Source organism: Rhodococcus sp. K11/5 (assembly GCF_055193735.1).
In genome coordinates this window covers 3,672,486-4,352,098 of record NZ_CM143721.1, presented here as the reverse complement: position 1 = coordinate 4,352,098, position 679,613 = coordinate 3,672,486, and the positions used below count along the sequence as shown (strand labels likewise).

General features: G+C 68.8%; 614 protein-coding genes, 4 tRNA genes, 5 pseudogenes and 1 riboswitch (1 of these 624 only partly in view). Of the genes and pseudogenes, 356 read left to right on the top strand and 267 right to left on the bottom strand.

Annotation, left to right across the window (positions count from 1 at the left end; translation table 11 throughout):
- Positions 1-432: 432 nt before the first annotated feature.
- The 9 genes from rpmH to ACY466_RS20245 all read left to right on the top strand — a co-directional run bounded on the left by rpmH (position 433) and on the right by ACY466_RS20245 (position 7,010).
- Entirely contained in the window at positions 433-576 is a 144-nt protein-coding gene (rpmH, locus tag ACY466_RS20285; protein WP_463252389.1) for a 50S ribosomal protein L34, read from the top strand.
- 29 nt (positions 577-605) lie between these two features.
- Complete coding sequence (gene rnpA, locus ACY466_RS20280; RefSeq protein WP_463248601.1) at positions 606-995, top strand: ribonuclease P protein component; 390 nt, start codon at positions 606-608, stop codon at positions 993-995.
- A complete protein-coding gene (yidD, locus tag ACY466_RS20275) occupies positions 992-1,291 on the top strand; it encodes a membrane protein insertion efficiency factor YidD (RefSeq protein WP_463248598.1) in 300 nt (99 codons plus the stop codon). Before rnpA ends, yidD begins: the two co-directional genes overlap by 4 nt.
- A 58-nt stretch (positions 1,292-1,349) precedes the next feature.
- A complete protein-coding gene (yidC, locus tag ACY466_RS20270) occupies positions 1,350-2,489 on the top strand; it encodes a membrane protein insertase YidC (protein WP_463248595.1) in 1,140 nt (379 codons plus the stop codon).
- A gap of 193 nt (positions 2,490-2,682) precedes the next feature.
- Entirely contained in the window at positions 2,683-3,177 is a 495-nt protein-coding gene (locus ACY466_RS20265; RefSeq protein ID WP_463252388.1) for a Jag family protein, read from the top strand.
- 137 nt (positions 3,178-3,314) lie between these two features.
- Positions 3,315-4,019 (top strand): 16S rRNA (guanine(527)-N(7))-methyltransferase RsmG, encoded by a 705-nt coding sequence (rsmG, locus tag ACY466_RS20260; RefSeq protein WP_463252387.1) that lies wholly within the window; start codon positions 3,315-3,317, stop codon positions 4,017-4,019.
- Positions 4,020-4,157: 138 nt separating this feature from the next.
- On the top strand, positions 4,158-5,054 hold the full coding sequence (locus ACY466_RS20255; RefSeq protein ID WP_463248593.1) for a ParA family protein: 897 nt from the start codon (positions 4,158-4,160) through the stop codon (positions 5,052-5,054).
- On the top strand, positions 5,051-6,043 hold the full coding sequence (locus ACY466_RS20250; RefSeq protein ID WP_463248590.1) for a ParB/RepB/Spo0J family partition protein: 993 nt from the start codon (positions 5,051-5,053) through the stop codon (positions 6,041-6,043). Before ACY466_RS20255 ends, ACY466_RS20250 begins: the two co-directional genes overlap by 4 nt.
- Before the next feature lie 211 nt (positions 6,044-6,254).
- Positions 6,255-7,010, top strand: a complete 756-nt coding sequence (locus ACY466_RS20245; RefSeq protein WP_463248586.1) for a GNAT family N-acetyltransferase — start codon at positions 6,255-6,257, stop codon at positions 7,008-7,010.
- Positions 7,011-7,053: 43 nt separating this feature from the next.
- On the opposite strand, the gene ACY466_RS20240 is transcribed toward ACY466_RS20245, so the two are convergent.
- The 8 genes from ACY466_RS20240 to ACY466_RS20205 all read right to left on the bottom strand — a co-directional run bounded on the left by ACY466_RS20240 (position 7,054) and on the right by ACY466_RS20205 (position 18,664).
- Positions 7,054-8,241: an N-acetylmuramoyl-L-alanine amidase gene (locus ACY466_RS20240; protein ID WP_463248582.1), complete on the bottom strand. Its 1,188-nt coding sequence runs from the start codon at positions 8,239-8,241 to the stop codon at positions 7,054-7,056.
- A 157-nt stretch (positions 8,242-8,398) separates the two neighbouring features.
- Entirely contained in the window at positions 8,399-8,731 is a 333-nt protein-coding gene (gene trxA / locus ACY466_RS20235) for a thioredoxin (RefSeq protein ID WP_463248579.1), read from the bottom strand.
- Positions 8,732-8,786: 55 nt separating this feature from the next.
- Positions 8,787-9,776 carry a thioredoxin-disulfide reductase gene (gene trxB / locus ACY466_RS20230; protein WP_463248575.1) on the bottom strand — a complete coding sequence of 330 codons (990 nt, stop codon included), beginning with the start codon at positions 9,774-9,776 and terminating at the stop codon, positions 8,787-8,789.
- Positions 9,777-9,916: 140 nt separating this feature from the next.
- Positions 9,917-10,741: a serine/threonine-protein kinase gene (locus ACY466_RS20225; RefSeq protein WP_463248571.1), complete on the bottom strand. Its 825-nt coding sequence runs from the start codon at positions 10,739-10,741 to the stop codon at positions 9,917-9,919.
- An 86-nt stretch (positions 10,742-10,827) separates the two neighbouring features.
- Positions 10,828-11,400: an RNA polymerase sigma factor SigM gene (gene sigM, locus ACY466_RS20220; protein WP_463248568.1), complete on the bottom strand. Its 573-nt coding sequence runs from the start codon at positions 11,398-11,400 to the stop codon at positions 10,828-10,830.
- 69 nt (positions 11,401-11,469) lie between these two features.
- A complete protein-coding gene (locus ACY466_RS20215) occupies positions 11,470-15,621 on the bottom strand; it encodes a murein biosynthesis integral membrane protein MurJ (RefSeq protein WP_463248566.1) in 4,152 nt (1,383 codons plus the stop codon).
- Between the two features lie 11 nt (positions 15,622-15,632).
- A complete protein-coding gene (locus ACY466_RS20210; RefSeq protein WP_463248563.1) occupies positions 15,633-18,035 on the bottom strand; it encodes a DUF6049 family protein in 2,403 nt (800 codons plus the stop codon).
- Complete coding sequence (locus tag ACY466_RS20205) at positions 18,032-18,664, bottom strand: NUDIX hydrolase (RefSeq protein WP_463248559.1); 633 nt, start codon at positions 18,662-18,664, stop codon at positions 18,032-18,034. The genes ACY466_RS20210 and ACY466_RS20205 overlap by 4 nt, the downstream gene beginning before the upstream one ends.
- Before the next feature lie 106 nt (positions 18,665-18,770).
- Between ACY466_RS20205 and ACY466_RS20200 the strand changes: the two genes are divergently transcribed.
- A complete protein-coding gene (locus tag ACY466_RS20200) occupies positions 18,771-20,258 on the top strand; it encodes a CCA tRNA nucleotidyltransferase (protein WP_463252386.1) in 1,488 nt (495 codons plus the stop codon).
- Here ACY466_RS20200 and ACY466_RS20195 read toward each other — a convergent pair whose 3' ends face one another.
- On the bottom strand, positions 20,259-21,521 hold the full coding sequence (locus tag ACY466_RS20195; RefSeq protein ID WP_463252385.1) for an MFS transporter: 1,263 nt from the start codon (positions 21,519-21,521) through the stop codon (positions 20,259-20,261). It abuts the gene before it with no gap.
- A 126-nt stretch (positions 21,522-21,647) separates the two neighbouring features.
- Between ACY466_RS20195 and ACY466_RS20190 the strand changes: the two genes are divergently transcribed.
- From ACY466_RS20190 to ACY466_RS20170, 5 genes are all read left to right on the top strand, one after another.
- The gene (locus ACY466_RS20190) at positions 21,648-22,253 is read left to right on the top strand and encodes a YqgE/AlgH family protein (RefSeq protein WP_463248555.1); all 606 of its coding nucleotides are present in this window, start codon (positions 21,648-21,650) and stop codon (positions 22,251-22,253) included.
- A 161-nt stretch (positions 22,254-22,414) separates the two neighbouring features.
- Positions 22,415-22,777, top strand: a complete 363-nt coding sequence (locus ACY466_RS20185; protein WP_463248552.1) for a GntR family transcriptional regulator — start codon at positions 22,415-22,417, stop codon at positions 22,775-22,777.
- Positions 22,774-23,754: a DUF1648 domain-containing protein gene (locus ACY466_RS20180; protein WP_463248548.1), complete on the top strand. Its 981-nt coding sequence runs from the start codon at positions 22,774-22,776 to the stop codon at positions 23,752-23,754. The genes ACY466_RS20185 and ACY466_RS20180 overlap by 4 nt, the downstream gene beginning before the upstream one ends.
- A 35-nt stretch (positions 23,755-23,789) precedes the next feature.
- Positions 23,790-24,698, top strand: coding sequence for an SDR family oxidoreductase (locus ACY466_RS20175; RefSeq protein WP_463248544.1), 909 nt, complete (start codon positions 23,790-23,792; stop codon positions 24,696-24,698).
- Positions 24,699-24,716: 18 nt separating this feature from the next.
- Positions 24,717-25,241, top strand: coding sequence for a hypothetical protein (locus ACY466_RS20170; RefSeq protein WP_463248541.1), 525 nt, complete (start codon positions 24,717-24,719; stop codon positions 25,239-25,241).
- 1 nt (position 25,242) lies between these two features.
- On the opposite strand, the gene ACY466_RS20165 is transcribed toward ACY466_RS20170, so the two are convergent.
- On the bottom strand, positions 25,243-25,653 hold the full coding sequence (locus tag ACY466_RS20165; RefSeq protein ID WP_463248538.1) for an SdpI family protein: 411 nt from the start codon (positions 25,651-25,653) through the stop codon (positions 25,243-25,245).
- A 65-nt stretch (positions 25,654-25,718) separates the two neighbouring features.
- On the opposite strand from ACY466_RS20165, the gene leuS reads away from it, so the two are divergent.
- Positions 25,719-28,574 carry a leucine--tRNA ligase gene (gene leuS / locus ACY466_RS20160; RefSeq protein ID WP_463248534.1) on the top strand — a complete coding sequence of 952 codons (2,856 nt, stop codon included), beginning with the start codon at positions 25,719-25,721 and terminating at the stop codon, positions 28,572-28,574.
- Between the two features lie 16 nt (positions 28,575-28,590).
- On the opposite strand, the gene ACY466_RS20155 is transcribed toward leuS, so the two are convergent.
- Positions 28,591-29,328 (bottom strand): pirin family protein, encoded by a 738-nt coding sequence (locus ACY466_RS20155; RefSeq protein WP_463248530.1) that lies wholly within the window; start codon positions 29,326-29,328, stop codon positions 28,591-28,593.
- A 131-nt stretch (positions 29,329-29,459) separates the two neighbouring features.
- On the opposite strand from ACY466_RS20155, the gene ACY466_RS20150 reads away from it, so the two are divergent.
- Positions 29,460-30,479 (top strand): Fic family protein, encoded by a 1,020-nt coding sequence (locus ACY466_RS20150; protein ID WP_463248526.1) that lies wholly within the window; start codon positions 29,460-29,462, stop codon positions 30,477-30,479.
- Between the two features lie 64 nt (positions 30,480-30,543).
- Here ACY466_RS20150 and ACY466_RS20145 read toward each other — a convergent pair whose 3' ends face one another.
- From ACY466_RS20145 to ACY466_RS20130, 4 genes are all read right to left on the bottom strand, one after another.
- Complete coding sequence (locus ACY466_RS20145; protein WP_463248523.1) at positions 30,544-31,335, bottom strand: DNA/RNA non-specific endonuclease; 792 nt, start codon at positions 31,333-31,335, stop codon at positions 30,544-30,546.
- Positions 31,336-31,476: 141 nt separating this feature from the next.
- Positions 31,477-32,982 carry a tripartite tricarboxylate transporter permease gene (locus tag ACY466_RS20140; RefSeq protein ID WP_463248521.1) on the bottom strand — a complete coding sequence of 502 codons (1,506 nt, stop codon included), beginning with the start codon at positions 32,980-32,982 and terminating at the stop codon, positions 31,477-31,479.
- The gene (locus ACY466_RS20135; RefSeq protein WP_463248519.1) at positions 32,982-33,530 is read right to left on the bottom strand and encodes a tripartite tricarboxylate transporter TctB family protein; all 549 of its coding nucleotides are present in this window, start codon (positions 33,528-33,530) and stop codon (positions 32,982-32,984) included. Before ACY466_RS20135 ends, ACY466_RS20140 begins: the two co-directional genes overlap by 1 nt.
- Positions 33,527-34,510, bottom strand: coding sequence for a Bug family tripartite tricarboxylate transporter substrate binding protein (locus tag ACY466_RS20130; protein ID WP_463248515.1), 984 nt, complete (start codon positions 34,508-34,510; stop codon positions 33,527-33,529). Before ACY466_RS20130 ends, ACY466_RS20135 begins: the two co-directional genes overlap by 4 nt.
- A gap of 182 nt (positions 34,511-34,692) precedes the next feature.
- On the opposite strand from ACY466_RS20130, the gene ACY466_RS20125 reads away from it, so the two are divergent.
- Positions 34,693-35,082 carry a universal stress protein gene (locus tag ACY466_RS20125; RefSeq protein ID WP_463248513.1) on the top strand — a complete coding sequence of 130 codons (390 nt, stop codon included), beginning with the start codon at positions 34,693-34,695 and terminating at the stop codon, positions 35,080-35,082.
- Between the two features lie 2 nt (positions 35,083-35,084).
- Here the strand turns inward: ACY466_RS20125 and ACY466_RS20120 are convergent, their stop codons facing one another.
- Both ACY466_RS20120 and ACY466_RS20115 read right to left on the bottom strand, forming a co-directional pair.
- Positions 35,085-35,759 carry an SDR family oxidoreductase gene (locus ACY466_RS20120; RefSeq protein WP_463248510.1) on the bottom strand — a complete coding sequence of 225 codons (675 nt, stop codon included), beginning with the start codon at positions 35,757-35,759 and terminating at the stop codon, positions 35,085-35,087.
- Between the two features lie 11 nt (positions 35,760-35,770).
- A complete protein-coding gene (locus ACY466_RS20115; protein ID WP_463248508.1) occupies positions 35,771-36,229 on the bottom strand; it encodes a MarR family winged helix-turn-helix transcriptional regulator in 459 nt (152 codons plus the stop codon).
- A 119-nt stretch (positions 36,230-36,348) separates the two neighbouring features.
- Here ACY466_RS20115 and ACY466_RS20110 point away from each other — a divergent pair, with 119 nt between their 5' ends.
- From ACY466_RS20110 to ACY466_RS20100, 3 genes are read left to right on the top strand one after another with little or no spacing between them, the layout of a single operon-like run.
- Positions 36,349-36,855 (top strand): VOC family protein, encoded by a 507-nt coding sequence (locus ACY466_RS20110; RefSeq protein WP_463252384.1) that lies wholly within the window; start codon positions 36,349-36,351, stop codon positions 36,853-36,855.
- A 39-nt stretch (positions 36,856-36,894) separates the two neighbouring features.
- Positions 36,895-37,494: an NAD(P)H:quinone oxidoreductase gene (wrbA, locus tag ACY466_RS20105; protein ID WP_463248504.1), complete on the top strand. Its 600-nt coding sequence runs from the start codon at positions 36,895-36,897 to the stop codon at positions 37,492-37,494.
- A gap of 42 nt (positions 37,495-37,536) precedes the next feature.
- A complete protein-coding gene (locus tag ACY466_RS20100; protein ID WP_463248502.1) occupies positions 37,537-38,298 on the top strand; it encodes a pirin family protein in 762 nt (253 codons plus the stop codon).
- Between the two features lie 33 nt (positions 38,299-38,331).
- On the opposite strand, the gene ACY466_RS20095 is transcribed toward ACY466_RS20100, so the two are convergent.
- A complete protein-coding gene (locus tag ACY466_RS20095) occupies positions 38,332-39,750 on the bottom strand; it encodes an amino acid permease (RefSeq protein WP_463248499.1) in 1,419 nt (472 codons plus the stop codon).
- Positions 39,751-39,834: 84 nt separating this feature from the next.
- Between ACY466_RS20095 and ggh the strand changes: the two genes are divergently transcribed.
- Positions 39,835-41,172, top strand: a complete 1,338-nt coding sequence (ggh, locus tag ACY466_RS20090) for a glucosylglycerate hydrolase (RefSeq protein ID WP_463248496.1) — start codon at positions 39,835-39,837, stop codon at positions 41,170-41,172.
- On the opposite strand, the gene ACY466_RS20085 is transcribed toward ggh, so the two are convergent.
- A complete protein-coding gene (locus tag ACY466_RS20085) occupies positions 41,173-43,227 on the bottom strand; it encodes a PhoX family protein (protein ID WP_463252383.1) in 2,055 nt (684 codons plus the stop codon).
- 154 nt (positions 43,228-43,381) lie between these two features.
- Here ACY466_RS20085 and ACY466_RS20080 point away from each other — a divergent pair, with 154 nt between their 5' ends.
- On the top strand, positions 43,382-44,215 hold the full coding sequence (locus ACY466_RS20080; protein ID WP_463248492.1) for an alpha/beta fold hydrolase: 834 nt from the start codon (positions 43,382-43,384) through the stop codon (positions 44,213-44,215).
- A gap of 107 nt (positions 44,216-44,322) precedes the next feature.
- Here the strand turns inward: ACY466_RS20080 and fdhA are convergent, their stop codons facing one another.
- Positions 44,323-45,543, bottom strand: a complete 1,221-nt coding sequence (fdhA, locus tag ACY466_RS20075; protein WP_463248489.1) for a formaldehyde dehydrogenase, glutathione-independent — start codon at positions 45,541-45,543, stop codon at positions 44,323-44,325.
- Positions 45,544-45,783: 240 nt separating this feature from the next.
- Between fdhA and ACY466_RS20070 the strand changes: the two genes are divergently transcribed.
- From ACY466_RS20070 to ACY466_RS20060, 3 genes are all read left to right on the top strand, one after another.
- Positions 45,784-46,650, top strand: a complete 867-nt coding sequence (locus ACY466_RS20070) for a helix-turn-helix transcriptional regulator (RefSeq protein ID WP_463248486.1) — start codon at positions 45,784-45,786, stop codon at positions 46,648-46,650.
- 144 nt (positions 46,651-46,794) lie between these two features.
- Positions 46,795-48,180 (top strand): MFS transporter, encoded by a 1,386-nt coding sequence (locus tag ACY466_RS20065; RefSeq protein ID WP_463248482.1) that lies wholly within the window; start codon positions 46,795-46,797, stop codon positions 48,178-48,180.
- 43 nt (positions 48,181-48,223) lie between these two features.
- Positions 48,224-49,852 (top strand): AMP-binding protein, encoded by a 1,629-nt coding sequence (locus ACY466_RS20060; protein ID WP_463248479.1) that lies wholly within the window; start codon positions 48,224-48,226, stop codon positions 49,850-49,852.
- A gap of 17 nt (positions 49,853-49,869) precedes the next feature.
- On the opposite strand, the gene ACY466_RS20055 is transcribed toward ACY466_RS20060, so the two are convergent.
- The 3 genes from ACY466_RS20055 to ACY466_RS20045 form a co-directional block, all read right to left on the bottom strand.
- Positions 49,870-50,619 carry an amino acid ABC transporter ATP-binding protein gene (locus ACY466_RS20055; protein ID WP_463248476.1) on the bottom strand — a complete coding sequence of 250 codons (750 nt, stop codon included), beginning with the start codon at positions 50,617-50,619 and terminating at the stop codon, positions 49,870-49,872.
- A gap of 1 nt (position 50,620) precedes the next feature.
- Positions 50,621-52,387 (bottom strand): ABC transporter substrate-binding protein/permease, encoded by a 1,767-nt coding sequence (locus ACY466_RS20050; protein ID WP_463252382.1) that lies wholly within the window; start codon positions 52,385-52,387, stop codon positions 50,621-50,623.
- A gap of 160 nt (positions 52,388-52,547) precedes the next feature.
- Positions 52,548-53,312 carry an LLM class F420-dependent oxidoreductase gene (locus tag ACY466_RS20045; RefSeq protein WP_463248473.1) on the bottom strand — a complete coding sequence of 255 codons (765 nt, stop codon included), beginning with the start codon at positions 53,310-53,312 and terminating at the stop codon, positions 52,548-52,550.
- Between the two features lie 350 nt (positions 53,313-53,662).
- Between ACY466_RS20045 and ACY466_RS20040 the strand changes: the two genes are divergently transcribed.
- Positions 53,663-54,376 (top strand): aquaporin, encoded by a 714-nt coding sequence (locus ACY466_RS20040; RefSeq protein ID WP_463248470.1) that lies wholly within the window; start codon positions 53,663-53,665, stop codon positions 54,374-54,376.
- 2 nt (positions 54,377-54,378) lie between these two features.
- Here the strand turns inward: ACY466_RS20040 and ACY466_RS20035 are convergent, their stop codons facing one another.
- Positions 54,379-54,885 (bottom strand): TIGR04338 family metallohydrolase, encoded by a 507-nt coding sequence (locus ACY466_RS20035; protein WP_463248468.1) that lies wholly within the window; start codon positions 54,883-54,885, stop codon positions 54,379-54,381.
- Complete coding sequence (locus ACY466_RS20030; RefSeq protein WP_463248465.1) at positions 54,882-55,697, bottom strand: DUF2786 domain-containing protein; 816 nt, start codon at positions 55,695-55,697, stop codon at positions 54,882-54,884. The genes ACY466_RS20035 and ACY466_RS20030 overlap by 4 nt, the downstream gene beginning before the upstream one ends.
- 162 nt (positions 55,698-55,859) lie before the next feature.
- Here ACY466_RS20030 and ACY466_RS20025 point away from each other — a divergent pair, with 162 nt between their 5' ends.
- The gene (locus ACY466_RS20025; protein ID WP_463248462.1) at positions 55,860-56,321 is read left to right on the top strand and encodes a hypothetical protein; all 462 of its coding nucleotides are present in this window, start codon (positions 55,860-55,862) and stop codon (positions 56,319-56,321) included.
- Here the strand turns inward: ACY466_RS20025 and ACY466_RS20020 are convergent, their stop codons facing one another.
- The 3 genes from ACY466_RS20020 to ACY466_RS20010 form a co-directional block, all read right to left on the bottom strand.
- A complete protein-coding gene (locus tag ACY466_RS20020; RefSeq protein WP_463248459.1) occupies positions 56,322-59,810 on the bottom strand; it encodes an ATP-binding protein in 3,489 nt (1,162 codons plus the stop codon).
- Between the two features lie 127 nt (positions 59,811-59,937).
- Entirely contained in the window at positions 59,938-61,029 is a 1,092-nt protein-coding gene (locus ACY466_RS20015; protein ID WP_463248457.1) for an inositol-3-phosphate synthase, read from the bottom strand.
- On the bottom strand, positions 61,022-61,648 hold the full coding sequence (locus tag ACY466_RS20010; RefSeq protein WP_463248454.1) for a PadR family transcriptional regulator: 627 nt from the start codon (positions 61,646-61,648) through the stop codon (positions 61,022-61,024). The genes ACY466_RS20015 and ACY466_RS20010 overlap by 8 nt, the downstream gene beginning before the upstream one ends.
- 191 nt (positions 61,649-61,839) lie before the next feature.
- Here ACY466_RS20010 and ACY466_RS20005 point away from each other — a divergent pair, with 191 nt between their 5' ends.
- The 3 genes from ACY466_RS20005 (at position 61,840) to ACY466_RS19995 (ending at position 66,651) form a co-directional block, all read left to right on the top strand.
- Entirely contained in the window at positions 61,840-62,259 is a 420-nt protein-coding gene (locus ACY466_RS20005) for a DUF5318 domain-containing protein (RefSeq protein WP_463248451.1), read from the top strand.
- A 592-nt stretch (positions 62,260-62,851) separates the two neighbouring features.
- Positions 62,852-65,023 (top strand): transglycosylase domain-containing protein, encoded by a 2,172-nt coding sequence (locus ACY466_RS20000; RefSeq protein WP_463252381.1) that lies wholly within the window; start codon positions 62,852-62,854, stop codon positions 65,021-65,023.
- A 104-nt stretch (positions 65,024-65,127) separates the two neighbouring features.
- Complete coding sequence (locus tag ACY466_RS19995) at positions 65,128-66,651, top strand: glycosyltransferase family 87 protein (protein ID WP_463252380.1); 1,524 nt, start codon at positions 65,128-65,130, stop codon at positions 66,649-66,651.
- Here ACY466_RS19995 and ACY466_RS19990 read toward each other — a convergent pair.
- From ACY466_RS19990 to ACY466_RS19965, 6 genes are read right to left on the bottom strand one after another with little or no spacing between them, the layout of a single operon-like run.
- Positions 66,596-67,810 (bottom strand): TerD family protein, encoded by a 1,215-nt coding sequence (locus ACY466_RS19990; protein WP_463248449.1) that lies wholly within the window; start codon positions 67,808-67,810, stop codon positions 66,596-66,598. The genes ACY466_RS19995 and ACY466_RS19990 overlap by 56 nt on opposite strands.
- A gap of 38 nt (positions 67,811-67,848) precedes the next feature.
- Positions 67,849-68,688, bottom strand: coding sequence for an HAD family hydrolase (locus tag ACY466_RS19985; RefSeq protein WP_463248446.1), 840 nt, complete (start codon positions 68,686-68,688; stop codon positions 67,849-67,851).
- Positions 68,685-69,794: a cysteine protease StiP family protein gene (locus tag ACY466_RS19980; protein WP_463248443.1), complete on the bottom strand. Its 1,110-nt coding sequence runs from the start codon at positions 69,792-69,794 to the stop codon at positions 68,685-68,687. Before ACY466_RS19980 ends, ACY466_RS19985 begins: the two co-directional genes overlap by 4 nt.
- A complete protein-coding gene (locus tag ACY466_RS19975) occupies positions 69,791-71,062 on the bottom strand; it encodes a phosphoribosyltransferase family protein (RefSeq protein WP_463248441.1) in 1,272 nt (423 codons plus the stop codon). Before ACY466_RS19975 ends, ACY466_RS19980 begins: the two co-directional genes overlap by 4 nt.
- Complete coding sequence (locus ACY466_RS19970) at positions 71,059-72,231, bottom strand: HpcH/HpaI aldolase/citrate lyase family protein (protein WP_463248438.1); 1,173 nt, start codon at positions 72,229-72,231, stop codon at positions 71,059-71,061. Before ACY466_RS19970 ends, ACY466_RS19975 begins: the two co-directional genes overlap by 4 nt.
- Before the next feature lie 17 nt (positions 72,232-72,248).
- Complete coding sequence (locus ACY466_RS19965; protein WP_463248435.1) at positions 72,249-73,454, bottom strand: hypothetical protein; 1,206 nt, start codon at positions 73,452-73,454, stop codon at positions 72,249-72,251.
- 165 nt (positions 73,455-73,619) lie between these two features.
- Between ACY466_RS19965 and ACY466_RS19960 the strand changes: the two genes are divergently transcribed.
- Together ACY466_RS19960 and ACY466_RS19955 are read left to right on the top strand one after the other, a co-directional pair.
- Positions 73,620-74,195: a TerD family protein gene (locus tag ACY466_RS19960; RefSeq protein ID WP_463248431.1), complete on the top strand. Its 576-nt coding sequence runs from the start codon at positions 73,620-73,622 to the stop codon at positions 74,193-74,195.
- 146 nt (positions 74,196-74,341) lie between these two features.
- Positions 74,342-75,445: a DUF475 domain-containing protein gene (locus ACY466_RS19955; RefSeq protein WP_463248428.1), complete on the top strand. Its 1,104-nt coding sequence runs from the start codon at positions 74,342-74,344 to the stop codon at positions 75,443-75,445.
- A 10-nt stretch (positions 75,446-75,455) separates the two neighbouring features.
- Here ACY466_RS19955 and ACY466_RS19950 read toward each other — a convergent pair whose 3' ends face one another.
- Together ACY466_RS19950 and ACY466_RS19945 are read right to left on the bottom strand one after the other, a co-directional pair.
- A complete protein-coding gene (locus tag ACY466_RS19950) occupies positions 75,456-75,905 on the bottom strand; it encodes a response regulator transcription factor (protein ID WP_463248426.1) in 450 nt (149 codons plus the stop codon).
- Positions 75,902-76,513, bottom strand: coding sequence for a GNAT family N-acetyltransferase (locus ACY466_RS19945; protein ID WP_463248424.1), 612 nt, complete (start codon positions 76,511-76,513; stop codon positions 75,902-75,904). Before ACY466_RS19945 ends, ACY466_RS19950 begins: the two co-directional genes overlap by 4 nt.
- A 154-nt stretch (positions 76,514-76,667) precedes the next feature.
- Between ACY466_RS19945 and rpsF the strand changes: the two genes are divergently transcribed.
- From rpsF to rplI, 4 genes are all read left to right on the top strand, one after another.
- Positions 76,668-76,955 carry a 30S ribosomal protein S6 gene (gene rpsF, locus ACY466_RS19940; protein WP_463248421.1) on the top strand — a complete coding sequence of 96 codons (288 nt, stop codon included), beginning with the start codon at positions 76,668-76,670 and terminating at the stop codon, positions 76,953-76,955.
- 83 nt (positions 76,956-77,038) lie between these two features.
- Positions 77,039-77,581, top strand: coding sequence for a single-stranded DNA-binding protein (locus ACY466_RS19935; protein WP_463248419.1), 543 nt, complete (start codon positions 77,039-77,041; stop codon positions 77,579-77,581).
- Positions 77,582-77,625: 44 nt separating this feature from the next.
- Positions 77,626-77,865 carry a 30S ribosomal protein S18 gene (rpsR, locus tag ACY466_RS19930; RefSeq protein WP_463248417.1) on the top strand — a complete coding sequence of 80 codons (240 nt, stop codon included), beginning with the start codon at positions 77,626-77,628 and terminating at the stop codon, positions 77,863-77,865.
- Positions 77,866-77,881: 16 nt separating this feature from the next.
- On the top strand, positions 77,882-78,340 hold the full coding sequence (gene rplI / locus ACY466_RS19925) for a 50S ribosomal protein L9 (protein WP_463248415.1): 459 nt from the start codon (positions 77,882-77,884) through the stop codon (positions 78,338-78,340).
- 101 nt (positions 78,341-78,441) lie between these two features.
- Here rplI and ACY466_RS19920 read toward each other — a convergent pair whose 3' ends face one another.
- From ACY466_RS19920 to ACY466_RS19910, 3 genes are read right to left on the bottom strand one after another with little or no spacing between them, the layout of a single operon-like run.
- The gene (locus ACY466_RS19920) at positions 78,442-80,037 is read right to left on the bottom strand and encodes an ABC transporter permease (protein ID WP_463248412.1); all 1,596 of its coding nucleotides are present in this window, start codon (positions 80,035-80,037) and stop codon (positions 78,442-78,444) included.
- Complete coding sequence (locus ACY466_RS19915; RefSeq protein ID WP_463248410.1) at positions 80,034-80,924, bottom strand: ABC transporter ATP-binding protein; 891 nt, start codon at positions 80,922-80,924, stop codon at positions 80,034-80,036. Before ACY466_RS19915 ends, ACY466_RS19920 begins: the two co-directional genes overlap by 4 nt.
- Positions 80,921-82,171, bottom strand: coding sequence for an MFS transporter (locus ACY466_RS19910; protein WP_463248408.1), 1,251 nt, complete (start codon positions 82,169-82,171; stop codon positions 80,921-80,923). The genes ACY466_RS19915 and ACY466_RS19910 overlap by 4 nt, the downstream gene beginning before the upstream one ends.
- Before the next feature lie 568 nt (positions 82,172-82,739).
- Between ACY466_RS19910 and dnaB the strand changes: the two genes are divergently transcribed.
- The 3 genes from dnaB (at position 82,740) to ACY466_RS19895 (ending at position 87,060) form a co-directional block, all read left to right on the top strand.
- The gene (dnaB, locus tag ACY466_RS19905; protein WP_463248406.1) at positions 82,740-85,379 is read left to right on the top strand and encodes a replicative DNA helicase; all 2,640 of its coding nucleotides are present in this window, start codon (positions 82,740-82,742) and stop codon (positions 85,377-85,379) included.
- 9 nt (positions 85,380-85,388) lie between these two features.
- Positions 85,389-85,874 carry a nucleoside deaminase gene (locus ACY466_RS19900; RefSeq protein WP_463248404.1) on the top strand — a complete coding sequence of 162 codons (486 nt, stop codon included), beginning with the start codon at positions 85,389-85,391 and terminating at the stop codon, positions 85,872-85,874.
- Between the two features lie 259 nt (positions 85,875-86,133).
- A complete protein-coding gene (locus ACY466_RS19895; RefSeq protein ID WP_463252379.1) occupies positions 86,134-87,060 on the top strand; it encodes a dioxygenase family protein in 927 nt (308 codons plus the stop codon).
- Here the strand turns inward: ACY466_RS19895 and ACY466_RS19890 are convergent, their stop codons facing one another.
- A complete protein-coding gene (locus ACY466_RS19890) occupies positions 87,061-88,491 on the bottom strand; it encodes a GGDEF domain-containing protein (RefSeq protein WP_463248402.1) in 1,431 nt (476 codons plus the stop codon).
- Between the two features lie 180 nt (positions 88,492-88,671).
- Between ACY466_RS19890 and yczE the strand changes: the two genes are divergently transcribed.
- Complete coding sequence (gene yczE / locus ACY466_RS19885; protein WP_463248399.1) at positions 88,672-89,352, top strand: membrane protein YczE; 681 nt, start codon at positions 88,672-88,674, stop codon at positions 89,350-89,352.
- Here yczE and ACY466_RS19880 read toward each other — a convergent pair.
- Together ACY466_RS19880 and ACY466_RS19875 are read right to left on the bottom strand one after the other, a co-directional pair.
- Complete coding sequence (locus ACY466_RS19880; protein WP_463248396.1) at positions 89,295-89,699, bottom strand: hypothetical protein; 405 nt, start codon at positions 89,697-89,699, stop codon at positions 89,295-89,297. The genes yczE and ACY466_RS19880 overlap by 58 nt on opposite strands.
- Positions 89,700-89,751: 52 nt before the next feature.
- Positions 89,752-90,273, bottom strand: coding sequence for a hypothetical protein (locus tag ACY466_RS19875; protein WP_463248393.1), 522 nt, complete (start codon positions 90,271-90,273; stop codon positions 89,752-89,754).
- A gap of 155 nt (positions 90,274-90,428) precedes the next feature.
- On the opposite strand from ACY466_RS19875, the gene ACY466_RS19870 reads away from it, so the two are divergent.
- A complete protein-coding gene (locus tag ACY466_RS19870; protein ID WP_463248391.1) occupies positions 90,429-91,130 on the top strand; it encodes a type 1 glutamine amidotransferase domain-containing protein in 702 nt (233 codons plus the stop codon).
- 6 nt (positions 91,131-91,136) lie between these two features.
- On the opposite strand, the gene nuoN is transcribed toward ACY466_RS19870, so the two are convergent.
- The 15 genes and pseudogenes from nuoN to ACY466_RS19795 all read right to left on the bottom strand — a co-directional run bounded on the left by nuoN (position 91,137) and on the right by ACY466_RS19795 (position 107,042).
- The gene (gene nuoN, locus ACY466_RS19865) at positions 91,137-92,678 is read right to left on the bottom strand and encodes an NADH-quinone oxidoreductase subunit NuoN (protein WP_463248389.1); all 1,542 of its coding nucleotides are present in this window, start codon (positions 92,676-92,678) and stop codon (positions 91,137-91,139) included.
- Positions 92,675-94,213, bottom strand: coding sequence for an NADH-quinone oxidoreductase subunit M (locus tag ACY466_RS19860; protein ID WP_463248386.1), 1,539 nt, complete (start codon positions 94,211-94,213; stop codon positions 92,675-92,677). The genes nuoN and ACY466_RS19860 overlap by 4 nt, the downstream gene beginning before the upstream one ends.
- A gap of 14 nt (positions 94,214-94,227) precedes the next feature.
- On the bottom strand, positions 94,228-96,105 hold the full coding sequence (gene nuoL / locus ACY466_RS19855) for an NADH-quinone oxidoreductase subunit L (protein WP_463248383.1): 1,878 nt from the start codon (positions 96,103-96,105) through the stop codon (positions 94,228-94,230).
- 1 nt (position 96,106) lies between these two features.
- Entirely contained in the window at positions 96,107-96,406 is a 300-nt protein-coding gene (gene nuoK, locus ACY466_RS19850) for an NADH-quinone oxidoreductase subunit NuoK (RefSeq protein WP_463248380.1), read from the bottom strand.
- Positions 96,403-97,140, bottom strand: coding sequence for an NADH-quinone oxidoreductase subunit J (locus ACY466_RS19845; protein ID WP_463248376.1), 738 nt, complete (start codon positions 97,138-97,140; stop codon positions 96,403-96,405). Before ACY466_RS19845 ends, nuoK begins: the two co-directional genes overlap by 4 nt.
- Positions 97,137-97,652 carry an NADH-quinone oxidoreductase subunit NuoI gene (gene nuoI, locus ACY466_RS19840; protein ID WP_463248373.1) on the bottom strand — a complete coding sequence of 172 codons (516 nt, stop codon included), beginning with the start codon at positions 97,650-97,652 and terminating at the stop codon, positions 97,137-97,139. Before nuoI ends, ACY466_RS19845 begins: the two co-directional genes overlap by 4 nt.
- Positions 97,645-98,907 carry an NADH-quinone oxidoreductase subunit NuoH gene (gene nuoH / locus ACY466_RS19835; protein WP_463248369.1) on the bottom strand — a complete coding sequence of 421 codons (1,263 nt, stop codon included), beginning with the start codon at positions 98,905-98,907 and terminating at the stop codon, positions 97,645-97,647. Before nuoH ends, nuoI begins: the two co-directional genes overlap by 8 nt.
- Positions 98,904-101,306 carry an NADH-quinone oxidoreductase subunit G gene (locus ACY466_RS19830; RefSeq protein WP_463248365.1) on the bottom strand — a complete coding sequence of 801 codons (2,403 nt, stop codon included), beginning with the start codon at positions 101,304-101,306 and terminating at the stop codon, positions 98,904-98,906. Before ACY466_RS19830 ends, nuoH begins: the two co-directional genes overlap by 4 nt.
- Positions 101,303-102,622, bottom strand: coding sequence for an NADH-quinone oxidoreductase subunit NuoF (gene nuoF / locus ACY466_RS19825; RefSeq protein WP_463248361.1), 1,320 nt, complete (start codon positions 102,620-102,622; stop codon positions 101,303-101,305). Before nuoF ends, ACY466_RS19830 begins: the two co-directional genes overlap by 4 nt.
- The gene (gene nuoE / locus ACY466_RS19820) at positions 102,619-103,509 is read right to left on the bottom strand and encodes an NADH-quinone oxidoreductase subunit NuoE (protein WP_463248357.1); all 891 of its coding nucleotides are present in this window, start codon (positions 103,507-103,509) and stop codon (positions 102,619-102,621) included. Before nuoE ends, nuoF begins: the two co-directional genes overlap by 4 nt.
- A complete protein-coding gene (nuoD, locus tag ACY466_RS19815; protein ID WP_463248353.1) occupies positions 103,506-104,801 on the bottom strand; it encodes an NADH dehydrogenase (quinone) subunit D in 1,296 nt (431 codons plus the stop codon). Before nuoD ends, nuoE begins: the two co-directional genes overlap by 4 nt.
- A pseudogene (locus tag ACY466_RS19810) lies at positions 104,801-105,439 on the bottom strand (NADH-quinone oxidoreductase subunit C); the annotation flags it as partial. The pseudogene ACY466_RS19810 and the gene nuoD, both read right to left, overlap by 1 nt.
- A 5-nt stretch (positions 105,440-105,444) precedes the next feature.
- Positions 105,445-105,999: a NuoB/complex I 20 kDa subunit family protein gene (locus ACY466_RS19805; RefSeq protein WP_463248350.1), complete on the bottom strand. Its 555-nt coding sequence runs from the start codon at positions 105,997-105,999 to the stop codon at positions 105,445-105,447.
- A gap of 58 nt (positions 106,000-106,057) precedes the next feature.
- On the bottom strand, positions 106,058-106,417 hold the full coding sequence (locus ACY466_RS19800) for an NADH-quinone oxidoreductase subunit A (protein ID WP_463248347.1): 360 nt from the start codon (positions 106,415-106,417) through the stop codon (positions 106,058-106,060).
- Between the two features lie 202 nt (positions 106,418-106,619).
- A complete protein-coding gene (locus ACY466_RS19795) occupies positions 106,620-107,042 on the bottom strand; it encodes an Rv3143 family two-component system response regulator (RefSeq protein ID WP_463252378.1) in 423 nt (140 codons plus the stop codon).
- Positions 107,043-107,177: 135 nt separating this feature from the next.
- Here ACY466_RS19795 and ACY466_RS19790 point away from each other — a divergent pair, with 135 nt between their 5' ends.
- Entirely contained in the window at positions 107,178-108,071 is an 894-nt protein-coding gene (locus tag ACY466_RS19790; protein ID WP_463248343.1) for a DUF5996 family protein, read from the top strand.
- Positions 108,072-108,075: 4 nt separating this feature from the next.
- Here the strand turns inward: ACY466_RS19790 and ACY466_RS19785 are convergent, their stop codons facing one another.
- Together ACY466_RS19785 and ACY466_RS19780 are read right to left on the bottom strand one after the other, a co-directional pair.
- Positions 108,076-108,510, bottom strand: coding sequence for a GNAT family N-acetyltransferase (locus tag ACY466_RS19785; protein ID WP_463248340.1), 435 nt, complete (start codon positions 108,508-108,510; stop codon positions 108,076-108,078).
- A 144-nt stretch (positions 108,511-108,654) separates the two neighbouring features.
- Positions 108,655-109,920, bottom strand: a complete 1,266-nt coding sequence (locus ACY466_RS19780; RefSeq protein ID WP_463248336.1) for a dihydrolipoamide acetyltransferase family protein — start codon at positions 109,918-109,920, stop codon at positions 108,655-108,657.
- A 222-nt stretch (positions 109,921-110,142) separates the two neighbouring features.
- Between ACY466_RS19780 and ACY466_RS19775 the strand changes: the two genes are divergently transcribed.
- On the top strand, positions 110,143-110,556 hold the full coding sequence (locus ACY466_RS19775) for a hypothetical protein (protein ID WP_463248333.1): 414 nt from the start codon (positions 110,143-110,145) through the stop codon (positions 110,554-110,556).
- Positions 110,557-110,595: 39 nt separating this feature from the next.
- Here the strand turns inward: ACY466_RS19775 and ACY466_RS19770 are convergent, their stop codons facing one another.
- Positions 110,596-111,675: a PLP-dependent cysteine synthase family protein gene (locus tag ACY466_RS19770; RefSeq protein ID WP_463248329.1), complete on the bottom strand. Its 1,080-nt coding sequence runs from the start codon at positions 111,673-111,675 to the stop codon at positions 110,596-110,598.
- Here ACY466_RS19770 and ACY466_RS19765 point away from each other — a divergent pair.
- Positions 111,589-112,578, top strand: a complete 990-nt coding sequence (locus ACY466_RS19765; protein ID WP_463248325.1) for a type III polyketide synthase — start codon at positions 111,589-111,591, stop codon at positions 112,576-112,578. The genes ACY466_RS19770 and ACY466_RS19765 overlap by 87 nt on opposite strands.
- 3 nt (positions 112,579-112,581) lie before the next feature.
- On the top strand, positions 112,582-112,827 hold the full coding sequence (locus ACY466_RS19760; protein WP_463248321.1) for a 3-oxoacyl-[acyl-carrier-protein] synthase III C-terminal domain-containing protein: 246 nt from the start codon (positions 112,582-112,584) through the stop codon (positions 112,825-112,827).
- A gap of 111 nt (positions 112,828-112,938) precedes the next feature.
- Here the strand turns inward: ACY466_RS19760 and ACY466_RS19755 are convergent, their stop codons facing one another.
- The gene (locus ACY466_RS19755) at positions 112,939-113,307 is read right to left on the bottom strand and encodes a histone-like nucleoid-structuring protein Lsr2 (protein WP_463248317.1); all 369 of its coding nucleotides are present in this window, start codon (positions 113,305-113,307) and stop codon (positions 112,939-112,941) included.
- A gap of 282 nt (positions 113,308-113,589) precedes the next feature.
- Here ACY466_RS19755 and ACY466_RS19750 point away from each other — a divergent pair, with 282 nt between their 5' ends.
- On the top strand, positions 113,590-114,579 hold the full coding sequence (locus ACY466_RS19750) for an LLM class flavin-dependent oxidoreductase (protein WP_463248314.1): 990 nt from the start codon (positions 113,590-113,592) through the stop codon (positions 114,577-114,579).
- Here the strand turns inward: ACY466_RS19750 and ACY466_RS19745 are convergent.
- The 3 genes from ACY466_RS19745 to ACY466_RS19735 all read right to left on the bottom strand — a co-directional run bounded on the left by ACY466_RS19745 (position 114,544) and on the right by ACY466_RS19735 (position 118,138).
- On the bottom strand, positions 114,544-115,554 hold the full coding sequence (locus ACY466_RS19745) for a sigma-70 family RNA polymerase sigma factor (RefSeq protein WP_463248310.1): 1,011 nt from the start codon (positions 115,552-115,554) through the stop codon (positions 114,544-114,546). The genes ACY466_RS19750 and ACY466_RS19745 overlap by 36 nt on opposite strands.
- Before the next feature lie 80 nt (positions 115,555-115,634).
- Positions 115,635-117,923 carry a heavy metal translocating P-type ATPase gene (locus tag ACY466_RS19740; protein ID WP_463248306.1) on the bottom strand — a complete coding sequence of 763 codons (2,289 nt, stop codon included), beginning with the start codon at positions 117,921-117,923 and terminating at the stop codon, positions 115,635-115,637.
- Positions 117,920-118,138 carry a heavy-metal-associated domain-containing protein gene (locus ACY466_RS19735; RefSeq protein WP_463248302.1) on the bottom strand — a complete coding sequence of 73 codons (219 nt, stop codon included), beginning with the start codon at positions 118,136-118,138 and terminating at the stop codon, positions 117,920-117,922. Before ACY466_RS19735 ends, ACY466_RS19740 begins: the two co-directional genes overlap by 4 nt.
- A 161-nt stretch (positions 118,139-118,299) precedes the next feature.
- Between ACY466_RS19735 and ACY466_RS19730 the strand changes: the two genes are divergently transcribed.
- Complete coding sequence (locus tag ACY466_RS19730) at positions 118,300-119,241, top strand: phosphodiesterase (protein ID WP_463248297.1); 942 nt, start codon at positions 118,300-118,302, stop codon at positions 119,239-119,241.
- A 24-nt stretch (positions 119,242-119,265) separates the two neighbouring features.
- Here the strand turns inward: ACY466_RS19730 and ACY466_RS19725 are convergent, their stop codons facing one another.
- On the bottom strand, positions 119,266-120,681 hold the full coding sequence (locus tag ACY466_RS19725) for a stealth family protein (protein WP_463252377.1): 1,416 nt from the start codon (positions 120,679-120,681) through the stop codon (positions 119,266-119,268).
- Positions 120,682-120,986: 305 nt separating this feature from the next.
- Positions 120,987-121,685, bottom strand: a complete 699-nt coding sequence (locus tag ACY466_RS19720; protein ID WP_463248292.1) for a FadR/GntR family transcriptional regulator — start codon at positions 121,683-121,685, stop codon at positions 120,987-120,989.
- A 152-nt stretch (positions 121,686-121,837) separates the two neighbouring features.
- Between ACY466_RS19720 and ACY466_RS19715 the strand changes: the two genes are divergently transcribed.
- The gene (locus ACY466_RS19715; protein ID WP_463248289.1) at positions 121,838-122,224 is read left to right on the top strand and encodes a YchJ family protein; all 387 of its coding nucleotides are present in this window, start codon (positions 121,838-121,840) and stop codon (positions 122,222-122,224) included.
- A 7-nt stretch (positions 122,225-122,231) separates the two neighbouring features.
- On the opposite strand, the gene ACY466_RS19710 is transcribed toward ACY466_RS19715, so the two are convergent.
- From ACY466_RS19710 to ACY466_RS19700, 3 genes are all read right to left on the bottom strand, one after another.
- A complete protein-coding gene (locus tag ACY466_RS19710) occupies positions 122,232-123,131 on the bottom strand; it encodes an alpha/beta fold hydrolase (RefSeq protein ID WP_463248285.1) in 900 nt (299 codons plus the stop codon).
- A gap of 62 nt (positions 123,132-123,193) precedes the next feature.
- Positions 123,194-124,261: a PDR/VanB family oxidoreductase gene (locus ACY466_RS19705; protein ID WP_463248282.1), complete on the bottom strand. Its 1,068-nt coding sequence runs from the start codon at positions 124,259-124,261 to the stop codon at positions 123,194-123,196.
- Positions 124,258-125,148, bottom strand: a complete 891-nt coding sequence (locus ACY466_RS19700) for a metal-dependent hydrolase (RefSeq protein ID WP_463248279.1) — start codon at positions 125,146-125,148, stop codon at positions 124,258-124,260. Before ACY466_RS19700 ends, ACY466_RS19705 begins: the two co-directional genes overlap by 4 nt.
- Before the next feature lie 188 nt (positions 125,149-125,336).
- Here ACY466_RS19700 and ACY466_RS19695 point away from each other — a divergent pair, with 188 nt between their 5' ends.
- Positions 125,337-125,930: an Rv1733c family protein gene (locus tag ACY466_RS19695; RefSeq protein WP_463248276.1), complete on the top strand. Its 594-nt coding sequence runs from the start codon at positions 125,337-125,339 to the stop codon at positions 125,928-125,930.
- Between the two features lie 39 nt (positions 125,931-125,969).
- Here the strand turns inward: ACY466_RS19695 and ACY466_RS19690 are convergent, their stop codons facing one another.
- A complete protein-coding gene (locus tag ACY466_RS19690) occupies positions 125,970-126,383 on the bottom strand; it encodes an alpha-isopropylmalate synthase regulatory domain-containing protein (RefSeq protein ID WP_463248272.1) in 414 nt (137 codons plus the stop codon).
- Between the two features lie 412 nt (positions 126,384-126,795).
- On the opposite strand from ACY466_RS19690, the gene ACY466_RS19685 reads away from it, so the two are divergent.
- On the top strand, positions 126,796-127,983 hold the full coding sequence (locus ACY466_RS19685) for an AAA family ATPase (RefSeq protein ID WP_463248269.1): 1,188 nt from the start codon (positions 126,796-126,798) through the stop codon (positions 127,981-127,983).
- 22 nt (positions 127,984-128,005) lie between these two features.
- On the opposite strand, the gene ACY466_RS19680 is transcribed toward ACY466_RS19685, so the two are convergent.
- The 3 genes from ACY466_RS19680 to ACY466_RS19670 all read right to left on the bottom strand — a co-directional run bounded on the left by ACY466_RS19680 (position 128,006) and on the right by ACY466_RS19670 (position 130,888).
- Positions 128,006-128,941 carry a calcium/sodium antiporter gene (locus ACY466_RS19680; RefSeq protein WP_463248266.1) on the bottom strand — a complete coding sequence of 312 codons (936 nt, stop codon included), beginning with the start codon at positions 128,939-128,941 and terminating at the stop codon, positions 128,006-128,008.
- 115 nt (positions 128,942-129,056) lie between these two features.
- Positions 129,057-130,259, bottom strand: a complete 1,203-nt coding sequence (locus tag ACY466_RS19675; protein ID WP_463248262.1) for an acetyl-CoA C-acetyltransferase — start codon at positions 130,257-130,259, stop codon at positions 129,057-129,059.
- Positions 130,256-130,888: a TetR/AcrR family transcriptional regulator gene (locus ACY466_RS19670; RefSeq protein ID WP_463248258.1), complete on the bottom strand. Its 633-nt coding sequence runs from the start codon at positions 130,886-130,888 to the stop codon at positions 130,256-130,258. Before ACY466_RS19670 ends, ACY466_RS19675 begins: the two co-directional genes overlap by 4 nt.
- A gap of 250 nt (positions 130,889-131,138) precedes the next feature.
- Here ACY466_RS19670 and ACY466_RS19665 point away from each other — a divergent pair, with 250 nt between their 5' ends.
- The 3 genes from ACY466_RS19665 (at position 131,139) to ACY466_RS19655 (ending at position 135,258) form a co-directional block, all read left to right on the top strand.
- On the top strand, positions 131,139-133,406 hold the full coding sequence (locus ACY466_RS19665) for a putative bifunctional diguanylate cyclase/phosphodiesterase (RefSeq protein WP_463248255.1): 2,268 nt from the start codon (positions 131,139-131,141) through the stop codon (positions 133,404-133,406).
- 91 nt (positions 133,407-133,497) lie between these two features.
- Positions 133,498-134,463, top strand: coding sequence for an NADPH:quinone oxidoreductase family protein (locus ACY466_RS19660; RefSeq protein WP_463248251.1), 966 nt, complete (start codon positions 133,498-133,500; stop codon positions 134,461-134,463).
- Positions 134,464-134,490: 27 nt separating this feature from the next.
- Positions 134,491-135,258: a deoxyribonuclease IV gene (locus ACY466_RS19655; protein ID WP_463248247.1), complete on the top strand. Its 768-nt coding sequence runs from the start codon at positions 134,491-134,493 to the stop codon at positions 135,256-135,258.
- 44 nt (positions 135,259-135,302) lie between these two features.
- Here ACY466_RS19655 and ACY466_RS19650 read toward each other — a convergent pair whose 3' ends face one another.
- The 5 genes from ACY466_RS19650 to ACY466_RS19630 form a co-directional block, all read right to left on the bottom strand.
- A complete protein-coding gene (locus ACY466_RS19650) occupies positions 135,303-136,547 on the bottom strand; it encodes a multidrug effflux MFS transporter (protein ID WP_463248243.1) in 1,245 nt (414 codons plus the stop codon).
- A 62-nt stretch (positions 136,548-136,609) separates the two neighbouring features.
- Positions 136,610-137,086: a DUF309 domain-containing protein gene (locus tag ACY466_RS19645; RefSeq protein WP_463248240.1), complete on the bottom strand. Its 477-nt coding sequence runs from the start codon at positions 137,084-137,086 to the stop codon at positions 136,610-136,612.
- A gap of 7 nt (positions 137,087-137,093) precedes the next feature.
- Positions 137,094-137,612: a VOC family protein gene (locus ACY466_RS19640; protein ID WP_463248237.1), complete on the bottom strand. Its 519-nt coding sequence runs from the start codon at positions 137,610-137,612 to the stop codon at positions 137,094-137,096.
- 57 nt (positions 137,613-137,669) lie between these two features.
- A complete protein-coding gene (locus tag ACY466_RS19635) occupies positions 137,670-138,587 on the bottom strand; it encodes a DNA-3-methyladenine glycosylase family protein (RefSeq protein ID WP_463248233.1) in 918 nt (305 codons plus the stop codon).
- On the bottom strand, positions 138,584-139,657 hold the full coding sequence (locus ACY466_RS19630; protein WP_463248229.1) for an acrylyl-CoA reductase family protein: 1,074 nt from the start codon (positions 139,655-139,657) through the stop codon (positions 138,584-138,586). The genes ACY466_RS19635 and ACY466_RS19630 overlap by 4 nt, the downstream gene beginning before the upstream one ends.
- Before the next feature lie 170 nt (positions 139,658-139,827).
- Between ACY466_RS19630 and ACY466_RS19625 the strand changes: the two genes are divergently transcribed.
- Positions 139,828-140,310: a ribonuclease H family protein gene (locus tag ACY466_RS19625; RefSeq protein WP_463248226.1), complete on the top strand. Its 483-nt coding sequence runs from the start codon at positions 139,828-139,830 to the stop codon at positions 140,308-140,310.
- 12 nt (positions 140,311-140,322) lie between these two features.
- Here ACY466_RS19625 and ACY466_RS19620 read toward each other — a convergent pair whose 3' ends face one another.
- On the bottom strand, positions 140,323-140,598 hold the full coding sequence (locus ACY466_RS19620) for a hypothetical protein (RefSeq protein WP_463248222.1): 276 nt from the start codon (positions 140,596-140,598) through the stop codon (positions 140,323-140,325).
- A gap of 56 nt (positions 140,599-140,654) precedes the next feature.
- Positions 140,655-141,353 (bottom strand): DUF4190 domain-containing protein, encoded by a 699-nt coding sequence (locus ACY466_RS19615; protein ID WP_463248218.1) that lies wholly within the window; start codon positions 141,351-141,353, stop codon positions 140,655-140,657.
- A gap of 157 nt (positions 141,354-141,510) precedes the next feature.
- Here ACY466_RS19615 and ACY466_RS19610 point away from each other — a divergent pair, with 157 nt between their 5' ends.
- From ACY466_RS19610 to ACY466_RS19590, 5 genes are all read left to right on the top strand, one after another.
- On the top strand, positions 141,511-142,338 hold the full coding sequence (locus ACY466_RS19610) for an alpha/beta fold hydrolase (RefSeq protein ID WP_463248214.1): 828 nt from the start codon (positions 141,511-141,513) through the stop codon (positions 142,336-142,338).
- A 55-nt stretch (positions 142,339-142,393) separates the two neighbouring features.
- Positions 142,394-142,789 carry an OsmC family protein gene (locus ACY466_RS19605; RefSeq protein ID WP_463248209.1) on the top strand — a complete coding sequence of 132 codons (396 nt, stop codon included), beginning with the start codon at positions 142,394-142,396 and terminating at the stop codon, positions 142,787-142,789.
- Positions 142,790-142,895: 106 nt separating this feature from the next.
- Complete coding sequence (locus ACY466_RS19600; RefSeq protein ID WP_463248206.1) at positions 142,896-143,930, top strand: iron ABC transporter substrate-binding protein; 1,035 nt, start codon at positions 142,896-142,898, stop codon at positions 143,928-143,930.
- Entirely contained in the window at positions 143,931-145,478 is a 1,548-nt protein-coding gene (locus tag ACY466_RS19595) for an ABC transporter permease (RefSeq protein WP_463248202.1), read from the top strand. It begins immediately after the preceding gene.
- Positions 145,475-146,608 (top strand): ABC transporter ATP-binding protein, encoded by a 1,134-nt coding sequence (locus tag ACY466_RS19590; protein ID WP_463248199.1) that lies wholly within the window; start codon positions 145,475-145,477, stop codon positions 146,606-146,608. The genes ACY466_RS19595 and ACY466_RS19590 overlap by 4 nt, the downstream gene beginning before the upstream one ends.
- Here ACY466_RS19590 and ACY466_RS19585 read toward each other — a convergent pair.
- Positions 146,574-147,017: a DUF2306 domain-containing protein gene (locus ACY466_RS19585; protein WP_463248197.1), complete on the bottom strand. Its 444-nt coding sequence runs from the start codon at positions 147,015-147,017 to the stop codon at positions 146,574-146,576. The genes ACY466_RS19590 and ACY466_RS19585 overlap by 35 nt on opposite strands.
- A gap of 130 nt (positions 147,018-147,147) precedes the next feature.
- Between ACY466_RS19585 and ACY466_RS19580 the strand changes: the two genes are divergently transcribed.
- Entirely contained in the window at positions 147,148-149,019 is a 1,872-nt protein-coding gene (locus tag ACY466_RS19580; RefSeq protein ID WP_463248194.1) for an ABC transporter ATP-binding protein, read from the top strand.
- 19 nt (positions 149,020-149,038) lie between these two features.
- On the opposite strand, the gene ACY466_RS19575 is transcribed toward ACY466_RS19580, so the two are convergent.
- Together ACY466_RS19575 and ACY466_RS19570 are read right to left on the bottom strand one after the other, a co-directional pair.
- Positions 149,039-150,241, bottom strand: a complete 1,203-nt coding sequence (locus tag ACY466_RS19575) for a lipase family protein (protein WP_463252376.1) — start codon at positions 150,239-150,241, stop codon at positions 149,039-149,041.
- Between the two features lie 202 nt (positions 150,242-150,443).
- Positions 150,444-152,723, bottom strand: a complete 2,280-nt coding sequence (locus tag ACY466_RS19570; protein ID WP_463248190.1) for an ATP-dependent DNA ligase — start codon at positions 152,721-152,723, stop codon at positions 150,444-150,446.
- Positions 152,724-152,820: 97 nt separating this feature from the next.
- On the opposite strand from ACY466_RS19570, the gene ACY466_RS19565 reads away from it, so the two are divergent.
- The gene (locus tag ACY466_RS19565; protein WP_463248188.1) at positions 152,821-153,249 is read left to right on the top strand and encodes a type II toxin-antitoxin system Rv0910 family toxin; all 429 of its coding nucleotides are present in this window, start codon (positions 152,821-152,823) and stop codon (positions 153,247-153,249) included.
- Here the strand turns inward: ACY466_RS19565 and ACY466_RS19560 are convergent.
- Both ACY466_RS19560 and ACY466_RS19555 read right to left on the bottom strand, forming a co-directional pair.
- The gene (locus ACY466_RS19560; RefSeq protein WP_463248185.1) at positions 153,246-153,668 is read right to left on the bottom strand and encodes a hypothetical protein; all 423 of its coding nucleotides are present in this window, start codon (positions 153,666-153,668) and stop codon (positions 153,246-153,248) included. The two genes, ACY466_RS19565 and ACY466_RS19560, sit on opposite strands and share 4 nt — an antisense overlap.
- Positions 153,661-154,041, bottom strand: a complete 381-nt coding sequence (locus ACY466_RS19555; protein WP_463248183.1) for a hypothetical protein — start codon at positions 154,039-154,041, stop codon at positions 153,661-153,663. The genes ACY466_RS19560 and ACY466_RS19555 overlap by 8 nt, the downstream gene beginning before the upstream one ends.
- A 125-nt stretch (positions 154,042-154,166) precedes the next feature.
- Here ACY466_RS19555 and ACY466_RS19550 point away from each other — a divergent pair, with 125 nt between their 5' ends.
- The 11 genes from ACY466_RS19550 (at position 154,167) to ACY466_RS19500 (ending at position 165,252) form a co-directional block, all read left to right on the top strand.
- Positions 154,167-155,774 (top strand): HNH endonuclease signature motif containing protein, encoded by a 1,608-nt coding sequence (locus ACY466_RS19550; RefSeq protein WP_463248181.1) that lies wholly within the window; start codon positions 154,167-154,169, stop codon positions 155,772-155,774.
- Positions 155,775-156,006: 232 nt separating this feature from the next.
- Positions 156,007-156,531, top strand: coding sequence for an MSMEG_0572/Sll0783 family nitrogen starvation response protein (locus tag ACY466_RS19545; RefSeq protein WP_463248178.1), 525 nt, complete (start codon positions 156,007-156,009; stop codon positions 156,529-156,531).
- A gap of 11 nt (positions 156,532-156,542) precedes the next feature.
- Positions 156,543-157,646: an MSMEG_0568 family radical SAM protein gene (locus ACY466_RS19540; protein ID WP_463248176.1), complete on the top strand. Its 1,104-nt coding sequence runs from the start codon at positions 156,543-156,545 to the stop codon at positions 157,644-157,646.
- Positions 157,647-157,650: 4 nt separating this feature from the next.
- Positions 157,651-159,078 (top strand): MSMEG_0567/sll0787 family protein, encoded by a 1,428-nt coding sequence (locus ACY466_RS19535; RefSeq protein ID WP_463248174.1) that lies wholly within the window; start codon positions 157,651-157,653, stop codon positions 159,076-159,078.
- Positions 159,075-159,983, top strand: coding sequence for a carbon-nitrogen hydrolase family protein (locus ACY466_RS19530; protein WP_463248171.1), 909 nt, complete (start codon positions 159,075-159,077; stop codon positions 159,981-159,983). Before ACY466_RS19535 ends, ACY466_RS19530 begins: the two co-directional genes overlap by 4 nt.
- Positions 159,976-160,260 (top strand): MSMEG_0570 family nitrogen starvation response protein, encoded by a 285-nt coding sequence (locus tag ACY466_RS19525; protein ID WP_463248167.1) that lies wholly within the window; start codon positions 159,976-159,978, stop codon positions 160,258-160,260. Before ACY466_RS19530 ends, ACY466_RS19525 begins: the two co-directional genes overlap by 8 nt.
- Positions 160,257-161,543 carry an MSMEG_0569 family flavin-dependent oxidoreductase gene (locus tag ACY466_RS19520; RefSeq protein WP_463248164.1) on the top strand — a complete coding sequence of 429 codons (1,287 nt, stop codon included), beginning with the start codon at positions 160,257-160,259 and terminating at the stop codon, positions 161,541-161,543. Before ACY466_RS19525 ends, ACY466_RS19520 begins: the two co-directional genes overlap by 4 nt.
- Before the next feature lie 2 nt (positions 161,544-161,545).
- A complete protein-coding gene (locus ACY466_RS19515; protein ID WP_463248160.1) occupies positions 161,546-162,415 on the top strand; it encodes a carbon-nitrogen hydrolase family protein in 870 nt (289 codons plus the stop codon).
- On the top strand, positions 162,416-163,492 hold the full coding sequence (locus ACY466_RS19510) for an MSMEG_0565 family glycosyltransferase (RefSeq protein WP_463248158.1): 1,077 nt from the start codon (positions 162,416-162,418) through the stop codon (positions 163,490-163,492).
- A 24-nt stretch (positions 163,493-163,516) separates the two neighbouring features.
- Entirely contained in the window at positions 163,517-163,933 is a 417-nt protein-coding gene (locus tag ACY466_RS19505) for a hypothetical protein (protein ID WP_463248155.1), read from the top strand.
- A 167-nt stretch (positions 163,934-164,100) separates the two neighbouring features.
- Positions 164,101-165,252: a GNAT family N-acetyltransferase gene (locus tag ACY466_RS19500; protein ID WP_463248152.1), complete on the top strand. Its 1,152-nt coding sequence runs from the start codon at positions 164,101-164,103 to the stop codon at positions 165,250-165,252.
- Between the two features lie 66 nt (positions 165,253-165,318).
- Here ACY466_RS19500 and ACY466_RS19495 read toward each other — a convergent pair whose 3' ends face one another.
- Both ACY466_RS19495 and ACY466_RS19490 read right to left on the bottom strand, forming a co-directional pair.
- Entirely contained in the window at positions 165,319-165,945 is a 627-nt protein-coding gene (locus ACY466_RS19495) for a lipocalin family protein (RefSeq protein ID WP_463248149.1), read from the bottom strand.
- A 70-nt stretch (positions 165,946-166,015) separates the two neighbouring features.
- The gene (locus ACY466_RS19490; RefSeq protein WP_463248147.1) at positions 166,016-168,115 is read right to left on the bottom strand and encodes an MMPL family transporter; all 2,100 of its coding nucleotides are present in this window, start codon (positions 168,113-168,115) and stop codon (positions 166,016-166,018) included.
- Positions 168,116-168,252: 137 nt separating this feature from the next.
- Between ACY466_RS19490 and ACY466_RS19485 the strand changes: the two genes are divergently transcribed.
- Positions 168,253-168,678: a MarR family winged helix-turn-helix transcriptional regulator gene (locus tag ACY466_RS19485; RefSeq protein ID WP_463252375.1), complete on the top strand. Its 426-nt coding sequence runs from the start codon at positions 168,253-168,255 to the stop codon at positions 168,676-168,678.
- Positions 168,679-168,685: 7 nt separating this feature from the next.
- On the opposite strand, the gene ACY466_RS19480 is transcribed toward ACY466_RS19485, so the two are convergent.
- The gene (locus ACY466_RS19480; RefSeq protein WP_463248144.1) at positions 168,686-169,810 is read right to left on the bottom strand and encodes a substrate-binding domain-containing protein; all 1,125 of its coding nucleotides are present in this window, start codon (positions 169,808-169,810) and stop codon (positions 168,686-168,688) included.
- A gap of 65 nt (positions 169,811-169,875) precedes the next feature.
- Here ACY466_RS19480 and ACY466_RS19475 point away from each other — a divergent pair, with 65 nt between their 5' ends.
- Positions 169,876-170,331: a MarR family transcriptional regulator gene (locus ACY466_RS19475; protein WP_463248141.1), complete on the top strand. Its 456-nt coding sequence runs from the start codon at positions 169,876-169,878 to the stop codon at positions 170,329-170,331.
- A gap of 399 nt (positions 170,332-170,730) precedes the next feature.
- The gene (fmdA, locus tag ACY466_RS19470) at positions 170,731-171,984 is read left to right on the top strand and encodes a formamidase (RefSeq protein ID WP_463248138.1); all 1,254 of its coding nucleotides are present in this window, start codon (positions 170,731-170,733) and stop codon (positions 171,982-171,984) included.
- 14 nt (positions 171,985-171,998) lie between these two features.
- Here the strand turns inward: fmdA and ACY466_RS19465 are convergent, their stop codons facing one another.
- The 5 genes from ACY466_RS19465 to ACY466_RS19445 are packed head-to-tail and all read right to left on the bottom strand — an operon-like array spanning position 171,999 to position 178,719.
- Complete coding sequence (locus ACY466_RS19465; RefSeq protein WP_463248135.1) at positions 171,999-172,814, bottom strand: DNA-formamidopyrimidine glycosylase family protein; 816 nt, start codon at positions 172,812-172,814, stop codon at positions 171,999-172,001.
- Between the two features lies 1 nt (position 172,815).
- Positions 172,816-173,907, bottom strand: a complete 1,092-nt coding sequence (locus ACY466_RS19460; protein WP_463248131.1) for a spore photoproduct lyase family protein — start codon at positions 173,905-173,907, stop codon at positions 172,816-172,818.
- A gap of 9 nt (positions 173,908-173,916) precedes the next feature.
- On the bottom strand, positions 173,917-174,957 hold the full coding sequence (locus ACY466_RS19455) for an adenylate/guanylate cyclase domain-containing protein (protein WP_463248128.1): 1,041 nt from the start codon (positions 174,955-174,957) through the stop codon (positions 173,917-173,919).
- Positions 174,947-176,395: an HAD-IB family hydrolase gene (locus ACY466_RS19450; RefSeq protein ID WP_463248126.1), complete on the bottom strand. Its 1,449-nt coding sequence runs from the start codon at positions 176,393-176,395 to the stop codon at positions 174,947-174,949. Before ACY466_RS19450 ends, ACY466_RS19455 begins: the two co-directional genes overlap by 11 nt.
- Positions 176,392-178,719, bottom strand: a complete 2,328-nt coding sequence (locus ACY466_RS19445; RefSeq protein WP_463248123.1) for a glycerol-3-phosphate 1-O-acyltransferase — start codon at positions 178,717-178,719, stop codon at positions 176,392-176,394. The genes ACY466_RS19450 and ACY466_RS19445 overlap by 4 nt, the downstream gene beginning before the upstream one ends.
- 174 nt (positions 178,720-178,893) lie before the next feature.
- Between ACY466_RS19445 and ACY466_RS19440 the strand changes: the two genes are divergently transcribed.
- Together ACY466_RS19440 and ACY466_RS19435 are read left to right on the top strand one after the other, a co-directional pair.
- Positions 178,894-179,658, top strand: a complete 765-nt coding sequence (locus ACY466_RS19440) for a DUF6319 family protein (protein WP_463248120.1) — start codon at positions 178,894-178,896, stop codon at positions 179,656-179,658.
- Positions 179,659-179,728: 70 nt separating this feature from the next.
- Positions 179,729-180,400: a chymotrypsin family serine protease gene (locus ACY466_RS19435; RefSeq protein ID WP_463248117.1), complete on the top strand. Its 672-nt coding sequence runs from the start codon at positions 179,729-179,731 to the stop codon at positions 180,398-180,400.
- A gap of 93 nt (positions 180,401-180,493) precedes the next feature.
- Here ACY466_RS19435 and ACY466_RS19430 read toward each other — a convergent pair whose 3' ends face one another.
- Together ACY466_RS19430 and ilvD are read right to left on the bottom strand one after the other, a co-directional pair.
- A complete protein-coding gene (locus ACY466_RS19430) occupies positions 180,494-180,988 on the bottom strand; it encodes a DUF6764 family protein (RefSeq protein ID WP_463248114.1) in 495 nt (164 codons plus the stop codon).
- A gap of 180 nt (positions 180,989-181,168) precedes the next feature.
- Entirely contained in the window at positions 181,169-182,968 is a 1,800-nt protein-coding gene (gene ilvD, locus ACY466_RS19425; protein WP_463248111.1) for a dihydroxy-acid dehydratase, read from the bottom strand.
- Positions 182,969-183,286: 318 nt separating this feature from the next.
- Between ilvD and ACY466_RS19420 the strand changes: the two genes are divergently transcribed.
- On the top strand, positions 183,287-183,823 hold the full coding sequence (locus tag ACY466_RS19420; protein ID WP_463252374.1) for a sigma-70 family RNA polymerase sigma factor: 537 nt from the start codon (positions 183,287-183,289) through the stop codon (positions 183,821-183,823).
- Between the two features lie 35 nt (positions 183,824-183,858).
- Here the strand turns inward: ACY466_RS19420 and ACY466_RS19415 are convergent, their stop codons facing one another.
- Positions 183,859-185,262 (bottom strand): MFS transporter, encoded by a 1,404-nt coding sequence (locus ACY466_RS19415; RefSeq protein ID WP_463248108.1) that lies wholly within the window; start codon positions 185,260-185,262, stop codon positions 183,859-183,861.
- 95 nt (positions 185,263-185,357) lie between these two features.
- On the opposite strand from ACY466_RS19415, the gene ACY466_RS19410 reads away from it, so the two are divergent.
- Together ACY466_RS19410 and ACY466_RS19405 are read left to right on the top strand one after the other, a co-directional pair.
- A complete protein-coding gene (locus ACY466_RS19410) occupies positions 185,358-186,410 on the top strand; it encodes an ATP-dependent DNA ligase (protein WP_463252373.1) in 1,053 nt (350 codons plus the stop codon).
- A gap of 2 nt (positions 186,411-186,412) precedes the next feature.
- Positions 186,413-187,507: a DNA polymerase domain-containing protein gene (locus ACY466_RS19405; protein WP_463248106.1), complete on the top strand. Its 1,095-nt coding sequence runs from the start codon at positions 186,413-186,415 to the stop codon at positions 187,505-187,507.
- Positions 187,508-187,631: 124 nt separating this feature from the next.
- Here the strand turns inward: ACY466_RS19405 and nhaA are convergent, their stop codons facing one another.
- A complete protein-coding gene (nhaA, locus tag ACY466_RS19400) occupies positions 187,632-189,542 on the bottom strand; it encodes a Na+/H+ antiporter NhaA (RefSeq protein WP_463248103.1) in 1,911 nt (636 codons plus the stop codon).
- A 137-nt stretch (positions 189,543-189,679) separates the two neighbouring features.
- Positions 189,680-190,237: a Dps family protein gene (locus tag ACY466_RS19395; RefSeq protein WP_463248100.1), complete on the bottom strand. Its 558-nt coding sequence runs from the start codon at positions 190,235-190,237 to the stop codon at positions 189,680-189,682.
- Positions 190,238-190,333: 96 nt separating this feature from the next.
- On the opposite strand from ACY466_RS19395, the gene ACY466_RS19390 reads away from it, so the two are divergent.
- Positions 190,334-191,350 (top strand): zinc-binding metallopeptidase family protein, encoded by a 1,017-nt coding sequence (locus ACY466_RS19390; protein ID WP_463248097.1) that lies wholly within the window; start codon positions 190,334-190,336, stop codon positions 191,348-191,350.
- Between the two features lie 173 nt (positions 191,351-191,523).
- Here the strand turns inward: ACY466_RS19390 and ACY466_RS19385 are convergent, their stop codons facing one another.
- Complete coding sequence (locus ACY466_RS19385; protein WP_463248094.1) at positions 191,524-192,933, bottom strand: EAL domain-containing protein; 1,410 nt, start codon at positions 192,931-192,933, stop codon at positions 191,524-191,526.
- A gap of 197 nt (positions 192,934-193,130) precedes the next feature.
- Between ACY466_RS19385 and ACY466_RS19380 the strand changes: the two genes are divergently transcribed.
- The 4 genes from ACY466_RS19380 to ACY466_RS19365 are packed head-to-tail and all read left to right on the top strand — an operon-like array spanning position 193,131 to position 197,219.
- Positions 193,131-194,093, top strand: a complete 963-nt coding sequence (locus tag ACY466_RS19380; protein WP_463248091.1) for a L,D-transpeptidase — start codon at positions 193,131-193,133, stop codon at positions 194,091-194,093.
- Between the two features lie 50 nt (positions 194,094-194,143).
- A complete protein-coding gene (locus ACY466_RS19375; protein WP_463248087.1) occupies positions 194,144-195,412 on the top strand; it encodes a glycosyltransferase family 4 protein in 1,269 nt (422 codons plus the stop codon).
- The gene (locus ACY466_RS19370) at positions 195,412-196,137 is read left to right on the top strand and encodes a class I SAM-dependent methyltransferase (protein ID WP_463248085.1); all 726 of its coding nucleotides are present in this window, start codon (positions 195,412-195,414) and stop codon (positions 196,135-196,137) included. The genes ACY466_RS19375 and ACY466_RS19370 overlap by 1 nt, the downstream gene beginning before the upstream one ends.
- Positions 196,134-197,219, top strand: a complete 1,086-nt coding sequence (locus ACY466_RS19365; RefSeq protein ID WP_463248083.1) for a prenyltransferase/squalene oxidase repeat-containing protein — start codon at positions 196,134-196,136, stop codon at positions 197,217-197,219. Before ACY466_RS19370 ends, ACY466_RS19365 begins: the two co-directional genes overlap by 4 nt.
- Here ACY466_RS19365 and ACY466_RS19360 read toward each other — a convergent pair.
- From ACY466_RS19360 to ACY466_RS19350, 3 genes are all read right to left on the bottom strand, one after another.
- Positions 197,197-198,264 (bottom strand): 2-oxoacid:ferredoxin oxidoreductase subunit beta, encoded by a 1,068-nt coding sequence (locus ACY466_RS19360; RefSeq protein WP_463248080.1) that lies wholly within the window; start codon positions 198,262-198,264, stop codon positions 197,197-197,199. The two genes, ACY466_RS19365 and ACY466_RS19360, sit on opposite strands and share 23 nt — an antisense overlap.
- Positions 198,261-200,195 carry a 2-oxoacid:acceptor oxidoreductase subunit alpha gene (locus tag ACY466_RS19355; protein WP_463248077.1) on the bottom strand — a complete coding sequence of 645 codons (1,935 nt, stop codon included), beginning with the start codon at positions 200,193-200,195 and terminating at the stop codon, positions 198,261-198,263. The genes ACY466_RS19360 and ACY466_RS19355 overlap by 4 nt, the downstream gene beginning before the upstream one ends.
- A gap of 79 nt (positions 200,196-200,274) precedes the next feature.
- A complete protein-coding gene (locus ACY466_RS19350) occupies positions 200,275-202,233 on the bottom strand; it encodes a M13 family metallopeptidase (protein ID WP_463248074.1) in 1,959 nt (652 codons plus the stop codon).
- 65 nt (positions 202,234-202,298) lie between these two features.
- Between ACY466_RS19350 and ACY466_RS19345 the strand changes: the two genes are divergently transcribed.
- Together ACY466_RS19345 and ACY466_RS19340 are read left to right on the top strand one after the other, a co-directional pair.
- On the top strand, positions 202,299-203,690 hold the full coding sequence (locus tag ACY466_RS19345; protein WP_463248071.1) for a maltokinase N-terminal cap-like domain-containing protein: 1,392 nt from the start codon (positions 202,299-202,301) through the stop codon (positions 203,688-203,690).
- Positions 203,691-203,692: 2 nt separating this feature from the next.
- On the top strand, positions 203,693-204,493 hold the full coding sequence (locus tag ACY466_RS19340) for a putative protein N(5)-glutamine methyltransferase (protein ID WP_463248068.1): 801 nt from the start codon (positions 203,693-203,695) through the stop codon (positions 204,491-204,493).
- Here the strand turns inward: ACY466_RS19340 and ACY466_RS19335 are convergent.
- The gene (locus ACY466_RS19335) at positions 204,472-204,726 is read right to left on the bottom strand and encodes a hypothetical protein (RefSeq protein WP_463248065.1); all 255 of its coding nucleotides are present in this window, start codon (positions 204,724-204,726) and stop codon (positions 204,472-204,474) included. The two genes, ACY466_RS19340 and ACY466_RS19335, sit on opposite strands and share 22 nt — an antisense overlap.
- Before the next feature lie 156 nt (positions 204,727-204,882).
- On the opposite strand from ACY466_RS19335, the gene ACY466_RS19330 reads away from it, so the two are divergent.
- The 4 genes from ACY466_RS19330 to ACY466_RS19315 all read left to right on the top strand — a co-directional run bounded on the left by ACY466_RS19330 (position 204,883) and on the right by ACY466_RS19315 (position 209,198).
- On the top strand, positions 204,883-205,821 hold the full coding sequence (locus ACY466_RS19330) for a carbohydrate ABC transporter permease (RefSeq protein ID WP_463248062.1): 939 nt from the start codon (positions 204,883-204,885) through the stop codon (positions 205,819-205,821).
- Positions 205,818-206,714 carry a carbohydrate ABC transporter permease gene (locus tag ACY466_RS19325; RefSeq protein ID WP_463248060.1) on the top strand — a complete coding sequence of 299 codons (897 nt, stop codon included), beginning with the start codon at positions 205,818-205,820 and terminating at the stop codon, positions 206,712-206,714. Before ACY466_RS19330 ends, ACY466_RS19325 begins: the two co-directional genes overlap by 4 nt.
- 63 nt (positions 206,715-206,777) lie before the next feature.
- Positions 206,778-208,100, top strand: coding sequence for an ABC transporter substrate-binding protein (locus ACY466_RS19320; RefSeq protein ID WP_463248057.1), 1,323 nt, complete (start codon positions 206,778-206,780; stop codon positions 208,098-208,100).
- A gap of 15 nt (positions 208,101-208,115) precedes the next feature.
- Positions 208,116-209,198 carry an ABC transporter ATP-binding protein gene (locus tag ACY466_RS19315; protein WP_463248053.1) on the top strand — a complete coding sequence of 361 codons (1,083 nt, stop codon included), beginning with the start codon at positions 208,116-208,118 and terminating at the stop codon, positions 209,196-209,198.
- Positions 209,199-209,211: 13 nt separating this feature from the next.
- Here the strand turns inward: ACY466_RS19315 and ACY466_RS19310 are convergent, their stop codons facing one another.
- Positions 209,212-210,141 carry a pirin family protein gene (locus ACY466_RS19310; RefSeq protein ID WP_463248049.1) on the bottom strand — a complete coding sequence of 310 codons (930 nt, stop codon included), beginning with the start codon at positions 210,139-210,141 and terminating at the stop codon, positions 209,212-209,214.
- A 97-nt stretch (positions 210,142-210,238) separates the two neighbouring features.
- Positions 210,239-210,949, bottom strand: a complete 711-nt coding sequence (locus ACY466_RS19305) for a dienelactone hydrolase family protein (RefSeq protein WP_463248047.1) — start codon at positions 210,947-210,949, stop codon at positions 210,239-210,241.
- 91 nt (positions 210,950-211,040) lie between these two features.
- Here ACY466_RS19305 and ACY466_RS19300 point away from each other — a divergent pair, with 91 nt between their 5' ends.
- Positions 211,041-211,343: a hypothetical protein gene (locus ACY466_RS19300; protein ID WP_463248045.1), complete on the top strand. Its 303-nt coding sequence runs from the start codon at positions 211,041-211,043 to the stop codon at positions 211,341-211,343.
- A gap of 21 nt (positions 211,344-211,364) precedes the next feature.
- Here the strand turns inward: ACY466_RS19300 and ACY466_RS19295 are convergent, their stop codons facing one another.
- Both ACY466_RS19295 and ACY466_RS19290 read right to left on the bottom strand, forming a co-directional pair.
- Positions 211,365-212,165 carry a UbiA family prenyltransferase gene (locus ACY466_RS19295; RefSeq protein WP_463248042.1) on the bottom strand — a complete coding sequence of 267 codons (801 nt, stop codon included), beginning with the start codon at positions 212,163-212,165 and terminating at the stop codon, positions 211,365-211,367.
- A 13-nt stretch (positions 212,166-212,178) separates the two neighbouring features.
- A complete protein-coding gene (locus tag ACY466_RS19290; RefSeq protein ID WP_463248038.1) occupies positions 212,179-213,558 on the bottom strand; it encodes an NAD(P)/FAD-dependent oxidoreductase in 1,380 nt (459 codons plus the stop codon).
- Between the two features lie 109 nt (positions 213,559-213,667).
- Here ACY466_RS19290 and ACY466_RS19285 point away from each other — a divergent pair, with 109 nt between their 5' ends.
- The gene (locus ACY466_RS19285; protein ID WP_463248034.1) at positions 213,668-214,405 is read left to right on the top strand and encodes a lysophospholipid acyltransferase family protein; all 738 of its coding nucleotides are present in this window, start codon (positions 213,668-213,670) and stop codon (positions 214,403-214,405) included.
- A gap of 25 nt (positions 214,406-214,430) precedes the next feature.
- Here the strand turns inward: ACY466_RS19285 and ACY466_RS19280 are convergent, their stop codons facing one another.
- Entirely contained in the window at positions 214,431-214,844 is a 414-nt protein-coding gene (locus ACY466_RS19280) for a VOC family protein (protein WP_463248030.1), read from the bottom strand.
- 136 nt (positions 214,845-214,980) lie between these two features.
- On the opposite strand from ACY466_RS19280, the gene ACY466_RS19275 reads away from it, so the two are divergent.
- The 3 genes from ACY466_RS19275 to ACY466_RS19265 are packed head-to-tail and all read left to right on the top strand — an operon-like array spanning position 214,981 to position 216,658.
- Positions 214,981-215,739: an SDR family oxidoreductase gene (locus ACY466_RS19275; RefSeq protein ID WP_463248026.1), complete on the top strand. Its 759-nt coding sequence runs from the start codon at positions 214,981-214,983 to the stop codon at positions 215,737-215,739.
- Between the two features lies 1 nt (position 215,740).
- Complete coding sequence (locus tag ACY466_RS19270; protein ID WP_463248023.1) at positions 215,741-216,232, top strand: metallophosphoesterase family protein; 492 nt, start codon at positions 215,741-215,743, stop codon at positions 216,230-216,232.
- 30 nt (positions 216,233-216,262) lie between these two features.
- Positions 216,263-216,658: an RNA-binding S4 domain-containing protein gene (locus ACY466_RS19265; protein ID WP_463248021.1), complete on the top strand. Its 396-nt coding sequence runs from the start codon at positions 216,263-216,265 to the stop codon at positions 216,656-216,658.
- A 153-nt stretch (positions 216,659-216,811) separates the two neighbouring features.
- Here ACY466_RS19265 and ACY466_RS19260 read toward each other — a convergent pair whose 3' ends face one another.
- A complete protein-coding gene (locus tag ACY466_RS19260; protein WP_463248018.1) occupies positions 216,812-217,969 on the bottom strand; it encodes an acyl-CoA dehydrogenase in 1,158 nt (385 codons plus the stop codon).
- 175 nt (positions 217,970-218,144) lie between these two features.
- Between ACY466_RS19260 and ACY466_RS19255 the strand changes: the two genes are divergently transcribed.
- Positions 218,145-220,184, top strand: a complete 2,040-nt coding sequence (locus ACY466_RS19255) for an acyltransferase family protein (RefSeq protein WP_463248015.1) — start codon at positions 218,145-218,147, stop codon at positions 220,182-220,184.
- 29 nt (positions 220,185-220,213) lie between these two features.
- Here the strand turns inward: ACY466_RS19255 and ACY466_RS19250 are convergent, their stop codons facing one another.
- Entirely contained in the window at positions 220,214-220,909 is a 696-nt protein-coding gene (locus ACY466_RS19250) for a TetR family transcriptional regulator (protein WP_463248011.1), read from the bottom strand.
- A 66-nt stretch (positions 220,910-220,975) separates the two neighbouring features.
- On the opposite strand from ACY466_RS19250, the gene xylB reads away from it, so the two are divergent.
- From xylB to ACY466_RS19235, 3 genes and pseudogenes are all read left to right on the top strand, one after another.
- A complete protein-coding gene (gene xylB / locus ACY466_RS19245) occupies positions 220,976-222,355 on the top strand; it encodes a xylulokinase (RefSeq protein ID WP_463252372.1) in 1,380 nt (459 codons plus the stop codon).
- Between the two features lie 81 nt (positions 222,356-222,436).
- Positions 222,437-222,694, top strand: a pseudogene (locus ACY466_RS19240) (TrkH family potassium uptake protein); the annotation flags it as partial.
- Between the two features lie 9 nt (positions 222,695-222,703).
- On the top strand, positions 222,704-223,291 hold the full coding sequence (locus ACY466_RS19235) for a potassium channel family protein (RefSeq protein ID WP_463252371.1): 588 nt from the start codon (positions 222,704-222,706) through the stop codon (positions 223,289-223,291).
- Between the two features lie 22 nt (positions 223,292-223,313).
- Here the strand turns inward: ACY466_RS19235 and ACY466_RS19230 are convergent, their stop codons facing one another.
- Both ACY466_RS19230 and ACY466_RS19225 read right to left on the bottom strand, forming a co-directional pair.
- Positions 223,314-224,792 carry a mannitol dehydrogenase family protein gene (locus ACY466_RS19230; RefSeq protein WP_463248008.1) on the bottom strand — a complete coding sequence of 493 codons (1,479 nt, stop codon included), beginning with the start codon at positions 224,790-224,792 and terminating at the stop codon, positions 223,314-223,316.
- Positions 224,789-225,811, bottom strand: a complete 1,023-nt coding sequence (locus tag ACY466_RS19225; RefSeq protein ID WP_463248004.1) for an NAD(P)-dependent alcohol dehydrogenase — start codon at positions 225,809-225,811, stop codon at positions 224,789-224,791. Before ACY466_RS19225 ends, ACY466_RS19230 begins: the two co-directional genes overlap by 4 nt.
- Positions 225,812-225,912: 101 nt before the next feature.
- Between ACY466_RS19225 and ACY466_RS19220 the strand changes: the two genes are divergently transcribed.
- From ACY466_RS19220 to ACY466_RS19200, 5 genes are read left to right on the top strand one after another with little or no spacing between them, the layout of a single operon-like run.
- Positions 225,913-226,875, top strand: coding sequence for a sugar-binding transcriptional regulator (locus tag ACY466_RS19220; RefSeq protein ID WP_463248001.1), 963 nt, complete (start codon positions 225,913-225,915; stop codon positions 226,873-226,875).
- 57 nt (positions 226,876-226,932) lie between these two features.
- Positions 226,933-228,279, top strand: coding sequence for an ABC transporter substrate-binding protein (locus ACY466_RS19215; RefSeq protein WP_463247997.1), 1,347 nt, complete (start codon positions 226,933-226,935; stop codon positions 228,277-228,279).
- A complete protein-coding gene (locus ACY466_RS19210; protein WP_463247994.1) occupies positions 228,279-229,226 on the top strand; it encodes a carbohydrate ABC transporter permease in 948 nt (315 codons plus the stop codon). The genes ACY466_RS19215 and ACY466_RS19210 overlap by 1 nt, the downstream gene beginning before the upstream one ends.
- Positions 229,226-230,110: a carbohydrate ABC transporter permease gene (locus ACY466_RS19205; RefSeq protein WP_463247991.1), complete on the top strand. Its 885-nt coding sequence runs from the start codon at positions 229,226-229,228 to the stop codon at positions 230,108-230,110. The genes ACY466_RS19210 and ACY466_RS19205 overlap by 1 nt, the downstream gene beginning before the upstream one ends.
- A gap of 11 nt (positions 230,111-230,121) precedes the next feature.
- A complete protein-coding gene (locus ACY466_RS19200) occupies positions 230,122-231,234 on the top strand; it encodes an ABC transporter ATP-binding protein (protein WP_463247989.1) in 1,113 nt (370 codons plus the stop codon).
- 30 nt (positions 231,235-231,264) lie between these two features.
- Here ACY466_RS19200 and ACY466_RS19195 read toward each other — a convergent pair whose 3' ends face one another.
- From ACY466_RS19195 to ACY466_RS19165, 7 genes are all read right to left on the bottom strand, one after another.
- On the bottom strand, positions 231,265-232,122 hold the full coding sequence (locus ACY466_RS19195) for an alpha/beta fold hydrolase (protein ID WP_463247984.1): 858 nt from the start codon (positions 232,120-232,122) through the stop codon (positions 231,265-231,267).
- On the bottom strand, positions 232,119-232,724 hold the full coding sequence (locus ACY466_RS19190) for a TetR/AcrR family transcriptional regulator (protein ID WP_463247980.1): 606 nt from the start codon (positions 232,722-232,724) through the stop codon (positions 232,119-232,121). The genes ACY466_RS19195 and ACY466_RS19190 overlap by 4 nt, the downstream gene beginning before the upstream one ends.
- A complete protein-coding gene (locus ACY466_RS19185) occupies positions 232,721-234,568 on the bottom strand; it encodes an N-acyl-D-amino-acid deacylase family protein (protein ID WP_463247979.1) in 1,848 nt (615 codons plus the stop codon). The genes ACY466_RS19190 and ACY466_RS19185 overlap by 4 nt, the downstream gene beginning before the upstream one ends.
- A gap of 62 nt (positions 234,569-234,630) precedes the next feature.
- Positions 234,631-236,847 (bottom strand): accessory Sec system translocase SecA2, encoded by a 2,217-nt coding sequence (secA2, locus tag ACY466_RS19180; RefSeq protein ID WP_463247976.1) that lies wholly within the window; start codon positions 236,845-236,847, stop codon positions 234,631-234,633.
- A gap of 10 nt (positions 236,848-236,857) precedes the next feature.
- Complete coding sequence (locus ACY466_RS19175) at positions 236,858-237,649, bottom strand: alpha/beta fold hydrolase (protein WP_463247974.1); 792 nt, start codon at positions 237,647-237,649, stop codon at positions 236,858-236,860.
- 12 nt (positions 237,650-237,661) lie between these two features.
- Positions 237,662-239,290, bottom strand: coding sequence for an ATP-binding cassette domain-containing protein (locus ACY466_RS19170; protein ID WP_463247972.1), 1,629 nt, complete (start codon positions 239,288-239,290; stop codon positions 237,662-237,664).
- 168 nt (positions 239,291-239,458) lie between these two features.
- A complete protein-coding gene (locus ACY466_RS19165; protein ID WP_463252370.1) occupies positions 239,459-240,025 on the bottom strand; it encodes a hypothetical protein in 567 nt (188 codons plus the stop codon).
- 156 nt (positions 240,026-240,181) lie between these two features.
- On the opposite strand from ACY466_RS19165, the gene ACY466_RS19160 reads away from it, so the two are divergent.
- From ACY466_RS19160 to ACY466_RS19145, 4 genes are all read left to right on the top strand, one after another.
- Complete coding sequence (locus tag ACY466_RS19160) at positions 240,182-242,077, top strand: penicillin-binding transpeptidase domain-containing protein (protein ID WP_463252369.1); 1,896 nt, start codon at positions 240,182-240,184, stop codon at positions 242,075-242,077.
- Between the two features lie 169 nt (positions 242,078-242,246).
- Complete coding sequence (locus ACY466_RS19155; RefSeq protein ID WP_463247968.1) at positions 242,247-243,068, top strand: DUF559 domain-containing protein; 822 nt, start codon at positions 242,247-242,249, stop codon at positions 243,066-243,068.
- Between the two features lie 158 nt (positions 243,069-243,226).
- A complete protein-coding gene (locus tag ACY466_RS19150) occupies positions 243,227-244,867 on the top strand; it encodes a penicillin-binding protein 2 (RefSeq protein WP_463247964.1) in 1,641 nt (546 codons plus the stop codon).
- Positions 244,868-244,901: 34 nt separating this feature from the next.
- Positions 244,902-245,639 carry a sulfite exporter TauE/SafE family protein gene (locus ACY466_RS19145; protein ID WP_463247961.1) on the top strand — a complete coding sequence of 246 codons (738 nt, stop codon included), beginning with the start codon at positions 244,902-244,904 and terminating at the stop codon, positions 245,637-245,639.
- Between the two features lie 9 nt (positions 245,640-245,648).
- On the opposite strand, the gene ACY466_RS19140 is transcribed toward ACY466_RS19145, so the two are convergent.
- From ACY466_RS19140 to ACY466_RS19125, 4 genes are all read right to left on the bottom strand, one after another.
- The gene (locus ACY466_RS19140; protein WP_463247957.1) at positions 245,649-246,047 is read right to left on the bottom strand and encodes a DUF3054 domain-containing protein; all 399 of its coding nucleotides are present in this window, start codon (positions 246,045-246,047) and stop codon (positions 245,649-245,651) included.
- A 60-nt stretch (positions 246,048-246,107) separates the two neighbouring features.
- Entirely contained in the window at positions 246,108-246,656 is a 549-nt protein-coding gene (locus ACY466_RS19135) for a YceI family protein (RefSeq protein ID WP_463247954.1), read from the bottom strand.
- A gap of 130 nt (positions 246,657-246,786) precedes the next feature.
- Positions 246,787-247,845: a lysylphosphatidylglycerol synthase transmembrane domain-containing protein gene (locus ACY466_RS19130; RefSeq protein ID WP_463247950.1), complete on the bottom strand. Its 1,059-nt coding sequence runs from the start codon at positions 247,843-247,845 to the stop codon at positions 246,787-246,789.
- A gap of 48 nt (positions 247,846-247,893) precedes the next feature.
- A complete protein-coding gene (locus ACY466_RS19125) occupies positions 247,894-249,345 on the bottom strand; it encodes an adenylate/guanylate cyclase domain-containing protein (RefSeq protein ID WP_463252368.1) in 1,452 nt (483 codons plus the stop codon).
- Between the two features lie 126 nt (positions 249,346-249,471).
- On the opposite strand from ACY466_RS19125, the gene ACY466_RS19120 reads away from it, so the two are divergent.
- Entirely contained in the window at positions 249,472-250,686 is a 1,215-nt protein-coding gene (locus ACY466_RS19120) for an AI-2E family transporter (RefSeq protein WP_463247947.1), read from the top strand.
- On the opposite strand, the gene atzF is transcribed toward ACY466_RS19120, so the two are convergent.
- The 8 genes from atzF to urtA all read right to left on the bottom strand — a co-directional run bounded on the left by atzF (position 250,674) and on the right by urtA (position 261,700).
- A complete protein-coding gene (gene atzF, locus ACY466_RS19115; protein ID WP_463247943.1) occupies positions 250,674-252,410 on the bottom strand; it encodes an allophanate hydrolase in 1,737 nt (578 codons plus the stop codon). The genes ACY466_RS19120 and atzF overlap by 13 nt on opposite strands.
- A complete protein-coding gene (gene uca, locus ACY466_RS19110; protein WP_463247940.1) occupies positions 252,407-256,084 on the bottom strand; it encodes an urea carboxylase in 3,678 nt (1,225 codons plus the stop codon). The genes atzF and uca overlap by 4 nt, the downstream gene beginning before the upstream one ends.
- A 36-nt stretch (positions 256,085-256,120) precedes the next feature.
- Positions 256,121-256,780, bottom strand: coding sequence for a GntR family transcriptional regulator (locus ACY466_RS19105; RefSeq protein WP_463252367.1), 660 nt, complete (start codon positions 256,778-256,780; stop codon positions 256,121-256,123).
- Positions 256,781-256,858: 78 nt separating this feature from the next.
- Positions 256,859-257,551, bottom strand: coding sequence for an urea ABC transporter ATP-binding subunit UrtE (gene urtE, locus ACY466_RS19100; protein ID WP_463247936.1), 693 nt, complete (start codon positions 257,549-257,551; stop codon positions 256,859-256,861).
- Positions 257,544-258,374, bottom strand: a complete 831-nt coding sequence (urtD, locus tag ACY466_RS19095; RefSeq protein WP_463247932.1) for an urea ABC transporter ATP-binding protein UrtD — start codon at positions 258,372-258,374, stop codon at positions 257,544-257,546. Before urtD ends, urtE begins: the two co-directional genes overlap by 8 nt.
- Positions 258,371-259,459 (bottom strand): urea ABC transporter permease subunit UrtC, encoded by a 1,089-nt coding sequence (gene urtC / locus ACY466_RS19090; protein ID WP_463247928.1) that lies wholly within the window; start codon positions 259,457-259,459, stop codon positions 258,371-258,373. Before urtC ends, urtD begins: the two co-directional genes overlap by 4 nt.
- Positions 259,456-260,340 carry an urea ABC transporter permease subunit UrtB gene (gene urtB, locus ACY466_RS19085; protein WP_463247925.1) on the bottom strand — a complete coding sequence of 295 codons (885 nt, stop codon included), beginning with the start codon at positions 260,338-260,340 and terminating at the stop codon, positions 259,456-259,458. Before urtB ends, urtC begins: the two co-directional genes overlap by 4 nt.
- A gap of 64 nt (positions 260,341-260,404) precedes the next feature.
- On the bottom strand, positions 260,405-261,700 hold the full coding sequence (gene urtA / locus ACY466_RS19080) for an urea ABC transporter substrate-binding protein (protein ID WP_463247921.1): 1,296 nt from the start codon (positions 261,698-261,700) through the stop codon (positions 260,405-260,407).
- Positions 261,701-261,938: 238 nt separating this feature from the next.
- On the opposite strand from urtA, the gene ACY466_RS19075 reads away from it, so the two are divergent.
- Positions 261,939-262,586: a DUF1707 SHOCT-like domain-containing protein gene (locus ACY466_RS19075; protein ID WP_463247918.1), complete on the top strand. Its 648-nt coding sequence runs from the start codon at positions 261,939-261,941 to the stop codon at positions 262,584-262,586.
- A gap of 114 nt (positions 262,587-262,700) precedes the next feature.
- Here the strand turns inward: ACY466_RS19075 and ACY466_RS19070 are convergent, their stop codons facing one another.
- The 3 genes from ACY466_RS19070 to trmB form a co-directional block, all read right to left on the bottom strand.
- Complete coding sequence (locus ACY466_RS19070) at positions 262,701-265,853, bottom strand: MMPL family transporter (RefSeq protein WP_463247914.1); 3,153 nt, start codon at positions 265,851-265,853, stop codon at positions 262,701-262,703.
- Positions 265,854-266,501: an NYN domain-containing protein gene (locus ACY466_RS19065; protein ID WP_463252366.1), complete on the bottom strand. Its 648-nt coding sequence runs from the start codon at positions 266,499-266,501 to the stop codon at positions 265,854-265,856.
- Between the two features lie 92 nt (positions 266,502-266,593).
- Positions 266,594-267,391, bottom strand: a complete 798-nt coding sequence (gene trmB / locus ACY466_RS19060; protein ID WP_463247911.1) for a tRNA (guanosine(46)-N7)-methyltransferase TrmB — start codon at positions 267,389-267,391, stop codon at positions 266,594-266,596.
- Between the two features lie 231 nt (positions 267,392-267,622).
- On the opposite strand from trmB, the gene ACY466_RS19055 reads away from it, so the two are divergent.
- The 4 genes from ACY466_RS19055 to ACY466_RS19040 all read left to right on the top strand — a co-directional run bounded on the left by ACY466_RS19055 (position 267,623) and on the right by ACY466_RS19040 (position 271,908).
- A complete protein-coding gene (locus ACY466_RS19055) occupies positions 267,623-268,174 on the top strand; it encodes a hypothetical protein (protein WP_463247907.1) in 552 nt (183 codons plus the stop codon).
- Complete coding sequence (locus ACY466_RS19050) at positions 268,171-269,451, top strand: hypothetical protein (RefSeq protein WP_463247903.1); 1,281 nt, start codon at positions 268,171-268,173, stop codon at positions 269,449-269,451. The genes ACY466_RS19055 and ACY466_RS19050 overlap by 4 nt, the downstream gene beginning before the upstream one ends.
- A 34-nt stretch (positions 269,452-269,485) precedes the next feature.
- The gene (locus ACY466_RS19045; RefSeq protein WP_463247900.1) at positions 269,486-269,836 is read left to right on the top strand and encodes a DUF6802 family protein; all 351 of its coding nucleotides are present in this window, start codon (positions 269,486-269,488) and stop codon (positions 269,834-269,836) included.
- 242 nt (positions 269,837-270,078) lie between these two features.
- A complete protein-coding gene (locus ACY466_RS19040; RefSeq protein ID WP_463247896.1) occupies positions 270,079-271,908 on the top strand; it encodes a phosphoenolpyruvate carboxykinase (GTP) in 1,830 nt (609 codons plus the stop codon).
- Between the two features lie 245 nt (positions 271,909-272,153).
- On the opposite strand, the gene ACY466_RS19035 is transcribed toward ACY466_RS19040, so the two are convergent.
- Positions 272,154-273,047: an ROK family protein gene (locus ACY466_RS19035; protein WP_463247892.1), complete on the bottom strand. Its 894-nt coding sequence runs from the start codon at positions 273,045-273,047 to the stop codon at positions 272,154-272,156.
- Between the two features lie 33 nt (positions 273,048-273,080).
- Positions 273,081-273,884 (bottom strand): class I SAM-dependent methyltransferase, encoded by an 804-nt coding sequence (locus ACY466_RS19030; protein ID WP_463247889.1) that lies wholly within the window; start codon positions 273,882-273,884, stop codon positions 273,081-273,083.
- 121 nt (positions 273,885-274,005) lie between these two features.
- Here ACY466_RS19030 and ACY466_RS19025 point away from each other — a divergent pair, with 121 nt between their 5' ends.
- Complete coding sequence (locus tag ACY466_RS19025; RefSeq protein ID WP_463252365.1) at positions 274,006-275,202, top strand: glycosyltransferase family 4 protein; 1,197 nt, start codon at positions 274,006-274,008, stop codon at positions 275,200-275,202.
- Here ACY466_RS19025 and ACY466_RS19020 read toward each other — a convergent pair.
- Positions 275,180-276,919 (bottom strand): hypothetical protein, encoded by a 1,740-nt coding sequence (locus tag ACY466_RS19020; RefSeq protein ID WP_463252364.1) that lies wholly within the window; start codon positions 276,917-276,919, stop codon positions 275,180-275,182. The two genes, ACY466_RS19025 and ACY466_RS19020, sit on opposite strands and share 23 nt — an antisense overlap.
- Positions 276,920-277,039: 120 nt before the next feature.
- Here ACY466_RS19020 and ACY466_RS19015 point away from each other — a divergent pair, with 120 nt between their 5' ends.
- Genes ACY466_RS19015 through ACY466_RS19005 form a run of 3 tightly spaced genes read left to right on the top strand, consistent with a single transcriptional unit; the run spans position 277,040 to position 280,220 of the window.
- Positions 277,040-278,164, top strand: a complete 1,125-nt coding sequence (locus tag ACY466_RS19015) for a polysaccharide biosynthesis protein (RefSeq protein WP_463252363.1) — start codon at positions 277,040-277,042, stop codon at positions 278,162-278,164.
- Between the two features lie 58 nt (positions 278,165-278,222).
- Positions 278,223-279,212, top strand: a complete 990-nt coding sequence (locus ACY466_RS19010; RefSeq protein WP_463247886.1) for a fumarylacetoacetate hydrolase family protein — start codon at positions 278,223-278,225, stop codon at positions 279,210-279,212.
- A 30-nt stretch (positions 279,213-279,242) separates the two neighbouring features.
- The gene (locus ACY466_RS19005; RefSeq protein ID WP_463247883.1) at positions 279,243-280,220 is read left to right on the top strand and encodes an alcohol dehydrogenase catalytic domain-containing protein; all 978 of its coding nucleotides are present in this window, start codon (positions 279,243-279,245) and stop codon (positions 280,218-280,220) included.
- Positions 280,221-280,329: 109 nt separating this feature from the next.
- Here ACY466_RS19005 and ACY466_RS19000 read toward each other — a convergent pair whose 3' ends face one another.
- On the bottom strand, positions 280,330-281,460 hold the full coding sequence (locus ACY466_RS19000) for a PorA family protein (protein WP_463247879.1): 1,131 nt from the start codon (positions 281,458-281,460) through the stop codon (positions 280,330-280,332).
- 91 nt (positions 281,461-281,551) lie between these two features.
- Here ACY466_RS19000 and ACY466_RS18995 point away from each other — a divergent pair.
- Positions 281,552-282,634: pseudogene (locus ACY466_RS18995) on the top strand (acyltransferase family protein); the annotation flags it as partial.
- A gap of 20 nt (positions 282,635-282,654) precedes the next feature.
- Here the strand turns inward: ACY466_RS18995 and ACY466_RS18990 are convergent.
- From ACY466_RS18990 to ACY466_RS18980, 3 genes are all read right to left on the bottom strand, one after another.
- A complete protein-coding gene (locus tag ACY466_RS18990) occupies positions 282,655-286,956 on the bottom strand; it encodes a DUF3367 domain-containing protein (RefSeq protein WP_463252362.1) in 4,302 nt (1,433 codons plus the stop codon).
- The gene (locus ACY466_RS18985; RefSeq protein WP_463252361.1) at positions 286,953-287,120 is read right to left on the bottom strand and encodes a DUF2613 domain-containing protein; all 168 of its coding nucleotides are present in this window, start codon (positions 287,118-287,120) and stop codon (positions 286,953-286,955) included. The genes ACY466_RS18990 and ACY466_RS18985 overlap by 4 nt, the downstream gene beginning before the upstream one ends.
- 106 nt (positions 287,121-287,226) lie before the next feature.
- Entirely contained in the window at positions 287,227-287,694 is a 468-nt protein-coding gene (locus ACY466_RS18980) for a universal stress protein (protein ID WP_463247875.1), read from the bottom strand.
- Positions 287,695-287,848: 154 nt separating this feature from the next.
- Between ACY466_RS18980 and ACY466_RS18975 the strand changes: the two genes are divergently transcribed.
- The gene (locus ACY466_RS18975; protein WP_463247871.1) at positions 287,849-289,048 is read left to right on the top strand and encodes a glycoside hydrolase family 3 N-terminal domain-containing protein; all 1,200 of its coding nucleotides are present in this window, start codon (positions 287,849-287,851) and stop codon (positions 289,046-289,048) included.
- A gap of 87 nt (positions 289,049-289,135) precedes the next feature.
- Positions 289,136-289,720 carry a TetR/AcrR family transcriptional regulator gene (locus ACY466_RS18970; protein WP_463247867.1) on the top strand — a complete coding sequence of 195 codons (585 nt, stop codon included), beginning with the start codon at positions 289,136-289,138 and terminating at the stop codon, positions 289,718-289,720.
- Between the two features lie 85 nt (positions 289,721-289,805).
- On the opposite strand, the gene ACY466_RS18965 is transcribed toward ACY466_RS18970, so the two are convergent.
- A complete protein-coding gene (locus ACY466_RS18965; protein WP_463247863.1) occupies positions 289,806-290,693 on the bottom strand; it encodes a MaoC/PaaZ C-terminal domain-containing protein in 888 nt (295 codons plus the stop codon).
- 1 nt (position 290,694) lies between these two features.
- Positions 290,695-292,041, bottom strand: a complete 1,347-nt coding sequence (locus tag ACY466_RS18960; protein ID WP_463247859.1) for a 3-oxoacyl-ACP reductase — start codon at positions 292,039-292,041, stop codon at positions 290,695-290,697.
- Between the two features lie 249 nt (positions 292,042-292,290).
- Between ACY466_RS18960 and ACY466_RS18955 the strand changes: the two genes are divergently transcribed.
- From ACY466_RS18955 to ACY466_RS18915, 9 genes are all read left to right on the top strand, one after another.
- Entirely contained in the window at positions 292,291-293,589 is a 1,299-nt protein-coding gene (locus ACY466_RS18955) for an acetyl-CoA C-acetyltransferase (protein ID WP_463247855.1), read from the top strand.
- A 365-nt stretch (positions 293,590-293,954) separates the two neighbouring features.
- Positions 293,955-295,283, top strand: coding sequence for a reverse transcriptase family protein (locus ACY466_RS18950; protein ID WP_463247850.1), 1,329 nt, complete (start codon positions 293,955-293,957; stop codon positions 295,281-295,283).
- Positions 295,284-295,542: 259 nt separating this feature from the next.
- Positions 295,543-297,273: a VanW family protein gene (locus ACY466_RS18945; protein WP_463247847.1), complete on the top strand. Its 1,731-nt coding sequence runs from the start codon at positions 295,543-295,545 to the stop codon at positions 297,271-297,273.
- A gap of 77 nt (positions 297,274-297,350) precedes the next feature.
- Entirely contained in the window at positions 297,351-297,851 is a 501-nt protein-coding gene (locus ACY466_RS18940; protein ID WP_463247843.1) for a flavin reductase family protein, read from the top strand.
- 133 nt (positions 297,852-297,984) lie between these two features.
- Positions 297,985-299,577 carry a carboxyl transferase domain-containing protein gene (locus ACY466_RS18935; RefSeq protein WP_463247839.1) on the top strand — a complete coding sequence of 531 codons (1,593 nt, stop codon included), beginning with the start codon at positions 297,985-297,987 and terminating at the stop codon, positions 299,575-299,577.
- Positions 299,578-299,582: 5 nt separating this feature from the next.
- Positions 299,583-301,580, top strand: coding sequence for an acetyl/propionyl/methylcrotonyl-CoA carboxylase subunit alpha (locus tag ACY466_RS18930; protein ID WP_463247835.1), 1,998 nt, complete (start codon positions 299,583-299,585; stop codon positions 301,578-301,580).
- A complete protein-coding gene (locus ACY466_RS18925; protein WP_463247832.1) occupies positions 301,577-302,740 on the top strand; it encodes an acyl-CoA dehydrogenase family protein in 1,164 nt (387 codons plus the stop codon). The genes ACY466_RS18930 and ACY466_RS18925 overlap by 4 nt, the downstream gene beginning before the upstream one ends.
- Positions 302,737-303,216 (top strand): MaoC family dehydratase, encoded by a 480-nt coding sequence (locus ACY466_RS18920; protein ID WP_463247829.1) that lies wholly within the window; start codon positions 302,737-302,739, stop codon positions 303,214-303,216. Before ACY466_RS18925 ends, ACY466_RS18920 begins: the two co-directional genes overlap by 4 nt.
- 65 nt (positions 303,217-303,281) lie before the next feature.
- Positions 303,282-304,088, top strand: coding sequence for an HpcH/HpaI aldolase/citrate lyase family protein (locus ACY466_RS18915; RefSeq protein ID WP_463252360.1), 807 nt, complete (start codon positions 303,282-303,284; stop codon positions 304,086-304,088).
- A gap of 18 nt (positions 304,089-304,106) precedes the next feature.
- Here the strand turns inward: ACY466_RS18915 and ACY466_RS18910 are convergent, their stop codons facing one another.
- The 4 genes from ACY466_RS18910 to ACY466_RS18895 all read right to left on the bottom strand — a co-directional run bounded on the left by ACY466_RS18910 (position 304,107) and on the right by ACY466_RS18895 (position 308,225).
- Positions 304,107-305,942, bottom strand: a complete 1,836-nt coding sequence (locus tag ACY466_RS18910; protein WP_463247816.1) for an acyl-CoA dehydrogenase — start codon at positions 305,940-305,942, stop codon at positions 304,107-304,109.
- A 133-nt stretch (positions 305,943-306,075) separates the two neighbouring features.
- Positions 306,076-306,699: a class I SAM-dependent methyltransferase gene (locus tag ACY466_RS18905; RefSeq protein ID WP_463247813.1), complete on the bottom strand. Its 624-nt coding sequence runs from the start codon at positions 306,697-306,699 to the stop codon at positions 306,076-306,078.
- Positions 306,700-306,758: 59 nt separating this feature from the next.
- Positions 306,759-307,841: a CaiB/BaiF CoA transferase family protein gene (locus tag ACY466_RS18900; protein WP_463247809.1), complete on the bottom strand. Its 1,083-nt coding sequence runs from the start codon at positions 307,839-307,841 to the stop codon at positions 306,759-306,761.
- Positions 307,842-307,925: 84 nt separating this feature from the next.
- Entirely contained in the window at positions 307,926-308,225 is a 300-nt protein-coding gene (locus ACY466_RS18895) for a mycothiol transferase (RefSeq protein ID WP_463247805.1), read from the bottom strand.
- An 18-nt stretch (positions 308,226-308,243) separates the two neighbouring features.
- Between ACY466_RS18895 and purT the strand changes: the two genes are divergently transcribed.
- Genes purT through ACY466_RS18880 form a run of 3 tightly spaced genes read left to right on the top strand, consistent with a single transcriptional unit; the run spans position 308,244 to position 310,274 of the window.
- Positions 308,244-309,461, top strand: coding sequence for a formate-dependent phosphoribosylglycinamide formyltransferase (gene purT / locus ACY466_RS18890; RefSeq protein WP_463247801.1), 1,218 nt, complete (start codon positions 308,244-308,246; stop codon positions 309,459-309,461).
- An 18-nt stretch (positions 309,462-309,479) separates the two neighbouring features.
- On the top strand, positions 309,480-309,962 hold the full coding sequence (locus ACY466_RS18885; RefSeq protein ID WP_463247797.1) for a DUF456 domain-containing protein: 483 nt from the start codon (positions 309,480-309,482) through the stop codon (positions 309,960-309,962).
- A 27-nt stretch (positions 309,963-309,989) separates the two neighbouring features.
- Positions 309,990-310,274, top strand: a complete 285-nt coding sequence (locus ACY466_RS18880) for a YrhK family protein (RefSeq protein ID WP_463247793.1) — start codon at positions 309,990-309,992, stop codon at positions 310,272-310,274.
- A gap of 14 nt (positions 310,275-310,288) precedes the next feature.
- On the opposite strand, the gene ACY466_RS18875 is transcribed toward ACY466_RS18880, so the two are convergent.
- Positions 310,289-311,020 (bottom strand): amidohydrolase family protein, encoded by a 732-nt coding sequence (locus tag ACY466_RS18875; protein ID WP_463252359.1) that lies wholly within the window; start codon positions 311,018-311,020, stop codon positions 310,289-310,291.
- Positions 311,021-311,099: 79 nt separating this feature from the next.
- Here ACY466_RS18875 and ACY466_RS18870 point away from each other — a divergent pair, with 79 nt between their 5' ends.
- Positions 311,100-311,984, top strand: a complete 885-nt coding sequence (locus tag ACY466_RS18870) for an SMP-30/gluconolactonase/LRE family protein (protein WP_463247789.1) — start codon at positions 311,100-311,102, stop codon at positions 311,982-311,984.
- A gap of 117 nt (positions 311,985-312,101) precedes the next feature.
- Here the strand turns inward: ACY466_RS18870 and ACY466_RS18865 are convergent, their stop codons facing one another.
- Entirely contained in the window at positions 312,102-313,481 is a 1,380-nt protein-coding gene (locus tag ACY466_RS18865; RefSeq protein WP_463247785.1) for an FAD-dependent oxidoreductase, read from the bottom strand.
- Between the two features lie 230 nt (positions 313,482-313,711).
- Here ACY466_RS18865 and ACY466_RS18860 point away from each other — a divergent pair, with 230 nt between their 5' ends.
- The gene (locus tag ACY466_RS18860; RefSeq protein ID WP_463247780.1) at positions 313,712-314,791 is read left to right on the top strand and encodes an alkene reductase; all 1,080 of its coding nucleotides are present in this window, start codon (positions 313,712-313,714) and stop codon (positions 314,789-314,791) included.
- 37 nt (positions 314,792-314,828) lie between these two features.
- A complete protein-coding gene (locus ACY466_RS18855; protein ID WP_463247777.1) occupies positions 314,829-315,230 on the top strand; it encodes an Rv0361 family membrane protein in 402 nt (133 codons plus the stop codon).
- A gap of 8 nt (positions 315,231-315,238) precedes the next feature.
- Here ACY466_RS18855 and ACY466_RS18850 read toward each other — a convergent pair whose 3' ends face one another.
- Complete coding sequence (locus tag ACY466_RS18850) at positions 315,239-316,930, bottom strand: MDR family MFS transporter (RefSeq protein WP_463247774.1); 1,692 nt, start codon at positions 316,928-316,930, stop codon at positions 315,239-315,241.
- A gap of 94 nt (positions 316,931-317,024) precedes the next feature.
- Here ACY466_RS18850 and ACY466_RS18845 point away from each other — a divergent pair, with 94 nt between their 5' ends.
- Positions 317,025-317,435 carry a rhodanese-like domain-containing protein gene (locus tag ACY466_RS18845; protein WP_463247771.1) on the top strand — a complete coding sequence of 137 codons (411 nt, stop codon included), beginning with the start codon at positions 317,025-317,027 and terminating at the stop codon, positions 317,433-317,435.
- A gap of 11 nt (positions 317,436-317,446) precedes the next feature.
- Entirely contained in the window at positions 317,447-318,652 is a 1,206-nt protein-coding gene (locus ACY466_RS18840; protein WP_463252358.1) for an O-succinylhomoserine sulfhydrylase, read from the top strand.
- Between the two features lie 19 nt (positions 318,653-318,671).
- Here the strand turns inward: ACY466_RS18840 and ACY466_RS18835 are convergent, their stop codons facing one another.
- Positions 318,672-319,760: an isochorismate synthase gene (locus ACY466_RS18835; protein WP_463247768.1), complete on the bottom strand. Its 1,089-nt coding sequence runs from the start codon at positions 319,758-319,760 to the stop codon at positions 318,672-318,674.
- Positions 319,757-320,572 carry an HAD-IIA family hydrolase gene (locus ACY466_RS18830; protein ID WP_463247765.1) on the bottom strand — a complete coding sequence of 272 codons (816 nt, stop codon included), beginning with the start codon at positions 320,570-320,572 and terminating at the stop codon, positions 319,757-319,759. The genes ACY466_RS18835 and ACY466_RS18830 overlap by 4 nt, the downstream gene beginning before the upstream one ends.
- A gap of 34 nt (positions 320,573-320,606) precedes the next feature.
- Here ACY466_RS18830 and ACY466_RS18825 point away from each other — a divergent pair, with 34 nt between their 5' ends.
- The gene (locus ACY466_RS18825) at positions 320,607-321,287 is read left to right on the top strand and encodes a GNAT family N-acetyltransferase (RefSeq protein WP_463247763.1); all 681 of its coding nucleotides are present in this window, start codon (positions 320,607-320,609) and stop codon (positions 321,285-321,287) included.
- Entirely contained in the window at positions 321,284-322,537 is a 1,254-nt protein-coding gene (locus tag ACY466_RS18820) for a GNAT family N-acetyltransferase (protein WP_463247759.1), read from the top strand. Before ACY466_RS18825 ends, ACY466_RS18820 begins: the two co-directional genes overlap by 4 nt.
- 7 nt (positions 322,538-322,544) lie before the next feature.
- Here the strand turns inward: ACY466_RS18820 and ACY466_RS18815 are convergent, their stop codons facing one another.
- The gene (locus tag ACY466_RS18815) at positions 322,545-323,201 is read right to left on the bottom strand and encodes a hypothetical protein (RefSeq protein WP_463247756.1); all 657 of its coding nucleotides are present in this window, start codon (positions 323,199-323,201) and stop codon (positions 322,545-322,547) included.
- A 110-nt stretch (positions 323,202-323,311) separates the two neighbouring features.
- Between ACY466_RS18815 and fgd the strand changes: the two genes are divergently transcribed.
- Positions 323,312-324,325: a glucose-6-phosphate dehydrogenase (coenzyme-F420) gene (fgd, locus tag ACY466_RS18810; protein WP_463247753.1), complete on the top strand. Its 1,014-nt coding sequence runs from the start codon at positions 323,312-323,314 to the stop codon at positions 324,323-324,325.
- A gap of 11 nt (positions 324,326-324,336) precedes the next feature.
- Here fgd and ACY466_RS18805 read toward each other — a convergent pair whose 3' ends face one another.
- Entirely contained in the window at positions 324,337-326,136 is a 1,800-nt protein-coding gene (locus tag ACY466_RS18805; RefSeq protein ID WP_463247751.1) for an HNH endonuclease signature motif containing protein, read from the bottom strand.
- Between the two features lie 113 nt (positions 326,137-326,249).
- On the opposite strand from ACY466_RS18805, the gene pta reads away from it, so the two are divergent.
- Both pta and ACY466_RS18795 read left to right on the top strand, forming a co-directional pair.
- Positions 326,250-328,379, top strand: a complete 2,130-nt coding sequence (pta, locus tag ACY466_RS18800; RefSeq protein ID WP_463247748.1) for a phosphate acetyltransferase — start codon at positions 326,250-326,252, stop codon at positions 328,377-328,379.
- Positions 328,376-329,572 carry an acetate kinase gene (locus ACY466_RS18795; protein WP_463247744.1) on the top strand — a complete coding sequence of 399 codons (1,197 nt, stop codon included), beginning with the start codon at positions 328,376-328,378 and terminating at the stop codon, positions 329,570-329,572. Before pta ends, ACY466_RS18795 begins: the two co-directional genes overlap by 4 nt.
- Positions 329,573-329,591: 19 nt before the next feature.
- Here ACY466_RS18795 and ACY466_RS18790 read toward each other — a convergent pair whose 3' ends face one another.
- From ACY466_RS18790 to ACY466_RS18780, 3 genes are read right to left on the bottom strand one after another with little or no spacing between them, the layout of a single operon-like run.
- Entirely contained in the window at positions 329,592-331,883 is a 2,292-nt protein-coding gene (locus ACY466_RS18790; protein WP_463247741.1) for a serine/threonine-protein kinase, read from the bottom strand.
- A 5-nt stretch (positions 331,884-331,888) separates the two neighbouring features.
- On the bottom strand, positions 331,889-332,851 hold the full coding sequence (locus ACY466_RS18785) for a transporter substrate-binding domain-containing protein (protein ID WP_463252357.1): 963 nt from the start codon (positions 332,849-332,851) through the stop codon (positions 331,889-331,891).
- A 14-nt stretch (positions 332,852-332,865) separates the two neighbouring features.
- Entirely contained in the window at positions 332,866-334,176 is a 1,311-nt protein-coding gene (locus ACY466_RS18780) for a hypothetical protein (RefSeq protein ID WP_463247737.1), read from the bottom strand.
- A gap of 157 nt (positions 334,177-334,333) precedes the next feature.
- Here ACY466_RS18780 and ACY466_RS18775 point away from each other — a divergent pair, with 157 nt between their 5' ends.
- Positions 334,334-335,020 (top strand): NUDIX hydrolase, encoded by a 687-nt coding sequence (locus ACY466_RS18775; RefSeq protein ID WP_463247733.1) that lies wholly within the window; start codon positions 334,334-334,336, stop codon positions 335,018-335,020.
- A gap of 21 nt (positions 335,021-335,041) precedes the next feature.
- On the opposite strand, the gene thiE is transcribed toward ACY466_RS18775, so the two are convergent.
- The gene (thiE, locus tag ACY466_RS18770; protein WP_463247728.1) at positions 335,042-335,728 is read right to left on the bottom strand and encodes a thiamine phosphate synthase; all 687 of its coding nucleotides are present in this window, start codon (positions 335,726-335,728) and stop codon (positions 335,042-335,044) included.
- Positions 335,729-335,757: 29 nt separating this feature from the next.
- Positions 335,758-335,864: riboswitch (TPP riboswitch) on the top strand.
- Here thiE and thiO point away from each other — a divergent pair.
- From thiO to ACY466_RS18735, 7 genes are all read left to right on the top strand, one after another.
- Positions 335,862-337,049 (top strand): glycine oxidase ThiO, encoded by a 1,188-nt coding sequence (gene thiO / locus ACY466_RS18765; protein WP_463247725.1) that lies wholly within the window; start codon positions 335,862-335,864, stop codon positions 337,047-337,049. Its footprint overlaps the riboswitch before it by 3 nt.
- On the top strand, positions 337,046-337,258 hold the full coding sequence (gene thiS, locus ACY466_RS18760; protein ID WP_463247722.1) for a sulfur carrier protein ThiS: 213 nt from the start codon (positions 337,046-337,048) through the stop codon (positions 337,256-337,258). The genes thiO and thiS overlap by 4 nt, the downstream gene beginning before the upstream one ends.
- Positions 337,251-338,033 (top strand): thiazole synthase, encoded by a 783-nt coding sequence (gene thiG, locus ACY466_RS18755; RefSeq protein ID WP_463247720.1) that lies wholly within the window; start codon positions 337,251-337,253, stop codon positions 338,031-338,033. Before thiS ends, thiG begins: the two co-directional genes overlap by 8 nt.
- A gap of 142 nt (positions 338,034-338,175) precedes the next feature.
- Positions 338,176-339,147 (top strand): ABC transporter ATP-binding protein, encoded by a 972-nt coding sequence (locus tag ACY466_RS18750; protein ID WP_463247717.1) that lies wholly within the window; start codon positions 338,176-338,178, stop codon positions 339,145-339,147.
- On the top strand, positions 339,144-339,929 hold the full coding sequence (locus ACY466_RS18745) for an ABC transporter permease (protein ID WP_463247713.1): 786 nt from the start codon (positions 339,144-339,146) through the stop codon (positions 339,927-339,929). The genes ACY466_RS18750 and ACY466_RS18745 overlap by 4 nt, the downstream gene beginning before the upstream one ends.
- Before the next feature lie 92 nt (positions 339,930-340,021).
- A complete protein-coding gene (locus tag ACY466_RS18740; protein ID WP_463247710.1) occupies positions 340,022-341,554 on the top strand; it encodes a M28 family peptidase in 1,533 nt (510 codons plus the stop codon).
- Between the two features lie 83 nt (positions 341,555-341,637).
- On the top strand, positions 341,638-342,432 hold the full coding sequence (locus tag ACY466_RS18735) for an adenylate/guanylate cyclase domain-containing protein (RefSeq protein ID WP_463252356.1): 795 nt from the start codon (positions 341,638-341,640) through the stop codon (positions 342,430-342,432).
- On the opposite strand, the gene thiD is transcribed toward ACY466_RS18735, so the two are convergent.
- A complete protein-coding gene (thiD, locus tag ACY466_RS18730; protein ID WP_463247707.1) occupies positions 342,394-343,248 on the bottom strand; it encodes a bifunctional hydroxymethylpyrimidine kinase/phosphomethylpyrimidine kinase in 855 nt (284 codons plus the stop codon). The genes ACY466_RS18735 and thiD overlap by 39 nt on opposite strands.
- Positions 343,249-343,437: 189 nt before the next feature.
- On the opposite strand from thiD, the gene ACY466_RS18725 reads away from it, so the two are divergent.
- The gene (locus ACY466_RS18725; protein ID WP_463247704.1) at positions 343,438-343,761 is read left to right on the top strand and encodes a GNAT family N-acetyltransferase; all 324 of its coding nucleotides are present in this window, start codon (positions 343,438-343,440) and stop codon (positions 343,759-343,761) included.
- A 91-nt stretch (positions 343,762-343,852) separates the two neighbouring features.
- Complete coding sequence (locus ACY466_RS18720; RefSeq protein WP_463247700.1) at positions 343,853-344,209, top strand: GNAT family N-acetyltransferase; 357 nt, start codon at positions 343,853-343,855, stop codon at positions 344,207-344,209.
- Here ACY466_RS18720 and ACY466_RS18715 read toward each other — a convergent pair.
- Genes ACY466_RS18715 through ACY466_RS18705 form a run of 3 tightly spaced genes read right to left on the bottom strand, consistent with a single transcriptional unit; the run spans position 344,179 to position 346,618 of the window.
- Complete coding sequence (locus ACY466_RS18715) at positions 344,179-345,012, bottom strand: exodeoxyribonuclease III (RefSeq protein WP_463247698.1); 834 nt, start codon at positions 345,010-345,012, stop codon at positions 344,179-344,181. The two genes, ACY466_RS18720 and ACY466_RS18715, sit on opposite strands and share 31 nt — an antisense overlap.
- A 9-nt stretch (positions 345,013-345,021) precedes the next feature.
- Positions 345,022-346,032, bottom strand: a complete 1,011-nt coding sequence (locus ACY466_RS18710; RefSeq protein ID WP_463247694.1) for an N-acetylglutamate synthase, CG3035 family — start codon at positions 346,030-346,032, stop codon at positions 345,022-345,024.
- The gene (locus tag ACY466_RS18705; RefSeq protein ID WP_463247691.1) at positions 346,019-346,618 is read right to left on the bottom strand and encodes a peptide deformylase; all 600 of its coding nucleotides are present in this window, start codon (positions 346,616-346,618) and stop codon (positions 346,019-346,021) included. Before ACY466_RS18705 ends, ACY466_RS18710 begins: the two co-directional genes overlap by 14 nt.
- Positions 346,619-346,838: 220 nt before the next feature.
- Here ACY466_RS18705 and ACY466_RS18700 point away from each other — a divergent pair, with 220 nt between their 5' ends.
- From ACY466_RS18700 to ACY466_RS18685, 4 genes are all read left to right on the top strand, one after another.
- Entirely contained in the window at positions 346,839-347,144 is a 306-nt protein-coding gene (locus ACY466_RS18700; RefSeq protein WP_463247688.1) for a DUF3263 domain-containing protein, read from the top strand.
- Between the two features lie 52 nt (positions 347,145-347,196).
- On the top strand, positions 347,197-347,745 hold the full coding sequence (locus ACY466_RS18695; RefSeq protein ID WP_463247685.1) for a LytR C-terminal domain-containing protein: 549 nt from the start codon (positions 347,197-347,199) through the stop codon (positions 347,743-347,745).
- Positions 347,746-347,857: 112 nt separating this feature from the next.
- Positions 347,858-348,553 (top strand): superoxide dismutase[Cu-Zn], encoded by a 696-nt coding sequence (sodC, locus tag ACY466_RS18690; protein ID WP_463247683.1) that lies wholly within the window; start codon positions 347,858-347,860, stop codon positions 348,551-348,553.
- Complete coding sequence (locus ACY466_RS18685) at positions 348,516-349,709, top strand: glutamate--cysteine ligase (protein ID WP_463252355.1); 1,194 nt, start codon at positions 348,516-348,518, stop codon at positions 349,707-349,709. Before sodC ends, ACY466_RS18685 begins: the two co-directional genes overlap by 38 nt.
- Before the next feature lie 4 nt (positions 349,710-349,713).
- Here the strand turns inward: ACY466_RS18685 and mnhG are convergent, their stop codons facing one another.
- The 7 genes and pseudogenes from mnhG to ACY466_RS18650 form a co-directional block, all read right to left on the bottom strand.
- A complete protein-coding gene (gene mnhG, locus ACY466_RS18680) occupies positions 349,714-350,097 on the bottom strand; it encodes a monovalent cation/H(+) antiporter subunit G (protein WP_463247681.1) in 384 nt (127 codons plus the stop codon).
- A gap of 83 nt (positions 350,098-350,180) precedes the next feature.
- Positions 350,181-350,432, bottom strand: a pseudogene (locus tag ACY466_RS18675) (monovalent cation/H+ antiporter complex subunit F); the annotation flags it as partial.
- Positions 350,429-351,052: a Na+/H+ antiporter subunit E gene (locus ACY466_RS18670; protein ID WP_463247677.1), complete on the bottom strand. Its 624-nt coding sequence runs from the start codon at positions 351,050-351,052 to the stop codon at positions 350,429-350,431. The gene ACY466_RS18670 and the pseudogene ACY466_RS18675, both read right to left, overlap by 4 nt.
- Positions 351,049-352,692 (bottom strand): Na+/H+ antiporter subunit D, encoded by a 1,644-nt coding sequence (locus tag ACY466_RS18665; RefSeq protein WP_463247674.1) that lies wholly within the window; start codon positions 352,690-352,692, stop codon positions 351,049-351,051. Before ACY466_RS18665 ends, ACY466_RS18670 begins: the two co-directional genes overlap by 4 nt.
- Positions 352,689-353,282, bottom strand: coding sequence for a Na(+)/H(+) antiporter subunit C (locus tag ACY466_RS18660; RefSeq protein WP_463247671.1), 594 nt, complete (start codon positions 353,280-353,282; stop codon positions 352,689-352,691). The genes ACY466_RS18665 and ACY466_RS18660 overlap by 4 nt, the downstream gene beginning before the upstream one ends.
- Positions 353,279-356,104 (bottom strand): Na+/H+ antiporter subunit A, encoded by a 2,826-nt coding sequence (locus tag ACY466_RS18655; RefSeq protein ID WP_463247668.1) that lies wholly within the window; start codon positions 356,102-356,104, stop codon positions 353,279-353,281. Before ACY466_RS18655 ends, ACY466_RS18660 begins: the two co-directional genes overlap by 4 nt.
- Positions 356,105-356,240: 136 nt before the next feature.
- Positions 356,241-357,638 carry a hypothetical protein gene (locus tag ACY466_RS18650; protein WP_463247664.1) on the bottom strand — a complete coding sequence of 466 codons (1,398 nt, stop codon included), beginning with the start codon at positions 357,636-357,638 and terminating at the stop codon, positions 356,241-356,243.
- Positions 357,639-357,787: 149 nt separating this feature from the next.
- On the opposite strand from ACY466_RS18650, the gene ACY466_RS18645 reads away from it, so the two are divergent.
- Entirely contained in the window at positions 357,788-358,540 is a 753-nt protein-coding gene (locus ACY466_RS18645; RefSeq protein ID WP_463247661.1) for an isocitrate lyase/PEP mutase family protein, read from the top strand.
- Between the two features lie 4 nt (positions 358,541-358,544).
- Here the strand turns inward: ACY466_RS18645 and ACY466_RS18640 are convergent, their stop codons facing one another.
- A complete protein-coding gene (locus tag ACY466_RS18640; protein WP_463247658.1) occupies positions 358,545-360,743 on the bottom strand; it encodes an AAA family ATPase in 2,199 nt (732 codons plus the stop codon).
- A gap of 58 nt (positions 360,744-360,801) precedes the next feature.
- Here ACY466_RS18640 and ACY466_RS18635 point away from each other — a divergent pair, with 58 nt between their 5' ends.
- Positions 360,802-361,530, top strand: a complete 729-nt coding sequence (locus ACY466_RS18635; RefSeq protein ID WP_463247655.1) for a type 1 glutamine amidotransferase — start codon at positions 360,802-360,804, stop codon at positions 361,528-361,530.
- On the opposite strand, the gene pssA is transcribed toward ACY466_RS18635, so the two are convergent.
- From pssA to ACY466_RS18600, 7 genes are all read right to left on the bottom strand, one after another.
- Positions 361,507-362,367, bottom strand: a complete 861-nt coding sequence (gene pssA, locus ACY466_RS18630; RefSeq protein WP_463247651.1) for a CDP-diacylglycerol--serine O-phosphatidyltransferase — start codon at positions 362,365-362,367, stop codon at positions 361,507-361,509. The genes ACY466_RS18635 and pssA overlap by 24 nt on opposite strands.
- Positions 362,364-363,077, bottom strand: a complete 714-nt coding sequence (locus ACY466_RS18625) for a phosphatidylserine decarboxylase (RefSeq protein ID WP_463247648.1) — start codon at positions 363,075-363,077, stop codon at positions 362,364-362,366. The genes pssA and ACY466_RS18625 overlap by 4 nt, the downstream gene beginning before the upstream one ends.
- 141 nt (positions 363,078-363,218) lie before the next feature.
- Positions 363,219-363,488, bottom strand: coding sequence for a GlsB/YeaQ/YmgE family stress response membrane protein (locus ACY466_RS18620; protein WP_463247644.1), 270 nt, complete (start codon positions 363,486-363,488; stop codon positions 363,219-363,221).
- A gap of 162 nt (positions 363,489-363,650) precedes the next feature.
- Positions 363,651-364,859, bottom strand: a complete 1,209-nt coding sequence (locus tag ACY466_RS18615; RefSeq protein ID WP_463247641.1) for a PQQ-dependent sugar dehydrogenase — start codon at positions 364,857-364,859, stop codon at positions 363,651-363,653.
- Complete coding sequence (locus ACY466_RS18610) at positions 364,856-365,323, bottom strand: SRPBCC family protein (protein WP_463247638.1); 468 nt, start codon at positions 365,321-365,323, stop codon at positions 364,856-364,858. The genes ACY466_RS18615 and ACY466_RS18610 overlap by 4 nt, the downstream gene beginning before the upstream one ends.
- 65 nt (positions 365,324-365,388) lie before the next feature.
- The gene (locus tag ACY466_RS18605) at positions 365,389-365,976 is read right to left on the bottom strand and encodes a hypothetical protein (RefSeq protein WP_463247635.1); all 588 of its coding nucleotides are present in this window, start codon (positions 365,974-365,976) and stop codon (positions 365,389-365,391) included.
- Positions 365,967-366,596, bottom strand: coding sequence for an RNA polymerase sigma factor (locus tag ACY466_RS18600; protein ID WP_463247633.1), 630 nt, complete (start codon positions 366,594-366,596; stop codon positions 365,967-365,969). Before ACY466_RS18600 ends, ACY466_RS18605 begins: the two co-directional genes overlap by 10 nt.
- A 119-nt stretch (positions 366,597-366,715) precedes the next feature.
- Between ACY466_RS18600 and ACY466_RS18595 the strand changes: the two genes are divergently transcribed.
- The 7 genes from ACY466_RS18595 to ACY466_RS18565 all read left to right on the top strand — a co-directional run bounded on the left by ACY466_RS18595 (position 366,716) and on the right by ACY466_RS18565 (position 370,188).
- Positions 366,716-367,213 (top strand): Asp23/Gls24 family envelope stress response protein, encoded by a 498-nt coding sequence (locus tag ACY466_RS18595; protein ID WP_463247631.1) that lies wholly within the window; start codon positions 366,716-366,718, stop codon positions 367,211-367,213.
- The gene (locus ACY466_RS18590; protein WP_463247628.1) at positions 367,210-367,569 is read left to right on the top strand and encodes a hypothetical protein; all 360 of its coding nucleotides are present in this window, start codon (positions 367,210-367,212) and stop codon (positions 367,567-367,569) included. The genes ACY466_RS18595 and ACY466_RS18590 overlap by 4 nt, the downstream gene beginning before the upstream one ends.
- Complete coding sequence (locus ACY466_RS18585) at positions 367,566-367,865, top strand: hypothetical protein (RefSeq protein ID WP_463247625.1); 300 nt, start codon at positions 367,566-367,568, stop codon at positions 367,863-367,865. Before ACY466_RS18590 ends, ACY466_RS18585 begins: the two co-directional genes overlap by 4 nt.
- A gap of 28 nt (positions 367,866-367,893) precedes the next feature.
- Positions 367,894-368,073 carry a hypothetical protein gene (locus tag ACY466_RS18580; protein ID WP_463247623.1) on the top strand — a complete coding sequence of 60 codons (180 nt, stop codon included), beginning with the start codon at positions 367,894-367,896 and terminating at the stop codon, positions 368,071-368,073.
- Positions 368,066-368,935: an Asp23/Gls24 family envelope stress response protein gene (locus ACY466_RS18575; RefSeq protein ID WP_463247620.1), complete on the top strand. Its 870-nt coding sequence runs from the start codon at positions 368,066-368,068 to the stop codon at positions 368,933-368,935. The genes ACY466_RS18580 and ACY466_RS18575 overlap by 8 nt, the downstream gene beginning before the upstream one ends.
- Entirely contained in the window at positions 368,935-369,504 is a 570-nt protein-coding gene (locus tag ACY466_RS18570) for an Asp23/Gls24 family envelope stress response protein (RefSeq protein ID WP_463247618.1), read from the top strand. The genes ACY466_RS18575 and ACY466_RS18570 overlap by 1 nt, the downstream gene beginning before the upstream one ends.
- Before the next feature lie 315 nt (positions 369,505-369,819).
- Positions 369,820-370,188 carry a hypothetical protein gene (locus ACY466_RS18565; protein WP_463247615.1) on the top strand — a complete coding sequence of 123 codons (369 nt, stop codon included), beginning with the start codon at positions 369,820-369,822 and terminating at the stop codon, positions 370,186-370,188.
- Between the two features lie 30 nt (positions 370,189-370,218).
- On the opposite strand, the gene ACY466_RS18560 is transcribed toward ACY466_RS18565, so the two are convergent.
- Positions 370,219-370,629, bottom strand: a complete 411-nt coding sequence (locus ACY466_RS18560) for a DUF5997 family protein (protein WP_463247612.1) — start codon at positions 370,627-370,629, stop codon at positions 370,219-370,221.
- Positions 370,630-370,651: 22 nt separating this feature from the next.
- Here ACY466_RS18560 and ACY466_RS18555 point away from each other — a divergent pair, with 22 nt between their 5' ends.
- The 4 genes from ACY466_RS18555 to groL all read left to right on the top strand — a co-directional run bounded on the left by ACY466_RS18555 (position 370,652) and on the right by groL (position 375,008).
- Positions 370,652-371,575, top strand: a complete 924-nt coding sequence (locus tag ACY466_RS18555; RefSeq protein WP_463247609.1) for a LysR family transcriptional regulator — start codon at positions 370,652-370,654, stop codon at positions 371,573-371,575.
- 228 nt (positions 371,576-371,803) lie between these two features.
- Positions 371,804-372,319, top strand: a complete 516-nt coding sequence (locus ACY466_RS18550; RefSeq protein WP_463247606.1) for a DUF6764 family protein — start codon at positions 371,804-371,806, stop codon at positions 372,317-372,319.
- A gap of 74 nt (positions 372,320-372,393) precedes the next feature.
- Positions 372,394-373,182, top strand: coding sequence for an HAD-IIA family hydrolase (locus ACY466_RS18545; RefSeq protein ID WP_463247604.1), 789 nt, complete (start codon positions 372,394-372,396; stop codon positions 373,180-373,182).
- A 200-nt stretch (positions 373,183-373,382) separates the two neighbouring features.
- On the top strand, positions 373,383-375,008 hold the full coding sequence (gene groL / locus ACY466_RS18540) for a chaperonin GroEL (RefSeq protein WP_463247601.1): 1,626 nt from the start codon (positions 373,383-373,385) through the stop codon (positions 375,006-375,008).
- A 153-nt stretch (positions 375,009-375,161) separates the two neighbouring features.
- On the opposite strand, the gene ACY466_RS18535 is transcribed toward groL, so the two are convergent.
- Positions 375,162-376,001: a DUF559 domain-containing protein gene (locus ACY466_RS18535; RefSeq protein WP_463247597.1), complete on the bottom strand. Its 840-nt coding sequence runs from the start codon at positions 375,999-376,001 to the stop codon at positions 375,162-375,164.
- A 418-nt stretch (positions 376,002-376,419) separates the two neighbouring features.
- On the opposite strand from ACY466_RS18535, the gene ACY466_RS18530 reads away from it, so the two are divergent.
- From ACY466_RS18530 to ACY466_RS18515, 4 genes are read left to right on the top strand one after another with little or no spacing between them, the layout of a single operon-like run.
- Positions 376,420-377,676, top strand: a complete 1,257-nt coding sequence (locus tag ACY466_RS18530; protein ID WP_463247595.1) for a class I SAM-dependent methyltransferase — start codon at positions 376,420-376,422, stop codon at positions 377,674-377,676.
- Positions 377,673-378,476: a glycosyltransferase family protein gene (locus tag ACY466_RS18525; RefSeq protein WP_463247592.1), complete on the top strand. Its 804-nt coding sequence runs from the start codon at positions 377,673-377,675 to the stop codon at positions 378,474-378,476. Before ACY466_RS18530 ends, ACY466_RS18525 begins: the two co-directional genes overlap by 4 nt.
- Complete coding sequence (locus ACY466_RS18520) at positions 378,473-379,126, top strand: PIG-L deacetylase family protein (protein WP_463247589.1); 654 nt, start codon at positions 378,473-378,475, stop codon at positions 379,124-379,126. Before ACY466_RS18525 ends, ACY466_RS18520 begins: the two co-directional genes overlap by 4 nt.
- Positions 379,127-379,128: 2 nt before the next feature.
- Positions 379,129-380,205 (top strand): NAD-dependent epimerase/dehydratase family protein, encoded by a 1,077-nt coding sequence (locus ACY466_RS18515; RefSeq protein ID WP_463252354.1) that lies wholly within the window; start codon positions 379,129-379,131, stop codon positions 380,203-380,205.
- Positions 380,206-380,212: 7 nt separating this feature from the next.
- On the opposite strand, the gene ACY466_RS18510 is transcribed toward ACY466_RS18515, so the two are convergent.
- Complete coding sequence (locus ACY466_RS18510) at positions 380,213-380,773, bottom strand: dTDP-4-dehydrorhamnose 3,5-epimerase family protein (protein WP_463247587.1); 561 nt, start codon at positions 380,771-380,773, stop codon at positions 380,213-380,215.
- A 29-nt stretch (positions 380,774-380,802) separates the two neighbouring features.
- On the opposite strand from ACY466_RS18510, the gene ACY466_RS18505 reads away from it, so the two are divergent.
- From ACY466_RS18505 to ligD, 5 genes and pseudogenes are all read left to right on the top strand, one after another.
- A complete protein-coding gene (locus ACY466_RS18505) occupies positions 380,803-381,951 on the top strand; it encodes a class I SAM-dependent methyltransferase (protein WP_463247585.1) in 1,149 nt (382 codons plus the stop codon).
- Between the two features lie 4 nt (positions 381,952-381,955).
- Positions 381,956-382,789, top strand: a complete 834-nt coding sequence (locus ACY466_RS18500) for a glycosyltransferase family 2 protein (protein WP_463247582.1) — start codon at positions 381,956-381,958, stop codon at positions 382,787-382,789.
- Positions 382,790-382,791: 2 nt separating this feature from the next.
- Complete coding sequence (locus ACY466_RS18495) at positions 382,792-384,108, top strand: oligosaccharide flippase family protein (protein WP_463247579.1); 1,317 nt, start codon at positions 382,792-382,794, stop codon at positions 384,106-384,108.
- A pseudogene (locus ACY466_RS18490) lies at positions 384,105-385,457 on the top strand (glutamate-1-semialdehyde 2,1-aminomutase). Before ACY466_RS18495 ends, ACY466_RS18490 begins: the two are co-directional and overlap by 4 nt.
- 79 nt (positions 385,458-385,536) lie before the next feature.
- Entirely contained in the window at positions 385,537-386,490 is a 954-nt protein-coding gene (gene ligD, locus ACY466_RS18485) for a non-homologous end-joining DNA ligase (RefSeq protein ID WP_463247576.1), read from the top strand.
- Here the strand turns inward: ligD and ACY466_RS18480 are convergent.
- Positions 386,435-387,832, bottom strand: a complete 1,398-nt coding sequence (locus ACY466_RS18480) for a flavin monoamine oxidase family protein (RefSeq protein WP_463247574.1) — start codon at positions 387,830-387,832, stop codon at positions 386,435-386,437. The genes ligD and ACY466_RS18480 overlap by 56 nt on opposite strands.
- Positions 387,833-387,990: 158 nt before the next feature.
- Here ACY466_RS18480 and ACY466_RS18475 point away from each other — a divergent pair, with 158 nt between their 5' ends.
- The 4 genes from ACY466_RS18475 to ACY466_RS18460 all read left to right on the top strand — a co-directional run bounded on the left by ACY466_RS18475 (position 387,991) and on the right by ACY466_RS18460 (position 390,966).
- Positions 387,991-388,380, top strand: coding sequence for a hypothetical protein (locus tag ACY466_RS18475; RefSeq protein ID WP_463247572.1), 390 nt, complete (start codon positions 387,991-387,993; stop codon positions 388,378-388,380).
- 249 nt (positions 388,381-388,629) lie between these two features.
- Positions 388,630-388,965: a hypothetical protein gene (locus ACY466_RS18470; RefSeq protein ID WP_463247568.1), complete on the top strand. Its 336-nt coding sequence runs from the start codon at positions 388,630-388,632 to the stop codon at positions 388,963-388,965.
- A complete protein-coding gene (locus ACY466_RS18465; protein ID WP_463247565.1) occupies positions 388,962-389,639 on the top strand; it encodes an ABC transporter ATP-binding protein in 678 nt (225 codons plus the stop codon). Before ACY466_RS18470 ends, ACY466_RS18465 begins: the two co-directional genes overlap by 4 nt.
- A 37-nt stretch (positions 389,640-389,676) precedes the next feature.
- Positions 389,677-390,966 carry a hypothetical protein gene (locus ACY466_RS18460; protein WP_463247563.1) on the top strand — a complete coding sequence of 430 codons (1,290 nt, stop codon included), beginning with the start codon at positions 389,677-389,679 and terminating at the stop codon, positions 390,964-390,966.
- 175 nt (positions 390,967-391,141) lie between these two features.
- Here ACY466_RS18460 and htpG read toward each other — a convergent pair whose 3' ends face one another.
- From htpG to ACY466_RS18405, 11 genes are all read right to left on the bottom strand, one after another.
- A complete protein-coding gene (gene htpG / locus ACY466_RS18455; protein WP_463247559.1) occupies positions 391,142-393,058 on the bottom strand; it encodes a molecular chaperone HtpG in 1,917 nt (638 codons plus the stop codon).
- A gap of 156 nt (positions 393,059-393,214) precedes the next feature.
- A complete protein-coding gene (locus ACY466_RS18450; protein WP_463247555.1) occupies positions 393,215-395,083 on the bottom strand; it encodes a glycoside hydrolase family 15 protein in 1,869 nt (622 codons plus the stop codon).
- A gap of 64 nt (positions 395,084-395,147) precedes the next feature.
- Positions 395,148-395,696, bottom strand: coding sequence for a Na+/H+ antiporter subunit E (locus ACY466_RS18445; RefSeq protein WP_463247552.1), 549 nt, complete (start codon positions 395,694-395,696; stop codon positions 395,148-395,150).
- A complete protein-coding gene (locus tag ACY466_RS18440) occupies positions 395,693-397,468 on the bottom strand; it encodes a proton-conducting transporter transmembrane domain-containing protein (RefSeq protein ID WP_463247548.1) in 1,776 nt (591 codons plus the stop codon). Before ACY466_RS18440 ends, ACY466_RS18445 begins: the two co-directional genes overlap by 4 nt.
- Entirely contained in the window at positions 397,465-398,958 is a 1,494-nt protein-coding gene (locus ACY466_RS18435) for a proton-conducting transporter transmembrane domain-containing protein (RefSeq protein ID WP_463247545.1), read from the bottom strand. The genes ACY466_RS18440 and ACY466_RS18435 overlap by 4 nt, the downstream gene beginning before the upstream one ends.
- Complete coding sequence (locus ACY466_RS18430; protein ID WP_463247541.1) at positions 398,955-400,433, bottom strand: complex I subunit 5 family protein; 1,479 nt, start codon at positions 400,431-400,433, stop codon at positions 398,955-398,957. Before ACY466_RS18430 ends, ACY466_RS18435 begins: the two co-directional genes overlap by 4 nt.
- Positions 400,430-400,753: an NADH-quinone oxidoreductase subunit K gene (locus ACY466_RS18425; protein WP_463247538.1), complete on the bottom strand. Its 324-nt coding sequence runs from the start codon at positions 400,751-400,753 to the stop codon at positions 400,430-400,432. The genes ACY466_RS18430 and ACY466_RS18425 overlap by 4 nt, the downstream gene beginning before the upstream one ends.
- A complete protein-coding gene (locus ACY466_RS18420) occupies positions 400,750-401,697 on the bottom strand; it encodes a Na(+)/H(+) antiporter subunit B (protein WP_463247536.1) in 948 nt (315 codons plus the stop codon). The genes ACY466_RS18425 and ACY466_RS18420 overlap by 4 nt, the downstream gene beginning before the upstream one ends.
- Entirely contained in the window at positions 401,694-401,966 is a 273-nt protein-coding gene (locus ACY466_RS18415; protein ID WP_463247532.1) for a cation:proton antiporter, read from the bottom strand. Before ACY466_RS18415 ends, ACY466_RS18420 begins: the two co-directional genes overlap by 4 nt.
- Positions 401,967-402,224 carry a hypothetical protein gene (locus ACY466_RS18410; RefSeq protein WP_463247528.1) on the bottom strand — a complete coding sequence of 86 codons (258 nt, stop codon included), beginning with the start codon at positions 402,222-402,224 and terminating at the stop codon, positions 401,967-401,969.
- Positions 402,225-402,404: 180 nt separating this feature from the next.
- Positions 402,405-403,007 (bottom strand): hypothetical protein, encoded by a 603-nt coding sequence (locus ACY466_RS18405; protein ID WP_463247524.1) that lies wholly within the window; start codon positions 403,005-403,007, stop codon positions 402,405-402,407.
- A gap of 71 nt (positions 403,008-403,078) precedes the next feature.
- Here ACY466_RS18405 and ACY466_RS18400 point away from each other — a divergent pair, with 71 nt between their 5' ends.
- A complete protein-coding gene (locus tag ACY466_RS18400; protein ID WP_463247521.1) occupies positions 403,079-404,524 on the top strand; it encodes a glucose-6-phosphate dehydrogenase in 1,446 nt (481 codons plus the stop codon).
- 15 nt (positions 404,525-404,539) lie between these two features.
- Here ACY466_RS18400 and ACY466_RS18395 read toward each other — a convergent pair whose 3' ends face one another.
- Positions 404,540-404,776, bottom strand: coding sequence for a PspC domain-containing protein (locus ACY466_RS18395; protein ID WP_463247518.1), 237 nt, complete (start codon positions 404,774-404,776; stop codon positions 404,540-404,542).
- A 185-nt stretch (positions 404,777-404,961) separates the two neighbouring features.
- Between ACY466_RS18395 and ppk2 the strand changes: the two genes are divergently transcribed.
- On the top strand, positions 404,962-405,882 hold the full coding sequence (gene ppk2, locus ACY466_RS18390; protein WP_463247515.1) for a polyphosphate kinase 2: 921 nt from the start codon (positions 404,962-404,964) through the stop codon (positions 405,880-405,882).
- A gap of 7 nt (positions 405,883-405,889) precedes the next feature.
- On the opposite strand, the gene ACY466_RS18385 is transcribed toward ppk2, so the two are convergent.
- On the bottom strand, positions 405,890-407,935 hold the full coding sequence (locus tag ACY466_RS18385) for a prolyl oligopeptidase family serine peptidase (RefSeq protein ID WP_463247511.1): 2,046 nt from the start codon (positions 407,933-407,935) through the stop codon (positions 405,890-405,892).
- A gap of 359 nt (positions 407,936-408,294) precedes the next feature.
- Between ACY466_RS18385 and ACY466_RS18380 the strand changes: the two genes are divergently transcribed.
- The 4 genes from ACY466_RS18380 (at position 408,295) to lpdA (ending at position 412,339) form a co-directional block, all read left to right on the top strand.
- The gene (locus ACY466_RS18380; RefSeq protein ID WP_463247508.1) at positions 408,295-408,879 is read left to right on the top strand and encodes a hypothetical protein; all 585 of its coding nucleotides are present in this window, start codon (positions 408,295-408,297) and stop codon (positions 408,877-408,879) included.
- On the top strand, positions 408,876-409,847 hold the full coding sequence (locus ACY466_RS18375; RefSeq protein WP_463247504.1) for a dipeptidase: 972 nt from the start codon (positions 408,876-408,878) through the stop codon (positions 409,845-409,847). Before ACY466_RS18380 ends, ACY466_RS18375 begins: the two co-directional genes overlap by 4 nt.
- A 126-nt stretch (positions 409,848-409,973) precedes the next feature.
- On the top strand, positions 409,974-410,822 hold the full coding sequence (locus tag ACY466_RS18370; RefSeq protein WP_463247500.1) for an aldo/keto reductase: 849 nt from the start codon (positions 409,974-409,976) through the stop codon (positions 410,820-410,822).
- A 101-nt stretch (positions 410,823-410,923) separates the two neighbouring features.
- Positions 410,924-412,339, top strand: a complete 1,416-nt coding sequence (gene lpdA, locus ACY466_RS18365) for a dihydrolipoyl dehydrogenase (RefSeq protein WP_463247496.1) — start codon at positions 410,924-410,926, stop codon at positions 412,337-412,339.
- 84 nt (positions 412,340-412,423) lie between these two features.
- Here the strand turns inward: lpdA and ACY466_RS18360 are convergent, their stop codons facing one another.
- The 4 genes from ACY466_RS18360 to ACY466_RS18345 all read right to left on the bottom strand — a co-directional run bounded on the left by ACY466_RS18360 (position 412,424) and on the right by ACY466_RS18345 (position 416,694).
- Positions 412,424-412,960 (bottom strand): carboxymuconolactone decarboxylase family protein, encoded by a 537-nt coding sequence (locus ACY466_RS18360; protein ID WP_463247492.1) that lies wholly within the window; start codon positions 412,958-412,960, stop codon positions 412,424-412,426.
- Positions 412,961-413,012: 52 nt separating this feature from the next.
- Positions 413,013-413,963 (bottom strand): YdcF family protein, encoded by a 951-nt coding sequence (locus ACY466_RS18355; RefSeq protein WP_463247488.1) that lies wholly within the window; start codon positions 413,961-413,963, stop codon positions 413,013-413,015.
- A 202-nt stretch (positions 413,964-414,165) separates the two neighbouring features.
- Positions 414,166-415,578, bottom strand: a complete 1,413-nt coding sequence (ramB, locus tag ACY466_RS18350; RefSeq protein ID WP_463247484.1) for an acetate metabolism transcriptional regulator RamB — start codon at positions 415,576-415,578, stop codon at positions 414,166-414,168.
- Between the two features lie 9 nt (positions 415,579-415,587).
- Positions 415,588-416,694: a GNAT family N-acetyltransferase gene (locus ACY466_RS18345; protein WP_463247477.1), complete on the bottom strand. Its 1,107-nt coding sequence runs from the start codon at positions 416,692-416,694 to the stop codon at positions 415,588-415,590.
- 424 nt (positions 416,695-417,118) lie between these two features.
- On the opposite strand from ACY466_RS18345, the gene aceA reads away from it, so the two are divergent.
- The 11 genes from aceA to ACY466_RS18290 all read left to right on the top strand — a co-directional run bounded on the left by aceA (position 417,119) and on the right by ACY466_RS18290 (position 428,202).
- Positions 417,119-418,408 (top strand): isocitrate lyase, encoded by a 1,290-nt coding sequence (gene aceA, locus ACY466_RS18340; protein WP_463247473.1) that lies wholly within the window; start codon positions 417,119-417,121, stop codon positions 418,406-418,408.
- Between the two features lie 161 nt (positions 418,409-418,569).
- A complete protein-coding gene (locus ACY466_RS18335) occupies positions 418,570-419,454 on the top strand; it encodes a 3-hydroxybutyryl-CoA dehydrogenase (RefSeq protein ID WP_463247470.1) in 885 nt (294 codons plus the stop codon).
- Positions 419,455-419,641: 187 nt separating this feature from the next.
- A complete protein-coding gene (locus tag ACY466_RS18330; protein ID WP_463247466.1) occupies positions 419,642-420,484 on the top strand; it encodes an MlaE family ABC transporter permease in 843 nt (280 codons plus the stop codon).
- A 4-nt stretch (positions 420,485-420,488) separates the two neighbouring features.
- A complete protein-coding gene (locus ACY466_RS18325; protein ID WP_463247463.1) occupies positions 420,489-421,358 on the top strand; it encodes an MlaE family ABC transporter permease in 870 nt (289 codons plus the stop codon).
- A gap of 4 nt (positions 421,359-421,362) precedes the next feature.
- A complete protein-coding gene (locus ACY466_RS18320; RefSeq protein ID WP_463247461.1) occupies positions 421,363-422,409 on the top strand; it encodes an MlaD family protein in 1,047 nt (348 codons plus the stop codon).
- Positions 422,406-423,431, top strand: coding sequence for an MCE family protein (locus tag ACY466_RS18315; protein ID WP_463247458.1), 1,026 nt, complete (start codon positions 422,406-422,408; stop codon positions 423,429-423,431). Before ACY466_RS18320 ends, ACY466_RS18315 begins: the two co-directional genes overlap by 4 nt.
- On the top strand, positions 423,428-424,408 hold the full coding sequence (locus ACY466_RS18310; RefSeq protein ID WP_463247454.1) for an MlaD family protein: 981 nt from the start codon (positions 423,428-423,430) through the stop codon (positions 424,406-424,408). Before ACY466_RS18315 ends, ACY466_RS18310 begins: the two co-directional genes overlap by 4 nt.
- Before the next feature lies 1 nt (position 424,409).
- Positions 424,410-425,474: an MCE family protein gene (locus ACY466_RS18305; RefSeq protein WP_463247451.1), complete on the top strand. Its 1,065-nt coding sequence runs from the start codon at positions 424,410-424,412 to the stop codon at positions 425,472-425,474.
- Positions 425,471-426,526, top strand: a complete 1,056-nt coding sequence (locus tag ACY466_RS18300) for an MCE family protein (RefSeq protein ID WP_463247447.1) — start codon at positions 425,471-425,473, stop codon at positions 426,524-426,526. The genes ACY466_RS18305 and ACY466_RS18300 overlap by 4 nt, the downstream gene beginning before the upstream one ends.
- Positions 426,523-427,470: an MlaD family protein gene (locus tag ACY466_RS18295; protein WP_463247444.1), complete on the top strand. Its 948-nt coding sequence runs from the start codon at positions 426,523-426,525 to the stop codon at positions 427,468-427,470. The genes ACY466_RS18300 and ACY466_RS18295 overlap by 4 nt, the downstream gene beginning before the upstream one ends.
- Positions 427,471-427,539: 69 nt before the next feature.
- The gene (locus tag ACY466_RS18290) at positions 427,540-428,202 is read left to right on the top strand and encodes a hypothetical protein (protein WP_463247441.1); all 663 of its coding nucleotides are present in this window, start codon (positions 427,540-427,542) and stop codon (positions 428,200-428,202) included.
- On the opposite strand, the gene ACY466_RS18285 is transcribed toward ACY466_RS18290, so the two are convergent.
- Positions 428,199-428,855 carry a class I SAM-dependent methyltransferase gene (locus ACY466_RS18285; RefSeq protein ID WP_463247437.1) on the bottom strand — a complete coding sequence of 219 codons (657 nt, stop codon included), beginning with the start codon at positions 428,853-428,855 and terminating at the stop codon, positions 428,199-428,201. The two genes, ACY466_RS18290 and ACY466_RS18285, sit on opposite strands and share 4 nt — an antisense overlap.
- Positions 428,856-428,995: 140 nt before the next feature.
- On the opposite strand from ACY466_RS18285, the gene ACY466_RS18280 reads away from it, so the two are divergent.
- Both ACY466_RS18280 and ACY466_RS18275 read left to right on the top strand, forming a co-directional pair.
- On the top strand, positions 428,996-429,253 hold the full coding sequence (locus tag ACY466_RS18280) for a hypothetical protein (protein WP_463247433.1): 258 nt from the start codon (positions 428,996-428,998) through the stop codon (positions 429,251-429,253).
- 157 nt (positions 429,254-429,410) lie between these two features.
- Entirely contained in the window at positions 429,411-430,451 is a 1,041-nt protein-coding gene (locus tag ACY466_RS18275) for an NAD(P)-dependent alcohol dehydrogenase (RefSeq protein WP_463247430.1), read from the top strand.
- Positions 430,452-430,523: 72 nt separating this feature from the next.
- Here ACY466_RS18275 and ACY466_RS18270 read toward each other — a convergent pair whose 3' ends face one another.
- The 3 genes from ACY466_RS18270 to ACY466_RS18260 are packed head-to-tail and all read right to left on the bottom strand — an operon-like array spanning position 430,524 to position 432,639.
- Positions 430,524-431,378 (bottom strand): PPK2 family polyphosphate kinase, encoded by an 855-nt coding sequence (locus ACY466_RS18270; RefSeq protein ID WP_463252353.1) that lies wholly within the window; start codon positions 431,376-431,378, stop codon positions 430,524-430,526.
- A gap of 44 nt (positions 431,379-431,422) precedes the next feature.
- Positions 431,423-432,214: a SigB/SigF/SigG family RNA polymerase sigma factor gene (locus tag ACY466_RS18265; RefSeq protein ID WP_463247427.1), complete on the bottom strand. Its 792-nt coding sequence runs from the start codon at positions 432,212-432,214 to the stop codon at positions 431,423-431,425.
- On the bottom strand, positions 432,211-432,639 hold the full coding sequence (locus ACY466_RS18260; protein WP_463247423.1) for an ATP-binding protein: 429 nt from the start codon (positions 432,637-432,639) through the stop codon (positions 432,211-432,213). Before ACY466_RS18260 ends, ACY466_RS18265 begins: the two co-directional genes overlap by 4 nt.
- Positions 432,640-432,929: 290 nt before the next feature.
- Between ACY466_RS18260 and ACY466_RS18255 the strand changes: the two genes are divergently transcribed.
- From ACY466_RS18255 to ACY466_RS18240, 4 genes are all read left to right on the top strand, one after another.
- On the top strand, positions 432,930-433,304 hold the full coding sequence (locus ACY466_RS18255) for an STAS domain-containing protein (protein ID WP_463247420.1): 375 nt from the start codon (positions 432,930-432,932) through the stop codon (positions 433,302-433,304).
- A 117-nt stretch (positions 433,305-433,421) separates the two neighbouring features.
- Positions 433,422-434,450: a PHP domain-containing protein gene (locus ACY466_RS18250; RefSeq protein WP_463247416.1), complete on the top strand. Its 1,029-nt coding sequence runs from the start codon at positions 433,422-433,424 to the stop codon at positions 434,448-434,450.
- 139 nt (positions 434,451-434,589) lie between these two features.
- Positions 434,590-436,851 (top strand): EAL domain-containing protein, encoded by a 2,262-nt coding sequence (locus ACY466_RS18245; protein WP_463247413.1) that lies wholly within the window; start codon positions 434,590-434,592, stop codon positions 436,849-436,851.
- The gene (locus ACY466_RS18240; RefSeq protein WP_463247410.1) at positions 436,851-437,339 is read left to right on the top strand and encodes a PPOX class F420-dependent oxidoreductase; all 489 of its coding nucleotides are present in this window, start codon (positions 436,851-436,853) and stop codon (positions 437,337-437,339) included. Before ACY466_RS18245 ends, ACY466_RS18240 begins: the two co-directional genes overlap by 1 nt.
- Before the next feature lie 13 nt (positions 437,340-437,352).
- Here the strand turns inward: ACY466_RS18240 and ACY466_RS18235 are convergent, their stop codons facing one another.
- Complete coding sequence (locus tag ACY466_RS18235; RefSeq protein ID WP_463247407.1) at positions 437,353-437,913, bottom strand: type 1 glutamine amidotransferase domain-containing protein; 561 nt, start codon at positions 437,911-437,913, stop codon at positions 437,353-437,355.
- Positions 437,914-438,073: 160 nt separating this feature from the next.
- On the opposite strand from ACY466_RS18235, the gene ACY466_RS18230 reads away from it, so the two are divergent.
- Positions 438,074-438,331 (top strand): hypothetical protein, encoded by a 258-nt coding sequence (locus tag ACY466_RS18230; RefSeq protein ID WP_463247405.1) that lies wholly within the window; start codon positions 438,074-438,076, stop codon positions 438,329-438,331.
- A gap of 7 nt (positions 438,332-438,338) precedes the next feature.
- Here ACY466_RS18230 and ACY466_RS18225 read toward each other — a convergent pair whose 3' ends face one another.
- Positions 438,339-439,226, bottom strand: coding sequence for a TetR/AcrR family transcriptional regulator (locus ACY466_RS18225; RefSeq protein ID WP_463247402.1), 888 nt, complete (start codon positions 439,224-439,226; stop codon positions 438,339-438,341).
- Between the two features lie 241 nt (positions 439,227-439,467).
- Between ACY466_RS18225 and ACY466_RS18220 the strand changes: the two genes are divergently transcribed.
- From ACY466_RS18220 to ACY466_RS18205, 4 genes are all read left to right on the top strand, one after another.
- A complete protein-coding gene (locus ACY466_RS18220) occupies positions 439,468-440,721 on the top strand; it encodes a DUF445 domain-containing protein (RefSeq protein ID WP_463252352.1) in 1,254 nt (417 codons plus the stop codon).
- 95 nt (positions 440,722-440,816) lie between these two features.
- On the top strand, positions 440,817-441,281 hold the full coding sequence (locus tag ACY466_RS18215) for a helix-turn-helix domain-containing protein (protein WP_463247400.1): 465 nt from the start codon (positions 440,817-440,819) through the stop codon (positions 441,279-441,281).
- Positions 441,278-442,123 (top strand): heparin-binding hemagglutinin, encoded by an 846-nt coding sequence (locus ACY466_RS18210; protein WP_463247397.1) that lies wholly within the window; start codon positions 441,278-441,280, stop codon positions 442,121-442,123. Before ACY466_RS18215 ends, ACY466_RS18210 begins: the two co-directional genes overlap by 4 nt.
- Before the next feature lie 84 nt (positions 442,124-442,207).
- The gene (locus tag ACY466_RS18205; RefSeq protein ID WP_463247394.1) at positions 442,208-442,501 is read left to right on the top strand and encodes a DUF2516 family protein; all 294 of its coding nucleotides are present in this window, start codon (positions 442,208-442,210) and stop codon (positions 442,499-442,501) included.
- Between the two features lie 12 nt (positions 442,502-442,513).
- On the opposite strand, the gene ACY466_RS18200 is transcribed toward ACY466_RS18205, so the two are convergent.
- Positions 442,514-443,770: an Nramp family divalent metal transporter gene (locus tag ACY466_RS18200; protein WP_463247391.1), complete on the bottom strand. Its 1,257-nt coding sequence runs from the start codon at positions 443,768-443,770 to the stop codon at positions 442,514-442,516.
- Between the two features lie 215 nt (positions 443,771-443,985).
- On the opposite strand from ACY466_RS18200, the gene ACY466_RS18195 reads away from it, so the two are divergent.
- Positions 443,986-444,996 (top strand): alpha/beta fold hydrolase, encoded by a 1,011-nt coding sequence (locus tag ACY466_RS18195; RefSeq protein ID WP_463252351.1) that lies wholly within the window; start codon positions 443,986-443,988, stop codon positions 444,994-444,996.
- 83 nt (positions 444,997-445,079) lie between these two features.
- Positions 445,080-445,685 carry a class I SAM-dependent methyltransferase gene (locus ACY466_RS18190; protein WP_463247388.1) on the top strand — a complete coding sequence of 202 codons (606 nt, stop codon included), beginning with the start codon at positions 445,080-445,082 and terminating at the stop codon, positions 445,683-445,685.
- A 22-nt stretch (positions 445,686-445,707) separates the two neighbouring features.
- Here ACY466_RS18190 and purU read toward each other — a convergent pair whose 3' ends face one another.
- The gene (purU, locus tag ACY466_RS18185) at positions 445,708-446,583 is read right to left on the bottom strand and encodes a formyltetrahydrofolate deformylase (protein ID WP_463247385.1); all 876 of its coding nucleotides are present in this window, start codon (positions 446,581-446,583) and stop codon (positions 445,708-445,710) included.
- A gap of 70 nt (positions 446,584-446,653) precedes the next feature.
- Between purU and deoC the strand changes: the two genes are divergently transcribed.
- The gene (gene deoC / locus ACY466_RS18180) at positions 446,654-447,337 is read left to right on the top strand and encodes a deoxyribose-phosphate aldolase (RefSeq protein ID WP_463247383.1); all 684 of its coding nucleotides are present in this window, start codon (positions 446,654-446,656) and stop codon (positions 447,335-447,337) included.
- A gap of 16 nt (positions 447,338-447,353) precedes the next feature.
- Here deoC and ACY466_RS18175 read toward each other — a convergent pair whose 3' ends face one another.
- The 5 genes from ACY466_RS18175 to ACY466_RS18155 all read right to left on the bottom strand — a co-directional run bounded on the left by ACY466_RS18175 (position 447,354) and on the right by ACY466_RS18155 (position 451,740).
- Positions 447,354-448,112, bottom strand: a complete 759-nt coding sequence (locus tag ACY466_RS18175) for an LmeA family phospholipid-binding protein (RefSeq protein WP_463247379.1) — start codon at positions 448,110-448,112, stop codon at positions 447,354-447,356.
- Positions 448,113-448,157: 45 nt separating this feature from the next.
- Positions 448,158-448,934: a class I SAM-dependent methyltransferase gene (locus ACY466_RS18170; RefSeq protein WP_463252350.1), complete on the bottom strand. Its 777-nt coding sequence runs from the start codon at positions 448,932-448,934 to the stop codon at positions 448,158-448,160.
- Positions 448,931-449,434: a DUF2505 domain-containing protein gene (locus ACY466_RS18165; protein WP_463247376.1), complete on the bottom strand. Its 504-nt coding sequence runs from the start codon at positions 449,432-449,434 to the stop codon at positions 448,931-448,933. Before ACY466_RS18165 ends, ACY466_RS18170 begins: the two co-directional genes overlap by 4 nt.
- Before the next feature lie 157 nt (positions 449,435-449,591).
- Complete coding sequence (locus ACY466_RS18160; protein ID WP_463247373.1) at positions 449,592-450,110, bottom strand: DUF2505 domain-containing protein; 519 nt, start codon at positions 450,108-450,110, stop codon at positions 449,592-449,594.
- A 79-nt stretch (positions 450,111-450,189) separates the two neighbouring features.
- Positions 450,190-451,740, bottom strand: coding sequence for a Rieske 2Fe-2S domain-containing protein (locus ACY466_RS18155; protein ID WP_463247370.1), 1,551 nt, complete (start codon positions 451,738-451,740; stop codon positions 450,190-450,192).
- 87 nt (positions 451,741-451,827) lie between these two features.
- Between ACY466_RS18155 and ACY466_RS18150 the strand changes: the two genes are divergently transcribed.
- The gene (locus ACY466_RS18150) at positions 451,828-452,871 is read left to right on the top strand and encodes a UDP-N-acetylmuramate dehydrogenase (RefSeq protein ID WP_463247367.1); all 1,044 of its coding nucleotides are present in this window, start codon (positions 451,828-451,830) and stop codon (positions 452,869-452,871) included.
- A 31-nt stretch (positions 452,872-452,902) separates the two neighbouring features.
- Positions 452,903-454,087 (top strand): L,D-transpeptidase, encoded by a 1,185-nt coding sequence (locus tag ACY466_RS18145; protein WP_463247363.1) that lies wholly within the window; start codon positions 452,903-452,905, stop codon positions 454,085-454,087.
- Between the two features lie 4 nt (positions 454,088-454,091).
- Here the strand turns inward: ACY466_RS18145 and ACY466_RS18140 are convergent, their stop codons facing one another.
- Together ACY466_RS18140 and ACY466_RS18135 are read right to left on the bottom strand one after the other, a co-directional pair.
- On the bottom strand, positions 454,092-454,838 hold the full coding sequence (locus ACY466_RS18140) for an SDR family oxidoreductase (RefSeq protein ID WP_463247359.1): 747 nt from the start codon (positions 454,836-454,838) through the stop codon (positions 454,092-454,094).
- A 65-nt stretch (positions 454,839-454,903) separates the two neighbouring features.
- Positions 454,904-455,791 (bottom strand): TauD/TfdA dioxygenase family protein, encoded by an 888-nt coding sequence (locus tag ACY466_RS18135; protein ID WP_463247356.1) that lies wholly within the window; start codon positions 455,789-455,791, stop codon positions 454,904-454,906.
- 297 nt (positions 455,792-456,088) lie between these two features.
- Between ACY466_RS18135 and ACY466_RS18130 the strand changes: the two genes are divergently transcribed.
- Positions 456,089-457,333, top strand: a complete 1,245-nt coding sequence (locus ACY466_RS18130) for an ROK family protein (protein ID WP_463247354.1) — start codon at positions 456,089-456,091, stop codon at positions 457,331-457,333.
- 37 nt (positions 457,334-457,370) lie between these two features.
- Positions 457,371-458,801 carry a radical SAM domain-containing protein gene (locus ACY466_RS18125; RefSeq protein WP_463247351.1) on the top strand — a complete coding sequence of 477 codons (1,431 nt, stop codon included), beginning with the start codon at positions 457,371-457,373 and terminating at the stop codon, positions 458,799-458,801.
- 47 nt (positions 458,802-458,848) lie between these two features.
- Here the strand turns inward: ACY466_RS18125 and ACY466_RS18120 are convergent, their stop codons facing one another.
- Genes ACY466_RS18120 through ACY466_RS18105 form a run of 4 tightly spaced genes read right to left on the bottom strand, consistent with a single transcriptional unit; the run spans position 458,849 to position 462,757 of the window.
- Positions 458,849-459,898 (bottom strand): ABC transporter ATP-binding protein, encoded by a 1,050-nt coding sequence (locus ACY466_RS18120; protein ID WP_463247349.1) that lies wholly within the window; start codon positions 459,896-459,898, stop codon positions 458,849-458,851.
- Positions 459,895-460,674, bottom strand: a complete 780-nt coding sequence (locus ACY466_RS18115) for an ABC transporter permease (RefSeq protein WP_463247346.1) — start codon at positions 460,672-460,674, stop codon at positions 459,895-459,897. The genes ACY466_RS18120 and ACY466_RS18115 overlap by 4 nt, the downstream gene beginning before the upstream one ends.
- Positions 460,671-461,519: an ABC transporter permease gene (locus ACY466_RS18110; RefSeq protein WP_463247343.1), complete on the bottom strand. Its 849-nt coding sequence runs from the start codon at positions 461,517-461,519 to the stop codon at positions 460,671-460,673. The genes ACY466_RS18115 and ACY466_RS18110 overlap by 4 nt, the downstream gene beginning before the upstream one ends.
- On the bottom strand, positions 461,516-462,757 hold the full coding sequence (locus ACY466_RS18105; protein WP_463247340.1) for an ABC transporter substrate-binding protein: 1,242 nt from the start codon (positions 462,755-462,757) through the stop codon (positions 461,516-461,518). The genes ACY466_RS18110 and ACY466_RS18105 overlap by 4 nt, the downstream gene beginning before the upstream one ends.
- A gap of 81 nt (positions 462,758-462,838) precedes the next feature.
- Between ACY466_RS18105 and ACY466_RS18100 the strand changes: the two genes are divergently transcribed.
- Together ACY466_RS18100 and ACY466_RS18095 are read left to right on the top strand one after the other, a co-directional pair.
- Positions 462,839-463,579 (top strand): TVP38/TMEM64 family protein, encoded by a 741-nt coding sequence (locus ACY466_RS18100; RefSeq protein WP_463247337.1) that lies wholly within the window; start codon positions 462,839-462,841, stop codon positions 463,577-463,579.
- Positions 463,576-464,193, top strand: a complete 618-nt coding sequence (locus ACY466_RS18095) for a CDP-alcohol phosphatidyltransferase family protein (protein WP_463247334.1) — start codon at positions 463,576-463,578, stop codon at positions 464,191-464,193. The genes ACY466_RS18100 and ACY466_RS18095 overlap by 4 nt, the downstream gene beginning before the upstream one ends.
- A 1-nt stretch (position 464,194) precedes the next feature.
- On the opposite strand, the gene ACY466_RS18090 is transcribed toward ACY466_RS18095, so the two are convergent.
- Positions 464,195-465,634, bottom strand: coding sequence for a dihydrolipoyl dehydrogenase family protein (locus ACY466_RS18090; protein WP_463247331.1), 1,440 nt, complete (start codon positions 465,632-465,634; stop codon positions 464,195-464,197).
- 133 nt (positions 465,635-465,767) lie between these two features.
- Here ACY466_RS18090 and ACY466_RS18085 point away from each other — a divergent pair, with 133 nt between their 5' ends.
- Positions 465,768-466,397 carry a class I SAM-dependent methyltransferase gene (locus ACY466_RS18085; protein ID WP_463247328.1) on the top strand — a complete coding sequence of 210 codons (630 nt, stop codon included), beginning with the start codon at positions 465,768-465,770 and terminating at the stop codon, positions 466,395-466,397.
- Here the strand turns inward: ACY466_RS18085 and ACY466_RS18080 are convergent.
- Positions 466,380-466,712 (bottom strand): glutaredoxin family protein, encoded by a 333-nt coding sequence (locus tag ACY466_RS18080; protein WP_463247325.1) that lies wholly within the window; start codon positions 466,710-466,712, stop codon positions 466,380-466,382. The two genes, ACY466_RS18085 and ACY466_RS18080, sit on opposite strands and share 18 nt — an antisense overlap.
- Before the next feature lie 149 nt (positions 466,713-466,861).
- On the opposite strand from ACY466_RS18080, the gene ACY466_RS18075 reads away from it, so the two are divergent.
- Complete coding sequence (locus tag ACY466_RS18075) at positions 466,862-467,605, top strand: mycothiol-dependent nitroreductase Rv2466c family protein (protein ID WP_463247321.1); 744 nt, start codon at positions 466,862-466,864, stop codon at positions 467,603-467,605.
- Positions 467,602-468,288, top strand: a complete 687-nt coding sequence (locus ACY466_RS18070) for an HAD-IA family hydrolase (protein WP_463247318.1) — start codon at positions 467,602-467,604, stop codon at positions 468,286-468,288. Before ACY466_RS18075 ends, ACY466_RS18070 begins: the two co-directional genes overlap by 4 nt.
- Here ACY466_RS18070 and ACY466_RS18065 read toward each other — a convergent pair.
- Entirely contained in the window at positions 468,285-469,517 is a 1,233-nt protein-coding gene (locus ACY466_RS18065; protein WP_463252349.1) for an alkane 1-monooxygenase, read from the bottom strand. The two genes, ACY466_RS18070 and ACY466_RS18065, sit on opposite strands and share 4 nt — an antisense overlap.
- Before the next feature lie 195 nt (positions 469,518-469,712).
- Between ACY466_RS18065 and ACY466_RS18060 the strand changes: the two genes are divergently transcribed.
- The 8 genes from ACY466_RS18060 (at position 469,713) to ACY466_RS18025 (ending at position 478,860) form a co-directional block, all read left to right on the top strand.
- A complete protein-coding gene (locus ACY466_RS18060) occupies positions 469,713-470,552 on the top strand; it encodes an alpha/beta fold hydrolase (protein WP_463247314.1) in 840 nt (279 codons plus the stop codon).
- Positions 470,553-470,586: 34 nt separating this feature from the next.
- The gene (gene mshA, locus ACY466_RS18055; RefSeq protein ID WP_463252348.1) at positions 470,587-471,960 is read left to right on the top strand and encodes a D-inositol-3-phosphate glycosyltransferase; all 1,374 of its coding nucleotides are present in this window, start codon (positions 470,587-470,589) and stop codon (positions 471,958-471,960) included.
- 68 nt (positions 471,961-472,028) lie between these two features.
- The gene (locus tag ACY466_RS18050) at positions 472,029-472,562 is read left to right on the top strand and encodes a type III secretion system chaperone family protein (RefSeq protein WP_463252347.1); all 534 of its coding nucleotides are present in this window, start codon (positions 472,029-472,031) and stop codon (positions 472,560-472,562) included.
- A 147-nt stretch (positions 472,563-472,709) separates the two neighbouring features.
- The gene (locus ACY466_RS18045) at positions 472,710-474,308 is read left to right on the top strand and encodes an AMP-binding protein (RefSeq protein ID WP_463247311.1); all 1,599 of its coding nucleotides are present in this window, start codon (positions 472,710-472,712) and stop codon (positions 474,306-474,308) included.
- 258 nt (positions 474,309-474,566) lie between these two features.
- Positions 474,567-476,039, top strand: coding sequence for a carboxylesterase/lipase family protein (locus tag ACY466_RS18040; protein WP_463247307.1), 1,473 nt, complete (start codon positions 474,567-474,569; stop codon positions 476,037-476,039).
- Positions 476,040-476,136: 97 nt separating this feature from the next.
- Positions 476,137-476,892, top strand: a complete 756-nt coding sequence (locus tag ACY466_RS18035) for a phosphoglyceromutase (RefSeq protein WP_463247304.1) — start codon at positions 476,137-476,139, stop codon at positions 476,890-476,892.
- Positions 476,893-476,996: 104 nt separating this feature from the next.
- On the top strand, positions 476,997-478,157 hold the full coding sequence (locus tag ACY466_RS18030) for a sensor histidine kinase (RefSeq protein ID WP_463247301.1): 1,161 nt from the start codon (positions 476,997-476,999) through the stop codon (positions 478,155-478,157).
- Between the two features lie 19 nt (positions 478,158-478,176).
- Positions 478,177-478,860: a winged helix-turn-helix domain-containing protein gene (locus ACY466_RS18025; RefSeq protein ID WP_463247298.1), complete on the top strand. Its 684-nt coding sequence runs from the start codon at positions 478,177-478,179 to the stop codon at positions 478,858-478,860.
- Position 478,861: 1 nt separating this feature from the next.
- Here the strand turns inward: ACY466_RS18025 and ACY466_RS18020 are convergent, their stop codons facing one another.
- Complete coding sequence (locus ACY466_RS18020) at positions 478,862-479,662, bottom strand: hypothetical protein (RefSeq protein ID WP_463252346.1); 801 nt, start codon at positions 479,660-479,662, stop codon at positions 478,862-478,864.
- Between the two features lie 79 nt (positions 479,663-479,741).
- On the opposite strand from ACY466_RS18020, the gene ACY466_RS18015 reads away from it, so the two are divergent.
- The 9 genes from ACY466_RS18015 (at position 479,742) to ACY466_RS17975 (ending at position 487,229) form a co-directional block, all read left to right on the top strand.
- Complete coding sequence (locus tag ACY466_RS18015) at positions 479,742-480,698, top strand: Ppx/GppA family phosphatase (protein WP_463247295.1); 957 nt, start codon at positions 479,742-479,744, stop codon at positions 480,696-480,698.
- Positions 480,695-481,708: a hypothetical protein gene (locus ACY466_RS18010; protein WP_463247293.1), complete on the top strand. Its 1,014-nt coding sequence runs from the start codon at positions 480,695-480,697 to the stop codon at positions 481,706-481,708. The genes ACY466_RS18015 and ACY466_RS18010 overlap by 4 nt, the downstream gene beginning before the upstream one ends.
- The gene (locus tag ACY466_RS18005; RefSeq protein WP_463247290.1) at positions 481,705-482,568 is read left to right on the top strand and encodes a sugar phosphate isomerase/epimerase family protein; all 864 of its coding nucleotides are present in this window, start codon (positions 481,705-481,707) and stop codon (positions 482,566-482,568) included. The genes ACY466_RS18010 and ACY466_RS18005 overlap by 4 nt, the downstream gene beginning before the upstream one ends.
- Positions 482,565-483,368 (top strand): thioesterase family protein, encoded by an 804-nt coding sequence (locus tag ACY466_RS18000; protein WP_463247286.1) that lies wholly within the window; start codon positions 482,565-482,567, stop codon positions 483,366-483,368. Before ACY466_RS18005 ends, ACY466_RS18000 begins: the two co-directional genes overlap by 4 nt.
- Before the next feature lie 25 nt (positions 483,369-483,393).
- Positions 483,394-484,209 (top strand): pyrroline-5-carboxylate reductase, encoded by an 816-nt coding sequence (gene proC, locus ACY466_RS17995; protein ID WP_463247282.1) that lies wholly within the window; start codon positions 483,394-483,396, stop codon positions 484,207-484,209.
- A 124-nt stretch (positions 484,210-484,333) separates the two neighbouring features.
- The gene (locus ACY466_RS17990; RefSeq protein ID WP_463247277.1) at positions 484,334-484,582 is read left to right on the top strand and encodes a helix-turn-helix domain-containing protein; all 249 of its coding nucleotides are present in this window, start codon (positions 484,334-484,336) and stop codon (positions 484,580-484,582) included.
- A 191-nt stretch (positions 484,583-484,773) separates the two neighbouring features.
- Entirely contained in the window at positions 484,774-484,875 is a 102-nt protein-coding gene (locus ACY466_RS17985) for a 30S ribosomal protein bS22 (RefSeq protein WP_003402602.1), read from the top strand.
- Positions 484,876-485,092: 217 nt separating this feature from the next.
- Positions 485,093-486,202: an NAD-dependent epimerase/dehydratase family protein gene (locus ACY466_RS17980; RefSeq protein WP_463247273.1), complete on the top strand. Its 1,110-nt coding sequence runs from the start codon at positions 485,093-485,095 to the stop codon at positions 486,200-486,202.
- Complete coding sequence (locus ACY466_RS17975; protein WP_463247270.1) at positions 486,195-487,229, top strand: lysophospholipid acyltransferase family protein; 1,035 nt, start codon at positions 486,195-486,197, stop codon at positions 487,227-487,229. Before ACY466_RS17980 ends, ACY466_RS17975 begins: the two co-directional genes overlap by 8 nt.
- A gap of 109 nt (positions 487,230-487,338) precedes the next feature.
- Here the strand turns inward: ACY466_RS17975 and ACY466_RS17970 are convergent, their stop codons facing one another.
- Both ACY466_RS17970 and ACY466_RS17965 read right to left on the bottom strand, forming a co-directional pair.
- A complete protein-coding gene (locus ACY466_RS17970; RefSeq protein WP_463247266.1) occupies positions 487,339-488,832 on the bottom strand; it encodes a phytoene desaturase family protein in 1,494 nt (497 codons plus the stop codon).
- Complete coding sequence (locus tag ACY466_RS17965; RefSeq protein WP_463252345.1) at positions 488,829-489,755, bottom strand: HAD family hydrolase; 927 nt, start codon at positions 489,753-489,755, stop codon at positions 488,829-488,831. Before ACY466_RS17965 ends, ACY466_RS17970 begins: the two co-directional genes overlap by 4 nt.
- A gap of 122 nt (positions 489,756-489,877) precedes the next feature.
- Here ACY466_RS17965 and ACY466_RS17960 point away from each other — a divergent pair, with 122 nt between their 5' ends.
- From ACY466_RS17960 to ACY466_RS17905, 12 genes are all read left to right on the top strand, one after another.
- Positions 489,878-490,177 carry a glutaredoxin family protein gene (locus ACY466_RS17960; RefSeq protein ID WP_463247262.1) on the top strand — a complete coding sequence of 100 codons (300 nt, stop codon included), beginning with the start codon at positions 489,878-489,880 and terminating at the stop codon, positions 490,175-490,177.
- A gap of 390 nt (positions 490,178-490,567) precedes the next feature.
- Positions 490,568-491,944: a glutamyl-tRNA reductase gene (locus tag ACY466_RS17955; RefSeq protein ID WP_463247257.1), complete on the top strand. Its 1,377-nt coding sequence runs from the start codon at positions 490,568-490,570 to the stop codon at positions 491,942-491,944.
- Complete coding sequence (gene hemC / locus ACY466_RS17950) at positions 491,941-492,963, top strand: hydroxymethylbilane synthase (protein ID WP_463247253.1); 1,023 nt, start codon at positions 491,941-491,943, stop codon at positions 492,961-492,963. The genes ACY466_RS17955 and hemC overlap by 4 nt, the downstream gene beginning before the upstream one ends.
- Before the next feature lie 192 nt (positions 492,964-493,155).
- Positions 493,156-494,718 carry a bifunctional uroporphyrinogen-III C-methyltransferase/uroporphyrinogen-III synthase gene (locus ACY466_RS17945; RefSeq protein WP_463247250.1) on the top strand — a complete coding sequence of 521 codons (1,563 nt, stop codon included), beginning with the start codon at positions 493,156-493,158 and terminating at the stop codon, positions 494,716-494,718.
- Between the two features lie 69 nt (positions 494,719-494,787).
- The gene (gene hemB, locus ACY466_RS17940; RefSeq protein ID WP_463247246.1) at positions 494,788-495,762 is read left to right on the top strand and encodes a porphobilinogen synthase; all 975 of its coding nucleotides are present in this window, start codon (positions 494,788-494,790) and stop codon (positions 495,760-495,762) included.
- The gene (locus tag ACY466_RS17935; RefSeq protein WP_463247242.1) at positions 495,759-496,505 is read left to right on the top strand and encodes a hypothetical protein; all 747 of its coding nucleotides are present in this window, start codon (positions 495,759-495,761) and stop codon (positions 496,503-496,505) included. The genes hemB and ACY466_RS17935 overlap by 4 nt, the downstream gene beginning before the upstream one ends.
- A 110-nt stretch (positions 496,506-496,615) precedes the next feature.
- The gene (locus tag ACY466_RS17930; RefSeq protein WP_463247239.1) at positions 496,616-496,738 is read left to right on the top strand and encodes a hypothetical protein; all 123 of its coding nucleotides are present in this window, start codon (positions 496,616-496,618) and stop codon (positions 496,736-496,738) included.
- A 102-nt stretch (positions 496,739-496,840) separates the two neighbouring features.
- Positions 496,841-497,047, top strand: coding sequence for a hypothetical protein (locus tag ACY466_RS17925; RefSeq protein WP_463247236.1), 207 nt, complete (start codon positions 496,841-496,843; stop codon positions 497,045-497,047).
- A 41-nt stretch (positions 497,048-497,088) separates the two neighbouring features.
- The gene (locus tag ACY466_RS17920) at positions 497,089-497,553 is read left to right on the top strand and encodes a hypothetical protein (protein ID WP_463247233.1); all 465 of its coding nucleotides are present in this window, start codon (positions 497,089-497,091) and stop codon (positions 497,551-497,553) included.
- A gap of 134 nt (positions 497,554-497,687) precedes the next feature.
- Positions 497,688-498,113: a hypothetical protein gene (locus tag ACY466_RS17915; protein WP_463252344.1), complete on the top strand. Its 426-nt coding sequence runs from the start codon at positions 497,688-497,690 to the stop codon at positions 498,111-498,113.
- Positions 498,110-498,367 carry a hypothetical protein gene (locus tag ACY466_RS17910; RefSeq protein WP_463247230.1) on the top strand — a complete coding sequence of 86 codons (258 nt, stop codon included), beginning with the start codon at positions 498,110-498,112 and terminating at the stop codon, positions 498,365-498,367. The genes ACY466_RS17915 and ACY466_RS17910 overlap by 4 nt, the downstream gene beginning before the upstream one ends.
- Before the next feature lie 4 nt (positions 498,368-498,371).
- Entirely contained in the window at positions 498,372-498,647 is a 276-nt protein-coding gene (locus tag ACY466_RS17905) for a metal-sensitive transcriptional regulator (RefSeq protein WP_463247226.1), read from the top strand.
- A 60-nt stretch (positions 498,648-498,707) separates the two neighbouring features.
- Here ACY466_RS17905 and ACY466_RS17900 read toward each other — a convergent pair whose 3' ends face one another.
- Positions 498,708-500,675: an acyl-CoA dehydrogenase family protein gene (locus ACY466_RS17900; RefSeq protein WP_463247222.1), complete on the bottom strand. Its 1,968-nt coding sequence runs from the start codon at positions 500,673-500,675 to the stop codon at positions 498,708-498,710.
- A 76-nt stretch (positions 500,676-500,751) separates the two neighbouring features.
- Complete coding sequence (locus ACY466_RS17895) at positions 500,752-500,976, bottom strand: hypothetical protein (protein WP_463247218.1); 225 nt, start codon at positions 500,974-500,976, stop codon at positions 500,752-500,754.
- Positions 500,977-501,119: 143 nt separating this feature from the next.
- Here ACY466_RS17895 and ACY466_RS17890 point away from each other — a divergent pair, with 143 nt between their 5' ends.
- From ACY466_RS17890 to ACY466_RS17850, 9 genes are read left to right on the top strand one after another with little or no spacing between them, the layout of a single operon-like run.
- Positions 501,120-502,592, top strand: a complete 1,473-nt coding sequence (locus ACY466_RS17890; RefSeq protein WP_463247215.1) for an amidase — start codon at positions 501,120-501,122, stop codon at positions 502,590-502,592.
- A gap of 31 nt (positions 502,593-502,623) precedes the next feature.
- The gene (locus tag ACY466_RS17885; protein WP_463247211.1) at positions 502,624-503,133 is read left to right on the top strand and encodes an N-acetyltransferase family protein; all 510 of its coding nucleotides are present in this window, start codon (positions 502,624-502,626) and stop codon (positions 503,131-503,133) included.
- A 31-nt stretch (positions 503,134-503,164) separates the two neighbouring features.
- Positions 503,165-504,505 (top strand): glutamate-1-semialdehyde 2,1-aminomutase, encoded by a 1,341-nt coding sequence (gene hemL, locus ACY466_RS17880; protein WP_463247207.1) that lies wholly within the window; start codon positions 503,165-503,167, stop codon positions 504,503-504,505.
- Positions 504,502-505,164, top strand: coding sequence for a histidine phosphatase family protein (locus tag ACY466_RS17875; protein WP_463247202.1), 663 nt, complete (start codon positions 504,502-504,504; stop codon positions 505,162-505,164). The genes hemL and ACY466_RS17875 overlap by 4 nt, the downstream gene beginning before the upstream one ends.
- A 39-nt stretch (positions 505,165-505,203) precedes the next feature.
- Complete coding sequence (locus ACY466_RS17870) at positions 505,204-505,782, top strand: TlpA disulfide reductase family protein (protein WP_463252343.1); 579 nt, start codon at positions 505,204-505,206, stop codon at positions 505,780-505,782.
- A gap of 41 nt (positions 505,783-505,823) precedes the next feature.
- Positions 505,824-506,636: a cytochrome c biogenesis CcdA family protein gene (locus ACY466_RS17865; protein ID WP_463247198.1), complete on the top strand. Its 813-nt coding sequence runs from the start codon at positions 505,824-505,826 to the stop codon at positions 506,634-506,636.
- 11 nt (positions 506,637-506,647) lie between these two features.
- Positions 506,648-508,297 (top strand): cytochrome c biogenesis protein ResB, encoded by a 1,650-nt coding sequence (gene resB / locus ACY466_RS17860; RefSeq protein WP_463247195.1) that lies wholly within the window; start codon positions 506,648-506,650, stop codon positions 508,295-508,297.
- Positions 508,297-509,268 (top strand): c-type cytochrome biogenesis protein CcsB, encoded by a 972-nt coding sequence (gene ccsB / locus ACY466_RS17855; protein WP_463247192.1) that lies wholly within the window; start codon positions 508,297-508,299, stop codon positions 509,266-509,268. The genes resB and ccsB overlap by 1 nt, the downstream gene beginning before the upstream one ends.
- A gap of 58 nt (positions 509,269-509,326) precedes the next feature.
- A complete protein-coding gene (locus tag ACY466_RS17850; RefSeq protein WP_463247189.1) occupies positions 509,327-510,436 on the top strand; it encodes a MinD/ParA family ATP-binding protein in 1,110 nt (369 codons plus the stop codon).
- A 107-nt stretch (positions 510,437-510,543) separates the two neighbouring features.
- On the opposite strand, the gene ACY466_RS17845 is transcribed toward ACY466_RS17850, so the two are convergent.
- On the bottom strand, positions 510,544-510,753 hold the full coding sequence (locus ACY466_RS17845) for a hypothetical protein (RefSeq protein WP_463247185.1): 210 nt from the start codon (positions 510,751-510,753) through the stop codon (positions 510,544-510,546).
- 136 nt (positions 510,754-510,889) lie between these two features.
- Positions 510,890-511,096 (bottom strand): BldC family transcriptional regulator, encoded by a 207-nt coding sequence (locus ACY466_RS17840; RefSeq protein WP_463247181.1) that lies wholly within the window; start codon positions 511,094-511,096, stop codon positions 510,890-510,892.
- A 201-nt stretch (positions 511,097-511,297) separates the two neighbouring features.
- On the opposite strand from ACY466_RS17840, the gene ACY466_RS17835 reads away from it, so the two are divergent.
- On the top strand, positions 511,298-511,606 hold the full coding sequence (locus ACY466_RS17835; protein ID WP_463247178.1) for a DUF4229 domain-containing protein: 309 nt from the start codon (positions 511,298-511,300) through the stop codon (positions 511,604-511,606).
- On the opposite strand, the gene pepN is transcribed toward ACY466_RS17835, so the two are convergent.
- Positions 511,597-514,083 carry an aminopeptidase N gene (gene pepN / locus ACY466_RS17830; RefSeq protein WP_463247174.1) on the bottom strand — a complete coding sequence of 829 codons (2,487 nt, stop codon included), beginning with the start codon at positions 514,081-514,083 and terminating at the stop codon, positions 511,597-511,599. The genes ACY466_RS17835 and pepN overlap by 10 nt on opposite strands.
- Before the next feature lie 62 nt (positions 514,084-514,145).
- On the opposite strand from pepN, the gene ACY466_RS17825 reads away from it, so the two are divergent.
- Entirely contained in the window at positions 514,146-514,529 is a 384-nt protein-coding gene (locus ACY466_RS17825; RefSeq protein ID WP_463252342.1) for a phage holin family protein, read from the top strand.
- Between the two features lie 26 nt (positions 514,530-514,555).
- Here ACY466_RS17825 and ACY466_RS17820 read toward each other — a convergent pair whose 3' ends face one another.
- The gene (locus ACY466_RS17820; protein ID WP_463247171.1) at positions 514,556-515,428 is read right to left on the bottom strand and encodes a 1,4-dihydroxy-2-naphthoate polyprenyltransferase; all 873 of its coding nucleotides are present in this window, start codon (positions 515,426-515,428) and stop codon (positions 514,556-514,558) included.
- Positions 515,429-515,618: 190 nt separating this feature from the next.
- Here ACY466_RS17820 and ACY466_RS17815 point away from each other — a divergent pair, with 190 nt between their 5' ends.
- Positions 515,619-515,807, top strand: a complete 189-nt coding sequence (locus ACY466_RS17815) for a hypothetical protein (protein WP_463247168.1) — start codon at positions 515,619-515,621, stop codon at positions 515,805-515,807.
- On the opposite strand, the gene ACY466_RS17810 is transcribed toward ACY466_RS17815, so the two are convergent.
- The 4 genes from ACY466_RS17810 to ACY466_RS17795 all read right to left on the bottom strand — a co-directional run bounded on the left by ACY466_RS17810 (position 515,804) and on the right by ACY466_RS17795 (position 519,432).
- Complete coding sequence (locus ACY466_RS17810; protein WP_463247164.1) at positions 515,804-516,910, bottom strand: GAF domain-containing protein; 1,107 nt, start codon at positions 516,908-516,910, stop codon at positions 515,804-515,806. The two genes, ACY466_RS17815 and ACY466_RS17810, sit on opposite strands and share 4 nt — an antisense overlap.
- A 71-nt stretch (positions 516,911-516,981) precedes the next feature.
- Positions 516,982-518,145 carry an o-succinylbenzoate--CoA ligase gene (gene menE / locus ACY466_RS17805; RefSeq protein WP_463247160.1) on the bottom strand — a complete coding sequence of 388 codons (1,164 nt, stop codon included), beginning with the start codon at positions 518,143-518,145 and terminating at the stop codon, positions 516,982-516,984.
- The gene (locus ACY466_RS17800; RefSeq protein ID WP_463247158.1) at positions 518,138-518,521 is read right to left on the bottom strand and encodes a VOC family protein; all 384 of its coding nucleotides are present in this window, start codon (positions 518,519-518,521) and stop codon (positions 518,138-518,140) included. Before ACY466_RS17800 ends, menE begins: the two co-directional genes overlap by 8 nt.
- A complete protein-coding gene (locus ACY466_RS17795) occupies positions 518,521-519,432 on the bottom strand; it encodes a 1,4-dihydroxy-2-naphthoyl-CoA synthase (RefSeq protein ID WP_463247155.1) in 912 nt (303 codons plus the stop codon). The genes ACY466_RS17800 and ACY466_RS17795 overlap by 1 nt, the downstream gene beginning before the upstream one ends.
- A 37-nt stretch (positions 519,433-519,469) precedes the next feature.
- Between ACY466_RS17795 and ACY466_RS17790 the strand changes: the two genes are divergently transcribed.
- The 4 genes from ACY466_RS17790 (at position 519,470) to ACY466_RS17775 (ending at position 524,041) form a co-directional block, all read left to right on the top strand.
- On the top strand, positions 519,470-520,114 hold the full coding sequence (locus tag ACY466_RS17790; protein ID WP_463247152.1) for a PaaI family thioesterase: 645 nt from the start codon (positions 519,470-519,472) through the stop codon (positions 520,112-520,114).
- Positions 520,115-520,247: 133 nt separating this feature from the next.
- Positions 520,248-521,270 (top strand): o-succinylbenzoate synthase, encoded by a 1,023-nt coding sequence (locus ACY466_RS17785; RefSeq protein ID WP_463247150.1) that lies wholly within the window; start codon positions 520,248-520,250, stop codon positions 521,268-521,270.
- 40 nt (positions 521,271-521,310) lie between these two features.
- A complete protein-coding gene (locus tag ACY466_RS17780; RefSeq protein ID WP_463247147.1) occupies positions 521,311-521,745 on the top strand; it encodes a DUF6918 family protein in 435 nt (144 codons plus the stop codon).
- Positions 521,746-521,839: 94 nt separating this feature from the next.
- A complete protein-coding gene (locus ACY466_RS17775) occupies positions 521,840-524,041 on the top strand; it encodes a beta-glucosidase (RefSeq protein ID WP_463247145.1) in 2,202 nt (733 codons plus the stop codon).
- On the opposite strand, the gene ACY466_RS17770 is transcribed toward ACY466_RS17775, so the two are convergent.
- Together ACY466_RS17770 and ACY466_RS17765 are read right to left on the bottom strand one after the other, a co-directional pair.
- On the bottom strand, positions 524,026-525,084 hold the full coding sequence (locus ACY466_RS17770; RefSeq protein WP_463247142.1) for an AbrB family transcriptional regulator: 1,059 nt from the start codon (positions 525,082-525,084) through the stop codon (positions 524,026-524,028). The genes ACY466_RS17775 and ACY466_RS17770 overlap by 16 nt on opposite strands.
- Positions 525,081-525,677, bottom strand: a complete 597-nt coding sequence (locus ACY466_RS17765) for a flavin reductase family protein (protein ID WP_463247140.1) — start codon at positions 525,675-525,677, stop codon at positions 525,081-525,083. The genes ACY466_RS17770 and ACY466_RS17765 overlap by 4 nt, the downstream gene beginning before the upstream one ends.
- 73 nt (positions 525,678-525,750) lie before the next feature.
- Here ACY466_RS17765 and menD point away from each other — a divergent pair, with 73 nt between their 5' ends.
- Entirely contained in the window at positions 525,751-527,361 is a 1,611-nt protein-coding gene (gene menD / locus ACY466_RS17760; protein ID WP_463247138.1) for a 2-succinyl-5-enolpyruvyl-6-hydroxy-3-cyclohexene-1-carboxylic-acid synthase, read from the top strand.
- Positions 527,362-527,364: 3 nt separating this feature from the next.
- Here menD and ACY466_RS17755 read toward each other — a convergent pair whose 3' ends face one another.
- Complete coding sequence (locus ACY466_RS17755; RefSeq protein WP_463247135.1) at positions 527,365-527,862, bottom strand: DUF2505 domain-containing protein; 498 nt, start codon at positions 527,860-527,862, stop codon at positions 527,365-527,367.
- Between the two features lie 65 nt (positions 527,863-527,927).
- On the opposite strand from ACY466_RS17755, the gene ACY466_RS17750 reads away from it, so the two are divergent.
- The 3 genes from ACY466_RS17750 to ACY466_RS17740 are packed head-to-tail and all read left to right on the top strand — an operon-like array spanning position 527,928 to position 530,323.
- Positions 527,928-528,392 (top strand): DUF3592 domain-containing protein, encoded by a 465-nt coding sequence (locus ACY466_RS17750; RefSeq protein WP_463247133.1) that lies wholly within the window; start codon positions 527,928-527,930, stop codon positions 528,390-528,392.
- Between the two features lie 46 nt (positions 528,393-528,438).
- Positions 528,439-529,584, top strand: coding sequence for a glycosyltransferase family 4 protein (locus ACY466_RS17745; RefSeq protein WP_463247130.1), 1,146 nt, complete (start codon positions 528,439-528,441; stop codon positions 529,582-529,584).
- Between the two features lie 25 nt (positions 529,585-529,609).
- Positions 529,610-530,323 carry a demethylmenaquinone methyltransferase gene (locus ACY466_RS17740; RefSeq protein ID WP_463247128.1) on the top strand — a complete coding sequence of 238 codons (714 nt, stop codon included), beginning with the start codon at positions 529,610-529,612 and terminating at the stop codon, positions 530,321-530,323.
- A 27-nt stretch (positions 530,324-530,350) separates the two neighbouring features.
- On the opposite strand, the gene ACY466_RS17735 is transcribed toward ACY466_RS17740, so the two are convergent.
- On the bottom strand, positions 530,351-530,710 hold the full coding sequence (locus ACY466_RS17735) for a hypothetical protein (protein ID WP_463247126.1): 360 nt from the start codon (positions 530,708-530,710) through the stop codon (positions 530,351-530,353).
- 153 nt (positions 530,711-530,863) lie between these two features.
- On the opposite strand from ACY466_RS17735, the gene ACY466_RS17730 reads away from it, so the two are divergent.
- A complete protein-coding gene (locus ACY466_RS17730; RefSeq protein ID WP_463247124.1) occupies positions 530,864-531,853 on the top strand; it encodes a hypothetical protein in 990 nt (329 codons plus the stop codon).
- A 34-nt stretch (positions 531,854-531,887) separates the two neighbouring features.
- On the opposite strand, the gene ACY466_RS17725 is transcribed toward ACY466_RS17730, so the two are convergent.
- The gene (locus tag ACY466_RS17725; RefSeq protein ID WP_463247121.1) at positions 531,888-533,192 is read right to left on the bottom strand and encodes a geranylgeranyl reductase family protein; all 1,305 of its coding nucleotides are present in this window, start codon (positions 533,190-533,192) and stop codon (positions 531,888-531,890) included.
- A gap of 86 nt (positions 533,193-533,278) precedes the next feature.
- Between ACY466_RS17725 and ACY466_RS17720 the strand changes: the two genes are divergently transcribed.
- Positions 533,279-534,304 carry a polyprenyl synthetase family protein gene (locus ACY466_RS17720; RefSeq protein ID WP_463247118.1) on the top strand — a complete coding sequence of 342 codons (1,026 nt, stop codon included), beginning with the start codon at positions 533,279-533,281 and terminating at the stop codon, positions 534,302-534,304.
- 74 nt (positions 534,305-534,378) lie between these two features.
- Positions 534,379-535,242: a zinc metalloprotease HtpX gene (gene htpX / locus ACY466_RS17715; protein ID WP_463247115.1), complete on the top strand. Its 864-nt coding sequence runs from the start codon at positions 534,379-534,381 to the stop codon at positions 535,240-535,242.
- A gap of 134 nt (positions 535,243-535,376) precedes the next feature.
- On the opposite strand, the gene ACY466_RS17710 is transcribed toward htpX, so the two are convergent.
- A complete protein-coding gene (locus ACY466_RS17710; RefSeq protein WP_463247113.1) occupies positions 535,377-535,868 on the bottom strand; it encodes a YajQ family cyclic di-GMP-binding protein in 492 nt (163 codons plus the stop codon).
- A gap of 213 nt (positions 535,869-536,081) precedes the next feature.
- Here ACY466_RS17710 and ACY466_RS17705 point away from each other — a divergent pair.
- The 11 genes from ACY466_RS17705 (at position 536,082) to rplA (ending at position 540,763) form a co-directional block, all read left to right on the top strand.
- Positions 536,082-536,164: transfer RNA gene (locus ACY466_RS17705), tRNA-Tyr, on the top strand.
- Between the two features lie 144 nt (positions 536,165-536,308).
- Positions 536,309-536,381, top strand: a tRNA-Thr gene (locus ACY466_RS17700).
- Positions 536,382-536,416: 35 nt separating this feature from the next.
- Positions 536,417-536,489: transfer RNA gene (locus ACY466_RS17695), tRNA-Met, on the top strand.
- Between the two features lie 96 nt (positions 536,490-536,585).
- Positions 536,586-536,753 (top strand): 50S ribosomal protein L33, encoded by a 168-nt coding sequence (gene rpmG, locus ACY466_RS17690; RefSeq protein WP_463247110.1) that lies wholly within the window; start codon positions 536,586-536,588, stop codon positions 536,751-536,753.
- A 178-nt stretch (positions 536,754-536,931) separates the two neighbouring features.
- Positions 536,932-537,414: a (3R)-hydroxyacyl-ACP dehydratase subunit HadA gene (gene hadA, locus ACY466_RS17685; RefSeq protein WP_463252341.1), complete on the top strand. Its 483-nt coding sequence runs from the start codon at positions 536,932-536,934 to the stop codon at positions 537,412-537,414.
- Positions 537,404-537,832, top strand: coding sequence for a (3R)-hydroxyacyl-ACP dehydratase subunit HadB (gene hadB, locus ACY466_RS17680; protein ID WP_463247107.1), 429 nt, complete (start codon positions 537,404-537,406; stop codon positions 537,830-537,832). The genes hadA and hadB overlap by 11 nt, the downstream gene beginning before the upstream one ends.
- Before the next feature lie 146 nt (positions 537,833-537,978).
- A tRNA-Trp gene (locus ACY466_RS17675) sits at positions 537,979-538,054 on the top strand.
- 58 nt (positions 538,055-538,112) lie between these two features.
- The gene (secE, locus tag ACY466_RS17670) at positions 538,113-538,547 is read left to right on the top strand and encodes a preprotein translocase subunit SecE (protein ID WP_463247105.1); all 435 of its coding nucleotides are present in this window, start codon (positions 538,113-538,115) and stop codon (positions 538,545-538,547) included.
- 67 nt (positions 538,548-538,614) lie between these two features.
- Complete coding sequence (gene nusG, locus ACY466_RS17665) at positions 538,615-539,466, top strand: transcription termination/antitermination protein NusG (RefSeq protein ID WP_463247102.1); 852 nt, start codon at positions 538,615-538,617, stop codon at positions 539,464-539,466.
- A gap of 73 nt (positions 539,467-539,539) precedes the next feature.
- A complete protein-coding gene (rplK, locus tag ACY466_RS17660; protein WP_463247099.1) occupies positions 539,540-539,974 on the top strand; it encodes a 50S ribosomal protein L11 in 435 nt (144 codons plus the stop codon).
- A gap of 69 nt (positions 539,975-540,043) precedes the next feature.
- A complete protein-coding gene (gene rplA, locus ACY466_RS17655) occupies positions 540,044-540,763 on the top strand; it encodes a 50S ribosomal protein L1 (protein ID WP_463247097.1) in 720 nt (239 codons plus the stop codon).
- A gap of 67 nt (positions 540,764-540,830) precedes the next feature.
- On the opposite strand, the gene ACY466_RS17650 is transcribed toward rplA, so the two are convergent.
- Entirely contained in the window at positions 540,831-541,745 is a 915-nt protein-coding gene (locus tag ACY466_RS17650) for an alpha/beta fold hydrolase (protein ID WP_463252340.1), read from the bottom strand.
- 157 nt (positions 541,746-541,902) lie between these two features.
- Here ACY466_RS17650 and ACY466_RS17645 point away from each other — a divergent pair, with 157 nt between their 5' ends.
- A complete protein-coding gene (locus ACY466_RS17645) occupies positions 541,903-543,108 on the top strand; it encodes a GGDEF domain-containing protein (RefSeq protein ID WP_463247095.1) in 1,206 nt (401 codons plus the stop codon).
- Positions 543,109-543,114: 6 nt separating this feature from the next.
- Here ACY466_RS17645 and ACY466_RS17640 read toward each other — a convergent pair whose 3' ends face one another.
- Both ACY466_RS17640 and ACY466_RS17635 read right to left on the bottom strand, forming a co-directional pair.
- Complete coding sequence (locus ACY466_RS17640; protein ID WP_463247092.1) at positions 543,115-545,082, bottom strand: CocE/NonD family hydrolase; 1,968 nt, start codon at positions 545,080-545,082, stop codon at positions 543,115-543,117.
- 127 nt (positions 545,083-545,209) lie between these two features.
- Complete coding sequence (locus ACY466_RS17635) at positions 545,210-545,407, bottom strand: hypothetical protein (RefSeq protein ID WP_463247090.1); 198 nt, start codon at positions 545,405-545,407, stop codon at positions 545,210-545,212.
- A gap of 326 nt (positions 545,408-545,733) precedes the next feature.
- On the opposite strand from ACY466_RS17635, the gene rplJ reads away from it, so the two are divergent.
- Positions 545,734-546,303 (top strand): 50S ribosomal protein L10, encoded by a 570-nt coding sequence (gene rplJ, locus ACY466_RS17630; RefSeq protein ID WP_463247088.1) that lies wholly within the window; start codon positions 545,734-545,736, stop codon positions 546,301-546,303.
- 111 nt (positions 546,304-546,414) lie between these two features.
- The gene (rplL, locus tag ACY466_RS17625) at positions 546,415-546,801 is read left to right on the top strand and encodes a 50S ribosomal protein L7/L12 (protein WP_188543368.1); all 387 of its coding nucleotides are present in this window, start codon (positions 546,415-546,417) and stop codon (positions 546,799-546,801) included.
- A gap of 201 nt (positions 546,802-547,002) precedes the next feature.
- Here the strand turns inward: rplL and ACY466_RS17620 are convergent, their stop codons facing one another.
- The 3 genes from ACY466_RS17620 to ACY466_RS17610 are packed head-to-tail and all read right to left on the bottom strand — an operon-like array spanning position 547,003 to position 548,216.
- Positions 547,003-547,659 (bottom strand): hypothetical protein, encoded by a 657-nt coding sequence (locus tag ACY466_RS17620; RefSeq protein WP_463247085.1) that lies wholly within the window; start codon positions 547,657-547,659, stop codon positions 547,003-547,005.
- Positions 547,656-547,973 carry a sigma factor-like helix-turn-helix DNA-binding protein gene (locus ACY466_RS17615; protein ID WP_463247083.1) on the bottom strand — a complete coding sequence of 106 codons (318 nt, stop codon included), beginning with the start codon at positions 547,971-547,973 and terminating at the stop codon, positions 547,656-547,658. The genes ACY466_RS17620 and ACY466_RS17615 overlap by 4 nt, the downstream gene beginning before the upstream one ends.
- Positions 547,974-547,985: 12 nt before the next feature.
- Positions 547,986-548,216, bottom strand: a complete 231-nt coding sequence (locus ACY466_RS17610; RefSeq protein ID WP_463247081.1) for an RNA polymerase sigma factor — start codon at positions 548,214-548,216, stop codon at positions 547,986-547,988.
- Positions 548,217-548,408: 192 nt separating this feature from the next.
- Between ACY466_RS17610 and ACY466_RS17605 the strand changes: the two genes are divergently transcribed.
- Both ACY466_RS17605 and ACY466_RS17600 read left to right on the top strand, forming a co-directional pair.
- Positions 548,409-549,131: a CHRD domain-containing protein gene (locus ACY466_RS17605; protein ID WP_463247079.1), complete on the top strand. Its 723-nt coding sequence runs from the start codon at positions 548,409-548,411 to the stop codon at positions 549,129-549,131.
- Positions 549,132-549,138: 7 nt separating this feature from the next.
- Positions 549,139-549,801 carry a class F sortase gene (locus tag ACY466_RS17600; protein WP_463247076.1) on the top strand — a complete coding sequence of 221 codons (663 nt, stop codon included), beginning with the start codon at positions 549,139-549,141 and terminating at the stop codon, positions 549,799-549,801.
- Here the strand turns inward: ACY466_RS17600 and ACY466_RS17595 are convergent.
- Positions 549,788-550,966, bottom strand: a complete 1,179-nt coding sequence (locus ACY466_RS17595; protein WP_463247074.1) for an acyl-CoA dehydrogenase family protein — start codon at positions 550,964-550,966, stop codon at positions 549,788-549,790. The two genes, ACY466_RS17600 and ACY466_RS17595, sit on opposite strands and share 14 nt — an antisense overlap.
- Positions 550,967-551,331: 365 nt before the next feature.
- Between ACY466_RS17595 and ACY466_RS17590 the strand changes: the two genes are divergently transcribed.
- Positions 551,332-552,603: an aminotransferase class I/II-fold pyridoxal phosphate-dependent enzyme gene (locus tag ACY466_RS17590; RefSeq protein WP_463247072.1), complete on the top strand. Its 1,272-nt coding sequence runs from the start codon at positions 551,332-551,334 to the stop codon at positions 552,601-552,603.
- 2 nt (positions 552,604-552,605) lie between these two features.
- Entirely contained in the window at positions 552,606-553,127 is a 522-nt protein-coding gene (locus ACY466_RS17585) for a DUF2505 domain-containing protein (protein ID WP_463247069.1), read from the top strand.
- Here the strand turns inward: ACY466_RS17585 and ACY466_RS17580 are convergent.
- From ACY466_RS17580 to ACY466_RS17570, 3 genes are read right to left on the bottom strand one after another with little or no spacing between them, the layout of a single operon-like run.
- The gene (locus ACY466_RS17580) at positions 553,099-554,754 is read right to left on the bottom strand and encodes an NAD-dependent epimerase/dehydratase family protein (protein WP_463247067.1); all 1,656 of its coding nucleotides are present in this window, start codon (positions 554,752-554,754) and stop codon (positions 553,099-553,101) included. The genes ACY466_RS17585 and ACY466_RS17580 overlap by 29 nt on opposite strands.
- Positions 554,751-556,349 carry an MFS transporter gene (locus ACY466_RS17575; RefSeq protein ID WP_463247064.1) on the bottom strand — a complete coding sequence of 533 codons (1,599 nt, stop codon included), beginning with the start codon at positions 556,347-556,349 and terminating at the stop codon, positions 554,751-554,753. The genes ACY466_RS17580 and ACY466_RS17575 overlap by 4 nt, the downstream gene beginning before the upstream one ends.
- A complete protein-coding gene (locus tag ACY466_RS17570) occupies positions 556,346-558,031 on the bottom strand; it encodes an MFS transporter (protein ID WP_463247062.1) in 1,686 nt (561 codons plus the stop codon). Before ACY466_RS17570 ends, ACY466_RS17575 begins: the two co-directional genes overlap by 4 nt.
- A gap of 439 nt (positions 558,032-558,470) precedes the next feature.
- Between ACY466_RS17570 and ACY466_RS17565 the strand changes: the two genes are divergently transcribed.
- The 13 genes from ACY466_RS17565 (at position 558,471) to ACY466_RS17505 (ending at position 578,180) form a co-directional block, all read left to right on the top strand.
- Complete coding sequence (locus ACY466_RS17565) at positions 558,471-559,673, top strand: ABC transporter ATP-binding protein (protein WP_463252339.1); 1,203 nt, start codon at positions 558,471-558,473, stop codon at positions 559,671-559,673.
- A gap of 8 nt (positions 559,674-559,681) precedes the next feature.
- On the top strand, positions 559,682-560,476 hold the full coding sequence (locus tag ACY466_RS17560; protein ID WP_463247060.1) for an MlaE family ABC transporter permease: 795 nt from the start codon (positions 559,682-559,684) through the stop codon (positions 560,474-560,476).
- A 3-nt stretch (positions 560,477-560,479) separates the two neighbouring features.
- Positions 560,480-561,340: an MlaE family ABC transporter permease gene (locus tag ACY466_RS17555; RefSeq protein WP_463247058.1), complete on the top strand. Its 861-nt coding sequence runs from the start codon at positions 560,480-560,482 to the stop codon at positions 561,338-561,340.
- Complete coding sequence (locus ACY466_RS17550; RefSeq protein WP_463247056.1) at positions 561,337-562,665, top strand: MCE family protein; 1,329 nt, start codon at positions 561,337-561,339, stop codon at positions 562,663-562,665. Before ACY466_RS17555 ends, ACY466_RS17550 begins: the two co-directional genes overlap by 4 nt.
- Positions 562,662-563,726, top strand: coding sequence for an MCE family protein (locus ACY466_RS17545; RefSeq protein ID WP_463247054.1), 1,065 nt, complete (start codon positions 562,662-562,664; stop codon positions 563,724-563,726). The genes ACY466_RS17550 and ACY466_RS17545 overlap by 4 nt, the downstream gene beginning before the upstream one ends.
- A complete protein-coding gene (locus ACY466_RS17540) occupies positions 563,723-564,745 on the top strand; it encodes an MCE family protein (RefSeq protein ID WP_463247052.1) in 1,023 nt (340 codons plus the stop codon). Before ACY466_RS17545 ends, ACY466_RS17540 begins: the two co-directional genes overlap by 4 nt.
- Before the next feature lie 38 nt (positions 564,746-564,783).
- Positions 564,784-566,031, top strand: a complete 1,248-nt coding sequence (locus tag ACY466_RS17535; RefSeq protein ID WP_463247049.1) for an MCE family protein — start codon at positions 564,784-564,786, stop codon at positions 566,029-566,031.
- A 5-nt stretch (positions 566,032-566,036) separates the two neighbouring features.
- Positions 566,037-567,311 carry an MCE family protein gene (locus ACY466_RS17530; RefSeq protein WP_463252338.1) on the top strand — a complete coding sequence of 425 codons (1,275 nt, stop codon included), beginning with the start codon at positions 566,037-566,039 and terminating at the stop codon, positions 567,309-567,311.
- On the top strand, positions 567,308-568,555 hold the full coding sequence (locus ACY466_RS17525) for an MCE family protein (protein ID WP_463247046.1): 1,248 nt from the start codon (positions 567,308-567,310) through the stop codon (positions 568,553-568,555). Before ACY466_RS17530 ends, ACY466_RS17525 begins: the two co-directional genes overlap by 4 nt.
- 54 nt (positions 568,556-568,609) lie before the next feature.
- Positions 568,610-569,323 (top strand): hypothetical protein, encoded by a 714-nt coding sequence (locus ACY466_RS17520; RefSeq protein WP_463247042.1) that lies wholly within the window; start codon positions 568,610-568,612, stop codon positions 569,321-569,323.
- An 89-nt stretch (positions 569,324-569,412) separates the two neighbouring features.
- Complete coding sequence (locus ACY466_RS17515) at positions 569,413-570,186, top strand: hypothetical protein (protein ID WP_463247039.1); 774 nt, start codon at positions 569,413-569,415, stop codon at positions 570,184-570,186.
- A gap of 422 nt (positions 570,187-570,608) precedes the next feature.
- Entirely contained in the window at positions 570,609-574,115 is a 3,507-nt protein-coding gene (rpoB, locus tag ACY466_RS17510; RefSeq protein WP_463247036.1) for a DNA-directed RNA polymerase subunit beta, read from the top strand.
- Between the two features lie 108 nt (positions 574,116-574,223).
- Positions 574,224-578,180: a DNA-directed RNA polymerase subunit beta' gene (locus tag ACY466_RS17505; RefSeq protein ID WP_463247033.1), complete on the top strand. Its 3,957-nt coding sequence runs from the start codon at positions 574,224-574,226 to the stop codon at positions 578,178-578,180.
- 192 nt (positions 578,181-578,372) lie between these two features.
- On the opposite strand, the gene ACY466_RS17500 is transcribed toward ACY466_RS17505, so the two are convergent.
- Both ACY466_RS17500 and ACY466_RS17495 read right to left on the bottom strand, forming a co-directional pair.
- Positions 578,373-578,729 (bottom strand): hypothetical protein, encoded by a 357-nt coding sequence (locus tag ACY466_RS17500; RefSeq protein ID WP_463247031.1) that lies wholly within the window; start codon positions 578,727-578,729, stop codon positions 578,373-578,375.
- A gap of 29 nt (positions 578,730-578,758) precedes the next feature.
- The gene (locus ACY466_RS17495; RefSeq protein ID WP_463247028.1) at positions 578,759-579,862 is read right to left on the bottom strand and encodes an endonuclease/exonuclease/phosphatase family protein; all 1,104 of its coding nucleotides are present in this window, start codon (positions 579,860-579,862) and stop codon (positions 578,759-578,761) included.
- 105 nt (positions 579,863-579,967) lie between these two features.
- On the opposite strand from ACY466_RS17495, the gene ACY466_RS17490 reads away from it, so the two are divergent.
- Positions 579,968-581,596, top strand: a complete 1,629-nt coding sequence (locus tag ACY466_RS17490; RefSeq protein WP_463247026.1) for an alkaline phosphatase D family protein — start codon at positions 579,968-579,970, stop codon at positions 581,594-581,596.
- An 87-nt stretch (positions 581,597-581,683) separates the two neighbouring features.
- Here ACY466_RS17490 and ACY466_RS17485 read toward each other — a convergent pair whose 3' ends face one another.
- Positions 581,684-583,306, bottom strand: a complete 1,623-nt coding sequence (locus tag ACY466_RS17485) for a GMC oxidoreductase (RefSeq protein ID WP_463247024.1) — start codon at positions 583,304-583,306, stop codon at positions 581,684-581,686.
- A 154-nt stretch (positions 583,307-583,460) separates the two neighbouring features.
- On the opposite strand from ACY466_RS17485, the gene ACY466_RS17480 reads away from it, so the two are divergent.
- Positions 583,461-584,423, top strand: a complete 963-nt coding sequence (locus ACY466_RS17480) for an MsnO8 family LLM class oxidoreductase (protein WP_463247021.1) — start codon at positions 583,461-583,463, stop codon at positions 584,421-584,423.
- 49 nt (positions 584,424-584,472) lie between these two features.
- On the opposite strand, the gene ACY466_RS17475 is transcribed toward ACY466_RS17480, so the two are convergent.
- The 6 genes from ACY466_RS17475 to ACY466_RS17450 all read right to left on the bottom strand — a co-directional run bounded on the left by ACY466_RS17475 (position 584,473) and on the right by ACY466_RS17450 (position 590,440).
- Positions 584,473-585,816, bottom strand: coding sequence for an MFS transporter (locus ACY466_RS17475; RefSeq protein WP_463247018.1), 1,344 nt, complete (start codon positions 585,814-585,816; stop codon positions 584,473-584,475).
- Between the two features lie 178 nt (positions 585,817-585,994).
- Entirely contained in the window at positions 585,995-586,486 is a 492-nt protein-coding gene (locus tag ACY466_RS17470) for a SixA phosphatase family protein (RefSeq protein ID WP_463247016.1), read from the bottom strand.
- A 27-nt stretch (positions 586,487-586,513) separates the two neighbouring features.
- A complete protein-coding gene (locus tag ACY466_RS17465; protein ID WP_463247014.1) occupies positions 586,514-587,302 on the bottom strand; it encodes a glycosyltransferase family 2 protein in 789 nt (262 codons plus the stop codon).
- The gene (locus ACY466_RS17460) at positions 587,299-588,273 is read right to left on the bottom strand and encodes a glycosyltransferase (protein ID WP_463247011.1); all 975 of its coding nucleotides are present in this window, start codon (positions 588,271-588,273) and stop codon (positions 587,299-587,301) included. The genes ACY466_RS17465 and ACY466_RS17460 overlap by 4 nt, the downstream gene beginning before the upstream one ends.
- Complete coding sequence (locus ACY466_RS17455; RefSeq protein WP_463247009.1) at positions 588,270-589,388, bottom strand: glycosyltransferase; 1,119 nt, start codon at positions 589,386-589,388, stop codon at positions 588,270-588,272. The genes ACY466_RS17460 and ACY466_RS17455 overlap by 4 nt, the downstream gene beginning before the upstream one ends.
- Entirely contained in the window at positions 589,385-590,440 is a 1,056-nt protein-coding gene (locus tag ACY466_RS17450; protein ID WP_463247006.1) for a glycosyltransferase family protein, read from the bottom strand. Before ACY466_RS17450 ends, ACY466_RS17455 begins: the two co-directional genes overlap by 4 nt.
- A 194-nt stretch (positions 590,441-590,634) precedes the next feature.
- Between ACY466_RS17450 and ACY466_RS17445 the strand changes: the two genes are divergently transcribed.
- The 3 genes from ACY466_RS17445 to ACY466_RS17435 are packed head-to-tail and all read left to right on the top strand — an operon-like array spanning position 590,635 to position 593,845.
- Entirely contained in the window at positions 590,635-591,558 is a 924-nt protein-coding gene (locus tag ACY466_RS17445; RefSeq protein WP_463247003.1) for a WcbI family polysaccharide biosynthesis putative acetyltransferase, read from the top strand.
- A complete protein-coding gene (locus tag ACY466_RS17440; RefSeq protein WP_463247002.1) occupies positions 591,555-592,529 on the top strand; it encodes a glycosyltransferase in 975 nt (324 codons plus the stop codon). The genes ACY466_RS17445 and ACY466_RS17440 overlap by 4 nt, the downstream gene beginning before the upstream one ends.
- Positions 592,526-593,845, top strand: coding sequence for a glycosyltransferase family 2 protein (locus ACY466_RS17435; protein WP_463246999.1), 1,320 nt, complete (start codon positions 592,526-592,528; stop codon positions 593,843-593,845). Before ACY466_RS17440 ends, ACY466_RS17435 begins: the two co-directional genes overlap by 4 nt.
- 2 nt (positions 593,846-593,847) lie before the next feature.
- On the opposite strand, the gene ACY466_RS17430 is transcribed toward ACY466_RS17435, so the two are convergent.
- Positions 593,848-594,627, bottom strand: coding sequence for an acyl-[acyl-carrier-protein] thioesterase (locus ACY466_RS17430; protein WP_463246997.1), 780 nt, complete (start codon positions 594,625-594,627; stop codon positions 593,848-593,850).
- Entirely contained in the window at positions 594,624-595,088 is a 465-nt protein-coding gene (gene aroQ / locus ACY466_RS17425) for a type II 3-dehydroquinate dehydratase (protein WP_463246995.1), read from the bottom strand. The genes ACY466_RS17430 and aroQ overlap by 4 nt, the downstream gene beginning before the upstream one ends.
- A gap of 19 nt (positions 595,089-595,107) precedes the next feature.
- Between aroQ and ACY466_RS17420 the strand changes: the two genes are divergently transcribed.
- The gene (locus ACY466_RS17420) at positions 595,108-596,385 is read left to right on the top strand and encodes an MFS transporter (protein WP_463252337.1); all 1,278 of its coding nucleotides are present in this window, start codon (positions 595,108-595,110) and stop codon (positions 596,383-596,385) included.
- On the opposite strand, the gene ACY466_RS17415 is transcribed toward ACY466_RS17420, so the two are convergent.
- Complete coding sequence (locus tag ACY466_RS17415; RefSeq protein ID WP_463246993.1) at positions 596,382-597,593, bottom strand: MFS transporter; 1,212 nt, start codon at positions 597,591-597,593, stop codon at positions 596,382-596,384. The two genes, ACY466_RS17420 and ACY466_RS17415, sit on opposite strands and share 4 nt — an antisense overlap.
- Before the next feature lie 34 nt (positions 597,594-597,627).
- Between ACY466_RS17415 and ACY466_RS17410 the strand changes: the two genes are divergently transcribed.
- Both ACY466_RS17410 and mgtE read left to right on the top strand, forming a co-directional pair.
- Entirely contained in the window at positions 597,628-598,677 is a 1,050-nt protein-coding gene (locus ACY466_RS17410) for a LacI family DNA-binding transcriptional regulator (protein WP_463246991.1), read from the top strand.
- The gene (gene mgtE, locus ACY466_RS17405; RefSeq protein ID WP_463246988.1) at positions 598,674-600,020 is read left to right on the top strand and encodes a magnesium transporter; all 1,347 of its coding nucleotides are present in this window, start codon (positions 598,674-598,676) and stop codon (positions 600,018-600,020) included. The genes ACY466_RS17410 and mgtE overlap by 4 nt, the downstream gene beginning before the upstream one ends.
- A gap of 5 nt (positions 600,021-600,025) precedes the next feature.
- Here the strand turns inward: mgtE and ACY466_RS17400 are convergent, their stop codons facing one another.
- Complete coding sequence (locus ACY466_RS17400) at positions 600,026-601,558, bottom strand: HNH endonuclease signature motif containing protein (RefSeq protein ID WP_463246986.1); 1,533 nt, start codon at positions 601,556-601,558, stop codon at positions 600,026-600,028.
- A 168-nt stretch (positions 601,559-601,726) separates the two neighbouring features.
- Between ACY466_RS17400 and ACY466_RS17395 the strand changes: the two genes are divergently transcribed.
- Together ACY466_RS17395 and ACY466_RS17390 are read left to right on the top strand one after the other, a co-directional pair.
- On the top strand, positions 601,727-602,662 hold the full coding sequence (locus ACY466_RS17395) for a lysophospholipid acyltransferase family protein (RefSeq protein WP_463246983.1): 936 nt from the start codon (positions 601,727-601,729) through the stop codon (positions 602,660-602,662).
- Positions 602,663-602,680: 18 nt separating this feature from the next.
- Complete coding sequence (locus ACY466_RS17390) at positions 602,681-603,676, top strand: aldo/keto reductase (protein WP_463246980.1); 996 nt, start codon at positions 602,681-602,683, stop codon at positions 603,674-603,676.
- Positions 603,677-603,686: 10 nt separating this feature from the next.
- Here ACY466_RS17390 and ACY466_RS17385 read toward each other — a convergent pair whose 3' ends face one another.
- On the bottom strand, positions 603,687-604,436 hold the full coding sequence (locus tag ACY466_RS17385) for a giguanylate cyclase (RefSeq protein WP_463246978.1): 750 nt from the start codon (positions 604,434-604,436) through the stop codon (positions 603,687-603,689).
- 236 nt (positions 604,437-604,672) lie between these two features.
- Here ACY466_RS17385 and ACY466_RS17380 point away from each other — a divergent pair, with 236 nt between their 5' ends.
- The 15 genes from ACY466_RS17380 to ACY466_RS17310 all read left to right on the top strand — a co-directional run bounded on the left by ACY466_RS17380 (position 604,673) and on the right by ACY466_RS17310 (position 621,575).
- Positions 604,673-605,479, top strand: coding sequence for a TIGR03084 family metal-binding protein (locus tag ACY466_RS17380; RefSeq protein ID WP_463246975.1), 807 nt, complete (start codon positions 604,673-604,675; stop codon positions 605,477-605,479).
- Positions 605,476-607,206, top strand: coding sequence for an acyclic terpene utilization AtuA family protein (locus ACY466_RS17375; RefSeq protein ID WP_463246973.1), 1,731 nt, complete (start codon positions 605,476-605,478; stop codon positions 607,204-607,206). Before ACY466_RS17380 ends, ACY466_RS17375 begins: the two co-directional genes overlap by 4 nt.
- Positions 607,203-608,348: an acyl-CoA dehydrogenase family protein gene (locus tag ACY466_RS17370; RefSeq protein ID WP_463246971.1), complete on the top strand. Its 1,146-nt coding sequence runs from the start codon at positions 607,203-607,205 to the stop codon at positions 608,346-608,348. Before ACY466_RS17375 ends, ACY466_RS17370 begins: the two co-directional genes overlap by 4 nt.
- On the top strand, positions 608,345-609,943 hold the full coding sequence (locus ACY466_RS17365) for an acyl-CoA carboxylase subunit beta (RefSeq protein ID WP_463246968.1): 1,599 nt from the start codon (positions 608,345-608,347) through the stop codon (positions 609,941-609,943). The genes ACY466_RS17370 and ACY466_RS17365 overlap by 4 nt, the downstream gene beginning before the upstream one ends.
- An 8-nt stretch (positions 609,944-609,951) precedes the next feature.
- Positions 609,952-611,928, top strand: a complete 1,977-nt coding sequence (locus ACY466_RS17360; RefSeq protein ID WP_463246966.1) for an acetyl/propionyl/methylcrotonyl-CoA carboxylase subunit alpha — start codon at positions 609,952-609,954, stop codon at positions 611,926-611,928.
- A complete protein-coding gene (locus ACY466_RS17355) occupies positions 611,925-613,085 on the top strand; it encodes an acyl-CoA dehydrogenase family protein (RefSeq protein WP_463246964.1) in 1,161 nt (386 codons plus the stop codon). Before ACY466_RS17360 ends, ACY466_RS17355 begins: the two co-directional genes overlap by 4 nt.
- Entirely contained in the window at positions 613,085-613,867 is a 783-nt protein-coding gene (locus tag ACY466_RS17350; protein ID WP_463246962.1) for an enoyl-CoA hydratase family protein, read from the top strand. The genes ACY466_RS17355 and ACY466_RS17350 overlap by 1 nt, the downstream gene beginning before the upstream one ends.
- 4 nt (positions 613,868-613,871) lie before the next feature.
- Positions 613,872-614,537, top strand: a complete 666-nt coding sequence (locus ACY466_RS17345; RefSeq protein WP_463246959.1) for a TetR/AcrR family transcriptional regulator — start codon at positions 613,872-613,874, stop codon at positions 614,535-614,537.
- A 29-nt stretch (positions 614,538-614,566) separates the two neighbouring features.
- Positions 614,567-615,103, top strand: a complete 537-nt coding sequence (locus tag ACY466_RS17340; protein WP_463246956.1) for a DUF3558 domain-containing protein — start codon at positions 614,567-614,569, stop codon at positions 615,101-615,103.
- A 17-nt stretch (positions 615,104-615,120) separates the two neighbouring features.
- Positions 615,121-615,624, top strand: a complete 504-nt coding sequence (locus tag ACY466_RS17335; RefSeq protein WP_463252336.1) for a DUF3558 domain-containing protein — start codon at positions 615,121-615,123, stop codon at positions 615,622-615,624.
- 291 nt (positions 615,625-615,915) lie between these two features.
- Positions 615,916-616,290, top strand: a complete 375-nt coding sequence (gene rpsL / locus ACY466_RS17330; protein WP_463246953.1) for a 30S ribosomal protein S12 — start codon at positions 615,916-615,918, stop codon at positions 616,288-616,290.
- 1 nt (position 616,291) lies between these two features.
- On the top strand, positions 616,292-616,762 hold the full coding sequence (gene rpsG / locus ACY466_RS17325; RefSeq protein ID WP_003941856.1) for a 30S ribosomal protein S7: 471 nt from the start codon (positions 616,292-616,294) through the stop codon (positions 616,760-616,762).
- 90 nt (positions 616,763-616,852) lie between these two features.
- A complete protein-coding gene (fusA, locus tag ACY466_RS17320) occupies positions 616,853-618,955 on the top strand; it encodes an elongation factor G (RefSeq protein WP_463246949.1) in 2,103 nt (700 codons plus the stop codon).
- 128 nt (positions 618,956-619,083) lie between these two features.
- Entirely contained in the window at positions 619,084-620,274 is a 1,191-nt protein-coding gene (tuf, locus tag ACY466_RS17315) for an elongation factor Tu (protein WP_463246947.1), read from the top strand.
- 83 nt (positions 620,275-620,357) lie between these two features.
- Complete coding sequence (locus ACY466_RS17310; protein WP_463246945.1) at positions 620,358-621,575, top strand: MFS transporter; 1,218 nt, start codon at positions 620,358-620,360, stop codon at positions 621,573-621,575.
- Between the two features lie 6 nt (positions 621,576-621,581).
- Here ACY466_RS17310 and ACY466_RS17305 read toward each other — a convergent pair whose 3' ends face one another.
- Positions 621,582-622,259: a single stranded DNA-binding domain-containing protein gene (locus tag ACY466_RS17305; protein WP_463246943.1), complete on the bottom strand. Its 678-nt coding sequence runs from the start codon at positions 622,257-622,259 to the stop codon at positions 621,582-621,584.
- 58 nt (positions 622,260-622,317) lie between these two features.
- On the opposite strand from ACY466_RS17305, the gene ACY466_RS17300 reads away from it, so the two are divergent.
- The 7 genes from ACY466_RS17300 to ACY466_RS17270 all read left to right on the top strand — a co-directional run bounded on the left by ACY466_RS17300 (position 622,318) and on the right by ACY466_RS17270 (position 630,354).
- Positions 622,318-623,082 (top strand): glutamate racemase, encoded by a 765-nt coding sequence (locus ACY466_RS17300; RefSeq protein WP_463246940.1) that lies wholly within the window; start codon positions 622,318-622,320, stop codon positions 623,080-623,082.
- A 146-nt stretch (positions 623,083-623,228) separates the two neighbouring features.
- Positions 623,229-624,500: an NDMA-dependent methanol dehydrogenase gene (gene mdo / locus ACY466_RS17295; RefSeq protein WP_463246938.1), complete on the top strand. Its 1,272-nt coding sequence runs from the start codon at positions 623,229-623,231 to the stop codon at positions 624,498-624,500.
- 41 nt (positions 624,501-624,541) lie between these two features.
- Positions 624,542-625,618 carry a MadB family AAA-type ATPase gene (locus ACY466_RS17290; protein ID WP_463246936.1) on the top strand — a complete coding sequence of 359 codons (1,077 nt, stop codon included), beginning with the start codon at positions 624,542-624,544 and terminating at the stop codon, positions 625,616-625,618.
- On the top strand, positions 625,615-627,144 hold the full coding sequence (gene madC / locus ACY466_RS17285) for a MadC family VWA domain-containing protein (RefSeq protein ID WP_463246933.1): 1,530 nt from the start codon (positions 625,615-625,617) through the stop codon (positions 627,142-627,144). The genes ACY466_RS17290 and madC overlap by 4 nt, the downstream gene beginning before the upstream one ends.
- A gap of 65 nt (positions 627,145-627,209) precedes the next feature.
- Positions 627,210-628,433: an iron-containing alcohol dehydrogenase gene (locus ACY466_RS17280; protein ID WP_463246930.1), complete on the top strand. Its 1,224-nt coding sequence runs from the start codon at positions 627,210-627,212 to the stop codon at positions 628,431-628,433.
- Positions 628,430-629,725, top strand: a complete 1,296-nt coding sequence (locus ACY466_RS17275) for a MadS family sensor histidine kinase (protein WP_463246928.1) — start codon at positions 628,430-628,432, stop codon at positions 629,723-629,725. The genes ACY466_RS17280 and ACY466_RS17275 overlap by 4 nt, the downstream gene beginning before the upstream one ends.
- Positions 629,722-630,354, top strand: coding sequence for a MadR family response regulator transcription factor (locus ACY466_RS17270; protein WP_463246925.1), 633 nt, complete (start codon positions 629,722-629,724; stop codon positions 630,352-630,354). The genes ACY466_RS17275 and ACY466_RS17270 overlap by 4 nt, the downstream gene beginning before the upstream one ends.
- 41 nt (positions 630,355-630,395) lie before the next feature.
- On the opposite strand, the gene mftM is transcribed toward ACY466_RS17270, so the two are convergent.
- Both mftM and mftR read right to left on the bottom strand, forming a co-directional pair.
- Positions 630,396-631,226: a mycofactocin oligosaccharide methyltransferase MftM gene (gene mftM, locus ACY466_RS17265; RefSeq protein ID WP_463246922.1), complete on the bottom strand. Its 831-nt coding sequence runs from the start codon at positions 631,224-631,226 to the stop codon at positions 630,396-630,398.
- A 25-nt stretch (positions 631,227-631,251) separates the two neighbouring features.
- Entirely contained in the window at positions 631,252-631,848 is a 597-nt protein-coding gene (gene mftR, locus ACY466_RS17260) for a mycofactocin system transcriptional regulator (RefSeq protein ID WP_463246918.1), read from the bottom strand.
- A gap of 109 nt (positions 631,849-631,957) precedes the next feature.
- Here mftR and mftA point away from each other — a divergent pair, with 109 nt between their 5' ends.
- The 11 genes from mftA (at position 631,958) to ACY466_RS17205 (ending at position 642,567) form a co-directional block, all read left to right on the top strand.
- Positions 631,958-632,062 carry a mycofactocin precursor MftA gene (mftA, locus tag ACY466_RS17255; RefSeq protein WP_463246915.1) on the top strand — a complete coding sequence of 35 codons (105 nt, stop codon included), beginning with the start codon at positions 631,958-631,960 and terminating at the stop codon, positions 632,060-632,062.
- Positions 632,063-632,070: 8 nt separating this feature from the next.
- Positions 632,071-632,373 carry a mycofactocin biosynthesis chaperone MftB gene (gene mftB / locus ACY466_RS17250; RefSeq protein WP_463246912.1) on the top strand — a complete coding sequence of 101 codons (303 nt, stop codon included), beginning with the start codon at positions 632,071-632,073 and terminating at the stop codon, positions 632,371-632,373.
- Entirely contained in the window at positions 632,370-633,626 is a 1,257-nt protein-coding gene (gene mftC / locus ACY466_RS17245; protein WP_463246909.1) for a mycofactocin radical SAM maturase, read from the top strand. Before mftB ends, mftC begins: the two co-directional genes overlap by 4 nt.
- Entirely contained in the window at positions 633,623-634,822 is a 1,200-nt protein-coding gene (gene mftD / locus ACY466_RS17240; RefSeq protein WP_463246906.1) for a pre-mycofactocin synthase MftD, read from the top strand. The genes mftC and mftD overlap by 4 nt, the downstream gene beginning before the upstream one ends.
- A gap of 29 nt (positions 634,823-634,851) precedes the next feature.
- Entirely contained in the window at positions 634,852-635,367 is a 516-nt protein-coding gene (locus tag ACY466_RS17235) for a GNAT family N-acetyltransferase (protein ID WP_463246904.1), read from the top strand.
- Positions 635,364-636,059 (top strand): mycofactocin biosynthesis peptidyl-dipeptidase MftE, encoded by a 696-nt coding sequence (mftE, locus tag ACY466_RS17230; protein ID WP_463246902.1) that lies wholly within the window; start codon positions 635,364-635,366, stop codon positions 636,057-636,059. The genes ACY466_RS17235 and mftE overlap by 4 nt, the downstream gene beginning before the upstream one ends.
- Positions 636,060-636,126: 67 nt before the next feature.
- On the top strand, positions 636,127-637,536 hold the full coding sequence (mftF, locus tag ACY466_RS17225) for a mycofactocin biosynthesis glycosyltransferase MftF (protein ID WP_463246900.1): 1,410 nt from the start codon (positions 636,127-636,129) through the stop codon (positions 637,534-637,536).
- 6 nt (positions 637,537-637,542) lie between these two features.
- Entirely contained in the window at positions 637,543-638,982 is a 1,440-nt protein-coding gene (gene mftG, locus ACY466_RS17220) for a mycofactocin dehydrogenase MftG (RefSeq protein ID WP_463246897.1), read from the top strand.
- A 100-nt stretch (positions 638,983-639,082) separates the two neighbouring features.
- Entirely contained in the window at positions 639,083-640,363 is a 1,281-nt protein-coding gene (locus tag ACY466_RS17215; protein WP_463246893.1) for a sigma-54-dependent transcriptional regulator family protein, read from the top strand.
- Positions 640,364-640,498: 135 nt separating this feature from the next.
- On the top strand, positions 640,499-642,022 hold the full coding sequence (adh, locus tag ACY466_RS17210; protein WP_463246891.1) for an aldehyde dehydrogenase: 1,524 nt from the start codon (positions 640,499-640,501) through the stop codon (positions 642,020-642,022).
- Positions 642,022-642,567, top strand: coding sequence for a DUF779 domain-containing protein (locus tag ACY466_RS17205; RefSeq protein ID WP_463246888.1), 546 nt, complete (start codon positions 642,022-642,024; stop codon positions 642,565-642,567). The genes adh and ACY466_RS17205 overlap by 1 nt, the downstream gene beginning before the upstream one ends.
- Before the next feature lie 38 nt (positions 642,568-642,605).
- Here ACY466_RS17205 and ACY466_RS17200 read toward each other — a convergent pair whose 3' ends face one another.
- Positions 642,606-643,460: a type IV toxin-antitoxin system AbiEi family antitoxin domain-containing protein gene (locus tag ACY466_RS17200; protein WP_463246886.1), complete on the bottom strand. Its 855-nt coding sequence runs from the start codon at positions 643,458-643,460 to the stop codon at positions 642,606-642,608.
- A gap of 196 nt (positions 643,461-643,656) precedes the next feature.
- On the opposite strand from ACY466_RS17200, the gene eat reads away from it, so the two are divergent.
- From eat to ACY466_RS17175, 5 genes are all read left to right on the top strand, one after another.
- Positions 643,657-645,081 carry an ethanolamine permease gene (gene eat, locus ACY466_RS17195; RefSeq protein WP_463246883.1) on the top strand — a complete coding sequence of 475 codons (1,425 nt, stop codon included), beginning with the start codon at positions 643,657-643,659 and terminating at the stop codon, positions 645,079-645,081.
- Complete coding sequence (locus ACY466_RS17190) at positions 645,078-646,490, top strand: ethanolamine ammonia-lyase subunit EutB (protein ID WP_463246881.1); 1,413 nt, start codon at positions 645,078-645,080, stop codon at positions 646,488-646,490. Before eat ends, ACY466_RS17190 begins: the two co-directional genes overlap by 4 nt.
- Positions 646,487-647,212 carry an ethanolamine ammonia-lyase subunit EutC gene (gene eutC, locus ACY466_RS17185; protein WP_463246879.1) on the top strand — a complete coding sequence of 242 codons (726 nt, stop codon included), beginning with the start codon at positions 646,487-646,489 and terminating at the stop codon, positions 647,210-647,212. The genes ACY466_RS17190 and eutC overlap by 4 nt, the downstream gene beginning before the upstream one ends.
- Before the next feature lie 57 nt (positions 647,213-647,269).
- A complete protein-coding gene (locus tag ACY466_RS17180) occupies positions 647,270-648,751 on the top strand; it encodes an amidohydrolase (protein WP_463246877.1) in 1,482 nt (493 codons plus the stop codon).
- 446 nt (positions 648,752-649,197) lie between these two features.
- On the top strand, positions 649,198-679,613 hold the 5' portion of the coding sequence (locus ACY466_RS17175; protein ID WP_463246874.1) for a non-ribosomal peptide synthase/polyketide synthase. It continues 3,457 nt past the right edge of the window; the window shows 30,416 of its 33,873 coding nt (coding positions 1-30,416); the start codon lies at positions 649,198-649,200; its stop codon lies off the right edge, out of view.

The window sequence follows — 679,613 nt, the reverse complement described above, 5'->3', positions numbered from 1 at the left end:
TCGACGCTTCGACCTGCGGTGGAAGCGATGATCGGGTGGTGGCGATACTGCGCGTGCTGTCCAGCGCCGGGTGACGAGCGATCGAATATCGCCGAATGGTGCCGATGGCGGCGCGTGAACCTGCCGCGTCCCGAAGAGGGAAGTTATCAGGCCCCGGGTTCGTCGACAAGGTGTGGCCCGTCGGCTGCCCGGAGGCGCGTTCGCCGCCGAGGCTCGGTCGGCGGTTTGACCTCGTCGTTCGGGGTCAGTAACCTCGAACGGTCACCCGATGGCGACGTGCGTGGGTTCCGCCTGCACACGGTTCACCTCCGGCGGCGCTCGGTCGACGGGCTCCGCGCAGACGGGTCGGCCACCGACTCGAGTTCGCCGAACTCGCGACATACAGCACACCGGGGCGTCGTGACGACGCCGATAGTCAAGAGGAGTTCCACCGTGGCCAAGGGCAAGCGGACGTTCCAGCCGAACAACCGTCGTCGTGCACGTGTGCACGGCTTCCGTCTGCGTATGCGGACGCGCGCCGGGCGGGCCATCGTGTCGTCGCGTCGCAACAAGGGTCGCGCCACGCTGACCGCCTGATTCGTGTAGTCCGGTAGTCGAGACCTCGGGTGTTACCTGAACCGCACCGATTGCACCGCACCGCGGATTTCTCCGCGACGGTGCGTCGTGGTCGCAGAACAGGTCGTCGCGACATCGTCGTGCACGCCCGGTCTCGAAACGACGAGCCCTCGCTGGTGAGCCCAGCGGGGGCTCGTTTCGGTCTGGTGGTGAGCAAGTCGGTCGGATCCGCCGTGGTGCGGCACCGCGTCGCTCGTCGCTTACGGCACGTGTGCGCGACGGTGTTGCCTCTCGTGGCGCCCGACACGGACGTGGTCCTGCGGGCCCTGCCCGGTGCCGCGACCGCCTCCTCCCCCGATCTGGAGCGTCAGATTCGATCGGGACTGACCAAGCTCGGAGTGACGATGCGTTCGGATCCGACCACCGTCGGCCGACCATGACGTGGTCGACGCGCGACGCCGTTCGTGGAGTGGTGTCCTTTCCCGCACGAGCCGCGATCTTCGCCATCGAGCTCTACCGTTCCTATGTTTCTCCCCTGCGTATGCCCACATGTCGGTTCACCCCGACGTGCAGCGAGTACGCGGTCGACGCGCTCCGTGAGCGCGGCATCGTCGTCGGGACCGTATTGGCGGTCGTGCGCCTGCTCAAGTGCGCACCCTGGCACCCTGGTGGGTGGGACCCGGTTCCACCACGTCGTCGTCCCCGGTCGGACGGCACGGATACCACGGTCGAATAAGCTTGCCCGCAGTCTGATTCCCCAACGAGGGTGAACGAACAGAGGAGTACATAGAGCCGTGCTCGATTTCATCTATTATCCGGTCTCCTGGATTCTCTGGTTCTGGCACAAGGTGTTCGGTGCCGTGCTGGGTGCCGACAACGGATTCGCCTGGGCACTCTCCGTGGTGTTCCTCGTGTTCACCCTGCGTCTGATCCTCTACAAGCCCTTCGTCAAGCAGGTGCGGACGACTCGGCAGATGCAGGAGCTGCAGCCGCAGATCAAGGCACTGCAGAAGAAGTACGGGAAGGACCGCCAGAAATTGGCGGTCGAGATGCAGAAGCTGCAGAAGGAACACGGCTTCAACCCGATCATGGGTTGCCTCCCGGTGCTGGCGCAGGCGCCGGTGTTCATCGGCCTGTTCCACGTGCTCCGATCCTTCAACCGCACCGGCACCACGTTCGGTCAGCTCGGCCTGACCCCCGAGGAAACCCGGTCGCTCCCCAACTACGCGTTCAGCGTGGCGGACGTGAACTCGTTCCTCGACGCGCGTCTGTTCGGTGCTCCGATCTCCGCCATGATCACCATTCCCAGCGAGCAGCTCGAGGCCTACGCGAACCCGGCACAGGGAGTCGGGATCCCGACGGCGTTCACCATCGCTCTCGTGGCCGTTCCGTTGATGATCATCGCCAGCATCGCCACGCACCTGAACTCGCGCGCGTCGGTGGCCCGTCAGTCGCCGGCAGCTGCGGCCAACCCGCAGTCCGCGATCATGAACAAGCTGGCCCTGTACGTCTTCCCGCTGGGTGTTCTGGTCGGTGGACCGTTCCTGCCGGTGGCCATCCTCCTGTACTGGGTGAGCAACAACGTCTGGACGTACGCGCAGCAGCATCTGGTCTTCGGCAAGATCGACAAGGAAGAGGCCGCGAAGAAGGAAGCGGCTCAGGAGCGTCGTAACGAATCCGCCCCCAAGCCGGGAGCACGACCCAAGAAGCCCGCTCCGGGAGCGAAGCCCAGCACGTCGAAGTCCAGCACGACGAAATCGACGGACGACGCCACCCCGAACCTGTCCAAGAACGGTTCTGCGGATGCGTCGGACGGCAACGAGGCAGCCTCGGTGAACGGCTCCTCCGCGAAGAACGGTGCGGCGACGACTCCGCCTCGCAAGAAGAAGACCCCGCCGGGCAAGGTCCGCCCCAAGCAGCAGCGCCGTCGATGATCGTCAGGACCGGACGCGGACGAGCGCACGACAACACGGAGCAGTTCTAGTGGAAACGGAAATGGATCAGAACGTGACGATCGAGTCGAACGCAACGCAGACGGACGAGACCGAGACGAACCCGACCCAGACGAACGAGACGACGATCGTCGCGAAGAACACGTCGTCGGACGGGTCCGTTTCGGACACCGTCGTGGAGACGGAGGACGACGCCGACGCTGACCCCGAGGATTATCTGGTGGAGGAAGGCGAGATCGCAGGCGACTACCTCGAACAGCTTCTCGACGTTCTCGACTTCGATGGCGACATCGATCTGGACGTCGAGGGTGACCGTGCGATCGTGAGCATCGACGGAGGGAAGGACCTGAACAAGCTCGTCGGTCGTCAGGGCGAGGTGCTGGATGCGTTGCAGGAACTGACTCGGCTGGCCGTGCAGCAGTCGACCGGCGAGCGCAGCAAGCTGATGTTGGACGTCGCCGGGTGGCGGGCCGGGCGACGCGAGGAACTGACGCGGATCGGCACGTCGGCCGCTGCGCGGGTCGTCGAGTCGGGTGAACCGGAGTCGTTGGATCCCATGACGCCGTTCGAGCGGAAGATCGTCCACGACGCGGTGGCCACGGTGGCCGGCGCGACCAGTGAGAGCGATGGCGTCGAACCGAATCGGCACGTGGTGGTCGTGAAGGAATGAGCTGACGCACTCGAGTCAGAGCTCCGAAGGGGACGCAGTCGTCATGACTGCGTCCCCTTTTTCGTGGCACTGCTGGCGACGAGGCGGGAGCGAATTACACACTTGTGGTTTGTTGGGTGTCGGACCCGTGCGCGATGATGTTTCACGTGGAACACGACGATGAGATCGAGAGTCGACCCGAGTGGATCGAAGATGCTGCGGAGCGCGTCTTCGGCGACCGCATCGACCTGGCGCGGCAGTACCACGACTCGTTGGCCACTCATGGTGTCGAGCGAGGTTTGATCGGACCCCGCGAGGTTCCGCGGTTGTGGGAGCGGCACATCCTGAACTGTGCGGTCCTCGGTGAACTCATCCCCGAGGGTGCGACCGTCGTCGATGTCGGTAGTGGCGCCGGGTTGCCGGGTATCCCCCTGGCCATCGCCCGTCCGGATCTCCGCGTGTCGCTCGTCGAACCGTTGCTCCGGCGCACCGTGTACCTCGCCGAGTTCGTGGACGCCCACGGGTTGTCGTTGTCGGTGGTCCGAGGGCGAGCAGAACAGGTCGGGGTCGTCAAAGAGGTCGGTGGGGCAGACATCGTCACGTCTCGTGCCGTAGCGCCACTCGAGAAGTTGGCGCGGTGGTCCATCCCGCTGATCCACGAGGGTGGCGTCATGCTTGCCATGAAGGGAAGCACAGCGCAGGAGGAGATCGACCGCGACGCCGCAGCTCTGTCACGTATCGGTGCACGCAACCTCGAGGTCCGTCGATGCGGGGTGGACGTGGTGCCGTCACCGACTATCGTGGTCCGTGCAGAGCGCGCCCAGCGTGGTGGTCGCTCCTCCCCCATCGTCGCGCCACGTTGATCCGGCCGCGCTCGCACACTGTCGAAGGAGTTGTTCATGCCGGGTGATTCTCGGTCGCGTGTTTCACGTGAAACTGAGCGAGACGGCGTTTCACGTGAAACACGTGATTCGACCAAAGACGAGTTCGGCTACTCCCCGATGGCGTCGGACGACACCCCGATCGGTGCCGCCGCGCAACGTGCCAGCCAGGTACTGCACCCCAACGGGGTGTCGCTGCCGAAGCCGGCTGTGCGACGGGTCATGACCATTGCCAACCAGAAGGGCGGCGTCGGCAAGACCACCACGGCAGTCAACGTGGCGGCGGCACTCGCGATCCAGGGGTTGTCGGTTCTCGTCGTCGACCTGGATCCTCAGGGGAACGCGTCGACTGCCCTCGGCGCGGTCCATACGTCGGGAACGCCGTCGAGCTACGAGTTGCTTCTGGGTGAAGTGACCGCACGTGAGGCGATCCAGCACAATCCCAAGAACGAGCGCCTGATGTGCATTCCGGCCACCATCGACCTGGCCGGGGCCGAGATCGAATTGGTGTCGATGGTGGCTCGCGAAGGCCGCTTGAAGACCGCGCTGGCGGATCCGACTCTCGACGAGCTGGGGATCGACTTCGTGCTCATCGATTGCCCACCGTCCCTCGGGCTCCTCACGGTGAACGCGATGGTGGCCGCCACCGAGGTTCTGATTCCCATCCAGTGCGAGTACTACGCCCTGGAAGGTGTCGGCCAGCTGCTCCGCAACATCGAACTCGTCCAGTCCCATCTGAATCCGTCCCTGCACGTGTCGACCGTGGTTCTCACGATGTACGACGGGCGAACCAAGCTCGCCGATCAAGTTGCGGACGAGGTTCGAAACCACTTCGGCACCGCGGTTCTGAAATCCGTGATCCCGCGCAGCGTGAAGGTGTCGGAGGCGCCCGGCTACGGAATGACCGTTCTCGAGTACGACCCGGGTTCACGTGGAGCCATGTCGTACCTCGACGCGGGTCGTGAGATGGCTGCCCGCAGCGCCGAAATGAACGCATCTCGGGGTGGAGCACAATGAGTCAGACGAGAAAGGGCGGTCTGGGTCGTGGTCTCGCCGCGCTCATCCCCACGTCCCCCGGCCCCGGATCGGGTCTCGGCTCGGCTGCCGCCGATGTCGTGATCGGTGGTGAGGCATCCCGTCCGGACACGCCGGCGCCTCCCGCCCCCGTCGTCACCGACGATGATCTGACTCCTGCGGGTGCCGTGTACCGGGAGATCGCTCCGAGCAAGATCGAACCGAATCCCAAGCAGCCACGCTCGGTGTTCGAGCAGGAAGCGCTGGACGAACTCGTTCACTCGATTCGCGAGTTCGGTCTCATGCAGCCCATCGTGGTGCGCAGCGTGGGCGACGACCGCTACCAACTCGTCATGGGCGAGCGCCGGTGGCGCGCCAGTCAGGAAGCCGGCCTCGAGGCGATCCCTGCCATCGTTCGCGAGACTGCAGACGACACGTTGCTGCGGGATGCGCTCCTCGAGAACATCCACCGCGTACAACTCAACCCGCTGGAAGAAGCTGCGGCGTACCAGCAACTGCTGGAAGAGTTCGACGTGACGCACGATCAACTCGCCACTCGATTGGGTCGATCGCGTCCGGTGATCACCAACATGATCCGGTTGCTTCGACTCCCGATCCCCGTCCAGCGTCGCGTCGCGGCCGGTGTTCTGTCGGCCGGGCACGCTCGTGCATTGCTCTCCCTCGACGCCGGCGCCGCCGCGCAGGAGGAATTGGCCGCGCGAATCGTCGCCGAAGGCATGTCGGTGCGTGCGACCGAGGAAGCGGTGACGTTGGCCAATCGGGAGGACGGAGCGACCACGCCGCCTGCCCCTCGGCGCAAGCCGCTGCAGATGCCGGGTCTGCAGGACGTGGCCGAACGGCTGTCCGAGTCGTTCGATACTCGGGTCACCGTGAGCCTCGGCAAGAGAAAAGGCAAGATCGTGGTCGAATTCGGGTCGGTCGATGACCTCGAGCGGATCGTCGAGATGATGGAACGCCAGAAGTCGTCATGACAGTGTCGGTTGCAGGTATGGACACCCGCGGTCGATACGTCACTGTGACGTAACTAGTCGTACCTACTCGAAAGATGTTGCGACCGTGGGTAATTGACGATCTCCACTCGGTACGTCGCCGAGTGGACCGGTATCCCCTATTGTGTAACCCGAACTACCGGCGCGGACGCCCCATCCACCGCGTCGTCGGGGTACGGAGGTTTTCGAACGCGTGACGATCCTGGTCTCCACACTTACTCTCGGCGGATTCGAGGCTCTGCCCGCCCATGATCGGCAGTGTGTGTTCTGGACCGTCGATCCGACGGTCGAGGCTCCGTCGTTCGTCGACACGGAGTTCGAGAAGGAAGCCTGGCTGTCGATGGTCATGCTCGAATGGGGTCCGTGTGGACAGGTCGCCACCACGATGCCGGATGTGCCGGATGTGCCGGACATCGATCACGTGTCCACGTCGTCGCACGCGGACGAAGAACCGGACGCCATCGAGTCCGTCGGGTGCGCGCTGTACGCCCCGCCCGGAGCCGTACCGCGCGTCCCGTCGTTCCCCACCGCCCCGGTCAGTCCCGACGCGATTCTGTTGACGTCGCTCTACTCCCCGAATCTCGTCGACGACGGTGACGATGTGCGCGCGGTACTGATGCAGGCGGCAGTCCGCAATCTGGTCAACCGCGGGGTGCGTGCCCTCGAGGCGTTCGGTGTTCGGCTGACCGAGCCCGAGGCGGAGACTCGATACCTCGGCGTCGGTCCGCGCGAGTGCGGCGAGGCGAACTGCATGATCGATGCGGAGTTCCTCGAGAAGTACGGATTCGAGGTCGTCGCCCCGCATCATCGGTTCCCGCGTCTACGTCTGGAACTCGATCGCGATCACGGGTGGAAGGAAGACGTCGAGTCCGCGTTGGATCGACTTCTCGAGGCGGCGGCACTGACGGTCGTGGAGGCAGACCCGAGGGTCGCGGTCGGCGCTCGTTGAACGAGCACCGACCTCTCCCGCCAGGAACGGTTTCCGGAAAGATCTACGTGCGTTCGGCCGCGGCCAACTCGTAGGCGAGAAGCTCGGCGAACGTGAACGTGCCGGTCGGCTGGTCGTCCTGGCCGAGCAGATACAGGCGTTTCACCGATACCAGGATGGCTTCCGCGATGATGTCGCGCTGACGAGGATCGGCAAGCACCGCGACGTCGTCGACGTTGCTCAGATATCCGAGTTCGAGCTGCACGGTGGGCATGTTGGTGAGTCGAAGGATGTCCCAGGTCCGGCCGTGGCTTCGGCAGTCCTGCAACGGTGTTCGCGCCACGATCTCGCGCTGGACGTAGCTGGTGAGCACCTGGCCGATGAGGGACGTCGATCCGTGCGAATTGCCGAAGTGGAAGCCGGCCACGCCGTTCGCGAGTGGGCTGCTGTGCGTACTGCAGCGCAGGGAGATCATGAGATCGGCACCGATCTCGTTCGCCGTCTCGGCGCGTTCGGCGTTGGTGGGATCGGTGGACCGGGCTCGGGACAGGTAGGTCTCCATGCCCGTCGCCGCCATACGTCCCTCGAGCCGACTCGCGAGGTCCCAGAGGATGGCCTCCTCGGTGACCGGGCCGTGGGGGGAATCGACGGTGACCCCGGTCGTGGCACCCCCGAGACCCGGATCGATGACGATGCGCTTGCCCGTCAGCTGCGGACCCGAGCTGCGCACCAGTTCTTCCTCACTGATCGCGTGCGGCGATCCGCCGGTCACCCGGGTGCCGAGCAGGTCGAGGGAGCGCAGAGTGGCGGGCCCGCAGATTCCGTCGGGTGCGAGCCCGATCTCACGTTGGAAAGAGGACAACCCCTCGTGAGTCTGGGATCCGAAGAACCCGTCGACACGGCCGTTGTAGAAGCCCAGGTCCTGCAATCGACGCTGCAGCGTGGCGACGTCGTCGCCGTACAGCGGAGCGGACAGCTGATAGATGAGCGTGCGGGCGCCGAGGCGGAACGACGCTTCCTTGATGCCGCGATATGTGGCGGTGTCGACCTCGCCGGTGACCAGGAGGCCGCGCTGCTGCTGGAAAGCGCGGACGGCGTCGGCGAGGTGCAGGTCGTACTGCACATCCGGTTCGGTCCAGGGGGAGTTCGCGTCGAGTGATCGATCATCCCCGGCCAGGAAGCCGAGACCGGTGAGAATGCCCCGAACCTCCGCGACGGCCGGTCCGCGATCACCGTGACGGAGTGGCTTCATTGTCGTCGCTGACCTTCCTGTTTCGTGCGTCCCGAGTACCCCTGATGGAGACGGTTCATCCGACGATTGTCTCAGAAGAACCGGGCTCCACGACCGAGGTGCCCGTCGGTGACAGGAACATCACCCACGGGCACCGGATCGATCGGGAGTGTTCAGATCAGGAGATTACGCCTTCGAGGTCGCGAAGCAGTGCAGCCTTGCCCTTCGCGCCGACGATCGTCTTCACGGGCTCACCGTTCTGGAACAGGATCATCGTGGGGATCGACATGACCTTGAAATCCCGCGCTGCCTGCGGATTGGCATCGATGTCGAGCTTCGCGACGGTCAGCTTGTCCGCGTGCTCGGCAGCGATCTCCTCGAGTACGGGCGCAACCATCTTGCACGGGCCGCACCAGGTGGCCCAGAAATCGACGAGAACGGGCTTGTCGCTGTTCAGAACGTCGGCGGCGAACGAATCGTCGCTGATGGTGACGGTGCTGTGATCGGACATGACGGCTCCTGGCGGTAGGGACGTGGAAGAAGGGGGACGGAGAAGGGAACTTGGATCAGGCGTTGACGACGTCGACGTCCTTGTCGGCGTTCTCGAGGGTGTTCTCGGAGATCTCGCCGCGCTCGGCCAACCAGCGCTCGGCGTCGATGGACGCGGAGCAGCCGGTGCCGGCCGCGGTGATGGCCTGCTGGTACACGTGGTCGACGAGGTCGCCGGCCGCGAAGACACCGTCGATGCTGGTGGAGGTGGTCGGGGTCTCGACGACGACATATCCTGCGTCGTCGAGGTCGACCTGTCCGCGGACCAGTTCGGAGCGCGGATCGTGTCCGATCGCGACGAAGACGCCGGTGACGTCGAGCACGCGCTCGTCGCCGGTGCGGGTGTCGCGGATCTTCAACCCGGTGACGCCGGAGTTGCCCTGGACCTCGACCACATCGGCGTCGGTCACGAAGGTGATCTTCTCGTTCTCCTTGGCGCGCTCGAGCATGATGCGCGACGCCCGGAACTCGCTGCGTCGGTGCACGATCGTGACGGACCGAGCGAAACGGGTGAGGAACGTGGCTTCCTCCATCGCGGAGTCGCCGCCGCCGATGACGGCGATGTCCTGGTCGCGGAAGAAGAAGCCGTCGCAGGTGGCGCAGGCGGACACCCCGCGACCCAGCAAGGTCTGCTCTCCCGGTACGCCCAGGTAGCGTGCGGCCGCACCCATGGCGAGGATGACGGCGCGCGCACGGTGGATCTCACCGTCGACGGTCACGGTCTTCACATCGCCCGTCAGCGACATCTCCTCGACGTCCTCGGTGCGGATGTCGGCGCCGAATCGCTTCGCCTGCTCACGCATCTGCTCCATCAGGTCCGGGCCCATGATGCCGTCGCGAAAGCCGGGGAAGTTCTCGACCTCGGTCGTGGTCATCAGAGCACCACCGAACTGCGTGCCTTCGAAGACCAGAGGCTTCAACTCGGCCCGTGCCGCGTAGACCGCCGCGGTGTATCCGGCGGGACCGGATCCGACGATGATCAGGTCGTGGACGTGTGAAGAAGTCATCTTCGCCTTCCGTGGTGAGGGGCGTCGCAAGGGTTCCTGCGCTCTTGCTCGTAATCCTGACAACAGTAGGTGAACAGACCTTGTTCCCGGGGCGCACAGTTCCCGGGGCGCACGGTTCCCGGGGCGCACTGTTCCCGCCGTCAGCCGATCTCGGCGCGCGACACCGTGTCCGCCGAGCCGGGTCCACACTCGGTACCCACGGCCAGCGCGACGAGGGCCCCCGGGCGTGAGCCGGGCACCACCACCAGCGTCGCGTCGGCACCGTCCACGGTCACCTCGCCGATACCCAGCACGGCGGACTCGGGATCGACGCCGTTGGCGGCCAGGCATCCGGCCAGCAGAGCCGGGTCGGCGTATCGGCCCCGATCGTCGGTGCCGACGGTGGCGGCGATCAGTCGAGCGTCCAACCCGGAGGCCTCGGTGCCGGGAGGCGACGGAGCGGGCGGATCGGTCGTCGGCGCGGCCACGGACGGCTCGGACTCGGTGCGTTCGTATCCCACGGCGATGCCGAGGCCCACCGCGCCGAGAGTCAGAACCGCAGCGGCCGCAGCGAGCAGGCGTCGACGCCGCGCCGCCGGCACCGAGTCGATGTGTGCGCTGCGGATCTCGCGTCGGGGCCCTGCTCCGCTGTCGGCTGCGACGTCGGTCCCGGATTCGCAGTCGGCCAGTGCGGCCTCGGCGAGAGCCGCGTCGATGCGTACGCGCACGGCCGGTGGAACGGCCAGCTCTGCGTCGAGGTCGGCGCCGCGGGTGCGCAGCGTGGCCACGACGTCGTCCAATGACTCCAGGTATGCGGCTGCCGCGGGATCGGCCCGGACGCGGGGCCAGACCGCGGCGGCGATGTCGTCGTCCACCACACCGGCGTGCAGGTCCGCGAGGAAGTCCCGGGCGAAGCCCTCACGGCCCCCGGACCGGCCGAATCGAGCACCGTTCATGCTGTTGCGCGCCTCGGGTCCACTGTCCACACGAGGATTGGACGCGCCGCTCCGGCGGTTGGTTCCGTTCAGAATTCAACTTGTTCGCGAGCGCCGACATCTCGGTCGCCGGCGTCTCACGCGCCGTCGGCTCGCAGGGTCTGCAGAACCGAGGCCAGTTTCTGCCGTCCGCGAGCACAGCGGCTCTTCACGGTCCCCACCGGGACGTCGAGGATCTTCGCCGCATCGGCCACCGAGTAGCCCTCCATGTCGACCGCCACCACCGCCGCACGTTGCTCCGGCGGCAGGGTGTCCAGGGCCTTCTCGACGACGAGCGAGAGATCGACGTCGGCGTAGCGATCGAAGGGATCGCGGGGTTCGCGGGCCTCCTCGCCGAGTGGCACCGTCGGACGAACCTTGTTTCGACGTAGCCGGTCCAGACAGGCGTTCACGACGATGCGATGCAGCCAGCTGCGCACGGCGGCGTCGGCGCGGAACGAGCCGGCGGTGCGATGAGCGGAGAGCAGTGCTTCCTGCAGGGAGTCCGCCGCATCCTCCGCCGAGTAACTGGCTCGGCGAGCCGTCAGCCACAGATGGGCTTCGTGTCGACGCACGAGTACGCCGAAAGCCGTTGGATCTCCCCCGATGTGCGCCGCCAGGAGCTCGCCGTCCGATGCGTCGTCCCCCGCGACCCCCCCGATAAGTCGCACGCGCGGATGTTAACCGAAAACAAACCGGACCGCCGGAACGGAAGCGGAACACACGCCGCGGGTGGTGCGTCAGGACGTGCGGAACCCGCCGATATCGGCGATGACGGACCGGTTTCCACCGTCTGCCGTGCTCAAATCGGTGATCCAGAACAACACGTACTCGGTGGGACCGTCCGGATTGACAGGAATGTCGTTGAGCCCGTCCTCCAGGGTCGCGGAGCCGATCAGCTGGGTGTCGTCGAGGTCCGGAGACGCGTCACCGGCGACGCGAATCTCGACCACAGTTCCCGGTGACGGCGAGTTCACGTACACGCTGTTCAACGTCGCGGGCTCGTCCAGCGAGACGAGGATGCCCACTCCGGGCTTGAGCGAGGGAAACGGATTGAAGTAGGTGTCGGTCTGCCACACGGTCCCGGGGTCGTTGTCGAGCACGTTGTCCACGGCTCCGGGGTTGTCCGCGCTTCCCTGCGGTGAGTACACCTCGGCCGAACCGAATCCGGCGGGAATCAACGGTGCGGCCTCGGGGGCAGGTTCTCCCGGTGCGGCCGGAGCTTCCGCGGTGGACGTCAGACCGAAGTTCTGCTCGGTCAACGGTTCGTCCGAACCTCCGCCGGACAGGAGGTTGGCCAACCACCAGCCCACCAGTCCGAGCACCACGACGGTCAGGATGCCGAGGCCCACCAGCACTGCGAGCATCGTGTTCGACTTGTCGGCCGGCTCGTCGTCGGGGTCGGCGAGCGCATGACCGGTGGCGCCCGGAGGACGTTGGCCGAGGCGGAGCGCGGGAATCATCTCGGTCTTCTCGTTGACCACCGCGGCCTGACCGAGGATGTGTTGCACGGTGGCCGCGGTGCGGATGCCGCTGTTCTGTTCCAGCGCCCGGACGGCGACCGCGGAGATCTCGAACGGAACGTCGGGTCGGATCTCGCGCGGCTCGACCGGTGCGCCGTTCGCACCGCGATCGGCGACACGCATGCCGCCCACGGTTCCGGAACCGTTCGCCGCGAGGGGCCAGCGTGCGGTGATAAGGGCGTAGAGCATGGCCCCGAGCCCGCGCACGTCCGACTGCGGATCGGCGTCACCGAGAGTGGCGGGGAAGGCCAGCACCGCGTCGCCCTTCACGCTGATGCGAATGCGATCCGGATGGTCGATGGACAGCGCGCCCCCACTGCGGTGGGCGGCTTCCGCGGCCGCGGCGAGCGACTTGATGGCGTTCGCAGCCCCGATGGGCGACGGATCGGTGTCGGCCATCTCCCGCAGGGACCGACCCCGGGTCCACTCGGCCACGACGATGCCGCCGGAGCTTCCCCGCACCACGTCGAGCACGCGAGCCAGGCCCGACGAATTGATGCGGCCGAGCCGCAGCGTCCGGGACAGGACCGCCTGCGGTCCGTCGGAGCGCTCGTCGACGACTCCGGTGGCCCGCTGCTCCGCGTCCACGAAGGTCAACGCGACCTCGCGGTCGAGCTTCACGTCGTGGGCCTGCCAGAACTCCAGACCGCGGGCGCCGCCGTGGGGGGCGAGGAGGCGGTAGCGCCCTCCGGCTACGGACGCGCCGGGGATGAGCTTGGGACCGCGCAGCCGTGCGCGGTCGGGGACGGCGTTCGGCGGCGGTACGGGCGGTCCGACGGGCGGCAGCGTGGGAGATCCGACCGGGATGACGCCGGTGTCGACGACCGCACGGTTCGTCCCGGCCGCAGACGCACCGGACGCGTCCGGAGCTCCGATCGTCTCGTCCGCGGGTGAAGAACCCGTGGCCGAAGAATCCGTGGGCGAGGCGTCGGTCGGTGAGGTCTCGGTGTCCGTGACGTCCGACTGCGGAACCGCTGCGGTGGAGCCGGCTGCATCCGATTCGGGCGTGTCCGATTCGGACGACGGGGTCGGCGTCGCGTCGGGTGTGGTGGCGTCGGGTGTGGTGGCGTCGGGTGTGGTGGTGTCGTCCGGACCGACCGGAGCGTCGGCCTCGACGGGACCCTCTCGACGAGCGTCGGCCTCGACGGGACCCTCTCGACGAGCGTCGGCCTCGACGGGACCCTCTCGACGAGCGTCGGTGGAGACGGCTCCGGAGTCGGTGGAGTCGTCCGTCCGGGACGACGAACGCCCACCGGCACCTTGGTCGTCGGTCACTGCCACTCCTTCGTCACGTCTCACTGTGTTCTCGTCCACGTACGCCGGGAACACGGTGGTCTCGGCCTCGTCCGCCGGAACCGTCATGGGGTGATCTCTCAGCGTTCGAGCGATCGGTCGGCGGGGGCCTTCTCGTCGGCTCCCAGGGTACGGGAGGGATTCGCCCCCGGGCGCACCGACGACGGAGCCCGACGGACGGTGTGTCTCGGGGTCCGCCGGCCCGCCGATGGCCGGAAGGAGCACTGTGTCCGCGAACATCGGATCGGTGGCGGGTGGTGTCTGCGTTACAGGCACCGGCGGGATGCGGCCGGCCTTCCGAAGCACGGCGACGCCGACGGCCTGGATTTCCGGAATCTTGGCCCAGTACAGGCCGATCGCGGTGACCAGCAGCATGACGGCACCGTTGAAAGCGACCCGAAGCAGTGATCCGACTCCGGAGTCCAACCGATCGAAGCCGAGCAGGCGGTCGAGCGCGAAGACGGCGATCATCGCGACGAGGGTCGCGGCAAGGGTCAGCGCGACGGTGCGTCGGACTCCGGAGAGCACGATGTCGCCGAGCGTGCGGCGCAGCAGCATCCAGCCGATGATCGCGCCCGTGATGTAACCGAGACCGTTCGCGGCACCGAGGAGGAGGACGACCTCGCGATCGGACGTGGCGATCAACGGGGCCAGCGCCGACAACCCGATCTTGACGCCGGTCACACCGAGCACGATCCAGGTGGGTGTCCAGGCCTGTTCGCGGGCGTAGAAGACGCGGAGATGAATCAGGACGAGCGAGTACGGGATGAGGGTGAAGGCGGACCAACTGACCGCTTCGCCCAACCGGGCGGCGTCGCCGGTTCCGAAGTTTCCGTACCCGTAGAGCGCGCGGCCCACCTGGGGGCCGGCGATGGTCAGGAAGCCGATGACGGGTATCAGCGCCAGCATCGTCAGGCGGGTGGCGATCGAGAGATCGTCGACGACGGCGGGCGTGTCCTTGCGGGCGGCGTTGCGGCTCAGCCGGGGCATGATCGCCGTGAGGACCGTGACGCCGAGAACGCCGTACGGCAATTGGAGCAGGATCCAGGCCTGGTTGTAGATGATCGGGCCGGCCTCGTCGACGCCCGACGAGATGCGCGTGGCGAACACCATGCCCGCCTGGCTGATGACGACGTACAGCACGATGGCGACGGCCATGCCGCCGAACTGCTTGAGCCGGTCGTCGAGTCCCCACAGAGGACGCAGATCGATGTCGTTGCGCCGCAGCGCCGGAATCAGGCTTCCGGCCTGCACCACGACACCGAGGGTGATGCCGAGCCCCAGCAGCAGCAGCTTCGGTTCGCTGATGCTCACGGGATCGAGAGTGATCTCGCCCGGCAGCACGAGGTACAGGACCAGAACACCGAGAACGACGACGTTGTTCAGAACCGGAGCCCACGCTCCCGGCTTGAAGTTCTGCCGGGTATTGAGGATCGCGGTGAACAGCGCGGACAGGCCGTAGAAGACGATGGCGGGCAGCAACAGAAACAGAAGCGTGGTGGTCAGCGCCGTGTTGACCTTGCCGTCCTCGCTCAGGAACACGTACCGCGTCAACAGCGGCGCCGCCGCCGTGGCCAGGGCCGCGGCGACGATCAGCATCGTCAGGGCCGCGGTGAACAACCGCCGCACGAAGGCGGTTCCGCCGTCCGCGTCCTCGCTCTCCGCCCGCACCAGAACCGGGACGACGATCGCAGTGAGGACGGCGCCGAGGACCAGCTCGGCGATCATGTTGGGAATCAGGCTGGCCACGGTGTACGAGCTGGCGATCGTCGCGCCGAGGACCGTCACCAGCATCAGTTGCTTGGCGAAGCCGGTGATGCGGCTGATCAACGTGGCGAAGGCGATCGCACCGGTCGCCGACATCAATCGCGAGTTCTTCTGCGAATCGTCCGGATCCGTCGAGGCCGCGGCGGCTGGGGCAGCGGGCGGTTCGGTGGCGGGCGGGGCGGAGACGGGAGGCGGACCCTGCGGCCGCGCGGGCGGGGTGGTGCTGATCGGGGAGGTTCGCTCCCAGGGCGCCCGAGGCGCTCGACCGGCCAGGCCGTCGGGTCCGCCGTGGGGAATGCTCCCGGTCATCTGAAGTCCTCTTACGTCTCGTCGGCCGGATCGGGTTGACCGCGGAACCGGTGCAGAAGTCGTCGGCCCGCCAGCAACAGGAGCAGTACGCCCGCGCCCGCTGTGATGATGGCCAGTGCACGACCGTACGCATTGGACCGAACGTTCACAGTCGCAGCATCCCCCAAGCGTGCGCCCTCCGCAGTGGTCAGTGCGAACTGCACCGTCATCTGCCGGGAGTCGGAGACGCGAGCGGGCACCTGCAGGGACCGGCTGCCGCGCGGCGGAAGCTGCTGGATCCCGACGTCCTCGATCTCCATGGCCGCCGGTGCGTCGACGGACAGCCGCACGGTGATGCCGATGGGCAGATCGTTCCGCGCGACCAGCAGCAACGGGCTCGCTTCGGAGGCCAGGGTGAAGACACCGCCCGGCGCGATGATGGTCGCGGAGCCGTACATGCGGTCGAGTCCGGTCCGTACGGCCGTCATGCGGTCGCGCGCATCGGAGAGTGCAGCGGACCGCCGCGGTCCGCGACGATCGGCACCGGTCATCGCCCGCAGGATGTCCTCGCGGAACGGGGCGGTGAACAGGTCCGGGGTCAGTGCGCTGCGCGGGTCCTGCACCAACGCCCCGCGCAGCGTGGTCACACGGCCGATCTGGTCACCGGCTGCGTTCACCACGTCGTCGGGAACGGAATCGGTGCGGCTGTCCGGCGGCGTCTGCAGTCCGCCGAGCGGCGCGTTCGCTGCGTCGGCGACGACGACGGACAGTGGCCGCGAGGTCGCGAGACCGGACCGCAACAGTCCGGCCACGGTGCCGAGAACGTCGGCGGCTTCGTCGCGATCGGGTCGCCAGGTCTGCGGGGGAACCACGGTGAGGGTCCGGGCGTCGGGGTCCTCGGGAGTCAGCGCCTTCCACAGGAGAGCGCCGATGGCGTCCTGGAGGCGGGCGGTACGCGAGTCGCCACCGAGGTCGTAGATCTGATCTCGCGGTGTGAAGCCGGGGGTCGAGGGTTCCTCGCCGACGCCGGCGAGTGCGGTGGCCACCGTCGGGTCGAACAACGCCGTGCGCAACGGCGGCGACGGTGGGGTGTCCGGAAGTTCGCCGCGCACACCCAGTGTGGCGGTGTCGCGAGGCTCGGCCGCCAGAATCGACGTGCTCGCCACGAGGGCTGTTGCACCCGGCACCGTCGTCTCGAGCATGCCGGCCGCGTCGGGCCCCAGAACACCGGACTCGGGCCACACGACGTCGCGTCGCGACGTCACTCCCAGGATGCCGTCGATCACGTCGGCCGGGGTGGTGACCGCCGCGGCCGTGAGCGTGGGATCCGCGACGTCGGCGACGGCGTCGAGATCGGCCTGAGCGAAGGGCACGGCGACGACGCACAGCGATCCGGCCAGCTCACGCAGACGGTCCAGCCAGGACTGTGCCGACGCGGAGCCGGCTCCGGGCCGGGTGGGACCCGTCGGGTCGGCGGGGTTCTCGAGAACGACGTATCCGCGGGCCATCCCGGCCACGGTGACCAACAGGTCGGGGTCGACGGCCAGACACGTGGCCGCGGCCAGCCGTCCCTCGGTGTCCACGGTGCCGCCCACCGCGAATTCCAGCGCCGAGAGCAGGCCCTCCAGTCGGCCGCTCGCCGCGAGCGAGACGGCGAGTTCGTCGTCCACCAGTCGGATCGGCTCGTCGACGGTGCCGGGGAGACCGGCCGCCAGGCGGGGGCGGTCGGCGAGCGGCCACAGGACGGTGGTGCCGAGCGGGCGGGTGATGTCCGGTGCCACGGGAGCGGCGGACGGGGACGACGCGTCGATGACGGACGCGTCGCGGGGCACACCGGAGACGGGAAGCAGGAACGACGCGTCGTCGAGGCGGGCTTCCTGTCCGAACTCGGGCGTTCCGTTGACGTTGACCAGCAACGGGTAGACACCGGGCTCGTCGATGCGCAGGGACGGGTCCGTGACCGAACGCAACGGAAGGGACAGGGAGAACGGCACCGAGTCGCCCTGCGGCAGGGTTCCGTCGGGGCGGGAATCGGTGAGGCTCTCGAACACCCCGACGGTGTCGAAGACGTCCTGATCGGCCGAGAGCGTGGTGCGCAGCGCGTCCGCGTTCGCGATCTGCGGGGCTCGCTGCAGGCGTACCGCGATGTCGGACACGTCCCGGTCTCCGACGTTGGTGACCGTTCCCGTGACGGTGGCCGTCGCGGTGCTGCTCGTGGTCACGATAGACGGGGTGACCTCGTCGACGGAGATCTGGAGGAAGCGCCCGTCCTCGGAGGTGTCGGGTGGTGTGCCGGGTTGCTGGGGCACGGGTTGCTGGGGCACGGGCTGGGCGGCGTTCGGATAAGCGAGGGCGATGCCGGGCGAGAAGGCCAGCAACGCGACGACGGCCACGATCGCGGCCAGCACTCGGGTGGTCGGGGTGGAGCGGGTCATCCGGCCGTCTGCGGGCCGGCGTCGGCGGCTCCCGGCCTGTCCGGGTTGTCCCGCATCGTCGGGTTCGTCGGTGTCGCAGGAATCTCGAGGGGCATGGCGGCGATCATCTCGCCGGCGCGCTCGGCGAGCTTGCGCTCGTCCGCGTAGGCGAGGCGGGTCCCGAGTTCGGTCAGGGGCACCCAGGCGACCTCGGTGACCTCGACGTCCTCGTCGGACAACTCACCGCCGAGGCTGCGCAGAAGGTAATGGTGCACGGTCTTGTGCACTCGGCGGCCCTCGGTGACGAACCAGTAGTCGATGCTCCCGAGCGGTGCCAGGACCGTGCCGGTGATGCCGGTTTCCTCGGCGACCTCCCGTTCGGCGGTCTGCTCGGGCGTTTCTCCGGTCTCGATGTGGCCTTTGGGAAGCGACCACAGGAGACGACCGCGGCGATCCGTACGGCCGATGAGTGCCGCGCACTGGTTCTCGCGGGGGCCGTCGAGGCCGTCGACCACCAGTCCGCCCGCCGAGGTTTCCCGAACCGTACGCAGGGCCGGCTTGTCGCCACCGCGGTGCGCGGCGTCGGCACCGGTGCGAGGACGCCGTCGCACACCGCGACGGTTTCTCTTGGCTCGCTCGGCACCGGACACCCGATCGATACTAGTTGGCCCCCGCCTCTCTTCCGGCCAAGCGCACCGACCGGCCGCAGGGACGACGAGATCGGCGCAGGTAGAGTTCGGCGGCGTGGCCGACGCTGTGGATTCCGATTCCGACCGAACCCCGGCCGCGCCCGACGCCGCCGCGAGTGCCGAATCGGAACGCCGCGCCCGGCTCCTGGCGTCCGCCGAGATCGCGCTCCGTGAGCACGGTGACATCCTGACTCCGCTCGGTGCCCTGTTCGCCGCCGCGGGTGGGGAGCTGTACCTGGTGGGGGGAAGCGTGCGCGACGCCCTGCTCGGCCGACTCAACACCGATCTGGACTTCACCACCGACCTCAGGCCGGATCGTGTTCAGCAGGTTCTCACCGGCTGGGCGGACCATCAATGGGACACGGGCATCGAGTTCGGCACCGTGAGTGCGGTCAAGAGCGGCCGCCAGATCGAGATCACCACCTACCGCACCGACCGATACGACCAGGTCAGCCGCAACCCCGTGGTGAAGTACGGGTCGTCTCTCGACGAGGACCTGGTGCGACGCGATTTCACCGTCAACGCGATGGCGGTTCGGGTGGGGGCGGATGCGTCCCACGAGTTCGTCGATCCCCTCGGCGGGTTGGACGCGTTGCTCGAAGGGGTGCTCGATACTCCCGGCACCCCGCAGGACTCGTTCGGCGACGATCCGCTGCGGATGCTCCGCGCGGCACGCTTCGTCTCGCAGCTCGGGTTCTCGATGCTGCCCCGCGTGCGATCGGCGATCGTGGACATGGCGGACCAGATCGACCGCATCACCGTCGAACGTGTCACCGCCGAACTGGACAAACTCATCCTCGGTGAGCACGCCGTCGACGGCGTCGATGCGCTGTGCGAGACCGGTATCGCGGCGCGCGTGTTGCCCGAGGTGCCCGCGATGAAGCTCGAGATCGACGAGCACCATCAGCACAAGGACGTCTACTGGCACTCGCTGACGGTGTTGCAGCAGGCCATCGACCTCGAGGACGGCGACCCCGATCTGGTGTTGCGCTGGGCGGCTCTGCTCCACGACATCGGCAAACCAGCCACCAAGCGGAACGAACCGGGAGGTGGCGTCAGCTTCCACCACCACGAGGTGGTGGGCGCCAAGATGGTGCGTAAACGGCTGCGGGCGTTGAAATTCCCCAAGAAGACCACGGACGAGATCGCGCAACTGGTGTTCCTGCACCTCCGTTTCCACGGCTACGGCAAGGGACAGTGGACCGATTCCGCCGTGCGCAGGTACGCGACCGACGCCGGCGAACTGCTGCCCCGACTGCACAAACTGGTGCGCGCCGACTGCACCACGCGCAACAAGCGTCGGGCCGCTGCGCTGCAGGCGACCTACGACGACCTGGAAGAGCGCATCACCCGGTTGGCCGAGCAGGAGGACCTCGCTCGCGTGCGACCCGATCTCGACGGCAACGCGATCATGGAACTGCTGGACATCCCCGCGGGTCCGCAGGTGGGTCGGGCGTGGAAGTTCCTCAAGGAGCTGCGCCTCGATCGGGGTCCGCTCGACCGCGACGAGGCGGAGCGCGAGTTGCTGGCCTGGTGGGCGCGGGTCGAGCACTGATCACCGGCGCGCGCGGACCACCGCCAGCGCGGCAAGCAGGTAGACCACTCCCCCGGCGACCACGCAGGCGAGCGCCGCATCGGAGGAGACCGTCGTCGAACGCGCCCCGATCACCATCGCTGCCGCGGCCACCGCGCCGACGAACGCCACGTTGAACACCGTGTCCTGCAGTGCGAAGACGCGTCCTCGACGGTCGTCGTCGATCAGCATCTGCATGGCCGCATCGGCGGTGAGTTTCACGGTCTGTCCGGCTGCGCCGAGGACGAAGGCGCCGAGCACCAGAAGGTCCGGAGTGAGCGTCGCGACCAGCCCGAACTGCGCGGCCGCGGCCAGAATCAGGGCGCCGGCGACGGTGCGAGCCCGGCCGAACCGCGGCAGCACGATCGGCGTCGTGACCGCCGCGACGAACATCCCCGCCGCCGCGGCACCGATGGTCAGACCGAATCCCGCGACGCCGCCGGGCAGTACGGATTCGGTGTTCCGACCGAGGATCAGCACCATCACCAGCGTGTCGATTCCGAACGCGATGCGATGCGCCCCGACGCCGGTGAGCGCGGATCGCACCGGTGGCGTGGTCCACACCGCGTGTGCCCCGGTCGCGAGTCCACGGACCACGTCGGCGATCACCGTGCGCGGGGCCGCTGTCTCGACGTCGGCTCCCGGTCCGAGTCGACCCGGTGCGAATCCCGCGGCTGCGACGGCACCCACGACGGACCCGACGACGGCGGTGGCCGTCGCGATCGCGGTCGACGAATCCGACGGTCCGAGTACACCGAGGACGGTCACGGCGACGGCAGCCCCGGCGGCGGACACACCGGCGCCGACGGTGACGAGCACGGAGTTGGTGGGCACCAACCAGGATTCGCGCACCACGTGCGGGAGCGAGGCGGACAACCCGGCCAGTACGAAACGGCTCACCCCCACGGCGGCGAGAGCGGTGACCAGAACCGCGGCGTTGCTCGAGCCCGAGGCCAATTGCGCTGTGGCACAGACGATCAACACACCACGCAGCACGCTGGCGACCATGAGTACCCGACGGCGGTCCCAGCGGTCGAGCAAAGCGCCGGCGAACGGGCCGACCAGCGAGTAGGGCAGCAGAAGTACGGCGAAGCCCGCGGCGACGGCGAGAGGATCGGCGCCGCGCTGCGGATCGAACAGGATCGCGCCGCCCAGAGCGGCTTGGAACATGCCGTCGCCGAACTGCGATGCGAAGCGAAGGATCACCAGTCGAACCGCGCCGGGCGACGCCAGCACCCGGCCGATCGGACCCCGGGGCGGAGGTGGGGCGTCCGCGGGGTGCACGGCTTCCGACCCTAGTGCGCACCCGGCCGGTCGACGTGCTCGGCCTTTCGCCCCCACGTCGGTCTCGTACGGTGCCATGATGGCGAGGTGGCACACGGAGACGAACCGGAGGACCGGACGGCGGCAGCGGCCCGGGTCGTTCGACCCGGAACCCTGCTGGTGTCCTCGACCGAGCTGACGGAGCCGACGTTTCGGCGCACCGTCATCTACGTCATCGAGCACAACGACGCGGGCAGTCTGGGCGTCGTCGTCAACCGGCCCAGCGAGATGGCCGTGCAGAACGTTCTTCCGCAGTGGTCGGATCTCACGGCCATGTCGACGACGCTCTTCGTGGGTGGACCGGTGAAACGCGATTCGGCGTTGTGTCTGGCCACTCTGCGCCGCGGTGTCTCGTCGGATCGGATCAAAGGACTTCGTCGGGTCGACGGTCGCGTGGTGATGGTGGATCTGGACTGCGCTCCGGCCACAATCGCTCCCCTGGTGGAGGGCATGCGCATCTTCGCCGGGTACTCCGGATGGACGATGGGGCAGCTGCAGAGCGAACTCGAACGCGAGGACTGGATGGTGGTGTCCGCGCTTCCCTCCGACGTGCTCGGCCCGCCGCGCACGGACCTGTGGGCGCGGGTGCTGCGCCGGCAACCGCTGCCGATGTCCCTGCTGGCGACGCATCCCATCGACGTGGCGCGGAACTGACGGACCGCTCCCGGCTCCGCCTCACCGCCCGCGCGCCCCCGCCCGTCCCGAGTGAGGGGCACCCTCGATCCGTCTGCGGCACCGAGGGTGCCCCTGACTCCGGATCGCCGCGCCCCACCACGAGGGTTGTTCTATTCGAACTAGAACAGTAGACTCGGCTCATGTTGATCCGGGTCGATTCCGCATCGCACCGACCGCTGTTCGGGCAGGTGGCCGACGCCGTGCGCTCCGCCGTACTCACCGGTGAGGCCGCCGCGGGCGAGCGCCTCCCGTCCGCCCGCGATCTCGCGGACTCGCTCGACATCAACGTGCACACCGTGTTGCACGCCTATCAGATGCTGCGGGACGAGGGCGTGATCGAGATGCGCCGAGGTCGCGGCGCCGTGATCGTCGCCGAACCCGATCATTGGTCGGCGTTGCATCGAGCCATGAAAACCGTTGCTGCCGAAGCGAAGACGCTGAAGCTCACACCGGACGCCGCCACCGCGCTGATGCGTTCGGTTCTCGAGAAGGAGACCTCATGACCGCCCTCGTTCGGACCGCAGCGCACGTGTTGGTGCCCGCCGTGGTGGGGGCCGCCGTCACGGGCGTGCTCGTGTCGCGGTGGCTCCCGGAGCTTCCCGATCCGGTTGCGTCGCATTGGAATGCGTCGGGTGCGGTGGACGGGACGTCGTCGCCGGTGACGTTCACGGCGGTCATGATCGGCGTGACGCTGGCGTTCGCCGCCGCGACCGCCGCCTTCGTCCTGCACGGCATTCGCGATTCCGGACCGACCACCGCGAATCGGACGCTCCGGGCGTCGGGTGCGGCGTTCGTCACGGGCATGGCCGTCTTCCTGTGCGGCCTGACGCTGGCCGCTCTCGAGGCGCAGCGCGGCCTTCCCGACGCGGCGGCGGCGCCGTCTGTCGAGGTGCTCGTTCTGGTGGTTGTTCCCGTGGCGGTGGCGGCAGCCGCGCTGATGTGGTTCGCCACGCCGGCCGGGGACACCGTCCGCGCCGAGGTGACCTCGCCGCCGGCCGACGCTCCTCGCGTCGACCTGGGGACGCACGAGCGCGCCGTGTGGACGAGGACGACGTCGTCGAGGGTGGGGCTTGTCGTTCTGGCCGTCGCGCTGCTGGTCACGGCGGTGGCCGCGTTGCTGACCGGCAGTGTCGTGGTGGTGTTGATCGGCGTCGTGACGGCGCTGATCGGAGTGGTGTTCGTGACCTGGCGGACCACCGTCGATCACCGCGGGGTCACGGCGTCGACCGTGGTGCGGTTTCCCCGCCTGCGGGTGCCGATGGATTCGATCGCGTACGCCGAGACGGCCACGGTGTCGCCGCTGAAGGAGTTCGGCGGCTACGGCATCCGAGTCGGCCGCGGTGGCGAGACCGGTGTCATCACGCGCGGTGGCGATGCCGTGCGTATCCACCGGACCGACGGCAGCTCGCTGGTCATCACGACGGACGACGCCGAGACGGCTGTCGCGTTGACGAACACCCTGGTGGAACGGACCCGATAGTTTGCAACCCCCCTAGACGCGGGCATGCATCGCCCATGGCCATCGGAACGGAAACAGATCAGTACACCTTCACCAACCCCGTGACGCAGTACCGGCAGGACGGGTTCCCGGAGCAGCACCAGGATCCGCCCGGTCTCGCATCCGATCTGGAACCGACGGCCGATCACGGTGAGAACAGCTACCGCGGTTCGGGCCGTCTGACCGGTCGGCGCGCACTGATCACGGGGGCGGACTCCGGAATCGGTCGGGCTGCCGCGATCGCGATCGCTCGGGAGGGCGCCGACGTGGTGCTCAACTACCTGCCGTCCGAGGAGAAGGACGCGCAGGAGGTCGCCGAGCTGATCCGCTCCGCCGGACGCTCCGCCGTTCTCGCCCCTGCCGATCTGACCGACGAGAAGGCCGCTCGCGGCATCGTCACCACCACCGTCGAGAAGCTGGGCGGGATCGATCTGCTGGTCAACGTCGCGGGCATGCAGCAGTTCGTCGAGGACATCGCCGATCTGACGTCGGAGCAGTTCGACGCGACCTTCAAGACCAACGTGTACTCGCTGTTCTGGATCATCCAGGAGGCCGTGCCGCACATGGCGCCGGGCTCGACCATCGTCAACACCAGCTCGATCCAGGCGTACACGCCGTCCCCCGGTCTGGTGGACTACGCGACCACCAAGATGGCGATCAACACGATGAGCAAGGCGTTGGCCCAGCAGCTCGCCCCCAAGGGCATCCGTGTCAACGTGGTCGCACCCGGACCGTTCTGGACGCCGTTGCAGGCCGCGGGCGGACAGCCCACCTCGGCACTGCCCGAGTTCGGCCTGGAGACGCCGCTCGGCCGCGCGGGCCAGCCGGCCGAGATCGCGGGCGCGTACGTCTACCTGTCCTCGGCGGAGTCCGGTTACGTCACCGGGGACACCCTGAACGTCAACGGCGGCATGCCGACGCCGTGACGTCCGTAGGCTGGAATCATGTCTGATTCTCTCGATTCCGCGGCCGTCGAGGTGCACCTGCAGACCCTCGACGACGGCGAACTGCTCGACGTGATCCTCGCCGCGACGCGGTCCCGGCCCGTCCTCGTGCCGGTCCGGGACGCGGCGTCGGCTCTGACCTCGACGACGCGAGCCGGGGACGCGGCAGCGTCCGAGACCACTGTCGACGACAGTGTCGTCGACGAGGCCGACGTCACGATCGAGCCCGATCCGCAGCCGGAACCAGAGCAGCCGGGATTCGGGCAGTCGGGTGTCGGGCAGCCGGGTCTCGCACAGCCGACGTCGATGCCCGGTCCCGACGCGTCCCGCGGCTTCACCGCCGACGGGACCCCCACGTTCGACGCGGTCCGCGACCGGCTCGAGGGCCGTGCGGCACGCGCGATGGGAACCACCGAACTCGACGCCGAGAGCGCGGCCGGGCGTACCGAACGGGAGAAGTTCGAGGAGCGCGAGCGCGCCGGCAAGGCGAAGCTCGAGGAGATCAGGCGGTCGATGAAGCCCTAGGTCAGCTCGGCTGGCAGGCGTCCTTCAGGCTGCACGAGATGCAGCTGTGGCCGCATCCACCCTGCTCGGGAACCTCGATCAGGGACGCCGCCTTCGAGCCCATGGCGCCGCCGTACGCCGCGGCGACCAGGGCCACCACCGTCGCTCCGATCGCCAACACCGCTCCGAGAACGCCTCCGGGGATGAGCGCGGCCACCGCGCCGATCACGAAGATCACCGCCGCTGCGCCCGTGGTGGGGGCCGCGACGCGATTGGCCAGGGTGAACGTCTCGTCCGAGCGCATGGAGGACTCGGTGCGCACGCCGGCGACGGCGTTGCGCGACAGTTTCCCGCGGAATCCGAGCACGGCGACCGTGCCCAGGGCGACGGCGCTGATCAGAAGAACCACGGACAAGACGACGGAAGCGATCACCACTCCAGTTTACGGGCCCGCGAGCGGGTGTCGGAACGCGAGTGGTCACGCTTTACGCTGGTCCGGTGACGCAACCCGGTGAAACGACCCCCGACACGACGCCCAGCAACCGCTACACGGCCGAGCTCGCGGGCCGCATCGAGTCGCGGTGGCAGGAGCGATGGGCCGCCGAAGGCACGTTCGCGGCGCCCAACCCCGTGGGTGACCTGAGCATCGGCGGGGACGTTCCCGCCGACAAGCTGTTCGTCCAGGACATGTTCCCGTACCCGTCGGGCAGCGGACTGCACGTCGGCCACCCGCTGGGGTACATCGCGACGGACGTGTTCGCGCGCTACCACCGCATGCGTGGCCGTAACGTGCTGCACACCCTCGGGTACGACGCCTTCGGCCTCCCCGCCGAGCAGTACGCCGTGCAGACCGGGACGCACCCTCGCACCACCACCGAGGCGAACATCACCAACATGCGTCGGCAGCTCGGGCGTCTGGGCCTCGGTCACGACACGCGTCGATCGCTGGCCACCACCGACGTCGATTTCTACCACTGGACGCAGTGGATCTTCCTGCAGATCTTCGACTCCTGGTACGACGCCGACGCGGGACGGGCACGTCCCATCGCCGAGCTCGAATCCGAGTTCGCCGCCGGAACCCGAGCGGTCCCGAGCGGACGGACCTGGGACGCACTCGATCGTGCGGAGCGCCGGGCGGTGCTCGACGATCACCGGCTGGTCTACGAGTCGAACTCGCTCGTCAACTGGTGCCCGGGCCTCGGCACGGTGCTGGCCAACGAGGAGGTCACCGCCGACGGCCGCAGTGACCGCGGAAACTTCCCGGTGTTCCGAAAGAACCTGCGGCAGTGGATGATGCGCATCACGGCGTATTCCGACCGCTTGATCGACGATCTGGAACTGCTGGATTGGCCCGAGAAGGTCAAGACCATGCAGCGCAACTGGATCGGTCGTTCGCGCGGCGCCGAGGTGACGTTCGTGGCCGACCTTCCGCACGCCAGTGGCACCGTGGGAATCGACGTGTTCACCACCCGGCCCGACACGCTGTTCGGCGCGACCTACGTGGTGCTCGCCCCGGAACACCGTCTGGTGGACGAGATCACGGCCGTCGCGTGGCCCGTCGACGTCGACGAGCGCTGGACCCTCGGCGAGGGCACTCCACTGCAGGCGATCGGTGCGTATCGCCGAGCCATCGCCGCGAAGTCCGACCTCGAGCGCCAGGAGAACAAGGAGAAGACCGGCGTCTTCACCGGCGCGTTCGCCGTCAACCCCGTGAACGGGGCGAAGGTGCCCGTGTTCGTGGCCGACTACGTCCTGACCGGCTACGGAACCGGCGCCATCATGGCCGTCCCCGGTCACGACCAGCGCGACTGGGAGTTCGCCTCGAAGTTCGGGTTGCCGATCCGCGAGGTCATCTCCGGTGGTGCCGTGAACGAGGCCGCGTACGTCGGTGAGGGTTCGCTCGTGAACTCGGAATTCCTCGACGGTCTCGACATCGACGCGGCCAAGGCCGCCGTGATCGCGCGACTGGAAGAGGCGGGCACGGGGAAGGGCACCATCCAGTACAAGCTGCGCGACTGGCTCTTCGCCCGCCAGCGGTACTGGGGCGAGCCGTTTCCCATCGTCTACGACGCGGACGGCAACGCGCACGCACTGCCGGACGACGCTCTGCCCGTGGAACTTCCGGAGGTCGAGGACTACGCCCCCGTCTCGTTCGATCCGAACGACGCGAACAGCGAGCCGTCCCCACCGCTGGCCAAGGCGACCGACTGGGTGAACGTGGAGCTCGATCTCGGCGACGGGCTGCAGACGTACCACCGCGACACGAACGTCATGCCGCAGTGGGCGGGAAGCTCGTGGTACCAGTTGCGCTACATCGACCCCACGAACTCCGAACAGATGTGTGCCCCCGAGAACGAGGCGTACTGGATGGGCCCGCGTCCGGAGATCCACGGGGAGAACGATCCCGGCGGTCTCGACCTCTACGTCGGCGGTGTCGAGCACGCGGTGCTGCACCTGCTGTACGCGCGGTTCTGGCACAAGGTGCTCTTCGATCTCGGTCACGTCAGCTCGAAGGAGCCGTACCGCCGCCTCTACAACCAGGGCTACATCCAGGCGTACGCGTTCACCGATGCGCGCGGGGTCTACGTCCCCGCGGACGAGGTGACCGAGGAGGGCGGCAGGTACTTCTTCGAGGGCGCGGAGGTGAACCGTGAGTACGGGAAGATGGGCAAGTCGCTGAAGAACTCGGTCTCCCCCGACGAGATCTTCGCGGAGTTCGGTGCCGACACCTTGCGCATGTACGAGATGTCGATGGGTCCGCTGGACACCTCCAGGCCGTGGGCGACCAAGGACGTCGTGGGGGCGCAACGGTTCCTGCAGCGGGTGTGGCGCCTGGTGGTGGACGAGGAGTCCGGCGCCGTGCGCGTCACCGACACCGATCCGAGCGACGACACTCTGAAGGTCCTGAACCGGACCATCGAGGGTGTGGACGCGGATTACGCGGCGCTGCGCGACAACACGGCCGGCGCCAAGCTCATCGAGTACACGAACCACCTCACCAAGGCCTATCCCGACGGTGCCCCCCGCGCCGCCGTCGAACCGGTGGTTCTGATGCTCGCGCCGCTGGCACCCCACATCGCCGAGGAGATGTGGAATCTGTTGGGGCACAGCGAGTCTCTCGCCCATGGTCCCTTCCCGTCGGTCGACGAGAAGTGGCTGGTCGACGACACCGTGGATTACCCGATCCAGGTCAACGGCAAGGTGCGCAGCCGCATCACGGTGGCGGCCGATGCGTCCCGCGAGGACGTTCAGGCCGTCGCGTTGACGGACGAGAAGATCGCCGCGCTGCTGAACGGATCGGCGCCGAAGAAGGTCATCGTGGTGCCGGGACGCATGGTGAACGTGGTGCTCTAGGCGCTCTCCGCGACGCTCACGACGTGGCGGCGGACGCGCACATCTCCCAGACGAGTATCTCGCACGCCGACGTCGCGCGGATGGTCTGTCCGCCACTGTCCGTGAGCCGGACGGCATCACCGCGCGCCACGGCGCCGATGCCGTCGACGTGGGCCTCACCGTCGGCGACGAAGACGTGACCGTACGGGGATACCGGTGCGGTGATCGACTGTCCCGGGGCAAGTCTCGCGACATGTAGCGCGGCGTCGCGGTTGCCGAGGGAGACGGCCGTGGAGTTCACGTCGCGCCCCAGTCCGGACGTGACGACGACGAGCTCGCCGCCGGCCAGCGCGTCGGAGACATCACGTTCCTCGTACGACGGTTCGGTGTCGTCGACACTCGGCGGCACCCACATCTGGACGACCCGGAGGGTGCGCCCGGAGGTGTACCCGCTCTCGTTGCGCTCGGAATGGAGAACGCCGGTGCCCGCGCTCATCCGCTGCACGACCCCCGGCCGGATGATGCCGGTGTTTCCGACCGAATCCCGATGCTCCAGAGCACCGTCGAGCACCCAGGTGACGATCTCCATGTTTCGGTGATGGTGCCGATCGAACCCCTCACCCGGCTGAACGGTGTCCTCGTTGTTCACCATCAGCACGCCGTGGGCATTGGCGGCGAGATCGAAGTTGCCGGTTGCGGGGAACGATTGCCACGAGTCCAGCGAAGCGTCCCACCAGTGCTTCCGATCGTTGCTGGGTACGAGCAGCGCGGTCATGATCGGTCAACTCTGCGCCGCCGTGGTGCATTCCCGGGAGGCGCCGGGCGTGCATCAGGAGGCTGGCGCCGCAAATTTGTTCTGTACATTTAGCCGCAGTTTCGGTGCGACAAATTCCAGGGAGGTCCGTTGTGCCACGTGGCAGGCCCAGTCGAAACACGATCTACAACCAGTTCGCGGAAGCACTGAGCGAACTGGAGCGGTTCGGTGGAATGCCCTTGCCGGCCGAAGCGACGGCGATCTGGGACGACATCTGGCACCTCGAAGCACACAACTCGACGGCGATCGAAGGAAATACCCTCGTACTGCGCGAAGTCGAAGCACTTCTCGATCGCCGCAAGGCGGTGGGGGCGAAGGATCTCAAGGACTACATGGAAGTTCTCGGTTATGGGGAGGCTGCCCAATGGGTGTACGCCCAAGCCACTGCTTTGGACGGTTACAGCGGCGACGGGCTGATCACGATCACCGAGGTACGATCCGTGCACCAGCAAGTCATGCAACGAGCGTGGGACGTCGCTCCACACCCGGAAGCGACTCGCGAAGAAGGACCCGGCGGGTTCCGTACACACGATATTCGGGCATTCGACGGCGGTATGCGTCCACCACCCTGGGTGGAGGTTCCCGAACGCTTGTCCACATGGGTAGACGAGATCGACGTCTTTGCAGCCCAACTGTCGTCGTTCGGTCCGGAAGCACTCGATCCACGGGACATCCCCGTTCGACTGGCAAGGATTCATTGCGATTTCGAACGGATTCACCCGTTTCTCGACGGTAACGGCCGCACCGGGCGCCTGCTACTGAATCTCATCCTCGTACGTCTCGGGTTTCCCCCCGCCATCGTGTTCAAGAGGGACCGCAGGAAATATCTGACTGCGCTCGACCGCGCCGACGGAGGAGAGTACGGCCCTCTGGCAGAACTGATCGCCCGGTCGGTCATAGACAACCTGCACAAGTTCGTTGTGCCGTCGATTGCGGGCCCTGCTCGACTCGTTCCACTTCAGTCGCTTGTAACGCCGGAGATCGGTTACAACGCCCTACGGCAGGCTGCTCGGCGTGGACGGCTGGAAGGACATCGAGGATCGGACGGGGTGTGGCGGTCGAGTAGGAACTTCGTGAACGAATATCTGCAACAAAGGTATTCGCGTGAGTAGTTGGTGAGTTGGCGCCCGCATGTCCGATACGGCGGCCCTGTTAGATGGCCGCTGCGACAGTGAATCAGAAGCGGAGATCGTCCGGTCCGGTGACCTCGATCCACTCGATCGGCCGGACCCCCGGGACGAGAGCGAGGCGGTCTGCCGCCACCAGCTCGGGCATGTCGAGCCCGGTGGCCTCGGCGATGTCGTCGACGGGTACCTGGTACGTCCGATACGCACCCAGCGGCGGGATGTCCCGGGCGAGCACGCCCTGCTCGAGGATCGGGGTCAGCGATTCCGATTGATCCAGCACGTACCCCGTTGTGGCGAGCACACCGTCCTGGCTCCACGCGGCGATCTTGAAGAACCGCCGGGGAATCGCGATCCCCCGGTAGACCGGATCGTCGGCCGCAAACATGCAGCCCGTGAACACCGAGAGCAACTCGCCGTACTGCCGCGCGTGTTCCAGCACATAGTCCTCGAGTCCCAGCCAGAGTGTCTTGGACTGATTCAGGGTCGCGGTCTGGGGAGCGCACACGGTGTAGTGGAACGTGTCCGAGTTCGCCTGTCGCGCCACCTCGGCCGGACCCCACACCGGATCGCGGCGCCGCACGAGGTGCCCGCGATCGAGGTCGTTGTTCGAGTACAGCTCGGGTCCGGCCTGGTCGAGCTCCGAGAGCCGATCGTCCAGGCGCCAGTCGTCGCCGCGGGGGACGTCGACGAGGCGTCCGCCGTCGATGTTCACGGCCGTGACGGCGGCGAGACGGCGGTCGGTGTCCATCGACACCGAGAAGTGCGTGTACTCCAGCACCGTCGACTCGGGGTGAGACGGGAGGTCGACGACCGGGCCGAGGAAGTTCGCGTCGTAGCTCATGGCCTCATTGAGCCAGAGGGGGGTGACATCGGGATGAACGACCCGCCTGCACGACACCGCCCGCACACGACACCGCCCACACACACGACAACGGCCACGGTGCGCGAAGCACCGTGGCCGTTGTGGGAGAGGGCTACCGGATCAGAAGTCCGCCTTGCTCCGCGACCGCACCTTGGTGACGATCGAGAACAGGACCGCGATGGTCATCAGGAGGTACAGGACCACCGTGATGCCACTGCCGACGAGGATGCCGAGATCGCCCTCGCTGACGGCCAGCGCACGTCGCAGCGAATCTTCGGCGAGCGGGCCGAGGATGACGGCGATGAGCACCGGAGCCAGCGGGATTCCGTAGCGGCGCAACATGAACCCGATGATGCCGAGGCCCAGCATGGCCACCAGATCGACGATCGAGGCGCTGACGGCGTACACGCCGAGTGCGGCGAACACGGTGATGCCGGCGTACAGGTAGTTCTTGGGGATTCTGAGCAGCTGCGCCCACAGGGGAGCGAACGGCAGGTTCAGGATCAGCAGGACCACCATGCCGACGAAGAGGCTGGCGAGCAGGGCCCAGACCACGTCACCGTTGCGTTCGAAGAGCAGCGGTCCGGGCTGGATGCCGTACTGCTGGAACGCCGCCAACAGGATCGCGGCGGTGGCCGACGTCGGAAGACCCAGGGCGAGAAGCGCACCCATGGCGGTACCGGCGGTCGAGTTGCCCGCGGCCTCCGGTCCGGCGACACCACGGATGGCGCCCTTGCCGAACATCGGATTCTTGCGGCGACGGTCCAGTCGACGTTCGGTGCCGTAGGCCAGGAAGCTCGGGACCTCGGCGCCGCCGGCGGGAATGACACCGAACGGAACACCGAACGCGGTGCCGCGCAGCCACGCCGGCGCGGCCTCGCGGAACTCGGCCTTGCTGAGGAACGGACGCCCCTTCGACGGGATCAGTGTGGTGTCGTCGGGCTTGCCGATCTTCGACGCGACGTGGATGACCTCGCCGAGTGCCAACATGGCGACGGTGATGACGACGACCGAGATGCCGTCGAACAGCGCTGGGACCTCGAACGTGAATCGTGATGCGCCCGAGGGTCCGTCGATACCGATCACGGCCAGTGTGAGACCGATCAGGAGGGCGCTCAATCCCTTCAGGACCGAGTCGGACACCACCGCGGAGGTCGCGATGAACGCGAACACGGCGAGAGCGAAGTACTCGGCGGGACCGAAGTTGGTGGCCAGATCGGCCAACGTCGGGGCGAAGAACACCACGAGGGTCGTGGCGATGATGCCACCGATGAACGCGCCGATGGCGGAGGTGGCCAGGGCTTGCGGCGCACGTCCGTTCTTCGCCATGCGGTGGCCCTCGAACGTCCCGGCGATCGCGGTGCTGTTGCCGGGGGTGTTCATCAGAATGCCGGAGATGGAGTCACCGAACAGACCACCGAAGTAGACACCGGCGAACATGATGAGCGCGGAGGTGGGCTCGAGGGTGAACGTCACCGGCAGCAGCAGGGCGACGGCCATGGCCGAACCGAGGCCGGGTAGAACGCCGACCGCGGTGCCGAGGAGCGCTCCGACGAAAACCCAGACCAGGTTCATCGGGGTGAGGGCGGTGCCGAAGCCCTCCATGAGGTTGCTCAGGGAATCCATCAGAACACCTGCGCCAGAACGCCGCCGGGGAGCGTGAGGCCCAAGCCGCCGGAGAAGGCGAGCTGGATGACCGAGGACACGAGGAGGGCAACGGCCGCGTCGAAGACGTAGCGCGTGCCGCCGAGACCGACGGACACCCCCCAGAACAGCAGCGCGCCCGCGAGGACCCATCCGAGCGGGTTCAGCAGTGCGATGAACAGCGCCACCGATCCGACGGTGATGCCGACGGACTTCCAGTTCGACAGGGTGCCGGTGTTGGGCCGGCCCTGCTCGTCGACGCCGAGATCGACGGTCTCCGGTGTGCGAACCAACTGCGCTGCCACGAGAATCGCGATGACGAAGCACAGGCCGGCGACGATGGCCGGGAACACCTGCGGCCCGGGTGCGGTCGCGGTGTCGGGCACCTCCATGGTCACCGTGCCGTAGACCAGGAACAGCCCCAGTACGACGAGCAGTGCGGCGACCACCAGTCCGCTCCGACCGTCACCGAAGGATCGGCGAGCATCGGGCACGGGGCCCGCCTCGACATTCGACACGCTGTTGCTCATACCAGTCTCAATTCTCGGAGGATGTCGGTGATGCGGGTTTGTTCGACTTCGAGGAACTCACCGAATTCGTCTCCGGTGAGGAACGATTCGCGCCACCGGTTGCGCTCGATGGCGGTGGCCCACTGGTCCGTGTCGTGCATCTCGGTGACGATGTCGATGAGGGTCTCGCGGTCGGCGTCGGAGAGTCCGGGCGGCGCGACGAAGCCTCGCCAGTTCACCAGGTCGACGTCGTAGCCCTGTTCGATGAAGGTGGGGGTGTCGATACCGGGGACGGACTCTTCCGCTGCGACGCCCAGGGCGCGGACGTTGCCGGCCTCGATCTGATCGCGGAAGTCGTTGTAGCCGCTGACCGCGACGCCGACGGTGTTCGACAGCAGTGCGGTGAGCACCTCGCCGCCGCCGGAATAGGCGATGTAGTTGATGGCGGCCGGGTCGATGTCCACCTGCTGCGCGAGCTGGCCGGAGACGATGTGGTCGATGCCTCCCAGCGAACCGCCGCCGATCGGCAGGCCACCGGGGTTGGCCTGCCAGGCCGCGATCATGTCCTCGAGGTTCTGGTACGGGGAGTCCCGCGGGACGACGAACACCTCGAAGTCCTCGGCCACCTTGGCGATGGGCACGGTGTCCTGCAGCGTGATGTCCGAGTCGTTGATCGCGATTCCGCCGAGCATCACGGTGCCGGTGACCATCATGGTGGTCGACTGGCCGGTGAGGTTCTCGAGCTGGCTGAGGCCGATCGTGCCGCCGGCGCCGGGAACGTTCACCACCTGGGCGTTGTTCACGATCGCGTCGGATCGGAGAGCTTGCTGGGCTTCGCGGGCCACGAGATCCCAACCGCCTCCGGCGGCGGCCGGGGCGATGAGGGTGAGCTTGGAGCGCGCGTCGGATCCGCTGGTGCTGTTACTGGCGTCGATGCCGGCGGCCGTGACGGCGGCGAGAACCGCCACCACCCCCACGGCGCGTTTCCAGAGGGCGGGCATCACAGGTCTCGTCTTCTCGTGGTCTGAGTCACACCGTGAGGTTAGAGAGCGGCTGTCGGCATAGTCCAGAGAATGCGACTTGTGTCCATAGTGTCCACGAACGTGCGCTGCGACTTCGCCTCGCGACCCCCCGGTTCGTGTTGAACTGACCACACCAGCCCACCGAAACACCTGGAGGAACCGTGACCGTAGCCGTCGTCATGAGCAGCACACCGGAAGGCCGAGAAGCGTTGCGGCGCGGCGCCGAAGAGTCGGCTCTGCGCGGACAGCCGCTCCTCGTCCTGTCCGTCGTCGACCGGGAGTCGGTGGACGAGGCCGTCCGCTCCACCGCGGAATCCGAAGCAGCTCAGACCTTGAACGACGTCGAGTTCTCGGTGCGCGTCGAACCCGACGGCGGCGACGCCGCGGGTGCACTCGTCGACCTCGTCGTCGACGTCGGTGCGTCCCTGGTGGTCATCGGTTCGCGACGTCGGAGTTCGGTGGGCAAGTTCCTGATGGGCAGCACCGTGCAGCGAGTGCTTCTCGACAGCCCGGTGCCGGTGCTCGTGGTCAAGGCTCCCGAGGGCAGCTGACCTCAGTTCGGTCGGAGGACCACCTCGGTCGGATGCGCGTCGACCGGGGTGTCGACGGCTGCCCGCACGGCGCCCGCGACGGAGTCGACCCGGAGGAACTTCGAACCGTCGTATTCGCCGCCCTCGCCGGCGACGATGTCGCGCTGCATGTCGGTGTCGATCCGGCCGGGGTGGATCGAGGTGACGCGGATCGACGTCTCCTCGTGTCGGAGCGAATCCCCGAAGGCCTTGAGGGCGAACTTGCTCGCGGCGTAGGGACCCCACCCCGGCTTGGCGTCGAGCCCGGCGCCGGAGTTGATCAGCACCACGTGGCCGCCCGCAGCCCGTAACGCGGGGAGCAGGAGGCGGGTCAACTCGACGACCGCGAAGAGGTTGGCTTCCAGGCTTTCTCGCCAGTCGGACAGCGGGGTGTCGGCGACGGTGCCGAGCCGCGCGATCCCCGCGTTGTGCACGAGGACGTCGAGCCGCTCGATGCCGGCGACCGCCTCGGCGACCGCATCGTGGTCGGTGAGATCGACCGGCCAGGGCGTCGCGGTGGGCAGTTCCTCGGAGATGGCGGTGAGCGACTCGGCCTTCGATCCCCCGAGCAGGACGTGGTGGTCCGGGGTGAGGGTGCGCGCGATCGCGGCGCCGAGACCGCGGCTCGCGCCGGTGACCAGTGCGGTACGTGTACTCATACCGTCCGACTCTAGGTGCCGTTCTTCTGGAGGTGAGTCCGCATCGCGGAGTACGCCGACCCGAAGGTCGCCACGTCGTCGTCACTGAGAACGTCGAACATCGTCCGACGCACGGCCTCCACGTGCCCCGGACTGGACTCCGCGAGTTTGTCGGACCCCGCCTCGGTGAGCTCGGCGAGCATGCCGCGACGATCGTCCTCGCATTCAGTGCGGACGACCCACCCGGCGTCGACGAGACGACTGATCGCTCGGGTCACACCGCTGCGGGTGGTGGTCACCGCGTCGGCGAGGTCGCGCATGCGCATGCGACGGTCGGGCGCCTCGGACAACACGACCAGCAGTTCGAAGTCGGTGAACGAGATACCGGAGTCCCGAGTGAGTTGCCGGTCCAGGGTCTGCATCAGCAACCTGGTCGCGTCGAGATACGCGCGCCACGCGGTTTGCTCGTCGTCGGTCAGCCAGCGGGTCATGTCCTGCATCCTAGCGCCAGTAGTTGACGATGCAATTATTTCGACTACGCTGTGGGGTAGTTGACAACGCAACGAGCTCGACACCATCACGCGACGACCACGAGGCGGCCACGATGACGATGACGGCAGCGGAGCAGCAACGATCCGACGAGTCGGAGCAGCAGCGCGAACGTCTGCGCGGGCTGCACCTCCAACCCGCCGACGTGCGGCCGACCTCGTCGGCCCGCGGTCTGCACCACACCGCTCTGATCAGCAGCGACGTCGAGCAGTCCATTCTGTTCTACCAGGGCGTCCTCGAGTTTCCGCTCACCGAGCTGATCGAGAACCGGGACTACCCCGGCTCGACTCACTTCTTCTTCGACATCGGCAACGGCAACCTCCTCGCGTTCTTCGACTTCCCCGGCCTCGACGTCGGCCCCTACCGCGAGGTTCTCGGCGGCCTGCACCACGTGGCGATCAGTGTCGAACCCGAGCGCTGGGAGCACCTGCGCAACAAACTGATCGACGCCGAGGTCGAACTCGTCGAGCACAGCGAGGTGTCCCTCTACTTCCGTGATCCCGACGGCGCACGACTCGAACTCATCGCCGATCCACTCGGTGAGATGTACGGCCAGCACGTTCTCTGACGGACCACCCCGATCCCCGACGCACCAAGGAGCCACACCATGACCAAGCTCGCGATCCTGTACTACTCCTCGACCGGCCACGGCACCACCATGGCGAAGGAACTCGCCAAGGCCGCCGAAGCCGCCGGCGCCGAGGTCCGCGTCCGCCACATCGCCGAGACCCGCGATCCGTCCACCTTCGCCGAGAACCCGGCCGCGACCGCCAACTACGAGGCGACGAAGGACGAGCCGACCGCCACCGGCGACGACATCGTGTGGGCCGACGGCGTCATCTTCGGATCCCCGACGCGTTTCGGCAGCGTGGCCGGACCGTTCCAGGCGTTCATGGACACCCTCGGCGGCCTCTGGGCGCAGGGCGCGCTGGCGAACAAGGCCTACGCAGCGTTCACCTCGAGCCAGACCGCGCACGGTGGCCAGGAGACGACCATCGTCAACCTGTACACCTCGATCATGCACTTCGGCGGCGTCCTGGTTCCCCCGGGCTACACCGACGGCGTCAAGTTCGCCGACGGCAACCCGTACGGCGTCGGTCACGTCACCGGACCGGAGAACCAGAACGAGCTCGACGGCCCCACCCGCGACGCACTCGAGCACCTCGCCAACCGCGTCGTCACCATCGCGGGCAAGCTCGCCCAGTAGCTCGTTCGGCTCCGGTACCACCCGAGAAGGATCGGATCACCCATGACCGCCTCCCCCACGCTCGACGTTCGTCGCTCCGCCGATCGCTCGGCGACGAACATCGGGTGGCTCGATTCGCACCACTCCTTCTCGTTCGGCCACCACTACGATCCCGCGAACACCCACCACGGGGTCCTCATGGTGAACAACGACGACATCGTCGACGCCGGAACGGGTTTCGACACGCACCCACACCGTGACATGGAGATCGTCACCTGGGTGCTGCAGGGATCACTGGTGCACCAGGACTCGATCGGGAACAACGGCATCATCTATCCCGGTCTGGCCCAACGGATGAGCGCGGGGACCGGAATCCTGCACTCGGAGAAGAACGACGCGTGGCGGCTGAAGCGATCGGTGCACGAGGAGAAGGTTCACTTCGTGCAGATGTGGGTGGTGCCCGACGAGGCCGGGGTCACGCCCGGATACGAGCAGCTCGAGATCGAGGACGAACTGTTGTCCGGCGGCCTGGTGCCGGTGGCGTCGGGAATGGATGCGTACAAGGATCATTCGGCCATCCGGATTCGCAACAAGTACGCGGCCATGCACGTCGCGCGGCTCCGCGCCGAGCACGTTCCGACGACACTGCCCGACGCACCCTTCCTGCACGTCTTCGTCGCCCGCGGCGAAGCATCGTTGGAAGGCGTGGGACTACTCGCCGAAGGTGACGCGGTCCGCGTCCGGGGCGGCGGCGGTCAGACCCTGACCACGGCGTCGGCGGCCGAGGTCATCGTGTGGGAGATGCACGCGACGATCGGCGGCTGACCCCACGGGCGGATTCCTCGACGGTCACACCTCTCACGGCATCGCGTCCGGCCTCAGCCGGGAGCGGTGCCGTGAGTACGTGAAGTACAGAATTGCCGTGGCGGACAACCAGATCGCGAACAGGATCCAGGTCTGGCGTTGCAGGGTGCTGATCAGATACACGCACGCGAGAATCGACGCGACGGGCAGAGCCGGGTAGAGCGGAACCCGGAATCCCCGCTCGAGATCGGGTTCGCGCCGCCGGAGGATGATCACCCCGGCCGACACCACGATGAACGCGACGAGAGTCCCCATCGACACCAGGTCGGCGAGAAAGTCCAGGGGGAGGAAGCCGGCCATCAGCGACACGCAGAACGCCGTGATCGCGGTGTTCTTGACCGGGGCGTTGCGACGCGAATCGACCGCGGAGAAGACCTTCGGAATCAATCCGTCGCGGCTCATCGCGAACAGAATGCGCGTCTGGCCGTACAGGGTCACCAGCGTCACCGAGAAGATGGACACCACCGCGCCCGCCGACAGCACGATCGACGGCCAACTCGATCCCGTGACCGCCTCCAGGATCGCCGCCAGTCCGGCCTCCTGCCCCTCGAACTCCGTGTATCGCTGCGCTCCCACGGCGGACAGGGTCACCAGCAGGTAGATGATCGTGACCACCACCAGCGCCGCGATCAGGGCGATCGGGAGGGTGCGCCTGGGGTCCTTCACCTCCTCACCCGCGGTGGAGACCGCGTCGAGACCGATGAACGTGAAGAAGATCAGACCCGACGCGGCCCCGATGCCCGCGACGCCGAACGGGGCGAAGGGCGCGAGGTTGTCCAGGCTGAACCCGGTGAAGCCGACGATCGCGAACATCGCCAGGATGCCGACCTTGACGATCACCATGATCGCGTTTGCCCGGGCGGACTCTCGGGTACCGCGGACCAGCAGGACGGCGCACAGGAACACGAGGACGACGGCCGGGAGGTTCACACCGAAGCCGAGCCCGCCGCCCGGGGCGTGGGACAGCACGTCGGGGATCTGCAGTCCGAAGAGCCGATCGGTGAGATCGTTCAGATACTGGCTCCACAGCACCGAGACGGCCGCCGTCGAGACGCCGTACTCGAGGATGAGGCAGGCGCCGACGAGAAGGGCGACGAACTCGCCGATCGTGGCGTACGTGTAGGTGTACGTGGAGCCCGAAGCCGGTATGGACGAGGCCAATTCGGCGTAACACAGCGCCGTGAGGCCCGCGGTGACCGCGGCGATGACGAACGAGAAGATCACCGCCGGGCCCGCCACCGGTACGGCCGCGGAGAAGATGAAGAAGATGCCGGTACCCACGGTGGAACCGATGCCGAGGCAGGTGAGTTGGAACGTCGTGATCGACCGCGTCAGTTCGGTGCCGCCGGACGCGGACTCGAGCGCGGTGATGTCGCCGATGGGCTTGCGTCGGGAGAGGCCGGTGGATCGCACGAGTAAGTATGCAACCGGGTTCGCGGCCGCGCACAGCGGGCCGTCCGCCGTGCACGATCGGTCCGCCCGACGGAAGATGGGGCCATGGCCGCCCCCGTGTTCACCTCGACCCAGCTCGCCGCTCGGGCTGCCTACCTGCTGCGCGGCAACGATCTAGGGACCATGACCAGTGCGGCCCCCAAGCTGTACCCGCACATGTGGAGCTGGGACGCGGCCTTCGTGGCGGTGGGCCTGGCGCCGCTCAGCGTCGAGCGCGCCGTGGTGGAACTGGATACGCTGCTCTCGGCGCAGTGGGGCAACGGGATGATCCCGCACATCGTGTTCGCGGGCGGTGTCGACGGGTATTTTCCCGGTCCCGCGCGCTGGGCCGTGCGGGATCTCGCCGAGTTCGCCCCGACCGGCGTGCACACCTCGGGGATCACGCAGCCGCCGGTGCACGCGATCGCCGTGCAGCGCATCCTCGACCACGCCCGACGCCGGGGCCGGACCACGCGACAGATGGCCGGTGAGTTCCTGGATCGGCGTTGGCCGGACCTGGTGCGCTGGCATCGGTGGTTGGCCCACTCGCGGGATCAGAGCGGCACGGGCCGGATCACGCTGCATCACGGGTGGGAGTCCGGGATGGACAACTCGCCACGATGGGACGCGGTGTACCGCAACGTGAAGCCGGGAGTCGTCCCGCCCTACGTACGCGAGGACACCACCGTCGTCACCGATTCCTCCCAGCGCCCGAGCGACGTCGAGTACGACCGGTACCTGTGGCTGCTCGAGGAGATGAAGGAGGCGAGGTACGACGACGTGACCATGGCGTCGTCGATGAGCTTCGCCGTGGAGGACGTGTTCGTCAGCGCGGTGTTCTCGGTGGCGTGCGAGGTGCTCGCGACGATCGGTGAGGACCACGGCAAGCCGCTGGCCGACATTCGTGACCTGCACTCGTGGGCCGACCACTTCCGGCAGGGCGTCGTCGCCACGACGGATTCGCGGACGGGCACTGCTCGCGATCGCGACGTTCGGACGGGCGAGTGGATCAAGACCGACACCATGGCGATGTTCGCACCGTTGCTGTGCGGCGGGCTTCCGCGGGACACCGAGCGGGCACTGCTCCGGCTGTTCGAGGGCCCGCGCTTCTGCGGCCACCCCGATTTCGCGTACGCCGTTCCGCCGTCGACGTCACCCATCTCCCGCGACTTCCGCGCTCGCGAGTACTGGCGTGGTCCGGTGTGGCCGGTGATCACGTGGCTGTTCTCGTGGGCGTTCGCTCGACGCGGGTGGTCGGAGCGATCGTCGATGCTGCGCGAGGAAGGGCTCCGTCAGGCGGGCGACGGCAGCTTCGCCGAGTACTACGAACCCTTCACCGGAGAACCGCTGGGCAGCATGCAGCAATCCTGGACTGCCGCAGCGGTTCTCGACTGGCTGGGGTGATCAGACCTTCCAGACCGCCACGACGGACGGACGCGGCTGCGAGTCGCCGCCGTCGGGCCAGTTCGAGGCCGGAGCGTCGGCGCTCGAGTCGTCCACCTCGCCGGGGTGCTGCACGCAGACCACGACGCGGTTCTCCTGGATGATCGGTCCGCAGGTCTCCGCGCCCTTGGGGACGGTGAGGAACTGCTTGGTCTGGCCGCGGCGGTCACCGTCGAGCACCACCGAGAACAGGCCGTCGTTGGACTCGAGGGCGTTGCCGTCTGTGGAGACCCACAGGTTGCCGTCCACGTCGAACGCCAGGTTGTCGGGGCACGAGATGGGGCTGACCTGGTCCTTGTCGAACCCACCGAAGTAGGTGTCGGCCGCCGCGGGATCGCCGCAGACCAGCAGGAGGTTCCAGGTGAACGAGGTGCCGGCGTGGTCGTCGTCGAGCTCGAGGACCTGACCGTTCTTGTTCTGCACGCGCGGGTTGGCCGCGTCGACGCCGGGGTTGTCGTCGACGCCGCGGTTGGTGTTGTTGGTCAGGGCGACGTAGACCTTGCCGGTGACCGGGTTGGGCTCGAAGTCCTCGGGGCGATCCATCTTGGTGGCGCCGACCTCGTCGCCCGCCTGCCGGGTGAACACGGCGACCTCCTCGGCCGACATTCCCTCGACGAGCGACTCGCCGCGACCGTCCTCTCCGGTGCGCAGCAACGGAATCCACTCGCCGGTACCCGTGAACTGGCCGGACTCCGGGAGCTCGCCCGAGCCGTCGACCTGATCGGGAGCGTCGCCGCTGAGCTTCGCGACGTACAGGGTGCCGGCGTCGAGGATGGTGAGGTTGCTGCGCATCGCGGCCTGGCCGCTGCCCGGCATCATCTTGCGTGAGGAGACGAACTTGTACATGTAGTCGAAGCGCTCGTCGTCGCCGCTGTAGGCGACGACCGTCCCGTCGTCGGTGACGTGGATGGTGGCGGCCTCGTGCTTGAAGCGGCCGAGCGCGGTGTGCTTGATCGGGGTGGAGGTGGGATCCCACGGATCGACCTCGACGATCCAGCCGAATCGGTTGATCTCGTTGGGCTCCTGTGCAACGTCGAACCGCTTGTCGAAGCGCTCCCACTTGCGATCGGTGGCCTCTTCCTCGACGCCGTAGCGATCGAGGCGCTCGCGGGCGACGGGGTCCGTCACCGAGGCGGCGTTGGCGAAGTACTGGTTGAAGTTCTCCTCACCGGAGAGCACGGTGCCCCAGGGGGTCACGCCGCCGGCGCAGTTGTTGAACGTGCCGAGTGGCCGGGTGCCGGTGGGGTCGGCCGAGGTCTTCAGCAGGTCGCTTCCGGCCGCGGGGCCGGTGAGCACGAACTCCGTGGTCCCGGTGATCCGCCGGTTGTATCGACCCATGGCTGGGGTCAGGCGGCCGGATCCGCTCTCGCCGTTGACCTGAACCACCGAGAGCCCGTGCGCGGCGAGCGCGATGGCGAACTGCTCGGCGGTGGGGTTGTCCTCGTCGTATCCCTTGAAGAGCGCCGGCTCGGTGGTGTACTCGTGGTTCGTCACCAGCAGGTACTCGTTGTTCGAGCCCTCGATGGGGAGCAGTCCCGCGAAGTCGTTGTTGAATCCGAACTGCTGCTCCTGCGCGGCGGCGGTCTGATTGTCGAAGTCGAACTCCGGTGCGCCCGGCAGAACCGGGTCGCCCCACCGGATCACGACGGCCTGGTCGTGGCCGTCGGGGATCACGACGGCGTCCTCGGTGTTGGGCGCGACCGCGGTGAAGTCGAGTCCGCGGGGCTCCGGCGGAAGGGCCGCCGGCGTGCTCGACGCGGCTGCGGGGGTGCCGGAATCGCCTGCGCCGCAGGCGGCGAGCGCACTGGTGGCTCCGACGGCGACCACGGCCATCGCGCTGCCCTTGAGGATGCCTCGACGCGACATCGCCGTCTTGACGATGTCACCGAAGTATTCGCCCTTGGACGTGTTGGGTACGGCGTGGAAGCACGCATCCCCACACTTGTACTTGCACGTGAGATTGGAGCGCGCGGAGCGCCCGTCGTGCTGGTGGACAACGGACAGGGGAAGCGGAATCGTGGTCACCCGGCGACGGTAGAAGTGCCGAGCAAAGGTGAAGAATCTCCCGGGTGAACGGCGGGCCAACACTGACGTGGGGGTAGAAACGCGTCGTTCTGGGTATTCGTTGACTGCGCAAGCACTGCGCGACCCGATCGTGAAGGAGAACATCGTGCCGACGTTGTCAGTAGGAGTCGAGAACGACACCCCCATCGACCTGCACTACCAGGACCGCGGAGAAGGCGCTCCCGTCGTGTTGATCCACGGCTGGCCCCTCAACGAGCGTTCCTGGGAACCGCAGATCGTGCCCCTGCTCGACGCCGGCTACCGCGTCGTCACGTACGACCGTCGTGGATTCGGAAGCTCGTCGCAGCCGGACGCGGGCTACGACTACGACACGTTGGCCTCGGACCTCTCCATCCTGCTCGAGACCCTGGACCTGAACGACGCGACCATCGTCGGATTCTCGATGGGCGGCGGTGAGGTGGTGCGCTACCTCGCGAAATACGGCTCGGCGCGGATCGCCAAGGCCGTGCTGGCCGGAGCGGTTCCCCCGTACCTCTACAAGTCCGACGACAACCCCGACGGCGGCCTGGACGACGCGACCATCGCCGAGTTCGAGAACGGCGTGAGGGACGATCGGAACGGTTTCCTCGACGGGTTCGCGACGAACTTCTACACCGCGAACGACACCCTGACGGTCTCCGAGGAGACGCGCCAGTACGCGATCGACATGGCGGCGGAGGCATCGCAGACCGCGATGTTCGCGTGCATCGGCGCCTTCGGACGCACCGATTTCCGCGACGACCTCCCGAAGGTCGACGTCCCGACCCTCGTCATCCACGGCGACGCCGACGGCATCGTGCCGTTCGAGGTCAGCGGCAAGCGCTCGCACGAGGCGATCGCGAACAGCGAGCTCGTGCTGGTCGAGGGTGCGCCGCACGGCTTCAACGCCTCGCATGTGGAGGAGTTCAACTCGGCGTTGCTGGAGTTCCTGGCGAAGTAGCACCGCTGCCTGATTCGCTCCGCTTTCGAATCCGCACCGCTTCTGTCACGCGAACACCCCCTGCAGTCCGCTGCAGGGGGTGTTCGCGTTGTGGAGGGTGTGCGGATCTACTTCGCGCCGATCATCCCGTGCGGATCGAGCACGAACTTCGTGGCCTCACCGGAGTCGAAGTCCGCGTACCCCTGCGGTGCCTGCTCGAGACCGATGGCCTTCGCGTTGACCGCCTTCGCGATCTGCACGCGGTCGTGCAGGATGGCCATCATCAACCCGCGGTGGTACTGCATGGTGGGGCACTGACCGGTGGCGAACGACAGCGATTTCGCCCACCCCGTGCCGAGGCTCAACGAGAGCGCGCCGACCTTGGCCGCCTCGTCCTTCGCACCCGGATCGCCCGTCACGTAGAGCCCGGGGATACCGATCGCACCGCCGGCCGTGGTGACGTCCATGAGCGAGTTCAGCACGGTGGCCGGGGCTTCGCTCGACGAGCCGTCGCCGTGCCCGCGGGCCTCGAACCCGACGGCGTCGACACCGCAGTCCACCTCGGGGGTGCCGAGCAGCTGCTCGATCTGGTCCTGCGGATCGCCCTTGCTGACGTCGACGGTCTCGCATCCGAAGCTGCGCGCCTGCGCCAGCCGATCCTGGTTGAGGTCACCGACGATCACCACGGCCGCGCCGAGGAGCTGGGCACTCGCGGCGGCGGCGAGCCCCACAGGTCCGGCACCGGCGATGTAGACCGTCGACCCGACGCCGACGCCCGCGGTGACGCAGCCGTGAAAACCGGTGGGGAAGATGTCCGAGAGCATCGTGAGGTCGAGGATCTTCTCCATCGCCTGATCGCGGTCGGGGAACTTCAGCAGGTTCCAGTCGGCGTACGGCACCATCACGTACTCGGCCTGTCCGCCGACCCAGCCGCCCATGTCGACGTAGCCGTAGGCCGCGCCGGGGCGATCGGGGTTCACGTTCAGGCAGATGCCGGTCTTGCGCTCCTTGCAGTTCTTGCATCGGCCGCACGCGATGTTGAAGGGGACGGAACACAGGTCGCCGGCCTTGATGAACTCGACGTCGCGGCCGACCTCGACCACCTCACCGGTGATCTCGTGGCCGAGAACCAGGCCCTCGGGTGCGGTGGTTCGGCCACGCACCATGTGCTGGTCGCTGCCACAGATGTTGGTGGACACCACCTTCAGGATCACGCCGTGGGGGCACTCGCGTCCCACGCTGGCGGGATTGACTCCGGGTCCGTCCTGAAGGGTGAAGCTGGGGTAGTCGATGTCGACGACCTCGACCTTGCCTGCACCTGCGTACACAACGGCTCTGTTGTCGGACATGAAACGCTCCGTTCCGGGGAATCGTGATTCTGGTCGGCCGACATTCACGGATGCGAATGTCGGCATCCGTACCGACAGTACGTGTCCCGATGTGGGAGCGGTCACAGATCGACGCGGATCGACGCCACCCCCTTTCGGGGGTGGTCACACGGTGATGCAGGTCATAGTGTGGGTAGGACCAGCGCGAAACCGGGCATTTCTGGCACGGATTCGCGCCTCCCGATCCGAAGGTGCCGAACCGTGACCGTCGATACGAACGACCTGCGCCTCCTGCGCCCGCGGGACGACGACGTGCTGCGTGCCGAACTGCGTGCCATCGCTCGGGCCTGGGCCTCTCCTGTCGTCGTGTTCGGAGGATCGGTGGCGGGTGGGACCCTGAAGATCTCCGAGACCATCGGCACGCGGACGGGGGCGCTGCGGGGTCTGCACATCTCGCCCCGGTCCGGGCTCGGTGGGGCGGCGATGGTCCAGTTCACTCCGCAGTGGGTCGACGACTACGCCTACGCACCGACCATCACGCACGAATACGATCGGCCCGTCCTCAGCGAGGGCCTTCGGTCCATCGTGGCGGTGCCGGTGGTGGTGGCCGGAGAGTCGCGCGCGGTCATCTACGCGGGCCTCCGCGAGTCCGCTCCGATCGGAGGGCGCACCTGCGACCTCCTCGTGCGCGCCGGGTCGAGGGTCGGGGCGGAGATCGCCCTCCGCGACGAGGTCGACCGTCGCCTGCGGCTCCTCGAGGCCGCGAACTCCGCAGCCCCACCCGACGCGGCGATCACCGAGGGAATCCGCGAGATCCACGGGGAGATGCGCAGTTTGGTGGAGAACGTGCCCGACGGTCCGTTGCGGCAATCGCTGCTCGACATGACCGCGAAGCTGGTGCAGCTGACCCAACCGGGGAGGCGGACCGAAGGCGGGCTGCTGTCGGCCCGCGAACTCGACGTGTTGACCTACGTGGCCCTGGGCTGTGGCAATCAGGCCGTGGCGCAACGACTGTCGCTCAAACCGGAGACGGTGAAGAGCTACCTGAGGTCGGCGATGAGCAAACTGGACGTGCACTCGCGGCACGAAGCCGTGGTGAAGGCCCGACGTCTCGGTCTGCTTCCCTGATCTCCAACGTGTTTGTGTGACAACGGTTCACAGATTCACGAACTTCTTCTCTTACCCCCATCCGGGGGTATTGCGGTATGGCCCTCGTCACATACGGTCACGATCACCAACCACGCCACCGGCACCCGACAGCCCTGGAGAGCCATGACATCGACCACGCCCGACGACGCGCCGGTGCAGCCGCCGCCGACGCCGGAGATCAAGACCACCACCAGTGTTCGCAAGGTCGCGTTCGCGAGCGGCATCGGTACCACCATCGAGTTCTACGACTTCTTCATCTACGGAACCGCGGCCGCGCTCGTGTTCCCGACGGTCTTCTTCCCCGCTCTGGGTGACGTCGCCGGCACCGTCGCGTCGTTCGCGACCTTCGCGGTGGCGTTCATCGCGCGTCCCGTCGGTGCGGTGCTGTTCGGGCACTTCGGTGACCGCATCGGCCGCAAGAAGACCCTCATCTCCACCCTCATCCTCATGGGCGTCTGCACGTTCGTCATCGGCCTTCTGCCCGGTGCGGACACCATCGGCGTCGCGGCGCCGATCATCCTGGTGCTCTTGCGATTCGGGCAGGGATTCGCCGTCGGCGGTGAGTGGGCCGGCGCGACGTTGCTGACCGCGGAGTACGCACCGCCGAAGAAGCGCGGCTTCTACGGCATGTTCCCGCAGCTCGGCCCGTCCGCCGCCTTCATCCTCTCGAGCGGCACCTTCCTGCTCACCGGTTGGCTCCTCGGCGACACCAACGAGGACTTCCTCAACTACGGCTGGCGCATCCCGTTCCTGCTCAGTGCGGTGCTGGTCCTGATCGGCCTGTACATGCGCCTGGCCATCGAGGAGACCCCGATCTTCCGGGCGAACCAGGCCGCGAACGAGGCCGCGAAGGCATCGGCGAAGGCGAACCCGCACGCACAGGCCGCCGTCGAGAAGCCCAAGGGTCTGCCGGTTCTCGAGGCCTGGCACGTGCAGAAGCGCGAAGTTCTTCTCGCGGCCGGCGCGCTCGCGTCGCTGTTCTCGCTCTTCTACATGGGCACCGCGTACCTCACGAGCTACGGCACCAGGAGCCTCGGCTTCGAGCGTCCGTTCGTGCTGTGGACCGGCATCATCGGCGCCGTCATCTTCGGTATCGCCATCGCGATCTCGGCGACGTACTCCGACCGGGTGGGTCGCCGACGCGTCATCATGTTCTCCTGCGGACTGGCCGTGCCGTGGACCCTGGTGCTGTTCCCGATCCTCGACACCGGATCTCCCGCCGCCTTCGTCTTCGCCATGTGCGTCACGCTGGGTATTTTCGGTATCGCTTACGGCCCCACCGGAGCACTGCTGCCCGAGCTGTTCCAGACGCGGTTCCGCTACACCGGCGCCGGACTGGGCTACAACCTCGCCGGCGTTCTCGGCGGCGCGATTCCACCGTTGCTCGCCGCGCCGCTCACCGCGCAGTTCGGCAGCATCTCCGTCGGCGTCATGCTCGCACTGCTCTCGGTGCTCAGCCTGTTCTGCACGAAGGCGATGGTCGAATCGCGCCACAACGACATGACGTGAGTCCTACCCTCACCAGTAGATCCGGACCGACCGAAAGATCGAGATGACACCCGACGGCACCCTCAGTTACGCGGCAGGCGAGACCGACGTCCCGATGTTGGACACCACCATCGGGGCGAACCTGGACCAGACCGTGGCGGCTCACGGCGGACGGGACGCTCTGGTGGAGGTGGCCACCGGTCGCCGCTGGACGTACACCGAGTTCCATCGGGAGGTGGAGGTGTTGGCCGCGGCGTTCCTCGCTCGCGGGATCGTCGTGGGTGACCGGGTGGCGATCTGGGCACCGAACTGCGCGGAATGGACGGTGACCCAGTACGCCACCGCCAAGATCGGCGCCATTCTGGTGAACGTCAATCCCGCGTATCGGGCGCACGAATTGCGGTACCTGCTGCAGCAGTCGGAGTCGCGACTGCTGGTGTCGGTGCCGTCGTTCAAGTCCGCCGACTACGCCGCGATGATCGCGGAGGTGGCCGGGGAATGCCCGGCTCTCGAGGACTCGATTCTCATCGGAACGCCGAGGTGGGACGAGTTCGTCGCGGGCGCCGACCGCGTCGACGTGGCCGACGTGCACCGGGTGCAGGCGACCACGCGGCCGGACGATCCGATCAACATCCAGTACACCTCGGGCACCACGGGGGCGCCGAAGGGAGCGACGCTCAGTCACCGCAACATCCTGAACAACGGGTACTTCATCGGTCAGCTGCTCGATTACACACCCGAGGACCGGGTCTGTATCCCGGTGCCCTTCTACCACTGCTTCGGCATGGTGATCGGCAACCTCGCGTGCACCACTCACGGTGCGGCCATGGTGATTCCGGGGTTGTCGTTCGACGCCGGCGACAGTCTGCGCGCGGTGGAGAAGGAGCGGTGCACATCGTTGTACGGCGTCCCGACCATGTTCATCGCCGAGCTCGAGCACCCCGATTTCGCGTCGGTCGAGCTGAACAGTCTGCGCACCGGCGTCATGGCGGGTTCGCCCTGCCCCATCGAGATCATGAAGCAGGTCATCGACCGGATGGGGATGAGCGAGGTGGGCATCTGTTACGGCATGACCGAGACCTCGCCGGTCTCGTTGCAGACTCGGCCGGACGACCCGATCGACAAGCGGGTCTCCACCGTCGGGCGGGTGGGCCCGCACCTCGAGGTGAAGATCGTCGACCCCGCTACCGGGAACACGGTGGCGCGGGGCGAGCCCGGAGAGCTGTGCACGCGGGGTTACTCGGTGATGATCGGGTACTGGAAGGCACCCGAGATGACGGCCGCCGCCATCGACGACGACGGCTGGATGCACACCGGTGATCTCGGGGTCATGGACGCCGAGGGGTACGTGGCGATCACCGGGCGGATCAAGGACATGGTGATCCGGGGTGGGGAGAACATCTACCCGCGCGAGATCGAGGAGTTCCTGTACTCGCACCCCGACATCGTCGACGCGCAGGTGGTCGGGGTACCGGACGCCAAGTACGGCGAGCAGTTGATCGCCTGCGTGCGGCTGCGGCCCGGGGTCGACGATCTGACCGCGGCCGAGCTACGCGACTTCTGCCGAGGCAAGTTGGCGCACTACAAGATTCCCGAGTACGTACGTGTGATGTCGGACTTCCCCATGACCGTGACGGGAAAGATCCGCAAGGTGGAACTGCGCGAGACGTCGCTGGAGTACGTGCGCGGGTAGAGCCGCACCCGTCCGGGTCAGAGCACCTCGGACAGGAACCGCTTCAGACGATCGGTCGCCGGATCGTCGAACAGCGCTGCGGGCGGACCGGTCTCGACCACGCTGCCGTGATCCATGAACAGCACCCGGTCCGACACCGACCGTGCGAACCCCATCTCGTGCGTCACCACCACCATGGTCATGCCGCCGGTCGCGAGGTCCGCCATGAGTGCGAGCACGCCTTTCACCAGTTCGGGGTCCAGTGCGGACGTCGCCTCGTCGAAGAACATCACCTGCGGCTCCATCGCGAGGGCGCGCGCGATGGCGACTCGCTGTTGCTGACCGCCCGAGAGGTTGCCGGGGCGGGACTGAGCCTTCTCCTTCAATCCGACCGAATCCAGTTGCGCCAGAGCCAACTCCGCCGCCGCGTCCTTGGACATGCCCTTGAGCTTCCACGGCCCGAGCGCCACGTTGTCGAGCACCGTGCGGTGCGGGAACAGATTGAACTGCTGGAACACCATGCCGATGCGCTGACGCAGCTCGTCGGGGTTGTCCTTCAGGACCGACCGGCCGTCGAGCAGGATGTCGCCCTGCTCGGGCTCGTGCAGTCGGTTCAGCACGCGCAGCAGCGTCGACTTCCCCGAGCCCGACGGTCCGATCACCGTGGTCGTCGTGCCTGCCGCGACGTCGATGTTCACCCCGCGCAGCACCGTGTTGGCGCCGAAGGACAGGTGAAGGTCCTTGCCGGCCAGCGATACTCCCTGGAGGGTGGTCTCCGGTGCACTCATGTCAGCCTCTTTCCACGACGACGGCCGTATCGACCGGGTCCATCGTCTTCTCGGCCTTGCCGGTGCGCAGGCGCGTGTCGATGTAGTTCACGAGGTGAGTCAGCGGCACCGTCAACACCAGGTAGAAGATTCCGGCCGCGACGAGCGGCGAGAGGTTTCCGGTCTGGGCGTTGAGGTCGCGGCCCACCGCGAACAGCTCGCGCTGGGTGGCGAGCAGTCCGAGGAAGTAGATCAGGGACGAGTCCTTGATCAGTGAGATGAACTGGTTCATCAGCGCCGGGAGCACGCGCCGAATACCCTGCGGCACCACGACGAGGTTCATCGAGCGGCGGTAGCTGAATCCCAGCGCCCGCGCCGCCTCGAGTTGCCCCTTCTCCACGCTCTGGATGCCGGAGCGGAAGATTTCGCCGATGTACGCGGACGCGAGCAGCGACAGCGCCGCCGCACCCAGCCAGTAGGGGTTGTTGCCGGTCAACCCGGACACCAGCGGTCCGACGCCGAGCCCGATGATCAGGATGATCACCACGGCCGGCAGCCCGCGGAAGATGTCGGTGTAGACCCGGGCCGGCCAGCGCAGCCACCGGGTTCGCGACAGCCCGGCCAACGCCAACAGCATGCCGAGGACGGTGCCGATGATGCCCGACGCCAGCGCCAGGATCAGGGTGTTGGGAAGTCCCGTCTTCAGCAGGTCCGGGAACGCCTGCTTGTAGAGCTCCCAGTCGAAGAACGTGTTCCGAAGCTGTTCGAGAGTCGAGGTGGGTGCAAGAGCCTGCGCTTCGGGTGCGGCGGCGTCGTTCTCGGCCGCGATCGCGGCGAAATCGGGGAGCACGGGATCGGGAGCGGACCGACTGCCCGGGGTGAAGCCGTCGGGCAGTTCGCGCGGGACCCAGTTCGAGTACAGCTCGGCCCAGGTGCCGTCGGCGATGACGGCGTCGAGCCCGGAGTTGAGGGCGTCGATCAGAGGCTGGTTGTTCCGGGCGACGGCCCACCCGACGAAGTTGTTCAGGCTGAACGTGTTCTGGGTGATCGCCGTGCCGTCGGCCGCGGTGACCAGTCCCTCGGCCTGCTGCGAGGGCGCCACCCACGCGTCGATCTGTCCGGTGCGCAGGTTGGCGTAGGCGGTGTTGTAATCGGGGTACTTCACCGGGTCGAGACCGAGGGTGTTCACCACGTAGTCGTCCTGGACCGTGCCCTGCACGACGCCGATGCGCGTGTCGGGGGTGAGGTCCTCGAACGCGGTGATCGGTCCGCCGACGGTCGCGACGAGGGAGAAGTAGCCGAAGTCGTAGCCGTTGGTGAAGCCGACGGTGTTGCGTCGCTCGTCCGTGGTGGTGATGGACGAGGACCCGACGTCGAATCGCTGGCCACCGACCTGGGCGAGCAGACCGGAGAACTCGGTTCCGGCGAAGTCGGTCTCGAGCCCCAGCTTCGCGGCCACGGCCTTCAGCAGCTCGTTGTCGTACCCGGTGTAGGTGCCCGTCGAGTCGACACAGATGCTCGGCGGTGCGTCGGACAGAGTGCCCACCGACAACCGTCCGGGGTTGATGAGACCTAGCTGCGAGGTGTCGATGCTCTCGAGCGGGACCACGGTCTCGGTCGTGTACCGGTCCTCGGTCGCCGCTGCGGCAGCGGCGTCGAAGTTGGTCGGTGTCGACGACGCACTCTCCACACCCGGGGGCGCGCAGAGATCCGTCGGTGCGGTGGCGGTGGTCGTCGAATCGGACGACGCTCCGCACGCGGCGACCGTGCCGAGAAGGGCAAGGGCCATCACGACGGCGGCCAGCACTCGGCCGGTCCGTCGACCGGACGTGGAACGGCGACTCGCCGCGCGGGAGGACTGCATCGGTCGAGCGTAAGCGGACGAACGACAGGATATGAAAACCGCGTTCGCGCAAGGGTTGCGCTCTGTGACGCGGTTCTCGTTTACCTCAGCGGTTCGCGTTCCTCCAGCTGATGGCGTCGGCCAACTCGGTCAGGTCGTACTCGGGACCGTTGACGCCGACGGTGAAGAGCGTGGCGCCCGTGTCGACGAAGGCCTGCGCGGAATCGGCGCCGGGCCACGCGACGGACCGCTCGATCTCGGACACGTCACGTCCGACGGTCTCTCCGTGCTCGGCCAGGATGCCCGACTTGCGCTCGAGCTCCGACAGATCGGCGAAGCTGTGCCAGATGTGGGCGTACTGGGCCACCATCTTGAGGGTCTTCTTCTCGCCGCCGCCTCCGATGAGAATGGGGATCTCGCGGGTGGGTGCGGGGTTGCCGACCTTCAGCCGCGCCGAGATCCGCGCGAGGTTCTCGCTCAGCAGCTTCAATCGTGAACCGGCCGTGCCGAATTCGTAACCGAAGTTGTCGTAGTCCTTCTGGTTCCACCCGCCGCCGATGCCCAGGATCAGCCGGCCGCCGCTGATGTGGTCGACCGTGCGCGCCATGTCCGCGAGCAGGTCCGGGTTGCGGTAGCCGCCGCCGGTGACCAGCGCACCGATCTCCACGTTCGACGTCTGTTCCGCCCAGGCGCCGAGCATGGTCCAGCACTCGAAGTGGGCACCGTCGAGGTCGCCGTACAGGGGATAGAAGTGATCCCAGTTGAAGACGATGTCGACGCCGGCGTCCTCCGCGCGCAACACCGCGTCGCGAATGAGGCCGTAATCGGGTGCGTGCTGAGGCTGGAGTTGGACGCCGATTCTGATGGTCATGATTCGCATTTTGCTCTTCTTCGGCGATTCTGCGATCGAAGTCGGTGATTGCGCCCGAAATATCGGGAGCAGATGACCGTTTTGCGCGCGAAATCCGCTCCGCCCAGCGCGAAATCCCTCGCATTCTGTGTCCCGAATCACGCTGCCCCGGATGTTCGGATTCGCGGGGTTCGTCCGACCAAGTACCTGTCAACGCCCGTAACACACGGGACGTCACAGCAACGGATCGAGGCACCGATGAGCACACGACGGGGCAAGGTCGCCCGCGCTTTCGAGGCGGTGGGCGAGATGACCCGGCAGCTGATCAGGCGCCGCTCCAACGATCGACGACTTCGAGAGACAGGACGGACATGAGCGACACGCATTCCCCCGTATCCATGTACGCGGCCGAGGGACTCGGCACGGCCCTTCTGGTGATCGGCGGTGTCGGCACCGCCGTGCTCGCCGGTGACACCGTGGGTACTCCGGGGATCGCGCTGGCGTTCGGTCTGACCCTGCTTTTCCTGGTGTACTCGATCGGACCGATCAGCGGGTGCCACGTCAACCCGGCCGTGACGCTGGGCGTCCTCATGACTCGTGGGATCTCGGCCGCACGCGCCGCCGGGTACGTCGTGGCGCAGCTCGTCGGTGCGCTTGCCGGTGCCGCCGTCGTTCTGGCCATCGCGTCGGGACGCCCCGGCTACGACCGCGCCGTCGACGGTCTCGGGACCAACGGTTACGGCGCCGAGTCGCCCGGTGAGTACAACCTGATGTCCGTCGCGCTCGTCGAGATCGTCGCCACCGCGATTCTGGTGTTCGTCGTTCTCTCCGTCACCTCGTCCCACGCCCCGAAGATCGCGGCGGGTGTGCCCATCGGCCTCACCCTGGTGGTGCTGCACCTGCTCGCTATCGGTATCGACTCGACGTCGGTGAACCCGGCGCGGTCGTTCGGACCGGCGGTCCTCGCAGGCGGCGCTTCGCTGAGCCAGCTGTGGGTGTTCATCGTGTTCCCGCTGATCGGCGGCGCGCTCGCCGCAGTGATCCACCGGGGACTCGACGTCGGTCGCCGCACCGCGACGGCCTGACGTCACCCCATCCGCACGTCGCACGCCGCCATCGTGGCCCGGAGCACGAAACCTGCTTCGGGCCCGATGATCTCGGTGACCAGGGACAGGTAAAGGTCGGCGAAGCCGGGCCCATGAGCGGGCTCGGCGTCGTTCGGCGAGAGATGGTGCGCGATCTCGTGCAGCACCACCATCTCCCGCAGTGCCCACGCCGTTCCGCGCTCGTGCAGTGGGACGGCAATGGTTGCCTCGGCCCTCTCGTAGTGCGCGGCGGCGGAGCCGGCGCGGGCTCTGACTCGCACGGGCGCCGACGCTCGGGGCCACGTCGCGCGCACCCAGCGCAGCGCGAGAACGGCGTCCACGTACGCCTGGACCGAGTCGATCGACGCGAATCGCCGCTCGACGGGCAGGGTGAGCGTGGATCCGTGCACCGTGATGGTGCGCAGACCCCGTTCGTCCGCGCGGTCGAGCATCGTGCGGACCTGCTGCTCCGCGTCGTAGACCCGGGCACGCTGTGCGTCACGGGTCATCGGTCCAACTGCCCACGGGCACCGTCGATCTCGGATGCGGTGCCCAGGCGTGCGCGTCGACCCGCGCGATCCCCCGCGCGCCGGGCCTCGGTGGACACCCCGCCCCCGCTGCTGCCGCGCCAGGTACCGCGGGCCGTCGACGTCGTTCGATAGAAGTCCCGAAGCTCGACCTCCTTGTCGCGCAACACCAGTGCCGTGCCGGCCTCGGGGGTCTCCGCGGCGACCGCGTCGGCCTCGGCCTCTTTCTTCACCGCGGCCAGTCGCTCGCCGATGCGGTGCGCGAACGCCGTCTGGAACTCGATGCGCGCGGTGACCCCGGCCAGCGGCTTGCGCTCGACCGCGCGGTATCGACGCCGCCCACGCGACACGGTCACCTCCTTGGTCACCGTCGCGCTGCGGTACGCCCCGCTGGAGATGTACGCGTCGCTGGCCTTCACCATCTGAACGATCAGGCTCGAGTACAGCGCCTCGCACATGTCGATGTCGCTGTCGAAGCCGTAGGCGAAGACCTGCGTGGAGGTGCGGGCGACGTCGCACTGAACGTCGTTCGCGCGGGCGATGGCGACGAACAACAGGACGTACGTCTTGAGACCGCGCTTGCCCGGCTCGCCGATGTCGACCACGCGCTGGCTGGGTGTCGCCCGCTTCTCCCGCGTCGCGGTGTGCGCGCGGGCGATGGCCAGGTCCACGGACGCGGCCGTGGCCAGGCGCTGGGCGGCCTCCATGAACGCTTCGGCCTCGTGCGGATTGTCCGTCGACTCGGCTTGCCGCAGGAGGCCTCCGATGCGGGCCAGCGTTCTGTCCTCGGTCACGGCGCGAGAGTACGTCGGACCTCGGACAGGGCCGTATCCGCAGCCATGTCTGAAATGTGAAGTCTCATGAAGATAAATTGCAAAACGTGTGCACCCTGCTGATGTACTCCTGACAACCGGGTGGAAACCGTCCACGCGGTCCGATTCATCACAGGAGTCCACATGCGCACATCTGTCACCCGTGCCGTCCTCGCCACCGCGGCCGTGGTGCCGCTCTGTCTCGCCGCTGCCGGTACGGCGTCGGCGGACCAGTCGAACACGCTCGGCCCATTTACCGTCGCCAGCGTCGGGGACACCATCACCATATCGAGCAATGAGGCGGCCGCCGGCGAGTGCTACATCGGGATCAGAGGGATCTCGACAGCGTTCAACGCTTACTACCAGCAGGTTGCGATCTCACCGACGCCCTTCACGCCCGAGGTGGAGTTCGCGGACGGCATCTATGGCGTCGATGTGCAGTGCTTCTCACCTGAGTACCGCTACGAGTACATTCCGATCACCGTCGGATCTCTCGCCCCCGAGGGCCCGCAGGGTCCTGCCGGTCCTGCCGGTCCTGCCGGTCCCGCGGGTCCCCAAGGTCCCCAAGGTCCTGCCGGCCCGTCCGGCGGATTCTTCGGTAGCTGATCAGCTCGATCGCGGACTCCTGCTGCTCGACAGCAGTGGGAGTCCCCGATCGGTCAGCGACGTGACGAAACCGTCGATACGTCGCCGGACAGCTGTCGCCCCGATCTCGTCGGCCCGTGCACGTGCAGCGGCCACGGCGGCCGGCGGGACGGAACCGGTCCGCGCGTGATCGATGCGGAGGCCGAGGTACCCGTCCTCCACGCTCCAGCCGACGTAACCCCGTCGACGGTGCAGTCGGCGTGCGGCACGGAGATGCCGGGCGGCGCGATCGGGGTGGCCGGTGGTCAACGAGACATCGGCGAGGTGGTGGTGAACCACCCCGAAGACGCTCGGCGCGATGGGTACGGTCTGATCCGCATACGGAGCCAGGCGGGTGTACACGTCGCCGCAGATCTCCGCATTACCGACGCTCGCTGCTGCTCTCGCGATGAACGCCATCGTCATCAGCCACATGTTGTCCATCGGCATCCCCGCCAGCCTCGCGTGGTCGAACCACGCCATCTCCTGGCGTGCGCCGTCCATGTCGCCCGTATCGGCGAGTGCCATCGCCACCACGGGCCGGAACGCCGGGACGACGTCGTACGCCGCCGTCATCTCCTCGCGCACCGAGACGAAATGTCCGAGATCGCCTCTCAGGGTGCGTAGTACCAGGATCGACGGTCGTTCCCGCCCGTACTCGCCGCCGACCACCGCGTCGGGAGTCCGGCGGATCCGGTCGAGCGAGCCCTCGGCACGCACCAATCGTCCGGCAGTCACATCGAGACCGAAACGGCAGCAGTCCATCGCCCACGCGACCTCGTCGTTCCCGGCGATCTCGTGCGGGGACACCGCATCTGCTGCTGCGAGGGCGCCGTCGAGATCTCCGAACCACTGCCGGCTCCGCATCAGGATGACGGCGGTCGTCGAATCCCGGCGAGGTGTGGGCAGTGCGATGGAGTCCAACCTGTCGAGAGCCTCGCGTTGCATGCCGTGGCACTCGGGAACCATGAGCGTGGAGAGCATCGCCAGGAGCGCACTTTCCAAGGCGTACCTGTCTCCCACGGCATGGGCGATCACGGCGGCGCGCTCGAGCAGGCAGCGGCGCTGCTTCCACTCGTCGGTCCAGGTCAGTTCGACGGCGAGTTGCACGAGAATTCGGGCAGCGGCGGCGGTGTCGCCGCGACCGTTGTCCTCCAACAGTTGTCGCGCCTCGTGGAGGATGACGAGACGATCCGGATCGGGCATGAAGTTCTGGAACAGGACGACACCGTCGGTGGTGTCGGCCAGTGTCGCGTCGATCTGAAGGTCCCTGTCCCCCAGTCTCCGGGCCATCGAGATCGCGTCGACGAGCGTGATCCGATAGTTGCGGTCGAGCGATCTGCGTTGCGCACGAGCGAGATCCATCAGTATCCGACACCGGTCGACGCTGTCACCGATCGGCAGCATCCGGCCCAGTGCGGAGCGGTAGTGCCGAGCTGCATCCTCGTAGGCGGACACGCGAAAGGCCGCGGCGCCGGCGAGCCGCGCATAGCGCGCGGCATCGTCACGGTCGGACTCCGGAGAATTACCGAAATGATGGGCGATACGGGCGAGTTCGTCGGCCGTGGATGCCGAGCCCACCTCGAGCAGCGCCCGGGCGATGGCGGCGTGCAGGCGGGCGCGCTCGAGTGTCGGAACCGAACTCAGCACCACCTCCTGAACTTGCGGGTGCTGCAGATCGAGTCCGTCATGGGTCGTCCCCGGCACGAGGAACGATGCGTCGATCAGTTCGGCCAGGGACACAGCGAAGCGCTCGTCGGTGTCGACGACGTCACCGGCGGCGGCGATGCGGGAGGCCGCGCGCAACACGGTCTTCGAGATCGGCCTGCCGACCACGGAACACAGCCGGAGAAGGGCAGCAGCGTCGGAGTTCAGTCGGCGTCCCCTGATGTCGACGGCCTCGGCGACGGTGACTGCCTCGGCGCGGCCCGGCTCGTACGCGTGGGCGGCGATCATGGCGTCGACCAGTAACGGGATACCGGCGGTGCGCTCGACGACCATCGCCGGATCCAGCGTGGCACCGGAACGCGCGATCATCGCCTCGACTGCGCCGATGGACACCCCGGCGAGGGGGATCTCGCAGAAGCCGGGAAGCCGGCTCAGTGCATCGAGGGTGGATACCACCTCGGGCGACATCGCCCCGTCGGTGCGAACGGATACGACGATGCACACCCGAAGATCCCGGCAGGCGGTGGAAAGGTGCTGCACCAGTGTGAGAGTGGCGCTCGACGCCCACTGCAGATCGTCGATGATCAGCATGACCGGTGACGTGCGAGCAGGTCCGGAGAGCCACTGCGCAACAGCCGATGTGGGCTCCGGAGCGCGGGCATCATGACGGCTCGGTACGAGATCGCCGAAGCGTCCGGCTACGCCGGGAAGGATATCGAGGATGTCGGCCCCGTTGCAGCGCAGCCACTCCCGTGCTCCCACGATGCCACGAGAATCGAGGTCCCGAGTTACTGCTTCGACGAACGGTTCGAAAGGCACGCCGGCATCGCTGCTGCAGCGCCCCACCGCGACATCCATTCCGCGGCGGCGGGTACGCTCCGCGATCGCGTCCGCCAGCGAGGTCTTCCCGATCCCCGACGCACCCGACAGCACCACGACGCGACCTCGGCCCGCCGCGGTCGCGTCGAGATGATGCTCCACGGTCCGGAGTTCGTCGTCACGCCCGATCACGCGGAGCGATCGGTGGTCCGGGGCGGATGCGATGGTTCGATCGTCGCGAAGAAGCTCTCGGTACAGGGCTTCCGTCTCCGGCGTCGGGTCGGCGCCCAGAGCGTCGGCCAGGGCGCGGCGGCAGCGGTCGGCGGCGGCCAGGGCATGACCGCGATCCCCGAGAGCCCGGAAGCCTCGCATGGCGACGCGGTAGGCCCGTTCGCGGAGAGGATCGGCGGCGATGAGTGCTTCGGCCGAGGACACGGCTCTCTCGTTCTCGCCGAGGTCGAGTGACGCGATCGCATCGATCTCGAGGAGCTCGAGTCGGTGGTCGTCGCACTCGCGGCGGATGTCCTCCGCCCAGGTATCGGACGCTCCGACGAGTGTCGTACCGGAGAGCAAGGCCAGGGCGTCCCTCGCGGAACGGGCGCGTTCGGCGGACGTGGCTCCGGGGTGAGCGCGCGCGTCACGGACGAGGTCCAGATCGACGTCGACGTCGTGAGGCAAGGCCAGGCGAACCCAACCGGCGCGGGAGCGAACCGACGCGCCGTCGATATCGGCGGCGTTCAGCGCGTCACGGACTTTCGACATCACCCCGCGTAGGGACGACTTCCATGAATCCGGGCGTGAGCGCGGCCACAGCAGGTGTGCCAGTTCGTCCAACGAGACCTCACGATGCCGGTGGACCGTGAGGAAGGCCAGGACGTCGACACAGCGACGACCGCCGATTATTCGGGGGTCCACGTCGTGGCCGTTGCGAGTGATCGCGACGGATCCTATGAGCCGTATCGCCGCCCGCCCGTCCCCCTGCACGTCGGGAAGCTTAGACAGCAGATGGGCTGCCCGTGATGACTCTTCACAAATGCCGGACTGAATGGTGTGGTGCGAACGACGAAGGGACGCGACCCTCGGATCGTGTCCCTTCGTCTTCGACCACGTACTACTGCTCGTCGGCTCCGATGATGAACTCCTCGAGCTGCGTGCGCGCGACGTCGTCGGCGAGCTGCTTCGGCGGGCTCTTCATCAGGTACGCCGAGGCGGGAACGACGGGTCCGCCGATGCCACGATCCTGGGCGATCTTCGCGGCGCGCACGGCGTCGATGATCACACCGGCCGAGTTGGGCGAGTCCCAGACCTCGAGCTTGTACTCGAGGTTGAGGGGAACGTCACCGAAGGCGCGGCCCTCGAGGCGGACGTAGGCCCACTTGCGGTCGTCGAGCCAGCCCACGTGGTCGGACGGTCCGATGTGGACGTCTTTCGTGTTGAACTCGCGCTGCAGGTTGGAGGTGACGGCCTGGGTCTTGGAGATCTTCTTCGACTCGAGGCGGGTGCGCTCGAGCATGTTGAGGAAGTCCATGTTGCCGCCGACGTTGAGCTGCATGGTGCGGTCGAGCTGCACGCCGCGATCCTCGAACAGCTTCGCCATCACGCGGTGAGTGATGGTCGCGCCGACCTGGCTCTTGATGTCGTCGCCCACGATGGGGACGCCGGCGTCGGTGAACTTCTTGGCCCACACGGGGTCCGAGGCGATGAAGACGGGGAGGGCGTTGACGAACGCCACCTTCGCGTCGATGCACGCCTGGGCGTAGAACTTGTCGGCCTCTTCGGATCCGACGGGCAGGTACGAGACGAGCACGTCGACCTTCGCGTCGCGGAGGGCCTGCGCCACGTCCACGGGCTCCGTGTCGGAGATCTCGATGGTCTCCGCGTAGTACTTGCCGATGCCGTCGAGGGTGGGTCCGCGCTGGACGCTCACATCCGTCGGGGGCACGTCGGCGATCTTGATGGTGTTGTTCTCGCTGGCGAAGATGGCCTCGGAGAGGTCGAACCCGACCTTCTTGGCGTCCACGTCGAACGCGGCGACGAACTCGACGTCGCGGACGTGGTACTTGCCGAACTTGACGTGCATGAGGCCGGGAACAGTGCTGTTCTCGTCGGCGTCCTTGTAGTACTGCACGCCCTGAACCAGGGACGACGCGCAGTTACCCACGCCCACAATGGCCACGCGCACCGCAGTGCTGTTGTCACTCATGGTCGGGTTCTCCTTCTGTTCCGTAGTGAGCCGACTTCTCGGCTGGTGCCGTCGACGAGGAATCGCCGGCGGTTGCGGGCCGCGGACTCTCCGAGCTGATCGCCATTGCCTCGGCAGCGATCAGTTCGTTGAGCCACCGCACTTCGCGTTCGCTCGACTCGAGGCCGAGCTGATGCAATCCGCGCGTGTACCTGTCCAGCGACCCGGTTGCTCGGCCGATGGCGTCTCGGAGCCCCTCGCGGCGCTCCTCGACCTGGCGTCGCCTGCCTTCGAGTATTCGCATCCGCGCCGCAGCGGGGGTGCGCCCGAAAAAGGCCAGGTGTACGCCGAATCCATCATCGGAAAAGTTCTGCGGACCGGTATCTGCGACCAGCTCGGCGAACCGAGCGCGGCCGGCCGGCGTGAGTTCGTACGTTCGACGCGCCCGACGCTTCACGATGCCTTCGGGACCCGCGTTCTCCACGATCAACCCGTCCGCCTGCATCCTGCGCAGAGCGGGGTAGAGCGAACCGTACGAGAACGCGCGGAAGGCACCGAGCAACCCGGTGAGCCGTTTACGCAACTCGTAGCCGTGCATGGGTGCCTCGAGGAGTAGTCCGAGGATTGCGAGTTCGAGCATGCGCGCTCCTCCCACGAGACACCGACAGAGTTGTTCCGCATCACGACGATGCGCCGCCAACTATAACCGCTACATGTATCGAGTCGATATATGGGGGTACACGTAACCTTCCGAGACGGACATCGCGTTCGGGAAGCGTGGCGCGGGGTTGATGGGTCCCCCGCCGCGGAGGCGCACGTACTCTGGTCACCGTGCGATCACAGAGGCAGGTGGTGGACTACGCGTTGCAGCGCAAGTCGCTGCTGGCCGAGGTGTACTCGGGCCGGACGGCGATGGCGCAGGTGTGCGACGCGGATCCCTACCTGCTGCGCGCGGCCAAGTTCCACGGCCGGCCGTCCACCGTGGCGTGCCCCATCTGTCGGAAAGAGCAGTTGACGTTGGTGTCCTGGGTGTTCGGCGACAAGCTGGGTACCATGAACGGTTCGGCCCGGACCTCCGACGAATTGGTGCGTCTGGCCGCGACCGAGGAGGAATTCTCGGTGCACGTCGTCGAGGTGTGTCGGACGTGCAGTTGGAATCACCTCGTCCAGTCCTATGTACTCGGTGCGGTTCCCGCGCCGAAGCGTCCGCGGACCCGGACCCCCGGCCGTCGACGCACGGCCAGCGAATGACCCGAACCAGTAGCGGAGATCGACAGTGAGCGACGACTTTCCCGAGGACAGCCGTGCCCCGCGCGGCCGCCACGAGCGGAGCGAACAGGGACCCCACGGCGGACCCGACGGCGAAGGGAACGAGTTCCCCCGTCGTCCGGAGCCGCCGCGGTACGACCGACCGGTCCCGCCGCGTCGACCGGACGAGCCGCCTCGCTACCGCCCGCAGGGCGAGCCGAACCGGTACCGCCCCGAGCCTCCCCAGTACCGCCCGCAGGGCGAACCTCCCCGGTACCGGCCGCAAGGTGAACCTCCCCGGTACCGCCCGGAGTTCGACCCCCGCGATCAGCGCCCGCAGTACCGGCCCGGTCCGGACACCACCGCCATTCCCCCGACGTCGGCGCCGCGATCGCGTGCGTTCTCCGAACCCCGGCCCGACGGCCCGACATCGGGCGGCGGCGGTCGACCGCCGGTTCCGCCCGTTCCCCCCGGCGCGTCCTACGGGCGCGGCGGAGATCCAGACGGGTTCGGTGGAGGCCCCACCGAACCGCCATCAGGAGGTAGTGCCACGAACACGAAGAAGAAGTCGAAGTGGAGGACCGCGCGGCGTTCGCTGTACGGCCTCGTCGCGCTCGGCTTGATCGTCCCCATTCTCGTGTTCATGGTCGCGTACGTGATCGAGGACGTCCCGCGTCCCGGTGACATCAGGACCAATCAGGTCGCGACGGTCTACGCGGCCGACGGCAACACCGTGCTGAGCACCGTCGTTCCCCCCGAGGGCAATCGCACGGACGTCGAGGTCGGCGAGATTCCCGAGCACGTACGCAACGCCGTGCTGTCCGCCGAGGACCGTGACTTCTACTCCAACCCCGGCTTCTCGGTGACCGGGTTCGCCCGCGCGGCCCGCGACAACGTCCTCAACCGCGACAGCGCCGGTGGCGGCTCGACCATCACCCAGCAGTACGTGAAGAACGCGCTCGTCGGTTCGGAACGATCGCTCACCCGCAAGATGCGCGAGCTCGTGATCTCCTCGAAGATGGCGCGCCAGTGGACGAAGGACGACATCCTCGCGGCCTACCTCAACACCATCTACTTCGGTCGCGGCGCGTACGGCGTCGCGGCGGCGTCGGAGGCGTACTTCGGCAAGCCGGTCGGTGAGCTCGGCATCGAGGAGGGCGCCGTCCTCGCGGCGGTCATCCAGCAGCCGTCGGGCCTCGATCCCGAGAACAACTTCGACGGCGCGCAGAACCGCTGGAACTACGTGCTCGACGGCATGGTCACCATGGGCGTTCTCGACCAGGCGCAGCGTGATCCGATGACCTTCCCGCAGTGGCGTCCCCTGGACACGCTCGGCAACGACGACGCCGCGGACGCCGGTCCGAACGGTCTGATCGAGAACCAGGTGCTGCAGGAACTGACCGCGTCCGGGATCAGCGAGCAGGATCTCAACACCGCCGGCCTGCAGATCACCACCACCATCGATCCGCAGGCGCAACAGTCCGCGATCGACGCGGTCGAGTCGAACATGGAGGGCGAGGACCCCGAGCTCCGGACGGCCTCGGTGTCCATCGATCCCCGCTCCGGTGCGGTGCGGTCGTACTACGGCGGCGCGGACGGGCGTGGCTTCGACTTCGCCCAGTCCGGCCTCCAGACCGGATCGTCGTTCAAGGTCTTCGGTCTCGCCGCGGCTCTCGACCAGGGCATCCCGCTGTCGCAGATGTACGACAGCTCGCCCCTGACCGTCAACGGCATCGAGATCGGCAACGTCGAGGGCGCGTCCTGCGGAACGTGCACCATCGCCGAGGCGCTGAAGCGATCGCTGAACACCAGCTTCTACCGGTTGCAGCTCTCGCTCGACGGTGGATCGCAGGCGATCGCCGACATGGCGCACCGACTCGGCATCCCCACCGAGGTACCGAACATCGGCCCGACGCTCACCGAGCCGAACGGTGCCGGTCCCAACAACGGCATCGTCCTCGGTCAGTATCAGTCCCGCGTCATCGACATGGCGTCCGCGTACGCGACTCTCGCCGCGTCGGGCACCTACCACACACCGCACTTCGTGCAGCGCGTCGTGACGGCGGACGGCACGGTCCTGCTGGACCGTGGGCCGGATGCCGGTGAGCGGCGCGTCGAGCCCGCCGTCGCGGACAACGCCACGTCCGCGATGCGGCCCATCGCGGGCTACTCCAACGGTCACAACCTGGCCGACGGTCGCCCGTCGGCGGCGAAGACCGGAACCGCGCAGCTCGGCGACACCGGCGACAACAAGGACGCCTGGATGGTCGGCTACACGCCGTCGCTGTCCACCGCCGTGTGGGTGGGCACCGAGCAGGGACTGCCCCTGACCAACAGCTTCGGTGGCCCCATCTACGGCTCGGGTCTGCCGTCGGACATCTGGAAGGACACCCTGGACGGTGCCCTCGAGGGCACCCCGGTCGAGTCGTTCCCCACACCGGCGCCCATCGCCGGCCAGGCCGGGGTTCCGCAGTACTCCGCACCGGCCGCGCCCGCGCGGACCGCGCCTCCGGTCACGTCGGAGGCACCGGCACCGGAACCGACGCCCGCGCCGGCTCCCGTGGTCGAGCCGCCGCCCGTGGTGGTTCCGTCCCAGGTGGAAATTCTGCCCGGCATCACGATCCCGGTCCCGGGCCTCGCTCCGGCGGGTACCGAACCGTCCGGCGAGACGACGACGGAGCCGGGCGACGGAGCAGGTACCGGCGGTGCGGGCACCGGTGGTGGTGAGGCCGGCACCGAAGAGGTCGCTCCCGCGCCGGGCGGGTAGCGGTGACGGAGGGCGACGACCGGTCGCTTCTGGCCAGTCCCGCCCCCCTCGCCTCGGATCGGCGCTCCGCTCGCGGGCGTGATCGTCCCTCGCGGACGGACGCCATGGTCGGTGAGCTGTCCGGGGTCATCGGGGGCCCGGTCGGCCGGCACGCGCTCGTGGGGCGTCAGAGGTTCTGGACGCCGCTGCGGGTCGTCCTCCTGTTCGCCGTGGTGTTCCTGGCGCTGGGGTGGTTCGGCAAGGCGGCCTGCATTCAACAGGCACCGATCGGACCGGAGGGCGCGTTGTCGCTCGATTGGAACGACAACCGCCAGTACGTCGCCATGTGCTACTCCGACATCGTTCCGCTGTACGGGGCCGAGCGCCTCGACCAGGGGGCGTTCCCGTACAAGGTGTCGTGGGAGGACACCGCCCCCGACGGTTCGATCGTGGTGCGGCACATGGAGTATCCCGTGGTCGCCGGGCTCTACCAGTACGTGTCCATGCAGGCCGCGCACGCGTGGTCGGCGGTGTCGGCGCTGCCGCAGGCACTCGACGTGGCGATCTACTTCAACGTCGTCGCCTTCGGGCTCGCGCTCGCGTGGTTGGTCACGGTGTGGGCGACGGTTCTGCTGGCCGGTCGACGCGTCTTCGACGCCGTCCTGGCCGCCTGTTCACCCCTGGTGATCGTGCACGTGTTCACCAACTTCGACGCTCTCGCAACGGCATTCGCGTCCGGTTCGCTGTTGGCGTGGGCGCGGCGTCGGCCGGTCCTCGCCGGGGTGCTGCTGGGCATCGGCGGAGCCACCAAGCTGTACCCCCTGTTCCTGCTCGGGCCGCTGCTCGCACTCTGCCTGCGCACCGGGCACATTCGCGACTGGACCCGTGCCGCCATCGCCGCGGCCGCCGCGTGGCTGGTGATCAACCTGCCGATCGCGGTGCTCTTTCCGCGCGGCTGGTCCGAGTTCTTCCGGCTGAACTCCGAACGCGGCGCCGATCCCGATTCGATCTACAACGTCATCGCGTCGTTCACGGGGTGGGCCGGATTCGACGGCCCGCTCGCGGTCGGCGAGACCCCGGTGCTCCTGAATCTGGTGACGGTGACGCTGTTCGCCGCGGTGTGTGCCGGAGTCGCCTACGTGGCACTCACCGCCCCCCGCCGTCCGCGTCTGGTGTCCCTCTGTTTCCTGCTGGTCGCGGGATTCCTGCTCACGAACAAGGTGTGGAGCCCGCAGTATTCGCTGTGGTTGGTGCCGCTGGCCGTGCTCGCGCTCCCACACCGCCGAATTCTGTTGGCCTGGATGACGATCGACGCGCTGGTCTGGGTTCCGCGGATGATGTTCTACCTGGGCGTGGAGAACAAGGGACTGCCCGAGCAGTGGTTCACCGGCACCGTCATCGTTCGCGACCTCGCCGTGCTGGGACTGTGCGCGATGATCCTGCGTCAGATCTACCGGCCCGAGGAGGATCTGGTGCGCGGCGGCGGGGTCGACGATCCGGTGGGCGGAGTGTTCGACGGCGCCCCCGACGCGCAGCCGGCGTGGTTGCCGGGGATCCTGCGGCCGCGGGCGGAGCGAGGCGCGTCGGAACGACCTACCGCAGGAACGGCTGCAGCTGCGGCAGCGCCTCCCCCGCGTGCTTGGCGTTGATCCCCTCGCCGATGGCCTGGAGCTTCCATTCGCTGCCCTCGCGGTAGACCCTCGCCATCACCAGCCCCGTGTACGGCATGCCGCCCTGCAGCGTGAAGCGTGCGAGCTCGGTGTTGATGGTGTTGTCCACCAGGCGCGTGAACGCGTTGGCGATCTGCTCGAACGTCTGTCCGCGGTAGGACGTCACGATGAACACGACCGAGGTGACCTGTGCGGGGATGCGGGTCAGGTCGACCACGATCACCTCGTCGTCGCCCTCGCCCTCACCGGTCAGGTTGTCGCCCTGGTGCACGATCGACCCGTCCTTGGACCGCAGCTGACCGAAGTACACGACGTCCGCGTGGCGGGTCCCGGCGAACATCACCGCGGACGCGTCGAGGTCGACGTCGGCGGTGCGACCCCCGCCGAAGAAACCGCCCGCCTTCTTGATCGGGTCCCAGCCCAGGCCCATGCGCACGGAGGTCAGCGCGACGCCGCCGTCCTTCTTGAGCGTCACCTTCTGCCCCTTGCTCAGGCTCACCGGGCGCGCCTTGGTCAACGACACCTCGGGCGGACCGGTGGGTGCCGGGGGCGGAGTGGGTGCCGGGGGCGGCGTGGGAGCGGGGGGCGGTGCGGGGGCACGAGTCGGCGCGGGGGGCGGAGTCGGCGCGGCGGCGGGGGCATCGTCGACGGACACGCCGTGGTCGCTCACCAGTGCCGCGAAACCGCCGGCGTACCCCTGCCCGACGGCGCGCACCTTCCAGCCGGTCCCACGCCGGTACAGCTCCAACGCGATGACGATGGACTCGCTGGTGAGCCCCTCGATGCGGTACGAGTAGGCCGGGGCACCGGAGGCGGCGTCGACCACGTGCGCGGTCGGTGCAGCCGAGCGCCCGAAGTTGCTCGACGCGTCGTCGAGGGTGGCGACGACGCGGATCTGCGCGATGTCGGCGGGCACGGCGGAGAGGGTCACCACCACCTGTCCTCCGGTCAACTGCACGCCGGGCCCGGAGGGTTGGTTGAAGAACACGAAGTCGGCGTCCGTGCGCACCTTCCCGCTGTCGGTGACGAGCAGCGCGGAGATGTCGGCGGGGGCGGTCAGCTCCAGACCGATGCGCACCGAGTCGACGTTCAGGGGTGCGTTCTGTCCCTTGCTGAGGGGCTGTGCAGTTGCAGACACGTGTGCTTCCTTCTGACGACAGGTCGGCCGATGTCAGCTTACGTCCGGGCCGCGGCGGCAGCCTCGGACGCGAGCCATTCGAGGATCTCCTCGGCCGCCGCCCCACCCGACGCGTCGGTGACCACCAGTCCGGGGGCCTGCCAACCGAGGAGTTCGAGTTCGCCGTGACGCGGCCGGACGGCGCGATCGGCGGCGCGCAGCATCTCCGCGTCCAGCGCCCCGTCACCGGCCGCGAGGACCGGAGCGAACTCGTCGACGGTGCCGTCCTCGATCAGGCGCCGCCGGACCTCGGCAACGGCGCGGGACTTGCACACCGCGTCGGGCATGCAGTAGATCTTGCGCCCCTGCTGCGAGACGCCCCACCCGCGCGCGACGCACCACGCGCCGAGCTCGGTCACGAAATCGGTCGGCAGCCGGTCGGTGTCGACGACGAGGTAGCAGAACAGCCCGTCCGCGGTGCGTTGCTTGAGTACCCAGGTCGGATCGCCGCGCTCGGTCAGCTCGGCCGTCACCTCCGCGAGCGAGGCGGCGGTGTCGGCGACGGCGCGATCGACGGACGCACGCCACGACGCGTCGGGGACGCCGTCGTGAAGGATGGTGCCGCCGTTGGTGGTCACGGCGTAGCGCCACGGAGCGCCGGGAAGGTCGATGCGGCGGAACTGCTCGACGGTCCGCGTGGTGGTGGGGACGACGGCCGTGGTGCGGGCCAACTCCGTCAGCAGATCGGCCGCGCGGGAGGTCATGTACGACAACGGCTCTCCCTCGTAGTGCTCGACGCACAGACGACGGGGATCGGCTGCGCCGAGCGCCAGCGCGGCCGCGCTGTAGATCATCGTGCGGTCCAGGTCCGTCGCGACGACGGCGGCCGACCGGGTCATCGGACGTCCTTGATCAGGCCCATGCACGCATAGGCGAGACCCGGCACCACCTCGACCGGGACCCCGCGAGACTCGGCCAACAGGCGGATGTGCCGGTGCTCGGGCGCATCGGCGTCGCGCACCAGGACGCGCCACGGAACGCGGCGCAGCAGGACCCGCGTGGTCTCCCCGACGCCCGGCTTCACGAAGTTGACGGTGGAGATCGCGTACTCCTGCCTCACCTTCTCCACCGACTCCCAGCCGCTCCAGGTGGGCGCGCGGTCGCTCGCGAGTACCTCGTCCACACCGGTGGACACCGCGCCGCGCACCGCATCGAATCGGTCGGAGACGGTGTCCAACAACGTGTTCGATCTGTCCGTGCCGGCGAGCTCGCGGTAGTACTTCGCACCGTGGAACTCGCCGGGCCCGATGAGATCGGCGTTCAGCACGGTGCGGGAGACCAGGCCCGAGACGGTGGAGTTCAGGCAGGCGGAGGCGATGAGGAAGTCGTCCCGCGTGCCGAACGTCGTGACGCAGTGTCCGGGGTCCGCCAGGACGGCCAGGCGATCGTCGAACGTCGGACCACCGGCCGCGCGGTACGCCTCGAGCGCGGCGGTGAGTTCCCGAGCGATCGCGCCCTTGCCGGTCCACCCGTCGACGAACACCACCGACGCGGGATCGTGTGCGGCCGCCAGAAAGTCGAGCGCCACGGGATCGATGCCGCGGTCCCGGACGATGGAGACGGCGTAGTGCGGCCACTCGGCGCCGTGCATGCGGGCGGCCCAGCGCCGGATCAGGATTCCGATGGGCGTGCCGGCCCGGGCGAGCGAGGCGAGCACCAGCTGCGGACCACGTTCGGCGACCAGCAGTTCGGTCACCACGCCCACTGCGGTGGCCAGGCGAGTCGCACTGTCGACCAACACGGTGTCGAACAGATCCCGATACACCGCGTCGGGTTGGTACTCGACCGGCAGCGACTCCGCGTAGTGCGCCTCCCCGGACTGGATGCGCCGCTCGCGGACCGATGTCTCCGCCTCGAGACCGACGTGCGAGAGGTCCTTCAGCAACCAGGTGACCTCCTCCGGCGCGTACGACCCGAACACCGGGCCCCGCAACGGAACACTCACCGCGGATCGGCTCGGTCGAGAACCGGGGCGGAGTGCACCACGCCGAGAATCACGTCGGATCCCGATCGGGTGAGCACGTCGATCAGCCCGCCCGGCCCGGTCAGGCGGTCGGTGTCGGCCGGCTCGTCCACCAGCACGACGAGTCGAGCGGGACCGGTGGCGTCGGGCCACCGGGCGTTGTACAGGTGGCGGCGCGTCTCCTGCCCCGGTTCCGGTGCCGTGAAGGCGAATCCGCGCCGGAGTGGATACCCGACCGCATCGAGCACGTAGGCCGGCGAGCGCGTGGTGGTCTGGAACAAGGTGGGGGTGCCGGCGTCGGCAAGCGACTGCGCCACGCGCAGTGGCAGATACATCGACTCCTCGTGGCCGATCACGATCGCCGGATCCTCCCCCACCGCATCCCGCAGAGTCGCGGCCACGGCGTCCACCGCGGCACCGAAGGGTGCGTAGTCGTCGCGCCGAAAACCGTGCCGGCCGCCGTCGGGAACGTCGCTCGGCCACGGAAGGTCCACTCGGACCACGGAACCCGGTCGATCGGTGACGGGATTGGACGGTGTTTCCGGGAGGGCGGCGACGTCGTCGACGAGACCCTCCGGCAGGTGCACGGTCCCGGTGGCCAGCGACACCGCGTCGATCAGCACCCCGAGTTCGGCGGCCACCTCGTCGCATGCCAGTCGGTGCTCCGCCGATCGCATGTCCACCAGCGACGCGACGATGTAGTGACCACGGGGAGATACCGCGTGCAGCGCCCGGATCGCCTCGAGCGCGGTGGCTCCGGTGGAGATCTCGTCGTCCACGAGGACCATCGGTACGTGCGGCGGGATCTCCGCGTCCGACGACGGCACGAGAAGGTGCGACGTGGCGTGGGAGTGTCCTTCCTCGAACGCGCCCCACACCGACGCCCCCGGCACGACGCGTCGAGTCGAGTGCAGGTAGACGGTGGCGTCGAGCCGTTCGGCGACGCAGTGCCCCAGACCCGTTGCCGTCTCGGCGAATCCGAGAACCACCACGTCGGATCCCTCGGCGGTGAGGACGTCCGCGCACAGGGAACCGAGCAGGCCACCGGCGCGGAGCACCTCGGTGGGCAGTTGCGGAATGTGCTTGCCCAGCACGGTCGACACCAGCAGGTGCGCCCGCTTGGGGTTCTTGCGCAACCCCGGCTGCACCAGATCACCCACGCGCGCGCCCACGGCGGAGGCACCGTGCTCGACGACCAGACCGAGTTCCGCCGTGGCCCAGGGGAGTCGGCGATCGACGATGCGGCTCATCGCGAGACCGGGGTGACGGCCAGGGCCCGCATGACGTCGACGAAGGTGATGCCGTCGTTGGTGACGCCGAAGACCTCGGCCCGTCGCAGCGTCTGCTCCGCCCAGGACCGGTGGGGGCCGAGTTCGTTCATCTTGTTGGCGTAACCGGACGCGCGCACGCCGCCGGCGTCGTCCGCGAACGCGATGGACTTCGCGTCGGCGTACTCCTCGCCGGTGACCACGGACAGTGCGTGAACGGGGGCGACGTGGCTGGGGTGGATCACGGTCTTGCCCTGCAGTCCGTTCGCCCGGTCCAGGGCGACCTCGCGCAGGAGGCCGTCGAGATCGCGGCTGACGAGTTGCTGCCGGAACGTCACGGCGTCGTTCTCGACGAACGGGGTCTGGCGCAGCATCGGCCGGAACAGGCGCTCGTGGTCGGCGAAGTACTCCCACACCGGGCCGGTGACCACGAAGCCGGTGCCGTCGGTGCGCGCGAGGTGGTTGACGATCGAGCCGATGGTGTCGGCGACCACCCGCACGTCGTAGATGGTCAGATCGCGGTCCCGGCGGATTGCGAAGGCGCCGCTCATGTCCGTCGCGCCGATCCGCACCGCCAGCACCTGGTCGCGGTACTCGTTCAACATCTCGCGTACGGCGACCAGCTCGGCGTCGCGCGTCTCGCGGTAGAGCACCTCGCGTGATTCCAGCACCGGCATGACCAGCAGGCGCCGGCCCCAGCGCCGGGACCGGTCGGCGACCGCGTCGAGGAACTCGCGGCCGGTGGCGGCGGTGAACTTCGGCACGACGTAACCGGTGAGTGCGGCCGAGCCGGCGCCCACCGCGTCGCACAACCGGGTGATGTCCGCGACCGTGCGGATCCGGACGAACACCGCGGCCTCGATCGGATCACCCTCGGCGAGCTCGTCGAGAGCCGCCGCGACGCAGGCGCGGGCGGCGTCCACCTCGTGGTCGGCGATCGCGTCCTCGAGGTCGAGAACCACGGCCCGCGTACCGTCCGCGACGCGTCGACGCACCGTGTCCGCCAGTGCGGTCCGCGTCGCCGGCACGTAGAGCGTGGCCCCCAGCGCCAGGGCGCGGACGGTCAGGTCGCTGTCCTCGCCCACGGGCTGCGGGAGGTGCGAGAAGAGCTCGGACCGCAGGGTGGGGTCGAGATACGAGAAGTGCTGCACCACATACCTTTCGGTACTCACTGATGTTTCTGCCGACCGCGGATGCGGTCGACCGTTCCGGCGATGAACTCGGTGATGGAATCGATCTCTCGCAGGTAGGCCCAATAGTTCGGCCGCCCGGTGCCCAGGGCCTCGGTGGCGCGATCGATGCGTGCGAGTTGAGCATCCAGTACCGACCCCCACTCGGCAACCAGACCACGATCCACCGCCAGCAGTTGCGCGTCGCGAAGCCGGAATCGCACCCGCTGCTCCACCGCGGACGCGTCGTCGCGGGCCTCGCGCAATCGCGCCAGTCGGCCGGTGACCGCGTCGATGTCCGATTCGGCGTCCGCGAGGTGCTCGCGCGCACGGGTGATGGCGGCCAGGGCTGCTTCGGGATCACCCGCGCGCTCGGCGGCGGCCGCGTCGTCGATGTCCTGTGCCGCGGCCACCATGTGGGCGCCGCAGTCCTCCCGCGCCGTCGCCAGATCCTCCGAGCTCGCGGCGACGAATTCGCGCAGCAGGGCCGAGAACGCGGGCGCGATGTACTCCGCCCTGGTCCCCACGGCCTGCAGCCGGGTTCGCACCGACGCGAGCGAACGACGCGCCGTCTCGGCCTTGGCGGGGGCGTCGGTGAGGGCCGTGCGAACGGTGTCGGTCGCATCGCGAACGCGGGCTGCGGCCTGCTGGACCGCGGTGCCGCTGCCCTCGGCGACGGCGCGATCCAGATCGGCCAGAAGCCTGTCCAGAATCGCGACGGCGTCGGTTACCGACCGGTAGCCGTGATGGGGAGCGGAACCGTCGATGCCGGAGGTCACCGCCCGCGCCGCCGATCGGGCGTCCGCGGCCAGCCGCGGAACGGCGGCGTATTCCTGCTGGGCGTGTTCGAGGCGCGCCCGGTGCGCCTCGTAGAAGCGGTCCACCGCGGCGCTCGCGGCCCCGAGCTCGCCGATCGCCGCCGCGAAGGCCTGGTAGGCCTGCTCGCTCGCGTCGCTCTCGGGCCGCTCCGTCGCCGCCAGATACGTGGCCCCCGCGGCGAAGCACTGCTCCTCGACCGGTCGCCACGCCTCCCGGAGTCGGTCGTCCGACCTGCCGAGCCGTTCGAGGGCGTCGACTCCGGACGACGCGATGGACTGCCGGGTGTCCATGTCGAGAAAGGTGCGCACGGTGTCGGCGCGGATTCGACCCACCGCGTCCGCGCGGCGGTCACCTCGGCTCAGTCGCCCCGGCCAGCGGTGTGTCACCCCACGAGGGTACTGATGGAACCGTTCGGCCGAGGGAACCGAGGTGGCCCCTCTACCGTTTGTCGTAGGAACGACCGTTTGTCCTCGGACCGACCGTTGTCCTCGGACCGACCCACCCCCACGAGCACGGGACACACCACACGTGCCGACCGAAAGGATCGAATCATGGGCGTCAGCCTGACCAAGGGCGGCAACGTCTCCCTGACCAAAGCCGCTCCGAACCTCACCGCCGTGTCCGTCGGCCTCGGATGGGACACCCGTTCCACCACGGGTGCCGACTTCGACCTCGATGCCAGCGCGCTCGCTCTCGACGCGTCGAAGCGGGTGGTGAGCGATCAGCACTTCGTCTTCTTCAACAACCTCAAGTCGCCCGACGGCTCCATCGAGCACACCGGGGACAACACCACCGGTGAGGGCGACGGGGACGACGAGGTCATCAACGTCGATCTCTCGGCCGTGCCGCCCACCATCGACACCATCAACTTCCCGGTGTCGATCTACGAGGCGGACTCGCGCTCGCAGTCCTTCGGTCAGGTCCGCAACGCGTACATCCGCGTCGTCGATCGGTCCACCGGATCCGAGCTCGCCCGCTACGACCTGAGCGAGGACGCCTCGACCGAGACGGCCATGGTCTTCGGCGAGCTGTACCGCAACGGCGCCGAGTGGAAGTTCCGCGCGGTCGGCCAGGGCTACGCCTCGGGGCTCGCGGGCATCGCACGTGACTTCGGAGTCAACGTGTAGCCGTTAACAGGAGTAATGTTCGAGCGTCGTCATCACGACACGACGCGTGCCGAAGATGTCACCGTCCTGCCCGGTCAGAGAACCGGACAACGGTGACATTTTTCTTTTCTGCGTCGACTTCGCTCCCATGAGAGAGGCCACGGATCGTGGTTCTTCGCATCTTCGGATGGTCCTTCGCCATCACCGCACTGGCCATCGCGGTGGCCTTCGTCTACGGCGGCTGGCAGGCGGTCGCGCTGGTGGTGATCCTCGGCATTCTCGAGGTGTCGCTGTCGTTCGACAACGCCGTCATCAACGCGACCGTCCTGAGACGGATGAGCGAGTTCTGGCAGAAGATCTTCCTCACCATCGGCATCGTCATCGCGGTCTTCGGCATGCGGTTGGTGTTTCCGCTGGTGATCGTGTGGGCGGCCTCCGGCCTCGGTCCGGTGGACGCCATGCGATTGGCGCTGAACCCGCCGGCCGACGGTGCCGCGTTCTTCCCCGACGGCAGCCCGTCCTACGAAACTCTGATCACCGACGCACACCCGCAGATCGCGGCGTTCGGCGGCATGTTCCTGCTGATGCTGTTCCTCGGCTTCGTGTTCGAGGAGCGGGAGCACACCTGGCTGACCTGGATCGAGCGTCCGCTCGCACGAGTCGGCCGGTTGGACATGGCCGCCGTCGTCGTCGCGGGAGTCTCGCTGGTGCTCGCGGCGGAGTTCCTGGCGGAGGACGATCGGATCTCCACGGTCATGGTCGCCGGGGTGCTCGGCATGGTCACCTACATCTCCGTCAACGGCCTCGGGAATCTGTTCCACGTGCCCGACGGTGGGGAGAGCAGCGGTCCTTCCGACTTGGCGAAGGCGACGGGCAAGGCCGGGTTCTTCCTGTTCCTGTACCTCGAGGTGCTGGACGCGTCGTTCAGCTTCGACGGTGTCATCGGCGCGTTCGCCATCACCGCCGACCCCATCGTCATCGCCCTCGGGCTGGGGTTCATCGGTGCGATGTTCGTCCGGTCCCTGACGGTGTTGCTCGTTCGCAAGGGGACCCTCGACGACTACGTGTACCTGGAGCACGGTGCGCACTGGGCGATCGGCGCGTTGGCGGCGATCCTGCTGGTGTCCATCGGGATCGAGATCAACGAGATCGTCACGGGCCTCGTCGGTGTGATTCTGATCGGACTGAGCTTCTTCTCGAGCGTGCGCCGCAACCGACGCCTCGCGGCCGAGGGTCGAGTCGACGAGATCGAGGTCGGACCGGATCGCTAGTCCGCGAGCGTCACAGCTCGCTGATGTCGATCAAGCCGTCCTGAAGGGCGCGGGCGACGAGCGAGGCCTTGGTGGGAGCCGCGCGGCCGACAGCTGCATACTTGGAGCGGATGCGCGTCAGGTGGGTGTTGACGGTTCCGAGGGACAGGTACAGATCGGACGCGACGGCGGTCTTGGAGTCGCAGTGCAACCAGCAGATGAGGACCTCGATCTCGCGAACCGTCAGGTTGGGACGCGCGAGCTCGGGCTGCTGAAAATCCGTTCTGTGCGGACCGGTGCTCTGTTGACCGGTGCTGCGCTGACCGGTGCTGCGGTGGGTGGTACTGCGGTGCCGTTCGACGGCCGGTGCGGACACGGAGACTCGCTTTCGACTGTGGGCGTGGAAACGCGCGAGCGAAGGAAATCCCGCGCGGTCCCCCGACCTGGGGAGATTATTGCACCACTCGGTCGGTTTGGTCATCCCCCGAGAACTGGGGGCCCGATTTCCGGGTTCAGACGCGACATCAGTTCGGCGCGGCACGAGGGCCAGTCGTCGTCCGTCATGGCGTAGAGCGCCGTCGTGCGGAACGACCCGTCCGGCCGTCGCCGATGCTTGCGGAGCAGACCCTCGAATTCGGCGCCGAGTTTGGCGATGGCCGCGCGCGAGCGTTCGTTGAGGGCGTCGGTGTGCCACTCGACGCGGACCGCTTCGAGAGCGACGAACGCGTGCTCGAGCAGCAGGAACTTCGATTCGGGGTTGACCGACGTCCCCCGAGCGGCGGTACCGAGCCAGGTGTAGCCGATGGCGAGACCGCGGTTCACCGGGTCGAGTCGGTAGTAGGAGGTGGACCCGACGCAGCGTCCGGAACGGCGGTCGCGTTGCAGGAACGGAACCCGGGCCGGATCGGCCAGCGCGACGTCGATGTAGCGCCGGGCCTGCTCGCGGTCGTGCAGGTCGGCACCGGTCCAGCGGGACATCGCCGGATCGTCCGCGGCGCCGGCCAACTCGTCGGCGTGCTCCGCCGTCAGCGGTTCCAATCGCACGACGCGTCCCTCCAGGGGGCCGATGCGGGTCCAGTCGTCCGTCATTCGCGTACCTCTCTCGCGGGGTTCTCGACCCGTTGCGCACGATTTCGCAGGTCAGTGGTCTCCCGTGTAGCCTGGGCGGGTTGCTGACGCAACGACCCTCCTGTCACGGATCGTCCGTGACCGTTTCACAGTCCATAGGAGGTGATGAGGTCTTATGCGTCATTACGAACTGATGGTCATCCTCGACCCCAATCTCGACGAGCGCACCGTCGCCCCGTCGCTCGACACGTTCCTCAACGTCATTCGCAAGGACGGCGGCAAGGTCGACAAGGTCGACGTGTGGGGAAAGCGCCGGTTGGCCTACGAGATCCTGAAGCACACCGAAGGCATCTACGCGGTGATCGACATCAACGCCGAGCCCGCCACGGTGTCCGAGCTGGATCGTCAGCTGAGCCTGAACGAGTCGGTGCTTCGCACCAAGGTTCTGCGCCGCGAGAAGTGACGATCCTTCTCTGTCACCGTGCGCCCCTAGGCTGACGGCAACCGAGAAGATCATGCACTGACGATGCACGAGAAAGAGGAACCATGGCAGGCGAAACCGTCATCACCGTCGTAGGAAACCTGACGGCCGATCCCGAACTGCGATTCACCCCCGCCGGTGCGGCGGTCGCGAACTTCACCGTCGCGTCCACTCCCCGCACCTTCGATCGCCAGACCAACGAATGGAAAGACGGCGACGCTCTTTTCATGCGGTGCAACATCTGGCGTGAAGCGGCGGAGAACGTCGCCGAGTCCCTGACTCGGGGCGCGCGAGTCGTGGTGACGGGCCGGTTGCGTCAACGGTCCTACGAGACACGTGAGGGCGAGAAGCGCACTGTCGTCGAGCTCGAAGTCGACGAGGTCGGCCCCTCCCTGCGTTACGCGACGGCCAAGGTGAACAAGGTCAGTCGAGGTAGCGGCGGTGGAGGCGGCGGCGGATTCGGTTCCTCCGGTGGATCGGGTGGCTCGCCCGCTCGCCAGTCCGGTGGCAACTCCGGAGGTGACGATCCGTGGGGCAGCGCTCCGCAGGCATCGGGCTCCTTCGGTGGTGGCTCCCGTGGTGGCAGCGACGACGAACCGCCCTTCTAGATCCGTACCACTGCACATGCTCCACAAGGATTCGGAGATCGACAATGCCTAAACCGCCGTTGCGCGACAAGGTGATCAAGAAGAAGGTCTGCGCCTTCTGCAAGGAAAAGACGTCCATCGACTACAAGGACACGACACTGCTGCGTAAGTACGTCAGTGATCGCGGCAAGATCCGCGCACGTCGTGTCACCGGCAACTGCGTCCAGCATCAGCGGGACATCGCTATCGCCGTCAAGAACTCGCGCGAGGTGGCTCTGCTTCCTTACGCGGCGACCGCGCGATAGCGCCGAAAGGATCATCATGAAGCTCATCCTCACCGCTGATGTGGACAACCTCGGAGCCCCCGGCGATACCGTCGAGGTCAAGGACGGTTACGGCCGCAACCTGCTCCTGCCCCGTGGATTGGCCATTCCGGCCACCCGCGGCGCGCAGAAGCAGGTCGAAGGCATCCGTCGCGCCCAGGAAGCTCGCGCCGTGCGTGGTCTCGACCACGCCAACGAGCTCAAGCAGGCCATCGAGAACATCGGTACCGTCGCGCTCTCGGTTCGCACCGCGGGTGACTCGGGCAAGCTGTTCGGCTCGGTCACCGCAGCCGACGTCGCCGCTGCTCTCAAGTCGGCCGGCGGCCCGATCGTCGACAAGCGCAGCGTCGAGCTGCCGAAGTCGCACGTCAAGTCCACCGGAAAGCACTCCATCTCCGTGGTGCTGCACCCCGATGTGACGGCCACGTTCACCCTGGAGGTCACCGCTTCGGCGTGATCTGCATGTTCGTCGACGGTCCCCGCCTCTCTCCTCGAGGCGGGGACCGTTGTTCGTGGGGGCGGATGTCCGCACGCTCGGTGATGTGTCGAGCGGGCCGCTCAGCGGTCGCGCACGTCGCGCCGCGCGAACGCGGCGGTACCCACACCTGCCGCGATCACCGCGATCAGAGTCAGGACCAGCAGGGGGAGCCAGGTGACGCTGCCTCCGGGGATGGCCGGTACGTGCGTGAACGGTGACAGGTTCAGGACCCACTGCGGCAGCCTCAGGATCACCCCGACCACCGTTGCTGCGGCGGCGAAAGCCATGATCGCCACCATGGCTCGCACCGCACCGGCCGCGAACCCGTGCAGCAGCACCCCGATCGCGGCGATCACCAGTACCGCCGGGACGTACACCACGGACCCGGTGAGCACGGGTCCCAGCAGGGGATTCCCGGTGGACAGCGTGGTCGCGACACCGACGGTGTGCCCGGCGACGACGAGCATGACCACCGCCGCGACCGCCGTCACGGTCACCGAGGACCACAACCACCGCGGCCGACTCACCCCGGTGGTGAGCACGGCGTCCGCGCGGCCGCCGGTCTCCTCACCCGACGCGCGGAGTGCCGACGCGACGACGAAGGCTCCGACCACGGCGGCGAGGAGCGAGACCACGGTGGCCGCGAAGGCGTCGACGAGGGAGCCTCCGTCCCCGACGAGCATCTCGGTGATGGTCGAGTCCTCCGGCAGAGCCTCCTCGGCCGCGCCGAGGACCGCGCCGAACGCGGTGCCGGCCAGGGCGATGCCCGTGGTCCAGCCGATGATCGACGCGCGCTGCAGTCGCCACGCCAACCCCAGTGGATTCGCGAGGCCGCGCGGGGCTCGGGGTGGTCCGGGCCGGGCCGCGAGAAATCCCGCGCCTACGTCGCGGCGCGAGGACAGTGCGAACGCCGCGGCGACGGCGGGAACGACGACCAGCGCGAACAGCGCGAGGGGCCACCACCGTGCATCGACGAACGGTCGGGTCTGCTGCGCCCAGGCGAACGGCGACACCCAGGATGCCGCGCTCCCGCCGGGCCGAGATGCGTCGCCCAGCGCGCGCAGCGCGAACGAGGCCGCGGCCAGCGCCAGGGCCGCGCCCGTCGCGGCCGAGGTGCTCTCCGTCAGCTGCGCGAGAGTGGCTGCGAGACAACCGCACGCGAAGGCGGTGAGCCCGATTCCGAGGGCGAGAACGAGGGACGGACCCGGCGCGAAACCGGCGACGGTGAGGGCGGCGGTGGTCGCCGCGACCACGAGTCCGCTCACCATCGCGGCGACCACGAGTGCCGCGGTCAGCATGGCCTGTGGTCCGATGACGTTGGTGCGCACCAGTTCCGCACGCCCACTCGCTTCCTCCCCGCGCGTGTGGCGCACCACGAGAGTCACCGTGAGAACGACGACGGCGACCAGCAGGTACTGCACCTGCTCGTTCTGGTACATCGCACCGATGGTGTAGTCGTCGAGCCCGTATCCCGGTCCGGCGAGCAGGGCCGCGGTGGGGGCCGAGATCAACTGCGCGCGTGCCTGCCGCTCTGCCGCGGACACGTACACCGAGTTCAGAGCCGCCGCGCCGGCCACCTGATAGAGGAACAGCAGCGTGATCCAGATAGCGAGTCGACGACGGTCGGCACGCAGTGCGAGCCGAGTGAGAGCGAGAGTGCCGGTGAGAGAGGTCATTCGGGCCGGTCGCCGTACTCGCGAAGGAACAGGTCCTCGAGGGACGGTGGGGTGCTGGTGAGTTCGAGAACTCCGAGATCGGCCGCGACGCGAATCACGCGCGGCACCGCGTCGGGATCGACGTCGAAGGTGGTCCGGGCGCCGTCGCGGTGGACGTCGTGCACGCCGGGGACCTCGGTGAGCGCGGTGGCGTCGCGCTCGGTGACGATGTCGAAGCGCGTCCGAGTCAGATGCCGCATCTCGCGCAGAGATCCCGATTGCACCGTCCGTCCCGCCCGCAGAATGGTGACCGTGTCACACAGTTTCTCGACCTCGGACAGGATGTGACTCGACAGCAGGACGGTGATGCCGCGTCGGGCTGCGGCCACCACTTCGTCTTGGAAGACGTTCTCCATCAACGGATCCAGGCCGGAGGTGGGTTCGTCCAGCACCAGCAGCTCCACGTCGGCCGCCAGCGCCGCGACCAGAGCGACCTTCTGCCGATTGCCCTTGGAGTAGGTGCGAGCCTTCTTGGTGGGATCGAGTTCGAAACGCTCCAGCAGTTCCGCGCGCCTGTCGGCGTCGATACCTCCGCGCATCCGGGCGAGGAGGTCGATGGTTTCGCCGCCGGTGAGCGTGGGCCACAGGCTGACGTCGCCGGGGACGTACGCGAGCCGTCGATGCAGGGCGACCGAGTCCCGCCACGGGTGATGTCCGAGAACGGTGACCGAACCGGAATCCGCCCGGAGCAGGCCGAGCAGCACCCGGATGGCCGTCGACTTCCCGGCTCCGTTGGGCCCGAGGAAACCGGCGATGGTGCCCGTCTCGACGCTCATGGTGAGGCCGTCGAGCGCGGCGGTGCGTCCGAATGTCTTGTGGAGATCGTCGATCTCGATCGCGAGCGTCACGACGGTCCACCGGTCGGGTGGTGTCGTCCCGTGGACCCACGCTGGACAGCGTGTGGGTGCGGTGGCCGTGCTTCCGTGGACGGGGCCGTGATGTCGCGGCGCACGCGGACGGCGAGGAGTGCGATGGCGACGCCGGCGACGACGACGGTCAGCAGAGCGATCCGGAACGACGCGATGTCGGCGACCGTTCCGACCAGCAGCGGTGCGACGAGAAATCCGACCCGCGAGACCAGTGCGACGGAGGCGATCCCGTGGCCGGACGCGACGCCGGGCAGGCGACCGGCCACGCTGAACGCGATGGGGAACACCGGCGCGGCCCCGAGGCCCACCACCGCGAAGGCGGCGATCATGCCGATCGGGGACGGCGCGGACAACCCGACGGCGAACGCCGCGGCCACGGTGACGCCGCCGCCGATGAGCACCGCCGTCGATCCGACACGATCGATGAGACGGTCGGCGATCAGGCGCCCGACCATCATCGCGGCCGAGAATGCGACGAAGGCCAGGCCCGCGAGTCCGGGGCCGGCGCTCAGCTCGGTGGACAGGTAGACCGCGCTCCACGACTGCGGGACGTCCTCGACGAAGGCGGCGAACAGCACGAGCAGCGAGACCAGAACGAGAGCGATCGTGGGGCGAGGCACTCGGCGATGCGGGCCGGCGGTCGTGGTCGGCGGTGTGTCCGCGGTCTCGTCGCGGACCAGGTGTCGGCCGGCCACGAGCGCGACGACGGTCAGCACGATCCCGACGAGGGCGAAGTGTGCGGCGACGGGTACGACCAGCGCGGCCGCGGCGGTGCCCATCAGTCCGCCCACGACGGCACCGAGGCTCCACGCGGCGTGGAAGCCGCTCATCAGCGACCGACCGTAATGACGCTCGACGACGACGCCCTGAGAGTTCATCGCGACGTCCATCACGGCGTCGGCACCGCCGAGCACCGCCAGTGCGATCAGCAGACTCCACCACGACCACGAGAGGGCGGGGAGCACGAGCATCAGGCTCATCACCGCGGCCGCCGCCATCACCACCACGCGACTGCCGAAGCGCTCTACCGCGAGCCCGGAGACCGCCGTGGCGAGAAGGCCGCCGATGCCCATACCGGTCAGCGCGATGCCGAGCGTCGCGGTGGTGAGCGACAGGTCGTCCTGGATGGTGGGGATGCGGGGGGCCCAGTTGGCGAGCACCGCACCGTTGACGAAGAACACGACGAGGACGGCGACACGCTCACGGTGCGCGGTGGCGGCGATCATGTGGGCCGAGCGGCGGCGAGCGGCATACGAGAAGTCAACCAGTTCGTGCCGACTCGACGCTCGGCGACGACCGTTCCGGGCGACCGGCGGAACGATTCACGATCGAAACCGAACGCACTCCCCGTTTCCGTGGCGTTTACCGAAGGTGTGAGCTGGACCATGTTGATAAATCACCGGTCGCCGAGCCAACACGCCCGACCTGTCAACTCGACAGGACACGCCGAACCGACATCTATGCACAGAAAAGAAATTCTGTGTACAGGGTCTGATCAGGCACAACGGCGTATGTGACGCTGTCTATCCCAAGGTTGTCCACAGCCGGTCAACACGGTCGTCCTGCACTATCCACAATCGATGCACAGGTTGTTCCACAAGCCCATTTTGCGCTTCCGTCCGGAGGACCTAACGTCCCTCCGGCACACCATCTGTTCACTCGGATGCCGCACTCCGGTACCGGGCCGCGTGCCCGTGTCGGTGGGCGGAGGTACAACGTCCGTGCGAGTTGTGGGCACGGAGAACACCGGGGGTACTGCGCCCCCGGGCACCAGTGAGAGGGCGGCGATTTTCGGTGGCGGTAGTGGACGATCGGGGCGCATCGAACTACCAGGAACCCCCCGAGGCACCGGGCGAGGACTTCGGTCGGCAGCCACCCCAGGACATGGCGGCCGAGCAGTCGGTCCTCGGCGGCATGCTCCTCAGCAAGGACGCCATCGCGGACGTTCTCGAGGTCCTGCGGCCCGGCGATTTCTACCGGCCCGCGCACCAGATGGTCTACGACGCGATCCTCGATCTGTACGGCCGCGGAGATCCGGCCGACCCCGTCACGGTGTCCGCGGAACTCGAGCGCCGCGGTGAGCTCAAGCGCATCGGTGGCCCCCCGTACCTGGTGACGCTGACCCAGACGGTTCCCACCGCGGCCAACGCGTCGTTCTACGCCGAGATCGTCGTCGAGAAGGCCATTCTGCGTCGATTGGTCGAGGCCGGTACGCGCATCGTGCAGTTCGGCTACGCGGGCGCCGACGGGCAGGACGTGTCGGAGGTCGTCGACCGTGCGCAGGCCGAGGTCTACGAGGTCACCGAGCGCCGCACCGCCGAGGATTTCGTGCAGCTCGAAGAGCTCCTGCAGCCCACGATGGACGAGATCGACTCCATCGCCAGCCGCGGCGGTATGTCCAACGGTGTGCCCACCGGTTTCACCGAGTTGGACGAGGTGACGAATGGTTTGCACCCCGGTCAGATGATCATCGTCGCGGCCCGGCCAGGCGTAGGGAAGGCGCTGGCGCTGGACACGCCCCTCCCCACCCCGACCGGCTGGACCACCATGGGCGAAGTCGAGGTCGGTGACCACCTCATGGATGCGTCGGGAAGGGCGACTCGCGTCGTCGCGGCCACCGATGTCATGGTCGGACGCCCCTGCTTCGAGGTGGAATTCTCGGACGGCACCGTCGTCGTGGCCGACGCCGAGCACCAGTGGTTGACGGAGACGCGCGCGTCTCGCAAGTCGGCTCAGGAAGCAGCGACCGGGTGGAACCGGTATCGGAACCAGAAGACGTTCGCCGAGGTGCGGACCACCGAACAGATCGCTGCCAGCGTCCGGTGCGCCACGAAGGATCGACGGCTCAACCACTCGGTGGTCAATGCGGCTGCGCTGCAGTTCCCCGACGCCGATCTGATGGTTCCGCCGTACACGCTCGGCGCGTGGCTCGGTGACGGAAGCAGTGCGTGCGCACAGATCACGTCCGACGATCCGGAGATCATCGCCAGGATCGAAGGCGAAGGGCTCGTAGCCGTGCGGTCCCCTGCGGCGGACCGGCGATACTCGATCCAATTGCCCCCGCCGCCGCCCATTCCCTCGCGTGCGTGCGCAGTGTGCGGAAAGACGTTCGTCCCCTTCACATCCCAGGTTCGTACGTGTGGACAGTCCTGTGGTGGCAAGGCGCGTTTCCTGAACGACACGCCGACGAAGCCCTTGTGCCCGCTGTGCGGAGAACTCTGCACGGGCCTGCGTATGTGCCAGCGATGCAGGGATACGCAGGGAACCGTGCAGGCACGTCTTCGCACCATCGGGGTTCTGAACAACAAGCACATACCGGTGCAGTATCTGCGTTCGTCCGAGGGCCAACGGCGTGCTCTGCTGGCCGGTTTGCTCGATACGGACGGAACTGTCACGAACGGCGGCAGCGCGCAGTTCTCCGTGACCCACGAACGGCTCGCTCGGGACGTCGAAGAGTTGATCGTGAGCCTGGGGTATCGCGTTCATCTGACGACCAAGCGGGTCCGAGGGCGCCGTGAGTCGTCCTCGGTTGCTTACACCCTGACGTTCTCGACCGAGGATCAGATCTTCGGTTTGCACCGAAAGGATCTTCTGCACAAAGAGCGTCGCGCCGCGTCGGGCACCGCTCGATCATCGAGTCGCTTCATCGTCGATGTGCGGCAGATCGACTCGGTGCCGGTTCGATGTGTCGAGGTGGACAACCCCGACCACCTGTACCTGGCCGGCCGCTCGATGGTGCCCACGCACAACTCCACGCTGGGAATGGATTTCATGCGCTCCTGCTCCATCAAGCATGGAATGGCGAGCGTCATGTTCTCCCTGGAAATGAGTCGCACGGAGATCGTCATGCGACTGCTGTCCGCGGAGGCGAAGATCAAACTCGGCGACATGCGCTCCGGCAAGATGACGGACGACGACTGGACACGCCTCGCCCGTCGCATGAGCGAGATCAGCGAAGCGCCCCTCTTCGTCGACGATTCGCCGAACCTGACGATGATGGAGATCCGGGCCAAGGCGCGTCGACTCAAGCAGCGCCACGATCTCAAGTTGATCGTGATCGACTATCTGCAGCTGATGTCGTCGGGCAAGAAGGTCGAGTCCCGCCAGCAGGAGGTCTCGGACTTCTCCCGCCAACTCAAGCTGTTGGCCAAGGAACTCATGGTGCCCGTGGTCGCGATCTGTCAGCTCAACCGTGGTCCCGAGCAGCGCACCGACAAGAAGCCGATGGTGTCGGACCTTCGTGAGTCGGGTTCGCTGGAGCAGGACGCCGACATGGTCATCCTGTTGTACCGGCCCGACGCCACCGAGCGCGACGACCCTCGTGGCGGTGAGGCGGACCTGATCCTGGGCAAGCACCGTAACGGTCCGACGGCCACCATCACCGTCGCGCACCAGCTGCACCTGTCGAGGTTCGTGGACATGGCTCGCGGGTAGAGAGAATTCATGACCGCGCTCACCGATGTCGACCTCACCCACCTGCGCCGCTGCGTCGATCTCGCCCGCGAGGCCGTGGACGCGGGAGACGAGCCGTTCGGCTCACTGCTGACGAGCGCGGACGGGGACGTGCTGTTCGAGGATCGCAATCGGGTGTCCGGCGGCGACCGCACCCGGCACCCCGAGCTGACGATCGTGGAGTGGGCGGTGCGCTCGCTCGATGCCGAGCAACGCGCGAGTGCCACGGTGTACACCTCCGGCGAGCACTGCCCCATGTGTTCGGCGGCGCACGCCTGGGTGGGGCTGGGAACCATCGTCTACGCATCGAGCAGTGACCAGCTCGCGCAGTGGCACCGCGAGTGGGGAGTGCAACCGGGACCGGTTGCGCCGCTGCCGATCTCGACGATCGCGCCGGGGGTCGAGCTCCGTGGACCGGCACCCGAGTTCGCCGACGAGCTGAGGCTCCTGCATCGACGGGTCGCCGAGCGCGACTGATCCGCACCCCGTGCAGTCCGTCCGCACCGGTTGCAGCATGCGGTGAGCGGTGCGGACGACGGCACCGTGTGCGGATCGCCCGGTCGAGCGCTCCCGGGTATCGCACAGGTCGTCCCCGGGTGCGCCCCGGGTGGCGGTGGTTGTGTGGGGTTCACGCACGCAGCTCGTGCCGAACCGATCCAGGAGGAATCCCGTGAACAGCCACCGCCACAACGCATCCGACGAAGTCCACGAACACGATCGTGGCCTCGCCCACGACATGGGGACCATGTTCTCCCGGCGCCGAGCGTTGTTCGTGTTCGGGGCGGCCGGTGCGTCGGTCCTCGCGGCGTGTTCGACCAGCGCGGGGACCGCCGCCTCCACCGCCACCGCCACCACCGCAGCCGCCGACTCGGCGACCGCCGAGGCCGTTTCGGGCACCTGCGTCACCGCCATTCCGCAGGAGACGGCAGGGCCGTACCCCGGCGACGGCACGAACGGGCCGAACGTGTTGATCGAGTCGGGCATCGTCCGTCAGGACATCACCACCAGCTTCGGTGCGTATTCCGGTGTGGCGGAGGGGGTTCCCACGACGATCGAACTCTCGTTGCAGGACCTGACGGCGAACTGCACCCCCGGCACCGGCATGGCCGTCTACCTGTGGCATTGCGATCGTGACGGCGAGTACTCCCTCTACAGCGACACCATCGCCGAGGAGAACTACCTGCGCGGCGTGCAGGTCGCGGACGCGGACGGCCGGGTGTCGTTCACGTCGATCTTTCCCGCGTGCTACGCCGGTCGGTGGCCGCACATCCACTTCGAGGTGTTCGACAGCCTCGAGGCGGCGGTGTCCGGATCCGACGCGCGGCTGACCTCCCAGATCGCGGTCCCGCAGGACGCGTGCGAATCGGTGTTCGCATACGACACCGGATACTCGCGCAGCGTCGGCAACCTCTCGCAGGTGTCGCTGGCATCCGACAACGTGTTCGGTGACGGCTGGGACGCCGAATTGGCCACCGTCACCGGTGATCCCGCGTCCGGTATGGCGCTGACCATCACCGTCGGCGTGGCCGCGAAGTCCGAGAACACCGCCTCGGCGCCCGCGGGTGGCACGGGAGGCGAGCCGCCGGCCGGGGGCATGGGTGGGCCGCCGCCCCGCAGCAACCAGTCTCCCGGCAATCAGTCCCCGGCAACCGGTCCCCGCTGACTAGTCCCCGGCAACCGGTGCATCCGGAAACTGTTCCACCCGGACCGTGACGATGGTGTTGCGCCCGTTTCGCTTGGCGTCGTACAGGGCGTGATCGGCCGAGATCAAGAGGTTCGACACCGAGTCCGGAATGGAACGGGTCCAGGCGATCCCGATGCTCACGGTCGTGGTGCGTTCGGAGAGTACGTGCAGCCGTTCGTGATCGCGGCGAATACGGGAGGCCACCTGTTCGGCGTCGACGCCGTCGGACAGGGGAAGGAACACGGCGAATTCCTCGCCCCCGATGCGGCCCGCGATGGCGTCGTCGGGCAACGCGTCCAGAATGCACGCGGCGCTGCGGACGAGGGCGATGTCACCGACGGCGTGTCCCAGGGTGTCGTTGATGGTCTTGAAGTGGTCGAGGTCGAGCATCATGAGCGCGATGCTGGTGTCCGCGCCGGACAGGTCGTCGAGATGTTGTTGGCTGCGTCGCATGAACGCCGAACGGGACAGCGTGCCGGTGAGACCGTCGAACTCGACGGCAGCGCGCAACCGGTTCTGCACGGTCGCGCGGTCTCTGGTGACCGCGGCGACGAGGAGAGGACCGAGCGCGAGCAACGCCACGGACAGCGTCGTCGCGGATCCGCCGTACGCGTCGGTGGTGATGCCACCCGCCGTGTTGGTGCCGGCGTGGCCGACCACCACCAGGGTCCATCCGGCCCAGATCGCGGTCAGCGCGGTGGTTCCGGCCATGGGCACCTTCGTCGCGCACCACAACAGCGCCGGTAGCGGGAGCGCCAGCAGCAAGGGGCCCCGGATCACCATGGCGGCGGACATCGCCAGCAACGCGGCGACGATCGGGATTCCGAACTCCGTGACCTCGCGCGGTAGCGACCGGTCGCGGCGTCGCGGCAGGGTCGGCGCCCGGAACGGGGAGAGCAGGACGGGCAGGACGATCAGGTAGCTCGTGGCTTCGGACCCGAACCAGTCGAGCGCCATCACCACCGGACCGGCGCCGTGGAGGTACGTGAGAATCACCGCCTTGGTGGTCGACAGCACGGACGCCACCGCCACCATCGCGGAGATCCGGCCGAGAGCACGCGACCCGGTGAGCCGCAGTGGACACCACCGCAGTCGGCGCGCGACGAGCGCCGCTCCGGTGACGCCGACGATGTTGGCGACGTTGAACGCGAGGGTGGTGGCCGTGTCCGTGCCGGACAGCAGATCCGCGCCGACGTAGGCGAGGAAGCAGAGTACGAGAGCGGGTACGGAGAAGAGCCGGGGCCAGCGGACGAACACTCCGAGCAGCACCGCGTTGGCGAGCCAGAGAGAGGCGGAGAGTCCGGGAGGTCGGGTATGCACCCCGACGAGGGCGGTGAGGAACACCACCAGAGCGAGACCGATGACGCGGACCGTGGCCGACTGATCGACGAGCGACCGAAACGGCGGCATGGGGTCCTTCGCGTGTCCGGGGCGCTGGAGGAAGTGGCGCTGTGACTTGTCAGTCGTATTCGGTTGGGTCGTTGTTACGACGACAAGTATCACCCGGGCGCGCGGTGTGGTGAGTCGAACGGTCCACTCGGCGCGAGTGGACCGCCCCGGGCACGGGGCACAGCGACGAGGATTGCTCCCATGTCATGGTCGAACCTGCGCGGACGCGCTCTGCCCCGCCGTCTGCTCGCGCTCTACGTGGGTCTGCTGCTGTACGGGTTCTCGATGGCGACGATGATCGTCGCCGGCCTCGGGTTGAACCCCTGGGACGTCTTCCACCAGGGTGTTCTGCAGCACGTGGCGTGGAGTTTCGGCACGGTCACCGCGGTCACGGGCGCGGCCGTCCTGCTGATGTGGATTCCGCTGCGACAACGGCCGGGGCTGGGCACCGTCTCGAACGTGGTGATCGTTGCCGTCGCGGTCGACCTCGGACTGGCGGTGCTGCCCGAGCTGCACGGTTACCCGCTGCGGGTCGGCGCCCTGATCGGCGGCGTCGTGCTCAACGGCTTCGCGACCGCGCTCTACATCTCGGCCGGACTCGGACCCGGCCCCCGCGACGGGCTGATGACCGGAATCGTCGCCCGTACGGGGTGGTCCGTGCGGCTGGTGCGGACGGGAATCGAGGCGTCCGTCCTGGCCGGTGGGTGGGTGCTCGGCGGAACCGTCGGCGTCGGGACGGTTCTCTACGCCGTGGCCATCGGACCGCTGGCGCAGCTCTTCATGCGTCTGCTGCCGCCGTTGGTCCCGACGCCGCCCGCTCTGCCTCAGTCCTCCGGGACGATGTCGGTGCCGGTCCCGAGGATGCCCACGGATACGCCGTAGGGCAGGAACCGCACCTTACGGGCGGGATCGACGTTGTCACGGTGTGCACGCAGCGCATCGAGCTCGGTCGCGAAGACCTGATCCACGCTCGCGGAACCATCGTCGGACACCGTGTAGACGACCCACACGCCGTCGCCCTTCTGGCCGGTGGTCTCCGGCTCGGGAGCCGGAGTGGGGGCTTGCTTGCTCATGGCTTCGCCGAAGAGTCCCGCCCACGGGGCCGCCGCACCGGACTGGCCGGACTTCTTCATCGCCTGGCCGAACATCTCGCGCAGACCCTCGCCGGCTTCACGCGCCACACGCTCGAAGTCCTCGGGATCGAATCCGAATTGGTTGTTGCCGCTCATGCGAGGTACCTCCGTAGTGAATTGCGCTCCTGTTCGAAAAAGAACGTCCTTGTCAGGAGAGAACGTCCGGGACGTCGTCTCCGTTCCCGTCGGCGTGCAGGGACTCCGGGAACAGCCGGTCCGGGTAGCGGTAGTCGCATCCCAGATCCGTGATCGGGGCGCTTCCCCAGTTGTCCCGCAACCACGTCACGCAGATGTCCGCGATCAGCGACGCGTCCCGGCTGAGGAGATAACCGTCGGTGCAGTCGTCGAAGTGAGCGTCGGTGAACCACCGGTCCAGTCCGACCCCGGACGCCGAGTGATTCTCGAGCAGAAGATGGCCCAGTTCGGTACGTGACCGGCGCACCAGCAGCACGCCGTCACCGAGGACGTGGACCTGGGCGCAGATGGTTTCCTCGTCGAGATCGGTGGGATCTTCGAGGAGGTCCTCGATCTCGTCGTCGTCACCGCCGACGGCGAAGGGATGAGCTCCCAGATCCAACACGAAGCCGGGCGGTTTTCCCGCCAGCGCTTCGGCGATCCACACGGCGAGGTGGTCCCAGCTGGACACGTTCGGGGAGAGCGAGTCGGTCACGGTCGCCTCCCGTTTCGGATGCGCACGGACCGATCTTACCGCCCGACGGCAGTGACCCGGGGTGCGCGGGGGCGGGTATGGGTGGACCGGGCGCCGATCGGGTAGGCAGAGGGAGTAAATCCAATCCACGCACATATCTCGAGGAGTCACTCAAGATGACCAACCTGCTTTTCGTGGTCACCGCGGCCGATCACTGGACGCTGTCCGACGGCACCGAGCACCCCACCGGATTCTGGGCGGAGGAACTCGTCGCGTCCCACCGCACCTTCGCCGAGGCCGGCTGGAACATCACGGTCGCGACGCCGGGCGGTGCCGCGCCCACCGTCGACCAGGGCTCGCTGGCCGTGGAGGCCAACGGCGGCGACGAGAAGACGGTCACCGAGCTCAAGGACTACCTCGCCAAGATCGGTACGGTCCTCTCGGCGCCGGAGAAGCTCGAGAACCAGAAGGTCGACGACTTCGACGCGGTCTTCGTCCCCGGTGGTCACGGCCCCATGGAGGACCTCGCGGTTTCTCGGGTCTTCGGCAGTCTGGTGACGGAGTTCCTCGACGCCGGCAAGGCCGTCTCGGCCGTGTGCCACGCACCCGCCGCGCTGCTCTCGGCCAAGCGCGACGACGGTTCGTGGCCCTTCGCCGGCTACGAGCTGACGGGCTTCACCAACGAGGAGGAAGAGCAGGCCGGGCTCGCCGAGAAGGCGCCGTGGCTGCTCGAGACCCGTTTGCGCGAGGGCGGCGCCACCTTCACCTCCGGCGAAGCCTGGGCGCCGAAGATCGTCGTCGACCGCACCGTCTATACCGGCCAGAACCCGGCGTCGACGGCGCCGCTGGCGAAGAAGCTGGTCGAAGCCCTGTCCTGACGACCGTCAGCGCAGAAGGGCTGCCGCGTCGGCCGCGAGGTCGAGGATCGGCTGCGGAAACACCCCCAGAACCACGGTGACCACGGTGGCGACACCGATGGTCACCGTGGTTCCTGCGCTCGCGGGTCCCACCCGAGCGGAGTTCGGGGCGTCGTCCGTGAAGAACATGATGACGACGACCCGCACGTAGAACGACGCGGCGACGGCGCTGCTCAGCACACCCACGATCACCAGCGGCGCCGCCCCGCCCTCCAGGGCCGCCTGGAACACTGCGAATTTGCTGGTGAACCCGCTGGTCAGCGGAATTCCGGCAAAGGCGAGAAGAAACAGCGCGAACGACGTCGCCACGAGCGGTGATCGGCGTCCGATCCCGGCCCACCGCGAGAGCTCGGTGACCTCGCCGTCGGCATCGCGGACGAGCGCGAGGACCGCGAAGGCTCCGAGCGTGCTGAACGCGTACGCCGCGAGATAGAACAGGACGGCCGCGACGCCCGCGTCGTTCGCCGCGACGATCCCGGTGAGGATGAAGCCGGCGTGGGCCACGGACGAGTAGGCCAGCATTCGTTTGACGTCGGTCTGGGTCACGGCCACCACGGCACCGACCACCATCGTCGCGAGCGCGATCACCATGAGCATCGGTCGCCACTCGTCCTGCAGCGACGGCACGGCGACGGTGAAGATGCGCAGAAGCGCCCCGAACGCCGCGACCTTGGTGGCCGACGCCATGAACGCGGTGACCGGGGTCGGAGCGCCCTGATAGACGTCGGGGGTCCAGGCGTGGAACGGCACCGCACCGACCTTGAACAGCAGGCCCACGGCGATCAGTCCGGTGCCGAGCACCGCGAGCGTGCGGTCGGCGGCCGGATCCGCAGCGGCCTCGGCGATACCGCCGAACTCGACCGTGCCGGCGAAACCGTAGAGCAGCGCCGTGCCGAAGAGGAAGAACGCGGACGAGAACGCCCCCAGCAGGAAATACTTGAGCGACGCCTCCTGCGACAGGAGCCGGCGGCGGCGGGCCAGGCCGCACAGCAGATAGAGCGGCAGGGACAGCACCTCCAGTGCGACGAACATGGTCAACAGATCGTTCGACGCCGGAAAGAGCATCATGCCGCCGACGGCGAACATGGCCAGGGGATAGATCTCGGTGCGTGTGACCTGCGCGGCACGTGCCTCGGCGACGCTCCCCGGAACGGTGGAGGCCTGGGGGGTGAAGGCGTCGACGTGGGAACTCGACCCGGACTCGGCGGACCGCTGGGCCATCAGCAGCACCGACGCGATCGAGACGAGCAGGATCACGCCCTGCAGGAACAGGGCGGGGCCGTCGATCACCACCGATCCGGCCACCGCGATCGACGAGGTACCCGCGAGCAGCACCACCGCGATCAGCGCGGCGACCATCGACCCGATGCTCAGCACGAGGTGCGCCGTGCGACGCGCGGCTGCCGGGGCGAAGGACTCGACCAGGACGCCCACCACCGCGGCGGCGAGCACGATGATCATCGGAGCGAGCAGCGAGAACTCGATGGACGGGGGTGCGAGCGTGGTCATGGTCGGGCCTCCCCGTACGAGATCTGTTCGACGACAGTGCGATCGACGGCGGGCGTGATCATGTCCAGCGCCGGTCTCGGGTAGATGCCGAGAACGACGATCAGCACGAGCAGCGGCGTGAGCACCGCGACCTCCCGCGGGACCAGGTCACGGATCCGCTCGTTGTCCGGCGCGACCGGCCCGGTCATGACGCGTTGATACAGCCACAGGATGTAGATCGCGGACAGCACGAGGGCGGAGGCGGCGATCACGGCGGCGACGCCGTACCGCTCGAATGTTCCGATCAGGACGAGGAATTCGCTGACGAACGGAGCGAGCCCGGGAAGCGAGAGCGTGGCCAGACCGGCGACGAGGAACGTGCCGGCGAGGACCGGGGCCACCTTCTGGACTCCACCGAAGTCGACGATCGCCGCGCTGCCGCGGCGCGAGACGAGGAATCCGGCGACCAGGAACAGTGCGGCCGTGGCGATTCCGTGGTTCACCATGTACAGAGCCGATCCCGCCTGCGACTGGCTGGTCATCGCGAAGATGCCCAGGATGATGAAGCCGAAGTGCGAGATCGAGGTGTAGGCGATCAGCCGCATCACGTCGGTGGACCCGATGGCGAGCACGGCCCCGTACACGATTCCCGTGACCGCGAGGGCGATGATCCACGGCGCGAACGTCGCCGAGGCTTCCGGGAAGAGCTGCAGGCAGTACCGCAGCATGCCGAACGTGCCGACCTTGTCCACCACGGCCATCATCAACACCGCCGTGGTGGGAGTGCTGGACACCGCCGCACCCGGCAGCCAGGTGTGCAGCGGCCAGAGCGGCGCCTTGACGGCGAACGCGACGAAGAAGCCGAGGAAGAGCAGGTTCTGCACGGTCGGGGACATCCCGAGATCAACGGCGTCCGTGATGGCGCGGATGTCGAAGGTTCCGGCGCCGAGGGAACTCACCGCGGTGACCACGAACAACCCGATCACCGCGGCGAGCATGATCAGGCCGCCCACCAGGTTGTAGAGCAGGAACTTCACCGCGGCACTCGATCGGTCGCGGTGCGTGCCGAAGCCCCCGATGAGGAAGTACATCGGGATCAACATGGCCTCGAAGAAGAGGTAGAACAGCAGGATGTCGAGCGAGACGAAGGAGACCAGGACCATCGACTCGACCACCAGGATCAGAGCGACGTAGGTGTGCGGGCGACGCGACGGCGTGGTGCTGTCGGTGTCGCGCCACCCCGCGACCAGAAGAATCGGCACGAGGACGGTCGTGAGCAGGATCAGGGCCAGGGCGATCCCGTCGATGCCCAGGGTGTACCCCGCGCCGAACGTCGGTATCCAGGAGGCGGATTCGACGAACTGGTACCCGTCGACACCCCCACCCGCGACGTCGAAGCTCAGGGCCACGGCGACGGCCACCACGAGGACGGCGAGCGAGACCACGACGCCGGCGACCCGGGCGGCGCCGGCGCGAGTGGGCGGCACGATCATGATCGCGATCGCGCCGACCAGGGGCAGCAACCACAGTGCGGTGAGAACCGGCAGGGTGTTCACGAAAGCCGAACCGTTCACAGGATCACCACCGTCATCGCGGCGATCACCAGGACCGCGCCCGCGAACATCGACAGGGCGTAGGAGCGGACGAAGCCGTTCTGCCACAATCGTGTTCGGCCCGACGCGCCGCGCACCGTCGATGCCACCGCACCCACCGCGCCGTCGACGGCCACCCGGTCGATGTCCACGACCGCAGTGGTGACGCGTTGCCCCGGCCGCATGAAGACTGCCTCGTTCACCGCGTCGCCGTAGAGGTCCGCACGAGCGGCACGGGTGAGGGCGGAGCCGGCCGGCGCGTCCAGGGGGACCTCGCGGCGCCCGTACTGCCGGACGGCGACGCCCACTCCGATCGCGACCACGGAGAGCACGATGGCGGTCACCGCCCACACCGGGATCACGTGTCGAGCCTCGTGTTCGCCCACGACCGGAGCCAGCCAACCCTCCAGGCGAGAGCCGATCGCGAGAAGTGCTCCGGCCCCGACGGATCCGACCGCGAGCACCACCATCGGGACGGTCATCGTGGCGGGGGACTCGTGGGGGTGCACGTCGTCGCGCCACCGGCGGGGACCGAAGAAGGTCAGGGCCATGACACGGGTCATGTAGTAGGCGGTGAGGCCGGCGCCGAGGATCGTGGCCGTTCCGAGAACCACTCCCGTCACCCCACCGGCGTCGAGAGCGGCCTCGATGATCGAGTCCTTGGAGTAGAAGCCCGCGAACGGCGGAACCCCGATGATGGCCAGGTAGCCCAGGCCGAACGTGACGAACGTGACCGGCATGACCGTGCGGAGTCCGCCGTAGCGGCGCATGTCCGTCTCGTCGTTCATGCCGTGCATCACCGATCCGGCGCCGAGGAACAGTCCGGCCTTGAAGAATCCGTGGGTGAGCAGATGCATGATCGCGAATGCGTACCCGGCGGGCCCGAGGCCGGCGGCGAGCACCATGTACCCGATCTGACTCATCGTGGACGCGGCGAGAGCCTTCTTGATGTCGTCCTTGGCGCAACCGATCACGGCTCCGAACAGCAGGGTGACGGCGCCGACAGTCACCACCAGGAGCTGGGCCGTCGGGGACGCCTCGAACACCGGCCCCGACCGGACGATGAGGTAGACCCCCGCGGTCACCATGGTGGCGGCATGGATGAGAGCCGAGACGGGAGTGGGTCCTTCCATCGCGTCGCCCAACCACGACTGCAACGGGACCTGCGCGGACTTGCCGCAGGCGGCGAGCAGGAGCATCAGGCCCAGAGCGGTCGCGGCGCCGTCGGACAGGGTGCCGACACCGGCGAACACGTCGTCGTAGGAGACGGAACCGACCGTGGCGAACATGATCATCATCGCGACGGCGAGCCCGATGTCTCCGACGCGATTGACCACGAACGCTTTTCGGGCCGCCGTGGCGGCAGCGGGCTTCGCCGACCAGAACCCGATGAGCAGGTACGACGCGAGCCCGACGCCCTCCCATCCGACGTAGAGACCGAGGAAGTTGTCGGCCAGGACGAGCAGGAGCATGGCCGCGACGAAAAGATTGAGGTACGCGAAGAACCGTCGACGATTCGGATCGTCCTTCATGTAACCGAGGGAGTAGACGTGGATCAGCGCGCCCACGCCGGCGATCAGCAGGACGAAGCACACGGACAGTTGGTCCAGGCGCAGGCCGAAGTCCACGTCGAGGGCGTCCACGGGCACCCACCGGAAGAGCGAGGTGCTCACGGCGCGGTCGGCGTCGGTGCGGCCGGCCATGCTCACGAACGCGGCGACCGCGAGAGCGAAGGAGCCGATGACCGTCGCGCACGCCAGCAGATGTCCCCACGGGTCGGTGCGTCGACCACCGAGGAGCAACAGTAATGCGCCGAGCAGCGGAAGTGCCGGTAGCAGAACGAGAGTCGTGGTCATGTCAGTACTTCAGGAGGTTGTCGTCGTCCACGGACACCGAGCGCCGTGATCGGAAGATGGCCATGATGATCGCGAGCCCCACCACCACCTCGGCGGCGGCCACGACCATCGTGAAGAACGCGAAGACCTGACCGTCGAGGTTGCCGTGCATGCGAGAGAACGTCACGAACGCGAGGTTGGTGGCGTTGAGCATCAGCTCGATGCACATGAAGACGACGATCGCGTTGCGTCGCAACAGCACACCGGCGGCGCCGATGGTGAAGAGGAGAGCGGCGAGGTACAGGTAGTTCTCCGGGTTCACCGCCCGTCCTCCCGCTCGGATACGTCCTCGTCGTCGGTCTCGGTGCGAAAGGCGCGGCTGACGGACAGTTCCGACGACGATCCGTCGGGAAGGAGGGCCCGCTGGTCGACGCCGTTGTGCCGGGCGAAGACACCGGGACTGGGAAGCGGGGTGACGCGCGCGCCGACCCGGAACCGGTCCTGCGACATCTCTTTCTGCGTGCGGGTTCGCCCGACGTCGTCACGGTGGGTCAACACCATCGCCCCGATCGTGGCGGTGATGAGCAGCGCACCGGTCAGCTGGAAGGCCCAGACGTAGCGGAGGAAGATCAGCTCGGCGATTCCCTCGACGTTGGCCCCGGCGACATCGGCCGTGAACCCCTGGAAGTCCGACAGCGACGCGTTGCCCAGGCCGCCGACGAGCAGGAGGCCGAACCCCAGTCCCACCACCGCGGCCGCGATGCGGTGTCCGGTCAACGATTCGGTGAGCGAATCGGAGGAATCGACACCGACCAGCATGAGGACGAACAGGAACAGCATCATGACGGCGCCGGTGTAGACCACGATCTGCACCACCCCGAGGAACACCGCTCCCTGCACCATGTAGAACACGGCGAGCATGATCATCGTGGAGGCGAGGAACAGGGCCGAATACACCGCTTTCGCCGACGCCACCACCCCCAGTGCCGCGATCACCGTGAGCGGAGCCAGGATCCAGAACGTGACGGCCTCGCCCGTGGTGGTCGCGGTGATCACGGCGTCGCTCCGGTGACGGTGCCGCGGTAGTAGTCCTCGTCCGTGGTGCCCTCGGCCATCGCGTGCGGGGGTGCGTGCATCCCGGTCTGCAGCTCGGCCAGGAGATCGTGCTTCTCGTAGATGAGATCGGCGCGGTTGTCGTCGGCCATCTCGTACTCGTTGGTCATGGTCAGGGCGCGCGTGGGGCAGGCTTCGATGCACAGTCCGCAGCCGATGCACCGCAGGTAGTTGATCTGGTAGACCCGGCCGTAACGCTCACCGGGAGAATACCGTTCGGTCTCCGTGTTGTCCGCTCCCTCGACGTAGATGGCGTCGGCGGGACAGGCCCACGCGCAGAGCTCGCACCCGATGCACTTCTCGAGTCCGTCCGCATACCGATTGAGCTGGTGGCGTCCGTGGTACCGCGTGGCCGTCGGCTTCTTCTCCTCCGGATAGGACTCGGTCTCCGGTTTCTTGAGCATCGTCGAGAACGTGACACCGAATCCGGCGATGGGTCCGAGGAACTCAGGCATGGGAACGCTCCTTGTCGGTGGCGCGGCGCGGCGGCATCGGGGGCACGGGGAATCCGCCGGCCGTGCCGCCCGGTTCGGGGGTCGGACCGTCGGGCTCGGGAACGGCCGCCGACGTGCGATCGAGTCGACTGCGCCGCAACAGAATCTTGAGGATCGCGACCAGTGCCGCGGTGTACAGCAGCGACGCGGCGACCGTGACGACGTTCAGGTTCGGCGAATCGGCGACGACGATGCGGACCGCGGCGATCACCATGATCCACAGCAGCGCCGCGGGAATGAGGACCTTCCAACCCAGATTCATGAACTGGTCGTAGCGCAGCCGCGGGAGGGTGCTGCGCAGCCACACGAAGACGAACAGGAATCCCCAGACCTTGACGGTGAACCAGAGCACGGGCCACCAGCCCTCGTTCGCGCCCTCCCACAGGCTGATCGGGAACGGTGCGCGCCATCCGCCGAGGAACAGGGTGGTCGCGAGGGCGGAGACGGTGACCATGTTGACGTACTCGGCGAGCATGAACATCGCGAAGCGCAGAGACGAGTACTCGGTGTGGAAGCCGCCGACGAGTTCGCCCTCGGCTTCGGGCAGGTCGAACGGCGCGCGGTTGGTCTCGCCGACCATGGAGACCACGTACACCAGGAACGACGGCAGCAGCATGGCCACGTACCAGAGGCGCTCCTGACCGCTCACGATTCCGGAGGTGGACATGGTGCCCGCGTAGAGGAAGACCGCCGCGAAACTGAGCCCCATCGCCACCTCGTACGAGATGACCTGCGCCGTCGAACGGAGTGCGCCCAGAAGCGGATACGTCGAACCCGATGACCAGCCGGCGAGCACGATGCCGTACACCCCGATCGACGTGACGGCCAGGATGTAGAGCACGGCCACCGGGAAGTCGGTGAGCTGCAACGGGGTGACCGTTCCGAAGATCGAGACCTCGGGACCGAACGGAATCACCGCGAAAGCCATGAACGCGGGCACCACCGAGATGATCGGTGCGAGCAGAAAGATCGGGCGGTCCACGCCCTTGGGGATGATGCCTTCCTTGAGCGCGAGCTTGATGCCGTCGGCGACGCTCTGCAGCATGCCCCACGGGCCGACCCGGTTCGGTCCTATGCGCATCTGCATCCACGCCATGACCTTTCGCTCGGCGTAGATCGCGACGAGCGGGGTGAGGACCAGGAATCCGAAGACGGCGAGCGCCTTGCCGAGCACCAACCACCAGGGGTCGACGCCGAACGCGGACAGGTCGGTCATCGCGGCGCTCCCGGTTCGAGGCGCACGGTCGACCCCAGCGGGACGCGGAGGTCGCGGTAGAGCTGCGACCCCGGCGAGTTCAGAGGAACCCACACGACGCGGTCGGGCATCTCGGTGATCACCAGCGGCAGAATGATGCGGCCGTGCTCGGACGACACGCGCACCTCGCCGCCGTCGACCGCCCCGATCTCCGCCGCGGTGGCCGCCGACAATCGGACGACGGGTCGGCGCGCGGTACCGGCGAGGGCGGGTTCGCCGTCCTGCAGGCGCCCGGAGTCGAGGAGCAGGCGCCACCCGGTGAGGACGGCGTGGCCGGCGTCGGGGGCACCCTGATGTCGCGAGACGGACCGAGGGTGCCCCTCACTCGGTGGGGTGCTGGAGTCAGGGGCACCCTGATGTCGCGAGACGGACCGAGGGTGCCCCTCACTCGGGGACGCGAGCGCCGCCATCTCCGCGCGCACGGTGGCCGCGTCGGGAACGCCGAGCGGTACGCCCATCTCGCGTGCCAACGCGTCGAGCACGCGGTGGTCGGGCATGACGGCGGGCACCGCGAACGCGGCATCGAAGGTGCGGGCGCGGCCTTCCCAATCGACGAAGGTGCCCGCCTTCTCGGCCACGGTGGCCACCGGGAACACCACGTCCGCACGCTCGGTCACCGCATTCGGTCGCTGCTCGAGGCTCACGACGAAGGCGGCGCGGTCGATGCGGTCGAGGATCGCGCGGGGATCGGGATGGTCGTCGGGGTCGACGCCCGCGATCACCAGGGCACCCGGATCCGCCGTGTCCCGGCCCGCGGCCGCCGGAAGATCCGGGACGTTCCACCGCGCGGCGACCTCGCGTCGGGCCTGCTCGTCGTCGACCGACCGTCCCCCCGGCAGCAGGGTCGGCAGCGCGCCGGCGTCGAGCGCACCCCGATCGCCGGCTCGACGCGGAATCCACGCCAGCCCGGCGCCGGTGGCGTCGGCGAGGCGGGCGACGGCGTCGAGAGTGCCCGGCGAGACCGCCGCACGCTCCCCCACCAGAATCACGGCGCCGTCGGCCCTCAAGCGCTCGTCGTCGTGGAGACCGTCGAGCGCTGCCGGTTCGGTTCCCGGCGCGACGCTGATGACGGAGGCACCCATCTTGCGCGACCCGGACGACGCGAAGGGGGCGATCGTGAGGACCGAGGTGTTACCGGCGCGCACGGCTTTGCGCAGACGGAGGAACACGATGGGACATTCGTCCTCGGGTTCGAGCGCGACCAGCAGGACGACGGGTGCCGATTCCAGGGCCGCATAGGTGACCCCGAGGCCGGATCCCGCGACGCGTCGGGTGAGGAACTCCGTTTCCTCGACCGAGTGGGCCCGAGATCGGAAGTCGATGTCGTTGCTGTGCAGCACCATTCGGGCGAACTTCTGATACGTGTAGGCGTCCTCGACCGTGAGTCGCCCCCCGATCGACACGCCGGCCCGGCCGCGCGCGGCCGCAAGACCACGCGCGGCGACCGCGAGCGCCTCGGACCAGGAGGCGGGGACCAGCGCCCCGGCGTCGTCGCGGATCAGCGGAGTGGTGAGTCGGTCGGGGAGCGTGCCGTAGGCGAACGCCCAGCGCCCCTTGTCGCAGTTCCATTCCTCGTTGACGTCCGGATCGTCACCGGCCAACCGGCGCAACACTTTTCCGCGCCGGTGGTCCGTCCGCTGGGCGCATCCGGCGGCGCAGTGCTCGCACGCGCTGGGGGTGGACACCAGATCGAACGGCCGGGCCCGGAATCGATAGGCGGTGTTGGTGAGCGCGCCGACGGGGCAGATCTGCACGGTGTTGCCGGAGAAGTAGGACTCGAAGGGTTCCGCCCCGTAGATCCCCACCTGCTGCAGCGCTCCACGTTCGAGCAGGTCGATGAACGGGTCGCCCGCGATCTGTTCCGAGAACCGAGTGCAGCGGGCACACAGCACGCATCGCTCCCGGTCGAGCAGCACCTCCGTGGACAGCGGAATGGGTTTGGGGTAGGTACGTTTCGTCTCGCCGAAGCGCGATTCGGTGCGACCGGTGGACATCGCCTGGTTCTGGAGCGGGCACTCGCCGCCCTTGTCGCAGACCGGGCAGTCGAGCGGGTGGTTGATCAACAGTAGTTCCATGACACCGCGCTGGGCCTTCTCGGCGATCTCCGACGTGGCCTGCGTCCGTACCACCATGTCTTCGGTGACCGTGGTGGTGCAGGAAGCCAGCGGTTTGCGCTGACCCTCGACGTCGACGAGGCACTGCCGGCACGCGCCGACCGGCGCGAGCAGGGGGTGGTCGCAGAACCGGGGGATCTGGACACCGATGGTCTCCGCAGCGCGAATCACCAACGTGCCCTTGGGAACCGTGATCCGGGCGCCGTCGATGGTCAGGGACACTTCGGAGGGCGTATCGGCGCTCATGCGAACTCCCCGGCCATGAGGGTGGACAGGTGCGGATCGAACGGGCAACCGGCCTGTTCGACGTGCGCGACGTACTCGTCGCGGAAGTGCGCGATCGACGAGACGATGGGGCTCGCCGCGCCGTCGCCGAGCGCGCAGAAACTCTTGCCGAGGATGCTGTCGGCGACGTCGAGAAGTTTCTGCAGATCGTCCGGCGTTCCCGTGCCCTCCTCGAGGCGGGCGAGAATCTGCACCAACCAGTACGTGCCCTCGCGGCAGGGTGTGCACTTGCCACAGGACTCGTGCGCGTAGAACTCGCTCCAGCGCAACACCGCTCGCACGACGCACGTGGTCTCGTCGAAGATCTGCAGGGCCTTGGTACCCAGCATGGATCCCGCCGCGGCGACACCCTCGTAGTCCAACGGGACGTCGAGGTGTTCGTCGGTGAACAGCGGAGTGGACGAGCCGCCGGGTGTCCAGAACTTCAGCCGATGGCCGGCTCGGACGCCGGCCGCCAGATCGAGCAACTCGCGCAACGTGATTCCCAGGGGCGCCTCGTACTGACCGGGGGTGGTGACGTGACCGGACAGCGAGTACAGGGTGAAGCCGGGTGACTTCTCCGAGCCCATCGAGCGAAACCACTCGATGCCGTGGGCCAGGACGGACGGGACGCTCGCGATGGATTCGACGTTGTTCACCACCGTCGGGCTCGCGTACAGGCCGGCCACCGCGGGAAAGGGCGGCCGCAGCCGGGGCTGACCGCGGCGCCCTTCCAGCGAGTCGAGCAATGCGGTCTCCTCGCCGCTGATGTACGCGCCGGCACCGGCGTGGATCACCAGATCCAGATCGAATCCGGACCCGCCGATGTCGCGGCCGAGGAGGCCCGCCGCGTAGGCCTCCGCCACCGCCGCGTGCAGTCGTCGCAGCACCGGCACCACCTCACCGCGCAGGTAGACGAACGCATGCGACGATCGGATGGCGTACGCGGCGATGATGATCCCCTCGACCAGGGCATGCGGTGTCGCCATCAGCAGCGGCATGTCCTTGCACGTACCGGGCTCGGACTCGTCGGCGTTGACCACCAGGTAGTGCGGCACGCTCTGATCGGCCGGAGTCGATCCGTCCTGCGGAATGAAGCTCCACTTCATGCCCGTGGGAAAGCCCGCTCCCCCACGTCCGCGCAGACCGGCATCCTTCACCAGGGCGATGACCGCGTCGGGCTCCATGGTCAGCGCGGTCCGCAGACCGTCGTACCCGCCGTGGCGTCGATACGTGTCGAGGGTCCACGACTGCGGTTCGTCCCAGTAGCGGCTGAGAACCGGGGTGAGACCGGTCATTCGGATGCCTTCCCGTCGGGTCCCGCACCGGGCACGTCCTGGTCCGGCGCAGGCGCCGGCTTGTCGGGGGTGGAGTCGGTGGGAGGTGGATCCTCGTGTGGCTGTGGCTGTGGCTGTGGCTGTGGCTGTGGCTGCGACCGTGCCGGTGTCTCGGGCGCCGCCATGCCCTCCCGACGAGCGATACGCAGTCCCGCGAGAGTCGCTTCGCCGGGCCCGGACGCCGTCACCGTGTCCGGACGGGGATCGGGAAAACCGGCCAGGATGCGGGAGGTCTCGCGAAAGCTGCGCAGCGGAGCACCACGGGTGGGGGTGACGGTGGCGCCGGACCTGAGCTCGTCGACCAGCGTGCGTGCGGATTCGGGCGTCTGGTGATCGAAGAATTCCCAATCGACCATCACCACGGGTGCGTAGTCGCAGGCCGCGTTGCACTCGATGTGTTCGAGCGTGATCGTCCCGTCCTCGGTGGTTCCCGTCACGCCGAGGTGCTCGATCAGTGCCTCGTACACGGCGTCTCCGCCCATCACCGCGCAGAGCGTGTTCGTGCAGACACCCACCAGGTGGTCGCCGGTGGGTTCGCGTCGGTACATCGAGTAGAACGTGGCCACGGCCGCGACCTCGGCGCCCGTGAGATCGAGAGTGTGCGAACAGAAGTCGATCGCGGCGGGGGTGAGGTACCCGTCCTCGGCCTGCAGGAGATGCAGGAGGGGGAGAATGGCGGAGCGCGGACGAGGGTAGCGAGCGACGATCGTGGCGGCGTCGGCGGTGAGCCGAGCGAGGACGTCCGCCGGGTAGGTGCGACGCGCGCCCGGTTGCACGAGTTGCACCTTCTCCTCGGGGCGAGGACCGAAGAGATCGTCGGTGGCGACGAAGACCGGGTCGGTGCTCATCGGTCCACCCCACCCATCACCGGATCGATGCTCGCGACGGCGGCGATCACGTCCGAGACCATGCCGCCCTCGCACATGGCCGCGACGGCCTGGAGATTCGTGAACGACGGGTCTCGAAAATGCACGCGGTAGGGCCGAGATCCACCGTCGGACACCAGGTGGACCCCGAGTTCACCGCGCGGCGATTCCACCGCGACGTACACCTGGCCGGCCGGGACCTTCATGCCCTCGGTGACCAGTTTGAAGTGATGGATCAACGACTCCATCGACCCGTCCATGATCTTCTGCACGTGCTCCGGCGAGTTGCCCAGGCCGTCGGGTCCACTGAGAAGGTCCGCGGGCCAGGCGATCTTGCGGTCGTCGACCATGACCGGTCCGGGCCGTAGCCGGTCGAGGCACTGTTCGACGATCTTGAGGGACTCCTTCATCTCGTCGACTCGGATGAGATAGCGCCCGTAGCAATCGGACTCCGACTCGGTGACGACGTCGAACTCGTAGTTCTCGTATCCGCAGTACGGCTCGGACCGTCGTACGTCGTGGGGAAGACCGGTCGCCCGCAGCACGGGGCCGGTGATGCCGAGGGCCATGCAGCCGGTCAGATCGAGAAAGCCGATTCCGCGGGTCCGAGCTCGCCAGATGGGGTTGTCGTCCAACATCTTCGACATGTCCTGCAGTCGGCCCGGCAGGACCTTCAGCAACTCGCGGATCTTGTCCTCCGCTCCGTCGGGCAGATCGGCCGCGAGTCCGCCGGGGCGGATGAACGCATGATTCATGCGCAGGCCGGTGATTTCCTCGAAGATGTCGAGGACGAGTTCGCGTTCGCGGAAACCGAACAGCATGGCGGTGACGGCCCCGAGCTCCATGCCGCCGGTGGCCAGGGCGACCAGGTGCGACGAGATGCGATTGAGTTCCATCAGCAGAACGCGGATCACCGTCGCCCGCTCGGGGACGTCGTCGGTGATGTCGAGCAATTTCTCCACACCCAGGCAGTACGCCGCTTCGTTGAAGAACGGCGAGAGGTAGTCCATGCGGGTCACGTAGGTGACGCCCTGCGTCCAGTTGCGGTACTCGAGGTTCTTCTCGATCCCGGTGTGCAGGTATCCGATTCCACACCGTGCCTCGGTGACGGTCTCCCCCTCGATCTCGAGGATGAGCCGGAGAACCCCGTGTGTGGACGGGTGCTGAGGTCCCATGTTGACCACGATGCGTTCTTCGCCGGCGCTCGAGGCGGCGTCGACGATCTCGTCCCAGTCCTGACCGCCGGCGACGTAGACGGTGCTGTCGGTGGTCATCAGTGGTACGACCTTCGCTGATCGGGAGGCGGAATGTGGGCGCCCTTGAATTCGACCGGGATGCCGCCGAGCGGGTAGTCCTTGCGTTGGGGGTGGCCGGTCCAGTCGTCCGGCATCGCGATGCGGGTGAGCGACGGGTGCCCGTCGAACACGATGCCGAAGAAGTCGTAGGTCTCGCGTTCGTGCCAGTCGGTGGTGGGATAGATGCCACACAGCGAGGGAATGTGCGGATCACTGTCCGGCACCGACACTTCGAGACGAAGGCGCCGACCGTGGGTGATGGACTGGAAGTGATGGACCGCGTGCAGTTCGCGGCCGTGGTGGTCCGGGAAGTGGACGCCGTTCACGCCGAGACACAGCTCGAAACGTAGATCCTCCCGGTCGCGGAGAGCGCGCGCGACGTCGAGCAGGTGCGTGCGTGCGACGTGCAGGGTCAGTTCACCCCGATGGACGACGGCGCGCTCGATCGCGTCGTCCCAGCGGTGTCCGGCGTCGGCGAGTGCGGATTCGAGTGCGTCGGCGACGGTGTCGAAGTAACCGCCGTAGGGACGAGATGCGCTGTCCGGCAGCGGGGTGGGTGCAACCAGCCGTCCGTATCCGGAGGTGTCGCCGCTGCCGCGAACGCCGAACATGCCACGCGCGGTCATCGGAGCAGGCCCTTCGCGTCGAACGTCGTCGGGGACGCCAACGCCGCTTTCTCCGCTGCCGCGACGGCTGTTTCTCGATCGACGCCCAGTGGCATGCTCGAAATGGAGCGGTGCAGTTCGATGATGGCGTTGATCAGCATCTCCGGTCGCGGCGGACAACCGGGGAGGTAGATGTCCACGGGCACCACGTGATCGACGCCCTGCACGATGGCGTAGTTGTTGAACATTCCTCCGGACGAGGCGCAGACACCCATGGCCAGAACCCATTTGGGCTCGGCCATCTGGTCGTACACCTGTCGGAGGACGGGTGCCATCTTCTGGCTGACCCGGCCGGCGACGATCATCAGATCCGCCTGCCGGGGTGATGCGCGGAAGGCCTCCATGCCGAAGCGGGCGAGGTCGAAGCGACCGGAGGTGGTCGACATCATCTCGATGGCGCAGCACGCCAGGCCGAACGTGGCGGGCCACAGCGACCCCTTGCGCGCGAATCCGGCCAGCCCCTCGACCGTCGTGAGCAGGAATCCGCTCGGCAGTTTCTCCTCCACACCCATGAATGTCGTCCCTCGTCCCTCGGTTGTGTGCCGATTCGACCGTTGTCTCGCGTGCGCCTCAGTCCCAGCTCAGGCCGCCACGTCGCCACTCGTAGGCATAGGCGACGGAGACGTTGACGATGAACAGCATCATCGCCATCAGTCCGAACATCCCGAGTGCGTCGTAGTGCACGGCCCACGGATAGAGAAAGACGATCTCGATGTCGAAGATGATGAAAAGCATTGCGGTGAGGTAGAACTTGACCGGAAATCGGCCGCCGCCGAGGCGTTGCCGCGTCGGTTCGATGCCGCACTCGTAGGCGTCGAGCTTGGCTCGGTTGTAGCGGGACGGGCCGACGTACGACGCGACCAGCACGGAGAAGACGGCGAAGGCGACGGCGATCGCGCCGAGAACCAGCACTGGCATATACGCATTCATGCCGACCGAACTCCTGCCCCGTGTCGTCGGACGGGTCCTCGTGAGACCCCGAGCGAGATCAAAAGTGAGCTATGCCACACACAGTAGGACGTTTGAAGCGCGGTGGTTCGGTTTTCGAAACTCGGGTATCAACTCGTGTCCGCTGTGCGGTCGGTGCGTGGTCGCTGTGCGCCGAGCGGAGTGAGGGTGCCGTTCGGTCCGTCTAGCGAGGTGAGGGGTCCCCCGACTCCGAGGGTGCCGCGCGCAGCAGCGCCGTCACCGCCGCGGAGAGCTCCAACGGGTCGATCGGGTGCGAGATCGCGGCGTCGGCGCGCGACCAGTTGGCCAGCCAGGCGTCGTCGGGCCTACCGGTGATGACGAGGATCGGCGGGCACGGGTCGATCTCGTCGCGCAGCTGCTTCGCCAGCCCCATTCCACCCGTCGGGGCGGCTTCGCCGTCGAGGACGACGAGATCGACGCCCCCGGCGTCCAGGTGGGAGATCACGACGGGCGCGGTGGCGACGTCGACGTAGTCGATGAGCGGGAGATCGGGGTGAGGGCGACGGCCGAGGGCCTGGTGGACGGCCTCGCGCGTGCGCGACGAACTGCTGTACACGAGCAGGCGAACGGTCGCATCGGCCACGATCGCGATGCTACAACCGGAGGCGGGAGCGACAGGGGCGATCGGCGCGATCGGCGCGCGGCCGGCCGGGGCGGGACACCTCGCGGATGTCGGACCGGGGGTGCACAATCGTCGACGTCGACGACGAAGGGACACACCGTGACCGAGAAGCGCGCGTTCACCGCCTGGCCACCGCTCGAAGTGAGCGAGTGGGAGGACACCCGAGACACCGTCCATCTGTGGACCCAGATCGTCGGCAAGGTACGGATGGCACTCGGGCCCGAGGTCAACCACTGGTGGGGCGTCACCCTGTACGTCGACGCGACCGGTCTGACCACGTCCTTGATGCCGTACCGGGACTTCGGGGTGGAGATCGCCTTCGATTTCGTCGAGCACCTCCTGATCGTGACCACGACGCGGGGTGATCGCCGAACGATCGAGCTGAAGCCCCGCACCGTCGCGGACTTTCATGCCGAGTTCTTCTCCGTCCTGTCCGACGTCGGGGTGGAGGTGTCCATCGTCGGCACCCCGGTCGAGGTGGTCGAGGCCATCCCCTTCGCGGAGGACACCGTCCACCGCAGTTACGACGCCGACGCGATGAGCCGATTCTGGATGTCTCTCGTGAGCGCGAACCGTGTCTTCGAGAGTTACCGGGGCGGTTTTCGGGGAAAGTCGAGCCCCTCCCACTTCTTCTGGGGTGCTTTCGATCTGGCGGTCACGCGCTTCTCGGGACGAGCGGCTCCGCAGCACGGGGGCGGTGTGCCCAACTGCCCCGACTGGGTGATGCACGAGGCCTACAGCGACGAGGTCGCGAGCTCGGGATACTGGCCGGGCGCAGCCTCCGAGGGCATCTTCTACGCGTATGCCTACCCGCTGCCCGACGGGTACGCCGAAAGCGCGGTGCTGCCGGATGCCGCGTACTACGACCATGCCCTCGGCGAGTTCGTCCTGCCCTACGAGGCCGTCCGCACCGCGGCCGACCCCGACGCGATGTTGCGCGAGTTCCTGGACTCCACCTTCGAGGCCGCCCGCCGTAGCGCCGAGTGGCCGTGAGGAATCAGGGGTGGGCGCGCACCATCGGTACGTGATCGATGCCGGCCTCCAGGTAGCTCGGGCCGGTTCGCACGAATCCGAAACGGGTGTACCAGGTTTCGAGGTAGGCCTGCGCGGAGATCTCCACGGTGTCGGCGATCTCCGCGAGCGCCGCGACGAGCAGCTGCGCAGCCAGGCCGCGACCCCGAGCGGTCTTCGCCGTGGCCACGCGCCCGATATGAGGGGGGCTGCCCCCGCCGAGCACCCGCAACGTGGAGACCACCTCTCCGTCCTCCTCGACCCACCACAGGGTCGTGGCCGGTTCGAGGTCGCGTCCGTCGAGTTCCTCCTCGTCCACGATGCGCTGCTCGTGCACGAAGACGTCGGTGCGCAGCCGCGCGATGCGGTAGACGGTGGTGGGCGGGGTATCGGCGAGCGCGGCGTGGTGCACGGTGATCACGCGGTCCAGTGTTCACCAGCGCGGAGTTCGGCGTCGTTCCGGGCGTGATCCGCACACCTTCCCTCCGGCGCACACCCCTTACCGCACGCTGGAGGGGGTGTTTGCGTGCGGTAAGGGGTGCGAATCGGAGGGTGGACCCCCGCGTCAGCCCAGCGCGACGAAACCGAGCGGGTCACTCAACAGGGTGGCCACGGTGGACAGGAACCGCGACCCCTGCTCGCCGTCGACCAGTCGGTGATCGAACGACAGGCTCAGCGTCGTGACCGAGCGCAACGCGATCTCGCCTCGGTACTCCCAGGGTTGACGACGCACCGCGCCGAAGCAGAGGATCGCGGCCTCGCCAGGGGTGAGAATGGGTGTGCCCGAATCGATTCCGAACACGCCGATGTTGGTGATGGTGATCGTGCCGTCGGCCAGGTCGGCGGGCCCGGTCTTGCCCTCCTTGGCCACGGCGGTCAGGGCGGTGAGCTGTTCGCACAGTTCGCGCAGGCCCAACGTGTGCGCGTTCTTGATGTTGGGAACCATCAGACCGCGCGGCGTGGCGGCGGCGATGCCGAGGTTGACGTACTTCTTGGTGACGATCTCCTGCGCGTCCTCGTCCCAGTGCGAATTCAGGCTGGGATTGCCTCGCAGCGCCGTGAGCACGGCCTTGGCCACGAGGGCCAGGGGCGTGATCCGCACACCGTCCATGAGCGCACTGCCGCGCAGCTGTTCGACGAGTTCCATCATCGGCGTCACGTCGACGGTGACGAACTCGGTGACGTGCGGGGCGGTGAACGCACTGCGCACCATGGCGTCGGCGGTGTGCTTGCGCACGCCCTTGATCGGCGACCGTTCCTCCTCCGGGTGCGGAGTCGCGACCATCGCGTCCAGATCGGCGACGGTCACCTCGCCGTGCCTGCCCGACGCGGTGACCTCGGACAGGTCGATTCCGCGGGTGCGCGCCTCGAGGCGGGTCTTGGGGGCGGCGAGCGGGCGCTGCGACTCGGCACCGGCGGACTTCGGCCGCGCGGGCGCGGCGGCGGGTGCCGTGGGACGGCGGCTCGTCGACTCCTCGGCCACGCCGTATCCGACGAGGACCGGGGTGCGGGCGGGTGCGGCCGCCTCCGGTGTGGGGGTCTCGGCCTCGGCGGTCGGCTCGGGTGCGGGTGCCGAGGCACCGTCCGGATCGGTGTCGATGTCGATGAAGGGAGACCCCACGTCGACGGTGTCGCCTTCCGCGGCGTGCCGGGCGACGACGACGCCGACGTACGGCGAAGGTAGTTCGACCGAGGCCTTCGCCGTCTCCACCTCGGCGATGGTCTGGTTCAGCGTGACGGTGTCGCCGACCTCGACGGTCCAGGTCAGCAGCTCGGCGTCGGCGAGACCCTCACCGAGGTCGGGCAGGGAAAACGTCTTGACGGTCGACATGTCGGAGGCTCCTTGTGGGTGCACCGGTGAAGCAGTGTGTGTCAGCTCACACAAGCACTGTGCCGCAGTCTGCACAAGAGTCGGCCATGAAAATGCGCACAATGCCTCCTTCGACGCCGGCTGCGAGGGACTTTCTGGGCGACGTGACCGGTCGGCGCCCGGGGGCGGGCCGCCCCCGGTCCTCGTCTTCCATACTCGAACCATGAGTCGACGGTGCGGCGGATGAACTCGGCCCTGGCGCTCCTCGCCGCCGGCGCACTGCACCTCGGTTTCCAGTTGGTGGTGACCCTGGTCGTGTATCCGGCGCTGTCGGACGTGCCGGACGACGGCTGGTCGCGCGCGCACGCTGCGCACTCGCGTCGAATCACCGCGATCGTCGCACCGGTCTACGGATTGCTCGCTGCCGCGTGTCTGTGGGTGCTGGTCGCAGGACCGTACGACGTTCCGATTCTGGTGAGCGTGGCCGGGGCCGCCACCTCCGCGATGGCCACGGCACTCGTGGCCGGTCCGGTCCACGGCCGACTCGGGCGTGAGGGGCGGAGCGCGGAACTCTTCGGCCGACTGCGCCGGGCCGACATCGTGAGACTGGGCGGCGCCGCGGTGTGCGCGATGGGCGCGTTCACCTCGTTGCTCTGACGCCAGGGCGCTCGGACCAGGGCGTTCGGACCAGGGCGCTCAGGCCGGGGCGTCCGACCACTCCCCCGTCGCCAGGAACCGATCGACGCGCACCCGCTCCGCCGCCGGGTCCATGCCGTGTTCGGTGACCCACGCGTCGTCGTAGTAGGTGTCCTCGTAGCGCTCACCGCCGTCGCACAGCAGCGTCACGATGCTTCCGGTCTCGCCGCGTCGCTTCATGTCGGCCGCCAGCCGGAACGCCCCGATCAGATTGGTCCCCGTGGATCCGCCGGCGTGCAGGCCGGTGACCTCGTCGAGCATGCGCACCGCCGCCACCGACGCGGCGTCGGGAATCTGCATCATGTGCTCGATCACCGCGGGGACGAACGACGGTTCGACGCGCGGTCGACCGATGCCCTCGATGCGTGATCCCGTGCCGGTCGCGTCGGGATTGCCCGCGTCCCACGCCTCGAAGAACGCCGACCCCTCGGGATCGACGACGCACACCTTGGTCGGGACGCGCTTGTAGCGGCAGTACCGACCGATGGTGGCGCTGGTGCCACCGGTGCCGGCACCCACCACGACCCAGGTGGGAACCGGAAACCGCTCGAGCGCCATCTGATCGAAGATCGAGCACGCGATGTTGTTGTTGCCGCGCCAGTCGGTGACGACGGAGGCATTGGTGAACTGGTCGAGGTAGAACCAATCACGTTGGGCACCCAGGGTTTCCGCAACTCGATACACGGCGCCGGGTGAATCGACCAGCCGACAGATGCCGCCGTACCGTTCGATCAACGCGATCTTCGCCGGGCTGGTGGCAGCGGGCATGACCGCCACGAATTCGAGACCCACGAGTCGGGCGAAGTAGGCCTCCGAGACGGCGGTGGACCCGCTCGACGCTTCGACGAGGGTGGTCCGCGGCCCGATGTCCCCGTTCGCGAGTCCGAACAGGAACAGCGACCGCGCGAGCCGATGCTTGAGCGAGCCGGTGGGGTGGACGGACTCGTCCTTGAGGTACAGGTCGATCCCCCACTGCGTCGGGAGTGGAAAGGGGTGCAGGTGGGTGTCCGCGCTTCTGTTCGCGTCGGCCTCGACGATGCGCAGCGCGTTCTCGACCCAGTCCCGATCCTCGATCATCATGCGCACATTCTGACGGGTAGTGGTTCACTGGTCTCTGCAGGGGGAACACCGACGAGACGACGATCTCGAGAGGCCACCGTGCTCACTGAACACCCGGCACCATCGCATCGACCGGCTACCGCGTACATCAACGCCATTTCCACGGCGGTACCCGAACACGACGTGCACGACGATTTCGTCGCGTACGCCGACTCCACCTTCGAGCTCCGCCGCAAGCAACTGCTGTTCCGTCGGATGGCCGACCGCGCCCAGATCTCGCACCGATGGTCCGCGTTCCCGTCCATCGCCAGCTTCTACGGCGACGATCCCAATGCCGTCGACACGCAAACGCGCATGCGGGAATTCGAGCGCACCGCACCGGATCTCGCGGTGCGCGCGGTCGACGGGTTGAACCTCGGTGCCAGGGCCGCGGACATCACGCACCTCATCGTGCTCACGTGCACCGGATTCTACACTCCGGGAATCGATTTCGAGATCATGAAGAGATGCGGGGTCCCGACGACGGTCGAGCGCACCCAGGTCGGATTCATGGGGTGCTTCGCCGGTATCAACGGGCTGAAGTTGGCGCACCACATCGTGCGGTCCGAGCCGTCCGCGCGCGTACTGGTGGTCAGCACCGAACTGTGCTCGCTGCACATGCAGAAGACGGACGACCTCGAGACGATGCTCTCGTTCCTGGTGTTCGGCGACGGCGCCGCGGCGGTCCTCGTCACCGGTGAGCCGAAAGGTCTGGCGATGGACTCGTTCCAGGCGCTGATGATCGAGGATTCACGCGATCTGATCACGTGGCGGATCGGCGGGATGGGCTTCGACATGGTGCTGTCCGGCAAGGTGCCGGGATCGTTGTCGCGGGCGCTGGACGAGACGACCATGAAGATCGTCCTCGGTGGTGCGGAGATGTAGACGGTGGACCTCTGGGCCATTCACCCGGGCGGGCGATCGATCCTCGACGCGGTCGAGGGCGCGTTGCACCTCGAATCCGACGCTCTGTCCGCATCGCGACACGTTCTGGACAATTACGGCAACATGTCCTCGGCGACAGTTCTGTTCGTTCTCGCGGAAATGATGGAACGCGGTGACACGGGAAACGGGTGTGCGATGGCGTTCGGCCCCGGCCTCACCGCGGAAACGATGTTGTTCCACGCAGCCTGAGTGCGCACCCACGCGAGTGAGGGGCCCCCTGATGTCGCGAGACGGACCCAACGGCACCCTCACTTCGATCGGGCGCCGCGCGACGGGTGCCGTGCACCCGCGCGCACACCCTCACGCGTGAGCGGAGTTGTACGCCTCCTCGACCTCGGAGGGGATCCGGCCACGACTCGAGACGGTGAATCCGTTGTTGTTGGCCCACTCCCGGATTGCCTTGGTCTGCAGCGGATCCCGCGCCGAACCGGCGCTCCCGTTCTCGGCGGACGTCATCTTCTTGGACGCCTTCTTGGCGCGGCCACCGACCCGGGTGGCGTGCTCGGACCAGTAGTCGAGCTGCTTGCGGAATTCCTTGGCATTCTTGGCACCGAGGTCGATCTCGAATTCCACGCCGTCGACCGCGAATCCGATGGTCTCGCCTTTGCCGGTCTTGATCGGCGATCCGTCGATATCGTCGACCAATTCGACGTAAACTTGCTTGGCCATGAAGGCGTCCTCTCGATATATCCCCGAATGAAGTCGTAACCATGGCCGTCCGACGCCGTCGGTGGTGAACCGAGAAAGAGTCGAGTGACTACAGCTGCGTACCACACCTTAAACAATTGAACGGATCGTAGGTAGAGGCGGGCCGGTGAATCCTTCGTTATCTCCACGATGGAAACCGTTCGGTTCGACGACGGTGTCGTGGGCCGCGGACGATCCTTACCCGAAATAACCGCGGCGTGGCCGGTGTTGCACGCAGGAGATCTCTATCGGAAGGTGACTGTCGTGGCTGTACCACTGTCGATCCTGGACCTCGCGCACATCGGTGCCGGGGGCACGGCTCGCACCACGTTCGACTCCAGCGTCGCGCTGGCTCGTCTCGCGGAACGCAAGGGCTACAAGCGAATCTGGTATGCCGAGCACCACAACATGGCCTCCATCGCCTCGTCGGCGACCTCGGTGCTCATCGCGCACGTCGCGGCACACACCGAGTCCATCCGATTGGGGTCCGGTGGTGTGATGCTGCCCAACCATTCGCCATTGACCATTGCTGAGCAATTCGGAACGCTCGCGACTTTGCACCCCGGACGTATCGATCTGGGGCTCGGTCGAGCGCCGGGTTCGGATCAGGTCACGATGCGAGCACTGCGGCGCGACCCGTCGTCGTCGGACTCGTTCCCGCGCGACGTCCAGGAATTGCAAGGATTTCTCGGGGCGAACTCCCTGGTTCCCGGAGTGAAGGCAGTGCCCGGTCACGGAACCGACGTCCCGCTGTACATTCTCGGATCGTCGCTGTTCGGTGCCCAGCTCGCCGCGCACCTGGGACTGCCGTACGCCAATGCCTCCCATTTCGCTCCGGACTCTCTCGAGGAAGCCGTCGAGGTCTACCGTGCGAACTTCCGCCCGTCGGACCAGCTCGACCGGCCGTACGTGATCGCCGGGGTCAACGCGGTCGTCGCGCCCACCACGGCCGAGGCGCAGGCGCTCAACGACGCCGGAGTCCGGGATCGCGTGGTGCAGATGGTCGGCCGCGGCCGGTCCTTCACTCCGGAGGAGGTGGACATGATCATGGAGTCCCCCGCCGGGATGCAGATCCAGCAGATGGTCAAGTACACCGCGGTCGGCACGCCCGAGGAGGCGTCGGACTACCTGGAGAAGTTCGCCGCGCACGCGGACGCCGACGAGGTCATCGTCGCCAGCATCATCGGCGACACCGACACCTGGCTGCGATCGTACGAGCTACTCGCCGACGCGCACCTCGGCGTCGGCGTCTGACCACACGGGCGGAAGCCCGAACCGGTCGAACAGCTGCACGTCGAAGAAGCACACCACGTGGGCGACGCCCGAGTCGGTGATCTCGAGGACGTGCAGCTGGAACGGCCGGTGCACGCCGTCTGCGCCCAGCATGTAGAGCCCGAACGCGGGCTGGCCGTTGGCCGTGGTGGCGATCATCCGCATCGACTCGGGCCCGGTGGCGGGGCACTTGGTGGAGATCAGTGCGCCGATGTCGGCCGCGCCCCGGTACCAGCCGGTGAACGGCGGCATCTCCCAGACGGCCTCGGCGGCGAACAGCTTCACGATGCCGTCGATGTCGTAGTTCTCGAACCCCTCGACGTACCGACGGAGAAGCTCGCGAGTCTCGGGTGACTCGGGTTCGGCGAGCGTTCCCTCCTCCGGCAGGATCGCGTCGATCTGGGCGCGGGCACGCTGGAGCAGGCTGTTCACGGCCGCCGTCGTGGTTCCCAGCAGTTCCGCCACCTCGGACGCGCGCCACTGGAGTACCTCACGCAACACCAGCACCGCGCGTTGGCGCGCCGAAAGGTGTTGCAGCGCAGCGACGAACGCGAGTCGCACCGACTCCCTCGACGTCACCGTCGTGGCCGGATCGTCGGGGGTGTCGTGCACCGCGTCGGGCAGCGGTTCCAGCCACGCGATCTCGTGCCGTTCGATCAGCTCGTCCGCTGGGTCCGAGGCCGCCGCGCCCAGGCCCGACGGCAGGGGCCGACGTCTGCGCCCCTCGAGCGAGGTGAGGCAGGTGTTGGTGGCGATGCGGTAGAGCCACGTGCGGAGCGACGAGTCGCCCTTGAAGTTTCCGTAACCCCGCCACGCCCGGACGAACGTGTCCTGGACCAGGTCCTCGGCGTCGTGGATCGACCCGGTCATGCGGTAGCAGTGGGCGGTCAGCTCCCGGCGGAACGGCTCCGCGAGCGACATGAAGTCCTGATCGAGCGCCGAACCGGTCGTCGTCATGGCGAGCAGAGTAATCCTCGGACGGGCCTTTCGCCGCCGGAAAGCACCGACGGAACTGCCCCCCGACAGCGCCGGACGTCCTACAGCCGGACGGCGGACCGGAACCGACGCAACCGAAGACTGTTCGTCACCACGAAGACCGACGACAGCGCCATCGCCGCGCCGGCGAGCATGGGATTCAACAGCCCGGCCGCGGCCACCGGAATGGCGGCGACGTTGTAGGCGAACGCCCAGAACAGGTTCACCCGGATGGTGTGCAGGGTCGCGCGCGCCAGGCGAATCGCGTCGACCGCTGCTCTCAGGTCACCGCGAACCAGCGTCAGGTCGCCCGCCTCGATCGCCGCGTCCGTACCGGTGCCCATGGAGAGTCCGAGGTCGGCGACGGCGAGCGCGGCGGCGTCGTTGACGCCGTCGCCCACCATGGCCACGACCCGGCCCGATTCCTGCAGCGACCGCACGGTGTCGACCTTCTGCTCGGGCAGCACTCCGGCGATGACCCGATCGACTCCCACGGCGTCGGCGACGGCGCGCGCGGCCGCCTCGTTGTCGCCGGTCAGGAGGACGGGGTCGAGTCCGAGTGCACGCAGTTCGGCGATGGCGACGGCGGACGTGGGCCGGACGGTGTCGGACACCGCGATCACGCCCCGCGGGGTGACGGCGGCAGCGGTGTCGGTGTCGGCGCCGGCAGAACCCCACCCGACGACGACGGCCGTCGATCCGCGGTTCTCGGCCTCGGTCATCGCGTCGCGCAGGTCCATCGGCAGTGGACCGTCGAACAGATCGGGCCGGCCCACGAGCACGCGTCGTCCGGACACGGTCGCCGCGACACCGCGACCGGGCGTGCTCGCGAAGTTCTCGGCCGGTTCGACGACGCCGTCGGCCTCGCCCGCGGTCACGATGGCCCGGGCCACGGGGTGTTCGGACCCGCGCTCGGCGGCCGCGGCGAGCGCCAGCACTTCGGCGGGAGAGGCAGACGGGGCCACCACGGACTGCACGCTCATCTCGCCGGTGGTGACGGTGCCGGTCTTGTCCACGACGACGGTGTCCACGCGCCGGGTCTGCTCGAGCACCTCGGGGCCCTTGATGAGCACCCCGAGTTGCGCGCCCCGGCCGGTGCCCACCATGAGCGCGGTGGGCGTGGCCAGGCCGAGGGCGCAGGGGCAGGCGATGATCAGCACCGCGACCGACGCGGTGAACGCCGTGCTCCAGCCGCCGCCCACGGCGAGCCAGACGCCGAAGGTCACGAGCGCGATGGCGATGACGACGGGGACGAACACCGACGAGATCCGGTCGGCGAGACGTTGGGCCTCGGCCTTCCCGTTCTGCGCCTCCTCGACGATCCGGGCCATCTGCGCGAGCTTGGTGTCGGACCCGACGCGGGTGATCCGGACGTCGAGGCGGCCGTCGGCCGCGACGGTACCCCCGGTCACGGCGTCGCCGACGGCCTTGTCGACGGGGATGGACTCGCCGGTGATCATCGACTGGTCCACCGCGGCGGCGCCGTCGATCACCTCGCCGTCGGCTGCGATCTTCTCGCCGGGGCGCACCAGGATCACGTCGTCGACCGCGAGATCGTCGACCGACACCTGGTGCTCGCGGCCGGAGCGGACGACGGTGGCGGTCTTGGCGCCGACCTCGAGCAGGGCGCGCAGCGCGGCGCCCGACGCCCGCTTGGATCGGGCCTCGAGATAGCGCCCGGCCAGCAGGAACGTGGTGACGCCGGCGGCGGCCTCGAGGTAGATGTTGGCGCTACCGGTGCCCTGTTCGGCCGTCAGCGCGAACGGGTGCCGCATACCGGGCATCCCGGCGGTGCCGAAGAACAGGGCGTACAGCGACCAGCCGAACGCGGCCAGGGTGCCCACCGAGATGAGCGTGTCCATGGTCGTCGCACGGTGTCGGAAATTGGTCGCCGCGGCGAGATGGAACTGCCAGCCGCCCCACACCACGACGGGGGCAGCGAGAGTCAGCGAGAGCCACTGCCAGTACTCGAACTGCAGTGCGGGCACCATCGCCATGGCGATGACCGGCACCGTCAGGGCGATGCAGATGAGCAACCGGCGTCGGGAGAGGTCGAGGGGCGACGGACCGTCCTCGGCCGCCGGATGCGCGGCCGGAGTGGGCACGGCCGCCGTGTAGCCCGTCTTCTCGACGGTGGCGACCAGCTGATCGACGGTGGCCGTGGAGGTGAGGACGCTCGCTCGCTCCGTGGCGTAGTTGACCGTGGCGCTGACGCCGTCGAGCTTGTTCAGCTTCTTCTCGATGCGGTTGGCGCACGACGCACAGGTCATACCGCCGATGTCGAGATCGATGCGCCGAGCGGTGTCGGCAGACGAGGCCGATGCCGCGGACTCGGCGGTGGGAACGGTCACGGTGTACCGAGATCGGCGATCTCGTAACCCGCCTCGTCCACCGCGGCGGCCAGGGCGGCGTCGTCGATCGGAGAATCGGAGTCGATGCGGACCTTCCCGGAGTCGAGCGTCACATCGACCGAGGTGACGCCGTCGAGTGCGCCGATCTCCTCGGACACCGCGCCGACGCAGTGGTTGCAGGTCATGCCGCTGACGGTGATGGTTCGAGTGGTCATGGAGTTACCATACCCCCCTACGGTATAGGCGCGCCAGGGTGCGCGGAGGACCCCGGTGTTCACCTACGAGGGCTACGCTGGGAACGGACCCACCCGCCCATCGTGAACCACACGAGTTCGACCACCACGAGTGACGCAGCAGCGAAAGCGAGAGCACACCGATGGAGCACTCGGAACCATCCTGGCGGAGTGCCGAGCACCCTCGCCCGGACCATTTCCTCGTCCACCTCAGCGATACCCACCTCGTCGGCGAGGGGGAACTCTACGACGCCGTCGACAGCGAAGAGCGAGTCCGGCAGATCTTCGCCGAACTCGCCGAATCGGGCGCGCGGCCCGAAGCGCTGGTGTTCACCGGCGATCTCGCCGATCGAGGCGAACCCGCCGCCTACGAGTCGCTGCGCGCACTCGTGCAACCCGCTGCGGATGCCGTCGGCGCCACCCTCGTGTGGGCGATGGGCAATCACGACGATCGGGCCGCGTTCCGCACCCGGTTGCTCGACGAGCCCCCGTCCACGGACCCGGTCGATCGAGTCGTCGAGATCGGTGGGTTGCGCGTCATCACGCTCGACTCGACCGTGCCCGGTCATCACCACGGCGAGCTCACCGATGACCAGTTGCAGTGGCTGGCAGCCGAACTCAGCGTTCCGGCTCCGCACGGCACCGTCCTCGCCATGCACCACCCACCGGTCCCATGCGTCCAGGATCTCGCGGTGCTGGTGGAACTGCGGGGCCAGCGTGCGCTCGCCGATGTGCTGCGCGGCACCGATGTCCGCGCCATCCTGGCGGGCCACCTGCACTACTCCACCAGCGCCGTCTTCGCGGGAATTCCGGTGTCCGTGGCGTCGGCCACCTGTTATACCCAGGACCTCAACGTCCCCGTCGGTGCGCAGCGCGGTCGCGACGCGGCGCAGGCCTACAACCTCATCCACGTCTACGGCGACGGCCGCGACGAGCGGGACACCGTCGTGCACTCGGTCGTCCCCATCAGCACCGGCGACACCGTGGGGACCTACGTGTCCGCGGACGAGACGGAACGACGGTTGGCCGAGGCGGGCGTCGTCATCGCCGACGCCTCGGCGAGCACCCTCACGTCCCAGCGCTGACCCGGGGCCCGAGGGGCGACGGCGCTACTTCTCCCAGGGGGCCGGGATGGGGAAGTACCGGGTGAGGAAGTCGGTGACCGCCGCTGCCCGCTCGTCGGCGTGGATCTCCGGGAAGCTGCCGTCGTTGAGGCAGAAGAAGTCCATCGAACGCTTCGCCAGCAGGCGCTCCATGTCCCGCAGCCCGGTGCGCATCGTGGTGTCGATGTACTTCACCGAGGCCGCCGTCTGGACCACCGCGCGGCCGGTGAGCAGCGAGTAGTAGTGGTACAGCGAGTTGGTCACGGAGATGTTGTCGCTGGCGCGGAACGCGCTGGCGGCGGTGGCGGCGAACTCCGCCGGGAACTCGCGTTCGAGCTCGAACATGACGCTGCGGCGCAACGGCGCCGGGGCGTGCTCGAGGTGGCGGGTGGTGATGCGGCCGAACCGCTCGTGCAGCAGTCGACGGTTCACGCGGGCCGCGTTCTCGAAGCCGCTGCGCTGCTCGTCGTTGCTGCCGAGCCCGATGCGCATCCCGGCCTCGACGAACATCGAGATTCCGCCGGGTGAGAAGAACATCTGTGGACCCACCGGACGGCCGAAGAACATGTCGTCGTTGGAGTACAGGAAGTGCTCGGCGAGCCCGTCGATGTGGTGCAGCTGGCACTCGACGGCCTGCGAGTTGTAGGTGGGCAGCACCGACGGATCGGCGAAGAACTCCTCGCTGCGCACGAAGGTCACGTCGGGGTGATCGGCGAGCCAAGCGGGCTTCGTGGAGTCGGTGACGACGAAGATGCGTCGGATCCACGGCGCGTACAGGTGAACCGATCGCAGGGCATACTGCAGTTCGTCGATCTGGCGGAAGCGTGCCTCGTGGTCGTCACCCTCGCCGACGACGACGGTGTTCATCCGCGCCGCGCGCTCGGCCTGCCACTCGAGGTCGGTGCCGTCCACCCACGAGAACACCAGGTCGATGTCGAAATCGATGTCCGACGCGTGGTCGGCGAACATGTTCTCGATGGTCGGCCAGTGCCGACCGAAGCGCTCGACCGTGCCCCGCACGGCTTCGTCGGGCCGGATGACGCGTCGGGTCAGGGAGTTCTCGACGGGCAGCACGATCTCGTCGTCGGAGATGTCCCACAACTCGATCTGCACCCCCGTCGCGGCACCGTACGAGAGCCGACTCGCCACGTGGACGCGGGGTCGGAAGAGGCGGAAGATCCGAGCCTGGTTCGACGACGCCAGCAGGCCGTCGGCGACCAGGAGCGTCTTGCCCTTCTTGGCGTCCATCGACCGGGAGTAGAACGGCTCGTCGGCGCAGCCCGCGACGAGAGCCTGGCGCAGTTCCCTGCGGCGCAGGCGATCGATGGCGACCACAGGCCGTTCGTCGTTGCCGCGGACCAGCAGATAGTCGATGCCGGCGCGATCGAGGATGTCGCGCAGGAACAGCAGGTCCTCGACCATGGCTTCGTGCGGCGTGGTCGTGGTGATCGCGAGGGCGAAGCGGTCCTTCACCTCGGCGATGTCGCTGCGTTCGGACAACCGAGCGCGCGATGCGGCCGACGCCCGGACTATGTCGTCGGCTCCGTCGCTCTCGGGCGGAACCAGGTAGACATCGGGCGTCTCGACGATCTGTGTGATGGTGTCCGTCCCTTGCTGCTCGATTCGGCCCCCTGCTTGCTCGATTCAGCTCAGTGTACGAGACCGCAGGGTGTGGTCCGGACCGGTTCGAGCGGTCACTGGAGCCTTCTCGAACGACCGAGTACCCGCTACTGCCCCCGCAGCAACCCCAGCGCTTCCTGGACGCGCGTGAGATGCCGGTCCATGGCGTCCGACGCGTCGGGACCGGAGCCGGACTCGATGGCGTCGACGATGCTCGCGTGCTCGGTGTTGGACCGCTCCCGACGGTCGGGCAGCAGGTTCACCATCTCGGACTGGCGAGAGAGGGCCTCGCGGATCTCGGCGAGGACGGCGATGAAGATCTCGTTGCCGCTGGCCTGGGCGATGAGCAGGTGGAACTCGGCGTCGAGCTCCACCCAGCGTCGAGGATCGGTCTCGGCGGTCATGGTCTCGAGCAGGGTGCGCAGCGCGTGCATCTGTTCCGGCGAGCGCCGCTCGGCGGCGAGTGCGGCGGCCGGCATCTCGATGTGCGGGCGTGCTTCGCGCAGCGACGCCGCCGAGTGCTTGCCGAACACCGCGTTGGTTTCCACCGACGACGAGACGACGAACGTCCCCTTGCCGGTGTGCGTCTCGGTCAGACCCAGCGCGGTGGTCGAGCGCAGCGCCTCGCGCACCACCGAGCGACTCACGCCGAAGCGCGTGGCCAGCGACGCCTCGGAGGGCAACCGCGTCCCCACCTCGAGCTCACCGCCCTCGATGGCGCTGCGGAGTTCGGCCAGGACGGCCTCGGCCGCGCCGACGCGCGTCACGATCGTCTGCTTGCTGGCCCAACTGTCGGACAGGGTCATGGCGACACTGTGAACGAGGACTCGGTGAGGGGCAAATCGGGCACCGCCGGCAGGGCGGTCGGACGTGTCGATCGGGTTGTCTTCGTTGTTCTTCTGTTTGCACTAGAAACCGTGATACTTACCGATCGACCGGCCGGCGTAGCGTCGCCCGCATGGACACGCCTTGCCCCTGCGGATCGAACGTCCCGTTCGGTCGCTGTTGCGAACCGGTGGTGACCGGGGACATCTCCGCTCCCACGGCCGAGCGGCTCATGCGCTCTCGCTACACGGCGTACCACCTGGGCGACGCCCGGCATGTCCTGCGCACGTGGCACCCCGACACTCGGCCGGCCTCGCTGGATCTCGACGACGACCGCGAGTGGACCGGGCTCGACGTCCTGGCCGTCACGGGCGGCGGCATGCTGCACACCTCCGGCACGGTGGACTTCGTCGCGCACTTCCGCGACCGCCGACGCGGCCGCTCCGGAGTCGGCGAGATGCGGGAGAACAGCCGATTCGAGCGGGTGAGCGGCGTGTGGATGTACGTCGAGGAGCTGTAACGGGAGCTCAGGCTTCCCGTGCCTCGATCTCGTCGACGAAGGCCGCGGTGATCCTCGCGAGCTCGGGCCCGTGCGAGAGCGGTGACCAGTGGCCGGCGGCGATGTCCGTGCGGCGAAGGTCGCGGACCCACCGGTGGGTGTCGTCGTAGTGGAACGGCCGCACGGCGATGTCCTCGGTGTTCACGATCAGCTGGACCGGAACGTCGACGAACTTTCGGCCGGGCCGGGTCAGGCGCGACACGAGGTTCGCCTGGTAGAGCCGCACGCCGTTGACGGCGTCGTCGTACAGCGTGTCCGACGGTGTCACCATCGACGGGTCGACGTTCGAGAACTCCTGGAGAAAGGTCCCCCAGCCGCGACCGTACTGACGGTCGATGCGCATGCGGGCGAGCCGGGTGCTCTGGAAGGTCACGGTGTACCAGGACGCGCGGAACTGCGCGAGGACCTGGCCGATGCCGCGAAGCGAGGGGCGGCGCAGACGAGCACGCACCCACTGCCCCAGGTGATCGAGGTTCGGCCCGGACACCGAGGTGTAGGACTTGATGCGCTGTGCCGCAGCGGGATCCGCGGCGGCCTCCCAGGTCTCGACGGCACCCCAGTCGTGTCCCAGGACGTGCACGGGCGTGCCGGGGCTCACCGCGTCGATCACGGCGCGCAGATCGTCCGCGAGTTCGGTGAGCAGGTAGCGGGCGTTGTCGGTGGGGACGGTCGATTCCCCGGCGCCGCGAGAGTCGTAGGTGACGACGCGGAAACGGTCGATCAGGTGGGGGCGCACGTGCTGCCACAGCACGTGGGTGTCGGGCCAGCCGTGCACCAGCACCAGCGTGGGGCCGTCGGGGTTGCCGGAGGTGAAGACGGCGAGCTCGATGTCGCCGTTGCGTACGGTGGAGCGGACTTCGTCGGTCATGGCGGCGCTCCTGTTCTGTTGCGGCACAGGGGTTGTGGGCACAGGGGTTGTGGGCTCGGCGGTCACAGGTCGAGCACCAACGGACCACGTTCGGCGCGGGAGACGCAGATGAGCATGTGGTCCTCGCGGTCGGTGGCGGTGAGTCGCTTCTCGCGGTGTTCGGGGGTGCCGGACAGCACCCGCACCTTGCACGTTCCGCAGAAGCCCTGCCGGCACGAGTACGCGACGGCCGGGAACTCGTCCTTGATGACGTCGAGTGCGGATCGGTCGGCCGGTACCTCGAGGGTGCGACCCTCCTTGGCGAGCACGACGCGGAACGGGTGACCGCCGATCACGGGAGGCGCGCCGAACCGCTCGAAGTGCAGCGACCGGGCGGCGCAGGACGCGAACGAGGTGCGCACGCCCTCGAGCATCGGGGTGGGGCCGCAGCAGTACACGGCGCCTCCCTCGGGAGCGCCGGCGAGAACGTCTGCCGCCGTGGCGATTCCGTGCTCGACGTCGGTTCGAACGGTCACCCGCTCCGATTCCCAGCTCTCGATCTCCGCCAGGAAGGGCATGCTGGCCCTCGAGCGTCCGCAGTAGACGAAGCTCCAGTCGAGACCCGCGGCGTGGGCCGCCTTCACCATCGGCAGGATCGGGGTGATCCCGATGCCACCCGCCACGAAGTGCACGCGGGATTCCTCCGCGAAGGGGAACGCGTTGCGAGGGCCGCGCACGGTGACCGTCGATCCGGGTGTGAGCCCGTGCATGATGGCCGAGCCGCGGCCGGACGGGATGCGGCGGACGGCGATGCGGTACCGCGATCGATCGGCCGGGTCGCCGCACAGCGAGTACTGCCGACGCAAGCCGGGGGTGAGGTGCACGTCGACGTGGCATCCGGGCCGCCACGCCGGCAGGATCGATCCGCCCGCGTCGACCAGATCGATCATCACGACCTCGCCGTCGTCGGTGGCGGGGACGACGGACTCGACGGTGAGCGTGGCCGCGGAGTCGGGCGTGCGTCCGGCGACCTCGGGGTTGTACCGCACGCGCGACATGGCCCCGAGGTAGTTGCCCACCAACAGGCCGAGGACGCCCAGCGCCCGGTCGCTGCGCGGGCGACCGCGCAGGTCGCGGGGCAGGCTCGTCACTGGGACGCTGCTCGCGCGGCCGGTGAGGAGGCCAGGTACGCGACGGCCTGGGACGTCGATCCCTCCTGGCTCGGGTGGTAGCTCGCCCGGAAGTACCGCATGAGCCGCACCGTCAGATCGACGGGACCGGGCACGGTGCCGCGCCGAGCGGCGCTGCGCCACTTGAGCGGCGTCGGGCGCCGACCCGAGGCGGGACCGTCGGCCAGCAGCGGATCGTTCATCATGAGGAAACGCGTGCCACGTACCCAGAGGTAGACGAGCAGGGGTGCGACGAGGACCTGGGTTCGCAGCCGACGCACCTCGCGGCGATCGAAGTACCGCAGTACGTCGTACGCCACGGAACGGTGTTCGACCTCCTCCGATCCGTGCCAGCGCAGCAGGTCGAGCATGGTCGGGTGCACGTTCGCGCGGTCCAGGCCCTCGGCGTTGAGCACCCAGTCGCCCAGGAACGCGGTGATGTGCTCGATCGCGGCGATGAGCGCGAGCCGCTCGACGAGGTGGTTCTGGGTCCGCCGACTGGTGACGGGGCGGGGACCGATGACCTTCGAGAAGACCCAGTTCATCTGGTCGGTGAACGGCGTCGGGTCCAGACCGCTGTCCTTCAGATGATCGAGGACGCCGGAGTGCGCGGACGAGTGCATGGCCTCCTGGCCGATGAACCCGATGACGTCCTCGCGCAGGTTCTCGTCCTCGATGTACGGCAGGGCTTGGGTGAACGTCGCCACGAACCACTCCTCGCCGGCCGGCAGCAGCAGGTGCAGGACGTTCAGCGCGTGGGTGGAGAACGGATCGCCCGGAATCCAGTGCATCGGCAGGCCGTCCCAGTCGAACTGCACATCGCGGGCATGGAGGACGAGGTTGTCCGGGTCGTGTCCTACTGCGGTCATGTACTCGTCCTTCCCTGTTCACGCATGTGCGTGGCTCAGATCACCGAATCTTACTATGACAGGGAGTAACGGTAAAGCCCGGGCAGTGTCGACGCCCACATGTGACGTGCGGCAGCGGTGTTGCCCGAGCCCCCTGGCCAGGAGGAATGTCGAAGAAGACGCGGGGCGAGACGAGAGGCGGAACGACGATGGCCGATTCTTCGGACAGGCCGACCGGAAAACAGCAGTCCGCATCCTCCCGCGTCGACGGCCCCCTCGTGCGACCCGTCGATCGGGCCGAGGGACGCACCTACCGCGTTCTGGTTCTCCTGTTCCTGCTGACGATCCCGTTCGCCGTGGTCGCGGGGGTGGGCGCGGCGAACGCGCAGGCCGACGCGGTGGCCGATCTCGCGGCGACCACCACCGAGGTGACGGCGACCACCACGGAGGCGTCCCGAATTCCGGCGTCCATGACCTCGGAGTACACGGCGACGCCGGCCGGGGCGATCGTGGGGACTCCGGCCGAGTGGACTCTGCGTGGGATCACCTACCGCGGCGAGGTGCTGGTGCCCGCCGACCGGCCGGCCGGTACCGCCACCACCATCACCGTGGGTGCCGACGGTCAGCGGACCGCGCCGATCCCCAACGGTGTGGACATCGTGGTTCTCGGGATCTTCGCCGGGGTGTCCACGCTCGCTGTGTCGGCCGTGACGCTGTCGGTGATCTGGGCGGCGTCGGTCCGCCGCTACGAGCGACTCCGCGACAGGGAGTGGGACGACGCGCTCACGCGGCTGTTGGCCTGAGCCATCGGGCTGGTGGCCTGAGCCATCGGGCTGGTTCGATCAGGCCGTCCGCTCACCCGTCCGGTCGGCGACGTGGAGCCGGTTCGCGGCCGCCACCAACGCCCTCGCCGTGGATTCGGTGGCGTCGGCGCCGACGCCCATCGCCCAGGCTTCGCGCGAATCCTGTTGCGCGTGAACGAAGGTCACCGTACCCGCCTCCGTCTGCTGCTGGTGGAACGAGAGAATCTCGAGGTGGATCCCGGCGTCGTAGAGCATCGACGTCATGGCCTCGGCGGGCCCGTGGCACAGGGCCGAGGCGCTGCGGATGCTGTCTCCCACGGCAAGCGTGGCGGTGAACTCGAAGCGCCCGGCTCCGCGAGGGGCGCACTCGGCCGAGCCGAGGCGAACGGGGCCGGACGTGGGGGCGTAGGTCTGCGCGTACTCGGCGGTCTGGGCGAACTCGGCGAACGACATGGTCTCAGCCTCGGCGAGCAGCGCCCGTGGCACAGGAGACGAACGGTGAACGGTTGCGTAATCGGCAGAAAAATCACGGGCCGAGAAATCGTGCGAGATGCTCATGGAAGCGGGTCTTTCCGTACGGAGGAAGGACCGACAAGGTAGTTCGAGACCCCGCAGCGAGGGGTCGGTCCGAATCAGACCCCGCTACGGCGGCGAACTACGAGCATGCGCGACATGACTCGAGAGTAGACCGACCGTGAACCGTCGGGCAAGGGTGGACGGAATTCTCGAACCGACGCCGTTCTTCTCGGTTCGACGCCGTTCTCGGTTCTGCGCTAGAGAGCAGTAGACGTCGACGACACCGAAACTCTCTAGGACACGCGCTAGAGAAGGCCAGAATGACCGGACGAGGCGATAGCGTGCGGTCATGGACCCCGTGCGCAATCCGTACGCCCCCGGCGCCGGACAACGACCCCCCGAACTCGCCGGTCGATCGAAGCAACTCGACGCCTTCGACGTGGTGCTCGAACGCATCGCCCGCGGCCGCCCCGAGCGCAGCGTGGTGCTCACCGGGCTGCGCGGCGTGGGAAAGACGGTGCTGCTCAACCACCTCCGCTCCGCGGCCATCTCGCGGCGGTGGGGCACCGGCAAGATCGAGGCGCGCCCGGACCAGGACCTGCGTCGGCCGCTGTCGTCCGCCCTGCACATGGCGGTCCGCGAGATCGCCGTCGCCCACCGCGATCCCGAGCGCGTCGTTCAGTTCCTCGGCGTCCTCAAGTCGTTCGCCCTCCGGGCGTCCGCCGACAAGGGGATGCGCGACAAGTGGCAGCCGGGGATCGACGCGCCCGCCCTCAAGGGCCGAGCCGACACCGGCGACATCGAGATCGACCTCGTGGAACTACTCCTCGATGCAGCGTCCCTCGCGCGCGACGTGGGTGTGGGTATCGCGATCTTCATCGACGAGATGCAGGATCTGGGGGCCGAGGACATCTCGGCGATCTGCGGGGCCTGCCACGAGCTGAGCCAGGACGCGGCCCCGCTGATCGTCGTCGGGGCGGGACTGCCGCACCTGCCGGCCGTGCTGTCCGCGTCGAAGAGTTACTCCGAGCGGTTGTTCAGTTACCACCGCATCGACCGGCTCGAGCGCGGCGCCGCCGATCTCGCGCTCATCGCCCCGGCCGAGCGCGAGGACGTCGAGTTCACCACCGAGGCCCTCGACGCTCTCTACGCCGCGGCCGACGGATACCCGTACTTCGTCCAGGCGTACGGCAAGGCGACCTGGGACCACGCCGCGGAGAGCCCCATCACCGAGGCCGACGTCCGAGTCGCCGCCCCCACCGCGGAGGACGAGCTGGCGGTGGGCTTCTTCGGCTCCCGGTACGAGCGCGCCACCCCGGCCGAGCGCGAGTACATGCGGGCGATGGCCGACCTGTCCGGTGACGACGGGCCGGTGGCGACGGCGAAGATCGCGTCGGAACTGGGACGGAAGCCGGCGTCGTTGTCCCCGGCCCGGGACGGATTGATCAAGAAGGGGTTGATCTACTCGGCCGAGCGCGGGTCCATCGGTTTCACGGTCCCTCACTTCGGCCGATACCTCCGAGCGCAGGCCGAGTGACGCTTCGCCGACCGCCCGGGGCTCACACCCCGGACAGGAGCAACACCCCGAGGTAGGCGGCGTAGGCCACGGTCAACCCGACGCCCCAGATGCGAGTGAGGTTCGCTCGGAAGAACACCAGCGGAATCATGACCAACGCGGCCCCGGCCATGACCCACAGGTCGAGGGTCAGGAACTGCGAGTCCACCGGGATGGGTCCGACGAGGGTCGCGATGCCGGTGATGGCCAGGATGTTGAACAGGTTCGAGCCGATGACGCTGCCCAGGGCGACGTCCGCGTGTCCGCGAATGGCCGCCATCACCGTGGTGGCGAGCTCGGGCAGAGAGGTCCCGACGGCCACCAGGGTCAGGCCGATGACGCCGTCGGACAGGCCGAAGTCGGAGGCGATCACGGTGGCTCCGTCGATCAGCAGGTTCGATCCGATGGGAAGCCCCACCAGGCCCAGGATCAGGTAGATCACGATGCGCGGCCACGGCATCGACGGGTCGGCGCCCTCGACGTCGGGCGTGATGTGGGCGCGGCGTGCGGTCACCACGGCGTGGGCGAGCATGGCGATCAGTCCGGCGAGCAGAATCAGGCCGCTGATCCAGGTGAGCGTGCCGAACGCGCACAGCACGATGAGCAGTGTCGTGGCCGCGAGCATCTGTAGATAGCTGCTGCGGACGTCGCGCTCTCCGGTGCGGATCACCGCGATCAGCGCGGGGATGCCGAGCACCAGCAGAACGTTGGCGGTGTTGGAGCCGACGACGTTGCCGAGCGCGAGGCCGGGGACGCCCTCGAGCACCGACTGGACGGAGATCAACAGCTCGGGAGCCGAGGTTCCGAACGCCACGATGGTCAGCGAGACGATCAGGGCGGGGACGCCGAGCCTCAGGGCCAGGTTGACCGCTCCACGGACCAGAATGTCGCCGGCGAAGATCAGCAGGATCAACCCGGCGGCAACGAGCAGCCATTCCATCTTCGAACACCATCGTTCACACAGGACTCCACCCGCCCCGGACCCGGAATCGGCGCGGAGCGGGTGGGTCGACGGACAGGGCCTCGACCGAGGCCGTGTTCGGTGTGAGCAGGCCTCAGTGTCGAGCGGGTACCCGAAGGATAAGCGCATCTCCCTGACCGCCGCCGCCACACAGCGCCGCCGCACCGGTGCCGCCGCCGCGTCGCTGCAGCTCGAGGGCCAGATGCAGGGCGATGCGAGCGCCGGACATTCCCAGCGGATGGCCGATGGAAATGGCGCCGCCGTTCACGTTCACCGTGTCCGGGTCCAGACCGAGCTCGCGGGTCGAGGCGATACCGACGGCAGCGAAGGCCTCGTTGATCTCGATCAGATCGAGGGACCCGGCGTCGATGCCGTCCTTCGCGCACGCCGCGGCGATGGCGTTCGCGGGCTGCTGCTGCAGCGTCGAGTCCGGTCCGGCGACCACTCCGTGCGCGCCGATCTCGGCAAGCCACTCCACGCCGAGTTCGCGGGCCTTGGCCTTGCTCATGACCACGACGGCGGCGGCGCCGTCGGAGATCTGGGAGGCGGATCCCGCGGTGACGGTGCCGTTCTTGTCGAACGCCGGCCGCAGCTTCGCGAGGGACTCGGCCGTGGTGTCGGCGCGGATGCCCTCGTCCTCGGACACCACCAGCGGATCACCCTTGCGCTGCGGGATGGTCACGGGCACCACCTCGTCGTCGTACACGCCGTTCTTCCACGCCGCGGCCGCGCGCTGGTGCGAGGTGGCGGCGAAAGCGTCCTGCTCCTCGCGGGTGATGGAGTCCGGGTTGGCGTCCTCGGTGAGTGCGCCCATCGCCTGATCGGTGAAGATGTCGTAGAGCCCGTCGAACGCGAGATGGTCGCGCATGGTGACGTCGCCGTACTTGAAGCCGGTGCGGCTCTTCTCGAGCATGTGCGGGGCCTGCGACATCGATTCCTGGCCGCCCGCGACGATCACGTCGAACTCCCCCGCGCGGATCAGCTGATCGGCCAACGCGATGGCGTCGATTCCCGAGAGGCACACCTTGTTGATCGTCAACGCGGGGACGGACATGGGGATGCCGCCGGCCACCGCGGCCTGGCGGGCCGGGATCTGTCCGGCGCCGGCGGTGAGGACCTGACCCATGATCACGTAGTCGACCTGGTCGCCGCGGATTCCGGCCTTCTCGAGGGCGCCGGCGATGGCGACACCGCCGAGGTCGGACCCGGACAGGGAGGACAGCGAGCCCATCAGTCGGCCGACCGGGGTGCGTGCCCCGGCGACGATCACGGACCGGGTGTCTTCGGATGCGGTCATGCGATTTCCTCACTGCTCGTGGTGTTGCCGGTGGTGTTCGGTGACGCGGTGGTGGTCGGTGACGCGGTGGTGTCGGCTACGTCGAGGGCGCTCAGCGCCATGGTCGACAGTCGGGATTCCAGCAGTGCGGCGGGGACGCGGCCCACCGAATGCGGGGTGGAGTTCAGGAGCCCGAAGGCCGCGTGGGCCTGGACGCGTGCCTCCTCCTCGGTGCGGTCCGCGTCGAGCTGCCGCAGGGTGCGGACCCAGATCTCGACGTACTTACGCTGCAGGAGCCGTACACGCCGACGCGCATCGTCGGGGAGGTTCGCCAGGTCTCGGAACTGGATCTCGATCAGGCGCGGCGAGGACAGCGCGAAATCGAGGTGGAAGGCGACCAGGGACCGCAGCGTCTCCAGTGGTGGGAGATCGCGACGCACCACCTCCTCGCCCCCGGAATGGAGAAATTCCGACACCCCCACGAGTAATTCGACGAGAACGGCTTCCTTGTTGGAGAAATGGCGGTAGACGGCCGGTCCACTGATCCCCACGGCGGCACCGAGGTCCTCGAGCCGAAGGCCGTGGTACCCGCGCTCGGCGACGATCACCGCGGCCGCATCGACGAGATTGCTCCGGCGTTCGGCTTTCATTCTCGACCGCTCGGTATGCGCTACCGCAGGTGCAGGGGTGGTCGAGGCCATCGTGCCCCCTCCTGTCGCCGCCGCCCGGTGGTCGGGCCTGTGGTCTGCGACTTTACCGCATTCGGTTAGCCCGCATTCACTTGACGGCAGGCGCCGACCGGGACGTCGGTTACTGTTCGGGCAGCAACAATGGCACGGGAACGGTGACATCCCGCGCCGATCTCTGGTGGACTCGTGTGATCGGTCGGGGACCCGGTGCGTGCAGAAGGGAGCGTTCGTGGCGCTGTCCTCGTCGTCGTCCCGGTTTCTGGTCGCCGGTGTCGCCGCCCTGATCGTCTACGCGCTGATCCCGTCCGTCGCCGCGCGCACCGTCGTCTACTGCCTGGTGGCGGCCCTCTCCGTGGCCGCCGTCGTGTACGGCATCCGGGTTCGGAACAAGATCAGTTCGCACTCGTGGTGGATCCTGGCGCTGGCGTTGTCGATCTGGGTCGCATCGGACGTGATCTACGGGATCGCCGAGAGCCGAGGACAGGAACCGGCGTCGCTGTCCGTGGCCGACGCCGGTTATGTCATGGGGTATCTGCTCATCTTCGTGGCCCTGGTCACGGCGCGCACCGAGAACCGCAGCCTGCTGGGACCGACGGATCTGCTCGAGGCCGCGATCGTGACCGCCGGCGTCGGCCTCGCCTCGTGGGTGCTGCTGTCCGATCCGGTCGGCGGCCCCACGTGGGACGCGTCGATGTGGTTCGGACTGTTCTACACCCAGTTCGACGACCTGCTGCTGGTGCTGGTGGTGCTGGTGGTCTTCGAGCGCCGCGCCGCATCCCCCACGCACTGGCTGCTCGGAGGTGCCATGGCACTCATGGTGGTCGCGGATTATTCGTCCTACGTGGTGCGGGCCGACGGGCCCCTCGCGGTCACGGTGCTCAATCTCTGTTGGCTCACCTCCTACGTGCTGTTCGCGGTCGCCGGCCTGCGGTTCGACGAACCCCCCAGGGTGGTGACGATCAGCCGGTCGAGGTCCGGTTCGATGCGCCTGGCCCTGCTCACCGTCGCCGTGTCCATGACGCCGCTCGCGATGGGCGTGCAGCTGGTCCGCGGCGTGCCGGTCACGTACTGGGGCCCCGCCGCCGTCACCGGCGCATCGGTGCTGGTGGTGTTGGCGTCGCTGCGGGCGTGGTCGTTCCTCACCGTCCTGCAGGGGCAGTCCGCCGCACTCCGTACCGCCGCCACCACCGACGGGGTGACGGGATTGGCGAACCGCAGCCATCTCGGTCGACGGCTGTCGTCGATCCTGGGATCGGAAGGCCGGGACGACGTCGCCCTGCTCCTGGTCGATCTGAACCGGTTCTCGGAGGTCAACCAGACCTTCGGCTACTCGGTGGGCGATCAGGTTCTGGTCGAGGTCGGGCGGCGCCTGGTGGCCACCGTCGCGCCCGGCAGCGTGGTCGGACGCCTCGGAGGGGACGAGTTCGCCGTGGTGCTCGCGGGCGGGGTGGACCGCGGCGAGGCCGAGGAGATCGCGCGGGCGGTGCAGCGCGCGGTCGGCTCGCCGCTGGCCGTGCGCGACATCCACGTGACCGTGGAGTGCGGCGTGGGAATCGCCCTCGCCGGTGTAGGGGTGCGGTCCGACGAACTGGTCCAGCGTGCGTACGCCGCCGTGGTGGAGGCAGCGAAACGTCAACCGCGGCTTGCGGTCTACGACGACTCGATGGACATCGATCGAGTGGACCAGCTGCGACGGATGGGCGAGCTCGACCACGCGATCGAATGCGGAGAACTGGAGTTGAGGTTCCAGCCGCGGCTGGACCTGGTGCACGGGCGCGTGACGGGACTGGAAGCCCTTCTGCGATGGCAACATCCGCGGGAGGGGCTCCTCCTGCCGGCTGCGTTCCTGCCCAGTGCCGAGCAGACCGGGATGCTGCCGGCCGTCACCGCGTACGTGCTGGACACGGCCATGGCCGCCTGTCGCCGATGGCGCCTCGCGGGTCTGGACGTGGACGTCGCGATCAACCTGTCCGTCCGTGACCTGGTGGACACCACCCTCGCGGGAGCGGTGTCCAGCGCGCTGGAACGGCACGGTCTTCCCGGCTCGGCCGTGGTCTTCGAGGTCACCGAGACCTCCGCGATGATGGATCCCGAGCGGTCCATCGACACGTTGAACACCCTTCGCGCGCTGGGTGTCTCGTTGTCCATCGACGATTTCGGCACCGGCTACAGCTCGCTGGCCTACCTCGGTTCGCTGCCGGTGCAGCAACTCAAGATCGACCGATCCTTCGTCACCTCGCTCACCACCGATCTCGCCAACCTCGCGATCGTGCAGTCCACGATCTCGCTGGCCCACACCATGGGGTTGCACATCATCGCCGAGGGAGTCGAGGACGAGCACACCCTGTTCACGCTGAACAACCTCGGCTGCGACGCGGTGCAGGGGTTCCACATCGCGCGGCCGGTCGCGGACGCCGACGTTCCCGCCACCGTGCGATCGGTCGAGGCGGCGGCGGGCGCCCTGACGGGAAGTGTGTGACCCGCCACAGTTGCGTCGGGTCCCGCTTGTAGCCTGAGGGCCGAGTCGACTCGTGCCACTCGGGCCTATGGTCGACCGGGAAGGACCATCCGTGCGCGCAGTTCAGGTGACCACCCTCGAGGGCCCCGACGCCCTCACCGTGACCGAGATCGACGAGCCCACCGGTGACGGAGTCGTCATCGACGTGCGAGCCGCAGGAGTCGCTTTTCCCGACGCGTTGCTCAGTCGTGGTCTGTACCAGTACAAGCCGGACCTGCCCTTCGTCCCGGGCAGCGAGGTGGCCGGCGTGGTGCGGTCCGCACCCGAGGGCTCGGGCTTCTCGGCCGGTGACCGGGTGGCGGCGCTGACCGGATTCGGCGGCGGTATGGCCGAGGTCGCCGTGGCGAACCCCGAGCTGGTCTTCGGACTGCCGGACTCCATCTCCTTCGAGGCGGGCGCCGGCATTCTCTTCAACGACCTCACGGTTCACTTCGCACTCCGACAGCGCGGTCGGTTGGCCGACGGCGAGACGGTCCTGGTGCACGGTGCCGCGGGCGGTATCGGTACCTCCGCGCTGCGGCTGGCCCCCGTTCTCGGCGCCTCGCGGACCATCGCCGTGGTCAGCACCGAGGAGAAGGCCGACGTGGCGCGCGCGAACGGTGCGACCGACGTGGTGCTCGTGGACGGATGGAAGGACGCCGTCAAGGAGCTCACCGGCGGGCGCGGAGTGGACATCGTCATCGACCCCGTCGGCGGAGACCGCTTCACGGACAGCATCCGATCGCTCGCGGCGTCCGGGCGCCTGGTGGTCATCGGCTTCACCGGCGGTGAGATCCCCACCGTGAAGGTGAATCGGTTGCTGCTCAACAACGTCGAGGTCGTCGGCGCCGGATGGGGCGCCTGGTGGATGACCCGTCCCGGCTACACCGCGACCCAGTGGGCCGAACTGGCGCCGCTCCTGGCGTCGGGCACGCTGTCGGCGCCCGAGCCCGCCGTCTACCCGCTGGACCGCGCCGGCGAGGCGATCGCATCCCTGGAGAACCGCACGGCCGTCGGCAAGGTCGTCGTCACGGTGTGATCCTCGAGCCCCGGGTAGGCTCGCCCCATGCGTATCGGTGCACACGTCCGGAACTCGGAGAACCCGCTCGGTGAGGCGGAGGAACTCGGAGTCGACCTCGTTCAGCTGTTCCTCACGGACCCGCAGAAGTGGAACAAGCCGACGGTCGGCGAGGGCCTGGAAGCGGTGCGCGACAGCGCGATCGACGTGGTGGTGCATTCCTCGTACGTCATCAACGTCGCCAGCCTGAACAACCGCATCCGGATCCCGTCTCGCAAGGCGGTCGCACAGCAGGCGGCGGTCGCGGGCGAGATCGGTGCGCTGGGCATGGTGGTGCACGGCGGCCACGTCCGCGACGGGGAGGACCCCGCCGAGGGCATTGCCAACTGGCGCAAGCTGTTCGAACGCCAGGCCGACGCCGGCGGCTTCGAGGTGCCGATCTGGATCGAGAACACCGCGGGCGGTGATTTCGCCATGGCCCGACGGTTCGACGCCATCGCTCGGTTGTGGGACGCGGTCGGCGAATTCGGAGCCGGGTTCTGCCTCGACACGTGCCACGCGTGGGCCGGCGGCGAGGATCTGGTGGACGCCGTGGAGCGCGTGAAGGCGATCACCGGTCGCATCGATCTGGTGCATCTCAACAACTCACGCGACGAGTTCGACTCCGCGCGCGACCGGCACGCGAACCTCCGCGCCGGCACCATCGACGCCGAGGTGCTGGCGGCGGTGGCGTCGGCCTCGGGTGCGCCCGTTCTGCTGGAGACTCCCGCCGAGGGCATGGCCGACGACGTGGAGTTCCTGCGCTCGACGAACTGACGGGCTCGACGAACTGGAGCGCTCGACGAACCGATCCGCTCGGGTCAGACGCGAGCGGCGGCCGGACTCCCGGTCTCGCTGTCGTCCGTGGAGACGGTGCCGACGGCGATCAGCGCGGCGAGTGCGATGCCGGCGCCGATGGTCATGGTGATCGCCATGGCGGGTCCGTCGTTGCCGAGCACGCCGACGATCGGAGCGACGACGGCTCCGAGGCCGAACTGCGCGGCACCGAGCAGGGCCGATGCGGTACCGGCCGCCTCACCGTGGCGGGACAGCGCGAGTGCGGGCGAGTTCGGCATGACGAAGCCCGCCGCGGCGAGCACGAAGAGCACGGGCACCATGAAGCCCCAGATGCCACCGAATTCCAGTGAGGTGGTGACGAAGAGCGTGGCGCCGGCCGCGGCCATGGCCATGAGCGCGACGATCACGATGCGCTGCGGGGTGAAGCGGTTCAGCGCGATCACGTTGAGCTGGGATGCACCGATCAGTGCGACGGCGCCGATGCCGAAGACCAGGGCGAACTGCTGCTCGTCGAGTCCGTACTGATCCTGCAGGACGAACGAGCTGCCGGCGATGTAGGAGAACAGCGCGGACATGCCCAGGGCGGCGACGAGCACCAGCACCACGAACTGCTTGTCGCGCAGCAGGAATCGGTAGGTGCTCAGTACCGGACGGATGGCCGCGGGGCGACGTCGTTCCTCGGGGAGCGTCTCCTTCAACAGGAAGATCGCGATCAGCATCAGCGCGGCGCCGAGGACGGCGAGCAGCGCGAACACCCAGCGCCACGACCCGTGGAGCAGCACCACTCCGCCGAGGCTCGGAGCGAGGATCGGCGCCACGCCCATGACGAGGACGAGCCGGGAGAGAACGGTGGCGGCACCGCGACCGGAGAACAGGTCACGCACGATGGCGAGCGCGATGACGGCCGTCGCGGCGGCGCCGAAGCCCTGCAGGGTGCGCAGCAGGCCGAGAACGGCCACGTTCGGGGCCATCATGCACAGGATCGACGCGACGATGTGGACGATCGTTCCCGCGATCAGCGGTCGACGGCGGCCGAGGGAATCGGACAGCGGACCCACGACGAGCTGGCCCACCGCCAGGCCGAGCAGCGTTCCGGTGAGGGTGAACTGCACGGCGGCCGTGGTGGAGTTCAGGTCCTCGGTGATCGCCGGAAGCGCAGGCAGGTAGGTGTCGATGGTCAGCGGCCCGAGGGCGACCAGCGCGCCGAGGACGAGGATGATGCGCAGCCGCGAGGACGCGGGGGCGGCGGTGGGGGGTGTCGTCGTCACAAGGGGGTGCAGCACCGTCGGGGCCCGATGTGTTCCCGACTCATCCGACGAGATCGTGAACTCTAGGCAACGAATGTCAGACGCGGCGTGACGGGTGGCTCGGCGACCCCGGCCTCGATGTCCGCGATCAGCGCGTCCGCCCAGCTCACGAGGCCGAGAACGTCGACGCCGTGGGGGCATCGGGGGTGGTAGTCCCAGATGCGGTCACGCCCCTGGGTCAGCAGCGAGACGGCACCCACGCTGTTCCCGCGCAGGCGATGGGTGAGCCCGACGGCCAGTTGCGCGAGTCCCTGCCACAGCCGACGTTCGTCGGCCACGCTGATCTTCCAGGTGCCCTCGAGAATCTCGTGCGCGTGGAACGGCATTCCGTCGTCGAGAAGTTGCTGTGCCCGCACCAGCGATTCGGCCGGGGGCAGCAGAACGTCGTCGGGTATGCGGGGCAGGCCGCCGTCGGCCCCGCGGGGGAGCGGTCGACCGAGCCCGTCGCGGGGTCGCGCGTTCTGCGGTCGACCGTCCGGGGTGCGTTCGCGATCGATCATCGTCGGCTCACGAGTGCACGGGGACGGAGACGCCGATGCCGCCCTCGGTGTCGAGGCCGAACCGCTCGATCTCCGCGTCGAGATCGAGCGGGAGAACGGAGCTGCGGCCGGCCAGCATCGCGTCGTCGATGCGGTCCAGGGGCACGAGCCACACGATCTCGAACTCGATGCCATCGGGATCGCGCCCGTAGAGGCTCTTGGACGTGGAGTGGTCCGACGCGCCGACGAGCGCGTCGGCCGCGGCGAGGTCGCGGCGGACGGTCCGCAGGTCGGCGAGGGTGCGAACCTCCCAGGCCAGGTGATACAGCCCGACGCTGGATCGGCCCGCGGGGCTGGCCGTCGCCGCGTCGCCGATGGAGAAGAGTCCGAGATCGTGATCGTTGTTGCTGTCGGTTGCCTGGACGAACACGGCGCGGTCGCCCATCCGGTTCACGACGCGGAAGCCGAGAACGTCGGAGTAGAAGGCCGCGCTGCGGGCGGCGTCGCGGACGTAGAGGACGGCGTGATTGAGGCGGGCGATGGCCATGGTGTGCTCCCGAGTTTGTATTGAAGCTTCAACTATAGCGGGCGGTGCGGCATCGCGTCAGTGTCGGCGGTGATCCGTCACCGCCGTCTTCGGTCCGAAGCTCGGCTTCACGGCCGTCCCGCTGACCTCGAGAAGACGTACCACGCGGTACCGGTGTGGACGCAGGGGTTCGAGGTACTCGACCATCTCCTCGTCGTTCATCTTCGCTCCGGTCAGCGACCAGCCGATCACCGCCGCGAGGTGGTAGTCGCCCACGGACAACGCGTCGGGATCACCCAGAGCCCGTTGGCGGATCTCCGCGGCCGTCCACTCGCCGATACCGGGGACGAGCCGCAATCGGCGCTCGGCGTCCTCGGGGGACATCGTGACGATCGCGTCGAGCTTGTCCGCGAACTGCGCGGCGCGCACGATCGTCTTCGACCGCTTCGGGTCGACGTTCGCGCGATGGAACTCCCACGACGGCACCCGCCGCCACACCTCGGCCGGGGGCGGCACCCGCATTCCGTCGGGGGCGGGCCCGGGGGCCGGTTCGCCGAAGTGCTGCAGCAGATACCGCCAGGCCGAGAAGGCGGCGATACCGTGCACCTTCTGCTCGAGGATCGCCGGCACCACGGCCTCGAACACCCGCCCCGACCGTCCGATGCGCAGATGCGGCAGACGTCGGTGCGCCTCGGCCAGGATGCGGTGTTCGGGGGCGAAGGAATCGGGATCGTCGTGCGCACCCACCAGACCCGGCGCCGATTCGGCGAACTCCGCGGCCCCCGGACCCCACACCTCGAACGACGCCTCGTTCCGCGACGGCTGGGTGATGCGATAGGTCACCGGCCCGCTCGCCGGGCGCGACGTCCGCCACAGACTGCCGTCCTTCGCGCGTCGGAACGTCGGATCGAAGCCGCCCCGACGGTGGGGGGAGAGAGTGTGTCGAACGCTCAGGCCCCGCTCACTGGTGACCGTGAGGTCCAGCGACCCGGTCACGGCTGCCGAACACGCACCAGGGCCCGGCCGGTGTACTTGCCGTCGCGGATCGAGTCGAGCACCGAGGTCACGTCGTCGACGCCGACTTCGGAGATCACGGACTGCAACCGGGACGGACGCAGGTCGCCGGCGAGCCGTGCCCACAGGGTCCGGCGCGCCTCGATGTCCAGCTGCACCGAGTCGATGCCGAGCAGCGCCACGCCGCGCAGGATGAAGGGAAGCACGGTGGTGTTCAGCTGGGGCCCACCCGTGAGTCCGCTGGCCGCGACCGCGCCGCCGTACTTCACCGTGCTGAGCACGTACGCGAGGGTCGCGCCGCCGACGCAATCGACGGCCGCCGCCCAGGTGGTCCTGCCGAGAGGCCGCGGTGTCGCGTCCGGATCCTCGGGGAGCCGTCCGATGATGGACGACGCACCGAGTTCGGTCAGCAGATCGTGGGCGTCCTTCTTTCCGGTCGAGGCCACCACCTCGAATCCCAGACCGGACAACAGGTCGACGCTCACCGAACCGACTCCGCCGCTGGCGCCCGTGACCAGTACCGGGCCGTCCTGCGGGGTCAGGCCGCGATCGAGCAGCGCCTGCACGCTCATCGCGGCCGTGAACCCGGCGGTACCGATCGCCGCGGCCTCCGCGGTGGTCAGTGCGGTGGTCACCGCGGCGTCGCCGCCACCCGTCGACCCCGCGTCGAGGTTCACCACCCACTCGGCCGGCAGTCGCGCGTATTCGGCGTACCCACCGTGTCGACCGGTGCCGATCTCGTAACCGTGAGCGAGGACCCGATCCCCGACCGCGACGTCGGCGCTGTCGGACGCGACGACCGTGCCGGACAGGTCGATGCCCGGAACGAGCGGGTACTCACGCGCGACGCCACCCTTCGGGGTCACCGCCAACGCATCCTTGAAGTTCACACTGGAGTACTCGACTCGGACGGTGACGTCACCGTCCGGCAGGAACGACGCATCGACGGTCTCGGGAGCGAGGTCGATGCGTCCGTCGTTCTCGCGCGCGACCCACGCCCGGAACGATTCGAGGCCCGTCGCGTCGGCCGTCGCGTGCGATTCGTTCACCATGTTCGGCTCCGTTTCTCGTCGTTCGTGTGTCGAGCAGTGCGTGTCGCGCAGTGCGTGCGTCGGCATCGGTTGTTTCCCACACTAGGAGTGCTCGAGGGTTCGCTGTCCGTCGGCTCGAGGTTCGGCGCGGGAGAGCCGGATTGTCGGTGCGCGGCCGTAGGGTTCGCGGAGTGATGATCGTGAGTACCGACGGCTCCTGCTTGAAGAACCCCGGCGGCGCCATCGGCTGGGCGTGGGTCAATCACCTGGGACCCAGCGCCTCCGGTGGTGAGGCGGTGGGGACCAACCAGATCGCCGAGCTCCGCGCGCTCCTCGAGGCCGTGCGGGCGCATCCCGGCCCGGAACCGCTGCTCATCGAGTCCGACAGTCAGTACGCCATCAAGTGCGCCTCCGAGTGGCTGCCCGGGTGGAAGCGCAAGGGATGGCGCACCTCGACGGGTGCCGCGGTGCGGAATCTGGAACTGGTGCGCGCCATCGACGCCGCCATCACCGAGCGCGAAGGCCCGGTTCGGTTCCGCTGGGTGCGCGGGCACGTGGGCAATCAGTTCAACGAAATGGCGGACGAGCTTGCGGGCGTCGCCGCTCGCGCCGTCCGAGACGGGGGCGCGGTGTCCGCGCCGGTCGGTGTTCAGGAGCCCGTCACGTTGTTCTGACCGCGGCCACCCTCACTCCTGGCGGGATGTCTGCTTCGAGTCCTTCTCGCCGGAGTGTTCCGCTTTGATGTCGTCGGCGTCCGGGTCGGGGAGGGTCTTGCCCTCGTCCACCTCGGTTTCGCTGCGATCCAGAGTCGGGGCAGGCTCCGATTCGGCGTGGTGATCGAACTCGTTCACCGCTTCGGTGCGCTCGCTCGAAGTCTGCGCGGTATCGGCGCCGGTTCCCTTCGATTCCTCGCGGGGGTCGAGGGCGATGCTGTCGATGGGCTGATCTGTCGAATCGGTCATGGTCACCCGAATGCCCCTTCCTCCCGGAGGTCAATCCCCCGGGAGGAAAGAGGCGGTCAGGGCTCCGGGGTGGGCAGCGGTGCCGTGACCGAGAAGCGGTCCTCGATGCTGTCGGAGAAGTCCTGGGTGCACTGGTCGATCGCGGCCTGATCGCTCCCGGCCTGAGACACGCAGTTGGCGTAGTCGGTGACTCCGGCCTCGTTGACGAACCACACCGTCAGCGCGAGAAAGGCGACCCCGGCCAGGATGCCGAGGATGCCGGTGATGATGCCGCCCATCGCCACACCGCCGTTGGTCGCGAGCCCCTTCTTGACCCGGCCGCGACCGATGAAGCCCAGGATGACGGCGATGATGCCGAGAACGATGCCGAATCCGAAGGTCCAGAACGCGAGGATCGAGAGAATGCCGACGATCAGCGCGGCGATGCCGAGGCCGTTCTTCGGTGGCCCCTGCGGCTCGGTGCCGTACTGCTGGCCCCCGTACTGCTGACCCCCGTACTGGGGCGCCCCGCCGTACTGCTGACCTCCGTTGTACGGGGGCGCCTCGCCGTATTGCTGACCGCCGCCGTACTGCTGGCCTGCGCCGTACTGGGGCGGCGGCGGGTACTCGCCGGGGTTCTGGCCCGACTGTGGGTTCTTGTCCAGTCGCGGAGGGGGCGGGTAGTCCCCGCCGCCGGGATTCTGGCCACCGGGATTCTGGCCGTATCGGGGGTTCTGCGGATCGTCGGGATTGCCTGGATAGCCGGGACCGGTCATGACTGTCGAACTCCTCACATCGGCGAAACCATGAATCGGGCGCGACCCTCTGCACCTCGACCCGAACTGTATCCACTCACACGCATCCGACACCGCGTCCGAACCCCACCCGTGACTGCACCGTTACCGAGTGCCGACCCGCGGGTACCCGCCTCGGATGAGCACCGTGACCGTCGGCGACGGGACCACCATCCACTACGAGGAGCAGGGCGACGGGCGACCGCTGGTGCTGGTGCACGGGTGGGGATTCAGCGGTCGGTTCTTCCACCGCAACGTCGCGCATCTGGCCGAGCACGCGCGGGTGATCACCGTCGACCTGCGCGCCCACGGTGATTCCGAGGATCCGGGCCACGGATATCGCGTGGCCCGGCTGTCGAAGGACCTGCGCGATCTCTTCGAGGCCCTGGATCTGACGGACGTCACCGTCCTCGGATGGTCACTGGGGTGCTCGGTGATCTGGAGTTACCAGGAGTTGTTCGGCAACGACCGTCTGGCGCAGGCGATCTACGTCTCGCAGACGCCGCGGCAGTACCGGGCGCCGAACTGGCGGTTGGCTCACTGGACCATCTACGACGACGCGTCCCTGGCGACCGTGCAGGGCCGCGTCGAGTTCGATCGCGAGAACTTCGACGCCGAGCAGATCGACGAGATCACCGCCGCGGACGTGCCCGCGGACGAGGCGTCGATGCTGATCGCCGAGATGGCCAAGATCTCGTCGACGGCCCGAAACGAGGTGATGGCCGATCACACCCGTCACGACTGGCGGGATCTGTTGCCCACGCTCGATCTGCCGTCGCTCGTGTTCGCCGGCCGGCACGACCGGGCGTATCCGTGGGAGGCCGTCGCCTACGTCGGCGACGCGATTCCGGGTGCGCGGACGGTGATGTTCGACGAGAGCAGTCACGCGGTGATGCTCGACGAGCCGCGGAAGTTCGAATCGGAGATCGTGGCCTTCCTCGGGGAGTATCGGACCCCCGCGGTGTGAGCAGGTTTGGAACCGATCGGGTTTGGGGTGCTCCGGTGCCGGACACCCGAGTTCCATGACCGAAACCTTGTACACCACCACTGCCACCGCGACCGACGGCTCCGTGACCACCGAAGACGGCGCCTTCTCGATCGACGTCCACGAGCCGAGCGATGTGGGTGGGCCCGGAAAGGGCACCACCCCGGAACAGTTGATGGCGGCGGCGTTGAGCTCCTGCTTCATCGAGTCGTTGCGTATCGCGGTCGGCACGTCGGGCGGATCCCTCGACGGAGCCTCGGTCGAGGCCGAGGTCTCGCTCTCCAATGCCGAGGGCGCCGGATACGACGCGGCCTACCGCCTCACCGTCTCGCTTCCCGGAGTCGACAACCCCGGCGACACTCTCGAGCAGGCTCGCAGCATCTGCCCGTTCGTGAAGACCGTCCAGGGCGTGGACGTGGCACTCGCGAGCTAGCTTCGATCACAGACGCGAGAGACACAGCCAAGGCTTGCCTAAATGAGGTACGGTTCAGCCGTATTGTCCGATTCCTCCGTTCGTGGAGGGTCCCTCAGGGAGTGCCGTGTCTTCTCGTCGCCGTCTCGCCGTGCTGTCCTGCACCGCGACTCTCGCGCTGTCCCTCGTCGCCTGTGGTTCCACGGACGACTCCGACACCGCGGTGGAGTCCACCGAGGAGAGTTCGGCTCTCGTCGTCTACTCGGGCCGGGACGAAGACCTCGTCGACCCGCTCATCGAGATGATCGGCGGCGACGTCGAGGTCGATTACTCGGGAAACACCAACGCCCAGGCCGCGAAGGTGCTCGAGGAGGGTGACCGCACACCCGCCGATGTCTTCTTCGGACAGGACGCCGGTGCGCTCGGTGCGCTCGACGGCGCGGGTGCCCTCGCCCCACTGCCCGAGGACGTGCTCGACCTCGTTCCCGAGCAGTACCGCGGCGCCGACGGCACCTGGGTGGCCACGTCCGCGCGGGCTCGGGTCCTCGCGTACAACTCCGACGCGGTCGAGGCCGGCGACCTGCCCGACGGTATCGACGGGCTGCTCGACCCGCGTTGGAGCGGCCAGATCGGCTACGCCCCCGCCAACGCGTCGTTCCAGGCGTTCGTCACCGCCCTGCGCGTCCAGCGCGGTGAGGGCGAGGCTCGGACCTGGCTCGAGGAGTTCCTGGCCAACGATCCCGTCGCCTTCGAGGGCAACGGCCCGCTGATGACGGCCGTCAACGACGGACAGGTCCAGGCCGGGCTCACCAACCACTACTACTGGTACCCGTTCCGCGAGGAGCTCGGCGACGATGCTCCCGTCGAGCTCCACTACTTCGAGCCCGGCGACCCCGGCGCCCTGATCAACGTCGCCGGCGCGGGCATTCTGGCCGCGTCCGACAACCAGCAGGCCGCGCAGGACTTCCTGCGCGACCTGCTGTCCTCGGAATCGCAGACGTATTTCGCCGACGAGACCGCCGAGTACCCGGTGATCGACGGCGTGACCTCGTCCTACGATCTTCCGCCGCTCACCGATCTCGGTGTGTCCGACATCGATCTGGGCGAGCTCTCCTCGCTGGAGGAGACGCAGGCCTTGCTGACCGAGGTCGGAATGATCTAGTTGCTGCTGCCCGTCCGCTCGCGCCGCGGTCGCCCCGTACTCGGGGCGGCCGCCGTCGGCGTGGGCGCTCTGGCTCTGACCCCGCTCGTCTACCTCGGGATCCGAGCGTTCGACGGCGGCGCCGAGCGGGTGCTGGGCCTGGTGTTCCGGCAGCGCACCCTCGACCTCCTGCTCCGCACGGTCTCCCTGACGGCCGCGGTCGCGGTGGGCTCGTTGATTCTCGGCATCACTCTCGCGTGGCTGATCGCCCGCACCGATCTTCCCGGACGCCGGTTCTTCTCGATCGCTCTCACGGCGCCGCTCGCGATCCCGTCGTACGTGGCGGGCTACCTCTGGATCGCCGAATTCCCTTCGCTCGCCGGTTTTTCCGGTGCCGCCCTGGTCCTGACGCTGTCCTGTTTCCCGCTGGTCATGTTGCCGGTCGCCGCCGGGTTGTCCACCGGCGATCCGTCCCTCGCCGAGGTCGCCCGCACTCTGGGCCGTGGTGCCGTCCGCACGGCGGTCACGGTGGAGATCCGCCGCGTCGTTCCCGCAGCGGCGGCCGGCGCACTGTTGGCCTCTCTCTACACGATCAGCGATTTCGGCGCGGTGGCGCTGATGCGGTACGACGCCTTCACGCTCGGGATCTACAGCGCCTACCGCGGCGGGCTGGACCGCACCGCCGCGGCAGTCTTCGGGCTGGTGCTGGTGTCGATGGCACTGATCCTCATCGCTCTGGAACGACGCGCCCGACGCGGTGCCACGGCCCGGGTGGGTGCGGGTACCGACCGCCGACCCGAACCGATTCCGCTGGGCCCGTATCGAATTCCGGCACTCCTCGTCGCGTCGGGCGTGCTGTTCGTCTCGGTCGTCGTCCCGATGCTCGCGCTGGCGAGGTGGCTGACGCGTTCGCTTCGGCTCACGGTCGACTGGGCCGACGTCCTCGCGACCACGGTGGCCACCGTCGAACTGTCCGCGCTCGCCGCGGTGGTGGTGGCGCTGTGTGCGTTCCCCGTGGCTCTCTTTGCGGCACGGTCGAATTCGAGGGCGTCGCGAGCCGCGGAGATCTCCACCTACATCGCCCACGGGCTTCCGGGAATCACCGTGGGACTCGCCGTGGTATTCCTGGGAATCCGTTTCCTCCCGTCGATCTACCAGACGACGACACTGCTCGTCCTCGCCTACGTCGTACTGCTGCTGCCGCTCGCGGTGGGCAGCATGCGCGCGGCGGTGGACGCCAGTCCCACTGTCCTGGAGGATGTCTCGCGCACCCTCGGGATGAGCCGAACGAGGACGGACCTGACCGTGACGGTACCCATCGTCTTCCCGGGCATCGCCGCGGGCGCCGCACTGGTGTTCCTCACCGCGGCGAAGGAGCTTCCGGCGACCCTCATGTTGCGTCCTCGTGGAGTCGCCACACTGGCCACCGAGCTGTGGTCGACGACCCAGGTGTTCAAGTACGGCGAGGCCGCGCCGTACGCCTTTGCGCTGATCCTCGTCTCCGCCGTCCCGGCGTTCGTCCTCGGCAACATCAATGCACGTTCGGTGCGGGGGGATGCAGACCGATGACCTTGACCGTGACCGATCTGACCGCGTCGTACGGCCCGCGTTCCGTCCTGCGCGATGTCGCCTTCGACCTGGGTGACGGCGAGATGCTCGCCGTGCTCGGGCCGTCGGGCTGCGGAAAGACCACGTTGCTGCGATCGATCGCGGGGTTGCATTCCATCGACCGCGGTGTGGTGGAACTCGACGGCCGTGTGCTCGAGTCACGGGCCGGCACGACGGGAGGGACGCACGTTCCCACCGAGCTTCGCGGTATCGGACTCATGCCTCAGGAGGGCGGATTGTTTCCGCACCTCGACGTGTTTCGGAACATCGAATTCGGATTGCGCGGCAAGGTGTCCCGGTCGGCGTTCCGGGGGCGGGCGGCGCGTCGGCGGCGGGTCGAGGAGATGGCGGAGCTCGTCGGCCTTCCCGACGCGTTGCGCACCCGTCCCGGTGACCTCTCCGGCGGACAGCAGCAGCGCATCGCGCTCGCCCGCGCTCTCGCCCCGAACCCGGCGTTGGTTCTGATGGACGAGCCGTTCGCCGCACTCGACGCCGGACTGCGGACCAGCGTCCGATCCGACGTGCGAGAGTTGCTGCGCATCAGCGGAACCGCGTCGATTCTGGTCACCCACGATCAGGTGGAGGCGCTGGGCACGGCCGATCGAGTGGCCGTCCTCCTGGACGGTCGGTGCGCGCAGATCGGCACGCCGCGCCAGGTCTACCTGACCCCGAGCGAGCGAGCCGTGGCTCAGTTCGTCGGCGACGGCGTCTTCCTGGACGTCACCGCGGGCGGGCTGGGATACGCGGACACGGTGTTCGGGCGCCTGACCATTCCGAAGACCGCCGCCCGCGGCAGTCACGTCCTCGTTCGCCCCGAACAGTTTCGGATTCTTCCGGAGATCGACGGCGACTTCACCGTGCTCGCCACCACGTTCGCGGGGGCCGAGACGTCGACCACCGTGCGACACGAGGGTTCGGGCCGGACCGTCACCGTGTCCGCGCGCGGCGGAGCGGATCACGTCGTGGGTCGACGGGTGTGCGTCGTCGTCGACGGTCAGGTCGCGGTGGTGCCGACGCCTCGTCGGGACACGTCCGTCGACGATCCCGATCGTTCCGTCACGTCGGCAGGGTTCGTGCCGTCCGCGCGATGACGACGAACCCCAGGACCAACGGAAGCTGGAGAAACACAACGGCATTGAGGGCCGGGCTCGGCAGGGGCAGTCGGTCGAAGAACTGCGCGATTCCGGTCACCACCAGCACCAGGTAGCTCAGCTGCACGGCGAACGCGTGCCGCCGCATCCAGTCCGAGCGTCGCCGCCGTCGGGTCTGTCCGAGCGCGTACGTGACGAGTACGACCTCGATCAGCGAGACCAGGTGGAACACGCTCGGGCCGCTGCGGATCTCGTAGACGGTGAACGACGACAGCACCATGACGCCGAGTGCGACGACGTAGGCCCGCCCCAGCCGTCGGTGCGTCGGGGTGCCCTTGGCCAGACCGAGCACGACGGCGCCGAGGATCACGGCGATCACCGCGGCGGCGGTGTGGATCCCGATAGTCATCGTCGTTCCCATTCAGCGGTGGACGGAAGGGTTCGCACGGTATCGGAAATAGAAGCCGACGGTGGCATGGTTGTCTCCGGTACCCGAGCAGTCGGACGTGCCGGCGCTCGGACCAAGAGGGGGATGCCGCGTGAGTATGGAGATGACCGCGTGGAACCAGATGTATCGGTCCATGAACACGAACGACAACAACCGCCCGTTCTCCAAGGTCACGGTGCGGCGCATCCTCGTGTTCGCGCAGCCGTTGCGCCGTCTGCTGATCGGCTTCCTGATCCTGAGCGTGATCTCGGCCGTGCTGGCCGTGGCGACCCCCGTGCTCGCCGGGCGGGTCGTCGACGCGATCGTCAACGGCCGCGAGATCGGCGTCGTGATCGTCCTGGCGCTGATCATCGCCGGTGTGGCTCTTCTCGAAGCGGGAACCGGGCTGGTCAACCGCTGGTTGTCCGCCCGCATCGGTGAGGATCTGATCCTCGATCTGCGCACCCGCGTGTTCGACCACGTCCAGAAGATGCCCATCGCGTTCTTCACCCGGACCCGGACCGGTGCGCTCGTCAGCCGACTGAACAACGATGTGATCGGGGCTCAGCGTGCGTTCAGCGGCACGCTCTCGGGCGTCGTCAGCAACCTGGTGACCCTGCTGTTGACCTTGGTCGTGATGCTCGGCATCTCCTGGCAGATCACGCTGCTGGCTCTGCTTCTGCTTCCCATCTTCGTGGTGCCGGCGCGCCGGATGGGCACCCGCCTCGCACGTCTGCAGCGCGAAGCGGCCGGGCACAACGCCTCGATGTCGACGCAGATGACCGAGCGGTTCTCAGCACCGGGCGCCACGCTGATCAAGTTGTTCGGACGGCCCGACCACGAGTCCGCCGAGTTCGCGGCGAGGGCGGGCCGCGTCCGAGACATCGGTGTGCGATCGGCGATGGTCCAGACGGTCTTCGTCACCGCCCTGACCCTGGTGTCGGCACTCGCGCTGGCCCTCGTCTACGGGTTGGGCGGGTTCTACGCACTGCGCGACCAGCTCGACGCGGGGTCCGTGGTGACCCTCGCGCTGCTTCTCACCCGCCTCTACGCACCCCTGACCGCTCTGGCCAGCGCCCGCGTGGACGTCATGAGCGCGGTGGTGAGCTTCGAGCGGGTGTTCGAGATCCTCGACGTCGAGCCGCTGATCACCGACAAGCCCGATGCTCGCACGGTGCCGTCCGGCCCGGTGGCCGTCGAGTTCGACGACGTCCGGTTCGGCTACCCCTCCGCGGACAAGGTCTCGCTCGCCTCCCTGGAGGACGTGACGGTGCTCGATTCCCGAGGCGGGGAGGAAGTGCTGCACGGGGTGTCGTTCCGGGCCGAACCGGGTCAGATGGTGGCGCTGGTCGGTTCCTCGGGCGCCGGAAAGTCCACGGTCGCGCAGTTGATCTCGCGGCTCTACGACGTCGATTCCGGTGCGGTGCGCCTCGCCGACGTCGACGTTCGAGACCTGACGGCCGAATCCATCCGCGCGACGGTGGGAATGGTGACCCAGGACGGTCACCTGTTCCACGAGACGCTACGGTCCAACCTCACGATCGCGAGGCCGGACGCGACGGACGATCAGGTGTGGAGCGCGCTGCGTCGGGCCCGTCTCGCGGACCTGGTTTCCTCCCTGCCCGACGGCCTCGAGACGGTGGTCGGCGAACGCGGCTACCGCTTCTCCGGTGGTGAACGTCAGCGCGTGACGATCGCCCGCCTGTTGCTGTCCGAGCCGCGCGTGGTGGTGCTGGACGAGGCGACGGCGTCGCTCGACTCGACCTCGGAGGCAGCCGTCCAGGAGGCGTTGGCCGAGGCGCTGTCCGGCCGCACCTCCATCGTCATCGCGCATCGACTGTCGACCATCCGTGCCGCCGACGCGATCCTGGTCATCGAGGACGGCCGCGTGCACGAGCGCGGAACGCACTCCGAGTTGATCGCACTCGGCGGTCGTTACGCGGAGTTGTACCGCACCCAGTTCGACGAGCCGGCGCGTACCTAGCCGGCCCTCGCGAACCCTCCTACGGGCAGTTGCTCGGCGCCGGCACGCCCCGGAATCGCGCGTCGAGCCAGTCCAGGGCGGCGGGTAGGCCCAGAACCGCGGCGGTCAGGTGGTCGGGAGTCGGCGTCAGCACCGATTCGACGCGTGCTCCCGCCGCGCAGTAACGGGCGTTGGTCTCGACGATCGCGTCGACGGGGACCAGGACGTCGGTGGGACTGTGCCATTCGAAGATCGGTGCCGTGGGGACGCCGGGGTAGAGCGCGACACTGTTCTCCTCGACGACGGCACGGGCGACCGGATCCTGGAACACCGAGCGGTTGGTGGTGATCTGAGCCGCGCTGCGATTCGCGCCCGTGGCGAGGATCTTGTTGGTGCACGCGTTGGCGACCTCGTTCATCAACGCGGTGCCCTCCGGAGTGAGGTTCTCGGCCACCAGCATCTGATCGGGGTACTCCCGGCCCAGGCCGATCGCGGCCGCGAGAACCAGACCGAACACCGGGTGCGGGGTGTTCTCACCGAGGTTGCTGGCCATCTTCACCAGGTCCATGGGAGTGCCGCCGTGTGCGGCGCCGACGATGTTCAGCTCGGGCGCGTAGGTGGGCGCCAATGCCGCAGCCCAGGCCGTGGCCATGGCTCCACCGGAGTAGCCGGCCATCGCGACCGGGCTGTTGCGCAGCTGGAGGGGTTCGAAGTTCTTCGCGGCGCGGGCGCCGTCGAGGGCGATCTGGCCGCCCATCTTTGCCGCGCCGTACGCGCTGTTGGGGCCGAGGTGGTCCGGCATGGACACCGACCACCCGCGGCTGAGTACGACGTTGAGGCCGGCGGCGTCACGGATCACCACGTCGGGATCGGTCGAGTAGAGCGCCTGCGACGGGGCGCACTGGAGTCCGAGCGCGTTGACGATCTGCTGGTAGGACAACAGTGGGCCGTCCGGGGCCTTGACCAGGGGGACGAAGACCGTGGTGACGCCGACGATGGGGTTGCCCTGCGAACCGGTGGTGCGGAAGGCGAGCTGCCACGTGCTGACGTTCACGAAGTTCGGCGGATTGGGCATCGGGCGGCTGGCCAGCACGGTCCCGGGAGCCACGTTCGAGATGTCTCCGCCGGCCGAGTAGAACGGATCCGCGTTGGGAATCGGCATCTGAGCCGAGGCCGAGGCGGTGGCGGGGAGTGCGGACGCGACGACGATCGCGGAGACGGCCGCGATCACGATCTTGCGCAGTGCTCCGGTGGAGGAACCCCCTGCCGGTGCTCGTCGCGGGAATCTGGACCTGATGGACGTTCGCACTGGCTCTCCCTACACACTGTTCGAAACTCGAACCAAACGCTAGCCATGCCCTGCGTGAAGGATCAACGCTGGACGAGATGCCTGGGAATCGACCTGTGAACGGGTGCAAAGTTTGGACGACGTCCTGTTCTCCGACTCACTCCCGGGTCACGTCGCCGGGATTCTTGTCCGATCGAAGCCCTCGCCAGCTCGGGTGCCGAAGCGAACCGCCCTCGGTCCACTCGAAGAATCGCACCTCGCCCACGAGGTCCGGTCGGACCCAGGTCGCGTCCTTGCGGTCGGCCGTCGGGAGCGGGGCGTCGAACGGGGACGACGCATCGACGAGCGGTCGCAGCACGTCCAGCAGCTCGTCTCGCTGTCGTTGGGTGAAGCCGGTTCCCACCCGCCCGATGTAGCGCAGACCGTCGGGACCGGGGAGGCCGAGAAGCAACGAGCCGAGGCCGCCCGCCCGCGAGCCCTTGCCCGCACGCCACCCGCCGATCACCACCTCCTGCGTGCGCCAGTTCTTCAGCTTGATCCACGATCGACTTCGTCGCCCCACCTCGTACGTCGCATCGCGTCGTTTCGCCACGATGCCCTCCCATCCACGGCGCTCGCTCTCGGCCACGGCCCCCGCCGCGGTGCCCGCGAGCAGCGGCGAGAGGGTGGCCGACTCGAGTCCGGACAGCAAGAGCTCCAGTATCTTTCGCCGGTCGGTGAACTTCTTCGTGGTCAGGTCCGTGCCGTCGAGGTAGAGGACGTCGAAACAGACGAACTCCACCGCGTCGGGTCCGGCTCCCTGCAATGCCTCGAAGCTCGTGACCCCGCGGTCGTCGTAGACCACCACCTCGCCGTCCAGGACGGCCGAGTGGTCGGCGAGATCGGCCGCGAGAGAGGCGATCCGAGAGAAGCGTCGGGTGAGTTCCTGCCCGGTTCGGCTCTCCAGCACCAGGTCGCCGTGGTCCAGGGTGGCGACGATGCGGATGCCGTCCCACTTGCCCTCGAACGACCATTGGTCGGCGTCGAGCCCGTCGATCGTGCCGGCGGTGGCGAGCATGGGCCGAAGGTGACGGGGCGGCGAGGTGGTGGTGGGAGGTTTTGGGGTGGCCGCGTCCTTCATTCGGTGTACCAGCCACTGCGTGCCGTCGGTACGGATCAACGCGAAACGCCCCTGCACCCGGCCGCCGTCGAGTTCCACGATCACCTCGTCGTCACGCCACTTCTCGGTGACGAACGTGCCGTGGTCCCAGACGGTCACGTCCCCGCCGCCGTACTCGCCGGACGGGATCGTGCCTTCGAAGGCCGCGTAGTCCAGGGGGTGGTCCTCGGTGTGGACGGCCAGGTGGTTCTTCTTCGGTGTGTCGGGCAGGTTCTTCGGGACGGCCCAGGACACGAGAACACCGTCGCGTTCGAGCCTGAAGTCGTAGTGCAGGCGTCGGGCGTGGTGTTCCTGGATCACGAAGATCGGTGCGGTGTCGGGATCACGGGTCGTGTCGGGGTCGGTCGGGACGGGTTCCGGGGTATGCGAGCTGGAGCGTTTTCCGCGGTAGGGACCCAGGCTGTCCGCCCGGTCCGCAGGCGCCGGATCGAGATCGGCGAGAAGGTCGCCGTCTTCTCGGTAACGACGGAGGACCTCGTCGAACGTGAGCTGGGCGAGCCCGCCCGAGGAGATCTCCTCCCACGTCCGCGGGGCGGCGACGGTGGGCCCGGCGCGTCCCCGGAGCGAGTACGGCGCGATGGTGGTCTTCTTGCCGTTGTTCTGACTCCAGTCGAGGAACACCTTGCCGGGCCGGACGGCCTTGGACATCGATGCCGTCACCAGGTCCGGAAACTTCCCCTCGAGAAGGGTCGCCACTCGTTTGGCCACGGTCGACGCCCCCGACGACGACACCGGCGTCTCCAGGGGGACATACAGGTGAATTCCCTTGCTGCCGCTGGTGACCGGATAGGCGGTCAGACCGATGTCGGTGACCATGGAACGCACCTCGCACGCAACTCGCGCGCACGTGTCGAGGTCGACGTCGTCGCCCGGATCGAGATCGAAGACGATGCGGGTGGCCTTTCCCTGCTGATCCCCGTCGAACCGCCATTGCGGCACATGCGCTTCGAGTGCCGCCTGTTGGCCGAGCCAGGCGACATCCGCCGCGGAGTGGAAGACGGGATAGACCACGACGCGGTCCGAGTGGTGGATGCGCCGACGGTCGAGCCAGTCCGGTGCCGACGCGGCCAGGTTCTTCTCGAAGAACGAGCCCTCCGCGACGCCGTTGGGCCAGCGCTTGCGAGTGACGGGGCGCTCGGCCAGATGCGCGAGCATGGCGGGAGCGATCTCGACGTAGTAGTCGATCACCTCGCCCTTGGTGGTGCCCGTCTCCGGGTACAGCACCTTGTCCAGGTTGGTCACCGCGATCCTGCGCCCTACGATGTCGATCGCCGCCATGGAGAAAGGATAGGTTGCGAGCAGGCAGTCATGGGTATGGGACGAACGGAGCCTGCGATCCGCGGGCCGAACATCGAAGAAGGAACGTGGTTCGACAGTGGCTGGAGTGAACGTGTCGGTGGAATCGACGATGACGCCGGACGAAGCGTGGGCGCGGGCCTCCGACCTCAGCAGCTTCGATCAGTGGATGACGATCTTCGGTGGCTGGAAGAGCCCGATTCCCGACCGCTTGACCGAGGGCGTGACCATCGACTCGCTCATCAAGGTCAAGGGGTTCCGCAACACCATCACCTGGACGATCACGGAGTACGACCAGCCCAAGCAGATCGCGTTGCTCGGTAAAGGGAAGGGCGGTATCAAGATTCAGATGAAGATGACGGTCGAGCCCAAGGACGCGGGATCGGTTTTCTCGCTGGACGCGAAGTTCGGTGGTGGTCTGCTGTCCGGACCGGTGGGGGGCTTCGTCGCGCGCGTGCTGGAATCGGACGTGCGGAACTCGGTGACCAACCTCGCGAAGCTGGGTTAACCGGCCGTTCTGCTCGGGTCGGTCTTGCGCAGCCACCACAGCGCAGCGATGGGCAGGATGACCGGGATGAACAGATAGCCGGATCCGAAGTGCGACCACACCGTGGGTTCCGGAAACTCCTGCGGCACCACGTAACTGGCGATCGATACGGCGATGACGCCGACGAGTTCGACGACGCACGAGATCGTGGCGATGCGTCTCGACACCGTCGACGCGCGCGCCAGGCAGACGGTGCCGACGATGTAGACCAGCGCCGCGAAGGCCGACAGCAGGAAGGCGACGGGCGCGACCTCGAACCGGGTGCCGATCTGAACGGCGGACCGGGACAACGCGGCCACCGAGAAGATCGCGTAGACCGCGATGAGCATGCGGCCGGGTCCGGACCGCGTGGTGTCGGCCAGTGTGTTCGTCTCAGGCATATCCGTCCCAGATCTGTGTCAGCCGCAGAACCATCGCTGCGAGCGTCAGCGTCACCACGATCAGTACCCCGGTACCGCCGCGACTGCGGTCCCCCAACGACCACCAGACGCCGATTGGCAACAGCAGTGCCAGACCGATGAGGTAGGCGCCGAACGTGAGCGCGTTCACGTCGCGATCCGTGGTGGCCAGCGCGACGAAACCCACCACGGCCTGCGCGATCACGAGGAGCTCGATGCCCACCAGGTATCGGAAGAACACCCGATCGCTCTTGTGGGCGAGCAGGAGCGGCTTGTTGCGGATCAGCTTGATCAGCGCCCACAGTGCCGCGAGCAGTGGGAGCACGTAGAGGCCGATGGTGATGGGAGTGAACATGGTGATTCGAGCTTATCCGTCCTCGTCACCGGCACTTCGATGCCCCGATTCGCCGGGATTGCACCCGTGTAGGTAGTTCGCTCGTATGTTCGATTCGTGTCGGTGGGGTCGGTTACCTTCTGATCATGCTTTCGGGGGACGGCACGGGGGACGGGGTCGGCGACATCGCCGGCGCCGTGATCACCGACGCCTCCGTCGAAACATTGATCGCGTCGCTGGAGAAGGGGATGGCGGAACTCGCATCGGTCGATGCGTCACGGTTGTCGAATCGGGATCGGTTGGCGTTGATCGCCCGCACCGAAACCGTCCGCCGCTCGCTGCTCGGCTCGTCGTACACCTGGCTCAACGACACCGTCCATCAGGGCGGGTTCGACGGTCTCGGCGGCTCCGCCCCCTTCTCCCTGGGCATGGTGTTGCGGATCACCGCCCGCGCCGCCGGGGACCGGTTGCGCACCGCCGCCGACGTCGGGAGGCGGCGGGCGTTCACGGGTAAGCCGATGCCGCCGGTGTATCCGCACACCGGCACCGCCGCCGTGCAGGGTGTGTTGGATCCGGCGCACGTGGCGGTGATCCGGAACATCGTCTCCCGCATCCCCGAGGCGGTCGGCCCGGAGGTGGCCGAGGAGGCGGAGAAGCAACTGGTGGCGCTGTGCGGTGAGCACGCTGCGGATGCGGTGCGCGCGGCCGGGGAGCGGATCCTCGCGCACCTCGACGAGGACGGAAACCCACCCTCGGAGGAGGAAGTGGCGGCGTCGTGTTTCATCCACTTCGACAAACAGGACTCCCACGGGCTCAGTCGGGGGAAGTTCCGGGTCGATGCGGAGTTCCGGGCGTTGCTCGAAGCGGTCACCGAGGCGATGGGCAAACCCGGAGCCAAGAAAGGACCGAAGAAAGGCGCTGCGAGTGGTGACGAGGGCGACGACGGTGCGTCCGGCGGCTCGGCAGACGGCGGAGCGGAAGGGAACGACTCCCCCACCGCCGATCCCGACGCCGACGCCGACGCCGGTGCGAGTGCCGATCCCGAGCTCGACCTCGGCCTCCCCACCCCCGACGCGGAGCCGGGTGCGGAGCCGGAGCGGGATCTGCGCAGCCGCGGCCAACGCATCCACGACGACCTCAAAGACGCCATCCGCCTGCTGCTGAGCTCGAACCTGCTCGGACACCACCGCGGCGTCGCCACCAAAGCCATCGTCACCATGACCCTGCACGACCTCGAAAACGCCACCGGACTCGCCCTCACCGGCACCGGAACCCACATCCCGATAAGGCAGGCCATACAGATGGCCGCCGCCGCCCACCCCTACCTGCTGCTCTTCGACGGCCACGGCCGCCCCCTGCACTTCGAACGCGGCCGCCGCCTCGCCACCGAAGACCAACGCCTCGTCCTGACCGCCTGGCACCGCGGCTGCACCTTCCCCGGCTGCACCCGACCCGCCACCCGCTGCCAAACCCACCACGTCACCGACTGGGCGGAATGCGGGCGCACGAACATCGACTGCCTCGCCCTGGCCTGCGATCGGCATCACCACCTCATCGGCGACGACCCGAACCTGCGCTGGTCCACCACCACCGCCGCAGACGATCACCCCTACCCCGGGCGCACCCTCTGGCACCCACCGACCTGGCTCGACGCGAGGCGCACCGGGCGCATCAACCACTACCACCACCCCGACGAATACCTCTACGACCCCGACCCACCCGACCCCGAACCACCGGAGCAAGAACCGGACTGACAATGCGGCCAAAACCGCTGCCGCCCAGCCTCACCCGACACACGGGGTGAGGCTGGACGTCGTTGCGACACCCTCCGAGCCACGGGTGGGCGTCTCGCTTTGTTGCGGCCAGATGTCGAAAGTGAGCATCACGAAACGTGACGTTGTTCTTCGCATGACCATTTCGACACGGACCGGGCTTGTACTGAACCTGCGAGCAAACGCTCCCTCACCTCGACTCCCGGAGGACCACGTGGCCAGCCTCGATCAGACCATCCTCGACAACATGTCCGCCTCGCTCGCCGAGATTCCGCACCCCTCGCTGCCGAAGGGCTCGAACATCTACGGCAGCACGAAGATCTTCCCCGACTACAAGGCCGAGGACGGGGAAACCTACTTCACGCTGGTGCACGGCATCGCCCACGAGTCCTCGGTGAGCTTCGTTGCCGTTCTGCAGGCGACCCGAGCCCTGCGCAAGGGCTTCGAGTCGGCCATGTACTTCTACGGACCGGGTGCCATCAACTGCCTGGCGACCCGCGGGTTCCCCACCACCGGTGACTCGGGCTTCCCGGGTGAGCAGAACATCAACGATTCGTTGGCCACGTTCATCGCCGAGGGCGGCACCGTGTTCTGCTGCCGTTTCGGTCTCGCGCTGCACGGCGGGCGTGAGGAGGATCTGATCGAGGGCGTCGTGCCCGCGCACCCGCTGGACGTCCAGGACGCGCTGATCCACTACGCCCGCAAGGGCGCGATCATCAACTCCACCTACATGGTCTAGGGCGGATCGACATGTCCGTCGTCCAGACCCAGCATCAGTCGCCCGGCGCAGCACGCTCGTCGACGCGAAATCATCGGGTGGACCTGGCCCTGCTCGGCATCCGGGGCGAGCCGCCGGTCCGTCGCACCGCCGGCGCCGGGCCCAGCGACGACGGACATGTCACCATCGACGGTCTGGGTGCCGCGCTCCCTCGAAACCCCGACAGCCCTTACCTTCTCGACGGTGACCGAGTGCTGTTCGACGGAGACGACATCGGGTTGGACGTCGCCGCCATCGAGCGCCCTCGTTTCTACGACCTGACCACCGCCGAGGGAGTGTCGTACGAGAAGATCGCCAAGCTTCACGGGCGGAGCGTTCTGGCGACCACGGTGGTGCAGACCTGCATCCGGTACGACGAGTCGACGCGGTGCCGGTTCTGCTCCATCGAGGAGTCGCTCCGAGCGAATGCCACGGTCGCGGTGAAGTCCCCGGCCCAGCTCGCGGAGGTGGCCGAGGCGGCGGTACGACTCGACGGGATCACCCAGATGGTGATGACGACGGGAACATCGGCTGCGAAGGACCGGGGTGCGCGACACCTCGCACGATGCGTACGCGCGGTGAAGGCGGCGGTGCCGTCGCTCGCCATTCAGGTACAGTGCGAACCTCCGGGCGACCTCGGTACTCTCACCGAACTCCGCGACGCCGGCGCGGCCTCGATCGGCATCCACGTCGAATCGCTCGACGACGACGTACGCCGTCGCTGGATGCCCGGCAAGGCCGAGGTTCCGCTGTCGGACTACCGCGCCGCGTGGGCCGAAGCCGTCCGGGTCTTCGGCCGCAATCAGGTGTCCACCTACCTCCTGGTGGGTCTGGGCGAAGATCCCGACGAGTTGGTCAGCGGTGCAGCCGAACTCGTCGAGATGGGGGTCTATCCGTTCGTCGTCCCGTTCCGCCCGCACGCCGGCACGCTGGCGGTGGACGTCGACGGAGCGACGGCACCGCCGTCGGAGGTCTTGGCCGACGTGAGCCGGCGGGTGGCGGACGTGCTTCGCGACGCCGGGATGCTGGGGTCCGAGCAGAAGGCCGGATGCGCCGCGTGCGGTGCGTGCAGCGTGCTCCAGAACATGGGCGGGTGACACCGTGCTCCACCAGTCGACCCGTGACCTGGCCATCCTCACCGGTGCGCCCCGTACATCGACTCCACCGGTCTTTCTCGTGCGACCGGCCGACGGCGCTGCCGACCTCGCCGCCTACCGCCGACTCCGGCGCGATGCCTTCGTCGTCGAGCAGGGTCTCTTCGACGGCACCGACGCGGACGACGTGGACGATGATCCGCGGACACACGTTCTGATCGCCGCCGCTCCCGACGGCACGGTGCTGGGAGGCGTTCGGGTGGCGCCCTGCACGCAACCCGACCTCGGCTGGTGGGCGGGAAGCCGACTGGTCGTCGCGCGGGACGCCCGCTCCCGCTCCGTCGGCCCTGCTCTGATCACCGCCGCGTGCGCGCTGGCCGAAACCCTGTCGGTGCTGCGCTTCGAGGCCACCGTCCAACCGCGGTACGAGCGCATGTTCACCGAACTGGGGTGGACGCGCGTCGGCGACGTCGTCGTGGCGGACACTCCGCACGTGGCGATGCGGTGGCCGATTCACACCGTTCAGAACCTGGTGTCGTCGACGAAGGCCATGCTCGGCGACGTCCTCGCACCCCTGGCGTCGCATCCGCTCGGGTTGGGAGCGAACGGAGTTTCCGGATCCGGATTTCTGGGCGACGACGGGGTTCCGCTGCCGGGGACGGACGTCATCGCCGCGTGCGACGCCATCGTTCCCTCGATGGTGGAGCGCGACCCGGAGTGGGCGGGATGGTGCGCGGTTCTGGTCAACCTGAACGACCTGTCGGCCATGGGAGCGACACCCGTGGGAATGCTCGATGCCGTGGGCGCGACGACACGATCGTTGTTGACCAGAGTGGTTCGCGGACTGGCGAAAGCGAGTGAGGCGTGGGGAGTTCCGGTGCTGGGCGGTCACACCCAGGTCGGGGTCCCCGCGTCGCTGTCGGTCACCGCCCTCGGGCGAACGGACTCACCCGTCCGCGCGGGCGGAGGACGCGTCGGCGACGAGCTGCGTCTCACCGCCGACCTGGGTGGCGGGTGGCGACCGGGATATCCGGGTAGTCAATGGGATTCGACGTCGAGGCGTCGAACCGACGAATTACGACACCTGGGGTCGTTCGTGGCCCGAAGCCGGCCGCGAGCGGCGAAGGACGTCAGCATGGCCGGCCTGGCCGGGACGGTCGGCATGCTCGCCGAGGCCGGCGGGACCGGTGCCGTACTCGACGTCGCGACGATCCCCCGACCGCACGATGTGTCGGTCGGCCAGTGGGTCACCTGTTTCCCCGGCTTCGCCATGATCACCGCCGATCGGCCCGACGCGTCGATTCCGAACCCCGGCCCGGCCACCTCGGCCGTGTGCGGACGCCTCACCGCCGAGCCCGGCGTGACGCTTCTCTGGCCCGACGGCGTCAGCACTCGCGCGGTACACACCACAGTCACAGGATTGGGACGAGCATGACCGAGATCGGAATCAGCGTCGCTGCAGCGGAATTCGGGCGCGACATGGAGAAGTCCTTCGAGACCATGGAGGTTCTGATCGCGGAGGCGACCCGGCGGGGCAGCGCCCTTCTGGTGCTCCCCGAGGCGTGCCTCGGCGGGTACCTGCCCAGCCTCGGCGGAGGAGACGAGACCGAGGAGACCCGTCGGCGACGCCTGGCGAATCTACCGCCGGCCTTGGAACTCGACGGTCCCGAGATCCGCCGGGTGGCCGAGATGGCGGGTGACCTGGTGGTGACCTTCGGCTTCTGCGAGGCCGACGGCGACGCTCGGTACAACGCGGCGGTGACCGTGCACGGTGACGGTGTCCTCGGGTCGTACCGCAAGGTGCACCAGCCGCTGGGGGAGAACCTCTGCTACTCGGCGGGGCAGGGGTACCGGGCGTTCGACACACCGATCGGCAGGATGGGCATGCAGATCTGTTACGACAAGGCCTTTCCCGAGGCCGCGCGTGAACTCGCGCTGGACGGAGCCGAGATCATCACCTCGCTCTCGGCGTGGCCGACCTCGCGCACCGGACGCGCGGAGAACATGGCGGACGATCGCTGGAAGCTACGGTTCGACATCTACGATCAGGCCCGCGCGTTGGAGAACCAGGTGGTGTGGGTCGCGTCGAACCAGGCCGGCTCGTTCGGTTCGTTGGACTTCGTGTGCAGCGCGAAGATCGTCGGACCGGGCGGCGAAGTCCTCGCGGACACGGGAGTGGAGCCGGGGCTGGCAACGGCGCGGATCGACGTTCGGAAGGCCAACGCCGCGGCGCGCGGCGGCGGGATGTACATGCTGCGCGATCGACGGCCCCACGTCTACGGGACCATCACGGACGCCGACAGCATGTCTCGCATCGAGAGGACGCTGACCCGTGCCTGAGATGACGTTCTCGGTGGTGTGGCCCAACGGCTGTCGGCAGGACTGCTACTCCCCGTCGCTGGTGATCAGAGACCATCTCGCGGTGGGGGAGAAGTACCCGATCGACGACTTCGTGACGCGCAGCCGTATCGCGCTCACCGAGGCCAGCGATCGAGTGAAGGCGAAGTACGGGTTCGCGTGCACCTCGGCGGCCGCGACCCTGCGCGACATCGAGATCACCGCCGCCGCTTTCGATTCGGGCACCGTTCGTGTCCTGCACCTGGGAGAACCGCAATGACCACACCGTCGTCACGCGAGCACCACACCGCCGTCGTGATCGGCGCCGGGCAGGCGGGGTTGTCCATCAGTTGGCACCTGACGCGCCGCGGTATCGACCACGTTCTGCTCGAGCGCGACACCGTTGCGCACGAATGGATCGACGGCCGGTGGGACAACTTCACCCTCGTCACCCCCAACTGGCAGTGCGTTCTTCCCGGCCGGGCGTACGACGGGGACGATCCCGACGGTTTCATGACCCGAGATCGGGTGTACGACTTCGTGCGCGGCTACGCCGACTCGTTCGGCGCACCGGTGCGCGAGCACACCGCGGTCACGTCGGTCCGGCGTCATCCGCAGGGCGGGTACACCGTACAGACGTCCTCGGGAACCATGACGGCGGACGAGGTGGTGGTGGCGACCGGCGGATATCACACTCCCTTCGTTCCCGAACTGGCTCAGCGAATTTCGCCGTCGATAGTCCAGATCCATTCGTCGCGGTACCGGAACGCCGAACAGCTGCCGAAGGGCGGTGTGATGGTGGTGGGTACCGGACAGTCGGGCGCTCAGATCGCCGAGGATCTCCACCTCGACGGGCGGCGGGTGCACCTGGTCGCGGGGTCCGCTCCGCGCGTCGCTCGCTTCTACCGAGGCCGCGATTGCGTCGCGTGGCTCCAGGACATGGGGGTCTACGACGTCTCGATCGCCGATCACGCGGGTGGGTTGTCCAAGCGGGAGAGCACGAATCACTACGTCACCGGTCGAGACGGCGGCCGCGACATCGATCTGCGAGCGTTCGCGCTCGACGGTATGGCGCTCTACGGGCGTCTGACCGACATCGAATCCACCACCGACGGAGCAGCTCTGACGTTCGCGCCCACTCTGGAACGCTCGCTGGACGCCGCCGACGCCGTCAGCGAGGGCATCAAGAACGACATCGACGCGTACATCGCCCGATGCGGGATCGATGCCCCGGTCGAGGAACGGTACGTCCCGGTGTGGCGTCCGGAGACCGAACCCACCTCGGTGGACCTCGCCGAGGCGGGAATCTCGTCCGTCGTCTGGGCGACCGGCTTCCGACGGAACTATCGCTGGCTCGAGGTCGGCGTGTTCGACGGCACCGGTCAGCCCACCCACACCCGTGGTGTGACGTCGGCGCCCGGGTTGTACTTCCTCGGACTGCCGTGGCAGAACAGTTGGGGCTCGGGACGATTCGCGGCCATCGCCCGCGACGCGGAGTTCCTCGCGGCACGGATGTCGGAGTATCTGGACGAAACCCGGTCCGCGGTCGAGGTCTCGGCCTGACGATGCCGCCCATTCGGATCGCCGCGCTCGCCGGGCATTTCGGTCGCGACGTCGATCGTGCCGTCGAGAAGGTGGTCGGCATCGTCGACCGCGCGGTCGAGGATCGGGTGGATCTGCTCGTACTTCCCGACGCGGCTCTGGGCGGTTACATCGGCGATCTCCGGTCGCCGCGACTCGACGAGCTCCCGCCGGCGGTGCGTCCGGACGGACCCGAGCTCGACGCGATCAGACGGGCGGCCCGGCACCTGACCGTCTGTATCGGGTACACCGAGGATGCGGGGGAGCACCGATACAACGCGGCGATGTGCCTGACCGGCAGCGGGATTCTGGGCAACCACCGGAAGGTGCACCAACCGGCGGGCGAATCGCTGGCCTACGCGGCGGGAGATGCGTTCCGCGCGTTCGACACCCCGGTCGGGCGCCTGGGGATGCTCATCGACTACGACAAGACGTTTCCCGAAGCGGCACGGACACTCGCTCTCGACGGGGCGCGCATCGTCGCCGCGCTGTCGGCGTGGCCCGCGAGTGTCACCGACCGGGCGTCGAAGTTGGCGAACGACAGGCAGTCTCGATTGTTCGACCTCTACGACGCCGCGCGCGCCGCGGAGAACCAGGTGGTGCTGGTGTCCTCGAATCAGACCGGGGTGATGGGGTCGCTGCGGTTTCTCGGTCAGGCCAAGGTGGTGGGACCCGGCGGTGAGGTCCTCACCCGAACGCGCGACAAGGGTGGGATGGCCAGTTGCGACATCGACGTCGACGCGGAGGTGTCGCGGGCTCGACGCACCCTGCGGCACCTGGAGGAACGGCGGCCGGACACCTACGACTTCGGGCCCCACCACGCCGGGACTCGTGCCTCGACGACGGGAACCTGAATGCGCGTCTCGCTGCTGACCTATTCGACCAAGCCGCGCGGCGGCGTGGTGCACACCGTCGAACTCGCGGAGGCACTGGCGCGCGCGGGTGCGGACGTCACCGTGTGGTCGCTCGCGCGGGGTGGCGACGAGGGTTTCTACCGGCCGATCGATCCCGCGGTGGCCGTGCGACTGGTCCCGTTTCCGGCCGTCGACGACGAATCCGTCGGTGACCGGATCCTGCGTTCGATCGCGCTGATGCGGAACGCTTTCGAGCGAGACGGGACCGACATCGTGCACGCGCAGGACTGCATCACGGCCAACGCGGTGGGACACTGCATTCGGACGATCCACCATCTGGAGCAGTTCACCACTCCCGAGCTCGCCGCGTGCCACGAACGTGCCGTGGTGGAGCCGTATGCGCGGATCTGTGTGTCCCGTGCAGTCGCGGAGGAAGTGCGGAACGGGTGGGGGTTCACTCCGACGGTGATCGCCAACGGGGTGGATCATCGGCGATTCGAGTCGGCACAGGGTGACGAGTGGCGGCAGCGACTCGGCCGCTACGTGCTGGCGGTCGGCGGGATCGAGCCCCGGAAGGGCAGTTTCGATCTGCTGGACGCGTATGCAGTTCTGCAGCAGAAAGATCCGGATGTGCGGCTGGTGTTCGCGGGTGGTGAGACGTTGTTCGACTACCGAGATTACCGCGACGACTTCGACAGGCGCGCCGCCGAGCTGCCGGTGGCACCCCTCGTGTTGGGCACCGTCGACAACGACGTCCTGCCGTCCGTCGTCGCGGGTGCCTCGGCGTTCGCGTTCCTGTCGACGAAGGAGGGCTTCGGGCTTGCCGCGATGGAAGCCCTCGCTGCGTCGATACCTGTGGTGGTGCGCGATCTTCCGGTGTTCCGCGAGGTGTTCGGTGATGCGGTGCGCTACGGGGGTGATGCCCGTGCGACGGCCGGTGCGCTTGCAGAGGCGATGGGGTCGCGGGATCGCACTGTCCTCGGTCGAGAGTTGGCGGCGTCGCACAGTTGGGACGACGCCGCGACGCAGCATCTGAGGTTCTACGAGGGTGTGCTGGGGTGCGGGGCGGATTCGTAGCCGTTCAGTAGGGTAATGATCGGTATGGAGTCATCCGATGAAGAACCAGAGGACTACGAGCCCTCGACGTTCGCGTTGGGGCTCACGATGAGCGTGGTGGTCCTGGCCGCGTCCTATTGGACGGCGACCATCGTGTTCGCGCTGATGGGACGGACTGGCATCCCGCTGTCACCGCTTCTCCTGATCGTTCCCGCGATCCCGGCGAACATGGCCGCCATGCGGTGGGACGAGAAGCTGTCGCCTGGTCGAGGCAAGAATCGGCTCACCACGGTGGCGATCTACCTCCCCGGGGTCCTCGCTCTGATTCTGGTGGTCGTGGCCCCGCTGCCCGTTCTCGTCGACACGATTCCGGTCGGCGGCGCCTTCGGGCTCACCGTGACGGCCTGCGTTCTCGCCGTCGTCCTGATCATCGCCAGGGTGCGACGGCGGAGCCGGGAGTGACGAATCGGGTGCAGCAGACGACGCTCCACCCCGTTTACTGCACCGGAGCGTTTACTGCACCGGAGCGCTGCTGATCGAACCGCCGCTGTGCCGAACCGCCGCTGTGTCGAACCCGTCACCCGACGCGATTGCAGGGTGCGGTGGCGACAGCCCAGACTTGGACGACCATGACCGACGACGAGCAGCGGGCGAATCCGCGTATGTTACGGCCGAAGCGCGCGGTGCCCGCGAAGGCGACTGTCCGGCACACCTCGGACGGAGTGCCTGTTCCCGAGCGCGACTTCTTCATCGAGGAGTTCCGCGGGGTCACGATCGTCGTCGCTCTGCCCGTGGTCGGCACTGCTGCGCTGGAGGCCGTGACCCGAACGGTGGACGAGTTCCGCACCGGTGACACTCGATTCGTCTTCGTGGTCCCGTCCGGCGACGTCCCGAGGATCGATGCGGCTGTCGGCGGCCCCGCCCTCGACGTGTCGACGGTGTGGGACGACGAGGCCGTCGCCGAACTCTGGCTCGCTGTCGCCGACTCGGGCTGCGTCGTGGTGGGGGCGGACGCTGCCGGAGTGACGCGTACGGCAGGCACCGTCTCTGCCGGCATCAGGGCGTCGAAGATGGTGCTCACCGATCCGGGCGGCGGATGGGGTCGGCCACCGCGCAGCTTCGCGGATATCGACGCTCATCGAGACGGGTTGACCGCTCATCTGGCCGAGCGCGGACTCGACGATGTGGTTCCCGCCGCGCAGAAGGCGCTCGGTGGTGGCGCATACAGTGTGAACCTCTGCTGCGCCGAGGATCTCGATGTCGAGCTGCTGACGTTCGAAGGCCGCGGAACCGTGCTGACCCAGGGCCGCTACCTCCATCTGGCCGAACTACAGGTGAACGATTTCCCTGCGATCGAGGCACTGGTCGCTCAGGGTGTCCGTGAAGGGGTTCTCAAGCAGCGCAGTCGGATCGAGATCGCGCGGATGGCCGTCGGTGGCATCGGCGCACGCGTCCTGCGCACCGGGCACCTCGCCGGGGTCGTGGGTCTCGAGGTGGAGACCTACGCGGGAACCGGGTTTGCCGAGGTATCGGGATTGATCACGGTCGCGGAGTTCTCCGGACTCGGCGCGGGCGGCCTGCTGATCGACGGGTTGGTGGAGATGTGCCGCGATCAGGGGATCCAGCACCTCTTCGCCGTGACCGTCAGCGCCGACGCAGCGGAGTTCTTCATCCGACGTGGATTCAGCGAGGTGGGGAGAGACAACGTGCCCGTAGCGAAGTGGAAAGGCTACGATCCCGACCGGCTCGAAGAGGCTCTGTGCTTTCTCCGCGTGGTGTAGCCGGGCCGGCCGGGATCGATGTCAGCCTCCGTGGGGTGAGATGACGGGAGCCGTCCGTTCCGACGGTCAGACGGTGCAGAGCGGGCGGATGTCCTGCGAACCGGCGGTGGTGGGCGAGGTGAGGACCAGGCACGCGTTGTACCCGCGGCTCTCGACCACGCGACGGATCTCCTGCCACCGCTCGATGCTCACCTCGGGCGAGCGCGAGAGCACGAAGCCGGACGAGCGGAACGGGTCGCCGACGAGGGCCCACGAGTAGTCGTCGGCGATGTACGTGACGATGTAGTTGGTGGGTCCCTCCGGGTTGCCCTGGGTGGGAACGCCCGGAAAGCTCACGCGCAGTTGGGCGTTGGTGACGGTGTCGTTGACCCGCGCATTGCCGATGATGTTGTTCTGCCCGCCGGTCCAGGTGGTGCAGGTGTTCTGGACGCGCACGTTCAGCGGGTCGATCAGCTGGTAATTCGCCTTGGTGTCGCGGGCGCAGTTCAGGTTGAAGAACTGGGGCACGGCGGCGAGCTGCCACCAGTCGCCCTGGTACCGCTCGACGTCGAGCGAGGGGACCGGCTGCAGCGGTTCGAAGGCGGGGAAGGCGGGGAAGTCGGACGACTGCGCGGTGGCGACTCCGCCGCCGGCGAACGCGGCGCCGGCGATGAGCGCGCCGGCCAGGGCGGTGCGAACGAGGGTGCGAATCATGACGGGGCTCCTTGTGTTGCGGTGCTGGGTGTGGCGGTGCTGGATGTGGCGGTGCTGGATCGTGCGGTGTTCATCGTGGGATGGGCTCTGGGGTGGATTCGGAGTGGGCGTCGATGCGCGACGGCCACCAGATCCGGGGTCCGACCAGGGTGAAGATCGCGGGAATGACGACGGTGCGCACCACGAAGGTGTCCAGCAGGATGCCGAGCCCCACGATGATGCCCAGCTGCGTCAGCAGGATCAGCGGGAGCACGCCGAGGACGGTGAACACCGCGGCGAGCACGATGCCGGCGCTGGTGATGACCGCACCGGTCGAGGCCACCGCGCGGACGATGCCGACGCGCGTGCCGTGTTCCGGGGTCTCCTCCCGCGCTCGAATGACCAGGAAGATGGTGTAGTCCACGCCCAGGGCCACGAGGAACAGGAAGCCGAACAGCGGAACGTTGTCGCCGAGCGCGGGGAATCCGAACAGATTCTGGCTCGCCCAGCTTCCGATGCCCAGGGCCGCGAGGGTGCTCAGCACCGTGGTGGCGACGAGGATCAGCGGTGCCGGAATCGAGCGCAGCAGCGCGAACAGCACGAGCAGGACGACGAGCAGGATCATCGGGATGATGACCAGCCGGTCTCGGGCCGCGGCGTCGGCGGTGTCGAGGGCTTGGGCGTCGCTTCCGCCCACCACCGCGTCGGCTCCGGGGACCGCCCCCACGGCCGCGCGAAGGTTCTCGACTGCGGCGAAGGCGGCGTCGGACGCGGGTTCGGCGTCGAGCACGACGGACCACTCGGTGAGGCCGGTGTCGGACGTCCGGGCTTCGGTGGCGGAGACGACACCGTCGGTCCCCTGCAGCGCCGCGTCGACCTCCGCGGCCGCGTCGGTGGAAGCGATCACCACCGACGGATCGGACTGGCCGGCCGGGAAGTGCTCGGCGAGGGTGTCGATGCCGGTGACGGACTCGGCGTCGACGCGGAACTGCTGGGTCTGGGACAGCCCGACGTCGGTGCCGATCAGGCCGAGCGCGCAGACCGCGAGTGCGGCGATCGAGATCACCGCGGTCCGTCCCGGACGGCGACCGACGGCGTTCGCGACGCGGAAGAACACGCCACGGTCCGTCGGCTCGGGGTCCCCGACGCGGGGAACGAACGGCCAGAACAGCTTCCTGCCGAACAGCGACAGGAACGGGGGCAGGACGAACAGTGCGAACACGGCGGCCACGATCAGTCCGGCGGCCGCCAGACCGCCGAGGCTGCGCGTGCTCGGCAGGGTCCCGAGCAGAAGGGTCAGCAGGGCGAGGACGACGGTCGAGTTGCTGGCGAGAATCGCCGGGGCCGCGCGCCGGACGGCCAGGTTCAGGGCGACGCGGTGGTCCTCGTGGCGCCGGAGTTCCTCGCGGTACCGGGAGATCAGCAGCAGGGCGTAGTTGGTGCCCGCGCCGAACACGAGCACGCTGGTGATGCCGGAGGTACTGCCGTCGAAGGAGAGTCCGGTCAGTTCCGACACCCCGGTCCCGACGCTCGACGCGACGCGGTCACCGAACGCGACGACGGCCAACGGCACCAGCCACAGCACCGGGGACCGGTAGGTGGCGATGAGAAGCAGCGCCACGACCAGGGCGGTGACGGCGAGCAGGGTGAAGTTGGCGCCGGAGAACGAGTCGGCGATGTCCGCTGCGAACGCCGGGCCACCGGTGATCTGGGCGTCGAGGTCGGCGGGCAGATCCGCAGTGGCGGCGGTACGGAGTTCGGTGACCAGGTCTGTGAGCGCGAATCCGGTGTCGGCGGTGGAGACCTCGACGGGGGCGATCGCGGCCTCGCCGTCGGGCGACGGCACGACGGGGGCGCCGGCGGCGTCGGTACCGCGGTCGACGGAGTTCATGCGTTGCTGAGCGGCGGCGATCGCGGCGAGATCGGGCTCGGCCAGGGGTGCGCCGTCGGTTCGGGTGACGACGAGGATGACGGATGCGATGTCCGCGTCGGGAAAGTCCTCGAGAAGCGCGTCGACGCGGGCGGACTCGGCGTCGGAGGGCAGGGAGGTCGGCGAGCTCTCCGCGGCGGAGTTGCTGCCGATCGCTCCGATGAAGCCTCCGGAGGCGAGCAGGATCAGGAGGGCCACGATCCAGGCGCGACGCCCGGTGACGGCGTCGACGATGCGGGCCCAGGGGGAGTTCTCGGTCACCGGTCGAGTCTCTCAGTTTCTTTATCGTTAATCAACTGAGACACTTGGACGGACGCGGCCGGGTACGCTGAGCGCCGAGTTCGAAGGAGCCATCAGTGAGCACACGCGAGGAACTCGAATCCGTGATCGCCTCGGACATGCGAGCGATGACCGCCGAGTCGGATCAGATCGGCCGCGTTTTCGGCGCGCAGCACTCGTTGAGTGCCAACGACTTTCGGGCACTGTTGCACATCATGATCGCCGACGTCGCGGGACGCCCCGTGTCTCCGGGGGAGCTGGGCACGGTTCTGGGGCTCTCGTCGGCCGCGATGACGTACCTCGTCGAGCGCATGATCACCTCCGGCCACATCCGCCGCGAACCCGACACGAAGGACCGGCGGCGCGTCAACCTGCGCTACGACGAACCGGGCATGGCCGTCGCGCGAGAGTTCTTCGGCCCACTCGGCGCGCACGTCCACACCGCGCTCGCGGATCTGCCGGACAGCGATCTCGACGCGGCGCACCGGGTGTTCGGGGCGCTGACCGGGGCGATGCGGACGTATCACGCGGAGTTGAAGGGATAGCGGTTCATCACGCCAACTGCGCCACCACGCTGAAGGCCCCGACGTCCGACTCCGCGAGGAACACCGGTTGGCGGGTGTGGCTGCCGCGCAGAGCGACCTCGCCCCGCGGACCCGAGTAGCCGACGGACCCGGAGGTCGACGCGATGTCGCCCACGCGCAGGCTGCGGGCCGTGTCCGCGAGTGCGCCGAGCAGCATGACGCCCTCGTAGCAGGACTCGCCGATGTTGTTGAGCGTCGGGCCCGACGCACCGACGGCGCCGAACCAGCGCGCCCCGAACGACAGGCTCGGCGAGGTGACGACGCTCTCGAAGAACCCGCTCGCGGTGAAGAGGCCGCGGGTGGCTTCGGGACCGCTCGCGTGGAGCACGTCCTCGCCGATCATCATGGCGAGGCGGAGGTGGTGCTCGTCGAGTCCGGCGCGAGCGAACGCGCGGTTGAACGCGGCGTTGTCGGAGCCGACCATGAGCACGAGTACGCCGTCGGGACCGGTGTCGCGGAGCATGTCCATCGCGGCACCGAAGTTCCTGCTGCGCAACGGAACATAGCTCTCGCCGAGGATGTCGAGGCCGTGTGCGCCCGCGAACTCCCGGGTGTGGGCGGCCGTGCGCCGCGGCCAGATGTAGTCGTTCCCCACGATCGACCACCGGCGTGCGCCGTGATGCTCACGGAGCCACGTCATCGCCGGAAACAGTTGCTGCCGTGGAGTTTCCCCCACCATGTAGACCCCGTCCGAGCTTTCGTCGCCCTCGTAGAACGTGGTGTAGACATACGGGACTCGGCCCGCGGTGTACGGGGTGATCGCGCGCCGGGCGTCGGACAGATGCCAGCCGACGACGGCGTCGATCGCGCCGGTGGAGACCAGTCGGTCGATGGTGGCGGACAGTTCCTCGAGCGGGGCACCCGCGTCGACGGGATGGATGCGCACGGGGCGGTCGAGCACCCCGCCCGCAGCGTTGATGTCCTGGACCGCGAGTTCGGCGCTCGCCTCGCACGAGGGACCGAACATGCCGGCCGGGCCGCTCAGGGGAACGACGAGGGCGACGTCGACGGCCGGGGCGGCCGATCTCGACCCGGACGTGATCGGCCAGCCGTCCGCCGGGAGCAGGCCGTCGGGTGTTCCGAAGTCCGTCACGGGTGCACTTTCGTCGGGTGCGGGCGCGAGCACTTCACGATAGTCGGCACGTAGGCTGTTCCACCATGAACGTCCCCGATCCGCTGCGTGCCGTGGAGGAGTTGACCCGGCTGCTCGCGAGCCTGGCGTCGGACCTCGAGGCGGCCGCCGTCGGTGACGCCATGCCTCCCGCCCACTGGCACGTGCTCACGGCGACACGCGGTGGCGTGGGGGTGACGATGTCGGCGCTGGCCGCCGTGACGTCGCTGCCGGCCCCGAGTCTGACCCGGTTGATCGACGCCATGGTCGACGACAATCTGGTGTTGCGACGCCCGGACGAGCGAGACCGCCGCCGAGTGCTCGTGTTCCAGACCCGCCGGGGCGCCGCCGCGTACGGCCGGTTGGCCGCGCGTCCTGCCACAGCGACTGCGCTGGAACAACTTCTGGCCGAACGAGCGCCACGTCTGGTGGACCTGCTGCTCGAGGTGACGCCGTCCGTCAGGGCCTCGGCAGCTTCCGGTGGAGCGGGTTCGAGGTCGTAGGCGTTCCGGCGCGACCGCGGCCGGGGAGCGACGAGACGACGGCCGGTGACTCGGCCGACGCTCGGGCGGCATCGTGCGCCTTCACGATCGAGCTGTTCCCGCGACCGAGCGCCGGCGAGGTGACCGTGCGCGTGGCCGGTTCGCCGCACGAGGTGCACGGGGCCGCGTCCGGCACGGTCGCCATGGGGTGGTGCTGCTCGAAGGTCCCGCCGGTGCGACACGAGGGCGAGGAGCAGCGGAAGACGTAGGTGGGCACGGTCCGAGCGTAACCGGCGCCGGACGCGTCGGCATCGGTCACACGGATGTCACACGGGCGACGCCGTACGGATATATCGTCGTAGTGCAATAGTTTCATCTGGAAGTGATCCGCTGCAGAAGTCGTCGTCACGGAGGTGTGCTGTGCCCGAACTGTTGTTCCCGCTCGACTCGTCGAAGAGCTTCACCGATCAGCAACTGGTCGGCCACAATCGATGGCACCCCGACATTCCGCCGGTGGTGACGGTCAAGCCGGGCACCACGTTTCGCGCGCACTGCCGGGAATGGTTCGACGGTGCGATCCACAACGACGACTCCGCCGAGGACATCCTGAACGCGCCGCTCGACACGGTGCACGCGCTCTCCGGGCCGTTTCACATCGAGGGTGCGGAACCGGGCGACCTTCTGATCGTGGACATCCTGGACCTCGGGCCCATTCCGCAGGAGGACTCCGGCCCCCTCGCCGGTCAGGGGTGGGGCTACACGGGCATCTTCGCCAAGCAGAACGGTGGCGGATTCCTCACCGATCAGTTCCCGGACGCGTACAAGGCGGTCTGGGACTTCTCGGGTCAGAGCGCCACGTCTCGCCACGTCCCGCACGTGAAGTACACCGGGATCACCCACCCCGGCCTGATGGGAACGGCTCCCTCGCAGAAACTGCTGAACTCGTGGAACGCGCGCGAAGGCGCCCTCATCGCCACCGACCCGTCCCGTGTGCCGCCGTTGGCACTTTCGCCCGAGCCGACGGGTGCGATCCTGGGTTCGCTTGCCGGAGAAGAGTTCTCCCGTGTCGCGAGCGAGGGAGCGCGCACGGCGCCGCCGCGGGAGAACGGTGGCAACCAGGACATCAAGAACTTCACGCGCGGGACGCGGGTCTTCTACCCCGTCTTCGTGCCCGGAGCGAACCTGTCGTTCGGCGATCTGCACTTCTCCCAGGGAGACGGCGAGATCACCTTCTGCGGCGCGATCGAGATGGGCGGTTTCATTGACCTGCACGTCGACCTGATCAAGGGCGGCATGGAGACGTACGGCGTGAGCGAGAACGCCATCTTCATGCCCGGCAACGTCGAGCCGAAGTACTCGGAATGGATTGCGTTCTCGGGTATTTCGGTCACGCTCGACGGTGAGCAGAAGTACCTGGACTCCGACCTGTCGTACCAACGTGCGTGTCTGCACGCGATCGAGTACCTCACGAAATTCGGGTACAGCCCCGAGCAGGCGTACCTGTTGCTGGGGTCCGCGCCGATCGAGGGTCGACTCTCGGGTGTGGTGGACATCCCCAACTCGTGTGCCACGGTGTACATTCCGACGGCCATCTTCGACTTCCCGGTCGCGCCGTCGGCGTCGGGTCCGCACCGCATCGACCCGGGGATGGGGGCTCCGCGGGCGAGTATGTGAGCCGAGCGGGCCGCTCAGCGGTCCGCGTCGCGTTCCGGCCCCGGCTGGCAGTGCGGACACCACCACGTTCGCCGCCGCTCCGCGTCGCCCGGCACCTCGGGCACCACGCGGATCGACGTGCCGCACCGCAGGCAGGGCTTCCCCGCCCGCCCGGCGACCCAGTGCTGTCGGCCGGGCCGGGTGTCGCCGGTGGTCACCTGCATCGCTCTCGGCACGGTGGCGGAGTGCCGCATGGCTTTACGGGTGAGCGCGACAAGGCGCACCGCGTCGACGTCGCCCGCCGGACGCCACGGGCCGAGCCCACGGAGGAAACAGAGCTCGTTCGCCCACAGGTTCCCGGGCCCGGCCATCACGCGTTGATCGAGCAGGGCAGCGACGATCGGCCGCGTCGGTCGGGCGGCGATGTTCGCGACCGCGAGCTCCGCGTCGAACTCGTCGTGCAACGGATCCGGTCCGAGGTGAGCGACGAACGCACGCGCGTCCGGCGTCGTCGCGAGATGCACGACGGGCAGCGTGATGCCGTAGGCGGTGGGGCCGTCGACGCAGTCGAGCAGTACCCGCACGTCCGGGTCGAGGCGGCGCGGCAACCGTCGACCGGGCCGGGTCACCGTCCACGAACCCGTCATCTTCAGATGGGTGTGCAGCGTGAGGTCGCCGTCGAAGTCCGTCAGCAGGTGTTTGCCGTGCGTGCGGTGCCGCAGCACGGTGTGACCGGAGAGATCCGCGGTGGCGTACGCGGGGACGTTCAGCCGCCCGGCAGCGAGGGTGCGCCCGTCGAGCGCCGCGCGCAGACGACGCGCCAACGCGAACACGGTGTCACCCTCGGGCACGTCAGGTCCAGTACAGCAGCTGGGCGTCGGGAAGCACGCGATCGAGCTCGTCGGTGAACCAGGTCCGCATCTCCGCCATCGTCTCGCGCGGGTAGACGTACTTGACGCCCCCGAACTTGTTGCGCTTCGCGGTGCGCGCGTCCTCGTCCATCTCGAGCTTGGTTCCCGGGTACCAGCTCAGCAACACGTCCTTGCTCGACGGCGTGAAGCGGTGCGTGATGATCTCTGCGGTGAGATCGAGATCGGGCACGTCCCGGACGGCGTCGGCGACGTCGGCCAGCAGGCGCCCGTACTGCTCCCGCCAACCGGGGATCGGCATGATCGGAGCGATGGTCAGCCCGACGCGGTACCCGGCGAGGGCGAGGGAGCGCAGCGCCGTCAACCGAGCGGGCATGCGGGCCGTACCGCCTTCGAAGCGATTCGCGACGTCCGCCGCATTGACGGACAGACGGACCCGGGTGCGTCGGCCGTGGTCGAGGGTCAGCAGCTCCGTGACATCGTCGAACTTGGTGGTGAATCGCAGCGAGACACCGTCGCCGTAGCGACCGGACCCCACGCGGGCGATCGCCTCGGCCAACGACCCGGTGACGTGCTCGATGCCGAGCGGATCGGTGTAACAGGACAGCTCGAACGTGGTGCCCTCGTGACCGCGCTCGGTGGTCCCGCTGGTGATGGTGCCGCGGCCGGCGTGGGTGCCGATTCCCGCGAGAACCTCGTCGAGGTTCGCGAACACGCGCGTCACGGGCGGTCCGGAGAGCGATCCGGCCAGATAGCAGTACTGGCAGTGCGCCGGGCACCCCTTGGCGAGGTCGATGCGCCAGTCGGCGCTGGGGGGAATGGGCTGGGGTTTCAGGGCACCGGCCGGGGCGGCGACCACGGCGAGCGTCGTCTTCGCGCGAGCGTAGGTCTGCCGCTCGGTCTCACCACGCAGTCCGGTGAGCCGGTCCCCGAACATCACGTCGATCTCGGTGACCCCCGCGGCTTCGCATCGGCGCACGATCTCGGCGGTGTGCGGCAGCGTCGACGCGGACTTGGTGATCAGCACGCGCGCAGGCGTCCAGATCTTGGTGGGGGCGGTGAGAGTGTCGTCCATTCCATCGTGTCAACGCTCGGAGTCGGCGGTTCCTTCCCGGTCCCGGTTCCAGCGCAGCGCGTACGTCCGAAGCTTGTGATAGCCGCGCACCTTGAGCGGCCGCAGCGACTTGAGATAGAACTCGTCCTCATCGGCCAGAGCATCGGCGGTCTCGCTGTCGACGAGCACGGTGCCCGGGTGCGCGCTGCTGGTCAGGCGGGCGGCGATGTTCACCACGGACCCGTAGACGTCCCCGAACCGGGCCAGAACGGGTCCGACGGCCACACCGACGCGCAGCTTCGGGATGTCCTCGCGATCGGCGAACGCCTCGTGCAGCTGCAACGCGATGCGGGCCGCGTCCACCGGGCTCGAGGCTCGGAACATCACCTCGTCGCCGACGTTCTTGACCACCGAACCGTGGCCGCGGGCGATCACGGTGGTGGTCACCGATTCGAACTCCTCCAGAAGACCGGTGAGCTCGCCGACGTCCAGTTGCCGCGTCAGCGAGGTGTAGCCCACCATGTCCGCGAAACCGACGGCGACCACGTCCGGTGCGGTGTCCGAGAAGTTCACCGCCAGCGCGCGTCCGCTGGCGGCCGCCAGGTGCCGACGCCACACGTAGTTCTGCAGGTGCTCGAGCGCCGGGATGGTGTTCTGCGACACCGCGCGTGCGTCCTCGCGAATCCGGTCCCGGTCGCCGGACCCCGCTTCCGACGCCTCCTCGGCGATTCGGGCGGCGATGTAGGAATTCACCACTCCCACCTGCCATTCCGCGAGCCGCGACATCGACTGCCCGAGTGTCCGGGCGACCGAGAGTTCCATCGACTTCTCGACCACGTTGTCCTGGACGAGGTCGGTGATCATCTTCAGGGCCTGGACGTCGGCGTCGGTGTACATCACGGCGTCGGGATCGGGGTCGGTGGGAAATCCCATCGCCACCCAGAGTTGCTGCGCACGTTCGAGTTCGACGCCGGCGAGCTGCGTCACCTCGTCGCGGTTGTAGCGTGCGGTACCCCCGAGGATCGAGTTCTCGATCTCCGACCGCGTCCGGCCGTCGGGTCTATCGGGCATTGCCCAGGGTGCGGTCGAAGAAGCCGCGGACCTCGGCGATGTGCTCGTCGAGGGTGTCGGCCGACCAGTCGCTGGTCGAGATCGGTTCGCCCACCGTCACTTTCACGTGGCCGGAGTGCGCCGTGAACGAGGACTTCCACATCACGTCCCCCGCGTTGTGAAGGACCACGGGGACGACGGGCACGCCCGCCTCCATCGCGAGATGGAACCCGCCCTTCTTGAAGCGGCCGAGGCGGGACGTCGGCATCCGGGTTCCCTCGGGCGCGATGGCCACCGAGATCCCGCTGTGCAACTTGTCGATCGCGGGTTTCATCGCGTCCCTGGCCAACGCGGTGTTGGACCGATCGACGTACGCGACGTCGAACAGGGCGCCCAGCGGAGCGAATCGCGGATCACGGCTCAGCTCCTTCTTGGCGATGGCGGTGATGTCGCGGCGGAGGATGCGGGCCACGATGATCATGTCCATCGTCGACTGGTGGTTGAACATGAACACCGCCGGCCGCTGCGACCAGACGTTCTCCTCGCCGTCGACCTCCACGGACACGCCGGTCAGGGCGAGCGCGACCTCGGGGGCGATCGAGTTGGTGATGTTCGCCCCCACCCGGCGGCTGCCGCTGAGAATTCCGAGCGTGGCGCCCAACCCGGCGCTGGCGAGCACGGAACCCAGGGCGGCCACGCTGCGCACCGTCGAGGTGAGATCGGCTCCGCGGGCCGGTTTGTCGAGGGTCACCCGCGGCCAGGCGCGGTCACGGGCGGTGCGATCGAGTCCGGCGTCGGGATTGAGTGCCACGGGGCGTCCGACCGTCTCGAGCATCGGCACGTCCTCGGCTCCGTTGGAGTAGCCGAAACACACCCCCGTGTCGACGCCGGCACGGCGGGCCCAGTCCTCGATGCCCTCGGCCTTGCGGGGACCCCACAGGGACTTCCCGACGAGCGCGCCGGTGAGGACTCCGTCGGCGTCCATCTCGGGCCGGGTGCAGACGAGGTCGTCGAACTGCAGATCCTCGACAACCGCTTGCGCCTGATACTGCGTCGCCGACGTCGACATCACCACCCGGTGACCCGCGCGATGGTGGGCGTTCACCAGCTCGCGCACCTGCGGGAAGATCTGGGACGCGAGTTCGGACCGGAAGAGGTCCGACGCCTGATCGAGCAGCTCGTCGTGCGTCTTGCCCGCGAGGGCGCGCACCGCCTTGTCCATGAGGTTGTCCACCGTGGTGCCGCGAACCTGCATCTCGACGACGGCGGTACTGATCTCCCAGAACTCGAAGAGGCTCACGTCGAACCGGCGCAGCCGTTCCTTGAACACCGCGGCGGCGGAGTACCCGTCGATCACCGTGCCGTCGAAGTCGAAGAACGCGACCACGTCCGGGCCGCGCGGGGCGTCGTCGATGTCGCGGAGCAGGTCCTCGAACGAGTGGGCCGGTCCTCGGGTCACCTGTCGCCTCCTGAGCGAGCCGGGCGTCCGGCCGGGTCGATGGTGTGTTCGGTGCGGTACGCCAGGCCGACGCCGTCGACGCGGTGCACGTTGTCGACCGCGTCCAGCGCGGAGTGCGCCATGCTGCGGATGTCCCGGCAGATTCTTCCCCACGCGGCGATCTCCGCCGCGAAGACCCGTCGCCGCTCGATCACGTGGCCGGGGTCCTCGCCCTCGGCGCTGTCGAGCAGTGCTCGGTTCTCCGCCAGCCGCAGCGCGGTGTCGAACAGCTCGTTCGAGATGGCGTCGCTGTGGTCGAGCTGCTGACGCAGGCGCCGCGACTGGGCTACCCCGAGGCAGTCCATGAGGAACGTCTCGCGGTCGAACGACACCCCCGGCGCCAGCGTCGTCAACTGATCCGCCACCACCAGGTAGGCCTCGAAGATGGGCTGCAGTACGCGGTGGGCGAGGTGCAGGGGCTGGCGTTCGAGCGAATCGACCGCGTACGACGGTTCGTCGAGGCGCGAGCGCCACTGCGGGTCGATGAGCTCGACCTCGGCCTCGAGGCGTTCACCGAATTCCTTCTTCTCGCCGAAGAAGAACTCGAACTTGAGCAGATCTCTCAACTCCAGCGCCGAGTTCCACAGGTCGTCGGCCGCGACGGTTCCCGACGGGCAGTCCTTCGTCCGCAGCACCACGAGTTCGCCGATGGCACGCATGACGAAGAAGTGGATGGCGTTGTTGCGGAAGAACGACGCGACGAGATGCTTGTCCTGCGCGAGACGGAACAGCGGCTCGGGGCCACCGTCGAACCGGATGACCACCCCGGCGGCGATCTGCTCGCGGACCGCGGCGGTCATGACGTCGACGTCCGCGAGTTCGATGTTTCCTGCGGTGGGCAATCCACGACGCCCGATGTAGTGGGTGAGCGGCTCGATGATCGACCACATCTCGGCGACGTTGAGGGCGCGATCCTCGATGCCGAGCATCGCCATCGCGACGAGGGCCGCCGGCGTGACCGGGGTGGACTCGTTGATCGCGTGGGACACGGCGAGCGCGGCCCGCTGGACGGCGACCCGCTTGTCGTCGTACTCGTCGAGGAAGGCGCGGGCGGACAACGGCTTGCCGAACCGCAGGTAGACGGTCCCGCGGATCTGACCCTGTGCGCGCACGTATCCGATGGCCATCCGGATGCCCTCGGCCTGCTTCTTCGCGCCGTGCGACTCGCGGGCCATGTCGCCGACCTCGTGCAGCCGGTCGTAGGTGATGGACGTGGGGATGAGGTACGCATCGGCGGCGGTGCTGGACTCGAGCGAATCGAACAGGTACGTGAGCAGACCGAACCGTGGGGGCCGAAGTTTGCCGGTGCGCGAGCGGCCGCCCTCGATGTACCACTCGAGGTTGAACTTCTTGCTCAGCAGGAAGCTCATGTACTGCCGCAGCGTCCATTTGTAGACGGCGTCGGAGAACTTGCGTTGGATGAGCACGACCCCGCTGCGCTTGGCGATCGGGCCGATCGGCCAGAACCCGACGTTGACGCCACCCATCACGTGGTTCAGCGGGAAGCCCTGCTCGAGCAGGGCCGGACGGAGCACCAGCGGGTCGAGATACGAGCGGTGATTGGGAAGAAAGACCAGCGGGAACGATTTGTCGAGTTCCCGGATCTCGGCGAGCCGATCGGTGTCGACCTCCACCCGGTACGCCCGCGAGAAGAACTTGCCCAGCTGCCCCCACAGCTCGACCGCCGACCTCTTCTCGGTGGCCACCATCTCGTCGAGGATGGCGTGGACGCGCTCGTCGACCGCCTCGACCGACTGGTCCACCGACTCGGCGAGTTCGGCGAGGTCCGCGCGGAACTGGGACCGTTCGGTGAGCTCCTCGACGACGAAGCGCGGCAACTTGTACTCTCTGCCGATCACCTCGCGCTCGGCGCGGTCGAGGGCCAGCGACGCCTGGCGGGCGATGTAGGAGGACAGGGACCGGCCCCCGGTCGAGGTGAACCGGGACCGCAGGTCCGAGACGGTGGCGGGTTCGCCGACCACCACGCGGGGAGCGCCGCGCCGGGTGGTGAGCCGCGAGATCATCGATCCGACGGCGCCGGGCGGGCGCTCCGGTTTGATCCGGATGACGCGCAGGGGGACCACCATGGGGTCGTTGCTCAGGTCTCGGGCGGTGAACTCGTCGAGCGCCCGGCCGGTCATGACCACGGTGTCGACGTCCCCCGCCGCGTCGTGCTCGTCGATCCATTCGGTGGCGACGTGAACGTCGAGGTCGGAGACCGCGTCGATCAAGTACACCTGCGCTCGACGGCTCGTGCCCGGCGGTCGAGAATCGAGCTGTGACATAGGCCTGCTGCCTCCCCCTGATGTGATGCCGCCACGCTACGCGGGAGGGCGGACACCCGGCGGCGGTTCGGACGCAACGCCTGGCCCGCCGGTCCCCGACGATGTCGAACGCATGTTCTACGATGGGGCCTCGATACAACTGCGCGCACGACCCATCGGTGAGAGGCCACGACCATGAGCGCGACCGTTCGGCGGCGAGCCGCCCGCACCCCCGGTGACGCCCTGACCCCCGCCGACCTCGAGACCCTGACCGCCGGGCTCGCGTCGGGCAAGCGGGTGACGGTGTATCTCCGGGAAGCGACGCCCTCGCTGGGACTCGAGGAGGGCGCGTCGGCTCGCGTGCTGTCGGTGGACGGGACCACCGTCACCGTCAGCCCCAAGGGGATCGACGACCAGTTGCCGTACGAGGCCGACGAGCTCCGGATGACGAGGGAAGCGCCGGCGAAGCCCGTGAGAAAGTCGTCGCCGCGGCCTCGGGTCGCGAGGACCGAGGGGGTCGCGCCGGCCGCGGTGTCGCCGGAGACACCGAAGGCGCCGCCGGCCGTGGAGACACCGAAGGCGCCGCCGGCCGTGGAGGCACCGAAGGCGCCGCGGGCCGCGGAGGCACCGAAGGCACCGCCCGCGTCCACTCCCGCCCCGACCCCCGCGAAGCGTCGGGCTCGCAGTCAGCCCGCCCCGGTGGTCGTCACGATCTCCTCCGGAGCCGACGACGTGTGGACGGTCTCCGTGGCCCACGGCGCGAAGAAGGTCGGTCGGCCCGCCGAGGTCACCGCCGATCGGGTGGTGCGCGCGGTGCGCGAACTGGGCGATCCGACCGTCACCGCCGCCGTCGACGAGGTCGTCGAGAACGCGCGCGCCGCGGCCCAACAACGGGTCGAAGCACTGAGTCGGGAGCTCGAGACGGCCCGGGCGGCCCTGGAAAGACTGAAGAACGGGTGACGTCACCGCGGACTTGCACCGAGGGGTCTCCTTCGATTGCTACAGTGCGCAGGACTTCCGGAGGGGAAACATGTTCAAGAAGATTCTCATCGCAGCCACTGCTGCCGTCGCCATCGTCGGGGGGCTCGGCGTGGGTACCGCGTCCGCGGCACCCGTTCCCGTCCTGGGTGGTGGATCGGGCATCCTGGTCGCCGACAGCGCCGGAAACGGCAAGTTCGACTGCACGCTGACCACCATCGGTGATGATGCCGCCGGTCGCCTGGTCGGCATCACCGCCGGTCACTGCGGCGTTCCCGGTGACCTGATCGGCGCCGAGTACCTCCCCGAGGCCGGTGCGGTCGGTCGGGTCGTGTCGTCCGTTCCGGGTCTGGACTACGCGGTGATCGAGTTCGATCGCGGACGCGTCGCGCCGACCAACCGCATCGGCAACGTCACGATCACCGGGGTGGGCGCACCGCTGTCGTTCCCCGGCATCATGTGCAAGGAGGGCCGCACGACGGGTAACACCTGCGGCATCTCCTACGGCGAGATCTTCCAGAACGATCGCACCTACACCCAGATCTGCGTGAACCAGGGCGATTCGGGTGGGCCCGTGGTGGCCGGCACGACGCTGGTCGGCATGGTGAACGCCTACCTCGGGGTTCCGTGCATCGGGCCTCAGGTCGGCACCAACATCCAGACCGTGTTCGACGACATCAACCGCGGCGGCGGCGTCGGGACCGGGTTCTCTCCCGTTCGCTGATCGCTCGACCCGTACGACGAAGGCCGTGACCCCTCGGGGGGTCACGGCCTTCGTCGTGTGCGGGTGGTGCCGTGTGCGGGTGGTGCCGATGGATCAGTTCGCGCGCAGGCAGGCCTGGAGCGTCGTCAGATCGCCCGCGAAGCTGGCGCCGTTGCAGGAGACGCCGCCGAGGGAGTCGACGGTGGCCGTGGCGCCCGGACCGGCGATGGCGATGGACAGTCCGGGGTTGAGGCCGAGAGCCGAGGCGATGCTGCCCGGTCCGAAGGCGATGGCGGCCGGTGCGGCTCCGCCGACGGCCGAGCTGTCCGCGACGCCGCCGTTGAGGCCGAGCGCGAGGGCGAGGGCGTTGACGTTGGCGGCGGCCGTGGCGTCACCGTAAGCGGCGGCCGCGCTGGTGGCGTCGCTCGTGGCCGAGCACAGGGCGCCGATGGCGTCCTGGCCCAACGGTGCCTGGCACACGGAGAGGGGCTGCGCGGGCGCCGGGGCAGCGGTTGCGGTGGCGGGAGCGAACGCGGCCACGCCGAGTGCGATGCCGAATGCTCCTGCGACGGCCTTGGTGGTGATCGACGCGGTGCGGGTGACGGTCATGAGGGTACGAACCTTTCGCTCGGTTCCGAAGACAGCGAGCGCCATCCCCGGCATCGGCTGCCGGTTCCCCCGACCGCCTACCCTCAGGGTGCCCCGGGATCGTGTAGTCCAGCGCACACCGTGGTCACGGAACGGTCACGTTGGGATCGCGCCCCGGTCACGGACCGGGACGCGACGGCGTCAGCTGCAGACCGCACCCTTCGACGCAGACCCCACCAATTTCGAGTATTTCGCCAGCACACCGCGGGTGTAGCGCGGGGGAAGCGGTTCCCACCCGGCTCGACGCTCGGACATCTCGGCGTCGTCGACCAGCAGATCCAGCGTGCCGTTGCCGACGTCGAGTCGGATGCGGTCACCGTCGTTCACGAAGGCGATGGGTCCGCCGTCGACCGCCTCGGGCGCGATGTGTCCGACACACAGACCCGTGGTGCCACCGGAGAACCGGCCGTCGGTCATGAGCAGGACGTCCTTGCCCAGTCCCGCACCCTTGATGGCGCCGGTGATGGCGAGCATCTCGCGCATACCGGGCCCGCCCTTGGGGCCCTCGTAACGGATGACGACGACGTCGCCGGCGGTGATGGTGCCGTCCTCCAGGGCGTCCATCGCGGCGCGCTCACGCTCGAACACCCGAGCCGTGCCCTCGAAGACGTCGGAGTCGAAGCCCGCGGACTTGACCACGGCGCCGCCCGGGGCGAGCGACCCCTTCAGGATCGTGATGCCGCCGGTGGGGTGGATCGGTTCGGTCATCGCGCGCAGCACCAGACCGTCGGGATCGGGGGGAGCGATGTCGGCGAGGTTCTCCGCGACGGTGCGGCCGGTGACCGTCATGCAGTCGCCGTGCAGGAGACCGGCGTCGAGCAGGGCCTTCATGATCACGGGAACGCCGCCGATGCGGTCGACGTCGGTCATGACGTGCTTGCCGAACGGCTTGACGTCGGCGAGGTGCGGAACCTTGGCGCCGACGCGGACGAAATCGTCCAGGGTCAGATCGACGCCGGCCTCGTAGGCGATGGCGAGGAGGTGCAGCACGGCGTTGGTGGATCCGCCGAACGCCATCACGACGGCGATGGCGTTCTCGAACGCCTCCTTCGTCATGATGTCGCGGGTGGTGATGCCGCGGCGCAGGAGTTCGACGACGGCCTCACCGCTGGCGCGGGCGAAACCGTCCCGACGCTTGTCGGGTGCGGGCGGGGCGGCGCTTCCGGGCAGCGACATTCCCATGGCCTCGGCGGCGCTGGCCATGGTGTTGGCGGTGTACATGCCGCCGCAGGCACCTTCGCCGGGACAGATGGCGCGCTCGATCGTGTCGACGTCCTCGCGCGACATGAGGCCACGCGAGCAGGCGCCCACCGCTTCGAAGGCGTCGATGATGGTCACCTGGTGCTCGCTGCCGTCCGACAGCGTCGCGAATCCGGGAAGGGTGGAACCCGCGTAGAGGAAGACGCTGGCGAGGTCCAGGCGGGCGGCGGCCATGAGCATGCCGGGCAGGGACTTGTCGCAACCGGCGAGAAGTACGGAACCGTCGAGGCGCTCGGCGCTGATCACGGTCTCGACGCTGTCGGCGATGACCTCGCGCGAAACCAGCGAGAAGTGCATACCCTCGTGCCCCATCGAGATGCCGTCGGAGACGGAGATCGTGCCGAACTCCAGCGGATATCCGCCGCCGGTGTGGACGCCTTCCTTGACGGCCTTCGCGAGGCGGTCCAGAGAGAGGTTGCACGGAGTGATCTCGTTCCAGGACGACGCGACACCGATCTGCGACTTGCCCCAGTCCTTGTCTCCCATGCCCACGGCGCGCAACATGCCGCGGGCCGCGGTCTTCTCGAGGCCGTCGGTGACGTCGCGACTGCGGGGTTTGACGTCCGGACTCGACTTCTCGGAGTTCGGGGACCCGGAGTTCGGGGTGCCGGAGTTCGGGGTGCCGGAGGCGTCGGTCGTGGGAGACTCGGTGGTGGACGCGTCGTCCGTGGTGCTGCTCATGAGGAAACGATAGACCGCAGGGCATTCGGTCCTGCAGGGGTGGTGGGCGACGTTTCGAACGTCCGTTACTGTTCCGTTATTCATAGGTGACCAAATCGCGACCTAGAGGTTGCGCTAACGCTCACTTCCGAGGGAATGCTCGGGGTAACAGAAAAACGCTCTCGGCGTTCTTCGGATGGGGTGAGCACCGTGGAATCAGTTCTGGCACAACCGAATGCAGCGATCTCGGAGCCGCCGCGGTCCTCCGACGCTTCGTCCGAAACCGATCGGTCTCGATCCACCACGACGCTCAAGGCGAGCGGACCGAGCCCGGCAGAGCTGTCCGTTCTGCTCCAGGCCATCGGTCGGGGTGACCGCGAGGCCTTCGCCCGGTTCTACGATGCGACGTCCTCGCGGGTCTACGGCGCCGTGCTCCGCGTGCTGCGTGATCGTGGCTTCAGCGAGGAGTGCGTGCAGGACGTCTACCTGGAGGTATGGCAGAAAGCGCCGAGTTTCTCGCCGAGTCAGGGCTCGCCCGCGGCCTGGCTGGTCACCATGGCGCACCGCCGCGCCATCGACCGGGTGCGTTCCGAACAGTCCCGCACCGATCGCGAGTCCAAGTACGCGATGCTCGACGCCGCACTCGGAGTGCCCAACACCTCGGATCGTTTCCTCGACCGTCGTCCGGTGATGGATGCTCTGGCCAATCTGTCCGGTCGGCAGCGCGAATGCCTGTTCATGGCGTTCTTCGAGGGCCTCACCTACGCCGAGGCCGCCGAGCGCATGAACGTACCGGTGTCGACGATGAAGTCACGCATCCGCAGCGCGCTCGCCAAACTGCGCGAGGATCCGGGCGTCGCCTGCCTGGTCAACTGATTCGGCGGAGCGTTCGAACGCCGGCCGGTCCGGGGTCATGCGGGTGATCCGGAACTCGGGCTCTCGGCGACCGTCGGGGTACGAACGAACAGAGCGGCGATCACCGCGCCGAGAACCAGAAGGCCCGAGCAGATCACCATCGCCGCATGGAATCCGCCCGAGAATGCGTCGGGCGTGAGGGCGCGATCGCCTCCGACACCCACCAGTCCGGGAATTGCCGCCACCGCCAGGAGTTGTGACGTGCGCGCCACCGCGTTGTTGACCGCGGACGCGCTTCCCGCATTGGCATCCGGAGCTGCCCCGATGGCCGTGGCGGTCAGGGGTGCCACCAACAGCGCCAGGCCGAGGCCGAAGATCACCACTGCCGGCAGCACGGTGGTGACGTAGCCGGCACCCGGATCGATGCGAACCATGGCCAGCAGACCGACGGCGGCGAGCAGCGGCCCGACGGTCATCGGTAGTCGGGGGCCGATCCGAGTGGAGAGCGCTCCCGCGCGCGACGACAGCAGCAGCATCGCGACGGTGATGGGAAGGGTGGCGGCCCCCGCGGCGAGCGGTGAGTAGCCCAGTCCGATCTGAAGTTCCAACACCAGCAGGAACAGCACCCCGCCGAGGGCGGCGTACACCGCGAGAGTCACCAGGTTCGTGGCGACGAAGATGCGGGAACGGAACAACGTCGGCGGAACCAGCGGATGTGGACTGCGGCGCTGCAGGAGAACGAAGGCCGCGGCAACACCGACGCCGACCAGGACCGGACCCCACCGGCCGTGGATTGCACCGAAGGTCACCAGCGCGAGCGCGAGCGCAACCGTCGCCGCCCCGGCGACGTCGAGACCCGGTGGGGAGTGTTCGTCACGGCTCTCGGGGACATGGCGCATCGACACCGCCACCACCGCGACCGCCACCGGAACGTTGATCAGGAACACCGACCGCCACCCGGCGATCTCCACCAGCCAGCCGCCGAGAAGGGGACCGACGGCCGCCGAGACGCCGCCGAGTCCCGACCACAATCCGATGGCGGCCGCCCGATCCTCGCGAGCGAGGGACGCCGAGATCAGTGCGAGCGAGCCCGGCGTCAGCAGAGCCGCGCCGACCCCCTGAATCACCCGTGCCGCGATCAACATCTCGATGTTCACCGCGAACCCGCATCCCACGGACGCCACGGCGAACCAGACGGTGCCGAGCACGAACATGCGTCGGCGCCCGAAGCGATCCCCGAGAGACCCTCCGAGGAGCACCAGGGCGGCGAGCGTGAGTGTGTATCCGGTGACGGTCCACTGCAGTCCCGCCACGTCGGCGCCCAGGTCCGCGCCGATGTCCGGGAGGGCGACGTTGACGACCGTGCCGTCGAGCATGGCCATCGACGATCCGAGGACGGTCGCGGCGACGATCCATCGACCACGCGAGCTGCCGAGGACGATGGAAGGTGCGGAGTTCATGGCGACACTGTAGGGCGATTCGCGCGGGACCTTTCGTCGTGAGTACGAGCGACAAGGAGCCTTCCGGTGAGTCGAAGACGTGGGAGGATGACGTGGTGGATCTTCCCGTGCTTCCGCCGTTGCAGCCCATGCTGGCCAAGGCCGCCAAGACGGTGCCCGTGCAGCCGGACTCCGGTGCGCCGACCTGGTCGTACGAGCCGAAGTGGGACGGGTTCCGCACCATCGTCTTTCGGGACGGCGACGACGTCGTGCTCGGGTCGCGCGGCGGCAAGGATCTCGCGAGGTACTTCCCCGAGATGGTCGACGCGGTCCGTGCCGAGTTGCCCGAACGATGCGTCGTCGACGGTGAACTGGTCGTCGCGCTCGAGACCGACGGTGCCTGGCGATTGGACTGGGATTCGCTGTCCGAGCGGATTCACCCGGCCGACAGCCGAGTTCGTATGTTGGCCGAGAAGACACCGGCGCAGTTCGTGGCGTTCGACCTCCTCGCCCTCGGCGACGAGGACCTCACGAGTGCACCGTTCGCGGAGCGACGCGCACGTCTGGAAGCGATCCTGGACCCCGAACTCGAGGCCCCGCGGTGCCACGTCACCCGCGTCAGCGCCGAGTCCTCCGTGGCCGAGGACTGGTTCGATCGATTCGAGGGTGCCGGACTCGACGGCGTCGTGGCCAAGCGCCTCGATTCGGTCTATCTGCCGAACAAGCGGGAGATGGTGAAGATCAAGCATGCGCGCACCGCCGACTGTGTGCTGATCGGGTACCGAATCCACAAGTCCGGCAACGGAATCGGATCGATGCTCCTGGGTCTGTACCGGGACGGCGAGCTGCAGATGATCGGAGGTGCGTCCGCGTTCACCGACAAGATGCGGCTCGAGCACCTCGCCGATCTCGAAACCCTGCGCGTGGGTGAGGACGTGGTGGCGGACGGGGAACAGACCCGGTGGCGGAACGGTGTGGACCGAACGTGGATCCCGGTGCGCCCCGAGCGTGTCCTCGAGGTGGCGTACGACCAGATGGAGAAGGACCGGTTGCGCCATGCGGCGCGGTTCCTGCGCTGGCGCCCGGACCGCGACCCGTCGAGCTGCACCTACGATCAGCTCGACAGTCCCCCGGACTACGACGTCGCCGACGTGCTGGACGGACGCTGACCATGGCCAAGAGCAGCGCGGCCACGGTGACGGTCGGCGAACGCGAGGTACGGGTGTCGAGTCCGGAACGCGTCGTTTTCGAGGCCACCGAGCGAACGCCCGAGATCACCAAACTCGATGTGTGCACCTACTTCTCGAGCGTCGGGAGCGGGTTGATGCACGCGCTGGGAGACCGACCCACGGCCATGGAACGGTGGCCCGACGGGTGGCGTGAGGGCATGCGGCTCGCCACCGGACCCACGGACAAGCAGGGTCAGGGTTTCTACCAGAAGCGATTGCCCAGGGGGGCACCCGATTACGTCGAGACGGTCGGGGTCACCTTCCCCAGCGGACGGACGGCGCAGGAGCTGTGCCCGACGGAGCCGGCGGCGCTGGTGTGGGCAGCGCAGATGGGCACCTTGACCTTTCATCCCTGGCCCGTACGACGGCCCGAGGTGGACAAGCCCGACGAGCTCAGACTCGACCTCGACCCGCAGCCGGGCACCACCTTCGCCGATGCCCGACGCGTCGCGGACCTCACCCGCGAACTGCTCGCCGAACTCGGACTGCGCGGATATCCCAAGACGAGTGGCAATCGCGGCATCCATGTCTATGTTCGGATCGAGCCGATCTACACCTTCGAACAGGTGCGGCACGCGGCGATCGGGTTGGGCCGCGAGCTGGAGCGCCGCGACTCCGGAGTCACCACCGCCTGGTGGAAAGAACAACGCGGAGAGCGCATCTTCCTCGACTACAACCAGAACAACCGCGATCGCACCATCGCCGGAGCCTGGAGTCTGCGCGCCCGCCCCGGTGCTCCGGTGAGCACGCCGATGACGTGGGAGATGCTGGCCGAGGTCACCGATCCGGCCGATTTCAATCTCACGACTGTGCCCGATCTCCTGGCGGACGGCGACCCGTGGGCGGACATGAACGACGTGGCCCATTCCCTCGAGCCGCTACTGAACCTGTGGGAGACGCTGCCGGGCGGCGAGCTCAACTTCCCACCGGACTACCCCAAGATGCCGGGGGAGCCGCCGCGGGTGCAGCCGTCGAAGAAGGTGGCCGAGCACTGGGACGAGGACGGGAACCGGGTGGAGGCGCCGCGGGGGGAGTGAGGGTGCCCAGTGGTGCGCACCCGTTCGGAGTGAGGGTGCCGTTGGGTCCGTCTCGGGAGGTCAGGGTGCCCCTGACTCCGGCACCCGTTCGGAGTGAGGGTGCCGTTGGGTCCGTCTCGGGTGGTCAGGGTGCCCCTGACTCCGGGGCGCGTGCCGCCGCGGACAGCGCTTCGAGTTCGCGGATCAACGTCGCCGCGTCGTGCGGGCCGTTGTGCCGCGAAGGAGGCGACCCGCGTACGCCCAGGTAGAACGTCGGCGTTCCCGGTAGTTCGCTGGTGAGTGCGTCGAGCTCGTCGTCCTCGACGCGAGAGACGAAGTCGCCGGTCCGCAGATCCTCCTCGAACCGCGCGAGGTCGAGCCCGACGGCGTCCGCGTAGGAGTCGATGTCGTCCCGCTCGAGGGCGTCGGAATGGAGGAAGAGTGTGTCGTGCATCTCCCAGAACTTCCCCTGTGCCGCAGCGGCTTCCGATGCCTGCGCGGCGTACCGGGCGTGCGGGTGATAGTCGTCGAGGGGGTAGTGGCGGAAGACGTAGCGCACCCGGTCCCCGAAATGATCGCGCACCTCTCGCGTGCTGCCGGTGGCCTTGCTGCAGAAGGGGCACTCGAAATCGCCGTACTCGACGATGGTCAGCGGCGCGTCCACCGGACCACGAATGTGATCGCGGGACGCCCGGACCGGTCGGAGAAGCGTCGGCGACGGTTCCGCCGGCGGCGGTGAGACCCGGTTGCCCACCGAGAACACGATCCATCCCAGCAGCACCGCGAGCACCGACGCCGCCAGCACGCCGACTCGGGCCTGATCCGCCAGTATCTCGTCGTCGAGCGCGAGGTCCACGATGAACAACGAAATCGTGAAGCCGACACCGGACAGCGCTGCGCCGCCGGCGATCTGCGGGGTGGTCAGCCCGGGCGTCGCGGACGCGGGCCGCAGCCTGGCGAACAACACGCTCGCGCCGGTGATGCCGAGGAATTTGCCGCCCACCAGTCCCAGGACGATGCCCCAGGTCAACGCCGAGGTCGCAGCGGCGCGCAGAGTCTCCGCGCTGAGCACCACGCCGGCGTTGGCGAGCGCGAAGATCGGCACGATGATGAACGCGGTGTACGGCTGATAGAGCCGCATCAGCCGCTCGTTGACGGAGACCGCGCGCTCGAGACCCAGGCGGGCGGCACGCGCGTATTCGGGGTTCGGGGACTGACGGAACGCTCGGGTCAGCGCCGCGGCGTGCTCCACCTCGCGTCGGCGCGGCGGATACACCGGCAGGATCAGCGCGATCATGACGCCGGCGATCGTGGGGTGCACCCCCGATTCGTACATCGCCACCCAGGTGAACATCGAGACCACGAAGTACCCCGCGCCGCGCCACACCCGCAGTCGGCGCATCGACGCGACGAGCACCAACCCGAGGACGGAGACGAGCAGCGGCGTGACGCGCAGTTCGTCGGTGTAGAAGACGGCGATGATCGCCAACGCGCCCACGTCGTCGGCAACGGCGAGGGTCAGCAGGAAGATGCGGAGGCGCACGGCGCGCGTCGGTCCGATGACGGCGAGCGTTCCGAGCAGGAACGCGGTGTCGGTGGAGATGACCACCCCCCACGCGGCCGACGCGGGTCCACTGGGGTTCAGCAGCAGGAACAGGGCTGCGGGGAGCGCGAGCCCGGCGACCGCCGCGACGATGGGTACGGCCGCGCGGGACCGATCGCGGAGTTCGCCCATCGCGAATTCACGCTTGACCTCGAGCCCCACGACGAAGAAGAACAGGGTCATCAATCCGTCGTTGACCCAGTGCTGGAGATCGAGTTCGATGCCGTGGTCACCGAAACGGATGGACAGCGGGGTGTGCCAGAACGACGTGTACGAGGCGCCCCACGGTGAGTTCGCCCAAGCCAACGCGGCAAGCGTGGCCACCAGGAGAAACACGGCGGCGATGGTCTCGCTGCTGTCACCGCGTCGGGCGTCGGCGATGCGGTCGACGATCCCTCGGAGTCGGTCGGTGGGGCGACTTCGTGCGTTCTGAGAGGTGGTCGGCTCCGCCATGATGAGAGAAAAGTACACCCCGCGGTGTGGGACGGCAGTGCGGTGTCCGACGGCAGTACGGGCGAACGCACGACGACGCCGCCTCCCCGTCAGGAGAAGCGGCGTCGTCGAAGTGTGCGGGTTCGAAACCCGAGGGTTTATCCCGCCTTGTCGGCGGCCTCGGTCTCGGACGACGCGCCTGCGGTCGAGAGCTGGCCGCCGGAGTTCTCCAGGTGTGCGCGAACGAACCAGTGGAACAGCTCCAGCTGGCCGCTGTGTCCGATGAGGAGGTCTTCGGTGACCGGATCGACCTTGCCGGACTCCTCGATGGCGTTGCGGTAGTCGGTGATGACGCCGGTGTAGACCAGATCGAGGGCACCGAGGTGCTCGATGGCCGGTGCGCGGCCGATGCTGTAGTCGTCCCACTTGCGCTCGGAGACGATGGTGCCGGGGGTGCCCTTCGCGGACGAGCCGAGCGTCGCGATGCGTTCCGCGACGTCGTCGGCGAAACCGCGAACGGCCTCGACCTGCGGGTCGAGCATTTCGTGGACGGAGATGAAGTTCGGTCCGACCACGTTCCAGTGGATGTGCTTGAGCGTGAGGTGGAGATCGTTGAGTGCGTTCAGACGATCCTGCAGAACGGCTGCCACCCGGGCGCCGTCGTCGGTGCTGAGGCCGGGAACTGTGTAAGCGGCTTTCTGGTTCGAGTCAGTCATACGTGTGGGATAGACAGAGCGACGACGTTCTAAACACCGGTTTCACCTGCGTAGGCTTGTCTGTTCCACCATCCCAAGAAGGGTCGAATCACCCCCATGCGAGTTTTCGTCTGCCGCAAGTGCGGCCAACAACTGTCGTTCGAGAACTCGCGATGCCTGAGCTGCGACAGTCTTCTCGGCTTCCATCTCCCGAGCAGGTCGATCCTCGTGCTCGACGACAACGCCTCCGTGCAGGTCGACGGCACCACCTGGACGCGGTGCGCGAACATCAAGCTTGCGCAGTGCAACTGGTTGGTCGACACGACGAACGGCGACACGCTGTGCCTGTCGTGCTCGCTGACCCGCACGCGGCCCGCGGACACCGACACCGAGGCGATGGTGGAGTTCGCCGCCGCCGAGACCGCGAAGCGCCGCGTGATCTTCGAACTCGACGAGCTGCACCTGCCGATCATCGGGCGCGACGAGAATCCCGACGGTGGCCTCGCGTTCGACCTGCTGTCGAGTCAGAATCGCAAGGTCATCACCGGTCACGCCAGCGGACTCATCACCCTCGACCTGGCCGAGAGCGACGACGTGCACCGCGAGCAGCTCCGCGTGTCCATGGACGAGCCGTACCGCACCCTGGTCGGTCACTTCCGGCACGAGATCGGGCACTTCTATCAGATGGTGCTGATCGGCAACGGTGAGCATCGCGCCGGGTTCGAGGAGCTCTTCGGCAACCCCGACGACAGCTACCAGGACGCGCTCGACCGCCACTACAGCGAGGGTGCACCCGAGGGCTGGAAGAAGAACTACGTCTCGTCCTACGCGACCATGCATCCCGCGGAGGACTGGGCCGAGACCTTCGCCCACTACCTGCACATCCGCGACACCCTCGACACCGCGGCGGCCTACGCGTTCGCGCCCGCGGGTTCGACGTTCGACGCGCCGCTCTCCGGTGACGTGGGCTTCGCGCGGATCAAGGACTGGTGGCTGCCGTTGACCTGGGCGCTCAACCAGATGAACCGCTCGATGGGGCACCAGGACCTGTACCCGTTCGTGTTGCCGGCACGGGTGCTGGACAAGATTCGGTTCGTGCACAACGTCGTGGTGCCGAGCGAGCTGAGCGCCTGAGTCCGACGGGCCCGCCCGGTCGGTCGGAGTGAGGGTGCCGTTCGCTCCGTCTCGGGAGGTGAGGGTGCCCCTGACTCCGGGTGGGCCGGGCGCCCGATCGGAGTGAGGGTGCCGTTCGGTCCGTCTCGGGAGGTGAGGGTGCCCCTGACTCCGGGTGGGGAGTCCGGCAGCAGTCAGTTCCCGGACCGCTCCGGAGGCAGTCGGCCGATCAACGACCGCGCACACGCGACGGTGAGCGACGTGTCGTGGGAGAGGACGTAATCGAACCGTCGCTCCATGTCGGGTCCGGTGTCACCGAGGTCCCGCGCGGCCAGGACCGCGGCGAAGTGCGGTGTCAGGACCACCACGTCCCACTCCTCGCGCACCGGGTCCGACGCGGACAGGCTCGCTCCACGGATCTTCGGTGCGGGCTCCGGGCCCATGCCTTCGCCCAGCGCGCCGACCAGAGCCGCGTTCATCGCCATCAGTTCCCAGCGCCGACCGGTGATCGGGGTGAACTGCCTGATGTGCTGGAACGATCCCAGCATCAACGCCGTCTGCTGGCTCTCCGTGGCCGCCGACTCGAGGTTCTTGCTGATCTCGATGAGGAGCCGCTTGCTGGCCCGGCGCACGTCGCGACCGCCCGCCGCCAGGTTGTACGGCGACGACATCGGTGTGGCCCCGCGCTCGGCGGACGCCTTGAACTCGAGCGGCGACCCGACGGGACGATCTTCGGCCCCCAGCCGACGGTCCTCGAGACGAGTGGTGGAGCCGAACAGCGACCCCTCCCCGACGCGGGCGCCCATGGCCTGCGCGGTGGTCGCGTCGCGATCGGTGGCGATGCCCTCGGCCATGACGATGGCGCCGGTCCGCTCGACTTGGGCGGCGACCGCGTTCACGACGCGAGCGGTGAAACGGTTGGGCCTGGTGGCGAGCAGCGTTCGGTCCAGCTTGATGACATCGGGTTCGAGCAGCGGCAACAACGCCAGCGACTCCGGGCGGATGCCGACGTGATCGACGGCGATCGCCCACCCGAGCCGTCGTACCTCGGCGACCACACGCATGAGGTGCGCGGGGCGGCGGATGAGTGCGGTCTCGTCGAACTGCAGAACCGCACCGCCGAGGTCGTGTTCACGCAGGTCGGGCAGATTCACGATGGAGTCGGGATCGACCGCGATGAACAGCGGCAGGTCGCGGGGCAGTTCGACGCGAGCGGCTTCGGCGAGGGCGCCGCTCCAGCGGGCCGCATCGAGATCGGGTGTCATTCCCATCGACCGGGCGGCCGACGCCAGGGCGATCGGATCCTCGAACGACGAATTCTCGGGTCCGGACACCACGGCCTCGTACCCCACGACGGCACCGGTCTGCAGATCGACGATGCGAAGGAAGTTCGTGCGCAGGCTGTCCGGGCCGAGGAGTGCGCTCAGGCCGTTGACCTCGGATGCGTTTCCGGAGAGGGGTCCGCCGGGGAGGTGGCCACCGGGGTGGGTGCTGCCGGCCGCGTGCGTATCGAGTGGCCGGGCGTCGACCGACGTACGGGAACGCGAGCGCCGACTGCGATTGTCGGAGGTGTCGTTCTTCACCACGAGTAGTCCCTTCGTCACGGGCACAGCGGTTCGTACGGTCGGTGGGACCGCCGACTACCGCCGTTGCTTGACGAAAGTCCTTCTCGAATGTCGGTGCGCGGACCCGCTTCGGTTGTTGCGATTCGCGTACACCACTAGCGTAACCGATCGGCAGTACAACCAGTGGTGCGTATCGATACTTCGACGCAACTCCTCGACCAGATCGGTTCGTTCGTATGGGTGCTCTTCGCACGACTTCGGCAGGACGACTCGGGCGCATCGCCGCCGTCGCCCTGATCGCCTCGGCAACCGCCGCGATCACGACGGTGCCCGCCACCGCGGCACCCCTGTGGCCGGGCGGCCCGGACATCACCGTCCCCGGCATCACCGTTCCGGACATCACCGTCCCCGGCATCATCGTTCCGGACATCACCGTCCCGGGCATCACCCCGCCCGCTCCCGTCGCACCGCCGGCCCCACCCGCCCCGGTCGCCAACTTCTCGACGCCGTCGCTGAACCCCTCGGCCGGCGAGGTCGTGGGTGTCGCGCAGCCGATCATCGTGCGTTTCGACGCCCCCATCGGTGACCGCGCCGTCGCCGAGAACGCGATCGACGTGACCACCTCCGTGGGCGACGTGCCCGGACGGTTCCACTGGTTCTCCGACAGTCAGGTGCGGTGGCGTCCGGACGTGTTCTGGCCGGCCAACACGTCGGTGACCGTCACGGCGGGCGATCTGACCTCGTCCTTCACCGTCGGTGACGCCATCGTCAGCACCGCCGACGACGCCACCAAGACCATCACCGTCACCCGCAACGGCGAGGTGATCCGGACGATGCCGACGTCGATGGGCAAGCCGGGCCACGAGACGCCGAACGGCACCTACATCGTGGGCGAACGCTTCCGCGACATGTACATGGACTCCTCCACCTACGGCGTTCCGGTCGACGCCCCGGAGGGATACCGCACCTACGTCGAGTACGCGACGCGCATGTCCAACAGCGGCATCTTCGTGCACGCCGCCCCGTGGTCCGTCGGCAGCCAGGGCGTGGAGAACGTCAGCCACGGGTGCCTGAACGTGAGCACCGAGGACGGCAAGTGGTTCTTCGAGACCGTGCAGAAGGGTGACCCGGTCATCGTGCAGAACACCGCTGGCGGCATTCTGAACGGGCGCGACGGACTGGGTGACTGGCAGCTCTAGACTTCCCGACGACTCGCGGAACGCGTGTCGTCGAAGGATCTGGGGGTCGGGTGCGGATCGCACTGTTGTCGTATCGGAGCAAGCCGCATGTCGGCGGTCAGGGCGTCTACGTCGAGCGGCTGAGCAGAGCTCTCGTCGAGCGGGGCCACGACGTCGAGGTGTTCTCCGGTCAGCCCTACCCGACGCTGGATCCGCGGGTGCGGCTCACCGAGGTGCCCAGTCTCGATCTCTATCGCGAACCGGACCCCTTCCGGACGCCGCGACCCCGCGAGATCCGGGACTGGATCGACGTGCTCGAGGTGGGCACCATGTGGACCGCGGGCTTCCCCGAGCCGCTGACGTTCACACTGCGAGTCGCTCGAATGCTGAAGCACCGTCGTGCGGATTTCGATGTGCTGCACGACAATCAGTCCCTGGGCCTGGGGCTTCTCACCCTGATGCGCGCCGGATTCCCGCTCGTGACGACCATCCATCACCCCATCACGCGCGACCGACGCCTCGACCTCGACGCCGCCGCGTGGTGGCGCAGGGTGACGGTGCGGCGGTGGTACGGATTCGTCCGGATGCAGAAGTTCGTCGCCCGACGCGTTCCGTTCGTCCTCACCGTCTCGTCCTCGTCGTCCGCCGACATCCAGGAGGCCTTCGGCGTGCGGGCCGACGCGATCTCCGTCGCACCGCTCGGAGTCGACACCGCGGTCTTCACCCCACCCGACGCGCCCAGGGTGTCCGGTCGCATCGTGGCCATCGCCAGCGCCGACGTGGCGTTGAAGGGGATCCGTCATCTGCTCGAAGCCGTCGCGAAGCTCCGCACCGAACGCGACGTCGACCTGCAGCTGGTCTCGCGCTTCGATCCGGCGGGCCCGACGCAACGCCTCATCGACGAACTCGCGCTGAACGACGTGGTCACCGCATCGTCCGGTCTGGAGGACGCCGAGCTCGCCGCGCTCCTCGGCTCGGCGCAGGTCGCGTGCGTGCCGTCGCTGTACGAGGGATTCTCGCTGCCCACGGTCGAGGCCATGGCGTGCGCGACTCCACTGGTGGTGAGCCGCACGGGCGCGATCCCCGAGGTCGTCGGTCCGGACGGACTGTGCGCCGAGCTGGTTCCACCGGGCGACAGCGAGGCCCTGGCCGTCGCGCTCGGTGCCTTGCTCGACGACCCCGAACGGCGGGTTCGGTTGGGTGAGAACGGGCGTCGCCGCGCCGTCGGTCGGTACAGCTGGGCCGCCGTCGCCGCCACCACCGACCACCTCTACGCAGCCGCCGTCGAGAAGGCCACCGCCACCCCGAACACCGAGAACCGCACGGAAAGAGAACGCTGATGCTGACCATGGACTTCGATCGTCTCGGGGTTCGCCCCGGCGACCGCGTGATCGACATCGGCTGCGGCGCGGGCCGCCATTCGTACGAGCTGTACCGACGCGGCGCACACGTCGTCGCGTTCGATCAGGATGCGGACGAACTGGCCGGCGTCGAGGAGATGTTCGGCGCACTCGCCGCCGAGGGCGAGGTGCCCGCCGATGCCACCGCGGAAGCCGTCGTCGGCGATGCGTTGGCTCTTCCCTACGGCGACGGGCACTTCGACGCGGTCGTGGTCTCCGAGATGCTCGAGCACATCCCGGACGACGAGGCTGCGATCGCGGAACTGGTGCGGGTGGTCAAGCCGGGCGGCACGGTGGCGGTCAGTGTCCCGCGCTGGCTGCCCGAGCGGATCTGCTGGGCCCTGTCGGACGAATACCACGCGAACATCGGTGGGCACGTCCGGATCTACCGCGCCTCCGAGCTCACGGGCAAGCTCGAACGAGCGGGCCTGACTCCCACGCATCGGCATCACGCGCACGCGCTGCACGCCCCGTTCTGGTGGCTCAAGTGCGCGGTCGGGGTGAACAACGAGGACAACCGACTGGTGCGCGGCTACCACTCGATGCTGGTGTGGGACATGATGAAAGCTCCCACGGTCACCCGTACGGCCGAGCGCGTGCTCGATCCGCTGATCGGCAAATCCGTCGTCCTGTACTTCACCAAGCCGACCACCCCCGCCCCGTGACCCCGCGGGCGCTTCCGCACGTTCCCGGCGTTCTCACGCCGGAGGCAGCGCGCGCCAGCGGGGAATCGATTGCTCGGCTGCAGCATTCGTCGGGCGCCATTCCCTGGTCGGAGGACGGGCACACCGACCCGTGGGACCACCTGGAATCGGCGATGGGCCTGACCGTCGCGGGCCTCGACGACGAGGCGCGGACGGCGTTCGAGTTCTCGCGCCGCACCCAGCGCGACGACGGATCCTGGCCGCTGCGGTGGCAGGGCGAGGTGATCGAGGATGCGAACTCCGACACCAACTTCTGTGCCTACGTCGCGGTCGGAGCGTGGCACTTCGTCCGGGTCACCGGGGACGAGGCGTTCGCGGAGACGATGTGGCCGACCGTGGAGCGTGCGATCGACTTCGTGCTGCGCTTCCAGACGGTCCGCGGAGACGTGGTGTGGGCCGCGGGACCGTCCGTGGTGGGTGTCGATTCACTGGTCACCGGTAACTCCAGCATCCACCACAGCCTGCAGTGTGCGATCGCCCTCGCCGAGCACCGCGGGGTGCATCGGCCCGACTGGGAGTTGGCGCTCGACCGGCTCGCGCACGCGCTCACCGTTCATCCCGAGGTGTTCGCCGACCACGACGAGTACTCCATGGACTGGTACTACCCGATTCTGGGCGGAGCCCTGCGCGGGCGCGAGGCGGACGCTCGATTGCGCAGCCGCTGGGACGATTTCGTGGTTCCCGGCCTCGGTATCCGATGCGTCGATCACCGCCCGTGGGTCACCGGTGCGGAGACGTGCGAGCTGGTGATGGCGCTCGCCGCCGTCGGGCGGATCGACGACGCACGAGAGCAGTTCGCGGCCATGCAGCATCTGCGCGAGACGGACGGTTCCTACTGGACCGGCCTGGTGTTCTCCGACGGCAAGCGTTGGCCGGTGGAACGCACGACGTGGACCACCGGGGCGATGCTGCTCGCGGCGGACGCCATCGACGGTGCGACGGCGGGAGCCGCGGTGTTCCGCGGCGACGAGCTCCCGGCGCCGCACGGGGTGCCGTGCGGGCCGGAGTGCACGGCGCTGCTCAGTCGACCGTCCACGACGTAGAGCCGGTGAGCAGGGCCTGCAGATCGCCGGGCCCGTCCTTCTGCGCGGCGTCGATCTGTTCGCGCGCCCCGTCGTCGTAGGTGGATCGGGAGACCGCCCGGAGCACGCCGGTCACCACGTGGCCGAGCCCCTGGTCCGAAAGTCGCGTGAGCGCGTAGACGTACTCGGGGTCGTCGGTGTGCGCATCGTGCACCACGATGTTCGCGGGGTCCACCGCCGCCGTCTCGGTCACCGCGAGCCCGAATCCTCGCTGCACGACGCAGAATTCACCGTCCGCTCCGAAGACGATGGGCTCGCCGTGTCGAACGTGGATCACGCGCGCGGGGGCGTCGTCCTTGCGCAACACGTCGAACGACCCGTCGTTGAAGATGGGGCAGTCCTGCAGGATCTCGACGAACGCGGCGCCGCGATGACGCGCCGCTGCGGACAGCACCTCCGTGAGCACGGGCCGGTCCGAATCCAGGGCGCGCGCGATGAACGAGCCCTCCGCGCCGAGCACGAGCGAGAGCGTGTTGAACGGCGCGTCGACCGAGCCCATCGGTGTGGACTTGGTGACCTTACCGACCTCGGACGTCGGTGAGTACTGCCCCTTGGTCAGGCCGTAGATCCGGTTGTTGAACATCAGGATTCGCATGCTCACGTTGCGACGCACCGCGTGGATGAGGTGGTTGCCGCCGATCGAGAGCGCGTCGCCGTCGCCCGTGACCACCCACACGGACAGGTCGGGTCGGGTGATCGCGAGGCCGGTGGCCAGCGTCGGTGCGCGCCCGTGAATCGAATGCACCCCGAAGGTGTTCAGGTAGTAGGGAAATCGGGACGAGCAGCCGATCCCGGAGATGAACACCAGATTCTCGCGCTTGAGACCCAGTGACGGCAGCATGGTCTTGACCGTCGCCAGGATGACGTAGTCGCCGCACCCGGGGCACCACCGCACCTCCTGATCGGATGCGAAGTCCTTCGCCTTGTGTGTCACGTCCGAGAGCGGAATGCCCTCCAGCGCAGAGGGTCCTGGGGGGTCGGCGCTCGGCTCGGCGGTTCGGGTCATCGTCGGGCTCCTGTCGGCTGTGCTGACGTCGTCGTAGCCGCGGCGGCGGCCGCGGGGGTCTTCGCGTTCTCCAGATCGCCGAGCGTGCCATCGAACTCGGCCCGCAGGAGATCGTGCAGTTCGTCGGACAGGTAGGCGAGGCCGGCGATCTTGGTGACCGGTTGAATGGTCCCCGGGGGAAGATCACCGGCGAACTTCGCCGCCAGAATCATCGACAACTGTCCCAGGTTCATCTCGGGGACGATCACGCGTCGATACCGAGCCAGCACGTCACCGACGTTGGCGGGCAACGGATGGAGGTGGCGCAGGTGGGCGCGGTCGATCGGCGTTCCGGCGCGCCGGAGCCGCCGCACGGCCTCGCCGATCGGGCCGTACGACGAGCCCCATCCCAGCACCAGTACCTCGGCGTCGGGATGCGGATCGTCGACCTCGAGGTCGGGAACGGTGATCCCGGCGATCTTCGCCTGGCGGATCCTGCTCATGGTCTCGTGGTTGTCCGGCGTGTACGAGATGTCGCCGGAGCCGTTCGCCTTCTCGAGGCCGCCGATGCGGTGTTCGAGTCCCGCGGTCCCGGGAATCGCCCACTCGCGGGCGAGGGTCCTTGGATCGCGTGCGTAGGGCGCGTACCCGTCGGGGTGATCGGCGGGATCGGCGAATCGCGGATCGATGGGCGCGAGGGTGGAGACGTCGGGGATGCGCCAGGGTTCGGATCCGTTGGCGATCGCACCGTCGGAGAGGAGCAGCACGGGGGTTCGGTAGGTGAGGGCGATGCGTGCGGCGTCCATCGCGACGTCGAAGCAGTCCGCAGGTGACGACGGGGCCAGCACGGCCACCGGGGATTCGCCGTTGCGGCCGAACATGCCCTGGAGCAGATCGGACTGCTCCGTCTTCGTCGGCAGTCCGGTGGACGGCCCACCGCGCTGGACGTCGATCACCACCAACGGCAACTCCGTCATCACGGCCAGTCCGATCGCCTCGGACTTGAGGGCGAGACCGGGACCGGAGGTGCTGGTGACGCCCAGCGATCCACCGTAGGAGGCGCCGATGGCCGCGCCGATCGAGGCGATCTCGTCCTCGGCCTGGAAGGTGATCACGCCGAACTTCTTGTGCTTGGCCAGCTCGTGCAGGATGTCCGACGCCGGGGTGATGGGGTAGGTACCGAGGAACACCGTCCGCCCCGACACCTGCCCGGCCGCGACCAGTCCGTAGGCGAGCGCCGTGTTCCCCGTGACCTGGCGATACGTGCCCGCGGGCAGCGTCGCGCGCGGCACGTCGAAGGTGGTGGCGAAGGCTTCGGTGGTCTCGCCGTAGTTGAAGCCGGCGCGCAGCGCGAGCACGTTCGCCTCGGCGATGTCGGTGCGCGCCGCGAACTTGCTGCGCAGGAACGTCTCGACGGGTTCGAGCGGCCGGCCGTACATCCAGGACAACACCCCGAGCGCGAACATGTTCTTGCTGCGCTCGGCGTCCTTCTTGCCCAGGCCCACCGACGCCACCGCGCCGAGGGTCAACGTCTCCATCGCGATCTCGTGCACCGTGAAGTTCTCGAGGGCCGGCGTCCCGAACGGGTTGGACTCGTAGCCGACCTTGGTGAGATTGCGCTTGGTGAACTCGTCGGTGTTGACGATGACGATCCCGCCGCGCGGTAGGTCGTCGAGGTTGGCCTTGAGCGCGGCGGGGTTCATCGCCACCAGTACGTCCGGGCGGTCCCCGGCCGTCAGGATGTCGTGGTCCGCGATCTGGATCTGAAAGCTGGACACGCCGGGGAGCGTGCCTTCTGGGGCCCGGATCTCGGCGGGGAAGTTGGGCTGCGTCGCGAGATCGTTGCCGAAGGCGGCCGCCTCGGCGGTGAAGCGATCACCGGCCAGCTGCATCCCGTCCCCGGAGTCCCCGGCGATTCGGATCACGACCTGCTCGACTGTCACCGACGTCATCGGCCCATAGTGCCCACATCGCCGACGCGGATGCAGCGAAACCGTCAGACGCCGTGGATCGTACAGTCTGCGCGGCCGATCACCAGATGCGGACCCGTTCCGCCGGGTCGAGGTACAGCGCGTCCGACTCGGTGACGTCGAAGGCGTCGTGGAAGCTGTCGAGGTTGCGCACCACGCCGTTGCAGCGGAACTCGGGCGGGGAGTGCGGGTCGATGGACAACCGCCGGATGGCCTCGGCGTCGCGGGCCTTGGTGCGCCAGACCTGGGCCCAGCCGAAGAACACCCGCTGCAGGCCGGTGAGACCGTCCAGCACGGGCGCGTCGGATCCTTCCAGCGAGATGCGGTAGGCCTCCACCGCGATGGACAGCCCGCCCAGGTCGCCGATGTTCTCGCCGATGGTGAACTTGCCGTTGACGTGGTGGCCGGGCAGCGCCTTGGGCTCGAAGGTGTCGTACTGCTCGATCAGTGCGGTGGTGCGCTTGCCGAATTCGGTGCGGTCGCTGTCGGTCCACCAGTCCACGAGGTTGCCGTCGCCGTCGTACTTCGCTCCCTGATCGTCGAAGCCGTGCCCGATCTCGTGGCCGATGACCGCACCGATACCGCCGTAGTTCGCGGCGTCGTCCGCGTCGGGATCGAAGAACGGGGGCTGGAGGATCGCCGCGGGGAAGACGATCTCGTTCATGCCCGGGTTGTAATAGGCGTTGACCGTCTGCGGGGTCATGAACCACTCGCCGCGGTCCACCGGCCCACCGAGCTTGTCCAGATCGCGCTGGTACTCGGTCTCGTAGCCGCGGCGGTAGTTGCCCACCAGGTCACCGACGTCGATGGTGAGTGCGGAGTAGTCCCGCCACGTGTCCGGGTAGCCGATCTTGGGTGTGAACTTGCCGAGCTTGTCCAACGCCTTCGTCCGGGTCTCCGGGCTCATCCACTCGAGGTCGGTGATGTTGCGGCGGTACGCCTCGACCAGGTTGGCCACGAGTTCCTGCATGCGGGCGCGAGAGTCGGACGGGAAGTGCTTGTCCACGTACAGCTTTCCGACGGCCTCGCCGAGGAGATCCTGTACCAGGGACACGCCGCGCTTCCACCGCTCCCGGTTGGACTCCGTACCGGTGAGGGTGCGGCCGTAGAAGTCGAAGTTCTCGTCGACGAGGTCGGACGACAGATACGGGGCGCGGGAGTGCAGGATGCGCCACGACGCCCACGCCTTCCACGCGTCGAGGTCGCGCTCGGCCCACAGCGCCGCGAAATCGGTGACGAAGCTCGGTTGCCGCACCACGACCTCCGCGAAGTCCTCGGCCGACGAGCCCAGGCCGTCGATCCACGCGTCCCAATCGAAGTCGGGGTTGTCCGAGCGCAACGACTCGAGAGTCGTCAGGTTGTAGGAAAGATCGGCGTCGCGGCGCTTCACCACGTCCCAGTGTCCGGCGGCGAGGGCGGTCTCGAGGTCCATGACCGTCGACGCCGAGAAGGGCAGACCGGCGAGGGAGAACATCTTCTCGATGTGCGCCACGTACTTCGTGCGGATCTCGGCGTGGTCGTCCTCGCGGTAGTAGGACTCGTCGGGCAGACCGATTCCGGACTGGGCGAAGTACATCACGTAGCGATCCGACTGCTTGGAGTCGGTGTTCACGTAGTGGCCGACGGCGCCGCCCACGCCGGTGCGCTGCAGCGATCCGAGCACCCGGGCGAGCGCGGACCGATCCGGGGCGTCGGCGACGACCGCGAGCTCGGACGCGATGGGATCGGTGCCCGCGGCGTCGGCCGCGTCGGAATCGAGGAAGCTCGAGTACAGGTCACCGATCTTGGCGGCGTCGGACCCGGGCTCGGGGTTCGAGGCGGCCGCGTCCTGGATGATCTCGCGCACGTGCTGCTCCGCACGGTCGTAGAGGGTGCGGAACGCGCCGTCCACCGCACGATCGGCAGGAATGTCGTATTCCGCCAACCAGCGGCCGTTGACGTGTTCGAAGAGATCGTCCTGAGCTCGCGTCGACTCGTCGACATAGGTGAGGTCGAGGCCGGAGTGTGCTGCGGAAGTCATGCACCCGATGGTAAGCGGCGCCCACGACACGCGTACTCACGGCGGTACGGGGTATAACGCAGGACATGGACACTCCCGACGCTTCCTCCGTCCACCCGTCCGTCACCGACGGTGCTCTCGGTGACGCCGCCCTCGCCGCGGCATTGGAGCCCTGGTTGCCGCAGCAGCGCTGGTTCTCCGCCAAGGGCACCGCGATCACCGGTGTTCGCGTCCTGTCCCGCGAGACGCTCGCCGCGTCCCCCGATCTGCGTGTCGACCACGTTCTGGTGTCCGTCGGACTCGAGGGCGCGCCCGAGCAGATCTACCAGGTCCCGCTCGGAATTCGCGACAGCGTCGGGCACGATCTCGAGGCGTGGGTGGTGCCCGGCTTCGACGGCGTCGTGGTGTACGACGGTCTGCGCGACCCGGAGGTCATCTCGGTGTACGCCGATCTGTTCGCGACCGGTGGCTCGGGGGACGTGCGCTTTCTCGCCGTTCCGGGCAGCGACATGCGGACCGGCCTGCGCGGCCGGGTACTGGGCGCCGAGCAGTCCAACACCTCCGTGATCCTGGGGGATGCGCTGCTGCTCAAAATTTTCCGTCGCGTGACGGTGGGCATCAATCCCGACGTCGAGCTGCACCGCGCGCTCGGCGAGGCCGACTGCCGGTACGTCGCACCCCTGCAGGGCTGGATGGAGATCGACATCGACGGCGTTCCGACGACGCTGTCCATGGCGCAGGACTTCGTGGCGGGATCGGCCGAGGGGTGGACCACGGCGCTGGAGACGGTGACGCGGGTGCTCGCATCGGGCGACGTGGAATCGGCCGACTTCGCGCCGGATTCCCGAGAGCTCGGCAAGGCCGTGGCCGAGGTGCACGCCGATCTCGCCCGCGTTCTGGGAACGTCGACGACGCCCGCCGCGCAGACCGTGACCGCGATCGGCGACCGGGTGGAGTCCGCGGTGTCCGTGGTCCCCGAGCTCGCGGATCACCTGGAGCGCATTCGGGCGTTGATCGGTACCGCTGCGGATTCCGGTGATGCCGTCGCCCAGCGCATCCACGGCGATCTGCACCTGGGGCAGGTGCTGCGGACGGACAGCGGGTGGGTGCTGATCGATTTCGAGGGCGAACCGTCGAAGTCGTTCGAGGACCGGCGGACCCCGGACAGCGCGTTGCGCGACGTCGCGGGCATGTTGCGGTCCTTCGACTACGCCGCGCGCAGTCAGGTCGTGGACATCGCCGATCCCGACGCGCGGGCGGCGGCGGAACCGGTGGCCCGCCAGTGGGTCGAGCGCAACGCCCGGGCCTTCCTGGAAGGGTACGCCGAGGTGGCCGGTGTCGATCCGCGGGACCACCCCGCGCTGCTGCAGGCGTACGAGCTGGACAAGGCGGTGTACGAAGCGGTGTACGAGGCGCGCAACCGCCCGGGGTGGTTGACGATCCCGATGCACGCGATCGAACGGCTGACGACGCGGTAACCGTGGAGTTTCCGGAGGTCGTCGCGGCACTCCGAGCGGCGGGCTGCGTCTACGCGGAGGACGAGGCGGCCCTGCTGTGCGACGAGGCCGCGTTGCTGTGCGACGAGGCGGGCGGCCCGGATCGCCTGCGGCGCTGGGTCACTCGCCGGGTGGCCGGTGAACCGCTCGAGGTGATCCTGGGGTGGGCCGAGTTCTACGGGCTGCGCATCGCGATCTCCCCGGGAGTATTCGTCCCGCGTCGGCGCACCGAGGCGATCGTCGACGTGGCCGCCGGCCTGGTGACACCGGGTGCGGTGATGCTCGATCTCTGTTGCGGATCGGGTGCCGTCGCGGCCGCCCTCGGTCACCGCATTCCGGGCCTGACGGTCCTGGCTTCGGACATCGACCCGGTGGCCGTGGCCTGCGCGACGCGGAACCTGCCGGGGCACAGCGTGTTCGAGAGCGATCTGTTCGACGCGGTGCCGGCGCGGTGGCGAGGGCGGCTGGACGTGATCACCGCGAACACCCCGTACGTACCGACATCGGCGTTGGCGACCATGCCGCCCGAGGCCCGCGACCACGAGCCACCGGTGACCCTCGACGGGGGCGGTGACGGCCTGGACATCCAGCGCCGGGTGGCCGCCGAGGTGGGGCAGTGGCTGCGCCCCGGCGGATCGCTGATCGTGGAGACATCCGCGGCGCAGGCGGACACGGCGGTGTCGGTGATGACCGACGCGGGTCTGGTGGCGCGGGTCGTGACCGACGACGAGCGGGATGCGACGGTGGTGGTGGGAACGGCCGGTCAGGGGCCGGTCAGGACGTAGACCGCGGTGGCGACGGCGGCGCTGCCCAGTACGGCGGCGGTGATCGACCTGCTCGTTCGGCAGCGACGTCCCGTGAGCAGCAGGGCCCCGGTCACGACGCCGATACCTGCGGCCACGGCGAACAGCAGGTTGAACGCCTGATCCAGGTCGAACGCGAATCGTCCGATGAACGCGACGACCACGACCGTGGCGGCGGGGACGAACACTCCCCATTCGGAAGCTCTGTCGGACACGACGGCACCCTCCCTCGACATTCGGTTCGCTCCTCCTGTGTAGCAAACCCTGTGTAGCAAACCCCGTGTACCGAACCCCGACTGCACACCGACCCGCTACGCCCGCGTCGCCGATCGTTCACCATCCGTCTTCCAGGGCTGGGCAGAGTGCCGTCGGTGAGACCCAGTCCCCAACGGACGCTGCCCGAACCGTCACCGGCGCAGCGCACCTTCCTCGGCCGACCGTGGCGCGACTACGCGCTGTTCGCGGTTCTCGTGGGACCGAACCTGATCCTTCTGGGTGTGTTCACCTACCGGCCGCTGGTGGACAACATCCGCATCTCGTTCTTCTCGTGGAACATCAGCTCCCCGACGTCGACGTTCATCGGTCTCGCGAACTACCGCGAGTGGTGGGGTCGGAGCGACACGTGGCAGATCGTGTCGAACACGGTGATCTTCACCGTGGCCGCCGTGGTCGGCAGCATGCTGCTCGGGTTGATCCTGGCGATGCTGTTGGACCGAAAACTCCGGGGCCGCAACCTGGTCCGATCGGCCGTGTTCGCGCCGTTCGTGATCTCGGGCGCGGCGATCGGCGTGGCCTTCCAGTTCGTCTTCGACCCGAACTTCGGGTTGATCCAGGATCTCGTGCGCCGCGTCGGGCTCGACGGCGTGCCCGATTTCTATCAGAGCCCCGGCTGGGCCCTGTTCATGATCACCACCACGTACCTGTGGAAGAACCTGGGGTACGCCTTCGTCATCTATCTCGCTGCGCTGCAGGGTCTTCGGCAGGACCTGACGGAAGCCGCCGCGATCGACGGCGCGAGCCGGTGGACCACGTTCCGCAAGGTCACCCTGCCGCAACTGCGGCCCACCACGTTCTTCCTGTCGATCACCGTCATGCTCAATTCGCTCCAGGTGTTCGACATCATCAACGTGATGACGCGCGGTGGGCCGTTGGGCACGGGCACCACGACCATGGTCTACCAGGTCTATCAGGAGTCGTTCCGCAATTTCCGGGCCGGCTACGGCGCCACCGTCGCCACCATCATGTTCCTGGTCCTGCTGGTGATCACGGTTCTGCAGGTGCGCGTGATGGACCGAGGAGACAACCGATGACCGCGCTGCAGACCCGGACCGCCACCGCCGAACCCGGCAAGGCACCCCTGACCGCGCGGGAGACCGCACGGCGCCGTCGACTGTCCACCGTGTTCGGCTACTGCGCGATGGCGGTGGTGATCGTGATGATCGGTCTGCCGCTGTTCTGGATCGTCCTGACCTCGTTCAAGGAACGCGGCGACATCTATCTGCAGCCGGCCGTCTGGTGGCCCGAGGTGTTCCGCCCGGAGAACTACGTCGACGCCACCAACACGGTCCCGTTCTTCTCCTACTTCCGGAACTCGGTGATCATCACCGGCATCCTGGCCGTCGTGAAGTTCTCGCTGGGGGTGTTCAGCGCGTACGGGCTGGTCTTCCTGCGGTTCCCCGGAAAGAACCTCGTGTTCCTGCTCATCATCGCCGCGCTGATGGTCCCCAACCAGATCACGGTGATCTCGAACTACGCCCTCATCGCCGAACTCGGGTGGCGCAACACCTACCAGGGCATCATCTTTCCCCTCGCCGGAGTGGCGTTCGGGACCTTCCTCATGCGCAACCACTTCCTGTCCATTCCTCGCGAGATCGTCGAAGCGGCGCGCATGGACGGCGCGGGTCACCTTCGCCTGCTGTTCCGCGTGGTGCTGCCGCTCTCGGGGCCCACGATGATCGCGTTCGCGACGATCACCGTGGTGAACGAATGGAACGAGTACCTGTGGCCGTTCCTCATGTCCGACGACGCGTCGGTCGCGCCCCTGCCCGTCGGTTTGACGCAGCTGCAGAACAACGACGGTGTGACCAACTGGGGGCCGGTCATGGCCGGAACCGTGATGACGATGCTGCCGATCCTCGTCGTCTTCCTGGTGCTGCAACGGCACATGATCAAGGGCTTGACCTCCGGCGCCGTCAAGGGCTGAACCCAGCGTTTCCCCGATCCATCGACCGCTTCGACCTCATCGACAACGACAAGGGAGCATCACATGTACTCGGTTTCTCGCCGCGGTTTTCTCGGAATCGGTGGCGCCCTCGCCGCCGGTGCGGCCCTGACCGCCTGCGCGGGAACGGGATCCGGTTCCGGAGGCGGTTCGCAGTCTTCCGCGGACGCGAACACCATCACCTTCTGGTCCTCACACCCGGGCAGCTCGCGCGATCAGGAGAACGAGCTCATCTCGCGCTTCCAGGCCGCGAACCCGGATCTGACCGTTCAACTGGTCAGCAGTGGTGCGAACTACGAGGAGGTCGCGCAGAAGTTCAACGCGTCCCTCTCGGGCGGTGAACTGCCCGACGTGGTGTTGTTGTCGGACGTCTGGTGGTTCAACTTCGCACTGCTGGGAGCGATCTCGCCGCTCGACGACCTGTTCTCCGAGGCAGGCGTCGACGTGAACGACTACGTGGATTCCCTCGTGCAGGACTACAACTGGAACGAGTCCACCTGGGCGCTTCCGTACGCCCGGTCGACGCCGCTGTTCTACTACAACAGGGAGAACTGGTCCGCCGCCGGACTCCCCGACCGCGGCCCGGCCACCTGGCAGGAGTTCGACGAGTGGGGTCCCGAGCTGCAACGCGTGGTGGGCAACGGCCGCCTCGCGCACGGCTGGGGTAACGCCACCGACTACCTGGGGTGGACGTACGAGGGACCGATCTGGACCTTCGGCGGAGCGTACTCCGACGAGTTCGACCTGAAGTTCACCGACGAACGCACCATCACCGCCGGAAACTTCCTGCGGGACATGATTCACACCAAGCGCTACGCGGCGGTGTCCAACGACATCGCCAACGATTTCGGGGCCGGTCTGCTCGCGTCGACCATCGCCTCCACCGGTGATCTCTCGGGTATCACCGCGGCGGCCCGATTCGACTTCGGAACGGCCTTCCTCCCGGCCGAGCCCGGGACGCCCGGATGTCCCACCGGTGGTGCGGGTCTCGCGATTCCGGCGAACATCGATGACGCTCGCAAGATCAATGCGCTCCGGTTCATCGATTTCGTCACCAACGCGGAGAACACGTCGTACTTCTCCCAGAACGTCGGCTACATGCCGGTACGCAAGTCCGCGCAGGCGGATCCGAGCCAGGTGGCGTTCCTCGAGGCGAACCCCAACGCGCGGACCGCGGTGGACCAGCTCTCGCGGACCCGGTCGCAGGACTACGCCCGCGTGTTCGTCCCCGGCGGCGACCAGATCATCGGAACCGGCCTGGAGCAGATCGCCCTCCAGAACGCCGATGTGGCCACCACGTTCGCGGGTGTGCAGGACCAGTTGCAGCAGATCATCGATCGTCAGATCACCCCGAACCTGCCCCAGTAAGGACGCGCGTACCTCATGGCCTCCGTCGATTTCGTCGGTATCACCCACCGCTATCCGGGTGCTCCCACCCCGTCCGTGACCTCGCTCGATCTCGAGATCGCGGACGGGGAGTTCCTGGTTCTCGTCGGCCCGTCCGGCTGTGGCAAGTCCACCAGTCTGCGCATGCTCGCGGGTCTCGAGGCGGTGGAGAGCGGTCACATCGCCATCGGGGGGAAGGACGTCACGGGCCTGGAACCGAAGGCGCGGGACGTGGCCATGGTGTTCCAGAACTACGCGCTGTATCCCAACATGACCGTGGCCGACAACATGGGGTTCGCACTGCGGAACGCGGGAATGAGCAAGGCGGACACCGCGGTCCGGGTGAAGGAAGCGGCTGCGATGCTCGAACTCGAACCACTTCTGGATCGCCGCCCGGGCAAGCTCTCCGGTGGCCAACGGCAGCGGGTGGCGATGGGACGGGCGATCGTGCGCCGACCCGAGGTGTTCTGCATGGACGAACCGCTGTCCAATCTCGATGCGAAGTTGCGGGTGAGCACCCGGTCGCAGATCGCCGGGCTGCAGCGGCGGCTCGGCACCACCACCGTCTACGTCACCCACGACCAGGTCGAGGCGATGACCATGGGTGACCGGGTGGCGGTGATGCTCGGCGGCGAGCTGCAGCAGGTCGCGACTCCCCGTGAGCTGTACGCGAATCCGATCAACGATTTCGTCGCGTCGTTCGTGGGCTCACCGGCGATGAACCTCCTCGAGACGGACGTGGTGGACGGTCACGCCGTTCTCGACGGGCTCCGGCTGCGTGTCCCGCGGGACCACACGGGACGGATCGTGGTCGGTATCCGGCCCGAGAGTTGGGAACTGGTGGGCGAATCCGAGCCCGACGCGGTGGAGCTGACGGCGGAGTTGGCCGAGGAACTGGGCGCCGAATCGTTCGTGTACTCGGTGGGGAACCCCACCGCCGGTTGGACCGCGCGCGGAGGTCGAGTGGTGGTGAGGGTCGATCGCCGCACCGTGGTCGAGAGTGGTCAGCGACTGCGGGTGCGGCCGGCCTCGGACGAAGTGTTCTTCTTCGACGCCGAGACCGGCCTGCGCCTGCGGTAGTGCGGCCAGGGGGTCAGATGCGGCCGAACCGGCCCCGCTGGTAGTCCTCGAATGCCTGCATGACCTCGGCCTTGGTGTTCATGACGAACGGACCGGCCATGGCGAGCGGTTCGCGGATGGGCTCGCCGCCGAGGACGAACATCTCGAGCGGCCTGCCGGAGTCGGCCGCGGCGAAGGTGACGGTGTCACCCTTGCCGTAGACGGTGGTCTGCCCCATCGTCACCGGCCGACGCTCGGCTCCTGCGGTGCCGCGACCGGCGAGGACGTACGCGATCGCGTTGTATCGCGGATTCCACGGCAGCGTCACCGACGCGCCCGGGGCCACGGTCACGTGCGAGAGCGTGATGGGGGTGTGCGTCGAGCCGGGGCCGGCGTGACCGGCCATCTCGCCGGCGATGATGCGCACCAGGGCGCCCCCGTCGGTGCTCGAGAGCAGCGCCACCTCGCCACCGGTGATGTCCTGGTAGCGCGGGGCGGCCATCTTGTTGTCGCGCGGCAGGTTGACCCACAGCTGCACACCGTGGAACAGCCCACCCGAGACCACGAGGTGCTCGGGAGGGGCCTCGATGTGCAGGATGCCGCTACCGGCCGTCATCCACTGGGTGTCGCCGCCGGTGATGGAACCACCGCCGCCGTGCGAGTCCTGGTGGTCCATGATGCCGTCGATCATGTAGGTGACGGTCTCGAACCCACGGTGCGGATGCCACGACGTGCCCTTGGGCTCGCCGGGCGCGTAGTCGACCTCGCCCATCTGGTCCATGTGGATGAACGGATCCAGGTGGGCCATGTCCACCCCGGCGAAGGCGCGTCGCACGGGAAACCCCTCGCCCTCATAGCCGGTGGGTGCGGTGGTGACGGATCGGATCGGACGGTCGATCGCGGACGCGTCGGGCGCGGCGATCCGGGGGAGGGCGAGAACGTTGTCGACGGTCACAGCGGGCATCGAGGACTCCTGGGGCCTGGTGGTCGAGGTATCGGGTAGTTGACGTATCAACTACCTGTCGGGCACAACCGTCGCGGAGACGCCGTTGTTCCCCGCGTCAGACCGGACGCGTCGCGCTCGCGCCGCCCACGGCGTCCACGTGCAGATCGAACCACTCGAGGGTCCGTGACCAGGCGTCGAACGCAGCCCGTTCGTTGTAGACGGCCGGCCTGTCGTTGCAGTGGAAGCCGTGGTCACCGTCCGGGTAGCGCGCGATCCGCGTGTCGACCTCGGCCTGCTGCACCGCGGCGAGGAGCGAGTCGACCTGATCCGTCGGGATTCCCTCGTCGAGGTCGCCGAAGAATCCGTGCCACGGGGTGCGAAGGTTCCGCGCACCCTCGAGCAGGGGTGGGTATCCGAACCGGCCCTCGGCGATCCCGCCGCCGTAGAACGTCGCCGCGGCGCCGACCGGTCGGCGCACCGCCGTCTGGAAGGCGACCGTGCCGCCCATGCAGAACCCCACGATCGCGCTCTGCGACGGACCGAAGCCGTAGCCGCCGAGTTCTTCGAAAGCCGCGTCGATGTCCTGATCGACCTCCTCGGCCTTCAGTTCACCGATGAGTTTCATGGCGGTCGGGAGATCGTCGTAGTCGACGACCGGGTCGCCGGACCGGTGGAAGAGGTGCGGAGCGGTCGCGATCCAGCCGGCCGAGGAGAAACGGCCACAGACCTCGGCGATGTGGTTCGTGACGCCGAACGCCTCCTGGACGACGACGACCCCGCCGCGAATCGGACCCTCGGGTACACGCGTGGTGAAGGAAACAGTCATGATTCATCACAGCACATGTGGCTGAGGGCCTGATGTGTGGAACAGCCCCGCGCGGGGAACAGAGCACCAGGGGATTTGCCAGGAGGCTGCAGTGACGACAACAGACGCGACATCCACCGGTTCGACGGTGGGAAGTTCCGCGGAACCGAAGGCGGGCGCGGCCGCACTCGAGGTGGGCGCCCGGGTGCGCACCAAGCACTCGCTGGACCGGTCGGCCGCGCCGGACGACATGGTCTGGGAGTCCGGTTCCATCGTCGAGGACTTCGCGAGCGAGCTCGACTCGTCGGAGATCGGCCGGGACTGGGGGCTCGCCCACCGCTGGGGCGTCGCTCTCGACAACGGCTGCCTGGTGTTCCGCGACTCGGACGACCTCGAGGCGCTCGGCTCGTCCTGACCGACGGCGCCCGGACGCGGGTCACGCCGAGGTCAACAGCACCAGAATGTTGATCGCGGCGATGCCGATGGCGGCGCGGAACGGCGTGCGCCCTCGTCCGACCACCGCGGCCGCCGCCAGCGCGAACACCATGGCCAGAGCGACCAGCGAGATCGCGTCCACGCCCCGTCCGCGGACGACCCCCACGACGGACGCGACGGTCATCGCGCCTGCGGCCGTGGGCGCGATGACGGATGCCGGCAGCCGATGTGCGAGCCCCCGAATACCCGTGGCGGCGTCGTCGGCCATGTCGGGAAGAACGTTGACCAGATGCGCCCCGAAGCCGAGCAGCGCGCCGACCAGCACCATCCACGGCGGCGGCAGCGCGCCTGACACCGTCAGCTGCACCACCACCGGCAGCGTGCCGAACGCCACCGAGTAGGGCAGCCACGACAGGACGGTCGACTTGAGGACCAGGTTGTAGGCGAGCGCGAACCCCACGCCCAGCACGAGGTGCAGGGTCCCCGGCAGCAGCCCGCACAGCATCGAGGCGATCACACAGACTGTCCCGGCGACCCCGACGCTTCGTCGCACCAGCGACGGGGAGAGTGCGCCGGTCGCGAGGGGCTTGTCGGTGCGTCCCGAGGCGCGATCGCGATGGCGGTCGAGAAGATCGTTCGTCCACCCCACCACCAGCTGACCGCTGAGCACCGCGACGGCGACGAGCACCACCGTCGGCGCCTCCACGGGGTCCGAGAAACGGACGGCGAGCGCGGTCGCGAAGGTGGTGACCGCCGCGGCGGGACCCGGATGGGACGCCGCGAGCAGCGATCGCACGGTCACCGGGCGCCGGCGATCAGCTCGCGCGGACTCGCTCGTCGTCCGCCCGGTTCTCGCGCTCGCGTCGCGCGTCTTCGAGGACCACGAGTTTGCCGAAGGTGGTGCGGGCGTGGGTCTGCTGGTGCGTGACCGTCAACTGGCTGCGGGACCGACCGACGAAGGTCCACATCCAGGAGAGCACCGTCGTCAGGCGGGACTTGAACCCCACGATGTAGACGAGGTGCACGGCCAGCCACATGAGCCAGGCGAGAAAACCGGTGAGCTCGACCGGACCCACCTGTGCGACGGCGGAGAACCGCGAGACCGTCGCCATGCTGCCCTTGTCCTTGTAGTGGAACGGCTTTCGGGTACGGGCCGGGTCGGAGAGTTCGGCCCGGATCTGCTTCGCGGCGTATCGGCCGCCCTGGATCGCGACCTGCGCTACTCCGGGAAGTGTGTCGAGGGCCATCATGTCGCCGACGACGAACACCTCGGGGTGCCCCGGCAGCGTCAGGTCAGGCTGGACCAGAACCCTTCCGGCGCGGTCGATCTCGGCTCCGGACTTCTCGGCGAGCAGAGCGGCGAGCGGGCTGGCGGCCACACCCGCGGACCACACCTTGCACGACGCCTCGATGCGCCGCTCGGTGCCGTCGGAGTCCTTCACCGAAAGGCCGTGGGCGTCGACGTCGATGACGGACGCGCCCAGCTGCACGTCGACCCCGAGGCGCTCGAGCGTGCGTCGTGCGTTCTCTCCGAGAGAATCGGCGAAGGGCGGCAACACCTTCGGGGCCGCATCGAGCAGCACGACGCGCGCGTCGCGGCTGTCGATCGTGCGGAAGGTGCCGGCCAGGGTGCGTCGGGACAGCTCGGCGATCTGGCCCGCCATCTCGACGCCGGTGGGTCCCGCGCCGACCACGACGAAGGTGAGGAGCCGGGCCCGCTCCACCGGGTCGGTGGTCAGCTCGGCCGCATCGAATGCGCTCATGATGCGACCGCGCAGCTCGAGCGCGTCGTCCAGGGTCTTCATGCCGGGGGCGAACTCGGCGAAACGATCGTTGCCGAAGTAGGACTGGCCGGCGCCGGCGGCGACGATCAGGCTGTCGTACGGCGTCACGGTGGTGCGGCCGCGGTGCACGGACACCAGGCTCTTCGCGTCGAGATCGACGTCGGTCACGTCACCGAGGACGACGGCCGCGTTGGCCTGGTCCTTGAGGATCAGCCGGGTCGACGGGGCGATCTCGCCCTCGGACAGGATGCCGGTCGCCACCTGGTAGAGCAGCGGCTGGAACAGGTGGTGCGCGGTCCTCGCCACCAGGGTGACGTCCACGTCCGCGCGGCGGAGGGCCTTGGCGGCGAAGAGGCCACCGAAACCCGAACCGACGACGACGACGCGGTGCGGTGTACGGGTCTCGTCCACTGTGCCTCGTTCCGTCCGATCGACAAGCTGTTGTGATTCAGACCATACACGGTGCGCGCCATTTGTCAGAACAAAGTTGGAGGTAGGTACCCCCGCTTACCATTCCCTCATGGAACGCCCCGCGGTCACGCTCGAGAACTACGACGACGTCTACGCCTACTACCAGCAGCACCAGCAGAATCGGCGGGTCGCGCGGTTGGCGTACAGCGTCCTCGCCACACGGTTCCGCCCGCGCGTGCGCTACGCCGAGGGGGCCCGCGAGAAGCTGCGCGAGCTGATCTACGACGACACCCGGTTGCTCATCGCGGTCAACCACGTCAGCCAGACCGATCCGTACACGGTGGCCGCCGCCGCCTGGAACAGCGCGCTGCGACCGGTCATCGGCCGTACCCGGGTTCTGGCCAAGGACGAACTCTTCGCCGACGCCAAGCAACGCCGGCGCATCGAGATGATGGGCGGCATTCCGGTGTTCCGCGGAAAGAACCACGGACTTCGCGCGGTCAGCGAAGCCGGCATGCGGATGATGGACGTGTGCGCCGACCGAGTGGCGGGCGGCGACGACATCGCGATCTTCCCCGAGGGAACCTGCAACGAGGGCGACCCCCGCACGCTCCAACACGTGGGCAGCGGCATCGGGCACATCGCGAAGCGGGCCCGAGCGAAGGGCATCGAGCCGCGGCTGGTGCTGATGGGCCTGAACTACGGACCGCCGCCGGGAAAGTACCGCGGGGCCAGCGTCTACCTCGACGTGTACGAGGGCGAACTGCCCGACAAGCCCATGGCCTACGCGCGCGTGGTGGCCGAACGACTCCAGGTGGCGGTGGATCGCGCCGTGCGCATGTACTGAGCCGGTCGGTTCGGGCGGCCGGGGCTCAGGTGCCGTCCGAGGCGTCGGCCATGTTCACCATCCAACCGACGCCGTAGCGGTCGGTGAGCATGCCGAACCAGTCTCCCCACGGTGCCTTGTCGAGTGGAACGACGACGGTGGCTCCGGCGGACAAGAGGTCCCAGTACCGGCGCAGTTCGCCGGAGTCGTCGCCGCTGAGCGAGACGGTCCCGTTGGCCTGGACCCCCATCGACGACGGAGTGTCGGCCCCCATGAGGAGGAGGTCGCCCGGTGCCTCGAGCTGCGAGTGCATGACCAGGTCGGCCTCGTCGGCGGTGCCCATCCCGGACTCGCCGAACGTGGAGACCGAGAGATCTCCGCCGAACACCGATCGGTAGAACTCCATCGATTCTCTGGCGGTGTCGCGGAACGACAGGTAGGGATTGAGTCGTGTCGGCATGGCGGGACGTCCTCTCGGTCTCGAGGCGTCGGGCCCGCTTGATACAAAGTGTGAGACCGACGGGGTGTGTGGGTCGGGCAGCTGCAGTGAACAACGCCACCACGTGTTCGTGGATCCAACGAGGAAGAGAGTAATCGTGAGCGATCAGGTCAGGACAGCAATCGTCACCGGAAGTGCGCGCGGAATCGGTGCGGCCGTGGCCAAGCGCCTCGCGGCCGACGGATTCGGCGTCGCCGTCGTCGACCTCGACGAGGCGGCGTGTGCCGGAACGGTCGACGCGATCACCGCGGCCGGAGGCCAGGCCATCGGCATCGGTGCGGACGTGTCCGACGAGGCGTCGGTGACCTCGGCGATCGAGCGCATCGCGACGGATTTCGGCCCCCCGACCGCCCTGGTGAACAACGCGGGCATCCTGCGAGACAACCTCCTGTTCAAGATGTCCGTCTCCGACTGGGATGCCGTCCTCGGGGTCCACCTTCGGGGCGCGTTCCTCATGTCCCGCGAATGCCAGAAGCACATGGTCGAGGCGAAGTGGGGACGCATCGTCAACCTGTCCAGCACCTCGGCGCTGGGCAACCGCGGCCAGGCGAACTACGCCGCGGCGAAGGCCGGTATGCAGGGCTTCACCAAGACGCTGGCCATCGAACTGGGTCGCTACAACGTCACCGTGAACGCGATCGCCCCCGGCTTCATCGAGACCGAGATGACGGCGGCCACGGCCGAGCGCGTCGGCGTTCCCTTCGAGGACTTCAAGAAGGGTGCCGCCTCGCAGATCCCCGTCAACCGCATCGGTCAGCCCGAGGACATCGCGCACACGGCGTCGTTCTTCTGCAGCGAGGGCGCCGGATTCGTCTCCGGTCAGGTCGTCTACGTCGCAGGTGGGCCGAGGGACTGACGTGAGAGTTCTCCTGCTCGCCGACACGCACGTCCCCACCCGCGCTCGGGACCTTCCCGACGCGGTGTGGGCGGCGGTGGATTCCGCAGACCTCGTCGTCCACGCCGGCGACTGGATGGATCCGTCGTTGCTGGACCGGCTGCAGGAGCGGTCCCGAGACCTGGTGGCCTGCTGGGGAAACAACGACGGACCGGAGCTGCGAGAGCGGTTGCCCGAGGTCGCGCGGCGCACGGTCGAGGGCGTGCGCGTCGCCGTGGTGCACGAGACCGGCGGCAAGGTCGGCCGGGAGAAGCGGATGGACGCGCAGTACCCGGACGTCGATCTCCTGGTGTTCGGGCACAGTCACATCCCGTGGGACACGGTGTCCGACAGGGGAATGCGGCTCCTGAATCCGGGATCGCCGACCGACCGTCGGCGGCAGCCGCACTGCACGTACATGACGACGACGGTGGTGGACGGCGAGGTCCGGGACGTGGAACTGGTGGAGCTGTGAAATCGGTGGAGCCGTGAAGTCGGTGGAGCCGTGACCCGGGTCGACGCGTGGGCCTGGTCGGTGCGGTTGTTCAAGACCCGCTCCGCCGCTGCCGCCGCCTGCCGGGGCGGACACGTGAAGATAAACGGCTCCGGGGCCAAGGCCGCCCAACACGTGGTGGTGGGCGACGAGGTGCGCGTGCGGTCCGGCGGGTTCGACAAGATCGTCGAGGTCACCAAGCTTGTGAACAAGCGGGTCGGGGCGCCGGTGGCCGCCGAGTGCTACATCGACCGGAGCCCACCCCCGCCACCGAAGGAACTGTTCGCCGCCGTGCCGGTGCGCGACCGGGGCGCCGGGCGACCGACGAAGCGCGATCGGCGTGAGCTCGACCGGCTCCGGGCGTCGGGAGCGCCGTTGCCGGAGCGGGAGTCCCCCAACGACGAGTGAGGGGCACCCTGACGTCGCGAGACGGATCGAGGGTGCCCCTCACTCGGATGGGTGCACTGTCGACCGTGAGTCAGGGGCACCCTGATGTCGCGAGACGGATCGAGGGTGCCCCTGACTCCGGCCGGGTGGGGCGGGCGCGGGGCGCCGCGCAGATCAGCGCAGCAGCGCCCGCGACATCACGACGCGCTGAATCTGGTTCGTGCCCTCGTAGATCTGCGTGATCTTCGCGTCGCGCATCATCCGCTCGACCGGGAAGTCACGGGTGTAGCCCGCGCCGCCGAAGAGTTGCACCGCGTCGGTGGTGACCTTCATGGCCACGTCGGACGCGAAGCACTTGGAGGCCGCGGTGATGAAGCCGAGGTTCGGCTCGCCGCGCTCGGCGCGAGCCGCCGCGCTGTAGACCATGAGGCGCGCGGCCTCGATCTGCATCGCCATGTCGGCGAGCATGAACTCGACGCCCTGGAACGTGCTGATCGCCTTGCCGAACTGCTTGCGATCCTTGGTGTACGCGATCGACGCGTCGAGCGCGCCCTGAGCGATGCCGACGGCCTGCGCACCGATGGTGGGACGCGTGTGGTCGAGGGTCTTCAGCGCGGTCTTGAAGCCGGTGCCGGGCTCGCCGATGATGCGGTCTCCGGGGATGCGGCAGTTCTCGAAGTACAGCTCACGGGTGGGGCTGCCCTTGATGCCGAGCTTGCGCTCCTTCTCGCCGACCGAGAATCCCTCGTCGTCCTGGTGAACCATGAACGCGGAGATGCCGTTGGCCTTCTTCTCCGGATCGGTCACGGCCATGACCGTGTACCAGGAGGACTTTCCGGCGTTGGTGATCCACGCCTTGGTGCCGTTGAGGATCCAGTCGTCGCCGTCGGCCTTCGCGCGGGTCTTCATGCTCGCCGCGTCGGATCCGGCTTCGCGCTCGGACAGGCCGTACGACGCCATGTCGCCCTCGGCGATGCCGGGCAGGACCTTCTGCTTGAGCTCGTCGCTGCCGCTGAGGATCAGGCCCATGGTGCCGAGCTTGTTCACCGCGGGGATCAACGAGGACGAACCGCAGACGCGGGCGACCTCTTCGATGACGATGCAGGCGGCGACGGAGTCGGCACCCTGTCCGCCGAACTCGTCGGGGATGTGGATGGCGTTGAAGCCCGACGCGTTGAGTGCCTTCAGGGCCTCGTCGGGGAAACGCTCCTGCTCGTCGACCTCGGCGGCATACGGCGCGATCTCCTTCTCGGAGAGGGAGCGGATGGCCTCGCGCAGTTCGTTGTGCTCGTCGGCGAGCTGGTAGAGATCAAAATCGGGGTTTCCGGCCATGTCTGCAGTCCATTCCTGGTGTGAGATCGGTTGTCGACCACCGCGGGGGTGGCACTCGGTGTCACGTCTGAGGGCGAGTCTACGGGACGGAGCCGGGCAATCCCAGACCCGGTTTGGCACTTGGTGCCAAGCGGGATGGCGTCGAGCACACCGTTCCGCCGACTAACCTCGACACGTGCACCACGACGTTTCCGGGCTTCGCTCGACGCCCGCCCGGGTACCGGGCGCGCGGCCGTCGGCTCCGTATCGCACCGATCTCGACGGCCTCCGGGGCCTCGCGATCGCGCTGGTGGTGGTCTTCCACATCTGGCTCGGCCGGGTGTCCGGTGGCGTCGACGTCTTCCTGGTGCTGTCCGGATTCTTCTTCACCACGATGGTGGTGCGCCGCGTCGAGGGCGGTGGCCCCCGAGCCGTCGGCCGCATCGCGGCTCGCACCGCGCGCCGCCTCTTCCCCGCGTACATCGTGGTTCTGGCCGCCGTCGCGGCGTGGACCGTCTACAGCAGCCCGTACACGGTGTGGGAGAACGTCAGCGGTCAACTGCTCGCGTCGCTGGGGTACGTGCAGAACTGGGAGCTCGCGCGCACCGCCTCGGACTACGCCGCCGCCGACGCGTCGGTGAGCAGTCTGCAGCATCTGTGGTCGATGTCGGTGCAGATGCAGTTCTACATCGGGATCGTCGTCGCCGTGCTGGCGCTGTCGGTCCTCGGATCGCGACGGCTGCTGATCGGCGTGCTCGCGATGGTCACCGTGCTCTCCTTCGTCTACGCGGCGCACACGAGCGCGACGCAGCAAGGATGGGCCTACTACGACACCGGCGCCCGTCTGTGGCAGCTCACCGCCGGGGCGCTGCTGGGTCTGACGATCCACCGTCTCGTGCTCCCGTTCTTCACGCGTCGCGCGCTCGGTGTCCTGGGTCTGATCGCCCTTCTCTCCTGCGGCCTGATTCTCGACGGGGCGGCGTCGTTCCCGGGCCCCGCCGCGCTGTTCCCGGTGGGTGCGGCCGTCGCGCTGATCCTCGCCGGCGCCGGCGGCCCCACGCCCGGCGTCTCGCGCCTGCTCTCGACCCGGCCGCTGCTGTTCCTCGGCGAGATCGCCTACCCGCTCTACCTCTGGCACTGGCCGGTGCTGATCTTCTATCTGGACTTCACCGACAGTCCCACCGTCGGTCTCGTCGACGGGCTGATCGTGGTGGCGATCTCCGTGGCGGCGACGATGGTGACGCGCGTCCTCGTCGAGAAGCCGATGCTGCGACCCTCCGGTTCCCCGCGGACCCTCGTCACGGCCCTCGGCACCGCACTCGTCGTGCTGGTGGCGAGCACCCTCACCTGGCAGGCGTACCTGGCCAGTCCGGCCACCGACGAACGAGCCCCGGACCAGCTCGACTCGGCTCGCTATCCCGGCGCCCTCGCCCTCACCGACGGTGTCCCCGTGCCCGACGCTGCGATGCGCCCGACGGTGTTCGAGGCGGAGCAGGATCTGCCGCGGACGAGTTTCGAGGGCTGCATCACCGACATGAACAGCCCCGACGTGGTGCGCTGCGAGTACGGCGATCCCGCGGGAACCCGGACCCTGGCGCTGGTCGGCGGCTCGCACGCCGAGCACTGGATCACCGCGGTGGACGCGATCGGTCAGCAGCGGGGGTTGAGGGTGGTCACCTTCCTGAAGATGGGGTGCCCGCTCGACATCGGTGAGCCGATGCTCTTCGAGACGCCCAACCCCAACTGCGCGTCCTGGTCGCGCGATGTTCTGGACCGGTTGGACGTCGAACGGCCCGACTGGATCATCACCAATTCCACGCGGCCGAGTCCGACCGAGTTCGGCGACATCACCCCGCAGGCGTACGTCGACGTGTGGGAACGGTTCGAGGAGATGGGCCTGAACGTCATCGCTCTGCGCGACACGCCGTGGCTGAGCGTCGAGGGCGTGCCCTACCGGGCCATCGACTGCCTCGCCGACGGCGGCGACGCGGACGGCTGCGGAATGCCCCGATCCGAGGTGCTGGCCCCGGTCGACCCCGGCTTCCTGGCGTCGATCCCGTACCGGTCGGTGGTGCCGGTCGATCTGTCCGACGCGGTGTGCGGCCCCGACCTGTGCTCGGTGGTGGTGGGCAACGTGTTGGTCTACCACGATTCGCACCACCTGTCGGCGTCGTACGTCCGTACGCTGGTTCCGGCCCTCGATCAGGCGATCGGCGACGTCACCCGCTGGTGGTGACGCCCGGTGGTGAAGCCCGGTGGTGAGTCTCAGACCGAGGTTCCGCCGAGGTGCCGACCGAGCAGGTTCGTCACGTCGGCGACCGAGGTGCCGGGGGGAAGGACCGCGACGACGGGTCCGTCCGCGGGGGCGTCCGCGGCGAAGCGGCGACGCACCCGGGTCAGGGCGGCCCGCACGTCGCTCACGTCCGTGGGAGCGCCGCGCAGCCAGGTGCGCAGCAGATAGTTGTGGGTCGCGGTGATCGCCGCGGCGAACTGCACCGAGTGCAGCGGATCGCCGTCGCGCCGCAGCACCTCGGCGAACACCCGCTCGTAGCGCAGCACCATGACGATCTCGCGTTCGCGCAGCGCCGGGACGGTCTGCACGACGCGGTACCGGCGACGGGTGGTCTCCGGCGTCCCGGCGAAGCGCGCATAGACGCGGGCCGCGGCCTCGCACACGGCAGCGTCCGCGTCGAGATCCGTCGACTCGAGGAACCGACGCACCTGCACCAGGGTCACGTCGTGGTCGACGAACACCACGTCCTCCTTGGCGCCGAACTGCCGGAAGAACGTGCGCCGCGACATCCCCGCGCTCTCGGCGATCTGGTCGACGGTCGTCGCCTCGTATCCCTTGTCCTCGAACAGCCGCAGCGCGGCGTCCATCACGTCGAGGCGGAATCCCTCGGACGGAGTCGACGGTGTCCACGCGTCCGCCGATTCGCGCGGTTCGTCGTGGGTGGGCATCGCATCACGGTAGCGTGAACTCCTCGCACGACGGCGATCGAGAGGACGTATGGCGTGGCTCCGGTGATGGGTGTCGATTCGTCGACCCAGTCCTGCAAGATCGTCGTTCGCGACGCCGATTCCGGTGAGCTGATCCGTGAGGGCCGTGCCTCGCATCCGGACGGCACCGAGGTCGACCCGCAGCACTGGTGGACGGCCTTCGAGCGCGCGCTCGACGATGCCGGCGGGATGGACGGAGTCGACGCGGTCGCGATCGGTGCGCAGCAACACGGGATGGTGTGCCTGGACGAATCCGGCGCGGTGGTCCGACCGGCGTTGCTGTGGAACGACACTCGCTCCGCGTCGTCCGCTCGTGATCTGATCGACGAGCTCGGTGGTGGCCGGGCCTGGGCCGACGCGGTGGGCGTGGTGCCCGTGGCGTCGATCACCGCGGCCAAGCTCCGATGGCTCGCCGACCACGAGCCGGAGAACGCCGATCGCACTGCGGCCGTGTGTCTTCCACACGACTGGTTGTCCTGGAAGCTCGGCGGCACGAACGATCTCGCCGCGCTCGCGACCGATCGTGGAGACGCCAGCGGCACCGGATACTTCTCCGCCGCGGACGGTCGGTATCGGACGGATCTGCTCGAGCTCGCCTTCCGGGGTCGCACTCCCCGGTTGCCGCGTGTCGCTCTGCCGTCCGAGTCCATCGGGACGACGGCCGGCGGCGCGTGCATCGGACCCGGAACCGGTGACAACGCCGCTGCCGCACTGGGTCTCGGTGCCGCGGCGGGCGATCTCGTGGTGTCCGTCGGCACGTCGGGTGTCGTCTCCGCGGTGACCGACGTCGCCGCGGCCGACGCGTCGGGTCTGGTGGCGGGTTTCGCCGATGCCACCGGACTGCACCTGCCCCTCGTCTGCACGTTGAACGCGGCGCGGGTGCTCGACGCCATGGCGTCGATGCTGGGTGTCGATCACGACGAACTGTCCCGGCTCGCCCTGTCCTCGACCAGCGACGGCCTGGTGCTGGTGCCGTACCTCGAGGGGGAGCGCACCCCCGACCGGCCCGAGGCATCCGGCGCGATTCACGGTCTACGACTGGCGAATTCGACGCCGGGGCACATCGCCCGCGCCGCGGTCGAGGGCCTGCTGTGCGGTCTGGCCGACGGCATCGACCACCTCCGCGAACAGGGGGTCGTGGGGCGCCGCGTCCTGCTGATCGGTGGCGGTGCCAAATCCGCCGCGTTGCGCGAGCTGGCGCCCGCGATCCTCGGTCTGCCGGTGGTGGTGCCCGAACCGGGCGAATACGTTGCCGACGGAGCTGCTCGGCAGGCCGCGTGGACACTGTCCGGCGCGGACTCCCCGCCGCAGTGGTCCCGGACGGCCGTCCGGACATACGAGGCGGATCCGACACCGGCAGTGCGCGAACGGTATCGCGAGGTACGAGACCTCACCGAAGGCATGTAGGACGCGCGTACGCTGCGTCGAGTGCCCACACAGGACGGGTCGCGCCGGGCCGCGATCTTCAGACTCACCCCGGTGCGGGTCATGGCGGCGGGGTTCGCGCTCGCCATCGTGATCGGCGCGGCGGTCCTCATGCTTCCGGTGGCGACGCTCCCCGGCCGCGACACCGACGTGCTGCAGGCGCTGTTCACCGCCGCGTCCGCGATCTCGCTGACCGGGCTGATCGTGGTGGACACGCCGAACCACTGGTCGGGCTTCGGCCAGTTCGTCATCCTCGCGGCCATCCAGATCGGCGGCTTCGGGATCATGACGATCGCGTCGTTGGTGGGCCTGGTGCTGGCCCTCGAGTTGATGTCGCAGGGAGCCGAGGTGCTCGGCATCGACACGAGCGAGGCGGTGGTGCAACGGGTGTCGAACCGGTTGACCCACGCCGCGGTGGCCGACACCACCGACGAGGAATCGCTGCGGCAGTTGTCGGTGCACGAGTACGACCGCGCCGTGGTGGGCATCGGCTCGGACCTCGAGGCGAGCCTGCTCACCGCGTCCGCGCTGATCAACCTCTCGGTGTCCAACGTGTGGGCGAAGGCGATCAGCAACGCGCACGCTCGCATCCTGACGCAGATCGGCGTGCAGCACGTCGTGCGGCCGGAGCACGACATGGGCAAGCGCGTGGCGCACCTGGTTCGCGGACGCATGATGGACTACATCGAGTTCGACGACGGCTTCGCGATGGTGAAGACATCCCCGCCGGCCGTGGTGATCGGCAAGCGGTTGGGCGACAGCATCATTCGTACCAAACACCACGTGACGGTCGTCGCGGTGAAGCGGCCGGGCGAGGGTTTCACCTACGCGACGGCGGACACGGTGATCGCGGCGGGGGACACGGTCATCGTGTCCGGACAGGTGCGGGACACGGAGCGATTCAGCGAACTGACCTGAGCCCCCCCGGCCGATCCCACGTTCAGCGCCCCAGCAACCCCTCGACCGTCGCGCGCGCCCCGACGGTGTGCAGCGAGGCCAGCACCTCGGTGTACGCGTCGACGAAGCGAGCGTCGTCGACGAGGTCCCCGAACACGGACCGATCGGTGAGGAACGCCGTCGGATTCTCGCGCTGCGTGCGTGCCAGTGGAGTCAGTGTGTCGCGCAGTCGATCGACCACGGTGATCTCCTCGCCGTGCTCGTCGACTCCCTCGGCGTAGCGAGCCCAGCTCGCCACGACGGCGGCGGACAGTGCGATCGGACCGTCGGACTGCAGGTTGGTACGCACGACGGGCAGGAGCCACTTGGGAATGCGGTCGGACGACTCCGCGCACAGGCGCGCGACGGTGTCGCGGATCTCGGGGTTGGAGAAGCGCTCGATCAGCGTGGCCTTGTAGTCGCCGAGGTCGATGCCGGGGACCGGGTGCAGCGTGGGCGTGGCCTCCTCGTCCATGTACCGGAGGAGGAACTCGGCGAAGAGCGGGTCGCGCGCGACGTCGTGCACCAGCCGGTAGCCGCTGAGATACCCGACGTAGCAGAGGGCCTGGTGGCTGGCGTTGAGCAGGCGGAGCTTCATGAGCTCGTACGGGGTGACGTCGTCCACCACCTGCACCCCGACGTCCTCGAACCGAGGACGGCCGAGGGTGAAGCGGTCCTCGAGCGCCCACTGGGTGAACGGTTCCGCCGCGACGGGCCACAGATCGTCGATGCCGTACCGGGACGCGATCTCGGTGGTGACCTCCTCGGTGGTGACCGGCGTGATGCGATCGACCATGGAGTTGGGGAACTGTGCCTCGTCCGAGATCCATTGCGCCAGCGCGGGATCCTTCAGAGCGGCGAAGGCGGTGAAGGTCTCGCGGGCGATGTGGCCGTTGCCCTCGATGTTGTCGCAGGACATGATGGTGAACGGGGCGAGCCCGCGCTCGCGGCGCCGGGCGAGGGCGGCGCACACCAACCCGAAGGTAGTGGCCGGAACGGCATCCGGCGCCAGATCGGCTTGCACGGCGGGGTTCTCGGCGTCGAACTCGCCGGTGTCCGCCGAGAAGTTGTACCCGCCCTCGGTGACGGTGAGCGAGACGATACGGGTGCCCGGGTGCGCCATCTTCTCGACGACGGCCTCGGGATCGTCGGGGGCCAGCAGGTATTCGGTGATCGATCCGATCACCGACGTCTCCCACGTGCCGTCGGAATGGCGGAGTGCGAGCGTGTAGAGGCCGTCCTGCGCGTCCATGACGTCCTTCATCCGTCGATCGCCCGGAAGGACGCCGACGCCGCAGATGCCCCACTGCGATGCGGACTCGAAGTCGCTGCGCAGCAGTCGATCCACGTACATGGCCTGGTGAGCGCGGTGGAATCCGCCCACGCCGAGGTGGACGATGCCCGTGGTGACGGCGGACCGATCGTAGGTGGGGACATCCACCTCGTCGGGCAGCGCGGACAGGGTGTCGGTGGACAGCTTCACGAACGATCTCCTTCGCTGGGGTGCACGACGACGACGGCCTTGATGCTGCCCTCGGTGCGGTCGTGGTTCAGGGCGTCCTCGGTGTGGTCGAGGTCGAATCGTGCGGTCACCATGCTGTCGAGGTCGACTCGTCCGGTGCGCACCAGTTCGATTGCGGTGGGCCAGGTGTCGGCGTATCGGAACACTCCGGTGATCCACAGTTCCCGGTTCTGGACCACGGAGACCGGGATGGGGTACTCGTCGCCGCCCATACCGACCAGGACGACGCGGCCGGCCGGACGCACCGCCCGGATCCCGTCCTGCACCGCGCGCGGTGCCCCGGACGCGTCGACGAACGCGTCGACGCCGAGTTCGTGCACGGATTCCGCCGTCGGGTCGATCACCCGGGTCGCGCCGTAGCGCATCGCGGCGGCGCGGCGACTCTCCGAGATGTCGGAGACCAGGATCTCGGTCGCACCGAAGGCCCGAGCGACCTGCGCGGTGAGGATGCCGACCGGGCCCGCGCCGGCGACCAGGACGCGGGAGCCCGCCGTGACCGCGGCCTTGCGCACGGTGGCGATGGCGACCGACAGCGGCTCGAAGAGCGCGGCCGCGTCGTCGGAGACGGAATCGGGTACGTCGTGCGCGAAGAGGCTTCCGATGGTCACGTATTCGCAGAGCGCGCCGTCGACGGGTGGGGTCGCGTAGAACTCCATGTGCGGACACAGGTTGTAGTGCCCGGTACGGGTCTCCCGGCTGGCGGGATCGGGCCGCTGCGGCTCGATCGACACGCGTGATCCCACGCGGTTCGGCGACACCCCGGCGCCGACGGCCTTGATGACTCCCGACGCCTCGTGCCCCAGGATCAGCGGTTCGTCGACCACGAAGTCCCCGATCCGCCCCTCGCGGTAGTAGTGCGCGTCGGACCCGCAGACCCCGACGGACGCGACGCGGACCAGCACGTCGCCCGCGCCGGGGGCGGGAACGGGTGCGGTCTGCATCTCGATCAGGCCCGGCCGCGTGAGAACTGCGGCACTCATCGAATCGACTGTTGTGTGGATCACATCTCGATGTTAGCGTAAATGAGCAGAAGAACAAGTGGTGAGCATCTGCTCACCCCACCGAGTCAGGAGCCAGTCCCGTGACCACCCCCGAGCCGACCCCCGACGAGCTCCGGCTCGCCCTGCGGGCCGCGACGATGTATCACGTCGAGGGTGCGACGCAGGCCGAGATCGCGACCAAGCTCGGCGTCTCTCGACCCACGGCGGGACGTCTGGTGGCCCGAGCTCGAGCGCACGGCCTCGTGCGGATCGAGATCCACGTGCCGGACGCGCTCAGTGGTTCCGTGCACACCGACCTCGAGCGGGAACTCGAACGCCGCTTCGGGCTCGACGAGGCCCTGGTGGTCACCACCGACGTCGACGAGAGCGACGTCCGGTACGACGCGTTGGGGAAGGTCGGGGCGTCGGTGCTGACCCGACGCCTGCAGCCGTCGCACACCATCGGTTTCACGTGGGGACCGGAGACGGTGGCGGTGGCGCGATCGCTCACCGGGCGCGGCGGTCGGTGCACGACCGTCGTGCAACTGGACGGCTCGATGACCACCGGTGACTACCAGACCGGCGTCGACTTCGTCCTGGGTCGCTGCGCGGAGCAGCTCTCGGCCAACCCGATACGCCTCAACGCGCCGCTCTACGCCGACCCCGCGACCGTCGTTGCGCTCCTCCAGGACTCGGTCATCTCCAGGACCATCGACGCCGGCCGCAACGCCGATCTGATGTTCTACGGACTCGGACCGGTGTCCACCTCGACCACGCTCTTCGAGGGCAGCTTCATCGACGCCGCCGTGCTCCGTGAGCTCGACGAGCTGGGGGCGGTGGGCGAGATCGGCGGACGGTTCTTCGACGAGAACGGCAAGGACGTTCCCGGTTCGCTGTCCGATCGCACGGTCTCGGTGCCGCTCTCCGACATACGGGCGTGCGCCAACACCATTCTGATTTCCGGCGGCCGTCGCAAACACGCCGCCATCAGGGCCGCCCTGCGCGGCGGGCTGGCCACCGTGCTGGTCACCGACATCGCCTGTGCCACCGAGCTTCTTCGGTAGCGCGAGCACCACGCTTTCGATCCCCCCGACCGTCCGACCAGGAACGAGGTCCATCCAGTGAAGAAACCGACCACGCTGATTGCGCTCGCCGCCACCACCGCGCTGGTGGCGAGCGGCTGCGCGGGCGCGGGCTCGTTCGGAGGTGGCGGCGACGGGACCACGATCACCGTCGCCATCGTGTCGAACTCGCAGATGTCCGACGCCATCTCGCTGGCCCCGGACTTCGAAGCCGAGAACCCCGGCATCGACCTGAGATTCGTCTCGCTGTCGGAGAACGAGGCCCGCGCGAAGATCACCGCCTCCGTCGCCACCGGGGGTGGTGAGTTCGACGTCGTCATGATCAGCAATTTCGAGACCCCGCAGTGGGCCGAGAACGGCTGGCTGACGAACCTGTCCGAGTACGCGGACGCGACGCCGGGGTACGACGAGGACGATTTCATCCCCACGCTGCGCGAATCGCTGTCCTACGAGGGGAGTATGTACTCGGTGCCGTTCTACGGCGAGTCCTCGTTCCTGATGTATCGCAAGGACCTGATGGAGCAGGCGGGGATCGACATGCCGGCCGAGCCCACCTGGCAGCAGGTCGCCGACGCCGCCGCCGCGCTCGACGGACCCGGCCTGTCCGGAATCTGCCTGCGCGGCAAGCCCGGCTGGGGCGAGGTGCTCGCGCCGCTCAACACCGTCATCAACGCGTTCGGCGGCCGGTGGTACGACGAGAACTGGAACGCCCAGCTGAACAGTCCCGAGGTGCGTGACGCCGTGCAGTTCTACGTCGACACCGTCCGCGAGAACGGTCAGGCCGGCGCGGCCACCAGTGGCTTCAGCGAGTGCGGAACCCAACTGTCGCAGGGTAATACCGCGATGTGGTACGACGCGACGTCGGCCGTGTCGGTCCTCGAGGACCCGGCGTCGAGCAACGTCGTCGGACAGATCGGGTACGCGAAGGCTCCGTCGGAGGCGAAGGGCGACAACGGCTGGCTGTACTCCTGGGCCCTGGGTATTCCGCAGACCAGCGAGGCGCCGGACGAGGCCTGGAAGTTCGTGTCCTGGATGACGAGCAAGGAGTACCTGAACAAGGTCGGCAACGAACTCGGCTGGGAGCGGGTGCCGCCCGGCAGTCGCCTCTCGACCTACGAGATCCCCGAGTACGCGGAGGCCTCGGCCGCCTACGGTCAGCTGACCCTCGACTCCATCGACAGTGCCGATCCGAACGATCCCACCGTGGATCCGGTGCCGTACACCGGCGTCCAGTTCCTGACCATCCCGGAGTTCCAGGACCTCGGAACGCGTGTCAGCCAACAGATCAGCGCCGCGATCGCAGGACAGATCAGCGTCCAGGACGCGCTCGACCAAGCGCAGCAGTACGCCGAAGTGGTCGGTAGGACCTATCAGGAGGATCAGTGATGACCACGACCGAAATCGATTCGCGTGGAGCGAATCAGAAGATCGTGCCACGGGAACGGGCGATCTCGAAGGCGGAGGGATGGCGCCGACGCGGGCCGCTGCTACCGGCGCTGGTGTTCGCCATCGTCGTCACGCAGATCCCCTTCCTCTTCACGCTGTACTACTCGACGCAGTCCTGGAACCTCGTGCGCCCCGGCTCGCGAGAGTTCAACGGCCTGAACAACTACATCGACGTGTTCCGGGACAGTCAGTTCCGCGAGGTCGCGATGAACACCGTGATCATGATCGTCGGCACCGTGATCATCTCGGTGATCCTGGGCCTGGCCCTCGCGTTGCTGCTCGATCGAAAGTTCATCGGTCGCAGCCTGATCCGCACGCTGCTGATCACGCCGTTCCTCGTCACCCCGGTCGCCGGTGCGTTGATCTGGAAGACCACGATGTTCGATCCGGTCTTCGGCCTGATCAACTTCGCGCTGAGCCCCTTCGGCGTCGGCGAGATCGACTGGGTCTCGCGGTTCCCGCTCGCCGCGGTCATGACCAACCTCGTGTGGCAGTGGACGCCGTTCATGATGCTGCTGATCCTCGCCGGCCTGCAGTCCATGCCCAAGGACATCGCCGAGGCGGCTCGGGTGGACGGTGCCGGACCGGTCAAGCTCTTCCGTGAGTTGACGCTGCCGCACCTGCGCCGGTTCATCGAGTTGGGCACCGTTCTCGGCGCGATCTACCTGGTGAACACGTTCGACGCCGTCTACATGATGACCTCGGGCGGACCGGGTGTCGCATCGGCCAACCTGCCGTTCTACATCTACCAGCGGGCGTTCCTCGGGTTCGACATCGGACAGGCCGCGGCCATGGGCGTGGTCACCGTGGTGGCCACCATCGTCGTCAGCACCCTGGCGCTGCGACTGATCTTCAAGAGCTTCAGTGGAAACGAGGAGGCGGCGTGATGAGTACTGCGACCAGCACCAAGAAGAAGACCGTCACCACGACCTCGTCCGGCGCCGAGATCCGCAAGAAGGGGAAGTGGGGACCCGGCACCGTCTGGTCCTTCGTCGCCTGGGTCGCCGGCATCGCCTTCTTCTTCCCGGTGCTCTGGATGGTGATCACCGGGTTCAAGCAGGAGGCCGACGCCTACTCGAACCCGCCGAAGATCGTGTTCACCCCGACGCTCGATCAGTACCGCGGTGTCCTCGAGAGCGGGATCGGGACCACGCTGCTCAACTCGGCGTTCGCGACCGTGGTGTCCACGGCTCTGGTTCTGCTGCTGGGAGTTCCGGCGGCGTTCGCCCTGTCGCTGCGACCGGTGAAGAAGACGCAGGACGTCCTGTTCTTCTTCATCTCCACCAAGATGCTTCCCGTCGTCGCGGTGATCGTGCCGCTGTACGTCATCGTCGGCGACATCGGGATGCTGGACAACATCTGGGCCCTGGTGGTCCTGTACACCGCGATGAACCTCCCGATCGCCGTCTGGATGATGCGCTCGTTCTTCCTCGAGGTGCCGAGCGAACTGCTCGAGGCCGCCAGCATGGACGGCGCGTCGCTGTGGACGTCGGTGCGCGAGGTGATCCTGCCGCTGGTTTCGCCCGGCATCGCCGCCACCGCGCTGATCTGCGTCATCTTCTCGTGGAACGAGTTCTTCTTCGCCGTCAACCTCACCGCCGTTCAGGCCCAGACCATTCCGGTCTACCTGGTCGGCTTCATCACCGGTCAGGGGCTGTACTGGGCCCAGCTGTCCGCCGCTGCGACGTTCGCAGCCCTCCCCGTCGTCCTCGCCGGATGGTTCGCGCAGAACAAGCTCGTGCGCGGACTGTCCTTCGGCGCAATCAAATAGGAGAAAAGACCATGGCTGCAATCGCGTACAAGCAGGCGTCGTGCATCTACGAGGGGGCCGATTCGTTGGCCGTCGATTCCCTCGATCTCGACATCCAGGACGGGGAATTCGTCGTCCTCGTCGGGCCGTCCGGCTCCGGCAAGTCCACCGCGCTGCGGATGCTCGCCGGCCTCGAGGAGATCGACGGCGGGGCCATCGAGATCGGTGGCAAGTCCATGGTGGGGGTGCCGTCCAAGGATCGCGACATCGCGATGGTGTTCCAGAACTACGCGCTCTACCCCAACAAGACCGTCGGGGAGAACATGGGCTTCGCACTCAAGATGCGCGGCGTCAGCCTGGAGAAGCGTCAGGCCCGCGTCGCGGAGGCGGCGCGGTTGCTCGACCTCACCGACTACCTGGACCGCAAGCCCGGCAAGCTCTCCGGCGGTCAGCGCCAGCGCGTGGCGATGGGACGCGCCATCGTGCGCGAGCCGCAGGTGTTCTGCATGGACGAGCCGCTGTCGAACCTCGACGCGAAGCTGCGTGTGCAGACCCGTACGCAGATCGCGGCGCTGCAGCGTCGCCTCGGCACCACCACCGTCTACGTCACGCACGACCAGGTCGAGGCCATGACCATGGGTGACCGGGTGGCCATCCTCAAGGACGGCAAGCTGCAGCAGTTCGCGGCTCCGACCGAGCTCTACGACCACCCGATCAACGCCTTCGTGGCCGGGTTCATCGGCTCGCCGGCCATGAACCTGTTCACCGCGCCGGTGGTGTCCGGAGGTCTGAAGGTCGGGGAGCGCACCATCGAACTCGAGCGCGATCAGCTCACGGCCATCGCGGCCGCCGGGCTGGACGAGGTGACGCTGGGTCTGCGCCCCGAACAGCTGGCCATCGGCGGACCCGACGACGACGGTCTGGCCGTCACCGTGGATCTGGTCGAGGAGCTGGGCAACGAGTCGTACCTCTACGCCCACTTCGGCGACGGCAGCATCCGGGCCCTCGACGGCTCGACGGCCACGGTGGTCGCTCGCTCACCGCGTCGCGCTCCGGCGAAGATCGGGGACCGCGTGACGCTGAAGAAGCAGGACGGACTGGTGTACCTGTTCCACCCGGTGACGGGGGACCGGCTCGGGCGGTAGCGCGCGGGTCCGGTGGTGTGAGCGGGCCGGTTATCCGGCCCGCTCCACCGCGTCCATCAGCACGTCCGCGGCGTCGCCCGCGTGGCTGTACGGCCACCAGTGCCGGGCGTCGACCTCGAGCACGGTGAGGTCGGCAGCCCAGTGCTCGACTCCTTCGATCAATACGGGCGACAGGAACCGATCCTTCATCGGCAGGACCACGGTGGTGGGAACGTCGCATCGCGGATCCGGTCCGGACACCATGCGCGGCAGGATGTTGGCGCGGTAGAGAAGAATTCCTCGCTGCTGGTTCGCCACCTCCGGCGCGGGGGCGGGATCGTCGGCCGCCGCGGCGACCATCAGGGCGGGCACCCGGGTGTGGACCACGGGAAGTTGGAAACCCCAGATGTACCAGGACCTCGCGAGTTGCCCCACCATCGATCCCCACCGCGTCGGCCGCACGGCGAACCGCCGAGACACCTGCCGCAGGTGGTCCAGGCTCGGCCCCGACACCGACGTGTACGACGCCACCACGTCCACCGCCCGCGACGAGCGCAGCGGTTCCCACATTTGCACCGAGCCCCAGTCGTGGGCGAAGACGTGCACCTTCCCGCGGCGATCGGGTATCGAGTCGACCACGCCGAAGAAGTCCTCGGCCAGCGTGTCGAGCGTGAACGACGCGGTGTCGGTGGGGTCGTCGACCATCGTCGCTCCGCCGCCGCGGGTGTCGTACGCGACGATGCGCACCCGGTCACCGAGCGCGTCGATCATGCGGTCGAACATCCGGTGATCGTCCGGGTAGCCGTGCACCAGAACCACGGTGTGCTCGGCCTCGGGGTTCCCGAACTCGAACACGGCGAGGGTGGCGCCGGTCGATCGCACGGTCCAGCGGCTGTGATGGGAGGTCATCCTGCCTCGCTTCGGGTGTAGAGGGACTCGCCGCGAAGGAGCCTCGCCACGAGCCGCAACCGTACGTCCTCCTGCTCGGGTTGGGGGTGTACGACGGCCGACAGGGCCTCACCGTCGAGAAGGTGAACGACGGTGAACAGCACGGTGTCCAGCTCGGCGGGCGGCACCGTGCCCGCGATGGGCAACGACCGACCGAGATCGACGATCTCGCGGTGGTAGCGAACGGTGAACGGCACCAGTCGGTCTCGCAGCGCCGTGTCACTGCGGGCGGCGATCAGCAACTCGTACCAGGCGCCGTTGATCGGGGCGCGGCAGGCGGCGCGCAGCAGGGTGAGGCAGTGCTCGACCGACGCGGAGCCGAAGCCGGAGAGACCGGTGCGGAACTCCTCGAACTGTCGTCGCCGCACCTCGTCCGCCGCGGCCACCACCAGATCGAGGCGCGTGGGGAAGTGCCGGAAGAGCGCGCCCGACGAGACCCCGGCCCGCGTCACCACCTCGTTGACCGTCGTTGCCGCGTAACCCTTCTCGGCCAGCGACGCGATGGTGGCGTCGAGGAGTTTGCCGATCGTGGCGGTGCGGCGCTGCTCCTGGGTTCGGGTCACACCCCGACCGTACTGCTCCCGACCACGACCGTCGCGTCCGACGACGTCGCCGCGGGGACGGGGCCGCGATCGGTGACGCCGGCGCGCAGGAACCGGCCGGCGCGCTCCGAGACTCCGAACCAGGAGGCGAAGCGCCCTCCGCGGTAGACGACGCGCCCACCGACCAGGGTGGCCGTCACGGCGTCGTCGTTCCGGTTGACCATGCGGCTCAGACCGCCGAACTCGGGCATCGACTCCTCGTTGTAGGCGTCCACCTCGTGCGTCAGTCCCGTCGGGTTCACCACGACGATGTCCGCACGGTCACCGAGCCGGATGTGGCCGGCGTCGACGCCGTAGAAATCGGCGAGTTCGCCGCTGAGCTTGTGCGCCGCCTGCGCCACGGTGAGGAAGGACTCGCGCGCGTCGTTCACCCGTCGCAGGAGCCGGATGCCGAAGTTGTAGAACGCCATGTTCCGCAGGTGGGCGCCCGCGTCGGAGAAGCCGACCGTGACGCCGGGACGGGTGATCAGCTTGTCCATCTGCTTCTGCCGGTGGTTCGCGATGGTGGTGTGCCACCGCAACTTCCGGCCGTGCTCGACGACGAGATCGAGGAAGGCGTCGACCACGTGGATGTCGCGCTCGCGCGCGACGTCGGCGACGGTACGGCCGACGATCGACGCATCGGGGCACTCGGTGACGATCACGTCGGCGAAGTCGCGGTGCCACACGCGGGAGGAGAACTTCTTCTCGAAGTCCGCGCGGAACCACCGTCGGTAGGCCTCGTCCTGCAGGAGTTCGTTGCGGCCCAGCTCTTCTCGCAGATGCAGGGCGGCGCGACCGGAGCCGAACTCCTCGAAGACCACGAGGTCGATGCCGTCGGAGTAGACGTCGAACGTGGTGGGCAGGTGCTGCCACCGGAACTGACCGCGGCCGGGTCCGTTCACCAGTGCGGCGAGCGGGCCGAAGATGTGGTGGATCCAGGGGGAGGCCTTGGCGTCGGCCGCGGCGAGCAACGACACCTTGAGGGCGGTGCGTCCGATTCCGGTGGCGGTGGCGAGGAAGAACGCCATGTCGTACTTGGTGTTGAGGTTCGGGATGCTCTGCAGGAGGCGTCCGCGGCGACGCAGGATCTTGTGCAGGCGGCGGAATTCGGACCACGAGGCGTACGACGACGGCAGCGAGCGAGACCGGTACCGGTCACCGTCCAGCTTGTCCCAGGGGTTGGTCATCGTCGACATACCGAGCAGCCCGGCGTCGAGAGCCTTCTCGAGCGCGTCGGCCATCTGGGCCGACTCCTCTTTCGTGGGCTTCTGCGTGCGATCCGTCGAGCGGTCGAGTCCCATGACGTGCGCGCGCAGATCCGAATGACCCACCAGTGCCGCGATGTTGGGTCCGAGGGGAAGGTTCTCGAGCGCCGCGATGTAGTCCTCGGGACCGGACCAGGTCTTGTGGGCGTCGACGGCCTTGAGGACGTGGTCGCGGGGCAGGGCCTCGACGCGGCTGAACAGATCGGCGATGTCGACTGGAGAGGAGTACAGCGTCGACAACGAGCAGTTGCCGAGCAGAACCGTCGTGACGCCGTGGCGGACGGATTCGGTGAGACCGGGGCCGACCAGCACCTCGGCGTCGTAGTGCGTGTGGACGTCGACGAAGCCCGGCATGACCCACTGGCCGTCCGCGTCGATGACCTCGGTGTCCGGGCCCGCGTCGAGAGGAGAGGAGGACAGGGCGTGCACGACGCCGTCGGTGATACCGACATCACGGCGCACCCCGGGTCCACCCGATCCGTCGAAGACCGTGCCGCCGCGGATGACGACGTCGAAGGGGGTGCCCGAGGGCGCCGTCGGGGAACCGGGTGTGCTCATGTGACCTCCATCACTTGGATGGTGTCACCATAACTTGGAGAGCGAGCACTCGCAATAGTCCGTCAGAAGGCGAGCGGCCGATGCGATTCGCGGACGTAGGTCCAGGTGGACGACGGGCGGACCAGGTCGGCGTCGAGCGTGTCGATGCCGTCGGCGGTGATCTCGGCGGACAGGAAGGTGCGATCGGACTCCTCGAGCGCGCGGGTCTGGACCTCCGCGAACGCGTCGATCGCGATGCGGTGGTACTCGTCGAGCGGGTTCTCGCGACCGAGGGCGCGCAGATGGATGCTCTCCCGCACGTCGTTCAGGTGGGCGAGGTAGTCGGACCACGCGCGGTCCAGGTGGTGGAGGACGATCTGCCGCGCCACCCGCACCAGAACGTCGTGATCGACGCGTTTCTCCAGCTCCGCCGCGCGCTCGGGCTGTCGGTCCGCCATCAGCGTCCACGCCTCGTCGGTGGTGAGCAGTGCGGTGCGCCGGACGTCGAGGATGTCCCGGTGCTGCGCCGTCAACTGGTTGTACCGCCACGTGGAGGAGTGGGTGGAGAGCATGACGCCCTCGGCGACGCGCTGCGCGTGGTCCACACGTTTCGCGGCGAGGTCGGTGGCGATGAACCCGGTCTCGTCGGGATGGCCCGACCGGTCGCTCTTCTCGAGGTACCGGGTGACGAGCGAATCGTCCCAACTGGCGAAGAAGACCGACCGGCCCGGGTCGCCCTGACGCCCGGCCCGGCCGCGCAACTGGTTGTCGAGGCGCTCGGTCACGTAGCGACCGGTTCCGATGACCAGCAGTCCGCCGAGCTCGGCGACGCCGTCACCGAGCCGGATATCCGTTCCGCGCCCGGCGATCTGGGTCGAGACGGTCACGGCGTTGCGCAGGCCGGCGCGGGCGACGATCTCGGCCTCCTCGGCGTCGTTCTTGGCGTTCAGGGCGATCGCGTCGACCCCGAGGTCACCCAGGCGTCGGGCCAGGTCCTCCGATTCCGCGACGTCGTGGGTGCCCACCAGCACCGGCTGCCCCGCGGCGTGGGCCGCCCGCACCTCGGCGATCACGGCGGCGTTCTTCTCCTCCGCGGTCGCGTACACGCGGTCCGGCTCGTCGAGTCGCACGTTCGGCTCGTTCGGCTCGATCAACGACACCCCGAGCCCGTAGAACGTCCGAAGCTGTTCTCCCGCAGCGAGAGCCGTTCCGGTCATGCCGCACACCCGGTCGTACCGACCCAGGAGGGCCTGGACGGTGATGGTGTCGAGCACCTGCCCGGTGTCGGTGCGGCTCAGCCCTTCCTTCGCCTCGACGGCGGCCTGCAGACCGTCGGGCCAGCGCTGCAGCTCGGCCACCCGGCCCCGCGAGGCGTTCACCAGCTGCACGCGGCCGTCGCGCACGATGTAATCGACGTCGCGTCGCGTCAGGACCTGCGCGTGCAGAGCCACGTTGATGCGGACCAGCGTGGTGCCGATGTGCTCCTCGGAGTACAGATCGATTCCGCCCAGGGCCTTTTCGACGGCCAGCGCGCCGTCCTCGGTGAGGAACACGTTGCGCTGATCGGTGTCCACGTCGAAGTGCGTGCCGCGTTCGAGGGTGCCGACCACCCGCAGTACGTCCTCGCCGGGGACCTCCTGATCCACCGACCCGGCGAGGACCAGCGGGACGAGTGCCTCGTCCACCATGACCGAATCGGCCTCGTCGACGATGGCGACGTCGGGCGCGGGGGAGACGAGATCGGCCGGATCGTCGACCAGGTGGTCACGGAGAACGTCGAACCCGATCTCGTTCACCGACGCGTACGTCACGCGGCAGGCGTACGCGTCCCGGCGCTCCTCGGCCGTGGACGACGCGTCGACGAACCCCACGGTCAGGCCCAGAGCCTCGAAGAAGGGCCCCATCCACTCCGCGTCGCGTCGGGCGAGGAAGTCGTTCACCGAGATGACGTGCACGTCGCGACCGCGCAGGGCGTAGCCGGCGGCGGCCACGGCGCCCGACAGGGTCTTGCCCTCGCCGGTCGCCATCTCGATGACGTCGCCCTCGAGCAACCGCACCGCGCCGTAGAGCTGAGTGTCGAAGGGACGCAACGACAGTGTGCGGTCCGCGGTCTCCCGCGCCAGGGCGAGGTACCGCGAGAGATCCTTCAGCTCGCTCGCCGCGAGTTCGGCTGCCGCGGTCTCGGCGTCGGCCTCGCGGGCCCAGTCGGCGAACCCGGCGGCCTTGTCGACCGTGTCGCGGGAGCGAGCGTGCCCCTTGGCGACCGAGCGGGAGAGCAGGGACCAGAACCGAGAAGCCATGCGGTCGAGATTACCGACGGTGGCGCGCCAGGGTGGCCGCCACCAGGTCCAGGGCCTCCGGGGCGGCGACGGTGGTGGCGTGGTCGTACCCCCGGAGCTCGTGCAACTCCGCGCCGGGGAGCAGGCTCGCGGTGCGACGCACGTCGTCGATGCGCTGGCGATCCTGCGACCCGACGAAGAACGTGGTGGCGGTGGTGACGGCCGCGACCGTCTCGTCGGGCAGGCCCGGGTCCGCGTCCGACGCCCGGAAGTACGACGCCAGGGCCTGCGGGTCGTTGCGCAGGAACGCGGCCCGGGTGCCCGAATCGACGGGGTAGCCGCGGCGAGCGCCCCACTCGTCGACGAACCCGGCCATCCCGCGCTCGGCGATCACGTCCGCACTGCCGGGGAAGAACAGACCGTCGAGCGCGCCCCGCTGCGGCGCCGACCCCGAGCCGCCGACGATCAGCGAGCGCAGTCGCTCCGGAGCCCGCGAGACGAGGTGCAGTCCCGATCTCCCGCCGAACGAGTATCCGACGTAGTGAGCCGTGTCCACTCCTGCCGCGTCGAGCACCGCCACCAGGTCCTCGCACACCCGGTCCATCGAGTACGACGCGACGTCGCGGGGTGCGTCGCTGCGTCCGTGCCCGCGCTGGTCGACCAGGACCAGCCGGTACCGATCCCGCAGCGCCCGAACGTATCCGAACGTGCGCCAGATCTGATGCGAGAGCAGGCTCCCGTGCACCAGGAGGACCGGCGGGCCGTCACCGGTGACGGTGTAGGCGATCCGGGTTCCGTCCACGGGGTTCGTCGCGAAGTCCACCGGTGCAGTCTTTCAGGTCGGCTCTGCTGCCGTGTCCACCCGTGCCAGCCCGGTGTCGGTGAGTTCGAGCCGCCTCGTGACGCCGATGTCGTCGAGAAACGGCTCGTCGTGGCTGACCACCACCAGCGCTCCGCGGAACGACCGGATCGCCGACGCGAGGTGCTCCTTCGACGCCACGTCCAGATTGTCGGTCGGTTCGTCGAGGACCAGCAGCTGCGGAGGGGGGTCCGCGAGCAGCGCCATGGCGAGGGCCGCGCGCACCCGTTCGCCGCCGGACAGGGTGCGCACCGTCGCGTCCGCCCGTCGGCCTCGAAACAGAAAGCGTGCGAGCCGTGTTCGGACCTCCGTGATCGGTGTTCCGGGTGCCGCGACGACGACGTTCTCCACGACCGTGGCGTCCTCGTCGAACACGGCGAGTCCCTGCGGCAGTCGCGCCGCCGGTACCTCGGACACGAGCGATCGGAGCAGCATCGTCTTGCCGATTCCGTTGTTCCCCACCAGTGCAACACGTTCCGGACCGATGATCGACAGACGGACGACGCGACCCGGGTGGCGTCCCCCGAGATCCAGGGTCACGTCGCCGGTGTCGGCCACCCGGCGGTGCGTGTGTACCGCGGTGTCCGGAAGGTCGACGACGATGTCGGCGTCGTCGCGGAGCGAGTCCCGCGCATCGTCGACCCGCTCCCGAGCCCGGGCGACGCGCCGATCGTGCCCCACCCGGTATGCGCCGGCCGATTCCTGAGCTGCGCTGCGCCGACCCCCGGCGACGATCTTCGGTACCCGTTTCTCGCGAGCAGCCTTCTCGCCCGCTCGGCGCCGGCGTGCGAGCGTGGTGTGGGCGTCCGCGAGTTCACGGCGCTGTCGGCGCAGATCCTGTTCCGCCGAGGTCACCGCGGTCCGGGCTGCGTCCTGCTCGGCATCGACGACCTCTCGGTAGTGCGAGAAGTTGCCACCGAACACCCGAACCTCGGCGGGAGCGTCATGGACGGAACGGATCTCGACGATCTGGTCCATGTCGTCCAGCAGCGCCGTGTCGTGGCTCGCGACGAGGACGGCGCCGGGGAACGTCTCGAGGGTTCGCCGAAGGGCCGCTCGCGCGGTCGCGTCGAGATTCTCCGTCGGTTCGTCGAGCAGCAGGACAGAGGGTTGCCGAACGAGTCGGGCGGCGAGCCCCAGGGCGGTCGCCTCGCCGCCGGACAGCGTTCCGACGGCGCGGTCGAGGTCGGTGGCGTCCGTGGCCAGAGAGGCGAGGCGGACCGACGCGAGGAGCGCGAGAGCACGCTCCTCGACATCCCAGTCCGCACCGACCGTGTCGACGTCACCGGGATCGGCGTCGCCTCGCTCGATGCGGTGCAGTGCGGACCGAACGGCGGTGATTCCGAGTCGGTCCGCCACCGTGTCCCGAGGATTCCCGGACTCGGTCTGCGGCAGGTACGCGAGCGAACCGTTCACGGAGACGGAACCGGAGGATGCCGCGTAGCGACCCGAGATCAGCTGCAGGAGAGTCGATTTACCGGACCCGTTGCTGCCGACGACGCCGGTGCGATGGGCGGCGAAGGACGAGTTCAGACCTCGGAAGACGACGCGGCCGTCGGGCCAGGAGAAGGAGAGATCCGTGACGACCACGGAGGGGGAAGACATACAGGTACCTCGTCGAGACGTGTCGAGCCACCGCGATGCGTCGTCGGTGGGATCCGCACTACGAGGAAGTGAACACCTGTCGAGGTCCGTTCGTCGGGAATGTTGCAGTTCTCACGGTACGACCGACCATCCGCGTTCGTCAACTGCGTTACCGAAACATGCTGCGACTCAGTCGAGATCGGGCCCGGAGGAGCGAAGGTCGTCCACCTTCTCCATCGCCGCCCGCAGTTCCGCGAGCCACGGATCGATGTGATCGCCCACCAGGCGTACCGACCACGCCAAGGCATCGGCGCGTGACCGCGCGACCCCCGCGTCGACGAGGGTGTCGAGCACCAGGCGTTCCGGTTGGCGGAGGCGGGTCATGACCGGGACCGCGAGGTGGGTGAACAACGTGGTGTCGCCGTCGACCGTGACACCCCACGCGACCTTGCGGCCGTAGCGAGCCTCGGCTTCGCGGGCTATCCGCATGCGGTCCTCGCGGGAGGACTCGCGGAACCGCGAGATCCGGCCGTCCGCCGCGGCGCTCGAGGAATCGGGAACAGGGAGGTCGCCCGTCACCACGATCTCCTCGCGGTCGACCGCGACGGCGGCGTCACCGTCGAACCACTCGTCGGGCAGGCGGCCGCGGAACCACTCGGCCGCGTCGGTGGCGTCGGGTAGGTCCTTCTGCTGCCACCCACCGGGCCGGCGGTGGGCGCGTCGGCCTCGTTCGTCGTGGTGATCGTGTCGGGTAATGGTGGATACCTCCGAGTGATTACTTGATTACGCAACGCTGATTACACAATTACACCGATCCGGGACGGTTGTCGATGCGTCGGCGCGGATCCGGTGGGGCACTATCTACCCGTGCACACCCTTCATCGGTCGAAATCCCTCCGCGCGAGCGTCGTCATGGTCGTGACCGCCCTGGTGGTCACCGCCTGCGGCACCACCGAGCCGCCGGAACCCCGAACCACCGCGGATCTGTTCGCCGAGGCACTGAGCACGCAGAACGTCGCCGCCGCCGCCGAACTCACGTCCGACCCCGCGGCGGCCACCGAGACCCTCACGCAGATGTACGACGGTCTGCGCGGCGGCGGCACCGTGGACGCGACACCCCGGTTCTCGGTGAGCGCGGCCGACGAGGAGGCGCAGACGTTCACGCTGTCCGCCTCGTGGTCGTTCACCCCGCCGGAGCCGGAGGCCGACGCGTCCGACACCTCCCCCGCGGAATCGACCGATCCCGAGACGGCGCAGTCCGAGACAGCGCAGTCCGAGACGTCCGATTCCGAGACCTCCGGTTCCGAGACGTCCGAGCCGGAGTCCGCGACCGATCCCGGTGCCGAGCGCGTCTGGACCTACGACACCGAGGGCTCGGCGACCGAGACCCCGGCGGGATGGCGCATCACCTGGAATCCCGCCACCGTGGTTCCCGGCCTCACCGCCGACACCTCCGTTCGCTACACACCGACCGGCGCCACCGCGGTGCCGAGCGTGCTCGATTCGTCCGGGTCGCCGCTGATGACCCAGCAGGTGGTCACGCTGGTGAACCTGGACACGACCGCGGACACCTCGGCCGTCGCCGCGCTGGTCTCCTCGGCCGCTCCCACGGTGACCGCCGAGTCGTTGCGCGAGAGCCTCGACGCGGCGTCCGGGGGAACGATCACCGCCGTCGCGCTGCGTGACTCCGACCTCGCGCCGATCGAGACACTGCTGACCGCGGTCCCCGGGGTCACCCTCGCTCCTCAGACCCGGCTGCTCACCGTCAACCCGGCGCTCGCCTCGCCCGCGCTGAACGACGTCGCGCAGGAGTGGCAGGACCAGCAGGACGAGAACGCAGGGTGGTCCGTTCAGCTGGTGAACGCCGACGGTGCGGTGGCCGAGCAGCTCGTCGGCGTCGACCCCACCGTCGGGTCCGACATCCAGGTCACGCTCGACTCGTTGCTCCAGCTCCGGGCCGAGAACGCACTGGCCGCAGTGCCGCAGAGCGCGGCGATCGTCGCGATCACCCCGTCGACGGGAGCGGTGGTGGCCGTCGCGCAGAACGGCCCCGCCGATTCGCAGGGTCCCATCGCGTTGACCGGGCTCTACCCGCCCGGCTCGACGTTCAAGACCGTCACCACCTCCGCCGCGCTGCAGGCCGGCGAGGTCACCCCCGAGACCGTGCTGCCGTGCCCGGCGTCCGCGAACATCGAGGGCCGCACGATTCCCAACGACGACGATTTCGCTCTCGGTGAGGTCCCGCTGACCGAGGCCTTCGCCCGCTCGTGCAACACGACCATGGCGCAGCTCGCCGCCGACCTGCCCCCCGAGGCACTGCCGGACGCCGCGCTGCAGTTCGGCCTCGGCGCGGACTTCGTCACCCCCGGACTCACCACGGTGACCGGTTCGGTGCCGCCCGCGACCACCCCGGCCGAGCGCGTCGAATCGGGCATCGGACAGGGCACGGTGACGGCCTCCCCGTTCGGGATGGCACTGGTCGCGGCGGCCATCGCCAACGGCGCCACGCCGACGCCCACCATGATCGCCGGACGTCCGGCCACCGCCGACACCGATCCCGAGCCGTTCCCGGCCGAGGTCGCCGAGCAGTTGCGCGCGATGATGGCGGAGACGGTGGCGAGCGGTACGGCGTCGTCGTTGCAGGACATCAGCGGTCTGCTCGGCAAGACCGGTACCGCCGAGGTGCAGGGCGGACCGTCGCACGGATGGTTCGTCGGCATCCGTGGGGACCTGGCGTTCGCGGTCTTCGTCGAGGGTGGGGACACGTCGGCGCCGGCGCTCGCGGCTGCGGGGGCGTTCCTGCGCTGAGTGCCGGTGCGGTCGGTGCGCACAGGCTGCACACAACCGTGCTCCACAGGGCCGGATGTGACGTCCCGGGCATGGTTGTGTGCAGCTGGTGCACGTGGGCTGTGGATGAACGCCGCGTCCTGTGGATACGGATGAGCAGATCGGCGGCCGACGAGGCAGCGTCGTCCCGGTGTCCGTTCACCGAAGGCGCGACCTCGTGGCCGACGGCGTCTCCCGCCGCGAGCTCGACGCCATGCACCGCGTGCTCCCGTCGATTCTGGCTACCAGCGAACCGTCGTACGTCGATCGGTGCCGGGCCGTCGCGTTGTGGAAACCGGCCGCGGTGCTCAGTCACGACACCGCGGCGTGGGCGTGGGGCCTGCTTCCCGAGGTGCCCGCGGCAGTCCACGCGACGGTGCCCGCCGGGGTGGGTGTGCACGGGCCGGAGTGGGTTCGACTCCATCGCCGAGCCGTGGGGACGGCGACCTCGTGGCGCGGGTTGGCGATGGTGCCGGTGGAGCGGGCGTTGTTCGACGTGGCCACGACGACGACGGGTGTGGACCTCGACCGCCTGTTCGACGCCGCTGTCGACACCCACGTCGATTGGCGTCGGGTCGCGGTGTTGTGTGCCGAGGCCCCGCGGTCGCACGGGGTGGTCGCGGTGCGGGAGCAGCTACGAACCTGCTGTCCGCGAACCAGGTCCGAGGTCGAGCGGATGGTGGCACGAGGGGTCACGGCCCGCGGCGTGCGACTCGAGATCAACGGGCGGGTGGGGAAGTACTACGGGGATCTGGTGTGTCGCCGCGGCCGGGTGGTGGTCGAGGTCGACGGCCGAGAGTTCCACTCGGCGGCGCGGGTGTTCAGTTCCGATCGGGTGCGGCAGAACGAGTTGATCGACGACGGGTGGCGCGTCCTGCGATACTCGGCCGCCACGGTGAGTGCGCATCTCGACGCGGTGGTGGACGACATCGTGCGGGTCGTGCGTAAGCGGCGCCGGTCCCGCCGGGGATGACGCGTGCACAGGTTGCACACAACCGGGCTCCACAGGGCCGGATGTGACGCCCCGGGCATGGTTGTGTGCAGCTGATGCACGGCTCACGCACCGAACCGACGCCGCTTCGTGACCGCTCCGTGCTGTGTTACTGGTGTTACTCGAGTGACTATTGGTGAATGGTCCTCCGTGTTCGGTACGTCGCTGCGCTGCTTGCTCTGTTCGTCGCGCTCGCGACCGTCGCGTCGTTCGTGGTGAGCAAGCCCCGCAGCGAGGCCGCCGTACTGGTGGACCGGTTCGTCACCGCACTCGAGCAGCGCGACGTGGCCGCGGCCGCCGCGCTGACGTCCTACCCCAACGCCGCGGCCCAAACGATGAACACCCTGTTCGACGCCATGGGACCGGGCACCTCGGTGCACCGCAAGTCCCAGTACATCGGCCTCGACGATTCCTCCGGGTTCTTCACCCTCGACTCCACCTGGACGTTCGGGGAGGCCCGCGGAGCCGACGACCGCCAGTGGCGAGTCAGCACCCAGGGATCGACCCGCAAGCTCGCCGTCGGCTGGCGCATCTCGTGGGACCCCAGCATCGTCGCGCCGGGACTGAGCGAGGGCGGAACCGTCGGGTACACCCGCACGGACGCGCCCGCCCCGCGCATCCTCGATGCGTCGGGCGCGGTGATGATGACCGAGCAGAACGTCGCCGCCGTACGCCTGGATCCGAACGCGACCGGGGACGTCGCGGACTCCGCCGCCCGCCTCGCGGACGTCATCGACGTCGTCGCGCCGCTCATCACGCAGGAGACGTTGCTGGACCAGCTCGCCGCGTCGTCGGGCGGGGAGATCACGGCCGTCAATCTGCGCGCCGACGACTACGCCGTACTCGAGGACGATCTGCGCGCCATCGACGGAGTGGTCCTCTACGCCGAACCCAAGTTGATTGCGGCCGATCGCCGCCTGAACTCGCCGCTCATCGAATCCCTCCGCACGGTGTGGCAGGACAGTCGCGACGCCACCGCGGGCTGGGCCGTGCGTCGCACCGACGCGGACGGGGACACCGAGCAGCTGGCCGGATTCCAGGGTCCGGGCGGCCCCGACATCCGATCGACCATGGACCCGGAACTGCAGCTGGCCGCTCTGAACGCGGCCGTCAGCGTCGGCACGCCCGCGTCGGTGCTGGTGATGAAGCCGTCCACCGGTGCCGTCGTTGCCGCGGCGCAGAACAGCTACGCCAACGACGAGGGAACTCCCGCATTCGACAAGCTCTACCCGGCCGGCACGCTGACCGATCTGGTGGCCGATTCCGCACGGACACAGGACATCCCCCTGCCCGACGCGGCCAGGCAGCTGGGCCTGGGTACGTCGTTCGACGTCCCGGGGGCCCACCTGGTCACCGCGTCCGTGCCCGGCGGGCAATCGGCCGTGGACCGCTTCCGTCCCGCCAGCACCGGCGACCTCGTCGACGAGATGGCGGTCACGCCGTTCGGGCTCGTGGAGATGGCGTCCGCGATCGAGCGGGGCAGTGCGCCGGCACCGATGATCGTCGAGGGCTCGCCCGCGTCGGTCACCTCCGACGGCGGACCGATCGACGCGTCCGTCCTCGCGGCCCTGCGGAACACGATGCGCACCGCTCCGGAGCAGGAGGGCATCGCCGACGCGTCGGTGTCGGGTCTCGCGGGCACCAACGGGGTCGATCGGTGGTTCGTCGGAACCCGCGGTGATCTGGCGTTCGCCGTCCTGATCGAGGACGCCGACGGCACCGACGCCGCCGCGCGCATGACGAATCGACTGCTGAGCGAGATCGACTCGCCGACGGAGTGATCGTCGCGTCGGCACTGCCGATACGCTTCCGCGAGTGACCGTCGCCCACTTCGTCCTGCTGATCGCGGCCGGGTTCGGGGCCGGTCTGATCGGATACATCACCGGGTTGGCGTCGCTGGTCTCCTATCCGGCGCTGCTCGCCGTGGGACTGCCGCCGGTCGCGGCCAACGTCACCAACACCGTCGCGCTCATCGGAGCGGGGGTGGGAGCGACTGCGTCGTCGACGAAGGAGCTTGCGAAGACCGGACGTTCGCTGGTGTGGCTCACCCTGTGGGCGGCGCTCGGCGGAATCGCCGGAGCCGTGGTGCTCCTGCGCGCTCCGGGCGAGACCTTCGAGGCTGTGGTGCCGGCGCTGATCGTGTTCGCGTCGGTGGCGATGCTGCTGCAGCCCCGAATTCGGTTGCTCGCGGGCACCCGCAAGTTCCCGGTGCTGTACCCGGTGGGGGTGCTGCTGGTCGCGGTGTACGGCGGGTACTTCGGTGCGGGCGCCGGAGTGATCTTCATGGCGCTGACGCTCATCTGCACCGCCGAACCCATCTGGCGCGCAGCGCTTCTCAAGAGTTACCTGCTGTCGATCGCGAACCTGGTGGCGGCGGTGCTCTTCGCGTTCTCGGGTCAGGTCGACTGGTTCGCGGCCTTCGCCATGGCCATCGGCACGGTGGTGGGAGGTGCCGTCGGTCCGCGGGTGGTGCGCCGACTTCCGCCCAACCCGCTGCGAATCGGGGTGGCGCTGTGCGGGTTCGGGCTGGCCGCGTGGTTGTGGCTGGGCTGAGCGGGACGTTCAGCTGGAGCCGGTACGCACGAGGGGACGCACGAACATCCGCGCCACCGCCCGCCACCCGATGAGGAAGAGCCCCAACACGATCGACGCGACCACGACGAAACCGAATTCCGTGCCCTGACCGCCCAGCACCCGGAACGTCATCCCGCCGGCGACGGTGAGCACCCACACGAGAACCCCGGTGGGGAGCACGAGCATCGGGTCGAACTTGTCGCGGTAGAGCGCGTAGGTGACGAGCCAGCCGACGACGAGCCCGCCGAGGAACGGCCAGGCGGTGTCGACGATGCCGCCGAGGCTCAGGCCCTCGGCGTGGCTGCGGCGGCCGATGATGCAGAAGATCACGACCAGAACGAGGTCGACGGCTGCCGCGATCGCGATGCGTCGGGTGCGAGTGGTCATGGCGCCATCATAGGAAACGGCCCGCACCGTGAGGGTGCGGGCCGTTTCCGTCGAGGGTGATCAGGCCTGGAGGCCGGCCTCGATCTCGAGGAGCAGGCTGATCTTGTCGCCCACCACGGCGCCGCCGCCCTCGAGGGGCATGTCGATGCTCAGCCCGAAGTCCTTGCGGTTGATGGTGGTGGTGGCCTCGAAGCCCGCGACCGGTCCGTTGCCCATACCCGCGTTGACCCCGTTGAACTCGACGTTCAGATCGATGGACTTGGTGACGCCGTGAAGGGTGAAGTCGCCGGTGAGCACGAAGTCGTCGCCCTTGGCCTGGACCGAGGTGGAGGTGAACGTGGCGGTCGGGTACTTCTCGACCTCGAAGAAATCGGCGGTCTTGAGGTGGCCGTCGCGCTGGGCGTTGTCGGTGGTGATCGAGGCGGTGGAGATCTCCGCGTCGATGCGGGGAGCACCGTTCTCGTCGACGGTGATGGTGCCGCTGAAGTCCTGGAAGCGTCCACGGACCTTGCTCACCATGAGGTGGCGCACGGTGAATCCGACGGTGGAGTGGGCGGCGTCGATGGCCCAGGTGCCGGCGGTGAGCTGGGGAACGGTGGCGGTGGTCATGGTGGTCTCCTGTGTTCGATCCGGGTAGTTGATGCTTCAAGCTACGGCCACCCTACACAACCGGACCACGGTCCGCATCATTCCCGGATCGCGAAGATTCAGGAACCCGAATATTCCGGAACCCGGAGCCTCACTGCACGACGTCGAGGTCCGAATCCCGGTGCCGGTGCCCCCGGAAGATCGACAGCAGCACGATCCACCCGGCTGCCGCCACCATGACGAAGCTGACGACGCGGTAGACCAACGCCGCCGCCACCGCCTGCGAGGCACTCATGCTCGCCGCGGTGGTGAGCGTCGCGATGAGCGTGGCGTCCACGAGCACCAATCCGCCCGGCGCGAGAGGGATGGACCCGACCGCCTTCGCCGCCGAGAACGTGATGAGCAGGCCCGCCCAGGTGGGGTCGGCGCCCACCGCGTAGCAGGCGGCGCCGAGGCACGCGACGTCGGCGAATCGGTAGACCGCGGAGAACGCGAACGCCGTCGCCCCGTCGCGCTTGCCCAGTTCGACGGATCGGATCTGGTCCACGACCTCGTCGAGGCGATCGCGGCCCGCGCCCGGTTCGCGATGCCGCACGGCGTTGTAGCGCCGCAGCCCCCAGCGACCGAGACGGACGAGGGAATCCGGGTGCGCGCGGACGTACCGGCCGGCGACCACGATGGCGATCACGGCCACGATCGGGGTCACGATGCGATGCGCGTCGGCGTTGCCTCCGACCAGGACCGCGCCGGTGATTCCCAGCACGGCGAGCCCCAGCGCCGCGAGGACGCCGGAGATCGCGAGCTGCCAGGACGCCACGACCGGGCCGGCTCCCCAGCGCCGCGTCTGCTTGTAGGTGAACGCGGTGGAGAAGACCTGACCGGCCGGGAGCGTGAGTGCCATGGCCGTGCTGCCGTAGATCACCGACAGCGATCGTCGTTGGCTGACCCGCACGCCGCCGGCCTGCAGCAACTGCTTCTGCACACGTCCGAACGCGGACAGTGAAAGTACCTGGGCCGCAACGCAGGCGGCGACGAAACCCCAGTGGATCTCGGTGAGCGCCTGCCACGATTCGTGCAGCCGAGGCCAGAGGATCACACCCTGCCCGACGAGCAGAGCCAGCAGCACCGTGATCCCGACCCACCGCAGCCACCGGCGTCGCCGTGGCCTGGCGGGCGCACCGGTCGGATGGTTCTGCTCCGGTTCCGCCACGCGCTCAGGGTAACGAACGTCCGGTGTGGTTCGTCGTTCTGCCGCGCGTCAGGACGAGTGGTGATCGACGGGCCAGGCGAGGTGCGTCGCGCGATTCCGGCCGCGCAGTTGCACCTGTTCTCCGAGTTCCCAGTACGACTGCTCGTCGCCGTCCGCGAAGTACAGGGCCGAGGTCGACGCCAGCACGCGGCTGGGTCGGAACTTCGCGAGCTCGGTCAGGCGCGACGCCTCGTTCACGGGATCACCGATCACCGTGTACTCGAAGCGTTCCGCCGCACCGATGTTCCCCGCGACGGCGAGCCCCGCCGACACGCCGATACCGACGTCGAGGCCCACGATGGAGTCGAGTTCGCGACGGAGTTCGCGCGCCGCGGAGAGGGCCGCGGTGGGGGCGTCGGGTCGGTCGAGCGGGGCGCCGAAGATGGCCAGGGCCGCGTCACCGACGAACTTGTTGACGAAACCGTGATGACGATCGACGACGTCCACCACCACGCGGAAGAACTCGTTGAGCAGGTCGACGACCTCGCTGGGGGGCCGTTCCGACGCGGCGGACGTCGACCCGACCATGTCCACGAAGAGGACCGCCACGAAGCGCGTCTCGCCGCCGAGCTCGGTCCCGAACTGCAGGGCGCGTCGGGCGACGTCCTCGCCGACGTGCTGGCCGAACAACTCCCGAAGCACCTTGCGCTCGGAGGACTCCTGCATCATCCGGTTGAAGCCGACCTGCAGGCGGCCGATCTCGCTGCCGTCGAACACCTCGACCTGAACCTCGGTGTCACCCCGCTGGACCCGCTCGATGGCCCGTCGAAGTTGGCGGATGGGGTCGGAGATCTGGCTGGCGGTGAGCATCGACAGGGAGAACGCCTGCACGATCGCCAGGACGCACAGCAGGGTGATGGCGATGGCGAACGCGTCGGGGGAGAAGACCAGATCGGTGGTCAGCTGCGTCGCGCACAGCAGCAGGATTCCGACGACGGGAATCAGGGTGCCGAGGCCCCACGTCATCGCCATCCGGGTCCCGACGCCCGGCGTCAGGGTTCGGTCGAATCGCCCGGTGCTCAGGGCCAACGCGGCGACGGGTCGAAGGATGCGCTCGCCCAGCATGTACGTGAAGCCGAAGGTGATGGCCGCGGCGAGGGCCACGGTGACCGCCACCGCGATCGCGAGCGACGGCATCTCGGAGACGGTGAGGAAGACGAAGAGGATTCCACCGACGAACCACAGCACCAGGTGCACGATCGCCTGACGCAGTGGGGCGTGCAGTGCGGCCATCTGCTCGGAGCGAGTGGGGGAACCACCGCGGAGTTGCCACCGCATGACCTTGCGCAGCATGAACGCGGCCATCACGGTGCTGACGACTCCGGCGAAGATCAGGTACGCGCCGAAGACCACGACGTTGCGCACGCGGTCGACGACGATGCCGGCGTTCTCGGAGATGGGGAGCCCGTACCGGACGAACGCGAACACCAGGACGGCGCCGAGGACGTTGGCCAACAGCATCGACGCGAGGTACAGCGGCCAACGGCTTCTCAGGGTCAGCGAGACCGCGCGAAGGAAGACCAGCACCCGGTCAACCTACCGTCGACGGTGGACGACGGGGGGGACGACCTCGCATACTCTCGGCTGGTGAAGCTGGATCCCGCGGACTCGGTCCATCCCACCGTGCGTGTCGGCGCCGCCTGGACGTGGCGCCTGCTGGTACTCGCGGCGGGCGTGGCGGTGCTCGGCGTGGTGCTGAAGCGGCTCGAGGTGGTGGTGGTTCCCGTCGCCCTCGCTCTGCTCGTGTCCGCGCTGCTCACGCCGCTCGTGAACTGGATGCATCGACGCCGGGTGCCGCGGGCGATCGCCGTCGTGCTCGCGATCGTCGTCGGCATCGCGGTGGTGGTGTCCATCCTCGCGTTCGTCGTCGAGCAGTTCGTCGCCGGGTTGCCCGCCCTCACGAGCCAGTTCACGGCGAGCATCGACGGCGCACAGGAGTGGTTGACCTCCGGCCCACTGCACTTCAGCGAGGCGCAGATTCGCAGCGCGGGCGACTCGGCGGTGAACGCGCTCGAATCCAATCAGGAAGCCATCACCAGCGGTGCGCTCACCACGGCGACGGTGCTCGCGGAGATCCTCACCGGCGCTCTGCTGATGCTGTTCACCCTCATCTTCTTCCTGTACGGCGGCCGGCAGATCTGGGAGTTCGTCACCCGCCTCGCCCCCACCGTGGCCCGACCCCGAATTCGAATCGCCGGTGATCAGGCCTTCGGATCGCTGGTGGGATACGTGCGGGCGACGGTGGTGGTGGCCGCGTCCGATGCCGTCGGGATAGGGATCGGACTGGCCCTGCTCGGGGTGCCCCTCGCGCTACCGCTCGCGTCGTTGGTGTTCGTCGGGGCCTTCGTCCCCGTCGTCGGCGCGGTGCTGACCGGATTCGTCGCGGTGCTGGTCGCGCTGGTGACCCAGGGCGTGGTCACCGCGCTCCTCGCCCTCGCGGTGGTGATCGCGGTGATGCAGATCGAGGGTCACGTGCTGCAACCGCTGCTCCTCGGTCGCGCCGTTCGGATCCACCCGCTCGCGGTGGTGCTGGCCATCGCCACCGGCATCATGCTGGCCGGGATCATCGGAGGTCTGCTGGCCGTGCCGCTGGTGGCGATGGCGAACACGGCCGTGCGCTCTCTGCTCGCCGACGATCCGCACGGGGTGGTCGAGGATCCCCTCGCGCCCGCCTACCCGGCGGCCCCGGACTCGGCGGACACACCCGACGGCCCGAAGTCGGATGCCTCGGATGCTCAGAACTCGGATGCTCCGAACTCGGATGCTCCGGACTCACCCGCCGCCGAGGATCAGCCCCGGTAGTTGCGCCACCCCCCGTGCTCGGTGATGTCCGTCCCCGCCTGCGCCGCGTCGTACGCGCAGGTGAAGCCGACGACCGTGCGCCCGTCGGCCAGTTCGACGCTGCCCAGGCCCATCGGTGCGGGCAGCCCGGCCAGGAACGTCCCGAGGTGCGCGGACGCCAGCCGATACAGCTCGCCGGCGATGGGGGCACCGCGGCCGCTTCCGTGCCGAACCAACCCGGGCTTGGGCGGCGTGGTGTTCAGATCGACCAGGCGGTAGGCGTCCGTGGTGGTGACCTCCCCGAGGAATCGGGCGCCGCGGTCGGTGAGCTGATGGTGGAGCGGGAATCCGCGCAGGTGGGCTCCGACCACCAGGACGTCGGTTCCGGCGTCGGTGACGAGAGCGTCGGTGACCGCGCCGGGTGACTCGACGAGGCGCGCGGCGATGTCGACTGCCACCTGATCGGCGAACGCGGGCACCGCGACCATGACGCCGAACGGATCGCCCGCCGCGGTGCGCTCGCCCGGCACGGCCACGGCGGCCATGTCGAGGAGGTTGCAGAAGTTGGTGAAGGTCCCCATCCGGCGGTTGATGCCCACCGGATCGGCCTGCACCGCGGCGATCGTCGGATGCTCGGTGGTGGTGGGCAGCAGGAGGCCGTCGAAACCGGTGAGCAGGTCCCGCACGAAGGCCTTGGTGGTGGTGATGAGGGACAGGTCGTCGACGTACCGATGCGCGGTGGGACGCTCGGCGCCCGCGACGATGGCCGCGACCGTGGGGTCGGCGTTCGCGGGTGCGGCGGCGAGGAACTCCCCGACGGCGGCGAACCTCTGCGCGACGATCGCCCCGTCGTAGAGCAGTGTCGCGACGGTCAGCAGCGGCGAGATGTCCACGACCTCGTGATCGATGCCGCGTTCGCCGAGTCGCGCGACGGTGCGGTCGAACGCGTCGGCGAAGTCCGCGCCCAGCGCCGTGAGGTCCTCGGCACGCGGAATCGCCACGCGGGGACGTTCCGACGCGGCGAGGGGGACCGCCGCCGGCCAGTCGCGGCTGCGGGGGTCGGCGGCGTCGGGTCCGATCATCCGACCGATGGTCTCCGCGGCGAGCGGCAGATCGGCGGCGAAGACCGTCACCGCGTCGTAGTCGATGCACGCGGGGACGACGCCCGTGTTCGGCACGAGCCCCAGCGTGGCCTTGATGCCGACGATCCCCTGGAACGACGCGGGGACGCGCCCGGACCCGGCCGTGTCGGTGCCCAGCGCGACGTCGACGAGCCCGAGTCCGACGGCCGCGGCCGATCCGGCGCTCGATCCACCCGACACCCGCTCGGGATCCCACGCGCACCGCACCGCCCCGTACGGACTGCGCGTCCCCACCAGCCCGGTAGCGAACTGATCGAGGTTGGTCTTGCCGAGAACCAGTGCGCCGCAGTCGATCAGGCGTTGGACCGCCGTCGCCGACGCATCGGGTGTGGTGGCGAACTCCGGGCACGCCGCCGTGGTGGGCAGTCCCGCGACGTCGATGTTGTCCTTGACCGCGACCAGCAGCCCGTACAGCGGGAGGTCGGCACCCTCCTCGCGGCGCCGACGCACCGCCGCGGCGTCGGCGAGCACGTCCGCCTCCGGACGCAGCGTGATCCAGATCTCCGGGCGGTCGACGTCGGCGATGCGCTTGTAGGCCGACACCACCCGCTGCTCGATGTCGAGGGCGGGATCGATGCGGTCGGTGAGGGTGAAGCCGGTCATGAGGCGGAAACTCCTACGGGTGCGGGGACGGTGACGAGCAGAGGTGTACCCGGTTCGACCCGAGCGCCGGGCTCGACCAGAATACGGGCCACGCGCATCGGTTCGCTTGCGGTGACGGGAAGCTCGAGCTTCATGGCCTCGAGGATCACCAGGGTGGTGCCGGCGTCGACGCTGGCGTCGTGCTCGACCTCGATGCGCCACACGCTGCCGACCATCGGTGCCTCCACCACCTGGGCGCCGTCGCCGAACTCCGCGAGGTCGAGTGCGGTGTCCGCGGGAGTCGGCGGTGCCTCGACCGGATCGAACTCCCCGGATGCTCGCCACGCCGTCTTCTCGGCCTCGAACGCGACTCCCTGCCGCTGCTCGAATTCCGCGATCGACGCGGCGTTCTCGTCCAGGAACCGTCGGTGCTCGGCGAGGGAGAACGTGCCGTGGGTGAGGTGGGGATCGAACGTGCCCATGGCCGCGTCGGCACGGGCCTGCGTCAGTTCCTCCGGGGTGACCGGGGTCCAGGAGATACGGTCGAAATAGCGGAACAGCCACGGCTTCCCCACTTCGAACGGAGCGTTCTGTCGATGACCGGACCAGATGGGCACCGTGCGACCGACCAACTGGTATCCGCCGGGGGACTCCATTCCGTAGACGCACAGGTACTTTCCACCGATCCCGACGGCGTCCGACGGGGTCCAGGTACGGGCGGGGTTGTACTTGGTGGTCACCAGCCGGTGCCGCGGATCGAGCGGAACCGCCAGGGGTGCACCGAGATACACGTCACCGAGTCCGAGCACCAGGTACTCCGCGTCGAACAGCACGCGTCGGACGTCGTCGACGCTGTCCAGCCCGTTGATCCGCCGGATGAACTCGGTGTTCGACGGCAACCAGGGTGCCTCGGGACGAACTCCGTTGCGGTAGCGGTCGATCGCCTCCAGGATCGACGGATCGTCGAACGACATCGGCAGCGTGATCGTGCGGCTGGGCACCACGAGATCGGCGGTGTCGGCGAGGTCGCCCTCGATCTCGTCGAGGATGCCGACGAGGGTGCGCTGCGGCAGCGTGTCCGGGTCGAAGTGCAGGTGCAGAGACCGGACCCCGGGGGTGATGTCGATCAGTCCGGGCAGGGCACGTTCGGTCAGGGCCACCGACAGGGCGTGGACCCGGATACGCAGGCCCAGATCGAGGGTCATCGGACCGTACTCGACCATGATGTTGTCGTCCCCGCCGCGCAGGTACCGCACCTCCGGGGTGGCGTCGGTGGCCTCGCGGCGCCCGAGTACTCCGTGATCGGTTTCCCTGCGGCCCAGTCGATCCGGAGCGGGTAGGTCGAGCACACGGTCGGTGAGCGTGGTGCGCAGCGTGGTCGCTCTCTCGTCGGAGACGGGGACGAACCGCACCTGGTCGCCGGGGCGGATCTGCCCCAGCTTCCACCGGTGCGCGCTGACCACGGTGAGAGGGCACGCGAAGCCGCCGAGGCTGGGGCCGTCGGGACCGAGAAGGATCGGGGTGTCGCCGGAGACGTTGACGGAGCCGACGCTGTACGGGCAGTCGTGCAGGTTCGACGGGTGAAGCCCCGCCTCGCCGCCGTCGGTCCGCGCCCAGATGGGCTTGGGTCCGTCGAGACGGATGCCGGTGCGGTTGGCGTGGGTCTGCACGGTCCAGGTGCTGTCGTAGAACTGCGCGATGTCCGCGTCGGTGAAGTAGTCCGGGGCCGGCTGCGGTCCCTCGCCGACCGCGAGGTGCCAGACGTGGCCGAACTGCGGTCGCTCGTCCTCGGGAATCGTGGTGGGGGACTCGGCGGGCCGTTCGGGTCGCAATCCGAGGACGTCGCCCGTCGCGACGGCGCGTCCGGTGGTGCCACCGAACCCGCCGAGCGTGAACGTGGCCGTGCTGCCGTGGTATTCGGGTGCATCGAGACCGCCCCGGACGGAGACGTAGGTGCGCAATCCCACCTCGGCCGGACTGCCGACGTCGAGAACACCACCGGCGGGAACGGTCACCGGGGTCCACTGCGGGACCGGCTCACCGTCGACGGTGACGCTTGCCGGGGCTCCGGTGATCGCCACCGTGGTGGAGACGGAGAAGCGCAATCTCGGCCCCAGCAGGGTGCATTCGAGTCCCGCGGCGCCGGCGTCGTTGCCCACCGCGCGGTTCGCCAGGCGCAGGGACAGATCGTCGAACGCGCCGGACGGCGGGATACCCACGTTCCACAGGCCGATGCGGCCCTGCACGTCCTGCACGGTGGTGGCCACCCCGGCGCGTTCGACGTCGATGCGAGGGCCGATGGCGGGCAGGGTGCTCAGGGTCGCGGTGGTGTGGCTCGCGTCCAGCATCGGTGTGCTGATCGAGGCGATGCGGAGTTGCGCCAGGTTGGTGGTGATGCCGTGGATCGTGGACCCGTCGAGCGCGTCGTGCAGCGCGTGCAGGGCGTCGGTTCGGTTGTCGCGGTGCACGATCACCTTGGCGAGCATGGGGTCGTAGTACGAGCTGACGCTCGCGCCGGTCTCGATGTGGGTCTCGATGCGCGCGTCGTCGGTGGGGAACACGACCTCGGTCAGCAGGCCCGCGCTGGGCCGATAGTCGCGGCCCGGATCCTCGGCGTAGACCCGCGCTTCGACGGCGTGCCCGACGATCTCGGGTCCGGTGTCGGGAAGGTCGGTCAGCATCGAGTCGTCGCCGCCCGCGAGCCGCAGCATCCACGCGACGAGATCGACGCCGGTGACCTCCTCGGTGACCGGGTGTTCGACCTGCAGGCGGGTGTTCACCTCGAGGAACGACGCTTCCTGCCGTTCGACGTCGTAGACGAACTCGACGGTTCCGGCGGAGCGGTACCCCAGCGACGCGGTCAGGGCGCGGGCGGACGAGAGCAGGTGCTCGGTCACCGCGTCGGGAAGGGCGGGAGCGGGAGCTTCCTCGATGACCTTCTGATTGCGCCGTTGCAGCGAGCAGTCGCGGGTACCCAGGCTCAGGGTGCGGCCGGCGCCATCCCCGAAGATCTGGACCTCCACGTGCCGGGCGTGCGCGACGAACCGCTCGAGGAACACCCCGGACGAGCCGAAGTTGTCCTCCGCCAACCGGATCACCCGGTCGTACGCCGAGCTCAGATCGTCCGGAGAGAAGCACGCCTGCATGCCGATTCCGCCGCCACCGCCGACGGCCTTGAGGATCACCGGGTAGCCGATCTCGGCGGCCGACTCGAGCGCGGCGTCGATCCCGGACAGCAGTGCGGTCCCGGCGACCAACGGAACGCCCGCGGCCTCCGCGGCCTGGCGTGCGGTGTGCTTGTTGCCGAACACCCGCAGCTGCTCGGCGGTGGGACCGACGAAGGCGAGGCCCGCCGCTTCGACCGCCGTCGCGAAATCGACGTTCTCCGAGAGGAACCCGTAACCGGGATGGATCGCGCCGGTGCCGGTCGCGAGCGCCGCCTGGATGACGGCCTCGCCGCGAAGGTACGACTGTGCGGCGGGCGCGGGGCCGAGCCGGACGGCCTCGTCGGCCATTCGCACGTGCCGGGCGTCGGCGTCGGCGTCGCTGTACACCGCGACGGTGCGCAGGCCGAGATCGCGGGCCGTGCGGAAGATCCGGCACGCGATCTCGCCGCGATTCGCGACCAGGATCGTGTCGAACGACAGGGGCCGGGTGGTGTTCGGCCGGGTGGTGTTCGGCTGGGTGGTGTTCATGGGGAGGGCGTTCCGTCCTGCAGTAGTGAGCGGGCGTCAATCCCGCACGGAAAGAGCGATTCTGGACATCGACAGCGCCTCGGCGGCGCGGGAGATCACGACGCGGCGCGACTCGTCGATGTGGGCACGCAGAGCCAGATCGGCCTGCGCCAGTTCGCCGGCCAGCACGAGCTCACCGACCTGGATGTGTTCGTCGATCGTGGCCGCGATTCGATCGGCGGTCAGGTAGTCGAACATGCGTACCGGCCGGATCCGGGCGTTCACCGCCGTCAGAGCGTCGGCGAGAGCGGCGTTGCCCGAGGACAGCAGCAGGGCCACGTGGAACTGCTCGTCCTGCGCGACGAAACCGGCGTCGGGGGCCGGCATCGCGGTGCGCAGGACCCGCCAGTGATCGACCACCGGGCCCAGCACGTCGTGATCGTGGACCGGGGGCTCGGCGTCGGGGGCCGGTTCGACGATGCGGGTGATCCCGCGCAGTTCCAACGTGATCCGGAGCTCGTACAACCCGGCCAGATCGTCGAACCGCGGCCGGTACGGGTACATCCCGGTGTCCTGCCGCTGGACGAGGCCGTCGGACTCGAGCCGGGCCAGCGCCTCGCGCACCGGGGTGCGCGAGACACCGTAGATCTCTCCCAGCCGCTCCTCGCGCAGTCGGGCCGTCGGGTCGAACACTCCGGACATGAGGTCCTGTCGCATTGCGACGTAGACCTGTTCGCGCAGCGGGCCGACGCCGCCGATGGCCGTGTGGGAGGTGTCCTGCGATCCGAGCACGGGTCAGATCGCCATCGCCGCACGGACATCGGCCTCGGACGACGATCCGCCCGGACCGGACGAGGTGATGCGACCGGACTCGATGATGTAGTACTTCTCGGCCGACTCGAGCGCGAACCCGATGTGCTGCTCCACCAACAGCACCCCCAACCCACCGCGTCGGGTCAGGTCGAGGATGGTGCGCTCGATCTCCGCCACCACCGAGGGCTGAATGCCCTCGGTCGGTTCGTCGAGAATGAGCAGTCGAGGTTCGGTGATGAGTGCCCGAGCGATGGCGAGCTGTTGGCGCTGCCCACCCGAGAGCAGCCCCGCGCGGCGACCGAGCAGTTCCCTCAGGGCCGGGAACATGTCGAGCGCCTCGTCGATCAGGGCCTTTCCGCGCCTGCGTCCGTCGGCGACCACTTGCAGGTTCTCGGCGGTCGTCAACTGCCCGAACGACTGTTGACCCTGCGGTACGTAGGCGAGCCCCCGCGACACCCGCGCGCTGGGACGCAGGGACGTGATGTCCTCCCCGTCGAACCGGACCGTGCCCGAGGTGACCTTCAGCAGACCGACGGCCGCGCGCAGAAGCGTGGTCTTGCCGGCGCCGTTGTGTCCCATCACCGCGGCCACGCCGTCGGCCGGGACCGTGAGGGTGGCACCGTGCACCACTTCGCTCCGGCCGTACCCGGTACGGACGTCGAGTAGTTCAAGCATGGTCGGGTCCTCCTTCCGCGATGGTGTCCAACTCGCCACCGGCGGCGGCGGTTCCGAGGTAGACCTCCTGGACCCTGGGGTCGGCCTGGACCTCGGCGACGGTGCCCTCCGCGAGCACCTTTCCGCCCGCGAGGACCATGACCGAGGTGGCGAACTGTCGCATGAAGTCCATGTCGTGCTCCACCACCACCACGGTCCGTTCGGACCCGATGCGCTGCAGCAACTGTCCCGTCTGCTCACGCTCGGAGTGGCTCATGCCCGCCACCGGCTCGTCGAGCAGGAGCACGTCGGCGTTCTGCACCAACAGCATTCCGATCTCGAGCCACTGCTTCTGCCCGTGGGCGAGGATTCCGGCAGGTTTGTCTCGCTCTCCGGTCAGACCGATGGTCTCGAGGGCCTCCTCGATCGCGGCGTCCACGGTCTTGCGTCGTCGCAGCATGGTGAGGACCGACCGACCCGAACCCGCCGCGATGTCGAGGTTCTGCAGCACCGTCAGTTGCTCGAAGATGCTGGCCGTCTGGAAGGTTCGCCCGATCCCCAGGCGGGCGATCTGATGCACCTTCTTGCCCAGCAGCTGCACCCCGGACTTGGTGATCGACCCGGTTGCCGGGACGAGCCCGGTGATGGCGTCGATCAGGGTCGTCTTGCCGGCGCCGTTCGGCCCGATGAGGAATCGGAGGTCTCCCTGCATGAGGGTGAGGTCGACGTCGGTGTTGGCCTTGAACCCGTCGAAACTCACGGTGAGACCGCGTACTTCGAGGTATTGGCTCGACATGCCGGCGTTTCCGCCGAACGTGGGCTGGTGGGAGTCGATGTGGATCATGAGACCGATTCCTTCTGGTCGATGGTGCGGTCGGCCTCGACGGCCGGTTCGGCGCGGCGCCGGCGAAGCGCGAAGAGTCCGGCCACCCCGGCGGGAAAGAAGCCGACGACGACGACGAACAGCAGGCCCTGCGCGTACGTCCACCCCGACGGGAACTGCTCGGACAGCGAGGTCTGCGCCCAGGCGACGCCGAGGGCACCCAGGACCGGCCCGAGCAGCGTCGTGCGGCCGCCGATCGCCACCCCGATGAGGAACGCGATGGACGGGACGATTCCGATGTCGGCGGGGGAGATGATCCCCACGATCGGGACGAACAGCGCTCCGGCCAGGCCGGCGAAGAAGGCCGCCACGACGTACGCGACGATCTTCACGTTCGCCGGGTCGTACCCCAGGAAGCGCACGCGCTCTTCCTGATCGCGCACCGCGACGAGGAGCTCGCCGTAGCGGGAGTACATCAGCTGGCGGGTGATCGCCACGGCGCCCAGCAGAACAGCGGCGGCGATGAAGAACAGCATCTGCCGGTTGACGGGATCGTTGAGATTGAACCCGAAGAACGTCCGGAAGCGGTTGAGTCCGTTGGATCCTCCGGTGCTCTGCTGCCCCACGAGCAGGATCGCGAACGCCGCCGCCAGGGCCTGGCTCAGGATCGCGAAGTACGCGCCCTTGACCCGGCGCTTGAAGACACCGAGACCCAGCAGGAGGGCGACCAGCGCGGGAACGAACACGATGCCCAGCACCGTGACGACCGGCGAGGTGAAGGGTCGCCAGTACGAGGGGAGTTCGCGGATGCCGGCGATGGACATGAAGTCCGGCACGTCGTCCCCGCGTATCTCCGCGTCCGCGATCTTGAGGTGCATCGCCATGATGTACGCGCCGAGACCGAAGAACACGCCCTGACCCAGGGTGAGCATCCCGCCGCGCCCCCAGGCCAAGCCGATCCCGACGGCGACGATCGCGAAGCAGATGAACTTGGCGAGAAGGTTGAGGCGGAAATCGCTCAGGGCGGCCGGAGCCACCGCGAACAACAGGAGGGCGGCGACGGCGAAGCCCAGCAGCCCACCACGTTTGGCCACGAAGGTGCTCATACCAGGCTCCTTGTCTTGACGGCGAACAGTCCCTGGGGTCGGGCCTGCAGGAAGACGACGATCAGGACGAACACGATGACCTTGGCGACGGACGCGGTGGTGCTGTACTCGATGAACGAGTTCAGGGTTCCGAGAACGAAGGCCGCGATGACCGCGCCCTTGATCTGACCGAGGCCGCCCACGACGACCACCAGGAACGCGTCGATCAGGTAGCTCTGTCCCACCGTGGAACTGGTGGACCCGATCAGGGTGAGAGCGACACCGGCGACACCGGCGAGACCCGATCCGATGAAGAACGTCGAGACATCGGTGCGGCGCGAGGAGATGCCGGAGGTCTCCGCGAGGTCGCGGTTCTGCACGACGGCCCGGATGCGACGACCCATAGCCGTCTTCTTCAGTGCGAGCGAGAGTGCCACCACGGCGACGACGGCGAGCACCAGGATGAAGATCCTGGTCTTGGGAACGACGGCGCCCAGGATGTCGACACCGCCCGAGAGCCACTGCGGGGACACCACATTGACGGCCGGCGCGCCGAAGATGTCGCGCGCCAACTGCTGAAGGATCAGCCCGACGCCGAACGTGACGAGCAGGGTGTCCAGCGGCCGGTGGTACATCCGCCGGATCAGGGTGACCTCGAGCAGGACTCCCATCAGTCCGCCGACGAGGAAACCGACGAACAGCGAGACGAACAGGGAGGCGCCGCCGGTGGAGGTGATCTGCTGGACGACGTACGCGGTGTACGAGCCGGCCATGATGAATTCGCCGTGGGCCATGTTGATCACGCCCATCTGACCGAAGGTCAGGGACAGGCCGAGGGCGGCGAGGAGAAGGATCGAACCGATGGACAGGCCGGTGAAGAGCTGTCCGATGACGACGTCCATATGTGCTCCTTGCAAAGCCTGTGCTCCTCGCGCCCGTCGGAGAGAGGGGCGCGAGGCACACGGGTCAGTTGAGGTCTGCGGCCCACTCGTAGTTGTCCAGGAACGGATCCGGTTCGATCGCCTCGGGCGACTCCCACACCGTGTAGATCAGTCCGTCGGGGCGGATCTCGCCGATGCGCGCGGTCTTGGTGATGTGGTGGTTGTCGCCGTCGATGACGACCTCGCCCTCGGGGGCCGCGAACCCGACGCCGTCCGCCGCGTCCCGAACATCGCCGACAGCAAACGAATTCGCCTTCTCGACGGTGTTCTTCCAGAGGTACACCGAGGTGTACGCCGCTTCCATCGGATCGCTGGTCGGCTTGTCCGCTCCGTACTTCGCCTTGTAGTCCTCGACGAACGTCGAGTTCTCCGGGCTGTCGACGGTCTGGTAGTAGTTCCACGCCGTCAGCTGTCCGGCGATGTTGGCGGCGCCGATACCGGCGACCTCTTCCTCGGCGATGGACACCGACAGCACCGGCATCTCGGCGGCATCGAGTCCGGCGTTGGTGTACTCCCGGAAGAACGCGACGTTGGAATCGCCGTTGAGCGTGTTGAACACGGCGTCCGCATCGGCGGAGCGGACCTTGTTGACGATGGTGGAGAAGTCGGTCGCACCGAGCGGGGTGTAGTCCTCACCGAGGATCTCGATGCCGTTGGCCTCGGCGTAGGCCTTGATCACGCGGTTGGCGGTCTGGGGGAAGACGTAGTCGCTTCCCACCAGGTACAGCGACGTCACGCCCTGCTCCTTCAGGTAGTCCAGGGCGGGGACGATCTGCTGATTGGTGGTGGCTCCGGTGTAGAAGATGTTGTCCGAGGCCTCGAGTCCCTCGTACTGGACCGGGTAGTAGAGCAGCGCGTCGTTGTCCTCGAACACGGGAAGCATCGCCTTGCGCGACGAGGACGTCCAGCCACCGAAAACCGCTGCGACACAATCACTGCTGATGAGTTTCTGCGCCTTCTCGGCGAACACGGTGGGTTCGGACGCGCCGTCCTCGGCGACGACGTCGATCTGTTTGCCGAGTACCCCGCCGTCGGCGTTGATCTGCTCGACGGCCAGCGCGATCGAATCTCGCACTGTCACTTCGCTGATGGCCATCGTTCCGGACAGCGAGTTCAGCGAACCGACCTTCACGCTGTCTCCGGAGGTGTCCACGCACGACGTGCCGCCGGCGCCGGCTCCGTCGGCCGCCTCGGTGTCCCCGGCCCGCGATCCGCACGAGCTCAACGCGAGTCCCAGAACGGCGAGCAGGGCGGGTGCGGCGAGTGCCCGCCTGGATCGGAAACTCGAACGACGTTGCGGCACAGATGATTCAGAAGGCATACGAAAGAGACCTTTCGGCAGTGGTGTTCTGGCGACGGATCGGACATCGATGTCCGGCGAGGGGAGCGTCGAGCGCGGTGTTCGTTGTATACAGCGCTGTATTCGAACGGAAGACTAGAGCACAGTTGTTGCGACAGAGTGACTGTTCGTCACGGCTCGATGTCCGACGTTTCGTCCCCGTTAACCTGTCCTCACACTGCGGGTTACGCCGTCGCGCGGTCGTCGCTAGGGTCGGTGCATGGACGACAGAGATCTCCGCGTGAGCGACGCGGAACGCGAACACGTGGGTCAACTGCTGCAGCGCGCCGTGGGCCAGGGCATGCTCTCGCTCGGCGAGTTCACGGAACGGATGGACACCGTGCTCGCGGCGAAGACCCGCGGAGAACTGAACGTGGTGCTCGTCGATCTGCCGGGAATCCGGATCGACGGACGCGACGTGGGCAACCCGCCCGCACAGGTGGCCGACCCTGTCACCCCGGTCCACGCGGAGGCGGCCGGCGACATCCGGTGCACCATGTCGTCCGTGACGCGATCGGGGGAGTGGTCCGTGCCGTCGCGGCTGCGGGTGACCACGCGGATGGCGTCGGTGACGCTCGACTTCACGTCGGCGGTGCTCAGCGGTGAGCACGTGCTGATCGAGGTCGACGACTACTGCAGTTCGCTGACCTTGGTGGTGGCCGAGGGCGCTTCGGTGAACACCGACGACGTCGCGGTGGTGGGTGGCAGCATCAGCAACAAGGTGCGCAGCAACCCGCCCGCTCGTGTCGACGGTGCGCGGCCCAGCGGACCGTCGAGCCTGCAGGTCACGGTCCGCGGACGCATTCGCCTCGGATCCGTCACCGCGAAACACCCGTTCGGGACGACCATCAAGCGCATGTTCGGCTGACGCCGGCGTTCCTGGTGTGTGCGGCTACCCGCACACACGACCTTTTTGCTCCCCTTGCGCTCGGATTCGGCGGGATCCCGCCGGTGCTCGACAGGAGGGGAGCAGAAATGTCGCCTACTGGCGGCGCTGGCGCGCGAGCAGCTCGCTCACACTGATCGCACCGGACTGGCCGTGGTGGCGGCCACTGCCGTTGGACTCGGTCCGGGCCCGTCGCTCGCTGCGCGTCTCGGACTCGGTGGACTCGCTCGCATCGGCGGAGTCCGCGTCCTGCGCGGCGCGGTCCGAGTCCGGCGCCGACCGCGGGGGATCGACCGGGGCGTCGGAGTCCGAGTCAGCGCGGTCGGGAACCACGTCGTCGAGCCACCAGTTCGGCCGCGGTGTGGGCCGTGGGCGTGCGGTGTCGGGTCGCGAGGTCTCGGTTCGCCCGGACTCGGCCCCGGCATCGTCCGTAGGGGCGTCGGTGTCGCGGGACGGCATGCGGAGGCTGGCGATCCAGGGATCGATGGCGGAGCCGTTGCCGTTCGACCCACCGCCGTTCGATCCGTTGCCGTTGCCGTTCGATCCGTTGCCGTTGGACCCGTTGCCGTTGCCGTTGCCGTTGGCCTTGCTTCCGTTGGCGCGGGGCAGCAGCGCATCGGCGTCCCGACGCGATGGACGGGAGTCGATGCCGTCGTGGCCGACCGATCCGTACGAGTACGAACGGGAGGTGCCGGCGTCCGCTGTCCGCGAGTCCTTGCTGGTGGAGGCGTCGCCAGCCCGGGCGTCGCGGGCGGTGTTCTTCGCGGGTGATCGCAGCTCGGCAAGCCAGCTCTCGATCGGCCGGGGGCTGCCGGTCTCGGGCGAGGAGGGCTCGGATTCGGCGGGCTCGGACACCGGGGGCTGGGAAACCGGGGGCTGGGACACCGGAGGCGGGGAGACCGGGGGCTGGGAAACCCGGGGCTCGGTCACCGTCGGCTCGGAAACCCGGGGCTCGGAAATCCGGGGCTCGGAAGCCCGGGGCCCGGACCGCGTCGCCGCCGTCGCTGTCCCGGCGGTGACGCGGGGGATGGGCAGGGTCAACGGGTCCCGCGTGCGCGGCGGAAGCGGAGCGGCGCCGATGGGCTGGACCTCGGGAACGTGTGCGGGCATGAGGTCGGCGTCGAGCAGCGGTTCGCCGAGTCCGAGCTTCTCCTGGGCGCGCTTCATCCACTGCGGTGCCCACCAGCAATCGTCGCCGAGCATCTTCATGATGCTGGGGACGAGGAACATGCGGATGAGGGTCGCGTCGATGATGAGCGCCGCGATCATGCCGTAGGCGATGTACTTCATCATCACGAGCTCGGAGAACGCGAAGGCCCCCGTCACCACGATGAGGATCAGCGCGGCTGCGGTGATGATGCGGCCGGTGTGGGAGGTGCCGATCCGGATGGCCTCGGACGTGCTCGCGCCGCGCTCCCTCGCCTCGACCATCCGAGAGAGGAGGAAGACTTCGTAGTCCGTGGACAGGCCGTAGATGATCGCGATGATCAGCACCAGGACGGGCGCCATGATGGGCCCCGGAGTGAAGTTCAGGAGTCCGGCACCGTTGCCCGCCACGAAGATGAAGGTCAGGATGCCCAGCGTCGCGCCCAGTCCCAGCATCGTCATGAGGACGGCCTTGATCGGAATCACCAGGGACCCGAACGTCAGGAACATGAGCACCGTGGTCACCAGGACCACGAGCGCCGCCATCAGCGGGAGTCGGTCCACCAGGGCCGCGATGCTGTCCTGCTCGATGGCGGGGGTGCCGCCGACGGACATCGTGACGCCGTCGGGCACGTCGATGGACCGAATGCTCTCGATCGCCGGCTCGGAGACGTTGCGGTCCTGCAGGCCGGCGCTGAGCACGGCGATGCCGCCCTCGTTGCGGTCGATCGAGAACGGCTCCACCAGCCCGGGAGCGGTGGACGCCTCGCGCAGGATCGCGCCGAGCTGCGGTCCCTCGGCGTCCTCGATGACGATCTTGAGCGGTTCGGTGCGGTACGTGGGAAAGTTGGCGTCGAACTCGGCCTGCGCGACGCGGGTCGGGTTGTCCGGGGGCAGATAGGTCTCGTTGATGCCGCCGAACTGGATCGCGCCGACGGGCAGGGTCAGGATCAGCAGGCCCAGGATGATCGGCACGGACGACTTCAGCGGGTTGCGCATGACCCAGCGGGTCAGCTTTCCCCAGGGCCCGTTCTCGATCTCCTCCGAGGACTTGGTCGTGCGCATCCGCTTGAGGCCGAACGCGTCGACACGTCGTCCGAGGATCGACAGCATCGCGGGCAGGATGGTGATGGAGGTCAGCGCAGCGAGCACGACGGTGGCGATGGCGCCGAACGCGACCGACTTCAGGAAGCCCTGCGGGAACAGCAGCAGACCGCCGAGGCTGGCGACGATCATGGTCGCCGAGAACACCACGGTGCGCCCGGCCGTCATGACCGAGCGTTGGACCGCCTGTTGCGTCGTGCGGCCGTCGCCGAGTTCCTCGCGGAATCGACTGACGATGAACAGGGCGTAGTCGATCGCCAGGCCGAGACCGATCAGCGAGACCACGGGCGCGACGAAGCTGTTGACCTCGACGACGTTGGTGAACAGACGCACCAGGCCGTTGGCGGCGACGACGGTCAGACCGCCGATGATGAGCGGCAACGCGGCGGCGACGAGGCCACCGAAGACGAAGAACAGCAGTACGCCCACCACCGGGATGGCGAGAATCTCCATGCGCTTGATGTCGCCGGCCATCGTGTCGTTGAGGGCGTTGGCGATGGGCTGCAGCCCCGCGAGCTGAACGTCGACGCCCTCGATCTGGAACGCGTCCCGCACCTCGCGGAAGTTGTTGGTGATCTCGGTGTCGTCGTCACCGACGATCGCGAACGTGGCGATGGCCGTCGTGCGGTCCGGGGTGGTCAGGGCGGGCAGCGGCTGTTGGAAGTAGCTGAGGTTGATCGCGGCGATCTGGTCGGGGTGCTCGGCGAGCATCTGCTCCTGAGCAGTGGCGACCGTGTCGGCGAAGGCGGGATCGTCGACCGTGGATCCCTCGGGCGCGGTGTAGAGCGCAACGACGTCACCGGTGCGATCACGCCCGAAGGCCGCGTCCGCGGTGCGCGCGGCGTACACGGCCTCGGAGCCCGGGTCGTCCCACCCGCTCTGCGACAGGTGATCGCTCAGGCTCGCGCCGTAGGCCGCGAGACCCAGGAGGAACGCGACCATGACACCGATGACGGTGAACCGAGACCGGTGGACCAGCGAGCCCCAACGTGAGAACACTTACGACACTCCCTGACGCCCGACGAGCAGCGCGGACAGCGGACGGAACGGCTGGAGCCAGGCGCCGGAGTCCGGCAGCGAGTCCAGGCTCACGCGCGGCAGAGGTTCGCGGAAGACGCCCGCGATGTCCTCGAGGTCGACGAACTCGAGGACGTCCGACGCCACCGCCCAGCTGGCGTGCTCGCGGAACCCCAGGATCTGGACGGGCACGCCCGTCGCCGCGATGGCCTCGAGCGGCTCGCGGAACGCCTGGCCGTCGGCCGAGGCCACCATGACTCCGGCGAGACCGCCGCCGCGGGCCCGACGCTCGATGTGCTCGAGCATGTCGGAGTCGACGTCGCTGTCCTCGTCGATCTTGGGCTTGGCGAACACCGCGAAACCGACGTTCCGCAGGGCCTCGACCCAGGGGCGCACGACGTCGGCGCTGCCCTGGGCGATGTTGGTGAAGACGGTGGCCTCGGGCTCGAGGTTGGCGGAGTGATTCGTCGACAGCTGGGCGGTGCGTCCGAGCAGCCAGCGGCCCAACGCGTCGAAGCGGGGTCGGTAGGCAGCGGTGGGACGTCCACCGAGGATCGCGCCGAGCCCCATGTCGAGGTTGGGCGCGTCCCAGACGAGCAACACGCGCTTGGTGCGCAGGTCGCTGCTCACCTCGTCGGCGTGACGCTCGTCGACGAGTTGTTCGCGGCGCGGGTCGGCACCGTTCTCGTCGCGCGGGTCCACGCTCGGATCACTGTCGTCGATCACGCGTTCTTCCCCCAGACGAATTCGGACACGGGTCTGCCCACGCGCTGTGCTTTGTCCTCGAATTTGGTGACCGGACGATCGAGCGCGATGGGCGACCCCTCGACGGTACGTCGTTCCGGGTCGAAGTCCAGTGCCACCAGACCGGGTTCGGCGTTCCCCACCTCGGCGATGTGCTCGGCGTAATCGGCGTGATCGGTCGCGACGTGCAGGACGCCGCCGGGTCGAAGTCGGTCCGCGATGAGCGCAAACGTGGGCGCCTGCAACAGACGTCGCTTGTGATGGCGAGCCTTGGGCCACGGATCGGGGAAGAACACCCGGACCCCGGTCAGGGACTGCGGTGTGACCATGCTCTCGAGCACGTCGGCGGCGTCCCCGCGCAGGATCCGCACGTTGGTCAGACCCTCGCGTTCGACGCCCTGGACGGTCTGTGCGATCCCGGGCCGGTAGACCTCGATGGCCACCAGGTTGACGTCGGGCTCGCGCGCGGCCATGGAGATGGTGGCGGTTCCGGTGCCGGAGCCGATCTCGAGGACCAGTGGCGCGGATCGACCGAACCAGGCGTCGGCGTCGAGAGGTTCGTCCGCGACGTCGCGCCCGACGGTCGACCAGGTGCGGTCCCAGGACGCCTGCTGCGGCTCGGTGAGCGCGCCGCGTCGAGACCGGAAGCTGGTCACTCGGGGATAGAGCCTCGACCCTCCGGAGGGAGTGCCCTCGGTGGTGACGGCGGCCGCTGTGCCTTCGACGTGCTGCGCATCGACGGCAGAGGAGTCCTTCATGCGGTCATTGTCTCTCATCCGGGCCCGCTGGGACAGTTGGGTCTGAAGTTGTACTTGAGACTTTATGTCTCGCACCTCCCCGACGTCGGGAAACACGGGAGCCCGACGTGTCAGAATCGGCGCCTACGGTGGCGATCGGGGGGTCGAATGTCCGGGGGGTCGAATGTCGGGGGGTCGAATGTCGGGAGCGGTAGGTCGGGGGCGCGGGTCACGGGGTGGTCCGATCTGGACGGTGCGGTCGACGCGCTGGTGCGCGGCGCGAAGTGCGACGAGATCGAGGCGGTGGTCTCCCGCTGGCGCGCACCGCTGACGGTCGGCGTGTCCGGACGGCCGGGGGTGGGGAAGTCCACGGTTCTGGCCGTGCTCGAGGATCCGCCCGTGCCGGAAGAACCGCCGGTGGAGGTCCACGGCGTCGACGATCCGGATCGCCCCTGGCCGCGACTGGATCACGACGTCCTCGTCCACGTGATCGTGCGCGCCCTGTACCCCGTGGATCGCCGGGTCCTGGCCGGGCGGGACGCATCGGGAACGGTGGTGGTGGTCAACCGGATCGAGCTGGTCCCGGATTCGGTGGCGACGGTGGCCGAGCTGGCCGACATGGTGGGAACGCCCGTCGTCGCGTTCGACGCCGAGCCGGTGCGAGCGGCGGTGGCCGCGGCGATCGCCCGTCGCCGACGGGTTCGCGACGCCGCTCTGCTGGGCGGGTTGGAGGCGGTGGCGGCCGCCGAACCGTCGGTGCGGTCGCCGGTCGAGAGCTTCCTGGCCGGAGCCCCCGCCGCTGCGGTGCGGCGAGCCCGGTGACCGAGGACGTCCGACCGGGGATCGCCGTGCTGGCTTCCCCCGGACTCGACGCCGGCGCGGCGCGCGACGTGGTCGTCGGCGTCGGCGGACGGGTGTGCGGGCCGGACCGCGCCCGCGTCGCGCTCGTCCTCCTCGACCCGGCGGTACCGATCGGCGCGTCGATGCTCGGGTCCGCGGCCGCCGTGCCGGATGCGGTGCCGCGGGTCTTCGTCACGGTGGGTACCGACGCCGTCGCCGGTTGGGACGTCGTCGCCGACCGCACGCGCGCGGTTCTGGGTCGGCACTCGGCGCGTTCGAGCGACACCTTTCTGTCGGTGGCCCGACCGTTCGGCGACAGCGCGGGGTGGTCGGCGGTCACGGACACGGTGCGCGAGGTGATCGAGACGGTGATCGAGACGACTGCCGAGGTTGCTCGGGCCGCGGCCGGGGATCGAAGTCCGTCCGAGGCGCGCACCGAACGCGAGGCCCTCGCCGAACTCGAGGCCATGCGGACGCGTCGGGCTCGGCTCGGTGCCCGACCGGTCGGGTCGGACCGGTCCGAGCAGGCCACCGCACTGCGCGTCGGGTTGGCGTCGGTGCGGGTGCAGGTGGTGCACGAGGTCGGCGCTCGACGTCGGGAGCTGTCGGCCCGCGTGGCTCATGCCCTGTCGCGTCCCGGCCGGGCCGGGCTCGCGCGGTTTCCGGCTGCTCTCGCGGCGGACCTCGACGCGGCGGGACGTGCGCTCTCGGCCGCGACGGCGGACGCGGTGGGGGACCTCGAGCGCCGGGTGCTCGGTGCGGAAGTCGCCGGATCGCCACCGATCACGATGGGGTCGGCCACCGATCAGCCGGTGCCTCCGCGGGCCCGGGCGTCGGCGGAGGACGTCCTGGGCATCGTGGTGGGTGGGTCGGCCGGAGCCGGCGTGGGCCGGGTGCTGGCGTGGGCGCTGTCGCTGGGAGGGCCGTGGTCGGTGGGGGTGTCGGCGGTGTGCGCGATCGTCATGGGGGCGGCCGTCTTTCGGGTCCGGCGCACGGCCGCCACGCGGTCCCGGCTGAGGCGATGGGGCGGTGAGGTGGTGGCCGACGCGGCGGCGTCGTGGGAGCGGGAGGTGGCGTCGTTGCTGGTCGACGTGGACGCTCGGCTCACCCGCGCGGCGCAGGCGCGGGCTCGCGGGAATGCCGTATCGAGGTCCGAGGCGGACGCGTGCGATCGGTCGATCGCCGCCGCCGCTCTGGAAGTTCGAGTGGAGGCCCGGCGACGGGATGTGCGCGGATGTGGGGAACCGGGAGGGCGGTGAGTGCGTCGAACCGTGGGAACGGGAGGGGGCGACGATGGCGGAGTGGGCGGGACCGGACTGGGTGTCGGGTGATCCGGGCGGGTTCGATGGAGGTGGAGTCGATGCTTCCGATGACGGCGACGCAGAGGGACGCGTCGGGTCGGGGTGGGGTGTTCTCGACTACCTCGATGCCGCCGGCGGAGACGGATTCGACACGAACGGGGACGGCTCGATCGACACCGTGGTGTTCGGCGGCTCCGCCGAGGACGGCGGGACGACGGTACTGGCCGACCTCGACGGCGATTCCGCGGCCGATCGGGTGACGATGATCGACGGGTCGGGGGACTTCATCGCGTGGGAGTCCGCGGACGATCGATGGGTGATGCGCGAGCGCGGGTCGTTGTGACGGTCGGAGCCCAAATGTTCTGACATAGTGCGGTTTACGGGACAAGTCCTGAATCGGTTCTGTGAGCGAACGGACATGCCCCGATTGCCTGATCCGATGATCACAGCGTTAACCTCTATTTTCAGGACACCCGTTGCCCGCCCACTGGGAACACACGGTTCGTCCACCCGGCTCGGCGCGACGAATTGGTCGAACCGCACCGGTGTAGACGAACCGGTTCCTGAAGCACTCCAGGAGACAAGATGACCGCGACCATTCCGGGTCTCGACGGAACCGACGGCACGCCGCCGACCACCCACGCCGATCTGCTGGCCTGGGTGAGCGAGGTTGCGGAGCTGACCCAGCCGGACCGCGTCGTGTTCGCCGACGGCTCGGACGAGGAATGGACCCGGCTGACGGATCAGCTCGTCGCGGCCGGCACCTTCACGCGACTGAACGCGGACAAGAAGCCGAACTCGTTTCTCGGCAACTCCGACCCGTCGGACGTCGCGCGCGTCGAATCCCGCACGTACATCTGCTCCGAGCGCGAGATCGACGCCGGGCCCACCAACAACTGGATGGACCCGGAGGAGATGCGCTCGACGATGCGCGACCTGTACCGCGGGTCGATGCGTGGTCGCACCATGTACGTCATCCCCTTCTGCATGGGCCCGCTCGACGCGGACGATCCCAAGCTGGGCGTCGAGCTCACCGACTCCGAGTACGTGGTCGTCTCCATGCGTGTCATGACCCGCATGGGTGCCGCCGTACTCGAGAAGCTCGGCAGCGACGGCTTCTTCGTCAAGGCACTGCACTCGCTCGGCGCGCCCTTGGCCGAGGGCCAGGCGGACGTCAAGTGGCCGTGCAACGACACCAAGTACATCTCGCACTTCCCCGAGACCCGCGAGATCTGGAGCTTCGGATCCGGCTACGGCGGCAACGCGCTCCTGGGCAAGAAGTGCTACTCGCTGCGGATCGCGTCGGCCATGGCCCACGACGAGGGCTGGCTCGCCGAGCACATGCTGATCCTCAAGCTGATCTCGCCGGAGGACAAGGCGTACTACATCGCCGCGGCCTTCCCGTCCGCGTGCGGCAAGACCAACCTCGCGATGATTCAGCCGACCATTCCGGGCTGGCGTGCCGAGACCATCGGTGACGACATCGCGTGGATGCGCTTCGGCAAGGACGGCCGTCTCTACGCGGTCAACCCCGAATTCGGCTTCTTCGGCGTCGCGCCGGGAACCAACTGGGACTCGAACCCCAACGCGATGCGCACCATCGAACAGGGCAACGCGGTGTTCACCAACGTCGCCGAGACCGACGACGGCGACGTGTGGTGGGAGGACCTCGAGGGCGACCCGCAGCACCTGATCGACTGGACAGGCAAGGACTGGACGCCCGAGTCCGACACCAAGGCCGCGCACCCCAACTCGCGGTACTGCGTGCCCATGTCGCAGTGCCCGTCGATGGCCGCAGAGTGGGACGACCCGCAGGGTGTGCCCATCTCCGCCATTCTGTTCGGTGGACGCCGCAAGACCACCGTCCCGCTGGTCACCGAGGCGCGCGACTGGCAGCACGGCGTGTTCATGGGCGCCACCGTCGGGTCCGAGCAGACCGCGGCCGCCGAGGGAACCGTCGGCACCATCCGACGCGACCCGATGGCCATGCTGCCGTTCCTCGGCTACAACGTGGGCGACTACTTCCAGCACTGGATCGACCTCGGCAAGAACGCCGACGAGTCCAAGCTGCCGAAGGTGTTCTACGTCAACTGGTTCCGTCGCGGCGAGGACAAGCGCTTCCTGTGGCCCGGATTCGGTGAGAACTCCCGCGTGCTCAAGTGGATCGTGGAGCGCATCGAGCACAAGGCCGCCGGTGTCGAGACGCCCGTGGGTGTCGTGCCGACCGCGGAGGCGCTCGACATCGAGGGGCTCGACGTGTCCACCGAGGACGTCGCCGAGGCGCTCGCGGTGAACGTCGACGAGTGGAAGCAGGAGATCCCGCTCATCGAGGAGTGGTTCGACTTCGTCGGCGAGAAGCTCCCCACCGGCATCAAGGACGAGTTCGAGGCGCTCAAGCAGCGGTTGAACTCGTAGGTAGTTCCGCCGCCGCACCCTGCGTTGGCCCGAGTGAGGGGCACCCTGATTCCGCCAGACGGAGCGAGGGTGCCCCTCACTCGTCGGTGGGGGTGAGGGCGGTGCGGGGGATCCGGGCGGAATCCGGGGCGGCGCCGTACTCGCGCACCCTGCAGCGAGACGCGCACGCTGCACGGTGCGCAGGTCGCTGGAGGGTGCGCGCGGGCCGGGCGCGGGCGGCGCGCTGAGCACGAGCGCCGGGGCCTTCAGCCGACCAGCGCCGCCGCCCCGGTGAGCGTCCCGAGTGCTCCGAGCTCGGCGGGGACCACCCGAAAGTCGTGCAGGAACCCGAGCCGCGCGTGCATCTCGACCGTCTCGTGGATGGGGTTCCACAGCGCCTCGCCGGCCGCGGAGAAGCCGCCGCCGAGCACCGCCATCTCCAGGTCCAGCAGCGCCGCGGCGGACGCGATGGCCTGACCGAGCGCGACGCCGGCGCGCTGGAGAGCGGCGATGGCGATGGGATCGTCGGCGCGCGCGGCGTCGGCCAGCTCGATTCCGTCGGTACCCGTCCACCCGTTGGCTTGCGCCCACCGGACCGAATTAGGTCCGCTCGCAACGGTTTCCACGCAGCCGACGCCGCCGCACGTACACGGTTCGACCGATCCGGGCACCACGATGTGGCCCGCGTGGCCGGCATTGCCGCTCCGCCCGCGGACGATACGGCCGTCGAGCAGGATCCCGCCGCCGATACCGGTGGAGACCACCATCCCCAGCAGATTGTCGACCCCGCGCGCGGCGCCGAAACGATGTTCGGCCAACGCCTCGCAGGCGCCGTCGAGGGCGAGGGTGACGGTGGCCGCCGGGAACAGGGTCCGCACGGCGTCGACCACGGCGAAGCCCTCGTACCACTCGGCGATGTTGATGGGGGCGACGGTTCCGGCGACGGTGTCGACAGGCCCGGCCGACGCGATGCCCACCGCCGTGACGTCGGCGGCGCTCACCCCGGCCGTCTCGACCACGCCCCGCAGGAGTTGCTCACAGGCCGCCCACACGTTCTCGGTGGGGGTCGCGGCGAGCGACGGGTTCGCCGGTCGCCCGTCCGGTCCCACGATCGCGGCGGAGAACTTGGTTCCCCCGATGTCCAGGGCGAGTGACGTCATCGGAACCACCCTATCGGCGCGAGCTGTGAGGTTTCACGTCGTCGACGGTCGGGCGGGTACGAGGACCAGCACCAGATTGCTCGTGGCGAGCTCGCGAAAGCCCGGCACCCGGACGCACCACCACGCCCACCACGGATGGTACCGAGGGAACGCGGCCATCAGCCGGGCGTCGGGAGTGCCTCTCGCCCAACGCAACCCGTGCGACGCCCGGATGGGGAACAGGGACGCACCGAAGTGGTTCTTGGGTTCGCGGCCGTGCACCCGGGCGTACCGGCGCGCGGCGCGTTCACCGCCGAAAATGTGCCAGGGCCCCGTCTCGTGTCCGCCGAACGGACCCCACCACATGGTGTACGACAGCACCACCATGCCGCCCGGACGGGTGACGCGCACCATCTCGTCGGCCATCGTCCACGGATCGCGCACGTGCTCGGCCACGTTGGAGGACAGACAGATGTCGACGCTGTCGCTCCGGAACGGCAGCGCGGTGCCGGACCCTCGGACGGACCCGCGGGCGTCGAGACCGGCGGCGTGCATCTCGGACGGATCGGGTTCGACGGAGACGTACTCGGCTCCGGCCGCGGTGAACGCATCGGCGAAGTACCCGGGTCCGCCGCCCACGTCGAGAACGGTGCACCCGGCGAGCGGGCGGCCGGTGACGTCGGCCCACAGGTCGTCGATCAGCCGCGAGGTGTCGCGCGCGAGAGCTCCGTAGAAGCGGGCCGGGTCGCTCTGCTCGAATCGGAACTCCGACACCAGCGACACCGACCGTCGAAGCGTGGCGCGCGCCGCGAGCCGCGCGGTGGGCCCGGTGGTCGCGGGTCGGGAGAACAGGGGCACGGGAGCCGACTCTAGAGGCCGACCGCTCCGCGACGGCGCGGTCACCGTCATACTGTGACCGACGACGAGTGCGTCGACCGGGGGACGAACGACACGGGTGAGGGAGCCACGGGTGGGTGAACTGCGAGAAGTCCTGCTGCTGTGCTGGCGGGACTCCGGTCATCCCCAGGGCGGTGGCAGCGAGCGCTACCTCGAACACGTGGGGGCCGGGTTGGCCGCGCGCGGAATGTCGGTGACCCTGCGCACCGCCCGATACCCGGGGGCGCCGCGTTCGGAGATCCGCGACGGGGTGCGCATCAGTCGCGGCGGTGGACGCCTCACCGTGTACCCCCGTGCGCTGGGAGCCCTTCTCGCGGCCCGCGTCGGGCTCGGTCCGCTGGCGGGTCTGCGGCCCGACGCCGTGATCGACACCCAGAACGGGATCCCCTTCTTCGCCACGGCGGTCACCAGAGCCCCGGTGACAGTGTTGGTGCACCACTGCCACCGTGAGCAGTGGCCGGTGGCCGGGCGCGTCATGGCCCGGGTGGGGTGGTGGATCGAATCCTGGCTGTCCCCGCGGGTCCATCGCTCGTCCCAGTACGTGACCGTGTCCCTGCCGTCGGCCGACGAACTCGTCTCGCTGGGAGTCGACCGATCCCGCGTCGCCGTCGTCCGGAACGGCGTCGACGACCTCCCCGGCCCGGCGGGAATTCCCGCGACGCGCGCCGCGCGGCCCACCCTGGCCGTGCTGTCGCGGTTGGTGCCGCACAAGCAGATCGAGGACGCGATCGACGCCGTCGCCGCACTGCGCGCGACCGTGCCGGACCTGCACCTCGACGTCATCGGCGGCGGATGGTGGGAGGAGAACCTGCGTACCTACGCGCGCGAACGCGGCGTCGACTCCGCCGTGACCTTTCACGGCCACGTCTCCGAGGAGCGCAAGCACCAGGTCCTGGCGCGCTCGTGGGTGCACCTGTTGCCGTCTCGCAAGGAGGGCTGGGGCCTCGCGGTCATCGAGGCGGCCCAGCACGGCGTCCCGACGGTCGGCTACCGCCATTCGCGCGGACTCACCGACTCCGTGATCGACGGCGTCACCGGGCTGCTGGTGGGCGACGAGTGGGTCACCCAGCCGGACCACCGGGACGTCGACGAGCTCACGGCCGCGACCGCGACGCTGCTCGGCGACCACGATCTGCGGCGCGAACTCGGCGAGAAGGCCCGCCAGCGCACGCGCGAGTTCTCGTGGTCGCGCTGCTCGCACGACGTCGAGTCGGTACTGCGGGCCGGGGTGGCCGGCCGCCCGGTGTCCGGACTGGTCAGCGACTCGCGGCGGTCCTGAACCGGCGTCGGGTGAAGCCCGCGATCGACACCGCGCCCGCCGACAGAATCGACAGCCCCCACGTCGCGTGCGCGGCGACGGCAGGTGCGCGATCGGGCCGGTCGGTCGGCGCCGGCTCGGGTATCGCGTAAAGCGCCAGATCGTCGTCGTCGTACACCGCGTCGAGCCCGGCGAGGGTGCGCGCCGACATCCCCGTCTCACCGGGGGAGGTCTTCTGCACCAGGACCCACCCGACGCCGCGTCGGGCGAGCTCCTCGGGGTCGGCGCCGTCGAGCAACGCCGTCTCGACCTCGCGAGCATCGTCGCCCTCACCGGCCACGGACGTACCGCCGACGGGCAGATCCCCTGTTTGCAGGACGTCCGCGTCGAACCAGCGCGGGGCCGGGTCGAGGACCGGCGCGTCCCCGACGAACGGAAAGACCCGGAACGTTCCCGACGGCACCACGGCGACCGTCGCGTCGGACTCGCCGACGAGGGTCGAGACCTCGGCCCACGCCGCCGGATAGACGACGGGCGTCAGCGCGCCGCGCACGCCCCACGCGAGGTCGGGCAGAACCACGATCACCGCCCCGACGCACAGCGCGGTCCGCGCCGGGGTGACATTCCGGACGGCCGCGGCGGCGCCCAGCGCGAGAGCGGGCATCCACAGCGCCACCCACTTCTGTCCGTCACGCGCGAGACCGGCGCCGGGGACGTGTTCGGCGGCCCACTCGCCGGCGGCGATGCCGACCCCGGTGGCGGCCAGGGCCACCGCGATCACCGACACGGCGCCGAGCGCCACGATCACGGTGAGGACGGGGGTCCGCCGGCGGTACAGGAAGGGTGCGCCCGCAGCCGCGAGCGCGAGCAGCACCACGGTGCCGACCAGCGCGAACAGGGTGGTGCGCGAATCCGGGACGGCCGCGGAATTCCAGATGCCGCCGAGACCGGCGACGGATCCGAGGGTGCCGAGACCCGGTTCCGCACGGGCCGAGAACGCGGCCACCCCGGCCGGGTCGGACACGGTTCCGGCGGCGGAGAGCGCGGTCGCCACCAGCCAGGGAGCCGACGCGACGGCGGCCGCGGCCACCCCGCCGACGACGCGTAGCGCTCGTTGCTTCCCTCCGGGTGCGGCGAGAACCGCCGTCGCGACCAGCGCGCACAGCAGTACGCCGGTGGGAGTCAGCCCGGCTACGCCCAGGCACAGGACCAGCGGGGCCCACCGACTCCGCTCGGTGCGATCGCGGATGAAGACGGCGGCGACGACGGTCCACGGCACCATCGCGTACCCCACGAGCAGACTCCAGTGCCCCTGCAGCAGCCGCTCGGCGACGTACGGATTCCAGATCGCGACCGTGGCCGCCGCGATCCGCGAGCCGGTCCCCGCACCGCCCGGGAGAAGACGCGTGACCATCGCCGCGGCGCCCCACCCGGCCGCGACCAGGGCGGCGAAGGTCAGCGCGACGACCAGCGCACCGCCGTCCACCACCGACGACGCGAGGGCGACGGCCGCGTCCTGGGGCACGGCGCGCGGGGCCGCGCCGCCGAGCCCGAGGGCGGAATCGGTGAGGAAGGACCGCGGGGTCGACACGGCGTCGCGCACCAGGAGGTAGCCGCCTCCGGGGACCAGGGCGCCCAGCAGCGGACCGAGGACGACGGCGGCCAGCACCGCGGACCACGCGGGGGCCCACGGGTCGGCACCACGCCTCGCGCGAACCTCGGCGCGCGTCGATGCCATCATGTGGGCATGATCCCCGCGCGCCCGAGCTCCCCGGACCCCGGGGTGACCGACCGGGGCACCGGCGAGGACGTGCGCCGATCGGTGGCCGCCGGTGTCGGACTGGTGACGGCCGGCTCGATGGTCGCGAACATCGCGTCCTACCTGCTGGCGGCCGCGGCCGCGATCCTGCTCGGACCCGGTCTGTACAGCGAGTTCGCATCGCTTCTGGCTGCTCAGCTCATCCTCGCCGTGCCGGCGCTGGCGTTGCAGACGGTGATCGCGCGCGACGCGGTCCACGGCCGCGGTCGAGCGGATCTGCGTCGGCTCGGTCAGCAGTGCGCCGCGGTGGTGACCGTGCTGGCCGTGGTGGCGACCCCGGTGGTCGCGTCCGTGCTGGACACGGCCGTGATCACCGCCGCGGCGGCGCTGCTGACCGCGCCGTTCCTGGTGTTGCTGGCAACGGAACAGGGCCTGCTGCAGGGACAGTCGCGATTCGGTGCGCTGGGTGCGGTGCTCGCCGGCAGCGGAGTGGCGAAGGTGGGGCCGGTGGTGCTCGCGTTGCTGCTCGGGGCGTCGACGGGTCCGGCCCTGGCGGCGGGGGCGGTGGGAACGGCGGTGATGGCGGTTCTCGCCCACTTCCAGGTCGATCGCGGCCCCGCGCACGTCGACACCGGTGAGGACCCGACGCGACGACGGTGGCTGGGGGTGCTCGGCGCGTCGCAGGTGCAGTTGGTGATCGTGGGGCTGTCCACGATGGACGTCGTGCTGGCGCGCGCGGTTCTCGGTGCCGACGACGCCGGGATCTACGCGCTCGGTGCGGTCGCGGCGAAGGCGGCGTTCTGGTTGCCGCAGTCGGTGGGCGTGGTGCTCTACCCCCGGATGGCGGACCCTCGGCAATCGGTGGCCGCCGTGCGGGCGGCGGTGACGATTCTGCTCGGTATCGGCGCGGTCGTGGTGGTGGGCGCCGCCCTCGCCGGACCGCTGGTTCCGCTGGTGTTCGAGGAGTACGCGCCGGTGCGCTCGCTGGTGTGGCTGTTCGCGTGTCAGGGTGCCGCGCTCGCGGTGATGCACTGCGCGCTGCTCGCGGCCGTCGCTCGGGGGCAGACGCGCACCGCGCTCGTCGCGTGGACGGCTCTCGTGGTCGAGATGATCGTCGTCGTCGTGTTCGTGAGCACTCCCACGCAGCTCGTCGTTGTGGCCGCGACCTGCGCCGCGGTCACGAGTGTTGTGGTCACGACCATCGCCTGGACCCGCCGCGTGTGATTGGATCGGTGGGCTGCTGAGCTGCTGGGCTGTTGTACTTCGGGGGAAGGCTTCGACGATGAGACTGCGCAGGGGGACCACCGGGACCGCGGTTCTGCACGAGCCGACGGGACGCTGGATCGATCTCGCCGAGGCGGTGAAGAACGCCGGCGGCGATCCGCTTCCCGAGACGATTCTGGAGTTCCTGGCCGGCGGTGAGCGGGTTCGTGAGACCGCGCGCGACGCCGTGGACCGGGCCGCGAGCGAGGGTGTGGCGGCGGCGTCGGACACGTACCGCTCGACGGCCTTCGATCCGGCGTCGCTGCGGTGCTTCTGCGGGTGGGACCGGCACTGGGAGCAGGCGGCGATGACGATGGTGCGCCGCAACCTGGCGGTGGCCGCCCCCTTCGTGTCCGCGTTCAAGCGGGTGACCGGCAAACCTTTCCCTGCCCTCACGCCGGGTGCCGCGTTCACCGAGCACCCGCTGTATTACACCGGCAACCACGTGACGGTCGTCGGCGACGGCGACGAGATGCCGTGGCCCGGATACACCGACCTGCTGGACTTCGAACTGGAGTACGGCGCGGTCGTCACCACGCCCGTCGAGGACGCGACCGTCGCGGAGGCGGAGGCCGCGCTGGGCGGCTTCGTGGTCTTCGACGATTTCAGTGCGCGGGACGTGCAGTGGGACGAGCAGCGCCGCGCCCCGTTCGGCCCCGTGATCAAGACCAAGACGTTCGGCAGCTCCATGAGCGCGGAGGTGGTGACCGCGGACGAGATCCTGCCGCACCTCGATTCGCTGCGGGGCACCGTCACGGTCGACGGTGAGGTGTGGTCCGCCACCTCGACCCGTGACGCGCGCTGGTCGATCGCCGAGGGCCTCGCCTACGCCAGTCGCGGGGAGCGCATCCTTCCCGGTGAACTCCTGACCTCGGGAACCCTGCCCAACGGGTGCGGGATGGAGCTCGATCGCTGGATCCGCACGGGAGACGTGGTGCGGCTCGACATCGAGCGCATCGGGTCCGTCACCAACACGGTCGGTGCCCGAAAGATCTCCGTGCTTCCCTGACGGTCCGCCGAGCCTGATAGATATGTGGCCATGCGTGCACTGGTCATCGACGAGTTCGGCCGTCCCGGCGAGATCCGCGACATCCCCCGTCCCGACGCGTCCGCGGACGGGGCCGTCGTCGAGGTGGCCGCCACCGGCGTCTGCCGCAGCGACTGGCACGCGTGGCAGGGGCACGACGACGGCGTCCGACTCCCCTTCGTGCCGGGGCACGAACTCGCGGGCACCGTGGTCTCGGTGGGCTCCGACGTGGGACGGGAATGGATCGGTCGCCGCGTCACGGTTCCCTTCGTCTGTGCGTGTGGAACGTGCGCGATGTGTGCGGCCGGTGAGCAGCAGGTCTGCGAACGGCAGGAGCAGCCGGGATTCACGCACGACGGCTCCTACGCCGAGTTCGTCGCGGTGCGGTACGCCGAGACCAACCTCGTCGCCCTTCCCGACGCCATCTCGTTCGACGTCGCGGCGACTCTCGGTTGCCGCTACGCGACGGCGTGGCGAGCGGTGCACCGACGCGCGAGGGTGACGGCCGGCGAGCAGGTCGCGGTCTACGGCTGCGGCGGACTGGGACTGTCGGCGGTGATCGTGGCGTCGGCCGCGGGGGCCGAGGTGACCGCGGTCGACCGTTCCCCGGCCGCTCGCGAGCTGGCGTCGGTGCTGGGCGCCACGAGGGTCGCGGACGCGGTGCCGCCGGGCATGCACGTGGCCCTCGAATGTTCGGGCCACCCCGGTCTGGCCGACGCCGCGCTCCGGGCGTTGCGGCGACGTGGTCGGCACGTCCAGATCGGACTGCTACCGGACGGCGCCCACGTGTCCATGGACGCGGTGATCGCCGGGGAACTCGACGTGCTGGGCAGCCACGGACTCGCTGCGCGGGAGTATCCGGAACTGCTGCGCACACTTCCGGTCGAGAGCCTCGAACGGATGATCGGGAGAATCCTGCCGTTGGACGACGCGCACGCGGCGTTGACGGCGCTCGGCGACGACGCGGGGGTCACGCTGCTGCGTCCCTGAACGGGCGGCGCCACCCGTGCACCATGATCCGATTTCGGCCCGAACCGACGGGAAACCGTCGATCCGGGCCGAAATCGGACCGTCGTGCACGCCGAGGGGCGCCCCGGCGTCAGTCCTTGCGCAGGTTGGTCCGCGGGATCTCTTCGGTCCGATCCTCGGTGCGGTCGTAGTCCGGATCGGTCCGCGGCTGGGCGGCGGTCGCGGCGGGTGCAGGTCCACGGTTCGGGGTGGTGGGACGTGCGGTGCCGCGACCCCGGCCGCCTCGCAGGGAGAGCAGCACTCCGGCCACCAGCGCGATGACGCCGAGGATGCCGGCGACGAGGGGCACGGTGCGGCCGATCAGGGCGAACTGGTCCTTGCCGTCCTGCGCGCGGGCCAGCTGGTTGTCGACGGTGTTCTGGTCGAAGCCGATGAGGGCGCGGACCACGTCGACCTCCGGGGTGCCGGCGCGACGGGCGTAGTACTGGTGCACGTCCTCCTCGCCGCGGACGATCACGCCGGTGACGGGCTCGACGTACACGTTGCGCACGTTCTCGTAGAACCGCGTCATGGTGATCGGGACGTCTCCACCCTCGACGCCCCAGGTGGAGGCGGGAAGGGCGAGCCGGTTGGCCGGGCTGTTCACGACGGTGGACAGGTCCACGGCCGGGATGGTCTGCGTGTAGTGGTAGACCGGGACACCCTGGATCTCGGTCTCCTCCACGAACGTCATGTCGAAGGACTCGCGGGCGACGACGTCGAAGAACGGGTAGGTCTGCTGCTGCGCGTCGAACGGGAACTTGTACTGCAGTCCGGTGTGCTCGACCTCCTGCGCGGGAGCGTCCGACGCGGTCTGGATGGACCCGATGGGCTCCACCGGCATCGACGAGGTGCGGTCGATGGTCACGCGGTCGACGTTGGCGGTGAGGAGGCCGGTGTCGCCCTGGCGGTCGGTGCGGCGCAGCGTCGAACCGGCCTGCAGCGTGATGCGGTCCGCGTCCGAGGGCTCCTCGGTGGTGACGAAGCGCTGCGAGATCAGCGGAACGTCCTCGTCGACCGTCGCGGACCCCGCGGTGAGCGACGCCGAGTCGAGGACCGAGCCGGTTCCGGTGGACACCGAGGTGATCTCGAGATCCAGCGGGGTCTTCTCCAATCGGCCCACCGCGTAGGTGGGGATGAGAAGCGCGATGACCAGGAGGAATGCTCCGAGGCCGATCAATACGAGCGGAAGTGCGCGCCCGAGCGAGGATCGGTTCGCCATGTGATCAATTCCCCCTGTGAGTGGTGAGTGCACCGAACCCTAACAGTCGAGACCGGCGTCGGATCGGTTGTCGTGGTGCAGACTCGACGTCGTGCGCAGGGCCGAGTCGACATCCGGGACGTCCGAGCGGGGTTTCGTCCCCGCGCTCGAGGGCATGCGTGGGCTCGCTGCCCTCGCAGTTCTCCTCACCCACACCGCATTTCAGACTGGCACGACCGAGCTACCCGTGATCGGACACCTTTTCGGCCGCCTGGATCTCGCTGTGGCCGTGTTCTTCTCGCTCTCCGGTTTCCTGCTGTGGCGCCCGCACGCAGCGGCGGCCCGCGGCCTGGCGCCCGCCCCGCCCGTGCGTCGGTACCTGCTCCACCGCGCCGCGCGCATCCTGCCTGCGTACTGGGTGGTGGTCACCGTCGTGTTGCTCCTGCTGCCCGAGGCGGGCGGCGGACTGCGAGTGTGGGTGGCGAACCTGACTCTGGTGCAGGTGTTCGTCCCGCTGACGCTGACCCAGGGCATGACCCAGATGTGGTCGCTGTCGGTGGAGATCGCCTTCTACCTGCTCCTTCCGTTCATCGGCCTGGCGATGGCCGGTCTGCGCGGACACCGAGCTCGATGGCGAGTCACGCTCGTGACGGTGGTGTGCGTGCTCTCGCTGGGGTGGACCTACCTGCCCGTCCCCACCGAGGACGGCGTCAACATCGAGAACTGGCTGCCCGGCTACCTGCCGTGGTTCGGGGTGGGCATGGTGATCGCGGAATGGGCGGTACAGACGAGCACGCAGGGGCGGGCGGTGAACCCACCCGGACGCCTCGCCGCTGCGGTGATCCGTACCGCCGACCACCGACGCCTTCTCCTGCTCGCGGCCGCGGTGTGCTTCGCGCTGTCCGCCACCGAACTCGCCGGGCCGCGGGGACTCGTCACACCCGAACCGTGGCAGTTCGCGGTGCGCATCGCCTTGGGGGCCGTGATCGCGTTCGCGCTGATCGCTCCGCTGGTGCTCGGGGCGGGAGTGCGGGCGCCGTGGCTGTCCTCGCCCCTCGCACTCACCCTGGGACGGTGGTCGTACGGACTCTTCATGTGGCATCTCGCCGTTCTCGCCGTCGTGTTCCCCGTCTTCGGGATCACGCCGTTCTCGGGCGGGTTCGTCGAGGTCACGCTGCTCACCCTCGTGCTGAGCATTCCGGTGGCCGCGGCGAGTTACGCCCTGATCGAAGAACCGGTGCGGTCCGCGGTGCGCCGCGTCGACAGCACCCGCCGCACGTCCGGAGACACGCATCCCCACGCCGCTGCGACGCCGACGGCCGACAACGACAGCAGCGCGAAGAGCTGAACCACGGCGGAGTGACCGATGTACCCGTCCGCGTCGCGCCAGGGTCCGGTGGACAGCAGGGCCGCCGCCACCGACATCCCGATCCCGCCGACGCCCACGAGCACGCGCCCGGCGACCCGAAGGCCGAACCGGTGAGCCACGGCTGCGGACGCCACCGTCAGGGCGACGAGCCACCCCAGCGCCGCGACACCGCCGATCGCCCAGATCGCCGCCGCGACGAGTGCGGCCGCCACGACGGGTGAACGCCGGGTGCGGGTGGGCGTGCTCGCGGGATCCGGTGCCCGACGCCATCGGAAGGCGACGAGCGTCAACGGAATCAGCAACAGCAGCCCCCCGACGATCGCGGCGCGGTACCCGGTGTCCGCCGGGTAGTCGAGCGTCACGGCGCCCGACGTTCCGGCCGGGATCACCCAGCCCTGTTGCCATCCGTTCACCACGATCGGGGTGAGAACCGTGCCGTCGGGCTCGGTGGCGCGCCAGCCGGAGTTGGTGCTCTCCGGCACCACGAGGATGCGGTCCTGCTGCGAACCCGGTACCAGGACTTCCCGATGGTTCTCCGTCCAGGCGTCGGTGGTCACCGGCGTCGGCGACGGGGGCGTCGGAGCGACGGCGGGAACGAGCCCGGCGCGCAGGTGCATGGACGAGACGACAAACGCGTTCCCCGGATCCACCGACACCTCCTGCGGCCCGACCGGCAACGGAATCGGATTCGACACGTTCGCCGAGACCGGAACGTCGCCCGCGCACAGTGTCGCGCGGATCGGGGCATCGGACGCGAGCGCACCCGCGGTGGTGTCGACGGCGGTGCGGACGAGTTGACCGGCGACGGTGATGGTCGGGCCCTGGCTGCAGTCCAGCGTCACCGGTCGGTCGGGGTCGAACGCCGCGACGGTGGACGCACCGGGCGACGAGACCGTCACCTCGGCGAGACCGGGAGCGCGATTCTGCGTGAAACCCAGTGCCGTGCGGTCGAGTACGTCGTCCCAGTCCACGATGGATAGCACGATGCGATCGGTCACGGCCGGCGTGAGCGACACGGCGGTCGACCCCTCGGCGTCGATGTCGCGCACCTGCGGGCCCGTCCCCAGGTTGACCGCCACGCGCGTGGGGTGGGCGGGCAGCGGACCGAGGGACTGGGTCAGCTCGAGGCCGTCGACGAGGGTGGGTTCGGGCAGCTCGAGGGTGACGGTGGGCGCGGTCCCGGCGCGCTGCTCGATGGAACTCTCGGTTGCGGTCCACGACGTGCGGGGGTCTCCGTCGGTCAGCGCGAACGCCGATCCGCGGACGTCGCCCACCTCGGCCGGGCCCCGTGCGCGCGGCCGATCGTCGGCCGATCCGGCGGCGAGCAGGTCCTCCAGAGCCGGGGATTGCCGTGCGCGCAGCCACAATTCGGGAGTGACCGCGGTACCGCGTGGGACGGACAGCGTGCGCTCGAAGGCGTCGAGTTCCTCTGGTTCGAGGGCCAGACCGCCCGAGCAGCGGACGCGATCACCGGTGTCGATGCATCCGGTCCGTCCCGGAAGTTCCTGCGCGAGACTCCACCCCGTGACCTCGACGCCGTCGGCGACCGGCGGGAGATCGGTGTGGTGACGAATCGAGACACCCACCGGGGCGTCGGGATCGGAGTAGTCGGCGACGGAGACGTCGGCCAGGCCGAACTGGGCGCCGGAGGAACCGTCCTCGGTCTGGGTGGCCGTGATGCGGATCGTGGACGTGGTGCCCGCGGGCAGCGAGACGACGACGGGTTCGCCGGGGGTGGTGATGCGCGCCGCCGCGGTACCGACCTCGGTCTCGACCTCCACCCATTTCACCGGGGAGCCGAGAGCGCCGGGGCTGGTACGGAATTGGAGCAGCCCCGACGTGATGGGGGTGTCGAGCTCGAGTTCGAGCCACTGGCCGAGGGACGCCTCGAGGCCGTTGCTGACCCAGCTGGTCGCGAGATCGCCGTCCACGGCGGCCGCGGCCGAGCTGCCGGGCGCCGCGCCACCGAGTTGGGTGGCGTCGCCCGCCGAGGACGACACGGTGACGCGTGCTCCGCTCCAGCGTCCCTGGACCAGGGGTGCGGCCGACACGGGGTAATCGGGCACCGCGTTGAGCGTGCGGCGCGGGTCGTTCGGGGCTCGGATGGCGGAGCTGTGATCGTCCACGGATCCGAAGTCCACCTCCCGATCCACGGGGGTGTCGGTGACCAGGACCTCGTCCGTGGTCAGGCCCGCGGCGCGGGCATCGCCGTCGAGCAGGACCGGTCCGGCGGGCGTCGGGTCGAGTCCGTCCCGTTCCCGGTGGTCGTCGAGTCGGGCGAGGACCTCCGGACCACCCTGGACGCGGGGGACGTCGTCGGCGAACACGGTGTACGGGCCGGCGACCCCGTCGCGCACCGCGTAGATCTCGATCGCCGGGTACGTCGGGCGCAGATCGGAGTCCACCACCACCCCCTCGACGGGCCGCGGTCCGAGGTCCTCGCCGAACGTCGCGACCCGCGTCAGGCCCGGCGACGAGTCGACGGCGCGGTGCGCCAGGGCGGTCCGGGTGGAGCGGGAGGTCTCGGGGTCGAGGTCGTTGCGCATGACGAGATACCCGATGTTCATGCCGCGCAGGGTGTCCGCGAGCCCGGCGGACGGTCGTCCGTTCGCGAGGAGGCGCTGGACGGAGTCGAGAGCTCGGATCGCGCCGGGCGGGACCAGGGGGACCGCGTCGCGCACGGCCCAGGGGGCTCGCGCCAGGGCCTGCAGCGGTTCGTCACGGGTCAGCCCCCACACCTGTGCGGCCAGGGGTGCACCGGGAATCACCAGGGCCCGCGACTGCTCCGGCGCGTCGCCCTGGTTCTCACCCAACCACGCGGCGGCCTCGTCCCAGTACGCGGGCACCTCGTCGTACGCGCCGCTGGGAGCGAGGCGGCCGGTCCACGCCAACGACGTCGACACGGTCAGGGCGACCAGGATCAGCGCGGCGAACGCCATGATCGGTTCGCGCTCGGGATGGGCGACCGCCCGACGCCAGCGAGGGCGCGGAACGGACCCGGGCAGCGGGACCTGCGCCAGCAGGTGCGCGAGTCCCAACACCAGCGGAAGACGCACCAGCGGTTCGAGTTTGTGCACGTTGCGCAGGGGAGCGCCGACGCCGTCGAGGAACACGCGCACCGATTCGGAGACGGGCGACGCCAGACCGCCCACGTAGCCGATGGACATGCCCACGACTCCGACGAACAGCACGAGCGCGAGACGCCCCCGCGCGGGCATGGCCTTCATGCACAGACCCGCCAGGCCCGCCGCGGCCACGACGCCGGTGGTGATCACGGCCGCCGGCTGGGTCACCACGACCGCGCCGGCGATGCGTTCCGGCGAGACGAACGGGGTCCAGCTGCTGGTCCCGCGCAGGATCTCCGTCAGCGAGGTCCACTGCGTGGTGGTGCCGGAGGACTCGATGTAGTCGAGGAACGGGGGACTCACGCCGCCCAGGATGAGGAGCGGGACGATCCACCACGCGGTGGCGAGGACGAGCGATCCGATCCACCACAGCGTGAACCGCCGCCACCGGCCGTCGGGTCGGTGCGCCAGCCACCACAGCACCGCGACCCCGGTGGCGGCCGCGGTGGCGACGGCGTTGACCGCACCCATCGCCGCCACCGCCACCGCGGACCGGGCCGCGGCGGCGGGGACGGACACCGATCGGCCGGAGAAGACGCGGACCAGGGGAAGCAGTACCCAGGGAGCCAGCATCATCGGCAGCGATTCCGAGCTGATCGATCCCAGGGTGGTGAGCACCCGCGGCGCCAACACGAAGGCGAGGCCGGCGACGACGCGTGATCCGCGGCTACCGACGTCGAGGGCCTCGCACAGCCGCACGATGCCCCAGAAGCCGAGGAAGAGCAGCAGTGCCCACCACAACCGCTGAGTGATCCACGGCGGCAACGAGATCAGGTCGCCCACTGCGAAGAACGCGCCGTGCGGGAAGAAGTACCCGTAGGCCTGGTTCTGCACCTGGCCCAGCGGCGCGGCGGTCGTCCACAGGTGCGAGGCCCGCGACAGGAAGCCGAGGGGGTTCTCGGTCAGGTCGTACTTGGTGTCCGCGACCACCAGGCCGGGTGCCTGGACGAACGCGAGGACCAGGGCAAGGGCGGCCGACCAGAGGCGCCACCGGTTGCCCAGGGGCGCTCGATCCGTTGTCAGCGGCTGCCGTACTCGACCTGGTTCAGCAGGGAGGAATCGGCGGTGCCGGAACGATCGATCTCGGGACGAGCGTTCGACGACGCGGCGGCGACTCCACCGAAGACGACGACGGCTCCGAGAACCGCGCCCGCGGCGGCACTGATGACGGCGGGAACTACGTTCATCGAAAATCTCCAGTCGACTGATCGGCGTGCGGACGCACACGGCGGACGAACGACGAACGCTCGCGCGCTACGAACCTATCACCACGAGCGTGCGGGCGAGGGCGGCTCAGCGTCCCGGCGGCACGATGAGCACCGGCCGATGGCTGTGCTTGAGCACGAGCTCGGCCACGGACGACTGCAGGAGGGATCGCAGCCCCGTTCGCCCGCGGGTGCCGGTGACGATGATGTCCGCGTTCACCTCGTCCGCGATGTCGACGATGGTGGTCCAGATGGCGGAGTGCGACTCGGCGCAGCGGCCGTCCGCGTTGATGCCTACGCGCTTGGCGAGTTCGAGTCCGTCGCTGTTGGTGGACTTGGCGTCGAGCATGGCGATGTCCTCGACCTGATCGTCCGGCAGCCATTCCGGGGCCATGACCCCGGAGAGTCCGGACATGCGAGCGGCCTGGCGCACCATCGGCTCCCAGGCGGTGACGACGATCGCGCGCTCGGCCTGCAGGAAACGCCCGGCATACTCCACCGCGCGCCGCGCGTTGTCGGAACCGTCGTACGCGATCAACATGACGTCGCAGGACATGGCGCTCTCCCCGGGGTAGGCGGGTGGTGCAGCAACAGTGCGGTTGGTGCAGCAATAGTAACGTCGGTCACGCCCTGGCGGCGGCGTCGAGCGATAACGATTCGGTTCCTCCCGCACCGGCAGGGGAAGGTTCGCCCCTGTACGGTGGGATGCCATGCCCTCGTCTTCCCGACACCCTTCTCGTTCCGTCATCGCGGTGGTCGTCGCCGCCTGTGCGGCGGTGACGGTCTCGTGCGGCTCGGCCGAACCCGAACCGACGTCGACGACGGCGTCCGCGCCCGCAACGGCGGGCACGCCCTCCTCCGCGCTGGCGCCGCCGCCGGCGCCCGCGCCCGCACCCGCCGTCGACGCGTGCGCGTCGTACCTGGCACCGATGTCCCTGCGAGCGAAGCTCGCTCAATTGCTCACCGTCGGCATCACCGGGACCGAGGACGCGCAGCAGATCGTCGCGGCGGAAGGGATCGGCGGCATCTTCGTCGGGAGCTGGACCGACGAGACGATGCTGACCGACGGCGGAGTCTCACGCGTACAGCAGAACTCGACCGTTCCCCTGATGGTCACCATCGACGAGGAGGGTGGCCGCGTCTCGCGCGTCGCGAACATACTCGGCGCCGACCCGTCGGCACGGGAAGCCGCCGCGACGATGACGGTGGACGAGGTCTACGCGATGGCCCTCGAACGAGGCCGCGGTCTCGCGGATCTCGGTATCACCGTCGACTTCGCCCCCGTGGTCGACGTGAGCAGCCAACCCGACGATTCCGTGATCGGCGATCGCTCCTTCTCCGACGATCCTCAGCGGGTCGTGGAGTACGCCGGCGCGTACGCGAACGGGCTTCGCGACGCGGGAATCCTGCCCGTGATCAAGCACTTCCCCGGTCACGGATCGGGCTCCGGTGACTCGCACACCGGAGCGGTCTCGACGCCCCCGCTCGACGCACTGCAGGAGCGCGACCTGGTTCCGTACCGGGCGCTCGTCACCAGTGGAGTCGGCGCGATGATGGGCCACCTGGATGTTCCCGGACTGACCACCGAGGGCGTCCCCGCCAGCATCAGTCCGGAGGCGATCGCTCTGCTGCGCAACGGAACCGGCTACGGCGCCCCCGCGTTCGACGGGCCGATCTTCACCGACGACCTGTCCGGTATGGAGGCCATCACCTCGCGTCTGGGCATCGAGCAGGCGGTGGAGGCCGCGCTCGTCGCCGGTGCGGACGTGGCCCTGTGGCTCACCACCGACGACGTCCCTCGCGTGCTCGACCACCTCGAGGGCGTCGTGGCGTCGGGCGAGCTTCCGGAAGCCGACGTGGACGACGCGGCCCGGACCGTGCTCCGCGCCAAGAACGTCGGCGGTTGCTGACCGCCCCGCTCCACGCGTCGGAGCAGGGTATTTCGGTTGTCGTACAGTTGATGGCGTCCGTGTTCGCTGCTGCCCCGGGAGGTGTCGATGGCCGGAGGTACCAAGAGGCTGCCTCGCGCCGTCCGTGAGCAGCAGATGCTCGACGCTGCCGTCGAGGTGTTCTCGGAGAACGGTTTTCACAACACCTCGATGGACTCGATCGCTGCCCGCGCGGCGATCTCCAAGCCGATGCTCTACCTCTACTACGGCAGCAAGGACGAACTGTTCGCCGCGTGCATCCACCGCGAGGGACTGAAGTTCGTCGAGGCGATGACCCCGGCCGGGGATCCCTCGCTCGCTCCCCGAGAACAACTGCGCCTCGCGTTGCACGGGTTCCTGACGTTCGTCGACGAGCACCGCTCGTCGTGGATGGTCATGTATCGCCAGGCCATGGGTCGGCAGGCGTTCGCGGGCCAGGTGCAGAGCAGCCGTGACCTGCTGATCGATCTCACCGCGTCGCTGCTCGAGACCAGCAGCAAGGATCCGCACACTTCGCAGGACTTCGCGCTGATGGCGGTCGCGCTCGTCGGGGCGGGCGAGGCCGTGGCCGACCGCGTCGCCGGCGGCGAGGTGAACGTGACCGACGCGGTGACGTTGCTGGAGAACCTGGCGTGGCGGGGTCTGCGGGCCTGACCCACTCGGTGCCGGGCCGTGAACCGGCGTGCGAACCGGCGCGCCCCCACCTGCTCGGGACGCGCCGGTTCGGCGATGTCGATGCCTAGCGCAGAGTCCCCGTCAGGTGCGGGTAACCCTTCTTCGGATGCTTCAGCGACAGATCCCATCCGGAATCGGCGTCGCTTCCGGCCCGCTCGGCGTACACGTTGACCGTCGACGGCAGCAGGATCGGCTTGCCGAACTTCACCGAGTAGGTGACGCGGTCGGCGATCTTTCCGTCGACCGCGGAGAGCGCGGCCGCGGCGGACCACATGCCGTGCGCGATGGTGCGGGGGAATCCGAACGCCTTCGCGCCCAACGACGAGACGTGGATCGGGTTACGGTCGCCGGACACCGCCGCGTACCGGGAGATGGTCTTCTCGTCAGCGCGCAGTGTGGAGGTCGGCGGCGGCGGTACCTCGTCGGCCGGCGCCGGCTCCTTCGGACCACCCGAGAGGGAGGTCTTCTGCAGGCCCAGGAACGTGGAGGTCTGGCGCCACACCAGTTCTCGCCCGACGTTGACCTCGCTGACCAGATCCACGAGGAGACCCTTGCGGTGCTCGCGAAGGTTCTCCGCGTGAACCGCGAAGTCGAGCGGTTCCGAGACCGAGATCGGCCGGAAGCTCTCGATCACGTTCTCCGCGTGCACCGATCCCATGGCGGGGTAGGGAAACGCCTTGTCCACCATCAGTGACATCACGGTCGGGAACAGCAACGTGAACGGGTAGGTGATGGGAAGCGTGTCGCCGAACCGCAACCCGGTCACCCGGGCGTACCGCGCGAGGTTCTCCCGATCGATGCGGTTGTTGCGGAGCGCCAGCGTGTGCCCGGGCACCGAGGTGCCGGACTTCTGCGCACCGATTCCGGGAATGGGCAACGAGCCCAGCGCGGCGCGGGTGTAGACGTCCCTGATCTTCGGCGGTGCGTCGAGAGTGACTGTGCGCGAGGCCATGTCAGGCCCCCAGCAAGGACTGGCCGCAGACCCGGACGACCTGTCCGGTCACGGCGTTGGACGCCGGTCCCGCGAAGTACGCGATGGTCTCGGCGACATCGACGGTCTCGCCACCCTGCAGCAGTGAGCTCATCCGGCGGCCGGCCTCGCGGGTGGCGAACGGGATGGCGGCCGTCATGGCGGTCTCGATGAAACCGGGGGCGACGGCGTTGATCGTGATGTTCTTCTTCGCCAGCACGGGTGCCTCGGCGTGAACCAGGCCGATCACTCCGGCCTTCGAGGTGCCGTAGTTGGTCTGCCCGCGGTTTCCGGCGATACCGGCGATCGAGGAGACGTCGACCACGCGTCCGCCCTCCTTCAGGGTGCCGGACTCCACGAGCGACGAGGTGATCCGGTGCGGTGCAGCGAGATTGACGGCGATGACCGAGTTCCACCGGGCGTCGTCCATGTTGGCGAGGGTCTTGTCCCGCGTGATGCCGGCGTTGTGGACGATGATGTCGAGCCCGCCGTGACGTTCCTTCACGTGCTTGGCGATGACGTCGGCGGCGTCGGGCGAGGTCACGTCGAGAGCGAGGGACGTTCCCCCGACCTTGTTGGCCGTGGCCGACAGCGCCTCGCCGGCGGCGGGGATGTCCGCACAGATGACATGCGCTCCGTCACGCGAGAGGACCTCGGCGATGGTGGCACCGATGCCGCGGGCCGCGCCGGTGACGACGGCGACCTTGCCCTCGAGCGGGCGGTCCCAGGATGCGGGGGGCGTCGAGGACTCGGATCCGACCGCGATGACCTGACCGCTCACGAACGCCGACTTCGCGGACAGCAGGAAGCGGAGGGTGGACTCGACTCCGGACAGGTCGGGCGCGGCATCGGGAGAGACGTAGACCAACTGTGCGGTCGCGCCGCGACGGACCTCCTTGCCGACGCTGCGGGTGAATCCTTCGAGCGCCCGCTGCGCGATGTGCTCGTCGACGCCGGAGGTCTCCTCGGGGGTGGTGCCGAGGACGACGACGCGAGCCGACGGGGCCAGCTTCTTGACGACGGGCTGGAAGAACGTGAACAGCTCCTCGAGCCCCTCGACGTTCGTGATGCCGGTGGCGTCGAAGACCAGGGCGCCGTACGAGTCGTCGTGCGGTTCGGCGGCCGGGTAGTCCGAGAGCAGGACGCGCAGCGGCTCGACCAGTCGGCCGGATCCGCCGATCAGCACCGGGCCGGGGAGCGCGGGCTCACCCGCCTTGTAGCGCCGCAGGTTCTCGGGCTTCGGCAGTCCCGCCTGTTTGGCGATGAACGCGCCGGGCGCGGACGAGAGGAACTGCGAGTAGATGTCGGGGGCTCCCTTGGAGGCTGCCATCTTCCTACCTTCTGCGATCGAGGATGCGTGCTGTCTGGTTGGTGCGCGCCGAGATCTCGTTCGTCGACGATCTCGACATCGGCGGTGACCCGAGGGGACAGCCGAGCGGTATCGACAAGTAACTTACTCGTGAGTAAGAATAGAGTCCACGACGAGGTGCCCCCTAGTGTTTCACCACGGGCCGGGCTCTCGCACGAACCAGCCCGACCCGCTCGACCCCATCCGACTGCGCCCAGGGAGAACATCGAAGTGACCAGCAATCAGAAGCGTCCCGTCGCGATTCTCGGTGGCAACCGGATCCCGTTCGCCAGGTCCAACAAGGTGTACGCCGACGCCTCGAACCAGGACATGCTCACCGCCGCCGTGGACGGGCTCGTGAGCCGGTTCAACCTGCAGGGCGAGCGACTCGGCCTCGTGGCCGGTGGCGCCGTTCTCAAGCACAGCCGCGACTTCAACCTCACCCGCGAGGTGGTTCTGGGCAGCGCGCTGAGTCCCTACACGCCGGCCTTCGACCTTCAGCAGGCGTGCGGAACGAGCATGCAGACCGTGATCGCCGTCGGCGACGCCATCGCGTCCGGGCGAATCGACGCGGGTATCGGCAGCGGCGTCGACACCACGTCCGATGCCCCCATCAGCGTCAACAACGAGCTGCGCGAGTTCCTCCTCACGCTCAACCGAGCGAAGAGCACGGCCGACCGGGTCAAGCTGCTCGCCAACGTGCGTCCGTCCATGCTGGGCATCGAGATCCCCCGCAACGGCGAGCCGCGCACCGGCAAGTCGATGGGTGATCACGCCGCCATCACGGCCAAGGAGTTCGGGGTCCGCCGTGAGGACCAGGACGCCCTGGCCGCCGCGAGCCACCAGAACATGGCCGCGGCCTACGACCGCGGGTTCTTCGACGACCTGGTGACTCCGTTCCTCGGCCTGACCCGTGACGACAACCTGCGTCCCGACTCCACCGCGGAGAAGCTCGCCAAGCTCAAGCCCGTCTTCGGCGTCTCCCTCGGCGACGCCACCATGACGGCCGGTAACTCCACCCCGCTCACGGACGGTGCCTCCGCGGTACTGCTGTCGTCGGACGAGTGGGCCTCGGAGCACAACCTGCCGGTGCTCGCGCACCTCGTGGACTCCGAGTTCGCCGCGGTCGACTACATCCACGGCAACGCGTCGTACAAGGACGGCCTGCTCATGGCGCCGACCTACGCCATCCCGCGCCTGCTCGAGCGCAACGGCCTGACGCTGCAGGATTTCGACTACTACGAGATCCACGAGGCGTTCGCCTCCGTCGTGTTGGCGACGCTGCAGGCCTTCGAGTCCGACGCGTACTGCAAGGAGCGGCTCGGCCTCGACGGCGCGTTGGGCGCGATCGACCGCAGCAAGCTCAATGTCAACGGCTCCTCCCTCGCGGCGGGTCACCCGTTCGCCGCGACCGGTGGTCGTGTCGTGGCCACGCTCGCGAAGATGCTGGCCGAGAAGGGTTCCGGCCGCGGCCTGATCTCCATCTGCGCGGCCGGTGGCCAGGGCATCACCGCCATCGTGGAGGCCTGAGCCGACCGTTCGACCAGGACACGAACTACGGGGGATCCGGCATCGAGGGGTTGCCGGGTCCCCCGGTTTTCGTCGGTTCCCGGGTTCCCGGGTCCGTGTCGGTTGCCGGGTTCCCGGGTCTTTGTCAGAGTGGCCGGATGCAGCGGTGTCGGGGCGAGAGCGGACCGATCGTTCTGCGATCGGACCACCTCGGGGGCAACCCCCGGGAGCGCAATCGGAATCGAGCACTGCGTCCGCCGCGCGTCTGCACGCTCCGCGTGCTCGTGCGCGACGAGAACGAGAGAATTCGGTCGCCCCGGCCCGCTGCTCTGGTCGCCGAAGCTGCTGTGGTCGACGACGCCGCACCGATTCCGACGGCCGTCTGAGTGCCGGAATCCTGGAACGCTCTGATCCCGCGGATCGCACCACGGTTGGTCGGTGCCGTCTGGACCCGCTCGGCATTGGAGGAGTTGCTCACTCCCTACGAGCGATCCGTCGACATCTACGCGCTGGCCGTGCGCCTCCTCGACGCGCTGCCGGTGCCGCCGTACCGCGAGGACGTCGCCCGACGCGTCCTCACCGACCTCGGCTTCCCGGGCGAGCCGTACGTTCCCCCGATCGTGGTGACCCCGCCCCCGCCCGAATCGTTCGCGTGGCGATTCGACGTACCCCGCATCGCCTCCGTTGCCGATCTCGCCGCCGCTCTGAACGTGACGGTCTCGGAACTCGACTGGTTCGCCGACCTCGGTGGATGGTTGCGCCGCACACTCCGGCAGCCCGCAACCCGGCGCCCCACGACCCCGCACCCTGCAACCCCGCGCCCCGGCCACCCCTCGACACCGCTGCGGCATTACCGCGCCGTGGAGGTTCCCAAGCGGCACGGAGTCCGGATCCTCGAGGTACCGAAGCCGCGTCTTCGCGAGATACAGCGCACCGTCGTCCGACGGATTCTCGACCGCATTCCCCCGCACGACGCGGCCCACGGATTCCGCCGCGGTCACAGCGCCGTCACGTTCGCCCGGCCGCACGAGCGGGCGGACGTGGTGGTGCGCATCGATCTCGCCGACTTCTTCCCCTCGATCACGCGCGCTCGCGTGACCGCGGTGTTCGCCGCGTGCGGCTACCCGCCGGCCGTGGCGGGTCTGCTCGCCGGGATCTCAACGACGGCGATGCCCGTCGACGAGTGCGCCCGCCTTCCGGTCGAGTCGGCGATGCTGCTGCGCACTCCGCACCTTCCGCAGGGAGCGCCCACGTCTCCGGCCCTGGCGAACCTCGTCGCGCGAGGCCTCGACCGCCGCGTCGCCGGGTACGCCCGAAGCCGCGGCGTCGTCTACACGCGGTACGCCGACGATCTCGCGCTGTCGGGACACGCATCGGTCGACGTGGCCCGGATGATCGCGGCGATCGGCCACATCGCCCGCGACGAGGGCTTCGCCGTGAACCACGACAAGACCCTGATCCGACGGTCGCACCGTCGCCAGTGTCTGGCGGGCCTCGTGGTCAACGAGTCCGCCGCGGTCCCGCGGGAGACGTACGACGCGCTGCGGGCCCTGCTGCACAACTGCGCCCGCACCGGAGCGTCTTCGCAGAACCGGGAGGGTCGCGAGAACTTTCGCGAGTACGTGTTCGGACTGATCGCGTGGGTCGGGGAATCGAGCGCGTCTCGGCGGCGGCAGTTGTGGGCGTTGGCTGCGGCCGTCGACTGGGACGCGTGACGGCCCGGAACAGATAACGATTTCCGAACATTCACCAACGACTTTCCTATTGGCTGTAACAACCACCAAAGGGCCGCGATACTCGGGGTGGCTCCACATCGCTGCCCGACCCCCGACCCGGCAGAGGTGTGGAGCCGCTCACGTTTCGCCCGCCGGTTCGGACCGTCGACGGCTGCCGTCATGCGCCGCCCTGCATGGGTCTCGGTAGGCTCGACCGGCAGACCATCGGATACGACGCATCAACACGCAGGGGGAATCGGTGACCGAGCACGATCCGCAGAGTGCTTCGAACGGAGCACCGCACGCGGAGGGCCGCGCGCGGCCGTGGCGCCCGGTGGCCATCGCGGTGGCGGCGATCCTCGCCGTCGGCGTGGTTCTCTACGCCGCCGACTGGTTCACCTCCTCCGATCGAGTGCCCCGTGGTGTCACCGTGGCCGGCGTCGCCGTCGGTGGTCAGACGTCCGGGGACGCCGAGGCGACGCTGCGTGAGGAGCTCGGTCCCCGCGCCGAGCAGCCGATCGCCGTGCGGGCCGACGACGCGTCGGCGGAGATCGTGCCGGCACAGGCCGGCCTGGGCATCGACTGGAGCGCGACGCTGGACCGCGCCGGTGCCCAGCCGTTGTCGCCGATCACTCGGCTGACCTCGTTCTTCGACACCCGCGAGATCGGCATCGTGTCCACCGTCGACGAGCCCGCGCTGACCGCGGCCGTGGACGGCCTTCGCCCGGTGGTGGACCGCGCACCCGTCGAGGGCGACGTCGTGATCGACGAGGCCGGGGCCCGGGCCGTGGAGCCTCTCGCCGGCCGGGACCTCGACGCCGAGGGGGCCGCGACCGCGCTCGAGCGCGACTGGGCGTCCGGAACCACCGTCGAACTGCCCTTCACCGAGATCCCGGTGACCGTGACCGGTGACGGCGTGCAGTCCGCCCTGACCGAGGTTGCCCAGCCCGCGGTGTCGGCGCCGGTGACCGTGACCGGGGACGACGGCGTCGCCGCGACCCTTCCACCCGAGCGGGTGGGCGAGGTGCTGCGCTTCGAGCCGGACGGGGACGGCGGCTTGCGTCCCGAGTACGACGTCGAGGTCGCGACCGCGATCCTCGGCCCCCAGCTCGAATCCACCGAGACCCGCTCGGTCGACGCTCGATTCGATTTCTCGTCGGGCTCGCCGACCGTTGTTCCCTCGGTGCCGGGCAACACGGTCCAGTGGCCCGAGACTCTGGAGACGTTGCCGGACCTTCTGCTGGCGACCGGTGACGCGCGGGCGGTCCCGGCGATCTACGGTTCGCAGCCGGCCGGGCTGACCACGGAGGACGCACAGGCACTCGGTATCCGCGAGGTCATCGGCGAGTTCACCTCGGGCGGCTTCGAGTACGCGTCGGGTGTGAACATCGGGTTGACCGCGGACATCGTGAACGGTGCCGTCGTGCGACCCGGCGAGACGTTCTCGCTGAACGGCTACACCGGCCCCCGCGGCACCTCCCGTGGATTCGTCGAGTCCGGGATCATCGACAACGGCCGTCCGGATCGGGCGGTCGGCGGCGGCATCAGCCAGTTCGCCACCACGCTCTACAACGCGGGCTACTTCGCCGGCATGGAAGACGTGGAGCACACCGAACACAGCTACTACATCAGCCGGTACCCCGAGGCTCGGGAGGCGACCGTCTTCGAGGGCGCGATCGACCTGAAGTTCCGCAACAACGCCGACACCGGAGTGGTCGTCCAGTCGTTCGCAGACTCGTCACAGGTGACGGTGCGCTTGTGGGGGACCAAGACGGTCGACGTGGAGTCGGTGACCGGCTCGCGCAGCAGGCCGACGCAGCCGGAGACCGTGCGGCTGCCGGAGGGTGATGACTGCATCGCCTCCAGCGGGGCGCCCGGGTTCACCACGAGTGACACCCGGATCATTCGTGATGCCCAGACGGGCGAGGAGATCTCACGCAACACCCGCACCGTCCGCTACGACCCGGTGCCCATCGTTCGGTGTGAGTGACGCCGGTCGAGATCCACGCCGGTCGCGATCCACACAGCCGGTGGCGGGGCTCCCGGCCGACGGCCTACCGTTGAGTCATGACTTCGACTCCGTCACCGCTCGACAGTGCCACCCTCCGCGAGGCGTACGGAACGTTCCCCAGCGGCGTCGTCGCCGTCGCGGCCAGGATCGACGGTGAGCGAGTGGGTCTGGCGGTGAGCAGTTTCGTCGCGGTCTCCATCGATCCACCGCTGGTCGCGTTCTGCATCCAGAACACGTCGTCGACGTGGCCGAAGTTCGCCGAGGTCACGAACATCGGGATCAGCGTGCTGGGTGAGGCCCACGACGTCGCCGCACGCTCGCTCGCCGCGAAGACCGGCGATCGGTTCGCCGGGTTGACCACCGAGACCACCGAGGGTGGCGCGGTCTTCATCGACGGTGCCTCGGCGTGGTTGGACACCAGCGTCCACCAGGAGATTCCCGCGGGAGATCACGCGCTGGTCCTGCTGAAGATCAACGCGCTGACCGTCCACACGGGCGTCGCGCCCATCGTCTTCCAGGGGAGCCGCTTCCGGCGGTTGTTGCAGGAAAACGCCTGACCCTCCCGTTTCCGACGCGTCGTCGGTGATCGTCGTCGGCCGTTCGTGGACTTTCGGTTAATCATCACTTACTGTTTTCGGTTAGTGGTGATTAACTCCACGGCGTGCAGGACGACGGACACGAGGTGGCGCGATGACGGAGACCGTGGCGGAGAAGGTTCCGACCGACAACCGAGAGCACCACCGGGCTCTCGTGGCCCGGCTGCGGACCGAACTGGACACCGCCGCCCGCGGTGGCAGCGAGGCCGCCCGTGACCGCCACGTCGCCCGCGGGAAGCTGTTGCCGCGCGAGCGCGTCGACGCCCTGCTCGACGACGGCAGCCCGTTCCTGGACATCGCCCCGCTCGCCGCCCACGGCATGTACGACGGAGCGTCGCCCGGCGCGGGCGTGATCGCCGGAATCGGCCGGGTCGCCGGACGCGAGGTTATGATCGTGGCCAACGACGCCACGGTCAAGGGCGGCACCTACTACCCGATGACGGTCAAGAAGCACCTGCGCGCGCAGGAGATCGCGCTGCAGAACCGGCTGCCCTGCATCTACCTCGTCGACTCGGGCGGGGCGTTCCTGCCCATGCAGGACGAGGTGTTCCCCGACCGCGATCACTTCGGCCGCATCTTCTTCAACCAGGCGACCATGAGCGCGAAGGGCATCGCCCAGATCGCCGCCGTGCTCGGCTCGTGCACCGCGGGTGGTGCCTACGTCCCGGCGATGAGCGACGAGGCCGTCATCGTCCGGAACCAGGGCACGATCTTCCTGGGCGGGCCTCCACTGGTGAAGGCCGCAACCGGTGAGGTGGTGAGCGCCGAGGACCTCGGTGGCGGTGATCTGCACTCCAAGGTCTCGGGCGTCACCGACCATCTCGCCTCCGACGATCGCGACGCCCTGCGTCGGGTCCGGGCCATCGTGGGCACGCTCGGCCCGCGGACCCCGCGGCCGTGGGACGTGGCACCGACCGAGCCCCCGCACGGGGAGGCGACCGAGTTGTACGACGTGGTTCCCACCGACCCTCGAATTCCGTACGACGTGCGCGGTGTCATCACCCGCCTCGTCGACGGCGGCCGGGTGGACGAGTTCAAATCCGAGTACGGCACCACCCTGGTCACGGCCTTCGCACACCTGCACGGCCACCCGGTGGGCATCGTGGCCAACAACGGCGTGCTCTTCGGTGAATCCGCCGTCAAGGGAGCGCATTTCATCGAACTGTGCGACAAGCGCAGCATCCCGCTGATCTTCCTGCAGAACATCACCGGCTTCATGGTCGGCCGCGAGTACGAGGCCGGGGGCATCGCCAAGCACGGCGCCAAGATGGTCACCGCCGTGGCGTGTGCGCGGGTTCCCAAGCTCACGGTGGTGATCGGCGGCTCGTACGGCGCCGGCAACTACAGCATGTGCGGACGCGCGTATTCGCCACGCTTCCTGTGGATGTGGCCGAACGCGCGCATCTCGGTCATGGGCGGCGAGCAGGCGGCCTCGGTGCTGGCCACCGTGCGCAGCGACCAGCTCGACGCCGGTGGTAACGAATGGTCGGACGAGGATCAGGAGTCGTTCAAGGAGCCCATCCGGCGCCAGTACGAGGAGCAGGGCAACCCCTACCACTCGACCGCTCGGCTGTGGGACGACGGCATCATCGATCCCGCCGACACCAGAACTGTTCTCGGACTGGCTCTCTCGGTGTGCGCGAACGCGCCGCTGGAGCCGGTTTCCTACGGCGTCTTCAGGATGTGACCGCAATGAACCAGATCCGTACCGTCCTCGTCGCCAACCGCGGCGAGATCGCCGTCCGCGTCATGCGCACCCTGCGGGAGGCGGGCATCCGTTCCGTGGCCGTCTACAGCGAGGCCGACCGCGACGCACTGCACGTGCGCTGCGCCGACACCGCGGTCCTCCTCGGACCCGCACCCGCTCGGGAGAGCTACCTCGACATCGGCAAGGTCGTCGACGCCGCCGTGCGCACCGGAGCCGACGCCATCCACCCCGGATACGGCTTCCTGTCGGAGAATTCGGAGTTCGCGGCCGCCTGCGCCGACGCGGGCATCACGTTCATCGGCCCACCCGTCGGGGCCATCGAGGTCATGGGCGACAAGATCACGGCGAAGGGCGCGGTGTCCGCGTTCGACGTTCCGGTGGTGCCCGGGATCGCGCGGCCCGGCCTGAGCGACGACGACCTCGCCGCGGCGGCGCCGGACATCGGGTTCCCGGTGTTGATCAAACCGTCCGCCGGCGGCGGCGGCAAGGGTATGCACCTCGTCCACGAGGAGAGCGAACTGCGTGCGGCGCTGACACGCGCGCGGCGCGAGGCGGCGTCGTCGTTCGGGGACGACACCCTGTTCCTCGAGCGATTCGTGTTGCGCCCCCGCCACATCGAGGTGCAGGTGCTCGCGGACACGCACGGCAACGTGATCCACCTCGGCGAGCGGGAATGCTCACTGCAGCGTCGTCACCAGAAGGTGATCGAGGAGGCGCCGTCGCCGCTGCTCGACGAGACGACCCGCGCTCGCATCGGCGCCGCGGCCTGTGCCACCGCGCGCAGTGTCGACTACGTAGGCGCCGGCACCGTCGAGTTCATCGTCTCCGCCGATGCGCCCGACGAGTTCTTCTTCATGGAGATGAACACTCGTCTGCAGGTCGAGCACCCCGTGACGGAGGAGGTCACCGGTCTCGACCTCGTCGCGTGGCAGATCCGTATCGCGGCGGGCGAGGAACTCACCGTCCGGCAGGAGGACGTCACGCTCACCGGCCACGCGATCGAGGCGCGGATCTACGCGGAGGATGCCGGACGCGGGTTCCTGCCCACGGGCGGCACCGTCGTCGGACTGCACGAGCCCACCGGGAAGGGCGTGCGGGTCGATTCGTCGCTGAGCGTCGGAACCGTGGTGGGGAGCAACTACGACCCGATGCTGTCCAAGGTGATCGCCCACGGCCGAGATCGGGCGGAAGCCCTGCGGCTGCTCGACCGCGCTCTGGGCGACACCTCGGTCCCGGGCGTCACCACCAACGTCGACTTCCTCCGGTTCCTGCTCGCGGACACGGACGTGATCGCCGGCCGGCTCGACACCGGATTGCTCGACCGTCGGGTGAACGACTTCGCCGCGCCGACCGTGTCGTCCGCCATCGCGGTCGCCGCGGCCGCTCATCGGTGGTCGCGCGCGTGGGCCGTACCCGCCGCCGACCCCTGGGACGTGCCCGACGGGTGGCGACTCGGCGGTCGGCGCGCCCCGGTCACCTATCGATTCGACGACACCGTCGACGTCGACTCCGTCGCGATCCACGGGTCGCCCGACGACGCGTACGTCGGCGTCGACGGCGGCGACCTTCGGAGCCTGCAGGTGACCTCGTCGGAGCACCACGTGGTGGTGACCGTCGACGGTGTGCGCACTCGGCACGACGTCGCCGAGGACGGCGACACCGTGTGGCTCGCCACCGAGTTCGGCAGCCGCGCGGTACTTCTCGTGCCCGAGGTCGCGATCGGCGCGGACGAGGACACCGAACCCGGCGCCGAGGTGCTCAGTCCCATGCCGGGCACCGTGATCGCGGTCGAGATCGCCTCCGGAGCGGAGGTCGACGCGGGCGCCGTCATGGTGGTCGTCGAGGCCATGAAGATGGAACACACGTTGACCGCACCCGTGGCCGGCGTTGCCGAGGTGCTCGTGCGCACCGGCGATCAGGTCGCCGTGAACCAGGTGCTCGCCCGCATCGTCACCGATACAGAAGCAGAGGACGCAGCATGACCGACTACCTGTCCACCGGCAACCTTCCCGACGACTACGCCCAGTTGGTGAAGACCGTCGCGGACTTCACCCGCTCCGTCGTGGCTCCGGTTGCGGCGCAACACGACCGCGACCACACGTTCCCCTACGAGGTGGTGCGGGGCATGGCCGACATGGGTCTGTTCGGCCTCCCGTTCCCCGAGGAGCACGGCGGCATGGGCGGCGACTACTTCGCCCTCTGCCTCGCGCTCGAGGAACTCGCGAAGGTCGATCAGAGCGTCGCCATCACGCTGGAGGCGGCGGTCTCCCTGGGCGCGATGCCGGTGTACCGCTTCGGCACCGACGCGCAGAAGCAGGAGTGGTTGCCGCGCTTGACGTCCGGCGAGGCGCTGGGGGCGTTCGGTCTCACCGAGCCGGGTGCCGGATCGGATGCGGGAGGAACCCGAACCACCGCGGTGCGCGACGGGGACGAATGGGTGATCAACGGGAACAAGCAGTTCATCACCAACTCGGGCACCGACATCACCGAACTGGTCACGGTCACCGCCGTCACGGGTACCGATGCGTCGGGCAAGAAGGAGATCTCGTCGATCCTCGTGCCCACGTCGACGCCCGGCTTCGAAGCCGGGCCGGCGTACGACAAGGTGGGATGGAACGCCTCGGACACGCACCCGCTCACGTTCACGGACGTGCGCGTGCCGGCGGAGAACCTGCTCGGCGAACAGGGTCGTGGCTACGCCGGGTTCCTGCGCATTCTCGACGAAGGCCGCATCGCGATCGCAGCGCTGGCCGTCGGGGCGGCGCAGGGGTGTGTCGACGAGAGCGTGAAGTACGCGCGGGAGCGCGAGGCGTTCGGTGTCGCGATCGGCCGCAACCAGGCCATCTCGTTCAAGATCGCCCGCATGGAGGCCCGAGCCCACGCCGCTCGCACGGCGTACTACGACGCGGCCGCACTCATGTTGTCGGGCAGGCCCTTCAAGAAGGAGGCCGCGATTGCCAAGCTGATCTCGTCCGAGGCGGCCATGGACAACGCCCGCGATGCGACGCAGATCCACGGCGGCTACGGCTTCATGAACGAGTACACCGTCGCCCGGCACTACCGGGACAGCAAGATTCTGGAGATCGGTGAGGGCACCACCGAGGTGCAGCTCATGCTGATTGCACGTCAGGTCGGGTTGTGAGAGAGCGCATCGTCCAGCGCGGCCTGTGGTTCGAGGAGATGGTGGAGGGCACGGTCTACGAGCACCGTCCCGGCCGCACCGTCACCGAGGCCGACAACGTGCTGTTCACGACGTTGACCATGAACACTCAGGCCCTGCACCTCGACGCGGCGTACAGCGCGGACACCACCTTCGGTGAGCGACTGGTGAATTCGATGTTCACCCTCTCGACCGTGGTGGGGCTGTCCGTGGCGCAGCTGACGCAGGGCACCATCGTGGCGAACCTCGGATTCTCGGACATCGCGTTTCCGAAGCCGCTGTTCCACGGGGACACGCTCTACGCCGAGACGACGATCGTGGAGAAGCGCGAATCGTCGTCGCGACCGGGGGAGGGCATCGTCACGTTCGCGCACACCGGTCGCAACCAGCGCGGCGAGGTCGTGGCCACCGCGACGCGAAAGACCCTGGTGCGCATGGCCCCGGCGGACGCATCGTGACGGACCGGGTCGTGACGGACCGGGTCGTGACGGACGGGGTTGCGGCGGAGGTCGGTCCGGTGTGGATGTTCTGCCCGGCGGACCGTCCGGAGCGGTACGCAAAAGCGGCCGCGGCGGCGGACGTGGTCATCCTGGATCTCGAGGACGCGGTGGCGCCGAAGGACAAGGCCGCGGCACGGCAGGCGTTGGTGAGCACTCCGCTCGACCCGTCGACGACCGTCGTGCGGGTGAACGCTCGGAGCACCGAGGAGTTCGCGCTGGACCTCGCCGCACTCGAACGCACCGAGTACCACCGCGTGATGGTGCCCAAATGCGAGTCCGCCGAGGACGTCTCGGCGCTCTCCCCGCGGTCCGTGGTCGCCCTGATCGAGACGCCGGCAGGCGTGGTGCGCGCCGCCGAGATCGCCGCAGCCTATGGGTGCGTGGCGGTGATGTGGGGTGCCGAGGACCTGATCGCCGCGCTCGGTGGCCGGTCGTCCCGGTGGCCGGACGGCCGATACCGCGATGTCGCGGTCCACGCGCGGTCCACGGCGCTGCTCGCGAGCAAGGCGGCCGGGCGACTCGCGCTCGATTCGGTCTACCTCGACATCGCCGACCTCGACGGGCTGCGGGCCGAGTCCGACGACGCGGTGGCCGTGGGTTTCGACGCGAAGGTGGCGCTTCACCCGTCCCAGGCCACGGTGATCAGGGAGTGCTTCACCCCGTCGGCCGAATCGGTCGCCTGGGCTCGCCGGGTGGTCGAGACGGCGGCCACGGAGCGGGGAGTGTTCACCGTGGACGGGAAAATGGTCGACGTGCCCGTCATCCGGCACGCGGAGCGGATCCTCGCCACGCAGAACGGCCCCACCGGAGCGGATCCGGTGGGGCCGTGAGCGGGATGGAACGGTGAATCAGAACGCGGCTTCGTCGAGCTCCATGACGTCGTTGTCCAGGTCTGCGAGGATCTGGCGGGTCGAGGTCAGGCGAGGCAGCACGTTCTTCGCGAAGAACGAACCGACGGCCACCTTGCCCTCGTAGAACGCCTTGTCCTTGTCGTTCGCACCGTTGTCGAGGGCGGCGATGGCCACCTCGGCCTGGCGCAGTAGCAGCCAGCCGATGAGCAGGTCACCGACGCTCATGAGCAGACGGACCGAGCCGAGGCCCACCTTGTACAGCTCGGTGGGCTGCTCCTGCGCACCCATGAGGTACTGGGTGAGCGTGCCGACCATTCCCTGTACGTCCTCGAGGGCGGTGTCGAGCAGCGCCCGCTCGGTTTTGAGGCGACCGTTGCCCGCCTCGCTGTCGATCCACTGCTTGACCTGCCCGGCCACGTGGGCCAGGGCGACGCCGCCGTCGCGAGCGATCTTGCGGAAGAAGAAGTCCTGCGCCTGGATGGCGGTGGTTCCCTCGTACAGCGAGTCGATCTTGGCGTCGCGGATGTACTGCTCGATGGGGTAGTCCTGCAGGAAGCCGGACCCACCGAGAGTCTGCAGGGACTGGGCGAGCTGCTCGTAGGCGATCTCGGATCCGACGCCCTTGACGATGGGCAGCAGCAGATCGTTGACGCGGAACGCGAGGTCCTTGTCGGCGCCCGAAACGTGCTGCGCCGCAGCCTCGTCCTGGTGCGCGGCGGTGAAGAGGTACACCGCGCGCAGGCCCTCGGCGTAGGCCTTCTGCGTCATGAGCGAGCGACGCACGTCGGGGTGGTGCGTGATGGTGACGCGCGGCGCCGCCTTGTTGGTCATCTCGGTGAGGTCCGCACCCTGTACGCGCTGCTTGGCGTAGTCGAGGGCGGTCAGGTAACCGGTCGAGAGCGTCGAGATCGCCTTGGTGCCCACCATCATTCGGGCGTGCTCGATGACGTCGAACATCTGCGCGATGCCGTTGTGGACGTCGCCCACCAGCCAGCCCTTGGCGGGAACGCCGTGGCCGCCGAGCGTGAGCTCGCACGTCGCCGACGCCTTGAGGCCCATCTTGTGCTCGACGTTGGTGACGAAGACGCCGTTGCGCTCGCCCAGTTCGCCGGTCTCGGAGTCGAAGTGGAACTTCGGGACGAAGAACAGCGACAGTCCCTTGGTGCCGGGCTTGCCGCCCTCGGGACGGGCGAGCACCAGGTGGAAGGTGTTCTCGAACAGGTCGTCCGCGTCGGCGGAGGTGATGAAGCGCTTCACGCCCTCGATGTGCCAGGTGCCGTCTGCCTGCTCGACGGCCTTGGTGCGGCCGGCGCCCACGTCGGATCCGGCGTCGGGCTCGGTGAGGACCATGGTGGCGCCCCAGTTGCGCTCGGCGGCGAACTGCGCCCAGCGCTTCTGCTCGTCGTTTCCGTTGTCGGAGAGGATCTGTGCGAAGCCGGGGCCGGCGGCGTACATGAACGCGGCGGGTTGCGATCCGAGCAGCATCTCGGCGACGGCCCAGAAGACCTGACGGGGAACGGGCAGTCCGCCGAGCTCCTCGTCGAGGCCGAGGTGGTCCCAGCCGCCCTCCTGCAGAGCCCGGTACGCCTTCTTGAACGGCTCCGGGATGGAGACGGTGTGGGTCTCGGGATCGAACGTGGGTGGGTTGCGGTCCGTCTCGGCGAAGGACTCGGCGAGGGGTCCCTCGGCCAAGCGGCGGACCTCTCCGAGAATCTCGCGGACGGAATCGACGTCGAGGTCACCGAACTGACCGGACGCAAGGGTCTTGTCCAACGCGAACAGCTCGAACAGGTTGAACTCGAGGTCTCGAACGTTGCTCTTGTAATGCCCCATGGTGACGCGCTCTCCGTATTCAGGTGGTGCGGTCCGACCGTCGGTACCGCCTCGTGGCTGTGCGGCGAGAGGCCCGTGGACGAGCGTCCGCGAACCTACTCACCGGTAACTTACAGCCATGCTACGCCCGAAATCACGCGGTGCCAACAGTAGGTCTACCGGCCGGTAACCGGGCCACGACGAGGGCGTCGAGAGCGACCGCGTCGTCGACGACCCGGGGGCGGGTCTCGGCCGTTTCGACGGCCAGCTCGTCGCTCAGTTCGGACACCAGATCCTCTGCGCTGTACAGGATCTCGACATCCTGCGGTCCGCCGACGCCGTGCTCGACGTTGTCGCGATGATGCCCGACGATGACGAGGATTCCCTCATGTTTCAGGGCTGTGTGGATGCGCGCCAGCAGTGCGGCCCGTTCGGGCGGCGACAGGTGAAGATAGGACAGGAGAACCAGGTCGTACTGCGGCTCGAGGGTGAGATCGGTCACGTCTGCATGGACCCACTGCAGGCGCTCGCGAATCGACGCCGTGGCTCCGCTCGCGACTCGAACCGCGGCCGTCAGCGCGACGGCGCTGAAGTCGACCGCGTCCACCCTCCACCCACGAGAGGCGAGCCACACCGCGTTCCGGCCCTCACCGCAGGCGAGGTCGAGAGCCCGGCCGGGCGGCAACGACGTCGCGAACTCCACGACCGCACCGTTGGGCGGTGCCCCCGCGGCCACGTCGCGACCGCGATACTTCTCGTCCCACGCCTGTGCGTCCATGTGACTATTCGACCATTCAACCCTTCGGCCCCGTGCGGGACGACCGGTGCCGGCCGGGTCTACCGCCAGACGGTGTCCACGTCGACGGCCTCGCGGGCCGGACCGTCGGGCGTGGTGGTGGACGTGCGCGAGAAGCGCGGCGCCGGTGCGTGTTGCGTGATCGAGTCGACCTCGATCAACGATCCCCGTGCCTCGACGTGCGGGTGCGTTCGAGCTTCCTCGAACGTGAGCACCGGGGTCACGCAGGCGTCGGTGCCGTCGAACACGGCCGCCCACTCGTCCCGAGTGCGCGAGGCGAAGGCCTCGGTGAATCGTTCGCGGAGCTCGGGCCATCGGCCCGTATCCATCTGCGCTGGAACGGATTCGGGATCGAGCCCGAGGCCCTCGAGGAACTTCGCGTAGAACTGCGGCTCGAGGGCACCCACCGCCATGTGCTTGCCGTCGGACGTGGCGTAGGTGTCGTAGAAGGGTGCGCCGGTGTCGAGCAGATTGGTTCCCCGTTCGTCGGACCACATTCCGATGCCGCGCCAGCCCCAGATCATGTGCGAGAGCGCCATCGTGCCGTCGACCATGGCCGCGTCGACCACCTGGCCTCGGCCGGACACCGACCGCTCCACGAGCGCCGCCAGGATCCCGGTCACCAGGAACATCGAGCCACCACCGAAGTCGCCGACCATGTTCATCGGCGGCACGGGCCGCTCGCCGGCGCGTCCGATGGCGTGCAGCACTCCGGTGACCGAGATGTAGTTGATGTCGTGCCCCGCGACGGAAGCCCAGGGACCGTCCTGTCCCCACCCGGTCATGCGTCCGTAGATCAGCCGCGGATTGCGCGCCGCGGTGTCCTCGGGGCCGAGGCCCATCCGCTCGGTCACGCCGGGGCGGAAGCCCTCGATGAGCACGTCCGCCCGTTCGACGAGACCCAGGACGCGCTCGAGATCCGCGGGATCCTTCAGGTTGGCCTCGACGATGCGGCGGTTGCGAATCAGGGGATCGCCGACGGAATCGCCGTGCGGCAGGGCGCCGGCACGCTGGACGCGCACCACGTCGGCGCCCATGTCGGCGAGCAGGGTCGCGGCGTGCGGACCCGGCCCGATTCCCGCGAGTTCGACGACCTTGATTCCGGCGAGGGGTCCAGTGCTCATGTCGCGAACCCTATCCAGCGGGTGGAGCGGCCGTAAATGACCGAAAGGTGCGCCGAACGGGACCCGACCCGGCCTCGGGCGGGTTCAGTCGGCGAGGAACGTACGGGCCGAATCGCGCACCTTGGTGCGTTGATCAGCCCACATGTCGGCGTTGGGATCCACCCGCGGATCCGACCACGGGATCTCCTCGGGGAACGGTCGGCCGAACGTCGCACCCAGATATCCGGACTCGACGGCCGCGAGGTGCTTGACGATGCCGAGCAGGTTGGTGCCGGTCGAGGTGAGGGGACGACGGATGTCGTATTCGGACGCTCCGTCGAGTTTCCACACCACCGCGTCGCGACCACGTTGGAGATAGGTGAGCAGGTCTTCCGTGTCCGCCATGGCCGTTAGCATCCTCTCGTGACGACAATTCGGCTAGGAACCCCGCTCGCTCCGTCGGCAACGAAGGTGATGCTCCTGGGGTCGGGTGAGCTCGGCAAAGAAGTGATCATCGCGTTCCAGCGACTCGGCGTGGAAGTCATCGCCGTCGATCGCTACGACAACGCTCCCGGCCACCAGGTGGCGCATCGGGCGCACACCGTCGACATGAGCGATCCCGACGCGTTGCTCGCCGTGATCGACGCCGAGGCGCCCCACTTCGTCGTCCCCGAGATCGAGGCCATCGCCACGGACGCGCTCTCCGCGGTGGAGGAGCGCGGTGTCACCACCGTCGTTCCCACCGCACGCGCGACCCAGCTGACGATGAACCGCGAGGGCATCCGCCGCCTCGCCGCCGAGGAGTTGGGGCTGCCGACCTCGCCCTACGCGTTCGCCGACAGCGTCGACGAGGTTCGGGCCGCCCTCGAGCGCACCGGGTTTCCGGCGGTGATCAAGCCGGTGATGTCGTCGTCGGGCAAGGGCCAGTCGGTGGTGAAGTCCGACGCGGACGTGCAGGCGGCGTGGGACCACGCGCAGGCCGGCGGACGCGTCGCGTTGGGACGCGTCATCGTGGAAGGGTTCGTGGACTTCGACTACGAGATCACCCAGCTGACCGTGCGCGGGCTCGACGAGCACGGTCATCCGGCCACCTACTTCTGCGAACCGATCGGGCACCTGCAGCAATCGGGCGACTACATCGAGTCGTGGCAGCCGCAGCCCATGTCACCGGTCGCGCTCGAGGCGTCGAGGGCGGTCGCCGAGACCATCACCTCCTCGCTCGGTGGCCGCGGCATCTTCGGCGTCGAACTGTTCGTCAAGGGCGACGACGTCTACTTCTCCGAGGTCAGCCCGCGTCCCCACGACACCGGTCTGGTCACGCTCGGCACCCAGCGACTGTCGGAGTTCGAGCTGCACGCGCGCGCGATCCTGGGACTGCCGATCGACACGACGCTGCTCTTCCCCGGCGCGTCCGCGGTGATCTACGGCGAGCTGGACGAGGTGGGGATCGCGTTCGAGGGTGTGGACGAGGCGATGCGCGTGCCGGAGACGGACGTACGCCTGTTCGGTAAGCCCGAGAGCTTCGCGCGACGGCGCATGGGTGTCGCGTACTCCACCGGCGCGGACGTGGAGGTCGCCCGCGCCCGAGCCCGCGAGGCGGCGGGAGCGGTGCGTCCGGTCGGAGGGGATTTCGCGAGCTGAGCCGGGCACACTGTCCGCATGGGCGGATTCGGAGTACTGATCGTCGGCCTCGCCATCGTGGTGGGGCTGGTGGGCATCGTGGTTCCGATCCTGCCCGGAGTGCTTCTGATCTTCGGGGCGATCGCGGTGTGGGCGTTCGTGGAGAACGACGCGACCGCGTGGACGGCGTTCGCGATCGCGACGGGGCTGCTCGTGGCGTCGGGCGTGGTCAAGTACCTGTGGCCGGGCCGGCGGCTGAAGGAGGCGGGCGTTCCGACGCGGACGATCGTGATCGGCGGCGTGGTGGGCATCGTCGGGTTCTTCGTGGTGCCCGTCGTCGGCCTCTTCCTCGGATTCCCGCTGGGCGTCTACCTCGCCGAACTGCCCCGGCAGCGCAACGGGGCCGAGGCGTGGCGATCGACCGTGCACGCCACGAAGGCCGTCGGCCTGTCCATTCTGGTCGAGCTGTTCGGTGCTCTCCTCGCCGCGGCGGTGTGGCTGGGCGCCGTGCTGTTCCTCTGACCTTTCCTCGAGATCGGGAGCACCCCCATGAGCAACCCCCTCACCGTCACCCTCGGGCACGAGGAACTGGTGATCCGCCAGCGCTGGGAAGTCGTCAGCATCGTCAACGACATCCTGGTCGCGCTGTGGTTCATCGCCGGCAGCATCCTGTTCTTCTTCGAGTCGACCACCACGCTGGGCACCTGGTTCTTCCTCGCCGGCAGTATCGAGCTGTTGATCCGGCCGCTGATCCGGCTGTCCCGACGCGTGCACCTGCAGCGGGTTCGCGGGTCGGCCGGCGCGTCGCCCACCGACTCCGGTGACGACTACTGATCCGACGCGGCGCGCTAACGCGCTCGGTACCAGTTCCGTGCGTTCTGGAACAGCACCGCCTGCAGGTCCCCGCCCACCGCGTCGGCGACGAGGTCGAGGTCGGCGGGCTCGAACGGGCGTCGGGCCCGGGTCCCCGGAAGGTCGGTACCGAACATCAGGGCCTCCGGATTGACGGCGTGGATGCGGCGCATGGTCTCGAGCGGATCCGCGTCGATGCGGCCGAACCCGGTGGCCTTCACTCGAACTCCGCGATCCACGAGGTTCAGCAGGTACGGCAGCGCCGGTGCCGCCATGCCCAGGTGGTCGATGCTCACGGCCGGAAGCTTGGCCATGATCGGTTCCAGGGAGCGCAGCAGGGCACCGTCGACGTAGAACTCCGAGTGCCAGCCCACCAGATCGTGGACGTGGAGAGCCTGCTCGGTGAGCGAGGAGATGTCGACGTGCCCGCGACGGAGATTGAAGCGCAGAGCGCGGACTCCGGCCCGGTCGAGGGCGACGATCTCGTCGTCGGTGGCGCCGTCGGGAAGCTGTGTGACGCCGACCCAGCCGGGCCCGAGCTCGTCGAGCGCAGCGAGTAGGTACGTCTGGTCGGTGCCCTGGAACGAGCCGGTCACCACGGCTCCGCCCGTGACGCCGAGCCCGTCCACCAGACTTTCGTAGTCGTCGACGGTGAACGGATCCGGGACGTAGCCGTGATCGGTGAGGGGGAAGCGCGGGTCGATGATATGGACGTGGCAGTCGAACACCCCCACAGGATGCCTCATGCTGTGATGTGATGCGGACAACACGAACTGTACCGATCCGTCCTACGCACAGGAGTGACCGATGAAGGCCGAACCGACCGTCGTCCTGGAGAACTACACCTACCTGGAGTGCCCTCGCTGGCACACCGACGAGAACGGCCACGGACGGATCTGGGTCTCGGATTTCTATACGCAGCAGGTGGTTTCGGTCGAGGCCGACGGCAGCGACGTGCGGGTCGAGGCGGAGGTGCCGGAGCAACCGTCCGGTCTCGGGTGGCTTCCCGACGGTCGACTGCTGGTGGTGTCGATGCGGGACAAGACCGTGTTGCGCCGCGAGAACGACGGTCGACTGGTGGTCCACGCGGACCTCTCCGACTACGCGACCGCCAATGCCAACGACATGCTGGTCGACGACCGGGGCCGTGCGTACGTCGGGAACTTCGGGTTCGATCTCATGAACCTCGCGCCGATCGAGACGGCCTCACTGGTGCGCGTCGATCCCGACGGCAGTGTGCACGAGGTCGCCACCGAACTGCGGTTCCCCAACGGGATGGCGATGACCGCGGGCGGCGACCTGCTCGTCGACGAGACCATCGGCAACCGCGTGAGCGCGTTCGCCGTCGCCGAGGACGGTTCGCTCGGTGAGCGTCGGGACTGGGCGACGTTCGGCGCCGTTCCGGTGGGCACCGACATGGCCGAGGGGATGAGCCAGGTGGTGGTGGCCGCCGACGGGTGCGCACTGGCTCCGGACGGAACCCTGTGGGTCGCAGACGCTCTCGGTCAGCGGCTCGTCGCGGTGCGCGAGGGCGAAGGTGTGGTGGACGAGTTGACGTTCGACACCGGTGTGTTCGCGTGCGGCTTCGGCGGGGGCGACGGGAAGACCCTGTTCGTCTGTGCCGCACCGGACTTCAACGAGCATGCGCGCAAGGACGAGCGCGAGGGACGGTTGTTGGCGGTCCGGGTGTAGTCCCGCTTCCCGCTGACCGAACCGTCGTCTGCTGACGCAACAGCGTCCGCGAACGGCAGTTCGATCAGCGGGAACGAGCCGGGGGCACCCGCTCCCACCCGCTCGGACCCCGCCCGCTCAGACCTTGTCCGGCTCCGAGGCCGCGAGCATGTCGTCGCGCTCGACGACCTTCACGCGCTCGCGTCCCTGGGGCTCACCGAGGCTGCGCTCGTGCGCATCGAGGCGGTACCAGCCGTCCCAGGTGGTGTACGGAACGTTCTTGTCCTCGAGGAACTTCACGATGGCGTCCTCGGCGGGCTCGGCCGCGTCGAGGAAGTCGGGCGCGTCGGCGATGAGGTTCGCGACCGTCTCGTTGGCGTCGCCCTTGGTGTGACCGATGAGGCCGACGGGTCCACGCTTGATCCAGCCGGTGACGTACGTGGCGGGTACGCGATCGCCCTCGAGGGTGTGCACGCGGCCGGCCTCGTTGGGGATGGTGCCGGCGAGCTCGTCGAAGGGCAGGTCGGCGATGTTCTGCGAGAGGTAGCCGACCGCGCGGTAGACGGCGGTGACGTCCCAGTCGGTGTACTTGCCGGTGCCCGTGACGTTGCCGGTTCCGTCGAGCTCGGTGCGCTCGGTACGCAGCCCGACGACCTTGCCGTCCTCGCCGAGAACCTCGTGGGGCGACTCGAAGAAGTGCAGGAACAGCTTGTGCGGGCGGCTGCCGACGTCGCGGATCGCCCAGTCCTGCAGGGTGTTCGCCACCATGTCGACCTGCTTGGACTCGCGACGGGCCTTCTCGGAGCCCTCGTCGTACTCGATGTCCTCGGGCGCGACGATCACCTCGATGTTGGGCGAGTGATCGAGCTCGCGCAGTTCGAGCGGCGTGAACTTGGCCTGCGCGGGTCCGCGACGACCGAAGACGTGCACCTCGGTGGCCTTGTTGGACTTGAGGCCCTCGTACACGTTGGCGGGGATCTCCGTGGGGAGCAGCTCGTCGCCGGTCTTGGCGAGCACGCGGGCGACGTCGAGCGCGACGTTGCCGACTCCGAGCACCGCGACCTTCTCGGCGTCGAGGGGCCAGGTGCGGGGGACGTCGGGGTGACCGTCGTACCAGGAGACGAAGTCGGCGGCCCCGTAGCTGCCGTCGAGATCGATGCCGGGGATCTTCAGCGCGCGGTCGGCGTTGGCGCCGGTGGAGAAGATGACGGCGTCGTAGAAGCGACGCAGCGTCTCGAGGTCGATGTCGGTGCCGTAGTCGATGTTGCCGAGCAGGCGGACCTGCGGCTTGTCGAGCACCTTGTGCAGGGCGGTGATGATGCCCTTGATGCGCGGGTGATCGGGGGCGACGCCGTAGCGGATCAGGCCGAAGGGAGCGGGCATCCGCTCGAAGAGGTCGATGCTCACACCGGGGCCGGAAACGTTGTGTTCGGACTTCATGAGGGCATCGGCGGCGTAGATGCCGGCGGGGCCGGCACCGACGATGGCCACGCGAAGTGGACGGTTCTGGTCACTCATCAGCAGCGGTCTTCCTGACATCTTCGACGGTCACGGACACCCCAGCATAAGTGAGGGGGACCTACCCCCGGGGCGACAGGGTTCGATCCGATGCTCGCTCGGAAGTGATCTGTCTCTCGAGTTGGTATGGGAGAGCGCGGTCGGGGTCGTTGTGGGGAACAAGTGATTGCAATCGAAACGATTCGGACATCCATGCCGAGTCGTCGACCGTCGACCCGAAAGGCACGCCCGTGACCGAGCTCAGCCCCGAATCCGCCCTCCTGAAGCCGATCGCCCTCGGTGACATCGAGGCCCGCAACCGGGTCTTCATGGCGCCGCTGACCCGCAGCCGCAGCGGTGACGACGGCGTCCCCGGAGACATCGTCGCCGAGTACTACGGCCAGCGCGCCGGGGCCGGACTGATCGTCTCCGAGGGAACCCAGCCGTCCGCCGTCGGCAAGGGCTACACCAACACCCCCGGACTGCACACCGACGAGCAGCAGGCCGGATGGGCGAAGATCGCCGACTCCGTGCACGGCAAGGGCGGCCGCATCGTCGTCCAGCTCATGCACGCCGGACGCGTCTCGCACCCGGACAACTCGGGCCTCGAGGCCGTCGCCCCCTCGGCGATCGCTCCCGGCATCGACATGTTCACCAAGGACGGCATGAAGGAGATCCCCGCTCCCCGTGCCCTCACCGAGGACGAGATCCCCGGCATCGTCGCCGAGTTCGTCGACGCCTCGAAGCGGGCCGTCGCGGCCGGACTCGACGGCGTCGAGTTGCACGCGGCCAACGGCTACCTGCTCCACCAGTTCCTGGCCGACGGCGCCAACACCCGCACCGACTCGTACGGCGGCAGCCCGGAGAACCGCGCCCGCCTCGTCGTCGAGGTCACCAAGGCCGTCGTGGACGCCATCGGCGCCGGCAAGGTGGGCATCCGCATCTCCCCGGGAAGCACCGCCAGCGGAATCTCCGAGGACGACTCCACCGGCGTCTACGAAGCGCTGCTCCCGCAGATCGACGGACTCGGTCTGGCCTACCTGCACGTGCTGATCGCCGCCGACGACCCGTTCACGAGCAAGCTGCGCTCGGCGTGGTCCGGCCCGTTCGTGCTCAACACCGGCTTCGAGAACGTGAGCACGCGCGACGAGATGGAGACGCTGATCGCCGACGGCCACGCCGATGCGGTCACCGTCGGGCGCCCGTTCATCGCGAATCCGGACCTGGTCACGCGCTGGACGCACGACACCGAGCTCAACACTCCGGACGAGTCCACCTTCTACGGTGGCGGCGCCGAGGGCTACATCGACTACCCGTCGCTGAACGGCTGAATCACCGCGCCGGAACCACGAGTGCCAAGATCGGGGTATGAGCACTCCTGACGACGAACCCCGCCGCGGCACCGCAGCGCCTCTGATCGCTGCGGTGTCCGTGGTGGTGGTCGTGGGCGCGATCATCGGAGTGCTGTCCGCCACGAGCTCGCCCGAGGAGAACCTCAGCGAGGGCCAACGTGTCGGCGGCCTGATGGTCGAATACATCGAGGCCGCGCGGTCCGACGACGCCGCGGCCGTGGCGGCCCTGCAGTGCACCGGCATCGAAAACGCCCCGCTGTCCGACGACGGCACGGCGGAGCTGAACAACATCACCGAGATCCGCGTCAACGGCGACGAGGCCGAAGCGGATCTCGAGGTCACCATCGGCGGGAGCGAGGCGAACGTCACCTGGAACGCCGTCCGCGAGGGCGACGAGTGGCGGGTCTGCAGTTCCTGAGCGGTCCGTCAGGCCCTGTCGGTCGTCACCTGCGCGCCCGCCTGACCCTCGGCCGCCTGCGCCGCCAGGCCACCCTGCGTGCGCAACGGGATCTCCTTGTGGAACAGGTTGACCACGAACGCCGCGAGCATCAGGAAGCCGGCCGCCAGGAACACCGAGTCCATGGCCTCCGAGAAGCCGATCTGGAACGGCGCCGCCAACGCGTCGGGCAGGGTCTGGATGAACGAGGTGTCGTCCAGGAAGCCGCCCGCGGCCGACCCCTCGCCCGACGCCAGCGAGCGGGCCAGTTCCGCGACCGCGGGGTCGTCGCTCTGCGCCGCCGACGCGGCCGCCGCGGCGAACTCGGGTGTGGCGGACGCGTCGCGCAGGGCCGAGGAGATCGTGTCGGATACCCGCGAGAACAGCAGCGACAGGAACACCGCGACACCGAGCGTGCCGCCGATCTGCCGGAAGAACGTGGCCGACGACGTCGAGACCCCCATGTCCCGCGGCGGCAACGCGTTCTGGATCGCGAGCGTGAGCGGCTGCATCAGGTTGCCCAGGCCGAACCCGAACCCGAACATCACGACCATGATCAGCCACAGCGGCGTGTCGTAGCGGATGAACGAGAACGCGAACATGCCCACCGTCATGAGCGTGGTCCCGATGACGGGGTACGGGCGATAGTGCCCGGTGCGCGAGATCATCTGTCCCGAGATGATCGACGCCACCATGATGCCGACCACCAGCGGAAGCATCTGGAATCCGGCCAGCGTCGGCGATGACCCCTTGACCACCTGCAGGTACTGCGGCAGCAGCGTGATGCCGCCGAACATCGCGGCGCCGGTGATGACCGACAGCACCAACCCGATGCTGAAGGTCCTGTTGCGGAAGAACTTCATCGGGATGAGGGCGTTGTCCTTCATTCGGATCTCGACGACGACGAACGAGACGATGCCGACCACCCCCAGGGCGTAGCAGACGTAGGCCCCGGTCGAGCCCCATCCCCAGGTGCGGCCCTGCTCGGCGATGATCAGCAGCGGGACCAGGCCGACGGCCAGCGCGGTCGCACCGAGCCAGTCCACGACGGCGCTGCCGTGGCGTCGGGGGAGGTCCAGCACCCGCCACACGACGAAGAGCGCGACGATGCCGATCGGGACGTTGACGAAGAAGACCCAGCGCCACCCGGTGATGCTCAGGATCTCCGACTGCCCGCTCAGGAGACCGCCGATAACCGGACCGAGCACGCTCGACGTACCGAACACGGCCAGGAAGTAGCCCTGGTACTTGGCGCGCTCACGCGGTGGGACGATGTCGCCGACGATGGTCAGGGCGAGGGAGAACAGGCCGCCGGCGCCGAGGCCCTGGAACGCGCGGAACGCCGCGAGCTGGTACATCGACGTGGCGAACCCGCACAGCGCCGACCCGATCACGAAGATGGTGATGGCCGTGAGGAAGAACTGTTTGCGGCCGTAGATGTCGGACAACTTGCCGTACAGCGGGGTCGAGAGCGTCGCCGTGATGAGGTACGCCGTGGTGACCCAGGCCTGGATCGAGAACCCCTGCAGGTCGTCGGCGATGGTGCGGATGGAGGTCGAGACGATCGTCTGGTCCAGCGCGGCCAGGAACATCCCGAGCATCAGCCCGGAGATGATCGTCATGATCTGACGGTGGGTGAAATCGCCGGTGTCGTTCGGCGACGCGGGTGCTGCTTCGGTCATCTCGACATACTGCCCCCACAACGCCGTACGCAGCGACTACGGGACAAATCGGACTGCCGCGGGACCTCGTCGTCGCTTGTGGAAAACTGGTGGCGTGACCTACGCCGGAGACATCACTCCCCAGCAGGCCTGGGAAATACTGCGCGACGATCCCGATGCCGTCCTGGTGGACGTGCGCACCCACGCGGAGTGGAGCTACGTCGGCGTCCCGGACATCTCCTCCCTGGACAAGCCGACCGCGTTCGTCGAGTGGAATCGATACCCCGACGGTGCGCGCAATCAGGGCTTCCTCGACGAACTGCGCGCTGCGGGGATATCGCAGGGGCCCGTGGTGTTCCTGTGCCGCTCGGGCCAGCGGTCCATCGGTGCCGCGGAGGCCGCGACCGAGGCGGGGATCGGCCCGTCCTACAACGTGCTCGACGGTTTCGAGGGCGCCACCGACGCCGACGGCCACCGTGGTCGGGTGGGCTGGCGCGCCGTCGGACTTCCCTGGCGTCAGGCATGACCGAGCGCAGGATGCCTCCGGGCGGCGGCTTCGCCAAACCCCTGCCCGACGGCGTCGGGCAGGGAACGCTCGGGGTGCGCGGCGGACTGAACCGCAGCGGCTTCGAGGAGAACGCGGAGGCGCTGTACCTGTCGTCCGGCTTCGTCTACGAGAGCGCGGAGGCCGCCGAGAAGGCGTTCACCGGCGACCTCGATCACTTCGTCTACTCCCGCTACGGCAACCCGACGGTCTCGATGTTCGAGGAGCGTCTGCGGCTCATCGACGGTGCCGAGGCCGCCTTCGGCACGTCGAGCGGGATGTCCGCGGTGTTCACGGCGCTGGGCGCGCTGCTGAAGGCCGGTGACCGTCTGGTCGCGGCGCGCAGCCTGTTCGGATCGTGCTTCGTGGTGTGCAACGAGATCCTGCCTCGCTGGGGAGTGGAGACCGTCTTCGTCGACGGCGAGGATCTCGATCAGTGGGAGCAGGCGCTGTCGGTGCCCACCACGGCCGTGTTCTTCGAGACTCCGTCGAACCCGATGCAATCCCTGGTGGACGTGGTGCGGGTGGTGGAACTCGCGCACGCCGCCGGCGCACAGGTGGTGCTGGACAACGTGTTCGCGACGCCGGTGCTGCAGAAGTCGTTCGATCTGGGCGCCGACGTCGTCGTGTACTCGGGCACCAAGCACATCGACGGGCAGGGCCGCGTGCTCGGCGGCGCCATCCTCGGTTCCGCGGAGTACATCGACGGACCCGTACAGACCCTGATGCGGCACACCGGTCCCGCGCTCAGCCCGTTCAACGCCTGGACGCTGCTCAAGGGGCTCGAGACGATGCCGCTGCGCGTGCGGCACATGAACTCCTCGGCGGAGGCGGTGGCTCGGTTCCTGGAGGATCAGCCCGGTGTGAACTGGGTTCGCTACCCCTTCCTGCGATCGCACCCGCAGTACGACCTGGCCGTGTCGCAGATGACCGGCGGCGGCACCGTCGTGACCTTCGAGCTCGACGGCGGCAAGGCGCGCGCCTTCGAGTTCCTGAACAAGCTGCGCATCGTCGACATCTCCAACAACCTGGGCGACGCCAAGTCGCTGGTCACCCACCCGGCCACCACCACGCATCGGGCCATGGGTCCGGAAGGTCGTGCGGCCGTGGGGATCACGGACGGCGTGGTGCGCATCTCCGTGGGGCTCGAGGACGTGGAGGATCTGATCGCGGATCTGGCGGGCGCGCTGGAGCGGTAGCCGTTCTTCCCGGCGCCCGTCACAACCCGAACGCGGACAGGATCGTCGCGAACTTCGCCGTCGTCTCGCCCAGCTCCTCCTCGGGGTCCGAGGCGGCCACGATCCCGCCGCCCGCGGTGGTGACGCCGCTCAGACCGTCGGCGGCGATGTCGATGCACCGGATCGCGACCATCCACTCGCCGTCGCCCGACGCGTCGCACCAGCCCACCATGCCGGCGTAGAAGTCGCGGCTGCGCCCGGATTCGATGAGGTCGATGGTGCGCAGCGCGAGTTCCGTCGGGCTGCCCGCGACTGCCGGGGTGGGGTGCAGCGCCAACGCGAGATCCAGTGCGGTGGTGGCGGAATCGCGCAGCGTGGCGGTGATGGGTGTCGCGAGATGCCACACCGCGGGGGTGCTGGTGAGGATCGGGGCATCGGGGACGGACACCTCCGAGCACAGGGGTGCCAGGGCGTCGGCGATGGCCTCGACCACGTAGCGGTGCTCGGCCAGATTCTTCGCACTCGTGAGCAGTGCTTCCCCGGCAGCGCGGTCCATATCAGGATCCGATTGTCGCGCAGCGGTTCCCGCGAAGGGTTGGCACATCACCTCGGTGCCGGTGCGCGAGACCAACAGTTCCGGACTCGACCCCACGAGGGAGCGCCCGAAGAACGGGCCCCCGGCCGCGGTCAGATCGACGGCGAACCCGTTGCGCAGGGGAGTCGATCCGATCAGTGTGTTCGCCAGCGCGATCGGCGACAGCGGCGCGTCGAAGACCAGGGTCATGGACCGTGCGAGCACCACCTTGCGCAGCGCCGAATCGGGGTGGTTCAGCACGGACAGGGCACGCCGTACGCGTTTCACGTGATTGTCCGGCGGCGGATTCCGGGAGGCGATCACCGCACCGGGCAGTGTGGGTACCTCGCCGATCTCGCGCGCGGTGTCGCGTCGTTCCACCGTGGCCGGCTCCACCAGGGCGCACAGGGTCGATGCGTCGAAACCGATGGCGCCCACCACCATCGAGACACCGCCCTCGGCCAGCTCCTCGCGAGCGTCGTCGATGTCGTCGAAGGAACGGCGGGCTCCGGAGGCGTCGATGCTGCGGTCGGGCCTCGAGTAGACGAACCTCATCCGAACGGGCTGCTGGTGTGCCCGATGAGATCGGCCACCGAGTCGATCACCCGCGTCGGGCGGAACGGGAACTGTTCGACGCTGGCCGGGGTCGAGATGCCGGTCAGAACCAGGATGGTCTGCAGCCCGGCCTCGAGGCCGGAGACGATGTCGGTGTCCATCCGGTCGCCGATCATCAGCGTGTTCTCCGAGTGGGCGCCGATCGCGCGCAGCGCCGATCGCATCATGAGGGCGTTGGGCTTGCCCACGTAGTACGGCTCGCGACCCGTGGCCCGGGTGATGAGCGCCGCGACCGAGCCCGTGGCCGGCAGCGATCCGTCGCGGGACGGGCCGGTGGCGTCGGGATTGGTGGCGATGAACCGCGCCCCACGCTCGATGAGTCGGATGGCGGTGGTGATCGCCTCGAACGAGTAGGTGCGGGTTTCGCCCAGCACCACGTAATCGGGATCGATGTCGGTGATGACGTACCCGATGTCGTGCAGCGCCGTCGTGAGCCCGGATTCGCCGACGACGTAGGCACTCCCGTTCGGTCGCTGGTTGCCCAGGAACGTGGCGGTGGCCAGTGCCGACGTCCAGATGGACTCCTCGGGGATCTCGAGCCCCGTGCGTCGGAGTCGGGCCTGCAGGTCCCGTCGGGTGCGAATGGAGTTGTTGGTGAGCACGATGAACGGTGTGTCGGTGTCCTGCAGTTCCTTCAGGAACCGATCGGCCCCGGGAACCAGGTGCTCCTCGTGGACGAGGACGCCGTCCATGTCCATCAGATAGGTCCAGGGAGGCGTCGGCTGCTCGTCGTTGTCGGTCACGGGGACCATTCTGCCCGCTGCGCCACCGCCTAGGGTGGTCCGCGTGCAGTACGAGCCCCTCGACGACCCGATCCGTTCGTCCCTCCTCGGAGCACACGCCCGTTTCGCCGTGTGGAAGGGGCGCATCGGTCGCTACATCCCCGAGGTGACCGGGTTCGTCGGACATCCGCCGGTTCTCGACGAGCAGGACTGGGCCGATCTCGCCGCGATCGTCGAACCGGGGGAGTCGGTGGCATTGCGGGGAGACGGCATCCGGCCGCCCGCGGGATGGACCGTCCTCGACACGATCGGCCTGCTGCAGTACGACGGTTCGACCCTCGACGTCGCGCCCGAGCCCACCGCGCGCGTGCTCACCGAGGCAGACGTTCCGGCCATGATCGACCTCGTCGAGCGCACGAGGCCCGGACCGTTCGGCCCGCGCACCATCGAACTGGGCACGTACCTCGGGGTGCACGACGGCGACCGGCTGATCGCCATGGCCGGCGAGCGCATGCACCCCAACGGATGGACCGAGATCAGTGCCGTGTGCACCGACCCCGACCACCGCGGCCACGGCCTGGGGTCGCGCCTCATCCGCGCCGTCGGGCACGGGATTCGCGAGCGCGGGGAAGTACCCTTCCTGCACACGAGTTCGACGAACACCGCCGCGATACGGTTGTACGACACACTGGGTTTCGTGCTGCGGCATCGAACCGTTCTGACGATCGTGGAGGTAGCTCGATGAACGAGCGCGTGCTGACCGGCGCCGCCGAACTGCTGGAACTGCGCCGGGTCTTCCGTGCCGCCATGGTCGGTCTGCCGGCCCTGACGGCGACGGAGGAGAACGTCGAGGGTCTGCACGAGCCGGGCCGGTCCTTCGGCGTCTTCGCGAGCGCTGGAGATGGTCCAGAACAGAATGGTTCGGAACAGAACGGTCCGGAAATGCTGGTTGGGACCACCGAGTCCACCCTCGGCACCCTGACGCTGCCCGGCGGCACCGCCGTCTCGCACGCCGCGGTCACGCACGTCGGGGTGCTCCCGACCCACACCCGACGCGGCATCGTCTCCACACTCCTGCGCCGTCAGCTACGCGAGGCGCGCGACGCCGGTGAGGTCGTCGCCTCGCTGCGCGCGTCCGAGGCCGTCATCTACGGCCGGTACGGCTACGGCGTCGCCACCTCGAGCACGTCCGCCGAGGTGATCACCGCACGCGCCTCGGTGCGCGACGAGGCGGCCACCTCCGGTGCGACCCGAATCATCGACAACGACGGCGCTTTCGATGCGTTCGCGGGCATCGTCGCGTCGCACCCGTCGGATCGGGCGGGCACCATCTCGCGGCCGGCCTCCTGGTGGAACGCGGCTCGGTTGCACGCGAAGGACGAGACCGGACCCGTGTGGAACGCGGTGCATTCCACGAACGGCGACGACGACGGCTTCGTCCGCTACCGCGCCGGCGATCCGTCGTCGTGGTGGTCCGGCGCGGACCGCAGGATCGAGGTCGAGGACTTCCACGCCCCGAACGACGCGGTGTTCGCCGACCTGGTGCGGTTCCTCCTGCGACTGGACCTCGTGGATCGCATCGCGTTCCCGGCGTTGCCCACCGACACGGTCCTGCCGCTGCTGGTGCAGGATCGGCGGTCCGTGCGGCTCGGGCGCGTCGAGGACGAGACGTGGTTGCGCATCCTCGACGTGCCCGCGGCCCTGGCCGCGCGGACCTACGCCGCCGGACCGGCCGTGACCATCGCGGTGCAGGACAAGGACCTCCCCGAGAACACCGGGACGTACCGCATCGCGTCGGACGGGGTGAGTGCGGTCGATGCCGATGCCGATGCCGATGCCGACCTCACGGTCGACGTTCGGGAGCTCGCGGCCGTTCTGCTCGGGGGAACGAGCTGGGCGGGGCTGGTGACGGCGGGGCTGGTGACGGGCACGCCCGACGCGGCGGACGTTCTGTTCCGCACCGCTCGCGCACCGTTCGCCGGGGTGGGTTTCTGACGCTGGTCTAGCGTCCGGGAAGCGCGGCCTGCTCTTCGAGCTCGGTCCCGCGCAGCTCGTACGACTTGATCGCCCAGTAACCGCCGAACGTCGCGACGGCCACGGCTTCCACGACCAGAACCGCCAACGCACCCTGCCTCAGCACGAGGACCAGCGCGAGCGCGGAGGCCGGGGCGACGACCACCACGACCGCGACGATCCGGTACACCGAGCGGTACCGACGGATGCGGCGCGGGGAGTCGCGGGAGGCGTGGAGGGTGTCGTCCGCGTTCCACCAGACCGACGCGGCGAACGCCAGGAAGAACCCGACGGCGGCCACGGCGTGGACGATCATCGACGGCCCGAACGACGGTTCGCCGGGCGCGGCCGTCGGGACCAGGGCGACGATCACCAGCAGGGCGCCGGCGAGATCGAGCAGTCGGTTCTCGAGCCGGCTGTACCCGCGGTAGCAGAGCAGGGTGATGCCCGTGCCGACGAGCACGCCGACGAAGACGTCACGCGCCGGGCTGTAGTAGTACTCGCTGAGCGAGCCGAGGACCGGGACGTCGGGTGCCAGCAGCGAGTACACGACGAGTCCCACGGGTAATCCGATCGCCAGCACGGACATCGCGGTACGCAGGGCGAAGTAGGTCCCGACGATCTGTTCGGCCAACCGTTCGCCCATGTCACGGACTGTACGGGCTTCCGCGCTCGCGGAAGCCGACCCCGGCGCTCCGGCCCGCGCGACGTACGGTGAAAATGCAGTGACGGGGGACGACACGACGGGAGTTCGGTGTGGCACAGGCATTGAAGCTGGGATACAAGGCATCGGCGGAGCAGTTCGGGCCGCGTGATCTGGTGGAACTCGGGGTGCTCGCGGAAGCCGCGGGTATGGACTCCGCGACCGTGAGCGATCACTTCCAGCCCTGGCGCCACGAGGGCGGTCATGCTCCGTTCTCCCTGGCGTGGCTCACCGCCGTCGGTGAACGCACGCAGCGTATTCAGCTCGGAACGTCGGTGATGACCCCGACCTTCCGCTACAACCCTGCCGTCATCGCTCAGGCGTTCGCCACGATGGCGTGCCTGTATCCGAACCGCATCATGCTGGGCGTGGGAACCGGCGAGGCGCTCAACGAGATCGCGACCGGATTCGACGGTGAGTGGCCCGAGTTCAAGGAACGGTTCGCTCGTCTGCGCGAGTCGGTGCGCCTCATGCGCGAACTCTGGCTGGGCGATCGCGTCGACTTCGAGGGCGAGTACTACACGACCAAGGGCGCCTCGATCTACGACGTGCCCGACGGAGGTGTCCCCGTGTACATCGCCGCGGGTGGACCCGTGGTGGCGCGGTACGCCGGGCGGAGCGGGGACGGATTCATCTGCACCTCCGGTAAGGGCATGGAGCTGTACACGGACAAGCTTCTTCCCGCCGTCGCCGAGGGTGCGGCGAAAGCGGAACGGTCGACCGACGCGATCGATCACATGATCGAGATCAAGATCTCGTACGACACCGACCCGGACGCCGCACTCGAGAACACCCGCTTCTGGGCGCCGCTGTCGTTGACGCCCGAGCAGAAGCATTCGATCGACGACCCCATCGAGATGGAGAAGGCCGCCGACGAACTGCCGATCGAGCAGGTGGCGAAGCGATGGATCGTCGCCTCCGATCCCGACGAGGCCGTCGAGAAGGTCAAGCCCTACGTCGATGCGGGTCTGAACCACCTCGTCTTCCATGCCCCGGGGCACGATCAGAAGCGGTTCCTGGACCTCTTCGCCCGCGATCTCGAGCCGCGGTTGCGCGCGCTGGCGTAACCCGGCCCGGTTCAGAACGGGCACGGTCGATCCCACTGTCGGGCGCGAACCGTCCGTAGGTGGGCGTGATATCGACGGCGGATCTCGGCCAACCGAGGGCGGGCACGGACGTCCGCCCGCAGGATGTCGGTGAGGGTCGGCCCGACGTCGCCGGGTGGGTGGTGGCGCTGCCACCACGTGGGCTCCGCGATCGGTGTCTCGTCGGGTGCTCCGAGGAGTCGGGGGGTCGGCGGCGGTGGGCGCCGGGACGCGGACGATGCCACCGGAGCGACGCCGGAGTCTCGAGGCGGCGCGGTCACGCGGAGCAGTCCCGACGACGACCGCCACGCGACCAGTCCGTTCCCGAGCGGGACCGCCTGCCACAGCCCCCAGGTCTTCAGCTGGTGGTGCACCGTGCACAGCGGGTGAAGGTTCTCCTCGACGGTCCACCCTCCCGACTGCGGATCCGAGTGCCGGAACGGGACGCAGTGGTCCAGTTCGCAGCGCGAGGCGGGCACCGAGCATCCTGGAAACGTGCACGTGGGGTTCACGAAACGGACGGCTGCGGCAACGCGGGCCGAGGGGCGGTAGGTGAGCGCACCGGCCGGCGGCTGCGAGTGGTCACCGTGGCCGATGGCGAGTTCGCAGAACAGGGCTGCGGGGTCGCGTCGAAGGAACCGAAGCCAGTGCGCTGCAGCCTGATCGACGATCGGAATCGACGGCGGCCGGGGCGTCGCCGCCGGGGTGGGTACGACGCCGCAGTCGGTGGTGCGGCCGACGAGGACGGTGCGGTGGGTCGGTTCGTCGGGCTGGGCTGGTTTGTCGGGCTGTGCCGGAGCATCGGCTTCCTGATCACCGTCGGATTCCGCGCCACCTCCCGTCCATCCCTGCGATTCGGCCAACCCGGCCATCTCGGTGAGCAGCCCCTGCCACCGAGCGTCGGTGGCGATGATGCGCGCGATGTCGGCGTCGACGACCGTGCCGTCCGCCAACCGGGCCGGTGAGGACGTGAGGCCCAGCAGGGTCTGCACGTCCATGACGATCTGGACGAGCGGGCGGCGTCGATCGGCGAGCGGATCCTCGAGAGCGGCGTAGTGGCACTCGCTGGTGCCGCACCGGCAGGCGACCCGCGCTTCCTGACGGAGGAACGCCATGAGGGCCGCGGACCGGCGCTGACCTGCCGACCGCGGATCACGAGCGCAGACGGTGGCCGCCATCTCGGTGATCACCGCGTCGGCCTCGGCGCCGTCGAGCGAACTCAGACGAGCGACGAGCTTCGCCGTGCCGTCACCTTCCTGGCGGACGTCCACCCGGCCCGCGGTCCGGGCGTTCGCCGCGCGGACCGCAGCCGCCTCGTCGGGTGCCGTGGCCATCCACAGTGACCAGATGCGTGCGGTCAGTGCTGCGGGCGACAGGCGCTCGGCGTGCCCCAACACCTGCCACTCGAGCGCGGCAACGGTGTCCGGACCGGCCTTGCCCAGCGTGGAGCAGATCGAACGCACCCGCGGAAGATCGATCACTCCGCACCAGAACCGCAGCGCGGTGCCGGGCAGGAGTTCGAGCGCGCTGCCCAGATCCAGGGTGCGGGAAGCGGCGCCGTGGGTGCTGCCCATCGCCACGGCAGTCTCGGCGACGGCGGCCTTGCGCGCCCGGACCTCGTCGGCGTCCCCGCCCGCGAGGAACAGCTCCATCTCCGCGTCGAGACGCGCCTCGTAGACATCCGCGACCGCGCCGACCTGGCGCGATGCGCACACGTTCTCGTAGAGCTGCCACGTGGGCAAGGCAGCGAGCGTTTCCGCCACCGCGCCGTCCACCGCCGACCGAACCGTCATCGAATCCCCCCGAAATCGAATGTACGAGCGAAGGTAACCGATCCCACCGACACGATCGATCGCTGGATTCCGGCACCACGGAAGGTCTCGGTGATGCCCACTACGCTGGGGTCATGGCCGACACCGATATCGACCCGCCCGCACCCGCCGAGCCGCCGAAGTACGCGGGGGTCTCGAGTGTCTACATCGCGTCCCCCGAGGGAGACACGGGCAAGTCGACCATCGCGTTGGGTCTGCTCCAGATGCTGTGCGCGTCGACGGCGCGCGTCGGGGTGTTCCGGCCCATCGCGCGGTCGTCCTCCGAGACGGACTACATCCTCGAGCTGATGGTCGACCACACGACGTCGGACACCACGTACGAGCAGTCGCTCGGAGTCACCTACGACGCGGTCCACGCGGATCCGGATGCCGCGCTCGCGGAGATCGTGCGTCGGTACCACGACGTGGCGTCCCAGTGCGACGCCGTGGTGATCATCGGTAGCGATTACACCGACGTCGCGAGCCCCAGCGAGCTGAGCTTCAACGCGCGGATCGCCGTGAACCTCGGTGCTCCGGTTCTGCTGGCCCTGCGCGGATCCGGTCGGTCACCGCAGGAGATCGCCCACCTCGCGGACCTCTCGCGATCCGAATTGACCACGCACCGTGCGCATCTGGCGGCGATCGTCGCCAACCGATGCGATCCCGAGCAGCTCGACGACATCATCGAGCTGCTCGACACCGACGACGTGCCGGCCTGGGCGCTGCCCGAGATTCCGCTCCTGATCGCACCGACGATGGCCGAGTTGCTCGAGTCCACGAACGGCGAACTCTTCAGCGGCGACGCCGGACTGCTGCAGCGCGAGGCGCTTCGAGTGATGGTGGGCGGCATGACCGCCGAGCACATTCTCGAGCGGCTCACCGACGGCGTCGTGGTGATCGCGCCCGCCGATCGATCCGACGTGCTGCTGGCGCTGGTCAATGCGCACGAGGCCGACGGTTTCCCGTCGTTGTCGGGCATCATCATGAACGGCGGTCTGACCCCGCACCCGATGATCGCGAAACTCATCGAGGGACTGCAGCCCCGGCTGCCGATCCTGACCACCGACCTCGGCACGTTCGACACCGCGAGTGCCGCGGCCGCGACGCGCGGGCGAGTGGCGGTGGGATCGCAGCGCAAGGTGGACACGGCGCTCGGAGTCATGGAGCAGCGCGTCGACTCCGCGCGACTGCTCGAGCGGTTGAAGGTGACGATGCCGTCGGTGGTGACGCCGCAGATGTTCGAGTACCGGCTCATCGACCGGGCTCGGGCGAACCGCAAGCACATCGTGCTGCCCGAGGGATCGGACGACCGAATCCTGCGCGCCGCGGGTCGACTGCTGCAGCGCCAGGTCGCGGACCTGACGATCCTCGGCGATCCGTCCGCCATCCATCGGCGAGCGGGCGAGCTGGGGGTGGACATCGCGGACGCGACGATTCTCGATCCGACGGACTCGGAGTACACGGACGATTTCGTGGCCGAGTACACCGAGCTCCGCAAGCACAAGGGAATGACGGAGGAGCGGGCCCGCGAGATCATGGCGGACATCTCGTACTTCGGAACGATGATGGTGCACAAGGGAATCGCCGACGGCATGGTGTCCGGTGCCGCGCACACCACCGCGCACACCATCCGCCCGTCGTTCGAGATCATCAAGACGATGGAGGGCGTGCAGACCGTGTCCAGCATCTTCCTGATGTGCCTGGCGGATCGGGTGTTGGCCTACGGCGACTGTGCCGTCGTTCCCGATCCCACCGCGGAACAGCTCGCGGACATCGCCATCTCGTCCGCGCAGACCGCGTCGATGTTCGGTATCGAACCTCGGATCGCGATGTTGTCCTACTCCACCGGTGATTCCGGCACGGGTGCCGACGTGGACAAGGTGCGATCGGCGACCGGCCTGATCCGCGAGCGGGAGCCGGATCTGTTGGTGGAGGGCCCTATTCAGTACGACGCGGCCATCGAGCCGTCCGTGGCGAAGTCCAAGCTTCCCGATTCGGACGTCGCGGGTCGCGCCACGGTCTTCGTGTTCCCGGACCTCAACACGGGCAACAACACCTACAAGGCGGTGCAGCGCAGCGCCAACGCGGTCGCGGTCGGTCCGGTGCTGCAGGGGCTGCGCAAGCCGGTCAACGACCTCTCGCGGGGAGCGCTCGTCCAGGACATCGTGAACACGGTGGCCATCACGGCCATTCAGGCGCAGGGAATGACGGGGTCGGACGCATGAGCACGGTTCTGGTGGTCAACTCGGGGTCCTCCTCGGTGAAGTTCCAACTGGTCGACCCGGACACCGGGGACACCGCCGCCGACGGCATCGTCGAGCGCATCGGTGAGCCCGAGGGCGCGATCACGCTGACGTACCGGAGCGAGAAGTCGACCCGAACCGTCGAGATCGCCGATCACGACGCCGGTCTGCGGATGGCCTTCGAGATGATGAGCGAGGCCGGACTGCACCTGGCCGAGGCCGAGGTGATCGCAGTCGGCCACCGAGTGGTGCACGGCGGCACCGTGTTTCACGAACCGACGCTGATCGACGACGAGGTGGTGAACACCATCGACGAGTTGAGTTCCCTGGCGCCGCTGCACAACCCGGCCAACCTGCGCGGGATCGAGGTCGCCCTGCGCGAACTCCCGGACGTGCCGCAGGTCGCGGTGTTCGACACGGCGTTCTTCCACACGCTTCCCGCAGCCGCGGCCACCTACGCGATCGACGCCGCCACGGCCGCCGAGCACGGCATCAAGCGCTACGGCATGCACGGAACCTCGCACCAGTACGTGAGTTCGGCGGTGGCGGAGTTTCTCGACCGCCCGGCCGACGAGCTGAACCAGATCGTGCTGCACCTCGGTAACGGGGCGTCGGCCTCGGCGGTGCGCGGGGGAGTCGCGGTGGACACCACCATGGGTCTGACGCCGCTCGAGGGTCTGGTGATGGGCACCCGCAGCGGTGACATCGATCCCGGCATCGTCATGCACCTGCGGCGGAGCGCGGGTATGGACGTCGACCAGATCGACACCCTGCTCAACCGACGCTCGGGAATCAAGGGTCTGAGCGGGGTCACCGACTTCCGGGAGCTTCGGTCGCGCATCGACGACGGCGACGCCGCGGCCGCGCTGGCGTTCGACGTCTACATCCACCGGCTGCGAAAGTACATCGGGGCGTACATGATCGAGCTCGGTCGGGTGGACGTGATCACCTTCACCGCCGGGGTGGGCGAGAACGCGGCGGAGGTGCGCGAGGCGGCGCTCGCGGGACTCGAGATGTACGGCATCGTCCTCGACCCGGCTCGCAACGGTGCCCGGGGTTCGGGTGCACGCGTGATCTCGGCGGACGACTCCGCGGTGACGGTACTGGTGGTGCCGACGGACGAGGAACTCGCCATCGCGCGAGCGTCGGCCTCGGTGGTGGCCCGAACGTCCTGACCTCGAGCGCAGACCGGCTCTAGAACAACGACTTCGGGCGTACCGCGTTGGCGAGATCCACCAGCGCGAACCGATGGGATCGGGTTCGTGCCGTTCGGGCGAGGGATCGCAATGCTGCTTCGGCACCCGTGCGCAACGAATCACGCGTGAACGGCGCGCCGAGCAGGGGGGCGGTGGATTCCGGCTCGTGGCCGGCCTCCATCCATTCGAGAGCGACGCCGAGCAACACCGTACGCAGTTGCAGCGCACGGGGTTCGCGTGCCGGCAGCGCTTCCACCCGCCGAGCCGCCTCGTAGAGCGCGCCCTCCTCGATCTCCGCGTCCGGACCCGACAGCAAGGACAGCACGCTGGTCATCCGCGCCATCGAGTAGTGCCGTGAGGTCGGGGGTACCTGGTCGAGCGTCTCGATCGCGTCGAGCAGGGCGCCGCGTTCGCACAGCCGCCGATCCAAGCCGAAGGCGGCGCTGACGACGGTGCGGTCCGTGTTCCAGATCGTGGTGTACAGCCGTTCGGCGGTCTCCGACCACTTCTCGTGCTGATCGTCCTCGGTGCGCTCGGCGAGCAGTTCCGCCGTCGCGGCCAGAGCGAGCTTCGGAGCGATCTCCCCGGGCATCGACGAGAGCACCCGGTCGAAGCACTCCGCGGCCCGTTCGGGCTCGCGGCGCAGCAGCGCGGTCATTCCCCGATGCCATTCGACGCGCCAGTGCGCCGTGGGTCCGTTGCCCGGCCGCGACGGGGGGAGTCGGTCGAGTACCTCGGCGGCGGCGTCACCCTCGCTCAGTTCGATGTACGCGCGGGCTTCGGTGAGGACGGCTTCGACCGAACCCAGAGCCTCGTCGGCGCCCACCACTCGCTCGATGCCGTTCTCGCGCGCCAACCGCAACGAATCGAGTGTCTGTTCCGGCTCGCTGTGGACGGCCGCGGCGATGAGATGCGCGCTGGGGTCCGTGGCGTCGATCAGCGGAATCGGAAGGGCGGCAACGATACCGCGCGGATCGAGACGGACCTTGCGTTCCCGCCCGTCGATGTAGACGTCCGTGGTCATGACGAGGTCGTCCGTACCGAAGGTCGTACGTTGCGGGCTGAACACGGACGACAGGGCGGGGTGTGCGCGACCCTTCTTCTGCGACAGGATCTCCCGCAGAACCCCGCTCAGTTGGCTGGACATCTCGTCGGCACTGCGGAACCGGACGTCGGGGTCGGGATCGATGGCGCGCTCGAGCAACCGGGCGAAGAACTCGTGTTCGGTGAGCACGGTCGAGTCCTCGGGGAGACCGTCGACGTACCGTCCGTGCTCCGAGGGGACGTCGAGCGTCAGCACGGCCAGGGTGCGCCCGACGGTGTAGACGTCGGACGCCACGGTCGGCCCGGTGCGTACGATCTCGGGCGCCTGGTACCCGGCCGTTCCGTAGAGGTAGCCGTAGTCCTCGATCGCACTGACCGCCCCGAGGTCGATCAGCTTGATCTGATCCGGGGTGACCATGATGTTCTCGGGCTTCAAGTCGTTGTACGCCAACCCGATCGAGTGCAGATAGGTGAGGGCGGGCATGACCTCGAGCAGGTACGCGATGGCTTCCTCGGCGGGAAGTTTGGTTCGAGCGGGATCGTCGGTCATGATCTGGCGCAGCGTCCGCCCACCGACGTACTCCATGACGATGTAGCCGGTGCGGCGCAACGGTTCGTCGGGCGTCGAACGAACGTCCTCCTGCTCGACGAAGTTGTAGATCTTGACGATTCCGGGGTGGGTGACCTCGGCGAGGAACTGCCGCTCGGCCATCGCGACGGCGTGCGCCTCCGCGTTTCCGAAGTGCAGGAGACCTTTCAGCACGACCCAGCGATCACTGACGTTGCGGTCGACCGCGAGATAGATCCAGCCGAGACCGCCGTGCGCGATGCACCCCTGCACCTCGTACTGCCCGGCGACCATGTCTCCCTTGGACAACAGCGGGGAGAAGTCGAAGTGCGTTCCGCAGCGATCGCAGTCCCCGGTGGGATCGGCGGGCCGACCGTCGACGCTGCGACCGACCGCGGCGTTGCACTTCCAGCAGAATCGTTTGCTCTCGGGCACTTTGGGATCCGACATGACGGCCGTCGCCGGGTCGACCTCCGGGATCCGCGGAATCTCCACCAGGCCGCCGCCGAGGCGACGCCGTGACCCCGTCGTGCGGGCCCGGGACGAACGAGCCCGACGCGACGGTGCCGACGGCCGTTCCCGCACCACCGCCATCGTGCCGGCGGCGTCCACCTCGGCGGGGCGCGTCCGGTCGTCGAGTTCCTCGCGCGGAGTGGCGCGGGTCGGTTCGTCGCTCATGTCGATCAGCGCTCGTAGATGGGGAACGGGGCGCCGAAGGACGGGCCGAGGACGGACAACCATTCGGCGTACAGACGGTTCCACGTGCCGTCGCGTCGGATGCGTTCGAGGGTGCGGTTGACGAACTGCACCACGTCGTCGTGACCCTTGGTGATCCCGATGCCGTACGGCTCGACGGCGATGCTGTCGCCGACGATCTCGAGGTACGGATCCTGCGCGGCGAGTCCGGCCAGGATGGCGTCGTCGGTGCTGACCGCGTCGACCACGCCCTGCTGCAGCACCACCAGGCAGTCCGCCCACGAGGGCACGCTGATGATCTCGGCGTCGGGCTGCACACGCTGCAGGCGTGCGATCGAGGTGGTGCCGGCGGCCGAGCACACCGGACGCCCCGCGAGATCCTCGACGCCGGTGATCCCCGAACCCTTCACGGCGAGCACCCGCTGATCGGCCTGGTAGTAGACGGTGGAGAACGTCACCTGCTCGCGGCGCGCGCACGTGATGGTCATCGTCTTCACCACCAGGTCGACGGCGTTGTTCTCGAGCGCCTCGAGCCGGTCGGCGGAGGACAGGATGCGGAACTCGAGGCGGTCCGGATCGCCGAACAGGTCTCGCGAGACCTCCCGCGCGATGTCGACGTCGAAGCCCACGATGTCGCCGCTCACGGGGTCGCGGAAGCTGAACAGGTTGCTCCCGGTGTCGAGGCCCACCACCAGCCGACCGCGCGCGCGGATGGCGTCGACGTTGGGGGCGGGGATCGGAGCCCCGTCGTCGGTCGCGGCGTCGGGTCGCACGCTGGCCCGCGGATCGCCGCAGTCCACCGGCGCGGGCGCCGGCGCCGTCGACGAGGTGACGCTCTCCGCACCGTCGGGGAGGGGTGCGGCGACGGTGGCCGCGTCCGGCTGCTCGGGGACCGGGGGCGCCGTGGTGCATCCGGTGACCACGGCGGTGGCGAGGGCGATCAGGGCCATCCCGGCACGACGGTTCACAGGTACTCCCGGATCCGGGCCCACAGGCCGCCGACCACGCCCAGCGCCGCCAGACCGCACACGATTCCCGCGCCGACGGTCAGCCCGTTCAGCACACCGGCCCCGCGCTGGACGCTGTTCCGCAGCTCGTTCCGCGAGGCCTCGATCTCGTCGACGAGTTGCGCGTCGAGCTGCGAGAAGACGTCCGTCGAGTCGCCCGGGGCGTCACCGGTGGCGATGGTCACCGCGGTGTCGAAGTCGCCGACGTCGAGGGCGGCGTTGATGCGCTGGTGGGCCGACGTCCACCGGGCGAGGAGTTCGCGGGTCTCGTCCAGTCGGTTGCCCTGCAGGTCGGCATCGCTCGCCATGGATTCCAGCGTCCCGTCGAGTTGCACGACGGCGTCGGCGTAGCTCTGCTCGTAGTTCTCGGTACCGCCGCGCCGGGTCATGCCGATGGTCTCGACCGCGCGTGCCTGCTGACCGAGAATGCGACTGGTGGTGAGCTGATCGAGCGGTTCGGCGCCGCGCACCAGTGCTCGATTGGTGGCCGTGGACGAGATCAACCCCGCCACCAGCATCCATCCGAGCAACACCACGATCAGGACCGTCGCGAGCGCGAATCCGGGATTGATGGTGCGGCGAGTGCGTCGGGCGAGGAAGAGCTGGGCGCCCACCAGAACCAGCCCCGCGAACACGATCATCAGGATCGCCGCCCACGGAGGCGTCGCGAACTGTCGCTGGGCGGCGGAGACGTCGCCGGACTTCTCCCGGTGCAGTTGCTCGGCCCAGGGCAGAATGGTGTTCTGCACCAGCGTGGATGCCTCGGCCAGGTATGCCGCACCCACCGGGTTCCCGACGCGGTTGTTCGTCCGGGCGATCTCCACGATCCCGGCGTAGAGCGGGAGGTTGGTGGAGATCGACGCGAGCAGGCGCCGGGAGGTCGCGTCGTCGGCGGCGAGTCCCGTGGACGCCCGGACCACCTCACCGGCGGCGGAGCCGAGGGACTCGGTGTATCGGTCGCGGACGTCGCCGGTGTCCAACCCGCCGAGCAGGAAGGCGGTGGCGGCCGCGGCGTCGGCGACGGACAGCTCGACGTACAGGTTCTGGGCGGCGTCGGACAGGGGTTCGCTGCGCGCGAGGAGGAGTTCGAGAGTCTGCTGTCGCTCGGACACCGACAGGGTGGTCACCAGGGCGGTGGCGATGATCGTGGCCACGACGAGAACGCCGACGGTGATGAGCCGAACGGGAGTCGACCTCAGGAACTCCGAACGCTCGGAGCGAGTCTCGAGCGGCGCCCGTGGAGCGAGCGCACTCGTGTCGACCGACACCTCGCCCCCTTCCTCGGCACGCGCCGTTTCGTCGGCTCGTTCCGGTTCGCGGCTTCGAGCATAGGCCCACCCGGGTCCGCGTACCCGGAGGATGGCCGGTGCCGGGGCTCGGACCTCGTACCGGACGAATAGGGTGAACCGATGTGGGAGTCGAATCGTGATCGGTGACGGTGACGGGTGGCTGTTCAGCAGCGACGGCACCCGGCACTGGGGTAGGCACGGGGCCGCAGGGTTGTTGCTTCGCGCCCCGCTGCGCACCGCGTCCGGCTCCTCGGCGCGCGTGCTTCTGCAGCACCGAGCCGCATGGAGTCATCAGGGCGGAACCTGGGCGCTGCCCGGCGGCGCCAAGGACAGTCACGAGAGCGCGGTCCGCGCCGCCGTCCGAGAAGCGGGCGAGGAGGCCGGAATCGCGGCCGCGCAGGTGATCGTCCGAGCGGAACGGGTCACCGCCGAGGCGGACTCCGGCTGGTCGTACACGACGGTGGTCGCCGACGCGGGCCACGAACTCGACACCGTGCCGAACGGCGAGAGCACCGAACTGCGCTGGGTCGCCGAGGACGAGGTCGGCTCACTTCCGCTGCACCCCGGATTCGCGTCGAGCTGGCCGATGCTGCGGGCCACCACGCTGCGTGCGGTGGTGATCGGCCGGACCGGCCCGGATCCCGGTGGGCGCACCGTCGAGCTTCCGTCGGGCGGATTCGGTTGGGTCGCGGCCGTCGTGTCGGTCGGCACCGAGGCCGACGCACGGGCGGCGGGCAGCGAACCCGACACCGTGGTCGTCAGCGCGGACACCTCCCTCGCGGGCGCCGGGATGACGGTGCTGCATCCCTCGCTCTTCGGCTGAGCGGGTGCGGGACTGCCGGGCTCAGGACAGTCCGGGTAGCGCGGCCTTGAGTTCACGTGCCGCGGCCTCGGGATCGCGCGCCGCGGTGATGGCGCGAACCACGCAGATGCGCGACGCCCCGACCTCGACCGTGCGATGCACGTTGCTCGCGTCGACACCGCCGATGACGAACCACGGGCGCTGCGGCAGCGATTCGGCCACCTCGCGCACCACGTCGAGTCCGGCGGCCGCCCGGTTGGGTTTGGTCGGCGTGGCCCAGACCGGTCCGGTGGCGAAGTAGTCGACTCCGTCCTCGATCTCGGCGAGCGCGGCCTGCGCACGATTCTGCGTCGAGCGGCCGATCACCACGTCGGGTCCGACGATGCGCCGCGCGTAGTGCACCGGCAGGTCGTTCTGGCCGAGGTGGAGCACATCGGCGCCCGCCGCCAGAGCCAGGTCGGCGCGGTCGTTCACCGCGAGCAGCGCCCCGTGGCGGCGGCACGCGGCGGAGAGTACGGCGAGGGCTGCGAGCTCGTCCTTCGCCTCGATGGGGCCGAACTTCTTCTCACCGGCCGACCCCTTGTCGCGGAGCTGAACGATGTCGACGCCGCCGGCCAGAGCCGCGTCGACGAACTTGGCCAGATCGCCGGTGTCGCGGCGGGCGTCGGTGCACAGATACAGGGAAGCGGTGGCGAGGCGCTCGCGCGGAGTGGGTCCCGTGGTCGTCACCTCGCCCACGGTAGTCTGGCTCGCACAGGAACGAACCGCACGGGAGCCCTTCGACGGGCTGAGAGTGGGCCGCGTGCCCAGACCGTAATCACCTGATCCGGGTAATGCCGGCGCAGGGAGGGATGTGTTGTCAGTGCCGGTTTCTTCGGAACAGGTGTCGTCCGCGTCGGGCTCGGTGGCGGTGGTCGGGGCCGGCGTCATCGGTCTGACCGTCGCCCGCGCCGCCGCACTCGCCGGGTGGTCCGTCCGCGTCGTCGACCGGGCCGCGCCGGGTCGCTCGACCGACGGGGCGTCGAGTTGGGTCGCGGGCGGAATGTTGGCCCCGCTGTCCGAGGGCTGGCCCGGTGAGGACGAACTTCTCGAACTCGGCGCCGCCTCGCTGCGCCGGTGGCACGCGCTCGCCGACGATCTGGGGCCGGGAATCGTCACCGCTCGGGGAACCGTGACCCTGGGCTTCGACTCCGCCGATGTCGCCGACCTGCGCACCGTCGCCGAATGGGTCGCCGCCCGCGGGCACGAGGTGGAGCTGTTGTCCCGCGCCGAGCTGCGTGCGTTCGAACCGGCCGTGTCGCCCGGCGCCAGGTCGGGGTTGCACTGCCCCGGGGAGATGTCGGTGGACAACCGTGCCCTTCTCGCCGCGCTCGATCGGTCCTGCCGCGACCTCGGCGTCCGGGTGGACGCGGAGAACGTGACCGACCTCGACGCTCTCGACGCCGATCGCGTCGTCGTCGCGGCCGGGTGGGCCAGTGCACGCCTGCTGCCGAACCTGCCCGTACGCCCGGTCAAGGGGGAGATCCTCCGGCTGCGGACTCGGGCCGGGTCCGCGGCGCCGCCGTCTCGCACGGTGCGGGCGACGGTGAACGGCCGCGCGGTGTACCTGGTTCCGCGTGCCGACGGCATCGTCGTCGGGGCGACGCAGTACGAGCACGGCGACGACACCGCGGTGACCGTCGGCGGCGTGCGAGACCTGTTGGCCGACGCCGAGCGCGTGTTCCCGGCCGTGGGCGACTTCGAGCTGGCCGAGACCGCCGCGGGTCTGCGGCCGGGAAGCCCGGACAACGTGCCACTGATCGGCCGTCTCGACGATCGCGTCGTTGTGGCCACGGGGCACGGTCGAAACGGGGTGCTGCTCGCACCCGTCACCGCCGACGCCGTCGTCGCCGAACTGGCGGGCGAGCCGCTGGCGGAGGCGCGGTGCGCCCTGCCGCAGCGGTTCGCGCAGTTCGCGCAGTGTGCGGCGGATGCTGCAGGAGCCGCGCCACACCGGGCGGGCCACCCGACGAGTACGCGAACCGCCACTATCGAAGGAGTGCGCACATGACCACCACCGGAATCGGTGTCACCGTCAACGGGGAGGACCGGCTGCTCGATCCCGGCACCACCGTGCGGGACCTCCTCGCCCAGCTGGGGCTGCCGGACACCGGCATCGCACTCGCCGTCGACGGCGTCGTGTTCCCGAAGTCGCGGTGGGACGAGGCCGTCGGGCGTGGGTGGACCGTCGAGATCCTGACTGCGGTGCAGGGTGGCTGACGCGGTGCCGGCGGAGGGCGACCGGCTGGTCATCGCGGGGCGCGAACTGTCGTCCCGGCTGGTGATGGGGACCGGTGGAGCCGCGAACCTCGCGGTGCTCGAGAGCGCCCTGGTGGCGTCGGGCACCGAGCTGACGACGGTGGCGATGCGGCGTGTCGACGCCGCGGGTGGCACCGGTGTGCTGGAGTTGTTGCAACGCTTGAAGATCGACGTGCTCCCCAACACGGCGGGGTGTCGCGGCGCCGCCGAGGCGGTGCTCACCGCACAGCTCGCACGCGAGGCGCTGGAGACGGACTGGGTCAAGCTCGAGGTCATCGCCGACGAGCGCACCCTGCTGCCCGACGCGATCGAACTCGTCCGCGCCGCAGAGGAACTCGTGGACGACGGGTTCACGGTGCTGCCGTACACCACCGACGACCCCGTGTTGGCGCGTCGGCTCGAGGACATCGGGTGCGCGGCGGTCATGCCGCTCGGCTCGCCCATCGGCACCGGACTGGGCATCGCGAACCCGCACAACATCGAGATGATCACGGCCGCTGCGGGAGTGCCCGTGATTCTCGACGCGGGCATCGGGACGGCGAGCGACGCCGCGCTGGCGATGGAACTCGGGTGCTCCGCCGTTCTGCTGGCCACGGCGGTGACACGGGCGCGCGATCCGGACACGATGGCGTTCGCGATGGCCGACGCGGTGCGCGCGGGCCGTCGGGCTCGGTTGGCGGGCCGGATTCCCAAGCGGTTCTGGGCGCAGGCCTCCTCGCCCGATCTCGACGACTGAACCGGCCGGGTCCGCTCGCCGTCGGTCCGGCCCTCCGGGTGTCGACTCGGGGTCGTCCGGGTCCGATGTCATCCCGGAGGATGACCCTCGTCGCGACCGCAGGGCGATGCCCGCCGGGCCGCGGTCGTGGATGCTGGTGTGCATGATCGAAGTGACAGGATTGACCAAAAGGTACGGCGCCAAGACCGCCGTCGACGACCTCACGTTCACCGTGCGCCCCGGTATCGTCACCGGATTCCTCGGGCCCAACGGTGCCGGCAAATCGACCACGATGCGCATGATCCTCGGTCTGGACCGCCCGACCTCGGGAACGGCACTGATCGACGGGAAGTCGTACTCCGACCTGAAGAACCCGCTGCGCGAGGTGGGCGCCCTCCTCGATGCGAAGTGGGTGCACCCCAACCGATCCGCGAAAGCTCACCTGCAGTGGATGGCCGCGTCCAACGGCATTCCGTCGTCTCGGGTGGACGAGGTGCTTCGCCTCGTGGGCCTGAGCGAGGTGGCCAAGCAGAAGGCCGGCGGGTTCTCGCTCGGCATGTCGCAGCGCCTGGGTCTGGCGGGCGCCCTGCTCGGTGATCCGAAGGTGCTCATGTTCGACGAGCCGGTCAACGGACTCGACCCCGAGGGAATCGTCTGGATTCGAAAGTTCATGCAGCGGTTGGCGTCCGAGGGTCGCACCGTTCTGGTCTCGTCCCACCTGCTCTCCGAGATGGCGGTCACCGCGGAGCATCTCGTGGTGATCGGCCGCGGCAAGCTCGTCTCGGATTCGTCCGTGCAGCACTTCGTCGACCAGGCGTCCGAATCGTCCGTACGGGTGCGCAGCCCGCAGCTGGATGCGCTGCGCAGCGCGCTCACCGCCGCGGGTCTGACCGTGAAGGAGCCGAGCCGGGTCGACGAGGTGCAGCCGGCCCTGGTGGTCGCGAACACCACCACGGAGGCCATCGGCGACATCGCCGGTCGGAACGGACTCGTGTTGCACGAGTTGGCTTCCCAGCACGGATCGCTCGAAGAGGCGTTCATGAAACTCACCGGCGACGACGTGCAGTACCACGGCGCGGACGGCGGTGCCCACGACAACGGCGCACAGAGCGCGATGGGGGGATCGCTCCGATGAGTGTTCTTGCTGCAGAACGAATCAAGCTGACCACGACCAAGTCGCCGTGGTGGTGCACCGCGATCATCGTGGTGCTGAGCCTGGGCTTCGCGGCCCTCATCGGGTGGACGTCGTCGGTGACGGCGGACGGTGACTTCGGCCCACCGGGACAACCCGGCTTCGAGGCTCCGCAGCTGATGGTCGGAGACGTCCTCACGGGCGTCAGCGGGTTCGGCGTCCTGGTGCTCATGATCCTGGCGGCTCTCGCGGTGACCAGCGAGTACCGCTTCGGCATCATCCGCACCACGTTCCAGGCCGTCACGTCCCGAGCGTCCGTGCTGTTCACCAAGGCCGCACTGATCGGCGTGTTCGGGGTCGTGCTGACCCTGGCGCTCTCGTTCGGGGCGTTCTTCATCGCTCGGGCCTTCGCCGGCGAGGAGGCCGGAGCCGCCCTGACTCTCGACAATGCGGACTCGTGGCGGGCCGTGTTCGGGGTGGCGATCTACGCCTTCCTGTGCGTGTTCCTCGCGGTGGGCGTCGGTGCGCTGCTGCGACAGTCGGCCGCCGCCATCGCGCTGCTCCTGCTGTGGCCGCTGCTGCTCGAATCGCTCTTCAACCTGTTCGGCAGCGTGGGACGGGACATCCTGCCGTTCCTGCCCTTCCAGAACGCGAACAACTTCCTCGGCACGCCCGGCGGGGTCGAGTTCCACTGGGGACCGTGGGGATCGCTGGCCTACTTCGCGGCGTTCGTCGCGATCGTGTTCGCATCCGCCGTCGTGGTCGTGAACAAGCGCGACGCGTGATCCACTGCCCAGCCTGATCCAGTGCGCAGCCTGATCCACCGGCCCGGTCGTTCGCCCGAACTCTGTCGGGCAGTGGGGTTATGGTGACCGGCATGACGATTCACCGGTCTCGCTACACCCTGCCGCTCGCCGTGTTCGCGGCGTCGACACTGGTCCTCGCCTCGTGCTCGGCCTCGGACACCGATTCGGCGTCCGGTTCCGAGTCGGGGCAGGTCGATTCCACCGAGAACGGGTCCGCCCAGCCGTCGCCGGGCGGGCCCGTTTCCGGTACCGCGCTCGCCGACGCGGTGTCGCTCGATGCGGTCGTCGCGCACCTGGAGGAACTGACGGCCATCGCCGACGCCAACGACGGCAACCGCGCGGCCGGCACGTCCGGTTACGACGCGAGCGTCGACTACGTGGCCGGGGCGCTGCGAGACGCGGGATTCGACGTGGAGACCCCGGAGTTCGACTTCGACAACTTCGAGGTGAACGCGGAGAGCCTGCGGGCGGGGGACCGGGACGTTCCGGTGAACACGTTCAGCTTCTCCCCGGCCACGCCACCCGACGGTCTGACCGCGCCGCTGGTCGTGGCGCAGGTGGACGAGACGCCGGGTTGCGAGGCAACCGATTACGACGGTCTTCCCGTCGCGGGCGCCGTGGCCCTGGTGGTCCGCGGATCGTGCTCCTTCGCCGAGAAGGGCCGGGTGGCGGCGGATCTCGGCGCGGTCGGGGTCATCGTGGCCAACAACGAGGACGGCCCGCTCGACGCCGGAACGCTCGGCAGCAGTGAGGACGCGCGGATCCCGTCGGTCGGGGTCTCGGCGGAGGACGGTGCCGCCCTCGCGGCCGCGCCCGGTGAGGTCACCCTGGTGGTCGACGCGACCACCGAGACCACGGTCAGCCGGAACATCATCGCGCAGACCACCACCGGGTCGACGGACGACGTCGTGATGGCCGGCGCGCACCTCGACTCGGTGCCCGAGGGCCCGGGAATCAACGACAACGGCACCGGCACGGCAGCCGTACTCGAATCCGCGCTCCAGATGGGTGGTGCACCCGAGGTGACCAACGCGGTGCGCTTCGCGTTCTGGGGCGCCGAGGAACTGGGTCTGGTCGGGTCGACCGAATACGTCGCGGGATTGTCCGACGAGGAACGGCAGCAGATCGCGCTGTACCTGAACTTCGACATGATCGGGTCCACCAACGCCGGCTACCTCACGTACGACGGTGACGATTCGGAGCAGACGGGAGCCCCTGCCGGCCCGCCCGGGTCCGACGCCATCGAGCGCGTCTTCGAGGAGACGCTGGAGATGCAGGGCATCGATGCGGACGGCACGGACTTCGACGGTCGATCGGACTACGGCCCGTTCATCGAGGCGCTCATCCCCGCCGGCGGTGTCTTCACCGGCGCGGACGACATCATGACCGAGGAGCAGGCCGCGAAGTGGGGCGGAACGCCGAACGAGGCGTTCGACCGGAATTACCACACGCCCGAGGACACGCTCGAGAACGTCGATCGCACGGCGCTCGAGGTGAAGTCCAAGGCCGTGGCCTACGGCATCGGCACCTACGCGGAATCCATCGACGGCCCCAACGGCGTGCCGTCGGGCGAGGATCGGGTCGCGGCGCGGCAACCGCAGTAGTCTCTGGATCGGGACGAGATAGCCGTTAACCGGGGTAACAGAGAGGTTATGATGGGGCGGTGAAACGAAGCGCGGGCGACGCGATGCGCAAGGTCGCCGAGACCACCCGGGCGGTGAACTCGGCGCCTCGTGTGGTCGATGCATTCCGCCGGGTCCGGAACGTGCTGCCCGGTGATCCGTCGTTCGGTGACCCTCTGTCCACCGCCGGCCCCGGGACTCCGCGTCTCGTGGCCCGAGTGACCGACCGCCTGCAGGGCGAGGCGCCGGGAGCCGCCCGCGAGGTGAGCCTGGGCGCGCTGCAGGTGTGGCAGGCACTGCTCGAGCGCACCGGCCGCGGTCGGGGCGAACGCGAGGTGACCATCGTGTTCACCGATCTCGTGGGCTTCTCCACCTGGTCGCTCGCGGCGGGAGACGCCGACACGTTGGTGCTGCTCCGTCGGGTCGCACGGGCGGTCGAGACGCCGATGCTCGATCACGGCGGCCACATCGTCAAACGTCTCGGCGACGGGGTGATGGCGGTGTTCCCGCGCGTGGACAACGCGATTGCAGCCGTCTTCGAGGCGCGCGCCCAACTCGCGACGGTCAGCCTGGACGGCTACTCACCGCGCATGCGCGTCGGGATCCACACCGGATGCCCCCGAGCGGTGGGTTCCGACTGGCTGGGGGTCGACGTCACCGTCGCGGCGCGAGTCATGCAAACGGGCGCGGACGGCAACGTGATGATCTCCGAGACCGCATTCGACCAGGTGTCCCCCGACCTGCTGGACGCCCGGTCGCTGACCACCAAGCCCTATCGGCGCGGACTGTTCACGCCGAAACCCAGCGGGGTCCCGGACGGCCTACGAATCCTGCGTCTCGAACAGTCGCCACAACGGTGACACTGGTCCGTGCCCGGCGCCCAGATCGTAGGACGCCGCCAGGGACCGCGTGACCCACTCCTTGGCGAACTCCACCGCGTCGGGCACGGTCCAGCCGTGCGCGAGGGCGCACGCGATGGCCGCCGCCAGGGTGTCGCCGCCGCCGTGATCGTTGCCGGTCGCGATGCGCGGCCGGGTGAACTCGATGATGCGGTCGCCGTCGTAGAGCAGATCGGTGCTGTCGGTGGAGGTGCGGAGGTGACCGCCCTTGACGATGGCCCACTGTGCGCCGAGCGCGTGCAGCGCCTCTGCGGCCGCGCGGGCCGTGCCGTCGTCGACGACGTCGATGCCGGTGAGCAACCGCACCTCGTCGAGGTTGGGCGTGACCACGGTGGCCAGTGGAATCAGTGTGTGCCGCACCGCATCCAGGGCGTCGGCGTGCAGCAGGGAGTCGCCGTGCATGGAAGCGGACACGGGGTCGACGACGAGAGGAATTCGGCCGGCCCGCCCGATTCCGGTCTCGCCGCACACGTCCGCCACCGCCTCGATGATGGCGGTGGAGGCGAGCATTCCGGTCTTCGCGGCGCCGATACCGATGTCGGACACGACGGTTCGGATCTGACCGGCCACCACGTCGGTGGGAATTTCGTGAAAACCTGTGACACCCAACGAGTTCTGCACGGTCACGGCGGCGACCGCCACACAGGCGTGCACTCCGCACATGGCCATGGTTCGTGAGTCGGCCTGGATTCCGGCGCCGCCGCCGGAGTCTGTGCCGGCGATCGTGAGGACGCGAACCGGGGTGGTGCCGGGCGCAGCGAGGGGAAGGAAGGTCACGCCCTGAACCATACCCGGGGTGTGATCTGGGACCGGCGGCCAATGTGTGCGCACCGACGTTGTCGATCCCCCCGAATTCCTCGCTTGCCGGGCGCATCGGAAGGAGCTGTGTAATAGTGGTGCATATCACAAAAGCGATCGGCCCGACGTCGCGCCGACTGCCCCCGGTCACAGAGAAGGAGATGAGCGATGCTGTCCGACGCACCCGTCACCGACGTGACCGACAACGCGCATCAGAACAGGTTCGAGCTTCGCCTGAACGGCGACCTCGTCGGCATCGTCGGCTACTTCCAGGTGGAGCCGGTGGGCCGAGGCCCGCGCCGCACCCCGGTGGTCAGCTTCATGCACGCGGTGATCACCGAGGATTTCGGCCACCGCGGCCTGGCCGGTGTGATGGTCCGCAAGTCGTTGGACGCGGCGCGTGGCTACGGATGGAAGGTCAAGCCGGTGTGCACCTACGTGCAGCGCTACGTGGCCGAGCATCCCGAGTACCGCGATCTGATGGCCGACTGACCGGTCTCGACGCGATGACGGCGCGGCTACGATTGCGCAACATTGGTCACTCCAGTCACACGAGTCACAACAACGGTGCTCGAATGTAGTGATGCACCCACAGTCCGGCGGAGTGGTCATCGACAACCCGGAGCACTCTCGCTTCGATCTTTTCGTCGACGACGACCACGTGGGAATTCTGGCGTACCGCGTGGTTCCCGGAACCACCGTCGTGTTGTTCCTGCACACGGTGGTGACCGAGGAGTTCGGTGACCACGGATGGGCGGCGGTGCTGGCGCGCGGCGCGCTCGACATCGTGCGCACCGGCAATCTGCAAATCTGGCCCGTCTGCTCCTACGTGCGCCGATTCATCGGGGCGAACACCGACTACCTCGATCTGGTAGCGGACGAAGAGCCCGTCGGCGCCGATCCGGAACTTCAGGTCAGGTCGACGATCACCGGGGCGTGATCGCTGGCGCCCTTGCCCTTGCGCTCCTCGCGGTCGATCGACGCGCCGGTCACCTGCTCCGCGAGGGCCGGTGACGCAAGGACGAAATCGATGCGCAGCCCTTCTTTGCGGGGGAATCGCAATTGTGTGTAGTCCCAATAGGTGTAGACGCCGGGGCCGGGGGTGAAGGGCCGCACGACATCGGTGAACCCGGCATCGACGACGGCGTCGAACGCGGCGCGCTCGCGCTCCGACGTATGCGTTCTCCCGACGAAGAGCGCCGGATCCCACACGTCGTCGTCGGTCGGAGCCACGTTCCAGTCACCGACCAGCGCGATCCGGGCCTGTGGGTCGGCGTCGAGCCAGGACCGGGCATCGGCGCGCAGCGTGTCGAGCCAGCGCAACTTGTACTCGTAGTGCGGGTCGTCCAGGCTGCGCCCGTTCGGCACGTACAGGCTCCAGATCCGGATCCCGCCGCAGGTGGCGCCGATGGCTCGCGCCTCCGCAGCCGGGGGAACCTCGGGGTCCTTGCTGAATCCGGGTTGATCCTCGAACTCCACCTGCACGTCCTCGAGGCCGACGCGGGAGACGATCGCGACGCCGTTCCACTGGCTGGTGCCGACGTGGGCGACCTCGTACCCGATGTCGGTGAACCGTTGGTACGGGAACTGGGCGTCCTTGCACTTGGTTTCCTGGATGGCCAGGACGTCGACATCGCTGCGCTCGAGCCAGGCGACGATGCGGTCGACGCGGGAGCGGACGGAGTTGACGTTCCAGGTGGCGATGCGGGTAGGCCGGAGGCCGGCCGGGTGTTCGGAAGGCATCGTCCGAGGCTAGTGGAGGGGTGTGACGGGGTCGTCGGGTGCGGGGACTGCGTACCGGTAGGCGTGGTGCGGGACGAATCCGAGCTGCTCGTACAGGCGTCGGGCGGGGTCGTTACCGCGTTCTACCTGCACGTACGCGCCGGTGGCGCCGCGCTCGGCGCCCCAGTTCACAGCGTCGACGCACAGGCGGGTGGCCAGCCCGCGCCGCCGGTGATCGTCCTCGACGCGAACCGCGGTGAGGCCGACCCACGTGCGTCCGTTCGGTGCGGTGGTCACGGCGGCTCGGGCGATGCCCGCTGCCGCGGACCCGGTCTGCGACAACCCGGTTTGCGACAACCCGGTCTGCAGAAAACCCGACTGCAAGAAACCCAGTGTGCCGTTCAGTACCGACGTGACGACCGAACGCGCATCGCCTCCGTGCCGGGCGAGCCAGGCGTCGTCGGGCTCGGCGTCGATGCGGACGATCGCGTCGGGATCGACGGCGGGTGAGGAGCCGGGATCGAGACCGGAGGCGGGTTCGAGGTCGAGTGTCAACACGTCGACGTCGGTTCCGGCGACCCATCCGGCCGGGGTGCGGTGGACGCGGTCCGGCAACGACAGGCGCGGGGTGAGCCCGCGTGCGACGTACCAGGCGACGACGGCCGGGAGGTCGGCGTCGAGGGCGGGCTCGGCGGGCAGAGCGGAGTTGGCGCGTCGGGTCACGCCGCCGCCGGCGCGGGCGAGCCAACCGCCGATCCACTCCTGCTCGGTGCCGGGCCACGCGTCGGCCGCCGCGCGTTCGAGCGCGCGGATCTCCGAGTTGCGGATCGGCCGCGGCGCGAGCGGCTTCGCGACGACGATCGTGTCCCGAGGAATGCGCACCTCGCCGCTCCGCTCGGATGTCATCGTGATCGACGCGTCGTCGACCGCCGTCAGGACCCCGATGACGTCGGTCAGGGGTCGCGCGGCGCCGACGGGCAGACGGTGTCGAACGACGAGACGGGACCCGAGAGGGACGTCGGGAAGGTCAGTCGTCGTCATCGTCGTGGCCGAAGGGATCGGCCACGGTGCCGGGCACCCAACTCAGACCGGGAACACCCCACCCGTGCTTCTTGATGGCCTTCTTCGCGGCGCGGGCGTTGCGGCCGACGAGGACATCGACGTAGACGAACCCGTCGAGGTGGCCCACCTCGTGCTGAAGCATGCGGGCGAAGAAGCCGTGGCCGGAGATGTCGACGGGCTCGCCCGACGCGTCGGTCCCGGTCACGCGGGCCCAGTCGGCGCGTCCGGTGGGGTACTGCTCGCCGGGGACGGAGAGGCAACCCTCGTCGTCGTCGTCCGGATCCGGCATGGTCTCGGGGATCTCGGAGGTCTCGAGCACGGGGTTGATCACCTCACCGCGGCGGCGGGTGACCGTGCCGTCCTCGGCGTGATCGGGGCAGTCGTAGATGAACAGGCGCAACGGCTCGCCGACCTGGTTGGCGGCCAGTCCGACGCCGCGGGCGGCTTCGAGCGTCTCGTACATGTCCGCGAGCAGTGTGGCGAGCTCGTCGGGCGACGCCGTCACCGGTTGCGTGGGGGTGTGCAGAACCGGATCGCCGAAGATCCGGATGGGAAGAATTGCCATGGTCGAGAAGGATACTGGGCGCCGAGGTGCGATCGACGCGCCGCGATGCGCAACCGTCCGGTGGCAGCGTCGGACGTGGTTGAATAACGTGCGAACGACACCGATGTGATTCACGGTCGCCGGACGGCGGCGGTGTTCGCGTCGGTAGCGCTGGAGCACCCGGGGACACGCGCGCACGCATTCCGGCTTTCGCAGCGAGAACGCAGATGACAGGAGAACGATGGACAGCGCTGCAGCGCGGAGCCACGACAAGGCCGATGCCGAGGAGCCGAACGACGGGCTCACTCGACGGGAACACGACATCCTGTCCTTCGAACGTCAGTGGTGGAAGTACGCCGGCGCCAAGGAAGAGGCCATCAAGGAACTCTTCGACATGTCCGCCACGCGGTACTACCAGGTGCTGAACGCCCTGGTCGATCGCCCGGAAGCCCTGGCCGCCGACCCCATGTTGGTCAAGCGGCTGCGGCGTCTGCGCGCCAGTCGGCAGAAGGCCCGCGCGGCGCGCCGGCTGGGGTTCGACGTCTGAACCGGTCCTGCCGTGTGCCGAGCCGGTCGATCGAGTCGCTAGGGTCGCAGGTGTGAGCAACCCGAACCCGGAATCGTCCGGCCCGCCGTTGCGCGCGCTGGCCATGGTTCTGATCTCTCTCGCGGTGGTGTTCGCCGGTGTGGGTTTCCTGTCCCTCGGCGGATCCGACGACACCGAGACGGCGGCACCCGCCGCGACCAGCAGTGCCGCGCCGACGCCGTCGTCGCAGGTCCCGACCCCGGTGGTTCCCGAGATCGAGGACCCCGTGGTGGGCGAGCCGCAGGCGCAGGCCTCGCCGACGACGACCTCGGCGGAGGCCGCGCCGGGCCCGGTGTCGGTGCGGGTGCTCAACAACAGCAACGTCAGTGGCCTCGCGGCGGATGTCGCCTCGACCCTGCAGTCCGAGGGGTTCACCGTGTCCGAAACGGGGAACTATCCGAGCGGAACGATCCCCACGTCCACGGTGTTCTACGACGACTCCGTTCCCGGCGAGCGCGCGGAGGCGGAGCGAATCGCGTCGACGCTGGGTATCGGCGCCGAGCCTCGTTTCGAGGGCATCGCGTCGTCGCCGCCGGGGATCATCGTGATCGTGACCCAGTAGTACCCCCCGTTATCATCGGGGCACAGCCGCACCTTCTCGTCGCCCGTACACACCGCCTCACCCGCACACACCGCCTCACCCGTACACACCGTCAGTTCAGGAGACCCACACCATGGCCAGCTGGAAGCGCAGTCGCGTCGGACACCGCACTCTCGTCACGGCGCCCCTCGCCGCACTCGCCGTCTTCGGCCTCGTGGCCTGCAACAACGGTGAGGTGGCCAGCGACGTCCAGGGCACCACCCCGCCGGTGTTCACCGGAGCTCCGGCCCCCGAGGGCATGGAAGGGGAGGAAGAAGCCGGAACGGGAACCAATCCGTCCGAGCTGTCCGGTGACCTCACCAATGCCGACGGCGACGTCATCGGCACGATCTCCGTCACCGAGGAGACCGGCCATCTCGCGATCGAGGTCGAGGCGGAAGACCTCGAGCCCGGCTTCCACGGCTTCCACATGCACCAGAACCCGGTGTGCGAACCGGATTCCGTCGCTCCCGACGGCGGCGAGCCCGGCGACTTCCTGTCCGCCGGCGGCCACCTCCAGGTCGACGGCAACACCGGTTACCCGTCCAGCGGGGACCTCACGTCGCTCCAGGTGCGCTCCGACGGCACCGGTCAGCTGATGACCACCACGGACTCGGTCGAACTGGACGATCTTCGCGGCGGCGTCTCGTTCATCGTCCACGAGGGCGCGGACAACTTCGCGAACATCCCGGAGCGGTACGTCCTCGCCGACGGCGGTCCGGTGCCCGACGAGCAGACCCTCTCCACCGGTGATGCCGGTTCCCGCGTTGCCTGCGCCGTCGTCGAATAACCCGGCGGGGTCACCGGCGGGATTTCCGAGCTCGGTTCCCTTCGTCTCCTCGCCGCGGCCGACCATCGGCGTCGAGTGGGAGATCGCCCTCGTCGACCGGACGAGTCGTGATCTGTCCAACACGGCGGCCGAGGTGTTGGACGGAGTGCGGTCCGAGGTGGGTCAGGACACCACTCGGGTCACCAAGGAGTTGTTGCGCAACACGGTCGAGCTGGTCACCGACGTGTGCGACACCGTCGGCGAGGCGATGGACGACCTCGGTGAATCGTTGGAACTCGTTCGGCGAGCGGCGGATCCGCTGGGAGTCGACCTCTTCTGCGCGGGCACCCACCCGTTCGCGGAGTGGTCGTCGCAACAGCTCACACGTGCGCCGTCGTACGACGAACTGATCGAGCGAACCCAGTGGTGGGGACGGCAGATGCTGATCTTCGGCGTGCACGTCCACGTCGGCCTCCGGTCCGCCGATCGAGTGTTCCCCATCCTCAATTCGATTCTGCTGCAATACCCGCACCTGCTCGCGCTGTCGGCGTCGTCACCGACGTGGGCGGGTTCGGACACCGGGTACGCCAGCAACCGGGCCCTGATGTTCCAGCAGCTACCGACGGCGGGGCTGCCGTTCCAGTTCGAGAACTGGGGCCAGTTCGAAGGATTCGTGCACGATCAGCTCAAGACCGGCGTCATCTCGCAACTCGGCGGCATGCACTGGGACATCCGGCCGGTCCCGCGGTTGGGCACCCTGGAGATCCGGGTGTGCGACGGGGTGTCGACGAGGCGCGAGCTCGGCGCCCTGGTGGCCCTGATCCATTGCCTCGTCGTGCATCTCGACGAGCGGCTCGACGCCGGGGAGACCCTGCCGACGATCCCGCCGTGGCACGTGCAGGAGAACAAGTGGCGGGCCGCTCGGTACGGGCTGGACGCCGAGATCATTCTCGACGCGGACAGCAACGAGCGGCTCATGACCGACGATCTGAACGATCTGCTCGAGAAGCTGACCCCGGTCGCGAAGCGCCTGGGGTGCAGCGCGGAATTGGCGGCGGTCGCGGACATCCCGAGACTCGGTGCCTCGTACCAACGTCAGCGGGCCGTCGCGTCGGCGTCGGGCGGCGACCTGGTGGCCGTGGTCGACTCGCTGATCGGTGAACTACGACATCCCTGACGGATCAGTTCCGCTCGGGCTCGCGCTTCCCGGCGTCCAGAGTTGCCGCGTCGGCATCCTCGTCCTCGTTCAGCTCGTCGATCATGTACAGATCGTCTCGGCTGCTGTGCTCGCGGTACGCGACCTGACCCACCACGTGCGCGATGATCGGCGCGGTCAGGAGTGTGAAGACTCCGACGAGCGCGATCATCCAGATGTCGACGTTGCCGCGGAGGCTGATGAAAGCGCCCGTGAGGATGAGCAGCAGCCCGATGATCTGCGGCATCGTCGCCGCGTGCATCCTCGACAGCGTGTCCGGGAACCGGACGACGGCGATCGCGGCAGTCAGTGCGACGATCGAACCGAGGAGGATGAGGACCGAGACCACGATGTTCTCGACGTCGTTCATATCGATCCCTCCTGACGTGCGCGGACTTCGTCTTCGGTGGGCGGATGCGGTGCCCGCAACGCGGCCAGGCGTGCACGTTCGGTGTCACTGACGCGGAACCGCGCCACGCTCACCGTGCCGATGAATCCCACGACCGACAGAGCCACGATCGACGGCACGAGAGTGGTGTCGCGGCTGTACACCGCCCACACCATCACCCCACACACGACCAGCGCGATGATGGTGTCGACGGCGACGAGTCGGTCCAGGGAGTTGGGTCCGGCCAGTAGCCGGTAGGTGGTGATGAGGGCGGCGGCCGACAGCATGACTGCGGAGATGACGAGAACGACGGTCACGTGCGGTCCTTCCCGGAGTAGTCGGCGGCGATGTCGCGAGCCGTGTCGGCGGCGGCTTCGTCCTCGGCCGGGTCGGAGTTGGAGTTGGAGTGATCGGCGGGGTGCCACTCCGAGTCGCGCTCGAAGGTGGCGACGAACGCGTTCTCGTAGGCGCGGACCAGGGTGCGGAACTGGTCGATGGCTCCGGGTTTTCCCACGTCGAAGGCGTGGATGTAGATGGTGCGCTCGTCTCGATCGATCTCGAGGACGAGGGTGCCGGGCACCATGTTCAATGCGTCGACCATGAGGGTGAGGACCAGATCGGACTTGACCCGGACGCGATACCGCAGGATCGCGTTGCGGGGAGAGTCGCCGGGCCGGACGGAGGCCCAGGCGACCTGCACGGTGGACACCGCGGCGTAATAGACGAGGACGCCCACCAGTCGGACGAACGACAGGGGGTGGAAGCGGCCCTCGACCGGCACCTTGGGCAGTGCGAGAGCGAAGACCACGAAGAGCGCGACCGCCAGGCCGCCCAGGATGTTGGCCGGGGTCACGTTGCCCCACAACAGAACCCAGACACCGGTGAGCCACGTCAACAGGGCGAGCTTCAGGGCGAGGTCGCGGGAGAAATGTTTCATCGTCCGGTCTCCTCGGTGGTGCCGGTGCCTGCCTCGTACGTCACCGGGTCCACGGTGCCACCGAGGACGGCGGTGATGTAGACGTCGCGATCACGAAGCTCGGCTGCGGCTCGATTGCTGATACCGAAGAAGGTGCCCGCGAAGAGGGTCAGCGACAATCCGACCGCCACCAGACCCACGGTGGGGACGAGCATGCCCACCGGCATCCGGCCGGGGTCGACGCGGGTGTCGAACTCGACGTCCGAGGCGTTGTCGAGGAGCGCAGACGGCGAGTCACTGGCCAGCTCGCCCTCGGGGGCGTCGGCGCGCGCTCGCCAGAACGCCTTCGTCCAGACGCGCGCCACGACGTAGAGCGTCAGCAGGCTGGTCACGACACTGCCCGCGACCAGAATCCAGGCGAGCGCACTGGCCTTGTCCGCACCGGCCTGCAGCAGCGCCACCTTGCCGATGAAGCCCGAGAACGGCGGGATGCCGCCCAGGTTCAGTGCTGGGATCAGGAACAGGACGCCGAGAAGCGGACTGGCCGCGGCGAGGCCGCCGAGTCGACGCAGCGACGAGGACCCGGCCTGACGTTCGATCAGACCCAACACCAGGAACAGTGTCGTCTGCACGATGATGTGGTGACCCACGTAGTACACCGCTCCGGACAGTCCGGCCTGGGTGGACAGTGCGATGCCGAAAATCATGTACCCGATGTGCGAGACCAGCGTGAAGGACAACAGTCGCTTGATCTCGCTCTGAGCGATGGCGCCGAAGATGCCCACGATCATGGTCAGCAGGCCCGCGACGGCGAGAAGGTTGTCCATCGAACCGTCCGCGAAGAGCAGCGTGTGGGTTCGGATGATGGCGTAGACGCCCACCTTGGTGAGCAGCCCGGCGAACACGGCGGTGACCGGTGCGGGCGCCGTGGGGTAGGAGTCGGGAAGCCACGCCGACAGTGGGAAGACCGCCGCCTTGATGCCGAACGCCACGAGCAGGATCGCGAAGATCGCGAGCCTCGTGCCCTCCGGGACGTCGTCGAGTCGAAGCGCGATCTGGGCGAAGTTCAGGGTGCCGGTCGCGGCGTAGACCATGGCCATACCGGCCAGGAACACCATGGACGAGACCACCGAGACCATCACGTAGGTGATGCCGGCGCGCACCCGTTCCGCGCTCGCGCCCAGCGTCAGCAACACGAACGATGCGACCAGCAGGACCTCGAACCCGACGTACAGGTTGAACAGGTCGCCGGCGAGGAACGCGTTGCAGACACCCGCGGTGAGTGCGAGGTAGGTCGGCAGGAAGATCGAGACGGGCTGGTTGGCGTCGCCGTCGCGAATGCCCTGCCCGACGGCGTAGACGATCACGGCCAGCAGCACGATCGCGGAGACCACCAGCATCAGCGCGGACAGTCGGTCGACCACCAGCGAGATGCCGATCGGGGCGTCCCAGCCGCCGACCTGCAGCGCGCTGGTGCCGTCGCGATCGGCCAGGAAGAGCAGCATGCCGGAGACGGCCGTGACCGCCACGAGGGCGAGCACCGTGATGGCGCGCTGAGCCCGCGGCTTGCGACCGACCACCATGCACAGTGCGGCGGCCATGAGGGGGATCAGAACGGGGAGCGGGGTGAGCGGCCCGACGATCGACGCGGGAATTGTCATCGGGCGTCCTCGTTCGTGTCCCTGTCGTTCGTGTCCCGGTCGTCGTCCCGATCGCGGAAATACCCCTCGTGCAGGTCCTCGTACGACGCGAGATCCTCGCGGTTGGCCAGCTGGTCCAGAGGAATGGGGTTTCCGTCCTTGTCGAAGGCGTCGCCGGCCTCGCCGGGTTCGCCGGTGACGGGGTCGTCGGACCTGTCGCGATCGGGTGCGTCGGCGAGACTGCGCCGCTGAAGCACCTTGGCGTCCTCGGGGTCGTCCTCGACGACGTCGGCGACGTTGATGGTGTACGAGCGATAGGCGAGCGCCAGGATGAACGCGGCGATTCCCAGGGTGATGACGATGGCGGTGAGGATCAGGGCTTGGGCCAGGGGATCGGAGTCGCCTTCCGCCCCCTCGGACACCCGCCCCACGATGGGGGGATTTCCCGCCGCACCGCCGGCCGTGAGGATCAGGATGTTGATGCCGTTGCTGAGCAGGATGAGTCCCAGCAGCATGCGGACGATGCTGCGTTCGATCAGCAGATAGACGCCGGCCGCGACGAGCGCGGCGACCAGGATCAGCAGGGTGATGTTGGGAGTGTTCGCGGTCATTGCTGCCTCACTTCGATCTGCGCGTCGAGGCGAGCGCCGAGGCTGCGGAGGATATCGAGAACCAGGCCGACCACGATGAGGTACACACCGAGGTCGAAGAACAGCGCGGTGACCATCTTGATGTCACCGAGAAGCGGGAGCGTCACCTCGAACGTGGCGGACGAGAGCACCGGTGCGCCGAGGAACAGCGACGCGATCGCGGTGCCGCCGGCGAAGAGAAGGCCGACGCCGAGGATCTTGCCCGCGTCGAAGGGGAGCGTCTCACCGAGTTCGTACCGACCACCCGCGAGGTAGCGCAGGACCAGGGCCAGGCCCGCGGTCAGTCCGCCTGCGAAGCCCCCGCCCGGGGCGTTGTGTCCGGCGAAGAAGAAGTAGATCGACAGCATCATGACGGTCGGGAACACCAGGCGGGTGGTCACCTCGAGCACCAGCACCCGATGCTTGGGGTCGATCAGATCGCTCCCGCTGAGCCAGGTGATCTCGGCGGCCGCCTGACGTTCGTCCATGGCGGGGGGTGCGTCGGACACCCGCGGGGCGCTGCCGAAGCGGCGGTTCCGGAACACCAGGCTGGCGACGCCCGTGGCCGCGACGAGCAGTACCGAGATCTCACCGAAGGTGTCCCACGCGCGGATGTCGACGAGAAGGACGTTCACCACGTTGCTGCCGTCGCCGAGGTCGTAGGCCGCCGCGGGCAACAGCTCGGCGATGGGCCGCGCGGTGCGGCCGTCCATCGCGAAGGCGCCGACCACGGCGACGGTGACGCCGACCCCCACCGCGAGCAGGGCCCGCATCTTCTTGTGTCCGAAGGCGCGGCCCTCGTCGATCTCGGCGGGTAGCTTGCGCAGCACCAGGATGAACACGACCAGCGTCAGCGTCTCCACGAGGAACTGGGTCAGGGCGAGATCGGGGGCGCCGTGAAGGGCGAAGATCAGGCCTACCCCGTATCCGGTGACGCCGACCAACAGCACCGCCGCGAGCCGGTTGCGCATCACCGTGGCGCCGATGGCGGCACCGATCAGAACGACACCGATGACGATCTGCATCGGTGAGTCGTACAGCCGGGTCTCGACGCCGCTGCGGGTGTAGACGAGCAGCGCGACCAGCGGGAAGATCGCCAGTGTGGCGAGGATGATGGACTGCGTCACCGGGAGTGAGCCGCGCTGGGTGCTGCCCGTGAGGCGCAGCGACGCGGCGTCCATCATGGCGAGAGTGCGGTCGTAGATCCGGTCGGCGTTGAGCGGAACCGGCGGCACGGTCCGGGCGATCGACTTGTGGACGCGGTAGAGCAGCACGCCGACGACGATGACCACGACGGTGAGCCCCAGCGGCAGGTTGATCCCGTGCCACAGCGCGAGGTGGTAGTCCTCGGCGCCGTACGTGGGCAGGGTCAGCGTGTAGGGAGCGACGAGGCCGTCCACGACCGGTGCGAACAATGCCGCCACCAGGCCGAGCGCCGCGAGGAGCGCTGCCGGGAACAGAAACAGCGGTCCCGGGGCGTGCATCGCCGCCACCGCGGCACTCGGTGCGCGCAGCTTCTTGCGCCCGAACGCACCCCAGACGAACCGCAGGCTGTAGGCAACCGTGAGGATCGAGCCGATCACCATCGCGGCCAACACGATCGCCGACGACACCGGGCCCATCGCGTCGGAGTCGAGGGTGGATTCGAAGGCCGTCTCCTTGCCGACGAATCCCAGGAACGGCGGCAACCCCGCCATGCTGGCTGCCGCGAGCACCGCAATGGCGGCGAGCACCGGCGCGTGGTCGCCGAGGTGCGCCAGTTTGCGCACGTCGCGTGTGCCGGTGCTGTGATCGATGATGCCGACCACCATGAAGAGGGCGGCCTTGAAGAATCCGTGGGCCAGGACCATGGCGAGGCCGGCGAGCATCGCGGTGCGCGACCCGATACCGACGATCGCGACCAGGAAGCCGAGCTGGCTCACGGTGCCGAACGCGAGGACGAGCTTGAGGTCGTAGGACCGCAGGGCGCGGTAACCGCCGACGAGCATCGTGGTCAGACCCAGGGTCAGGATGGTCACGCGCCAGGGGCCGGCGTCGGCGAACCCGGGGGCGAGGCGGGCGACCAGGTAGATGCCTGCCTTGACCATGGCCGCGGCGTGCAGGTACGCGCTGACCGGGGTGGGTGCGGCCATGGCGCCGGGGAGCCAGAAGTGCAATGGAACGATGGCCGACTTGCTCAGCGCCCCGATCAGGATCAGCACGAGTGCGACACCGGCGAGCCAGCCGCGAGGCGCGGCCTCGACGACGTCGGACAGGTTGTAGCTGCCCACCATCTGTCCGAGGACGATCAGTCCCACGAGCATCGCCAGTCCACCCGCCGTGGTGACCAGCAGGGCCTGGGTGGCGGCGCGGCGGCTCGAGGCGCGCTCCGCGTAGTGACCGACGAGAAGGAACGACAGCACCGTCGTCAGTTCCCAGAAGATGTAGAGCATGAGCATGTTGTCGCTGGTGACCAGGGCGAACATGACTCCGGCGAATGCCACCATCTCCGCGGCGAACAGGCCGAGTCGTGGCTCGTCGTTCTCGAAGTAGCGGGCGCAGTAGACCAGGATCAACGCGCCGATACCGAGGATCAGCGTCGACATCACCGCGGCGAGCGAATCGAAGCGCAGATCGATGTTCATCGACAGGCCCGGAACCCACTCGATGCTCAGCCGCTGCTCGGTGTTCCAGTTCGTCGCCACCCAGCCCAGGGACGCGGCGGGAACGAGGGCCAGCACCAGGAATGCGTTGCGACCCCAGAGCCGCACCAACAGCGGTGCCAGGAAAGCGGCCACGGTGTGGGCGGCGAGAATGGAAAGCAAGTGGCACTCCGTCGTGAGGTTCGGGCGGCGGGGTGTCAGGCTCGGATCGGGGACCAGCGAGGCGACTGACCGTTACCTTACCCTGCGCAGCCGATACGGAACCGCCCACGGCTGATACCCCGGAGGGTAGCGCCCGCTACGTCCGCTTTTCGCGGGCCGCCGAGCGCGAGATCATGACCAGGCGAAGTGCACCGAAGACGACGACTCCGAGCATCAGATACGCGGAGGTGTGATCGACGGGAGGCGGATCGGAGATGGATCCGATGAGGTCCTCGTAACCCTGCACCGACAGGCTTCCCGTCTCGCCCTGCGGATCGAAATCGGGGATGTCCTCCGGGACCAGAGCCGCGAGCGACGCGGTGTCCACGTCCGGTACGGGCGCGACCGCGGCGAACAGCAGTGCGGTACCCGGTAGCGACAGGGTCAGGGCTCGTGCCGAGGGATCGGGAGCGGTCGGGGCGACGGTCGAGACCACGGTGCCGACGACCATGGCGATCGCGCCGGCCACCACGGCCGTCGCCACCACCGACACCACCTCGATGTCGAGAATCAGCGCAGCCGTCGGGACCGCGGCGAGGAGGACGACCGCGACAGCGGTGGTCCATCCGAGGACGCCGGGCCACCGTCGCAGCGCGGCGGCCACGGCCGCCCCGACCACGATGCCGGCCACCCCGGAGAGCAGCAGAATCGTCGAGTCGACGCGCACGAACGCCCGGACGTTCCAGGTGGACACGGCGGCCGCGATCACCACGAGACCGGTGAGGATCACCCGAGCGTCGGCGGCCTCCCATCGGGCAGCGATGCGGTCGACGAGAAGAACGAACACCACCAGTGCGGCGATGGCCACGCCGAGTTCGGCGTCCGCGGCCACCTCGAGGGCGACGCGTCCGACGACCGCGACGAGTACTGCGTATCCGACGAGCCGAGCGAGATCGGTCCGCGCCGGGACGTCGCCGGTGGAGGTGCCGCGCCCGGCGACGGCGGCGGCGATGGAGAAGACGAACGCCGCTCCGAGCAGCCACCACGCCGGTTCGCCGAACACGCTGGAGCTGAACGGCTGGGACGGGACGAATCCCGCCTCGCTCACCGTGCCCTGGGACGCCACGACGGCGTACCCGCCGAACATGCCGGTGGCGAGGGCGATCCAGCCGCCACGGGAATGTCGCGTCACCTGCGCGGCCGTACCCACGACGATGCCCGCCACCACGCTCTTGAGCAGGTGCAGCGCGGTGAGGACGGCGAGGCCGGCAGATTCCGGGATCGCGACCTTGGTGAAGGCGAGGACGACCACGAAGATCGCGACGAACACCCACGGTCCGATCGGCGAGACCACGGGCCGGGCGGAGAGCGCGGCGAAGGTCAGCACGATGGTCAGCGCGCCGATGACGGTGTACGTGGACTGCGAGGACGTCCACCCCACCAGATCCTCCGGCGTCGCCTGGAACGGCCACGACGTACTGCGCGGTCCGGCGACGATCACCGCTCCGAGCGCGCCGACCGCGGCCGCGGCGAGCAGGTGCGGCCAGAATTTCACGAAGCTCAGGACGGTGATCTCCTCGGTAGTACGGCGGTTCCGGCGTTGTCCCAGGGTAGCGGCACCCGTATGTGTTCCGATTCCAGCGATTTTCGTTTCCCACCGACCACCGGGGAATCTCTGCCGGGTGCGGTGCGGTTGTACCGGCCATGACAACCACAGCATCGAAGGCCGAGACCCTGCTCGCACTGCACGTCCCCGGAACGCCGGTCGTTCTGCCCACGGTGTGGGACGCATGGTCCGCGAACCTGGCCGTCTCGGCCGGCTTCACGGCGTTGACCGTGGGTTCGCACCCGGTGTCGGACTCCATCGGCAAGCCGGACAACGAGGGAATCACGTTCGACGAGCTGCTCACGCGGATCGCACAGATCACCGCAGCCGTGGACGTGCCGATCTCCGTGGACATCGAGTCCGGCTACGGCGAGGACCCGAAGCGCCTCATCGAGGGTCTGCTCTCGGTCGGTGCGGTGGGCCTGAACATCGAGGACACCGTGCACAGCGAAGGCGGTCGGTTGCGCGACGCGCAGGAGCACGCGGACTTCGTCGGCGCCCTGCGCGCGGCGTCGGACGCCACCGACACCCACGTCGTGGTCAACGCGCGGACCGACCTCTTCGTGAAGCAGATCGGGGACGAGAACGATCGCGTCGACCGCGCGATCGCACGCCTGAAGCTGGCGGCGGCCGCGGGTGCGGACGTGCTGTACCCGGTCGGCTTCCACAGCGACGACGATCACCGGCGGCTGACCAGCGAACTCCCACTGCCCGTCAACGCGATCGGGCACCCGGCGAAGCACGACCGCGCGGCGTTCGCCGACCTCGGGGTGGCACGTGTGAGCTTCGGTCCGATCCTGCAGGCCACCCTGGCGGAGCGGGCGAACGAGCTCCTCGCTCGCTGGGTCTGATCGGCTACCGCGCGGAGTAGGCGCGCAGGGCCTCGACCTGCTCGGGGTCGAGCGAGGGGCGCACGTTCTCGCGCGCGGTCTGCACGTCCGACGCGGTGACGACCGCGGCGTCCACGTCGCGGCGCATCGCGGTCAGGGCCGCTTCGCGAAGCAGCGCAGCACAATCCGCCGCCGAGTATCCGTCGAGCTTCTCGGCCACCGTCTCGAGGTCCACGTCGTCCGCCAACGGAACCGACGCGCCCGCGGTGCGCAGGATCGCGACGCGCGCCTCGGCGTCGGGCGGCGGAACGAATACCAGGCGTTCGAGTCGACCCGGCCGGAGCAGCGCGGGGTCGATGAGTTCGGGACGGTTCGTGGCCCCGAGGACCACGACGTCGCGGAGCGGCTCGACACCGTCGAGTTCGGTCAACAGCGCGGCCACCACGCGGTCGGAGACTCCGGAATCGGAGCTCTGACCGCGTCGGGGCGCCAGGGCGTCCAGTTCGTCCAGGAAGATCAGCGACGGTGCGGAAGCGCGTGCGCGCTCGAACAATTCACGCACGGCCTTCTCCGATGCGCCCACCCATTTGTCCATCAGTTCGGCGCCCTTGACGGCGTGAACGCTGAGTTGACCGGAGCTCGCCAGGGCGCGGACCAGGAACGTCTTGCCGCATCCGGGTGGCCCGTAGAGGAGAACGCCGCGCGGCGGGTCCACGCCGAGGCGGGCGAAGGAGTCGGGGTGGCGCAGCGGCCACAGCACCGCCTCGGTCAGCGCTGCCTTGGTCTCGACCATGTCGCCCACATCGTCGAGCGTGAGACTGCCGATCGCCAATTCCTCACTGCCGGAACGTGACAACGGTCGAATCACGGCCAGGGTGCCCACCAGGTCGGCCTGGGTCAGCATCGGCTTCGCCTCGTCGCGGTGGGCGCGAGCCGCGGCCTGCAGCGCCGCTTCCCGGCACAGCGACGCGAGGTCCGCGACCACGAAACCCGGGGTTCGCGAGGCGATCTCGGCCAGATCGAGGGACTCGGTGGGCACGGTCCGCAGCAGGATGTCCAGAAGTGCCGAGCGCACCGACGCGTCGGGAAGGCTGAGCACGAGTTCGCGATCGCACAGGTCGGGCCCTCGTAGTCGCGGATCCGCCTGATCGGGCCGCGCGGTGGTGCACATCAGGGCCACCCCCGCGGTGTCGACGGCTCCGCGCAACAGATCGAGGACCAGAGCCGAGACCGGCTCGGCGGTGGCGGGGAGCAACGCATCGACGTCGGTGACGAGCAGGATGCCGCCCGAACGAACCCGATCCACCGCGTCCCGCACGGCGGCGAGCCGATCCTCGGCGGCCAGCGACCCCGCGGAGGGACCGTCGATCTCCTCGCAGACGCGTGCACCGGCCACGGCGCGGACCAGGGTGGCCTTGCCGACGCCCGCGGGTCCGGTGATCAGGACCCCGAGACGGGGTGATGCGCCGAGGGTGCGCAGCAGTTCGGGCTGTTCCAGGGCGAGATCGAGCCACTCGGTGAGCGAGGCCACCGCCGTGCGGGCGCCGACCAGGTCGTTCACCGGAATCGACGGGTGCGCAGGTCGATCGGGCGCGGCGGGTGGGGTGGATCCGCCTCGACGACTCGCTCCGGGTGTCGCTTCGGATCGCGTCGTCGGCGACCCTCGTCCACCGGCCCAGCCGACGGCGGTGTTGGGTTGAACGCTGACGGCGTCGCCGGGATCGGTGGTCGTGACGGTCAGCAGTTCGGTGGTCCAGGTGGCGCCGACCGACCGGGAGAGGGCCTGCGACGTCGACGCGGTGCTGGTGCCGGGCCCGAGATCGCGGGGGAGCAGCGACACCGCGTCCCCGGTGCACAGGACCTTGCCGAGGAGGGCGCGACGCAGCGTGCTGTCGTCGATCGCCCCACTGGCCAGCGGACCCCCGGTCACGGTCACCGAGGTGGCTCCGCGCACGCTCGCCGGGGTCACGACCACCTGCGCGTTCTCCGTCAGTCCGGTGTTGGACAGGGTGATGTCATCGAGAAGTGCTGTGCCCGAAGCGGTTCCGGGAGGGGCGACGGCCACGACGGCGGCCGTCCGGCGCGACCCCAGCAACCCGACGGCGTCCCACTCACGCAGACCGAGCGCGGTGAGCGCCTCGGCGTGCAGGCGTACGACTCCGCGGCGGGAGTCGGCGGCCGACGTGTTGAGGCGAACGGTCAGTACCAGCTCCGGATCGGTCACCCTTGCGAGCCTAGCGACCCGACGCCGTCGACCCGGTCGCGGCGATTAGTCTCGCGGCATGCTTCGCGCCGCCATCGTCGTTCACGAACGCGATCTCGACCTCGGTGTCCGCAACGTCGGCTCGCTCGGTCCCCTGCTGATCGATCGCGGTTTTCGGGTGGACGTGGTCTCCTTCGAAGCGGAGGGCGCCGTGCGTCCCACGGCGGGCGAGGCCGACCTCGTCGTTCTGATGGGGTCCGCCGACGCGGCGTTCGACGACATGTTGCCCTGGCTGGCGGACGAGATCGCGTACGTGAGCGACGCGGTGTCCCGAGGAATCCCGATGCTCGGCGTGTGTTTCGGCGGCCAGTTGCTCGCCCGCGTGCTCGGCGGGACGGTGACGCGCGCAGAGCGCTCGGAGCACGGGTTCCACGAGGTCGAGACCGACGCACCGTCGCTGGTGGCGTCGGGCCCGTGGATGCAGTTCCACGACGACACGTTCACGCTGCCGCCGGGAGCGACTGCGGTGGCCCGGACCGCCGCGGCGCTGCAGGCGTTCACGTCCGGTCCGCACCTCGGAGTGCAGTTCCACCCCGAGATCACCCCGGACGTCTTCGAGTCGTGGGTCGACGGGTGGATCAGGCACGGTGACCGCGACGCGGTCGAGAGCGCGGTGGACGTCCCCGCGATTCGGGCCGCGGTCGCCGCTCGCAGCGAGACTGCGCCGGCCGCGTGCGCCGAACTGGTCGACGCGTTCCTCCACCGAGCGGGTGTGTCGCCGCCGTCAGGAACCCTGCGGCCGACGTAGCCGCAGCCGCGCCGACGACGCCCCACCGCGCGGGGGCCGACGACGGCGAGCGGCGCGTCGTACCGCACGACGCTCGGCCGGTTTGACCTCCCAGGTCTCCGGACGTGCGGCGACCCAGCGCTGGGATCGGATCGCGAAGGGGATGTGCCCCAGATACACGACGATCAGCACCATGAGCAGCACGTACGGGAACGTGATCAACGCGGCTCCGGCCAGGCCGACCAGGATCAGCAGCAGAGCCACCATGCGCGGCGGCACGGACACCGACTTGAGTGCGAGGGTTGGAATGCGGCTGACGATCAGCATTGCCGAGAGGATCACCCAGGTGGCGACCACGTAGTACGAGGTCCACCAGCCCGCACCCCATTGCAACTCCACGGCCAGCGGAAACAGGGTTATCAACGCTCCGGCCGGAGCCGGGACGCCGACGAAGTACTCGCCGACGAAGGATGGTTGCGTGTCGTCGTCGATGAGGGTGTTGAATCGCGCGAGCCGCAGCACGATGCTCACCGCGTAGACGAGGGCGATGACCCAGCCACCGCCGCTGCCCTCGAGCAGCGTCACGTAGAGCACCAGGGCGGGGGCGACGCCGAACGAGATGGCGTCGGCGAGGGAATCGAGTTCGGCGCCCATCCGCGAGGTCGCGTCGAGAAGACGCGCGATGCGGCCGTCGAGCGAATCGAGCACGGCGGCCGCACCGATCATGGCCAGGGCCAGCCCGAGCCGATCGTCCAGCGCGAATCTCACGGCGGACAGGCCGGCGCAGAGCGCCAACACCGTCACCGCGCTGGGAAGCAGCCGAACCGCGCCGTTCCGTTTGGTGTCCGTGTCGCTCACGGCAGTTCGGCCAGGACCGTTTCGGCTCCGATGGCGCGTTGGCCCGGCAGCACCTGAAGTCGCGAGCCGGGTGGGAAGTAGGTGTCGACGCGCGACCCGAAGCGGATGAGCCCGTAGGTGTCTCCGATGGTCAGGGTGTCACCGACCGAGGCCTGACACACGATGCGCCGCGCGATCAGGCCGGCGATCTGCACGACGGCGAGGTCGTGGCCCGAGGCGGTGCGGAGGTGCATGCTGTTGCGCTCGTTGACCTCGCTGGCGTCGGCCAGGTCTGCGGACAGGAACTGCCCCGACTTGTGCACGACGGCCTGCACCGTGCCGGCGACGGGAGCGCGTTGCACGTGTACGTCCAGCACGGACAGGAAGATGCTCACCCTCGGCACCGCCTCGGTGCCCAGGTTCAACTCGGGCGGCGGGACCGCGGTGTCCACCAGTGCGACCTCGCCGTCCGCGGGGGCGACGGCGATGCCGGCGCGGTTCGGCGGAACGCGATTCGGGTGCCGGAAGAAGCCGGCCACGGCACCTGCGCTGAGCAGGGCGGCCGTTCGCACCGTCGGACGCTTGCGTGCGACGACGGCGACGGCGAGCGGAGCGGCGACGAACGGCAGACCCGCGGGGTGGAGCGGAGGAATGCTGGACTTGACCAGGTCGGCGATGTGACCGATGCCGGTGGGCTGGGGGGTGCCTTGCGGAACGGGTCGGCGGGCCACGGTCTCCTCTTACGTCGATGTATGTGGGTGGTGGGAGCAGATCGTTCGGTCCGAGACAGCGCTCGGGGCCCCTCACAGATTACGTGAGGGGCCCCGAGTCGTGCCGTGACGGTCGTGGGGATCTCGTAGACCCCCCACGAATCAGACGCGCGAGCCGCGTCCGGTCACTGCCTTCACGATGGCGAGCAGAATGACCGCACCCAGGAGGCAGGTCAGGAAGCTGAAGATGATGCCGCCGCCCTCGACGTCGAACACGGCGCTGAGGAGGAATCCACCCAGCAGACCGCCGATGATGCCGACGACGATGTTCAGGATGATGCCCTGCTGCGCGTCGGTCTTCATGATCTTGCTACCGATCCAGCCGGCCAGTCCGCCGATGATGATCCAACCGAAGATGCCCAGACCCAACATGATGAAACCCCTTTGCTTATGCGTGATCCGGGTTTCGGATCCAACGTCCAAGCAGGGCTACCCGACGGCCGGGCACGGCAAACGTGCCTACGCCTCGGCCGAGGTCACGAACGGGGCTCATTTCAATGTACCTGCGGCATCGGCGACCTCGCCACCAGTGGTTCAGGGGGTGACGAGCAGGACCTGGTCGGCATCACCGTTGTCCGTGGTGACCAGCATGCTTCCGTCGCTCTGAGCGGTGACCGAACGGATCCGTCCGTACTCGCTCAGCGCCGGAATCGTGGTCTGGTTCGTGATCTCGGTTCCGTCCTCGGACAGGGCGAGGAGCAGCACCTGCTGTTCCTTCTGGACGCCCACGGCGAGCGCGCCGTTCCACTCGCCCCAGGCTTCGCCGGTGAGGAAGGTGCCCGACGCGGTGGCCAGGGTGCTCGCGCCCGAACTCCACACGGCGCCGATGGCGCCCGGAACACGCTCGGGGTCGGTCATGGCGACGGACTCGTCGTAGCCGGACCCGCTGCGGTCCGGACTCCAGCCGTAGTTTCCGCCGGCCTGCAACAGATTGACCTCGTCGTCACGATCGGATCCCTGCTCCACCGAATAGATCTGGTCGGTGCCGGGACGTGCGGCGAGACCCTGCACGTTGCGGTGGCCGAGGGTGTAGACCGGGCTGTTCGCGTCGGGATTGCCGGCCGCCGGTTCGCCCGTCGCCGCGTCGACACGCAGGACCTTGCCGCCGAGCGAATCCGGATCCTGGGGAACGGACGGCTGCGCCGAATCGCCGGTTCCGATGAACAGGGTGCCGTCGGGCTGGGGCAGGATCCGGCAGCCACCGTGTCGACCGTTGGTGATGGGGAAGCCGTCCACGACGGTCCGGTCCCGCTCGAGCGAGGACCAGTCCGGTGCCGCGGTCCAGGCGACGACGCGAACGTCACGCACGTCGCCGTCCTCGAACCCCTGGCACGAGTAGACCGTGCGAGTGGAGTCGAAGTCCGTGTCCAGCGCCAGCGCCATCAGTCCGGTCTCGCTCCCGACGAACAGATCGTTCAGGTCCGCGTCCACCGCGGTCGGCTCACCTCCGGGCGGGACGACCGTGAAGCGGCCTTCGCGCTCGGTGAACAGCACGGTGCCGTCCGGCGCGCGGACCGCGTCCCAGGGGCGCGAGAGCCCGTCGGCGACGACGGTGATCTCGACGTCGAGGTCACCTCCCGTGCCCTCCTCGGGGGTGGTGGGGGCCGACTCGGTGGACCCGAGAGAGCCGCCGGACGCCTCGGGTGGCGTCGGGTCCGAGTCGGCGGTGCCGCTGCTGCAGGCGGAGGCGCCGAGTGCGGCCGTGAAGAGGAGGGCGGCGAGAGCCGGGGTGCGTCGCGTCATGACCCCACGGTACGAGAACTCTCGGCGGCCGCCTTGATGCGTCGCAGCGTCGCGTTCATTCCGTCGGTCAACTCGGCCTCGAACTTCTCGCTGCCGCCGAAGGCCAGCTTGACCAGAACGTTCGACACGGCCGACGTTCCACCCGGTGCCTCGCGGCGCTCGGTGACGCGGGTTCCGGACTCGGTCTCGTCCAGGGTGTACGACCAGATGGTGTTGTTCTCCACCACGCGGAACGCGAGAGCCTTCTCCGGCTCCACGCGGGTCACCTTGCTGCTCGTGGGCCAGGCCAGCACGCCGCGGCGGTTGAGGTTCACCGTGCGGGTGCCGACGCGGAGGTCACCGAAGACCTTCATCTTCTTGCACTGCGGGCTCCACTCGCCCATGCGCTTCAGGTCGGACACCACGGCCCACACCTCGCGCGGGGTGGCGTCGATGTCGATGGTGGCGGCGAGCGGTGTGGCCATGGGGTGAGATCTCCTCGTCGGCTTCTGTGAACAGCGGCATCTGTGTACGTCGGGTCACAGACACTTCAGTCGGATTGTAACCCGGCCTCTTCGTCCGCGGCGAGCAGATCCGCGATGTGGACGGTGATGTCGTCGAGGCCGAGGATCGGACCGAGAACGGTCTCCACCGCCGCACCCGTCCGCTCCGCGACGAGGGCGGCGAGCGCCGAGAAGTCGTCGTCGAAGAAGACCGCGATGTCCACGTGCACCCCGGCGCACCGGTGCCGGTCGACCACGTCGAGCTCCACGTTGCGCACGTCGCACCGAACCTCGCGCAGCGCGCGCGAGATCTCGAGCAGCACCAACTGGTCGGACACGCGCAGGGTGTCGCCGTCGGACTCGTCGCCGTCGAGGGCGGAGTCCGGTGGGAACACGGCGTCGATCACGCGCGTGCGGCGGGCCGTCGCCCGCAGTTTGGTGAGGATCGCGGTACTGACGGTCAGCCAGGACGGATCGTCCTCGTTGCGCAGTTCGACGGCGGCTCGTTCGAGCAACGGGTCCGGGCGGTCGTCGACCTCGGTGAAATCCTGGTTCGGTTCGTCTCGGTTCGGGGCGTCTCGGTCGTACGGGGAACCGTCCGGGTGTGCAACGGACGGTTCGGGGTTCAACGCCATGCCGCCATCCTCTCGCTCAGTGTTGCGCGTGCACGATTGACCTGACCGCGAACGGCCGACGGTGACATGGACAGAATCCGACCGACCTCGACGTGCGTCATGCCCTCGACCTCGCGGAGCAGCCAGCACGAGCGCTGGTTCTCCGGCAGCGCGGCGAGCGCCACGCGGAGATCGTCGAGAAAGCCGCTCTCGCTCGCCTTGACCTCGGGATCGTCCGTCGCATCGGACACCGCGTCGTCGAAGACCCAATCCTCCGCCGGCCGCGGGGTGCGCCGACGGGTGAAGTCGATCGCCTTGTGCGCGGTGATACCGAACAGCCACGTGCGCAGGGCGGAGTCCGAACGATAGTTGTCCAGGCCCTTCCATGCGGCGACGAACGCGTCCTGCACCACCTCCTCGGCCGCGCCGTCGTCACGCAGCATGTTGCGGGCGTAGCGGTACATGGCGGGACCGTGGGTGCGCACGATGGTCTCGAAGGCCGTGCGATCACCCATGACCGACGCGTCGATGAGCGCCTTGTCCGCGGCGCGTTGGTCGGTGGGTGGCGTTGCGAGAGTTGCCGTGTCGGCCGACGCAGAGTCGGACGCGATGGTCTCGTCCGTTCCGACGTCGATGGTCACGCTCCTCATTCGTCGCGTCGTGCTCCGGAGGTAGCCTATGTGTCTTACGTCACAGATGCGCACGCTTCGGCGGACGGAACTCGACTCACTCCCGAACCCAAACGAAAGGATCACCTGAGATGACCTCATCCGCGCAGACCTCGGGCAACACTTCCTCGACCGCGCAGTCCAGCAGCAAGACGGTCGAACGCACCGAGTCCGACTCCAGCTCGAGCACGCTGGTCGCCTCCGACGGCCGCACCACCATCGCCGACGTCGTCGTCTCCAAGATCGCCGGCATCGCGACCCGCGAGGTCCAGGGCGTCCACGCCGTGGGCGGCGGCGCCACCCGCGCGATCGGCGCACTGCGCGAGCGCATCCCCGGTGCCCGCGTCAACCACTCCCAGGGCGTGTCCGTCGAGGTCGGCGAGCGCCAGGCCGCGGTCGATCTGGACATCGTCGCGGACTACGGCGTGGCCATCTCCGATCTGGCGTCGGGCATCCGTCGCAACGTCATCGGAGCGGTCGAGCGCATGACCGGCCTCGAGGTCACCGAAGTGAACATCACCGTCCACGACGTCTTCCTCTTCGACGAGGAAGAGAACAACGAAGACGCGGCACCCGCCCGGGTTCGATGACCGCCCCCGCGTCGGCCGACGACATCGCTGACCGAATCGCCGCAGCGGTCGAGGCCGTATCCGGCGTCGCCGCGCTGCACGGCGGGATGTTCGGCGAGGTGGCGACATATCTGCCGGGTCGACGCGTGGCCGGGGTGAACGTCAGACCGGACGGCACGGAGATTCACATCGCCGTCACGCCCGACGCCGTCGTGCGATCCACCGCCGCCGAGGTTCGCTCGGCGGTGCGTGGGATCGTCGACGGTCCGGTTCACGTGGTCGTCGAGGACGTGGCGGAACCCGCGGACCCCGCCGACGACGCCGCGCCCCGTCCGGATGCTTCCGCCGAGTCCGCGGTGGGTAACCCTGCTTCGTGAACGTCACTCCTGACCCGAAGTCGGGACGCGTCCCCGAAGATCGGGTGTCCGCCTACCGGGAGGCGCGTCGGGCCGCGGCTCGGGCGCACCACCCGGATCTCGGCGGGAACGCCGACTCGCTGATCGAGGCGTTGCACGCGGTCGACCGCCGATTCGGTGCGGTCGGTGACGCCGTCTCCTCGGACGGCGCACCGACCGTCGGCGGATTGACGACCCGCAGAGCACAACTCGCCCGGCGCATCCGCGCCGTCCGGCGAGCGTTGCCCTCTCGGCGCAAGTATTTCGACGTTTCCTGACCCCTTCACTCTTCGAATCGGAGCCCCCATGAATGCCTCCATCATCGGCCTGTTCGCCGGACTTCTTCTGGCGGTCGCCGCGGCGGCGGGCGGGTTCACCGGATTTCTGGTGGCCCTCGTCCTCGGCGCGATCGGTTTCGCCATCGGCGCCTACCGCGACGGCAATTTCGATCCCGACGCCCTGCTGAGGGGACGCGGCCGTGGCTGACGCCGATCCCGCAGCCCCCACGGACGGCCCCGCGAAGGGCGCCCCCGAACGTTCCCCGTCCGACATCGATCCCGGTGACCGCGGCGAACTGACCGTCCTCGACAAGGCCGTCGAACACATCGCCGACGCCTCGCTCAGCCGGACCACCGGCGTGTCCACCGCGTCGTCCGGTGCGCTGGGCCGCCGCGCGTCGCGCGTGAGCGTGTCGAAGACGGGCGACGTCGTCCGGAGCACCGCAGACCTCACCGTCCGCTGGCCCATGTCGGCGCCTCGGGTCGCCGACGACGTCCGCCAGGACATCGCGCGTGGGATGACCTCGTCGAGTCTCGCGGTGGACGACGTCGACGTTCACGTGGGCAATTTCGCCATCCCGCCGGGACTGACCCTGGACACACCGCGCGCCGCCGACGGCCACGTCGTCCCGACGCGTCGTCCGCTCGCCCGGCCGGCCGCGACCCCCATCGCCGTCGTGCTCGCCGTGGTCTTCATCGCCGCCGGCGCGGCGCTGGTACGAGACGGTCTGGTGGAACTCGGTGCACTCGCCGGGTCGTCGTGGTCCACCGCTGCCGTCGACTGGTTCGACGGGCTCACCCCCCAGTCCTGGATGACCCCCGCCGGCATCGCCGTCGGCGTGGTCGGCCTTCTCCTGGTGCTCGCGTCGCTCAAGTGGCGGGCACGCCGCCACCGGCCCGTGGACGGGGTGGCCGAGGTATGGGTGCGGCCGACGAAGACGAAGAAGTCCGAGCCGGAGGCCGTCGACACCCCGCCCACCCTGGTGACCGACACGGCGACGACCGGTACGGACACGTCCGCGTCGACGGACTCCACCTCGGGCCCGAGCATCACGAAGGAGACCGTGTGATGAAGCGATCCACCGTGTTCTTCGACCGGCTCGGAGTCCTGATCGTCGGCCTCGCCGTCCTCGCGGTCGGCGCCGGTGCCGCGTTGTGGCAGCAGGATCGACTGACTTTCGCACCCGACGCACTCGACGCGGGTCCGGTCCTCGACCTGACGGAGCAGCCGTGGTGGCCGTGGGCTCTCATCGGCGCCGGAGTGGTCGTCGCCCTGCTCGCGCTCTGGTCCCTGCTGCGCCGGATCCCGTCCGGTCGCACGCGTCGTATCGCGTTGTCCTCGTCGGCGTCGCCCCGGGGCACGGTCACGCTGGACCTGACGGCGGTGGCCTCTCGCGCCGCCGAGGTCGCGAAGTCGGTGCACGGCGTCAAGTCGGCACGCTCACGCCTGCGGGCGGAGAAGACGGCCGTCGGCGGCAGGACCCCGGTGATCACGGTGCTCGTCACGTGCGAGCCGACCGTGGATCCCGCCTCCATCGCGGACGAGATGGGTGAACTGCGGCGCCAGGTGGCCGGAGTGATCGGCGACGCCGCCGAGGCCGACGCCCGCGTCGGGATACGGGTTCTCGTCTCCCACTGACCCCTCGACCAACGACGGCCGCGTGCCTCCCTCTTCGGGAGCACGCGGCCGTCGTCGTTGTGTGGGTGGCCGTACGACGGCCGAAAAGTTACGCATCCTCAGGACCGAGCGGTACGAATCGGCCGCACGCTGTGGCGGCTCATGAAAATGGCGTAGCTCCTGCGCACGCGCCATTTTGGGCGTACTCTCCCGGATAACGGTTTCAGGGCATATCGACCACGGTCCCGATTCCGTTACACACCGCAGTGAAACTTTTCCAGCAGTGAGAACTTTCGATTCCGCGTCGTGAGACGCCCTCGTGTCGGGGAGATGCGCATGTACGAACTTCTGACGAACAGTGACACCACTGATCGAACCGCCCCCGCCGTTCACCATGCCGTCAATGCCGGACACCGCGAGATGATTCGCGCCGTCTTCTGCGACGAGTTCTCCATCTCGGGCGTCGATCACGAGACGCTCAACGAGATCGGCAACGGTGGGATCGACCGCTGGGTCTCCGACCTGCAGTTCACCGGGATGTTCCTCCCGTCCGAGGTCGAGGCGATCGCTCGGGTCTGGTCGGAGAATCCCGCCAGCCTGATCTCGGCGCTGGTCGGCACGGCGGACGAAATGGCACGTCGCCGCAGCGCACAGCGCGACATGCGGCCGCTGTCGTTCGATCCCCGCGAGTCCGCCGTCGGCTGATCGGGGAGCCGTCCGGCCGACCGGAAACCGCTAGCGGTTCTTCGGCGGCCGGTTGCTCTGGGCCCGGCGAGCTGCTTCCTTTTCCTTCACCCGAATGGCCTCGCGCTGAACCTCGGCGAAATTCTCGCGCTCGCGCACGAGCCATTCCGGTTCCGATGCCGCCAGCTCGTCGATCTGCGCTTGGGTCATCGAGTCGGACACGTCGTGCCGGGACAGGGCCGCGTTGGTGACTCCGAGCTTCTTGGCCACGAGATCACGGGGGAACGGGCCGTTGGTCCACAGCTCGGTGAGCCATGCCGGGGGATCGTTGCGCAATGCGTCGAGATCGCCCCGGGAGATGGGCGTGGAGCGGAAGTCCTCCGGCGCCGCGGGCAGGTAGATACCGAGCTTGTTCGCCGCGGTCAGGGGCTTCATGGTCTGGGCGTTCAGGTCCGGGCTCACCGCGACAGCATACGCTGAGCCGATGAGCGCTGTTCCGACGAACGCTGTGCCGACGAACGATCCGACCGTGCTCCGCTGGTACGTCACGGTGGCGGAGATGCTCGCCTTCGGTCGGGCGGCCAAGGCGCTGAACATCTCGAGGCAACGTCTGAGTGCGGCGATCATCGACCTGGCGGAGTCCGAGGGCGCACCCCTGTTCGTTCCGGGCGACGGTCCGACCGAACTGACCGAGGCGGGGCGAGACCTGCTGGTGCGGGCGCGCGCGGTGGTGGCCGAGGACGATCGTCGTCTCGCCGAGGAGGCGGCCGCGGCACCACCGGTGCCCACCTTGCGCGTCGGGTTCGTCCCCGGAGTCACGGTGACCAAGTGGACGAGGATCTGGGCCGAGCGTTTTCCCGACGTGGTTCTCTCCGTGGACGTCGTCGACGAGTCCGAGCAGCGCCGCGTGGTGGTGGACGGACTTCGGGACGTGTGCTTCGTGCGGTTGCCCATCGACCGCGAGGGACTGAACGTCGTTCCCCTCTACTCGGAGCTCCCCGTGGTGGTGGTTCCCAAGGATCATCCCGTCTCCCTGTACACCGAGGTGTCCCTCGCGGACCTCTCCGCCGAGACGTTGCAGGAGCCGGGTGAATCCGTCGAGACGACGTTCGAGATGGTGGCCGCCGGCGTCGGACCGGTGATCGTGCCGCACTCCATCGCCCGGTTGTACAGCCGCCGCGATCTGATCTTCCGGACCGTCACCGACGCCGAGTCCACGACCGTCGCACTCGCCTGGCCGCAGGAGGGTGCGAGCGAACACAGCGAGGAGTTCCTCGGGGTAGTGCGCGGTCGATCGGCGAACAGTTCGCGGTCCGCCGCCCCCGCACCCAAGGCCAAGAAGAAAGGCCCCACGAAGCCGCTCGTCGCTCCCAAGCCCCGACCCGCGCGCCGCGGCCGCAAGCGCTGACGCCGAGATCCGTTCCGACGGTGCGGAATCGGTGTGTGATCGTCGAATTCGTTGCTGGCGCAAACACATTGGGTCCGCGGTGGGTCGTCGATCCGAGACCGTGGTGAGGTTCGACAGACGCGCGGTGTATTCCCCGAATTCGCGTCGTCCTCGAGGTACTGTCGGCAACCACATCGGGTTCACCGTCCCGGGCCCGATGTCGTCACCGCAGCAGAAGAAGGTCCACCTGTGCCGAAGTCGTTCGGATCCCGTTTCTCTCCCACCACGATTCGCTTCGGCGCGACCCTGGCCGTGAGCGCCGCCATCGCGTCGGGAGCGGTTGCTCTGGGCACCGGAGTGGCCTCCGCCGCTCCGGTTGCCTGCGCCTCGCCTCCCGTCGCCAACGACATCCGCGTCGACGGCACCGCGAGTTGCGGTGCCAAGGCGACCGGCACCGGCGTCGCCACCTCGACCGCGTCCGAGAGCGGCACCGCCGTCAGCGTCGCCGACGGCGGCCGGTCCTTCGCGCAGGCCACCGGATTCGGTACCGCCCTGAGCGCCGCCTTCGGCTCGGGGACGGCCTACTCCTACTCGCTCGGCGGTGGTATCTCGCAGTCCATGGCCACCGACGGCGGTACCTCCCTGGCGGTCGCCGGATACGGCGGCGGCGCCACCGCGGGGACGGGATCCACCGTGAACTGCGCCGGACTGAACTCGTTCGCGATCGACCTCAGCACCGGGCGCGCCTGCATCGCCGGATTCTGACTCGCGCTGCTCGAAGCCGCCCACCGCACTATCGTGTCGACGATGACGGAAGTCGCGGTGAGTGCGGTGGGCGGATGAGCTCGGTGGGCGGGGTTCTGTTCGACATCGACGGCGTCCTGGTCACCAGCTGGCAACCGATCCCCGGGGCCGCGGAGACCGTGCAGGCGCTGCGCGACCGCGATATCGCGTGTGCGTTCCTCACCAACACGACGTCGAAGACGCGGGAGCAGATCGCCGACGCGCTCACCGAGGCGAAGATCGAGGTCCACGCGGACGAGATCGTGACCGCTGCGACGCTCACCGCCGACCATCTGCGCACCACGCATCCGGGGGCGCGCTGCGTTCTGTTGAACAGTGGTGTGATCGCGGACGACCTCCCGGGGATCGAGGTGGTCGAGGACGACCCCGAGGTGGTGGTCCTCGGCGGCGCCGGCCCGGAGTTCACGCACGACGCGATGAGCCGCGTCTTCGACTGGATGACCCGCGGAATTCCGGTGGTCGCGATGCATCGCAGCCTCATGTGGTCCACCGAACGGGGAGTCCGCATCGACACCGGGATGTATCTGACGGGAATGGAGTCCGCGTCGGGTCGACGGGCGACCGCGGTGGGCAAGCCCGCGCCGTTGGGCTTCCAGGCGTCGGCCGACCGGATGGGCGTGGACCCCGAGCAGGTGGTGATTGTCGGCGACGATCTCGACAACGACGTCCTCGCGGCCCAGGTCGTCGGCATGCGGGGGGTGCTCGTGCGCACCGGGAAGTTCCGACAGGATCGGCTGGACCGGCACGGTCGTGATCAGTACGCCATGCAACCCACCCACGTCGTCGACTCGGTCGCCGACCTCCCGTCGGTGTTGGGCCTGTAGGCATCTTGCACTCGTATGGTGCGAGTGCTAGAAATGGCGTTGGCACTCGCGTATCGTGAGTGCCAGGCGAAGAGGTGAGATCGGGAACCATCGACACCCCTGATCGTCCGTCGCGGGCACCGAAATCGTCCAAGATGCAACTGGAGCGGCCCACACCGGTCGCTTCGCGTGTCACCCCACATCCGGAGGATCACTTCGCAATGGCCAAAATCATCGCGTTCGACGAAGAGGCACGCCGTGGCCTCGAGCGGGGCTTGAACAGCCTCGCCGACGCAGTCAAGGTGACGTTGGGCCCCAAGGGTCGCAACGTCGTACTCGAAAAGAAGTGGGGCGCCCCCACGATCACCAACGATGGTGTGTCCATCGCCAAGGAGATCGAGCTGGAGGACCCCTACGAGAAGATCGGCGCAGAGCTGGTCAAAGAGGTCGCCAAGAAGACCGACGACGTCGCCGGTGACGGAACCACCACCGCGACCGTTCTCGCTCAGGCCCTCGTCCGCGAAGGCCTGCGCAACGTCGCGGCCGGCGCCAACCCGCTCGGCCTCAAGCGCGGCATCGAGGCAGCCGTGGCTGCCGTCACCGAGTCGCTGCTGAAGTCCGCCAAGGAGATCGACACCAAGGAGCAGATCGCTGCTACCGCCGGTATCTCCGCGGGCGACCCGTCCATCGGCGAGCTCATCGCCGAGGCCATGGACAAGGTCGGCAAGGAAGGCGTCATCACGGTCGAGGAGTCCAACACCTTCGGCCTGCAGCTCGAACTCACCGAGGGCATGCGCTTCGACAAGGGCTACATCTCGGGATACTTCGTCACCGACGCGGAGCGCCAGGAAGCCGTCCTCGAGGACGCGTACATCCTGCTCGTGAGCTCCAAGGTGTCGACCGTCAAGGATTTGCTTCCCCTGCTGGAGAAGGTCATCCAGTCGGGCAAGCCGCTCGTCATCATCGCCGAGGACGTCGAGGGCGAAGCTCTCTCCACCCTCGTGGTCAACAAGATCCGTGGCACCTTCAAGTCCGTCGCCGTCAAGGCACCGGGCTTCGGTGACCGTCGCAAGGCGCAGCTCGCCGACATCGCCATCCTCACCGGTGGCGAGGTCATCAGCGAAGAGGTCGGCCTCTCCCTGGAGTCCGCCGGTCTCGAGCTGCTCGGCCAGGCCCGCAAGGTCGTCATCACCAAGGACGAGACCACGATCATCGAGGGCTCCGGCGACGCCGACGCCATCGCCGGTCGCGTCTCGCAGATCCGCGCCGAGATCGAGAACTCGGACTCGGACTACGACCGCGAGAAGCTGCAGGAACGTCTGGCCAAGCTGGCCGGCGGCGTTGCGGTCATCAAGGCCGGCGCCGCGACCGAGGTCGAGCTCAAGGAGCGCAAGCACCGCATCGAAGATGCCGTGCGCAACGCCAAGGCAGCCGTCGAAGAGGGCATCGTCGCCGGTGGTGGCGTCGCCCTTCTCCAGTCGGCTCCCGCCCTCGAGAACCTGAACCTCACGGGTGACGAGGCCACCGGCGCGAACATCGTTCGCGTCGCCCTCGAAGCACCGCTGAAGCAGATCGCGTTCAACGCCGGCCTCGAGCCCGGCGTCGTCGCGGAGAAGGTCCGCAACCTCCCGCTCGGCCACGGCCTCAACGCCGCGACCAACGAGTACGAGGACCTGCTGGCCGCCGGCATCAACGACCCGGTGAAGGTCACCCGCTCGGCCCTGCAGAACGCAGCGTCGATCGCGGCTCTGTTCCTCACCACCGAGGCCGTCGTCGCCGACAAGCCCGAGAAGGCCGGTGCGCCCGCGGGCGACCCGACCGGTGGCATGGGCGGCATGGACTTCTGAGTCCAGCCTCTCCGTAGTCTCGCCGAAGCACGGCTCCCCTCGTGGGGGTCGGGCTTCGTCGTGTTTCGGGAAGTATTCGTCGGGCCGGGCGTGCACCGTGATCCGATTTCGGTTCGAACGAGCGGTTTCCCGACAGTTCGACGCGAAATCGGATCATGACGCACGGTTGTGGCGCCTCCGACGCACCACGGCGATGATCTCGTCGACCACGTCGTCGGTTCTGGCCATCACGGTGACGGCCGAATATCGAAGCACCAGCCACTTGTCCATCACCAACTCGTTCTGGCGCACCCGGTCGTTCGTGAAGGCGTAGGGCGTGGAGTGGAACTCGCGGCCGTCGATCTCCACGATCACGCGCGCTGCGCGATCGACCAGATCGCCGTAGAAGCGACCCACCTGCGCGTTGATCTCCATGCGGAAGTTTCGACGGGTGAGAGCCCGCGCGACGATGCGTTCGGGTTCGGACAACGTACGCGGGCAGCAGCGGCGAAGCTGGTCTCGGACCCGCGCGACGCCGTGCCGCCCCTTCGCGTTGTCACAGGCCTGCGCCACTGCTCGCCACCGGACGGTTCGGGAGAGGGCCCTATCCACGAAGCGTTCGAGAGAGGGCCCGTCCATCGTGAGAGCGATGTCGAGGAAGCACTCCTCGATGGTCACGACGGGCAACAGATCGACGTACGCCACGGCAGTGAGCCGGCGGCGATGGAGTCGGACCCACGGCGGGCTGCGGTGCGCACCGGTCGGGGCGACAGTGGCGTGGACGACGGTCGGCTCGTCGTCGAGCAATCCCCAGATCCATGCGGCGGAGTCGTGGCTCAGCACCGCATCCGGTTTCCAGGCCAGCACGGCTCGACAGCGATCGGCGTAGGTGGGCGGCTGTGTCGAGTACACCTCGGGTAGCAGCCGCAGCAAGGTGCCGCCGGACACACGGCGCGCGATGGTCCCGCGGCCGACTCCACTGTCGAGCAGTTCGCGTCGGGTCCAGATGGTCACGCCACGGAGTCTGGCGGTGGCGCATCGGTCGATGCAGGATCGTTCGCCGAGCCTGTGGAGAGCGTGCAGAGTTGTCCACAATCGTCGCGAATCTGCGGAAAACCGCCCATCGGTCCCGATATCGGGTAACGGCGCACGGTGCCGGCCGCGGTCACCGGGTCCACGGTGTCCCCGAGCGCACACGGCACCACCGAGACCTGTGCTCCTTCACCACATTTTCACGGGATAACTAGGACATATGTAGATCAGTTGAATGAAAGTAGGGGCTTAAACAAGCCCTGGGTATGTTTTTGTGGCAGAATAGGTACGAATCGTACATCGCACCCGGTCCGTTTCTCGGCCGGCGCAGGTTGCCCGACGGGACTTCCACCGGGCCGGATTCGATGTGCGCGTACCGCCCGAAAGGACCCGAACCACCATGGACTGCCGCCTCTGCGGGAACCCCGGCCTGGACAGTGTGCTCGATCTCGGGGCCACCCCGCCTTGCGAATCGTTCCTCACCGCCGACGAGCTCGACGCGCCGGAACCCACGTACCCCCTGCACCTGCGCATCTGCCCGTCGTGCCTGCTTCTGCAGATCCCCGCCCTGGTCTCACCGGCGGACACCTTCACCGAGTACGCGTACTTCTCGTCGTTCTCCGACAGCTGGGTCGATCACGCCCGACGCTTCGTCACCGATTCGGTGGAGAGGTTGGGTCTGGACGAGAACTCGTTCGTCGTCGAGGTCGCGAGCAACGACGGGTACCTGCTCAAGCATGTGGTCGACCGGGGCATCGGGTGCCTCGGCATCGAACCGAGCGTGAACGTCGGCGCCGCGGCCCGCTCCGCGGGTGTGCCCACCGAGACCGCATTCCTCGGCCCCGACACCGCCGCGGCGGTGCGCGCCGAGCACGGCCCCGCGAACCTGGTGGTCGCCAACAACGTCTACGCCCACATCCCGGACGTCGTCGGGTTCACCGAGGGGCTTCGCACGCTCGTCGCCGACGACGGCATGGTGAGCATCGAGGTGCACCACGCGTTGCATCTCGTGGCCGACGCGCAGTTCGACACCGTCTACCACGAGCACTTCCAGTACTGGACCGTTCTGACCGCCATGCGCGCGCTCGCCGACGGTGATCTCTCGGTGGTCGACGTCGAGCAACTCTCGACGCACGGCGGATCGATTCGCATCTGGGCCACCCCCACCGCCAACGCCGGCCCCCCGAGTCCGCGGACCCTGGACCTGCTCGACACCGAGCGTCGGGCCGGGTTGCACACGCTCGAGGGCTACCGCGGCCTCGAGAACGCGGCGCGCGGCGTACGCGCGGATCTGCTCGAGTTCCTGCTGGACTGCCGCCGCCGAGGCGAGCGAGTGGTCGGCTACGGCGCTCCGGGCAAGGGCAACACGTTGCTGAACTACTGCGGCATCCGGTCCGACCTCGTGGAGTACACGGTCGATCGGAACCCGTACAAGCACGGTCGGTTCACCCCGGGTGTGCGGATCCCGATCCACCCGACCGAACGCATCGCCGAGGACCGACCCGACGTGGTGCTCGTACTCCCCTGGAATCTGAAGACCGAGCTCACCGAACAACTTCGGTACGTGGGTGATTGGGGCGGCCGCGTGGTCTTCCCGCTGCCGCATCTGCATACCGCCGAACTGCCCACAAGCGAGAAGACGGAGGCACTGTCATGAAGGTCGTACTGTTCTGCGGGGGATACGGCATGCGCATGCGCAACGACGGGAACGATCAGATCCCCAAGCCGCTGCAGATGGTCGGACCACGCCCCCTGCTCTGGCACATCATGAAGTACTACGCCCACTACGGGCACAAGGACTTCGTCCTCTGCCTGGGTTACGGCGCGAGTGCCATCAAGCAGTTCTTCCTCGATTACCACGAGGAGCAGTCCAACGATTTCGTCATGCGTGACGGCAAGGTGGAGTTGCTGTCCACGGACATGAGCGATTGGTCGATCACGTTCGTGGACACCGGAACCGAGTCGCCGATCGGCGAGCGTCTGCGTCGCGTCCGGCCCTACCTCGACGGTGACGAGTACTTCCTGGCCAACTACTCCGACGTGCTCACCGACGCGCCGCTGGACACCATGATCGAGAAGTACCACGCCTCGGGTGCGGTCGCCTCGATGCTGGTGGTGCCGCCGCAGTCGTCCTTCCACTGCGTCGACGTGTCCGAGGCGGGGGACATCAAGGAGATAGTCCCCGTGAGTCGTTTCCCCATCTGGGAGAACGGTGGGTACTTCGTGCTGAACCAGGAGGTCTTCGACCTCATCCCGCCCGGCGGCGATCTGGTGGGCGATGCCTGCATGGCGCTGGCCGGAACCGGCCGACTCTACGGCTACCGCCACGAGGGCTTCTGGAAGCCGGCCGACACGTTCAAGGAGCGTGCCGAACTCGACGCCGATTACCGCAGAGGCGTCCGCCCGTGGGCCGTCTGGGATCGCGACGCAGCCGAGGCGCAGCCGGAGCTGGTGTGATCTCACTGTCCGGCAACCGGATTCGCACCGTCGCGGTGCTCGGGGCGCACCCCGACGACATCGCGATCGGCGCCGGCGGCACTCTGCTCACGCTCGCCGCGGCGGAGCCGGACCTCGAGGTCCACGCGTTGGTCCTCACCGGCGCCGGCACCGAGCGGGAAGAGGAGGAGCGCAAGGCGCTGGCCGCGTTCTCGGCCGAGGCGCCGCTCTCGCTCACCGTGCTCGACGTGCCCGACGGTCGAAGTCCCGCTCATTGGGACGCGATCAAGAACGGGCTCGAGACGTTCCGACGCACGTGCGAACCGGATCTGGTGCTCGCTCCGCAGCGGCGCGACGCCCACCAGGATCACCGGTTGCTGGCGGAGTTGGTCCCCACCACGTTCCGGGACCACCTGGTCCTCGGCTACGAGGTGATCAAGTGGGAGGGCGACCTTCCGTCTCCGACGCTCTACCAACCACTCGACGACGAGATCGCCCGCCGCAAGGCCGATCTGCTCGCCGTCCACTATCCATCGCAGCACCGCCACGACTGGTACGACGAGGAGACGTTCCTCTCGCTCGCCCGGATCCGCGGCGTGCAATGCCGCAGCCGCTACGCCGAAGCCTTCGTCGTGGAGAAGATGCTGCTCGATCTGAAGGGTTCTCGATGACCATGCGCGTACTACTCACCGGCCACCAGGGCTACCTGGGCACCGTCATGGTTCCCGTGCTGCAGAAGCGCGGGCACACCGTGGTGGGCCTGGACACCGGGTTGTTCGCCGACTGCGTGCTGGGCTCGACCCCGGCCGATCCGGAGACGCTCGCGGTGGACCTGCGCGACGTCACCGAGGAGCACCTCGCCGGATTCGACGCGGTGATCCACCTCGCGGCCCTGTCCAACGATCCGCTGGGCACGCTCGACGCGGCGATCACCCACGACATCAACCACCACGCCTCGGTGCGGCTGGCGGAGGCCGCCAAGCGCGCCGGCGTCGAGAAGTTCCTCTACGCGTCGACGTGCTCGGTGTACGGCGCAGCCGGTCAGGACGCCGTGACCGAGGATGCCCCGCTGAACCCGTTGACGCCCTACGCGGTGAGCAAGGTTCGGGTGGAGGGCGATGTCGCGGCCATGGCGGATGACCACTTCACCCCAGTGTTCCTCCGCAACGCAACGGCTTTCGGCTACTCCCCGCGGCTGCGCGCGGACATCGTGGTCAACGACCTCACCGCGTCGGCCTTCCTCACCGGTCGCATCGTGGTGAAGTCGGACGGGACGCCGTGGCGTCCTCTCGTCCACGCGCTCGACATCGCGGAAGCTTTCGCCGCCGCCCTCGACGCTCCGAAGGAGCGGATCCGTAACCGCGCGCTCAACATCGGCACCGAGGCCAACAACGTGACGGTCGCGGACATCGCGGCGACGGTGTCCGACGTGACCGGGGCCGAGGTGGAGATCACCGGCGAGTACGGGCCGGACCCGCGGTCGTACCGCGTCGACTTCTCCGCCGCGCGCGAGGTGCTGCCGGAATTCGTTCCCCGCTGGTCCATCCGCGACGGTGCGGTGGAACTGTTCGAGGCGTACCGGGCGCATTCCCTCGACGCCGACTCGCTGGCGAACCGGTTCACCCGGCTCGCTCGCGTGCGCGAGTTGCAGCGCACGGGAGCCGTCGACGACGCTCTGCGTCGGGTCGGGGCCGGGGCGGGACATCGCGGGTCGGAACATCTCGGCGTGGGGACGAGCAGTGTCCACTAGCGGCGACTCAGCCGCGCGGGACGTCCCGCCACGACCGCGCGGCGCTGTCGCGAGCACTGACGACGGTCGGCGTGGCCTCCCACGCCACCGCGAGGTCCGCGTCGTCCCACCGCACCGCGATGTCCTCGGTCGGATCGTGCGGCCGATCGATGCGGTAACAGACGTCCGCGGTGTCGCTGAGCGTGAGGAAACCGTGCAGGAAACCGGGCGGCACGAACAGATGTGCGCACGTGACGTCGTCGAGGCGGAAGGCGCTCCACTGTCCGAACGTCTCGGAACCGGAACGGTTGTCCACCAGCACATCCTGCACGGCACCGCGTGCGCAGCGGACGAGCTTGGCCTCGCCCCGACCACCACGTCCGTGCAGACCGCGGAGCACGCCGTGCGCCGACCGGGACTGCGAGTCCTGACGGAAGTCGGACGAACGCGTCGGCAGTGCGGTGTGTTCGGCCACGGCCGCGTCGAATATGTCGGTGTCGAACGTCCGCGTGAAGAATCCGCGGTCGTCGTGATGCGGTGTGGGCACGAACAGCAGAACGTCCCGCAGGGGCGTGGTCTCGATGCGCATGGTGACATTGTGACCCGGGGAGGGCGAGCATGAGCGGAACCTGCCGGTCGTGCGGTGCACACGATCTCACCACCGTCCTCGACCTCGGTGCGGTACCGGCCGCCGACGCGTTCCCGTCCGCGGACTCCGCACCGGACCCGGAGGAGAACCGTCATCCACTGGCGATGGCGCTGTGCGGCACCTGTTCTCTCGCTCAGCTTCTGGACGACGACACACTCGCCGACGAACCCCGCGGCGTCGAACCCGAGGCGCTGCGGCTCGAAGCCGAGGCGGCCATCGCGGCGATCGAGCGTCGCGGTTGGTTGACCGAGGGGACCGTCGTGCGCGAGTACGGAAGTCCGCACGGCGGAACGTGGATCCCGGCCATCGCGGCCCGCGGCGTGCGCGACGCTGCCGCGGTGTCCGAGGCCCCGGACGTGCCCGCCGATCTGATCGTCGACGGCTTCGGTCTCATGCACGAGCCGGACCAGGCTGCGGCGCTGCGCGAGCGCGCCGAACGGTTGAGTGCCTCCGGGGTTCTGGTTCTGCAGGTCCACTCGCTGGCCACCATCGTCGAGCAACGTCAGTGGACGGCGTTGCGGCACGGGCACTTCGCGTACTGGTCGCTCACCGCTCTCGAACGCGCCCTGCGCAGCGCGGGCCTCGCCCCGATGGGGTGCTGGGAGTCCGCCCTCTACGGTGGCACCCTCCTGGTTCTGGCCCGCCGGTCCGACGGTGCACCGGCCGAATCCGAGTACACGGCAGTCGATCTGACTACTGCTACCGCGGTGCGTGCCCGCGAGGCGGCTCTGGGAGTCACCGAGGCGTCGGTCGTCTCCACGCTCGGTGCCGCGGCCACCGCGGAGGTCGCGGAACTTCGGCGTGCGCTCGTCGACGCGGCCGACGAGGTGCTCGCGGCGTACGGAGCGGCGTCCCGCGCGGTCGCGCTGTTCGCGATGGCGGGGGTGGATCGCTCCGCCTTACGGGCCGTCGTCGACGCCTCCCCGGCGAAATGGGGGCGGCGGATGCCCGGAACCGACGTTCCCATCGTTGCGCCGGAATGGATGTACACCCACCGCCCCGACCGAGTCCTGGTGACCGTCCCGGATCTGGTCGACGAGGTCTCGCGGGCTCATCCGACCATGACCTTCACCGCGCTCGACACCCTGTCCGCCACCGGCCCCACTGCGAAAGCGTGAAACGATGAGTGTCTTTCTGTCCGTGTGCATCCCGGCCTACCAGGCCGAGCGCACCCTCGAAGCCACCCTGTCCTCCGTGCTCGATCAGGACGAGGACATCGAGGTGGTGGTGCTCGACAACGCCAGTACCGACAAGACCGGCGACATCGCACGATCCTTCGCCGACCGTCGGGTCCGGGTGCTGCGGAACGAGCACCTGCTGAACATCGGCGACAACTGGAACGCCGCGGTGCGCGCCTCCACCGGACGGCTGGTGAAGGTGGTCTGCGCGGACGACGTCCTGCGCGAGAACGCGCTGTCCGGGCAGGCAGCGGTGTTCGACGACCCCGGCGTCGCGCTGGTGTCCTCCAAGTTCGAGGTGATCGACGAGGAGGGGGCGGTGAAGGAGACGAACCTCGGCCTCCCGGGTCTGCTCGGTCGCCGCGCCGGCCGCGAGCTCGCGGCGATCATCGTGCGCCGCGGACCGGCGGAGTTCGGCCCCACCGCGGCCGCGACGTTCCGACGCGACCTGTTCGACCGGGTCGGCGGGTTCCGCGGAGACCTCGTGTTCCCGATGGACGTGGATCTGTTCGCGCGGATGGGCGCCCACGGCGACTTCTTCGGCAAGTCGACGATCGATGCGGCGTGGCGGGATTCGCGCTTCAACCTCTGCAGCCGGACGTCGAGCTACAGCAAGCTGAGCGAGTCCGTCCGGTTGCATCATCGCCTCGCGCGCGAGATGCCGTCGTTGGTGACCTCCAGTGACGTGGTGGCCGGCGACGGTCGCATCCTCGGTGCGGTCGCCGTTCGGTTCCGGGCCCGCATGGCCGACCTGATCCATCACTCTCGACGGCACTAGCCGTGCGTCTCGTCCGCGACGTCCTGCTCGTGGGGTTCGGAACCTACGGGCAGTTCCTCGTCACCCTGGTCACCCTGCCGCTCACGGCCCGATTGCTCGGAACCGAGGGCGTCGGTCTCATCGCGGTCGGCATGTCCGCCTACTTCCTGGGGTCGGTTCTGGTCGATCTCGGTGCGACGCAGTACTTCGCGGCGCGGGTGCACGACGCCGACCTCGCTCGGGTTCGCGGCGCCTACGCCGTCGTGCGACTGGCGCTGTTCGCGGTGCTGGCGGTGGCCGCCGGTGTGGGGTGGGCGGCCGGAGTCGAGGGTGCGCCGCGGATGATCCTGCTGGGTGCGGTCGCGGGCGGAGTGTGGTCGCTGTCGGAGGACTGGCTGCTGATCGGCCGCGGGCGCTTCGGCACGTCCACGATCTATCAGGCCATCGGTCGGGTGGCGTATCTCGTTGCGCTGGTGGTGCTTCTGCCGATGTTCCCGTCACCGGAGTTGGCGCTCGGCCTTCTCGGGGCGTCCTCGGTGGTGACGGTCGTGCTCACCTGGATCGACGCGCACCGATCCTTCGGTCCCTTCGCGCCGTCGTTCGCCGTGGGGGACATCCTGCGGACGTCGGGTCCGATCCTGACGTCCCGCCTCCTGCTCACCGGGTACGGACAGGGCGGAGCGGCCGCGTACTCGACGGTGCTCGACGCGGCGTCGCTCGGCTTGTTCTCGGCGGCGGACCGGCTGGTGCGCGCGGGACAGTCGGTGCTCGATCCGATCGGTTTCGCGCTGCTGCCGCGGATGGCGAAGATCCGGGACGACGCGTCGTTCCGGCTCAAGACCCTTCAGGGCGCGGCCGGGTGCGCGGCGCTGGCCGTCGTCGCCGCGGCCGGACTGACGATCACGGCGCCGCTGGTGATCCGCATCGTCTACGGAACCGAGTTCGACGGCGCGGTGACGGCACTGCGCATCCTGGCGTGGATCCTGCCGGCGACCACCCTCACGTCGTACATCACGACCGCCGTTCTACCGGCGCAGCGACGGACGTCGACGGTCGTCACGGGCGCCGTGATCGGCGTCGTGATCGCCGGCAGCGCGTTGCTGGTGACGTCACGAACGGGATCGGTGACCACGATGATTCTCGGTGTGTTGATCTCGGAATGGGCCGTCGCCACGTGGTTCGTCGTCACCACCCTGCGGGCGACACCCTCGGATTCCGCCCGGGTTCCGGCCGACGACACGCCCACGGAGCCGTTGGCGGCGCAGCGTGTCCCCGACGACACGGCCGCCACGGTCGTGTTGCCCCGAGTTCCCTCCGTGTCGACGAAAGGTCCGCGATGAGCATCGATACCGAACAGACGAGCACGGCGCGGCGGTTCGACCGATCGGCGGAACTGCAGGCGCGCCTGCACCACCTGGTCCCCGGGGGCAGCCACACCTACGCGCGCGGATCGGATCAGTATCCGGAACACATGACTCCGATTCTCGCGCGCGGTGCGGGAGCGCGAGTGTGGGACGTCGACGGCAACGAGTACGTCGAGTACGGCAGCGGCCTGCGCGCGGTCACCTTGGGTCACGGGTATCGACCGGTGGTCGACGCGGTGACCCGGGCGCTGTCCGCGGGATCGAACTTCTCCCGCCCGACGGAAACGTAAGTGGCTGCGGCCGAGGACTTCCTGGCCACCGTCCCGACGGCCGAGATGGTCAAGTTCGCCAAGAACGGGTCCGACGCCACCACCGCCGCGGTGCGGTTGGCGCGCGCGGCCACGGGCCGGCTCGGGGTCGCGGTGTGCGAGCAGCCGTTCTTCTCGGTCGACGACTGGTTCATCGGCACGTCCGAGATGAGCGCGGGGATTCCCGAGTCGGCCGTGAACGTGGTGCGCCGGTTCCCCTACAACGACGCGTCCGCCCTGGAGACGGTGCTACGGGGCGGCGACATCGCCTGCGTGATCATGGAGGCGGCGACCGCGCTGACGGAACCCGCGCCCGGGTACCTGGAATCGGTTCGGGCACTGTGCGATCGGTACGGCACGGTGCTGGTGTTCGACGAGATGATCACGGGATTTCGCTGGTCGGCGTCGGGTGCGCAGGGTGTCTACGGCGTGACGCCGGACCTCTCGTGTTGGGGCAAGGCCATGGGCAACGGACTTCCCATCGCCGCGCTCGCCGGTCGACGCGAGCTGATGGAACTCGGTGGGCTGGGGACCGACGCGGACCGGGTGTTCCTGCTCTCGACGACGCACGGTCCGGAAACGGCGGGTCTGGCGGCGTTTCGGGCCGTCGTGCACGCCTACGCGACGGAGGACCCCGTCGGTGCGATGGAACGGGCCGGGAGGCGGCTCGCCGCGGCGGTCACGGAGGTCGCCGCGGAGGCGGGGATCGGTGAGCACCTGCGGGTGCTCGGTCGGCCGAGTTGCCTCATCTTCGCGACGACCGATGCCGACGGGCTTCCGTCGCAGCCCATGCGGACCCTGTTCCTGCAGGAGATGATCGAGCGCGGGGTACTCGGACAGTCGTTCGTGGTGTCGGCCGCGCACACCGACGCCGACATCGACGCGACCGTCGACGCGGTACGAGGTGCGGTGGGCACGTACCGGCGCGCGCTGGAGGCTCGGACCACCGACGGGTTGCTGCGGGGACGGCCGGTGGCACCCGCGTTGCGCCGGCTTGCGGCGCCGCGTCGGCTCTAGGTCGGTTCGCGCCGGCTCGATTCACGCCGGCTCGGTTGACGGCCGCTCGGTTCGCGACCCGAGCGCCTAGCATCGGGGAATGGCAGCCACATCACCGGCGATCGAGCTCGAGGTGGGGGACCGCACGGTCCGCATCTCGAATCCCGACCGCGTGTATTTCCCGGCCAGCGGCGCGACGAAGCGAGATCTCGTCGAGTACTACCTGTCCGTGGGCGACGGCATCGTGCGCGCGCTGCGCGAGCGACCGTGCATGATGCACCGCTTTCCCGACGGGCTCGCGGGGGACAAGGTTCATCAGAAGCGGCTGCCGAAGGGTGCGCCGCCGTGGATGGAGACCGTGGAGGTCCACTTCCCGCGGTACAACCGCACCGCGGACGAACTGTGTGTCACCGAGCTGGCGCACGTGGCGTGGGCCGTGCAGATGTCCACCGTCGAGTTCCATCCGTGGAACAGCCGCCGCGCGGACGTGGAGTCGCCCGACGAGTGGCGTATCGATCTGGATCCCATGCCCGACTGCGGGTTCGACCGGGTCCGCCGCGTCGCCGGGGTGGTGCACGAGGTGCTCGACGAGCTCGGCGCCGTGGGGTGGCCCAAGACGTCCGGTGGCCACGGCCTGCACGTGTACGTCCGGATCGACCCGAGTCACGGCTTCACCGATGTTCGCAGGGCCGCACTGGCTTTCGCGCGGGAGGTCGAGCGCCGGGCGCCCGACGAGGTGACCACCACGTGGTGGCGCAAGGATCGCGACCCGACGAAACTGTTCGTCGACTACAACCAGAACGCGCGCGACCACACGATCGCGAGCGCGTATTCCGTTCGGGGGAACCCGGATGCGACGGTGTCGACGCCGATCACCTGGGACGAGGTGGCCGACGTCGAACCGCGCGATCTCACGATGTTCACGGTCCCCGAGCGGTTCGCGACCCTCGGGGACCTGCACGCGGGGATCGACGACGCGGTCTACGGGATCGAGCCGCTCATCGAGTGGGCGGAGCGGGACGAGCGGGCGGGTCTGACGGAGCCGGACGAGTAGCGAGGACGTCGTGGGCCGCCCGCCGGCCCGCGCGCACCGCGCCGTCGAGATAGCCGGGCCATCGATCGGCGACATCGGTTCCGGCCCAGTGGATTCTGCCGTGTCGAAGCTCGTCCGGACGGAACGGACCGCCCGACGCCGGGACGGCCGTGGGAGCGCCGCCGAGCCAGGGTTGCTCGGACCACGTGATGTCGTCGACGGTGTGCGGGATCTGTGCGTCCGACCCGAAGAGTCGGACCAACTCGGTGACGACGACCTCGCGACGGTCCTCTCGAGCGAACAACTCGGCCGCGGCGCGCCCACCGCTGAACGCGACCAGCACGCCCGGACCGTCGGATGCGGCGTTGCCGTCGACCACCATCTGGATCGGCCCGTCGGCGTCGAGCGCGGTGCCGGTGAGGCCGAGCGCCCGCCACCACGGACGGTCGTACACGACGATCGTCTTGGCGTACTCGCCCATCCGGCTGCCCCGCAGGCGTGCGTCGAGGGCAGGCGGAAGTGCGGGGAAGAACTCCAGGGTGGGAGCTCGGGGTAGCGGGACCGCGAGAACGACGTGGTCGCTGCGGAAGGTGCGGGTGCCTCCGCCGGGGACGGTTGCGTGCACCTCCACCCCACGAGGGTCCTGATGGATCGCGGTCACGGGATGGTCGGTGAGGACCTCGCCCGTCAGGCCGGCGGCCACGGCATCGACGAGCGCCGTGGTGCCGTCGACGAAATAGCGTTCCTGGGCGCCGTTCTCGACCGACGCGATGGGACGCAACCCACCCGCGGCATGGATGTACTCGAGGGCGGCGCGAGCGGGCACCTGATCGGGATCGGCTCCGAAGATGAGCCGGTAGAAGCACGTGAGCAGTTGTCGGCCGTCCGGGTTGTCGCGGAAGCAGCGGTGTTCGAGGACGTCCGACATGTCCGTGGCCTCGGGACGCCACGAGTCGAGCACCGGCAGTGTCGACGAGTGAATCCTGCTGACGTCGAGCGACATTCGGACGATCCCGCGGGCCAGGGCGAGCGACCGAGCGGGGGGCAGCAACGGTACGTCTCCGCGGTGTCGGTGCAGACCCCCGGTGAGGGCCAGGACCTGCTTCGCGCCGCGGCGAGGGCGCGGCTCCGGTGCGGTCTCGAGGCCGTGGTGCGCCGCGAGGTCGAGCACGGCGGTCTGATCGCCACCGATCCAGTGCGCGCCGTAGTCGACGTGCACGCCGCAGAGCGGCCGAGTGAGAACCTTGCCGCCGATGCGATCCGCGGCCTCGAGGACGGTGACGGTGACCCCCGCGGCCTCGAGCTCGGTCGCGGCGGTCAGCCCGCTCAGTCCCGCCCCGATGACGATCGCGTCCCCCGACATGACCTCACCCTAGCCACGGCGCCCCGACTTTCGTCGGGTATTGCGTCGATATGGGCAAAGTGCTGACGTGCATGCATGTCATTGCAGTCGAGTTCGGTTCGGCCCTAGCGTCGATGGCGACCGAAGAACAGTTCGACATCCATCAGGGGGTTTGAAAGATGTCCGATCGAAATAGGTTGTCTCCGAGCAGCATCGCGGTGTTCCTGGCATCGGTGCCGGCCGTGATGGTCATCGGTGCGGGGGTGGCGTCCGCGCAACCTGCGCCCGCCGTGCCCGTGCCCGTGGTCGCCTCGCCGGTCGCGTCGTACGAGAGTTTCGATGCCACCGGTTGTGTGGTGCACAACGACCGAGGCGGTTGCGTCGGGTCCGGGGTGTACGGACAGGTGGTCGAAGGCGGCACCAAGGGTGCCGCGACGGGAGCCACCGGCGGATGCGTGGCCGGGGCCATCGCCACCGGGGGACCGGGATGCGTTGCCGGCGCCGGTGCCGGTGCGATCGGCGGGCTCGTGTCCGGTGCGGTCGGCAATGTCGTCGGCGGGCTGTTCTGACTCGAATGGTCTGTCCACGAGCATCTTCCGACGATCGAGCAACGATGCGAGAGCAAGGAGAGGACGAAACATGCTGGATATCGTTCTGACGATGGTGGTGCCCTTCATGGTGGGCGTGGTCGGTGTCTGGATCGGGCACCGCGAGCGCGCGAAGAAGACGCCGTTCTGACCGCGTCGGGCAGGGGTGGGTCGGGTCGGGGCGCCTCGGGTCCGGGTACGTCGGGTCTGGGTGCCCCGCCCCCGGTTCCGGTGCGGTTCCACGTTCGACCCGACAAGTCCTTGGCGGAGGTTCTCGCCGACCTGTCGACCATGACGCGCGCGGTGCGCGCCTCGACCCTTCGGGACGCGGAAACGACGGGGACGGCGTCGGTGAAGGTCGGAAACTTCCCGTTGGCGCGATTCCTCGGCTACTACCTGGAACTCGGGCGCCGGAGCTATCCGCTTCGGGTCGACCTGGAGCAGACGGAGAAGGGGGTGTCCGTTCTCGTGTCCAGTCGCGATACCTGGGCCGCCTATCGGATCGCGAAGGAGCAGGACGTGTTCGCCGATCGCGTGGCGGCCGTGCGCTCCGTGATCACCACGTGAGGGTGCTGAACGTCCGGGACCTGACCCTGAGGGTCGGGTCCCGGACCCTCGTCGTCGGCGCCGACTTCGAGGTGTCGGCAGGGGAACTCGTCGGACTGACCGGCGCCAACGGGGCCGGGAAATCGACGCTGCTACGGACACTGGCGGGATTCGATCTGCCCGCTCTCGGAACCGTCGGGTTCGGGAACACCGTCACCGATCGGCGGGGTGGGAGTCGGAACGGGATCGGGTACGCCCCCTCGCGTCTCGACGCACCGGGCCGACTCACGGTGGGTGAGTACCTCGACATGCTGACCGCGGCACGGGGTCGGGACCCGGGGGCGCGAACGGTCGACGATCTCGTGGTGCAGGTGGGGGCCGATTCACTGCTCGGCAGCCCGATCGATGTGTTGTCCACGGGGGAGAGGAAGAAGGTGTCCGTGGTGGCGGCGTTGATGCACCGCCCGGCCCTGGGGCTGTTCGACGAACCGTTCGAGGCGCTCGACGAGGATTCGGCTCTGAGGGTGCGGGAGGTGTTGGGAGAGTTCGTCGCCCACGGCGGTGCCGCGGTGGTCTGCACCCACCGACACCGATTCCTGCGCGGGGCGGCGTCCCGGGTGCTGGCGCTGACGAAGGGAAGGCTGGTGGTACTGGATGTCGAGCGGCTGTCGACCGGTCACGATGCGCACGAGTGACCGAATCGCCGTCCTCGCCCGCTGCCACCGAATCACGGTGTCCCACAGTCGCCGATCGTCGTCGGCGTGGGTGGTGTCGGCCGTCGTGATCGCCGTGGCGACAGGGGTTGTCGTACGGTGGGTCGGGACGTCGTCGGGTGTCGTCGTGGAGCGGGCGAGCGTGGCTCTGGTCTCGTTTCCCCATGCGGTGCTGCTGTTCTCGCTGACCGTGCCCTCGCCGGCAGGCACGATGCGGCCGGAGCACCTACGCGGCCTCCCGGTGCCGACCGGGGCGGCGTGGACGGCGTTCGTGCGCGCTCGCGTCGGGCTCGGGGTGACCCCGGTGCGGGTCACGGTTCTCGGCGTGTACGCCGCGGCGGCTGTGGTGTCCGGCTGGGCGCCGGCCCTGGTGGTCCTGGCCGTGTTCGTGTTCGGAGCTCCGCTGGGACACGTCGCGGCGACGGTACCCGCAACCGGTGGGTGGCGGGTGGCGCGGGGCGCCCTCGTCGTGACCGGTGTGGGTGCGGTTCCTGTTCTCGCGCTACGGGATCCGCTGTGGTCCGTGGCGGCCTCGGTGGTGGTGGCGGCGGTGTGGGGCGCATCGAGTGTGGTCGCGATGCGGCGAGCCCTCGACCCACTGGGTTCGGTTTCGGTCGCGGCGCAGCGCGATCGGGCGTCGGATGCGACGTGGTGGCGGTTGCCGCACCTCCGGGCGGTGGTGGTGGATCTGCAGCGCAATCGGAGGTGGACGGACTTCGCGGCGGGGTGGGTGCTGATCGTCCTGGTCGGTGTCGCGGCTGCCGGTCGGCGCTACGAGTGGTCGATCGGCGGGGCGCAGCTCGGCCTCGACGTGACTCCGGCGATACCGGTACTGGCGGTGTACGCGATGTTCGGGCTGACGTTCGGGCTGCTTGCGGACGGGGACACCGCCTCGTGGATCGTCGATGTACCCAGCGGTGTGCGCCGCTACCTCTGGGCGCGCGTGGTGGTGTGGGTGGTGGTCACGGCGCCGTGCTGGCTGATCGCATCATTGGTCGTGGCGTGGCAGAACGGCGGCGCGGCCTGGACGGCGGTTCCGATGCTGTTCGCGGCCATCGCGATTCGGGGTGCGGTCACGTCGACTCGGTTCGGCGCACCGAGTCCGGTGCGGATCGTGGTCGATCTGGTCGGAGCAGCCGTCGGATTCGCGGTGCTGACCGGGGTGCTGGTGTCGGTGCCACCGGGCGTCGGGCTCGTGGTGCTGGGCAGCGCGGTCGCGTTGCAGGTGACGGCGGCCGTACTCGTGACCCGCGCCTGGCGGGACGGCGGGGCGGCGTGGTTGCGGGTGGCGGAGCGGGCGCACCGGTGAGGTGGTTGCGCGCGCTTCGCGCCGACCCGGAGTGAGGGGCACCCTGATGTCGGCAGACGGACCGAGGGTGCCCCTGACTCGGGTGGGCGCACGAATATCTTCGCGCCGATCCGGAGTGAGGGTGCCCCTGACGTCGCTGGACGGACCGAACGGCACCCTCACTCCGGGTGGAGGGTCAGAGCGTACGAGTCAACCTGTCCGCCAACATCTTCGCGAACCCGGCCGGATCCTCGAGCTCCCCACCCTCGGCGAGCAACGCCGTGCCGTACAGCAGCTTCGCGGTCTCGGCGAGCGAGGCGTCGTCCTTCTTCTCGGCGTGCGCCTTCTCCAGGGCGGTGACCAGCGCATGGTCGGGGTTGAGTTCGAGGATGCGCTTGGTCTTGGGCACCGGCTGGCCGGAGGCGCGGTACATCTTCTCCAGCGTCGGGCTCAGGGAGAAGTCGTCGCCGACGATGCACGCCGGTGACGTGGTCAGGCGCGAGGAGAGGCGCACCTCCTTGACGTCGTCGGACAGCGTCTCGGCCATCCACGACGTCAGCTCGGCGAACTGCGCCTTCTTCGCGTCCTTGTCCTCGGAGTCCTTCTCGTCGTCTCCGTCGAGGTCGACGGCGCCCTTGGCGATGGACTGGAACGCCTTGCCCTCGAACTCGGGCACGGAGCCGGTCCACATCTCGTCGACGGGGTCCGTGAGCAGCAGCACCTCGAGACCCTTGGCGGTGAAGGCCTCCATGTGCGGCGAGCTCTCCACCTGCTGACGGGACTCCCCCGTCATGTAGTAGATGGTGTCCTGACCATCCTTCATACGAGAGACGTAGTCGGCCAACGTGGTCGACTCCTCCTCGCTGTGCGTGGACGCGAACGACGACAGCCCGAGGATGGTGTCCTTGTTGTCGAAGTCCGAGAGCAGGCCTTCCTTGATGGCGCGGCCGAACTCGGACCAGAACGTCGTGTACTTCTCCGTGTCCTGCGTCTGCATGTCCTTGATGGTGGAGAGCACCTTCTTGGTCAGGCGACGCCGGATGGCGCGGATCTGTCGGTCCTGCTGCAGGATCTCGCGAGAGACGTTGAGCGACAGGTCCGCTGCGTCCACGACACCCTTGACGAAGCGCAGGTACTCGGGAACGAGTTCCTCGCAGTCGTCCATGATGAAGACGCGCTTGACGTAGAGCTGGATACCGACCTTCGCCTCGCGCATGAAGAGATCGAACGGCGCACGCGACGGAATGAACAGCAGCGCTTGGTATTCGAACGTGCCCTCGGCCTTCATGGGGATGATCTCGAGCGGATCGTCCCACGCGTGGCTCACGTGGCGGTAGAACTCGGTGTACTCCTCCTCGGACACGTCGTCCTTAGAGCGCGTCCACAGCGCCTTCATGGAGTTGATCGTCTCGTCCTCGAGGGTGACCTGTGCGTCGTCGCCCTCGCCGGTGGTCTTCTCCACCTGCATGCGGATGGGCCACGCGATGAAGTCCGAGTACCGCTTCACGAGCTCACGGATCTTGGACTCGGAGGTGTAGTCGTAGAGGTGGTCCTCGTCGTCGGCGGGCTTGAGGTGCAGCGTGACCGCGCTGCCCTGCGGCGCGTCCTCGACCTCCTCGATGGTGTACGTGCCCTCGCCGCTGGATTCCCACTTGGTCGCCGTCGTCTCGCCGGCGCGTCGGGTGAGCAGCGTGACCTTCTCGGCCACCATGAAGGTCGAGTAGAAGCCGATGCCGAACTGGCCGATCAGCTCCTCGGAGGCCGCCGCGTCCTTGGCTTCCTTCAGCTTCGCGCGCACCTCGGCGGTGCCCGACTTGGCGAGCGTGCCGATCAGATCGACGACCTCGGCGCGGGACATGCCGATGCCGTTGTCGGAGATCGTGAGGGTACGGGCGTCCTTGTCGATCGCGATGTCGATGTGCAGATCGGACGTGTCGACGCCCAGATCCTTGTCTCGATATGCCTCGATGCGAAGCTTGTCCAACGCATCGGACGAGTTCGATACGAGTTCTCGAAGAAACGAATCCTTGTTCGAGTAGACCGAATGGATCATCAGGTCCAGTAGTTGCCGGGTCTCGGCCTGGAACTGCAATTCTTCGACGTGTGCGGTCACTTCACTCCTCCTGCTGACGGGCTGGGAACTGCGCCCTGGCGGGCTCGGAACTGCGCCCTTACGGGCTGAAAACGGTGCCCTGGCGGGCTGGCGACATCGCCGGAATTTTACGCGGGCCGCTACCGAGGATGTCCCCGGGTCGCGCCGGGCATCCCGTCACCCTCGGCGCGCTCGGATCGCCTCCGCCAACCGGTACCCGCTGGCGATGATGCCGATGTGGCTGAACGCCTGCGGGAAGTTGCCGAGGAATGCGCCCGAATCGGGGTCGATCTCCTCGCTCAGCAGCCCGAGGTGGTTGGCTCGCGCGCACAGCGAGTCGTACAGCTCCATGGCCTCGTCGATGCGGCCCTGTCCGGTGAGGTTGTCCACCAACCAGAACGAGCACAGCAGGAACGCACCCTCCTGGCCGGGCAGTCCGTCCGACGATTCGTCGTGCAGGTATCGGTAGAGCAACCCGTTCCCGGCGTCGAGTCGCTCGCGGACCGCCTCGACGGTGCCCACCATGCGGGGGTCGTCGAAGTCCACGATTCGGCGCAGCGACAACGCGAGGAGCGAACCGTCGAGCCCGCCGCGGTTCGTGCCGTCGGGGGAGAGGTGTTCGGTGAACGTCCCGGCGTCGGGATCGAAGGCCTGCTCGAGCACCGCCTCGCGCATCTCGTCGCGAGCGGCACTCCACCGATCGGTGGGGCATTCGCGCCCCGCGATCTCGGCGATCTTCAGGGCCCGATCGACGGCGACGAAGCAGAGCGTCACCGAGTAGGTGAACGTGCGGCCGGCGTCGCGGATCTCCCAGATCCCGTGGTCGGGAATCGTCCAGTTCTCGATGGCCTGGTCGGTGAGCGCGCTGAGCACGCCCCACAGGTGGTCGTCGATGCTGCCGCCCGCGCGGGCCCACTGGTAGGCGACGTCGAGGAGTTCGCCGTAGACGTCGTGCTGGGTCTGCCCGGCCGCGCCGTTGCCCCACCGGACGGGAGCGGAGTCTCGCCAACCGCTGAGCGAGTCGTCCTCCCACTCCTCGGGTGGTTGCCCGCCGTCGAGGGCGTACATGATCGATGGCTTGCCGTCGCGCTCGGCGCACGCCAGGGTCCAGCTGAGGAACGCGTCGGCCTCGGTGGTCAGCCCGATCCGACGCAACGCGTACGTGGAGAACGCGGCGTCGCGTACCCAGGTGTAGCGGTAGTCCCAGTTGCGCACGCCGCCGATGTGTTCCGGGAGCGACGATGTCGCCGCGGCCATGATCCCGCCGGTCGTGGAGTGATCCAGGAGCTTCAGCGTCAACGCGGAGCGTCGGACCAGCTCGCGTTGCGGACCCTCGTACGCGACATGGCTCATCCAACTCCGCCACGCCTCGGCGGTCTGCTCGATCAGTCCGCTCGGGTTCAGCCCCGGCCGGAAGCGCGTGTCCCCGGACCAGTGCAGCGCGACGGTGAGCATCTCGCCGGCCCGGAGGGACACCGTGGCGCCGAGAGCCCCGTCGTCGCCGACGCTCAACGTGTGGGAGGAGACCACCCGGAGCGGCAGGTCCGTGTGCGACGAGGTGACGATGTTCCAGCCGCCCGCGTGTGCGACGAACTCCGTGTCCGCTTTCGGTGCGAGCCGCACCGTGAGGTCGACGTGGCCGCGCGTCACTCGCGCGACCCGGAGCAGTTCCCCGCGACTGGCCGAGGCGAGCTCGGTGAGATCGGCACCGGACCGCAGCGTCATCGCGTCGGTCACCTCGACGGTGCCGTCCGGACCGTCGAGTGCGGTGACGAGCACCGCGGTGTCGTCCTGATACCGCTGCTCGCCGCCGACGAGCCCGTCGGGGGCGACGGTGAACGCTCCGCCGCGGTCGGTGTCGAGCAACGCTGCGAACAGCGGCGGACTGTCGAAGCGCGGCAGGCACATCCACCCGATGGAACCGTCGCGGGCGACGAGGGCGCAGCTCTGACCGTCGCCGATGATGCCGTGATCGGAGATGGGGAGGTACCCCTGCACCGGCTCGAGCGGTCGGGGGGTGAGCCCGTGTTGGGTGGGCGAACTCATGAGCGGCTCCTGGGTGGGGTGGTTCCGGATGGAGTGAGGGTGCCGTCGGGTCCGTCTCGGGAGGTCAGGGTGCCCCTGACTCGGATTCGGACGGCGGCCCGGGTTCGGACGGGGGCCCGGATTCGGACGGCGGGGGGTGCGGCGGGTCGAGCAGAACCACCAGGTACCGCTCGAGCACCCGCAGCTCTTCCGTCGACGTCATCTCGCGATGCAGCAGGTGCAGATCCAACCGGTCGTCCGTCAGCGCGACGGACAACGATCCGGGGGTGAGACTGCCGAGCGTCGCCAACAACACCCGCCCCGACGGCGACCGCAGCGTCAGGTCCAGGTGATCGTCGACGGGATCGATGTCGAGCGTACGGCGAAGGACGCGTCGGGCGACGTCGACGGTTCCCGTCACCGAGTGCTTCAGGAACCACCACAACACGCCGACGGCGGCTCGGATGCGGGCCGGAGCGGGCCGGCGACGTGATGCGCCCGGCGCATCGAGTACGACGGTCAGCGCGGTCACGGCCAGAACCACGGGAACGCCGTAGTACCAGAGCCCGTCGCCCTGGGTGAGGGCCCACCACAGGACGGAGAAGGCCACGAGTCGGGTGAGGATGCGTCTCATGTCAGCACCACGACCAGCGCGAGGATCAGGGTGACGCCGATGATGACGGCGCCGGACGGACTCCATCCGGCCAGGGTTTCCTCGGTGCGGTCGACGGCGGCCGCACTGCGCCGCGGTCGGAGTCGATACAGGGTCGGTTCCACCCAGCCGTCGTAGCGTCGGCCCCCGGCGCGACGGAACGCACGAAGCGCGGAGACGGCGACGCGTTCTTCCGGAACCACCAGGTCACCCGCGGGAACGACGGTTCCGTCGGGGTGCGCGAGGCGCGGCGGAAGAATCTCACGGCGCGACAGCACGACCGCCAGACCGGCGATTCCGACACCGATGAGGATGGGCCAGGTGGCGTCCCAGAGCGTGACCAGGTCGAGGTCGGGGACGGAGACCGTCGGGGCCCAGTACTGCGCGACCACCCAGGTGAGCACGATGCCCAACGGCGCGAGCAGGGCCCAGCTGATCACCGACGCGTCGACCCGGCGCACCGGGCCGCGCCGACCGGTGAGCAGGACGTATCCGGTGCGAGCGAGCAGCAGGGTGGACACGGTGCCCACCCACGGCAGCAGGTCGGTGAGCGTGATTCCGGCGAACGTCACGGGGGACACGGCTTCCTTCGCGGCGTACTTCGCGATCGATCCCGATCCCAGGGGAGCGCCCGCCACGGCGAGGGCCAACACGGCGAGCACCGTCACCACCAGCCACTTCGCACGTCCGCGGCCGTGCTTCTGCCACACGGTCACGCCCAGGAACAGCCCGCCCTTCGCGATGCCGTGGTGCACGGAGTAGACGACGGCGGCGAGGATGCAGACCTCGGCGACCTCCGGGGAGGCCAACGCGATGCCGATCAGCACCGCGAGGAACCCCATCTGGCTGATGGTGCTGTACGCGAGCGGCACCTTGGGGTCCTTGTGCAGGATGCCCAACGGTAGGGCGGCGAACGCACCGATCAGGGCGAGGACGGTGAGCGTGATTCCCCAGCCCGGCAACGCCACGTCGCCGAGCGGCAGGAATCGGATCCAGCCGAAGATGCCCGCCTTGACCATCGCGCCGGACAGCACCGCGCTCGCGGGCGGCGGCGCCGCGGGGTGCGCGAGGGGCAACCACACGTGCAGCGGCACGGTGCCCGCCTTGATGCCGAACCCCACCAGCAGCAGCGCGACGATGGCGGTGCGGTTCTCGGATGCGGCGACGGCCGCGGGCGCATCGGCGATCAACAGTCCGCCCGCGTCGACGATCATGATCAGCGCGCAGAGCACGGTCAGCTCGGAGACCATGGTCAGGGCCAGGTAGACGCGTCCGGCGCGGCGGGCGACGTCGGTGCGGGTGTGCACCACGGCACCGAACGCCGCGATGCTCATCAGCGCGAACGAGAGGTAGAAGGTCGGGGTGTCGGCGGCGACGAACACGCCCGCGTTCCCCAGGAAACTCGCGAGGAGAAAGCCGGTGAGCAGGTGCGGCTGCCGGGAGTTGCCGAAGTGGACGGCCAGCAGCGCTCCGCCGTACAGCAGCACGGTCATGAGCAGCAGGGGCCGACCGAGCCCGTCGACCTCGAGGCGGGTTCCGAGCATCAGCCACGGTGCGTCGACGACGCCCGCGGCCGGTCCGGCGACGGCGAGGATCCCGGCGGGAACGGTGGCGAGGAACGACCATCGCACCACCCGGCGTCGATATCGCACGCCCGCGCGCGTGCCGCCCCACCCCGCGACGGCGAGCGAGAGCACGGTGAGCATGGGCACGCCCACGGCGGCGATCCACAGCAGCGTCTTCAGAGCGGTCACAGGCCGTAGATCCCTTCCGTGATGAGCCGCGAGAACGACAGCGGGGAGTAGATCCACCCGGCGACGACGCCGACCAGGACCGTCACGGTCGCGGTGGCCGCGACCGGAAGAATCATCAGCGGCGACGCCTCGAGCGTGCCGCGGGCGGGGGTGAAGTCCTCGGCCGGGGACTTCCACCACAACCGGTAGACGATCGGCAGGAAGTACGCCGCGTTGAGCAGGCTCGAGGCCACGAGGACGACGAGGATCCACTGCTGACCGGAGTCGACCGCGCCCGACGCGAGGTACCACTTGGACAGGAATCCGGCCATCGGCGGGATGCCGATCATTCCCAGCCCCGCGACGGTGAACGCCGCGGAGGTGATGGGCATCCGGCGACCCACCCCGTCCAGTTCGCTCACCTTGGTGATGCCGAGGACGGACGCGAACAGACCGGCGCAGAAGAACATCGTGATCTTCATGACGCCCTGGTTGACGATGTGCGCGATGCCGCCGGTGGTGCCGAGGACGGAGAGCATCGAGATGCCCAGGGTCACGTAGGCGACCTGGCTGACCGTCGAATACGCCAGGCGGGCCTTGATCCCGTCCTGCCGCAGTGCCTGCACGGAGCCGTAGACGATGGTCACCGACGCGACGACGGCCAGTGGCGTGAGGACCCCGAGATCGTTCGCGACGTCCACGCCGTAGACGTAGTCGACGAACAATACGACGCCGAAGACGCCCGCCTTGACCACCGCGACCGCGTGCAGCAGGGCGCTGACCGGGGCCGGGGCCACCATCGCGCGCGGCAGCCATCCGTGCAGCGGGAAGAGCGCGGCCTTGACGCCCAGACCGGCGAGAATCAGTACGAAGATCAGGATCGCCGTGACGGGCTCGTCCGCGGCGAACTCGGTCATGGCGGTGCTGCCGCGATCGTCGAAGTCCACGGACCCGATCTCGACGGTGAGCCACACGATGCCCGCGAGCAGCGAGACACCGCCGATCAGCGTGTGCAGGAGGTAGGTGCGGGCGCCGCGCATGGCGGCGGCGGTGCGTTCGTGCACCACCAGCGGGTACGTCACCAGTGTGAGCAGCTCGTAGAAGACGAGAAAGGTGATGGGGTTGCCCGACAGCGCGATACCCGAGGTGGCCACCACACACAGGCTGAAGAAGCCGAAGAATCGGCTCTGCCCGGGCTTCTTCGCGAAGTAGCCGATGGCGTAGACCGTGGTGAGCAGCCACAACCCGGCCGAGAGCGCCAGGAAGTACAGCGCGAACGGATCCAGGCGCAGCACCAGGTCGATGCCCGGCACGAACTCGGTGCGGAACTCGAACCGGTTCCCGGACGCAGCGGCCGGAATCAGCGCGGCCACCAGGGCGACCTTGAGGACGGCGCCGCCGACGTTCAGCGTCGTGCGAGTCTTAGCCTTGCCGTCCTTCAGGAAGAAGATGATCAGCGCCGGGATCAACGAGGTGGACAGGACGAGGAGGGGCAGGATCGATCCGGTCATCCGGCACCTCCCGACAGAACCAGAACACCCGTCGACGACGCGGCGATCAGGCCCGACGCCGCGAGACCGAGCACGACGGCGGCCACGGCCGCGGACACCGACGCGTACCCCATGCGGGTCGGGACGCCCACGGGCTCGGGGGCGTCCTCGTCGGCGGTGGACATGAGGACGGTGAGCACCCGGACGGTGTACGCCGCGGTGAGCAGACCGCCGCCGAGCAGCACGATCAGCCACCACCACTGCCCGGATTCGATGGACGCGGTCAGCAACTGCCACTTGCCGGCGAACGCCAGCGCGGGGGGCAACCCGGCGAGCGAGATCCCGGCGAGTCCGAAGGCGAACACCGACGCCGGATGCCCGATGACCGCGCCGCGCAGCGACGAGAGTTCGTCCGTGCCGTACGCCTCGAGCAGGCAGCCGGCGGCGGTGAACATCGCGGCCTTCGCCAGAGCGTGGGCCACGACGAACGCGACCGTTCCCTGGATCGCCATCTCGCCGAGTTCGCGAGCGCGCTCCTCCGCGCCCGGGACCAGCGCCGGTGCCACGAGCGGAACGAGGAGCAGGAAGTACCCCACCTGCGCGACGGTCGAGTACGCGATCACTCGCTTGAGTCGCACCTGACGGAACGCCACCACCGATCCCCACAGCACCGCGATCGCGCCGAGCCCGCCGACGGCCTGCGACAGGGCCAGCGTGCGGTCGTCGGTGGGCAGTGAGGTCCACAACCGGAACAGCACGAACAGTGACGCCTTCACCACGAGGGCGGACATCAGCGGGCTGACCGCGGACGGGGCACCGGCGTGGGCGGGTGGAAGCCAGGCGTGCATCGGGACCAGGGCCGTCTTCATGGCCAGGCCGACGGTCGCGATGACGGCCACCGCGGTGAGCGTCGGGCCGGGTTCGGCGACGTCGACGACGCCCGCGAGGGACAGGGTCCCGGTCTCGGCGTAGAGAAGCGCGACCGCGAACAGGAACCACAGTGATCCGGCGACGGCCACGACGAGGTAGCGCAGGGCGGCGGGATACGCCGACGCGCCGCCGAGGGCCACGGCGCCGACGGCCGCGACGGTGAGGAGTTCGAGTGCGACGTAGGTGTTGAACAGGTCGCCGGCGATGTAGACCGCGTTGCACCCGGCCCAGACGAACAGCCAGAGCGGCCAGTAGAACTCGGTGCCCCGGGCCTTCGCCGATCCCGATGCGTAGACCGAGACCAGGGCGCCGACCACCGCGGTCATGAGCAGGAACGTGGTCGACATACCGTCGACGCGCAGTCCGATACCCACGGGTTCCGCCCACCCCGACAGCGAGAAGAGGATCGGGCCGTCGGCCGCCACGGTCGACGCCAGCGTGACGGCGAGGGCGAGACCGGCGACCGAACAGACGGCGGTCACCGCGGCCCCGATGCGGGGAACGACGACGGCGAGCAGCGCGCCGAGGAGCGGAACGAACACGACGGCCGGAACGAGGTGGGTCACGACGCGGCCTCGTCCGGTTCGGGTCCGGGTTCGGTCTCGGCAGCGTCGTCTTCGGGGCCGCGTTCGATGCGACGCACCAGCACCAGAGCCAACCCCGTGACCGAGACGGCGATGACGATGCCGGTGAGCACGAGGGCGTGCAGCACCGGATCCGGTGGGTCGGTTCGGCCGGCGAGCGCGATCATCACCAGGAACACGCCGGCGCCCGCGACGTTCAGCGCGACGATGCGTCGTACCGGGTCGGCGACGAGGAACAGGCGCAGGGAACCGAGGGCGAAGAGTGCGCAGCCCAGAGCGCCGAACCACTCGATGCGGGTCATCGCGTCGACTCCGAACGACGCCCGACGCGTTCCCCGGTGAGCAGCAGCATCGCCAGGCACACCCCGATCGACACCATCAGCGCGACCTCGAGCGCCACGACCACGGCGCCGCCCCACCCGGGTTCGAGGCCGAGCCACACCCCGGAGAACGCGGTCACCACGGCCAGGCCGATGAAGACCGTCGCCCCGAACACCGCGGTGATGCGCAGGACGAGGCCCGAGGGAACGGGCGCGACGCCGGCGAAGACGGCCAGCAACGCGAGTCCGGTCAGCGCCGCGCCGGCCTGGAACGCCCCGCCCGGACGCGACGATCCGGCGAACAGGAGCCACGCGGCGAGGATGAGCAGCACCGGCGCGAGAACGCGCACCGCCACGACCAGTTGCGGACGGCGATCGACGGGAACGAGGCTGCGGGACAGGGACGCGTCGGGAAGGTGCATGAGGGCGACGACGGCCGCGACGGTGAGCACCACGATCTCGAGGAGGGTGTCGTAGCTGCGGAAATCGAGAAGCACGGCGGTGACCGGGTGCTCGACGACGCTGTCGTCGAGGGCGGCGGTCGCCTCGGTCGCGAGCGTGGGTCTGCCCTGCGTGGCGCGCGCCGCGGGCACCAGGACCGCGGTCAGGGCCACGCCGATCCCCACGGCCAGGGCCGCCTCGCCGATCCCGGCGAGCGTGCGTCGTCGTGCATGCCCGGCCGGCGACGGGGTCGTGGATCCGCCGACCGCGGCCATCATGAGCGCGCCGGTGACGCCGGCGGCCAGGGACGCCTCGGCCAGCGCGACGTCCGGCGCGCCCAGTCGGGCCCACACCACGGCGAGCAGGACGCCGAAACCGAGGAACACGGTGACCGATGAGACGCGGTCGGGGTGGAAGAGCGCGACGAGGGCGGTGCCGGCCACTCCGAGTCCGAGAAGGACGTCGAGAACGATCGCGGCGGTCATCGCGGACCTCGACTCGCCAGCAGCGTCGCCACCGTGGCCGCCGCGCCCAGCGCCAGGACCCAGATGAGGATCAGTTGAGCGGCGACACCGGCGGATCCCGCGTACACGGCCATCCCGATCGCGATGAGGCCGAGCCCCAGGTTGTCGGCTTTGGTGAGGGCGTGGAGCCGAGTGGGTGTGTCGGGCAAGCGAATCAGACCGATCGTTCCCACCGTGAAGCAGATCAGGCCGAGGGAGACGAGGACCACGGTGACGGCGTCGGCGATCATCTACTCGTCCACCGAATCACGGCTGACCAGGACCACCACGATCACCAGGGCGAGAGCGACGAGCACGGTGGCGGTGGTACGCAACGAGGCCTCGTTCATGGCTCCGGCCACCACGATCAGCACCGCGGCACCGGTGGTGGACAGCAGCGCCAGACCGGTCACGCGGTCACGAACGGAGGGCCCTCGGGCCACCCGAAACATCCCGACCAGTACGTTCAGGACCAGGATCACGGCAGCGACGTACAGAAAATTTTCCATCGCCCCTGCCCTGTCGTCCTCGATCACCCACCCGGGCCGGGTATCGATACCCCGTCGGACCGAACACGAATCATACCCGGGCGCAGCCGGTCGGAGTGAGGGTGCCGTCGGGTCCGTCTCGCAGGGTGAGGGGGCCCCTGACTCCGGCGCGGTGGGGCTCCGGTGCGGAGGGGCGCGGGGTCAGTCCAGATCGATGGTCGTGGTGAGGAGCGTCGTCGACGGCACCCGCGGGGTCGACCCGAACCCGAATCGCACGGGCGGATCGACGTCGGCGAGCGGGCCGAGTTCGTCGCCCTTCCAGGTCACCGTCAGTTGCTCGATGTGCCGCTGTCCGCGCGCGCCGTAGTACTCACGCCGTCCGCCGCCGGCGGTGCCCCGAGTGCGCACACCCCGAAGAGCGACGCGGGCGATGCGGTCGCTGATCGAACAGAACCAGGGGGCGGTCACGACGGCGCGCGGCATCACGGTCAGCAGGCGGCCGAGCATCGTGGGCGAGCCGACGACGTAGGAGACGACGAGATCACCCGCCGTGACCGTCACCCCCGAACCACCCGCCGTGTAGGAGACGTCGGTGACGACCGTGGTGTCGAAAGTGTATGTGTCGGTGACGAAGTCGCGGACCTCGTTGCTGGGCGCGAGGAGCAGCCGCTCACCGTCGGCGAACTCCACCATCACGTCCGTGAAGTTGCCCAGGTGCGACGACGGCCAGTGCCCGACGACGATGCGGGTGCCGCTCGCCGTGCCCATTCCGGCGATCTCGCCGTCGAAACGTAGTCGAGTCACCCGCCCGACGATAGCGGTGCCGCCGCGGCACGATCTGCGGGCGGTTGCCGGGATGGAGCACTATGGACCTCATGGCTGACACCAACACCTCCGAATCCGCGTCGACCGAGACCGGCCCCACGATCTTCGTTCTGTTCGGCGCCACCGGTGACCTCGCCAAGCGCATGGTTCTCCCCGCGTTCTACGAGCTCGCACAGCAGGGACTGCTCCCCTCGGAGTGGGCGTTGGTGGGCAACGGTCGAGGCAGCAAGACCGACGAGGAGTTCCGGACGCACGTGCGCGGCGCCCTCGACGAGTTCGGGCCCGACGTCGACGAGAAGACCTGGCGCTCGTTCTCGGCCAACCTCCGGTTCGCGGGATCGGGCTTCGCCGTCGACGACGCGGGCGAGCTGCCGTCCGTTCTCGGCGACGTTCGGGACGACCTCGGCCGCGACGCGCAACTGGTGCACTACATCGCCCTGCCGCCGTCGACGTTCACCGCGTACACCGAGGCCCTCGCCGAGCACGACCTCGTCGACGGCTCGCGCGTCGTCTACGAGAAGCCCTTCGGAACGTCGCAGGCCGACTTCGAGGAGCTGAACACGGCCGTGCACAAGGTTCTCGACGAGAAGCAGGTCTATCGGATCGACCACTTCCTGGGTAAGGAGAACACCCAGAACCTGCACATCCTCCGGTTCGCCAACGGCATGGTGAACGGAATCTGGAACCGCGAGAACGTCGAGCAGGTGCAGATCGACATTCCAGAGACGCTCGACATCGACGACCGCGCGGAGTTCTACGACGAGACCGGCGCGGTGCTCGACATGCTGGTGACGCACCTGTTCCAGGTCGCCGCCGAGGTCGCGATGGAACCACCGCTCTCTCTCGGCGCCGACGATCTGCAGTCCGCGCGGGAGTCCGTCATCGCCGCGTTCCGGCCGCTGGATCCGTCGGAGGTGGTGCTCGGTCAGTATCGCGGCTACCGCGACGTGGAGGGCGTGGCCGACGATTCCGAGACGGACACGTTCGTCGCGGCGCGGCTGTGGGTCGACACCGATCGCTGGCGCGACGTCCCGTTCGTGCTGCGGACCGGCAAGATGCTCGGGGTGAGTTCGCAGCGGGTGTCGCTGGTCTTCCGCCGTCCCGACGGTCCGGTCAAGCACCTCCCCGCCGACGGTGCGGCCCTGACGTTCGACCTGTCGGGTGACGGGCAGATCGACATCGCCATGACCGTCAAGGAGCCCGGCCCGGGCGAAGAACTCAGTGTCGGCACGATGTCGCTTCCGCTGCAGAGCGTGCCCGACGCGGAGCCGCTGTCGCCCTACTCGCGGTTGATTCTCGACGTGCTGGACGGGGATCGGTCCCTCTTCACCCGGCCCGACGGTCTGGCTCACGTGTGGGAGGTCGCCGCGCCGTTGCTGGACGGGCGCCCGGAGCTGCAGATCTACGAGCCGGGTTCGATGGGCCCCGGTGCGGCGCACGATCTCGCCGGCCCGTGCGGATGGTTGGTCGAGAAGAAGCAGCTCGACGGGAAGTAGTAGGCCGGAGTGCGCTCAGGGGCGGTCCTTGGGCAGCAGCATCGCGGCCGCGAGGTAGAGCAACACGGCGGTGCCGAAGGAGACGATGGCCGCGCCGACCGCGAGTGCGCGGATCAGGCTCACGTCCCAGCCGGTGGCGGCGGCGATGCCGCCGCACACACCGGCGATCCAGGAGTCGGTGCTGCTGCGCGAGAACGGGATTCCCCGAGAGCGGTCGTCGGGGAAGTTCGAGGTGGGGTCGTTGTTCGTCATGGTTCGAGCGTGCCGCGTCGCCGCTGTGCTGTACATCGGGTGACACCCCGATCTTGTCCCCGAGACCGACCCCGACGCCCCCCGGGGGGTCTCGGATTCTGCGCGCACTCGCTGTTCACCGTTCGGCCACCTCGTGGTCGCCGAGGCGATCGGTCGACGTCCCCTCACCGACGTAGCTTGTCGCGGTGACCGAACTCGATCTGCCCGGCACCGCCCTCGGCAATACCAGAGACCTCAGTTCCGTCGCCGACCTGTCGACCGTGGTGACGCTGTCGGACACCACGCGCTTCGTGGTTCGCGACGACGACGACGACGATCCGGTCCTCCTCACCGACGAGGGCTACGTCGTCGACACCTGGCGCGAGGACTACCCGTACCGGACGCGCATGACGCGGCCGGAGTACGAGGAGACGAAGCGGCTGCTGCAGATCGAGCTGCTCAAGTTGCAGATGTGGATCAAGGAGACCGGCGGTCGCCACGTCATCGTCTTCGAGGGTCGGGACGCCGCCGGCAAGGGCGGCACCATCAAACGGTTCATGGAGCACCTCAACCCGCGCGGGGCGCGGGTGGTGGCCCTCGAGAAGCCGTCGCAGCGCGAGTCGACGGAGTGGTATTTCCAGCGCTACGTCCAGCATCTGCCGGCCGCCGGTGAGCTCGTGCTCTTCGATCGGTCCTGGTACAACCGGGCCGGCGTCGAACGGGTGATGGGGTTCTGCTCCGACGAGCAGTACGAGCTGTTCCTGCGGCAGGCCCCGCTGTTCGAGCGGATGCTCGTCGACGACGGCGTCGAGCTCACCAAGTTCTGGTTCTCGGTCTCGCAGCTCGAACAGCGAACCCGCTTCGCCATCCGTCAGGTCGATCCGGTGCGGCAGTGGAAGCTCTCGCCCATGGACCTTGCGTCGCTGGACAAGTGGGACGCGTACACGGCCGCGAAGGAGGACATGATTCGGTTCACCCACACCGATCACGCACCGTGGACGACCGTGAAGAGCAACGACAAGAAGCGCGCCCGGTTGAACGCGATGCGGTTCGTGCTCAGCAAGTTCGACTATGCGAACAAGGATCACGAGGTGGTCGGACGGGCCGATCCCGCGATCGTGGAGTGAGCGTCGGTCAGGTCAACGTCCGCCACAGGAACGAGTAGGCCAACGCGGACTTGAACGCGGCCTGGGAGTTGTCCGCCGCGCCGCCGTGACCGCCCTCGATGTTCTCGTAATACGAGACGTCGTAACCGTATTCGGACAGCAGGGCATCCATTTTGCGGGCGTGGCCGGGGTGCACCCTGTCGTCGCGCGTCGACGTGGTGATGAGAATCGGCGGGTAGGTCCCGGTGTGCATCTCGTGCGGCGGTCGCACGTTCTGGTACGGCGAGTACTCGGAGATGAACGACCATTCCTCGGGATCGTCGGGGTCGCCGTACTCGGCCATCCACGACGCACCCGCGAGGAGCAGGTGGTAGCGCTTCATGTCCAGCAGCGGAACCTGACAGACGATGGCGCCGAACAACTCCGGGTACTTCGTGAGCATGATGCCCATGAGCAGACCGCCGTTGCTGCCGCCCTGCGCGCCGAGTCGATCCGGTGTCGTGATGCCGCGCTCGGTGAGATCCCGGGCCACGGCGGCGAAGTCCTCGTGCACCTTGTGTCGACCGGCCTTGCGCACCTCGGTGTGCCAGGCCGGCCCGTACTCGCCGCCGCCCCGGATGTTGGCGACCACGTAGGTGCCTCCACGCTCGAGCCAGGCCGAGCCGACCACCCCGCCGTACGACGGGGTGAGGGAGACCTCGAACCCGCCGTACCCGTAGAGAAGCGTCGGGCCGGGTCCCGAATCGTGCTTCCGCACGACGAAGTAGGGAATGCGGGTGCCGTCGTTCGAGGTGGCGAAGTACTGGGTGACCGCGAGACCGTCGGTGTCGAAGAACGCCGGCGCCGACTTCAGGATCTCGGGGTCCGTCTCGCCGATCGTGCCGAACAGCAGCGTCGACGGGGTGAGATAGCCACTGGCGTCGAGGAAGTACTCGTCGCCGCCGGTGTCGGGATCGGTGCCGATGATCTGCACGTCCACCGCGTCGGGCAGACCGTCGAGGCGTGTCGAGGCGAATCCTCGGGCGCCCGGGGTGAGCACGTGCACGCTCGACCGGACGTCTTCGAGTACCACCATCAGCAGATGGTTCTCGGTCCAGGCGAGCTGGTGGAGCGAGGTGCGGGCGTCGGGGGAGAAGACGGTGATCAGATCCCGGCCGCCGGCGAGGAACGACTCGACGTCGGCGGCGAGGAGCGCGCCGGCCGGGTACTCGATGTCGCCGACGGTCCAGGCCGTCGTCAACCGAATCAGCAACCACGAGCGGTGGACGGAGACCGACGCGTCGGTGGGCGCGTCGATCGCGGTCGTGGATCCGTCGTCGTTCAGGACGAACACGGTGGCGTCGAAGAAGTCCATCGCGCGCTGGACATAGCTGCGTCGGTAACCCTCGGTGGGGTCGAACCACGCGGAGACCGCGACGTCGGACGCCTCGCCGGCGAACACGGCGGGCGCGTCGGCGAGGGCGGTGCCGCGCGACCAGCGGTAGGCCACGCGCGGGTAGCCGGAGTCGGTGAGCGTCCCCTCGCCGCGGTCGGTGCCCACGAAGACGGTGTCGCGGTCGATCCAGCCGATGTCGGTCTTGGCCTCGGGCACGGTGAAACCGCCGTCCTCCGCGGGCACGAAGGCTCGAGTCGTCATGTCGAACTCGCGAACGACGGTGGCGTCGGCGCCGCCGCGGGACAGGGCGACGAGCGCGCGGTCGAAGCCGGGCCGCAGCACCGAGGCGCTCTTCCAGACCCAGTTCTCCGACTCGGCGGTGGCGAGTGCGTCGAGGTCGACGAGGATGTCCCACTCGGGCGCGATCGTGCGGTAGCTCGCCATCGTGGTGCGGCGCCACAGTCCGCGGGGGTGCTCGGCGTCCTTCCAGAAGTTGTAGAGGAAGTCTCCTCGCGCCCGGACGTAGGGGATGCGCGCGTCGGTGTCGAGGATGTCGCGGACACGCGATTCGAGGGCACGGAACTCGTCGTCGGAGGCGAAGTCCGCGACCGCGAGGGCGTTGCGCTCACGCACGTGGGCAAGAGCGTCGTCGCCGTGGACGTCTTCGAGCCAGAGGTAGGGATCGGTCACCCGCCCCATTGTGCCCGGTGGGTTCGTCCCGATGAGGTCGCTGTGCCGGAGCGGACCGAGACGTGACCGTCGACGAGAAAAACTGTCGATAGGCTGGGAAGGTGCACAACAAACAATCCTGAGGTATGTTGTGATGGATAGTTCGATACGACAAGTTCTCGGTGGCCCGTTCGGACGGGTCGCGTACCGGTTCGCACAGCGATCCAGAGGCCCGCGATCCACCGGCCCGCGATCCACCGGCCCGCGATCCACCCGGCCCCGAGAACGACGCGATGAGAGGTGCAGCGATGACCGGCCACCCCATGACCGCCGCGCAACTCCCGGCTACCGCCGCACAGCTCCCGGCCGACACAGACACAGGTACCGCCATGACCGACACCCAGCTTTCCCCCGCTTCCGCGAAGGCCGCTCCCGCGGTCCCCGAGGTGCTCGTGTGCCTGCACGCGTCGCGCTCGCTCGCTCGCACGGTACGGGGAATCCGTGAGGTACTCCCGCACGCCCACGTCCTTCTCCTCGAGACCGTGCCCGGCCTTGCCGCGGCAGCGCTCTCGCGGGACGACGAACGGGTTCACGTCCTGTCCTCGTCGTCCGTGCTCGACGGCGTCGCCTGGGGCCTCGACAAGGGATTCGAACGCGTCGTGGAGATGAGCGACGACGGCCGCTACTCGCCCGCTGACCTGCCGGTGCTGCTCGCTCGCGCCGAGACGTACGGGGTGGGCGTCGTGATCGGCTCGCAGCCCGCGGCGTCCCTGCGGGAGCGGTTCGCCGACCGCCTCGCGTCTCTCACGCGGAGTCTTCCCGTGCGCGACACCGCGTCGGGCCTGCGCGTGTTCACCGACGACGCCCTGCGCTCCGTCGATCTCACCGACGCAGACGACCGCTCGGAGATCGTGCGCCGCATTCACCAGCAGCACTGGCTGGTGGTCGAGGAGCCGGTTACCGTCGCCGGGTGACGGCAACTTCGCTCTCGTTGTGGGAGCAGCACTGCTGCCTTCCCCTGTTTCCCGAGGCCGACCTCGACCCGCTCGCCCGCTACGGCGACGCGACGTACCTCTCGGTCAACGTCGGATACTCCCCGCACTCCGCCGCGGAGTCGTTCGCGCTGCTGCGCGCGTGGCGCCGTCGCGCCGAGGACGATGCACGCTTCGCGCTCGTCGACACCGTGGCCGACGTCGACGACGCCTGCAGGCGCGGACGTCTCGCGCTCGCCTTCGATCTCGAGGATTCGGGCCCCCTGGACGGTGATCTCGCCAACGTCGCCCGGTTTCGGGACCTCGGGGTGCGGTCCATGCTGCCGACCTACAACCACGCCAACGCGGCGGGCTGTGGGTGCCTCGACGCCGTCGACACCGGACTCACCGCGTACGGCCGTGATCTCGTCCGCGAGATGAACGTGGTCGGGATGGCCGTGGACGGATCGCACTGCTCGCGCCGCACCGGACTCGATCTCGCCGCCGTGACCACGAGGCCGATGATCTACAGCCATTCCAATTTCGACGCACTGTGGTCGCATCCGCGAAACATCACCGACGAGCAGGCGCGGGCGTGTGCCGATACCGGCGGCGTCGTCGGCATCAACGGTGTCGGCATCTTTCTCGGGGTCAACGAAGAAGACCGGCACGCCGATCGGGTCGAAGCCATGGCCGATCACGTGGAATACGGGGTCGAATCGGTAGGAATCGGGCATATCGGAATCGGATCCGACTACTCGTTCGACCACGCGGACTTCAACGCCGAGCTGCGGCTCCACCCGGAGGCGTTCTCCGAGGCGTACACGAAATACGGTGCGCTGCAGTGGGTTCCGCCCGAAGATGTCGTGACACTCGGCTCGGTGCTCACCGGTCGCGGGTGGCACGCCGACGAGGTCGCCGCCGTTCTGGCCGGCAACTTCCGGCGCGTCGCCGGCGAGGTGTGGCGCTGACGCACGTGCCCGTGGCGGGAATACGAGCGGCTCGATGTGGTTGTACCCGACCGTGTGCGTGACGCCCCGGTATTCGGGGTATGCGGCACGAGAAGCGCAATGAAGCTAGTGAGAAGGAGTCGTCATATGACCACCGTTCCAGGAATTCAGCTCAACGACGGCCGCACCATTCCCCAGTTGGGATTCGGCAATTTCCAGGTCGAGCCCGAGAAGACCGCCGACGCCGTGCGCACCGCGATCGAGGTCGGCTACCGCCACATCGACACCGCCGAGATGTACGGCAACGAGCGGGAGACGGGCCAGGGCGTTCGCGACTCCGGTGTGCCGCGCGACGACATCTGGATCACCAGCAAGCTCAACAACGGCTTCCACAAGCCGGACGACGCGCGCCGCGCCATCGACGAGACGCTCGAGAAGCTCGGATCCGACTACGTCGACCTGTTCCTCATCCACTGGCCGCTGCCCACCCGCTACGACGGTGACTACGTCTCCACGTGGAAGGCGCTCGAAGAGTTCAAGAACGACGGTCGCGCACGCAGCATCGGCGTCTCGAACTTCCAGGTTCCGCACCTCGAGAAGCTCGCGCAGGAGACCGGCACGGTCCCGGCCGTGAACCAGATCGAGGTGCACCCGTACTTCCTCAACGACGAGGTGCGCGCCTACGGAACCGAGCACGGCATCGCCACCGAGGCATGGTCGCCCATCGCGCAGGGCAAGGTTCTCGGCGATCCCGAGCTCGAGCGCATCGCGAAGGACGTCGGCAAGTCCACCGCACAGGTGACTCTCCGTTGGCACATCCAGCGCGGCGACATCATCTTCCCGAAGTCGGTGACCCTCGACCGGGTCAAGGCCAACTTCGACATCTTCGACTTCGAGCTCACCGACGGCCAGATGGCCGACATCTCGGCGCTCGGCAAGGGTGAGGACGGCCGCACCGGCCCGAACCCCGACACGTTCGACATGATCCCCGACTGACGTTCGCGTCTCGATCACCGAAAGGTCCGGTCACCCGTCCTACCGGCGGGTAACCGGACCTTTCGTCGTGTGTCGAAGCCGACGGGACTAGGCTGTCCCGCGTGACCTCACACTATGACGTCGTCGTCCTCGGAGCCGGTCCCGGTGGATATGTCGCAGCGATCCGCGCGGCACAGCTGGGCCTGAAAACCGCCATCGTCGAGAAGAAGTACTGGGGCGGTGTCTGCCTCAACGTCGGCTGCATCCCCTCCAAGGCGCTGCTGCGCAACGCCGAACTCGCGCACCTGTTCACCAAGGAGGCCAAGCAGTTCGGCATCTCCGGTGACGTGTCGTTCGACTTCGGCGCGGCCTACGATCGCAGCCGCAAGGTGGCGGACGGCCGCGTCAAGGGCATCCACTTCCTGATGAAGAAGAACAAGATCGATCAGTTCGACGGTCTCGGCAGCTTCACCGACGCCAACACCGTCGAGGTCGAGATGACGAAGGGCGGCACGGAGACTCTCACCTTCGACAACGCCATCATCTCCACCGGCAGCACCACCAAGCTGCTCCCCGGTTGCTCGCTGAGCGACAACGTCGTGACGTACGAAGAGCAGATCATGACGAAGGAACTCCCCGGTTCCATCCTCATCGTCGGCGCGGGCGCCATCGGCATGGAGTTCGGCTACGTCCTCAAGAACTACGGCGTGGACGTCACCATCGTCGAGTTCCTGGACCGCGCGCTCCCCAACGAGGACGAGGACGTCTCGAAGGAGATCGCCAAGCAGTACAAGAAGCTCGGCGTCAAGATCATGACCGGCGCCGCGGTGCAGAGCATCGACGACGACGGCAGCAAGGTCACCGTCGCGATCAAGAACAACAAGAGCGGCGAGACCGAGGAGATCACCGTCGACAAGGTGATGCAGTCCGTCGGCTTCGCTCCCCGCATCGACGGGTTCGGTCTGGACAAGACGGGCGTCGAGGTCACCGATCGCGGCGCCATCGCCATCGACTCGGTCATGCGCACCAACGTTCCGCACATCTACGCCATCGGCGACGTCACCGCGAAGCTCCAGCTCGCCCACGTGGCCGAGGCCCAGGGCGTCGTGGCGGCGGAGACCATCGGTGGGGCCGAGACACTGCCCATCGACGATTACCGCTTCATGCCGCGCGCCACGTTCTGCCAGCCGCAGGTCGCGTCGTTCGGGCTCACGGAGTCCCAGGCTCGCGAGGACGCGAAGGCACGCGGCTCGGACATCAAGGTCGCGACGTTCCCGATGACGGCGAACGGCAAGGCGCACGGCCTCGGCGACCCCACGGGATTCGTCAAGCTGATCGCCGACACCGAGCACGGCGAACTCCTCGGCGGACACCTCATCGGACCGGACGTCTCCGAGCTGCTGCCCGAGCTCACCCTCGCGCAGAAGTGGGATCTCACCGCAACGGAGTTGGCACGCAACGTGCACACGCACCCGACGCTGTCCGAGGCGTTGCAGGAAGCGATCCACGGCCTCGCGGGGCACATGATCAACTTCTGATCCGCACCCCCTGAACCGAGCGCGCACCCCCTCCAGTGGATCGGAGGGGGTGCGCGCCGTCGTAGAGAGTGCGGATTCGCTCGGTCAGAAGTCGCGCTGCACCCGCAACGTGCCGATCGTGGTCGCCAGACCGTCGTACTGGGTGACGAGCAGAACGAACTCGATGAGTCGCCGCTCGTCGAAGTGCGCGGTCAGGGCGGCCCAGTTCTCGTCGCTCAGAGCCTTCGTGGTCACCAGCTCGTCGGCCGCGGTGAGAAGCGCGCGCTGCGCCGGAGTCAGACCGCTGCTCTCGGGTCCCGCGAAGATCAGCGCGCGCAGGTCGGCGTCGATGCCGGCGCGCTTGCCGAGCCGGATGTGGTGGTCCAACTCGTACTGGCACTCGCGCAGGTGCGCCACCCGCAGGATGACCATCTCGGTGTCCTGGCGGCTGAGCTTGCCGAACGGCATGAGCTTCGAGCTGTAGAACAGCCACCCGCGGAAGAGCCCGCCCGTCCTGCCGAGCGTCGCGAAGATGCGTCCCTGATCGACGCCCATCCCCTTCGCGACGATGCGGTTGACGACCCAGTTCACTGGGCCCAGGTCTCCGATGGTTCGGCCGGGTTCGATGCGTGGGGTGGTCACGGTGCGAGGCTAACACCCGAACTGACCCGCCGGTAAGAAGAAGAATCGAGGACTACACGGGGTAGAAGCGCGGAATCCCCACCGTCTTGGTGGCGTCGGTGATCAGACCGAGCCGGGCGTCGGCGGGTACCGGGGGCACGACGGGCGCGGGTCCGTCCCACGCAGCGCCGATGACGTCGACGCCCGCGATGCGAAAGTCCGAGATCGACCGTCTGATGTGGTCGGTGCTCGTCGCCAGCACCGCGTTCGTCGCTCCGAGCGAGCGCAGAATCGGAGCCGTGAAGGTCGCGTTGGTCGGAGTGTCGGTCGCGCGGTCCTCCACGTGGATTCGCTCCGCGGGAATGCCGTCGGCAACGAGTCGGTCACGCATGACGGCGGCCTCGGTCCTACCGAGCTGGGGGTTGCCCCCGGTGACCACGATCGGCGACAGGGGCGAGGCCGTGGCCGCGGCGACACCGGACCGAAGGCGCTGCTCGAGTTCGGGCCGCATGGTGCCGTCCGGGAGCAATCCGAAGCCGAGTACGACGATGGCCGTGGACGCGCCCGAGTACGCGGGGGCGTAGTCGATGTCGACCGTGGCCGCGCTGTCGACGACGTCCAACGCACGACGAACTCGCTCGGCGAGTGCCGCGTCGAGCTCCTCGACACGCAGAAGAGCGGTCCGAACGGCGTCGTCGTTCCCGGCGGCAGCGGAGTAGAAAGCTTGCAGCGCAGGAATGTTCGCGTCACGAGGGGCTAGCGAGGCGAGTGTGTCGAGGGCTGCGAGTCCCTCGGAATACCGTCCGGCCCCCAGCAGCGCCTGCGCCGCGTCGTACCCGGCGGCGATGACGGGAACGGGCATCGGCACGTCGACGGGACCGGACGAGCCGAACGTCGGGAGCTGCGGTGTCGGGGGCAGGGGTGCTGCGGTGGCGGCGACGGCAGGGACGCCGAGGAGAGCCGCGGCGACCAGGGGTGCGAGGGCGGTGACTCGGATCGAACGGCGTGATCGGACGGGGCTCATCGGGGTCCTCGGTCTTCGCGTCGACGGGTCGTTGCGAGAGTTACTGTAGCGCCTGGTGGGGCGGTTGTTCGCGGTTGCTGGAAAACGGCTCGGTGAAGGCTGTCCGCTTCCCGCGGATCGAATCGTCACCTGCGGACGCTGCAGTGTCCGCGAACAGCAGCACCGTCAGCGGGAAGCGGCGCCGTCGGCGCGAAGTGATCGATCACGCGATGGTGTAGGGCGACACCGAACTCCGGTGTTCGTCGATGTCCAGGGCCTTGCCCAACGGGGGAAACGCACGCTGCGGACAGTTCGACCGCTCGCACACGCGGCAGCCGGCGCCGATGGGGGTCGCCACCGAGGGCTCGTCGAGCTCCAACCCGTCGGCGTACACCAGGCGGTTGCCGTGTCGCACTTCGCACCCGAGGCCGATGGCGAACGTCTTGCCCGGCTCGCCGTACCGCGCGGCACGTCGCTCCACCGTGCGCGCGATCCAGAGGTAGCGCCGACCGTCGGGCATCTCGGCGATCTGCGTCATGATCCGACCGGGGTAGGCGAACGTCTCGTAGACGTTCCACAGCGGACACGTGCCGCCGCTGGACGAGAAGTGGAAACCCGTGGCGGACTGACGTTTCGACATGTTTCCGGCGCGGTCCACGCGGACGAAGGAGAACGGCACTCCGCGCAGCGAGGGTCGCTGCAGGGTGGAGAGCCGGTGACAGATGGTCTCGTAGCTCACCGCGTAGTACGCGGACAGTCGCTCGATGTCGTAGCGGAAGTCCTCGGCGGTCTCGTGGAACCGGGTGTACGGCAATACCGTCGCGGCGGCGAAGTAGTTGGCGAAGCCCAGTCCGGCGAGGGACCGGGACTCGTCCCCGGTGAACCCGCCCTCGTCGACGAGGCGCCGGATGAGGTCGCCGTTCTCGAGGTACGCCAACTCCGCCGCGAACCGGAACACCTTCTGCCCACCGGACAACCGGGGCGAGATCTCCAGCAGGCGCGTGCGGGGGTCGAAGCGATGGAGGACGTTCTCGCCGAGGTCGATGCGCTCGACGATCTGCACGTCGTACAGGTTGCGCAGCCGTTTCGCGATCTCACCGGCGATGTCCGCGCGGTGGAACCGCAGTCGGTTCGCCAGATCCTCGGCCGCGGTGTCGAGTTCGTCGAGGTAGTTCTGGCGTTGGTAGAAGTAGTCGCGCACTTCCTCGTGCGGCTTGGAGATGGCGCCGCTGCCGCTGCCGTCGGAGAATCGGTCGTCCGTGGCGGCCGCGAGCTGAGCGCTGGTGTTGCGGTAACGCCGGTGCATGTTGACGAAAGCGCGGGCGAGGGACGGGTGCGAGGCCACCATGGCCGCGAGCTCGTCCACGTCCGCGTCGACACCCACGTCCTGATCGAGGGTGACCTCACGCAGTTCCGCCACCAGCCGGGTGTTGTCCTGCGAGGCGAAGAACGTGGTGTCCACGCCGAAGACCGTCGTGATGCGGGTCAGCACGGCCGTCGTCAACGGACGGACGTCGTGTTCGATCTGGTTGAGATAGCTGGCCGAGATGTCGAGCCGACCGGCGAGGGCCACCTGGCTCAGGCCGCGCTCGGTCCGAAGTTGACGGAGGCGACTGCCCACGAACGTCTTGGCCATGGCGGAAAGCTACCGCCGCACCCGTGCGAGGAGCCCCTTCACCGAGAACGACTCGAGGCGACGCGTCACGGGAACGAGCACGCGGGCACCGGGAACCTTCCGGGGAAGTGCGGTGACCGTGACGGCCCGGTACTCCCCGGTGTTCCATGCCTCCTTGAACCCGTTGGTGCCGACGCCGAGGTCGATGCGTTCGACACCGACCTCGCGGGCGTGATCGACGAGGGATTCCATCATCTGGTGGCCGGGTTGCGCGGCGGCGAATTCCGGGTCGTAGTGGGTCAGCCATCCCTCGAAGGTGTTCTTCGAGCGCACCATGAACAGCTGTGCCGCGGCGGTGCGTCCGACCGCGAGCTTGGCGACGGACAGCCGACCGGCCTTCGCCTCGCGGCGCAGGACGGATCGCACGAGGTTGCCGAGGGGCGGGGCGAGGTAGTCGGTGCGGTCGTGGCCGTCGACGCCCGCCGCGGACAGCTTCGCCATCTCGTCCCAGTTGGCGTCGAGCTCCTCGGGAGTGGAGATGATCTCGACGCGAAGCGGGGTGCCGGCCTCGTCGTAATCACGACGCGTCGAGCGCAACCGACGCCGGGATCCGCGGCTGCGAAATCCGACCGCGCCCGGCCCCTTCTTCGGTACGTCGATCACCATCACCGCTCGGCCGGGATTGATCGACGAGCGCCACCGAGGGCTGTCGAGGACGTACCGGACGGACGGATCACGCTCGTCCATCTCGTCGAGATGCACGCCGATCCGCCGCTCGGCCATCGCGGACCAGAGGGCTTCCACCGCGGCGTCGTCCTCGGTGAGGATCTCGCTGACCATGCCGAGGTTGTCGCCCATGACGCGGGCGACCTGCACGGGACCGTAGCGACGCACGACGAACGGAGCGAGCCCGACGAGCCGAGAGCCTCGATGCACCGTGACGATCAGGGGTTGCCGCGTTCGCCGCAGGCGCAGCGAGCCGAAGGAGTACTCCGGCCGCGCGGCCACGTGTCGGCTGACGCGATCGGCGAGATCGAGCCACTGCTGCCACAGCTCGTCGGTGCACACGGCACCCGACTCGGTGCGGCCATGGAATCGAACGGTGAGGCTCTTCGGGTCCGATTCGGTGTCGATCACACGCCTCACGGTACCGAACGGGCGTTCGTCGGACGGGGTGAGCGCGCAGGCACCCCGGCGCCCGGTGTCGTGGTGATGGTGGTCACACCCCGAGCCCGACGGCGCGACGTGGCCCGTCTCGTCACGGCGACGGGAGCCGAGCGGCCCGTCGACAAAAAAGTACGCCTGTACTGCTACTTTGCCCTACCGGCGAGTAGGGAAGGTGCCGACTGTCCGTAGGGAAGTTCGCAAACTTTGCAGATGATGCGAAAAAGGTAGCCACGATTTACAGTCACAGCACGTAGACAGTGGTTTTCGGGTATGTCATCCTCGACCGGTACATCAGAAATGCCTGGCAAGTCTGCAAAGAGTTGCTTCGAGGCGAAGATGACCCGGACCGGTCGCGTTGGACCGCCGGGCACACGAACAGAGACGGAGCTTGTCGATGTCGACCACCGGCACACCGAAGACCACCGAAGAGATCCAGAAGGACTGGGACACCAATCCCCGCTGGAAGGGTGTCGAGCGCAACTTCTCCGCGCAGCAGGTCTCCGACCTCCAGGGCACCGTCGTGGAAGAGGCGACCCTCGCCCGCCGCGGCAGCGAGATCCTGTGGGACCTCGTCAACAACGAGGACTACATCAACTCCCTGGGCGCCCTCACCGGAAACCAGGCCGTGCAGCAGATCCGCGCCGGCCTCCAGGCGATCTACCTCTCCGGCTGGCAGGTCGCCGGCGACGCGAACCTCTCGGGCCACACGTACCCGGACCAGAGCCTCTACCCGGCCAACTCGGTCCCGTCGGTCGTCCGTCGCATCAACAACGCACTCCTGCGCGCCGACGAGATCGCCAAGATCGAGGGCGACACCTCCGTCAAGAACTGGGTCGCACCCATCGTCGCCGACGCCGAAGCCGGCTTCGGTGGCGCACTGAACGCCTACGAGCTGCAGAAGGCCATGATCGTGGCCGGCGCGGCCGGCGTCCACTGGGAGGACCAGCTCGCGTCGGAGAAGAAGTGCGGCCACCTCGGCGGCAAGGTTCTCATCCCGACCCAGCAGCACATCCGCACCCTGACCTCGGCACGCCTGGCGTCCGACGTCGCCGACGTCCCGTCGGTCATCATCGCCCGCACCGACGCCGAGGCAGCCACGCTGATCACCTCCGACGTCGACGAGCGTGACCGCGAGTTCCTCGACGGAACCCGCACCGCCGAGGGCTTCTTCGGTGTCAAGAACGGCATCGAGCCCTGCATCGCCCGTGCCAAGGCCTACGCGCCGTACGCGGACCTCATCTGGATGGAGACCGGCGTCCCCGACCTCGAGGTCGCCAAGAAGTTCTCCGAGTCGGTTCGCAGCGAGTTCCCCGATCAGCTGCTCGCCTACAACTGCTCGCCCTCCTTCAACTGGAAGGCGCACCTGGACGACGCGACGATCGCGAAGTTCCAGAAGGAGCTCGGCGCGATGGGCTTCAAGTTCCAGTTCATCACCCTCGCCGGCTTCCACTCGCTCAACTACGGCATGTTCGACCTGGCGCACGGCTACGCCCGCGAGGGCATGACGGCGTTCGTCGACCTGCAGGAGCGCGAGTTCAAGGCAGCCGAGGAGCGCGGCTTCACCGCGATCAAGCACCAGCGTGAGGTCGGCGCCGGCTACTTCGACCGCATCGCCACCACCGTCGACCCCAACACGTCGACGGCCGCACTCAAGGGCAGTACCGAAGAGGGCCAGTTCCACTGATCCCCCACTCGGCGCTTTCTGCGCACTAGTCAGGCGGTCCGCGACATTCGTTGCGGGCCGCCTGATTCGTACCCGTGGGCTGTGCCCGTACCCCAGCAGAGTTACCCCCATCTCACCTTTCGCCGACGGCGCGCAGGGAACGACACATCACAAGGAGAACTGTGAGCAGCGAGAAGATCGAGCGAGTCGGCGTCATCGGCGCCGGACAGATGGGCGGGGGCATCGCCGAGGTGTGCGCTCGCGCCCACGTCGACGTCCTGGTGTTCGAGCAGACCACCGAACTCGCCGACGCCGGCAAGGCGCGCATCCTGAAGTCCCTCGACCGCGGGGTCAGCAGCGGCAAGATCACCGACCGCGAACGCGAGCAGGCCGCGTCGATGCTGCGGTTCACCGCCGATATGAACGAGTTCGCCGACCGTCAACTGGTCATCGAGGCCGTTCTCGAGGTGGAGAAGGTCAAGACGGACATCTTCGCCGCACTCGACGCCGTCATCACCGATCCCGACGCGGTGCTGGCGTCCAACACCTCGTCGATCCCGATCATGAAGATCGCCATGGCGACCTCGCGCCCCGAACGCGTCGTCGGGCTGCACTTCTTCAACCCGGTCCCGGTGTTGCCGCTCGTCGAGCTCATCACCACGCTGAAGACGTCGGAGGCGGTGACGGCGCGAGCGGAGAGCTTCGCCGCCGATGTTCTGGGCAAGCAGGTGGTGCGGGCCGCGGACCGATCCGGATTCGTCGTCAACGCACTTCTCGTTCCCTACCTGCTCTCGGCCGTGCGCATGGTCGAGTCGGGCTTCGCGACGAAGGAGGACGTCGACAAGGCGACCGTTCTGGGGCTCGCGCACCCGATGGGCCCGTTGGCGCTGACGGATCTCATCGGGCTGGACACGGTCAAGCTGATCGCCGACTCCATGTACGGCGAGTACAAGGAGCCGCTCTACGCGCCGCCGCCGTTGCTTCTGCGGATGGTCGAGGCCGGGTTGCTGGGGAAGAAGTCCGGCGCCGGGTTCTACGAGTACGTGAACGGGCGAATCGCCACGTAGCCACCGATTCACGGGCGTCGGGCCCGATTTGCCCGGCTGACCTCCTGCCTCCGTCACGGTCGGTCCCCGCCGTTTTGTCACCTGTCACCGAAGGGTTTCGACCCGTCCGATTCGGTCGGACCGTGCTGTTAGTTTCGGCGGTGCGTGGGGGATCGGACCGATCCCTCGGCGGACACTCGGGGGAGTCATGGCGGTACGGGAAGCGGGGGGACGGACGCGTCGGCGTCCCGGCCCGGTCGGCGCAGCGGCCACGCGGATGGCGTCGGGTACACGGACGGTGGGCCGACTCGCGGAGTTGAGCGCGTCGGCGTTCGGATTCCTGGTCCGCGACCTCGTCGCTCTGCGCTTCGCCTGGCGCGAGGCCCTCGACCAGGCCTGGTTCGTCGTCACCGTCACCGCCCTTCCGGCCGTGCTGGTGTCCATACCGTTCGGCGTCATCGTCTCGGTGCAGGTCGGCAGCCTCACCAACCAGATCGGTGCCACGTCCATCGCGGGCGCGGCCGGTGGCCTGGGCGTGATCCGGCAGGGAGCGCCCATCGTCACCGCGCTGCTTCTGGGCGGTGCGGCCGGCTCGGCCATCGCGGCCGACCTCGGAGCGCGGACGGTGCGCGAGGAGATCGACGCGATGCGCGTCATGGGCATCGATCCGGTGCGCCGTCTCGCCGCCCCGCGCCTCGCCGCGATGATCCTGGTGGCCCCGCTGCTGTGCGCACTGGTGATCTTCATGGGGCTGGTGTCCGGATACGTCGTCAACGTGGGATTCCAGGGCGGAACTCCCGGTAGCTACCTGTCGTCCTTCGCGTCGTTCGCCTCCATCACCGATCTGGTGGTCGCCCTCCTCAAGGCCGAGATCTTCGGCGTCATCGTCGTGCTGATCGCCTGCCAGCGTGGTTTCGAGGCCACGGCCGGGCCGCGCGGAGTGGCCAACGCGGTGAACGCAGCCGTCGTTCTCGGGGTCGTGTCGGCGTTCGTGGTCAACGTGGTCGCCACTCAACTCGTGGCCGTGTTCCTGCCGCAGCAGCTGGGTTGAGCCGATGACCGTCGCCAAGTACAGCCCGGCCGGCACCGCGTCGATCCTGCGCGGCGGTCGACGCGTCGCCCGCGTACCGCTGTCCGCCGCCGAGCACCTCGGCCACCAGCTCACCTTCGCCTGGCAGGTGCTCGCCGCCGTCCCGCACACCGTGCGGGCCTACCGGCGGCAGACCATGTTGGTGCTCACCGACATCACCTGGGGCAGTGGAGCTCTCGTGGTCGGCGGTGGCACCGTCTCGGTCCTGGTGATCCTCGGTATCGCAGTGGGGTCGTCCGTGGGCATCGAGGGCTTCAACGCCCTCCAGCTCGTCGGCATGAGCCCGCTCACCGGGTTCATCTCCGCGTACGCCACCACGCGGGAGCTGGGCCCGATGATCGCGGCCATCGGATTCGCGTCGCAGGCGGGGTGCCGGATGACCGCGGAGATCGGCGCCATGCGGATCTCGGAGGAGATCGACGCGCTCGAGGTGGTGGGCATCCGGTCCATCCCGTTCGTGGTCACCACGCGCGTCATCGCGGGCGTCCTCACCATCGTGCCGCTGTACCTGTTGACGTTGATCCTGGCCTACGTGTCCTGCGCTCTCGTGGTGTCCGCGTTCGGAGACCAGTCGTCGGGAACGTACGACTACTACTTCACGGCGTTCCTGCAACCGTCGGACCTGCTGTACTCGCTGCTCAAGGCCACGGTCTTCGTCGTCGCGGTCATCATGATCCACGGCTATCAGGGTTACTACGCGACGGGTGGACCCGAGGGCGTCGGCCGCGCGTCGGGACGTGCGATCCGCGCGTCTCTCATCGCGATCGTCGTACTCGACATGATCCTCACCGTGGTCATCTGGGGCTCGGACGTCGGCATCAGGATTTCGGGGTAGCGCGATGGCCGTGTTCGACGACCTGTCCCGACGGTCCGCAGGGCCCGCGACTCTACGAGTGCGTGGACTGATCCTCGCGATCGTGCTCGTGTTGTTCGGCGTGTTGCTGACCCGTTACGCCACAGGCGGATTCGCTTCCCGGTTCGACGTCACCATCGACACCGCCGCGGTCGGTGACGGTCTCGCCGTCGGATCGGACGTCAAGTACCGAGGGCTGCCGATCGGGCGCGTCGACGAGATCGAGGCGGTGGGATACGGACAACAGCGGGTGCACGCGCACATCGACCCCGCTGCCGCGTCGTCCCTGACGGAGGACACCACCGTGCGGTTCTCCTCCGCGACGGTGTTCGGGGCGACGGTGATCGAGCTGTTCTCGACGGGTACGGGCGCGCCGTTGCGACCGGATTCCGTTCTGGTTCTCGGACCGGAGACCGAGACCGCGACGGTGACCGGTGTGTTCCGGCGGCTGGCCGACCTCACGGATGTGCTCGACGCGGAGAACACCGATCGGGTTCTCGATCTGATGGCGCGCGTGTCCACCGACTTCGGGGACAGTCTGAAGCCGTTCTTCGACACCGCCCAGATGATGGCGGAGACCCAGCGCGCGCCGCTCGACTGGAAACTGCACCGCGGCGCCGAACTCGGAGACGGCCTCGGTGCGTCCATCGGTCCGGTGACGGACGTCGTGAGCCGCGTCGTCGACAGCAGCGAGTACTTCGAGAATCCGGTGAACCGGGATCGCGCGATCGAGGCCATGTCCGGGCTGGGAACGGGATTGACCGTTCCGCTCGGAGATCTGTTGCGCGACAACAATCCTTACCTGAAGCCACTGCTGGACACCCTCCTGGACATCCTGCTGCCGGTGGCGCTGTCCGCGGGCACCCTGGCTCCGGCGTATCAGCGTGTCCCGGCCGTGGTGCAGGGCGTCGAGGACGCGTTCCCGACGGTCGACGGAAAGGTCCAGTTGCAACTCGAGGTCATCGTGAAGAACATGCCGAACCTGGCGGGACCCGTCGACGCGTTCGCCGTCGGACTGGGGGAGGGACTGTGAGCGGGGCGTCCACCTCCGGTGTGCCGGTGTCGACTCTGCTGAAACTGGGCGCGTTCGGCGTCGTGGCGATCCTGTGTCTGGTCCTCGTGGGCGGTGCGCTGGGAAACGCTGGGGGAGAGGACCGATCGACGTTCCAGGCCCGCTTCGACGACGTCTCCGGCCTCTACGTCGGTGACGACGTGCGGCTCTCCGGGGTCGAGGTGGGCACCGTGACCTCGATCGAGTTGGACGGCGGCCGGGCGCGGGTGGCGTACGAGGTGGACGGTGATCAACCGGTGACATCGACGACGAAAGCCGCTGTGCGCTACCAGAATCTGCTCGGTCAGCGGTACCTGGAGCTGGTGCAACCGGACGAAGTGGGGACGGAGCTTCCGTCGGGAAGCACGATGGGTGACGACATGACGATTCCGTCGTTCGACATCACGACGCTGTTCGACGGCTTCGAGCCGATCTTCGAGACACTCGACACCGAACAGGTGAACCTGTTCGCCCAGAACGTGCTCGACCTCGTGCAGGGCGACGGTTCCGGTCTGGGGCCCGTGCTGCGTGACCTCGACGGCCTCACCGAGTACGCGATGCAACGCGAGCAGATCATCGTGCTGCTCATTCGCAACCTCGGTGCCATCTCCGGAGTCGTCGGCGAGCGATCCGAGCAACTCGGTCGACTGTTCGCCGAACTCGATCGCGTGGTCTCCACGTTCGGGGACCGGGCCGACACCCTGCTCGAGGCGGTCGACGACATCAACGCCGGGCAGGGACCGGCCATCGAGATCGGTGAGCAGCTGCGCGCCACCTACGACTCGGAGTACGGACCGGTCGACGGTGCGTTCAAGCGGCTCGTGCCGGGCGCACAGCAGATCGTGGATCTGCTCGCGATGACGCCCGGGTTGCTGCGATCGGTCGACGAGACCCTGCGGTCGTCCCCGGAGCGGCAGGTCTACGCCTGCTCCTCCGGTGACGCCGGAATTCCGGGCATCGGTTCGGTGGTTCTCGGAACTCAGCAGCTGGTGGTGTGCCGATGAGCTCGATCAAGGACGGCCGCCGCACGGTGTGGAGCGCGCTCGGAGTGCTGGCCGTCGTGGTGGCCGTGGTCGCGGCGATCGCCGTCTACGTCCTGTCCCCGGGCCACGCGACGTACACCGCCGCCTTCGAGAACACCGGCGGCGCGCACGCCGGCGACGACATTCGGATCGCCGGAATCCCGGTCGGGTCGGTGAGCCGCATCGAGCTCGCCGGCGATCACGTGCGGATGACCTTCGAGGTGGAGGACGACGTCGTCCTCGGGGATGCCACGACTCTGGGCGTGCGGCTGCTGACCCCGATCGGTGGCCACTACCTCTCGCTCACCCCGGCCGGCGGCAACGAGCTGCCCGGCGGGGAGATCCCGCTCGAGCACACCCGCGTTCCCTTCTCGCTCTCCGACACCATCGAAGCGGCGACTCCGATCCTGCGTGACCTCGACGGGGTCTCGTTGCGCGAGACGGTGGCCGAGATCGATCGCGCCGTCGCCGCGCAGCCCGACTCCATCCGCGCCGTCACCGACAACCTGACGTCGATGACGGGTGCGATCGCGGACCGTCAGGACGATCTCGACGCGAGTCTGCGGGTCGCCGACGAGTACGTCGGTGCGCTGGCGACCGACCGCGAGATCCTGCTGGGTCTGCTGCAGCAGATCGGCATCATCACCTCCAAGCTCGGAGCGAAGCGACTCGACGTCGCGGCCGCCGCGGACAAGCTCTATCGACTCTTCGCGCTGCTGCACCGCCCCATCGTCGCCCTCGACCAGGGCCTGGGTCCGACCATCGAGGAGGTCGAAGCGCTCGCCGCGACTCTGCGGGAGAGAACCGGATCCCTGGACGACGCGATCACCGCCGGCCGGGAGTTCACCGACGCCATGTCGGGCCTCCTCGCCGACGGGAACGGTCCCGTGATCGATCGAGGTGCGGACGTGGTGACCGGTGCGAGCCTCTGCGTACCCCTCCCCGGAAAGGCGTGCTGACGTGTTCACCCGCAGTCGAGTAGTTCTCTCCACCGCGCTGGTGGTGGCGTTGGTGGGTGCCGGCACGGCGGCGTCGTCGGCCGTCGGGCTGATCGCCGAACCGTCGTCGGAGGTGTGCGCCGAACTCTCCGACGCCGTCGGGTTGTACGAGGGCAACAACGTCACCCTGCTCGGCATCGTCGTGGGTGAGGTCACCGACATCGAGACCCGAGGCGATCACGTCCGGGTGACCATGTCGGTGTCCGATTCGCTGACCCTCCCCGCGGACGTGGGCGCGGTGACGCTGTCCGACTCGATCGTCACCGACCGCAGGATCGAGCTGACCCGGCCCTACCGCGACGGCCCGACGTTCGATCGCGGGCAGTGCATCCCGCTCGAGCGCACCCGTACCCCGATCGGCATCAGCGAGACGCTCGAGGCGGTGAACAAGCTCGGGGCGGAACTGCTCGGGACGACGTCCACCACCGATCCGATCGACCCTCGCCCGCCGGAAGAACAGATCCTCGGCGACACCCTGCGGTCGCTGGACACCGCGCTCGACGGAAGCGGGGAACAGCTGGGAACCGCACTGACTCAGGTGTCCGCCCTGGTCGGCAACCCGGCGGACAAGGACACCCTCGTTCGCCGCATGATCGACAACCTGGACCTGCTGACGGTGACGCTGGTGGACCGCTGGCCGGACGTCCGCCTGCTGATCGAGAATCTGAAGCAGGGACTCGGCGCGGCGGGGGACTTCTCGGAGCGCTTCGCGCAGGCCATCGACCTCACGGTGGAGTTCCTGCCGATCCTCGAGCGCACGCTGCCCAAGGTCGCGCCCACGCTCTATCGGGTCCTCGACGTACTGGTGCCCATCGTGGCCATCGTCGTCCGCAAGGTCGGGGACATCGCGAGCATCCTCTCGCACGTTCCGCGGGCCGCCGAGCAGGTCGCGTCCGGGTACGACGCGGAGCTCGGGGCCGCACGCCTGACGTACATCCCGCCGTCCTTCGAGGTGGCCGGACCGGTGGGCGCGCCCGTGCCGGTGGACGTGGTGCAACTGGTGCTCGGTGCGGCAGGTCGTCCATGAGGCGCGGCACAGCCGCGGGATCACGGCGCGGCACAGCCGCGGTGACGGCTGCCGTGCTCGCGGTGTCGGTCTCCGGTTGTGGCGCCTCGCTCGTGGACCTGCCGGTGCCGGGAAGCTACGTATCGGGGCCGACCTACCACGTGGACATCCAGTTCTCGAGCGTGTTGAACCTGCCCGATCGCGCCAAGGTGGTGCTCGACGGTGTCGACGTGGGGCTGCTCGAATCGGTCGAGCTGAACGGGAACACCGCGCTGGCGCGGGTCGAGATCCAGGACGCGGTGACTCTGCCCGCGATGACCCGAGCCGAACTTCGGCAGGGCACGATCCTGGGCGAGATCTACGTCGCGTTGCAACCGCCGGCCGACGGTGAGTCCGGCGGCTCGCTGCAGGACGGGGACGTGATTCCGCTGGACCGGACGGTCCCCGCCGACAACGTCGAAGACGTTCTGCGCGGGTTGTCCGAGGTGGTCTCCGGCGGGCACATCGTGGACTTCCAGCGCTCGATCGATCGCTTCAACGCGGCGTTTCCGTCCGATCCGGCGACCGTGGACCTGATCAACGACAAGGCCCGCGAGGCGTTGAACGATCTCGCGACGAACTCCGAGGACCTCGACCGGATCATCGGTGCCGCCGAGGCCGTGACGGGTTCCTTCGCCGAGAAGACCGACACCCTGGACACCGTTCTGACCTCCGGTCCCGAGCGCGTGGGAGGTCTGGCCGACGCTCTGCTGGTGGTGGTCGACGCCCTCGTCGACCTCGGATACATGTCCCGCAACATCGGTGACCTGGTCAATCCCATCGAGGGGGACCTGAAGAGCGTGATCGCCACGCTGCAACCGATGATCCGAACGCTCGCCACGGCGGATATCGGTGCCCCGATGCTCGCCTCCCGGATGGACGCCCTGCTGCGCGAGCGGCTGGTGCCGTTCTTCGAGGCGAGTCCGAACATTCGCATCGCACGGGTCTCCGGCGACCCCGGGCCGGGCGGAACTCCGGTCGACCGGGCCGACGAGATGATCACGGTTCTTCGATCGATCGGATTCGTACGATGAAATCGTCCGTGCTGTCCCTGTCGGCGCTCGCCCTCGTGGCGGCGGTGGGTGTGGGGTACCTCGGCCTCGAGGTGCTCGACATCGATCCTCGGCGTGACCACACCGAGATCACGGTGCCGCTCGTGACATCCGGAGGGCTGACCGAGACGTCTCCGGTGACGTTGCGGGGGTCCGCGATCGGACGGGTCGACCACATAGACGTGTCCGGTTCGGGACTCCGCGTGGTGGTGAGAGTGGATGCGGCGCAACCCATCCCCGTCGACCTCGAGGTCAGAGTCGCCAACCTCTCCGCCGCCGGCGAGCAGTTCCTCGACTTCCGTCCCCGCACCGCCTCGGGCCCCTACCTGTCCGACGGCGACGTCGTCGATCCCGGCGACGTCGTGGTGGCGCCCAGTGTCAGCGACACCCTGGCCGTGGCCGACGCCCTGACCGCCGAACTCGACACCGACGCGATCGCGGGCATCGTCGACACCGTCGACACCGCGACGAACGGCCGCGAGGTGGATGTGGACAACATCGTCGAGGTGCTCCGGCTGCTGTCCCTGACCCTGCGGGACAAACGCGAGGAGATCACCCGCCTGTACCGGAATCTTCAGGTGCTCGGCGAGAACGCCTACGCGGACTCGCTCGGACCCCGGCTCGCCGATGCGGTTCCCGAGCTCGACGCGTCGGGGAACGCTCTCGAGCACCTCATCGGCTCGTACCAGGACTACTCGTACGTCGGCGAGACCGTGTGGGACGGAGAGCTGGCGCGGTTGGTGCCCAAGATCGACGAGTACCTGAGCCAGCTGTCCCCGGACCTGGCGTTCATCGCGACCGTGCTGCGACCGATCACGGCGCCGATCCGGCCGGTGAGGGTGGACGCGGGTGCTCTCGTCACGATGCTCGAGCAGGTGTTCCCGCCGGGCGGGCCCGCGCGGGTCGCCGTGACCGTCCCCGAATGACCGAACGACCGAATGACCGAACGACCGAACGACCGAACGACCGAACGACCGAACGACAGTAAGGCGACCATGACCACGGATCTCGAAGGCTCGGACAAGAACTCGACGTCCGGGGAGGCACACTCGTCGACGTCCGGGGAGGCACGCGCCGAGACGGGCGGGGCGGCGGGGACCCGACCGTTCGCGGTGACCCCCGCCGAGACGCCCGCGGCCGACGGCTCCGTGTCTCGATCGCGGCTCGTCGCGATCGTGGCCGTGGTCGTGGCTGTGATCGCGACCGTCGTCGCCGTCGTGGCCGGCGTCGCGTGGCGATCGGCCGACTCGGAGCTCGCGGCCGACCGCGCGGCGGCGGCGGATCGACAGACCGCCATCGACACGGCGACGGCGTACACCGAGCGGTCCCTGACCTACGACCACTCCGATCTGGGCGCATTCTTCTCGGGAGTGGAGGAGGGGACCACGGACGCTCTGCGGGAGCGCTTCGCCGGAGTGCAGGACGTGCTGACCCAGATCATGACGGAATCACAGGTGGTGGCCAGCGGAAACGTGAACGCGGCGACCGTGACCGCACAGGACGGCGACACCTACACCGTGTCGGTGTTCGCGACCCAGACGACGCAGAATCTCCAACAACCCGAACCCGGAGCCGTGCCCACCCTGCTGACCGTCACGGTCGAGCACGCGGGCGACGAGTGGTTGGTGGCGGACTACGGCGCCGACGCCGGACTCTAGAACTCGGTCCCCGGCGATGGTCGGCTCCCGGCGTCGCCCTTGCGGCCGCTGACGAACTGCGCGGATCCGTGGATGCGCTGCTCGACGGCCTCGAAGCCGGCCGCGGTCAGAGCGTCGGTGAACGTCTCGCGCTCGAACAGAGTCAGGCCCGCGTGCCGCGCGACCATCGCACTCACCGCACCCACCGGTCGCGGCCCCCGCTGGATGGAGGTCATGAGCGCCATCCGGCCACCGGGCGCGAGCACGCGGATCATCTCCTGCAGCACCCGCATCGGCTCGGGCACGAGGTACAGCGCGGCGTAGCAGCAGACGGCGTCGAACGTGGCGTCGTCGAAGGGAAGGGTGCGCGCATCGGCCCTCAGATATCCGACGCCGGGCGCGACGTTGCTTCGGACGGCCTGCTCGATCATGGGCGCGGACGCGTCGAGACCCACCGCGACGGCGTCGGCGGCCATCGCGCGGCGGAGGTACTTGGTGAAATTGCCCGGACCGCACGCGACGTCGAGGAGCGAGTGCGAGTCGTGGGTCAGGCCGAGATCGAGCACGGCGTCCGCCCGCTGCCGCTGCTGCGACGGTGCGGTGGGCCCCATCCACGATCGGAAGAGCGGTCGCCACGCGCGCTCGTAGATCGGGGCGAGGGCCGAGGAGGTCATGGCTCGTTGCGCAAGGCTCACCGGTGAGCTCCCGTCCGTCGACGCGTGGGGGTATCGGTTCCACGGTAGCGCGCCGACGACCGTTGCTACAGTGCCGGAAAGCGCCGCGATCAGGTCGGCGTCGAACTCGAGGGGACAGCATGAGCGTGGACGCACCGACCGTCATCGGCGTACTGATCGCGGCGACGGGAGCGGCTCACTTCGCGGCACCCGACGCGTTCACACCCGTCACCGAACGGGCCTTCTCGACGGACATTCAGCAGTGGACCTACCGCAACGGGGCCACGGAGCTCGCCGTCGGGACGGCGATCGCGGTGCCCGCCACCCGTAAGCTCGGCTACCTCGCGTTGGCGGGGTACGTGGGATTCCTCGGCTATCGGGTCGCCACCAAGGGCTGATTCAGTGGCCGGCCTCGACGGGCTCACCGAGTGCGGACGAGCCGTCGGGGTCACTCGCACCGACCGGTCGGTGCGCGGTGTCCGAATCGCGCCGTTCGGTAGTGACGAAGACGGCAACTGGTTTACACGTCAATCATTCGTGGGTAGACATGTAAGCATGTCCACTGCAACTGCTTACATCGCCACTGCCCCCGACGCTCCGCTGGAGAAGACCACGATCGAGCGTCGTGAATTGGGCCCCAAAGATGTCCTGATCGACATCAAGTACGCCGGAATCTGCCACTCCGACATCCACACCGCGCGCAACGAGTGGGGTGGCACCACGTACCCCGTGGTCCCCGGACACGAGATCGCCGGCATCGTCGCCGAGGTCGGATCCGACGTCACCACCCGCAAGGTCGGTGACCGGGTCGGCGTCGGCTGCTTCGTCGACTCCTGCGGCACCTGTGACGCGTGCCAGGACGGCGACGAGCAGTACTGCACCAAGGGTGTCGTGCAGACCTACAACTCGAAGACCTACGAGGGCGAGTTCACCCACGGCGGCTACTCCACGCAGGTCGTCGTGACCGAGGGCTTCGTGCTCGGCATCCCGGAGGGCGTCGAACTCGACGTCGCCGCGCCTTTGCTGTGCGCCGGCATCACCCTGTACTCCCCGCTCAAGCACTGGGGTGCCGGACCCGGCAAGAAGGTCGCCATCGTCGGCATGGGCGGCCTCGGCCACATCGGCGTCAAGATCGCCCACGCCCTGGGTGCGCACGTCACCGTGCTCAGCCAGACCACCAGCAAGGAAGAAGACGGCAAGCGTCTCGGTGCGGACGAATACCACGCCACCAAGGACACCACCGCGCTCAAGGACCTGCAGGGACAGTTCGACCTGATCCTCAACACGGTCTCCGCGAACCTGCCGATGGGCAAGTACCTCGGCCTGCTGGCACGCAACGGCACGCTCGTCGAGCTCGGTGTGCCGGAGAAGCCCCTCGAGGTCCCCGCCTTCAACCTGCTCGCGAACCGTCGTTCGTTCGCCGGTTCCATGGTCGGCGGCATCGCCGAGACCCAGGAAATGCTCGACTTCTGCGCCGAGCACCACATCGGCGCCGAGATCGAGGTCATCCCGGCCGACAAGATCAACGAGGCCTACGACCGCGTCGTGAAGTCGGACGTGCGTTACCGCTTCGTCATCGACGCCGCGACGTTCTGATTCACTACCCCCACTCGGGGTAGGCACCTGAAAACGGCGCGATCGGCCTCGGCCGGTCGCGCCGTTCTCGCGTCAGCTGTCCATGAGGCGCCGACGCTCCTCCTCGACATCGAAATCGGCTGTGGGCCACTGCAGATCGAATCGGTGGAGGGCCTCGATCAGAAGTTCGGTGATCGCCACCCGGCTGTACCACTTGCGATCGCACGGAACCACGTGCCACGGGGCGTGCTCGGTGCTCGTCTTGTCGAGCACTGCTTGGTACGCGTCCATGTACTCGCTCCACCAGGCCCGTTCCGACACGTCCGACGGGTCGTACTTCCAGTACTTGTCCGGCCGACGCAGACGGCGTGCGAGCCTCTCGCGCTGCTCGTCCTTCGACAACGCCAGAGCGACTTTCACCAGTACGGTGCCGGAGTCGGTGACGCGCTTCTCGAACTCGTTGATCTCGTCGTAGCGCGCGCCCCAGATGTCGGGTGCCACCATGTCGTGCACCCGCACGATCAGTACGTCCTCGTAGTGCGAGCGATCGAAGACGCCGATCTGCCCGGCTTTCGGCAGCGCTTTCTCGATGCGCCACAGGAACGGATGCGACCGTTCCTCCTCGGTGGGGGCGGCGAACGACGTGTGATCGACGCCCTGCGGTTCCACCTGTCCCAGAACGTGTTTGACCACACCGCCCTTGCCCGAGGTGTCCATCCCCTGCAGGACCAGCAGCACGGAACGGTGGTCACCGGCGCGACCGTTCGCGTACAGCTTCTCCTGGAGCTCACGCAGATCCTCCCCGCGCGTCGAGAGCCAGGCCTTGCCGTCCGACTTCGACCCCGAGAACCCGGGCTTGCCGTAGGTGTCGACGTCCGCGAACGGAGTCGCCGGATCGGCGCGCAGGATTTCGAACGGATCGCCGGACCAGCCGGTCTTCGAGGACATCATGCACGGACTCTACGGCGGCGACTGCGTCCCGGGGGAGCGCTCTAGTGCAGTTCCTGGCGGAGCTGCGCGAGCGTACGGGCGAGCAGCCGCGAGACGTGCATCTGCGAGATGCCCATCTTCTCGGCGATCTGAGTCTGCGTCATGTTGCCGAAGAACCTCAGCAACAACACATTTCGTTCCCGTTCGGGGAGCTTGGCGAGCAACGGACGGAGCGCCTCGTGATTCTCGACGTTCTCCATCTCCTTGTCGTAGTCCCCGAGGGTGTCGGCCAACGAGAGCCCCTCGGAATCACTGCCGCCGGAGGCGCTGTCCACGGACAGTGTCTGATACGCGTTTCCCGCCGTCAGCCCCATCGCCACCTCCTCGCGATCGAGGTCGAGGTACTCCGCGAGTTCACTGACCGTCGGCGAGCGGCCCTGGGTCTGCGACAGATCCCCCACGGCGCGCGAGAGCTGCAGGTGCAGTTCCTTCATGCGACGAGGTACCCGCACGGCCCAGCCGGCGTCGCGGAAGTGGCGTCGTACCTCGCCCATGATGGTGGGAACGGCGAACGAGACGAAGTCCGATCCGCGCTCGACGTCGAACCGATCGACCGCGTTGACCAGACCGACGCGTGCCACCTGCACCAGGTCGTCGTGTGCCTCGCCGCGACCGTCGAAGCGGCGGGCGATGTGTTCGGCCAGCGGAAGGCACCGGGTGACCAGTTCGTCGCGCAGTTTCCGCCGCATGGGATCGCCCTCGGGGAGGGCCTTGATTCGGGAGAAGCGCTCGGCGACGTCCGCGTACTCGTCGGCCGAACGCCGGGGCTTGCTCTTGCGCTCCGGTGACGTCACGCGTCCCAGCCGTGCTTGCGCTTCGTGAATTCGATCGTGGTGGAGACCGTTCCGTCCTCGTCCGTCTGCGAGGTGGAGACAGAATCGGTGAGTGCGTTCAGCACGTGCCACCCGAATCCGCTGGCGTCGAGATCGGCGCCGGGTTCGGTGGTGGTGGACACCGACACCCGGAACTCGTCGCCGGTGGTCAGGAACGTGCAGACCAGGCGTGCCCCCGCGGTGGCGCGCACGATCAACCTGCTGCAGGACTCGTCGATGGCGAGCCGGATGTCGGCGATGCTGTCGAGATCGAAGTCCTCCTGCGCAGCGAGCGTGGCGGCGACCGCGCGAGTGACGGTGAGCTGGCCGGCGTGTGCGCTGACGCCGAGTTCGATGGTGGCGTCGGCTCCGTCTTCGTTCGGCTCCGCCGTGATGGCCCGTGTCATGACATCTCCCAGATCGTTGGTGCGATCGGGGATGCGCAACCCCGATTCAGCGAAGGCTACCCGCATCCACCTCGGCGGAAACGTCGTCGTGTCACAGTTCGTTCGAACGCATGAGTGATCGGCGCTTGAGTACCGGCCCTCGGTAGCGTAGGTTCGGTGACAGGTTGAGTCAGCAGCCGACGCCAGAAGCTTCGTCGATAGTTGCTCGTTTCCCTCTCGTGCATGCCCACTCCGTGCGGCCGGGGCAACCTTTCTTCTGCTTCTCCTGCTAGATCGGCATTAGGAGAACCATGTCTGTTCCCACCATCACTTCCTCTTCTTCCACCACCGCATCGCGCGTCGAGATGGCCGGCGGATCGATCGACATCGATCACTCGGCATCGTCGACCACGTTCAGCGTCACCGGCAGCGTGGACCTGGCCAACTCGGCCACGTTCGGCGAGGTCGTCGGCGGCGACCATCGCAAGGTCGGACGCGTCGTTCTCGATCTCACGAATGTCGACTTCTTCGGCACCGCAGCGCTTTCCGTGCTCGCGGGGCTGGACGACGACTGCAGTCGCGACTCCGTCGAACTGGTTCTGGTGACCAGCGACGCCGTCACCCGCGTGATGAAGGCGGCTCGCTGGGCGCCCAGTGCGCCGAGCGCCGAGACCGTCACCCGGTAACCACCGGACAGGCTTTTCTGCCCACCTGCCCCTGACGCCGAACACCCGGTGTCAGGGGCAGTGTCGCGTCCGGAGCCCTCCGGTCACCGCGCGACCACGAGGTTTACCATCCGTGTCATGGAAGCTGTGTCGTCCCTGCGCGAGGTCGCCTACTGGCTCGAGCGGTCCCGCGCCGACACCCGGCGGGTGACGGCTTTTCGCAACGCAGCTGCGGCGCTCGACGAACTCGGTCCCGACGCGGTGGCCGAGTTGGCTCGCACGAACACCTGGACCACCGTGCGCGGAATCGGACCCAAGACGGCCGGTGTCGCGGCGGCCGCGGCTTCCGGTGAGGTGCCGATGTACCTCGAACAGCTGCGGGCCGACGCCGAGGAGATCGGCGCCGGCGGTGCCGCCCTCCGTGCGGCGCTTCGCGGCGACCTGCACACCCACTCGGAGTGGTCGGACGGTGGCAGTTCCATCGAGGAGATGGCGCGCACCGCACGCTCGCTCGGCCACGAGTACTGGGTGTTGACCGACCATTCACCCCGCCTGACGGTGGCCAACGGCCTGTCCGCGGAACGGTTACGTCGGCAGCTCGAGGTTCTCGACGAGCTGCGAGAGATCTTCGCCGGCGAGGTCGGTGGGCAGCCGATGCGCATTCTGTCCGGCATCGAGGTGGACATCCTCGACGACGGCGGGCTGGACCAGGAGGAGAGCCTGCTCGCCGAGCTCGACGTGGTGGTCGCCAGCGTCCACTCCCACCTGCGGGCCGACTCGGCGACGATGACCGCCCGGATGATCGCCGCCGTGAGCAACCCGCACGTCGACGTGTTGGGACACTGCACCGGACGGCTGGTGGAAGGCGCCCGCGGTACCCGGCCGGAGTCCACGTTCGATGCGCACGCCGTGTTCGAGGCCTGCCGCGATCACGGAACCGCCGTCGAGATCAACAGCCGTCCCGAACGGCAGGACCCTCCGGAACGGTTGATGGAACTGGCCCTCGAGCTCGGGTGTGTCTTCGCGATCGACACCGATGCCCATGCGCCGGGACAGCTGGACTGGCAGGGATACGGCTGCGAACGGGCCACGGCCGTGGGGATTCCGACCGAACGCATCGTCAACACGTGGAGTGTGGACGAGTTGCTCGAGTGGACCCGGCGGTGAGGGCGCCGCGACGCACGACCGCAACGGATTCCATCCGGTGGCGCACCGCCGATCGTGAAACCCGGTAATGGTCTCGCATCGATGGCAGGCTGTGGGTGAAGCCGATCACGACGGTGGCCGAACAGGGGAGGGTGCGGCAGTGGAGCGAGGTCCCGCGACCATCCGGGTCACCGCATCCCTGGATGCGGTCGCTGCAGCCGCGGCGGCCTCGTCGGACGGCGTGGTCCTCTTCGACGACGAATCGCTGGTCCTCTACGCGAACGCCGCGGCACGCGCGATCTTCGGACTGGAGCGGGACGATCGTCCGCACGGCCGCCGGTTGGTGGCCGACAGCGACGTCGACGCGATCGACGCCGCGGCGTCGTCGCTGAAGGACGTCGGGTACTGGTCCGGCCGCACCACCGTCCGCAACCTGCGAACGGGAGAGGGCACGATCGTCGCGTTGTCGATCTGGCTGCTCGACACCGTACCGCAGGCCGACGGCACCCCCGGTTCCACGGCGGCGCTGTCGGTGCTGCGCGGAACGTCCCAGGATCGCCCCACCGAATTCGAACTGGCCGACGCGTTGGAGGATCTGCGCACCCGGGCGATCGAGCAGCGCATGATCGCCGGGTTGAATCGCACCGCGCTGACCGGACGTTTCGACGATCTGACGACGGCCGCGTTGCGGGCGATCTCCACCGTCGTCGAGGCTCGGCACGCCGTGATCTTTCGACCACCGACGCCGGGCAGCGGCCTGCGGCTCGTCGCCGCACTGGATCCCGAACCGTTCGGTGACCTCGTGCTGCCGCCGGGGCCGACCACGTTCGCGGGGTACGCGCTGGAGCGTGGTGAGGTGGTCTCGTGCCCCGACGCGCGAACCGAGACCCGTTTCGACAACTCGTCGATGGTGAGCTTCGGTCTGCTGGGCGGGGTCGCGGTCCCCATCACGGGCGGCACCGAGGACATCTGGGGTGTGCTGGTGGTCTACGACCTCGCACCGCGGACGTTCTCGCCCGACGAGGTGTCGTTCCTCGTCACGGTCGCGGAGGTGTTGGCGTCCGCCGTGCGCCGGACCGAACTCGAACGCGAGCTGCGCTACCGAAGCCTGCACGATCCCCTGACCCACTTGGCCAACCGCACCTTGGCCTATCGCCGAATCGACGACGCGCTGACGCGCTCGCGCGACGACGGCAGCATGACCGCGGTGATGCTCGTCGATCTCCACGACTTCCGGGCGATCAACGACAGTTTCGGGCACACCGCCGGCGACGCCGTCCTCGGTGCGGTGGCGCCGATGTTGACGCGAGCCGTGCGCTCCGAGGACACCGTCGCACGGTTCGGCGGCGACGAGTTCCTGGTGGTCTGCCCCGACCTGCGCAACAGCTTCGACGCCACCGTCCTCGCGCAGAACGTGGCCGCCGCGTTCCGTCGGCCGCTGGCGGTGGGCGAACATTCGACGAGTGTGTCGGTGTGCGTGGGTATTTCGGTGGGGTACGGCGAATACACGGCGGCAGAGATGGTGCGCCAGGCCGACATCGCCATCAGTGGAGCCAAGAAGGACGGTCCCGGCAGCATCGAGGTGTACGACCGGGTGCAGGGCGGAGAAGCCATGCGCCGCTTGACCATCGCCACGGAGCTGCGGGTCGCGATCGAGAACGGGTCGCTCTCCCTGGTCTACCAGCCGATCGTCGACACCACCGATCGACGCGTGGTCGCGGTCGAGGCGCTCGCGCGATGGACGAGCCCCACCCTGGGCCCCGTCGGGCCCGGCGAGTTCGTTCCCGCCGCGGAGCGGGCGGGCCTGATCGTTCCGCTCGGTACCTGGGCGCTGCGCCGGGCCTGCGAGGACGCCGTGCGATGGCAGCACGATCGTCCGATCGAGTTGCGCGTCAACGTGAGTCCGCTGCAACTGCGTCGACGCGGCTTCGTCTCCGACGTCGCCCGCATCCTGTCCGAGACGGGTCTCCCGGCCACCCGGTTGGGGATCGAGATCACCGAATCCGTGTGGCTCGAGGACACTCCCACCGTGCGGGAGAATCTCGACGTGCTCCACAGGTCGGGAGTCAAGGTGCTGCTCGACGACTTCGGGGTGGGGCACAGTTCGCTCGGATACCTCACGCGGTTCCCCATTCTCGACGCGGTGAAGATCGATCGATCGTTCGTCTCGGAGCTGCCGCGTGAGCAGTCCGAGGCGGTGATCGCCGCGGTGGTCGCCCTGTCCACCGCGTTCGATCTCGAGGTCGTCGGGGAAGGCGTGGAAACCGAGGAGCAACTGCAGAGCCTGCATCGCTGCGGATGCAGGCTGGTCCAGGGGTTCCTCCTGGCCCGGCCCATGCCGGCCGCCGACGTCGAGCGCATCGTCGCGTCCGGTGGAGTACTCGGCGCAGCGGAGTCGGCCGCACCGATTACGCTCGAGTGATGGCACCGAAGTACGCAACCGCCGACCGAGTGGACCTGACCACGCTGCAGGACTTCGTCCGCGATCGTCACCACGCAACGCTGGTGACCACCCGCCGTTCCGGAGGACTGCAGATCTCACCGGTCACGTGTGGACTCGACGATCACGGTCGCATCGTGATCTCCACCTACCCGCAGCGCGCCAAGACGGTCAACATCCGACGGGAGTCCGCGGTCACGCTCTGCGTGCACTCGGACGACTGGAACGGCCCGTACGTGCAGATCGACGGCACCGCCGAGGTCATCGATCTACCCGATTCGGTCGAGCCCCTGGTCGACTACTACCGGGCCATCGCCGGTGAGCACCCGAACTGGGACGAGTACCGCCAGGCCATGACGGATCAGGGCAAGTCGCTGATCCGGATCGCCATCGACACCTGGGGGCCCATCGCGACGGGCGGATTTCCTCCGCCCGCCGCATCCGACGACCCCGCCGCATCCGACGACTGAGTCGCCGGTTCGATCACGACTTTCCGACGGCCTCCACCAGGGCGGTGCAGAAGGCGGGGAGATCGTCGGGGTTGCGGCTCGAGATGAGGCTGCCGTCGATCACGACCTCCTCGTCGACCACGGTGCCGCCCGCGTTGCGGATGTCGGTCCGCACGCTGGGGTACGAGGTCAACGTGCGACCGCGCACCACGTCCGCTTCGATCAGCGTCCAGGGTCCGTGACAGATCACGGCCACCGGCTTGCCCGACTCGACGAACGCGCGGACGAACGCCACTGCGGTGGCGTCGGTGCGCAGCGTGTCCGGGTTGGTCGTGCCGCCGGGTAGCACCAAGGCGTCGTACCGATCGACGGTCGCGTCGGACACCACCTGACCCACCTCGAACGTATCGCGCGGATCGGTGTCGCCTTCGTAGGCCTGGATGCTTCCCTCGGCCAGGGACACCAGCACCGTCGTGGCCCCCGCGCGCTCGAGCGCGTCCCGTGGATCGGTCAGCTCGACCTGCTCCACACCGTCGGTGGCGAGCAGGGCGACCGTGCGGCCGGCGAGGGATCGCGCAGCTTCTGTCGACGTCATCGAGATTTTCCTTTCGTAGCGGACCCCGGTCGGCTACCCGGCCCGTCCGATACGGAAACGGTGGGTTGACCCGTTCCCTTACGGGGTAAGGGAACGGGAGACGCGCTCGGCTATGGCCGCGTACGTCGATCGTTGTCCCAGAAGTAGCGAGAGGATCGTCGTGACCACACAGTTCGCCGGTGGCCCCGGCGGAGGCGAGCCCGCCGCCGCAACCGAGGACGAGGTCGCACCCGTGGTGTGCCTGTTCGAGCACGCGGCGGCCGGAATCGCCCTGGTCCTCGGTCTGGGCGTGGCGATGACGCTGTTCGTCGCCGCCGCCCTGGAGTCGTACGCGCTCGGCGCGCTGGTCGGAGTCCTGGTTCTCGGAGTGGCCGGAATGGCCGTCGTCCTGGTTCCGCTGGACCGACGCGGCCGCTGACCCGTCCCTACTTCTCGTCGACCGTGTTCTCGTCGACCGTGTTCTCGTCGACCAGGGGATGATCGACCGAGTTGAACTTCTCCGGTGACCCACCCGCGTCCGCGACGCCGTGGATTCCGCCCCACACCATCATCGTCAGGTAGTCGATCAGGTCCGTCGCGCTCATGGACTTGTTCGAGATCCACCAGTGCGTGGCCAACTGCACGCTGCCCACGATCCCGTAGGCCCACGGCAGCGAGCCACCGAAGTCCATCTCCAGACGGCGCAGTCGCTCGGCGAGCACGGCAGCCAGCAGTTCGGCGATCATCCGCTCGGACTCGGCGACCACGTCGCGGTTGGGCCCGGAACTACTGGACATGACGTACAGGTACACCTCGGGATCGGCGGCGACCGTCTCGACGTACGCCGTCACCACCTGACGAGTGAGGTTGTACTCGTCCAGCTGCGCCCCGATGGCCTCGTAGATGCGTGGGGCGAGGGTCGTCTCGACGTAGCGCTCGAGCGTCGCGTTGGTGAGATCGTTCTTGTCGTTGAAGTAGCGGTAGAGCACGGTCTTCGAGATGCCGATCTCGTTGGCGATCTCGTCCATGCCGATCTCGCGGCCTCGTTCCCGGATGGCTGCCAACGTGCCGTCGACCAGCTCCTCGCGTCGCGCGATCTTGTGTTCGCGCCAGCGTCGTTTGCGGCCGTCGGGCTTGTCGGCTCGCTCGTCGGTGGCCTTGGCGGCCCGAGACTTCCGTGGCTTCTTGGGTGTGTCGGCGTCCGCGTCGGTGGTCGCGGTGACGACGTCGGCGTCCGGTGCCGATGCGTCGGATGTCGGCGCAGCCGCGGAGGTCGTGGTGACGGCAGGTCCCACGCCGTTCCCCGCCGGGTTCGCTGCAGCATTTCTCGCCACTGGTTCAGTACTCCATCCGATCGCGACCGCGTTCGTATCGCGGTGCAGGGCGACGCGGTGCTCGGTGGCACCGCCGGGGTGGTGCCACCTCGGTTCGAGTGGCACCGGGTTCGGTGACGCGCTTCGTCGCGCGAAGACGGTGTTCTCGCGCGGACCTGGAACCAGTCTATCCCCGCGGCCGGTCCCGGTACCTGGAGGTTGAACCCGACGTCTGCCGGGCACAATGACCTCTGTGCACCTGATGAATGCGGACGACGACGTCAAACGGCGTGATCTCCGGAAGATGAAGACCCTGGCGACCGGGTTCCTGTTGTTCGCCGCAGCGGTGTTCGTGATCGCCCGATGGCAGGAGTCCGAGGGCGCCGGGGCCTGGGTGGGGTACGTCCGGGCGTCGGCCGAGGCCGGCATGATCGGCGCCTTCGCGGACTGGTTCGCGGTCACCGCGCTGTTCCGTCATCCCCTGCGCATCCCCATTCCGCACACCGCGATCATCAAGCGCAAGAAGGACCAGCTCGGTGCATCGCTGGGCAGCTTCGTGGGCCAGAACTTCCTCGCCGTGGAGGTGGTGAGTTCGAAGGTCGAGTCCGCTGAGGTGCCGCTGCGCCTGGGGACGTGGCTGGCGGACAAGGCGCACGCGGACCGCGTCGCGGAAGAGACGGCGACGGTCCTGCGGGGCGTGCTGGACGTTCTCGACGACGAGGACATCCAGCAGGTCATCGACAACACCATCGTGCGCCGCCTCGGTGATCCGCAGTGGGGCCCGCCGATCGGCCGGGTCCTGGCGTCGTTGCTGGAGGAGAACCGGCAGAAGCCGCTCGTGGACCTGCTGGCGCTGCGGGCGCACGAGTGGGCGCAGAACTCCCTGCCGACCATCGACCGGATCGTCTCGCGCGATTCACCGACCTGGTCGCCCAAGTTCGTCGACGTGCTGCTCGGGGAGCGCATCCACCGCGAGCTCGTGGAGTTCACGTGGAAGGTGCGCTCGAACCCGCAGCACGAACTGCGGCTCGCGGCGGACACGTTCCTGGTGGACTTCGCGCACGATCTGCAGAACGATCCGGACACCATCGCGAAGGCCGAGTCGATCAAGGCCGAGGTCATGGGCCGCGAGGAGGTCACCGGTCTGGCCGCGGCGACCTGGAAGGTGGCCAAGCGCCTCATCGTCGAATCGGTCGACGACCCCAACAGCACGCTGCGCGCGAAGATCAGCGAGAACGTCCAGCGGTTCGGCGAGCGGCTGCGGGACGACGCCGCGATCCGCAGCAAGGCCGACGGGTGGTTGCTCGCCGGTGTGACGTACATCGTGGAGAACTACACGGACGAGATCACCACGGTCATCACGGACACGGTGCACCGTTGGGACGCCGAGGAGGCGAGCAAGAAGATCGAGCTGCAGGTGGGGCGTGATCTGCAGTTCATCCGCATCAACGGCACCGTCGTCGGCGCCCTCGTGGGGCTCGTCATCTACACCCTGTCGGAGCTGGTCTTCGGGTAGCGCGAAACGGGTGCTAGCAAAGTGCTTGCAATAGCAAGCACACGTCGTTATCCTCGTTATCGAGGCACGAACGACGGACGTCAGGAGTGAATCGCATGAACACCGACGACAGCGACGAACCGGACACCACGGTGGTATCCGCGGCCGGGGACATCGCAGCTCGCGTCGTCAGCACGGCGACTTCGGACATCGGGAGTTTCATTCGCGCACAACGCGAAACAGCTCAGGTGTCGCTGCGCCAGCTCGCTCTGACGGCCGGAGTGAGCAATCCGTATCTCAGCCAGATCGAGCGCGGATTGCGCAAGCCGTCTGCCGAAGTACTGAGTCAGATCGCCAAGGGTCTTCGCGTGTCCTCGGAGGTCCTGTACGTGCGCGCCGGGTTGCTCGAGGAGCGGCCGCACAGTCCCATCGCCGACGCGGTCCTCGCCGACGACGCCATCACGGAACGTCAGAAGCAGGTTCTGCTCGAGATCTACTACTCGTTCCGCAGCGAGAACGAGACCCTCACCCGCGCCGACGCCGTAACCCAGTCATCCGAAACGAAAGCAGGGAAAGAATGAACGACCCCAAGTTCGAGACCGTCAAGACCCCGATCTACGCCGCAGTGGGCGCCGGCGACGCCGTCGTGCAGGCCGTGGCCGACGTCGTGGCCCAGGTGCGCTCCCGGGCGGAGAACACCGGATCCGACGTGAACGATCGCATCGAGACCGCCCGCGCCCGCGTCGCCGATCTGCAGGAGGACGTGACCGAGTCCGTCGAGTCGCTCCGCGAGCGCCTCACCGCGCTTCCGGCCGAGCTGCCCGACGAGATCAACGAGCTCCGCGAGCGTTTCACGCCGGAGGAGCTGCGCAAGGTCGCCGAGGCCTACCTCAAGGTCGCATCCGACCTCTACACCGCGCTCGCCGAGCGCGGCGAGGAGACCGTCGAGCGCATCCGCAAGAACCCGACCGTCGACGAGGGCCTCGAGCGGGCGAACGCCGCGGCCAACGACGCCATCGATCTCACCGAGGACACCCTCGGGGCCGTCGCGTCGCAGACCCGCGCCGTCGGTGAGCGCGCCGCCGCCCTCGCCGGGAACGCGTCCGGGAAGGTTCAGGAGGGCGCCGAGAAGGTGTCCGACAAGGTCTCGGAGAGCGCGGACGAGTTGAGCGAGGAGCTCGACGAGGCCGGCGAGAAGGCCAAGAAGGCCGGCGAGGAGGCCTCGAACAAGGTGTCCGGCGCCGCGGGAACCGTCGAGGGCAAGACCCGCAACAACGCGGACTCGCCGATCAAGAAGGCCCCGACGAAGTCGACCCCGGCGGCCAAGAGCACGCCCGCCAAGTCGACCCCGGCCAAGTCCGCCCAGGCACCGGCCAAGAAGACCCCGGCCAAGAAGGCTCCGGCCAAGAAGAGCACCAGCTAGTAGCGCTTCTCGGACCGACCGTCCGGGTTCGTCGAACGACCCCGCACCGACAGGTGCGGGGTCGTTTTCGTCTAGAATGTGGGTATGGAAACCGCCTTCACCGCGACGAGCCTGATCTCCAACCTGCTTCGGCTCATCGCCCTGGTGGGCGTCGGCTACGCCTTGTTCCATGCCATTCGCCAGCGTCCCGACGCGTTCACCGCCGTGGACAAGCTGAACAAGCCGGGCTGGGTCGCCATTCTCGCGATCGCCCTGATGATCCTGCTGGTGTTCCCGGTGATCGGCATCGTCGGCATCATCGCTGTCGTCGCCGTGTGCGTGTACCTCGTGGACGTGCGCCCCAAGGTCGACGACGTTCAGCGCGGCCCCCGGTACTGACTTTTCGCTCCGTCAGTCGGAACCCGTTGCGGTGAGCCACAGCAGAGCAATGTTCAGAGCCACGATGAGTGACGTCGTGAGCACCGCGAGTCCGATCGTGATGCGGGAGTTGACCCGAGCGCCCATCACCGCCGACGACGAGGTCAGGATGACCAGAGGGATCAGCGCGAACGGAATGAACAGGCTCAGTACCACCTGACTCAGGACCAGCGCCATCGTCGGGTCGAATCCCATCGCGAGGACGACGAGCGCGGGAATCAGCGTCGCGACGCGTCGGATCTGTACGGGAATGCGCTTGCGCAGCAAGCCCTTCATGACTTCCGCCCCGGCCGCGTTGCCCACGGCCGTGGACGCGAGGCCCGAGGCGAGCAGGCCCACGGCGAAGATGCCGGCCACGACCGGACCGAGATTGCTCTCGATGGCGGCGTGCGCTCCGTCGATGGTGTCGGTCCCGTCCTGGCCGCGGAATGCGGCGGCGGCGAGCAGCAGCATGCCGATGTTGACCCCGCCCGCGACGATCAACGCGAACGTCACATCCCATTTCGTGGCTCGCAGCAATCGATCGAGCTTCGAGCCGTCCTTCTCGACGCCGTGCCGATCTCGGGCCAGCGCCGAGTGGAGATAGATCACGTGCGGCATGACCGTCGCGCCCAGCATGCTCGCCGCGATGAGGACCGATCCCGATCCGTCGAATCCCGGCACCAGCCCCCCGGCTACGGACCCCGCGGAGACGTCGGTGAAGAACAGGCCGGTGAGGAAACCCACGGTGATGATCGCGAGCATTCCCACGACGACGAACTCGAAGGTGCGCTGACCGCGTCGGGACTGAATCGACAGGATGCCCATCGAGACGACCCCGGTGATCACCCCGCCCCACACCAGGGGGATGCCGAACAGCAGATTGAGGGCGATCGCACCGCCGATGACCTCGGCGATGTCCGTGGCGATGGCCACCGCCTCGGCCTGGCCCCAGAACAACCGTCGTCGGGTGGTCCCCAGTCGCTCCCCGATGAGCTCGGACAGTGAGCGTCCGGACACCAGGCCGAGCTTCGCCGAGAGGTACTGGATGAGGACGGCCATCGAGCTGGCGACCACCAGAACCCACACCAGCAGGTATCCGTACTGAGCGCCCGCGGTGAGGTTGGCCGCGACGTTCCCGGGATCGACGTAGGCGATGGCGGCGACGAAGGCCGGTCCCAGCAGGGTGAACAGACGAACGCCGGACACCGGTTTCCCGACAGGGAGCCGTGTGACGAGGGGGTCGGTCATGCCCGTGAGTGTAGGCCACCCGGCGCATCGATGTTCGCCCGGCCGTATCGCGAAGTTCGGGTGGCCGTACTCGATCCGTAGACAGGCGGGTAAGCTTCGCGGGTGGGTGTGTCGAGGACCTCTCGGTGCCGACGCCTATGGTCTTACCCGTGAGTAGGGTGCGTGCGAAGAAGGTCAGGATCGGGCCGCTGACGCTCGACCGACGCTGGGCGACGATCCTGATCGGATCCGCCGCCGTGACGTCCGTCGCGGCCGCGGTCGCCGGAATCGCCGGGACCACCGCGGTGGTGAGGTACCGGAATCGACCCCTACCGATCGTCGATTCCGACGAATTCCTCCACCTGCCGGACCTCGAACCGCGCGTGCGATCGGTGGTCACCGCCGACGGTGCGACGCTGCACGTACGCGAGTACGGCGATCCCGACGCCGATCCCATCGTGCTCAGTCACGGCTGGACCTGCTCGGCGGACTTCTGGTCGCCGCAGGTCAACCACCTCGCCGGGGCGTACCGGGTGGTGGTCTACGACCAGCGCGGACACGGCTCGAGCGATGTGGGTACCCGCGCGCTCGGCCCCGACGTCCTGGGCGACGACCTCGCCGACGTCCTCGCCGCCACCGTCACCGCGGACCGCAAGGCCGTCCTGGCCGGGCACAGCATGGGCGGCATGTCGGTCATGTCGTGGGCCGGCAGCCACCCCGGGCAGGTCCGCGACTACGTCAAGGCGATCCTGTTGGCGAACACCGCGAGCGACTCGCTGGTGCGGGAGACGACGGTGATCCCGCTACCGCCGGGCTTCCCTCGCGTTCCCACCCGTGTCGCCACGACCATTCTCGGCTCCCCGCTGCCCATTCCGGTCACCCCGCTGTCCGCGCACGCGGTGCGCTACGTGGCGCTCGGTCGCGATGCCACGAAGGCGGAGGTCGAGTTCTGCGAGAAGATCGTCCGTGAGTGCAATCCGCGCACCCGCGGGATCTGGGGGACCGCGCTCAGCACGCTGGACATCCGCGAGGCTCTCGAGAACATCGACGTCCCCACCACCGTGCTCGTCGGCAGCGCGGATCGGCTCACGCCCCCGGTGCAGGCGCGAGCGCTCGCGTTGGCGCTGGGCCGCGCGGGAGTTCTCGACCGGCTCGTCGAACTGCCCGGCGTCGGCCACATGAGCTCGGTCGAAGCCCTCGACGCGTTCGACGCCGAACTCGTTCGAATGGCCGAACTGGCCTCGTAGGCGGCGCGGTCCTCCTCGTCCGCGCGCCGGGACCGCTACGTTGGGGGAGTCCGAATTGTCGTTCTCCCGCGAAGGTGTGTGGCGTGACTTCCGAGAAACCGAACGACACGGCCGACGACGCCTACTTCGAGCGTCTCCGCGAACTGCAGGGTGCCCGCTGGAAGCGCGTCCTGCGTGTCCAGGCCCCGTACCAGTGGAACATTCGACGCCACCTCGCCGGCCGACGCGTTCTCGACGTCGGCTGCGGCATCGGGCGCAACCTGCGGAACCTGCCGCCCGGCAGCGTCGGGGTCGACCACAACGTCGCCGCGGTGGAGTTCTGCCGGTCGCAGGGCATGACGGCCTACACCGCGGAGGAATTCCACGCCCTCGGTGACACCGCGTTCGACGGCATGCTCATGGCGCACCTGCTCGAGCATCTCCCGCCCGGCATGGAGGGCGACATCGTCGCCGAATACCTGCCCTACCTCCAGCCACGGTCCACCGTGATGATCGTGTGTCCGCAGGAGGTCGGGTTCCGCAGCGACCCCACGCACACCAGCTGGCTCGACGCCGCCGATCTGGTGCGGATCGCGTCCGACGCCGGCCTCGAGCGGGTCACCGCGGCGTCGTTCCCGTTCCCGCGCCCGGTGGGAAAGGTGTTCGTCTACAACGAGACCGTCGTGGTGGGGAGCACTCCGGCCAGTTGAACACCGGCTAGTCGAACACCGGCTAGTTGAACACCACGGTCTTGCGGCCGTGCACCAACACCCGGTCCTCGAGCTGCCACCGCAACCCGCGACTGAGCACCAGCTTCTCGATGTCTCGGCCCTGCCGCACCATGTCCGCCACCGCGTCCGCGTGATCGACGCGAATGACGTCCTGCTCGATGATCGGTCCCGCGTCGAGCTCGGGGGTGACGAAGTGGCACGTCGCGCCGATCAGCTTCACCCCGCGGGCGAACGCCTGGTGGTACGGCCGCGCCCCCACGAACGACGGCAGGAAGCTGTGGTGGATGTTCAGGGCGCGCCCGGCCCAGTGACGGCACAGATCCTCGGGCAGCACCTGCATGAACCGCGCCAGCACCACGGTGTCCGGGCGGTACCCGTCGACCACCTCCCGCAGGGCGTCGAACGACGGTCCCCGCTCGGCGGGATCCTTGGGGAAGGGCACGTGGTGGAACGGGGTTCCGTGTGCCTCGGTGACCGCCGCGAGATCGGGATGGTTGCCCACGACGGCCTCGATGGTGGCCGGGAGTTCGCCGCCCGCCGCCCGGCCGAGGAGATCGTGGAGGCAGTGCGCCTCCTTGCTGACCAGGATCACCACACGCTTGCGTTCGCCCGAATCATGCACGGCCCATTCGGTGTCCGGGCCGATCTCGGCGGCGACGGCCGCGAACTTCTCGCGGAGTTCGTCCGCTCCCACGGTGAGCGACGATGCGGCGACGGCCTGGCGGGTGAAGAACCAGCCGCTGTCGGCGTCCGCGTGGTACGCGGCCTCGACGATGGAACCCCCGAGCTCGGCGAGGAACGTCGAGATGCGGGCGACGATGCCCGTGCGGTCGGGGCACCCCAGGGTGAGGACGAAGCGGCGGTCGGGCGTGGTCATGAGAAGTATTGTCTCAGCCGCGTTCCGGCGGTCGTACCGGCGTCGGTGCGGCCGTGAGAAGCTGACCGGTATGTCTGACGTCAACGGATCCCCGAGCCGCGCGAGCGTCGCTCGCATGGTCGACCACACTCTGCTCAAGCCCGAGGCGACGGCCGCCGACGTGCGCGCCCTTGTGGCCGAGGCCACCGACCTCGGCGTGCTCGCGGTGTGCGTGTCCCCGTCGATGATCCCGCTGAGCGGTGCGGGAGACCTCCTCGTGGCCGTCGTGGCGGGTTTCCCGTCCGGCAAGCACCATTCGCTGATCAAGGCGTCGGAGGCGCGGATGGCCGTGCAGCAGGGGGCGCACGAGGTGGACATGGTGATCGACGTCGGAGCGGCCGCCGCGGGGGACTACAACGCGGTGCTCGCCGACATCGTCACGGTCCGCGAGGCGATGGGGGCCGACGCGACGCTCAAGGTCATCATCGAATCCGCCGCGCTGCTCGCGTCGCCGGAGGGGGAGACCGCGGTGGTCGAGTGCTGTCGCGCCGCCGAGCGCGCCGGCGCCGACTTCGTCAAGACCTCCACCGGTTTCCACCCGGCCGGCGGGGCGTCGGTGAAGGCCGTGCGGTTGATGGCCGACACCGTGGGCGGCCGGTTGGGCGTCAAGGCGTCGGGCGGGATCCGCACGGCCGACGCGGCCCGCGCGATGATCGACGCGGGCGCGACCAGGCTGGGCCTGTCCGGTACCCGCGCCGTGCTCGACGGCTTCTGACCTCGGAACGGGCGGCTCAGCAGCTGATCGGCTGCTGAGCGTCCGCCTGACCGGGCTGGGCGGCGGGGATGACGTACTCCCCGCCCGCGAGGGACATCTCGATGCCCGTGTCGGTCACCTCGAGCGACTGCGGGGTCATGCCCAGCGGGTACGCCTGCAGGCTGTCGGTGAGGATCGACACGACGCTGTCCACGAGGTCCGTGGGGAGCCCGAGGCCCAGGATCGACGCGTTCACGGTCTCGACGGCCACGGTGTCGCCCTGCACCAGCGGCTGCACCGAGAGCTGTGCGAGGCCGCCGACGATGTCGAAGTTCAGCGTGCCCGCAGCCGGGTCGCTGGTGACGGTGGAGACGACGCCGCCGATGCCCTGGCTCTGCAAGGTGGCCAGGATGCCCTCGGTCGACCAGGTCAGGTCGGCGGACGAGCTGCCGATCGTCCCGCCGGAGGTCTCCGTCGCGTCCAGGTCCACGTCGTTGATCGTCGCCTGGACCTGGAGGTCCTGTGCCGGCCCGAACGAGGTGTCGGCGCTCTCGATGTCCACGGACGAGAAGTTGTTCGTCGCCAGCGACAGCAGGACCGGCTGCAGTCCGAGGCCCACGTCGATCTGGGAGCCGAGTTCGCTCTCGAACTGCGCCTGGAGGCAGTTCTCCACGCGGTTGCGGGCGTAGAACTCGGCGACCACGAGACCCGCGACGAGCACGATCACCAGAATTCCGGCGATCAGCGGAACGCGGGATCGGCGGCGGGGTGCGGTGCGGTAGGTCATGGACGCCATTGTTCACGACCACTCTGAAGCAACTCTGTGAACCCCGATATCCGCCTACGCGGGAGCGACGGTGGACCAGGCGAGGTGCAGCACGTTGTCGCGTCGTCGGCGTCGCGGCGGTTCGACCGCGAAACCCCGGCCGGCCAGCGACGTCACCGCCGCGCGCCAGCGGACACGTGGACCGAACGGGGCCAGCGGAGCGGCCAGATCCCACGCCCGATCGGCGGCGACGAGCACGTCGTGGATGCGTTCTCCGGGCACGTTGCGGTGGATGAGCGCCTTCGGCAGTCGCGGCGCGATGTCGGACGGGCGCGCGAGGGCGAACGGATCCCAGGCGAGCGTCAGCGAGAGCGGACCCTCCGCCGCCACGGTCACCCACGTGGCGTGCCGTCCGAGTTCGTCGCACGTGCCGTCGATCAGCAGGCCGCCCGGCGCCAACCGCGACGTGATGCGATCCCACGCACCCGGGACCGCGTCCTCCGGGTACTGCCGCAGCACGTTGAACGCCCGGACCAGGTGAGGCCGCAGACCGGCGAGCTCGAAGCCGCCGCGGCGGAACGAGACGCCGTCCTGATCGGGAACCACCCGGGCGGGGTCGATCTCGAGACCCACGACCGCGACGTCGGGCCGAACGGTGCGGAGGCGGGCGGCCAACTCCAGCGTCGTGACCGGGCTCGCGCCGTACCCCAGATCGACCACCAGGGGAGCGTCGGCGGTGCGCAGGATCGTGCGGATCCGCGGGTCCCGCACCAGGCGCCGATCGCTGCGCCGCAATCGGTTGATGTTGGTGGTGCCGCGGGTGATGACGCCGTCGGGCGTGGTGCGGTTCAGCTGTTCTTCGCCAACCAGTCGTGGGTGACCTGACCCTCGCCGCTCCACAGATCGCGGAGGTTGACGAGCATGAGCTGCTCGAGCTTGCCGCCGACGAACGGCAGGTACACCTTGGCCTCGGACGAGGTACGCAGCGTGCTGCCGGTCTCGGTGGTGGTGAGCGCCATGACGCCGGTGAGGCTGCCGGGGCCGGCGGGGATCGACGCGTCGTACGTGCCCTCGGTCGCCTCACCGAACGGCCCGTAGTGGATGTTGCGCGTGATGACCATGTCCTTCTTCATCACGGTCTGCGCGATGTCCGGGAGCTGGTTGCGCGCGATCACGTGGTGCATGGTGACGTCGATGCCGGTGTCCGACACCTCGAACTTCTTCAGCTCGTTCTCCGAGTACTTGCGCAGCTCCACGATGATCGCGTCCCAGTAGTCCCGGGTGGTCAGGGCCCGGTAGACCTGCTCGGTCGAGTACGGGAGGCGAGCTGAGTAGTTCATTCGGCGGGCCATGACGCGTGAGGTTACCGGGGAGTCACCCGGGGTCGGAAATCGCTGTGCCGGTGGCGTGCGGCGGCGATCCGCACACGGTGCTGCCCGCCGCACCGGCTGCAGCATGCTGGAGGGGGTGTGCGGTGGCGGCAACCGGTGCGGATCGGGGGTGCGGGCCTTAGAGGTGGTCGGGCGCCCAGGTGGTGGTGAACTCCTGCTCGGCGTCGATCAGCGCGACGATGTGCTCGATCACGGCGGCCTCGATCTTGCCGCCGAACAGCGGCACCTTGACCTCGGCCGCGCCGTCCGCCGTCACCGAGGACGCCGAACCCTTCGCGGTGAGCGTGAGGGTGCCGTTGATGGTCGCGGGTGCTCCCTCGACCTGCGCGTCGAACCGTCCGGTCGCGCCCTGCGCGTCGAGCGAGCCCCACGACTCGACGCGCCGGATCACCAGATCGCCCGAGCGGATCGCGGTGAGCGCGCTCGGAAGGAGTTCCTCCGCGATGGCCTGGGTCATGGTGACCGACACGGTGCGGGTCTCGGGGGTGTCGCCGGAGATCGTGACGTCGTCGAGCGTGGCCTTCGGTCCACCGATGGCGTCGAGCCGGTCCTGCCAGTACCGCTCGGTGGTGAGCGCTTCGTGGACCTTCGCCGCCGTCAGTGTCGACGGGACCGTGTGTTCGAACCTGCGTGGCATTGCTCGAGATTAGCCTGCCGCTCGGAACGGAAGGATCGTGGACTCCTGCACCCGCTCAGCGGGCGCAGAAGTCCACTTTTCAGGCGCGCTGCGACCGCAGCTGGTGGCCCTTCGACGTCAGGCACTTGCCGGTCTCGAGGTTCCAGTCCCAGCCGTGCAGGTTGCAGGTCAACGTGTTTCCCTCGATGACACCGAACTTGCCGAGGTCCGCCTTGAGGTGCGGGCAGCGGCGCTGGATCTCCCAGCCCTCCTTGACGATGGTCGCCGTGTCGTCGTGCGCCTCCGCGAACCAGCCGTCCGCGTAGGCGATCCGCTCGTCGGTGAGGCACTTGAAGAAGGTGTAGAGGAACTCGTTGTAGCCGCCGACGCGCTTGGCCCGGAAGCGGGTGGACAGGAAGATCGAGTTGACCCAATCGGGTTCGCCGTCGCGCAGCACCGTGCGCACCAACTCCGCCGGGATCTCGAACGTGTAGCGGAACTTCTCGTTCGGAATCGGTTCGCGGACAATACGTTTCGGGAAGTCGAGCACGACCGTCTCGCCGCCGAGAGCGAGCTCGACCGGGTAGCCGATGCCGTCCGAGATCTGATCCGTCTGCGCCATGATCGGCTCGAAGAGCGCGCGCAGCGGTTCGAGCATCGGCTCGCCGTCGGCCGAGGCCCACGCCGCCTTCTCCGCCGCGACGACGTCGGCCTGGCGCTGGGCGTAGGCCTCGATGTAGTCCGCCTTGCCCGTGGTGAAGATGGCCTCGACCTCGTCGGTGGGCAGCGGGTGTGCGAGCTCGTTCAGCTCGGAGCCGGTGAAGTCCGCCGTGGTCCCGGGCATCATCAACAGGCCCTTGCCGTGGCCGTGGCGGCGCATCTGGTCGAGGAAGACCATCTGGTCGGGGAAGATGTTGGCGGGATCGCCGTAGACGTCGTTCAACCCGCGCAGCTCGTCGTCGAGGAAGCACGGGGGGCCGGCCGACGGGATCACCCAGGTGGCGCCGACCTGTTCGATGTACTGGCGGCACCGGTCCATCTGCCGCTGACGCTTCTGCGTACCGAACGCATCCTTCGCACGCTGGGGCATGTCGTAGACCATGGGGTACCAGATGGCGCCCGAGTACTGCAGCATGTGCACGTCGATGTGGCCGAACGCCTCGGTGACCATGTCCAGGTCCACCGGCCGGGCGTCGTTCATGTTGAACGCGACCGTCTCGCCGTCGCTCACGATGAGGCCCGAGTCGCCGATGGGTCCGTCGGCGGGCGCGCGCAGCGCCACGATCATGACGTCGAGCTCGCCCTTGGGGCCGGACACGGTGTGCTTCACCGAGTCCGTGGTCTCGACGAACGTGTGGAAGCCGAGCTTCTCCAGCTCGTTCCTCAGGTCCGGCACCGGGTAGTCCGGCAAGAGCACCGTGGTGTCCTTGTTCACGTGCTCCGCGAGGTGCTTCGGATCGAAGTGATCCTTGTGCAGGTGGGAGACGTAGAGGTAGTCGCAGTTGCCGAGGGTGTCCCAGTCGAGCTGCGAGTTGTCCGGGAACGGGAACCACGAGGTGAAGTAGGCCGGGTTGACCCAGGGGTCGCACAGGATGGAGCCGGCGGCCGTCTGGATGTGGAAGCCCGCGTGTCCGACGCTGGTGACCTGCACGTGAGTCCTCTCGATAGGTGATGCTCTGCTCCCGATGGTAGGCGCGAATTCGTGGTGATCTCCAACTGCCGGGTAGCGTCACGGTCCGTGACGAGCAGTGCCACGCGGGGCGAGCAGGCCGTGACCTTCGCCGATCTGACCACGATTCACGTCGGCGGTCCGATCGGACGCATGGTGGTCGCGGACTCCACGGAGGCCATCGTCGACGCCGTACGCAGCGCGGACGCGTCGGGCACGCCGGTGCTGGTGATCGGCGGCGGGTCCAATCTGCTGGTCGGAGACGACGGTTTCGACGGCGTCGTGGTGCGCGTGGCCACGACGGGCCTCACCGTCGACGACACCCGCATCACCGTCGACGCCGGCGTCGAGTGGGACCTCGTGGTCCGGACCTCCCTGGTGCACGGCCTCGCCGGGCTCGAAGCACTCTCCGGCATCCCCGGAAGCGCAGGTGGGACCCCGGTTCAGGACGTGGGCGCCTACGGCACGTCCACGTCGGAGTGGCTCGAGACGGTGACGATTCTCGACCGGGAATCCGGAGCCGTCGAGGTGTGGGACAACGCGCGATGCGGCTTCGGTTCGCACCGCTCGTCGGTGTTCAAGAACACCGACCGGTACGTCGTGTTGAACGTCACGTTCGCGCTCGAACGCAGCGAGATGTCCGCCCCGGTGCGGTACGCGGCGCTGGCCGAACGGCTCCGCGTGCAGATCGGCGACCGGGTCTCGGCGTCGTCGGTGCGCGAGGCCGTGCTCGGCCTGCGCAGCGACCGCGGCATGGTGTGGACGGAATCGGACCACGATTCCTGGAGCGTCGGGTCCTTCTTCCTGAACCCCATCGTCGAGACCGTGCCGCCCGCGGCGACGGACTCGCCGCAGTTCACCGACCCCAAGGGCATCAAGCTGAGCGCGGCCTGGCTGATCGAGCACGCCGGTTTCCACCGCGGGTACGGCGGCGACTTCGGCACCGGCCGGGCGACCCTCTCGACGCGGCACGTGCTGGCCGTGACCAATCGCGGCGAGGCGACGGCCGCGGACGTCACCGCTCTCGCCGCGCACGTGCGCGACGGCGTGCGCGAGACCTACGGCATCACTCTCACGCCCGAGTGCACGATGGTGAACTGCTCGCTCGACTGACCACCTCGCTGCGGCCGGTACCGTCGAAACTGTGAATGAGCAGGGGAAACGGACAAACAAGGCACTACTTCTCGTGGTGGTCGCCGCACTGATCGCGCTGGTGTCGGGGTGCACCGTGGGGACCGGCGGAACCGTCGCGAGCGCACCGACGGCGGCGGCCGTGCCGGCGGCGACCGTCGACTACGCCCCGGCCGACGGGGCCACCGACGTCTCACCGACGACGCCGATCTCGGTGTCCGCCGCGCAGGGCACCTTGCGCGACGTCGCGTTGACCACGTCGGACGGACGCACCCTGCAGGGAACCCTCGACGCGACCGGCGCGGTGTACACCGTCACCGAGCCGCTGGGGTACGGCTCGACCTACACCTGGACGGGCGAGGCCGTCGGCGCCGACGGGAAGGCCGTGCCGGTGGACGGCACCGTCATTACGGTGGCCCCCGATTCCATCACCTCGGTGAACACCAACATCGGCGACGGTCAGACCGTGGGAGTCGCGGCGCCGATCATCCTGAAGTTCGACGACGCCGTCGTCGACAAGGCCGCCGTCGAGCGGGCGCTGACCGTGACCACGACGCCGCCCACGGCCGGATCGTGGGCGTGGTTGCCCGACGACAACGGCTCTCGGGTGCACTGGCGCCCGCAGAACTACTGGACCGCCGGCACCTCCGTCGAGGTCGAGGCGAACCTCTACGGGGTGAACTTCGGCGGCGGAGCGTACGGCGACTCCGACGTGACCCTCGACTTCGCGATCGGCCGGAACCAGGTGGTGATCGCGGACGCGACCAGCCACCGCATGCAGGTGGTGCGCGACGGCGAGACCGTCATGGACATCCCGGTGAGCTACGGCGAGGGCAACGAGGACCGCAACGTCACGCGCAGCGGCGTCCACGTGGTGACGGAGAAGTACGAGGACTTCATGATGTCCAACCCGCCGTACTACGAGAACGTCCGCGAGCGGTGGGCGACGCGGATCTCCAACAACGGCGAGTTCATCCACGCCAACCCCGCGACCACGGGCGTGCAGGGATCGTCGAACGTCACCAACGGCTGCATCAACCTCTCCACCGAGGACGCGCAGACCTACTTCGAGATGGCGATGTACGGCGATCCGGTGGAGGTCAGCGGAACCCGCATCGACCTCTCCGCAGCCGACGGCGACATCTACGACTGGGCGCTGGACTGGCCCACCTGGCAGTCGATGAGCGCGCTCGCCTGAGCGGTCAGGACTCCCGACGCGAGAAGCGGCCGCCCGGCGCCTGGTCGCGCGGCCGCACGACGATCGTGTCCAGGTTGACGTGCGACGGCCGCGACGCGGCGAACGCGATGACCTCGGCGATGTCGGCCGCGGTCAGCGGGTCGATGCCCTCGTAGACCTTCGCGGCCTTCTCGGCGTCGCCGTCGAAGCGCACCAACGAGAACTCGGTCTCGACGGCGCCGGGCGCGATCTCGGTGAGGCGCACCGGCTTTCCCAGCAGTTCTCCGCGCATCGTGCGGTGCAGGACGCCCTGGGCGTGCTTGGCGGAGGTGTAGCCGGCGCCGTTGTCGTAGGTCTCGAGCGCGGCGATCGAGGTGATCGTGACGATCAGGCCGTCACCCGATTCGATCAGTTTGGGCAGCAACGCTTTCGTCACGCGCAGGGTGCCCATCACGTTGGTCTCCCACATCCAGCGCCAGTCCTCGAGATCGGCATCGAGCACGGGGGCGAGACCCTTGGCACCGCCCGCGTTGTTGACGAGAACGTCGACGCGCGAGAGCACCGAGGTGAACGCGGCGACCGAGTCCTCGTCCGTGACGTCGAGTTCGAGGGCGGTGCCGCCGATCTCCTCGGCGAGCGCCTCCAGGCGATCGAGACGACGGGCCCCGACGACGACGTGGAATCCGTCGGCGGCGAGAGCGCGGGCGGTGGCGGCGCCGATGCCGGAGCTGGCGCCGGTGACGACGGCGGTGCGGTTCGCGGAGGTGGTCATGGGGTCAGCCTAGAACCGCATGGCCCGTCGACCGGCAACGGAGTAGTCAACTGGCGACGGCGCTGTCAACTGGCAACGGCGCTGTAGTCCGATGCGTCCCCGGCGATCACGCGAGAACGTTCGCCGTGCACGCTCACCGGCACGTCGCCCGCGAGGGTGATGCGCTCGAGGCGTCGGTAGTGATCGTCGTAATCGGACACGGCGTAGTGCTGCGTCGAACGGTTGTCCCACATCGCGACGTCGCCCGGCTCCCAGGACCAGCGCACGGTGTTCTCGAGCCGGGTGACCCGATCCTGGAGCAGATCGAACACGGCCCGGAACTCCTTCGACGAGAGCCCGACGAACGATTTCGCGAAGTGGCCCAACACGATCGAGCGCTTGCCCGTCTCCGGATGCACCCGCACCACGGGGTGCTGCACCTCGAAGTACTCGCTGCGGAACTCCTCGCGGTACTTCCGGGCGGTCGACGACACGGCGTTCTCCGCGGCGGTCGCCGCGTAGTCGAACTGGTTGGTGTGCACGGCCCACAGGGAGTCGGCGAGGGCTTTCAGCGGCGGTGCGAGCTGCTCGTAGGCCGAGGTGGTCGACGCCCACGTGGTGGTGCCGCCGTACGGCGGGAGGGTCACCGCCCGCAGGATCGACGCCTTGGGCACGCGGTCGACGAACGTGACGTCGGTGTGCCAGCTGTTCGCCTTGTCGTATTTCGAGTCGATCGCCAGGGTGCGGGTGCCGCGCGATCGCACCGTCGGGTGCGCGGTGGTGGGGATACCCAGACGCTCGGCGAATGCGTACTGCTGCTCGTCGTCCAGATGATGTTGCCCGCGGAAGAACACGACCTCGTGCTCGAGCAACGCGTCGTGCACGGCGCTCACCACGTCGTCGGGCAGGTCTCCGCCCAGGTCGACGCCGTCGATACGAGCTCCGATGTTCGCGCCCAGCTTCACAGTCCTCATGACGCGATGATGGACCCGCCGTCGAGTCCTGTCGAGAGTTGCGATCACCTCGAGTTCAATGTCCCTCGCGCCCTCCGGCACGGTCGGTGCTACTTTCGTGTCATGGCACCCGCCCGCAAGTCCTCCCCGCTGGTCACGTACGTGACCGTGGCGCTGGGATCGCGGCTGCCGTTGGCGCGCGAGATGTGTTGTCGACTCTCCGGCTTCCGGGGCTGATCGAGCGACGCGCATCCTCCTGATCGCAGGTGAATGTGACCGGCCGCAGCCCGTCACCGTCACCCGCCACGAGGAACATCCGTGTCCGTCCCCACTCTCGCCCGTCCCGTTCGTTCCGTCCCCCGCACCGCCCGCGTCGTCCCCGCCGATCTCCGGTGCGGTGGCGGCCCGGCCGCGGTCGTCCTGCGATCGGCCGTGCAGCACGGCCCGGTGACCCGCGACGTGGTCGCCGCCGACGCCGGAATCTCCGCCGCCACGGTCAACCGGCACGTCACGGCACTGATCGGCGCCGGACTGTTGCGCGAGCGGCCCGACCTCGGCGTTCCCGGCGCGGTGGGGCGTCCCCGCATTCCCATCGAGATCGATCACGAGCGGCAGTGCACGCTCGGCGTCCACATCGGTGCGACCACGACGCGTATCGCCGCGGTGGACCTGCGCGGAACGGTCCTCGGCGGGGTGGAGATCGCGACCCCGTCCGGCCCGCCCCTCGCGGCCCTGCGCTCGGTCGCGGACAGTGTCGCGGCCTTCGCCTCCCGGTGGCATCGCCGACGCGTCCTGCTGGTGGGCGTGGCCGTCGGCGGCCGGGTGGACACCGCGACCGGGATCGTCGATCACCCCCGCCTGGGGTGGACGGGGGCGCCGGTGGGCTCGGTGATCTCCGAACGGCTCGGCGCGGTGGTCTCGGTGGCGCCGCACGTCGAGGCCATGGCCGCGTCGGAGTTGCTTCTCCCCGGCGCGCACCGCGGGGAGGGGACGACGGGCACGTCGCTGTACTTCTACGCCCGCGAGACCACGGGCGTCGCGCTGACCATCGACGGCCGGGTCCACACGCCGTCGGGTGGGCCGGGATCCGTCTCGCACCTACCGACGGGATCGACGGTCGCGTGCGACTGCGGCCGCACCGGTTGCCTCGACGCGACGGTCGGCGATCGAGCGGTGGTGGCCGCGGCGCGCGCCTCGGGCGTGCTCGCGGAATCCGAGCGGTCCATCGCCTCGCTGTATCTCGCCGCCCGGTCGTCCGATGCGGGCGCCCAGCGGGTGCTGGGGAAGCGGGCCGATGCCCTGGGCCGAGCGTTGGCGCTGGTCCACGACGTGATCAACCCCGACCGCGTGCGGCTGGGTGGTCAGGCCTTCACCGCGTATCCGCCGGCGATGGAGCGCGTCGAGCGTGCGTTCCGGGAACACAGCCACACGGCGAACCCGGCGCGGTTGTCGGTCACGAGCTTCGGTGCGCGGGTCCAGGACCACGCGGCCGCTGCCGTCTCTCTCGGGCCGCTGTACGCGGATCCGGTGGGTGCGATGCGTCGGGTCGGGGCCGGAACCTGAGCGAAGGGAACGGTCGGCCGCGCTACCGTCGGGTGTCATGCGATCGATCCGCGCGCTGGCGCGTTCCTGGGAGAGCCGGTCCCGGCCGGTGCATCCGGCGACCCGCGCGGCGCTGGACGAGCGGTGGGCGGCGCTGCCGGAGTCGGCCCGCACGCCCGCGCAGACCCTCGGTCGGCACGCGGTGGGCTGCGAGGGCACCCACGGGGTGTTCCCCAAGTGCAATCTGACGTGCAAGCCCTGCTATCACAGCGCGGACGCGAACAAGGTGCGCATCGACGGTGAGCACACCCTTCGGGAGGTGGACGCGCAGTTCGCGCTGCTCGAGGCGCGCCGGGGTCCGCGCGCCCACGCGCAGTTGATCGGCGGTGAGGTGAGTCTGCTGCCGGCCGCCGATCACGCTGCGGCGCTGCAGATCATGCGCGGGCACGGCCGCGAGCCGATGTCCTTCACCCACGGCGACTTCGACTACGAGTACCTGCACGCGCTCGCCGTCGACGGCGAGAACGTCCGGTTCCGTCGACTGTCGTTCGCGGCGCACTTCGACAAGACCATGCGCGGTCGGCGCGGAATCCCCCGTCCCCGTGCGGAAGCCGAGCTGCACGAGTATCGGCGTCGGTTCGTCGAGATGTTCGCGCGGCTGAAGCGCGAGCACGGCGTCGCGTCCTATCTGGCGCACAACATGACCGTCACACCCGAGAACGTCGACGAGGTCGGCGAGGTGACCCGCGCGGTGGTCGACATGGGCGGGTTCTCGATGGCGTCGTTCCAGCCCGCGGCGTTCATCGGTGACCAGCGGCGCTGGGGTGAGGGCTACCGCGACATCGACATCGACGCGGTGTGGACGCGCATCGAAGATGCTCTGGGTCAGCCGATCTCGTACACGGCCGTCCAGTTCGGGGATCCCCGGTGCAATCGCACGGCGTTGGGCTTCATGGTGGGCCGGGTGTGGCATCCGTTCCTGGACCCGACCCTGCCGGTCGAGGAGCGCACTCGCGACGAGTTCTTCACCCACCTCGGTGGCGTCGACTTCGGCGGTACTCCGCCGGTGCTGTTGGTGGCCAAGCTGCTTCGGGTGTTCGCGGGCCATCCGAGCGGTCTGGTGGTGGCCGGTCGGTGGGCGGTCAGCGCGACGAGGCGGATCGGTCGGCGGCGGCTTCTCGTCGCCGCGCTGCGACGGCAGGTGCGGCCGTTGACCTTCGTGGTGCACCGGTTCATGGACGCGGACAGCGTCTCTCGCGCGTGGTCGCTGACGCAGGCGGGGAAGACGGCGACGGATCCGGTGACCCTCGAGACGCAGGAACGGCTGGCGGCGTGCACATACTCGATGGCGCATCCCGAGACCGGCGAGCTGGTGCCCGCGTGTGTGCAGCACTCGGTCCTCGATCCGGGGGAGAACGAGGAATTGCGGACGTTGCTGCCGCTCACGGTGGCGGGCGTGGGGTCGGGGTCGGGGTGTTGTGAACGGTGAGTTGTGTCGGCAACATCCGCAGCGCGGCAATCAGGGATGCCATCGTTTCAGGGTCGTCCTCGGTGCGCTGCTCCCACCACGAACCTCGCCCCACTCGGAATGTCCAACCCCACCGTGTCTCCGACGGTCACCGGGGTCCCGGCCGCGAGCTCGACCCTGACGACGGCCGATCCCACCGCCACGTCGGCGATACTGCGGAACCCCGTCGGCCGCACGGCCGAGACGATCCCGCGAACCTCGCTGTCGCCCGGGGCGATCATCTCGTGCCGGAGAAGGAGCACGGCGGGACCCTCCGGAAGGGTGACTCCCTCGACCGTCAACTCGCCGAGTTCGGAGCGATGCGTCGTGGCCCCGTCCCACCGACCCTCGATCTCGTTGACTCCGCCCATGAGGCGGTTGACCGCCAGCGTGCTCGGCCGGGTGTACGCGGACGCGACATCCGAATGATGCTGCAGCGCACCGTCGACGAGCACGGCGACGGAATCGGCCAGCGCGGCGGCTTCCTGCTGATCGTGCGTGACCAGGACCAGGGTCTGATCCAGCTCGGCGCGGATCTCGCGGACCAGATCGTGCATCTCGGTCCGCAGGATCGGATCGAGGGCGCTGAACGGCTCGTCCAGCAACAGCACCCGCGGTGATCCCGCGAGCGACCGGGCGAGCGCGACGCGTTGAGCCTGCCCACCCGAGATGTCGGACACCGCCCGATCGCCGATGTCCCCGAGATGTACCAGGTCGAGGTACCGGCGCGCCTGCTCCCGCGCGCGGCGTCGACTGTCCCCCGCTGCCCGATACGCGAACCCGATGTTGTCGACGACGGACATGTGCGGGAACAGCAGGGGGCGCTGGAACACCATGCCGACGCCGCGGGCCTCCGCCGCGGTCGCGGTGACGTCGACCCTGTCGATGGAGACCGATCCCGACGTCGGAGCGTCCAGGCCGGCGATCAACCGCAACGCGGTGCTCTTTCCCGATCCCGACGGTCCGAGGATCGCCGTGCACGATCCGGGCGGGACGGTCAGGGTCAGATCGCTCAGCGCCGGTACCTGTTGCCGAGAGAAGGTTTTGGTGAGTCCGGTGACGGACAGCTCGACACTCATCGCGCGGACCGCCGACGGAGGAGAGCGAGCAGCAGTACCAGCGCCAGCGGGGGAACGATCGCGGCGACCGACAGGGCCGCCACCACGGCGTCGTTCCCGGTTCCCGCGGCGAACGACGCGACGAGGATCGGCACGGTCACCAGTCTGCCGCCTCCGACGAGCAACGTGATCACGTAGTCGCTCCACCCCACGAGGAACGCGAGCAGCGCGGCTCCGGACAGAGCGGGGGCGAGCATCGGAATCCGGATGCGCCGCACGATCGTGGCGGTCGACGCGCCGAGGGTGCGCGCCTCCTCCTCGTAGCCGATGTCGTACGCGCCGAACGCCGTTCGCATCAGGTAGGTCGTGTATGGGATCGCGGCCACCGTGAGCAGGGCGATCACCGCGAGCGTGCTGGGAATGCGCGACCGCAGAACGAGGACGTCCAGACCCAGAGCCACCGCGAACGGAGGAAGAGCCAACGGCGCGAACAGGATTGCCGCCACGACGCCGGGGACGTGCACGTCGCCGCGGACCAGGGCACGGGCCGCGACGGCGCCGAGCGGAGTCGCGATCGCAGCCACCGCCGACGCCAGACCGGTCGAGCGCACGAACGCGTCGAGACCGCCCGCCGCGAGCGCACTACGCACCCCGTCCAGCCCGAACTCGCCCGGCAACGCGTCGGGAAAGGACCAGCGATTGCTGATGGCCCACAGCACGATCGGCACCAGCGGCAGGACGAACCAGAGGACGAGAAGCGCTCGACCGGCTGCGGGCGCCACCCGCGCCGCCGTCACTTCCACACCGCCGATCGACGAAGGAAGTGCACCGCGACGATCGCCACGACGACGGTCAGTCCGGTCGCGACCGTGGCCGCGGCGGCGGCCTGCGGACGCGCCGCGAGGTCGATGGACGTGAACAGGCGCACGGCCAGCACGGCGAGCGGTTCGGGGAACGGGCGCCCGAGCAGACGCGCCACCTCGTACGACCCGACGGTGTAGGCGAACGCGATGGCCGCCGACGCGATCAGGGCGGGGCGCGCGAGCGGGAGCGTCACCAGGCGCAGCCGCGCCCACCGCCCGGCGCCGAGCGTCGCGGCGGTGTCGTCGAAGTCCGACACCCGCGTGGCGAGCGTGCCGGCGACGACGACGGCCACGAAAGCCGATTCCTTCCAGGCGTATTCGGCGACCACGGCGATCCACCAGGGCCCCCCGACCAGCTGGGGCCAGCCGCCGTCCGTCAGCCCGAGCACCCGCGGCAGTAGTCCGGAGTCCGCGAGCAGCAGGGCCATCGCGGCGGCTCCGATGAGGTGCGGCACCGTGACCGTGATCCCCGCGGCGACCAGCGCGGCGCGGCTTCCGGACAGCGCCGTCAGCGCCGCGGCCAGGCCGATCACCACGGCCAGCGCGGTCGACGCCGCCGCGATGGACAGGGTGAGGGCGATCGAGCGCCACAGGTCTCCGCCGAGAGCGGAATAGGCGTCGAGGGACAGCGCGGGTTCGCCGACGAGCGGCATCAGACCCAGGCTCTGCAGGAGGGCCGTGCCGACGCCTCCGCCCACCACGAGCACCACGAGGACGACGGCGGGCAGCACCGCAGCGGTGCTGCGCAGCCGCGGTGACACCCCGCTCGGTGCGGTCACTGCCCGGCGAGCACGTTTCGTCGCCACCCCTCGTCCAGCGGGGTCACCCAGTCCGCGGAGAGCTCCCCGTGCGCGTTCTCGGACAACTCCTCGTACGGCGGGACCACCGGCGACGCCGGCAGATTCTCGAACTCCGCGCGCGCATCGGCGGGCAGGCGCTCGAGGTCGAGGACGGTGAACTGTCCCCAGACGTCGGGCGTCGACTTCGCGAGCTGCTGCTCGGGCGAGAGCGCCAGATTCGCGACCACCTGCGCGGCCGCGGACTGCCCCGACGTCGACGGGATGGCGAGAAAACTGGCGTTCCCGACGGTTCCCTCGTCGAGCGTGAGCACGCGCGTCTCCGGTGGGTACGTGCCGTCGGCGACCAGTTGGGTGAGCGTCGCGGGCCCGTAGGTCATGGTCATGTCGACCTGGCTGCCCGCGTAGAGATCGTCGAGTTCGGCGGCGGACTGCGGGTAGGTGGTTCCCTCCCGCCACAGGGACGGTGCGAGCTCGGTGAGGCGGTCGAACAGCGGCGGGGCCAGCCGGTCGTAGGTGTCCTGATCGAACTGCGCCGGGACCTCCTCGGGGCCACCGGACTCGCTCAGCAGCGCCTCGCGAACGAAGACCGAGCCGGTGAAGTCCGGGGGAGCGGGGTAGGTGAACCGGCCGGGGTTCGCCTCGGCCCACTCCAGGACGCCCTCGAACGTGGTGGGCGGATCCGGGATCTCGGCCGCGTTGTAGACCAGGGTGAACTGCGCCTTGTGCCAGGGCGCCTCGCAGTTCTCCACGGGGGTCCCGAAGTCGTCCAGCAACAACGGGTCGTCGGGATCGGTGAACTCCATGTTCGGCAGATTCTGCGTCCAGTCGCACAGCCACGCGCCGGCCTGCTTGCCGGTGCCGAAGTTCGCGCCGTTCACCCACACCAGGTCGACCTCACCGTCGGTGACTCCGGCCTGACGCTCGGACAGAATGCGGTTGACGGCGTCGGTGGTCGATTCCACCGGAACCCGGCGGAGCGTGACACCCTCCTCCGCGGCGGCGGGCGTCAACACGTCGTCGACGTAGGCGTTGCCCTGCTCGTCACCGCCGAACATCCACAGCGAGACCGTCTGCCCTTGCGCCTGCTCCTGGATCTCGTTCCAGGGGAGGGATTCGGCGACGGGCGCGTCCGAGCTCGGTGCCGCGCAGGAGGTCAGGATCAACCCGGCGGTGGCGGCGAGCGCCACCACCGATCGACGCCGGAGAACTGGGGTCATGAACGTGGGCCTCCTGGTCCGAGCGATGCGGGTGTTGCCGCCTCGTCCACCGTAATCGGTCGAGAGAGGCAGACTGGGGCGGTGACCGACAACCCGGCCTCGACTGATTCGGAGCAGACGGACTCGGCCGCCACCCGGCGGACGCGCGTGAAGATCGCCGTCGCCGTCGCCGTGGTGATCGCCCTGGCGGTCGTGGCCATCGTCGTCGACCTCCCGGACCCGAACGCGATCCGTGACACCGTGGCCTCGGCCGGGGCGTGGGGGATCGCCGCGTTCGTCTTGCTCTACGCGGCCCTGTCCGCGACCCCCTTTCCGGCCAGCGCGCTGACCATCGCGGCGGGGCTGCTGTTCGGCCTGGCGACGGGCGCGACGCTGGTGGTCGTGGCCGCGACCATCGGTGCGTACCTGGCGTACTGGGCCGCGCGGGGACTCGGGAGGGGCGCGGTGGCGTCGGCACAGTGGTCGAGGCTGCGCACGCTCGACGAGATGCTGGGCCGACGGGGTTTCGTGTCCGTGTTCGTCGTCCGACTGATCCCCGTGTTTCCGTTCTGGCTGGTCAACTACGCGGCCGGGGTGAGCGCGGTGAAACAGCGGGACTATGTGCTGGGCACCGCGATCGGCATCGTGCCCGGCACCGTCGGGTACACCGCACTCGGCGCGTACGGGACCTCACCGTTGTCGTGGCCGTTCGCCGCGGCGGTGGCGGCGGTGCTTCTGCTCAGCGCCCTGTCGACACTGCTGGCGCGCAGACTGGGTCCGACGAAGAGTGCCGACACCGAACCGGACGCTGCCCCGGATTCCGACGCGAGAGAGAGCCGATGATCGACAACGTCCTGCGTCGCCACCTCGAGGGGCCGCTCGATCGAATTGCCGGCACCCTCGACGTCCGCGCGATCACCCCGGATCGCCTCACCGCGTCGGGCCTGGTGCTGGGGCTCGGCAGCGCGGTCGCCGCGGGGTTGCAGTGGTGGATTCTCGCGCTGGTGCTGTGGCTCCTCTCCCGCGCGGCCGACGGACTGGACGGCCCCCTGGCGCGTCGACGAGGGGACGCCCACAATTCGGGAGCGGGCGGATTCTTCGACATCACAGCGGATTTCACCGTGTACGGCGCGACGGTGGTGGGTGTGGCGGTCGGTGCCACGGCCGGGTACGACGCCCCGTGGTGGCCTTTTCTGCTGGTGCTCCTCGCCTACTACATCAACGGCACGGCGTTCCTCGCGTTCTCGTCCATCGCCGAGCGGACCGGGAAGCGGATGGACGACGGCCGGTCGCTGTCGTTCCTCGGCGGCGTGGCCGAGGGAGCGGAAACCATTGCGGTGCACAGTCTCTGGCTGCTGCTTCCGGGGGTGTCCTGGCAGATCGCGACGGTGTGGGCGGCCGTGGTGGCGATCGGCGCGACGCAGCGCATCGTCGTGGGCTACCGCTCGCTGCGATAGCTCACCCGGTCTTGCGACTCCGGCGCCGCAGCCACGCCCCGCGCACCGTCGCCACGGTGTTCAGCGTTCGCGAGATCACCGGGGAGCCCAGTTGCGCACGGACATCGGCGATGGCGGCGTTCCAGGGACCGTCGTTGAAGGTGGGGTAGGGGTGCGTCGCCCCGGCGATGTCGCGGGTGCGCGCGCCGAGCCGAATCGCCAGCACCAGTTCGCCGATGGTCTCGCCCGCGCGCGGTCCCACCACGCACGCCCCGACGACGCGTCTCTTTCGGTCGAGGACCAGCGTGGTGAAGCCGTCGGTCGCGCGTTCGACGACCGCGCGGTCGACGTCGTCGTGGCGCAGGGTCTGCACGGTGAGTCCGCGCATCCGTCGCGCCTGCCGCACATCGATTCCGGCGGAGGCGATCTCGGGGTCGGTGAAGGTGACCCGCGGGGTTCCGGAGGCGTCGACCTTGCGAGGCACACCCAGTACCGCGTTGCTCGCGGCGAGACTGCCGTGCATACCGGCCGTGTGGGTGTACTGGGGATGGCCGGTCAGATCGCCGGCGGCCCGGATGCGGGGGTTGCTGCTGCGAAGGTTCTCGTCGACGATGACGTATCCGTCGTCGTCGAGCGAGACGCCCGCGAGGTCGAGTCCGATGCCCGCGGTGCGCGGAGTGCGTCCGGTCGCCACCAGAACGCGATCGAACGCGAGTTCGCGGCCGGAGTCCGTGACCGCGACGCCGCCGGAAATCCGTGCGATGGAGGTGCCGGTGAGAACGTCGACACCGTCGGCCGTCAACGCCGCCGCCAGCACGTCCGACGCCGATTCGTCCTCCTTGGGAAGCACTGTGGCGGAACGCCCCACGAGGGTCACCGCCGAACCGAGTCGTGCGAAGGCCTGGGCCATCTCGCACCCGATGGTGCCCGCTCCGATGATCAGCAGACGCTCGGGGAGCGCGTCGAGGCTCCACAGTGATTCGCTGGTGAGGTGAGCGACGGAGTCCAGTCCGTCGATGGGCGGAACGGCCGGCGACGCCCCCGTGGTGACGACGGCCTGCCCGAATCGCAGCGACCGCGACCCGACGGCCAGGGTGTCCGGACCCGTGAACACGGCGTCACCGGCGATCACCGTCACCCCGGCGGCGGTGAGTGCCTCGGGTGAATCGACCGGGGCGATCTCCTCGATGGCCCCGTGCACGTGCGCCATGACGCGGGCGAAGTCGACGCGGGGGGTGTCGACCTCGATGCCGAATCGGCTCGCCGAGCGGATGGTCGCGGCCGCGGATGCCGCTGCCAGCAACGCTTTCGACGGCACGCAGCCCGTCCGGAGGCAGTCGCCACCGGGGCGGTCTCGCTCGACGAGCGCCACGCGCACGCCGAACCCGGCGGCGGTCTTGGCGGCCACGATGCCGGCGGTGCCGCCGCCCACCACCACGAGGTCGAAGTCCGGTGCGCTCACGAGGTGCCCCGGTTGCCGTCGACGGTTGCGGGAACCTTTCGCGGTGGCCGAGGTGTTTCCACTGCAGAGGTGGTCATGATCCGATTGTGCCCTGCCGAGAGCCACCCGACCCGGACGAAACGGACGCAAGACGATGAAGAGACCCACGCCCTACACCCTCTCGGCGCGCCTGTACGACGTCATTTCCGCGGAATGGCCGGTCTACCGAGCCGGTCGAGTGACCGCGATGGACCTGCTCGATCTGCCCGCCGGCAGTCATGTGCTCGACGTCGGGTGCGGCACCGGGCTCAATTTTCCACTGCTGCAGAAGCGCATCGGACCCGGCGGCTCCATCACCGGAGTCGACGCCAGCCCGCAGATGCTCGCGCAGGCGAGACGACGGTCGGATGCGGCGGGGTGGTCCAACGTCACGCTGGTCGCTGCGGACGCGACGGCGCTGGGTGCGCAGGTCGGCGGCCGCGAGCAGTTCGATGCGGCCCTCACCACGTACGCGCTGTCGTTGATGCCGCGGTGGCTCGGCGCGCTGGACTCGATGATCGCGCTCACCCGCGTCGGGGGCGAGGTGGCGGTGGTCGACATGCAGAAACCCGTCGGGCGTGCGGCCGTGTGGACCCCGCTCGCGCGGCTCGCCTGCCGGCTCGGCGGATCCGACATCGACGCCCATCCCTGGACGGCCATGACGTCGCGGGTGGACGCGGTATGCACGGCGGCCGCGCGCGGTGGCCACATCCAGGTCCGCGTCGGGTCAGTTCGACCGCGATGACCCCGTGATCCGACTCCACCAGCCGCCGCCGGTGCCCACCAGTTCGTCGGCGCGATGGGGGAGTTCCTGTTCCACCGCCGCGACGATCTGCCCGACGCTCGGATTCACCAACGAGCGGGTGCCGACGAAGACCGTCGGCACGGTTTCGTCGCCCCCGGTGGCCTCGCGGACGCGCGCCGCGGCGTCGGGCTCGGACCAGATGTTCACCTCGGTGGTGGAGATCCCGCGGAGCTTCAACGACGCCCGCAGTTTCATGCAGAACGGGCACCCCGGTCGCCAGAGAACCTCGATGCCGTCGACGTGTGCTGATGTCATGGTCTCTCCTGACGTATCGGTGTCATGGTCTCTCCTGACGTATCGGTGTCATGGTCTCTCCTGACGTATCGGTGTCACCCGGTGCGGGTACACCTGTTCGGACACCCCGCCTCCCGACGATCATTCCTATCGAAACGAGATGATGCGACATGCCCGCGTCCGATCTGCAAGCAGCCGATCTTCGCTTCTACTTCGACCCGGTCTGCCCGTTCGCCTGGATGACCAGCAAGTGGGTGCGCCAGGTCCAGGCGCAGCGTGACTACACCGTCGAGTGGACGTTCATCTCCCTGCGTCAGCTCAACGCCCACATCGATTACGCCTCGCACTTCCCACCCGAGTACGAGGCCGGCCACACCGCCGGTCTGCGACTGCTCCGCGCGGCCGCGAGCGTGCGCCGGGAGCACGGTTCCGACGCGATCGGCCCGCTGTACGCCGAGCTCGGTGCCCGCATCTTCGATTCCGAGCCGGTCCCCGACGACGCCGATGCCCACGGCCGCCGCGGGACCGCGGAGTTCCTCGAACCGATCCTCGCCGAGCTCGATCTTCCCGTGCGTCACGCGCAGGCGCTGGACGACGAGTCGTTCGACGCGGAGATCCAGGCCTCGACCGACGAGGCACTCGCCCTCACCGGCAAGGACGTCGGGACGCCGATCATCCACGTCGAGCCGCCCGAGGGCGTGGCGTTCTTCGGACCCGTGATCAGCCGGCTTCCGTCGGACGACGAGGCGGCCGAGTTGTGGGACCACGTCGTGGGGCTCGCACGGTTCCCGGGATTCGCCGAACTCAAGCGCAGCCTCCGGGAGTTGCCGCAGCTGCGCGCGCTCGGGGTGTCCGAGGACGAGGCCGGGGTGCAGCAGGACTGGCACGCGGGCAGCCGGCGGCAGAAGAAGTGACCGCGTCGCGGCCGACGGTGATCGTGTTCGACGTCGTCGAGACGTTGGCGTCACTCGATCCCGTGGCCGACCGGCTCGCGGAGGTCACGGGAGGGTCCGGCGCGATGACGGCCTGGTTCACCCACCTGTTGCGGGACGCGATGGCGCTCACCGCCGCCGGCGACTACCGGCCGTTCGCGGAGGTCGCCACGGAGTCGCTGGACGCGTACACCCGGCACACTCTGGACCGGGCGTCGATCGAGCACGTGGTCGCGGGCTTCGGCGCGCTCACCCCGCAGCCCGACGCCGTGGCCGCCGTGCACGCGGCCGTCGAGCATGGATTCGAGGTGGCCGTCTTCTCGAACGGGTCCGAGGCGAACACCCGCGGATTCCTCGATCGCGCGGGAGTGGCCGAGTCCGTCGGTCGTGTGTTCTCCATCGACGCCGTCCGGCGGTGGAAGCCGTCTCGCGAGCCGTACGACCACGTGGTGACCTCGACGGGGCACGGCGCCGGTCGGCACGCCCTGGTGGCCGTGCACTCGTGGGACATCCACGGCGCGCACCGAGCCGGGTGGACCACCGGGTGGTGTCCGCGACTCGAGGGCACACCCGACGCGTCGTTCGCCGCGGCCGACGTGACGGCACCCACTCTCGACGGGGTGATCCACGGGCTCGCGGCCCTGACCGACGGTCCGGGCCGCTAGGGAGCCGGAAACTTCCGGTGGTACTTCGCTTCCTTGCCGGGCTCGATGTTCGCTCGCGTGATGTCGCCGTCGTAGTGCGCGACAACCCGCTTGTCCATGAGCGCCCGCCAGAGGAACGGGAAGTACCCGATGAGGATCAGCGGGGCGTATCCGGCCGGGAGCTGCGGTGATTCCGGCATGCTGCGCAGCACCTGGTAGCGCCGCGTGGGGTTCGCGTGATGGTCGCTGTGCCGCTGCAGGTGGTACATGAAGATGTCCGAGACGGCGTAGTCGCTGTTCCAGCTGTGCTCGGGAGTGCACCGCTCGTAGCGGCCGTTGGCCTTCGTCCGGCGGAGCAAGCCGTAGTGCTCGAGGTAGTTCACGGACTCGAGCAACGTGATGCCGTACACCGCCTGCAGCACGAGGAACGGCAGCAGTTCGACGCCGAAGACCGCGGTGAGCGCGGCCCACAACACCACGCTCATGAGCCACGCGGTGAGGTTCTGGTTGGACCGCGACCACGTCCGCTTCCCCGCGCGGTCGAGTCGCGCCTTCTCGAGGTTCCAGGCCGAGCGAAGCCCCCCGACGACGCTTCGCGGAAGGAACCGCCAGTAGCTCTCGCCCAGGCGTGAGCTCGCGGGATCCTCGGGGGTGGCGACGCGGACGTGGTGGCCCTTGTTGTGCTCGACGTAGAAGTGACCGTAGAAGGACTGCGCGAGCACGATGCGCGAGAGCCAGCGCTCCCAGGTCACCTTCTTGTGCCCCATCTCGTGGGCGGTGTTGATGCCGATACCGCCGACCAGCCCGACGGTCAGCGCGACCCCGACCTTCGCCGCGACGGACAACCCGCCGTCGAGGCCGAGCCACGACAGGTCGTCCGCCGTGAGCAGGTACGAACCCAGAATCAACCCGACGAACTGCAGCGGAATGTACGCGTAGACGCAGGCCCGGTACCAGAGATCCTGCTCGAGCGATTCGACGATCTCCTCGGGCGGGTTCTCGTCGAACGGCACCACCAGGCGGTCCGCGATGGGAACGACGACGTACAGGAAGATCGGGCCCGACCACCACGCCAGCTGAGCCGGACCCGACGCCTGGGGCAGCCACGTGTGCGCGGCCCAGACCAGGGCGACCGAGTAGAGCGGCAACATGGGGGCGATGAGCGCCCACGGCCAGTAATACCGATTCAGGTCGCGCCACTCATCCGGTTTCCGAACGGCCTCCGGCCTGCCTTCGCCGGTCGCGGACATCGAACGCCGCGGCGCCCCGTGCTGGTGTGTGCCCTGCTGGTGTGTCGTCATGGTTGTGCCCCCTGCATCTGCTCGTCGCACATGTGGCGTCGAATCTACGCAGCGCAGAACGCATTTCCGGCTGCCGGAACCACCTTCTGAATCTCCACAGTTCTCGGTGTCGAAGTTGGTGAGGGCTCAGCATTCGATAGCGTGATGCGCGTGTCGATTCGCGAAGCCTTCGGTCCCGACGGGACGTCCCTGATCTACCGCGTCGACGGCGATCCGTCGGCCCGACCGCTGGTACTCGTCCACGGCTGGGCGCAGGACCATCGCTGCTGGGGTGACGAACTGTGGGCCGAACTCGCCGCCCGCTACCGCGTCGTCGCGGTCGACCTGCGCGGACACGGCTACTCCGGCGCTCCCGCCACGGGATACGACGATTCGGCGCTGTGGGCCGGCGATCTGCACGCCGTGCTCGACCAGGAGGGCATCCGCGCGGGTGCCGTTCTGGCCGGCTGGTCCTACGGCGGGCTGGTCCTGTGCGACTACCTTTCGGTGCACGGTACGTCCGCCGTGGACGCCGTCGTGCTGATCTCCGCGATCACCGGCATCGGCAAGGGCCGCCCCGGTGGCGCGATCGGGTCCGCGATGAGCGCGGCCATCCCCGGCGCCATGGCCGAGGACTCGCGGGTCGCGATCCGTGCGCTCGGAAGTTTCGGGTCCGCGCTGACCGGCACCGGCCCCGACGTCGGCGTCGCCGCGCAGGCCCTCTTCGGCGCTTCCCTGGCCACCCGTCCGCGGGTGCGCTCGGCAGTGTTCCGACGCGATCTCGATCACGACGCGCTGCTCACCGGGCTCGACGTCCCGGCCCTGGTTCTGCACGGCACCGCCGACACCGTCGTCTCCGTCGATGCCGGTCGGCACGCGGCGTCGTTGATCCCGAACGTCGAGACGTCGTTCTGGGACGGCGTCGACCACGGACCGTTCGTCGCCGATCCGCATCGATTCCTCACCGAGCTCACCGGTTTCGTGGACGGTGTGCCGGCCCGGTAGGGGTTCCGCCGCGGACCGCAGATCGAGCGGCTCGATTCGGACAGGGCAGACTGGAAAGGTGGTCCGCCATAACAGCCCGCACCGGATAGCCGTGCTGTCTCTGCACACGTCGCCGTTGGCGCAGCCGGGAACCGGCGACGCCGGGGGCATGAACGTCTACGTTCTGCAGTCCGCGCTGCAACTCGCGGCGCGGGGCGTCGAGGTGGAGATCTTCACGCGTGCGACGTCGTCCAAGGACGATCCGGTGATCGAGGCCGCGCCCGGCGTCACCGTGCGCAACGTCGAGGCGGGCCCGTTCGAGGGGCTCGACAAACACGATCTGCCCACCCAGCTCTGCGCGTTCGCGGCCGGCGTGCTGCGCGAGGAAGCGCGTCGGGAACCCGGGTACTACGCCATGATCCATTCCCACTACTGGCTCTCCGGCCAGGTCGGGTGGCTGGCCCGCGACCGGTGGCGGGTGCCGTTGGTCCACACCGCACACACCCTCGCGGCGGTGAAGAACCTGTCCGTCGCGGCGGGGGACACCCCCGAACCCGCAGCCCGACGCATCGGGGAGAAGCAGGTCGTCGAAGAGGCGGACCGGCTCACCGCCAACACCGCCGACGAGGCGTCGGCGCTGATGGACCTGTACGGCGCACCCGAGGACAAGATCGACATCGTCGCTCCCGGTGCGGACCTGCGCGTCTTCCGGCCCGGGGATCGGCCCGCCGCGCGGCGGTCGCTCGGTATCGAGGACGACGAGATGGTGGTGACCTTCGTCGGGCGCATCCAACCGCTCAAGGCGCCCGACGTTCTCATCGCGGCCGCCGCCGAACTCCACGCCCGCGAGCCGGGGCTTCCCCTGCGCGTCCTGGTGGTCGGCGGACCGTCGGGTACGGGCGTGGAGCGTCCCGACGCCCTCATCGACCTGACCCGACGCCTGGGCATCGACGCCCTCGTGGACTTCCTGCCACCGCAGCCGCCGGAACGGCTCGCCGACATCTACCGGGCGTCGGACATGGTGGCGGTGCCGAGTTACTCGGAGTCGTTCGGCCTCGTCGCGATCGAGGCGCAGGCCTGCGGGACACCGGTGGTCGCGGCCGACGTCGGTGGGCTCGGCGTCGCCGTCCGCGCCGACGAGACCGGCCTGCTGGTGCGCGGGCACGACATCGCCGACTGGGCGAACGCGCTGAGAACGCTGGCGATCGATTCTCGTCTTCGCGCCCGGATGGCGTCGAATGCCTCGCAGCACGCCGAGAACTTCTCGTGGGAGCACACCGCGGACGCACTTCTGGACACGTACGAACGCGCCGCATGGCGTTTCGGCCGGACCGATTCGGGCGATTCCCGTCCCACGGGCGAGTTCTCGCCCCGCAGGCCGCGAGGACTGTGGCGACTCCGACGGACAGGAACGGTACGAGCGCTGTGAGTGCGAACGACGACATTCCGACCGACGACATTCCGACCGGTGATTCCGTTGCCGGCAACCGGGTTCCGATCTCCGAGACCGTGGAGCTGATCGCCGGGGTGTTGGCCGACCGCGAACTCGACCACTACCGCCCCAAGCCCGAGCAGTTCGTCGTCGATCTGCCGGGCGAGCGCAAGCTCAAGACCACGACGCTGCTGACCGTCGGCAACCACGGCCTGCGGATCGAGGCGTTCGTCTGCCGCAAGCCCGACGAGAACTTCGAGGGCGTCTACCGATACCTGTTGCGGCGCAACCGCCGTCTGTACGGGGTGCACTACACGATCGACAAGGTCGGCGACATCTACCTCGTCGGGCGGATGTCCACGCACTCGGTGACCGGCGACGAACTCGATCGTGTCCTCGGTCAGGTGCTCGAGGCCGCCGACGGTGACTTCAACATTCTGCTGGAACTCGGCTTCGCGGAATCCATTCGTCGGGAATGGAAGTGGCGCGTTTCTCGGGGCGAGTCGCTGCACAACCTGAAGGCGTTCGAGCACCTCGTGGAGGACGGCGACGGCGAGTCGACATCGGTGTGGCCCGGAACGGGCGCTCGCCGCTCCTGACCGGGTCCGGGGTCCGGTGAATCGGACATGGACAGGTACTCTCGTACCTGTTGTGACGCCAATCACCCGTCGTGTAAGTGTGAATGGCCGACACAGTATTGTTCACTGTGTCGTCCACATCACCGGCGCCGTCGATAAAGGAGCCCCATGAGTTTCCGCAGTCCGTATCCCGATGTCGAGATCCCCGAGTCCAACGTCTACGACTTTCTTTTCGGGAACCTGAGCGACGAGCAGCTCGCCCGTCCCGCACTCGTCGACGGGTCCTCCGGCGCCGTGACCGACTACCGGACCCTCGTCGCCCAGATCAACGGTGTCGCCGGCGCTCTCGCCGAGCGCGGCATCGAGGTCGGCGACGTCGTCGCGCTGCACTCGCCGAACGTCCCCGCCTTCGCGTCGGTGTTCCACGGAATTCTGCGCGCCGGAGCCACGGCCACCACCATCAACGCCCTGTACAACGCCGAGGACATCGCGAAGCAGCTGACGGACTCGAAGGCGAAGATGCTCTTCACCGTCTCGCCGCTGCTCGCCCAGGCCAAGGCCGCGGCCGAGCAGGTCGGTATCCCCGCGGACAAGGTCGTCGTGCTCGACGGCGCCGAGGGGCACCCGTCGTTGAAGGATCTGTTGACGCAGGGCGCCTCGGCGCCGGACGTGACGTTCGATCCGGCCACCCACCTCGCGGTGCTGCCCTACTCGTCCGGCACCACCGGTCGCCCCAAGGGCGTCATGCTGACGCACCGCAACCTCGTGGCCAACGTGTCGCAGATTCACGAGAACATGGGGGCCGATCATGACGACGTCCTCCTCGCCGTGCTGCCGTTCTTCCACATCTACGGCATGACCGTGCTGCTCAACCTCGGTCTCAAGGTCGGCGCGTCGCTGGTGACGATGCCGAAGTTCGATCTGGTCCAGTTCCTCGAGCTGATCGCCGAGAAGAAGATCACCTACGTCTTCATCGCCCCGCCGGTCGCCGTCGCCCTGGCCAAGCACCCGTTGGTGGACAACTACGACACCTCCAGTGTTCGCATGGTCTTCTCCGGTGCCGCGCCCCTCGACGAGAACCTGGGCAAGGCGGTCGCCGCGCGACTGAACACCAAGGTGCGTCAGGGCTACGGCATGAGCGAGCTCAGCCCGGTCTCGCACTCCATCCCCGCCGACGGCGACGACATGCCGCTCAGCAGCGTCGGTGTCCCCGTCTCGAACACCGAGAACAAGATCGTCGATCCGTCCACGGGCGAGGAGGTCGCGTACCCGGCCGAGGGCTCCGACGAGGTCAGCGTGTCCGGCGAGCTGTGGGTGAAGGGGCCGAACGTGATGGTCGGCTACCTGGAGAACCCGCAGGCCACCGCGGACACCCTCGATTCCGACGGGTACCTGCACACCGGTGACATGGCCGTGGTCGACGGCAAGGGCCGCGTCACGATCGTGGACCGGCTCAAGGAGCTCATCAAGTACAAGGGCTACCAGGTGCCGCCCGCCGAACTCGAGGCGCTGCTCCTCACCCACCCGCAGATCGCCGACGCCGCCGTCATCGGGGTGCTCGACGACGAGGGCGAAGAGGTGCCGAAGGCGTTCGTCGTGCTGCAGCAGGGAGCCGAGCTCAGCGAGGACGACGTCATGACCTTCGTGTCCGAGAAGGTGTCGCCGCACAAGAAGGTGCGCAAGGTGCAGTTCATCGACACGGTGCCGAAGTCGGCGGCCGGCAAGATTCTGCGCAAGGACCTGCGGACGGCCGAGAAGGCTCAGTAGCGGTTCGGTCCGCACTGCTCGATCTGCACTGCTTGCTCGTACCGAACACCCTCTCCAGCGTGCTGGAGGGGGTGTTCGCGTTGGAGAGGGTGTGCGGATCGGGTGGGCGCCCCCGCCCCACCGCCCCGCGCACCCAGCAGCGCTTCGCCCACCGTGCACGGTGCGCGTGCCGCTGGACGGTGCGCGAAATACGGTGCAGCCGCATCGAAGCCGAGGATTCTGCCGCAGCCCGCGCCCCTCGCACGGTAGTAATGAGTCATGGACACGATCACCGTCGACACCCCCCGAGGCCAGGTACGCGGACGCACCGAGAACGGGGTCGAGTCGTTCCTGGGAATCCCCTACGCGCAGGCTCCGTTCGGCTCCCTCCGGTTCCAGGCGCCCGCACCCGTGCCGGCGTGGGACGGTGTGCGCGACGCACTCGAGCTCGGCGCCACCGTGCCCAAGGTCGGTTACCGTCCGCCGACGAGCGAGCTCCTCGCCGAACCGATCGTCGACGGCACCGACTGCCTCAACGTCAACGTCTTCACGCCCGACGCGAACGGCTCGGCACCCGTGTTCGTGTGGATCCACGGCGGCGCATTCGTCAACGGCAGCAACGCCGTTCCCGCCTACGACGGCACGGCGTTCGCGCGCGACGGCATCGTCGCCGTGGTGATCAACTACCGACTGGGGGTCGACGGGTTCGCGCAGATCCAGGGCGCACCGGCCAACCGCGGGATGCTCGATCAGGTCGCCGCGCTGGAGTGGGTGCGCGAGAACATCGCGTCGTTCGGGGGTGATCCCGGGGCGGTCACCATCGCCGGTGAATCGGCCGGGGCGATGAGCGTCGGGACCCTGATGTCGATGCCGCGCGCCGAGGGGCTGTTTCGTCGCGCCATCCTGCAGAGCGGCGCGGGACACCACGTGATCACCACCGAGACCGCCGCGAAAGTGGCTGCGGCGCTCGCGGAGTCGCTCGGTGTCGACGCCACCGTCGACGGTCTCGGCTCGGTGCCGGTCGACACGCTCGTCGAGGCCCAGCGCGCTCTGTCCGACCGGATCTCCGTCGAGGCGTCGTCGGGTGCATGGGGTGAACTCGCGCTCAACGTGATGGCCTTCGAGCCGTGCGTCGACGGTGACGTGGTACCCGCACTCCCGATCGCGCGCATCGCCGAGGGCGCCGGATCCGACATCGACGTGATGATCGGAACCACCAGCGAGGAGCACGCGTTCTTCATCGTGCCCGCGGGTCTGGTCCCGCACATCACCGAGGACTATCTGCATCGCACGTTGGCGGGATACGGCGTCGACCCGTCGTCGCTCGAGGCCTACCGCGCCCAGCTTCCCGACGCGTCCGCGGGCGAGCTGATGATCGCCATCATGACGGACTGGTTCTTCCGCGTGCCGGCGGTGCGGTTCGTCGAGGCGCGCGGGGGCGGTGATCACGTGTACGAGTTCACCTGGCGCTCAACGCTGTTCGACGGCAACCTCGGCGCGTGTCATGCCCTGGAGATCCCGTTCGTGTTCGACGTGCTGGACAAACCGGAAACCGCGCTCATCACCGGTCCGAACCCGCCGCAGCCCATCGCCGACGACATGCATCGGGCGTGGGTCGACTTCGTGCGGGACGGCGATCCCGGCTGGGCGCCCTACGGCCGTGAGCGAACGGTGAAGATGTTCGGCACCGAGCCCGCGGTGGTGGACGATCCACGGCCGGGGACACGTGAGGTGTGGACCGGGGTGCGGTGATTCGACGAGAGCCGAACCGCTTCCCGCGAGCCCCACGACGGGCCCGGCGCTCGGTTCGACTCTCGTCGAGCGCCGAAACCGTGAGAAACTGACCGCCATGAGCATCGGAACCCTGATTCTTCTCCGCCACGGCGAGAGCGAATGGAACGCGTCGAACCAGTTCACCGGATGGGTGGACGTACGCCTCACCGAGAAGGGCGAGGCCGAGGGCACGCGCGCCGGCGAACTGCTGGTGCAGGAGGGTGTGCTCCCCGATCTGCTGTTCACCTCCATGCTCCGCCGCGCGATCAGCACCGCGAACCTCGCGCTCGACGCCGCCGACAGGCACTGGATCCCCGTCGTCCGCGACTGGCGCCTCAACGAGCGGCACTACGGCGCGCTGCAGGGGCTGGACAAGGCAGCGACCAAGGAGAAGTTCGGCGAGGAGCAGTTCATGCTCTGGCGCCGCAGCTACGACACCCCGCCGCCGCCCATCGAGGCCGGCTCCGACTACAGCCAGGACGCGGATCCGCGGTACGACGACATCGACGCCGTCCCGCTCACCGAGTGCCTGAAGGACGTCGTCGACCGGTTCATCCCGTACTACGAGAGCACCATCGTCCCGGAGCTGAAGCAGGGCAAGAACGTGATGATCGCGGCGCACGGCAACTCGCTGCGCGCGCTGGTGAAGTACCTCGACGACATCTCCGATTCCGAGATCGCCGCCCTCAACATCCCCACCGGCATCCCGCTGCAGTACGACCTGGAGGAGTCGGGCGACAAGCTCGTCCCGACGGTCAAGGGCGGCACCTACCTCGACCCCGAGGCCGCCGCCGCGGGCGCCGCGGCCGTGGCGAACCAGGGCAAGAAGTAACGGCGGGTAAACGCGATGCGAACGCGTGCCCGACGCGCGGTGACGGCCCGGAAAACGCGCCTACCGTGCGTCGACACGCGTTCTGCTGACCGTACGATTCCCTCGTGACCGTCGCGACCGTAGTGCTCATCGCCGCTGTCGCGGCGGTGGGTGGCTACGTCGTCGGGGCGGTGCTGATCCCCTACCTGAACTCGCGACACCGGCAGCGCCAGAGTCAGGAATCGGGTCTGACGATGTCGCAGGTGCTCGATCTGATCATCCTGTCGTCGCAGAGCGGGATCGCGGTCGTCGACCAGTTCCACGACGTCGTCCTGTTCAACCCGCGGGCGGAGGAGCTGGGCCTGGTCAAGCACCGCTCGCTCGACGACCGAGCGTGGAAGGCCGCGACCCGGGTGCTCGAGACGGGGACGAGCGTCGACGTCGATCTGACGGTTCTCGACCAGCGCGGGAGGCCCGGCTTCGCCGTCAAGGGCACGGCGCAGCTGCTGAGCCAGGAGGATCGCCGGTTCGTCGTCCTGTTCGCGGACGACGACTCCGAACAGGTACGGATGGAAGCGACGCGTCGGGATTTCGTGGCCAACGTCAGCCACGAACTCAAGACGCCGGTCGGGGCGATCGGGTTGTTGGCCGAGGCGCTCCTCGAATCCAAGGACGATCCGGAATCGGTGCAGCACTTCGGCGAACGCATGCTCGGCGAATCGACCCGGCTCGGCAGCATGGTCAGCGAGCTCATCGCCCTCTCCCGCCTGCAGGGTGCGGAGAAGCTTCCCGATCTCGACGTGGTCGACGTGGACACCGTCGTCAAGAACGCCCTGCAGCGGTCCGAGCTCAAGGCCGACGTCGCGGGCATCACGGTCACCAGTGACCGCCCCAGCGGCCTCGAGGTCATCGGCGAGCAGACCCTGCTGGTCACGGCCCTGTCCAACCTGGTGGAGAACGCCATCGCGTACTCGCCACAGGGCTCGCCGGTCTCGGTCACCCGGTCCATCCGTGACGAGAACGGCGCCCCGGTGGTGGCCTTCTCGGTCACCGACCGCGGGATCGGTATCGCGAAGCAGGACCAGGAGCGCGTCTTCGAGCGCTTCTTCCGCGTCGACAAGGCGCGATCCCGAGCGACGGGCGGAACCGGACTCGGTCTCGCCATCGCCAAACACGTTGCCGCCAACCACAACGGCCGCATCGAGCTGTGGAGCAAGCCCGGAACGGGCTCGACCTTCACGCTGTTGATTCCTGCTCACATCGAGGACGACGGAGACCCGTCGTGAACAACCGAAAGGCACTCACGTGACGAGCGTTCTCATCGTCGAAGACGAGGAATCGTTGGCGGACCCGTTGGCGTTCCTGCTCCGCAAGGAAGGGTTCGAGGCGACGATCGTCGGCGACGGCCCGTCCGCGCTGGCCGAGTTCGACCGGGTGGGCGCCGACATCGTCCTGCTCGACCTCATGCTCCCCGGTATGAGCGGCACCGACGTCTGCAAGCATCTGCGCAGTCGCTCCGGTGTACCCGTCATCATGGTGACGGCGCGCGACAGCGAGATCGACAAGGTGGTGGGCCTCGAACTCGGAGCCGACGACTACGTCACCAAGCCCTATTCGGCCCGTGAGCTCATCGCGCGCATCCGGGCGGTCCTGCGCCGCGGATCCGACGCCGAGGAGATCGAGGACTCGTCGATCCTCGAGGCCGGGCCGGTGCGCATGGACGTCGAGCGCCACGTGGTGATGGTCGGCGGACAGCAGATCACGTTGCCGCTCAAGGAGTTCGATCTCCTCGAGTACCTGCTCCGCAACTCCGGTCGCGTGCTCACCCGCGGGCAGCTGATCGACCGGGTGTGGGGCGCGGACTACGTGGGCGACACCAAGACGCTCGACGTGCACGTCAAGCGGTTGCGGTCGAAGATCGAGGACGATCCGGCCAAGCCGGTGCATCTGGTCACCGTGCGCGGATTGGGCTACAAGCTCGAGGAGTGAGCTAGGTGCGCTGCGCCTGCCGCGTCGCCGGGTGCACCGCGATCAGCCCGAGCCCCTGCCGGCGGCGGCACAGCGCGGCCAGCACGGTGTAGACGTCGGCACCGAGCAGTTCACGTAGCTCGGGTTCGTACGATTGCCACACCGGCTTCGACCCCACGTGGGCGTCGGGGGACGCGGTGCAGTACCAACTCAGATCGGCGCCGCCCTCGCCCCACCCTCGCCGGTCGTACTCGCCGAGCACCGTCTCGAGCACCTCGACGCCGTCCGGACGCGTGACCCATTCCTGGGTGCGCCGGATGGGGAGCTGCCAGCACACGTCCGGCTTCACCTCGAGCGGCTCGATGCCCTTGCGCAACGCCATCCGGTGCAGTGCGCACCCGATACCGCCGGCGAATCCGGGGCGGTTCAGGAAGATGCAGGCACCCTTGTACTTGCGGGTGCGCAGCGCCTGCTCGTTCTCGAGCTCGTCGACCTCGACGAACCCCTTCTTGCCCAGGCCCTTGTCCATCAGCTGCCAGTCGTCCGCGGTCAGCAGTTCGACCGATGCCTTCAGTTTGTCGTGGTCCTCGTCGTCGGAGAGGAACGCGCCGTGGGAGCAACACCCGTCGTCGGGCCGATCGGGGACGGTTCCCTGGCAGGCCGGGGTGCCGAACACGCAGGTCCAGCTCGAGAGCAACCACGTGAAGTCGGCACGGATCACGTGCTCGGCGTTCGTGGGATCGACGAACTCGACCCACTCGCGCGGGAAGTCCGGCGCGACCTCGGGAGCGGGGTCCAGTTTGTGGGTCGCCACGGGTTCCAGAACGTCCGCGGGTCGTTCCGGCGCGGCCGGTTTCGCACGTGTCACAGTGCACGACGCTAGACCCAGTACGGTATTCGATGTGCGCCTAGGGGTTCTGGATGTCGGAAGCAACACCGTCCATCTGCTCGTGGTCGACGCCCATCGCGGCGGACACCCGACGCCGATGAGCTCCACCAAGGCTGCCCTGCGCCTGGCGGAGAACACCGACGACGACGGGGACATCACGGTCGCGGGCGCCGATCGACTGGTGCGCACGGTGGCGGACTTCGCGTCCATCGCCACGTCGTCGGGCTGCGGGGAGATGATGGCCTTCGCCACCTCTGCCGTGCGCGACGCCCGCAACTCCGACGCGGTCCTCGGCCGCGTGCGCGACGAAACCGGCGTCAGCCTGCAGGTGCTCTCCGGTGAGGACGAGTCCCGGCTGACCTTCCTGGCGGTTCGACGATGGTTCGGGTGGAGCGCCGGGCGCATCCTCGACCTGGACATCGGCGGTGGCTCCCTCGAACTGAGCACCGGGATCGACGAGAACCCGGATGTCGCGATGTCGCTGCAACTCGGTGCCGGACGGCTCACGCGGGACTGGCTCGCGGAGGATCCGCCCGGGAAGCGTCGGGTCGCGGTCCTGCGGGACTGGCTCGACGCGGAGCTGGTGGAACCGGCGCGCAAGGTCCTCGAACCGGGCGTCCCCGACCGCACGGTGGGAACGTCGAAGACCTTCCGTTCGTTGGCCAGGCTGACGGGAGCGGCACCCTCCGCAGCAGGTCCGCGCGTGGTGAGAACGCTCACGTCCGACGGGTTGCGCCAGGTCATCGCGTTCATCTCGCGGATGACATCGGCGGACCGTGCAGAATTGGAAGGGGTGAGTGCGGATCGATCGCGGCAGATGGTTGCCGGCGCGCTGGTCGCGGAAGCGAGCATGCGAGCACTGAAGATCGATTCGCTCGAGATTTGCCCGTGGGCTCTGCGCGAGGGTTTGATCCTGCGCAAGCTCGATACGGAATCGTTCGGCGAAGTGGTGGGATCGAAGCAACTATGAGCGACGACAACAGCAACGAGGACACCCAGCAGGTGTCCGTCGCGGAATTGCTCGCGCGCAACGGCGCCAAGGTGGGCAACCAGTCCGGTGGGCGACGCCGCCGCGGAATGGCCGGCGGCATCTCGGTCGCCGAACTGACCGGTGAGATCCCGGTGGTCGAGGACTCTCCGACCGCCGACGCTCCGGCGGCGAAGACCGAGACCCCGAAGCCCGAGACCCCGAAGCCCGACGCGCCGAAGTCCGAGACCCCGAAGCCCGAGACCCCGAAGCCCGAGACCCCGAAGCCCCGGGCCACCGAGGCCGCCCGACGCCCATCCGCCCCGGCCCGCCCGACCCCCGCCTTCGGTAGTTCGCGCACGGTCGAGCCGGAACCCGCGCTGTTCTCGGGCGCGCCGTCCGTGGCGGTCGACCGGTTGCGCGCATCGACGGATCGGTCGGCGGACACCGAGGTCGTCGAGAAGCCGTCGGCGACGACCGTCGAGAAGCCGGCAGCGACGCCTGCGGAGAAGACCGCGGAAAAGACCGTCGAGGAGCCCGCGGCGACGTCGGCCGACACCCGCGACGTCGACGCCTCGTCCGAGACCACGGTCCTGACCCCGGTCACCGCGGACGACGAGGCGGTCACCACCGAAACCGCCGTCGTGACCGACGCCGACACCCCCGCCACCGACACCCCCGACACCGACACCCACGACACCGACACCCACGACACTGCCGAGCCCGCCCGCCCGGCCGGCTCCAAGCGCAGCCCCATCAAGCAGTGGCTGTCGCTGTTCGCGCAGGGCGCCGTGGCGATCGTGCTCGGCGCGTTCCTGTTCAAGGGCTTCGAGCGGCTGTGGGAGATGCTGCCGTGGGTGGCGCTGGTGCTCGCATTCTTCGTGATCGTCGGGCTGGTCGCCGTGGTTCGGGTGCTCCGCCGCACCGACGACATCGTCTCGATTCTCCTCGCCGTTCTGGTCGGTGGGTTCGTCACCCTCGGCCCGCTCGCCTTCATGCTCAGCACGACTTGAGTACCGCGCGCGTCTCCGTCGGGCTCTCGACGGCCTCGGTCTACCCGCAGAACACCGAATCGGCGTTCCGGTACGCCGCGGAACTGGGGTTCGACGGTATCGAGCTGATGGTGTGGGCCGAGCCGGTGAGCCAGGACGTGGGTGCGGTGAAGGCACTCAGCCGGGAGTACTCGGTGCCGGTGCTCGCGGTCCACGCACCGTGCCTGTTGATCACCCAACGGATCTGGGGTTCGGATCCGGTGGCCAAGCTGACTCGCTCGGTGCACGCGGCCGAGACGCTCGGTGCCGGGACCGTCGTCGTGCACCCGCCGTTCCGCTGGCAGAAGGAGTACGCGGACGGGTTTCCGGACCAGACCGCGCAGCTCGAGGACGACAACGAGGGCGTCGTGGTCGCCGTCGAGAACATGTTCCCCATCCGTGCGGACCGGGTGTTCGGGGCCGGATCCGGATCGGTCAAGCGGCTCATGAAGCGCGGCGGCCCGGGGCTGGCGGTGTCGGCGTTCACGCCGTCCTACGACCCCACGGACGCCGGCCACCGGCACTACACGCTGGACTTCTCCCACACCGCGACGTCGGGAGTCGATCCCGTCGAGTTGTCCCGTCGGATGGGCGAGGGACTGGCCCATCTGCACCTGGCCGACGGCCGCGGGGCGTCGGTCGACGAGCACCTGGTCCCCGGTGACGGAACGCAGCCCATCGCCGAGGTGTGCCGGGAACTGCTCGATCGCGGGTTCGCCGGGCAGGCCGTGCTCGAGATCAACACCCAGAACGCGCGCTCGGCCGAGAACCGATCGACCGCTCTGGAGCGCTCGTTGGCGTTCGCTCGTACGCACCTCACCCCCGGCGGCGTGCCGCGGTGAGCGATGCGTTCGACCGGTTGATCGCTCTGCGTTCCGTGGGTGTCGACGCGTTCGAGGCCACGATCGACGCCACCTGGACCATCGGTCCCAAGGTCCACGGCGGCGCGATGATGAGTGTCTGCGCCGCCGCCGCGACCGCGCGGGTGGCGACCGACCCCGACCCCGCGGTCCTGTCTCCGCTCGCGGTGAGCGCGAATTACCTGGCGGCACCTGACCCCGGCGAGGTCGCCGTGACCGCCGTGGTGCGCAAACGGGGCCGTCGAGTGGTGGTCGTGGACACGACCCTGTCCCAGAACGGGGTCGATGCGGTCCACGCCGTCGTCACCCTGGGTCTGCCCGACGCCGCCGGGTCTCGGTACGTGGAACCGTCGACGGCGGCGTCGATGCCCGTCGAACCACCCGCGTCGGCTCCGCGCGTGGGCGACGAGGACTCGATCGTGAACGTGGCGTCGGGCTGCGAGATGGTCATGGCGAACGACGGTGCCGACGGGGGACACGGCCTGTGGATCAGACCCGCGCACGGCGACGCGACCGATCCGTCGACCGCAGCGCTGTTCGCGATCATGGCGGGGGACATCGGACCACCGGCCACGATGGATCACGGCATCGACGGGTGGGCGCCGACGGTACAACTCACCGCATACCTGCGCCGGATCCCGGAGCCCGGCTGGCTCCGGGTGCGGTCGTCGAGCACGCTGATCGGGGAGGTGTGGTTCGAGGAGGACCACACCGTCGTCGACTCCTCCGGCGCGGTCGTGGTGCAGACGCGGCAGCTCGCGATGGTGCCTCGCACGTCCTGAAATCGGTCATGGCAGGCTTGCACTCATGACGAGAATTGCGGTGATCGGCGGCGGCCGGATCGGTGAAGCGTTGATCGCGGGCCTGATCGAGGGCGGATTGAGCACCGGGCACGTCGTGTTGTCCGAGAAGAACCCGGCTCGCGCCACGGCGGTCGCCCAACAGTTCGGAGTGCGGGCCACGAGCGTGTCCGACGCCGTGGAGTCGTCCGACGTCATCGTCGTGGCCGTGAAGCCCGGCGACGTGGACTCGGTCATCACCCAGATCTCCAAGGCGGACCTCGACGGGGAACGCGAGAAGATTCTGGTGTCGATGGCCGCGGGGGTCCCCACCGGCCGATTCGAGCCGAAGATGCCCGCAGGCACGCCGGTGGTACGCGTGATGCCGAATACGCCGATGCTCGTCGGCGAGGCCATGTGCGTGCTCTCGCCGGGCCGGCACGCGCGGTCCGAGCACGTCGAACTCGTGCGGAAACTGCTCGGCACCGTCGGCAAGGTCGCGGTCGTGGCGGAGTCGCAGATCGACGCGGTGACGGCGGTGTCGGGGTCCGGTCCCGCGTATTTCTTCTTGATGGCCGAGGCCATGGTGGACGCCGCGGTGGCCCAGGGATTGGCTCGTGACATCGCCACGATGCTGGTGATACAAACGATGGTGGGGTCGGCGGCGATGCTGGATCGCTCCGACGAGAGCGCCACGGAGCTGCGCGCCGGTGTGACTTCTCCGGGTGGTACCACGGCGGCAGCGTTGGCGACGATGGAGCGAAACGGCTTCCGAGCAGCGGTTCTCGACGCTGTCGACGCCGCGGCGGCCCGCAGCGCCGCGCTGGGTTCGTCGTCCGAATGAATACCGATTACCCCCACCCGTCGCACAAGTCACTCGAGTCCCGCTAAGCTCCACACAGCACGTGCGTGTCTGTACCGCCGGAGGGGAAGCCGGCGGCACGGACGTGCCGGAGGTAAGTGGATAAATGGAATCTGTGAACAAGCCGTCCGGGTCGAATTCGAAGAATTCGCCCGGTGACGGCCGACAAGGCGTGTCCGAAACGCAATTCATGACCGTCGCCGAGGTGGCGTCGTTGATGAGGGTGTCCAAGATGACCGTCTATCGCCTGATCAAGGGCGGCGAACTGCCTGCTGTGCGGGTGGGACGCTCGTTCCGAGTGCATGCGAAGGCGGTGCACGACTACTTGGAGACCTCCTACTTCGACGCGGGCTGACGGACGGGCGGCGTAATGGGTGCGATTTAGTCGAGCGCTCTCTCTGTGGGTATGATCGGTGATGAGTCGCGCGAGCGGGGCAGCACCTGCTCTGCTGTGCGCCGGAACCGCCCAGAAGAAGCCGCACCGAAGCTTTCGGTTCGCGGAGTAGTCGAAGAAGACGAAGACGAAAGAACGCGAGGGACACCCGCATGGGTTCAGTGATCAAGAAGCGTCGCAAGCGCATGTCGAAGAAGAAGCACCGCAAGTTGCTTCGTCGCACCCGCGTTCAGCGTAGGAAATTGGGCAAATAAGCTTCGGCCCGAAGCACGACACGTCGCCTTCGGGCGTCCTGCCCGTCACCGAAGGTGGCGGGCAGACGTGTGTGCGGAGGGATCTTCGCTCACCCGTGAGCCGGGTGTGCAGGGTGAGAAAGCAGCCGGTACGGCCCGTGGGGGGTGCTTCGGTGGAGAGTCGGCGGCCCGCTCGGGTTCGTGACACCATGGTCGGACACGACGGTGAGGGGATCCGGTGAGCGACAGCGACGACGGACGCGGCACGCCTCGCGTCGTCCTGGTGACGGGAGCCAGCCGGTTCCTCGGCGGATATCTGACGATGCGCCTCGCCCAGAATCCCGACGTCGAGCGGGTCATCGCGGTGGACGCCGTGGCCCCGACCAAGGACATGATCCGACGGATGGGTCGCGCCGAATTCGTGCGCGCCGACATTCGAAATCCGTTGATCGGCAAAGTCATTCGCAACGCCGGGGTCGACACCGTGGTGCATGCGTCGCTCATCTCCCGCCCGCCCGGCGGCGGCGGACGCACCGTCATGAAGGACCTCAACGTCCTCGGAGCGATGCAGCTGTTCGCGGTGTGCCAGAAATCGCCGACGGTGCGCCGCGTCGTGTTGCGCTCCTCCACCGCCGTCTACGGCTGCAGCGCCAAGGATCCCGCGCTCTTCACCGAGGAGATGGCGGCGAGAACCCGGCTACGCGGCGCCTTCGCGCGCGACACCATGGAGACCGAGGGGTACGCGCGCGGGCTGAGTCGCCGCCGGCCCGACATCGACGTCACCATCGTGCGCAACGCCCCGATGATCGGCCCGCGGCTCAATGGCACCGTCTCGCGTTACCTCACCTCGCCCGTGATCCCCACCGTCTTCGGTCGGGACGCCCGGATGCAGCTGCTGCACGAGGAGGATGCGCTGTCCGCCCTCGAGCGGGCCACCGTGTCCGGCCCGGCCGGCACGTTCAACATCGCCGCCGACGGCGTCATCATGCTCTCCCAGGCCATCCGCCGGGCGGGCCGCGTGGAGCTGCCGGTGCCGTTCTCGCTGTTCAAGACCACCGGTCAGGCCGTGATGGGATCGCTCATGCGCGGCCTGTCCACCGAACAGCTCGAGTACTTCGACTTCGGCTGCGGCGTGGACAACACCCGAATGAAGAACGTTCTCGGCTTCACCCCGCGATGGACGACGGTCCAGGCGTTCGACGATTTCGTCCGCGGTGTCTCGCTGAGCCCCGTCGTTCGGTCCGAATGGGTCGATGCCCTCGAATCCCGCGTGATCTCACTGTTGGGGGAGCGCCGGCCCGCGGCGCCCGCGTTGGTACCGGTGCCTACCGGGGGAAGGAGTGAGTGACGTGGCGAAAGTGATTCAGCTGCACGGTAAGTCGTCCGATCGCCCGCTTCCGTCCATGGCGGCCAGCCATCCCGACGAGGTCCGAGGCCGTCACCCGTCCTCGTACGCCGACGCGGCCGAACCCGTCACCGCGGTGGAGCCGGTCACCGGAGACGGCTTCTCGTCGATCCTCGAACAGGTACGACGCACCCTGGTGGATCAGGTCGCCGGGTCGGCCGACTTCCTGCGGACCCGGATGGCCGGCGACTACGAGGTCGACGAGTTCGGATACGACCCCCACTTCGCCGACAACATCTGGCTTCCCGCTCTGCGGCCGCTGTTCGACAAGTGGTTCCGTGTCGAGATCCGCGGCATCGAGAACGTGCCGGCCGACGGCGGCGCCCTCGTCGTGTCGAACCATGCCGGCGTCATTCCGCTCGACGGGCTGATGGCGACCGTCGCGATGCGCGATCACCATCCGCAGAAACGCGCGCTGAGGTTGCTCGCGGCCGACCTCGCATTCGAGATGCCCGTCGCCGGCGTCGTCGCCCGCCGCGCCGGACACACCCTGGCGTGCCAGCCCGACGCCGAGCGCCTGCTCCGTAAGGGCGAGGTGGTCGGCGTCTTCCCGGAAGGCTTCAAGGGGATCGGCAAGCCGTTCAGCGAGCGGTACAAGCTGCAGCGCTTCGGCCGCGGCGGCTTCGTCTCGGCCGCGCTGCGCACACAGACGCCGATCATTCCGTGCTCCATCGTGGGGTCGGAGGAGATCTATCCCAAGATCGGTGACCTGACGACGCTCGCGCGGGTGCTGGGAATGCCGTACTTCCCGGTGACGCCGCTCTTCCCGCATTTCGGGCCGCTCGGACTGATTCCGATGCCGTCCAAGTGGATCATCGAGTTCGGCGAGCCCATCGACACCAGCTCGTACGAACCGTCCGCGGCCGACGATCCGATGGAACTCTTCGAGGTCACCGACCGCGTGCGCGAGACCATTCAGCAGACGCTGTACCGGTTGCTCGCGCGTCGGCGGAACGTGTTTCTGGGCTGACGCGGGTCGGCGCCCCGCCGCTCGCGCACCGTCCAGCGCTCTGCGCACGCTGCACGGTGCGCAAGACGCTGCAGGGTGCGCGGGGGAGGGCGCAGTCCAGGACTCGCGCTCAGCCCACCAACCCGTCCACGATCTGCGCGGACAGGGTGACCAGCGGCAGACCACCACCGGGGTGCGACGACCCTCCGACCAGGAACAGTCCGGGCACCGGGGTGCGGTTGGCCGGGCGCAGGAAGGCCGCGGCCGCACCGTTGGACGAGGTGCCGTAGATCGAGCCGCCCGGTGTCATGGTGCGGCGCTGGAGATCCGCCGGGCTGATGATCTCGCGCCACAGCACGCGTCCGCGGACGTCGACGCCGCGCTCGGCCATGATGTCGAGGATCCGATCGGCGTAGCTCTCGGCCAGACCGGGTGCGTCCCAGTCCACCAGTGAGCGCGACCCGGTGCCGTGCCGTGCGGCGTTGACCAGGACGAACCACGCCTCGCTGTCGCCGTCCGGGACCAGGGCGGGATCGTCGGGTGCACTCACGTAGACGGTGGGGGACGCGGCCGGGTGCGCGGGCCGGGTGCGGGTGCCGAACACGGCGTCGAACTCGTCGTCGTAGTTCTCGGGGAACAGCACGCGGTGGTGCGGGGTGGTCTCGTCGCGACCGCGCAGCGCCACCAGCACCACGAACCCCGACAACGACGCGGTGGTGGCCGACAGCCGGCGTCGAGCGAGGGCCGTGCCGCGACCGGCGGACGCGGGCAGCAACGATCGGTAGACCTGCTCCGCGTCGGCGTTGGCCACGACCAGATCGGCGGGGACGAATCCCGTCGACGTGCGCACTCCCGTCACACCGTGCGCGGCGGTCTCGATGCCGAGCACCTCGACGCCGGTACGAATCTCTGCACCCAGACTCGTTGCTCGAGAGGCGATCTCGTCGGCGATGCGGTGCAGTCCGCCGGGGACGTGCCACGAACCCCACCGCTGCTCCACGTGCGGAACGGTGGCCAGCGCCGCCGGCGCCCGGCGCGGATCCGAGCCGGTGTAGGTGGCGTAGCGATCGAGCATCATCGCCAGGCGCGGGTCGGTCAGATACCGGCTGCCGAGTCCGCGCAGCGACTGCCACGGCGCGATGTTCTTCAGATCGCCGACACGTCGGGACAGGGACAGGAGCTCACGGGGACCGATGGGGGACTCGAGGAACGCGTCGTGCGTGGCGTCCCAGATCCGTTCCGCGCGAGCGGCGAACGCGGACCACTGCGCGCCGCGTCCCGCCCCGAGGGCGGCGTCGAGGGCCGCGGGGATGTCGGCTTCGCGTCCCGGGAGGTCGAGGACGACGCCGTCGGGGAAGCGGTACCGGCACGCCACCTCGAGCCGCTCGAACGCCAGGTCGGAGGGCCCGCCCGTCTCGGCGAAGAGAGCGTCGAACACATGGGGCATCGTGACCAGCGACGGGCCGGTGTCGAACACGAAACCGTCGCGCTCGAACGTCCCCAGTTTTCCGCCGAGGGTGGCCGCCTGCTCGAGAACCGTGACCGCGAAGCCGCGGTGGGCCAGCCGGGCCGCGGTGGCGAGGCCGCCGACTCCCGCGCCGACGACGACGACGCGTCGGGTCATGGATTCCGACGGCCGAGCACGGCGGCGACTCCGCCGCCGACGGCGCCGAGCGCGAGGGCGGTGGGCACGCCGATCTTCGCGGCCTTGCGTCCGGTGCGGAAATCTCGCACCTCCCAGCCGCGGTTCTTGGCGAGCTCGCGGAGGTCCGCGTCGGGGTTGACGGCGACGGCGGTTCCCACGAGGGAGAGCATCGGGACGTCGTTGTGACTGTCCGAGTAGGCGGTGCATCGACGCAGGTCCAGGCCCTCGCGGACGGCCAGGGTGCGGACGGCGTGCGCCTTGCCGCGCCCGTGGAGGATGTCGCCGACCAGGCGGCCGGTGAAGACGCCGTCGACGCTCTCGGCGACGGTCCCGAGCGCGCCCGTGAAGCCCAGCCGCTTGGCGATGATCGACGCCAGTTCCACGGGGGTGGCCGTGACCAGCCACACCTGCTGCCCGGCGTCGAGGTGCATCTGCGCCAGGGCGCGCGTGCCGGCCCAGATGCGGTCCGCGATCACCTCGTCGTAGATCTCCTCGCCCAGCCGGACGATCTCGGCCGTCGAGCGGCCCTCCACGAAGGACAGGGCCTTCTCGCGGCCCGTGCTCACGTCACCCAGGTTCTCCTTGCCGCTGACGCGGAACTTGATCTGCTGCCAGGCGAACTCCCGGACGTCGGCGGTGGTGAAGTACTTGCGGGCCGCGAGGCCGCGCGCGAAGTGGATGATCGAGGCGCCCTGCACCATCGTGTTGTCCACGTCGAAGAAGGCGGCGGCGGTGAGGTCTCGCGGGACGGAGCTGGGGCGATCGTCCTCCGACCCGCCGTTCTCGGCCTGCAGCGCGATCGCGGCGTCGGCGCTGGCCTCGCCGGCCAGGGTGGCGCGGAGCTGGGCCGCCGTGGGCCCGAGGGGATTGCGGATGCGGCGACGGGTCCGGGACGCATCCATCTTCTCCGGCGACATCGATTCGTCGGACATGCGCACCTCCCCATCTGTTCCGACCCGCACGCACGAGCCGTGTCCGACCCACCCTAGCCGCGAGCACCGACGGGAGTGGAAGGCTGTGGACTATGACATCTGGAACATCGGGGACACCCGGAATCACGGGGATCGCTCGCACTCCGCGGGTGACATTGCTGACTCGAGCCGGATGCGGTGCGTGCGTCGCCGCGCTGGAGGTCCTGACCCCGCTGTGTGTCGAGCTGGGTGCCGACGTCACCGTGATCGACGTGGACGAGGCCGCCGTTCGCGACCCTGACCTGCGGGCGGAGTACGGAGACCGGCTTCCCGTGGTGTTGCTCGACGGCCGCGAACACAGTTACTGGGACGTCGACGTGCCGCGGTTGCGGCGCGATCTCGGCGCTCCCTAGCAAAAAGAGCGGTCGCGGATCGTACTACACCGTCGAGCGACTTTGTTCATCGCGTTTCGAACGGTTAACGTGGATGAAGGAAATCAGGCGTGACCACCGACGAGAGCGGCTCAGAAGGTCGTTCGAGGTGGACCACCGTGTAGATCGCATCCGCGCACCGCGGTCGGTCGGACGAGGAGCCAGCGACGTGATCGAACTGCGCCCGAGTGTCGGTGCCGCACGTCGTACGACCGTCCTCGCCCAGGTTACGGTCCCCTGCTCTGCGAGCTCCCCCCGGGTGTACCTCACCCCCGAGACCGCACCACCGCACGAGAATGCAGCGCCGTTCGACACAGCAGCGCCGCTCGCATCTCAGTCCTTCGTCAGTAGAAACGGATCGGTGATCACACCGTGAGTGTCCTTCTCCTCGGGATTTCGCATCGAAGCGCTCCCGTCTCGGTTCTCGAACGCGTCGCGATCAGCGACACGGAGCGACCGAAACTCACCGATCGCATCATGCTCTCGCCGCACGTGTCCGAAGTGATGATCGTGTCGACGTGCAACCGCGTCGAGGTCTACGCCGTCGTCGACGCCTTCCACGGCGCGCTGACCGACCTCGGGGCCCTGCTGTCCGAGCACTCCGGTCTCGATCTGTCCGACCTCACCCGGTACGCGTACGTCCGATACAGCGAGGCCGCCGCCGAGCACCTGTTCGCCGTGGCCGGCGGACTCGACTCGATGGTGATCGGCGAGCAGCAGATCCTCGGCCAGATCCGCGCCGCCTACGCCGCGTCCGACGGCCAGCAGGCCTCGGGCCGCGCGATGCACGAGCTCGCGCAGCAGGCGCTTCGGGTGGGCAAGAAGGTCCACTCGGAGACCGGTATCGACAAGGCGGGCGCCTCCGTGGTGTCCGTGGCGCTCGACCGAGCCGGCGAGGTGTTCGGCAGCCTGGTCGGTCGCCGCGCGTTGGTGCTCGGCGCGGGCGCGATGGGCGGCCTCGCCGTCGCCCACCTGACGCGGACCGGAATCGCGTCCATCACGGTGGCCAACCGGACCGAGGCGCGCGCACAGCACCTGGCCGACACCGCGGCCGCGGGCGGCGTCGAGTCGCGTGCCGTCGCGCTCGACGATCTGTCCGACGCGCTCGCCGACGTCGACGTCCTCGTCACCTGTACCGGCGCCGTGGGTGCCGTCGTCACCATCGCCGACGTCCACCGGGCCCTGGCCCGACGCGACACCGTCGCCCGTCCCCTGGTCATCTGCGACCTGGGTCTTCCCCGCGACGTCGAGACCGCGGTGGCCGGCCTGCCCGGCGTGACCGTCATGGACATGGAGACGCTGCAGCGAGATCCCGCGGCCGGTGCGGCCGCGTCGGACGAGCGGGCCGCCCGCGAGATCGTCGCGCGCGAACTTGCCTCCTACCTGTCCGGTCAGCGTCTGGCCGAGGTCACTCCCACCGTCACGGCGCTGCGTCAGCGTGCGGCCGAGGTCGTCGAGTCCGAGTTGATGCGACTCGATTCCCGGCTGCCCGGCCTGGCCGATCCGCAGCGCGACGAGGTCGCCCGCACGGTCCGGCGCGTGGTGGACAAGCTCCTCCACGCCCCGACGGTGCGCGTCAAGCAACTGGCCACCACGCCCGGTGGCGACTCGTACGCCGAGGCGCTCCGGGAACTCTTCGAGCTCTCGCCGGGCACCGTGCAGGCCGTGGCCTCGCCGATGGAGGTCGGACCCGACGCCGTCGCGGCCCTGGCCGACGATTTCACCGACCGTGGGGAGTTCGACGAATGACGCAGTCCGACACCGAGACTCGGGCGAACGCCGGGCCGCTCGGTGACCGCGTCGTGCGCATCGGCACCCGCGGGAGCCTCCTCGCGACCACCCAGGCCGAGACCGTGCGCGCCGCGATCACCGCGACCGGCGTGCAGACCGAGTTGGTCGTCGTGACGACGGCCGGCGACAAGTCGGCGGCCCCCGTGCAGGAGATCGGCGTCGGCGTGTTCGTCGCTGCCCTGCGGGAAGCGTTGGCGGACAAGACGATCGATGTCGCCGTGCACTCGTACAAGGATCTTCCGACCGCGGAGGACGAGCGGTTCGTCATCGCCGCCGTGCCGGAGCGCGAGGACTCCCGCGACGCCCTGGTCGCGCGGGACGGCCTGGTGCTGGGGGAACTTCCCGCGGGATCGACCGTCGGTACCTCGGCGCCTCGCCGCGTCGCGCAGCTGCGGGCCCTGGGCCTGGGGCTCGACGTGCGCCCGTTGCGCGGAAACCTCGACACCCGCATCGGCAAGGTCGCCAAGGGCGAGCTCGACGCCGTGGTCGTCGCCCGCGCCGGCCTCGCCCGGATCGACCGGTTGGACGTGGTGACCGAGGCGCTCGAGCCCGTGCAGTTCCTCCCTGCCCCCGCGCAGGGAGCCCTGGCGATCGAATGTCGTTCGGACGACCACGATCTCGCCGCGGTGCTGAACACCCTGAACGAGTCCGCGGCGCGCGCGTGCGTCACCGCCGAGCGTGCACTGCTGGCCGAACTGGAGGCAGGATGCACCGCCCCCGTGGGTGCGATCGCCGAGGTGGTCGAGTCCATCGACGAGGACGGTCGCATCTTCGAGGAGCTCTCGCTGCGTGGGTGCGCCGCCGCACTCGACGGTTCCGACGTCATCAAGGCGTCGACCGTCGGGGCCGTCGCCGACGCGGAGGAGTTGGGCCGATCGGTGGCCCGCGAACTTCTCGACCTCGGAGCTCGCGACCTGGTCGCGATCACCGAGCCGCGTGCGGCCGACTCCGACACGACCGAGGCACCCGATGCGTGAACCACGAACGCTGGTCCACCGCGGCACGGTGGCGCCCGGACGAGCCAGACGCAGGGCGACACCGCCGATCGGGCGGACCGAGCGCATCGCGACGTCGCGGGTGATCCCGAAACGCGGTCCGGTCACCGCGATCACCATCACGTACCGCAGCCACACTGCCTTTCGTAACGACACTGCACTGGAGAACACACCATGAGCCCCACCCGTAAGAGCACGCCGGGACGGATCCTGTTCGTGGGCTCGGGACCCGGTGACCCGGCTCTGCTCACCGTGCGCGCCCGCGACGCTCTGAACTGTGCCGAACTCGCCTTCACCGACCCCGACGTCGACAAGGGTGTCATCGCGCTCGTCGGCTCCGGCCTTCCGCGTGACCCCGAGACCGGGGAGACCGGCGTCGACGTGCGTCCGGCGCTGGGGGAGCCCGCCGAGGTCGCCAAGACCCTGGTCGCCGAGGCCAAGAACGGCCACGACGTCGTTCGTCTGGTCTCCGGTGACCCGCTGACCACCGATTCGGTGATCGCCGAGGTCACGGCCGTCGCGCGCACCCAGGTGCAGTTCGAGGTCCTCCCCGGTCTGCCGGCCGGCTCCGCCGTGCCGAGCTACGCGGGCATGGCCCTCGGCTCGGAGCACACCGAGGCCGACGTGCGCGGCGACGTGAACTGGGCGGCGCTGGCCGCCGCGCCGGGTCCGCTCGTGCTGCACGCCACCGCCGGTCACCTGGCGGAGACGGCGAGCGCCCTGGTCGAACACGGTCTCGCGCCGCAGACACCCGTCGCCATCACCGTCCGCGGCACGACGCGCCAGCAGCGCACCGTCGAGGCCACCCTGGCCTCGCTCAACGACGCGGGCGCGGACCTGGTCGGTTCCCTCGTGATCACCGTGGGCAAGGTCGTCTCGCAGCGCAGCAAGATGTCCTGGTGGGAGAGCCGCGCCCTGTACGGCTGGACCGTGCTGGTGCCGCGGACCAAGGATCAGGCCGGCGAGATGAGCGACCGCCTGGTCACGCACGGCGCAATCCCCATCGAGGTCCCCACCATCGCCGTCGAGCCCCCGCGCAGCCCCGCGCAGATGGAACGTTCGGTGAAGGGTCTGGTCGACGGCCGCTACCAGTGGGTCGTCTTCACCTCCACCAACGCGGTGCGCGCGGTGTGGGAGAAGTTCGAGGAGTTCGGCCTGGACGCTCGCGCGTTCTCCGGCGTCAAGATCGCCTGCGTCGGCGAGGCCACCGCCGCGAAGGTGCGCTCGTTCGGCATCAACCCCGAACTGGTGCCCGCGGGTGAGCAGAGCTCGCTCGGTCTGCTCGAGGACTTCCCCCCGTACGACGAGGTCTTCGACCCCGTCAACCGGGTGCTGTTGCCGCGCGCCGACATCGCGACCGAGACGTTGGCCGAGGGCCTGCGCGAGCGCGGCTGGGAGATCGACGACGTCACCGCCTACCGCACCGTGCGCGCTGCTCCGCCGGCCGCCGAGACGCGCGAGATGATCAAGACGGGTGGATTCGACGCCGTGTGCTTCACGTCGAGTTCCACCGTGCGCAACCTGGTCGGCATCGCGGGCAAGCCCCACGCCCGCACGCTCGTCGCCTGCATCGGACCGAAGACCGCCGAGACGGCCGTCGAGTTCGGCCTGCGGGTGGACGTGCAGCCCGAGACGGCTCAGGTCGGACCGCTGGTCGAGGCGCTCGCCGAGCACGCGGCCCGGTTGCGCGCCGAGGGCGCTCTGCCGCCGCCGCGCAAGAAGTCCCGCCGGCGCTGACGCACCCCGTGCGCCCGACGCGCACCCACGGATGTGCACCGGGCGCACGGCCGAACGAAGTGAGGAAGCATGTTCCCGACCGACCGGCCGCGGCGATTGCGTCGCACCCCGGCTCTGCGCAGGTTGGTGGCGGAGGTCTCCCTCGAGCCACGGCACCTGGTGCTCCCGATGTTCGTCGCCGACGGTCTCGACGCTCCGCGGGAGATCTCGTCGATGCCCGGCGTCGTCCAGCACACGCTCGACTCGCTGAGCGCCGCCGCGGACGAGGCCGTCCGGGCCGGCGTCGGGGGCGTCATGCTGTTCGGTGTCCCGCGTCCGGAGGACAAGGACGGGCAGGGATCTCTAGCCTCCGATCCCGACGGCATCCTCAACCGCGGACTTCGTCGACTTCGTGACGATCTCGGTGACGAGACGGTCATCATGGCCGACACGTGCCTCGACGAGTTCACCGATCACGGCCACTGCGGTGTGCTCGCGGCGGACGGTGGCGTCGACAACGACGCCACGCTGGTGCGCTACGTGGACATGGCGGTGGCACAGGCCGAATCGGGCGCGCACCTCCTCGGACCGAGCGGCATGATGGACGGGCAGATCGGTGCGATCCGCGAGGGTCTGGACACCGCCGGGTTCGCCGACGTCGGCCAACTCGCCTACACCGCCAAGTACGCGTCCGCGTTCTACGGTCCGTTCCGCGAAGCCGTGGGATCGACGCTGATCGGCGATCGCCGCACCTACCAACAGAATTCGGCCAACCGTCGGGAATCGATGCGCGAGCTGGATCTGGACATCGCCGAGGGCGCGGACATGGTCATGGTCAAGCCGGCCATGAGCTACCTCGACATCCTGCGCGACGTCGCGGAGGTGTCACCCGTTCCCGTTGCGGCGTATCAGATCTCGGGTGAGTACGCGATGATCACCGCGGCGGCGCAGAACGGATGGATCGATCGCGACGCCGCGATCCACGAATCGATTCTCGGTATCCGGCGAGCCGGAGCCGACATCGTGCTCACCTACTGGGCGACGGAATTGGCGGGACGGCTGTGAACGAACGAGGCGACGACGAGCGGAACCGGCCCGGCGGAAACTCCGGGGACCCCCGGTTCGACGCCCCGCAGGGCGGTTGGCAGCAGGGTGGTCCGCAGCACGGCGGTTGGCAGCAGGGTGGTCCGCCGCAGGGTGGTTGGCAGCAGGGTGGTTGGCAACAGGGTGGTCCGCAGCAGAACCGTCCGCAGGGCAACTGGCACCCCGAGGGGCTTCCGCCGAGCGCGATGCACCCCGCCCAGCCGCCGGAGAGCGACGTGCCGGTCGACATCGAGACCGCGCGGCACCTGTGGATGGGCGTCGTCGGCCTCGGTCTGATCAGCATGGTGCTCGGCCTGTGGGTGCTCTTCTCCGACCGTGACGCGTTTCTCGATCAGTTGCTCGCCGACATGCAGGCGGCCGACCAATCCGTCGCGCTGACGGCGGAGACGGCGGACGGGGTGCTGGTGACCGCGCTCGTGCTGTCCCTGCTGCTCGGAGTGCTGATCGCGGGGTTGGTACTCCTCGTCGTCAAGAAGATGCGTGAGGGCAAGCTGTGGGCACGCACGGTGCTCACCGCGGTGGGTGTGATCGTCGTCGTGACGACGCTGCCGACCCTGTTCGGACTCGGATCGCTGGGCGGCGGCATCGTCGTGGTGACGTCCGTGCTGGGAATCCTGCAGGCCGTGCTGGCCGCGGGTGCGGTCTACCTGATGCACCGTCGGGAATCGCTCGAGTACTTCCTCTCGAAGCGGGCGCCGAAGTAGCGAGTCTGCTCGGGTACATCGCATACCGACACGCTGATACGGATGTGACGTAAGTTACATGTGAGGCGTTACGATTCTTTCGGTCGGGACCCACCGCCGGAAGGACCGTGATGGCTCAGCGTGACCTCGAACCCCAGCGGCACGTGCTCAGTGCCCTCTTTGCCCTTCTCATGCTCACCTGCGCCGTCGCGGTGGTGATCCTGATCGTCGCGAGCGGATTCTCGGGAGCCTGAGCGGTACTCGCAGTGAGGCCATTCTTGGCCGCGCGTCTTACTCCGGGGTAAGGTGACAGTAGTCACAGGAGATGTCGGCGAGCGGTTCGGAGGCGACAGCACGTGGAGATCGATCAGGGCCCGGTTCGACACCGAGGTCGGCGGGCCACCGACTGCGATGACCGGGCCCGGCCCGCGTCGATCCCGGCCGCGGATCCCCGCATCATCCCGTGCGGCGGGCAGCGCCGGGAGAACCTTCTCCTTCTGGTTCTCGTGCTCATCGCCGTTCTGACGGCCGTCGCCGTCCTGATTCCCGCCGTTCTCTCCTGACCACCGGGAGGGCCCGACGCATCGCCGGGCAAGATGGTCTCGTGACCGATTTCGACACGACGCCGAGCAGCGTGCGTCCCGCGGTGGTCACCGCCGCGTTCTGGGTGTGGACCGTGTCGGCCGTGCTGGTCGTCCTCCTCGCCCTCCTCTCGCTCACCGTTCCCGCGGACGACATCCGCGAACGTCTCGTCGACGCAGGCCGCACCGCGGGCGACGCCGACGCCGTGCTGAGGGTCCTGCGGGGGTACGGCGTGGTCGCGGTGATCGTCGCGGCCGTCGTGGCGTTTCTCACCGGCCCCACGTGCCGGCGCGGGGACCGCAGGTACCGCCGCGCGCTGGTGACGCTGTCGGTGATGTCCGGTCTGATCCTCCCGGGCTCGACCCTGGTGGGATTCGCCCTGGTGCCGATGCTGGCCGTGTTCGGTGGGCTGGGCTTCCTCGTGGCGTCGACGTTGGTGTATCGCCCGTCCGCCTCGCGCTGGTTCGCGGTGGGAGCAGACCGGTGACCGAGGATCCGGACGCCGCCGACGTCGAGAAGCCCCAGCCCGCCGCCGAGCACCCCGCCGGCGAACCCCACAGCACCGAGCCCGACGTCACCGAGCCCGCCGTCTTCGCCGAGTACGGCGCCAGGTGGCGCGCCCTGGCCTGGGGGCCCGCGTTCTGCGGCGTCGCCTACGTGGTCGAGGTCTACACCGGCCCGGTCGTCCACACCGTCGGCCTGATCGTCATCGCGTTGGTTCTGATGCTGTTCACGTACGTGCAGATCGTCGCTGCCCGTCGGCACGCGACGGTGATCCTCACGGACACCACGTTGAGTCAGGGAACCGAGGACGTCAGCCTGAAGGACATCGTCACGGTGTACCCGGAGCCGGACTACGAGAAGACGAACAACCAGTACGAGCGCTGGCAGACCGCGCGCGTGCTCGGTGAATTGTCGTCGGTGCCCCGCAAGCGCACCGGCATCGGCCTGAAGTTGCGCGGCGGAGGCATCGTGCAGGCGTGGGCCAAGGACGACGAGACCCTGCGCGAACTGCTGCTCGAACGCGTGCCCGGCAGCGCCTCGTGAGGCGCGCGATCGTCCACGGAGCCATCGCGGTGGTGTTCGTGATCGTCGCGGTGGTGCTGTTCGTACAGGGCCACTCCGACGCCCGGGTGATCGACACGATCCCGGCGCGGGCGGGCCTGGACAGCGATCTGGCCGTCGATTACACGGCGACGTTCGTGTCCGGACCGTGGATCGCCGCCTCCGTGGTGTGCGGGACGATCGCTGCGTACTACGCGCTCATCGCCGTGCGTTCGTACCCCCGGGGGGTACATTGAGGGTATGAGCGGCTTCGATCAGGACGACCTCCTCAAACGCCTGCGCCGTATCGAAGGCCAGGTGTCCGGCATCTCGCGCATGGTCGCAGACGATCGCTACTGCATCGACGTTCTCACCCAGGTCTCCGCGGTGACGAAGGCCCTGCAGTCGGTGTCCCTCAAGCTCCTCGACGCCCACCTGGCGGGGTGCGTTCTCGACGCCGCGCGCGAGGGTGGACCCGAGGCCGACGCGAAGGTCAAGGAGGCGTCCGACGCGATCGCCCGCCTCGTCCGGAGCTGAGTCGCCCACCGACACGACAACGGCCGCATCGTCGGACGATGCGGCCGTGTTCGCGAACGGTCAGGCGCTGGTGACGGATTCCTTGACCTCGGCGGGCTCGTCGTCCGCGAGCATCGCGGCACCGAGGAGCTCCTCGGGAACACCGAAGCCGTCGATCAGCGTCTGCGCGTGCGGGCGCAGGGTGCGGCACCGCTCGTTGATTCCGCGGGTGACGGCCTTGGAGCGCTCGGTCGAGAGGAACCGGTGCTCGACGAACCAGGCCTTGTCCGCGTCGATGACCGACAGCGCGTAGAGGTCGCAGACCTCGCCGAGCAGTTCCTTCGCGTCGTCGTCCTCGCAGTTGTCGATACCCGCGACGAACGCTTCGAGAATCACCCGATCGACGTGTGCGGACGCCGCGTGCAGGATGTGGTCCTGCACGTGGTTGAAGGCCTCGAACTGGCTCATCTTCTTCGAGAGCCCGTTCAGTCGCTTGGCCGCGGTGGAGATCAGGTACTCCTCGCGATCCTCGAACATCGAGATCTGGGTACCGCGGTTGAACAGCGATCCCTCTTCCTCGTTGTCCTGACGGCTGTCCACGAGCGTCTGGATGATGGGCGCTGCCGCGGTGCGCTTCTTCACCACGTCACCGACGGTGTTGGCCGCGAACTTCACCCAGTCGGCCGGGCCGAACGAGCGCACCTCGTGGGCGTAGGCGGTGAGCAGTTCCTTCGCGACCAGCTGCGTGAGCACCGTGTTGTCGCCCTCGAACGTGGTGAACACGTCGGAATCGGCCTTGAGCGCGATGAGCCGGTTCTCCGCGAGATACCCGGCGCCGCCGCAGGCCTCGCGGGACTCCTGGATGGCCCGGGTGGCGTGCCAGGTGTTGGCGGCCTTGAGTCCGGCCGCGCGGCCCTCGAGCTCGCGCTGCTCGGTGGCGTCGGGCTCCTCCGCGCTCTGGATGTCGTGCATCTTGGACACGAGCTCGTTCTGCGCGAACTGCAGAGCGTAGGACTTGGCGATCAGCGGGAGCAGGCGGCGCTGGTGCACGAGGTAGTCCATGATCACGACCTCCTCGTCCGTGCCCGGCGCGCTGAACTGCTTGCGCTGCATCGCGTACTTCGTGGCGATGGTGAGGGCCACCCGCGCCGCGGCGCCGGCCGATCCGCCGACGGTGATGCGGCCCCGGATGAGGGTGCCGAGCATCGTGAAGAAGCGCCGGTTCGGGTTGTCGATGATCGAGGAGTAGGTGCCGTCCGGGGCGACGTCGGCGATCTTGTTCAGCATGTTCTCGCGCGGGATGCGCACGTTGTCGAAGCTGATCCGGCCGTTGTCGACGCCGGGCAGGCCACCCTTGTAACCGATGTCGTAGGTGGTCACGCCCGGCATGTCGGTGCCGAAGTTCTCGTCGCGGATCTGCACCACGAAGCAGTGCACACCGGCGCTCTCGGGCTCCTGGCCGGGTCCGCCGGTGATGAGCTGGGCGAACACGGTGGCGTACTTGGCCGCCTCGGCCGCGCCGCCGATGTAGTCCTTGCGGCAGGACTCGTCGGGCGTGTTGATCACGAATTCCTGCGTGTCCGCGTCGTACGTCGCGGTGGTGCCGATGGACTGCACGTCGCTGCCGTGTCCGGTCTCGGACATCGCGAAGCAGCCGAGGACCTCGAGGTCGATGAGCGGCTTGATGAACTGCTCGTGGTGCTTCTCGGTGCCGAGGTTCTCGATGGCACCGCCAAAGAGGCCCCACTGCACGCCGGCCTTCACCATCAGCGACAGGTCGGACATCGCGAGCATCTCGATCATGGTGACCGCAGCGCCGATGTCGCCGGTACCGCCGACGGTCTTGCCGAAACCGGATTCCGCAGCGCCGGCCGCGGCGAGGATGCGCAGTTGCTCCATCGCCTTGGTGCGCGCGATCGCGGTGTTCGGCGTGTAATGCGGTGCGAACTCGTGCCGCGACAGCTGTTCGCGGGTCTCGTTGCGGACGTCGCGCCACCGTCCGTCGAGCGTCGTCCGGATGTGCTGAGCAAGCTGTTCGTTGCTGGTCATACTCGACGGTAACTTACGCCCGAGGTGCCGGTGGGTCTTGATCGGTCCAGAAGACCGAATCGCCTGCGCACACCGGTCAGGTGCGCAGCCACACCATGATTCTGGCCACGAACCCGCGGCCGTTTTCCCGTGCGTACGGGCCGTCGCCGAACAGCGACGCCCCGTTGTCGGCGAGGGCCCGCGTGACGATCGCACTGAACCCGTCCAGCTGGGCTTCGAGGTGTTCGCGGAAGCCGTCCGGCCAGGGCTCGCGCGGGTGGTCCCGGGCGGGCTCGCGGAAGGGGTCGTGCGCCATGGCCATGTGACGAGGATAACGCGTCGTTAACACGTTCGTAACGCGTCGGTCGGTGCCGCGGCCCGGGTGCCGACGCGCGCAGCGGTCACCAGTCACGAATCGAGAAGGATCCTCCGCGCGGCCACGTCGGTCCTCGATAGGTTCCGGCGGTGAGATTCGACGAGTACCGCGACCTCGACGCGACGTCCCTGGCCGCCGCCGTGCGGGCGGGCGAGGTCACCCCCGCCGAGCTGCTGACGCTGGCCCGCGAGCGCGCCCGCGAGGTGAACCCGGCGCTGAACGCGATCGTGTCCTGGCAGGACGCCGCCGCCGACGCCCGCGCCGCGGGACCGCTAGCCGGTCCGATGGCGGGAGTTCCCTTCCTGATCAAGGACCTCCATCAGCAGCAGGAGGGCGTTCCCGGCACGGAGGGCTCACGATCCTGCGTCGGACGGGTCGCGGCGGAGACGGACACGATCGTGCAGCGCTGGCTGGACAGCGGGGTGGTCCCGTTCGGTCGGACGAACGTGCCCGAGTTCGGCGCCAAGGGCGTGACCGAATCCGATCTGCACGGTCCGTGCCGCAACCCGTGGGACACCGCGCGCACCCCCGGTGGGTCCTCGGGGGGAGCCGCGGCGGCCGTCGCCGCGGGCATCGTTCCCGTGGCGGGCGCCAGCGACGGAGGCGGATCGATCCGCATTCCGGCGGCGTGTTGCGGCCTGTTCGGCCTCAAGCCCGGCCGCGGAGTGGTTCCCGCCGGTCCGGGGTCGGGAGAGCTGCTGCACGGGTCCGCGGTCGACGGCGTCCTGTCCCGCACGGTCCGGGACAGCGCCGCCTTCCTCGACATCATGGCGGGTACCGATCCGGTCGCCCCGCCGTATGCCTTCGCGTCGGTCGACGGCGGGTATCTGGGAGCACTGGACCGCCCCGTACGCCCGTTGCGCATCGGGGTGCAGCGGCGTTCGGCCCTGACCGACGGTCCGGACCCGGAGGTGTCCGACGCGCTCGACAAGGCTCGCGCGCTGCTCACCGAGCTGGGGCACGTGGTGGAGGAGGTCCGGCCGGACTACGACGAGGACGCGCTGGCGCAGGACTTTCTCACTCCCTGGTATGCCCACGCCGCGCTGGTCGTCGACGAGCTCGAGTCCGAGGGCCGGGACGGGTTCGAGTTCGACACCCGCGTCATGGCCGCCATCGGGAGATCGATCGGCGCGGTGGAACTGGAACGCGCGCTGGCCGGGTGGCACACCCACAGCCGTGCGCTCGACGAGTTCCACGGTCGATACGACGTGCTGATGACCCCCACGCTGGCCACCCTGCCGCCGACGATCGGCCGGTACGCGACCTCGGCGGTCGAACGGATCGCCGGTGCGGCCGCCCTGCGGGTGGGGGCCGGTGCGGTGCTCGGCCGGGTCGGTGCGGTGCGTCAGGCCGTGCTGCGCAATCTGTCCTGGGTGCCGTTCACTCAGCTCGCGAACGTCACCGGCCGCCCGGCCGTCAGCGTGCCGCTCTTCCGGACACCGGCGGGGCTACCGATCGGCATCCAGTTCGTCGGTCCCGTGGCGGGGGAGGCGACGCTGTTCCAGCTGGGGGCGCAACTCGAGGAAGCACTCCCGTGGGCCGGTCACCGGGCCATGGAGTGACCAGCGCACTCGGTGGCTAGCGTGTTCTCCCGTGTCCACTCACCCCACCCCGGTCATCCGTGACGCCGTACCCGCCGATCTTCCCGAGATCCTCGTCGTCCACAACGCGGCCATCGCCGAGACGACGGCCATCTGGGACGCGGAGCCGGTGGGGCTCGACGAGCGCGAGGCGTGGTTCGCCGCCCGCGCGGATGCCGGCCACCCGATCCTCGTGGCCGACGTCGACGGCGTCGTGGCGGGATACGCGTCGTACGGGCAGTACCGGCCCAAGTCCGGGTACCGCCTGACGATGGAGAACTCCGTCTACGTGGCGGACGGGTTCCATCGCCGCGGCATCGCGACCCGGTTGATGACCGCGCTGATCGCACGGGCGGGGGAGAACGGGGTGCACGCTCTCGTCGCGGGCATCGAATCGTCGAACACCACGTCGATCGCCCTGCACGAGAAGCTCGGGTTCGTGACCGTCGGGGTGATGCCCGAGGTGGGGGTCAAGTTCGGGCGCTGGTTGGACCTCACCTGGATGCAACTCACGCTCGGCTGACCACTCTCGCGCCTGTGAAACACTGGAAAGCGTGACTTCTTCGAGCGGAACCGACTCCGGCATCACCACCGCCCGATCCGCAGAGCTCTTCGCCCGCGCGTCGGCCGTGATTCCCGGCGGCGTCAACTCCCCGGTGCGCGCCTTCCACTCGGTCGGCGGTACGCCGCGTTTCATGTCGAAGGCCAGCGGATACACCCTCACGGACGCGGACGGGAACGACTACGTCGATCTGATCTCCTCGTGGGGTCCGATGATCCTGGGGCACGCGCACCCGGCCGTCGTCGACGCGGTGCAGAAGGCCGCCACCACGGGCCTGTCGTTCGGCGCTCCCACCCTCGGCGAGATCGAACTCGCGGAGGAGATCGTGCGCCGAATCGACCCCGTGGACGAGGTTCGGTTGGTGAATTCGGGCACAGAGGCGACCATGAGTGCGGTCCGTCTGGCCCGCGGATTCACGGGTCGCACCAAGATCGTGAAGTTCTCCGGGTGCTACCACGGTCACGTCGATGCGCTCCTCGCCGACGCCGGTTCCGGCCTCGCCACCCTCGGCCTGCCCACGAGCCCCGGGGTCACCGGCGCGCAGGCCGCCGACACCATCGTCGTCCCCTACAACGATCTCGACGCCGTCGCCGCGGCCTTCGCCGAGAACGACGGACAGATCGCGTGTGTCATCACCGAGGCCGCCGCGGGCAACATGGGTGCGATCGCCCCGCAGCCCGGATTCAACGAGGGCCTCAAGCGTCTGACCTCGGACAACGGGGCTCTGCTGATCATGGACGAGGTGATGACCGGGTTCCGGGTCAGCGCGTCGGGCTGGTTCGGTCTCGACGGCGTCGCCGGTGACCTCTACACCTTCGGCAAGGTCATGAGCGGCGGTCTGCCCGCCGCCGCGTTCGGTGGTCGCCGCGAGATCATGAGCTACCTCGCCCCCGCGGGTCCCGTCTATCAGGCGGGCACGCTGTCGGGTAACCCCGTCGCCGTCGCCGCCGGGCTGACGACGCTGCAGCACGCCGACGCCGCGGTCTACGCGGCCCTCGACGCCAACTCCGCGCGACTCGGGGCCATCCTCGGCAACGCCCTCGAGGCCGAGGGCGTCACCCACCGCGTGCAGTACGCAGGCAGCATGGTGAGTGTGTTCTTCTCCGAGACCCCGGTGATCGACTACGCCGGCGCGAAGGCCGCCGAGACGTGGCGCTTCCCCGCGTTCTTCCACGGCTTCCTGAGCCGGGGCGTCTACCCGCCCCCGAGTGCGTTCGAAGCGTGGTTCGTCTCCGCCGCCCTCGACGATCGCGCGTTCGAGATCATCGAATCCGCGGCACCGCACGCGGCCCGTGCCGCCGCAGCCGCGACCCAGCCCGAAGGATCGAAATGACCGACTCCCCGGCCGAACACCCGCACGCCGAGACGCGCACCATCGTGCACGTCCTGCGGCACGGCGAGGTGCACAACCCCAAAGGCATTCTCTACGGCCGACTTCCGTCGTTCCGGCTGTCCGTCACCGGGCAGGCGCAGGCGCGGACGGTCGCGGCCTCGCTCGCCGGCCACGACATCACGCACATCGTGGCCTCGCCGCTGCAGCGCGCGCAGGAGACCGCGGCGCCCATCGCGTCGGCGTTCGATCTGCCGATCGAGACCGACGAGAACCTGATCGAGGCGGGCAACGAGTTCGAGGGCCTCAAGGTCGCCGTCGGCGACGGCGCGCTGCGTCGGCCCCGGCACTGGTGGAAGTTGCGCGATCCGTTCACCCCGTCCTGGGGCGAGCCGTACCTGCAGATCGCCCACCGGATGCTCGCCGCGGTGAACGCCGCGCGCGTCGCCGCGGTGGGACACGAAGCGGTGTGCGTCAGCCACCAGCTGCCCGTGTGGACGCTGCGCCGGTTCCTCTCCGGTGATCGGTTGTGGCACGATCCGCGCCACCGTCAGTGCGGCCTCGCGTCGCTCACGTCGCTGATCTACGAGGGCGACACCCTGGTCGACATCGTCTACTCCGAACCCGCCGGTGCCTCGGACCCGCGGGTCACCGGCGCGTGAGGGTGTGACGACGTGAGACTCGTTCGGTCCCTCGTCGGAGTGGTCGCCGCGGCGGCGCTCCTGGCGGGCTGCGGCACCGGTACCGACGCGGTCGCTCAGGGCGGCACATTCGACTTCGTCTCGCCCGGCGGCCAGACGTCGATCTTCTACGATCCGGCCGACGAGCGCGGGTCCATCGGCGAGATGTCCGGCCCGGATCTCATGGAGGACGGAACCACCACCTCGCTGTCCGACTTCGAGGGTGACGTCGTGGTGGTCAACGTGTGGGGCCAGTGGTGCGGGCCGTGCCGCGCCGAGGCCGACGACCTCGAGATCGTCTACGAGAACACGCAGGATCTCGGCGTGTCCTTCCTGGGCATCAACGTGCGCGACAACCAGCAGGACAAGGCGCAGGACTTCGTCGTCGACAACAACGTGACGTATCCGTCGATCTACGACCCCTCCATGCGCACCCTGCTCGCGCTGGGGCAGAGCTACCCCACCTCGGTGATCCCCACGACCATCGTGCTCGATCGCGAGCACCGCGTCGCCGCCGTGTTCCTGACCGAGCTGCTGGTCGAGGACCTGCAGCCCGTCGTCGAGCGCATCGCGGCCGAGAGCCCGGTCGGCGATGCCTGACCTGCTCGCCGGCCGAGCCGTCCCCGACCGGGTGATGCACCGTGGGTGAGGCGTTCCAGTCGGCCGCCGCGAGCGGCCCGCTGATCTTGGCCCTGGGCGCGTGCGTCCTGGCCGGCCTCGTCTCGTTCGCGTCGCCGTGCGTCGTTCCGCTGGTTCCGGGCTACCTGTCGTACCTGGCCGGTGTGGTCGGCGCCGACGCACCGTCGGTCACCGCGTCCGAGGCGGCCGCGAAGAAGGGATCGGGATCGGTCGCGACGCTGACGAGGGACCGGACTCGCGTCGCCGGCGCCGCCCTCCTGTTCGTCCTGGGCTTCACCGTCGTCTTCGTGCTGGCCACCGCCTCGGTCTTCGGGGCGATCTCGGTCCTGCAGGTCAACCGCGAGATCCTCCAGCGGGTGGGCGGCGTGGTGACGATCGCGATGGGTCTGGTGTTCATCGGCCTGATCCCGGCGCTGCAGCGCGACACCCGCTTCGAACCGCGGCGCATCGGCAGCATCGCCGGAGCCCCGCTCCTGGGCGGCGTCTTCGCGCTCGGCTGGACGCCGTGTCTGGGTCCGACGCTGGCCGGCGTGATCTCGCTGACCGCGGGAACCGAGGGGTCGACGGCGGCTCGCGGCGTCGTCCTCATCGTCGCGTACTGCCTGGGTCTCGGGCTCCCGTTCGTGCTGCTGGCGTTCGGTTCGGTCAGCGCGCTGCGCGGGGTCGGGTGGCTGCGCCGCAACGGACGCGCCATCCAGGTCTTCGGCGGTCTCATGCTGGTGGCCGTCGGTATCGCGCTGGTCACCGGCGCATGGGACCTGTTCATCAGCTGGCTCCGGGACGGCGCCGTGTCCGACACGACCCTTCCCATCTAGGCGAGGAAGACATGAGTACAGACACCACGCCGCGGCCGTCGGGAACGCCGGATGCCGCGCCCCGACCCCCGCGGCAGTCCCCGCTCGGCCGCGCCGTCGCGGCCGTCCGCAACACCTGGCGCGGCCTCACGTCGATGCGCACCGCCCTGGTCCTGCTGTTCCTGCTGGCCCTGGCCGCCGTCCCCGGTGCGTTGCTGCCGCAGCGCAGTCTGAACCAGGGCAACGTCGACGAGTACATCCAGAACCGCCCCACCCTGGGTCCGCTGATGGACCGCCTCGAGCTGTTCGACGTGTTCGCCAGCTTCTGGTTCACCGCGATCTACGTGCTGCTGTTCGTCTCGCTCGTCGGCTGCATCCTGCCGCGGTGCGTCGATCACGCGAAGGCGCTGCGTACCGCCCCGGTCGCGACGCCGCGAAACCTCGCCCGGCTTCCGCACCATCACCGCACCGAGGTCGACGGCGCCCCGGGAGAGGTCCTGGATTCGATCGACGACCGCATGCGGGGCTGGCGCAAGGCCCGACGCACCGAGTCCGACGGGACGCTGACTCTCTCGTCGGAGAAGGGGTACCTGCGCGAAGCGGGCAACCTGGTGTTCCACCTGTCGCTCGTCGGGCTGCTGGTGGCCGTCGCGTACGGCCGGTTGGCCAGCTACGAGGGCAACGTGGTGGTCATCGCGAACGACGGCCCCGGCATCTGCACGAGCTCACCGGCGCAGTTCGACTCGTTCCGCGCGGGCAACCTGCAGGACGGCACGGGAATGACTCCACTGTGTGTGCGGGTCAAGGACTTTCGTGCGGACTACCTGCCCAACGGTCAGGCCGAGATGTTCACCTCGAACATCGAGTACCAGGCGGGACAGAACCTGGTGGACAACGTGTGGGTCGACGATCAGCTGCGGGTGAACCATCCGCTGCGCGTCGAGGGCGATCGCGTCTACCTGCAGGGCCACGGATACGCGCCGACGTTCACCGTCACCTTCCCCAACGGCGAGACCCGCACCGAGACGATCCAGTGGGAGCCCACCGACGCCACCACGTTCCTCTCCAGCGGCGTGCTGCGCATCGACCCGCCCGGCGGTCTCTACCCCGATCCGGACGTGCGTCGCAGCAACCAGATCGCGATCGAGGGTCTCTTCGCGCCGACGGCGTTCTTCCACGGAAACCTGCTGTCCTCGAGCTTCCCGGCGCCCAACGACCCGGCCGTCGCGGTGGACATCTATCGCGGCGACACCGGCTTGGACACCGGTAACCCGCAGTCCCTGTTCTCGCTGAGCCAGGTGCTCATCGAGCAGGGCCGCCTCGTTCGGCAGGACCGGGTGAACCTCACGCCCGGCGAGTCGTCGGTGCTGGACGACGGCACCGAGGTGCGCTTCGACGGGGCCGAGGAGTTCGTCAACCTCCAGGTCTCGCACGATCCGGCGCAGATCTGGGTGCTGGTGTTCTCGCTGACCATGATGGGCGGTCTGCTGGTCTCGCTGGTGGTCAAACGCCGCCGGATCTGGGTGCGGGTTTCCGCCGCGTCCGCAGAACGACGTACCGTAGTAGAAATGGGTGGACTCGCCCGTACCGACCAGGCCGGTTGGGGCGACGAGTTCGACCGCCTGACGACGCGCATCATCGAACCGTCGTCCACCGACACCGCACACGAGCAGGAGCGATAATGCCGATCGACGAAACCCTCGCGCAGTTCAGCGACTACTCGTTCCGGTCCGCGTTCGTGATCTATCTGCTCGCGGCGGTGTTCCTGATCGCCCGGTACGCGACGCTCACGGTGACCGCGGCGGGGGCTCGCGAGGAGAAGCAACTGGTGAAGGCCGGCGGCGCGCCGACCCGGCCCACCGGACCGGGCCGCATCGACCCGACGCCCACGCGGCCGAGATCCGAGAGCTACGGCGGTATCGGCTACTCGCTGGTGGTCCTCGGCCTCATCCTGACCCTGGTCTCGATCGTGCTCCGCGGTTTCGCGACGGATCGGTTCCCGCTCGGCAACATGTACGAGTTCGTCACCATGGCCACCGCGGCCGCCACGGCCACGGCCGTCGTCGCGCTCCGACGTATGCGTCCGATGCTGGTGTTCGTCGTGGTCCCGAACCTCGTTCTGATGTTCCTCGCCGCGACCGTGCTGTACGCGGACGCCGCACCCGTCGTACCCGCCCTGCGGTCCTACTGGCTCCCGATCCACGTGTCCATCGTGAGCATCGGCAGCGGCATCTTCCTGGTGTCCGGTGTCGCGTCGTTGCTGTTCCTCCTGCGGATGCGCTACCCCGCCGGGGGCACGGCCACGAGTGCGCTGGCCCGGTTCTCGCAGAAGCTTCCCGATGCCCAGACCCTCGATCGGCTGGCCTACAAGACCACCATCATCGGGTTCCCGCTGTTCGGTGCCGGCGTCATCCTCGGTGCCATCTGGGCCGAGGCGGCGTGGGGCCGCTTCTGGGGCTGGGACCCCAAGGAGACGGTGTCGTTCATCGCGTGGATCATCTACGCCGCGTATCTCCACGCTCGGGCCACCTCCGGGTGGCGTAACACCCGCGCGGCCTGGATCAACATCGCGGGCTTCGTGGCCATGCTGTTCAATCTGTTCATCATCAACATGGTGGTCTCGGGTCTGCATTCGTACGCCGGCCTGAACTGACGATCCGTACGCGGCGAGCGGGGCCGGGCGCAGCGCCCGGATCGAGGTGGGGGAGTTCGTGACCGATCGATGGGGCGGCTGGGACGAGCAGCCGAAGGACCAGCAGGACTCGTACGGGTCACCCACGTCGAACGGGTCGTCGGCCGACTCCGACACCCGCTGGCTGCCCACTCCGGCTCCACCGGAGACCGCGGCGGTGAACGAACCGATCCGCGTCGACGATCGGCCGCTCCCGTCCCCCACGGCGCACGATCTGTCGACCTCCCGGCTGTTGCGCCCGACCGCACCCGCTCCCACCGGCGGGTGGCGGAGGATGTTGCACGACGCCACCGGCGGGCGCGTCAACGTCGGCAACAGTGCCAAGGAGCAGCGCCGACTCGAGCTGATGAAGCAGGTCAATCTGCCCCTGCGTGGGTGTCATCGGATCGCGCTGATCGGATTCAAGGGCGGCGTCGGCAAGACGACGCTCTCGGCCGGACTGGGGTCGACGTTCGCGTCGATACGCGGCGACCGGGTGATCGCGGTCGACGCGAACCCCGACCGCGGCACGCTCAGCCAGAAGTTGCCCGTCGAGACCGCGGCCACCGTCCGCGACCTCATTCGTGAAGCCCGCAGCATCGACAAGTACAGCGACGTGCGCGCGTTCACCTCGCAGAACCGGCACCGACTCGAGGTGCTCGCCTCGGCGGCCGACCCGGCGATGTCGGAGGCGTTCGACTCCTACGACTACGAGAACGTGGTCGGCGTGCTCGAGCGGTTCTACAACATCCTCGTCACGGACTGCGGAACCGGCATGCTGCACTCGGCGATGCGGGCGGTTCTGCACACCTCCGACGGGCTCGTGATCGTGGCGTCGGGTTCGGTGGACGGGGCGAGCAGCGCGTCCGCGACGCTCGACTGGCTGGACGCCCACGGCTACCGGCACCTGGTCGAGCAGTCGATCACCGTGGTCAACATGGTGCGACCGGGAAAGACGTCGGTGGACCTGTCGAAGATCGTCGAGCACTTCGGCCGACGCTCGCGTGCGGTTCGGGTCATCCCGTTCGATCCCCACCTCGAACAGGGTGCGGAGGTGGATCTGGATGCCCTGCGGCCGGCCACGCGGGCCGCACTGCTCGAGACGGCGGCGGCGGTCACGGCGGGATTCCCGCTGGTACATCGGCCCTGATCTCACGGGCCCTGATCTCACGGGCCCTGACCTCACGAGTTCGCCCGCCCACCGACGTGCGGTGAGCGGGTGAATCGCGAGATTGGGCGACCTAGACGGTCACGCGGTCACTTCTCGACGGGGCCCGGAGTACCCGCATCGGGTCCGGAACCACCGCGGTCACGGCCGGTGTTGTCGCGGCCCATTTTCCACAGGAAGTCCGGGTCGTCGTCCGGTCCGACGACGCGCGTCTCGGGAACGTCGGCGTCGGGTCCCAGTGCTCTCCAGACGAGAACGGCCAGGGCCACGATTCCGATCAGAGCCAACAGGTAGATCATCTTGCACCTCCACTACACAGGGTAGTCGTGCGGAGGTCTGCGGTCACCGTTCCTTACGTTGCAAGATCCTGAGAATCTGCGAAGGAGCTCGGGAAACGCACCGATGTCGGTGACCCGGGGGTCGCGACGCGGTGAGTCAGCGATGTGCCTCGGTGGTGAGGGAGCTCAGCAACTGCTGAACCTCGGACTCGCGGAAACGACGGTGTCCGCCGGGGGTGCGCAGCGAGCCCAGGCGACCGGCGTGAGCCCACCGGGTGACGGTCTTCGGATCGACATGGAAGAGCGCGGCGACCTGGCCGGGCGTGAGCAGGTTGTCCTGCAGGGGAAATGTCGGCGCGCTCATGTGTGACTCCTTCGATCGTCGTGTCGTCGGCGGCCACGGGGGACCGTCATGACCTCATGGTGACACCGCACCCCCCGGGTACTCGACTTGTCAGGAGTTGGTAAAGGGGAGGTAATAGACAAAACGGATGCCCGAACCGTCCGATTATCGTGAGATTCCGGGCGCGGCGGCCTCCGCCCGAACTCGCGGTAAAGTCGAGGAGTGACCGATTCTCAGACCCCGCAGGTGTCGAAGGGCATGCTCGCGCGCGACCTCCTGCTCTACACGGGCGCGCGACTCGGCCTGATCGCCGTGGTGGCCGCGATCATCTACTTCGGCGCGATGCTGGTCGGAGTGCAGGTGCCGATTCTCGTGGCCATGGTGTTCGCGCTCGTCGTGGCGTTCCCGCTCTCGCTCGTGCTGTTCAAGAAGCTGCGCATCCGCGTCAACGAGGACATCTCCGCGGTCGACGCGCAACGTCGCCGCGCCCGGCAGGACCTGCACGCCAAACTGCGCGGCGATCAGGCCTGATCGGCGCCCCGCGCCGCCAGCGCGCGGGCCAGATGGTCCCGCTGCTCCACGACGCACCGCCGTAGCGCGTCCGGCGCGTCGATGTGCTCGCGCAGCCAGCGGTCGGCGTCGTCGGTGGTGTCCGCGGCCGGAAAGAGGCCGAGCACCAGGCGACGGGCGATCTCGATGCTGCGCTCCGCCCAGAGCGGCTCGATCCACTCCCAGTACCGCGCGTCCCAGCGCTCGATGGTGGCGCGGGACGACCCGGCGGTGAATCCGGTGACCAGCGCGGAGATCGAATCGTTGCTCAGCGACTCCGGACCGTCCGGCACCAGAGCGGACTCGGCCCCCGTCAGTGCAGCCCACACCTCGGCCTTGCGCTCGACCGACGGTTGCGCGGCGCGGGCCGCGAGATGATGCACCGACCCCGCGGCCGTGCGGTCCGCGTCGGCCACCGCGGCCAGCTCGGCGTCGTCGGTGTGTCCGGTGGCGGCGAGAGCGAACCACAACGACCAGCGTTGCTCGGCATCGAGGGCCAACCCCTCGATCGTCACGGCGCCGGTCAGGAGCTCGCGCACTCCCGGTGCCCGCTCCGGGCAGTGGGACGCCGCCGCGGCGAACGCGTGGAACCACTCGAGCTGGGCGTCGCTCCCCGCCGCAGCGGCACTCAGTTCGTCCCGGGCCGCGGCCGAGAAGACCTCGCGCAGCTCCTCGCGCTCGGCGGCGTAGCGCTCCACGGCGACCCCGGCGTCGGCGAGGATCGCGCCGAGGATGCCGGGATGCGGTTCGGTGGGTCCAAAGCGGGTCACCATGCCCACGAACTCCGCGGCCGGCAGTTCGGCGTCGCGCGTGGCGTTCCACAGCGAGGACCAGATCAGACCGCGGCGTAGGTCGTCCGGCACCCGATCGAGCGAGGTGCGCAGGACGGCGAGCGACCGGGCGTCGAGGCGCACCTTCGCGTACGTGTGGTCGCCGTCGTTGAGCAGCACCACCGCCGCGTCGGGAAGGTCGAGTCGGGTCTCACGGGCGTCGATGTGCACCTCGCGCGGTGCGGCATCGGAAAGGTCGCCCCGGTCGTCGAAGTCGAGGCAGGCGACGTCCAATCGCTGCGGTCGCGGATCGCTCTGGGTGAGCACGCCGGTGGCGCGGTCGTAGCTCAGCGTCGTGACCCCGGTGGTACGCAGCCACGCGTCGGACCAGTCGTCGAGCTGCCGACCCGCGGCGGCGGACAGCGCATCGAGCAGATCCCGGAGCGTGGTGTTGGAGAACGCGTGCTTCCGGAAGTAGGTGCGCGCGCCCGCGAAGAACGCGTCCTCGCCGACGAACGCGGCGAGTTGCTTGAGCACGCTCGCACCCTTGGCGTAGGTGATGCCGTCGAAGTTCAGTTTCGCCGCCTGCAGGTCGACGATGTCGGCGACGATCGGATGCGTCGTGGGCAACTGATCCTGGGAGTACGCCCACGCCTTGCGACGGTTGGCGAACGAGACCCAGGCGTCGGTGTACTCGGTGGCGGCGACGGAGGCGTACGCCCCCATGTAATCGGCGAACGACTCCTTGAGCCACAGATCGTCCCACCACACCATGGTGACCAGATCCCCGAACCACATGTGCGCCATCTCGTGGAGGATGGTGTTCGCACGCCGGGCGTACTGGGAACGCGTTGCGGCGCTCCGGAACACGTACGACTCGGTGAACGTCACGCACCCCGGGTTCTCCATCGCCCCCAGGTTGTACTCGGGGACGAACACCTGGTCGTACTTGCCGAACGGGTACGGGTGGTCGAACGCGTCCTGGAAGAAGTCGAGGCCCGCGCGGGTCACCTCGAAGATGGCCTCGGCGTCCAGGTGCGGCGCGAGCGACGCACGGCAGAACGCGCCGAGCTCGATCGCCGAATCACCCTGTCCGTGAACGGAATCGACTCGGTGATACGGACCCGCGATCACCGCGGTGATGTAGGTGGAGATGCGCTGAGTGGGTGCGAAGACGGTGGTGGGACCGGAGGTGCGCTCGATGCGTTCGTTGGACAGTACGGTCCACTCCTCGGGGGCGGTGACCTCGAACGTGAACGGCGCCTTGAGGTTCGGCTGCTCGAAGCAGGCGAACACGCGGCGGGCGTCGGCGGGCTCGTACTGGGTGTAGAGGTAGGTCAGGCCGTCGGCCGGGTCGACGAACCGGTGCAGACCCTCGCCGGATCGGCTGTAGTGTCCGCGCGCGTGGACCTCGACGACGGTGCGGCCGGACAGCCCGCGCAGTCTTATCCGCGCGCCGTCGTACTCCACCGGCACGTCCGCCGAGTCGATCACCACCCGGTCCACCCCGGCGCCGAGGAAGTCCAACCACGTCTCGGGCTCCGCGGCGGAGAACTCGACGACGGTCACCGTCGGGAACTCGGGCGCGGTCACGGCGGCGGACAGATCCAGCGCGACGCGGTACGTCACGTCGGACAGCACGCGCCCGCGGTGGGCGGTCTCGGCTCGGGTCAGATCGGCGGTGCTCATGGGTCCCATGCAACACCACGGTTCCCGTCGGCCCGCACCGCGTGCGTGAGAGCATGGCCGACATGGTTCTGGCGATTCGATTGGTCATCACGGCGTTCGCGATCTGGTTGGCGTCGAACTGGGTGGAGGGCATCTCCATCGCGAGCTCGGGGCGCGGCACCACGTGGGACCTGATCGTGCTGCTGGGTATCGCGTTGGTGTTCACTGCGGTCAACGCGCTGGTCAAGCCGATCGTCCAGCTTCTCTCGCTGCCGCTGATCGTGCTCTCGCTCGGGTTGTTCCTGCTGGTGATCAATGCACTCATGCTGATGCTCACGTCGGCGATCACCGAGACCACGTCCTACGGACTCACCGTCGACGGGTTCGGGGCGGCCTTCTTCGGCGCCGTGGTCATCGCCGTGGTGAACCTGGTGCTCGGCGTACTGGTCCCCGACCGGCGCGGCTGAGCCCCCCCGGGGGCCGTCCTGCGATCTCAGGCGAGAACGAGCCCCACGGCCGTGGCGATCGCCCACAGCAGCATCGCCAGCCCGGAATCGCGGAGTGCCGGGATCAGGTCGCGCCCCGTCCTGCGCTGCCGCACGGGGGCGTTGGCCCGCCAGGCCAACGGGAATGCCACCAGACCCAGCACGGCCCACGGCGACGCCGCGATCAGGGCCAGGCTCACCACGAACGGCACCGCCAGCAGCGCGGCGTGCAGACCCCGGCTGCGGCCGTCTCCGAGGCGCACCGCGAGGGTGCGCTTCCCGGACTCGGTGTCGGTGGGGATGTCGCGGATGTTGTTGGCCACGAGAACGGCGCTGGAGAACGCACCGATCGCGACGGCGGACCCCAGACCGACCAGGGTGAGCGCGCCCGTCAGCACGAACTGCGTGCCCAGCACCGCGACCAACCCGAAGAACACGAACACCGCGATCTCACCGAAGCCGCTGTACCCGTAGGGAGTCGAGCCGCCCGTGTAGAACCACGCGCCGGCGATGCACAGCGCGCCGACCAGGATCAGCCACCAGGCCGTCGTGATCGCGAGGACCAGACCGGCGACGGCCGCGACGACGAAACACCCGATCGCGGCGTACTTGACCGACGCGGGCGAGGCGACCTTCGAGCCCACCAGGCGCAGCGGCCCCACGCGGTCGTCGTCCGTACCGCGGATCCCGTCGGAGTAGTCGTTCGCGAAGTTGACCCCGACGATCAGAGCGAGGGCGACCACCAGGGCGACGGGCACCTTCCACCAGGTGACGGGACCGGACGCGGCCGCCGCGGCTCCGGTGGCCACCACCACGGGTGCGATTGCGTTGGGGAGTGTGCGTGGACGCGCGCCTTCGATCCACTGTGCTGCGGTTGCCATGAGCCGATCTTTGCGTACGCGTTCCGGGCGCCGCCGACCGTGTCGACTTGTCGCCACGCAACGGCACGGATTACCATTCTTTTCGCGCCCCTACCCGGGGGTTACCTGCGGTCTGTCGTGGTCGGCCGTGGACGTGGCATCTCTTCACCGGCGGTGATGTTCCGCCGTGCGACAAACCCCGGGATGAATCGTGGACAGCATCGACACTTCGGTAACCGCCCTCGTCACGCGTATGAGCGAGGACGAGCTCGACCGTTCCATTCGCGCATTGACGTTGTCGCAGCGCCGTTTCCTGCTGCGGGGCGACCTCGACGCCGCATGGATGGTCACCGAGGACCTGGAACGCTGCCTCGCGGCGCGCGCGGGTGTGGACCGCTAGCCGTCCCACCCCGGGTCGTCCGCCGCGACCGGATCGGGATCGTCCGTGGACCCGACCGTCCGGAACTCCACCATGAGGTAGCGATCGCCGTCGACGTCGGGCAGCAGCGTCGCGCGCACGTCCACCACGGTCCACCCGCCCGCCAGTCGGCGCAGGCGCACGGCCGGAACCTCCTGTTCGCGTGCGTCTCCCCGCGCGAGCGCACGGACGGCGTCGGCGAGACGTCCCATGTCGCCGGGATGGGGAGTGTCGCGCTGATCGACCATTCCCTTCCATTGGATGCCCTCGACCGGATCGGTGAGCCATCGCACCAGCCGGATCCGCCGGAAGTCGACGAGGGCCACGGCAGTTCGCGTCGAGCGGGTCATGCTGCGCAGGGCGAGGGATTCCACCGACGGCATGGGGGCGGGCAGATCGTCCTCGGCGATTGCGAAGGACACCCCCCGCGACACCCGGCCGGAGTCGTCGGTGGGCGTCACCGTGCGGACCGCGGTGCGCACGGCCAGCGGACCGTGCTCGGAGGCCAGGGTCAGGGGTCCGTCCCACCGGTCTCCGGAACGGGCCTTCAGCAAGGCGGTGAGCAGTCCCATGGCGTGGTCGGGGTCGACGATGGCCTGGAACACCTCGGGCGCGGTGACCGCGGTCCGGTTCGGCAGCGAGGAGCGCGACACCGCGTCCCACATCCGATCGCCGACGGTGAACCGTCGAACTCGATCCGACCATTCGTAGCCCGACGCCCACGGTCGGCTCGTCGGGGTCGTCGAGGAATCCGTACCGATGTGGAGTTGGACGCCGTGCACGCGGCCGCCGGGCCCGGACACCGGGAACGCGCGCAGAACGGCCGTGTCGCCGCCCGAGGGGAGGGTCTGCAGAGCGGAGCGGCCGGTACCGGCAACGCGTCGAACCAGGTCACGGGCGGCGTCGGCGACGCGTTTCGACGGCGTCGCTCGCGAGAGCGCGGTCCAGTCCTTCGGCCGGCCGTCCACGCAGAGCACCCGCGCGGAGTCCGGATCGTCGAGGGTCTCGACGAGGATCCAGCCGTGGTGATCGACAGGCATGCCGTGAGTGCTCGGGGCGGACCCCGCACCCGACGGGTCGTTCATCGTGTTGCTTCCTCCACAAAACCGACCTGTCTTCAGTCCGAGGACTCTATCGACCGAACGCCGGTCGGGCGTTACAACGTAAGAAGTCGAGCTCGCGCCGCGGCGCGGTCCACCTTGCCGGGCCCGCGCAGCGGGAGGGCCTCGACGAACCGGATCTCACGCGGGGCCGCGGCGCGACCCAGTGCGTCGGTGACGGCGGCGCGCACCGCGTCGGCCGTCGGAGTCGTCCCCGGGCCGGGGACGATCAGGGCGGCGACCCGATGGCCGAGGCGGTCGTCGGGCACTCCCACCACGACGCATTCGGCGACACCGTCCAGTTCGGCGAGAACCGCCTCGACCACCTGCGGCACGACGGTCAGGCCACCGGTGGTGATGGCGTCGTCGATGCGGCCGACGATGCGCAGGACGCGTCGGCCGCCGGGCAGGGTGTCGACGGTCCCGGCGTCGTCCGTGCGGAACCACCCGGGTTCGGCGAAGGCCGGATGATCGGGCATTCCGCGATAGCCGGATGCGAGGGTCGCGCCGCCGAGCACCACGCGACCGTCGTCGATGCGGACCTCGACGCCGTCGAGGGCGACGCCGTCGTAGACGCAGCCGCCGCACGTCTCGCTCATGCCGTAGGTGCGCACGACGGGGATGCCGGCGTCGCGGGCGCGGGCCAGAACCGGCGCGGGGGTCGCCGCGCCGCCGAGAAGCACCGCGTCGAACCGCGCGAGGGCCGCGGCGGCATCGGGCTGCTCGAGGACCTTGATCAGTTGCGTCGGCACCAGCGAGGTGTATCGACGCGGCGCGTGCATCTCGGCCTCGGCCTCGACGAGTAGCCGCGGATCGAACCCGTCGGCGACATCGACGATCGTCGGCTCCGCCCCGGCCGCGATGCTGCGGAGCAGCACCTGCAGCCCGGCGATGTGATGGGCGGGCAGCGCCAGCAACCACGCGCCGGGTCCCCCGAGCCGGCGGTGGGTGGCGTCGGCGCTGGCTCGCAACGCGTCGACGGTGAGCAGTGCGCCCTTGGGGACGCCGGTGGACCCGGAGGTCGCGACGACCATGGCCACGCCGTCGTCGATCGGGGTACCGGGGGACAGGGCCGAGGTCAGCCGCGTCGTCTCCCGCGCGTCGTCGGCGGGGACGGGCAGCACCGCGCCCACGGACCCGTCGAGCACGCGCCGCAGGGTGGGGAGAACCTCGCGCGCCGCGGACCCGCGGGAGACCGGCAGGACCGCGAGATCAGTCACCGCGCACGTCGCGGCGCAGCGGATGATCGGCGGGAATCTCGACGACGATGATGCGGGTGCCGTCGGGATCGTCGATCCACATCTCGATCAGACCCCAGGGCTCGGTGACCGGCGGCCGCACGATCGTGACCCCCGCCGCCTCGAGTTCGGCGCGGGCCGCGTCGGCGTCGCGCACCTGGAGGAACAGGGTCGCCGCGGTGGGCGCGTCGGGATCGTGGCCGTGTGCGGCCACCTCGACCAGTCCCTGCCCGGCGAAGAAGACCGTCCCGCCCCCGTAGTCGCGAAAGATGCCGAGTCGCAACCGATCTCGGTAGAACGCGACGGTGCGCTCGTAGCGGGCCGGTCGCAGGATGGTGCGGCTGGACAGGACCTCCATCAGAAGTACCAGGGGTAGGGAGCCCAGTCGGGTTCGCGCTTGCCCAGGAACGCGTCCCGCCCCTCGACCGCCTCGTCCGTCATGTAGGCCAGCCGCGTGGCCTCGCCCGCGAACAACTGCTGGCCCATCAGGCCGTCGTCCGTGAGGTTGAACGCGTACTTCAGCATGCGCTGCGCCTGCGGGGACTTGCCGTTGATCGTCGCCCCCCACGCGATCCCGACGGTCTCGAGGTCGGCGTGATCGACGACCTTGTTGACCGCGCCCATGCGGTGCATGTCCTCGGCGGAGTACGTCTCGCCGAGGAAGAAGATCTCCCGCGCGAACTTCTGGCCGACCATCTTGGCGAGGTAGGCGCTGCCGTATCCGCCGTCGAAGCTGCCGACGTCGGCGTCGGTCTGCTTGAACCGGGCGTGTTCACGGCTGGCGATCGTCAGGTCGCACACCACGTGCAGGCTGTGACCGCCGCCGGCCGCCCACCCGTTGACCAGGCAGATGACCACCTTGGGCATGGTGCGGATGAGTCGCTGGACCTCGAGGATGTGCAGACGTCCGGCGCGGGCCCGGTCGACGGTCTCGGCCGTCTCGCCCTCCGCGTACTGGTAGCCGCTGCGGCCCCGGATGCGCTGGTCGCCGCCCGAGCAGAACGCCCAGCCGCCGTCCTTGGGGCTCGGTCCGTTGCCGGTCAGCAGGACCGCGCCCACGTCCGACGTCATGCGCGCGTGGTCCAGGGTGCGGAACAGCTCGTCCACCGTGCCGGGGCGGAACGCGTTGCGCACCTCGGGACGATCGAACGCGATGCGTACCACCGCTTCGCGCACGTGTCGGTGGTACGTGATGTCCACCAGGTCGTCGAATCCGGGGACGACGGTCCACTGGTCGGGCTGGAACGGGTCGGCCTGTTCGGTGCTCACGAACCTCACCTTAGGGGGCGTCCGATACCGTCGGGCGATGACAGGTCGATCCCATGCCGACGCCTTCGAGGACGCCGAGTACGCGCGGTCCGGAGGCTTCCCCCGCTTCAGCGTCGCCCGCCCACCCGCCGCGTACGGCCGACTGATCGAGGCGCTGCGCACCGTCCAGGATCTCGCCGTCTCCACCGACGTGCCCGAGGACCGGCTCGACGACCTCGCCGACCGAGCCGAGGCGCTCGCGGCCGAGCTCGAGCCCCACGTGGTGCCGGAGCGACACTCACCCGCGGGTCGCGCCGTCGACCTGCCGGGCCGCGGATCGCTGCTGCTGATGCCCTGGACCATCGAGAAGTACGGCGCCGACGGAGTGCGGACCACGGGCGTGTTCCGACGCTTCCACCTCGGCGGTAACGGTGCCGCGCACGGCGGCACGTTGCCGCTGTTGTTCGACGACCTGTTCGGGATGATCCAGCACGCCTACGGACGGCCGATCAGTCGAACCGCGTTCCTGCACATCGACTATCGCGCGGTGACCCCGCTGAACACCCAGCTCGTGGCGGAGGGGCACGTCACGGAGGTCGACGGCCGCAAGGCGTTCATCGAGGCGACGCTGAAGGACATGGACGGGAAGCTTCTCGCCGAGTGTCGGGCGTTGATGGTGCAGCTGTTGCCGGGGCAGCCGTGAGCGCCCCCGCGCACCCGCTCGCCCCTGCTTCTGCCCCCGCCCCCGCCCCCGCGCACCCTCCAGCGCTCGCCCCAGCCCCCGCCCCTGCCCCCGCGCACCCTCCGGCGCTCTGCGCACCGTGCAGCGTGCGCGGATGACTGCAGGGTGCGCGCGGCCGAGCATCGACGACATCCTCGCCGCCTCGCACGTCGTCGCGCTCCCCTTACGAGAGCGCTTCCGCGGCATCACCACTCGCGAGGTGATGCTGATCGAGGGCCCGGCCGGGTGGGGTGAGTTCGGCGCGTTCACCGAGTACGACGACGCCGAGGCCGCGCACTGGCTCGCCGCCGGACTCGAGGCCGCCTACCAGGGCCCGCCCCCGGCGCTGCGCGACCACGTGAGGGTCAACGCCACCGTTCCCGCCGTGTCCGCCGATCGGGTGCCGGACGTTCTGGCGCGCTTCCCCGGCGCCACGACGGCCAAGGTCAAGGTCGCCGAGAAGGGGCAGACCCTCGACGACGATCTCGCCCGTGTGAACGCCGTCCGCGAACACTGCTCCTCGGTCCGCGTCGACGCGAACGGTGGGTGGAGCGTGGAGCAGGCCGTGACCGCACTGCGCGCGCTGACCCGTGACGGCGACCTTCAGTACGCCGAACAGCCCTGCGCGAGCGTCCCCGAACTCGCGGAGGTGCGCCGGCTGCTCCCCGGCGTGGCGATCGCCGCCGACGAGAGCATCCGCCGCGCGAGCGACCCGCTGGCCGTGGTGCGCGCCGGCGCCGCGGACGTCGCGATCGTCAAGGTCCCGCCCCTCGGCGGAATGCGCGCGGTCGTCCGGCTCGCGGCCGAACTCGCCGAGTACGGGGTGCCCATCGTGGTGTCGAGTGCACTGGACACCGCCGTCGGGATGACTGCCGGACTCGCGGCCGCGGCGGCCCTGCCGTCGGGCGAACTGGCGTGCGGACTGGCGACGGGTCGGCTGTTCGTCGACGATGTCGCCCCCGGTCGCGAGGTGGTGGGCGGCCGGCTCGCGATCGCTGCCGCGACGCCGGATCCGGAGCGACTGGCGCGGTTCGCGGCGACGGACGAGCGCCGAACGTGGTGGCACGCCCGGGCGCGTCGGGCCTACGCGCTTCTGCACCGAACCCGCGACCCGTTCCCGCCGTCGGCGGACCGGTAATCTCCGGCGCGACCGACGTAACCGACCGAAGGAATGTTTCGTGGCCGCACCACTGAGTGACTCCCTGCTCGATCCGACGACGCAGCCGGCCGTGCACGCCGACGTCCGCGCGCTGATCGACGCCGAGGTCTCCGACAAGGGGATGACCGTCAAGGCCGTCTACGGCGCCGTGAAGAAGGTGGGACCGTCCGTCATCGAGGACGCCGTCGCCAAGCTGTGGCCGGGATTCGTCGACGCGCTCGACCCCTTCTGGCAGAAGTACTCCGCCGCCCCGACCGGCACGTTCGGCGACCACCTGGTCGCGAACTCCGACGCCGCGTCCGACGCGTTGCTCGGCGTCACCGACTCCCGCATCGACGGCACCAGCAAGTCCGCGATCAAGAAGGGCTACTCCTCGCTGCGCCCGTCGGCGAAGAAGAACGTCACCGCCGCCCTGCCCCGCGTCGGCGATCTGGTCCAGAAGCACGCGGGCTGACGTATCGGGTGCGCCGAGCCGCGGCATCCGCGGCCGGGCGCACCCGAGCCGCCTCACCCCACCCGTGTCGCCCCCGGGTGGTGTACTCGGAGGTATGGACGACACTCTCGCCGCACTCACCAGTGGACTCGACTTCTGGCACACCGAACCACAGGACGGACTGCCGTCGATCACTCTCACCGACGGCCCGCACGGCGTCCGGATGCAGGCGAGCGAGAGCGACATGTTCTCCGGGCGCCCCGCCACGTGCTTCCCGCCGGCGACGGCCACCGCGAGCACCTGGGATCCGGAGTTGTTGCGGCGCATGGGAGAAGCGCTCGCCGCGGAGGCCAGGTCGATGGACGTGTCGGTTCTCCTGGGCCCCGGCATCAACATCAAGCGCAGCCCGCTGAACGGTCGCAACTTCGAGTACTTCTCCGAGGATCCGCTGCTGACCGCCGAGCTGGCCACCGCCCTCGTGCAGGGCGTGCAGAGCGGGGGTGTCGGTACCTCGCTCAAGCACTTCGCGGTCAACAACCAGGAGACCGACCGCATGCGCGTCAGCGCGGAGGTCGACGAGCGCACGCTGCGCGAGATCTATCTGCGCGCCTTCCAGCGCGTCGTGCGGGACGCGCAGCCCTGGACGGTCATGTGCTCCTACAACCGCATCAACGGGGTCCACGCCTCCCGCAACCGCTGGCTGCTCACGGACGTGCTGCGCGGTGAGTGGGGGTACGAGGGCGTCGTGGTGTCCGACTGGGGCGCGGTGGTCGATCGTGTCGATTCGGTCGCCGCGGGGCTCGATCTCACGATGCCCGGACCCGACGCGGCGGGCGATCGCAGCCTGGTCGAGGCCGTCGACAGCGGCCGGCTCGACCGCGCCGCACTCGAGGCCTCGGCCGGGCGGGTGCGCGCGCTCGTCGAGAAGGCGGGGACCGCGGCCCCGTCGGGCGAGGTCGATCACGACGCCCACCATGCGCTGGCGCGGGAGATCGCGAGCCGGGCCATCGTGCTTCTGAAGAACGACGGCATCCTGCCGCTCGCTCCCGGGGCCGACTCCGTCGCGGTGCTCGGCGAGATCGCGCGCACCCCGCGCTACCAGGGCGGAGGCAGCTCTCAGATCACCCCCACCCGGCTCGACGACGCCCTGTCGGCCATCACCGCCGCGACCGACGCGACCGTGTCCTTCGCTCCCGGCTACGACGCGGACCATGCGTCGACGGAGGAGACCGAGGCCGACGGCGCCGCCCTGGCCGAGGCCGTCGAGCTGGCCCGACGCAGCGACGTCGCGATCGTCTTCGTGGGGAACGATCCGGAGACCGAGGGCGCCGACCGCACGGCGTCGACGCTGCCCGAGGGCCACCTCGCACTCGTGGAGCAGGTGTCCGCGGCGAACCCGCGCACCGTCGTCGTCCTGAGCAACGGCGGCGTCGTCCTGACCTCCCCGTGGGACGCGGACGTGCCCGCGGTCCTCGAGTCCTGGCTGCTCGGTCAGGCCGGGGGCGGAGCGATCGCGGACGTGCTGTTCGGCGCGGTGAACCCGTCGGGACGGTTGGCGGAGACCATTCCGCTCACGCTCGAGGATCACCCGTCGTTCCTGGATTTCCCCGGTGAGCACGGCGTGGTGCGCTACGGCGAGGGCATTCACGTGGGGTACCGCGGGTTCGACGCGCGCGAGACCGAGGTGGCGTACCCGTTCGGTTGGGGCCTGTCCTACACCACCTTCGAGTACGGGGAGGCGACGGCGACCGTCGGCGAGCACGGCATCGAGGTCTCGGTCCCCGTGACGAACACGGGCGACCGCGACGGCCGCGAGGTGGTGCAGGTGTACGCGTCCGCGCCGAGCGGAACCGCGCGCCGGGTGCCGCGCGAGCTCGTCGGCTTCGCGTCCACCCCCATCGCGGCGGGGGCCACGGAGACGGTCACCACGACCGTGCGTCGCGACGACCTGGCGTACTGGGACACCCGCGTCGAGGCGTGGATCGTGGCGTCGGGGGAGTACGTGCTGGCGGTCGGGGCGTCCTCACGCGATCTGCGCGGCGTCGTCACCGTCGACGTGGACGGCGACGATCCGGCGGTGCCGCTGACCCGCGAGTCCACCGTCACCGAGTGGCTCGACCACCCGCAGGGCGGACCGGTGTTGCGTGAGGCGATGGGCGACGGATCCGTGGTCGACGCCATGATGGGCAACCCGGAGACGGCAATCTTCCTCGCCGGCGTGCCGCTGAGCCGCATGACGGCCTTCGGTGACGGCAACCTCACCGACGAGGTCGTGGACCGGATGGTCGCGGAGGCGAACGGTCAGTCGCCGCGCTGACGGGAGCGGGTGAACAGCGGGACGATCAGCAGCATCAGGAGCACGCGCAGCACCTGGGCGGCGACGACGAAGGTGACGTTCGCCCCGCTGGCCGCGGCGATGGCCAGGACCGCGTAGATGCCGCCGGGGGTGGTGGCCAGATACGCCTCGTAGGGGGTGACGCCGGTGGCACCCACCAGCACCAGGCCGAGGAGCGCGCACCCCACGGCGAGGGCGACGATCAGCAGCAGCGCCCAGGGCAGTACGCGTCCGATCGAGCGGAGACTCTCCACGGTGAACCGCAGGCCCGCCTGCCACCCGATGACGATGTAGGCGGCCTGCAGCAGCAGGAACGGCACGCCGGCGTCGAACGAGAAGCCCGCGATGTCCGCGGCGCCGGCGACGATGAGCGGCCCGAGCAGGGCGGGCGCGGGCAGCCGCACCAGCCGAGCCAGCGGGATTCCGACGGCCAGGCAGGACACCATGAACGCCGCGTCCACCCACAGCGGCGCTCCGGCGGCGTGCGGTGCGGGCCCGTCGCCGCTGGTATCGGCGGCGAAGACCAGGGTCGCCACCACGGGCAACGACGCGGTGACCAGCAGCACGCGGACGTACTGCACGACGGCGACCATGCGTTCGTCGCCACCGAGATCGCGGGCGATCGCCACCATGCCCGACGCGCCGCCGGCCACCAGCGCCAGCGCGCCCGTGGTGGTGTCGACATCGCGGTGCAGTCCCAGCAGCGCCCCGGCCCCGACGGAGAGCATCAGCGTGCCGAGCGAGACCAGGACCACCGGGATCCACGCGGACCCCAGACCGGTGAGCGTCTCGCGGTCGAGGAGCGTGCCGATCTCGACGCCGAGAACCGCCTGCGCGCCCATCCCCGCGACCCGCGGGACGCGCGCGGGCCCGACGCGGGTGAGTGCGAAGACGGTCGCGACGAGCAGGGCGACGAACAGCGCCGCCGACGGGACGCCCACGCGCTCGGCCAGCACGGTGACCGCGACGGTGACCGCCGCGAGCAGTGCCCAGCGGGCCGCGAGTATCGGCAGCCCGGGTCTCACTCGGCGGTCGTGGGCCGTTCGATGCGGCGCACCGGCGGCGTCGTGCCCCACTCGTCGCGGCCGAGCCGGCTCAGCGGCGCGATCGCGTCGAACGCGGGCAGACCATCGTCGGCGAGGCATTCCGGGCGGACCGTGACGAGCTCGACGGACCCCATGATCACGAAGCAGTTGCCGACCTCCACGACCTGCAGGAGCGAGGCCTCGATGGAGATCGGGGACTCCGTGACCCGGGGCGGGCGGACCTTCTCGCTGGGCTCGTGGGCGAGGCCGACGGCGTCGTGTTCGTCGACCTCGGGGGCGAACGGCGCCGAGGTCTTGTTGACCGCCTCGAACAGCGATTCGGTCGCGAGGTTGATCACGAACTCGCCGGTCGCCTCGATGTTGCGGAGGCTGTCCTTGCGGCCCACCGAGGTGAACTGCACCACGGGCGGTTCGGTGCTCGAGACGGAGAAGAAGCTGTACGGGGCGAGGTTCGCCGTCCCGTCCGCGGACACCGTCGACACCCACGCGATGGGTCTGGGCACCACCGATGCGGTCAGCAGCTTGTAGAAACGGTGGGCGTCGATGTCCCGGGGGTCGAAGAGTGTGCGCACCGCTCCATTCTGCCGTCGGCGATCGGCGGCCACCCCACCGAGGCCGCGTCGCGAGTTGTGACACTCTGAAATGGTGAACCCGTCCACCGCTCAGGCCACTGTCGTCGTCGACGAGATGATTCGCGGCGGCGTCCGTGACGTGGTCCTGTGTCCCGGCTCGCGCAACGCCCCGCTGGCCTTCGCGCTGCAGGCCGCGGACGATGCGGGCCGCGTCCGTCTGCACATGCGCATCGACGAGCGCACCGCCGGTTTCCTGGCGATCGGGCTGTCGGTCTCTGCTCGTCGACCGGTTCCCGTGGTGATGACCTCCGGCACCGCGGTGGCCAATCTCGCGCCCGCGGTGCTCGAGGCGAACTACGCCCGGATCCCGCTCGTGGTGCTCAGCGCGAACCGGCCCTACGAGATGCTCGGCACCGGTGCCAACCAGACCGTGGAACAGCTCGGCCTGTTCGGCAGCCAGGTACGGGCCACCATCAGCCTCGGCCTCGCCGAGGACGGCCCGGCCGTGAACAGTCAGTGGCGTTCGGCCGTGTGCCGGGTGCTCGCCGCCGCGCGGGGAACCCGCTCGGGCAACGCCGGCCCCGTGCACTTCGACATGCCGCTGCGCGAACCGCTCACCCCCGACCTCGCCGATCCGCGTCCCGCCCCGGCCGGCCGCGCCGACGGAACGGCCTGGACCACAACGCAATACGCGAGCCTGGACGTCCCCGTCGAGCTCGACCTCACCCAGGACACCGTCGTCGTCTCCGGCCACGGCGCCGCGCTGCGCCCCGAGCTCGCCGGGTTGCCCACCGTCGCCGAGCCCACCGCGCCAATGCACGGACTGCCGGTGCACCCGCTCGCCCTCACCGCGCTGAAGCCGACGCAGGCGATCATCACCGGCCGCCCCACCCTGCACCGTCAGGTGTCGAGGCTGCTGGCCGATCCGTCGGTCTCCGTCGTCGCCCTCACCACGGGTCCGCGGTGGCCCGACGTCTCGGGCAACGTCCGCGCCACCGGCACCCGCGCGGTGGTGTCCGGTGAGCCGACCGCGGACTGGATCGCCCGGTGCGCCGACGCGTCCGCGGCCGCCGACAAGGCCGTGAGCGAGCAGTTGGCCGTGCATCGCGGCATCACCGGACTCCACGTCGCCGCGGTGGTCAGCGCCGCCCGTCGGCCGGGCGACCTGCTGCTCCTCGGCGCGTCGAACCCGGTGCGCGACATGGCTCTCGTCGGCTACCCCGACCCCGACGTTCGCGTGCTGTCGAACCGCGGCGTCGCCGGCATCGACGGCACCGTCTCCTCGGCCGTCGGGGCCGCGCTCGCCCACGACGGCCGCACGATCGCCATGATGGGCGACCTGACCTTCCTGCACGACGCGTCGGGCCTGCTCATCGGCACCGGCGAACCACGGCCGAAGAACCTGACCATCGTGGTCGCGAACGACGACGGCGGCGGCATCTTCGAGTTGCTCGAACAGGGCGATCCGCAGTACGCGGGCGTGTTCGAGCGCGTCTTCGGCACCCCGCACGGCATGGATCTCGCCGCGCTGTGCGCCGCCTACCGCATCCCGCACCGGCGCCTGGACCCCGACGCGTTGGCCGTCGCGCTCGCCGCCGACGCCGACGGCATCCGGGTTCTCGAGGTCACCACCGACCGGTCCGGACTGCGCGACCTGCACGCCTCGATCCGGGCCGATCTGTAGCGGTCAGCTCTTCTGCAGGTACTCGCGAGCCTGCGCGCTCTCCGACTGCACGAGGCGGCCGATCATCTCCACGATCATGCCCTCGATCTTGCCGCCGACCAGCGGCATCTTGACCTCGGCGGTGCCGGTGAGGCGCAACCGCGCACCCGGACCCGACGGGTCGAGGGAGAACGTGCCGTGCACCTTGGCCGGTAGCCCGGTCGATCCCCCCTCGAGCGAGCCCGACGCGTGGTCGCCCTCGAGCGGGCCCCAGGTGTCCTTGCGCGTGATGGTGAGATCGCCTCGGATGACCTTCTTGACCACGCCCGGCAGCACCTGCGCGCCGACCCCCTCGGCCATGGTCACCGAGAAGCCGCCGTCCGGGTTCTTCTCGTAGGTGACCGTCGCGCGATCCGCTGCCTCCGCCATCCGCTGGTTCCAGAGGTTCTCGTCGGTCAGTGCCGCGTATGCCTCCTCGACCGTGACGTCGAAGTCTTCCGTGTATTCGAATGTCCGCCCCATGGCGGGAGAGGCTACCCACTCGGCCCCTGCCGGGCGCGAGCGGTGGCCTCGCTAGCCTGGTTCGAATGACCCCGCCCGACGCCCCGAGACGCTCGCGCTTCGCCGGGGCGCCTCGGGTGCTGCTGATCGTCGCCGTGTCGATCTCCGCTCTCGCGGTGGTCCTGGTGATCGCCGCATGGCGCAACGACATCGTCATCTCGTCCGACAAGGGCACCGCCACCGCGGACGTCCTCTCCGCCGGTCAGTGGCGGTCCGCGGTCAGCTTCGTCACTCCCGACGGTGAGACCCGCAATCCCGAGCTCGGGGTGCTGTATCCGACCAATCTGGTGTCGGGGCAGCGCATCGACGTCGAGTACGCGCGGTCCGACCCGGATCTGGTGCGCGTCGCCGGGCGCAACGCGTCGGTGGCGGTGATCCCGGCCCTGTCGGTGATCGTCGTGACCTGGGTGGCGACCGGGCCGATCGTGTGGTGGCTGGTGCGTCGCCGCGAGCCGGGTCCGGACGTTCAGAAGCCCGTCGCCGAGTCGTAACGTCGGCATTGCCGCGCGGTCGCCGCGCCGGTGAACAGTGACTTTCGTGCGCATTGCCGTGATCGCCGAATCGTTCCTGCCCCACGTCAACGGAGTGACCAACTCGATCCTGCGGGTGCTCGAGCACGCGGAGTCCGCCGGGCACGAGGCGATGGTCGTGGCCCCCGACACCCCGTCCGGACAGCCTGCCGCCCCGACCGAGCATCGCGGCACCCCGGTGCTGCGCGTGCCGTCGGTGATGGTGCCCAAGGTCAGTTCGTTGCCCGTCGGGGTGCCCGGGCCCGGCATCACCGCGGCCCTGCGATCGTTCGGCCCCGACGTGGTGCACCTCGCGTCACCGTTCTCCCTCGGGGCGGGCGGTCTCGCGGCGGCCCGGAGACTCGACGTACCCGCCGTCGCGATCTACCAGACCGATGTCGCCGGGTTCGCCGAGAGCTACGGACTGGGCCTGACCTCCCGCGCGTGCTGGGCGTGGACGCGGCGGATCCACAAGGGCAGCGCCCGCACCCTCGCGCCGTCGACCGCGGCGATGGACGCGCTCGCCGAGCACGGCATCCCCCGCGTGCACCGCTGGGGCCGCGGGGTGGACACCATCCGCTTCGTTCCGTCGGCGCGGTCGCCGGAGGTGCGCGCCTCGTGGGGCGTCGCGGACGAGCTCGTCGTGGGCTTCGTCGGTCGGCTCGCGCCGGAGAAGCACGTCGAGCGCCTCGCGGTGCTCGACGCGGTGCCGGGAGTTCGCGTGGTGATCGTCGGGGACGGGCCCGAGCGGCACCGGCTCGAGGCGCTCATGCCCACCGCGGTGTTCCTCGGCCAGCTCGGTGGGGACGACCTCGCCCGCGCGTACGCGTCGTTCGACGTCTTCGCTCACCCCGGCGAACACGAGACCTTCTGCCAGACCGTGCAGGAAGCCCTGGCCAGCGGGGTTCCCGTGATCGGTCCCGACGCCGGCGGGCCGCGTGATCTGGTCAGCCACTGCCGCAACGGCTACCTGCTGCCCCCGGACCGCTACAGCGAACTGCTGCCCAGCGCGGTCGGTGCGCTGGCGGATCCGACCACCCGCGCTCGGTTCGCCGGATCGGCCCGCACCTCCGTGCTGCACCGGACCTGGCCCGTGCTCTGCGCCCAGCTGATGGACCACTACGAGGACGTCATCGGGACCGGCTCGTCGCGCCGCCACTCGTCCGCCGCCTGACCGAGCGCCCAGTACGCTCGAAACTGTGTCGACACATCCCACCCCGTCGCGGGCGCAGCTGGACAAGAAGCCGCAGGACGTCGCGTCCATGTTCGACGGCGTGGCCGAGCGGTACGACCTCACCAACACCGTGCTGTCGTTCGGTCAGGACCGCGGCTGGCGCACGGCAACCCGCGCGGCGCTGAACCTGCGCGCCGGCGAGGCCGTGCTGGACCTCGCCGCGGGCACCGGGGTGTCGACGGAGGAGCTGGGCAAGTCCGGCGCGTGGTGCGTCGCCACCGATTTCTCCAAGGGCATGTTGCAGGCCGGACTCTCGCGTCGGCTGCCGATGATCGCGGGCGACGCGATGGCCCTGCCCTACGCGGACGACGTGTTCGACGCCGCCACCATCTCGTTCGGTCTGCGCAACGTCGCCGACCACGGGGCGGGGCTGCGGGAGATCCTGCGCGTGGTGAAACCCGGTGGGCGCCTGGTGGTCTGCGAGTTCTCGACGCCGGTGTTCGCGGGCTTCCGCACCCTCTACATGGAGTACCTGATGAAGGCGCTGCCCGCCGTGGCGCGCACCGTGAGCAGCAACCCCGACGCGTACGTGTACCTCGCGGAGTCCATCCGCGCGTGGCCGACGCAGGAGGAGTTGGCCGCACGGCTGCAGAACGCCGGGTGGCGCGGGGTGCGCTGGAAGAACCTCACCGGTGGGATCGTCGCGCTGCACAGCGCGGTCAAGCCCGATCCGGTCTGAGCGTCGGCGAACCAGGGCTGAGGAGCGTCAGCGCACCAGGGCCACGTTGTTCGTCCAGTCGGCGTCGCCGTTCGCCGTGGTGGCGAGTACGGCCACCGACCACGGGGTGAACCGGCACGCGAAGAAGTTCACCGTCACCGAGGCGCCGGGCGCGATGTCACCCGGCTGCGTGAACGCGCCGAAGTTGTTGGTGCTGTAGACCTGCACCCCGCGGGCCACTGCGCCGCCGGTGTTGGTGACGGACGCGGTGCAGTCGAACGGTCCCTGCGTCACCACCAGATCCGGACCCGCCGGCGCCGCGAACGCCGACGCGGGGGCCGCGAGGAGAGATCCGGCCGCGATCGTGATCGCGGCGGCGGTGAATCCCGCAGTTCGTCGTGCGCTCATGTCCACTCCCTGTCGATGGTCGGTCATCACCGTGTCGTGGGCGCGCGAGAAGTCGTTACACGGCCGCCGTCGGTCGTGCGAGCACGTTTGTCGTTACCGCGAGTACACGACATCGCTGTGTGCGGACTGGCCGTGTGCGGCATGATTCGGCTCATGCCTGCATCGGATTGGCTCCCGTACGCCGCGCTCGTGGCGTCCCTCGTCGCCGCGGGTGGAGCGGGGTGGGCCGTCAGCACCACCCGGGTTCACCTGACCCGCGAATCGCGTCGGGCCCGGGAGTTGCGCACCCTTCGCTCCGAGCTCGGACGCGACTCCGATCGGTCCACCGTCGAGTCCTCGCTCGTGCGCGATCAGGTGACCGAGCGGTACCAGGAACTGTCCGTCGCCCTGACCACGTTCCAGTCCGTCTGGGTCGAGGCCGTGCACCACCGGACCGCTGCCGACGCGTCCGCGCTGCCGCCGGGGTCCGATGTCACCACCATCGACGCTCGCCTCGACGCCGCGTACCGAGAACTGCAGCGGGTCTCGACCATCACCATCGTCGTCGCGCGTCCACGCGTGGCTCCGTTGCTCGAGCTGCTGATGTCCCTGGATCTGCGAGTGTTGGTGCCGTTCACCGGAACCGAGGCCACGCCCGCACCGGCGGTCGAGCGCTTGAACCGTGAGCACGGGTTCCTGCTCGAGATCCAGCGGTTGCTGCGCGAGGCGATGCGGGCGGATCTCGGACTGCTCGAGGCCAACGAACTCGGCATGCTCATCATGGACACCAAGCGCGTGCTGGACACCCTGTCGCCGAGCCAGCGCTCTCTCGGCTACGGCATGTCCGAGCGGCGACTCCTCGAGTACCTCGGCGCGTTCGGCGTCCAGGTGCTGCCCGGTGGGAACGAGTACGACTTCACCATGGAGGCCGACCGTTTCGCCTTCTTCCAGTCGAAGGACCCGGCGCTCGCCGGAGCCGTCGAGGCGATCCTGGCGGTCTACGGGGCCGATCTGTCCCTCGCCGTGCACGCCGGCATCGGCGAGGAGGCCCGGCTGCCGGTGCTGCAGAAGGTGGTCACGACCCTCGAGTCCGGGTTCCGCGATCGCCCCGGCGTACTGCTCGGCGACGGTACGACGGTGTACGCGTTCCGGCCGGGGGACTGACCTCGCCACCCGGTCTGCGGGGGATCGGCGTCCGTCAGGAGAACGGGGGTCGGTCGTCCACCCGCAGCGACGCCGATCCCGCCGCACGCCACGCCCGCGCCACCACGTCGTGATCCTCCTCGGTGATCAGGTTGCCCATCACCTTGACGGCGACGGTCATGATCGCGCGCGAGCGCATCCCGATGGGGCCGGTCACGGGCAGGAACTTGGGGACGGTCAGCAGCCCGGCGAGGCGTCGCGCCACCGAGAAGCTCTGGCCGTAGTGCTCGCGCAGCACGGCGGGCCACACCTCGGTGAGATCGGGATCGTCCAGGTGCTCCGCCACCAGTCGGCCGCCCTCGAGCCCGTAGTCGATGCCCTCCCCGTTGAGCGGATTGACGCATGCCGCCGCGTCGCCGATGACGGCCCAGTTGGGGCCCGCCACGTGGGACACGGCGCCGCCCATCGGCAGCAGTGCCGACTGCACGCGGCGCGGCCCACCCGTCAACGACCACGCCGACTGTCGTTGCGCCGCATAGAGTTCCAGTAACGGCCGCAGGGCACTGGCCGCCGGGCGCTTGGACGTCGCGAGCGTGCCCACCCCCAGGTTGACCTCGCCGACCCCCTCGCTCTCGGTGCCGGGAGTGCCGTGCGCTCCGAGCGGGAACACCCACCCGTATCCGGGTTGCAGATCCCCGTCGGCGTTGCGCAGTTCGAGGTGCGAGGTGATCCACTCGTCGTCCCCGCGCGCACTCGTGACGTAGGCCCGCGCCGCCACCCCGAATGCGGTGTCCCGGTGCCACTCCCGGCCCAGCATCTTGCCCAGCGACGAGCGCACGCCGTCGGCGACGATCACCGTGCGGCACGAGATCGAACGACGGCCCTCGCGGCTCTCGACCACGACGGCGGCGACGCGTCCGCCGTTGCGGATGACGTCGACGGCCTTCCACCCCTGGGCCATCTCGGCGCCCGCATCGACGGCGACCCGCCGGATGCGGTCGTCGAGTTCGCTGCGCGGGACCGCGGCGCCGACGGCGGGCAGCGAACCCCCCGGCCACTCCAGAGTCACCTTCTGGCCGAATCCGGTGAGCTCGAGGCCACGGTTCTGCGCGCGTGATCGGACCCACTCGCCGAGGCCCAGTCGGTCCAGTTCGGCGACCGCTCGCGGCGTCAGCCCGTCGCCGCAGGTCTTGTCGCGAGGGAAGGTCGCCGCATCCACCAGAACGACGTCGTGACCAGCACGTATCGCCCAGGCCGCGGCGGCGCTGCCCGCAGGTCCGGCCCCCACCACGAGCACGTCTGTGCTCGTCGGAAGTTCCGATGCCGTCGTCGTTGTGTCCCGTCCGGGTCCATCGGTCATCACTCCATCATCCAGGCAAGCTAAGTTGGGGTCAGACGGGCGCGGTCCACTACCGTGCCCCCGAGAAGAAACGGGTGGCCGCCGCGGTGACCGACACGAGTGCGAGTACGGCCGACGCGACCGTGGTCGCGGGAGTCGACTTGGGGAACGTCGAGTTCGCGGCGACGGTCCGCGCAGCGATGGCGGACGTCGAGACGCTGCTGGTCGAGGAACTGTCCGACGGCGAGGACTTCCTCACCGAGGCGGCGCTGCACCTGGCCAAGGCCGGCGGCAAGCGGTTCCGCCCGATGTTCACGGTTCTCACCGGCCAGCTGGGTCCCGATCCGTCGAGCCCGGACATCGTCACGGCCGCCACGGTTCTCGAGATGGTGCACCTCGCGACGCTCTATCACGACGACGTGATGGACGAGGCGGAGATGCGCCGCGGCGTCACCAGCGCGAACTCCCGGTGGAGCAACAGCGTGGCGATCCTGGCGGGGGACTACCTCTTCGCGCACGCGTCGCGGTTGGTGTCCACGCTCGGTCCCGAGGCGGTCCGGGTGATCGCCGAGACCTTCGCGGCGCTGGTGACCGGCCAGATGCGAGAGACGGTGGGCACCAGAGCCGATCAGGATCCGGTCGATCACTACCTCAAGACGGTGTGGGAGAAGACCGGCTCGCTCATCGCCACCAGCGGCCGCTTCGGCGGAACCTTCTCCGGGGGCGACGCCGAGCACATCGCGCGCCTCGAACGCCTCGGCGACGCGGTGGGAACGGCGTTCCAGATCGCCGACGACATCATCGACATCTCGTCGGTGGCATCGGAATCGGGCAAGATTCCCGGCACCGATCTTCGCGAAGGGGTCCACACCCTCCCCGTGCTGTTCGCGCTGCGGACCGAGGGCGCCGACGGAGACCGGCTGCGGCATCTGCTGCGCGGCCCGCTCACCGACGACGACGCGGTCGCCGAAGCCCTTCAGTTGCTCGTGCGGTCGCCCGGCATGGTGCAGGCCCGTCGCACCCTCGAGTCCTACGCCCAGCGCGCCCGCACCGAACTCGACGCTCTCCCGCAGGGTGCGGCCAACGACGCGCTGCGGCAGCTCGTCGAGTACACGGTGGCGCGCACCGGCTGACGCGTCGGGAACGGGTTCAGGGCCTGACACGTTGACTCGACGAAGGGTGTCGGTCCAAGGTCTGGAGTCTCGAGATGAAGTTCGCGAACGGTATGAAGACGTTCGGCCTGATGGTCGGAATGTCGGCGCTCATCGTGTTCATCGGATCGTTGTTCGGCAACTCCACCATCCTGGTGGTGGCGGTTCTGCTCGCGGTCGCCGTGAACGGATACGCCTATTTCAACAGCGACAAATTGGCGCTGAAATCGATGCGCGCGCAGCCCATCACCGAGGTCGAGTATCCGCAGATCTACGCCATGGTGCGCGAATTGGCGACGGCCGCGCACCAGCCGATGCCGCGCCTCTACATCAGCCCCACCAACGCACCGAACGCGTTCGCGACCGGTCGCAATCCGCGCAACGCGGCGGTGTGCGTCACCAGCGGCATCCTCGGTCTGCTGAACGAGCGCGAACTGCGCGCGGTGCTCGGCCACGAGCTCTCGCACGTCTACAACCGCGACATCCTGATCTCGTCGGTCGCGGGCGCCATGGCCGCGGTGATCTCGGGTCTGGCCAACTTCGCGTTCTTCGCCAACATGTTCGGCGGCCGCGGCAACGGTGGCGCCAATCCGATCGCGCTGCTGCTGGTGTCGATGCTGGGGCCCATCGCGGCCTCGGTGGTCAAGCTCGCGGTGTCGCGGTCGCGGGAGTACCAGGCCGATCAGTCGGGCGCCGAGCTCACCGGCGACCCGCTGGGACTGGCGTCGGCGTTGCGCAAGCTCGCGTCGGGCACGCAGGCCGCACCTCTGCCGCCGGACCCCAAGCTCACAGCGCAGTCGCACCTGATGATCGCCAACCCGTTCCGCATGGGGGAGCGCGCCGGCAAGCTGTTCTCGACGCACCCGCCGATGGAGGAGCGGATTGCGCGGCTCGAGCGCATGGTCGACCCGTTCCGCTGATCCGCACCCCGCCGGTCCACCCCGCCCGGGGCACCCCGCCCGGATCCTCACCGCTTTCACGACTACGCACCCCCTGCGACGCGCTGCAGGGGGTGCGTACTGCACACAGGGGGTGCGAATGCGGGAGATCGACGCTAGCGGTAGTTCACGAACTGCAGAGCGATGCCGAAGTCCTCGCCCTTGAGCAATTGCTGCACCGCCTGCAGGTCGTCGCGCTTCTTGCTGCTGACGCGCAGTTCCTCGCCCTGGATCTGAGCCTTGACACCCTTGGGGCCCTCGTCGCGGATCTTCTTGGAGATCTTCTTCGCGTTCTCGGTGCTGATGCCCTGCACCAGCGTGCCGGTGATCTTGTAGGTCTTGCCGGACTGCACGGGCTCGCCCGCATCGAAGGCCTTCAGCGAGATGTCCCGCCGAATCAACTTCTCCTTGAACACGTCGAGGGCGGCCTTGACGCGCTCCTCGGCCTCGGCGGTGAGCACGATGGCTTCCTCGCCGGACCACTCGATCTCCGCGCCGGTGCCGCGGAAGTCGAATCGCGTGGACAGTTCCTTGCCGGCCTGATTCAGGGCGTTGTCGACCTCCTGGCGGTCGACCTTGCTGACGACGTCGAACGACGAATCGGCCACGGGACGCACTCTCCTCGGATCTGTTGTGGGTGCCGCGGACACGGCACCGCGAACTTCTGACGTGATGGTCGACCGTAGTCGCCGGCTCCGGCCGGTCGATCAGGCGGGCGGGGAGCCCGGAGGCCGGTCGATCAGGCGGTTTGGTGTTGGGGGGTGCTGTCGTTGTATTCTTCTCAACGCGCTGCAGCGAAGCAACACCGCTGCGGTACGCACGGCAGATTGCCCGAGCGGCCAATGGGAGCGGACTGTAAATCCGTCGGCTTATGCCTACGTAGGTTCGAATCCTACATCTGCCACACCGACGAACCCCGGCGTAGTTCCTCGCCGGGGTTCGTTCGTGAAGTACCCGTCAGGCCCCTGAACAGCGGGTTTGGCGGCGCAGGAGCGCACTGTGTAGTGTTCTCCAAGGCTTCGACGCACGCATGCCGTGCGCCGAACCTGCCCCCTTAGCTCAGTCGGTAGAGCGTTTCCATGGTAAGGAAAAGGTCAACGGTTCGATTCCGTTAGGGGGCTCGCGGGACCGAGCGCCTGCCGGCGCCCGGCACCGAGGCGGTGTAGCTCAGTCGGTAGAGCAAACGACTCATAATCGTTGTGTCGCCGGTTCAAGTCCGGCCATCGCTACTCGACAGACTCCGCCGCTGCTGCGCGCAGTGGGGTCCGGCTCCGAACGACCGACGCAGCACCCGCATCAGCGCACTACCGAAAGCAGGCATCGACGTGGCCCCCTCCACAGACGTTCGCCCCAAGATCACCTTGGCGTGCGAGCAGTGCAAGCACCGCAACTACATCACCAAGAAGAACCGTCGCAACGATCCCGATCGCCTCGAGATCAAGAAGTTCTGCCCGAACTGCGGTACGCATCGCGCGCACCGTGAGTCGCGCTAGAGAACTCGGTTCCTCTCAGCTTCCGGTCACGGCCACACCCGGTGTGGTCGTGACACAGTTGTGTCCGGCGGACGACAGATTCTTCTGACTCTCCGATCGTCGTTCCGAACCCGACGGAGAGTTCTTTCTCATCGTGACCACCACTTACGCCGAAGATCTCGCGGCCCGCACCGCTTCGATGGTCGGCCACTCGTACCGCATGCCCGATTTCTACGAGGTCGGACGCGAGAAGGTGCGCGAGTACGCCCGCGCCGTCCAGAACGATCACCCCGCCCACTACTCCGAAGATGCGGCGCTCGAGCTCGGTCATCAGCACCTCGTAGCTCCCGCCACGTTCATCTCGGTCGTGGGGATCATCGCCCAGCAAGGGCTGTTCGACACCGTTCTGGCGGGGTACGACCTCAGTCAGATCCTGCAGGCCGATCAGCGGATCGACTTCCATCGCCAGATCGTCGCCGGGGACCGTCTGACCGTGGACGTCTCGCTCGATTCGTTCCGCCAGATGGGCGGAAGCGACATCATCGTCACCAAGAACGTCGTGACGGACGCGAACGAGGACGTCGTCATGACCTCCTGGACCACGTTGGTCGCGCGCACCGGTGGCGCGGGCGACCCCACTGCTCTGGACATGGTGAAGGGTGTGATGCGTAATGACGCGTAAGCAGTTCTCGGAGATCTCCGTCGGACAGGACCTGCCCGAGCGGACGTACGAGCTGACCCGAGGAGACCTGGTCAACTACGCCGGGGTCTCCGGTGATCCGAACCCGATCCACTGGAGCGATCCGGTGGCGCGCACCCTCGCCGGTCTGTCCGACGTCGTCGCGCACGGCATGTTGACGATGGGCCTGGGCGCGGGATACGTCACGGGATGGTCCGGCGATCCGGGCGCCATCACCGAGTACAACGTGCGGTTCACCAGCCCGGTCCTGGTCAAGGAGACCGAGCCGGCGAAGGTGGACTTCACCGGCAAGATCAAGTCGATGGACCCCGAGACCAAGAAGGCCGTCGTCGCGATCACCGCGAAGTACGACGGCAAGAAGATCTTCGGTCGGGCCGTCGCGACCGTGCAGCTGGACTGACGTCCGTCCCTGCCGCCGCGTGCGATTTTCCTCCGTCGCCGCGGGTGAAGTACACTGAGATCTCCCGAGTCGGTCGGCGCTGCGCGCTGCCCGTCGCCGGGTACGGAGGGTGTTCGCGAGGTCATCGGCCTCGAGGTGCCGTCCGAAGGGGCGTAGCTCAATTGGTAGAGCAACGGTCTCCAAAACCGTAGGTTGCAGGTTCAAGTCCTGTCGCCCCTGCCACATCCGGATGGTCATCCGTCTCGATGACCGCACGCATGATCGACCGAGAGGAACAGTGGTGAGCGATCCGCGCGACGACCGCTCCGACGGGTCCGACGACCCGAACGGACGCGATGCGGTCGGTTCCGCAGCCGATCCCACCTCCGGTGCGACCTCGGCTCGGCCCAGCGGAAAGCGATCCGCTCGTCCCCGCAATTCCGACGCCGAGCCGTTCCTGGACAAGAAGTCGAAGTCCGAGGGCAAGTCCGTCGCGACGGCGGCTCAGGTTCCCGGTCGCACGCGCACCGAGGCCGCGCCGAAGGCGAACATCTTCACGCGGCTGCGCAAGTTCTTCCGGGAAGTGGTCGCCGAGCTCCGCAAGGTCATCTGGCCGAACCGGAAGCAGATGATCACCTACTTCTCGGTCGTGTTGGTGTTCGTGACGTTCATGGTCGCGTTCATCAGCGGATTGGACCTGGCGTTCATCCGCGGGATCCAGTGGCTGTTCGGCTGACGACGCCCACTGACCGACCCGACGAGAACGCCCGAGCAGCACGAAAAACAGGAAGCGAGTGCCTTTCGTGAGCACGCCCCATAACGACGCCACCGAAGTGGCTGCCTACGACGGTCAGGTCGAGGCGGCCAAGCAAGGCCTCGAAGCGGAGCAGGCCGCACAGGACCGCGAGACCGACGAGGCCATCGCGGCCGATGTCGCGGCAGCCACCGGCGAGACCCCGGCCGGAGAGCCCGCGGACGAGGTGATCGACGTCGAGGACGCGATCGACGCCGAAGCGTCCATCGACGCCGAGCCGGTCGATCCCGTCGCCGAGATGAAGGCCGCGCTGCGACGCGCCCCCGGTGACTGGTACGTCATCCACTCCTACGCGGGCTACGAGAACAAGGTGAAGGCCAACCTCGAGACCCGTGTGCAGAACCTCGACGTCGGCGACTACATCTTCCAGGTGGAAGTGCCCATCGAGGAAGTGACCGAGATCAAGAACGGTCAGCGCAAGCAGGTCAACCGCAAGGTGCTGCCCGGCTACATCCTGGTGCGCATGGAGCTGAACGACGAGTCGTGGGGCGCGGTGCGCAACACCCCCGGCGTCACCGGCTTCGTCGGCGCCACCTCGCGCCCGTCCCCGTTGACCATCAACGAGGTCGTCAAGTTCCTCATGCCGCAGGAGGACAAGAAGAAGGCCACGACCGGCGTAGCCGCGACCACCGAAACCGGTGGCGACACGGCGGCCAAGCCGATCATCGAGGTCGACTTCGAGGTCGGCGAGTCGGTGACCGTCATGGACGGACCGTTCGCGACGCTGCCCGCCAGCATCAGCGAGGTCAACGCCGAGTCGCAGAAGCTCAAGGTGCTGGTGTCCATCTTCGGGCGCGAGACGCCCGTCGAGCTGGGCTTCACGCAGGTCGCCAAGATCTAGCGGCGACCACCCCCAGAACTTGCAGTTCGTACCGCAAGAATCCGAGAATCACGCAACAACCTAGGAATTACAGATGCCCCCCAAGAAGAAGAAGCTAGCCGGGATCATCAAGCTTCAGATCCAGGCCGGCGCAGCCAACCCGGCTCCCCCCGTGGGCCCCGCCCTCGGCCAGCACGGCGTCAACATCATGGAGTTCTGCAAGGCGTACAACGCCGCGACCGAGTCGCAGCGTGGAAACGTCGTGCCGGTGGAGATCTCGGTCTACGAAGACCGCTCCTTCGACTTCAAGCTCAAGACCCCTCCCGCCGCGAAGCTCCTGCTCAAGGCAGCCGGCGTCGCCAAGGGTTCGGGTGAGCCGCACAAGACCAAGGTCGCCACGGTGACCATGGATCAGGTGCGCGAGATCGCCAAGACCAAGCAGGAAGACCTGAACGCGAACGACATCGACCAGGCCGCGAAGATCATCGCCGGTACTGCACGGTCGATGGGCATCACCGTCCAGGGCTGATCCACCCAGCACCACGTGGGAGGGCCGGCCAGGCCCGCAACCACACTCCGAACGACGAACGGACATTTCATGGCAAAGCGCAGCAAGGCCTACGAGGCCCTGGCAGCAAAGATCGACTCGGACAATCTGTACGCACCCCTCGCCGCCGCGAAGCTGGCGAAGGACACCGCGTCGAGCACGTTCGACGCGACCGTCGAGGTCGCCATGCGACTCGGCGTCGACCCCCGCAAGGCGGACCAGATGGTGCGCGGCACCGTCAACCTGCCCCACGGCACCGGTAAGACCGCTCGCGTCATCGTCTTCGCCGCCGGCGCGAAGGCCGACGAGGCCGTCGCCGCGGGCGCCGACGAGGTCGGTGCCGAGGATCTCATCGAGCGCATCCAGGGTGGATGGCTCGAGTTCGACGCCGCGATCGCCACCCCCGATCAGATGGCCAAGGTCGGCCGCATCGCCCGCGTTCTCGGACCGCGTGGCCTGATGCCGAACCCGAAGACGGGCACCGTCACCACGGACGTGACCAAGGCCGTCAACGACATCAAGGGCGGAAAGATCAACTTCCGCGTCGACAAGCAGGCCAACCTGCACTTCGTCATCGGCAAGGCGTCCTTCGACGACGCCAAGCTGGTGGAGAACTACGGCGCCGCACTGGACGAGATCCTGCGCGCGAAGCCGGCGTCGGCCAAGGGTCGCTACATCAAGAAGATCACGGTCTCGACGACCACCGGACCGGGCATCCCGGTGGACCCGAACCGTACGCGCAACCTCCTCGAGGACGACGCGAACGCCTGATCCCAGTACAGATCACGATGGCCGGTACCCCTCGGGTACCGGCCATCGGTCTGTTCGGAGCCCACCCCTACCCGACGCGTCCACCCCGCGCGATGTTGTCCAGCACCGATCCCATGACGTCGTCGAGCACCGCGTTCGGGATGTCGTGCGCCATCCCGTCGATCAGAACCAGCTCGGCTCCCGGAACGGCCCGGGCGATCGCCTTGCCACCCGCGGGGCGGACCAGCGGATCGGCGGTGCCGTGGATGACGACGGTCGGTGCGGTGATCTTTCGGGTCCAGCGCAGCAGCGAACCGGTGCCGGTGATGGCCGCGAACTGGCGCCGGATACCCGCCGGGTAGTAGCCGCGATCGTAGGCCGCGGTCGCGTCGGCGATCCGTTCCTCGCGCGTGGTCACGTAGGTCTTGCTGCCGATGGTGGCGAACGTGGACGCCTGAGCCTCGATGATCTGCTCGCGGGTCGCGTTCTTGGGCGGCGGCTTGAACAAGGGTGCGAGAGCTCGGACGTCGGGCGGGGGCAGCAACTTCTCGTTGGTGCTCGAGAAGAAGATGGACACCGAGCGGATCCGTTCGGGGTGCGAACCGGCGACGACCTGCGTGATCATGCCGCCCATCGACGCTCCGACGATGTGAACCCGCTCGATGCCCAGGTGGTCGAGAAGCGCGACGGTGTCGTCGGCCATGTCGACGATGGTGTACGGCACGTCGCTGGGCAGCCCGAGTTCGTGACGCAGGAGTCGGAGCGGGACGTTCTTGGACACCCGTGCGCCGTTGAGCTTCCCGGACAGTCCGATGTCGCGATTGTCGAACCGGATGACTCGGTAACCGGCGTCGATCAGCCTGCGGCAGAACGGAATCGACCAGGTGATCAGCTGGCACCCCAGACCCATGACGAGCAGCACGGGTGGTGCGTCGATGTCTCCCATGTCCTCGTAGGCGATGTCGACCGCCCCGGTGGTCGCGGTGCCGGATCGAATCTCGATGTCGTCGGTGCCCGTGGCCGATGCATCGGGGGAGCTGTAACCGTCAGTCATACCTAACTTTATCAACCGGACGGTCGGCGACAGCGCCGCAGATCGGAACCGTCACCGCGGCTGCGCGTCGCCCACGGGTGGGACACGCCGTTCATCGGTCCGAACAATGGCATTGCCTCTACAGTGGGCATCGGGGTCGACGATCGAATGCGCCGCCGACGCGGCCCGGCGAAGGGACGACGTGCGCCACGCGAGTTCCGCTGCTCGGCCCGCCCCCGGGTGGCTCGCGGGGTGGGGCGCGGGGTGGCTCGCGAAACCCTTCGACTACCTGTGGTTCGAGACCCACCGCTCGACTCGGGGCATCTTTCGGAGCGCGCGGTACGTGATCGCCGTGTCGACGGCGATGTTCGGTGTGGTGTCGGTTCTGATGCTCTTCGGTCCGGCCGGCTCCGGCAACGCGTTCGGTGCGGTCTGGACGCTCGCCCTGCTCGTCGTGCAAGCGGGCTACGTGTGGTTCTGGGCGAGCACCCGTCCTTTGAGCCGGCGCTCGATTCTGCTGTTCGCCGTGTTCGCGGACCTGGGCACGGTGTCGGTGTTGGCCACCTACTCGGATCCGCTGCTCGCGCTGTTCGGCTGTGTCCTCCTGGCCGTGATCGGCGGATTCGTCACGTATTTCTGCTCGTCGCGGGTGGTCGTCGCGCACCTGCTCTACGCGGTGTCGGTGATCGGGGTCCTCAGCGCACGTGCCTTCGCCGACGGGGGCGAGCACCCCGCGACCGTCGCGGCGACCACGCTGACCGTGGTGATGGCGGTCGCGTTCGTTCCGCTCGCCGCGCACGTGGCCTGGAACGTGATCTCGCACGACGCCAAACGGTCGGCTCTCGATCCCCTGACCGGAGTCTTCAACCGGCGTGGATGGGAGGACGAACTCGAGGACCTCGTCGCACGGGGGCGTGAAAAACGGGCCACGATGGCCGTCCTCGTGATCGACATCGACGATTTCAAGCGCGTCAACGACGAGTTCGGGCACGAGCAGGGCGACGTGGTCATCGCCACGGTCGCACGCCGCCTGGTCGACGTGATCGGGGAGGACGGTGTCGTCGCGCGAACCGGAGGCGAGGAGTTCTCGGTGGCCGTGGTGGGCTCCCCGGAACTGGTCGGCGGGACACCGGACGTGGTGGTTCGAGACATCGGGGATTCCCGCGACGCGGTACCGGTGACCGTCAGTGTCGGAGCCGCGACGATCTCCCCGGAGTCGCCGTTCTGGGACCGGGGCCCCACCGGAGTGGTCGACGCCGTCCGGCTCGCCGATTCCATGATGTACCGCGCGAAGGCGGTGGGCGGCGATCGTGCGGTGCGGACGACGCTCTGATCCCGATCACCAGCCGGGTTCTCCGAGAAGGGGCAGGGTCAGGAAGCTGGGGTGCACCTCGTCGAGTGTGATGTCCTGAGGGCGCCACCGGGTCCTCAGCAGATCGGGAAGGATCGGGAGGAAGCGCGGGGCGTTCGCGGCGAACACGCAGACCCGCAACCGGTGGCCGACCTTCAGGACGGCCTCGGTGGACAGCAGATCGATGTCCAGGGTGGTCGGTTCCCCCGGAACGACGGGCAGCAACGACGCTCGGGTCAGCGGATGGTGAGCCACCAGGTAGTCGCCGTTCTCGGCGACGACGCTCCGGCTGTCGTCGACCGCGCGCCGGGAGGACAGCAGAGCCCCGTTGGTGAGCTTCGTGGACGTGCCGTCCGGAGAGACGTCGCACAGCATCACCGCCCACATGGCCTCCCGTGCCCGCGCCACGGTTCGCAGGCGTAGATTCGCCGGACCCGAGTACACCACCGGGAACCGCACCGGTGGCGTCGTGAAGGTGACGCCGTCCCGCTCGGCGGTCCGGTTGTCGTAGGTGAAACCGCCGCCCAGCACCGCGGGGATCCCCGCGAGGACCTGCGTGGTGTCGCGCGAGATCACCGTCCGCACACCGGGGGTCACGGTGACCACGCTCGGGGTGGGGGACGGGCGCGTCGTCAGAGATCCGTCGTGCTCGCTGTGCGACGCCGTACCCGACGCGGTGGGGGACAGATACAGGCGCGTGGCCACCGCTCGCTGCGCGGGAAACGATCCCACGCCCTTCCATCCCCCGCCCTGCTGGCGCAGGGTGACCGGCCCGTAGCGGTCGATGCCGTTGTCGATGCCGCGCAGCCATCGGTCGAACCACGCTCGTTCGAGCACGTCGAGACGAGGCGGGAACCCGGGTTCGCCGAAACCGATCCCGGGGTTGGCGTGGTAGCCGTCGCCGACCAGGAGTTGCTTGCGGCCGCGTTCGAGTCCGAGACGGTTGTAGGAGTCCGGGGCGGCGCCGCCGAAGATGTCGTGCCAGCATCCGTAGAGGAACGTGGGAACGTCGATCCTCTCGATCGCCGGATCGATGGCGTCGAAGGTGGGGCCGTCGTAGATGCGAGGATCGGCCCCGGTGAGGAAACCTCGTAGCAGGCTGACCACATCCGTTGCGGGAGAACGCAATCGATCGATCAACCAGCGCGCGCCACCTCGTCCGAGGTGAGGGGAGGGCGCCCACTTGAGCGCGTTGACCGCCGCGAGCCACAGGGGGATGAAGATGGACGGCGCGCCGCCCGTCGCGAAGATCTCCCGCACGATGTCCTCGGAGCCCTCGACCGCGAACACGGCGTCGGGACCGCCCTCGCGTGCGGTCGCGGCCTGCATCGCGTTGATCGCCGAGTACGAGATGCCCGCCATGCCCACGTGACCGTCGCACCACGGCTGCGCGCGGACCCAGCGCAACACGTCCAGAGCGTCGGTCTGCTCGCGCGGCCCCAGGGTCTGCCAGACGCCGGCCGAGGAACCGGTACCGCGCGCGTCGACGATGATCTGCACGTACCCGCTGCGTACGAGGTGGCGGTTGACGGTGAGCAGATCGGCGGCGCCGCCCGCGACCACGCGCGTGATCTCGGTGATGCCGTCGAACCGGGTGCCCGTGAGGTCGAACGACGCGGAGAACCGCCGCACGGCCGGACCGAGCACCGGCGCGGACAGCACCGCGTCGATGCCGTCGAGCAGTACCGAGTTGTACGGGGTGATGTTGAGGACCGCCGGGAACGCGAATCCGGCCGGTCGGCCGTCGGCGTCGGCCGGAGAGACCACCATCGCGCGGAGAAGAGTGCCGTCGGAGACCCGGATGGGCACGGCGCGCCGAAAGTGCACCCGGGGGAACTCGGGGACCGCGTCCACCAGCGCCGCCCACGCCACGCCGTCCGCGCCTCCGGTGGGATCGCGAGGTGGCGATACCGGGCGGACCGGCTGCACCAGGGCATGCACGGATTGCGGTGTCATGGTTCCGGAGTCAACCCCATCGGTGCGACATCCGGTGGGCAATGGCGTCGTTGTCGGGCTTTCGACACAGCAGCGGGCGCTGTCCGTGGTCTCGAACCACGAACAGCGCCCGCTGCGAAAGAAGGAACTACTTGCCGCCCTCGGGCGTGCCCTCGCTGTCGCTGAAGAACGCCCACTCGCCGTCGTGTTCGACCTCGAGGCGCCAGCCCAGTTCGGCGTCGTCGGACTTGTTCTCCTTGAACCAGGTGTGTGCTTCCGTCGAATCGGACAGTTCCTTGGTCGCGACGACGGATCCGGTGGGGTCGAGTACTCGATAGTTGGCCATGCACCTCGTGTTCCCGGCCGGGGCTCCGTCCAACCTTTCCGCCACCGTTTTGGAGAAGGACGTGTGCAGCGGGTACTCTTCCGGACGGACCTCGTTCTGCGAGTTCCACCTGATCTGTTCCACCCAAGACCGTTGGTCATCGCCGTCTCTCACGAGCAGGCGATTGAAGGTCCGGCACAGCCGGCGACCCACGCAGGAGGACCGAGGACAGGATACGTGCGGCCCTGAACGGGGCTCGCTCGCATTCTCACGCCCCGTGTGCCCTGCACCGGGGCGTTTCGTCTTTTCCGGGCCGTCCGACTCGAAGTAACGAGAGGAGGCGAAGTATGGCAAAGGCAGAGAAGGTCTCCGCTGTCGCGGAGATTTCCGAGCAGTTCAAGGGCTCTACGGCGGCCGTGATCACGGAATACCGTGGTCTGTCGGTTTCCCGTCTGACGGAGCTCCGTCGGGCACTCGGTGCCGGAGCAACGTACTCCGTCGCCAAGAACACCCTGGTCAAGCGCGCCGCAGCCGATGCGGGCGTCGAAGGCCTCGACGACTTGTTCGTCGGTCCGACCGCCATCGCATTCATCGATGGTGAGCCGGTCGACGCAGCCAAGGCGATCAAGCAGTTCGCCAAGGACAACAAGGCGCTCGTCATCAAGGGCGGCTACATGGACGGCCGCGCGCTGTCCGTGGACGAGGTCAACCGAATCGCGGATCTCGAATCGCGTGAGGTGCTCCTCGCCAAGCTGGCCGGTGCGATGAAGGGCAACCTGGCAAAGGCCGCAGGCCTGTTCAACGCTCCCGCCTCGCAGGTCGCGCGTCTCGCGGCTGCGCTGCAGGAGAAGAAGGCAGCAGAAGAAGGCGCACCGGCAGAAGCTGCCGCGGAGCCGGAAGCTGCACCCGCCGAATAGCTGATCCGTAAGGACTGCACCACCAGACGGACGGCCGGCCTCCGGCCTTCCCGCACACCACATTCCTGTCCCCGGATCGGCGACAAGGACTTACAAGGAAGGACCGCCACCATGGCGAAGCTCAGCACCGAAGAATTGCTCGACCAGTTCAAGGAGCTCACCCTCCTCGAGCTCAGCGAGTTCGTGAAGGCATTCGAGGAGACCTTCGAGGTCACCGCAGCTGCCCCCGTCGCCGTTGCTGCCGCCGGTGGAGCCGCTGCTCCCGCCGAGGCCGCCGAAGAGCAGGACGAGTTCGACGTCGTCCTCGAGGGCGCCGGCGACAAGAAGATCCAGGTCATCAAGGTCGTCCGTGAGGTCGTCTCCGGCCTGGGCCTGAAGGAAGCCAAGGACCTCGTCGAGAGCGCTCCGAAGGCCATCCTGGAGAAGGTGGACAAGGCTGCCGCCGACGCCGCCAAGGAGAAGCTCGAAGCTGCCGGCGCGAAGATCTCCATCAAGTGATCTAGCTCCACACAGTTCGGCACACGGCCGCATCCCTCACGGGGTGCGGCCGTTGTCGTGTCCGGCGGCCCCCGCTCCCGCGTGCCCGCCCCGCTCCCGCGCACCCTGCAGCGTCCTGCGCACCGTGCACGGTGCGCGTCGCGCTGGACGGTGCGCGAAAACCCGCACCCGGTCCTCGCGCACCCGGTCCTCGCGCACCCGTCAGACCACCCCCGGCACCGCCGCCTCCGCAACCGTCTCACCCGTGTCCCGACGGATCTCGATGCCCACGACGTCGGGCCTGAGCACCGCGGCGTTGAGGCGGCAGTCGATGGTCACCGCGCTGCCGCGGAACGTCCCCGACGGCGCATCGGCTCCGGAGCGCTCGACGAGGAACACCTCGAACGTCTCGTTCACCGGCACCCCGTCCATCTCGAGCACGGTCTCGGTTCCCCAGGTGTGCGCGACCAACCCGCCGTCGATGCGCACCCCGGTCAGCGACTCGACGAAATCGATCTGCTCGAAGGCGCCGAGCGTTCCGGGCGGTCCGGTGACCTCGCGGTCCGTCCACCCCTGCGCGCCGACCGCGACACCGATCCCCACCACGATGCCGACGGCAGCGGCGGCGGCGACGGCCACGCGGCCGGGTGCCCGACGCGAGACGCCCAGCACGCGTCGTCGCAGAACGTCGCTGGGCTCGGGCTCGGTCCACCTCATACCGGTCATTCGATCCGCGACCGCGCGCAGCGAGCGGATCTCCTCGGCGACGGTCGGGTCGTCGGCCGCGAGGCGATCGAGATCGGCGCGGTCGGTGTCGTCGAGGTCGCCGGCCACGGCGGCGGCGATCAGTTCGTCGCGGCGCGATTCGGACGAGTTCACGAGTCCTCCCGATCGTCGAGGTGGGCGCGCAGTGCGCGCAGAGCGTAGTAGGTGCGGGAGCGGAGGGTGCCGACGGCGACACCGGTCTCCTCCGCGACCTCGGCGTACGTCCGGCCCGCCAGGTGCACGGCCACCACCACGTCGCGGTGCTCGCGCGAGAGCAGGGCGAGCGCCTCGATCATGTGCAGGCGTTCGACCGTGGCGGCATTGTCGTCCTCGGTGGGCGCGTCCTCGGTCAGGAGAGGCGTGGTGGGTGGGGTCCGAGCCATCGACCGCCGCAGGTCCACGATCACGTTGCGTTCGATCGCGAACAACCACGTCCGCGTTCACCCACGGGAGGCGTCGAATCGGGTTCTCGCTCGCCAGGCTCGCAGAAACGTCTCCTGCACGCAGTCCTCGGCGGCCACGCGATCGCCGAGGACGTTGACGGCGTACCCGAGCAACGACGGGCCGTGCGCGTCGTACGCCTCGGCGAGGTCGAAGGATTCGACCGGTGTCGAGCGTTGTCGACGGCGCAGGACGCCCACATTCCCCCACAGCATCGGATCGGACGGCACGGTCCGCCTCACCTTAGCCACCCGGAGTACGTCCGTGGTCGTCATGAGAGGGGATACGTCGACGAGACCGAGAGCGTTCGACGGGCGGGCCACGAATCTTTTTCCCTCGACGGTGAACGAATCGGACAAGCCGGTCGTATCACTCGGGGAAGGGCGAACGCGCCCGTCCCCGACCGGAAGGTACCCGAAGCCATGACTCAGATGCGCACGACGACACGAGCGACCGTGGGAACGATGGCCGTGGCAGGTGGAGCTGCCGCGTTCCTGGCTCTCGGCGCCGCCCCCGCGGCCGCGGACACCCCGGTGGACGAGCCGAGCAACTTCACGAGTGCGTTCACCTCCATGGCGACGCCCGATCAGGTGGTGAACTCCGACGGCGATCCCGCCCCCGGCGAGCCCGGCGCCATGGGTACCTTCACCTTCCGGATCAACTCCGAGCTCGACATCATCTGCTACGACATCACCCTCGAGGGCGTCACGGGCGACTACATGTCGCCGGCGAACACCGCGACCCACATCCACCAGGCGGCTCTCGGCGAGGCGGGCCCGCCCCGCATCGCGTTCCCCGATCCCACCCCCGTCGGCGACGGTCCCCGCTCGAGCAGCGGTTGCCTCCAGGGCCCCTTCACCACCGGAGTCGAGGCCAACGGCGCCGACACCGGCGACGGCTTCACGCTCGCGCAGATCGAGCAGAATCCGGCCGGCTTCACCGCGGACTCGCACACCGTCGACTTCTCCGCCGGCGTGGTCCGCGGTCAGCTGACCCCGATCCCCGTGGGTGGCGTCACCACCGGTGGCGGCGGTAGCGCCGTCGGGTCGGACACGGCCGCGATCGTCGGGACCGGTGCTGCGGCACTCGGTGTCGCCGCCATGGTCGGTGTCGGCGTGGCTCGTCGTCGGTCGACGCAGTCCTGATCCTTCCATGAGGGGATCGCGGAGGAACAGAACGCGAACCGCCGCGATTCTGGCGTCGGTTCTGATGGTCGCGTCGTGTGCGCAGCCATCGGAACCGGCGTCGGCCCCGCCGATCTCGGCCGAGACCACCGAGACCACCGAGACCACCGAGGCCACCGGCGCCCCCGGTACGACGGCCTCGCTCGCACCCGACGCTCCGACCTCGCCCGCCGACCGGACCCCGGCGGACCCGGCGAGGCTGAGCGTTCCGGCCATCGGTCTCGACGAGCCGCTGATCGGGTTGGGCCTCACCGAGTCCGGTGAGATGGAGGTTCCGTCGGACTTCGACGACGTCGGGTGGTTCACCGGCGGCGGTCGGCCGGGTGCGATCGGTCCCACAGTGCTTGCGGGGCATGTCGATTCGACCACCGGACCCGCCATCTTCGATCGTCTCACCGAGCTGGTGATCGACGACGTGGTGACCGTGACGACGGCGGACGGGACCGCCGCGCAGTACCGGGTGTCCGAGACGGGCAACTACCCCAAGGACGGTTTCCCGACGGTGTCGGTCTTCGGAGCGACCCCGCGCGACGTCGTTCGGCTGATCACCTGCTCGGGTGACTTCGACGCGAGCGTCGGGTCGTACGAGGAGAACTACGTCGTGTTCGCCGAACGCGTCATGCCAGGGTGAAGTCCTCGCCCCGGTGGTACGCGGCCAACGACGCCTCGGTCTCCCGGATCGAGGGCGGGTGGAACGCGAAGGCGGACACCACCGACTGCAGGTACGCGATGTCCGGATCGGTGATGAACGCGATGCCGCCGAGTGCGGTCACGGCGGCATCGACCGCGCGGCGCAGAGCGTGGCGAAGAGCGATGCGTACGAACAGAAGTCGGGCCGAGACGTCCGCGCCGCGTTCGCCCGCGTCCATGGCCACCGCGATCGCCTCCAGCGCCGACATCGCCGTCTCCAGTTCGGCCGCCGCGGTCGTGTAGACGCCGTCCGGAACCTTCGGGTGCCCCACCAACCGGGCCACGAGAGCCGACGCGGCGCCCACGTACCCGGCCGACGCGAGGATGCCGAACCACAGGAACCCGGTGAGTTCGTGCATCCCCTCGGGATCGTCGAGAGCCCCGATCATGGTCAACGACACCGGAATTCGGACGTCCTCGAGGACCACCTCCTCGCTCTCGGCCCCGGCGAGGATCGGCGTCGTCCAGAACGGCCTGATGGAGACCCCCGGCATGGTGGCCGGAATCAGCGCGACGGCCTTGCGGGTCCGGCCACCCTTCTTCTTCTCGCGGGTGGCGACGCTGGCGGCGAGGAAATCCATCGACGCCGACAGGCTGCACGGCTTTTTGCTCCCGTTGATGACGTAGTCGCCGTCCTCGTAGTACGCGTCGACCGAGGGAACCAGGGTGCTTCCGGTGCCTTCCGCGAAGCCCGACGCGATGATGGAGCGTTGTTCGATCAGTCCGGCGACCAGCGGCAGTTCCTCTTCCGGGCCGGCCTTCGCGATCTCGACGATGGTGGCGATGGACAGGTGATGCATGGTGACGGCGGCGGACAGGGACGGGGACTTCGCCCCGATCGCGCGGTGGATTCGCAGGGCGTCCACGGCCGACGCGCCGAGACCGCCGAGACTCTCCGGGGCGATCAGGCCCGTGCCGCCGGCGTCGCGGAACGCCGCGATCGCCCCGTTGCCGGGCGCCTCGAGGTCGGACAACGACGCCCCGTCGAGGAAATCGGCCAGGCCGGGGAGGTACCGGCGCAAGGTGGCGCGCTCGGTCTGCATGAGGCGGGGGGTGGGGCCGGGTCGCGTCGGTGGGGCCGTGGCGTCTGCATCGACGAGAGTCATGGTCGCGTTCACTCGATTCTCGATAGAAGAAGTAACGTTCCGATTATTCGACGCGGTGATGGTCGTCGGTGGCCGGTGCGACGCTTCTCGGGTATTCCTACAAGTGCAGCGGCCGGGGTTGGATACTTTTCACAGCCATGGTGACGCGTCACGGACACCCGTCGTCCGTAGCATTTCCTCTGTACGGCCATCGCCGACGCCATGCGTCGTGATAGCGAGGGCCGCACCGATATTCGGCGCGCACGGACTTCGTCGCCCGCCGATCGGCACGTGCGACGACACCGCGTTCATCGAATTCTCGGGGCGACGATGCCCACCACCGATGCCGGAGCGCCGTCGATCCACCTCGACTTTCGGAGCAGAAGATGAGTTCGCAGAGAATGCTCGACCGTATCCGCCACGACAAGCGAATCTGGGCGCATCGAGTTCTGACGAAGCACGATCAGAATCCGTTCTTCCGCGTCATGCAGTCGGTGAACGCGCCGACGGTCGAGGTCGAGGACCGTCGCGTGATCATGCTCGGATCGAACAACTATCTGGGGCTGGCCGATCATCCGCAGGTCCGGGCGGGCGCTCGGGCCGCGCTGGAGCGATACGGGTCCACCGTGACGGGCAGCCGGCTGCTCAACGGCACCATCACGCTGCACACCGAGCTGGAGGAGGAGCTGGCCGACTGGCACGGCACCGATTCGGCGCTGGTGTTCACCACCGGCTACCAGGCCAACCTCGGCGCGATCAGCGCTCTGGTGGGCGTCGGTGACACCATCGTCGTCGATTCGGCCGCTCACGCCTCCATCTACGACGCCTGCCGGCTCTCCCGTGCGACGGTTCGAGCCTTCCGCCACAACCGAGTCGACCTGCTCGAGGACAAGCTGTCCCGGTCCACCGGCGTGGTCTTGGTGGTCGTGGACGGGCTGTACTCGATGCACGGCGACATCGCTCCGCTCGCCGAGATCGCCGCGGTGTGCGAGAAGTACGACGCGGCTCTCATGGTCGACGAGGCACACAGTGTCGCGGTCATGGGTCCGCGGCGCACAGGGGTCGCGGAACTGTTCGGCGTCGAGGACGACATCGATGTCCGAATGGGTTGTCTGTCCAAGGGATTGGGATCGTCCGGTGGTTTCGTCGCCGGCTCGTCCGACATCGTCGACGCGATGCGCTGCCACGCACGGACGTTCCTCTTCACCACCGCCGGGGTCCCGGCCGCACTGGGCGCCGCACTCGCCTCGATGCGGCTCATGCGCTCGGACGACGGCCGCGAGCGTGCCGAGCGCACGTTGTTCAACGCGCGCTACCTCCATCAGGGGCTTGTCGACGCGGGCGTGGACGTCGAGCCCGCCAGCCCGCTTCCGGACGGGACGGACCTGGTCTCGCCGATCGTGCCGGTGAACGTCCGCGACGACCTCAAGACGGTCAACGTGTGGCGACAACTGTTCGACGCCGGCATCTTCGCGTCGGTGGCCACGTTCCCGGCCGTCCCGCAGGGTGGATCCCTTCTGCGGCTGTGCGTTCAGGCGGATCACACCACCGAGCACCTGGACACGGCGATCGAGCAGTTCGCGCGGTTCCTGGGCCGGGACGCCGTCACGATCGACGCGGGAGCGGTGCCCGAACCGGTGGCCGCCGCGGTGCGCTGACCGTGACCTCACGCGTATCGGTTTCCGTCGAGTACACCTGCTCGTCCGCGGACCTGCTGGCGGCGCTCACCTCCGACCGATACTGGTCCGACCGCGTCACCGAGATCGGTGTGGGTGGCCGGGTGGTGGAGTACTCGACGGTGTCGGGCGCCACCACGTCGGTGGTGGAGCAGGGTATCGACACCGCAGCATTGCCGAAGGCGTTGCAGCGCTTCGCCGGAGCCCACCTCACGGCTCTCTGCACCGAGACCTGGGCCTCGCCCGGCGCGGACGGTATCGCTCGCGGCGAGTACACCCTGGCGGTCACCAAGATGCCGATCACGGTCCACGGTGACCTCGAACTCGTCGCGACCGGGGAGGCGACGTGCTCGCTCCGGTTCGACGGCACCGTCGACGCGGCGATTCCGGTGATGGGTCAGCTGGTGGAGAAGGTGATGGTGGCCGAGATCGACCGGGGGTTCGAGGCCGAACGGGAGTACACGCTGTCGTGGCTCGCTACCCGGTCCGCGCCGACGTCGGAATGATGGTCCGCAGTCGCTGCTGACCCGCACCCGACGCGATGCTCGCGCGCCGCGGGATCCTGATCCGCCGGAAGGACGGCGTCGGCTCGGTGTCCGTTCGGGCGTCGGACGGTCGGCGCGAGGGTAGGCGGAAACCGTTGCGCACGTCCAGAAGACCGTCCGAGCCCGGCACCGGACCGAGCGTGTCCACCCCGGTGAGAAGGCGCGTGACGGCGCGGCGACCGGGGGCGCGGCGCAGCGTCGCGACCACCGGGGTCGGTCCACCGGGAACACTCACCGCACGCACCCCGGCGGCGACGGCCGTCGACCTCGCGCCGAATCCGGCGTGTCCTCGGCGGCCGGTGCTCGGACCGTGGCCGGGCAGGTCGACCAGAGCGACCACGTGTCCGTCGTCCGCGATGCTGCGGGCCAGGGCGCTCGCGTACCGCGCATGCAGTCCGGGCGGCATGACCAGCACGACGGGCGCGGCGCGATCGGCGGATCCGTCCCGTTCGGGGGTGTGAATCTCGACGTGCACCGACCCTCTGCGGGTGGGAACCTGCCGGTGTTCGCACAGCCGAACGGCCCGATCCAGTTCCGCCACCAACGGTTTCATGTCCGGATCGACCTCGGCCCAGGTACGCACGCGATCGGTGGCGCCCGCGAGAGCGGCCTCGCACACCGGTCGCCGCACCGGTGCATACCCGCGGGAGACGATGGGGCGCCCGCTCTGCAACACCATCACCGATGCGGCCTCGGCGGAGGTCATGGTCGGTGCCCACCCCGTCGCGGTCTCGAACGCGGTCGAATCCACGGCGGCTTCGCCGGAGGAGATCCAGTGGCTCGAGAACGGGAGCACGCGGAGCGCGTACAGGGCGTCGACCGCGGTCCGCAACAGGCGTCGGGGCACCGACAGGACGAGCTGGCCCTGCATGGCTCCGAGTTCGCGGACGCCGAGCCAGTCGCGTGGACCCAGGTTGTACGGTCCGGTCAGCGGGTTCTTCACGGCCCGATGGAACGCGTCCGCCAGATCGTCCTGATGGATGAACTGATACCGGGATTCGGCCGGATCGGGGAACGCGACGACGGAGCCGGTGAGCGTGTCGATGCCGTCGTTGGAGAACTGCGTCCCCACCACGTAGGTGGGGCGCAGCATCGCGATCGCCATCTCGCCGGGGTGTCGCCGCAGCCACCACTCGACGTAGTGCTCGACCTCGGCCTTGTCGAAGAAGTAGTAGCGCAGGGGATCCGACACCGGGAACTCGGCCTCGGTGACCGGAAGCGGAAGGTCCTCGCGGCCGTAGGCGCTGACGGACGATGCGATCACCAGAGCGGACACGCCCGCGCGGTGCGCGCACTCCACCGTGTTCCGCGAGCCGTCGAGATTGACCTCGTGGACGGCCGCCTTGTCTCGCTGTTCTTCCACGACGAACGCGAGGTGGATCACCACGTCGCACCCGGCGAAGGCCTGCTCGAGATCGGGGGACCGGATGTCCATCGAGATCGAGCGAAGCTTGGGGTGCCGGATACGCGGGGTCCGTCGGCCGAGCCCCACGACCTGATCGATGTCCGGATCCCTCAGCAGCACAGGAAGAATGACCGCTCCGAAGTCGCTCGTGGCGCCCGTGACCGCCACGGTGAGGCCGCTCATGTGTCCTCGCTTCGCTCGGGGGTGTCGGCGATGATGCCGGTGGTGCGGTGGGTTCGGGGGAGCGCGACGGCGACGGCGACGGCGCACACGGCGACGGCGGCGGCCGCGATGTAGGAGGCGTTCTGCGCTCCGGCCAGCGACGCCTCCTTCATGGTCGTCACCAGATCGTCTCGGATCGGCGCGAACATCGGTGGGAGCGGGAAGTTCTGGAGTTCTCGGGCGCTGAGCACGCTGCCGTTCACGAACTCTCGATCCCGTTCGGAGAGAACGGGGTCCGGGATGCCGGCGACCAGAGGATGCACCGTCGCGTTGTACTGGGAGGCGGTGACCGAGCCGAGGACCGCGACGCCGAGGGTGCCGCCGAGCTCACGCGTGGTGTCGTTGACCGCGGATCCGGCCCCCGCCTCGTCGACCGGCACCGAGGACATGATGGATTCGGTCGCCGGGCCCTGAACCGCGGCGATGCCGAGAGCCAGGACGAGCATGGTGGGCAGCAACAGTGCGGGGTACGAACTGTCGACGGCGACCTGGCCGGCGAGCACCATGCCGACGGCGATGAGCAGCAGCCCCGCCACGAGCACGGGCATGGTCCCGACGCGTTGTGCGAAGGTCGTGGCGGCGGGTGCCGCGATCGCGAGGGCGACGGCGAACGGGATGGTGGCGATGCCGAAGCCCAGAGCGGAATAGTCCCGCACACCCTGGAAGTACTGGGTGATGAGGAAGACGTACCCGAACAGAGAGAAGTAGGCGACCGAGATCGCCAGCGCAGGCAGGGCGAACGGTCGGATCCGGAAGAGCCGGACGTCCAGGACGGGAAACTCCGTCCGGGTCTGGCGCACGACGAATCCGACGAGAAGGGCCAGGCCCGTGAGGATTCCGCCGACGGTGAGCGGTGCGGTCCAGCCGTGGATCGGCGCCTCGATGATCGAGTAGACGAGCACGGCGATGCCCGCGATGGACAGCACCACCCCCGCGATGTCGAGGGGACCGGTGGCGGCGGCACGGGACTCGGGCACCAGCAGCACCGCACCGATGATCGCGACCGCGGCCACCGGGACGTTGAGCCAGAACACCGAGTGCCAGCTGAAGTGCTCCACCAACCACCCGCCCGAGACGGGACCGATCGCGATCGCGACTCCGGCGATCGACGCCCAGACCCCGATCGCGAACGCGCGGCCCTTCGGGTCCCGGTACATGTCGATGATGATCGCGAGCGTCGCGGGCAGGGCGGCGGCCGCGAAGACCCCCATGAGCGCCCGCGAGAAGATCAGTTGCGGCAGGCTCTCGGCGACCGCGCCGATCACCGACGTCGCGGCCAGGCCGGCGGTGCCGATCAGCAGCATCCGTCGACGCCCGACGCGGTCGGTGATGTTGCCGAAGGCGAGCAACAGCCCGCAGAAGGTCAGAATGTAGGCGTCGACGATCCACTGCATGCCGGTGAAGTTCGACCGCAGCTCGAGTCCGATGTCCGGCAGGGCGACGTTCACGACGGTGTTGTCGAGCACCACGAGCAACTCGACGATGCAGACGACGACGAAGGCGGCCGTCCGGCGGCGGCCGGTGAGCGGTTCGCGAACCGAGACGCCGGTGCTCATCGCGTCGGCCGTCCGGTGGCGCCCCCGTCGGCCCCGTCCACCGCGGCCCCGTCAGCGTCGGGTCCGAGATCGTCGGGTCCGAGATCGTCGATGGCCAACATGCCCGTCGTCCGATACGTGCGCGGAAGCATGACGAAAACGGCGGCGGCACAGACGAACACGGCGCCCGCGGCGACGTACGCCGCGATCTCGGAACCCCGCAACGCGGCTTCCTTCATCTCCAGCACCAGCTGCGCACGTCGGGGTTCGAACATCTCGGGGAGCGGCCGCTTCTGGATCTCGATCACCGACAGCACGCTCGACTGCGCGTACATCTTCTCCGTCTCGCTCATGATCGCCGCGGGGATGTCTCGCACGATGGGTTCGATCGTGCTCACGTAGTAGGACGCGACGATCGAGCCGAGGACCGCGACACCGAGAGTGCCGCCGACCTCGCGGGTGGTGTCGTTCACCGCGGCGCCCGCACCGGCTTCGTCGAGCGGCAGCGAGCTCATGATCGACTCGGTCGCGGGGCCCTGGATGATGGCGATCCCCACCGCGAGCAGCAGCATGGCCGGCAGCATCAGCGTCAGATAGGAACTGTCGATCTCCACCTGCGCGGAGACCAGCAGTCCGGCACCGATCAGCAGCAGTCCGGTGACCACCACGGGCATCGTGCCGATCTTCTGGGCCAGCAGTGTCGCGGACGGAGAGCTGATCGCCAACGCTGCCGCGAAGGGAAGCGTCGCGATACCGAACTCGAGGGGCGTGTACTCCCGCACGCCCTGGAAGTACTGGGTGATGAGGAAGAGGAAACCGAAGAGGCTGAAGAAGCCGACGGAGATCGCCAGGGCCGGCCACGCGAACGGTTTGATCCGGAACAGATCCACGTCGAGCACCGGCGACGACGTCCGTCGTTCCCGCATCACGAAGCCGACCAGCAGCGCCACCGAGAGCAGGAAGCCACCCACCGTCGTGGGGGACAGCCACCCGAAATTGGGGGCCTCGATGACGATGAACACCAGCAGCGACACTCCGGCGATGGACAGCAGTACGCCGGGCACGTCCAGCGGTCCCACCGAGCTCGCCTTCGACTCCGGGACGAACGCGATCACCGCGATCACCGCGATGACCACGACCGGCACGTTCATCCAGAACACCGAGTGCCGCGAGAAGTGCTCGAGGAGCCAGCCGCCGGTCACCGGCCCGATCGCGACGGCGACGCCGGCGACGGACGACCACACACCGATGGCGAGTGCTCGCTCCTTCGGGGCGGGAAAGAGGTTGGTGATGATGGCCAGCGTCGCGGGTAGCACCATCGCCGCGAACACACCCATCACCGCGCGCGAGACCAGAACCTGGGACAGGGACTCGCCGACGGCGCCGATGACGGCGGCGACGCCGAGACCGGCGAGACCGACGACGAGGAAGAGCTTGCGGCCGTAGCGGTCCCCGAGATTGCCGAACGCGAGCAGCAGTCCGGCGAACGTGAGGGTGTAGGCGTCGACGACCCACTGCAGGCCGGAGATGCCCGTCTCGAGTTCGATGCCGATCGACGGGAGCGCGACGTTGATGATCGTCATGTCGAGCACGATCAGCAGTTCCGCGATGCAGATGACGCCGAACGCTGCGAGCTGGGTGCGCCGAGTGGGGACCGACGCGGTGGCGCGTTCCCGGGCGCGCTCGGCGAAGAAATTGCTCACGACGGTTCCCCGATCTCGTGCCCGACGGTGGTGCGGCGGCGACTGTTCGCCGACGGACGACGGTGGCGATCCATTCGTCGAAGACTAGTTTTGCGACCTGCCGAAATCGGCGGTGCGAGGTCACAGACTTCGACCGAGAACGCCGTGAGGGGTTCCGACACGGCTGGTCACAGCGGTGGACGCCCTGTGAGGTGACCTGGTGCCGCACCGAGGCCCGTGCGTGGATGACATGAAATTCGGATCCGGGGCCCCGTTCGTCGACGCCGCTCGCCGCGATAGGTAACACTGAGCCGACGAACTGTGGTCCGTCGGGGGACGAGTTACCGGGCAGTGAGGTCTGTGGTCGTCGCGCCCACTCCTCTGGGTTAGAGTGACGCGACGCACACACCTAAATGGTTTGACCGTGTTGGGTGCGACGAAGCAGTGGGAGGGTCATCTAGTGGGTGTCGAGGTCTCGGTCCAGAGTCTGACGAAGTCGTTCGGTGTGCAGAAGATCTGGCAGGACGTCACGCTGACGTTGCCGAAAGGTGAGGTCAGCGCGCTGCTGGGCCCGTCGGGAACCGGCAAGTCGGTGTTCCTCAAATCCCTGATCGGTCTGCTTCGGCCCGAAGAGGGATCGATCGTCGTCGACGGCACCGACATCATGGAGTGCTCCTCGAAGGAGCTCTACGAGATCCGCAAGCTCTTCGGCGTGCTGTTCCAGGACGGCGCTCTGTTCGGATCGATGGACCTCTACGACAACACGGCCTTCCCCCTTCGTGAGCACACGAAGAAGAAGGAAGACGAGATTCGCAAGATCGTCATGGAGAAGCTCGAACTCGTCGGCCTGACCGGTGCGGAGAACAAGCTTCCCGGCGAGATCTCCGGCGGTATGCGCAAGCGCGCCGGCCTCGCCCGCGCCCTGGTGTTGGACCCCGAGATCATCCTCGTCGACGAGCCGGACTCCGGACTCGACCCGGTCCGCACCACCTACATCAGCCAGTTGTTGCTGAACATCAACGCGCAGATCGACGCCACGATGCTGATCGTCACGCACAACATCAACCTCGCCCGGACGGTGCCGGACAACATCGGCATGCTCTTCCGCAAGAACCTGGTGATGTTCGGTCCTCGCGAAGTTCTGCTCACCTCGGACGAACCGGCCGTGAAGCAGTTCCTGAACGGAACGATGATCGGTCCGATCGGCATGAGCGAGGAGAAGGACGAGGCGCAGATGCGCCAGGAGCAGGCGCTCGTCGACGCCGGCCACAACCTCGGTGGTGTCGAGGACGTCGAGGGCATCATGCCGCAGATGGACCCCACTCCCGGGATGCCGCGTCGTCAAGCGGTCGACCGTCGTCGTGACCGGGTGCGGTCCATCATGCACACCCTCCCGGAGCACGCCCAGCAGGCCATTCAGCAGAGCCTCGACGAGGCGGACGCGGCCGACGGCAACCAGGGCCGGGGCAATCAGAGCTACGGCAATCAGCAGGGTTGGAACGACCAGGGCTACGACCAGCAGGGCTACGACCAGCAGGGCTACGACCAGCAGGGTTACGACCAGCAGGGTTACGACCAGCAGGGCTACGGCAACCAGAACTACGGCAACCAGAACTACGCAGAGCAGAATTACGACGCGCCGCCCGCCGGTTCGCGAGGCTGACGAAAACAATGGCGAAAACGAAGAACCCGATCCTCAAATCGGGTAACGCAGCCCTGACCCAAGCCGGAAACATCGTCGAGCTTCTCGTCGACGTCGCGCGGAACACGTTCCGTCGCCCGTTTCAGTTCCGGGAGTTCATCGAGCAGGCGTGGTTCATCGCTTCGGTGACCATTCTGCCGACGGCGCTGGTCGCCATTCCGTTCGGCGCGGTCGTGTCCTTGCAGACGGGCTCGCTGATCAAGCAGCTCGGTGCGGAGTCCTTCACCGGCGCGGCCAGCGTGCTCGCCGTCGTGCAGCAGGGCAGTCCCATCGTGGTGGCGTTGCTCATCGCCGGGGCCGCGGGATCCGCCGTGACCGCCGACCTGGGCTCGAGGACCATTCGCGAGGAGATCGACGCGATGCGGGTGCTGGGCATCGACCCGGTCCAGCGCCTGGTCGTTCCGCGCGTCCTGGCGATGATGTTGATCGCGCTGCTGCTCAACGGCCTGGTGTCGGTCATCGGTATCGCGGGTGGCTACTTCTTCAACGTCGTGTTGCAGGACGGAACACCGGGTGCGTACCTGGCGTCGTTCGGCACGCTCGCCCAGCTTCCCGATCTGTGGGTCGGCGAGCTCAAGGCCGTCGTCTTCGGTCTCATCGCCGGCATCATCGCCTCGTACAAGGGCCTCAACCCCAATCCGGGACCCAAGGGAGTGGGCGAGGCCGTGAATCAGACGGTCGTCATCACGTTCCTGATCCTGTTCTTCGCCAACCTGATCATGACCCTGGTGTACCTCCAGGTCGTTCCCGCGAAGGGAAGCTAGTCGATGACCATCGCTCGTGGGCGCGGAGACCGGACTCTGCTCCGGTTGCGCAGCGTCGCATCCGCACCCGTCAACGCTCTGGACCGTGCCGGTGAGCAGATGTCCTTCTACGGACGCGCCATCGGCTGGATTCCCAGGACCGCGGTGCACTACAAGAAGGAGACGCTGCGCCTTCTCGCCGAGGTGACGTTCGGCACCGGCGCCCTCGCCGTCATCGGCGGCACCATCGGCGTCATCCTGATGATGTCCGGGTTCACCGGCGTCGTCGTCGGACTGCAGGGCTTCGCCGCACTGGAGCAGCTCGGAAGCCAGGTGCTCACCGGCTTCATCTCCGCCTACGTCAACACCCGCGAGATCGCGCCGATCGTCGCGGCCCTCGCACTGTCGGCCACGGTGGGCTGCGGTTTCACCGCGCAACTCGGGGCCATGCGCATCTCGGAGGAGATCGACGCGCTCGAGGTCATGGCGGTGCCGTCGGTGCCCTTCCTGGTGTCGACCCGCATGATCGCCGGCTTCATCGCCGTCATCCCGCTCTACATCGTCGGCCTGCTGTCGGCCTACCTGGCGTCCCGTCTGATCAGCACCGTGTTCAACGGGCAGTCACCGGGGTCGTACGACCACTACTTCAACCTGTTCCTGCCCCCGCAGGACGTGTTGTATTCGTTCGCCAAGGTGCTCGTCTTCGCGTTCGTGCTGATCATGATCCACTGCTACTACGGCTACACCGCCTCCGGCGGTCCGGCGGGCGTCGGCGTCGCCGTCGGTCGCGCCGTGCGAGCAGCACTGGTCACGGTCGCCGTGCTCAACTTCTTCCTGAGCCTCGCGATCTGGGGCACCACGACCACAGTGAGGGTGGCCGGATGAACCACGCACCGTCGGCCACTCGACGGCGACTGCTCGGCCTCGGGTTCCTTCTCGTCGTCGTCCTGTTCGTCGCCTGGTCCATCGCCACGTTCAACAAGACGTTCAAGGACGTCGTCTTCGTCGATCTCGCCACCGACACCGTCGGCAACGCACTCCCGGCCAACGCCGACGTGAAATTGCGGGGAATGATCGTGGGCGAGGTTCGCTCCGCCTCGACCGAGGACGGTCGGGTGATCTCCGAGGTCGCCCTCGAGCCCGATCTGGTGTCTCAGATCCCGTCCAACGTCACCGCCCGGTTGCTCCCGAAGACCCTGTTCGGTGAGCGGTACGTCGCTCTGCAGATTCCCGAGGACTCGGCGACCGCCTCGCCGATCACAGCGGGAACCACCATCGAGCAGGACGTGAGCGGAAACGCGATCGAGGTCGGGCAGCTGCTCGACTCCGTGTTGCCCCTGCTCGACGCCATCCCGCCGCAGGACCTCGCCAACACGCTCGGTGCGCTGTCCCAGGCGCTCGAGGGCAACGGTGAGAAGTTGGGCCTGACGGTCGAGCGGTTGGAGACCATCTTCGTCGGCCTCAACTCCGAGCTGCCCAACATCCAGCAGGACCTGGTGGGTCTGGCGAACCTGTCGGAGACCTACTCCACCGCGGCACCGGATCTCGTCGACGCGTTGGACAACCTGCGGGTCACCGGGAACACGGTCGTGGAGAAGGAGAACCAGATCAGCACGCTGCTGGTGTCCGCCACCGGATCCACCGGATCGCTCGCGGGGCTGCTCGAGACCAACGCCGAGTCGATCGTGTCGATCGCCGCCGATTCCCGCGAAGCGCTGGAGTTGCTCGCGGAGTACTCCCCGGCCTTCGGGTGCACGCTCGTCGAGTTCGTTCGTGTCGCCGACGAGGCGAAGCGAATCCTGTCGGTGGACGCCGATTACCCCGGTGTCCGCGGAACCATCAACTTCACCGCACCCAAGGGTGCGTACCTGCCAAATCAGGACGAGCCGCGCCTCTTCGACACCCGCGGACCGTCGTGCTTCGACAACGTGACCACCCCCGGTGAGTTCTTCCCGCAGTACCCGGGCAGCGGCGTCAACGACGGGTCCTACCAGGTGCCCTCGCGTAACCCCGGCCCGGCGATCAACCCGACGCTGCCGAATCCGCTGCAGTCCCCGGTTCCCGCGTCGTACGCGGGGTCCGATCTCGAGCGGGACACCCTCGCCGTGGTCTACGGCCAGGGCTCCGGTGTCCAGCCGGACGACGTTGCCCCCTGGACGACGCTGGTCGGCGCTCCGGCGCTGCGCGGCGCGGAAGTGAGCGTGAAATGAGAGGCCTCGCGGCACCGCTGATCAAACTGATCGTCTTCGCGGTGGTGACCATCGTGGCCACGGCCGCGTTGGCGTTGACCATCGCGAACGGCGTCGGGGGCGGCCAGGCCAAGTTCACCGCGATCTTCTCGGAGGTGTCGTCGCTGAACAACGGCGACGAGGTCCGCATCGCGGGTGTCCGGGTCGGTCAGGTCCAGAACATCGAGATCTACGACCGCGATCGCGCGCTCGTCGAGTTCGACCTGAACGAGCGGGACTCGCTGCCGGCCAGCACCACCGCCTCCATCCGGTACCGCAACCTCATCGGCCAGCGCTACATCGCCCTCGAGCAGGGCGCGGGCGACCAGGGCGAGCGCATCTCCGACGGGGCCACCATCCCGATCGAGCGCACCCGGCCCGCGGTCAACCTGACGACGCTGTTCAACGGCTTCCGGCCGCTCTTCCAGACGCTGAGCGCGGAGGACGTGAACAAGCTGTCCTACGAGATCATCCAGGTGTTCCAGGGCGAGTCCGGCACCATCGGCGACCTCGTGCAGAGCACCGCCAGCCTCACCAACACGGTGGCGGACAAGGATGCGGTCATCGGTGCGGTCATCGACAACCTCAACGGTGTACTCGAGACGGTCAACCGGAACGACGAGGAACTCGACCAGCTCATCGTCAACACGCAGGCCCTCGTGTCGGGTCTCGCGGCAGATCGGGACACCGTGGGATCCGCCGTGACCTCGCTGGCCGGTCTCACCGACGCGACGGCCGATCTGCTGGAGCCGACTCGCCCGCCCATCCAGTCCGCGATCTCCTCGGTCGACGAGCTGTCCGGAAAGATCAACGCTCGCAGCGACGAATTCAACGCGATCCTGGAGAACTTCCCGGTGAAGCTGACGAAGCTCGTTCGAGTGGCGAGCTTCGGATCCTGGTTCCAGTTCTATCTGTGCGGCATCGACATCGTCGCCGGACCCGGGTACGCCCCGCAGTTGAATCTGCCGACCGGGCTGCCCACCATCAACCAGCCGCTGTACACGAATTCAGCGAAACGCTGTGCAGCAGGGGGGATTCAGTGACCACCAAGCGGAAGCCGGCCACTCTCGGAGCGCTCGGCATCTTCCTCGTTCTGATGGCGACCCTGTCGGCGTTCTTCCTCGACTCGTTGCCCATCATCGGGGCGGGAGCGAAGTACACGGCGAACTTCTCCGAGGCGGCCGGGCTCACCACGAGCAACGAGGTGCGGATCGCCGGAGTGCGAGTCGGCAACGTCACCGACATCTCGCTCGACGGTGATCAGGTCGCCGTCGAGTTCACCGTGCGTGACGCCTGGGTCGGCGATCGGACGTCGGCGTCCATCCAGATCAAAACGCTTCTGGGACAGAAGTTCCTGTCGCTCGAACCGGCCGGCAGCGAGCGGTTGAATCCGCGCGACGAGATCCCCATCGAGCGCACGACGGCTCCGTACGACGTCATCGACGCGTTCTCGGACGTCGCTCGCACCACCGGTGACATCGACACCGACCAGCTCGCCGCCAGTTTCGAGACGCTGTCCGACGCGTTCTCGGAGACACCGGAGAACATTCGTGCCTCGCTCGACGGTGTGTCCCGGTTGTCCCAGACCATCGCCTCGCGCGACGACGAGCTCGGCCGCCTTCTCGCGGCCACCAACGTCACCTCGCAGGTCCTCGCCGATCGCAACCGCGAGTTCACTCGTCTGATCGGAGACGCGTCGGTCCTGTTGCAGGAGCTCAACAATCGGCAGCAGGCCATTTCCTCGCTGTTGGTCAACACGCAGCGGGTGTCCACCGAGCTGACCGGCCTGGTTCGCGACAACGAGGCGCAGATCGGTCCCGCTCTCCAGGAACTGAACGGCGTCATCTCGATCCTGCGGAACAACAACGAGAACCTCGCGCAGGCGATCGAGCTGTACTCGCCGTTCGTGCGGCTGTACACCAACATCGTCGGCAACGGTCGCTGGTTCGACCAGGTCATCGTGAACACGTTCCCGCCGGGTCTGCCCGACATTCCGGGATACCGGGAGCCGATTCGACAGCTCGGCGTGGATCCCGTTCGTAGTCCGGGACCCGGCCAGTGACCGCCGCAGACAGCACGACCGAGGGGACGAGGCAGTCCGTGTTCACGAAGCGCAACATCGCGATCATCGCGGCCGGCGTCGCCGCGGTCGTCGTGGTGGTGTTCGCCCTGTGGTGGACGTTCACCCGTTGGGGCACCACCACCATCACCACCTACTTCGATCGCTCGGTCGGTGTGTACGAGGGCACCGAGGTTCGGGTGCTCGGTGTGGAGGTGGGCACCGTGACAAAGGTCGAGGGACTCGGCGATCAGGTTCAGGTGGACCTGAGAGTCGATCGGGGAGTGCAGATCCCGGCCGATGCGCGTGCCGTGCAGATCGCGCCGTCGGTCGTGGCGGATCGGTACGTCCAACTCGCGCCGGCGTACTCGGGCGGCGCGGAGATGGAGTCCGGTGCCGTCATTCCGCTCGAGCGCACCGCCACCCCGGTCGAGGTCGACGAGCTCTACACGAGCATCGAGGAACTCTCGCGCGCACTCGGTCCCGAGGGCGCCAACGCGGACGGCGCGCTCACGGGTCTGGTCAACGTCGGTGCCGAGGCGTTGGACGGAAACGGTGAGGCGCTCAACGAGTCCATCACCAATCTTTCCGCCGCTGCCGACACGCTGAACTCCTACCGCGGCGACCTCTTCGGCACCGTGGAGAACCTGCAGACGTTCGTGACGGCGCTCGCCGAGAACGATCAGCAGGTCCGTGCGTTCAACAACCAGTTGTCCTCGCTGACCGGCTTCCTCGCCGGCGAGCGCGAGAACCTGGGACTGGCGTTGAATCAGCTGTCCTACACGCTCGGTGACGTCGCCACCTTCGTCCGCGACAATCGCGAGCAGCTGACCGTCGCGGTGGACAACCTCGCTCCCACGACGCAGCTTCTCGCCGACAACCGCGAGAACCTGGCGGACACCCTCACGCTGCTGCCGCTGGCGATCTCCAACGTCGCCAACTCCTACAACGCGGAGAACGGCACGCTGGACTCGCGGCTGAACCTGCAGGAGTTCCAGGACCCGAAGACCCTGCTGTGCAACCTGATCGATCTGCAGAAGTTGCGTCCCGGTGACCCGGACTTCGAGGCGCTGGGCCGCCAGATGCAGCCCATCGTCGACAGCTGCGGCACGATCGTCGACCAGGTGGTGGCGGGCGTGCAGACGCCGACCCTGGTGCTGCCGTTCGGTCTGCTCAGCGGCGAGAACATCCAGAGGAACGTCGAGCCGGGAACCGTCCCGGGCACCCCGTCCCCGCGGTTCGACGATCTTCAGCTCCCGGGCCTCTCCATTCCTCAGGAAGGGGAGTGACCACGATGGCGTCGTTCCGCAACCGTTCTCTGCTCGCCGCGTCGGGTGCCTGCGTCGTGGCTCTCACGGTCACCTCGTGCGGGTCGACCGGGATCTATGCCGTTCCGCTTCCCGGCGGAGCCGATCTCGGATCGGATCCGACGCGCCTGACCGTCCAGTTCGACGACGTGCTCGATCTGGTGCCGCAGTCCGCCGTGAAGGTGGACGGTGTGCCCGTGGGCCGCGTCACGGCGATCACCGTGCCGGAGGACTCGTGGACCGCCGAGGTGGAGATCGAGGTGAACGGGAGCGTCGACCTGCCCGTCAACGCGCTCGCATCGGTGGAGCAGACCAACCTCCTCGGTGAGAAGTTCGTCCAGCTGTCGGTGCCCGCGGAGGACGCGGCGCCGGAACGCCTCATCTCCGGAGACACGATCCCGCTCGAACGCACCCGGACCGCGACGGACATCGAGCAGGTCCTGGGCGCACTGTCCATGCTCCTCAACGGCGGTGGCGTGGCGCAGCTCGCGCCCATCGTGAAGGAGCTGAACACCGCGTTCGAGGGTCGCGAGGACCGGGTCAAGGGTCTCCTGCAGGAAGCGAACACCCTCATCGGCGGGCTCGACGATCAGCGGGCGGACATCACGCGCGCCATCGACGGACTCGACGTGCTCACCGGAACGTTGAACGAGCAGACCGAGAAGATCGACCGGGTACTCGTCGAGCTCCCCATCGCGACCGAGGTGCTCGAGCAGCAACGACCGCAGTTGACGGAATTGCTGGGCCAGCTCGACCGGCTCGGCCAGGTGGGTACCGACGTCATCGAGCGGTCGAAGGACGATCTCATCGCAGACCTTCGCGCACTGCGGCCCACGTTGCAGGAACTCGCGACGTACGGCGACGAGTTGGTGACGGACCTCGCGTTCGTACCCACGTTCCCGTTCCCGGACGGGGTCGAGAAGATCACCCAGGGCAACTCGGTGAACCTGTTCATCAGCCTCGATCTGCAGATCGGCAACCAGCTGTCCACGTTCGGTGTGGGCAAGGGCGACCCGGTCTACAGCCCGCCCCTGAACGGTCCGGCGGTGCCGGTCGATCCCGCGAACCCGTACTTCAACGGCAACGGTCCGCGACCGGGCTGGCCCACGGTGTCCCTGCTGCCGTTGCCGCCGATCATCCCGTCGCCGACGCCCCCGCCGGGCGTGGCTGCCCTCGCCCCCGCGGCGAACCCGCTCGACGGACTGCTCGAGCAGTTCGGCATCGCGCCTCCCGGCGTGCCCCAGATCGGAGAAGGACAGTGAGATCCAAACTGGTCAGCACTCAGCTGATCGTCTTCGTGGTGATCGCCGTGCTGGGCATCGTCTACGTGGGCGCCAAGTACGTTCGCCTCGATCAGTTGTTGGGGTTCGGGCAGTACACCGTGACCAGTGAATTCGAGGACTCGGGCGGCATCTTCACCAACGCTCAGGTCACCTACCGGGGGATTCCGGTGGGACGCGTCGGTGCGCTGAATCTCACCGAGGACGGGGTGGCGGTCGAACTGCTCCTCGAGAGCGGCGGCCCGGACATCCCGACCGACGCCGAGGCGGTCGTCGCGAACCGTTCGGCCATCGGTGAGCAGTACGTGGATATCCAGCCGCTGACGGATCAGGGGCCGTACCTCGAGGACGGAAGTGTGATCCGGCAGGAGAACACCTCCATTCCGACGCCCGTCGAGAACCTCCTCTCCAGCGTCGACACCCTTGCGCAGTCGGTTCCCAAGGAGGACCTGACGACGGTCGTGACCGAGCTCGGTGCCGGCTTCGACGGCACGGGCGACGCACTGGCCGGTCTCATCGATTCGCTGGACACGTTCTCCGTCGACGGTGTGGACAACCTGCCGCAGACCCTGACGCTCATCCGGGACAGCCGCATCGTGCTCGACACCCAGACCGAGCAGTCGTCGTCCATTCAGCAGTTCAGCTCGGACCTCGACCTGGTGACGGCCCAGCTGCGCGCCAGCGATCCCGACCTCCGTCGCATCATCGACAACGGACAGCCGTTCTCGGACGAGACGGGAGCCCTCGTCGACCAGGCCGGACCGGGACTGACGGCGAACCTGACGAGCCTCGCCGGGATCAGCGAATCGCTGAGCCCCCGGACGTTCGCTCTGCGTCCGCTTCTCCAGTTCCTCCCCGCGCTCGCCCAGGGCGCCAACGCGGTCAGCCCCGGTGACGGCACCATTCACCTGGGCATCCTGCTCGAGGTCAACAATCCGCCGCCGTGCACGGTGGGCTACGAGGGAACGCAGGCGATCATCGACGCCGAGCTCGCGAACAATCCCGATTTCGACCCGACGCAGCAGGACTTCCCGGTCAATCTCGACGCGAACTGCACCGCGCCCCAGGGGTCGCTCACCGGCGTGCGTTCGGCGAACAAGATCCGGTTCGCCGATCCCGCGATCCCGCAGCCGTGGGACGGCAAGCCGAAGGTCGCGCCGGAGCCGCTGAACCTCAATCCGATCGCCACCCAGCTCGCGACGCTCCTCGGGGTCACCCCGCGGTGACGCCCGGTTCGAGGCGGTGGCCGCTCGTCCCTACCCACCGGTAGGGTGACGGCTGTGACGACAGACACGACGGAACCCGAGTCCGAGACATCCGACGACGCGTCCGGGAAGACTCCCGCAACGTCGCGGCCGCTCTTCGTCGTCGCCGCCGTCGCGTGCGTGATCGCGCTCGTGGCGGCCGTGGTCACGGGCACCCTGTGGTTCATGGCGGCGCAGCAGTCCTCCACCGCTGCCGAGCGGGACGAGGCGTTGTCCGGTGCTCGGCAGGCCGCGGTGAATCTGAACTCGGTCGACTCGAACAACCTCGATCAGACCTTCGCGGACATCGAGTCGTCCATCACCGGGGAAGAACTCACCAACGGTCTCGCGGACACGAGAGATCAGTTCCGCGAACAGTTCTCGGAGTCCGGTGTGGTCACCACCGCCACCGTCGAGCGCGCCGCGCTGGTCGGTTTCGACCCCGGCGCGTCCACCGCCGCGTCGCTGATCGTCCTGCAGACGGACACGCAAACCCCCGAGGGTCGTGAGCGGTTCCAGAGCACGCTGCGACTCGAGCTCGCCGATGTCGACGGGGTCTGGCGTGCGACCCGTATCCAGCCCATCGGACAGCGGATCCCGTTGGATCCGGCCGTGGCCCCCGGTGATCCCGCCGCTCCCGCGGCCCCCGGTGATCCGGCCGCTCCGGTCGACCCCGACGCTCCGGTCGATCCCAACGCTCCGGTGGATCCCGAAGCGCCCGCCGAGCCCGCCCCGAACGGCGGCGGCTGAGCCGCGCGGTTCGACCAGGTCGGTCCATCCTTCGCGCGACACGTCGACAGAGTTCGATCGGTCCGCCCCCTCCCGCTAGGAGAACTTCTGTGCCTCCCGCTCGTCGTAGACCCCCCGTCGCCGGTACGCGTCGTCCCAAGGTCGCCGGCCGTGCCGCGGTCCCGCCCAAGGATGCAGACCCCGGCACGACGGCATCCGACACGACGGCATCCGACACGACGGCCACCGACGCGCCGGACGCGCCGGCCGTCGATCTGTCGAAGCCGGATCGTGCCGCCACCGAGGCTCCCGCGACCGAGCCCGCCACCGAGCCCGGCGCCACCGAGCCCGACACCACCGAGCGTCCCGCCGGCGAGTCCGCCGCCCGTGCCGCGAGCGTCTCCACGGCCACGGTGGTGCTGGGCGCCCTCGCGGTCGTCTTCGCGGTGATCGCGCTCGTGGCCGTGATTCAGCCCGGTGCCAACGAGGTCAGCAACGAGGCCTGGGTGGACACCGAGGCCACCGCCGAGGTGACCTCGGCGACCAGGGACGCCCTGCAGACCGTGTTCAGCTATCAGTTCGACACCATCGACGAGGACCAGGCCGCCGCCCGTGCGGTTCTGACGGACGACCGGTTGGAGGAGTACGACTCCACGGCGGAGCAGACCAAGCAGGGCGTGTTGCAGACCTCGACGGTCACCACGGCGACGGTCACCGACATCGGTGCATCCGTTCTCGACGGCGACCGTGCGGAGTTGGTGGCCAGCATGGACATCTCGGCCACGCAGGACTCCATCGACCAGGGGACCGTGCAGACTCCGGTCGCGGTGGTGATGCAGCGCGTGGACGGCGTCTGGAAAGTGTCCGAAATCGACAACCGGTAGCCCGTCGGCGGATTTCCTTCGAGGAAACGCCGCCGACGGTCTTGACGTGGGGCCTTCTTCGGTCCACTCTGATTACCGGATTCACGAGAACTGCATCGACCGCACCGTCGCCGGAGCAAATGGAGGCACCGGGCGCCCGGACGGTCGAGACCACTTCTGGTGATGTCTTCCACCGCTCGAGCAGTCGCCCGTGACGCCCCCGGGTTGCCGCTGGTTCGGGTGTTGTTGCCAGTTCTCCCTTCTTGGGGTACTTTTGGACGTTGCGCTGGGTGCCTCCTGTCCACTTCCAGACTTTGCCGCTTCGACACGTGTGTCGATACCTGCTGAGCGAGGACTTCGTACGGGTTGTGACCAGCGAAGTTCACACACAAAAGCAGATTTAGCGGTGGTCGCGCAGAGCAAGTCGATGCGACCCGCGTGAGGTGCTGGAAGGACGCATCTTGGCAGTCTCCACCCAGTCCAAGGAAAACGCCGGAACTCCCGGAGCCCCGAAGAGGGTGTCGTTCGCGAAGATTCGCGAACCCCTCGAAGTACCGGGGTTGCTCGATCTTCAAACCGATTCGTTCGAGTGGCTCGTCGGTACGCCTGCGTGGCGCGCCCGGGCCGAGGCTCGCGGCGACGGCTCACGCAGCGGCGGCCTCGAGGACATCCTGACGGAGCTCTCGCCCATCGAGGACTTCTCGGGCTCGATGTCCCTCTCCTTCTCCGACCCACGCTTCGACGAGGTCAAGGCCTCGATCGACGAGTGCAAGGACAAGGACATGACGTACGCGGCCCCGCTGTTCGTCACGGCCGAGTTCATCAACAACAACACCGGTGAGATCAAGAGCCAGACGGTCTTCATGGGCGATTTCCCCATGATGACCGACAAGGGCACCTTCATCATCAACGGCACCGAGCGCGTCGTCGTCTCGCAGTTGGTTCGTTCGCCGGGTGTCTACTTCGACCACGCCGTCGACAAGACCACCGAGAAGGATCTGCACAGCGTCAAGGTCATCCCCGGCCGCGGTGCGTGGCTCGAGTTCGACGTGGACAAGCGCGACACCGTCGGTGTCCGCATCGACCGCAAGCGTCGTCAGCCGGTCACCGTGTTGCTCAAGGCGCTGGGGTGGACCACCGAGCAGATCACCGAGCGCTTCGGCTTCTCGGAGATCCTCATGGCCACGCTGGAGAAGGACAACACCGCCGGCACGGACGAGGCACTGCTCGACATCTACCGCAAGCTCCGTCCGGGCGAGCCGCCCACCAAGGAGAGCGCGCAGACCCTGCTGGAGAACCTGTTCTTCAAGGAGAAGCGCTACGACCTCGCTCGCGTGGGTCGCTACAAGATCAACAAGAAGCTGGGCCTGAACTCGGGTCTGCCCATCGAGGCGTCGACGCTGACCGAAGAGGACATCGTCGCCACCATCGAGTACCTGGTTCGCCTGCACGCGGGTGAGCGTTCGATGACGGCACCCGACGGCGTCGAGGTTCCCGTGGAGGTCGACGACATCGACCACTTCGGCAATCGTCGTCTCCGCACGGTGGGCGAGCTGATCCAGAACCAGATCCGCGTGGGCCTGTCCCGCATGGAGCGCGTGGTCCGCGAGCGCATGACGACTCAGGACGTCGAGGCCATCACGCCGCAGACCCTGATCAACATCCGTCCCGTGGTCGCGGCGATCAAGGAGTTCTTCGGAACCTCCCAGCTGTCGCAGTTCATGGACCAGAACAACCCGCTGTCGGGTCTGACCCACAAGAGGCGCCTGTCGGCCCTCGGTCCCGGTGGTCTGTCGCGTGAGCGCGCCGGCCTCGAGGTCCGCGACGTGCACCCCTCGCACTACGGCCGCATGTGCCCCATCGAGACCCCGGAAGGCCCGAACATCGGCCTGATCGGGTCGCTCTCGGTGTACGCACGGGTGAACCCGTTCGGGTTCATCGAGACTCCGTACCGCAAGGTCGTGGACGGAACGGTGACCGACGACGTCGATTACCTGACCGCCGACGAGGAGGATCGCCACGTCGTGGCGCAGGCCAACTCCACCATCGACACCTCCGGCCGATTCGTCGACGAGAAGATTCTCGTTCGTCGTAAGGGCGGCGAGGTCGAGTTCGTGTCGTCGATGGACGTCGACTACATGGACGTCTCCCCGCGCCAGATGGTCTCCGTCGCGACGGCGATGATTCCGTTCCTCGAGCACGACGACGCCAACCGCGCGCTCATGGGCGCGAACATGCAGCGTCAGGCCGTGCCGCTGGTCCGTAGCGAGGCCCCCCTCGTCGGTACCGGCATGGAACTGCGTGCTGCGGTCGACGCGGGCGACGTCATCGTCAACGAGAAGACCGGCGTCATCGAAGAGGTGTCCGCGGACTACGTCACCGTCATGGCGGACGACGGCAGCCGCAACACCTACCGGATGCGCAAGTTCGCTCGCTCCAACCAGGGCACCTGCGCCAACCAGCGTCCGATCGTGGACGAGGGTCAGCGCGTCGAGTCCGGCCAGGTTCTGGCCGACGGTCCCTGCACCGAGGACGGCGAGATGGCGCTGGGCAAGAACTTGCTCGTCGCGATCATGCCGTGGGAGGGCCACAACTACGAGGACGCGATCATCCTGTCGCAGCGCCTCGTGGAAGAGGACGTTCTCACCTCGATCCACATCGAGGAGCACGAGATCGATGCCCGCGACACCAAGCTCGGTGCCGAGGAGATCACCCGTGACATCCCGAACGTGTCCGACGAGGTCCTCGCGGACCTCGACGAGCGCGGCATCATCCGCATCGGTGCCGAGGTCCGGGACGGCGACGTCCTGGTCGGAAAGGTCACGCCGAAGGGCGAGACCGAGCTGACCCCGGAAGAGCGTCTGCTTCGCGCCATCTTCGGTGAGAAGGCTCGCGAGGTTCGCGACACGTCGCTCAAGGTTCCGCACGGCGAGAACGGAAAGGTCATCGGCATTCGCGTGTTCTCGCGCGAGGACGACGACGATCTGCCTCCCGGCGTCAACGAGCTCGTCCGCGTCTACGTGGCACAGAAGCGCAAGATCCAGGACGGCGACAAGCTCGCCGGCCGCCACGGCAACAAGGGCGTCATCGGCAAGATCCTTCCGCAGGAGGACATGCCGTTCCTGCCCGACGGCACCCCGGTCGACATCATCCTGAACACGCACGGCGTCCCGCGTCGTATGAACATCGGGCAGATCCTCGAGACTCACCTCGGCTGGATCGGCAAGACCGGATGGAACATTCAGGTGGCGGCGGACGGCGTTCGACCCGACTGGGCCGCGACCCTGCCGGAGGAGATGCTGGCCGCGGATGCGGACACCAACATCGCCACTCCCGTGTTCGACGGCGCGAAGGAGGACGAGCTCACCGGTCTGCTGGCGAGCACCATCCCCAACCGTGACGGCGAGCGCATGGTCGGCGCGGACGGAAAGGCCACCCTGTTCGACGGCCGTTCCGGTGAGCCGTTCCCGTACCCGGTCTCCGTGGGTTACATGTACATCATCAAGCTGCACCACCTGGTCGACGACAAGATCCACGCTCGCTCGACCGGGCCGTACTCGATGATCACGCAGCAGCCCCTCGGTGGTAAGGCGCAGTTCGGTGGACAGCGCTTCGGTGAGATGGAGTGCTGGGCCATGCAGGCCTACGGTGCGGCGTACACGCTGCAGGAGCTCCTGACCATCAAGTCGGACGACGTGGTCGGCCGCGTGAAGGTCTACGAGGCCATCGTCAAGGGCGAGAACATCCCGGAGCCCGGCATTCCGGAGTCCTTCAAGGTGCTTCTCAAGGAATTGCAGTCGCTCTGCCTGAACGTGGAGGTGCTGTCCTCGGACGGTGCCGCCATCACCATGGCGGACGGCGACGACGAGGATCTCGAGCGCGCCGCGGCCAACCTGGGAATCAACCTGTCCCGGAACGAGTCCGCGACCGTCGACGATCTCGCGCAGTAGTCGGTGACCGGCCGGCGTCGATCCCCCGGACAGGGATCGCGCGTCGGCCGGACCCCGGCCACCTAGCAGCAGATAACTAACCCCGTTTCGGGGGAAAGGAAGTACGACGTGCTGGACGTCAACTTCTTCGATGAACTCCGCATCGGTCTCGCGACCGCGGACGACATCCGTAATTGGTCCTACGGCGAGGTCAAGAAGCCGGAGACCATCAACTACCGCACGCTCAAGCCCGAGAAGGACGGACTCTTCTGCGAGAAGATCTTCGGACCGACTCGCGACTGGGAGTGCTACTGCGGCAAGTACAAGCGCGTGCGCTTCAAGGGCATCATCTGCGAGCGTTGCGGCGTCGAGGTCACCCGCGCCAAGGTGCGTCGTGAGCGCATGGGTCACATCGAGCTGGCCGCGCCCGTCACGCACATCTGGTACTTCAAGGGCGTTCCCTCGCGCTTGGGCTACCTGCTGGACCTGGCGCCGAAGGATCTCGAGAAGATCATCTACTTCGCCGCCTACGTCATCACCTCGGTCGACGAGGAACTGCGTCACAACGAGCTCTCCACCCTCGAAGCCGAGATGGAGGTCGAGAAGAAAGCCGTCGCCGATCAGCGCGACGCCGACCTCGAGGCCCGTGCGCAGAAGCTCGAAGCCGACATCGCCGAGCTCGAGGCGGAGGGCGCCAAGTCCGACGTCCGTCGCAAGGTCAAGGACGGCGGCGAGCGCGAGATGCGTCAGCTCCGTGACCGCGCGCAGCGCGAGCTCGATCGTCTCGAGGAGATCTGGACGACGTTCACCAAGCTGGCCAAGAAGCAGCTGATCGTGGACGAGCTCATCTACCGCGAGCTCATCGACCGCTACGGCGAGTACTTCACGGGCGCGATGGGCGCGGAGTCCATCCAGAAGCTCATGGAGACCTTCGACATCGAGGCCGAGGCCGAGAACCTGCGCGAGACGATCCGCAGCGGCAAGGGGCAGAAGAAGCTCCGTGCGCTGAAGCGTCTCAAGGTCGTCGCGGCCTTCCAGTCCACGGGCAACTCGCCCATGGGCATGGTGCTCGACGCCGTGCCGGTGATCCCGCCGGAGCTTCGTCCGATGGTGCAGCTCGACGGTGGACGTTTCGCGACGTCCGACCTCAACGACCTGTACCGCCGCGTCATCAACCGCAACAACCGCCTCAAGCGACTGATCGACCTCGGTGCACCCGAGATCATCGTGAACAACGAGAAGCGGATGCTGCAGGAGTCGGTCGACGCCCTGTTCGACAACGGTCGTCGTGGACGTCCGGTCACCGGACCGGGTAACCGCCCGCTCAAGTCGCTGTCCGATCTGCTCAAGGGCAAGCAGGGTCGTTTCCGCCAGAACCTGCTGGGCAAGCGCGTCGACTACTCGGGCCGTTCGGTCATCGTCGTCGGTCCGCAGCTCAAGCTGCACCAGTGCGGTCTGCCGAAGCTCATGGCACTCGAGCTGTTCAAGCCGTTCGTGATGAAGCGTCTGGTCGATCTGAACCACGCGCAGAACATCAAGTCGGCGAAGCGCATGGTCGAGCGTCAGCGCGCACAGGTGTGGGACGTCCTCGAAGAGGTCATCGCCGAGCACCCCGTGCTGCTGAACCGCGCACCCACCCTGCACCGCTTGGGCATCCAGGCCTTCGAGCCGCAGCTGGTGGAGGGCAAGGCCATCCAGCTGCACCCGCTCGTCTGTGAGGCGTTCAACGCCGACTTCGACGGTGACCAGATGGCAGTGCACCTGCCGCTGTCCGCCGAGGCGCAGGCCGAGGCCCGCATCCTCATGCTGTCGTCGAACAACATCCTGTCGCCGGCGTCGGGTCGCCCCCTCGCCATGCCGCGTCTGGACATGGTCACGGGTCTCTACCACCTCACTCGTCTCGACGAGGGTGCGGCGGGCGAGCTCGAGTCCTCCACCGCGGACTCGGCCGAACTGGGTATCTACTCCAGCCCGGCCGAGGCACAGATGGCCGTCGATCGTGGCGGTCTGACCGTGCAGTCCAAGATCAAGGTGCGTCTGACGCAGCAGCGTCCGGCGCGCGAGGTCGAGGCCGAGCTGTTCCCCGACGGCTGGACCCCGGGCGACGCCTGGACCGCCGAGACCACCCTGGGCCGTGTGCTCTTCAACGAGCTGCTTCCGGCGAACTACCCGTTCGTCAACGAGCAGATGCCGAAGAAGCGTCAGGCGACGATCATCAACGATCTCGCCGAGCGGTACCCGATGATCGTCGTGGCGCAGACCGTCGACAAGCTCAAGGACGCCGGCTTCTACTGGGCCACGCGTTCGGGTGTCACGATCTCCATCTCCGACGTCCTCGTGCCGCCGGAGAAGGCCCGCATCATGGAGGAGTTCGAGGGTCAGGCCGACCGGATCGAAAAGCAGTACCAGCGTGGCGCTCTCGATCACTCGGAGCGCAACTCGGCACTGGTCAAGATCTGGCAGGAAGCCACCGAGCAGGTCGGTAAGGCCATGGAGGCCCACTTCCCGGACGACAACCCCATCCCGATGATCGTGAAGTCCGGCGCCGCCGGAAACATGACTCAGGTGCGGTCGCTCGCCGGCATGAAGGGTCTGGTGACCAACCCGAAGGGCGAGTTCATCCCGCGCCCCATCAAGTCCTCCTTCAAGGAGGGCCTGACGGTCCTGGAGTACTTCATCAACACCCACGGCGCTCGTAAGGGTCTGGCCGACACGGCGCTTCGTACCGCCGACTCGGGCTACCTGACGCGTCGTCTGGTCGACGTCTCGCAGGACGTCATCGTTCGGGAAACCGACTGTGGCACCGAGCGCGGCATCACCACGACGATCGCCGAGAGGCTGGCCGACGGCACGATGATTCGTGACGCACACGTCGAGACCAGCACGTACGCCCGCACCCTGGCCGCCGACGCGGTCGACGCAGACGGCAACGTCGTCGTCGAGCGTGGACACGACCTGGGCGACCCGGCCATCGACGCGCTGCTCGCAGCGGGCATCACGTCGGTCAAGGTTCGTTCGGTGCTCACCTGCACCACGGGTACCGGCGTCTGCGCCACCTGCTACGGCCGTTCGATGGCCACCGGCAAGCTCGTCGACATCGGTGAGGCCGTCGGTATCGTCGCGGCCCAGTCGATCGGTGAGCCCGGCACGCAGCTGACCATGCGTACCTTCCACCAGGGTGGTGTCGCGGGAGATGACATCACCGGTGGTCTGCCCCGTGTGCAGGAGCTCTTCGAAGCTCGTGTGCCCAAGGGCAAGGCGCCCATCGCGGACGTCTCGGGTCGCATCCAGCTCGAGGACGGCGATCGGTTCTACAAGATCACCATCGTCCCCGACGACGGCGGCGAAGAGGTCGTCTACGACAAGCTCTCGAAGCGTCAGCGTCTGCGTGTCTTCAAGCACGACGACGGCTCCGAGCGGCTCCTGTCGGACGGTGACCACGTGGAGGTCGGCCAGCAGCTCATGGAAGGTGCTGCCGATCCGCACGAGGTCCTGCGAGTCATGGGCCCGCGCCAGGTGCAGATCCACCTCGTCAACGAGGTCCAGGAGGTGTACCGGAGTCAGGGTGTGTCCATCCACGACAAGCACATCGAGACGATCGTTCGGCAGATGCTGCGCCGCGTGACCATCATCGATTCGGGTTCGACGGAGTTCCTGCCCGGTTCGTTGACCGAGCGCAGCGAGTTCGAGTCGAGCAACCGTCGCGTGGTGTCCGAAGGCGGCGAGCCCGCTGCCGGACGTCCGGTGCTGATGGGTATCACCAAGGCGTCGCTGGCCACCGATTCGTGGTTGTCGGCAGCGTCGTTCCAGGAGACCACCCGAGTGCTGACCGACGCGGCGATCAATTGCCGCTCGGACAAGCTCATCGGTCTCAAGGAGAACGTGATCATCGGAAAGCTGATCCCTGCCGGAACCGGTATCAACCGGTACCGGAACATCACGGTGGCGCCGACCGAAGAGGCACGGGCCGCGGCCTACGCGGTGCCGTCGTACGACGATCAGTACTACAGCCCGGACGGCTTCGGCCAGAACACCGGTGCCGCAGTGCCGCTCGACGACTACGGTTTCTCGGGCGACTACCGGTAGTTCGGTACGCACGACGAGAGCCCCGCATCCTTCTCGGATGCGGGGCTCTTCGTGTGTCCGGGGGCCGCGGGGCGCTGCGCCCGGCTACGCGCACCCTGCAGCGCTCCGCGCACCGTGCACGGTGCGCGTGTCACTGGACGGTGCGCGGGGGAGCGGGGCGGGGGCGGGGAGCGGGCTACTGGCGCAACGGAGCTACTGGCGCAACGTGAGCATCGGCATCGACAGCGCCACGAGCATCAGGGCGAACAGCAACCACGCGGCCCCCTGCCAGATCGGCCACGTCCCGCCGCGTCGGTACGCCCGGTAGCCCACGATCAACGCCCCGATGCCGCCGGCGAGGAACACCGCGGGAACGGCGGCGCCCAACGCGACGTTCGTTCGGTCGACGGTGAGGAACACCGCCGTCGCGATCGCCGCCAACCCCACGACCACCGCGCAGTACACCGTGGCTCGGCGTCCCGCCTGCGGGTCGTGCCAACTCTTTCCCACGTCACGCGCACTCATGCGCTCCCGCGGTGTGCTTCGGGCGGTCGGATCGGTGGAAGTCATGTCCCTCGAGTACCCGCCGAGGTACAGGTCTAGCCGACGTCGAGGTCGACCCACACGAGTCGGTGGTCACTCGCAGTCAGCAAGTCCGCGCCGTCCTCGCCGGTCGCCGGCCAGAACACCCCGGTGCCGACCACGGGCAGATCCGCGCTGGGGAGCGCATAGTCGACGCGTAGGTCCCCCGGAACCGGATCGGCGAAGTCGGCGGTGTTCGTACCGCCTCCGGTCGACGTCGGGGCGGGATCCTGCAGGTCGGGGCGGTCGAGGAGCTGGGCGATGGCGCCGGGGTACGAATCGCCGTTCACCGGGTCGCTGTTCTGATCGCCGAGAACCACGAACGATGCACCGGCAGGAAGTCCGCCGCTCACGCCGGCGTCGTCGACGAGGTAGTCGGCGCCCGCGATGTAGTCGGCGGTCAGCCGGATCTCGTCGTGGTTGCGCCGGCCGTTGCGGTCCTCGGGTCCGTCGAACGAGGGCGGGGTGGGATGCGAGACCAGCAGGTGCACCGTGTGCCCGTCGACGTCCACCGGCACGTCCCAGTGCGACTTGCTCGACAGCCGCAACGCGTCGGCGTTCGAGCCGTAGTACTCGCGCGGCAACAGATTGTTCGGCATGTCCGCCCAACGGAAGGTCCGGAACGTGCGCACGGCCTCGGTGTCGATCGGGAACCGCGAGAGCACGAGCATCCCGTACTGGCCGGGAAACTGCCCGAAGCCCCATGCGTCGTTCGGCCCCGTCGTCGACCCGTCGCCGTCCAGATCCAGTCCCGACGGTTCCCCGGTGTTGACCGGGGCGGTGAAGGCGTACGGGTACTCGACGGGCTCGGCACCGTTCTGGCCGACGGCCAGGTAGCTCTCGCGAAACAGGTCGGCGGCTCCGTCGGCGTGATCGAACTCGTTGACCAGGAGAACGTCCGGCGCGGTGCGCTGGACGGTCTCGGCGACCGCACGGATCTGCGGATCGTCTCCGGTCTCCAGATCGCGCACCAGGTCGCCCGCCGCGGGGCGGTTGAGGCTCGCGTTGTACGTCGCGACGCGGACGGTGGGTTCGGGCACGGCGGCCTCCGAGGTGTCGGACGAGCATCCGGCCGCCAGGGCGGCCGCGAGGGCACAGATCAGGAGCGGGCGGATGCGCATGGGCGAACGGTAGGGACGGCAAGTAAACGGTGGGTGTACCGAATCGTTCCATGCTCGTCGTCCCACGGCCGCGTGGAGTTCGTGTTCGCGGGCCAGGATCGACCAATGGTTACTCGGCGTCACGACCCTCGGCACAACCTCACCATCGGGGCGGATCGCTCGTTGCGGGCGGGCACCACGCGGCGCTCCTTTCTCACCTGGAGCGCTCTCGTCGGGGCGCTCGCGATGACCCCGGAACTCACCGGAGCGACGGCCTCGGCTCAGCGGCCCGGGAACCTTCCGTCGGACTACCCGTTTCGGCTGGGCGTCGACTCGGGTGATCCTCTTCCCGACTCGGTGGTGCTGTGGACTCGGCTCGCCGTCGACCCGCTGGCGCCGGTCGGCGGTATGCGGCCCGGTGTCGTTCCCGTCCGGTGGGAGATCGCCGACGATGCGAGTTTCGGACGTCCGGTCGCGCAGGGGCTGGAGTTGGCGACCGAGGCGGACGGGTGGTCGGTGCACGTGGACGTGCGTGGTCTCGCGCCGGCGCGTGAGTACTCGTACCGCTTCATGGTCGGTCCGCACGTCAGCGACGTCGGCCGTACGCGGACGGCACCCGCGGCCGGATCCCCGCTCACCGCACTGTCTTTCGCGTGGGCATCGTGCCAGCGGTGGGAGGACGGCTTCTTCGGGGCCTACGCGGACCTGGCGGCGTCGGACCCGGACGTGGTGTTCTTTCTCGGCGACTACATCTACGAGTACGCGATTCCCACCACCGGCGCGCGGGCGTCGCAGCCCCGCCCGGAGTCGGGAGGCCGAGAGACGCTGGTGCTGAACGACTATCGCGACCGATACGCGTTGTACAAGTCGGATCCGAACCTCGCGTCCGCCCACGCGGCAGCCCCGTGGATCACCACCTTCGACGATCACGAGGTGGACAACAACTGGGCCGCGCAGGTCAGTCAGGACGACGACGATCCGCGTCTGTTCCTGATGCGGCGCGCGGACGCGTTCAAGGCGTGGTGGGAGAACACGCCGGTGCGGATGGCGCAGCGACCGACGGGTCCCGATCTGAAGGCGTACCGCCGCTTCGCCTTCGGCGATCTGGTGGACTTCTCGGTTCTGGACACTCGGCAGTATCGCAGCGATCAGGCCAACGGCGACGGCGAGCACGTCCAGAACGCCGAGACCGCGGATCCGTCGCGCACCATCACCGGCGCCGAACAGGAGCGGTGGATCCTCGACGGGTTCGACTCGCCCGCACGGTGGAAGTTCCTGGCGCACCAGACGGTCATCTCCGATCTGGCCCGCACGGCGGAGGGTGAGCGCCGAGTGGGAATGGACCCGTGGAGTGGGTACGAGGCATCGCGGCATCGCATCCTCGACGGCGCGCGTGATCGAGGGATCAACCTGGCGTCGATCGTGGGGGACATCCACCGCACCATCGTCTCCGAGCTCCGGCGTGACTACCGGGACGACTCGGCGCCGGTGGTGGGCGTCGAGATCGCGGCGACGTCGATCGCGTCGGGCAAGGACGGAGCCGACGTCGATCAGGCCGGGGCGGACGTCGCGGCGGCGTCACCGCACGTGAAGTTCGGCAACGCTCGGCGCGGCTACCTGCGCGCGACCCTGACCCCGGGCGAATGGCGTTCGGAGGTACGGGTTCTCGATCAGGTCTCGGTGCCGGGTGCGGCCGCACGCACGGCGACCACCGTGTCCGTTCCCGCGGGGCGCCCGGACATTCGACTGACCTGAACGGAAGGCCCCACACCCCCATTGTGTGGCGGTGCGGGGCCTTTCCCGTTCTCCGGTCCCGGAGTGGACACGGACCCGAAGAGGTCTCTAGCGGCCGTCGGCGAGGACGGTCGCGATGTTGCGTTCGGCGAGCGCGGTGATGGTGAGCGACGGATTCGCCGCGCCCGTGCTGCCGGGGATGAGCGCACCGTCCACGACGTACAGCCCGCGGTAGCCCTTCACCCGGCCGTAGGAGTCGGTGACGTCGCCCATGACGGCGCCGCCGAGCGGGTGGGCGGTCATGGTGTCGTCGACGTCGCGGGTGAGCGGTTCGGCGCCGGCTACCATGCGGCCGGCCTGCGCCATCCGGTTCTGTACGGCCCGAAGCGATTCGATGGTGTCGCGGCTGCCACCCTTCGGCCAACTCAGGGTCAGGCGGTCACCGGCGGTGTCGAACCCGAACGTCGCCCGCATCGGGTCGATCGTCATGCCGAGAGACCCGAGGAAGCCGAAGTCGTTGGGTGAGCCGGGCGTGTACCAACTCTCCATGCTCAGCGGCAGGCCGGACTCGTCGACGATGCGACTCGCGCACGGACTGCCCTGCGGCGCCACGGCCATGGGGCCGAGCGATCGAGACATGAACGCGTCGCCGTTGGTTCCCCATCCGCGACCGACGAATTCGTTCAGATCGGGTAGGGCGCCGGTCGCGCGGGCACGCATGAGCAGTTCCGTGGTGCCGATGGACCCGGCGCCCAGGACCAACCGATCGCACGTCAGGGTGCGAGTCTCGAGCACCGTGCCCTCCGGGTCGAGTCGCCGCACCTCGACGCGATACCGACCGCCGGACTCGACGCCGATCGCCGCGACCTCGTGGCTGTGGCAGACCCGCGCGCGGCCGGTGGCCTCGGCCATCGGAATGTAGTTCTGGGTGAGATCGTGCTTCGCGCCGTTGGAGTTGCCGTGAGTGCTCGCCCCCACCGTCGCGGACGGTCGCGAGCGACCCGCCACCTCGTCGCGCACGACGTTCCAGTTCCAGTTGCCGTCGATGCGCTGCGGATCGAACCCGGCCCGACGCGCGTGATCGTCCCAGGTGCGCGCATGAGCGAAGTTCACCCCGGCGTAGACGTCGTCGGGCATGGGCGACGGGCGCAGCATCGACCGCGCCTTGGGGTACCAGGTGGACGCCATCTCGTCGTAGTCGAGTCGGCCGCCGAACGAGAGGTCGAAGAATCGCTTGTCCGGGGCGATGGTGACGCCGGTGTAGACGATCGACCCGCCGCCGACGGCCGCGCCACGCCACACGGACAGATTCTCGAACCGCGTGGTGTCGAGGACACCGTTGAAGTAGTCCACCGGCCCGACGGGCATGCCGGTGACGTTGGTGAACGAGCGTTGATGCCACAGGCCTCGGCCGTCGGCACGAATGTCGGCGGTGAAGATGTCACGCCAGGGATCGCGGGGCCACCGCAGACCGCGTTCGAGGATCGTGACCTCCTGGCCGGCCTGCGCGAGGCGCAGCGCCGCCGTACTGGCTCCGAATCCTGAGCCGACCACGATCACCGGAGAGTGGTCCGGGGGACGCGGTGGATCGACGAAGAGCTCGGGGACCAGGCCCCGGATGCCGGGAATGCCGATGGGCAACGCCCGGGCGACCCGCTGCTCGAGGAGGGGTAGGGCGGCCGTGCCGACCAGTCCTGCTGCCGCCAGCTTCAGCAGTTGCCTGCGATCCACGTTCCTGAACTCCATCCGTCTGTTCTCGGAATGTCGATTCTTGCGCGGAAGTCGTTACAACAGCGAACGTCTCCCGTGATTCTGTTACTTTTCCCAGCCGGTCGTCGTCCCGGCCGCGTGGAACAGTCCGTCGACGGTCGCGGTTGTACCGAGCATGCTGGTGTCACTGCTCGATCGCTCCCGTACCCGAACGGGTGCCTCGGACGGCTCGGCACTCGCGGCCACGGTGGAGCGGGCCGCGTGGGCGGAGCGAGCCGGATATCACCGGTTCTGGGTGGCGGAGCACCACGCGGTCCCCGGCATCGCGAGCGGCGCGCCCGCGGTGCTGCTCGCGGCGATCGGAGCGAGGACGTCGCGGATCCGGTTGGGGTCCGCCGGGGTGATGCTTCCCAATCACACTCCGCTGGTGGTGGCCGAGCAGTTCCTGATGCTCGACGCGATGTATCCCGGTCGCATCGACCTCGGGGTGGGACGGTCGCTGGGCTTCACCCCGGCGGTGCGCTCGTTCCTCCGGGCGGACACCGCCGACCGGCTGCCCGACGATCTCGACGAGCTCCGTGCACTCCTGGACGGTACGGCGCCGATCACCGCGCGTCCGGCCGCGAAGAACCGCATCCCGCTGTTCGTGCTCGCCACGGGCCGGGGCGTGCGGGTCGCGGCGACGCTCGGGCTGCCCGTGGTGATCGGCGGACCCGCGCTGGCCGGTGACGGCCCGGTCGAGGCACTCGAGGACTACCGCCGCGCGTTCGTACCGTCCGAGCGAGCGGCGGAGCCGAGAGTGCTGGTGTCGACCGACATCCTGATCGCCGACACCGATGACGACGCAGCCCGCCTGGCCCTGTCCGAGGCGTGGGCGATGGCCGAGAGCCGCCGGACGGGGGAGTTCCCGGCCCTGCGAGACGTCACCGAAGTCCCGAACGACGTGACGCCGAAGTTCCGGGACACGCTGGAACGATCGTCGTCCGGCAGCATCCACGGCAGCGAGACCACCGTTGCGCGCGAGCTCGAGGTGCTGATCGAGCGCACCGGCGCCGACGAGATCGTGTCCTCGGCGTCGACGTTCGATCGCGCTGCGCTCCGGGAGTCGGACGAGCGGCTCGTTCGGCTGCTGAACTGAGAGAATTCGGTGCAGAATGCGTCGCTGAGCGAACATTTCTGCACCGAAGTCAGCGCGCCTCGCCCAGCGCCTCGTCGAGCACTCGCTGCGCATCCGGGGTCACGTACGGATATGCGGCGAGCGCCAGCACGCCGCCGACCGCGAGGAGCGGCAGCAGCGGCATCATGCCGACGGTGAGCGAGTCGGCGGCGTCCGACACCGCGCCGACCACCAGCGGTCCCACCGCGCCCCCGATGGTCGCGGCGATCTGCAGCAACCCGTAACCCATTCCGCGGTCCCGAGCGGGCAGGACGTCGGCGACGCAGGATGTCAGGGTCGGCAGCGCCCACGCCGCGAAGAACGCGAACACCGTCAGCAGCACCGTGAACGGCAGCCAGGTCTGCGACCACAGCGCTCCGCACATGGCGACGGCGCCGAGCAGGATGCCGGTGCCGCCCACCAGCACCCGCCACTGCGACTGTCCGCCGACGCGGGCGGTCCGGGTCAGCATCGTGCCGGCCAGGGTGCCGGCCACGATGCCCAGCAACGTCAGACCGCCGCCGGCCGTGGCGGCACCGGCCTCGGACAGCCCGAAGCGGCGCTGCAGCAGGCTCGGCACCCAGAACGTCAGTCCGCCGACGGCCAGGCTCATCACGGCCAGGGCCGATCCCGTGAACCACAGGGTGCGGATGGGTGCGACCCGGCGCAGCTGCATCCGCCACGGCATCGTCGACGACGGTGCATCGAGCGACTCTTCGTCCGCACCCGCGGCGAGCCGGTCGGTGAGCCCTCGTTCGGGCTCTCGGAGCCGGGAGACCAGGATCGCCACGAGCAGTCCGGGTATCGCCATGACCAGGAACGCGCCTCGCCAGCCGAGCCACTCCGCCAGAATTCCGCCGACCACGATGCCCACGCCGCCCAGGTACGCGGAGGTGCGCCACCATCCGAAGGCGACGGGTCTCGTGGCCGGGGGGTGGTAGTCGGCCAGGAGGCTCGCGCTCGCCGGGTTGTCGATCGCCTCCGCGGCCGCGAGTCCGACGCGGGTGAGGTAGAAGATCAGAAACGTCGGAGCGATCGCCGAGCCCACGGTGGCGACCGCCCACAGGAACACCACGACGGTGATGATGCGACCGCGGTCGTGGCGATCCGCGACGTACGCGGCCGGCAGCGCGAGCAGCCCCGACGCGATGGCCGCGGCGGTGGGAATGGATCCGGCCACGGCGTCACCGAAGCCGAACTCGGCCTGCAACTGCGGCAGCACGGCGGCGACGAGGCTGAACTCCATCCGGTCCACCAGCGCGACCAGCACGAGCACGATCGCCGGCCCCCACCCGTACGGCAGGGTGGTGTTCCCCGGCCGCAGAGTCCCGATCGTGCGCCACCGCGTCCTCGCCTCGGCACGCGTGTCGGTCACCGCCATGATCGCCCCCCAGCTGTCATCGCAGGTCGAACCCACTGGCCGACCTCGGCGGAGCGTAACGGGCGATTCCGACATCCGGCATCGATCGGCGCGGGGTCGGGGCGGTGCCACGAGGGGTCGCGCCCGCCCTTGGAACCGGATACAGAACGGGAACCGGGCACAACCGCCGGAGTCAGTCCCGACGCAGAGCGTGCACCAGACGAGCACCGCCGCGACCGAGGTCGGCCCAGCTCCCGTCGACCGAGAGGACGGCCATCGCGGAGGTGGAGAACCCCGCGCTCACCCAGGCGGCCTCGTCGCTGTCGGGGTTGTCGGCGAGTTCCAGTGCCGTGAAGGGAATTCCGGGTGCATGACCGACGACGAGCAAGGTGGTCACGTCGTCGTCGATCGCGGCGATCTCGGCGAGGATGTCGTCCGGGGAGCCGCCGTAGACGGTGTCGGCGAAGCGGGTCGGTGCCTCGATCGCCGTTCGCTCGAGGGTCTGCCGGGTGCGGGTGGCGGTCGAGCAGATCACCGCGTCGACGTCCGGGAGGGTCTCGCGCATCCAGTCCCCGGCGAGCGCGGCCTGGGTGCGCCCCCGGTCGTCCAGCGGACGCTCGTGATCGTCGACCCCGTCCGGGTAGGACGATTTGCCGTGACGCATCAGGATCAAGGTACGCACCATGGCCGAGAAGCCTAGTCGCCGGGAGATTCAGTCGCTGCGTACCGGGACGCCGTCGCGCCACGCGATCGCCCCCGACGCCTCGAACGCCGACAGCCACCCCGTCATCGGCCACCGCCCCCAGCGTCGATGGAAGACGGCGCAGTTGGTGAGGATGTCGTCGAGGTGCTCGATCGGCGGGGACGACACGGGATGCCACTGGTGGTACGCGTGGGCGCCGCCGAGCCAGTCCAAACCCACCCCCGCCCGACGCGCCACCGCGGCGAAGTCGGTGTCCTCGCCTCCGTACCCGCGATACTCCTCGCAGAACCCGCCGATGCGCCGCCAGGTGTGCGGCGTGACGGCGAAGGACAACGACCAGAACAGGTCGTAGTTCGCACCCGCCTCGACCTGCCCGTCCGGCGGATCGGGTCGGGCGGCGTGCGGGGAGGTCCAGCGATCGATCTCGGCGAGCGGATACCCGCCCTCCGCGCGCGGCAGATACGTCACCGGACCGCACAGCAGGACACCGTCCGTCATGTGATCGCGATAGCGCTCGATCAACGTCGGACCGGCGATGCAGTCCACGTCGAGGAACACCAGGACGTCCGCTCCGGCGTCGATCGCCGCGGCGGCTCCGGCATTGCGGGCCCGCGCCAGCGGAAGCGACGTCCCCTCGCGGGGGACCGAGACGGTGGCGTCGGGAATGTCGGGGTCGCCCATGGACACCACGACGTGATGGTCGGGGACCACCGTGCCGTGGGCGAGGGAATCGCGACTCGCCGCGAGGTGATCCCGGCGCCCGGCCGCGATGGTGATCACGGCGACGGACGCGCTCACGTGACGCTCGTGATGGCGTCGGCGGCGCGGGCGGCGGCCCCGTCGATTCCTGCCGCCTCCCACCCGTCGGACGAGAGTCCCTGTGCACGAACGAGAATGGATTCCCACCGCGCCGGATCGGGCCAGGACCCGAGCCCGACGGCGACGCCCGCCCGGTCCAGGGCGCGCGCGGTGGCGGCCTGTTCGTCGAACGGGCGGTCCTGCGGCACCACCACGGCGGGCGTGCGGGCGGCCGCGACGTCGGCGACGGCGTTCTGACCGGCGTGCGTGATCACCACCGAGGCGGAGGTGAGCAGCGGCCACACGTCGTCGACCCAGTCGCTGCCCGGCACGCCGGCGCCGAACCAGGTGTGGTCCGGCGTGTGTGCTCGGGCCAGATCGAGCGCTTCGGGGGTGAGGGCGGAACCGCCGGCGCCGCCGAGCACCAGAACCGAATTCGGCACCGCCGCAGTCCGATCGGCGCGTCCGGCGAATCGACTGATGGATCCGGTGTGGACGGTCTTGTCCGCGAACGGGTGCAGCCAGGGCGGGTCGTAGACGTCCCGCGACCACGGGGCGACGATGCGCGACGCCACCCGGTACGCCGCGGTGTGGGGAGCGTCGGTGCGCTCGCCGGGCATCGCGAACACCACGACCGGAATCCCCATGAGCCGCACGAAGAGTGCGATCTCGACCGACACGTCGACCACCATCACGGTGGGCCGGTTCTCGGCCACCCACCGCGCCACCGCGGCCATCCGATCCGTCATCCCCGGCACCCCGATCGGCGCCCAGTGCAGTGTTCCCTGCGCCGTGGGATCGACCGGATCGGGGCCGGTGTCCATCGGCAGCGACACCCAGCCGTCGAACGGGTGGGTCGCCGGTTCCGGCCGCGACGACAGGACCGTGACGGCCTCACCGAGCAGCGGGCCGATGGACGAGGCTCGGGTGAGATGGCCGACGCCCTGGTGATGGATGTAGTACCCGATCACGCCGGGACGCCCACCGTGTCCAGTCGGGGGAGGGCGGGCGCGCCGACGACCCGGTCGTACAGCTCGAGGTAGCTGTCGACCATCCGGTCGTCGGAGCAGGCGACCTCGGCGCGGCGACGGGCGGCCCCTCTCGGCAGTCGCGCGGCGTCTCCGATCGCGCCGGCCAACGCGTCGATGTCGTCGGCGGGCACCATGCGACCGCACGTGAGGTCCAGGATCTCGGGGATCCCGCCGCGCGCGAACGCCGCCACCGGAGTGCCGCACGCGAGCGCTTCGGCCACGACCAGACCGTAGGGCTCGTCCCAGCGCGGCGTCACGACGGCGACGGCGGCGCCGCCCACCAGACGCGCGACGTCGCGCTGCATGAGGTGGCCCTCGTAGGTGACGCCGTCGCCCAGGTACGGCTCGACGGCCGTGCGGAAGAACTCGGCGTCCGACGCCGGGCCGGCGATGCGCAGGTGGTAGCCGGCGCGCCGCGCGGCCTCGATGGCGAGGTCGACGCCCTTCTCGGGAACGAGCCGTCCGGTCCAGACGGCGTAGTCCCCGCCCGGCCCGGCGGGGAACCGATCCAGGGGAATGCCGTTGGGCACGACGGGGATCGTGCCGGTGACCGGCCGCCACTGTCGCGCCGTGTACTCGCTGACCGCCGCGTACGCGGTGGTGGGATTGAGCGGCACGGACGCGGCGGATTCCAGCCACGCGAGCGGCGGGGTGTGCAGCGTGGTGAGCATGGGGACCGGCACCATTCGCGACATCGCGATGGGCAGATAGTGCAGGCTGTGGTTGTGGATGACGTCGAACGACGTCGCCAGCGGGCCGGCCAGTTCCAGCATCACGGACAGGTAGGCGTGGTGCTCGTGCGCCACCCACGACGGTCCCATGTGCTCGAGCCGGGCGTCGGGGCTGAGCTCGAACGTGCGGACCGGGATGACGTCCTCGGCGACGTCGGTGGACGTGCCCTCCGCGCCGAACAGGGTGACGTGGTGGCCACGTTCGGTGAGGCTGCGCGCGAGTTGCCACACGTGGGCCTCGAGGCCGCCGGGGAACGGCTGCGCGATGGGGAAACGGGACGAGCCGAGCAACGCGATGCGGAGCGACCGCCCGGACGCCCTCACGCGGTCACCGCGGCGAGGCCTGCGTAGAGCCGGGCGTGATCGGTGGCGACGGTGTCGCGCTGATGCGCTCGGAAATCGGCGAAGGTGGCGCCGTCGACGGCGGTGCGGCCCACGGCATTCTCGACCGCCCGGTCCAACGACGCCGCGTCGAACAGGTTCGGGCCGAAGACGAAGCTGTCGCAGTCGAATTGACGCGCGAAGTAACCGATGTCGGGGACCACCGGGGCGACACCCAGATCGCGACACGCCTCCATCCACCCGGAGTGCGTGCCGAAGCGGTACGGCAGCACCGACACGTCGATCTCGGACAGGTACTGCCACAGCTCCTCGTCGGTGAAGCGGCCGTGCACGCGCACGTCGACGTCGGGGAGATCGCGGAACGACAGCAATTGCTCGCCGGTCTCCGGCGCGTACCAGTGGCTGGTGTGATCGAAGATGTCGTCGTCGACGTCGATCCGTACCACCGCGCCGAGGCGCGCGGCGGTCGCGACGACGGTGGGCAGCACGGCGAGGGGATCGAGGTTGGCGCGCAGGCTCTTCGCGTGCACGGCCACCACCGGGGCGCGGTCGCTGCGCTCACGGGCGGCGATGCGGTCGAGGGGCACCACGTGGGGATGCGGAACCACGGTGGCGGCGCGGTTCCATCGGCGTTCGATCTCGTGAGCGGCGCCGTCGGTGAGGGTGAGAACGGCGTCTGCGGCCGGGATCAGGACGTCGAGGTGGGCGCGGTGCATCGTGGTGTCGGCGAAGTGCGGATTGTGCAGATCGTGCACCGTGAGCACCAGGGGGACGCGGGCGTCGTGCAGCACGTCGACGACGGCGGTGAGGCGCTCGGGCGTCGCGGCATCGAAGCCGAAGTGGAGATGGACGACGTCGACGTCGGTGAGGTTCGCGGCCAGGTACTCCGGCTCCAGCAACCGCGGCGGCCACCACTGGCCGGGGCTCGTCGCCTCGAGAGGACGCGGATCGGCGAGCACGCGGATGCTGCCGTCGGTCGGCGTGATGCGCCGAACGTACGGGTGAGCTGCGGGAATCGACGCAACGGAAATCACGGGCGGATCTGTCCTCCAGAAGATGCGATTGCAGATGTCGGCACCGGAAGCGGTGCGGACGTCGGCACTGACAGGCCACCTTCTGGACCCCGATGACCGCAGGGTGCCCCGGGGGGGCCTCGTCTAATCGCGACGCCCGTCACGGGCCGATGTGACTCGCCCGTCACGGGCCGATGTGACCTATGTTGACTGCCATGGAGCCAGACGGCAGGACCCGGCACTACGGCACCTTCTACGGTCTGAACGAGCCGGACGATCGCCCCCTGTGGCTCGTCCACGGCAACTGTCAGGCCGAGGCGCTGCGGGTGATGCTCGATTCCGTCGCCGACGCGCCGTTCACCACCGTGCGGATGCCGCCGGTGCACGAGCTCTCCGCGTCCGACGTTCCGCACCTCGATCGGCTGCTGGCCCGTGCGGCCGTGGTCCTGTCGCAACCCGTGCGCGACGGCTACCGCGACCTCCCTCTCGGCACGGACGAGGTCCGGTCGCGCACCTCGGGGGCGACGGTCATCCGGTGGCCGGTGTTCCGCTACTCCGGCCTCTACCCGTTCCAGGTGATCGTGCGACACCCGAGCGAGCCGTCGGCGACGCCCGCCGCGGTGCCGTACCACGATCTGCGCACCCTTCTCGCCGCGTCCCGCGGGGCCGATCCCGACGCGCCGTGGGACGTCGAGGTCGACGCGTCCGGTATCCGGGCCAACGCCGACGCGAGCGTGGCGGAGCTCGCCCGGAGGGAGGGCAGGGACTGCGACGTCGTGATCTCGGACGTGATCCGCGATCACGGCGCCGCCGCCTGCCACACGATCAACCACCCCGGCAACGGGGTGCTGCACGATCTCGCCGTGCGGATCCTGGCCGCGGCGGAGACGCCCGGAGCCCCGAGTGATCCCGGACGGGTGTTGCTGAACGCGGTGCACACCCCGCTCGACGCGCGGGTGATCGACGCTCTCGCGCTCGACTCCGCGCCTCGCACCGAGTGGACCGTGGGGGACACCGGGGTCTCCACGGACGAGGTCCACCGCACCCAGATGCGCTGGTACGCCGAGCATCCCGAGTTCGTCGGGGCCGGGCTCGAACGGCACGCGGCCACCCTCGAACTCCTGGGGGCGGCCTCGTGAGGGTGACGTACCTGATCGTCGGGCCGGAGCGGCACGGCGTGGTGCAGTGCGCCACCCGGGTGGCGGGGGCTCTCACCGGAGTCGAGGTCCGGGCGGCGTCCGCGGTGGACGAGATCGTCGTCGGCAGTGCGGATGTCGTCCATCTGCACGTGACGGACCGGTTGTTCGGCTCGCCCGCCTCCGTTGCCGCATCGGCCGTGGAGAGCATCGCGGCCGGTGTGCGTCGGGCGCGCGCGAGGTTCGTGGTCACGCTGCACGACCTGCCTCAACCGTCGGACGGCCGGTCCGCTGCGGCCCGGGTGGAATGCTATCGGCGTGTGGTCGCGGCGGCCGATCTGGTGATCGTGAGCAGCGACCACGAGCGGACGTTGTTGCACGACGCGGGAATCGAGCCCGGCGCGATCGAGACCATCCCGCTCCCCGTGGACGCCCGCCCGAGTACGCCCCGTCCCGCGGAGGTCGGGACGGTGGGCGTGCTCGGGTTCCTCTACCCCGGCAAGGGGCACCTCGAGGTGCTGCGGGCGCTGCCGGTGGGCGCGGAGCTGGTGGCCCTGGGTACCCCGTCGCCGGGCCACGACGATCTGGTGGACGAGCTGGCGCGGACGGCGCATCACGCCGGAACGTCGTTCCGCATCACCGGCTACCTCGACGACGCCGATCTGCCGACGCGGCTCGGCGACATCGCCGTTCCCGTCGCGCACCACCGGCACATGTCCGCGTCCGGGTCGATCAACACGTGGATCGAGCACGGCCGCCGGCCGCTGGTGGTGGCGGGTTCGTACACCCGCGAATTCGACCGACGCTCACCGGGAACCGTGACGCTGTACGACGAGGACGACCTTCCGGCCGCCCTCGCGCGCGCTCTCGCGGATCCGGCGTCGACCTGGTTGTCGCCCGGCGCCACAGCGCACCCGACGCTCGCCGAGGTCGCGCGGTTGCACACGGTCGCCTACGAACGTCTCGTGACGTGACCGGCGAGGTGATCGCACTTCCGGGCGGCCGGTTCGCGGTCCCCGGGAACCGCTGGGACCTCGTTCCCGACGCGTCTGTCGACCCCCCGACGGTCACGGTGATCGTCCCGTACTACGAACAGCCGCAGCAGCTCTCGATGCTTCTGCGCGCGCTCGAGGCGCAGACCCATCCGCTCGACCGACTGCAGGTGGTGATCGCCGACGACGGGTCCCCGCACCGACCGTGCGTCGATGCCGCCCTCGACGTCACGGTCGTGCGCCAGGACGATCGCGGGTTCCGGGCGGCGGCGGCCCGCAATCTCGGTGCCCGCGCCGCCCGCGGGGACGTGCTGTGTTTCCTCGATGCGGACACCGTCCCGGAACCGGACTACGTCGAACGGATCACGCGGCTGCCGTCCCTCGTGCCCGACGCGGTGACGGTGGGCCGCCGCCGGCATGCGGATCTGACGGGGCCGGAACCGCAGATTCTCCCCGAACCCCGGTGGCTGCTCGACGCGTACCGAGGTTCGCGGGATCTGCTGGACGCGGACTGGCGGTCCTACCGCCACGTGATCAGTGCCGTGATGTGCTGTACCCGTGCACTGTTCGAGGAGATCGGCGGGTTCGACGAATCGTTCGTGCAGTACGGCGGCGAGGACTGGGAGTTGGCGAACCGGGCGTACCTGGCCGGTGCGGTGCTCGCCCACGTCCCGGACGCCGTCGCCTGGCACGACGGCCCGGATTGGGCAGGTCGGTCCGACGCCGATCAGCGCGCCGCGAAGAACGCCGAGGCGTTGGCCATGGCACGGCTCGTCACCGATCCGTTCGCGAGGACGCACGGAGTGCGGTACGCGGTACCGGATCTGGTGGCGCACGTCCACACCGCCGGGCACACTCCGGCGTCGCTGTTGGTGACCCTCGGCTCGATCCTCGGCTACGGAGACGTCGCGGTGTGGATCGACGGGGTCGATGCGGCCGAGACCGTGGCGGCACTGGGGATCGAGGACTCGCGGGTACACGTCGGGACGCCGGAGTCGGTGTCGCGCAGTCGGTTCGGAGTCGAGGTCACCGGGCGCGTCGTGTTCGCCGACGGAGCGCTGCGCGAGCTCGGCAACCGGACCGGACCCGCCGGCGTCGGGCGCATCGACGTGCGGTGGCCGTCGGGCGAGTCGGTGATCTTCCGGTCGTGGCGTGCGGTGCGCCGAGCGGCGCGGTGGGCACCCGGGCTCGGGGAACCGGAAGCGGCGGTGCTGGAACGGCTGTTCGGCGTCGAGGTTCTCGCGCCGCAGGACGCCGGGGCGTCCCTGCTCGAGGAGCAACCGAACCTGGCCTGGTGAGCTCAGCTCCGCGCGAGAACCATCGCGACGGTGCGCACGGTGTCGTTCACCACGAACCAGATGATGACGGCGGGGGAACCGTCGACGTCCTCACGGCGCCAGCGCAACACTACGTTCTCCGACTTGGTGATCGGCGCGACGTACTCGATGACCGCACGGTGCGGTCCCGCGGTGAGATCGCCGAGGGAGCCGTGATCGAGGACCTCCTCGACGGCCTGCCAGTACGCGGCGTTGTTCACGTGGTCGAGGGCGTCGACGTCGGTGATGCGCAACGGGAACGGGAGATCGGTGGACGACGGTTCCGGCGCGGGGTCGCGCAGCCACGGCTTCCACTTGAGGCGGTGCTCGTCCGTGGTGCGCGTGAGCAGGGCGACGCCGTCGTCCGAGATTCGCGTGGGCATTCCGCTCTCCATGGACATGTTGATCCAGAAGCCCTCGGTCTCGATGTGGGCGCCCTTGTCCCCGGTGATGCGCACGCGCATGTTGGACCACCGGCTCGACAGGCCGGAGCACCAGCGGTGCAGCGTCACGCGCTCGGGCCACACGGACGGCCGGATCACGTCGACGACGGTGCGGCGCACGATCCAGAACGGATCCGTCTGCGCCAGTCCCGACGCGTCGAGGTTGTCGGAGCCGATGTCCTGGAGGTACCGCGCGATGGAGTCGTAGCGCAGCCGGTTGGCGGTGTCCACGTCGCCCGCCCGTACCGGGCGGTCGGTGGTGAACCCCTCGTTCGACGCCGGCGGGGGCAGGAGCGGGGTGGCCGCGAGCGGGGCGGTCACGCGAGCTGCTCGCACAGGGCCTGGACCGCGAAGGCGTAGCCGCGGATTCCGAGACCGGCGATCACGCCCGTGGCGACGGGGGAGACGTAGCTGTGGTGCCGGAACTCCTCGCGGGAGTGCACGTTGCTGAGGTGGACCTCGACGATGGGCACCTCCGGGATCACCAGCGCGTCGCGCAGCGCGACCGAGGTGTGGGTGAGACCGCCGGGGTTGATCACGATGCCCGCCACCGTGCCGCGAGCCTCGTGGATCCAGTCGATCAGCTGCCCCTCGTGGTTGGACTGCTCCGCGCGCACCGTTCGGCCGAAGGTTTCCGCCGTGGTCCGGCACAGCTCGATCACGTCCTCGAGCCGGTCGTGACCGTAGACCTCGGGCTGCCGGGTTCCGAGCATGTTCAGGTTCGGCCCGTTGAGAACCAGGATGGGCAGATCATTGCCGTCGGTCACGGAGTCGGGCGTCATGGCGCACGACATTACTGGGATGATGTCCGCCATGCGTGCGTGGATCGTGTGGACCGTCGGCGTCCTGGCCTACGCGGTGGGCGTCCTGCATCGCACGTCCTTCGGTGTCGCCGGGCCCGATGCGGTGGACCGGTTCGGTGCGACCCCGTCGATGCTGTCGTTGTTCGTCGTCCTGCAGGTCGTGGTCTACGCGAGCATGCAGATCCCGGCGGGCGTGATCCTCGACCGGGTAGGTTCGCGGGCCATGATCGTGACGGGGGCGCTGGTGATGGCGTCGGGTCAGGTGGCCCTGGCCTTCACCGAATCGCTGCCGCTTGCGATCGCGGCCCGCGTCGTCGTCGGCGTGGGTGACGCCCTCACCTTCATCTCGGTGCTCCGTCTCGTTCCGCAGTGGTTCGGCCCGCGCCGGGTTCCGCTGCTCTCGCAGTTGACCGGCATTCTCGGCCAGACCGGCCAGGTGCTGTCGGCGTTGCCGTTCCTCGCGCTGCTGCACGGGCCGGGGTGGACGGTGGCGTTCGCCTCGGCCGCGTCGGCGGGAGTGCTGATCGCCGTGGCCGCGCTGGCGGCCGTGCGGAACTCGCCGGACGACACTCCCCGCCCCACGGAGAAGGTCACGCTGCGCGAGACCGGTCGGCAGATCGCCGTGGTGTGGCGCCGACCGGGCACTCGGCTCGGCTTCTTCTCGCACATGGGCACGCAGTTCTCGATCACCGTCTTCACGTTGATCTGGGGTGTGCCGTACCTGACCTCCGCGCAGGGGCAGTCGTCGTCCATGGTCGGTGTGCTGCTGACCGTCTCGGTGGTGACGGCCATCCTCGCGGGCATCGTGATCGGCACGCTCACCGGCCGCTACCCGATGCGCCGGTCGTGGATGGTGCTCGCGATCATGGTGAGCAACGCGATCATGTGGACGATCGTGCTGGCGCTGCCCGGGCCCGCGCCGACGTGGCTGCTGTTCCTTCTCGTCGTGGTGATCTCGATCGGCGGACCAGGTTCGGTGATCGGGTTCGACTACGCCCGCACCTTCAATCCCAGCGTCGCTCTCGGCACGGCGCAGGGCATGGTGAACATCGGCGGGTTCCTCGCGGCGCTGATCGTCATGCAGTCGATGGGTCTGATCATGAACGCGATGGGCGGCTACACCTTCGAGGCGTTCCGCGTGGCCTGGACCGTGCAGTACGTGGTCTGGGCGGTCGCGATCACGGGGGTGATCGTCTCGCGGCGTCGCGCGCGCCGCGATGCGGGGATCGTCCCGCGCACCCTGAAAGAGGTGCGGGAACGGATGCGCGACAGCTAGTTCGTGAACGCTCGGCGCAGGCCCAGCACCACGGCCAGCGCGGCGAGCACCAGCCCGAGGGTCACCGTGAGCAGTACGGGCACGCCCGACGCGTCGATCACCACGCCGCCCAGGAGCGCGCCCGACGCGATGGCCACCTGGAACGTCACGACGTAGACGGCGGACGCGTGGTCGGCGGCGGCCGGTCCGCGTCGACGCCGGGCCGAGTTCAGCACCGCGGACTGCACGCACACCGGGATGGTGGTGAAGGCCAGTCCCCACAGGGCGATCGAGGCGATCGCGAGAACGCCGAGCCCGGTGCCGGGTCCGGCCGTGCGGGCCAGCAGCGTGAGGACCAGCGCCGCGCCGACGGTGGCCAGCACCACGATCGTCGACTGCCACGGTCGGCGGTCGTACACGCGGCCGATGATCCAGATGCCCACGACACCCGCGAGTCCGTAGACGAACAGCATGGCCGAGAGCGTCGATCCGCCGCCGCCCAGCGTCTGGCCGACGATCAGGGAGAAATAGGTGTAGCCGGTGAAGTGGCCGAGGACGGCCAGGAACGTGACCGCGCACAGACCCACCAGGATCGGGTCGATTCGCCGACGCGGCGCGGGAGCGGACGGCGACGGCGCGCGTACCGGGAGGGCGGGAAGAAGCCTGGTGAGCGCGAGGGTGACGGCGAGCGCAACCACGCCGAGGATGGCGGCGGCCGTGCGCCAGCCGAGCCACTGGCCCAGGGCGGCCGTCAGCGGATTGCCGGCGACCAGGGCCAGCGAGGTTCCCGCGTAGACGAGGGCGATCGCCTTGCCCTGCTTGCCGGGGGCGGCCAGTGACGCGGCGACCGGGGCGACGACCGCCCAGAACACCCCGTGCGTCGCGGCGCCGACGAGGCGAGCGACGACCACCATCGCGTAGTTCACCGCGACCGCCGACAGCAGCAGCGACACCGCGAGCGACGCGGCGGTCACGATCACGACGCGGCGACGATCCCACGTCCCGACCACACGCATCAGCGGCAGCGTGACGAGGGCGACGGCGTACGCGTAGAAGGTCAGCAGCAGTCCGATGGCGGATTCGCCGACCCCGAGATCGCGCGACATCTCCGGCAGCAGGCCGACCGGCAGCGTCTCGGCGGTGACGTAGATGAACGCGGTGGCCGCGAGCACCAGGAGCGGCAGGGTGCGCTGCCGCCCGTCGGTGGTCGTCGGTGCGGTCGTGGTCATGTCGTGTAACGATACACAGGTTAGGGTGGGGCCTGTGACTCGCGAGGCTCGCACGACCATGGCCGACGTGGCGGCCGAAGCCGGCGTCTCGGTGATGAGCGTGTCCTACGCCTTCGGCAAGCCGGATCGGGTGTCGGACGAGACCCGGCGGCGCGTCCGGGACGCCGCCGCCCGGCTGAACTACACCGGCCCGCACCGAGGTGCGCAGTCCCTGCGCAGCGGGCGCACCAACAACCTCGGCGTCGTCCTCACCGAACGCCTCACCTACGCCTTCGACGATCCCCAGGCCCGACGCTTTCTCTCCGGCATCGCCGACGCGTGCCTCGACACCGACACCGGCCTGGTGCTCCTGCCGAACCGACGCGACGGGCAGGACGTCGCTCGCATTCTGGATGCGCAGGTGGACGGGTACATCCTGTGGACCACCGTCGTGGACGACCCCGTGCTCGACGCGGTCGTGGGGACCGGTACGCCGGTGGTGGTGCAGGGCGGCCCTCGCCACGACGGTGCCGAACTCGTCGCGATCGACGACGTGGCCGCCGCGGCGGCCGTGGCGGCCCACGCCCTGGTCGGCGCTCGGCGCCCGCTCGTGCTGTCCTTTCCGAACGATCGGCGCCGGATTCGGTCCACGGTGCACGGACCCGACCCGGCGGCCGCGACCTTTCCGGTCACCCGGAATCGGCTAGAGGGGTATCGGGACGCGGTGATCGGGGCCGGACTCGACTGGAGCCGCACGCCGGTGGTGTTCGTGGAGAGCAGCTACCGATCCGAGGGGGTGCGGGCGATGGCCGAGACTCTCGACGCGTTCCGCCCCGACGCCGTCCTGGCCATGAGCGACGAGGTGGCGCTCGGGGCGCTGTCGGTCGCGCGAGAACGCGGGATCGCCGTGCCGACGGATCTGTCGATCGTCGGCTGGGACGACACCGACGAGGCGTCGGGTGCGGGTCTGACGACCGTCGCACAGTCGCTCCACGAACAGGGTCGCAGTGCCGCGAGGTTCGTCCTCGGGTCGGACGAGGTCCTCGCGAACGCCGAGTGGGAGATCGTGGTCCGGGGCAGTACGCGGGATAGGTTCGCACGGTGACGACTCCGACGCCCACCACCTTCCGCGACCTCGAGGACGCGCTGGACGGCCCCGATCTGGCCGCGCTCACCGCTCTGCTCGACCCGCTGTCGGTGGTGCAGATCGTCGCGGCGCTCGAACGGTTGGACGTCACCGACCGCGCGGTGCTCTACCGCCTGCTGCCGAAGACCAAGGCGCTGGCGGTGTTCGAGGACCTGGACGCGAGTCTGCAGCGCGACCTGGTGACCGGGCTGAAGGACGACGACGTCGCGACGCTGTTCGCCGATCTCGATCCCGACGATCGCGTCGAACTGCTCGACGAGCTCCCCGCGACCGTCGCCAACAAGCTCATGCACGGTCTGCCCGCGCACGAGCGCGACCTCACCGCCGGCATCCTCGGATATCCGCGCGGCTCGATCGGTCGGCGGATGAGCCCGGAGTTCGTCACGGTGCACCCGGACATGTCGACCTCGCGCGCGATCGCCCGCACTCTGCGCCGAGTCGACGACGCGGAGACGATCTACACGGTGCCGGTCACCGACGGCGAGCGGGTTCTGGTGGGGGTCGCAGGACTCGACCGTCTGCTCCGGGCCCCGCACGGATCCACGGTGGCGGACGTGATGGAGGAACCTCACTGGGCGACCGCGACCGAGGACAGCGAATCGGCCGCGCGAACGTGCGCGGATCGAAAGTTGCTGGCGCTGCCCGTGGTGGACAGCGAGAGACGGCTCGTGGGGATCCTCACCGTCGACGACGCCCTGCGCATCCTCGAGACGGCGGAAACCGAGGATCAGGCGCGCATCGGTGGAACCGAACCGTTGCGGCAGCCCTACCTGGCGACGCCCGTTCGCAGCATCGTCCGCGCCCGCGTGGTCTGGCTGCTGGTTCTGGCGATCGGCGCCACGCTCACCGTCCAGGTGCTCGAGGTCTTCGAGGACACGCTCGCGCAGGTGGTGACGCTGGCCCTGTTCGTCCCCCTGCTCATCGGTACCGGCGGAAATACCGGCAACCAAGCGGCGACCACGGTGACCCGCGCGCTGGCCCTGAACGACGTGGAACCGCGAGATCTGGCGAAAGTCCTGCTTCGAGAACTGCGCGTGGGGGTCTCGCTGGGGCTGTTGTTGGGAACGGTGGCCTTCGTGCCGGCATCGCTGATCTACGACGTGTCGTTCGGGGCCGTCATCGGTCTCACGTTGCTGGCCGTGTGCACGATGGCCGCGACCGTGGGCGGCGCGATGCCGCTGTTGGCCCGCGCGATCGGCACCGATCCCGCGGTGTTCTCCAACCCCTTCATCACCACGTTCGTCGACGCCACCGGTCTGCTGGTGTACTTCCTCATCGCCAGGGCGGTCCTGGGAATCTGAGGTGGTCACCCGTCGGGTGCCGTGAAGTAGTGACGTCCGTGCGGGTCTCGGATGTGGATGATGCCGTGATCCAGGATGCGGTAGGTCCACTGCTTGCGGGTCTTCAGCCCGTGATGGTGACGGCACAGCGGTTCGAGGTTGTCGAGCACGGTCCATCCCCCGGCCACCGGGTTCCGGTGGTCGAACGGAACGGCATGGTCGAGGTCGCACTCGGCGCTGGGCACACTGCATCCCGGATGTACGCACGCTGCGTACCGTGCCGTCACCGAGATGCGCAGCGCGTCGGACGGGGTGTAGGTGGTCGCGCCGGGTGGCGGCGCGTCGTATCCACCGTGGCCGTCGGTGCGGGCGCGGTCCGAGTCGAGCAGTTCCGGGGTGGTCGCGGCCATCTCCCGTAGTCGGTCCAGGGCCGCGCGCATCCGGTGGTACTCGGCGCGCCTGGTGTCTCGGGTGGCGCCGGGGTCGGTCGGTGTCCACCCGGCGGGCAGGCGACGACCCCGGCGGACCTCGGGCGAGGGCGTCGGAACCGGTGGTATCGCGTCGTTGTCCGAGCACGTCGGGCAGCTCGAGTTCTGGTGTGCCGATCGCCGCGCCTCCGCGATGATCGCCTGCCACGTGGCGTCCTCGGCGAGCGCGCGGGCGGTGTCGGCGGGGATACGTCCCCACCCGTCGAGGTAGCCGGGTTCTCCGGCGAGACCCGCGGCCGTCTCCGCGTCGATCACGATGTAGGCCATCCTCGTCGGTGCGTTCGATGTGTCCGGGGCGCGGTAGGTGCACCGAGGATCGGGGTCGGTGTCGTCGGGGATGGTCTCGGTGGTGCAGTCGCACCCGAAGGGCGTTCCGGTGAGAAGGCTGTGCGCGGCGTCGAACAACCGCGCCCCGACCGCTCGCGGGTCCGTCGCGCACAGGTTGCGTCCCACGTCGACGATCGACGTCGCCATCGCCGCGATCCTCTCCTGCGGCCCCCTCAGCGTCAGCTCGGCCTGTCCCCGCGCGAGCTTCCGGACCGTCACGGTGCGTTCGGCCGCGGCCCGTTCCCGGGCGCGGCGATGCCACTCTGCGTCGAACTCGGCGATGATCCGATCGATCGCGGCGGTCAGCGAATTCTGGGTGCATCGACCGGCGGCGGCGAGGATGAGCGCCAGAAGGTCGTCGGTGACGCGCGGGACCGTGGCGAGGGTGCGGCACAGGGTGCGGAACTTGTTGTACGGCAGCCGGCCCGCGTCGAACGCGTCCCGGATCGCGGGACGGGCGGTGCGGTAGAGAAAGAGCCACTCGTCGACCGTCGAGCCGGGAACGGCCAACCGCGCGGCGATCTCGGCGACCGCGCTCTTCCCCGCGGCCTCGGCGTCGAAGCAGGCGCCCGGAGCGAGTACGCGGGGCCGCTGCTCTGCGGCCTCGACGTACCGCACCGACGCCTGGACGCTGCGGGCGAACTGGGCGTTGGCGGCGGTGCTTCCCGAGACGATGTCGTCGAACAGGTCGCCGAGCGTGGTGGATCCGATACCGCTGTCGAATCCGATACTGCTGTCGCCCAACGTCTCACCCCCCGGTGCCCACCCTCGAACCGCCCCCGCGATACAGACGAAAACGTACCCCGATCCACCGACAGAAAACCGCGCCCGCGAACCGCCCCCTCCTGTGTCCGTCGACAGTCGTTCGTGAACTTCGCTACCGAGGTGCGCCCGCTGCGCTAAGTTCGCCCCATGAGCGACCCACACCATCGTGACCTGGACAAACAGGACCAGGCTGCTCGGACGGCCGCCGCCGCGCGGCTGGCGATGAAGGAGAAGCGCGAGCGCGAGGCCGGCGGTCTGGGGGCAATCGTGGCCTCGCGTGCGGGCGACTGGAGTCTCGAGGATCAGAACTTCGACAGCATGCGCACGCAGGAGAAGTTGTGGAACCCGATCGTGGACAAGTACTTCCGCATGGAGATCGACGGATGGGAGACCATCCCCGAGGCCCCGGTACTGCTGGTCGGCGTCCACACCGGCGCCCCGTTCGTGTGGGACGCCTGGACCGTCGGGGCTCAGTGGTGGCGGAGGTTCGGTGAGTCCCGGATTCTGCACGGGACCGCTCACGACGCATTGATGGCGTTCCCGCTCATCGGTCGGGTCTTCCGGTCGATGGGGGTGCTCCCGGCTGCGCCTGATTCGATGGCGACGGCCCTGGCCGAGGGGCACGACGTGATCGTGTGGCCCGGGGGAGAGAAGGATTCGCTTCGGCCGTGGCGGGAACGAGACGTCGCGACCCTCGGTGGCCGCACCGGCTTCGTCAAGCTCGCCATCCGCGCGGGCGTGCCGATCGTCCCGATCGCGACGGTCGGCGGGGCCGACGCCATGCCGGTGCTGATCCGCGGGGACCGGGTGTCGCGGGTACTGCGACTCGACCGGATCGCCCGCCTCAAGGTCTTCCCCATCGCCATCGCGCTGCCGTGGGGGATCGCGCCCGCCGCGCTCCCGCAGATTCCGTTACCGGCGAAGATTCGCACCCGTTTCATGCCGCCGGTGACCGTGGAACCCGATCTGTCGTTGGTGGACGACGACGAGTACGTCGAGGCGAAGTACCAGGAGGTCCGAGATTCCATCCAGGCCGGCATGGACGCACTCGCGAAGAAGCGCAAGTTCCCCGTCTTCCGCTGAGGGTGTTCGATGGAACGCATGACACTCACTTCTCGCACCCTCGGCACCACCTCCGCCCTCGACGTCTCCGCGGTCGGACTCGGCTGCATGGGTATGTCCGAGTTCTACGGCGACACCGATCGCGACGGCAGTATCTCGACCATCCGGCGGGCGCTCGATCTCGGTGTGTCCTTACTGGACACGGCCGACATGTACGGGCCGTTCGTCAACGAGGAGTTGGTGGGCGAGGCGATCGCCGGCCGCCGTCAGGACGTGGTGCTGGCCACCAAGTTCGGCAACGAACGCCGTCCCGACGGCTCCCGCGTCGGCATCAACGGCACGCCGGAGTACGTGCACGCCGCGTGTGACGCGTCGCTGCGGCGGTTGGGCGTCGACCACATCGACCTCTACTACCAGCACCGCGTCGACAAGTCGGTCCCCATCGAGGACACCGTGGGTGCGATGAAGGAACTCGTCGAGGCGGGCAAGGTCGCGCACCTGGGACTGTCCGAGGCCTCGCCCGACACCATCCGCCGTGCCCACGCGGTGCACCCCGTCACGGCTCTGCAGACCGAGTACTCGCTGTTCACCCGCGATCTGGAGGCCGAGGTGTTGCCGACGCTGCGCGAGCTGGGCATCGGCCTGGTCCCGTACTCGCCGTTGGGTCGCGGACTGTTGACCGGAGCCATCACCTCGGAGGGCGAGCTCGCCGAGGACGATCGGCGGCGAACCACTTACTTCCCGCGCTTCCAGGGCGACGCTCTGGCCATCAACCTCGAACTGGTGGCCCGCATTCGGGAGATCGCGGAACGGGTCGACTGCACTCCCGGTCAGCTCGCTCTCGCCTGGGTGCTGGCGCAGGGCGACGACATCGTTCCGATCCCGGGCACCAAGCGCGTGCGGTACCTCGAGGAGAACGTCGCGGCCTTCGACGTCGCGATCACCGCGGAGATCCTGGACGAGCTCGACGCGGCCGTCCCTGCCGACGCGGTGGCCGGCGCACGCTACGGCGACATGTCCTCGATCGACGAGTGACCGTCGGTTCTCAGGACTGGTCGAGCCGGGTGGACCGGACGAAGAGGTAGAGCAGTGCGGGGATGGCCAGCACCAACGACATGACCGGAACCCACACCACGAGGGCACCGAGCAGCGGCACACCCTGGAAGGCGACGTTGTAGGCAACGACACCGGTGACCGACAGGCTGCACACGATCACGTGAGCGGCCAGCATCCACCGGTCGAGGAACACCCCGGCGAAGAGTCCGAGCACGGCGAAGAACGCGAGCTTGCCGACCGCGTATTCCGGTGGCATGTCTGCGGTGACGGTGGCGGCCAGGATGAACAGGTCCGACAGTATGACGAAGACGAAAGTCGGCCGCAGCCGAGGCCATCGGATGAACGACCACCACACCGCTGCGAGGAACGCGAAGACCGCGGAGGCGATCTGGATACCGAGGGCGGGCTGGGTGCGTGCGCCGAACCCGAACAGGATCTCGAGTGTCGCGCACACGGCCATGGACAGGCTGAACACGGCGACGATGGCACGCACCACCCGCTCGTCGGTGAACGAGGACATCAACCCGACGACCCATTCGTAGCGCTCCTCGAGCTCGCTCATCGGCTCGTCGTCGGAGTCCGGCGGGGTGAGCGGTGGGTTGTCGCGCGGCGAATATTCGGTGGGGGACGCGGGGTTCGACGCTGCGAACGATCGGGGGCCGTATCCGCCGGAGAAACCGCCGACGTCGAACGCGGTCGACTGGTAGCCGTTCGGGTGTCCGTCTCGTGCTGTCGTCATATCCAGATCCGATTCCGTAGTGGGTCGATCGCGAGAACGACGACCGTCGGCGTGGCGAACACGACGACGACGAAAGGTGCGGTAAGGGAGCGAACCGTCGTGTTCGGAGACAGTAAACAAGAGATCGAGACTGTGATGGGCTCTTGATCGGTGAAAAGGTCGTTTTTGTTACCGTTCACAAATGAGAACAAGCAAGCATGCTTGCTTTTTACCGAGGCACCCGGGACCGTGTCCCCATGGCAGATCTGCGGTCCGTGTCGGCCGATCTCACCGCGGAAGGCGACGCTCTCGACGCCCTGGTCGACGGTCTCGACGACGCTCGGTGGGCGACCGCGACCCCCGCCCCGGGATGGACGATCGCGCATCAGATCGCTCACCTGCACTGGACCGACCATGCCGCCGCACTCACCGCTCGGGACGCGGCCGGCGACGAGGACGGAACCCGAGGGTTCGATGCCCTCCTCGACGTGGCGGCGGCGGACGTCGCGGGGTTCGTCGACCACGGCGCCGAGGATCTCGCCCCGCTTCCACCCCGCACCCTCCTCGACCGATGGCGCGCCGGGCGCATCGATCTCGCCCACGCCCTGACCCAGGTGCCGGACGGCGCGAAACTGCGGTGGTTCGGCCCGCCGATGAGCGCGACCTCGATGGCCACCGCTCGCATCATGGAAACCTGGGCGCACGGCCAGGACGTCGCGGACGCTCTCGGCGTGGTCCGAGAGCCGACCGAGCGCCTTCGCCACGTCGCTCATCTCGGGGTGCGCACCCGCAACTTCGCCTTCCTCTCGCACGGTGAACCGCCCCCGGCCGTCGACTTCTTAGTCGATCTGGAGGCGCCGAACGGCGAGCGGTGGACCTGGGGCTCACCCGACGCCGAGCAGCGCGTCGAGGGGACGGCGCTCGACTTCTGCCTCCTGGTGACCCAGCGCGTCCACCGGGACGACACCGAACTCGCGGCGGTGGGCGACGACGCCGACCGGTGGTTGTCCATCGCCCAGGCCTTCGCGGGCACGCCCGGCGCGGGTCGGACGGTGCGCGCATGACCGCACCGATCCGCGTCGGCAACTGCTCCGGGTTCTACGGCGACCGGCTCTCCGCCATGCACGAGATGCTCAGCGGCGGCGACCTCGACTACCTCACCGGTGACTACCTCGCCGAACTGACGATGCTCATCCTCGGTCGCGACCGGATGAAGGATCCCACCCGCGGCTACGCCAAGACCTTCCTTCGCCAGCTCGAGGAGTGCCTCGGTCTCGCCGTCGAGAAGGGCGTGACGCTGGTGAGCAACGCCGGCGGTCTGGCGCCCGCCGCGCTCGCCGACGAGATCCGGGCCCTGGCCACGCGGCTGGGCATCGACGTCTCCGTCGCCCACGTCGAGGGCGACGACGTTCTCCCCCGCGCCGACGAGCTCGGCCTCGGGTCGCCGCTGACCGCCAACGCCTACCTCGGCGCGTTCGGCATCGCGCGCTGCCTCGACGCGGGCGCGCAGGTCGTGGTGACCGGCCGCGTGACCGACGCGTCCGTGGTCGTCGCCCCCGCGATCTCCCGTTTCGGTTGGGAGCGAACGGACTTCGATCGGCTCGCCGGAGCGGTCGTGGCCGGCCACGTCATCGAGTGCGGCACCCAGGCCACCGGTGGCAACTACTCGTTCTTCGCCGAGATCGCGGACCTGTCCCGCCCCGGCTTCCCCATCGCGGAGATCGCGCCCGACGGGTCCTCCGTGATCACCAAGCACGCCGGCACCGGCGGCGCCGTGAGCGTCGGCACCGTGACCGCCCAGCTGATGTACGAGATCACCGGGCCGCGCTACCTCGGACCCGACGTCACGGCCCGGTTGGACACCGTCCGGCTCTCGGCGGACGGCGACGACCGCGTGCGGATCGACGGCGTCCGCGGCGAAGCCCCGCCGCCGACCCTCAAGGTCTCGCGAAACTCGTTGGGCGGGTTCCGAAACGACGTCACCTTCGTTCTCACCGGCCTGGACATCGAGGCCAAGGCGGCGCTGGTGCGCGCCCAGATGGACGATGCCCTGACCCCCGCGCCGCGCGAGGTCGAGTGGACCCTGGCCCGCACCGACCACCCCGACGCCGATACCGAGGAAGCCGCCAGCGCACTGCTGCGTCTCGTGGTCCGCGACGGCGATCCCGATCGGATCGGACGCCGATTCAGCTCGGCGGCAGTGGAATTGGCTCTCGCGAGCTATCCCGGCTTCTGTGTCACCGCTCCGCCCGGCGCGGCCTCGCCCTACGGCGTCTTCGAGGCCGGGTACGTCGATCAGTCCGTTCCCGATCACACGGCGGTGCTGCCCGACGGCACCCGCGTGGCGATCGACGCCCCCGCCGTGACGACCGACGAGCCGGAGCCGATCCCGGCGACCGCCTCCGCCACCTCGGGATCCGGCGACCCGAGACCGGCCGCCACCGTCCTCGCCCCGCTCGGCACCGTCGCGGCGGCGCGCAGCGGCGACAAGGGTGGCAGTGCCAACGTGGGCGTCTGGGTGCGTACGGACGCCGAATGGGACTGGCTCCGAGCCGCTCTGACCATCGCGCAATTCCGCGCCCTGCTCCCCGAGACCGCCGATCTCGACGTTCGTCGCCACGAGTTCCCGGAACTCAAGGCCGTCAACTTCGTGGTCGAGGGCATTCTCGGCGACGGCGTCGCCTCGCAGGCACGCTTCGATCCCCAGGCCAAGGGGCTCGGCGAATGGCTTCGGTCGCGTCGACTGCCCATCCCCGTGAACATCCTCCGTCGAGAAGAAGGTCCGAGATGAACCCCTGGAACGACGACGAGCGCGCCGCGCTCCGCAAGACGGTGCGCGCGTTCGTCGAGCGCGACATCGCGCCGCACCTCGGCGAGTGGGAACGCGACGGCGAGATCCCGCGCAGTTTGCACCTCGCGGCGGGGGAACTGGGGCTGCTCGGGGCTCCCTTCCCCGAATCCGTCGGGGGTGGGGGCGGTTCGATGGTCGACGCCATCGTCGTCTGCGAGGAGATGCACGAGGCGGGTGCGTCGGGTGGGTTGTTCGCCTCGCTCTTCACCTGCGGAATCGCGTTGCCGCACATGGTCGCCGCCGGTGACCCCGACCATCTGGAGCGATGGGTTCGCCCCACCCTGCGCGGGGAGAAGATCGGCTCGCTCGCGATCACCGAGCCCGGGGGCGGCTCCGACGTCGGCCACCTGACCACGCGGGCCGTGCGTGACGGCGACGAGTTCGTGGTGAACGGATCCAAGACCTACATCACCTCGGGGTGCCGCGCCGACTTCGTGGTGACCGCGGTCCGCACCGGCGGCGAGGGCGCCGGCGGGGTGTCCCTGCTGGTGATCGAACGCGGCACACCCGGTTTCGAGGTCTCCCGCAAGCTCGACAAGATGGGCTGGCGTGCCTCGGATACCGCCGAGCTGTCCTTCACCGACGTTCGGGTACCGGTCGCCAACCTCGTCGGCGCCGAGAACACGGGGTTCGCCCAGATCGCGCAGGCCTTCGTCTCCGAGCGAGCGGCCCTCGCCGCGCAGGCGTACGCCTCCGCCCAGCGATGCCTCGACCTCACCGTGGCGTGGACCCGTGATCGCTCCACGTTCGGCAAGCCGCTCATCGCCCGGCAGTCCGTGCAGAACACGCTCAGCGAGATGCACCGCAAGATCGACGTCGCGCGGGTCTACACGCATTCGGTGGTCGATCGCGCCCTGGACGGGGACGACGCCATCGCCGAGGTGTGCCATGCGAAGAACACCGCCGTCGAAGCCGGCGAATGGGTCGCCTCGCAGGCGGTGCAGCTCTTCGGTGGCCTCGGCTACATGGCCGAGAGCGAGGTCGAGCGGCAGTACCGCGACATGCGCATCCTGGGAATCGGTGGAGGCACGACGGAAATCCTGACCTCGCTCGCCGCGAAACGATTGGGGTACACGGCATGACCACGCTCGCATCGACCGTCGACACCGGGGACGAGGCCTTTCTCGCCGCGGCGGCGACCATGACCACCAAGCTCGGCGAGGTCGAGACCGAACACGCGAAGGCCATCGGCGGCGGCGGACCGAAATACGTCCAGCGGCACCGTGACCGGGGCAAGATGACCGCACGCGAGCGGATCGAACTGCTGCTCGATCCCGACGCCCCGTTCCTCGAACTGTGCCCGCTCGCGGCGTGGGGGAGCGACTTCCCGGTCGGTGCGTCCGTGGTGATCGGCATCGGCGTGGTCAGCGGAGTCGAGTGCCTGATCGTCGCGAACGATCCCACGGTGCGAGGCGGTTCCAGCAACCCCTGGACGCTCCGCAAGACGCTGCGCGCCAACGACATCGCGTTCCAGAACCGTCTCCCGGTCATCTCTCTGGTCGAGTCCGGTGGCGCCGACCTGCCGACGCAGAAGGAGGTGTTCATCCCCGGCGGTCGCATCTTCCGCGACCTCACCCGGCTGTCCGCCGCCGGCATCCCCACCGTCGCGTTGGTGTTCGGTAACTCCACCGCGGGTGGCGCCTACATCCCCGGAATGTCCGATCACGTGGTGATGATCGAGGAGCGGTCCAAGGTGTTCCTCGCCGGACCGCCGCTGGTCAAGATGGCCACCGGTGAAGAGTCCACCGACGAGGAACTCGGTGGGGCGCGCATGCACGCCCGCACGTCCGGGCTGGCCGACTACCTCGCCGCGGACGAGGCCGATGCCATCCGCATCGGCCGAAGCATCGTCTCGCGCCTGAACTGGACCAAGAAGGGCCCCGAGCCGAGCGCCGAGGTGTTGCCCCCGCGGTTCGACGAGGAGGACCTGTTGGGCATCGTGCCCGCCGACCTCAAGGTGCCGTTCGATCCGCGCGAGGTGATCGCGCGCATCGTCGACGACAGCGATTTCGACGAGTTCAAGCCGCTCTACGGCTCGTCCCTGGTGACGGGATGGGCCCAGCTCCACGGTTTCCCGGTCGGCATCCTGGCCAACGCACGCGGTGTCCTGTTCAGCGAGGAGTCGCAGAAGGCCACCCAGTTCATCCAGCTCGCGAACCGGGCGAACACCCCGTTGCTGTTCCTGCACAACACCACCGGCTACATGGTGGGCAAGGAATACGAGGAGGGCGGGATGATCAAGCACGGTGCGATGATGATCAACGCCGTCTCCAACTCGACGGTCCCGCACATCTCCATCCTGCTCGGGGCGTCGTACGGTGCCGGTCACTACGGCATGTGCGGCCGCGCGTTCGATCCCCGTTTCCTGTTCGCCTGGCCCAGCGCCAAGTCCGCCGTGATGGGCGGAGCGCAGTTGGCCGGCGTCATCTCCATCGTCTCGCGCGCCTCCGCCGAAGCCCGCGGTCAGGAGTTCGACGCCGAGGCGGACGCGGGCATGCGGGCCATGATCGAGGCGCAGATCGACGCCGAGTCCGTGCCCATGTTCCTCTCCGGACGTCTGTACGACGACGGCGTCATCGACCCTCGCGACACCCGCACGGTGGTGGGGATGTGCTTGTCGGCCATCGCTTCCGCCCCGATCGAAGGCACCGCGAACTTCGGTGTCTTCCGAATGTGAGTTCTCCCATGCGCTCAGTGTTGGTCGCCAACCGCGGCGAGATCGCCCGGCGCGTCTTCGCGACCTGCCGTCGCGACGGGTATGCCACCGTTGCCGTCTTCTCCGACGCGGACGCGGACTCCCCGCACGTGTCGGACGCCGATGTGGCCGTTCGCCTTCCGGGCTCGTCGTCCGCCGAGACCTACCTGCGCGGTGAGCTGATCATCGCGGCGGCGAAGGCCGCCGGTGCGGACGCGGTGCACCCCGGATACGGATTCCTCTCCGAGAACGCCGGGTTCGCCGGTCAGGTCCAGGACGCGGGGTTGACGTGGATCGGGCCGCCCGTGAAGGCCATCGAGTCGATGGGGTCGAAGGTCGAGTCGAAGGCGATGATGCGAGCGGCCGGGGTGCCGGTGCTCGAGCAACTCGATCCGGCGACCGTCACCGACGCGGATCTGCCCGTGCTGATCAAGGCCTCCGCCGGCGGCGGAGGTCGCGGGATGCGTGTGGTCCGCGACTCCGCGGTGCTCGCCGACGAGATCGAGGCCGCGCAGCGCGAGGCGCAGTCGGCCTTCGGGGATCCGACGGTGTTCTGCGAGCGCTACCTCGAGACCGGTCGGCACATCGAGGTGCAGGTGATGGCCGATCGGCACGGCACGGTGTGGACGGTGGGGGAGCGTGAGTGCTCGATCCAGCGTCGACACCAGAAGGTCGTCGAGGAGGCTCCCTCACCGCTCGTGGAGCGTGTCGAGGGCATGCGGGACAGGCTGTTCCACGCGGCACGACTCGCGACCGAGGCCATCGGGTACGAGGGCGCGGGCACGGTCGAGTTCCTCGCGGACGAGCGCGGCGAGTTCTTCTTCCTGGAGATGAACACCCGGCTCCAGGTCGAACACCCGGTCACCGAGTGCACCACCGGACTCGACCTGGTGTCGCTGCAACTGCACGTCGCGGAGGGCGGCGCGCTACCGGACCGGCAGCCCGAGACCACCGGACACTCGATCGAGGTGCGCCTCTACGCCGAGGACCCGGCGAAGGACTGGCAGCCGCAGAGCGGCACCGTCCACCGCATCGACTTCGGCCGGGTGACGGAATTCGATCTGCTGCGCGGCAGGGGGATTCGCGTCGACTCCGGCGTGCGCGACGGCAGTGTCGTCGGCGTCCACTACGACCCGATGTTGGCCAAGGTCGTCTCGCTCGCTCCGACGCGGACACAGGCGGCCTCGCTGTTGGCCACCGCGCTGAGCGGCGCACGCATCCACGGGCTCCGGACCAACCGAGACCTGCTGGTGACGGTGCTGCGCCACCCGGCGTTCCTGGCGGGCGACACCGACACCGCATTCTTCGCCACGCACGATCTCGCGGTGCTGTCGCGGCCCGTCGTCGACGCGGAGGGCCGTCGACTGTCCGCCCTCGCCGCTGCGGTGGCCGAGTCCGCGGACGAGCGCGAGCGCGCCGTCGTGAACCGGCACCTGCCCAGCGGCTGGCGGAACATGCCGTCGCAGAACACCACCCGGTCGTTCACCAGCGGTGAGGAGACCGTCGGGGTCGAGTACCGCCGGACCCGGTCCGGGCTGGTCACGGACGTCGGTTCCGTCGGGCTGGTGTCGGCGACCGCCGATCGCGTCGTGCTCGACCACGACGGCGTGCGGCGGAGCTTCGACGTGGCCCGCTACGGACGCGAGGTGTTCGTCGATTCGTCGTTCGGACCGGTCCATCTGACGGCCGCGCCCCGTTTCGTGGACCCGTCGGAGAGCGTGGCCGAAGGGTCGCTGCTCGCGCCGATGCCGGGCAACGTGGTGCGGCTCGGTGCGCAGGTGGGCGACACCGTCACGGTCGGCCAGCCGATCCTGTGGCTCGAGGCGATGAAGATGGAGCACATCGTGAAGGCGCCGGTGGCCGGGACGTTGACCGAGCTGACCGTCGACGTCGGCCGGCAGGTCGAGGTGGGCGCCGTGCTCGCCGTGGTGACAGCAGAAGCACTCGAAGAAGGAGATCGATCATGAGTTTGGTGGAAACCGAAGAGCAGAAGGGCCTGCGCGCCGCGGTCTCGTCGCTGGGCAAGCGCTACAACTACCTCGAGTACGCGCTCCCCAAGAGCCGGCGCGGGGAGCCGCTCACCGAATTGTGGAACGAGGCCGGACAACTGGGCTTCCTCGGGGTGAACCTCCCGGAGGAGTACGGCGGCGGCGGTGCCGGAATCTACGAGCTCGCGCTGGTCCAGGAAGAGCTCGCGTCGCACGGCGCGGGGCTGCTGCTGGTGGTCGTCAGCCCGGCCATCTGCGGCACCATCATCGCCAAGTACGGCACGGACAGCCAGAAGCAGACGTGGCTGCCCCCGCTGGCGGACGGGTCCAAGATCATGGTCTTCGGCATCACCGAGCCCAGCGCGGGATCCAACTCGCACAAGATCACCACGTTCGCTCGCCGCGATGGAGACGACTGGGTTCTGAGCGGGAACAAGGTCTACATCTCCGGCGTCGACCAGGCGGACGCGGTGCTCGTCGTCGCGCGGATGGAGGACAGCAAGACCGGCAAGCTGAAGCCGGCGCTGTTCATCGTGCCCACCGATTCGCCGGGCCTGGAGAAGACGGCGATGCAGATGGACATCATCGAGCCGGACCACCAGTTCACCCTGTTCCTCGACGACGTCCGGTTGCCCGCCGACGCGCTCGTCGGCGACGTCGACTCGGCCATGATGCAGCTCTTCGCCGGACTGAACCCCGAGCGCATCCTCGGTGCGGCGATGGCCGTCGGGATGGCGCGGTACGCGATCGACGCCGCCGTTCGGTACGCCAACGAGCGCACCGTCTGGAAGACGCCCATCGGTGCCCACCAGGGCATCGCGCATCCGCTGGCGCAGGTGAAGATCGAGATGGAGCTGGCCAAGGTGATGATGCAGAAGGCCGCGTTCCTCTACGACTCCGGCGACGATTTCGCGGCGGCCGAAGCAGCCAACATGGCCAAGTACGCCGCGGCGGAGGCCAGCATCAAGGCCCTCGACCAGGCGATCCAGACGCACGGCGGCGCGGGACTCATGCAGGAGTACGGACTGGCCGCGATGCTCGGCGCGGCACGCATCGCACGGGTCGCCCCGGTGAGCCGCGAGATGATCCTCAACTTCGTCTCGCAGCACTCGCTGGGTCTGCCGAAGTCGTACTGATGACGCCGGTCGTCACGGTCGAGGTCGCGGACGGGGTGTGCACCCTGGCGCTCGACTCGCCCCGTAATCGCAACGCGCTGTCGACTCGGCTGGTCGAGGAACTCACCGCGGGCCTGTCCCACGCGGCGTCCAACGCGGACGTGCGCGCCATCGTGCTGACCCACACCGGGGGAACGTTCTGCGCCGGAGCCGATCTCACCGAGGCGGGCAGTTCGCCCGAGGGGCGTACCCAGCAGATGGTCGACGTGCTGACCGCGATTCTGCGCACCCCGAAACCGGTCGTCGGTCGCATCGACGGCCACGTCCGAGCCGGCGGGATGGGGTTGGTCGGTGCGTGCGATCTCATGGTAGCCGGGCCGGGCACCACGTTCGCACTCACCGAAGCGCGACTGGGGCTCGCACCCTCGATCGTCTCGCTCACCCTGCTGCCCCGGATGAGCTCCCGCGCCGCCGGTCGCTACTTCCTCACAGGTGAGAAGTTCGGTCCGGACGAGGCCGAGGCCATGGGCCTGATCACCGCCGCATCGACGGATCCCGGCGCGGTCGCGGACGGGTGGTTGGCCGAGTTCCGGAAGGCGTCGCCCCAGGGACTGGCGGAGTCGAAGCGGCTGACGACCGAGGCGATTCTCGCGGATGTCGAGAGGCGCAGCGCCGAGTTGGCGGAGCGTTCGGCGAGGCTGTTCGCGTCGGAGGAGGCGCGGGAGGGGATGATGTCCTTCCTGGAGAAGCGCCCACCGCGCTGGGCCACCTCGACGCCGGCCACCTCGACGGCAGGGAAGTAGACCGATGACCACCCGCGACATCCCCCGAGTCCGTGAACCGAAAGCCCGTGAACCGAAAGCCCGCGAGCCCAAGCAGGACCGCAGCCGGGCCACCCGACAGCGCCTGCTCGCGGCGACCATCGATTCGCTCGCGACCAGCGGGTGGAACGCGACGACGGTGGGCCTGGTGGCCGAGCGGGCGGGGGTGTCCCGCGGGGCCACCCAGCACCACTTCCCGACGCGGGAGGACCTCATCACCGCCGCGCTCGAGTACATGTTCGACGAGCGGACCGGCGCGGCGCGTCGGGAAGCGGAGTCCATCCCGGCCGGACCGGGGCGCACCGAGGCGGTCGTGAGCCGCCTGGTCGAGTACTACACCGGGCCCCTGTTCAAGGCGGCACTGCAGGTGTGGACGGCGGCCGCGGCCGATCCGGAGCTCAAGGACCGGATCCAGCCGCTGGAAGAGCGCTTCGGTCGGCGAGCGCATCGCATGGCCGTCGAGAATCTGGGCGTCGACGATTCCGATCCGCAGGTGCACCGGTTGGTGCAGGCCACGCTCGACCTCGCCCGCGGGCTGGGTCTGGCCGACGTCCTGACCGACGACGCCAAGCGGCGCGGCGAGGTCGTGCGGGCCTGGTCCGCGCAGTTGGACGAGGCCCTGGGTTCGACCGCCGAACCGACGAATGCCTGACGCTCGTCCCCTCGGTTAAGGTGCCGGACATGAACCTCGCGCGATGGGCCGGCGCCGCGGCCGTCGTCCTGTTCGGGGTCACCGCGTGCGGCAGCGACGACGCGCCCCCCGCCGGTGACGACGCTCCCGCCGCGGGCGCGGCGGCGGAACCCGGACCGTTCTTCGGCGTGTGCGGGGGACTGACCGACGACGAGGTCCTCGCGGCCTTCGGCGTCCCCGCGTTCGCCGTCGTCACCCGGAACTCCGTCGGCTGCGAGTGGGAGGTCACGGGCCCGACGGGACCCTCGGTCAGTTTCTCCTGGTACCGCGGCAGTCCCATCGGCCGCGAGCGCATGGGGTCGGAGATGATCGGCCGTCCCGCCGCCGACATCGAGATCGACGGGCAGCCCGGCTTCACCGCGCAGGCGCTGAACGCGCTCGGTCAGCCGATCCTCTGCGAGAACGCCCTGCAGTACGGGTCCGATTTCGTCCACTTCTCCGTCACGTACGCCGATTCGCCGCCCACCGCGGACCCGTGCGTCGTGGCGACGTCGTTGCTCGAGCTCGTCGCGGAGCGAGCCCGGTGAGCCGCGTCCGCGCGGTGATGGCCGCGGCGGCCGCCGTCGGGTTGCTCGCCGGCTGCGGATCGACGATCGAGGGCACCCCCACCGCGGCGGGAGTGGACACCTCGAACGGGGAGTTCCGCTCGTTGCTCCAGGAGTGTGAGACGGTGACCGACGAGCAGATCGCGCAGGTGGTGGGCGGCGACCTGATCGTGCGCGGTTTCCTCGGGGCCATCTGCCGCTGGGACGTCGTCGGCGCGACCGGGCCGGTGAAGGTGACGTTCGACTGGTTCGAGAACGGATCGATGGAGGTGGAGCGAGCCGCCAACGAGCAGTTGGGCTGGACGGTCACCGACATCACGGTCTCGGCCCGAACGGCGCTGGAGATCCGGCAACCGGAGGACCCCGGGTCGTGCGGCGTCACCGCGCCGTCGCCGGACGTGGGCGTCATCGGATGGTGGGTGCAGTTGCGCCCCGAGAGCGGGGTCGACGCCTGCGAGGCCGCACGGACGTTGATGCAGCTCTCCCTCAACCTCAGTGCCTGACCCTCGACAGCCGATGCCGATAGCCGATGCCGGGGCGTTTTGACCCGAAGGCGCGCCGACGGGTATCGTCACAGGTTGTGTCCGGCACGCCCGGAACGTCTGTGTGCCTATGCGAGGTACAGCCGTGGCTCTCGTCCGTCAAGAGCAAGCGCCGTGGCTACCGTGTGGGGGTATGCGACACACCCGACCGCGGGGTGAGGAACGGCCCGCGGCAGCACCACTGGGTGAGGAGCAGCGTTTTCTTGCTCCAACTGCTAGATCCCTGATTCTCGACACGAAGAAAGCCGGTTCATGCCAACAATCAACCAGCTGGTCCGCAAGGGTCGCACCGACAAGGTCGCGAAACTGAAGACCGCTGCCCTCAAGGGCAGTCCGCAGCGCCGCGGTGTGTGCACTCGCGTGTACACCACGACGCCCAAGAAGCCGAACTCCGCTCTCCGTAAGGTCGCGCGTGTGCGCTTGACCACCGCGGTGGAGGTCACCGCCTACATCCCCGGTGAAGGCCACAACCTGCAGGAGCACTCGATGGTGCTCGTTCGCGGTGGTCGTGTGAAGGACCTCCCGGGTGTGCGCTACAAGATCATCCGTGGCTCGCTCGACACCCAGGGCGTCAAGGCCCGCAAGCAGGGTCGAAGCAAGTACGGCGCCAAGAAGGAGAAGAGCTGATATGCCACGCAAGGGCCCAGCACCGAAGCGCCCGCTGATCAACGACCCCGTCTACGGGTCCCCGTTGGTCACGCAGCTCGTCAACAAGATCCTCCTCGACGGCAAGAAGTCGACCGCGGAGCGCATCGTCTACCAGGCACTCGAGCAGGCGCGCGAGAAGACCGGGACCGATCCCGTCGTCACGCTCAAGCGCGCACTCGACAACGTGAAGCCGGCCCTCGAGGTCCGCAGCCGTCGTGTCGGTGGCGCCACCTACCAGGTCCCGGTCGAGGTTCGTCCGGGTCGTTCGACCACGCTGGCTCTGCGCTGGCTCGTCACCTTCTCGCGGGCTCGCCGCGAGAAGACGATGGTCGAACGTCTGGCCAACGAACTCCTCGATGCCAGCAACGGTCTCGGCGCAGCAGTCAAGCGTCGCGAGGACACGCACAAGATGGCGGAAGCCAACAAGGCATTCGCGCACTACCGCTGGTGATCTCGTGCGGGTGGCGTCGGGAAACATCCTCCGTCACTCGCACGTCGACCCAACGACTCACTTCTTCCAACACCAAGGCGGGATGAATTCGTGGCACAGGACGTGCTGACCGACCTGAACAAGGTCCGCAACATCGGCATCATGGCCCACATCGATGCCGGTAAGACCACCACTACCGAGCGCATCCTCTTCTACACCGGTATCTCGTACAAGATCGGTGAGGTCCATGACGGCGCAGCCACCATGGACTGGATGGAGCAGGAGCAGGAGCGTGGCATCACGATCACTTCTGCTGCCACGACATGCTTCTGGAACGACAACCAGATCAACATCATCGACACCCCCGGGCACGTCGACTTCACGGTCGAGGTGGAGCGTTCGCTCCGCGTGCTCGACGGTGCCGTCGCCGTCTTCGACGGCAAAGAGGGCGTCGAGCCCCAGTCCGAGCAGGTGTGGCGTCAGGCCGACAAGTACGACGTGCCGCGTATCTGCTTCGTCAACAAGATGGACAAGCTCGGTGCGGATTTCTACTTCACCGTGCAGACCATCAAGGATCGCCTCGGCGCCAAGCCGTTGGTCATCCAGTTGCCGATCGGTGCCGAGGACCGCTTCGAGGGCATCGTCGACCTGATCGAGATGAACGCGAAGGTCTGGCGCGGCGAGACCAAGCTCGGTGAGACCTACGAGACCGTCGAGATCCCCGAGGACCTGAAGGAGCGTGCGGAGCAGTACCGCACCGAACTCCTCGAAACGGTCGCGGAGTCCGACGAGGCGTTGCTCGAGAAGCACTTCAGCGGCGACGAGCTCACCATCGACGAGGTCAAGACGGCCATCCGCAAGATGACCGTCAACTCCGAGCTCTACCCGATCCTGTGCGGCTCCGCGTTCAAGAACAAGGGCGTCCAGCCCATGCTCGACGCGGTCATCGACTACCTGCCGTCGCCGCTCGACGTCGAGTCGGTCGAGGGTCACGCCCCGAACGACGAGGAGAAGATCCTCACGCGCAAGCCGTCGTCCGAGGAGCCCTTCGCCGCACTGGCGTTCAAGATCGCCACGCACCCGTTCTTCGGCAAGCTGACCTACGTCCGCGTGTACTCGGGCAAGGTCGACTCCGGCTCGCAGGTCATCAACTCGACCAAGGGCAAGAAGGAGCGTCTGGGCAAGCTCTTCCAGATGCACTCCAACAAGGAGAACCCGGTCGCGACTGCCAGCGCCGGCCACATCTACGCCGTGATCGGTCTGAAGGACACGACGACGGGTGACACCCTCTGCGATCCGCAGAACCAGGTCATCCTCGAGTCGATGACGTTCCCGGACCCGGTCATCCAGGTGTCGATCGAGCCGAAGACCAAGTCCGACCAGGAGAAGCTCGGTACGGCGATCCAGAAGCTGGCCGAAGAGGATCCGACGTTCTCGGTCAAGCTCGACGAGGAGACCGGCCAGACCGTCATCGGCGGCATGGGCGAGCTCCACCTCGACATCCTCGTCGACCGCATGCGTCGCGAGTTCAAGGTCGAGGCCAACGTCGGCAAGCCGCAGGTGGCCTACCGCGAGACGATCACCAAGATCGTCGAGAAGCAGGAGTTCACCCACAAGAAGCAGACGGGTGGCTCCGGCCAGTTCGCGAAGGTCATCATCGGCCTCGAGCCCTTCACGGGCGAGGACGGCGCGACCTACGAGTTCGAGAACAAGGTCTCCGGCGGTCGTATCCCGCGCGAGTACATCCCCTCCGTGGATGCCGGTGCGCAGGACGCGATGCAGTACGGCGTTCTCGCCGGCTACCCGCTGGTGAACGTCAAGCTCATCCTGCTCGACGGCGCGTACCACGACGTCGACTCGTCGGAAATGGCGTTCAAGATCGCGGGTTCGCAGGCATTCAAGGAAGCGGCTCGCAAGGCCGGTCCGGTGATCCTCGAGCCCCTCATGGCAGTCGAGGTCATCACGCCCGAGGAGTACATGGGCGACGTGATCGGCGACGTGAACTCCCGCCGTGGCCAGATTCAGGCCATGGAGGAACGCAGTGGTGCCCGTGTCGTCAAGGCGCTGGTTCCGTTGTCGGAGATGTTCGGTTACATCGGTGACCTGCGGTCTCGTACCCAGGGTCGCGCGAACTACTCCATGGTCTTCGATTCCTACGCAGAGGTTCCCTCGAACGTCTCGAAGGAGATCATCGCGAAGGCCACGGGCGAATAACTCGGTGGAGTAACTCTCCGTACCAGGATCAGCCCCCGCACGACGGGCCCGGTTCCACAACCGGGCCCGGCACCACCACAATCCGTTAGCTGCATTACGCAGGAAACAAGACAGTCCAGGAGGACACAGTGGCGAAGGCGAAGTTCGATCGGACGAAGCCGCACGTCAACATCGGCACCATCGGTCACGTTGACCACGGTAAGACGACGCTGACGGCAGCAATCACCAAGGTTCTGCACGACAAGTTCCCGGACCTGAACGAGGCATCGGCTTTCGATCAGATCGACAAGGCTCCGGAGGAGAAGGCTCGTGGTATCACGATCAACATCTCCCACGTCGAGTACCAGACCGAGAAGCGCCACTACGCGCACGTCGATGCACCGGGTCACGCCGACTACATCAAGAACATGATCACGGGTGCGGCGCAGATGGACGGCGCCATCCTCGTCGTCGCCGCGACGGACGGCCCCATGCCCCAGACGCGTGAGCACGTGCTGCTCGCCCGCCAGGTCGGCGTGCCGTACATCCTCGTCGCGCTGAACAAGGCCGACATGGTCGACGACGACGAGATCATCGAGCTCGTCGAGATGGAGGTCCGCGAGCTGCTCGCAGGCCAGGAGTTCGACGAGGACGCCCCCGTCGTCAAGGTCTCCGCACTCAAGGCGCTCGAGGGCGACGAGAAGTGGTCGGAGTCCATCGTCGAGCTCATGCAGGCCGTCGACGACTCGGTTCCGGACCCCGTCCGCGAGACCGAGAAGCCCTTCCTCATGCCTGTCGAGGACGTCTTCACGATCACCGGTCGTGGCACCGTCGTCACCGGTCGTATCGAGCGCGGTTCGGTCAACGTCAACGAAGATGTCGAGATCGTGGGCATCAAGGAGAAGTCGACCAAGACCACCGTCACCGGCATCGAGATGTTCCGCAAGCTGCTCGACTCGGGCCAGGCGGGCGACAACGTCGGCCTCCTCGTCCGCGGCATCAAGCGCGAGGACGTCGAGCGTGGACAGGTCGTCGTCAAGCCGGGCACCACGACTCCCCACACGGAGTTCGAAGGCCAGGCGTACATCCTGTCGAAGGACGAGGGCGGTCGCCACACCCCGTTCTTCAACAACTACCGCCCGCAGTTCTACTTCCGCACCACCGACGTCACCGGCGTCGTCACGTTGCCGGAAGGAACCGAGATGGTCATGCCCGGTGACAACACCGAGATGTCCGTCGTGCTGATCCAGCCGGTCGCCATGGACGAGGGCCTGCGTTTCGCGATCCGTGAGGGTGGCCGCACCGTCGGCGCCGGTCGCGTCACGAAGATCAACAAGTAAGTCCAGTTCGACACGAACGGCGCTCACCCTTCGGGGTGGGCGCCGTTCGTGCGTGTGCAACCGATGACGACGGAAGGGCCGATGTGACCATCGCGGACCGACGCGCGTGGACCGCGATGACTCCGGTTCGATCGTTCTGGCTCATGGCCGTGGTGTTCTTCACCGTGATGGGCTCGTCGGCCGTACCGTCCCCGCTCTACCCCGTCTACCAGGAGCGGTGGGGTTTCTCCTCGTCGACTCTCACCATCGTCTTCGCGGTCTACGTGTTCGCACTTCTCGCGGCGCTGCTCACCGTGGGTTCGCTGTCCGATCACGTCGGGCGAAAACCGGTGATCGTCGCGGCGCTCGTCGTGTTGGTCGCGAGTCAGGTCGTGTTCGTCTTCGCCGACGGCGTCGAGTGGCTGATCGTCGCTCGCGTCGTGCAGGGCCTCGCCGCGGGCTCGGCGATGGGCGCGATCGCGGCCGCGATCATCGATCTGCAGCCGTCCACCCAGCTCGGTCCGCTGATCAACTCCGTCGCACCGGCGCTGGGTCTCGGAGCGGGCGGCGTCGGTGCGGGGCTTCTGGTGCAGTTCGCTCCGTTACCCACCACCCTCGTCTACGTCGTCGCGATCGTCTCACTGTCGGTGCTCGCAGCGCTGGTGCTCACGGTGCCGGAATCGGCGATCCGTTCGGGTTTCGACGATCGACGTCACGTCGTCCGAGTGCTCACCCCTCGCGTCGGATTGCCGGGGTCCATCGGGCCACGCTTCTGGGCCGTCGTACCGGCACTGATCGCCACCTGGTCACTGGGTGGCTTCCACCTCTCCCTGGGGCCGTCGATCATGGGATCGGTCTTCGAGATTCGTGGTGCGGTGGTGAGTGGGCTCGACATCTTCACCATGTTCACGGCGGGAGCGATCGGTGCGGCCGCCGCCCGCTCCCTGCCGGCGCGTACCGCGATGATCGGCGGTGCGCTGACGCTGGCCGCCGGAATCGTCCTGAACGTTCTCGGATTGCACACGGCGTCGGCTCCGGTGTTCTTCCTCGGCACCGCGGTATCGGGTCTCGGCTGGGGAGCCACCTTCCTGGGCTCGATGAGCATCGTGGCCGCCCTGGCGCCGCCGGAGCATCGAGGAAGCGTGCTCGCCACGACGCTCGTGCTGAGCTATCTGGCGTTCAGCGTTCCCGCGATCGTGGCCGGGGTCGCCATCGCGTCGGCCGGCCTTCTGGTCACGGCCACGATCTACGGTTGCGTCGTGGTGACCCTGGCTCTCGGAGCGGTCGCCACGATGGTGCTACGGTCGTCCGTCCGCGAGTGAGCGACGTCAGCCGACGACGGTCAGGTCGGCCGGGAACCGCGGATCGATCTCGTAGGTGCTCTCGTACTGGCTGCTCATTCCGGTGACCCGCACGGTCTGCCCGACGCGGATGCCCGAGACGTCGATGCCGCTCTGGAGGTTGACGAAGACGGTGGTCTCACCGCTCTGATCGGCGATGGTGAACTTGTAGCCGAACGGCAGGTCGTCCAGTATCGCGCCGGTCACCCGGCCCGTGGTCGTCACGAGCGTCGACTCCGTCGCCTCACCGACCACGCGAGCCTTCACCGTCCGGGGGACCACCGGTCGTGCAGCGCCGAGGGCGGTGATGGACGTCGGGCGGACGACGAGCAGCCCCACCTGGTCGTCGAGCGTTCCGGTCACCCGGACGGCGGTGCCGATCGCGACGTCCGGGAGTTCGGTGGCGCTGACGTAGATGCCGGCGGTGCGATCCTGGATGCCGAAACCCCGGTCGAAGAAGCTGGACTCGAAGGCGCCGGGCGGTGTGGTGACCGTTCCGAACACGGTGACGGTGGATCCGAGGGCGAGGGTGCGGGCCTGCGCGATGGGGGGAGCGCCCTGCGAACCGGGGGCGGCGGGTGCCACAGGTGCGTGCATCAGGGTGAGTGCGGCGGCCGAGGCGACGGCAGCGACGAAGGTACGACGGCCGAACGTGGAGGGGGTCATGGTGTCAGTGTGGCGATCGCGCGCTCGGTTCGAGCGCGACGAGCGGTAGTTTGGGACAGTGCACATCGCGTTGATCGACTCCGGGCTGGGCTCGCTGCCCACCGCTGCGCATCTGCGCCGGTTGCATCCCTCCCTCGACCTGCACCTGTACCTCGACCCGGACAACGCACCCTGGGGGCCCAAGCCCGTTCGCTGGACCGAGAAGCGGGTCGTCGACACCGCAACGCGCGCGGTCGAGGCGGGCGCGGACGTGGTGGTCCTCCCGTGCAACACGGCGAGCGTCATCGCCCTCGACGCGGCGCGGTCGGCGCTGGGACCGGTACCGGTCGTCGGCACCGTGCCCGCCGTCAAACCGGCCGCGCGCGAGCACGATTCGATCGCGATCTGGGCCACCGCGGCGACCACCGCCTCGCCCTACCAGGCGCGCCTGGTCCACGAGTTCGCGCGGTCCGCATCGGTCGCCGCGGTCGCCTGTCACGGTCTCGCCGACGCGATCGACCGCGGTGACACCGACGCAGTGTCCGTCGCGATCGCATCGGCGGTGGACCGCACCCCGCCGGGCGTCGAGGCGATCGTGTTGGGCTGCACCCACTATCCGCTGGTGGCGGACGAGATCCTGCGCTCGTTCGAGCCCGGGGTGCGCTTGTTCGACAGCGCGGAGGCGGTCGCGGCCCAGACGATGCGGCGATCTGCCGAGGTCGTTCCGCGGTCCACCGGTACGGGGGCGCTGTGGGTCACGCTGTCCGGTCGACCGGGTGCTTTGCCGGAGAGTGCAGTGCGTTTCGCGGCGGGTCGCCTACTGGCGGAGTCGATCAGGTCGTAGGTCACCCGGAGAGGTGATCGACCTACCCGGTCGGGTAGTTCGGACCCGCGTCCGGACGGTTCGCCCCGCGTTCCCTTCTCGGAGCGCCCCGCGCGAGGCACGGTGATGGCAGTCACAACGACCGCCGACCCGAGGAGATTTTCGCGATGGCCATCGAGCTCAATCAGATCTGGGACTTCCCCATCAAGGAGTTCCACCCGTTCCCCCGCGCCCTCCTGGGTGTCGGAGCCCACGACATCATCGGTGTGGAGGCGAAGAACCTCGGGTTCAAGCGCTCGCTGCTGGTGACCACCGGCCTGCGCGGCTCCGGCATCATCGAGGAGCTGATCGGCAAGATCGAGTACCAGGGTGTGGAGGTCGTGCTGTTCGACAAGGTCGAGTCGAACCCCAAGGACTACAACGTCATGGACGCCGCGGCGCTGTACCAGAAGGAGAAGTGCGACAGCATCATCTCCGTCGGCGGCGGGTCCAGCCACGACGCCGCCAAGGGTGCCCGCGTGGTGATCGCGCACGACGGCCGCAACATCAACGAGTTCGAGGGATTCTCGAAGTCCACGAACAAGGAGAACCCGCCCCACATCGCCGTGTCCACCACGGCCGGAACGGGTTCCGAGACCTCGTGGGCGTACGTCATCACCGACACCTCGGACATGGACAAGCCGCACAAGTGGGTGGCGTTCGACGAGGCGTCCATCGTGACCGTCGCGATCGACGACCCCCTGCTGTACTACACCTGCCCCCAGCACTTCACCGCGTACTGCGGGTTCGACGTCCTCGCGCACGGAAGCGAACCGTTCGTCTCGCGACTCGACTTCGCCCCGTCTCTGGGTAACGCGCTCTACTCGGTGGAGCTCGTCGCGAAGAACCTGCGCGAGGCCGTGTACGAGCCGCGCAACCTCAAGGCCCGCGAGGGAATGATGAACGCGCAGTACATCGCCGGCCAGGCGTTCAACTCCGGCGGTCTGGGCATCGTGCACTCCATCTCGCACGCCGTCAGCGCGTTCTTCGACTCCCACCACGGTCTGAACAACGCGATCGCGCTACCGCGGGTCTGGGAGTACAACCTGCCCAGCCGCTACGAGCGGTACGCACAGCTGGCCGGCGCGCTGGGCGTGGACACCCGCAACCTCAGCACCGTCCAAGCGGCCGACGCCGCCGTGGAAGCGGCCATCCGGCTGTCGAAGGACGTCGGTATCCCCGACAACTTCGGCCAGGTGAACACCCGTCTCTACGACAAGAACCGGATGAACACCGGGAAGTACGAGGGCCGCGGCGAGGTCATCTCCGGGGACGAGAAGACGGTGCTCGCCATCTCCGAGCACATCCAGGACGACTGGTGCACGCCGGGCAACCCGCGCGAGGTGACGGTCGACTCGATGATCCCGGTCGTCGGTCACAGCATCAACGACTCGTACTGACCCCCGTACCGACCGACCCTGCACCGAGAGGACCTGATTCGATGACCACGGCCGGCCCCTTCGTCAGACAGCAACCCGACGCGGACCTCACCACCGCGGCAGGGGTACGCGATGCCCTTCGGGAGACGGGTTACATCGCCGGGGAGGATCTCTCGGTGGTGGTGCACCTCGCCGTCGCCCTGGATCGTCCGCTGTTGCTCGAGGGGCCGGCCGGAGTCGGCAAGACCGAACTGGCCAAGGCGCTCGCCGTCGCGGGCGGGCGCCGGCTGGTGCGGCTCCAGTGCTACGAGGGTCTCGACGACAATCGGGCCCTCTACGAGTGGGACTACGCCAAGCAACTGCTGCACGTGCAGATGCTGCGCGATCGGATGAGCGCCGAGCTCGCGGACGCACCGGACCTCGAGACCGCGTCGACCATGCTCTCCGACATGGACTTCGGGCTCTACTCCGAGAAGTTCCTCGCCGTCCGCCCGCTTCTCGACGCGATCCTGTCCGAGGAGCCGGTGGTGCTGTTGATCGACGAGGTCGACCGCACCGAGGAGTCCATGGAGGCGTTGCTGCTCGAGGTGCTCGCGGAGAAGCAGATCACCATCCCCGAGGTCGGCACGTTCCGGGCGCGGACCGATCCGTGGGTCGTACTGACCTCCAACGACACTCGCGAGCTCTCCGCCGCACTCAAGAGGCGATGCCTGCACTTCTCCGTCGCGTTCCCCACTGCGGAGATGGAGCGCGAGATCGTGTCCTCGCGCGCACCGGAGGTGGAGGAGGCCGTGGTGGTCGACGTGGTCGATCTCGCGCGGTCGTTGCGGGAGTTGCCGTTACGCAAGAGTCCGTCCGTGTCGGAGGTCATCGACGCCGCCCGCGCAGCCATGTTGTTGAAGGACCACGACAGCGAGAAGGTGCGCGGAATCCTGATGTCGGCGTTGCTCAAGTACGGCAGCGACGCGGACGTGGTGCGGCGGCACCACGGGGAGCCGTCGAAGTCCGCCGCGCCGGACGACGCGTCGTCGGCGACGCAGCAGCCCGCGCCCAGCGTCGCCAGCCGTCCGCCGAACACCACGACGGCGGCGTTCCGCGGCCGCGGCGGCCGCGACCGCGGGGGAGCCGGACTCCGGTGACCGACATCCAGCGCCGGCCGCCGGTGACCGGGACGCCGAGCCTGGTCCTCGACGTGGTGTCGGCCGTGTTCGGGAGGCTGCTCCGCGCGCACGGGGTCTCGGCGTCGCCCGCCGAGGTGATCGAGGTCCGCCGGGTCCTCGGGCTCGTCGGGGCACGGGATCGTGCGACGCTCCGCTCGGCGCTGCGGGCGACGTGTGCCAAGTACTCGCACGAACAGGACGGCTTCGATCGCGCGTTCACGGCCCTGTTCGATCCGATTCCGACGATCGAGGACCGGCAGCGTCGCCCCAGCGGCGCCGAGGCCGCCGGCGGACTGCCGACGGACCTCGAGGTGTCCGACGACCAGCACGACACCGCTCGCTACGCGGACTTCAACGAGCGAGCGGCCGACGTGGGCGAGTACTTCGACACCCCCGACGCGGAGAGGGGCTTCAATCCCCACAAGGACGACGACGATCTGTCGCTCACCAGCAGCGACTCGCAGGTCTCGGTCGACGCGGATTCGGCGTCGGGCCGGCGGGGTGTCACGTTCACCGTGGACGTCGACCGCGCGGACAGCGCGACGGTCGGCGACCTGTCGTCCGACCAGGCCGTCGTCTCGCAGGGCACGCTGCGGTGGGACGATCCGTCCGGCGTCCTCGCCTGGCTCGACGCCTACGATCCCAGCGCGGTCTACGGCGACGTGCTCGATTCCGACGAGCTCACCCGCCACCAGCTCGATCGGTTGGTCGAGGCCGTCGAGGCCTTCGTCGACGCCCTCGCGCAGAGCGCCGGTGGGGTGATGCCGACCGCGGACAGAAGTGAGGATCCGTCGCTGCCGTCTCGGGTCGAGGTGGGTGATGCGTGCCGAGAAGTGTTGCGACGCATGCGCGGAGCGCCCCGACCCCGACCTCGGGAACGAGCGAACGGCCGACTCGACATGCGCCGCACCGTCCGAGCCGGGATGAAGACCGACGGCGTTCCGTTCCACCTGATCGTGCGGTCGCCGGTCCCCGAGCGGGTGCGGCTGTTGGTTCTCGCCGACGTGTCGCTGTCGGTCCGTCCCATCACGGCGTTCACGCTGCGGCTCGCCCAGTCCATGCGGCATCGGGTGAACCGGTGCACCGTGCTCGCCTTCGTCGATCGCCCCGTCGACGTCACCGATCTGTTGGCCCGCAGCACCGGAGACGACGCGTTGGCCGCGGTCCTGTCGAGCCCCGAGTTGGACCTCGAGGCGAGCAGCGACTACGGCCGTGTGCTCGAGGAGGTCCTGTCCGAACACGGATCGGCCGTCACGTCGCGCACGTCGGTCATCATCGTCGGCGACGGCCGATGCAACGGACTGCCGCCCGGCGTCGACAAGCTCGAGGACATCGCCCGCCGCGTCCACCGGGTGGCCTGGGTGACCCCCGAACCGAAGCGGTACTGGAACCAGGCGTCGTGTGCGATGGAGGAGTACGCCGAGGTGTGCGACGGGGTGGTGGTCGCGCGCGATGCCCGCCAACTGGTCGAACGAGCTCCCGAGCTGGGCAACGCGCTGCGGTGAGACCGGACCCGAACCTGCCCGTTCGGGTAGGGGTCGGCCGCGCGACGCACCGTAAGCTGGATCACATGAACAACGCCTTCGGAGAACCGGCGGCGTATCTCGCGAGCGGCCGCACTCGATCCACCCGGGCGGCCGCGTCGGGCCGCGTCGTCAAGTTCCACGCGCCCGAAATCGTCTTCGGAATCGGCTCCACCGGCGAGGCCGCCTTCGCGGTGGCGCGCCTCGGCGGATCGCGGCCGCTGCTGGTGACCGACCCGGGGCTCCTCGCCGCCGGGTGGCCCGCCGAACTCGAGGCGGAGCTGCGCGCCATCGGAATGGCACCTCGGGTGTGGAGCGACCTGACCCCCAACCCCAAGGATCACGAGATCGAGGCGGGGCACGCGTTCTATCGCGATCAGGGGTGCGACGTGATCGTCGCGCTCGGCGGCGGATCCGTCATGGACGCGGCGAAGGGGGTCGCGATCCTGGCCTCCAACGGTGGTCGAATCCTGGCGTACGAGGGCGTGGATCGGGTCTCGAGTCCCATTCCGCCGCTCGTGATGGTGCCGACCACGGCCGGCACGGGCGCCGACGTCTCGCAGTTCTGCATCGTCACCGACACCGCACGGAACACCAAGATCACCATCCTGGGCCGCGCCCTGGTTCCCGACATCACGGTCATCGATCCGCGGTTGCTGGCCACGATGCCCGAGTGGCTCAGTGCCGCAACCGGACTCGACGCCCTCACGCACGGCATCGAGGCGTTCGTGTCCCTCGCCCACAATCCCCTCACCGATCACCACGCGCTGCGGGCGGTCACGCTGGTCATCGACACCCTGGCCGCGACCATCCGCGCACCCGACGTGATGGCGACCCGCACCGTCATGGCGCAGGCCAGCCTGGAGGCCGGGCTCGCGTTCACCAACGCCATCCTCGGCGCCGCGCACGCGATGAGTCACCAGGTCGGCGGTCTGCTCGACCTCCCGCACGGCGTCATCAACGGGGTTCTGCTCCCGCACGTCATCCGCTTCAACGCCTCCGCGGATCCGGCGCCGTACGTCACCGTCGCACAGAGCCTCGGGCTGCCGGAGGGGCGCGGCGAACCGGAGGAGGCCGCGCTCGCGGTGGCCGACCGCGTCGAGTCCCTGGCGCGCGAGGTGGGCGTTCCGCGAACCCTCGGCGAACTCGGCGTGCAGGACTCGGATCTGACGCGGCTGGCGACCAACGCCCTGCAGGACGCGTGCATGGCCACCAACCCCCGGGTCCCGACGCATCGGGACATCGAAGACCTCTTCCGGACCGCGCTGTGACCCTCGACCCGACCCCGGACCTCTCGCGACTCACCGGATTGCGGTCAGGCAAGAGCAGCTTCTATCCCCAGTACCGCGGCGCCGCCCAGCGCCTCGAGCGCGTCGTGCACGCCCTGGAGTTGATCTCGCAGGCGCTGGTGCGCACCGTCGAGGGCCCGGAGACGCTGATCTGCGCGGTGGCCGAGGCGGCTCGCGCTCACCTCTCGGCCCGGTGGGTGGTCTTCGCCCTCGCCGACGGCGCGCTCCCGTCGGCCGGTCCGCGGCGCCTCGTCCTCGGACCCGACGCGACGCCGTTCCTCGTCGACGACGTCGAGGGCCCACCCCTGCCCGCCGACGTGGTCGAGTGCCTGAACGACATTCGTACTGCCGCCGCGGCGGATGCGTCGGTGATCGACCACCATTTCGCCTTCGTTCCCATCGAACTCGGCGGCGGGGTGGTCGGGGCCTTCGCGGCGTGGACGGGACCCGATCGCACTCTCGACGCCACCGACGGCGCCGTCCTGTCCATCCTGGCCTCGCAAACCGCCGTGGCACTGCAGAATTCGGCGTTGTTCGAGAACGTGCGCGAGACGGCGGCCGACCTCGCCGCGCGCAATGCCGAACTCGAAGCGACGCAGAAAGAGCTCGGTGCGGTGCACCGGCACCAGGTCATCGACAACGAGCGGCATCGCATCGCGCGAGAGTTGCACGACAGCGTGACGCAGGCGGTGCTGTCCGCGGGCATGCAGATCGAGGTGTGCCGGGGGGAGATTCCCGACGACGAGCGTCGGGATCGGTTGCACCTGGCCAAGGACCTCACGCGCCGTGCGGTGGATCAACTGCGCTCGGCGATCTACGCGCTCAACCACGCCGGGGACGCGGCCCGGACGACGTTGCCGGAGATGCTGGACCAACTCGGGGTCGTGCACATGCCGGACGAGCTGCAGGTGCGCGTCGACATCCACGGGACCCACGTCGAACTCTCGTCGGACGCCGAGCACGCCCTGCTGCGTATCGCGGGCGAGGCGCTGTTCAACACGGCGGTGCACGCCGACGCGTCGCGGGCGCTGCTCCGGCTGAACTACCGCGACGCCTCGGTGCTGCTGACCGTCGACGACGACGGCCACGGAGACCCGCAGGAGCTGCGAACGGTGTTGCGGCTGAACGAGAAGAGCGATCTGGGCGGATCCCATCGAGGACTGGTGAACATGGCGACTCGAGTGCGGGAGTTCGGCGGCGTGTTCGAGGTACGTCGATCCCGGCTCGGCGGCATTCGCATCGCCGCGACCCTGCCGCTGGAGGCGCTCCGATGACCGCGATCCTGCTCGTCGACGACCACGCGATCCTGCGTCAGGGGCTGCGATCGATCCTCGAACGCGAGCCGGACCTGACCATCGTCGGCGAGGCGGCGTCCCTGGCCGAGGCGACGGCGACGGCGGCGCATCTCGATCCGGACGTGGTGTTGATGGACCTCAAGCTCTCGGCCGGCTCGGACTACGAGGGGCTGGTGCTGTGCAAGCAGCTGTCGAAGTCGCACCCGCGCATGGGACTGCTGGTGCTCACCACCTTCCTCGACGAGCGGCTGGTCGTCGAGGCCGTGCACGCCGGCGCGCGCGGGTACGTGGTCAAGGACGTCGACACCACCGAGTTGGTGCGCGCCATCCGGGCCGTCGCGCGCGGGGAGTCCGCGTTCGACGCCCGTAGTGCGTCGGCAGTGGTGCGTTCGCTCAACGGATCGGGGGAGACCGAGAGCCGCCTCACCGATCGCGAGCTCGAGGTGCTGCGCCTCCTCGCGGGCGGAAAGTCGAACAACGCCATCGGAACCGAGCTGTTCATCTCCGCCACCACCGTGAAGTTCCACGTCAGCAACATCATGCGCAAGTTGCACGTCACGCGGCGCGCCGAGGCGGTGTACGTCGCCGGCAAGGGCGGGTTGATCTGACCGGCGATCGATCCGAGCCCGGTCGATCGGAGACCCCGGGGTCAGCGCGCGTCCAGCACCGCCCAGCCCCCGTGGTACTCGGACACCTCGAACGCACGCCCGCTGCGCTCCGCCAGGGCGGTGAGCGAGTCCGGGTCGAACGTGCGCACGTGACCGTGGCACGCCTGCGCCTCCTCCTCGAAGGGCACCGCGAGCACCACCCGTGACCTCGCGACCCGCAGGGCCTCCCGGACGATGGTGTCGCCGAGGTCGGTGTCGACGTGCTCGAGCAGGTGCAGCGCGGTGACGGTGTCGGCGTACCCGTCGGGCACGGGGACCGCACCGCCGTCGCACACCAGAGTGTCGAGGTCGATTCCGAGCGGGGCCCGCATCGCATCCAGCAGGCGGACGGTACCGGCGTGGATGTCCGTGGCGGTGACGGCGACACCGCGCGCGGCGAGACGCAGCGGGAAGAAGCCGAAGCACGATCCCAGATCCAGCACGCTCCCGTCGATCAGAGCCTCGGCGCGTTCGTGGATCGGAGCGAAATCCGCTGCGCCGGACATCAGGTCGCGCAGCGAGTTGCGGTAGTAGGTGGCCCAGGCCTCGACGGGGTCGTCAACGGTGGAGCGCACGAGCCCCACCATCACCGCCTCGAAGTCGTCCTGTCCGAAGCCCGACGCGGCGACCCGGCCGGTGACGTCCGCGACCAACGCCTCGCTCAGTCGGTCCGGGGTGAGCGTGTGCGTGACCTCGAGCGAGTCGCCGCGGCGGTCGACCCGCAGATCGTCGGAGGACAGCGTCGAGACCCGCCGGACCGTCACGTCGCCGTGCGACCAGAGGCCGGGAGCGCACGGGGCGAGCGAATCGAACGGGGCGAGAGGTGCTGTCATGGTGGACTTTCCGTCGCTGTGCGGATCACGCCAGTCCACTGTAGAGCGGCGCGGATCCGGCCACCAGCAGTTCGGCGAGATCGAGACCGTCGTCGGTGAGCCACTGTTCGTACGCGGCGATGGCCACCCCGAGTGCGAGCCAGCCGGCGGTCCGCGGCGCCAGGTCCTCGGGCTGCAGTCCCGAGCGGCGCGCGACGAACTCGGCGATCACCCGACGCCACCCCTGGTACATGACCATCGAATACGACTGCAGGGCGGGCACTTCGAGGATGAGCTGCATCCGCTGCCGGTGGACGGGTCGTTCCTCGTCGGGAAAGGAGTTGAACTGCAGCAGCGCGGACATGATCCCGTCGGCCACGCCGGTCTCCGGCGGAAGGTCGGCCAGCAGGGCCCGGAGCACGGCCAGTCCGGCGTCGAAGTCGCCCCACGGAACGGCGTTCTTGGAGGGGAAGTAGCGGAAGAACGTGCGCCGGGCGATACCGGCGGCCTCCGCGATGTCGTCCACGCTGGTCTCGTCGAATCCGTGCGCGGTGAACAGCTCGATCCCGACGTCGCTGATCTGCCCCCGCGTGGTGGAGGGGCGCCGACCTACCCGAGTGGACGGTTTCCGCTCACGGTTCACGTCTTTGTGCCTCCATCACTGCCATTGTGCACTCGATGCCATTACCGTGTGTGACGTAGAGCACTCGCTCTGCGAGCACGGATCATCACCACACTTCATGGAGGTAATCATGGCCGACAAGACGAACGCGGACACCGCAGTCGAGCAAGAGCCGTTGGTGCAGGAGTCGCTGGTGGAGGAAGTCTCCATCGACGGCATGTGCGGCGTGTACTGAGCCGTTCGATGACCACCGTCCTTCCCCCACGCGCTCTGGACGTGGACCGAGGATGGCAGCTGAACCCGCAGGTGGCGCTTCGCCCCGAACCTTTCGGGGCGTTGCTCTACCACTTCGGAACTCGCAAGCTGTCGTTCTTGAAGAACACCACGATCGTGCAGATCGTGCAGTCCCTGCCCCATCACCCCGACGCCCGGTCGGCCATTCTCGCCGCCGGCATCGCCGAGGACGCGATGGACCGCTACGCCGATGCGCTCGGCGTTCTGGCCGACTCCACCATGATCGTTCCCGCGAAGGAAGACGCCTCATGACGTCCACACTTGCCCGACCCGAGCAGCCGGTGGGCCGCTTGGTCGACCAGTTCGAACTCGGACTCGACGCTCCCATCTGCCTCACCTGGGAGCTCACGTACGCGTGCAACCTCTCGTGCGTGCACTGCCTGTCGTCCTCCGGCCGCCGCGATCCGCGCGAACTGTCCACGGAGCAGTGCAAATCCATCATCGACGAGCTGCAGAAGATGCAGGTGTTCTACGTCAACATCGGCGGTGGTGAACCCACGGTGCGCAGCGACTTCTGGGAGCTGGTGGACTACGCCACCGATCACCAGGTGGGCGTGAAGTTCTCCACCAACGGCGTCAAGATCGACGAGAAGGTCGCCGCGAGGCTGGCTGCATCCGATTACGTCGACGTGCAGATCTCCATCGACGGCGCCACCGCGGAGGTCAACGATGCGGTCCGTGGTCCCGGCTCGTTCGACATGGCCGTCCGCGCTCTGAAGAACCTGCGCGACGCCGGATTCCGAGACGCGAAGATCTCCGTCGTCGTCACCCGGCACAACGTGAGCCAGCTCGACGACTTCAAGGCGCTCGCCGACGAATACGGTGCGACACTGCGCATCACGCGGCTGCGGCCGTCGGGCCGCGGCGCGGACGTCTGGGACGATCTGCACCCCACCGCCGGACAGCAGCGCGAGCTCTACGACTGGCTGGTGGCGAACGGCGACGGGGTGCTCACCGGTGACTCGTTCTTCCACCTCTCCGCCTACGGCGACGCGCTGCCGGGTCTCAACCTGTGCGGCGCGGGACGAGTGGTGTGCCTGATCGACCCGATCGGCGACGTGTACGCGTGCCCGTTCGCGATCCACGAGCAGTTCCTCGCAGGCAACATCGTGCGCGACGCCACCGAGACCATGGGCGGCTTCCAGGCCGTCTGGCAGACCTCGGAGCTGTTCCAGGAGCTGCGCTCTCCGCAGACCTCGGGCGCCTGCACCAAGTGTCAGCACTTCGACGCGTGCCGCGGCGGATGCATGGCCGCGAAGTTCTTCACCGGGCTGCCCATGGACGGACCCGATCCGGAATGCGTTCAGGGCTACGGAGAATCGGCCCTGGCCGGCACCCGCGGCGACGTTCCGAAGTCCAGTGCCGATCACTCCCGTTCCGGGAAGCGCGCGACGCCGCGCGCTTCGGTTCCCCTCACTCTCCTCACTCGGCGCGAGGGCGCGCCGGCCAAGATCTGCGACGAGAACCCGCTCGCGGGCATGTCGCGCGAGAAGGACACTCCATGAGAACTCTGTGGTCGAAGGCGCCCTGGATGGAGACGGTCGCCGAGGCGCAGCGCCGCGCGCAGAAGCGATTGCCGAAGTCGGTGTACTCCGCGCTCATCGCCGGTTCCGAGCGGGGGAGCACGTACGACGACAACCTGACCGCGTTCGGCGAGCTCGGCTTCGCCCCGCGCGTGGCCGGGCACGCGCACGAGCGCGACATGTCGACCTCGGTCATGGGACAGCACATCTCGATGCCGGTGATCATGTCACCGACCGGAGTGCAGGCCGTCGATCCCGACGGGGAACTCGCGGTCGCCCGCGCCGCCGCCGCGCGCGGCACCGCCATCGGGTTGAGTTCCTTCGCCTCCAAGTCGGTCGAGGACGTCGCGTCGGTCAACTCGCAGACCTTCTTCCAGATCTACTGGCTCGGAACCAAGGACGAGATGGTGGCCCGGATGGACCGGGCGAAGGCGGCCGGCGCGGTCGGCATCATCCTCACGCTCGACTGGTCGTTCTCCTACGGCCGCGACTGGGGCAGCCCGGCCATCCCGGAGAAGATGGACTTCAAGGCCATGATGACGTTCGCACCGGAGGGCATCATGCGTCCGGCGTGGCTGCTCAAGTTCGCGAAGACCGGCAAGGTGCCGGACCTGACCACGCCCAACATCCTCCCGCCCGGTGCCCCGCAGATGCCGACGTTCTTCGGCGCCTACGGGATGTGGCAGCAGACCCCGCCGCCCACCTGGGACGACATCGCGTGGCTGCGCGCCCAGTGGGACGGCCCCCTCATGCTCAAGGGCATCTCGCGGGTCGACGACGCCAAACGCGCTGTGGACGCCGGGTTCTCGGCCATCTCCGTGTCGAACCACGGCGGCAACAACCTCGACGGCACCCCGGCGACCATCCGCATGCTGCCCGCCGTCGCGGAGGCCGTCGGCGACGAGATCGAGGTGTTGCTCGACGGTGGCATCCGGCGCGGCAGCGACGTCGTCAAGGCCGTCGCGCTCGGCGCGCGCGCCGTCATGATCGGACGTGCCTATCTCTGGGGCCTCGCGGCCGGCGGACAGGCCGGAGTGGAGAACGTGCTCGACGTGCTGCGCATGGGTATCGACAGCGCGCTCCTCGGCATGGGGCACAGTTCGGTGCACGACCTCTCGCCGGAGGACATCGTGATTCCCGACGGTTTCCTGCGTCCCCTGGGCGTGCCCGCGACCTGACGGTGGCGGCATGCGAGACCATGGTGGGCATGACCCGCCAGGACTCGCCCACCGTCCGGCTCGTCCCCATGGATCCGGCTCGCCTGCCCGCATGGATCGAGGTGAGCAAGAGCGATTACCGCGCCGACCGGATGCGGATCGGCGACTCGCTCGAACGTGCGACGGACGAGGCGGAGCGGATCTTCTCCGCCTGGTTCCCGCACGGCGAGCCGGCCCCGCATCATTCGGTCCACGACGTCGTGCACGGTGAGGACATCGTCGGCTCGGTCTGGGTGGGGCCCCGCGGAATCGGGCGGACGGACCACTGGTGGGTGTGGAACATCGAGATCGCCGAGAAGTTCCGCGGCCGCGGGCTGGGCCGGGCCGGCATGGTGCTCGCCGAGGACCTGGTCCGCGGATTCGGCGGACTGACTCTGGGGCTCAACGTGTTCGGGTTCAACACGGCGGCGCGAGGCCTGTACGAATCACTCGGTTATTCGGAGGAGGCCGTCCGGATGTCGAAAACGCTCGAATCACCGCGGGGTCGCCGCGACGGACCCGGATGAGCCGCACCGACCCGAGCCGCCTGGCGCACGCCCGGTGGCCGGACGTGCCCGGCGGCGGCCTCGTCGCGGTCCCGGTGGGGGCCCTCGAGCAACACGGACCGCATCTTCCGCTGGACACCGACACCCGGATCGCCGTCGCGGTGGCCGACGCCGTCCCGAGTGGAGTCGTGGCTCCGGCGATCTCGTACGGCGCGAGCGGCGAACACGAAGGGTTTCCGGGCACCGTCTCGATCGGCCGGGAGGCGTTGACGACGGTGCTCGTGGAGTACGGGCGGTCCGTGTGCCGCTGGGCGGGTCGCGTCGTGTTCGTGAACGGTCACGGTGGGAACGCTCTGGCCCTCGTCGACGCCGCGACCCTGCTGCGATACGAGGGGCGGGACGTCGCCTGGTTTCCGTGCGCGGTTTCGGGCGCCGACGCCCATGCCGGTCGGGCAGAGACGTCGATGCTGCTCGCGCTCGATCCGACCGTCGTCGATCTCGGCAGGGCGGTGGCCGGAAATACCGAACCCGTCGCGAACCTCATGTCTCGCTTGAGAGTCGAGGGAGTGGCGGGCGTCTCACCGACCGGTGTTCTGGGTGATCCGAGCGGGGCCGACGCCGCCGAGGGGACCCGAATGCTCGACGACCTGCGGGCGAGATTCGCGGCGTCGGTCGATCGATGGACGCCGGATTCACGGGCACTGCTGCAATGACGTGCGCGGTCGGACGAAAACGGACCGACCTATGACAAATCTCGATCGGGTTGCCTACGATGGCCCGATGCACGATGGTCGGTTACCCGATGGCTTCGGGGTACGCATCGACCCTCGCGTCAAGTATCTGTCCGGTGGTCGCGTGCTCATCGGTGGGTCCCCGACCCGGATGGTGACGCTGGCTCCTCAGGCGGCGGCCATGATCGGGGACGGCTTTCTCCGGGTGTGCGACCCGGACAGCGCGGTCGTCGCCCGCCGCCTTCTCGATTCCGGCATCGCCAACCCTCGGCCCATGTCGACTCCGTCCGCGGCCGACGTCACGGTCGTCGTTCCGGTCCGCGACAACCCCGACGGATTGCTGCGCCTGCTGCGCGCTCTCCGGGGGCTGCGTGTGGTGATCGTCGACGACGGTTCCGCCGTTCCGGTCGCGCCACCCACCGACTTCCAGCTCGACGGTTGCGCGGCCCCCACGGTCACCCTCGTGCGGCACGAGAGCTCCCGCGGCCCGGCGGCCGCGCGCAACACCGGTCTGGCCGCCGCGACCACCGACTTCGTCGCGTTCCTCGATTCCGACGTCGTGCCTCGCAAGGGGTGGCTCGAGGTGGTCCTGAGCCACTTCGCCGATCCGTCGGTGGGCCTCGTCGCCCCGCGCATCGTCGCACTCGAGCCGGAGGGCAGCGCGCTCGCCCGCTACGAGAACGCTCGCTCGTCCCTCGACCTCGGTCGGCGCGAAGGCCCGGTGACCGCGGGCGGACCGGTCTCCTACGTCCCCAGTGCGGCACTGGTCGCCCGTCGCCGGGCGTTGACGGAATGTCGCGGGTTCGACGAGTCCATGCACGTCGCCGAGGACGTCGACCTGTGTTGGCGACTCCAGGACGCCGGCTGGCGGCTGCGGTACGAGCCGGTGGCGCACGTCGCCCACGATCACCGCGTAGACATCCGGAAGTGGTTCGCGCGCAAGCTGTTCTACGGAACCGGGGCGACCGCGCTCGCCGCCCGTCACCAGGGCAAGGTGCCGCCGGTGTCCATGTCGAAGTCGACGCTCGTCGCCCTCCTCCTCGCCGCGTCGGGAACGCGCGTCGGACTGCTCGGCGCTCTCATCACGCTCGGGGTGACCGTGGCGCGGCTACGCAGGCTCTTCACCGATCTGGACCACCCGACGCGTCTGGCCGCGGTGCTCGCGGCCCGCGGATTCGTCGGTGGCGGTTGGCAGTTGGCGTCGGCCGCGGTCCGGCACTACTGGCCGGTGACGGTGGCCGCGGTGATCCTCTCCCGCCGCATCCGGCGGCTGGCGGTCGCTATGGCGGTCGCCGAGGGAGTCCGGGACTGGTACGAGCACCGCGAACCCGGTGGTCTCGGCCCGGTGCGGTACGCGGCCTACAAGCGGATGGACGATCTGGCGTACGGCACCGGATTGTGGGTGGGCGCCGTCGGAGGCCGAGACCACCGGGCGCTCCTTCCCCGGATCGGCGCCTGACCCGAGGTGCGAGACGCGTCGGCGGATGTGGTGATCGTCGGCGCGGGCAGCGCCGGGTGCGTCGCCGCGGCCACGTTCGCCGCCGCGGGAGCGAGCGTGATCCTGCTCGAGGCCGGCCCGATCTTCGGCGCGGGCGCCTCCTGGCCCGACGCTCTCCTCGATCCCACCACGCTGCCCGTCGGCCCCGGATCCGAGTACGTCGACGCGCTGGCGGTGCACCTCGCCCCCGGTGTCGACGCGTGGGTCGGCCGCGGCCGCGTTCTCGGCGGATCCGGATCGGTCAACGGGGCGTACTTCGTTCGTTCCCCGCCCGCCGATTTCGACGCCTGGCCGCAGGACCACTGGTCGTGGCCCACCGTGCGGGAGTTCTTCCGTCGCAGCGAAACGGACCTGGACTTCGGCGCGACCGCCGACCACGGGGGCTCCGGCCCGATGCCGGTCTCCCGCGCCGCCGCCTCGCCCCTCGCGCGTGCCTTCGAGGCCGCGTGCTCCGACGCCGGGTACCGCCGTGTCCCGGACCTGAACGCGGCCGACGCGGGGACCGGGTTCGGCGCCGTTCCGACCAACATCCGCGGCGGCATTCGGGTGGGTACCGCGGCGGCGTTCCTCGAACCGGTTCGTTCCGCGGTGACCGTGTGCGGGGGCGCGTCGGTGGCGCGGGTGCTCTTCGCAAGAGAACGGGCGGTGGGGGTGGCCGGACGCGGCGCCGACGGTGATTTCGAGGTGCACGCGGACCGGGTGGTGCTCGCGGCCGGCGCCGTTCGAACGGCGACCGTCCTTCTGCATTCCGGGGTGGGCGATCCGGAGATGCTGCGCGCCAACGGAATCGAGGTCCGGACCTGCGCCCCGGGCGTGGGCCGCGGGTTCGCCGACCACCCGGAGGTGGCGGTGCCCTACCGGCGTCGTGGGTCGGCGGAGCCCGGGCCGGTCCTGCAGTCGGTCCTGCACACCGATTCCGTCGAATTACGCCCCTACGCAACATCGTTCGATCGAGTGATCGCCGGCCTGAGCCCCGTCGATCCCGTCGTGGGCGTCGCGCACCTGACTCCCGAGGCGCGCGGTCGCCTCTCGCTCGTGTCCGCGGATCCGTTCGCGGCGCCACGATTGGAGTACGGCTATCTGCGGACGGCCGCCGATCGCCGCGCCCTCGAGGACGGCGTCGAGATCGCCCGCAGTCTGCTCGCGTCGTCGGCCATGGCGGACGTGGTGCGCGACGTCGGTGCGCCCGCACCCCTGGCGGACCGACTCGGTACGTCGGTGCACCTGACCGGCACGGCCCGGATGGGGGAGGACGACGGCGCGGTGGTCGATTCCCGATGCGAGGTCCGCGGAACGACGGCCCTCACGGTGATCGACTCCTCGATGTTTCCGGCGCCGCCCACCCGTGGCCCGCACGCGACCGTGGTGATGGCGGCGCTGCGCGCGTCGACCCTGCTCGTGCCGTGACGGTCGTGGCCGGGTGGTTGTGACCTGAGTTACAGTGGACGCAACGCCCCCTGTGCAGAAAGTCGCTGGTGAGCCAAGTGCAACTACGTCGGTGTCGGACGTGACGGTCAACCCCTGGGTCGCGGTGCGCCACGGGGACGACGTCGACACGCTCGCCCGGAGTGTGTCGCGCGCCCACCAGACCTTCCTCGACCACACCCGCACGCTGCGTCGCCCGGACGACGTGGACACCCCGGTGCGCTCCGTCGTCCTCGACTCCTGGTTGCGCAGCCGTGAGAACGGGGTGGATCCCGACCGTTCTGCGGACAGTTCGCTCACCGACGACGACCTCGCCCGCCACCGCGCCGATCACCCGATGTCCATCATCCGCCCGGTGGTGCGCAAGCTGCTGGTCGAGGACGCCGCGGAGACCGGTCTGCTCGTCGCTATCACCGATGCGTCGGGCCGGCTGCTGTGGGTCGAGGGCGACTCCGCCGCGAAGGATCGCGCGCGCACCATGAACTTCGCCGAGGGCGCCGATTGGAGCGAGGAGCGCATGGGAACCAATGCGCCCGGCACCGCGCTCGCCCTCGATCACTGCGTCCAGATCTTCGCGGCGGAGCACTTCTCGCGGCCCGTGCAGGAGTGGAGTTGCTCCGCCGCGCCGGTGCACCACCCGATCACCGGCCGCATCCTCGGCGCCATCGACATCACGGGCGGACCGCGCGTCGCGGTGCCGGAGGTGCTCTCGTTGGTGCGCGCCACCGTCGCCGCGGCGGAATCCGAACTGCGACTGCATCTTCTGCAGTCTCCGAACGCGGGTATCGACGCCGCACCGCGGCTCGAGGTCCTGGGATCCGGTCGGCCGGCGTTGGTGCGTGGTCCCGAGCGCATTGCGCTGTCGGGCCGGCACGCCGAGATCCTGCTCCTCCTCGGGGCCCACCCGGAAGGGCTGAGCTCCGACCGGCTCGCCGTACTCCTCGACGAGAACGAGCTCGATTCGGTCACCGTCCGTGCCGAGATGTCGCGGCTGCGGAAGGTCTTCGGTGCGGACGGGCTCGCCTCGCGTCCGTACCGGCTGCTCGCTCGCCTGGGCTCCGATGTCGACGACGTGCGCGGCGCCCTCGACCGCGGCGACGCCCCGGCCGCCCTGCGGCTGTACTCGGGAACGGTGTTGCCGGCGTCGTTCGCACCGGGCATCGAGGCGATTCGCGAGGAGTTGAGGGTGCGGGTCCAGGCCGCGCTGCTTCGTGCCGGCGACCCCGTGCTGCTGGCCCGTTGGACCGCGTCCGTGCACGGACGCGAGGACGCGGCGGCATGGACCGCCTACCTCTCATCGCTGGACCCGGATTCACCGCTGTATTCCCAGGTCGAAGCCCGCTTGCAGCTGCTCGGTCGGTAGGTCTCCTCGCGCGCAACCCTGTTGCAACCGTCGTCGAACTAGTGTCCTGAATCACAGCCCCCGCGACAGCGAGGGCTATGCCACGAACCCCGCGCACGCGGGGTGTGCACGCACCGTTCGAAGGAGCACACAGCCATGACCGTCTTCACTCGCCCGGGAACCGCCGACGCCGCCATGTCGTTCGAGTCTCGCTACGACAACTGGATCGGCAACGAGTGGGTCGCCCCCGTCAAGGGCCAGTACTTCGAGAATCCCACCCCCGTCACCGGCCAGAACTTCTGCGAGATCGCCCGCTCCACGTCCGAGGACATCGAGCTCGCCCTCGACGCCGCGCACAAGGCCGCCCCCGCGTGGGGCAAGACCTCCCCGGCCGAGCGCGCCGTGATCCTCAACAAGATCGCCGATCGCATCGCCGAGAACCTCGAAGCCATCGCGCTCGCCGAGTCCTGGGACAACGGCAAGCCGATCCGCGAGACGCTGAACGCGGACATCCCGCTCGCCGTCGACCACTTCCGTTACTTCGCGGGATGCATTCGGGCGCAGGAGGGTTCGCTGTCGGAGATCGACAGCGACACCGTCGCGTACCACTTCCACGAGCCCCTCGGCGTCGTCGGCCAGATCATCCCGTGGAACTTCCCCATTCTCATGGCCGTGTGGAAGCTCGCGCCCGCCCTCGCCGCCGGCAACGCCGTCGTCCTCAAGCCGGCCGAGCAGACGCCCGCGTCGATCATGTTCCTGATCTCGATCATCGGCGACCTGCTGCCTCCCGGCGTGCTGAACATCGTCAACGGGTTCGGCACCGAGGCGGGCAAGCCCCTCGCGTCGAGCCCGCGCATCAAGAAGATCGCGTTCACCGGCGAGACCACCACGGGCCGCCTGATCATGCAGTACGCGTCCCAGAACCTGATTCCGGTGACGCTCGAGCTCGGCGGTAAGAGCCCCAACATCTTCTTCTCCGACGTGCTGAGCCAGAACGACGACTACCAGGACAAGGCCCTCGAGGGCTTCACGATGTTCGCGCTGAACCAGGGCGAGGTCTGCACCTGCCCGTCGCGTTCGCTGATCCAGCAGGACATCTACGACGAGTTCCTCGCGCTCGCGGCCATCCGCACCAAGGCCGTGCGTCAGGGTGATCCGCTGGACACCGAGACGATGATCGGCGCCCAGGCGTCCAACGACCAGCTCGAGAAGATCCTCTCGTACATCGAGATCGGCAAGGGCGAGGGCGCCCAGGTGGTCACCGGTGGTGAGCGCGCCGAGCTCGGTGGCGACCTCAACGGTGGCTACTACGTCCAGCCGACCATCTTCACCGGCAAGAACAACATGCGCATCTTCCAGGAGGAGATCTTCGGACCGGTCGTCTCGGTCACGTCGTTCACCGACTACGCCAATGCCATCGAGATCGCCAACGACACGCTGTACGGCCTCGGCGCCGGCGTCTGGTCGCGGGACGGTGGCGTGGCCTACCGCGCGGGCCGCGACATCCAGGCCGGACGCGTGTGGACCAACACGTACCACCAGTACCCGGCGCACGCGGCGTTCGGCGGCTACAAGCAGTCGGGCATCGGCCGGGAGAACCACAAGATGATGCTCGATCACTACCAGCAGACCAAGAACCTGCTCGTCAGCTACGCCTCGAAGGCGCAGGGCTTCTTCTGATGGTGTCCGCTCGGGCGGCGACGCCCCCGCGCCTCAAAGCCACCGCCGGGGCGATGGAGCTCCTCCGTCGCCTCGGTGGTCTCCACGGGGCGCTGATGATGCATCAGTCCGGCGGGTGTTGCGACGGCTCCTCCCCGATGTGTTACCCCGCAGGCGAATTCATCGTCGGCGACCGGGACGTGTTGCTCGGGGTCCTCGATCTGCGGGTCGGGGTCGACGAGGTGCCGGCGGATCCCCCCGAGGGTGCCGATTCGGTGTGCGTCTGGATCTCCGGCTCGCAGTTCCAGGCATGGAAGCACACGCAGATGGTCCTCGACGTTGTCCCCGGCCGGGGCAGCGGTTTCTCCCTCGAGACGCCGGAGGGGCTGCGGTTCCTCAGCCGCGGTCGCGCGTTCACCGAGGAGGAGAACGCGCAGCTCGAGGCCGATCCGCCGCTGACCGGTGCCCAGTGGGAGGCGGGGGAGCGACCGAAGGTGCCGACCGAGGCTCTCGTGGTCGCGGAAGCGGTGGACGCCTGTCCGGTGCCGTCGATGCTGCGGGGCTGAGCGCCCCACGAACCGAAATCCGGTGCAGATTCATTCGCTCAGCGAGCGATTCTGCACCGGATTTCTTCGATCACCCACTGTGGGCGCTCGACGAGATCGGCCCACGTGTACCGCAGAACGGTCCAGTCCCTGCTCAGGTCGTTCTGTCGATGCCGGTCACGCTGAAAGGCGGTGACATCGGAGTGGAACGCCCAACCGTCGATCTCCACCGCCAGCCGCGCCGCCGGGAACGCGAAATCGATGACGTATCGGCCGTGGCGAAAATTCGCGATCCATCCGGTGATGCCGGCTGCTTCGAGCAGCCGCACGAACAATCGCTCGGCCTCGGATCGCGCCCCACCTTCCGCCGCGCGCAGCATGCGCTCCGCCACCGCGGCACCGCGTCGACCGGTGTTGCGGGCGTGCGCAGCGCGCAGCGCGCCGATACTCGTGTGACGAGCGAGAGCTCGATCCATGATGCGGGCGCCACCGGCGGAGTCGGCCGCGGCTTCCAGAACGGTGAGCGGTACCGCCGTGACGCGCACACCCTCCCGCACGATGACGTCGGAGAACGCGAGATCCCGGCGGCGCAACCGGGTGCCGCTCAGTGCGTGCGAGCGTCCGGTCCGCGGGGTGGTGACGTCGAGGATCTCCGGCAGATCCGGTTCGATCCCCAGCCAGAACGCCGCGGTAAGACCGGCGGCCGCCGCGCCCGTACCCGAACCCCACACCGCACAGCGCACCCGGGCGCGATCGGTGAACTCGCGGTCGGCGACGAAGTAGACGTTCGGGGCCCGGCGCTCCCACGCGCCCGAGCGGACCCGGCGGTCGAGGGTCTGGCGCGACAGACCGCACGCAGCCGCCTGCGCGCCCGTGATCACACCGTCCTGCGTCGAGAGAACATCGCCGATCATGCGTCGAAGGACGCCGAAGAGCCGAGGACGGTTCCCCGCGCCGAAATCCGGTGCGAAAAACGTCGCTGAGCGAACAAATCCTCACCGGATTTCGCGAGACACACGGAAGCAACACCCGAGCAACACACGAGTCCTACCGTCTCCTCACCGATGCACCACCCGTGCACCGCCGCACCTGCCCACGAGAGGCTCACCCATGGCCGTGAAAGAACCCCGAGATACCGGCGCCCGCACCGAGGGCTCCGACTACCTGGCCAAACGCACTCTGAAGACCGGAACGGCCGGGTGGGTGCTGCTCGCCGGACTCGGCGTCAGCTACGTCATCTCGGGTGACTACTCGGGGTGGAACTTCGGCCTCGAACAGGGCGGTTTCGGCGGGCTGCTGATCGCGGCCATTGTCATCGCGGGCATGTACCTGGCGATGGTGCTGGGCATGGCGGAGATGTCGTCGGCCCTGCCCGCCGCGGGCGGCGGCTACACCTTCGCGCGCCGGGCAATGGGCCCGTGGGGCGGATTCGCCACCGGGACGGCCATTCTCATCGAGTACGCCATCGCCCCCGCCGCGATCGCCACCTTCATCGGCGCGTACGTCGAATCGCTCGGTCTCTTCGGCATCACCGACGGATGGTGGGTCTACCTCGCCGTCTACGCGATCTTCATCGGCGTGCACCTCGCGGGCGTCGGGGAGGCGCTGAAGGTCATGTTCGTGATCACCGCGGTCGCGCTGGTGGGCCTGGTGATCTTCGCGATCGCCGCCGCATTCCGGTTCGACGCGTCCAACCTCACCGACATCGCCCCCACCGACGCCGCGGGCGCATCGGAGTTCCTGCCGATGGGCTACCTCGGCATCTGGGCGGCCGTGCCGTTCGCCATCTGGTTCTTCCTCGCCATCGAGGGGGTTCCCCTGGCTGCGGAGGAGGCGAAGGATCCGGCGCGCAACGTTCCGCGCGGCATCATCGCCGCGATGGCGATCCTGCTGGTCACCGCGACCGCGATGATCTTCCTGGTGACGGGAGCGGGCGGCGCGCAGGCCATGCAGGACTCCGGCAACCCGCTGGTCGAGGCACTCGGCGACAGCGGTGCGGCGACGGTGGTCAACTACATCGGTCTCGCCGGCCTGATCGCGAGCTTCTTCTCCATCATGTACGCCTACTCGCGGCAGCTGTTCGCGCTGAGCCGCGCCGGTTATCTGCCGAAGTCCATGTCGGTGGTCAACTCCCGCAAGGCGCCGACGTTGGCGCTCGTCGTTCCGGGCGTCATCGGTTTCGCGCTGACGTTCACGGGCCAGGGTTCGATGTTGCTGAACATGGCCGTGTTCGGCGCCGCGCTGAGCTACGTTCTGATGATGGTGAGCCACATCGTGCTCCGCCGGAACGAGCCGGACATGCCGCGGCCGTACCGCACCCCGGGCGGCACGGCCACCACGGGATTCGCGCTGGTCGTCGCGGCCCTCGCCGTCATCGCGACCTTCCTCGTGGACAGCACCGCGGCGCTGTGGTGCCTGGTGGTCTTCGCCCTCTTCATGGCGTACTTCGGCTTCTACAGCCGCCACCGTCTGGTGGCGAATTCGCCCGACGAGGAATTCGCCGCTCTCGCCGCGGCGGAGGACGACGTGCGATGACGACCTACCGTCACACCCTCGGCGGCAGCACCTACACGTTCGACGGGCTGGTCGAGTTGATGGCGAAGGCGACCCCGCCCCGGTCCGGCGATCAGCTGGCCGGGTGCGCGGCGTCGTCGGACGCCGAGCGGGCCGCCGCGGCGTGGGCTCTCGCAGACCTGCCGTTGCAGACGTTCCTCGACGAGCAGGTGGTGCCGTACGAGACCGACGAGGTCACCCGGATCATCCTCGACCGACACGACACGTCGGCCTTCGCCGCCGTGAAGCACCTCACCGTCGGCGGTCTCCGGGACTGGCTGCTCACCACGGCGGCCGAGTCGACCAGCGCCGAGACCCTCCGCGCCGTCGCGCCCGGCCTGACTCCGGAGATGGTCGCCGCGACCAGCAAGATCATGCGCAATCAGGACCTGATCGCGGTGGCCAAGGCGACCACCGTCGTCTCCGCGTTCCGCACCACCATCGGACTGCCCGGAACGATGGCGACGCGCCTGCAGCCCAATCACCCCACGGACGATCCCCACGGCATCGCCGCCGCCACCCTCGACGGGCTGCTGATGGGGTCGGGCGACGCGGTCATCGGGATCAACCCCGCCACCGATTCCCCCTCGGCCACAGCGGATCTGCTGCATCTGCTCGACGAGATCAGGCAACGGTTCGAGATCCCGGTGCAGTCGTGCGTCCTCTCCCACGTCACCACCACGGTGGAACTCATCGAGAAGGGGGTGCCCGTCGATCTGGTCTTCCAGTCCATCGCGGGCACCGAGGGGGCGAACTCGAGTTTCGGCGTGACCGTCCCGATGCTGCTCGAGGCGAACGAGGCGGGAAAGTCGTTGCGGCGCGGCACCGTCGGTGACAACGTGATGTACCTCGAAACGGGGCAGGGCTCGGCCCTGTCGGCCAACTCGCACTTCGGCACCGGTGGCAGACCGGTGGACCAGCAGACGCTCGAGACCCGCGCCTACGGCCTCGCCCGCGCGCTCGATCCGCTGCTGATCAACACCGTGGTGGGTTTCATCGGACCCGAGTACCTGTACGACGGCAAGCAGATCATCCGCGCCGGACTCGAGGACCACTTCTGCGGCAAGCTGCTCGGCCTGCCCATGGGCGTCGACGTCTGCTACACCAATCACGCCGAAGCCGATCAGGACGACATGGACACGCTGCTCACCCTGCTGGGGGCGGCGGGCGCGGCCTTCGTCATCGCGGTGCCGGGTGCGGACGACATCATGCTCGGCTACCAGAGCCTGTCCTTCCACGACGCGCTCTACGTGCGACAGGTGTTGGGGCTCAAGCCCGCTCCCGAGTTCGAGGCCTGGATGCATCGACTCGGCATGACCGACGACGCGGGGCGGGTGCTTCCCGTCGACGCGGCGTCCTCGCCTCTGCGGGCCCTGGCGGCGAGCAGATGACCGCCCCGGATTTCTGGTCCGACCTCCGGCTCACGACCCAGGCCCGCATCGGTCTCGGTCGCGCCGGCGACGCGTTGCCGACGCACCGAGTCCTCGAGTTCCGGGCGGCGCACGCGGCCGCGCGCGACGCGGTCCACACCGCCCTCGACGTCGAGGCGTTCGGCGCGGACATCGCGGCCGTGGGGATCGGTGACCCGATCGTGGTGTCCAGCCGTGCCGAGACTCGCAGCGAGTACCTGCGCCGTCCGGATCTCGGCCGGGAGCCGGCCGACCTGTCCGGCGTCGAGCGGGAGGAGAAGGACATCGGCATCGTGCTGTGCGACGGGTTGTCCCCGCGCGCGCTGATGGATCACGGCGCCGGACTCCTGGCCGCGCTGACGGAATCGCTGTCCACGTTCACGATGGCGCGCCCGGTGATCGCGACCCAGGCGCGGGTGGCCCTCGGTGATCACGTGGGTGCCGCGCAGGGGGTGGGAACGCTGATCGTGATCATCGGCGAACGGCCCGGACTGTCGGTGGCCGACAGCCTCGGCATCTACCTGACGCATCGCCCCGAACCGGGCCGCAACGATTCCGAGCGGAATTGCATCTCCAACATCCACCCGCCCGGTGGAATGGGCTACGAGCACGCGGCGCGGGTGACGACGTCGCTGGTGGCGGGCGCACGACAGCTCGGCCGCTCGGGCGTCGCGCTCAAGGACACCTCGCGCGAACTGACCTGAATCGACCGAACCTACCGGCCCCCGACCTTTACCCGACCGGCCGTTAAGGTCACCTGCGTGCTGGTGCAACGCGTACAGATCGCCCCCGATCGCCCCGAGGTCGACGTCCGTGTCATCGACGGAGTCGTGACCGAGGTGGCCGAGCCGGGTCTGTCCGCGCAGGCGCGGGAGGACGTGATCGACGGGGCCGGCGGATATCTGTTGCCCGGGTTCGTCGACGGTCACGTGCACATGACGCAATGGGCCCTCGCCCGACGCCGCATCGACGTCGGTGCGGCGGCCAGTGCGGCGCAGACGGTGGAGCTCGTGGCTGCGGCCGGGGGAACGGGAGTGGTCCAGGCGCAGGGTTTCCGGGCTGCGCTGTGGCCGGACACCCCGCACAAGGACATGCTCGAACGCGCCCTGCCCGGTGCTGCCGTCGCCATCACCAGCATGGATCTGCACGCGGTGTGGTTGTCCCCGGCGATGATGGCGGCCCTCGGGGTCCAGCACCCCACGGGCGTGTTCCGCGACCACGAGGCCGTCGCGGTGTCCGGTGCCGTGGACGCGTGGGTCAACGGTGACGTGCAGGACGGGTACGTGCTCGAGGGCACCGATCAGCTGGCCGCTCGCGGCGTCACCGAGATCCTCGACTTCGAGTACGACGACAACTGGACCTCGTGGTGTCGACGGTTCGCGACGCGGCGGCCCTCGGTGCGGGTGACCGCCTCGACGTGGGCGCCGTGGCTCGGGGACGCCGTGCTCGCGGGTCGGCGCACCGGTGACGAGGCGCCCGGCACCGACGCGATGCTCCGGATGGGGCCGCTCAAGATCATGGCCGACGGCTCGCTCAACACCCGCACGGCGTGCTGCCACGACGCCTATCCCGACGCCGACGAGGAGTCCCACGGTCTTCTCCTCGTGGACTTCGGCGAGTTGGTCGCGCTGATCTCGCAGGCGGCGTCGGCCGGGGTGTCGTCGGCGGTGCACGCGATCGGTGACCGGGCGAACTCCGTGGTGCTCGATGCGTTCGAACACGTGCGGGGGCTGGCCGCCACCGGTGCGGTACCGGCGGCGGGCGGACGGATCGAACACGCGCAGCAGGTCCGTCCCGAGGATCTGCCCCGCTTCGCCCGGGCCGGTCTGGTGGCGTCGGTGCAGCCCCAGCACGCGATGTCCGACCGCGACGTGGCCGACGTGCTGTGGTCGCGTCGCCGGTCGATCGCCTATCCGTACGGCTCGTTGCTCCGGCACGCGGCGACCCTCCAGTTCGGATCCGACGCCCCCGTCTCGCCGCCGGACCCGCTCGCGTCCGTCGCCGACGCGGTGTGGCGTACGGACGACGATCGGCCGCCGTGGCGAGCGGACGAGTCGATGCCGCTGGGGTCCGCGCTGCGGGCCGCGTCGGGCGGGCGCGGCGAGATCACGGTGGGGTCGGCGGGCGACTTCGTGGTGCTCGCCGAGTCGCCGTACGTGCTGTCGAATGCGGATCTGCGTGCGGTTCCGGTGACCGCGACGGTGTGCGCCGGGCGGGTGACGCACCGCGGCGACGATCGGTGACCGAGACCTCGAACGGTTACTTCGCGGTAACATCTACTCGATGGCGGGGCCGATTCCGGACGATTCGTTGGTGAGGTGTCACACGCGTACTCTGAATCGGTGCTTTTACAACCCGGCCGAGTGGGTACACGGCCTCCGATGATCGGGACTGGAGAGTTACGCCCCATCGGTGCGCCGAGCAGGAACGAATCGACTGCTGGACCTATATTCCTTTGGTCGGAAGAACGCTGTCGAAGGCGGTGATGGGGAGGCCGGAAGCGGTGAGTGCCGATCTTGTTCGGCGGTAACGAACAGGACAGGTTTCACGATGTAATTTTGTTGCGATCGACAGGACGACACGAGTGTCGGTCGAGGTCGCGACCAGGTCGGGATGTCAGTCACTCCAGTTTCGCGAAGAGTGTCGGCTGTCCGGCGATAGACGACAATCTTTGAGGATGGTGCAAGACTTGAGCGCTGGGAACACAGCCGGTTCCGACCGTGTCCCGGATGGCGCGTTTCCGCTGTCGGCGGCGCAGCGGGGTATGTGGTTCGCCCAGCAGGCGCTCGGCGACGTGCCGGTGACGATCGCTCAGTACATCGAGGTCGAGGGGCAGCTCGATCTCGACAAGCTCGAGCAGGCCTCGATCTCGGCGGGCAAGGAGTTCGGCTCCGGATATCTGCGCATCCTCGAGGTCGACGGCATGCCGTTCCAGGTCGTGGACCGCGGTATCGACGATTCCATCGGGATCGTCGATTTCAGCGACGAGGACCATCCCGCGCAGGCCGCGATGGTCTGGATGCGCAACGAGTACAGCGCTCCCATCGATCTGCTGTCCTCCCGGCTGGTCGTGCTCTGGTTGCTGCGGCTGTCCGACGATCACTGGTACTGGTTCTCCCGCATTCACCACGTCGCACTCGACGGCTACGGCGCGATGGCCATGATCACCCGTATCGCCGACGTCTACTCGGCCCTCGTGGCCGGGACCGAGGTGCCGCCGACCAAGGCGGTCGACGTGCGCGCGGTCTTCGACGACGAGGTCAAGTACCGCGACTCCTCACGCTTCGACAAGGACCGCGAGTACTGGGCCGAGCGCACCGCGGACCTTCCCGCGCCCGTGTCGCTCGCCGGACGCGCCGCACCCGTCACCGCACACGCCCGCGTCGCGACGGCGGCGCTGCCGGACACTCTGGCCGAGAAGATCGACGCGGCCATCGATCGGATGCAGACGGCGCAGGCGCCGCTCATCGTCGCCGCGTTCGCCGCGTACCTCGCCCGTATGTCGGACACCGACGAGGTGGTGCTCAGCCTCCCCGTCTCCGCGCGCACCACGGCGCAACTGCGGAACTCCGGCGGTATGACCTCCAACATCGTTCCCCTGCGGCTGCGCGTGCCGCGGTCGGCGACGGTGGCCGAGCTGGTGCGTGACGCCCAGCTCGAGCTCACCGGAGCCCTGCGGCGCCAGCGCTACCGCCACGAGGACATGCGCCGCGACATCGGTGCGGGAACCGGCGAGCGAGGCCTCTTCGGCCCGTCGGTGAACATCATGATGTTCCACCCGGTGATCCATCTCGGTGAGGCCACCGGCCACCTTCACGTGCTCACCACCGGCCCCGTCGAGGACCTCGCGGTCAACATCTACGCGGGGGTCGCCGGCGCGTCGACCAACATCGACTTCGAGGGCAACCCGAACCTATACTCGAGCGAGGACCTCGAGCGTCAGCACCGTCGCTTCTTCCGGTTCTTCGAGGAGTTCGTCTCCTCCGATGCCCGGCAACCCATCGCCGCCCTTCCCCTCACCGACGACGCCGAGAGACGGTTGACGCTCGTCGACTTCAACGACACCGACGCCGCCGTGGCGGACGGGACCGTCCTCGATTTTTTTCGATCCAGGGTCGCGGCGACGCCGACGGCGACGGCTCTGGAGTTCGACGGCACCTCCATGTCGTTCGGGGAGTTCGGTGAGCGCGTCGGAGCCCTGGCCCGACACCTGATCTCGGTCGGCGTCGGCCCCGAGGTCCGAGTGGCCGTCGCGATGCGACGGTCGTTCGAGATGATGATCGGCATCTACGCGATCGCCGAGGCCGGCGGCGCGTACGTCCCTCTCGATCCCGATCACCCCGCGGCCCGCACCGAGTACGTGCTCTCCAGTGCGTCGCCGCTGTGCGTGCTGACCACCTCGAACGACGCGTTCGTCGTTCCCGACGGGGTTCCCGAGTACGCCGATCGCGTCGTGGAGATCGATCTACTGGACCTGTCCGATCACGGATACGGTCCGATCGAGCCGACCGAGCGGACCGCGACGCTGTTCCCGGACAACACCGCCTACGTCATCTACACCTCCGGCTCGACCGGTCGCCCCAAGGGCGTCGCCGTCTCGCACGCTGCCGTCACCAATCAGGTGGAGTGGGTGTTCGACACCTACAGCGAGCCCGGCCGCGACGAGGTGGTGCTGCAGAAGACCCCCATCACCTTCGACGTCTCGGTGTGGGAACTCTTCGCCCCCGCCGCCGGCGCGATGCTGGTGATCGCCCGCCCGGACGGACATCGGGACCCGGGGTATCTGGCCGACGTCATCGAGCGGCACGGTGTCACGGCGACGTCGTTCGTCCCGTCGATGCTGACCCTGTTCGTGGACAGCGTCGAGGCGGGTCGCTGCTCGTCGCTGCGGGCCGTGCTCGTGGCCGGCGAGGCCTTCGCGCCGCGATTGGTGGAGAAGTGGCGCCGCTTCGGCGATGCCGCCGCCATCCACAACCTGTACGGCCCGACCGAGTTCACGGTGCACGCGACCGCCGCAGCGGTGCACGACGTCCCGCGTATCTCGGTGCCCATCGGCGCGCCGGTGCGCAACGCCCGCGCCTACGTTCTGGACCACACCCTGTCGCCGCGGCCGATCGGCGCGGCGGGGGAGCTGTACCTGGCGGGGCGCCAGTTGGCCCGCGGGTACGCCGACCGCCCCGACCTCACCGCCGATCGCTTCGTGGCGGATCCGTTCTCCGAGACCGGTGAGCGCATGTACCGCACCGGCGACCTGGTGCGCTGGAACCCGGACGGCCAGCTGGATTACCTGGGGCGCACCGACTTCCAGGTCAAGGTGCGCGGTCAGCGCATCGAGCTCGGCGAGATCGAGGCGACGTTGCTCGCGAGCGACACGGTGCGGGAATCCGTCGTCGTGGTGCACCAGAGCGACCTCGGTCAGCGACTCGTGGCGTACCTGGTTCCCGAGGACGGTCGGCACATCGACACCGCGGCGCTGACCGAACGTGTCGCGGGCATGCTGCCCGCCTACATGGTTCCCGATGCGGTCATGGTCGTCGGATCGATGCCGCTGAACTCCAGCGGCAAGCTCGATCGCCGCCAGTTGCCGTCGCCGGTCTTCCGTTCCACGGCAGCGGAATTCCGCGCACCCTCCACGCCGATGGAACAGCGCGTCGCGGCCCTGTTCGCCGACGTTCTCGGTGTCGGATCGGTCGGCGCGGACGATTCGTTCTTCGCCCTCGGCGGCGACAGCATCATGTCGATCCAGCTGGTGTCGCGCGCGAAGGCGGCCGGGCTGCAGATCTCCTCCCGCGACGTGTTCGAGGCGAAGACCGTCGCCCGGCTGGCCGAGACGGTCTCCGAGGAGAGCGCGGTCGCGGTGCTCCACGAACTGCCCGGCGGCGGCGTCGGTTCGATGCCGCTCACCCCGGTCATCGCCTGGATGACCGAGGACGAGGCTCTCACCGCGGCGTTCGCGCAGTCGATCGTCGTGGATCTGCCTCCGGCGCTGGACCGATCGGGAGAGGACGAGGCGAAGGTCGTCCGCACCCTGTCGGCCGTGGTCGATCACCACGACGCACTGCGGTCGGTGCTCGCGCGCGACGAGGACGGTCGGTGGATGCTGTCGACCACCGCGCCCGGCTCCGTGGACGTGGCCTCGATGCTCACCCATCGCGCGCTGGACGCCGCCGCGGGCACACCGGAACACGATGCGGCCCTCGCCGAGATCTCGGACGAGGCACTGGCGACCCTGGATCCGTCTCGGGGGCGCAATGCCGCCTTCGTGTGGCTCGAGGGATCCGACCGCGATTCGATGCTGATCGTCCTGCACCACCTGGTGGTGGACGGCGTCTCCTGGCGCATCATCCTTCCCGATCTGGCGACGGCCTGGGCGCAGCGCACCACCGAGCAGTCCGTGGTGCTGCAGAAGACCGGGACGTCGTTCCGACGGTGGGCACACGCTCTCGGCGACGTGTCCCGCTCGCCCGCGGTGATCGACCGTGAGGACTACTGGCGCGCAGCCGCGCCGACCGGCGCTCCGTCCGTGATCGGTTCGCGTGCACTCGATCCCGGCCGCGACACGGTGGAGACGCTGGACAGCGTGGAGGTCTCCGAGACCTACCCGGTCACCTACGCGATGCTCACCACGGTTCCCACCACGTTCCGCGGCGGCGTCAACGACGGGTTGCTGACGGCGCTCGCGCTGGCGGTGGCCAAGTGGGAGCGCCGCCGCGGTGTCGACGGCCGATCCATCGCCGTGAACCTCGAGGGCCACGGCCGCGAAGAGGACCTGGTCCCCGGCGCCGACCTCTCCCGGACCGTCGGGTGGTTCACGTCGATGTACCCGGTGCGCCTCGACGTCACCGACATCGATCTCGACGACGCTCTCGGTGGGGGCGGCGCCGCCGGTACCGCGGTCAAGGCCGTCAAGGAGCAGCTCTCCGAGGTGCCGAACCACGGTGTCGGGTACGGACTGCTGCGCTACGTCAACCCCGACACGGCCGCACGGCTGGCCGACGGGACCGCGCCGGAGATCAGCTTCAACTACCTGGGCCGTGTCGGTACCTCCGACGTACCCGAGGAGATCCGCCGCGACGGCTGGTTCCCGGACCCCGAGCACGCGTCGTTGAAGGGTCTGCGGGGCAAGCAGGTTCCCGTCCGGTTCGTGCTCGACATCAACGCGATGGTGGTCGACACCGATCGCGGACCGTCGTTGCGCACCACCTTCGACTTCCCGGCCGGCGTCCTCGACCGGCACGACGTCGAGGACCTCGCCGCGCTGTGGTCCGAGGCGCTCGCCGCGCTGAGCACGCATTCGGCCGCCCCCGACGCCGGTGGCCTCACGCCGTCCGACGTGGATCTGGTGTCGGTCGATCAGGGGTTCATCGAGTCCCTGGAGTCGACCTACACCGGCCTGCAGGACATCTGGCCGCTGTCGCCACTGCAGAGCGGATTCCTCTTCCACTCGGCGTTGGCCGGTGACGCACTCGACGTGTACGCGTCGCAGATCGTGCTCGAACTCGGCGGCCGGGTGGACGGCGATCGGTTGCGTGCCGCCGCCGATGCGCTCGTGGCCCGCCACCCCAGCCTGCGCGCGGGATTCGTCATCGACGACGCCGGAACCGCCGTGCAGGTGGTCGTGGACCGTGCGAACGTGCCGTGGTCCGAGGTGGACGCCACCGACGACGGCCGGCTCACGGGCGAGGACGTCGATCGCCGCGCCGGCGAGGTCGCCGCGACCGATCGGGCCGCGCGCTTCGACATGACCGCTCCACCCTTGCTGCGGTTCCTGCTGGTGCGCACGGGCTTCGACCGGTATCGCTTCGTGATGACCAACCATCACATCCTGCTGGACGGCTGGTCGCTCCCCATCGTGGTGCAGGATCTGCTCACGCTCTACATCAACGGCGCGGATCGCACCGCCCTGCCGCGCGTGCGCCCGTACCGCGACTACCTGTCCTGGCTGGCGGCGCAGGATGCTCGCGAGTCCCTCGCCGCATGGGCGGCCGCGCTGTCCGGGGTGGACGAGCCGACTCTCGTCGCGCCCAACGCCGTCGCCGACGGCGCTTCCGTCGCACCGGCCACCTACGACGTGACGGTGCCGGAACAGGTCTCCGCCCGGCTCGACGAGTTCACCCGCGCGCACGGCGTCACGCTCAACACCGTTCTGCAGGCGAGCTGGGGAATCGTGTTGGCCCGCATCACCGGTCGTGACGACGTGGTGTTCGGCACCACGGTGTCCGGGCGGCCGCCGCAGGTGCCGGGCATCGAGACCATGCTCGGCCTGCTCATCAACACGCTTCCCGTGCGGGTCCGCGTCGAGCGCAGCGACACGGTCGCGACGCTGCTCGAGCGCATCCAGCGCGAGCAGACGTCGTTGCTCGATCACCATTACGTGGGTCTGACGGAGATCCAGGCCGAACTGGGCGTCGGGCCGTTGTTCGACACGCTCATGGTCTACGAGTCCTACCCGCTCGATCGCGAAGCTCTCACGCGGGAAGCCGATTTCGACGGTCTCCAGGTGCTGGGAGTCGAGTCGAACGACGCGACGCACTACCCGCTCACCGTGGTCGCCCTGGCCGATCCGCATCTGCGGCTGGCCGCGAAGTACCTGCCGTCGATGATCGGACCGGATCGCGTTCGGACCGTGCTCGACGGCGTGTTGGACGTGCTCGCCGCACTCGTCGCCGACGGCGCCGCTCGGGTCGACGACATCGACCTGATCTCCGCGGCCGACGCGGAACGTCTGACGAGCGTCACCGGCGCACCCGCGTTGGAGCCGCGTCTGCTGGGCGACATCCTGAGCGACAGCGTGCACCGCGATCCGTCCGCCACGGCGGTGGAGACCGTCGACGGATCCATCACCTACGCCGATCTCGACGCCCGGTCGAACGCCCTCGCGCGCGAGCTGATCGCTCGCGGCGCCGCGCCGGAGACCGTGGTGGCGCTGGCTCTTCCGCGATCGGTCGAGTACGTCGTCGCGCTCTGGGCCGTCGTGAAATCGGGCGCGGCATTCCTGCCCGTCGATCCGCGGTACCCGTCCGACCGCATCCGCCACATGCTCGTGGACTCCGGCGCGATTCTCGGGCTCTCCGCGGCGTCGACCCACGCCGTCGTCGGACCCGAGGGTCTGCCCGGGGACGTCGAATGGCTCGACGTGGACGCGGCGGTCGTCTCCGGCCGTGGCACCGGCCCGGTGGTCGCCGGCGAACGACTCGCGCAGCCGCGGGCGGACTCGCTCGCGTACATGATCTACACCTCGGGTACCACGGGTAAGCCGAAGGGCGTGTCCGCAATTCACCGCGGCCTGGCCAACTTCACGAGCTACGTCACGGAGTCCTTCGAGGTGGACCACACCTCGCGAGTGGTGGCGTTCGCCTCGCCGAGCTTCGACGCATCCGTCCTGGAGTTGATGCTGACGTTCGGTGCCTCGGCCACCATGGTCGTCGTCCCGTCGGACGTGTACGGCGGTGACGAGTTGAGCCGGTTCCTGGCCGAGCGCGGTGCGACCCACGGTTTCGTCACCCCGTCGGCGTTGGTCACGGTCGACCCGTCGACCGTTCCGGCGTTCGACCACATCGTGGTGGGCGGCGAGGCGGTTCCGGCGGATGTGGTGCAGCGCTGGGCGACCGGGCGCAGGCTCTACAACGGCTACGGCCCCACCGAGACCACCATCCTGTCCAACTCCACGGAGCTGCACGCGGACCGTCCCGTCACCATCGGCCCGCCGATTCGTGGGATGCGCGCGTTGGTGCTGGACGGACGGCTGCGTCCGGCGGCCGTCGGAGTACCCGGCGATCTGTACCTCGCCGGCCCGTCCGTCACCCGCGGTTACCACGATCGGGCGGCTCTGACGGCGGAGCGATTCGTCGCCGCGCCGTCCGGCGGCCGGATGTACCGCACGGGCGACGTCGCCCGCTGGGTCCACGACGCCGACGGTGATCTGACCGTGGAGTACTTGGGACGCAGCGACTTCCAGGTGAAGATTCGTGGCTTCCGCGTCGAACTCGGCGAGATCGACGCCGCTCTGACGACCCACGACGATGTCGACTTCGCGGCCACCCTCGGCGTGACGATGGCCTCCGGAGTCACCGCCCTCGTGTCCTACGTACGGCCGCGGTCCGGCGCGACGATCGACGTGGCGTCGCTGCGCTCGCACGTGGGAGCCGCGCTTCCCAGCCACATGGTGCCCGCCGCGGTGGTCGAACTCGAGACCATCCCGCTCACCTCCGCCGGCAAGCTCGATCGCCGGGCGCTGCCCGAACCCGATTTCGGAGCGGCCGCCGAGTCGGCGCCCGCGCGCACCGATACCGAGCGCGCGCTGGTCGAGGTCTTCGCCGAGGTCCTCGGCGTTCCGTCGCTCGGCATCACGGAGTCGTTCTTCGACGTCGGCGGCAACTCGCTGCTCGCCACCAAGGTGGTCGCGCGGATCAACGGTCTGGGCCTCGGCGGTCGCGTCGGAGTGCGCGACGTCTTCGAATCGCCCACCGTGGAATCGCTGGCCGCCGTGGTCGATTCGTCGACCACCGACACCTCGATGCCCGACACACCGGAGCTGGTGGCCGGCCCGCGCCCGGATCGCGTCCCGCTCTCGCTCGCGCAGCAGTCGATGTGGCTCATCAACAAGTTCGACACCTCGTCCGCGGCCTACAACATCGTGCTGCCCGTGCAGCTCACCGGTGCGCTCGACGTCGATGCGCTCACCGCGGCGATCGGTGACGTGGTGGAGCGGCACGAGGTGCTGCGCACGCGCTACCCGGACACCGAGGACGGTCCCGTCCAGGTGATCCTGGGTGCGGACGCGGTGCCCCTGTCGCTGACGCCGGTCGACGTGGACTCTGCGGACCTGGCCCGCGAGAAGGTGATCGAGTTCGTCTCCGACGGGTTCGACGTGTCCATCGCTCCGCCCGTGCGGGCACGGCTGTTCCGGGTGGCCCCCGACCGCCACATCCTGGTGGTCGTGGTCCATCACATCGCCGCCGACGGTGCATCCATGGCCGCGCTCGCGCGAGACATGATGGTGGCCTACGGCTCTCGCGCCGCAGGCACGGCGCCGGCGTGGGCGCCCCTCGCCGTGCAGTACGCGGACGTGGCCCTGTGGCAGCGGCGCGTCCTCGGTGACCCCGGCGACGAGGACTCGGTCTCCGGGCGGCAACTGGCGCACTGGCGCTCGGTGCTCGCGGGTGCCCCGGAGGTGCTCGAGCTGCCTCTCGATCGTCCGCGTCCGGCCCGCCGCACCGTCGAGGGCGCCATCGTGCCGCTGTCGATTCCGGCCGACGTGGTGGACGGACTCGAGGCCCTGGCCCGGGAGCGGCGAGGTTCGCTGTTCATGGTGGTGCATGCCGCGCTGTCGGTACTGCTGTCCAGAATCACCGGCACGCAGGACATCTCGATCGGAACACCGGTCGCCGGTCGTGGACTCGAGTCGCTCGACGATCTGGTCGGCATGTTCGTCAACACCGTCGTGCTGCGGACGGACGTCGATCCGTCGGCGCCGTTCGACGTCCTCCTCGAGCAGGTACGCGAGAAGGATCTCGACGCGTTCGCCCACGCGGACATTCCGTTCGAATCGCTGGTGCGTGAGCTCTCGGTGCCACGCTCGACGTCCTACTCGCCTCTCTTCCAGGTGATGCTGGCGTTCCAGAACAACGCCCCGGTGTCCTTCGAACTGCCGGACCTCACGATCGACGTGCTCGGCGACCTCGCGGACGGGGCCAAGTTCGATCTCCTCGTCGCCGTCGAGCCGACGCCCACCGACGACGGCCGGTTCTCGCTCGAAGGGCGGATCACGTACGCGTCCGCGTTGTTCGACGAGGACACCGTGACGCGTTTCGCGGCATGGTTCCAGCGCATTCTCGCCGCAGTGTCGTCCGAACCGCAGTCGGTGTCGGGGGACATCGACCTCGACGGTGCGGACGACGATCAGGAAAGGTCCTCCGTGTCGCCTGCTCTACCCCCTCGCCGGATGACGGTGCGCGAACTTCCCGCGCTCCTCGCCGCAGCCGCCGACGTCGCCCCGGATCGGGTCGCCGCGTCGTTCGACGGCATGGAGGTGACGTACGCGCAGTTCCACGAGCGGCTGCAGATGCTCTCGGGTCCGATGTCCGCCCGCGGGATGGGCCCGGACGCGATCGCGTCGGTGGTGCTCACCGGTCTGCTGCCGACGCTCATGGCGGCGCCGCCGAACGCGGACGGCACGGATGCCTTCGGCGCGGTGCTCGACCAGGTCGTCGCCGACGCCCACGCGCTGGTCGGTGACATCGAGATCCCGGAACCGGCTTCCGCCGCACCGGAACCGGCGGAGATCGCGGTGACCGAGCCGGCCCGTGAGCCGAGCCCCATCGCTCGGTGGTCGCAGTGGGTCGAGCGCGATTCCGCCGCCCCCGCCGTGGTGTTCGGCGACGACACCGTCTCCCGCGGCGACCTCGACGAGCGCGCGGATCTCCTCGCGCACGCCCTCGCCGACCACGGCGCCGGCCTCGACACCGTGGTCGCGCTGCTGCTGCCGCGGTCGGTGGACTGGATCGTCGGCATGCTCGCGTGCTGGAAGGTCGGCGCCGCCTATCTGCCGCTCGATCCGTCGGGCCCCGTCGATCGCGCCGCCGCGGTGCTCGCGGACGTCGCGGCGGTCGCGATGGTCGTCCCGTCCGACCTGTCCGAGTCCGACCTGTCCACGTCCGACCGAGAGGCTGTCGCCGACGCGTACGGCGTTGCGACCGTTCCGGTCTCGGCCGACGGCCGGTCCGGCGACGCCCGCCCGGATCCGTGGTCGACCGCATCGTCGGACTCGGCGCTGGCCTACGTCATCACCACGTCCGGATCGACCGGACGACCCAAGCCGACCCTCGTGCCGATGGCCGGGGTGCGGAACACCTACGCCTGGTATCGCGACGCGCTGGATCTCCGGGAGGGATCGACGGCGCTCGTCGTGTCGTCCCCGCGCTTCGACCTGACCCAGAAGAACGTGTGGACCCCGCTGATCAACGGCGGTGTGGTGCACCTGGTGTCCGAGGGATTCGATCCGGCCGAGATCCTGGCCGCGGTGTCCGCGTCGCGGATCGACGCGATCAACATGGCGCCCAGCGCGTTCGAGGCCGTCGCCGAGCTCGACACCGACGGTGTCCTCGCGACCGTCGGCGCCGTCATCCTGGGCGGCGAGCCCATCCGCCCCGCGGTCTACCGGTCGCTGGTGGGAACCGATGTGCGACTGCTGAACTCGTACGGTCCCACCGAGGCGTCCGACGTCACCTCGTCCTTCGAGATGGATACCGCGGCCGCGGTCGACGCGTCGCAGGTGCCCATCGGTACCGCCATCGACGGCGTCGAGTACCACGTGCTGGACGCTCGACTGCGCCGCGTTCCGCGCGGCGTCACCGGGGAGCTCTACATCGGCGGCGTGGCCGTCGGTCGTGGCTACGGCGGCATGAGCGAGCAGACGGTGACTCGGTTCGTGGCCACCGCCGACGGGCAGAGGCTCTACCGCACCGGCGACCTGGTCCGCGTACGCAGCGACGGCAACCTGCTGTTCGTCGGCCGAGCCGACTTCCAGGTCAAGATTCGCGGGCTCCGCGTCGAACTGGGTGAGATCGAATCGGCGCTCGCGGCCCATGCGGACGTGGCGCAGGCGGTCGTGGTGCTGCAGAGCGACGACGGTGTCGATCACCTCGTCGCGCACCTGGTGCCGTCCGCCGGGCGGACCGTCGACGTCGCAGCCGTACTCACCGACGCTCGGAGTGCCCTGCCGGACTACATGATCCCGGTGGCCGCGAACGTCCTCGAGACTCTGCCGCTCAACGCCAGCGGCAAGCTCGACCGGAAGGCCCTGCCGTCGGTCACCGTCGGTGCGGGTTCGCCCACCGGCGAGTTCGTCGCACCCGCCACCCCGACCGAGGAGATCATCGCGGGCGTGTTCGCCGAGGTGTTGAGGGTGCCACGCGTGAGCGTGGAGGACTCCTTCTTCGAGCTCGGTGGTGACTCGCTCGTCGCGACCCGCGTGGTCGCGCGCCTGTCCGGTGCGCTCGGGGTCGACATCACGATGCCGGACATCTTCGAGGCACCGACCGTGCGCATGCTCGCCGAGGTCGCGGCGTCGGCGACGAATGCGGCTCCGCGCCCGCCGTTGGTGCCGGTCGACCGTGCGGCCGGTCCGCTGCCGCTCTCGCTCGCGCAGCAGCGCATGTGGATCATCAACCGCTTCGATCCGGACTCGGTGGGCTACAACATCCCGCTGACCCTGAACATGACGGGCGAGGTGGACGTCGACGCCCTCCGCGCCGCGCTGCGGGACGTCGTCGAACGCCAGGAAGCGCTACGAACGGTGTTCCCGGACAACGGAAGCGGACCCGAGCAGCACATCCTGCCGATGGCGGACGTGGAGTTCGACGTGGATGTCGTCGAGGCCTCGGGAGACTCGGCCGCGTCGGCCGTCGTGGCGTTCGCGTCCACTCCGTTCGACGTCACCACCGAGGTGCCGGCTCGCGCCCGCATCGTCACCACCGGCGAGAATCAGTACCTCCTGGTCTTCGTGGCGCACCACATCGCCACCGACGGAGCGTCGCTGTTGCCGCTGGTCACGGACTTGGTGCAGGCGTACACGGCACGGGTCTCGGGATCGGAGCCCTCCTTCGCGCCGCTCGAGATCGCCTACGTCGACTACGCGCAGTGGCAGCGCGACCTGCTCGGCTCGCCGGACGATTCCGAGTCGCTGTGGTCCGAGCAGTCCACCTACTGGCGGACCGCACTGGCCGGGGTGCCCGAGGTGGGGGAGTTGCCGCTGGACCGCCCGCGCACCGATACCCGCACCGGCGTCGGCGCCGCGCTGCACTTCGACCTCGACGCCGAGCGACACCGCGATGTCGCCGCTCTCGCGCGCCGCTATGGGGTTTCGCGCTTCATGGTGATGCACGCCGCGGTCGCGGTGCTGCTCGCCCGGCTCGGCGGAGGCGACGACATCGTCGTCGGTACCCCGGTCGCCGGACGCGGTCGGCCCGAGCTCGAGCCGCTGGTCGGCATGTTCGTCAACACCCTCGCGCTGCGTACGCCGATCCGGCCGGACGCCACGCTGTCCGAGGTCCTGGCCGACGTGCGCGCGGCCGACCTGGCGGCGTTCGCGCACAGCGAGATTCCGTTCGAATCACTCGTCGAGCAGTTGCAGCCGACGCGCACCACCGCGCACTCGCCGCTGTTCCAGACCATCGTGTCCTATCACTCGGATGCGCAGCCCACCATCGCGCTGCCCGGTCTCGAGGTGACCCCGGGCGCCGTGGACGTGGAGTTCGCGAAGTTCGATCTGGCTTTCGAGTTCTCGGAGAGGCTCGACGACGAGGGAAGCCCCGCCGGCATCGGCGGCTACCTCGGCTTCGCCACCGACATCTTCGACACCGCCACGGTCGAGACGTTCCGAGACCGGTTGCTGCGCATCGTCGACGCCGTGCTCGCCGCGGAACCCGACGACGCGGTCGGTGACTTCGACGTCCTCGACGCCGACGAGGTGCAGAACCTGTCCCCGGTGCACGGCAGCGCCGTGCACGATCCCGCGGTCGCCGAGACCACGCTGATCGACCTGCTGACCGACGCCGTTGCCCGCAACCCGGACGGCATCGCCGTGCGATCCGCGGACGGTGAGGTCACCTACGCCGAGCTCGACGCACGATCGAACCGCATCGCCCGAGTGCTGATCGAGCGCGGGGTGGGCCCGGAAGTGCGGGTGGCCGTGGCCATTCGACGCTCCTACGAGTCCGTGCTGGCGGAGTGGGCCGTCATCAAGACGGGCGGCGCGTTCGTCCCCGTCGACCCCAATCACCCGGCCGACCGCATCGAGCACATGATGGTCGACTCCGAGGCGATCCTCGGACTCACCACCGCCGATCGAGTGGCGACGTTGCCCGAGCTCGCGGACTCCGAGTGGTTCGTCCTGGGCTCCGGTCCGCAGGGGGCCGTCGGCGATCCGTTCGAGGTCCGCAGCGCATCGGACGCTCCGATCACCGACGCCGAGCGTCTCGGCGCAGTGCGGATGGCGAACAACGCCTACGTCATCTACACGTCCGGGACCACCGGTCTGCCCAAGGGTGTCAGCGTCACCCACACCGGGCTCGCGAATCTCGCCGTCTTTCAACGTGAGCGGTACTCCGTGACCCCGCAGTCGCGGGTGCTGCACGTCGCCTCGCCCAGCTTCGACGCGTCGATCCTCGAACTGTTGCTGATGCTCGGGGCGGGTGCGAGCCTGGCCGTGGTGCCGGCGGACGTCTACGGCGGCGACGAGCTGCGTACCTTCCTCGTCGAGCACGCCGTGACGCACGGCTTCATCACCCCCACCGCGTTGTCGTCCGTCGACCCCGCGGGTGTCGACGCGTTCGCCCACGTCGTGGTGGGCGGCGAGGCCGTTCCGCGCGACATCGTCTCCGCGTGGGCGCCGGGCCGCAACCTCTACAACGGTTACGGTCCGACCGAGACCACGGTCATCTCCAACGTCGCCGATCTGCGGGTCGGCGAACCCATCACCATCGGACCGCCCATCGACGGTGTGTCCGCGGTGGTGCTCGACGCCCGGTTGCGTCCGGTGCCCGTCGGGGTGGCCGGCGACATGTATCTGATCGGACCGGGTGTCACCCGCGGCTATCACGCGCGCCGCGGACTGTCGGCGACGCGGTTCGTCGCCGATCCCACCGCGGTCGGCTCCCGGATGTACCGCACGGGCGACGTCGTGCGCTGGACTCCGCGCGGCGGACGGTTGCACGCGTCCTATGTGGGACGGTCGGACAGTCAGGTCAAGATCCGCGGTCTGCGCATCGAACTGGGTGAGATCGACAGCGTCCTGACGCGCCACGAGGACGTCGCCTATGCGGCCACCGTCGGCCGCACCGCGCCGTCGGGGGACACCGTGCTGGTGGCCTACGTCAAACTCGCCGCCGACGCGACGGTGGAGCCGCGCGCTCTCGCCGAGCACGCCGCGTCGTTCCTGCCGTCGTACATGGTGCCGTCGTCGATCATGGTCATCGACGAGGTTCCGCTCACGCCGGTCGGCAAGCTGGACACGCGCGCTCTGCCGGAGCCCGAGTACTTCTCGCACGCCGCGAGCACTCGCGCACCCGCCGGGGCGAACGAGTACACCGTCGCCGCGGTGTTCGCCGAGATCCTCGGCGTCGAGAACGTGGGGGGCGACGATTCCTTCTTCGACCTCGGCGGCAACTCGCTCGGTGCCACCCGTGTCGTCGCCCGCCTGAACGCCGCGTTCGGCGCCCGCATCGGGGTGCGCGAGATCTTCGAGCACCCGACGGTCGCCGGGATCGCTCGCCGGCTGGCCCTGGCCGGCGGCGTGGGCGCGCGCCCGCCTCTGGTCGCCGGCCCACGCCCGGAACCGATTCCGCTCTCGCTGGCTCAGCAGCGGATGTGGTTCGTGAACCGGCTCGACCCGGAGTCGGCCGTCTACAACATCCCGTTGGGTCTGCGCCTGACCGGAGACCTGGATCTCGATGCGTTGCGCGCGGCGCTGGCCGACGTGCTCGGACGCCACGAGTCCCTGCGCACCCTCTACCCGGATTCCGTCGACGGGCCGTCCCAGGTGATCCTGTCCGCGTCCGAGGTCCCGGTGCAGATCGCGGCGACCGACGTCGCGGACGACACCGAGCTGCACGAGCGCGTTCTCGCCACGGCCTCGGCCGGTTTCGACGTCACCGCTGCGCCGCCGATCCGCGTCGAGCTGTTCCGCATCGCGGGTGGCGACCGGTACGTCCTGCTGCTCGTGGTGCATCACATCTCCGCCGACGGGTCCTCGATGGCCCCGCTGGCCACGGACCTCATGGGTGCCTACGCCGCTCGGGTCGAGGGGAACGTGCCGGGATGGGATCCGCTTCCGGTGCAGTACGCGGACTTCGCCGTGTGGCAGCGCTCTGTGCTCGGGGTGGAGGAAGACCCCGAGTCCGTGACCGCGGTACAGGCCTCCTACTGGAAGTCGACGCTGCAGGGTCTGCCGGAACTGCTGGAGTTCCCGGTGGACCGGCCGCGTCCGGCGCACCGCTCCATCGAGGGCGGTGCCGTCGAGATCACCGTCCCGGCAGACGTACAGGCCGCGCTGACCGAACTCGCGCGTACCACGGACACCACGGTGTTCATGGTGGTGCACGGCGCATTCGCCGTGCTGCTGTCGCGGCTCAGCGGATCCGACGACATCGCCGTCGCGACGCCGACGGCGGGGCGCGGCGAGGAGGCGCTCGACGGTCTCGTCGGCATGTTCGTCAACACGCTCGCGCTGCGGACCCGGGTCGACGCCGACGCGACCTTCGACGAGGTCCTCGCGGTGACGAAGGAGACCGACCTCGGCGCGTTCGGTCATGCCGATCTGCCGTTCGAGCGGGTCGTCGAGGTGTTGGCCCCGGTTCGGTCGAAGTCGTTCTCGCCGCTCGTGCAGGTGATGCTGACGTTCCAGAACATCGACTACCCGACGGTCGAACTTCCCGGCCTGACGGTGTCCGCCGTCGACGGCGGGCTCCGGGACGCCAAGTTCGATCTGGGCGTCGCGCTGCACGAGGAGTTCGACGACACCGGTGCCCCCGCGGGTATCACCGCGCTGTTCACGTATGCGACGGACATTCTCGACGAGGATTCCGTGGCGATCATGGCCGAGCGATTCCAGACGGTGCTTCGCGCGGTGTCCGAGGACAGCGCCGTCGTCGTCGGTGACATCGACATCCTGACGGACGCCGAGAAGGGCACGCTCGCCCCGACCGCCGCGCCGGCGCCCGAGTTGGGCTCGGCCCTGGCCGAGCTCGAGGGGAAGTCGCTCGCCGAACTGCTCGAGACCGCCGCGCGCATCGATCCGGACGGGACCGCGCTGTCCCACAACGGAACCGACGTGACCTACGGTGCGCTGCAGCAGAAGTCGTCCGAGCTCGCGATCACCCTGGCCGCAGTCGGCGTCGGACCCGAGGCCGCCGTGACGGTTGCGCTGTCGACCCTGCTGCCGGGTCTCCTCGACGGGGACGCGGCGAACGGTTTCGCCGAGCGGTTCTCGACCATGCTGGCGTCCGCGATCGCCCACGCGGATGCGGACACCTCGCCGGTCGCGTCGGCCTCGACGCTCGCGTCGATGTTCCGCGACCAGGTCGAGCGCACCCCGGATGCGCCCGCCCTCACGTTCGCGGACGTCACCCTGACCTACCGAGAGTTCGCCGACCGCGCGTTCGCGCTCGCCCGCGAACTCGTGCACCGTGGCGTGGGACCGGACGTCCATGTGGCTCTGGCGATGCCGCGATCGGTCGATCTGCTCGTCGGCATGTATGCCGTCGTCGCGGCCGGTGGCGCCTACGTGCCGCTCGACCTCGAGCACCCCGCGGAACGCATCGCATACGTGCTCGGCAGTGCGCGGCCGGCGATGGTGCTGACCACGCGGGCCTCCGGCTTCGCCGCCGGTGATTCGTCGATTCCGTTGCTGCAGATCGATTCGATCGATCTCGCCGAGCGGGCCACGTCGCCGTTGACGGACGACGACCGCATCGCCCCGTTGCGTCCGGACCACACCGCGTACGTCATCTACACCTCCGGCTCGACCGGGCGCCCCAAGGGTGTCGCCGTCTCGCACCGCTCGATCGTCAACCGCATCGTGTGGATGCAGGACGAGTACCGCCTGACGTCGGCCGACGTGGTGCTGCAGAAGACTCCCGCGACCTTCGACGTCTCCGTCTGGGAGTTCTTCTGGGCCCACCAGATCGGGGCTCGACTGGTGGTCGCCGCTCCCGACGGGCACCGCGATCCGGCCTACCTGGCGCGCGTGATCGAGGCGGAGGGCGTCACCACTCTGCACTTCGTGCCGTCCATGTTGTCGGTGTTCGTCGCCGCCGCACCGGCCAGTGCGCTGACGACACTGCGTCTGGTGTTCGCGAGTGGCGAGGCACTGCCGCCCGCCACGGCCGCGCGGTTGACCGAGTTGACCGACGCCGGTCTGCACAACCTCTACGGACCGACAGAGGCCGCGGTGGACGTGACCTATCACCGGTACACGGCGGACGACGTGGACTCGGTTCCCATCGGTCGACCCGTGGCGAATACCGGTGTGCGCGTGCTGGATCAGCGGCTTCGTCCGGTTCCGCCGAACGTGGCGGGCGAGCTGTACCTGACCGGTGTGCAGTTGGCCAGAGGTTATGTGGGTCGCCCCGACCTGACCGCCGACCGCTTCGTCGCCGATCCCGGCGTCGCGGGCGAGCGGATGTATCGCACGGGTGACCTCGTGCGCCGTCGTGCCGACGGGGAGCTCGACTACATCGGCCGCACCGACTTCCAGGTCAAGTTGCGCGGACTGCGGATCGAGCTGCCCGAGATCGAGACGGCCCTGACGGACCTGCCCGAGGTCGCCGAGGCCGTGGCCCTGGTGGTCGACGCGGCCGGGGATCAGCACCTGGTGGCCTACGTGGTGCCGAGTGCGGGATCGACGCCGGAACCGGTGGATCTCACCGAGCGGGCGTCGAATCGGTTGCCGGAGTACATGGTTCCGGATGTGGTTCTGGTCCTCGACGCTCTTCCGCTGACGTCGAACGGCAAGCTCGATCGCACCTCGCTGCCGCGCCCGGAGTTCGGAGCCGGTGCGGCGGAGTACGTCGCCCCGCGAACGGATGCCGAGCGGGGTGTCGCCGCGGTGTTCGCGGACATCGTCGGTGCCGAGCGAATCGGCGCACAGGACTCCTTCTTCGCCCTGGGCGGCACGTCGCTGGGCGCGACGAGGGTCGCGGCGCGCCTGCAGGCGACCTTCGGGGTCGAGGTGACGGTGCGTGAGGTGTTCGATCACCCGACGGTCGAGGAGATCGCCCACCTGATCTCCGGCCGGGACGGTGGGGCTCCTCCGCGTTCGCCACTCGTCCCGCAGGACCGCCCGACGCGAATTCCGCTGTCGCTGGCGCAGTCCCGCATGTGGTTCATCAACCAGTTCGACACCGAGTCGCCGGCGTACAACCTGCCGCTGGCGGTCCGCCTCACCGGCGATCTCGACGCGGACGCGATGGCCGCCGCTCTGGTCGACGTCGTCGAGCGCCACGAGTCGCTTCGCACGGTGTTCCCCGACTCCGAGGACGGACCGAGCCAGGTCGTTCTGCCCGCCGCCGAGGTCGCCCCCACTCTCGAGGTCGAGGATGTCGCCGACGAAAGCTCGCTGATCGCACGGGTCCGCGACCTCGCGCTCACCGGGTTCGACGTGACCACCTCGGTTCCGTTGCGGGTGGCCCTGTTCCGGCTCCCGGGTGACGCACCGGAGCACATCCTGGTGTTCGTCGCGCACCACATCAGCGCCGACGGTGCGTCGATGGCGCCGCTGTTCACCGACGTCTTCACCGCGTACCTCGCGCGGACCGCGGGGGAGGCGCCGGCGTGGTCTCCTCTTCCGGTGCAGTACGCCGACTTCGCGATCTGGCAGCGCGAGGTGCTCGGTGACGACACCGATCCCGAGTCGCTCGCCGCCCGGCAGATCGACCACTGGGCGACCGCCCTGGACGGCATTCCCGAGGCGATCGATCTGCCGACGGACCGTCCCCGCCCGGCCGTGCAGTCGCTCCGCGGTGCGACGCTGCCCTTCTCGATCGACGTCGACACGCACGCAGCGCTGCTCGCCGTGGCGCGCGCACACGACGTGTCCCTGTTCATGGTGGTGCACGCCGCGCTGTCGGTTCTGCTCGAGCGGTTGTCGGGCGGCGACGACGTCGCCGTCGGCACGCCGGTGGCCGGACGCGGTGAGGAGCAGCTCGATCCGCTGGTCGGCATGTTCGTCAACACGTTGGTCCTGCGAGCGACCGTTCTTCCCGACGCGACGTTCGCCGACCTGCTCGCGCAGATCCGCGAGAGCGATCTGACCGCGTTCGGCAACGCGGACATCCCGTTCGAGCGGCTCGTGGAAGTCCTGAAGGTGCCGCGGTCGACGGCGCACCAGCCGCTGTTCCAGGTCGCGTTGGCGTTCAACAACAACGAGCGCCCGGACATGACCATCGCGGGCCTGACCATCACTCCGCTCGAGACCTCGCTGGAGGCGGCGAAGTTCGACCTCCAGCTCTCCATCGGCGAGAATGTCGACGCGTCGGGCGCACCGGCCGGTCTGGAGGCGTCGTTCGACTACGCCACGGATCTGTTCGACGAGTCCTCGGTACGCTCGTTCGCCGACCGCTTCGACCGGATCCTGCGCACCGTGGCCGCCGACGCCACCGCCGTCGTGGGGGACATCGACATCCTCGACGAGGCAGAGATCGCCGAGCTCACTCCGGTGCTCGGTGCCCGGCCGGTCGAATCACGCACGCTGGCGCAGCTTCTGACCGACGGTGCCGCTCTCGACCCGGACGCCGACGCGGTCACGTTCGACGGTCGCACGCTCACGTACCGCGAACTGGACGACGCCTCCTCGGCGTTGGCCCGCGAGCTGATCGACCGGGGGGCCGCACCGGAGACCTTCGTCGCACTCGTCGCCACCCGCTCGATCGAGTCGGTCCTGGGTATCTGGGCGGTCGCGAAGTCCGGGGCCGCGTACCTACCGGTGAACCCGGAGTATCCGGCCGAGCGCATCGAGAACATGCTCACCGACTCGGGCGCGATGCTGTGCCTGACGACGGCCGAGCACGCCGACGTGGTGCCGCGGTCGACGTCGAGCCTGACCATCGACGTCGCGACGCTCGCGGACGCTCCCGCGGCCCGACGGGCTCCGATCACCGACGCGGACCGATCCGCACCGGTACGGATGGATCACCCGGCGTACCTGATCTACACCTCGGGATCCACCGGCACGCCCAAGGGCGTCGTGGTCACGCACGCCGGTCTGGCGAATCTGGCCACCGACGTGCGCGAGCACTACGACGTGTCGCCGGCCTCGCGCTTCCTGCACGTCGCCTCGCCGAGCTTCGACACCTCCGTCGGAGAGTTGTTGGCCTGCTTCACCGCCGGGGCCACCCTGGTCGTCGCGCCGAACGACGTGTTCGGCGGCGACGAACTCGCCGAGCTCATCGCCCGCGAGTCGGTGACCAACGTGGTCATGACTCCGACGGCGCTGATGACGGTGGATCCCGACGGCCTGACGAGCGTCGAGTCCGTGGTGGTCGGCGGCGACGTGTGCCCACCGGAACTGGCCACCCGCTGGTCCGGCAAACTCCGGAACGCCTACGGGCCCACCGAGACCACGGTCATCGTCACCATCACCCCCGCGCTGAACCACGGTGATCGCATCACCATCGGTGCTCCGCTTCGGGGCGTCGCGTCCCTGGTCCTCGACCACCGCCTGCGGCCCGTGCCGCGCGGCGTCCGCGGCGACCTGTACCTGACCGGACCGGGACTGGCCCGCGGTTACCACGACCGGCCGATGGTCACGGCGGAGCGTTTCGTCGCGAACCCGTACGGCGAGCCCGGATCCCGGATGTACCGCACGGGCGACGTGGTGCGTTGGAGCAACTCTCGGGACGTGCCGGCCGATTCCATCGAGTACGTCGGTCGCAGCGACTTCCAGGTCAAGGTGCGCGGTTTCCGCGTCGAACTCGGTGAGATCGACGCGGTCCTCGGGCGCGACGAGCGCGTCGAGTTCTCCGTCACCGTCGGCGCTCACGGACCCGACGGCGACACCGCTCTCGCGTCGTACGTGCTGCCCGCGCCCGGCGCCGCGATCGACCCGGACGACATGAAAGCGCTCGTGGGCGAGAGCCTTCCGGCGCACATGGTGCCGTCCGCAGTGATCCTGCTCGACGAGATTCCGCTCACCCCGATCGGCAAGCTGGACCGGCGCGCCCTGCCCGAGCCCGAGTTCACCCTCGCCGTCTCCGAGTACCGCGCGCCGTCGACGGACCTCGAACGGTCCGTGGTCGCGATCTACGAGGACGTGCTGGGTCTCGACGAGGTCAGCGTCGACGACAGCTTCTTCGATCTCGGCGGCAACTCGCTGAGCGCGACTCGCGTGGTCTCGCGCGTCGGCGCCCTGGTGGGCTCGCGTGTCGGTGTCCGTGAGCTGTTCGAGGCGCCGTCGGTGGCCGAGCTGGCCGCGCGTCTGAGTGGTCGCGCCGCCGACGTCACTCCGCGTCCGGTGCTGGGGGAGACCCCGCGCCCCGACCGAGTTCCGTTGTCGCTCGCCCAGTCCCGGATGTGGTTCCTCAACCGCTTCGATCCGAACTCGGCCGCGTACAACATCCCGTTGGCCGTGCGCATGGTCGGCACCCTCGACGTTCCGGTGCTCACCGCGGCCGTCGCCGACGTCCTCGCGCGGCACGAGTCCCTGCGCACGGTCTACCCGGACACCGCCGACGGTCCCGTCCAGGTCGTGCTGCCGGTGGCGGACGTCGCCCCCGACCTCACACCCGCGGACGTCTCCGAGGAGGAGCTGCCGGGTCACCTGTGGGAGCTCGCCACCGCCGGATTCGACGTCACCGCAGCCGTTCCCGTGCGGGTGCGGCTCTACCGCACCGCCCCGGACACCTACGTGCTGGCCCTCGTGGTGCACCACGTGTCCGCGGACGGCGAGTCGATGGCCCCGTTCGTGCGCGACGTGGCGACCGCCTACGTCGCCCGCGCGGCCGGCCAGGAGCCGCAGTTCGCCCCGCTGGCCGTGCAGTACGCGGACTACGCGGTGTGGCAGCGCCTGGTGCTCGGCGACGAGAACGATCCGTCCAGCGTGCTCACCGCCCAGGTCGCGTTCTGGCGCGACGCGCTCGCGGAGTCGCCGGATCAACTCGAGCTGCCCACGGACCACCCCCGTCCGCCCGTGCAGTCGTTGCGCGGCAAGCGCGTCGAGTTCACCGTGCCTGCCTCGGCGCACCAGGGTCTGGAGAGGGTCTCGCGCGCGCTCGGCGCCAGCACCTTCATGGCCGCGCACGCGGTCTTCGCGATCCTGTTGGCGCGGCTGTCCGGAACCGACGACATCGTCGTGGGCACCCCCATCGCCGGTCGCGGCGAGGAGGCGCTCGAGGGCGTCGTCGGCATGTTCGTCAACACCCTCGCGTTGCGTACCCGCATCGACGCCGATCTGGACTTCGAGACCACGCTGCGGCACGTGAAAGAGGCCGACCTGCAGGCGTTCTCGCATGCCGACGTGCCGTTCGAACGTCTCGTCGAGGTTCTGAATCCCGCGCGCTCGACCGCGCGGCACCCGTTCTTCCAGGTGGGTCTGTCCTTCCAGAACATCGAACGCGGCGTGCTCGAGTTGCCGGACCTCAGCATCGAGGCGCTCGACGTCGAGGGCGACAACGCGCAGTTCGATCTGCACCTGATCCTCTCCGACTTCTACGACGAGGACGGCACTCCCGCGGGAATGTCGGCGATCTTCACCTACGCCACCGACCTGTTCGAGCACCGCACCGTCGAGGACTTCGCCGTGCGGTTCCTGCGGCTGGTGGACAACGTCGTCGCGGCCGAGACCACCCCGGTCGGCGACCTGCCGGTGCTGTCCGGGGACGAACTGCGCGCGGTGGTCGTCGAGCGCAACGCGACCGACGTCGACCTGCCCGACGCGACCCTGCCCGATCTCTTCGACGCGGCCGTCGCGGCCCATCCCGACGAGATCGCGCTCGTGTTCGAGGGCACCGAACTGACCTATGTGGAGTTCGCCGCTCGCGTCGACGGTGTCGCGCAGGTGCTGATCGACCGCGGACTGGGAACCGAGGACATCGTCGGGCTCGCCCTGGCCCGGTCCGTCGAACTGCTGGTCGGGATGTACGCGGTCGCCAAGGCAGGAGCGGTCTATCTGCCGATCGACCCGGATCACCCCGCCGAGCGCACCGCATTCGTGCTCGAGACCGCGCGCCCGGCGCTGGTCCTCACCTCGTCGGCCCGGACCGTCTCGGTGCCGGGCGAGGTCGCCACGCTCGACATCGACGTCGTGCCCGCAGCGCAGACACCTCTGTCGCCGCGCGTGCGCGATCTGCACCCGGACAACACGGCGTACCTGATCTTCACCTCGGGCTCGACCGGCAAGCCCAAGGGTGTCGCCGTGACGCACCGCGCCATCTCGAACCAGTTGCGGTGGAAGCAGTCCGAGTACCCGCTCGGCACCGACGACGCCGTGCTGCAGCGCACTCCGGCGACGTTCGACCTGTCGGTCTGGGAATTCTGGTGGGCGCCCACCGTCGGCGCCACCCTGGTGGTCGCCGCACCGGACGGTCACCGCGATCCGGTGTACCTGGCGAACCTGATCGCCGAACGCCGCATCACCACCGTGCATTTCGTGCCGTCGCTGCTCGCGTCGTTCCTGGCGATCGCGGATCCGGCGTCGCTGACGTCGCTGCGACGCATCCTCGCCATCGGTGAGGCGCTGACGGCGGACACCGTCGCCCGCGTCCACGAGGTCCTGGGCACCGGCGACTTCGCCGCCGCCCCGGTCGAACTGCACAACCTCTACGGACCCACGGAGGCTGCCGTGTCGATCACCCATCACGAGGTCACGGACGTCTCGTCGTCCGTCGTGCCCATCGGGCGCCCCGAGTGGAACAGTCGCGTCTACGTGCTCGACGAGCGGCTGCATCCCGTGCCGGTGGGCGTCGTGGGTGAGCTGTACCTCGCGGGAGATCAGTTGGCCCGCGGTTACTTCGGCCGTCCTGACCTCACGTCGGAGCGTTTCGTCGCCGATCCCTTCACCCAGCTCACGCGGTCGGCGGCGGGGAGCCGCATGTACCGCACCGGTGACCTGGTGCGGTGGAGTCGCGACAGTTCCGGAGGTGGTCGATCCGAGCTGATCTACGTCGGCCGCAGCGACTTCCAGGTCAAGGTGCGCGGTTTCCGCATCGAGCTCGAGGAGATCGAACGGGCGCTGATCGCACACGAGGACGTCGACAGCGCCGTCGTCGTGGTCCGCAGCGATGCGCACACCGGCGATCAGCTCGTCGGCTACGTGGTGCCGCGCGCCGGAGTCACGATCGAGACGGCCGATCTGCTCGAGTTCGTCGGTCGCGCCGTGCCCGCGTACATGGTTCCCGCGACACTGATGGTCCTGGATGCCCTACCGCTCAACGTGAACGGCAAGCTCGACCGGAAGGCGTTGCCGCAGCCGGACTTCGACCTCGGTGCCACCGAGTACCGCGCCCCGCGTACCCCGGTCGAGGAGGTCGTGGCGTCGGTGTTCGCCGACGTTCTCGGCACCGATCGGGTGAGCACCACGGACAGCTTCTTCGCCCTCGGTGGCAACTCGCTGAGCGCCACTCGCGTGATCGCCCGGATCAACGAGGCCCTCGGCATCGATCTCGGCGTGCGCGAGCTGTTCGAGGCACCCACCGTGGCCGGGCTCGCCGGCAAGGCCGAGCACCGCGACGGCGGGATCGCCCGCCCGGCGCTCACCGCCCGGCACCGCCCGGATCGGGTTCCGCTGTCCACGGCGCAGTCGCGCATGTGGTTCGTGAACCAGTTCGACCCGGACTCGCCCGCGTACAACATCCCGATGGTCATCCGCCTCACCGGCGAGCTCGACGTCCCCGCGCTGCGGGCGGCCGTCGAGGACGTCGTGGAGCGGCACGAAACGCTGCGCACCTACTACCCGGACACCGGTTCCGGCCCCGAGCAGCGCATCCTCACCACCTCCGAGCTGACGGCGAGCGGGGTTCTCGCCGACGTCGAACTCGAGGACGTGGCCGACGAGACCGCGATGATGGACCGCGTCCGCGCCCTGGTCACCGCCGGGTTCGACGTCTCGACCTCGGTGCCGGTGCGTGCCGGACTGGTGCGTCTCGCCGGAACCGACGAGCACGTTCTCGTACTCGTCGTCCACCACGTGTCCGCCGACGGTGCCTCGATGGCGCCGCTGGCCCGCGACATCATGGTCGCCTACGGATCCCGCACCGCGGGCGGCGAACCCGGCTGGGGACCGCTGGCCGTACAGTACGCCGACTACGCCCTCTGGCAGCGCGAGCTGCTCGGCGACGAGTCCGATCCGGCGTCGCTCGCCGCGCGGCAGATCGACTTCTGGTCGACCGAGCTCGCCGACCTGCCCGACGTCATCGACCTGCCCACCGACCGGCCACGACCGTCCGTGCAGTCGATGCGCGGCGCGGATCATCACTTCGCGATCTCCGCCGACCGGCAGGCCGCCCTCGACGCGTTGGCGCGGGAGAACAACGCGTCGCTGTTCATGGTGGTGCACGCGTTGCTCGCCGTGCTGCTCGCGCGGTCGTCCACCACCGACGACATCGCCGTCGGCACCGCCATCGCGGGCCGGCCCAGCGAGAAGCTCGACGACGTCGTCGGCATGTTCGTCAACACGCTCGTGCTGCGCACGCAGGTGCGTCCGGGGGAGTTGTTCCGCGACCTGCTGGCGCGGACCCGGTCCACGGACCTCGCGGCGTTCACGCACACCGACATTCCGTTCGAGCGTCTCGTCGAGGTGCTCGCCCCGGAACGCTCCACCGCGTTCTCGCCGCTGTTCCAGGTGGCGCTGGCGTTGCAGAACAACGCCCGCGCACACCTCGAGCTGCCCGGCCTGACCGTGCAGGGTGTCGACGCCGAGGGCGGCACGGCGAAGTTCGATCTACAGCTGTCCATGGTGGAGTCGTTCGACGACGACCGCGCTCCGGCCGGGATCGACGCCGTCTTCACCTACGCCACCGATCTGTTCGACGAGGCCACCATCGCGCGGTTCGCCGACCGGTTCCGGCGTCTGGTCGACGCCGTCGTCGCCGACCCGGCCGTCGCCGTCGGGGACATCGATCTGCTCGTCGAATCCGAGCGGGCCGAGCTGCTCCCGGTCCGGGGACCGGCCGACGCCGAGCCGACGACGTTGCCGCAGATCCTCGCGGCCGCCGTCGCGCACGATCCCGACGCCGTCGCGGTGTCCCTGGGGTCGACGTCGCTGACGTACCGCGAACTCGACACTCGCGCAGGCGAACTGGCGCAGCTGCTCGTCGACCACGGAGTGGGGCCGGACACCATCGTCGCGTCCGCACTGCCTCGTTCGGTGGATTCCGTGGTGGCGTTCTGGGCCATCGCGAAGGCGGGCGGGGCGATCGTCCCGGTCGATCCCACCTACCCGGCCGATCGCATCGCGCACATGATCTCCGACACCGCGACGCCTATCGGTCTGACCGTCACGGCCAACGTCGACGCGCTGCCGTCGGAGGTCACGTGGATCCGCCTCGACGACCCGGCGACCGTCGCCGAACTGCAGGCCGCCGAGCCGCTGTCGGCGACCGCCCGCGAGATCGACCTCGACGACGCCGCCTACGTCATCTACACCTCCGGCTCCACCGGTCGACCCAAGGGCGTCGTGGTGACGCACACGGGTCTGGCCAACGTGGTGGTCGAGCAGCGCGAGCGCCTCGGCCTGACCCCGGATTCGACGGTGCTGCACTTCGCGTCGCCGAGCTTCGACGCGTCCGTGTTCGAGATCCTCATGGCGACCGCCGCCGCGTCGACCATGGTGATCGCGCCCGCCTCGATCATCGGCGGCGACGAGCTCACCCACCTGCTGCGTGGGAACCGCGTCACGCACGCGTTCGTCACCCCCGCCGCACTGACCACGCTGGACCCGGCGGGTCTCGACGATCTCGAGGTCCTCGCGGTCGCCGGTGAGGCCTGCCCGCCGGAGGTCATGCGCCGGTGGGCACCGGGCCGGAAGATGTTCAACCTGTACGGCCCGAGCGAGGCGACCATCTGGTCCTCCTCGTCGATCCCGATGTCGCCGGATCGCCCGGTGACCATCGGTGGACCCACGCGCGGCGTGCACCTCGCGGTGCTGGACGAGCGTCTGCAGCCGGTTCCGCGCGGTGTCCCCGGTGAGCTCTACGTGGCGGGTCCCGCCGTCGCCCGCGGGTACCACGCGCGGATGTCGTTGACCTCCACCCGATTCGTGGCGGCCCCGTTCGGCGAGCCCGGCTCGCGGATGTACCGCACCGGCGACGTCGTGCGGTGGGTGGCCGACAGCGACAGCGGCAGAAACAGCGGCAGCGGCGATCACCGCACCGAGCCGAACCTCGAGTACGTGGGACGCAGCGACTTCCAGGTGAAGGTCCGCGGTTTCCGCATCGAACTCGGCGAGATCGACGCCGTGCTCGGTCGCCGCGACGACGTCGACTTCGCCGTCACCGTCGGGCTCGCCCACGGGCACACCGGTCAGACCGTGCTCGTGTCCTACGTACTCCCGGTGCGCGGTGCGACCCTCGACGTCGCCGAACTCTCCGAGCACGTCGGCGCCTCGCTGCCCGGCTACATGGTGCCGTCGTCGATCATGGTTCTCGACGACATCCCGCTCACCCCGGCCGGCAAGCTCGATCGCCGCGCACTCCCGGAACCGGTGTTCACCAGCGTCACCGAGAGCTACCGCGCGCCCTCCACCCCCATGGAGGAGTCCATCGCGGCTCTCTTCGCAGAGGTTCTCGGGGTCGAGCGCGTGGGCGTCGACGATTCGTTCTTCGGCCTCGGCGGCGACAGCATCGTCTCCATCCAGCTGGTCACCCGAGCCAAGGCCGCGGGCGTGATCTTCCGGGCCCGCGACGTCTTCGAACGACGCACGGTCGGGGCACTCGCCGAGATCGCCACCCGCGCCGAGGACGGCGCCACCGGTGCCGTGTTGGCCGAGATCGACGGCGGCGGCATCGGTCGCATGCCGCTCACTCCGATCATGCGCTGGCTCGTGGACACGCGACGGGCGTACGACCGGTTCGCCCAGGCCGTGTTCCTGACCCTCCCCGACGGCGTCGAAGCGGAGCACCTGCACGCCACCGTCGGCGCGTTGCTCGATCGTCACGATCAGCTTCGGTCTCGACTGGTGGACGGCGGCGCCGAGCTGGAGATCTCCCCGCTCGGCGCGATCGATCCCGCATCGGTGCTCACCCGGGTCGACACGGCGCACGCCCCCGGATCCGACGAGTTCGTCGCGCTCACCGAGGCCGAGCTCGACGCGGCCGCGGATCGGTTGTCCCCGGCCGAGGGTCGCATGATGCAGTTCGTGTGGTTCGCGCAGGAGACCGAGACCGGCGACGCGTCGGGTCGACTGCTGATCCTCGTGCACCACCTCGTGGTCGACGGTGTGTCGTGGCGGGTGCTGGTGCCCGATGTCGCCACCGCCTATTCGCAGATCGCGTCCGGTGCACCGGCCGAGCTTCCCGCCGTGCCGACGTCGATGCGGACCTGGGCGCACGCGCTGGCCGCCGAGGCCGTATCGGATTCGCGCACAGCCGAACTGGACTACTGGACGAGTGTCCTGAGCCGTCCCACCGCGCCGCTCGGTTCCCGCACCGTGGACCCCGAGATCGACGTGATCTCGACGGTCGAACGCATCGAGGTCGAACTCCCCGTGGAGGTCACCGAGGCGCTGCTCACCACCCTGCCCGAGGCGTATCACGGCGGGGTCAACGATTCCCTGCTCACCGCCCTGGCTCTCGCCGTCGCGTCCTGGCGCGCGGAGCGCGGTCTTCCCGCCGCCGGTCTCGCCGTCGACCTCGAGGGCCACGGCCGCGAGGAGGACGCGGTGGGCGCCGCGGCCGAACTGGGCCGCACGGTCGGCTGGTTCACCACGCTGTACCCGGTCCGCCTCGACGTGACCGACGCCGACACCGCCGACGCGCTCGCCGGTGGCGCGGCCGCGGGGGCGGCGTTCAAGGCCGTCAAGGAGCAGCTGCTCTCGGTGCCCGAGCGGGGCATCGGATTCGGCATGCTGCGCCATCTGAATCCGGAGACGTCGGAGGCCCTGGCCGCGCTGGGAACCTCGGAGATCGGGTTCAACTACCTCGGCCGCGTGTCCGGCACGGCGGGAGCCGACCTGTCCGAGTTCGCGTCGTTCGGGTGGCAGCCGGCGTCCGACGGCGGGCAGCTCGGCGGTGCGCAGGACGCGGACATGGTGGTTCCGGCCGTCCTGTCCATCAACGCCGCCACCACCGACTCGCCCGACGGGCCCGTGCTCACCGCATCGTTCGCGCACGCCACGGGCATCCTCTCGGCCGCGGACACCCAGCAGCTGGTGGACCACTTCGTCCGCGCGGCAACGGCTCTGGCCGACCACGCGGGCCGCGCCGACACCGGTGGTCTCACACCGTCGGACGTGCCGCTGGTCCCGCTCACCCAGCCGGTCCTCGACCGGCTCGAGTCGGCCTACCCGTCGCTCGCCGACGTCTGGTCGCTCGCACCGCTGCAGGAAGGCATGCTGTTCCACTCCGTGCTGGCGGAGGGGGCGGGCCTCGCGGACGCCGCGACCGACGTCTACACGGCACAGGTGGCTCTTCAGCTGCGCGGTGTCGTCGACATCGAGCGCATGCGCGGCGCGGCCGCCGCCCTGGTGCAGCGTCACCCGCACCTGCGCGCCGGATTCGTGACGGACGTCAGCGGAACGTCGGTGCAGGTGGTGGTCGACGACGTCGACATCGACTTCCGCACCGTCGATCTCACGCACCTCGGAGAGAGCGAGCGCGGCACCGAGGTGGCGTCGCTGCTGCGCGAGCACCGCGTCACGCGGTTCCGGATGGACCGACCCCCGCTCATGCGCTTCCTCATGATCGTGACGGGGCCGTCGTCCTACGTGTTCGCCGTGAGCAACCACCACATCCTGCTCGACGGTTGGTCGATGCCGCTGATGCTGAAGGACCTCATCGTCCTGTACGCGGCTCGCGGCGACGCGTCGGTGCTGCCTCGCGTCCGTCCCTACCGAGACTTCCTGTCCTGGTTGGCCGATCGCGATGTCGAGTCCGCCCGCGCCGCCTGGGTGCACGCCCTCGGTGGACTCGACGAGCCGACCGTGCTGGCTCCGGCCGTCGCGAGCGCTGCCGGTCCGGACGTGATCCCGGTGGAGCACGAGGTCGCGATCGGTGCGCGCGTCAGCGAGGCGCTGGCTCAGGTCGCGCGCGACCGCGGCGTCACCATGAACACCATCGTGCAGGCGGCGTGGGGCATTCTGCTGGCCCGCACGGTGGCGTCGGAGGACGTGGTCTTCGGTGCGACGGTCTCCGGGCGCCCGCCCGAGATCGGCGGTATCGAATCGATGCTGGGACTGTTCATCACCACCATCCCGGTACGCATCCGCCTCGATCCGAACGAGTCCGTCCTGTCGCTGCTCGAGCGCATCCAGTCCGAGCAGGCCGACCTGATGGAGCACCACTACCTGGGGTTGCCCAAGATCCAGCAGGCCGTCGGAGTGGGCGGTCTGTTCGACACGTTGACCGTCTTCGAGTCGTACCCCATCGAGAGTGCGGGAATCGACGAGACCACCGACATCGA

Excerpts from the sequence above, each read along its gene's own strand:
- rplA (WP_463247097.1), top strand. The coding sequence starts at position 540,044 with ATGGCAAAGCGCAGCAAGGCCTACGAGGCCCTGGCAGCAAAGATCGAC.
- deoC (WP_463247383.1), top strand. The coding sequence starts at position 446,654 with ATGTCTGACGTCAACGGATCCCCGAGCCGCGCGAGCGTCGCTCGCATG.
- hemB (WP_463247246.1), top strand. The coding sequence starts at position 494,788 with ATGTTCCCGACCGACCGGCCGCGGCGATTGCGTCGCACCCCGGCTCTG.
- ACY466_RS20215 (WP_463248566.1), bottom strand. The coding sequence starts at position 15,621 with ATGACCGGGAGCATTCCCCACGGCGGACCCGACGGCCTGGCCGGTCGA.
- ACY466_RS18160 (WP_463247373.1), bottom strand. The coding sequence starts at position 450,110 with ATGCCACGCAGGTTCGAACACACGGTCCCGTCGACACTGACGGCGGCG.
- secA2 (WP_463247976.1), bottom strand. The coding sequence starts at position 236,847 with ATGGCTTCTCGGTTCTGGTCCCTGCTCTCCCGCTCGGTCGCCAAGGGG.
- ACY466_RS18105 (WP_463247340.1), bottom strand. The coding sequence starts at position 462,757 with ATGACCCCAGTTCTCCGGCGTCGATCGGTGGTGGCGCTCGCCGCCACC.
- ACY466_RS18715 (WP_463247698.1), bottom strand. The coding sequence starts at position 345,012 with ATGCCTTCCGAACACCCGGCCGGCCTCCGGCCTACCCGCATCGCCACC.
- ACY466_RS18670 (WP_463247677.1), bottom strand. The coding sequence starts at position 351,052 with ATGAAACATTTCTCCCGCGACCTCGCCCTGAAGCTCGCCCTGTTGACG.
- ACY466_RS18580 (WP_463247623.1), top strand. The coding sequence starts at position 367,894 with ATGAATGCCTCCATCATCGGCCTGTTCGCCGGACTTCTTCTGGCGGTC.
- ACY466_RS19995 (WP_463252380.1), top strand. The coding sequence starts at position 65,128 with ATGGTCGGTGAGCTGTCCGGGGTCATCGGGGGCCCGGTCGGCCGGCAC.
- trmB (WP_463247911.1), bottom strand. The coding sequence starts at position 267,391 with ATGAGAGACAATGACCGCATGAAGGACTCCTCTGCCGTCGATGCGCAG.
- ACY466_RS20045 (WP_463248473.1), bottom strand. The coding sequence starts at position 53,312 with ATGACCATCAGAATCGGCGTCCAACTCCAGCCTCAGCACGCACCCGAT.
- trxB (WP_463248575.1), bottom strand. The coding sequence starts at position 9,776 with ATGACTTCTTCACACGTCCACGACCTGATCATCGTCGGATCCGGTCCC.
- ACY466_RS19200 (WP_463247989.1), top strand. The coding sequence starts at position 230,122 with ATGGCTGCAATCGCGTACAAGCAGGCGTCGTGCATCTACGAGGGGGCC.
- ACY466_RS19730 (WP_463248297.1), top strand. The coding sequence starts at position 118,300 with ATGGAGCACTCGGAACCATCCTGGCGGAGTGCCGAGCACCCTCGCCCG.
- ACY466_RS18215 (WP_463247400.1), top strand. The coding sequence starts at position 440,817 with ATGAACACCGACGACAGCGACGAACCGGACACCACGGTGGTATCCGCG.
- ACY466_RS19515 (WP_463248160.1), top strand. The coding sequence starts at position 161,546 with ATGCCGCCCATTCGGATCGCCGCGCTCGCCGGGCATTTCGGTCGCGAC.
- ACY466_RS18865 (WP_463247785.1), bottom strand. The coding sequence starts at position 313,481 with ATGAGTGACCAGAACCGTCCACTTCGCGTGGCCATCGTCGGTGCCGGC.
- mftE (WP_463246902.1), top strand. The coding sequence starts at position 635,364 with ATGAGCCGCACCGACCCGAGCCGCCTGGCGCACGCCCGGTGGCCGGAC.
- ACY466_RS18790 (WP_463247741.1), bottom strand. The coding sequence starts at position 331,883 with ATGAGCGACGAACCGACCCGCGCCACTCCGCGCGAGGAACTCGACGAC.
- ACY466_RS17480 (WP_463247021.1), top strand. The coding sequence starts at position 583,461 with ATGCTGGTGTCACTGCTCGATCGCTCCCGTACCCGAACGGGTGCCTCG.
- ACY466_RS18595 (WP_463247631.1), top strand. The coding sequence starts at position 366,716 with ATGACCTCATCCGCGCAGACCTCGGGCAACACTTCCTCGACCGCGCAG.
- ACY466_RS18290 (WP_463247441.1), top strand. The coding sequence starts at position 427,540 with ATGACCACGGATCTCGAAGGCTCGGACAAGAACTCGACGTCCGGGGAG.
- ACY466_RS19195 (WP_463247984.1), bottom strand. The coding sequence starts at position 232,122 with ATGACCTCCCATCACAGCCGCTGGACCGTGCGATCGACCGGCGCCACC.
- ACY466_RS18830 (WP_463247765.1), bottom strand. The coding sequence starts at position 320,572 with ATGGTCCCCGTGACCGACAACGACGAGCAGCCGACGCCTCCCTGGACC.
- ACY466_RS19355 (WP_463248077.1), bottom strand. The coding sequence starts at position 200,195 with ATGACGTCGGTGACAGTCGAGCAGGTCGTGATCCGAATCGCCGGGGAC.
- ACY466_RS17840 (WP_463247181.1), bottom strand. The coding sequence starts at position 511,096 with ATGAGCGCGCCGACATTTCCCCTGCAGGACAACCTGCTCACGCCCGGC.
- ACY466_RS18280 (WP_463247433.1), top strand. The coding sequence starts at position 428,996 with ATGAGCGTGGACGCACCGACCGTCATCGGCGTACTGATCGCGGCGACG.
- rplL (WP_188543368.1), top strand. The coding sequence starts at position 546,415 with ATGGCGAAGCTCAGCACCGAAGAATTGCTCGACCAGTTCAAGGAGCTC.
- ACY466_RS17470 (WP_463247016.1), bottom strand. The coding sequence starts at position 586,486 with ATGGTGCGTACCTTGATCCTGATGCGTCACGGCAAATCGTCCTACCCG.
- ACY466_RS18915 (WP_463252360.1), top strand. The coding sequence starts at position 303,282 with ATGTTCTGCCCGGCGGACCGTCCGGAGCGGTACGCAAAAGCGGCCGCG.
- fdhA (WP_463248489.1), bottom strand. The coding sequence starts at position 45,543 with ATGTCCGACAACAGAGCCGTTGTGTACGCAGGTGCAGGCAAGGTCGAG.
- ACY466_RS20050 (WP_463252382.1), bottom strand. The coding sequence starts at position 52,387 with ATGGCCCTTGCCCTTCTCGGCACGGTCGCCGCGTGCGGAGCGTCGTCC.
- ACY466_RS18620 (WP_463247644.1), bottom strand. The coding sequence starts at position 363,488 with ATGTTGGGTCTGGGCATCTTCGGTTGGATCATCATCGGCGGACTGGCC.
- ACY466_RS19550 (WP_463248181.1), top strand. The coding sequence starts at position 154,167 with ATGCTTTCGGGGGACGGCACGGGGGACGGGGTCGGCGACATCGCCGGC.
- ACY466_RS19605 (WP_463248209.1), top strand. The coding sequence starts at position 142,394 with ATGACCGAAACCTTGTACACCACCACTGCCACCGCGACCGACGGCTCC.
- sodC (WP_463247683.1), top strand. The coding sequence starts at position 347,858 with ATGGCCAGCTGGAAGCGCAGTCGCGTCGGACACCGCACTCTCGTCACG.
- mftA (WP_463246915.1), top strand. The coding sequence starts at position 631,958 with ATGGCCGACAAGACGAACGCGGACACCGCAGTCGAGCAAGAGCCGTTG.
- ACY466_RS18060 (WP_463247314.1), top strand. The coding sequence starts at position 469,713 with ATGCGCGTGTCGATTCGCGAAGCCTTCGGTCCCGACGGGACGTCCCTG.
- ACY466_RS18590 (WP_463247628.1), top strand. The coding sequence starts at position 367,210 with ATGACCGCCCCCGCGTCGGCCGACGACATCGCTGACCGAATCGCCGCA.
- ACY466_RS18240 (WP_463247410.1), top strand. The coding sequence starts at position 436,851 with ATGGCACCGAAGTACGCAACCGCCGACCGAGTGGACCTGACCACGCTG.
- ACY466_RS18940 (WP_463247843.1), top strand. The coding sequence starts at position 297,351 with ATGACTTCGACTCCGTCACCGCTCGACAGTGCCACCCTCCGCGAGGCG.
- ACY466_RS19020 (WP_463252364.1), bottom strand. The coding sequence starts at position 276,919 with ATGGCATCGACGCGCGCCGAGGTTCGCGCGAGGCGTGGTGCCGACCCG.
- ACY466_RS19495 (WP_463248149.1), bottom strand. The coding sequence starts at position 165,945 with ATGATTCGCACCCTCGTTCGCACCGCCCTGGCCGGCGCGCTCATCGCC.
- uca (WP_463247940.1), bottom strand. The coding sequence starts at position 256,084 with ATGAACACCACCCAGCCGAACACCACCCGGCCGAACACCACCCGGCCC.
- ACY466_RS18960 (WP_463247859.1), bottom strand. The coding sequence starts at position 292,041 with ATGGCAGCCTCCAAGGGAGCCCCCGACATCTACTCGCAGTTCCTCTCG.
- ACY466_RS17820 (WP_463247171.1), bottom strand. The coding sequence starts at position 515,428 with ATGGCAACCGCAGCACAGTGGATCGAAGGCGCGCGTCCACGCACACTC.
- ACY466_RS19160 (WP_463252369.1), top strand. The coding sequence starts at position 240,182 with ATGGTCGTGACCGCCCTGGTGGTCACCGCCTGCGGCACCACCGAGCCG.
- ACY466_RS18980 (WP_463247875.1), bottom strand. The coding sequence starts at position 287,694 with ATGTCCTGCGACGTCATGTTGATCGCGTACGACGGTTCCGACAACGCG.
- rpsR (WP_463248417.1), top strand. The coding sequence starts at position 77,626 with ATGCCTAAACCGCCGTTGCGCGACAAGGTGATCAAGAAGAAGGTCTGC.
- ACY466_RS18010 (WP_463247293.1), top strand. The coding sequence starts at position 480,695 with ATGAGCGACGACAACAGCAACGAGGACACCCAGCAGGTGTCCGTCGCG.
- ACY466_RS18450 (WP_463247555.1), bottom strand. The coding sequence starts at position 395,083 with ATGAGTTCGCCCACCCAACACGGGCTCACCCCCCGACCGCTCGAGCCG.
- ACY466_RS18700 (WP_463247688.1), top strand. The coding sequence starts at position 346,839 with ATGGACAGCGCTGCAGCGCGGAGCCACGACAAGGCCGATGCCGAGGAG.
- ACY466_RS19570 (WP_463248190.1), bottom strand. The coding sequence starts at position 152,723 with ATGGCGGCGATCGACATCGTAGGGCGCAGGATCGCGGTGACCAACCTG.
- xylB (WP_463252372.1), top strand. The coding sequence starts at position 220,976 with ATGGGTGTCGATTCGTCGACCCAGTCCTGCAAGATCGTCGTTCGCGAC.
- ACY466_RS19500 (WP_463248152.1), top strand. The coding sequence starts at position 164,101 with ATGACCGACGACGAGCAGCGGGCGAATCCGCGTATGTTACGGCCGAAG.
- ACY466_RS19935 (WP_463248419.1), top strand. The coding sequence starts at position 77,039 with ATGGCAGGCGAAACCGTCATCACCGTCGTAGGAAACCTGACGGCCGAT.
- ACY466_RS17205 (WP_463246888.1), top strand. The coding sequence starts at position 642,022 with ATGGTGTCCGCTCGGGCGGCGACGCCCCCGCGCCTCAAAGCCACCGCC.
- ACY466_RS19530 (WP_463248171.1), top strand. The coding sequence starts at position 159,075 with ATGACCGAGATCGGAATCAGCGTCGCTGCAGCGGAATTCGGGCGCGAC.
- mdo (WP_463246938.1), top strand. The coding sequence starts at position 623,229 with ATGGCCATCGAGCTCAATCAGATCTGGGACTTCCCCATCAAGGAGTTC.
- ACY466_RS19390 (WP_463248097.1), top strand. The coding sequence starts at position 190,334 with ATGCGAGTTTTCGTCTGCCGCAAGTGCGGCCAACAACTGTCGTTCGAG.
- urtD (WP_463247932.1), bottom strand. The coding sequence starts at position 258,374 with ATGATCCACATCGACTCCCACCAGCCCACGTTCGGCGGAAACGCCGGC.
- ACY466_RS18410 (WP_463247528.1), bottom strand. The coding sequence starts at position 402,224 with ATGGAAAATTTTCTGTACGTCGCTGCCGTGATCCTGGTCCTGAACGTA.
- ACY466_RS17420 (WP_463252337.1), top strand. The coding sequence starts at position 595,108 with ATGATGTCCGCCATGCGTGCGTGGATCGTGTGGACCGTCGGCGTCCTG.
- ACY466_RS19715 (WP_463248289.1), top strand. The coding sequence starts at position 121,838 with ATGGACACGCCTTGCCCCTGCGGATCGAACGTCCCGTTCGGTCGCTGT.
- ACY466_RS17390 (WP_463246980.1), top strand. The coding sequence starts at position 602,681 with ATGACACTCACTTCTCGCACCCTCGGCACCACCTCCGCCCTCGACGTC.
- ACY466_RS18285 (WP_463247437.1), bottom strand. The coding sequence starts at position 428,855 with ATGACCTCCTCGGCCCTCGCCCCGATCTACGAGCGCGCGTGGCGACCG.
- nuoF (WP_463248361.1), bottom strand. The coding sequence starts at position 102,622 with ATGACCGGTCTCACCCCGGTTCTCAGCCGCTACTGGGACGAACCGCAG.
- ACY466_RS19770 (WP_463248329.1), bottom strand. The coding sequence starts at position 111,675 with ATGATGATCGAGGATCGGGACTGGGTCGAGAACGCGCTGCGCATCGTC.
- ACY466_RS19370 (WP_463248085.1), top strand. The coding sequence starts at position 195,412 with ATGCTGACCATGGACTTCGATCGTCTCGGGGTTCGCCCCGGCGACCGC.
- ACY466_RS18330 (WP_463247466.1), top strand. The coding sequence starts at position 419,642 with ATGGCGGTACGGGAAGCGGGGGGACGGACGCGTCGGCGTCCCGGCCCG.
- ACY466_RS17190 (WP_463246881.1), top strand. The coding sequence starts at position 645,078 with ATGACGACCTACCGTCACACCCTCGGCGGCAGCACCTACACGTTCGAC.
- ACY466_RS19280 (WP_463248030.1), bottom strand. The coding sequence starts at position 214,844 with ATGCCGACACGACTCAATCCCTACCTGTCGTTCCGCGACACCGCCAGA.
- ACY466_RS19775 (WP_463248333.1), top strand. The coding sequence starts at position 110,143 with ATGAACTCGGCCCTGGCGCTCCTCGCCGCCGGCGCACTGCACCTCGGT.
- ACY466_RS18075 (WP_463247321.1), top strand. The coding sequence starts at position 466,862 with ATGCCCGCGTCCGATCTGCAAGCAGCCGATCTTCGCTTCTACTTCGAC.
- ACY466_RS20250 (WP_463248590.1), top strand. The coding sequence starts at position 5,051 with ATGAGTCAGACGAGAAAGGGCGGTCTGGGTCGTGGTCTCGCCGCGCTC.
- urtC (WP_463247928.1), bottom strand. The coding sequence starts at position 259,459 with ATGAGCACCTTCGTGGCCAAACGTGGTGGGCTGCTGGGCTTCGCCGTC.
- ACY466_RS19440 (WP_463248120.1), top strand. The coding sequence starts at position 178,894 with ATGAGCGCGACCGTTCGGCGGCGAGCCGCCCGCACCCCCGGTGACGCC.
- ACY466_RS19560 (WP_463248185.1), bottom strand. The coding sequence starts at position 153,668 with ATGCCTGAGACGAACACACTGGCCGACACCACGCGGTCCGGACCCGGC.
- ACY466_RS17550 (WP_463247056.1), top strand. The coding sequence starts at position 561,337 with ATGAACCACGCACCGTCGGCCACTCGACGGCGACTGCTCGGCCTCGGG.
- aroQ (WP_463246995.1), bottom strand. The coding sequence starts at position 595,088 with ATGACGCCCGACTCCGTGACCGACGGCAATGATCTGCCCATCCTGGTT.
- ACY466_RS20255 (WP_463248593.1), top strand. The coding sequence starts at position 4,158 with ATGGCGTCGGACGACACCCCGATCGGTGCCGCCGCGCAACGTGCCAGC.
- ACY466_RS19975 (WP_463248441.1), bottom strand. The coding sequence starts at position 71,062 with ATGAGCCGCATCGTCGATCGCCGACTCCCCTGGGCCACGGCGGAACTC.
- ACY466_RS20135 (WP_463248519.1), bottom strand. The coding sequence starts at position 33,530 with ATGAGCAACAGCGTGTCGAATGTCGAGGCGGGCCCCGTGCCCGATGCT.
- eutC (WP_463246879.1), top strand. The coding sequence starts at position 646,487 with ATGACCGCCCCGGATTTCTGGTCCGACCTCCGGCTCACGACCCAGGCC.
- ACY466_RS18085 (WP_463247328.1), top strand. The coding sequence starts at position 465,768 with ATGAAGAGACCCACGCCCTACACCCTCTCGGCGCGCCTGTACGACGTC.
- ACY466_RS18035 (WP_463247304.1), top strand. The coding sequence starts at position 476,137 with ATGAGCATCGGAACCCTGATTCTTCTCCGCCACGGCGAGAGCGAATGG.
- ACY466_RS17490 (WP_463247026.1), top strand. The coding sequence starts at position 579,968 with ATGGTTACTCGGCGTCACGACCCTCGGCACAACCTCACCATCGGGGCG.
- ACY466_RS18870 (WP_463247789.1), top strand. The coding sequence starts at position 311,100 with ATGAAGGCCGAACCGACCGTCGTCCTGGAGAACTACACCTACCTGGAG.
- ACY466_RS20055 (WP_463248476.1), bottom strand. The coding sequence starts at position 50,619 with ATGAGTGCACCGGAGACCACCCTCCAGGGAGTATCGCTGGCCGGCAAG.
- ACY466_RS19135 (WP_463247954.1), bottom strand. The coding sequence starts at position 246,656 with ATGACCACCGCCACCGTTCCCCAGCTCACCGCCGGCACCTGGGCCATC.
- ACY466_RS18805 (WP_463247751.1), bottom strand. The coding sequence starts at position 326,136 with ATGACGGTTCGGTCGGCGGTGGACGGCGCGGTGGCGGAAACGCTCGCT.
- ACY466_RS20175 (WP_463248544.1), top strand. The coding sequence starts at position 23,790 with ATGGCCATCGGAACGGAAACAGATCAGTACACCTTCACCAACCCCGTG.
- ACY466_RS20100 (WP_463248502.1), top strand. The coding sequence starts at position 37,537 with ATGACCGCCTCCCCCACGCTCGACGTTCGTCGCTCCGCCGATCGCTCG.
- ACY466_RS19475 (WP_463248141.1), top strand. The coding sequence starts at position 169,876 with ATGAACGTCCCCGATCCGCTGCGTGCCGTGGAGGAGTTGACCCGGCTG.
- ACY466_RS17635 (WP_463247090.1), bottom strand. The coding sequence starts at position 545,407 with ATGGCCAACTATCGAGTACTCGACCCCACCGGATCCGTCGTCGCGACC.
- ACY466_RS19005 (WP_463247883.1), top strand. The coding sequence starts at position 279,243 with ATGCGTGCACTGGTCATCGACGAGTTCGGCCGTCCCGGCGAGATCCGC.
- ACY466_RS18530 (WP_463247595.1), top strand. The coding sequence starts at position 376,420 with ATGGACTGCCGCCTCTGCGGGAACCCCGGCCTGGACAGTGTGCTCGAT.
- ACY466_RS17775 (WP_463247145.1), top strand. The coding sequence starts at position 521,840 with ATGGACGACACTCTCGCCGCACTCACCAGTGGACTCGACTTCTGGCAC.
- ACY466_RS18275 (WP_463247430.1), top strand. The coding sequence starts at position 429,411 with ATGTCCACTGCAACTGCTTACATCGCCACTGCCCCCGACGCTCCGCTG.
- ACY466_RS19250 (WP_463248011.1), bottom strand. The coding sequence starts at position 220,909 with ATGCCCACCCACGACGAACCGCGCGAATCGGCGGACGCGTGGACACCG.
- ACY466_RS20060 (WP_463248479.1), top strand. The coding sequence starts at position 48,224 with ATGACACCCGACGGCACCCTCAGTTACGCGGCAGGCGAGACCGACGTC.
- ACY466_RS18985 (WP_463252361.1), bottom strand. The coding sequence starts at position 287,120 with ATGAACGTAGTTCCCGCCGTCATCAGTGCCGCCGCGGGCGCGGTTCTC.
- nuoN (WP_463248389.1), bottom strand. The coding sequence starts at position 92,678 with ATGACCACGCTCGCACCCCCGTCCATCGAGTTCTCGCTGCTCGCTCCG.
- pepN (WP_463247174.1), bottom strand. The coding sequence starts at position 514,083 with ATGAGCACCGCCGATCTGACCCGAGCCGAGACCGCCCACCGCGGGCGC.
- ACY466_RS17575 (WP_463247064.1), bottom strand. The coding sequence starts at position 556,349 with ATGAGCACCGGCGTCTCGGTTCGCGAACCGCTCACCGGCCGCCGCCGG.
- htpX (WP_463247115.1), top strand. The coding sequence starts at position 534,379 with ATGAAGTTCGCGAACGGTATGAAGACGTTCGGCCTGATGGTCGGAATG.
- urtE (WP_463247936.1), bottom strand. The coding sequence starts at position 257,551 with ATGCTTGAACTACTCGACGTCCGTACCGGGTACGGCCGGAGCGAAGTG.
- ACY466_RS18475 (WP_463247572.1), top strand. The coding sequence starts at position 387,991 with ATGTCCGATCGAAATAGGTTGTCTCCGAGCAGCATCGCGGTGTTCCTG.
- rpsG (WP_003941856.1), top strand. The coding sequence starts at position 616,292 with ATGCCACGCAAGGGCCCAGCACCGAAGCGCCCGCTGATCAACGACCCC.
- nuoD (WP_463248353.1), bottom strand. The coding sequence starts at position 104,801 with ATGACCACCGACAGCACCGTCTACGTCGCCGGCGGTCAGGACTGGGAC.
- ACY466_RS18740 (WP_463247710.1), top strand. The coding sequence starts at position 340,022 with ATGACGATTCACCGGTCTCGCTACACCCTGCCGCTCGCCGTGTTCGCG.
- ACY466_RS20180 (WP_463248548.1), top strand. The coding sequence starts at position 22,774 with ATGACCGCCCTCGTTCGGACCGCAGCGCACGTGTTGGTGCCCGCCGTG.
- ACY466_RS20140 (WP_463248521.1), bottom strand. The coding sequence starts at position 32,982 with ATGGATTCCCTGAGCAACCTCATGGAGGGCTTCGGCACCGCCCTCACC.
- rplK (WP_463247099.1), top strand. The coding sequence starts at position 539,540 with ATGCCCCCCAAGAAGAAGAAGCTAGCCGGGATCATCAAGCTTCAGATC.
- ACY466_RS18320 (WP_463247461.1), top strand. The coding sequence starts at position 421,363 with ATGGCCGTGTTCGACGACCTGTCCCGACGGTCCGCAGGGCCCGCGACT.
- mftD (WP_463246906.1), top strand. The coding sequence starts at position 633,623 with ATGAGAACTCTGTGGTCGAAGGCGCCCTGGATGGAGACGGTCGCCGAG.
- ACY466_RS19380 (WP_463248091.1), top strand. The coding sequence starts at position 193,131 with ATGGGTGCTCTTCGCACGACTTCGGCAGGACGACTCGGGCGCATCGCC.
- ACY466_RS19735 (WP_463248302.1), bottom strand. The coding sequence starts at position 118,138 with ATGACCACTCGAACCATCACCGTCAGCGGCATGACCTGCAACCACTGC.
- ACY466_RS19870 (WP_463248391.1), top strand. The coding sequence starts at position 90,429 with ATGACCAACCTGCTTTTCGTGGTCACCGCGGCCGATCACTGGACGCTG.
- ACY466_RS18935 (WP_463247839.1), top strand. The coding sequence starts at position 297,985 with ATGACGGAGACCGTGGCGGAGAAGGTTCCGACCGACAACCGAGAGCAC.
- pta (WP_463247748.1), top strand. The coding sequence starts at position 326,250 with ATGGCCGACACCGATATCGACCCGCCCGCACCCGCCGAGCCGCCGAAG.
- ACY466_RS17595 (WP_463247074.1), bottom strand. The coding sequence starts at position 550,966 with ATGACTCTCGTCGATGCAGACGCCACGGCCCCACCGACGCGACCCGGC.
- ACY466_RS19985 (WP_463248446.1), bottom strand. The coding sequence starts at position 68,688 with ATGACCCGGTCGGCCGCCGTCGTCGCGACGGACCTGGACCGCACGATG.
- ACY466_RS19720 (WP_463248292.1), bottom strand. The coding sequence starts at position 121,685 with ATGACCCTGTCCGACAGTTGGGCCAGCAAGCAGACGATCGTGACGCGC.
- ACY466_RS18165 (WP_463247376.1), bottom strand. The coding sequence starts at position 449,434 with ATGGCCCGCCGAATGAACTACTCAGCTCGCCTCCCGTACTCGACCGAG.
- rplJ (WP_463247088.1), top strand. The coding sequence starts at position 545,734 with ATGGCAAAGGCAGAGAAGGTCTCCGCTGTCGCGGAGATTTCCGAGCAG.
- ACY466_RS20065 (WP_463248482.1), top strand. The coding sequence starts at position 46,795 with ATGACATCGACCACGCCCGACGACGCGCCGGTGCAGCCGCCGCCGACG.
- ACY466_RS18420 (WP_463247536.1), bottom strand. The coding sequence starts at position 401,697 with ATGACCGCCGCGATCGTTCTCGACGTCCTTCTCGGACTCGGAGTGGCC.
- ACY466_RS17375 (WP_463246973.1), top strand. The coding sequence starts at position 605,476 with ATGACCGCACCGATCCGCGTCGGCAACTGCTCCGGGTTCTACGGCGAC.
- ACY466_RS19305 (WP_463248047.1), bottom strand. The coding sequence starts at position 210,949 with ATGACTGTTTCCTTCACCACGCGTGTACCCGAGGGTCCGATTCGCGGC.
- ACY466_RS20010 (WP_463248454.1), bottom strand. The coding sequence starts at position 61,648 with ATGCTCGAACTCGCAATCCTCGGACTACTCCTCGAGGCACCCATGCAC.
- ACY466_RS19880 (WP_463248396.1), bottom strand. The coding sequence starts at position 89,699 with ATGAGCGGCAACAACCAATTCGGATTCGATCCCGAGGACTTCGAGCGT.
- ACY466_RS17900 (WP_463247222.1), bottom strand. The coding sequence starts at position 500,675 with ATGACCAGCAACGAACAGCTTGCTCAGCACATCCGGACGACGCTCGAC.
- ACY466_RS18610 (WP_463247638.1), bottom strand. The coding sequence starts at position 365,323 with ATGGCCACACCGCTCGCCGCCACCATCGACATCGACGCCACCCCGCGC.
- mftM (WP_463246922.1), bottom strand. The coding sequence starts at position 631,226 with ATGACAGCACCTCTCGCCCCGTTCGATTCGCTCGCCCCGTGCGCTCCC.
- ilvD (WP_463248111.1), bottom strand. The coding sequence starts at position 182,968 with ATGAGCAGCACCACGGACGACGCGTCCACCACCGAGTCTCCCACGACC.
- ACY466_RS19395 (WP_463248100.1), bottom strand. The coding sequence starts at position 190,237 with ATGACTGACTCGAACCAGAAAGCCGCTTACACAGTTCCCGGCCTCAGC.
- ACY466_RS17735 (WP_463247126.1), bottom strand. The coding sequence starts at position 530,710 with ATGAGCGCACGACGAACTGCGGGATTCACCGCCGCCGCGATCACGATC.
- ACY466_RS17640 (WP_463247092.1), bottom strand. The coding sequence starts at position 545,082 with ATGACACCGCAATCCGTGCATGCCCTGGTGCAGCCGGTCCGCCCGGTA.
- ACY466_RS17985 (WP_003402602.1), top strand. The coding sequence starts at position 484,774 with ATGGGTTCAGTGATCAAGAAGCGTCGCAAGCGCATGTCGAAGAAGAAG.
- ACY466_RS19685 (WP_463248269.1), top strand. The coding sequence starts at position 126,796 with ATGGACCCCGTGCGCAATCCGTACGCCCCCGGCGCCGGACAACGACCC.
- ACY466_RS19430 (WP_463248114.1), bottom strand. The coding sequence starts at position 180,988 with ATGACCGTCACCCGCACCGCGTCGATCACCACCAAGGCCGTCGCAGGA.
- ACY466_RS18250 (WP_463247416.1), top strand. The coding sequence starts at position 433,422 with ATGGAAGCTGTGTCGTCCCTGCGCGAGGTCGCCTACTGGCTCGAGCGG.
- ACY466_RS17355 (WP_463246964.1), top strand. The coding sequence starts at position 611,925 with ATGAGTTTGGTGGAAACCGAAGAGCAGAAGGGCCTGCGCGCCGCGGTC.
- ACY466_RS17280 (WP_463246930.1), top strand. The coding sequence starts at position 627,210 with ATGAACAACGCCTTCGGAGAACCGGCGGCGTATCTCGCGAGCGGCCGC.
- ACY466_RS17415 (WP_463246993.1), bottom strand. The coding sequence starts at position 597,593 with ATGACCACGACCGCACCGACGACCACCGACGGGCGGCAGCGCACCCTG.
- ACY466_RS19185 (WP_463247979.1), bottom strand. The coding sequence starts at position 234,568 with ATGAGCACACCCGGTTCCCCGACGGCGCCCTCGGGCACCCCCTTCGAC.
- ACY466_RS19945 (WP_463248424.1), bottom strand. The coding sequence starts at position 76,513 with ATGACGGACGACTGGACCCGCATCGGCCCCCTGGAGGGACGCGTCGTG.
- ACY466_RS19360 (WP_463248080.1), bottom strand. The coding sequence starts at position 198,264 with ATGACCCGAACCGCCGAGCCGAGCGCCGACCCCCCAGGACCCTCTGCG.
- nuoL (WP_463248383.1), bottom strand. The coding sequence starts at position 96,105 with ATGACCACGACTCTCGTTCTGCTACCGGCACTTCCGCTGCTCGGCGCA.
- ACY466_RS19920 (WP_463248412.1), bottom strand. The coding sequence starts at position 80,037 with ATGACCTCTCTCACCGGCACTCTCGCTCTCACTCGGCTCGCACTGCGT.
- ACY466_RS18400 (WP_463247521.1), top strand. The coding sequence starts at position 403,079 with ATGGCTGACACCAACACCTCCGAATCCGCGTCGACCGAGACCGGCCCC.
- ACY466_RS19800 (WP_463248347.1), bottom strand. The coding sequence starts at position 106,417 with ATGAATGCGTATATGCCAGTGCTGGTTCTCGGCGCGATCGCCGTCGCC.
- ACY466_RS19540 (WP_463248176.1), top strand. The coding sequence starts at position 156,543 with ATGTCCGTCGTCCAGACCCAGCATCAGTCGCCCGGCGCAGCACGCTCG.
- ACY466_RS18785 (WP_463252357.1), bottom strand. The coding sequence starts at position 332,851 with ATGGCCCTGATCGCCCTCGCCACCGCCGTGGTCACCGGATGCACCACG.
- ACY466_RS17645 (WP_463247095.1), top strand. The coding sequence starts at position 541,903 with ATGGCATTGCCTCTACAGTGGGCATCGGGGTCGACGATCGAATGCGCC.
- ACY466_RS19040 (WP_463247896.1), top strand. The coding sequence starts at position 270,079 with ATGACCGCGACCATTCCGGGTCTCGACGGAACCGACGGCACGCCGCCG.
- ACY466_RS18370 (WP_463247500.1), top strand. The coding sequence starts at position 409,974 with ATGACCACCGTTCCAGGAATTCAGCTCAACGACGGCCGCACCATTCCC.
- ACY466_RS18040 (WP_463247307.1), top strand. The coding sequence starts at position 474,567 with ATGGACACGATCACCGTCGACACCCCCCGAGGCCAGGTACGCGGACGC.
- ACY466_RS19235 (WP_463252371.1), top strand. The coding sequence starts at position 222,704 with ATGTCGCAGGGAGCCGAGGTGCTCGGCATCGACACGAGCGAGGCGGTG.
- mftB (WP_463246912.1), top strand. The coding sequence starts at position 632,071 with ATGACCACCGTCCTTCCCCCACGCGCTCTGGACGTGGACCGAGGATGG.
- ACY466_RS19075 (WP_463247918.1), top strand. The coding sequence starts at position 261,939 with ATGGACGACAGAGATCTCCGCGTGAGCGACGCGGAACGCGAACACGTG.
- rpsL (WP_463246953.1), top strand. The coding sequence starts at position 615,916 with ATGCCAACAATCAACCAGCTGGTCCGCAAGGGTCGCACCGACAAGGTC.
- aceA (WP_463247473.1), top strand. The coding sequence starts at position 417,119 with ATGTCGACCACCGGCACACCGAAGACCACCGAAGAGATCCAGAAGGAC.
- ACY466_RS18080 (WP_463247325.1), bottom strand. The coding sequence starts at position 466,712 with ATGACATCAGCACACGTCGACGGCATCGAGGTTCTCTGGCGACCGGGG.
- ACY466_RS18555 (WP_463247609.1), top strand. The coding sequence starts at position 370,652 with ATGAGCGCTGTTCCGACGAACGCTGTGCCGACGAACGATCCGACCGTG.
- ACY466_RS17495 (WP_463247028.1), bottom strand. The coding sequence starts at position 579,862 with ATGCGCATCCGCCCGCTCCTGATCTGTGCCCTCGCGGCCGCCCTGGCG.
- ACY466_RS20145 (WP_463248523.1), bottom strand. The coding sequence starts at position 31,335 with ATGAGCTACGACGCGAACTTCCTCGGCCCGGTCGTCGACCTCCCGTCT.
- ACY466_RS17580 (WP_463247067.1), bottom strand. The coding sequence starts at position 554,754 with ATGAGCGGCCTCACCGTGGCGGTCACGGGCGCCACGAGCGACTTCGGA.
- ramB (WP_463247484.1), bottom strand. The coding sequence starts at position 415,578 with ATGGCCAAGACGTTCGTGGGCAGTCGCCTCCGTCAACTTCGGACCGAG.
- ACY466_RS17445 (WP_463247003.1), top strand. The coding sequence starts at position 590,635 with ATGGAGCCAGACGGCAGGACCCGGCACTACGGCACCTTCTACGGTCTG.
- ACY466_RS18255 (WP_463247420.1), top strand. The coding sequence starts at position 432,930 with ATGTCTGTTCCCACCATCACTTCCTCTTCTTCCACCACCGCATCGCGC.
- ACY466_RS18140 (WP_463247359.1), bottom strand. The coding sequence starts at position 454,838 with ATGACCACCTCCGCGAACCGCACCGCCGTCGTCACCGGCGCCAGCTCC.
- ACY466_RS18615 (WP_463247641.1), bottom strand. The coding sequence starts at position 364,859 with ATGACGCGACGCACCCCGGCTCTCGCCGCCCTCCTCTTCACGGCCGCA.
- ACY466_RS18965 (WP_463247863.1), bottom strand. The coding sequence starts at position 290,693 with ATGGCCTCGCGCACAGTCACTCTCGACGCACCGCCGAAGATCAGGGAC.
- resB (WP_463247195.1), top strand. The coding sequence starts at position 506,648 with ATGAGTACAGACACCACGCCGCGGCCGTCGGGAACGCCGGATGCCGCG.
- eat (WP_463246883.1), top strand. The coding sequence starts at position 643,657 with ATGGCCGTGAAAGAACCCCGAGATACCGGCGCCCGCACCGAGGGCTCC.
- ACY466_RS18735 (WP_463252356.1), top strand. The coding sequence starts at position 341,638 with ATGCGCAAGGTCGCCGAGACCACCCGGGCGGTGAACTCGGCGCCTCGT.
- ACY466_RS19585 (WP_463248197.1), bottom strand. The coding sequence starts at position 147,017 with ATGACTATCGGGATCCACACCGCCGCCGCGGTGATCGCCGTGATCCTC.
- ACY466_RS19890 (WP_463248402.1), bottom strand. The coding sequence starts at position 88,491 with ATGCCGCCGTTTCGGTCGCTCGTCGATCAGTCGGCCACGGTCCGCGTC.
- ACY466_RS17340 (WP_463246956.1), top strand. The coding sequence starts at position 614,567 with ATGAACCTCGCGCGATGGGCCGGCGCCGCGGCCGTCGTCCTGTTCGGG.
- ACY466_RS17785 (WP_463247150.1), top strand. The coding sequence starts at position 520,248 with ATGACTGCAGGGTGCGCGCGGCCGAGCATCGACGACATCCTCGCCGCC.
- ACY466_RS19285 (WP_463248034.1), top strand. The coding sequence starts at position 213,668 with ATGGAACGCCCCGCGGTCACGCTCGAGAACTACGACGACGTCTACGCC.
- ACY466_RS20170 (WP_463248541.1), top strand. The coding sequence starts at position 24,717 with ATGTCTGATTCTCTCGATTCCGCGGCCGTCGAGGTGCACCTGCAGACC.
- ACY466_RS19315 (WP_463248053.1), top strand. The coding sequence starts at position 208,116 with ATGGCCTCCGTCGATTTCGTCGGTATCACCCACCGCTATCCGGGTGCT.
- mnhG (WP_463247681.1), bottom strand. The coding sequence starts at position 350,097 with ATGAACGACGTCGAGAACATCGTGGTCTCGGTCCTCATCCTCCTCGGT.
- ACY466_RS18660 (WP_463247671.1), bottom strand. The coding sequence starts at position 353,282 with ATGACCGCGAACACTCCCAACATCACCCTGCTGATCCTGGTCGCCGCG.
- ACY466_RS20155 (WP_463248530.1), bottom strand. The coding sequence starts at position 29,328 with ATGACCGCGCTGCTCGTACCCAGCAACGATCGGAAGCACTGGTGGGAC.
- ACY466_RS17200 (WP_463246886.1), bottom strand. The coding sequence starts at position 643,460 with ATGATCGGCGATGTTCTCTCGACGCAGGACGGTGTGATCACGGGCGCG.
- ACY466_RS18720 (WP_463247700.1), top strand. The coding sequence starts at position 343,853 with ATGCACCCACAGTCCGGCGGAGTGGTCATCGACAACCCGGAGCACTCT.
- ACY466_RS18500 (WP_463247582.1), top strand. The coding sequence starts at position 381,956 with ATGAGTGTCTTTCTGTCCGTGTGCATCCCGGCCTACCAGGCCGAGCGC.
- ACY466_RS19895 (WP_463252379.1), top strand. The coding sequence starts at position 86,134 with ATGGGGACCATGTTCTCCCGGCGCCGAGCGTTGTTCGTGTTCGGGGCG.
- ACY466_RS20185 (WP_463248552.1), top strand. The coding sequence starts at position 22,415 with ATGTTGATCCGGGTCGATTCCGCATCGCACCGACCGCTGTTCGGGCAG.
- hadA (WP_463252341.1), top strand. The coding sequence starts at position 536,932 with ATGGTCGGCCACTCGTACCGCATGCCCGATTTCTACGAGGTCGGACGC.
- yidD (WP_463248598.1), top strand. The coding sequence starts at position 992 with ATGACGTGGTCGACGCGCGACGCCGTTCGTGGAGTGGTGTCCTTTCCC.
- ACY466_RS19345 (WP_463248071.1), top strand. The coding sequence starts at position 202,299 with ATGGACACTCCCGACGCTTCCTCCGTCCACCCGTCCGTCACCGACGGT.
- ACY466_RS18925 (WP_463247832.1), top strand. The coding sequence starts at position 301,577 with ATGACCGACTACCTGTCCACCGGCAACCTTCCCGACGACTACGCCCAG.
- ACY466_RS19010 (WP_463247886.1), top strand. The coding sequence starts at position 278,223 with ATGAGACTGCGCAGGGGGACCACCGGGACCGCGGTTCTGCACGAGCCG.
- ACY466_RS18220 (WP_463252352.1), top strand. The coding sequence starts at position 439,468 with ATGAATGCGGACGACGACGTCAAACGGCGTGATCTCCGGAAGATGAAG.
- ACY466_RS17545 (WP_463247054.1), top strand. The coding sequence starts at position 562,662 with ATGAGAGGCCTCGCGGCACCGCTGATCAAACTGATCGTCTTCGCGGTG.
- ACY466_RS18210 (WP_463247397.1), top strand. The coding sequence starts at position 441,278 with ATGAACGACCCCAAGTTCGAGACCGTCAAGACCCCGATCTACGCCGCA.
- ACY466_RS18605 (WP_463247635.1), bottom strand. The coding sequence starts at position 365,976 with ATGGCGTTGAACCCCGAACCGTCCGTTGCACACCCGGACGGTTCCCCG.
- ACY466_RS17360 (WP_463246966.1), top strand. The coding sequence starts at position 609,952 with ATGCGCTCAGTGTTGGTCGCCAACCGCGGCGAGATCGCCCGGCGCGTC.
- ACY466_RS17790 (WP_463247152.1), top strand. The coding sequence starts at position 519,470 with ATGACAGGTCGATCCCATGCCGACGCCTTCGAGGACGCCGAGTACGCG.
- groL (WP_463247601.1), top strand. The coding sequence starts at position 373,383 with ATGGCCAAAATCATCGCGTTCGACGAAGAGGCACGCCGTGGCCTCGAG.
- ccsB (WP_463247192.1), top strand. The coding sequence starts at position 508,297 with ATGCCGATCGACGAAACCCTCGCGCAGTTCAGCGACTACTCGTTCCGG.
- ACY466_RS19260 (WP_463248018.1), bottom strand. The coding sequence starts at position 217,969 with ATGGCCGGAAACCCCGATTTTGATCTCTACCAGCTCGCCGACGAGCAC.
- ACY466_RS19015 (WP_463252363.1), top strand. The coding sequence starts at position 277,040 with ATGGTCGCGAACATCGCGTCCTACCTGCTGGCGGCCGCGGCCGCGATC.
- ACY466_RS18905 (WP_463247813.1), bottom strand. The coding sequence starts at position 306,699 with ATGGACGCACAGGCGTGGGACGAGAAGTATCGCGGTCGCGACGTGGCC.
- ACY466_RS20115 (WP_463248508.1), bottom strand. The coding sequence starts at position 36,229 with ATGACCCGCTGGCTGACCGACGACGAGCAAACCGCGTGGCGCGCGTAT.
- ACY466_RS18045 (WP_463247311.1), top strand. The coding sequence starts at position 472,710 with ATGAGTTTCCGCAGTCCGTATCCCGATGTCGAGATCCCCGAGTCCAAC.
- ACY466_RS19485 (WP_463252375.1), top strand. The coding sequence starts at position 168,253 with ATGCGAGCGATGACCGCCGAGTCGGATCAGATCGGCCGCGTTTTCGGC.
- thiS (WP_463247722.1), top strand. The coding sequence starts at position 337,046 with ATGACCACCACCGGAATCGGTGTCACCGTCAACGGGGAGGACCGGCTG.
- ACY466_RS19725 (WP_463252377.1), bottom strand. The coding sequence starts at position 120,681 with ATGGTCGAGGACCTGCTGTTCCTGCGCGACATCCTCGATCGCGCCGGC.
- ACY466_RS18425 (WP_463247538.1), bottom strand. The coding sequence starts at position 400,753 with ATGACCCGCATCGAGTGGTTCGGCGCTCTGGGCTGCGCACTCTTCGCC.
- ACY466_RS17345 (WP_463246959.1), top strand. The coding sequence starts at position 613,872 with ATGACCACCCGCGACATCCCCCGAGTCCGTGAACCGAAAGCCCGTGAA.
- ACY466_RS18900 (WP_463247809.1), bottom strand. The coding sequence starts at position 307,841 with ATGAGCACTGGACCCCTCGCCGGAATCAAGGTCGTCGAACTCGCGGGA.
- ACY466_RS20035 (WP_463248468.1), bottom strand. The coding sequence starts at position 54,885 with ATGACCCGTGACGCACAGCGTGCCCGGGTCTACGACGCGGAGCAGCAG.
- hadB (WP_463247107.1), top strand. The coding sequence starts at position 537,404 with ATGACGCGTAAGCAGTTCTCGGAGATCTCCGTCGGACAGGACCTGCCC.
- ACY466_RS18505 (WP_463247585.1), top strand. The coding sequence starts at position 380,803 with ATGAGCGGAACCTGCCGGTCGTGCGGTGCACACGATCTCACCACCGTC.
- ACY466_RS17350 (WP_463246962.1), top strand. The coding sequence starts at position 613,085 with ATGACGCCGGTCGTCACGGTCGAGGTCGCGGACGGGGTGTGCACCCTG.
- ACY466_RS19755 (WP_463248317.1), bottom strand. The coding sequence starts at position 113,307 with ATGGCCAAGCAAGTTTACGTCGAATTGGTCGACGATATCGACGGATCG.
- ACY466_RS18480 (WP_463247574.1), bottom strand. The coding sequence starts at position 387,832 with ATGTCGGGGGACGCGATCGTCATCGGGGCGGGACTGAGCGGGCTGACC.
- ACY466_RS17235 (WP_463246904.1), top strand. The coding sequence starts at position 634,852 with ATGACCCGCCAGGACTCGCCCACCGTCCGGCTCGTCCCCATGGATCCG.
- ACY466_RS20120 (WP_463248510.1), bottom strand. The coding sequence starts at position 35,759 with ATGAGTACACGTACCGCACTGGTCACCGGCGCGAGCCGCGGTCTCGGC.
- ACY466_RS18380 (WP_463247508.1), top strand. The coding sequence starts at position 408,295 with ATGACCGACACCCAGCTTTCCCCCGCTTCCGCGAAGGCCGCTCCCGCG.
- ACY466_RS18235 (WP_463247407.1), bottom strand. The coding sequence starts at position 437,913 with ATGACGTCGACAGAAGCTGCGCGATCCCTCGCCGGCCGCACGGTCGCC.
- ACY466_RS19640 (WP_463248237.1), bottom strand. The coding sequence starts at position 137,612 with ATGGCCATCGCCCGCCTCAATCACGCCGTCCTCTACGTCCGCGACGCC.
- ACY466_RS19555 (WP_463248183.1), bottom strand. The coding sequence starts at position 154,041 with ATGTTCACTCCCATCACCATCGGCCTCTACGTGCTCCCACTGCTCGCG.
- ACY466_RS19225 (WP_463248004.1), bottom strand. The coding sequence starts at position 225,811 with ATGAGTGCCGCAGTTCTCACGCGGCCGGGCCTGATCGAGATGCAGACC.
- ACY466_RS18260 (WP_463247423.1), bottom strand. The coding sequence starts at position 432,639 with ATGACACGGGCCATCACGGCGGAGCCGAACGAAGACGGAGCCGACGCC.
- ACY466_RS17875 (WP_463247202.1), top strand. The coding sequence starts at position 504,502 with ATGACCGACTCCCCGGCCGAACACCCGCACGCCGAGACGCGCACCATC.
- ACY466_RS19460 (WP_463248131.1), bottom strand. The coding sequence starts at position 173,907 with ATGGACGACACTCTCACCGCCCCCACCAAGATCTGGACGCCTGCGCGC.
- ACY466_RS19350 (WP_463248074.1), bottom strand. The coding sequence starts at position 202,233 with ATGACTTCCGCAGCACACTCCGGCCTCGACCTCACCTATGTCGACGAG.
- ACY466_RS19655 (WP_463248247.1), top strand. The coding sequence starts at position 134,491 with ATGCGTATCGGTGCACACGTCCGGAACTCGGAGAACCCGCTCGGTGAG.
- ACY466_RS17385 (WP_463246978.1), bottom strand. The coding sequence starts at position 604,436 with ATGACGACAGCACGAGACGGACACCCGAACGGCTACCAGTCGACCGCG.
- ACY466_RS17750 (WP_463247133.1), top strand. The coding sequence starts at position 527,928 with ATGACCCCGCCCGACGCCCCGAGACGCTCGCGCTTCGCCGGGGCGCCT.
- ACY466_RS18895 (WP_463247805.1), bottom strand. The coding sequence starts at position 308,225 with ATGGCGGACACGGAAGACCTGCTCACCTATCTCCAACGTGGTCGCGAC.
- ACY466_RS19150 (WP_463247964.1), top strand. The coding sequence starts at position 243,227 with ATGGTCCTCCGTGTTCGGTACGTCGCTGCGCTGCTTGCTCTGTTCGTC.
- nuoE (WP_463248357.1), bottom strand. The coding sequence starts at position 103,509 with ATGAGCACCGACCCGGTCTTCGTCGCCACCGACGATCTCTTCGGTCCT.
- ACY466_RS17380 (WP_463246975.1), top strand. The coding sequence starts at position 604,673 with ATGGCAGATCTGCGGTCCGTGTCGGCCGATCTCACCGCGGAAGGCGAC.
- ACY466_RS18135 (WP_463247356.1), bottom strand. The coding sequence starts at position 455,791 with ATGAGGACTGTGAAGCTGGGCGCGAACATCGGAGCTCGTATCGACGGC.
- ACY466_RS18510 (WP_463247587.1), bottom strand. The coding sequence starts at position 380,773 with ATGCGCATCGAGACCACGCCCCTGCGGGACGTTCTGCTGTTCGTGCCC.
- wrbA (WP_463248504.1), top strand. The coding sequence starts at position 36,895 with ATGACCAAGCTCGCGATCCTGTACTACTCCTCGACCGGCCACGGCACC.
- ACY466_RS18300 (WP_463247447.1), top strand. The coding sequence starts at position 425,471 with ATGAGGCGCGGCACAGCCGCGGGATCACGGCGCGGCACAGCCGCGGTG.
- nuoH (WP_463248369.1), bottom strand. The coding sequence starts at position 98,907 with ATGACCGACCTGTCCGCGTTCGGCGTCGACCCCTGGTGGTTGGTGCTC.
- ACY466_RS18930 (WP_463247835.1), top strand. The coding sequence starts at position 299,583 with ATGAACCAGATCCGTACCGTCCTCGTCGCCAACCGCGGCGAGATCGCC.
- ACY466_RS18855 (WP_463247777.1), top strand. The coding sequence starts at position 314,829 with ATGAGCACTCCTGACGACGAACCCCGCCGCGGCACCGCAGCGCCTCTG.
- ACY466_RS19035 (WP_463247892.1), bottom strand. The coding sequence starts at position 273,047 with ATGACGTCACTCGCCCTGGACATCGGGGGAACCAAGTTCTCCGCCGCG.
- ACY466_RS18565 (WP_463247615.1), top strand. The coding sequence starts at position 369,820 with ATGTACGAACTTCTGACGAACAGTGACACCACTGATCGAACCGCCCCC.
- ACY466_RS17605 (WP_463247079.1), top strand. The coding sequence starts at position 548,409 with ATGACTCAGATGCGCACGACGACACGAGCGACCGTGGGAACGATGGCC.
- ACY466_RS17335 (WP_463252336.1), top strand. The coding sequence starts at position 615,121 with ATGGCCGCGGCGGCCGCCGTCGGGTTGCTCGCCGGCTGCGGATCGACG.
- ACY466_RS18570 (WP_463247618.1), top strand. The coding sequence starts at position 368,935 with ATGAAGCGATCCACCGTGTTCTTCGACCGGCTCGGAGTCCTGATCGTC.
- ACY466_RS18295 (WP_463247444.1), top strand. The coding sequence starts at position 426,523 with ATGAAATCGTCCGTGCTGTCCCTGTCGGCGCTCGCCCTCGTGGCGGCG.
- ACY466_RS17825 (WP_463252342.1), top strand. The coding sequence starts at position 514,146 with ATGGTTCTGGCGATTCGATTGGTCATCACGGCGTTCGCGATCTGGTTG.
- ACY466_RS18815 (WP_463247756.1), bottom strand. The coding sequence starts at position 323,201 with ATGGGCGAACGGTTGGCCGAACAGATCGTCGGGACCTACTTCGCCCTG.
- ACY466_RS18515 (WP_463252354.1), top strand. The coding sequence starts at position 379,129 with ATGCGCGTACTACTCACCGGCCACCAGGGCTACCTGGGCACCGTCATG.
- ACY466_RS19325 (WP_463248060.1), top strand. The coding sequence starts at position 205,818 with ATGACCGCGCTGCAGACCCGGACCGCCACCGCCGAACCCGGCAAGGCA.
- ACY466_RS18850 (WP_463247774.1), bottom strand. The coding sequence starts at position 316,930 with ATGACCGAAGCAGCACCCGCGTCGCCGAACGACACCGGCGATTTCACC.
- rplI (WP_463248415.1), top strand. The coding sequence starts at position 77,882 with ATGAAGCTCATCCTCACCGCTGATGTGGACAACCTCGGAGCCCCCGGC.
- ACY466_RS18325 (WP_463247463.1), top strand. The coding sequence starts at position 420,489 with ATGACCGTCGCCAAGTACAGCCCGGCCGGCACCGCGTCGATCCTGCGC.
- ACY466_RS19510 (WP_463248158.1), top strand. The coding sequence starts at position 162,416 with ATGCGCGTCTCGCTGCTGACCTATTCGACCAAGCCGCGCGGCGGCGTG.
- ACY466_RS19320 (WP_463248057.1), top strand. The coding sequence starts at position 206,778 with ATGTACTCGGTTTCTCGCCGCGGTTTTCTCGGAATCGGTGGCGCCCTC.
- ACY466_RS19615 (WP_463248218.1), bottom strand. The coding sequence starts at position 141,353 with ATGACCGGTCCCGGCTATCCAGGCAATCCCGACGATCCGCAGAACCCC.
- ACY466_RS17305 (WP_463246943.1), bottom strand. The coding sequence starts at position 622,259 with ATGACCCCCTCCACGTTCGGCCGTCGTACCTTCGTCGCTGCCGTCGCC.
- ACY466_RS18975 (WP_463247871.1), top strand. The coding sequence starts at position 287,849 with ATGCCCTCGTCTTCCCGACACCCTTCTCGTTCCGTCATCGCGGTGGTC.
- ACY466_RS17960 (WP_463247262.1), top strand. The coding sequence starts at position 489,878 with ATGACATCTGGAACATCGGGGACACCCGGAATCACGGGGATCGCTCGC.
- ACY466_RS17725 (WP_463247121.1), bottom strand. The coding sequence starts at position 533,192 with ATGACCGATGGACCCGGACGGGACACAACGACGACGGCATCGGAACTT.
- ACY466_RS18415 (WP_463247532.1), bottom strand. The coding sequence starts at position 401,966 with ATGATCGCCGACGCCGTCACCGTGGTCCTCGTCTCCCTCGGCCTGATC.
- ACY466_RS19125 (WP_463252368.1), bottom strand. The coding sequence starts at position 249,345 with ATGCTGTTGGCCAACGTCCTCGGCGCCGTCCTGGTGTTCGCGTTCGTC.
- ACY466_RS20025 (WP_463248462.1), top strand. The coding sequence starts at position 55,860 with ATGCGCACATCTGTCACCCGTGCCGTCCTCGCCACCGCGGCCGTGGTG.
- ACY466_RS19805 (WP_463248350.1), bottom strand. The coding sequence starts at position 105,999 with ATGGGTGTGGAGGAGAAACTGCCGAGCGGATTCCTGCTCACGACGGTC.
- ACY466_RS17530 (WP_463252338.1), top strand. The coding sequence starts at position 566,037 with ATGGCGTCGTTCCGCAACCGTTCTCTGCTCGCCGCGTCGGGTGCCTGC.
- ACY466_RS18385 (WP_463247511.1), bottom strand. The coding sequence starts at position 407,935 with ATGGGGCGGGTGACCGATCCCTACCTCTGGCTCGAAGACGTCCACGGC.
- ACY466_RS18835 (WP_463247768.1), bottom strand. The coding sequence starts at position 319,760 with ATGAGGTTCGTCTACTCGAGGCCCGACCGCAGCATCGACGCCTCCGGA.
- ACY466_RS19745 (WP_463248310.1), bottom strand. The coding sequence starts at position 115,554 with ATGACGACGACCGGTTCGGCGCTCGATCAGGACTTCATGTCGCTCGCG.
- hemC (WP_463247253.1), top strand. The coding sequence starts at position 491,941 with ATGACGCAGTCCGACACCGAGACTCGGGCGAACGCCGGGCCGCTCGGT.
- ACY466_RS19505 (WP_463248155.1), top strand. The coding sequence starts at position 163,517 with ATGGAGTCATCCGATGAAGAACCAGAGGACTACGAGCCCTCGACGTTC.
- ggh (WP_463248496.1), top strand. The coding sequence starts at position 39,835 with ATGGCCGCCCCCGTGTTCACCTCGACCCAGCTCGCCGCTCGGGCTGCC.
- ACY466_RS17365 (WP_463246968.1), top strand. The coding sequence starts at position 608,345 with ATGACCACGCTCGCATCGACCGTCGACACCGGGGACGAGGCCTTTCTC.
- ACY466_RS17600 (WP_463247076.1), top strand. The coding sequence starts at position 549,139 with ATGAGGGGATCGCGGAGGAACAGAACGCGAACCGCCGCGATTCTGGCG.
- nuoI (WP_463248373.1), bottom strand. The coding sequence starts at position 97,652 with ATGCCTGAGTTCCTCGGACCCATCGCCGGATTCGGTGTCACGTTCTCG.
- ACY466_RS17590 (WP_463247072.1), top strand. The coding sequence starts at position 551,332 with ATGAGTTCGCAGAGAATGCTCGACCGTATCCGCCACGACAAGCGAATC.
- ACY466_RS19680 (WP_463248266.1), bottom strand. The coding sequence starts at position 128,941 with ATGGAATGGCTGCTCGTTGCCGCCGGGTTGATCCTGCTGATCTTCGCC.
- trxA (WP_463248579.1), bottom strand. The coding sequence starts at position 8,731 with ATGTCCGATCACAGCACCGTCACCATCAGCGACGATTCGTTCGCCGCC.
- ACY466_RS17930 (WP_463247239.1), top strand. The coding sequence starts at position 496,616 with ATGGCTCAGCGTGACCTCGAACCCCAGCGGCACGTGCTCAGTGCCCTC.
- ACY466_RS19045 (WP_463247900.1), top strand. The coding sequence starts at position 269,486 with ATGGCGGAGTGGGCGGGACCGGACTGGGTGTCGGGTGATCCGGGCGGG.
- ACY466_RS18635 (WP_463247655.1), top strand. The coding sequence starts at position 360,802 with ATGCTTCGCGCCGCCATCGTCGTTCACGAACGCGATCTCGACCTCGGT.
- ACY466_RS17395 (WP_463246983.1), top strand. The coding sequence starts at position 601,727 with ATGAGCGACCCACACCATCGTGACCTGGACAAACAGGACCAGGCTGCT.
- ACY466_RS18885 (WP_463247797.1), top strand. The coding sequence starts at position 309,480 with ATGGGCGGATTCGGAGTACTGATCGTCGGCCTCGCCATCGTGGTGGGG.
- ligD (WP_463247576.1), top strand. The coding sequence starts at position 385,537 with ATGGCAGCCACATCACCGGCGATCGAGCTCGAGGTGGGGGACCGCACG.
- ACY466_RS19630 (WP_463248229.1), bottom strand. The coding sequence starts at position 139,657 with ATGGTGAACGAATCGCACGCGACGGCCGACGCGACGGGCCTCGAATCG.
- ACY466_RS17370 (WP_463246971.1), top strand. The coding sequence starts at position 607,203 with ATGAACCCCTGGAACGACGACGAGCGCGCCGCGCTCCGCAAGACGGTG.
- ACY466_RS18705 (WP_463247691.1), bottom strand. The coding sequence starts at position 346,618 with ATGGCAATTCTTCCCATCCGGATCTTCGGCGATCCGGTTCTGCACACC.
- ACY466_RS18125 (WP_463247351.1), top strand. The coding sequence starts at position 457,371 with ATGCGATCGATCCGCGCGCTGGCGCGTTCCTGGGAGAGCCGGTCCCGG.
- adh (WP_463246891.1), top strand. The coding sequence starts at position 640,499 with ATGACCGTCTTCACTCGCCCGGGAACCGCCGACGCCGCCATGTCGTTC.
- ACY466_RS19105 (WP_463252367.1), bottom strand. The coding sequence starts at position 256,780 with ATGCGACAGGACCTCATGTCCGGAGTGTTCGACCCGACGGCCCGACTG.
- ACY466_RS18395 (WP_463247518.1), bottom strand. The coding sequence starts at position 404,776 with ATGACGAACAACGACCCCACCTCGAACTTCCCCGACGACCGCTCTCGG.
- rpsF (WP_463248421.1), top strand. The coding sequence starts at position 76,668 with ATGCGTCATTACGAACTGATGGTCATCCTCGACCCCAATCTCGACGAG.
- ACY466_RS18725 (WP_463247704.1), top strand. The coding sequence starts at position 343,438 with ATGCTGTCCGACGCACCCGTCACCGACGTGACCGACAACGCGCATCAG.
- ACY466_RS18745 (WP_463247713.1), top strand. The coding sequence starts at position 339,144 with ATGAGTGTTCTTGCTGCAGAACGAATCAAGCTGACCACGACCAAGTCG.
- ACY466_RS17845 (WP_463247185.1), bottom strand. The coding sequence starts at position 510,753 with ATGATCTACCTGTTGGCTCTGATCGGAATCGTGGCCCTGGCCGTTCTC.
- ACY466_RS19620 (WP_463248222.1), bottom strand. The coding sequence starts at position 140,598 with ATGACCGATTCGACAGATCAGCCCATCGACAGCATCGCCCTCGACCCC.
- ACY466_RS17970 (WP_463247266.1), bottom strand. The coding sequence starts at position 488,832 with ATGACCCGACGCGTCGTCGTCGTCGGCGCGGGAGTCGGCGGCCTCGCC.
- ACY466_RS19610 (WP_463248214.1), top strand. The coding sequence starts at position 141,511 with ATGAGCACCGTGACCGTCGGCGACGGGACCACCATCCACTACGAGGAG.
- ACY466_RS18795 (WP_463247744.1), top strand. The coding sequence starts at position 328,376 with ATGAGCACGGTTCTGGTGGTCAACTCGGGGTCCTCCTCGGTGAAGTTC.
- ACY466_RS18270 (WP_463252353.1), bottom strand. The coding sequence starts at position 431,378 with ATGTCCTCGAAGACCGGCTGGTCCGGCGATCCGTTCGAAATCCTGCGC.
- nhaA (WP_463248103.1), bottom strand. The coding sequence starts at position 189,542 with ATGGCGGAGCCGACCACCTCTCAGAACGCACGAAGTCGCCCCACCGAC.
- ACY466_RS20210 (WP_463248563.1), bottom strand. The coding sequence starts at position 18,035 with ATGACCCGCTCCACCCCGACCACCCGAGTGCTGGCCGCGATCGTGGCC.
- ACY466_RS19645 (WP_463248240.1), bottom strand. The coding sequence starts at position 137,086 with ATGATCGATCGCGAACGCACCCCGGACGGTCGACCGCAGAACGCGCGA.
- urtA (WP_463247921.1), bottom strand. The coding sequence starts at position 261,700 with ATGCCTTCTGAATCATCTGTGCCGCAACGTCGTTCGAGTTTCCGATCC.
- ACY466_RS19960 (WP_463248431.1), top strand. The coding sequence starts at position 73,620 with ATGGGCGTCAGCCTGACCAAGGGCGGCAACGTCTCCCTGACCAAAGCC.
- ACY466_RS17810 (WP_463247164.1), bottom strand. The coding sequence starts at position 516,910 with ATGAACGACCCGTCGGGTGCGGGGTCCGCCCCGAGCACTCACGGCATG.
- ACY466_RS19900 (WP_463248404.1), top strand. The coding sequence starts at position 85,389 with ATGACCGCGCTCACCGATGTCGACCTCACCCACCTGCGCCGCTGCGTC.
- ACY466_RS19690 (WP_463248272.1), bottom strand. The coding sequence starts at position 126,383 with ATGTCGTTCGCCGAGTTCGCCCAGACCGCCGAGTACGCGCAGACCTAC.
- mftF (WP_463246900.1), top strand. The coding sequence starts at position 636,127 with ATGCACGATGGTCGGTTACCCGATGGCTTCGGGGTACGCATCGACCCT.
- ACY466_RS19675 (WP_463248262.1), bottom strand. The coding sequence starts at position 130,259 with ATGACCGCATCCGAAGACACCCGGTCCGTGATCGTCGCCGGGGCACGC.
- ACY466_RS18545 (WP_463247604.1), top strand. The coding sequence starts at position 372,394 with ATGAGCTCGGTGGGCGGGGTTCTGTTCGACATCGACGGCGTCCTGGTC.
- ACY466_RS17500 (WP_463247031.1), bottom strand. The coding sequence starts at position 578,729 with ATGACTTCCACCGATCCGACCGCCCGAAGCACACCGCGGGAGCGCATG.
- ACY466_RS18200 (WP_463247391.1), bottom strand. The coding sequence starts at position 443,770 with ATGACCGACCCCCTCGTCACACGGCTCCCTGTCGGGAAACCGGTGTCC.
- ACY466_RS18820 (WP_463247759.1), top strand. The coding sequence starts at position 321,284 with ATGAACGAGCGCGTGCTGACCGGCGCCGCCGAACTGCTGGAACTGCGC.
- ACY466_RS18175 (WP_463247379.1), bottom strand. The coding sequence starts at position 448,112 with ATGGCGTCCATGACCTACCGCACCGCACCCCGCCGCCGATCCCGCGTT.
- ACY466_RS18750 (WP_463247717.1), top strand. The coding sequence starts at position 338,176 with ATGATCGAAGTGACAGGATTGACCAAAAGGTACGGCGCCAAGACCGCC.
- ACY466_RS19170 (WP_463247972.1), bottom strand. The coding sequence starts at position 239,290 with ATGTCTTCCCCCTCCGTGGTCGTCACGGATCTCTCCTTCTCCTGGCCC.
- ACY466_RS18120 (WP_463247349.1), bottom strand. The coding sequence starts at position 459,898 with ATGAGTGTCGAGCTGTCCGTCACCGGACTCACCAAAACCTTCTCTCGG.
- ACY466_RS20040 (WP_463248470.1), top strand. The coding sequence starts at position 53,663 with ATGAGCGACACGCATTCCCCCGTATCCATGTACGCGGCCGAGGGACTC.
- ACY466_RS19415 (WP_463248108.1), bottom strand. The coding sequence starts at position 185,262 with ATGAACTCCGCACCTTCCATCGTCCTCGGCAGCTCGCGTGGTCGATGG.
- ACY466_RS19695 (WP_463248276.1), top strand. The coding sequence starts at position 125,337 with ATGGCCGATTCTTCGGACAGGCCGACCGGAAAACAGCAGTCCGCATCC.
- purU (WP_463247385.1), bottom strand. The coding sequence starts at position 446,583 with ATGACCACGCCCGACCGCCGCTTCGTCCTCACCCTGGGGTGCCCCGAC.
- ACY466_RS18310 (WP_463247454.1), top strand. The coding sequence starts at position 423,428 with ATGAGCTCGATCAAGGACGGCCGCCGCACGGTGTGGAGCGCGCTCGGA.
- ACY466_RS17560 (WP_463247060.1), top strand. The coding sequence starts at position 559,682 with ATGGCGAAAACGAAGAACCCGATCCTCAAATCGGGTAACGCAGCCCTG.
- ACY466_RS18665 (WP_463247674.1), bottom strand. The coding sequence starts at position 352,692 with ATGACAATTCCCGCGTCGATCGTCGGGCCGCTCACCCCGCTCCCCGTT.
- ACY466_RS20240 (WP_463248582.1), bottom strand. The coding sequence starts at position 8,241 with ATGAAGCCACTCCGTCACGGTGATCGCGGACCGGCCGTCGCGGAGGTT.
- ACY466_RS18435 (WP_463247545.1), bottom strand. The coding sequence starts at position 398,958 with ATGACCGGATCGATCCTGCCCCTCCTCGTCCTGTCCACCTCGTTGATC.
- ACY466_RS17905 (WP_463247226.1), top strand. The coding sequence starts at position 498,372 with ATGAGCGGCTTCGATCAGGACGACCTCCTCAAACGCCTGCGCCGTATC.
- ACY466_RS19455 (WP_463248128.1), bottom strand. The coding sequence starts at position 174,957 with ATGCCCGATAGACCCGACGGCCGGACGCGGTCGGAGATCGAGAACTCG.
- ACY466_RS19700 (WP_463248279.1), bottom strand. The coding sequence starts at position 125,148 with ATGACCGCAGTAGGACACGACCCGGACAACCTCGTCCTCCATGCCCGC.
- ACY466_RS18355 (WP_463247488.1), bottom strand. The coding sequence starts at position 413,963 with ATGAGCCCCGTCCGATCACGCCGTTCGATCCGAGTCACCGCCCTCGCA.
- ACY466_RS17895 (WP_463247218.1), bottom strand. The coding sequence starts at position 500,976 with ATGGCCATGGCGCACGACCCCTTCCGCGAGCCCGCCCGGGACCACCCG.
- ACY466_RS20015 (WP_463248457.1), bottom strand. The coding sequence starts at position 61,029 with ATGAGTGACAACAGCACTGCGGTGCGCGTGGCCATTGTGGGCGTGGGT.
- ACY466_RS18880 (WP_463247793.1), top strand. The coding sequence starts at position 309,990 with ATGAGCAACCCCCTCACCGTCACCCTCGGGCACGAGGAACTGGTGATC.
- ACY466_RS17800 (WP_463247158.1), bottom strand. The coding sequence starts at position 518,521 with ATGGAGGTCCTGTCCAGCCGCACCATCCTGCGACCGGCCCGCTACGAG.
- ACY466_RS19000 (WP_463247879.1), bottom strand. The coding sequence starts at position 281,460 with ATGGCGAACCGATCCTCGCTCGGGCGCGCACTTCCGCTCGTATTGATC.
- ACY466_RS19445 (WP_463248123.1), bottom strand. The coding sequence starts at position 178,719 with ATGTCACAGCTCGATTCTCGACCGCCGGGCACGAGCCGTCGAGCGCAG.
- ACY466_RS19950 (WP_463248426.1), bottom strand. The coding sequence starts at position 75,905 with ATGACCAAACCGACCGAGTGGTGCAATAATCTCCCCAGGTCGGGGGAC.
- ACY466_RS19205 (WP_463247991.1), top strand. The coding sequence starts at position 229,226 with ATGAGTACTGCGACCAGCACCAAGAAGAAGACCGTCACCACGACCTCG.
- ACY466_RS17555 (WP_463247058.1), top strand. The coding sequence starts at position 560,480 with ATGACCATCGCTCGTGGGCGCGGAGACCGGACTCTGCTCCGGTTGCGC.
- rsmG (WP_463252387.1), top strand. The coding sequence starts at position 3,315 with ATGTTTCACGTGGAACACGACGATGAGATCGAGAGTCGACCCGAGTGG.
- ACY466_RS20110 (WP_463252384.1), top strand. The coding sequence starts at position 36,349 with ATGACGGCAGCGGAGCAGCAACGATCCGACGAGTCGGAGCAGCAGCGC.
- ACY466_RS17945 (WP_463247250.1), top strand. The coding sequence starts at position 493,156 with ATGAGCCCCACCCGTAAGAGCACGCCGGGACGGATCCTGTTCGTGGGC.
- ACY466_RS17270 (WP_463246925.1), top strand. The coding sequence starts at position 629,722 with ATGACCGCGATCCTGCTCGTCGACGACCACGCGATCCTGCGTCAGGGG.
- ACY466_RS17965 (WP_463252345.1), bottom strand. The coding sequence starts at position 489,755 with ATGGATGCGTCCCGGACCCGTCGCCGCATCCGCAATCCCCTCGGGCCC.
- ACY466_RS18095 (WP_463247334.1), top strand. The coding sequence starts at position 463,576 with ATGATCGACAACGTCCTGCGTCGCCACCTCGAGGGGCCGCTCGATCGA.
- ACY466_RS19140 (WP_463247957.1), bottom strand. The coding sequence starts at position 246,047 with ATGACCACTCGCACCCGACGCATCGCGATCGCGGCAGCCGTCGACCTC.
- ACY466_RS17990 (WP_463247277.1), top strand. The coding sequence starts at position 484,334 with ATGGAATCTGTGAACAAGCCGTCCGGGTCGAATTCGAAGAATTCGCCC.
- ACY466_RS18970 (WP_463247867.1), top strand. The coding sequence starts at position 289,136 with ATGGCCGGAGGTACCAAGAGGCTGCCTCGCGCCGTCCGTGAGCAGCAG.
- mftC (WP_463246909.1), top strand. The coding sequence starts at position 632,370 with ATGACGTCCACACTTGCCCGACCCGAGCAGCCGGTGGGCCGCTTGGTC.
- ACY466_RS19405 (WP_463248106.1), top strand. The coding sequence starts at position 186,413 with ATGGCCAAGAGCAGCGCGGCCACGGTGACGGTCGGCGAACGCGAGGTA.
- ACY466_RS19210 (WP_463247994.1), top strand. The coding sequence starts at position 228,279 with ATGACCACGACCGAAATCGATTCGCGTGGAGCGAATCAGAAGATCGTG.
- ACY466_RS19830 (WP_463248365.1), bottom strand. The coding sequence starts at position 101,306 with ATGAGCGCCGATACGCCCTCCGAAGTGTCCCTGACCATCGACGGCGCC.
- ACY466_RS18710 (WP_463247694.1), bottom strand. The coding sequence starts at position 346,032 with ATGACGACGACTGACCTTCCCGACGTCCCTCTCGGGTCCCGTCTCGTC.
- ACY466_RS19780 (WP_463248336.1), bottom strand. The coding sequence starts at position 109,920 with ATGTCGACCGTCAAGACGTTTTCCCTGCCCGACCTCGGTGAGGGTCTC.
- ACY466_RS19670 (WP_463248258.1), bottom strand. The coding sequence starts at position 130,888 with ATGAAAGCCGAACGCCGGAGCAATCTCGTCGATGCGGCCGCGGTGATC.
- ACY466_RS19710 (WP_463248285.1), bottom strand. The coding sequence starts at position 123,131 with ATGACCGACGAAGTCCGCTCCACCGTACGCAACGGCGACATCGAGCTC.
- ACY466_RS20130 (WP_463248515.1), bottom strand. The coding sequence starts at position 34,510 with ATGCCCGCCCTCTGGAAACGCGCCGTGGGGGTGGTGGCGGTTCTCGCC.
- ACY466_RS18205 (WP_463247394.1), top strand. The coding sequence starts at position 442,208 with ATGGAAACCGCCTTCACCGCGACGAGCCTGATCTCCAACCTGCTTCGG.
- ACY466_RS19520 (WP_463248164.1), top strand. The coding sequence starts at position 160,257 with ATGACCACACCGTCGTCACGCGAGCACCACACCGCCGTCGTGATCGGC.
- ACY466_RS18910 (WP_463247816.1), bottom strand. The coding sequence starts at position 305,942 with ATGGGGCATTACAAGAGCAACGTTCGAGACCTCGAGTTCAACCTGTTC.
- ACY466_RS18065 (WP_463252349.1), bottom strand. The coding sequence starts at position 469,517 with ATGTCCGCGACCGGCGAAGGCAGGCCGGAGGCCGTTCGGAAACCGGAT.
- ACY466_RS18685 (WP_463252355.1), top strand. The coding sequence starts at position 348,516 with ATGCCGGTTCCCGCGTTGCCTGCGCCGTCGTCGAATAACCCGGCGGGG.
- ACY466_RS19590 (WP_463248199.1), top strand. The coding sequence starts at position 145,475 with ATGACCTTGACCGTGACCGATCTGACCGCGTCGTACGGCCCGCGTTCC.
- urtB (WP_463247925.1), bottom strand. The coding sequence starts at position 260,340 with ATGGACGTCGTCATCGGACAGCTCTTCACCGGCCTGTCCATCGGTTCG.
- ACY466_RS18840 (WP_463252358.1), top strand. The coding sequence starts at position 317,447 with ATGCCTCCGGGCGGCGGCTTCGCCAAACCCCTGCCCGACGGCGTCGGG.
- atzF (WP_463247943.1), bottom strand. The coding sequence starts at position 252,410 with ATGACCGGCTTCACCCTCACCGACCGCATCGATCCCGCCCTCGACATC.
- ACY466_RS18645 (WP_463247661.1), top strand. The coding sequence starts at position 357,788 with ATGACAACCACAGCATCGAAGGCCGAGACCCTGCTCGCACTGCACGTC.
- proC (WP_463247282.1), top strand. The coding sequence starts at position 483,394 with ATGACGAGAATTGCGGTGATCGGCGGCGGCCGGATCGGTGAAGCGTTG.
- ACY466_RS17730 (WP_463247124.1), top strand. The coding sequence starts at position 530,864 with ATGCCTGCATCGGATTGGCTCCCGTACGCCGCGCTCGTGGCGTCCCTC.
- ACY466_RS19310 (WP_463248049.1), bottom strand. The coding sequence starts at position 210,141 with ATGCCCGCTGTGACCGTCGACAACGTTCTCGCCCTCCCCCGGATCGCC.
- ACY466_RS17755 (WP_463247135.1), bottom strand. The coding sequence starts at position 527,862 with ATGGGGCGGACATTCGAATACACGGAAGACTTCGACGTCACGGTCGAG.
- ACY466_RS17290 (WP_463246936.1), top strand. The coding sequence starts at position 624,542 with ATGACCACGGCCGGCCCCTTCGTCAGACAGCAACCCGACGCGGACCTC.
- ACY466_RS19910 (WP_463248408.1), bottom strand. The coding sequence starts at position 82,171 with ATGATCGCCGCCACCGCGCACCGTGAGCGTGTCGCCGTCCTCGTCGTG.
- ACY466_RS19435 (WP_463248117.1), top strand. The coding sequence starts at position 179,729 with ATGTTCAAGAAGATTCTCATCGCAGCCACTGCTGCCGTCGCCATCGTC.
- ACY466_RS18525 (WP_463247592.1), top strand. The coding sequence starts at position 377,673 with ATGAAGGTCGTACTGTTCTGCGGGGGATACGGCATGCGCATGCGCAAC.
- ACY466_RS18445 (WP_463247552.1), bottom strand. The coding sequence starts at position 395,696 with ATGAGACGCATCCTCACCCGACTCGTGGCCTTCTCCGTCCTGTGGTGG.
- yczE (WP_463248399.1), top strand. The coding sequence starts at position 88,672 with ATGTCATGGTCGAACCTGCGCGGACGCGCTCTGCCCCGCCGTCTGCTC.